A 922746-nucleotide genomic window follows, 5' to 3' on the forward strand; every position below is an offset into this window, starting at 1 on the left:
ACGGCCCGGGAGCTTCGGGTAAGGAAGCGACTCGGGAGCTTTCCACAGGTCACGCCGTCGTTGGCGTTTCTCATCGATTTTGCGTGAGCATTCTTCCCACGTCGAAAGATATGCGGCGACCCGGCCGGTCGGGGATGGTGCAGGCATGGAGTGTTCCCTATCTGCAGGCCAGCCCGGCCGAGTTGAAGGATAGGGACTTCATCTCGACCGGGCCATTTCAGTCCCCACCGCTTCGAATCAGTGGGGACAACCTATTCGTATAAGGTACACGCGTGCGCCGGCGCACACAAGCTCAGCCTATTTCTCCCATGATGTCGCGAGCTCGCTCGAGGTGCCGTTCCGCGTAGATTTGCGTCGTCTTCACGTCCATGTGGCCGAGAACCGATTGGGCCGCCTCGAGGCCGAACCGCTGGCGGATCGAGGTCGCGGCCGAGTGCCTCAGCCGGTTAGGGCCCCAAGCCGGGATCCCAGCCTTCTGGCATGCCAAAGTGATGGCATTGGCGTACGAGTTCTTCTGATAGCGTTCACGGAAAGATCGCTTTACAGCCCTCGGTCTGGAAATCGCCCCCCTCCCACTCGCCCGCCTGCGGGCCTCGGCATATCTCTTCGGACTGAACAAGTAGGCGTCCGGATCCTCGACGATCCATGGGACGAGGATCTCTTGAGCTTTAGGGCCAAGGAAAACGACCCTCCCTTGGCCCAGGTAATCCGTCTTGTGGCGCCTCGGGCGATAGAGCCAAACCTCGCCGTCTCGGGCGATATCCCCGGCACGCATGGCCATGACTTCGCCTGGCCGCATGCCAGTCAAGGCCTGTACCTGAATCATCGCAGCGACGGGCGGAGACACGAAACGGAGCACCGCCTGCACGTGCTCGGTCGGTACCGGCCGAACGGGCGCGGTCTCCCGGACCCCGTCGCGTCCCCGCTGGAGAGACCTCACGGAGCGGATCTCGTGCAGCACGGTCGCGGACACCAGTCGCTCCTCCGCGGCCCAACTGAACAGGGTCTTGATCTTCTTGATTCTCGCATTGGCGGTGTTGCGCGAGAGGCCCGCATCAATCATGGCCTTTCGCACCGACTTCAAGGCAGCGGCGTCGAAGTCCTCGGCCGGCGTGTGCGAGTACAACTTCCGCAGAGGTCGGATCGCGTCCTTGATGTTATCCACATGCCGCGTCGGCTTGCCGTCCCGCGTGAAGTGGCCTTCGGCATAGCGGAGGTAAGCGAGGAGCAATTCGCCGACCGAGACGCTCGCCTCCCGGGCCGCGTCCCGCCGCCCATTGGAGAGATACTCGGCGAGCACCCGGTCATACTCGGCCTTGCTGGCCGCGGTCCCATGGGGCCCGAGGTAGTGATCCCTGCCTGCCAGGGTTACGACCGCCTGGCCGCTGGCCCGGTGGAGTCGATAGGAGGGGAGTTTCTTGGTGAGTCTGGGCATGAGCGAGTCCCTTCTAGATCGCGCAAAACGGTATTTACCGTTTTGGCGTCGAGGTTCGGGCCGCTCTGCCCCACGCGGGCAGGTACGCTAAATCGTGCGTTCGGCAGTGGTTACGCAAGGATATCCGAAAGCCTTGCGGATTGCCAGGGCCATCCCGTCTGGGATGGCCCTTGTCGTTCAAAGGATTGAATGCGTGATAGAAGTGGTCACTGATTGATGTAGATCTCGAGGCTCCTGGCAAGGATGACGACGAGCCGCTCCTGCTCGGCCTCGGCGAGGGCCCGGGTGCGGAGCATCTGGTACATGATCGCGAAACCGGTGAGCTGGGCGATGATCATCGTCGCGCGGATCTCGGCGTCGGGGCCTTCCAGGCATTCGGCGAGCTGCCGAAGGTTGTTGCGGTCGAGGCTCGTCCGGATCATCTCGGCCGCCTGCGGCTCCGTCGCCGAGCGGAGCATGAGCAGGAGCGGGATCCGGTCCCGCTCTATGGTGTCCTCGCGGCCGTAGACCATCACCCGCGCCAGGCGCTCGGCCAGGGTCGCCCGGTCCCCCTCGATGAGGTAGCGGATGTTGAATGCCTGCTCGATCACCTCGGCGAAGAGGCCTTCCTTCGAGCCGAAATAGCGGTTCACGAGCGCGGCCGTCACCCCCGCGTCGGCGGCGATCTCGCGGAGCCCCGAGTGCTCGTACCCCTGGCAGGCGAAGCGTCGCGTGGCCGCCTCGAGGATCGCCGCGCGGGTCATCGCAGAATCGCGCCGACGGCTCGTTCCCCTCTCGGCAGGCGGCAAGGCTCTCCTCCTTCACCCGAAAGCAGTCAAGTAAACGCGGGTTGACTTCGGAAGGCAATCGCCTTACGGTTATGTCAACGGCCGTTGACTTAAGGCCAGGTCTCGATCTTTCATAAGGGACGGGAGCCGATTCTACCGGGGCGCGCCGGCCTCTCCTAGGGCGGGTGCGTCGATCGGGGCGATCGCGGTCCGTACCCGGCCAAACCACGCCTCGGCCTCCTCGCGAAACGGCTCTGAGAGCCGCTGCGCCGGGGCCGCGCCGACGCGTGACCGGGCTTTCCGGGAGTTGCGGAGCATGAGTCAGATTCGTCGCTCGAACGGCCTCTCGAAGGCCCGCTCGGCTGGTTGCGCGCTGGGTGCGCTCGCGCTGCTGATTTCGTCGGGGTGCAAGAAGCCGGCCGCGATGGCGGCGCCACCACCGCCGACGGTCGGGGTGGTCGACGCCAGGCGGATGACCGTGCCGATCCTGGCCACGCACAACGGCACGACGAGGGCGTTGCGCGAGGTCGTCGTCCGGGCCCGGGTCCGCGGCTTCCTCACCGAGGTGAACTTCCAGGAGGGGGCCTTCGTCAAGAAGGGGCAGCTCCTCTTCGTGATCGACGACGAGTCGTACAAGGTGGCGCTCCAGTCGGCCCGCGCCAGGCGGACCGAGGCCGAGGCGTCGCTGAAGAAGGCCGAGAAATCGAAGTCGCGCGAGGTCGCCGCGGCGCAGCTCGCCCTCGACCAGGCCCAATTAAAGCTGAGCCTGATCGACGAGCATCGGAGTCGCAACCTGCTGGCCAGGAGCGCCGGCTCTCGCGAGGACCTGGACAAGGCCGAGTCGAACCACCAGCGGCTCGAGGCCCAGGTCGAGGCCGACCGGGCCAACCTCGAGCAGGCGAGGACCGACTACGAGGTGGCCCTGCTGACCGCCAAAGCCCAGGTGGAGGCCGCGGCGGCGGCGGTCCGCGACGCCGAGATCAGCCTCGGCTATTGCCGGATGTATGCGCCCATCGACGGCCGGATCGGCGAGGCCAAGGTCAAGGTCGGCAACCTCGTCGGCCCCGACGCCGGCAGCGGCTATACCGAGCTGGCGAGCATCCAGCAGCTCGACCCGATGGGCGTCGACGTGCAGATCAGCTCGCGATTCCTCGCGAGGGCCACCCGGCAGGTCCAGGACGGGCTCTACGGCACCCTGACCTGCCCGGGGCCCGACGGGGACATCGAGCACCCCTATCGCGCCGAGTGCTTCTTCATTGATAATATGATCAATTCGACGACGTCGACCGTCCTGGTCAAGGTGAAGGTGGAGAATCCCCACGGGACGCTCCTGCCCGGCGAATACGTCAACCTGACCATCGAGGCCGACCGCGTGAAGGACGCCGTCGTCGTGCCCGAGTCGTCGGTGATGGAGACGGAGGCCGGGCCCGTCGTCTATCTCTTGGATAAAGAGGGCAAGGTCGCCATCCAGCGCGTGAAGGCGGCCCAGGCCTACGAAGGGCTCCGGATCATCTCCTCCGGGCTCGAGGCGGGGGTCCCGATCATCGTCCAGGGGCTCCAACTCGTCCGGCCGGGCAGCCCCGCGAAGGCGGTCCCGGCCGTTTTGCCCAGGGAGGTCGACGGGCCGAAGGTCGCGAAGACCGAGTCGGAGCCCGCGCCGCAACCGAAGCCCGAGGCCAAGTCGGTGCCCGCCGTGCAGCCGGGCGGGCCGAGGTCGGCCGTGGACCCGGGGCCGTCGGCCTCGGAGCCCGCCGGCAAGCCCAACGTCGCGAACAAGCCCTGAGCCGACCCGAACGAGTCATCGTACCCTTCGCCGTGTCCAGCCCCCACCCGTGATCCGTACGTGAGTCTCATCCAATTATGGTGAATTTCTTCATCAAGAGGCCGATCTTCGCGACCGTGATCGCCCTCCTCATGATGCTGGTCGGCGGCATCTGCGCCTTCCTGCTGCCGATCGCCCAGTACCCCCAGATCGCGCCGCCGCAGGTCCAGATCACGACGACGTACACGGGGGCCGACGCGCTGACCGTGGCCGAGACGGCGACCACGCCGATCGAGCAGCAGCTCAACGGCACGAAGGGGATGATTTATTTCTCCTCGGACAGCACCGGCAACGGCGTGGCGAACATCGTCGCGACGTTCGACGTCGGCTATCCCCAGGACATCGCCGCCGTCGACATCCAGAACAAGGTCCAGACGGCCACGCCCACGCTCCCCCCCGAGGTGAAGCAGTACGGAGTCTCGATCAAGAAGACGTCGACCGACATCGTCTGCGTCGTCAACCTCATCGACAACTCGGGCAAGGGGCTCTATGACGCGAACTTCCTCGATAATTACGGGCAGATCTACGTCGCCGACTCGATGAAGCGGATCAAGGGGGTCAGCGACGTCACCGTCTTCGGGCGCAAGTACGCCATGCGGGTCTGGCTCGACCCCGACCGCATGGCCGAGATGCGGATCGCGCCTTCGGAGGTGATCCTGGCGGTCCAGCAGGAGAACTTGCAGGCCGCCGCCGGCAAGGTCGGGGCCCAGCCGATGCCCCAGAAGCAGGCCTTCGAGTTCCCGATCACCGTCAAGGGGCGGCTCAGCCGGGTCTCCGAGTTCGAGGAGATCATCGTCAGGCGCCAGGACGACGGCGCGGTCGTCCGGCTCAAGGACGTGGCGAACATCGAGCTGTCGTCCGAGAACTACGAGACCTCCGGCTACCTCGACGGCAAGCCCGCCGGCGCGATCCCGGTCTACCAGTACGCCGACGCCAACGCACTCTCGATCGTGGAGCAGGTCCGGGCGGAGATGGACCGCCTCGCCAAGAACTTTCCGCCCGGGCTCGAGTATCGTATCGCGTATGACACGACGCGTTACGTGGAAGAAAATATCGAAGAAGTCGAGCATACGCTCGTGGAAGCGTTCGTGCTCGTCATGATCGTGGTGTTCATCTTCCTCCAGGGGTGGCGGGCCACGATCATCCCGATGCTGGCGATCCCGGTGTCGCTCGTGGCGACGTTCGCCCTGATGGCGGCCTTCGGGTTCTCGCTCAACTCGCTGACGCTCTGCGGCCTCGTGCTGGCGATCGGCCTGGTGGTGGACGACGCCATCATCGTGGTCGAGAACGTCGAGAAGTACCTGCACCGGGGGTTGAAGCCCCTCGCGGCCACGAAGGCGGCGATGGCCGAGATCACCACGCCCATCGTGACGATCACGCTCGTGCTGGCGGCGGTATTTGTGCCGGTCGCGTTCATCCCCGGGATGACGGGACGGCTCTACAATCAGTTCGCCATGACGATCGTCTTCTCGTTCGTCTTCTCGGCGTTCAACTCGTTGACGTTCAGCCCGGCGATGTCGCGCCTCTTCCTCAAGGCCAAGCATGGCGAGACGAGGTTCTTCTTCTTCCGCTGGTTCAACGCCGGGATGCGTTGGCTCGAGAATTCGTATGACTCGATCCTGGAGTTCACCGCGAAGCACTGGTGGACGATCGTCGCGCCTTCGGCCGCCTTGCTCGGCCTGACGGCCTGGATGCTCATGGATCGCCCCAAGTCGTTCATCCCCACGGAGGACCAGGGGTACTTGCTCGCGGTGATCCAGGCCCCCGACGGCACGAGCCGGGACGAGACCTCGCGGATCGTCAAGCGCGTCGAGAAGATCGCCATGGAACTCCCCGGCGTGGAGCACGTCGTCACCCTCGACGGCATGAATGTCCTCAACGGCACGAACCAGAGCAATTGCGGGATCGTCTTCCTGCCGCTCGTCGAATGGTCGAAGCGCAAGACCCCGGAGCTAAGAGCCGCGGGCCTGGCCCAGCAGCTCCAGGGGAAGATGGCGGCGAACATCCGGGACGCCCTCGTGATCGTCCTCCAGCCCCCGCCGATCCGGGGCCTGAGCCAGACGGGCGGCTTCGAGATGATGGTCCAGGACCGCTCGGGGAAGGGGCCGCAAGCCTTGCAGGCGGTCATCGACCAGTTCCAGGCCGAGGCGAGGAAGCGGCCCGAGCTCGCGGGGGTCTTCTCCTCCTTCTCGGCCCGCGTCCCCCAGCTCAAGTTCGACCTCGACCGCACCAAGGCCCGCCGCCTGGACGTGCCGATCTCCGATGTCTTCGCCACGCTGCAGACGAACTTCGGGTCGTATTATGTCAATGACTTCAACCTCTACGGCAAGGTCTGGAAGGTCTTGATGCAGGCCAAGGGGGAGGTCCGACAACGACCCGAGGACATCCAGGATCTCTTCGTCCTGAACCGGCAAGGGCAGAAGGTTCCGCTCAGCTCGCTGGGCAAGGTCGAGTACACGCTGGGGCCGATCGACGTGCCGCACTACAACCTCTATGCCGCCGCGAAGGTCAACGGCGGGGCGGCCCCCGGGTATAGCTCGGGGCAGGCGCTCGCGGCCATGGAAGAGGTCGCGGCGAAAGTGCTGCCAGATGGGTTCGGGTTCGAGTGGACCGGCACCACCTTCCAGGAGCAGAAGACGGGGAACCTCGCGGTCTTCATCTTCAGCCTCTCGGTCGTCTGCGTCTTCCTGTTCATGGCCGCGCTTTACGAGAGCTGGATCAGGCCGCTGGTCATCATCCTGACGGTCCCCCTGGCCATGTTCGGCGCCATCATCGGGCTCTGGCTCTACGACATGCCGCTGGACGTCTTCGGGCAGATCGGGCTGGTCATGCTCATCGGGCTCGAGACCAAGAACGCGATCCTCATCGTCGAGTTCGGCGTGGAGATGCGGCAGAAACACGGGATGGGGATCGTCGAGTCGGCGAAGGCGGCGTCGCGAGAGCGGCTGAGGCCCATCCTGATGACCTCGTTCGCGTTCGTCATGGGGGTCTTGCCGATGGCCAGGGCCACCGGTGCGGGGGCATATAGCCGGAACTCCCTGGGGATCGTCATCGCCTTCGGGATCGCGGTGAGCACCATCCTCGGCCGGTTCGTGATCCCGATCTATTACGTCCTCGGCGAGCGGCTCATCGATTTCTTCGGCCGGAACCGCAACGAGGGCGAGGACGAGGATGAGACCCCCGCCGAAGCCCACATGAACGGGGCTTCGACGCACCATCACGGCGCGATCCACGGCGCGGCCGCGCACGGCTCCCACGTCCGCCCGGTGCTGGCGGGGAGCGAGCACGCCGAGGCGACGTCATGAGGCCGCTCCCCCAGCAAAGACCCGCGGTCGAGAAGGATTCGGAGACAACCCGGGCGGCCATCCTCAAGGCGGCGACGTTGGTGTTCGCCGCTCGGGGGTTCTCGGGCGCCTCCATCCGCGACATCGCCGACGCCGCCCGCATCAACAAACCGGTGATCTATCACTACTTCAAGAGCAAGCAGGGCCTCTTCGAGTCCGTGAAGGATGGGCTCGTCGCCGCGAGCGCACTACGCGAGGCCGAGGTCGACGCGGACGAACGCCAGCCCGAGGATCTCCGCGGCGAGGTCGAGAGGCTCTTCGCGTTCTTCCGGCGCGAGGCGGTCCTCCTGCGGGTCGACGCCTGGTCTCGCCTCGAGCAGGGCTGCGGCGTCGGGCCGGGGGATGTCGGCGTGCTGCGGGCGCTCAGGGATCGCCTCGAGCGAGCGAAGGGTCGGCGGATCATCCGGCAGGACGTCGATCCGGGGAGCCTGGCGATCATGCTCGCGGGCCTCGTCTCCTACTGGCTCGGCGGGCTCGGCTTCTCGGGGGGATTCGACGAGGATCGCATGGACGATCCCAGGCGTCTTCAGCAGGCGATGGCTCTCGTCGAGTATGCCCTGGCCCCTGCGCCGGAGGCCCTCTCCGTCGGCCTCGGCTCCTGACGGTCGGATCTCGGTTCAAGCGGGCTTGCCTCGTCGACTCGACGCCTTGACCTGCGAAACCTCGTAGACGCAGCGGCGGTCGCCGGAGACGATGTGCTCGGTCCGCTCGACGGCGGCCGAAGGCCCCAGCACGTCGCGGAAGAGGTCGAGCTCGGATCGGCAGAAGCCCTCGAAGGTCGTCGCTGCCACGCAGATGGGGCAGTGGTTTTCGATCAGGATGTGCTCATTCCCCTCCGACCTCGCCTCGGCCATGTACCCTTCGCGGGTACGGGCCTCGGCCAGTCGCGCGACGCGCTCACCCAGGTCCTTCGCCCCTCCGAGCATGGCTCTGTAAGCCGCCTTGGCCTCGGCGGATCGCGCCTCAAGTACGCGGGCGAGGGCCGCCTCGCCAAGCTCGGCCTGGATTGTGCGGAGGAGTTGGGCGGCGAGCTCGGCGTGGGCGTCCGGGAACCGGGCGTTCCCCGCGTCCGTCAGGTTCCAGACCTGCGCCGGGCGCCCGACCCCGCGCGCTTCTGAGCTCGATGAGACGAGGCCATCCCGCTCGAGCCGGGCGAGTTGCTGGCGCGCCGCCTCGCCGGTCACGCCCGCGGCTTTGCCAAGTTCGGCCGTCGTCCGAGGCCCCCGGGCCTTCAAGAGGCTCAGGAATCGGTCCGACGAGGGGCGTCCTGCGTTTTCGGGGCGTTCGCTTGACATGGTCCGGCGGCCTGCCTACTTTTCAAAGTGAGAACTTGGAAAATTGTAGCGGACGACAGGGCCGGTCGCAACGTACAGTCTATTGATATGGGAAGTTGCAGAGATCCTGTGGAAAGGATGAGTCCGGGATGATCTCAACGTATCCGACCGACCTCGAGGAGAATATCACCAGCGTCGTGGGAATTTGCGGGAGCCTCCGGAACGGCAGCTACACGCGGCAGGCCCTCTCTATCGCCCTGAAAGGGGCCGAGGAGGCGGGGGCGCGGGCCCGCATGATCGACCTGCGAGACTATCGGCTCCCGTTCTGCGGCCAGGAGGATGACGTCGAGGGGCGGGAGGGGGTCGATCGCCTGCGCCTGGATGTCGCCCAGGCGCAAGGAGTCATCCTCGGCACGCCGGAGTACCACGGGAGTTTCAGCGGCGTGCTCAAGAACGCCCTGGATTTCCTGAGCATGACCGAGATGCGGGGGAAAGTAGTCGGATTGATCGGAGTCGCCGGGGGCACGATGGGGGCCAATAATGCCCTGAATGACCTCCGCTCGGTGAATCGCGCCCTGCACGCGTGGGTCGTCCCCGACCAGGCCTCCATCGCCGAGGTCCACCGGGCCTTCGATAACTCCGGACAGCTCAACGATCCGAAGCTGACGGCGCGCCTCAAGGGGGTCGGCCGGGAGGTCGCCCGATTCGCGTATCTGCATTCGTCGAAGCAGGCGCTCGAGTTCCTCAAAGCCTGGGAAGAGACGGCCCTGGCCGAGGTCGGTCAGTGAGATTTGCGCGACCTCGCAATGAATCCCAACTGCCCGACTCTCGAAGTGATCGGCTCGGGCGGATTGAGCAGAACATTTCCTGACCAGGTTCCGGGCTCGCCTCCAGGCTGGTCGGGCGTCTGAGACGTTCCGCGGATATGTTCCGCCCAGCCGGGGCGAGGACGCAGGGCTCGACGCCTATCCTCGAAGGACCCGGAACCTCAACAGCGACGCGATGTTGCGCCGCGATCTCGGGGAAGATCTCGCCTCGCGGTGAATCAGGGCAACATGCACCGAGGTGTCCGGCCGAGTGCGTCTGGAAAATCCGGCGACGTTTGGCGATGATTCCCCGGCGGCTTTTTTCATGCCACGTCCGCGGGGATCTTCGTCGTTCATCGAATCTCCAATTCGACCTTTCTCGCGGGCAACGGGACTGCACGTCGGCCCTGGCCGTCGGCATGCGTGGCCTTCGAGGTATGAGCCCCGTCGCAAGGTTGTGTGGGGCGCTCGGTGCGGAGATTGGCGCGAAGCAGTTGGAAATCCTCTGAGTCGTCGAGCACAGGCAGGCACGATGAGGGGCCGAAGCGTAGGAATCGTTTGCTTTCGTGCGATGCTGGGAGGTTCGAAAGCCTCGAGTCGGGCAGGGTGACGGAACGGTTGCACCTCGACTTCGAGTCGACCCGCAGCATGCGAATCATGAAGGTCATTGGGCGACCCGTCCGCAATCCTGTCGGGATGGGTATCCGCAAGTGTCGGGATGAGATGATGACCGAGCCGTCCAAGTCAATGAACCATGGCAATGTTGCGGACGACGCGTTCTCGGCCGGTGATTCGAAGGAGGGTTATCGCCAGAAGCTTGCGCGGATCACGCTGGACACGATGAGGGGGCTCGTCGGCCTCCTCGATGCGAGCGGCAATGTCCTCGACCTGAACAGGGCTGCGCTCGAGTCCCTGTCCGCTCGGCTCGAAGACGTCGAGGGGAAGCCTTTCGGCACGGCATCCTGGTGGCAAGGTTCGGAGGATGCCCGCGCGACCGTTGCGGAGGCGATCGCTCGAGCCGCTCGAGGTGAGGCCGTCCGCTGGGATGCGGAGGTCCGGGTCGACGGCAGGTCGACGCTCCGCATCGAGGCCTCGCTCCGCCCGGCACTCGTCGAGGCAGGGCTCGTCGTGCTCATCGCCTTCGAGGGGCGTGAGGCCTCTGAGGCGATAGCCCACAGTGACGATCGTCGGAGCGAGGATTCGGCATGTTTTGATGAGTTGGAGGCGCGATTCTTCGCCGAAATCAGCGAGGAGCTCCGCACGCCCCTGTTATCAGTGAAAGCTTCGCTTGAAGGCGTCTTGGCGCAAGAATCGAAATTGCCCGCTGAGGATCGCCGGCGGTTGGAGCTGGCCCTCCGCCAATCCTCGCAATGGCTCGAGCACGTCGATGCGTTGCTCGATGCCTCGAGGGGCGGGGCCGCTCCGTTCGGGCCTAAGGATCGTGCCTCGCTGACATCCGACCTCGCCAGCTTGCTGCGGGCCGCGATCGAAGGAGCCAACCTGAAGCTCGTCGATGGCCCTCCTCATCCGGTATTGGGCCGCGTCGACGGCGAGTTGTACCACGAGGTCGCGCGGAACCTGATCTCCGACGCGTTCGGATTCATGGGGGCAAGTGCGGGGGATCCGGCTCAGACCGGCGCCCGCGAGTGGCTCGCGCGCCTGGCCTCGCAACTGGAACTGGCCAGGGTCCGTCGCGAGGCCGCGGCGGCGAACCAGCGATCCTCGAACATCCTGGAAAGCATCAACGAAGGCTTCCTTTCGCTCGATCGCGTCTGGCGACTCACCTACTTCAACTCCGCGGCCGAGCGGATCAACCAGTTGGCCCGCGAGGAGGTCCTCGGCAAGGACCACTGGAAACTCTTCCCGGGGACCGTCGGCACGAAGCTCGAGCGAGAATTCCGCCGAGCGGTGGCCGACAAGGTCGCGGTCTCGTTCGAGAATTATTTCGAGCCGCGCGGCCAGTGGTTCGAGATCAAGGCGTACCCCTCGGCGGAAGGCGGGCTCTCCGTCTTCTTCCGCGACGTCACCGGCCGCAAGCTCGCGGAGGAGGCGGTCCTCAAGAGCGAGGAACGCTACCGCGCCCTGGTCATGGCCAGCACCGACGTCGTGTACACCATGAGCCCGGATTGGACCGAGATGCGCCGCCTTGAGGGTCGGGAGTTCATTGCCGACATGCACGAGCCGAGCCAGACTTGGCTCCAGCAATACATCCATCCCGAGGATCAGGCGCTCGTCCTCGAGTCGATCAACGAGGCCATCCGCACCAAGAGCCCCTTCGAACTCGAGCACAGGGTCTTGCGCGTGGATGGGAGCCTCGGCTGGACCTATTCGCGGGCCATCCCGATCCTCGACGCCTCCGGCTCGATCGTCGAGTGGTTCGGCACGGCGAGCGACGTGACGCGGCGCAAGCTGGCCGAGGCCGAGCGGGAGCGGCTCGCCGCGTTGTCGGAGCGGCAGCGGAGGATCTACGAGGCGGCCCTGTCGAACACCCCCGACCTTGTCTATATCTTCGACCTCGACCATCGCTTCATCTACGCCAACGAGGCCCTCCTCGCCATGTGGGGCCGTTCCCGCGAGGACGCGAACGGCAAGACCTGCCTGGAGCTGGGATACGAGCCCTGGCACGCCGAGATGCACGACCGCGAGATCGACCAGGTCGTCGCCACGAGGCGGCCGATCCGCGGCGAGGTCCCCTTCACCGGGACCAATGGCCGGCATATCTATGATTATATCTTCGTCCCCGTCGTCGACACGGCCGGGAACGTGGTCGCCGTCGCCGGCTCGACGCGAGACGTCACCGAGCGGCAGGCGGCCGAGCAGGAGATCCGCGCCCAGTCGGAGCGCCTACGCGAGAACAACCTGCGCAAGGACGAGTTCCTGGCGATGCTCGCCCACGAGTTGAGGAACCCTCTCGCGGCCATCTCGAACGCGGTCCAGGTGGGCAAGCGGAGTCAGACGCCCGATCATCGCGAGTGGAGCCAGGGGATCATCGAGGCCCAGGTCAGGAACCTCTCGAGGATGATCGACGACCTGCTTGACGTCTCGCGCATCACGAGGGGGAAGATCCAGCTCCGGAAGCAGGGCCTGGACCTCGGCACCGTGGTTGCCTCGGCCGTCGAGGCGGTCCGCCCGTTCATCGAGGCGAGGAAGCATCGGCTTCTCGTGGACCTCGCCCCGGCCCTCCGCGTCGAGGGGGATCCCACCCGCCTGGAGCAGGTCGTGGTCAACCTGCTGAGCAACGCGGTGAAGTACACGGAGTCGAGCGGGCGGATCACGCTCGTCGCGCAGGACGACGGCCCCGACGCGGTCATCATGATCGAGGACAACGGCGTCGGCATGACCCAGGAACTGCTGGGCAGGGCCTTCGACCTCTTCGCCCAGGGGGACCGGACGATCGCCCGCTCCGAGGGGGGGCTCGGCATCGGCCTGACGCTCGTCAAGAGCCTCGTCGAGATGCACGGCGGCAGCGTCCTGGCCGAGAGCGGCGGGCCGGGCAGGGGGAGCCGGTTCACGCTTCGGCTCCCGCTGGCCCGCGACGGGTCGTCCGAGTCTCGAGGTCCCTCAGGGCCGGCGCCCGGCGAACTGGCCCAGGCCTCGCGGATCCTCGTCGTGGACGATAACGCAGACACGGCGCTCGGCCTGGCGCGGCTCCTGAAGATGCTGGGGCATGACGTCCGGACGGCCCACGACGGCCTGGCGGCCCTGGCGGAGGCCCGGGACCATCGTTCCGACTTCATCCTCCTCGACCTGGGCCTCCCCGGCATGGACGGCTACCAGGTGGCCCGGACGCTCCGCGACGAGGGCTTCGACCAGGCCGTCATCATCGCCATCTCCGGCTACGGCGAGGAGCAGGCCCAGATCCGATCTCGGGCCTCGGGCTTCGACCACCACCTGGTCAAACCCGTCGACTTCGATTCCCTCATTTCCCTGATCGGCAGCCCGCAACGCCCGTCGCGCTGAGACCTCGTAGATATGTTGACCCCCGCGAAGTAGAGTGGAAGCGTCCTCCTGGAGTCTCGGGCGCCGAGGCTCCCGCTTGAATCTCACTGACAGAGAGGACCATACCATGTCGGGTTCTCCGTCCGAGGTCCGGCCTCTGATCCCCCGAGGAATCTCACGCGAAGGGGCCATGATGTTCGGCGTGGGCATCCTTTCCATCGCCGCGATCCTGATCGCCGCGAGCCGTCGGGGACTTTTCGGCGACGTGGGTACCGAGACGTTCGGCCTGATCGGGCTCGCCCTTGCCTTCGTCGGCTTCCTCTACCTGATCCATATCTGGTGGGCCGATCGCTTCCGAATCTCGATCGGCCGCATCATGCTCCTGGTGGTGCTCCTGGCCATCCTGCTCCAGGCTTTCCTGGTCTATCGTAGCTGGATCCTCGATGGCTTGCCCAAGCCGCCCGGGACGACCGCGGCGGCCGTCAAATGACCACCGTCAGACGATCTCGGTGAGTCGTCATCGCGCCGGGTTGGTCGCGAGCGAGGCGTTCAACTCATATAAGGGCGTGTGATCGACCTGGACCAAGCCCCGGCGCGGGCGGTCGAAGTCGAGGACGACGAAGAGGACCAGGGCGAAGAGGATATTGAAGGCAGCCCACATCTCCGCGTGTCGCCTGCCGGATTGACCGGACGAATGCCCGATCAGCAGGCTCGAGACGATGACGCAGACTTCCAGCAGGACCACCACGGGGACCGGCAGGTGGTTGCGGATCGCCCAGGCCCGAGTGGTGTTGAGGTCGATGACCTCGTTCGCGGCGGGGATGATCTGGCTGGTGAGGACGACGCTGGAATTCGACAGGTTCGCGTCCTCGACGGTTGCCCACAACTCGTTCAGGAGCCGGTCCATCTCCCGGTTCGTCCGGGTGACCTCGCTCGGGTCCAGGCCGTTCTCGTAGAAGGCGATCCGGGCGGCCACGTATTTCCGCAAGGTCTCGCGGATCTGGCCCCGCTGGGGCTCGTGGAGCAGGCCCGCCCGCAGGTGGCAGGTGCCCGCCGCGTTGGCCTCGTCGAGGACGATCTTGCGCCTCAGGTCGTGACGGCTCGACGTCACCGAGAACGAGAACCCGAGCAGCAGGGCGACCAGGCCGAAGACGCTCCCCTTGAGCATGCTCGAGACGGTGCGCGAGGCCTCCGTCTCATCGTGGTGGAACCGGCGGCCGAGCCGATACCCGACCTCATCGGCGACGAACATCAAGGCGAGGAGGCTCGTGACAACGATCCAAGTAGGCCAGTCGTCGGGCATGGCTGCGATCTCGAGGGGATTTGCGGCATGGCCTTCGCCCGTTCGATGCGAACCGGACGTACGCTCATGTGTTCGAGTGAAATCTGGCGGTTGCTGCTTTGCACCCGCCACTCCTCCGGTGCCTCGGGCCACGATAGACCATCGCCGCCGGGATATCCAGGGTGCGCCGTCGGAGTTCGGCTATACGATCGCATCGAGGAGATCATCCGCAGCTACCCGTAATTCCTGTCGCGTGGGTTCTCTCCAGTATCGCCGAGGATTGCCGCACATCCAGCATGAACATGGTTTGCGATCGATCGCGCATCTCCGGACGGTTTGGTCTGTAAACAATTCTGGACTGATGAGCCAGGACAGATATCGAATCGCACGCTGCCTTGCTCGGTGGATCTGGTGGCGACGGAAGGCGAGGTCTCGCATTTCCAAGCATCCCCTGGACGACCCAATTCCGATGACCGTCATGACGGTGCGACTGGTCTGGATCAAGGATTTCAGCTCAACGCTATCGCCGCTGTCAGGTCTGGATGCAACGCGGGCCGATAAGGTTCAGGAGCCACCTTCTACGACATCACTTGGCGGCTTTCGCGGACCATGCCAGGCCCGAGAAAAATGTGGGTTGTAGGCTCACTTTGCATTGAAGGGGAGGTCGGAATGGACTTGGATCTCGAGTCGGGCCGGAAAATTCATCAGGCGACTGAGGACGACATCCTCGCCTACGTGGAGGGAGAGGATTTCGCCATACTCTCCCAGGATGAGGATTCGTACATGCAGTGCGCCGAGCAGCATGAGCCGCCCTATGAGTATTTACTGGAATACCAGGATAGATCGATCGAGCAGCACTACCGGGCGACGGATGAGCCGATCTCGCTCGATCGGGTCCTGTCCGCGTTCCTGAAGTACAAGCGTGGGGATGAGTCCTGGCGGGAAGACTTCCAGTGGGAAAAGATGGACTTATCCCAGGGCGGATGACCGCAAGAACGGGAGAAACAAGACTGGCGGGCGATGGGGATCGGCGTCGGGATCGAGGAGAGACGTGCGATTCGGCTTATGTGAGGATCATGCCGGGGAGACGAAAAAAGGGTGGCGCGATGCGTCGAGGGTATCGCGCCCCCCTTCGGTTCCTGGAGCCTTATCGTCTCGGGCTGCGGTTGGGGCGGTAGGCGATGGCGCGGCGGACGGGGGCGGGCATCGGGGCGTCGGTGCCCTTGACCGCGTACCAGAGGATCTCGTTCAGCTCGAAGTCGTCGATTCGGTCGTACTCGCTGAAGTCCATCTTCGACGAGCGATCGGCGCCGTAGGCCAGAGACGTGTTCTTGGCGTTGAGGTCGATCCTGGCCGGGAGATGGTCATAGGGGGTCAGGTCGGCCGTGTCGGTGAAGGAGTCGAACATGGGACGCGCGGCGGCGTCGAACTGGCTGAGGGGCTGGAGGCCCAGGATCAGCTCCATGGTGCGGATCATGCTCACGGTCTGATACTGTGTGCTGTCCAGGTGCTTGCGCCTGGCGTAGGGGCTGATGACCAGGCCCACCGTGCGATGCGCGTCGACGTGGTCGGGGCCATTCTGGGCGTCGTCCTCGATGACGAATATTGCCGTCTCCTTCCAGTACTTCGACTTGCTGACGGCGTCCACCAACCTGCCGAGCGCCAGGTCGTTGCTGGCCACGCAGGCCTGCGGCGTGAAGGCCCCCGGCGTGGTGCCCGAGGTGTGGTCCTCGCCCATGCTCATGACGATGAAGCGGGGGAGGTCGCCGTCCTTCTCATACTGGCGGAACTCCTTGAGGAAGGCCTCGACGTTATCGGTGTCGCGGTCGCGCTCGCCGGCGACCTTGGGGATGCCGTAGTCGGGGGCCATGTGGCCGACCAGACCCGGCACCGCCGCGTCGAACTTCACGCTCCCGTCGGGCTCGCTGACGCGCCGGCCGGCCTCGCGGTAGCTGCGGTAAGTCAGCCCCGCGCGGGCGCAGGCGTCCCAGAGATAGCCCGAGGGGGCCTTGGTCAGGTTCCCCTCGTCATCGTCGTCGATCCCCTCGCGCCTCGAATAGGTGAGCATCCAGTCCCGGGCGACGTAGTCGGTGTTGTACGCCATGGTCGACCAGGGGTGCCCGTCGCGCGAGACCTGGCCGTTGCAGTAGAGGTTGTCGAGGAGGACGAACTCCTCGGCGATCTTGTGGTGGTTCGGCGTGATCTCTCGCCCGAACATGACGAGGCTTGGGTCGCCGTTGCCCTTCTCGATGTCGCCGAAGACCTGGTCGTAGGTCCGGTTCTCCTTGATGATGTAGATAATATGCTTGATCGGCGATGGGTCGCCGACCTTCGTCGGGACGGCCGTCTTCGTCGGGTGAGGGGCGAGGGTGAGCTGCTCGTCGGAGTACGGGCAGTTCTTGTAGACGGTCGCGGTGTAGGCGGCCAGGGCCTTCTCGTCGGGGATCGGGACGATCGAGAGGGCGCCCGAGAGGGTCGTGCCGATGTGCGGGAAGGCGAGCTTCTTCTTGTTGGCCCGGGCCTTGGCCTGGGCCAGCTTCTCGAGGGCGAGGTCTCGCTCCGACTTCGGCCCGTCCCCCTTGCCGACGTGCGAGAAGAACGGGTTCGGCAGGGTCTGATTCCCCTTGCCGACGCCCACCAGCAGGTTCTTGCCGTCGGGGGTGACGGCGACGGCGGTCGGGTACCAGCCGGTCGGGATGAACCCCTTCACGCCGCTGCGGTTGGGGACGTCCACGTCGATGACGGCGACGCAGTTGTTGTCGGCGTTGGCGACGTAGAGGGTCTCGCCATCGGGGCTGACGACCAGGGCGTCGGGCGTGCTCCCCTCGGGGGCCCTGGGGAAGAGGCCGGTGAAGATCGTCTCGGTCACGTAGCCGCGCGTGGTGTCGATCACCGAGACGTTGTTGCTCGAGGCGTTGGCGACGAAAATGCGGTCATCCTTGGGGTGCCTGGCAATCTGGTTGGGGTGCTCCCCCACGCCGATCTTGGCGACCACGCGGAGGTCGGTCGGGTCGATCGCCAGGACGGAGCGGCCGGCCCAGTCGGAGACGTAGAGCCTCGAGCCGTTGCGGGCGAGGGCCACGTCATAGGGTCTGCCGCCGATCGTCGCGACGCGGGGGTTGGCCTTGCCGGTGGTATCGATCGCGGTGAGCGTGCCGGCCTCGACGTCGAGCGAGTAGAGGACCTTCGTGGCCGGGTCGAAGGTGATCCCGCCCTGGAAGTGCTTCGGCTCGGCGGCCTTCTGCTTCTTCGTCAGCGTGGTGGTATCCGGCTCCTTGGGGCCGACACGCTTGAGCTCCGTCCCCTTCAACTCGAACGTGTGCCGGATCCCGGTCCCGCCGCCGGCCCACCAGAGGCGTGAGGTCTCGGGGTCGTGGGCCAGGCCGAACCAGCTCTCGCGGACGTTCTCCTTCGCCGCGACTTTCTTGCTCTCGAGGTCGACGAGGGCGAGGTCGTGGTCGTTATAGCCGTTGCTGGCGACGAGCGCGTGCTTGCCATCGGCAAGGGGGAGGATATTCAGCGGCAGGTCGGGCAGGATGACCTGGGAACCGGCGGGGGAGATCGTCCAGCCATTGGGGAGCAGGTATCCCCCCTCGACGGGCCCGGCCGTCTTGGGCTTCTCCGCGGGGGCCGGTTTGTCGGCCGCGGGCTCCTGCTGCGCCAGGAGCGGCAGGGAGAGGGTCGCCGCCATTGCGACGACGATGGCTAATAAGTGCATGTGATTGCGCATGATGAGCTCGCTCGCGTGGTTCCGGTTTCCGGCCATCATGGGGGGACGGCCACGGGGGGGGAATCAAGGATGTCGACGGGTGTAGTCGCGATAGGTCGCCCGCGATCGCGAAGATTGGCAGGGTAGACGGTCCACAAGTAGGGGATATGATCGCCTCATGAACTTCTCGCGATGGTCCCGAAACTCCTCGGATTGCGAGAAGCGAGAGGTCTTACCCGTTGATTTTCGATAAAATCGATGATGATGCTTGGCAAAGGCCGGGCGGATCGCCTCGAAGATGCAGGGCCTGAGAGACCTCGAGACCCATGCCTCGTCAAAGCCCCAAGCCGTCGACCCCCGCCGATGCGATTCACATCGCCCAGGGGGATTTTCCGTCGCCCGATGCTCGCGCCGCGATCAGCTTGCCGGATGCGCTAACTCTCGGCCCCTGCCATGCCGACCCCGAGCATCACGGTGTCCTTCGAAGCGAATACTGGCACTCATTTAAACGAGAGCTTGAGCACCTTTCCAGCAGCAAACCCCGCCGAAACCGAAAACCAACCGCCGGTTCGACCCCCGAGATCTTCACCGCCCGGCAACTACTCGAGGCGCTGGCGAATCATCCCGAGTCGATGCCGATCGTGCTCTGGACGTCCCCGAACCCCGGCGAACGCCTGGCCTTCTGGTGGATGGTCGACGCCCTCGACCGCGGCAAAATCCCGATCACTCGATGCTGGGTGGCCGACTCGTGGTTCCCCAAGGATGGGCCGGACGCCCTCCTGTCATACCATGCTCATCCTTTAGAAATGATCCAGGACGCCTTCGAGGATCTCCAACCGCTGACTCGTCCGCAGCTCCACAACGCGGTAAGGCTCTGGTCCAGTTTTACGAACTCATCACCCCTGACGCTCGATCAGTCGAGGCGCTCCGGGACTCTCGAGCCCGCAGACGCCCAGGTCATCTCCGAACTGTTCCGCTGGGGTCTGCCCCGGATCATCGACGGCGAAGGTTCATACTTGAGATTGTCTGAGTTCGACCAGCTTCTTCTGGGGCATTTGAACGACCGGGAATGGGTACGCCCTGTAGACGTGCTCGCTCGCGCCATGCACGACGCTCGCACGCGCCAGGCGATCGCCCATTACGGGGATCTTATCTTCGCCCAACGTCTTGGCGCCTGGGCCCGACATCAACCCGAAGCCCCGAGCCTGTTTAGCAAAGCCATCCCCAAGGCGGCGAATCATAACACGAGCGTCGCCTACCGCCTGACGGCCAAGGGTCTTCGGATCGTCGAGAGCGGGCTCCTCAGCGAGGAAGAAGCGCCGGAATTCCACGTTGGCGGCTGCAGGGTCTATCAGGGTTTCCCTCCATGGGCGCGTCACATCGCGGAGAACGATTGGCGTGTGGAGGCGTGGGAATAGTATAATGTTTTAAATTTACACTTGTGTATATTTTGAAACAAAATATAGAATAGAGGCTCCCGGATCTCAGGTGCCACGGCGAGGAGCGGAGCCAGGGCGGGCACGGCCGCCATCCGGAAGTTAGCGATGGTTGGCGCCAGGGACTGACTCGAAGGTGGCTGAAGTGCGATATCGAGCTGTGATGGGAGTCCCCGTGTTCGGCGCATTCACTGCTGGGATCGAGGTTCCTCACCGTCAACCGGGGCTGCGGGGTCTTTCACTCCGGGCTTCGGTCGGCTGGCGGCCACGCTTTGCGGGATGAATGGGTTGGTGATCACCAACGGACTTGCCCTGAAGATGCGAGAGAAGAATGTGCCGGTATTGATACGCCTGAGTTGCGCCTGGCGAGCCGAAATTTCCTGATTCGTCTCGCAATCGCCGATCACCACCAGGACCTGCTCATTGGCCGGTTTGGTTGCCGCGAGGGCAAGTTTCGGGAGCCGTAGGCGGCTTGGCAAGTCACTCGCCGAGAGGATATAGGTGGGGAGTTTGTGGCGGCGACGTAGATCGTAAGCCAGGTCGCTCGCCTGGGCCCTTGCCGATTCCCCTCGGAAGGTCTTCACGACGACGAGGAAACGACCGCTCGAGGCGTTCACGGTGCGTATCCGCAGATGATATACCTCGTACGCGGACATTGCGATTGCCACGATCGCGACCACCACCATCATCCCCCACATCCTGAACCGCAGCTTCGGAAGTCTCATCGGCGGGCCTTCCTCGTAGATTTCTCGAGTGCAGAATTGATCACAATATGGGGTTTTGTCGCGAGGTTCCCATCAAAATACAGGACGAGACGTAACGCCTGAATTCCTAGGATCGAACAAGGATATCAGTGAAGCTGACAGTTTTCGAGGTGTTAGTTTGACTTGGCGGACGTCGGCCTGGCTTGTCGAGAGTCTGCGGGAACCCAGACGGATAGGCGATTGTTTGTGGGATTGTCGTTTGCTGGAAACGTGGGGATGCCTGCTCGATTCGCCGTGGTCCAGGTACCCGCCACGTGGACGTCCGATATATCCAAAATCAGGAGAAGGCCCTGGCGAACCGCGCGTCGATGGGGACGAGTGTCGACACAGCCATGAGTCGGTCTGGTAGGATTAAGGAAGAGATTGGCCGGGCCGGAGACACGAAACTCGAAGGCTATCGTAACTGACATGACTCAGGGCTGGATCGAAGCGGATCGCAGCGGATTAAGGGATTCGAGGTCCTTCGACTGAGCAGGGTCCTTTCCGGCCTTGTGGGTATGGGGTGGATGATCTAAATTCTTATGTACGATAGGGTTGTGTTGAAATTTTTCTGACCCGATGTCGCAAGAATGCAGAAGTCGCCTTGGGATGTCCCCGTTTTCGGGGCGACCACCTCACGCGGGCAGAATCATCTCGGCAGTGCCTCGGATCCATGGAACTTTTTGGCGGCTTGAAGCGTCAAAATGGGGAGAGGGCCAGTTCTGGCCAGGATACGCGTCACGAATTCGGGTGGTAAATCGAGAACCGCGTAAGCGTTACGGCGCCCATGCGGCCGGCGCTTTTGGTCGGGTGACGCCGGGTTTGAATCAATAACCTCCAGGCATTCGGAGGAAGGACGCAGTGGCAGGATCGACCGATCGAGGGGGGCGGAAAGAGGTGGAACTACGAGCCGATGCGCCTCGAGCGTCGACATCCTGGACGATACCGGAGATCCGGATCGTCAAGGACGATCAAGGACGCTTGCGGATCGACCAGGACGACCCCGCCACATACGGGGCGCATGCCGCCCGCCAGTTGCTGGCGACCGCCGAAGCCGACCCGAGGTACAGGGACGGGATGACCAAACGTCCCTCGACGACCTCGATCAAGATCACCTATGTCAACGAACTCGGCGAGACCCAGAAGGTCGGCGTCCGGGAGGTCTTCTGCCGGATGGACGGCGATGCCCTCGTCGTGACCCAGTTCGAGAACGCGGAGGGGGAGAAGGTCAAGGACCTGCCCATCGCGACCGCAACTGCGAATGCGACCGCAACCCCGCCGCTCGACGACATGGGCCTCGACGACGACCTGGAAGGGGACGTGGACTACGCCGATCGGTTCCACGAACTCGCCCTGGCCGAGCTCAGCGACGAGCCTCCGCCGCCCGCCGAGGTCGAACCCGAGCCCGAGCCGGTGCGTGCCGAGCCGCAACGGGAGCGCCGCATGCCGACCGGGCCGCTCCGAAAATACGAGGACAAGGCGCCGGCTGCGGAACCGAGCATGGCCAGCAGCTCGGCGTCCTCTCAGTCGGCCTCAAGCGCCTCGGCAGCGACGCAGCCCGAATCGAAGCCGACGAGCACGACCCTCGGCACCCAGACCAATTTGACCGTGAAGGCGCTCAATGAGGCCGAGGCGGCCGCGCTACGCGCGATGATCGAGGCGAAGACGGGGCAGGCTCGCTGGGCCAACGGGCTCCTCATGCAGGCGGCGGAACGCTACCCGAGCGATCGGAAGCAGCAGAACGAGCACCTCGCGAACTTGATGCGGGTCTCCCTCGAGCCGTTGCGGGCCGAGTCGCGGACGCCTCTCGCCGCCGCGTTGCGCAGCATCCTCGAGGAGGTCCTGGCCTTCAAGGCGGGCGTGCTGGACCGCGATCCGCTCAAGGCGGAGAAGCTGACACTCTCAGCCTACGCCCGGACGGTGCTCGCCACGACGCCGGTCGAAGAGACCCCGGTGAAGACGGTCTCCGGCGCCTCCCAGAAGACCCCGGCCCAGGTCCTGGCGAAGCTCGAGGATCCGAAGCTCGCGCGGGCCACGCGCGTGAAGCTCCTCCTTGAGATCGTCCCCAGCATGATCGAGGCCTGGCGACCGGACAAGGAGAGCACCCGCAGCGAGGCGGGCAACGAGAACAGCCCCGCGATCGTCCGCAAGCTGTTCGCGGTGGCCAACGAGCAGCGCCAGCAGCGGAAGTACATCGACAACGGCGTGGCCTTCAAGAAGGCGGGCGAGAGATACTCGGGGCTCGAAGGCCGGTTGCCGAAGGCCTCGCCAACGGATGACTGAAAAGCCTCGCGAGCCACCCGGGGTTCATTTCCCGACCGAGGCTGAGAGCACGGTACGCCGGGCGGCGGCGAGCCAGTTGATCGTCTTGGGGAAGTCGGCGTAATCCTTGATCGGTGCCAGCAAGGCATCGTCGGGGCGTACGCCGGCCGCCTGCAGGAGTGCGTAGTCCTGGAGGCTTTCGGAGAAGACCTCCCAGCGGATCGAGTCGATCGGGCCTTCGGGGCCCGGATAGACGACGAACGGGTCGCCATACGGGAGGCCCGGCCAGGCGCCGACGGAGGCGTCGGCGAACGGGTCGCCGATCCGGCTCGTGCAGAAGACGAACCAGTAGTTGTGCCCCCAGTGCAGGAAGCCCCTGGCCTGGAGCCGGAAGAAGAGCCAGCCGGCCATGCGGATCTTGGGCAGCGGTGTGTCGAGCAGGCGCTGGAGGTAGCGGTCGCGAGGCCCGCAGCAGAAGTAGGCCCAGGCGGGGCAGCCGGCCTGGGTGAACGCCGGCGCGGTGGCGATGCTCGGGATCGGCATGTCGGAGAGACGCTCGGTCGCGAACCTCGGGTCGCTCATCGCATCCATGACCTTCATCCAGGGGGCCAGCTCGGCGAGCAGGGCGCGGGCCTTGCGGTAGTCGGCCATCTGGACGTCGCCGTCGGGCTCGTCGGCGCAGTGGAAGAGCGACCTGTCGAGGACGCCCTCCTCCTGGAGGAAGGTGCGGAAGGCCGGCAGGAACTGCTTCAGGAAAGCGCGGTAGACGTCGGAGGTCGCGCCGGTCTCCGCGGGCCAGAGCAGGGGGCCGAACCCCTTGGCGTCGCGCTCGAAGATCCGCTGGGGATGCTTCGCGCTGGTCGGCGCGGGGGTGAAGAAGTGCGGCCACTCGATCAGCCGGGCCCCGGCGGAGAGCGCGGTGCGGACCCAGCGACGCACGTCCTCGAAGTCGAAGTCGTAGGTGTCCGGTCCCGTGCGATGCACGCGGAGGAGCTGCGCGGGGCGCTCGAGGACCTCGTGCCGGTTATTGAGCAAGGGCGTGTAGGCGACGTCCACGCCGTGGGTGGCGAGGTCTTTGAGGTAGGCCGAGGCGAGCGTCCAGAAGCGTTCGCTGCAAGGCGGGATTCGATACCACTCCCAGATCGAGTCGGCCGAGAGCCACTGGGTGACGGGGAAGTCGCGCCTGGGGCCGATCGTCAGCGGATGCACGACGACGCGGACGGGGAGTTCGACCGACCATTTCTCGGGCCTGACGAAGTCGACGTAGCCGTATTCGTTCTCGAACGTGAGCCGGACGCGGAGGTCGCGCGGGCCGGGCTTCTCACCTTCGGGGACGGTCAAGGAGATCCAGAAGACGCCGTTGGCGTGCGGACCCGCGTGAGCGGTGGGCTCGGGATAGAGGGGATCGGGGCAGAGCCCTGGGATGAAGCCGATCCCCTCGACCTCCTCCGTCGGCACGTACGTGTTCAGCGCAGCCATCGGCACGAAGCCGACGCGACGGACCCGCGCCCCCCAGCCGTCTGCGTCGAGGACTTCACATCGCACGATAGCGGAATTGGCCTTGCCGTTTTGGAAGCAGGCCTGGAACGAGATCCGCTCGTTGCGTGCGGCGAGAATCTCGAGCGACGTCGATGCCCCGGGCGGGGACGTCGGGTAGACCCGCCGCAACGAGGTCTCGAGCCAGAAGCGGAGCCCGTCGCGACTCACGACCGCGGGGGCGTCCTCGGCCTGTGCGTGCGATCCCAGGGCCGCGAAGGAACCGGCGGCCAGGCCACGAATGATATCTCGGCGGTTTGGACCCATGCCGGCGGATTTTACAGGGCCGGTCGGACCATTCCAAGTGGCTCGATCTCGCGCCCGGGGAAAGACGCCTGAGCACGAGACGTTTTCATTTGTGGTTCATGAAACCGCGAGCAAATTTCGGGCAAAACCGCGAGTCATCGCGCGGCCTGGGTTTGCGGCCTTCGGCTCGCCAGGTGCTCTTCCATCTTGCGGAAGGCGACGACCCCGACGCCGGCCTGGGCGGCCTGGGCGCCCATGTATTTCAGGCCGCTGCGGGGGGGAATGCGGAGGAGGACTTCCTGGCCCTCCTTGAGCAGGCGGACCGGGGTCCAGGTGCTCAGCTTGAATCCGGCCTTGGCGCAGAGGGTGCGGCCTAGGTCGGCGACCTCGCTGACGCCCAACCGGGGAAGGGCCTCGGGGAGTCGACGCAGGATGCGGTACGTCCCGCCACCGAGGCGGACGGTCCACCAGCGGGCGAGGCGTTCGGTCGAGGCCTCGGCGCCCTGCGAGACGGACCCCTTCAACAGGACCTTGCTGGCCGACTCGGCCCCCTCGCCGGCGACTTCCTTGATCGCGACCTGAGTGGCCGCACGGACCTCGGCGCGGGCGGCCTCCGAGGCCACGACCCCCTCGGGCTGGGCCGCGGCGAGGCTGAGGGCATCGGCCACGACGAAGCAGCCGTCGATCAGGGCCCAGGCCATCTCGCCCGAGGTCGGCGTGTAGCCATTGCCCAGGACGTGGCCGAGATGCAGGAGGTCATACAGCGGCAGGAACTGAGTGAAATTCACGTCACTCGCGTTGAGCTGGGCGACCCGCTCCAGGCCGTCCTTCTTGATCGTCCGGATCGTCGCCTGGCCGTTGTCGCCCGAGAGGAAGAGGACGGAGAGGGCGAGCGACTCGGTGAACGACTTCTTCGACTTGGAACGGAGGTGCGTGAGGGTCTCGGGGCCGGCGTCGGTCGCGGCGATCGGCGGGATGATCGCCGCACCATGCGTCCGGAGGATCTCGCGGAAATCGGCGTCCGAGGCATACTTATCGAGCATCGCCAGGGCCATCGTGCCGTGCTCGGCCAGGGCCTCGACCGCCTGGTTGCGGAGGGCGTTGTCGGCGAAGTCCCCATAGACCACGTCGGCGGCGTCGGAGCCGGCCTGCATCAGGGCCCGCTCCCCGCGCTCTCCATGCTCGACGGCCAGGCGGAGCCCTTCGGGGCTCCCCCCGATGGCCTCGACCAGGCCCGCGGCGGCGACGTGGCGGAAATGCGAGGCGACCGTCTCGGCCGAGTGACTCCGGAGCAGTTCATCCACATAGACCGAATTGACCCGGAGCAGGATCAGGGCCTGCTCGAGCGGCAGCGAGTTCCCCAGCGCATTGAGCACCGGCCCGTAGAGGCCGACCAGGGCGAAGCCGTCGAGCCCCTGGAGCCGGAACGCGTTCAGAGCGAGGGGGCCGTGGTCGTCGAGGATCCGAAGGGCGGCCCGCAGGTCGGCCGCGCCGCTCTCGAGGCTGACGAAGTCGAGGACGACCAGGGCGTCGGTCAACTCCTTCGCGTCCCCCGACCAGCGCTCGATCATCTCGGTGACCCCGACGGGGTCGGCCAGGATGAGGGGCAGGGCGTTGGGGTACTTCGCCGCGATCCGCTGCTGATGGCTCGAGAGGCGGGAGACCTCGGCCACGAGGATCGCGCGGTCGGTCTCGTCGGCCCGCTTGAGGCCGAAATACTCGCGCCAGTGCAGCAGGAGGTCGGCGGCGGCCTCGTCGTTCAGGCTGTCGCGGAGCCGGCGGAACTCGCTCGGGTACTTCTCATAGAGGAAGACGGCCTCGAGGTCGAGACGGTCGAGGAGCGTGAGCCCCCTGAGCCCGTCCGACTTCTCGATGGCGATGGCCGTCTGTCGATATCGCTTGAGGGTCCGGTCCGCGAGTTCGCGATCGGCCGGCCGGGTGTAGCGGGCCAGAATCTCGGCCTCGGGGTCGGCGGTGATGGTCTCGGCGGCCCTGGAGAGGCTGACCTCGTTGGCGCTCGATCGCACATCCTGGGGCGCCCGACCATCTTTGAATGCGAGCTTGCACAGGATTCCGAGAGCGGCCAGCAGCGCAACGAGGGCAAAGCTTCGCTTCATCGATGAGGAATCCCGGTTCAAAAGGTCCGAAAGCCGGAAGGCTCCGAGCTGGTTCGACTCGCGACCCAAGACTCGGGTTGGAACCATTCCGCAGGATCGTCCTGGTCTCTCGTCCCTCGCGATCGCACGACCTTCGATTGTCCGACTCTCAAGCCTTTTCGTCAATTCGGCTTGCGCCTCTGGTCGGGGAAGTACGCCTGTTGCGACAGCGGGGTGCGGGCCTGTTTCGGGGCATCGTATATCTTCCTTTCTACGAAGATTCGGTCATTTGTGGCCGAGTATTGAGATTTTTCCTCAAGGATCCCGAAGGCCGGTGCGGCTTGATCTCGTCGACCGAATGGCATCGGGGTGCGAAAGGGGTGGGGTGAGGATAGACTGGGGCTCGTGAGGCAGTTCGGATGTCTCCTGGATGGCGAGTTGAGGACCCCTTGGTATGGCGTACAGTGACCAGGAACCGCTCGGGAAGGTCCGGACCAAGATCGTCGCGACGATCGGGCCGGCCTCGCGCGAGGAAACCTCGCTCCATAAGCTGATCCAGGCGGGCGTCGACGTCTTCCGGCTCAACTTCTCGCACGGCAACCACGCGGATCATTCGGAAGTGCTCGCGCGGATCCGGTCGCTGAGCCGGGAGATCGGGAAGCCGATCGCCGTCCTGCAGGACCTGGGGGGGCCCAAGATCCGGCTCGGGGCGATCGCCGGCGACGAGGTCGAGTGTCGCGAGGGGGAGACATTCGTGCTCGGCGACGAGGGCTCCCCGACGGATCCGCACCGGCTCACCTCGACATACCCGGGGCTCGTCGAGGATCTCAAGGTCGGCGACCGCGTGCTCTTCGCCGACGGCGTGGTGGCGATGGTAGTCGAGTCCATCGACCAGCAGGGGGCGCACCTCCGCGTGACGCAGGAGGGCCGACTCCGCTCGCGTCAGGGGATCAACGTGCCGGGCGCCGCGCTGAGCGTGAGCGCCCTCACGGATAAGGACTTGCAGGACCTCGATTGGACCGCCGACCACCCGGTCGAGTACGTCGGCCTCTCTTTCGTCCGCCGCCCCGAGGATGTCCTCGCCTTGCGGAAAGAATTGGAGAAGCGGGGGAGCCGGGCCCGGATCGTCTCCAAGATCGAGAAGCCGCAGGCGGTGGATCAGCTCGACGCGATCATCGAGCAGTCCGACGCCGTGATGGTGGCCCGCGGCGACCTCGGGGTCGAGATGGACGTCGCCCGCGTCCCCGCGATCCAGAAGCGGATCATCGCGGCGTGCAACCGGGCGAGGGTTCCGGTGATCACCGCGACCCAGATGCTCAACAGCATGGAGACGTCGAGCCGGCCCACCCGCGCCGAGGCGAGCGACGTCTTCAACGCCGTTCTCGACGGGACCGATGCGGTGATGCTCTCCGGGGAGACGGCGATCGGCCACTACCCGGTCGAGGCCGTCGCCACGATGAGCCGGATCGTCCGCGAGGCCGAGGCCTTGCTGTTCGGCCCGGGCGGCAGCTCGTGGTCGGCCATCGACCCCCGAGCCGCCGCGACCGCGAGGGCCAAGGCCGGCATGGTCCAGCCGATCACCGAGAGTGTTGTCGAGGCCGCGAGCCTCGCCTGCCGACGATTGGAAGCCAGGCTCCTCGTCGTGGCAACCCACTCCGGCCGCACGGCGCTGGCACTCTCGAAGCAGAGGCACGCGACGCCGACCCTCGCCCTGACCGACGATGTCGAGATTACCAGGGCCATGTCACTCTTCTGGGGGGTCACCCCGCTCTTCAGCCCCGACATCAAGGGGGCCGAGCACGCCCTGACGACGACCCTGGAATGGGCGAGGCCCCGGGGCCTCGTCACGAAGGGGGACCTCGTCGTCCTGATCTCGGGTACGATGCCCAACAGCCCGATCCACAACGCCATGCTCGTCCGCGAGATCGAGTGAGGGCCCTCGATGACACGTCTTTCACGCGGACGAGATTCAGGAGGGCGTCGGCCAGGCCGGGTTCAATGGGCGTGGCCCTTTTCCTCTTCTTCCTTTTCGAAGACGCCGGTGACCTGGCCTTTGTCGTTGATACCGGTGGCCGAGACGAAGTTCGGCCCCCCCTCGTCCAGGAAGCGGAGCTTGCCGTCTTCGTAGACGAAGCCCTTCGGCAAGACCTTGGAGCCGTGCGCGCCGTCGATCATGCCGACGACCGCGCCGAGGTTGTTGATGGCCAGGGCCTCGGCACGCGGGTAATCCTTGGGCCGCTCGATGTTGAGGATCCCCCCCTTGCGGGTCCATACTAAGGCGTTCATTGTGCCGTTGCCGCCGTCACGGAGCCCGACGACGGTCCCGTCATTATTGACGGCGCGTGGGGTGAGGGCCCCCGAGCCGCCGATCGGCTCGCGCGCCCATTCGCCGGACGGGGCCTGGGACCAGAGGCAGGGGAAGGAGCCGTCCACGGCGGTGATGAACTTGCCATTGTCGCTGATCGCCACGACGTTCGAGCCGAGCTGGTGTTCGTGGGGTAAGGGGGTGCCGACCCAGTTCTCCCCGTCGAGGTTCCAGATGCAGGCTCGCATCCGGTTGTCGCCCACGGAGAAGCCGCTGATCCGCTTCCCGTCCCGGGTGATCCCGGTCGCGAACGAGGCCCAGTCGTCCTTCAGGACCCCGAGCCCTCGAATCCCTTGCCTGGCGTCCCAGATGAAGGCCTGGTTCCGCAAGTAGAGCCGCACGCCGGGAGGGGCGGGCTTGCTGGCTCGCCCCACGACCACGCCATCATCGCTCACGGCGTTGGGGAACGTGGCGGTATAGCCCTTCAGCAAGGGGAGATAGGTGATCTCCTTCCCCTTGGCGATGAAGGGGACCTGGTCGATCACCCCGGGCTGCTGCTTCGACTCGACCCACTCGAAGCCGATTATCTCGCCCCGAGCATTCATCCCGGTCGCGATGATGTCGTTGTCCTTGGGCGTGATCACCTCGTATTTCTTAGCCGGGGGCTGGGCCGCCTCGGCGGCGATGCTCGCGGTCAGCGACGAGGCCACGACAAACCAGGCGAAACGCATTCGGAAAGCTCCCAGCGGGGCGACTCGAACGAATAGGCCCACCGTACCGGAAGCTCGCGAAAAGTCAAACGGTCGGCAGGCTTTGCATCACATTTCGGATGCCGGAACCCGATTTGAGATCAGGATATGAAAGTAGTATTGTAAATGGGAAAAAGGGGCCTCGCCGGCGCCTGGAATGGATCAAGAGCGATAGGCTCGGCGGTATGGATCGCGACGAATTGGCGAAATTTGGCGAGATTATGCTGGAGGAATTGTCGCGATTGTGCCGAAGAATGCGAATAGAGGTGGGTGGAGAGTCTCTGCCCGGAATCCGAGGGGATCGGCCTTGCCAGAGTCGACGTTCGCGGTAAAGATGTCGCCCCGACCGGTGAACCGGAGGCCGTTCTCGGCTTCCGCACGTCATTCGATCCGGTCTCTCCGGCCATGTTTACCCCGTCGTCGGCCGGTTTTAGGGAACTTCTCAGGGATGAGGGGATCCTCGATGCGCGTCAGGCTGATCTGGGTAGCCATCCTGGTGCCCGCAATTCTTGGTCATGGCGGCTGCGCGACGATCGAGCCGTGGATGGCCCCCCGCCAGATGGTGGAAAACCCGCTGATCGTGCCGACGGCCGACTTCGAGACCGTCTGGAAGGCCACGATCGCGTCGTTGAACGAGTATTTCGAGATCTCCAAGGAGAACCGCCTGTCGCGGACGATCGTCACCCAGCCCAAGATCGGGGCGACGGTCATCGAGCCCTGGAGCGGCGACAGCGTCGGCTTCCACGAGCGGCTCGAGTCGACCTTGCAGACCATCCGCCGGTTCGCCCAGGCGACGGTCGAGCCCGCCCCTTCGGGCGGCTTCGCCATCAAGATCGTGGTCTACAAGGAACTCGAGGATATGCCCAAGCCCGACCGCCAGGCGGCGGGGCGTGCCGTCTTCAACAACGACTTCCCGATCAATCGGAGCCGCGAGATCGTGGGGCCGGTCCCCATCCCCAACGGCTGGATCCGCCTGAACCGGGACACGAAGCTCGAGCAAGAGATCATCTACAAGCTTCGTGATGCCCTCCTGCTTTGATCCGATCGGGCGAGAAGGGGGGGAACGGCGGGGGGTGGAGTACCCTCGCCGCCGCGCCATCAGTTGCCGGATCTCCAAGGGCCGAGCCCTGCTGCCATCCTTACGTTTCGATCCTTGAAACGTCGAGAGGTCGAGTCGGCCTTCGAGACTGCGATCCGTCGCGGGGCAACGAGACGCTCAGTTCGCGTTGAAAGTCCAGTAGGCACCCAGGCCGGCGATCCCGATCGAGCGGATGGTGGGGTCGAGCAGGGCGGCGCGGTGCGCGGGCGAAGCCATCCACATGGCTCCGATGCTGGCGAACTGGCCCATGCCGGAGTTCTGGCGACGCGCGGGGCCCATCACGTGGTGGCCCATGCCGTAAGCCTGCTGCTGGTTGTTGTTGGCGGCGGCCCAGCTCGAGAGGTTGGCGTCATAGCCGACGGCGGGCAGGCCGTAGCTGGCGCGGATCGAGTTCAGCCAGTTCGTGAAGCCATAAGGATCGCCGGTCAGCGCCGTGGTGGTCTGCTGAGTATAGGTCGTGGCGGCAGCTTGGCGGGCATAGGTCGGGGCCGCGGCGGGCTGTTGGACATACGTCGTCGGGGCTTGAACATACGTCGTTGCAGCCGGGCGAGCATAGGTCACGGCGGTCGCCGGCTGGGCATAGACGACGCTCGGGCTCGCGGGGACGGTCTGGTAAGCCACGGGCTGTTGCGCCCGGGCGACCAGGGGGCTGCTCGAGGCAGCGAGGGTGACGAAGAGCGAGAGCGGAGCCACGAAGCGCGTCTTGGTGATGATCTGGAAGAACAACGGAATCACTCCCTGAGGTTGCGCGGGCCGTGACCATCCCCCGACGGTCACCTGCTCCATGGGCCATTCCCCAGACGAATCCAGGAGAAGCATCCCATGACTGCCCGTGAAGTGTTGCCAGGATGGGATAGCGATTCTGGAAACGCAACCCTTTTTTCGGGTACGAGATTTTCTCCTTTCGGATGTATCGACACTTGCAGCCATGGATACACCCGTATTTCATAGGACATTCGGGAAGATCGGCGTGCGGTCATCCACCCACGCTTCGGGTCCGGCAGTGAACGAAGCCTGGCTAAGTCTGACGAAAACGGCGCATTGATGTCCCTGACATGTGCATGTCCCGTCCTGAGGCCGTCTATTTGGGAAGTCAGGGTGGCATTTTGACGAGGCAGACAATCGTCAAACTTGCCGGCAATGCCCGTTAGCTTCGCAGAGTTGGCGCATCCCTGTGCCTGCCCAGTCAGCGGAGCCCCTCCGCCCCTTCGTCGAAGATAACGCTCATGACCTGTTTGGATATGCTGACGTTTGAGGGAGCGTTCCGAACTATACGGGAGAGAGCCCCGAAAACGCGGAAATTCCAGGGCTCCACCGCTCCTCAGCCGAGCTACAGTGTGTAACCCACGAGCCGACGCGGATGCTCAAAGGGGCTGCGACTTGCCGCCGCGCGGCCCTCGCCCGGCGCCTCGCTTGTATCGACGCATACTCCGACGATTCGTGGATCTGCACCCAGTTGTACTATGGTTGTCAGAGTTCGGGGTTTCACTGTCACGACCCCGCTTCGCGTCAGTAATCACGCATTGCACTTCGCGGCCCGTTGATGTTGGGCTCGCCGTCGCTCGGTGGGTTACACGAGGACTCCCCATCTCGAGCGAGTGTCAGGGGGGCGACCATACTCGACCCCGTTCGAGACCTTCCTGGCGATATTTGTTGATGGGAATCAGCAACTCCGTTCGACGCGCCCGATCGCAAATCGGCGGCCGAATTCGGCGCAAAAAAACTCTGGAAAAACTCACCAATTGAGCGTCTCGGAGCCCATGAAAGGTGTCCGATGCGCCTCGAGGCCTCGTCTCGACGCGAAGCTTGATTTTCGCCAGAGTCCTCAGCTTGCGCATGTCCTCTGCTTGAACCGACGGATTAAGTGTATTGGGGAGATTGGGGTGGGTGTGAGATGGGTCCAGGAGGCGGTGGTGAGTTAGACGACCCGTTGCAGCGGGAAGATTTCCACGTGGACCCCCGCCGAGTAGTGGGCGAGGGGGATGCTGTCGGGGCGCGAGATCCCGGCCGCGGCCAGGAGTGACTCATCGAGGCTCAGGACCGAGGCTCCCTGGAAGGGATAGGGCGTGTGGTAGACCTGGCCCTGGAAGAGTCGGGAGCCCCGGGTCGAGTAGAGGAGGTAACGCTCGATCAGGAAGTGTTCCAGGGTGCCCGGCACTGCGCCTCGGATCGGTCCTTCGGGGAGGCATCGGATCGAGGTCGATGCGGGCAGGGGCCGCGGCCACCTGCGCTCGGAGGCGTATGCGACGCTCCCCGGCTCGGGGACGTTGAACGCGAGCTTCATACGGGCGAAGTGATAGGGCAGGTGGAACCATCGCCGGGCGGCGACGACCGCGGGGGCATTGGCGGCGTCGAGGCTGAAGAACCAGACGCCCGGAGCCCGGCCGTCCTTGTGGACATACGTGCGGACGTTCGTCTCGTGGAACCTCGACAGTCCGGGCATCGCCGGCAGGCCCACGGGTCGAATGCCCGACATCGTGAAGGGGACGAGCCCCACGTACGCTTTGCCTTCGAAGAGGTCCAGCTCAAGGCCCGGGGGCAAGAGCGGGCGAAGCCCGTCGGCCGGGACTTCCCAGTGGAGGAAGAGGAGGTTGCTCCACGACTGCCGCATGACCGCCCGGCGCGGGGGGCGTACCGTCGGGGCGATGCGGTCGATGGCGGGATGGTTCGGCATGTCGGGCGATTCCTGTCCCATCCTAGAGCTTTGGGTGATGCCTCATCATTCCGGATCAGGCGAGTCAACCTCGACCTCAACGCTGCCAGAACCGAGGTCGTCGCACAAGCCGCGCCAATCGGCCGGGGCGAACCTCTCACGTATCCCATCGGTCAGACGAAAGGCGCCGCTTTCGTCGAGGGGATGAAGGGCCGCCGCGGAAGGGAGGATGACCGTGGGACTGCTCTTGCTGGTGGGGTTGGATCGAACCGAGGTCGATGCGCTGCGACAACGGCTGGGACGCCCCATCCTGGCGTTCGACGCCCTCCCTCGGATCCGGGTCGACAGGGGCTCGTTGCTCGTCGAGCATACCAACCTGCTGGATCATTTCGTGCCGGTCGAGCGGGTCGTCTATCACGCGATCTTCGAGGAGGATCACGCCTTCCTCGCCGCCCTCGCCCTGTGGAAGGGCCCATGCCTGCCGAATGCCAGGGGGATGATGGACCTACGTCTGCGGCTCCCGGGCCTGGTCAGGTCGCTGGCGGTGACTCGCTTCGGCGGGATCGCGCGAGGCTTCGCCGACAGGGACACGCGCATCGAGACCAAGGTCAATTCGGTCGCCAAGTGGGGCAACTGGCATTGCGGGGAGGACAAGGCCCGGTTCGACGAGTCCTGGGTGGCCGAGGTCCCCACGCTGATTGAGGAGTTCATCGAGGGCGAGGCCGTCCGCATCGTGCTGATCGGAGAGAACGCCTGGCAGGTCCGCATGGCGGGCCTGGGATGGCTCAAGTCGATCCATGCCCAGGGCGCCGGCCTCATGCCGATCGACCCCGAATTGCTCGACGACACCCGGCACATCGCCGCCCACTTCGGCCTGGAGACGATCGGCGTCGATTACATCGCGGCCCCCGGCGGTTCACGCTACCTATTGGAAGTGAATCACGTCCCCAACGTCACCGTCTTCCCCGAATTCCGCGAGGCCTACCTCGACCTCGTCGTCGGATGGGCCGCCGAGCCCTCGCCGCACTGATCGAGGTCGCGGCAGAGCCGATCTCCCACCGACTCCTATCCAATCCGGAAGGATGAGTTGATCCGATCGTAAGGTTGAGCTCGGCTTTCCTGATTGAATGTCTATCTTTCCCATTCCTAAGAATTTGACTTCAATTTGTAGGGTGATATTGATATTGAACCGGCCAAATTCGCTATTTTAACAAATGCTGTGAGCATGGCCGCGAAGGCGGCGGGGTTGCAGACGCTACTGCGCCTCGACGCCGACGCATGGAGGACTCGCCCCGCACGGATCGAGGCAAAGACCGCAGCCAGGGACGACGGGGTGAGGGGAGGGACTCCCGGATTCGCTCTAATCTGACGTTCCACCCTCTCCTCGCATCCGAAACGAGACTCCGCACCATGGCTCATTCCTCCCCGCGCTTCGGCGAGGCCGTTCGGCCTGCGCCTTCGTCCGCCCGTCGAAGGAAGTCCCGGCGTCAGATGACCTGCCTGCTGTTCGCGGAGGCGCTGGAAGAACGGACGCTTTTGCACGCCTACCTCTATCTCGACTACGGCGACAACTTCGCCGGCGGCACCCTACAGGGGGCCGGCGTGACCACGGATGCCCTCCTGAGCCACACGTCCGGCACCGGGATCAACATCAACGGGCCGCAGTTGAGCGACTCGTCCGATAACAACTACGCGGCGGGGACGCCCCTGATCCTGAACTCGTTCGCGTCCTTCTACGGCGCGGACAGCTCGGCGCTCTATAGCACGAGCATCGCCGAGGCCCGCGCGACGATCGACGCCATCGTCCAGCGGGTCTACGCCCCCTTCGACGTGACGGTGATCGATCTGACCTCGACGTCGATCACGATCAACGGCAAGTCGGTCGCGGCCGCCGCCAACTTCGACGACGTGTCCAACACCCTGGCCGCCAGCGGCGACGGGCACGACAGCTATGTCTTTGTCGCCCAGGCGATCATCAACGGGACGACGGCCGACTCCACCACTGACCCCACCCAGTTCGTCGACAACGGCTACGGCGGGATCGCCAGCGGCCTGGACTTCGACAAGAGCCAGGCTGGCCAGAACACCCACGCGGGCACGGCACTCTCGCTCTTGCGCTCGGACTACTCCGAGAACAAGGTCAGCCAGACCATCGCCCACGAGGCCGGGCACCTCTTCGGCATGACGCACGTCTGGCGCAACGACTCGGGGGAGAACCCCGACCCGAGGGCCTCGGTCGGCCCCTACAAGGACCAGCTCGACATCTACAGCAGCTCCGAGACGATGTCGTACACGTCCTTCAGCGGGTTCTCCGTCTTCTCCCGCCTGCCGATGGTGGCGAACACCAAGTATGACGCGGGCACCAACTCGTACCCGATCAACACGGACACGAGCTTCCTGACGTCGTCCCCCACCCCTTATGACCACATGGTCGCCGACCCCGGCATCGGCGGGAGCAACGTCTCGTACGTCACCGGCTCGGGCGCCAACGACATCATCACGATCACCAAGTCGAGCCCCACGACGGCGACCGTCACTGTCCAGCCCTTCTCCGACTCCGGCGCGAGCTACACGACGCCCATCAACATCCCCGGCCAGGCGACCGCCAACTATACCTACATCATCGACATCACCAGGCCGATCGTGATCGATGGCGGCGACGGCAGCGACCGCTTCGTCATCGACGGCGACCTCGGCACGAGCATCCTCGTCCGGGGCGATTCGTGGAGCGGCGACTCGGCCGGCAAGGTCGACTCGCTGATCATCAACGGCAAGGGGGCCATCTCGGGCTCGTACACCCCGAGCATCTACGACAAGCCGAGCCTGGCGAACGGCTCCGACAGGCGCGGGACGATCCAGGTCGGGTCCACCGTCATCGACTTCCAGGAATTCACCGACGCGAGCACCGTCGCGGTGACCGACGTGACCAACTTCGCCGTGAACCATCCGGACGGCGGCGTCAGCGTGGTGCTCGATAGCCCGGTCGCGGGGCAAGATCGCGTCAGGGCGACGGTCGGCTCGCTCCCCTTGATCCCGCTCAGTTTCTCGAACGTGACGAACCTCACGATCAACACCGGCAACGGCGACGATGACGTGAGGATCGCCGCGACCCCGGCGCCCGGGCTCCAGTGGCTCGCGGTCAACACTGGCGCGGGCAACGACCACCTGGAGGTCAACAGCAACGCCGGCCTCTTCGACGTCTCGGGCGGGATCCATTACGACGGCGGCCTGGGCATCAACGACCTGAGCCTGACGCAGTCGGGCGGACCCACGCGTGACGGCGAGACCTACACGGTCCTGACGAACCCCGGCTCGGGCAGCGACGTCATCATCGACGGCGCGAGCATCCAGTCTGTCTTCTTCCAGAACCTCGCACCGGTCCTCAGCCTCGTGCCGGCCCCCCTCACTGTCATCGGCACGAATGCCAACAACGTCATCAACTACAGCCAGGGATTGATCCCCAACCTGGGCCTGGTGGCGGTCGACAATACCGAGCCGATCACCTTCGCCAACAAGCCCTCGCTGACCTTGCGGGGCATCGGCGGCGACGACACGATCACGATCAATAACCCCTCGACCCCAACCGGCCTGACGGCCATCAATGCCATCGGCGGCTCGGGCAACAACACCCTGGTCATCAACGCCCAGGGGGTCGCCGTGACGAGCGCCGTCGCGACGGCGACGACCGTCTCCATCCCCGGCCAGTTGCCCGTCGACTATTCCGCCATCCAGCAGATCCAGATCTACAACTCGACCGACGCCCTGACCAGCACCCCGACGCCGGTCAAGGCCGTCGAGGGGGCGCAGGCGCAGGACGTGGTCATCGGCTCGTTCGCCTTCAGCGACACGGTCCCGCCGACCCTCTTCGCCAACCCGGCCGACTTCACCGCGTCCATCACCTGGGGCGACGGCACGACCACGGCCGGGACGATCGTCTCGCTGGGGACGGCCGGGTTCGAGGTCCGCGGCACCCACACGTATGCGACCTTCGGCACCTATCCGGTCTCGGCGACGATCACGGACAAGGGGAGCAGCCGGACCTTCACCCCGACCGGCGGCACCGCGCCGGTGACGATCACCTCGACGGCCGGCGGCACCGCGACGATCGCCACCACGGCGACGGTCGCCGACGCCCCGCTCGCTTCTCAAGGGGCGGCGGTCTCCGGGGTCGAGGGCCTGCCTCTGTCGACTTTGCCGCAGGGCGTCGTCGTCGCCACGTTCACCGACCTGGCGCCCGGCGGCGTCCCGGCCGACTACACCGCGACGATCGCCTGGGGCGACGGCACGACCTCGGCCGCCACTCAGATCGTCGCCACCGGGTCGCCCAACGGCGTGACGTTCCTCGTCTTCGGCAACCACACGTACGCCGAGGAAGGGGAATATTCGCTCTCGGTGACGATCAGGGACACCGGCGGGAGCCGGACGACGGCGACCTCGCTGGTCCACGTCGCCGACGCGCCCTTGACGGCCGGGCCCGCGGTGCCGATCAACACGATCGAGTCGCCGATCTATCCCGTGCCGGTCTTCGGGGCCCCGATCTTCAACGGCCTGGTGGGCACGTTCTCCGACGCGAACGTGAACGCCCCGGCGTCCGACTTCCGCGCCACGATCGACTGGGGCGACGGCACCGCGCCGACGTTCGGGACGATCACCAAGGGGGCGACCCCCGGCACCTTCAACGTCTTCGGCGGCCACACGTATGCCGACTCGAAGGTCAACGGCGGCGCCGGGCACTTCACGGTGCTGGTCCGCATCGATGACGAAGGCGGCTCCGAGGTGACGCTGACCAACACGGCCACCGTCGTCGACAACCCGATCGTCGTGACCGGCGCCCTCGACACGGCCAGCGACAGCGGGCTCTCCAGCACCGACGCGATCACCAACGTCAATCACCCCGTCTTCAAGGGGACGTCGGAACCGCGCTCGGTGGTGACCGTCTTCGCGACCCCCTTGACCGGCGGCCTGACCCGCCCGATCGGCCAGGCGACGGCCGGCGGCGACGGCAACTGGCAGGTCACGTCGAGCCTGCTCGCCGACGGCCAGTACGTCATCACGGCCTCGGCCGTCGACCAGTTCGGCCACACCCACTCCGGCCCGGTGACGCTCCTGCCCAACGCGGCGCAGGGCGCGCTGATCATCGACACGGTCGGGCCGAAGGTGACGGACGTCTTCTTCGACCGGCTCAACGGCCAGATCGACGTGGTGTATCGGGACGAGCGCTCGGGCATGAACGCCTCGACGCTCGTGGATTCGTCCAACTACTCCCTGACCAAGCCGCACACGTCCCCGGCCACGTACCTCGTGACGGAGCTGACGCCCTCGTCATCCTCCGACCCGACGGCCCCCGTGACGGTCCCGGTGACGCTCAACGGCGGCAAGAGCCTGCGAGGGGGCTTCTACACCTTCACGATCCGGTCCTTCGGGCCGAGCAATCGCGAAGGCGTGCGCGACGTGGCCGGCAACGCCCTCGACGGCGAGTTCTACGGCAAGTTCCCCTCGGGCAACGGCGAGCGAGGGGGCGACTTCGTCGCGATGCTCGACGCGGTGCATCGGCGGATCTTCGCCCCTCAGACGGTCGTCGGCACGGCCAGCCCGGGCAACGACGGGCAGGGGGGAGAACCCGTGGGAGCCGTCCACAGCGGCGTCTTCACGCAGGTCCGCCCGCGTCTGACCCCGGCGCATATCTTCGGCCTGGCGGCCGGCCGGCAGAGGACGGCGGTCCGCGTCGCCAACACGCCGGTCAGGCTCGCGGGGCAGCACCCCGCCGGTCCGCTCAAGAAGCCGTCGGCCCGTTGATCTCCCGAGGCCTCGGCCGGAATCTTCGCCGGCCGAGGCCTTTCTCATTCCAAGGGATGTGGAAATCGAAGCATTGTTGAGAACTCACGCAGGCATCTCTTCGGCGGTTTGCTTCTGGGCGAACCAAGGGTAGATCGCCGGCAGGACCAGCGTCGTCAGCAGGGTCGACGTGATGAGGCCGCCGATGACGACGGTGGCGAGCGGGCGCTGAATCTCGGCGCCCGGGGTGGTGGAGATCGCCATCGGGATGAACCCGAAGCCGGCGACCAGGGCCGTCATCAGGATCGGGCGGAGGCGGACGACGGCGGCCTCTCGTGCGGCGGCGTGCGGCTCCATCCCATCGAGCCGGAGGTGCTCCACCGCGCTGACCCAGACGAGGCCGTTCAGCACGGCGACTCCGAACAATGCGATGAAGCCGACCCCCGCCGAGATCGAGAACGGCAGCCCCCGCACGACCAGGGCGAAGACGCCTCCGGTGGCCGCCATCGGCACGGCCAGGTAGATCAGGCTCGAGAGCCGCAGCGAGTTGAAGGTGCTGTAGAGCAGCAGGAAGATGAGCACCAGCGCGATCGGCACGACGATCAGGAGCCGCTTCGAGGCCGTCTGCAGGTGCTCGAACTGGCCGCCCCAGCGCAGGATGTAGCCGGGGGGCAGGCTAACCTTGTCGCGGATCGCCGCCTGGGCGTCGGCCACGAACCCGGCGATGTCGCGGCCGCGCACGTTGACCCCGACGACCGCCCGGCGCTGGACGTTCTCGCGCTCGACCTCGCTCGGCCCTTCCTCGAACGTGATATCGGCGAGCTGCCCGAGCTCGATCGGCCGGCCCCTCGGGTCGACGATCCGGATCGAGCGGATCTTGTCCGGGTCGTTGCGCCAGGCCTCGGGGAGCCGGACCTGGATCGGGTGGCGGTATTGCCCTTCGAAGACCGTCCCGACCGTCGTGCCGCCGAGCGCCGAGACGGCCTCGAGCACGTCGGCCGCCTTGATCCCGTAGCGCGCGAGCTGATCGCGGCGGACGGAGACCTTGAGCATCGGCAGGCGCCCCGAGGTCGGCGTCTTGATGTCCTGAGCCCCGGCGATTCGGCCCAGGACGTGCTCGATCTCCCCGGCCTTCTGGCGCAGGACGTCGAGGTCGGGGCCGTAGAGCAGGACGGCGACGTCGCTCTTCACGCCGGCCACCAGCTCATTCACTCGCATCTCGATGGGTTGGCTGAAGCCGAACTTGACGCCGGGGACGTTCTCGGACAGGGCCTTGTCCATCTCCTCGATCAGGGCGTCGCGCGTCAGGCCGGGCCGCCACTCTGACTGAGGCTTGAGCAGGGTCCAGACGTCGGTCTGGTGCACCCCCATCACGTCGTTGGCGATCTCGGGCCGCCCGGTCTTGCAGTAGACCATGCGGACCTCGGGGAACTTCTTGACGATCTCCTCGATGCGGGTCGAGGCGGGCACGGCCCCCTCGAGCGACGCCGAGGGGATGCGCACGGCCTCGATCAGGAGATCCCCCTCGTTCAGCCTCGGCATGAACTCGCCGCCGAGCCCCAATGCCACCGGCACGCTGACGCCGATCAAGGCGATCGCCAGGAACGTGGCGATCACCGGGCGTCGGATCACCGCGTCGAGGACCGGCTCATACACAGACTTGAGCATGCGGACCAGGAACACTTCCTTCTCTTCCGTCTTGTCGCTCAGGCCGAGCGAGGCGAGAACCGGCATCAAGGTGAGCGAGAGCACCATCGAGCCGGCCAGGGCGAAGATGACGGTCAGGGCCATCGGCCGGAAGAGCTTCCCCTCGGTCCCCTGGAGCGCGAGGATCGGCAGGTAGACGATGGCGATGATCAACTCGCCGAACATCGTCGGCTTGCGGACCTCGATCGCGGCGTCGCGGATGATGTCGACCTTGGGCCGGGTCCCGCCTTCGTGCGAGAGCCTCCGGACGCAGTTCTCGATCATGATGACGCTCGAGTCGACGATCATCCCGAAGTCGATCGCGCCCAGGCTCATGAGGCTCGCCGTCACGCCGGTCCCGAGCATGATGTTGGCGGCGAAGAGCATCGAGAGCGGGATCGCCAGCGCGACGATCAGGCCGCCCCGGATGTTCCCCAGCAAGACCAGCAGGATCACGATGACGAGCCCGCCCCCCTCGGCCAGGTTGTGCAGCACGGTGTCGAGCGTCTGCTCGATGAGGTGCGTGCGGTCGTAGAGGGGCTCGATGGTGACGCCCGGCGGCAGGCTCGCCTGGAGCTTGGCGATCTCCTCCTTCACGCGCTCGACGACGAGCCTCGAGTTCTCGCCGATGAGCATCATCACCAGGCCGGTGACGATCTCCCCCTGGCCGTCTCGCGTGACGAGCCCGGCGCGGATCATCGGGGCCGGGCGGACCGTGGCGATGTCGGAGATCGTCACCGGGACGCCGTCGCGCTCGTCCACCACGATCGCCTCGATATCGGCGGCGTTGTGGGCCTGGCTCTCGGCCCGGATGTATCGTGCCTCCCCCTCGTGGACGAGATAGCCGCCGCCGGCGTTGGCGTTGTTGAAGCGCAAGGCGTTGAACACCTGAGTCATCGAGAGCTGGTAGCCCGCGAGCTTGTCCGGGTCGAGCGCCACCTGGTACGTCTTCAACTCGCCGCCGTGTGAGTTGATCTCGGTGACGCCCGGGACGCCGCGGAGTTGATAGGCGACGAACCAATCGAGGATCGTCCGCAACTCCATCGGCGAGATGTTCGCCTCCTTGGTCGCCTTGATCTGGAACTGGAAGACCTCGCCCAGGGCGGTTGCGATCGGCCCGAGGCTCGGCGTGCCGTATCCGTCGGGGATGGCGTCCTTCGCCTTGGCGAGCCGCTCGCCCACGAGCTGCCGGGCCCTGTAGATGTCGGTCCCTTCGTGGAAGACGATCGTCACCACGGAGATCCCGAATTTCGAGATCGAGCGTATCTGCTCGACGTTGGGCAGGCCGCTCATCGCCCCTTCGACGGGGAACGACAGGAGCGTCTCCACCTCGAGCGGGCTCAGCGCGGGGGCCTCTGTGATCACCTGGACCTGCACGTTCGTCATGTCGGGCACCGCGTCGATCGGCAGGTTGAGGGCCGAGTAGACGCCGAGCCCGGCGATGAGCAGGGTCCCCATGAGGACCATGAACCGGTTCTTGAGAGAGCCTTCAATTAGTGCGTTGAGCATGAGTTAATGGATCCAACGGCCTCGCGGGGCGGGTCGAGAGGGCTCGGCGATGGGTGTGGGCGCGCGGGCCCGGTCTTCGCTGGCGCGTGACCGGGTCTGCGGCCTCAGTCCTCGTCGGACTCGTTCTGGAGGATCAGCTCGCTCTTGAGGAGGAAGGCCCCATGCGAGACGACGCTGGCCCCGGCGGAGATCCCCGAGGTAATCACGCGACGGTCGCCGGCCTCACGCCCGGTCTTGACCGGGTGGAAGGCGAAGGTCCGCCCGTCCTCGGACGTGGGGATGAAGACGCCTTGCTGGCCGTCGATCTCGACGAGCGACGATGCGGGGACGGTCAGGGACTCCGCGGCGTTGGGGCTGTCCAGCGTGATGCGGATGAACATCCCGAGCTTGAGGACGTCCTCGGGGTTCCGGGCCTCGGCCATGATCGGCACGGTGCGGGTCGTGGGGTCGACCGAGGCCCCGATGGACAGGAGCTTGGCCTCGAACGACTTGCCCGGATACGCCGCGGCCGAGATCCGGAAGGTGCCGGCCTTCAGCATCGGCAGGAGGCTGAAATCCGACTCGGGCACGTTGGCCATCACCCAGACGGTGGAGAGGTCGGCGAGGGTGAAGAGCACGTCGGCGATCTCGGCCTTCTGGCTCGGCACGACGGTCTTGGAGATGATCGTCCCGTCGAATGGGGCCATGACCCTGTATCCGGTGACGTCCTCGCCGGTCGACTTCTCGGCGGCGACCTTGCCTGCCTGGGCGAGGACCCTGTCAATATCCTCGGGAACCCCCAGGATCCTGAGCCTTTGGGCGGCGTCGATCACGGCGGCCTCGGCCAGCCGCTCCTTCTGCTCGGCCAGGGTCTGCTCGTGCTTGGAGTCGAATCGGACTTGCTCGAGAACCGATTCGAGCTTGGCCTGGGCCCCCTCGCGTGTGTGCTGGGCGAGGAAGGCCGGGTGCTCTCCGACGATCTGCTCGCGGCGGAGGTTCCCGGTCTTCTCGGCCTCATGCGAGGCGATCTCGAACTCGGTATACGCCTGGATCAGGAGGGCGCGGTTGGACCCCAGCGGCCTCTCGGCGTACTCCTGCTGGATGGTCGCCGCCGCGACCCCCTTGCGGATCTCGGGGATCAGCCTGTCGACGTTGGCCGCCACCTCTCGCTTCCAGTCGAGCTCGAGTCGCGCGGTGGACAGCTCGATCTGGCGACCCTTGAGATTGAGCCGGGCCGTTCCCAGGTCGGGACTATCGAGCACCGCCAGGACGTCCCCTCGCTTGACCTTCTGCCCGAGGGTGGCATTGACCTCGCGGACGATCCCAGCCGACCTCGGGCGGATCGCCACCTGGCGATCCGGGTTCGCCTCGATCTTGCCCGGGACCCCGACCTCGGTCGCGACCATCACGATGGTGGCCGGTTCGATCTTGATGCCGGCCGTCTTCCATTTCCCCTCGGCCAGTGTGACGTTCTTGCCGGGAGTTGGCGCCGGGGTCGGTGCCTTGGCCTCGGGGGCGGGACCGGCCGGGTTTGCCCCACGGCTGGTCGATGCCGAGAGCGACTGACGATGAAAGAGCGTCTCGTGCAGGAGCACCGTCGATGACAAAACGATCAGGCTCAGGCCCAGGGCGACCCAGGGCAGGGCCGACTTCAGGCTTTGCTGGTTCGGCTTCAACAGGACGATCGACATGAGATGATGTCTCCTCCCGCGCGTCCTCAACGAGCCCAGGTGGGCTCATGCCATGAGGCTGAGACGAATGCGTGGGGCGATTCGGTGAGTTTGGATGAACGACCTGGCGTTGACGCGGGACGGAGGCCCAACGAAGGCGGGCCAGGGTCCACGGCGGCAAATCAGGTTGGGCTCAGCAAACCCAGCGCTGGAGGAGGGAATTCAGGGAAGGAGTGCGCGCAATCTCGGCGCATGTTGCGGCCGAGCGCCCCGGGTCGGATACGTTCGGCACCAGGGTATCCTGGAGCGAGAGCATCGGGGCAAACAAGATCGGGGCTGTCAGAGCCAGCCGGCCGATCAGCCTCGAGGAATCGTCGGCGACGATCCGAGGGGCTTCGTCCCAGCTCGAGGTGAACCAGTCGGAGATGTGGGCGTGGATCGCGAGCCCTGAGCCGGGATCATCGGCCGCGGGGTCCGCGGCGGAGGGGACAAACCAGTGCCAGTGCAGGATCGCCACATCCTCGGCCATGCCCGCCTGGGGATGCCAGCGGAGCAGGTGGTCGTGATACTCGCAGATCTGGCCGTCGGAGTCGTGATGGCGGATATTGTGGAAGTCGGGCTGCGGTAACGGAGTATGCACCATCCCGAAGATCATGAAAATGACCCCCGTGGCGTGCAGACCTCGTCGTCGAGCCGGACGCAACAGCCTCATCGATCAACGCCCCCGCAGTTAGTGGGCGACTCCATTAAATGCAATTATCGACCGTCCGTCGGCTTTGGTCAAGTCGCGACGTCCGTTGACCTTGAGGATTGCGATCGTCGCAATGCGGGGCGATCAGATGTCGTCGTCGTCATTCGCGTCCGGCTCGGTGTTCGCACAGGGGGCAGGTCGGCCCAACGGCAGGATCTTGCATTTGGGCAAAGCTTGTCGCAACCTTTCGAGCCCCTCCGCACTCACGGCTGTCTGGCAGAGGTCCAATTCCTCGAGCATCATCATGTTGGATAAGGCATCCACCGAAGCATCCGTCACCGCCGTGGCGATCAAGACCAGCTTTCGAAGGCTCGGGAGAGTCGGCGCGAGGGCCTTAATCCCCTCGTCGGTGATCCCGGTCTTGGTGGCGAACAGGATCTCCAGCTTCGGGAATCTGGCCAGCGCGGCCGCCCCGGCGTCGGTCACGGAGGTCGCGTTGAGGTAGATTTCTCTCAGCTCGGGCAGGTCGGGCAAGGACTGGAGCCCGGCGTCCGTGACCCCGCTCTGGCAGAGCCTGAGGACCTCGAGCTTCTTGAATGGGCCGAGGTAGGGCAGGTAGGCATCGCCGTGGAAGATGCAATCGAGATTCAGAAACGTAAGCCGCTCCGGGGCCGGGGCCTTGACCTCCTTCGTGATCCGGTCGATGGACGAATGCCTAATGAATCGGTCGAGCTTCGCGAGGATATGCTCCTCGGTGTCGGCCCTCCAGCCCGGCCGGTCGAGCAAGCGTTCCCACTCCCAGCGAGAATGCGAGAGCCCGACGTTCATGAAGGCGAAATGGCAGTTGCCGTTCGACGGTTCGAACATCTCATCGATGTCCACCAGGATCTCGAGCGCGGCCCGTTGCGCCGGAGTCAGATCCGAAACGGTGGCCGTTGCCGATAGCTTCCCGCCTTCGAATAGGTAGGAGAGGATCGGGCCCGCAATGCTGTCGACACGGTAGGGAGACCGATCGTGCAGGGCGGAGAGAAGCGCCGGGAGGAGCCGGTCGAAGTGTTCGCGGGGCAACGCACAGAGGAGGCCGATCAATTTCCCCTGGAGGAAACTAGGAGTTACGCGGTCATGGAAGTTTGTACAAGGGTTGAGCGATATAAGCCCTGACGGCTCCCCGGATGATTTGTGCCTTGGCCTCGTACCAACTCACCCCGGTGGCATAGAAATGACGCTCCAGCCGCAGGAAGGCCCGGATCGCCATCCCGATGTGGTTGCGCTGCGCCCGACCTACCCGGGCCTGGCATCGCTCGACCCCGCAGCACTGCTTCAGGCCCCGGTGATAGTTCTCAATCGCCCACGTCCGCTCGGCCAGCACCAACCGCGTCAGCTCGTCCATCGCCAGGTCGTCGGTCGCCCAGTGCTCAGTGTCTCCGTCTCGGGAGACGATCCTGAAGACACGAATCAGGCCGTAACCTTCCAGATGGACGATCGTGCCGGCGGCCTCGATCGCCGTCTCGCCGACGGCCTTGTTGCCCTGCCGGTTGAGGTTAACCCGGCGATTGATCTTCAGCCGCGTCAGCCAATGCCAGTTCAAGCCGCGGATCAGCTTCAGATTCTCCAGGGCACTGTACCAGCCGTCGAAGGCGACACAGTCGGGGGCGAGACCCCGCGACTTAGCCGCCCGGAGCATGTTGCGGAAATGGTCGTTCTTGGTCAGCCCGTCGTGCTCGTGGTCGTAAATCCGGTAGTCGCAGGGGATATGGCGGTCGCCGTCGGTCCACAGCAGGGTGGTGAGGTTGATGCCGCGGACGACGGCGTGGTGCTTCCCGGACCAGTGTCGGCTGACCAGGTCGATCTTATGGGCGTAGGGCTTATCGAGGGTGGAATCGTCGAGGACGAGGAGGCCTCCCTTGAGGGAGACCAGGGGGCGAGCCTCGGCCCACAAGGTCTCGGGATCGGGCTCGAGGCGGCGGAGGAGCCGGGTGAAGGCATCGTGTGCGGGGGCGTCCTGCGACTCGGGTTGCACCTTGGCGGCCTCCGTGCAGGCGAAGGACTTGGGGCTGGCGATGAGGAAGTCGATGTAGTTCGTATCCTGACATTTAACATCGTTTTTCATAAATCCCATCATACCAGCCGAGGCCGCCCGACCCTCCATGGACGCAAGGCCACTACTGCGTAACTCCTAGAAACTATCGATCCACGGGAATCGGAAGGATTCGTCTGCGACGATATCGTCGTCATCATCGTTCTCGAGGCTTGGAAAGCCGGCGCCTTGATCGGCCTGATCGGGCGGATGATGGCGATCCTCGCCGGATGGCTCGTCCATCCTGAAAGTGGCTTCGATCTCCTCCCCAAGCATGAGCGACCGGGTCAGGGCGTCGATGGCCTCGACCGGCACGGACTCGGGATTCGCCGCGAGGTTCATCGCGGCTGCCAACTCCACGGGGGGCTCGACGGGTCGACGAGCTGCCGGCGCAATTCCTCGGCGGCACCTCGAGCCTGGCCCGCCAGGGCCCCGGGCGCGAAGAGGTGCCCGGCCTTGGCCAATTCGTCCGTCTCCCGGGCGATCTGGCGTCGCACGGCCGCGACGATCGTCTCGAGCCCGTCCCCCTCGCGGTTCTCCTCCGGCCATCCATCCCGGGGGATCTGGCAGAGCGTGCCGATCGTGTATCCGGCCGAGAGGCGGAGCCGGGGTTCTTCGTCCGTGAGGAGCGCCAGGTACAGGTCGAGGCCGCGCCAGACGGCCGCCCACGAACTGCGGATCTGGGAGATCTCCGCGGCCAGCATCGCCTGGAATTCGGGCGTGTCGCGCTTGCCGCGGAAGGAGTACGGTTCATGGGCTTCCAGATAGGATCGGCCCGACGCGATGCTGGCCAGGAGTTCAAGGATCTGCTCGCGACCCCGTACGTGGTGCCCCCGCCAGCTCGATCAGGAACGGCACCACGTACGAGGTCGCGCTATAGATCGACCCCTGATGGTTGATGGTCGCCCACAGCGCATCGATCGCCTCGAGCCAGTCGGCCGGTATGTCGGATGCCAGCTTGACGATATGGGTCGGAGTATGCTTCGCAGATCCGTAGGCATGTTTTAGAGATCCCCAGTCGATGTCCTCGATGCCTTCCAGCATGCGCCCTGCCTCCCTCGGCCTTGATTCATCAGAGGGTGCGACGGAAGGTCCGCCGTGTATGGATCACAACGCCTCGCACGAGGAGAGGCTGCGGGCCATGGTCATCTCCTGGATAACGTCGGATCGTGAGGAATCTACCGCCTCGGATCGCGAGTTTGGAGGATTTCTTGAAATGATGCCTCTGGAGTTGCCGGGGAAGTCTTCATGCGAGTGGCCTCGGCGCATCAGGTAGCAGTAGGAAGCTCTTTAGGAAGGCGGCAATGACGTTATTGCCCCACTCGCTCGGCCTTTCTTGACGGGCTGGCGGCGGGAACCGACTCGACATGCCGTTGTTGTTTGAAACGTGAAAATGTACGATAACGGCTCAAGCCAACGGTGCGATGAGCCGAGGATTCCCTCATTTCGGATGTCGGTCCCTTGCGCCCGATGGCTTGAACGTGCGAAGTCGCACGCCCCGACAACGGTCTCAACCCCCCCGCGTCCGCGATCAGGCCAGGACGATTCCGAAGGGACTGCGGCTCAATACTTCATAACGAGGTTCGATCCGCGCGACGATGGGGAGAATTGGACGTATGGACCGTCCAGCGGTTTGGGCGACTGAATCATAAATTCATGAAAACGCTGCGATTCTCGGCGACGCGGCGCTCGACGGCCCGGGAGGGAGGCCCGCCGAGCGGCCTCCCCTGGATCGGCCGATGAGAGACGATCATGGCGATTCGATTCGTCTGCCCGAATGGGATGTGTGGCAAGAAATTAACGGTAAGTGACGACGCGGCGGGCAGGGCCGGGAAATGCCCAGGCTGCGGGACGAAGATCGTCGTCCCCACGCTCGAGGCCGCCGGGCCGATCCCGGTCGCTCCAGCACCGGCGTATGGGCCGGCCCCGCGTGAGAAGCCGCGGAGCGTGAATATCCCGCCGCTCCCGCCCCAGTACATCACCCCGCTCCCGAACCCGTATCAGGCCCCTCAAGTGCCCGCTTATCCGGGGCCGGCCTACGGCCCGAGCGAGCCGTTCGGGGGCCGCCCGTGCGTCCGCTTCGACGCCATCGGCCGGGCGTGGTCGCTGTATTGCAATGAGGCGGGACACTGGCTCCTCGCCCTCATCGTCTGCAGCTTGGTCATCCCTGTCTTCTCCGTTGCCATGTGGATAGCCATCGGCACGTTGGGCCTGATGATGGTCGCCGTCGTCGGCTTCCCGGGCGTGATCCTGGCCATTTTGCTGGGTGTCTTCTGCGGTTCTGCTTTTACGAATCTGATCGTGGCCGGGCTGGCTCGCATGGCGATCGCGCAGGTGGATGGCCGCAGGGCGTCGATCGGCGAGATCTTCACCATCGACGAGACGTTCTGGCCCTCTCTCGTCTCGCTGAACCTCTTCTTTTTGATCGCGGGTGTCGCGAGCTTCTTCTTCTTTCTCCCCGGCCTGGTCGTATCGGGGGTTTTGATGTTCGCGCTCCCGCTGGCGATCGATGGCAAGCGGACAGGCCTCCAGGCCATCGGCGACAGTTGGGACATGCTCAGTCGTGACTGGTTGACGGCGACACTCTTCTTCCTCGTCCTTTCGATCATCACGCACCTGGGGGGCATGCTGCTGCTCGGGATCGGCTATCTCGTCACGTTCCCGCTGTTCTTGCTGTCCATCGCCGTCGTCTATCGCGACCATTACCCCATCAAGGGCAGGGGCAAGGGAATGTCGGGTTTCGCCGACGAGTGGGCCGAAGCGCCGCATCCTCGCTCGTGGGCCTCGGCCTGACAGGTTCCTCTCAAGCCCTCCGGCATTCGGCCTGCGCAGGGGTCCGGTAGTCCTCGACTTCGAGATGGCTACCTCCTCGGCTCCTGCCCGCATGCCGGAGGAATTCGTCGACGCCTTCCTCCACCTCCCGCCGCGAACCACCCTTCAAAGCTGGCCCGTCCCCCATCGGACCTCGTCCGAATTTCATCACTCCGTGACTCCCGGATTTCTCGGGAAGAAGTCCGAGGGAGCCGCGTTCTCCTATCAACGTCCGGGTAATAGGGGGATAAGGCTGCGTAACAATTAAAATAACTTGAGAAAAACTATTTAGATTAATAAATAGGAGTTACGCAGTAGTGGCCTTGCGTCCATGGAGGGTCGGGCGGCCTCGGCTGGTATGATGGGATTTATGAAAAACGATGTTAAATGTCAGGATACGAACTACATCGACTTCCTCATCGCCAGCCCCAAGTCCTTCGCCTGCACGGAGGCCGCCAAGGTGCAACCCGAGTCGCAGGACGCCCCCGCACACGATGCCTTCACCCGGCTCCTCCGCCGCCTCGAGCCCGATCCCGAGACCTTGTGGGCCGAGGCTCGCCCCCTGGTCTCCCTCAAGGGAGGCCTCCTCGTCCTCGACGATTCCACCCTCGATAAGCCCTACGCCCATAAGATCGACCTGGTCAGCCGACACTGGTCCGGGAAGCACCACGCCGTCGTCCGCGGCATCAACCTCACCACCCTGCTGTGGACCGACGGCGACCGCCATATCCCCTGCGACTACCGGATTTACGACCACGAGCACGACGGGCTGACCAAGAACGACCATTTCCGCAACATGCTCCGGGCGGCTAAGTCGCGGGGTCTCGCCCCCGACTGTGTCGCCTTCGACGGCTGGTACAGTGCCCTGGAGAATCTGAAGCTGATCCGCGGCTTGAACTGGCATTGGCTGACGCGGCTGAAGATCAATCGCCGGGTTAACCTCAACCGGCAGGGCAACAAGGCCGTCGGCGAGACGGCGATCGAGGCCGCCGGCACGATCGTCCATCTGGAAGGTTACGGCCTGATTCGTGTCTTCAGGATCGTCTCCCGAGACGGAGACACTGAGCACTGGGCGACCGACGACCTGGCGATGGACGAGCTGACGCGGTTGGTGCTGGCCGAGCGGACGTGGGCGATTGAGAACTATCACCGGGGCCTGAAGCAGTGCTGCGGGGTCGAGCGATGCCAGGCCCGGGTAGGTCGGGCGCAGCGCAACCACATCGGGATGGCGATCCGGGCCTTCCTGCGGCTGGAGCGTCATTTCTATGCCACCGGGGTGAGTTGGTACGAGGCCAAGGCACAAATCATCCGGGGAGCCGTCAGGGCTTATATCGCTCAACCCTTGTACAAACTTCCATGACCGCGTAACTCCTAAATAAGGAACTCTTTTTGAGAAAGAATGAGATGACGGCCTTGGCTATTTCCCTCCTGATTTTCAGGGATGTAGGGAATGGCCGCGTGGACATGCCGCTGTCATTTAAAAGTAACGACATGCCATAACGACTCCCCCCCAACCATCGTGCGATGAGCCGAGGTTTCCCCCACCTCGGGCGTCGTGCCAACGTCCCAGCTTCTCGATCGTGCGAAGTCGCGCGCCCCATCAGCCGACCAACGTCGATGGCCTCGGTGCAGACGTAGCCGGTGCGTCCGCGACTTGAATCCTCCAAGGCAAGGCCCGATCCGCGCGGCGGTCGTATGCAACAAACGTATTGTGCGTCCTCGGGGTCTGGCCCTCGATTTATTGGTGATATATCAAGGCCGCATTATTCGTCGAGAGCGGCTTTCGAGACCGAGGATCCCGCTCCTGTCCAGGCCATCCAGCCTCCGGTTGCTGGTAATGCACCTATGTTTCTTGAAAATGTGATAACATTAACTAATGTTTGTTTTATGGGCAGGATGAGAGGCTTCGCAGAACGACGCTCGCGAGGCTCGCCGGCTCGGTCACGATCCCCGAGCGTCAGGACGATTTGGCGCAGGTGCTCGAAAAACTGCTCGATGACCCGAGTACCGGCGTGAGGACGGGCGTCGCGAAGGCCCTGGGGACCTGGGGGACGTCCGCCCAGGTCGAATCGCTGATCCCGGCGATTGACGACCAGAGTCACTTCGTACGCCGCGCGGCTTATCGGGCCCTGGCCCAGCTCAAGGACCCTCGGGCGATCAAGCCGATCGCCAAACGGTTCGCCGATCCCAAATCTCGCGCGGATGCGGCCCATGCCCTGACGGCCTTCGGCGCCGACGGAGAGCCCGCGGTGCAAGCCTATCTCTCCGACAGCGATCCCCAAACTCGCGCCGAGGCCTGCCGCCTCTTCGGTCGGATGGGCTCGGATGCCAGCGTCGACCGCCTGAATCGGGCGACCCACGACGCTCGCCGCGAGGTCGCGACGGCCGCCAAGTATGCCTTGAGGGACCTCATGAACCGGAGCGGCCGTCCCGCTCGGGAGCCATGACGCAGACCGCGCTCAGAGGCAACCGCCCAGGAGATGCTCCACGGTCTGCCTCAAGGCCTGGTTGTCGGGCGTGGCGACCTTGGCCAAGGCTCCGCGCCCCTGGTGCAGCACCATCAGGGTCTCGGCGAGGGCCCTCGGCTCCAGGACCGTCGTCCTGTTCGCGCGAGCCTGGAAGGCGACGATCGAACCCTCGATGGCGTCCTTCAATCGCGTGAGGTGCTCTTCGAGGATGGCGCGGACGTCGGGGTCGGAGGCGAGCGGCGAGGCCAGCGTGTTCGCGACGAAGCAGCCGCAGGCCGGCGGCGGCGTGCGCAGGAGCCACTCGTCCACCCATCGACGGATCCCTTCGTCTGGCGTCGGCGAGTGGAGCAGCAGATCGATCTGCGGCTGCGAGAATCGCTCGATGTAGCGCTTGAGCGCCTCGAGGAAGAGGCTGCGCTTGTCGCCCAGGATGTTGTAGAGGCTCTGGCGTCCGACCCCCACGCAACGCTCGAGGTCGGCCATGGAAGTATTCTCGAAGCCTTGCTCCCAGAATGCCTTGAGCGCCGCGTCGATGGCCTCCTGCCGTTCGAATCCGCGAGGTCGTCCGGAACGCATTGCCGCCTGCTTCCCCCTTCGAGACCGATCCCCTTTATCATCCCAGCATGGACGAAAGAGTCGTCCCGAGCAAGTTCCGGGCCGGCGCGCGAGGCCGGGCGAGGGCACGTGGCCCTCGCCCTCGAAGGAATCTATGGTTTTTATCGCGGCATAAAATCACGTTTTTCAAGCCGCATGACTTCATGAGATGTCAGGCGATGATGCCGCCGTCGACGGTAATGCATGAGCCCGTCACGTTCTGGGCCCTTGGGGAGGCCAGGTAGGCGACGGCCTCGGCGATATCCTCGGGGGTGCCGTACCGGCCCACGGCCGTCTGGGCTTTCTGAGAATCGGCCATTTCACCGTTGGCGGGGTTCATGTCGGTATCGATCGGGCCCGGCTGCACGGCATTGACGGTGATCCCCTTCGGCCCGAGGTCGCGTGCCCAGCCCTTGGTGAAGCCGTTCACGGCGAATTTGGACGCACTGTAGATCCCGATACCGGGGAAGGGCACGCGCTCACCCAGGACGCTGCTGATGTTGATGATCCGGCCTCCCGAGGGCAGCACCTTCGCGGCGGCCCTGGATGCGACGAAGACCCCCTGGACGTTCACCGCGAAGGTGTGCTCGTACTGCTCGTCCGTGGCGTCGGTCAGCGTGGCGCCCTCGAGCACGCCCGCATTATTCACGAGGACGTCGAGCCGGCCGAACCGCTTGACGACCTGGTCGACGGCCGCGGCTGTCTGCTTGGGGTCGCCGGCGTCGACCTGCACAGCCTCGACCTCCACGCCCAAGCCCTTGATCTTCTCGGCGACGGCCAGCGCCGCCTCCTTCGACTTCTGATAGGTCAGGAAGATATTGAATCCATCCTCGGCCAGCCGATAGGCGATCGCCGCCCCGATCCCGCGACTCCCACCCGTCACCAAAGCCACCCGACCCTTCGAATCGCTCGACATCGTCTCACCCTCGTTTCTTGTGTTCGCCTCGCACGTTTCTTCGCCGAAATGCGACCTGCCTGGATTATTTGACCGGTCGGACAAAAAGTCAACGGTCGCCCCCTGACGAGGTTTGAGCTTGGTCGTCGCGTCGGGAGTCGAATGACTTCGGGGGGTGCTTGTTTGAAAATTGGTATTACATTTGCCGTGTTTGATGGTGGGGTGAATGGTCTCGAAGAGATGCAGCCCACTCCTATCAGGTTGGTCATCTACTGATTCCCCTTCCGGGAACCGTCGCAGAAGGAAGCGCGACATGGCGACGAAGGGAAAGACGCGCATGCCGGCTCCTCGAGGCTCGCGCGATCCTGCCCGCGGCGATCGTTGGCGTCGGCGCATACCGGTCGGGGCCGAGCTACGGCCAGGCTCCGGGGTGCACTTCCGGGTCTGGGCGCCCGACTCCTCGCGGGTGAACGTCGTGCTTGAGGCCGGTCCCGGGGCCGGCAAGAGCGTCCCCCTCAAGGCCGAACGCGACGGCTATTTCTCGGGCTTCGCATCGGAGGCTGGCGCGGGGACGCACTACCGGCTGAGCCTGGATGGCGGCGACCTCATGCTGGACCCGGCCTCGCGGTTCCAGCCCGAGGGGCCGCACGGGCCTTCCGCCGTGATCGACCCCTCGGCCTTCCCCTGGACGGACGCGGCGTGGGAAGGGCCCGGTGTGGACGAACCGAGGTCGTTTTACGAGTTGCATGCCGGCACTTTCACGCCCGAGGGGACGTGGTCGGCCGCGCAGGAGCATCTGCCGTACCTGGCGGATCTGGGCATCACGGTGCTCGAACTGATGCCCGTCGCGGAGTTTCCGGGTCGGTTCGGCTGGAGCTATGACGGTGTCTGTCTGTTCGCGCCGTTCCACGGCTACGGGCATCCCGACGACCTGCGCCGGTTCGTCGACGAGGCCCATCGCCTCGGCCTCGCCGTGATCCTGGACGTGGTGTACAACCACCTGGGACCGGACGGCAATGTCTTGAAGAGAATCACGCCCAAGTATTTCTCGAAGAAGTTCATGACGGACTGGGGCGAGCCCCTGAACTTCGACGAGGCCGGATCGACCCAGGTCCGCGAATTCATCCTCGCAAATGTTCGATACTGGATCGCCGAGTTCCACCTCGACGGGATGCGGATCGACGCGACCCAGAGCCTCCTGGATGAGTCCAAGCCGCATATCGTCGAGGAGATCGCGCCCGCCGTGCGAGCCGCCGCGCCGGGTCGCAGGGTCCTGGTCGTCGGCGAGAGCGAGCCGCAGCAGGCGCGGCTGCTCCGCCCGGAATCGGCCGGGGGTTGTGGGTTCGACATGATCTGGAGCGACGACTTCCACCACTCGGCGATGGTCGCCGCCACGGGATATCGCGAGGCCTATTACGGCGACTACCTCGGGAATGCCCAGGAGATGGTCTCGGTCCTCAAGCGTGGCTGGCTCTACCAGGGGCAGTGGAACCTGCGGCAGTCCAAGCGCCGGGGGACTCCCACGTTCGACCTGCCGCCGTCGGCCTTCATAGTCTACCTCCAGAACCACGATCAACTTGCCAACTCGGCGAGGGGCGACCGCCTCTCCGAACTGACCTCGCGCGGGCGGCTCCGGGCCCTGACGGCCGCCCTGATCCTCGGGCCGGGCACGCCGCTCTTGTTCCAGGGGCAGGAATTCGCCGCGTCCAGCCCGTTCCTCTACTTTTGCGATCTCAATCCCGAGATCGCCGCGATGGTGCTGGAAGGCCGGCGCAAGTTCTTCCGGCAATTCCCGAGCCTGGCCACCCCCGAGATGCAGGCGAGGGTCCCCTTGCCGAACGACCCCGCGATCTTCCGGCGCTCGATCCTCGACCATTCCGAGCGAGGCGAGGGCGTGCATGCCGAGGCCTTGCTCATGCATCGCGACCTCCTGCGCCTGCGTCGAGACGACGCCACCTTGCGCGGCGGCCACCGCCAGGGCGAGATCGACGGCGCGGTGCTGGGGCCCGAGGCGTTCGTCATCCGCTATTTCTCCCCGCAGGGCGGGGGGGAGGATCGCCTCTTGCTGGTCAACCTGGGGCCGGAGCTGAACCTGAAGGTCGTCACCGAGCCCCTGCTCGCGCCCCCCGAATCCAGGCGCTGGCATCTGGCCTGGTCGAGCGAGTCTCCCCAGTACGGCGGTTCAGGAGCCACCGAGCCTGAATCCGAGGAGCTCAACTGGCGTCTCGCGGGTCATTCCGCCAGCTTCCTCGACACGATCGAGGCCCGGTCGGACGAGCATCGAGATCCCAAGGGGAGTATTTGAATGTGCTATTACAGGCTATGAGCAATAGAACGCTTAAGAAATCAACGTCGGTGATCTGAGGCTCGGGACGACATCCCGCATCCTTGAGGAATACGCGACCATGACAGATCTCGTGAGGTCGATCGAAAGTCCTTGTACGGAGCGGATGGACGATGGTGGGGATGCCGAGCGACTTCGAGAGTGGATCGTCACGAACGGGCTTGGAGGGTATGCGTCGGGCACCGTCTGCGGCTATCCGACCCGCCGCTATCACGGCCTACTCATCGCCGCGCTCCCGGTCCCCCTCGGTCGGACGATGATGCTCAGCCACCTGGAGGAGCAACTCGCCTTCCCCGACGGCACCTCGGTCCCGATCGGCGGCGAGCCGCTGGTGGGTTGGAATACGTCCGAATCGACCCGGCCGGTCGCCGAGTTCCGCCTCGACTACGGGCTTCCCGTCTGGCGATTTCAGGTCAACGGCGTCGTCCTGGAGCGTCGCCTCGTCATCCCCCACCTCCAGAACACCGCCTACTTGAATTACAGGATGATGTTCGAGGACGGGCGTCGGGGCGAGCAGGGGAGACTCCCTCGCCTGATGCTGCGGCCGCTGGTCCATTTCCGGTCGCACGACGACCCGGTGAATCGTGCCGACCCGGCTCCTTATCGCTTCTCGGCCTCGGGGGATCGGTACGAGGTCAACGCCGGTGATGTTTATCCGACCTTACGGATGACGCTCCGGGGCCTCAGAACGGCCTTCACGCTCGACGCGGTCGAGACTTCGCAGATCGTCTACCGCCTCGAACAGCAGCGCGGGTATGAGTCGACCGGCGACCAGTGGAGCCCGGGGTTCTTCCACGCCGAACTCGCCGAGGGCGAACCGACCACGCTGATCGCCTCGACCGAGCGCTGGGAGACCATGCTGGCCATGATGGGCGACGAGGCCTTGAATCGCGAATATGGCCGACGCTCGCGACTGATCCGCTTCGCTCAGCGGCAGGACTCGAACCTGCGAACGTTCGCTTCGCTTTCGCGCGAAGGTGAAGATGCCGGCGAGACGACGCCCGGGCCAACCATCGATAGCTTCGCCTCGGAGCTCGTACTCGCCGCCGACCAGTTCCTCATCACCCCCGCCGGCCGCGTCGAGGACACCGCGAGGGCCCACGCCGCCGGCGAGGAGGTCCGCACGGTGATCGCGGGCTATCACTGGTTCACGGACTGGGGTCGCGACACAATGATCAGCCTCGAGGGGCTGGCCCTCAGCACGGGGCGGACCGAGGAGGCCGGGTACATCCTCAGGACCTTCGCACATTACGTGCGCGACGGCCTGATCCCCAACATGTTCCCCGAGGGCCGCAGCGTCGGGCTCTACCACACGGCCGACGCTTCGCTCTGGTTCTTCCACGCGGTCGATCGCTATGTCGAGTCGACCGGCGATCGCGAGACCCTTGGCGCCATCCTGCCGAGACTCAAGGAGATCGCCGACGCCCACATCCGGGGCACGCTGTTCGGCATCGGCGTGGACCCCGACGACGGGCTCCTGCGCCAGGGAGCCCCCGGATATCAACTCACCTGGATGGATGCCAAGGTCGACGACTGGGTCGTCACCCCGCGCCGGGGCAAGGCGGTCGAGATCAACGCGCTCTGGTACAACGCCCTCCGCCTGCTGGAAGGCTGGATCCGCGAGGCCGACGGCGAGGACGCGGCTGCAACCTATGCTCAATACTCCGAGAAGGCCCGGCGATCTTTCAATGCGCGATTCTGGTATGAACAAGGGGGATATCTGTATGATGTGGTCGACGGCGAGTCCGGCGACGACCCCGCCTGCCGCCCGAATCAGGTCTTCGCGATCGCGTTGAAGTCTCCGGTTCTCGACGAATCTCGCTGGAAGCCGGTGATCGGCGTCGTCCGCGAGCGGCTCGTGACCCCCCTGGGTTTGCGCTCGTTGGCTCCGGGCCATCCCGATTACAAGCCCCGATATTTCGGCGACCTCCGCTCCCGCGACGCCGCCTATCATCAGGGGACCGTCTGGGCCTGGCTCATCGGCCCATTCATCGACGCCTGGCTCCGGGTCCATCCCGACGCCCGCGCCGAGGCCCGGCAATTCCTCAAGGGTTTCCCCGAGCACCTGAGCGAAGCCTGCCTCGGGACCATCAGCGAGGTTTTCGACGCCGAACCGCCGTACACCCCCCGCGGCTGCATCGCGCAGGCCTGGAGCGTGGCCGAGGTCCTCCGCTGCTGGATCAAGACCGCCGAGCCTTAATCAACGCGCCGGATCATCGAGCGAATGACCCTCGGCACGGCACAACGTTCGAGGACATCGCGGGGGTTTGTAATTATGTGCTCAACCGCAAAAAAGCGGCAATCGTCCGCAAGCTTGACGCGATCCAGGAGGTTGAACGCACGGAGCTCGACAACTCGATGATCCTCTTCCTGTCGAGCATGCTGACGGGGGCCCATGATGCCGCGCAGCTCTCCGCGTTACTCGTCAGCCGTGGCGGTGGCGGGATCAAGGCGGTGAGGGTGTTGGACTCCAGGGCAAGTCCGGCCGCCAGATCTGCCGTCTCTACCGCTCGATGATGGCCCAGGCAGGCGTCGAGCTCGGCGAGTTCGGCGATTCCCGCGAGCGACCGACCGAGATTCGTGCGAGGCTTCCCGGCCGGGACGAGTGTTGCCCCGTGGATTTGAGCCGACGGCGGGAGTACCCTGTTGGAGTTGGGCCGCCCGTTCGCAACGTGCGCGGCGGCCAGGGTCAACGCTCCAAGCGGACTTCCCGAGGGTCGAACATCCATGAATTCGCGTTTCGTGCTCGCCGCGGCGCTGGGCTTGTCGGCATCGCTCTTCACGTCGGCTTTCGCCGAGGTAGGCGCGAAGAAATCGCCCGTGACCTGGAAGAAGACGGTGGTCGAGGCGAAGTTCCGCTCCGAAGGGGCCTCGATCGGCGACGTCAACAAGGACGGCAAGAACGACATCTTCGTCGGCGACTCCTGGTACGAGGCCCCCAACTGGACCAAGCACGACATCCGGAAGCCGGGCGACTTCGGCGATGGCCTGCACAGCTATAGTGCCTGCATGACTTCCTGGGCCGATGACATCAACGGCGACGGCTGGGTCGATCAGGTTGTCGTCGGATTCCCCGGCGCCCCGGCCTACTGGTACGAGAACCCGAAGGGCAAGCCGGGCTACTGGCCGCAGTACGAGATCTGGCACAGCGCCTGCAACGAGACGCCCCTCTACGTCGACCTCTTCGGCGAGGGCCGTCGCGTGCTCGTGATGGGCTGGCAGCCCAAGGGCAAGGAGAACGAAGGGCAGATGGCCTGGTTCGCCCCCGGCAGCGACCCGACGCAACTCTGGGAGATGCACGCCATCAGCGAGCCGAGCACCCCGGGCAAGGAGCCCATCCCCGGCACCTTCAAGTTCTCGCACGGGCTCGGCGTGGGCGACCTGAACCACGACGGCAAGGCCGACGTCATCTGCATCGGCGGTTGGTGGGAGCAGCCGAGCGCCGGGCGCAACGCGAGCGGCCCCTGGGCCTTCCACAAGGCTAAGTTCGGCGAGGCCGTCGCCGACATGATCGCCTACGACGTGAACCTCGACGGCAAGGCCGACGTCATCGACAGCTCGGCCCACCAGTTCGGCATCTGGTGGTACGAGCAGGGGGCGGCCAAGGCCGGCGACCCCGAGTTCACCAAGCACGACCTCTTCCCCGAGCTCGTCTCCGAGACCCACGCCCTGATCGCCGCCGACATCAACGGCGACGGCCTCAAGGACCTCGTCACCGGCAAGCGCTTCTGGTCGCACGGCAAGAGCGAGCCCGGCTCCGACAAGCCCGCCCGCCTCTACTGGTTCGAGGCCAGCAAGAAGGACGGCAAGATCGAGTTCACCCCCCACGAGATCGACGACCAGAGCGGCATGGGCACCCAGTTCACCGTGGCCGACTTCAACGGCGATGGTCTGCTCGACATCATCACGTCGAACAAGAAGGGCACGTACCTCCACGAGCAGGTCCGCGACTCGAAGTGAAACCGGCAAGGCTCGTTCGATAGGTTTACTTCTGGAATTTACGCCAAGGCAAGGGGCCATCCCCTTGCCTTGTTGCGTTCCACACGCACGCCCGGAAGCTCGTCGCGTCCGGGCCGCCCATCTTTCCTTGACATGATCGTACTATAACTAGTAATATTCTGACTATGGCACGCAAGTCCCAGCGTTCCCCCCTGGCCCTGGCGGTTCTGGCGCTGCTCTACGAGGCGCCCATGCACCCGTACCGGATGCAGCGGCTCATCAAGGAGAGGGGGAAGGATGAGGTGATCAATGTCCGCCAGCGGGCGAGCCTCTATCAGACGATCGAGCGGTTGCTGCGCGTCGGCCTGATCCGCGTCCGCGAGACCGAGCGCGACGAGAACCGGCCCGAGCGGACCATCTACGAGCTCACGGACGAAGGGCGAGAGTCGGCGCTCGCCTGGATGCGCGACGTGCTCTCGACCCCCGGCAACGAGTTCCCGGAGTTCCCCGCCGCGATCTCGTTCCTGCCGCTGCTGGAGCCCTCGGATGCGATGAAACAGCTCGGGGCCAGGGCTGCCGCACTCGAAGCCGAGCGTGCCCGTGTGGAGGGGCTCATTGCACCCGTGAAGGAGACGCTCCCTCGGCTCTTCCTGCTCGAGTCGGAATACGCCCTGGCCATGCTCGCGGCCGAGCTGGAGTGGGTCCGCACGCTCGTCGCCGACCTGAAGGCCGGGCGCGTCACCTGGAGTGAGGAATGGCTGCGTCAGTTCGCCTCCGGGTTTCAGAACGAGGAGGGATCGAACCCGTCGTGATGGAGGAATATTAAAGGTTGATAGTGGTGCCCATGCCTCGATGAGGATCGAAGGTGTTCTGAAGTCTGCATTTGCACAAGACAAGCCTTCGTAGCTGCGTTCATTCGCCGTCGCGCGAGGACGCCCATCGGCCGTGAGCGACGGCCCTGAGTCCAAACACTTCGCGGCTTGATCGATCCCACGATCTGGGCGTCGAGTTCGCCGCTGCGCGCTGTCTACCGATGTCGTGATCGTACCTGTCCCGCCTCCACGGGCCGATCGCCGTGCGCGCACTGCGAATGGGCAGGGGAGCTGGCGTCAGACAAAGGAGTGAATGATGGATCATGCAATGTCACTGAAGGTCATCATCATCGGCGCGGGGACGGGCGGACTCTGCCTGGCTCACGGGCTAAGGCAGGAGGGGATCGAGGTCGCCGTCTTCGAGCGAGATCGGACCCGCATGGACGGGCTCCAGGGGTATCGCGTGGGGATCGACCCCGACGGCAGCCGGGCCCTCCACGCCTGCCTGCCGTCCGACCTCTATGCGACGTTCGTCGCCACCTGCGCCAGGGCTCCCCGCTACTTCAATATTTACACCGAGTGGATGTCGGAGGTGCTGTCATTGCCGGTCCTCGATGGCGGTAGTCCCGAGGACACCATCAACACCGAGAAGTCGGTGAGCCGGATGACCATGCGGCAGGTTTTGCTGACGGGGCTCGAGGATGTCGTCCACTTCGACAAGTCGTTCGAACGCTACGAGCAGCGGGCCGATGGCAAGGTGACGGCCTACTTCAACGACGGCACTTCAACGACGGGCGACCTCCTCGTCGCGGCCGACGGCACGAACTCGAGGGTCCGCAAGCAGTACCTGCCGCACGCCAAACTCGAGGAGTCGGGGATCCTCGCGATCGGCGCCAAGGTGCCTCTCACGGTCGACACCAAGGCGCTCCTCCCGGATAAGGCCTTTTATGGTGTGTCCCTGGTGATCGCCCCGAAGGGCTATTCCAACATCCTGCATGTGATGGAGTTCCCCTGGGATCGTCAGGGGCCGAGGACGATGGCCGGCGGCAACGACGCCGACCTCATCGCGAGGTGGCCGGGGCTGCTCTACGACAATACCTCGAATTACATCATGTGGGGCTTCAGTGCGGCCCGTCGCCACTTCGCGACCGATCCGATGTCGGCGAGGGGCGAGGACCTCGTGAATCTCGCGCTCTCGATGACGCAAGGCTGGCATCCGAACCTCCGCAAGCTGATGACGTTGTCAGATCCGTCGACGGTCTTCCCCATCAACATCCGCACGTCCGTGCCCGTCGAACCCTGGCCGACGTCCAGCGTGACGCTCCTGGGTGACGCCATCCACACGATGACGCCGGGTCGCGGCGTGGGGGCGAACACGGCGCTCCGCGACGCCGCCCTCTTGAGGCGCAAGTTGGTTGAGGTTAGGAATGGAACCAAGCCCCTCCTCCTCGCCATCTCCGAGTACGAGGAGGAGATGAGAACCTATGCCTATGCGGCCGTGCAGAAGTCGCGCGAGCAGATGGACCAGGACGCCTGGATCCACAAGCCCGTCGTCGGCCGGTTGGCCCTGGCCTCGATGCGGGCGGGGATGCGGCTCGTGAACGCGGTCCCCGTCCTCAAGCGACGCATGGCCGAGTCGCAGTCGGCGTTCCGAGGCGCGCATCGAGAGGGCGATTCCGGCACGACGTGACAACGTGGTGGTTCGGGCTCCATTTCGAGAGTCTTGACGCTCCTATACACACTCCGGATCTCGCCGGCTCTAAAATCGGGTCGTGGATGCAAAGGGGCGGTTGGGTCGCGACCACATTTCACTTCTTTGGTGGTCATGGCCCGAGGCTCGGCGAGGCTGCGATGATGCCGTCACGCGACGATGGCCGGCGACGCTCCTTGAATCCGGATCCTCGCCCATCGAAAAAGGGACAGAGAACGACTGGGTCGCATCGAACCGGTAAGGAGATTCTGGGATGAGTTCGTTTCTCTCCACATCGCATCGCCGGCAGTTCATGCGGGCCCTCGCGACCGGCGGCGCCTTCTTCACGACCCGGGGCCTCTTCGCCGAGCAACTCGCGCTGACCCCGGCGCGGACGGAAGGGCCCTTCTATCCCGACCAACTCCCCCTCGACACCGACAACGACCTGATCATCGTCAATGACGGGATCACGCCGGCCGTGGGGGAGATTACCCACCTGACCGGCCGGATCCTCGACGCGGGCGGGAGCCCGATCCGCCACGCCACGATCGAGATCTGGCAGTGCGACGCCAACCAGGTCTACCTCCACACGGGCGACAGCGCGAACAAGAAGGATCAGCAGGACAAGAACTTCCAGGGGTTCGGCCGCTTCACCACCGGCTCGACCGGCGAATACTACTTCCGCACGATCAAGCCGGTCCCCTATCCGGGCCGCCCGGCCCCGCACATCCACGTGAAGGTCAAGAAGGGGAACCGAGAGCTGTTGACGACGCAGATCAACATCGCCGGGCACCCCGGCAACGCGATCGACGGCGTCGTCCGCGAAGGCCTCTCCGCATTCGATCGAGAGTTGCTCATGACCGACTTCAAGCCGCTCGAGGGCTCGAAGATCGGCGAACTTGCCGCGAAGTTCGAGATCGTGCTAGGCCGCACGCCCGACGAGCGCGACTTCGCCCCGAAAGTCAGTTCGAACCGGCGATAATCCTCGCCGAGGACGTGCAGGATCGCGGCGGGCGGAGAATGGGTTGGCCGGGGTAACCCCGCGCCTTCGACGTCGAAGGTACGCGAACAGGTTTTCAGGCGTCGTCGAGGGGCGCGCAGGGGGGCGAAATGATGAGCAAGGCATCGTCGACGAGGCACCTCGATTTTTCTGTCCTCAAGTTCCCCGGCCGCCCGTTACTTACCGCATCGTCCGGGACGAATCAACGAATCGCGATCACGCTCCCAGGGTTCTTTCAAGCGGGTGAAATTATGCGAATGGGATCGAGAGTGTTGTGGACGTGGGGTGTTGTGGCCCTGGCATCGACGGCGATGGCACAGCCCCCCGACGAAGATGAAGGCCCTCGCCGGGGGCCGGGCGGGCCCGGCAACGGCGACCTCGTGGCCAGGATGCTCGAGTTCGACAAGGACGGCGACGCCAAGCTGACCCGGGTTGAAATCACCGACGAGCGGCTGGTCCGCCTCTTCGACCGCGCCGACGCCGACAAGGATGGCACCGTCACCAAGGAAGAACTGACCGCCCTGGCCTCGAAGGAAGACGAGAACGACCGCAACGCCCCTCCGGGCTTCGGCGGCCCCGGCGGCCCGGGTGGCCCCGGAGGTCCCGGCGGCCCCGGCGGCCCCATGATGGGCTTTCCCAGGCCGGGTGAGATCATGCCCGCCATGCTCCAGCAGCGCCTGAAGCTCACCGCGTCGCAGAAGTCGAAGCTGGCGGACCTCCAGAAGGACGTCGACAAGAAGCTCGAGAAGATCCTCGACGCCGACCAGAAGAAGCAGCTCAAGGCCATGCGTAACCGAGGTCCCGGCGGCCCGGGTGGGCCTGGCGGCTTCGGAGGCCCCGGAGGTCCTGGAGGCAGGCGTGGTGGCCCCGGCGGTCCCGGCGGCGGTCCTCCGCCGTTCGAGCCTGACAGCGATCAGTGAGCCTTCGAGCGAGTGCTTGGAATGAACGAGGCGTCGGGGATCCAGCCGGATCCCCAATGCCTCGCTCCGTTATCCCGGCTGTCGCTCGTCGCTCGGGGAAGGAACGGCTTTGGTGGGTTGTCGGATGTTCGCCGCGGCGTGATCGGCAGGTCGTGTCGAACCCATACCGCCGGGTGATTATCGCTTGTTGAGCCAGGGCTGGAGCAGGGAGGCGAGGAAGTTCTTGCCCGCGGCGAAGCCCGACTTCTTCTCGTCGCCCGAGGTCGGGTCGGGCCGGCCGAGGAATGCGGCCACGGCCCCGCGCTGGGTCTTGTGGATGTCGAACAGCGAGTCGGAATGCGTGAGCTCCAGGAGCCGGAGCACGTCGGAGCGGAGCCGGCAAATCTTCAGCTTTCCCCCCCCCTCGCGGATTCGCTTCTGGAACTGCAAGAGGACCGCGATCGCGGCGCTCTTGATGGATTCAACATTCGCCATGTTGAGCACCACCTTCGGCGAGCCAGAGGCGATGGCATCGGCCCCGAGCTGATATAGTTGATCCGCCGTCTCTTGCTGGAGCTCGGATGTCGTGACCAGGATCGTGCAGATCCCCTCCACGTCTTCGCGATGGAATGGCTTCCTCGATGCAGATGACATAGGTCGAGCTTTCCTGGATGAAAATGAATATGGATTCCGCGATGACGAATATCTGCAGCTTGGAGCTTCGCAGATTTTTTACCATGAATCGATCTGTTTCTTCACAATCGAAACGATTCGTTTGGGAATTCGTAAAGAAATTAAATGATTCGTCGTACTAAAGGTTCATGTCAGATGTCGAAAAGGGTTGGCCATGAATGCCTTGGACTAATCATCTCGGGTTTGCATGATGTTTCGGTATTGCGACATCATGAGATGCGTTATATCCATGGTGCTGTATGCGGCGGCGGGCAGGCCGGTCTATCGCCCCCGGCGATCAAGGCGGGTCAAGGTTGTGCAGGTGTTTGAAATTTTCGCAATTGCATTCGCATTTCGGCGGGTTTCGTTACCTGGCGGATCATTCTAAGGCGAGATCATCTGAGGGTCGATCCCCGACATCGATCAACATGCCTTACTTCCCGAAAGTTGGAGGCAAACGACCCGCGAGCCTGGAGTCGCAACCCTCGGGAAGCGCGGACCTTTCGAGGATGGAGTTGCGGGGTTTTCCAGCACCTCAAGCATCGCACACGGTGAGTCCCGCCAACGAGTTGTGCCCGCAACTCAAGGCCACCACAAGGCAAACATAGTCCACACTTGAGGTTCGTCGAACTTTTTTTAATGAAGTAGGACGAACGAGTCTCGCAACGCCCTTCTCTCACCCACCCCGAAGACACTGGTCTCCATCTCCAGGGACAAAAGTCTGGCGGGAAATGACCTGTCGTCAATCGGTGTCAACTTGCCCTCTTGATTCACTTGTGGCAACTGTGGCAACATTGGGAATTGTTGGATTGAGTTGATGGGGAAAAATGGGTGATTTGTGAGCGGCTTGGTCGCGATCCTTTTGGAGGATAAGCACTTAGGCAAGGGTGGTCGTTGATGGTGGAATGGGACTGGGGCTATCTCGTCGTTGCGTCTTAAATCGGTGATGGCATGAGGCGAGGCGGTCCTGGAGACGCTCGTTCTTCCCTCAGAATCACGATTTACTCGGCGAGGGGAAGGGCTCGAGGAGATGTCGAGGACGGGGCCATCCTTGAGAGGGGGAGGGGCTCGCGTCAGCCGTATTTCGACTTCCAATCGGCCTTCATTCGAGCGTAGGTTGGGTTGGCCTCGGCCTTCTTCCAGGCTTCGTGGAAGATCCGCGCCGACTCGGCCTTCAGGGGATCGCCCGTGCCCTTGGCCAGCGGGGCCTTGCTCTCCGGGTCGTATTTCCGGCCGCCCTTGTAGTTGGCGTAGCGTCGGGCCCGGGTGAAGCCCATCTGGAGGAACTTGCGGGCCATGTCGGCGCCGACGAAGTCCCTTTGCTTGACGAAATGCAGGAAGAGCCGAGAGATGGCCCGGCTGCTCTCCAGGGCGACCTCGGGGGTCTTGAACCGCCAGAGGGGTACGAGCTGCCCCTTGTAGGGCTCGCAGATCAGGACGCCCTGCTCGCCCTTGCCGACGCGATAGAGATCGGGATGCTCCCGATAGTCGACGTCGTCGCGCCAGTGATACCCGGCCTTATCGAAGTCGAGATAGCTTGGCTTGTCCATGCCCGGGAAGAGGGCAAGTCCCGGGCCAAATCCTTCAGGCTCTGTGGCTGATGAGCGAGCCCAGGTGAGAGCCCACCAGGCCTTCCTCGATGACTTCCTCTTCAGGCTGCGAGGATCGGCAGACCCGGTCGCGTCCCGCGCCCTTGGCCGCATAGAGGGCCGTATCGGCGGTCGCGATGAGGGCCTCGAGGTTCATCGACACTGCCGGCATCACGGCGACGCCCGCGCTCACGGTGGCCCGGATCAGGGTGCGGTTGAAGGTGATCGGCTTGTTCCGGAGCGCGAGCCGGATGCGTTCGCCCACGGCCTCGGCCCCTTCCTCGTCCACGCCAGGAAGCAGGAGCACGAATTCCTCGCCGCCGAGGCGGCCCAGGATGTCTTCCCGGCGCAGGCAGGTCTGGGAACGCTCGGCGAACTCGATGAGGACCTTGTCGCCGGCCGCATGGCCGAAGCGGTCGTTGATGGACTTGAAGTTGTCGAGGTCGAAGAGGACGAGGGCCACGGACTCGCGGGTCCGGGCGCTCCGCTTCATCGCCATCTCCGAGAGCTCGCGGAAGCCCCGGCGGTTCAGGAGCAGGGTCAACGGGTCGCTCATCGCCAGGCGGCTGAGCCGCTGCACCCGGCGCTCCATCGTCATCATGCTGCCGAACATCACGACGATGATCAGCGAGACGAACGACTGGAAGATCACGATCTCGTTGTATCGGTCGTTGTCGAAGGGCTTGTTCGTGAAGTGGTCGTTGAAGATCTCGCAGGCCCAGAGGAGGCTGACGCCGGCCTCGCCCAGGCAGAGGAGCGCGATGAACGAGCGGGAATAGCCGCTGTCCTGCGGGCTCCCCCAGAGGTCGCGGGCGATCAGGGACATCCCCATCGCCGAGCAGAGGTTGAACAGCGCGATCTTCATCGCGTCGTTGTCGCGCACCTCGGGGACGAGCACCAGCACGATCAGCATCCAGAGCAGGGCGGGGGCCAGGATCCAGGGGCGGGCGGGGCGATTGTCGAAGGCCCGGACGCCGCCATGCCAGAGGCCGATGCCCACCAGCAGGACGGCGTTGGCGATCTCCTCGATGCTGGGCACGTCGGGGATCTTCCCCTGGCAGGCGAGCAGGGTGATCCCCGCGCCCACGCAGGCGAAGCCCGCGCACCACCAGAGGTAAGACTTGGACGCCTGGTCGCAGAACCAGAGGACCAGCAGCACGACGACCACCGAGGCGGACGTCGCTGCCCACAAGGCGCCGACTGTGAATGTGTCAATCACTGGATTCGCGACCCCATGAATTCGGCTAGTTGATTCGTCATGAAATCAAATAGTCTCGTGTCGCTATCTCACGCCGTCAGTCGCGAGTCGGCCCGCCGTCGTCCCTGAAGCAGCCAGTCATCTCGGGAAATTGTATTGAAATCTTCGTATTTGCGATTATCGCTGTGTCGGGTTTCGGCGCCTCCCCCGGGGGAGGCGAGGCGACCGTGGAGACGGTCGGCCGGGGAGGTTCGCCCGGCGATTGCGGCGAGCCGGCCCGGGAAGGATTCGGGATCGACTCGCGTTGACACGCGATGATCCGCTCTATGTCCGGGTAACTCGAGCCGACGTGACCCAGTCACACCTGAGCAAGTGTCGTGCCCTAACCTTACCCCCGGGCCCTCGCCCGCCACCATGAGCACCGTCGGCCTCAAAGGTCGAGCGGGAAGCAGCCCTGATCGATTAGCGTAGTCGACTTGACAAGACGATCCAATAGGCCAACCTGATTGCGACACCAAAGTGGCTCTTAAAATGCCGGAAAATCCCGGTCTTCGCTGTGCTTGTTGCGTGTCGATCATGCGACCAGGGCCATGATGTTTTATACGAAAAAACTTAGACATGGCAACCAGGACGACTAATTAGTTGAGGCTATGTCGGAAAAAAACAACGACCCTTTTCAGATTGACTTGCGGATCCAAAACCGCATCGTCGGAGTTTCCGCCGCAGGCCCCGCAGGTTCTCGATTTGACAGATTTGCTGGGCAATGATTTGCCGGATTAGCCATGGGAAAGCCTGGAAAACTCGCGGTTTATCTCGGTTATTATAGCCGGGATTCGGTTGTTATATGCTTATTGGATCAAGTTGGCTGTTGACCAAAATATAAAGCGATGCGTCTAGACAGGCCTTAGGATTTGGGAAGTATAGGTCGCGGTTCGATTGATAAAGCCGTGCAGAGCCCCTTTTATAAGAGTGTCAACGTTAATTCGGCCTCGTTAAAATTGCGTTATCGCGGCTTAAGCAGGTCGTAGCTTGTTCGCGGCGAAGGGGCTGCGTCACTCGGTTCCTCCCTTCGGGAATCTAAGGTCATCGTGGCCTGATATTTTTAACTGCCTGGCAAACTCGGGCACCCTTCACAGGTCCCCTGGAATGTCATCATCTTGCCTGATCAACGCGGAGCCTGCTCTAGCACGCTCGGGATTGCGCTTTGCCTGAGCAAGCCGGGGTTGAGAGTGAAGTTGCCGGTCGGAATCCCGGTCACATGCGTCCGGGGTACGGGACCGTCAGGACGTTCCGAGATTGCCATCTCCTCGGACCCTCCCCCGAGGTCAGCACCTTGTTTCACTCTTGGGACTGATATATCATGCCCGGTATTAGGCAGGGTCGACTCATCTTCGAGCGAAACCAAAGAGGGCAACGGACGTACGCCTTGTCCTCGTCTTGCCACTTGCCGAGGGGGAATACCTATGGCGGTTCGGTCCGAGGATCGAGGGGGTAAGGGCTCGAGGCGGTCCTTCCTGGCGACGACCGGCGGGCTCGCGCTCGGCTTCATGGTCGTGCCTCGTCACGTGCTGGGGGGCGCGGGGTTCGTGGCCCCGAGCGAGCGCGTGAACGTGGCGGGGATCGGCGTGGGCGGGATGGGAGGGGGTGACATCGGGACGCATGCTCGCCTCGGGGCGAATATCGTCGCGCTCTGCGATGTCGATGAGGCCCGCGCGGCGGGCTCGTTCAATGCCTTCCCGAAGGCGAAGAAGTATCGCGACTTCCGCGAGATGATCGACAAGGAAGCGAAGAACATCGACGCCATCTCGGTCGGGACGCCCGACCACATCCACGCGGTCGCGGCGATGGCCGGGATCAAGGCCGGGAAGCATGTTTACTGCCAGAAGCCGCTCACTCACACCTTGCGCGAGTGCCGCGAGCTGACCAAGGCCGCGAAGGCCGCCGGCGTGGCCACGCAGATGGGGAACCAGGGGCACGCGACGGAAGGGGCCCGGCTCACGAATGAATGGATCCAGGCCGGGGTGATCGGCGAGGTCCGCGAGGTCCACGTCTGGTCCGACCGCGCGGGGCACCTCTGGAAGCAGGGGATCGACCGCCCGCGCGACACGCCGCCGATCCCCTCGACGCTCGACTGGAACCTCTGGCTGGGCCCGATCCACGAGCGTCCGTATCACCCGGCCTATGCCCCGGTGAACTGGCGAGGCTGGTGGGATTTCGGCACCGGGGCCCTGGGCGACATGGGCTGCCACATCATTGACCACCCGGTCTGGGCGCTCCAACTCGGGATGCCGACCTCGGTCGAGTCGCGAACGACGCTCGACGGCTCGGTCTTCGACGGGAACCGGCCGAACACCGAGACGTACCCGATCGCCGCGATGATCGACTACGAGTTCCCCGCCAGGGGAAAGCTCCCCCCCGTGCGGATGACCTGGTACGACGGTGGCCTCATGCCCCCGACACCCGCCGAGATGCCGGCCGGGCAGCGGCTCGACGGCAACGGCGTCCTCTACGTCGGCAGCAAGGGGAAGATGTACCACGGGTCGCACGGGGGGATGCCCCAACTCCTGCCTCGCGAGCTTCACGAGGAGGCGAAGAAGGTCCCCAAGACCATCGAGCGTTCCCCCGGCCACTACGAGGAATGGATCGCGGCCTGCAAAGGGGGACCTCGGCCGGTCTCGAACTTCGACTATGCCGGCCCGCTCACGGAGATCGTCCTCCTCGGCGTCCTCTCCCTCCGCGCCCCCGGGCGTCGGCTCGAGTGGGACGCCGTGAACCTCCGCGTCAAGAATGCCCCGGAGCTGGATCGGTTCGTCCACACCGAGTATCGCCCCGGGTATTCGCTCTGAGCGTCGACCCAGGCTCGTCTGAATCTATTCTCATTAAGTGAGATCTTTGTATGTTGAAGAAATTGGTTTTCACGGTCGCCGTGACCCTGCTGGCTGGCCGGGCGATGGCCGTGGAGAACACCCTGACCGAGCGTGAGAAGCAGGAGGGCTGGCGCCTGCTGTTCGACGGCCAGACCACCAAGGGCTGGATGTCGATCAAGGAGGAGCCCCTTGGGCCGAAGCACGTCCAGGATGGCACACTCAACCCGCATCCTTGCAATTACATGCTCGTGCACGAGACGGCGCTCGAGAACTTCGAGCTCGCGCTCGAGTTCAAGATCAGCCCGAAGTGCAACAGCGGCGTCTTCCTCAGGACGTGGCCTTTGAAGCCGCGGCCCGGCAAGGATGTCGGCTTCAACGGCATCGAGGTCGCCATCGACGACACGACCACGGCCGGATTCCACGACACCGGCGCGATCTACGACCTCGTCAAGCCCGAGGTCAACGCGATGAAGCCCGTGGGGGAGTGGAACACCTTGAAGATCGTCTCCGACCGCAATCGGATCGAGGTCGCGGTCAACGGCAAGGTCGTCTCGAAGATGGACCTCGACCGCTGGACGGAGATCAACAAGCGGCCCGACGGCTCGGACCACAAGTTCGACATCGCCTACAAGAACCACCCGCGCAAGGGCTACGTCGGCCTGCAGGATCACGGGAGCGATTGTTGGTATCGTAATATTAAGATTCGCATGCTTCCTTGATTCGTTGGTGATGGGGATGAGTGCGAGCGAAATGAGACGACCCGGGCTCGGGGGCAGGGGAGCCTGACCTCGATCCCGGGTCGTTTTCGTAGTATCGGAGGCGGGTCAGGAGGCGGGGCCGCCCTTGGCCTGGTCGCGGATCCAGTCGCCGATGATTTCCAGGGCGGCGGGGGCGATCGTCTCCTCGATCGAGGCGTACTCGGAAGGGGCCCCGGTCCGGCAGGTCTGGAAGAGGTGGTTCAGGCCGGGGAGTTCCTTGAGGACCACCCGGGAGTTGCCCGAGCTCTTGAGGGCCTTCTCGATCTCGGCCAGGTTCTCCTTGGGCGGGACCTGCAGGTCCTTCTCGCCGACGATCGCCAGGACGGGGCAACGGACCTTCGCCAGGGTCGGCCTCGGGTCGAAGCTCAGGAAGTAGCGGAACCAGGGGGTGCGCAAGACGGCGAGCTCGGCGTCGCCCTGGCTCTTCATCTTGGCGAGCTCCTTGCGCTCGTCCTCGGGCAGGGCCTTGATCGTTTCTTCGATCAACTCTTTCATGCGCTTCGTGGCGGCCTTGTCGTCCTTCTCGGCCTTGGCGACCGCCATCAGCTTCTTCTGGAGGTCGAGGCTCTGCGAGAGTTGCTCGTCCTTCGCCCCCATCGCCTTGCCGATGAGTTTGGCCTGCAAGGCGAGGATCTCGTCCCCCGGGAGGCCGGTGCCGGCCATGAGCACGATGAAGGCGATGTCGTCCGACTTCACGGCGACCATCGGGGCGATGAGGCCCCCTTCGCTATGCCCGATGAGGCCGATCTTCCTGCCGTCGATCTTGGGTTGCGATTTGAGGAAGGCGACGCCCGCCAGCACGTCCTTGCCGAAGTCCTCGCTGGTCGAGGTGATCGTGCTGCCGGTCGAGCCGCCAACGCCTCGGTCGTCGACCCGGAGCACGGCGACCCCGCGCCTGGTGAGGTAGTCGGCCAGGACGAGGAACGGCTTGTGGCCGAGGAGCGACTCGTCCCGGTCCTGGGCCCCGGAGCCGCTGATGAGGATCACCGCGGGGAAGGGGCCGGGGCCTTCGGGCGTCGTCAGGGTGCCCGCCAGCTTGATCTTCGCCTCCTCGTTGCGGTACTCGACCTCCTCCTCAGCATACGGGAATGGGGGCTTCGGGGTCTGGGGATGGTTGACCTCCGTGAGCTTGTCCTTCCTCGTCAGCGAGAGCGGGAAGGCCGCGCCCCCTTGCTTCCACTCGCCCGTGGCCTCGGTCGCCGTCGCGTTGAGCTTGCCGGTGAAGCTCCCGCCGATCTTCCGCACGGTGAACGAGAGGACGTCCTTATCCAGGGTGAAGGTGTCGGCGCCGAACTCGGCCGGGGTCTGGTCGGGGCTGGAGAAACTGGCCCGCGACGTCTTATCCTTCGGATCCTTTGTGACCCGCAGCACGAGCCGCAATTCGAGCCCCGCGCGGACGGCCAGCTTCCCCTCCCAGAACTCGACCGGGCCGGGGGGGACGAGCTTGAGGGTGAGCGGGAAGGACTTGCCGGCCTGCATGAACTCGCCGACGGCCTCATCCTCCTCGGCGTTGAGCTTGCCGGCGAACTTGGCCCCGATCTTGGGGATCTCGAAGGAGAGCGTCGTCTTGTCGCGCTTGGGCGAGTCGACCTTGATCCCGACGGCGCCCTGCTCGGGGCTGTCGAACGTCGCGGTCAGGGCGCCATCCTTGGACGGGGTCAGGTGCACGACGAGTCTCAGGCTGATACCCCCGCCGAGATCGAGTCGGCCCTCCCACGCTTCTTCCTTCGGCTGGGATGCAGGCTCCTGGGCCTGCGCGTCGACCGCGCCGCAAAGGGTCAGGGTCAGGGTCAGGGTCAGGAAGGCGAGTAAGACTGGGATGCGCATCTTATTGGGATTCCCCGGAGAGCGGGCGCGGATCGGCAGCGACGTCACACGGCCACATCGGCCGCGACGGCTCCGCAGGCCCTCATGCCTACCCGAGCGCGAACCTGGTTCGCCAGGGGGTCGCATCAAGAATAGGGTTCGTCGCCGGGCGGCGGTTCTTGGCGGAATCCGGGATGGATTCTGCCCGGGACCGGATCGGCATTTGCCTGCGTGCGAGTCGGGATGCTCGGCGGGTCTGGGTGGGAAGGGGGGGCGGGTGCTCCAGGGTTCGCTTCCGAAACGCCTGGAACACGCGATTCAGGCCGACGATTGGCTCAGAGTCAGAGGAGGCTCTCGAGCAGGAGCTTGAGCTTGCGGACCTCGACCTCGGTGTCGAACGGGTTGTCCGGCAGGTCGAGGATCGAGACGGTCAGGGCGCGGTCGTAGCCGACCCGGATCAGTTGGTTGACGACCCGGTTGTACTCGATCTCACCCTGGCCGACTCGCACCTGGAATTCGCCGGGGCCCTTGCCCGTGTCGCGCAGGTGGACGTTCTGGACGTAGGGATAGACCTCGTCGAAGTCGCCCCCCTTATGCGGCCCCTGGATGTAGTGGCTCGGGTCGAGCGTCAGGCCGAGGCCGGGGACCGCCTTGCAGAGGGCGACGGCGGCGGCGGGGTCGGCCGTGAGCGTCTTCGAGTGGGTCTCGAGCGCGAGTACGAGGCCTTCCCGCATGGCGAAGCTCGCCAGGACCTGGAGCCGCTTGACCTCGTCGTCGAACGACGTGCCCAGCGGCGCGGCCGAGATCGTCAGCACGGCCACGGTCAGCGGCTTGGCCAGACGGCCCAGGGCCTCGAAGCGGCGGCGGAGTACCGGGCTCGCGGGGTCGAGGTCGCCGAAGTCCAGGCCGAGTGCGGCGATGGTCAGGCTCGGCCCGTTGCGGAGCCGGTGCAGGGCCGCCTCGGGATTCTCGGCGACCTCCGACGGCTTGATGTGGATGCCGTCCTCGACGACCCCCAGCTCGATCTTATCGAATTCCAACTCGGCGATGTGACGAAGGGCCGATTCCAACGGTTCCTTCGAGAAGCAGAGCGTGTTGCAGGCGACGAACACCCGATCCCCTCCTGTCCCCTCCCTGTGGCACCCCGCGCGGTCGGCTCTCTCCGACCGGATCAGGTGACGGGGCCCTGGATAGTCGACGTCAGCCGAAGATCTTACCGCAGGAAGCGGTTGGGTGGTAGGGCAGTCGCCGTGCCCGTGCGCATCCCCTCGTGACGCTCGGCCGCGCCACCGGCGACCTGGCCGTCGCCGATCAGGACCGACGTCTTCGCCCAGTGGGACGAGGCGAGGCGGGCGAAGTCGGCATATCGCTTCTCGCGATAGGCATGGATGGCGGCCATCAGGACGAGCCGGGTGTTGAGCCGCTCGGGCTCCGAGAGCGCGGCGCCCGCCACGGTCAGGTCGTCCATCCAGAGGGTCCCGCCCGTCGGCAGCTCGAATCGGAGCCGGACGCGCTCGAGGCCCCCCGCGGGGATCTCGACGACACGAATCCCCAGGTGGGACCACTGGGGCTGCACCGTCAGCTCCGACCAGCGGAGGAAGGGCTGGCCCGCGGCCTCGCCCTCGATCCAGGCGCGGACCTTCGCGTCGGGGTCGGCGGATCGGAACCAGGCCTGGATGTTCAGCGCCGTGTGCCCCTTGGCGGCGAAGTAGTCGCTGGCCATGATACCCGGAGGGGCGGTCGCGCTCAGGCGGAGGCTGCCCCGCCCCGAATGCGGCTTGGCCGGGTCGATTTCCACCGTGGTCCCCATCCCGCCGAGCGCCTGCCAGCCGGTGATCGGCGGCGGAGGCGTCCGGTTCCCGGTCAGTTGGACGAGGGGAGGGGTGCTCGGTTCGAAGCCGGGGTTGGGGGGGCCGAGCCCGGCGCCCGGGGCCTGGCTGAGCCTCAAGAGCAGGCCCGACAGCTCATCGTGGCGGGCCTGCATGCCGGCGAGGACGGCGTCGGACGGGTGGGGGATCAGCGAGCTGACCTCGAGCTTAGCCGAGGCGACCCGGAGCGCGGCCACGCCGAAGGGGGGCAGGTCCAGGACGACCCGGCTGCCGCTGTTGCCGGCGGCCTCGGGCGAGAGGCGGAGGCCTCGGCCCAGGTCGTCGACCGTCGCGGACGCCTCCGCCTGGATCAGGGCCTCGAGCCGGATCGGGTAGGGGGTGTCGTTCGCCATCGAGAGGAACGACGAGGCCCCGCCCTTGATCATGCGCACGGCCACGCCGAAGGGCTGACGCGCGATCGGGGGGCTTGCGGTTGCCGAGGCGGGCAGGGCCCGGAAGACCCTGGCGAAGTGCCTGATCCGGTCCTCCTGGCCCACGACTGTCGAAGAGTCGAAGATCATCCAGCGGGGGTCGAGAGCGGCGATGGCGTGACCCATGATCTTGTCCCCTCCCATGCCGTCGGGCTGGGGGACGGCGGTCAAGTGCAGGCCGCTGTCCCGGACCTGCGGGGGATTCGGCCCGGCCGGCTTGCCGCCACCTTGAGCGGAGGCGTCGCCCGATCCCATCAGGATCAGGCCCCTGCCGGTCTTGGCGGCGACCAGGGCATCGAGCTCGGGGCTGGTGGCCAGGTCGTGGGCCAGGTCATCGGTCGAGAGTCCCGCCCCCCTGAGGACCACGGGGGCTCCCTCCTCGTTCGACCACGACTCCAGGTCGAGGCCCACCGCACGCCAGGCGTGGGTCGGGGCCAGGCCGGCGAGGTCGACATGCCGGGCCTCGGTCCCGGACGGCCCGTCGTCGAGCCTCGGCGTCATGACCGCCAGGACCGTCCCGGGCGCGGCCCGACGCGCGGTCGCGGCGAGCTCGCCGTAGAGCGCGGCCATCCCTTTCGCACGCCAGGTCAGCCAGGGCATTCGCCCGGGGCCCGAGAGGAATTGGGCCCTGGCCACGTACCGGTTCGCATCCTGGAGGTCCACCCCGGGGAGGCCCGCCGTCGCGTCGGCCCCGAAGGCCTCGCGGACGAATCGCACGTAGGTGAGGTCGTCGAAGCCCGTGTCGGGGCTCCCGAGCAGGGTCGGGCCGGGGCCGAGGCGGATCAGGAATCCTTTCAGGTTCTCATGCGACTTCTTGAGCGTGGCGACCTCGGCCATCCTCCGCTTCATCGCCTCGCGGACGTCGGGGTGGAGGGGGTGGTAGACGTTCCCGTCCGCCTGCCCTCGACGGTCGAGCCGGACCATGCCGCTGGCGACGGCATCGTCCGTGGCAGGGTCGGGGATGCCGGGCAAGGTGCCGTCGAAGTCGGCCTCAAGCCAGGCCGTGCAGCCTTGCCGGGCCAGGATCCGCAGCAGCAGGTCGAGCCGGTCCGGCCCGGTCGCGTCCTCGGCCGCCTGGCCGTCGAGGCGTCGACGCTGGCCGCGGTCGGCGATCCCCGCGGGCAGGACCACCGACGTGGCACCGCAATAGGTGAGGTACTGGCCGAGGTTCCGGGCGGGGACGAAGATATCTCCTCCCGCCGCGCCTCCGCCGAATCGATCGAGTATCGCGGGCCTGGCGAGGTAGAGGCCCAAGCCTCGCGGGTTGGCCTTAGGCTCGACGATCGGGGGGCCCTTGGGGATCTCCGTCAGCTCGCTGAGGACGACGCTGCCGACCTGCACGGCCGCCGCCGGGTCGCGATTGACCAGGACCAGGACCGGGTCGGCGACGTCGGGCCAGATGAACCAGGAGAAAGTCTCGGCCGACCCGCCGTCGAGGATCGGCGGCCCGGAGGCGCAGGCGTCGAGCAGCAGGTGCGAGGGGCTGCCGTTAGGCCCATTCGAACCGACCATCGCCACGCCCAGTGACGAGGGATGCCCGCCGACGACCGTCAACGTGAGCTTGTGGGGCTTCCCGGGATGCGGGACCTTGAGCCCGAGCGCCGACCAGGCCAGGCCGTTGGCGTCGGCCGGGCCGAGGTTCGCCGTCTCGGAACCGGCCCGGGTGATCCAACCCCGGAGGCGATCGCGTCGGGTGGCCTCGACCAGCGCGGCATCCGGCACCGTCCAGGATGTCCCCGGGGCCGACAGGGGCTCCCGGCCCGACGCCGTCGGGTGCTGGCCCCGGAGCTTGGCCAGGTCGATCCGCTCGACTTCCTGCCCGGCCTCGGCCTTCGGAGGTTCCGTCGTCGGGGACTTGGAGCCGGCCACCACGAGGGTCGTCCGGCGCCTGGCGGAGGTTGCCGTCGAGTTCCGCCGTCGACGGAGCCAGCGGCCGAGCCTCGTGTGCTCTACGCCCGTGGCCATAAGTTCCCAGTTCGCCTGGACCTCGAGGACATACGTCCCTTCGCCCTTCGGGGCAGGGATGTCCCAGACCTTGGCCGGGGCGGTCTCGACGTTGGTGGGGACGACCTCAAGGCGCTCGTCTCGCCAGACCGGCTCGCCGCCGCCGATGGGGCGGAGCTCGGCCGAGCATCGCAGGGAGACTTCGGTCGTCTCCGGGGTCAGGATGTTGTAGGCGACGGTGACCGGGAAGAGACCCCCGGGGACGGCCGTCCCATCCCCCTTCTCCAGGTCGATGCCCAGGGCATCCCAGGGGAGGCGTTCGACGACGAGTTCAAGCGGCCCCTGGGCGAAGGGGCGCTGTTGGCCGTCGAGCAGGGCCTGGAGCGGGATCCGGACCACCTGGCCGAAGGCTCGCAGGATCAGGTTTGCGCCGAGGGGGGCTTCGAGCCGGGCCCGGACCCGTCCCGACGGATTGACGCCGAGCCTCCAGGCCTGGGCGTCACCTCGGGGTTCTTCGCGGGCGTCCGAGTCCGAAGTACGCCACGCAAGTGCCTCCACGACCTGGCCTTCGGTCATCTCGAGGTCGACGGCCGTCTCCACGCCGGCAGGGATGGCCGCGGCCTTCCACGAGACCTCGATCGTGAGCCGGACGGGAGCCGCACCGGGCTTAGCGGGCGAGATCGGGGCGGCTGCCATCGCGACCGCTCCTGTGAGGAGCAATGCCATGACTGCCAACAATTTGCGCCTTCCATTGCGCATGCCGGGTTACCACTTCCCTCTGAACTCAGTCGTTCGTTCCGACTTCCCCAGGCCGGGCAGGATTTGCGTCGTCCCTGACGTCAAGTGTCCCGCGGATCCAGGAGATTTCGTTCACGCACCTGCGCTTCGTATTTCAAAGTAATCGGCAGTCCTCTCGAGCGACTAAAACCTAATTCTGAAAAATCGGTAGAACCGGCTCAGGCTGTTAGTCACAGATTGGCTCACAAGTTTCGCCGCATCGTCGCGTCCAGGGCGAGGTCGTTGCAAGTGACGAATTTCCAGGTTTCTTGCAAGAAGGGCCGTCCCGCCGGGCGACTAAATGTCATATGGGCCGTTCAACCGGACATGGGGTGCCGATTTTGTCCCGAATGGTCAAGCCGAAAGTAGAGTTGGAGACTCAGGAAGTCGACAAGCCTGGGACCTCGGACGGCCCGTTCGGCGGCCTATCTCTTGCTTTGCCTTGTCGAGCCGGATCGGGTGGCCATTAAAATTCGTTAATCCGTCGATTGATCCTCCCCAATCCGGGTGCGAACATCCGAAACCATCCTCATGGAGTCACGTTCTGTCCGTTTTCCTCCCGGATACGGATAGCTCAATCGTGGCGGGCCGATCTCGCCAAGATGCCCGAAATTCCAGGCCGAGCCGGGCTCGGTATCGGGGGCGTTTTATCCGGTGGGAAATGGCCGGGTCCGCTCGACGCAAAGGGCTGGGGGGGCAAAGGTTGAGGAGGCAAGGCCTCGGCTCGAAATGCTAGCCGACCTTTCGAACCAACGCGTCCCCGTGACGTATCAAAAGACAGCCGCGGATGCTCGCGTCGGGACCCTCGGAATGTGAGAACAGAATTGCAAATATTCCCCCTTCCCGTTCATAATGGTTCCCTACCGTTCATGGACGATGGCCGCGCAGGGAGTCGGCGGCGCAAGCAGAGAACCCCACTGCGATACCCCCAGTATCCCGGTCATGGATTGACTCCCGCATGAGTTCGACCCGGCTCGACCCCGAAGTTCGTCGTAGACCCGGTGTGACGTCGCGACTCCCTCAATAGCCCCCATTGATCTTCAGAACACAGCGGGCGGATCCTGCCGGTGTCGACACCGTGGGCTCCTTCACCGTGTTCCCTCGACTCAAAGGAAATCGTCCTATGTGGACTTTCGTCTGGTGTCTGACGGTGTTGTTCAACGGCCACGATGGCAAGGAGCCGACCGACCGGTTGATTCCGCCCAACTGGTCGGGCAACCCTTGGGGACCCGAAGCGTCCAGGGCACGCGAGAATGGGCTCCTGCCCATCAAGATGACTCCTCAAATGGTCGCGTGGGAGCAGTGGGGCAAGAAGTACCTGCGTGACGGAGACATCGTCTTCCGCCGGGCGGATGCGCGCATCCTATTCGGCCGGTTCCCGTTCAGCCGGTTCACGGCGAAGATCACCGGCAGTGAGTTCTCGCACACCGGGATCGTGGCCATCGAGAACGGCAAGACGATGGTGTACGACACGACGAAGGCCGGTGTCCGCAAGCAGCCTTATGCCGTCTGGATGCTCGACAACGTCGGCTCGTTCGGCGCAAGGCGGCTCCGCCCCGAGTTCCAGAAGCACGCCGAAGGGGCGATCCGCTACTGCCGCGAGGTCTTCGAGAAGCAGGTCCCGTTCGACTATGAACTCGGCCTCGACGACTCCAAGCTCTACTGCGTGGAGATGACCGAGAAGGCTTACAGGGCCAGCGGCCTGCTCCTCTCCGAGCCCGTCCGGCTCGCCGACATGCAGTATGTCGACGAATTCCCGATCGCCGTCTTCATGTTCAACCTGCTCTCGCCGCTGAAGCTCGACCAGAGCGTCTTCTTCCCTGGCAACGACAACCATGGGATCTGGTCGGCCCCCAGCTTCGTCACGCTCTGCCCGCCGACGCAACCCCCGCTCTGGGGGACTTCGTCGACGACGGCCAACGGGGCGAAGGCCAATAAGGATGCCACCACGGCGTCACGACGCGCACCCAAGCCGAATTGATGTATTGATCTTGACTTTCGGGCCGACTTGATCAGACTCACCCCCACCCTTGCCACACGGATTGGGCTGGGGGTGATTCCTGGTCTTTGAAGAGCCCGCCCGCCATGATACGCATGCCAAGGATAGGCATCATCGGTCTTGGGATCCTCTTAATCATCCCGCAGGCCATCGCCCTGGGGTCCGGACGCGACCCGGACGATCCGAAGGACGACCCCGCCTCCTCCTATCCCCACCAGGCCGTCAAGCGGCAGGAATTCGGCAACGGCGCCCGCTCCTACTGGCTCTTCGAGCCCGCCGACCCGACCCCCGAATCGGCGCCCGTCATCGTCTTCAACCACGGCTGGCTCGCGGTGAACCCCGGCGCCTATGGCGCCTGGATCGACCACCTCGTACGCCGGGGTAACGTCGTCATCTATCCGCGTTATCAACTCGACGTGGCCACCTTGCCGACGGAGTTCCTCCCCAACGCCCTCTGGGCGATCCGGGATGGCCTCGACGTGTTGTCCACCTCGCCGAAGCACGTGCAGCCCGACCTGCGCCGGTTCGCGCTGATGGGGCACTCGGCCGGAGGCAACCTCTCGGCGCAGATCGCGGCGGTGGCGTCGGAGTATCAGATCCCCGCCGCCAAGGCGGTGCTCGCCCTCATGCCGGGTGAGGTCCAGCCGATGAACGAGCCGAAGCTCTCGCTGATCCCGGCGTCGACCCTGCTGGTCGTCACGGCGGGCGAGGATGACCGCGTCGTCGGCGACGGCCGGGCCCGGCAGATCTTCTCCGAGACCACGTCGATCCCCAAGGAACGCAAGAAGTTCATCCTCTACCGGAGCGACCTGCACGGCTATCCGATGCTGATCGCCGACCACCTCGCGCCGACCGGGGCCTTCCGCGGCTTCGACTCGGGCGACGGCCTCTTCCGCAACCTCCAGATGAACCGGGCCCAGGTGAACGCCATCGATCGCGCGGGCTTCTGGCGCCTGGCCGACATCACCCTCGAGGCCGCCTTCCGGGGTATGACGCTCGACCAGGCCACCGACCGGGGCGAGATCCTCAAGCATCTCGGCTACTGGTCCGACGGCCGCGTCGTGGAACGCCCGGTCGTCGGCGACGACCTCGCCCAGATCCCCCGCGTCTTCCCGACCAACGGGATCCGCCTCATCAAGTGGACGATGAAGGACGACTTCGGTTCCGGCCTCAAGCTGAAGCGCTGAGAGAAGCGCCGTCTCGGCGAAATCGACGATTCAAGAAGAAAGCACTGGTGCCCTCGCGGGCGGCCAGTGCTTTGCCATTTCATGCGGACGCCCGACGCGGGCCATCGATCAGCGGAGCTCGATGTCGAACGAGTTGGACCCCGACTGCACGTCGAAGGTCTTGGAGAAGTACTGGTACTGGGGCTTCTTGACCAGCGGCTTGCCGCCGACGCTGACGGCATTCTCCCCCCGGAGGGTCGTCAGCTCATACGTCCCATCCTGATTCGTCTCGGCGATGGCCGTGGGGGCCGTCTTTCGGTTGGTGTTCGCCGGATTGAAGCGCACCTGGACCTTGCCGAGTGCCTTGCCCCCCAGCGTGACCTTGCCCTTCACCTGGGCCTGTTCCATCGAGGAACTGGCCGCCGGCGCCGAGTTGCCGGCGCATCCCGCGGTCGCCAGCAAGCCCAGGGCGATCAGCACCCTGGCGTTCGTTGAGAATGCTTGCAGCATGGATCATTCCTGATTCAACAAGTCATAAAAATGTGGATGTCGTCCGCGAGATGGGTAGGTTTGCGTGCGGACGCCCGGATGGCTCCAGGGCGTCCGCATGCTTCGAGTCTCAGGGTCAGTACGAGTCGGACGAGACCACCTCGCCCCCCGCCATCGAGCCGAGCGCCCACCACGTCTGAGGCGAGATCGATGACTTGATGAACTTCACACTGCCGTCGCACATCAGCATGTTGACGCCCCCCGAGTGTCGGCTGCTGGCGGTGAGGGCACCATTGGGCTGGAATCCATTGGTGTCGAACTCGCAGCTCCAGGTGTTGGGGGGCATGACGTGGGTGTAATAAGTGCTGCTCGGGTGGCCCGAGAACCATACGCAGCCGCTCGGCATGAACTGGCCCATGACGGCGAGGCCCAGGCTCGGCCCGCCGGAATTACAGTTCTGCCAGTACACTTGCGGGCTCGTCGCCCATGACTGTTGCCCCTGGTAATACGCCGAGATGGGCTTCAGGGTGTCGGTCGGCTGGGCGACGAGAATATTGCCGATCCCTTTCACCTTCTCGGAGTAGGCCGCCGTCTGGCTCAGCCCGTCGACGATCGAGTTGAAGCCGACCACGTGCCTGAGGTCGAGCCCCTGGCTCCCGATCGAGACGACCGGGAACGGGCCCGCCCATGGTGACATGGTCGGGCTGTAGATATTCGGGTCGGCGCCGTTGCTGGGGACGTAGTTGGAGTGGCCTGAGGCCGAGGTCAGCCGGTCGATCCCGTCGGAGGGGCAACTCATCACCGACACGTTGGAATATTGCACCGTGGTGTTCGCCGGGCAGCCGGGGAAGGCCGGCGCGAGCTGATAGGCGAAGTTGATCGAGTTATACAGGTTCCCCTGCTCGAGGTAGGGGAGCAATAAGGTATTAGAGGAAAAGTCCGCCCATGAGTATGTCAGGTCGCCGAACGGGAGCGTGTTCATGGCCTGATGATAATTATGGATCGCCAGGCCGAATTGCTTCAGGTTGTTAAGGCACTGCGACCTCCGGGCCGCCTCGCGCGCCGCCTGCACGGCGGGGAGGAGCAGGGCGATCAGGACCGCGATGATCGCGATCACGACGAGTAGCTCGATCAAGGTAAAGGCTCGCCGGCTTTTCATGAGCATGAAAGTCCTCGAATTCGACAAAGGAAGTTGGTCGGCCCGCGTGCGGTGGCCGAACCCCGGCCTTCCCCCTCGGGGAATCCGAGGCGCAGCGCGGCTATCGCGGCCGACCGAAGCCGCCTGGACGATGACTCTTGCGACTCTTGAAGAAGACCCGGGGATCGAGGGCGAATTTCTCGATGGATGAGACCGAATCGCTCGGGCCGACCGGACCTGGCCCGTTGCATGCAAACGTGTCGAAATCCGAAGATTGACCAGGCATCAAGATAAGGATGGATCTTGTACTGAGCCCTCGCACTTCATCGAATTCGACAAGCATCAATGCGGGAAAAGTAGATTGTGGTGACGATGTTTTTCCGCAAAATCTGCAATTTGGTGCGAATGCGTTATTTTTGCGTCGGGGTCCTTAACGAAGCTTCCCGGAATCAGTCATTGTCGTCGAGACGGATTTGACTTATATCCTGAAGTCTCGAGGCCGACACGGGCCCTCGGCCTTCACGAGGGAAGAGCCCTCTCGTCGAAGTCGTCTGGGTCGAGGCGGAGGGTCGATTCGCTGGGCGATCGCCGTAAGCCGCATTCATGGATTTACCCGTTGCATCGTCGTGCGGCTTCGGGTTCCTGTCCTGATCCCGCCCGAAGTTCGAGACGTCGACTCCCAGCCTCGCTGCCGAGAGCGTCTCGAAGTAGCCGTCCGCCTCGGGGCATTGATCCAGGAATGAGAGGAGGTCGTCCCGATCCCCCAGCGTGGCCGAGTAGCCGAGCACGATGACCTCATCGCGGGCCGACTTCGCCGCGTGCGAGATCCGACGAAACTTATCCAGATATTCGAGATGATGCCGGTCGAGGCTCGCGGTCGGCGTGGCGTCGGGCGAGAGTCCCGGATGGGCAATGAGGAGGTCGGCGCCGGCCTCGGCCATCATGCGAGCCTGATCGCGGTCGAAGACGAAAGGCGCGGAGAAGATGCCGAGGGCGTGCGCCTCCGCCACGAGCTCGACCTCGAGCTGGAAGCTCATGCCGGTCTCTTCGAGGTTCTTGCGGAAGTTGCCGTCGATGAGGCCGACCGTGGGGTGGTTCTGGATGCCGGCGACCCCGAGGGCGAGCAACTCGTCGAGCAGGCGCCGGCGGAGCAGGAAGGGGTCGACCCCGCAGACCCCGGCCAACACCGGGATGTTCGGGAAGGTCTGGAGCAAGGGGGGGATCATCTCGCAGACGACCCGATTCGCGTTCCCGTAGGCGAGGAAGCCCCCGAGGGAGTCGCTCCCCGCCACCCGGTAGCGGTCGGAACTGTGGACCGCAATGAAGTCGACCCCGCCAACCTCCTCGCAATTGGCCTCGATGCCGGTGCTGACCCCGACGATCGGCAGCCCGGCCTTTGCTTTGGCGTGCAGTCCTTGCAGGATGCTCGAGGGGGTGTATTCCATGGCCTCCCTATCAAGCGACTTCAGGACGTGTTTTCGGGATATTCGCGACGATCCGCGGGCATGAGCCCGGGTCGGCCCTCTCGCCCGGCCTATTATAGAGTGCAGACACCATGCCGGGAGGTGCCTCTCGCACGCATTTGGTTTAAATGCCGAATCATGTAGAAGTAATGGAAATTGATAGTTCCATTCCCATTGCGACCGCTGTATCCTCGGCTGAATACTCGTATCCAGGTCGTATACATCAAAGCCAGCTTGACCCTTTTCCGGGCAAGATGATTGCATGAACGCTATCCAGCGAGTGCTCGCGGAGCATCGTGCGCGGTCCTCGCCGCTGATCGGCGTGGTGGCCGGCTCGGGGCTCGTGACCAGGGGCGCGCTCGACGCCGGGGCCCACTTCCTGTTCGCCTTGAACGCGGGGCTCTATCGGAGCCTCGGGTGCGGCTCGTTCGCGGCCTTCCTCCCGTTCGGCAACGCGAACGACCAGACCGAGGAATTGCTCTGCGAGCATATCTTGCCGCGTCGGGGGCACCTGCCGGTCGTCGCCGGTGTCCTCGTGAACGACCCCAAGTCCCCCCTGGAGGAACGGTTGCAGCGGCTGAAGTCCTTAGGGGTTGAGGGGATCATCAACTGGCCGACCGCCGGGTTCATCGACGGTTCTTTCCGGTCCGCGCTCGAGCGCGACGGGTATGGGACCGAGGCCGAGCTGGCGATGCTGGCGAGGGCGAAAGACCTGGGCTTCGCGACCTTCGGGTTCTCGGTCTGCGGCGACGGCACGGCGGCGAAGTTCGCGGCCTCGGGCGTCGACGCGATGCTGCTCGGGCTCGGCCTGACGCACGAGGTGCAGGATGTGCATCAGCGTCGCGACCAGCTCCAGCATTCCTCGACCATCCTGAACGCGGCGCTCGGCGAGGTCAGGCGCTCGGGCAAGCATCCGGCCTGCCTGGCCTTCGGCGGGCCGATCACGATGCCGGAGGACCTGGAGCAGGTCTTCGCCCACTGCGAGATCGACGGCTTCGCGGGGGGCTCGGTCTTCGAGCGACTGCCGCTCCAGAATACGATCATCTCGCTCGTGCGGCGGTTCAAGAGCCTGCCGCTCCGGAGCAAGGACATGGCGCATGCCCTCGGCTTCGGCCCGATGGTCGGCCAATGCGACGCCATGCGCGAGCTCTATCGCCGGATCGAGAGGATCGCCCCCTTTGATGTGAATGTGTACATCGAGGGGGAGTCGGGCTCGGGCAAGGAGCTCGTCGCCGCGCAGATCCACCGGCTGAGCGTCAGGCGCCATCGCGCGTTCGTCACCCTGAACTGCGGGGCCATCCCCGACGGCCTGCTCGAGTCGGAACTCTTCGGCCACGAGAAGGGGGCGTTCACCGGCGCCCATCGCCAGCGCCCTGGGAAGTTCGAGCTGGCTCACGGCGGGACGTTATTCCTCGACGAGGTCGCCGACCTGAGCCCGCATGCCCAGGTGGCCCTCCTGCGGGCGATCCAGCAACGCGAGATCACTCGCGTCGGCGGGGACCTGCCCAAGCCCGTCGATGTGCGGATCCTCGCCGCGTCCAACCGGCCGCTGACCGCCCTCGTCGAGTCGGGGCAGTTCCGGGCGGACCTGTACTACCGACTCAATGGGGTCACGATCGGGTTGCCGGCGCTCCGCGATCGGCTCGAGGACATCCCCCTGATCGTCGAACATATCCTGAAGCAACTGAGCGTCCAGTTCAAGCGCAAGATCCTGGGCGTCTCGCCGGGCTTCGCGTCGAAGCTCGGCCGGCATGGTTGGCCGGGGAACGTGCGCGAGCTGGAGCACGTCCTCTTGCAGGCCGCGATGTTCGAGGATGGGATGATCCTGGAGGGGAGCCAGTTCGATCCGGTCTGCCCCGCGGGGAGGGACGATCTGGATGGGCCGAGGGATCGGGGCTCGACCCGGCGCGCGGCGCTCCAGGTCGCCCTCAAGCAGGCGGGCGGGAACAAGAGCCGGGCGGCCAAGATCCTGGGCGTGACGCGGAGGACGCTCTACGCCTGGATGCGCGAGGCTGGGATGGAGAGCGGCTTCGGGGCCCTGGGGCCGGGGCATTGAGGCGGCTTCCCCGAGGCCCTGGTTGAGGCCTCGGAGAGCCGTCGATGACCGGAAGGGAAGCCAGGTCGAACCTCAGCCGTTCTTCTTGGCGAAGTCGCCCATGAAGGTGGCGAGGGCCTTGCAGGCCTCGACGTCGCAGGCGTTGTAGATCGAGGCGCGGATGCCGCCGACCGAGCGGTGGCCGGCGAGCCCGACCATGCCCGCCGCCTGCGCCTCGGAGACGAACTGCTTCTCGAGCGCCTCGTTCGGGAGGCGGAAGGTCACGTTCATGTTCGAGCGGGAGTCGGCCTCGGCGTGGCCCTTGTAGTAGCCGTTGCTGCCGTCGATGGCGGTGTAGAGCGTGTCGGCCTTGGCCTTGTTGCGCTTGGCCATCGCCTCGAGCCCGCCGATCTCGTCGATCCACTGGAGCACGAGGCCGAGGAGGTAGACGCCGAAGGTCGGCGGGGTGTTGTAGAGGGAGTTGTTCTTGACGTGCGTCCCGTAGCGGAACATCGTCGGGATCTTCTTGTTGGCGCTCTCGAGCCACGACTCGCGGAGGATGACCACCGTCACGCCCGCGGGGCCGAGGTTCTTCTGGGCGCCCGCGTAGATGAGGGAGAACTTCGAGGCGTCGAAGGGATACGAGAGGATGTCGCTGCTCATGTCGGCGACGAGCGGGCGGTCACCCACCTCGGGGAGGGCGTGCCACTGGACCCCCTGGATTGTCTCGTTCGTCGTGTAGTGGACGTAGGCCGAGCCGTCCGTGAGCTTGATCTCATCGGCGCGGGGGACGCGGCGATAGTTGTCGGCCTTGGTCGAGCCTGCGAGGTGCGCCTGGCCGATGTTGGCGGCTTCCTCGATGGCCTTCTCGCCCCAGGAGCCGGTGACGATGTAGTCGGCCGTGCTGCTCGTGGGCAGGAAGTTGAGCGGGAGGGTGGCGAACTGGCTCGAGGCGCCTCCTTGCACGAAGATGGCGCGATAGCCTTCGGCCAGGCCCAGGAGCTTCTTGATGCGCGACTCCGCGTCGGAGTTGACCGCCTCGTACTCCTTGGAGCGGTGGCTCATCTCCATGATCGACATGCCGCGACCGCGGTAGTCGCGCAGTTCCGCCTGGGCTTTCTCCAGGACGGGAGGGGGGAGCATGGCCGGGCCGGCGTTGAAATTGAGGACGGTGCTCATCAGATAACTTCCTGGGGATCTTCAGGCATCAAACGCGAGGTTGGATTCGAAAGAGTAGGGGATTCGCACGGTTGGTTAGAAAACCGGCGGCTCGCGGTTCCCCGAGTGCTCGCGTTCGCGCCCGGAGTCATTCCCGTTTCGAGGCGATCCCCAATCACGACCTAGGCGGCACCACTTTACCACAGAGTCCCATCGACTTTCTGCGCGAACGGGCCTGTGGCCATGATGGCGTGTACCGTTGTGACAGGCCTTGTGTCCGACTATCCGTCCCGGGTGGAGGGTCGAGGGCGCCCGACCGCTCTGGTATAACCCTGGCTGACCGGGAGGACTCCGTCGGTTCGCCGATGCTACCCGGGAGATCGACGCTGCCGCCGATCGGAGCCCCCCCTCGACCTCCTCTGGCTGAGAGAAAGCGACACGATGAAGGTCATGACGCGTCCGAGAGTTGTCTTCGGGATCTGCGGCCTGCTGGCCGCTTCGGTGGCGATCGGCATCGCCCAGGAACCGGCCAAGGCCCCCCGCGCCTTCCTGGACGGGACCGGGCCGGGCTGGACCACGCTCGGCGAGAAGGATTTCGCCCGGGTGAACTGCAACCCCGAGACCTGGACCTGGAAGGACGGCCTGGCTCATTGCACCGGGGAGCCGGTCGGCGTGATCCGGACCACGAAGGAGTACACGAACTTCGAGCTGGTCGCCCAGTGGCGTCATCTCCGCTCCGGCGGGAACTCGGGGATCTTCGTCTGGGCCCAGCAGGCCTCGCTCGACGGGCTCAAGCCGGGGACCTTGCCCCGCGGCGGCATCGAGGTCCAGGTGCTCGACCACGGCTATGCCGAGCAGTACGAAAAGCAGACCGGCAAGAAGCCCGACTGGTTCACCACCAACGGCGACGTCTTCCCCGTCGGCACGTCCAAGATGAAGCCGTTCCCCCCGGTTTCGCCCGACGGCTCCCGCAGCTTCCCCTCGAAGAACCTCAGCAAGGGGCTCAACGAGTGGAACCACTACTACGTCCGCTGCATCAATGGCGAGGTGCGCCTCTGGGTCAACGGCGAGGAAGTCTCGGGCGGTTCGAACAGCAACCCGCGCTCGGGCTTCCTCTGCCTCGAATCCGAAGGGTCGCCGGTCGAGTTCAAGGACATCAAGATCCGCGAACTGCCTTGATTTGTCAGCGGTAGACGATCGGGCCATCGCTTCCAGACGCGATGGCCCGACCCCTGTCGAGGCCGAAAGCGAAGACGATCCTTTGAAAAAACTCCCGAGGCGTTTCTACGACCGAGAGACTGAGATCGTGGCCCAGGAGCTCCTCGGGATGCTCCTGGTACGCCGATCGGGGGACGAGACGAGGGTCGGCCGGATCGTGGAGACCGAGGCCTATCTCGGCCCCCACGATCTCGCCGCGCATTCGTCCAAGGGGCGCACGCCCAGGACCGAGGTCATGTTCGGGCCACCGGGACATGCCTACGTCTACCTGATCTACGGCATGTACCACTGCATGAACGTCGTCACCCAGGCCGAGGGCCTCGCCTCGGCGGTTCTATTGCGTGCCCTCGAGCCGGTGGAAAACATTGAGGGGCGGACGCAAGGGCCCGGTCTGCTCTGCCGGGCGATGGGGATCGACCGGACTCTGAACCGCCACGACCTCCTGAGCGACGACTTCTTCGTCGCCAGGCCGGAGGCGGAGGAGCCGTTCGAGATCGTCACCCGACCCCGGATCGGCGTCGACTACGCCGGGGAATGGGCCGAGCGCCCACTGCGATACTACATCGCCGGGAACCGCTACGTCTCGAAGAAGTAGTGTTACGAGCGGTTCGGCGACGGCGACGTACTGAGGCGTCGCGACGGCCGACCCGGGGCCACCGGCGTGATATCCGGGTCGTTGTAGAGGCGGAGGAAGCGGTAGTAAACCTCGAGGGTCAACGTGGCGAGTGCGGTGCTGTAGATCCGGCCGCCTCGGGAGCCGTAGAGGGTGTCGTCGGGATCCCAACTCCCGACCCGGTGGCCGTCGAGCCGCTGTCGGCGCACGAGTTGGTCACGGACCTGGGCGTTCCACTGCGACCAGGCCGAGCCGCCGTACTGGTACATGGCGAGGGTGCCGTAGTACCAGTAATACAGGTTGAACGACTCCTTGCCGGGGCGATCAGGGCCGTTGGCGAGCAGTTCCTCCGCCGCCTCGGAGCTGGAGAGGCTCGGGCCGCCGACCCCCAAGAACTGGCGGCAGACCCAGGCCTCGGCCGTCATCGTCGGCGTGGGGGGCTCGCCCGGCTGGTAGCTTGCCAGGCCGCGGTCAGGCCCGCTCGAGACCCGGTTGAGCCAGGTCAGCGTCCCCCCCTGGATCCCGTTCGAGACGGGGATGCCCACCACCTTGGCCGTCTTGAGGACCATGACCACCCAGCCGAGGATGCTCGTGTCGCCGATCCGGGCCCCGGGCGAGTAGCGCCAGGCCTGGCCGTCGGCGGCCCTGGAACGGATCAGGAATCCGACGGCTCGCTCGACGGGGCCGCGCAGGCGTTCGTCGCCGGTAAGTGCATAGGCCTCGCAGAGCGCGAGTGAGGCCATGGCATGGCAGTACATGCCGACCGCCCGGCTCTGGCCGCGGAGGTCCCCGTCGGGCGTCTGGATCTTGCGGAGGAAGTCGAGCCCCTTACCCACGGTCTCGGTGTATTTGCCGTCGACGTGCGTGTAGCCCGAGCCGAGGTAGGCGAGCAGGGCCAGGCCGGTCAGGGCCGTGTCGGCCTCCCAGTAGAGGCACTCGCCCGCGCAGGGGTCGCCGGGGGGGCAGTGGACGGTGTAGTCGTCGTCCTTGCGGATCGGCTGGTCGTCGGCGTCGCGGGCGACGCCGCCATCCCAGCGGCCATCGGCGTCCTGGTGTCGGGCCAGCCAGTCGAGGGCGCGCTCGACCGCCTGCTCGCTCGCGGCACTCGCCCCGGCCCGCTGTGCGACCGTCGATCGATTCGGGTCGAGCCGGGAGCGGTAGACCTCGGGGACCTCGGTCAGGGGGCGGCTGCCGATCGATCTCTGGACATCTGGGAGTCTGGAGAGGCCGCTCGGCGTGGCCCGCGAGAGCGCGAGCCCTTCAAGGGCCTTCGCCTTCTGGTCGGCGAGGCCGGAACCGGACGAGCCGGCCTTCGGCCGCGAGGGGCGCGTATTGCGGCGGACCTTCGTGTCCAGGACGTCGGGGGGGGCCTCTTTTGCCTCCTCGCGCTTCACGACCCGGCCGGAGACACCGGTGGAGTCGGGATCCTCCATCGCGACCTTGGGGGCCTCGACGGGGGGAGCCGACTCTTCAGGGGGTGAGGCTTCGCCCGACGCGTTGGATGGGCCGGAGAGCGCGATCGGGGCGAGGGGCTCCACGGCCGCCTCTGTTGGCGGGGGCGGCTCGGGGGCATGGTTGGTCGATCTGCCCAGGTTCGCCTGGCGATTGGCGAGCTTCGCGGCCCCTGCGGGGCGTCGGCGCGTGCGAGAGTGGTCGATCGGGGAGGACTCGGCGGCCGACGGCTCCGGGGTGTCGGGCTTCGCGATGATCGGCGCGGCGATCTCGCCCGGGTCGTTGGGGGCGGCCTGGTCCGGCAGGGAGACCGATTCCTCGGCGGGTTCGGAGGGGGCGGCCTCAGGTGCCGGGGGGACGGACGTCTCGATATCCGGGGCAACGGCCTCGGGCGCGGCCATCTCGGGGGGCTGGTCGGGCTGGATGTCGCGGGCGGCGAGCTCGGGGCGAGGGCGTTCCGGCCTGGCTTCGGCCAGGGCGAGGGTCTCGGGCTGGACTTCCCAGGGCTGGGCGGCCTTGCCGTCCCTCCGCGAGCGTCTGGAGGCGGCGGTGGCCTCGCGCTCGGCGGCGGGGGTCACCTTGATCTGGCGGATCCGTTCGCGGTCGTCGTCGGCACGGTCCTTGGAGCGCAAGGCCATGAGGACGAACGGATGCGTGCTGCCGTAGAGGATGACGCCGGCGTGCGCGACGATCGAGAGCACCAGGCACTTGCGGAGCGCCCGCCTCGACCCCCAGCTCGTCCACGTCATGATGGCGAGGAGGAAACCAATCAGGCCGAGCGTGGTCCAGGCGCCCACGTCGGCTCGCAGCAGGTGGAGGAACGATTCCAGGTCCAGGCCGGTCATTGCGTCATGCCTCGCCCTCCCGCGGGATCCTTTGGGACGATCGACTCCCGCTCGGACGACTACTTTAGAAGAAAAATGCGGGGCCCACCATCCGTGGCCTGGTCCGGTCGTGACGATTCTCGGGCGGGTCAGTCGAATTCGGCCCCACGGGTGCTGGGCCGGATGTGGGGCTCGGGGACCTCGATCCGGATCGAGTGGGAGTGGGGCGTACGGGCTCCGCCGCCGACATTGCCTCGCGTCTCGCCCGGGGTCGACATCGCGATGGCGTCCATGGTCTCCACGCCGATGCGCTCGAGGGTCTCGACCATGGCCTCGATCTTACCGACCAGCCCATCATAAGCGACGAGGGCGATGATCGCGAGCGCCACGCCGGCCGTCAGCGGGGAGAGGGCAGCGGCAAGTCCGGGGCCCCAATGAGCTTCGCCCGCGCCGGGGGCGGCGGCCGCGAGGACTCGCTCGGCGGCGAAGAGGCTGCCCAGCAGGCCGATCATGGGGGCGAGGACGGCGAGCCGCTTCAGGGTGCCGACGTTGCGTCGGAGCCGGTCGGACTCGGTCCGGCAGGTCATCGACACCACGCGCTCCTGGTCGATCGCCGGCCGATCCCAGCGTCGGATCGCGCCGAGGGCAACGCGGGCGGCGGGGCTCGGGTTCAGCTCGCAGAAGTCGAGGGCCTTGCCGCGGTCGAGCTTGCCTTCCTGGATCCGGGCGAGGAAGCGATTGACGAAGTCGCGCGGGACGACCTTCCGGCGACGGAGGCGGATCATCCGCTCGAAGACGACCATGAGCCCGAGGGTCGCGCAGGCGGCGAGCCCGGCCCAGGTGATCCGGGCGGCGGGGGCGGTCCGCTGATACCAGGCCGCGGCCTCGCCGGCCAGGCGCTTGGCGATGGGGCCGATCGACTCGAGTTCCATGCTGGCTCCCGACCCGGCCGGGGCGGCGTCGGCGCCCGCGGAGAGCAGGAAGGTCGCCAGGGCCAGGCCGAGACCCGCCCGCGCCAAAGCTCGGCGAGAGGACTTCGATCGATCCATTGAATGAGATCCTTCCCAATCGATGGGAGTCAGGTGTCGCCGCGAGTCGAGGTCGTGCGGGTTGCGCGGGCTGGTGCGGTCAGCGAGTCTCGGTGCCCGAGGAGGCCTGTGCGTGCTGTTTCGCGGCCTCCAGCAGGCCTTTCGCGTCCGCGGCCTTCGGGTCATCGGGGAACTTGGCGCGCAACCCTTCATAAGTTTCGGCGGCGAGGTCCCAGCGGTCGAGTCGTTCATAGACTTTTCCCGCTTCGAGGAGTGCGGCGGCCTGGAGGGAGGGGGCGTCGTACAGGGTATCGACCATGAAGAACTCGCGGCGGGCTTCCTCGTAGTTCTTCTGATGGAAGTACGTTTCCCCTCGCATGAACTGGGCCCTGGCGGCCAGCTCGCCCCCCTTGCGGGCCTCGATGACCGCCTTGTAGGCCTCTCTCGCGTCGTCGAACCGGCCGAGGCTCTGCAAGGCCTGGCCCCGGGCGTAGTCGACCTCCGCCATCAAGGGGTCCTTGGAAACTTGCGCCTTGAACTCGTCGGCCGCCGCGAGCAAGGGTTCCCAACGCTTCAGGGTGAGGAGGCACTGGATCCGTGCTCGTCGCAAGGCCGCGCCGAAGCGTTCGGGGTCGGTCTCGGCGGCGGGCTCGGCGATCAGGGCCGCGAAACCGGCCTCGGCCGCCTCGGCCTCCCCGTTCTTGAGGGCCACATCCGCACGTAGGAACTTCGCCTCGCGGCGGTACGGGTTCTCCTTGAAGTCCTTGTCGAGCCGGTCGAGCGTCTTGGCGGCGGCCGGCCACTCCTTGCGCTTGTCCTGGGCCTGGGCCATCAGGAGCAGGGCGGAGGGCCCCACACGCTCGGGGAGCGTCGCCCCTTCGGCGACGAGCGGGTTGAGCAGGTTCAGGACCTCGTCGTACTTCTTCTCGCGGTAGGCGGTGTCGGCGAGATTCACCCGGGCGTCGGCCGCGTGGGGGCTGTCGGGGAACTCCTTCAGCAAGCGGGCGAAGGTGGCGTCGGCCTCGGCCGTCTTGCCGGCGTCGACCAGGGCCCAGCCCCACTCGCTCAGGAGCGCGTCGATCTCCGTCCCTTTGGGGATCGTGGTGGGGTCGACATGGTCCCGGAAGAACTTGTCGTAGATCTCGGCCCCCTCGGCGGGCTTCTTGGCCTCGACCAGCAGGCGGGCCCTGGCCAGCGTCGCGAGCGTGGCCTGCTCGCTCTGGGGGTAGTTCTCGGCGACCTTGGCGTAGGACTCGAGGGCCTGGTCCACCTGCTTGGCGGCGTCCTGGGCGCGGGCGACGCCCAGCGCGGCCTCGGGGGCGAGGGTGTCCTCGGGCGCGGCGGCCAGCACGGCGGCGAAGGCCGCGGCGGCCTGCTCGGGCTTCTCCTTATCGAGGAGGTTCCAGGCCAGTCGGAGCCGCGTCTGGTTCAGGTCCTTGTGCTTGGGGAACTTCTCGGCGAGCTCGCCGAACGACTTCGAGGCCTCGTCGACCTGGCCAAGTTCGAGCCGTGCCCAGACGATCCGGGTCAGGGCGTCGGCCGCGACGTCACCGGCGGGCTTGCTCGCGAGGTAGGCCTCGAGCGCGGGGATCGCCTCGGCGTAGCGCTTGGCCTCGAAGTGTCCCTGGCCGAGTAGATACTGGGCGTTCGTGCCCGCGGGGGCGGTCGGGGACTTGGCGAGCGTGGCGAGGATCTCGTCGGCCTTCTCGGACTGGCCGTCGTTGCGATAGGCGAGCCCCAGATAGTAACGCTCGGCCTGCACATTCTCGGGGCTCGGCTGGTCCTCGGCGAGCGACTTTTCGAGGGTCGCGACGGCGTCCTTGTAGCGCTCCTCGGCCATCGCCACGCGGGCCTCGATCAGGTGGGCGTCGGACTTGAGCGGGCTGTCCGGATACCGGGAGTTGAACGAGGCGATGAGGGCCTTGGCCCCCTTGAAGTCGCGGCCGTCCATCGTGATACGCGCGGCGCGGATCAGGGCGTCGTCGGCGAGCGGGTCCTTGCCGTCGGCCTTGACGATCTGGAGGAAGCGGGTGCGGGCATCCTCGGTCTTGCCGAGCTTCAACGACGCCTCGGCGCCGCGGAAGGCGATCGCCGAGTTCATGGTCGACTTGGCGAATTTGACCTTCGCGCCATCGAGCGTCTCCAAAGCCTCGGCGGCCTGCCCGCGTTCGAGCTGGGACGAGCCGAGGGCGAAGGCGGCCTGCGCCCCGACGTTCCGCGAGGCGTCGGTGCCGAGCGTCTTCAGCAGGGTCTCGGCCTCGTCGCGGCGGTCGAGCTTGATGAGGGCCTCCGCGCGGTTGAGCTTGGCCTCGGCGATGAGGGGGCTCTTGGGGGCGACCTGCTCGAGCGTCTCGTAGGCGGTGACGGCCTCGGCGTTGCGGCCGGTGTTCATCTCCACCTGCCCGAGCTGGAGCCAGGCGCGTTCGGCCCATTCCCCCCCGCGCTTGGCGAGCTCGGTGAGGACCTTCCTCGCCTCATCGGGCTCGTTCAGGGCGGTGAGGGCCTTCCCCAGGCCGAACCGGGCGCGGTCGGCGAGCCGGCCATCGGGGTTCTTGGAGAGCGACTCCTCGTAGGCCTGCCGGGCGCGAGGATAGTCGCGCATCCGGAGGCAGACCTCGCCGAGATAGGGCCAGGCCGTCTCGAGGTTCTTGTGCGTCTTCGCCTTCGCGACGAACGACTCGAAGGCCCTGCGGGCATAGGGCAGGTCGCCGAGCATGTACGACGTCTCGCCGATCCGGTACTGAGCCGTCAGGGTGTTCGGATGCTCGGGAGCCGCCTTGATGAAGGCTTCGAACGCGCGCCGGGAGAGGTCGTACTGGCCGCGGAAGAGTCGGGCGTTGGCCAGGCCGAACCAGGCGTCGGCGATGTCGGGGGCCGACTTGGCTTCCTTCAGGAAGCGCTCGTATTCCTGGGCGGCGAGCTCGTACCGCTTGTCGCGGAAGAGGCCGTTGGCGAAGTTGAGCGCGTCGGGGATCTTCCTGGCTTCGGGCGCGGGCTCCTGGCCCTTCGCGGTCGCCCCGAGGATCAGCGCAAGCGTCAGGGCTAGGGTCGACCGCACGCGGCCACTCCGGGCCGGAGGCGAGGTAAGGGGCACGGGTCCGTCTCCCTGGACGTCGTCAGCCGCAACGTCCCCTTGAAGGTCGAGTTGCGCCGAGGCATGTGACACTCCGTGCCGCCCGGCCAGGCACGCGCTTTGTTATACCCGCTCGGACCGCGTCGGCTCAAGGCCGAGCCAGGGTAGCCGCAACAAGTCTCATCGGTCAGGCGGGATGGATCATTGAGCCAATCCAGGCGATCTTGCGAAAGCAGGGGAGTCGGCTCAATGAGTTGAGGGAACTTCAGGCGATCTCATCAACATTCGTGATCTTGGATGGTTTCTCGGCGGGGGTTTTGCGCTTGCCGAGCTCACACGTCCAGTAGACCCACGCGATGAAGATGAATTGGAAGGGGAGTCGTACCCAGAGAATCCAGGGAGCGACGGGCTTGCCTCCCAACTCCATGCCGTGGATAGCGGCCTGGATGTTGGCGGGGAAGACCGCGATCAAGAGGGCGATCAGTCCCCAACCGGCGATGCGTCGGGTTTGCGCCAGGATGACCCCGAGCCCACCAATGATCTCAGCCCAGCCGCTGATCGCCACCAGGGCGTACGGCCAGGGGAGTATGCGAGGCATGATGGCGACGAACGGCTCGGGCGAGCGGAGGTGGTTGAACCCCGCGTAGATGAAGAAAACGGAGAGCAAGTAACGGAAGACCGTCCGCAGCATGGTGTTCGCTCGAGAGTGAAGGTCAGGCCGTCTGACGTCGGGAAGGATCGTGGGGCCGACGTGTTTCGATCCGGCCGTTGCTCGGATCCGGGTCGGCGCAGGCGATCCGCCATCGCTCGGCGGCGGAGACGAAGGCCTCGGCGGCTTCCGCCGTCTCGAAGGCCGATCGCGGCACGATGAGGGGGATGCGCCTCGAGGGGATCTTCACGACCACCGAGCGATCGTCGAGGTACGTGCTCTCGATCTCGTCCCAGGTCAGCCACCATTCGCCGCCCCGTCGGCAGCGCACTGAGACGCCGCTCGGCGACAAGGTGATGGTGTGGCCTTCGAAGAACCCGGCCCGCCGCCAGACGCGCTCTCCCCACCAGTGGATCAGCCAGAGGAGGATCCCATACTGGCCTGCGAGCGAGAGCCCGAACAGCATGAACTCTTTCCAGCCGCCGGGGCCCGCAGGCGGCAGGAATGTGGAGACCAGCACGAGCTCGGCCAGCAAGGCCACGGCCAGGATCTCGCGGAAATGTCGGTAGCTCAGCACCGTCCACGACTGCTCGTAAAGTCGCTTGAAGTCCATCCCATCCAGTTGATAGTTAACGGAGATCGAGCTGGGGATCGTCGCGAGCCCCTCCTCGGTCTCCGAGCCACCCGACTTGCCCTTGGCGGCGGCCCGCTGGGCCTCGGCGAAGGCGGCGAACTCCTGCGCCTCGTCGCTGTGGTTGAACGCGGCGCGGGGGATGAACAGGATGCTGGAGGCCGGCCATTCCGCCGGGGGCCTGGGGCTGAGGGCGAGGGTCACGTGCTCGGCGTCGATGCTCGCGCCGGGGATCGCCGACCAGGGAAACCTGCGGACCCCGGCATGTGGCTCGTTGACCACGACCCCGTCCGAGGTGAGGCTCACCCAGCGCTCGTCGAAGAGGCCGGCGTTGCGCCAGGCGCGGAAGATGCAAGCCCGATAGGCCTGGATGAGCCCATAGACCGAGACCTCGCCTACGAGCACGAGCGGGACGATGACCCAGGCCCCATGCTTCGCCAGGCTGCTCCAGAAGGCGAGGCCAAGCATCAGGCTGAAGCCGAGTGTGAACGCGACGCCCAGCGCGATCCGCTCGGCGTTGCGAGGTTTGCGGAGGGCACACTCGGGATGCCCCAGCGTGGGGTGATCCGGCAGGCTGCGTTTCCTGGAGAGTCTCGCGAAATCGCCGGATGTGAGCTGGTAGTGGATCGAGATATTCGAATCCGCGGGCATCCCTTCCCTCCACGTCAGCAGGTGAGTTTATCTTCGACGGCCGGTCGTCACCCCATCTTCGAGGGCAAGTCCCTTCGGCCGATTCGATGCAGTTTCTTCACTCAAAGTTTCTTCACTCTACCCAAGCGGTCGACTTTGGTCCACCGAGATCAAGCCGCTCGATCGCAGGGCGCCGGGCCGAACGAGGACCGGCTTATCGATCGCCCACCGTGCGAATGGCCAGGAAGAACGTTGTTACCCGCCGTCGCATTCGTGACGCATGAACAATCCCTGGAGAGTTGCCTCTGCCGACCGGGATCGGCTGGAGCCGGGGAGCCTCGCGAGCGTTTCGGGCCGCGGTCGCGAAGTCCCGGGCGCAACGCCCCGGTTGTCGGGATTGGCACGACCCTGGCCGGCCCTGGTTTCGTCACCAGGCGAGGCCGATCCGATCGAGCCCCGCTCGGATGCGGTCGAGGTCCCAGACATCGACCGATTTGTCGGTGCCGCCCGAGGCGAGGTATCGACCGGTGGCCAGGTAACGCCCCTTCGGGTCATACGCCATCGTGTTGACGATCCCGCGATGGTTGGGAAGTCGCAGGATCGGGGCGGATGTGTCGGAGGTCGACCAGATCTCGATCGGACCCTGGCCCGTGCTGACGGCGAGTTCGTGACCGTCGGGGGAGAAGGTCATTGTCATGAGACGCCCCTCAACCTCGCTGGTGCTGGTCCGGAGCCTCGTCTGGCTCTTCCCGCTCGAGGTCCGGACCAGGGCGACGTTCCCTTTATTATCCCCGTACGCCAGGGTCGCGCCGTCGGGCGAGATGGCGAGCGAGGAGAGGTTATCGGGGAGGTCCCAATCGAGTCGCTGGGCGGTCGAGCCGTCGTACGTCACGGCGTAGGCCTCGCCGGAGTAACTCAGCAGGTAGAGCCGATCGCCCTGGGCGTTCGCCACAATCTGCCGCCAAGGGGGCAAATCGTTGCGGCCGTTGTGCTGCCGGGGTGGTTCGACCTTCTTCGTCTCGTGGTCGGCCTTCACCGGGAATGCAGGCAGCAACAGGGGCCGGACTTGCTCCGGATCGTTGGAACGCCAGACCAGGACCTGCGAGTCTCGCCCTATGTAGAGGGTCTGGCCCCCCAGCACCCGCGCCAACGGCGCGGGGAACATCAGGAATCGCCCGCCCCGCATCGGTCCGCCTCGGCCTTCGGAGTGGGGGAGCCTGGCGACGTGCTGGAGTTGTGAGGGAGGTTCGGATTTCGACTCGGCGGAGCCGATCCAGGTTTGGATCAAGGATTCGGAGTTGAACGTGACAATTCGATCCTGGTCGTCAAACACGAGCGCGTTGGGCCGTCCATTCCCCTTATTGAACTCGGCCGTACTCGGGACGACATTCACATCGGTGTTTTGCAGGGCCCCCGGGCATTGCCCGGGCTTCCACGTCCGGACAACGCCCTTCACGGAGCTCATGGCGAGGAGGCCATCGCTGCGAAAGGCCAGGCTCGACAGGGTGCCTTCAAATCCGCCGAGCTGGACCCGGGCGACGGGGTTGTCGATCGTCCAGACCGCCGTCGTCGCCGACGAACCGCGGATCGACGCGGCGAGATTCTGGCCGTCGGGAGAGAAGGCGATATCCACGACGGACTCGGGCGTGGTGAGGATGGCCACGGCATCATTGAGTGCGGCCGGATCCCAGAGCTCGACATTGTTGCCGCCGCCGCCGACGGCCAGGAGCGTCCCCCTCGGATTGAAGCGGAGGATCCGGAAGCTGCTCTGATATGGCGTGAAACCGGGGAGCGAAGTCTTGGAATCGAGCTCCCAGAGCCGGACCGCCCCGTTGCCCGCCGTCGCCAGCAGGTTCGATGGGCCGAGCGTCAGGGTCACAAGCTCGGTCTGCGTTTCGATCTTGTCCAGCGGTCGGCCATTCTCGGCAGACCACAAGAAGACGGTCGACTCGCGGGCCCCGGCCGTGGCAACGGTCCTCCCGTCGGGCGAGAGCGAGGCGATCGGATAGCCGATCCCGCTATCCGGGCCCGATTTCGGCTCCCAGTGCATGAGGGTCGCGATCGGGGCCGAGGGCTGCTCCATGTCGTACAGGCAGACCTCCACCGGCATACGCCAGGGATCGTTACGCCCATCTCGACGCCCTTGCGAGTCGCCGCGACCGGGGCCTGCCGGATCCCTGACGGCCTCGACCGTGACGAAATGCTGGCCGTCGGTCGCGCCGAGGAGGGAGCGGAGATGCCGGCCGGGCATCTTGAGGTCGCGAAGCTTCGCGCCCGTGGTGGAGTCGAAGAGCTGCACCCCCTGGCCATCGGGCGAGAGCACGGCGATGCACTGGCCGATGATCGTGAGGCCGACGAGGCTGGGACGCCACTGACGGCCACCTTGCCCGGGCGTGCCGCCGGGGATGGGGCCGGTCTCCTGGCCGAGCAGGTTAAGCTTGTGCCGCTGGATCGGCTCTCGCGTGGCGACTTCCCAGAAGGTGATCTCATCCACCTCGCTCTCATTGTTCAACTGCGGCAGAGAGGCGAGCCGGGCGCCCTCGGGTCCGAAGGTGATGGCGCGGGCGGGGCCCGTGGGAAAGTCGGGGCGGGCCTCGACGTTGCGGAGCATCAGGAACTCGACCGCCTCGTTCCGGAGCCTGGTCCGCAGGGCGGGCTCCGGCCCCATGGCGGCCGCTTCCTTGAGCAGGGCGAGGCCGGTCGCGCGGCGATTCGGCAGATTCGAGAGGCGGACGACCGAGGACTCGCGCCAGAGCTGCGAGCGGATCGCCGCGCGGGTCTGGTCGCGCTCGTGGACGACCTTGAAGAAGGCGAGTGAGGTCACGATCAGGACCATGGCCGCGGCCGTCGCCGAGACGATCGAGGTCGTCGGGTTGCGCTTCATGAACCGCCAGAGGCGCCCCATCGAGCTGATCCGCCTGGCGCGGACCGGCTCGTGGTGCTGGAACCGCTCGAGGTCCTCGGCGAAGTCCATGGCCGTCGCATAGCGATCCTCGGGCCGCTTGGCGAGCGCCTTGATGACGATGGTCTCGAGGTCGCGGGGGATCCGGTTGTCGTACTGCCGGGGCGCGACGGGGTCTTTCGAGCCGATCTGGGCCACGAGCTCGGCCGCCGTCTGCCCCTGGAAGGGAGGCCTGAGAGTGAGGAGCTCGTAGAGGGTTGCCCCCAGGCTATAGACGTCGCTGCGGCCGTCGATGGCGCCGGTCTTGGCCTGCTCGGGGCTCATGTAGCGAGGCGTGCCGAGCAGGCTGTCGTGCTGCGTCAGGCCGGGATCCGAGAGGCGCCGCGCCAGGCCGAAGTCGGCGACCCATACGATCCCGCGGGCGTCGACGAGGAGGTTCGAGGGCTTGATGTCGCGGTGGATGATCCCGCGGCGATGGGCATGGGCCAGGGCCTCGGCCGCCTCGCGTCCCACCTCGGCGACCCAGCGGTAATAGGCCGAGCCCCTCGGGGGATCGAACGGCGGGGGCTCGTCCTTCTGCTCACGCTTCCCGCCGACGCCTCCCACGCCGACGCTCGACCCGGAGAGATCGCCGTGGCTGCGGCCGACCCAGGTGGCCGTGTTGTCGTCGTCGGGCTGGTGAAGATGGATCGGGGTCAGGCCCGATCGGTTGAAGAACCGGGGGGTCCAGCCTCGACGGCCGGAGCTCATGTTGAGGGAGGTCGTCCCACCCTGGGAGTTGCCGGCGGCGACGGTCCGATCGCGGCGGAGGTGGCGGAGGACGCTGTCGAGGCCGCTCCCCTCGATGCGCTGCATGGCGTAGTAGCAGAGGCCGCCGACCTGGCCGACGTCGAAGACGGGGACGATGTGCGTGTGGTGCAGCCCCGCGGCCGTGCGTGCCTCATTGAGGAACCGCCTGCGGCCTGTGGAGTCGGGGGCGGCGTGGGTGCCGAGGACCTTGAGCGCGACGGGTCGGTCGAGGCCGACGTGGACCGCCTCGTAGACGGTCCCCATGCCCCCCCGGCCGAGCTCGCGGACGATCCGATAGCCGGCGATGCGCCGGCCCGATTCGAGACGATGCCCTGGGCCGCCGCCGTCGCCGACGAGGCCGCGCACGAGGGCGAGCCCTTCGAGGGCGGCGCGGAGGTCGTCGTTCAGGTCCGGATAGCGTGCGGCGAAGTCCTCGGGGTCGGGCGCCTCGCCCCCCTCGGCCAGTGCGAGGAAGGCCTCGATCGCCTCTCCCAGTTGCTCATCCCGGTCGACCGGGTCGGTCTCAAAGCGGCGGACCATCTTGATACCTCAGAGACCCCCCGGGGGGCCCGTCGAGCGACTTTTTCAGGCTTTTCAGGCCGCGAGCCCAGACCCCTCGGATCGACTTCCGGCTCAGGCCCATCCGGTCGCCGATCGCCTCGAATGAGAGCCCTTCGGCGTGGTAGAGCCAGAGGACCTCGGCCTCGGGTTCGGAGAGGTCGGAGAGGGCATCGGCCAGGAGGACCGTGAGCTCTCGGCGGCTCGCCGCCTCGCTCGGGCTCGTCTGGTCGAGGGCCAGCATGTCGAGGAGCCGGCCGCCTCCACGTTCGGGGTCGGCCCCCCCTTCCAGATTCCAAGGGGCGTCGAGGGGGACGTCCGGGCCCCCCGCGGAACGCTTGGCCCGGTTGTGATACCGGGCCAGGTCCGCCAGTTTCTGGCCCACCAGGCGCCGGAGCCAGCCGACGAGGGCGGCTTCGTTCTGGCCGGTGAACTGGGGGAACTGCCGGATGACCTCGACGAGCGCCTCCTGGACGACGTCCGAGAGCTCGACGCGTTCCCGCAGCTTGGGACCCAGCCCCGTCCGAACCACCATTCGCAAGTAGTTGCGGTACAGGGCGCAGAGCTCGCCTAGCGCGTCAGTTTCCCCCGCGCGGGCCTTCGCCATGAGTTCGAGCGGACCCGCGGCCATCAACCTTCGCTCCTCGTATCCATCTAGGCGTCAGATCATCCGCCTTCGGACCTTCGTACTTTCTTATGATCGGTCCGGACGGGCGATGTGGCAAGCACTCATCTTGCAAAGGTCGGAGGTTCCTCCTCCATTTGCGCGGGCGAGCCCCCATCTCGTCGTTCGCCGCGGCCAAAATGCCGTCATCCATGCTGGTTTCACGCCGGGCTCTCGACGACGAACGGAGAAAACAAAAAGCCCCACGCCGAAGCGCGGGGCCCATCCAAAACTCGATGCATCCAGAGATGCGAAAGCTCAGGCGACCTTGCGACCACGGCGCAGGCGTCGGACGGCAAGCCCGGCCAGGACGGTCCCGCAGAGGGCGAGGGTCGACGGCTCCGGGACGGCGCTGATGTACGCATAGAGCGGGGCGGGGCCGCTCGGGCTGATCGTCTGCGGCACGTTCACGTGGAAGTTGCTGAGCGGGAATGGGAGGTTGCCCCAGTCGGTGATCGAGGCGACGGTCGCCTGCAACCCCGAGGAGGAGTTCCCGCTGATCGTCCCATTCAGGAGCCCGTTGATCTGGATGCCCGAATTGCCCGAGGCCGTGGTGAAGTTCACGTAGATCGAGAACGGGGTGTTCGAGTAGGTCAGGTTGGCGGAGTCGGGCAGGTTCAGCGCCGTATTGAAGGTACCGAGGTTGATCGAGCCGGGGGCGAAGACCGTCCCGCTGTTGCCATCGAACGAGATCGGGCTCGCGTACGGGCCATAAGTGCCATCGATCTCACTATAGTAAGTCGAATAGGAGATCGGAGAGGCCTCGGCGGAGCTCATCCCCAGGCCACTTAACAGGGTCACGGCGAGAACTAAGGCGGAGAGTCGGGTGCGGTTCAAGGGTGTGATCCTCATCTTAAGCTGCTGCGAATCAAAGGTGGGATTAACTTTAGCTGGGGCGATCGGCGGCCATGGCCGGCGATCATTTCGACGACAGGCCCGCCTCGGCGCGAACCTCGAGCGATGGTTCCGCCGAACCCAGGCCGCTCCTTCCATGTCGTCGTCGGTTTAACGGGTCGACGAAGGATGGAGTGCGGAGCCCGATCGACCGATATCAAGCGTCAGACTCGCGTGGCGCAGACAGGAGCCCCGCACCAAAGCAAAGTGCGGGGCCTGTCCAACGAACGAATCTCGCCGATGGCTGCGATCAATCCGCTCAGGCGACGACCATCCGGCGACGCATGCGACGGACGGCGAGGCCGGCCAGGACGCTCCCGCACAGGGCGAGGGTGGTCGGCTCGGGGACGTTGTAGCTGACGTAGGCGTAGAGCGGCGAGGCTCCGCCGGGGCTGATGGTCTGCGGGGCGAGCACCTGGAAGGTATCCAGGGGGAACGGCAGGGGGTTGCCACCGATGTTCGTCACCGACGCGACCGAGGCTTGCAGGGTCGAGGAGGTGGTCCCGGTGATCGTCCCGTTGAGCAGGCCGTTGACCTGCAGGATCGACGTGCCCGAGCTGGTGTTGAAGTAGACGTCGATCGTGAACGGGGTGTTGGCGTAGGTGAGGCTGGCGGACTCGGGCAGGCTCAACGAGGTGTTGAAGGTGCCGAGATTGATCGAGCCGGGCGTGTAGAGCGTCCCGGAGGAAGTTCCGAGGGAGATCGGGCTGGCGCCGGGGCCGAAGTTGCCGTCGATCCAGGCCGAGGTGGAGTAGGTGATCGGGGAAGCCTCGGCCGCGTTCATTCCCAGGCCGCCGAAGACCGTCAGTGCCAAAACCAGGGTGGAGAATCCGATCCGTCTCAAGGCTGTGCTCCTCAGTCTCAGGAATACAAAGGGGGATCAGCAACAGGTGATGCGACCGGTTGCGCTGGGTCAGCGATCGGTCAACGACAGGCCTGCAACCGGCGTGGCGCTCGTGCGACGAGGCCGCCGAATCCAGGCCACTCCGGCCACCGCCAGGGCGGAGATGGCGAGAGGGGATGGCTCCGGTACGGTCGTGACCTGGGCCATGAGCGGCGTCTCGCCGCCTCCCGGCGTCAGGCTGAGCACGACCGGCAACGCGACGCGGAACGCCGCGATCGGGAACGGGAGATCCAGGATCGGTACGGCCAGATTCTCGGGGATCTGGAGCGGTTGGTCGGGGGTCACGGAGATCACCGAGGCAACCACGTTCGACTCGCCCGAGGCGGAGACCGTTCCGTTCAGGACGCCATCGATCCAGAGTGCGCTGTAGGGCGACACCGAGGGGGACGACGCCACATTCCCGCCGAGATTCGTCTGCAGCTCGATGGTGAATTCCGCGTTGTTGTACGTTGTGCTGCCCGAGGTCGGCTGGGTAACCACGAAGTTCCCGAGGCTGAAGGCTCCCGGAGCCTGGAACGACCCGTTCGTGACACCTTGGAAGCTGATCACGTTCGTGCCGATATAGCCGGGGACTGCACCGTCACCCTGGGACCACGGCCAGACCTGGCCCGTGGTGTTATACGTAATCGTTCCCGCGTCGGCGACGCGAGAGACCGAGCCGAGAAGCGAGAACATCGCGGCGAAGGTCAGGATCGTGGACAACGTGGCCGTCTTGGGAGGGTGCTGCATGGGGAGCTCGGCGAAAATCGGGGGGAACCACCACTCCTAGGGGAAAAGCCCCTCGGTACCGAGGGGCTACCAACGCCATCCTATGACTACGGGGATGCCGGGCTCTTACGCTCAGGCAGCCTTGCGATTCTTGAAGTGGCGACGGACGCCGAGGCCCGCGAGGGTCGTCAGGAACATGGCGACCGAGGTCGGCTCGGGGATCGGGGGAACCGGGTTGACCGGGGTCGTGTCCAGGTTCGCCTGGGCCGAGGTCTGACCGCCGAGTGTCGAGTTCGGGACGAGCGAGAGCGGGTTGTTGGGGACGCTCAGGGTGTTCGTGAAGTCGCCCGTCAGGAACGTGGGGTTGCTGATCGGGTCGAAGGTCGCCACAACGCTCGACTGGTTCCCGCCGGTCACGGTGCCGTTCAGGACGCCGCTGACCTTGATCGGGGTCTCGTTCGGGTCCGGCGTCTTGCCGTCGACCGACGAAACCAGGAAGGTGATGTGGAAGGGCGTGTTGGTGTACGTCGTGGATTGAGAGCCGGGCAGCGCCGCGACCTGGAACTCACCCAGGCTGAAGCCCGAGGGCGAGTTGAACGAGTTGCCGGTGATCGGGATGAAGCTGATCACGCCCGACCCGGAGACCCCCGTGGAGTCGATCGAGCCCGAAGTGTCATAGCTGATGATCGCATCCGCACGACCGCTCGCGGCGGTCAGGGCGACCATGCCAATAGCCAAGGCGAACATCCGAACCCCGGCAAAACGACGTGACTTGCGCATCTCATCCTCCTGAATAGATTGTCGCGCCTTATCGAGCGATTCTGCTGATCTCTTGATCTGGTTCGTCATCGCTCGATCGCCTGTCCCAGCCCCTGGGACTCGGCCTCTCCCCGAGGTTTCCTCGAGAGCCAAACCTGTCTCGACCGACACATCGGTGAGGTTGAGCGAACTCGGTACCTCATCGACCCCATTCGGTCAACGCCGATTGGGCGAATCAACGGTGCCGGTCCTGACATAGACCGAACCCGCGGAACGACGGCGACATGTGGGGGTTGGGGGAGATGCGCTTAAGATGTGTGTTCATACCCGGCCTCCTTGCCTGGTCATGCCGACGCAGCCTTGAGTTTCGCTGCACGAAACCTCGGTGAAACGAACAGGCCGGAAAGTACTCCAATTCCGCGGGGGTGTAAACCGGAATTTTAGAAATTACACAGGATTTCTCGCGCCCCACGGCCGATAGCTATTAAGAGGTTCCGGGCCGACCACCATCCCCCACGGCCGCTTTCTCATCCCAACCCGAAGGCCGCAAACAATCTGCGATCCGCGCCTGATCCATCGCGCTTCGCCCGCGTCTGGCCTGCCCACAATTTCCTCGCCCCGGAAGAATCGAAAACTCACCGTCGACCACGACAGCCCACCTTAGTCCTCGCCGAAAACCCCGGACCGGAAACGTCCGCCTGCCTCGCCGTGGCGATCAGATTTTCCCTTGAGGGCTTGTTCAAGACGCGAATATTGAAGGGCGTGAGTTGCGGATTCTGGCGGGGATTGTCCCGGCTCTCCGCTCGTTTCTTGGAGGAGAGGGAGAAATCAGGAGTTTGAAAATATGTTAAGAGAATTGGATTGAATATTTTATTTATTGCTAAATACTAACATAAATAGAGAATGTTGTTATTGTGATTGGTGAAGATGCGGGCCGACGACGTGGAGGAGGCCGCCTTCACCCCGCGCCACTCCTCGATTGCTGAAATCAGGAGGGTATATTGTGTTAGGAACTTCATGGCTAAGATCATGCATCCGACGAATTGCCGACGGCCCCTCGGGCTCCCCGGTCGCGAGTTCGAGATCACGCGACCCTCGTCGATCGAGGGGCGGGCGTCGTCGATCCGTCGGTTCGTGACGAGGGTCTGAAATGCGCGAGGTGACTCCCGAAACGGCGGTGGACTATCTCCGGGGCCAGGGCCGCCTGCCCGAGAGGAAGGCGGTCGAGGCCCGCGCCCTGGGCTGGGGCGTCTCCAACGTCGTCATGCGCCTCGACATCGAGGGGGAGCCCTCCATCGTGCTGAAGCAGGCCCGGGAGCGGCTCCGGACCAAGGCCCTATGGATCAGCCGGCTGGAACGCATCTGGATCGAACGCGCGGCGCTCGAGTCCCTGACGCCCCGTCTCCCGGAGGGGACGGTCCCTCGCGTGCTCTTCGCGGTCGACGAGGACTACCTCTTCGCCATGACCTGCGCCCCGGACGACTCCAAAGTCTGGAAGGAGCAACTTCTCGCGGGGGAGGTCGATGCCGCGGTGGCGGGCAAGGCCGGGGAGCTGCTGGGCAAGATCCACGCCGGCAGCGCCGGCGACCCCGCCTTCGAGCCCGGCGGGCGTTTCGCCGACCTGACCGTCTTCGATGAGCTGCGCATCGAGCCGTTCTACAGGACGATCGCCCGCGTTCACCCCGACCTTGCGCCTCGGATCGAAGCCCTGATCGACTCGCTCCTGTGCCCGTGTCGGCGCGGTTTCGTTCACGCCGATTTCAGCCCGAAGAACATCCTGGTCCACTCGGAGGGCATGGGGATCACGCTGGTCGACTTCGAGACGGTCCACGCCGGGGATCCGGCCTACGACCTCGGCTTCTTCCTCAGCCATCTGTTGCTCAAAGCCGTGCGGGCCTACCCCCGGGAATCGACGCTCCTCGCCTCGACCTGGGCCTTCTGGGAAAGCTATTTCGACCACGGCGACGCCTACAGCGACCCCACGCTCGTCGCCCGCTCGAACGCCCATGCCTGTGCCTGCGCCCTGGCGCGCGTCGATGGCACGAGCCCCGTCGATTACCTCGACGACTCCCGAGGTGCCGTCGTCCGTCAATTCGCCCGCGAGGGCCTCCTGGAAACGCCCCCGACCTGGGATCTCCTGATCGACGGATTGGCACGAGAAATGCGGAAATTGCCTTCGTGAAATCGTCAAGTTTATGAACGAGCCTTGGGGACGTGTGGATAAGCTCAAGGGTGGGGATCGACGACCCCTGATGATTCGAGACGTGATCAATCCGTCTCACCTAGGTTCAATGAGGAGGGGTTGCTCCGTGTTGGCGATCATGAAGCTCAAGGCTCGCGAGGTCCTGGATTCGCGGGGGCGGCCGACGGTCGAGGTCGAGGTCTTCTCCTCGAGCGGGGAGATCGGTCGCGCGATCGTACCGTCGGGAGCCAGCACGGGGCGGCATGAGGCGCTCGAACTTCGCGACCCGGATAGCTCCTGGTACGGCGGGCTCGGCGTCAGGCGGGCCGTCGCCAACGTGATGGATGAGATCGCCCCGGCCGTCGTGGGGCTGGACCTGGAGGACCAGACGGCCCTCGACGCGAAATTGATCGCCCTCGACGGCACCCCCAACAAGGGGCGGCTCGGGGCCAACGCCATCCTCGGCGTCTCGCTGGCCGCGGCCCACGCGGCGGCCAATGCCCGGGGCGAAGAACTCTATGTTCACTTGAACCGACTTTGGCGGCAGCGGCTCGATCCCGGCGAGTCGGCCGAGATCATGTTGCCCCTCCCGATGGTCAACATGATTTCGGGGGGCCTTCATGCGGGGGCCAACCTCGACTTCCAGGACTTCCTCATCATGCCCGTCGGCGCCCCTTCGTACTCGAAGGCGCTCGAGATGACGACGGCCATCTATCGGGCCGTGGGCGCGGTGCTGCGGGAGAAGGACGCCGAGGCCTCGCTCGTCGGCGACGAGGGGGGGTACGGACCCAAGCTCTCAACGAATGCCCAGGCGGTCGACATCATCCTCGAGGCGATCCTCGCCTGCGGCCTCGAGCCCGGCATCGACGTGGCCATCGCCCTCGACGTCGCCGCCAGCCATCTCTACAACCCGGAAACCCAGACCTACGCCCTGACCGCCGTCGGCAACGACACGCTCGACTCGGCCGGCATGGTGTCGATGCTCGAGCACTGGTCGAAGAACTACCCGATCGTCTCGATCGAAGACGGCCTCGCCGAGGACGACTGGAAGGGGTGGGAGGCCCTCACGGCCTCGCTCGGCTCGAAGGTCCAGCTCATCGGCGATGACCTCTTCGCCACCCAGACCGCTCGCTTGCAACAGGGGATCTCGGGGGGCGTCGGCAACGCGATCCTGATCAAGGTCAACCAGGTCGGAACCCTGAGCGAGACCCTCGACGCGATCCTCCTCGCCCGCCGCAACGGCTACCGGACGATCGTCTCGGCCCGCTCGGGCGAGACCGAGGATTCGACGATCGCCGACCTGGCGGTCGCCACCGGCGCGGGGCAGATCAAGATCGGCTCCGTCGCCCGCTCCGAACGGCTCGCGAAGTACAACCGCCTCCTGAGGATCGAGGACGCCCTCGGCCCGAACGCCAAGTTCGCCGGCCGCGGGGCGCTTGCCCACTGAGCGCATCCCCGCTTCGAATGAGGGATACGCCCCTTGATCCCCGGTCCCCCGGGGATCATGCTGTTCGGGGTCCTGGGATGCGTGTCGATCGCGCGTGGTTTCGCCGGAATGATCCGATCCATCGTCTATGACCCAAGCGAACGAGGGCGGCTCGACGAGGCCGAAGCCCGACAGGCGGCTGATGCCCCCCTTGATGCCGGTCGCCCTGGCCATGGCCGCCGGCATCGTCATGGATCGATACTTCGAGCCTTGCGGGACGCTCTCCTGGACCATTCTCGCCCTGGCGGGCACGCTCGTCGCCGGCCTCTGCTGGCGATGGCCCACCCCGGCCACGGCCGGCTTGTTGCTCGCGTTCGCGGGGCTGGGGGGCGGCTGGCATCACCATCACTGGTCGGATCTGCCGGCCGATGACCTGGCCCGCACGGCCTCGGATCTCCCCAGGCCCGCCTGGATCCGGGGAGAGATCCGCGAGGTCCAGGGGACGAGGCCCGGAGACACCGTCACCACGCGCGGTGCTGGACCTGACGGGGATCAATGACGGTCGAGACTGGCATCGAGCCTCGGGGGCGATCCAACTCGTGATCCTCGGCGAACGCAACGACCTCGAGGCCGGGCAGGCCGTCGAGGCCGCGGGAAGCCTGGCCGCCGTCGCCGGGCCGCTGAACCCGGGGGAGTTCGACTACCGGGCGTATCTCCGGGCGCAGGGGATCCGGGTCCGCCTGACGATCGATAGTCCCGAGGGGGTCTGGCAGGACGAACGGACCCCGGGGTCCGGCTTCGATCGCTGGATCGGCGCCGCGCGGGCCTGGAGCCACGGACGACTCGTCGCGGGGCTGGATCCGAGGGTCGCGCCGCTGGCCGCGGCCTTGCTGCTCGGGCGTCGCGAGGGGGTTGATCCGGAGGTCAACGACGCCTTCGCCCGGACGGGTACGACACACCTGCTGGCGATCTCGGGGCTGCACCTCCAGGTGCTGGCCGGGGCGCTCTGGTTCCTCTTCCGGATGCTCGGATTCGGCCGCCGGGGGGCGTTCCTCGCCGTGGCGCTCACGACGCTGGGGTATGCTCTGCTCGTGGGCCTGATGCCCTCGGTCGTCCGGTCTGCGGCGATGACGATGACCGCCTGCGTCGCCGGGATGCGCGACCGCCGCACCCGCTTCGGCAACATCCTCGCCCTGGCCGCGATCGTGACCATGATGCTCAATCCGTCGCACCTCTTCGACGTCGGCTGCCAGCTCTCGTTCCTGGCCATCGCCACGATCGTCTGGGGGGTCGGCCCGCTCAAGGACCTGCTCAACTTCTTCTACCACGCCTGGACATTCCGGGTGAATGCCCCCGGGAGCGCGCTCGATCGGCTCGAACGCAAGCTCGAGCCCTGGTGGCTGGCGCAGATGCGTCAGTGGCCGCCGCTCGTGACGTCGGGCATCCTCGTCTCGTTCGTGGTCTGGCTCGTCGGCCTCCCCCTGGTCATGCTCCGGTTCCACATCATTTCACCGATCGGGATTCTCTTGAACATCCCCTTGATCCCGCTCACGTCCCTGGCGCTGATGACCTCGGGCCTGACCTTGCTGCTCTCACCCATCTGGCCGACCCTGGCGTTGCCGACGGCCTGGCTCACGGCGATCTTCCTCAGGGGGACCGAATGGCTCGTTCGCTGGGGGGCGACTCGATCCTGGGGGCACATCTTCGTCGCCGGGCCACACTGGGGCTGGGTGGTCGTCGTCTACCTCCTCCTGACGCTCGCCATGGTCGCGAGGGCCGCCCGTTCGTCGAACCGCCGCTACCTCTGGGGGGCGCTTGCGCTGGTCGTGGTCTCGGGCCCCGTCATCGGCTGGTTCGTGCGACGACCGGACACGCTCGAGGCCGATATCCTGGCGGTCGGGCACGGCCTGGCGGTCGTGGTGCAGGGGCCTGACGGTCGCGCGATCATCTACGACTGCGGCCGGATGCGCGACCCGAGCGTCGGGCGGCGGATCATCGCCCCGGCGCTCTGGTCTCGGGGCATCAGCCACGTTGAGATGATCATTCTCAGTCATGCCGATTCTGATCACTATAATGGCCTGCCCGAGTTGTTGGATCGCTTCTCGATCGGCGCGGTTCGCGTGGCGCCCGGGTTCGCGGGGGAGACGAATCCCGGGGCGGTCGCCTTGCTGAATTTCGCGAAGGCGCGAGGCGTCCCGGTCGAGCCCATCGCCGAGAGGATGCAATGGGAGTGGGCGGGGGCTCGCTACTCGGTGCGTTTCCCGCCCTCCGAGCCCAACCTGGCGACGAGCGACAATGCTCGCAGCGTCGTCCTCGACATCGAGTCGCAAGGGCGGGATCTCCTCCTGACGGGGGATCTGGAGGAGGAAGGCCTCGTCGAGCTGACGAAGCAACCACGCACGCCCGTCGACGTCATCCTGTCCCCACACCACGGCGGGCGTACGGCGAATCCGGATTGGTTCTACGACTGGGCCAACCCCAAAGTCATCGCCGTCAGCCAGCGGCCTCCCACCCGCGGGACTCGCGATGCGCTCGAGTCCCTTGAGGGCGCGGGCATCCCGCTCTATCGGACCTGGAAGCAAGGCGCGATCAGGCTCCGCTGGGAAGCCGGAGGGCTCACGACGCGGGGATTCCTCGACCCTCCCGATCGTGCAGAAGCAGATACGTCGAGACCGCAAGAACGCCCGGCGGCCGGGATGGGCTTACCGGGGCTCTTCGCCGTGTCGGGCGTGTTGTCGATCGGGGTGCGTGCGCTGGCCGTGATTTCGGGCCTGGCCGTGGGGTTGGGTGCGGCATTAGTTCTGGCGGTTCGCGAGTGGGGAGCATGGGCCCTGGTCCTGCCCGGACGTCGCTTCGGAGCGTCAGAGGTCGACGACGGGGGCGAGCGCATCGAGGTGATCGCCCCGGATGGCGTCCGACTCGTGGGGACCTGGCATCCTGGACAGGACAGCCCGGGGAGGACCATATTCCTGGTCCACGGGTTCGCCGAGGTCCGCTCTGCGATGCGCGACCGGGTCGAGTTCCTCAATGCGCGAGGCTGGAACGTGGCGCAGCTCGATCTCCGCGCCTACGGCCGAAGCGGAGGCAACCGGGCCTCTTTCGGTGGGCGCGAGGGTCGGGACCTGATCGCCTGGGTCGACGTCCTCGCGCCAAGGTGCGGCCCGTCGCCGAAGTTCGCCGCATGGGGCCGCTCGATGGGCGCGGCAATCGTCTGCCGTGCCGCGGCCGAGGACGATCGCCTGGACGCGATCATACTCGAGTCGCCTTACACCGACCTCGAGACGGCCGTGGTCGGATGGCTCAGGAAGGCGCGGCTCCCCTTCGGCAGGATCTTCGCGCGGCTGATCCTCGATCGGGCTCGGAGATTAGCCGGAGTCTCGCTTTCGAGGCCGAGCCCGATCGAACTGGCCCCGACGATCTCCGCCGCGACGCTCTTGATCCACGGGAGCATCGATCCGCTCGTCACTCGGGACCAGGCCGACCGACTGACAGGAGCCTTCCCCGCCGCCAGGAGGATCGAGGTCCCCGGGGCAGGGCACGGCAACGTCGTGGAGGTCGGCGGCCCCGAACTCGTCGGCCGGATCCTCGAATTCCTCGACGAGGCTCAGGGCTTCACCGCCTGAGCGTAGGCCGTGCGGGCGATCTCGGCGACGAGCTTGTGGGCCTTCGCCTCGTCGTCGATCCCTCGCGTCAGGACGACGAGCACGAACGGCTTGCGATTCGGGGGCATCACAATCGCCGCGTCGTGGTAGACCCCCTGGAACGAGCCCGTCTTGTGGGCGACGGGGATCCCCCTCGGCAGGCCGGCCGGGATCCCGTCGTTGAATTTCTGCGCCAGGAGGATCTCGAGCATCTCGGCGGAGGCTCGCTCGGAGACGACGGACTTCTCCGCCAGGAGCATTAGGAGCCTCGCCAGACCTTGCGCCGTGGTGACGTTGTTGAGCCCCTTGGCGTAGGCCTTGTCGTCCTCGACGCCGCGGAGGACCTTGACCCCCTTGGCCCCGAGCGACTCCATGAACGCGGTGGTCGAGCCCGCCGAGATCTTGTCGATGATGAGGTTCGTCGCGAGGTTGCTGCTCTCGGTGATCATCAGGCGGATCAGATCGCGGAGGGTCGCCTCGCCGCCGATCCTGGCGTAGAGGGTCAACTCGGAGTCTTCCTTCGGGTCGAGCTGATAGGGGCTCCCGTCGGCGATGCTGACGAACGAATTCTTGACCGGGAGCCTGTCGTCGAGCGAGAGTCGGCCCGCCGCCGCCTGATGGTAGACCTCCATCATGACGGGCACCTTCATCGTGCTCGCCGGGTGCATCGGCAATTCGTCGCGGATGCCGAAGTGCTCGCCCGTGGCCAGGTCGCGGAAGGCGACCGCCACCGTCGCGTCCGGGGCGAGGGCCTCGATGATCGAGGCGGCCTTGCCTTGCAAGGAATCCGGCTCGGCCGCTCGCGCGGGGAGGCTCGTGCCGAGAAAAATCAGCAAGGGAAGACAAATAGAGACGATCGCGCGTGGTCTGGGCATGGGATCATTCTCGGCGTCGCGGGAGGGAACGTGCAACGGTGCCCATTTTAGGATGAAGGCAACCGCCCCGCTCCTCATTTTCCGCCGAGAATGACCCCAGCACCGCGCGCACTTCGGGCGCGATCGTCGTCAGGCCTGGCCGGGTGATGTCACTGGATGGTCCTGCGTCGGACCGTGTCGACGGGCCTCTTGCCCGCGTCTTACTTGACCGGCACTTCGTAGCGGATGAAGCCCAGCAGGTCGCCGGTCTTCACGCCGTGGCAGGTCGCGCACTTCTTGGCCACGGCGGGGACGATCGTCGCGGCGTAGAGCGTCCGCTTGGGGCCGGCACCTTCGACCTCTTCATAGTAGGGCTTACCGCCGCGGATGGCCGCCTCGGCCCGCTTCTCGAAGTCGGTCGCCGGCAGGTTGGCCTCATTCTGGGGCGCACCCGAGGCATCCACGAGCTTGGCCTTGTGCCAGCCGCTTTTCTCCATCGCGGTGAATACGTCCTTGGCGACCTTGATCGCCGGGGGGCCTTCGTACTTGTTCGTGACCGAGACGACGGCCGTCTTGTACAATTCGTCGAGCATCTTGACGTGCTCGCGAGCCCGGGTCAGGGCCGCGTCCTCGACCTTCTCCGCCGGCTCGTCCGCCTGCAGGGAGGATCCGGGCACCAACGCCACCATCATGGCGAAGGCCGACACCGCGATGCCCCCGAGACACAAGACTATGCCGCGTTGCTTGGAATGCGTCATCGTTTCTCCCTTTCTGTCGTAACGTGGTTGCGCACCGCTCCCCCTGGCGTCGACGCGGGAGCGTTGCCTTATCCCTCGGATCATCCCGGGATCGTGAGCGTGACCAGGTCGCCCGACTTCGGGACGAGCTGCTCCAGCGTGACCCCGTCGAGGTATTCCATCTGGATCCTCTCGGCCTCGGCCAACACCCCTCGCAAGGCGCAACCGGGCTGGATCACGCAGACCCCCGGCGTCTCCACGCACTCGAGGAGGTGCGTCCCGCGCTCCTCGAAGTCGCGGATCACGCCCCCGACCGTGATCTCGCCCGGCGACTTCGCCAGCGAGATCCCGCCCCCCGGCCCCCTCACATTCCGCACGTAGCCGAGCCGGCCGAGCTGGTGGATGACCTTCCCCAGGTGATTCGCCGAAATCCGGTAGAAGTCGGCGATCTCCCCCATCGTCACCCGCTCCGACCTCGTCGCCAGCAAGAGCAGGCTCCGCAAGGCGTAGTCCGTGTGTAAGGCCAGGCGCACGGGAAGGATCCTTTGTGGAATTTGTATTCCTGCTCTAAGAATACAGGAATTGTTGCAAGAGGCAAGAGTGTGGGCGGAAATCACTGGAAGGACCCGCAGAGACGAGGGCTCTCGCGAGCCCCGCACGGTCCTCAAGGTTGGGCTGCTGGCCTCTTACTGGTCGGTTTCTTCCAGCGAGCGTCGGAGCCCCTGGATCTGGGCGGCGCTTTCTTCCGCCTCGATATCGGACCACTGGCCGAAGACGAGGACCGTGCGGCGCGGGGTCCGGAAGCAGCGGATGGCGCAGGTGTTGGTCATGTCGAGGCTGATGAACTCGACGTCGTGCCCGACGGCGCGCTGGCCGGCGAGGGTCTCGAGCGCGGGGGCGGCCTCGAGGTCCGGGTACTCCTCGCGCATGGCGTTGAGGGCCTCGTCGGCGACCTCCGCCGGGGCGGGGCAGGTCTCGTCCACCGTCACGAGGGCGAAGGCGAGGCCGCCGGGCGACTGGAGTGAGACTGTGGTCACCGTCTCTTCCTCGTCGATCTCGACCTCCCAGTCCGCCGGGTAGTCGAATCGGATGCCGTGGTCGTTGAATGTGGATGTTGCGTCGGTGAACATGCCTGTCAATTCTCCTGGGACAGCGTCTCTGCCCAACATGGTCCCCGGGTCGCCGGGGTCGTCCTGTTCGGGTTACTTCGTCGCGGATTTCGCGAGCGCATCGAGCTCGGGGAGCTTGAAGCGGACGCTCAGGATGTACGGTTTCTCGCCTTCGTCCCAGTGGCCGTAGGTCGTGACGACGAACGTGCCGTCGGGGAGGACCTCGACCCCGGGATAGGCGCAGTCGAATGCGTGATGGTTGTCCTCGAGCCTGATCCGATACTGGCCCTCGCGTCCTGCCACGATATCCTTATAGGTGCCGACCCAGCCGACCCAATCCCCCTTCGTCTTGCTCTCGCGGGTCGTGTCGCGGAACGAGAGGAAGAGGCGGCCGTCCGGGGCGTACTTGCCGACGTGCCGGTCGCCCGTGAGGGCACCGGGCAATTCCCTCGGCTTCGTCCAGTTCTCCCCCTCGTCGTTGGAGAGGATGAGGAACGAGTTGCGCTTGCGGCTGTTTTCCCGGAGGATGACGGCGATCTGCTTCCCATCGGGCGAGCGGATCAGGCCGGGCTCGCAGAGGTGCAAATCCGGGGCCTCGGCGATGACGCTCGGTTCGCCCCAGGTCAGGCCGCCGTCCTTGGAGATCGTCTTGTAGACGATGAATTTCGACGCCTTGCCCGAGTTCCTGAAGTACCGACCGTCGTCGTGGAAGAGGGCGAGGATGTCGCCGTTGCGGAGCCGCTCGACGCTGGACATGGCCACGATCCCGCCGAAGTCGCCAATCGGCTCCAGCGGCGACCACGTCTTTCCGTCGTCTTCGGAAACGGCCCGGCGGATCGGGTAGAGCCCCGAGAAGAGGATGAGCCGTTTCTTCCCCTGATGGTCGACCACGCGATGGATCGTCGGCGTCTCCCTGGAGGTCGACCAGTTTTCGGGGACGGGGAGCCGCTGGGACCAGGTCTCTCCCCCGTCCTCGCTGCGTTTCATGACGATCGCTCCCCGGCCGTGTCCCTTGGGGTAGACGACGATCATGGTCCGGCCATCCTCTAGCAGGACGGTCGTCGGGTGGCCGAGATACTGGCCCGGTTCCCGATCCACGACTCGTTGCCGGTCTTTCTGGTCGGCCAGGTCGATGACGGGGATTGAGTAGCCGGCGCGGACCTGCGAGGCCTCGCCGTTGGGAGCCGCCCCGGCGTCCGCGGCCCAAACCGAGGCCTGCACGGCAGAAACGGCGAGAATCGCAGCGAGGAATCGTCGCATGTTGTCCTGCCCCCGGGTCCGTACGCGTCCTGGATCACGCCGGTCTTACCTCATGGGACAGGTTTATCAACTCTCTTCCCGGACCCGCCAGCCCAAATCGCGCCGGGACTCAAGAGGTTGGTGGCGGTCGCCGTGAACTGGTACAGTGGCGATGACCCTGCGCCGGCCGAGCGACGGCCTGGCCGGCAGGGATGGAAGCCTCGTCCGTCTCAGTGAGAACGATCGGGTATGCGAGTCCTCTCGGGAATCCAGCCTTCGGGCGCCCTGCACCTCGGCAACTACTTCGGCGCGATCCGGCAGTACGTCTCGCTCCAGGACAGCAACGACGCCTTCTACTTCGTCGCCGACTATCACGCCCTGACCAGCGTCCGCGACGCGGCCAAGCTGCGCGGGTACGTCAATGACGTGCTCGTGGACCTGCTCTCCCTCGGGGTCGACCCCGAGCGCGCGACGCTCTTCGTCCAGTCGGATGTCCCCGAGACCACCGAGCTTGCCTGGCTCCTCACGTCCGTGACCCCGATGGGCTGGCTGGAGAAGTGCGTCAGCTACAAGGACAAGGTCCAGCAGGGGCTCCCGGCCGAGCACGGGCTCTTCGCCTACCCGGTCCTCCAGGCGGCCGACATCCTGCTCTATGACGCGGACGTGGTCCCCGTTGGCCAGGACCAGAAGCAGCACCTGGAGATCACCCGCGACATCGCCGAGCGGTTCAACAACGTCTACGGCGAGGTCTTCAAGCTGCCGAAGCCGTACATCCTCGACACCGTGGCCGTGCTCCCGGGCACCGATAACCGCAAGATGTCGAAGAGCTACGACAACACGATCAACATCTTCGACGAGCCGAAGACGATCGAGACCAAGTGCAAGCGCCTGGTGACCGACAGCCGCCGACCCGAGGAACCCGGTGACCCGGCCTTGCTCGAGTCGTCGGCCCTCTTCCGGCTCTTCGAGCTCTTCGCCCCGGCCGAGCGCTGGGTCGACGTGAAGGGGCGATTCCTCGAAGGGGGGATCGGCTACGGCGACATCAAGAAGGAGCTGGCGAAGCTCATCATCGACACCTTCGCCGGTGCCCGGACGAAGCGGGCCGAGTTGGTGGCGAACCCGGCTCGCGTGGCCGAGCTTCGGAAGGCCGGGGCCGAGCGGGCCCGAGCCGTCGCCCGAGGGGTCATCGCAAGGGCTCGCCAGGCCAGCGGGATCGCCGCCCCGACGAGCTGACGGGCTCCATTTTCGACCGCATTTCCGGCTCCGACCGGACTTGCGTCGAGGGGGATGGGATGAGGCGTCGCCGCTCGTGTTGGCGATCGGCGACGCCGGGTGCCCCTATCGCAATCCGGCGGTCCAATCGGCCTTGACCATCGGGCTGGCTGGGCGTAAGGTTCCGCCTTGTCACGGGTTCCTATCGCAACCCCGAGACCGTTGTGTCCGGCTCGCCACGAGGCCCCCTCAATTCCAAGGGCGAGCGTGCCGATAGACCTATGAAAGGTAGCCGAAGGGCGGAGGATCCGCCTGATCGGTTGATTTCGCCGCCCCAAGGAGGGGAGCATGCGGCGTCAGGCCGTCATCGCCGGGTGTGGAGCCGCACTACTGGCGTTGGCCGGCTGTGGGCTCGTGCATCCTCGAGACGAGGCGCGTTCCTCCCAGGCCGCGCTCGGCCAGCAGCTGAGCCAGTCGGCCCAGGCGGCGATCGCGAGGCAGGACTACGCGCAGGCCCAGGCCGACCTCGAAGAGCTGGTGGTCGTCTCCCCCAGGTCCGCCGAGGCGCGGCACCGGCTCGGGCGGGTCTTCCAGCTCCAGGGGAAGCTCGTCGAGGCCCAGGCGGCCTACAAACGCGCGGTCGAGCTCGACCCCGAGTACGTCGAGGCCTTGCTCGGGCAGGGGGAGATCAACGTCCAGTTCGGGCGTTATGAGGACGCCCTGAAACGGTTCGACGACGCCATCGAGATCGACCCGCTCCGCTCCGAGGCCCATTTCGCCCGAGGACATTCGCTCGAGGTGCTAGGCCGGCCCGACGAGGCGATCTCCGCCTACTTCCGCACCCTGGAACTCGACTCCAACCACGCGCCGACGATCCTGAGGATCGCCACGCTGCAACTCCAGCGTCGCCAGCCCGAGCAGGCGTTGACCCGGATCGAGCAGGTGCTGGAACTCACCCCCGACGACCCCGAGGCGCTCCATCAACGCGGCCTCGCGCAACTCGCCCTGAATCATCCCGGGCAGGCCGTCGCCGACCTTACCTCCGCCTCGCGGAGCCTCCCCAACCGCCCGGATGTCTTCTACCATCTCGCCCAGGCCCTCGAGGCCGACAACAAGACCTCCGACGCCATCGCCGCCGCCGAGAATGCCCTCCGCCTCGCCCCCGACTTCAACGACGCACGTGTCTTCACCACGAAGCTGAGGCGATAATCCTCGCCCGGGTTATCCTGCGACCGATCGCTTCGCCGGCGGGCCCATCCCTTGACTTGGCCCGATAGCAGGGCGAATAATGCCTCGCTTTGAATGATAAGGCCTGCATATCAGGCAACGTGCGGCATGATGATCGATCGCTGCTTCGCCTGATATGCAGATCGAATCGATTGTGGATGGATGGGCGAGGGAGTCTCATCGGCATCGTTATCATCGTCTGACGGCCAAGATGCGGCCGAGCCAACACCCTCTTGCTTGGCGATGCCGGTGCCGATGCCAGCCGTATCTTCGTGACGCCGAATTCCGGCCGATATGGCACGTCCGGGTGTCGACATGGCAGTTTGCGCAAGTGGCCAGCCTTTCATTGTAAGGCGTGGTTTTGTTCTTATGTAATAGTATTTGAAATGGAAATAGATATAGTGTCGTCGCATTGGGCCGGCTGGCTCGGCTCCATCGTGCCCATGATGGCGTGACCGAGCCTTTGGGGTCGTCGTGAGAAAGGCCTCTCGTATGAATAGCCACGGCGATGACGCTTCGGACTCCCGCGAGACGCTACCGATCTCGGGAGGGCCCCCGACCGAGCACGGGCCGCCCCGGCCTCACGCATCGCCGGCGGCACACAGACTCGGCCTGAAGGAAGCGTTGAGGGAGAGCGGCTACGAAGTCGTCAAGGAACTGGGCCGGGGCGGGATGGGTGTCGTCTATCTGGCACGCAACATCGCGCTCGATCGGCTCTGCGCGATCAAGACGTTTTCTTCGGGCGGGGTCGATCCGACAGCCGCCGCGCGGCTGCGGGCCGAGGCGGGGGCCTTCGCGCGACTCAAGCATCCGAACGTCGTGCAGATCTATCGGGTCGGCGAGGTGGCCGGGCTTCCCTTCCTCGAACTCGAGTATATGCAGGGGGGGAGCCTGGCCGACGCCTCCGACGAGAACCCGAGGCCTGCCGAGGAGGCTGCGAGGCTGATGGCGGTGCTCGCGCGGGCGGTCGCCGAGGCCCACCGGTTCGGCATCATTCATCGCGACCTGAAGCCGGCCAACGTCCTGCTGAACGCTCAGGGCGTGCCGAAGGTCAGCGACTTCGGCCTGGCGCGTCTGCTCGAATCCGACGTCCGTCTCACCCATACCGGGCAGTTCGTGGGGACCCCCTGCTACATGGCCCCGGAGCAGTCCACCGGGGGCGCCGCAGAGGCCTCTCCGGCGGCCGACGTGTATAGCCTGGGGGCGATGCTCTATGAGTTGCTGACGGGCTATCTCCCATTCAAGGGGGCGACGGCACTCCAGACGCTCGACCTCGTCCGCAACCGGGAGCCGGTCTCGCCGCGACGGATGCAGCCGAACATCCCCCGAGACCTGGAGACGATCTGCCTCAAGTGCCTGCGCAAGGAGCCGGCCCGACGCTACCCAGGCTGCGAGGAACTCGCCGACGACCTCGAGCGTTTCCTCCGCAGCGAGCCGATTCTGGCCCGGCCGACCGGGGCTATCGAGCGCCTCGGGAAGTGGGCCCGGCGCCAGCCCGGCATGGCCTCGCTCTCCGCCGCGTTGCTCGTGACCGTCGCGTTCGCGTTCGCCCTGGTCTTCTCGCAGTGGCGACGCGCCGAGCGTAAAGCGGCGGCCGAGACGCGGGCGCTCGCCGTGGCCCTGTCGGCCCAGCGCCAGGCACTCGAAGGCCAGGCCCAACTCGCGATGGATCACGGCCGGGCCCTCTGCGAGCAAGGGGAGGTCGGGCAGGGGATGGCCTGGCTGGCCCGGAGCCTCCGGATGGCGGAAGGGGCCCGGGACGCGGCCCTCGCCCGCGCCTCGAGGATCAACCTGGCCGAGTGGTCGGCACGCCTCGGCCGCCCGCTGGTGCAACTCCGGGCGCCGGCCGCGGCGCTCGACCTCGCCTTCCGCCCCGACGGCCGCTCGCTACTCGCCCTCGGCGCCGACGGGACGATCCATTGCTGGGACACCGACTCCTGGCGCGAGACCGACGCGACCCCCGGCATGGAGCCTCCCAGGCCGGGAGGCCGGCTCTCCGGGCCGGTCGCGTTCGACTCGTCGGGGAGCGGTGCCTGCGTCGTCTTCGACGAGGCCGGGCAGGGGGTCTTCTGGGACGCCGAGCGTTGCCGACGCACCGGCTCCACGCTGGCCTCGCCGGTCCGCTCGGCCGTCCGGGGCGCGGCGTTCGCGGGTGGCGGCCGGAGCCTGATCACCTGCGGGGCCGACGGCTCGCCCCGCGTCTGGGAAGTCGCGAAGGGAGGGCCCGACGGCCCACGCACCCGCGGCAGTTGGAACGGGAATACCTCGGCCCTGGCGATCAGCCGGGACGGCTCGACCACGATCTCCGGCAATAGTGAGGGGCAGGTCGTCCGGCGCGAGGTTGCCACGGGAAAGGAGATCGGCCCCACGCTTCCGCTCGGCCCTCCCGTCCGCAAACTCGCCTTCCTCGGCGATGGCCATCGCGTGGTGGTGGTGGCGGGCGACGGCCGCGTCCTCGTCTGGGCCCCCGACGTGTCGCGCGTCACAGACCTACCGCCCGAGGGGACGGCGGTGACGGGCCTGGCCGTCGCCCCCGGCGGCGAGCGGTTCGCCACAGGCACCGAAGGGGGCAACGTCCGGATCTGGAACTCGACCACCCTCCATCAGGAGGCCCAGACCTTGAAACTGGTCGAGCCGGTGCGCTCCCTGGCCTTCCGCCCCGACGGCAACGCCCTGGCGTGCGGGCTCGATGACGGCACGATCCGGCTCTGGACGCTGCCACGAACCGGACCGATCGCCGGTCCCATGCTCATGCGAGGCCCCATCCTCAGCCTGGCCTTCAGCCGCGACGGCATGAACCTGCTCGCGGTCGGGTGCCGCGGGCCGGAGTGGTGGGATGTCGGCCAGCCGGCGCAACTCGGCCATCCCATGGCGACACCGACGAAGGGGCAGGAGTTCGGCGTCACCTCGGTCAGTCCGGACGGCCGCCTGATCGTCGCGACCACCGGCGGCGAGGGAAGCACCCAGCCTTCTCCCGCCCCTCGGCTCATACTGCTCGACGCCGAGACCGGGGCCTTGATCCGGGAGGCCGCCGAGGATGACGGTCCGATCGCGGGCATCGCCTTTGGTCCCGACTCGCGCCGCGTCGTGACCTGGGGGAATCGGCAAGGGACCGTCACGCTTCGCGACGTTGACGCCTTTGCGACCTCGAGGCCGCTCTGCCGTACGCTTGGTGTCGCCGTCCATCAGGTCGTCTTCAGCCCCGACGGGAAGACGCTGCTGCTCGGCTGCCGCGACGGCAAGGCGAGGCTCTGGGATCCGGATCGGGATATCGAGGTGAAGCCCGAGTCCCTGCCGTACCACTCCTATCCGATCACGGCCGTCGCGTTCGACCCGCAAGGGCCCCGGGTCATCACCGGCTGCCACGCGGGCACAGTCCGGCTCTGGGACCGCGCGAGCGGTGCGCTGCTGCATGACGTCCGGGGAAACGCGGGGGAGGTCGCCTCCATCGCCTTCAGCCCCGACGGCAAGACCTTCCTGACCGCCAGCTTCGACGGCACGGCTCGTTTCTGGGACGTCGAATCCGGCCGGCAACTCGGCCCGCCCCTCCACCACACCGACGCCGTCCTCTGCGTCGCCTTCCACCCCGGCGGTCAGTCCGTGGCCACGGGCACCCGCGACGGCAATGCCTGGCTCTGGCACGTCCCCGCCGCGCCTATGCCGGGGACCGTTGCCGGCATCGACCGGACCGTCGAGCAGCAGACCGGCTTCCATTTCGAGCATCCATGAGAGCCCGATTACCCTTCCCTTCGCTCCAGCCGCCCTTGCGAAGCCCGTCCCCGCCTCTTCAGGCCCGGCGAAACGACCCCATCTCACCTCGCCCGAATCCTCGTGAATTCAATGACACCCTGCTGACGTCAATTGGACGATAGTCGACCCTGTGGATCGAAATTGTGTTTGACTTCAGTATGGAGTGCGATTAATTTGAGATTCATAGATGTGACTCAGTGATGTGAGGCGTGGCCTCGTGGAATTCGTTTGCGAACATGGTTTTGTATAAAATTTGCATTAACGCGTGGATTTGTTGGCGTGTCGTCGCCGTGGGCGGTTCGCGGTCGCCTCGCCCTTTCCACGCCGAAGGTGGCCCAATCGATCCTCGCCCGCTTTCTCGCCGCTTGTCGGGCTGGTCGTGAGACTTGGGACGCGGGCCGCCTGCTTCCGATAGCCGGGGGGGCGACCTCGGGGGATCGGCAGGGGTAGGCTTTTGCTTGCTCATGTGCGGTTGTGTAAAGTTGTCAAAGCGGTCGTGGTTGACCTCGTGACTCTCGCGCGGGTCCGAGGCAGAGGGCTTTGAAGCGGCCGCGTGTCACGCCGGACTGAATCTGTAGTATTGGACTCAACATGTATATCGGAAGCATGAAGGGTTGCGGGGGTTTTTGAGTCTGGCCCCGTGCCTCATCCTCGTCCGTGATCGCGACATCCGTCAAGGCCTCGCCCTCCAAGGCCTCGCCCTCGCCGGCCAGCACGGGATTCCGCCGCCGCGGCGGGGTTTCTCGGTGACACTGTGACACTCGCCGAACTACGACGCTCCGCCCCGAAGAATGTGTCAGCCTCCAGGAGAGCATCCATGAACCGGCACCGAAGTCATCTCCGCGCGCGCCTCTCCAGGAGCCTGGTCGCACGCCATCGCGCGGCCGCCGGGTTGGAGGCCCTCGAGGATCGCATGCTCCTCTCGGCCGTCAGTGTCAACGACGTGAAGGTCTGGGAGGGGACGCCGGGCTCGCCCACGTCGGGTGTCATCCCCTCGGCGACCGAGTCCGAGGTCTACCAGTTCGACGGGCATGAAGGCCAGCGCGTCTTCTTCGACAGCCTGGCCTCGGCCCCCTCGGTCACCTGGTCGCTCCTCGCGCCGAACACGAACACGACGCTCTACTCGGTCTCGGAAGCCAATGACTTCGCCTACACGCTGCCGCAGGACGGCTCCTATCGCCTGACCCTGTCCGGCCCGGCCAACTCGGCCTTCAGCTTCCGGTTGAGCACGGCGACGACCACGACGACCCCCCTGACTCTGGGCGCGACCGTCAGCTCGAAGATTGGGCTCCCCGGCGAGCAAGACTCTTACACGTTCACCGGCAGCGTCGGGCAGCGGATCTATCTCGACACGCTCGTCAGCGACCCCAACCTCGACTACACGCTGGTGAGCCCCACCGGCGCGACGGTCTGGGACGGCCTGCTGACCACGAACTCCAACTTCGGCCCCCTCACGCTCGTCGAGGCAGGCACGTACACCCTTCGGGTCTCCGGCAACGGCAGCACGACCTCGGCCTACAGCTTCCGGATGCTCGACGCGGCATCTGCCGCCGCGATCGCGCCGGGGAGCACGACTTACGGCGGGACGCTCAACCCGGGGACCGGCACGGTCCTCTACACGTTCAGCGCGACGGCGGGCGCCACGTACCTCTTTGATGCGCTGGGGACGACCGGCGCCCCCTCGAACTGGTCTCTTTATGGCCCCAACGACTCGATCATCACGACGAGCCCCCTTGACGGCGACATCAACCTCTTCCTGCCCTGGACCGGGACGTACCTGCTCGCCGTCGAAGGCGCCGCGACCTCGGCGGTTCCGTATCGCTTCAAGGTGAGCGAGCAGACTCCGGCGACGGTCAGCCCGACCGGCTTCGGCACGAGCCACACGGGGACTCTCGACGCGTCGAACGGCCACTCGGCGTCGTTCGCCTACACCATGTCGGCGGGTCAGGTCTTCGATTTCACGAACTTCTACCCGAATCACGCGGGCGGGAACGTCCGTTACGTCCTGTCGGATGCCGTGGGAGCGGTCATCTACGAGGATTACGCGACCGCGAATGACGTTGGCCCGGTCGTCGCGCCCCGGTCGGGGACGTATACGATGACGGTGACCGGATACGACGACACCAATCCCTACGGGTTCCGCCTCACCGCCTTGCCGACGGGCGCGACGAGCCTGACGGCGGGGGCGACGGCCAGCGGGACGTTCGCCGGGGCCTATCAGACGAACTTCTACAAGTTTACGGGCTCGGTCGGCCAGCGCATCATGATCGACGGCCTGACCGGCGGCGGGGCCACCCTCCAGGTCGTCAGCCCCACGGGGCTGATCCTCTATGACCTCAATGGTGCGGCGAATGCCGATTCGGGGATCGTCACGCTCCATGAGTCGGGGACTTACGACATCCTGGTGCAAGGGGCGGGGGGATCCTACTCGTTCCGGTATCTGGACATCTCCTCGCAGACCCTGATCACGCCCGGCACGAGGTATTCGGGCGCCGTGGCGGGCGCGACGTCGGCCCAGTTGTTCCGCATCTCGGCGACGGCCGGCCAGCGGATCTACGTCGACTCGGCGCAGACGTCGGAGTCGAACCTCGCCTGGAGGCTCTACGGACCGAACGGGGAGGACCTGACGTCCCAGGTCAATAACTTCGACCTCGAGGCCCTCGCCCCCTCGACCGGGACCTACACCCTCGCCCTGCTCGGCCAGGGGAACGGGAAGTCGTCCGGCTACGACTTCCGCGCCTACGTCTCGACCCAGGCGACGACGCCGGTCTCGCTCGGGCCGCTCGTCAGCGGCACCATCTCCCAGCCCGGCGAGCGCCACGTCTACACGTTCTCCGCCGACGCCGGGCAGCAGATCTATATCACCTACGCCACCAACACGAACCTCGCCACGACCCTCATCACCCCGAGCGGCCAGTTCCTGTACGGGCCCGGCGAGATCACCCTGATGGAGAGCGGCACGTATCAATTCCTGATCGACGGGCTCGACAGTGCGACCGGCGCATACAATTTCAACATCATGGACATCGACGCCCTGCCGACGATCACGCCGGGCACGGGCTTCTCGGGCACGCTGACGGATGCCTCGCCATTAGCTGGATACCGGATCGACGGCAAGGCCGGCGAGCGGGTCGACTTCCACGACACGTTGACCTCGTTCGGATTCGACGCCTTCTGGAAACTGCTCGGGCCGTCGGGGCAGACCCTGGCGAGCAATTACGTCTACAATCAAGGCGACCTCGATGTGACTCTGCCGGCCGACGGGCCTTACACGCTCGTCCTCATCAAGGCCAACGGCGTGGGCACCATAGGCGTCCCCTATGAATTCCAGTACTCGACGTTCTCGCCCAGCACCACGCCCCTGCCATTCGACACCATCATCAACGCCAACCTGGCGACCCCGGGCGAGCAGGATGTCTACTCGTTCACCGGCAGCATCGGCCAGCAGATCCTCTTCGACTCCATCGCCAGCACTTTGTACGGCTCGATGTTTCTCTACAGTCCGAGCGGGCTGGTGGTCCCGGGTTTCAGCCTCGGCACCTTTTCCTCGGGGGACAGTAACCCGGTCACCCTGTCCGAGAATGGTACGTACCGGCTCGTCTTCATTCCCGATCTCAACGCGACGGGGACCTATTCGTTCAGCCTCCTGAACCTCTCGGCCCGGTCGTTGATCGCGGAGGGGACGTCCTATTCCGGGACGCTCGGGGCCGGGGAGCCCACCGCCGTCTACAAGGTCAGCGCCACGGCCGGGCAGCGGCTCTACTTCCACAACACGATCACCCCAACGAACTACTTCGACGCCGCCTGGGCCCTGTACAATCCGGCCGGGGAGGAGGTGAGGGACTCCTACATCAATGGCGACCTCGAATATGACGTGCCGGAGACCGGGACCTATCTCCTCAAAATTTCCAAGTATAATCGCGAAAACGACCTCAGCTATGACTTCGCCTACAAGGTGTTCACGCCGACCTCGACCCCGCTGACCCTGGGCTCGAACGTCTCCAAGACCCTCGCGCAGCCGGGCGAGCAGGATACTTACACGTTCACCGGCAGCGTCGGGCAGCGGGTCTACCTCGACCTCATCGCCGGTGCCTTCAACGGCACGGTGAGCCTGTTCAGCCCGACCGGCTTGAATATCTGGTACCAGATCACCCTCGCCGACCTGGTCGACCAGGGGCCGACGCTCCTGAATGAGAATGGGGCCTATCGCCTCGTCATCGACGGCAACGACAACGCCACGGGCAACTATCAATTCAGGCTCTCGGACCTGGCGACTTCGCCCGCGATCAACGCCGGAACGACGTACACGGGCACCCTGGGGGCGGGGGCGCCGGCCGTCCTCTTCCGGATCAACGGCACGGTCGGGCAGAACCTTTACATCCACAATAGCTCGGCGGCCGGGGCCAACGACGCGACCTGGACGCTCTATGACGCGGCCGGGCAACCCCTCGCCACGAACAAGATCAACGGCGACCTGGTCGCGACCCTGACGACGACCGGTTTCTACTCGCTCGTCATCTCCAAGAGCACGTCCCTGCCCGACACCGACGTCCCGTATAGCTTCGTCTACTCGACGTTTGCCAGGAGCACGAGCCCGCTGACCCTCGGGTCGAACGTCTCCGGGACCCTCGCGCAGCCGGGCGAGCAGGACTCTTACACGTTCACCGGCAGCGTCGGGCAGCGGGTCTACCTCGACTCGATCGCGGCCGCCCCGAATCTGATGCGCGAGCTGGTGAGTCCCAGCGGGGTGATCATCTGGAGCACCCAGTTCTGGGCGACCGCGGACCTCGGGCCCCTCACGCTCAAGGAGGCCGGGACGTACACCCTCCGCATCTTCGGGACCGGCACCGCGACGGGAGCCTATCAATTCCGACTGCTCGACGTGGCCGCCGCCCCCCCCATCACGCCGGGATCGGCGACCATCGGCGGCACGCTCAACCCGGGGACGAGCACGGCGCTCTACAAGATCACGACGACGGCCAGCGGCAAGACGTTCCGCTTCGACGCCCTGGGCACCGTGGGGAGTCCGTCGAGCTGGATCCTGTACGGGCCGAATGACCAGGGCGTGGCCCTGGGCTCGCTCAACGCGGATCTCGTCGCGTCCCTCCCCTGGGCGGGGACCTACGTGCTTGCCATCAAGGGGGCCAACGAGTCCGCGGGCGGGGCGGTCCCGTACAGCTTCAAGGTGATCGATCAGAGCGATGCGCCGGGCGGGACGAGCGGCTTCGGCACGGTGAATTCCGGGACGCTGGACGGGGGTGATGGGCCGACGATCACGTTCACCTATGCGATCTCGGCCGGGCAGGTCCTCGACCTCAACAACCTCAATCCCAACTCCGCCGCTGGTATCCACTACTCCCTGGCCGACGCGACCGGTGCCATCCTCTCGATGGGGGATGACCAGAACGACAGCGGGCCGATCGTGGCCCCGCGGACGGGCACCTACACGCTGACGCTGACCGGTTCCAATGGCCCCAACGCCTTCGCGTTCAGGCTCGTGGCGCTGCCGGATGCGGCGACGAGCCTGACGCTCGGCGCGACGATCGACTCGAGCCTCACCACCGACTATCAGACGGATTTCTATCGGTTCACGGGAGCCATCGGGCAGTCCTTGCTGATCGACGGCCTCGGCGGCGCCGCCGGCGTGCAGGTCTACAGCCCCTCGGGCCAGATCGTCTCGGGCCTCGGCACCTCGATGCCGAATGACTCGGGGCTCGTCCCGCTCGTCGAGTCGGGGACCTACTACGTCCTGGTCCAGGGCGTGGCCGGATCCTACAGCTTCCGGCTCCTCGACATAGACGCGTCCGGGACCCTCGGCTCGGGGAGCGGGGCCTCGGGCACCATCAGCCCGCCGGCCGCGACGATCGCCTATCGCTTCGACGCGACGGCCGGGCAGCGGATCTACGCCGACGACACCCTGGCTCTGCTGAACACCGGCGTCTTCTGGCAAATCTACGGGCCGTCGGGCCTGTCACTCGCGCGAGGGTACGGCAATACGGACCTGGAGGCCGTCGCGCCCGTGACCGGCACCTATACACTGGTCCTCGGCGGGGCGGACAACGGCGTCTCGCCCGATTATGACTTCAACCTTTATGTCTCGACTGACACGACGACGGCGGTCTCCCCGGGGTCGCTCGTCCAGGGCAGCATCTCGCAGCCGGGCGAGCAGGACATCTACACGTTCAACGGCAGCCTCGGACAGCAGATCCTCTTCAGCCTCGCCACCAACGCCATCGATGGCCTCGGAGCCTTGATCGGCCCGAGCGGGCAGGTCGTCTGGTCCTCCTACCTGGGCAGTTTCGGGCCGATCAATCTGGTCGAGTCGGGGACGTATCGCCTGGTCATCGACGGCAGCGGCGATAGCGTCGGGGCCTATTCTTTCAAGTTCACGGACCTTTCAACCCTCCCCTTCGTGCAGCCGAACACGTCGTATTCGGGCACGCTTGGGGAGGATAATCAAGGTGTCTTGTATCGGTTCCACGGGACCGCCGGGCAGTCGTACTACTTCTACGGCACATCCGACTCCGGGAATCATGCCCTGGGCATGTCCCTGTTCTCCCCCTCCGGTGCGGGCATCGGCGGTAGCTCGTTTAATACCGGTTTCGAGATGACGCTGCCGATCGACGGCGTTTACACGCTCGCCATTGGCAGGAGCCCGTTCGGGCCCACATCCGAGGTCGGCTACAGCTTCGGCTATCTCCCGATCGCAGAGACCACGGCGCCCCTGACACTGGGCACCCCGGTGAATGCCGGGGTGACGAACCCAGGCGATCAGCATACTTACACGTTCACGGGGAGCGTCGGACAGCAGGTTTATTTCGACAACATCTCGGGGGTGCTGCAAGGCTACGCCACCATCATCGGCCCTCGCGGGCAGGTCGTCTGGAAGAGCACGAATCTCTCGCTGGGGGCCGACGGGGGCCCGTTCACGCTGACCGATGCGGGCACGTATCGCGTGGTCGTCGACGGAATCGTGAACTCCACCGGGAGCTTCGTCTTCGACCTCATCAACCTGTCCGCGAAGACGCCGATCACCCAGGGCGCGCCCTACTCGGGCACCCTCGGCGGCGGGGCTCCCGCGGCCGCGTATCGGGTCAGCGTGACGGCAGGGCAGCGGCTCTTCTTCCACAACACGCTCGGCAATGGCTCGACCGGCGCCAACTGGTCCCTCTACGGCACGGCCGGCGAGTTGCTGGCCAGCGGCTCGATCGGCGATGACCTGGAGCTGACCGCCGCGACGACCGGCACGTACACGCTGGTCGCCTCCAAGAACCTCGGGCTGGCGGCGACCCCCGTCGCCTATGACTTCACCTACAACGCCTTCGCCCCGATCACCACGGCCCTGACGCTGAAGTCGACCGTCAGCGGCAGCCTGTCGAAGCCGGGCGAGCAGGACGTCTACACGTTCACCGGTAGCGTCGGGATGCAGCTGTTCTACGACCGGATCGACTCGAATCACGAACTCGACCTGACGCTCTACAGCCCCAGCGGCGTCATCCTGCTCGACGACCCCTCAAACTCCGGTGACCTTTCTCGTTTCATCACGCTGGTCGAGGCAGGAACGTATCGCCTGGTCGTCAATGGGCACGGGACGTCGACGGGGGCCTATCGGTTCAATCTGTTCGACACGGCGGCCCTGCCCGCGGTCGGCACCGGCGCGACGCCGCTGACGTTCACCGTGAGCCTCGACGCCCCCGCGACCGGCGCGATCACGATCAACTACGCCACTGCCGACGGCACGGCGCAGGCCGGTGTCGACTACCAGGCGACGTCGGGGACCTTGACATTCCTGCCCGGCGAGACCTCCAAGACCGTCACCGTGCTGGCGATCCAGGACTCGCTCAACGAGCAGGACGAGACGTTCACGCTCAACCTCAGCAATGCCCCGGCCGGAACTACGATCGCCCGAGGCCAGGGGGTGGCGACGCTCCGGAACGACGACCTCGACCTCGCCCTGAACTCGGTGAAGGTGAGCGGCCACACGCTGACCATCAACTATGACGTGAACGGGAGCGCGGCGAGCCTACCTTTCCGCTTCGGCCTCTATCGCTCGAGTGACGCCAGCTTCGGCGGCGACAGCCTGATCGGCTCGATCGTCCTCTCGTCGGCCGCCGACCTCGCGGCCGGCTCGCACACCAAGACGTTCACCCTCGGGAGCGGCCCCGGGCAGCTCAGCCTGCCGGGCGCGGGGGCGGCCGAGGATGACGGCGAGTATTACCTCCTCGGCGTCCTCGACGACCAGAACAGCAACGACGAGTTCGAGTCCGACCCCTACAACCACGACAACACCCAGGTCGTGACCGGTGCTTACCTCGGCACTGGGAATACCCTGCTGGTTCACGGCGGAGTCGGCGGTGACAAGGTCGCCGTCACCCCCTCGGGGCTGAGCCTGACGCTTGCAGGCTCGGGGGCCTCGACCTACTCCCTGGCCGGGGTCGCCACGGTCCGCATCTGGACCCACGAAGGCGACGACACGATCAACGTCGCGCCGGGCGTCGCGCCGGCGATCTTCGCGCTCGGCGGGGCCGGAAACGATACCCTGACGACGGGCGTCGCCAACGTCACCTTCGACGGGGGCACGGGGACGAACACCGCCAGGGTTGATGGCACGTCGGGCAACGACGCCTTCGTCGTCTCGTCGAGCGGCGTGGCCTTCGGCGGCCATTTCGCGGCTATCACCAACGCCGCGACGGTGGTCGATGGCCTGGCGGGCAAAGATACCTTCACCGTCTCCGGGGCCGTCGGCAATGTCACCTTCGACGGGGGGGACGACGACGACACCGTGGTCTTCAAGCCCGGATCGACCCTGGGAGGCTCCCTGGTCGGAGGCGCGGGGGTGGATACGCTGGACCTCTCGGCGTTGACGACCGCCTCGAGCGTCAACCTCGGCACGTCGAAGCTCACCGGTTTGGGGGGCACCTTCTCGGGCTTCCAGTCCATCGTGGTGGGCAGTTCGACGGGCAGCACCGCGATCGGCCCCGACTCGTCCACGAACTGGGTCTTGTTCGGTTCGTCGGGCGTGATCGTCACCGGGATGACCCTCACGGGGATGCGGAACTTCGTCGGCGGGACGGGCAACGACACGTTCATCCTCGACAACTACAAGGGGGGCGGGGCGATCGACGGCGGGGGCGGGACGAACACCCTCTCGTACACCAGGAATGTTGATATCGCCATCTCCGACACGAAATTCCTCGTGACCGGCGGCCCGGCCGTGAGCCTCTCCAGGGTGACGGCGGCGAACCTCACCGGCGGCGCCTCGGCCAACGTGTTCACGCTCTCGGGCTGGACCGGCACGGGTAACGTGGTCGGCGGCGGGGGCACGGACAGGATCGTTCTGACCAAGAACGCCAATATCACCCTGGCGAACGCCAAGGTCACCGCCGGCGACGGCCTGAGCATGAACCTCCGCAACATCGCGGTGGGCAGCCTGACGGTCGACGCGACGACGGCCTCGCGAAGCATCGACGCCTCGGCATACGCGGGCGTCACCCTGATGTACGCCCAGGGATCGAAGCCGCTGACGTTCAAGGGGGGCGCGAGCAACGACATGTTCATCCTCGACGGCTACACCGGCACGGCGACGATCTCCGGGGGGGCCGGCATCAACTCGGTCTGGTTGACCAGGGACGCCGACATGACGCTGTCGAACGCGCAGTTGAAGGCGACCGGCGGCCCGACGGCGAGCCTCTCGGGGGTGACACAGGCCTTCCTGACCGGCGGGGCGGCGAACAATACCTTCACGGTCGGCGGGTGGTCGGGCGGTGGCCTGATCCTGGGCGGCGGCGGGAGCGCCAATCGGATCGTGGCCACGAAGGACGCGAACCTGACGCTGACCAACGGTTCACTCAAGGGGGGCGACGGCCTGAATCTCGCCCTGTCGGGCATCCAGCGCGCGACGCTGACCCTGATCAACAACACCACGGCGCGGACGATCAATGCGTCGGCCTTCGCCGGCGTCACGAGCCTGACGGCCACCGGCTCGGCCGAGGCGAGGCTCATCGGCGGCGCCGGCAACGACACGCTGGCCGCCGTCGGCTCGGGCCGGGCGATCCTGGTCGGCGGTCCGGGTAATGACTCGATCTCGTCGACGGGGACGGGCCGGGCGATCCTGATCGGCGGGGCGGGGGCCGACGCGATGAAGGGCAACGGCAATACCCTGATGATCAGCGGCAGGACGGCGTACGACTCCAACCTCACGGCCCTCGACCAGATCCTGGCCGAGTGGGCCTCGACCTCGTCGAATTACGCCACCAGGATCGGCCACATCCTCAACGGCGGCGGCCTGAACGGGTCGACGAGGCTGACGAGTTCGACGGTGCTGAACGACGCGGCCATCGACGTGCTGGGCAACCCGACCGCCACGGCGGCCGACTGGTTCGTGGTCAACAACGGCGACACCGTCATCAAGAAGGCGGCCGAGACCAGGACCATCCTGTCCTGACCCGAGGGTGCAACAAAAGGTGGTCAGCCCGCCGATTCGCGAGGAAAACCGCTTGTTTCCCGGGGCCGAAACGGCGTAAATCGAAGGAGCGGAGTGTCGCTGGAATTCTCTCCGATCGGTTGGCTGGTCACGACCGTGTCAAGCGAGGGACGGCCATGCATCCCAAGAAGGCGGGCTGGGGTTTCGGCGCGAAGAAAGGTGACGAGGACGATGGGCTTTTCCCCCGGATGAGCTTCAGGAGCATCGTGTTCAAGACGATGCTCCTGAACCTGGGGGTGCTGCTGACGGTCTTGCCGTTCATGTTACCCGGCGAGGCGAATCGCCAGGTCTTGCCCGGGCTCCTGTTCGTCATGGGAGGCGTGAGCGCCCTGATCTGGATCCTGACGTTCGTGATCACGGGGCTCGTCATGAGCACCGGGATCCTCATCCGACAGTTCGCCACGCCCACCCGTCACGGGGGGCGAAAGCGCGACGGGATCGTCGACCACTGGATCGACGACCCCGTTTGCTGAATCCGAAGAGAGAGGACCTCAACTCGATCCGGTCGCTCAGGCCTTGGGCCCGACGACCGGGTTGCGGAGGGTGCCCAGGCCGTCGATCTCGACCTCGGCCACATCGCCCGGCTTGAGCCAGACCTGCGGCTTGCGCGCCATGCCGACGCCCGGCGGGGTGCCGGTGAAGATCAGGTCGCCCGGCTCGAGCGTGAAGATCTGCGAGAGGTAGGCGATGATCTCGTCGACCCGGAAGATCAACTGGCTCGTGCTCGAGTCCTGCATCGTCTCGCCGTTGAGCCGGAGCCGGATGCCCAGGGCGTGCGGGTCGGGGACCTCATCGGAGGAGACCAGCATCGGGCCGATCGGTGCGAACGTGTCGAACGTCTTGCCCGCCATCCACTGCTTGCCCGGCTTATTGAGCTGCCAGTCGCGCGCCGAGACGTCGTGGCCGACGGCGTAGCCCGCCACGTACTCGTACGCGTTCTCCTTGGCGACGAACCGGCCCTTCTTGCCCACCACGATCACGAGCTCGGCCTCGTAGTCGACCTGCGTACTGACGGCCGGCAGGACGATCTCGGCACCGTGGCCGACGAGGGTGCTGGGGTACTTGCTGAAGAGGACGGGCTCGGGCGGGATCTCCATCCCGCTCTCGATCGCGTGGTCGCGGTAGTTCAGACCCAGGCAGACGATCTTCTGAGGGTCGTAGATCGGCGACAGCAAGGTCGCGACGGCCGGGTCGTGGCGGACCTTGCCCTGCGGCAGGGCGGCCCAGACGCGGCGGAGGACCTCTTCGCCCTGGCCCAACAACTCCCGGAGGTTCGAAGGGGCGGCCGGGTCGGCGCTCGCGACCTCGATGTACTCGTCATTCAAAACGCCGCAAGCCTGCGGACCCCGTTCCGTCTGCACAGTCACCCAACGCACGTAAGGCCTCCTCGATCTTCAAAATTCGCGGGACGATTTCGGTGGGACGTCGCGCCGCACTCGCAAGGCGGCGCCCATTTCGCAAAGGGCGTCGCCCGATGCCCCTGCCGGGGGGTCGCAGGTTCCGGCAGGCGGGATGGATCGCCCCACCCTCGATGGTTTGCACTATGTTGGTCCGACGAAGGCGGCGAGGCAAGGGAGATCCGTGCCTTTCTCGCCGGCCGATGGATCGTCAGAGGCGATATTTCTAGGCTGTGGACATCGGTCGGTATGTTTAACCGAATGCCGACGCCGTGCAGCTTGGATCGCACGTGATAGAGATGTGTGAAAATGAAGAGGCAAGCCGGGCGAGTTCCCCGTCCGGCCCGCTCTTGCCGAAGGGCAAGGGGCCGGGGCATTGCATCGGGAGGAGTGGCAGGATCAGGCGGCGCCTTGCTGGGCGGGGGCGGGGCAGGAGGGGAGTCGGAGGGTGAACGTGGTCCCCTGGCCGACCCGGCTCTCGGCCCTGAGACGGCCGTGGTGGGCCTCGACGATGTCGCGACAGACGGAAAGGCCGAGGCCCGTGCCGCCATGCCCCGAGTCATCCGGGCCCGACTTGGTGGTGAAGAAGGGCTCGAAAATGCGTCGCAGGTCGGCCGGGGCGATGCCGGTGCCGGAGTCGGCGACGCTGACCTCGGCCAGTCGTCCCGAGGCGTCGGCTCCCACGCGGACCCGCACCGTACCCCCCTCGGTCATCGCCTGGCGGGCGTTGATGATGAGGTTGAGCAGGACCTGCTGGATTTGCGCGGGGTTGACCCGGGCATAGGGGTGGCCGATGGCCTGGAAGTCGATCCGGACGCGATGGCGGGACATGTCCTTGCCAACGAGCAAGGTGACTTCCTCGGTGAGCCTGACGAGGTCGGTCGGCTCCCTGCGGTCGGCCCGAGGCCGGGCGATGCCGAGTACGCCCCCCGAGATCACCGAGGCACGTTGCGCCCCCTCGAGGATCTTCTTGAAGGCCTTCTCCCGAAACGCCGGGTCGGGGTTGCGGAGCCCGAGCTTGGCGTAATTCAGGATCGGGGTGAGCGCATTATTGAGCTCGTGACAGATCCCGCCGGCCAGCACGCCGAGGCTGCTGACGCGTTGGAGTGCGACGACCTGGCGGCGGAGGGCTTCGACCTCCTTCTCCAGGTCCGTCACGTGAGTCTCGTGCGCTGAAGTTCCTGCCATCGTATCCTCGGAACCCGGTCCATCCTGACGACCCGTGTTCGCCCACCTTTCGTATCGGCCGACCCAGTGCCGAGGATGAGGCTCGATCCCCTCTTCTCGAGATCATGTCGAGCCCGGTCGATGAGGCAGGATGGGAGGGCGCCCAATAACCCTCTCTCTCGTCCTTCTTGCCATACCTCGCAAGCTTTACGCAGATCTCGAGGCTTTGTCCCGTGGACCATCTTCCCCCGCGTGAACCCTTCTGCGGAATGATTGAATAACTGCAGCGGGCGTGAGGCGCCATCGCGGCCGGAAGCCCCGTCGAGGCCTTGCCGTCTTGCGAAGACACCTACGCAGATCCTCACGGGTTCAAGTGGCGGAAGGCCGGTAGAGCCCGTGATGGTTGATGTAGGCCTCGACCCCGCGCGGGACCTGATAGCGGATGCTCTTCCCCTGGGAGCGGCGGTGCCGCAGGTCATGCGAGGCGATACCGATGGGCGGGATGTTCACCGAGATGATCGGCTTGACGTCCGGGCCGAGTTCGAGCGCCTTGATCCTCGCCGAGTCCGGGTCGACGGCGTCGATCCCAGGCCGGTTGACCACGACGATCGTGGCCATCTGCATGATCCGCTCGGGCTCCCGCCACATGGGCAGGTCGACGAGGCTGTCGGCCCCAATCAGGAAGAAAAGCTCATCGTCGGGGCGTTCTCCGCGGATCGCCTCCAGCGTCTCGACGCTGTAGTGCGGCCCCGGACGCCTGGCCTCGACTTCCGAGACCTCGAACCCTTGGTGCCCCGCGATCGCGATCCGGACCATCTCCAGCCGGTGCGCGACCGGCGAAGGTCCCCCCGGCTTGTGCGGCGGTGAGCCGGCGACCACGAACCAGACGAGATCCAGGCCGCAGGCTTCGCGGCATTGCTCGGCCAGGACCAGGTGCCCGAGGTGGATGGGGTCGAACGTGCCGCCGAACAGCCCAAGTCGCATTGCCGCTTGACCTTCTGCTTACTTGTCGGGAGAGGACTCTGCCCGGTCGGCCTCCCCCAACATCGGCCGGAGGATTGATAACCGGGGCTACGACGCGTTGTCCGGTCCACGAGTTTACTCGATCGAAGACCTTCGGTCGAACCTCCTGCACCCTTCAGGCGAGGTCGACGACGAAGGCTTCCGGGACGGCCGCCTCGACGAGGTGCCGGGCCAGGTTGATCCAGGGGCCGCAGCGGTTGAGGATCCCGGAGTCGGCGGTCGCGACGAGGTCGCCCGGCTGGACGAGCAGGACATCGGGGTCGGGCACGATCTCGGCCTGCCAGCCGCGCTCCCGGATCATCGCCGCGAGCCGGCCGCTATTGGAGACGGGGGCATCGAGCAACCAGAGGCAGGGGCCCACCTTCCATTCCGCCAGCCATTGCGCCGCGAGGTCGAGGGCCGGCTGCGTCTCGTCGACACGACGATAGGTCCCGTGGACGCTTGCGAGATCCCGGAAGCACCCATCGCGACCCCCCAGCACGACGCCCCCTCCCAGTGCCGACTCGAGCGTCAGGATCAGGTTGAAGCCGTCGATACGCAAAGGCCGTCCCGCGAGGCCTTCAAGCGGGATCCGTCGGGCGTGTCGAGCCGTAAGATCGGCGTCGGAGCAGGCCGAGCGGAGGACGGCGATCCTCTGCCGCTCGACGAGCCTGAAGCGATCGCCGACCAGCTTGAGCGACGACGGCTCGGCATAACCTCGGCTGAGGAGCCAGGACAGGTCCGACACGGCGGTCGCGAGGTCGGGCCGCGCGGCGTCGCCGAACCAGGTCTCGTCCTGGGGCCCGGGTCCTCGGTGCTTCCGCGTATCTGGCACGGCCCGCATCCCCTCGCGTGGTTATCCAACTTCGATCAATCGAGCACGCGTTTGAAGAGATCGAGCGTCTTCTCGAGGGCATGCTCGGCCGCATCCTCGTGGTAGTTCGGCCCGGGGACCGCGAAGCCGTGATCTGCGCCGGGCAGGACCTCCACGGTGGATCTCTCACTGAGCTTGCTCAACTCGTTGATCAACGGCTGGTTGTGCTCGACGGGGGCGAGGTGATCCTCCTCATCGATCGCCACATACAGATGCCCGGGGATTTTGGAGGCGACGAGGTGGGGCGAATCCGCGTCGTCCGACACGCAGAAGGACGGATGCAGGCCGGCGCCCGCGACGAACGTCTCGGGGTGCTCGGCCATGCACCGGAGCAGGAACCTGACGCCATTGCAGTAGCCGATGCAGCCCATCTCGCCGGGCCTTGCCGCGGGGTCGGTGGCGAGGTGGGCGAGCACGGCGTCGACATCGGCACGGACATGGTCGTCGGTCGTGCCCATGACCATGCCGAAGAAGCTCCGCATCAGATCCGAGTCGGGCCCGGCCGCCATGAGGGCCTCGGGCTCGACGTGGACGAACCGGCCGAAGCGATGGTAGCGGTCGGGGGCCACGACGTAATAGCCGGCCTCGGCGACCTCGCCGACGACCTGATGGGTCGCCTCCCGGATCCCCGGCCCGTCGTGGAAGAGGAGGACGACCGGGAAGGGGCCCTCGCCCTCGGGTCTTTTGAGGATCACGCCCAGGGTGCTGTCATCGGGGGTGCGGAGGTCGACAATCGCTTCGAGCACGTCCTGGACCCTCCTTCGGTCGCGACTCGTGGGGTGACGCCATGATACCGGGTCTTGTGGCGGGTCGCCGCATCCCTCTCGCGGCTCAGCGAGATGGTTGTGTGGGCAACACCGCCCCCGCGTTGACATTCCCGGAGGCCTGGCGGTTCATCGTGCGGGATGGGCAGGGTCACGATCGAGCGAGAATTCTATTGATTGGCCAGCGGGCAAGGTAAACGACAATGGCCGAGGCCCGCATGGGGCCTCGGCCGTCGATAGACAATTCGCGATCGAGGGAGGGTTTACTTGACCGTCGATTCCTTCAACTTCTCCATGATCTCGTTGAGGTTGAAGCTCGCGGCCTTCTGGCGCTGGGGGTATTCCTTGAAGGTCATGAGGAACTTACCCACATACTCCTGCGCCGGGACGAGCAGGTAGATGTGGTCGAGGAACCAGTCGTAATACGTGTTCGACGTGATGTCGGCCCGCTCGTAGGGGTCGGTGCGGAGGTTGAAGATCTTGGGGACGCGGAGGGTCGTGAAGGGCTCGGCCCAGATCCTGAGCGTCCCCTGGGCCCGCTGCTCCATGAAGACGAGCTTCCAGTTGTCGAACCGGAGACCGGTGACCTGCTGGTCGTCGTTGCAGTAGATGAATGAGTGCCGCGGGCTCTTGTCCGTCTGGCCGGTGAGGTAGGGGACGAGGTTGTCGCCGTCGAGGTGGACCTTGTAGGTCATGTCGCCGACCGTGTGCCCCTTGAGGAGCTTCTCCTTCACGTCGGGCTCGCCGGCCATGGCGAGGAACGTGGGGAGCCAGTCGTGGTGGCCGATGATCTGGTTCGAGACCGTCCCCGGTTTGATCTTGCCAGGCCAGCGGACCATGCACGGGACGCGGTAGGCCCCCTCCCAGTTCGAGTTCTTCTCGTTGCGGAACGGGGTCATGGCACCGTCCGGCCACGCGTTCATGTGCGGGCCGTTGTCGGTGGCGTACATGACCAGGGTATTGTCGGTCAGCCCGAGACGGTCGAGGGCGTCGAGGACCGTCCCCACGTTCTTGTCGTGGTCGATCATCGCGTCGTGATACTCGCTCTGCCAGCGGCCCGACTGGCCGAGGCTCTCCGGCTTGACGTGGGTGCGGAAGTGCATGTGGGTGAAGTTCACCCAGAGGAAGATCGGCTTGTCGGCCTTCTTCTGTTCCTCGAGGAATTTCACGGCGCGGGCGGCGGTGTCGTCGTCGATCGTCTCCATCCGCTTCTTCGTCAGCGGGCCGGTGTCCTCGATCGTCTGCTTGCCGACCTTGCCGAAGCGGGGGTCATCGGTGGTGTCATCTTTGTCCGTAGCCTTGGTGTGGAGCACCCCGCGCGGGCCGTAACGCTGGTGGAAGGCCGGGTCCTTGGGATAGTCGCGGAGCTCCGGCTCCTCCTCGGCGTTGAGGTGGTAGAGGTTACCGTAGAACTCGTCGAAGCCGTGGACCGTTGGGAGGAACTCGTTGCGATCCCCCAGGTGGTTCTTGCCGAACTGGCCGGTGGCGTAGCCGTGCGGCTTGAGCAACTCGGCGATCGTCGGGTCCTGCTTCTGCAGGCCCAGCGGCGAGCCGGGGAGCCCGACCTTGGTCAGGCCGGTGCGGAGCCCGTGCTGCCCCGTGATGAACGAGGCCCGGCCCGCCGTGCAGCTCTGCTCGGCATAGTAGTCCGTGAAAATCATCCCTTCCTTGGCGACCCGGTCGATGTTCGGGGTGCGATAGCCCATCAGGCCCATCGTGTAGGCACTGATGTTGGACTGGCCGATGTCGTCGCCCCAGATCACGACGATGTTCGGCTTCTTCTCGGCCGTCGCGGCCGGCGCCGGCTGGACGGCGGTCGTCGCCATCGAGAGCAGGGCGGCGCGGCTGAGTCCCTCCGAGCAGGTCGCCTTCGCCTCCTGGCCGGCCGCCGCCTTCGCGGGCTGGGGTGCGGGGGCCTCTGCCGCCAGGGCGGGGCGAGGGGCTTCGAGGTGGCCTGCCGCCACGACGTAACCCAGACCGGCCCCCAGGCCGATCATGAACATGGCTTGCAACGACGGACGCATCATGTGGTGTGTTCCCAGGAAGAGGCGCTCGGGCGCATGGAGGTGGAGTCTCGCCTCGCGAAGAAGGGAGGGGCCAACGTTGCCCCTCGACGGCATGGGCGCGAGATCATCGTTCGTTCGAAGTGCAGGAGACCTCGCGAGCCACCCTTCGACCGGAATGCGCCATGTAATGTAAGGCAGCGCCGCCGCGAATGACAGTCACATGACCAGGAATCGCATGTGGAGCTATCGTGAAGGGGCGGACGTCGATCCAAGGATGTCGTCGAGAGACATGGATCTGGCACGATCACTGGACTGACGTCGGCACCCGTCATGGCCGGACGGCTCGACGTCAGCAGCCCGTCGAAAGCCGCGAGAACGGCTTCCTCACACCGAGGCGAGCCTCTATGCCGCAGCTCGGAGCTGGCAGTAGGCTCATGATGAGGCTCAGTGCGCGCGAAGGAGACGGCCCAGAAGCGGCAGCATTCCTCAGGCTTGCGCCAGGCCCGCCGGTGCTGCCGCTTCGGTTAGGTGATGTGGCCACCTGTTTGAGTCGCCTTCCATGTCCCATCAAACTGGAGCTCAAACGTACCATTCGCACTGCAAGAGAAGCTACTTTTTGCCGTCTTCCCGCGGATGTGATAGTTCATTTTCCATGTCTTCTCCTTCAGGTTGCAGGAGAAGTAATTCCCGATTTTCACATCGGGATCGTTGGTTTGGTCAATGGCGCCGTGCTTGAGGCCCTTGAAGATGGGGTCGTCCTCTCCACCTCGGAGTCGCGGAAACTCATTGAGTTTCAGGATGGCCGCTCGCGCCTGCTCTGCCGTGATAATTGGCTCTACTTGCGTTTTCCCGATGGGCTTGTCCGGCCCGCCCGTCAAGAGAAACGCGGCTACCATGATCGTGGCCGCCAGGACAACGATGAGTATCGCAATCACCTTCGCCAGAAGGGAAGTGGACCGCTCCTTTGCCTTCGGCGTTCGCTGGGGAACCTCCAGGCCATCGAGTTCAACGTCCCTGGCCTCGTGAGAATCGGCGTCCATGGTCTGCCTCGCGTATTGCTTAACTCTCTCGACCCTTACCACTAACCTCTACCATATCGCCAGGACAAACACATCTTGGATGTGACCGATTTCAAGTTTTTTGGGAGTCGCTGGAGCATCCTCCGGGTATCGAGTCAACAGACCCGGAAATCATACGCAGGAAACGACATCTTGAACCGACAGGCTATCACAACGATTGCCGCATCGACCCGGGCCGCCGCATGAAGGGCAGGCCAGGGTCGATGCTTTTTGACTCTTCCACAAGGTCAGACCGAGACCCCTTGCAGCACGTCGTCGAGCCGGTCGTAGCTCGCGGCCATGCCGTGCTCCATGCCCGAGGCCACGGCGCCGTCGCGGGCCTCCTTCGACGGGTATTGCAGGGTGATCATGAGCCTGGTCCTCGGGCCGTCCTCGGCGAGCTCCAGGGTGGCCAACTGCTCGACCATCTCGGGGTGGCCGGTGCCGACGTCGAACTTCTCCGTGCGGACGACCTTCTCGGGGCGGTTGATCTCGAGATACTCGCCGCTCATCGACAGCGCCGCCCCTTCCGGCCCGGCCCAGGCCCAGCGGAACTGGCCGCCGACCCTCGCATCCTCCTCGCAGACCGTCATCTCCCAGCCGGGCGGGCCGAGCACCCATCGCCTGAGCAACTCGGGCTTCGACATCGTGTCCCAGACCAACTCGCGAGGGGCGTCGAAGTCGCGGGTGATGACGATCTCGCGGTCTCCGGACGGGGCGACCTTGAACGTATGCTTCATCGTCGTACTCCGTTAGGGTTGGGGCTTCTGCTGGTTCTTCTTGAGTTCTTCAAGCAAGTCATCCAGGCGGTCGAAGTTGGCCTCCCAGATTTTGCGGTAGTCCTCGAGCCACTCATTCGCCTCGGCGAGCGGCTTGGCCTCGATCCGGCAAGGCCGCTTCTGCTTGTCGCGCCCCCGGGAGATCAGGCCGGCCTTCTCGAGCACCTTCAGGTGCTTGGAGATCGCCGGTTGGCTCATCCGGAAGGGCGCCACCAACTCCATCACCGTGGCCTCTCCTTGAGCCAGCCTGGCGAGGATCGCGCGCCGGGTCGGGTCGGCCAGCGCCATGAATGTGGCGTCGAGCCGGGCAGTCGTCATGGTTAATAACCTCTTGGTTGTATAGCTGAGTGGTAATCTAATCGCGGGCGCGGTGGTTGTCAACTCCCGGAGTGAAAGGCCAAGATTCCGGGGCCGCGGCTTGCGACCAGAGTTGTGAGCGAGTCGGATGCGATGGGGTGGAATTCGCCGATGGGATTCGGCGCCTTGGGATGGGGCCGGGCCTGGATATGCTGTTACCCAGGCGTCGCTCGGACGATCTCAGGGCTTCGATGGTGAGGTGAAAGGATGGTCTCGATGGCAAACCGAACGACGGATCTCCGGCGTACGACCTTCCTTGCGGCGATGACCCTTGGATTGCTGGCCCCGGGGAGACCGGACAGGGGCGAGCCGAGCCCCCGGCGGCCCCCCCGACGGACGACGCCATTCACGTCCGCATGCTCGTCTACAAGGCCGAGGTCGGCGGTAAGAAGACGGCGGTGGTCGGGCTGAGGCGTCCGACCGGCAATCCTCATTTCGACCAGGCCGCGAAATCACATCAGGGGCTATTGGCGCGTGAAGTCGTCCACCAGGAGATCCTCCTCGCCGCCCGCGACGAGATGGGGGCTCGCGACGCGCGACGAGGTCCTGGGCGAGTCCTTGCCCCCCGACTCCGAGGCGGAGATCAAGCTCGACGTGACCTTCACCCTCCGGCTGGAGGGGGTCGGGAGCCCGTTGGTCGTCGAGCGCCTCGAGGACAATCGCAAGGAGAAGGTCCTCGACATCAGCGTCGGTGCTCCCGGGGCGAATGGAAATGGCTATTTGCCCAAGCTGGCGGAGTCGGTCGAGGTTCTCTCTTGGGATGATTTTCCTCGGTTCCTCAAGGGGCTCGGGCTGGTGGGAGCCCGAACCGGGCCCAGGCCGCGGCGGCCGTCCCGACGCGCGTGAACACACTCCTGGTATCGCTCACGTTCATTGACGACCTCATCGCGATCTGGGACTTGCATCAGTCGATCCGAGTTGAGGGGGAGTCCACATCGAAAGCTGGGGGCATTAGCCCGCGCCTATGCCCAACTCGGGATACTCTCCGAATATCAGTGGAATCCCGCCCACAAGGCGTACAAGGCCCGTGCCTTGCTCTATGCCCAGCGGTGCCTCGCGAAGGTGCCCGAGTCGCCGGAGGGCCTGCGCAGCCGGGCTTTCGCGCTGGCGTCGGTCGGCCGTGCCAGGGATGCGAGGACCGACCTCGACTTCGCGATCGAGAGGTCCAGGGCCAAGGACGCGCCCGAAGGCCAGGGGAGGGAGCCAGCCCCGGTCGAGGGCTGGGCCGAGCTCATCGACGCCTTCCTCAAAGCCGACCTCGAACGCCTGAACAACTTCGAAGGTCCCGACGCGAAGCTCGCCCGATTGCTGCAGATGGTGGCGCTCGAGTTCCCCAGGCACACGTCGATGGAGCTCGACCCCCTCTCGACCTACGCGCTGGCCACCCTGATCGAGTACGACTGGCCCAGGTACAAGGACAAGGCGAAGGAGTGGGAGCAGGCTTCAACGAGGTCGCTCGCCCTTGCCAAGGTCTTCGCCGAGCGCTACATGGACGAGAGGCATTTCGACGTGGCCGAGACCTACTGGAAGCGCGCCATCGCGATCTACCCCGACGACACCTCCTACGAGGAACTCGCCGAGTCCTACAAGGCCAGGGGAGACGTCGCCCGCTGGAAGGAGACGCTCGACGAGTACCTGGACAAGGTCGAAGACCACGGCCTGAATCATGCCGGGGTCCGTGTGAAGATCGCCGATGAGTTCATGAAGCAGAAGCGCTGGAAGGAGGCCAGGCCTTATGCCGACGCCGCCGCCGAGACCTGGGCGGGGTGGGCGATGGCTTGTGCATCGCGATGCGCCGAGGGGATGGAGGACTGGGAAAGCGCCGAACTCTGGATGCGGAGGGTCTCCGAGCGTTATCCCCGGAGTTCGTATCTCAACTGGTTCAAGTTGTGCAGCCGCACGGGGCATGGAGACATCAAGGCCGCCGCGGCTTTTGCCGAGGAGTGCTTCGCCGATTTCGGCAAGGACGTGCCGATCCAGGACCTGCCCGAGGCCGGCTATTTCTTCTGGGCCTCCGGCTCCTTGAAGAAGGCGAGCGAGATCTTCGAGAAATGCGTGAGCCAGGGCGAGAAAGGTACGACGACCATGGTCCACCTCGCCTCGTCGACGACGAGTTGGGGGACACTCGCTGTCGTGACGAACTGCTCAAGGGCTTCTGCGAGGCCTCCCGGTAAAAGGCCCCGAAATTGACCGAGGTCTGTGACATCTTCCGCGCCTACCTCGCCGGCCCGAAGGGTCAGCCTGTCGACATCAAGGCGTTGCAGGCCGTGCTCGAGCCCATCCCTCGCGACGAACGCCACAACACCGAGTTCCTCGTCGGAAAGATCCTGATGGATCATGGGCATCCCGCGGAAGGCCTCGAGTGCATCCGCCGCTGCTCTCAGTCGCCGGGAACCTATCCGCCACTGAAGATGGTCGCCGAGAACATCGTCCTGCGCAAGGACGCGAGCAAACCCTGAGGTTTCGGGATGCCCTGGCGCTCCGGGCATTGATATTGCGAGTAACGGAAGGCAATGAGCTTCCGCGATCTCCCTTCGCCCGATCGTTCGCCCGGATCTCCATGCGACGATCGGTGTTCGGGGCGAAGGGTCGAGACTTCGCCGGCCTGCATCCGAGGAATCCGCACGCTCAAGTCTTTTGTAGGGAGGGTGTCAACATGGGCCTTGGTGTGTACCCGATTTTCGAACCGAGTGTGGCCAAGGGAGGTTTCAGCTCGGACGGCAAGTTCCTCCTGGACGAGATCGAGGGGCTGGACGGCATCGCGTCGGACCACGGCGTGACCCCCCTCAGCATCTTCTGCGACAGCCGGCTCGTCCCCGACAATTTCGAGGGAGATCCCTCCGAACTCGAAGTGACCGTGGGAGATCGGGCGGATTGGTTCCCGATCGCCGATGGCCTGCAGTCCACGGAGTTGATCGGCGAGGTCCTGCGGACCGACTCCAGGGCTCGTTCCCGGGTGGGACATCTCCAGGAAGTGCTCACGGAGTTGGAAGCCCTCTCGACGTGCCTGCGAGACGCCTCGCGCGTCGCCACCTCGTTCCGCTTCGAGGTTTACTGAACTCTCTTGGGTTGCGACGCCTAAGAAACGGGAGGCTGTCTCGTTGATCGGATGAGACCGAGGCTCGATGCGGCGACCTGCCGCCCCGGCGATCTCGATTCGACCACCGATCCACGGAGGCTTCCCGATGATTTCTCGCGTCTGGCTCTTGTGCGGCGCAGGGCTATTGATGGCCGTGTCGAGTGGGGCCGACGAGGCGAAGCCCACGTCCCACAAGCTTCGGTTCTCGCATGCATCCTTCGTCGCCTATCCCGGCGCAGTCATCTCCCTGAAGGATCCTGCCTCGGGGATGATCTGCTATGTCGAGTCGGATGGCCGAAAGCTCGTGGCCCTGGATCAGGCCGGTGGGGTCGCCTGGGGCCTCGACGTCCTGGAGGCGAGCGGTGGCGATCCCGTCGTCGGGAGGCCCGTCGTCCGGCATCTGAAGCTCGACGGTGCGAACCTCCTGGCCACCTGCGCCAAGCATACGCACGTGAGCATTGACGTCGCGACCGGCAAGGTCACGTCCGTCGAGGCCGATTGAGGGGCATGGCTGGGAGTTTGTCGATTTCGTCGAGAGCGTGGCCCCGGAGGGCCGTGCGTACTGGGCGAGGCGGCAGACGCCCGGCTCGATGAAATCTGTGTGGACAGGCGTGCAGAAATCGAGTGAACTGGAATCCTGGTAGTTGGGGAATACCGGGGTGTCGACATGGGTGTCGGGAACGACCAGCGTCAGTCCGCTTTCTTCGCCGATGAGGCGGATTTGGGCGGGGGCGCGGATGGCCCGTTCGCAGGCGTCGTGTTCAATCGTCCCATGGATCAGGTCTACACCTATCGGATCCCCGAGAAGTTCCTGCAGGCCGTGACGCCCGGCCAGAGGGTGCGGGTTCCGCTCGGGCGGGGGAATCAGCCGGCGGTCGGATACTGCGTGCGGGTTGATGAACTCGCGCCGGAAGGGCTCGACACGAAGCGGCTCAAGGACCTGATCGAGGTCCTCGACGACCCCCCCTTGATCGACGCGGGCATGCTCGAATTGACCCGCTGGATGGCGGGCTACTACGCCTGCTCGTGGGGACAGGCGCTCGACGCCGTCGTCCCCGCGGGGGTGAAGAAGCAGGCCGGGATGCGGATGGGGACGTACCTCACCGTCTCCGACGAGGGCCGGCAGGCGCTCGACACGCAGAACCTGCCGCCCAAGCAGGCCGAGGCGCTGGGGATCCTCACACGCTCCGACGAGCCCCTTACCATCGCCGACCTCTGCCGGATGGCGAACTGTGCCCAGAGCCTGATCGGCACGCTGAGGCAGAAGGGGTACGTCCGCTCGATCAAACGCCGGGTTCGGACGAAGGTGGATGACGATCCCGCCCCGACGAGCGATGCTGAGGCCGCCAAGGCCCGCCCGGCGCTCACGGGCGAGCAAGAGGCCGTCATGGCCCGCCTCACTCCTGCGCTCGATGGTGACGACTTCGCCACGTTCCTCGTCCACGGCGTCACCGGCAGCGGCAAGACCGAGGTCTATCTCAGCGCCATCGAGCGCGTCGTCGCCAGAGGCCGCGAGGCGATCGTGCTCGTCCCCGAGATCAGCCTGACGCCCCAGACGATCCGCCGGTTCCGCCGCCGGTTCGCCAAGGTCGCCGTGCTGCACAGCCACCTGAGCGATGCCGAACGCCATCGCCACTGGCGGAGCATCGCCGCGGGCGAGGTGCAGGTGGTGGTCGGCGCCCGGTCGGCCGTGTTTGCCCCCGCGCGACGGCTCGGCCTGATCGTCATCGACGAGGAGCATGAAAGCACGTTCAAGCAAGAGACCGTGCCGCGCTACCACGCTCGCGACGTGGCCGTGAAGCGGGCGCAACTCGAGCGGGTGCCGATCCTGCTCGGCTCGGCAACCCCCGCCATGGAGACCTGGAGGAATGCCGAGCTCGGCCGCTACGTCCACCTACCGATGACCCAGCGCGTCGGCTCGAGGCCGATGCCAGGGGTCGAACTGATCGACCTTCGCCACGAGCGCCTGCCGCTCGGCGGCCTCAGCGAGCCGCTCCGCCAGGCGATGAAGACGGCGCTGAGCGAGGAGGGGCAGGTGATCCTGCTCCTGAACCGCCGCGGCTTCCACACGTTCGTCATCTGCCCGAACCCTCGCTGCAACCAGGTGCTCAAGTGCGACTCTTGCGACGTCGCCCTGACGTACCACAAGAACCGGCGCGTCCTGATCTGCCACACCTGCGACGCCGAGAAGCAAAGGCCCCCGACTTGCCCGCATTGCCAGGCGGCCAATCTGCATTACGGCGGCATCGGAACCGAGCGGCTCGAGCGCGAAGTCGAGACGGCCTTCCCCGAATATGTCTCGCGCCGCATGGATTCCGACACCATGCGGACCCCCGGCAGCCACGAGCAGGTGCTCTCGGCCTTCCGCTCGGGGGAGATCAAGATCCTGCTCGGGACCCAGATGATCGCCAAGGGGCTCGACTTCCCAAACGTCACGCTCGTGGGGGTCGTCAACGCCGACACGGCGCTGCACATGCCCGACTTCCGCGCGGCCGAGCGTACCTTCCAACTCGTCGCGCAGGTGGCGGGCCGGACCGGCCGAGGCGACAAGCCCGGGCGGGTGCTGGTGCAGACGTTCGCTCCCGAGCACCACGCGATCGCGTTCGCCGCGAAGCACGACTACGAGGGGTTCGTGCAGACGGAACTCCCGTACCGCCGGGAGATGGGGATGCCCCCTTATGGCCGACTCATGCGCCTGATCGCCCGAGGTCCCGACGAGCCGGCCGTCCGCGTCTATTTCGAGCAACTCGCCGACGCCCTGCGCACGGCCGCCCCGCCCGGTGTGACGATCCAGGGCCCGGCCCCCGCCCCCGTCACCAAGATCCGCAACCTGTTTCGATACCACCTCCGCATGCGGTGCGACTCCCCTCGTCCTCTGCAAATCCTCTGGCAGAACGTCGCCCCGACCATGCCGCCCCCCGGAGAGATCGAGCTGGCCATCGACGTCGATCCCGTGAACCTCTTGTAATTTAATGATTGTAAAAAATGTGCGAATGTGATTTAATGAAATTAAAAACATATTGGTTTGCTTTATTGTTTTGTTGGATGGGGTCGGCAAAGAATCCACCTGGAGATTCGTCGCCTTGCCGGTTACAAGGAAAGGCGTCACAGGAATCCCCGGCGCGATGAACGCCCGGGAGACGTGAGCCTGGCATTGATCGTCGCCCTGCGAGCGTTGGAAGAAAACCTGGTCTGGAACCGGCGAGGTGAGAATGGGCCGTTTGTCGGACGTGCTGGTGATCGGCGGCGGTGTGATCGGGGGCTCGATCGCCTGGTCTCTGGCCAGGCGAGGGATGTCGGTGACGATCGTCGAGGCAGGGCGGATCGGCCGAGGCGCGAGCTACGCGGCGGCCGGAGTCCTCTCGCCCGACTGGAGCGGCGAGGATCCCCCCGCGCTGACGACACTGGCCGAGGCCAGCCTCTCGATCTGGCCCGACTGGGTCGATGAGATCGAGGATCGCTCGGGCTGCGGCCTGAACTTCCGCCGCGACGGCCTTTTGAGCGTCTGGGTCGACCCCGACGCCCCCCACCTTCCGCCCGAGCTTGCCACCGAGGCCCCTCCCGTCGGCAAAGGGCAAAAACTAACAGCGGCGGAAGCCAGGGAACTCGAGCCGAGCCTCGTCGGGCCGATCCTCGGTGGCGTGCTCTATCCCGAGGACGCCCAGGTCGACAACCCGAGGCTGACCCCCGCGGTGGTCCGCGCCGGCGAGACGGCCGGGGTCCGCGTCCTGGCCGAGACGCCGGTGGCCTCGTTGCTGGGCTCGGCAGGTGCCTGCAAGGGGATCCGCACGGTCTCGGGGCAGGAGATCCACGCCGGTGCCGTCGTGATGGCGGCCGGTGCCTGGTCGGGCCCGCTGGCGGCGTCCTCCGGCATCGACCTTCCTAACGAACCCTGGCGCGGGCAGATGCTCGCCTTCGACGCCGTCAAGCGCCCGCTCAAGCACATCGTCTTCTGCGGCGAGCTTGTGCTGGTCCCCAGGCCGCACGGTCCCCTGGTGGTGGGGACGACCCTGGAGAAGGTCGGCTTCGACTCGAGGGTGACTTTGGCAGGCCTGCACCACATCCTCGCCAGGGCCGAGCGGGTCGTGCCGGGCCTCGGCGACCTCCCGCTCCTGAGCACCTGGGCCGGCCTCCGACCCGGGACCCCGGATCATCTCCCCTACCTTGGCCCCGTCCCCGGCTGGGAGGGCCTCTACGCCGCCTCGGGCCACGGCCGCAAGGGGATCATCCTCGCCCCCATCACCGGCGAACTCATCGCCCGGCTCATCCTCGAAGGTGACCTCGACCCCCTGCTGATCCCCTGCCTCCCCGAGCGGGCCATCCCATAAGAAGGAAGACCCACTGGTGTGCCCCTCGACCGATCACTTCGGGGTCGAGGGGCCCCCCTCCGTCGCTTTGCCGTCGAGCGTAGCGTTGATCGGAACTTGGATCGCCATCTCGATGCAAGCCGCCTGCTTCTTCTTTGGCGACTGGATCCGGTCGAACAGCCTGGACGCATTCTTTATGTCCCCGAGATTCGCGAGTAAGCCGATCACGTTGACCAGGACCGTCTCCCTCGAGTCGTTGCTCGCGAGGGAATCGACCGTCCTCAACGCACCCGTCAGATCCCCCAACCTCGCCTGGAGACCCGCGACATCGGTTGCCAGGTAGGCTGATGTGCCGAGGTCATTGGCCTCGTCGACTTGCGGGGCAAGAGTTCGCGTGTACTGTCGTTGCTCCTCCGCGTTGGCCAGGGCATTTCGCAGGCTCTCGGTGGCGGCCTGCGTGTCGCCCGCTCGCTTCTGGATGTCGGCGATGCTGAGCCAGATCAACTCGATCGTGGCAAAGTCCGGGGTGTTACTGTTCGTCAGTGCATCGAGCGCCGATTTCAACCCATCGACATCGTCCAACTCCGTCAGACTGTTGCAGGTTAATAAAAGTGGTCGTGAGCGTGTCTGAGGGATCTGGATCGCTTTGATGATCCCGATGAACTTCCGAGCCGATGCCCTGGCGCCATCCTTATCCCCGGCTTTGAGCTGGGCATGGAGGATGTTGCCGTAGCAGAAGGCAAGTTGCGACCGGAGGTCATCAACCTCGGCAGGGGCAGGCGTTGCCTGCGTCGCCGATTCGAGGATCCCTGCCGTCTCGATCGCTTTATGGATGTGCCCGATTCGGGCCTGGGCGTTGACGATCGGCGGGATCTGGAAAGCCCAGACGGGATCCTTCTTCTTCGACTCATTGGCGAGTTGGAGGATCTTGGTGAGAACCTCCTCGGCCTCATCGCCATCGTCGGGTTGCAGCGCCTCGACGACCGCATCGATCGCGGCCTGCTTCACTTGGCTGTTATGTTTGATATTGAATGACTTGAAATAATTTGCAGATAGGGATTTTTCGAGAGCCTTGGCCGCCCCGTGCTCGTGAGCCTCCAGGCCACTCAGCCTCGCATCGAACGTGTTCGGCGATTGTCGTTGAACGCCCTCGAGGAATCGACGATAGGCCTTGAAGGTTTCGCCCGAGGCCTTGCGACCTTCCGTCTGGACCTGATATGCGACGAGGTTTGGCCACTGAGTTGCCTGTTGTAACTCGGGGCGGAGGGCCTCGATGACCGCGATGGAATCTTGATAAGTGCGCTGAGCCAGGGTGTGCTCGCCGAGCATCCCGAGCCTGTAGGCGATGGTCAGGATCGGATGCGGGGTGAGGGTCAGTTGATCCGTGGGGATAGCCTTGGCGGCCTTGATCGCCAGTTCGAAGGTGTCCAGGCTCCGCTTGCGGTCACCACGTTGATGGAGGGCGTCCGCGATTCTGGATAGACGCATCGCCTTGTCGGCCAGATCTTCCAGGGCCTCCGCCGCGGCGACGCCCTTCTCGACGGTCTCCTCATAGAGTGCTGTGGTCTTGATGGATTGCGGCGGGGCCTCGGCCGCCTTCTGGGCTCCTGCTACTGCTTCGATAGCAGGCTGCGGGGCCTTCTGCAGATACCTGGCCCCGGCGACGGTGCCCGAGGCGCCGAGGAGCACGATCGCTGCGAATGTCGACAGTCGGATCAAGGTTATGGACATGAGAGTTCCTTCTGCCAGCGAAGTGACGGGAGAGGAGAGCAAGGAACCCGCGGCCAGACTGCCGGCGGCGAAGACCGACGCGGCATGGACCGTGCTCGCGACGAGGCTCGGCGGGAGGGCGGCCGTCGCCGCTTGCGACGACGTCCCCGCGGCCAGCAACCCCGCGGGCAGGGCCAGGCCGCGCCGGCCGAGGCGCCGCTTGAGGATATCGCGAGCCCGAGACAGGCGGACCTTGACCGTACCCACTGGCCATTTCAGATCCTTCGCGGCCTCCTCGCATGTGCGGCCCTCGAGGTAGCAGAGGACGACGGGGGCGCCGTACTTATCGGGGAGGCGTCGCAACTCGTCGCGGAGGATGTCGCCGAGGTCGAAGTCGGGGGTCCGGTCGTTTTCCACGTCGTCCGCCCTCCGCGCGAGCCCTCCCGATTCATGCTTCCGCCTGCGAGCTGCGGCGACCCTGGCTCTGGCTGCAACGCGCGAGGCGACGCCGAAGAGCCAGTTCGCCACGGAGTTTCGACTGCGGATGGAGCCGGCCTTTCGGGCGAGGACGAGGAATGTGGCCTGAAAGGCATCCTCGGCGTCGTGGGCATTAGCCAGCGCGCTCTTGCAAACGCGCAAGACCATCGGCCCATGCCGCTCGACGAGGGCCTCGAAGGCGATCGGGTCGCGCTCCGAGGCGAATCGTTCGAGCAACTCCCTGTCGCCGTGATGCTCCAAGCTCCCCGAGCCGAAGAGCGTCTCGAGGTCCTTGGAGAGGGCACTCGACCTGACATTGGCCATCGAAAGACTCCGCTCCCGAGCGTTGGGTAACGTCAGTAGTGACGCGCCAGGCCAATCCGGTTTCACGTTTCCACCGCCCTCATCGCGGTTTGCGAGAGGCCCTTGGCCCTTCGGCAAACACCAGCGAGCCGTCCACGAGGGACCCGGGTCGCCGCGTCGTTGTCGCATACTTCGCCCGATTACTTCGAAGGAGACGGGGCCGGCTTCGCAGTTTTGCCGTCGAGTGTGGCGTTGATCGGAATATAGGTGGCCATCTCGATCCGAGCCGCTCTCTTGTTGACAGGTGAGGGGATCCTGTCGATGATTCTCGAGGCCTCTTCGGTTTCTCCGTTTTGCAAAAGCGTGGGAATCAGTGGAAGTAGAGCATGTTCCTGCAGAACCTCGTCCTCGAGCGACTCGATCGTTTTGAAGGCGGTTGGTAAGTCTCCCAACATCGCCTGAATATTGGCCAACTGTGACACGGCCTGCATTTGCAGATCGAAGTTGGGCCGGTTTGCAGGCTGTGGGTTCTCTCTCGCCTGCTGTAGATTCCTCTCGGCAGCCGCCAGGGCCTCGTGCAAGCTCAGTCCTGCCGCCTTACGGTCTCCCGCTTTCTTCTGGATGCTCGCGATCGAAAGCCAGGATTGTATGAGATACGAATGAGAAGAGCGGTGACTTATTGTCTTGAAAACATCGATAACTGAAAGTATTCCCTGGATATCCTCAGCATCTTTGAAGATGTCGCCGGCCCTTGAGAGTGGGTGTGGTTGGCTCTCAGGCGCTTGGATCGTCTTCACGATCTCGATGATTTTCCTGGCTGAGGCCTTGGCTTCGTCTTTCTTGCCAGCTTTGAATTGTGCGGTGCCAATCTCTGCGAAGCAAAGGGCTTCATTAAATTTCGCGCTATCGACGTACAGTGATGACTTCGGAGCCATGAGATCGGCTTCATAGATCTTTGCCGTCGTGATCGCCTCTTCGAAGAGGCCTAGCCTCGCCTGTGTCTTGACGACATCAGGGACGAAAAAATCCGAAGTCCTGCCGCGATTCGCACGTTTCGCGAGTTGGATGGCCTTCGCGAGTACCTGCTTGGCGTCGTCCCCGTCCTCGACTTGGAGTGCCGTCACGACCCCGATTGCCAGTGAGGTTTTCTTGTTCAAGCTATAATTCCAATCAAGTAGCCGAAAATAATTCGTGGAGAATATTTTCTCGATCGTCTTGGCCGGACCGAACTCATGGGCATCCAGGCGTACCAGATCCACATCGTGGAATTCCGTCCCTCCCTGTTGCTGCTGCATCACCTGCAAGAATTGCCGATAGGCCAGGATGCTTTCTCTTGCGGATTTTCGTCCTTCGGTCCTGATTTGCGGTTCGACAAAGTTGAGCCAGTGGTTAAATTGCTGCGTTTGGGGCCGGATGGCCTGGATGATCGGGATGGCTTCCGAATAGGTTCGCTGGGCACGCGTATGTTCTCCTAACTCGCCCAGAGAGTTGGCGATGAGCACGATAGGATGAGGGATCAGGTTCACCTTGTCGGGAGGGATTTCCTTGGCGGCGAGGATAGCTCGCTCGAAGGTTTCAAGCCCTCCTCGTCGGTCTCCTCGCCGATAGCGAGTGTGGGCGATGCGGAGCAGGTCCCTCGCCTTAGTGGTAGGATCTTCCGAGGCTTCCGCCGCGGTGACGCCTTCCCGAATCGTCTCGTCGTAATACGTTGAGGTTTGAACGGGAGGCGGCACCTTTTCCGCAGGGAACTTGGGCGTTGCCTGACGGCGAGGCATGTCATCGACCGGTGCCGAAGAGTTCCGAAAGTAGGTGACCCCACCAAGTGCGGCAGAGGCCCCGAGGAGCACGATCACTGCGAGTGTCGATAGACGAGCGATGGTCATTGGCGTGAGTATTCCTTCGGCCAGAGTGATCGCGGGCACGCTGAGGTGCGTACCTGCGACCGCGTGCCCGATGAATGCCGAGGCCGATTGGACGGTGCTCCCGATGAGGCTCGGGGGCAGTGCGGCCGAGGCCGATGGGGGGGATAAACCGGCGGCGAGCAGGCCTGCGGGCAGGGCGAGGCCTCGGCGGCCGAGGCGTCGCTTGAGGATGTCACGAGCCCGAGAAAGGCGAACCTTGACGGTGCCCACGGGCCATTGCAGATCCAGGGCGGCTTGCTCGCTGGTGCGGCCTTCGAGGTAGCAGAGGATGACGGGGGCGCCGTATTTGTCGGGGAGGCGGCGGATCTCGTCGCGGAGGATGTCGCCGAGGTCGAAGTCGGATGGCAGGTCGTGACGCACCTCGTCCGCCCTCCGCGCGAGGCCGTGGGATTCGTGCTTGCGCCGGCGGGCGGCGTCGACCCTGGCCCTGGCCGCGACGCGCGTGGCGACGCCGAAGAGCCAACTCGCGATGGAGTCGCGCTTCCTGATCGATGCTGCCTTGCGGGCGAGGACGAGGAACGTGGCCTGGAAAGCATCCTCGGCGTCGTGCTGGTTTGAGAGCGAACTCTTACAGACGCGCAGGACCATCGGGCCGTGGCGCTCGACGAGGGTCTCGAAGGCGACGGGGTCGCGGTCCGAGGCGAACAGTTCGAGGAGTCGGCCGTCGTCGATGTGCTCGGTCGTCCCCGGGCCGAAGAGCGTCTCCAGGTCTTTCGAGAGGGTCCCCAACCGTTCGTTGGCCATCGCTGAATTTCCTCGGCCTGTGATCGAACCACGCCGATAGTGACGCTCGAATCGGAGCCGGTTTCAAGATTCTGGCCGGGGCGTCGCGATTGCCCGGCGAAAGCCTGTGATAACGGAGACATTGCCAGGCGGGACTGCGCCTGGCACAATAGGCCGATCGAGACGATTCCGAAGCGTCTCAGCTCGCCCCCGCCTCCATGGCCCCACACGGAGCAAAGGCCCCTTATGCGCGACTCCCATCCCAGCCGTCGCTCGTTCGTCAAGCAATCCGCCGCCACCGTGACCGCCGCCGCTGCCGCGGCCCAGATGACCCTGATGACGACCGCCCACGCCGCCTCCGGGAGCGACACGCTCCGCGTCGGCCTGGTCGGTTGCGGCGGACGTGGCACCGGCGCGGCCGAGCAGGCCCTCTCGGCCGACCAGAATGTCAAGCTCGTGGCGATGGCCGACGCGTTCCAGGATCGCCTCGACGACAGCCTCGCGACGCTGAAGTCGTCCCCCGTCTCGGGCCGGGTCGACGTCCCCAAGGATCGGCAGTTCGTCGGCTTCGACGCCTTCAAGAACGTCATCGACCAGGTCGACGTCGTCCTGCTCACCAGCACCCCGCACTTCCGCCCGATCCACATGGCCTACGCCGTGGAGAAGGGCGTCCACATGTTCGTCGAGAAGCCGGTCGCGACCGACGCCCCCGGCGTCCGCTCGGTCCTCGAGTCTTGCGAGATCGCCAAGAAGAAGAACCTCTCCGTCGTCTCGGGCCTCTGCTGGCGGTACTTCAACCCGAGGCGCGAGACCGTCAAGCGCGTGATGGACGGGGCCATCGGCGACATCGTGGCCATCGAGACCACATACAATTCGGGCGGCGTCTGGGAGCCCCGGGCCACCCGCGAGCAGGTCAGCAGCGACATGGAGTACCAGATGAAGAACTGGTACTACTACACCTGGCTCAGCGGCGACCACATCGTCGAGCAGGCCGTGCACGGCATCGACACGATGGGCTGGGTGCTCGGCGACCAGCCGCCGGTCCGCTGCTGGGGCTCCGGCGGCCGACAGGTCCGCACCGAGCCGCAGTACGGCAACATCTACGACCACTTCTCGATCGTCTACGAGTACCCGAACAACGTCCGCGGCTACCACAACTGCCGGCACTGGCGCGACACCGCCTACCAGACCAAGGACTACGTCCTCGGCTCCAAGGGGACGTGCGACATCTTCGGCAAGCGCATCAGCGGGCCGAACGCCTGGCGCTATCGCGGTAGCGAAAACAACATGTATCAGACCGAGCATGACGAGTTCTTCGCCTCGATCCGCGCGGCCAAGCCGATCCAGGGGGGCCAGTACGCCGCCTGGAGCACCGTGCTCGCCCTGATGGGACGCATGGCCGCCTACACCGGCGAGGTCATCACCTGGGAGCAGGCCCTCAACTCCAAGGAGAGCCTCGCCCCCGCCCAGTATGCCTGGGGCGCGGCCCCGCAGGTCCCCGTCGCCAAGCCGGGCGTCACCAAGTTCGTCTGATCGCCAGACGCCCTCCTCACCGGCCCGGTCGACCCGGGCCGTCGGATCGGCAAAAACCTTCGGGCCGGGCTCGCCATCGCGAGACCGGCCCGATTTGCTTTGACGGGATCATCCCTGGATATGATCGGGCACGAATCCGTCGGGCCTCCCGGCGCGTCATTTCACGGGGATATCCCCGAGCTTCGTGAGGAGGGTGACGAGCGGGGAGAAATAGGCCACGGCCATGAGCAGTGCGACTCCCCCCAGGACGAGCACGACGACGTCCGAGACGGCGTGGAGCCCGATCCGCAGGCGGTATTCGAATCGTCGCTCATTGGCGTCGGCGAGCTGCCGCATCGCCCAGCCGAGGTTCCCGACGCGGTCGGCCGAGTCGAGCAAGGTGTGGTCGGCGGGGCGGATCAGCTTCCGCTTCTCGAGCGCCTCCCAGCAGGGCACGCCCCGCACCAGGTCCTCGAGGACCAGTTCGAGCCGGCCCCGGACCCATCGCGAAGGGTAGTATCGGGCCAACGACGCGACCCCGCCCGAAAGGGGCCGTTCGGCCTCGACGACCCAGGCCAGGAAGCGGAGGATCTTCGCGCCATGCCTGGACGGGAAGAACCGATCCAGGATGGGGATGCCGTCCTGCCAGCCCCGCGCCAGGGCCAGGGGGACGAGCATCAGGAGGAACGCCTCGGCGACGATCGCCAGTAGGAGGAAAGGGGCTCCCTGAGCGGACGCGGCGAAATGGCTCGCGCGGACCACGAACACCGTCACCGCGGGCAGGTCGACCCCGAAGTCGAAGAAGATTGCCTCGAACTTCGGCATGATGAAGTAGAGCAGGAACCAGCTGATGACCTGGATGGCGACGAAGAGGAACAGGAAGTAGGACAACCTCGCCCCGACCATGAATTGCAGCGGGCGTCGGAGGGCGACCCCCGCGGCCGTCTCCCGGAGCGCGGGGGCCAGGCGGTTGGCCTCCCAGCCTCCTCGGATGAACAACGTGGTCCCTCGCGGTAAGACCCCCGGCGTCAGGTTGATCGCATCGGGGAGCGGGGCCCCCGCATCCATCAGCCTCGCCAGGCGCCGGAGCTTCTGCGAATACTCGCCGATGTCGTCGCCCGCCAGGCTTTCGAGCGTCCCCGACAGCGGGATCCCCTGTTCGGCCGCCAGGGCGAGGGCCCAGAGCGTCGACTGACGTCGCGACTCTCGCCAGCGGATCAAGGAGTAGATCACCGACCCGACCATCATGACGAGCCCGAAAAGGATCAGGCCCACCAGCGGGAAGAGGATCGACAGCAGGAGCCCGCAGAGCGCCGCGAAGGCCAGGGCCGCGATCAGGAGCGCGCGGAGCAGCGTATCCGTGCCCGAGGACTTCACCGTTTCATCCGTCGACATGAGCCCTGTCCCCGAGTTGGCATGGTCCGAGACAATTGTCTGTTATTAGACAGTTGTCATAGGGTCTTGGCAAGTCGGAGCTGGGCGTCGCCCTGGAAATCGGCCCGGATTCGTTGCGACGTGGAGATTCGCAGGCGAAAGTCCGTTCTGATCTCATGAAAAATCGTCGGCCGAGAAATAAAACGGGAACGCGCGAGGCCGCTCGCGGCGTTTACCCGTGAGATTTGCGGACGCCCGGCCGGGAAGCGAGGACACATGGGGGTCAAGAACAGCGGCGACATGCTCTTGCAACTGCGGGCGCTCCTCAACGCGGGGGCGATCGGCTCGCTCTCCGACGGCCAGTTGCTCGAGCGGTTTGCCGGAGGCCGCGGCGAGCCCAGGGAGCTGGCCTTTGCCGCACTGGTGGCTCGTCACGGGCCTTTCGTCCTGAGGGTTTGCCGGTCCGTGCTTCGTGACGAGGCCGCGACGGAGGACGCCTTCCAGGCGACGTTCCTGGCCCTGGCCCGCAAGGCCGGGTCGCTCCGGGGCCGGGACTCGCTGGCCCCCTGGCTGCATCAGGCGGCCTATCGTGCGGCGATCCACGACCGATCGATGACCATCAGGCGTCGTTCGCACGAATTCGCGGCGGCCGCGCTCCGGGCCACATCGTCGACACCGCCGCACCAGGCCAATCACGACCTCGAGACGATCATCCACGAGGAGGTCGACCGCCTGCCGGGCCGCTTCCGGACGGCGGTGGTGCTCTGCGACCTCGAGGGCCGGACCCACGAGCAAGCGGCGCAACATCTGGGGTGCGCGGTCGGGACGGTCAAGAGCCGCCTCGCCCGGGGGCGGCAGCGGTTGCGAGGGCGGCTCGAGCGTCGAGGCCTGGCGCCGGGGCTTGCGCCCTGGCCCTGGCCGGTGGCGATGCCGCTCGTGCGGCCGTGCCGACGCCCCTGGCGGAGTCGACGGTGGCTTATGCAACGGCGGCGGGAGCCGTCCCGAGATCGATCGTCGTCATGACCGAAGGAGTGTTGATATCCATGCTGCTACGCAAGATCAAACTCGCGGCCACGGCCGCAGGGGTCGTGGCCGTGATCGCGGCCGGTGCGGTGGCTCTCGCCCAGCCGGGGACCGCGCAGCCGAAGGATCCAGGCGGCGGGGCCAAGGGGGTCGAGCCGGCGAACTGGACGTACCACATCCTGGTCTCCCGCAAGGATGAGCCTCCGCGCAAGGTGGCGGTCGTCGAGATGATCGGGGACACGCCGATCCGCGTCGAAGCGCCGGGCGCGAGCATCCTCATCAGCCCCAGGGGCGACGAGGAGCGACGAGTCGGGGACGACGGGAAAGAGGCGGGGCCTTCCAGGGTTGATGGAGTCCGGGCTCGCCGCAAGATCATCCTCACCAACCCTCGCGTGATGGATGCCGATGTCGTCCAGCAATATGTCGCCCAGATTCACGCCCAACGCCACATCAACATCCGCGCACTCGAGAACGGGTTCATCCGCAAGATCGAGGTGAAGGAAGGCCAGGCGGTGAAGGAGGGCGATTTGATGATCGAGATCGAACCGCCTGCCAATAGGCCGAAACCGGCGGGCGACTTCGGCAAAATCGTCGCGCCCTTCGACGGCCTCGTCGGCAGCCTGAACGAGCAGGTCGGCGCCCTGGTCAAGGAGGGGGAAAACCTCACGGAGTTGTCGGACAACGGCGCAATCTGGGTCTATTTCAAGATGCCCGAGAGGCAGTATCTCGATTACATGGCCGAACGTGAAAAGCGCGAGGGGGACCGGGTCGAACTGGTGCTGGCGAACGGGGCGAGGTTCTCGCAGAACGGCAAGATCGGTGCGATCGAGGCCAATTTCGATGCCGCGACCGGGGCCATCGCCTTCCGCGCCGATTTCCCGAACCCCGATCGCGTCCTGCGCCACGGTCAGACCGGCACCGTCCTGATCCACCACAAGATACCCGACGCCGTCGTCGTCCCCCAGCGTGCCACCTTCGAGATCCTCGACAAGCGTTACGTCTACGTCGTCGACAAGGACGAAGTGGCGCATCAACGCGAGATCACCGTCAGTAACGAACTCGACGATCTCTTCGTCATCAAGAAGGGGGTCGGCGTGGGAGACCGGATCGTGCTCGACGGTATCCGCGAGGTTCGCGACGGCGAAAAGGTGGATACCGATCTTCGCCCCGCGAAGAAGAAGTGAGAGGCACCGGGTGCATGTGCGAGGGTCGTCCACCACGCGAAGGAAGGATTCTCCCTCGAAGGGGAGGGCGGGGTTACGATGCCCTCGCGATGCCTGTGTCGCGAGCGATCCGGCCATGATCCACCTCCCTTCGGTGTAGCACTCCCGATCATGATCGTCTCGCGCTCTTGAGTCACAACACCGGCCGATCGCCCTCTATTCCGTGAGGGGCATCAAAAAACCCCGAAGGCCAAGAGGCCCTCGGGGTCGGTCTTTGCAGGGTTGGCTTTCTCGCCGGATATTTCTGGCTGGCGTCAGACCGGGACGAGGCTGCCGTAGCGGCGGGTGGCCTGGCCGTTCACCACGAGGGTGCCGAGGCGGGCCTTCCTCGCGCTGGTGAGGTCCGCCATGATTGCCCTCGCGCTGATCTTCGACGAGGGAGACGAGGAGGGGGCCGGAGTGGTGACGGACTGGGCGTGGATGGCCTCGGTCGTCGGTGTCGAGGGGGCCTTGTCGGACGCGATGCTCTGGGCGCTCACGCTGGCCGCGATCGTGCCGGCGCCGGAGCCGTTGAAGTCGCCGGTGATCGGCACGGAAGCGACGCCGCCGACGCTCGTGCCATAGACGAAGACGCGTTGCCCGACGAACGGGTTGGAGCCGGTCGTCCTCGGGTTGAGGTACGCCAGGGCGAAGAGGCTCGTCGTCGGGGCGTAGATCCCGACGTCGGTGGTCGCGTCGCCGTTGAAGTCGCCGGTGATCGGGACCGAGTAGTTGGTGCCGGTGTGCGACCCGTACCGGAAGACGCTCTGGCCGAGGAAGACCGAGGGGCCGCTCGGGTTCGGGCTGAGGAAAGCCAGAGCGAACGTGTCGATCGCCGGGGCGAAGATGCCGACGTCGGTGACGCCGTCGGCGTTGAAGTCCCCCGTCACCGGGATCGAGTTCACGCCGTTGGCGTTGCTACCGTAGACGAAGACGCTCTGGGCCAGGATTGGGACGGAGCCGACGGGGGTCGGGTTGAGGTAGGCCAGGGCGAACGTGCTGCTGGCGGGCACGAACAGGCCGACGTCGGTGACGCCATCGGCGTTGAAGTCGCCGGTGATCGGCGTCGGGTAATTCGTGCCGGTGTGCGCCCCATACTGGAAGACGTTCTGGCCGATGAACGGGTTGGGAGAGCTGGGGCTCGGGTTCAGGAAGGCCAGGGCGAAGGTGTCGGTCGTCGGGACGTAGAGGCCGACATCGGTCGTGCCGTCGCCGTTGAAGTCGCCCGTCACCGGCACCGAGAAGTTGTTGCCGACGTGCGCCCCGTACTGGAAGATCCGCTGGGCGCTGATCTGCCCCTGGCTGTTCAGGTAGGCGATGGCGAAGGTGTCGGTCGAGGGGACGTAGATGCCGACGTCGGTGATGCCGTCGCCGTTGAAGTCGCCGGTGATCGGGATCGAATAATTCGTGCCGACGTGGCCGCCGTACGGGAAGACGCTCTGGCCCGTGAACGGGGACGACGAGTAGGGGCTCGGGTTCAGGAAGGCCAGGGCGAAGGTGTCGGACGCGGGCAGGTAGACGCCGACGTCCGAGGTATGCACGCTCGCGACCAGCGGCTGGGAGAACGGCGACGTGTTATTGCCCGGCACCGTGGTGACCGTCGCGGTGACGTACTGGCCGAACGGGAAGGAGGACGGGAGCAGGATCGCGAACGAGACGACGCCGCTGCTGTTCGTCGTCACCGTCGAGCTGCCCAGCAGGGTCTTGCCCTCGGCGTTTCCGCCCGGGTCGAGGTTCGGGTTGGCGTAGAACTGGATCGTCAGCTGGGTGTTCGCCGTGCTGGTCACCGTCCCGCGGACCAGGGTGCTGCCGCTGACGCTCGTGATCGAGTTCAGGGCGGGGGCCGCCTGGTTGCCGTTCCCGGTGGAGCTGAGCAGGATGCCGACGTGGTTGCCGAAGATCGAGTTCGAGACGATGGCATTGCCCGAGCCGGTCGAGACGTTCACGCCCGCCCCGCCGTTGAAGGCGATGATGTTGGGCGCCCCGGCCGTCGTGCCGCCGATCGTCTGCTTGCTCGCCACCAGCAGGATGCCGTCGCCGCCGTTGCCCAGGCCATTGATCCCATCGACCTTCGTGCCGATGTAATTGCCCTGGATGATGTTCAACTCGGTGAGGTTCGGGTTGGAGTCGGAGATCGCGATGCCCGACGTCACGTTGCCGGAGATGATGTTCCGGGCCGTCGACGTCGTCCCGCCGATCAGGTTGCCGTGGGCGCCCGTCCCCAGGCTGACGCCCACCTGGTTGCCCAGCGGGACCGAACCCAGGGGATCGGTCCCGATGAAGTTCCCAGCCAGGACGTTGTTCGTCGACGAGGTGCCGCCGATCTGGACGCCGATGCTGTTGCCCGAGACCGTGTTGCCGACGACCTGGTTGCCCGCGGAGTTATTGATGAAGACGCCGTTGCCCAGCTTGTTGTTGAGCGTGGCGGTCGCCGACGCGTTCAGGCCGATGTAGTTGTTCTGGATCAGGTTCGACGAGGAGTTGGAGCCGGTCGCCGGGGCCGAGGCCTTCGCGTCGTTCAGGTCGACCAGGATCCCGTTCGTGCCGTTGCCCGAGATGATGTTGCGGCTGGCCGACACCGCGCCACCGATGGTGTTGGTGGGGGAGTCGAGGATCGAGATGCCCGAGCCGCCGTTCGGCAGCGCGGCGGTCCCGGCGGCATTCGTGCCGATGAAGTTGCCGATGATCGTGTTGCCGCCGTTCCCCCGCAGCTCGATGCCGTTGCCGGGGAAGCGGTTGATGATCAGGCCCTGGACCGTGGAGCTGCCCGCGCTGATGTTGAGGCCGACCTTGGTCGCCCCGCTGCCATTGAGCTCGATCAGCAGGATCGCATTGTCGCCGATGGCCGACGAGTTGGGGGACGAGCCGGGCTGGGAGTAGCCGTTGATGAGGACCGGGACCTTGATCTCGGGGAGGTCGGCCTTGAGGGCGATCGACTGGACGCCCGAGGCGTTGATATTGAAGTTGATCGTGTTCGAAGCGTCGGTCGACTTGTTGAGGTCGATGATCGCCTGTCGGAGCGACCCCGTATCGCCGTTGGTGGTGTCGTTGTCGGTCGTCGTCGTCACGGTGAAGGTGGCGAGGAGGCTGCGGTCTTCGAGCAGTTGCACGACCGGCCGGATCGCCCCTCGTCGCAAGCGGCCGTCACGGTCCTTGCCCGAACGTCGGAATCCCCACGGTTGAATGCGCGACGTGATCGCCATTTAAGCGTTCTCCCTTTCTGGTGCGTGTCGTCCGAGCTGCGAATCCAAGAGTAAGTTCGCCTGGCAGTTCAACGGCAGGTCTCGCCTCGAAAAATCCCCCGAATGATGCGCCGGGAGATCCCCCGCAGAAATCCTATAATCCTCACAGTCGGCTGTTAATGCAACGGATTTCCACAAGATCAGCGATGCACACAATCTGAGTAATGCAGCGATTTAAGGCCGAATCGGCAATCTTGCCGGATATTGCGCGATTTCGAAACCCGCGGTCGGCCATCGACGAGGTTTGGAATGTCTCGCGGAGATCGCGTATCATCGCGGTATGTTGAACCAGCGTGAAACAAATCGCCTCTCCCAATAGTCGAAAGGGGCGGCAGTCGCCGGTCAATTTATGGTGAATGGCATCGAAAAAAGCCGGAGATGGCGGCGCCATCGATTGATCACATGCTGGGGTTTGTGGTTCGGGCTGTTGGCGTCCGGCCTGGCCTCGAGCGCATCCCGCGGCCAGGGGGCGGAGCCCCGATCGGCGAGCCTCGCGAACGAGGTCATGCCCCTGCTGAAGGCGCGTTGCGTCAAGTGTCACGGGCCTGGCGAGCATAAGGCCGGCCTGAGCCTGGCGACGCCGGCGGGCATGGCCCGGGGAGGGGAGTCGGGGCCGGCCGTCATCCCCGGTAAGCTCGACGAGAGCCCGCTCTGGGAGCAGGTCTCGAGCGGCGAGATGCCTCCCAAGGATCCCCTCTCCGACGACGAGAAAGCCCGGCTCCGGCGCTGGATCGAGGCCGGTGCGCCGGGCTTGCCGAGGTCATCGGCCGAGATCGGTGAGAAGGTCGAGCATTGGGCCTTCGCCCCGCTCAAGCGGCCGGAGGTGCCGGCCTTGCCGGAGGGGACTTCGGCGAAGACTCCGGTGGATCACTTCATCGCGGCCCGTCTCGATGAGGCCGGATTGAAGCCCGCGGCCGGGGCCAGTCGCGCGACCCTGATCCGCCGCCTCAGCTTCGGACTCACCGGCCTGCCGCCGACCCCAGAGCAGGTCGCCGCCTTCGAGGCCGACCCCGCCCCCGACGCCTACGACCGCCTGGTCGAGCGCCTGCTGGGATCGCCCGCCTACGGCGAGCGCTGGGGGAAATACTGGCTCGACGTCGCCGGCTATGCCGACTCCAACGGCTACTTCAATGCCGACAGCGAGCGTGCGCTCGCCTGGCGGTATCGCGACTACGTGATTCGAGCCATCAACGACGACAAGCCTTTTGATCAGTTCGTCCGCGAGCAGATCGCCGGCGACGAGGTCTCCGGCTATCGGCCGGGGGCCGAGGTGACGCCGACGATGGTCGAGCAGCTCGTGGCGACTCACTTCCTCCGGAACAGCCAGGACGGCACCGGCGAGAGCGACGGCAATCCCGACGAGGTCCGCGCCGATCGTTACGCGGTGCTCGAGGGGACCGTGCAGATCCTGGGCAGCTCCCTCTTCGGGCTCACGCTGCAATGCGCCCGCTGTCACGACCACAAATTCGAGCCCGTCACCCAGCGCGACTATTACAGCCTCCAGGCCGTGCTCCGCGCCGCCCTCCCGGTCGACCAGCCGGATCGCTGGAAGAAGCCGGCCGAGCGGGTCGTGGTCGCCGCCCCCGGCGATCAACTTCAGCGCTGGGAGGCCGAGCAGAAGGAGATCGACGCCCAGATCGCGGCCGTCGAGGCCGAGCATCGGGCCAAACGCCTGGCATTGCGAGAGCCCGGCGTCGACCTCTTCCGCGACGGCTTCGACGAGCGGCTCGCCCCTCGCTGGCAATCCCTGGCCCTGGCGGGGACCGGGCCGATCCAGGTCGACTCCGAGACGCCGCCGGGCGCCCTGGCCCGCGAGGGCAAGCTCTGCATCATTGAGGTCGGCTCCGAGAGCGCCCGCCGCCTGACGACCTCGCAGTCATTCGACTGGACGCCCGAAGGGGAGGGGAGTTGGATCGAGGCGACCTTCCGCCTCGTCTCCGACCGTCTCGACCCCAAGGGCACGCCCGCCCAGCGCATCGGCTATTACATCGCCGCCCACGATGGCAGCAAGTCGACCAGGGCGGGGAACCTCCTCTTCGACGGCAACCCCGACGGCGGCGCCGCGATCAACAAGGGATACCCGGGGCCCGACGCCAAGCAGGTGGGCATCCTCGGCTCGGCGAAGTACACCCCAGGGCGGCATTACGGGGTCCGCGTCACGAACGTTGGCAATGGGAAATTCCGGCTCGACCACATCGTCGAAGGCGAGTCGGAAGGGCCGGCAATCACCCTCGCGTCGAAGGATCTCCCCGACGGCGGGTTCGGCTTCGAGTATTGCTGCGGGCGGAGCTTCGTCGTCGACGACGTCACCATCAACGCCAGCGACCCCAAGGTCGACGCCCCCGCGAGGAAGGCACTGAATGCCCGGCTCGAAGAGGCGAGGAAGGACCAAGAGGCGGCGGTCGCGAAGGTTACGGCCAGGCGCACGCCGAACCCGGGGCGGATTGCCTGGGTGACGGATCAGGTCCCGAATCCCCCGGAGTCCCACATTCTCACGAGGGGCGACTACGGGAAGTTCGGGGCCAAGGTCGAGCCGTCGGGGGTCGCGATCCTCTCCGACGCGGACAATCCATTCGAGGCCAAGCCACCCTTCGAAGGGGCCGAGAGCACCGGGCGTCGCCTGGCCCTGGCCAACTGGTTCACCCGAGGCGGCTCGAGGCCCTCGATGCTCATCGCCCGGATTATGGTCAACCGGATCTGGCAACAACACTTCGGCGTCGGCCTGGTGGCGACCTCCGAGAACTTCGGCTACAGCGGCTCGCCCCCCTCGCATCCCGAACTGCTCGAGTTCCTGGCCGATGAGCTGATCCGCAGCGGCTGGAAGCTCAAGTCGATCCAGCGCCTGATCGTGAGCTCGGCGGTTTACCGTCAGTCGGGAGTCCCTCAAGACGAGGCCGCCGAGAAGGCCGACCCCGACGATCGCCTGCTCTCGCGCTTCCCGCTGCTCCGGCTCGACGCGGAGCAGGTGCGTGACGCCATGCTCGCCGTCAGCGGGGAACTCGACCCCGCTCGCGGCGGTCCGTTCGTGCCGAGCCAGCGGCAAGGAGATGGCGAGGTGGTCGTGACGGAATCGACGCCCGGGGCGCATCGCCGCTCGGTCTACCTCCAGCAACGCAGGACGCAAGTGTTGAGCATGCTCGAGGTCTTCGACGCCCCCTCGATCGTCGCGGGCTGCCCCAAGCGGTCGACCTCGACTATACCGCTCCAGTCCTTGAATTTGCTGAACTCCGAATTCGTTGCGACTCGCGCCAGTGCGCTCGCCCGGCGCGTCCGCGACGAGGTCGGCCAGGATGCCGGGGCCCGCATCGATCGGACCTTCCGCTTGACGGTGGGGCGACCCCCCGACGAGGTCGAGTGGGCCGCGGCCCTGCGCTTCCTCGCCAGCCAGCCGGCGCAATATGCCGGTCGTCCCGCCGATGAGGGGGAGCGACTCGCCTGGTCCGATTTCTGCCAGATGCTCTTGGCGAGCAATCCGTTCTTGTACGTAGATTGAGTGCCGCGACTGGATTGGACGTCGTCTCTTTACCCTGTCGGTGGTCGTCGAGGGAACGGGCCCAATGTTGGAAGATCGCGAGTTCGCTTTCAACCGCCGCGCATTCCTGGGTCGCTCGGCCGGGGCCCTCGGCTCGCTGGCGCTGGCCCATCTCCTCGACGCCGACCTCCGCCGCGCCTCGGCGTCGCCCCTGATACGGCCGGAGCCTCAGGCCAAATCCGTCATCTGCCTCTTCCAGCACGGCGGGCCTAGCCAGGTCGACCTCTTCGACCAGAAGCCGGAACTGACCAAACGCCACGGCCAGCCCTATCCCGGCTCGCTCGAGGTCCACTTCGACAAGCAGAAGGGGAATGTGCTCGCCTCCCCGTTCAAGTTCGCGCAGCACGGGCAGGCGGGGACGTCCCTCTCCGAGCTCCTGCCGCACACGGCTGGGATCGTCGATGACATCACACTGATCCGCTCGATGAAGACCGATTCGGTCGACCACGAGGCGGCCCTGCGCCTGATCCACACGGGGAAGATCCTCGCGGGGCGTCCGACCTGGGGCTCGTGGGTGATCTACGGCCTCGGCTCCGAGAGCCAGGACTTGCCCGCGTACGTCGTCCTCGCCGACCCCGGCGGCCTCCCCGTCGATGGCGTTCGCAACTGGTCGAGCGGCTGGCTGCCCGCCATCTATCAGGGGACTCCGTTCCGGTCGGGGCCGTCCCCCGTCCTCAACCTGGCGATGCCCGAGGGGGTCAGCGCCTCGGCCCGGAAGAACCAACTCGACTTCCTCCGCGAGCTGAACGGGGAGCATCGCCGCCGGCATCCTTCGGGCACGGAACTAAGCGCCCGGATCGCCAACTTCGAGACCGCCGCCCGCATGCAAACCGCCGTGCCCGAGGCGCTGAACCTCGAGTCGGAGCCGGCTCATATCCGCCGGCTCTATGGGCTCGACAACCCGGCCACGAAAGAGTACGGGTCGCGTTGCCTGCTGGCCCGGAGGTTGATCGAACGCGGGGTCCGCTTCGTGCAACTCTTCCTGAGCGGCCAGCCTTGGGACACGCACAGCAACAACGCCGAGAAGCTCAAGGAACTCTGCGCCCAGACGGACGGGCCGAGCGCGGCACTCGTGACGGATCTCAAACAGCGAGGAATGCTTGATTCCACGATCGTGCTCTGGACCGGCGAGTTCGGGCGCCTCCCCGTCTCCCAGGGGTCGGACGGCCGCGACCACAACCGCCATGCCTTCTCGCTCTGGCTCGCGGGAGGGGGCTTCAAGGCGGGGTATACACATGGAGCTACCGACGAATTTGGATACAGCTCCGTGTCCGACGTCGTGACGGTCTATGACCTTCAGGCGACCTTGCTCCACGCCCTAGGGCTCGACCACCATCGGCTCACCTATCCGCACGAAGGCCGGGATGATAGCCTTACGGATGCCGGGGTGACCGGGGCTCGTGTCGTGCCGGCCCTCCTGGCCTGAGCCGCCCTCGCCCGACGAGACTTCTCCGGCGAGCAATTCGCCGCCCTAATCTTTATGAGATTAGTTGCTTACCCGAGCTTATGCCGACCGCAGGCATAGCTCATGGTTTGATGCCTTCGTCCAGCATGTTGGCGTCAAAATATTCACGAATTGCGGCAACGGTCGTAGAATGGTCGTCGAGGACCCGGAATTCGGACTCCCCTTCTCGATACTCCTGCTAAATTAGGACATGCACTCGCCCGTGTAACTCGGGTAGAACTATTTGCTAGATGACGTCGGTTGCGGTCCCATCGCGAATCGGGATGCCATCGCCCTCGATTGCGAGCGTCGACCATGTTTCGCCGACTTATCTCGCTGCACCAGCCTTCAATCCTGCCTGTTCGAGTCAAGATTTCGCGCCGTCGAGGAACTTAAGTTTGATGATGACAGGGCGAGGTAATCATGGAATTCGACCCCCTTCCTAAGAAGGGATTGAGCAATGTCCGAACGGCGATGAATGATCGAGGAGCATAGCCCGATCCAATTTCCTTCGGGTCGTCAACGCAATCAAGGCCCCCGGCCGCCTCGGGGCCGATCCGACGGTCGATATATCGAAGGATATGGCGCGAGCTGGGCTGATGAAATCGAAGTGATCGTCGCGGGGCGATTTCGTGCTTGAGAGGACGTTGTGAATTCCGAAACGCATGGTTTGTCGGATTCGACGGAGCATGATTTACCCGTCATCTCATCGCACGAATCCGGCGAGCGGACCGAAGTTGATTACGAGTCGTTAGAAAGGGACGCCGAAGCCTCCCTCCTCGTGAGGGTCTACGACGAGTTCCTCGCGTCCGTGCGCGCCGGCGAATCTCCCGATCCCGAGGAGTGGTACGCAAGGCATCCCAGGATCGCGGACAAACTCAGGCTCTGCCTCGAAGTCCTCGACATCGCCGAGCACCTCGACGGCACGCCCGGCGGCGCCGACGATCCCCAGCAGGTGACGCCGACCCGACTGGGCGACTTCCTGATCCTCCGGCAGCTCGGCCGCGGTGGAATGGGGGTCGTCTACGAGGCGGAGCAGATCTCCCTGAATCGTCGCGTGGCGCTCAAGGCCCTCCCCATCGTCTCGGCGCTCGACCCGAAGAATCTCAAGCGGTTCAAGACCGAGGCAGAAGCCGCGGCGAGACTCAAGCACCAGAACATCGTCCCCATCCACACCGTCGGCTCCGAGCGGGGCATCCACTTCTTCACGATGCAGTTGGTCGAGGGGCCGACCCTCGCCCAGTGGATCAAGGAGAGGCGTGAGGAGCGGGACGAGGCGAAGAAGTCGGGGCGGCCTTCGCCCTCCCCCGACGAACGGTCGGAGTTTTTCAGGCTCGTGGCCACCATGGGGCTCCACGCGGCCGAGGCCCTCGCGCACTCGCACTCGCAAGGGATTCTGCATCGAGACATCAAGCCGGCCAACTTGCTGCTCGACCAGAACAGGAACCTCTGGGTCTCCGACTTCGGGCTCGCCCGCCTCAAGGATGGCGGCGACCTGACGAGGACCCAGGAGATGCCGGGCACCATGCGCTACATGAGCCCGGAACGCGTGCTCGGCCAGGATTCCAGCAACGAACTTGGTGACGTCTATTCCCTGGGCGTCACCCTGTACGAGTTGCTGCTCCTCCGCCACATGTTCGACGCCCAGGAGCGCGGTGACCTGACACGCCGGATCATCCATGAGGAACCGACGGCCCTGCGCCGCGTCGACCCGGATATACCCCCCGACCTGGCGAAGATCGTCCACAAGGCGATGGCCAAGGAGATGGAGGATCGCTACCAGTCGGCGACCGAACTGGCCATCGACTTGCGCTGCTTCCTCGAGGGGCTGCCGATCCACGGCCGCGGCCCGAGCCTCGCCAAACGCGCCACCCGTTGGGAGAGCCGCAACCGGCGCACGCTGATGTGGGCCGGTCCGCTTGCCATCTTGGTCGCGAGCCTCTTGACCTTCCCCCTGATCGGACTGTGGCGTTCTCGCCATGTGGGCTTGAGGGAAAGGATCATCAAGTACGAGGCGAACATCAAGCGGGCCGCCCAGTACCTGAAGCGATTCGAGGTGACGCAGGCCAAGGAGTTGCTCTCGCCCTACAAGGAGGCGAAAGGCCCGGACGACCTCCGCAACTTCCCCTGGTATTACCTCTGGGAACGCTGCAACCCTCGCACCCTGGTGCGCGAGATCCCGGCAAATGAGGGGATCATCTACCGCGTCCGCTACTTCTCCGATGGCAAGAGGCTCGTCTCGTGCGGCGCCGGGGGCACCTGTCGCATCTGGGATCTGGACACCGGGACTCGCCTCCATTCCATCGAAGCCCACCAGGGCGACGCCAACGATCTGAGCCTATCTGCCGACGAGAAGACGCTCGTGACCGTCGGGGACGACCGGGTCATTAAGGTCTGGAACGTGGCGGATGCCGAACTGAAGGCGGAACTCTTCGAGCCGAAAGATCGAGGCCCGAGAGACCCGAATGGCCCTGGCGACCGTAGGTCGTTCGTTTCCGTCAGCTACCTTCCGGATGGCAAGCATCTGATCACGGGCCGCAACAACGGCTTGATCCAGGTCTGGAACCTTGAGACAGGGAAGGTTGAATCCGAGTTTCAGGATGGAGACAGAAACATCGCCGGACTCGCGGTCTCGCCGGACGGCAGGTACGTCGTGGTGGCCTCCCCATCGTCCGCCGGCGCCGTCCTGGAGATCGCGTCGCAACAACCGGTGCTTCGCCTCGTCGCCACGCCCAAGGGAGGGAAGGCTCCTCCCCTCGTCCCCGGGCCTCCCGGGATCAATGCCGAGCATCCGCAGGCCTTCCAGTCGTCCTCCTTCAGCCACGACGGGAAGATCCTGGCCACGGCCCATCTGAATGGCGTGATCCGGCTCTGGGATGTCGAGCAGGGAACTTGCAAGGTCGAACTTCCCGGCCACGCCGAGGAAGCCCTGAGCGTCTCCTTCTCTCCGGATGACAAGCGGTTGGCGTCGGTCGGCAGCGATGGCACGATCCGGGTCTGGGACCTGGGCCAATCGGTCCAACTCGTCGACTTCCAGTCCGAGTACTGGAAGGCCTGGAGCATCGCATTCTCGCCCGACGGTAACCAACTCGCCACGGGCAATATCCAAGGCAGGATCCAGGTCTGGGACCTCACCAAGCCGAGCGACCGGGTCGTGCTCGACAAGCCGACGATGGTCTCGCTCCTCCTGGGTTTCTCGGCTCAGGGAGATGTCGTGACACTCAACCGCGATGACGGGACCCTTGCATTCTGGAGTCGAGAGTCGGGCAAGTTGCTCAAGACGCACATGCTGCCCGCCCCGGGGCCGAGCGTCGCTCCGCTCCTGACGCCCGACGGCCGATATCTCGCCGTCCTCGACTCGAGCCGCGTCTTATGCGCCTGGGACCTCAAGGATGATCCGCCCAGGATGGTGCATCGCCTGTCCCAGGAAGAGAAGGGGATCACCGGAGCACTGACCACGATCGCCGCCCCACCGGACCTGCGATGGATCGCCCTGGCGCAACCCCTGGAGGGGTTCTATTTATGGGATCCCAGGGCCGATCGATTGCGGAAGTCGCCAAACGCCAGGCCGGGGCTCACCGCGACCAACCGCGATGGCAAGTTCGTGTTCTTCCACGAGTTTGGGCGTGTGGCGCGCTGGGATCTGGCCACGGACACGATCCAGCGGACGGATGACACCGGCCATCGGCCGACCCCCGCGGCGGTTAATGCGCTGGCCCTCTCGCCCGACGGTCTCACGGCGGCCACGGGAGGATATGATAAGATCATAAAAATTTGGAATATGGAGACCCTCCAGCCGGCCGTCGAGGATCTGGTCGGGCATGAGGGAAACGTCACCGCCCTTGCCTTCTCGCCCGATAACCTCATCCTGGCGTCGGGGAGTTCCGACAACAAGATCAAGATCTGGTCGGTCACGACGGGGCAGGAGCTGATGACCCTTGAAGGGCACACCAACCTCGTCTGTACCCTCAAGTTCTCGGAGGATGGCTCCGCCCTAAGCTCGCGATCCATCAACCCCAAAGATCGCCCCGAGGAAGTCTTCCTCTGGCTCGCGCCCCATCTCGCCGATCGGGCCGAGCAACTCCCGGCGAAGCAGCCGGGCGACCGATGACGACGGCTCACGTTTCGAACGGCACCTCGTGATAGTCGAGGGCCCATTCCTTCATGTATCGTACGCGGACCGGGCGGATCCGATAGAGGACGAGCGCGGGGTTGTCGATCGTGCCGAGGTACTGGCGGAGCAGGGGGTTGCCGTCCCAGATCTCCCGCAGGAGGGCCTGGTCGGCGACGACCTCCGCGACCCCCGTGATGCGGACCTGGTCGTGGTTCTCGTCGAGGTAGCCGAGCTCGACGTTGGGATTGGCCTCGATCTCCTGGGTCTTGTGATAGCCCCGAAGGTTGGCCACGTAGATGGTGAAACCGTCGGTCCGGACGGGGGAGACGGGCCGGAGCCGGGGCTGGTCGCCGTCGATCGTGGCGAGGTAGGGGAACCGGTCGGCCTTCACCACCGCGGAGGCCAGGGCGAGGACCTGGCTGGGGTCGAACGGCTCGGTCGTGGGCTTCGTCATGGCGGGCTCTCCCTCGTCAACGATGTCCGAGAGGCGGATCCACTTCCAAACTTCCGACGCAACCACCTCGGCCCAGGATAACGAGGCCGACCGACAGTTGCCAACGTCGCACGAAAGTGACGAAAGCGATCGGTCCGCGCCCGGGAAGATGCCATTGCAAGATCGCCATAAGCCTCAAGGGTTCACATGGGCGGGCGTCTGATGTCTTGCTGCCGAGGTCCTGTCTCGCGGGGACTTGGGCGATCGTGCGGATATTGGCGGCCGGTTGGCATGGCCGCAAGGGCCCGATGGCCCTTCCTCGGCCAGTGTCCTCAACTTGCGACGACGACAAGTCCGATCATTTACAGCACGGCCCTCCGGTCTCCGCGACCTTCGGCACCGCGACGGTGCCGCCCGGTCGTCTTTCCGGTAAGTCCCGGTAAGTTCGAGCCGCCCGCTATGGATCGCGCGATCCCCCGCCGGGGATCGTCGCCTGGGTTGGCGAACCCAACGCGTGTTCAGATTCGATACTAACGGGAGGGCAGGAGTCCCTCTCGCCTCAGGCTACCCGGGCTCTCGTCGCTGAGGGATCCGGGGGCGGTTCGCGAGGGGAACTTCAAGGAGGAATCCATGGGACGGCCCAAGGCCGCTCGAGTCTCGGGGTTTTGCGCTGCTCGGTCCGCCTCGTCCGGTCTCATGGCCCTTGGGTGCCTGGCCGCGTTCGTGCTCGTCCTCTCGCACCCCGATTCCGCGTCGGCCCAGGCCGGCGTGCGAAAGGTCGCTGCCAGGTCCAACCAGGACTGGAGCGGCTCCTCCGGGAGTTGGGGTGAGCCCGATGGAGGGGCGACGACTGCTCCTCGCCCCGGGCCCGCCACTTCGAAGCCGGCCCCAGCCCCGACTGCGGTGACGCTGACCGTCGCCAAGCCCACCCGGGGTAGCTCTTACCTCTTCTTCATGCCGAAGAAGGCCGTGGCGTCCATCGCCCCGGTCAAGCCGCTGCCCGGGCTCGTCGAGCCCCTGAAATCAGGGAACGTGGGCACCCAGTCGGCCGAGAAAGAGGCCTTCAAGTCTCCGAAGGCCTACTCCTACATGTATTTCCAGCCGAAGCCCAAGGACGCCCGGGGCGGGGCCGCCGGCGCGAGGCCCGGTCCCTCGGTGGCGAAGCCGAAGGCCAAGGCTCCATCGATGGCGCTCGGGAAGGGCAATGGATTGCCCAACCCGAACTATCGCCCGTTCCTCATTTATCAGCCAAAGTCCAGGCCGCTCTCGACGTCGACGTCGCAGGCCCAGAAGAAGACGGCACGCTGAGCCGTATCTCGCCCGGCGCCTGTCGGCCTCATTCCGCGGATCGAATGGCTTGGCTCATCCCGTTCATCGGGCCATCCGAGGAGATCCCCAACTCACGCCAAAGGCGCTCGACGGCGCTCACCCAGCGGTTCCTCGCGGCGACCGCCGAGCAACCGAGCCGACCTCCCATGACCTCGAACGTGCACTGATCGTAGGACCTCAAGTAGATCACCAGGCGATCGCGTTCCGGGAGTCGTTCCAGGGCTTGACGAATGGCTTCGCTCCGCTCCTTGCGCATGGCCAGGCCGCTGGGCGACGTGGCGTCGGCCGCGATATCCCCGTCTCCTTTCGACGGGATGGGGACCTCGCGTTTCCTGTCGCGCTTCCTGGTCTCGTAGCGCCTCGCGATCTCCTTGATGTTGTTCTGCAAGATTTTCTTGAGCCAGGCTTTCCACTCGGCGCCCGTCTTGCCGTCGAACTGGCTGAAGTCGCGGTAGGCCTCGAGGTACGTCTCCTGGACGAGGTCCCCGACGTCGACCTTCACGCGGAGGTTCTCCGCCAGCAAGCTCGCCGCCGCCTGGGTGATCTCGGCGCGGTACTTCTCGAAGGCGAATCCGAGTGCCTCGAGGTTCCCCTTGCGAGCCTCATTGATCCATGCCGCAGTCGGCACTTCGAACACGACCTCCACGGAGAATTTGCTGCCCACGGCGCCTCCTCTCGGTTTCGACGGGGCCGGCTTCGCCCTCGCGTTAACGTGAACATCTGACTCGGGATAGCAGCCGAGGCGCAAGGCCTTCGCGCATCAGCCGTTTCGAGCCAAGCGGATATCGTTTCCGACAGCCCCTAGCCTTCCGAGCCTTGTTGACGCCGGACTTAATTACATCGTCCGATTCGTGCCAGGGGGAATCCACCAGTCCAGACAAGCATCTATCCTCGCGTAAAGTCTTCGAAAAGGGAAGACGTGTGCCCGAGATTGGTACATTCTTGGGGAATTGCCGAATGCCGCCAATCAATGTTTAGTTTTGAGTTTTTGTGAATATTAAGATGAGATATTCCCCGGACGCACTGAAGGTTTCTTGACAGTAGGTTGAACCGAAAGCTATCGTCGCACAGCTTTGAAGATCCGGGCGGCAACCAGCCCGGTCGGACGCGGGGATTGGGGCCGGGACGTGGCGAGGTGTCGTCCCGGGCGCATCCCTTCGTGACGACGGAGGAAAGCCGCCGGACGTGCCGATCGCGGGAGGTGCAGCCCTCGCCGTTGATCCTCGCGTCCCTGTCGGGATGATCCGTACAACCTCGTGTCAGGCGGCCTTTCCCCCCCAATAATCGGATCTCGATTCGACGACATGCGCGGCTTTTTGCGTAATCATCCGGGACGATGACTGGGGTGCCAATCAAGGGGAGCGGCGGCGTGTTCTCGGGCGGGCTGAGACGCGAGGGGAGCGGATTCCGCCCTCGCGAACGTGGGCCATCGAGAGCAAGAGACCCCGAGCCGTGGACGGATCCCCTGGCATGGAGGAGTGTTATCGTGAGTCAATTCGAGTATGACGTCTGCGTCGTAGGCGGGTGCGGCCACGTGGGCCTGCCGCTTGCGATCACTTTCGCCTCGCGCGGGCTCAAGGTCAGTATCTATGACGTGAATGATGATTCGGTCGCCAAGGTTAAGGCGGGCAACATGCCCTTCCTCGAGAAGGGGGCCGAGCCGATCCTCCGCGAGGTCATCGGGCGCTCCCTGCACGTTGCGAACGACCCGCAACTCGTCAGCCGGTCGCAGTTCGTCGTCGTGGTGATCGGAACCCCGGTCGACGAGCACCTGAACCCGAAGTTCAACACGATCCGTCGCTTCTTCCAGGGGATCCTGCCGTATCTACGCGACGGCCAGTGCATCGTGCTCCGAAGCACGGTCTATCCCGGCACGACGATGAAGGTCGACGAGCTGATCGCGTCGCTCGGGCGTGACGTCCACGTCGCCTTCTGCCCCGAGCGCGTCGCCGAAGGCAAGGCGATGGAGGAGCTGACCGAGCTGCCTCAGATCGTCTCCGGCACCGATGCCAAGGCGGTCGAGATGGCCTCGGAGCTCTTCGGCAAGATCGCCAAGTCGATCCTGCACATGGAGCCCTTGGGGGCGGAGCTGACCAAGATCTTCGCGAACGTCTGGCGCTATATCCAGTTCGCGACGGCCAATCAGTTCTTCATGATCGCAACCGACTACGGGATCGACTTCTACGAAATCTATGAGGCCCTCACGCGGGACTATCCCCGGATGGCCGGCTTGCCGAAGAGTGGGCTCGCCGCCGGCCCCTGCTTATTCAAGGACACGATGCAGCTCGCCGCCGCCAATAATAATAACTTCGCGCTCGGCACGGCGGCGATGCTGATCAACGAAGGGCTCCCCAACTTCATCGTCCGCCATATCAAGGGCAAGTATCCCCTGGGCGAGATGACCGTGGGCCTTCTCGGCATGGCCTTCAAGGCCGACAGCGACGACCCGCGTGAGTCGCTCTCGTACAAGCTTCGCAAGGTCCTCGAATACGAGGCCGGCGATGTGTTGTGTACTGATGTTTATATTCAAGATCCGCATTTCGTGACGCTCGACGAGGCGATCGAGCGCTCGGATCTCTTGATATTGTGCGCGCCGCACCGAGAATATCGCGACTTGAAGTTCCCCGACTCCAAGCCCGTGATCGACATCTGGAACACCTTCGGGAAAGGGACGCACCTCACGTGAAGACCCTCGTGACCGGCTCCGCCGGCTTCATCGCCGGCTACTTGGTGGAAGAGTTGTTGAATGCGGGCCACGAGGTGGTGGGGCTCGACAACTTCACGAAATACGGCCCGCTCGAGCGGGCCTACGATAAGAACCCGCGGTTCCGCGGCGTCAAAGGGGACGTCAAGGACGTCGCCTTGATGAAGGAACTGCTCGCCGACTGCGACCACTTCGTCGCGGGTGCGGCGATCATTGGCGGGATCTCCCTCTTCCACGAACTCGCCTATGACCTGATCGCCGAGAATGAGCGGATCACGGCCTCCTCATTCGACGCCGCGATCTGGGCCCACAAGTCGGCGAAGCTCCAGAAGATCACGGTCGTCTCGTCGTCGATGGTCTATGAGAGTACGACGACCTATCCGTCGGCCGAGGGGGAGCAGAGGCTCTGCCCGCCGCCGCAGTCGACCTACGGGTTCCAGAAGCTCGCGACCGAGTATTTCGCGCAAGGGGCCTGGGAGCAGTACAAGCTGCCGTATACGATCGTCCGGCCGTTCAACTGCATCGGCGTGGGGGAGAAGCGGGCCCTCTCCGACACCGAGGTGCTCTCGGGCAACATCAAGCTCGCTATGAGCCACGTGGTCCCCGACCTCGCGCAGAAGATCCTCAAGGGGCAGGATCCGCTGCACATCCTCGGCAGCGGGCAGCAGGTCCGCTGCTACACGTACGGCGGGGACCTGGCCCACGGGATCCGCCTGGCCGTCGAGTCGCCCGCGGCGAAGAATGAGGACTTCAACCTCTCGACCGAGGTGTCGACGACGGTCCTGGAACTGGCGGAACTGATCTGGAAGAAAGTCCACGGCGACGTACCGCTCCGCTATGTCTCCGACGCCCCGTTCACTTATGATGTGCAGAAACGGATCCCCGCGGTTGAGAAAGCCCGAAAGCTCCTGAATTTCGAGGCGAAGACCTCTCTCTCCGAGGCGCTCGACGAGATCATCCCCTGGATCAAGGCCCAGATCGAGGTGGGGGGGATCTGATCTGAACCGTCCGTCCTCCTGGAGTCGCCCCGCGCGTGACACCTACTCGGATCGACAGCGCCCTCGACCGGATCTACGCCGCTCGATTCTCGGAAGGGGAACGTCGGGCGAAGGCCCGGCTCTGGAAGACCCTCTACCGGTCGTTCTTCCGGCGCTACATCCCGGCGGATGGCACGGTCCTGGACGTCGGCGCGGGCTATTGCGACTTCATCAACCAGGTCGAGGCCCGTCGGAGGATCGCGGTCGACCTCAACCCCGACACGGTGCGGACCGCCGATGCCGGGGTCGAGGTCTTCACCCTCACGCTTGAGCGGATGGGGGACGTGATCGCGCCAGAGAGCGTGGACCTCGCCTTCGCCAGCAACGTCTTCGAGCACTTCCGCGGGCCCGACACCCTGCTCGAAGTGCTCCAGGCGATCCGCCAGATCCTCAAGCCGGGCGGTCGCCTGATCATCATGCAACCGAACGTGCGCTGGGTCGGGGGCGCCTTCTGGGACTACGTCGACCACACCCTGCCCCTGACCGAGAAGGGGATGGTCGAGGCGTGCAAGATGTCGGGGTTCGAGATCCTCGAGTGCCGCTCGCGCTTCCTTCCTTACACCACCAAGAGCTGGTATCCCCAATGGCTCCCATTGATCCGCCTGTACCTGGCCCTCAGACCGGCGCAGTGGCTCCTGGGCAAGCAGATGCTCCTGGTCACGCGACGACCCAGACGCCGGCAGGAACCGACCAGCCCGCCCCGCTCGACTTCGTGATGCCCGTCTACAACGAGGGAGCCAACATCGGGCGGGCCCTCGCCGAGATCTACGCGAACGTCAAGATCCCCAAGCGCGTCCTGGTCGTCTACGACTTCGACGGGGACAACACCGTCCCCGTCGTCCGCGAACTCGCGCCTCAGTATCCCTTCGTCCATCTCGTCAAGAACGACCTGGGGAAGGGCGTCCTGAACGCCGTCCGGGCCGGGATCAACGCGACGACCGCCGAGGTGGTCATTGTCACGATGGCGGACCTCTCGGATGACGTCGCCGTCGTCCCCAAAATGGTGGAACTGATCACGAATCAGGGGTATGACATCGTCTGCGCATCGCGATACATGAAGGGGGGCCGGCAGATCGGCGGGCCGAAGCTCAAGAAGCTGATGTCCCGCGTGGCCGGGGTGAGCCTCTACTGGATCGCAGGCCTGCCGACGCACGACGCCACGAACGCCTTCCGGGCCTATCGCCGCGAGGTCCTGCTCGAGACCCCGATCGAGAGCGAAGGGGGATTCGAGTACTCGCTCGAGATCACGGCCAAGGCATTCGCCAGGGGGAGGCGGATCACCGAGGTCCCCTCGACCTGGCGCGATCGCTCGGCCGGGGAGTCGCGGTTCAAGCTCAGGCAGTGGCTCCCGCATTACCTGAAATGGTACTTCTTCGCCCTGACGCATCGCCCGTCCAGGGCCAAATCCGGCTGACGTTCGTCATTCCCGCCCCAAAGTGAACTTATCAGAGGGGCGTTGAATTGGGTTTCAGATTCTCTGGGAATGAGACAGGTTTATTCGTATAATCTTCGGCTGCGGCAAACCCGGCTTTGTTAGGGTCGGCCTCGAAAGGACTTCGAGCGAACGGCCCGACAAGGAGGAAAATCACCATGGAATTCGGCGCCCTTCCCGTTCCTCCCACGTCCACAATGACCGAAGAGGCCCAGACTCCGACCTTCCTCGACGACGAACGCGACCGTACCGAGTGGTTGCTTCGGACCTTCGGCGAGGCGGTCTGTCGCCAGTGGGGGATCTACCGGATCCCCGACGACCTGGTCCTCTCGGTGGTGATCCCCGTCTACAACGAGCGGAACACGATCCACGAGATCCTCCGCCAGGTCCGCGCCGTGCCGATCAACAAGCAGATCATCCTCGTCGATGACTGCTCCAAGGACGGGACGACCGAACTCCTCAAGGAGATGGCCGCCGACAACCCCGACCTGACGATCGTCTTCCACGACGTGAACCAGGGCAAAGGCGCCGCCTTGCGCACGGGCTTCGCCCACGCCACCGGCCAGATCGTGATCGTGCAGGACGCCGACCTCGAATACGACCCCAACCAGTATCCGCAGCTCATCGCCCCGATCCTCGAGGGCAAGGCTGATGTGGTCTTCGGCTCCCGGTTCATCGGCGAGTCGCACCGGGTGCTCCACTTCTGGCACTCCATGGCGAACCGCTTCCTCACCCTGCTCTCGAACTTCTTCACCGACCTGAACCTGACCGACATGGAGGTCTGCTACAAGGTCTTCCGTCGGGAAGTGATCCAGAACATCAAGCTCCAGAGCAACCGGTTCGGCTTCGAGCCGGAGGTCACGGCCAAGGTCGCCCGCTTCGAGGTCCCGGCGCTCGAAGGCCGCCCGGCCCGCCGCTGCCGGATCTACGAGATCCCGGTCAGCTACAACGGCCGCGACTATCGCGAAGGCAAGAAGATCGGCTGGAAGGACGGCGTGCAGGCCCTCTACTGCATCGTCCGCTACCGCTTCGCCGACTGAGCCTCGACGAGCGATCGGCCTACGATTCCGAAAGATAAGGGTGTCCGGGACAACCGCGATGGGTGTCCCGCACGCCCTTTCTTCGATGCACCCTGCACTTATACCTCAGGGTCGGTGAGCCTACGCAGTAATCTTCCCCACTTGCGAGGGACGTGGGTGCGGCCGAACTCGGGGAGGCGGGGGAGGAACTGTTTCCAGGTGAGGACGGTCAGGCAACTCGACTGCTGGAGGATGGCGATCAGCACCCGGTTCTGGTGCATTGCCAGGACGGCGATCGCGCCGTTCTCGGCGTTGCGCCCGAGGCGTCGGCAGCGGGCCAGAGCCTTTCGCAACGAGGGCTCGGCCTCCAGGGACTCGGCCCCGAAACGCTCGACGAATCGCTCCAGGGCGTGCCTCGTCAGGCGGAGCCCGCTGTAGTCATGCTGCCCGGGCGGGACCATGGGAATGTTGGCGAGGACCTCGAGAACTTATGGTGCTTCGGAACAGATCGCGCCTTTCATGACGCCTCTCCGTTCCTGCGCGGGGTGTACCCGATGAAGATAACCCGGGCGTCCGCCAGGTTCACGCTCATTGCGTGATATCCGAGCCTCGCGCCAGGCTCCAATCGGCATTGGTCGGCCTCGTGAATGTCATTGGCCTTTGCGGATCATCGGCTGGATCGCTCGGGCGATTTCGTCGGGCCGTCGCTCAGGATGACCGACATCCGGGCCCCGCAGCAGATGGGCCATTGTGAGTCGTGCTTGATGTAACGATCCAGGTCTTCCGAGGTCCCCGTCTTGAACCGATTGCAGATCTGGCAGTGGAAGCGGACCGCCTCGGGGAGCAGATCGGCGAGTTCGTCACTCATGGGTCGCTCCTTCATGGATGAGCAGAATGGTTGTCAATCTGGCAATCGCCCCGATCCCTCTCGCAAGTGAGCAACCGAGGCGATGCGGAGGCCTCAAACCTCGAACATCCTGACGGAGATCTTGGGCCGAGTCGCTTCGAAATGAAGGGCCTCTCCACCGGATTTCCGCACGAATTCTTAAAAGCCCGAGGCAAATCTCAAGCCAAAGCCCTGGATATGGAGTTGGCATCGTTCGGAACGTTAGAGCAACGAAACCGTTGGCAAAAGCCGAGCTCATGGCGATGGTCCGCCCTGACTCTAAGTTTGAAGGAAAACTTGTTAATGTGTAAAAATATCAAAAGTGATCACGATATTTTGATAAGAAGTGGGACCGCTCCGGCTCCGATGGCCGCGGCGATGAGGGCCATGATGCAATGGCCCAGGATCAGGCGGTGATCGAGTGAGGGAGGCACCTCGGCTTCCCGGACGATCGACAGCACGCCATCCTTGATTTGATACGCGAGCCCGAGGTCATCCAGGGCGACGCGAAGCGAGGCACTCAGGGGATTGCCTTCGATGTCGACCCGGACCGGGGATTGCATGGTGAGATCGTCTTCGGCCTGCTCGTCTGATTGTTCCAGGATATTCGAATCGACATGAATAAGAATCTCGTGTCCATCGGGAGATCTCGTTGCGGCTCGGAGGTACTTGATGAAATCCTGCAGGGGAATCCCGTCGGGGAATGTTAGCGGGATCGTCTGCTCGAGCGCGGTGCGGATCCTGGCGTTCGACTCGGCGACGGCGGCCGACTCGGCCGGGAATCCGCTCGTGAATGGTGGGATCTTCAGGGGTACCGGCAAGGACAGCAGGAACTGGTCCCCGATGAGACGTTCATATCCGTATCTATCGACGTACCAACCTACGAGGCGATCAGGCCCGCGGTTCAAGATCATGTAGCCGATGCCGAAGAGGGCCGCCCCGAAGCAGACCATGCGAGGCCTGCCGCTCCAGCAGGCCGCCCCGATCGCCAGGAATCCCAGTATCCCCCAGGTCGCGAAGTGCACGGAGCCGACCCAGAGGGCCGGATCAGACCGCCTCGCGAGAGTGAAGAATGCCGAGATGATGATGATCGCCGCGAGGGTCGCGATGGCGGCGATCCTCCACCGGCGAATCCCCGTCGCCGGCCGGCCTATTGGTGGGATAGACTCGGATTCCTGATCCGGGGATAGGGGAGGTGAGGTACCGAATATGAGCCGGGCCAACAATCCGCCTAGGGATGCGACGAAGAGGCTGATGAGACATTCTTGGATGACATGCTCTCGAGCCCATCGGAACGTCGGGTCGAAGTTTGAGTCGACATCTCCCTGGAAAATGACCACGGGGCTGACGGGCGTCATGCCCCTCGGGGGCGGGTGCAGCGCCCACCACAGGTAGATCGAGCCGCACAAGGCGAAGCCGAGCCACAACGCACGCTCCGGCGGCTTGCGGCAGATCGCGCCGACCATCGACAGGATCAGGATGGCGTGGGTCAAGAGATAGAATCCGCCCATCCACTCCTGCGTCGCGTAATGGAGCGCGGCGAAGCCGATCGAGGCCACCAAAACCAGCGCCAGGAGGAATCGCGTGGTGATCTTCAACGTCTCGCCCCTCGTTGCGGATGAACGCTCCCGAGAACGTTCGGAAGCCTCTAGGGCTCGAACCGAGTGACATGCCCGGTAAGGCGACGGGGGGAACTTTCGCCGGGGCCAGGAAAGGAGCGAGATCGGCCGAGCGTACGGGCTGCGGCCGATCTCCACGACCTGAATCTTTTATACGTTCGGGGATCGCGTTTCATTCGATCTCGGGTCGTCAATTCTCCCCGATTTCGACCGAACGCAGCGGAGGAATCTCCCCGTCACTTCGTTTGCGAGGTGACCTCGCCGGCGGCCGCCCACTCGAGGCCGCGACGCATCCAGGCCTGGTAATTGGGGTCGGCCATCGCCTTCGAGCCGTGGCCGAGGACGGAATTGAAAACGCGGCCTTTTCCGTAGTGGTTCACCCAGATGACGGCCTCGTCCTTGCCGGTCCCCTTGGGCTTGGCGGGGTCGGAATAGGCGGTGGCCAGGACGACGCTGCCCTCGGGCAGCAGCGAGTTCTGATAGAGCTCGTCAATCGGGTGGTCGAACTTCTCGACGAGGCCCTCGGAGATGGGGTGTTTCTGGGCGCTCTTCTTGACCACGAACTCATGCGCCGGGCCGTGGAAACCCTGGGATCTCCAGCCGCCGGCGATGGCCCGCTCGAATTCCTCCCAGTTGGGCTTGGTGAACGAGGCGGACGCGAAGTGGGCGACGACCAGCCCTTTGCCCCCGTGCACGGCCTTGAGGAAGGCCTCTTTGTTCGCCTCCGACCAACGCGTGTCGGCGGCCCCTTGCGCGGTGTCCTTGTAGTTCAGCAGGAGGACGTCGTACTTGGCCAGGTTCTCGGGGGTCAGGTCCTTTGTCGGGGTCGTCGTCACGTCGATGCTGATGCGTCCCGGCGCGGCGAGGAAGTCCTGGAAGATCTGCGTTGTCCCCTTCCAGTCATGGGCCCCGACGTTGTCTCCGGTGATGATCAGGGCCTTGATCGGCCCGGGCTCCGCGGCGCCTGCCGTTGATGCCGCCGAGGAAAAGGCGGCGAGCATCGCGAGGAACGTGATCCGGCTCATGGGGTTCGTCTCCTGGTTGGCTGATGTGTTCGTTCGTTTACTTGATGATGGGATCGAGGGGGACCGGGCCGAAGACCGGCACGGCCATGTCGAGGGCGTCGGTGAGGTTGCAATAAGGGTCGAGGCCGTGGCCGTACCAGAGCTCTGCCCCCGGCGGACAGGCGGCGTCGAGCTTGATGAGAACGGTATCCTGCGACGGCCCGACCCTGGCGTCGAAGATGATCGGGATGATCGTGCCGTCGGGCTTACGGATCGAGAACCCGCCGATGTGTCGCGCCGGCTGGAGCCCTCGATACGGGGCCGCCTCCTGAGGGCCGAGCTTCGGGGCGTCCAGGATCTTGGCGAAGCCCGGGTAGTGATGGGCCGGAGTCTGGGGGAATCCGGAGCCGTCGACGCGGTTGACCCCCTTGAACTTGACGGCCAGGGTCCGGTCGTCGAGCTTGCTGACGCGCTCCAGGGTCGGCGTCGTGGCCCCGGCCTGGCCGAAGACCTCGCGGATGGCGATACGGGCGAGGCGTGCCCCCAGCCGCTTCAGGCCGGGCGTGCCGATGTGGATGCCGTCGTCGAGGTCGAGGTCCACAGCGGCGACGACCGCCGTGTTCGGGATCCGATCCGGGATCAGGCGCTGGGCCTCCTGGACGGCGTTCCAGAACTTCGGGTCGCTGGGGTTGGAGAACCGGCCGAGCTGCACGAGGTAGAAGGGCAGGTCGGGCTGGCCGAAGTCGGAGCGGACCGCGGCGATGAAGTCGGCGAAGACCCGGGGATAGATCTTCGAGGCGTCGGGGTTCGCCTCGGCCTCGCCTTGATACCAGAGGACGCCCCGGACCTTGCCCCCGGCGAGCTTGAACTGGCGGAGCATGGAGCCGTAAAGGCTGTTGCCGCCTTCCCCCTTCTTGGCCGGATCCCACTGCGCCATGCTCGTGCCGCCGTGGGCGCAGGCGATGAGGCCGATGGGGACGTTGGTCGTCGATGCGAGCACGGTGGCGAAGGGGAGGCCCAGGCCCGTCCCCTTGGTCCGGGCCTTATGGAAGGCCTTGGAGCGGGCCTCGCGGTCGGCCGGGTTCAGGGAGTGGACGGGGTCGGGGGAATCGACCAGCCAGTGCAGCGGCTCCTCGGCCTTCGACCACTTGCCGTTCATCCCCAGCAGGCTCACGAGATTCGAGGGGGGCGTCACATCGACGAGGTCGCCGACCCCCTCCATGTTCGACTGCCCGGCGAGGACCCAGAGGTCGCCGACGAAGAGCCGGCCGATCGAAAACGCTGTTGCGTCGGCTCCCAGTTTCTTCACGGACTCCAGCTTCAGGGTCACGTTGACCAAGTAGGGTCCGCCAACCGGCACGTTCTTCAGCACGCCCTCGCGGTAGGACCAACCGTCGACGGGGATCGCCGGTTTCAAGGGATCCGAATGATGCGCGAAGAGGGAGACATTCTCGATGTCCTCGGCTGTCAGGCCATCACTGAGAGAGATGCTGATGTCCGCACGATTGTCGTTGCCGCGTTGATAGACCCGGAACGGCGTCGGCTCCAGGATTGCGATCGGCTTCCGATGATCCTCGGCGCCTTCCACCTTCGTGATGATCTGTGCCGGGGCGCTCGGGGCGAAGACGAGCCCAATCCCCATCAACGCCAGTGCCGGGAGTGCAGAACTCTTCCAACGTCGCAACCGACTCCGATTCGGGTTCGGGAACCCGAGCGATTCGTACATCAAGGCGGTGTCTCCTCGGCTGGTAGCAGATCGACCCGATCCGGGCAGGGCGGGGCCAGGCCCGCATGTTCGACATCCTAAGAGCGTGGGAGGGGGGATGAAAGGGCCCTGCCTTCAGGGCGCGGGCACGGGTGAAATATCTCTCAGGCGTTTCTCCGAAGCAGGCGCTGCTGACGACGCCCTCGCGGCAGGTTACAATTTCCGCCATGAATGTCATCGTCGTGGTCTGCAACAGCTTGCATCTCGGGTTCCTGGGTTCCTACGGCAATAGCTGGATCGAGACGCCGAACCTCGACCGCCTGGCCGCGGAGGGGGTCGTCTTCGACCACCATTTCCCCGAGAACGTGACGACCCTGCCCACCCGGCGAAGCTGGTGGACCGGCCGATACGGCTTCCCCGACCCCGACCAGGGGTGGACCCCGCTCCGCCACGACGAGACGATCCTGCCCGATCTCCTCTGGAAGCAAGGGGTTCGGACCGCCTTCATCTCCGACGTCCCCTTGCTCCGCGACGCCGGGCAGGGGTTCGGCCGGGGGTTCGATGACGTCGTCTGGGTCCGGGGCCAGGGGTACGACCCGCTCGTTCCTCCCAAGGACCCGCGCGTCGGCAAGGTCCGGCTCCGCGACGAGCCAGGCCTGCGGCTGCCCCCCGAGGACGACCCAGACCACGACCTCTGGAAAGAGCGCTGGGAGCAGTTCCTTCGCAACCGGGCCGTGCTCAAGCCCGACACGCCCGAGACCTCGGGCGTCGCCCGGACCGTCGACGCGGCGATCCACTGGCTCGAGCGCCAGGACGGGGATCCGAACCCGTTCCTGCTCTGGCTCGACCTGTTCAGCCCGCACGGACCCTGGGATCCTCCCGAGCCCTTCCGCGATATGTACGCCGCCGCCGACCCCGACGAGTTCGAGGCGGGGGAGGAAGGGGATCTCATCGAGGACGATGACGAGGAGGAGCTCGACCTGGAAGAGGTCCGCGCGCTGATCGACGTCCCCGGCGGGGTCGTCGGCGACGTACTCGACGAGGCCGAGCTATTGCGGCTCAGGCGGACCTACGCGGGGACCGTGAGCCTGGTCGACCACTGCCTCGGCAAGCTCTTCGAGTCGTTGAAGGAGCTGGGTCGCATGGACGACACGCTCATCGTCTTCACGAGCGACCAGGGGGAGCCGCTGGGAGAGCACGGCATCGTCAGGCGTTTCCGCCCCTGGCTCTATGAAGAACTGGTGCATACCCCGCTCATCATCAGAATGCCAGGGGGCCGCTTCGGCGGCTCTCGCCACCTGGGCCTCGTGCAGACGGTCGACCTCTTCCCGACGATCGTCGCCGCGCTCGGGCTCCCGCCGGTCGACGAGATACACGGGCACGACCTCTTGCCCCTGATCCGCGGCGAGCAGACGAAGGTCCGCGACTTCGCCTGCCTCGGCATGGACGTCGAGGAGTACGCGATCCGGACGCAGTTGTGGTACCTGATCGTGCCGATCAACCCGGATCCAGACGATCCTCCGAGGCCCCCGGAATTGTACCGGAAGCCGGAGGATCGTTGGGATCAGAACAACCTGGCCGAGCAGTACCCGGAGATCGCCGAGCACCTGGAGTTAACGCTGAGGCGTTTTGTCGATGCGCTCGGCCGAGACTCGCTGGATACCCTCGGTCCCTTGCGGGAGATCGTTCGCTTTTCGCCGGACTGAGTCGGGGTCGACGAAGGCATTCGAGGCCCCCTGAATCCGCCTCATGAACCGGCCGACGGGCGACTCACGCTTGACGTCGTTGGGCTTCGAGGCCGGGAACATCCCGAAGAAGCCTCCCGACGGCTTCGCTTCGACTCGCTGCGCCGCATAGGTCCGGTCGTTGTCGGTGGCCAGTTCGAGGTGCAGGACCTTCTCGTCGTGATCTCGGGCCTTCACCACGCCGTATTTCGTCCCCAGGGGTGTGCCGACGTCGAGCATGGGCCCGACGGCGTCAGGCCTGGTCATCGCGGTGGGGACCAGGACCGAGGCCGGGATGACCCCGCTCGAGGGGGCCGGTTGCGGGGCGAAGCTCGGGGTGTGGACGTGGCTGGCCTGATCGGGGCAGGTCGACCACATCGGGAACATCCGAGACAGCCACGACTTGCGTTGCCCTGGCTGGGCCGAGGGGTTGCATCCGCAAGGGGCGTTAGCCGGCGCGGGGGCCTGATATCCGTTCATGACCGGGGTCATGCCTGACAGATATCCGTTCGTGACCGGGGTCGTGGCCGCCGCGGAGAGCGAGGCACGCTGCAGGTCGGCGTCGCGAGCGATCGCCGTCCGCACGCCCAGCGGGTCGGGCGGGGTGAACTCCCAGAGGCTCTCGGCCCGCTTCTGGCTCGAGTCGAAGAGCGGGAAGTAGCGGACGACCCTCGTGGGTGCGGGCGCCATGACGGGCGGCTGCGGGGTGAGCCTCCGCGTCGGCTGGGCCGGAGGCGATGGCGCGGGGGTCGGGGGCATCGCGGGCACCGGGACCGGTCGCGTCGGATCCGGATCCGAATCTCTCGTCCAGGTCGGCATCTTCGGCTTCGACGCCGTCGTCGCCACCGCGGCGGGCGGCGGGGCGGGGGCCGGAGCCGGAGCGGGGGCACTTGCCACCGCCTGGGCCCGTGTCGGTGCAGGTGCCTTCGCCTGGAGCGTCCCGGGCGCCGCGTTGGTCTTGGGGGTATGCACGTCGGACGAAACGTCGGCAGGCGCGGACGCCATGGTGGGCGTGGGTGCGTTATTTACGGCCTTCGCCATGGCCGTTACCGGCGCGGCGGGCGGGGTTACGCAGGTCTGACAGGAGGGGTTCGTCCACGCCAGGCCAGGAGAAACCCCCGGACCAGCCATGGGCCGCTTGATTACGCATTGGTGAGTATCAGCGCAACCGGTTAGCCCAAAGACGAGCCCCATTAAGGCAATGGCTCGTGACCGTCTCATGGCGACTCCTTCCGCCTCGGCAGATTCCTTACTCCTATGCGAGGGATGCCCGGATCGCTACCGACGATCCCTCTGGCGTAATCCATCGGCAGATTGTCAACGGGATATCCGGACAAATCCGGAGGTTGGGAAAGTTGGGAGAAAGACTGCCCGTGATTTTCGCTATAATCGTTGAAGTCGACGCAACCTGACGCGAGGAGGAGGGCGGCCTGCCTGTCAGTATCCGCGAAGTTTCGACGACTTCCTTTCAGAACCGGTCAGTCCGGTTGCCCCCCGGAGTCGTATTGAAAGAATAGGGGCAGCGAGGTCGGTTGGCGGGAGGCGAGGGGTCGACCGTCCCATCCACCTTCGTCGAGAAGCAATGAGGAGACCCTCTCATGGTCGAGGCGCACGCCGCCGAACAATTCCTGTCCGTGCCCTTGCTCCACGACGTCGATCTCGAGGCGAAGCGAGCCATCCTCGAGGTCCTGGTCGAGAAGCACGCGCATCAGGGGACGATCCTGCTCCACCAGGGGCAGCCGGGCCAGCACCTCTCGTTCCTGATCGAGGGGAAGGCGAGCATCGATCGAAAGTACGAGGGGGGGCATGTCGAGCATCTGGCACGCCTCTCCGCGCCCGCGGTCTTCGGCACCACGGCATTCTTCCACCCCGACCCGCCGTCGGTCAGCGTCAAGGCCCTGACGCCCGTCACCATCCTCTCGCTCGATCGCGCGGCCCACGAGCGACTCCGCCGCGAGAACCCGAGGGCCGCCGAGGCGCTCGCCCTGGCCGCCGTGAGGACCCTGGTCGAGCGGTTCAACCACCTGGACAAGCGCGTCTCCGAGTCGCTCGCCCAGCACGCGCACGACCACCCCAAGGTGACCGAGTGGTCCGGGTTCCGGGCCCGCTTGTTCGAAGAGTCGAGCATGTAAAGCGGCTTTGATGTGGATTTCGTGAATTCGGCGTTTTTCCCGCGGAAAATGGCCGAAAAATGGGGAGGAGGCGTCCCTTGGCGGCGCCTCCTTCGGGGAGAAAACGGGCCCGAATCGGGCCTGGGAGTTGACGAGCCGAGCCTCGAGCCGCACAATATGGGTGAGGAAAGTTCGTCAACAACTTCCCCCACGCGCCGAGCCCAAGCCCACCCGAACGTCGATTGAGCGGTTTGACTCTCGCCTTCGGCGCGGTGATGGCCACCCCTTTGATTGGCTTGTGTCGGGTAGACTCTTGCGGTGACCGCCTCGACGGGACGGGCCTCGAGAGTTCTCCGTCGGAGCATTCTTGCTGATGGAAAAATCCTTTCTGACCCCTGGCAGCATGCACTGGCAGCCCGACTTCGATCGCTTGCTCGGGACGGTCAAGAACTGTGGCAGCCACGGTCAGCTCGTGGATGTGCGCGAAAGCCTTCGTCATGCGATCGGCCGCGACCGCCCCCTGGTGATGCTCTGCCCCCACGCCGACGACGGTGCGATCACCGCGGCCTGTCTGATGCACGAATATGCCGTGCGTCGCGGCCTGCCGGTGGTCGAGGTCCTCGTCTTCGCGGGCGAGCGCAACGTCGCGGCGCCCTGGCTGAACGACCAGAAGAAGGTCTCGGTCCGCGAGTCCGAATTCCGCCTCGAGTGCAACGTCCTGGGCGCCGAAGCCGTCTGCTGGGACCTCGACGCGTACCGGACCCCCGGCTACAAGCCGTCGCCCGGCGACATCGACAAGATCGTCAACTGGTTCGCGACCAAGCGCCCGGGTGCCCTGATCCTGCCCCCGGCCACCGACGCCCACGTCGCCCACCGGATGACCCGCGCCCTCGCGGCCATCGGGCTCGTCGGCTCGCAGCTCAAAGATACGCTGATCCTGACCGGCTGGACCCCCTGGGGTCCTTTGCCTCAGCCCAACGCCTACTTCAGCTACGATGGCGAGGCCGAGCGCACGAAGGAATGGGCGATCCACTGCCACGCCTCGCAGGTGCTCCTGACCGACTACACCAAGTATTGCTCGCACCTCGGCCGGGCCTACGCAGCCCTGGCTCGCGAGTGGGCCGAAGGGCACAGCCTGTCGGGCCGGGCGCACCGTACGGACGACCGTTTCGTGGGCGTCGAGCTCTTCCAGATCGAGACGTACCACCCCCAGGGTGACGAGAAAGAGGATCCGACCGATCCGATCCAGATTGCCCTGGGCCTCCTGAGCGGCCAGCTTGCCTCGGCCGCATCCCACCACGCCGTCGCCGCCGTCTGAGCTCAGCCTTGTGTCTATGAGATGAGTGCGGCGGCGAGGCATTGCTCGCCTTCGTTCGGAGTGCTTGCGTCGATGCCCGCCCCCGCACGCGTCCTTTCTCTCGCCGGTGCGACCGTCCAGGTCTTCGCCGATGCCCCCACTGGCTGCCGCGCCGCCGCCGATCAGATTGCCCAGGTGACCCGATCGGCGCTGGAAGCCCGGGGCCGGGCCGTCCTCGGCCTGGCGACAGGCTCGACCCCCATCCCCATCTACGCCCGACTCATCGAGTTGGTCAAGTCGGGCGAGCTCTCGTTCGCCGACGTCATCACCTACAACCTCGACGAATATTACCCGATCAGCCCGCTCGACCCGAACAGTTACCGGTACTTCATGCACAAGTACCTATTCAGCCAGGTCGACCTGCCGTCGAACCGGGCGCATGTGCTCGACGGCTCGATCCCCGAGGCCTTCGCGGCCGAGCAGGCCGCGGCCTATGACCGCTGGATTGTCGCCGACGGCGGCCTCGACCTCCAGCTTCTCGGCCTGGGCCGTAACGGGCACATCGGATTCAACGAGCCGTCCGACCTCCCACTGGAAGAGGCCCTCGCCCTGCCGACGAGGCTCACGGACCTCGACCCGATCACCATCGCCGATGCCGCGAAGGACTTCGGCGGCGAGGCCAACGTGATCCGGAGGGCCCTGACGGTGGGCGTCGCCCCCATCCTGGCCGCGGGCACGATCGTCGTCGCCGCCTTCGGAGGCAACAAGGCGGAGGCCGTCGCCCAGTCGCTCAAGGGGCCGAAGACCCCGAAGGTCCCCGGCTCCTTGCTCCAGACGGTGCCCGGCAAGGTCACCTGGTATCTGGATGAGGCCTCGGCCAAGGGGCTCTGAGCCTCCCAGGCGATTTCTGAAACGAAAAATCCGCGAGTCGGGGTGACCATCTCCCCCGACGCGCGGATCGGCTTTTTGAGCCTGACGCTTCTCAGCCGGACTTCACTTGGCCGAGCTGACGCTCGCCCCCGAGCTCTTCTGGCCCTTGACGCTGGCCGGCTTGCCCGAGTAGCGGATCTGGGAGCCGGATGCGATGACGTAGCTCAGGCTCTTGTTGACGTGGATCCGGGCCAGGGTCGCCCCTTCGAGGAAGAGTCCGGCGTCGTCGACACTCAACCCCGCGAGCTTGAACTGGCTGGATCCGCCCCCCTTGAGCTGGAGCGAGGCCGCCTTGCCGGCGAGCTGGATGTCGCCCGAGCCCTCGGCCACGACCTGGACTTCCCGGGCATCCAGGATGAGTTTGCTCAGGTCGACATGGCTCGAACCGTTCGACTCAATCTTCGCGCCTCCGGCCGCGCCGACGAGCTTGACGGTGCTGGAGCCCTCGGCCTCGATCTGGACCTCGGGCGCCGTGACGGTCCCTTCGAGAACGCTACTCCCGTTGACGTCCGCCCGGAACGGCTGGTCGCCGGACTGGACGTTGACGTGGGCGTGGGTGCTGCCGTCGAGCTCGAGGCTGGCGACCTTGATCGGGAATTCCGCGAGGCGGAGCCGGCTCGTCCCGTCGGCCGAGATCTTGGCGGTCCCCGCGCCGCCGGTGAGGCTGACAGAACTCGTCCCGTCCGCCTCGAGGTCGAGGGACTCCACCGCGAGTTCGCCGACGAGGGTGCTCGCTCCGTCGATGTCGGCCTCGAACTTCGGCTCGCCGCGGAACCCCTTGAGGGTCGCCTTCGAGGCCCCGTCGAGTGCGAGCTTCTCCAGTCTGGGCAGGGTGATCTCGACCTTGAGCGGCAGCTTGGTCCGATAGTTCAGGTTCGGCTCCATCTCGATGCTGAGCGAGGGCCCCTTCTGGGTGACGCGGATGTGATCCTGGAGGTTGTCGTCGGTGGTCGTGACGAGCTTGAAGGCGTCCCCCTTCACGATCTCGGCCTGGAAGGTTGAGGCGATGGCGATCGCCGAGAACTCGGCCGCCTCCCAGGTCTTCGACGAGGCCGTGCCCGAACCCGTGATCGTCTGGCGAGAGTCCCCGCCGCCGTTGAACAGGAACCGGAACAGGCCGCCCCGGCGCGGGGCCTTCGCCGTCGCGTTCGCATTCGGGGGCGTGGGCGGGACCGGCGGGGCGAAGACGCCGGCCGGCGTGGTCGGGAGGGGCGGAAGCTCATCGCCGTTGGCCAGGAAGAAGGCGAATACAGATCCCAGCATCAAGCCGATGGCGGTCTTGGTCTTCCAACCCATCTTGCGGAAGGGCTTCCTGACTCTGGCCCTGGCCCGGGAAGCCGGCGTTCGCTGGAGGTCGGCGAGCTGGCGCTGGAGGACGTCCGCGACTTCCTCGGCCGAGCCATAACGACGGCCGGGGGCCTTGGCGTGGAGCTTCTCGACGACGGCGGCGAGGCCTTCGGGGATATCGGGGTTGATCTCGCGGAGCGGCCGGGCCCGGTCGTCGCGCACCCGGAGCAGGACAGCCGGGGTCGAGTTGGCCCGGAAGGGGGGGAACCCCGCGCACATGAAGTAGAGGACACTCCCGAGCCCGAAGAGGTCGGAGCGGTGGTCGACCGCGTCGCCGTTGGCCTGCTCGGGCGACATGTATTGCGGGGTTCCGGCCACGACGCCGCTCTGCGTCAAGCTCGCGTCATCCACGGCGCGGGCGAGGCCGAAGTCGGACAGCTTGACGCGCTCGACCCCGTTCTCGAGCAGGATGTTCGAAGGCTTCACGTCGCGATGCACGAGCCCTTGGGCGTGCGCCGCCGCGAGCCCTTGAGCCGTCTGCACGCCGATCCTGAGGATCTCCTTGACCTCGAGGGGGCCATCGCGGTCGATCCGCTGCTGCACCGAGCGCCCGGCGATGTACGGCATCACGAGGTACGGCAGCCCCTTCCACTCGTCGACGGCGTGGATGGCGACGACGTTCTCATGCACGACGGCCGCCGCCGCCTTGGCCTCGCGGGCGAACCGGCTCCGGGCCGCCGCGCTCGTGGCCAGATTCGAGGCGAGCACCTTGATCGCGACCGTCCGGCTCAGGGCCGGGTCGAAGGCTTTCAGCACGACGCCGAAGCCCCCGCGACCCAGGACGCCGGTGACCTCATAGGCCCCGAGCTTGCCGATCGAGCCCGGGTCGGCCGAAGGGGCCAGGAAGTCGAGGCCCAGCTCGGCCCGGCTGCCCGCCTCGACCTCGTCGCGGGCAAAGGGGGGGATGTACTCGGTCTCGGGGGTCGAGGCGTCGGGGTCCGGGGCGAGCTGGCGGAGCTCCGCCCAGAGGCGGTTGCCGGCCGCGAGCCGTTCGAGCTTCTTGCGGCAGCCTTCGCAGTCGTCGAGGTGTTCGGCCAGGTCGTTGGACTCGATCGAGGTCAGCCGGTCGTCGAGGAATGACCGCAACTTCGACTCGTCGCAGTGGGTCCGATAAATCCGCGAAACCATGATTATGGGCTCCTAGAACTCGCCGCTCAGTTCTTGGTCGTAGTCTTCGATCTCTCGTCGTAGCCGGGCCACGACCCGGCTCTTGTACTGGTAGACCGTGCCCAGGGACATGCCCAGGGCCTCGGCCACTTCCTTGGCGGGCTTCGCCTCGACGCCGGCATGCCAGAAGGCCTGCCAGACCGCCTCGGAGAACTCGCCTCGGATCCGCCCCGTCGCCCAGGTGAGAAGCCTGCGCCGATACTCGTTGGTGAAGAGGACGGAGTCCTCGCCATTGAGGTCGGGCTGCTCTTCGAGCAAACGCTGGATGTCGGTGTCGCCGGTCCCTTGGGGGCGCCGACGCTGGGCGGCCAGGACGTTGATGATCAGGTTGCGGGCGATCCGCGAGAGCCAGCCCCGGAATGAGCCTCGTTGCGGGTCGGGGTCGTACCGCTCGATGGCGCGAGCCACCGCGCGGAAGACGTCCTGCACGAGGTCCTGGGCGTCCGCGTCCTGCAGGCCGCGGCTCCGCGCCAGCCGATGCACGAGCGGGCCGTAGATCTCCGTGAACTCCGTCCAGGCCCGTTCGTCCCCGGGGTCGCGGAGCCGGATCAGGAGACTCGGTCGTGTGCTCGGCGATTCGTCCATCCTGTCATCCTCCCGAGAGATACACACGCGGCGACCGAAGACTTGAATGCCAGTTCGCCCAAACCGGCGAGAATATTGTCGCAGGAATGCGAAAGTCCCGGGAGCCGTTTCCCTTTCGTCGATTTCGCGAACCTGCCGAGGGCCGAGACCTGAGGTTGTAAAACTGCGATAATCGCATTGCGTCGATCCGGTCGTGGCGCATTCCGAAAGACTTCGCAGGCTCAAGGCATGAAGCTCCTCAGCGACGAAGACCTGGAACGCTCGGCGGTCGTCGCCAACTGCCGGATGAACCGGGAGCGCAACCTCTCGGGCAGCAACGGCTATGACAAGGAGCTCGGCTTCCACCCGCTCGCGTACCTGAAAGAGCGGGGGGCCCTGATTGGACGGAGCCCCGCCTGGCTCGACCTCTGCTGCGGCTCGGGCAAGGCCCTCATCGAGGCGGCGAGCCTCATCCGATCGGAAGGCTGGGCCCATCCCCCTCGAATCGTCGGCGTCGATCTCGTCGGCATGTTCCTCCCACACTTGCGAGAATTGAAAGGGCTCAAACTGGTCGAGGCCTCATTACGAACCTGGCAGCCCTCCGAGCCCTTCGATCTTATCACCTGCATCCACGGCCTCCACTACGTCGGCGACAAGCTCGGCGCCATCGCCCGGGCCGCCTCGTGGCTGACAGCACAGGGCCTCTTCGTGGCGAGCCTGGACCCGGCGAACCTCAAGCTCGCGGAGTCGTCGACGAGCAACCCAATCGTGGCCGAGCTTCGCCACTCCGACCTGGAATTTGACCCCAGGCGTCGATTGCTGAGATGCCGAGGCGTGAAGTCCATCGACCTCCCCTTTCGCTACCTCGGGGCCGACGACCAGGCCGGGCCGAACTACACGAGGCAGCCTGCGGTGAATTCCTATTATGAAAATGGCTGATTATGAATGCCTGAAATGAGACCGAACCGAGAGACGCCCGGGGCTCTCTGAATCGACCAGGGGATCGTATCCGGAGGGCCATCGCCGTGAGCACGCTGCAACGCCTGACCGACCAGAATCTGATCAAGCCGCCGCGCTGGCTGCCGGGGAACGTCCAGTACGAGACGATCATGGGATCGGTCGCCTACGGGGTCTCGTCCGACACCAGCGACGTCGACATCTACGGCTGGGCCATCCCGCCTCGCGACGACATCTTCCCGCACCTCCGCGGCGAAATCCCCGGGTTCGGGGAGCCGTCGGGCCGGTTCGAGCAGTTCCAGGAGCATCACGTCAAGGATCGCAGTGCCCTGGCCGGCCACGGTCGAACCTATGACCTGACGATCTTCGGGATCGTCAAGTTCTTCTCCCTGGCGATGGACAACAACCCGAACATCATCGACAGCCTCTTCACCCCGACGACCTGCGTTTTGCACTGCACCAGGGTCGGCACCGTTGTACGGGAGAACCGCCGGCTCTTCCTGCACAAGGGGGCCTGGTCGAAGTTCAAAGGGTATGCTTATTCACAAATGCACAAGATCGCGATCAAGCAGCCGAGGGGCAAGCGGGCCGAACTCGTCGCCGAGCACGGCTACGACACCAAGTTCGGCTATCATGTCGTGCGCCTGATCGGCGAGGTCGAGCAGATCCTGACCGACGGCGACATCGACCTGCAGCGCGACCGCGAGACCCTGAAGGCCATCCGCCGGGGCGAGTGGACTCACGAACGCCTCCGCGCCTGGTTCGCCGAGAAGGAACTGCAACTCGAGAAGATCCACGCCGAGAGCACCCTCCGCGCCTCGCCCGACGAGTCTCGGATCAAGGCGCTCCTGCTCGACTGCCTCGAGGAGCATTACGGCAGCCTGGAAGGTTGCCTCGTCAACCCCGACCGGGCGACCCTCGCCCTGCGCAACATCCAGGCCGAGCTCGATCGCGTGAAGGATCTCCTGTAACCGAGGCGGTGCCGGGGCCCTGGGGATCGCGGGCGGAAGTCGTTAATCTCTGGGGGGCATGACCGAATGCCTTCTGGCCGGGGATGGGCCCTGGCCTTGAGGTCGGGCCTCCTCGGCGAGGCACACCGGAGCCGCTTTTGATGGACGCCGTGTTCCGCCCTCGAAAGTCGTACCTCTACCAGAGTGCGGGGGGATTGGCCGCGTTCCTGCTGTGGGCCGCGGCGGGAATGTCTATCGCATACTTCGACCCGGGGGTGAAGCATCGGCTCCTCGCGATGGCCCTGATAGCCGGCATCCCCATGACGATGGCGATACTCTCCGCCTTCCTACTCGCGATTGCCTGGACCGAAGAGTTGCAGTTCTCCGGCGACCGGCTCATCCACCGGTTCCTCAACCGCCAGAGGGAATTCCTCCTGTCGGAGTCCACCAGGGCGCAATGGCGGACGACGAGAACCAGCGGCAAGCTCATCCTGAGGAGCGGCTCGGAAAAGCTCTCGATCGATTTCGACACTTATGAGCCGGACGCCCGCGAGTCGATCATCCGGCAGGTGCGGGAGAAACTCGCCCCCGAGGCCCAGGAGGGCTGGGACTACTTCGAACAGAGGCAGTCGAAGCTCGAGCGGCGAAGGACCGGCACCAAGCCTGGCCCCGGCGAGATTCTCATCAGCCGTCGCCGCTATGATCGAATGCTGATGCCGGCCCTCGTGGTGACGAGCATCCTCGGGGCGATCCTCTGGAGATTGACCGGCAAGTCGGCTCTGTTCGTCGTCCCGCAACTCGCCGTCCTCGCGGGCTGGGCGTTGTTGCGGTTCGCGACCCCGACTCAGGGGCTCGTGACCCCCAAGATCACCCTCGCGAAGGACCCCGCCGTGGTGCGCTACCCTCCGTATTTCGTCCCCTGGTCGGCGGCGGTCCTCGTCGGCCTGTTCATCTGCCTGGCGTTCCACCGCCGGCTGTCTTACCCCGTCGCGACGTTCATCGCCCTGGCCTCTCTCTTCTACGGCCCGTTCATCTACGAGACCATCCGCCTGCAAAAAAGGCGATCCCAGTACTCGCGCGAGGCCGCCGAAAAGAGTCGCGCCGAGGCCGTCGCCGACCCCTGGCCGCTCGACTGAATCGGCCTCGAGGCCGATGTCTTTGCTCCTGTGAGAGGTGTTCAGACATAAGGGAACGTCGGGAAGTCGGGATATCCCCCTTGGTTAATCACATCACACCAGTGTTTGATGGGGCAGTCGGTATCCGGCTTGAGAGCCGAGCAACGCTCAAGGTAACGGAGGACGACCTCGCGTTCACCCTCGTAAAGGAGATCGTTCGCCAGGCGCCAGTCGAATTCAATCGGAGGGGTGTCGATGTCGATGGATGCCAGGAGGTGAGACTTCGCCGACTCGATATCACCGGCTGATAGATCGATTCGACCGAGGATGGTATGAGCCTTATTGATCGCGTGGGCTGAGCCCGAGCATTCTCCGATGAAGAGCATCCGGGAGAGGAGGTCTTCGGCGATGCTCCTCGCCTTATCGTTAAGGTCGGCGTCCATGTAGAGTCGACAAAGCATGCTTGACAAGAAAATATGATCGGAATCGGTTGCGTCGAGTTCGACCGCATGTTCGATCTGGGCGGTGCTTTCCATCAGCCATTTCCGCGAGCTGTCCTGATGGAACCTGGCCTTACACAATGAGATGAATCGATACGTCATTCCTAGCATGCCGGGCCAGGTCGCGGAGTTGGGCTCGACAGTCTGGGCACGCAGGATGAAACGATGCCAGTCGTTGATCCCTTCCCGGATGGCATCCGCCGGATCATCGGGGGCCAGGTCGCCGATGCTGAAATCGCGGTCTTGCCACCACAGGTTGTTCAGCGTCACTTCTCGGACCCGGGGGCTTTTGTCGCCGAGGTCGGCGATCATCCTGGGATAATCCCAGTCCGTTGAAGGAAGGTCATCGAGCGTGAAATCGACCTCGCCAAAGTCGTCGAGTTCCGGCTGAGGCCCGGGCGAGCCCTCGATGATCGTTTCTTCGCACCAGGGGCAGGGCCCGCGACGGATCTGGGGATGCGTGACGTCGCAATCCGAGGGTGACATGGTATTGCGCCCTGGAGTGGCTCCATCGTCGGGCGGGGATTCGCCCCGGCTCGGGGCGTGGTCCCCGGAACGCAGACCAGTTTACGCGAAGATCTCGGTGATCGGCATCCCGCCGTGGGCGATGTGGATCGGCCGGTCGGTGAGGTCGTTGACGAACATCTGGGAGTCGACGCCCAGCAGGTGATACATCGTGGCCACGAGGTCCCCGGGGGTGACCGGGTGGTCGTTGACGTGGGCGCCGATCCGGTCGCTCGAGCCGTGGACGTAGCCTTGCTTGACCCCCGCGCCGAACAGGAGGGCGAAGCCGCATTGCGGCCAGTGGTCGCGCCCGGCCTTGCCGTTGATCCGAGGGGCTCGGCCCATCTCCCCCATGATGACGACGAGGGTGTCGTCGAGCATGCCCCGACACTCCAGGTCTTCCAGGAGCGTGGAACCGATCTCGTCGAGGTTGGGGATGTTGAAGTCCCGCATCAGCGAGAAATTCTTCTCGTGCGTGTCCCAGTGGCCCGAGCCGCGAGATTCGGTCGTCATGGCGACGAACGTGACCCCCGCCTCGACGAGCTTGCGCGCGACGAGCAGGCTCGTGCCGAAGAGGGAGGTGCCGTAAGGCTTGCGGACGTGCTCGGGCTCGCTCGCGAGGTCGAAGGCGTGGCGGGCCCGGCTCGAGGTGAGGAGCTCGATCGCCTTGCGCTGGAAGTGGTCGAGCGTGGCGAATTCGCGCGAGCCTTCGAAGCCGGTGAGCTGGCGATCGAACTCGTCGAGCATCTTCGTGCGGTTGCGGAAGCGGTCGATGGTCAGTTCCGGCATGGAGCCTACGGAGGGCAGGCGTGGCTCGCCTACCGGGGCGATCGGCTCGTAGAAGTTCGCGAGCTGGTCGAATTCGCGGTCGAACTTGGGGTCGCAGTCGGTGAAGAGCGGGTCGTACTGTCGCCCGAGATATCCGCCGTAAGGCCCCGCCCGGCGCAGGCCCTGGCTGTAGCCCGGGAGGGCCGGCAGAAAGACGGAGCAGGGGAGGTCACTCGGCCCGAGGCCGAGATACTGGCAGACGGCCGCGATCCCCGGGTGGTCGGTGCGCTTGGCGTAGTAGTTCTCGCGGTCATCGCCGCCGGTAAATCCGGTCAGGAGGGCGTAGGGATTGTGGCTGTTGTACCCGTGCGTCACCGAGCGGATCAGCGTCCCCTTGTGCATCCACTTCGCGAGCCTGGGCATGTGCTCGCAGACCTGGATGCCCGGCAGGCTCGTCGCGATCGGCTTGTATTCGCCCCGGATCTCGGCGGGGGCGTCGGGCTTCATGTCGAACATGTCGATATGACTGGGCCCGCCGTACAGGTTGACCAGGATGATCGACTTCGCCCGCGCCGGGTGGCCGGCGGATTGCTCCTTCGCGCGGAGCAGTCGCGGCAGGGTCATCGACCCGAAGAGGGACAGGCCCCCGACTCGCAAGAGCTCGCGGCGAGTCGTCCCGTCGCAAACCGTGGCACCGCCACTCCCGAGAACGCGCAGCATGGCAACCCCGCCTCTCTTCCCCTCGGGAATACCGCACGACCACCGAATGTTTAACCGGCGTGGAACATCCTAGCGCCGAAAGGGCGCGGATGCAAGAGTCGATCGGGGCGGGAGGGATCGGTGGAGTATGAGAATCCCACGCGAACGTGTGATGGGGCGGGATGCCAACGGGAGCCCTCGAGGTATCGAATCTCGAAGGGCTCCCGGTTTCAACTCGATCCTCAGGCGCCGGCGCCTGGGCGGCCGAGGACTTCGCGGGGCTGGTCGCGGTCGCGCCTGGAGGCGATGGCGTTGACGGCGTTGAGGTAGGCCTCGGCCGAGGCCTCGATAATATCGGTCGAGGCGGCGCGGCCGCGGAAGGAACGCTGGTCGGACTCGACTTCCAGCTCGAGGGAGACCTCGCCCTGCGCGTCCTTGCCGCCGGTGACGCCCCGCACGGCGAACTCGCGGAGATTGGCGGTGATGCCGGTGACACGCTCGACGGCCTTGAAGATGGCGTCGACCGGGCCGTCGCCGGTGGCAGCGTCGGTGACCTCCTGGCCGTCCGGGCGCCTGATGCAGACGGTGGCCGTCGGGATCACGTTCGTGCCGGCCGTCGTGTGCAGGCCGACCAGCGCCCAGTGGGCGGTCACGTCCTGAATATGCTTCTCGATCAGGACGACCAGATCGTCGTCGTAGACTTCCTTCTTCTTGTCCGCCAGCGCCTTGAAGTCGACGAACAGGATCTCGAGCTGGGCGTCGTTCAGGTGGTAGCCCAGCTCGGTGACGCGGTCGCGCAGGGCGTGCCGGCCGGAGTGCTTGCCCAGGACGAGGTCGGTCTTGGGGACGCCGACTTCCTCGGGACGCATGATCTCGTAAGTGGATCGTTCCTTGAGCATGCCGTCCTGGTGGATGCCGGCCTCGTGGGCGAAGGCGTTGCGGCCGACGATCGCCTTGTTGCGCTGGACGGCCAGGCCGGTGACGGTCGAGACCATCCGGCTGACGGGATAGAGCCGCTCCGACTTGATGCCGGTGGTCAGGCCGTAGTAGTCGAACCGGGTCTTCAAGGCCATGACGATCTCTTCGAGCGCGGCGTTTCCGGCACGCTCGCCGATACCGTTAATCGTGCACTCGACCTGCCGGGCCCCGACCTCGCAGGCGGCCAGGCTATTGGCGACGGCCAGGCCCAGGTCGTTGTGGCAATGGACGCTGATGACCGCCTGGCCGATGTTCGGGACGCGCTCGCGGAGCGTCTTGATGACGCCGGCGTACTGCGTCGGCGTGGCGTAGCCGACGGTGTCGGGGATGTTGACGGTCGTGGCCCCGGCCTCGATGGCGGCCTGGACGACGTCGCAGAGGAAGTCGACCTCGGTCCTGGCGGCGTCCTCGGGGCTGAACTCGATGTCGGCGCAGACCGACTTGGCGTGGCGGACGCTGGCGACGGCCCGCTCGATGACCTGCTCGCGGGTCATCTTCAGCTTGTGCTCGCGGTGGATGGCCGAGGTCGCGAGGAAGACGTGGATCCGCGGGCTCTGGGCGAACTGGAGCGCCTCCCAGGCCCGGTCGATGTCACGCTCGTTGCTGCGGGCGAGGCCGCAGACGACGGTGCCGCTGATCTCGGTGGCGATGGCGCGGACGGCCTCGAAGTCGCCGGGGGAGGCGATTGGGAACCCGGCCTCGATGATGTCGACCCCGAGCGCGGCGAGGGCGCGTGCCACCTCGATCTTCTCGACCATGTTCATGCTCGCGCCCGGCGACTGCTCGCCGTCACGCAACGTCGTGTCGAAGATCCGGATCCGATTCGCGTTCGCATCGGCCATGGCTGAAACTCTTCTCTGGTCTCGTGTTGGGACGGGGGAATCGAATTCCCCCTCGGGACAGAAGTCGCTCGGGTTTGGCTTTGACCGGTGTGGATACGCAAAAACCCCGAGACTCACCGGTCAAGGCGGGTCTCGGGGCTTCGTATGTCACGCGAAAGGCGCTCAGACGACGAACCCTAAGACTCCGCCCGGCCAAGCCGAAGCAGGCCGAGAATCCGTTGAAGTCGAAGGTTCGCCGCTAGGGATCGCATCCAGGTCAGGCTCCGGGAGCGTCTGCCTCTCGTCCACAGTGGTCATGATAGGCGCTAATACCGGCAAAGGTCAATGGCGCGACGAAATTCAAAAATCGGGCGTCCCCTGCTTATCGCGAGGCCTCGAGGATCTCCCCGATCGTCCGCTCGAGCAAGGGGCGCCCGCCGAAACGCATCCCGAGGGCCTGAATCTTGGATGTGACGATCTGATTCTTAGGGACGGGGGCTTCCCCCCGGATCTCGGCCTTCGAGCCGGAGAGCTCCCGGGCCAGGGTGGCCACGTCGTATTCGGAGATGTACTGGTCGTAGCACTCGTAGGACTCGCCCGCGATGGCGTCGGCCGAGAGCAGGATCCGCGCGGCTTTGGCGACGTCGGCCGCGTGGACCTCCTTGCCGCCCCCCTTGCAGTGGACCTCCTGCTCGCGAGCGACGGCCCGGATCAGGTCGAACCACTTGCTGACCTGGGCGGGGTGGGCCAGGCCATAGATCCCAGTCGGCCGCAGGGCGGCGATCGGATAGCCTTGGCCGAAGCCGTAGCTGTGGACGAACGCCTCGATCGCCGCCTTGGAGGCTCCGTAGTGGCTTTTCGGCCAGGCGGGGTGGGTTTCGTCGAGCGGGCGCCCTTCGACGATCTTCTCGTGGACGGCCCCCGTCGAGATGAAGACGATCCGCCCGACTCCCGCCTCGCGGGCGGCCTCGAAGAGGCGGATCGAGCCGACGACGTTGATCTCGGTGAAGCGGACGAGGTCCCCCTCGCCGCCTCGAAACGCCTTTCCCGCTCGGAAGAGCCCGGCGTGGACGAGGGCGTCGCAGCCCTCGACCAGCCGTCGCGAGGCCTCGGCGTCGCCGAGCTCACCCGGGAGCCACTTGATGGCGTCCGCGAACGGTTCCAGGCCGGTCCGGTCGCTCGACGGCCGATGCCAGCAGTTCAGTTGATGTCCCTGATCGGCCAGGTCGGCGACCAGGTACCGCCCGAGGAATCCGGTCGCTCCCGTGACTGCGATCCGCATCGGGGGAAGCTCCCTGTTGGTTTGCCTTTGGAGAGGAATACAGCAAGGGCGAGGCGGCTTACTTGGCCATCAGGGCCCTGGCGCCGTCGATGACCTTGTCCCACTGGAAGGCCGGGCCCGGGTCGACCTTGTTCGTCTGGACGTGGTAGTGCCCGAGAACCCCCTCATACGCCTTGAAATCGGCTTCCGGCAGCTTGTGGTCGACGAGCTTGCCAGAGGCGTCGCGGGGGTAGTCGCACTTGATCTTGGGGAAGACCTTGCAAAGCGTGGCGGTCAGCTTGATGAGCGAGTCGTACTGCTCGGGGGTGAGGTCGTACTGCTCCAGTTCCTGCCCCTGGACCATGCCCACGACCGGCTCCGGGCGGCTCGGGCGGGCGACCCAGTCCTTGCCGAGCGAGGCGCGATGGCCCTGGCCCTCGGGCAGGACGAGCTCGATACCCCCCTTGTCGTCCTTGCGATACCACTTGGAAAACACCGGCGCCGCCGACTTGTTCTTGACGGGGTAGGCCCCCACGTTGGCGATCTCGATGCCGATCGAGCGGCCATTGGAGATCGTGGCGTGCCAGGCGCCCTCCTTCAGGTCGAGGCTCTGGTAGATCGTGCCGTCCACGTCGAGCATGAAATGGACGCTCAGGTTCCGGTGGTCGTGGAGCACCTCGAAGCACTTCTTGCTCGTCCCGGCCACGTCGAAGTGGATCACGAACTGGTCGACCACGCTCTGGAGCAGGGGGAGGTCCCAGCCGCCGCCGTGGACCTGCTCGGCCTGTTCGGGGGTCAGGGTGACCTTGCGCCTGCCGTAGCGGTTAGGCGTCCGCTCCGAATCCCCCTTCCTCACCGGCGGAACGTTCGTCCTGGCGAAGCGATTCTCGACGCGGTAGGCGTCGAATCCGCCCGGATCCATCCAGAGGACGACGGGGGCCGTCGTGTGGAAGAGCTGGCCGCAGACGACGATCTCATCCCCCTTGCGCGGGATGGCCTCGCCGACCTTCGGCTCGTCGGCCGAGGCGGTCAGGTTCAGCCCGAGCAGGAAGGCCATCGACAGCAGGTTCCGGGCGAGGGCGGCGGTGCATTTCGGTCGCGAGTAGCTTCGCATCAGGAGTCTCTTCGGTCTCAAAAGACGGCGTGGCGGGGCGTCAATTCCCGGAGAGCGGCTGCGCCCGGTCGCCTGGATATCGCGGCCTGATGCCGGAAATCCGGGAGGGGCGGGGAGAGGTCGGCGCGACGCTCGGCGTCCGGGAATCCGGGCGGGGAGAGAGCAAGCCTGCTTGCCGGAGGGCCGAGGGGCACCTCGGCCAGGCTCGGCATCGGTCTTTCCCCGAGACAAGTCGGCGTCAAGTCTGAAAGTATTGGCCAGCGTTTGCGCGAAGACAACCCCCGGGCGGGTTTTGGGCCCGAGACTTCGCGATGAGCCTGCGCGTGCAGAGGCCTGCTGCCAGGTCCGGCGTGCTGGCTTGTCGAGGTGGATGTGGTCGGGGCGGGGGCCGAGTGGGCCCGCCCGGCGAAGGGGAGGGGCGAGGAACCGCCGTCGGGGAGAGGGGGCGGACCTGGATTCATGGGCGAACCTCGCCGCAAGGGCCCACGCGAATCGATCTCGCCATCGCCCGACCCAGGCTCCTTGGCTTGGCGTCGGGCGTCCCGGCGATGGGGATGAGGCCGAGGTTTTGGCCTCGGTCAGATCAATGGAAGCCCTTGCGGCGGGCGTGGCTGTAGCGCTGGAGGGCCTCCTCGATGACGGGGAGGGCGACCTCGGACGGCTGGATCTCGTCGACCTCGACCGACTTGCCTTCGAGGAACTTGTAGTCCTGGAAGAAGCGGCGGAGCATGGCCAGGCGGTGCGAGGGGAGTTCCTGGGCCTCGCGGAAGCTATTGAACTCGGGGTCGCCGACGGCGACGGCCAGGATCTTGTGGTCGCGCTTGCCGCTGTCGACCATGGTCATCAGGCCGATCGCCCTCGCGGTGACGAGGGTCATCGGGGCCACGGCTTCCTGGCAGAGCACCAGGACGTCCAACGGATCCTCGTCCTCGGCATACGTCTGCGGGATAAATCCGTAGTTCGCCGGGTAGTAGACCGCCGAGTAGAGCACCCGGTCGAGCCGGAGCAGCCCCGTGCGCTTGTCGAGTTCGTACTTGACGCTCGATCCCATCGGGATCTCAACCAGAGCGTTGAACTCCATGGGCAGGTGTTCGCCCGGGGTGACGTCGTGCCAGGGATGCAGCATGGTTATCGGTCGCTTTGGGGGTCTGAACGCCTCACAAGTGGAGGTCGAAGATCCTATCATACCAGACGACCCCCGCGCCGAAAACCAGCCGCCGGGGCCCGAGCGGGAGGTTTGCGCAGTCCGGAGCGTTCCAGCCATGCGCGACGCCATCCCGCCGGGCGGACTCGATCGGGCGGACGAGGCCGCGCATGGATCGGGATGCGACGATTTTAACGGATGACCTTGCGGCTGAAGGCGACGATGAAGAGGCCCCAGAGCAGGGTGCCCAAAATCGACTCGATGATGAGCGGGACGTTCATCCACCCCTTGGCGGCGAGCCGCATGTCGCCGAAGCCCGAGATGAAGGCCGAGACGCTGGTGAGCGTCGCGATCATCGTCCGGTTCGCGAAGGTGTGCTTGGGCCCCTCGAACGGCATGTTGTCGGGGTCGACGATGAACGAGTCGATCCCCGCCATGTAGATCAGGGCGAAGGCGAACATGATGACGACCGCCGCGCGGATCGCCCGCCCGGGGTTCGTGCCGTAGCCGCAGCCGTGGTCCAAAAAGAGCCAGTCGCCGAAGTGGCTGCACTTCGACCAGGGGCGCTTCCACGACCGCTGCCTGGAGAGCCTCTGGTTCACCTTGAACCGGTAGAACGCCCAGTCTTCCTGGTCGTACCGATGCAGGCCTTCGAAGACCCGCTTGAGGAACGCGTACTCATACATGGCCTGCGAGTAGTCGCCCGAGATCTCGCTCGCGAGCCGCCCCTCGACCTGATCGGGCCGGATCAGGATCCGTTCGGCCACCATATTTGCGAAGGCGAAGCGCTGCTTTTCCCCCTGCTCGATGTCCTCGAGATAGACGTAGTCATGCAGCTTGGCCTTCGAGAGGTCGACCAGGCCGTCGAAGCGGGTCCGGTCCGCCTGCCACTTCTTCTGGACGACCGTGCCCCGGAAGAGGAGGTCGTCGCGGAACTTGCACTGGGTCAGGATGAACCCTTCCTCGACGTGGAAGCTCCGGAAGTCGGCACTGCCGAGGAACTCGCACTGCTTGAATTCGACCCAGCCGTTGAAGACGGCATCCCAGAGGCGAATCGTCGCGATCTCGGCATTCTGGACGAGGAACTTCCCCCGAGCTCGGACCGAGTCGAGCCGGCAGGTGCCATGGACCTTGAAGTTCCGGAACTGCGGCTTGATGATGGTCGAGCCCATGAATCGCAAGTCTTTGGTGAAGAAGGATTTCTTCGAGATCTGCGGCCGATCCAGGGTGCAGGCCTCGAAGCTGACGAGGTCGGCGAAGTTGGCCCCCTCGATGGAGAAGCCGGCGAGCGTCACCCGGCGGAACTGGACGGGCTTCGCGAAGGCCCCCCTGAGCCTCAACCGCTCGATCCGGACCCCTTCGATGACCTCGCCGCGCTGGATTTTCTCCAGGGCCTCGGCGGCGGTCATCACATGCTTCGACGGCTGGGCATCGCCGGCGTCGGAGACCTCATCAACGGCCTCGTCTTCGGCCTCGAGCTCGCTCGTTTCGCGATCAGTCATGTCCATGAGATCACCCGTCGGGGAGTACCATGTTTCAAGTTGACAGTGATTCGCCGGCCGCGCCCGATTCTTTCAGGTCCGCCCTTCAAAACTCGGCGCGGACGTTGGGGAAGACGGCCTTCGCCTCGTCGAGGAGCTTCTGATACTGCCCCTCGTACCGGGCCGAGAAGTGGATCAGCACCAGCTCCTCGACCTCGGCGAGCCTGGCGAGTTCCCCCGCCTGCCCCGCGAGCATATGGCGATATTTCTCGGCCTGGGGCCTCTGGGCCTCGGCATAGAACGAGTCGCAATACAGTCGCCTGGCCTTGTGGGCGAGCCGGAGGAGCCCCGGCTTCGACGTCTCGCTCCAGGCGGTGTCGGTGACGTACGCGATCCGGCGGCCGGGCACGTTGCTGAAGGCCTGCTCGAGCACCCAGCCGAGCGCCCGCTTCTCGCCCCCGACGGTGAGCGCCGTGTCGATCGGGGCGCCGTTCTTCTGCATCTTGACCGCCCGGCCGATCCAGGCCCCCTTGGGGAGGCCGTTCGCCGCGATCTTGGCCGGATCCGGCTCGAGACCCTCCGGCTCGACGAGCGCGAAGGCGAGGCAGGGGACCGTGTGATCGACGAGCGCGGCCTCGACGCGGAGCAGTTGGGTCTCGTGGATCAGGGGGCCTTGCCAGTCCTTCTCCTCGATCTCGGGCTTCGGGAACCGCCGCGAGCATTCCAGGTGGGCCGCGCGGATACGCCCCTCGAGGATCTCGTGGACCTTCAAAACGATCTTCTGGAAGGGAAAGAAGGGATACTCGTAACTTTTGATCCGATCATACACCTTGGTGATCGTGCCGGTCGGGCCGTAGATGTGGAGGGCCTTGTCGCGGTCGAGGTTCGCGCGGACGATCCGGTCCAGGCCGATGAAGTGGTCGACGTGATGGTGGGTGATGAACACCGCGTCGAGGTCGCCGAGCCTGGCGGAGTCGAGACTCCCGTTCTCGCCGGCGTCGAACAGGAGCGCATCGTCCTTGCCCGTGTAGTCGATGAACAGGCCGGGGTCCCCGGTCGAGCCGTTGACCAGCCGGACCTCGGTGCAATCGCTGTCGCCTGGCATGCGTCCGCCATCCCCTTCGCCGATGATCTTGGTCCTTCGTGCCGCAATGCTTCGGGGATGATCTCAGCGACGCCCCCGGTTTGCAACGTCCTGAATCCCGCGGCGGATACTCCATCTGGCCCTACAGATCTCCCAGAAGCCCTATCGGCCAGATTCGGCCGGACTGACGTCTGTAATACGTGTTTCATCCGAGGAATCATCTTCCTTGATTTCGCAGGAAGTTGGTCGGTCCCGCGATGACAGGTGTCGGAACGCGCGTTAAGATTCGTGAAGGTCGGGGGCAGCGAGGGCCCTCACACAAAAAACGGAGGCGGAACATGGGCGTTCGAGCATGGCGCGCGATCGCGCTTGTTGGACTGGCGTTCGGCCTGGCCTTCGTGGCACGCTCGTTCCTGTACGGTTCGATCCCCGAAGAGGAGTTTGACCCGTACGGGCCCGATGGTACGGAGGTGGCCGCCTGGGAGAACGATGAGCGGCGCGCCGACCTGGAGACGGCCGGCCGTCTGCTCCTCCCCCTGCATCGGAAGATGGGCGAGCCGCAGCCGGGGGACTGGCTCGCGAACCACCCGGAGTCGGGGCAGACGTTCGAGGAATACGGCGCAGGCAAGCCCAACCGCCCCTCGGCGCGTCGGACGACCCTCTACATCCAGCCCTGGGGGAATTTCGACGCCGAGCAGACCCGCCTCATTGCCGAGACCTCCGACTTCCTCAAGCGGTTCTACGGCATCCCGGTGAAAGTCCTCGACCGGCTCCGGCTTGAAGACGTTCCCTCTTACGCTCGACCCCGGCATCCGGACCGCGATGACGAGCGTCTAACGACGTCTTACGCCCTTGGCGTCCTCCAGAGACGTTGCCCCAAGGATGCCGTCGGCGTCCTGGCCCTCACGACCGCCGACCTGACGCCTCGCGAGGGGCGGAGTTGGGTCTTCGGCCAGGCCTCGCTGATGTTCCGGGTCGGAGTCTGGTCGCTCTATCGCCAGGGGGACCTCAAGTCCGAACCAGCCCTCGTCCTGAGGCGGACCATACAGACGGCCGTCCATGAGACGGGGCACATGCTGGGAATCCAGCATTGCACCGCATATCAGTGCGGCATGAACGGCACGGGGAGCCGCGAGGAGGCCGACTCTCGCCCGCTGGCCTTCTGCCCCGAGTGCGAGATGAAGGTCTGGTGGGCCTGCAGCCTCGACCCGTCGGCCCGCTACGCCGACCTGATCGCCTTTGCCAGGGGGCACGGCTTCGAGCCCGACGCCCGCTTCTGGCGTGAGTCTCGCGCCCGGCTCGAGCGTACTGCGCTGGCCTCGAAGCGTCCTTGAACCTCGTCAGCTCGGGAAGCAGCGGCCGAAAGCGGCGAGGAGTCGCGGCGAGCCTTTGAGCCGGATCTTGCGCCGGATCAGGGACCAGACGAGGCTCCGCTCGCGACCGATGAAGCCGAGCCAGGCGTCGCTATCGGCGATGACGCGGAGGTCGGGCTCGCCGACGTGCTCGTGCGAGATTTGCAGGGTCTTGTCCCGGATCCGGATCGTCGCGAGGCCGGGGTCGCGGCCGGTGAAGGTGAAGTGGTACGTGGCGTCGAGGTCCTTCACCTGCTCGCGCTGGAAGAGCAGGGGGAGCCCCTGGAGGAAGCCGCGGATGTTGGCCGAGCGGAGTCCGCTGCGGACCCGCTTGAGCGTCTTGCGCGGGAACCGACGCGTCGCGTACTCCTCGGCGTCGGATTTGGGGATGACGTAGAGCGTCTCTTCCTTGTCCTGGAGCGGCCGCACAACCTCGTCTAGGAACCCCTTGCGATCCTGGAGGAACGGGCCGATGACGTCCTCGCCGGCCGGGCAGACCGCCATGCAATAGGCGGCTTTATAGTTGGGCCCGAACGAGAGGCTCTGCCACATCGAGGAGGTCTCGGGGGGCGAGACCTTCGAGCGATAATCTGCCGCATCCCGGCTCTCCACGATGGTCTCCACCCAGTCGGAGAAGCCGCCCATGAACTCGCGATAATTGTGGGTGTAGCAGGCCGAGAAGTTGAAGTTCCCATCCGGGGCGATCGCGCCCACCGGGCAGGCGGCCACACAGAGCTTGCACTCGAGGCAGGGATTGTAGTCGATCGGCCTGTCCTGGGCCGAGACCTCGGCGTCGACCAGGATGGTCCCGAGTAGGATGAAGTTGCCGAACCTGGGGTGAATAATATTACGGTGAATGCCCATCCGGCCGAGCCCCGCCGCGACGGCCACGGGCTTGTGGGCGACGACCCAGGGCCTGCCGCTGGGCCGCTGCAACTCCATCGGGAACCCCGAGGCCGGGTTCATGGCCCGGATCCCGCGCCGCTCGAGGGTCGTCACCAGGCGCCGGGCGACCTCGGTCGTATGGTCGAGCGTGCCGTGGAACTCGAGGTTGGCCACCGACCTGGCCGGGCTCCGGATCGGGTCGCGGTTGATCCGGCAGACGAAGGCGATGAGCGTCTTCGTCCGGGGAAAGGCCGCGAGGATCTCGGCCCGCTGGTCGTCGAGTTCCGGCCGATCGATCGCCACGATCCCGACGTCGTCGGCCCCGGCCTCCAGGCAGACTTGGCGGAGCCAGCCAGCGTCGAGCGGCTCCGGCCCCGCGACGGCCACGCCCGCGTTGGCGGCCTCGCGGAAGCGTTGGACCGTGGGATGATCGTCGAGCTTGCTCATCGCGAACCGGCTCCTTCCTGACTTGGACGATGGGATGGAATCGGAAATGGCGTGCGGGCCCGGCGGGGGCAAGTCGAGGCCTCACGGACAGTTCCGGGGGGCCTCGACCTCCTCCTTGCGAAGCGGCTCACATGCGTAGAGAAACTGGCTTTTTTGGGAAGAGAATCAGCCGGAGAAGCCGCGGAGGACGAGCGCGGTGTTCTGCCCGCCGAAGCCGAAGCTGTTCGAGAGGGCGACGTTGAGCGGGTAGTCGCGGGCGGTGTTGGGTACGTAGTCGAGGTCGCATTCGGGGTCGGGGTACTCGAGGTTCACGGTCGGCGGCGTGACCTGATCCCGGATCGCGAGCAGGCAGATGATCGCCTCGACGGCCCCGCCCGCGGCGACGAGGTGTCCCGTCATGCTCTTGGTGCTGGAGACGGGGATCTCGTACGCCATCTCGCCGAAGACGCTCTTGAGCGCGAGGGTCTCGACCGAGTCGTTCACCTTGGTGCTCGTGCCGTGGGCGTTGATGTAGTCGACGTCCTCGGGACTGACCTCGGCGTCGGCCAGGGCCTCTCGCATCGCGGCGATGGCGCCTCGCCCCTCGTCGTGGCTGTCGGTCAGGCGGAAGGCGTCGGCCGTCGAGCCGTGGCCGGCGATCTCGCCGAGGATCTCCGCGCCTCGCCTCCGGGCGTGCTCAAGCTCCTCGAGCACGAGCATGCCCCCCCCTTCGCCGAGGATGAAGCCGTCGCGCTCGAGGTCGAACGGGCGGCTCGCCCGCTTCGGGTCGTGGTTCCGGGTCGACATGGCCGTCAAAAGGTTGAACCCGGTGATGCCCAGGGGGTGGATCATGCTGTGCGTGCCGCCGGTCAGCATGACGTCGGCGTCACCCCTGCGGATGAGCTCGACGGCCTCGCCGATCGCCTGGGCGCTGGCGGCGCAGGCGGTCAGGCAGTTGGCGTTCGGGCCGTAAGCGCGGAAGACGCTCGCCAGGTGGCCCGACGGGGCTCCCGGCTCCTGCTCGGCCTCGCGGATCGGGTGCAAGGTCCCTTGCCCGAGGCTCGTGAAGAGCGCGGGGTCGACCTTGCCGTTGCGGGAACTGCGATGGACGACGTCCACGAACCGGGGGAAGTCGTGCTGCCCCTCGCCCGAGCCGAGATAGATGCCGAACCGGGTGCGATCGAAGGCCTTGTAGTCATCGAGGCCCGACTGGTCGAGCGCCATCTTCGCCGAGGCCAGGGCGAAGAGCGTGGTCCGGCAATGCTCGCTCCAGCGGCTGGCCGGCCCCTCGCCCAGGTAATTCCCGAGCGCGAAGCCTTCGACCTCGGCGGCGATCTGCGTGGGGAACGTGCTCGCGTCGAAGAGCGTGATCCGGTCGACGCCGTTCCTCCCCTCGCGGAGCGCCTTCCAGGTCGACTCGAGGTCGCGCCCGACCGGCGTGACCATCCCCATCCCCGTCACAACGACCCGGCGTTGCATGCTCATCCTCAAATTCCCTTCCTCGACGGAGTGGTCCCGTCGGGATGAAAGACCAGGGAGAACGTGAGCGGAAAAAGGGGCTCACTCGTTCACAATATTGGAATCCGGACGTGATTCGTTCTTGACATCTGCGGCCGATCCCTCCTGGCCCTGCAAGGCAAGGGCGCGGCAGGCCTCGAGGATCCGGTCGGCGAGGGCCTCGTCGGTCACGGCCCTCGCGAGGCTCAGGCCGCCGACGCAAAGGGCGATGATCGCCAGGGCATTGCTTTCGCGGTCGAGGTCCCCGGCTTCCGGAAGGTGCCTCCCGAGTTTCTCGGCCTGCGCGACAATCGCCTCCTCGAAGGCGAGCCGCGGCCCGTCGCCGGCCCTCGAAATCTCCGAGGCCAACGCGGGGATCGGGCAGCCTTCCACCACCATCCGGCGGTGCAGGGGGCTCAAATAGCGCTCGAGGAACCCGACGATCCAGTCCTTGCCCGATCGCGAGTCGAGCCCGCCGAGATTCAGCCTGGCCGCCTCTTGCGAGGCGCAGGTGAAGGCCTCGGAGAAGAGGGCCTCCTTCGATGGGAAGTGGGCATAGAAGGCCCCGGCTGTCAGCCCGGCCTCCTCCATCACCCGATCTACGCCCGCTGCGTGATATCCCTGCTGGCGGAAGACCTTGCTCGCGGCCTGGACGACCTTCTCTCGCGTCTTCTGCTTGTGCTCGGGCGAGTATCGCATGGCTCTCCAACCCCCCTCCGCGAAATCTCGTCCTCCGCAGAGTGGAGGCGAAGCATCCTCAAGACTCTTGGGCAGACGAACGTCATGCCTTCGGCTAAGGACATTGTGCCCTGTCCGGATCATTGTAGGTCGATCGTAATTTAAGTCAACCGAGGCCGCTCGGATTGGCCTGATGTGCGGGCGCCGGGGTTAGGCTTTGCTCGACCGGTTCGCGACGGGGCTTTGGCAAGTCGGGGCTTCGGGAGTAACATGGCGGGGCTTTGGGGCCTTCCGCCGGAGGGATGTCCTGGCCCGCCCTCATCTAGCCGATAGCCGAAGTGACGCCGATGCCCCGAGTCCTGATCGACGACCTCGCCGACCCGCGGATCGCGCCTTACCGCAACCTGAAGGCGACCAACCAGACGCGAGGCCGGGATGGGTTCGTCGTCGAGGGGGAGAAGCTGGTCGAGCGGCTCCTGGAGAGCCACTTCCCCGCGGCCTCAATCCTTGTGAGCGACCGCCACGAGGCGAGGATCTCGTCCTGGGCGCCGGACGACGTGCCGCTGCTGGTGGTCCCGCACGCGCTGGTCGACGTCCTCGTCGGGTTCAACTTCCACCAGGGGGTGCTCGCCTGCGGGATCAGGCGGCCCTGGCCCTCGCCCGGCGAGATCGCGGGCGGGTCGGCCGAACGTCGCACGTTCGTCGCGTGTCCCCAGATCGACAACCCGGAGAACCTCGGCGCGATCATCCGGCTCGGTGACGTCTTCGGGGTCGACGCGATCCTCGTCGGCGGGCGCTGCCCCGACCCCTTCTCGAGGCGGGTCTTGCGGGTCTCGATGGGGATGGCCTTGCGTCTGCCGGTGATCGAGTCGGAGGATCTCGCGGCCGACCTCGCGCGGCTCCGCTCCGACTTCGGCTTCAAACTGGCCGCGACGGTGGTCGACACCGACGCCAGGCCGCTCCACGCCGTGCGTCGGCCCGATCGCCTGGCGTTGCTGTTGGGATGCGAGGGGCAGGGGCTCGGGCCCGAGTGGGTCGACCTCTGCGACCTGCGGGTGACGATCCCGATGCGTCCTGGCGCCGAGTCTCTCAACGTCGCCGTGGCGGCCGGGATCCTCCTCTATCACTTCACCACCGGCCCGGCCGGGGCCGTCGAGGACGAACGATGACGAAGCCCACACGCCTGCAGGAACAGGCCTGCGACCGCCTGGTGGACGCCCTCCTGCTCATCTGCGAAGCGGCCCGCCTCGACGGCAAGGGCCGCCTGGGTTTGGCGGAATTCGAGGAGGTTGCGAGGCGTGTCGCCCAGGCCTCATCGGCCTTCAGTCTCGACGAGATCGTCATACGAGCCCTCGACCGGCGCGGCAAGGCCCTCGGCCTGCGTTCGGGCACGTCCGACCTCCTCACCCTCATGGAGAGCGAGCACACGCCGCTCGCCATGCTGACCCTCCCCGACGACGCTTTCCGCGAACTCGTCGCCGCGATGGAGCAGGAGCTTGGCGAGGTCTGAAAATGGCTCGAAGGGACGTGAGTCGCGGTGACTCACGTCCCTTCCGATCGTCTTGTCATCGAGACGGCTGATGGCTTGTCGGCGATCGCATGCAGGTCAAATGTCGACGAATTGGGCCGGGCTCGGCTTTTTCTTGCTGCGGAGGCCCGCCGATTCCCTGTAAATCAAGTATCCCGTGATGATGAGGATGGTCCCAAGGACATTCAGGGCGCACCCCAGGATCGACGACGTGATGACATTTTGAAGTTGGGGCATGAGGGCGAAGACCATCCCGCCGAGGAAGGCAACGATGAAGATCGGCAGGACGGATAAGATGCCACCCAAGAAGATTTGCAATTTATAGCCGGTCGTAAGGTTCTGGCTTCGCTTCTGGGCCTCCCGACCGCTCCGCCCTTCGAGGATGACGATCGGGTCGATGAGGGCGAACCGAAGCGCGAGGATGATGCCCGGGACGATCAGGGCGATCAGCCCCAGGATGATGAACAAGCCCGTCAATAAGCGGGTCCCGAACAACTGAGTCCAGTTCCTTAGCCCGACTCCCATCGCCTCGCCATAGGTCACGCGATGGCCTGCCATGCGCTGCGAAACCAGATGAATGACCGCCCCCACGCAGATCGGCCCAAACAAACCCTCGACGATATTCGCGAGACCGGCTAATGATCGGCCACTTTCCGGATCAAAAGTCCTGGACTCCAGGAAGTAGATGAGGAGATTGGCCGGGAGCCATATGGTGAGGATGATCATGCTGATGAGGCCGAGATTCCCGCCGAAGAGCTTGAATGCCTCACCGACTTTCGCCGTGATCGAGGTGTGAACGAAAGAACCTTCGATCGTGCCGAAATCCTCGTCGTGGCTGGCCCTCGTCAGAGGCGCCGCATAGGGGTTCGTTTCAGCGGCCTCTCCGTCCGAGATCACGATTCCGCAATCCGGGCACGCCGTCCTCGGGTCGGTCCCCTTGTGGAACTTGCAACCGCAAAATGGGCATGTTGCCGTGGAACTCATCGAAATCAGACTCCGCGGGGTCGGGATTATCGCGTAGGAAACGTCGCACGTCAGATGATGTTTGTGAGTTGAGAATGTAGTTTCCGCTCCAGACATCAGAATAGCGAGGCACTTCTCCCCTTAATTTGCGAATCCATGTCGATCGCCGCGACACAAGTCTCGTTTTTGCAATGAGATAGCGGATGAATCCGGTCGGCTTTGACTTTGGCTTTTGAGCCGGCGCGATGGTGGTCGTCCCCGACGCACGGCGGCGCGTCGGCCCGCGCGGCTGGCCCTGCTCCTGGGGGCGAGGAGCAAGGACACATCTGACCTACTCACTCTGACGGCGAAGTCTTCCTTGCTTGGAATCAGCGAGAGCGTTCCTTTTAAAACCGACATCGCGACGAGGTTTACGACTCCTCACCCGCAACTTTCTTGTCGAGGAACCATTCCGAAACATGAATCGCTGGGCCATGCAGGTTATACGACTCTTGGTAGATCACGAGCGGAAGGATGGCCTGGAGTGTGGTGACGACACGCATCACACAGTTTGAAAACGAATACATAATAGCAATCGTTGGTTGAAATGCATTTGATCGGGTTGATAGGAAAAGGAGCACATACTGCATCAACGCCGAGACAAGGATGTTCAGCACGGCGAGGAAGACGATCGCCCCGAAGATTTGGAGTTTGTACGCCGACGCGAGCTGCTTGCTGCGTTTCATGGCATCAACACCATTCTCACGCTCCATGATGACGATGGGTTCGACCATCGCATACCGGATCATGAATGATGACGCCGGGGACGACCAGCGCCGCGATTCCCAGGACGCCGGTCGCGTAGGTGATTAACCTGGTCCAGAGCATGCCGAGGCAATTGCGGAACCCCACTCCGATCGCATTGATATATGTGGCGCGTTCGCCGGAGGCGCGGAGCGAAATGACGTGAAGGGTTGATCCTGTCAGCATGGAGCCGAACAGCAATTCCGTGATGATTAGCACGAACATCGGCGGAGTGAACTTTCCGTCGCCTAGCTGGATTCCTAAGGGTATGCTCATGAGACCGGGCAGGAAGGAAAAGGTCAGGACGAGCATCGTGATGATGCCGAGATTCTCGCCGAGGAGGCTCAAGGCCTCGCCGATCTTTTCCGCGAGCGAAGTTCGCACGTAGGTCCCCGCAGTCTTGGTGAATTCCTCCTTGTATTGGGGCGTTGTCAGAGGCGCCGCATAGGGATTGGCTTCGATCGGCTCGGCCGAGACCCTGGTCCCGCACTTCGGGCACCTCGTCGCCGGCACGCCCGCCGACTCGATGCTCGTGGGGATCTTGTTACCGCAATACGAACATGTTGCCATGGAACTCATCGCTATCGGGCCCCGCCGGAATCGGAACATAAACGGACTGAAACGTCGTACGTCACTGAGGTCTGAAAGTTGATAACGTAGTTTCGGCTACAATCTTCCAAATATCGAGAGCCTTTCCATCCATTGCATTTGCGGCACGAGGCCAAGGGTCGTGATCCGGGCCTTGGCATGATCAGCGGCGAAACGAGATCGACTCTCCCCGAACTCGAGACGAGGTTCCCGAACATGGCCAAGACCGTCGCCGAGAAGCGTGCCCGGTTCCGCAGCCTCCACCAGGGCGGCTGCTTCCTGCTGCCCAACCCCTGGGATGCGGGGAGCGCCAGGATGCTCCAGCACCTCGGCTTCGAGGCGCTGGCGTCGACCAGCTCCGGCTTCGCCTGGACGACGGGCCGACCTGATAACGCGGTGACGTGTGATGACGTGCTCGGACATTTGACATCGCTCTGCGAGGCGGTCGACCTGCCGGTCAATGCCGACTTCGAATCGGGCTTCGCCGCAGAGCCCGAAGGGGTCGCGGCCAATGTTGCCCTGGCGATCAAGACGGGAGTGGCGGGCCTCTCCATCGAGGATCGTCGCATCGACGGATCCGAGGGGCTGTTCGACCTGCCCCATGCCGTGGAACGCATTCGCGCCGCCCGAGAGGCCATCGACAGGTCGGGGGAGGACGTGATCCTCGTCGCCCGCACGGAAGGGCTCCTCTCCGACCCCAAGGCACTGGGGCCGGCGATCGATAAACTCGTCGCCTTCGCCGAGGCCGGCGCCGATTGCCTGTACGCGCCGGGCGTGCGAGACAAGGCCGACATCGCCGCGATGGTCCGCGCCGTGACCCCGAAGCCGGTCAACGTCCTGGCGATGGGGGCGAGCCTGAACCTGGCCGAATTCGCCGACCTCGGCGTGCGGCGGGTCAGCGTGGGTGGGGCACTGGCTCGTGTCGCATGGGGGGCCATGCTCGCGGCCGCCGAGGGGCTCAAGGCCGGGTCCTTCGAAGGGCTCCTCGGGGCGGCTCAGGGTAAGACGCTGAACGACGTCTTCGGCGGATTCGCCTGATCCGTCGCCCTCCGGCCGTCGTCATCGCGGCCCCGAGAGTCGTGGAAAGGTCAACGAATCCGCACGTTTCGTGGCGAATCCAGGCTTGCAGATGGCTCCGAGGAGACTGCCGGATTCTATCAAGATTTGCGTGGGTTCCTTGGTACAAAAGGCTCGCGGAAGGGGAATGGGCAAACTTTGCGGACGCCGAATCCGGCGGGGGGAATGGCCGCCGGCAGAAATCACTTCGGATCGCAAAGTTGGGATTGACGTGAGACTTGCGGACGCTACTGTTCTTCACAACCGGCCATGCCGTTCGAAATCGACATGAGCCCTCAGACTTTGGCGAATCACCTTGAGACGCCGGAATTGAGCCAGGCTGATCCGTTGCTGACGGAATAACGGCGACTCCAGGAAGTGAGTCTCCCGGAGACATCAGGATGATGCCAACGGTTATGAGCGTAACCCAGGTCACGACTCGACCAACCTCAACGACGGGGCGGCTCGACGAGGGGATCTCTCGCGCACTGTCCTGGCTCGTCGACGAGCAGGAGGCGGCCGGGTTCTGGGTCGGGATGCTCGAGTCGAACTGCTGCATGGAGGCGGAGTGGATCCTCGCCATGCACGTCCTGGGGATCGAAGGCGACCCCAAGCTCCCCGGGGTCGTCCGCGCGATCCTCAACCAGCAGCGTAGCGACGGCGCCTGGGAGGTCTATCACGGCTCCAGCGGCGGCGACATCAATACGACCGTCGAGTGCTATGCGGCGCTCCGGGTCGCCGGCGAGGATCCGAACTCCCCCGCCTTGCGCAAGGCCCTGGGCTGGATCCTGGAACGGGGCGGGCTCTCGCACCTCCGCAACTTCACCAAGTTCTGGCTCGCGCTGATCGGCGAGTGGCCGTGGGACCAGACCCCCACGCTGCCCCCCGAGTTGATCTACCTCCCCTCGTGGATGCCCTTCAATATCTACCAGTTCGCCTCGTGGGCACGCGGCACGATCCTGCCCCTGGCCGTGCTCTCGGCCCGGCGTACCTGCCGCCCGTTGCCCCCCGAGAAGCGGCTCGACGAGCTCTTCCCAGAAGGGCGAGAGAATCACGACTTCAAGTTGGCACGTCGGCATTCGTGGATCTCGTGGGAGAGCCCCTTCTACGTGGCCGACCGACTGCTGAGGCTCTATACGTCGTTCCCGATCAAGCCGGGGAGAGAGACGGCGGTCAAGCTCTGCCTCGAGTGGATCATCAAGCACCAGGAATCCGACGGGGCCTGGAGCGGCATCCAGCCCCCGTGGATCTACTCGCTGATGGCGCTCCGCGAGGAAGGCTATCCGATCGAGCATCCGGTGCTCCAGGCCGGGCTCGAGGCCTTCAACACGCACTGGTCGTACGAACGCAACGGCGGGACATATCTGCAGGCGAGCGAGTCGCCGATCTGGGATACGGCCCTCTCGCTCCTGGCCATGCTCGACAACGGCTGCACGATCGACGAGTATCCGGCCGCCGGTACGGCGCTCGACTGGCTCCTGAATCAGCAGGTCTTCACGCCGGGCGACTGGCAGGTCCACGCCAAGGGGGTCGAGGGGGGCGGCTGGGCCTTCCAACGGGCCAATCGCTTCTATCCCGACGTCGACGACACGGCGGTGATCCTGCTCATCCTCGAGCGGTTCAAGCCGCAGTTCGCCGACACGAAGGCCCTGGATTTCGCCACCGAGCGGGCGACCCGCTGGCTTGAAGGCATGCAGTGCGCCAACGGCGGTTGGGGCGCCTTCGATCGCGATAATACGCATTCGTGGCTCGCGAAGATCCCGTTCGCCGACTTCGGCGAGCTGCTCGACCCGCCCAGCGTGGACGTCACAGCGCACGTCGTCGAGGCCTTCGCCGCGCAGGGGCGACGGTTCGACGACCCCGTCGTGGCGCGGGCGATCCGCTTCATCCGCAGCGAGCAGGAAGAGGACGGGAGCTGGTTCGGCCGTTGGGGCGTGAACCACATCTACGGCACGGCCGCGGTCCTGCCCGCGCTCCGGGAGATCGGCGTCGACACGAACCTCCCCTGGGTCCGCAAGGCGGCCGGCTGGATCGTCGCTCATCAGAACGCCGACGGAGGCTGGGGCGAGTCGTGCGCCTCGTACATGGACGACAAGCTGCGTGGCGTCGGCGAGACCACGGCCTCGCAGACCGGCTGGGCCCTCATGGCCCTCCTCGCCGTCGACACCCATGACTACGACGACGCGATCCGCCGCGGCGTGAAGTACCTGGTGGATCACCAGGCTGAAGGCACCTGGAACGAGCCCGAATACACCGGCACCGGCTTCCCCGGCTACGGCGTCGGCTGCCGCATCAATCTGGGCCGCGACGCCGCCGCCATCGACCAGGACACAGACCTGCAACGTGCCTTCATGATCAACTATAACCTCTACCGACACTATTTCCCCTTGATGGCCCTCGGCCGAGCCCGGACCCACTTCGGCCGGTAAGGCTCTCGCCGTGATTCGCCGACGGGATCGGTTTCATCCGGTCCCACACGATCGGTCGTCAGGAACCAAAAGGTCCCGGCGTCGAGGAACTCTCGACGCCGGGGCCTCTGCGTTGGATCGATCCGATCGCCGTCTCCCGCCTCAGCGCTTCGGCTCGGCGGCCTTTGCGTCTCCCTGGCCGGGCCCTTGAACGAAGAGCGAAAACATCTTCGAGATCGGGTCGAGACGGACTTCCGAGGCGGGACCTACGCCGGGGAAAAGGTTGCCGGGCGGTTTGATGGAATCATTCATATGATCGAAAACGACTCGGTCATTTGCCGACAGGCCCTTCGTGACCACAAAGGCATCGGCCGAGTGGCCCTGCTCATGTCCCTGATAGAAATGGCCGACGATCTCTCGAATTTCGACCTCGTCTTTCTCGTTGAGGACGAAGAGTTGAAAATTTTGATCGGCTCCTGACCCGATCAACGCTGGCTGGAATCGCGATCGGTTGATTCTGGAGTTCGCGATTGTCGCGACTGGCAGGATCGTTTCTCGGTGGGGATCGCTGGTGACGAGGCGGACGGTCGCCTTCATCCCCGGCAGGTAGTGATGATCGTGATTGGGCAGCGCGACGCGAAGTCGAAATGTCCCCTCGACCGAGTTCACCTCGTTATCATCAAGATCGACGTAGCCTCGCCCCAACTCGACATCGTCGGGAGACAATCTGACGAGCGCGAGGAGCCTGTTATCGGATCCCCCTTTAGCCATCTGCTTGGATCTGACGTCGACGAGATATCTGAATGTGTTGGTCTTCGCCTCGAATTCCACCCACATGGTGTCGATCGAGATGATAGAGGCCAACGGCGTGATGTTGCTTAGGACCAGGCTCCCCGGCGCGAGGAGCGGCCGGCCGACCTTGCCGCCAATCGGGGCCCTCACTCGCGTCGACTCGAGCCTCCGCTCCGCGAGTCTGAGATTGGCAAGGCTGATATTGCATTCGGCTTGGGCCTCGGCAAAGTTGCTTTCATGATTGGCTATGTCGAGTTGAGACGTCATATTGCGCTTCTGAAGTGACTTTGCATTCTCCAGTGTTGACTTCATGCGTTCTAGGCGGGCGAGATCCTTCTGATGCTCGGCCTTTGCCTTGGTGACTTCGATCTCATATTCCCCGGCATCGATCTCGAACAGTATCTGTCCTTTCTTGACGACCGCTCCCGTCCTGTACATGGCCCGTTCAAGCCTTCCCGAGGTCTCGGCCCGTATCTCGACCTTATTGTCCACTTCGAACCAACCTCTGAAGTCGATGTAATCGCTGACTTCCTGAACGAGGGGGTGAAAAACGGCCGCTTTGATGAGCTTTGGCCTTGGAGCCCCGGTATTCGAGAAAGGATCGTAGGCGGTAGTGGCATCATCGGCTCCCCCCTTGGGACCGCCTTGGGCTGAGCGGGGATCATTCGGGGTCAGGGTTGTCCCCTTTTCAGAGGGAGCGGGTGTCGGGGTTTCCGGCGCCTTCTCCTGTGGAACCTCAGCCGGTTTCGACGCTCCTGGCGCCTTCTCCTGTGGGGCCTCGGCCGGCTTCCGGGCTTCGGGAGGTTCGCCGGGGGCCCAGCCGGGGAGGGCCAACAGCGCGGCGACGCCGAGGATGAGGGCCATCCTCGAGGCGGGGCGAAGGACCGAGCGAGAATCTTGGTCGCGCAGGATCATGATCAGCCTCTTCTTGAGTGGAGGTATGCGGCCGGCGCCGGTGGCGCCGAGGGGCCAGGCAGGGCGAGGACCGGACAGATAGGCGGCGGTGGTGACGAGGGCCTCGGCGTAGGCGGCGACGGCGTCGGGCCTGGCCCAGACGACCCAGGCGTCGCAGCATTCTTCCTCCGCCTTCTCGACCTCGCGGCGCGCCCACCAGGCGACGGGATTCCACCAGTAGAGCCCGAGGACGACCGCCTCGAGCCTCCGCACCCAGTGGTCGCGCCGTTTGAGATGGGCAAGCTCATGGATCAGGACGGCGTCGCGCTGATCGTCGTCCAGGCTTTGCCAGAGTTCCTCGGGCAGGAGCAGCCTCGGCCGTCCCAAAAGAGCCCAGAGCATCGGCGGGATCCGCGCGGGGACCACCCACACAGATGGCGTGTTTCGCAGCTTCAAGGACTCGCCCAGCATGGCGACACGCTCGGCGATATCGGCCGGAGCAGGGCGGGCCTCTGCCAAAAGCCGGCGGAATCGGCCGATGTGCCGCGTCACCGCGACGAACCACGCCAGCACGCCCGCAAGCCAGAGCGAGGCGACGACCCAGGGCCACGCCATCGCACGAGCGGGGGGCTCGATGTGGGTCGGCTCGATCGCGACGGCCGGTTTCGCCATAGCTTGAATCGAGGGGGGGTCGCTGGGAACGGGAGCCGGCTCGGGATCGGGCGTGACGACGGCCTTCGGCGGACTCGCGGTTTCCGGAAGGCTCGCAACGATCGCCGGGGCCTCGTCGATCACCGGGGCAGCTTCACGTATGATCGGCTCGGGCGCCGAGGCGGGCACGTCGAAGCCGACGAGCGACGGCGTGACGAGCTTGATGAGGACCAGGAGCCAGAGCCCATGCGCCAGGGCTGGGCGTTGCCGCCAGACCCGCGAGGCGACGGCTGCTCCCATCGCCAAAACCAGGGCCCAAACCGCGTTACTCAGCACGATCTGACCGAGACTTTGCACGGCCTGGCTCCTTTGGCTTGGTCGGTTCCGACGCGTCGGTCGACTTCTCTCGCCGCCGCTCCTTGAGGAAGGCGGACAACTCGTCGATCTCGGCCGCCGTGATCGGTTGCGACCGGACCAGGTTCATCACCAATGGGCCCACCGCGCCCCCGCAGAGCTTGTCCGCCAGCCCCTGCAACCTGCGGGCGATGAACTCGTCGCGCCCCACGAGCGCCGAGAAGGAGAGCACCCCCTCTCGCCGCTCGTGCCGCACGAACCCCTTGCTCTCGAGCCTCCCCAAGAGCTTCTGCACCGTGGCGTATTGCGACTCCGAGCCGCCGGGATAGAGCGCATCGACCACCTGCCGGCGCGTCGCCTCACCCCTCTCCCAGAGCACCTGGAGCATCGCCAGCTCCGTCTCCGTCACGTCCTCGTTGGGTCGTCTCACGGTTCGATGGACTCCTCAGTCAAATTGCCTAGGGGGATCCTAAGTCAGACTGCCTAGGCTGTCAACGGGGTGCAAACGGATTCAGGATTTTTTGATGCGTGACCGTTGCCGACACGCGTGTGCGTGTGCGCCCAGTAGTGAGGGGCGGAGATCGGCCTCGAATTGGCCTCGATCTTGCCGGCCGGTGGGGTTTGCCGGGAGAAATCGTCGTCTCTCGGGCCGTGGCCGCTTGCCCGGCGGGACCTGAGGTCTATGATTTCGCGGGCGTTGGTTCTTCGGCCCGAAGGTGCCGGGGGATCGAGCCTGGCGAGACATTGCCGTGTGCGAGTAGGCACCTCAGCCTTTGCATGATGACATCGTCTCAGGCAGACCGGGAGACATGAATATCATGATGCGTTCGATGTTGGCCTGTGTGGCCCTGGTTTCCCTGCTCGGCGCCGACAAGCCCAAGGACGAGCAGAAGTTGCAGGGGCCCTGGACGGTCGTCGACGCGATGCGTGGGGATGAGGTCGCCGACGACGTGGTGGGCCACCAGCTCGAATTCAAGGGGGACTCCTTCGTCATCACCCAGGAGGGTAAGACCCTCTACACGGGGACGTTCATCGTCGATGCCGACAAGCCCCTCAAGACGATCGATTTCAAGCATGAGTCCGGCCCCCTCAAGGGGAAGACCTGGCTGGGGATCTACAAGGTGAGCGGCGACACCCTCAAGATCTGCGACAACGCCGGGTCGATCGCGTCGCCCAGGCCTGAGGGGTTCGACCCCAAGCCGAAGTCGGGGCATGTCCTCGTCCTCTTCAAGAGGATCGTCCCCTGATCTCCTCGAAGGCGAGGGATCGCGACTGGCCTTGCAGCGTTGGGCCGTTCACTTATGCTGAGCGGCCATAGGACTTCGGTTCGCCGTCGACGCTCGAGCACGAAGGACGCCGAGGAATGGATTCCCAGCGGTTGGCCCGTTTGCGCTTCGGTTTACTGGCGACGAGCCTGCTGACAGTCGCCGCCTTGCTGTTGGTAAGGCCTGCAGTCGCCGCGCCGGCGTTGTCCCCTCCGCCGCCGCCGATCCCGGCTCCGGATGACGCGGGCAAGACCGCGACGGCTTCGCGGGCTCCACTCGTCTTCGAAGGCGAGACGCTCGCGGTGATGGCGAGCCCCGTCGGGCCCTTCACGGCTGTCGAGCGGGCCGAGGCGGCTGCGGATCGGCTTGAAAGGGCCGTCGGGAACTGGGAGCTCGACCCGACGAAGCTGGAAGTCCGTTCGGTCGAGGCGGAAGGGCTCCAGGAGATCCTCGTCGGCGGCCGGGTCATCCTGGCCGTCACCGATGAGGACGCCCGTAGCGCGGGGCTCTCGCGCCAGGCCGAGGCGGAGGCCCTCTCGAAGCGCCTGCGCGACGGCATCCTCAAGGCCCGGCATCGCAGGTCCGCACGCTGGCTCCTGCTCGGCGGGCTCAAGACGGGGCTGGCGACGGTCCTCTTCGTGGCCTCGGCCGTGATCGTGCGGGTCGTGAGCCGTCGGCTGCGCCGGAGGCTCGAACAAGCGGGGGCCAGGGCCCGCCAGCAGGAGTCATTGCTCCCCTTCCTGGCGCACATCCCCTGCCTGGTCATCTCGCTCTCGCTACGGATCCTGACCTGGCCGGCAATCGCCGTGCTGGGGATGGTCTACCTGCACTTCGTGCTCGACTTCTTCCCCTCGACGATGCACCTCGCCCGGTCGCTCGACCACGAAATTTTGAGCGTGCTCCAGACCGAGGTCGGGCGGGCCATCGCGTACTCGCCGAACTTGCTGGTCATCGCCATGATCCTGGCGATGACGCGAGGATTGCTCAGGGGGGCGCGGGCGGTCCTCGAGGAGTTCGAGCGCGGGCACCTGCGGATCTCGGACTTCTCGCCCGACTGGGCGAGGCCGACGTACAACATCCTGCGCTCGATCGTGCTGGCCCTGATGGTCGTCGTCATCTACCCGTATCTGCCCGGGTCGGACTCGGCGGCATTCAGGGGGGTCTCGGTGTTCGTCGGGCTCTTGCTCTCGCTCGGCTCCAGCTCCGTGACGGCCAACGCCGTGGCGGGGACGATCCTGACTTACCTGCGTGCGATGCATCCGGGGGACTTCGTCCAGCTCGGCGAGATGGCCGGGACCGTGGTCGACAAGTCGCTCCTGGTCACGCGGATCCGGACGATCCGCAACGAGGTCGTGACGATCCCCAACGGCCTCGCGCTCTCGACGCAGGTTCGCAATTACAGCGTCCTGGCAAGGCAGGGGGGGGTGATCCTCGCCACGAGCCTCCCCGTCGGCTATGACGTCCCCTGGCGGACAGTCCATAACCTGCTGCTGGAGGCGGCACGCGAGACCGACGGCGTCCTCGACGAGCCGGCCCCGTTCGTGCTTCAGACGTCAATGACCGAGAACTTCGTGCGCTACGAGCTCAACGTCCACACCGATCGGCCCGAGCGTCAGCCGATGGTCCTCTCGGCCCTGCACCAGAACATCCAGGACCAGTTCCACGAGGCCGGGATCTCGATCTCGAGCCCGAATAACTACCTCGTCCTCGCCAATGCGCCCGAGCCGCTCGGGCGCGGGACGCCCCCGCTGAAGGTTGCTCCGTAACGAGGCTTATCAGGGCTCGACCCGGAACTCCTCGAATTCGGCCCGGAAGGGGGCCGATGCCGTGTTGACGGCGGCGACGCCGATCTTGGCGGGGGCCGCGTTGAAGAACCGGGGCGAGAAGAACTGCCAGGAAGCCCCGTCCTGGCTGAACGCGGTCAGGATCTGGGAACCTCGGCGTTCCATCCTCAGCCAGACGGGATGCCCGGGCTGGTAGTCCATGTCCATGCCCGTCTGCGCCGGGCCTTGCGAGAGGTGCTCGTTCAGGACGTACTTGCGGACCCGGCCCGCTCGCGTGAAGGCCGCGCGCTCGAGGCGGATAAAGTTCGTGTCGTCGCCCCAGAGCAGGAGCCCCGCGCCGTGGTAGGCGACGTTGCTCCCCTCCGCCGGGGGATCGGCGGGCGTGGGATCGCCGACGAGCTTGACCTGCACCACGAAATCGCCCGAGACCGGGCGCAGGACGCGAGGCGCCATGGTCTGGTTGGGATTCAGGACGAGGTTATGGATGGTGCCGGGGACCTCGATCGCCAATGACTTGTCCTGGGTTTCGACCCGGCAATCGCCCGAGGGATCCTCGAAGGTTCCCCAGCCCGAGATTTCGTGACCGGAGGGGCTTGGCGCGGGCGTCGATGTTGCCGCCGGCTTAGGGGCGTTGGCCGCCGCCGGGGCCGTCTCGGGGAGCTTCCGGATCGCGACGATGACGACCCAGGCGAGGAGGGCGTACCCCGCGGTGGTCAAGCAGAGCGAGATGGCGATGCGGGAGATGAACGGCAATTTCTCGCGCTTGATGATGGCGATGTTGCCGCCGATCAACCCCCCCGTAATCGCCCCGCCGACGGCACCGCCGAGCGCCCCTCCGGTCAGCGAGACCGCCCCGATCCCGGCGGGGAGGAAGGCGAGGGCGAGCAAGTACCAGGGGATTGTGTAGTCCGACAGCTTCGGGGCCCGGCCTTTCCCCTTGAGGAACGTGACGAGGTCGCGGGCCAGGCGCTCCTGGTAGATGTTGAGCTGCGAGACGCCGAACTTGAACTCGCGCCCCTTGGTCGATACCTGGAATTTGCCCCCCCCGCTGAACTCGGCCCTCGACTTCGCCGGGATCGTCAGGTCCTCCTTGTTCTCCTGCTTCAGCTCCAGCCCCTTCGGCGTGATCGTCGCCCGCCACACGCCGCCCGCCTCCTTCGCGGAGTCGTGGAGGATCTTGATCTGGAACGTCTCCGCCTTTTCGCCCGGATCGGCCTTCGTATCCGAGGTCGGGGCCCGCCAGGCTTCCCGGTCGGCCGGCTTCGACGAGGCGGGGGCCGCCGCGGGCGCTCCCTCCTCGGGCACGGGGTCGACCGGCTCGAAGGCGGCGGAACAGCCGGGGCAGCGGACCTTACCGCCGAGATGGGCTTCGGGGATCATCAGCCGGCGTCGGCACTCGGGGCAAAATATAAAATAGTTCATGAATGCGGTGTTTTTGTGTGGGAGTTTGGCTTCGGCCGGCTCGCTCGACCGCCTCCTATTTTACCTATCTGGTGGCCTGGTCATAGATTGCTTCCAACGGGATTCTCGTTTGCGGCAGGATCAGGCGTGGCGATTCGGCAGATGGCTAGCGATGTCCGACAAGTCGGGCCTCCTCGCGACCCAGGCGTCTCGGTCGGTCAATCATGCGAATTAGATCAACGAATATACTATCATATTTGTGATGATAAGTTAAAGCGTAGCAGAGTCGAGTGTCGTGCCGAAGAACGTTATAATCATAATGTGTGCGAGATTTGTAATTTTAATAATATGATATGTGGTGTGTTTGGTAGGGGATGCGGTCTTATTTTCTTGTGAGCAATCATTTGTTTGTTCGCCGTGAACTTCGGTCGGGGCACGCCGTACGCGGCCTCGTGGCGACAATTCGCCCCGGCACGGATAACGCGGAGTTCGGCTCCGGCCTCGACATCACGATCGCCCAGTTCCAGGACGGTATGAGAAACACCGCCTGCTTCGCCGAGAGGACCGGGGGTTCCGGCAGGTTTACCTCGCCCGCGGGCAAGATGGATGCCGACGAATACCAGGGGGAATTGTCGGCCGTTGTCGACGGACAAACCTTCACGGGCCCTTTCGCCCTGCGTTAACGCCTCCTGAAGCCCTTCATTGCTCCACCCGTCCGATCCCCGTCGAGGCGTAGATTGGCCCGTCAGGGATCGTACGCGTCTCTCCCCTCGCTCGCTCCGGGGTTCGTCCTGGTATATCGAGCCACACCGCACGTCCGCGTACGTCTACCTCGCGAAGCTCGGGGCCGGGCCGACTCGTGCAGCACAACTCACGATTGCATGTCTCGTACGCGACATCGCCGAGTGATGCCCCCTCCGCGAGGGATCGGGGCTCCCCAACGCGGGCCCTCCATTTCGCGACGCACCCCGCCTTGGGGGATCGCCCGACTTATGGTACACCGTGCCCCCGATCAGCCAGTCCGAGAAGCTTCGGGCTCGCAGTGAGGTCGGATTGTATGGATCGGTGGGATTGTGAGGCGAGGTCGCCTGCGCGGTCGATCGCCGAGTCGTGTCGTTGCGCCTAGGTCAGTGGAGTCACGAGGGATCCGGATATCCGGGGTGATTGTCACATAATCGAACTCTCCCGAGAAAATTTTAAATCGTGTTGTAAAATTGGGTTGAGTTTGCGTGATGGGGTTGAGTTGACGGCGAGGTCCTATGATGGTCGTTGGAGATTCCTCGCGGATGACTTTGTCGACTGCCGATGACGGATATGTCGAGCGGGGATGTTCAAGGACGAGTGCTCCGCGACCGCGGGCCGAATTCCGAGGTGGGAACCGTCTATGTCCGTGACCATGCCCTCGGCCGCACGGAGGCCGGCCTTCAATGCACCCGAGCTGCAAGAGGAGATCATGCGGCTCAGGGCCGTCGATAATTGGACGAACCTGGGCTACCTCGCGTCCGAATACCTCTGCATCGCCGCGGTCATGGCCTCGGCCATCGTCTTCAGCGAATTCAGGGCGTCCTGGGGCGTCTCCTGGTGGTTCAATGTGCCGGTCATGGCGGTGGCCATCGTCCTGATCGGGGCCATGCAACACCGCCTCGCGGGGTTGGGCCACGAGGCCGCACACTACACCCTGCTCAAGAACAAGTTCTGCAACGACCTGGTCGGCGACTTCTTCTGCATGTTCCCGATCACGGCGACCGTCCACTTCTATCGGTTATTCCACCTGGCGCACCACCAGTACACCAACGACCCCAGTCGCGACCCCGACCTCGTCAGCCTGGGCGGCAGCAAGATGGTCGACCGCTTCCCCATGGGGCGCTGGGAATTCATCAAGTCGATCTATCTCCGCGCCTTCACGGAACCGAAGGCCCTGCTGAAGTATCAGCAGGACTACTTCGACATCAACGTGATCGGGCGGTCGGAGAGCGTCTACCTCCAGCGCTCGCAAGGGGAGACCGGTGGCGGCCGTCGCTGGCCTCGCCTGGGGGCGACCCTGGGGATCATCTACCTCGCCGCGTTCGTCGCGACCCAGCAGGCCCTTTTCGCGTTCGGACTGAGCCGATGGCTCTGGCTGGCCGGGCTGGCCGGCACGGCGGTCGTCCTGTCGGTCGGCTTGCTGTTGCCGGTGAAGGCGTATTTCCCGTCGCCGTTCCGACAGCCGTACTCCAGCAGGACCTCGGGTCTCTTGCGTCTGGTCTATTACACCTGGTTCTTCGTCGGTTTCGGCATGTTGCGGACGATGACCGGTGGGGCCTCGGTGGCGTACATCTGGCTGCTCTGGATCGTGCCCTTGATGTCGACCTTCTCGTTCTTCATGCTCCTGCGTGACGTCTACCAGCACACGAACGCGGATGACGGCCGCCTGACGAACTCCCGCGTGTTCTTCGCCGACCCGTTCACGCGCTGGGCGGTCTTCGTCTACGGCCAGGATATGCACATCCCCCACCACCTGTTCCCGGCCGTCCCGCACTACCGGCTCCCGTTCCTGCACAAGCTGCTCAAGTCGCGGCATCATGATTACGCGACGCAGGTGGTCGAGTGCCACGGCACGTTCGTCGGCCGCGACGGGCACCCGACGATCCTCGACGAACTGACCGAGCCCCTGGCCGAACGTCAGGAAAAGCGCCGGACGCAGAGGGGCGAGGGCTGACGCGCCGTCCCCTCGACACGCAAGGATCTCTTGGCGAGTCTCGGCGATCCTGCTAACTTGCCGCGCCGGCCCCCGACACAAACGGGAGCCGGCCGCGGGAAGTGGAGCAGGGTCGCTGCGTTCGAGCCAGGGAGGAGCTTGCGCGTGTCGATGGAACATGAATCTGGCAATGCGCGCGAGCCCGAAGGGGGGCCGGCGACGGCCCGGATCGGACCGGCCTCGGTCCTGCTCTGGACCCTGGGCATCGGCCTGGGCTCGGGACTGCTCGAACTGGCCGTTTTCCTGCTGAAGTGCCACTACCTCGACCCGAGGAACTACAACCTCAGCCGGCAATATCCCTGGATGTTCCCGGTCGCGGGACTCCTGGTCGTCGCCCTGCCGGGGCTCTTGCTGACGCTCGCCGTCATCGCCTTCCCTCGACGGATCTCGGCGCGGTTGGCGCTGGGGACCCTCCTCTTTCCCGCCTTCCTCGGGCTCCTCTTCCGGGCCCCGATCGCCACGGCGGCCTGCCTGATCCTGGCGTTTGGCCTCGCCTTGCAGGTCTCTCGCCTCGCCGCGAGTCGGTTGAGGGCCTTCAATCGCCTCGTCGTCCGCGGCCTGGCGGCGATGGGAGTCTTCCTCGCCGCGGGGATGCTCTTCACGTTCGCGGCGCAGATGCGCAAGCCATTGGCGACAGCCGCGAAACCAGGGCAAGCGGCGGGCTCGAAGAACGTCATCCTGATCGTGCTGGACACGGTCCGGGCGGGGAGCCTGAGCCTCTACGGCTACAACCGGGAGACGACCCCGAACCTCTCGCGCTGGGCGGCCAAGGGGGTCCGGTTCGACCACGCCTTCGCCACGGCCCCCTGGACGGCCCCTTCTCATGCGAGCATGTTCACGGGCAAGGCGAGCCGGGAGCTCTCGATCGGGTGGAACAAGCCGCTCGACGGCGATAGCCCCACGCTGGCCGAATACCTGGGCGGGCGCGGTTATGCTACCGCCGGGTTCGTGGCGAATACCACCTATTGCAGCTACGAGACGGGCCTCGACCGCGGCTTCGCCCACTACGAAGACTATGACGTCAGCGCGAAGTCGATCCTGCTCTGTTCGTCGCTCGTGCAGCGGGCCTTGAATTTCGTCCACAAGCATCCGACGCTGGCTCATCGGCTGGGCGAGGGGGAATCCGCCAACGCCCACCGCAAGAGCGCCGCGAGGATCCGGGGCGACTTCCTGGGCTGGCTCGACCGTCAGGAACAGACTCGGCCCTTCTTCGCCTTCCTCAACTTCTTCGACGCCCACCACCCCTATTTCACGCCCGAGCCGATGGAGGACCTCCCCTTCGGCAGGGAGCCCGAGTCGCCGGCCGACTCCTGGATGCTCAGGACCTGGTGGGACCTGGATAAGCGGAAGCTCGAGCCCCGGAGTGTCGAACTCGCCCGCGACGCCTACGACCGCTGCATCGCCTATCTCGACCGTGAGGTCGGCCGCTTGCTCGACGACCTCGACCGCCGTGGCGTCTTGCAGGAGACGATGGTGATCGTGACGGCCGACCACGGCGAGCACCTCGGCGAGCGTCGCCTCTTCGGCCACGGGTGCAGCCTCTATCTGCCCGAGCTCCACGTCCCGCTGCTCGTCATCGAGCCGGGTTCGCAAGTCGGCGGGAGGACCGTGGCCGAGCCGGTCAGCCTCCGCGACCTCCCCGCGACGGTCGTCGACCGCCTCGGCCTGGCCGCCGGGGCTCCCTTCTCGGGTCGGACCCTGGCCCGCACCTGGACCTCGCCCGCGCCTGCATCGGCGACCTCCTTCGAGCCGCTCCTCTCCGAGATCGACGCCCCCTTCGAGGCCGACCCGAACCACGGCGAATCCCCGGTTTGTCGAGGGCCCTTGACGTCGCTCGTCGACGGGAATCTGCACTACATCCAGAATGGGGACGGCCGCGAGGAGTTGTACAACCTCGAGGCCGACCCCGCCGAGGCCACGAACCTCGCCGAGGCTCCCGAACTGGCGAACGCCCTCGCCCGATTCCGCAGCCATCTCGAATGAGGATGGAGCCCGAGGAATCCGATGGTCACTTCACCCCGATCAGGCCGAGGGCGTTCACCTCATCCTTGGAGCGCCCCTGGAGTCCGACGACGAGGTTCCCCTGGCTGTTGACCTCTCCCGGGGAGCCCCCTCGCGTGTCGCCGAGCCAGGGGGAGTTGTACGTATCATTGGGGTCGAGCCTGTCCCCCTTGATCTTCATGAAGACCATCTCGAAGCCGTCCACGGTCAGCCCGGTATGGGTCCGCAGGGCGCCGACGGCGTAGCCCGGCTTGGCGATGGCGGTCGTCTCCTTGCCGAGTAGCCCGCCGTGGCGTTCCCCTTCCAGCAGGGTCCGGCCCACCCGGAAGATCGGCTGGATCGAGCTGATCTTCGGCCCGCCGAAGCGCATGATGTAACTGACCCGGACCCCGACCAGCACCGACCCGGCCGGCCCGACCTCGCGGAAGAGGTCGCGGTTGCCGCCGAAGAATTCCTCGGGGAAGTTGCTCAGTCGCTCGGGCGGATAGGCCTTGCGCTGGCCGAGGATCGGCTTCGTCTTCGCCTCTGCGGCCGGGGCGCGGTTGCCGCCGGCGCGGGGAGCCGGCGTCGCGGCGTCGGAAAGGCCGGCGACGTCGATCGTCTTGACGTGCCTCGCCTCGGCGATGAGGGGGAAGGCCTCGACGAACACGTCGCGCTTTACGGTGCCGCCGACCAGGAGCGGGCCGAGCGACTGGCCGAGCCTGGGGGATCGCTCCAGCATGGCCTCGAAGTCCTTGACCCGCAGGCCCGCCTCGGCAGCGGCAAGGGGCAGGTTCAGCTCGTCCTCGAAGTGGGTCGCCAGCGCAAAGACCGGCTCGGTCTGGCTCAAGGCCGATCCCGACTGCTTCACCGCCTGCGCGAACCGTTCCTGGTCCCCCTTGAATAGCTCATCCATCTTGTCGCGGGGCGGGTAGAGGACCATCACCGTCTCGGAGACCTCGGCGTTGAACGACTTGGTGCGGGCGACCACGTCGCGGACCTGGTCGGGCTTCTCGATCAGGCCGCGGTTGTGGCAGCTCATGCAGGAGATCCCGTTGACCACCGCGCCGTCGGCCTGCTTGTTGTCGCGGACGATCTCGGTCGGCCCCTTATCGATCCGCTTGCCCTGCGCGTCGATGAGCATGTAGCCGTTGAGGCCGTTGGGCAGCGCGAAGACGATCTCGCCGCCGTCGTACTCGAAGTCTTGCTCCTCCTCGCCGGGGCCGAGCGGGTGGGAGAAGAGGTTCTTGCGGTCGGCGTTGCCGGCGAAGTCGTAGCTCCGCCAGTAGGCGCCGTTGGTGGACTCGTGCCGCTCGATCAGGCGGTTGTTGCGCGAGACCCCCGAGGCGTTGAACCCGGCCCTGGACACCCGGTCCTGCCGGATGTTGGCGGCGACGTCCACGTCGAGCTTCCGCTCGAGCTCCTCGATCGTCGCGGGCAGGCGGAGCACGTCGTGGTAGAGGGGCGGGCGCGAGGCGGCGAAGACGAACCAGTCGGCCCGGACGTACGGCAGTTCGCAGACGGTCATCGCGGAAATCGAGGCGTTCGTCGTCCCTTCGAGCTGCAATCCGTAGGGATAGAGGTCGAGGATCGCCCGCCAGGTCCCCTCGTCCCAGAGGTAGTCGCGGAGGTCGATCCGGAGGACGGTCTTCGCGGGGTCGACCGGCGTGGGCGACTTGATCCGACGGCTCCACGAGAGGCTGTTGATGAGCTTGGAGAGCCCCGCGCGGTAGGTCTGGAGCTGGTCCGCGTTGTAACCGGCGTTCGCGAGGTGGGTGAGGGTGAAGTATCGGATGAACTTGCGTTCACGCGACGTCAGCTTCTTGAGATCCTCGATAATCAGGGCCGAGACGTCGAGGTCGGAGAGGAACCGGGGGGCCGCGGCCTGCTTCGTCGCGACCGCGGGGGCCCCCGCCTTGACCCAGTCGCGGAGCAGGGCGACCTCGGCGGCCGTCGGGCGAGGCAGGGGAGGCGGGTTCTCCGACTGGTCCTCGAAGTCGGCCTCGGGAGGCATGTCCCCCCCCTTCATTCGCTGGAGGAGCTTCGAACGGTCGGGCTCGCGGGGGATCACCCGCTTGGACTCGACCAGCTTCTTGAGGTCGGTCACGAAGTTCAGGCCCCCCTCGTTACGACCCCCCTGGCCGTGGCAGCGATAGCAGTATTTCTTGAGGATGCCCGCCGCACGCTCCGCCTGGCCGGTGGCGGGGGCCTGCCCCCTCACCTCGCCCCCTAGGCAGAGCCCTGAAATCAAGATGAGGGTTGGCTCGATCCATCTTCGGCTCATTCTTATCATTATGCGGCTCCGCAATCGCGGTGGCATCCCTGGATGAAAGCTCGGGAATCGCACGAGGGATTGGCAAAGATTGTAACGCAAGCGATCTCGCCCGGGCATCCTCAAAACCGCCGGGCGGGGGCGCCGGCCGGGCCATCCGAATTCGCGAGAGGCGCGAACCCGGACGACACAAGGTGTCACTCCGGGGTTGTCCGGGCGAGGATCGGGGAAATCGGCCGCGAATGGGCGTTTTTCGAGGATGAAATCGCACCCATGCCCGGTCCGAAATGTTACATTGGGAACGAAACGGGAGGCGGCCCGAGGGCCGTCGCGGCTCTGGCGACTGAGGAATGACACATGATGCTTCGTTGGGGTTCCGCTCTGCTCGTCCTGGCCATGGCCCCCGGCATGCTCCGGGCCGAGGAACCGGCCGCCGCCGCGGTCGTCTCCGACGCGGAGAAGGCCGCGCTGGATCGGATCTCGGCCGACTCCCTGCGCGGGCACCTGTCGTTCCTGGCGTCGGACCTGCTCGAAGGGCGAGGGACCCCATCGCGAGGCCTCGACCTCGCGGCCGAATACATCGCCGCCCAGTTCCGCCGGGCCGGCCTCGAGCCGATCGGCGACGACGGCTACTTCCAGACCGCCGACTGGAAATACCTGGCCTCCGACCCCTCCAGCTTCGCCTGTGAGGTGAAGGTTGGCGCCGAGTCGATCCGGATCTTGGGGGATAAGGCCTCCGGCTTCGTCTCCAAGGCCCTCGACCTCCCCGCCTCGCCAACCTTCAAGGTTGTCGCCTCCGACGCCGACTCGCTCGCCAAGTTGACGCCAGAGCTGGTCCAGGGCAAGGTGGTCCTCGCCGAGGTCCCCCACCCGTACAAGGTCAGCTCGGACAAGATGAGGGATGCCAATCGGGATCGGCTCGCCTTCCTCAAGAAGATGGACGAACTGAAACCCTCGCTCATCATGGACGTGGAACGCGACCCCGAAGGCGTCCTAGGCCTCCGCCGCGACCTCGCCGGCCGCCCCGCTAGGCCCCCGGGAGGTCCCGAGATGATCCGGGTCCACTCGGCCGAGCTCGCGAAGGCCTTCGACGCCTTGCCCGCCGGGCCCACCGTGGCCACCGTCTCGCTCCGCGTCGACGCCCCGACGGAGAAGACGGCCAAGGTCCGCAACGTCCTGGGCCTCCTGCGCGGATCCGACCCGACGCTCAAGGAAACGTATGTAATCCTCTCCGCGCACTACGACCACCTCGGGATCGGGCCCCAGAACACCGCGGGGGACCGGATCTTCAACGGCGCGAACGACGACGGCAGCGGCACCGTCTCGGTCGTCGAGATCGCCTCGGCCCTCGCCACGCTCTCGCCCAGGCCCAGGCGCAGCCTGATCTTCGCCACCTTCTACGGCGAGGAGCACGGCCTGGTCGGCTCGAAGTATTACACCGATCACCCCGTCGTCCCGATCGACAAGACCGTGGGCGCTGTCAACCTCGAGCAGGTCGGCCGGACCGACGACAGCGAAGGTCCGCGCGTCTCCGCCGCGACCGTCACCGGCTACAGCTTCTCCGACGTCGGCCCGATCCTGCACAAGGCCGGGGCCGCGGTGGGTGTGAACGTCTACGAGCATCCGACGCTGAGCGACCCCTACTTCCTCGCCAGCGACAACGCCTCGCTCGCCCGCGCGGGGGTCCCCGCCCACACGATCAGCGTCGCCTACGCCTTCCCCGACTACCACGGCGCGGATGACGAATGGGAGAAGGTCGACTACGTCAACATGGCGAAGGTCGATCGCATGGCCGCCCTCGGCCTCCTCAAGATCGCCAACGGCGACGCCCCCGCCTGGAACAAGGACAACCCCAAGGCCGCCAAGTATCGCGAGAAGGCCCCGGCCTCGCGCTGAGGCGGGATGGCAGGCTTTCGAGCCCGTCGGGCGACCTCGGTGAGATGTCATGAGGTCGCTCCAATATCACCCCGGCGAGCCATGATCGGCCGCGGGGGAGATCCTCTTTGATAGATGCGGTTGCGACGTTGGTATCAATCACTATCATGTTCTGCAATGAACCGCTTTCGGGCGGGCCGACGAAGGCGTGAATCGGCGACGCTCTGAGTGAACGGGCCAGACGAGCCGTCGACCCGACGAAGCCGGTTCGCTCACCGTATCCGTGGACAATTCCCATCAACTTCAACTCGTGAGGGCAGCCATGAGAGACATCGCCGCGCCACTGCCCCACGCGTCCCGCGACGGATCGATCGGCGGCTTGACGTCCATGATGCGGCGCGAGGCGACGATCTCGAGCCCCATCGGCGCATCGCACGCCTTCCTCTTCTCCACCGTCATCCGGTCGCGCCAGCGGTTCGTCTTCGAGCCGGACAGGAACGGCTCGACGCCCGATGAACCTCCTCCTATCGTCGATTCGTCGCCCATCCTCGGCTGACTCCGGGGGCGTCGAAGCCCCGGAACGTCCATGTCGACCTCACCCTTGACCCGAAGTCGCCGCGCCCCGACCCGGCGCACTTCGGATCGATCCTCTTCCTCATGATCCCGCGATCCCTCGGTTCTCCCTCGCGGCCCGTTCGGCCGTGCCTGGTGGATGGAAAGGTATGTTGATCGGATGAAATTCCCCCGACGCGAGTTCACTAACGCACTCTTCATCATCTGCGGCGTGCTCTCGGCCGCGATGGGCCTGCACGGCTTCCTGCTCTCGAGCCGCTTCATCGACGGCGGCGCGACGGGCGTCTCGATGCTCCTGGCGAAGATCTTCGGGATCCCGCTCCCCGTGCTGATCCTCGTGATCAACCTCCCGTTCATCGCGATCGGCTACCGCCATATCGGCCGGGCGTTCGCGATCCGGAGTTCCCTGGCGATCATCGGGCTCTCGATCGCCCTGGCCACGCTCCACTTCCCGGACGTCACGCCGGATAAGCTGCTGACTTCCGTCTTCGGCGGCTTCTTCATCGGCGCGGGCATGGGCCTGGCGATCCGGGGCGGGGCCGTGCTGGACGGCACCGACATCGCGGCGCTGCTCATCAGCAAGCGGAGCCACCTCTTTCGCGTCGGCGACGTGATCCTCGGCCTGAACATCGTGATCTTCCTCACCGCAGCCTTCTCGCTGGGCGTCGAGTCGTCGCTGTACTCAATCCTGACCTACGTGGCCGCCTCGAAGACGCTCGACTTCCTGCTGCACGGGCTCGAGCAGTTCAACGCGATCACGATCATCTCCGAGAAGAGCAACGCGATCCGCCAGGCGATCACCGAGACCCTAGGCCGAGGCGTGACCATCTACAAGGGCAAGGGGGGCAAGACCGGGGCCGACCAGGAGATCCTCTTCTGCGTCGTGACCCGGCTCGAGATCGGCAAGGTCATGGACATCGCCCAGGGCATCGACCCCGTAGCCTTCATCATCATCTACCCCCTCGCCGACGCGAAGGGGGGCGTCCTCAAGCGGACCGCCCACCACTGACGCATTACGAGGGGCGGGCGAAGGCCTCGGTCGCCCCTCGGTATCACTTCCGCGTCAATGATTCCCGGCTCAACGTCCCGGGACCTTCGACCAGACCATCGGGCGGGTGAACGCCCTGCGGTAATCCTCGGACGCGACGACCGCGTTGGTCCGCGTCACCTGGATCGCCCGGCCATTCGGGTCGACCTTGAGCGTCGGCACCCGATGCCCCTCGCCCGATGACTTCCAGCCCGCGAACGAGACGCGCCTGACGGCCTCGACGTAATCCGGCCTCGCGACCGAGACGGCGGGCATGCCGTCGCCATCGCCATCTGCGCCGTTGCCGACGTCGAGGCGGAGCCCCAGCAAGTGCTCGCGCGACTCGTTCTCGGGCAGGTTCCCTCGGATCCAGTCCCGGCTCATGCGAGGGTAGAGAACCGGGTCGATCGGGAACTGGACCAGGCGTAGCTTCCGGATCGCGATGTAAGCGGCCCAGGGGTCGCACCAGCCGTTGTAGTCGTCCATGCTCTCGTACCGCCCGCCGGTCCAGGCCACGACCACGCTCTCGGCGATGGTCGGGTCGAGCAGGTACGCATCGGCGACGACCGTGAGCGGCCCTCCCATGACGAGCACCAGGGGCTTGTCGGCGGAGGCCTTCTTCGCCTCGGCCACGACCGCCCGGCTCCCGGCCGAGTCGAGCGGGCGCGTATCCTCGATCTTCCCCGACTTCGGCTCGGCGAGATATCCGAGCGGCCCCGCCACGGGCTCGGGCACGTTGCGAATGCCGTCGTGCCGGGCGAGCTGCACGATCCTCGTCCGCTCCGCGACGCATTTCTCGATGAAGTCGTCGCGGGGCAGGGTGTTGTTGAAGGGCGCAACCGACGAGGATGTGCTGATACCCTTGTATTCGATCTCGCCCGCGCCGGCCAAAACCATCAGATACCAGTCGGCATAGTCGTTCGCGAAATCATTGTCATACATGACGGGGTTCGTCCTGTCATACGGCAGGATGTGCGGCGAGCCCTTCGGCCTCACCACCGTCTCATCCGTCTCCGGCTGCATGGCCGAGACCTCGGCCCGCGAAGCCGCGGAAAGGCATGGTGTTAGGGTCACGACGCCGAGCAGAGACAGGTTCAATACCGGCTTGATTGCTGGAATGAAAGTAGGTCCCGGAAGAGAAAAAATCCGTGGATGTGCGTGTTTCATGATGTGTTCTTGCCACTCTGGAGTGGAACCGCCTCGAATTCGAGGCCATCCGGATCGAGGCCACCTCGCGATGACCGTCGAGGGCAATCGCATCGCATCACCCTCGCAAATCCGCCCCAACCATCAACCCTTGCAGACGCCTCGACTCTCCACGTTCTACGTCTCTCGTGACCTCTTGCTCTACGATTCGTCGCCAAAGATTTCAAGATCGACCTGAGTCCGGCAAGTTTCCCGCGGAACTTGAGCTTTTATCGGGCAGTCAGACGCATATTCGAGGGAAGCGGAGAGCCCGCTCTTCATCGCTGGCGAGACAACCTACGAGGTCTCCCAAAACGAGCCGCACTCCGTAACGTTTCATTCTTGAATACTTGCAACTCAATCGATGCGCAGCTCGGGTTACGAGCGTGATGAGAGGTGCTCGATAGCCTCCTCCCGTGGCTTAAAGGTTGCGACCTCATCACCGAGCCAGCAAACGTTCGGTGATGAGGTCGCAACCCGTCCTGGACCAAACGGACGCGATCATCACACATTTGGGCCTGATGATATTCTGGGCACGCAGCGGAATTGGCGCCAAACGCTCTTTGTGAATCGAGGTGCTCGATTGGATGGGGCTTTGCTCTGTTTGGCGGCCAATTGCCTGGCAGTCTTTGAGTGCAGTTTGCCAACGCGCAGACGAAGGTGTTTGGGAATCGACATCCGCGTGACGTGGAAGGTGGGGGAAGGGCTCAGCGGGAGAAAGCATGAGGAGATAGCCACGGCCGTTTCGAAAACTCGGCGGCGAAACGGTTGAGTCGGGCTCCCTCAAGCGAAGTTGAATTGTTACGATCTGAAATCGTCGGCATGGGCTTACCTCAAGGTTGGGTAAGGTGCCGACGGGTTGCCGGACCGATGGTGGTGCGGCAGTCGCGGAGCGATGTTCGCTCGACTGGCGACTTCCGAAGGATTCGAGGGTTGAGGATGAACCAGGACGAACTGGCGCTGTACACGTCCCAGGAACTGATCGACGAATTGATGAGGCGGAAGACGTTCCTGGGGATCGTCGTCCATTCCGAGCAGGAAGCGAAGACGGACGAATGGCCCGAGGAGAGGATCTTCCGTGTGCGGTACAACCGGAATCTCGAGCAGGAGCAGGTGGGCCGCTTGCTGGGGGTCGTGTCCGAGTATGTCGATCGCCTCAATGCCTGAGCCCGGTCGGCGACGTCAACTGCAAGACAAACGCCAACGACGCGGGGAAATGCCTTGAGGCAGATCCCCGCGTCGTTGGGCGCTGACGATACGTCCGTTCAATCAAAGGGTCGGGGCGTCAGGATTTCTTCCTGGCGTTGCCTTTGACCTCAACCTTCCCCGACTGTTCGACCTTGAGCTCTTCCTTGCGGACATCCCCGGAAACCCGCTCGGTTTCATGGATGACACGCTTGCCGACGGTCACCTCTTCCTTGACGACCGGGGTCTTCTCGACGGTAACGCGTTCTTCCATCACCGGGACGCGGATCTCTTCGCCGTCCTTCAGGTCGGAAGTCGCCGTCTCGCGGCCGGATACCGCATGCCGCTCGATGATGATCTCTTCCTTGCGGATCGGGACGTCGAGGGTCTTGTGCTCGGTGTGAACCTCCTTGCGCACCCGCACTTCGCCCGTCTCGACGGGGTGCTTGGTGGCGTGGAGCTCCTCTTCCTTGACCTGGATACGCTGATTTTCGTCGCCGCGATGCAACGTCGAGAGGTCGGCGTCCTTGAGCGTGCGAGAAGTGGGCGAGGTTGCTCGGGTCTTCGAGGTCTTGGAGGTGGTGGAACAGGCCTCACCCGACGCAACGGTGTCGCTGGAGGTCAGCATGTCGTAGGCATGGTGGCTGCGCAGAATCTGGTTCGCCTCATCGGCCCGTCCCTCGGCCTTAACGGTGAGGATCGTGCGGCCGCCTTCGAATTCGCGGTTGTAGTATTCAGCCTCGTCTTCGGGGATGCCCGAGCCGATAAGGGCACCGGCTAGGCCGGCGACCGCCGCGCCACCCGCCGCATTCGCCAGGATCACGGCCAGGGTCCCGCCGGCGATCGCCGGCCCAATGACCGGGATAACACCTGCCAGGATTCCCAGGCCTGCCAGCGCCCCCAGGCCTGCCCCGGTGACCGCACCTGCAATTGCACCTGTTTCCGCACGCGATTCGTGGCCTTCGCTCAGCTTCTCGGTGAGGTGGGTCTCACCGTGGTCTCCTCGCGTGGCGATGCCGATCTGGTCGTCGGTGAATCCGACGCGGAGGAGGGCATCGATGGCCTGTTCGGCTTCGAGGCGGTCGGAGAAAACACCGACGACGGTACTATTTTTTCGCGTGGTCATTGCACGGATCTCCCTGCTGAAAGGATCGCAGAAGTGTTCTGAGGAGCCTGAGCAGAACGCTCGACTCACGACAGGGGTCAACAAATGCAATCGCAATGCCAAGAGAGACCCCCAAGAAATGCGGCGATGCAAATGGGAGATCTCGATTTCGAACTGGGAGGTGGTGAGCACCTTGTCTGCAGGACGAAGCTTCGACGGCCGACGTTCGGCGAAAACTGAATTAGGCGAGATGGATGGCGAAAAATGAATGCCATGATGCCATCGGCATCATGGCACCCGGAGACGGGTGAGAGAAATTCAAAATTTATAGAATTGAGAAATCTTGAAGGGCCTGTTGCGTTCGCTCGTCGAATCCGGGTCATCGTGAAGTGAACGGACTCCGGAACTCCTTCCGGGCCTGGATTTCCCAGATATCTTCGACGACGTCGCCGCGTATGGCGTAGATGCGGTCGTAGAGGTTCACGGTCGGGTCGCAGTGGGGGACGTAGAACTCGAGCCGATCGCCGATGCCTGGCAGGTCGCTCGGGGAGTCGGCGAGGACCCGGCCGAACTCGTCGCCGTGGTATTCGTATCGGAGGCCGGGCCAGTTCTTCGCCTCGGGGCGGAACGCGGTCTCGGTGGAGAATGACTTCACGCCGGCATCGACCGAGACGCGCCCAGGGTGGGTGGTGCTCACGACGGTGGTCAGCACGGTGAGGCTCGGCCCGAAGTCGTCGTACTCCGCGTTCCCTCGAATGCCACCGATCGCCCGGTAGCTGCCATCCATGAAGATGTAAGAGCCGCACTGGAGTTCGACCGGCACGGGCAGGCGGCCGTCGATATTGTAGGTCCCGGTGCTGCCGCACGAGAGGAACTCGACGCCGAAGCCGGAGCGCTTGAGCAACTCGAACGTCTCGACCGCCTTCGACATGGTCTCGAACGAGGCCTTCCCCCTCGCCTCGAAGCCGTGGACGTGCGAGGCCATCCCGGAATACGCCTGGATCCCTCGGAGGCGCAGCGACGGATGCGCGCCGATCCGCCGGGCCAACTCGAGCGCGGGCTGGCCCGGCAGGATCCCGAACCGCAGGTCGCCCACATCCAGGTCGACGAGGACGTCGATGTGAATCGCCGCGGCCGTCGCGGCCTCTGCCAGGAGGTCGACCTGCCTCGCGTGCCCGACGGCCAGCAGGACCTCGCCCCCGGCCCTCGCCAGGTCGACCATGCGGGTGAGCTTGCTCGGCTCGAGGATCGGCGAGGTGAGCAGGACCCCCGGGAGCCCGGCCGCGACCATCGCCTCGGCCTCGGCGACCGTCGCCGTCGAGATGCCCCTGGCTCCCGCCGCGACCTGCCTGCGGGCGATCTCCGGGCACTTGTGCGTCTTGGCGTGAGGGCGAAGGTTGCAGCCATCGCGTCTGCACTGCTCGGCCATCGTCTTGAGGTTGGCCTCGAAGATGTCGAGGTCGACGAGCAGCGCGGGGGTCGCCAGCGCGTCCTTCACGAGGGGGGCCGAGCCGGGAGTTTCGGCCTTGGGGTCGCGTGACATCTCAGACTCCTGCTCTGGCTGAATGCGTCGTCTCGCCTTCGATGCGGTGAAGGCGGGGTCGGTGGGACCGGCCCGGTATCGACTTCGGCGGGCGGCACGGAGAGGGACGCCGCCGCCGGGCGGGGCGGATCGTTGGCAGGAACCCATGATGCGAGGACGGTCGGCGAAATGGAAGGGGATGGGCCGGCTTTCTTCCTCCGGGAATGCCCCTGCATCAGAATCGTCGCTCTTTCATTCAATGAAGAAAAAACGACATATGTTTTTATTGAAATCAAGTTATTTCGATTGCCTGGCAGAGTGCGTCGGTCATGGCCGTCGTGGAATCCTGGCCGCCGAGGTCGCGGGTTCGGACCTTCTTCTCCCGGAGGACGGACTCGATGGCGTTCATGAGCTTGCCGGCCAACTCCGCCTCGCCGATGAAGTCGAGCATGAGCTGGGCGGACCAGACCGTGGCGATCGGGTTGGCCTGGTCCTTGCCGACGAGGTCGAAGGCGGAGCCGTGGATCGCCTGGAAGAGGCTCGGGTACTTGCGCTCGGGGTTGATGTTCGCGCTGGGGGCGAGGCCCATGCTGCCGGTGAGGGCCGCTCCCAGGTCGGTGAGGATGTCTCCGAAGAGGTTCGAGGCGACCATGACGTCGACCGTGCCGGGGTGAGTCACCATCCTGGCCGTCATGGAGTCGACGAGTTGCTTGTCGGTGGCGACGTCGGGGTATTCGGCCGAAACCTGCTGGAAGACGTCGTCCCAGAAGACCATGTTGTGCTGCATGCTGTTCGACTTCGTGACGCTCGTCAGGCGCTTCCGACCATGCTTGCGGGTCCACTCGAACGCGAACCTCATCAGCTTCTGGGTGATACTGCGGGTGAAGACGATCGTCTGGATCGCGACCTCGTCGGTCTTGCCGGAATGGACGCGACCGCCGATGCCCGAGTATTCCCCCTCGGAGTTCTCGCGGACGCAGACCATGTCCAGGCTTCGACAATCCTGGTCGCGGAGCGGCGAGGTCACGCCTTCGAGCAGCCGCATCGGCCGCAGGTTGATGTACTGTTCGAAGCCCTGGCGGATCGGCAGCAGGAGGCCCCAGAGGGTGATGTGGTCGGGGATCTTGTCGCTGCCGACCGGCCCCAGCAGGATCGCGTCGAAGCCGCCGCGCTCGAGTTGCTGCAGGGCGTCCCTGGGCATCATCGTGCCCGTCTTGAAGTAGTAGTTCGACCCCCAGTCGAACTCGCGGAAGTCGAACCGGATCCCGCCGTGCTCCTGCGCGAGCTTCGAGAGGACCTTGCGGCTGGAGGCGAGCACCTCCGGGCCGATGCCGTCCGCCGGGATGATGGCGAGGTTGTACGTCTTCATGGAATATGCCCTCGGCCCGAGCCGTTCCGATCCCACGTCCGCGACCCCTTCACGCTCGGTCTCAGTCTGTCCGCCGGAGGCCCCACGATCAAGACCGGGCCCTTTTTCGACCCCTCGGCGTCTTGACACGCTTTGACACGAAGTCCGTCGCCCGAGCCCGCCGTTTCACGTCAGGGGGAGGGGCCCGCGACCCCGCGAAAACCGGCCGTCTCGTCGCCCGGGGCTCGCGTAGCAAAGATTAACAATCAAATTCGCGGCCATCGGTCGCCGCTGGACTGGCTCCTACGTTATTCAAGGTGGGGACCGACCGCCGTCCCCTCCACATCTCTCTCGGCATATCGCCTCAAACGTCCTGGACAGGGAGGCCGCGGTGCTTCAGATTCGCCCATTCGTCTGGTCACTTCCCCTCTTCGTGGTCATGTCGATCCCGCTCCTCGCGGCCGATTCGCCGGCCATCGGCGTCCTGAAGGACAAGGGGCTCACGAGGTCGGGTCGATTCTTGGTGATCGAGGCCGAGCAACCGGTCCTCGACAAGTGGAAGGAGGCCAAGATCCTCGTCACCGAGTACATGGCCAGCGTGGAACGGAAGAACGAGGCCGAGGCCGCCTCGCAAGAGGCCGCGCAGCTCGACGAACATCGCTCCGAGCTGCAAAGGCAGTTGGAAGAGCTGAATCAACACATCAACGAACAAGGGTTTCAGCAGGGCAACAACCAGTTCCGTGGCGGCCAGGGGGGCGGGTTCGGGCAAGGAGCCAATGGATTCGGCCAGGGTGCCAACGGATTCGGGCAGGGGGGCATGTCCCAGCAACTGATCGCGCAGAGGAACATGCTGCGGATGGAACTGGCCGAGGTTCAATCGACGCTCAAGGAGGTCAAGTCGCAGGCCGTGAAGGACCCCGAACGCAAGGCGATGCAGGAAGAGACGAAGAAGCGGCTCGAGGGGTGCAAGGCGACCCTATCCCAGATGCGGAAGGCGGTCGACGAGGTCACGGCGCAGTACGACGCCCTGAAGGCCAACACTAAGGTCGAACGAATATTCGCATGGCTTAGTGTTTTGTAAGTCGTTTGTTTTCAAGGGTTTGCGGATTGCATCTCTCGGTTGGTACGCCAGAGAATACCAAGAAATACCTCTGAAAACAACCTGTAGAACGACACGTAGAACGCCATGCTTCGGTGTTTTCTTATTGGTTGTTCCGCCTCCAGAGCAGGTCTCGCACACGCGAGGACGTCCCCATCTCCGGGCCTACTGGCTCCCATGGAGTAGTTTCGACCTATTTCAGTGATTGGATGCACGTTAGAATAAACGGGCTAAACACTTGCGGCGACTGACAGCCCGATAACTTTAGTGCCTCCCTCATGGTAGCAAGGGCGATGTCCGCTCGGGCTGGCTGATCGCCGTGAGGGCGACCGATGATAGCGACGATGACGCCACCGACTCCCGGTCGGAAGCGAAAGCCGACCGCCAAGGAACTCCGGGCCGTCGAGGCCAAGGGCCGCGAGGATCGCCGCGCCGCGATCGTCGAGCTCTACCAGGACGGCAAGTCGCAGGTCTTCATCGCCAGCCTCACCGGGCTCACCCTCAGCCGCGTCGGGCAGATCCTCCGCAAGGCCGGCGTCCTCTCCGATTCCCAAACCGACCCCGATAAACTCCTCACGCCCGCCGAGCTCCGCCAGTGCCGCCGCGAGAACTCGAGGCACAATGGTGCCCTGGAGTGGCTCGCCGGCCAGCGCACCGACCGGCGGCACAACGGCCAGCCGATGGCCCGCGAGCGGACGAACGAAGACTCGCTGCTCGAGGACCCCTGGGACCTCGGCGACGAGCCCCTGAACTGAACCACCTCGGCCCCGGGCCAGAGGCGTCGTCACGGCGCCGAACCGGCGGCCATCCCACACCGCCTGCACGTCTACAAGACCACCATCCGACACAGCATCGGGGACGCGAACGGTCGGCGGCAGGCAGGACTCATCCCCATGGCCCACGAAATCCTCAAGTGTTCGTGCGGGAAGGTCATCGCCCAGTGCAGATGCTTCTTCGGACCTCACCCAGTTCGCGTCGTGCCCAACGGATGCGATGACTGCAAGCGGTCCCTTCCTTCCAAGTCGCCGGCCATCGATTTCATCAGCTTCGAGGACGACCAGGCCGAGGCCAGGATGGTCGTCTACGAGATCAACTCGATCCTCAAGGACCTGGCCATCCACCGCGACGACCCCGGCAAGGTCATCCCCCTCATGTCCAGGCGGGACGAACTCCTCGACCGACACCGCGAGGTCCGACTGAGGCAACTCGCATGGGACTCCCGCTTCCTCGAGTGCGCCAGCTCCTGACATCCCTCGTCGATCACGTGATCCGCAGGCACGACCCCCTCGTCCACATCCTCCTGATCGCGACCCTGATCTACCTCGTCAATCTCTTCCTCCCGCCCGAGTGACCTCTCCCAATCCCGCCGCCGAGGCCCACCTTCATGCCAGCGAGTAACGACGAGATCAAGGCGGCCATGTCCGCGCTCCGCGATGCCGAGAAGGCGGACGCAGACGCCACCGCCGCGAAGAAGGCGTCCGAGACTCGGATCGCCGCCATCAAGGGCCAATACGAGATCGAGAAGAAGGCGTACGTGGACGCCGATTCCGCCACCAAGGCGACCGCCGCCAAGGTGACCGACGCCCAGAACGCGGTCGCCAAGCTCCTGGATCCGGGCGTCCCCTGGACCGAGGCCGGCTCGACCATCTTCATGGTCGACCCCGAAGGCACGCTGAAGGAACTGACCCTCAACTACCTCGAGGCGAGGACCGCTTAATGCCCGTCGAGAGGTCGCTCTTCAAGCCCAAGCCGGCGACGCCGGCCGATGCGGCCCCGGTGCAACCGGCTCCGGCTGTCGTCGCCCCGACACCGACGCCGACCCCTGCAGCGGTCGTGACGCCGGTCGCCCCGACTCCGACCCCGACACCTGCCCCGGTGCCCACGGGCACCGCTTCGGGCTCGTTCGCGTCCAAGCACCCCTATCTACTGGCCATCCTCGTCGGCTCCGTCATCGCGATCGGCTTCGCGATCAGGAACTCCCGCGACTCCGCCCCGACGCCCACGCCAACCCCGACACCGGTCGATGCCGGCGGCTTCAAGGCGGGCCGGGACTTCGTCCCGATCCTCGGCGAGTCGCTGGCCCAGGGCTTCGACGCCCTGGCCGACAAGATCGACTCGGGCGCCAAGGTCGAGGACGCCGACGCCGCGCTCAAGCGGGCGTTCGATGCCGCCCGCGCCAAGGCGTTCGCCGACAAGGCCTCGCCCGGCTTCGCCGCCATCGTCCCCTCGGGCACCGAGCCCAAGGACGACGCCGCACGCAAGGCTTACTCCGCCTACTCCCGCGACTTCGCCAAGGGCCTGAGGGGGGCCAGATGAGCACCGTCAACCCGCAGTTCGCCCTCGGCTGGGACCACGTCCGCGCCCCGCTCGCCCGCCAGGCGATGCTGGACACGCGGCGCTTCGCCACGGTCATCCAGGGCGAGAAGTACCCCGACGCCATCTCGCTCACGCAGCACCGATTCCGCCAGCTCGAGCAGGGCCAGGCGGGGACCTGCTGGGTCCACGGGCCGACGTTCCTGGCCGAGACCTCGATGGTCGCCAAGGGCTACGAGGCCTTCGCGACCTGCCGGCGGCTCACGGCCTGGATGGGCAAGCAGCTCGAGGGCGGCGGCAACCCGACCAACGGCGGCTCGCCGACCGACGCCATCATGGCGATGACCCGGGAGAAGGGCGCGGGCATCGCCCACGAGAGCCTGCTCCCCTACTCCGACAACTCGGGGGCCCTCGGCACGAAGCCGCCCCAGGCCGTCTTCGACGACGCGAAGGCCGCCCACATCTCCGTGCCCGTCGACGTCCGCTCGGACGACGACTCCCGCACGCTGATCGCCGGCAACACGCCGGTCGGCAACGGCATCTGGTGGCCCTACGGCTGGGACAGCCAGCAGACGTTCATGACCACGATCGGGCAGGGCACCTACGGCCACGCCCTGACCGAGGTCGGCTACGTCATGCCCGGCGTCTGGGACCAGTACGACTGGTGGCAGCTCGAGAACTGGCACGGCCTGCTCTACCCGCCGCTCCCCGCCGACAAGGCCGCCAAGGTCCCCGGCTACAAGCCCGTCTCCGCGACGAAGACCTCCGACTTCTGGGTCCGGGGCGACGTCTATCGGACCGTCCAGGGCTACGGCTACTTCGAGCGCGTCTCGGCCACCGACCTCGACGGGATCGGCAAGCTCGTCAAGTGGTCCTACGACAACTTCATCTGATCGGGAACCATGCTCACATCCCTCAAGTGGATCGTCGGCGCCTTCGTGTTCGGCACCCTGATCGGGGTCGCCGGCTCCTCGCTGTTCATCGTCGTGACGTTCGCGAAGTCGCACGACGTCGTGAAGCCGAAGGTCACCGACATCTCGAAGCAGTTGGCCTCCGCGATCGCCCCGGTCATCGCCTCGACGGTGACCTCCCGCAAGGAAGACATCATCGCCTCGGCCGGGGGCCTGCCCGCGAGGGCGGCAGTCCGGCTGGGCTTCCCGATCGGGATCCGCGAGATCCCGCCGCTGACGCAGGTCGGCTGCGACGCGCTGCTCGACCGGCTCGGCGACATGCCGCTGCCGCAGATCGCCTCCGCCCTGGCCTCGCACCAGAGGGCCAAGGGCCACGCCGTGAACCCCACCTTCAACCTCGCCAAGTGAGGCCGTCATGCCCATCGACGACACGACGGCCGCGTCCCTGATCATCGTCGCGGCCATCTTCGGGATCATCCTGCTCGCCCGGGGCATCGTCTGGCTCGGCGACCGGGCCTCGAACTGGGACGGAGACATCGACCGATGAAAGACTTCCTCGCCAAGCTCAACGCCTTCCTGGCCTTCGCGTGGCCCTACGTCGTCATGCTCGCGGAGTGGCTGATCGCCAAGGCGAAGGCCGCCTTCTCCGCGTTCCTGGGGTGGCTCGGCCCGGTGGCCGACAGCGTCAAGGGCAAGCTCAACTCGGACGAGGTCCGCCGGGCGCTGATCAAGGGCGGCACCAGCGGCGGGGCCTTCTCGCTCTGGAATATGTTCAACAACCCCGACGTCATCGACGTTCTGCTGATCCCGGCCGGCATCGTCTTCTTCGTGGCCGTCCTCGACGGCGCCCGCCGCCGCAACCACGGCGATTGCTCGGACCCCGACTGCCCCCATGCCTGACCCCTGCGGCCTGGCCCTGATCTTCCTCCTGATCGCCTTCGAGTGCCTCGCCGGAGACCCGCCGAGGCCGCCCTCATTTCGATGACGAATCGCGGGCGACGCCGCCCGGAGAATGCCCGCCATGCACCTCGACCTGGACCACTACCTCAAGCACTTCGGCTACCCCATCGGACTCAGCCTCATGGGTTCCTCGATCGGGGCGTGGCTGGCGGACCACGCCATGGGCATCCTCTCGCCCATCGTCCTGATCTTCTCCGCAGTCCTCCAATACCTCACCTACCGCCTCAAGAAGCGGGAGACCGAGGCCAAGCTCGGAGCGAGCAAGTGAAGCACGACAAGCCGCGATTCAACTTCCCCGGCCGGGGCGAGCACCACGAGGGTTACGCCTTCGACCTGCCCGACGGCAGGCGGTGCGAGGTCCCCGCCGAGACCATCCAACCCGACCGCTACGTCAACCGGGCCATGTCGCATGACGAGGCCCTCGACGTGTGCATCGCCTTCGGGCTCGAGATGGGCATGCCGATCACGCCGACCAAGAACGGCATCGGCTACGACGTGACGGTCCCGGCCGAGTACCTCAAGGACCTGCTCGAGTCGGGCGGCCAGCTGCCCCTCTGAGCGATTCACACCACTGAAAAAACTGATTTCTACACGGTTTGAACGATGGGCCAGAACGGCGGAGCCAGACCGGGAGCGGGGCGGAAGGCCAAGGCGGAGAAGTTCGCCGGGCCGATCGCGGCCGCGGAGGAGCGGATAGCCGATCGGCTGCCCGAGCTGATCGACAACATGATGAGGCTGGCCAGCGGCGTCATGGTCTACAGGCCCCGCAAGGGCAAGGAGAAGATCGACGACCCCGACCAGCTCGACGAGTCCGACACCGCCGACTTCTACATGACCCCGCCCGACTTCAAGGCCAACGAGTACCTGCTCAACCGCATCCTCGGCAAGCCGACCGAGGCCATCGAGATCAGCGGCCCCGACGGCGGGGGCGTCCCGCTCACCGTCGCGTTCGAGAGCGCCGTGGCCAAGATCTACGGCGACCCCAAGCCGCCCGCCGAGGAGTCCCCCGAGTGATCCGACTGGCCCTCGCCCTGATCGCCCTCATGACCCCGACCGAACGATACGTCCAGGCGGCCTTCTCGGCCGGTTGCCCCCGCGACCAGGTCGAGAACTTCGTGCGCGCGGGCATCGTCCTCCAGCGCCAGCAGCTCGCCGCCAGCGCGGCGGCCCGGCTCTGCGACCGCGAGGGCGGCCCGACCAAGATCGGCTACGGCGGGGCCCGCGGCGGCGGCAAGAGCCACTGGGGGATCGCCCAGGTCATCTGCGACGACTGCGTCCGGTTCCCGGGCCTGAAGTTCCTCTACCTCCGCAAGGTCGGCAAGGCGGGCAAGGAGGCGGTGCAGGACCTCCGCCGCGAGGTGCTCCACGGCACCCCGCACGAGTACAAGTCGCAGGACGGCATCATCCTCCTGCCCAACGGATCACGCGTCGTCCTGGGGCACTTCCAGAACGACCGGGACATCGACAGCTACCTCGGGCTCCAGTACGACGGGGCCCTGGTCGAGGAGGCGACCCAGCTCACTTCGCGGAAGATCAAGGACATCGGGACCTGCGTCCGCTCGGCCAAGCCGGGCTGGCGGCCCCGGATGTACTTCACGACCAACCCCGGCAACATCGGGCACGCCTGGTTCAAGGCGTTGTTCATCGACCCGATGCGGCGGGGCACCGAGGCCGCCACGCGGTTCGTCCAGGCCACCGTCCGCGACAACGCGTTCGTCAACGCCGACTATCGCCAGGAACTCGAGGGCCTGACCGGCTGGCAGCGTCGGGCCTGGCTCGACGGGGACTGGGACATCGCCGCGGGGCAGTACTTCACGACCTTCCAGCGTATCGTCCACGGGATCCCGGCCATCCCGCAGGTGCCGGAGGGATGGCGGACATGGTCCTCCCTCGACTACGGCTTTGTTCACTACACGGCGAGCTACCTCTTCGCCCAGTCGGGCGACGGCGACGTCTATGCCGTTGGCGAGCACGCCGAGCGGGGCTGGCTGGTCGAGCGGAACGCCAACGCCATGAAGGCGATGTTCGGCCGCTTCGGGGTCCCCGTGCACCGGCTCGAGAAGATCGTGGCCGGGACCGACGTCTTCGCCAAGAAGCAGAACGGCGGCACGATCGCCGACGACTACAAGTCCCACGGACTGACGCTATCCACGGCCAACATCGACCGCATCAACGGGGCGGCCGAGATCCTCCGCCGCCTCGGCGACGTCGAGGCCAAGCCGGATCCCATCCGCCCCACGCTGTTCATCACCGAGAATTGCCCCCGCCTCCTCGATTGCATCCCATCGCTCCAGCACGACGATTCCCGGCCCGAGGACGTGCTCAAGGTCGACTGCGACGCCGACGGCCTCGGGGGCGACGACTTCTACGACGCCTTCCGCTACGGCGTGATGGTCGCCGCCAACTCCCGCAAGTGGAAGATCTCCTGACCCATGCCCGCCCCCATCGCCACCTCCAGGACGTTCGCCAACCGGCTGGCCGACCTCGGGCGCAAGGCCGCCGCGATGGTCTTCCCGGCCTTCGGCGGCGGCGCGTACGGCACCGGGGGATCGCCGTCGTGGGGCGGCGGCAGCTCGTGGTACTCCTACTACCTGCCCGGCGCCACCAGGGACTACGCGGCCGAGGCCGGCGACCTCTGGCGGAACTCGGCCGTCTCGGCGTGCCTCGGCTGGCTGACGGACAACTTCTCCGAGCCGGCCCTGGAGGTCGTCGCGACCAGGCGGAACGGGGTCAAGGAGCCGGTGCCGAACCACCCCTTCACGAAGCGGATGTGCGAGCCCAATCCGGACTACGACGCCGACGCGTTGTGGGCGGCCACCGTCCTCAGCTTCGCCTGCTCGGGCGACGGCTACTGGATCAAGTGCCGGGCCCAGACCGGTGTCAAGGAGCTCTACTGGGCGCCCTACTGGGAGATCGAGCCCAGGTGGGCGGCCGACGGCCGCTCGTTCATCGACTACTACGACCACGTCGTCGACGGCAAGCGCTACCGCCTCGAGCGCGGGGACGTCGTCCACTTCCGCCGCGGCCTGAACCCGACCAACGTCCGCACCGGCCTGCCGATGCTGGAGCCGGTGCTGCGCGAGGTCGTCAGCGACAACGCCGCGAACACCTACGTCGCGGCCATCCTCAAGAACATGGGCATCCCCGGCGTGGTCATCATGCCGGAGTCGGACGACGTCACGCTCGAGGACCCCGACCGGGCCATGATCCAGTCGACGTGGGTCGAGAGGTCGTCGGCGGACAACGTCGGCAAGCCGATCGTCAGCAGCGTGAAGATGAAGGTCCAGGAGCTGACGCTCAGCCCCGAGAAGCTGACGCTGGACAGGATCCGCAAGATCCCCGAGGCCCGCATCTGCGCCGCCTTCCGCCTGCCGGCGATGGTCGTCGGGCTCTCGGTCGGCGAGGAGCAGAAGACCTACGCGAATCTCGAGCAGGCCGAGCGGATGGCCTACCGCAACTGCCTCATCCCCCTGCAGAAGAACTTCGCCAAGGCGCTCACCCGCCAGCTCCTGCCCGACCTGGGCGGGGTGAAGGACCGGGAGTGCGTCCGCTGGAACTACTCCGAGGTCGAGGCCATGAACGAGGAGCGTGACGTGGTCGCCAACCGATCCGTCACCCTCTACGCCGGCGGCATCGCCTCGCAGGAGGAGGCCCGGTCGATGAACGGCCTCGGCCCGGCCAAGGCCGGCGACATGTTCGTGAAGTCCACTCGGCCGGGCGACAGGCCGATCGAGGATCCCGACGACGAGGACGAAGACCAGGGCGACGAGCCCGCGAAGGGCAAGGGCAAAGGCAAGGCCAAGAAGGGCAAGGACGAGGCGGATTCGAAGTCGCTGTTCGGCCCGCTCGAGGGCAAGGCCGTCGTCCGCCTCGAGGATCCCGACGAGGCCGACGCCCGCAAGATGCTGGCCGTCGCGGCGAAGAAGGCCGGGGTCACGCTCGGCGACGGGCCGCTCCCCGAGGCCGACGGCCTCAAGGTGGTCGAGGCCCTGATCGACCTCGCCCGCTACAAGCTCGAGGCCGACGCCCTCGCGCTGATGGAGGCGATCACCCCCGAGCCGAAGGGCCTGCTCTCCGACGCCTTCTCCACGATCAAGGAGTGGAAGGACGCCACCTCGAAGTTCCTCCGCAAGACGCTGCTGGCCGGGGCCATCGCGATGGCCGAGCCGCTCGGCGCCCCCGAGATCGCCGCCGTCAACGTCGCCCACCAGGCCGAGGACCATCGGCTCGAGAACTTCGCCGCCAACATCATCGACGGCACCCAGAAGCCCGACGGCTCGCTCGTCGCCCGCGCCGGGAACTACGGAGGATCCGCCTGGGCCGCGTCGCAGTCGGCCAGGCAGGCCAAGATGATCCGCACCGGCAAGCTCTGGGAGCGGTCGATCCTCGAGGAGGGCGGCGCCCATTGCCGGCAGTGCCTCGACGAGGACGCGAAGGGGTGGCGGCCGATCGGCACGCTGATCCCGATCGGGCAGCGGACGTGCAAGGGCGGATGCCGCTGCCGCTTCGAATTCGCCCTCGACGACCCGAGCCAACCCGGAGCCACGCCATGACCACCTGCCGGACCTGCACCTTCCACGGCGAGGCCTCCGCGTCCGCCCCCGGCTATGCCGAGTGCCGACGCATGCCGCCGACCCACGCCCGGATGGTCGGGGCGGGTCTCGCCCTCGCCTACGGCCTGACCGCCGACGACCTCCCCGCCTGCGGCGAGTACAAGGCCGGGGCAGGGGACCCGGCCGAGGCCCTCGAGGCCAAGGCCCCCGCCCCCCAATCCAACCGCCGAGACCGACGACGATGACCGACCCTTCGACTTCAGAGGCTCCTTCCTTGCCCATCCCGCTCGCCGGCATCATCGCCGAGCTCCGCCGGCTCATCGAACGGCCGGACTCGTCCCTCTATCCGGGCTACGGCAAGCCCAGGGTCGATTACATCTCCGTCCGGAATCTGGCCGAGGTCGTCGACCGGCTCGAGGCGAGTGCCAGGGCCCTCGAAGTCGCGAATCACACTTACGAGGTCGTGATCAGGTCGAAGATATCCCGCATCGCCAGGGGCGCTCAACTCTGCAGTCGCCTGAATGCCGACCTGGAAGAGGCGTGGGGGAAGCTTCGCGTCGCGAGGCATGAGTTCAAGGAACTCGAGCATTCCCGGGGCTGGTGGGTCGAATTGGCGGAATGGGCCGCCGCCCAGTATGCGTTGCTCAAGGCCGATGTCGACCGCCTCAATCTCGAGCTTATGCATTCTCGCAAGGTCGCCGAATGGCGGGGCGACTGCCTTGAGTCCTACGCCGCCGCGATCAACGACCAGGCCCTCAAGATCCACGAACTCGAGGAACGGGTCGAGGACCTGCAGCTCCACCCCGATCGTGCCTCCGCCGCCCCTCGCAAGCCGACTCTGATCCAGCGCATCCGCAAGCTCCTCCACCCCTGAGCAACCCATGATCATCCACGCCCCGCAAAGGCCCGATCCGATCCGATTCCGCGTGCCCTGGGGCGACCGAATCCGGGTCATCCGGGACCTCGCCGCGAATCCTCCCGAGCATCCTTTCGTGAAGGGGTGGTTCTGCAGCTTCGCGGGCTTGAAGCGTTGCCCGGATCACGAGCACTGCGCCGTCATCGAAGTTGCATACGACTCGCTGTCCTATGTCATCGAACGCGACGAGCGCGACGAACCAGAGGTCGTGACCCCCGAGATTGCCGCCAGGCCCACCACGCTCCAACGCCTCCGCCGCCTCTTCCACGCCTGATCACATCCCGCCCCGACCCACATCTCCCATCCCACCCGGCGCCCGCCCGCCGCATCGGATCCACCCCCATGCCCAAGCTCGAGACCAAGTCGTTCGCCTTCGAAGTCAAGACCGCCAGCGATGACGGGTCCGAGTTCTCCGGGCTCGGCGCCGCCTTCAACAACATCGACGGCGGCTGGGACATCATCCACCCCAACGCCTACGACAAGCACCTCGACGCCTTCAAGTCGAACGGCGTCATCCGCGACGAGCACCAGGTCACGACCGGCAAGGTCACCGACGCCTCGATCGACCCGAAGCAGGGTCTCGTCATCACGGGCAAGATCAGCGACACGGTCGCCGGCAAGGACCAGCGCACGCTCCTGAAGGACGGCGTGGTCAAGCGGCTCTCCGTGGGCCACTTCGTGGTCCGCCGCGAGTGGCTGGATTCGCCCGAGGAGGTCAAGGCCTTCTGGGACGGCGTCGGTTACCGGCCCACCGAGCAGGACCTCGTCCGCTCGGGCAACGGGGCCCGCCTCATCACCGAGGCCCGGCCCGTCGAGGTCAGCACGACCTTCTGCCCCATGAACGACAAGTGCGAGATCACCGGCGTCAAGAATGCCAGCGGCCAGCCTGCCGGCCGCACCTTCGACGCCCACTCCTACGACACGCTTGCGGTGCTGGAGGAGTTCCTGGAACGTGCCGACAGGCTCATGACCAAGCGGGCCGCCGACGGGCGATCGCTCGGGAAGAAGCACGCCGCCGCGTTCACCCGCCTTCGCGACCGATTGGCCAGCCTGCTTGAGGCGATCGCCGACCCGGCCACGAAAGGCACCACGCCGTCCACCGAAGGGCCCTCGCCCGAGGAGGCCAAGTCCCTCTACGCCGCCTTCCTGGCGATCACGGCCCGCGACCACGGCGTGAACGTCTGACCGATCGGCCCCGGAGATCGCGCCGGACCCGCCGACCTCCCACCCCACTTCGCAGCCGGTGCCCATGGGCACCGCTCCGACAACAAGCAGGATCACATCCCCATGCCCACCGCACTGGAAACGATGGCGGGCCAGCTCCAGCAGAAGCGCCAGGAGCTGTCCGACATCTTCGAGAAGAGCAAGCAGGCCGACGGCACCTACGACCTCGACGCCGCCGGCGTGGACGACGTCCGCAAGCGCAACGCCGAGCTCGACGACCTCGGCAAGAAGTACGCCCAGGCCCGCGACCTCTGCGAGCTCGAGTCCAAGAACCGCGCCGAGGCCGACCGGCTCGACGAGGTGACGCACCCCAGCCGCCACGGCCACGGCCGCGTCCAGGACGACGGCCGCAAGGAGCCGCCCGCCCGCAAGTCGCTCGGCCAGCTCGTGGTTGAGTCCCGTCCCGCCCAGGCGGCCCTCGCCGACATCAAGTCCGGCGGCCAGTTCCGGCCGTACCGGGTCGACCTCCCCGACTTCGACCTCCACGTCAAGGCGACCATGGCCGAGACCGGCGCCGGCTACGCCCCGCCGAACTACCGGACCAACATCGTCGTCTTCAGCCCCCAGCGCCGCCCGGTCGTCGCGGACCTGATCCCGCAGGACCCGACCGACCAGCAGGCGATCAAGTACATGGAGGAGACGACCTTCGCCAACGCCGCCGCCATGACGGCCGAGGCGGGGGGCGCCCCCGAGAGCTCGCTGGCGTACAGCGAGCGGACGGTGCTGGTCGAGTGGCTGCCCACGACCCTGCCCGTCACCGAGCAGCAGCTCGAGGACGTCCCCCAGCTCAACGGCATCATCAACAACCGGCTCTCGCTGATGATCCAGCTCAGCGAGGAGGTGCAGATCCTCTCGGGCAACGGCACGAGCCCGCAGCTCAAGGGCTTCCTGGGCGGCGGCCTGTCCGGGATCCAGACGCAGGCGCTGGGCGGCGACCCGCCCCTGGACGCCGTCCTCAAGGCGATGACGCTGGTCCGGTTCACCGGGTTCGCCGACCCGAGCGGCGTGGTCATCCACCCCAACAACTGGCAGACGATCCGCCTGCTGCGGACCTCGACCGGGGCCTACCTGATGGGCGCCCCCAGCGAGGCCGGGCCGGAGATGGTCTGGGGCATGCCCGCGGTGGTCACGCCCGCGATCTCGGCCGGGACGGCGCTGCTGGGCGACTTCCTCAAGTTCGCGCACATCAGCCGGCGTCGCGGCCTGAGGGTCGAGGTCGGGTTCGTCAACGACGACTTCAAGAAGGGCCAGAAGACCCTGCGGGCCGACGAGCGGCTCGCCCTCGAGGTCTACCGCCCCTCCGCCTTCTGCACGATCACCGGCCTCCAGTAAGGCCGCCCTCGCAGACGTCCCACGAGCCCGCGCCGGCCGACGCAGCCCGGCGCGGGCCGCCTCCCCGACCCGGCCAAGCCCCACCACCCCTCGCGAGAGCCAATCGATCATGCCCGCCCCCAGCCAGCCCAACATCGTCGGCGGCAGCGGCTCGCCCGGCGCCGCCGCCAACCTCTACCGCCGCAACCTCGGCTCGCCGGCCCTCGGCACGACCTCGGCCGTCCACGCCGCGATCGCCGACAACGGCTCGCAGCAGGTCGTCACCGCGGCGATCACGGGCCCCGACGTCCCCCGCAACGTCACCGCCACCTCGGGCGGGACGGCGGCCAACATCACCGCCGTCCAGGTCGTCGTCAACGGGACCGACTACAGGGGCAACGCGATCTCCGAGACGCTGCCCGCCTTCACCGCCGGATCCGCCACCACGGTGGTCGGCTCGAAGGCCTTCGCGACCGTCACTTCGATCGCCGTGCCGGCCAACGGCACCGGCGTCACCACGGCGATCGGCACCGGGGCCAAGCTCGGCCTCCCGGCCCGGCTCAACTCCGACACCGTCCTGAACGCCTTCCTCAACGGCGTCCGCGAGGCCACCCGCCCCACGGTCGCCTTCGACGCGACCAACGTCGGCGGCAACACCGTGACCCTGAACTCGGCGCTCAACGGCAGCCCCGTCGCCGTCGACTACTACCACCCCTTCTGACCCCGGGGCCGCCATGGGCCAGACGATCGTCACCGCCGCCGAGGCCTCGGCCAACGTCCCGGGGTTCTCGGCGCTCCCGGAGGATGCCCAGGCCGACATGGTCGGGGCGATCACCGACGTGGTCGACGGCTACTGCGGCCGGTCGCTCGCGCTGGCGCAGTTCGACGAGCTGCACGAGCCTGAGAACACCCGGACGATCCGCCTGTCGCAGTACCCCGTCTTCGACGTCCTGAGGCTCTGCACCGGGCTCGCCGCCGTCATCACCGTCCGCTGCACCGACCCCGCCGTCAGCCGGGCCACGGCCAGGCTCGCGTCCGCCGGCGACGCCGACGGCAACCGGGTCGCCACCGGCCTCACCCTGGCCTCGACCGTGGCCGGCGTGACGACCAGCACGCCCTTGCTCTTCTCGGACTGCCCCACGCTCGGCTCGCTGGCGGCGGCGATCGACGCCCTCCCCGGTTGGTCGGCCGTCGTGCCCCGGAGCACCGTACCCGGCGCCGGCGGCCGGACGTTCGCCGACTGGTCCTCGGCCGACATCAACCCGGACATGGGGGCCAAGGGGGCCATCGGCACCGGGGCCGCCTACTGGGCGTTCCCGCGCGACCTCAACGTCTACGACCTCGAGCCGAGGTCGGGGCGGATCGCCATCCACGAGGACCTCTATCCCGCCCACCGCTATCCCGACCGGATGTATCCCGCCTCGGGCCAATACGGGTCGGTGCGGTGCGTCTACCTCGCCGGCTACAACAACGACCCGACGCTCGGGCCGGTGACGATGCCGGGGGCCCTCAAGGCCGCCTGCTACACCCTGCTCAGGGCGACCCTCCAGCGGGTCGCGATCGGCCTGCTCAAGTCGGAGTCGATCAGCCAGCGCAAGGTCGAGTACGCCCAGGCGGTGCAGGGCAACCTCCCGCTCGTCGCCGACATCGTGGGCAACTTCAAGCGGTGGAGGCTCACGTGATCGCCCCGGGCTCCTCGCTCATGAACTCGACCGTGGTCGTCCACGCCGGGGCGACGACCAGGAGCGTCCGCGGCGGCGTCGGCAACGACTCCTTCGGCGACGGCGCGAGCTACCCCGCCTACGTCGAGGCGGTCACCACGACGGTCAACCGCTCCGACTCCCAGGGGGCCCCGCTCGGCCGCAAGCTCTACGACGTGTACACCCATGTCGACTTGCAGGTGAACACCGATTCCCGGATCGGCTGGGACGGCCGCAAGCTCTCGGCCCTGGGCCCCTCGCAAAACCTCTCCGGCGCCGACGTCCTCTACCGGACCGAATGCCAGGAGATCACCTGAGCCCCCCCCGCGCCCCGCCCATCCCCACATCACACCCCGCACACCGGATCCCCACCCCATGCGACGACGCTACCTCGCCTGGCTCGCCCTCGCCTCGGTCCTGATCGCACCTGCGCTGCTCACGGTCGCGGAGGGGGGCGGCCCGCCGATCCCCCCGGTCATCTCCCGGACCAAGGCCCAGGCCTCCGCCTACGCCATCCCGAAGAACAACTTCCTCGTCGAGAGCGACACGGACCTCCAGAGGGTCGGCGACGGCACCACGCCGGGGGGCCGGTACGTCGGCCTGACGCCGAAGCGGATGCTGCTCGAGCGGATGCGGCGGGCGGCGTCGAGGGCGGCGGTCAGTAATGTCATCGACAACGCCCCGATGTCCTCGCCCCCGACCATCACCTCGGCGGCGGGGTTCACGCAGACCAAGGCCTACTACCTCGCCGGGACGGGCACCCTCACCAACCAGGACAAGGTCACCGTCGTCGGCGGCGTGGTCTTCGCCAACACCAGCGGCGCCCTGGCCGGCAACTACATCAGCGTCAAGTCGGTCTCGTCGACGTCGGGCTCCAACATCGGGCCCAGCGGCGTGTACCAGCAGGGCTGGTACTTCGAGACGATGACCGACGCCCCGGCCATCTCGTTCAGCTACATCCGCACCTCCGAGAGCGGCGTGATGGTGGCGGTGTCCGAGAACGGCGGCCCGATGCAGTACGCCTCGACGACGCCGACGGCGATCTACAACAACGGCAACGCCTGCGGCACCAACACCGGCGCCGTGACGGTCACGTTCTCGGGGTCGAAGGTCAGGCGCGTCCGGTTCGAGTTCGGCAACCAGCAGGTGGACGAGACCTGCGGCGGCTCGGGGGGCGTGCTCAGCGTGCGCGGGATCTTCGTCGACCCCGGGTATTCCATCTGGAAGCCCAAGGACCTCGACGTCGTCAACGCCGCGTTCGTGGGCGACAGCTACACCGTCCAGGCCCCGCGCGACGCCGGCATGCAGGCGGTCAACTGGGCCCGGACCTGCGGGGCCAAGCTGGGCTGGCGGGTCACCTGCATGGCCCAGGGCGGGACCGGGTACTCCAAGGTCAACGGGGCATTGCCCGCCGCGAGCGACCCCCTGCGGCTCGCCGACCTCACGCAGGCACCCTACGACGTCTACGTCTTCGCCCTGGGGACGAACGACGTCTCGGGCAACGACGGGACGGCCGCGGCCCTCCCGGACCTCCAGGCCAAGGCCCTGGCATGCTACCAGGCGGCTCGTGCGGCCAACCCCATCGCCCCGATCATCGTGGTGAGCCCTTGGCCCCGGACGACGTTCCCGCCCCAGACGCAGGCCGACTGCGCGACCGCCGTCGAGGCCGCGTTCGCCCAGTTCGCCGACGCCAATTCGTTCTACATCCCCATCTACGACGACGCGTCCGGCAACTGGATGCTCGGCACGTCGTACCAGGGGAAGCTGAACAGCTCGAACGACATCTCATATCGGTACATCTGGACGGACGCGATCCACCCCATCCTGGCCGGCCACTACTACTACGGCGACCGCATCGCCCACGCCATCCGCGACTGGCTCATGGCCACCAGCGTCGCCAGCCGGACGCCGGATCACGCCCCGGCCGAGCCCGTCGTCTTCCACCTCCCGGACCGCCCGGTCGCCGTCGTCCCCTCCCGCCACTCGAAGGCCGCCTAACCCGGAGACCGAGCCCCCATGCGACGCCTCATCACGTCCGCCTTCCTGCTCGTCGCCCTGGCATTCGGCCAGGCCGCCGGCGCCGCGACGATCACGAAGCCGTTCAACTTCACCCTCGGGCCGGCCTACTCGGGCCTGGCCTCGACGGTCAGCTACAAGGTCGTCCTCGTCGACGGCTCGACCCCCATCGGCCCGGTCACCGCCACAGGCATCACCGAGGGCTCGTTCGGGGCGGTCACCGCGACCGGCTCCTACAACGTCAACGTCGCCAACTTCGACACCGGCTGGGCCGGCAAGATCGTCTGGGTCGAGAGCACCAGCGGCCTCGTCTACGAGGAGCCGTTCGGCGTCAGCCAGAGCACCGACGTCACCGCCGCCCTCGCGGCCACGAGCTCGAACGTCGCCGCGGTGAAGGCGAAGACGGACAACCTCCCCGCCTCGCCCGCCGCCGTCGGCTCCGCCATGACCCTGGCGAGCGGGGCCATCGCCACCGGCTCGTTCGCCTCGGGGGCCACGATCCCGGCGGTCGCCTCGGTCGCCGCCCTGAGCCCCTCCGAGCGCTCGGCCCTGGCGACCGCGATCCTCACCGACGCCAGCGGGGGCAACCAGGCCACGCCCGGCTCGCTGGGCTCGATGGTCGGGATCAACAACGGCATCGCCGTGCTGGGCACCGTCAACGATTTGAACCCCTCGGGCGGGTCGTTCGTGATCAGCCTGGCCAGCGGGACGCTCCCCTCGGACAACCGCTACATCGGCCTGAGCCTGTCGTTCACCGGGGCGCTCGCCCCCGCCAAGGCCAAGATCACCGGCTACCAGCTCCTGACCGGGACCACCGCCCGCGTCTGGTTCGCAAACCCCTTCAGTGTCATCCCCACCAACGGGGCACCCTTCACGGTCTTCTGACGACGTCGGACAGAACGCTAAGGAGTCGGGTCAAACAGGCATGAATTTCACGGCGTCACCGGCCAATACTCCATGCCCCCAATCCCATTCCTCTCGAGCTCTCCCTTCATCGCCTCGGAAACGATCTCAACGACCATCCAATCTCGCAAGCGAAACATGTGGTGATCCCCGATGGCGTCCGGATCGATGATCAGTTTCGCCACCCCCCTGGGCCTGCCCGCCTTCTCCGGATGATCCTCGGGGAAGTACTGGATCAGGGATCGCTCGCGATCGATGCAATCCAGGCAGTCCAGGATGTTCAGCACTTCCCATTTCCCGGGAGCTTCCAACGTAGCCGGGATGAATTGCACCCCCAAGGGCGCGATCCCCTCGACAACTCTTGCCATGCGATCGGAGATGACGGTGCATCCGAAGGCTGTGCAATTGTAATCGACGGGGTCGCCGGGAACCTGAACCTCGAAGGGCACGGCGGATGGGTTGATAAGCCTCTCACACCGACCATACGCCCAGATGTCCACGGGGCTCCCATCGGAGAATTGATCGCCGATCGCCAATGCCCATCGTGAGTCGGTCGCCATAACTAGACGGTAATATTTCATATCAAAATCTGAATCGAGTTTCGGTCGACGATGACGTTGGCCGCATCAAGTCGCCCAGGATCGAAGCGAGGGCTCACGATATTCGCCCTCGGTGTTGCTAGCAATTGCAAATTTATGAGCACACCCGAACTCTCCTCCATCATCGGACAGCGCGTCGAGGACGCCGACAAGACCGGCGACCTGGGCGGCGGCGTGCCCCCGCAGATGGGGGTCGTGCTGCGCCGCCGCGAGGCCGAGGCCGAGCCCGAGCTCTGGCCGGACCTGCTCTCGGCGGTCGCGAACTACTGGGACTCGGTCGCCGGGCTGAAGGAGGTCTCGCCCGAGCTCTACCTGAACGAGGGGCCGGCCAATCCGACATACCCGTTCGCGATGTTCTCGAACCCGGGCGAGGCCGTAACCGGCAACACGGGCCCCGGCTACTGGGAGCGGAAGGTCATCGTCTTCGCGATCTACGCGACCGACGACAACAGGCTCATCGACTACGGCGACTGGCTCACCGCCGCCTACGACCCCCTGAACACGTCCAAGGACCTCCACTTCCGCAACGGCTACCTCATGGGCTTCCGCCGCACCGGGGGCCGGCTCGAGCGCATGCCCAACCTCTCCAAGGGCGAGTACGTCTGGCGGCAGTCCTACACCTACCTCGCCACCGTCGGCAGATCGCGGGGCGTCCGATGAGCCAGGTCGTGGTGTCCCCGTCCGCCCTGAGGATCCTCCGCAACCGCATGCTCGACGGCGTCGACCAGGCCGGCGGGCTCCTCGCCATGGCCATCAAGGAGAAGATCAGCGTCCAGGGGCCGCCCCGCTCGAAGCCCGGCGATCCGCCCCACATCGACTCCGGCGACCTCATCGCCAGCTACGACCACGCGACCGACGCGGCACGCCTGACCGCCCACGTCGGCACCCCGATCCCCTACGCCCATTACCTCGAGGAGGGGACGGACACCATGGCCGCGCGGCCGCACATCATCCCGGCCCTGCTCGAGAACGCCGACGACATCGCCCGCGCGATGATCGACCCCTGATCGCAGCCGATCCCACCTCACCTCGACCCTTCCCGCCCAGCGGGGCGCCACGCCCCAGGACCAACCGCCCATGCCGCTCTCGGTCACCGGCAACATCAAGTTCACCCTGAGCCTCGCCGAGCAGCTCGGCTCCGGCCCGGTCACGGGGAACCTCAACTCCTCGATCCCATTCAACATCTCCTTCGCCAACGGCACCGGCGCCAACGCCATCCAGTTCGACTGGGTGAAGCCGAGCAGCCCCGCCCCGGGCACGCCCGACACCTGGACCCTCTCGGCCCTGACCGATTCGCTCAACCGGGCCATCGCGTTCACCAAGGTCCGCGTCCTGGTGATCATCAACAACGGCACCGGCAGCCTGACCGTCGGGGCCGCGGCCACCCACCCCTGGGCCGCCGCCCTGGGCACGGCCGGCACCGCGATCGTCCCCGCCGGCGGGATGCTCGTCCTCGTCGCGCCCGGCGCCGCCGGCTACGCCGTGACCTCGGGCTCCTCCGACCAGCTCAAGGTCGACCCGGGCGGCACGGCCGGAAACTACCAGATCGCCATCGCCGGCGAGTGACGCGGCCCCGCCACCATCCCCACATCCCCGACCCATCGCACCGCCCCCCGGAGTCCATACCGCCATGGCAACCCCCGAATTCCACAACGGGTCCGACGGCCGCGCCTTCGTCAAGCCGCCGGGCGCCTCGACCTCCATCGAGCTCGAGGTCCACAAGTGGGACCTCTCGATCAAGTCCAACAGCAAGGACGTGAGCAACGCCGTCTCGGGCCGCAAGCGCATCGCCGGCGTGGTCGACGCCAGCGGCAACGTCTCGATGCACTGGGACAGCGCCAACGAGGCCACCGACGCGACCACGGGCACCGGCCCCAACGTCCGCGCCGGCTCGATCCTGCTGCTCGAACTGGTCCCCGACGGCAGCCCCAGCGGCACCAGCGGGTTCCGCCTCTCCGTCATCGTCGAGGAGGTGAAGACCTCCAGCGACTTCGAAGGGACCGTCGACTACGAGGTCTCCTACAACCTCGAGGACGGCTCCTCGCTCAAGTACCCCGGCGACGCCTGATCATCAGCCTGATCGGACCACACCACCACATTCTCACGGGTTGAACCATGCTGGACCTCATCACCGCGGCCCCGAAGGCGATACGCTTCGGGGACCGCATCCTCAAGGTCGGGGCGCTCAAGCTCAGGGAGCTCGGTCTGCTCCAACGCTGGATCCGCGACCACTCCGTCCGCCCCACGGTCGCGGTCAAGGCCGTCCTCGAGTTCTACGAGGACGCGGCCGAGCGGCGCCAGGTCATGAAGCAGGCCGTCATCGACGAGCGGTACTGGCCCCCGTCGATCGGCACCCCCGACGGCAACGGCGTCCTCTTCGACGACCTCGAGGGACAGGAGTATTTCCTCGGCGTCATGCTGCGGAAGTACCAGCCGCTGACGGACGAGGAGCTCTCCGAGATCCTGGGCGGCATCAGCCACGACGACTTCGGCATGCTCGTCCGCGTCGCATTCGGCGAGGACGACCTCGACCCGGAAGAGATTCGCCGCCAGCAGCAGGCCAAGCGGCTGGCGGCGCTCGCAAGAGAAGATCCCGAGGGATCGACTTCGGGAAGCTCTTCCACGGATACGTCGCAGGAAACCCCCACCTCAGCCCCGGCGACTTCGGCGAGCTGACGCTGCCGCAGCTCCTGATCCTGAACAACGACGGCGAGATCCCCAATCCGCGCCGGCGGGCCTTCAACAGCCCGGCCGAGGCGGAAGCCTACGCGAAAGAGTCGGCCGCAAGCCATGGCGCTCAACCTCAAGCTCGCTGACGCCTACGTCGACCTCTCCCTGCGCACCCAGCAGTTCGACTCCGGGTACGCGGGACTGATGTCGAAGCTGAAGAACCTCCCGGTCGGCAATGCGACGGTGAATCTCAACACCACGCGGGCCCAGGGGCAGATCAATCGGCTGCGCGCCGACCTCGGCAAGCTCGGCAACGTGTCCATCAACCTGCGGATGGACCGGGGCCAGGCGACGGCCAACCTGGGCCTGCTCCGCCAGCAGATCCAGGCACTCAAGGGCCTGGGCGGGGCGATCATCCCGATCCGAGCCGACATGCGGCAGTGGAACCGCTCGATCGTGCGGATGCACGTCGACCTCCAGCGGGTGAAGACAGCCGCCCTGATCCCCGTCCGGGCCAACACCAACCAGGCCCACGTCAATCTCAGTCACCTCCTCTCGCTGGTCCGACAGATCCAGATGTCGACCCGGTTCCGCTTCACGGGCCAGCGGCAGGGATGGTGGCCCGGCAGGGGGAGCGGAGGGGGTGGCGGCGGGGCGAGCTTCGGCGGGGGCGGCGGGCCCGGCTTCCTGTCGGGGGTGTGGTCGGGCGCCGGGATGCCGTTCGCGGCCAACCCGCAGATGATGGCGGGGGAGCTAGCCTCGAAGGCGCTCATCGACGTGGTGAAGACCTCGGCCGACCTGGAGAGCGAGTTCGGGACGCTTCGACGCATCACCGGTATGACCGCCGAACAGATGGCTTCGTTCGAGAGCACCATCATGGAGATGGGCACGACTCGCCCCGGCGTGGCGACGAGTGACCTCATCAGCATGGCGCAGATCGGAGCCAGGATGGGCGTGACCGACAAGGGGGGCCTGCCGGCCCTCAAACAATTCACCGAGCAGCTAGCAGAGGTGAAGCTCGCCATCCCCGATATGCAGACGGAGAATCTCGCCAATCAGATCAGCCGGACGCTCAACGTTTTCGACCTCGGGACCGATCGCATCAAAGGCTTCGGCTCGGCGCTGGTCGCGATGGACAACATCTCGACCGCCAGCGCCTCCGACATCCTCGCCATCACCCAGCGGATCAGCGGCTTCGCCAAGTCGGCCAACATGACGCTGCCGCAGGTCCTCGCGCTCTCCAGTGTCCTCAAGGACGTGGGCCTGACGAACGAAGTGGCCGGCTCGGCGGTGAGCCGGATCATGTCCAAGATGGTCACCAACTGGCATGAGCTTGCCGAGACCGTCGGCGTCGACTCCGCCAAGTTCAAGGACGCCATCCAGCGGGATCCCCTCGAGGCCCTGCAGATGGTGATCGAGAAGTTCGGCGAGCTCAAGGACACCGTCGGCAAGCAGGAGTTCCTCGCCGAGATCGGCCTCAAGAACAGCCGCGACCTCGCGGCCTTCCAGCAGCTCGCGCCGAAGTTCGGAGAGGTCTCGCGGAGGACAAAAATCGCCGCCGAGGAGACCGGGACAACCGCGTCGCTCGATAAAGCTCAGAAGATCAAAGGGGAGGAGACAAACGCCAGCTTCACGAGGGCAGGAAATTCGCTCACCTCGCTGAAGAAAGCCTTGGGCGAGAAGGTGACCCCGGCCGCCTCCATGGCCGCCGACGCGCTTGGCGACGTCGCGGCGGCCTTCGCAACGATCATCCGGGGGAAAACTCGAGTCAATTTCTCCGGCCCTCGCGAAGTGGCGGCGCAAGCCCTCCCGGCGTTGGATGCGACGAACAAACCCGTCGCTGCAGCACCGAAGAAGCCGACTACGGTCGAGGAGGCCAAGGCCGCCTTCGAGGCCGCCGACGCGAAGAACACCGAGGTCGGCAACAGGGCCGAGGCCCTCCAGAAGCTCGCCGACAAGCAGGGATTCGAATCCCGCGACATGATGCGGCAGGCCGCGACCAAACCCGAGCTGATCCTCCCGGCCGAGAAGGCCATGCAGGAGGCGGCCGAGACCAAGCGTCAGGCGCAGGCCGCCGCCGAGGAGTCCGCCAAGGCCTTCGCGGCGAGGCAGCAGGCCTGGAACGACCACAAGGATGCCAGGGCCGAGCAGAACAAGAAAGACGACGTCAACAACAAGCTCTTCGACGTCAAGAACCGCTTCATGAATACGCTCGGCGCCGTCGGCGACGCCAAGAAGTCGCTCCTCGGCATCGGCGTCAAGACGGCCGCCGCGGTCATCGGCCCCGGCGACGACGAGAGGCGGACCGCCTCCGTGGCCACCATCGGCAGCAGCGCGAGCGACGCCGGCCGTCGCATCCAGGAGGACATCCTCCGCAGCAGGCCCAACTCCTCGGCCGACAAGACCGAGAAGAACACCCGGGACGCCGTCGGCCTCCTCGGGGAGCTGAAGGACATCCTCGCCCGCAACGCCAACCAGGTCGGCGGCGCGGTCCTCGCCCGCTGATCCACCCCTCCGCCTTGCCCCTGCCGCCGGTGCCCATGGGCACCGCACCCATCCCCACCTCCCGCCCCGATCTTGCCCATCCCCAGGGCCATCCCATGTCGACCACGATCAGCGTCTCCCACGAAGAATTGTCGGACGGATTCCGCGAGGGCATCTCCGGCGGGAAGCCGTACGCCGTCAAGAAATACCTCCTCGGCTGGGACGACCGCTATCAGTTCGTCCGGGACATGCAGGGGTATTCCTCGGCGACCGGCTCGGGGAACCCCTGGATCCAGACCGTCCCCTACCAGTACCCCGACAGCCCCAACCTCTACGCCGACTCCCTCGAGATCGAGCCGGCCGGGAAGATCATCGAGGGCCGCACCCCGCTCGCCTTCGAGTACGCGATCATCACGGTCACGTTCACGGTCAGCGACTGGCCCTATCAGCAGTCGGACGACCCGCTCAACCTCCAGTCGGTCACGGACGACCCGGCCGAGAACCAGCAGCTCCAGTACTGCCGCCAGAAGATCCAGTACGGCTACGAGACCTACCCGATCCCCAACAGCAGCGTCGCCTTCGCCGACGGCACCAAGTATCCCACGCAGGGCGTCTACAAGCTGCCGGTGACCACCGTGACGCTGATGTGGAAGGACTACCCCTACCAGCCCTTCAAGTACGTCCGCGACCTGCTCGGCTGCGTCAACCAGGGCAAGTTCCTCGGCTGCGGCGACTCCACCGTCTTCTTCGACTCGTTCGACACCGACCCCAAGTTCCTCTCCGACGGGACGAAGGTCTGCGACGTCACCGAGGTCTTCAAGTATCGCACGATCGACTGGAACCAGTTCGTCCGCCCCGACAAGTTCCAGTGGGCGACCCTGAAGGACAACACCGGCGCCACGATCTACACGAAGAAGGATTTCTCCAAGCTCCTCCTCGGGTGATCGAGCCCTTTCGAGGTTTTCTAGTCCGAGTAACGAAGGGAGGGCAGGGGCTTCACTTGAGAGTGTTGGGTTGTTTACATAGAGGGCTTTCTACGTCGCTGGCCAAAGGAAGCCGGAACCGCCATGGATCTCAACATTGACGTCGGCCCAAACAAACCTCTCAGTGATCGGCCTCGAAGCAAGCCGATTTCTCGCCTCCAAAAGAACTTACTCGCCTTCGGTATACCGATCGTAGTCTTGATCGCCCTCGCACTCTTACTGACCTCGCCGCCGCCGCCAGAGGAAGCTCAAGCAGCCAAAACGCAAGGATTGTCAAGCAACGAGAAAGCGGTCAGCATCGCCCGAATCGTTGAGTCCTCTCTGCGGTCATCGGTACCAGGTCTCGACCGTTATTTGATCGAGGTGGACGTCTCGGCGCCCAAGGGTTACCTTGTCATCAAGCTCAAACCAGAATTTAACCAGCTTGGCGGCGAGGATCGGGAAGCCCTCGAAGAGAGTGTGGCATTGGAATGGCGCCAGATGAAATACGCAAAGGATCGAGGTTGGGATCCTCGGGTTGAGTTCGTTCAGTACACTGAGACCGATCAAACATCCAGCCATTTCGTTAGCCCGCGATAACCAAAAACGGCTTGGCGGCGCCCATGGGCACCGCCAAGTTGGAACGAGGTCAAGAAGCCATGGCAGGCCGTCGCCTACGGCGGTTCCCTATGACGGCGCCCGGCTGATCGGCGAGGCGATTGAAGAAATCCAGGAGCAGGTCCCTGTACGTCATGTCCCGGATCGTCGGGAACATATCGCCTACCGCCGACCTGTCGATGATCTCGTGGGCTACCCAGGACAGGCAGAGCTTGGCCAAGCTGTGGGCGTCCCCCCGGACAGCCTTGATGCACGGGTGGCCGTCGTTGAGCGTCAGCAGGAAGGATCGTCCATGCGATCCGCTGCTGTCGAACCGGTACAGGCCGTCGATCGTCTCGTCGAAGACGATGCGCACCCGATCCGGCGTCCGGACCGTCCGGACGATCTCCTCGGTATTCTTGTCTCCCGGCTGGGTCGTCCTGAAATTCCGATGCTCCCCACCGGTCCCCGTCGACTCGACAGTCCCTCGCTTCCCGGTCGTCCCCGGCCGAGCCCCCTTCACGGATTGCTTGCCGCTAATCACCGCGCTGAGCAGTGTTTCCGCAGCTTTGGCGATGGAGGTCAGCTCGATGTTCTGGGACTGGGCTTCGGCCTTGTCGACGAGGTCGCGACATGCCTCGGCGAGCGAGGCCCAGAGCGCGGTTGGCTCCTCGCTGAAGTAGTCCTTGGTGACGCCGATGTTCTTCCATTCCGGCGGCAGGTAGACCTCGCCGTAAATCCGATTGCTGGGCCTGCCCTCCGCCGGTTCGTGGAACTGGCCCAGGAAGCGATATCCCCAGTGGACCGACCAACCGGGATAGGGATTAGGTTCGCCTGGCGGCACGATGCCGCAGAATCCGTGAATGCGATGTCCGTCCACGACCAGGTCGAGCTTTCGCTTGCTCTTGAGCTTTGGGTGGGCAAAAGGATCAACCTTGATCTTTTGACCGTCGATCTCCAACATGAGGGTGTGGTCGGTTTGCAGGTGCTTCGCGAATCGGTAGGACAGGTCGCGAGCCAGCCTATCGACGCTAGCGATCCTCTTGCAGTTGTGGATGGTGATATGCAGTCCCGTTTGAGTGCTTTTGCTCGGGATCGGTTTTTCTGTGTAGAAGGCAAAAAACCGATCCTGATCGATGCACTGTTGCCATTCGCAGACGATTCGGCTCACCTTGTGCGGCGTGGTGCTGTTGACCTCAGATAGCGTGCCCTGGCAGGCACATATCTGAGACATCAAACCGCCCACGCCGTACATGCCTGCCTTGTTGGTCGCCGACCTCAGGCCCCTGGCCGGTGACTGCATGATCCTCAGGTCGTCGCACCCCTGGCCGTCGTCGATGATTTCCATCCTCGATCCCGTCTTGCGGATCGTGATGTTGCGTGCCTGCGCCCCGAAGGCATTGTCGATCCACTCCGAAAGCATGACCTCCCAGGAAAGGGCTTTGGCGCGGAAGACATCGATGATGCCTGCGCCGCAGTCCAGGGAGATCTCCTGATTGCTGCTCACGTAATCACTCCGTTACAGGATAGGGACCCGAAATTGGGCTGTGAGTCGGTGGGAGAGGCGAAGAAGGTTGGTTGCAAAGTCATTCTGTTCCGCATCCGGCAAGCTATCGAACCGCTTGCGAATGTATCGCTCGGTTTCACGCCATTCTGGCGTGGTGAAATGGTCGTTGGCATCTTCCTCCTCAGGTTCGGGGGCCTTTTGAATGGCAATGGCCGAGGCCGACTGCTTGACCACGACTGGAGGCCGGGACTCGACTTGCCGCTGCTCACGTTCATCACGAGCGGGGTCGTCCAGGAGTGCGACCGAGCCGGATACGACCGAGTGAGTTTGCTCATTTGTTTTCTTGGCGGTGGAACCTCCAATCTTGGACGTGTTGATGGTGTAGGTCTTGCCGTTGCGGGTGGCTTTGCGTTCCGAAGGCGGGCTCTCGGAGCCTTCCATCTTGAAACCGTTACAAGATGGCTTCATCTCCTGACGTAGTTTCCCGACAAACGGGTGACTGACAGCACACCGTTTGGCGATTTCGCTATCAGTCAACTTGCACCATTCTTCATCCCTTAGCAGCGTCCAGACGGCCCGTCTCTTGTCCTCGTTGGTGCGTCGCAGGCCGTGGTCCGCATTCGCTCCGACGGAATAGAGGACAGCCTCCCGACGATCACCCTGGAAGACCTGGGCGTCGACCTCGTGGAACCCGGCTCGCTTCCAGGCTTCAAGCCGATGAAAGCCATCCGCGAGCCAGTAGTCGGACCCGTCATAGAAGACTGTGACAGGCGGCAGTCGCCCTTCGATAGCCGCATCCACGTATTCAGTCACAACCTCGTCATTCATCTCGGCCCGAGGTTGCGTACCCCCGTCGACGCGGATGCGGTCGATCGCCAGGGGGTTCGGATCATTCGACTTCAGAGACATCTCAAGGGCTCTCCTCTCAAGAAACGGCTAGGATTCAACGCATAGGCGCAGGCTCGGAGAAGCCGTGGCGGTCCGCCCACTCGACCAGCGCGTGTTCGATCAGGATCGTGGCCGGCAGGCGGCTGAACACGATCAGTCTCGAGACCCACTCGGCGAATTCCGGACTGCCTCGGAATCCCGAGATCGGCTGCTTGGGTGGCCCCGGAGTCTTGGTTGTCGTTCTAGGCCGCCGCATCCTTTTCGCAGCAACACCTTCAATTTCACTCACAGATGACCTCCGTTGATAGCTGTGCCTATTGATCGACCCTGATATCCTGGCTACACAAATTTATCGACCCCTCTTTTGTAAAATTTCTAGGTTTTCATCCTCACGTTTAACCGGGAAATCAATGAGAAAGGCCAGCGGTGAAGCTGGCCTTTAGGACGTCACGGGATCCGTTGTGGTGGTCGGTCAGGGTAGCCTTCAGCCTCGGTCCATTCGGCGAGGGCGCGATCAATCACCCCGGCGACCGTAGTCCGGTAATGACGCGCCAAGGTGTCGAGCCAATCGGCCCACTCCTGCGACGTTCGAATCCCGATGGTCTTGAAAGAGGGGTCAGATCCACTCGGCAGCTTCTTCTTCGGTCGGCCCATGACAGTTCCGGTTTTCGACATGCTTCCTCCGTTACCTCTGGACCGATCGTAATCGAAATCGAATGGGTCAACCACGAAAACCACAGCTGCATCTTATCCTGTATGTACAGAAATAGCAAGAAAACAAAAAAGTTTCGTATTCTGTGCATTGACATTCTGTACGTACAGCTTATGATATGAAAGTCGAGCAACCGATGCGGTTGCCAAACGAAATGAGGGCCGCAGGTGCTGGTAACACCTCGGCCCTCGTGGGAAGCCCCTGAGCGAACAGGAGTCTCCGGTGTCGATTCTAACTGCTCCCTCCCGATCTGTCCGCGTCTATTCCCGCGTCGTCCCCACCAAGCCCGCCCGCCGCTCGGATCGCCCCTCCCGCCCTTTCGGCGAAGGCCTCGAGGATCGCGGCCTCTGCTGCCCCATCGACCAGCGTCCCCTCCCGATGATCAACGGACAGGGCCTGACCCAGTCCGAGCGATGGCGGGTCAACGGGGCCCAGAATCGGGCCATGTCCTCGTACGCCTTCGACTGCCCCGAGGCGAGCCTGTCCGAGATCGAGAACGTCGGGCGGAAGGCCGCCACGGACGAGCTTCGTCGGCTCCTGATGGAGCGTCCGGCCGCCCCGGCCTTGAAGCTCGTCGAGGTCGAGCCGGCTCCCGCCCCTCGTCCCGCCAGCTCCAACCCCAGGGTGACCCGCCGCGTCCACGATCGGGGCGACGAGCTGTGGTGGGCCCAGATCCGCGACGCCGAGGAGCGTGGCCTGGGCGATGAGGCCGACGAGGAGGAGATGGAGAGCGCGTACCACGAGTGGCTCTACTCGGCGGCCCCGGTGGTCATCTCCGACTTGAGCGACGACCACAACGGGGCGTTCTTCATCGGAGAGGGGGTGGCCCTGTGATCAATCGCGTCTTCGCGACGGCCGGGCGGGACGGGGCTTCGGCCCCGCCTCCCAAGAGGAAGGGCGAACGGGTCTTCCGCATCATTATTTCGCTGGCTGTCTTCCCTGGAGGGGTCTACGTCGAGGTGGTCCTGAAGATCATGACCACCAGGCGTTGGCTGCGGAGCTATGCGGACCTTGGCCCGGCGTGGCATGCGGTCCAGGCCGGGCCGGTCGTCGTCCTGATGAATGCGTCGGCCATCGGCCCCGGCGATGAGCGATGGGGGCAGCAGGTCCAGAAGCTCGAGGAAGCGAGGAGGTCGCGATGATGGACCACGACCCCGACAAGGACGGCCTCCGCGCCGCATTCGACATCCAGGCCGCCGCGGCCGAACGGCTGCGGCGGGAGCCGGCCTGGGTTGTCACCGGGATGGATAGCCTGGTCTGCCACGCCTCGAAGCGTCAGACGCTCCAGCGGGTCATCGGCGACCAGGTCGAGGAGTTCGTCGCCGGGGTGGACGGCGACCGGGTGATCTGGAAGGGCCGGAGGATCGCGGCGACGATCCGGACGCTGGCCAATGGCGGCGTTCAAATCATCAGGTACGACATGGAGGGGCGGTGATGGACGTGCTCCCCTTCCCCAAGACGAAACCCCGGGGAGCGCGCCCCCGCTCCACCTCCGGCTCTCCTCGCACCATCGCCCTCCAGCCCGAGCCCGTCATCGTCCAGGTCGGCTACCTCGCCTCGGGCGGCGGGACGGTGACGGCCATCACGAGGCGATGGGCCGAGGACAGGCCGCGTGGCTGTCGGCTCTGCCCGGCCGGGACGTGCTCGGCGTACAAGAAGGTCTGCACGGTCCTGGTGGGGCATCGCGTCCCGGCAGAGCTGGCGGCGGCCTATGATGCGTCGGGGCTGACGTGGAATGGCGGGGGCAGTCCGTTCGGGGTCGTGGCGCCCGCGATGGAGGGGTGAGGAGTGATGCAGGCCGATGCCCATAGGCACCGGCCTTTTTCTTGGATATCAAGAGGTGACACTGTTGCCCATTTGACGCCAGCTTTCAAAAACTCGCAATTCCCATGTTGACAATAGTGGGCCTTCTTGTTGACAATAAGACTGTTCCATGTTGACAAAGGAGAGTAGATGACGGCCAAGCCAAAAAGCGGCGAGATCCGCAAATTCATCATCAGCAATGTCGAGGAGCACCCGTCTGAGATCGCGAAGATCACGGCTGAGCACTTCGGCATCACCAGGCAGGCCGTCAGCAGGCACCTTGCGACACTGATCGACGATGAGATCCTCGAGGCAGATGGGAAGACGAAGAAGCGGACCTACTCCCTGAAATCGCACTACTTTTCCGTAACTTTGTCTCTGGCAGAACACAATCAAGAGGACATTGTGTGGCGGGACATCGTCTCGCCTCATTTCGAAGGCCTGTCCGATCACAACCGGAGCATTTGGTATTACGGTTTCACCGAAATGTACAACAATGCCATCGACCATTCAGAGGGTACGAATGTTAGAGTTTATGTAAATCGCAATGCTATAAATATAACGTTAGGGATACACGATGATGGAATTGGTATTTTCGAGAAGATTAAGACGAGGTTCGATCTCATCGATCACAGGCATGCGATCCTGGAATTGCTGAAGGGGAAGCTCACGACCGACCCGCGAAACCATTCGGGGCAAGGGATCTTTTTTACTTCTCGCATCTTTGATTATTTCACAATCGAATCAGATGGGCAGTTCTTCAGTCATCGGCAGGACCTCAAAGACGATTGGCTCCTCGATACCGGCGACGAGCCCGAGAAGGGAACGAGAGTGGTCATGGAAATCGCCATCGACAGTCCTCGCACGACGAAAGAGATCTTCGACCAGTATTCCAATCTCGACTCGGGAGAATACGAATTCTCGAAGACGAAGGTACCTCTACGCCTGGCGCAATTCGGGAAAGATGGCCTCGTCTCGAGGTCTCAGGCGAAACGCGTGCTCGCGCGGTGCGAGGCGTTCGAGGAGGTCATCCTGGACTTCGATGGCATCGATTCCATCGGCCAAGCCTTCGCCGACGAGATCTTCCGCGTCTTTGCCTCGCAGCACCCTGATGTCCGAATCTCGGCGTGGGGCACCAATCAAGATGTTCGCAATATGATCGAACGGGCAAAAACCCAGCTTGCGGAAGATCGTAAGAATTCAGGAAATAACTCCACAGGCCGAGGAAGTTGACGCATTGAATTTGCGACAGCCGTATGACAAATGGCCAATGTTGGTCATTGATCGGAACCAAAATCTCGACTTATTGATTCGGAATACTCCATGGCCACAATCCACGATTTGCTTATTAAAATAAAATCAATGCAAGACATGCAGAGCCGGCTTGAGACGAGCCTGCAAAATGCCGCTCGGCCTTCAGTGAACGCTGTCTCGGAAGCTTCCAATCGAATTGCCGAATACGTAAAGCAGATTAACGTCCTGACATCGCAACGAAAGCTACAAGAGAGTAGCTTAATCGCTCACTTGTCCAAACCTGCCTTTGATGCCTCCATCTCCATTAAAGCACTTTTAGACCAACAGCTGGTTCCGCATGCCTACGAAAGTTCTATCAACAAGTTTGCGAGTCACTTAAAAGATCAAACCGATCAGATTCAGCACTTGACCGCGGCGGCCGCAAGTTCGAACCTTGCTCTAACCAAGCTTTATCAGCAGTCCATACTGTCTGAAGAAGCGATCAAGAGAGTCAGTAGTCTCAATTTTGCATATAATCTTTATCCTAATATCAGGCAGCAAAAACACCTTTTAAAATCACATGAAAAATTCTCGTCATCTTACCTAACATTCGTTGAATCAGTCGCTAGACCTGATGTTTTATCTGTAGGAATATCTCAGAATCTCGTCAGGCGAGCCGTCCTGGAATTCTTTAACCACAGCGTCCTAGTTGCACGTAGTTCTGGAGTCGAAGTCGATCAGGATGTCGACGCCGCAATTGCCGACATTCGCGATGGTCAATCGCAGATTGAAGATGAGTCTCTGAGTCGAATGCTTGCTGGCTTTGGCCCAGGCTTTTTAACCATGCTCGAAGGTTCACGGGCATCAATCGATAATCAGCAGCCTGACTATGAACGTCATGCGTGCACTTCTTTACGCGAACTGTTCACTAACATCATCCATCGGCTTGCTCCGGATGAGAGCATCAAAACTTGGTCCAAAGACTCAAATCATTTTTATTTCAACAAAGACAATGTTAAGTGTATCACTCGAAGGGCTCGAATAGAATATATCGTGCGTGACCATCCTGACAAATTCAAGCAATTCGCTGTCAAGGACGCCAAGGTTGTATTAGAGTTCTTCGATCGACTTAGCGCGGTAACTCATGGCACCGTGTATGAATCGGATCACGCAACCTTAGTCGAAATGTGTAGACGTATGGAGAGTTTTATTTTTATGCTCTTATCCTGTACAGACGATCTTTAGATTTTTTGATCGACGCAATCCTCCTATCCTCAAATATGATTTGACGTCTCGCACTCGATCTGATGTATTCTTTTTTTTGGCTGTATAGACAACTGTCGGAACTTGTGGCAACAACCTTTGTTGCTGGTAAGCGGTGCCCATGGGCACCGGCCTTAGCCACCCCCTCTGGCGATTCCGATAGAGAAGTTGTAAGATAGAAATCCATCCGCCTCCAGGGTCGGCTTCCTGTCGACCCTATCTCCTCTCTGCTCAACTCCTACCTCATCCGATCCCTCCCCCTCATGGGGCAGCCCATGTTACCGAGCTCCTTCCAAGCCGGCCAACGGCTTAGCGCCTCCGATTTAACCTCGATGGTCCGCGAGATCGCCAGGTGCGGCAACTGGGCCGGCGCCGGCCCCCTCGCCGTCGGCGGCGGCCCCGGCGGCATGTTCGCCTCGACCTCCACCACCAAGTGGATGTGGATCAAGCTGACCTCCGGCGGCACCGGCGGCGCCTACGCCTGGACCGAGCAGTATCCGGACTCGGGCGGCGCGTGGGTCGACGGCACGGATTCGGGGACCGCGAGTTCCGACCCGGCCTACGAGAGCAACGGCAACGACTCCGTCGACCTCACCACGCCCCCGGTCGTCCGGGCCCGCCGCGAGGAGATGTCCAACGCGCTCGTCTTCACCTCGGGGGTCTGCTCCTGATGCTTCCCACCTCATTCGAACCGGGCCGGCCCTTCGGCCTCCGCGACCGCGACGGGATGCTCGTCCTCGACCGCTCGGCCGCCGACCTGCTCAACCAGATGCTCGCCGCGACGCGGGGCGGGGGCGCATGTCCGTCGCGGCCCCGCTCCTCTCCAGCGACGGCGCCAGCGGCCGGGCCCTGGGCGTCTCGGGCCCCACCGTCATCCACGCCAAGCTCTCGGGCACGGGCAACCCCTACTCGTTCCAGCAGGCCTACTACGAGCCCGGCACCGGCTTCGTCCCCTTCGCCGCCGGCCACTCCGGGGCCAACGCCTACGAGGCCAACGGCAAGGCGGGGCTGGACGGCAAGTTCGTCGAGATGACGTACGAGCCGATGAGTAATGATTGGCGATTTCAGGACATAGCGTACGGCGACAAGTGCAGCCACTGCGTCAAGGCGACCCGCGCCTGCCCTCTGCCGATCCTCACCATCGCCGGGGCCAGCGTCACGCTGACCGACGGGACGAACACTTATGGACCGTACGTCACGACGGGGCAAGTTGTCTTCGTGAACCGGACCAACGGTGGCAGCGGGTACGACCCTCTCAACGTCCCGACGGTGAATTTCACGGGAGGCGGAGGATCGGGCGCAACGGCCACGGCCATCCTTGCAGGCGGAGTGCCATCGGCCTCGATGACCTCGGCCGGTACGGGCTACGTCAACCCTACGCTCTCGATCAGCGGGGCGACCAACGGGGCGAATGCGACGGTCTCCTATCGATGCGAGTTGGACGCGTTGAACCTCACCTCGGGGGGCAGCGGCTACACGGACGGCACGGGGTATAGCCTGTCCTTCTCGGGCGGTTCGCCCACGACCACGGCCACAGGCACATTCGACGTTGTCGGCGGCGTCGTCCAGAACCTGACCATCAGCACCCGAGGCGCCGGCTACCGGTCGGCACCGTCCCTGGATTTCTCGGCGGCCGGCCCGGGTTCGGGCGCGGTGGCCAACGCAACGTTGCGGTTCACCTCCATCTCGACGAGCGGCGGCACGCTCTACGTCGCGCCGGCCATCACGATCACAGACTCAAGCGGCACGGGTGCGGCGGCCAACGCGACCGCGAGCGCCATCACCATCGGTTCCGTGGTCGTCAATTCGGGCGGATCGGGCTACACCGGCGCCCCGGCGGTGAGCTTCACGTCGTCGTCCGGCTCGGGCGCCGCGGCCACGGCGTCCTTCGACACGATCGCCTGCTTCAAGGGCGTGCCCACGGGGAGCTACACCCAGACCGTTTCCGCGACGGGCTACGGCACATCCACGTCGACCGTCTCCATCACCAGGAACGCGAACTGCGGCCCGGCGTTCACGACCTCGGTCTCGCTCCCGCCCATCGGCTATTTCGCTATCAACTGGTTCGTCCTGGGTTGCGGCTTCCAGGTTCACGGCTCCGACACCGGTTATCCGCTGCCGGGGGCCACGATCACGATGACGGGCACCGGGGGCCTGAGCGCCAGCGGCACGACCGACGCCTCGGGTCTGCTCACGCTATCGCTGGGCCCCTTCACGGGGACTTTGGCGAGCTGGAGCGCCACGCTCAGTTACGCTGGTTTCTTCAATCGCACGGTCACAGGCAGCAACGTCTGCGCCGGGACCTCCGGCAATCAACAGATCAAGATGGTCGCTGCGTCGCTGATCCCTCCCTCGACGGGGTGGATCTGCATCAACTCCCCCACCGGTGCTAGCGGAGGTCAATGCGGCCCGGATTCGTTCGAGCTCACCGACCTCACCGTTACCGATAGCAAGAACGGCTCGACGACCTTGACTTATCAAGGGCTCGATGGGAGCGGCACATACAACTGGACGGGCTCTCAGTCGGGGACTTTCGACGCCAGCGGATCCTGCCCCGCGTCATCCGGGACCGTGAGTTATGGACTGTCATATTCGCCAGTAGGCGGATGGGGCTTCGGCGTGGGGCTCTCCATGCAGAATGCCCACGGATTCGGCTGCGATTGCCCTGGCCCGGGTTCGCCCCCGTGCACGTCCAACACGGGCTGCGGGACCCTGATCACTAATAGCTACACGTGCCCGCCCGCGTTCATGCTCGTCTTCTCGCTCAATCCTTCCGCCCCCGGCGCGGGCCTCTGTCTCGGGGCCTACGGGGCTGGCGGCGCGACCTTCACGATCACCCAATGACGAGGCCCCCGATGCAACGCTGCGGAACCTGTCCATTCGAAGGCGGCGAATGCCTGGCGGCGAAGATGAAGGTCAGGCGCCTCTGCGACCTCGCCGATCCCGGCCATCCGGATCACCGGCCGGGATATCGCGAATTCCTGGCGAGGGGCGGCGTTGAACTTCAGACCCCACCCCCAAGCCGTCCATTCGAGGTGATAGCGGAGGAAAACCGGGGGGACGACGAGCCGCGGCCGACCGGGGTTTTCGCCCCGATCTCGCGGCTCAATCAGCACCTGGAGATCCTGGAGATCGTCAACGAGTGCGACTATCGCTCGCCCGTCGACAAAGGGTGGGAAACGGGCTGCGGCTGCAATCCGACCTGGGTCTGCTCCCAGCGCCGGGGAAGTTTCCGGGGCAAAGAGCACGAGGTGTCCAAGTCGGAATGCATCTCGTGCGTCGCGAGCCGATGAGTTAGTCAGCTTTGCGCCATTCTGACGGATCGCCTCAAGTGCGTGTCGGCGGAGGAGTAGGGTCTTCACTTGATCATGCAGGGTTGCTTACATAGAGGGCTTCCTGAATCGACCTCGCAAGCCAAGCAACCAATGAGCCCGACGATGAACCGCGACCCGCAACGACGAAAAAGCATCTTCCTCCATCCGGTGTTTATGATCTTCGTCGGATTCCCCGCCTTGCTGTTCGGCGGCATATTCGTGCGGGCCCTCATGGAGCCGGTCCGTGAACAGCCTCGCCCTAAGCTGTTTCCGACTGCCCCTGTATCGCCGAGGAATCTGACCCTGGATCAGCAATTGTCAAACATGGAGAAAGCTGCCGACATCGGCCGCATTGTCGAGTCATCCCTACGATCGTCGGTCCCAGACCTCGATCGACACTTGGCCGAAGCGGTCGTTTCGGCGTTCCAAGGCTACCTCATCATCAAGCTCAAGCCCAGCTTCACCAAGCTCGACGAAGATGAGCGGATTGCTCTCGAGCAGAAGGTGTTAGCCAGATGGCAAGAGATGAAGTATGCCAAGGATCGGGGCTGGGATCGGCGGGTGGAGGTCATGCAGTACACCGACACCGATCAGACCTCGAGCTACTTCGTGATCGAACCGCGATGACCAAACTGAAGGCCGGCGCCCACGGGCACCGGCCCCTCGTCGCTCCTCACCCTTCTATCGCAGGCGCCACGACCCCGAACGGCCTGCCGGCCCCGGCCCACGCCAGCCCCGACGCGTCATACCTCCCCGCCAGCTCTGCCGGGACGCGGTGCCCTACCAGGACCGTGCAGACGCCTCGGTAGGCGGTGCAAGTCCCGGCCGGGCAGAGTCGGCAGCCTCGCGGCTTGTCCTCGGCCCAGCGGCGGGTGATCGCCGTCACCGTCCCGCCGCCCGAGGCGAGGTAGCCCACCTGGACGGCGTTGTCTCGGCACGATCCGACGCCGCGCGGAGCACTCTTGAGAATCTTCCGCAAAATGCGGACGACACGGTTGACGCGTCCGCATTTTGCGGATAATATTAGGGTGTCGGACGGGTGATCAAGAGTGACGAGGGGTAGGGTTGAACATGCGGGTCATCACGAAGGTCAGGCTCAAGAAGTTCTGGGAGAAGCACCCCGAGTCTGAAGACGCGATGCTCCGCTTCTACCGCGAGGCCCGCAAGGCCACCTGGCACAACTACGCGGAGATCAAGGAGACCTTCCCCGCCGCCGACACCTGCGGCACCTGCTACATCTTCGACGTGCAGGGCAACAACTACCGGGTGATCGCCAAGATCCACTTCCCGAAGTTCAACGAGAAGCTCAAGCGATGGGAGCAGGGCCGGGTCTACATCCGGGCCGTCATGACCCACGCGGAATACGCGAAGGACCGATGGAAGCGGGATTGCCGGGGCTAGGCCCCGGCGGTGCCGGTCGCATAGAATCCAAACCCGCGGGGCCAGGCCCCGCAGCTTGCCGAGGAGAGATCCCGATGCCCGCGAAGATCACGAACGCCGCCCCGAAGCCCTACATCGCCCTGATCAACCGCTTCTACCTCCGCCCGATCCGCTCCGAGGAGGAGCTGGAGCAGGCCATCGAGGTGCTCGACTACCTCGTCGACCGCGAGGAGCTCTCCCGGGACGAGCAGGATTACCTCGACGTGCTCACCGACCTCGTGGAGGCCTACGAGGAGGAGAACCTTGAGTTCCGCGTCATCCACGGCCCCGAGATGCTCAAGGGCATGATCGAGGACCGCAAGCTCTCCCAGGCGGAGGTTGCCCGGGGCGCCGGCATGGCCACGACGACGCTCAACGACCTCGTCACCGGCCGCCGGAAGATGAACCTGACCCACATGAAGAAGCTCGGGGCCTACTTCCACGTGGATTACACCATCTTCCTGCCGGAAGGCGAGGAAGGCCTCGCGGAAGGCCATGAGGGGGCAGGAGGGGCGACGGAAGGCTGACCCTCTCACGGCCCCGATCCATTCGCGGGCATCATTTCCGCTTGTCGTGACCCTCAGCCAGCGAATAGAGATTCGCGACGAAGCTGATCCTCTGCTTCCGGTCCCCGTGCGAGACGGTCGCCACGGCCGCCTCCGCTCCAAACGTTAGACGCCTCGCACCGGGTCGTGACTCCCGTGGCGAGGCGAATTTCCTTGGTCTTCACCAAGGTTTCTCGGTTCGGTGCGGTCACGAACGCACCGTGGCTGCTTGAGTTACGTTAGGGTAGCTCATTCGTGACGCTCAGGCAAGTTAGAGCGATGAGCAGGCGAGGCAAGCGATGTGGCTCATTTAGATTCCTTCGATCCTTTCGGTATCAACTGAAAAGATCGCCTCGAGTGAAATCAGAGAAACCTCCCGTTTCCGCTGGTCCCGGTCGATATCTTCTCATCGCCCGAGCGGTGCATTGCGAACCGGCGGCCCCTCCTCCACGCGGACAATATTGGCTGACCGGTGATTGTTCATGAAGCGTCCGGTCATTCGCACGCAAAAGTCGAATATTGATACCGTCGTCGCCTTGTTGCCTTGCGTGCGTACGCCTATAGTTAAGGAAGGCCGACAACAATTTGATGTCGGCGGGAGGGGCGTCATGAAGATCCTTCGCAAACTGCGCTCGAATGCACTGCTCCGCAAGCGGAGGCGTTCCCGCATCACCGCCTTGAAGCGGCCCCAGACCATCCCTTTCGCTTACCTGGGCAAGTGGATCGCCTGGGACTCGACCGGGCTCAAGATCGTGTCCGTCGCCGACACCCCGACGGCGGCGAAGCATCAGGCTATCGACAAGGGGCACGAGCGGCCAATCCTGGAATGGGTGCCTCCCGCTGGTGAAATCCGGCCGGTAAAAGCTGTTGAGAATTCCACGCTAGCATGATGCTCCCCTACGAACGAATTCGGGTCCGCAATCGAACGGGCAACCATTCCTCCCCGTTTGTGTATAGGCCCATGCTTACGATCCTCGCCACGGGCAAGAATACTGAACCTACCAAGGGTCTCATCGACTCTGGAAGCGATCACACACTTTTGCCGTTTTCTTTCATAGATATGATTGATGTTAAACTGGAAGAAGGGTCCGGTGAAATCATAGAAGGCATCGGCGGCCAAATGCATGTAGTGAGATTCGGAAAAGTCGAAATCGAAGTCGATACCGCCAAACGTAAACTGCGATGGAAAGCCAAAGTTGGTTTCATTGATGGCAGCCAGAAAACGGTGCTTGGGCACCGTGGGTTCCTCGAGAAGTTTATTGTAAGGCTGGATGGTCCTAACAAGCGGTTTACGCTGAACCCCTGCAGCGAACTGCTAAAATCCCCCAAAAGGCGAGGGGAGAATGGCGACGATCAAGCTCGCTCTTCATCGCACCTTGCAACATAGAGCAGCCAACGTCTCGGCATCCCTGGCCAGTTCTTCCGGAGTAGCCAGCGACGGCAGCCAGTATAGGGCCTTCGCGACGCCGTCCGGGTTGGAGTCGACCGCCTCCCCGAGCCGCCTCAGTACCTTGCGAAACCCGAGGCGTGGAACGACACATTCGAGCCACGGACGGATGCCGCTCGCATCGGCGTGGGCCAGGCCCTGGTCCAGCAGCACCTCGTAACTGCGGTTCTCGGCGAGCGTCCTCCTCGCCAGGACCAGGGCCACGCCCGGGCTGGACTTGGCCAGCTCGCTCACGAAGGCCAGCCGCTCTTGCTCGGTCGCCTGCCTCAGGTGTGAGGCAAGGTCTCGCTCCCAGACCGAGTCGCGAACCCGGCCGATGTAGTCCTTGGCCGATAGGGGCATTCGCGGCCTCCTTAAGCTCGTTGGGCTACATCGCCCGGCGTCATCCGCTCGTAGGTCGACTCCCAGCCGAACCCGTACAGTTCGTCTGGTTCGTCTGCCGGTGCCGTCTCAAGCACCCAGCCCCATTTCACCTTGTCGTCCAGACTGAGCCGTTGCGACCTCGACCACTTCATGCCGAGAACGACGCGAGCCTGGCCATTATATGCCCAGACCTGGTCGCCCACCGCGAACTTGGGCAGCGACCGGGGCATTGAGTTCAGGTATTCGCGGATCCGCCTGAAGAGTCTCATTCTCCAGCCTCCTTGGCCCCTTCCTCCAACTCCCTCATCAACTTCACGTAATCACGATCGATCGTGGACCTCGCCAACTCGGAGAGGTACTCGGCCATGGACACGCCTCGCCCCTGCGAGATCAGTCGCGCCTTACCGGCGAGATTCTTGTCGAACTTGATCGAGACATCCTGTCGCTCGGACGTCTTCGGACGCCCCATCTTGCCGGCTGGTTTCTTGGCCATGCGAGTCGTCCCCAGATCGTGATATCTCATCGATCATTCTACCACTGGAATCAACCAGCTTCACGATCCATATCGTACCACGAGTTCAGGTGTCGACCAGATCTCTCCAAAATACTTTTGGTGTACTATTGACTTTTGGTGGTAAGAAAGTATTATTAGATTGTCGAGACGAGGACGCCGCGAACGCCGAAACGGAGCCGAACGATGATCCTGCTCAGCAAGACCTTCACCGAGAAGACGACGAACCCGGACGAGGTCCCCATCAGCCGCACCGTCCGCATGCGGGAGATGAAGTGCGGGCAGATCCTGGTCGAGTCGCGGATCGAGTGGCCGGAAGGGCTGGGCGAGGAACGCCCCTGGGAGAAGCACCGGCGGTTCCCGGAGGCCGAGTGCGAGACGGCCGAGCGGCTCTATCAGGAGATGGTCATGCAGGCCCGCCGCGCGTTCGACGACTGGACCGACTGAGAGATGAGAAGGGGCCGGGGCTCGATTGCCGTCGAGCACCGGCCCGGATGAAGGCACCCACCACCCAGCAAGAGTAGAGGAGACTTCGATGACGATCATGACCCGCACCCGCCCGATGGTCAAGCCGACCCGCCGCTCGCCCCGGATCGACGCTCCGTTCGCCGAGGGCCTGGAGGAGCGGGGCCTGTGCTGCCCGATCGACCGGCGTCCGCTGCCGACGATCGACGGCGTGGGCCTGGAGGCCGGGGAGCTGGCCCGGCTGGGCAGGGCACGCACCCGGGCCATGGCCGCCTACGCCAAGGACTGCCCGTTCGCCGACAGGGCCGAGGTCGAGTGCGTGGGCAAGAAGGCCGCGACCGACGAGTTGCGTCGGCTGCTGATGGAGAGGCCCGCCGCCCCCGAGCTGGTGACGCCCGAGCCCGAGGTCGAGGCGGTGCCCATGGGCACCGCAACCGGGGAAATTCCCCAGTTGCCTCGGCGACTTCGGAAATTCCGGAGTCGCCTTCCATCTGATAACCGTTATCAGATGAGGCAATCAGCTCAAGGGTGAGCTTGGACTATCTTCGGAAATTCCGAAGATGCGCGACATGGAAAGGCCCCCTCATTACTAATGAGGGGGCCTCGGATCTGGTGTCGCCATTTTGGTGACACCTGACATCGGGCCATCATCCTTTCGCCTGGCTGATGTCCACGAACTTGATCGAGCCGAGGGCCCGCTGGACCTCGGCGATCTTGGTCTCCTGATCGTAAACATCCAGGTCGCCGCTCTCGGCTACGGCGTCCTTGATGATCCTCCGCTGGGCCTCCTCGGGGGACACGCGGGATCCGCTCATCACCGCCGCGGTCGCGGCGAGGGCCATGAACGGATTGTTGGGGCACTGGAGCATGCTCCGGCCGGAAGCCTCCCGCAGCTTGTGGGCGAGGAGCTCCATGCAGAATCGCTCGACGGCCGGATCCAGATATTGGGCGTAGTCGAGCGCGTGGTGGTGAGATGCGAGCGATTCGCCTTGGTAGCCGGCGACGATCTCGATGTCGTCGCCGCTCCGGTTGCACCTCGCCGCCCATTGGCGGGGCGAGCGACCGCGGCGTCTCCCGCTCGCATTCCATAGCTTGTCGAGGTCGACCATACCCTCGCGCGAATGATTGCTGTCTCCGAGGCTTTGCAAGGCCCGAAAGACGGCCGAATCCGGTTCCTGGGGATACCCTTTGCTCATGCCTGAACTCCGAGTCGGAATGGGTTCGATGTGTCCAAGTGTCTTGGACTGACGAATGAAAGGCGCGTCGCCGCCAAAGGGTGTCATTTCAAATGACACCCTTTGGCCTGGCCGATCTCGGCTTAGCTCAGACGTCGAAGAACAGCCGCTGGTGGTCGGCCCCGGGCCGGCTCCTGCGGAACAGCTCCTTGAACTGCTGCAGGTTGCTCGAGACCCGCATCAGGGTCGTGACCAGGTCGAGCTGGTGCTGCAGGTGCTTGAGCCCGACGTCCGGGGTCAGGTGCTGGTGATGCTTCCGCCTCCGGCCGCCCGTGTCGTAGGCGATCGGGTTCTTGCTCCGGAGTTCCTCGAGCACGCCGGGCGGGAGCTGGCCGTAGATCAGGATCTCGGTCAGTTTGGCGAAAGCCAGGGGCTTCTCCGAGGAGCCGGGCTTCCAAGAGAGATCCCAGAGCCGCGCCAATTGCTCGTAGAACTCATCGATGAAGACCTTCCGCCAGGGCTGTGCGGCCTCCTCGACGTAGAGGCTGAGCAGGCGACGCAGCTCGTCGTCGGGCCGATCGGATTGATAGCCGGTGGCCTCGTCGATGAGGGCGATGATGCCCACCTTGGCGAATCCCCGCATCAAGATTTCGCAGCGTTCAGCGATGTGGAGTTGCTGTTTTCGGAGGGCCCCGGCCTGCCTTGCAGCCAGGACGGCATCGCAGAGATCCACGAGGATTGTGGCTTCGTACCCGTAGCTCACCCGCCCAGCCAGGGAGCGGAAGACGATCGGGTTCTTGATCCCCGAAAGCAACTCTTTACTGATGAATGGTTTGAGTGCCTCTCCACCCGCAAAAGAGGCCAGTCGATCCCCGGTCTTTCCCGAGGCTCCGCCCTTCGACATCCCGAAGGAACCGATGGTGCCTGTCTGAGTGAGCACTCGACGCTGGTCGTTCAAGACACAGCATGGGAGCGGTATCCCATTAATCATCACAGGTTTATTCGGATCGCCGTGAGTGGCTCGCGGGAGTCTATCGCTGCTTGCAGCCTTGTTCTCTTCCCCGGGCGCGAGGGTCGTAATTCCTGCCATCTGGTTCCCCTGAACGGTAATGCTCGTGAATCTCAGCCAACATGCTCATGCGTCTACCCACGATGATTAACTGTGGATGAAGTGCTTTTGATACGGTACGACCTCGGCATCTGCCTCGGCCTGATTTGCGCGGGGCCGCTTGGTGCGGCGAGTCTCGATTACTGGTCGTCCTCCGAATCTAGGGGTGGGAACGCCGAAAGGCCGTTGGTCGCAGCCCACTGGCTCAGAGCGAGCCGGACGATCACCGACTTCGCGATGTGGGTCTTCTTGTGCACGGCCTCGAGCCAATCTGCCTGCTCCTGGGTCCCCTTCAGGTTGATGATTGTGAGTCTAAGCGGCTGAGACGATTCACTCGTCTTCTTCGGTCGAGCCATCAATCCAATTCCTGCTCCTGCCATCTTGGTGCGTACCTCCTGCCTAGGATACCGGGTTCACTCGACGCCCACAAAGTATACTCGGGTTCCCACAAAAATGGAACCCAAAAAAATCCATGTGAACCCATTGACCCAATGGGTTCACATGGGTATCATGATCCTGTCGAGTGAAGAACAAACGAAATGAGCCTCGCGACTCCTGGCAGAGTCGCGAGGCTCGAGAGAAACCCCTGTGCGACCAGGAGTCTCCGATGTCGATTCTAACTGCTCCCTCCCGATCTGTCCGCGTCTATTCCCGCCTCGTCCCCGCCAAGCCCACTCGGCGTTCGGATCGCCCCGCCCGCCCCTTCGGCGAAGGCCTCGAGGAACGCGGCCTGTCCTGCCCCATCGATCAGCGTCCCTTGCCGACCATCCAGGGCGTCGGCCTGACCTGCGAGGAGTCGAGGCGGATCAACGGGGCACGCAACCGGGCCTTCGCCGAATACGCCAGCTCCTGCCCCGAGGCCACGCTGATCGAGTGCGAGGTCGTCGCCCGGAAGGCCGCCACCGACGAGCTGCGGCGGGCGTTGATGGACCGCCCCGCCGCCCCCGAGCTGAAGGCGCCCGAGCCCGAGCCGGTTGTCGAGGCGGTGCCCATGGGCACCGTCGGGAAGCCTGCCCGGAATCACGGACGTTGCAAACCGTTCACCTCGGCCGACCTGGACTGGTGGGCGGCCAACTCGCCGACGCGGAACGAGGGCTACGTGGTCGTCGCGAGGCGGATGACGTGGGAGCGATGGCACCGGGAGGCGGCGCAGGAGGTGGCGGAGGCGATGGAACCGGTCGGGATCCTGGCGGGTCACGACCTGGACTGAGGCGGGCGAACGACCGGAGGTAATAGCCATGTCGGATTTGACCGCCTGCCCCGCCATCGCGAGCCCGGATCAGATGGATTCGAGGCTCGCCCACGACGCCTATCGCGGCACGAGCCACGTGCCCGAGGAGCGGGCCGCGCGGGCGGCCCGGGACTACGCCGACGACGTCAACGGCCTCTACGGGGAGTTGTGGCCCCTGGCCGGGTCCGAGCGCCAGCGGGAGTTGCTCGCATTCGAGATGGAGGAGTACCGCCTGGGCTATCTCAGGCACATGAATGCGTACCACGCAAGCCTATCCCGCGTCGTCTCGTCGATGATCGCCGGGCCGTCCAACTTCCCGTCCGCCCGGATGCAGAAGCGGGGCGACCGGGCCGATGGCCGCCTGTCCGAATTCGTCGAGTGGAGGACCAAGGCGCGGGCCGCGATCCGCAAGGCCGTCCTCGACGCGAGGACGGAGGCCGAGAAGGAAGAGGCCGAGTGGCAGGCCCTCCGCCGCGACCTGGCGGGCTCGCTCGCCACCGTCGTCCGCATCGACCGTGGACTTGAGTTCTACACCCGCTCGGCGTTCACGAACTCGATCTCCGGCAAGCTGGAGCGGCTCGCCAGGAACGGCCGCGTGGAGTTGGTCGAGCGGGCGCTCGCATGGCTCCGGGAGGTCAACGCGACCGGCCCCAAGCCGGCGTTCACGGCGCGGCACAAGGTCTGGACGTTCGGGGCCCTCGCGAGGGAGTCCGCCGGCCATGCCGCAGAGCCAGCGGCCCGCGGGCGGGAGCTGATCGGCTCCGACGGCGAGATCGAGCTCTGGGCCGACCGCGAGATCGACCGGGCCCAACTCGTCTTCCCCGACAAGCCGGGCATCGACGTCCGCGCCCGGCTCAAGCGGTCGGGCTGGAAGTGGTCGCCGACGAACGGGGCCTGGCAACGGCAGCTCACGGAGAACGGAGTCAGGTCCGGGCGGGAGTTCCTCTCGGGGCACGGGCTGAACTGAGGCGGAATCCGGTAACGCAAACGTTTCACGAACCAATACCAGGGGGAGGGATTCGTCATGTCGGAAGAAGAAGTTGTCACCGCGCAAGATGTCGCCAACGCGACTTCGGATTTCAACACCTACGTTGCCCGGTCGCTTGAGCAGTCCAAGCAGGCCTCGCAGACGGCGGGCTACATCGCGGGGCTGGCGGAAACATTCGCCGAGCTCTTGTCGGTCGAGTCCGGGGTTTTGACCCCCGAGTTGGCAGTGGAGCGGATGACCAAGATCCAGGCCTCATGGGAGGACATGGACGACGAGATTAGCCGACTTCATCGATTGGTCGGCGACATCGGGAGTCAGGTCGGGGAAATCGACTGCAACGGCGGCTTCCTGGTGAGCTCCGAGGCCTTGGCGGTGAAAGGAGACCCGGCATGAGCCATTCGGACATGTACCTGACCGACGCCCAGCACCTCCATATGCTCCGCGTCGTCCGCGACCGGATCGCCGAGGGCGTCCCACTCGACTACTACGACGACACCACGCCCGGGGACAAGTCGATGGCCTGCAACTGGGGCCAATGCACCGACCACGGGCACACCAAGTCGATGCTGCGACGCGGCACGCCGAAGTACCGGGAGAAGCATCACCGCTGCCCGCTCGACCAGGTCAACCAGGAGGAGAAGAAGCACAGCGGCTGCTTCTGGCGTTGCCTCGTCTTCCAACGCCCGGGCAACCTCCCTTCCAAGGAGCAGGCCTTGGAGCTGTACGACATCGAACTCGGCCGCCTGGGAGGGGAGAGCCGTGAAGCATCAGCCAGCATGTGAGGCCGCCATGCAAACCCGGCTGGCGGAGATCGCCGCCTGGGATGCGAGATGGCCTAACCACTGCAAGGCCTGCGGGGGGACGGGCGGATCTTCGTCCGCCTACGACCCTTCGCCGGCGGGAGTGTCCCTGAGTCCCGGACACTTCTACGACTTCGAGCCGTGCGAGGCCTGCGCCGGGTCCGGGATCTGCCCGAGGTGCGGCACCGCAGGGCTGACCAGTGAAGAAAGGGGCGACGACTCGACGGGGGATGGGCCTTGCTCGGCGTGCGGCTGGAACGGCAGCCGCGATATGCCGCCGGCCGATCCCGAGTGCTGGTGCGAATACGAGGGCTGACGATCGATTTCCCGGAATTCCGGAAAACCGGAATTCGTTCGAGCACTGGTATACAAAAGGGAGGGTATGGCCAGTATTCTCAAGATATGCGAGTCATCATCACCGGCGACCGGAACTGGTACGACCCCGATTTGGCCGAGTCGGTCCTGAACCGCCTGCTCCTCCGCTACGGTCCGAGCCTGACCATCGTCCACGGCGCCGGGGGCGGGATCGACCGTTCGTTCGCCGAGGCCTGCAGGGACCTCGACCTGGAGCAGGAGTCGCACCCGGCCCACTGGGAGGAGCTCGACCATCCCGCGGCCGTCGTCCGCCAGGACAGGAAGGGCCGGCCCTACAACGCCAACGCCGGCCCGATCCGCAACGCCGAGATGGTCGCGGCCGGGGCCGAGATGTGTATCGCCTTCCACCGGGCGATCTCGTCCAGCAAGGGGACGAAGGATTGCGCCCGCCAGGCCATCGCGGCGGGGATCCCGACGTACCTCATCGACTCCGAGCGGGCCGTGCCGAGGAGGCTCGGGGCGGGTGACCCGCGGCTGAAGTGAACAGACCTGGAGGGGATCGCAATGAAACTGACGGACTCCAGAAGGTTTATCTACGAAGATGAAAGGATCGAGGTCGATGAAAGGGAGATCTCAATTTGGCCCGATGCCAACTCAGTCATCGATGCCACCATCGGGATTACACGATGGCAAAAGCGCAACAACTTCCAATATCTGGTCGCGACGGACCGAGCGGCCATGCTTGGCTGGCTAGAAGCCAACGCACAGGAAGTGCTTGACGGTAGCAGATAGCTTAATCGGCAAGAACAGACTTGCAATAACCGATGCCGATGGGTGAGCTCGCCCATCGGCATCGGTCGTTTAGTCGCCAAACGACTAAACTCGGTTTCAACAGGTCGCGTTCAAGTCCACGTGATCGAGCGCGAGGGTGGTCGTCGCGTCCGTCAACTCGTGCTGACCAGGGGCGGCGCAGAAGCTGATGCTGCCCTGATCCTCGAGCGAAACCAGCTCGTTCTTGAAGTCTTCGTTGCTGATCGTGGTCGTCGAATCCGCCTGTTGGCAGAGCTCGTCGAAGAGCTCGATTCGACTGATCGGATGCTTCTTACGCAACACCTTCAGGATGCTTTCGCGTAGCACGCTCATGCCCAACGCTCCATTCTGATTTGCGGCCGAGGTAGCAGATGAAGGGGAGCCTGGACCACCTTATTCGTTGTATTCGGTGGCCTCCCTCCTGAGAGGGAGTTCGCCGTCAGCAGGCTCCCCAAAGATGCGACGGGGAATCAAACCCCTTGAACGGCTGGTGCACCGAACCGCCCGTCATCAAACCGCACCTCTCCGTCTCTCCGGATGTCGCTGATTTGCCCTACAGTTCCGGGTCTAGCTTGCGCCGCTAGCGGCGGCCCTATTTTCGCATCACGCGTGGCGGGCATCACCATGACGACCGGCTGGACTCGAACCAGCGCACCTGGGCTCTACCGACTGAGCTACGGCCGTCACGCCGCCGGAGCAGCTAGTTTGCTGACTTCACCGCACCCCGCTCACCTTCGAGCCGGGTGCCGTTCGTCGTTGGATCCGCCCGCCTTCACCCCGCCCCCGCCTCAGGCGCTCGACGCGATCGCCCTGGCGTAGCCGCTGCACGCGGCCCAGAGCTGCTTGCCGGTGTCGCTGAGCCGGTAGATGTTGAACTTGCCATCGCGCTTCGACTCGACGAGCCGGGCATGCCGGAGGATCGCCAGGTGGTGCGAGATCGCCGGCTGGCTGATCGTCAGGTCGGTGCACATATCCCCGACGTTCCATTCCCGTTCCGACAGCATCTCTAGGATGCGGAACTTCGTCTCGTCGGCGACGAGGCTGAGGCCTGCCGTCACATGCCCCCGGACCTTGTCGGTGAGGCGCGTCGTCTCCTGCTGCTGCCCGGCCTTGGTCCCGCCCCTGGCCTTGGCGGTCGATCCGGCCTCGGCCGTCGCACCCTTGCCGCCCGCCTGCTTCGCCTTGGCCGGCCTTTCCTGCGTGGCAGTCGCCATGTCCGATTCTCCCTTCACGATGACTTCAAAGCCCTTGACATACGTCAATACCTCTTGAGTTTTACTCTCACGGTTTATATCGTCAATACAGTCTTTTCAGTTTCGACAGAAATTTGTGACAGATGAGGGTTCGAGCCATGCAGGCCACGACGAACCAGGCCAAGTCGGTCTCCCGCAATCCAGAGCCGGCGGCCAAGACGACCTCGGAGCCGGCCAACGTCGTCGGCTCCGTCACCAGCCTCGGGGCGTCCCCGGCACCCGACCTGCCCGAGGGTGATTGGACCCTCAAGGCATCGCCGACCAGGCCCGCCGAGTCGGCGACGACGCTGCTGACGGCCAACGCCCTCCCGTCGCTCATCCCGTCCTCGGCCGCCATCCTCGAGCGGCTCGAGGTCCTCGACAAGGAGCGGAACCTGCTCCGCAGGCTGCTCAAGATCGCGGAGGCGCAGGAAGGGGCAGGGGAGTGAGCCAACACCTGACGGCCTTGGAGTGACCGCCATGCCAGAAGACTTCTTCAGCGGGATCGACTGGTTGCCCATTACCTTGACGGTCGTGTTCGTCACGGTGCTCATCGCCCTCGCCGTGGGCTTCGGGATGAGATGAGCGAGCCAGCCTGCTAACTTCCGGAGCTGTCCAATGCCTCGACGAGAGTTGACGAGCCACAAGATCAACGGCGCGAACGGAGACCTCGACGTCCACGTCATGGACGATCCAGGCCCGGGCGGGGCATGCCGCCACTACCGTGCCACGTTCGCCAACGTGCCCGGGGGGCCTGACGCCGAGGTCTTCTCGGGCTACCTCTCCCTGGTCTTCCAGTCGGGGGATCCCGCCGTAGTCGGCACCAACGGCCTGACGCACGAGGCCCTTCTCGCGGTCCTCATCGACCGCCTCCAGGGATTCCAGGCCGGGACGTTCGCCTGCCGCGAGAACGCCATCGCGCTGACCAAGCTGCAGGAGGCCCTGATGTGGCTCAAGTCCCGCACGGAGGCGAGGCTGGCCCGAGGAGTCGAAGGGACGCTGACGCCATGACCGAGCTTGCCTGCCTAGTGCTCGTGCTGCCGTTCGCGGTGGCCATCGTCCTCGCGAGCTGGCGACTGCACCAGCGACGCCGCGGCGATCGGGAACCAGATGTCGAGGACTGGTCGATCTTCGACGGCTTCGTCTGGCCGCATGCGATGCAGCTCCTCGGCCTTAAGGGCGTAGTGCCCATCCGGCTCGTCATCGTCTTCCCCGGCCAGGTCCTCGAGCTCAGTGGGACCGACCAAATCAGGGAGGGAGGCCCCGGGCTCCTGCGACTCGAGGGTGCCCGGCTCCTCTCGCTCGAGGTCGACTGCCATGGCCATCGTCAGACGGTCTGGGATTCGGATCTCGCGATGGACCTGCAAGTCAAGGCCTCGCAGAACGGCCGGCCGACGGAGTTCACGCCCTGGCGAAAGCCGGAGTGGCTGAGAGGGGACAGGTTCGAGCACCAGGTCGAAGCGGCCGGGAGAGGCGACCGATGAGAGTCTGGCTCGACGACGAGCGGCCCATGCCCGATGGCTACGACGTCCTCGTCAGGACGGCGCCCGAGGCCATCGACCTCATCCGGTCCGGGCAAGTCACGAAGATCTCCCTCAACCACGACCTCGGGCCTCCCGAGGCCGGCACGGGCTACGACGTGGCCAAGGCGATCGCCGAGATGGCCTACCACGGCCGGTTCCCGGAGATAAGCTTCCGCGTCCACATCGCCAACCCGGTCGGGCGCAAGAACATCGTCGACTGCCTGCAGAACGCCAAGCGGTTCTGGTGGGAGAGGGCGAAAGAATCAGCCGAGAGTTAACCCATAGGTTACCGCTCGAAGCGAGGGCCACCCTGGAGAGGATGACGCGTCCAACTCCCCTCGAGATAGGAATCGCATCAGAAGCAATTAGCTCGACGTCGAGCAGAATGATGACCGAATCCCACATGTCACCTGTATATCCGTAACACGATTGTACGGATCATCAGGATTGATTTTTGTCCCAATACGCACATAAGTTGACTGATTCCGACGTTGCGGATTGTCGGGCCTGTATCGATCACGGACGGCAGAATCACATCCCCACCGCTGATGATGGGATGACGATGGCGAAGCGCGCGAAAGTCTTAACTAAATCGGCCACGATCGAAATAGCCCCCGGACTACCAACGGACAAGCAGGTCATTTATTGCGGCGATAACCTCGACAAGCTCAAGACGATGCCGTCGGGATTCGTGGACCTGATCTATATTGATCCCCCATTCAATTCGGATCGTAACTATGAAGTCTTCTGGGGAGAGCACAAGGAGAAGCGATCCTTCGAGGATCGCCACGAGTCTACGGATGCCTACTTAAGATACATGCTCCCGAGATGCGAGCAGCTCTACAGGGTTCTGAGCCCGACTGGCAGCTTTTACTACCATTGCGACTGGCATGCGAGCCACTACGTGAAGGTGATGCTCGATCGGATCTTCGGCGAGAACAACTTCCAGAACGAAATAGTCTGGCGGCGGACTGGCGCGCACAATGATCCGCGGCGATACGGCGCGAATTTCGACTCGATATTCTATTACACCAAGAGCAAAGTCAGGACGTGGAACCGACAATACACTCCGTACACGCAACACTACATAGACCAGAATTATAGATACAAGGATGAGAATGGTCGCCGTTTCCGCGTCTCAGACATGACCGCCAACAAGCCGGGAGGAGACGTGTCTTATGAGTGGACGACGCCCACCGGGCAGGTCGTCCGCCCGTACAAGGGCCGGTATTGGGCATATTCGAAGGAGAAGATGAAGGCGATGGAGGTCGCCGGGCAGATCTACTATCGCCGGACCGGGATGCCGATGCTCAAGCATTACCTAGACGAGATGCCCGGCGTCCCGCTCCAGGCCTTCTGGGACGATATCGATGGCGTGATCTCCGGCAGCGCCGAGCGGGTAGGTTATCCGACCCAGAAGCCCTTGCAATTGCTGGATCGGGTCATCAATGCCAGCAGCAACCCCGACGACATCGTGCTGGACGCCTTCTGCGGCTGCGGGACCGCCCTCGAGGTCGCGGAGAATCTCGGACGCCGCTGGATCGGGATCGACGTCTCGCCCACCGCCTGCCGCGTCATGTCGTCGCGACTCCAGTCGCGATGCGGACTCCGCGAAGGGCGGGATTTCTTCGTGCGTGACCTGCCCAAGACTCCCGAGCAGCTGATGGCCTACCCGCCATTTGAATTCGAGAACTGGGCGGTCAATGCCCTCAACACAGTCCTCGTCAACGGCCGCGCCATCGCCAATCGCGCCAAGGTCAACGATAAAGGTATCGACGGTCGGATCTATCCGATTAATGCGGACAGGAAGAAGGTCGCTGGCTTCGACCTGTTCGGCCAGGTCGACGACTGGTTGCCAGTCCAGGTGAAGCAGAAGGAGAAGGCGGGGCGGCAGGACATCGACCTTTTTGAGACGGCGATGCGGCGGCAGCACCGCGAGAAGGGGTTCTTCGTCTCCTTCGATTTCACGTCCGATGCCAAAAAGGAAATCGATAGGGTGAAGCGAGAGGTTGACGGGATGGAGATCATCCCCATCACCGTTGATGAGATCCTCGCGGAAGAGGTCAGATATCGCGTCTGAAGCTCACCGCCTCGCCGGGTAAGGAAGTCGAATCATCCTCCCGCGAGGCGGCCCATTCATTGGCGACACCATAACATATCACCGCGCCATCAATCCATGTCAATGTCGATCCGACTACCAGCCGACAAGCCGCACGCCGCCAAGCCCTTGCGTACGAAGTCGATGGTTTTACGGATTGTGCTTCAACGCATCAGTCGCGTGCGCAGCCCAGAGATTTCGGGATATTTCAGCGTTGACTTTGCCCCGGAAAGGCGTGTAAATTTTCAGTGTAGTCGACGCATGTACCCTATCATCTGGGCAATCCAAACAGGAGGTCCGCTCGCAGCGCTTGGCCTGGTGGCCCGTGCAGCTTGCCGATCCGGGCCGCTTGGGGCGGCAAGGGTTTGAGCTCGTCTTACCGGAGGATCGGCGAACGTGCTCAGGCCCGGGGAGGGCTGGCATCCCGGCTTGGCGGGAGCGGCGGCGGGGTTGAGATGCTGGGCAGGGGCGGGGGCTTCCTGGCCAGCTCTTGTGGCGAGGCGAACAGGTCCATGTCCGAATCGTGCCCGACTCCGGCCTTGCGAGCACTAGGCGGCGTCGACCAGGACTCGGGCGGCTGGGGGCCACCTTCATAGCCGCATCGCCGGCAGTTCCCCTTCTTGGGGGCGAGACGGCTCTTGCAGAGGGGGCAGTACCGAGACTCAGGCATGGACCATTTCAAATCGGAAAGGTTGCCTTCCATGTTAAGGAGGGTCAGGACGCCCCAGACCACGAAACAGGCCAGGCTGGCGACCATTATCAAGACGCCGGTGGCGGGGTCCCCCGCAGCGGCAAGCATCATCGGATTGCCTATCGTTAACTGATATCAAACTTAGTGATTAAGTAGTCCCGCTCAGCATCTTGTCGGGCCGCATGAAAGCGAATCGAGGTGGCAAGTATGTCCAATCTGCCTTCTTCCAAAACCCCACCCGATGCGACGATCCTGCCCACCGCGATAAGCTTTCAACCCAAGCCGATAAGGACTCGCTATGCTTACCTGCGAAACCCCGCCGGCACGATCACCGGGATCGCCCGAGACTGGAAAGAGGGGGACACGGCACGTTGCCGGCTCTGCCCGCTCGGCGAGTGCGTCGCGAGTGGCAATGGGTGCCTGCTGCTCTTTAACCGCTACATCCCGCCGAACGAGGTCGAGAACTTCTCAAGCGCCGGGTTCACTACCCAGCGTTCCGGAATCGGGATCGGCCCCGCCCTCGATGGTCCCGCCAACGCCCCGGACCTGGCCCTCGGATCCGAGCGAGCGGACCCGATAGTTCCTGTGGAGGAAGGCAAGGAAGTGCTCCGACTTCTCTTCGTCCAGCAGGATGGTCGTGTCGCCGAGGACGAGTTGGACGCGCCGGGAGTCATGCCCGGAAGGGCCGGCCTCGACGGTCTCGACGATGGCGCTCAGGCGGTCAAGGTTGACGGTCCGATTGTCGATTCGCAGCAGGTCCATCAGTCGTCCGCCAGTTAGGTTGGTCAGCCCACGTCTTTCTTGCTGCTCTTCATCTCAGGCAACGTCCCGCCAGCTCCGGACTTCTCCGGCCGCTGGTCCGGATACTCCCCCACGCCGATGAGCCGACGCCACGCCTTCACCGCCCCTATCTCGCGGACGATCCTCCGTATCTCCCGCTCGCACCTCAACTCCTCGGCGCCCGACGCTTCGACCTGGTCGTTGAACAGGTAATCCAAAGACACATCAAATTCGGATGCCAACTTGAGTGCCAGGTCAAGGCTCGGCACGTTGGCCTTCCTGAGCCAATTGCCCACGAGCGTCTGGGACACGTCGAGGCGGTCGCCGAGCCCCTTCTGGGACAAGCCCTTCTCGTCCATCAATTGGCGAAGCTTCGTCGAGAATTCCATCACTCCATAAGGCATTACCAGCATTCGGCTTACAATGCCTCCTCGGTGATTTTGACCGAAATAAAAAGTCTGACTGTTGACTATGAAAACCTAGGCTGCTACATTTCCTCTGTCGAAACGACGGTAACGCCGATGCCAAACGCAACAGCGGGTTCGAGCGAGGAATGCCATGGCCGAGAATGGATTGATGTCTTTCGCCGAGTCGGCGAGAGCACTGGGAATCCAAAAGCCAACCATTGCTGATGCGGTCAAGTTGCTCGGTTTGACACCAAAGAAAATGTCAAACGGCAAGGCCAAAGGACTGGACCAGAAGGACCGCAACACGATTCGGAAGGCCCTGAGGATACCCTCGAAACAGCAGCTAGCCGCCACCGCCTGACCACCGCCATATCGGCAAGTCAGGCATATCAAGGCAACGGACAGTCATTCGCGGGACGGCCTAAAAGATTAGCCGACCCGCAAAATTGAACCGATCGACGCCGCGGACCTCAGCGATCCAGGGTGGACGTGGAAGGAACGCGCGGAGCGAACGAAGGGGAGGGGTAAGCGTGCGGACGTTCCTGAAGCTGGGCGACAGGTTGGTGGACTTCGATAAGATCGCGAGGGTCGAGCTCGACGCGGCCGACGACGAAGAAGGGGCGGTCTTCATCCATACGGATCGGCATCGGGTTTCGTTCTACGACCAGGATGCGTCCATCCTTCGCGGCTTCTTCGGCCAGGGCGAAGCTCCCTGCTCCATCACCACAAGGCCCGGCGCCTGCCAGATCATCGACCTCACGCCCGTCGACGAACCCGCCCCACAGTTTGCCGCCGAGCCCGAGCCTGTCCGGCCCGCTCCGGAGGGGAAGCTCGCCGTTAGCAAGCTCACCGAGCACGACATCGCGAAGCTGATCACCGGATGCCTCGAATCGGCTGGCCTCGGCAAGTTCGAGATCTTCTCCTTCTCGCCCCTCAACGCCGTCGAGCTAGACGCGGACCAAGAGGCAACTAGGGTCGCCGCCGAAGAGTCGAGCCCGCAGGCCACCACAGGAGCCATGGCCGACCTCGTCCGGGAAGAATGCCTCGCCCAGTCAAAGTCCCTCCGCGACCTTGCGAGGGGTTACGTCGAGGGCCTCACGGGGCAGGGCATATCGGCCTCCGAAGTTCGCGACATTGCGGGGCAGATCGTCAGCAATCTCGCCAGGATCGCCGTCGAGGCCGAGGTCGCGGCCATACCTGCAGCCAAGCCCTGACCAGCACCCATCACCCCCAACCAACGAAAGCCCGAGCCATGACCCCGCAACCCGAAGACGATATCCGCGACCACTTCCGGATCGAGGCCCTCCGCATCAGGCTCAACGCCCGGCTCGCGAGGCTGGACGACCTCGAGCGACCGATCGCCGAGCGGCTGGCCACGCTGGTGGATGCAGGATCCAGGCGGACGTTCGCCGTCCACGGCGAGGCCGTCACGGTGGTCCACGGATACGACCACCCTCCGGCGATCATCCGGGGTTCGCTCGAGCCGATCGCGACGGTCCGCTACGCGATCGATGGGGCGGCCGACGGCGACGTTCTGCCCTGGCCGGATGAGACCGAGCTGAGGCTGATCACGGCGGAACCGAAGGGGTTCAAGCTCGCGGGGTCGCCGGGGGCGTGAGAGCCGGAACGCGAAAGGCACGGCCAGGGAAACCGGCATCGGGGTGGCCAACGCATCCGAACTTGCGGGTGTCACTTGCAAGGTTGGCCAGCGGGTTCGACTCCCGCACGTGCCATGGCCTGGGGGTGCTTCGGCACAGTGGGGGTAATGCCCCTCCCGGGCCTCCAATCGTGGGGTCCTTTCCGGCCAGATGCGACGCAAAACGCATGGGAGACCGGAGGTCTGGCCAACCATACGGGCCGTGACGGTTGATGTTGGCCTGGGAGCCAACGGCAGCTCAATGAGCCTGGGTAAGGCACGCGGCAGCGACGTTACCACCGTGTTTCCCCTCAAGGGATAGGTAAACGACAAGCACGGGAGATCGACCTGCCCATGTGTCGGTTCGATTCCGACCAGCCGTCATCTGGCCCGCTCAACGTCAGAGCGGGTCATGTCTAGAGATGAGCAGGGGAGACAGGTTTATGGGGTTCCTGGACAAGCTCAAGTCGTTCGCGTCGGGGACCGGCCTCGGGGCCGAGTTCGCCAAGATACGGGACCGTGCCGCGGTCAACGCCACCCTGGCGGCCATCGCCCTCGTCGCCGGGGCCGACGGCGACATCGAGCCGGCCGAGCGGAAGGCCGGGGCCGACTTCGTCCGCAAGGGCGACCTCTTCCAGTCCTTCGACCGCGAGCAGCTCGCCACCACGCTCGAGGGCTACTACTCCAAGGCGACCAACGAGATCGCCAAGCAGGACCTCTTCGACGCGATCGGGAAGGTCAAGGGGACCGACTACGCCCGCTCGGTGGTCAAGATCGGGATCGGCATCGCGGGCGCCGACGGCGAGTTCGAGCCGCAGGAGAAGGAGATCCTCCGCGAGGTCTGCCTGACCCTCGGCCTCAACCCGGTCGACTTCAAGGGGCTCGCATGAACCCGGCCAAGGTCGCGTTCCTGGTCGGCGTCGCCCTGGCCCTCTCGCTGGCCATCGTGCTCATCAACGCCTTGCCGCTCATCTTCGACGTCCTGACGGTCTCGGTCTGGACGCTGGGCGGGATCGTGTTGGGCCGCAAATCAACCGCCTGGTTCTGAACCATGCTCCGCAAAGGGCGATGGAGGCGGCCCGGGAGTCAGCCGGCGAGTGTCCCGGTGCCCGTCAAAGTTAACCCCGGCCAACGTGACAACCCAGATGCCTACTCAGCCTGCCGGGCAGGCCAATGCCCGGCAGGTTTCACCCCACACAACAGGAGACGACCGTGCTAGCGACCCAGGAAGCGAGGATCGGCGCAACAAAAAAGGGTGGGGCGCCCGACAGCACCCCACCCACCAACGAAAGCACAGGCGATCAAATTATAGCACAAGAGAACGTCGAGGCCAGCCCCGGCCTCACCCGGGCCCAGCAGGCCTTGTGCGAGGCCCACTACAAGCGGGCCAGGCGGATCGGCCGGGCGTTCGCCCGCAAGTATCCGCAGTTCAACATCGACTGGAGGGGGGCCGTCCACGAGGGCCTCGTCCAGGCCGCCCGGACGTACCGCCCCGACAAGGGGGCCTCGTTCGAGACCTACTCCCGCCAACGCGTCGAAGGCTCGTGCTTCGATTTCATGCGTCGGGAACGCCTCAAGGGCTACGGCCGGTCGCGCGGCTACGAGGGGGCCCCGAAGCTCTGGAGGCTCGAGGAGGCCGAGTGGCTGCTCAGCGGCACCCGCAAGGTGCTGGGCGCGCGGCGTCCGCTGCTCAAGGCCCTGACCTCCGACGAGCCCCCGGTCGGCTCGGCGATCGAGGCCGAGGAGTCCGCCGAGGAGGTCCGCCGCCTGACCCGCTGCCTCCGTCGCCGCGAGCGGGAGATCATCCGCCGGTACTACATCGGCGACCGCCCGACGTTCGCCGAGTTGGGCCGGGACCTGGGGCTCTGCGAGTCCCGCGTCTGCCAGCTCCACTCCGCCGGCCTCGAGGAGCTCCGCCACGAGATCGAGGCGGGGAAGGGGCGTGCGGCATGAACGTCATGCAATGCCTGCGGATCTTCGGGCCGATCGGCGTCCACGACATCGCCGATCGCGGCGAGATGACCCACAAGGAGGCTTTCGGCGAGCTCGGCACGATGCTCGTCATGCGGCTCGCCGAGGAGGTGCGTGAGGGCAAGTTCGACCTCACCGAGGCCGGCCGGCTCGTCTACGAGCGGCTATTCGCGAAGAAGGAGGACGACCAGGTCGAGCTCCGGTTCGCCGATGACGGGGCGGGATGCGTCGGGGTCGCCGTGCTGGAGGGCCTCCGATGATCGAGCAACTCATGGAAGTCCTCGCCCGCGAGGAGCAGACCCCCACCGGCCTGCGGAGGACGCTGCTCAAGGGCCACTCCGACGCGTGGATCCGGTCCAGGCTCGACGCCCTCGTCAAGTCGGGGCACCTGCTCCGGCGGGACGAGGTCCGGGGCCGGCACACCGTCCTCCACTACCGGGCCTCGAAGCGACGGCCTCGCATCGAGTCGGCCAAGGTCTCGTTCGAGGCGAAGGCCCCGAACCTCCGGGCGCTCCGGGCCAAGCAGGCCCAGGAGGCCAGGGCCCTCGAGTCGCTGCTCTCCAAGGCGAACAGCCGCATCGAGGTCATCGACCGGGACGTGCCCTTCAGGGAGATGCCGCCGAGGCTGCGTAGCCGGGCCCTCACGCGTTCGTTCGAACGACGCGATATCGCGAAGCTCACGGCGGAGGCCAACTGGCGATGAGCATCATGCGTGGCCACCGGGCGTTCGTCCAGCTCACCAAGGTGGGCGAGTGCAACGAGAGCGGCAAGGAAGTGCTGTCCTTCAGCCTCAAGGGCAAAGCGATCGCCGACCCCGACCGGGCGATGGACCTGGTCATCGGGTTCATCCACAAGCTTCTGCCCCACGCCCACTACTCGTCGTCCAAGGCCCTGCAAGCCGACCTCAAGCGGCTCAAGGCCTACATCGACGGGATCGGCGAGCAGAAGCCGAAGGACGATCCCGAGAAGGAGCAGCCCAAGTGAAGTCATCCGCGACGACGAGGGTGGCGAGCCGCCACCGCCCGGACGATCGGGAGGCCCTCACGCCGGGCCCGCGGTGCGACTCCGCCGCCGTCGCCTCCCCGGGCAGGACCGCCCGGGTTCACTCGAGACGCGGGGACCGACGCCCCGCCCGCATCCAACGAAAGCACAGGAGCACCGAGATGGAAGTCACCGAAGTCAGGGTCAAGCTCACGAACGACCGCACCGACCGCAAGGAACGCCTCCGCGCCTTCTGCTGCATCACGATCGACGGCGTGTTCGTCGTCCGCGACCTGAAGGTCATCGAGGGGGTCAACGGCCTCTTCGTCGCCATGCCGTCCCGGAAGATCGGCGACCGCTGCGGCAAGTGCGGCGTGAAGAACCACCTGCGGGCCCGATATTGCAACCACTGCGGCCGACAGCTCGACGAGCATCGGGCCCCCCGGGATTCCGAGGGCCGGGACAAGCTCTTCTGCGACATCGCCCACCCGATCGTCCCCGGCGCCCGGGCCATGATCGAGCGGGCCGTGGTCGAGGCCTACCGCGAGGAGCTCGTGCTGGCCAGACAGCCCGGCTACGTCAGCACGTACGACGACATCGACCACGAGCACGAGGTCGCCTTCGCCCGCATGGCGATGCGACGCTCGGCCTGACCGCGACGACACATCGGTACTGGACGCCGAGCAAAGGACTGCGACGCGTTATTGCCCCGGCCGGCCCATCCCGCCGGCCGGGGCGAACGAGACCAACGAACGACGAGGGGGACAGATGCTTCGGCTTGCGGCAGAGGCAAACAACGATGGTCGGTGGGAGGCTGGGCTGCGGTCCGGCCACAGGCCCAGCTTGCCCCGGCAAGTCCAGGTTCGAGCCCTGGCCGTCCGCTCTGAAGGGGGCCGCCGTCAGCTATACTCGATTCACAGCCAAGCAGAGGGCCGTTCCCTCGCGTGGCTTACCGCGTCCCTGCTCGGGGTGGAAGCCGGGCAGGGCGCGGGCCTATCTCACCGTTCAGGCGGGGCCTCGCGTCCCTCCGACTGGGCCATGAACACCAGGGCCTGGTCGATCAGCTGGCTGGGCGTCGTCCGCTTATCTCTCGCGTACTGGACGACCCAGTCTTTGTATGCCTGCCGGCACTTCAGCGCTATCAACGCTTCGCGCGGCCCTTCGGGCGTGGGCTTGGGTCCGGTCTTCTTGGCCACGGCGACGGCTTCCATCGGTCACACCCCCCGTAAAGCGGGCGGCTTCGCTAGCCGTCCATATTACGAAATTCGCCAAAAGGCCAACACTGTTCAAAGTATACCGCCTTCCGGCAAATCTAGAACAACGATATTGCAATTCGGTTTTACCGAGTTATACTCCATTGCACAGTCAGGGTTGAACGGCAACCTGGCTGATGACTCGGTTCCTGCTTCCACCAGGAGACCCAAAACATGCCTACCCGAACGTGCGATTGCCTCGAGTGCCAGATCATCGACTCCGTCCCCGAGCGTCCCTACGTCGCCCGAGTCCGGGCCTACATGCTGGGCTGCTCGCCCCGCTACACCTCGCAGGCGATCACGGAAGTCGTCGCCAACATCCGCGACTTCGGCACCGTCGAATGTTGTGAGTCTGTCGATGACTGCGATCGGGCTGCCGTCGAGCGGCTCATCCCCGACGCCCCGATCGGCGACTGGATCCGCCACGAGGCCTACGTCTGGGCGACGGACGAGTGCGGCTACGCCGAGAACTGCGGCTGCGAATCCTGCCTCCACGAGGTCGCGAACCTCGAGGCGATGGGCGCGGCCCTGGCCTGACGCCGACGGCGGCGACGCCATAGAAACACGAATGACGCCCCGGGCTCGCGAGGCATCGCCGACGCCCACGTCGAAGGAACGCGCCGAGCGGGCCGGGGCCATGCAGATGATCGAACGTCCTTCACGAATCAACGCGACCGAAATGCAGGAGGTGGCCCGATGACGATGGCAGGACTCAAGGCGAACGACCCGTGGGCGATGGAGGTGGAGGGCAGGGCGTCTGTCGTCCCGTCCAACCGCCTCAGGCTCCGCGGCAGCCCCCAGCAGGAGGCCTTCTGGGAGGAGCTGGCGGACCCGAACGCCGGGCACATCCAGCTCGAGGCCAGGGCCGGCACCGGCAAGTCGACCTCGTGCCGCGAGGGGATGTGGCGATTGCTCGAGCAGGATCCCCGCACGGTCATCCGCTATTGCTGCTTCAACAAGAAGGTCGCCGACGAGTTCGGCGAGAAGTGCCCGCCCGGCGTGGTCGTCGGGACCATGCACCGCTTCGGCCTCGAGGCCCTCAAGGACGCCTTCGGCAGCAATGTCGAGAAGCACAAGACGTACCTCGTCATCGACTCCTTCGAGGGGGGATCCAACCTCCCCCGCTACCTCCGCAAGGCGATCGCGAACGTCGTGAGCCTGGCCAAGAACAACGGCCTTCGGCCCGGCGAGGAGGGCCTGCGGCAGAAGCTCGACGACCTGGTCTGGATGTACGACATCGAGACGTGGCGGCGTCAGGGCGAGGTGGTGAAATGGGCGGCCCTGGTCCTGACCCGCTCGGCCGAGCTGACCACCATCCTCGACTTCGACGACATGCTCTGGCTCCCGGTGCTCTACCCGGTCAAGTTCCCCGGCACCGACTTCCTGTTCATCGACGAGTGCCTCCCGTCCTGGACGCCGGTCCTGCTCGCGGACGGCTCGTCGATGACGATCGGGAAGATCGTCGAGGACAAGCTGCCGGTCTCGGTGCTCGCCTACGACACCGCGACGGGGACGCAGAAGGCCTGCCGCGTGACCGGTTGGAGCAAGACCCTCAACCGCAAGCCGCTGGTCAAGATCAAGGTGAAGTGGACCAAGAAGAAGGGCACGAACACGCCCACCAACTTCGTCATCTGCACCACGGATCACAAGGTCTGGGCGGACGGGCGATGGATCCAGGCCGGCGACGTGCGGCCGGGGATGACCATGCAGGTGGAGACCTCGGCGACCAAGGTCCAGAAGGGGAAGATCGGCCTCGGCGGGCGAGAGATCCTCTCCGGGGCGATGTCGGCGAAGAACGAGGCGGGGATCACGGGCAACGCCGAGACCTCCGGCTCGATACCCGCCGACCGGCGTGGCGGCAACGGGCACGGCCCGTCGCTCGCCGAACGCCTGATGCTCGAGGCCCTCGGCGAAGGTTGGGTCCACAACCACGTCGTCAGGACCGGGAAGCGGTCCGAGGGCTATCCCCACTGCTACAAGATCGACGTCGCCAACCCCGAGCAGATGATCGCGGTCGAACTCGACGGCCATTCGCACGATTCGCCGAGCAGGAGGGCGGCCGATCGCAGGAAGGAAGAGTTCCTCCGCTCGCTGGGCTGGCAGGTCTTCCGCTTCAAGAACCGCCGCGCGATCCAGCGGACCGAGGAATGCGTCGACCAGGTCATGAGCCCCGCATGCGTCGGCGGCGACTGCCCGATCGACGCGACGGTCGTCTCCGTCGAGCCGGTCGAGATCTCGGATGACCACGTCTTCGACATCACGGTCGAGGACTGCCACAACTTCTACGCCAACGGGATCCTGGTGCACAACTGCCAGGACCTGAACCCGGTGCAGCACGAGCTGGCCGAGCGGCTGAGCGGCAGCGGGCGGACGATCGTGGTCGGCGACCCCTACCAGTCGATCTACGCGTTCCGGGGCGCCGACTCCGGATCCATGAGAAAGCTCCGCGAGAAGCTCGACGCGAAGGTGATGCCGCTCACCGTCACCTATCGCTGCCCGAGGTCGCACGTCGAGCTCGCCCGGCAGCTCGTCCCCGACTTCGAGGCCCACCCCTCGGCGCCCGAGGGCGAGGTCCTCGAGGGGGCCAAGGACCTCATCGGCAAGGCCACGCCGGGCGAGCTGGTCCTCTGCCGCGCGAACGCCCCGGTCGTCCAGGCCTGCCTGCACCAGATCGCGAACCTCGTCCCGGCCGTCGTCCGAGGCCGTGCCATCGGCGAGTCGCTCCTGACCATCGTCCGGTCGATCGGCGAGGTCCCGACGACCAAGGCGTTCATCGCGTCCCTGGCCAGGTGGCAGGCGAAGGAGATCGACCGGCTCGACGCCAGGGAGGGCAACGAGGACCTCATCGAGCAGGTCCTCGACAAGGGGATGAGCCTCGAGGCAATCGCCTCGGTCTGCGACTCCCCGGCCGAGATCGTCCCGACGATCTCGAAGCTCTTCTCCGACGACGACGCGTCCACCCGCGTCACCTTCAGCTCCGTGCATCGCGCCAAGGGCTCCGAGGCGCGACGCGTCACCTACATCCAGATCCCCTACTCGGAGAAGCGGGACCGGGACCGTCCGCCCCAGCAATGGGAGCTGGACCAGCGCCGCAACCTGCGATACGTCGCCCTCAGTCGCTCGCTCGAGACCCTGACCCTGGTTTCATGATGCGTAAACCTGTTGCTGGATTCCGTGGCTACTACGTTCGGCCCGATGGCCGCGTGTTCTCCTGCCTCCGTCCGGGTCGCAGGCCGAGCGGTGCGGAGGACAGGCCGGTGATGACGGACCTCTTGCACGAGGTCCTCCCGAATACCTCGGGCCGCTATTCGACGGTAGGGCTTCGGAAGGGCGGCAAGACCTTCACCCGTTACGTTCATCACCTCGTCCTCGAGGCATTCCGTGGCCCTTGCCCTCTTGGCATGGAGGCCTGTCATGGAGACGGAGACTCCAAGAATAATCGGCTGGACAACCTTCGATGGGATACATCGAAAGCGAACAAGGCCGACATGGCAGAGCACGGCACACTCCTGAAAGGAGAGCAGGTCAGGCAAGCAAGGCTCACCGAAGAGGATGTTCGACTCGCTTTCGAGCTGCGTTCGCGCGGCTGGAAACACCGCCAAATCGCCGATCGTTTGGGCGTCTCACGCCCCGCAATCTCACTGGTGCTCGAGGGTAAATCTTGGACCCATCTGGGGCTTACCTTGCCTGTCGAGCCAACTCCCAGCGTCGCCTAAAAGCAAACCCGTATCACGAAGGAATGATCCCATGAGCATCGCCACCGCAATCGCCCCCGGCACGCAGTCCCCCGAAGCCAATGACCCCTGGTCGATGGAGGTCGGGGCCGGCGGCTCGGGGGGGGACTACGTCCTCTGCCCGCCCGGCAACTACCCCGGCATCGTCGTCGGCGTCTTCGACGTCGGCCACCAGTCGATCACGACCAAGGACAAGGGCGTCCAGGAGATCCGCAAGCTCGTCCTCGCCTTCGAGCTGACCAAGAAGAAGCCGGACGGCAAGCCCTTCGTCCTCGGCGGCAGCTACACCTGGTCGATGAAGGACAACAGCAACTTCTACAAGCTCGTGACCAACGTCACCGGCAAGAAGTTCAAGGAGGGGGAGCGGTTCGACCCGCGATACCTGCTCGACGGCCCGGTGATGGTCAACGTCAGCAACAGCCAGTCGGGCGAGAAGACGTACCACAACATCGAGGGGATCGCGCAGTTCCCCGACGGCCTCCAGCCGCCGAAGTCCACCTACAAGGCGACCTCCTGGTCGGTGATGCAGGGCCAGCCGTTCCCGGCCAACCTCGACTGGCTCCCCTACATCTACGGCAAGTCGATCAGGCAGCTCGCCGAGTCCTCGGCCGAGCTGGGCAAGTCGCACGCGGCGCAGCTCGCCGAGGAGGCGGCGAACGACCTGAGCGGGGTCCCTTACTGATCTCGCCGGCGGCAGCGGCCACGCCGGGCGGCGACACCACGCCACGCTGCCCGGCGTGCGACGGCGGGACATTCAAGGTGCGCCGCGAGCGCGGCGAGCGATGGCGATGCGACCCCTGTGCCCTGGAGTTCGAACGGTGGCTAGCCCGATAGCGAACGACCCCTGGACGATGACGGTCCAGCTCTCCGACTCCCTCGACGAGCCCGAGGTCCGCCGGGCCCTGGCGCTCCTCGTGGATCCCGACCATTGCGTCCAGGTCCAGGCCCTGCCGTCCGGCCGCTGGCGACAGGTGCCCGGCCGGGACCTCGACGCCCTGGTCCAGGCCGTGGCCTCGCTCGGCGACGAGGCCGGCACGTACCTCTCGCTCAACCCGTTCAAGGGCCCGCTCGACCGGGCGACCCGCAACGCCGACGTGACCTCGCGCCGGTGGCTGCTGATCGACCCCGACGCGGTCAAGGGCGTGGGCAAGGACGCCTCGACGACCGACGAGGAGAAGGAGCGGGCCCGGGTCGTCACCGAGCAGGTCCGCGACTTCCTCCGGTCCCGAGACTGGCCGGATCCGATCTTCGTCGACTCGGGCAACAACTGGCAGCTCCTCTACCGCGTCGACCTCCCCAACGACAAGCTCTCGCAGCAGCTCCTCTCCGGCTGCCTCAAGGTCATCGGGGACCGCTTCGACACCGACGGCGTGAAGGTCGACCGCGGCGTCCACGACGCCCGCCGGATCTGCAAGGTCCCCGGCACGATGGTCCGCAAGGGCGCCAACTCCCCCGACCGCCCCTGGCGCATGGCGAGGCTCGTCTCGGTCCCGGTCGCCCTGGCGCCCGTCGGAGTCGAGATGCTCAAGGACCTGGCCGGGATCGCCGCGTCGAAGGCCCCCGAGCCCGGCGCCTCCCCGTCGCCCGCCCTCGACCCCTGGCTCATGTCGGTCACCGGCGGCGACGACCGGATCGCCTACGCCCGGTCGGCCCTCGAGCGCGAGATCGGGCGGGTTGCCACGGCCGTGCAGCCGGGCCGCAACGGCGTCCTCTACGAGGCCGCGCTCAAGCTCGGCACGCTGGTGGCGGCGGGGCTCCTCGACAGGGGGACCGTGGAGCAGCAGCTCGAGGCTGCCGGCCGGGCCTGCGGCCTCGGCCGGGACGGCGACGACCGCGAGATCGAGCGGGCCATCCGCAACGGCTTCGCCTTCGGCCTCGCCAACCCCCGCCAGGTCCCCGAGCGCAAGCCGACCCCGGGCGGTACGAAGACGCCCCCGAAGTCGGGGCTCGAGTCCTTCGCCGACGCCAAGGCCACGTCCGAGCTCCAAGAGCCGCTCTTCATCCGGGCGTCGTCCGTCACTCCCAAGAAGGTGAACTGGCTCTGGGAGAACCGGATCCCCAAGGGCTTCATCACGGTCTTCGCCGGACGCACCGGCCTGGGCAAGTCGTTCGTCACCTGCGACATCGTGGCCCGCCTCACCGCCGGCATGGACTGGCCGGACAGCGAGGGGGAGTGCGTCACCCCGACGAACGTCCTGCTCATCTCCGAGGACCCGTTCGAGTACGTCCTGACGCCGCGGCTGATCGAGATGGGCGCCGACCTCGACCGGGTCTCGTTCCTCTCCTGGTCGGCGATGGCCCACTACCAGCTCGGCGACACGAGCTTCCTGGACGCGGCCTACGCCGAGATGGCCCCCCTGGGGATGGTGGCGATCGACCCGCCGACGAACTTCCTCGCCGGCAAGGACGAGCACAAGAACTCCGAGGTCCGGGCCGTCCTGATGAACCTGGTCGGCTGGCTCAACGGCCGGGACACCGCCTGCATCCTCATCACCCACGTCAACAAGTCGACGGGCAAGGGGACCGAGGCCCTGAGCCGGGTCATCGGCTCGGTCGCCTGGACGACGACCTCGCGCGTCGCCCACGCCTTCGTGCCCGACCCCGAGGTCCCCGGCCAGGCCATCTTCGTCCCGATGAAGTCGAACCTCGGCGTGCTCTCCAAGGGGATCTCCTACCGGATCGCCAAGACGGACACCTTCGCCAAGGTCGAGTGGATGGGCGAGGTCGACATGTCCGCCGACGAGGCCATGGGCGGGGACTCCCCGGCCAAGAAGCCTAAGGCCTCCGAGAAGGCCGGGGAATGGCTCAAGGCCAGGTTCGACGAGAAGCAGCGCTGGCAGTCCGACGAGCTGATCAAGCTCGGCGAGGCCGCCGGCCATAGCAGCGACTCCATCTACGCGGCCAAGAAGGCCATGGGTATCAAGGCCAAGAACACCACGAGCACCACGGGCGGATGGACGTGGTTCGTCGACAGGAGTGACACGGAAGTTCGGAAGTTCGGAAGTTCCCAGGATGAAGTCGTCCCATTTTAGCCAATCGAACTTCCGAACTTCCGAACTTCGGCATGAAAACATCTCTAGGGAAATGCTCTCTCTCTCTCTCTTATACCAAAGTTTATATAAGAGGGGGGGGTAATAGACAAATGTAAGAGGCTTGAGCGGCGGATGTCGGGTTCCTGGTCCAGGGAGGGCGGTTCGAATGGCGACGGTGGCGAAGCGAACGAGGCCGAAGCTGCTCTGGTTCCTCGGCCCCGACAACATCCCCCGCCTCGCCAACGAGGCCAAGGGCAGCCGCAAGGAGGCCCGCTACACCTGCAGCGAGGGCGACGGGGCCTGGACCGCCGTGGACCCGCTCCTGAAGGAGCAGGAGGCCTTCGGGGTGATCCGGGCGACGAAGGAAGAGTGGGCGGACGAGTAAGCATCGAATCCTAAACGAAAGCGAGCATCCGATCATGAGACTGCACGGCTTACGCATCGAGAACTTCAAGCGGGTCCAGGCCTTCGACTTCCGCTTCAACAAGGCGGGGACGATCGAGATCTGCGGCAGGAACGGGCAGGGCAAGTCGTCGGTCATCGACGCCATCTGGGCGGCGATCGGCGGCAAGGATGCCAGCCCCGACCAGCCGATCCGCAGCGGCGCCAGGGCGGCGAGCGTCGTCGTCGACCTGGGCGAGATCCGGGTCGAGCGGCGGTGGGACCTGAAGGGCGGGTCCAAGCTCATCGTCACCGACGCGGGCGGGGCCAAGAAGGCGAGCCCTCAGACGCTCCTCGACGGACTCATCGCCCGGCTGGCGTTCGACCCGATGGAGTTCGCCCGGGCCAGGCCCTCCGCGCAGGCCGAGACGCTCCGCCGGGTCTCCGGCCTCGACTTCACCGCCCTCGACCGCAGGCGGGCCGAGGCCTACGCCGAGCGGACGGAGGTGCATCGGGCGATCAAGGCCCAGGAGGCCCAGCTCGCCGAGATGCCCGAGGTCGAGCCGACCGAGGAGGTCAGCGCGTCGGCCCTGCACGCGAAGCTCGCCGAGGCCAACAAGCACAATGCCTCAGTCGATCAGACCATGCGGACGATCGACCGGAAGTATGACTTGATCGCCTCACTCGAGCGCGAGATCAAGGAGGCCGAGGCCAAGCTCGTCGGCCTCAAGGAGCGACTGACGACCGTGGAATCCGAGCGTGCCGCGTTGGCCAAGGATGCCCCGGTCGCCATCGACACCGCCCCGATCCTCGCCGAGATCACGTCGATCGAGGAGACCAATACCCGGGCCCGGCAGTTCAGGGACCGGGAGGCCGCCGCCGCCAACCTCGACGCCAATCGCCGCCACGCCTCCAAGCTGACCGCGAGCATCGACGGCATCGACGCCGAGCGGTCGCGGATCCTCGCCGCCACCGAGTTCCCCATCCCCGGCCTCTCGCTCGAGGCGGATTCTCAGGGGGCCAGCTACGTCACCTTCAACGGCGTGCCGCTCGCGCAGTCGTCCACCGCCGAGCAGATCCGGGTGAGCCTGGGCATGAGCGCCGCCCTCAACCCGCAGCTCCGGCTGATCATCATCAAGGAGGGCTCGCTGCTCGACGACAGGAGCCTCGCCCTGGTCGCCGGGTGGGCGGAGGAGAACGACTACCAGGTCATCGTCGAGCGGGTCGCCGACGAGGCCAAGGGGTTCGGCGTCGTCATCGAGGAAGGGCTGGTCAAGGAAGAACGCGAACTCGAACTGGCGGGGGCCTGATCCATGCCTGATGAGATCAAGATCGGGGCGCTCGCCCCCTGGTTTGGTAGCAAGAGGACCCTGGCCCCGGCCATCCTCGAGGAGCTGGGCGAGCACCGCGTCTACTGGGAGCCGTTCGCGGGCAGCATGGCGGTCCTGCTGGCCAAGCCGAAGTCGTCGATGGAGACGGTCAACGACCTTCACGGCGACCTGGTCAACCTCGCCCGCGTCGTGCAGGACCGCCTCGAGGGCCCGAGGCTCTATCGCCGGCTGCGGAGGGTGCCCGCGTCCGAGGCGATCTTCAAGGATGCGGTCGAGGCCCTCAAGGTTCCGTCCGATGGCATCGACCCCGACAGGGCGTTCGCCTACTTCGTCGCGTCGTGGCTGGGCCGCAACGGGATCGCCGGCACCCAGGTCGGCCTGAAGAACGGCGCGGGGCATTCGTTCTGCGTCCGCTACACCGCCAACGGCGGCCAGACCGGCAAGCGATGGGTGTCCGCCGTCGGCTCGATCCCGGCGTGGTCGCGCCGGCTCCGCGAGGTCACCGTCCTCCGACGCGACGCCTTCGAGGTCATCGCCCGGATCGACGACACGTCATCGACGGCGATCTACGTGGATCCGCCGTACCTCAAGGAGACCCGAAGCGGCTACGCCTCGGCCGAGGGCGGGAACGGACGCTACCTCCACGACTTCGACGACGCCGGCCAGCACGATCAGCTCGCCGTGGCGCTGGCCCGGTTCAAGCACGCCCGCGTCGTCGTCAGCTACTACGACCACCCTCGTCTTGCGGACCTGTATCCCGGCTGGTCGAAGCGGGTCATACCGACCAATAAGGCGATCGCCAACCAGGCGAAGCGTGACGTCAAGGGGGCGACCAAGGTCGCCGAGGTGCTGCTGTCCAACCGGATGACCGAGGCCGCCCGGCCTCGCGCCGAACTCCTCTTCGCGTGAGGCCCGACAATCATGGACCGCATCGAACCCGATCCCATCACCCTCGCCGCCCTCCACGACCTGCTCGAGGTCGACCGCCGCCTTGAGGCCGGCAGGGCGGAAGGCTCCGACCTCGCGAAGACCGACCACGGCCGGCTCACCTGGCACGCCCACAGCAACCGGCAGGCCAGCCTCTTCCGGGAGGAATGGCACCCGGCGCTCGTGGAGCTGGCGAGGACCTTCGAGGTCGGCAGCGGGTTCTTCTACGCCGAGGGGGACGGCGGGGCCAGGCTCCTCGTCTGGTGGCGGGCCGACTTCGTCCAGTCGAACGTCCTCACCTGCGTCAGGCGGCTCGGGCCGGAGCCGAGGTCGCTGGGCACTTACAAGCTCGGGATGAAGCCCGACTTCAGGATGGTGCGGATCATGCTCGAGAGGCACGAGGCGGCGTCCTGCGGCGGGAACTGAGAAAGGAAACTTGAACCTATGAAAATGGCCACCGTGATCAGCGTGCGAGGGGAGACGCCCTCACAGCTCGAGGCCGACCCGGACTTCGTCTACGTCGGGCGGAGCATGTTCCGCCAGGGCTGGCGTGACTCGGGCTGGGGGAACCCCTGGCGAAACAGGGACTTCTCGAGGGGCATCGCCGATTGCCTCCTGCACTTCGAACAGACGTTCGATGCGATCGGCGAGCTGGTGTCGCGGCCCAAGGGGCACTGGTGGGATGAGCCGGTCCCCGACCTGATCCGCCGCCTGGACGTGCAGGACCGCGCGAAGCTGACGCGGATGTGGGTCAACCTGCCGCTCCTCTGCGGCAAGACGCTGGGCTGCTGGTGCGGACGCTGGAGCCCAGGCGAGCGCGAGATCTCCTGCCACGCGGTCATCCTGGCCAAGGCGGCGAATCGCCTCGTCGAGGTCGCCGACACATTCAGCCCCGGCCCCGTCTCGTGAGGCGGCGGGTCATCACCCTCTCCGGCCCGGCCCTGGCCCGCGTCCGTCGCGTCGATGTGGTCATCGCGACGGCCAGGCCGGCCAGGCGGAGAAGGCCCCCGAGGCGGCGGGCGTTGCTGCTGGTCATGGCGATCGTGGCCCTCAGGCTTTGGAGCTGGATATGAGCATGCAAGAAGGTCCTTCAATAAAAATCGCGATCGACTGCTTCTACTGCAAGCACCGGACATACGAAAGCTATCGCGTCCAGGGTGACTCTGGTGGGGACCACTACTGCACCCACCCCAAGGTTCAGCAACCGAGGCAGCATATCGGCGACGGCACGACTCGGACCCCGGACTGGTGCCCCCTGAAGAAAGAGGCGGTCAAGAAGTTCGTCAAAGAATTATTCCGCCGAGGCGGCAGTCTCGCCTCAGGCTGACGCCCGGCCGCGGGCTCGACTCCCGCGACGCCCCATCGGGGACGACGCGAACCTTAACGGAGACTCAGACATGGCCGAGAATCAGACCAGCAAGCATCCCGTGTTCGACCTGCTCCCGCCGATCTTCCGCGACTGCGTCGACGAGGAGCACCACCGGTATAGCCTGGAACTGCCGTTCGAGATGGATGGGCATATCTATGCGACGGACGGCCGCATCATGGTCCGGGTCGCCGCGACGAAGGAGGTGTGCGACGCGCTACCGTCACCCGACGACAGGAAGTTCCCGAAGCATGTCGCAGACCTCTTCGTCGGCCGCGATCGCTGGGAGACCGAGCCGGTTCCAACCCCGACGCTCGACGGCCTGGACCGATGCCCACACTGCGAGGGGACCGGCCTTCAGACCTGCCCCTGCTGCCAACGCCACGGTGCGATCTGCTCGGATTGCCATGGCACCAAGGTCGACCTCGACAAGCACTCGTCCGTAGCTGTCGCGGAGGGCGTTTCACTCAATCCGATATACCTGGGGATTCTCCTCAAGCACCAGGTCGAACTCTTCGTCCCCCGGCCGCCGTTCTCGGATGAGATCGAGGTGGTCGGTGCCGTCCGGCCGGTTCGCTTCGAGGTCGAGCCCGGCGTCGAAGGGCTGCTGATGCCCATGTGCAAGCCCAAGGCCTCTCGCCCCAGCGAGGTGGCCTGATGGCGACGATCGCGATCCACGTCGAGTCGCAGCCGACCGAGGAGCTGGCGAAGCTCCTGTTCGTCGCCCGGCCCGGCTTCCGCCCGACATTGCTGGCCATCAAGGGCGGCATGACGGCCGAGGCCTATGCGCGGAGCAGCCATTTCGACCTCGACCGCATGGAGTTCGGCGAGGCGTGGGTCGAGCCCCAGGGGGAGCTGGGCCTGTTCGTCTGGGAGGGGACGTTCGGCGAGGCCCCGTGGAAAGACGACGACACCGGCGACGAGGGGATCGACCGGGACTGGGAGGGGACGTGGCGACCAGCGACCAGGGCCGACCTGGCGATGTTCGGGTTCCCGATGCCCGAGGAGCAAGGGGTAAAAGCGTGACAATCTCCACCATGCCTCCTCTCCGCTTCTCGGAGGCCGACATCGACGCGGCCAACCGATCGTGGGGCTGCAATTGCGGGCCCGCCGCGCTCTCCGCATGCGTCGGCTTCACGCTCGATGAGGTTCGCCCTCATCTCGGCGACTTCGAGCGTCGCGGCTATATGAATGCCGCGATGATGCAGGCGGCCGTCGGCCACGCCGGTTTCTGCATCAAGCCCGCCAGGCCTGGTTGGGCTTGGCCAGAACACGGGCTCGCGCGGATCCAGTTCGGAGGCCCCTGGACCCAGCCTGGGGCCAATCCGAAATGGGCGTCTGTCCATACCCACTGGGTCGCGAGCAAGCGGCCGAGTGCGGGCATCGAGGGTGCCTGGGTCTATGACGTGAATGGCGGGTGGATAACCTTCGAAGATTGGGTTAACGACTTACTGCCCCTCTTGGGCAAGTCGGATAAGAGGGCGGACGGGACATGGTCTTTAACTCATATCTGGGAGATCCGCAGGGGGCGATCGAGATGAGCAATCTCCTGACGGTCATGTTCTGCTGCAACGACCCGGACAACGGCATGTTCTCGCACCGCATCGACGGCCTCGACATCTCGGGCCTGATCCAACTTGAAGGGCCGTTCGACATAGTCGAGGACGAGGACGGCAATGAGGACCTGGTGGGCGGGACCGAGTTCGAGACCGAGGCGGGGAGCGTCATCGTCGCCCGGGAGAAATTCCCGATCCTCGGCTACCGTCAGTGGGTCGGCAACTGGTGCTGGGACGCGGCGGGGATGGAGGTCGCCGCAGTCGTCTCGCTCCTGAACCACCTCAAGCGGCTCGGTTGGACCTGCATGGTTGCCGAGTCGAACCTCTTCGAGCGATGGCGAGTCGAGGGCGATATCACGGCGGAGGAGTTCGCCGCGAGCATCGAGGCGGCTCATCCTGAGGAGCTAGTGTGATGGCAAAAGTGTTGCTTCGCCGGTCCCAGCAGGAGTTGCTCCCGAGTTCGCGAATGCAAGCCACGATTGACCAGGCGAATACCTTGGTTGCTTCTGAGCCGGCCGACCTCAAGAGTCAGCTGCTTGGTGAATTGGCTAGCGAACTCGATCGGGTCCGACGTGTTGCGAGCGAGGCTATTGGTGACGCTCGAGGCAAGCTCGGGCTGGTCCGCTTGATCATCTCGGATCCCAAAGCGGCTTTAGAGAAGGTGAAAGCCTTGGAGCCGGGGAACACGTCGGATGATGCCATGATGATCGACCTCATGAACATGGTCACGAACTCGGCGGCGAAGATAAAAACGAATCGGATGCTGGCACGAGAGCTTCGAACCCTGAGAGGGCAGGTCAGCGTGATCGTCACCGACGACGACGGCGAGGCCGACTGACATGGCGAACCGCGTCACCGCCAGGCAGCTCCGCGAGTGGGGGTTCGGCGAACTGGCCGAGCAGGCCCGGGCGAAGAACCCCCGCACCAAGGCCGTCGACCACGAGGGGATGAACCGGACCGAGCGTGCCTACGCCGACCACCTGGCCGCGCTCAAGCTCTGCGGCGAGATCCGGGACTGGAGTTTCGAGCCATTCAAGTTCCGCATCGCCGGCAAGACGTTCCTGACGCCCGACTTCCTCGTCAGCATGCCCAACTGGTCGGTCCAGATCCACGACGTGAAGGGGCACCTGGAGGACGACGCGGCGGTGAAGATCAAGGCGGTCGCCGACCGGCACCCGTGGTTCAAGTTCTGGCTCGTCTTCCGCGAGGGGGCCGGGTGGGTCTATCGGCCGGTGACGCGGAAGGGGATCGGGAAGAGGGGGGAGTGGGAGAGGTAATGGCTACCGCACCAGCTATCAAAATATGGAGCACTCACGAAGTGCGAGTTGCCCTCCGGCAGCGATACAGCCTCCCCGAGTTCGCAATGCTCGAGGAGGTCGGCGACGGGACGGGTGGGCACAAGAGCCGCTCGGCCGACGCGATCGCCATGTGCTGCTATCCGAGCCGAGGCCTCGAGCTCACCGGGTTCGAGATCAAGGTTTCTCGCTCGGATTGGCTGCGAGAGCTCGCCGACCCCTCGAAGGCCGAGGCGGTCTGCCGCTACTGCGATCGCTGGTACATCGTCGCGGGTTCGCCTGACCTGGTGAAGGCGGAAGAGCTGCCGGCGACGTGGGGATTGCTCGCCCCGAAGGCCGGCAAGCTCGCCATCATCAGGCAGGCCCCGAAGCTCCAGCCGATCGAATGGCCCCGGCATTTCATCGCGTCGATCCTCCGCACGGCGGCCGAGGGCGGCACCTCCGAGAGGACGATCCGCGAGGCCGAGGGGCGGGCGGCTGCGAATGCGACCGCCCGTTGCGAGGAGATCGTTCGCAATCGGTATGAGGGCGAGATCGCAGGCCTCAAGTTCAATTACGAAAAGCTCCAGTCTGAGGTGGCCGCCTTCACGAAGGCGAGCGGTATCCCAATCCAGTCGCACTATTCCCCGGGTTCCAAGGTCGGCGAGGCGGTCTCGTTCGTGATGCGAGGCGGGTTGCGTCATGCAGGCCAGGAGATGGCCAGTCTCGAGCAGGCAGCGAAGAGCGTCCTGCGAAGCATCGATTCATATCGGCAACTCATGGCGACGAGTGGTTTCGAATCATGGGAATCGGGGGCAGGCATTTGAGGGAGGGTTTGAGATGGCCAAGTATCTGAGGGTGACGTTCAGCGACAACACGGTCTGGGACGTCCCGATCGAGGTCATAGCGCGTAGCCGGGCCGAGCACTACGCCGACGAGTTCGGCAACGACGTCGAGCGGTCCTACCGGGAGGACTCGCTTCCATTGCTCGAGGCGAGCGACAGCGAGGTCTACGAGTGGGCCATCAACAACATGAACTGGTCGGACATGAAGGCCGCCGCGATCCAGCAGCCGAGCAAGCCGCTGGTGGTGGACTACGAAGAGGAGTGGACGAGCTGCGATACGAAGGTGGTGACGCGATGAACAAGGAAGAGCATCTGCTGGTATGCCTGATGGAGGAGTGTGCCGAGATCATCGAGCTGTGCTCCCGGATCTCGGTGAGGGCCTCCAAGGCCCTCCGCTTCGGGGCGGACGAGGTGCAGCCCGAGCAGGACAGGACGAACGCCGAGCGGCTCGCCCTCGAGCTGGCCGACCTGAAGGCGGTCGCCGAGATGTTGATCGAGGCCGAGGTCATCCCGGCTTCCGCGGTCCCCGCGAAGCGGGTGAAAGTCGAGGCCTTCATGGAGTATGCCCGGCAGTGCGGTGCCCTGACCGGCGTGGAGTTGAAGCCCAAGCCGCCATACCGATGGAGGCGCGGGGACCGACTCCGATGCACCATGGCCCACGATTCGTACTACGCCATCGATCGCCTGGAGAAGGGCGATGAATACACCTTCGATGAACTGGATCCGGCGCATCCCGGTTGGGCATTCGTCACGCACAAGGGCAGACGAGGGGTGGCCGTTCGCACCGACTATTCCGAGTGGATCGGAAGGGACGAGGGAGGGCAGCAGAAATGAAGACGGCAGCAAACCCCATCCTCTATCCCAAGCAAGCGGCCGAGAGGATGGGCCTCGCGCTCAGGGACCTCGTGGCGATCATCCGCCGCCATCGCTACGAGTTCACCGAGATCAAGCCAGGCGGCAAGCCCGGCGACCGGGGCCCGAGGCGGTGGGGCCTGACCGAGTCGCAGATCGCGGCCATCCAGAGCGGGCAGGCGAGGAAGTTCCTTCCGCCCGAGGAAGACACGCGGGTGACGCCGAGGCATTCCCCGCTCTCCCCGGACGGGAAGGCCCGCCTTCGCCCGAGGCTGCCGAAGCACTGCCGGGGTTGACCACTCAACCCCGCGGTGCCCGCACCGCCAGTTTCTCGGCCGCCGCCTGCAGGTGCTTGTCGAGCAGGTGCTGGTAGTGCTTGGTGATCATCGCGACGCTCGTCCCCGTGAGCTCGGCGACGGTGGCAATGTCCACGCCGAGCATGATCATCGTCGAGATGCTGGTGTGCCTCCATCGGTAGTTCACCAGCTTGTCCGCGCCCTTATCCCTGATTGTGACCGCCGCACGCCGCCGCTCCCAGGGCCGCAATCGCGACTTGTCCCCTTCCACCTCTTTCTGCCAGGCTATGACCTCGGCCCGGACCTTCGCGATCCGCTTGCCGAGGAGACTGCCCGACTCCCAGGGCTTGATCCCTTTGGCTCCGCCTCGCCTGACGTCGCGGACGAATACCCAGGTCGCGTCCATCGGGCCCCTGTCCCGGAGCCTCCGGATCGCGCGGGTCAGCGAGGGCGTCAGGAAGATCGTCCGGCTCCTGCCGGTCGCCTTCCCCGCCTTCCACCGCTCCGGGGGCAGGACCGCCTTGGCGGCGACGTGACCCTGCGACGTCTTCCAGCCCTTCCAGTTGATGTCGCCCCACTGGAGCCGGCACATCTCCTTCGGCCGGGCCCCGGTGTGGATCAGGCACCTCACCAGGAGCATGGTCTGGCGGTCGAGCCCATACCATGCGTTGCGGCCCAGAACCTCGGCCCGCCAGTAGCCCAGGAACGCGGCTGCCTCGGACCTCTCGGCATACCTCGCCGCGGCCCTGGGTATCACCGGCACTTCGAACCCCTTGACCGTGTTCGCCTCGAGATACTTCTGCCTGACCGCCCAGTTGTAGACCTTGTTGGCGGTGGCGAGGATGTTCCGCACGTAGACCGGGGAGAACCCCTTGAGCAGGGCCCGGCCATATGAGCTCAGGTCTTCGGCCGCGATCGAGGCCGCCGCCTGCCCGGCGAACTTGCCGATGAGGATGTTGGAATGGCAGAGCACCACATCATAGTTGGCCCGATCTATCCGCCCTTCGGCCACCTCCCCTTCGGCCCAGGCCATGTAGTTCTCGAAGAGCCAGTCGACCGTGATCGCGTTGGAATGCTGGGTCTTCGACCCTTGCTCCCGGAGTCGCTCCTTCTCCGACCTGAACCACTGCCAGGCGGCCTCCTCGTCCTTCGCCCCGATCGTGTCCGGGGCGAACCGCTCCGTCGCGCGGCCCTTGTCGTCGGCCGGCCCGATGTTGGCGAACCAGCGTCGTCGCTTCTCGTTCCACCTGGGTTTCGCGGTGCGAGGCATTCCGAGGGGCTCCTATAGGTGTTCTTTTGAGCATTGGAAGTGTACCCCCGTGAGCGTTATTCCGCAAATCCGCCTTCCTTAGAACGACACGTAGAACGGCATCGTAGAACGACACGGCCATCGAGGACGCCCGCAATCCATGTCCCCCAGGGTCCGCCTTCCCCCTTCAAAACAAGGGATAAGACGGATGGCCGCTTGGGCTCGGGCCGGGATTTATAGCCCTGAAGGCCAACTCCAAGGTGAAGTCGGCCATGCTCACCCTGGAGAAAGAAAAGCTGGGAGGCCTCAAAATTGGCCCCTCGACCGCCTTCGCCAATATGGTGAAGACGCTGGAGAAGGCGGAGCGCATGGTCCTCGCGAAGAAGGCGACGACCATCGGTTCTCGCAAGAAGGTCAAGCTGCGGAAGTGATCGGTCAGCCTTGAGAGCACGTCGGAGCCCCGCGACCCCGGGCCCGAGGACGACGATTGTCCGGGCAGGTCGCCCCGGCCGATTGCCCGCCACAACCGAGGCAATCGGCCCGCGGATCGGCGGGCGATCCCGCTCAACGATCGCATGAGGATCGAGCCGGCAGCCTGGGAGGGATTGCCTGCGCGGAATAACTATGCTGTGATGTAAACATGTGAAACGCCCTCGGGGCAGGCCAGGGCTGCCCCGAGGGCGTTTGTGTTGGGACGGCGAAGGCTTGCTTCTCAGGTCACTTCGACTTGAGCGACTCGAGGTAGCTCAGGAGCGAGGCGAACTCGGGGACGGTCAAGGGGTCGACGAGGCCGAGGGGCATGACGGAGGTCTCCGTCTTGCCGCGCTCCTCGATCTCCTTCTTGGGGAGGACGGTGACGACGCCGGCCGAGTTGCGGAACTCGACCTCGTCGCCCGACTCGCGGACGACGAAGCCCTCGTGGACCTGGCCGCTCGTGGTGGCGAACTTCTGGGTCTCGAACCCCTGCGCGATCTTGGCGCTCGGCTTGAGGATCGACTCGGTCAACTCGGCCCGGTTGTAGCGGGCGGTGATGCCGACGAGTGAGGGCCCTTTGAGGGCCTCGGTCTGCGAGACGGTGTGGCAGCCGATGCAGCCTTGACGCTCGAAGAGGCGGGCGCCGACCTTGGGGTCGCCGGCCTCCTTCTGGATCTTCGCGACGACCTCATCGAACGGGAGTTTCGAGATCGGCTCGCCCTCGGAGGCGGAGACGTCGAGCTTCAATTCGCGGGCAGCTTCCTCGGCCGCCGAGCGGATCTCGGGGGAGCCGTCGTGGAGCCTCGCGCGGACCTGGAAGGCGTAGCGTGGGGCCTGGGTGCGGGCGACGGCGTGGAGGAGCCGGGGGACGATCTCGGGGCGGGACCAGGCGGCCTCGATCGCGGCGGAGGCCTTCTGTCGGGCGTCGCCGTTGGCACGGTCGTTGCGCCCGACCTGGATCAGGGCCTCGAGCCCGAGGAGGCTCCGCGAGGCGTCGGGGTCGTCTGCCAGCTTGATGAAGTCCTGGACGTGGCCGGCGAGGCGGGGGTCATTGAGGATGTCGCGCAGGGCGTCGGCGAGGTCGTTATGAGGCTCCTTCTGCGCGACGATCGCCGCCAGGGCGGGGAGGGCCGCCTCGAAGGCTCCGGCTTCTTTCAGGTGGCGATGGAGCCCGCGCAGGGCCTCAGCCTTGAGGGCGGGTTCGTCGCGATCGGAGGAAGCCACGGTGCCGAGGAACCTGATCGCCTCGGCCGACGGCGGGCGGCGGCGGGGGAGCAGTTCGACGAGGGTACGCCTGAGGGCCGGCGTGCTCTCGGCCAGGTGGATCGCCTGGGTGGTCGTCTCGTCGAAGTCGATCCGGTGGCGGATCATCTCGGAGATCAGCCAGGACGAAGTTTCGGGACCGCCTTGCTTCAACGCGTCGCGCAGAGTCGATGCGATCTTCTCGCTCTGATCCCAGGTCACCGGGTTGTAATAAGGACCGGTGGTGTCGGGCCGGGTGGTCCACCAATCGCCCTTCCAGTCGGCCTCCTTGAAGTAGAGGCGGCAGAGGGCCTTGAGGGTTGCCCGGCGGACCTGTTCATCGCTGGATGACTTGAGGTGCTCGATCAGGCCGTCGACCGTGGGGGTGTCGTGCAGGGACTGGAGCACGCGGACGGCGCCCGGGATCAATTTGGGCGTGGCGGGGTCGAGGGCCTTGAGGCAGACGTCGGTCGCCTTCAAGGCCACGAGCGCATTGACCGCCGCGTGCGCGACGAGAGGGTCGGCGTCGTCCGTCAGGGGGAGGATGGCCGCGGCGGTGCCGTGTTCATCGAGTCGGCCGAGGAGGACGGCGGCCTGGAGCCTGACGCGAGGGTTGGGGTCGGCCAGGGCCGTGATGAATCGCTGGAGTAGTGGATGGGTCTTCCCGTCGACCGGCACGAGGTTGTTTCGAAGGATGTGGGCCCGGCTATCGAAGGCCCGGAGCGCGAATTCGCGGAGGTCGTCTCGTTCCAGGCACAGGGCAAGTTCGTGCTGGACCGGACGGTTGGTGTGGAGTTGGGCGAGCGTGAAAATCGCGGCCACTCTGGATGCCAGCGGTCGGTCGGAGTTGATCAGCTTAACGAGAGGATTGATGTAGATGCTGTCGTTGTTTCTACCGGACAACGGGATGGCTTCTGCGCGGTGACAGATCGTGCGTGAGGCGGCGAGTCGAACGGTATCGCTGGGGGATTCGAGGAGTCGAATCAACTCTTCCAACTTGGCTTTCTTGAGGTCGGGGAATGGTGCAACAACCGCTCCCGGATAGGTCACGCGGATCACGTAGCCGACGTCGGGCTTGTCATAGGTGAATCCGCCGTCGCGCCAGCTCGCGACGTAGAGGCGAGACTGGGCGTCCACGTCCATATCGGTGGGGCGGGGCAGTTCCAGAAAGGGCTCCTGCCCGGCCTCGAAGCCGGCTCCCTTGGGGGTCAAGGGGTGGCGGAAGACACCGCTGCGGCCCCATTCGCAGGTATAGAGCGAGTCATTGTAGCCGGGAGGCAAGCCCGGTTCCTGGACGTAGAGCGAGCCCGTGGGGGAGCCGCCGCCGTAGTCGGCCAGCGGGGCGACGATCTCGTCGCTGAAACGCGTGAAGAGTGTGGGATAGCCGTAGTGGCCCGTCGGGATGATGTGGCTGAGTCGGACGTCCCAGCCGCCGCCGTCGTTGGTGTTGTCCCTCGTGAAGAGGTTCATATAAGGGTCGATGGCCACGTCATAGATATTGCGCTGGCCTCGGGAATAGATTTCGAGGTGCGATCCGTTCGGCTGGACTCGGACGATGCCGCCGCCGCGAAGCTGGGAAGTCGAGCCGTCCTTACCCTCGGCCTTGACGAAGCCATAATCGCCGACGGCCACATAGATCCAGCCGTCGATCCCCATGCGGATCCCATTCGTCGTATGGTCGGCACCGCGGAATTTGAGATCGAAGCCGAGTCCCTTGACCAGGACCTCGGAGCTGTCCGAGACGCCGTCGCGATCCTTGTCGTAGAAGGCGGTGAGTAGCGGCGGGTGGAGGACGTAGGCGACTACGCCATTGGCAATATGCGTATCCTCGACGATGATCCCGCGCGGGCTGTCCATCTTGGCGAAGTCGGTGAAGCGGTCGGCCTTGCCGTCGCCGTCGGTGTCGACGCAGCGGACGACCCGGCCTCGGCCAGGCTTGGCGTCGAGGGAGCCGTTCTCGTCGATGCCAACGTAGACCTCGCCGGTCGGCGTGGCGGCGAGGCAGGTCGGGTAGCTGACGTCGGGCGGGGCGGCGAAGAGCGTGACCTGGAACCCCTCGGGGGCCTTGATCCCGGCGAGGAGCCCCTTGCCGCCGATCGACCTCGGCCGCGTCGAGGCCCCCGCGCCGACGGGGGCGGGGACCATGTTGGTGCCGAGGACCTCGAACTCGAAGAAGCTGCCCCAGTGGCCGTCCTCGAGGCCCGTCAGCGTCATCCGGACGTATCGCACGCCGCGGGCGAGGAACTTGTGCGTGCGCTCCTGGTCGCGCTCGGTCGACTTCGACTGGTCGGAGAGGAGGATCCAGGTCTTGCCGTCCTCCGAGCCCTCGACTTTGTAGCGATAGCCGGCGTCCTCATGCTCCCAGGTGATCTTGCAGCCGGTCAGGTCCTCGGGCTTGCCGAGGTCCACCTGCCACCAGTAGCCGGCCGAGTTATCCGGGGCGCACCAGCGGGTGTCGGGGTTTCCGTCGTTGCCGGCTCCGGGGCCCTTCTCGTCGTCCTGCGAGGCCGAGGCCGTCGCCGGCTTCTTGAGCGCGAGGTTCTCGGGGACGAGGGGGCGATCCGCCTGCGTCTCGGCCGGCTTAAGGTGGGCGTCGTCGAGCTTGCCGACAGACCAAAGGAGGCCTCGGGTCATATAATTGAGGAAGACCGGGTCAGACATCTCGACGTTGTTATGCCCGATCGTGGTGCCGAAGACGCGACCCTTGCCGTAGGTGTTGGTCCAGATGCAGACCTCGTCCTTCTTCGTGTCGCGGCTGCGGGCGTGGGCCAGCGGGGTGGCGGTCTCCCAGATCTTGCTGATGATGTAGAGTTCGCCCGCAGGTGTGTCCCACGAGTCGCCGAACCCCTTCATGATGGGGTTGTCCTTGGCGAGGTTCACCACCTTGAACGGGTAGCCCGCTCCGTGACCGTGGGAGGTCACGCCGAGGAACTTGAACCACTCGTCGGTCTTGTCGCGATAGCAGTGCATCGCGCAGTGGATCACGATGGCGGCGAGCCCCTCGCGGTGCGGCTTGATGATGCGCTCGGTCCACTTGGGGTCGGTGACGCCCGCGAAGCATTCGTTGTGGACGACGACGTCGAACCCCTTGTACCAGTCGTCCTTCTCGTAGAAGGGGATCTTGGTGTCGGTCGTCGAGCCCCCTTGCTGGATGATCGTCCACTCGACCGGGGCCCGCGCCGAGATCCCCTCGGAGAGGATCTTCTTCTGACGCGTGTAGTCGTGGCAGCATCCCCCGGTGATCAGGAGGGCGCGGATCGGCTTCACCGGCTCGTCGCCGAGGGCGTGACCCCCGAGCAAGACGGCCGGGACGAGCAGGAGGATGCGAAAGGCTCTCGACATAGCATGCTTCCAGGAGACGTTGACGCGTGGGTCGCTGAACGGACCCGGGAGTGCGCCTGGCGGTTCCCCTCAAGGTAATGGCTCGAGTCTAGAAAAACCACCCATCCTCGCCGCCGCCGGGCTCCGAGGGATGCGGGCCTATTTCTGCGACGCATGCGACTTGCCTTGGATGTCGACTCTCCCGGAAGGCGCGGGCTACCGGCTGCCAGGATCTTGGCACGGCGCAGCGGGTACGCGAAACTGTCGGGACGATCGAAATTGTCTCCGGGTTTTGACGAAGGGGAGCGTCCGATGAGCCGAGTTATGTTGCGCGCGGCGGTTGCCTCGCTGGTGCTGCTGGGCGGCGCCGGGCTGACCAAGGCCGATCCGCCGGGACTGAAGACCTTGGAGATCGGGGCCGAGGCCCCCGACTTCAAGCTGCCGGGGGTCGACGGCAAGACGTACACTCTCAAGGATTTCGCCTCGTCCAAGGTCCTGGTGGTCATCTTCACCTGCAATCACTGCCCGACCGCCCAGGCCTACGAAGGTCGGATCGCCAAGATGGTCACCGACTACAAGGACAAAGGGGTGGCCGTCGTCGCCATCTCGCCCAATGACCCTCTCGCCGTCCGGCTCGACGAACTCGGATACTCGGACCTCGACGACTCATTCGAGGCGATGAAGCTCCGGGCCAAGAACTCCAAGTTCGAGTACCCGTACCTCTACGACGGCGAGACTCAGGAGACCTCCAAGGCGTATGGCGTCCTGGCGACGCCGCACGTCTTCATCTTCGACCAGGCGAGGAAGCTCCAGTACGTCGGCCGGTTCGACGACGCCGAGGTCAAGACGGTGAAGTCGCACGACGCCCGCAACGCCGTCGATGCCCTCCTCGAAGGGAAGCCGGTGCCGGTCGCGAAGACTCGGGTCTTCGGGTGCTCGACGAAGTGGTCGGACAAGCGGGCGGACGTGAAGACGTCGCTCGCCAAGTGGGACGCCGAGCCCGTCACGATCGAGTCGCTCGACCTGGACGGCGCCGCCAAGCTCGGGCGCAACGACACCAAGTCGCTCCTGCTCGTCAACCTCTGGGCCACCTGGTGCGGCCCCTGCGTGGCGGAGCTCGACGAGTTCGTGACGATGAACCGGATGTTCCGCGGCCGGAACTTCCAGCTCGTCTCCATCAGCCTGGACGACCCCGCCCAGGAGGCCGACGCCCTGAAGGTGCTCAAGCAGCACCATTATTCGGCCAAGAACTACATCCTCCGCACCGACGACCGCGACAAGTTCGCCGAGGCCCTCGACAAAGAATGGCCGGGCCCGATCCCCTACACGGTGCTGATCGCCCCCGGCGGCAAGGTCCTCTATCGCAAGAGCGGGCCGATCGAGCCGTTCGAGCTGAAGAAGGCCATCGTCGGCTACCTGAAGCGCACCTATTGATCGCGGTGAGTTGAAGTCGCGGGCGGTCCTCGGCCCTCATCCAGGGACGAGGGCCGATCCTTCGTCTTCGAACGGATGAAGCGGGAGCCGTCGGCGACGATGAATCCCCCCTCGCCGGCCTTGTCGTCGTCGAATTTGCTGATGAGATCGCCGCCGGAGAGCTGGTCGCGCTTGACCTTGTCGTACCACCAGGGGTGGCGGTTCATCGTGGACGACCGCGTCGACTCCCCCTCGACCCAGATCCAGTCGGCTGGGATCTTCGACGGCGGGGCCGCGTGCACTCCAATTGCGGCGATGGCCAGGATCATGGCCGATAAACCGAAAATGCACTGCCTCGGCCTCGACCAGGTCGTGTGCGACATCGGCGGAATCTCCCGTGGAGAAGGAGAGACAGGACGGACGCCGTGGGCTCGCTCGCGAGCCATTCGACCCCGATCGCGTCGATCTGATTTGCCGTGGGTTGTCCCCAAAAATCTTAGCGAGGCGTCCGGCCGCGATGCTATGGGCGCGGCGATGCGCAACAAACATCGTCAGATCAGCGTGTCTTCATGTAAATCAAGGCTGGGGGAGTGGAGGCGAAGTGGGGAGGAAGGGATCGATACGCCGGGCCCGGGCTCGGTAGCTGCGTGAGGGACGCTGTCGCCGTCGGGGGCATTGATCAGACCTGGCTCAATTCGCGGAAGTGGGTCACGCAGTTCCGCCCTCGCTCTTTCGAGCGATAGAGGGCCTGGTCGGCGGCGTCAAGCAGGGCGTCGATGCCGAGCCCCTGCGCCAGGGCGCAGGTGGCGATTCCGAAGCTGGCCGTCACCGGCTGCGAGGGCTGGGTCTTGACGCTGATCGTCTCCCTGAGGCGCTCGGCGACGGTGAAGGCCTCGTCCTCGTCGGTCGCCGGCATGAGGATGACGAACTCCTCGCCGCCGTAGCGCACGGGGAGGTCGGAACGCCTCGTCTCGACCTTGAGGATCTCCGCGATCGACTTCAAGGTCGCGTCGCCGGCGGCATGGCCGAAGTTGTCGTTGATCGACTTGAAGTGGTCGATATCCAGGATCACGACCGAGCAGGGCTGGCTCTTACGCCCGGAGAGCAGGGTCGTGGTCTGGAGCACCTCGCGGAGGCGACGGCGGTTGGCCAGGCCGGTGAGCGGGTCGGTGGTGACGAGCTCGGCGAGCCTCGCGTTCTTCTCCTCGAGCTCGGCCTGCACGCCGAGGATCCGCCTGGCGATGGCCAGTCGGACGGACAGCTCGTCGCGGTCGACGGGCTTGGTGAGGAAGTCGTCGGCGCCTGCGGCGAGGCCCTGGAGGCGGTCGTTCCTGCCGTCTCGCCCGGTCAGCAGGATGATATAGACATACGGGGCATCCTCGCGGTTGCGGATCCGCCGGCAGAGCTCGGGCCCGTCGAGGTGGGGCATCATCCAGTCGGTGATCACCATCCGCCAGTCTTCCGCGACGATCCGTTCCCAGGCCTCGGCCCCCGAGGCGACCACGACGGCCTCGTGCCCGAGGTTCTCGAGGGTCTTCCTGAGCGCGAGCCCGGATGGCTCCTGATCTTCGGCAACGAGGATCTTCATGGGTTCGATTGCGTCCCGTCCCGGAGCTGACTCTTCAACTCATCCCAGAGCGACTCGACCCTCTCGAGCGGCGAGACCGCGGAGTCGATGTCTCCCCGATGGCCGGCGAGCTCGATTTCGTGCAGGGCCACGCCCAGTGAGTTTGCACCGATGGTCAAGCAGTTCCCCTTGAGCCCGTGGGCGGCGGCCTCGAGGCGCCGGGGATCACGCTCGGCGATGGCGGCCCTGATCTCGTCCAGCGAGCCCGGCGTGGTCGTCAGGATCGAGTCGGCCAGCGTGCAGGCGAACTCGAAGTCCCCGTCGAATTGCTCGACGAGGGCGGACCAGCGGAACGGCATCGGATCGGGCCGATTCTCGGCGTCTTCCTCGGGGGCTTCGGCCTCCGGCGCGGCGAGCTTGATCACGCAACTTTCCAGCCCCTTGCGAAGGTCTTTGTGGCGGACCGGCTTGGAAATATACCCGTCCATCCCGGCTTCGAGGCAACGCTCGCGATCGCCTTGCATGGCGTGTGCCGTCATCGCCAGTATGGGCGTGCGACGCCCGGTGCCGCGCTCGCGGCGGCGGACCTCGGCGGTGGCGGCGAGCCCGTCCATGCCGGGCATCTGCAGATCCATCAACACTACGTCGTAAGTCCGGCGATGGATCGCTTCGACCGCGGCGTGGCCGTCGCAGACGGTGTCGGCGGTGCAGCCGAGGGACTGGAGCATCCGGACGGCGACCTTGCGATTCGTCGGGTGGTCGTCGGCGACGAGGACTTGCAGGCCGAGCCCCCCTTCGGGGACGACGGTCGCGGCGACCTGGGTCGGCCGGCGCGCTGCGAGCGACGACTCGCGTTGCTCGAGGATGTCGCCGAGGACGTTGAGCAGCTGCGATCGCCGGATCGGCTTGAAGATCCTCGCGGTGAAGGTATCCGCCTCGAGGGCAAGCTTCGGCTCGCTCGGCGTGTTCGGGCTCATGAGGACGAGCGGCAGGTCGCCCATCCCGGCCTCGAGCCGGATCGTGCGGGCGAACTGATGTCCGTCCACCTCGGGCATCCGCGAGTCGAGGAAGACGGCGTCGAACGGCCGGTCGCCCGGGGCCTCGCGCAGGATCGAGAGCGCCTGCCTCGCCGAGCCGGCCTCCATGGTCCGGCAGCCGAAGCTGTGGAGGTACTCGCGGACCACGCGGCGGTTCATGCCGTTGGTGTCGACCACGAGGGCCCGGAGCACCTTGTCGACCTTGCGGGATCGCCGGCTGGCCTCGTCGGAGTCGGTGCCCGTCCCCTTCGCCAGGCAGAGGTCGACGGTGAAGGTGCTGCCGACCCCCGGCTCGCTCTTGAGGTCGATCGTGCCGGCCATGAGCCTCGCCAGTTGCCGGCAGATCGTCAGCCCGAGGCCCGTGCCGCCATGCCGACGCGTGGTGCCGCCGTCCGCCTGGGTGAAGCTCTCGAAGACCACGTCCTGCTTCTCGAGCGGGATGCCGATGCCGGTGTCGTGGACCGAGACCCGGAAGTCGACCGTCTCGGGGTAGATCCGGACGCGCTCGACCTCGATCGTGACCTCGCCGATCTCGGTGAACTTGACGGCGTTGCCGACGAGGTTCGTGAGGATCTGCCGGATCCGGTGAGGGTCGCCCATGAGGGTCTCGGGCAACTCGGGCGCGACGAGGCAACTGAGCTGCAGGCCCTTCTGGTGGGCCCTGGGGGCCATCAGGTCGGCGACCTCCTCGACGAGGTCGCCGAGGTTGAATTCGACCGTCTCGATCGCCATCTTGTTCGCCTCGATCTTCGAGAGGTCGAGGATGTCGTTGACGATCTCGAGCATCGCATCCGCGCCGCTGCGGATCGTGGTCGCGTAGTCGTACTGCTGCTCGTCGAGCTTGGAGTCGAGGAGCAGCTCGGCCATGCCCACGATCGCGTTCATGGGCGTGCGGATCTCGTGGCTCATGTTCGCCAGGAACGTGCTCTTGGCCTTGGTGGCCGCCAGCGCCTGGTCGCGGACCTCGCGCAGGGCCCTCTCCGCCTCGCGCTCCTCGGTGATGTCGCGCGCGACCGTCGAGATGTAGTCGATCGTCCCCTGGGGCGACTTGTGGACGATCATCACCTGCGACGTGAAGACCTCCCGGTTGTCCCGGGTGCGGAAGACCGACTCCCCTCGCCAGAGCCCGTCGCGGAGGGCCGTCGGGATCGCCTCCAGCTCGATCTTCTGGAGCATCCACTGGGGGTGGAATGTTTGCATGAATTTGTTGCGCATGTCCTCATCCGGTCCGACGCCGAGCAATTCGCGGGCGGCCCGGTTGAGGTAGAGGATGCGCCCCAGGGCGTCGGTCATCGTCACGACGTCGGAGGTCGCCTCGAGGATGGCGTTGAGGCGTGACTGGGATTGCTCGACCGCCTTGCGTTCGGTCACGTCCTCAGCGACGTAAGAGAACCGCGGCCTCGGTCCGGTCATGTCGCCGATGGGGCAGGCGGTCGCCGAGACCCAGTGGGTCTTGTTCAGGGGGGGGACCGTCATCCCGTACTCGAACCGGACGGGCTGGCCGGTGCTTGCGCATTCGCGGTACCGGGACATCCACTCGAGCCGCAGGGGCTCGGGGGCGGGGGTGTCCTTGAGATAATAGCCGCGGCCCGGCTCCGCGCCGTACTGGCGCATCCTCGCGTCGGAGGCCGCGTTGCCGGTGATGTGGAAGATGTCGTCGTCGTGGAGCTCGACGATGCCCATCATCAGGGGGGAGCCGTCGAAGAGGCTCCGGATCGTCGACTCGCTGAGGCGCTGGGCCTCCTCGGCCTGCTTGCGGCGGGTGATGTCCTGGATCTGAGAGACGAAGTAGAGGGGACGCCCTTCGTCGTCACGCAGGAGCGAGACGTTGAGGGTGATCCAGATGATGCGGCCATCCCTGTGGAAATAACGCTTGTCGATCCGATAGGAGGTGATCTCGCCGGCGAGGGTCCGCTGGAGCTCGTTGAGGTCGGCGTCGAGGTCCTCGGGGACCGTGATCGCCTGGAAGCTCGTCGCGGTCAGCTCCGCTTCGGAGTAGCCGAGCATCTCGCAGAGGGAGCGGTTGACCTGGAGGAATTGCCCGCCGGTGCCGACCAGGGCCATGCCGATCGCGGCCGCGTCGAAGGCCCCGCGGAACCTCTCCTCGCTCTGGCGAAGGGCCTCGGCCGCCTGCCGCTGCAGAGTCGTGTCGCGGCCCTCGAGGATCAGCATCGAGACCTCGCCCGACTCGTCCTTCAAAGGGGTGACGGAGAAGTCGATGGGGATGAGCTGGCCGTTGAGGCCCTTGAACGAACCCTCGTAGCGCACGAACTGACCGGCCGCCGCCCGCTTGATGGCCTCCTTCAGCCGGCCCCGGCCGGCCTCCGAGGGGACCCAGGGCGTTTCCCAGCAGGGGACGTCGACGATATCGTCGCGCCTCACGCCGGCGAACTTCAGTGCGGTGTCGTTGGCCTCGATCACGCGCCCGTCGGGGGTGGTCAGGCCGACGAACTGGAAGGTGTGGTCGAAGATCCCCCGGAAACGCTGCTCGCTGTCCCGGAGCTTCTGCTCGGCGGCGCGTCGCTCGATGAACATCGCGATCTCGAGGCCGAGGATCTCAAGGCTCTCGATCAGCGAGGTGCTGGCCAGTCGGTTGTCGATCGCCCAGAAGGTCAGGGCCCCGAGCTTCTTGCTCTCGCCGACGATCGGCAGGCCGAAGCCGACGCACCCGTCATCCCCTTCGATGACCGCCGGCCCGCCCCGGGAGCCCTCGGGGGTATGGTCCGACCCTGCCCAGCAAGGGCGGCCGCTCTCGCTGATCACCTGGGCGAGGGCCTCGCGCCTGGCGCCGGAAGTCTCGGGAGAGGTCGACCCGAGCCCCGTGTCCCCGGCAGCATTCGAGTCGGACGCGCCGGGGCCGCGCCAGACGAGCCTGCGCGTGAGCAAGCTCGAGTCGGCGTCGACGCCCCAGTATTCGCCGGTCTTCAGCCCGAAGCCGGTGCCGATCGCCTTGAGGAGCTTCGGCAGGGCCGCCTCCAGCGAACTCGTCTCCATCAGGATCCCGGAGACGGCCAGCTCGACCGCCTGCCTCGCCTCGAAGATGCGGCGCTCGACGATCTCGGACTGGAGCGACTCGTTGATCCGGGCGAGTTCCTCGGTCCGCTCGCGGACCTTGTCCTCGAGCTGGGCCTCGCTCCGGCGTAGCTCCTCCTCGGCCCGGACCTGGTCCTCGATGTCGGTCGCGGTGCCGAACCACTTCACGATGGCGCCCGACTCGTCGCGGAGGGGCAGGGCGCGGCAGAGGTGCCAGCGATACGGCCTCGAACTGCTGGTCCGGAGGCGTTTCTTGTGCTCGTAGTCATGCCCGTTGCGGACGGCGAGGGACCAGGCCTCGCGGGTCCCCGAGAGGTCATCGGGGTGGACCGTCGCATCCCAGGAGAGCCTGGTGCCGGTATTCGACCCCCAGGAGGCCTCGTTCCAGCGGCGGTTGTTCGACTCGAGCGTGCCGTCGGCGCGGGCGGTCCAGACGACGTTGGGGATGCAGTCGACCAGCGCCTGCAACTCCGCCAGGGCGTCGCGCAGCTCCAGAGTCCGGGCGGCGACCTCGGCCTCGAGCTCGTTCGGCCCTTTCAATGCGACCAGGTCGGGCCAGGCTCGGAGCAGGGACCAGAGCACGCTCCAGGCCGTGACCCCGGTGAGGATCAGGATGTGCCCCGAGATCCAGTGCAGGGGGTAGTAGAAGCCGATGAGATCCAGCAGGTGGGCGAAGCCGCTGAGGGCGATGATCATCGCGAAGGCGCGGACCAGCCTCGGGTTCCGCACGAAGTTCGGACGCTTGAAGCCGAGGCTCCAGAGGGTGGCCGGGATCGCCATGAAGGCGGCCCAGACCATCGCGTGGCCGATCTGGTGCTCCCAGATCAGCCAATCCGGCCAGTGGGCCGATTGCCAGGTCGGGATGGTGCCGCCAAAGGTGAAGAGGTTCTCGAGGATCCCGGCGAGCGGTGTCATGTTCGATTCACTTCATTCCAACCGCGAATCGTTGGAGCTCCGCGATCCAGTCGACGGACCGCGCCCGAAGTCGTTTCTCCCCCGGAGTGACGGGCGTGACGGCCGTCCCGAGGGGGGCGAGTTTCGATACCGGTAGCCGCGTCGCTACATCGGTTGGGATGTCTCAGGGCCGGATCGCCCGAAAACGATGGCAATCAAGGATACGACCTCCCGCCGATTTGCGGAAGGAATTCTTGCCGATATAACACGACGAGTTTCGCGTTTTCATTGATATTAGAAGAGTAGCGACGGAGACTTATTTAGGCTGCCGACCGACTGTCCGTTCGGGACCCGGAGGAGTCGGATCGAGTCGAATGCCCGTGAACAAATCGAGATGTCGATCATCCGCCGAAGGCTGGCAAATGGCGACATCGATGCACGGTCTCGAACCTGGCGATTATGGGGCAACCTGCCGATTCGACCCTCCTGGCCCTCGTGTCGGCGGTGGAATCAACTCACGCTCGGTTGTAGAAGATCTTACGGTTCGGAATGGCCCGCCCGAGAGTCGGAAATCCCCGAGATCCAGGGCAATTTCGGGATATCAAGCACCCATGAATCGTTCGAATTCCCGGATGGGCAATCGGTTTCGCGTCCGCAATTAGGGCGTTGCACCGACGCAACATAGAGCCCTCGTGCCGCCAGGCACGCTCGCGGACCTTCCTCGGTTCGATACTTGTCGTATGGGGTTAATGAACCCTAGGACGCGAAGTTGCGTATGTCAAAGAATAAGGTCCAGGAAACCTGGACAGGAGTTTTTACGAATTAATGGTCGGACCACTAGGCGGGCTCCCGTTTTAAGGCATTCACGGAGGACGGCTCTCGGCCACCCGGCCGGGGCGTCCGCGGGCGGTCGATGCCGACGATCGGGAGTGATCCGGGGACCGCTAAGATCGGCCCTTTCGACGCGGGGATGAGAGGCCGACCATTCGGGCTTGAGCCCGGACCGTCGATGGAATGTCTGCGCTTTTGGGTGCAGACCCGGGAGGCTATGCCGGGCTACCTCGTCGCTCGCAAGGGGGCGTGCATCGACTCCTGGCATTGGTTCGAAATGTCTGCCCCATTTGCTGGATGATTCCCCCCGGGGGGGAGTCCGGTTATAATCAGGGTCGATCCATCCTGCCTAGAGCGATAACTCCTCCGGCCATCGCGAGTTGGAGGAGTCGTCCCGCCAAGCCTAGTCTCGCCGTCCGACATGGAAGAGGGTCAGTCAATGAAGAGGCGACTTCCAACCTGGATAGTACCGGTGTTGTCGGTCCTCGGCCTGTGGCCCGGGGGCGCGTTCGGCGAGGAGCCGATCGAATATAACCGCGATATCAGGCCGATCTTGTCGGAGACCTGCTTCCGCTGTCACGGGCCCGACAGCGCCAGCCGCAAGGCCGACCTCCGCCTCGACAAGCGCGACGCGGCCGTCGAGTCCAAGGCGATCGTGCCGGGCGACCCGGACGCGAGCGAGCTGATCGCCCGCATCTTCACGCACGAGGCGGACGAGCTGATGCCGCCGCCGGCGATCAAGAAGGAACTCACCGAGGAGCAGAAGCAACTCCTCAAACGCTGGGTGGCCTCCGGGGCCGAGTACCAGCCGCACTGGTCCCTCGTCGCGCCGAAGAAGCCGGAGATCCCCGCCGTCAAGAATCAGGCGTGGAGCCGGAACGCGGTCGACCGCTTCATCCTGGCGAAGCTCGAGGCCAACGGCCTCGCCCCGGCGCCCGAGGCCGACCGCCGCACGCTGGCCAGGCGCCTGAGCCTGGACCTCACCGGGCTGCCCCCCGAGCCCGCGCAGGTCGAGGCCTTCGCCACCGACACCTCGCTCGACTACTACGAGAAGTATGTCGACTCGCTGATGAAGTCGTCGCGATGGGGAGAGCACCGCGCCCGCTACTGGCTGGACGCCGCCCGCTACGGCGACACGCACGGCATCCACATCGACAACTATCGAGAGAACTGGATTTATCGCAACTGGGTGATCGGGGCCTTCAACCGCAACCTGCCGTTCGACAGGTTCACGATCGAGCAGCTCGCCGGCGACCTGCTCCCGAACGCCACCCTCGACCAGAGGATCGCCTCGGGCTTCAACCGCTGCAACATCACGACGAGCGAAGGCGGCGCGATCGACGAGGAATACCTCGTGCTCTACACCCGCGACCGCACCGAGACGACCTCGCAGGTCTTCCTCGGTTTGACGGCCGGATGCGCCGTCTGCCACGACCACAAGTTCGACCCGCTCTCGCAGAAGGAATTCTATGCGATGGCGGCGTTCTTCAATAACACGACCCAGGCCGCGATGGACGGCAACATCAAGGACACGCCGCCGGTCGTGATGGTCCCGAAGGAAGAAGACCGCCCCCGCTGGGACGCGCTCGGCGGCCTGATCGCCGAGGCTAAGAAGGGGGCCGAGGACCGCAAGAAGGCCGCGACGGCCGACTTCGACAAGTGGCTCGCCCAGACCGATCCGCATGCGATCGAGGGGACGATCCCCGGCGACGGCCTGAAGCTCCACGCTAGGCTCAGCGAAGGCTCGGGCGACGCCCTGAACCTCACGGTCGACGGCAAACCCCAGACCGTCGCGCTGGCCTCGGCCGCCTGGGAGCCCGGCTACGTCGGGGCCTCGGCCTTCAAGGCCCAGACCAGGAGCCTCGCGGAAGTGGCCGAGCCCGGCGACTTCGATAAGGGCCAGCCGTTCTCGTACGGGGCCTGGGTCAAGGTCCCCCGGCCAGGGATGTCGGGCGCCATCTTCGCGAGGATGGACGACCAGCACGACTTCCGCGGCTGGGACCTCTGGATCCAGGACAACCGGGTCGGCGCCCACATCATCCACCGCTGGCCGGACGACGCCCTCAAGGTCGTCGCCAACAAGCAGCAGCTCAAGCCGAACGAGTGGTACCACCTCTTCATCACGTATGACGGCTCGGGCAAGGCGGCGGGGGTCTCGATCTACATCAACGGCCAGCTCCAGGAAAAGACCGTCGAGGCCGACGCCCTCAAGAGCACGATCGAGACCAAGATCCCCCTCAAGCTCGCCCAGCGGCATACGTCGTCCAGGCTCGACGACATCTCGCTGGAAGACCTCCGGATCTACGGCAAGGTGCTGCCGGCCCCCGACGTCGACCGCCTGGCGAAGCTGACGCGGATCTCCTGGCTCCTCGGCAAGGCCGCCGCGCAGCGGGCCGAGCCGGAGAAGGCCGAGCTCTTCCAGTACTGGCTCACGGGCTTCGACAAGCCCTATGCCGAGGCCAACGCCAAGGTCGCCGCGCTCGAGCAAGAACAGGCCGCGATCAAGACGAAAGCGACCGTCGCCCACGTCATGCAGGAGAAAGCGGACTCCGCGATGGCGTTCGTCCTGCACCGGGGCGACTACGACAAGCGGCGCGACAAGGTCACGCCCAGCACCCCGGCGGCTCTCCCCGCCATGCCCGACGACCTGCCGCGCAACCGGCTCGGCTTTGCCCAGTGGCTCCTCCGCCCCGAGAACCCGCTGACCACCCGCGTCACGGTGAACCGGATCTGGCTGGAAGTCTTCGGCGCCGGGATCGTGCGGACGGCCGGCGACTTCGGCATCACCGGCGAACTCCCCTCGCATCCCGAGCTGCTTGACTGGATGGCCGTCGAGCTCCGCGAGTCGGGCTGGGACCTGAAGAAGTTCTACAAGATGCTCGTGACCTCGGCGACCTACCGCCAGGCTGCCTTGACGACCCCCGAGAAGCTCGCGAAGGACCCCGCGAACAAGCTGCTCTCCCGGGGCCCTCGGTTCCGGATGGACGCCGAGATGGTCCGCGACTACGCCCTCTCGACGAGCGGCCTCCTGGCCGAGAAGCTCGGCGGGCCGAGCGTGAAGCCGTACCAACCCGACGGAGTCTGGGAGGCCGTCGCGATGATCGGCAGCGACACCCGCGACTATCGCCGCGACAGCGGCGAGAGCCTCTATCGTCGCAGCCTCTACACGTTCTGGAAACGGAGCGCCCCGCCGGCGTCGATGGACATCTTCAACGCCCCGAGCCGCGAGTCCTGCACCGTCAGGCGCGAGCGGACGAACACGCCGCTCCAGGCCCTCGTGACCTTGAACGACCCGCAGTTCGTCGAGGCCGCGAGGAACCTGGCGCAGCGGGCCTTGAAGGAGGGCGGGGCCGCCCCGGCGGGGCCCGTCGAGTACATGGCCAGACGCCTGCTCTCCCGATCGCTCAAGCCCGAAGAGAAGCCGATCGTGGACGCGTCGCTGAATGACCTCCTGGCCCACTACAAGGCCCATCCCGACGACGCCAAGGCGCTGTTGACCGAGGGCGAGTCGAAGCCGGATGCGTCCCTCGACCCCTCCCTGCTGGCCGCATGGACGATGCTGGCGAACGAGTTGATGAACCTCGACGAGGTCCTCAACAAGTAAGCAACCCTTGTCGGAGGGGACGGCGCCTGGTCGTCCCCTCCGCCCGAGACATTCACGGTCGACACCGAGCCAGATATCCGGGAGATCGGGACATGAGCCTCTTGCACGAGTGGATCCAGAACGAGACGCGCAGGCAGTTCTTCAGCAGGGGTTCGAACGCGGTCGGCTGGGCGGCGCTCAGCTCCTTGCTGGGGGACAAGCTGGGGAAGTCGGCCCAGGCCTCACCCTCGGTGCCGGCCGGCCTGCCCCACTTCCCGGCCAAGGCCAAGCACGTCATCTACCTGCACATGGTCGGCGGCCCCTCGCAGCTCGACCTCTATGACTACAAGCCGAAGATGGCGGAGTGGTACGACAAGGACCTGCCCGACTCCGTCCGCAAAGGCCAGCGTCTGACGACGATGACCTCGGGGCAGACCCGGTTCCCGATCGCCCCGTCGAAGTACAAGTTCCAGCAGCACGGCCAGAGCGGCATGTGGGTCACGGAGCTGCTGCCCCACACGGCGAAGATGGTCGATGACATGTGCTTCATCCGGAGCATGAACACCGACGCCATCAACCACGAGCCGGCCATCACCTACATGCAGACGGGTAACCAGGTGACGGGGCGTCCTTGCCTCGGCTCGTGGGTCTCGTACGGCCTGGGCTCGGAGAATGACAACCTGCCGACGTTCGTCGTCCTGGTGGCCAAGCCGTCGAACACCGAGCAGGTCCAGGCGATCTCGGCCAGGCTCTGGTCGTCGGGCTACCTCCCCGGCGAGCATGCGGGCGTCTCCTTCCGCACGGGGGGCGACCCGATCCTTTATATCAATAACCCCAAGGGCGTCACCTCCGAGGTCCGGCGCCGGACCCTCGACGGCCTCAAGGCCATGAATGAGATGACGTACCGCGCGGCCGGCGACCCCGAGACGCACACCCGGATCCAGCAGTACGAGCTGGCCTTCCGGATGCAGTCGAGCGTCCCCGAGCTGACGGCCGTCGTCAACGAGCCCGAGTCGACCTACAAGCTCTACGGGGACGAGGCCAAGAAGCCCGGCTCGTTCGCCCACACGGCCTTGCTGGCCCGGCGGATGGTCGAGCGAGGCGTCCGCTTCGTGCAGATCTATCACAACAACTGGGACACGCACGGCAACGTCTCGGGCCGCCTCCCGGACCAGTGCAGGGACGTGGACCAGGCCTGCTGGGGCCTGATCCAGGACCTCAAGCAGCGCGGGCTCTATGACGAGACCCTCGTCATCTGGGGGGGCGAGTTCGGCCGGACGATCTACTCGCAGGGCGGGCTGAGCAAGGATAACTACGGCCGCGACCACCACCCGCGCTGCTTCACCATGTGGATGGCAGGCGGCGGCTCCAAGGCCGGCACCGTCTACGGCGAGACCGACGACTTCTCGTACAACATCGTGAAAGACCCGGTCCACATCCACGACTTCCACGCGACCGTCCTGCAACTCCTGGGCTTCGACCACGAGCGGTTCACCTTCCGCTTCCAGGGGCTCGACCAGAAGCTGACGGGCGTCGAGCCGGCCAAGGTCATCCAGGCGCTCCTGGCCTGAGCCTCCCTTCGAAACCAACGAAACGCCCCGGCCCGGCGGTAGCCAAGTCGGGGCGTCTTCGTTTCGAATGGTCAGAGCCCGACGGGCTCGACGAGCGGCGATAATCGACGACCGGCCCTGGGCCTCCGGATCCTCAATGGGCCTGGCGGCTCCTCCCTCATCCGCCCCATTGCGTAAGTCGACGCCCAACGATCCCAGTTCCTGCGGAGCAGGAGCCAGGCTCCCGACCGGCTCCAGCCGAGACTCAACAAGGCGACGCTCGCCAGCAAGTAGCCGCCGAGCGTGGCCCAGGCCAGGCCGACATGAGGACTACTCAACCGGAAGACGGCGAGGAAGGCGATCATCCCCCAACTGCCCGGCGGGAGCGCCCTGGCCATGCGGGTGGCCTCCGCCTCGCCTCCTTCCAGGTGCGTGACGACGAGGATGGCCAGGGTCATGCCCGGGAAGGGACTGATCAGGCCGGCCCACCTCGGTCCGCACGAGTCCCGCAAGGTCTCGACGGCGACGAGGTAGGCGACCGGCACGATCGTCCGCAAGGCCAGGCAGCGGAATCGCGAAGGTGCGGCCGAGGCTGGGCCTGCCAGGGCCATCGGCAATCGTTTCGAGGCATGACAGGCCGTCGCGACGGCCCCGACGGCGATCGCGAGGCAGGCGAGTGCCCCCGGCGGCGGCAGGAGGCTGAACCCCCAGGCCACCGCGACATAAGCACCCACGGCGGCGACGGCCGCTTCCGGAAGACGCCACCCGAAGCCGAGCACCCGGGCATACGCGAATGGCAAAACCACCGCGCCGACGAGGCCGAGCAGGCTGGCCTCGGCCATCTCCGCGGAGTCATCGATCCCGCGCTCGTGGCCGCAGGTCACGAGAACGAGGGCCGTGGAACTCGGGAGGCCCAGGAGCAGGCCCCCTCGCCGAGGGCCGAGCCTCCGGCCCAGCCAGCGGGTCCCGTGCGTGAATAGCACGAGGAAGACCGCCTTGATCACGAGGCTGCTCATGGGGCAGCCTCCCTTCGCGTCCTTGCACGACAGCAGAGGTGGTTCTTGGTCGCCCTTCGCGTGGCAGCGTCACGCGAAACGCGCGCAGCAATACCGACAGTCGGTGGTGGGGCAAGGCCATCTCGGAGTGGCATGAGCGTCGTGGGGCGAGGATCAATGGGTGGAGTTCAGAACGCTCCGACCGATCTTCGATGCGCGGAGCCAGTGGGGATGGCCGCGTACCGAAGGATCGCCGACGGGCCCGGCCCGAGGCTGTCCGCCCCTTCGGGCCCGTCATCATTCACGATCGGATTCGGAGGATGGAAGACTTGAGGTGTTCGCGAGGAATTTACGGATTGCGGGCGAGTTTGCGGGAGTCTGTCGCCTTTCCGAATCGGCGTCCAAGGTTATTTGGATGAATCCAGGGCGCGGATGCGAATGTCGCGGAACTCGATCGTGCCGCCGTGGTTCTGGAGGCAGACGTAGCCCTTGAGCGGCTTATCCTTGAGGGCGGCGATCTCGGACTGGTCGACGTCGATGATTTCCACGCCGTTGAGCGTGATCTTGATCCGCGACCCCTTGCAGGCGATGTCGATCTGATTCCATTCGCGTGCCGGCTTGATCGAGTTCTCCTTGGGGGCGACGTAGCGGTAGAGCGAGCCCGTGCTGTGCGCGGTCGGGGCCTTGCCCGCGTCGTCCATGAGCTGGATCTCGTAGCTATAGAAGGAAGGCCGCGTCGCCCTGGATTTATCCGGCTCGAAGTTGCGGGTCCGGATGCCGAGGCCGCTGTTGCAGCCGGGGGCCATGCGGAACTCGAGGTGGAACTCGAAGTCGCTGAATTCGCGGCGATCGTAGCGGAGGAACCCGAAGCCTTGCCCCTGGCAGTAGATGGCCCCGTCCTTCACGGTCCAGACCGGCTGCTTCGCGCCGTCCTGCTCGCGCTGGGTCACTCCCTCGGCGACCCAGCCTTCCAGGTCCTTGCCGTTGAAGAGCGGCTGGTACTCCTCCGCGGCCTGCAACTGCGCCGAGAGGGTCACGAGGAGGATCGAGGCCGCGATCGTCCAACGATAGGGCATGGTTCGGATCTCTCGCCGGGACATGTGTATTGTCGGTTGATGCGATGGAAGAGGGGCGCGGACCGGGCTTCGCGCTTTCAAGCGTGACAGGTCCGATGTATTGACACCCTTCGGAGTAGGATCTTAACGGGCGAGGGGGGCTCGGGCCACACCTTGTCGAGCCCCGGTACCAACGAAATGAGGCCGTCCCCGCGAAGGTCGCGGGGACGGCCTCTCTGTTGTGAGCGGCTCACAAGGTGCGAGGCTTATTGCTCGCGCTGGGTGGGGGCCTCGGCGGCGTTCTGCTCGGGGAGCGAACGCTTGAGGGTCGCGATGATTTCCTTCGACTTCGGATCCTTGGCGAGGTTCTCATACTCCTTCGGATCCGCGTCGTGGTCGTACAACTCCTCGGTGCCGTCGGCGTAGCGGATATAACGCCAGCGCTCGTTGCGGACCGCGTGGTTGTTACGCCCGAAGGTTGTCACGGCGGGGTGATCCCAGGTCGCGGCCGGGTCTTCGAGCAAGGGGACGATGCTGTTCCCCTCGAGCCCCGACTTGGGCGGGAGGCCGCAGAGCTCGACCAGGGTCGGGTAGAGGTCGAGGAGTGTGATCGTGCGGTCGGAGCGGGTCCCGGCGTGGGTCTTGCCCGGAGCGATGACGATGAGCGAGGTCCGCGTGGCCTCTTCCCAGAGGGCGAACTTGCGCCAGTGTTCCTTCTGGCCGAGGTGCCAGCCGTGATCGCCCCAGAGGACGATGATGGTTTCCTTGCCGTCGGGCGTGGCGTCGAGGGCGTCGAGCAGGCGGCCGATCTGGGCGTCGGCGAACGAGATGCTCGCGAGGTAGGCCTGGACGGCCTTCTCCCACTGGTGATGCTCGACCACCTGGCGATGATCCTTGTCGCGCTTGGCCATCGCGAGGCCCGCGGCCGGGATGTCGTCGAGGTCGTCCGCCCTGGTCTCGGGGAGCTTGATCTCCGAGAGCGGGTGGAGGTCGAAGTACTTCCTGGGGACGTACCAGGGGAGGTGGGGCTTGATCAGGCCGACCGCCAGGAAGTAGGGCTTATCCTCGGGCCGCTTCTTGAGGTAGTCGATCGCCCAGTTGACGACCTTGGTGTCCCCCATCTCCTCGTCGGGGACGTCGAGCGGGCCCCAGTCGAAGTGGGCGGTGTTCGGGATGCCGTTGACGGGCGTCTTGGCCGGGTGCGGGTTGGCCTTCTCCCGATACCACTGGTGCCACGACTGCGGGTCGTTGTAGGCGTTGTGGAAGATCTTGCCGCCGCCCACGACGTGATAGCCGGCCGCCATGAAATGCTGCGGCAGGGTCACGGCGTCCTTCAGCACGGGGCGCCAGGGCTGGTTGTTCTGGTAGACCCCGGTGGTCGAGGGCCGCAGGCCCGTCAAGAGGCTGGCGCGGGACGGGTTGCAGAGCGGCGCCGAGCAGTAGGCCTTGTTGAAGACCACACCTCGCCTGGCGAGCCGGTCCATGTTCGGCGTGAGCGTGCCCGGATGGCCGCCGAGGAACCCCGTCCAGTCGTTGAGGTCGTCCAGGGCGAGGAAGAGCACGTTCGGCCGCTTGGCCGCGTCCTGGGCCTTCTCGCCTGCTGGCGCATCGGCCGCCAGCACCGGGGCGGACAGCAGGGCGGCGATTGCTCCCGCAATCGCCAGCCGCAGGCCGTCCGAGAGTCGCGAACGGATCATCGGAGAAATACCCCTCTGCGCATGTTGGAAGTCGGCTGTCGCGTCTCGAGACCCCCTTGAGGAGCGACGTCCCCGCCCGGGGCGGCCGCAAGCTCGGGGGGGAAATCTCAGCTCCGGCGTGACCTGGCTTTGCCCTTGCCCTTGGCCGTCTCCTTGAGCGAGGTCAACTCGAACGGGAACTGGTTGTTCCCTTCTCGCTTGACCTCGGCGCGGAGCGTCGTCTGGACGTTGTAGCGCGTCGGGACGATGTTCACGACCTCGTCGATCATGACGGACGGGTCATCGAGGCTGGGCACCTGCTTCCCGGTCGACTTCGAGGAGAGGATGACGACCTTGTAAGCACCGGGCTGGGGGCCGCCGTCGGCGCCAATCTCATACTTTCCGTCGACGATCTCGCCGACCGCGGGGGCCCCTTCGCCCTCGGGCAGGAACGTGATCGAGCCCGTCTCGAGCGGCTTCTGGTCGATGACCACGTTGCCGGAGACCGGAAGCCTCGAGCCGTCGCCCCCGCCGCAGCCGACGCTCAGGAGCGCCAGGGCCGCGGCGGCCGATGCCGGCCGGAGGGTGCGGAAGAACTCGTTCAGTCCACTCAGCTTCAATCCTGTGTTCCACATTAGAATGCGTCTCCGCTGAGGACTTCGCCGCCCGACTTGCTGCTCAGGGCGTTCCAATTCGCGGGGTTGATCGAATCCTTGATGAACCGGACCGAGCCGTCGCCGAGCAGCAGGTTCACGCCGCCGGGGTGGAAGCTCCTCGTGGCGATGTACGAGTTGTTGCCGGAGTTGGTGTCGCGGTTGCACGGGGCCTTGAGGTTGGGGAAGGCCCAGCAGGTGCCGTAGTCGGGCGCGGGGCTGTTGGGGGTGAGGAAGGTCGAGATCTGGTGCGAAGAATCCTGGTCGCTCCAGATCCGGCCCCGGCGGTCGACCGTGCCGACCGGCTGGCCCGTCGGGTGGGGCGTCTGCTTCAATTCCGACATCAGGAACGTCTGGCTCAGGCCGTCGGTGATCTCGGCGATGGTCGCGCCATAGTTCAGGCCGAACGGGGCGGGCAGGGGGGACGTGCCGTAGCCGCCCTGGCCCCAGTTGATGCCGTAGTTGCCCTTCACGTCGTTGATGGCACCGCCGTTGTTGGTGAACATCACCGGGGTGTCATCCGGGCAGAGGAACGAGTTGACGTACGTCACTCGCGTCGTGCTGTTCGCGTCGGTCTGGAAGCTCAGGTTGTTGTTGTAGCTGTTGTAGAGGTTCCCCTGCTCGAGGAACGGCAGCAGCATCGTCAGGAACGGCTGCCGGAACGCGACGTTGGCCGGGGTCGTCACCTTGATCGAGCCGGAAGGGAACCGGTTGTGGGCGCCATGGTAGTTGTGCAAAGCGAGCCCGAGCTGCTTGACGTTGTTCGTGCACTGGATCCGGCGGGCCGCCTCGCGGGCCGCCTGCACGGCGGGCAGCAGCAGGGCGATCAAGACGGCGATGATCGCGATCACCACCAGCAGCTCGATCAGCGTGAAACCCGAGCGACCGCAGCACGGACGAACACCCGAGGATCCACCGCGTCCGGCGACGCGACGATCATGGCCTTCGGTCGACACAACCAGGGACTCCGACAACTTAACCTGCATGGCGAACCACTCCTCCGACAGGGGGGAAAGTCGTCTCGACGAGCACGAGGAAGGGGAAACCCCTCGTTTTGTCCTCACCTTTCCTCTGCCGATTCTTCCAAGAGACGGTAGGATGATTGACGGTCGAATTGTCACTAAAGCGACCGTGTTGGTCAAGATATTGCCCTTAATGTCGACCAAATTACTGAGGTAAATTGCCAAAATCTCTGTGATTTGATGACAAAAGTCATCACGGAGGGCGATTCGTGAGTGTAATACTTGGCGAAAATTGCTTGTGGGAAAGACTTTGCGGTGATCATGCCTGAGTGAAACGGAAAATCCCCCGATGGCTGTTTGCCATCGGGGGATTTGATGTGAATTTCCGGTTGTCGAGGTCGTGCTGCCGGGTGGCGGTCGGTTGGAGGGAGTGGCCGGCTTACTTCGAGGGCTTGCCCTTGGCCGTCACGTCGTCGAAGGTCGGCTTCTGGCCCATGGGGATGGAGAGGACCTTGCCGGAGCCGAAGTCGAGCTTGGTGAGGTCGACCTTGGAGATGCGTTGATCGTCATAGGTCTTGAAATAGAAGCACTTGTTCGTGATGTCGGCGTAGACGGTCCACTGGGTGATCTCGAGGAACGGGATGCTCGGATCCTTGCTGCGGACGGCGCCGGCGAAGATGTCGAATGTGTTGAGGATGTGAGCGGCGAGGTTGACGCCCGCCTCGGCCGTGGGGGCGGGCTCGGCGCCCTGACTGAAGGCGACCGCGCGGATGAAGCGGGAGGGGGGAGTATAGTCGCCGGGCAGGCCGAGCCATCCCGAGCCCTGGCCGAGCGGCCCGAGCTTGATCCCGGCGACGTCCACGGGGGGGACGTTCGTCGGCGAGAGGTTCACGTAGTTCCGCAGGTTTGTCAGGTGCCAGTCGAACGTCGGCGCGTTGGTGATCACGCCGAGCGGGTTGTCGAAGATCCTCATCTCTCCATCGGTGAATTCGATCACCGCGCACGCGCCCGTCGCGTCGTGTAGGATGTAGTGCAGGGGAGGCGTGATCGGCAGGGCCGGGGGGATCGTCGTCGCGCCCACCTTGACGGAGGAGGCCGCCTGCTTCGCCTCGGCGACCGTCGCGAACGAGCTCAGGAGCCAGGTCGGGAACTCCCAGGGGGCGAGGGTCTTTGACTCGTCCTCCTTGCGGATCGTCTGGTACTTGGCGTAGTCGGGGTGGTAGAAGGCGGCCGCGACCAGGCCTTTCTCATTGATCCCGTCGACGATCTCGTCGAACCCGTAGGCATTCGCGCCGACGATCCCGTACTTCACGGTCCAGCGCAGGCCGGGGCGGTTCCCGGGGGCGATGCCCACATACTCCTTGCCGCGCGGGATCACCAGGACCTGCGACTTGAGCGGGTCGGCGAACTCCATCGTCCTGCCGTAGATGATCGCGCCATCCCTGGTCTTCAAGCGGATCCCGGTGCACGCCTCGGAGATCGTCACGCATCCGACGAGGACGGCGGGCAGGATCAGGGTCGCGGAGACGAAGCGCAGGCCGACTCTCATGGCTCACCCCATCGATTGGTTCGGGCAACGGGCGAGGACCCTCGCCGTTTCTTTTCTATTCAAATGATAATTTCAAACGATGAGGAAGCCAGGGGGCTCTGGGCGGGACAATATCGGAGGGGATGGGCCCTTGCGAGGGGGGTACGCGCCTCAGATCATGTGAAGGCGAGAGCGACCGCCGCGGGAGCTCGACGTAGTCGGATCGGGTCGGATCGGCCGGCCCAGGAGTTGACCCCATGACGCTCGGCGATTCTTCGACCAAAGATATGACCCCCCCACGCACCTCTCGCCGACAATTCGCCAGGGTCGTGGCGGGCACCGCCGTCGGCGCGTTCGCGGCCCCCGCCGTCGTGCGAGGGCGGAACCTGAACGAGAAGCTGAACCTCGCCATGATCGGCACCGGGGGACGCGGAGGCGATAATCTCGAATCGGTCTCGCCCGAGAAGAACGTCGCCCTCTACAACGTCAACATCGTCGCTCTCTGCGACGTCAACGAGCCGGCGCTCGCGCGAGCGGCCACGATCCACGCCAAGGCCCGCCAGTTCCAGGACTTCCGCAAGCTCTACGACCACGCCAAGGACTTCGACGCGGTCGTCGTCAGCACCACCGAGCACACCCACGCCTTCGCCACGCTGCCGGCCCTGCTGCTCGGCAAGCACGTCTACTGCGAGAAGCCGCTGACGCACACCGTCTCCGAGGCCCGCAAGATCCGCCTCGCCGCCAACAAGGCCAAGGTCGCCACCCAGATGGGGATCCAGATCCACGCCGGCGACAACTATCGTCGCGTGGTCGAACTCGTCCAGTCGGGGGCTATCGGCTCGGTGAGCGAGGTTCACGTCTGGGTCAGCCGTGCCTGGGGGCGGCAGAGCCCCGAAGAAGCCGTGCGCAACGGCGACAGCGTCGCGGTGCTTGAGCGGCCCGAGGGCTCGACCCCGATTCCTTCCGGCCTCGACTGGGACCTCTGGATCGGCCCGATGCCCTCGCGTCCCTATCACAAGGTCTACTTGCCGGGTCCCAAATGGTACCGCTGGTGGGATTTCGGCAACGGCACGATGAGCGACCTCGGCAGCCACTGGATCGACCTCCCCTTCTGGGCGCTCAAGCTCCAGGCCCCCAAGACGATCGAGGCCGCCGGCCCGCCGCCCCATCCCGAACTCGCCCCGGCCTCGATGCGGGCGACGTACGAATACGCCGCGCGTGGCGACCTCGCCCCGGTCAAGCTGAGCTGGTATCAAGGTTCCGAGAAGCCCGAGCCCTGGCGCAAGGGCGAGATCCCCAAGTGGGACAGCGGCGTCCTCTTCGTCGGCGACAAGGGGATGCTCCTGGCCGACTACGGCAAGTACAAGCTCTTGCCCGAGGACAAGTTCGCCGACTTCAAGCCCCCCGCGCCGACCATCCCCAATTCGATCGGCCATCACGCCGAGTGGATCCACGCCTGCAAGACCGGCGCCCCAACCACTTGCAACTTCGAGTACTCTGGCTGGCTCACCGAGGCCAATCACCTAGGCAACGTCGCCTACCGCGTCGGCAAGAAGCTCGAGTGGGACGCCGAAGCCATGCGCGCCACCAACGCCCCCGAGGCCGACGCCTTCATCACCCTGCCCTATCGCAAGGGTTGGTCGCTCGGCTGAGGCAAGTTGTGTCGAAACCCCCACGCTTGCCGAGGCATCGGCAAGCGTGGGGACACGGTTAACGAGTTTAGAGCTTTGTTGTCATGATATATGCTCCTATCTGGAGTTAACGGTGCCTCTTGTCGGCCCGATAGCGGCATGGTACTTGCGTCTCCGATCATGAGATTCCAAGGGACTCATGATCGGAGGCAAATGCGATGACCGACGGTGGAACACGCTGGGCGAACGCCCTGCTGAGCGGACTGGCCGGTGCAACGGCCCTGACGCTCGTGCATGAGTCGGTGCGTCGGATTCGTTCCGACGCGCCGAGGATGGACACCCTAGGGCGTCGGGCGATCGCCTCGGGGATGGAGGCGGTCGGGATCGAGCCGCCGGCCGGGGATGAAATGCAGGCCGTGGCGCTCGCCGGCGACATGGTGAGCAATACGCTCTTCTATGCGCTGGTCGGGCTGGGGAAGCCCTCGGGGGCGATTGCGAGGGGAGCCGCGCTCGGTGCTGTCGCGGGATTAGGGGCGGCCACCTTGCCGCCGCTGATGGGCCTCGGGCATCGGCCGGGGGCTCGGACCACGCAGACGGCGGTGATGACGGTCGGCTGGTATCTCGCGGGTGGGCTCGCCGCGGGGGCCGCGCATCGCCTGCTGACGTCCCGATAGGGGCGAGGGCCTCAACCCGCCAGCTTCGAGGAGACGGACGAGCCAGGGCGTAGCGCTCGGCGATTCCTGCCCGAAGGCCCTGCCGATTGCTCGCCAGGGCCATTCGTCGAACAGAAATTGCTTATGACAACACAAAATCAAGCCAGGGGATTGACCGTCGCGAGCTGGCCCGCCTTGACGTAGCCTCCTTGCATCACGGCGACGAACCTCGATCGGTCCTCGATGATCGCGATGTCGGCGAGGACGTCGCCGTCGACGACCAGGACGTCGGCGAGCTTGCCGGGCTCGAGGGTGCCGAACTCGTGGCTCCGGCCCATGATCTCGGCGCCGGTCTTGGTGGCGCAGACGAGGGTCTCTTGCGGGGTGAAGCCGACGTACTTGACGAAGAAGGTCAGCTCCTTGGCGTAGTCTCCGTGCGGATTCCAGGCGAAGCCGTAATCGCCCCCCATGCCGACCCGGCCGCCGGCCTTGAGGATCATCCTGGCGCTCTCGGCGCCGCCGTCGAGCGTCTCCTGATGGCCGTCGACGACCCTCTGCGGCATCCCGAAGCCGGGGCCCTTCTCGATGCTGGCGAACTCGAACTGGAGCGCGGGGACGCAGGGGACGTCGCGCCCGAGCATCAGGTCCAGGGCCTCCTGGTCCATGAACGTGGCGTGCTCGAGGCAGTCGAACCCCGCGCGGAGGGCGTTCTTGATCCCGAGGTTGGCCCGGCAGTGGCCGGTGACCTTGCGGTGGTAATTGTGAGCCTCGGCGACGACGGCCTCCATCTCATCGAAGGTCATGCAGAGGGTGTGGTGGTCGGCCGAGTCGGGCGCGGCGGCGTCGCCGGTGGGATACGTCTTGATCCACTCGACGCCGTCCTTGACGAGCTTGCGGACGGCCTTGCGGGCCTCGTCGCGGCCGTTGATGAGGAGGATCAGGCCTTCCATGCCGAGCTTGAGGTGTTCGGAGTTCCAGTCCATGAGCCCGCCTGCGCCGCAGATCTCGCGGCCGTTGGCGGCGAGCCGGGGGCCGGGGATCAGGTCGTTCTCGATCGCCTTCTTGAGCCAGACGTCGATGTTGTGCAGGCTCCCGCCGCTCCTGGCCGACGTATAGCCGCACTCGAGCGCGAGCTTGGCGTTGCAGGCCGCGAGCAGGGTGACGTACTCGACAGGGTACTTGATGTCGAGGTCGGCCAGCTCGGCGACGTTGAAGTAGGTGGGGTGGAAGTGGGCCTCGACCAGCCCCGGCAGGATCGTCCCCCCCTTGGCGTCGATCCGGCGGGCGTCGGGCGGGACCTCGGGGGCGCCGAGTGCCGGGCCGGCGTAGGCGATCAGGCCGTCCTTGACCACCACGACGCCGTCCGGCACGGGCGCCTTGCCCGTGCCGTCGAAGATCTGACCGTTGCCGATGAGCGTGGTCCCTGGCGCGTTCTTCATGACTGGCCTCTCCTCAATCGAGCGAGGCGAGGAAGGGCACGACCAGCCTCGCCATCGCCTCGCTCGCGTTGCCGTGGATGTTGTGGCCGATGCCCCGGAGCTTGATCGCGAGGCACTCGCGGATCAGGCCCTTCGCCCTGGAGGCGAGGGCATCGGGCAGGAGCCCGCCGACGGCCTCGTCGGCCTGGATCAAGAGGGTCGGGCATTTGATCTTGTGGAGGATCGCCGACACATCGAAGCCGTCGAGCCAGCGCCCGGCGAGCGGCGGCGCGAGGACTTCCGGGGCGAGCTGCTTGAGCCCCGCCGCGATGACCCGCAAGGCCACGGCATCGCGGATCTCGCCGAGCCGGACGAGGTTCTCATGACCGGGGGCCGGGACGAGCGACTCCGAGAGCTCGGCGACGATCTCGGGGATCGGCCGGGTCGAGCCCGCGTGGCGGAGGTAGACCCGGAACATGGCCGGGAAGGGGGTCTCGGCCAGCATCGGCCCGGCGACCTCGAGCGGCGGATCCTCGAGCACCAACGCCTTGACCCGCTCTGGCGCCTCGGCGGCGACCGCCGCGGCGACGTTCCCCCCCAGCGAGTGCCCGATCAGGATCGCCGGCTCGCCGATCCCTCGCCTGAGGAAGTCGACCACGTCCGGGACGTAGTCGGCCACCCGGTATCCGCCGGGCACGCGGGCGGATCGGCCGTGGCCGCGGAGGTCGAGCGAGACGCTCCGCCAGCGCGGGGCGAGCGAAGGGATCAGGGTCAGCCAGTCCTGCCAGCGCCTGGTGACGCCGTGCAGCATGACGACCGGGGGCAGCCCCTCCGGGCACGCCCCAAAATTCAGCTTGATCCCCGCGTTGGTGAGGAACTCATGCTCGCGCATCGGGTGGAACTTTCGATAACGAGGCCCGGGGCGATTCGACGCCGTCCATCCGACCAAGGACGGCGGAAGCCTTCGCAGGGGCCAATGCTGGCGGGGGTTAGCCTCTCGTATGGGGGAGATTGTAGGGCCAACGGATCTCTCGAAGCCAGAGGTCAGCGGCTCCAAACCGTTGCTTCTCCGAGACCGATCTTGGTGTCGCGACCGGTGAGCGGAGGCCTAACGGTCGCGACGTTATGCCCTAAGGTGGCCGGTCCCACCTATGCCTCGCCGGCCGTCCCGCGCACAATGGCTCGAGTCTCGCGCCCGCATCCCGGAGGCGATCGATGCCCGGATCGCCCGGATGTCGGAGGTCGGCGCGGGAACCTCGCCCTCGTTCTCGGTCACACACGAACGCAGCCGCCGGACCCCCCAAGGCGAGGTCTCTCTCCCTTTGACACCGAGGTGTTCACTGATGATTCTACCGCGACAGCGACGGCAAGGGGGTTCCCCCGGCTCGCTAGCCCTGGGGGCCCTGCTGCTCTGCGGGGCGATCCTGTGCGGGTTCCCCGCGAAGGCGGCCGACGCCCTCTTCTCTCGCGATAACCTCATCGCCTGGTGCATCGTCCCGTTCGACTCCAAGAAGCGTGCGCCGGAGGAACGCGCGGCGATGCTCCAGAAGCTCGGGTTCAAGCACTTCGCCTACGACTGGCGGGGCGAGCACATCCCGACCTTCGACGCCGAGGTCGAGGCCCTCAAGCGTCACGGAGTCGCCCTCGACGCTTTCTGGGCCCCCGGCGTCCTGAACAACGACACGAGGACCATCCTCGACCTGCTCAAGCGTCACAAGCTCACGACGCAGCTCTGGGTCCTCCTCGACTTCGGGCCCGACCTCGCGACGGGCGCCGAGCAGGAGCGCAGGGTGAATGAGGCCGCGAAGCAGTTGAAGCCGCTCGCCGACGAGGCGAACAAGATCGGCTCCAAGCTCGCGCTCTACAACCACGGCGGCTGGTTCGGCGAGCCCGAGAATCAGCTCGAGATCATCGCCAAGCTGAAGGAGCAGGGGGTCAACAACGTCGGCCTCGTCTACAACCTCCACCACGGCCACGACCACCTCGACCGCTTCCCCGCGCTCCTCGAGAAGATCAAGCCGCATCTGCTCTCGCTCAACCTCAACGGTTCGGATCCGGGCGGCGACAAGGTCGGCCGCAAGATCCTCCCCTTGGGCCAGGGTTCGCGCGACCTCGAACTCCTCAAGGTCATCCAGAAGAGCGGCTACAAGGGGCCCATCGGGATCCTAGGCCACACGATGGACGACGCCGAGGAGCGCCTGCAGGATAACCTCGACGGCCTCGACTGGCTCCTGCCCCAGCTCGACGGCAAGCCCGCCGGCCCCGCGCCGAAGCCGAGGACTCCTGTTCCGCCGGCGCCTCCGGGCGCCAAGGCGGCTGCCCCGGCTCCGCCCACGGATGTCCCGCCCCTCAACCCCGAGCAATCCCAGCAGGTGTCGAGCCTGCTCGCGGAGGCCAAGGCGCACGGCGATGCCGTGCGCGGGGCCGACGTCTTCGCCGATGCCCGGTTCGGCTGCCTCTCCTGCCATAAGGTGGGGAGGCAGGGGGGGACGATCGGCCCCGACCTCTCGACCGTCGGGCGCTGCGTGCCGCATGACCAGATCATCGAGTCCTTGCTCTGGCCGGGCAGGACCATCAAGGCGGGGTATGCCGCCACCATCATCGCCCTGTCCGACGGCAAGATCGTCCAGGGCTATAAGGTCGCAGAGGACGACAAGGCGATCTCCCTGCGCGAGGCCGCGACGGACACCGTCCTGAAGGTCGCCCGTGCCGACATCGAGGAGATCCGCGAGCAGGGGACCCTGATGCCCGACGGCCTCGTCGCCTCGATGACGACGCAGCAGCGCCACGACCTAGCCCGCTTCCTGACCGAGCTGGGCGGACCCGGAGGCGCCGGCGCCGAGGCGAGGCTCGAGCACGCCCACACCCCCGTCGTATTCGCCTATGACAAGAAGCCGATCCGCCCCGAGCTCTGGCCCAACGCCGTCCATCCGGTGAACCGGGATCGCGTCTACGACTTCTATGCCAAGGAGGCCGAGTTCGCCGTCAAGCTGCCGACCCTCCCCGCCCTGCTGCCCGCCTACCCGGGGCTCGACGGCGGCACCTACGGCCACTGGGGCAACCAGAACGAGGACACCTGGAAGGACGCCCGCTGGAACGACTCCGACCTGGGCACCGTGCTATCCGGCGTCTATCGAGGCCCCGACCTCGTCGTGCCGAAGTCCGTCTGCGTCCGGCTCGGCGACAAGGGGGAGATGGCCGCCTGCTTCAACCCCCAGACCCTCTGCTTCGAGGCCCTCTGGCAAGGGGGATTCGTCCGCTTCTCCGAGGTCCGTCACGGTTTCATGGAAGGCCTCATCCCCGTCGGGACGATGCTGCCCCGGCCCGAGGGCAAGGCCCCCGAAAAAGACTTCCGGTATCATGGCTTCTACCGTCATGGCAAACGTGTGGTCTTCTCCTACCGCATTGGCGACGTGGAAATGCTCGACGCCCCCTGGGTCGAGGACGGCAAGTTCACGAGGGTCGTCGGGCCCGCCGAGGGGCATCCCCTCGCCGCCCTGACGCGAGGTGGCTCCCCGCAGTGGCCGCAGGTCCTCGAGACGAAGGGCTCCCTCGGCACGAACCGACCCTACGCCGTCGACACTCTCAGCCTTCCCGCAAAGAACCCCTGGAACGCCCTCTTCTTCATCGGCGATCACGACTTCTTCCCCGACGGCACCGCCATGATCTGCACCATGCAGGGGGACGTCTGGCGCGTCGAGGGGATCGACGACACGCTCGAGCACGTTCGCTGGCGTCGCTTCGCCACCGGAATCCACCAAGGGCTCGGCCTGCTCGTCGTCGACGGCAAGGTCCACGTCCTGGGCCGCGACCAGATCACCCGCCTGCATGACCTCGACGGCGACGGCGAGGCCGACTTCCACGAGTGCGTCAGCAACGCCTACGAGACCTCGCCGGGGGGCCACGACTTCATCGCCGGCCTCCAGCGCGACGCCGCCGGCGACTTCCTCACGGCCTCGAGCACCCAGGGGGTCATCCGGATCAGCCCTGATGGCAAGACGGTCAAGGTCATCGCCACCGGCTTCCGCAACCCGGACGGCATCGGCCTCTCCCCCGACGGCGTGATCACCATCCCCTGCTCGGAGGGGGAATGGACCCCCTCCTCGATGGTCTGCGAGATCAAGCAAGGGGGCCACTACGGCTACCGAGGCCCCAAGGACGGCAAGACGCCGGATCTGCCGCTGGTCTACCTCCCCCGAGGCCTGGATAACTCGAGCGGCGGCCAGGTGACGGTCACGAGCGACCGCTGGGGACCGCTGCAGGGGCAGATGCTCCACCTCTCGTTCGGCACCGGCTCGTTCTTCCTCCTCCTCCGCGAGCAGGTCGACGGCCAGCCGCAGGGGGCCGTCGTGCAGATGCCGGGCGACTTCCTCTCCGGCGTCCATCGCGGCCGGTTCAACCCCAAGGATGGCCAGCTCTACGTCTCGGGCATGACCGGGTGGGGCTCTTACACTCAGGCCGACGGCTGCTTCCAGCGCGTCCGCTACACGGGGGATCCCGTGCAGCTCCCCGTCGCCATCCACTCCCATCAGAACGGCGTCCTGTTGACGTTCTCGTCGCCGATCGACCCGTCCGTCGCGGCCTTGCCGAAGAACCAGTTCGCCCAGGTCTGGAACTATCGCTATGGTGCGGCGTATGGCTCGCAGGAGCTCTCGCCGAGGCACCCGGGCATGCCGGGGCACGACCCCCTGGCGATCCGCTCGGCGACGGTGCTCGACGACGGCCGCAACCTCTTCCTGGAGATCCCCGACCTCCAGCCGGTCAACCAGCTCCAACTCCACCTGCGGGTCGACGCGGGCGCGCCGCACGACATCTTCGCGACCGTGAACAAGCTCGCCGCCCCGTTCACCGGGATCCCGAACTACAAGCCGGTGGAGAAGACGATCGCCGCCCACCCGATCCTCAGCGACCTGGCCCAGGCGTCGAAGACCGTGCCGAACCCCTGGCGGTTCCCGATCGCGAACGCCCGCCCGGTCGTCGTCGAGGCCGGCAAGAATCTGACGTTCGCCACGCCGACGATCAACGTGAAGGCCGGCGAGCCGATCAAGCTCGTCTTCATGAACCCCGACGTGGTGCCCCACAACTGGGTCCTGATCAAGCCGGGCACGCTCCCCAAGGTCGGCGACCTCGTCAACAAGATCGTCGCGGACCCCGACGCCGTCACCCGGCACTACATCCCCAAGACGGATGACGTCATCGCCGGGACCGACATGGTCTACCCGCAGGACCAGTTCCCGATCTACTTCAACGCGCCCGCCAAGCCGGGCCGTTACCCGTTCCTCTGCACCTTCCCCGGGCACTGGATGGTCATGAACGGGGTGATGATTGTCGAATGATCAGGGCTTGATGGGGATCTCCGCCGAGGCCAGCCGTTGCTTGCGAAGCATCTTCGCGGCCTCGCCGGTCAGGCGGAGATACCAGTCGGATGGCAAGCCTTCATATCCGAGGAAATGAGCCTGGGTCGGCGGGGCGTTGGTCACCTTGAAGATGGCCGTCCCCTCGTCGACCTCGTCGAACATGGCGACGTAGACCGTGTCGACGCCGAGCTTCGACAGCTCGTGGAACTGCTCCCAGAAGAACCTGCCCCCGTTGCGGCCGAGCGCCGTGCTCCCCGCCGGCTTGCGCTGGAGGTTATCCCAGCTGAAGCCCGGATAGACGACCGGATACCAGATCGGGCCCTGCTTCTCGCACTCGCGACGGTCCCTTGCCCAGTGGCCGGTCGACGCATGATGAACCCCCTTGGAATCCCGGCCATAGTTGCCGACGTTCCAGGGTGAATATGCGTCGAACCGCTTGAAGAAGGCCTGCCAGTCTTTGTCGGGGTTCGTCCGCCAGTCCCAGTCGCCGCCGCCGACGAAGAAGGTCTGGTAGGGGCCGGGGGCTTTGAAGAAGTCGATGAGCCTGTTCGCCAGCTCGGCCGTCATGCGGTTATGCGAGTTCTTGTAGTAGAACCCGAACAACTCGACGACCGGCTTCCCCCCTTCGTGCAGGTAGCGCTCATCCTTCGTGATCCCCTCATCGACCAGACGTTTCCAGTCGGCCGTGACAACCTCATAGATCCGATCGGTGGGCATCCCCGAGATATCGTACGTCAGGGCCCAGGCCCGCCCCGTCTGCGCGGCGGCCTTGCGGACGTGATCCAGGACCCTGCGCCGTGAGGGATAATTCTCGGCCGCCGGTCCTCCCGGCAGGTCGACCGCGAAGTGCTGGAGCCAGGCACCGTCGATCCCGTAGTCGCGCATCCAGGAGAAGTGCCTGAGCACCGTCGCCGCCTGATCCGAGCTGAACAACTCGGCCGGCTTGCCGTCGGGATAGCTGAACCCGGGGGCCGCGAACTTCTCGTCGGCGCCGTACTCGGTCATATCCGGCCACATCTCGAACGTGAGCGACCTCGGCGTGATCCGGTTCCCGTCCCGGCTCCAGTGCCGCCACCCCAGGCCGGCGGCATCCCCCGGGCATCGGAACCACCCTTGATATCCGCACATCACCTTGCCGCGGAATGTCTTCGCATCGACGACCTCGGCCTTCGGCGGCTGGCCCATTGCCAGCCCGGTGAGCCAGAGATTCAGGAGCAGCGCCGGCAGGAACCTTGCGACACCGAGGATGATTCGGAGAGTGTGGATCATGGTGGTGTTGCTGTGATTTATCAAAGAGTGTTCATTGGAATGGTGAAATCACCGCGGGACGAGTGACCCGAGGATCATCAGCACGAGCAAAACCACGACGATTGCGACGGCCCAGCTCTTATTCCAGGGGTGACGCTCCTCGCGTTCCGACTCGTGGTAGAAGTCCTGGGCCTCCCCCTGGAAGTGGACCCGGCACTCGGGGCAACGGGTGCTCGTGCCGGGGATCATCGCGCCGCAGCGGGCGCACTTGACGAGTTCATCCTCGTCCGGCCTCTCGCGGTCGTCCCTCGGCTTCTGGTGCTCGCTGAACTTGAAGATGTGATCCGACATCGTAGGACCGGACGCCTCCCGTCGCCGCATTCGAGGGCCTCGACGCAACCCCCGCGAGCGGCGAAGAAGAGTTGGACTCGGGGATCAGCGAGCCTTCGACTTTTCCAGGGCTTTGCGTCGCGCCTGCTTCACCGATTGCCAGGCGGAGAGGATCCCGAGTCCGATCGCCAACACCGGGACTGCCAGGAACACCGGCCGCGGGACCGACTTGATCAGATCCCCCAATAAGACTGGGGAGAAGCCGGCAACCAGGATGACCCCGAAGGTGACGAAGAGGCCCGAGATCACCGCCATGATGTAATCCGAGACCGGGACCCTGACCGGGGCCGGCGTGGTTTCGTCCGTGAGTTCTGCCTTGGGCGCTTCGTACATGGCGATTCCTTGCAATCCATTGGCTAAATATCTGCTCGACGCCGGGTCAAAATAGCATAAGTGCCGCGATCGATTCATCCTCGATTCCCCTTATCCGCCCTTGAGGATCTCGCGGGCGGCGGCCCGCCAGTGTTCCTCGATCCAACGCTCGCCGATGGGGGCACGCGTCGGTAGCTGCAGCCGCCCAGCTCGAATTCGACCGCCATCCAGTGCGATCGAGTGCCGTTGCTGCTGTGGGTGAGCACCGGGCAGGGCTGGGGGAACGCGACGAGGGCCTTCGCGACCATCACGCCGTCTCCGGGGTCGTTCGTCTCGCCCGGCTGCGGGTCGAGGTCGTAATCCAGGGAAATTAGGCAAGGTTCGGGGAGATGAGATTTGCAGGTCTCGCCACATGCTATGCGCGTCTTTCCAGACGACCAGTCGCAGGCCACGGTCGATCGATCGGCGCGCGGCCGGCTGTCAGGAAAGACCGAAGGGGGGTCGGGGTTTCCCTTGCGTCTTTTTCTCGTTCTTCCGAATAGACGGATTCTGTCCGGAGCACCACACTATAATAATAAAAACCGAGGTGGCACATAAAATCTCTCAAGAATCGAGCATTTGCAAAAAACAGAGACATGTTGGCGGGATGATATTGTATGAACGATTGAGGGCTCGACGGAGGCATTTCCCCCTCCGCCATGTCGGCTCATGTTCGGAATATCCTGCAGAAGGGTCATTGAGGGAGGTCGCCACGCCAGCTCTCGGGGCTGGTGCGATCGGGCTTGTCGCGCGAGTTCCCTGCGAGGGTCGGCAGTATCATCGCCCGGCGCACCGCGATCGCAACGCGTGACTCGCGTTCCGGATGACTCGGTGGCGACGATCCCTCGCGCCGATCGCCAGTCGCCACGGTGTCGGGGAGGCCGTCCTCGCCCTCTCCGACTTGGTGAGATCCGGGTTTTTGAAACGGACGATCCGGGCGAATCCCGCCCCTTTAACGTCGTCTTGCTCGCGGATCTCCTGCCGAGCCCGAGATGTTTGTCCCAGCCGGCTCCACCCGCCATTGCGATCTCAATCATTGATGAGGAAGAGAATTTGACGATGCCCGAGAAGCGCAAGCGTGGTTTCGCCTCGATGGATCCCGATCTCCAGCGGCAAATATCCAGCCATGGGGGCCGGGCGGCCCATGAGCGAAAGACCGCGCACGAGTTCAACCCCGAAGAAGCCGCCGAGGCGGGCCGACGCGGCGGTAACTCCGTGAGCCGGAACCGTCAGTATATGGCCGAGATCGGGCGCAAAGGGGGACTCGCCGCCCGCCGAGCGAAAGCCGCCACGACGTCCCAGCCCGAAACCGAGCCCGCCGAACCTCAACCCGCCTCCGAGTCGCAGCCGACGAGCCTCATGGAGATCGAGTCACCAGCCCCCGAGCCGGAGTCGCCGAGTCCCGCCGCCGACGAAGTTGTCTGGCCCCGGTCCACCTCCGGGCCGGAGTTATTGAGCCTGGAGGACGCTGGGCCGACTGTTCTCCTCGAGGACGAATCGAGCGTCTTCGCGAATCCAGAGGGCTTCAAATAGACTGGAGGCATGTCCCGAACTCCAGGGCTCACCCATCAAGGCCGGAGGTCCGAACCTCTCTCCATTCGCCAGTTCGAATAGCTTCGATCGATCCGCGACAGCCGTCGGCTCGGCCCCGACGGGGCATCGCTCATGGCCCCTTGCAGGCCCGCGACTCGTCGGAATCATTCCGACGACAGGAAGGTTTCTCGTCACCCCAGATCTGTTCACGCCATAGGGGCGAGCCACCGAATTCGGCGTGGAATTGACAGGCCCGACGGCGTTGGGCAGAATCAACGACGGCGAGTGTTTAACTTTTCTTGATCGCGGTCGTCCCCACCCCGAGGCGATACCATGAAGGGCGGTCTCCCGCTATTCTTCGCCCTGGCGATCCTCCAGACTTCGGTCGCGGTCGGATTCGACAATCCCGCCGAGACCTTCTTCGAGCAGAAGATCCGCCCGATCCTGGCGACCGCCTGCTACAAGTGCCACGGCGACAAGAAGCAGGAGTCCGGCCTGCGTGTCGACGCCCGCGCGGGCTTGATGCAAGGGGGCGATGCCGGCCCGGCGATCGTCCCCGGCAACCCGGGCGAGAGCCTGCTCATCCAGGCCGTCGCCCACAAGGGCGAGTTCGCCATGCCCCCCGGCCGCAAGCTCTCGCAGGAGCAGATCGGCGACCTCGAACGCTGGGTTGAGCAGGGGGCCCAATGGCCCTCCTCCGACAAGCCCGTCGCGATTCGCTCGGGCGAGATCACCGACGAGGACAAACAATTCTGGTCGTTCCAGCCGGTCGAGGCGGTGCCGCCTCCCGACGTGGACGACCCGACGCATTGGGGACGCAACGAGGTTGACGCCTTCATCCTCGACCGGCTCCAACCCGCGAAGCTGAAGCCCGCCCCCCCCGCCGATCGCCGGGCCCTGATCCGCCGCGCGACGTTCGACCTCACCGGCCTCCCGCCGACGCCTCAGGAAGTGGACGCGTTCCTCAAGGATCCCGCGCCCGACGCCTTCGAGCGGGTCGTCGAGCGGCTCCTGGCCTCGCCCCGGTATGGCGAGCGCTGGGGGAGGCACTGGCTGGACGTCGTCCGGTATGCCGACACCGCCGGCGAGACGGCCGATTACCCGGTCCCCGAGGCCTACCTCTATCGCGACTACGTGATCCGGGCCTTCAACAACGACAAGCCCTACGACCAGTTCGTGCGCGAGCAGGTCGCCGGGGACTTGCTCGGGGCCGAGGCCCCGCCCGAACGCTTCGCCGACATGGTGACGGCGACGGGGTTCATCGCCATCTCGCGCCGGTTCGGCTTCGACCCCGAGAACTATCATCACCTGACGATCCAGGACTCGATCGACACGCTCGGCCAGTCGGTCCTGGGCCTCAGCCTGGGCTGCGCCCGCTGCCACAATCACAAGTTCGACCCGGTGATGGCGGGGGACTATTACGCCCTCTTCGGCATCTTCGAAAGCACGCGCTACGCCTTCCCCGGCTCGGAGGAGAAGAAGCGGCCCCGCGACTTCGTGCCGCTGATCCCCCCCGCCGAGGCCCAGGCGAAAGACCGGGCGTACACAGCGACCCTCGACCGGCTCAAGGCCGATATCAAGGCGCTTGACGCCCGCAAGGCCGAGGTCGACTCGCAACTCCTGCCGCTCGTCGGCCTCGACGGCTCGTTCGAGGCCCAGGCCCTGGGCTCAGGGCCGGGGTCCCCGTGGATGTTCCTCGACGGGGCGAGGGTCGCGGCGACCGCGCAGAGCCCTTACGCGAACGCCTCCGGGGCCGGCACTCGCGGCGTCTCCCTGCCGAACAACTCGGCCAACAACGCCTTCGGGCAATTGCTCCCGATCAATCGCAGGCCGGCGACGCATGGCGTCGTCCACGTCAACCTCGACTTCCGGGTCGTGGACGCGGCGAACGGAGGGCAGGGGGCTTATCGGTTCTATATGGGGCATGGCCCCGGGGTCTCCGCGGCCGTCGAACTCTTCTTCAACGCCGGCCAGTTCTTCGCCCGATCCGGAGACGCGGTCGAGCCGATCCGGGAGGTCAAGCCGGGGACCTGGTATCAGGTCCAGCTCGCCGTCGACCTCGACGCCCGCACGTATTCGGGCACCGTGGGTGTCCCCGGCGATCTGACGACGTTCTCGGGCAAGGCCCTCGCCTCCAACTGGGACGGGAACCTCGACTACACGTTCGTCGACGGCTACGGCCACCTCGGCGGCAACAAGCCCGCGAGCGAGGTCGACAACCTCATCATCCAGGACGAGCCGCTCGCCGCCCTGGGCTCTCCCTCGGCGCCCGCGGCCACGAGCGACCCCGGCCAGGCCGAGCGTCTGACGAAGATCGCCGCCCTGCGATCGAGCCTCGACGCGATCTCGGCCGAGCGTATGGAGAAGGATCAGGCCCGCGCCACGCTCGAGCGTACGGGGCCTTACCCGATGGCCTACGGCGTCGCCGAGGGCACCCCCCACGACGCCCGGATCCAGAAGCGGGGCGAGCCGACGACCCCCGGCGACGAGGTCCCTCGCCGCTTCCTCCAGATCCTCGGCGGCGACAAAGTCCCGCCCAACTCGGGGAGCGGCCGGCTCGCCCTGGCGGAATGGCTCACCCGCCCGTCGAACCCGCTGACCGCACGCGTCATGGTCAACCGGATCTGGCAGCACCACTTCGGCAAGGGGCTCGTGGCGACCGAGAACGACTTCGGCCGTCGCGGCCAGAAGCCGACGCACCCGGCGCTGCTCGACTACCTCGCGGGCCGGTTCATGGTCGAGGGCTGGTCGGTCAAGTCGATCCATCGTCGGATCATGCTCTCGAGCACGTATCAGCAGTCGAGCGAGGCGGAGCCGTCGGCCGAGACGCCCGATCCGACCAATGACCTGCTCGCTCGGTTCTCCAGGCGTCGGCTCGACGCGGAGGAGATCCGCGACGCCATGCTCTTCGTCGCCGGCACGCTCGAAACCGGCTCGGGGGGCCGCCACCCGTTCCCGCCGGTCGAGACCTGGGCGTTCAGCCAGCACGGGCCATTCAACGCGGTCTATGACACGCGGCGGCGGTCCGTCTTCTTGATGACGCAGCGGATCAAGCGGCACCCGTACCTCGCCCTCTTCGACGGCCCCGACCCGAACGCGACGACCGCCAGGCGCTCGGCGACGACGGTCCCCACGCAGGCCCTCTTCTTCATGAACGACCCCTTCGTTCACGAACAGGCGACCGCCTTCGCTCAACGCGTGCTCGACTCGGGCCGCGACGAGACGGCGAAGGTGGGCGAGGCCTTCGAGCGTGCTTTGGGCCGACCCCCTTCGGCCGACGAGTCGTCGGAGTCGCTCGCGTTCCTGGCGGCGGTCCGCGAGGATCTTGAGCCCTCGGAAAAAGACCCGGCCGGGCGAGAGCTTCGGGCCTGGTCCGCGCTCGCCCGCACCCTGCTCGTGCGCAACGAATTCCTGTTCGTGGATTGATCGAACGAGAGATGAGGAACCCTCCCATGACCACCGGCCCGCTCACCCGCCGAGAGCTGCTCGCGCGTGCGTCCGGAGGCTTCGGCGCCATCGCCCTGGCCGGCCTGCTCGCCGAGGAAGGGCAGGCCTTCGGCCCCGAGGCCGCGGCCGATCCCCTGGCGGATCGCCCCCCGCACTTCGAGGCCCGCGCCAAGCGCGTGATCTTCCTCTACATGACCGGCGGGGTTTCCCACATCGATTCGTTCGACCCGAAGCCGAAGCTCTTCGCCGGCCACGGCAAGTCGATCACCGTCGATAACTGGCAGGGCAAGAAAGGCTCATTCCAGCGTTTCATGAAGCGGCCGAACTGGGAGTTCCGCCCGGGGGGCCGCTGCGGGACCGAGATCAGCGACCTCTTCCCCTTCGTCCGCGAGAAGGCCGACGACCTCTGCGTGATCCGCTCGATGTCGTCCGACCACACGAACCACTACGAGGGGACGCTCGGCATGCACACCGGGTCGTTCACCTTCGCCCGCCCGAGCCTGGGCGCCTGGGTGAGCTACGGCCTCGGGACCTTGAACCGCAACCTGCCCTCGTTCGTCGTGATCGCGCCCGCGGCCCCTTATGCGGGGGCGCAGACCTGGGCGTCCGACTTCCTCCCGGGCTGCCACCAGGGGACGCACGTACTCCCCGGCCCGACGCCGATCCCCAACATCGCCCCCCGGATCGCCAGCGAGCGGCTCCAGAGGCGCGAGCTCGAGTTCCTCGCCAAAGCCGACCGCCGCCATCGCGAAGCCCGGCCGGGGGAGGCCGCGCTCGACGCCCGCATCAAGTCCTTCGAGACCGCCTTCGGCATGCAGAGCGAGGCCCCGCACGCCTTCGACCTCGCGGGCGAGACCGACGCCACGCTCGACCTCTACGGCCTCCAGCGCGGCCAGAACACCGGCTTCGGCTGGCAGTGCCTCGTCGCCCGCCGCCTGGCCGAGCGGGGCGTCCGGTTCATCGAGCTGATCGACACCGGCTCGTCGGGCAACTGGGATTCGCACGGCAACATGCAGGACCACGCAGGGCTCGCCCGCAACGTCGACCGCCCCATCGCCGGGCTCCTCGCCGACCTCAAGCAGCGCGGGATGCTCGACGACACGCTCGTCGTCTGGACGACCGAGTTCGGCCGGACCCCCTACCACGAGCAGGCCGGCCACGCCGGGCGCGAGCACCATCACCAGGCCTTCTCCTCCTGGCTCGCCGGCGCCGGCGTCCGCGGCGGCATCGTCCACGGCTCGACCGACGACTACGGCGTCGCCGTCGCCGAGGATCGCGTCCACGTCCACGACTTCCACGCCACGATCCTCCACCTCCTGGGCCTCGACCACGAGCGCCTGACCTATCGCCACGCCGGCCGCGATTATCGCCTCACCGACGTGGAAGGGAACGTCGTCAAGCCGATCCTGACCTGAACCGAACTTTGAATTGATCACGACAGTGCGCTGTCATTGGTGAATTCAAGTTGACGATGACTCGTGGTTCCAGGTGACGTGAAAGCGCGAGGACTTCGTAACATCATGGATGTTTGATCGCCGCAACCCCTCCGTCACGGGGGCTTGCGGCGGCCGCGTCTGCCTGCGAAGCTCGGGTGTCAGCTTGATTCGACACTCGAGCCGTTGAGGTGGATATGCGGAAATTGGGCTGGATCGTCGGTGCGGTCGCGGTGTGGGTGGGGACGTTCGCGGGGGCCGTGGAGTTCCGCGCAGGGTTCGCGGAGGTGGACATCACCCCGCCCAAGGGGACGCCCCGCCAGGGGTGGAACTCGAAGCTGGTCGGTGACGACGCGATCGACCCCCTGTTCGTCCGCGCGGCGGCCTTCCAGGCGGGCGAGGATACCCCGGTGGCCGTCATCTCGCTCGACGTCGCCCTCATCAGCGCCGCCGACACCGCGGCCATCAGGCGCAAGATCCAGGAGAAGTTCGGGCTCGCCGGCGACCGGGTCATGGTGGCGGCCACGCACAACCACGCCGGCCCCGCCATGATCGACGAGGCCCTGCCGCGCGACGAAGGGTACATCAAGAAGATGGTCGACGCCTCCGCCGACGCCGTGGGCAAGGCACTGGCCTCGCGAGGGCCGAGCGAGATGGCCGTCGGCACGGCCTTCGAGTTCGACGTGGCGACCAATCGCCGCGTCCTGATGCGTGACGGCACGGTGCGGACCCACGGCTCGTTCAGCGACCCCATGGCCCTCGGCTTCGAGGGCCCGATCGACCCTGAGGTTGGTTTGCTTGTCTTCCGCGGCCCCGACATGGCGATCAAAGGCGCCCTGCTGAACTTCGCCTGCCATCCCACCCACCACGGCGGCGACCCTTTCTTCAGCGCGGGCTATCCGGGCGTCGTGGCGACGGAGTTGAAGAAGCGAGGTATCCCCATCGCGCTCTTCCTCCAGGGGGCGGCCGGGAACATCTCCTACGACGAGCCCCGGGGCGGCCCGGTGAAGACCAAGGAGCAGATCGGCACCATCCTCGCCGACGATGCCTTGAAGTCCCTCAAGAAGGTGAAGTGGGAGATCCCCAGCTCGGCCACCTCGCAGTCGAAGACCATCGCGATCCCCTATCGCAACGTCGACGAGGATGACATCCAGGGCAAGAAGCCGGGCACCCAGCGCTTCGGCGAGGCCGGATACTACGAGCGCAAGATCCCGCCGCTCGTGGCGATGATCAAGGCGAAGAAGGAGGAACCCTCGGAGGTCCAGGTCATCCGGCTCGGCTCGGTCGCGCTGGCGTCGCAGCCCTCGGAGTCGTTCGTCGAGCACGGGCTCCGGATCAAGGAGGCGACCTGGCCGACGCGCACCTTCGTCGTCGGCTACGCCAACGGGATGCTCGGCTACCTCCCGCACGAGGCGGCCTTCCGCCGCGGCGGCTACGAATGCAGCTTCGGCCCCCCGAGCCAGATGGCCCCCGAGGCGGGCCGGCTCCTCGCCGACACCGCCATCGAGCTGATCAACGCCAAGTGATCCGTCCTACGCCTTCCCCTCGCGGCGGGTCCGCATGGCCCGCACGAGGGTCGCGACCTCTCCGGGCCGGCTGAACCGGCGATACTCGTCGGAGTCGACCGCGTAGAGCGCGATGCGCCCTTCCTCGTCGTAGTGGACGCCCCAGCCATACGTCTTGCCCAGGGCCGAGGCCCGCAGGCAGGGGTGCGGCTTTTCGAGGAGCTCGGCTCGAATCTCGTCGCCCCGCTCCTCGAGTTCGGCCTCCGCGATCTCCTTGTGACGCACGTGGACCTCGTACAGGAGGTCGGCGTGCGTCAGTTGATAAGGGCTCGCCGCGAGGAGCTCATACTGGTAGACGGGGACGGATTTGCGCCCGCCCCGGCTCGGTGGGACGACCCCGGTGGTGGCCGTGCAATCGGTGGCGACCTGGATGAACGCGTCCTTGTAGCCCATGTCTTTCATCGGGATCCTTCCTCGACGGGGCGATCGAGGCGGGCAGGGTCGAGCCTCTCGTCAGTCGGGCTCGACCGCGCCGTTCTCGATCCATTCGCGCATCTTCCTGGCGAACTCCTCGTGGGAGAGCGGGGGCTTGGTCCGGCCGTCGCCGGGATCCCAGCCGCCGAGGACGAGCTTATCCTCGGTGACGTGATGGAGCAACTCGTCGAGCGTCTTGTGCCCGTTCAACTCCGGATCCTTGAGCTGGCGGGCGAGTTCGCGCGGCGTCAGGCCCTGGAAGACCATCTTCATGTTCGGCGGGGGCAGGTGCCAGTTCGGGTTGCCCGGAGGCATGTTCAGCCCCGGCAGGTTGCTGAGCTGGTGGCAATTGGCGCATTTGAGCGCGTACTTCCCCTTGCCGTCCGGCCCGCGCTGGACGTTCTGGGCGTGCAGGTGGCTGTCGTCCCCTTGAAGCGGGATGTCCCCCGAGGGGTGGCAATTCATGCACCTCGGGTGCATCAGCACCTTGTACGCCTCGAGGAAGGCCGCCTTCGACGCCGCCTCGTCTTTCGGCTTCTCGGCCCTGGCCGCAGTCGCGGAGGCTCCCCTGGCGGCCTCGTTCGGCAGGAGGAGCCAGGTCGCGAGGGCGACGGTCGAAAGCGCGAGGGTCAGCGGGACGAACGGCCTGAGCGCCGGGGGCCGGCCTGGTTCTGGATTCACCATCTTCGAGTTCCCAAAAAGGGGCTGTGTGCTGTGCGAGCCGCTCAGGCGTTCTTGAGGTCGTCGGGGCGGATCGGCAGCTTGCGGATCCGCTTGCCGGTCGCGGCGAAGACCGCGTTGGCGATGGCCGGGGCGACGGGGGGCACGCCGGGTTCGCCGACGCCCCCCATCTTGTCGGCTGTCTCCACGATGTGGACCTCGACGGCGGGCATCTCGTTCATCCGCACGATCGGGTAGTCGTGGAAGTTGCGCTGCTGGACCCGGCCCTCGGCGAAGGTGATCTCGCCATAGAGGGTGGCCGTGAGCCCGAACGCGATGCACCCTTCCATCTGGGCCCGGATCGAATCCGGGTTCACGACCGGGCCGCAGTCGATCGCGCAGACGACCCGATGGACGCGGATCTTCCCCTCGGGCGAGACCGAGGCCTCGGCGACATGCGCCACATAGCTGCCGAACGACTGGTGCACGGCGATCCCGCGCCCGACCCCTTCGGCGAGGGGCTGGCCCCATCCCGCCTTCTCGGCCGCCAGTTCCAGAACGCGTCTGTGCCGCGAGTCCTTCGCGAGCAGGGCGCGGCGGTACTCGTAAGGATCTTGCTTCGCCGCGTGAGCGAGTTCGTCGAGGAAGCTCTCGACCACGAAGGCCGTGTGCGTGTGCCCGACCGACCGGAGCCAGATGACCGGCACACCGGCCGGTGCGATCTGCCAGGAGACGGCGAGGTTGGGGATCTGGTAGGGGAGATCCGCAGCCCCTTCGACGGCCGTGTCGTCCACGCCGTTCTTGACCATCGCGTTCTCGAAGGGCGTGTTCACGGCGAACGACTGGCAGACGATCCCCTGCTTCCAGGCGACGGGGCGGCCGTCCTCGCCGATCGCGCCCGCCATCGTGTGTCGGGCCCTGGGGCGATAGTAGCCGCCTCGGATGTCGTCCTCGCGGGTCCAGATCACCTTCACCGGCGCCTTGACGGCCTTCGAGACCTGCACGGCCTCGCGGACGAAGTGCCCGTCGATCACCGCCCGCCGGCCGAAACCCCCGCCGAGCAGCGTCGTGTGGATCCTGACCTGCTCGGGCTTGAGCCCGGTATCCTGCACGGCGCCGAGGTGGTCGAAGGATTGCCCCTGGGTCCCCGTCCAGACGTCGCAGCCATCCGGCCGCACGTCGGCCACGCAGTTGAGCGGCTCCATCGTGGCGTGCGCGAGGTAGGGGAGCTCATACACGGCCTCGAGCTTCCGCGAGGCCTTCGCGAGCGTCCCCGGGGCGTCGCCGTCGTTCCGCGCCGAGGCACCGGGGCGTTTGGCGAGTTCGGCGTATTCCTCCCCCTGGATGCGGGTGTCGAGGGCGGAGAGTGGTCCCTCATCCCAGGTGACCTTCAGGGCCTCGCGTCCCTTTTTCGCCGCCCAGAAGCCGTCGGCGACGACCGCCACGCCCCGGTCGATCTCGACGACGTGCCGGACGCCCGGGATCGCCTTCGCCGCGGTTGCGTCGACCTTCTTCGCCTTGCCGCCGAAGACGGGGGGCCTGGCGATCAGCGCCACGAGCATTCCCGGCAGCTTGACGTCGAGCCCGAAGACGGCCGAGCCGTCGACCTTGGACGGGGTGTCGAGCCGCTTCGTGGGCTTGCCGATGAGCTTGAAGCTTTTCGGATCCTTGAGCGTCACCTCTTTCGGCGGCGACAGCCTGGAGGCCCGCTCGACGAGGGAGCCGTATGAGGCCTTCCGATTGGAGCCGGCATGGGCGACGTGGCCATCGCTGGCGGAGCAGCTTGAGGCCGGCACATCCCAGAGCTCGGCCGCCGCGGCGATGAGCATGGCCCTCGCCGAGGCCCCGGCCTTGCGGAGCCGCTCCCACTCGGTCCAGGTGCTCGTGCTGCCGCCGGTGATCTGGGCGCCGTAGAGGGTGTGGTTGTAGATCTTGTCGGCGGGGGCCGCCTCGACGCGGATCTTGCTCCAGTCGGCGTCGAGCTCCTCGCAGACGATCATCGCCAGGCCGGTGTAGATCCCCTGGCCCATCTCGGAGTGATTGGCGATGACGGTGACCGACTCATCCTCGCCGATCCTGACGAACGCGTTCGGCTTGAAGGAGGCGGGCTCGCCTTTGTCCTTCGCCTTGGCCTTCCCGTTCACATTCTCGACGGCCGGCTCGGCGACGGCCCCCTTGGCGAGTTGCGGGAGGTAGACGCCGAGCACGAGGCCCCCGCCCGCGAGCGAACCCTTGCGCAGGAACTCGCGCCGGCTGAGGTTGAGCACGTCGCTCATCGAGCCACCTCCGCCTTCTTGGACGACGCCATCGCCGCAGCTTGGTGGATGGCCTTGCGGATGCGGAGATAGGTGCCGCAGCGGCAGATATTTCCGGTCATGCAGTCGTCGATATCCTGATCGGTGGGCTTCGGGTTCTCGCGCAGGAGGACTGCCGCGGCCATGATCTGCCCCGACTGGCAGTAGCCGCACTGGGGCACGTCCTCGGCGATCCAGGCCTGCTGGAGCGGCTTTCGGACCTCATCGGCCAATCCCTCGATCGTCGTCACCTCCTTGCCCGCCGCGCGGGAGACGGGGGTGACGCACGACCGCACGGCTTCGCCGTCGAGATGCACCGTGCAGGCGCCGCACTGGGCCATCCCGCAGCCGAACTTGGTGCCGGTCAGGCCGAGCGTCTCCCTGATCACCCAGAGCAGGGGCGTATCCGGGGAGACGTCGACTGCGCAGGCCTCTCTGTTGACCTTCAACTCGATCATCGTCGCTCCCTCTCTATCTCTCGCTCGCTCCCGAACTCAGATGTGCAACCGGCTCGGGCCTCGCCGAGGGTGGGCCTGCGAATGTCTCAACTGGCGAGGATTCCGATGGTCCGGCCAGGGCCGACGTTTGGCCCGAGCGCCGGGCGAATCGGTTCGCCGCCTCAATTCCGTCCATCGTCGCCAACTCGGACTTGGCGGGGATGCGATGGAAATCCGTTCAAATGGAAACGTGGTGCGATTTGAAAAGAATCAAAGTTTCCCATCTTTCCACGTTTGCCCTTCACCTCCGCGATTGGAGGATAAAGATGGCAATTCGCTGCATTATTGCAGCGAGACCCCGCAAAGGGAAGCCCCGCGCCGAGTTCGTGTTACGGGACTCGACGGGCCGCTGTGCAGGACCGAGATGAGACCGACAGAGAGGAGGTTGTGAAAGGTAGTCGTATATCTGGTTGCTTGGCGTGTGAAACTTTTGCATGAGAGGCGAGCGAAGCGACGGATCGGATGAGCCGTCGCTTGATCGCTCGACCTGAGTGGGCTCAGGACTTCTTCTTCGCCGACTTCTTGGCCTTGGCGGCGGGGGCGGCCTTCGGCTCGGGCTTGGCGGCCTTGGGCTTGGCCGCGACGGTCTTCTTGGCCGCGGGGGCAGAATCCGACGTCGCCGCCTTGGGCTTGGCGGCCTTGGCCGGGGCGGCGGTGGTCGCCTTCTGGGCCTTGGTCGCCTCGGGCGTGGACTTGACCTTCGCCGCAGCCTTGGGCGCGGCGGCAGCCTTGGGGGCGGCCGTCGTCTTGACCTTGGCGGCCTTGGTCGCCGCTGCCTTGGGGGCGGTCTTCGGCTTGGCGACCTTGGCCTCAGGCTCGGAGGTCTTGGTCTCGGCCTTGGCGACCTTGGCGGCCTTCGGCGCGGCCTTGGGTTTGGGGGCGGCCTTGGTCCGCTTGGGCTTTGGCTTGGAGGAGGACGTGTCCGGCAGGAGGTCGCCGACCGCCTCGATTGCTTTCGAGCCGGCATCCATCACGACCTCGGCGGCCGTGCTCGCGGCCTCGCCGATCTTCTCCAGGACGCCTTTCGACTTCTTCTTGCTCGCCATCGGATGCTCCGTGAAGAGGTAAGTCTGGATCCTCCCCTGTCCGACAAGGACCCGGATCAGGGCCTCGCATCCGTTCTACCTAACATTAGAGCATGTTCCGGGCCATTGCTGAAATTCTCGAATCGGGAAATCGTCGCAATTCTGCGCGATTGATGTGCCTTCGGATTCAGGTGTTGACGATCGGGGGAGATCTCGGGGCTCTCGCCGGCTCAATTCGAAACGAGCAGGGGCCGAGAGTGTCGCGGTGCGACGCCCCCGGCCCCTCATGTCTCGACGGTCGAGGACTCCATCCCCAGCCATCACCGACCCTCGCAACTGACTCCGAGCCGACGCGTCGGGACTCCTCCCCGCGCCCGCCCGGCGGCGAGGCTCACGACTTGCGCTTGGTGTAGACGACCTCCATGACCTTGGCTTCCTTGCCGCCTGTCATGGTGCCGGTCATGTAGAGCGTGAACTCGCGGCTGCCGTCTTCCTTGGTCACGGTGACCATGCGCTGGGCGAGCTTGGAGCCGTCGATGGGGCAGACGCCGTCGCCCGTGAACGTGAGCGTCTTGGTCTTGGCGTCGTACGAGCCCTCGAGCACGCTGAGCGAGGGGCTCATCGAGTCGATCCAGGTCCCCACATACTTCTTCTTCGCCGGGTCGTAACCGAACTGCCCGCGCCCCTCGAAGGGCATCCCGCCGAAATCCGAGCGGAAGGTCGACGCGACCCAGAGCCCGCCCGTGAGGACGGTGTTGACCTCGACCCCCTTCGAGGCCATCGGCTGCGAGTCGGGCCCGTTCGGGTACGACTTGATGTCGGCGTCCCACGTCCCCTCCTCGGTGGCGAGGATCTTGTGCTCGGCCGTCGGCTTGGGGATGGGCATCTCTTCCTGGGCCCCCGCGACGTTGACGACGCAAAGGGCGGACGCGGCGACGCAGAGATTCAGGAGAAACCTCGGCATGCTCATCATCGGTCTCCAGTGTACGGAAGATTAGTGGTGACGGCGTGAGTATGTACGCCTGTTCTGTTCTTGTCCAGGGGAATTTCGACGAGATTCGCGAGAACCTTCGGCCCATCCCCACACGCGTTCTCGTCCCGTCGTCGCCCGCAACGCCTCGATCCTTCGGGCGCACAGGCGAACCATCGGGCGATCAACGCCCCGGGATTGAAGGCAATCCGCTAAACTTGCGTTATTGCTTGAATGTCCAGAAATCGAGTCGTGAAGACGTATTTCGATTTAGGTCTCGTCGCAATCGGTCCCCTGGCTGATCCTGAAGACGTGGCCGTCGGGGTGTCGGACGTGCATTTCGCGGACGCCCCAGGGCTCGTTCGTCGGGGGGAACGAGACCTCGAGGCCTTGCTCCAGGCAGTGGCGATGGGTCGCGTCGGCGTCCGCGACCCAGACCGACATCCAGACACCGCGGTCGTCCGAATCGCCGTCCTGCGTCCGTGTCGAGGGGTTCGTGCTCTTGCCCCGGCCTCCCTGGCCGTCATGGCAGAGGAAGATCTCGCACGAGCCCGAGCTGACGGCCCCGAAGGTCGGCGGCGTCCCCCACTCGAAGCCCTTCCTCCAGCCGAGCTTCTCGAACCAGGCGAAGCTCTCGACGATGTTCGAGACGTTCAGGATCGGCGTCAGGCCCTTCGCCTCCATGCGTCGCTCCTTTTCCCACCGGGTTCGAGATCGCGTAACGCCCGGGGACAGGATCCACCTTGATCCTGCTCGACGTCCCCTTCGCGCGGTGTCTCGATCTGAGACTAGATATCGTCGCATTGTCGACGTTTGTACATCGAAAATGGGAAGAAAATCGACGGAGCCCCGGAGTTCAATGATGGCTCTCGCGATTGGCAGCCTCGGTTGCTGTCCGGCTGACGCTCATGGCGAGGCTGTATGCGAAGATAGAGCCGAGGACGACGAGCGAAGTCCAGGCGGCGGCTCGTCCGCTTCGTCGTGCGGCACGCATCCCGAGGAAGGCGAAGTAGACGACCAGGCACAGCACGACGAGGCCCATCGCGATCTTGTAGGGGGCGAAGATTCCGGGGAGCCTGGGGATCGCGTAGAGCGCGGCCTGCAACGCCATCGAGAGGAATCCCGCGTATTCAATCCGGGGCGAGGTACGGGCGTTCGGCATCGTTCCTTTTTCCAAGGCAAACAGGCGATCATTCCTGGTTGAGGCTGCGGAAGACCTCGGGGATGTTGGAGCTTTGCCAGCCTTCCGCGAGCTTGCCGTCGACGACGCGGGACCAGGTGATGCTGCGGAACTCGACGGGCTTCTGGCTGGCCTTGAGGCCGGGCATCTCGCCGGTGTGGGTGCCGGTCGCCTCCCAGCGCACGGCGACCTGATCGCCGTCGGAGATCACGCCCTTCACCTCGACCTTGAGGTCCGGGAAGGCCGCCAGGAAGGGGTCGAAGACCCGCTGGCGGAATTCCTCGGGTCCTTTGATCGGGCCGTCGTCGACGATGCAGACGCTCTCGCTCGTCAGCAATTCGTGGATCGTGTCGAGCCGACGCTGGTTCCAGACCTCCTCGAACCAACGCTCCAGGACCGTCTCACCTTTGCCGGCCATGGTGGGGCCTCCAGAACAAGAACATCCGTCGGTGCTCGAGCCCGCCGTCGCCCATCGGGGAGATGGCAACGGTTTGTAACGTAACGAATCCGGAGATGCTTGGCGATATGACATCCATGTTTCATCGAAGCATGCGGCGTCCTCGGTGTGGGATCAGACCTTGGCCCGACGATCACCGGGACTTGAGCCGAATTGCGTCGGATCGCAAAAGTGTAAAAAGTTCCATTCATCCCCGGGGCGAAAACCGTTAGAAAGAGGCCCCCTCGAAATCACATCCCTTGGCACAGGTCGAGTCGACGTACTTCCGCGCGGAGGGCTTGGTGGTCAGCTTTGCTGATCGCAGGGCCGTCGGTGTCGCGGATCCGTCACCCGATCCTCTCAAGTTCCGCGAGAACGCCTGTCGAAGTCGAGACAGGGCCGTTCGGGATCGGACTCGAGACGAGGCGAGACTGGGCGGGCGTCAGGATGATGCCGGCAAGGTCGCCGCCAGCGACGGAGAGAGGCTTTCGACCGCGGGTCGAAACTCAAGGATGAGGACTCCTTAGCTCGCAACGGAAGGAGAAGCCGTGGGGGAAGCCAAGCTCTTGGAAGAGATCACGGACGCGATCAAGACCGAGGTCGAGCGCACCAAGAACCTCGTCATCACGGCCGACTCGCGGCTCGTGGAGGACCTCGACCTCGACTCGATCGACATCGTCTCCGTGACGATCCGGCTCGAGGATCGGTTCCACGTCAGCATCGACGTCCAGAAGGTCAAGGAGCTGCGCTACGTCTCCGACCTGATGGACCAGATGACGAACCTGCTGGGCAAGTCGGCCGCCTGATCCGGGCGGGCCACGACCCTCGAGCCAACTTCGAACGAAGGATGCGGGACGCGGGCCTTTCGGAGGCCCGTGCTTTCTCGAGGATGCCCCGCGCCTGGGCGTCCGGCGCCCATCCTGAGTCATCCATTTCCAATTCCAACCTGGCGGCATCCCCCCCGCACCAGGCTCCCTTTCCCGACAGCCTCGACAATCGATTCGGATCGGAGCGCCCGGGCGCACGCGGCCGGGGCACTTCGCGAGTCGGCGGAGCGTGACGATGTGGCAGCGGTGGATGATCGTGCACAAGGTCGTCTTGCAGGTGGTCCTGCCCGTCCTGCGCCGTTCCCCTTACCGATTCGCGCAGTGGTTCCTCAGCCTGATGGGGCGGCTCGATCTGCTGGTCATCCCGCACCAGGCGGCGCACTATCGCCGCGCCGTGAGCGACGGTGCGAACCGCCTCGGCTGCCGCTGGGACGTGCGCCAGGTGAGCCTCGCCCTGGCGCGCCAGACATACCGCTGGCGGGTGCGTGATCTGCTGCTCGACGGCAGGCCCGAGGCCTGGGTCGCCTCGCGGTTCCGGGTCACCGGGCGCGAGCATCTCGACGAGGCGATTGCGGGGGGCAAGGGGGTCGTGCTGCTGGCCAACCACTTCGGCTCGCACGTCCTGATGACCCATTGGCTCTTCCGCAACGGATACCCCCTGCGCTGGTTCGGCGAGAAGCCGAGGAACATCTCGAACTACCTGGCCGAGCAGTTCGCGACCGACGGGGAACTCGGCCAGGCCGAGCTGTTCGTCTCGCGCAAGGCGGGGACGGCCGAGCTGGCCTCGTCGATCTATCATGCGTCGAGGGTCTTGCGGGCGGGCATGATTCTCAAGGTCGCCTGCGACGTGCGCTGGCAGGACGCCAAGGCGGTGACCGCGACCTTCCTCGGGCACACCGAGTCGTACTCGACGACCTGGGTCACGCTCTCGGCGATGACCGGTGCCGCCGTGCTGCCGGCCTTCTGCCGGATGAACGAGGACGGGACCTTCGACCTCGAGTTCCAGCCCTCGTTCCGCGTCCCCCCCGAGGCTCGCCGCGACGGCCAGGCGGCGGCCTGGGTGAGCCGGGCCCTCGGGCTCCTCGAAGCCCAGGTGCGCGAATACCCCGCGCAGAGCAACGATTACTTCTTCTGGCAGTCGGAGCGAGAACACGAGAAGCGCCAGCCCGAGGCCAATGCGCCGCACACCCCGAGGCGGCAGGGGGTCAGGCAATCCAGCGAGGCCGTCGCCTGATCGAGGCTCGCGTCGTCAGTCAGGGCGTGACCGAGGCGCCGTTGTCGCGGGTTGCCTTCGCGGCCGACTTCGAACGCTTGGTCGTGGCCGTCGATCGCTCGGCACGAGCCGGACGGCCTCGCCGCTTCTTGAGCGTGGCTTTCGGCGCGGACTGGTGCCGTTGGGGGCTCACTTCGGCGCGAGGCGGGGCCTCGACCCAGCGCTGGTCCTCGAAGTCGGTCGAGGCCTCGACATCGGGCCGGCGTTGCGGCGACTGGTCGACGAACCCCTGCGGGTCGGCCGCGAATTCGCCCGAGGACATCGCCGAGGAGTCGCCGGAGATCGGCCCGTTCATGCCGGCGAAGCCCACGCCCCCGCCGATCCCGCCTCCGGCACCGCCGAGCCCGCCGATTCCCCCGATCCCCGTCTGGCCGCCCCCCGTGACGGCGCCCGGTACGGAGTACGAGTCGAACCCCTGGAGGACCGTGAACTGCGGGTTGACCGTGAGCCGCACGTAGCGGCGATCGGCCGAGACCACCGGGGTTGCCGACATCATCGCGCCGTTGGGGAAGCTGCCGATGCCGGGCATGAAGGCCACCGCCTGCGCCTTCGAGGTGGCGGGCACGAGCGATAAGAGGCCGATCGCGACGCCCAAGGTTCCGATCCTGTCCATCGTGGGATCCCTCCTGGGAGTCGGCGCGCGGCCCGGATTCGGGCGAGACTCGCCGGCTCGGCTCCATGATGCGCTTTCCGGAGGCCCGGGGACAAGGGATCTCGGGCGGGCATCGCCCGGGTGCCGGCCCCTTGCGAAGCGAGTCGGAGGCCGGGATGATGGCGTTCCTCGGGCCCGGGAGGCCCCTGGATATCGCACCCAGCCACCAAGGAAACCGACGATGACTAGCATGCTTGTACGTTGCCTCGTCCCCGCCCTCGCCCTCTTGCTCGTGGTGGGCGTCGTCTCGCATACCCGCTCGGCCGAGAAGGCTGTCCCGCAACTGGCGCACAGCGTCTTTTTCACCTTGAAGGATCGCTCCGAGGCCGCCCGCGACAAGTTCGTCGCCTCGTGCCAGAAGTACCTGACCGACCACGAGGGGACCGTCTCGTTCTCGCTGGGGACGATCGCCCAGGACGTCGAGGAGCCGAACGTCAGCGTCCGCGACTTCGACGTCGCCCTGCTCGTCGTCTTCGAGAGCAAGGAAGCCGAGGCGAAGTACCTCGTCCACCCCCGACACTTGAAGTTCGTCGAGGAGAACAAGGCCGACTTCGCCAAGGTCCGCGTGTTCGACTCGTACCTTGCGCCGAGCAAGCATTGATCGGGTGAGGAGAGGTCGAGGCTCGCACTGAAATCAAAGGCCGTCGAGGGCACAATCAGCCCCCGGCGGCCTTTTTCGTGGCGCTCGACTTCACCTTCGAGAAGTCGAACTCGGCCGGCTGGGGATTCTCGCTGGTCAGGGGCAGGTTATCGCCCACCTCGCGCTGCCAGGTTTGGAGCAGGGACGTGAGCCTGGTCACCTCGGCCTTGTGGTTCGGGTCGGCGGCCAGGTCGTGCGTCTCGTCGGGGTCGTCGTGGAGGTCGAAGAGCTGCGTCTTGTTGATCTGGGGATAGACGATCAGCTTCCAGCGGTCGTCGCGCACGGCGCGCTGGAAGGAGGCATAAGAGGTGAAGATCGAATCCCGGCGTGTCGCGACTTTCCCCTCCAGGACCGGCACCAGGCTCAGGCCCTCGCTCTCCTTCGAGCCCGGCACGCCGGCGAGGTCTCCCAGGGTCGGGAAGATGTCGAGGAGGTAGCAGAAGGCGTCGGTCTTCTTCCCCTTCGGGACGCCGGGCCCCACCATGACGAGGGGCGAGTGCATCGAGTGGTCGTAGAGCGACTGCTTGCCGAAGAGCCCGTGGCTGCCGAGCGCGAGGCCGTGGTCGGCCGTGTAGACGACGACCGTGTTTTCGTATTTCCCGGAGGCCTTCAAGGCGGCGAGGATCCGGCCGACCTGCTCGTCGAGGAACTCGATCGCCGCGTAGTAGTCGGCCAGGTGCTGGCGGACGACCTCGGGAGTCCTCGGCCAGGGGGCCAACTCCTCGTCGCGGATGACGAGCGCGCCGTTGTTGAAGGGATGCTGCGGCAGGTAGTTGGCGGGCAGGGGAGGCTTGTTCGCGTTCAGGCGGTCGTGGAAGGACTGCGGGGCCAGGCGAGGGTCGTGCGGCAGGTTGAACGGGACGTAGCAGAGGAACGGGTCGGGGCCCCCTTGCCCCTTGATGAACTCGATCGCCGCGTCGGCGAAGACCTGGACCGAGTGCTCGCCGCTCGGCCTCAAATTTACGAACGTATGCTCGGGCGAGATGTCCTGGATGGGGAGCTTGTACGGCTCTCCCATGCCCCCGAGGAAGATCGCCTTCCCTCGGGGGAAGATCCGGAGCGCCGAGGGCCCCCCGTTGTGCCACTTGCCCGTGAAGAAGCTGGTATAACCGGCTCTGGTGAAGGCCTCGGGCCAGGTGTCCTGCCCGGCGAGATCCTCCTTGATGCGGAAGAGGGATCGGCCCGTCAGCAGCATCGCACGCGAGGGCATGCAGACGGCCCCGTGGTGCGAGCCCATGCAGTAGGCCCGGGAGAAGGTCGTCCCCTCGCGCACGAGGCCGTCGATGTTCGGCGTCTTGATGAGCGCGTTCCCGAGCCCCGAGAGAGTGTCGGCCCGCTGGTCGTCGGCGAAGAGGACCAGGACGTTGGGCCTGGCCTTGGCCTCGGCGGCAATCGATGCGGAGCCTGCGAGGGGCGCAATCGCGAGCATCAGGCTCGTCGTCGCGAGACGGAGGGACCATCGAAGTCGTGGGCGTTGATGCATGGCCGAATCCTGACGCGTTCGCTCGGGACGATGCACGGGACCCCACCCGCGCGGAGGAAGGCCTGTAGGGTACTCCAAGCCGACCCGATAGCAACCTCGCACCGGCCGTCGAGGTGGCTCAGGGGCGCTCGGCCGCCTCGAAGGGCGCGAGCGAGGCGACGGCCCTGGGCGTGACGGCCTCGGGGAGCCGGAGGGTGAAGCGGGAGCCCTGGCCGACCTCGCTGCGGACGTCGACCGAGCCCCCGAAGGCCGACGCGATGCGCTGGACGATCGCCAGGCCAAGGCCGATCCCAGGCTGGCCGAGGCGGCGGGCCCGGTCGGAGCGGAAGAAGGGCTCGAAGACGTGGGAAAGGTCGGCCGGGCCGAGGCCATGACCCCTGTCCTCCACCGCGAGGCAGGCCAGGCCGTCCTCGCGGAAGGCCCGCACGAGGATCGGGGTGCCGGGGTCGCTGTACTTGACGGCGTTCTCGAGCAGGTTGTCCAGCAATTGCGCGAGCAAGACCGGCTGCGCGCGGACCCAGAGGATCGACTCGGGGTGCGTGGGGGGCTGGATGTCGGCCCCGCGCTCGCGGGATCGCCAGTGGTTGATGTGGGCCTCGAGCCAGGCCCCGAGGTCGATGCGCTGGAGGTCGGGCCGCATGGCCTCGGCGTCGGCCCTGGAGAGGAACAGGAGGGCCTCGACGATCCGGCGCAGGTGGACGGCGTCCTCGTGGATGTCGTCGAGGACCTCGCGGTATTCGTCGACCGTCCGGCTACGCCTGCGGGCGACGTCGATGGAGCCGATGAGGGCCGTGAGCGGCGTGCGGAGCTGATGCGAGGCCTCGCCCGTGAACCGTTTCTCGCGCTCGAGGCTCTCGTTGAGTCGGTCGAGCAGGCCGTTGAAGCTGGTGGCCAGGTCCTCGAGTTCGTCCCCCGTCTCGGGGCTGGGGAGGTGCTGGCCGCGGTCGGCCGTGGTCATGTCGCGGGCGGTCTCGGCCATCCGCGTCATCGGCACGAGGGCCCTGCGGCAGAAGAATCGGCCCACCATCGTGGCGAGCCCCAGCAGCGCCACCGAGAGGACCGCCAGCGTCGCGGCTAGGGTCCGCAGGGTGGCCTCGAGCGGGTCGAGCGACGAGCCGGCGACGAGCGTGAGCGATCGTCGGCCCCAGGTCGAGGGGGCCTTGCCGGGGGCGTGGATCTCGCGCGCCCCCGACTCCTCCTCGTCGAACTCCGGCTCCTCGCGATCGCCGCCGTTCGATGCCATGTTGGCCGCGGGGGCGCACTCGAGCTGCCGGAGCGCCAGCCGCCAGCGCTTGCCCCTCGGGTCTGTCATCGACGCATGCGAGTGCCTCACGGCCTGGGCCAGGTTCCGGCTCCGCGAGTAGTCGGCATCCCCCGAGTTCTTCGAGCGGTCGACCTCCCGGCCTTGCTCGTCGTAGATGATCCAGAAGATGTCCTCGACCTCGGGGTCGAGCCCTCCGGAGATCCGATGCGAGTCCCAATGCTCGACTCTGGTCGGCCCGATCTCGGCCGCGGCGGCCAGGGAGTCGAGGTCGAGCATGATATGCTCGTCCAGGTGCCTGAGCATGTAGACATGGGCGAGCGAATAGAGCGCCGTCGAGAACCCGGCGAGGGCCAGCCCGAGCGCGAGAAGGAAGAACGAGGAGACGCGGGTCGCCAGGCTCATGCGCGGTCCTCCGCCCCCGCGGCCGCCCCCGATTCGGCCGGCTCGCCCAGCAGGTATCCGCGCCCCCTGACCGTGTGGATCAGGCGAGGCCCCCTGGATTCGAGCTTGCGCCTGAGGTCCTTGATGTGGACCTCGAGCGTGTTCGAGAAGAAGTCGCTCGACTCTCCCCAGACGTGGTCGTAGATCCGGGTCCGGGAGAGGACCTGGCCGGGGTGCCTCAGGAAGAAGATCAGCAGCGCCTGCTCCTTGGCGGTCAGCTCGAGGAAGGCGCCGGCCCGCTCGACGCGCTGGGCGGCCAGGTCGATGCTGAGGTCGCGGTATGAGAGGGTCGTCCCGCTCGCGGCGTCGCGGCGGCGGATCAAGGCTCGGACTCGCGCCAGCAGTTCCTCGAAGTCGAACGGCTTGCAGAGGTAGTCGTCCGCGCCTCCGTCGAGCCCTCGGACGCGGTCGGAGACGGCGTCCCTCGCGGTGAGGAAGAGCACGGGGGTGGCTCGATTGACCTGGCGGAACCGCTGGAGGACGGTCAGGCCGTCCTGCGCGGGGAGCCACCAGTCGAGGATCACGAGGTCCCAGTCGCCCGAGCGGAGGAAGTGCCATGCGGTCTCGCCGTCGGCGGCGTGCTCGACGGTGAACCCTTCCTCGCGGAGGCCTCGCACCAGGAACTTGGCGACCTTGGCGTCGTCTTCGGCCACGAGGATCCGAATGCCCATTCCCTACTTCCCCCGTCCGTCTCGACCCGTGCCTCGATTGATCTCGATAGGAGCATTCTTACATCGGCCGGGTTCGGATCCAGGGAGGAACCGCCTAGATAAAGCCGATTTAACAATCCTCTCAGCTTGCCTTTACCTGGGGCGCCTATGATTCCCTTCGTCTGGGAGGCCGGGCTTCGGGCATGGGGATCCCCCCTTTGCATGCCCGCCCCGGCCTCATCCCAGTACGCGGGGTTTCCCAATGACGCTCAGCTCCATGATTGTCGGCATGCTCCTCTGCGGCTCCTTGATGCTCTTGGCGGGCTGGATGACGGACGCCTTGCGCGTCTCCAGCCGCCCGCATGCCTGGGAGCCGGGCCCACGAGAACCGATCGCTTATCACGACTATTTCCACGAAGCCAGGGCGTCGCGCTGACGCCCGCCCCTCGCCTCGCGCATTCCCCCCTGCGCGGGGCGGGGCGAGGAGCAGCCCGGCTCCGGATCGAACGCCCGAAGAGGCGGGATCGAGCACGATGGCCGATCCCGCCCCTTCGACGAAGGTCTCGGTCGAGCCAACACCCGCGCGTCAGGCGTGGTGCAGGGCGGGTTGGGGATCCGGGCCCGCGCCTTGCTCGTCGGTTTCCGGCCTGCCCGGGTCGAACCAGGCGTAGATGGCCGGCAGGACGATCAGCTTGAGCAGCGTGCTGGTCAGGATGCCGCCGATGACGACCGTGGCCAGGGGGCGTTGCACCTCGGCGCCCGAGCTGGACGAGAAGGCCATCGGGACGAACCCGAGCCCCGCGACCAGGCCGGTCATGAGGATCGGCCGCAGGCGGCTCATCGACGCCTGGGTGACGGCCTCGCGGACCTCGACTCCCTCCTCGACGAGTTGCCGGATCGCCGAGACGAGCACGAGGCCGTCGAGCACCGCCACCCCCGAGAGCGCGATGAATCCGATGCCCGCCGAGATGCTGAAGTCGAGCCCTCGTATCCAGAGCGCCAATATCCCGCCGATCGCCCCGAGTGGCACCGACAGGAATATCAGGGCCCCCAGCTTCACCGACTGGAACGTCGCGTAGAGCAGCAGGAAGATCAGGGCCAGGGCCAGCGGGACGACGATCGTGAGCCGCTTGGTGGCCGACTGCAGGTTCTCGAAGGTCCCGCCCCACTGGAGCGTATAACCCCGGGGCAGCTTGACCTCGGCCGCGACCTTGCGCTGGGCCTCGGCGACGAAGCTGGCGAGGTCCCTGCCGCGGACGTTCGCCTGGATCATCACGCGCCGCCTGCGATCCTTCCGCCAGATCTCATACGTGCCGTCCTCGAGCCTGACGTCGGCGAGCTCCCCGAGCGGCAGGAACCGGCCGGAGGGGTCGGCGACCTTGAGGCGCTTGATCATATCCACGTCGTTGCGGTACTCGGGGCGGAACCGGACCTGGATGTCGAACCGCTTCTCCCCCTCGACCACGAGCCCGACCACCTTGCCGCCGAGGGTCGCCCCGACGTCGAGGATGTCTGACGCGTTGATCCCGTGCCGGGCGATCCGGTCGCGGTCGATGTCGATCTGTAGGTAGGGCAGGCCACCTAATGCCTGGGCCTTGACCTCGACGGCCCCCGGGATCTTCTCCAGGGTCTTGGCCAGGGCGTCGGCCTTCTCCTGGAGGACCTTGAGGTCGTCGCCGAAGAGGCTCAAGCCCACGTCGGCGCGGACGCCGGCGAGGAGGTCATTGAACCGCAACTCGATCGGCTGGGTGAAGCTGATGAACGTCCCCGGCAGGGCCCTGGCGGCGACCCGCTCGATCCCGCTGACGAGGTCCGCCTTGGTCCGGCCCTCGGTCCACTCGTCGGGCGGATTGAGCAGCACGAAGGAGTCTGCCATGTTCACGCCGGCGGGGTCGATGCCGATCTCGGGGCGGCCGGTCCGGCTCACGATGGTGCGGATCTCCTTGGGGAAGGCCTCGCGCAGGGCCTTCTCGAACCGGGTCGAATCCGCCAGGCCTTCGGTCAGCGAGGCGCTCGGCGGCCGGATCAGGACGACGACGAGGTCCCCTTCATCCAGCTTCGGGATGAACTCGCCGCCGAGTCCAAGGGCGACGGGGATGCAGACGGCCATCGCGAGCACTGCCGCCAGGGCGATCGACACCGGCCGCTTTAGCGAGAAATTGAGGATCGGCTCGTAAATACGCTTGGCCCAGCGGATGGGCAGGGTGTCCCGTTCCGCGGTCCCCGGCTTGAGGAAGAACGAGGCGAGCACGGGCGTTGCCGTCAGCGACAGGATCAACGATCCGGTCAGGGCGAAGATCACCGTCAGGGCCATCGGCCGGAACATCTTCCCCTCGACCCCCTCGAGCGCCAGGATCGGCAGGTGGACGAGCGTGATGATTGCCACGCCGAAGACGACCGGCTTGCGCACCTCGAGCGTCGCGCGGGCCACCACGTCGACCGAGCGCTCGTCCTTGCTCGCGTGGGCGAGCCGCCCCACCGCGTTCTCGATCACGATCACCGCGCTATCCACGATCAGGCCGAAGTCGAGCGCCCCGAGACTCATCAAGCTCCCGGCGATGCCGAACGAGAGCATCAGGTTCCCGGCGAAGAGCATCGACAGCGGGATCGCCAGGGCCACGATCAGCCCCGCCCGGAGGTTCCCGAGCAGGACGAGCAGGACCGTGATGACCAGGATGCCCCCCTCGGCCAGGTTATGCGCGACGGTGTGGATCGTCCGCTCGATGAGCGAGGCGCGGTCGTAGAAGGTGTCGATGACGACGCCGTCGGGGAGGTTGGCCTGGATCTCGGCGAGCTTCTCCTTGATCCGCTCGACGACCACGCGCGAGTTCTCGCCGGAGAGCATCAGGACGGTGGCGGTGGCCGCCTCGCCCCGGCCGTCCCTGGTCACGGCGCCGCTGCGGATCATGGGGGCGAACCGGACCTCCCCCACGTCGCGGATGAAGATCGGTGTCCCCTTGGCCGTCGTGCTCAGCACGACCTCTTCCAGGTCCTCGATCTCCTCGATCAGGCCGACCACGCGAATCACGCGCTGCTCGCCATTGCGCTCGAGGTAGCCGCCGCCGGTGTTGGCGTTGTTCTGGCGGATGGCTTCGAGCACGCGGTTGACGGTCACGCCTCGGGCGATCATCAGGGCGGGGTCGAGCCGGACCTCATACGTCTTGAGCTCGCCGCCGAAGGCGTTGACCTCGATCACGCCGGGCACGCTCTTGAGCGGCCGCGCGACCTCCCAGTCGAGGAGCGTCCGCAGCTCCATAAGGGTGCGCGGGTTCGGCGCGTTGTCGGCGTTGCGCACCTCGAACTGGTAAATCTCACCGAGCCCCGTGGCGATCGGCCCCATCTCCGGCTGGCCGAACTCGGGGGGGATGCTCGACCGCACCTGGGCGAGCCGCTCGCCCACCTGCTGCCGGGCCCAGTAGATATCGATGCCGTCGTCGAAGACGACGGTGACCCCCGAGATCCCGAACTGCGAGAACGAGCGCACCTCCTTCACGGAGGGGATGCCGTTCATCGCGTTCTCGACGGGGACGGTGACGAACCGCTCGACCTCCTCGGGCCCGAGCGCGGGGACGTTGGTCAGGGCCATGACCTGGACGTTGGTGATATCCGGCACGGCGTCGATGGGGAGCCGGAGCAGTGAATACGTGCCCGAGATCACCAGGGCCACGAGCATCAGCACGACGAGCGCCCGCTGCTTGAGCGAGCCCTCGATCAGACGATCAAACATGAGATGAACTTTCACTCTCTAGGTTGGGCGCGGGGGAGTGCGCGTTCGCCTCGGTGCTCGCGGGGCGTGGGCCGGCTCGGGGCACAAGGGCGGGACGACGACGGTTGTCGTCGGCGCGCACCGGCGGCGACGGCTCGCGAGGCTTCGAACGGCCAGGGGACCGGGCGCAAGGGCCACGCGGGCCCGGCGTGCGGGGTCCGATGTCGGGATGCGCGTCTCCCCGGCGCGTCACGCGATGGAAACCATCAGGACGCGGGGAATGATCGGGTCGAAGTCGACGAGATAGGTCGCGGAACAACGGGCCGAAGAGGCTCGCGTTCGACGCGATTGGGGCGGGAATGAGGAGGGATCAACAGGTCCGCGACTGCATCCAGGCGCGCAGGGGCCTGGCCACGGCGAGGAAGTGCCCCTCGCGATCGAGGATCGACTCGGGGGCAGGGCGCCAGGCGGGGTCCGCCGAGAGGCCGGGCGTGAAGATGATGAAGCAGAAGGCCTTGGCGATGCGGTCCGCGCCCGAGGGCGTCCGGGCGTCGGCCCGGCTCACCAGGAGCGCGATGGGGTCGAGCTCGGTCCCGTCGTCTTCGTCTTCCAGGGGTTCGCATTCGTCGTCGAGGAGGTTGACGACCTTGGGAACCTCTTTGCGAGGGGACTTGAGCTTGACCCGGTTCGGATGCGTGTTGTCGGCCGACGGGGCGACGTCCGCGCGGACATCGATCGTGGCGACGAGGATGAAGAGCGCCGGCGCCAACCAACGCAGGACTTGGGCCAGCCTAGTCGAGCTGGGAACCTTCACGTCCATCTCCAAAGAAAACGAGTCTCCCGAGAAGTGTAAAGTCCTCCAACGACCGATCGCGGTCCAATCCCACAAATATTACAACGCGACCACGATTCCTTCCAGGGCACCCGACCCGGAGATCCCCCGGACGAATCCGCCAAACCACGCGACCGCCCCGCTCGGCCCGACTCCATCACCTTGCTTTTGGCGCCGAAGCGAGCCGTCGGCGGGACGAAATATGACGGGACGTAGGTTCATGCGTAGGCATGAGAAATTCGATACGTCTGTCGAAATGATCGCGGCCGGCCCCCTTGACCGTCGCGGGTGGGGCGTATCTTCGGGGCGCCGCGACCGATATCATGGCCCCGGCCTGGGAACCGGTTCTCCGGCCATATCTTGATCCCACGGGTGCGACGAGCTGTGCGGACATCCCTACGACGGCTGGCCCTGGCGGCCCTCCTGCTTTCCACCCCGGCCCGCCTGCGTGCGCAGGGCTATTCGCCCGCCGAGGCCGCCGGCCGCATGACCCCCGCGCCCGGCCTCAAAGCCCGGATGTTCGCCTCCGAGCCCCTCGTGCGGCAGCCGGTGGCGATCGAGTTCGACGACCGGGGCCGGATGTGGGTGATCCAGTACCTCCAGTATCCCAACCCCGCCGGCCTCAAGCGGGTCAACGTCGACCGCTACTCGCGCACGGCGTATGACCGCGTCCCGGAACCCCCGCCAAAGGGGCCCAAAGGGGGGGACCGCATCACGATCCTCGAAGACAGCGACGGCGACGGGCGTGCCGACCACGCCAAGGATTTCGCCACCGAATTGAACCTGGCCAGCGGCCTCGCGTTCGGCCACGGCGGGGTCTTCGTCGCCCAGGCTCCGTACCTCCTCTTCTACCCGGATCAGGACCGGGACGACGTGCCCGACGGGGATCCCGAGGTCCTGCTCACCGGCTTCGGCATGGAGGACGCCCACTCGGTCGTGAATTCGTTGACCTGGGGGCCCGACGGCTGGCTCTACGGGCTGCAAGGGAGCACGGTGACCGCAAAAATTCGCGGCATCGAGTTCCAGCAAGGCGTCTGGCGCTACCACCCGAAGACCCGCAAATTCGAGCTGTTCGCCGAGGGGGGCGGCAACATGTGGGGCCTCGACTTCGACCGCGCAGGGAACCTCTTCGCCTGCACGAACGTCGGCTCCTCGATCGTGCTCCATGCGGTGCAGGGGGGCTACTACTGGAAGTCGTTCGGCAAGCACGGGCCGCTGCATAACCCGTACACGTTCGGCTACTTCGAGCACGTGCCGCACGAGGGCGTGAAGGGGGGCCACGTCGCCGTCGGCGGACTCTTCTATGACGCCGACGCCTTCCCCGAGGCCCTCCGCGGTAAGTTCCTGGCCGGCGACCTGCTCGACCACTCGGCCCACTGGCACACGATCAAGCCCGACGGCTCGACCTTCCGGGCCTCGCAGGGAGGCGACCTGCTCCGGGCCAACGACACCTGGTTCGCCCCCAGCGACATGACCCTCGGCCCCGACGGCTCGGTCTACATCGCCGACTGGCACGACAAGCGGACCGCCCACCCCGACCCCGATGCCGACTGGGATCGCACCAACGGCCGCATCGTCGCTCTCGACGGCCCTGGGGTTGGCAAACTCTCTGATCTTGGCTTCGCGGGGCTCTCCCAGGAGGCGCTCATCGCGCTTCTCGACCACCCGAACGTCTGGCAGGCCCGCCGGGCCCGGCGCACCCTGATCGAGCGCAATGACTTCGCCCTCTGGCCGAAGCTCCGCGAATCGGCCCTCGCCGGACGCACACTCCGGGCCCTGGACTGGCTCTGGATCCTGGACGCGACTGGCGGCCTCGACGACGCGACGGCCGGGCGCCTTCTCTCGCACCCGCTCGCGGAGGTCCGGGCCTGGACCGTTCGGCTCCTGGGAGATCGCGAGCAGGTCGCCCCGGAACTTGCCAAACGCTTCGTCGAACTGGCTCGTGAGGATCCGAGCGTCCTGGTCCGGGCGCAACTCGCCTGCACGGCCAGGCGGCTCCCCCGCTCGATGGCCATCCCAATTACGTCGACCTTGGCCCTGCGGGACATCGACAAATCCGATCCTTACGTTCCGCTACTCGCCTGGTGGGCGATTGAACGCGATGCGTTGGCGTCCGAGGGCGAAGGGCTCAATCCTTACGTGGCCCCGGACGCCTGGAAATCCTCGCTGGTCCGCGAAGTGATAGGCCCTCGCCTCATCAAGCGTTACGCGGCCGAGAAGAATGAGCGAGGCGATGCACTGATTCTCCGCCTCCTGGCCTCAGCCCCCTCGGCCCAGCAGCCTGCGCTGCTTGTGGCCCTCGACGAAGCGACGCGGGGGCGTCGGCCGGGGACAACCGGCTCAATTTTGGCAACCAGTATCGCGAAGCGTGCCAAGGACCATCCCGACGACCTCATCGCCCTGCGGCTCGCGGCCCGGCTCGGCGATGAATCGGCCCTGGATCGGGCCCTGAAGCTGGCGGCCGACCGAGCCACCAAGCCATCGACCCGCCTCTCCCTGGTCGAACTGCTGGCCGAAGCTCCCCAACCCTCAGGCCGGCGAGTGCTCCTGGGGTTGGCCCTCGACGAGCCGCTCGACTCGGTCGCGATCTCGGCGGTGAAGGGGCTGGGAGCCTTCGACGATCGCGAGGCCGGGGCCTCACTCATCTCGGCCTATCCCGCAAAGTCGCCGGCCTGGCGCGAGGCGACGCGTGACGTCCTGCTCGGCAGGCCTTCGGGCGCAAACCAACTGCTCGACGCGGTGGACGCGGGGAAGATCCCGGCTGCGGAGGTCCCGATCGAGCAGGTCCGCCGGATCGCCCTGCTACATGACGAGGAACTCGAGGAGCGGGCCCGCAAGCACTGGGGCACGATCAAGGCGGCCACGCCCGAGGAGAAGCTGGCGGAGGTCCGTCGGCTCAACAACGACCTCCGGGCGGCCCAGGGGGATCACCGGCGCGGGCATGACCTGTTCACCAAGCAATGCGCCTCGTGCCATCGCCTGTTCGACGAGGGGCATGCCGTGGGCCCCGACCTGACGCATGCCAACCGCGCCGATCGGGATTTCCTGCTGACGAGCCTGGTCGATCCGGGCGGGGTCGTTCGCAAGGAGTACCAGTCGTTCCTGATCGCCATGCGCGACGGCCGGGTTCTCAACGGCCTGATCGCCGAGCAGACCCCGGATTCCCTCACCCTGATCGAGGCCAACGACAGGCGAACCCGGGTGGCCCGCGACGACATCGAGTCGATCAAGGAGGCCACCACCTCGCTCATGCCCGAGGGGCTCTACCGCGAGTTCAACCCCGACCAACTCCGAGACCTCTTCCGCTACCTCCAAACCCAGGAACCCCTGGGAAAGGACGCAACCCGATGACTCGCATGCGGTTTCGAATGGGATGGAGGGGGCTCGTCCTGCCCCTGGCCCTCGCCTGCAACCCCTCGGCGAAGGCGGGAGAACCAAGCTCCGATCCCGGCTCGCGGACGTATGAGAACAAGCTCACGCCGCTCTCGTCGCCCAGGCCGATCCTCGCCGACTTCCCCGAGTTCGTCGAGCCGATCCGGGAGACCGCCCGGTTCGCGGCCCCGACGCTGGTGGACGACCCGGGGGCGGATCTCGAGGTGCGAGCCTGGCGGTTCTCGTACAACGCGCGCGGGATCATCGAGATGCCGAACCGGCTCCGGGCCGACCGGACGGCGGTGATCGTCGTGCATCCGTGGGGGATCGACGACGGCCAGGGGTGGAAGACCCCCGAGCCCGCCGGGGTCGCCTTCCAGTGCACGCCGGCCAAGAACAAGATCGTGCTCGACCACGGCGGCAAGGTCATCAACCCGCTCTTGAAGTCGCTCCGAGGCCGTGTGGGCCTTGTGGCCTACAGCCTCCCCGGCAAGGAGGACCCGATCCGCAAGAAGGTCTACCGCTCCTTCCACGGCAAGCCCACCGAGGCCGAGCGTCGCGAGGGGGCCAAGGAACTCTCGGCGAAGCTCAAGGAGTTCCCTTATGAAGGGAAGGCCTTGCCGTCGACGATCGTCGTCTCGCCGGAGACCCCGACGGTCGGTTATTTCCAGGCCTTCCCCGGCCTCGACGCCGGCCCCGGCTACGACCACGCGGGGTTCTGGGACCAGCCGATCCCCGTGATGAACACGATCGACGTCCATCCCGACGACTACGTGATCTACGACCTCGAGGGCTACCCGCTGCTCCGCGACGAGTTGAAGAAGCGGGGGATTCGCCACGTCCTGCTCACCGGCTACAATACGGATATGTGCGTCTGCCTGACGACGGCCGGCTACAAGAACCTCGGCCCCGACTTCGACGTCTTCCTCGTCGGGGACGCGACCATCGCGACCTTCCCCGCGCATCCGACCCCCCGCTTCGCGACGACGGCCTCGGTCTCGTTCGCCGCCCTGAACCTGCTCGTCACCCAGGCGTCATGGATCCATCCCATCCCCTCGACCGAGAAGGCGAACGGACGATGACCGGCCACGGCAACGCGAACCGCCGCGAATTCCTCGCCGGCGCCCTCTCGCTCGGCGCGGCGATGGCGTTGAGCGATGAATCGACGCAAGCCTCGACGGCCCCCGACCCGGCCGAGCCCCACGCCCACGTCGCCATCACGCTCGACCTCGAGATGTGCCGGCACTATCCGACCTGGGAGCAGACCCACTGGGATTACGAGAAGGGGAACCTCGACGCCGACACCAAGCGCTACGCCGTCGAGGCCGCCCGCAGGGTCAAGGCCAAGGGGGGGCGGATCCACTTCTTCGCCGTCGGCCGAGTCTTCGAGCAGGAGGATGTCTCCTGGCTCGAGGAGATCGTCAAGGAAGGGCATTACGTCGGCAATCATACGTATGATCATGTCAATGTCCGGGCCAAGACCCCCTCGGAGACGCAGTTCCGCTTCCAGCGAGCCCCCTGGCTCGTCGAGGGCAAGTCGGCCTTCGAGATCATCGAGGGCAACATCCGGCTCGCGACCCTCGCGATGAAGCAACGCCTGGGGATCGCGCCCCAGGGGTTCCGGACCCCCGGCGGGTTCTACGACGGCATCGTCGAGTTCCCGGAGATCCAGAAGCTGCTCTTGAGGCTCGGGTTCGACTGGGTCAGCAGCAAGTATCCCAAGCACCCGCAGGCCGAGCCGGGCAAGGCCCCGTCGAAGGAGGTCATCGCCGGGATCGTGCAGGCCCAGGCCGACGCCCAGCCGTTCGCCTATCAGTCGGGGCTGGTCGAGGTCCCGATGAACCCGATCAGCGACGTCAACGCCTTCCGGACCGGCAAGTGGCCGCGGCCGGCGTTCCTGGACGCGGTCCATCAGGGGCTCTCCTGGGCCATCGACCGTGGCGCGACCTACGACTTCCTGGGACACCCGTCCTGCCTGGTCGTGACCGACCCCGACTTCCAGGTGATCGACCTGATCTGCGACCTCGTTGAGCAGTCTAAGGGGCGCGCCTCATTGGTGGATCTCGGCACCATGGCGAGACGTGTCAAGCGTCCTGTGTCATGATAGAGCGTCGTCCGCGCCGAACCTCGCGCTTCGTGACTCTTGGAGGATGATTGGGTCCGGAGGCAACAGCCTCCGGGCCGAGCTTGCCATGTCCTATCAACCCATCGACAATGCCCGCCTCGATCATCTCCTGGAAACCCTCCGGCCGCTCCGCGACCGCCTCGTCGCCCATCCGGTGTACGCGGCCGTGGATTCGGTCGAGGCGCTCCGCATCTTCATGCAGTCCCACGTCTTCGCCGTCTGGGACTTCATGAGCCTGCTGAAGGCCCTGCAGCAGAAGCTGACGTGCGTCGATCTGCCCTGGGTGCCGCGGGGTGACTCTTTGAGCCGACGCCTCGTCAACGAGATCGTCCTGGCCGAGGAGAGCGACGATGACGGTCGCGGGGGCTATGCCAGCCACTTCGAGCTCTATCTCGACGCCATGACCCAGGTCGGCGCCGACCTCTCCGTCATCGAGCAGTTCGGCAAGCGGCTCGCGGACGAGGCGTCGGTGCTTGAAGCGTTGTATCAGGCCGACGTGCCCGACGAGGCCCGCCTGTTCGTCCTCTCGACGTGGAAGGCCCTGGCCTCGGGATCCCCCGTGGCGATTGCCGCCGCCTTCGCGCTCGGCCGCGAGGAGCTGATCCCAGAGATGTTCGTCGCCCTGAGCGACCGGCTCGACTCAACCTCGCCCGGCCAGTTCGATGGCTTCCGATTCTACTTGAAGCGTCACATCGACCTCGACGGCGACGAGCACGGCCCCGCCGCCTTGCGCCTTGTCGCGGCTCTCTGCGGCGACGACCCGCGCCTCTGGGCCCTGGCCGAGTCCTCCGCCCGCCAGGCCCTCGAAGCCCGCCTCAACCTCTGGGATGGCGTCGCCCGCAGGATCGAGGAGTATGCCCAGGTGACCGTCGGGCGATAGATTCCGGCTCTCGGCCTCGCGGTCCGGCCCCGCTCAGGCGGGCATCAGGCTCGTCAATTTCTCCGGTTCTTCGCCGAGCCATTCGGGGTTCGAGGCGGTGGAATCGAAGATCGAGGATGTCTTGAAGAGTTCGTACTCGCCGCGGGAGCCGGTGGCGGAGGTCTTCGCCATCAGGGCCTCGATCTCGGCCTCGTCCAGGGGCTTGAAGGTGCGGGCAGCTTCGAAGGCCTGGTCGAGAATCTCCAGGCTGTCGATGCCGGTGATGACCACCGAGGTCGGCAGGTTTAACGCATAGTGCAGGCATTCGATCGCGGTGACGGCGCCGGACTTCAGGATGATCCCATTGCCCAGGCTCTTCATGCCGAGCACGCCGATGCCCTCGCGGACCAACTCCGGCAACACCTGTCGGCCGAAGCTGCGGTAGTGGGCGTCCATGACGTTCAGGGGCATCTGCACCGCGTCGAATTTGAATCCGTGCTGGTGGGAGACCTCGAGCATGTGCAGGTGGATCTGCGGATCCTTATGGCCCGTGAAGCCGATGTAGCGGAGCTTGCCCGCTTGTTTCGCCTCAAGCAGGGCGGCTTGCGCACCCTCCTCGTCGAAGATCCGGTGCGGGTCGTCGAAGCGGATGATCTCGTGATGCTGGACGAGGTCGATGCAGTCGGTTCGTAAGCGCTTGAGCGATTGTTCGAGCTGACGGGTGGCCTCTTTCTTCGAGCGGCCGTCGATCTTGGTCATGAGGAAGACCTTCTCGCGATACCCGTCCTCGAGGGCCTTGCCCATCCTCGTTTCGCTCTCGCCGTCGTTGTAGTCCCACGAGTTGTCCAGGAAGTTGATCCCGCGGTCCACGGCGGCATGGACGATCTTCTTCGCCAGCTTCTTGTCGACGTGCTTCAGCGCGAGGTGCCAGCCGCCGAGGCCGATGGCGGAGACCCGCTCCCCCGTGCTGCCCAGGGTCCGGTAGGGCATCTCGGTGTCGCTCATAGCCTTGGCTCCTCGATCGAGAGAGAATCTGGAAAACCAAAACGGCCGCTGGCCGCCCCCTTTCATGCTTGGGAGCGGCTCGCGGCCTTTGGTCGTGCGTCAGGCCGATCGGGGATGACTCGAGCAATTCTCGCGCCCGGCGACCTTGAAACATTCGGCCGCGCAAGGATGAGTCGATCCCCGGGCTCGGCTCAATGGAAATGCGTGGCCCTCGCGTGACCGGACTCGCCCATCCCGAAGGTCCGCCAGGAGACCTTGGCCGGTGAGTGCCCCCGCAGCTTCGCCGCGCGACGCTCGGCGATGATGGCCTCGGCCGCCGAGACGCAGAAGATCGACAGGCCGACGATCGCGAGCAGGGCACCGACCCAGCCGGTCGAGTTCAGGCCGAAGCCCGAGTCGATCGCCAGGCCGCCGAGCCAGGCGCCCAGGGCATTGGCGACGTTGAAGGCCGAGTGGTTCAGCGAGGCCGCGAGCGTCTGGGCGTCCTCGGCCACGTCCATCAGGCGGATCTGGAGCGCCGGGACCAGCGCGACGCCCTGCGCGATCAGCAGGATGTTGAGCAGGGCCAGCCAGAGGTTGTGCGAGGTGAAGGTGAAGAGGCCCATCACCACGACGTTCCAGGCGAGCGCACCGCCGATGGTCGGCAAGAGGGCCTTGTCCGCCAGCTTCGCCCCGATGAGGTTGCCCGAGATCATGCCGACGCCGAAGACGGCCAGCACGGCGGGCATGTACCCCTGGGACAGACCGGCAACCTGTGTCATGGTCGGCGTGATGTAGCTGAAGACGCAGAAGAGGCCGCCGAGCCCGACCGAGCCGATCCCGAGCGTCAGCAGCACCTGCCTGCGCTTCAGGGCGCCCAGCTCTCGCAAAGGGCTCGAGGCGCGGTCGGCCGGGCGGCGGGGGACGTAGAGCCAGATGAGGGCCGAGGCGGCTGCACCGATCAGGCCGACGAAGGCGAAGGCGGCCCTCCATCCCATCGTCTGGCCCATCCAGGTGGCCAGCGGCACCCCCGCGAGAGTCGCGCCCGTCAGGCCCAGCATCATCCGGCCGACGGCCTGCGCCCGGCGGTCGGGCGGGACGAGCGACGCGGCGACCAGGGACGCGACGCCGAAGTAAGCCCCGTGCGGCAGGCCGGCCAGGAACCTCGCGGCGATCAGCGACGGCAGGCCCGTCGCCAGGGCGCTCGCCAGATTGCCGAGCGCGAAGCAGGCCATCAGCACGGTCAGGACGACGTGCCTGCGGCTCCGGGCCGCGAGCACCGCGATCACCGGCGCACCGACGACCACGCCCAGGGCATACGCGCTGATCGCATACGCCGCGCCCGTGACCGAGGCCTTCGTGTGCTCGGCGATCTCCGGCAGCAGGCCCATGATGACGAATTCGCCGGTGCCGATCCCGAATCCGCCGAGGGCCATCGCCAGCTCGGCGCGGATCCTGCGCCCGTTATCGAGTTCCATTCCCGAGAGACTCTCAGTGGACATGATCCATCCTTCAATCAATGCGGCTATGTGGAATCGCTTCGCGACTTGGTGCGTCCGAGGTCATGACATGAGCATGAACCGGCCGCTCCGGTTGGGGGCGGTGTGTCGACTTGCATCGAAATGCGCCCGGGCCTTCGGCGCCGGGAGGTCGTTTCGAGGCGGGGGGCGTCGACCTTGCCTTCAGGGCTGGATGTGCCCAGCGGCTCGCCCGAGGGCCCGACAACATCGGTGATGTCGAGACTCGGAGCGGAGCCGCTGGCGATCAAGAGGTGCTGGGAGAGGTGAGGGGGGCGGGCCTGGGTCTTGGCTGCCCCCCCGGTGTGCGGCAGGTCTTTCGATGGATGGTCGCGTCATGGATCCCTGTGGTTTCGGCGAGGCCCCCCCGGCACGATCCGAGGGCCCGACCAGGCCGATGTTCCGATCTCCTAACACCGACTATTATAGGCAGATGACCCCGATCTGATTTGACAATTTCGTGAAGATTGTAAAAATAGTTGTCAGGACAATTTCGCCGATTGTTATGGCAGGTTGCTATGCCCGCAGAGCCGAAGCACAGTCACATCTCGCGCGAGCTGCTGGCGGAGATCGCCGCGGGCAAGTACGCGCCGACGAATCGGCTCCCGAGCGAGGCCCAGCTCGTGGAGCGGTACGGGGTCTCGCGGCCCACCGTCGCCCGCGCCTTGCGGGATCTGCAGGATCAGGGGCTCGTCGAGCGCCGGGTCGGCTCGGGGACGTTCGCGCGCAACGTCGCGACCCCCGAGGTCGCCGCCAGGCAGTTCGGGCTCTTGATACCCGGCCTCGGGACGACCGAGATCTTCGAGGGGATCTGCGGCGAGCTCGCCGGCCTGGCGAGGGTCCGGGGCTATGGCCTGCTCTGGGGCGGGACCGGCTCCAGGCCGCTGGAGGACATCGGGGTCGGGGATGCCGAGGCCCTCTGCGAGCAGTTCATCAATAGCCAGGTGGCCGGCGTCTTCTTCGCCCCGTTCGAACACACGCCCCACCGCGAGGAAGTGAATATCCGCCTGACCGAACGCCTGCGCAAGGCGGGCATCGCGGTGGTCCTGCTCGACCGCGACCTCGGCACCTTCCCCGCCCGCAGCGATTTCGACCTCGTGGGGATCGACAACTTCGCCGGCGGCTATGCCCTGGCCGATCACCTGATCAAGCTCGGCTGTCGCTCGCTGGCGTTCATCGTGCGGCCGCACTCGGCCTCGACGGTCTCGGCGCGGATCGCGGGGGCGCGCGAGGCGATCCTGGACCGGGGCCTAACGGTCCCGGCCGACTTCGTGCGCGAGGGGGATCCGGAAGACCCCCAGTTCGTCAAACGCCTGCTGGGCAAGGGGCGCGTCGACGCGATCCTCAGCACCAATGACGACGATGCGGCCTTGCTCCTGCGCTCCCTCGACCGGGCGGGGCTCCGGGTCCCCTCCGACGTGCGGCTCGTCGGCTTCGACGACGTCCGCTACGCGAGGATGCTCTCGGTCCCGCTGACCACCATGCACCAGCCCTGCCAGGAGATCGCCGTCGTGGCCCTGCGGGCGATGCTGGATCGGATCGCCGACCCGTCGCTGCCGCCGAGGAGCCTGACCCTGTCTCCCGTCCTCGTCGTCCGCGAATCCTGCGGCGCCTACATCGGGCCGATGAAAGGCTGAGTCGGGATCGACCTGCGAACGGTCTCGACCCCGACCTCGATGGAGATCAAAGCGTCTTGAGGAAGGCCGCGAGGTTCTTCACCTCTTCGGCGCTCAGTTCGGTGTCGGCCGGGTGCTTGTGCTGGGAGAAGACCTCTTCGAGCCCCTTGGCCCGGCCGTCGTGCAGGAGCGGCGAACGCTCGCCGACGCCCCGGAGCGAAGGCGGGTTGAACCTCTGGTTGCCGACCTCGTCGACCAACCCCACGTCGAATCGCCCGGCGCTGGTGTAGGAGGAGCCGGCGTGGCAGTCGTTGCAGCGCTGGGTCTGGAAGACCTGGCGGCCTCGCGTGATGGCGTCGGCATCGCTCGCCGCGACCCGGGTCGCGGGCTGCGTCGGCTCCAGCGACCGGAGGTAGGCCGTGAGGGCGGCGACCTTGTCGTCGGAGGGGGATCGGCCGCGCATGGTGGTCTCGACCGACTTCCGCACCTGATCCTCGAGCTTCGCGAACGAGCCGGTCCAGGCCCAGGGGCCGGTCGCGCCGACGCCGATCAGGCTCGGGGTCCGCTTGGGGGCCCCGAAGCTGCCGTCGCCCAGGGTGTCGACGACCAGGCCGTTGGTCTGGCCTTCGGCGTGGCAGGTCTGGCAGCTCATCCAGCCGTCGTGCGAGAGCTTGGCGTCGAAGAAGAGCCGTTCCCCCTGGCCGACGAGGTCGAGCGGAGGCCGGGCTCCCAGCGAGATCCGACCCAGCCAGAGCCCCGTCGTCGTGTCGACGACCGAGAGGGCGTCGTCGAGGGTCTCGGCCACATACGCGAACTTGCCGCTCGGGTCCAGCGCCACCGCCAGCGGCCGACGCCCGACCGGGATCCGCTTCCAGTAGCCGGAGGCCTTGGCGCTCAGGGCCAGCTCGTCCACGCCCGCCACGGCGAGGGCGATGCCACCTCGGCCGTCGAACGCGAGGCCGGCCGGGTCGCCAGCGCCCATGCTCGAGCTGCCGACGTCGGTGAGACGGCTCCCTCGCAGCAGGTCGGCGTCGGTCCCGGGGGTCGTCAGGGCGTCGACCCGGAGCATCCGGACGTGGTTCGTGAGCAGCCGACCCCAGTGGATATCCTCGAAGTCCGCCTTGAACCTGCCGTGGATCGTCTGGTGCGAGACCGCGAGCATCTGGCCGTCGGGACTGAAGGCGAGGCCGCGGATATTGTGCGCGGGGATTGTGCGGACTGCGTCGAGCGTCGCGTTCCGGGCGTCGACCACGGCGAGCTTGCCGCCCAAGCCGTCGGCCGCGACGACCCGGCTCCCATCCTTCAGCATCGCCAGCTTGTGGGGGCTGAAGGGGAGGTCGAGCGCCTTCCGGATCGACCAGGGGGACGCGGGATCGGCCCCGAGGTTGAGCAGGGTCAAGGTCCTGGAGCGCTGCGAGGCGACCGCCGCCGTCTTCCCGTCGGCCGAAACTGCGATCGAGACGGGGTCGACGGCAACCTTATGGCTCACAACGACCTTGATCGCGTCGCCGGCTACTTCGAGCCAGAGCAGGGCATCGCCGGGTCGATCCAGCGCCAGCAAATGGACGCCATCGGGATGGACCGCGACATCGGAGAGGCCCCGGCCCAGGTCGACCTCGGCCAGGAGCCGTCGCGAGGCGGGATCGACGACCGAGAGGCCGCCGCTCCTGGAGTTGGCCACGAACAGCCGGCTCCCGTCCGGGCTGAACGCCAGGGCCACCGGCTGGCGGTCGCGAGGGCTTGCGCCCGCGGCGGAAGCAGGCTCCGCGGCCTTCACTTCAAAGCAAAGCGGGAGCGTCAGGAGGAGCCAACCCATGCGCAAGCAAAGGCTACCGAAGGATCCGCCAGGACGAACCTCGGACGCGTCTCGATTCCGACCGTTCATAGGGCAACCCCGGTTTGAGGAGGGAAGGTCCGGCGGGATATCGACCTCGGAGCCCCACCATCATCCCGGGGAGTCGCTTTTGACGCAACAGGAGATCAAGATTGCGTGAAGGACCCAGACGCCCTGACTCTTGGAATTCGCCCCATCGGATCTGCTTGCTGTGCGAAGGGGCCTCGCTCTTATTACTCGACCAGGAGCGGCGAGCCGTCGCGGGCGTGGAGGGGGCTCGGGCGCTTCATGAGGTATTCGTCGACGTTGCGGGCGGCCTCGCGTCCTTCGGCGATGGCCCAGACGACGATCGACTGGCCGCGTCGGCAGTCTCCCGCGGCGAAGATGCCGGGCTGGGTGGTCATGTAGCGGCGGTCGGAGAGGATCGCGCCCCCCTCGGTGAGGCTGAGGCCGAAGGCGGCGGGCAACTGCGGCTCGGGACCGGAGAAGCCGATCGCGAGGAGGACCATCTCGCAGGGGAAGACGAGCTCGGTGCCGTGGATTTCCTCGAACTGGCGTTCGCCGGCCTCGTCGAAGTACTGGTGGACGCGGACGGCGTGGAGGGCTTTCACCTGGCCCTTTTCGTCCCCCTCGAAGTGCTTGGTCTTGATCTGCCAGTCGCGCTTGCCCCCTTCCTCGTGCGCGGGGGAGACGCGGAGGATCTTGGGCCAGAGGGGCCAGGGGGTGTCGGGGTTGACGTTCTCGGGGGGCCGGGGGTTGTAGTCGAGCTGGAGGACGGAGCGGGCCTGGTGCCGGTGGCAGGTCCCCAGGCAGTCGGCCGCGGTGTCGCCGCCGCCGATGATGATGATGTTCTTGCCGGTGGCGAGCAGCGGCGCGGCGGACTCGGGGTCGCCGAAGCCTCGGTGGTTCTGCTGGGTCAGGAAGGGCATCGCCTGGATGATGCCCTTGAGGTTACGCCCGGGGATCCCGAGGTCGCGGGGCCTCGTGGCGCCGACGGTCAGCAGGAGCGCATCGTACTTGCGACGAAGCTCGACCGGGTCGATGGTCCGGCCCACGTCGGCGTTGAGGACGAACTGGATGCCTTCGGCCTCGAGCTGCGCGATCCGGCGGTCGACGTACGACTTGGCCATCTTGAAGTCGGGGATGCCGTAAGTCAGGAGCCCCCCCGGCCGATCGTCGCGCTCGTAGACGGTCACCGCATGCCCGACGCGCCTGAGCTGCTGCGCCGCGGCGAGCCCGGCGGGTCCGCTGCCGATGATCGCGACGCTCTTGCCCGTCTCGGCCTGGGGCGGGGCCGGGACGATCCAGCCCATCTCCCACCCTTTGTCGACGATCGCCTGCTCGATGTTCTTGATCGTGACCGGGGCGCCGCTGAGTGTCAGGACGCACGAGGCCTCGCATGGGGCGGGGCAGGTCTTGCCGGTGAACTCGGGGAAGTTGTTCGTGTCGTGGAGCGCCTTGAGCGCCTCGTGCCAGCGGTTGCGGTGGACGAGGTCGTTCCAGTCGGGGATCAGGTTCCCGAGCGGGCAGCCGGTGTGGCAGAACGGGATCCCGCAGTCCATGCAACGGGAGGCCTGCGCCCGCAGGCTCTCCGAGGGCATCGGCTGATACAGCTCCTTGAAATCCTTGATCCGATGATGGATCGGGCGCGGGGTCGGCTTCTGGGGTTCGATGTTGAGGAAGCCTCGGGGGTCGGCCATGGGATTGCGCTCCGCTCCGCGCCTGAAGACTCGTTTATGTGGGGAACACGGGAGGGCGCGGGGAGGGCCGTCGCCCTCGATTCTCAATGCCCCGCGCCGGCCGTGGTTTTGCAGAAAATGATGCGAATGCGATCAGTTGTTGACGAGTTCCCACTGCCGCTGCACGATCTTGCTCTGCTCGATCACGCGGCGATAGTCGCGCGGGAAGACCTTCACGAAGTGGCCGAGTGCGGCCGAGAAGTCGTTGACGATGGCGTCGCCGACGGTCGACCCGGTGTAGAGGACGTGCCGGTTGATCAGGTTGCTGAGCTGGGCGACGTCCTTGTAATCCTCGACCGGGACGAGGTCGACCATCTCGAGGTTGCACTGATCGCGGAAGAGGCCCTTCGGGTCGTAGACGAAGGCGAGGCCGCCGCTCATGCCCGCGGCGAAGTTGCGCCCGGTCGGGCCGAGGATGACGACCGTGCCGCCGGTCATGTACTCGCAGGCGTGGTCCCCGACCCCCTCGACGACGGCCTTGGCGCCGCTGTTCCGCACGGCGAACCGCTCGCCGGCGAGCCCCCGGAAATAGGCCTCGCCCGCCGTCGCGCCGTAGAGGGCGACATTGCCGACGATGATGTTGGACTCGGCCGCGAAACTCGACTCTTGCGGCGGGGCGACGATGAGCTTGCCCCCCGAGAGCCCCTTGCCGATGTAGTCATTCGCGTCGCCGCGGACCCGCAAGGTCATCCCCCGCGTGACGAACGCCCCGAAGCTCTGCCCGGCGCTGCCGTTGAACTGGATGTCGACGGTGTCTTCCCTCAGCCCGGCCTCGCCGTACTTGGCCGTGATGAAGTAGCTGAGGAGGGTCCCCGCCGTCCGGTTCATGTTGGTGATGGGCATGGTCCGCTGGACGCGCTTCTGGTTCTCGAGCGCATCCTTGCAGGACTCGAGGAGCTCCCAGTCGAGCTGCTCGGCGAGGATATCCGGCTGGCGCTCGATCCTGCGGATCGGGGTGCCGTGGGGCACGTCGGGGCGACTCAGGAGCGGCGAGAGGTCGAGGTCCTTCGCCTTCCAGTGCCCGCTCAGGTCGATCGGGGTGAGCAACTCGGGGCGCCCGATGATCTCGTCGAGGGTCCGGAACCCCATGCTGCTGAGGTACTCGCGGACCTCCTCGGCGACGAAGAAGAGGTAGTTCACCACTTGCTCGGGCGTGCCGTTGAACTGGGCCCGCAAGACCGGATCCTGGGTCGCGATGCCGACCGGGCAGGTGTTGAGGTGGCACTTCCGCATCATGATGCAGCCCATCGCGATCAGCGGGGCCGTCGCGAAGCCATACTCCTCGGCGCCGAGGCAGGCGGCGACGATGACGTCGCGCCCGGTCTTGAACTGGCCGTCGGTCTGGACGACCACTCGGCCCCTCAAGCCATTGCGCACGAGCGTCTGCTGCGTCTCGGCCAGGCCCATCTCCCAGGGGATCCCGGCGTGCTTGATGCTCGAGAGGGGCGAGGCCCCCGTGCCGCCGTCATAGCCGCTGATCAGGAGCCGGTCGGCGTACCCCTTGGCGACCCCGGTGGCGATCGTCCCGACGCCCGCCGCGGCCACGAGCTTGACCGAGACCTCCGCGTGCGGGTTCGAGTTCTTGAGGTCGAAGATGAGCTGGGCGAGGTCCTCGATGCTGTAAATGTCGTGGTGCGGCGGCGGCGAGATCAGGCCCACGCCGGGCGTGCTGTAGCGGGTCTTGGCGATGGCGTTGTCGACCTTGTGGCCGGGGAGCTGCCCCCCTTCGCCGGGCTTGGCCCCCTGCGCCATCTTGATCTGGATCTCGACCGCGTTCGCCAGGTAATTCGCCGTCACGCCGAACCGGCCGCTGGCCACCTGCTTGACCGCGCTGCTGCGCCAGTCACCGTTGGCCTCGCGCTTGAACCGGGCCGGGTCCTCGCCCCCTTCGCCCGTGTTGCTGCGGCCCCCAAGGCGGTTGAGGGCGATCGCCAGGGCCTCGTGCGCCTCCTTGCTGATGCTGCCGAAGCTCATGGCGCCGGTGAAGAAGCGCTTGACGATCTCCTTGGCCGGCTCGACAAGCTGGAGGGGGATCGGCTTCCTCCCCTTGCGGATCTCGAGCAGGCCGCGGAGCGTGCACTGGTGCCGGCTCTCGTCGTTGGCGGCGAGGGCGAACTCCTTGTAGCTTGCGAACTCGTTCTTGCGCAGGGAGTGCTGGAGCTTCTGGATCGTCTCGGGGTTCCACATGTGGTACTCCCCGCGACGCCGCCACATATGTTCGCCGCCGCCGTCGAGGTCGGCCTCCTCGGCGGTCGGGGAGCCCGGGAAGGCGATCTCGTGGCGTATCAAGGACTCCCTCGCCACCACGTCGATGCCGATCCCCTCGAGCCGGCTGGGGGTCCCGGTGAAGTGGCGCCTGATCAGGTCGTGGCCGAGGCCGATGGCCTCGAAGATCTGGGCACCACGGTAACTCATCAGGGTGCTGATACCCATCTTGCTAAAAATCTTGAGCAAGCCTTGATCGATGGCCTTGCCGTAGTTCTTGAGCGCCTGCTTCAGCTCGAGCGAGTTGCCCTGGGCGTCAAGCAGCATCTCTTCGTGCGCCAGCCCCTGATAGGTGTCGAACACGAGGTAGGGGTTGACCGCCCCCGCGCCGTAGCCGATCAGCAGGGAGAAGTGATGGATCTCGCGGGCCTCGCCCGTCTCGACGACGATCCCGCAGCGGGTCCGGAGCTTCTCGCGGATCAGGTGGTGGTGGACCCCCGACGTGGCCAGGAGCGCGGGGATCGGCACGCGGTCGGCGTCGTGGCCCCGGTCGGAGAGGATCAGGATGGTCGCGCCGGCGGAGACCGCCTCGGAGGCCTCGGCGCAGAGCCGATCCATCGCGGTCTCGAGGCCGGCTTCCCCTTCGGCGCGGGGGAAGGTCGTGTCCAGGGTCCGGACGACGAAGCCGGGGCGATCGAGCTCGCGGATCTTGGCGAGGTCGGCGTCGAGCAGCACGGGGGACTCGAGCCGGAGCATCCTCGCGTGCTCGGGCGTCTCGGCGAGAAGGTCGGACTCGCAGCCCAGGAGCGACTCGGTGTTCATGACGACCTTCTCGCGGATCGGGTCGATCGGCGGGTTGGTCACCTGGGCGAACAATTGCTTGAAGTAATGATAAAGCAACTGGCTCCGGTGGCTGAGCACGGCGAGCGGGGTGTCGGTCCCCATGCTCGAGACCGGCTCCTTGCCGTCCTGGGCCATTGGCAAGAGGACGCGGCCGATGTCCTCCTGGGTGTAGCCGAAGACGAGCTGCTGGGTCCGCAGCCTGGCCAGCTCGAAGTCGGGGATGCTCGACGGTTCGGGCAGGTCCTCGGGCCGGAGCATGTTGGCCTTGAGCCAGTCGGCGTAGGGACGCCTGGCGGCGATCTCCGACTTGATCTCGAGGTCGCCGATGATCTTGCCCCGGACCGTGTCGACCAGGAAGAGCTTGCCCGGCTGGAGCCGCCCCTTGAGCTTGATCTCGTCGGGCGCGATGGGCAGGACGCCGACCTCGCTGGCCATGATGACGAGGTCATCCTTGGTGACGACGTAGCGGCTCGGGCGCAGGCCGTTGCGGTCGAGCGTGGCGCCGATGAGCGAGCCGTCGGTGAAGATCAGGCTGGCGGGGCCGTCCCAGGGCTCCATCAGGCAGCGGTGGTACTGGTAGAAGGCCCGGATCGCCGGGTCGAGGTCGTGCTGGCCTTCATAGGCCTCGGGAACGAGGGTCATCATCGTATGCGGCAGGCTGCGGCCGGAGCGGTACAGGAGCTCCACCGCCTGGTCGAGCACGGCCGAGTCGCTCAACCCCTCGAACTCGAGCGGCAGGATCTTCTCGAGTTCGGGGCCCAGCAGGCCGGCCTTCATCCGGGGCTGGCGGGCGCTCAGCCAGTTGGCGTTCCCCTTGAGCGTGTTGATCTCGCCGTTGTGCGCGAGCAGGTGGAACGGCTGGGCGAGGCCCCACTGCGGCGACGTGTTCGTGCTGTATCGGCTGTGCACGAGCGCCAGGGCCGAGGTCATCTCCGGGCGTTCGAGGTCGGGGAAGTAGTCGGAGAGCTGGTCGGGCTTGAGCATCCCCTTGTAGATGATCGTCCGCGAGCTGCAACTCGCCACCGCGAACCAGAGCGGATCTTCCTGAGCCCCCTCGGTGGCGCACCAGACCTCGGCGCGTCGCCTGATGACGTAGAGGGCGCGCTCGAAGGCCTCCTGATCCGCCGTATTCTTCCCCCTGGCGATGAGCAACTGCTCCATCACCGGCTCTCGCGAGCGGGCGAGCCAGCCGATGGCCGCCGAGCGGACCGGGACGGGCCTCCAGCCGAGGACGATCTGCCCCTGCTCATGCACGAGGGCTTCCAGCGTGCGCTGGCAGACGAGGCGCTCGGCCCCTCCCTTGGGCAGGAACACGAAGGCGACACCGTACGAGCCGACTTCCGGCAGCGGGACGTTGAGCCGGGAGGCCTCGGCGCGGAAGAAGGCGTCGGGCATCTGGATCAGGATCCCCGCGCCGTCGCCGGTATCCTGGTCGCAGCCGCAGGCCCCGCGGTGCTGCAGGTTGCGGAGGATCTGCAGCCCATTCTCCACGATCGTGTGGCTCTTGCGGCCGTTCAGGTCGGCGATGAAGCCGACGCCGCAGGCGTCATGTTCGAAGGCCGGGTCATAAAGGCCCTCGCGGCGGAAGAATGACGGGAGGGCGTACGAAGGGGCCGGGCTTCTCGGCTGCATGAGGCTATTCCGAGGGGTTTCCGCCCAAGGCGGCGGACGAAGGATTCGCGATCCCACCGGCAATCTCGTCGGCAACGAGAGATTCCGTCGGCTCGTGTCGGCCACGTCAAGCTGGGAACGAGTCTATACCAGAGTCGCAACTCATATGCCACCATTAAAGCGGCAAGGCCTTCCCCTAAGTCAAGCCCGAGTAAGAAGATCTGCGGTAGATCCTCCGCTCGAGGAATTCTCGACAGGATGTGTTTGCCCAGGAAATGTGCAGCTGTGCCTGGAATGTGTCAGATGGGCTCATCTCGAGCTGATGCTCGGCGTCGAGGCAGTCTTTGTGCCTCGGAACGGGTATCGGTCCGCACCGGGGATCCTCGCGGTTCGTGCGGCCTTTGTGCATTCGGGCGATGGCGATGAATGCGTCGAAGGATTCGATCCAAGATGGTGGTGGTTTTGTGAAATCTGCATCCTTGGTATTGTGAAAATGCTTTGAAAAATTCAAGTAAAAATCCGGTGCGTATGGCGGATGTTTTGATGAGAGCCGCGGGAATTCGCTTGAACTCGGCGGGGCGTTCGAGTCCATTGTGGGCCGCATCGATGTGTGCGAGGTCCTGATGGATTGCTTCGAAAAGCCTGGTTCGACCCCGGAGGCGGCCAACGTGTTGCGTCGGATCGTTGTCTTGTCCGTGTGCGCCTGGATGATCGGGATCTTTGCCCAGGCGAGGGCCCGCGCGGAGATTCACGTCGGCGCGGCGACGCGCGTGATCACGCCCGACCCACTCTTGCCGATCTCGGGCGGGATGGGGGCTCCGAGGCCGGCGAAGGAGAAGAAGGGCGACATCAGGGCGAGGGCCCTCGTGATCCGCAAGGGGGATGTCTCGGTCGCGGTCGTCTCGCTCGATTTGCTCGGGTTCCCGTCGGTGCTGGGGGATCGCGTGCGGGCGAAGGTCACCCGGATCCCGGGGGCGAACATCCTGATCGGCTCGACCCACTCCCATAGCGCGCCGGATTGCTACGCCTTCCCCGATGGAAAAGGGGGGCATACGGGGGATCTCGCCTACATCGACTCCGTCTGCAACAAGGCCGCCGAGGCCGTCAACGAGGCCATCGACCGGCTCCAGCCCGCCTGGATCAAGGTCGCCACGGGGGAGGCGAGGGGGAAGATCGCGTACAACTACTATGCCCCCGAACTGTACGACAAACGCATGAGCGTCATCCAGGCCGTCTCGCCGCAGGGGAAGACGATCGCCACGCTGGTCAACTACGCGATCCACCCCGAGGTCCTCGGCAACGAGGTCGGGATCCTGAGTCCCGACCTGATCGGGCCCCTCTGCGAGACGATTGAGGCGAGGTCCGGCGGCGTCGCCCTCTTCATGAACGGAGCCCAGGGGGGCATGATCACGGCGGACAACCGCAACCTCGACCAGCCCAGCGACCCCCAGCGCGGCTACTGGAAGGATTCGAGGACCTGGGACGAATGCCTCCGGATCGGTCGGCTCATGGCCGCCGAGGCCTCGCACCTGATCGAGTCCGCCCCCATTCAGAAGGATCCGGGGCTCTTCTGCGACGCCGTCGAGGTCCGCTTCCCCGTCGATTCCGACGACATGTGGGCGGTGATCGTCCACTCCCCCTTGAAGTATCCCCGCAACAAGGACCGCTCGGTCAATGCCCGGGTCAACCTCGTCAACCTGGGCGATGCGCAGATCCTCACCATCCCCGGCGAGGCCCTGCCGAACATCGGCTTCTACCTCAAGCGCAAGATGCGAGGGAAGCACAATCTTCTGTTCGGCCTGACCAACGAGGCCTTCGGCTACATCCTGACGAAGGTCGACTTCCGGAGCTTCCCGCGCTACGACTACGTCTCGCGCACCTCGCTCGGCGAGATGACCGGCGAGATCCTCATCGACGAGGCGCTCACGTTCGTGAACAAGTCGCCGGCCCCCGATCGTTGATTGGGGCGGAGAGGGGCGGATGGCCCCATCGAAGAAAAAATCCTTCCGAGGCGTGACACGCCGCAGCGACCGTCTGCGGATGACCTGGCAGAAGCGGCTCGCTAAGAGTCGCTGCGAAAGCCAAAGGATGTGTCAAGGCCCCTCGGATTAGGAAAGAGACTTCGATGAGCGTCATCAGCAACGTCCGCCCCGTGATCCTGACCGTCGCCGCCCTGTTCGCGACAGGCCTCGCCTCCACCTCGGCCCAGGCCCAGGGCTTCAGCCCGATCACGGGACGTTGGGAGGCGCAAACGCCCGGCGGTTCCTCGTACTACCACTTCAAGCCGTCGTACGGCACGACCCCCGACGGGGCCCTGGGCGGTCGGTTCTTCCACGGCGAGATCCGCTACGGCGGCGCCGAGTTCGTCAGGGCCCAGGGGCAGTACTTCGTCCGCTGGGTCGGCCCGAAGCGGTTCCTGGTGACCTTGCAGTTCGACGACGGCCGGGTCGTGACCGTCTTCGACCACCTCATCACCTGGAACCAGATGAACATCAAGCACGGGCCGCGGCACCTGGCCTTCTTCCGGCAAGACCCGCGTCCCTGGTGACCAACGCTCGAGAAAAAAAGGGGCCTCCGCGATGGATCGCGGGGCCCTTTCTTCGTTTCTATCGCGTGGCGGGGGCGTTGGTCTTCGCGTCGGCACCGGCCTGAGGCGCATGCCTGGCGGCCTCGGCCTTGAGCGACTCGATCCACTCGAGGTCGCGACGCAACTCGGGGTTGTTGAGCTGCTTGCTGACGAGCTTCTTCTGGAGGGCGAAGGCTTGCTCGATCTTGGCCCGCCCCTCCTCCTCGTGGCCTTCCCGGCGATCCAGCACGCCGGACGCGGCGAGGTTGCGGACGGAGGCCGCCTCGAAGCGGACGACCCCGGGGTTGCCCTCGCTGAGGTGGTTGAAGAGGTCTTCGGATCTGGCGATGTCTTCCCGGGAGTTGGTGAGCAGCCCCCGCCGGTTCAAGGCCCGGCCGAGCTCGGCCTGGAGGTCGGCCGCCCCCGGTTGCTCGCGGATCAATTCCTCCAGGAGCTTGACGGCCTCGTTGAAGTCGCCGACCGCCTGCTTGCCGTGCTCGCTCTTCGGGTCCTGCCCGTGCTCGCTCTCGGAGTGCAGGAGCCCCAGGTGGAAGTAGGACCAGGCGAGGTCGGAGACGATGTTCCAGTGCTCGTAGATGAGGCCGCTGGCATCATCCAGGATCGAGTAATCCTTCGGGATCGTCTTGTAGAGTTCCTTCTGCAGGGTAGCCGCCTGCTGGTGCGCCGCGATGGCCCCTTCGCGCTCGTGGGTCTCGTAGTCGAGGTGCCCCTGGTTGTTGTAGCTGCGGGCGAGCTGGAACTTGGCGATGTTGTCGGAGGCGTCGGTCTTGGCCAGCTTCTCGCGGATCGCCTTCGCCTTGTCGTACGAGACCTTGGCCTCGCCGTAGCGCCCGTTCTCGCGTTCCCAGTCGCCGATGTAACCGTAGCTCCGCGCCAGGTCGCTCTGGAATCGGCGGTCGTCGGGATACTTGTTCGCCAGCTCGATGCGGATGCGGAGGCCGTCGCGATAGCGGGCGAGCCCTTCGTCGAGCTTGCCGATCTCGCTGTAGTGGATGCCGAGGTTGTGATACGTCTCGGCGAGCTGCGCCTGGCGTTTCGGGTTGGACGGATCCTGGGCCGCGAGCTTGAGGCGCAGCTCGAGCGCCTCGTTGTAGGCGTTGACCGCCTCCGCCTTCTTGCCGACGAGGTCCATCAGGCGGGCCATCCGGTTCAGGACGTCGGCGACTTCGCCCCGGAACTTCGGGTCTTCCCCGCGGCGATCGAGGAAGTCCTTCTGCCCCTCGGCGAGGATGTTGAGCAATTCCATCAGCCGGGGATGGTTGCGCAGGTTCTTCTCGCTGAAGATGGAGACCTTGTCGATGACCTCGCGGGTCAGCTCATAGCTCTGCTCGGTCCGCGCGAGGGCCGACCGCAGGACGATCGAGAAGATGACCGAGGCGACGGCCAGGGGCATGAGGATGATGAGGGCCGTCGGGATCGGGTGCTTCCTGACCCATTTGGCGGCCTTCTCGACGAACCCCGAGCGCCTCGCCTTGATCGGGTTCCCCTCGAGGTAGTTGTGCAGGTCCTCGGCCAGCTTCAGGGCGCTCGTGTAGCGCTGGGAGGGCTCCTTCTCCAGGCACTTGAGGCAGATCGTCTCCAGGTCCCTGTCGCACTTGGGGTTGAGCGTCCGGGGCTTGGGGGGCTCCTTGGTCGTGACCATGACGTGCAGTTGGACGAGGCTCTCCGCGTGGAAGGGGGGAGTCCCGGTCAGCGCCTCATAAAGCGTGGCGCCGAGGCTGTAGATGTCGGTGGCGTGGCCGGCCCGCGCGGGGTCTCGCCACTGCTCGGGGGACATGTAGGGAGGCGAGCCCAATCCCCCCGAGCCGGTCGTGAGGGTCCCGCCGCCGTTCTGCCCCAGGAGCTTGGCGAGGCCGAAGTCGGTGACGTACGCCTTGCCCGACTCGTCGATCAGGATGTTGCGCGGCTTGATGTCGCGATGCAGGACGTTGCGCGTGTGGGCATGGTCGACGGCTCGGGCGACCTGCTCGATGCAGCGAGCGGCGGTGCGGTTATCGAGCGGCTTCTTCTCGATGACGTCGGCGAGGCTCCGCCCCGCGACGTACCGCATCGCGTAGAAGTGCTGCCCGTCGACCTGGCCGGCCTCATAGACCGGGACGATGTGCTCGTGGTCGAGCCTCGCGGCGAGCTGGGCCTCGAGCCGGAACCGATCGACGGCCGAGGAATCGTCGAGCCATCGGGGGCGGATCACCTTGAGGGCGACGTCGCGCTGGGTGTTGCGGTCCCGGGCGCGATAGACGATCCCCATGCCCCCCTCGCCGATCGGGCCGATCAGCTCGTAGGCCCCGATCCGATCCTCGCCGAAGACCGCGCGGATGATGGTGGCGTAGGCCGGGAACCTGTCGAAGTAATCCGAGGCCTTCGGCGTCTCCCCGCGGGTGGTCCGGAGCTCGCGCTCGAGCTGGAGGAGGTCGCGGAAGAGTGCAGGGCGCCTCGGGGCCGGGACGGAGTCGTCGGCCAGATATTCGTGGATATTCGGGTTCTTGCCGTCGTGCCAAGCGTTTTCGAAGCGATCGCAAACCGCGTCGAGATACGGCTGCCACGAGAGCATGGAGTCGAGCGGGACGGTCATCGCGGCGGGGGTTGCGGGGCCCGTCTCGTCCATCACGGGGCCTCCTCCTCAGGCGTGTTCGGCCCCTCCCAGAGTCTCCGGATCTCGCGGAGGCGCCGGTTCGTCCAGGAGAGGGACATATTGAACCGCTGGGCGATTTCCTCGTTGGTGTGGCAGCCCATCTTCATGACGGCGATCTCGCGGAGGGTCTCGTCACCGAGCTGGTCGAGCTTGACCCGGACCTCCTCGGTCCAGCTCGCGATGAATTCGGGGTCGGGGCTCTTGCCGATCAACTGGTCGATGTCCGGGTCGTGCTCGATCTTGTTGGCGCCCCGCTTGGCCGCCCCCTGCCTGCGCTGGAGGTCGATGACCTTCTGGGCTGTGAGGCCGACGAGCTTGACCCAGAGGTCGTCACGGTCGTGGATATCGGGGAAATCACCACGTCGCGTCCGCCGATGGAAGCTCATGAACGCGCTGAGGGCGGCATCTTCCTCGTCCGCGACGATGAGCCGCCGCTGGTTCTGGAGCCGACGGCGGGCGAGCGCGACCAGGAGGGAGAAATAACGCTCCCAGATTTGCTGCATGGCGTTGGTATCGCCCTCGTTCAGCCTCCTGAAGGCCCTGGTCACCGAGCCACCGTCATCGGGCTCCATCGCCTATGCCTCCCGGAGTGTCGCCGGACGAAGTGGGGGAGATAGCCTCTTCAACACAAATTATCATCCTTTGGCGATTCGTAACAGGCTGCGACCCCGAATCCAGAGCTCGAGGCAGCCTGCCGTCAACTCGACGGATTCGAACAGTGAGGAGTGGCCGGGACTCTCCCACGACCGAAGTCCTTCGAATTTTCGACGCCCATCTCCTCGATACTCGTTCTTCGCGAAAAATGTGGGATGAAATCCCACCTCATGAGGAAATAAGGAGGAAAGCGCCTCTCGGAGTTGGTCGTACCGATTTTGGGGATCACTACGGATGAAGATGGCCGCCCGTGACTTGCAAGCACTCTTCGACCTCGGGGCCCTCGGCGGCCTGACGGACGCCCAGTGGCTCGATCGATTCGTCGCCCGCCGAGAAGACACCGCATTCGAGGAACTCGTTCGCCGCAATGGCCCGCTCGTCTGGGGCGTCTGTCGCCGGATCCTGAGGAATCATCATGACGCCGAGGATGCATTCCAGATGACGTTCCTCGTCCTCGCCCGCAAAGCGCATACGATCATCCCGAGAGAAAGGCTCGCCCCCTGGCTGTACGGAGTGGCCTATCAAACCTCGATCAAGGCGAGGGCTCGTTCGGCCAGGCGAAGCTCGAAGGAGCGGAGATCACGCCGAGGATGCTCAATCGGATGGCCTCTGACGCCAGGGCCTTGAAAGCTTCACTGGAGCGGGATCTCGAACAATTCGAAGACGAATACCTCCGATACCGCCGCATGCCTGCTGCCAAGGCCGAAGATCCTAATCGCCTCGAACTCGTGGAGAAGCTGAACGCCACCAGAACGGTATTTAACGCCACTCTAGATATGTGCAAAATGCTGCAAAGAGCCCTCGATCAATTGGATCCGACGATTGCATCGCTTTTATGATGCTTCGGCTCGCATTGACGGTTCGATCTCGCCCGGGGTCTTGGCTCAGCCGGTGTTCTTGAGGCCGGAGGCGACGCCGTTGATGCTCTCGAGGACGCCGCTCAGGAGCTCCTCATGCGGCTCGTCGCCGGCGCGGAGGCGCTTGAGGAGGACGAGCTGGATGAAGCTCAAGGGGTCGACATACGGGTTGCGGCGGTCGATCGAACGTCGGAGGATCGGCGAGCGTTCGAGGAGTTCGTCCTGCTCGGTGATCTTGCAGATGACGTCGACCGTGCGATTGAACTCGTCGGTGATCTGGCCGAAGATTCGGTTGGCCAGGTCCTGGTCGTCGACGAGGTCGGCGTAGAGGCGGGCGATCGTCAGGTCGGCCTTGGTCAGGATCATCTGGGCGTTGTCGATCAGGGTGCTCCAGAAGGGCCAGCGCCGGTACATCTCGCGGAGGAGTTCCAGGCGCCCCGGATCCTCCCGGAGGAACTCGGTCACGGCGCTTCCGAGCCCGAACCAGCCGGGCAGGGTATGCCGGCTCTGCATCCAGCTGAAGACCCAGGGGATCGCGCGGAGCTGGTCGATGTTCGTGGCCGCGCCACCTCGCCGCGCGGGCCTCGAGCCGATCTTGAACTGCGAGATCTCGCCGATGCAGGTGGCCTGCTCGAAGTAGGGGAGGAAGTCGGGGGACTCATACACGAGCCCTCGATAGTGGCTGCAGGCGGAGGTGGCGAGGGTGTCGAGCACCGAGAACCAGGCGGGGTCGGGCGACTCGGAATCATCCGGGAAGCTCGTCCGCAAGACGGCGTTGAGGACCTGCTCGAGGTGCCGCTCGGCGATGGCCGTGTGCCCGTAGCGGTCGGCGATCATCTCGCCTTGCTCGGTGATCCGGAGCCGGCCGTTCACCGTGCCTCGGGGCTGGGCGAGGATCGCGTGGTTCGCCGGCCCGCCTCCGCGTCCGACGGCCCCGCCCCGGCCGTGGAACATCTGCATGGTGATCCCGGCCTTCTTGCCGAGCTCCGTCAGCTCTCCCTGCGCCCGGTAGAGGGCCCAGGCCGATTGCAGGAAGCCGCTCTCCTTGTTGCTGTCGGAGTAGCCGATCATCACCTCTTGCAGGTTGCCTCGCAGTTCGACGTGCTTGCGGTAGATCGGCAACTCGAGCAGCCGCTCCATGATCGCCGGCCCCTCGCGCAGCGGCATCAGGGCCTCGAAGAGCGGGACGATGTCGATCCGGCTGATCCCCTCCTCGGGGCGGAAGAGGCCGGCCTCGCGGGCGAAAAGCAGGACTTCGAGGAGGTGCGCGGCCTCGGTCGTCGAGCTGATGATGTAGGTGCTCAGGACCTCGGGGCACTGACGCTCGAGGATCGCGGCGAAGGTGCGGAAGGTGTCCACCACCTCGACCGTCTCGGGCGAGTAGAGGGGGAGGGCCGGCACGATCCGACGCGAGAGTTGCAGCTCCTTCGAGAGCAGGTCGAAGCGCTCGTCGGGGCTCAACTCGAGGTAGTTGGGGCAGAGCCCGGTGGACTGGAAGATCTCCTCGAGGGCCTTGCCGTGGCGGTTGCTGTGCTGGCGGAGGTCGATCTTGAGTAGGTGGACGCCGAAGACCTGGACGAGCCAGGTGAGGTCTCGGATCGCTCCCGAGGCCGCGGCCTCGGCCCCCGCCTGGATCAGGTCGTCGGTCATGACCTTGAGGTCGTCGAGCAGCCCCTGGCGGACGAGGTAGACCCCCGGCGGTGGCGGCGGGGCCGGCTCGAGGTGCGTGTTCGGCAGTGCTTTGAGGTAGTCGAGCGTCCGGTTCAGCTTGGCGATGATCATCCGGCACTTGAGGCGATACGACTCGTGCTCCGTGCCGGGGGCGACCTCGGGCAGCACGGCCGCGTCGCGTGCCAGCGACTCCAGGAAGGCCGGACCGTGCTTGACGAAGTGGTCGGAGTGGCTCAAACGCCGCCAGAGGTCCTGGACCCGGGTCAGGTAGAAGCGGAGGATCGTCTCCTGCTGGAGCTTGACCGCCTCGGCGGTGACGTCGTGGGTGACGTGCGGGTGGCCGTCGCGGTCGCCGCCGATCCAGGAGCCGAACTGGAGGAAGGCCGGGACCTGCCAGTCTCGCCCCGGGTAGACCTTATCCAGGGCCTCTTCGAGCTTGCGATAGACCCGCGGGACCACGTCGAGGAGCCTGGCCTCGACCAGGCCGAGCCCCTGCCGGACCTCGTCGAGGACGCTCGGGCGCTCGGCCCGGATGACTTCGGAGAGCCAGTAGGTCTCGACCTCCTCGGCGATGGCGGCGATCGCCTGCTCGCGCTCGATCGGCAGGGCCTGGCCGTACTCGACGCGGTCGAGCTGGCGGGCGATCGACGCGAGCTTCTCGAGGCTCGTCCTGCGCCTGGCCTCGCTCGGGTGCGCGGTGAAGACCGGACAGACGAGGGCCTGGGCCAGGTGCTCGGCGACCTGGTCGGCGTCGATGCCGCGGTCGCGGATCTGGCGGAGGGCGGCCTCGGTGGTCTCGGCCTGCGATGAGGAGACCTTGCCCTCGATCGCCGCGCGGCGGAGGGCTCGGACGCGGGCCTGCTGCTCGGCGAGGTTGATGAGGTCGAAGTAGATGCTGAAGGCCCGGATCAGGCCGCGGAGCGCCGGCACGTCGAGCTCGCCGAGGCGGTCGCGGAGCCGGCGGGCGTCGTCCAGCGACGGGCTCGACCGCAGCTCCTTGGCCGAGGCGCGGATCTCTTCTTCCAGGTCGAACGCCTCTTCGCCGCTGAGGCGACGTATCGCCTGGCCGAGCAGATCCCCGAGGAGATGGATATCGGCGCTGAGGACTTCCTGAACCGTGGGTTGCATGCCTTGCCGCGTGGCCTCTCGACTCAAAGGGGGCGGAATCTTCCCCGGATGGTGGGGGACCTACTCTTGCATGCAGAGTCTATACCGAATCGGAGCGCGATGAAATCGCCGAGCGGCCCTTCCCGAAGAACTCGGGGCGCAACCGCTTCCGGCACGCGGGCCCGATCCCCGAAGTGCGTGGGGCGGTGCCCGCAAAACCATCCGGGCACGCCCCCGGGGCGGGCAGAGTTTGTGGCGTCACCCTTCCGAGATGGAGCCGGCGAATCAGCCCGACGACCTGCCGTGGCACTTCTTGTACTTCTTGCCGCTCCCGCAGGGGCAGGGGTCGTTCCGGCCGATCCTCGGGCCGTCGTGCTTGATCGGGGCCACCGGCGCGGGGACGAAAGGCTCGGGGCCCGGCAGCTCGAGCGTGTTCGCCCAGGAGGCTCCCGTCGCATTCCCCCAGGACGATCCCGGATCATTCGCCCAGGAGCCGCCCGAGAAGTCGCCTCCCCCCAGATCCTGCTCCATCGCGCGGATCCGGCTGGCGATCGCCTTCTCGTCCTCGTCGCGCTCTTTCCTCCAGGCCTCGGCCTGGGGGAGCGTGATGCCGAGGATATCCGCGAGGTTGAGGAGCTCCCCTTCCAGCGACGTGTAGGAGTTATCGTAGCCCTCCGCGATCACCTTCTCGATCGTCGGGATCGCACGCTCGGAGAACTGCGAGCAGAGTGCCTTGCCGATAAGCGCCCGGCTCTCCTCGTTATCATCCGCCTCGATCAGGGCGAAACAGGCGTCGACGGAATCCTCGTGCTTGATGCCGCCCAGAGGCCCTGTCGAGTAGATTCGAAAGGTATCCCCTTCCGTCGGGTACATGGCCGCGATCAGGCGGACGGCCTCGGGGTCGGCGATCTTCACCAATGCCGTCGAAGCTTGCTCGAGCAGGTATTCGGCGTCGATCTTGTAGAGGTTGACCAGGTCCGGGACCACCTCGGCGACCTTCCGCTCCCCGGCCAGGTCGACGGCGAAGATCCCGATCCATCCCGTCTCTTCATCCTCGTTCGAGCGGATGATTTCGCGCAGGGCCTCCACGTCGGGCACGGAGTGGGGCGCGAGGAGCCTGATGATGTCCTTGGCGTAGTCGAGGTCGATGTCGCCGACGTACTGGTGCTCCTCGGAGGATTTGGCGAAGTGCTGGAGCTCTCCCCAGAGCTGCTCCCCCGACCAGTCGCGCATAGCGAGCAGGCGGCGTAGGCGCCCGGTTAGTTCCGGGGTGATGTTCGGGTGCTCGAGGATGCGACCTTGCTTCGCCTCGAGCACGTCCATCGGGCCTGAGAACACGAAATCCCAGACGCCCGCAAGTAGGAACTTCTCTTCGAGGGTCGGGATCAGGTCCAGGGCACGATCGATCGTGGTGGCGTCGGCCACGAACCGCCGGAGCATGGGTAGAATCTTGTGGAGTGGGCCTTCGTCGCCGTAGCGTGCCACCGCCTCCAGGAGCGCCGCCGGGACCTCCGGATCCCTGGAATAGCTCTCATAAAAATAATCGACCGCCGCATGCCGGAGGTGGAGATCCTCGTGGAGGATGAATGGCTTGATGCGATCGGGGGATAGCACGAGGGTCTCTCCGCCAGGGGATGCTTTCGCGTTTTCCGCATGATGGGACGGCCGGGCGCGGCCTCTGCGCCCGACTCGATCCTCTACGAAAATCATACCCGCGCCGGGCCGTTGGCCCAAGCATGGCGGAGACCCAATCGCCTCAGCCCTCGAACCTGGGGTCGTCGAGGCCGGGCAGGGGGCCCGTGCTGTCGGCGAAGCGGTCGACCTTCACGCCCATGCGGTCGAGCATGGAGACGTAAAGATTGCAGAGCGGCGTGTCCTTGGAATAGGTCAGGTGCCGGCCTGTCGCGAGGGTGCCGCCACCGCGCCCGCCCAGGACGATCGGCAGGTTGTGCGGGTTGTGGCTGTTGCCGTCACGGAGCGCCGAGCCGAGCACGACCATGGAGTTTTCGAGCAGGGTCTTCTCCCCTTCCTTGATCTTCTTCATCCGATCCAGGAGGTAGGCGTACTGCGCGACGTGCCAGGCGGTGATCTTGTCGTACTGCTCGAGCTTCTCCTGGTCGTTCTCGTGGTGCGAGATCTCGTGGTGGCCGCCGCCGACCCCCTCGATGAACGAGAAGTTCTTGCCGCTCACGGCGTTGCCGAACATGAAGCTGGCCACGCGCGTGGAGTCGGTCTGGAAGGCGAGCAGGATGATGTCGAGCATGATCTTGGCATGCTCGGTGTGCTCCATCTTCCGCTCGCGGAGCCGCCCGAGGTCCGTCTGGTACGAGTCGACACGGTCGCCGAGCTTCTTGAGGTCCTCGCGAGCGGCGGGGTCGTCCAGCACCTGCGCCCGGCGGTTGCTCGCGTCGAAGGCGATCCGGCGCTCCACGGCGCGGACGGAGTCGAGATACTCGTCGAGCTTGAGCCGATCCGCACCGCCGACCCTGTCCCGGAGCGACTTTGCGTCGTCCATGACGAGGTCCAGCACGCTCCGATCCTCCGCCCCGTCCCCCGAGGACTTGCCGGCGTTCGAGCGGAAGAGGCGGTCGAAGGCGAGCTTCGGGTTGATCTCCTTGGCCAGCGGGGTCGTCGGCGTCGACCAGGAGATGTGCGAGCCGTAGAGGCGCGTGTATCCGACCACCGTGTCGACCCCCATCGTGACCGGCTCGACGCCGAGCTCGAGCGAGGGCAGGGGGGTGAAGTTGCCGACCTTCCGCGCGGCGAGCTGGTCGACCGAGACGCCGTTGGCGTTCAGGTCGGCTCCGGTGGTCCGGGTGATGGTCGTGCCGGTGAGCCAGGCGGCGTCCTTGACGTAGTGGCCGTCGCCGGTCTCGGTGTTCCGGTTCGTCAGTTGGGTCAGGAGCAGGACGTCGTCCTTGAGCGCCGCCAGGGGCTGGAGGACGGGCGTCAGCTCGTAGTTCGCCCCCTTTCCTGTGGGCGTCCAGGTGTGCGGGTTGACGCCGTTGGGGAAGAAGAGGAAGGCCATGCGGGTGGGGGCGTCGGGCGTCGAGGCCCCGGCGGCGAGCGCGGTCAAGGCCGCGGGGCGCATGGCGTCGAGCAGGGGGAGGCCCATCGTCACGCCCAGGCCCCGGAGCATCGTCCTACGGGTGATGAGTCGGCTCGCTCTGCTCATGGCTTGGCCTCGGCTCCGGGCTTCGGGGGGGATTCGTTGCGACGATACTGGAACGGATAGCTTTTGACGATCTCGGAGACGAGCACCGTGCTCCGGTACTCGTGATCGGCGAGGGCCCCGTCGATCTCCCTGACCGCGTTGGCGTCGTAGAACTCGACGCCCCGCTTCAACGCATAAGAAAGCATCCTGCGCGTCAGGTTCCTCACGAAGAGGTCGCGCTTCTGCTCCTTGAGGATCTTCTTGAGCTCGGCCGCGCCCCGGAACTTCTCGCCCGAGGCAAGCTCCCCCGAGTCGTCCACGTCGAGCCCGCCGACCTTGTCCCTCAGCCGCCCGACGGGGTCGAACCTTTCGAGGCCGAAGCCGAGCGGGTCGAGCTTGGCGTGGCATGAGGCGCACTCGGCCTTGCCCCGGTGCATCTCGAGGCGCTGGCGGAAGGTCTTGCCGTCGACCGGTCCCCCTTCGGGCGAGAGCACCTTGACGTTCGGCGGAGGGGGCGGGGGCGGGGTTCCGAGAATCTCCTCGAGCACCCACTTGCCGCGCAAAACGGGGCTGGTCCGCTGCGGATACGAGGTCAGAGTCAGGATGGCCGCCATCCCCAGCACGCCCCCCCGGTTCGGATCCTTCAACTCCACGCGGCGGAAGTCGGGGCCGGTGACGCCTTCGATCCCGTAGTGCTTCGCCATCGCCTCGTTGAGATATGTGTAGTCGGCTCCGATCAGGTCGAGGACGGGGCGGTCGTCGCGGAGGAGGGCGTGGAAGAAGGCGATCGCCTCCTCCGCCATCGCCTCGCGGAACTGGGGCGAGTCGTCGGGGAAGATGCCGCGATCCGGCCCGTCGATCGTCGGCAGGATGTTCACCCGGAGCCACTGGCCGGCGAAGTTCTTCGCCAACGCCCGCGACTTCGGGTCGGCCAGCATCCGCTTGACCTGCGCTTCGAGGACGGCCGGCTCGTGCAGCATCCCCTTCGCGGCGAGGTCGAAGAGGGCGTCGTCGGGCATCGACGACCAGAGGAAGTACGAGAGGCGGCTGGCCAGCTCGTATTCGCTGACGCGGTAGGGCGTATCCCCCGGCTGATCCTGTTCGACCAGGAACAGGAAGCTCGGCGAGACCAGCACCGCCCGCAAGGCCAGCCGGACCGACTCCTCGAACGGACGGCCGCGGCCGTCTGCGAGCTTGAAGAGCTGGAGCAGGCGGTCGACCTCCTGCGAAGTGCTCGGCCTGCGGAAGGCCCGCGACGCGAACCGCTCGATGCAGCGCCTGGCGGCCTCATCCTTCGGCGTCGTCTCGTCGGGGCGGGCGACGAGGTAGCGACCTGGATCAGCCTTCCCGAGCACGTCGGTCGCCGCCGCCAGGTACTTCTCCATCAGGATCGGCGGTACGAAGAGGGTCGACGCGTTGTTGTCGAACCCGGCCCCGCCGCCGCCATCGGTCGGGAAGGCGTCGGCCGGACGCGTGTCGACGCCCAGGATGTCGCGGATCGTGTTGTTGTACTGCTCTCGCGTCAGGCGCTGGATCGGGCCTCGACCCGGATCCTGGACCCCCTCGATCGACTCGAGCATGGCCTCGATGATCTCGGTCGAGCGGACCACCTCGGCATCGAGGAGTTTGCGACGCCCCTTCGGCGGCATGGTGCGCTCGTGGATGGCGTCGGCCACCCGGGTCCAGAGTTCGGGATCCTGCTTCGCCTCGGCCTCGTCCTTGAACCGGGAGAGGTCGATCCCCGCCTTCGCCTTGAGCGCACCGTGGCAGCCGATGCAGTGCTTCTCGAGGACCGGCTTCACTTCCTTGTCAAAGGCCGTCGGCTCGGCCGCCCCGGCTCCCGGGCAGAAGACCGAGAACGCCGAGCAGAGCGTGAGCGCCGTCAAAACCCTCTTGGATCGCATGGATCTTCCGCGGCTCTACGAGTAAGGACTGACCGGGTGGGCAAACTGGGGCAGGTCATCTGGCGTCGTTCCTCGAAGAGTATAACAGGTTAAGAGATCGTGCCCACTGTATCCCGACAAGTCCCGAAGCCCCCGGGCGGTTCCGCCTTGTTGAGGTTCCGGATTTTCTGTACAGCAATAGTTGCTGCTCGCCCGATCACTAGATTCGGTCCAGCTCGGGAGCATTCGGGGAGGGAGAGGCGGGTATCGGCGACGGCCGTCGGAGGGTATTTTCGCCTCGGGTCATTGCGGATGGATGAGGCGAGGCTTCGAGATCGAAGGGGAGGCGGCCGATGAGCGAGGAGTTATGGACAGCCGTGGATCGTTACATCACGGACCGGCTTGTCCCGGCCGACCCGGTGCTGTCGGCGGCGCTCGAGGCGAGTGAGGCGGCCGAGTTGCCTGCGATCCACGTCGCGCCGAACCAGGGCAAATTCCTGGGGATGCTGGCCAGGACCCACGGAGCCTGCAAGATCCTCGAGATCGGCGCGCTCGGGGCATATAGCACGATCTGGCTCGCCCGGGCTTTGCCCGCTGGAGGCCGTCTCATCACGCTTGAGGCCGACCCGAAGCACGCCGAGGTCGCCCGCGCTAACCTCACGCGGGCCGGGCTCGACGGGGTCGTCGAACTGCGCCTCGGTCCGGCCATCGAGACCTTGCCGAAGCTGGAGGCCGAGGGCCTCGGCCCCTTCGACTTCATCTTCATCGACGCGGACAAGCCGAGTAATCCGGACTACTTCGCCTGGGCGTTGAAGCTCTCGAGGCCCGGGAGCGTCATCGTCGTCGATAACGTCGTGCGCGAGGGGGCCATCGCCGACGCGAACAGCGACGATCCCAGGGTCCAGGGCTCCCGGCGGCTCTACGAAATCGTCGCCGCCGAGCCCCGCGTGACGGCCACGGCCATCCAGACCGTGGGCAGCAAGGGCTACGACGGCTTCCTCATGGCCATCGTCGAGGCCTGATCGGTTTTGTCCGCCATCCGCAAGGGATTGCAGGAGTCCTCCCGTGGCGCTCGAGACGCTCTCGCAGAAACGCTTGAATCGGGCCTTGCTTGCGCGTCAGATGCTCCTGGAACGCGAGGATCTGCCGCCGCTCCAGGTCATCGAGCGCCTCGTGGGGATGCAGGCCCAGCAGCCGCAGCCTCCATATGTCGGGCTCTGGACGCGGCTCGAAGGCTTTACGCGTCCGGCGCTCTCGCAACTCCTCCACGATCGCCAGGTCGTGCGGGCCACGACGTTGCGGGGGACCTTGCATCTGATGACTGCCGGGGATTACCTCGCCTTCCGGGGAGCCCTCCAGCCGGGCCTGAGCGCCGGGATGCGTGCGATCCTCAAGGAAAGGGGAGAGGCCCTGGACATCCCCGGCCTCGTGGCCGAGGCCCGTCGGCACTTCGACGCGAGCCCGAGCACCTTCACGAACCTCCGCGCCGCGCTCGTGGCGAGCTTCCCCGACCTCGACGAGCGCGCGATGGGCTACGCCGTCCGCACCCACCTGCCACTCGTGAGCGTCCCCGACGAATCGGCCTGGGGCTACCGCGCCGACACCAACTTCGCCGTCGCCGAGGGCTGGCTCGGCCAGGCTCCTTCGATCTCCGAGCGGCCGCACGACCTCGTCCTGCGCTACCTCGCCGCGTTCGGCCCCGCGACCGCCGCCGACGTGCAGACGTGGTCCGGCCTCGCCGGGATGAAGGCCGTCCTCGAAGAGCTTCGCCCTCAGTTGCAGACCTTCCGCGACGAGCGCAATCGCGAGCTCTTCGACCTCCCCGACGCCCCTCTACCACCGGAAGATACGCCGGCCCCCGTCCGCTTCCTCCCCGGCTTCGACAACGTCATCCTCTCGCATGCCGACCGGACGCGTATCATCGCCGACGAGCATCGCCCCCGGGTCACCTCCAAGAACCTTTTGGTGGCTCCCACGATCCTCATCGATGGCGTCGTCGCCGGCGTCTGGAAGTGCACCCTGGCGAAGAAGGTCGCGACCCTGAAGGTCACGCCGTTCATCCCGCCCTCGGCGGCCGTCAAGAAGCAACTCACCAAGGAGGGCGAGAAGCTCGCCCGCTTCATCGAGCCCGAGGCCAGGAGTCACGCCGTCGAATTCGAGGCGATCTAGCCGGTAGCACGCCCGAAGCTACCGGCGTCCTGATTGACGTCGTTGTTCGTTTGTTTTATTGATGTCTGCAAGACAACGAACAGTCGGCTGCGTCTCGGGGATGAGCGATGATCCTGAATTACCTGCTCGCGACGGTCTATTTCCTCGTCGGCCTCGGGCTGATCATCATCGGATTCCTCGACCGCCGCGAGGGCTGTGTGGTCGCCGGGGCCATCCTGCTGGCCGCGGTCTACCTGAGGGATGATTCCAAGGACGATCGATCCGACGCGAAGCCTTTAGTTTGATCTCATCGCTCGACGGCCGCGGCGATCAATGACGCCAAATCGGCGAGGTGCGCCCGGTAGGCGGGGACGCTTTTGGATAGCTCGCGGTCCCACTTGGCGCCGACCGCATTGCTGACGAGGAGTCGGATGATGGCCTCGGGGGTGAGGCCACAGCGTGCGAGGGTGATCTCGCCCGATTGCTCGGCGGTGGCGATCATCTTCGCGAGCCTCGCCCGGTACTCCGCCTCGTGGGCGATGAGCCGCTCGCCGCCGGCCGTCGGCCAGGCCTTCTTCAACTCGGGGAGGCTGTCGTGGTCGTTGAAGACCTCGAACGCGGCGCCGAACCTCGCGTCGATCATCCGGTGCAGACGCTCGCGGAACGGGACCGGGGCCGCCTCCGCCTCATCGCAGCGTCGCGTCACCGCGTCGATCATCCGCTCCTGGACCGCGCGGAGGACGTCCTCCTTCCCCTCGTAGTGCAGGTACAGCGTCGCCTTGGCCAGGCCCGCCTCCCGCGCGATGTCGACCATCGAGGTCCGGCGATAGCCGTAGCGCGAGAATAGCTGCATCGCCGACTCGACCACCAGGTCGGCAGTGCTCCGGGACGGGTTCAGCGACGACGACGGAGAAGACATGGAAATGCGCCCTTGCCTTGCGGGTACCTTCGCGCTACGATGGACCGAGTAGACTTTTTTGGTTCACCGAGTCTATTCTAGGATCGGGATCGAGAGACGGACACTTCACTTTTCACTTTCCGCCTTCTGCGAAGCCGACCGGGATCGGCGCATCTGGGCTCCTCCCAGCATTCTAACCGTCGAAGCCCGAGACGGTGACCCGAATGCGGCGGAGGACGGCATTTCAAAGGACTCCTTGGATCGTCGCGAGAGGGAGGTTGATCGATGCCGCAAGGGAAGAAGGTCTGGTTCATCACGGGGATTTCTCGAGGCTTGGGCAAGGAACTGGCCCGCGCGGTCCTGGCGCGGGGCGATGTGGTCGTGGGGACGTCGAGGAACGGCCGGGCCGACCTCGACGCGGGGGACGGTGAACTGCTCGTCCTGCCAATGGACGTCAACAACATGAAGCAGGTCGAGGCGGCCGTGGAGCGGGCCTACTCGCTGCACTGGCGGCTCGATTACGTCGTCAACAACGCGGGTTATGGGCTCCTCGGGGCGGTCGAGGAGGTCAGCCAGGCGCAGGCTCGCGGCGTCTTCGAGACCAATTTCTTCGGCTCGCTCAACGTGATCCGCGCGGCCTTGCCGACGCTCCGGGCCCAGCGTCGTGGGCACATCCTGAACGTCTCGTCGGTCGGCGGGTTCACGTCCATCGCCGGCGCCGGGATTTACAACGCAAGCAAGTTCGCGCTGGAGGGTATGTCGGAGGCCCTGGCCTTGGAACTGGCGCCGCTGGGCGTCCGCGTCACGATCGTCGAGCCGGGCGCGTTCCGCACCGACTTCCTCACGCCCGACTCGCTCCAGATGTCGTCGAACTCCATCGACGACTACGTGGAGACGAGCGGCCGGATGCTCGCCCACTTCGACCAGATCAACGGCAAGCAGCCCGGCGATCCCGCCGCCGCGGCCGCCGCGATCCTCGAGATGGTCGACTCCCCCTCGCCGCCCCTCCGCCTCGCCCTCGGCGGCGACGCCCTCGAGCGGATGAGGCGCAAGCTCAGGCAGGTCGAGCAGGACCTCGACCGCTGGGAATCCCTCTCCCTGAGCACCAGCTATGAAACGGTGAATTCGTGAACATCCCCGAAGTCCGACCCGAGGCCCACGCTCGGGTCGGACCCGGTTGGCTTTCCGCCTCGCCTCGATAGAGATGACCCCCCCTCGACGATTGATCCCCGTCTCCCAGTTTGCGAGCGCCTGAGAAATTCATTTCCCGACCTCGGGATGCCCCTTGCGGCTTGCGTTCGAGTGCCTTGCGTCATGAAATGAGGGTCGATGGCGTGCGAACTCGCGTCGTTGGCTTCTCTCTGGGAAGTCGATCGCGCGGCATGGGAAATGTAGACACTTCGGGACAAAGCCGACGGATCAGACCGGATGCGTCGGCGGGACCAGGACCATCGCAGTCTCGGCGTCGAGGGCCGGGATCGAGCGTCATCGTCGAAGTGGATATCGAGGAGGGGGAACCATGCGTTGGCGAGGCGGGCGGGAGAGCGAGAACGTTGAAGATGATCGCGGGAGACCTGTGACCACGGCCGCGATCGGCGGCGGGATGGGCACGCTCGTCATCGTGGTGATCGCCCTTTTGTTGGGGGCCGACCCCCGGCAGATCCTCCAGTTCGTCGCCAACAACCAGCAACGACAGCAAGCCCCCGCCCAGCCGGGTCAGCCCGGCCCGAAGGGGAGTCCCGAGGAAGAGGAACGCGTCCAGTTCGTGAAGGTCGTGCTGGCGGATACCGAGGACGTCTGGACGGAGCTATTCCAGAAGATCGGTCGGAATTATGAGGAGCCCAAGCTCCACCTCTTCACCGACTCGGTCAACTCTCAGTGCGGCATGGCCGACGCGGCGGTCGGCCCGTTCTATTGTCCGGGCGATGCCAGTGTCTTCCTCGACATCTCATTCTTCAAGGAACTGGAGAAGCGGTTCAAGTCCCCCGGTGATTTTGCCCAGGCTTATGTGGTCGCCCACGAGGTCGGCCACCACATCCAGAACCTCCTGGGCACGAATCAGAAGTTCGAGGCGGCCCGCCGCCAGGCCGACGAGCGCGGTGCGAATGCCCTCTCGGTCCGCATGGAGCTCCAGGCCGACTTCTACGCCGGAGTCTGGGCCCATCACGCCCAGAGGATGCAGAACATCCTCGAGCCCGGCGACGTCGAATCCGCCCTGCGTGCCGCCACCGCGATCGGCGACGACACCCTCCAACGCCGCTCGCAAGGGTACGTCGTCCCCGACTCCTTCACCCACGGCACCTCCGAGCAGCGCGTCCGCTGGTTCCGCAAGGGCCTCGAGACCGGCGACCTCCGCCAGGGCGACACCTTCAACGCCGAGGATCTCTAGGCCGTTGGGCCAACCTGTGACTTCGCCCCTGGTTCAATTCTTCTTGCCGGGACCTGCGTCCCGGCTTTTCGCTTCTTTCAAGAGCTCGGCGACGGTTTTCTTCAGCAGTTCGGGCTGCAGGATGTGCTTGTAGCGGATTCTCCCCTGGGGGTCGATGAGAATGAGGTCGACTCGAGCGTTCCAGGCCGTCTGGATCGGTCCCGGCTTTCCATCCGGCTCCTGATCCCACCAGAACCGGGCGGGTAACCCGCTAGCCCCGAGCAGTTTCCCGAACGATTCGCGATCCGAGGCTCGGCCCGGGGATGGGACCGCGACACCAAGCAGGGCGAACGCCTCGTTCGCGTGGCGGAGGGCCTCGTCGCGCACCGCGGCTGTGACCATCGCGGGCTCGCCGGTCCCATCGGCGCTGAGTTGGACCGGGCCGCAGAAGTAGATCGCGACCACCTTGCCCCGGTAATCGCTGAGTTTCATCGGCTTGCCGTCGAGGTCGAGGCCTTCGATCTCGGGCGCCGGGCGGCCGATTCCGAGGCCGCGGAGGGCGACCAGTTGGTGTCGGGCCGCATCTGCGTAGGTGGTATCGCGTGGGGAGAGTGGGGATGGATTCGCGAGCGGGATATCGGCGAATTCTTCGATCACTCGCCCATACAGGCTTTCGGCTTCACGCTCCAAGGCATCGACGTCTAACTTGTTGAGCCTCTCCTCATAGTCGTAGCCCCAGCCTTCCTTGTTGATGGGCGATCCTAACGCCTTCAATTTTGACACTTCTCGCTGATCCCGACAGTCCTTGGCCCTCGCGTCACGCCACTCGCCCCCTGGGCACCGCCTTTGGTGAGCATCCATCATCTCCGCTCGGCCCCGGATCGCCATGCCACCGACTTCGTATCGCCCTCTCGCGCTTGTAGCGACGGTCCATGAGCAGGACCAGGAACCGCACGATCGTCCGACGCTCCCGCCACTTGTACCGCGCTTTCTCCTCATGCCGGAGCTGCCGGTTGACGCGCTCGACATGATTGTTCGTCCGCACCCGGCGGCACGCCGGGTCCTTCAGGAACGCGATCATCTTGGCGAACTTCTCGTCGGGGAGCATCCCCATCGCCGACGACAGCTCGGGGACCTTCTGGAAGCGGGGATTCCCCAGGAGCGCCGCATGCCGGCCCCGGGCCAGCTCCTCCGTCTGCCCCTCCTCGAATAGCATCGTGAGACGGTCCACGAAGTCCCGCAACGTCTTCAGCTCCGGCAGATAGCTCAGCATCGTCTCCAGGTCCGCCCGCTCCCCGGCGCTCATCCCCTCGCGGCGCTTCACGATCAGCCAGCGATGCTTGAAGACGAAGGCCGATTTCTCCTTGTTCGTCAGGCGCCGCCGCGACCGGCGCCGGGGCCGGCCCGGCTTCCGCTTGCGGCCTCGGTTGCCGCGGCGGGAGAGCCCCGCCGCATCCGACGCACCGCGTCCAGGACGCGCTGATGCAGGTCCTTCAGGACGTGGAAGACGCACAACTGATGGCGGGCCGCCGGCCAGAGTTCCGCCAGCAGGGTCGGATAGAGGTTTGAGCCGTCGGTCACCACCACCTGCGGCAACAGCCCCCACCACTTGAGGTCCTTGAGGAACCGCCGCATGTGGTCGCGATCGTCGCCGGCGACGACGGCGAAGGCCACGGGCAGGTCCTGGAGCGGGTCGGTGGCCAGCAGGAGCGTCGATCGGCCCAGGTGGAGCTCGTCGACGCAGAGCGTACCGCTGAACCGGGTCAGGATCCAGCGGCGATGCTCGGCCATGTCGAGGCCGCGGACCCTGCGGTCGAGGCAGTCGTAGACAAAGCCGTCGGAGAGGTCCAGGAGGAAGTCGCGGCGCATCGAGGCGATGACGCGCTCGACGCTCATGCCGTCGTCGAGGATCCGGTCGAGGACCGCCTCTCGGACCTTGTGGTCGTAGGCGGCCTTAGGTTCGACGCCCGGGGGGCAGGTGCGGAAGGTGCTGCAGCAGCCGCAGCGGGCGCGATACTCGCCGTAAGTGATGTCGAGGAAGACGACCTGCTTGTAGGCGAGGGTCCGGACGAGGCGCCGGAGGACCTGCTTGCGGCGCCCCCGCTTGCCGCACGTGGGGCATGGAGCCTGGCTCGGGGCGCAACTCAGGGGTATGGTACGGACGTGGGGCCTTCGGGTCGCCATGACCTGCGTGCTCCTGTGGGACGGGTAATCACCCACAAGCACGCAGGCCCTATCTCCTCTTGTCAAGAGCCTCTTACGGCGACCGGACTCCTGTCGGGATCAGCGAGAAGTCTCAATTTTTCTGGATCGAAGAGCCGACGCACGCGAATGGAGGCCGCGCGAGTGTCGAGGAAGCAGGCGAGATGGTAGCAAGCCATGCCGCGGATCTTGCGGTTCTGGTTCTTCTCCATCGCCTCCCGGAAGAGTCGCTCGGTCGCCGTGGAACCTACCATCTGGACCTGGCGGATGTTAAAAAGGGGTTCAAGTTTGTCGCCCTTGATGTGATCGCGCACGATCATCTCCTTGGCTCGTTCCACCATCGAGCCATAAAGGAGGTGCGTGGCGATCCAGATCAGGGCCTCTTCCGCGGCGGGCGTTCCGGGATCCTGCTCGGCCAGTTGCAGGAGCGCACCGGCATAGAAGGCGGGATTGACGCGGTCCTTTTGCAAGGCGGCCTGCGCCTCGGTGGTTTTCGCCTCCTGCATCGTTTTCAGGAAAGCATCCTCCTTCTCCTGGTATTCGCGAATGAGCCTCTTCACGTCCTCCTCGTCTCGACGGCGAAAGGCCTTCTTCAATTCCCCGTTGGAGGGCGTTTTGCTGGAAGCCTTGGGTTGCGGCCCGGTAGGTAGGGGCGTGCTCGAATCCTTCTTCTGAGGAACTTCCTGCCCGATTGCCTGGTCTGATGCTGGCTCCTGCTCGCGGCGAGGTGCGGAGTTGGATGCCAGGCCAACCCCCGCCGTCACGAATCCGACGACGAAAACTGGTACCGCCATGATCATCAGTTTGTTCGTCATCATGTTGGATAAGATCCCCTCCATCAAGGTCACGGTCCCGGCCGAGACGGTCCCGGCCAACGCTTCACGGCCCAGGCCGATTTGCATGGCGCCTCGGATCGCCCCTTCCACCAGCGCGACGGGCACCGCCGTGCCCGCGGAGGCCGACTCCGCGAGCCGGACCGACGACGAGGCGAGCCACTCGAGCGGGGCCGCCGACGCGATGCCCCGTCGGGTCAGGCGCCGCTTCAACCGCTCGCGGGCCGTCGCCAGCCGGCTCCGGATCGTCCCGACGGGGCAACCCAACTCGCCGGCCGCCATCTCGTGGGTCAGCCCTTCGAGGTAGCAGAGCACGACCGCCGCGCGGAACTTCGCGGGCAGCCGCCCGATCTCCTCCTGGAGGATGCGGGCGATGTCCCCGTCGAGCCCCGGTCTCATGTCGGTGCCCCCAGCTTGAGCCTCGGCCCTCGCGGCGTGCCTCTGCTCGCGGTGTTTCCGACGCGTCGCCTGCGTTCGAGCCCGCGAGGAGACCCTCAACGCCACGCCATACAGCCACGCCCCGACCGAATCCCTCGAGCGGATCGACTTCGCGCGACTGGCCAGCACGAGGAACGTCGCCTGGAAGGCATCCTCGGCCTCGTGGCGGTCGCCCAGCACCGTGCGACAGACCTGGAACACCATCGGGCTATGCCTCGCCACGAGCGCGGCGAACGCGGCCTCAGCCGCCGGATCCTGCTCATCGCGACGAGCCGCAAACCGTCCGACCAACTCGTGGTCGCTCAGCCCGACGGCCGTCCCGGACTCGAACAGGACGGTCAGGCTCTTGGTCGCGATCTGGGATGGTCCTCGCCCCACGGCTGAAGCCCCTTGAAGACGCCGAAAACCTCTGCAATTTCACCAGCTAGTGTCCACCCGGCCCATCGCCAATCGATTTATTTTCGAGGCGTCTCGAACGGCTGACGCACCGGCGCAGGTGGCTTTTCATCGACCCCCAGCTATCGAACGCGAGCCCGTCGACTTACGAGCCGAGTCCAGGATTGGGGACGAAATCGGGACGAGGATGTCGAATACCGCCGGTGATTTTTTCGGTAAGATCGCTCTGCGTCGTCGGGAGGCATTCCGGAGATGATGGCTTCAGTGATCGCCTCGGACGATTGCACCGGTTAAGGTCGAACGCCATTAAGCTAGACCGTAACCTCTTGTCCCATCGAACGTTTATGCCACTTTGCTCCTGATGTCTTCACCCGAGGGCGACAGGGTGTGGACTGTATGATGGATTTACAACCACTCAAGCATTGAGTCCGCCGTCGATAGTCAGGCTGACCCCGGTCACGAACCCGGACTCCGGACTTGCCAGATAGGAGACGAGCCCCGCGACCTCGTCCGCCGTGCCATATCGTTGCAATGGGATCATGCGTTTGATCATCTCAGAAAGGGGGCCATCGGCGGGGTTAGCATCGGTGTCGGTCGGCCCCGGCTGGACGTTGTTCACGGTAATCTGGCGAGCGGCGAGGTCGATCGCAAGGCCGCGAGTCAGCGATGCCACTGCGGCTTTGGTCATCGCGTAGATCGAACCGCCAGCGAAGCGAGTGCGGTCGGCGACCATGCTGCCAATGTTCACGATCCGTCCCCCTTCGGCCATGTGCTTCGCGGCTTCCTGGGCCGCCGCGAAGATCGCACGAACGTTCACGGCCACGCTCCGGTCGAATTCGTCCATCGAAAAATCGCCGAACGCCTTCAGCAGGACGATCCCTGCGTTGTTGACGAGCACGTCGAGGCGACCGAAGTGAGCGACCGTTTGGGCTACTGCCGCTTTCACTGCGGACGAATCGGCGGAATCGGCCTGGATCGCCAGGGCCTTGCCTCCTTCCGCCTCGATCGCCCGGACGACCTCATTCGCTTGTTCGGATGAGAAACTGTAGGTAATGGCGACCGCTGCACCATCCCCCGCCAATCGCCTGGCAATGGCCGCCCCGATCCCCCGCGATCCACCGGTCACGATCGCCACTTTTGAGGACAGGTGTTTCGTCGGTTCCGACATCTTGAAAATCTCCCTTGGAATTGTTGAAATTATGATCAAAAATCAGTTCTGGACTGACCAGTCAATTTGGAAGAAAAAAACTCAACGAGGCGTGAGAGTCGAGATTGCCATCAAAGCGATCCCACGCAGATCATCGGGAGAGGTTCCCGCTTTGGCACTGACCTGCAAACCTCTCAGGGTGTTGAGAAGGAAGTTTGCCGCGTCACGTACATCAACCTGCGAGCTGATCTCGCCGAGACGTTTTGCTTCGACGAGGAGCTTTTCGTAGCCGCCCAAGCATCGAGCAGTTATGGACTGAATTCGCTCTCCGACGTCGGAGTCGGACGAGGCTAACTCCGTCGTTGCGTTGACGTAGAAGCAACCCCGCGACCGCTCGAAACTCGTCCCGGTGGCGACGGAGAGTAGATGCTCGCGGATCGTTGCGAGGGGCGACGTGGCACGGGAAGCGATTTCCGTGAAAGCCGACGCGGAATCCGCCTCGTAGAGCCGGAAGGACTCCAGATAAAGTTGGTGTTTATCGCCGAAGGCGTCATACATACTCTGGCGGCCGATCGCCATCGCCCGGATCAGGTCATTGGTTGATGTGGCCTCATACCCGTGCTCCCAGAACACGGTCATTGCTTGCCTCAACGCCTTATCGCGGTCGAATTCTCTCGGTCGTGCCATGGCAGCATCATAACGTTCTTGATCGTACAGTCAAGAACTTCAGCCTCAACGCAAACAATCTGATTGTATAAATAAGATGATTTTTGTTATTGTATGTTGTAATGGTTAAGTTGTTAAATTTTTAATTATGTGTTGATGTGTCATCGTCTTGTCCTATTTCCCAGAGGTCGAGGCATAGGCATTATGGGGGGAAGGAACGCCGTTAGGCGAGTGTAAGGGCCAATAGAGAAAACACTTGAAGAACCCAAGGCGTCCCGGCAGTCTGGCGTTGTTTGACGACACCAGCAACCGGAGGTCCCAGGATGCATCACCGGATTTCAATCGCTCTGCGAAAGCTCCGGCAAGATCTTGCCCACCGGATGGGTCTGGTCGGTGACGTCCACCATCACCTAGAGAAGGGCGACGTCCTGGTCGGCGACCGGGGATTCTGCTCGTTTTTGCATCTGGCGATGCTCGCCGCACGCAGCGTCCACGCCGTGATCCGGGTCCATGCCCGGCAGATTGTAGATTTCAACTCTCACCGATCGCACGTTGCCCGCCGCTCGAAGGGATCGGCCAAGGGCCTTCCCCGGTCCCGATGGTTGCGGCGGCTGGACGAGCAGGACCAAGTCGTCGAATGGTTCAAGCCGCTGACGCGGCCGAAATGGCTGACCGAGGCCCAGTTCGACGAGTTGCCTGACTCCTTGGAGCTTCGCGAGGTGCGTTACGAGATCGGCCGGCAGGGGTATCGCACGCGGTCGATTACGCTGGTGACGACCCTCCTCGACGCCAAGGCTTATCCGCTGACGTCGCTGTCTGACCTCTACGGCCTCAGATGGAGTGTAGAGCTGAATTTGAGGCACTTGAAACAGACGATGAAGATGGACGTGCTGAGGTGCAAGACGGTGGACGGCGTCCTCAAAGAGCTGACCGTCTACGCCCTAGTCTACAACCGCGTGCGGGCGGTCATGCTGAAGGCCGCGTCAACGCAAGGCGAGGCGGCGGATCGGATCAGCTTCGTGGATCCATTGTGGTGGCTGGCCGGTGCCGAGGAGGATCTGTCGGAACTGGTGGTCAACCCCGATCGTCCTGGCCGAGTTCAGCCGCGCGTGGTGAAACGTCGGCCGAAGGAATATGTACGTATGACAAAGTCACAATCGGAATGGCGTAAACAATTGCTGGGACAAGAGATCGCCGCCTAGTTTAATGGCGTTCCCGGTTAAGGTCATTTCTTACATCATCGGATCACTGCAATGTACCCCCCCCATACGCTGCACCCCCGTCGTCCTCCTCCTCTCAAATGCCCTCACGGTTTCGATCGGCGCCCCGCTTCATGACACGCGCGAGGTGGCCGCGATCATCAAGGAGATCGAGAGCACGCCACTGCCGCAGTTCGATCGGCGCAAGACGGAGGCCGCCCAGGCCGTCAAGGAGTTCGTCGCCCGCCGCGAGGCGGCCGTCAAGAAACGAGAGGCGCTTGCTCTGTAGAAAACCCGTGAACCGCCGTGCATCTCGGCTCGTATCATGAGGTGTGACCACGCGAATCCCCGCGGGGTCCTCCGGGTCGCCTACGACGCCGCCCGTCGGGCGCTCCCCGCGCACCGGCACAAGTTCAGCCCGAAGAAGTTCACCCAGCCCCAACTCCTGGCCTGCCTGGTGCTCAAGGAGTTCGCGCGCCTTGACTATCGCGGGCTGGCCGACCACCTCGCCGATTATCCCGACCTGGCCCGGGAGATCGACCCGGAGGCCGTCCCCCACTTCACCACCTTCCAGAAGGCCGCGGCGCGGCTTCTGAAGGCGAAGCCGGGCCGGGCGATGTTCGACGCGGTGCTCGACCTCGCGCTGCGGGACAAGGTCCGCAATCGCCGGGCCCCGCTGGCGGCCGTTGACGGCACCGGGATGGAATCGCGGCACGTCAGCCGGTACTACGTCAAGCGGCGGTCCAAGACCGGGACCGGCACGCAGGAGACGACCTACTCCAGGTGCCCGAAGGTCGTGCTGGTCGCCGATTGCCGGAGCCACCTGGTGCTGGCGGCGGTCCCCGGCCGCGGCCCCGCCTCGGACCTCGTGTTGTTCAAGGCGGCGCTCAGGGATGCGGCGGGCCGGGCGAGGATCGGCACGCTGCTGGCCGACGCCGACTTCGACGGCGAGTGGGTCCACGAGCACGTCCGCTCCTACGGCATCCGCACCCTGATCCCGCCGGAGCGGGGACGGCCGTCGGACAAGCCGCCGGCCGGGAGGTGGCGGCGATGGATGAGGGCGGCGCTGCAGAGGTTCAAGGCGAAGTACGGTCAGCCGTGGCAGGCGGAGGCGGTCAACTCGATGGTCAAGCGGCGGCTGGGCTCGGCGCTGCGGGCGCGGGGCTATCGGAGCCAGTGCCGCGAGATCATCCTCCGGGGCATCACACATAACGTGATGATCGTCGCGAGAATCAGGGTTTCTACAGAGCGCTCCTGACCCCTTTTTGCCGTCGGCCCGGCGGCGCTGGTGCAGCCGCACCACCACGTCGACGCCCCAGGCCTTCAGGCCCGCGATCACCCTCCGAGAGCGAACCTGATGGACATTCGCTCTTGACCTCGTGCCATTCGCCCCTGACCCCTTTCCCTTTCACTGGTGGTCCTATTGCTGGATTGCCTCGAGTGCGGCGATGATCTGCTCCGGCTCCGCTCGTCCCGTCATGTAGTCCACGTTGACATGGGCGAAGCGGATGATTCCCAACGGGTCGACGACATATGTCGCCGGGACCGGGAGCTCGCGTGAGTCATCCCCGTTCCGCAGGGTGATATCGTTCTGGAAGGTATTCCTTGCGAACTCGCTCAACTCCTCGCCCACCCGGAACACGATCCCGAACTGCCGGGCCACCCTGTTGCCCAGGTCCGACAGTACCGGAAAGGTGAGCTCGTTCTTCTCCGTCATGACGACGCCGTGATCCGGCTTTTCCGGGGAAATCGCGACCAGGGTCGCACCAAGCTCCCGCATCTTCGGCAACACCGCTTGCAGGGCGCGCAGCTCGAGATTGCAGAAAGGGCACCATTCGCCCCGGTAGAAACTGATGACCACCGACCCTTTGTCCAGGAGCGTCCCGAGCGAGACCGTCTGGCCGAACGCGTCGGGCAGGACGAAATCCGGCACGGGTTGCCCGACCTGGAGCGCGTGATCGGTCAGGCCGGTCTTTCGGACACGCTCGATATCGCCGGAAAAAAGTCCGAACTTGTCGCCCAGCTTCTCCCGGATCATCGCCTTATATTGCTCTGTTGCCGAGATCATCGACATGGAAATCTCCTCGCGTCTGGGGAGGCTATTGACATTCTGTAGCGTTCGCTACAAGATAGGGAGAGGCAAGGGCGTTGTCAAGTGGATCTTTTAGCGGTCGCTACAGATTGGCCGGTGGGATGTTATGGCGGGGACGCTGAAATTCGACTACGCCGCCGCCCTGGAGGCGGCGACTCGCCTCTTCTGGGAGACCGGCTATTCCAACACGTCGCTGCGGGATCTGCTCAAGCAGATGAAGATAGGCGAAGGCTCTTTCTATAATCTGTTCAAAAGCAAGAAGAACGCATATATAGAATGTTTAATCTACTACAATGCGACCGTGAACGGCCCCCGCGGCGGGGCGGTTTCCGCGGCCTCCACCGCCGCGGCGGGGATTCGGGCGCTCTTCGAGGCGGTGCTCGACTGCCTGGATGACCCCGAGACGCCGTCGCGGGCTTGCCTGATGGCGAGCAGCATCACGCCCGAGGTCCTGGCGGAACCCGAATTGCGTGAATATATACAGAATCAAATGTCAATATTCGTGCGGCTGATTGTCGGGCGGATGGCCGCGGACCGGGAAGCGGGGCTCCTGCCTCCCTCGTTCGACCCTGAAATCGTCGGGCCAATCATCATCACTTATCTGCAAGGCTTGTGGAGAATGGCCTTGATTTCCTATGACCGACCCCAATACGAGCGACAAATCGACGCGTTCTTGACCGGGCTGGGACTCTGAATACTGGGGGTGGTCGAGGGTGTCCGACCCCTTGCGGGGACGCATGGGGACCGGACGATCCCGATGCGAGCGAGGACTTGGGCCGTGCTCGGCCCGACACCCGACGGGCTGCGAATAAGCAACGGCGGGCCGGCAAAGGGGTCAGAGGCTCCTGACCCCTTTTGATGTTTCCCGGGCCGATCTCTTGCCGGATGAGCGGCCTCGCCCGGCTTGCCCTCTTCGCGAAGATCCACATTGCATTCTCAAAAATCGAAGCGGATCCCGAGGCCGTCCTCCCCTCGATCGAGGACTTCGTCCGCAACGCCCCCAAGGATCCCCGCTGCCCGAACCTCTTCTACACGATCGGCCTGGTGGCCAAGGACGCCCGCCTCAAGGACGCCATGGAGGACCGGATCATCAGGGATTACCCGGAATCCACCGTGGGCCCCAACGCCGCCAGGCGCAAGGCCCGCTCGATGATCGGCAAGCCGTTCGAACTGTCATTCAAGGACGCGATCAGCGGCAAGGCCATCTCGATCGAAGGGCGACGCGGAAAGGTCGTCGTGATCGACTTCTGGTCGACCACCTGCGGGCCTTGCGTCGAGGAACTCCCGTCCCTGAAGGCCACCTACGCCAAGTACAAGGACAAGGGCGTCGAATTCATCAGCGTCAGCCTCGATCGGCCCGAATCCGAAGGGGGCCTCGAGGCGGTCAAGGCCTTCGTCGCCAAGAACGAGGTCCCCTGGCCGCATCGTCACAGCGCAACAGATGGTCGCATAGGCCGACTCAAAACCACGAGGCCCTGCGACTCTTCTCTCCGGCGAAGCCCCAACGGATATCGAGCGTCCTCAGCCGAGTGGAACGCGGGCTTCACATATCGGCTCCACCCCACGCCGAAGGTCTTTTCCCACATGGCAGTGGGGCAGGGCTCGCCTGATACGCGCGACGTCTTCCGCAGTCGCGTTGGGATGAGCCCGACCATCGAGTTGACGACGAGTGGGCCCAGTGTCGTGGAGGCGGACGCAGTCAGTTGAGCATCAGCAGGATTTGCGTGGCGATTGTGGTCCCTTCGGCAGGAGTGCGGATAACCCTCAGGCGTCGAGGGGTGTGGTGCGAGAATCAAGTGTCAACTGGAGGAACGCGAGGTCGAGCCAGGTGCCGAACTTCGTGCCGACCTGCTTCAAGTGCCCGACGTGCTCGAAACCCAGCGTTTCATGCAGCCGGATTGACGCGACGTTCCGGGCCTCGATCCCCGCCACCATGACATGCTTGCCGAGTCCGCGCGCCCTCTCGACCAAGGCCAGCATCAAGGCCTTGCCGACCCCCTTGCCACGCTGATCGTTCCGGACGTAGACGGAATGCTCCACGGTGTACCGGTAGCCATCCCAGGCCCGCCAGTCTCCGAATGATGCGTAGCCCAATACGCCCCCATCGCCATCGACCGCGACCAGCACGGGATAGCCGACTCTCCGTCGTTCAGCGAGCCATGCCGAACGGTTGGCCAAGTCGACGCTCGCCTCATTCCAAATCGCCGTCGTCTGCTCCACGGCGTCATTATAGATGGCCGTGATTCCCTCGATATCGCCTTCGCCTGCATCGCGAATGTCCATGACAACTTCCTCCGCCTGCATCGCCAGAGCGATTGCGCCATAAGTTATTTCGAGAATAGCACTTGCTCGAGGTAGGTATCGCTCGATGCTGCTATCAGCCTCTTGCCTTCCAGCCCGATCTTCTCCGACTCGTTCTTCAGCAGGCTCAATGCCGTCCGTCGCAACGCGCTGAAGTTCGCGTCCGCGTGCCCTCGTCGCAGACGGCTCCGGTCCTCGCCGAACGTCGCGTCCAAGGACCAGTGGCAGCTATTCTCGATCGCCCAAAGGCCGCGGACCGCGGCCGCGAACTCCTTGCGGACTTGGCCCGAGCCATGATGGATACCCGGTGAGCATGGGCGTCTCGAGCCCCGACTCCTCGCCCGCGTCGTCGCGATCCGCCATGCTTCAGTTATTACATATTACCCAGGATGGCGCAATCGCCCTGGTTCAATTTGGAGACCACTGATTAAGTAAAGCGATGGATGCCCCGAGATGGGGGGTCGTCGCTTGCATTCCGGCTTTCTTTGCGGGAGGGCCTCGGGCGCGTCAGAGGTTCCCCCCCCCCCCCGCCAATGAGAATCAATTATGAGAATTTTCAGATCCAAAGATTTTCACTTCGTTGTATTTCGTGGCGAAGTTCCGGACTCGATGTCGAAGAAATGAGATTGACGCACGTGAGCACATCGGATAGCCTCGCCGCCCTGTCCATGCGCAGGCAGGATGCCGGCGCCACGGGCGGAGGAGGCACAGGATGTGCAAATTTTTCTATGCAATCGCGCTCTGTGGTTGCTTGATTGCGTGCGAGGTGGGTAGGGTCCGGGCGGATTCTATCCCTTTGCAGGTTTCCGTACAAGGAAACCTTGGGAATTGGGGCGTCGACCAGACGTCGACACGCAGCTACAATTCCGACAAGCCCGGCCAGGACGACGGGGCCCCACTCACCCTATTCTCCGGCCCTTATACGAGTTACGGCCTTCCCACGCCGACGCTCGATAGTTCGGGAAACCAGGTGAGTCCCGGCGACCCGACGTATCAGGGCCCCTACTACACGGGGAAGGAGAGCGGGACCTTCAGCTTCGACCTGACGCTGAAGCCGCTGTCGCAGTCGGTCGCCTCGAGCTCGGGTTCGGGGTCGAGCTCCGGGGCTCAGGACTCGGCGACGATCCACTACACGGGCGTCTATAGTGGCCAGTTCATGAGCATGACGCTCGGGGGCGAGATCAGCGGCGGGCTCGGCGGCCAGGCTTCGACCGCGGACCTGAAGAACTGGTCCCCCTCGTCGACGATCCCGATGTCGGTCATCCAGCCCTGGCTCGACCCCAAGAACATCGTGGTGCACGTCGGGACGAGTGGGAACCCTGCGAACGTGTACGCCACGCTCGTCCGCCTGGCCGGCGACCCGAACGTGCCGGAGCCGAGCACGCTCGCCTTCGCGACGCTCGTGCTGGCCGGCACCTGCACGTTGAAATGGCGAAGCCGCCGCCGTCGACCTTCTTGAAGGTGACGGCGACGGACGAATGACGGGCGCTCTCCGCCCCGATTGAAGCAAGATCAGCCGGCGAGGATCGGCAGGACGTGGGGCTGCAGGCCGCCGGTGACGTGGACTTCATGGGAGGCGTCGACGAAGACGTTGACCTCGCTGCGGACGCCGAACTTGCCGGCGAAGTAGATGCCGGGCTCGATCGAGAAGCAGGTGCGGGGTAGGACCAGGCGCTCGTCGTGCGTCTCGACGTCGTCCATGTTCGCGCCGTTGCCGTGCGTCTCCTGGCCGATGCTGTGGCCGGTCCGGTGGAAGAACTGCGGGCCGTAGCCGGCGGCCTCGATGACCCCTCGCGCGGCGCGGTCAACCTGCCATCCCTGGAGCGGCGACTTCGTCGCGAACGAGGTGCGCACCAGGTCGATCGCGGCGTCCCTCGCCCCCTTCACGATCTGGAAGATTTCTTCGTATTCATCGGGGACCTCCTCGCCGACGTAGCCGACGCGGGTCAGGTCGCTGTAGACCCCCCGGTCCTTCTTGCTCTTGGCCCAGAGGTCGATGAGGACGAAGTCGCCGCGGCGGATCGGGGTGTCGGCCTCGGGGCTCGGCTCGAAATGCGGGTCGGCGCTGTGGGGGCCGACGGAGACGTTGGGGGGGCTGTTCGTGGTCACGCCATGCGCCTCGAAGTGCGCGAGGATGGCGGCCTGGACCTCGCACTCGGTGACGGAGCCGCCGTCGCGGGTGCGGTCGGCGATCAGCTTCCAGGCGACCTCATAGGCCGAGGTCGTCACGGCCTCGGCCTCGAGGTGGAGCTGCCATTGAGTGTCGTCCCAGGTCGCCTCGAAGAGCTGGATCAGGTCCCCGGACGACACGACCTCGATGCCGAACGAGCGGACCAGCTCGACGATGCCGGCGTCGGCCCTGGAGACGTACGGGTTCCGGTTGCGCGGGGAGTATTCCATCGCCAGGAGCTTCATGCCCGAGGTGAGGTGGGCGATCCCGTCCTCCAACTCCTGCCAGCGGTAGAAGACCGTCTTCTCGCCGGGTAGGTGGTCGAGCACCTTGGTCTCGATCGAGTGGACGAGCTTCTTCGGCTCCCCCTTGGCGGGGATCGAATAGAAGAATCGGCGCGAGAAGATCGGCTTGTGGTCGAGGTCGAGGACTCGCCTCGCCAGGCGGTTGCTGTCGCGGAAGGCGCCCAGGAGCCAGCCGTCGAAGCCGAATTCTTGCAGGGCCGATTGGATCGCGGAAAGGTCGAACATGGCGAATTCAGGCTCCTCGAAGGCGCTTCGCTCGCGGAAGCGGTTCAATGTCCGTTCATACAGGAGTGCGATGGCACCCCGGCCGGGAATCGACGTGAGGCACCCGAGAATCTCAATCAGTCGCGGGCGAGATTGCAACCCCTCCAGGTCGGCCACGAACCCGAAGGAGCCCGCATTCGCGACCTCGGATGGCACCTTGCCGATATGGGTTCATGCCATCACGTCATCCTGAGAGCGAGCCGAGTCGCTCGCGGGCCTCTGCGGGGACGAGGTCGGCGTAGAGGTCGATGAGGTGCCGGCGCGAGAGCCGGTCGGCACTCACCCCGTCGCGATCCCGGATCGCCTTGAGGATCCCGGCGTGGGCGAGCAGGATCGCCTCGCGGGCCTGGCTCCCGGTCTCGCGGGCGAGGCCGGTCGAGATCAGCCGCACGATCGGGTCGTGCAGGGCGCTCAGGAAGAGGACGAGCAGCCGGTTCCCGCCGACCTCGGCGACCCGGCGATGGAAGAGGGCGTCGGCCTCGACGAAGCGGGCGGCGTCGGGGGCCGTCTCCATCGACCGGAAGGCCTCCTCGAGCGGCCCGAGGTCCCCCACCGGAGCCGAGGCCGCCAGCCTCGCCGCGGTCCCCTCGAGCACGATCCGGGCCTCGATCAACTCGGCCAGCGACGTCCGCTCGGCCCCCAGCAGGCTGTCCAGCACCCGGACGACCCCGAGGCTCGGCCGGGCCAGCACCCTCGGTCCCCCCGGATCCCCGTGCCGCACCGCGATCAGGCCGAGGCTCTCCGCCACCCGGAGCGCCTCGCGGATCGTCGGCCGGCTCACGCCGAACGTCTCCATCATCTCACGCTCGGAGGGGAGGCGGGCGCCCGGCGCGAGATCCCCCTCGAGGATCCTGCGCTGGAGCTGCGCCAGGATCGCCTCGTGGGCTCGCGTCGGCTTGATCGGCTCGAATTCGGGGACCTCGCTCTTCTTCGCCATCGCCCGTGAGTGTAACGGCCCCCCACGCGAGGGTCAAAAACCAAACGGAAGATGCTCGGAGTCGCTCAGAGTGCCTCCACGTCGAAGCCGAGTTCCTTGCATCGCTTGACGAAGCCGTTGGGGTCGGATCGGATCTTGATGAGCAGATAACCGGGCGGGGCTCCCGGCTCGATGTAGCCTTTGAGCTTGGGGTGCTGTCGGATCGCCTCCAACACCTCGTCGCTCTCGGGTTTGACCAGTGCGCTGCACCCTCGGATTGCGAGCTTGCCCCCCACCTTCGACTTCGTCGCCAGCAAGTCGGCGACGGTGGAGGGAAGAGGTTCCAGGTCGCGAAAGGCCTCGCGGAGTTCCTTGCCCGGCTCGCTGCCCGAGGGGGACTCGGCCAGTCGTTTGCGGTCGAGCCGAAACTCGTAGACCTGGTCGATCCGCTTGATCGTGGCGTGGCGGAACAGGGGCACGAGCGTTTCCCAGGGAAGGCCGGCCCCCGCGAAGACGGAAAGGTCGGGCTGGACGACGAAGGTCGTGGCGAACACCGGTGCGGGGAGCGAGGGCCCCAGCCCCAACATGGCCAGGCCATTCGGGCTGGCGAAGAACGACTCCGGATCCTTCGCCTTGAGTTTGGAGTAATAGGCCCACTCGGCCAGGTAGAGGGAGGTGATCAGGGCCTTCTTGCCCCTGAGTTGGAACGTCTTCTTCCACGCGGCCACATCGACGCGGTCCTTCGCGATTTTGAGCCTCCGCGCCCACTCGATCAGGTCATCTTCGGGCAGTCGGATGAATTCGTCGATGACCCCGCCTAACTCGGATTCAACGATCGCGAGGCCCTTGAAACTCATGAAGAAGAGCGACAGGAACTCGATCAGGCACAAGTCCTCGGGCTCGTGGGGATGCCAGAACGGGTGGCCCATCTGGCTCCCGAACAGCCGCAAGAAGGCCTGACGCGAGATCGCGGGGAGGCGTTTCTCATCGAGGGCCCAGAAGTGGACGAGATTCGGTCCCGCGACATACCCGCGCTGGTGGTCGGGCTCGATCACCTTCATCGCGACGAGCCACGTCCCGATCTGCTCGATGAAGTACTGGTTGAAGTTCGCTTCCTTGCCCAGGCGGTTGACGTCGGTCATGTTGGGCAAGCCGTCGGATTTGGCCAGGATCCGACCCGATAGCAGGAAACAGGCGATGGCCCGATACCAGTATCGGCCGTATGGCGAAGTCTGCTCCTTCTCGACCTCCGGCCAGCATTCCACGACCGGCCGGGTTGTCTGAGCCTCGACGAACTTCCGCAAGGATTCGGGCAACTGCGGCGGGCTAATTTTGACACTTCTCGCTGATCCCGACAGTCCTTGGCCCTCGCGTCACGCCACTCGCCCCCTGGGCACCGCCTTTGGTGAGCATCCATCATCTCCGCTCGGCCCCGGATCGCCATGCCACCGACTTCGTATCGCCCTCTCGCGCTTGTAGCGACGGTCCATGAGCAGGACCAGGAACCGCACGATCGTCCGACGCTCCCGCCACTTGTACCGCGCTTTCTCCTCATGCCGGAGCTGCCGGTTGACGCGCTCGACATGATTGTTCGTCCGCACCCGGCGGCACGCCGGGTCCTTCAGGAACGCGATCATCTTGGCGAACTTCTCGTCGGGGAGCATCCCCATCGCCGACGACAGCTCGGGGACCTTCTGGAAGCGGGGATTCCCCAGGAGCGCCGCATGCCGGCCCCGGGCCAGCTCCTCCGTCTGCCCCTCCTCGAATAGCATCGTGAGACGGTCCACGAAGTCCCGCAACGTCTTCAGCTCCGGCAGATAGCTCAGCATCGTCTCCAGGTCCGCCCGCTCCCCGGCGCTCATCCCCTCGCGGCGCTTCACGATCAGCCAGCGATGCTTGAAGACGAAGGCCGATTTCTCCTTGTTCGTCGAGCGCCGCCGCGACCGGCGCCGGGGCCGGCCCGGCTTCCGCTTGCGGCCTCGGTTGCCGCGGCGGGAGAGCCCCGCCGCATCCGACGCACCGCGTCCAGGACGCGCTGATGCAGGTCCTTCAGGACGTGGAAGACGCACAACTGATGGCGGGCCGCCGGCCAGAGTTCCGCCAGCAGGGTCGGATAGAGGTTTGAGCCGTCGGTCACCACCACCTGCGGCAACAGCCCCCACCACTTGAGGTCCTTGAGGAACCGCCGCATGTGGTCGCGATCGTCGCCGGCGACGACGGCGAAGGCCACGGGCAGGTCCTGGAGCGGGTCGGTGGCCAGCAGGAGCGTCGATCGGCCCAGGTGGAGCTCGTCGACGCAGAGCGTACCGCTGAACCGGGTCAGGATCCAGCGGCGATGCTCGGCCATGTCGAGGCCGCGGACCCTGCGGTCGAGGCAGTCGTAGACAAAGCCGTCGGAGAGGTCCAGGAGGAAGTCGCGGCGCATCGAGGCGATGACGCGCTCGACGCTCATGCCGTCGTCGAGGATCCGGTCGAGGACCGCCTCTCGGACCTTGTGGTCGTAGGCGGCCTTAGGTTCGACGCCCGGGGGGCAGGTGCGGAAGGTGCTGCAGCAGCCGCAGCGGGCGCGATACTCGCCGTAAGTGATGTCGAGGAAGACGACCTGCTTGTAGGCGAGGGTCCGGACGAGGCGCCGGAGGACCTGCTTGCGGCGCCCCCGCTTGCCGCACGTGGGGCATGGAGCCTGGCTCGGGGCGCAACTCAGGGGTATGGTACGGACGTGGGGCCTTCGGGTCGCCATGACCTGCGTGCTCCTGTGGGACGGGTAATCACCCACAAGCACGCAGGCCCTATCTCCTCTTGTCAAGAGCCTCTTACGGCGACCGGACTCCTGTCGGGATCAGCGAGAAGTCTCCTAATTTTGCGGCTCATGGTGAAACGTTCCAGACCTCGACAAGCCGCCAGACTTGGCTCGTCCCGGCCAGAAATCGCTCGAAATGCTGGCCGATCGTCTTATTTGGTCCGGAGGTACTCATCAAGGCCTCGGCTACCGCGCCTGTGTTCCCAACCAATAGGTATTTTAACCACTGGACGCCGAGGCCACGACCTTTTTGGTAGCGAGTCGGCCGCCTCCACTTTTCTTTCACTGGTCATACCAGTATACTGAGTTAAGGTAAGACGAGGGAAAAGCCAGGGATTGAATGCCGGGCTCTTTCGAGGGCCGAATCGCGAAGGTGAGGAGCGAGAGATGGCAACGGTCGTTGAGAAGTCGAGCAAGTCGGTGTCGAGGAAATTGACCGAGGACGGGCTCTACTACGAGTACAGCCAGGCGGCCGACCCGATCGGCTCGGGGCACATCTCGCCGATCCCGTATGCGGAATTCCCGGCGACGTTGCACGAGTCGGGGACGACGCGCCTGATCCCGCTCGACCTCAGCGAACAGCTCGGGATCAGCGGGCCGGCGACGAGCCCCAGCCTCTGCGCCAACTTCGTGAGGATCTGCGAAGGGGAGTCGATCCGGCTGAACCCCAACGCGTCGTCGCAGCTTTATTTCGTGATGCGAGGGCGTGGTGAGGCGCAGTTCGATGGGAACGTGATCCCCTGGGGGCAGGGGGATTTCGTTGTGCTTCCGGCCGGGGGCGAGGCCGTTTTTGCGGCCGAGGCCGACTCGGCGCTTTACTGCGTCCACGATGAGCCGATGGTCCGCTACCTGGGCGCCAGGGCCGAGACGCCGACGTTCCGCCCGACGCTCTTCCGCGCCGAGGACGCTCGCAAGGAGCTGGAGAAGGCCGCGGCCGATCCCGATGCCGGCCGTCGGAGCCGCGTGAGCGTGCTGCTGGCGAACAAGGCTTGCGAGCAGACCCTGACCGTCACCCCGACGCTCTGGGCGATGTTCGGGATCCTGCCGATCGGCGCCGTGCAGGTGCCGCATCGGCATCAGTCGGTGGCGCTCGACCTCATCATCGACTGCCAGCCGGGGTGTTACACCCTCGTCGGCAAGGACCTCGACGCCCAGGGGCGGATCGTCGACCCCGTGCGGGTCGACTGGAAGTCGTCGTCGGCCTTCGTGACCCCGCCCGGCTACTGGCACGCCCACTACAACGAGTCGGGGGCCATCGCCTACCTCCTGCCGATCCAGGATGCCGGGCTCCAGACCTATTTGCGGAGCCTCGACATCCAGTTCGGCGACCCGGACTCGGGGCGCTGAGGCAGGATCGCGGACTCTGAAGAACGCAAAGGGGGCAGGCCTACAAGCGGCCTGCCCCCAGCCTATTGGCGAGATAGGACGCGTGCAGGCATCATTCGAGCGAATTCATGAACAGTCTCGCGAATCTTTCGAGGTCGAGGTCGCGAGCCTGGACGACCTGCCGCTCGGTTCGACCCTGGCTTTCCATCGGGAAGGCCGAAGCTACGTGTTGCACCACGGCGAGGCGGGCCTCGCCTGCCTTGACGGAGTTTGCCCCCATCAGCGCGGGGCCTTGACGGAGTTCGGCGAGGGGGGCGAGTTCGTCACCTGTTCGAAGAACGGCTGCCTCCGATTCCGGTTCGACACCAGGACGGGGCGTTGCTTGCAGCACCCTCGAGTCGCGGTGAGGGCCTATCCCGCCCGGATCCATGGAGGGCGGATTGTTGTCGACCTGCGTCGATGACTATTCGGCGACCTCACGGACCGTCACGTCGCCGAGGTCGTGATCCATGCCCGCTTCGATTTTCAAGTCTTGCAGTGAAGCATTGAACACGAAGCGATGCCCGGGTTTGGTCGGGGCTTCGAGCACGAAGCTCGTCTTGACGCCCGGGATGAGCCCGGCGATCGCGAACCGGCCTTCGGAATCCGTCGCGGTTTCATCGAAGGGCCAGAAAGCCCTGGGGAAGTAGATGGCCCGCCCGTCGAGGCTGTTCGCCTTGACCGAGATCCTCGCATTGGCGGCGGGCTGGTCATCGCGCATCAGCCGGCCCCTGACCGTTCCGCCGCTGGTGAGTCTGACGACGAGCGGGGCGTCTTTCGCTCCAGCAAGGTCCTCGTCGGTGATGACTCGTGAGCCAACCAGGCGACGCCCCTGGTGCGCGAAGAGCAAGAGGCGAGGGTTGCCGGATTCGAGCCCAAGGACCTCGAATGAGCCGTCATCGGATGGGATAATCTGGCTCGAGAGGGCACGCTGGCCGTGGATGAGGACCCCGCGGACCGGCTGGCCCTGCGGGTCCAGGACCCGCCCCTTGAGGCTCTTGCCTCGCGTGGCCTCCAATTCGACCTCGAATGATTTGGCATCTGCGGGGATGTCGACGATGCGATAGGCCGAGCCTGCCTGGAAGCTCGAGCCGAAGGCGTCGACGCTGGCTCGCGAAGGATGGGCTGGGGCGTACGGATTATCGAAGTCGTTGAGGTAGGCCGTCAGCAGGCCCCGGCCCGGCGGCACGGTGATCCGGAACCTGGGGGAGGACCAGCTCCAGTGCCCGTTCTCGGAGTAACTCCCTCCGTTCGAATTCGTGGCTGCCTTGCGGTAGACGATCGAGCGAGGGAGGAGAGGTTGTCGCGTCTCCTTGTCGACCAAGCGGCCCGTGACGACGACCCCCGGAGCCAGTGCGATCGCGACTTCAATCGGCTCGAGGCCCTCGGTGTCTCCCATGATGATTTCGGTTTTCAGGAACGGGTCGATTCCTGTGCGAGCCTCGACACTGATCGAGTAAAGCTGCGTCTTGGGCAGTCCATCGAGTCGGAACCTGCCCCGCTCGTCCGTCCTCGTCCGGACCGTGTTGCCGCGCCCTTGGCGGGAGCCGACGAGCAGGAGACCCGAGAGGGGCTCATCGGTATCGATGCGTTTCACGACCCCGGTGATCGGCTTGGAAGGGCCGACGACCTGCACGAACTCGGCCGGATAGAGGGGCAAATCGTTGGCGTGGGCCGGGTCCGCGGCTGTGTGGGCCGGTGCGGGGCGGGCCATCGCCCATAATATCGGGCGCTCGAGTCCCGAGCCCTCGACCTCCAGGCAGATGGCCTGGTCGCGCCCAACGCCTTTGATCTCGAACCGGCCGTCGGCATCGGTCGTCCAGGTTCCTTTGTCGCCCAGCCAGGGGACGCCCGTGTGATAGGCCATCCTGTTGTAGTCCAACTCTCCCTTGGCGAGCATCGCGTCGTAGTCGGCTGGGGCGGTGGGCGCCTGGTAGGCCATGGGGAAGCGGATGTGCAGGGCGACGACCTTCACCCCCGCGAGGCCTTTGCCTTGCGGGTCGATGAGCCGGCCCCGGATCGGGATGTCGTCGCGCGTGAGCTTCCAGGTCGTCTCTCCTTCCTCGGGGAGCGTCCCGGCCTGGATAAACGCGGGGCCGAAACCGGGGGCCTCGGCCGCGATCGTGGCCCGGTGCCAGGGGATCTCGCTCGCGTCTCGCCAGTCGCTCGAGCCCTTGTCGAGGTCGAACAGGAATCGGCCGTCTGCATCCGTCTTCGCCACGAGCCCCGACTGCGCCGGCGCCGGGTGGTCGGGGAAGTGGACGGACATGGAATGAGCCTGCACATAGATCGACGCCCCCGCGACGGGCTTGCCGTCGGGGTCGACGACCCGGCCTCGCACCGGTCGCTTGCCGACGACATCGAGCTTCGCCCAGTTCTGGACCTCCTCAATCTCTTTCTTGGCAACGGGGGGCATGGCGTTTGGAGCGGCGGGGGGCTCGTCGGAACGAAGGAAAACCGCGAGGCCGGTCACTCCAATTAGTCCTGCCATCAAGGCCAGGCCCGAGGCGATCGCCAGGTTGCGGAGGGCCAGCGAGCGGATCACACCCCCGGCGAGGGCCCGGGCGGTTGAAGATGCCGAGGCAACTCCGCCGCTACCGTCGAGCGTGACCCTCGCGATGATGTCGTTCCACTGGCCGATGGCCGCGCCGTCGGCGAGGGACGTCACCGCGAGGCCCGCGGGAAGGAGCCCTCGGCGCGTGAGCCGCGAACGCAATCGCTCGCGACCCGAGGCGAGTCGCCTCCGCAGCGTGCGCTCGCTCCAGGAAAGCTGCTCGGCGGCCTGGGAGTGGGCGACCCCCTGGAAGTCGCAGAGGAGGATTGAGAGCCGCTCGGCCTCGGGGAGTCGGGAGATCTCCTCATGGAGCCCGCTCATGACCTCATCGTCCCGAGTCTGGGCTTCGAAGACCGCGGAGAGCCCGGCGCGTTCCCCGGCCATTCCCTCCCGCTTGCGGCGACGGCTCTCGCGCCGGTTCGCCTCGACGGAGACGCGGCGGGCGACGCGATAAAGCCAGCCCCCGAGGGCGTCGCAGCCTCGGATCGTGCCGGCCTTGCGGACCAGGATCAGGAACGTGGCCTGGAAGGCGTCCTCGGCGTCGTGCTTGTCGCGCAGGACCGCGCGGCAGACCCCCAACACCATCGGCCCGTGCCGCTTCACCAGGGCGTCGAAGGCCGAGGCGTCGCGGTCGGCGAGGAAACGCTCGAGGAGCTGGCCATCGCTCAGGCCCGCCACCGTGCCGGTCTGGAAGAGGCGGTTGATCGGCTCCAGGGTCATGTGCGTCATAGGTCCTCTCTCCCCCGATTTCGGATCGTCTACCGGGAGAGAGGGGCAGCGGGTCGAGGTGCGGCCAAATTTCCGTTTCCGAGGTCCTCGGAGGTTACTCGACCATGCGCGGGGCGACGAGGATTTCCAGGTTCAACTGCTGGCCGAGTTCCTGGAGACCCGCCTCCCACCCCTTGCCGGCGAGGCTCGGCGGGACGACGACATGCGCCTTCATGGTGATGAGGGGGCTGCCGCTGATCGGCGCGAGGAACGTCTCCGAGTCCATCGACTCGATGTTGATCCCGTTCTGCGAGAGGTACCGGGCAACCTGGTGGATGATCCCCTCGTGGTCGGCCCCCTCGACCTCGATCCGGTACGGGATCCAGTCGGGGCGGGCCTCGTCGTAGGTGCGCTCGGCCTGGGTGGTCGTCACCTTGTAGCCCTGGGCGGTCAGGGCCTCGAGGTCCACGTCCAGCGCGGCGCACTGGTCGGCCGGCATCGTGACGAGCATCAGGACGGCGAACTCGCCGCCGAGCCGCGTCATCCGGCTGGTCTCCACGTTGCCCCCGCGCTGGAAGAGGAGCCCGGTCACCCTATCGACGATCCCGATCCGGTCGGGCCCGGTCAGGGTCAGGACGAAATTCCTCGGCATGGTGAACGACTCCCCTGGGGACACATGCGTTAGACCTCGCGCGGCCGGAAGGCTCGGCGGACGGCCATCTTACCCATGAAACTTTCCTGAATCCAACACCCTTCGAGCCTAGCTGAGGACCGGCCGGAGCCGGCCTCGAGATGACGCGCGATAGTCGCCGGGGGTGGTGCCGGTGTAGCGCTTGAAGACCTTGCCGAACGAGCCTTCCGACTCGTACCCGACGGCCCTCGCGACCGCCGCGACGGTCATCTCGCCGCGATTGAGCATGCAGGCCCCCTTGTGCATCCGCCAGCGCGTGAGGTAGCCGAGCGGTGGGACGCCCACGAGCGAGCGGAACCGATCGGCGAAGGCCGAGCGCGACATGGATACCCGATCCGCGAGATGGTCGACCGTCCAGGGGGCCTCGGGACGCTCGTGGATCAGGCGGAGCGCCCGGCCGATCTGCGGGTCGGTCAGCGCCCGGAGCCAGCCGGAAGGCTTGTCCGACTCGGCCGCGATATGGACGCGGATCGCCTGCACGAAGAGGATGTCGGCGAGCCGGCTCCGGATCGTCTCGGTGCCGGGCAGGGGGGAGCCGGCCTCGGCCCCGAGGAACTGGAGCGTCGACTCGAGCCAGCGCACCGGGGCCCCCTGGTCCCCCTTGACGTGGATCAGAGGGGGCAACGATTCGACCAGAGGGTTGGCGCCGCCATCCTCGAAGGTGAAGCAGCCGCTGACGAGCCCCACGGGCGCACCGCCGCCGCCGTAGCGGAGGGCCGAGGTCGCCGTCGGGCAGTCGGAGATATGCTTGCCCATGTCGGCGAGGACGTCGGCGAAGTCGCGCACGGGGGTCGACGGGTGGTCGCGGAGGCTGAGCGGGCCCCCCCTCGGCAGGAAGACGAAGTCGCCGCCGGCGAGCGGCACGGACTCGTCGACCCCCTCGACGTCGAGCCAGCAGGTCCCCCGCGAGATGACGTAGAAGACCGGATGCGCGTCGTTCCCGAGGTCGAGCCGCATCCCCCAGGGGGCGGTCAGCTCCATCCGGCCGTAGACCTGGCTCCGCAGTCGCACGCTCTGGAGCACGTCGGCGAGCACATCCATCCGGCAAACCTCCCGCTTCTTGGACGATTGGACCAGAAATGTGGCGAATCGGCGCTATTCCCTCCAGCTCCGCCAGTGGAATAATACGTCGTCGCCGGCCCCGGGGAAGGGAACGAGCCGAAACGAGCGAGTTCTTCCACCCGGGTCGACGGAGCCGCGGCGGGCTCGGGCAAAGTATGCTCAAGCCAACGAACAGGTTGCGATTGGATATGAGGATGCTCGATCGCAACCGTCCGGCCTCGTGCCGCCCTCTCGCGGGGCGAAGGGTCGGGTCTTCGCCGGGCCAGTCCCCGCGAGCGATCGGCTCGAAGGGGGAGCGGCAGGGGTTCGAGGTAGTGGACAAGGGCCGGGCCGGGGGCGATGATCGTCCCGCCGGCATGACCATCGTGGTGCGTCGTGGCCCCGATGGGATCTTCGACATGTGATTTCGGTCGCGAGTCGACACCGTAACGGGAGGATGATGATGTTGAAGCGCTTGTCTGGTTGGTTCGTCGCCTTGGGTGTTGCGGCAGGGATAGTGGCCCCGGCCGCCCGGGCGGCCGACACGTACACCGCCGACCCGGTCCACTCCGCCGTGGTCTTCCGCGTCAAGCATATGAACACGAGTCACGCCTGGGGACGTTTCAACGACATCACCGGCTCGTTCTCCCTGAACGAGGCCGACCCCTCGCAGAGCGTGCTCGACTTCTCGATCAAGGCGGCGAGCATCGACACCGCCAACGCCAAGCGCGACCAGCACCTGAAGGGCCCCGACTTCTTCAACGTGGTCCAGTTCCCGACCATTAAGTTCAAGAGCAAGTCGGTCACGAAGTCGGCCGACGGCTACGAGGTCTCCGGCGAGCTGACCCTGCACGGCCAGACCAAGCCGATCCAGGTCAAGATCACGCCGACCGGCACGGGCAAAGGGCCGTCCGGCACCGCGATCGCCGGCATCGACGCCACCTTCTTCGTCAAGCAGAGCCAGTTCGGCATGACCAAGATGGTCGGGCCCATCGGCGACGACGTGTGGGTCAACGTCAGCATCGAAGGCATGAAGAAGTAATCGCGGATTTGCGAGTCGGTTGAGTCGTACCCGTGGGCCCGTCCCTTCCGCCGCTTTGTTTCAGGCGGAGGGGCCGGGCCCTGCGAGTTGCTGGCCGCGGGCGAGCTGCGCGATCTGGCGGATCGCGGCGTCGAGCGTGGGGAAGTCGACCGGCTTGATGAGGTGGGCGACGAAGCCCGCCTCGCCGCTCTTTCGAAGGTCGTCCTCGGTGCCGAAGCCCGAGAGAGCGATGCCGGGCACCGGGCGGGCGCTCCGGATGTGGCGGATCACATCCAGGCCGCTGCCGTCGGGCAGGCCGATGTCGCTGACGACGAGATCGAACGGCCCGACGGTTCGCTCGGCCTCGATGGCCGCCGCCATGCAGTCGGCGGGCGCGACCTCATACCCTCGCGAGCGGAGCAGGCGGGTCATGACGCGGAGCGTGTCGGGGTTGTCCTCGACCAGCAGGACCCGGAGCTTCGGCAAGGGGGCGGATGAGTCGTCCTCGCTCGGCCTTGGTGGTTCGAGGGCGCGGACGGGCGGGGAGATCGTGGGGAGCCGGAGCGTGAAGGTCGCCCCCTGATTGCGCCCGGAGCTGGAGGCGGCGAGGCTGCCGCCGTGGGCCTCCGCCAGCGAACGGCTGATCGCCAGGCCGAGGCCGAGGCCGCCGAACTGCTTGGTGACGGCCGGATCCCCCTGCTCGAACGCGTTGAAGATCTTGGGGAGCACCTCGACGTCGATCCCGATCCCCGTGTCGCTGACCTCGATGACCCAGTCGGGCCGGGTCGCCTCGCGCCGGGCGGGGGGCTCATTGCGGGTCTTGATCTGGATCAGGCCGCGTTTGGGGGTGAACTTGACCGCGTTCTTGATCAGGTTCCAGATCATCTGCTGGAGCCGGGCGGGGTCGGCCTCGACGCGATTCTCGATCGCCTCCAGGCGCAACTCGAGGTTGAGCCCGGCCGTGCCGATCTCGTCGCGGCAGATCTCGAGCGCCCGGCCGACGAGCTCGTGGGCGTCGACGCTCTCTCGCCTGATCCGGAGCTTCCCCTGGCTGATCCGGGTCACGTCGAGCAGGTCGTCGATCAGGCGTGCCTCGAGCGCGATGTTCCGGCGCGCGATCTCGAGGGTCGGCCGGATCATGTCCGGCGTCTCCGAATCTTCGAGCATCGCCGTGACGTTCACGAGGACGGGGGTCAGCGGCGTCCTCAGTTCATGCGAGAGCGCGGCGATGAACTGATCCTTGGCGCGGCTGGCCGATTCGGCCGTCTCCTTGGCCGCGCGGAGTGCGTCCTCGGCCTGCTTCCGCTCGGTCATGTCGACGGTGATGCCGTCGAACCGGGCCGGGCGCCCCGAGGGGTCGTGGGTCGCCTTGCCGATGGCCCGGATCCAGCGGACCTTGCCGTCGGGGCCGAGCGTCCGGTACTCGATGTCGAACGTCTCCCGGGTCTCGATCGCCCGGCTCACGGCCTCGCGGGTCCGCTCGCGGTCCTCGGGATGGAGCAGTTCGTAGAAGAGGTCGAAGCTGACCTGGGAGTCTTGCGGCAGGCCGAAGTGCTCCTTGCACTTCGGATTCCAGCGCAGGCGGTTGAGCGGGAGGTCGCCGTACCAGAGCCCCAACTCGGTCGAGCGGATCACCAGGTCGAGCCGCTCCCGGTTGATGACCAACGCCTGGCTCGACTGCTTGCGCTCCGTGATGTCGTCGACGGAGAGCACCGCGCCGACGAGTTCCCCCTCGCGCAGGAGCGGCGAGCAGGAGAACGAGACCATGACCGACTGTCCATCCTTGCGACGCCAGTTCGCCTCGCGCTGGCGGATGATGACGGCCGACTCCAGGACGCTCTGGGGTGCCCAGATTTCGGGCGGCCCTTGCGGCGGGTTCCGATCGAGCCCGGGGGCGACGAGATCCTCGAGCCTCCGGTTCTCCAACTCGGCCCCCGTCCAGCCGAAGATCTGCTCGAAGGCCGGGTTCGTGAACGAGACCCGCCCCTTGAGGTCCAGCAGGCAGAGCCCCTCGGTGGCCGTCCTCGAGATGGTGTCGAGCAGCTCCCGCTGATGCCGGAGCGCCTGCTCGGTCTCCTTGTGAGCCTGGATGTCCGTGGCGGTCCCCAGCCAGGCCTCAATGCGACCATCCGAGCCGTGTCGGGGCGTGTTCCGCAGCAGGAACCATCGCGTTGAGCCGTCGCAGTTCAGGAGGCGACAAGGGAACTCGAACTTCCGGCCGGAGGCGAGCGCCTGGTCCCAGGCGTCTGAGACGCGCGGGCGATCCTCGGCTTCGATCGCTTGCGCCCAGCCGAGTTCGAGGCTCCTCGCCCGTCCCAGCCCGGTGTATTCGAGCCAGGAGCGGTTGAAGGCCTCGGGGCGTCCGCCGGCGTCGCAGATCCAGGCCGGGTCCGGGAGCGTATCGATCAGGTCGAGCCAGCGCGATTCGAGCGGCGGGGGGAGCGTCGGGCGAAATTCCTCGTCGGGCTCGGCCCCCTCGCGCGCGAGCCACTCGACGACCAGGGCCTCGCCGAGGTCCCGGAGCAGTTCGATGTCGTGGGGGGACCAGTCCCGCGGCCTCGGCTCGAGGACGCTCAGCACCCCGAGGGGTTCTCCTTCGGGCGAGCCGAGGGGGACGCCGAGGTAGGCCGACCAGCCGCCTCGCGTGTCGATGATCTCCGCGTCGAAGTCGGGCCCCGGGGCCTGGACGTCGGCGATGGCCAGCGTCCGGCTCGCGCGGAGGATGAGGTGGCCGAGCGGGTCGGCCTTGATCGCCTTGACGTCGATCGCGGGTCCTGATTCGGCCTCGGCCGTCCAGGCGTCGGCGCGCTCGACGGCCGCCTTGAGGGTCAGTTCCTGATCGTTGATGAGTGAGACCAGCACCAGGGGGGATTCGAGCGCCCTGGCCGTGATCCGGGCCCAGCGCTCAAGCATGGAGCCGTCTCCCGCCTCGGGCAGGGGCTCCTCCCGCGAGTGGGGACCATTGCCGGTGCGACGGGTCGATTCCTGGATCGTGCTCGGGTCGCTCATAAAAGCTCAGCCCGTCCTCGGTCCATGGACTGGGTCCCGATCCCTCTGATCGCTGGGACGCCGTTTTCATGGCTGGATGCGATGCCGTCGGTTCTGACGCGAATCGGGTCGGATCACGGTTCGTTCCACTTCCTGAGCGCCGAGGGTGTGATCGAGGCCTTCGAAGACGACGATGCCGGGACTCGGGACTATCCGCAGCGTTGGAGCGTTCGGAAAATCAGGCTTCGTCGGCGTTTCGGCCTGGGATCAAGCGGAGGTCGATCGGAGTGAGGCCAACGGGCGCAGTTCCGGAGACCGGTCATGCATGCATATCGCATTCCGGTTCCTCCTTTTTCTTGCCATCTTCGATTCATCATATGTGGTGCAATGCCCTCGTGGTTCGATGGGGGGGGGCGAGGTCGACCGGGGTCGAGGGGTGAGGCGGGGCGATCAGGGCGAGATGGGAGCGGCATCGGCCTTGCCTTAAATCCCTGGAGGCGAAGGCGTTTCCCGGCGGGTTCCGAGGGGGCTGCGATGCTGAGATGTTCGACGTCGCTGTGGTCGGCCGACCTGACGAACCTGGCGTCGGAGATCCGCCGGGTCGAGCCCTATTCGGAGCGGTTCCACCTCGACGTGGCCGATGGCCACTTCGTGCCGACGCTCCTCTTTTTCCCCGACCTCGTCGCGGCCGTGCGGAAGCAGACGCGGCTCCCCCTCGAGGCCCACCTGATGACGACCGACCCGCTCGCCTGGGTCGACCCTTTCGCCGACGCCGGGGTCGATGGGTTCATCGTCTGCCTCGACTCGGTCGAGGATCCGGGGCCGGTCCTCGACGCCATCAAGGCCCGAGGCAAGTTCGCCGCGATCTCGCTCCGGATCGAGGATCCGCTGGAACGGCTCGAGCCCTACTGGGAGAGGCTCGACCTCGTCACGATCTTCGGCACGAAGGTCGGTATCAAGGGGGCCTCGCTAGACCCGAGCATCCCGGATAAGGTCCGGCAGGCTCGCACTTGGATCGACGGGCACAAACTGGCGACAGAGATCGAGGTCGATGGGGGCATCCGTCGCCGGAGCGTACCCGCCCTCAAGGCCGCGGGGGCCGACTGGATTGTGCCGGGTTCGCTCATGTTCGGCGAGGAGCCGGCAGAGATGAGACGCTGGCTGGATGGGCTATGAGTGGGAAGGCTTTGGCGTGAAAAGAGGCAAATGTTTTCTCGATCCCGAAGAATAAGTGGGAACGGAGCTCGAAACGCTCCGTTCCCGAACGGATGTTGACAGTGACACGCCGTCAACGCTTCTCGCCGTAGATGGCGGCGGTCAGGTTGTAGGGGATGGCGCCGGCCATGCCCGCGATCGCGGTATTGGTGAGGAGAACGACGGTGAGCTTCTCGGCCGGGTCGACGAACCAGTGATGGCCGTAGGCACCGCCCCACTGGTAGGTCCGGAGGCTATGGGGGCCCAGGCTCTTCTCGGTGTCCTTCAGGACGGCGAAGCCGTAGCCGAATCCCCAGCCGGGGCCGAAGGTGGAGAGGATCGAGAGGCTGCCGATCCGGTTCGAGGTCATCAGCGCCGTCGTCTCGGGCTTGAGGATCGGGTCGCCCCCCTTGCGGATCGCTTCGAGCAAGGTGATGTAGTCGCGCGCCGTGCCGATCATGCCACCGCCCCCCGAAGGGAACGACTTGCGGTCGAAGACCCGCGAGGGGGCGTAGCGGATCTCGCCGGTCCCGGCGAAGGCCAGGCTGTACGGGTCGGTCATGCGGACCGGCTGGGGCGTGCCGTCGCCGTAAGGGGGGACGAGCCGGGCGGGGTCGCTCGCGTAGAAGGTCGTCTCCTTCATCTTGAGCGGTTCGGTCACGAGCTGGGCGATGGCCTCGGGGAGGGGCATCTTCGAGGCGCTCGCGACGACGGCCCCGAGGACGTCGGTCGAGACCGAGTAGTTCCAGGCCGACCCCGGCTCGAACGAGAGGGGGACCGAGTCGATCCGACGCAGGTTCTCCTCGAGCGAAAGCCCCGGCTGATCCAGGCCATCCGAGACCTTCGCCTTATGGTACGGGCCGTCCAGCGTCTCCAGGAATCCGTACGTGAGGCCGGAGGTGTGGGTCAGGAGGTGGTGGATCGTGATCGTCGGCTCCTTGCCGTCGGCGAGCTTGGGCCGGAAGTCCGGGAGATACTTGGTGACCGGGTCGTTGAGCTGGAGCTTGCCCTTGTCGACGAGGGCGAGCGCCGCGGCCGAGGTGAGCGTCTTGGTCATCGAGGCGAGCCGGAAGATGTCGTCCTCGCGCATCGGCCGGTTGGCCTCGCGATCGGCCAGCCCGACGGCGCGGTGGTAGACGACCTGGCCGTCCTTCGCGACGATCAGGACCGCCCCCACGAGCTTCTTCTCGGCGACGGCGGTGTCCAGCACCTTGTCGATCCGCTTCGCGAGCGGCGGTTCCTTGTCGATCCGCTTCTCGGGAGCCGGCTCTTTGTCGATCGGCTTTGCGGGAGGCGGCTCCTCGGCCCTCAATCCCGCCCGACCCAGCATGGCCAGGACCATCGCGATCACCAACGCAGTTCTCAAGGCTCTCATGCGATCCTCCGAGGCTCGAAATCCAACCTGTCGGCTAGGATCGTAGGGAGCCCCCGCGCCCGGGTCAATCGGCCCGATGCGCGGGGCGGCTGGCCAGTCAGACGTCGACGACCATGACGTCGACCCCCTCGCAGCGGCGGAGGACGCTCTCGAGGATGGAGGAGCCGAAGAGGCGGCCGTACCAGGGCTGACGGCTCTTGCCCATGACGATGACCTTGATGCCGTACTCGGTCGCGAACGAGGCGATGGTGCTGGCGACGTCCTTGCCGCGGAAGGTCATCGGGATGCCGCCAAGCTGCTGGGCGAGCTCCAGGTTCTTGCTCAGGACGCGCTGGGTGGCGGCGTCGACGCGGGTGAGATCCTCGGCGGGGGTCTGGATGTAGACGGCGTACCAGGGGGCGTTGAGCCGGTCGGCGAGGCGGGCCGTCTTGCGGAGCAGGGCGGGGGCGCTCGGGCTGCCGCTGGAGAGTCCGACCATCACCCGCTCGGTGACGGAGACGGGCGCCTGGTCGGCCTCGGCCCGACGGCTCCGGCGGTCGATGAGATGCGCCATCTCCGTGAGGGTGATCTCGCGGAGCCGGGTCAGGTTCGTCGCCGTGAAGAAGTGGCCGAGCGCCCGCTCGGCTCGCTCGGGGGGGTACACCTTGCCCGCCTTCAGGCGCTCGAGGAGGTCCTCGGCCGAGACGTCGATGTTGACGATCTGGTCGGCCTCGCCGAGCACGCTGTCGGGCAGGCGTTCCTTGACCTTCACCCCGGTCGAGCGCTCCACCTCGTCGTAGAGGCTCTCGAGGTGCTGGACGTTGACCGTGGTGATGACGTGGATCCCCGCCCGCAGCAGGTCCTCCACGTCCTGATAGCGCTTGCCGTGCCGGCTGCCGGGGGCATTGGTGTGGGCCAGCTCGTCCACCAGGCAGACGTTCGGCCGGCGCGCGAGGATGGCGTCGACGTCCATCTCGCGGAGGGTGACGCCTCGGTACTCGATCGAGCGGGGCGGTATGATCTCGAGGTCGGCGACCTGCTCGGCGGTCTCGGCCCGCCCGTGGGTCTCGACGATCCCGATGGCGACGTCGACCCCCTGTTTCTTGAGGCGCTGGCCCTCGCGGAGCATGGCGTAGGTCTTGCCGACCCCGGCCGACGAACCGAGGTAGACCTTGAGCCGGCCCCGCTCCTGGCGGCGGATCAGGTTGAGGAATTGCTCAGGGCTGGGTCGGGTCGGTTCCGTGGTCGCCATCGGGGGTCGCCTCCGGTCGGTCGTCGGTCGCGTCAGGACTTGGGGGCGTCCGCGTCGAGGGCGAGGTTCAGCTCGAGCACGTTCACCCGGGCCGGGCCGCCGATGATGGCGCCGCCGCGGCGGGTCTGCTCCTCGATCAGGGCTCGGACCTTATCGACCGAGATCCCCCTCGCGGCGGCGACCCGAGGCGCCTGGTAGAGCGCCCCCTCTGGGCTGATGTCCGGGTCGAGCCCGCCGCCGGAGGCCGTCACGAGGTCGGTCGGCACCGGCGACTCGGGGGTTGCCTTGTACGCGGCCGCGCGCTCCGCCAGCTTCTTGTAGAGGTCGGGATTCTTCGTCCCGAGGTTCGAGCCGCCCGCCGCGTCGGCCTTGTAGTCGACGGCCGAGGGCCTCGGCTGGAAGTACTTCTCGGAGGCGAACGGCTGGGCGATCAGGGCCGAGCCGATGACCTTGCCGTCGCGCTCGATCAGGCTCCCCTCCGCCTGGTGGTGGAAGAGGACCTGGGCGATCCCCCAGGTCACCGCCGGGTAGGCGACGGCGCAGATCAGGAAAGTCACGATGCAGGCGGCGAGCGCCTGGAATGTCGCGCGGAACATGGGAATCCGAACCTCTCTCGCTTGGACGTATTCTTCCCGGTCAGGAACGCGTGTTATTTGATGCCGACGATCGCCAGCAGGGGGTCGATCATCAGGTCGATGAGCTTGATGCCGATGAACGGAGCGATCACGCCGCCGAGGCCGTAATAGAGCAGGTTCCGCCGCAAGAGAGCCCCGGCGCCGACCGGGCGATAGGTCACCCCCTTGAGGGCGATCGGGATCAGCATCGGGATGATGATCGCGTTGAAGATCACCGCCGAGAGGATCGCCGAGTAGGCCCCGCCGTGGTTCGCCAGGCTCATCAGGTCGAGCACCTTCAGCTCGGGGAGCGTGACGATGAACATGGCCGGGATCACCGCGAAGTACTTGGCCAGGTCGTTCGCGATCGAGAAGGTCGTCAGGGCGCCCCGGGTCATGAGGAGCTGCTTGCCGATCTCGACGACCTCGATGAGCTTCGTAGGGTCGCTGTCGAGGTCGACCATGTTGCCGGCCTCCTTGGCGGCCTGGGTGCCGGAGTTCATCGCGACGCCGATATCCGCCTGGGCCAGCGCCGGGGCATCGTTGGTGCCGTCACCCATCATCGCGACGAGCTTGCCCCCCTGCTGCTCCTTGCGGATGTAGGCGAGCTTGGCCTCGGGGGTGGCCTGGGCGATGTAGTCGTCAACCCCCGCTTCCTCGGCGATGGCCTTGGCCGTCAGCGGGTTGTCTCCGGTGACCATCACCACGCGGAGGCCCATCTGGCGGAGCCGGGCGAACCGCTCGCGAATGCCCGGCTTGAGGATGTCTTCAAGCTTGACGACGCCGATGATCCGGTTGTCCTCGGCGACGGCCAGCGGGGTCGCACCGCCGGAGGCGATCGTGTCGACCGTGGCCTGATATCCCTCGGGAACCGTCCCCCCCTGATCTTGCACGTAGCGGGCGAGGGTGTCGGGGGCCCCCTTGCGGATCCGGTTCCCCTCGGGGAGGTCGATGCCGCTCATCCGGCTCTGGGCGGTGAACTCGACGAACGCGGCACCCGCGGGGGCCTGGCCGTCGATCGCCCCCTGGGTCCTGGCGAGCTCGAGGATGCTCTTGCCCTCGGGGGTCAGGTCGGCCATCGAGGCGAGGCCGGCGAGCCTGGCCACGTCGCGCGGGGAGGTGCCGCCGAGAGGGTAGAACTGCGTCGCCTTGCGGTTGCCGATGGTGATCGTGCCGGTCTTGTCCAGCAAGAGGGTGTCGATGTCGCCGGCCACCTCGACCGCCTTGCCGCTCTTGGCGATCAGGTTGGCGGCGAGCGCCCGGTCCATGCCCGCGATGCCGATGGCCGCCAGCAAGGCGCCAATCGTCGTCGGGATCAGGCAGACGAGCAGGGCGATCAGGGTCGGGATGTCGAGCGTCAGGTCGAAGTAGCGGGCCATCGGGTAGAGCGTGGCCGTCACGATCAGGAAGATGATCGAGAAGGCCGCGAGGATGATCGTCAGCGCGATCTCGTTCGGCGTCTTCTGCCGCGTGGCCCCTTCGACCAGGGCGATCATCTTGTCGAGGAAGCTCTGCCCCGGCTCGGCCGTGACCTGGATCACGATCCGGTCGGACAGAACCCTCGTGCCGCCGGTGACGCCCGAGTGGTCTCCCCCCGCCTCGCGGATCACCGGGGCGCTCTCGCCCGTGATGGCACTCTCGTCGACCGAGGCGACCCCCTCGACGACCTCGCCATCGGTCGGGATGACCTGACCGGCCTCGACGACGACGTAATCCCCCGAGCGGAGCCTGGTCGACGAGACCATGCTGCCTGCGTCGGAGCCGAGCCGGTCGAGTTTGAAGGCGGGGGTGTCCTGCCGGGTCTGCCTGAGGCTCTCGGCCTGGGCCTTGCCGCGGGCCTCGGCCAGGGCCTCGGCGAAGTTGGCGAAGAGCACGGTCAGCAGCAGCAGGATCGCCAGCGCGACCTGATAGACGATCAGCCCGAACGCCGCGCCCGAGACGATCGAGCCAAGGGTGGCGAGGATCGTGAGGACGGTCCCGACCTCCACCAGGAACATGACCGGGTTGCGGGCCATGACCACGGGGTTGAGCATCACGAACGACTGCGCGATCGCCATCCGCACGAGCGACGGGTCGAAGAGTCGCAGCTTGCGGGTCTGGCGCCTCTGCATCTTGAAGTTGAGGACGTCCTGGGACTCTCGAGGAGGAGCCCCCACTTCGGTCTCAAGGCTCATGGGTATCGAATCCTGCAAGGAGAAGGAGTTGCGAATGTCTTGGGTTGGAGTCCGGCCCCGCCCGGCGCCGGCGAGCCCGCTCTCCCTGGGCCCGCCGACGCGATCGGGTAGGGGTCAGGGGGCCGCCTGGGCGACCTCGGCGGGGGCCTTGGCCAGGTGGTCGGCGATCGGCCCCAGGACGACCGTCGGCATGAATGACAGGGCCCCGACGAGGATCACGGTCCCGAGCAGCATGCCGGCGAAGGTCAGGTTGTCCGTCCGCAATGTGCCCGTGGTCTGCGGCACGCGCTTCTTCCTCGCGAGGAAGCCGGCCAGGGCCAGCGGGAGGATCAGCGAGGGGAACCGGCCGAGGAGCAGGACGATGCCCGTGGCGATGTTCCAGGGCGGATTGTTGTCGGCCAGGCCTTCGAAGCCCGAGCCGTTGTTCGCCGCCGCCGAGGTGAACTCATAGACGATCTCGCTGAAACCGTGCGCCCCGGGATTGGCCACCGTCTTCGTCCCCCAGGCCGTCGCGGCGAAGATCCCCACCCCCACGCAGATCACCAGCGGGTGGATCAGCATGGCGATCATCGCGAGCTTGACCTCCTTGGCCTCGACCTTCTTGCCGAGGTACTCGGGCGTCCGGCCCACCATCAGGCCGGCGAGGAAGACCGCGACGATGATATACATCAGCATGTTCTCGAACCCGGCGCCGATGCCGCTGAACACGACGTTGAGCATCATCAGGCCCATCGGGATCAGGCCGGCGAGCGGGTTGAGGCTGTCGTGCATGCTGTTGACCGAGCCGTTCGAGGTGCTCGTCGTGATCGCCGACCAGGTCGCCGCGGCGACGGGGCCGAGGCGGACCTCCTTGCCCTCCATGTTCGGGCCCCTCGCCACGGGCAGGCCCTGTGTCGCGGCGCTCGGCTGCAACTCGGCCCAGATGGCGACGGACGCCCCAACGAGCAGGATGGCCAGCATCACCCCGTAGATCACGGCCGCGTGCTTGGCGTCCCTGAGCATCTTGCCGGCCATGACGATGGAGGCCATCGGCAGCACGAGGATGGAGACCACCGCGAGCAGGTTGCTCCAGGGACTCGGGTTTTCGAGCGGGTGCGACGAGTTAGGCCCGAAATAGCCGCCGCCGTTGGTCCCCGACTGCTTGATCGCCACAAGGGCGGCCACAGGGCCTCGGCTGATCGTCTGGGTCTCCATCTTCGTCGCGGCGCCGTCGACGGTGGTCGCGACCGCGGCCGGCGAGAAGGTCATCGGCACGCCCGAGGCCACCAGCAAGAGCGCGATCACCAGGCAGACCGGCGCGAAGACGCAGACGAGGCTCCGCATCAGGTCGACGTAGAAGTCCCCCATGTGCGAGTCGCCCCGCAACCCTCGGAGCGTCGCCAGCATGACGGCCAGGCCCGCGGCGGGCGTCACGAACATCAGCCAGACGATGCAGCCGAGCTGGCTGAAGTACGAGAGATGCTGCTCGCCCGAGTAGTGCTGGAGGTTCGTGTTGGTCACGAACGAGCAGACCGTGTTGAAGATGACCGCGGTGTCGGCCCCCGCGTGGTCGTTCCCCGCCGTGTCCTTGTACCCGAGCGCCCCGAGCGATCCTTTGCCGTCGGGGTTGAGCGGCAGGTGTTGCTGGGCGTAGAGCAGGCCGAAGGTCAGGATGAAGAGCGCGAGGTTGAACGCGAGGAAGGCGACGGCGTACTGCTTCCAATCCATCCGGAGCGGCTTGCGCCGGCCGATGAGCCGGCAGAGGAACATCGGGATGGCGTCGAACCCTCGACCCGCCCGTTCGTCGGGGACGTCGAGGGAGCGGAACATCGACCAGCCGAGCGGGAACGAGATCGCGATCGGCAGGAGGAACGCCCAGAACGGGTGAATCAGGGAAAAGCTCGAGTCCACGTCAGGAAATCTCCGGTCTCGGTTCGATCAGAAGCTCTCGGGTCGGATCATGGCGTAGGTCAGGTAGACCAGCGCCGCCACCGTCAGGATCCCGGTCAGGATGAGCATGTTCGGTCCTACCCAGTCAGTAAGGTCGGGGTCGTGATTCAGAGCCGGTCGCACGCCGCGACCAGGCCGAAGAAGAGGGCGAAGAGGGTCACCCCCAATGCCAGCGTTGCCAGAGCCATTGCCGACTCCTCCTTAATGAATGTCTTTGTATGTGCATGGGTTCGAAACATGAGTGCGGACGGCGAAACGGGCGGGCCGCCATGTCCTTTTGGGCGCGGCCAACGTGTCGAGTTTCGGTGGTTGTCGGGGCTCTCACTCGGAGCCCATCGGTCGACGACTTTCAACGGTCGCCGCTCAGGGAATCAGGAAGACTTCGATGGCTCGATGCGATCACCTGTGTCGATGGGGACCTCGCTGCGGCCGAACGTGAACCGCTCGTAGTATCGCAGCATGTTGTGCCGTGCCGGCTCGTAGTTGCGGTCGGCCTTCAGCGCCGCGCGGTATTCGCGATAGGAGTCGTCGTGCTCGTTGCGGCACTCGTGCAGGACCCCCATCAGGTTGTGGGCCTCCGCCGTCCCTGGGTCGAGGGCGATCGCCTGCTTGAGGAAGATCTCGGCCTCATCGAAGGCTCGGAGGTTCAACGCACGCTTGGCCATCGAGAGGTTCGCCGCGTACTGCGAGGCCGCGGTCACGACTTCGGGCGTTGCTTCGCGAGGACTACCCTCGCCCTTGCGCGTCGCGTTGCGCTCGAGGACCTCGGCCACCACCCGGCGCAGGGTCTCGGGGGTCAGCGGCTTGGAGAGGAAGTCGATGGCCCCGAGCTTCATCGCCTGCACGGCGTTGGGGATGCTCCCGTGGGCCGTCACGATGATGACCGGCGTGTTGAGCCCCTTTTGCCGGAGCTGTCGGAGCACCTCCATGCCGCCGAGGCCGGGCATCTGGAGGTCGAGCAGGATCAGGTCGGCCGCCATCTCGTCGAGCCAGCGGAGGGCGGTCTCGCCGTCCTCCGCCGTGGCGATGAAGGCATCCGTCGATTCGAGGGCCGTCCGGAAGACGAGCCGCACGTTGGGCTCGTCGTCGACGATCAGGATTCGTTTGGCTTGACTCATGACTTGCGAGCCTCGAAGGCCGCCGCGCCGTCCTCGACGGGGGCGATGGGCAGGGTGAACGAGAATGCCGTCCCCTTGCCGAGCTGGCTGCTGACGTCGATCTGCCCACCGTGGGCGATCACGATCTCGCGTGCGATCGCGAGGCCGAGCCCCGCCCCGCTCTCGTGCCGCGAGCCTGGCACGCGATAGAACTTCTCGAAGAGCCTCGGCAGGTGCTCCGGTGCGATCCCCTCGCCATCGTCGACGACGCGGAACTGCACCGAGGGGCCCTTGCTGCCGTCGTCGGCCTTCTCTTCGACGAGCCCGGCCTCGAGCCGCACGGTACCGCCCCGGCCGGTGTGGGCGAGGGCGTTGCCGAGCAGGTTGTCGAAGACATGGCCGATACGGTCCAGGTCCGCGAGCACCGGCGGCAGGTCGCGAGACACTCGCGACTCGAGCGTGATGCCCAGGTCCCTCGCCTTCGACTCGGTCCTCTGGATCGAGGCGTCGGCCAGCTCGGCCGGGCCGCGAGGGCTCAGGTCAAGCCGGACCCGCCCGTGCTCGATCCGGGTCATGTCGAGCAGGTCGTTGACCATGGCGAGGAGCCGCTCCGAGTCCTGGCGGGCGGCCAGGACCAGCTCCGTCTGCTTGGGAGTCAAGGGGCCGACGATCTCCTCGAGCAGTAGGTGGACGGCCATCTGGATCCCGGTCAGGGGGGTCTTCAATTCGTGGCTGACCGTCGAGACCATGTCGCTCTTGAGCTGGTCGACCAGGCGGAACTTGGTGACGTCCATCAGGACGACCGCCGCGCCGAGGAGCCCCTCGTCGACCCGGATCGCCAGGACCCGTGGCAGGAAATAACGCTCCTGCACGTTGTCCCGGAAGGCGATGGCGTGGTCGAAGCTCGTCGGCAGGTGGTCGGGCCCCCCCGAAAGGACCTCGTCGATCGCGGGCCGGAGCAGCGGCGGGGGCGTCCAGGGGATCGAGTCGCCGGTGGGGATGACCCCGAGGATGCGCCTGGCCGCAGGGTTGGCCCGCTCGACGGATCCGGCCGGGTCGATGACGACGACCGGGTCCGGGAATGAGTCGATGGTCGCCTGCGCGGTCTTCTGGGCCCGGAGTAGTCGGGCGGTCCCCGCCTGCTGGAACTCCCGGATCGTTCGGGCCATGGCGTTGAAGGCGGTGGCCAGCTCGCCGAGCTCGTCCTGGGTGGTCGCCGGCACGAGCTGGTCGAGATCCCCCCTGGCCATGGCCCTCGCCCCTCGCGTCACCGCGCGGATCGGCTCGAGGATCGACCGGCTCAGGAGGAATGCGATCAGCGACGCCACGGCCGCCGACACGAGCAGGATGGTGATCATCAGCCGCGTCGAGACCGCGGCGGCCTCTCGGGCCCGGGAGCTCTCGTGCTCCATGTTCTCCTGGTTGATCCCGAGCACCGCGTCGGCCTGGGCCTTGATCTCCCGGAACGTCGGCAGGAGCTGCTGGAAGTAGAGCTGGGTCCGCTCGGCCTCCTTCTCGGTCCCGAGCGCGAAGAACCTGCCGGCGAGGTCGAAGTAGCGGGCCTGCAGGGCGGTCAGCCGCTCGGCCATCGGGCCTTCGCCCGGCAGGGTCACATTCCCTTGCTCGATCTTGAGATTCCTCGCGAAGATCGGCCGGTTCTCGTCGAACTGCGCCCGGGCTTCCGCCTCCCGGCCGCCGATGGCGAACAGGAAGGCCGAGTCGATCCGCTCGAGCGACTCCTTCATCCCCTCGGCCGCCAGGACGCTCGCGTAATTCTCCTTGAGGATCACGTCGATGTTGTTCCCGAGCCTCGTGAACATCACGATCGCCCAAAGCCCGAGCCCCACCATGATCGCCAGCAGCGGGGTGATGCCGATCAGCATTTTCGTGCGAAGCGTCTTGATCATGGTTCTCTCGGGCCTCTCGTTGGCCTCTTCAAAAGCAAGGGGCGTGCCTTGTCCGGAATTTGGTTCGTAAGTCTATGGTGGAAAATTGGTTCGGGATAATCGGCGTCGCGCGGAGGCTTCCGGACCCTGGTCGAAACAGTCCCCGGTCGTGCATTTTGCCAGGCCCATGCGTGCGGTTTGCATCGGGGGGCGGAACCGCGTCGAATGGGCGTCGTTGGGCGAATCATTCAATTGCGATCGAGAGCGAACCTTGCTGGATAACTTGAGCCTCGGCGCCTGAGTCGCTACCTTGAGGGCCTTGTGTTCGGCGAAGGATGTGGACGCGGGACGGCCGAGCCGGCTCGCGTCCATGGCGCAGCTTGATGCACGAATCGCCGAAATACGAGCCTTGAACCCTTAAGAGGACGACCACGCACATGGCCCGACCCCGCGTTTACTTCGACATCACCATCGACGACAAGCCCGCCGGCCGCATCACGTTCGAGTTGTTCGACGACGTGGTCCCCAAGACCGCCGAGAACTTCCGGGCCCTGTGCACCTCGGAGAAGGGCTTCGGCTATAAGGATTCCCACTTCCACCGCGTGATCCCCCAGTTCATGCTCCAGGGGGGCGACTTCACGAACCACAACGGCACCGGCGGCAAGTCCATCTACGGCGCCAAGTTCAACGACGAGAACTTCCAGCTCAAGCACGACCGCCCGTACCTGCTCTCGATGGCCAACGCCGGCCCGAACACGAACGGCTCGCAGTTCTTCATCACCACCGTCGTGACGAACTGGCTCGACGGCAAGCACGTCGTCTTCGGCGAGGTCACCGAGGGCGAGGACATCGTCAAGAAGATCGAGAGCCTCGGCTCCAGCAGCGGCCGCACCTCGGCCAAGATCACCATCGCCGACGCCGGACAGCTTTGATCGTCCCCCCGCGAAGCTAACCACGAGGCCGAGCGTCGCACGCCCGTCGATGCTCGGCCTCGTCTTTTGCCGACACGTCCTGACGGACGGGCGAATTCCCCGGCGCGAGCCCGATCCATGAAGATCGCCCGTTCGACCCCGTTCGAGTCGCCCAACCCCTTCCTCCAGCGCGCGGCCTACTCGCCGACCGGGGAGGAGATCGTCGCCTGCGGCGGTCGCTACGACCAGCCGGGCAACGCCCTGATCTGGACGCTCCCGGATCTTCAGAATCCCAGGGTGCTGGGCCTGTCCGCCGTCAACCCGACGAGTCTCGCACTCGGAACCCAGACCAAGGTCCTCGCCGCGTGCGCGATGAGCTGCACCTCGGTCGAGGTCTGGGATTACGAGACGGGTCGGCCCCTCGGCCAGCATGTGATCCTGCCCGAACCCTATCAGAAGGTCGCCGCCGGTCATTACATGACCTCGACGCAGGTCGGGATCATGACCTTCTCGCCCGACGATCGACACCTCGCCCTCGGCTGCTGGGATTGCAGCGCGAAGGTCATCGACCTGGACACGGGATCCTTGACCCAACTCGTTCCCCCCAGCAAGCACAACGTCGATCTCGTGGCCTTCGACCCCGAGGATCCGAATCGCCTCGTCACGGGATCGATCGACAGGCTTTTCATCTGGGATCTCGCCAGGGGCAAGGTGAAGTCAAAGCTCGCTCTTCCCGGCGACGAGCCCTGGAAGCACGTCGCTCTGGAGGATGGTCGCATTCTGAGCCTGGCCCACGACGGGGCCTTGCGGATCTGGGATCGCGACCTCAAGGGCGACGACGCATTCGCGATCCGCTACAAACCCCCGGCGACCTGCCTGGCCTATTCGAAGCCCCACGGTCTCCTCGCAATTGGCCAGCGAGCCGGGCGCATCATCATCTGGGACGTCAACGCGAAGAAACTCGCCGGCAGCCTGAAAGTGGGAAAGGACGACGTCCTCTCGATCGACTTCGCCAGGGTTCAGGACAAGCTCTGCGTCGTGACATCCGGCCCTCAGCGGCTGTTCGAAGTCGAGTGGACGAGATAATTATGGAACATAAATAAGAGTATTGAAGTAAGGGGTTTTGGACTTACTCGCATGAATCATCAAGAAGTAGGCCGATACTGGAATGGCAATGCCGACACCTGGACCCGACTGGCGAGGGCCGGGTACGACGTCTATCGCGACCACCTCAACACGCCGGCCTTCTTCGAGATGTTGCCGGACGTGTCGGGTATGGCGGGGCTCGATATCGGCTGCGGCGAGGGGCATAACACCCGCCTGCTCGCCGGCCGAGGCGCCCGCATGACGGCCGTGGACATCTCCGAGAACTTCATCGGGCATGCGAGGCGGACCGAGGCCGAGGAGCCGAAAGGGATCGAGTACGCCGTCGCCAGCGCCGTCGCGCTTCCTTTCCCGGATGGATCATTCGACTTCGCCACCGGCTTCATGAGCTTCATGGACGTGCCGGAGACGGACCGAGTGCTCTCGGAGGCCCATCGCGTGTTGCGGCCGGGCGGGTTCCTCCAGTTCTCGATCTGCCACCCGTGCTACGACACACCGCATCGCCGCAACCTCCGCAACGCCGAGGGGAAGACGTATGCATTCGAGGTCGGCGACTACTTCCGGAATATCGAAGGCGATGTGGACGAGTGGACCTTCAACTCGGCGCCCGACGAGGTGAAGGCGGGAGCGCCGAAGTTCCGGATCCCCCGGTTCACCCGCACGATCAGCCAGTGGCTTAACATGCTGATCGATGCGGGTTTCATCCTGGAGCGGCTGGGCGAGCCCCGTTCGAGTGACGAGGTCGTCCGCCATTATCCGTCACTACAGGACGCCCAGGTCGTCGCCTTCTTCCTTCAAATCCGCGCGAGGAAGCCGGTCTGATCGGCGATCGTAGACATCTTGTTGGTGATGATGTCCTCGGAAGGAAGAATAATCGCGGACGCTCAATAGTGGCGGTCCTCGGAGCGGATGCCGCGGAGGTCCATCTCGTACTCGATCTCGACGATCGGCGGGCGGCTGTGGACGAGGGAGAGTGGGTGCCGGGCGGCCTCGCCGATCCGGCCCAGGAGGATCTCGGGGAGGATGTGGTTGATCGGATGGATCGTGTAGACGTCGATCGCCGTGACCTCGGGCCAGTCGGCGCCGAGGCCTCGGAGGCGGCTCTCCATCAGGTCCATCACGAACTTCGCCTTGGCGGCGATGCCCTCGGGCGTGACGTCGCCGCGCTCGACGATGCCGTCGGCCGCGAGGATCCCCTCGGGCAGTTCGCCGGCACCAGCCACGACGAAGGTGGGGGGCTGAGGCTGGGGGCAGGCCCTCGAATAGGAGAAGGCATAGAGCATCGGCTCGGCCGGCGGGGCGACCTCGGGCGCGACGTTCGTCCGCGCGACGGGGTTCACGCCGTCGACGAAGACGCCCCACGATTTGAGGATCTGTGCATATTCGCCGTTGAACTCGGAGAAGCCGTCGAAGGTGAAGGGAGCCGGCGATCGCAGCTCGACCGCGCAGAGCGCGGCTTTCGGGCGGCGTTCGGCCTCGAGTCGCCCCGCGATCACCTCGAAGCCCTCGCGGTAGGGGACGGGCCGGTGCAGGATGACGTGGGCGATCTCATGGCCGGGGGCCGAGGTGACGCCGCAGGAGTAGGGGGCGATTCCGGGCAGGAAGCGGTAGTTCCCGGTGGGATGATCGACGAGGGGCATGACATTCTCGCATGAACTGCCACGCCCCTCGGCAACAACGCCCGGGGCATGGCGATCCTGGGATCCGTTGCCAGGGATCTTACCAGCCGGATCGACGCGCCGCCTCGATGATCCTCGCAAGTCGAGAGACGGATCGAGAACGAGCCCGCCTCGACCTCCTCTGAGGGAAGGCCGAAGCGGTCTCGAAGTCTCACCGATCCCGGGCGATCACTTGATCCCGATGACCATCGAGTCAGGCCCGAGGAGGTGCTCGACGCGGGTCTCGCGGAACCCGGCCTCGCGGAGCCAGCCGATGCAGTCGGCGCCGGTGTAGTCGAAGCCCCCTTCGGTCTCGATGAGCATGTTCAGGCTCATCAGGAGGCCGAAGGCGTTCCGCCGGCGGTCGTCGTCGATCAGGGCCTCATAGATCAGGAGCGCCCCGCCTTCGGGCAGGGCCCGGTAGGCGTTCGCGATGATCTGCTTCTTCTGCTCGAGCGACCAGTCGTGGAGGATGTGCCCCATGACCAGGACGTCGGCCGTCGGGATCTGGTCGGTGAAGAAGCTGCCGGGGTGGAACTTGAGCCGATCGGCCAGGCCGAACGAGGCGGCGTAGTCCTCGAAGATCGGCCCGACGACCGGCAGGTCGAAGTTGCCGCCGGCCAGGTGCGGATTCGCGAGCGCCACCTGGACGGGCAGGGCCCCCTGGGCACCGCCGACGTCGATGAACGTCTTGTAGTCCTTCCAGGGGAACTGGTGCGCAATCTTGGTTGCCGAACCGAGGCTGATGCCCGTCATCCCCTGGAGGAACTGGCGGAGCTGCGCCGGGTCGCTGTAGAGCATCCCGAACATATCCGCGCCGGGGTCGGTCTTCGACTCGTTCTGCGGCCGGCCGGTGCGCAGGGCCTCGGTGAGCCCGCCCCAGAAGCCATAGAGCCGCGCATTGGCCATCTCGAGCATGCCACCGATGTACGACGGCTTCTTGCGGTCGAGGAAGATGTCCCCCTCGGGCGTGTTCGAGTACGTCTGGCCTTCCCGAGCGAGCATCCCCAGGGCCACCAGGCTGTCGAGGAAGTCGCGGGCGCCGCGGGGATGGAGGCCGAGATTCTTGGCGAGGGCCTCTCCCTCCTGCGGGCCGTCGGCGAGCGTCGCGAAGACCCCGAGCTCGATGGCACTCAGCAAGGTCTTCGAGCCCCAGAAGCCGAGGCCGAGCTGAAGGATCTTGTCGGGGTTGATGGGACTGGACATGTCGTCTCCGTGACGGGATCGGGGGAAGTCATCCTGCGTCGAGTCGGGGCCGGGCCCTCGTCGGCCTCGCCCCGATCGGGACGCCATGATCGCATGCGGGGATGGGCCTGGCGCCCGAAGCCCCTGCATCTTCGATAATGATCGCGAAGGGCCGACGCGTCGGCCACGGTTTCGCGCCCGGACCGCTCGATTTCATTGAAGCGGCCGGGGAAGACCGCCGATCCTAGGATGATGCCGAACCCTCGGCGCATGGGGACGTTTCCCTCCCCTTTGGTTCGAGACTCACGGAGGAGACCAACCGATGAGCAACGATACGGACAACGGCTCGATCGACCTGATTCGCTGGACCTTCTCCGTCAACCCGGAGCAGGCCGAGCCGATCGAGACCTACCTGGCCGACCTCGGCCTCGACGTCGTCCAGCAGGACGAGGCCCGGTTCGTGGTGAGCTGGGAAGAGCCCGATCGGGAAGTCGACGAGGTCATCGAGGCGATCTGGGCCCTCAACGGCGAGCCGTTCGAGGTCACCCAGGAGGAGTTCCACCGGTTGGGCCTGCACACCCTGCAGCACGAAGACGGGCCGGCCTCCGAAGCCGCCTGAGCTTCGGGCTGCCCGCGCCTGCTTGAGCGAGACGAAACGACAAAGGGTCGGCCCCTCGGGCGAGGGGCCGACCCTTTTGCCATGGAAGAAGAGGAGCCGGATGAATGGCTCCGAAGGCAGTGAGCTTCCTTCCCGGTCTCAGGCGAGGCTCACCTCGAGGTCGTCGGTCAGGCGCTCGAGGACCTCGCGGGTCATCTGGCAGTCGACCGGCTTGCGTTTGCGGGTGGCCTGGTCGAAGGCGACTCGCGAGAACTTCAGGCTCCCCTGGCGATTGAGCCGGACCTCGTAATAGGCACGCTGGTCGCCGCGGGCGGTTGGGGCCTGGCTCCGCAGTTCGACCTCGCCGCCGACCTGGTCGTGCTCGAGGATGACGAGCGGCTCCATGAGATACGTCAGCCGCGAGGCGATCCCGGAGGCGGCCCGCTGGAGCCGGTCGGACGACCATTCGGCGTCGGAGGCCTTAGCGAATTCGAGGCGATCGAAGGCAAGGCCCACCGGGCCCGTCGCGGTCAGATGGAGGGCGAGGCGGCTCGCGCCGTCTTCGATGGTGAGGTCGGCGGGCAGCGTTTTATCGTTGGGGCCGCCGTCAAGCGCGGCGGCGATCTTTCGGCTCAGGCTCATGGGTCGTTCCTCCCAAAGGACGGATCGTGTGATCCGTGCCGTCGAATGACACTAGGGTAGGCCGCCCGTCGACGATGGTCTCCAGGTGGACCGGACGCGTCCAGAGGCGGTTGAGATGACGTAGGGTGTCCTGGGCATAGTCGAGCTTCAGGTCGATCCCGAAGTGCTCGTGCCCCAGGTAGAGCTCACCGCGGTTGCGATAGTTGCCTTCCTTGACACGAATGATCGGCTGCCCGAAGTTGGTCAGCCCGAAGAGGAGACGTTCCTTGATCTTCTTGAATTCGCGAGACTCGATCTCGTAGCTCTCATTCTGGTCGTTGTGCTTGAAGCTGAAGAGCTTGTAGCGCCGGCAGAAGTCGGGCGTCAGGAACGTGTCCACGAAGGTCACGTCGTTGTGGATCCGCCGGACCTCGAAGATCTTCTCGCGGCCGAGGCCGAGCTTCTTGTCCCAGCGCTGGCGTTCTTCATAGTTGTCGCAATCTTCATATTCGGGCCCGAACTGACCTTTGTTCCAGCGTTCTTCGATGTCGCGGAATAATTCGATGCCCAGCTTGTAGGGATTCAGCCGACCCGGCTGCGTGGCCATCGTCCCCGAGTGGTGGTCGGCGTAGTCGATCACCTCCGACGGATCCAGGGTCCTCGTCGTCATGATGGTCGAGTGCCAGTACGATGCCCAGCCCTCGTTCATGATCTTGGTCTGGCCTTGCGGGGTGAAGTAATAGGCCTCATCCCGGACGATGCTCAGCACGTCGCGCTGCCAGGCGTTCAGGGGGGCGTACTCGAGCAGGAAGAGGAGGACGTCGCGCTCGGGCTGTTCGGGGAACTGCCTCGACTTCTGCTTCTCGGCCTCGCGCTGCCTGGCCTGTTCCTTGAGGACCTCGGGCGGATTCATGTACGAATCCATGTAGTCCTTGCTCTGGAACTTGGGGCTGTTGTTGCCGTCGTCCTCGATCTCCGAGAAGTCGTAGCGGTTGTGCTCGTCGCGCCTCTTGATGAACGGGGAGTGCATGTCGATGAGGTTCTCGAGCGAGAGGCAGCTATCGATGAAGCTCTCGACCGTGTCCTCGCCATGCCGCTCCATGTGCGACCGGATCCGGTTGCCGTGGTTGGCGGTCTCGTCCATCATCTTGCGATTCGTGCGGCTGAACCAAATGTTGTTCTTGAAGAAGTCGTTGTGCCCGTAGACGTGGGCCATGACGAGCTTCTGGTCGACCCACTGGTTGCACCTGAGCAGGTAGGCATAGCAGGGGTCGTTGTTGATGACCATCTCGTAGATCTTCTGGAGCCCGTAGCGGTAGCCCTTGGAGAGCTGCTGGTACTCCATGCCGAACCGCCAGTGCGGATACCGGGTGGGGAAACCCCCCAGGGCGGCGATCTCCGAGAGCTCGTCGTAGTCGAGGACCTCGAAGATGGTGTCGTAGAAGTCGAGGCCGAATTCGCGGGCGTGCTGCTCGGTCTCCACCTGGAGCGCACGGAGGTCGGCGGGCAGGTTGTGCTCGGTGCTCATGATCGACATGTTGCGATGACCTCCGGCCTTGGCCAGCAATCGGCAGGGGCTGAACGCCTGCCGCGACGCATCCGATCGGTCTCGGGCAGATCCGCCCCCTTCGCCATCCGTCGGCGAAGGGGAGCCCGGCGACTCAATTCAACTCGACTCACACCTCGATCGCGGGGAAGACCTTCTTGAACTCTCGCTCTATCATGTGATTCGTCACGAGCCAGGGTTTCTCCGTGACCTGGATCTCGAGCTCCGCCGAGGCGTCTATGGCGCGATAGCTTCCGGCGAAATTACCGATGATCGTCTTGCCTTCGAACGTCCCCCGGTCGGGCGTCCCTTCGAGTTTGCCGTGGCTCGATACCTTGGAGACGGCCTGGCTGAAGAGATCCTTGCGGCGCCCGGGGTCGACGGGATAGGGGACTCGGAAGTGGAACATCGCGCTCGCCTCGTTTCTTGAAGGGCCGCCGGCTCGTCTCGAATCGGCCGCTCGGTCCCTGGCCAATGGTAATACCGGACGTCGGGCCTATCGGCCCCGCCCCAGGAACTCCTTGATCGACTCGTAGATCCCATCCTTGTTACGGATCTCGGAAAGGGCCATGTTCGGCACGTCGTCGAAGGCTTCTTCGAGCTCTCGGTAGAACTCGCCCGAGCCGTAAGGGCTCTCGACCTGCCCGTAGCCGAAGAGGTTGCACTTGGGCAAGATCTGGTCCCGCAGCAGCGAGACGCACTGGCGGTTGTCCTCGCCCCAGTTGTCCCCGTCGGAGAAGTGGAGCACGTAGACGTTCCAGTCGATGGGCGGGTGGTCCGCGTCGATGATCTTGTTCGCCAGATTATAGGCGGAGCTGATGCGGGTGCCGCCGCTCTCCCTCGTGTGATAGAAGGTGTGCTGGTCGACCTCCTTGGCGACGGCGTCGTGGATGATGTAGCGCGTGGTGACGCCGTCGTACTGGCTCTTGAGCCAGGTGTCGATCCAGAAGGCCTCGATCCGGACGATCTCCTTCTGGTCGTCGGTCATCGACCCCGAGACGTCCATCAGGTAGAGGACCACGGCGTTCGAATGCGGCATCGTGACCGGGTTCCACGACCGGTAGAGCTTGTCTTCCCGGACGGGGATGACCATCGGGTCGCTGGGGTTGTACGTGTTGGAGGCGATCTGCCGCTTGAGCGCCTTCTTGTACGTCCGCTTGAAGTGGCGGAGGCTCTCCGGCCCCGCCTGGCGGATCCCCGTGTATTTATCCTTCTCCTCGATGATGTTGGCCCGCCCCTTGGGCTGGATCCGCGGGAGGGCGAGCCCCTCTCCGAGGATCTGGGCCAGCTCGTTGAGGGTCAGCTCGACCTCGAGGATGTGGTGCCCCGGGGAATCCCCCGCGGCGCCCGCCGCTTCCCCCTCTCCCGAGCGGCCGATCGGGGTCCCGACGTCGCCGGGCCCCTGGCCCACGCCGCCGCTGTTCTTCGACCCGTAGCGGAACTCGGGGATCTCGATCTGGGGCAGGGGTATCGAGACGAGCTCCCCCCCCGTCTTGCCGATCATCTCGCCATGGGTAATATATTTGCGCAGATCGGTCTTGATCTTGCCTCGCACGATCTGCTTGAACCGGTTCGCATCGCGCTCGATTTTTCGCACCACGGCCGTGGAACCCTCGCCGTTGGAATTTGCCGGCTCGTGCCACTCGTCTCGAGGCCACGCTCCGACCTACACTCGCCTCTCGCCCCGCCCCGCCTCCCTGCGGCCAAACCCAATAAAGCTCCTGATGAGGCTCGCGATCGCAGGGGCGCACGACGTCGCGCCCGCGGCCCGAGGGGTCCGACCGCGATTCACATGGCAAAGATCAGGATCAATCGCGCACGAGATAGAGACCGACGGGCAGGTGTAATGCTCGGCGAAAGGGGCGAGTTCCAGGTCGGCACCGATCCGCTGAAAAGACCCGACTCACCCCTCTGCAAATTTTATACCGATGCCTTATCGAGGTCCATGGCCGGGCCATGGATTCGTCGTTACTCGATCGCCGAAAGAGTTTTCGGGGACGCGTCCTCGAAGGGATTCGTCCCCGAGGAGACTCAGTGGCTGCCGCCACGTTTGACGTCACCGCGAGCATAGATGCTCGCGACATAGTTGAGCACGTCTGTGGCAGAGTCGTCGTCGTAGCCGTAGTTGCGGATCAGGCGGCCCTTGACGATGTCGATCTTCTCCTGGGTGTCCTTGTCGACCACGCTGGTGACGAGGCTCGTCAGCTTGATGGTGTCCTTCTGGTCCTGGAAGAGCTTGAGCTCGAGGGCCTTCTGGAGCCGCTCGTTCGTCTTGTAGTCGAACTTCTTGCCGTCGAGGGCGAGGGCCCCGATGTAGTTCATGATCTCGCGGCGGAAGTCGTCCTTGCGGCTCTCGGGGATGTCGATCTTCTCCTCGATGGAGCGCATCAGGCGTTCGTCGGGCTCCTCGGTCTGGCCGGTGTACTTGTTCTTCACCTTCTCGCGCTGGGTGTACGCCTTCACGTTGTCGATGTAGTTGCCGCAGAGGCGTGCGAGCGAGTCCTCGTCGGCGGCGATGGCGCGCTGGACCTCGTTCTTGACGATGTCCTCGTACTCTTCCTTCACCACCGAGAGCAGGTGCTTGTAGTGCTTGCGCACCTCGTCGTTGTTGATGAGCGAGTGGTGCTTGAGACCGGCTTCGAGCTCGTTGAGGACCATGAACGGATTGACCGAGCGCTCGTCGGCGTGGGCGACCAGGGCGTTGGAGATCTTGTCCTGGACGTACCTCGGGCTGATCCCGTGCATCCCCTCGCGCTCGGCCTCCTCGCGGAGCTCCTTGATGTTGTCCTCGGTGAAGCCGGGCAAGGTCTTGCCGTTGTAGAGCTTGAGCTTCTGGAGCAGGGTAAGCCCCGCGTTCTTGGGCTCCTCGAGCCGGGTGAGGATGGCCCACATGGCCGCGACCTCGAGGGTATGGGGCGCGATCTTCTTGCCCCGGACTTTCCGGCTGTTGTAGTCCTTCTGGTAGATGTGGATCTCGTCCGAGAGCCGGGTGACGTACGGGACGTCGATCTTCACCGTGCGGTCTCGGAGGGCCTCCATGAACTCGTTGGACTGGAGCTTCTTGTACTCGGGCTCGTTGGTATGCCCGACGATCACCTCGTCGATGTCGGTCTGGGCGAACTTCTTGGGCTTGATCTTGTGCTCCTGGCTGGCGCCCAGGAGGTCGTACAGGAAGGCGACGTCGAGCTTGAGGACCTCGATGAATTCGATGATGCCGCGATTGGCGATGTTGAACTCGCCGTCGAAATTGAAGGCCCGAGGGTCGCTCTCCGTCCCGTACTCGGCGATCTTCCGGTAGTTGATGTCCCCGGTCAGCTCGGTCGCGTCCTGGTTCTTCTCGTCCTTGGGCTGGAACGTGCCGATGCCGACGCGGTCCTGCTCGGAGAGGATGAGCCGGCGCACGCGGATGTCGCCCAGGACCTTCGCCCAGTCGCCGTTGTACGCCAGCAGGCGCTCGTTGAACATCTGGCGGCAATAAGGGCAGAGGTCCCCTTCGATGAAGACCTGGAAGTCGAGATCCTCGGTGTCGGCGTTGATGTTGAGCTGCGTGACCACATCCGAGCGGTACTCGGTCGGGATCAGGTGGAGCGGCTCCTCGTGCATCGGGCAGTCGGTGAACGTCTCGCCGCCGTCGAGGGTCTCCTCGCGCCATCCGAATGTGTAGAGCGCACCCTCATCGGTCTTGGAGTAGTGCTCCATGCCCTTCTTGAGCAGCCGGGCGATCGTGCTCTTGGAGCTGCCGACCGGGCCGTGCAAGAGGAGCACGCGGCGCTCGGTGCCGTAGCGGTGGGCGGCGCTCTTCAGGACGTTGACGAGGTTCATCAACGTGCGGTCGAGGCCGAAGATGGCGTCCTGGCCGCCATTCTCGGGGTCGTCGAAGAACTTGTAGCGGAGGAGCTTCTCTTTGTTGACGACGATCTCCTCGGTGCCATAGCCGAGGATCATGTGATAGAGGCGCTGATAGGACGTGCGAGTGACCTGCGGGGTCTCTCGGATGATATCGAGATATTCAGCGAAGCTGCCGGTCCAGTGCTTCTTCTGATAATCCGCCAGATTCTGGCGGCTGGCAATCAACGCGATCAGATCCGTTCCTGTTGACATGAGCTGTTTCCCTCCTGAAGCTGGATCCGTCGAGCGAGGCGCAACGCGGTGCGGACCAGGGCGACCGGGGGCGGCCGTTGGGCGTCGTCCGCGCGCGAGGCTGGTAGTCCTCGAAAACGAGGCTAGTCCGAATTGTCAACGCGTCGTCGTTGGGGGAACGCCTGAGTCGAGAATCGCCTTCGGGTCGTCGCTGATCGGACCCTAGGGAACGGGCGATAGGCCTCCGGGGCGGGTGCCGGCGCTTTGGGCTCGCCGATCGCCTGGACATCGTCTTTCATTTTTCATTACAACCCTGATTCGACAATTCTGTCAAGCGAACCAGCGGCCCCGCAGGTTTCCCCAGAACGGCAAATCAACCCGGCCATCCAGTCTCGGGGCCGATCCGCATGCATCTCCCGGATGCGCACCGCCCCGAGAATGTTCGGGCTGCCCCTCCATTCGCAGGCTCGGCGTCGCTTGTTCGATGCCGGCCCTCATAAAAGAGAGCGACAAATCCTCGCGGTCGTATCAGGCCCCGGCCGATTCCGGAGCCGCCACCGGCGCGGCCTCGCTGGCGGCCTCGGGCGGCGCGGCGAGCCTCGCCAGTGGGAGGGTCCGCTCGCCGAGCTCGACGAAGGCGGCCAGGCAGAGCAGGCCGGCGGGGAGGGTGACGTAATGCGAGTAGCTATCGGCCGCCGCGAGCACCCAGGTCTGCGTCGGCATCGAGAGCACGAGTAAATACGCGAGGCCCGAGAGCGAGCCCGCGACGACCCCCGCCCAGGCGAGCGTCGCGACCAGGTGTCCCCCTTCCTTGGAGAGGATCCGCAAGTAACCGCGGATCGCCGCGCTCGGCGTCCCGCGCGTCCATGCGACGGCCCCCGCCAGCCCGACGAAGGCCAGGGCCACCGCCTGGAGGTCGGCCAGGCCCCATCCGAGCTGCCAGCGTGCGTAGCTGCCGAGGCCGGTCGTCCCCGCCGTGCTCGGCATCGACAGCCAGACGAGCAGGACGCTCGTCGCGACGTAGCGAGCCGGCATCGCGATGAAGCAGGCGAGCATCGAGGCCGGCAGCAGGGTGACGACCCCGTCGGTGTTGAGCGTCTCCTCGCCGCGCTCGCCCAGGCCCGAGTTCCGCAACTCGTAGAGGAGCCAGGCCAGCAAGGTGCCGTCGGCCACCAGCATCATCGCCGGGATGATGACGACCTCCAGGATCAGGCAGCCCCCGATCGGCAGGTCGCCCATGCCCGTCACCAGCGTGGCGAGGCGATACAGCAGGTAGATCACCCCCACCATCCAGGAGACCACGATCCAGCCCGACGGCCTTGGCTGCGCGAGGGCAGGGGGGACATAGGGGGCGCTCCAGCGGTCGGCCGTGGCACGGAAGAGGAGGATCGTCGCGATCGCCAGGAGCGGGAGGTTGTCGCCGAGCCCGAAGACGTCCCGGAACGGGACGAGCCCGGCCAGCGTCCCTTGCTCGATGGCCATCTCGCCGACGGTGCGCGACTTGAGCAGGAGGAGGAGGTCGTCCCGCCCCTGATCGGCGTTGAACATGCGGATCTGGCTCGCGGTCCAGGCCAGGACGGTCGTGCCGATCGTGACGGCCAGGACCCTCGTGGCCCCCTGGAGCCGATTGAGGGCCGCCGAGAAGAGCACGATGTGGCCCCGGAGGCCGAAGACCTGGCGCAGGGCGCCGCCGAACCCCTGGAGCCCGATCGCCAGGATCAAGAGGCCGAAGAGTCCCATGAGCCAGAGCGCGAGCCCGTAGCGGTCGGGGACGACCTCGGGCGACGAGAGCGTGAGGCTCGAGCACCAGCGACGGAGGGCCAGGAGGGCAGGGGAATTGACGCTCGTCCCCGCCGCCTGGGCCCAGATGGCGGGTAGCTTGGTCAGCCCGAACAAGGTCGCACCCCCGCTTCCTATTTGCCGGAAAATCCCATACCCCGCACCGATGCGAGTCCCGAGTCGCGATGATTGTACTGGCGCGGCGGGCGGTCGACCAGCAGCCAGCAACAATTGTCAGAGGTGTGCCCGCCGCGATTTTCGAACTCGCCCGAGAAATGATGTAGAATTCGGTGCGGAAGCATCAAGGCCTCGCAGTGAGCGGTCAACCCTCCCCGCGCTGATAGGCGAACATACCTACAATTTAGCATGATCCCGTCGATCCCTCGCCGCCCCGTCCCGCGGGCCGGCCGGTCGTCGTCTTCATGCTAGGAGCGGGATTGGCCTCGGATCTGCAAGAAACGGGGACGTTGGTCCGGCTCCTGCAATTATCCTAATCGTCCCACATGTGCCTACTTGCCAAAGGCACCGGAAATAGGATAATCGGAAAACTGCCGTTCCGATGAGGCTGGTCAGATAAGACAGGGGTTTCTGGGTGGGACATTGCCCAGTGTGTGTATTCTTCGAGAATTCCGCAAAATACCCAGAGACCTCGGTTGTTTGATCGAGTATATTGAAACAAACCCGTCGAGATCGGCTTACTGGTTCGACCTCGGCAGTCGGTTGAGTTCGCCATCACCCCAGTGAACATTGAGAGGAGATTGCATCCATGAATTCCCGCCGTCTGTTGAGCTTGGCTAGCGCCGCCGTCCTCTTCGGTGGCCTGTCTTCGGCCGCTCTCGCACAGTCGCCGCAGGTCCCGGCCAAGGTCATCCCGGCTCCCCAGGCTCCGACCAAGGTCGAGCCGGCCCCGCAGGCCCCCTCGAAGGTGATCCCGGCCCCGCAGGCCCCGACCAAGGTCCTGCCCGCCCCGGCTCCGGCCCCCCAGGCCCCGAGCAAGGTCGAGCCGGCTCCCCAGGCCCCCTCGAAGGTGATCCCGGCCCCGCAGGCCCCGACCAAGGTCCTGCCCGCCCCGGCTCCGGCCCCCCAGGCCCCGAGCAAGGTCGAGCCGGCTCCCCAGGCCCCCTCGAAGGTGATCCCGGCCCCCGCCCCCGCCCCGCAGGCCCCGAGCAAGGTCATCCCGGCCCCGGCTCCGGCCCCGCAGGCCCCGACCAAGGTTGAGCCCGCCCCGGCTCCTGCTCCCCAGGCCCCGGCCAAGGTCATCCCGGCCCCGGCTCCGGCCCCGCAGGCTCCCGCCAAGGCTGCTCCCCAGGCCTAATTCACGCCTCGACGCGTGACCGAAGCTTGCTCAAAGTCCCCGGCTTTTCCAGCCGGGGACTTTTTTGTTGGTCAATGGATCTTTCCCAACTTCCGATCGCACTCCCTATCCCGCCATTGATGCCTCGCTGAAATGCGGGGCGTCGACGGGAATCCAGCCTCCCCGTCATCCCGCCTGATTTTCGGCACGGAATCAACGGTGTCAGTGCTTTCCGTCATCCTCACTGATATCATCACGAGGCTCGACGATCGTCCCTCGGGGTGGGCCGATCTTGGGGATAGGGTCGGAGAGGCCACTGGCGGCAGAATCCGGATTCCGTTAAGCTTCGATCTGTATTCGAGGCCAACGGGCGGAGAGCCTCGGCGCAGTCGCCGGCACGAGCCTGCCTCGATTGATGTCCATCCCCACGGCAAAACATCGCGCGCCTACCTGTTGTCCGGCTTCCGGGCACGGGGCGTGGCGAGGGGTTGTTTCTCGAGACCGGCGCTCTCTACGTCGCACGCTGCGGCGGCGGGGCCTTCCCATTTCTTTGCGAAGGCCTCGGCGTTCCGTGGATCCAGAGGGCCTTGGTTTCGATTTTGTTTCCGCCGCTTTGAGAGGAGCTTAGGCCCGTCATGATGATTTACGTCGGTAACTTGGATTATGCTGTCGAATCGGAGGAATTGCGGGCCTTGTTCGACCCGTTCGGTGCGGTGACTCTGGCCGAGGTGCAGGTCAAGTCGCGGACCGGCCAGTCGCGCGGGTTCGGGATGGTCGAGATGCCGAACGAGGCCGAGGCCAAGGCGGCGATCAGCGGCCTGAACGGTCGGCAGCACCGGGATCGCCCCTTGACCGTCAACGAGTCCCGTCCTCGTCGGACCGTGCGTGATCTCTACGCGGGCGGCGGTTGGTTCGGCGGCGGCGCCGGTTGAGTAGATTCGTCGGATCGACGGCCCTGGCTGCCACGCACCAAAATGACTTGTGTCATCCAGGGTTGCGGATCATCGCGTTCCGTCGTAAGTTGATGGGAGATCGCGATGATCCCTCGGTCCGTGATGGCGAGTCGCCCCTCGTTTGAATCGCCTCACGCGGCTTGATCTACTCTCATCCCCTTCACGCCGCGGGGAGCGCCGTCATTCATGTCTAAGGCCGAACGCGAACGTAATCTTGCGGTGTTCATCGACCTCGAGAACCTCGCGATGGGGTTCCAGAATCAGCGCAAGACCAAGTTCGACATCCAGAAGGTCCTCGAACGCCTCGTCGAGAAGGGCAAGCTGATCGTCAAGAAGGCGTACGCCGACTGGAACCGCTACCAGAACTACACAGCCCCCTTCCACGAAGCCGCGATCGAGCTGATCGAGATCCCCAAGCGAAGCCAGACCGGCAAGAATTCGGCCGACATCCGCCTCGTCGTCGACGCGATGGACCTGGCCTGGAGCAAGCCCCACGTCGATACGTTCGTCATCGTCTCGGGCGACTCCGACTTCTCGCCGCTCGTCTCCAAGCTCAAGGAGAACGGCAAGCACGTCATCGGGCTGGGCATGAAGGGGTCGACCTCCGAGTTGCTCCGCGACAACTGCGACGAGTTCATCTACTACGAGGACCTCGAGCGCCAGGAGCAGGACGACCAGCAGCTCGCCACCAACCTCTACGCCGACATGCCCGAGCGCAAGCGTGAGGTGTACACGCTCCTGATCGAGGCATGCAACGCCCTCAGGCGAGAGAATCACGAGGTGCTCTACGCCTCGATGATCAAGGACACGATGAAGCGGAAGAAGCCCTCCTTCGACGAGAGCTACTACGGCTACCGCAGCTTCACGCATCTGCTCGAAGAGGCCGACAACCACGCCCTCGTCGACATCGAGCGCAACCCGAAGAGCGGGACCTACGTGGTCACCCGGTTCGGCGAGCGCGACAAGGCGAAGGAGGCCGCCGATAAGCCCCGCCCGAATCCGTCCGCCAGGCGCTAGCCGACGATCGGCGGGGCCTTCGCCTCGCCGACGACGCACCGCCTCCGCCACTTCCTCCCGAGTTCTCATCCCCAGTTCCGACCCCGAGGAGACTTGCTCAGATGGTGGATCCCCTGGACGATCCCTGGTCGACTGAAGAGCCGTCGGTACCGTCTCACGAGGGGGCTACCCCGGAGGAAGAAGCCTTCGACTTCGGCCCGCTCGACGAGGACGAGGGAGCGATCGAGATCCCCGGCCTCGAGGAGACTCCCGCCGTCGCGCACACCCCCGAAACCCACGCCGAGCCGACCCCGGCCCCCGTGCCCGTGCCCGAGTGGGAACCGGAACCGGTCGCGACCCCGGCGCCGGCACCGGCACCTGCGCCGGCCCCCGCCGTCGCGAAGACGCCGCCGCCCCCGCCGGTCGCCGAGCCCGAAGGGGATGTCAAGCACCCGGCCTTCCCGATCATCATGGCGATGGTCCTGGCCTCGACCCTGATCGTGGCCTGGGTGGTCGACCAGAAGCCCGTGGCCGCGTCCGGCGATGAGAAGAAGCCGGTCGAGACGGCCTCGGCCCCGACGCCCGCCGAGACGCTGACCCCCGGCGAGCCCAAGCCGGCGACGCCCGTCGCCGCGGCCCCCGCGCACGCCCCGGCCCCGCCCGAGGTCGTTGAGGAGATCAAGTCGCTCCACGCCAAGCTCGAGAGCCTGACCGAGAGCCTGAAGACGTTGGAAACGACCGTCGCCGCCATCCCCAAGCCGGCCCCGGCCCCCGACCTCGCGCCGATCGAGGCCAGGATCAGCGAGCTCTCGAAGTCGACCGAGGCCTCGGCCGAACTCCCCAAGCAGGTCACTTCGCTCGGCGAACGCGTCGAGGGCGTGGACAAGTCGGTCGCCTCGCTCAACAACGACCTCGCCGCCTTGAAGGATCAGGTCACGAAGCTCACCGCCACGACCCCGGCCACTCCCCCGGCGACCGCCGAGGCGGCCTCGGCCGCGAATGCCGAGGCCGAGGCGGACGAGGCCGTCGCCAAGGGGGCGGACCTCTTCAAGGGGGGCAAGTACAAGGAGGCGAGCGAGCTTTTCCAGAAGCTCACCGAGACCTACCCCAACGACGCCCGCGTCTGGTACTACGCGGCCTTGAGCACGGGCCTGGCGACGAGCCAGTGGCAGGGCGAACCCCTCCGGATGGTCACGAAGGGGGCGGAGCGCGAGAAGGCCGGCACCCCCGACGCCGCCAAGATCAACTCCAGCTTCGATACCCTGAGCATCCCGTCCGCCAAGACCTGGCTGGACTACTATCGCAAGACCGCCAGGCGTTAAGGCCTGGCCAAAAAAGTCGGGCCGACCGCGGCCCACCTCGGAGTCTCCTGGACGGGTGGGGCTTTCCCCTCGAGACCCCCCCGCACATCGCGACGACTCTCGCCCGCGAGCGACGGAGCCTCGCCGAGGCGACCTCGCTTGAGCCTTCGGGGCATCGGTGATACAAGGACGTTGAGGGCTAGCGGCCCACGGATTGCCCCGGCTCGGCCTTAAATCAGGCCGGGCCGGGGTTTCAACTGTCGCCCGGCTCGTTGATGCGACGCGTCGTTGGTCCGGTCGGCCTTTGCATCGGCCCCGATCGAGGGGATGCTTCATCGATCGGGGCCTTGAGGCGATCCGAACGGCCGTCGACGTCGCGAGATCGGGGCATGGCGACGAAGCCGTGATTCGCGGCCCTCGGGAATCATGCTCTCGCGTTCAGGAGTCTGTTCATATGATCCTCGACGAGCGCCGAAGTGATGAAGGCGGGAGCCATCCCTACAACAGTACGGAGGCGGCGAGCACATCGGCGGCCAATCCCCTCCATCTCGCGCTAGCGGAGCTCCAGGGCGAGTTCGTGACATCCGAGCCGCCCTCGACGACAGGCTCGACTCCGTCCCAGGCGCCTCGGGGCCTCGAGGCGAGCTCGACGGCGACGGCCGTCGCGACCGCGGCGCAGGATGAGGCCCGGCCGACGCCGCCGAGCCGGGTCGAGGCGGTTCCCGACGCGGATTTCGAGGATTCGTCCTACGCGGCCCAGGACGACGCGGCGGACGACCGGCAGAGGGCGCCCATCCTCTTCGGGCAGCCGGCTCGGACCTCGCCCGGCATCGGTATGTTGATCGGCCTGGCGTTCGCCTCGACCATCTTCGGCATCGTGGGCGCCTGGCTCTACAGCATGGCCACGGGCACGGCGGCCGCGACGCCCGCCAAGGCCTCGGCGTGGCCCGAGGACGACCGCGCCGCCGATGGGAAGGACCTCTCCCCATTCTCGGAGAAGTCCAAGGTGGCGATACTCAGCACGGACGTCGAGTCCCTGAAATCGATGGTCAGCGGGTTCTCCGACCGCCTCGACGACGTCCAGAAGCGGCTCGGCGACCTCCCGCAGGGCTCCTCGACACCCTCGCCCGACCTGACGCCGCTGCAACGCCAGGTGGACGAACTCGGCAGGGCGACCCGGGGCATCTCCGTGGTCTCGGAGGACCTGTCTAAGCTGTCGGCCCGGCTCGACGCCGTCGAGAAGGCGCAGAAGGCTTCCAGGACCGAGTCGGCCAAGGCGGCCGGTCATGACGGCCCCGCGATCGAGTCCCCGAGGACGAACGCCCCGGCGAACTCGACCCCGCCCGCGAACACCGCTGCCGCGACGCCATCCTCGGCCCCGGCCCCGAACGCCGGCACGACCCCGAATGGGACGATGGTCGCGAGCCCCTCGACGGCCGAGGCTGAACCGCGCGAGACCTCGCCCCCCGCGATCCAGCCGATCGACGAGGAGGGGGATCCGATCACCCGCGCCGCCAACCTGTTCAGGCAGGGCAAATATGAGGAGGCGTTGACGGCCTTCACCGCGCTCCAGAAGGCTACCCCCGACGACGCCAGGGTCTGGTACTTCTCGGCCCTGAGCCGCGGATTCGCGAAGAAACAATGGACCGGCGACACCCTCAAGTTGGTCCAGAAGGGCGTCGTCAGCGAGAAGGCCGGAAAACCGCCGAAGGCCGAGATCGACGCCGCCTTCCGCAACCTCTCGGGCGAGAACGTGAAGAACGACAACGGGAGGAAGTGGCTCGAGTTCTATCGGGATCAGGCGAAAGCCCAGTGACCGCGACGCCCGCCCGTTCCATCGGGATGTATCCTCGGGCCATCCCTCGGATTCGAACGTCGGTATAATGAGACGAGGGGTGATCGATCGACTCGCTCGCCCGGCTCATTCGGGGCTCGCGCCCGGTCGGACGCGGGCCGGCACGGAGAGGGGACGAACCGCGATGGCCTCCAGGATCGACAAGACCGAGGACGAGTGGCGCCAGGAACTCACCCCCGAGCAGTTCCGCATCCTGCGCGAGAAGGGGACCGAGCGCGCCTTCACCGGGAAGTACTGGGACACCAAGACCCCCGGTAAGTATCTCTGTGCCGGCTGCGGGCAGGAGCTCTTCGACTCCGAGGTGAAGTTCGACTCGGGCTGCGGCTGGCCGAGCTTCTACCAGCCGCTCGAGGCGTCGGCCATCGACGAGCACCAGGACCGGACCTACGGCATGCTGCGGACCGAGGTCACCTGCAGCCGCTGCGGCGGGCACCTCGGCCACGTCTTCAATGACGGCCCGCGCCCGACCGGGCTCCGCTACTGCATCAACTCGGCCTCGGTCGAGCTCGAACCGAAGGCGAAATCGAGCTGATCTGAACCGAGCCGAGCCGACCTCGGCGCCAAGGCGTTATTGGACCCATCGCAGTCATGCGCATCCTGGTCGTGGACGATGAGCCGAATATCCGGAAGACCTTGCGCGTCGCCCTGGAGGCGATGGGGCACGAGGTCGGGGAGGCGGCATCCGCCCTGGATGCGCTCCGGGACGTGGAGCGTCGGCCGTCGGATGTGGCCCTGGTCGACCTCCGGCTCGGCCAGGATTCGGGCCTGAGCCTGCTCGAGTCGCTCTTGCTCCAGAGCCCTCGCCTCGCCGTCGTCATCATCACGGCGCACGCGAGCGTCGACACGGCGGTCGAGGCCATGCGCCTCGGGGCCTTCGACTACCTCCCCAAGCCGTTCACCCCGGCCCAGGTGCGTGCGGTCCTCGAGCGGGTTCAGCGCGTCCGTGGACTCCGGGCGAGGATCGCCGGGCTGGAGGATCAGGTCCGGGTCGAGGTGCCCGAGGTCGACCTCGAGTCCGACGATCCCGAGGTGTGCCGGGTGCTCGACCTCGCCAGGCGGGTCGCCCCCACGTCGGCGGCTGTCTTGATCCGAGGCGAGAACGGGACGGGCAAGGGGGTACTGGCCCGGACCCTGCACCAGTGGAGCAACCGCGCCTCGGGCCCGTTCGTCACCGTGAGCTGCCCGAGCCTGAGCGCCGAGCTGCTCGAGAGCGACCTCTTCGGCCACGCCCGGGGGGCCTTCACGGGGGCGATTCGCGACGCCTCGGGAAAGGTCGCCGCCGCCGAGGGGGGGACCCTCTTCCTCGACGAGATCGGCGACCTCCCGCCGCCGCTCCAGCCCAAGCTGCTCCGCTTCCTGCAGGAGCGCTGCTATGAGCGAGTCGGGGAAACCAAGACGAGGCAGGCCGACGTCCGCCTCATCGCCGCCACGAACCGGGACCTGGAGCAGGCCGTCGCCGCCGGGACGTTCCGCGAGGACCTCTTCTATCGCCTCAACGTGGTGGAAGTGACCCTGCCTCCCTTGCGCCGACGCTCCGACGTCGCCGATCGCGCGGCACACCTCTTGCGGTTCTTCGGCCGGCAGACCTCGCGAAAGCTGACCGGCTTCACGGCGGAGGCCCTTGAGGCCCTGAAGCGGCATCCGTGGCCCGGGAACCTGCGCGAGCTCCGCAACGCCGTGGAGCGCGCCGCGATCCTGGCCGAGGGGCCCGAGGTCGGCCTGGCGGACCTGCCCGAGCGGATCGCCGTCGCCCAGACGCCTGGCGCCGTCGAAGGTGCGCCCGAGGTCGGGGGCTCCCTCACGCTCGAGGAGCTGGAGATCGCCCACATCCGCCGCGTCCTGGCTCGTGCGTCGAGCCTCGACGCCGCGGCGAAGACCCTCGGCATCGACCCGAGCACCCTCTACCGCAAGCGGAAGCAGTACGGACTCTGAGCCCGAGCTACCTCGACGGCGGCACCTCGCAGTGAAAGTCTTCTCGAGCGATCAATTCAAGATCCTCTTGCCCGACGGCCACACCTTCCCGCAAGAGAAGTACGAGCGCCTGCGGATCCGCGTCGAGCGGAGCGGCCTCGTCGCGCCCGGCGACCTCTTCTCGCCGAAGGCCGTGACCGACACCGAGCTACTCCGCGTCCACGACCCGGGCTACATCGCCAGGGTCTCCGAAGGGGGCCTCTCCGACGAGGAGGTTCGCGCAATCGGCCTGCCCTGGTCCCCCTCGCTCGTTGAACGAGCCCGACGCTCCTGCGCGGCGACGGTCTCGGCCTGCCGCTGGGCCCTGGATGAAGGGCTCGCGCTCAACCTGGCCGGCGGCACCCATCACGCCTTCAGGGATCGAGGGGCCGGCTACTGCCTCTTCAACGACGCCGCCGTCGCCGCCCGCGCGATGCAGTCGGAAGGGCGGGCGCGACGGATCCTGATCGTCGATTGCGACGTGCATCAGGGAGACGGGACCGCCTCGGTCCTCGCCGAAGACCCGACGGTCTTCACCTTCTCCATGCACGGGGCGAAGAATTACCCCTTGCGCAAGCAGCGGAGCGACCTCGACATCGAGCTCGACGACTTCACCGAGGACGCCCGCTATCTCGACGAGCTCCGGCGAGGGCTCGACGAGGCTCTCGCACGATCCGAGGCCGACCTGGTCATCTACCTGGCCGGCGCGGATCCATATGAAGGGGATCGGCTTGGGCGGCTCCGCCTGACCAAGCCCGGCCTGGCGGCCCGGGACCGCCACGTGCTCGAGACCTGCCGGGCTGCCAGGCTCCCCGTCGCGGTCACGATGGCCGGGGGGTACGCCCGCCGGATCGACGACACCGTCGACATCCATCTCCAGACCGTCGCCGAGGCCGCTCGACTGGCCCCGGGCTGGCCCCCCTGACGGGTGGGTCGGGGGGCGGTTCCGCGAATCAACCGAAGTAGGCGGGGGCGTTGCCGGGCTTCCACTTGATGTTACAGCCGATGCTCGGCTTCTGCGATTCGGAGACGGCCTGGCCGGCGAGGACGGCGTCGAGCGCCGCGCGGAGGTCGCGGCCGGTCACCGGGGTCCCGTTGCCCGGCCGGCTGTCGTCGAGTTGGCCGCGGTAGACGAGGCGCCGATCGGCATCGAAGACGTAGAAGTCGGGCGTGCAGGCCGCCTGGTAGGCCTTGGCCACGTCCTGGGTTTCATCATAGAGGTAGGGGAAGACGTACCCGGCGTCGGCCTTTTCCTTCGCCATCAGCTCGGGGCTGTCGTCCGGATAGCCGGCGACGTCATTGGCGCTGATGCCGACGATCGCCACCCCCTTCGCCTGGTAATCCTTGCTGAGCTGGGCCAGCTCCTGCCGGACGTGCTTCACGTAGGGGCAGTGGTTGCAGATGAACGCCACGAGCAGCGCCGGGCTCCCCTTGAAGTCGTCGAGGCCGACCGATTTGCCCTCGGTGTCGGGGAGCTGGAAGCCTGGGGCCTTCGATCCGAGCGGCAGCATCGTGGATGGCGTGAGCGCCATGGGTGGACTCCTGGGAAAATTTCTCGACAAGTCTGCAGGAATATGGTTGCTCGCCACCGAGGATACCGCGAACGAGCCGAGATGGAAGTCAACCCATCGGATTCCCCCCGCTGTTACCAAAGCTGCTCCAAGTTGACCGATTTAAGCATGCGCGATGGAGAATTCTCGAGAATCGGCGTTCGCATTCCGGAAGGGTCGTACCCGAGATAGTCTGTAAGGCGAAATCGCGTGCGGATCGCTGCGTTTTTGTTGGCGCCTCGATTCTCCTGGCACGGCAATTGAATGGAGTCGGAGGGCGATTGGTGCAACGCAATGCATCTAAGTGTCTTGGAATTGCGCGGAAGATTTCAAAGCGCAAGTTTCAATAGACGCGATGATGGGAGTAACCCGATGGAATTTGGGCATTTGAAGACGATGCCCCGATCCCGCAGGGCCAGGATAGGGAGTGCTATTCGAGAGTCTGGTCTGTTAGGTTTGTCCAACGGCATGTCGAACCCAGGGGAATGCGTCCCGGCCATGATACGAACGGCGATAACTCGACCTGACGATGTTGATCTCTCTTCGTGCGACCGCGAACCCATCCAGATACCGGGGAGCATCCAACCGTTTGGGATCCTGCTGACATTCAACCCGTCCGACTGGACCGTCGCCCAGGCGAGCGACAACTGCACGGACGCCTTCGGCAAGCCCGTCGACGCGGTCATCGGTAGCACCCTGGCCGACCTCTTCGGCGCCGAGAAGGGCGCGGCGCTCCGGGGATGGCTCCAGAACCCCGCGCTCGAGCGGAACCCCCAGTTCTTCGGCTTCCTCCACCTCAAGGGGGATACCGACGGGCGCATGCATAGCGTCGTCGCCCACCGGAGCGAGGGGGTGGTGATCGTCGAGCTCGAGGACGCCTCCGACGGCGAGCCGGCCACCCAGCCGATCCTCAACCCCTTGATCCGCAACTTCGTCGCGACCATGGAACGCGCGGCGACCTCCGACGAGCTGAACCAACTTGCGGTCGTCGAGTTCCGCAGGATCACCGACTTCGACCGCGTCCTGATCTACCGGTTCGACGAGGACGGCAATGGCACCGTGGTCGCCGAGGCCCGCAACGGCGAGACCTTCCCGTCGCTGCTCGGCCACCGCTTCCCGGCCTCGGACATCCCGAGCCAGGCCCGCGAAGTCTACAGGCTCAACCGCTCGCGACTGATCGCCGACGCGACCTACAAGCCTGTCCCGATCGTCCCGTCGCGGAACCCGGTCTCGGGCAGGCCGCTCGACCTGACCTACGCGGCGCTCAGGAGCGTCTCGCCGGTCCACGTCGAGTACATGCGGAACATGAAGACCGCAGCCTCGATGTCATTCTCGCTGCTTCAGGACGGCAAGCTCTGGGGTTTGATCTCCTGCCATCACGCCAGCCCCCGCGTCATCCCTTATGGCGTCCGCGCCACCGGCGAGTTCCTCAGCCAGGTCTTCTCGCTCCAGCTCGAGGCCAAGCAGCGCTATGCGGACATCGAGTCGAGGATCCGCCTGAAGTCGATCGAGGCCAAGCTGCTCGCCTTCATGGCCAAGGAGGAGGACTTCCTCTCCGGCCTGGTGGCCCACCCTACCGAGCTGCTCTCGTTCGCGTCGGCGAACGGCGCGGCGCTCGTGGTCGACGGCCGCTGCACGACCCTGGGCGAGGCCCCCGACGAACAGAAGATCGCTCAGATCGTCAAGTGGCTCTCTGAGAAGGTGAAGCGCGACATCTACCACACCGACTCGCTCTCCGCCGATTTCCCGCCGGCCGAGTCGGTCAAGGACGTCGCCTGCGGCCTGCTGGCGCTCTCGATCTCCAAGGTCCACCGCAGCTACATCCTCTGGTTCCGGCCCGAGATCGTCCGCACGGTCAACTGGGGCGGCGACCCTCGCAAGCCGTTCTCCGACGCCGACGCCCGCATCCACCCGCGCAAGAGCTTCGAGATCTGGAAGGAGACGGTCAGGAACCGCGCCTTGCCCTGGGACCTGAACCAGATCGAGACGGCCGAGGAGTTCCGCAACGCCATCGTCGGCATCGTGCTGCGGAGGGCGGAGGAGCTCGCCGAGCTGAGCGCGGAGCTGAAGCGGAGCAACCGCGAGCTCGAGGCCTTCTCTTACTCGGTCTCGCACGACCTGCGGGCCCCCTTCCGCCACATCGTCGGCTACTCGGAACTCCTCAGGGAGGAGAACGACCTCAGCGAGAGCGGCAAGCGCTACGTCGACACGATCATCGAGTCGGCCCAGTATGCGGGGACGCTCGTCGACAACCTGCTGTCGTTCTCGCAGATGGGGCGGACGGCCATCAACCCGGTGACGGTCAACATGACCCAGCTCTTCCGGGAGTCGATCCGCGACGTGATGACCGAGGCGGCGGGGCGGGCCGTCTCCTGGGACCTGCAGGACCTGCCCGCGGCCTGGTGCGACCCCGGCGTGATGCACCTCGCCGTCCGCAACCTCCTGTCCAACGCCATCAAATACACCAGGAACCGCGCGGAAGCGAAGATCGAGATCGGCTCCCTGGAGCACGACGACGAGTACGTGTACTTCGTCCGCGACAATGGCACCGGCTTTGATATGAAGTACGTCGGCAAGCTGTTCGGCGTGTTCCAGCGGCTGCACCGGATGGAAGATTTCGAGGGGACGGGCATCGGACTGGCGAACGTGCGGAGGATCGTCGAGCGGCACGGCGGCCGGGCTTGGGCCGAAGGGGTACTCGATGCAGGGGCGACTTTCTATTTCTCACTTCCGAAGGTCTCGGAAGCCAAGGAGTCGTGACGGTATGCAAGGGCACGGGGAGTGGTCATGCTGAAGCCGATCCTGCTCGTCGAAGACAATCCGAAGGACCTCGAGCTGACGCTCGTCGCGCTCGCGAAGACGAACCTGGCCAACGAGGTGATTACGCTGCGCGACGGTGCCGAGGCGCTCGATTACCTCTACCGCCGCGGCGCCTACGAGGACCGGGCCTTCGGGAACCCGGCCGTCGTGCTCCTCGACCTCAAGCTGCCGAAGGTCGACGGCCTCCAGGTCCTCGAGACGATCAAGAAGGACCCGGAGCTCCAGGCGGTCCCGGTCGTGATGCTGACGTCGTCTCGCGAGGAGAAAGACCTGCTCAAGAGCTACCGCCTGGGCGTCAACGCCTACGTGGTCAAGCCGGTCGGGTTCAAGGAGTTCCTCGAGGGGATCCAGGACCTCGGCGTCTTCTGGGCGGTGCTGAACGAGCCGCCCCCCGGCAGCGCCAAGCCGAAGCGAAGTTCCTGAAACCTTCCCCGAGCGGCCCCACGGACGAGGCGTGCATGATGTCGCGTATCCGCATACTCTTACTTGAAGACGACCCCCTCGACGCCGACCTTGTCCGCACCCGGATGGCGAAGGGGAATGTCGTCTTCGACATGGATCGTGTCGACACCCGCGAGGCGTTCCTGCACGCCCTCGAGGCCCAGGCCTACGACCTCATCCTCGCCGACTACTCGCTGCCGTCGTTCGACGGGCTGTCGGCACTGGAGCTGGCGCATGAGGGGTGGCCGCACATCCCGTTCCTGTTCGTCTCCGGCGGGCTCGGCGAGGAGGTGGCCATCGAGTCGCTCAAGCGCGGGGCGACGGATTACGTGCTCAAGCATCGCCTCGACCGCCTCGTCCCGGCCGTCAACCGCGCCATCGCCGAGTCGCGCGAGCGGAGCGAGCGGCGCAAGGCCGAGCAGGCCCTGCGAGAGAGCGAGGAGCGGCACCGCCTGATCCTGGAGAGCGTCGCCGACTACGCCATCTTCACCCTCGACCTCGACGGCCGCGTCTCGAGCTGGAACAAGGGGGCCGAGCGGGTCCTCGGCTACCACGAGGCGGAGATCCTCGGCAACCCGCTCGACCCGATCTTCGAGCCGGAGGACGTCCGCAACGAGCTGCCCTCCCGCGAACTCGAGCAGGCCGCCAAGGTCGGACGCTCCGAGGGGGAGCGCTGGTACCTCCGCAAGGACGGCGAGCGGTTCTGGGGCAACGGCGTCGTCCGACCGCTCCGGGACGTCTCGGGCAAGCTCCAGGGCTTCGTCAAGGTCATGCAGGACACGACCGAGCGCAAGCGCACGGAGGAGGCCCTGCGCGAGGCCGATCGCCGCAAGGACGACTTCCTGGCGATGCTGGCGCACGAGCTTCGCAACCCCCTCTCGACCATCAATAACGCCATCCAGCTCGCGCGTTACTCGGGCAAGGCCGAGCATTTCGAGTGGGCCAAGGAGGTCATCGGGCAGCAGGTGAAGCACCTGGCCCGCCTGATCGACGACCTCCTGGACGTCTCGCGGATCACCCGCGGCAAGATCCAGCTCCGGGTCGAGAAGCAGGACGTCGGCCCGATCCTCCGCAGCGCGGTCGAGGCCACCCGCCGCCTGATCCAGGCGCGGGGGCACGACTTCAAGGTCTCGCTCCCCTCCACGCCGATCCAGGTCGAGGCCGACGCCACGAGGCTCGAGCAGATCATCGTGAACCTCCTCACCAACGCGGCGAAGTACACGGAGGAGGGGGGGGAGATCTCGATTGACGCCGAGGTCGCCGGCCCCGAGTTCGTCATCAATGTCCGCGATAACGGCATCGGCATCAGCGCCGAGATGCTCGCGCAGGTGTTCGACCCGTTCGTCCAGGTGGAGCAATCCATCGACCGCTCGCAAGGGGGGCTCGGCATCGGCCTGACCCTCGCGCGGACCCTGGCCGAGATGCACGGCGGGCGCCTGGGGGCCACGAGCCAGGGCCTGGGGACCGGCAGCGTCTTCACCGTGACCCTGCCGCTGGCCGACGGCCACGCCCATGAGCGGGACGGGGTCGCCGACCATTCGGCGATCCTCCCGAACCAGGGATTCCGGATTTTGGTCGTCGACGACAACGTCGACTCGGCCAAGGGGCTGGCGCACCTCCTCGCCACGCTCGGCCACGAGGTCTGGATGGCCTTCGACGGCGTCGAGGCCCTCGAATCGGCCCGCCAGCACGAGCCGAGGGTGGTCCTGCTCGACATCGGCCTCCCCGGCATGGACGGCTACCAGGTGGCCGGCCGGCTCCGCGAGCAGGCGGGGGATCGGGAGGTCATCCTCATCGCCGTCACCGGCTACGGCCAGGACGACGACCGCCGTCGGGCCCTCGCGGCCGGGTTCGACTACCACCTGATCAAGCCCGTCGACTTCGACGAACTCGCCTCGCTCCTCCTCCCCCTCAGCACCGCCCCCAAGCACCCCGGCCAGTAACCTCGCCCGACGCGTTCGGCTCCTGCCCTCGACCCCTGCCGTAAGGTCGCCCCGACTTTGCGCGACCGGCTCGCGTTGCGCGAATAACTTCGCAAGGGGCGTCGCCGGCCGATTGTGATGGGCCCTCCGGTATCATAGAATTTACGTAAGTTGGAAGCGGCGAGGCCTCCAAAGCTTTTTGGTGAACATAGAAGTCATCTCGAATCTTGGCCCGCCTCGCAAGAACGTGGCTCCGCGTCGCGAGCCGGCGTCGCCCCGAGATTGGGCTTGAGTTTTCCGATGGGAGAATCTCCGATGCGCAGATTTGGCAGGCAGTTTGCCCTGGGCGTGATCGTGCTCGCGTCCTCGGCCGGCAGCGTCCGGGCCCAGTATCCCGCCGGCTACGGCGGCTATGGCTGGGGGGGCTGGGGCGGCTATGGCGGAGGCGGCCAGACGGTCCAGGGGGATATCGCCAGGGGCCTGGGGGCCTTCGCCGCCTCGGCCGGCCAGTACAACGTCCAGACGGCGCAGGCCCGCTCGATCAACGCCGACACCGCCATGCGCTGGAACCAGTACGTCTGGGAGTCGCAGCAGGAGGCGAATAAGCGGCACTACAAGCGGATGGTCAGGGCGCAGGACGAGAACAGTAAGGCACATGAAGCTATCTACAAGCGGCTGCATGACACGCCCGAGCCGGGCGACATCACCCGGGGCGACGCCCTCAACGTGGCGCTCGACGAGATATCGAACCCCCGCGTCTACCTCCGCAAGCTGAGCGGGGCCTCGACGAAGATCCCGGGGGCGATCGTCCGCGACATCCCCTTCCAGCTCGCCTCGGCCGCGGTCACGACCAGCGTAGAGCAGCTGACCAAGGGGGGCCCGCCCGCCGCCCTGAGGACCGAGGCCTTCGCCAAGGAACGCACCGAGCTTAAGGCCCTCGCCGCCGAGCTGCGCAAGCAGGTCGAAGACGACGGCAAGCCCGACCCGGCGTCGCTCAAGAAGGTCCGCGACATCATCAACGTCGCCCGCAACAAGCTCGTCGGATCGACCCCGAAGGGCAAGCCGCGCGAGGACGCCGAGAAGTTCCTCAAGGCGCTCTACGGGCTCACGAAGATGCTGGAGACCCCCGCCACCGAGGTCCTGCTGTCCGGGATCGAGAAGCACCCCGAGACCACCCTCGGCGCCCTGATCGGCTTCATGGAGTCTTACAACCTCCGCTTCGGCGCGGCGACCACGCCCAAGCAGCAGGCGGCCTATCGCCAACTCTACCCGCTCCTCGACTCGCTCCGCGACGAGGCCGCGGCCAGCCTCTCCGAGACCCAGACGGCGACGGCCCTCAAGGACGAGGACGAACGCCCCGGCGAGTTCTTCTCCGGGATGCAATTCGAGGACATGGACGCCGGGAAGGGCGTCCCCACCCCGCCGAAGCCCCAGGGCCGCTAAGCCCGGATCGTCAGGGCCTCCCTCCCGATTTCTCTAGACATCGCCCGGCCGACCGGATCGCCCCTGGCTGATCCGGTCGGCCGGGCGTCTCTCTATCCGACGCTATTTGATCTCGCGCCTCGGGGCTCGCCATTCATGGCCGAAATGTCGGGGTTTTCAGGAATAGGGGAGTGTTGAATCGGCCGAGCATTTCCGCGGAACGGCCCCGGTATTTGTGTCTGATTTCAGGCGGCACTCGCGTCTACAGGATGCTGCTCGAGCAAATCAGGACGATTCGGGGCAAATTATCCCGGAGCAGGGCCCGCGCGCAATCGCGTTTGATCCCACCGTTGGATGCGGCCCGCCGGGGACGACGGGCATAATCCTCGCGCGGAGATGGCCACGAAGGTACGCGGGAATCCGCGAGAGGTGACACTCGAAGGAACCCCAAAATATCAGTGTCTCTTGGATGTGCAAATTTCAGGACGATTCGAGCGGAACGTCGTGTTCAAGCTGAAAGTTCATCCCGTTGGACAGGGCTGCGCGGCGAGGAAATGACGGAGGTGGAAACGGGAAATGTTTTGCCGGGGCGTCTGGCTATGCGAGGAACGAGGGGCCGGAGGATCGGCCGCACGAATGGACGATCCTCCGGCCCTGGCTCATCGCGGCGTGTCGAAGGCGATCACGCACTACCCGAGACGGTCTTGAGGTCGGCCCGCTGGGTCTCATATGTTTCGGCGTAGGCGAGGACCTTGGGGTCGGCCTCGATGCCCCAGGTCTTGCAGGCCTGGAGGTAGATGGACGGCCACCAGTTCTCGTGCTGGGTCAGCCCCTGGTCGCGGACGCTCGTCCAGTTGCTCAGGATCTTGGACCAGCACTGGTCGCCGTACTCGATGGCCTTCTTGCGGTCGCCGAAGCGGGGGATGTACCACTCCCGGCCGATCGACGCGTGCAGGACCTCGTCGGCCCAGTCGAAGTCCTGGATCGTCGCCATCAGGGGGAGGCCCGAGGCGACGCCCACCTCCCACTCGAACCGCTTGCCGGTCTTGGCCATGAGGCCTTGCTCGATGAAGTAGAGCACGGCGTGGCGCTCGATCGGGGTGCACTCGGTGTTGAGGCGGAGCGACCAGTTGTGCGTGATCCGGGCCTGGGTCCAGTCGACCCCCAGGGCGACGAAGCCGACCTCCCCCATCATCGCGTGCCGGGCCTCGTCCCAGAGCTGCCGGCTCATGTCGCGATAGTATTCCCAGGGCTCCCCCTTCGTCTCGCAGATGATGCTCGCCATCATCTCGGGGACGTCGATCTCCCGCATGCGCTTGTAGAGCATCATGAGGGTCTTGGGGCGGGGCTCGAAGCCGGGGTCGTAGAGGAAGGCCTCGGGGTTGACCCCCTGGTTGTAGAGGTCCTGGAACCTCTCGTCACGCTTGGGGATCGGGTCGTAGACGAACGGGGTTTTCGAGAACTGGCGCACGACCTCGCGTCCCGACTCCACCGAGGCCCCGTCGAGCCCGCCGGCCGCGGCGAGGCAGTCGTCCAGGAGCCCTAACCAGGAGTCCAGCTCCGCCCGGGTGGCGTCTTCCACCAGGCAGGCGACGGCCTTGGAGCCGAAGTCGAGCATGTCCGCCACCTCGACACGGGCGAACCGGCAGACGCGGACCGAGGGGGCATCGGCCAGCGGGTTGGTGTCGGCCATGAACCGGGCGAGCGCGGCGTCGAGGGCGGGGATCGCCTTCTCGTAGAGGCCGAGCAGCAGGGCCTCGGTCGTCGGCGCGGCGAGGATCTCGTCGAAGAGGATTTCGAGGGAGGGAGCCGGCACGGCCTCGAGTCCCAGCGGCGGCTCGCGCATCTCGCCGACCCGCCCCCGGAGTGCCGAGACATGCTCGGCGCAGAGATAGGCGTGGAGCGAGAGCCCCGTCTTGATCTCGTAGATCGGCTCGGCGGTGATCCGGGCCGTCATGACCTCGTGGAGCCGACGGAGGGCATAGTGGAACCGCTTCAGGCGGGTCACGCTGGCCTCGACCCCGAGGCCGGGCCGGCTCGCGTCGGCCAGGCTCGCGAGCCCGGCCAGGGTCGGGAGCCCTCGGTACGACTCATAGCGGTCGCTGCCGTCAGGCATGGTCATTGCATCCGCCTCCCTCGATGTTCAAATGCAAAAAGGCGGGGAAGGATCCTCGCCCGGGGACAAGTTACCGCGTCGAAACTGGCGTGGGATTTGTCCAGTATAACCGGAGTCGACCCGTCTGTTCCGCATCGACAGACTCCCATCCCCGGCGAGCTCGGATCGGGTTGGTGGGGTTACAGTGAGTTTGCTGATTATTTTCGGCTTTTCGGCAACCTTAACGCTGGGCGAGCTTGCCTGCCTTCCGCCTGCCTCGCAATAATTTTTTGGAAATCGAAAAGAAAAGGCTCCGGTTTTGCCTATTTCAGGAGGATAGATGCGACCGCCACGGAGGTGAGTGCGAAAAAGTCCGTTTTCCTCCGTTCGACAACCGACGAAGGAGCTTCCAGGATGCCTGGACCTCGAACGAACCCGCGTTTCGCCAATAACATCGCCCCCGGGCTTCACAAGAAGTCTCCGGCCGTCGAGTACCTCGCCCTGGCGCGCCAGAGGGACGATCGGCCGAACGGACTGCCCGGGAATCGTTATCCATCACCTTCCGACCCGGCGAATGCGAACATGACGCCCGAGGAGAAAGAGTTCATCGAGGCGATGCTCCAGTACCGTCAGTCGAGCGGGCGGATGTTCCCGACCTGGAGCGAGGTCCTCGAGGTGCTCCAGAAGCTCGGCTATCACAAGGTCGATTCCGACAAGCCGGAAACCCCGTCCGCTCGCTCCTGAGCGAGGTGAGGGCCCTTTTCAGGGCCCCCTCTCAACCTTTCATGTCGGCCAGCAAGTCGATTACGCCCGTTCCGGGTTCAGCTCGTTCGTATAGAGCGTCTCGCCCTTGGCATTGCGCAGGGCGACGGTCATCACCTCCGACCGTCCGTCGATCGCGACCGTCCCGAAGAACTGGAAGCCCTCGGCCGGGGAGCGGTTCGGCTTCATCCCCTCGGGGATGCCGATGAATTTCGCCTGGGGACCGAAGGTGTCGTCGAGCTTCGACGGGCCGAAGGTCCCCGCGTTCAATGGCCCCGCGATGAATTCCCAGAATGGGGCAAAATCCTTGAACTGAGCCCTGGCCGGATCATAATGATACGCGGCCGTGTAGTGGACGTCGGCCGTCAGCCAGACCACGTTCTTGATCCCTTCCGCCTTGATGAACCGGAAGAGCTCGGCGAACTCGAGCTCGCGACCGAGGGGCGGACCATCCCCGTTGGCCCCGTTCTCGAAGCCGGAGGGGCCGTCGGGTACGATCAGGCCGATGGGCATGTCGCTGCCGATCACCTTCCAGGTCGCCCGGCTCGCCTTGAGGCGGGCCTTCAGCCAGTCGAGCTGCTTCCGCCCCATGAATGCCGAGGCCTCGGTCATCTCCGCCTCGCGGTTCGGCCCGTTGGGCCCGCGATAGCTCCGCTGGTCGAGCATGAAGACCTCGAGCGTCGGGCCGTACGGGATCGACCGATAGATGCGCTCGGGGTCCGCCCCCTGGAGTCGGATCGGGTTGAACTCCAGGAAGGCCCGGGCTGCCCTGGCCGCCAGGAGCGAGACGCTCTTCTCGGCGTAGCGGTCGTCGCTCAGCATCTCGCCCGGATACCAGTTGTTGAGCGTCTCGTGGTCGTCCCACTGGACGAGTTGGGGGACCTCCGCGTTGAACCGTCGCAGGTTCTCGTCGAGGAGGTTGTAGAGGTAGTTGCCCCGGTACTCGGCGAGCGTCTCGGCGACCTTCGACTTGGCCTCGGTCACGACGTTCTTCCAGGTCGTGCCGTCGTCGAGCTTGACCTCCGCCGGGATCGGGTTGTCGGCGTAGACCACGTCGCCGCTGTGCAGGAAGAAGTCGGGGTTGAGACCTCGCATCGTCTCGAAGATCGTCATCCCGCCCCGCTCGGGATTGATCCCGAACCCCTGACCCGCGCAGTCGCCCGACCAGGCGAACAGGACGTCGCGCTTCCGCGTCCCCGGCGACGACCTGAACCGGCCGACGGTCGGGTGGCTCAACACCCTGGGCGAGCCGAGGTCCTGGAACCAGGCCCGATAGACGATCGTCTGCCCCTGGGGGAACCCCGTCAGCACGGTTTTCGCCGTGAAGTCCGACTCCGGCAGCGCGGCCGGACCGACCACCCGACGCGCATCGGCGAATGAGTCGGTCGTCGACCACTCGACGACCATCCGCGAAGGCCGATCCGTCCGGCTCCAGACCAGGGCCGAGTCCCCGCGAACATCCCCGCTCGCGACCCCCTGCGCCATCGAGGGCCGGCCCCCTTCGGAGCGGATCACCGCCGGCGCGCCCCCTCCTGCCCGGGCGGCTCGCCCGCCGACCCCCGCCGCCATCGCCGAGAGGATCGCCCCCTGGAATCGTCGCCGGCTCACCCTTGAAGAATGCTCATCAAAGAATGCCATAAATCCTCCTTCGGTCGCGGTGGAGTCGGATCGGCCGAGGTACGCCCCGCCCTCGATCTGTCGACCTCGCGAGGATACCCACTTGACGTGAAGATTTACTCCGGTAAATTTACTCAAGTAGACGATTCGGGGTGTCGGAGGGATCGACGATGAGCGAGTCGCAACTCGGCCGGTTGCAGTTCCGGATCATGCAGGTGCTCTGGGATCGGGGGCGGGTGACGGCCAGGGAGATCACCGACGCGTTGAACGAGGCGCAGCCGGTGGCGCATAGCACGGTGCAGACACTCCTGCGCCAGCTGGAGGCGAAGGGGGCGGTCGGGCACGAGGCGACGGGACGGACCTTCCATTTCTTCGCCAACCTGAAGGAAGACAAGGTCAAGCGCACCGCCACCCGCGACCTCTTGGAGCGGGTCTTCGGCGGCAGCGTCGGCAGCCTCGTGGCCCACCTGCTCAAGAACGAGCGGCTGTCGAAGCAGGAGCTCGAGGAGTTGCAACGGCTGATCGAGCGGAAGAACGAGGAGTGAACCGAGCCCGACCTGACCCTGGCTTCGCGGAGAGGAGGCGACGATGTGGCAAGGTGCTGCGGCGTTGATGGCGGCCCTGGCGGGGCTCGGCCTGACCTGGTTGTTCCAGTCGTCCTTGTTGCTGATCGCGGGGCTCGCGGCCGGCCGGCTCCTGCGGCGGTCGGGCCCGGCCGTCCAGTCGGCGGTCTATCGGACGACCCTCGCGGCGGTCCTGATCTGCCCGGGGGCCTCGGCCTCGTTGACGGCGATGGGTGTGCAGGGGGTGGCCATTCGGCTTCCCGAGCCGACACCGGAGGCGCCCTTGCTTGAGGCACCCCTCTCGATGGAACCACCAATTGCGATGGACCCGATGGTGGCTCCCAGCCCGCTCGAAGTTGACGCGAGGCCCAGGGCGGCGCCCCCTCCGGTCGAGTCTCGTCCCGCCGAACCTGTGGCTGCGGCGCCGAAGGCTCCTACTCCCGCCTGGCGGCTCCGTTCGACGCTGACGCTGGCCCGCGCGGCTCTGCTGGCCTGGGCGTTGGGGGCGTCCTTCCTCGCCTTGCGGTTGTGGGTAGGTCAGGCCCGCATGCGAGACCTGCGGCGTTCGGCTACCCCGGCCGAGCCCGAGGTCGAGACGCTTTGCCGGGGCCTCGCCGCTCGGCTGGAGGTGAAGCCCCCATCCGTCTGGCGGAGCCCCTTCCTGTTCAGCCCTTGCCTCGACGGCGTCAGGCGCCCGGCGATCCTGCTGCCCGACGACGCGGTCGAGGATCTCGCGGACACGTTTGTTCATGAACTCGCCCATCTGGCGCGTCGAGACGCGTTGTGGAACCTCCTGAGGCGATCGGCGTCGGCCTTGCTCTGGATGCAGCCACTGCTCTGGGCGCTCTCGCGTCGGCTCGAATCGACGGCCGAAGAAGTCTGCGACGACCATGTGGTGCACTTCGGGGCCGACCGCGCCCGCTACGCCGGCCACCTCCTCGGCCTGGCGAGCCGCGCTTTACCCCCGCCGGCTCCTTCGGCCGTGGGGATGGTCTCGCTGCGGACGCTCCTAGCCCGCCGGATCGTGCGGATCCTCGACACCTCGCGGACCCTCTCGACCCGCGCCGGCGGCCGCGCGGTGCTGGCGATGCTTGCGGTCGGCCTCCTCGGCACGCTGGGCGCGGGCCTCCTCGGCGTCGGCGGCAGCCGCCGGGCCGAGGCTCAAGCGCCTGCGACACCTGAAAAGAAAGAGGGCTCGCGGCGAGTCATGGTCGTCGGCCCCGATGGCAAGCCCTTCCAGGGGGCCACTGTGATCGCTCTCGATCAAAGTCCTCTCGTGAATGGAAACGTCGGTAGGACTGGCAAATCCGATGAATATCGAGATGTCGAATTCGCTCGAGGTCTCACCGATCCGGACGGTGTGTTCGACCTCCCGCTCGGTCCTGATGATCCGAAGAGCCGGTACATCCAGAAGGTCGCGATGGCCCCGGGGTTCGGCCTGGGTTTCCAACTCGGCATGGATCAGCCGATCCGACTGCGTCCCGGGGACATACCCATCACGGGCCGAGTCGTCGACCTCGAAGGCCGACCACTCGCGGGGGTTGATGTTCGCCTCGGTGAACTTGAGTTTCCCGACCCCGAGCTCGCGCCGGAGGTGATTGAGCGGGAGGACCCCGGAAGATCGCATCGCCGGATACCCCTCGAAGGTAAGCACCTGAAGCCGAATGGGATCGTGACCGACGCCGACGGCCGGTTCCGGATCGAGGGGCTGGGCAAGGAGGTTATCGTCAACCTGAAACTCTCGGGTCCCACCATCGCATTGAAGAAAGTCCGCATCCGGACGCGCGACATGAAGACGTTCGCGGCGGCCGTTCCCGCCTCCAACCTCAGCAAATTTAACGACCCTGCCGTCTACGGTGCCAATTGCACCATCCCCGTGTCGCCGACGAGGCCGATCGAGGGGATCGTGCGCGACGTCGAGACGAACGAGCCGATCCCCCATGTGATCGTCGCCGCGGCCTTTCATTCGGGGGCGAACCCGCCGGCCGATGGCGACCTCGCCGCTGAGACCGATGCCCAGGGTCGTTACCGAATCGTCGGGCTCCCGAAGGAGGACGACAAGGGCCACCAACTCTCGGTCTATCCGCCACGCGACCGGCCTTACTTCATCACCAGGGACATCACGGTTCCATCCAGCCCCGGCATCGGCCCTGTTGCGTTCGATATCGGATTGAAGAAAGGCATCTGGATCACGGGCAGGGTCACGGATCTCAAGACGTCCAGGCCGGTGAAGGCCGCGATCGATTATTTCCCGTTCCTCGATAATGAAAGCGCCAAGAACTATTCGAATTTCGATCCCAACGTCACATCCTGGACGGTAGGACGGGACCGTTACAAGACCGACGCCGAAGGTCGATTCCGCATCCCAGGGCTGCCGGGCAGGGGGGTGGTCACGGCCAGCACGGAGGACAAGATGTATCGCGTCGGGGTCGGGGCGGAGTCGATCCCAGACAGGGATAAATCCCAGCCATTCAAGGCCTTTGGGCTTGAACAACTTCCGACATACGACCGCATCTTCCTCTCGTACTATCAGGGGTTGAAGGCGATAGATGTTCCTGGGGGGGCCGAGTCGTCCGCTTGCAATTTGGTGGTCGACCCGGGAGGATCGGTCACCTTGCGGCTCGTCGATGAGGCGAGGCAGGCCGTCACGCAGACCCTGTTCTACGGCCACTATCCACGCATGATCCAGCCTGAGTTCGTCCAACTCCATGACGAGAGCACGGTGAGGGTCGGCGGCATGGAGCCCGGGAAGCCGCGGCACGTCGAGATCAGGCATGCTGGACGCAAGATCGGGGCGATCTTCAGCGTCCCACCTGTTGATTTTCACGAATCCCGAGAGATCACCGTCACGCTTCGCGCCATGGCGACCGTCAAGGGTCGTATTGTCGATGCGACGGGTGGCCCGGCTCGCTGTACCATTAGTATCGAGCGAGGAATGGACGTGAAATCGCTCTTCGCCAGTCAGCCGTGGGAGTCGGAGTCTACCAACTCCTCCGGTGAATTCCGGTGCAATCTCCTCCCGGCGAGCGATGGGTATACCCTGACCACCTCGATGCAGGTGACGACGAGCCCAGATACCCCGAAGGCCCTCGCCCCATTCAAGTCCTTCTCGCTCGCCAAGGGCCTGACGCTCGAGCCCGGCCAGGTCGTCGACCTCGGGACCTTCGACGTGACCACGGGCAAGAAGGTGGCCGAGCCCGAGGCTCCGGCCGCGAAGGCCGATGGACTGTCATCGATCCGGGGGAGGATCCTCGACCTGGAAGGTCGCCCGGTGGCCGGGGTCATGGTGCAAATCAGCGAGGTCGAATCGACGAAGACCGGAAAGCTCGATGGTTGGCTCGAAGCGGTCCGCAAGGGGGAACCCCCCTGGATCTCCTACAAGCGGATCGTCCGGCCCAGGTTGGAGGATCCCGTCAAGGATCGACCCGGGACGAAGACGGACGCCGACGGGCGATTCCGCCTGGATGGCATTCCCGCCGAGCGGATCGTCAGCCTCACGTTGCAAGGGGACACGATCGCTTATGACATCATCAATGTCGTCACCAGGGCGATGGAGCCCATCCTGGCCAGGGGCGACGACAACTGGTACGGGCCGGGCCAGAAGACGATCTATGGCGACGAGTTCACCTACACGGCAAGGCCCGGCCGTCACATCGAAGGCGTCTTGAAGGACGCGAAGACCGGCGAACCGCTCGCGGGGGCCGAGATCCGCAGCTACCGGTTCGCGGGGTCCAGGATCAGCAACATCCTGGGGAAGCTCGAGACGAAGTCCGATGAACGCGGCCGATTCCGGCTGATCGGCATGCCCAAGGGGGAGGGTAATCAACTGCTCGTGGTGCCGAACGACGATGGGCCGTATTTCCTCCGGGAGGTCAAGGTCCCGAACCCGCCGGGCGTCGGCCCAACCCGGATCGAGGTGGACTTGCATCGGGGGATCTGGATCGAAGGCAGGCTCACCGAGAAGGCGACGGGACGCCCCGTCGTCGGCGCCCGGCTGCATTATCTCCCGTTCCGCGACAACGCCTTCGTCCGGGCGATCCCCGAGTTCACCCGGGGGGGGAGGGTCGACGGCTCCGGGCATCAGAATCGTTACCTGACGAAGGCCGACGGCAGCTTTCGGCTCGTCGGCATGCCCGGCCGGGCGATCGTCGGGGCGGCGGTCGACAGCAGGTCGTTCCGCGAGGGCGCCGGGTCCGAGGCGATTCAAGGGATGAATGAACATGGCATGTTCGACACCTACAGTAATCCGGTCATCCCCGGCAAGCTCTGGCCGACCGTCATGGCGGAAATGAATCCCAGGGCCGGCGTCGAGTCCGTCCACCTGGACCTGGAAGCCGTCGCGGGCCCCTCGGTCCGGATCAAGGCCCTGATGCCGGACGGACAGCCCATCTCGGGCTTGAAGACTCGAGGGCTGGAGGGTCGGGGATCGTTGGAACGTGTCGAGATGAAAGCGGAAGCCGAGGTGAAGAACTTGATGCCGGGCGAGGAACGGCAAATCCTGGTGAAGCACGAGGCTCGCAAACTCGGCAAGGTGATCCGCGTACGCCAGGGTGACGATGCCAAGGGCCCCGTTTCGATCACGCTCGAGCCGCTGGCGTCGATCACAGGGCGTATCCTGGACATCGAAGGAAATCCGGTGGCCCTCGCCACAATAACGACCAACCTCATCCCCTCGGAAAACTTCACCGCAAGCCTGGAGCCCGTGCTGACCGGCCCCGACGGGCGGTTTATCGTCCCCGAGGTGCCGGTCGGCTGTCGCTATTCGCTGTGGGCTGAGAGTCCGGAAGTGGCCAAGCACACGGCAATCGTCGGCCTCGGTCGTGAGATCGAGGTCAAACCGGGCGCGGTGATCGATATCGGCGACCTCCGATTCAAGGACTGATCATCCTTGAGAAGGCGGGCGGTCCGACGGCAAGGTCGAGGGGCATCTCCGAGGTCGGACATGCCCCCGCAACCGGCACGAGCGGGCCTTGATCGGGGCCCGCGTCATCGGTTCCTGTGCGTCGTGCCTGGATGTTTACGAGTCGACATGGGTTCTTGTCGGGAGCCTCAACGTTTCCTCGATCCCGGGAGGTTGAGGCCGATGATCTTGCGCCCGAACACCCGGATCTCGAAGAGGCTCGTCCGCTTGGGTCCCTCGGGAGGAGGAGGTGTTTCCTCGGGTTCGTCGTTCCTGGCGGCGTCCTTCGGGGCGGCCTTGACGATGTCCTTCGGGATGGCCTTGGCATCGACCTTGGCGGCGTCCTGGGCGGGTGCTTCCTGGATGGGCTCGGTCGGCAGGGGCGCACCGCCTCGGTAGACCGTGGCCTTCTCCCGGCATTTCTCGACGACGACGTTGCCGAACCTGGACATCGGGGCGAGGGCGTCCTTCTCATTGCCGAAATTCAGGCAGAGAGACATCGGAGGCTTCGCCAGGCAGGCTGAGGACCAGAGATTGTCCTGCACGCCCGGGGGCCAGAGGTTGACCCGGTTGCCGTCATCGGGTTCCAGGGCCGTGTCGGGGTCCAGGGCGAACGGCGGGGTCCAGGAGATCAGCGGGAGGTCGGCCGGGAACCACTCGCGGGGCTCGCTGGGGCTCGCGGTCAGGGCGCGGCCCTCGCTCGGGGGGGCTTCCTTCCAGCGCGCGGCGACGTACTCGTCGTAGAGCGGCCCGAAGATCGGGCGAAGGTTGCGCTTCAGGGCGGCCAGCTCGGGGATGCCGGGATGATGCGGGCGCTCGGGGAACTCCGCCTCGTCGTAGCGGGCGACAGCGCCGAGGGTCACGTAGACCTCCCGGCCCTCGGGGTCGAGGGTCTTGCTCTTGTCGTCCGAGAGCATCGTGGCGGGCAGGGTCACGCCCACGCCGCAATGGGTCGGGCTCTTGAAGAGGAAGTACCGGGCGACGCCGAACGCGCACGCGTACGAGGCCTGGAGCCGCGAACCCCGCAAGAAGCCCTCGGCCCAGGCCCGATCGTCCTGGCCGAACGAGGCGGGGATCGCGAGGTACGAGTAGTCGGCCCGGGAGGTCTTCCCGAAGACCAGGGGTTCCCAGACGGCCTGGGCTTTCGATGTCGTCGATTCGGACATCATCGCACGCCCTGCCAGCGGCCGCCGGCGAGGGTCACGCGCTCATGCCCCTGGAAGATGGACGTCTTGGCGAAGTAGCCTTCGAGCGACGCCATCCGCTTCTTCAAGGCCTCGAGCGTCGCGCTCTCCTGCTCGATCTTCTCGCGGAGCTCCCGGGTCGTCTTGGTGCCGAGGTAGTACCAGTACGCCTGGACCCCCTTGGTCCGCTTCTGGAGCAGGGAGTCATTCAGCTTGAGCAGCTCTGCCTTCTCCGCGGCCTTCGCCTGCACGATCTTGTAGGCCGTGTAGGCGAAGGGGGCCGGCAGGTAGTCGAAGTAGGCGTTCTCCGGCTTGATCGAGGCCGGGCTGATCATGATCTGCCGGTTCTGCTCGAACCAGGGGTGGAACCGGGTGCGGACGAGGTCCTCGAGCGCCGGGTCGATGGCCGGGAGCGGGGCCGGGCCGGCGCCCGGGGCCGCGTGCCTCGGCGTGCCGGGCTCGGGCTCGTTGCTCACCGTCTGGAAGAGGTCGGCCTTCGACACGAGGATGACCAGCGGGACCTGCGGGAGGTCCTTCGAGAGCGTCCCGAGCCGGCCGATCTTGTTCCGATCCTTGACCTTCCGGGATTCGAGCGTCGCGCTCTCGACGCAGAGGAAGAGGCAGTCGGCCTCGGTCAGTTGCGTGCGCAGGGTCTCGTCTTCCTCGGGCGTCGCGTCCTCCCACAGGGCCGCGCCGCGGTAGTCGACCCAGGATATGTTGATGAGAGGCTTCTGGCTCGCGCGCAGCTCGAGCAGGTAGGTCATCGGGAAGTCGGTGCCCGGCGGGCTCCAATCCTCGTCCTCGATCTTCTCCCAGAGGGTGCGGAAGATGGCGTCGTCGCGATCATTCTGCGTGTAGAGCGTGAACGGCAGCTTCAGGGAGAAGTCGCTGAAGGCATTGTACATGCCGTACATGAAGCAGGTCTTCCCGCTCCCTGTGTGCCCCAGCATGCCCACCTTGGCTTCGGCGATAATCGTTGACAAGGGCGAGTCCTCGGCGCGGAAATGGGAAGGGTCCTGAGCCAGGAACATAAATTTGTGCAGCCCTGGGTACGAAGTCGACACCGGCGGCCGGCGAGGGTTCCCGGGCAAGACGTGGGGATTCGACAAGCCGCGATCGGCCCCCATCCCTTTTGCCCTGACATCCCTCGAATGCCCAGATTCCCCGGCTTCCCCAGTACGGTACGACGGGACGCCAACCGGGAAGGGGCCGGGCCCTCTCGCCGACGACAGGCCGGTCGAGGCCACGCCACTCCGCCGAGGCCGCACGCCGGAATTCCACGGCGACCAGACGCATCGGCGGCTTGCAAGCGTCGCCAGCCGATCCACTCGACCGATGGGTTCAGGGCGGCCAGAACCAAGATCGCGATAGCTTAACGTCCCGCGGGAATGATGCGGAGAGGAATTTCCCGGGAGCCCCTTCTCGTACGAACGGCACGGTCGACGCCAATCGTACGGTAAATTACCCCAAATACCCGCATTCACGTGAATCGCTTCCGTTGGAGTTCATTCTTCAACGAAAGAGTCTCGAAGATGCAACTTGCGCTCCGTTCCGGTGACGTCCCGCGTCGTCTCGCCGGAATTCCTTGGCCAGCGGCACATGCTGATGCAACATCGCGCGGTATCGTCGTAGTCGTCGTCTGGCTAGCTGCGGGGGGTAACGAGCCTTGGGGGTTCCCTGGAGCGACCCTCTCCTCTAGGTGCGGTTGAGTGAGTCGCCTCATCCCGGCCGTCGACGGCGGGCAACTTTTCGACGGGTCTGATGACGACCTCCGCGGCGTCGGCTACGCTGGTCGGCCGTTGTGATCCTCGGCGTGGGCCTTACTTCCTTCCAGGAGCCGACTTTGAGACTCATTTCGGCCAGGCATGCGGTGGTGGTGGCGATCCTCGGGCTGGCGTTCTCATGCCTGCTGACGATGGCGGCGCCTGGGGACGGCCTCAAGGTCGGGACCTTGCCCGTCGGCAAGGTCGTGTTCCTGGGTAACAGCATCACGCTGCACGGCCCCGCGCCCTCGATCGGCTGGACGGGCGACTGGGGCATGGCCGCGACCTCGCGCGAGAAGGATTACGTCCATCGGCTCCTGGACCTAATCGCGAAAGAGGCCGGAGGCGCCCCGAAGGCGATGATCCGCAACATCGCCGATTTCGAGCGGAACCAGACCGACTTCAAGACCGGCGAGGCCTTGAAGGAGGAACTCGCCTTCGAGCCCGACGTCGTCATCCTCGCGATCGGCGAGAACGCCCCGTCGCCGAAGACGGATGAAGAGCGCCGGCGTTTCGCCGACGCCTTGCGGGATCTCCTCGCCCAGATCCATCAGCATGGCCATCCCAGGGTCTTCGTCCGGAGCGAGTTCTGGGCCGATGCCGAGAAGGATCGGATCCTCAAAAAGGCCTGCGACGACGCCGGCGGGATCTACGTCGACATCGAGAAACTGGGTGCGGACCCGAGCAACGCCGCGCGATCGGAGCGTCAGATCGAGCACGCCGGCGTCGCCGCCCACCCCGGCGACAAGGGCATGTCCGCCATCGCCGACGCCCTCTGGCAAGCCATCAAGCAGGCCGGCCACGCGAAGCCCTGACGCCGATGCCGAACCGGGCGATCCACCGAATGCTGGTGATCGCCCGGTGCTTCAAGGAATCGGAGTGAGATTCAAGATCGCTTCGAATTCCGATGTTGGAGCGGAGAGGCGTTCAGGGCCAGTCGAAGACCGTGAGGACGGCGGAGTGGTCGGACGGCCAGCGGTTCGCGTGCCGATCAATCATCCTGGACTCGCGGGGCTTGAGGGCATCGCCTTTCCAGTAGATGAAGTCGATCCGGTCCTGGATCTGCTCGGGGAAGAGCGGGGTCCAGGTCCGGTCCTTCGCGCGGTCGATGGCGGGGTTGCAGACCCGGTACGAGTCCCGGAACCCGGCGTCGGCCACGGCCTTCGTCACGGGCCACTCGGCGACGAGGCCGTACTGGGAGCGGGCCTCCTCGACGTAATCGAGATGCGAGTTGCTGTTGAAGTCGCCCGCGAGGATGACGGGGACCCCCTTGAGGTCGGCGGTCTTCTCGCGGATCCCCGCGAGGATCTCGCGGATCTCGACGACGCGGCTCGGCCCGTCCTTGGCGAGGAGGTCGGCGGCGTCGCGGCCGTCGCGCGAGTGCGGGTCGGTCCAGATGTCGTCGACGTAGTGGATCCAGACGGAGAAGACGGCGAACTGCTTGCCGTCTGGCCGCTCGATCAGGGCCCCCACGCAGTGGAAAGGCTTGTAGACCGAGAGGTCCTTCTTCACCGGCCAGCGGCTGTGGATCGAGACGTTCGTACCCCTGGGGAGGAAGTGGAAGCCGAGCCCTTTGGAGATGACCTCGCCGCTCCCATAAGTCTCGACCATCGTGACGACGTCGGCCCCGCTCTCCTCGATCACGTCGACGACCCGCTTCTGCTTGGCCGCCTTGATGGCCGGATCCGAGGTCTTCTTCGCCTCATCGCCGCCGTTCCAGATATTCCAGTTCAGCACCCGCAGCTCCTGCGGGCGTTCCTCGCCCCGCGCCGAGGCCGTGCAGACGGCCAGCGCCACGAGCGCGAGGAACGTGAGCCGCGAGGTTCGGCGAGTGTCTTTCTCGCAGCGAGATCGTTTGATGGAACCAGGCGAAAAAATTAACATGCGAATACTCTTGGGGGTTGGCGATTCGCGTGGTGCTAAGGTTTTCGGAGACGCGCCGCGATTCTAGCATCCTTCGGGATGAGTGCGAGAACTTCGATGTCGGGCAACCTCCTGTCAGATCAGAAGCTTCCCAAACGACGCGGGCCGGCCGCGAGGCGCATGGCTCTCGCGGCCGGCCCGATTGATCCGGCTCACTTCACGGCGTCCTGGAAAACGACGTCGGCGAGCTTCCTGGCGTGGTCGCGGACGTCGGTCGGCCAGTCCTGCGTCAGATCCGAAAAACGAAGCCGATCGCCGGCGAAGAGGGCGCGGTTGGCTTCCTCGAAGCCTGGCTGGTTGCCGGCCATCGCCGAGATGAAGCGATAGGCGGCCTCCTGAGACTTGCGGAGCCGGTCCTTGCCCTCGTTGGCCCGCCTGGCGTCCTCGACGAGCTTGCGGAGCGCCACCGAGGCACCTCCGGGCTGGCCGTTGAGCCATTCCCAGTGCCGAGGCAGGAGCGTCACCTCGCGGGCGACCACTCCCAGCTTGGGCCGGCCGGGGCCTCTCGGCGAAGTGCCTTCACCCTCGGCAGGGCTCGGGGCGAGCCGCTCGGCATAGTAGGGGGAACCCTCGAGCCGCTTCAAGACATCCTCGGCCGTCCCCCGGAAATCGACCTCGATGAGCTCGCTCGTGGCGTCATCGAAGATGAGGACCGGAGCCCGCTCGCCGCGGTCGAGCACCCCCTTCGTCGAGAGGGCCACCTGCACCAGGTCGCCCGAGGCGATCCGGTCCGTCCCCTCGAAGGCCGTGCAATATGTCGGAGTTCGCGTCTCCATCGCCTGTTCCTTTCGTGTTCGTCCTAGACCTGTGTGACTGTCGAAGGGATATTACCCGGGCGAAAACAGAAGTCAATATTGCCCGGGTAAAATTGTCGGCGAATTCCGGAGGAAGGAGCCGGCGGCTCCTGAACGGCGAGTTCCTCGAGTCGGTCGAGGAGGAGCCGGCGTTCGGGCTTGGTGCAGGGGAAGGACCTGGCGCAACGTCGCGAGCCTCCGCCACGCCTGTTGGCGGGGCGGAGGCTCGACGAGTTCGTGGACGCAGGGCTCGAGGCTGATCGATCAGTCGTCGCCGCAGCCGAGCGGGTCGACCTCGCGGATGACGATGCTGCCGTACTGGAGGTGGGGGCAGTCTCGGGCCAGCTCGACGGCCTCCTCGTAGCTCGAGGCCCGGATCGTGAAGTAGCCGGCGACCACTTCCTTGGTCTCGGTATAAGGGCCGTCGACGACCGTGACCTTGCCCTCTCGGCTCGAGAGGAGCTTGCCCCCTTCCTCCTTCAGCTTGTCGCTCGACACCAGCCTGTCTGCCGTGACGATCCTGTCCTTCCAGGCCCGGTACTTCTCGAGGATCTTCCGGATGTCTTCGGGTGATGCTTCGTCGAAAGCCTTGGGCTCGTCGTTCCGGAGCAGCATGAATCGGGGCATGGGCGAATCCTTCTGGAAAACGATCGTCTCGAAGCGTCCGGCGGCGGCTGATGCGAGCCGATCAGGGCAGGTCCGGCCTCACTTCGTCTTGCGGACGAGGTCCAGGTTCACCTTGTGGCAGTCCTTGCCGGCCTTGCAGTTGACCCACTCGGCCTTGAAGTGGTCCTTGTCGATCAGGGTGAAGGTCGCCCGGCTCATGTAGCTGTCATCCTTCGACTTGAGGTTGCCGACGCTGACGACCTCGAAGGGGATCTTGCTGACGTCGATGCCCGACTCGGCCTTCATCCGGGGCTGGTTGCCGAGGACGCAGTAGTGTGTCAGGATGAGGTCGTCGCCATCAAGGGTGTACATCGTGATCATTTCATTGCCCTCGCCGCAGGAGATCTTCTCCTCCACGGCGGAGCCCCCGGCCGTGACCCGGAACGAGCTGACGTGCTTGTTGGTCGGCTTACCGTCCTTGTCGGCCTCGACCCAGTCCCCCTCGAGCGCCTTGATCGCTTCGAACCGGGCCGCATTCACGGACGAGGCCTTCTCGGCCGCGTTGGCCGTCGCCACGATCGCCAGCAGGGCCACGACGAACACCGAGAGCTTGGTCGCGTACTTCATCAGACATCTCCTCGCATGAAACCCCGTCGAAGCCTCACCGTTGGCCCCGACGCAATCCAGACGAACGGGCGGGGCCGAAATCGACGACGACTTTTCGAATTCCTCGAAAATCGTCCCCGGGCACTCTGCGAGGCGGCTCGTCGCGCTCGGAGTCGAACTTGAATGGATCTCGAAAAACGAAGGGTGAAAAGGTTCTTGAAGATTCTCCCTTGGAATTCCTGAAGTTTGGGTGTCGAGCGGCCGACGGATCGGCGATCGCCGAGGGATGGAGAGGGACTCCGAATCGGTTCGTCGAGGGGAATCGGGGAAAGGCAGCGGCCGGATTGGGCGGCGACCCCTACCGTCTGTTTTTGCCGGCCCTTTCTGTATAGATTCGATCGCCAAGGGTCTGCTCGTCCTTTCCGAGGCTGCTCGAGGGGTTTCAAGATGAATCGACGCGAGTTTCTCCAAGCAGGTATGGCCGGGCTCACGCTCTCGGGGGCGGGCGGCCTCGTGCTGGGTTCCACGGCCGCGGCGCCGAAGCGGGTCGGCCTGATCGGCTGCGGCTGGTACGGCAAGTGCGACCTCTTCCGGCTCCTCCAGGTCGCTCCGGTGGAAGTGGTCTCGCTCTGCGACGTGGACAAGAAGATGGTGGCCGAGGCCGCCGACATGGTGGCCGAGCGGCAGGTCTCGAAGAAGAAGCCTCGCACATATGGCGATTACCGCGAGATGCTCAAGGACAAGGACCTCGACATCGTCCTCGTCGCCACGCCCGACCACTGGCACGCCCTGCCGATGATCGCGGCCGTCGAGGCCGGCGCCGACGTCTGGGTCCAGAAGCCGATCAGCCTCGACGTGGTCGAGGGGCAGGCGATGGTCTCGGCCGCGCGCAAGCATAAGAAGGTCGTCCAGGTCGGAACCCAGCGACGGAGCACCCCGCACCTGATCCAGGCCAAGGATCGGATCGTCGCCGAAGGCAAGCTCGGCACGGTCGGGCTCGTCGAGGTTTACTGCTACTACCACATGCGGGCCAAGGGGAACCCGCCCGACACGGCGCCGCCCGAGTACCTCGACTACGAGATGTGGACCGGCCCCGCCCCCATGCGGCCGTACAACTCGTGGGTCCACCCCCGCGGCTGGCGCGCCTTCAACGAGTATGGCAACGGCATCATGGGTGACATGTGCATCCACATGCTCGACATGGTGCGTTGGATGCTGGGGCTCGGCTGGCCGGATAAGGTCAGCTCCTCGGGCGGGATCCTCGTCGAGAAGTCGAGCAAGGCGAACATCCCGGATACCCAGTCGGCCACCTTCTCCTTCGGCGACCTGCCGGTGGTCTGGGAGCACCGCACGTATGGGCGAGCGGCCGACCCCGACTACCCGTGGGGGGCGACGATCTACGGCGACAAGGGGACCCTCAAGCTGAGCGTCAACGGCTACGACTTCATCCCGATGGGCGACGGGAAGACCGAGCACGTCGACGTGAAGTACGAGCTCGAGGAGTTCCCCGTCGACAAGACCGAGAAGGACCTGGAACGCCACGTCGCCCCGGCGATCCGGGGACACATGAAGAACTTCCTCGCCGCCATCGAGGACCGCAGCAAGCCGGTGGCCGACATCGAGGAAGGGCACATCTCCACGGCGAGCTGCATCCTCGCGAATCTCTCGCTCCAGCTCGGCCGCTCGTTCTCCTGGGATTCCAAGGCCCAGCGCATCATCGGCGACGACGAAGCCAACCGGCACCTTCGCCGGCCCTACCGCGCCCCATGGGTGCATCCCGAAGTCTGACGCCTTCGCTTGCAATAGAGCGAATGACCAGGGTGATCCGCCCCGGAGTCCGGTTCAACCGGGCGCCGGGGCTTTTTCTTTTGCACTAGCAAAGGATTTTGATGTGAATGATTCGGTCGCAGCCAGACTTGTCTAGAAATTACGAAATGCAAGTATAGTCAGCAGATCGAGTGTCCGTCGACCAGCTCGCGGATGAGGATGGCCTTGCCGTCGCGGAAGGTGAAGAGCTGGGCCCAGTGGAGGTCGTAGTCGGTGCCGGGGCCCTTGAATCGGCCGCGCTCGCGGGCGATGACGATCACGGTGTCCCCCTGGGCGACCACGTGCTGGATCTCGGGCTGCTGCTCCTCGACGCCCGAGAAGTTCTCGAGGATGGCCCGCGAGACCTCGTCGCGACCCCGCCAACGCCCGCGGAAGGGCAGCCCCTCGGGGCCGGTGATCTCGAGCTCGATGTCGTCGTGGAAGTTCCGGAAGGCCGACTCGAAGTCGCCGCGGATGATGTGGTGATACATCTCCCTGGTGAGCCGGACGTGTCCCGCCTCGGTGGCCTTGTGGCCGACCTCGGCGTCGCCCTCCGCGAAGGCCTGCTCGATCCGGTCGAGGAAACGACTCATCGTCTCGGTTGACATGAGGGGCTCCTTTGGAGCGCGGCTCGTGTTTGGGAGATAGCTCGCGAGCGAGATGCGATCGTCCGCGTCGAGGCGTCGGTTCCTCTTCCTCGAGGCAGCGACGTCTCCTTCCATTTTACATAGCTTTGAGATCAGGGCTATGTGGACTGGGCGGACGATTTTTCCGGATCGACCTCGCGACGCCCGAGCCGATCCTCGACGGTCTTGAGCCACTCATCCTCGGGGATCCCATAAGGCCGGAACTTCTCGAGCCGGTTTTGCTCCTCGCTGGCGAAGTAGGCGCGATGGGGCCCGAGGCGGCTGGCCAGCGGCGAATCCAGGAGCATCGACGAGTCGGTCGGGCTCATCTGGAAGAGGGCCCGCATGTCGAACTCGCGGAGGCTCTGGTGGTCGAAGATCCGGTTCAGGTTGATGACGTTGTCGCACCAGACGACGAGGTGGACCCCCAGCGTCGGGCCTTCGCGGAGGATCGTGGCGAGGTGGTCGGCCGGGGTTTCTTCCTCGTCGCGCGAGAAGCCGAAGTCGTTCTCCTTCCGCCTCAGCTCGCGGAAGCGGGGGATGTCGTGGATGAAGAGGAAGGTCTCGGGGCCGTCGCCGGCGTCGTGCCCCTGGCGGCGTTTGACGTCTGCGGCGACCTCGCCCAGGATCCGGGTCACGTCGCGGCCGGTGCCGAAGGTCGGCGCGTGGGGCAGGCGTTTGGCGAGGGCTTCGAGGAAGGTGGCCCGGGGATGGTCCTCGGGCGTCCCGTCGAGCACGAAGAAGCGGGCGCCGAGGCGGACGGTCTCGGAGGTCGCCGGGGCGTACTGCGAGGCGAGCGAGATCAAGGAGGCGGTCATGATCCCCAGCGCCGCCTCGTCGTTCTGGCCGACGATCAGCAGGTGGTTCCCCCCCTGGCGGCGGAAGAGGGCCGAGGTCGGATCCTTGATCGCCACCGGGTCGCCGAGCCAGGCCTGCGACGATCGCGGCGTGGCCGGCCAGGCCGGGGCGTCGAGCCTGGATGTTAGCAGGGGGTTGCGGGCGAGATCGGTGGCGGCGTCCCCTTCGAAGACGATCGTCTCGCGCTTCGAGACGGGTTTGCGCTCGACGGTGAGCTCGCGAAGGCGTTTCAGGTAGACCTCGCGGCGGGCGTCGGAGAGCCAGACGACCTGGAAGAAGTGGTTCCCCTCGGGCTGGCCGTTGGCGTCGTTGTAGATGGCCTCGCCGGGCCTGGAGAGGAGCCGCGCGGCCGGGTTCTGCTCGTTGAGGATCATCGGCGCGTCGGCCTCGCTGCACTGGAGCGCCACGCGGACCGCCATCTGGCCGAGGGTCGTCCGCGCCAGGGCGTAGGCGCCGCCGAGCGACTGCGAGCCGAGCAGGACGTGCACGCCGAAGGCCCGGCCTTGCCGCACCAGGCGATCGAGCAGCAGCGAGGCCTCCTGCGCGACGCGGTCCTCCTCGACGAAGAACTCCTGGAACTCGTCCACGATCAGGAGCATCCGGGGCAGGGGGGGCGTCCCCGGCGCATTGCGGTACGACTGGATGTCCTGAACCCCCGCATCACGGAACCGCTCGCCGCGCTCTCGCATCGCCGTATCCAAACGCTGGAGGACGCTGATGCCGAACTCGCGCTCGCTCTCGATGGCGACGACGCTCGCGTGCGGGAGATGTTGGGTCGCGTAGACCTTGAACTCGACCCCCTTCTTGAAGTCGATCAGGTAGAGGTCGACGTCGTCGGGGCTGTAATTCAAGGCGAGGTTGACGATCAGGGCGTGCAGGAGCGTCGATTTGCCCGAGCCGGTGCGCCCCGCGATGAGGACGTGCTGCGAGGTGCCGTGCCCGAGCTCCAGGTGCTGCCGCTTGGTGGCGCCGGCCTTGCCCAGGGCGACGTCGATTCCCGAGCGGCTGTCGAGCGACCAGAGAGCGTCGTCGGCCGGGGCGATGAAGTCGAACGGGACCTCCACCCGCTTGGCCGTCCGGGCGAGGGCGCCGGCTTGCTGGATCAGGCGCGTCGCGGCCTCGGCGGCGGGGGGGGCTTCAAGCGTTAAGGGATAACGGCCGAACTCGGGGTCGTCCCAGACGAGCCGGCCGTCTCGCCAGGAGAGCCTCGAGGCGTTCGGGCGGAGCCGGTCGAGCGTGAAGTCGGGGGGCAGTGGGCGGTCGAGGTCGACGTGGATCAGCGTCAGCACGCCGCAGGGGATGCCGCCGGCCATGATGTCGGCGAGCCGCTGCGCGGCCTTGTCGTCGAACTTGGCGGGGAAGTCGGCGACGACCAGGACGCGATAGGGCTCGGCCACCTCGCCGGCCACCGCGTTGTAGTCGTTGAGGGTGGCGTACTCGTTGCGGAGATAGCGCTGGGTGACGCGTTCCATGTGGGCCGAGAGCTCGGCCAGGCGTTCCTCGATCTGCTGAGGCTCGGTCCAGACCTGGTTGGTGACGAGGGCCTCGTCGTAGTCGGCCAGGTGCATGAACGCGCCGAAGCCCCGGCCGATGCCGATGGGGTCGATGATCGTGAACCGGACGAGCCCCGGGGGCAGGCTCGTGAGCAGGCGGAACATCGTCGCCTGGAGGAAGGTCAAGGCCGCGCCTCGGCCTTCGCCCGACGACTCGATGAGCAGGTTCGCCCGTTCGGGGAAGGGCCGGAGGGCCTCGAAGTCGAAGCGGGCTGGGATCCCCTCCATGAGCCTCGGATCGGCCGGGAGGCCGCCGGGCAGCCCGGCCATGTCGATGGCGAACTTGCCGAAGCGGAGGGCCGGCGGCAACTGGCGCGGGGTGGGGCGATCGGGCCGCGAGAAGGCCTCCCAGGCGGGGGCGAACTCGTCGAGCTCCCGGGCGATCTCGTCCAGCTCGGTCCGGACCCGGGCGATCCCCTCGCGCCAGCGGCCGGCCATGTCATTCCAGGCGGCCTGGTATCGGGAACCGATCTTGTCCTTGAGGTCGCCGTGCCTCTCTTCGAGCTGGCGGAGGTTGGTGTCGAACCGGTTTTGCACTTCAACCTTGCGTTGTTCGTAGGCCTCGATGGCCTCGCGAGACTCGCTGTACTGCCGGTTCTGGATCTCGATCATCCGCTTGCCGTACTTCTCGTTGATATCGCGGAGGCGCTCGTCGCGCTGGGCCTCTCCGAGGACGACGGCCTGGTCGTGCCGCTGCTTCGCCTGCGTCGTCTCGGAGTCGCGACGCCCGGCGACCGCGGCTCGCTCGGCCTTCGTCTGCTCGGCGACGCCGGCGCGGAGGAAGCCGAGCTCGGCCTCGGCGTCGATCGTCGACTGGAAGAGTGGGTCGAAGAGCTGGCTCACCTGGTTACTGGCCAGGACGTAAAGCTGCTTGCGGAGCAGGAACCCGCCGACTCCGGCGATGGCCGCCGCCGTCCCCGCGCCGGCCGCGAACCCCTGCATCTGGATCAGGGGGACGATCACGATGCCGAAGAGCACGACGAAGAGCCAGATCCAGCGGTTCCCCTTCAGGGCCCTGGGGATGAACAGCTCCTCGACGAGCTTCAAGGGGGCCGCATCCCTGGAGAACCGCTCGAAGAGCTCGGCGATGGGGTCGCCCGGGCGTGCCGACTCTCGCTTGACCGTCGGCTTGGTCGACGGCTCCTTGAGCCCGAACTTCTGGTAGTCGGCATGGACCGCGTCGAGCCGGGCCCGCTGCGACAGGAGCAGCTTGGTGACCTCCTCGATCGGCTTCATCGCCTCGGCGTGCTTGGTCTTGGCGTTGCGCTCGCCCGAGGCGAACTCCGAGGCGATCTTCTGATTGTCCTTGTTGAGCTGGAGCTTGGCCCTCTCCCGGAGGCCTTCGAAGTCGGCGGCGATCTTGCGGCTCGCCCTGGCGAACTCGGCCTTGGCGTCGGCCTCGCCCGAGGCCGCGGAGTCGATGATCGCCCGGCGCCTGGTCTCGTCGGCCCGGCGATCCTCGTCCTGGATCCGGCGGTACTTCTCGATCAGGGCGGGGCGGGACCGCTCGTATTCCTGGTCGGCGAGGGTGGCGCCGGCCGCCCTCGCCTTCTCGCACGAGGCCTCGGCGGCGGCCCGCTCGGAGACGAGCACGAGCAACTCCCCGTGCAGCCTGCGGCCGCGCTCGATCAGGTCGCCCCGGGGCTCGAGGATTTTCGGGACGGGGAAGGTCTCCGACGCCGGATCGTCGCCGGCCTTGGGCTCGGATTCGGGGGGGCTCGGCCGCAAGAGTTCGCTCACAGCATCTCACTCCGGTCGGAACAATCGCGGCGGACCTTGTGGAGCAGCTCCGCGAGCTTGTGCATGCCGATCATCGCGGCGGCCACGGCCGGGTCGAGCGGCCGCAGGTGGCGCTCCTCGAACCGGTTTCGGACCGAGTCCTGCCAGGTCGCCTCGGTGACCTTCCACTCCTCGCTCAGCGTGTTGAGCGCGCTCTTCATGCGGTTGGAACCCGCGATGACTCGTGCGTTGGCCATGGTCGAGTGGGCCCTTTGATCTGATCTGGGGAAGAGTGACGACGTCGGCACTTTTTGAAGCGAGGACCTATCGTTCGGGCGAGGTGCGGATCATGGGGGCGTCTCCGCGTCGTCTCTCTCTTCGGCGGCCTCCTCGACCTCCGTTCCAGGCTCCTCGGACCGGTGCGGCTCGGGGTCCTCGCGGAAGATGTCGTCGGCGATGGATTCGAGCGGCGAGGCGGCTCCCGGCAGCGAGGGAGGGGAGAGGCTCAGGTACGACTCGAGCGCCTCGATGATCCGGCCCAGGCGCTGGGCGGCGCGGAGGATGTCGCCCCCCGCGAGGTCCTTGATGCGGCGGACGCTCCCCTGGTACTCGAAGATCGCCTGGCGGAGGATCGGGTCGTATTTCTTGACCATCGCCGCCCGCATCTCGGCCTCGTGGAGGCTGGCCTCGGCCTGGCGGAGGATCTCCTTCTGCTCGCTCATCGACGGGTTGTTGTGGGCCGTCTTCATGAGTTGCCGGCGGAAGACCTCGGCCTTGGCGATGGAGACCGCCTCACGCCTCTTCTTGATCTGCTCCCGCCAGAAGGCCGGGCGGTCGTGCTGGAGCCAGTGCGAGACCCGCCGCGCCTCCATGTCGACCGCACCGATGGCCGCCATCGTATCCTCGGAATAGACGGCGAGGGCGGCCTTGAAGTGCTTGAGCTGCTCGATCGAGCGGACGTCGGCCTGATTGCTCATGAGTGTCGCCCCCGGCCGACGACGGATCGCCGCGTCGGGCGCGGCGAGAGGCGGCGCAGTCGATCCAACGGCGACCCCTCCTCGTCTCCAGCGACGAGGGTAACAGTGACCGGCCTTGATGTAAAGCCGACGCGATTGATCGCTCCATTGCATGCGAAGTCGCGGCAAACCCATCTCTGCCCGGCCCATCCGCGAGCATCCCTGGACTCGTGATGTGTCGGGGAAACGACCTTTTGGAAAACCCCGAAGATCGACGCGAACTCGCCGCGGGGTTCGAAGCTCTAGTCCGGGGCGTCCCGAATGATCCAGAAGGCCCGACCCCCGGCGTCATCCTCCGCGGCTCCGACGAGACAGGGTATTCATCCCGGGCATACTTCCGAGAGGCGAGGGTAGGGCGATGGCCTTGGACACGATCGCGGCTTCGATTCAAAACATGATGTCATCGAACCAGTTCCTCTCGGGCGGGTTCATCCTGATGATCGGCGGGTTCGTCCTGAACTGGGCCCGCAGCATCCCCCAGTTGATCAAGGAGCTGTTCCTGCGGAAGTTCACCACGATGATCGAGGTCACGAACCGCGACCCCCTCTTCTGGTGGACCGAGCAATGGCTGGCCTCGCACCCTTATGCCAGCCGCTCGGGCCTGCTCTCGGCGTCGTCGAGGCGCACCCCGGACGGCGACCCATCGGACGATGACGACGACACGAGCCCCGAGCCGGTCCCTCCTCGGATCGACTTCTCGCCGGCCCCCGGGAGCCACTGGCTGCGCTACGGGGGATGCTGGCTCCACGTTTCTCGGGCCAGGGAGGACCGCAACAACCCCGGGCAGGCGACCCTCGACTTCCGCGAGACCTTACAACTCAGGCTCTTCAGCCGCGATCGCACGGCGGCCCGCAAGCTCTTCGAGGAGGCCCGCGACCTCGCCTTCCCGCCCGAGGATCGCCGCATCATCATCTATGGGAGCCGCTGGAGCGACTGGAGCCAGGTGGCCAAGGTGCCGCCCCGCGAGCCCCGATCGGTGATCCTCGAGGACGGCATCCTCGAGGACGTCCTCGGCGACATCGTCGAGTTCCTCGGCTCGGCCTCCTGGTATCGGGATCGCTGCGTGCCTTATCACCGCGGCTATCTCTTCCACGGCGAGCCCGGCAACGGCAAGACCTCGCTGATCACGGCGGTCGCCACGCACGTCGGCTTCCAGATCGCCATCCTGAACCTCGGGCGCGAGGGCCTCGCCGAGGACACGCTGCGGCAACTCGTTGCCTCGCTGCCCGAGCGGACGATCCTCGTCGTCGAGGATGTCGACCGCGACCTCACGCCGGCCAACGAGACGGGGCAGGTCGCCACGGCGCACAACAAGCTCTCGTTCTCGGCATTATTGAACATGCTCGACGGCATCGGCACCCCCGAGGGCCGGATCATCTTCATGACCACCAACCACCGCGACCAGCTCGACCCGGCCATGGTCCGCCCCGGGCGCATCGACCGCGAGTTCGAGCTGAAGAACGCGACCCCCGACCAGGCCAGGCGCATCTTCCTCCGTTTCTTTCCCGGCGAGGCCGAGTTCGCCGAGCAGTTCGCCGACCGCGCTGGCGACCGGGAACACTCGATGGCCAAGCTCCAGGGTCATCTCCTCCTGCACCGGGATTGCGCCCACGAAGCGGTCAACGCCGCCTGGGACCTCGCGACGAAGGACGAGTCGAATCTCCCTTGTGAGTTCGTGATCTGATGAGTTCCGCGCCGGGCCAGACCCCTTTCGGATCGGCATGCCGCGATCTTTCCCAGACCCCGCAGCTTGGCGGCGTCGCGCATTGCCCCGCATGATTATTCCGAGATTCTCGGCCCGGAAAGAGGCGATTCCGGGCGCAACCCGTTTCGCTCATCTCGGTTGCGAGGAATCCTGTTAGACGTGTGATGGTCAAGAATTCTTTTAAGTTTTTCGTTACGTCATGGGCGAGGGACATGGTATTGTAGTGCCGCACGTCGCATTCTCACCGATCGAACGAGATGACTCCAAGGGAGGGACTCGCGATGCGGAGGTCCGGCATGATATCCCCTCGTAAGGCGGCCTGTCTGGGTTTGCTCGGAATCGTCGGCCTGACGGGAACGGGGCTGATCGTCACAACCAAGGCGCCCGCCGCCGACTCGAAGGCCGGTAAGGTCGATTCGGTCGCGCTCGGCCGCGAGATATTCAATCGCGAATGGCTCCCGGGCGACGGCCGCAGCCACGGCGGCGACGGCCTCGGGCCGGTCTATAATGACACCTCGTGCGTCGCCTGCCATAACTCGGGGGGCGTCGGCGGTGGCGGCCCCTTGAGCAAGAACATCGACATTCTGAGCGCCTCGGGGGGCTTCATCCCGCCGGTGGTCGAGGCGGGGCAGGCGGCCAAGCCCGGCCAGCCCCAGCGCCCGACCTCGGATACGAAGGCCCTTTATAAGGTGCATGCTGGCTTCCGCGCCGGTCGCACGGTGGTCCTGCACAAGTTCGGGATTGACCCCAACTATCAGGCCTGGCGGAAGTCGTCGCTCACGCCCCAGACGCAGGGAGCGATGCCACTCGGGCCAGGGGTCGTTGTGTTTAATGGGGGCGTCGGGCAGGTGGTGACTCCGCTCGGAGCACCACAGCAGACGGAATTCGCCAGCGTGACGACGACCGTGACCGAGAGCGTCGCACCTGTACCCACAGGGCAGGTCGTATCCGTGCCGCAGGCTCCCCAGACAGTGGCTCCAATCGAGCCGCCGCAGGCTACTGCTACTGTCGCCTTCGAAGGTAACATCACCCTCAACAGCTTCGGGACCACCCCGGCAACGGCCGGCTCGGCCCGCGCCCAGCAGCAGTTGCAAGAGGCCTTTGCCTCGATGGTGAGCCGCACGAAGGGGCAGATCCCGGCCGGGGAATTCGTGGTCTCGCACTCGCAGCGGAATGCCACCTCCCTGTTCGGGATCGGCCTGCTCGATGCGATCCCCGAGGCGGTCATCGAGGCGGGCGCGAAGCCCTCAAAGGATTTTCCCGAGACGCTGGGGCGCGTCAGCCGCCTCAAGGACGGCCGCGTCGGCAGGCTCGGCTGGAAGGGGCAGACGGCCAACTCCGAGGACTTCGTCCTGACGGCCTGCGCCGTGGAACTCGGGCTCGAGGTGCCGGGGCATGAGCAGTCGATCAGCCCCCAGGCCCCGAAGTACAAGGCCGGCGGTGAGGACCTGACGGCCGATGAGTGCTCGGCGCTCGTCGCCTACGTCCGCAGCATCCCGCGCCCGCTGGAGCGTGTCGGCCAGTTGCATGAGGAGAAGGAGACGATCACGGGGGGCAAGGCCCTCTTCGCGAGCGTCGGCTGCGCCTCGTGCCACAACCCCAAGCTCGGCGACGTCGACGGCGTCTACAGCGACCTCCTGCTGCACGACATGGGGCCGGAACTGGCCGACAACGGCTCGTACAACGGCGACGGCGACGATTCCGACCCGCTGAACCCGGTGCTCGGGAATGACATCCAGGCCAGGGCGAACCGCCCGGCGACCAAGCAGGAGTGGCGGACCCCGCCCCTCTGGGGCTTCCGCGACTCGGCCCCCTACCTCCACGACGGCCGCGCCGACACGCTCGAGCAGGCGGTCGCCGGGCACGGCGGCCAGGGGCGGGCCTCGGCCCTGCGGTTCTTCGAGCTCTCGCACAAGGATCGCCTCAAGCTCGAGGCCTTCCTGAAGGCGCTGGTCGCCCCGGGCGCCGGCGGCGAGGACCGCGCCATCGCCGCCAAGTATTGATCCGACGATCGCGACGCGAGGGCCGGGGCTCCACAGGTCCCGGCCCTCGTCGCGTCCTGTCGTGTCGCGAACGGGGATCGGGTGCCGCCTGCGGCAGGCCAACCCGGATGTCGATGTCGACCTCGACGCCCTGACACGTCTTCCGAGGGACGGATGGCCGATCGTCGCCAATCCCCGGCTTCCATCTTCGCCCGTTCAACAAACACACGCATCAGCAATGTCCCGATGATGGCCGGGGTTCTCCGTGCCGTCTCGGGTATGCCCGTGCGCCTTGCGGGGTCGTTCGCGTTCTTTCAATAGGAGGGACACCCGGGATGTCTGCGACGCGAAGTCGATCTGGGAGACGACGAGACGGGGCCTCGAGGTTGACGGGCCTTTGGCTCGGTGCCTGGGCTCTGGCCCTGGCGGTTGGCGGGGGCGTGGTGCAGGCCGAGCCCTCGTCAAAGGGGCATTCCGGCAGCGTCATGGCGGTCGCCTATTCGCCGGACGGCAGGAGCCTGGCGTCGGCGAGCGAGGATCGGCTCGCCAAGGTCTGGGACCTCGAGCAGAAGAAGCCCAGGCTCGAACTCGCGGGGCACGAGGGCCGGGTGTCTTGCCTCGCGTATTCGCCCGATGGCAAGACCCTCGCCACGGGGTCGCAGGATCGGACCATCCGGCTCTGGGATGCGGAGACCGGCCGGGCGCGGGGTACGCTCAAGGGGCATCGGGGAGAGATCCTCGGCCTGGCCTTCTCGCCCGACGGCAACCGGCTGGCGTCGGCGGGGGTGGACGCCTCGGTGATCGTCTGGGACTGGAGGGAGAAGAAGGTCATCGATAAGTTGCGCGAGCACCAGACGGCCGTCAGGGCGATCGCGTATTCGCCCGACGGCAAGTCGCTCGCCTCGGCCGGCGGCTCCCACGTCCGGATCAATGACGCCGCGACGTTGAAGCCCAAGCAGACGATCAACCTGCCCGCGGGGGGAGTGTTGTGCCTGGCCTTCTCCCACGACAACAAGAAGCTGGCCACCGGCGGTATGAGCCTGCAGGTGCAGGTCTGGGATGTCGAGACGGCGAACCTGATCTCCGCCCTGAACCCGACGGGGGACATCCTGGCCCTGAAGTTCTCGTACGTGGCGGATATCCTGGCCGTCGTGAGCGGGACGGCCTCCGGCGAACACCCTGCGCCCGCGGTCATCGCCCTCTGGGACATCGGCCCGAACCAGGCCATGCGAGGTTCCTTCCGAGGTCACCTCGGCAACGCCTTCTCGATCGCCTTCTCCCCCGACTGCGGCCAGCTTGCCACGGGCGGCGACGACCGCACGATCCGACTCTGGGACGCGGGGCAGAACCGGATGGTCGCGGTCCTCGATGGTTGGCTCCCGCCGGGGTTGGAGAAGACCGCCCCGATTTTGAACCTCGACCCGGTCGAGGTCGTCGCGGCCTCCCCCGACGGCAAGACGGTGGCCGTCGCCACGTCGGGCGACTCCGTCATCACCTTCTGGGACGCGGCGAGCCGGAAGGTCGAGAAGACCCTGCCGGCCCTGGAGGGGAAGGTCCACGTACTCGTCTTTTCGCCCGACGGCAAGACCCTGGCGTCGGGGGGCGAGGACGCCAAGGTGACACTCTGGGATCCGGCGACGGGGGCCGTCGTCGGCAAGCTCGAAGGGCATTCGGGCCCGATCACCTGCCTGGCCTTCTCCGCAGACGGTTCGAAGCTGGTCACCGGGGGGCAGGACGCCGCGGCGATCCTCTGGGACCTGGAGCGCCGGGCCGAGATCGCCACGTTCGCCAGGCACACGAGCACGATCACCAGCGTCGCCCTGAGCCCCGACGGCAAGACCCTGGCCACCGGCAGCCAGGACTGGACGATCAAGGTCTGGGACGTCGCCAACGCCCGCGTGCGATCCAGCTTCGAGCGGCATCGCGAGTGGATCCACGCCCTGGCGATCTCCCCCGACGGCAAGACCCTCGCCTCGTCGAGCGCCGACGGCACGACCCGGCTCTGGGACCTCTCCGACGGCTCGGATCGCCCCCCCCTGAAGTCGCACGTCGGCGCGGTGCGATCGCTGGCGTTCCTGCCCGACGGCGCGTCCTTGATCACCGGCGATGACCGCTCGCTCCGGCGCTGGGACGTCAAGGACGGCCATCTCCAGGCGATCGTCGCGCAGGCCCACCACGGGCCGATCATGTCGATGACGCTCTCGCATGACGGCCATTTCCTCGCGACCGGGAGCCTCGACCGCGAGGTGAAGCTCTGGGATGTGGATGCTCGGCTCGCCCCTCGCCCGTTCGTCGGGCATGAGGCCCGCGTGACCCGCCTCGCGATCACCCCCGACGGCAAGACTTTGGCCTCGATCGCGATCGACGGGGCCTTCAAGACCTGGGACGTGGCGACCGGGCGAGAACTCTACAGTGTCGCCGGCACCGGCTCCTCCCCCGACGTCCTCTCCATCACCCCCGACGGCAAGACCGTGCTTCACAGGCGGACCTCGAACTCTCAAGGGCCCTCGGACAACTTCGAGTTCACCGACATGGAGTCCGGCAAGACCCACGGGATCGTCATCGGTGATGATCGTTTCTGCAGGGCGATCCCGGTCAGCAAGGATGGCCGCCGGGCCGTGGCTGTGGGCCGGGCGCTCATCCTCGTGGACGTCGCGGGACGCCTCGCGCTCGACCACTTCTCGACCAGCACGGAGCCGAATTACCAGAGCCTGTCGGGAGACATCTCGCCCGACGGCAAGACCCTCGCCACGGGGGATAACCAGGCCGTCGTCACGCTCCGGGATATCGAGAAGAAGACGGTCCTCGCGACCTTGAAGGGGCACTCCGAGCGCGTCAACGCCGTGGCCTTCTCGCCCGACGGCAAGGTCCTCGCGAGTGGCTCGACCGATCGCACCGTCAAGCTCTGGGACGTCGCCTCGCATCGCGAGATCGGCGTCCTGCGCGGGGCGACGAAGGGGGTGACGGGGCTCGCCTTCGCCCCCGATGGGAAGACCCTGGCGTCGCTCTCTGATGGTGACACCGTCGTGCGCCTCTGGGACGTCGCGGCGAAGCGGTCGCGAGGCCTGATCGAGCTGGATCCGTCGGCCGTGAAGGCGGGGGATACGCTCGCGAGCGTCGTCTTCACCGCCGACGGCAAGCGGCTCCTCACCGGGAGCAGCCAGGGGATCCTGGCCTGGGACCTCGCCCCCGGCGCCGCCGCCCAGCTCGGCCCAGAGGACCCCGCGCAGCACGAGCCGAAGTTCACGCTCCGCGGGCATGCGGGCATCGTCCGCGTGGCGCTTTTCTCGGCCGACGGCAAGACCCTGGCGACCCGGGGCGACGACGGCCTCATCAAGGTCTGGGACGTGGCGACGGGGCGCGAGCGCTTCTCGTTCGGCTCCAAGACCGAGCCCGCCCGGTCGCTGGCCCTCGCCCCGGACGGCAAGACCCTCGCCATGGGCCTGCGAACCGTCAGGCCCACCGCAGTGCCACTGCCACCGGTGCAGGCGCCGGGTGCCGCGCCCCTTCCGGCTCCGGCCCTCGAAGAACCCGCCCCTGCACCCGCACCCGCACCGGTCCCCATGTTCCAGCCGGGGATCGCGCCCCCAAAGTTGGAGGAACCCAAGGCGGAGGCTCCCAGGGAGGAGGAACCCGCCAAGCCCAAGGCTCCGATCATCGAGGTCAAAATCTGGGACCTTGGCGACGGCCACCTCCTCGACAGCCTGACCGGCCACCAGGGGGAGGTCGTCACGATGGCGTATTCCCCCGACGGCAAGACCCTCGCGACGGCGACGAAGGCCGGGGTCCTGAAGCTCTGGGACGCGACGAAGTCGCACGAGGAGATCCCGTTCACCTCCTCGCGCGAGGGTAAGATCGACCTCGTCGGCTTCGCCCCCGACGGCAAGGCGCTCGTCGCGGCGAACGCCCAGCAGGGCTCGATCTGGGTCTGGGACCTTTCGCCCCCCAAGATCCGGGCGACCTTGAATCACCTCGGGGGCATGGCGGCCGTCCGCGTGAGCCCGGATAGCCGGCTCCTGGCGAGCGGCGGCGGCCAGTCGCAGCCGAACGTCCTCGAATACTACCGGAGCGGCGGTCAGGTCCGCCTCTGGGACCTCGCCACCGGCGAGGAGTCGGCCTATCTGGGAGTGCCGGAGGGCAAGGTCACGCGCATCGTCTTCGCCCCCGACGGCAAGGCCTTCGCCGCTGGGACCGATACCGGCTCCACGCTCCTCTGGCAGCTCGAGGACCTCAAGCCGATCAAGGACGTGACGTTCTCCCCGAACGCCTCCCCCGCGCTGGCGTTCGCCGACGACGGGCAGTCCCTCATCGTCGGCGGGGGCGACGGGGTCCTGAGGCTCCTGGACGCGAAGGCGGGGGACCTGAAGTCGAGCCTCTACGGCCACACCGACGCCGTCGAGTGGCTGGCGGTCTCCCCAGACGGCAAGACCGTGGCCTCCACGAGCAAGGATGCCACGGTCCGCCTCTGGGCCCTGCCTTGAGGCCCGCCAAGCCTCGACGGATTGCCCGAAGGCCAAGGGCCCCTCGATGGGTCGGCGGGGTCAGGAACTTTCGCCCAGGAGATACGTCTTGAGGAAGAGGATCTGGGCGGCCTGCAGGTAGTCCTGGTTCTTCTTCTTGGCGAAGCCGTGCCCCTCGTCCTTGCCGAGGATGTACCAGACCGGCTTCCCGTTCGTCTTGACCTTGGCGACGATCTGCTCGGATTCGGTGACGGGGACCCTCGGGTCGTTCTTCCCCTGGACGACGAGCAGCGGGACGCCGATCTTCGACGCGTTGGTCAGCGGCGAGATCGCCTCGAGATGCTTCCGCATCTCCGGCACTCGCTCGTCGCCGTACTCGGCGCGGCGGAGGTCTCGGCGATAGCCTTGCGTGTTCTGCAGGAACGTGACGAAGTTCGAGATCCCCACCACGTCGATCCCCGCCTTCAGGCGGTCGCTGTAATGGGTCAACGAGGCGAGCGACATGTACCCGCCATAAGAGCCGCCAACCACGGCCACGCGTGAGGCGTCGAAGCCCGCGTCCTTCGCGACGTGGTCGAGCAGCGCCCCGATGTCCTTGACCGAGTCCTCGCGCTTCATGCCGTTATCCAGCTTCAAATACGTCTTGCCGTACCCGTCCGAGCCACGGACGTTGGGGTAGACCAGGGCGATGCCCAGCTCGTTGATGAGATAATTCGCCCGGGCGAGGTAGCCGGGGCGGAACTGGCTCTCGGGGCCGCCGTGGATGTCGATCAGCACGGGCCGCTTGCCCGGGAACTTCGTCGGATCCGGGCGGTAGACGAACGCCGGGATCGACTTGCCGTCGAATGAGGGGAAGCGGATCAGCTCGGGCTCGGAGAACGCCTCGGGGTTGATGCCGCCGGTCTCGGACTTCGTCCAGCGCTCAAGGATGCCGCTGGCGAGGTCATACGAGTAGACATCGGCCGTCGACCGCGCCGAGGTCAGCGTGAAGGCGAACTCGCGCGAGCCCTTGCGGAACTTGAGGCCGGCGATCTGGCCGGCGGGCAGCTTCGGCGCGGGGCGCTCGCGGCCTTCGGCGTCTCGGATCCGGAGCCGGGAGATGCCGTCCTCATCGGTCACGAGCGCGATGAACTGGCCGTCGTCCGAGAGGTCGAACGCGTCCACATTCCAGGGGATGTCGGCGGAGAGCCGGGTCAGCTCCTTCGTCGCGATGTCGTAGCGCACCAGGCGCTTGAACTCGGACTCGAGGTCGGTGATGCCGTAGAGGGACTTGCCGTCCTTCGACCAGCGCACGTCGGAATACGCCACCGTCTCCTCGCCGGGTTTCGGCCGGGGCGTCAAATCCTGCGTCTCGCCCGTCTCGACGTCGATGATGTGGACGTAGTCCTCGTTGATCGAGATCGACTCGACGGCGACGACGTGCTTGTCGTCGGGGGACCAATCCGTGACGGCCCAGTCGCCCGACACCTCCTTGAAGAGGCGGACCGAGTTCGGCTTGGTGATGTCGACGACGTACAGGTCCATGTCCTTGCCGTTGCGGGCGTTGCTGCTCCAGGCGAGCTTGCTGCCCGAGTTGGACCACTCCGCCAGGACGTGCCGCGATCGGCCGTCGCTCAGTCGAGAGGCCTGGCCGGTGGCCGGATCCTGGAGGAAGACCTGATAGTTCTCGGCGCCCCCCTCGTCGGCCGAGTACGCGAAGACACCGGGGCCGGTGCCCGGCTGCGGCGAGGCGCCGGTGACGCGCTCGTTGAGGAAGGTGACCTGGCTCCGGTCGCCGCCGGGGAAGGCGACGCGGTGGACCTGGTTCGTGTCGGCGAAGCGCGTCAGGATCAGGATCTCGCGTCGGCCGCCGACCCACCCCTGGAAGACCGCCGAGCGGCTGTTCTGGTAGCGGGCCAGCGACTGGGTCAGCTCCGCCGGGACGGGCGGCACCCCCTCGGCGGCGATCGAGTCGGGCACGGCCTGGGTCTGGGCATTAGCGATGCCGGAGCCGGTCGCCAGGGCGACGGCCAGGCCGAAGGCGGCTGCGTACTGGTGCATGCTCTCCTCGCGTGCGGGGCAACGATGCGATGCGACTCGACCTGGCCCGAAAGGGTCTGGTCAACGGTCGGCCCCAGGATACACGCTCGGCCCTCACCAGGCGATCCGCTCGAACATCGACATGAGCTTGCGACCTCGGGCGGGGTTGAGCGTCGCCACGTACTGGACCCGGCCCGCCAGATGGGCCCGGAAATCGGGGAGTTTCCGGCGGTTCTGCGCCTCGGGGCCGTGCCGGACGCAGTTGTACAGGGTGGCTTTCAGGAGGTCATAGTCATCGCGAGGGACGTTCGGGACCTCGTTGACCACGACCCCGCCGATCTTCTGCCGGCCCCCTCGACGCATCAGGCGCGTCTTGCGGGTCTGGATGGCGAACCCTGCCTCGATCGCGATGGCGGCCACCTGGATGTGGAAGCGGTCGACCCCTCTGGCGAACTCGGGGCCTCCCGAGAAGGCCAGGTCGTCGGCATAGCGTGTGTACCGGGCTCCTGCCATGCTCGCCAGGGCCGAGAGGCGGGCGTCGAGGCTCCGGAAGCAGAGATTCGCCAGCGCGGGAGAACTCGGGGCCCCCTGCGGCAGGTGGGGACGCCAGAAGACCTGCCGGGTTCGCCAGAGTTCGTCCCCGACGAGCGGGCAGGCGGGATCGCGCCAGACCCTTGGCGGCACCGCATTCGTGCAGATCCCGGCCAGGGCCTGCGCGACGGCCTCGGGATACCCGGCCGTGCGGAAGACCGCGAGGACCTGGGCGAATCCTACCGAGGGGAAGAAGTGGCGTAAGTCGAGCTTCAGGACGACGTATTGTCCGATATGCGGCTCGATATACGTGCGGATCGAGCGTCCGAGGCGGAAGCCGTGGGCCGCGTCGTGCGGCGGGATCTTCGCGAGGATCTCATCCAGCACCCGACGCTGGATCGCCTTGAGCCGGGACTTGGGGCATTCGATCAGCCGGGCCGAACCGGAGGCCTTGGGCTGCCAGTGGTAGCGATAGTGCGTCAGCGGGCCTTCGGTGATCTTGCCACCCCGCGACTGGACGTCGGCGAACCAGGCCAGCTCCGCGGGGGTCAGGGCAAGCCAGGGGGCCAACTCGGCCCTCGTCGTCAACGGGTGTAGATCCCAGGACGAAGGTGGGCCCTTCGCGGGGGCCATCAAGGGCGTCTGGGCCTGAAGGAACCTGTTCTGGGCGTGAGGTTGGTCGTGCAGGCGCCTGTTCTCCTCGCCGCAGGCGAAGAGGAACTTCTCGTCGATGCAAAGGAAGGCCACGAGATGGAAGAGCCTGGGTCGGGACGACTCGCCGAAGTGACGTATCAGGCGCTTGATGAGCGCGGGGAGCCAGCGGGGGCGACCTCCGAAGAAACTCCGACCCCTCGCGAGCAGCGCCTCCGTCTCCCAGGGGCCTTCGAGGAGGGCCTCGGCGAGTTGCCGGGAGACGAACTCGTACGAACAGCCCTTGGTAAACAGCGGCGAGACTCCAACCCGACTCGTCCGGCGTGTGCTCAACTACGCAGGGCGTAGCGCCGCACACGCGCCGATCATGCTCGTCTCACGCGATCCCTCGGGGTAACCCCGAAGAGGTGTTCGAGGCCGTACGAAGACGGTCCCTGCACCCGCTTGGAGTCCCGCCGCTTGAGCGACAGGGTAATACCCCGGGGGTATGCTGGTCAAGTGTCAATGCTTTCGGCGGATCTTCGGGTACTCGGGCTGCCACCATCGGGCGTCGAACCGGCGGTCCAACTCCTCTTCGCTGGTCGTCTCGGCAAGCCCCTCGGCCTGGGCCTGGAGGGCCACGGCTTTGGCGATCTGGCGCGAGACCTTGTCGATCTCCTCGAGGGCGGGGAAGAGCGAGGCGTCGGGCGAGCGTCGGGCGGGGGCGTTCTGCGAGAGGGTCCGTGCGGCGGCGAGGAACATCGTGTCGGAGACCCGGCTCGCCCCCGAAGTCATGATCCCCTGGCCCATGCCGGGGAAGATGTACGAGTTATTGCATTGCCCGATGCGGAAGACCCGGCCGTTGTGCGGGACGTCGGCGAAGGGGCTCCCGGTGGCGATCAGGGCCCGCCCCTCGGTCCAGACGACGAGGTCGGCCGGGATCGCCTCGCAGCGCGAGGTCGGGTTCGAGAGCGGGAAGATGGCCGGGCGTTGGACGTGGCTGGCCATGCGCCTGATGGCCTCCTCCCGGAAGGCCCCCGGCTGGCCCGAGGTCCCGATCAGCACGGTCGGCTTGACGTTCTCGATCGTGTCCAGGAAAGAGATCTCGTCGCCGAGGTCCGGCCAGCTTGCGACCATCGCGCGAGGCTTGGCGTACTTCGCCTGGAAGGGCTGGAGCCCCGTCATGCCCTCGACGAGCAGGCCGTGGCGGTCGACGAGCCAGATCCTCGCGATGGCCTCGGCCTCGCTCAAACCGTCGTCGACCATCGCCGCGACGATCTGGTCGCTGATGCCGGTCCCCGCCGTGCCCGCGCCGAGGACGACGATGCGCTGATCGACCAACTTCGTCTGCGCGACCTCGCCGGCGGCGAGGACGGCGGAGAGGGCCACCGCGGCCGTCCCCTGGATGTCGTCGTTGAACGTGCAGAGCCGATCTCGATAGCGATCGAGCAGTCGATGGGCGTTGGGGAGGGCGAAGTCTTCCCACTGGAGCAGGGTGTTGGGCAGGGCCTTCGTCACCGCCTGGACGAAGGCCTCGATGAAGTCGTCATAAGCCTGACCCCGCACACGCTCGTGCCGCCACCCGAGGTAGAGGGGGTCGGCGAGGGAGTCGGGGTTATCCGTGCCGACGTCGAGCAGGATCGGGAGGGTCCGCGCGGGGTGGATGCCGCCGCAGAGGGTATAGAGGGCGAGCTTGCCCACGGGGATCCCCATGCCCCCCACGCCGAGGTCGCCGAGGCCGAGGATCCGCTCGCCGTCGGTGACGACGATCACGTCCACGTCCTTGTACGGGCGGTTCTCGAGGATCGACTCCATCTCGTCCCGATACTGGTACGAGAGGAAGAGGCCCCGGGGGCTCCGGTAGATCTTGCTGAAGTGCTGGCAGGCCTCGCCGACCACGGGGGTATAGATCAGGGGCATCATCTCGGCGATGTGCCCCTTCATCAGCTTGTAAAAGAGGACCTCGTTGCGGTCCTGGAGGTCGCGAAGGTAGATATGCTGGAGGATGCTCGACGTACGCTGCTGGAAATCGCCGTAGCGGCGTGCGAGTTGCTCGTCAAGGGTGCCGACGTGGGGGGGCAAGAGCCCGTGGAGGCCGAACTCGGCGCGTTCCTCTTCCGTGAAGGCGCTCCCCTTGTTGAAGACGGGGCAGCCGAGCAGGCTGCTCCCGGACATGGGGATCTCATAAAGGTTCTCACCCGTCGATTCATCAACCGAGGTCTCGAAATCCCACACGATGCGTCTCCGTCACCTTTGCGTTGGGGCCCGCGCCGGGTCCTCGAATCCGAGGTCGGCCGGGCCTCGCCCTCGCCGCCGGGATTCGGGCCTATTGTGGGTGGGGCCGCCCGGGATGACAATCCGCGAGGCGTCCCTTTCGCCGAGCCCGAGACGGCGACCCTACAATACCTTGGTGTTCGTCGTGGCCTGCCGGGATCCGCCAGCCTCCCGCCATGCCCGACGACGGTTACCGATGAATGGATGTGCCCACGACGAGAGCCCGCAAACCATGAAAACTCGCCCAACGACTTCCAAGAAGATCACGAACGGGAACGGCCACGGCAGCCCGGGGACGAGCGAGAAGGCCCAGCCGCTGCTCCACCAGCGATCGAAGGAGACCCAGCCGTACGGCACCATCACCCGCCTGCCGATCGGCCTCGAGGAATCCACCTGCGCCGCCAGCGTCGAGGCCCTGAACCAGATCCTGGCCGACACCATGTCGGTCCGCGACCTCTACAAGAAGCATCACTGGCAAGTCTCGGGCCCGACCTTTTACCAACTCCATCTCCTGTTCGACAAGCACCACGGCGAGCAGGCCGAGCTCGTCGACGGCCTGGCCGAGCGGATCCAGTCCCTCGGCGGCGTGAGCATCGCCATGCCGCATGATGTCGTCGAGCTGACGCAGGTCCCGCGCCCGCCCAAGGGCCGCGAGGAAGTCCCCGTGCAGATCTCCCGCCTGCTCGAGGCCCACGAGATCGTCCTGAAGGGGGCCCGCAAGGCCGCCAAGGCCGCCGCCGACAGGGGCGACGACGGCACCAACGACATGCTCGTCAGCGACGTGATCCGCACCAACGAGCTCCAGGTCTGGTTCATCGCCGAGCACCTCGTCGACACGCCGACCGTCAAGGCCGACGGCGAGGCCTGAGCCGATGAACTCCAGGATCGAGGCGGGGTCGGGTCGGGCAATGCTCGGTCCCGGCCCCGCCTTCGTTGGCGCTCAGTGCTCGATATAATTCTTGGAAAGCCCCAACTCCTCGGGGGCGTGGAGCCGTAACATCTTCAGGTGGACGTCGGCCGGGATGTGCTTGACCGTCAGCTTCGAGACGGCATACATCACGCCGAGCGAGAGGGGGACACCCCAGATCGCCGGCTGCTCCAGCAACGACCGCCACAAGGGCTCGACGTGGAGGGTCAGGATCTTCTTGTCGAGGAGCATGGACGTGACGATGGCCGCCAGCGAGAGCAGGCCGCCGATCAGCATCCCGCTCGCCGCGCCGAACTTGGTGAGGCCCGGCCACCACGAGCCGAGCAACAGCAGCGGGAAGTACGAGGCCGCCGCGATCGCGAAGGCCCAGCCGACCATCATCGCGATGTCGAACGACTCGACGAGGAAGCCCAGCAGGATCGAGACCGTCCCCACGATCACGGCCGAGACCTTGAAGGCCAGTAGCCTCGATTCGGGCGACGCCGACGGTCGCAGGATCCTGCCGTAGATGTCGTGGGCCAGGGCCCCCGACATGCTCACGAGCAGGCCGGAGAAGGTCGACATGAACGCGGCGAAGGCCCCCGCGCTGGTGATCCCGCTCAGGATCTGGCCGAGCAATGGGCTCTCGAGCGCCATCGGCAGGCGAATCACGACGCTATCGGTCGTGTTGTTGGCGTAGAGCCCCGGCGAGGCCGCGCGCCCCAGGACGCCCCACATCGGCGGGAAGACGTAGAAGGCCCCCAGCATCACCATGACCCAGAGGGTCGTGCGCTTGGCCGCGCGGCCGTCGGGGTTCGTGTAGAACCGCACGAGGATGTGGGGCAGCCCGGCCGTCCCGCAGATCAGGGCGATGATCAGGGAGTACGTGTAGAGCAGGGGGTAGCCGTGCTTCGACGTCAACGGGCCGAACGGCTCGAGCCACTTTTTGTTCGCGGGAGCATTGGGGGCGAGGCTCCCCTTCGGCAGGGTCATCCTGGCCGGCTTGGCGAACTCGAGCTTGAGCCCGGAGACGACCGGCTTCTCCCCCTGAAAGACGGGCTTGCCGTCCTTCGTCGCGGCGACGGAGCCGATGTCGACGATCGTGCCCGCGATGAGCTTGCCCGGCTTGATCGGCAACTCGGGGGCGTCCTCGCCTTCGAGGGGAGCCCGCGCCGGAGTGACCTTGTCGATCACGGCGCCGCCGGGAAACTCGACGCGGGTCGTCCCCGCCGCGGAGAAGGTGACGACGTTGGCGGGATAGCCTTCCGCCCCCTTGACGGCCACGGTCGTGTCCGCGACCAGGGTCGGGATGGAGGCCGGCTCGTGCTCGAGGGCCTGGAGATTCGACGAGTAGCCGCCGAAGACCGACATCAAAATGAAGATGGGCAGGGAGATCGCGAAGGCCTTGGCCCAGTACTGGAAGGCCTGGACGAAGGTGATCCCCTTCATGCCGCCGAGCGCGACGTTGAACGTGATGACCGCGCCGACGACGACGATGCCGGCCCAGTACGGCCAGTTCATGATCGTCCCCATCACCACGCCGGCCCCCTTCATCTGGGGCATCGTGTAGAAGAACCCGATGAAGAGGACGAACGTCACGGCGATCTTGCGGAAGATCGGGCTGTCGAACCGCCCCTCGGCGAAGTCGGGGATCGTGTACGCCCCGAACCGGCGCAAGGGGCCGGCGATGAAGAGGAGCAGGAACAGATATCCCGCCGCATAACAGACGGGATACCAGAGTACGTCATACCCGTTCTTCATCAGGAGCCCGGCGATCCCCATGAATGAGGCGGCCGAGAGGTATTCGCCGGAGATCGCCGAGGCGTTCCAGAAGACGCTCACCGAGCGCCCGGCGACGAAGAAGTCGGAGGCCGTCCGCGCCTTGCGCGTGGCGTAGATGCCGAGGCCCACCGTGGCCGCCGTCATCAGGACGACGAACGCGACCGCAATCCAGGAGATATTCGTCATCGCGAGGCCTCGCTCTCTGAGCCGGCGGGGTTCTCGAGGAAGTCGCGCCAGTCCTGGCACGAGGCCTCGATGCGGTTCGAGGCCCTGACGAAATAGGCGGAGAGCAGGACCGTGACCGGGAAGGAGAGCACGCCCAGGAAGAGCCAGGTCGCCGTGAACCCGAGCACCGGCCGATTCGCCAGCTCGGGCCAGAAGGCATTGACCAGCGGCAGGCCCAGCAGCAGCGTCAGGAAGACCGCGGCCACCCTGAGGCTCAAGGCCGCTTGCCTTCTCATGACCACGCGGGCGAGTTGCGCATGGTCCTCGGCCGACAGGAGGCGATTCGTCTCCGGGTCGGGTGTCATCGCGACCTCCGTCTCATCTTTAGGTGATTTCTACAATTCGCCGCGAGGCGAAAGGGCTTTGCCGCTCATTCGGGCGGATGCGCCCGGAGAGGCGCCCTACTGTAGGGAGGCCGAAAACAACTCGCAAGGGCCTGCGCACGAGGGGACTGCCCCTCGCATGGGGTCGGATCATGACGGACTTTCGCGTTGGCCCCTTGTTTTGGCATTCATCTTGCCACAATAATTAAAGTGCAACCCCGCCGAACACCTCGATAACACACCCTTGAATCTCCACCACTGAGTTTCGCGCCGAGTCCGGCCTCCCCGCAGGGATGCGGTCGAGCGCCATCACGAGCCGTGGAAGGTCGAGCCTCAGGAGACGGCCGCCTTCCAAAGAGGTGGTAGCGATGCTTGGCGATCTTAGGATGGGCATGATTTTCGTGGCCCTGAGCACCGGGGCCCTCGGTTGTGCGGGGACGGGACAGGTCCGATACGTGTACCAGGATGGCCAATCCGGAGTCATCGGGCTGCCGGAGAACACGTCCCGCTGGCCGACCTATTACCGGCAGCATGCCGAGGAATTGATGTCGAAGCACTTCCCCTCGGGGTACGAGATCGTACGCGCCGAGGAGGTCGAGGAAGGCTCGCGTACGCTGACGATCAACGGCACGAACGCGGCCGAGCTCGCCACCTCCGACGCGAGCAAGATCCTCTCCCTGGGCAAGATCGGGCGCACGTCCAGCCGCACCCAGGCGGACACGCTCAAGATCAAGGAATGCCGGATCGTCTACAAGAAGACGGCGCCGACCGAGCACGTCGTCCGCAAGCCGGGCGAATATACCGATCAGGCTGTCTGGAACCCCTCCGCCTACATCGACCCGAATACGCCGATCCGCGACGGTTCGGCCAAGAAGCTCGCCGACGCCGGCGCCAAGAAGAAGGACGGCGAGTCGGATAAAGATAAGGACAAAGCCAAGGCCGCCGAGCCAGGCACACCGACCGAGCTGGCCAAGGAGCCGAAGGACGCGAAGCCGGACGAACCCAAGAAGGCCATCCCCGTGAAGGCGGCCGCCATTGGCCTTCCGCGCTGTCTCTCCGCGGTTTCGATGACGGTTCGCCTCGCCGCCTGACCGCGGGCGAGACGACCCTTACATCTTCGCAACGAACCACCTGCCGGCCCGCATGCCACCCGCGTGCGAGTGCCGGCTTGTTTCGTTTCTGAGGGTTGTCGTCGTCAATTTTGAGAACGTGAGTATCCACCGCATGACAGAGAGCTTCTCCATCATGAATGATCTCAATCGATCATTTTATCCTGATTCGCCGTGATGCGGACGACTTCCGCCCAGAGGAGGGGCGAGGCATCGGCGATCCCGGCACCGGCGATTCTGGCAAGCCCTTGAGGAGTCTCACCCGGATTGAGGTGGTCAATCGCGGCGGCGGCGATGCAGGGAGATCGGCTCAACCCCTCGCTGCAACAGACGAGCGTCGGTGTTCCCGATGCGAGCAACTTCGCGACCGACTCGACCGCCAGGCGGACGAGCCAGGGGGGATTTCCCGGCCCGTCGGCCAGCGGGAAACGCAGGTAGATCAGATCCCTCGACAGCACAGCCGGCGGCTCATTCGCTGCGAGGTCGACGACCGCCTCGATTCCCGCCTCGTGGATCGCCCGCAGATCCCGCCCATCCCCCGCATGCCCCAGCCAGAGAGGGTATCCGGCGATCCGACGCATCGTCATTCTCCCTCGGCCGTTGTTTCGGGGCTCGTCGTCATTTGAACACAAAATTTCCCCAGACGACCCACGTCGTGATAAATCATCTCGATCCTTGGACAAGGAGCAGTGTCACTAAGGCGTCGCTTCCTCGCGAGATCATGATATCCTGAAGATCCCCCCACGCTTCCATCTCTCTCCATTGAAGCGTCAATTGGCGTTTCCGACCTGGCAACGGGCGGCGGGCCGACGAGACGAGCAGGCTTGCTCGTCGTCTGGAGGAATCGATGCAACGTGGCAACGGCGTGGGTCGTGGGTCCATGATGGGGCGTGCGCTCTGGCTGTCCGTCCGGTTCTGCATACTGATGATGCTCGCGTTCGAGATCTCGGCGTCGGCCGCGGTCGCCCTGGAAATGACATCCCTCAAGGGGATCGTCGTCGATGAAGAGGGCAAGCCCGTCGGCGGTGTCCGTGTCAGCTCCAGGCACGTGGAGATGGACGGCACCGACCTGGCGACGACCGGGGATGATGGCACGTTTGCCATCGCCATGGAATTGATGATGGATGGGAGAATCTTCGGTCGTCTCAAGGCGGAAGCCGCCGATGGACGGCTCGGCTTTCTCGCCTTTATTCAGAAGAGGTCGGAGCCGGTTCGCATCGTCCTCAAGGCCCCGAAGTCCCTGGCCGTCCAGGTCAAGGATCGAGGCGGGAAGCCGGTGGCCGGGGCTTCTCTCGCCTTCATCGTGCCGGGGACCGAAATCGCCGAGGGCATGACCGACGCGGAGGGCTGGTGGAGGATCAAGATCCCGGCCGACGCCGAGAAATGGGAGGATTCGATTCCGGTGTGGTGGGTCTCGGCTTGGAAGTCGGGGGTAGGCTTCGACTATGCCGGGTTCAGGCAAGCACCGAGAGGGCCTCTCAGGCCGGTGCCGGAAACACTGACACTCAAGCTCGACGGGGCTCGTCGACTGCGGATCAAGGCGGTCGACCTCGCGGGCAAGCCGGTCGCCGGCATCAGGGTCTCGCCCTCGGTGATTCAGAAGGCAGGCTATGAGCTGGGAATGATCAACGCGATCCCTTGGGGATCCAGGCCGATAACGCAGGAGGATGGGGTTGCGGTCATCGACTGGCTGCCGGAGGCCTTGCATGGTCCTCTCGGGTTCCGAACCCGATCCGAGGACTGGCACCAGGCCGAGCATGAGACCCGATTCGACCCGGAGAATCCCGTGGATGAACTCGTCCTCACGCAGCTCCCGGTCGAGGAACTCTCGGGTCGCGTCACCCATGCCGACGGCCGGCCCGCGGCGGGGATCATGGTCTGGGCCTACGCGCGAGGTTCGGGGACTATCGGGTTAGACGGCAACTCCAGGACCGATGCCGAAGGGCGTTATCGGTTGCGGGCCTGTTCCGAGCAGTCGTACGTCATCACGGCGAGCGGAGATGGGTTGGCGGCCCCGTACAAGGCCGGAGTCGTGCTCCGGGCCGGGAAGCCGGTGGACGGACTGGATTTCGTCGTCGGGCGAGGAACCCAGCTGCGCGGTCGGCTTACGATCGGCCGGGACGGTCGACCCGTCCCGGAGGCCTTCGTGACGGTGAGTGTCGATCGGGGGGAGATCCCCGAGGAACTCCGACGCAAGGAAGATCGCATCCCGCGCCACGTCATGCTACACTTCTGGAAGCAGACCGAGAAGGACGGCACTTACGAGTTCTTGCTCGGCCCCGGCGACTATCGCCTCCAGGGGCCGAAGGGGGTGAAACCCATCGAGATCTCCATCCCCGTCCAGGATCCCCCGGCGGAGATCATTCACGACCTCCGCATCCCTCCGCCGCAGCAAGGAGACTTAAAGGTTTGACCCGTTGCACCGCCTCAGGCGGTTCTGGCCGAGGGGTTACTCGGCTCGGCGGTGAAGGGGGCAGGGGCCGCGGCCGGCTCGGCGAGGTACTCGGGCGGGATGCGGTCGGGGGCGGAGAAGCAGCCGGCGTGGGCGCGCAGGAGGCGGCCGGCCTCGACTCCGTCGCCCCGCGCGAGGGCCTCGACGATCGGCGCGTGGGATTCGGCGACGGCCTCAAGGTTGAACGAGCGCTGGTTCAGGCCGACTCGCACGCGGACCTCGAGCATCAAGGAATCCCAGAGCCGCAGGAGGACCGAGTTGCCCGAGGCCTTCACCACCGTCCGGTGGAACTCCATGTTCTGCTCGGCGTAGGCGTCGAGGTCGTGCTTCCTCGCCGCCTTGCGGATCCCCTCGAGCTGCTCGCGGAGCGGGCCGATGTCCTTGGCCAACGCTTCGGCGCCGAGCTTCGCGGCCTCCTCCTCCAGGACCCCGCGCACGTGCGTGGATTCGCACATCTCGGGCTCGCTGATGCCCCGGACTCGCGTGCCCCGGTACGTCACCGACTCGACCAGGCGGAGCGCCTCCAGCTCTCGCAGGGCCTCGCGGACCGGCCCCTGGCTCGAGCGGAACTCGCCGGCGATCTGCAATTCCACGAGGCGGTCGCCCGGCTGGTACGTCCCGTCCAGGATGCGCTGGACCAGCGCCCGACGGATCTTCGCTCGCGTGGAGTCATGCCGCCCTGCCATCGATCGACCCTCGCCCCGGATTCCCGCTCGCCGAAATCTCCGGGGCGAGTCCCGATCGGCTCCGACCGGATTCACCTCGCCCGTGCGATTCAACGTATTGTAGCCCGGGGACGTGACTCCGTATCATCGTAATCGACGATGATTGTTGACACAAATATTGTCGTGCGATAGTTTGAATCCATGAGCAGCGAACCTTCAGATGATTCGGTCTCGGTCCGCAGCGAGCTGGGGGACGAGATCAAGAAGCGCGATCCGTTCGAGTCTCCCCAGCAGGAGGTCTACCTCAACCTGGCGAGGACGGCGGACATCCTCGAGTCGGAGTTCTCGCGCCTGTTCAAGCAGCGCGGGGTGACGCACGCGCAGTACAACGTGCTGCGGATCCTGCGCGGGGCCGGGACGGAGCTGCCCTGCCTGGAGGTGGCGAGCCGGATGATCTCGCACCTTCCGGATATCACGCGGCTGGTCGACCGGCTGGAGTCGGCGGGGCTGGTGGAGCGTTGCCGGACGCAGGAGGACCGGCGGGTCGTCCTCGTCCGGATCACGGAGGCGGGCCTGACCTTGCTGGGGGGGCTCGACGAGCCCGTGAGAGATCTGCATCAGAGGCAGCTCGGCCACCTCTCCGTGGAGGAGCTGGACGAGCTGAATCGGTTGCTGGTGAAGGCGAGGCGGCCCAAGGGTTCGTAGTCCCGCGCCGGGCCTCGACGATCGATCGAGACCCTTGGGCTGACTCCCATAATGTTGACCGAGGCTCGCGCTGACCTTGTTGCCGGGGGCGGGGTGGGGATGGGACGCGTACGCCCTTTCCGTCCCGGCCGGCTTCGCTGGCTCTTTGGTGCTCGTGGTCGTGCTTCGGTCCCGGGAGGGCCTGTCGATGATGATGGTGCTGACGTCGGTCCTGTTCGGCGTGGTCGGTCCCGCACTCGTGGCGGCCTTCGTGTTGTTCGCGAGCCACCTGATCTCGCGACGGGGCGAGACGCCCCCCGCGTATGACTGGGGGCTCCCGCCGGCGGTCGGGCTCGGGTATCTGGCCGGGCATTTCGCGATCGCCTGGCCGTCGTCGGATGTGACCGACCGCATCCCCTGGCTCGTGGCGGGGGCGATCGTGCTCGGGATCTTCGAGGCCGCCAGGCCGACCCCGCGCTGGGTCCGCGGCGAGAACGGCCTGATCTTCACGCTGGCGGTCCTGCTCGTGATGCTCGGCCCCGCGATCCAGGAGACCTGGGGCACTCGCGAGGCCAACCTCTGGCTCGCGGCCCTCGGCGCCATCGTGCTGGTGGCCTGGATCAACCTCGAGGCCCTCGCGGCTCGGCTCAAAGGGTCCGCGCTGATGGTCCCCCTGCTGGCCTGGGTCGGGGGCGCGGGGGCGGTGCTGCTGCTCTCGGGGAGCATGGTGCTCGGTCGGCTCGGCGGGGCGCTGGCCTCGGCCCTCCTCGGCGCCTGGCTCGTCTCCAGGCGGAACTCGCCGATCAACGTCGCGAGGGGGACGATCCCCGTCATCGCCGTGACGATCGCGTCACTCCTGCTCGAAGGCCACGTCTACGCCCAGGCGGCGCAGGCCGGAGTGGCGCTCGTGGCGATCGCCCCGCTCCTGCTCTGGATCACGCGGATCGGGCCGATCCGCAACGGGCGTCCCTGGGTGGCCGCCTTGATCGGGACCGTGCTCGTCCTGATCCCGATCGGCGTCGCGCTGGGCATGGCCATCGCGGCCGATATGGGCGATGCCTCCGAGTATTGATCCGACGGACGCATGAATCTCGATATGCCGATGAGCAATGGAGGTTCGCGTGCGAATGCCCGCACGCGAGCCTCCGTCATCGCGCCCGATACTCTCGTCAGGCGCCCTTGATCACGATCTTGCCGAAGTGCGAGCCGCTCTCCATGTGTCGCAGTGCGGCGGGGGCCTCCTCGAACGGGAAGACCCTGTCGATGACGGGGCGGATCTTGTGGTAGGTGATCGCGCGGTTCATCGCCTCGAACATCGCGCGCGAGCCGACGTAGATCCCCTGGATGCGGATCGCCTTCATCAAGACGGGGAAGAGGCCGATCTCGCCGCCGCCCCCCGAGAGGACGCCGATCATGCTGATCCGGCCGCCGCTGGCCACGGCGCCGAGGGATTTCGGCAGCGTGCCCGAGCCGCCGACCTCGACGACGTGGTCGACCCCGACGCCATCGGTCAGCTTTCGCGCGGCCTTGTCCCAGTCGGGGGTCGTCTTGTAATTGATGAGGTCTGCGGCCCCCATCTCCTTGACTCGCGCCAGCTTCTCGTCGCTGCTCGACGTGGCGATCACCCGGACTCCGGCGATCCTCGCGAACTGGAGCGCGAAGAGGGAGACGCCCCCCGTACCTTGCACGAGGACGGTGTCGCCCGCCTTGGGGGTCCCGTTCTCGAAGATCGCGTGCCAGGCCGTGACCGCCGCGCAGGGGAGGGTGGCCCCCTCCTCGAAGCTGAGGTGCTCCGGGATCTTCACGACGCCATTCGCGTCGAGGACGACCGACTCGGCGAGCACCCCCGGGATCGCGCCGCCGAGTGCCGTCCTGGCCGCGGCGTCGGTCAGTCCCCCCGAGATCCAGCCTTGCATGAAAATGCCGGCGACGCGGTCCCCCACCTTGACGTTCGTGACTCCCGGGCCGACCGCCTCGACCTCGCCCGCCGCGTCGGAGAGGGGCACGATCGGCAGCGGGAGCTTCGGGTTGTACAGCCCCTTCGCGACGAGCAGGTCGCGATAGTTGAGCGACGCGGCCCGGACGCGGACGAGCACCTGGCCGTGGCCGGGCTCCGGTTTGGCGACGTCGTCCAGGCGCAGGCCGTCGGCGCCGCCGAAATCGTGGATGCGGAAGGCTCGCATGAGGGTATCCCTACGACTCAAAGGCCGCTGTTGGCGGAATGGGATCTCGAAGGGCCGGCGCAACCCCTGCCGATCGCCGGCCCAGGCCTCGCCGATTGTCTCACAACCGGAGGGCTCGAAAAATCGGGGCGCGGTCGAGCAGAGTTCGCTTGCCTCGAACCAAAAAGAAACGGATCGGACCCCGCTGTCGAGGGCCGATCCGTCGTTGGCTTGAATCGTTGCGATCCGATCTGGGTTCACATCATGGGCAGTTCGAGCCGGTCTTCCATCGCGAACTTGCGGAGCTTCTCCTGGGCCCGCGACTCGATCTGGCGGACGCGCTCCTTCGTCACGCCGAGTTCTTGTCCGAGCTGCTCGAGGGTCTGCTCGACGGCCCCTTCGAGGCCGTAGCGGCTGGCGATGATCTTGCGTTCGCGATCGCTCAGCTTGCTCAGGAGGCCCTTCACGGCCGCCTGGTTGCGCTTCTGGGCCGACTCGTATTCGTGCTCGTCCGTCCTGGTGTCGGCGGCGGCCTCGAACATCTCCTCGTGGCCGGTGACGAACCGATCGCGGCGATGCTTCTCTTCGGGGATCGAGCGGATGAAGTTCCGCATGATCGCCCAGCTCGCGTAGGTGCTGAACTTATTGCCGCGGGAGTAGTCGAACTTCTCGACGGCACGGATCAGCGACATGTTGCCGTCGCTGACCAGCTCGAAGAAGTTGTTCGCCGTCCCCAGATGCTTCTTGGCGATCGAGACGACCAGCCGCAGGTTGGCCCGGATGAGCTGGTTCTTGATCGCGAGCCCTTCGGCCTGGAGCCGCTCGATCTCGTTGATGTCGGCCGCCTTGGCGCGGGCCGGGTCGAGGGCCGTCCGGAGCAGGTTGGCCCGATATTTTAGGTAGTTCATCTTCCGGAACAGGTGGGCTTCCTGCTCGCGGGATAAGAGCGGGACGTCGTAGAGGCTCGCCAGGTAGGGGGGCAGCCCCTCGGGCGGCTTGCTGCGACGAGGCGCCTTACCATCGGGCGTGCCCGGTACGGGGGCCAGAATCAAGACTTCGGCACCGGCCGCCTCGAAGCTCGCGTCGAACATGAACTCGAGCTTCTGCTCGAGCAGCCTACGCGCCCTCATCTCATTGGCGACGCGCTCGACCCTGGCGACGGAGACGCCGAACTGCTCGGCGAGGATCTCGGCCGAGACCCCTCGGCGATAGAGCCGGTCGAGGTTCGATTTGGCCGTCGCATCCAGGCGCTTCGAAGACACACCTACGGACGGGGATCGGTCGAGAGCGGAATCCAATAACGCGTCAGCAGTGGCCATGATTCGTCGTCCTTTCCCCGAACGAGCAAAGGAAACATCATCGGTCCCCAATCCGAAGGATTCGAGAGCCGAATTCGACCGGTCTACTAGTCACTTTTCCAGGGAGGCATCCTTGCCCCGTCCCACGGCCTAACTCAGGCCTGGACCTGGAGGATATAGCCAAACATGATGTTCAGGAACGTCCTGAGCGGGCCCGTGCTCCGGGTCGCCTTGGCACGGAGGGTGGCCCCCTGCCAGCTATTCAGCCAGAACTCGGCGAGCTCGTGGACGTCGAGGTGGGGCGGAATCTCGCCGGAGCGCTGGGCGAGGTCGAGGACCTCGGCGTAGCGGTTGACCCACCCCTGGAAGATCTCCTCGAGGCGGGCCCGGAAGACCTCGCTCTGGGCGGCCATCTCCTGGCTCAGGTTCCCCACGAGACAACCGTTACGACACTGCTGAGACTCGAGACGTTCGACCGTCGACTCGAAATAGCGGCGAAGCCTTTCGAGCGGGCCCAGGGCCTCGTCGTCGAGGAATTGTTCGATGTTGGCCTGATAGATCGCCGCGAAGTGGTTGATGACCTGGAGCCCGAAGTCTTCCTTGCTCTCGAAGTAGTAGTAGAACGAACCCTTGGGCACCCCGGCGGTCTGCAAGATCGCCTCGATGCCGGCGTTGTTATACCCCTTCTCCAGGAAGACTTTCTTCCCGGCCTCGAGCAGGGTGATCTTCGTCTTTTCCTTACTCATCACACCAACCCCCAAACATGACGGCCGTGGGCCAACGCAATGGGTTGATCCACCGCGATCAATCGTCACGACAGAATATTAGACCGGTCGTCTAGAAGATCAAGCCGCCGACACGAAATTCTATTAGACCGGTCGTCTAGAAGACGGGAACGTGGGCACGAAAATCCACTCAAGTCTTTCTCTGGAAAGGAGAAAGGACGTCTCTTTCGGTCGAATCGTTATCGCGAAAATTCGATGAGTTGTGAACGGGGTTTGTGAGCCGACACCCAAGTGTCAGCGTCCGTCCGACCATCCGATGATCCGGAGGACTTCATCCCGGCCGTCGTGGTGGTAGACCAGTGGGAGGACCTCGGATGTCGAGCGGAGGTTCGACTTGGAGACGGCGAGGCGCCTGCCGCTGAGCCCGATGGTGGTGATGGTGAGGACCGAGCGCGCGACCGAGTAGATCTCGCGCGCCCACTCCGAATCCTCGCGGCTGGGGAGGCTCTGCACGACGAGGACGGCGGCGTCGGAGTCGCGGGCGAGCCTGGCGATGCTCTGCATGAGGTCGCGGGGGGTCTGCTCGCAGGCGAGGCAGAAGTAGCTGGAGAGGGGGTCGAGGATGATCAATGCGGGGCGGATGGCCTCGACGTCGGTCAGCTTGACCTCGCGGTCGATCGGCCTGATGCGGGTCAGGTCGGCGTTCGCGGCCTCGAGGCGGGGGCGGACGGTGTCGCCGAGGTCGTCGTCGCCGCTGAAGAGGACGACGTCCGACGCCCCGCTCGGCCCCGCCTTGGAGTAGGGCATCTGCGCCCCCTGGCTGACCTTGGCGGCGAGGTCGAGGGCGAGCGTCGACTTGCCGATGCCCGGATCCCCTTCGAGCAGCGTCACCTTGCCGAGTGGGATTCGCCCTTCCCAGAGCCAGCGCACGGGCTCGGAAACGACCTGGGCCATATTCGGCAGCACGACATGACTCATCATCCACCTCAATTTGATGCCAAAGGGGTCGGGCCGTCCGGGCGTATTGCCCTGCGGGTCGACCTTGGAGGTCCGTCGCAGCCCCGCACGAGCGGGCAGGATCCGTGGGGGGCGGACCCGCGTCCGAGTTCGCCTATCTAACGTGGCCTCGGCGAATTGGGCACGTCATTCGCAGCTACTGGGCGGTAAATCCGGACCCACCCCCCTTTTTGGAGGGAGTCCGGCTTGAGCGTCCATTCCTTGACGGTCTTCTTGGCTTCGTCGTCGGTTTCGGCCCTGCCGATGTTCTGGTGGAGGATCAGGACCGTCTTCCCCTCGTCGCTGACCTTGGAAACGACCGCCGTGTGATGAGGGTAGGAGTGGTGCCAGGTCTCCCAGCGCCCGCCCCGATACCGCTTCTTCCCCTGGAAGACCGCGTCGCGGAACTGGAGGATATCGCCGGGCAGGGCGTCGCGGAAGCTGGCGACCGGCTCCCCCCAGACGTAGTCCCCGTCCCTCCGGCTCAGCGGGAACTGATAGGCGCCGGCCTCGGCCAGGGCCTTGACCGCCAGGGTGACGCAACTGCCGTCGCCGACCTTCTTGCCGAGGTGATCCTTGGAGAAGTCGAGGACCTTCTGATTCAGCGGCGGGAGCGGGGCCTGATCCCTGGCGACTCCAGGCGCCGAGCCGCCCAGCAGCAGCGCGACGAGGCCGGCCGTCGCGAAAGCCCGGAGAGATCCTCGCAGCTTCATGGTGCTTACCCCCGAGTCGAGCCGGATCGGCCGCATCCCCACCACGATTCTACCCGCATGAGCCAGGGCTGACTGCTACCCATGAGTCAATCCCACGAAACAATCCGGAGGTATGTGACGCCGATCCCCGGCGCGTCGACCGCGCAGGCCTTGACGGTCGGGCGCCTTCGCGCGGGCCAAGCCCCTCGGGCAGCCCCCGGGCGACGGGCCTTTCGCGTCGCGAGCCCCTTGTGTTGAGGGCCGCTCCTTGCGACACAGGTTAGCCACAACTATCTTGACGAGGAACAGAGTGCTGGGTCGCTCTTCACGGCCGTCGGTCGGAACGATCCCAGATGGGAAATCTTTGGAGAAGGTGCTCTTCATGCGAGCCCGAACATCACGAGTCCTGGCGACGTTCCTGACAATCGGCCTCATCGGGGCGGCGTATGCCCCCGCGAAGGCCGCCGACGAACCCAATCTCGAGGGGCGTTGGAAGCTCTTGCTGATCTCGCCCCTGCGCGAGTCGGAGGTCGTCCTGCTCGAGATCAAGAAGCACGACTCCAAGTATGAGACGGCGATCGTCGGCTCGGCCCTCCCCGCCCAGGTGCCGGCCGCCGCGAAGGGGGCCGAGGTCAAGGACGGCAAGGTCACCGTCGACCTCAAGCTCGGGATGATGGACTTCCAGCTCAAGGGGAAGGTCGGCAAGGACGGGAATATCTATGGGACCATGGATTTCCGGGGCAACATCACGGCCGCCCGCCTGGACAAGACCGACGTCAAGGTGATCACGCCCAACCCCAATGAGGGCTCGGCCGCCATCAAGGATTACATGGAGAGCCGGCAGCAGAAGGACCCCAAGGCGAAGGTCAAGCTGCTCACCAAGATCCTCGAGAAGGAAGGGAACAGCCCCAAGCTCGCGATGGTCTACGCCGACATCCTCGGGCTCGCCGAGGCGGCCGGCCTCTCTGAGAAGACCGTCAAGGAGTTCGTCGACACGCTCGTCGAGAACGCCAAGCCCTACGGAGAACGCTTCGAAGCCGAGGCCCAGGCCGTCGCCTTGAAGGCCCTGGCGGGGCAGAAGGCCAACGCGGCCCTCGCCCTCGAGGTGGGGCTCAAGGCCGAGAAGGCGCTTGAGCCCGAGGCGTCGACCGAGACCAGGGCCGACCTCTGGCAGGGGATCGCCGCCGCGGCCAAGCTCGCGGGCAACAAGGAGATGACGGCCGAGGCCGAGGCCAAGGTGCTCGCCTATGACGCCCGGCTCGACGAGGAGTATCACAAGACCCACCCGCCGTTCAAGCCCGAGGCCTTCGCCGGCCGCAAGGAAGGGGACCGGGTCGTCCTGCTCGAGCTGTTCACCGGCTCCGAGTGCCCCCCATGCGTGGCCGCCGACGTCGCCTTCGACGCGGTGAACCTCGCCTACAAGCCTACCGAGGTCGTCACGCTCCAGTACCACCTGCACATCCCCGGCCCCGACCCCCTCACCAATAGCGACGCGATCGCCCGCTCCGAGTATTACCCCGAAATCCAGGGGACCCCGTCCACCTTCTTCAACGGCAAGGCCGAGGCCGGCGGCGGCGGCGACCTGTCGATGTCCAAGGGCAAGTACGACGACTTCCTCCAGGTCATCGGCGGCCTCCTGAAGGAAAAGAAGAAGGCCGACATCGACCTCAAGGTCGAGCAGGAAGGCGAAGAGCTGAAGATCAAGGCCACCGCCAAGGCCGAGGCCACCGCGGGCGATGCCAAGGGCAAGAAGGAGTCGAAGCTGAAGCTCCGGCTCGCCCTGATCGAGGAGCAGGTCCGCTACCCCGGCCGCAACAAGGTGCGGTTCCACCACCACATCGTCCGCTCGATGCCGGGCGGCCCGGTCGGCAAGGCCTTCGAGGGTGGCGAGGCCAAGTTCGAGCAGACCGTCAGCCTCGCCTCTGTCCGCAAGACCATCGAGACGTACCTGAGCGACTTCACCAAGGAGAACGGCTCGTCGTTCTCGGCCCCGCTCCCCTCGGTCTCGCTCGAGAACGTCAGCGTCGTCGCCTTCGTCCAGGACGACGAGGACAAGAGCGTCCTTCACGCGGTCCTGGTCCCGGTCTCCAAGGCCAAGGCCGCCGCGGGCGAGTGATGCCCATGCGGCCGGCCTGAGGGCCTCCCGGCCCGCCTCGAAACCACGACGCTCCTCCCGCCCGGATCCTCGATCCCGGCGGGAGGAGTTTGCATTTCGAAGCCCCTCCGCGACTTCGGCGAGGGGCCCCTGCGTCGTGCAAGGGGATGATTCCTCGCAAAGACATGAGGAATCGCGGAATTATCGCTCCAGATGCCGGGCTCGAGTTCCCGAAATTTTCTGAAAGAGCGCGGAGCCGAGGCGCGTTGCCGGCGCCTCCGGTCGTCTCGCGATGATCGAGCCCCGGGATCGACCCCCGGAGATCGGGGAGGGCCGATGGAGCGGGTCTACCGCTCGTGTCGTCGGACCGCTCATAACGAATGTTTATATCGAAGGCTCAAAGAGCTCCTCGATTTCGAGGGGGCCGGCGGGGAGAGGCCGGGGGGGCGTCTCGACCTTGCGTTTCGCGGCGAGGGAGAGGGCCTTCGGGCTGGCCCCGCGCCCGGAGACAGGGGGCCGCGGGAGGTGGCCTGAGGGGATGTAGACGGCTTGATCGGGCCCATCCGAGGGGGGAGATGTCGGATTTTTCAACCGGGCTCAAAAATTCAGGAAATCCAGCCGATTACACCTCTTGCTCTGATTTCGAGATCACCATAAATTTATCCTGTTCCCGCTTGAATTCGAGGTCGTCGGGAGCGTGCTGCAACCCCACCAACCGCCTCTCCGGGGGTAGCCAACACAGGTCGTCCCCAGACGTGTTATCATGCTGGTTTATCAGTCAGGGTGCTGGGTACGCTCTCGCCGACGAACGATGCGCGGGGCCCCCGCCAGTTCTGGCGGTCCCGCTATCGGGCTCGATCGGGCCAATCATGTCTCGTCGCTTTCCCGTTGAAAGGATCGACCCCATGTCCGTTGCCAAGCCCGCGAAGACCGCCGCCGCCAAGCCGGCCGCGAAAAAGGTTGCTGCCAAGCCCGCCGCCCCCGCCGCCAAGCCGGCCGCGAAGAAGGCCGAGGCCGTCAAGGCCGCCGCCCCCGCGCCCGCCGTCGAGGTCAAGGTCGCGAAGCCGGCCGCCAAGAAGGCCGCCCCGAAGAAGGAAGCCGCGCCCAAGGCCAAGGCCGAGGTCGTCGCCAAGCCCGCGACCGTGACCAAGGTGAAGGCCAAGCCGGCCGCCCCGAAGCCGAAGAAGGAAGCCGCCGCCCCGGTGGTCGAAGCCGCGGCCCCCGTCGTCGCGCCGGAACCGATCGCCGCCCCCGAGCCCGTGGCCGCCGCGCCCGCGCCCGCCAAGAAGGCCGCCCCGAAGAAGAAGGCCGCCGCCAAGAAGGCCTGACGTTCGGTCCTTCCGCTGGATACCGGAAGCCGCAGCATGCGGGAGTGAGCGCGGGTGGATCCAACCCTCCGGATCCGGTTCCACCGCCCCACCTCGTGAGCGCTCGATCGGCGCTTCCCGCTTGCTGAGACCGATGGCCTTCGACGAGTCGAGGGGCATCGGCGTCGACCTCTCGTCTGCACCAGGCCAGTCCGGGTTTGAAGGCAAGCGTTCGAAACCGTCGCCCGATCGACCCCGCTCGAAGCCGGAACCCCCCAGGGTCCGCTTCGGACTCTTGCCTGACCCCGCGCCTCGTCGCCTCAGGTTTGCACGACGTACGTGGAGATGCCCGCCAGGCTGCCTCGACGGGTCAGCCCCAGGAAGAACTTTGGATAATTGCTGGGCGTCCCGACCGCGCCTGCCGGCAAGTAGTTCCCCTCCCAGTCCAGGCGAACGAGGTGATCGTAATCGCCGATCGCCACGAAGGCCGCGTCCACGAACTCGGGCTGGTCGCGGAACCAGTGGGTGAGGCCACACCAGGTGGACACGAATGGCTCGGAAGGAGCTATCGGGTCATCGCTTTCGACTTCATCGGACATCGCCTCGATCTCGGCGATCTCCTCGCCGACCATCAGCACGGCCGACCACCACTTCGCCCCTTCCTCCAGGGGCTGGATGCCGATGCGTGCCGGCGGATAGATCGTCTCGCCGAACCCCGCGCGGATGATCGCTTCGTCGATCTTCGAGGCGGCCGAAGCCCCGCGATTGGCGGCGATCCAGAACGGGGCGAAAGTCATGTCGGCCTCGCTGCCGAGCCCGGCATTGACCTTCCCGTCGAGGAGCCCGCGGGCCTCGCTCGCCAGTCGACGGCAGAGCGCCAGTTCCTCCGGGTCGACGTCGTGCCGGACCTCGTCCCCCTCGCGGGCGATCCTCCCGCTGCCGTAGACGACCGTCCTGAGCGAGAGGATGTTGCTCGGCCAGTCGGAGCCTGGGAGGGCAGCCTTGATCGAATCCTCGCCCGCCTCGATGCAAGGTTCGAGCGGGGCCCTTCGCTTCGGATCGGGCTCGAAGTGCGTGATCGCCGCCGGCGGCGAGCCTTCCCAGCGCGAGCGGCAGGCCGGGCACGTGTAGACGAAATCTCCCTGGCGGGCGGGTATCCGGAGCCGCTGCCCGCAGACGGGGCAGCCCACGATCGTCGACTCATTGTCCATGTCGAATGGTCCGGCTCGAGGTGATCCGCGTCGGAATGCCGAGGCTCCGTCGGCCCGACTCCTCTTATGAGGATCGCACCGGAGGAGAGGCAAGGTGGCTAACTCTCCTCGAGGGCTCTCTCTTCTTTCTTCTCCTCGCGATAATCCAGGTATCGCGTGCTCGCCTGCAGGGCCTCGATGAGATGCGGCAGGGCGGAGAGGACCCCGAAGAAGCCGATGATGATGAGGCCGTGGCCCACGCGGAGCCGACCATGCGCGAAGTCTTCCCGGAATGTCCGCGACAGATCGGCGACGCCGATCACCATCAGGCTCAACCCCTTCACGAGATCCGTGATCGGGGACTCGACGAAGGACCTGATGCCGCGAGCCCAACCGTCAAGGCGAGTGAGTCTGCCCAAGGCCCAACCTCCCGTTACCGAATATCCCCGCGAACCGGTCCAAGGCGGGAGATGCAAGTGTAACCTGGAATTCCTCGCGAGTCGGATCTCGCTTTCGGAAGATCACGTGCGGATGGCAGGGGGGGCGTGATGCCGAGATCGAGGCGCTGGCCGTGGCCGTCTTCGGGGCGACGAACGCCGTGCTCAGCCTCGTCTTCGGTCTCCTCGGCGGCCTCGGCGCGAGGCTCCTGTTCCCGGCGAAGGTCCGCGAGCCGGAAGAGTGCTGAGGTCAGGCGTCAGGTCGGGTCGAAGCCCTCACTCAGGCGACGGCCTCGTCAATCCTTCTGCGGCTTGAGCAATGCGTCGAGTCGCGTGCGGTAGGCCTGTTCGTCGGGGTTGAGCCGGAGCGCCTCGCGGATCTCGGCGATGGCGCCGTCGTGGTCGCCTTTCGCCTGGAGCGCCGCACTCAGAGCCTGGTGTGACCAGTCGTCGTCGGGCCTGACCCGGATCGCCGGTCGAAGGACGGCGATGACGCCATCCTGATCGCCCCGGTTCTTCAGCATGGTCACCAGATCGGTCACGGCGCCCGTGTGGCCGGGGTCGAACCGGAGGGCATCGCGGTAGGCGGCGATGGCCCCATCCGGGTCTTCCCTGGCGGCGAGCAAGTAGCCGAGGACGTAGAGTTCTCCGGCGTCACCGGGCCGGCGGCGGATCGCCTCGCGGGCCGTGGCGATGGCCCGGTCGAGCGTCTTCAGCCCCTCCTCGCGATGCTCGTGGCCCAGGAGCATCGTGCCCAGGCACCCGATGTTCCGGGCTTCCGTGGGCCTTACCTTCACCAGCGCCCGGAAGGTGGCGAGCGCCTCGTCGACTCGTCCCATCCGCTCGAGTAGGTGGGCCAGGTTATGGGCCGACTCGGGTCGCAGCGCCCGGGCCGCCGTATAGTAACGCACGGCTTCCTCGCGCCGGTCGGGCAACTCGGCCAGGGTCTCCGCCAGGCTGTAGTTGATCCAGACGTCGTCCGGGTAGTGCTGCGCGGCCGACACGAGCAGCCCGACCGCCGCCGGATGACGGGCCTCCTTCAGCGCGGAGGCGAACTGCAGGACGCTGGTGGGCGAGAGTTTGGTGAAGTGTTCATCCTGGACCAGGGCCCGCAGGGCCTCGCCTTGATTCCTGCCGTCCGGGTGCTCGACCAGCTCGCGGAGCCGGTTGCGATAGGCGTCGGAGTCGGCGGCGCGGGCCACGTCCAGGGGGCGCCGCCAACGCTCCAGCGGTTGTTTATCGTTGCGGCGGACGAGCGACCAGCCATCGAGATAAGGTAGAACCTGGAGCACCACCGCGGCGGGCCGGGCCCGGAGGCGGTCGACGGCCTCGGCCGGGGTCAGGAGGTCGACGTCGATCCCGGCCCGACGGAAGGCCTCGGTATAGGCCACGTCCGTCACGCTCGGCCTGGCGCCCAGGTGTCCGCTGCGGATCTCCGCGAGAGCATCGAGCCATTCGCGGTCGCGGCGGGCGGCCGAGGCGCCGGCCTCGACCTCGCGACGCAAATCGCCGAGCCGTAGCCGGGCCAGCGCGTTGCCGTCATCCCCCAGGGCCACCTCCACGCGCCGGATCGCCTCGCCGGTCGCCTGCCAGCGGCCGATCTCGTCGGGTGCTTCCCTCGCCTGGTCGCGCAGCAGGGTCGCCTCGTTCAGCGCCAGCTCGACCTGCGAGGCCCGCGCCTGTCGCTGGTGGAGGTAGGTCGCGGTCGCCAGGCCGCCGACGATGGTGAGGGCCAGGACCGAGGCGGCGAGCCCTAACTGGAGCCGTCGCCGCCGACCTTCCTCGACCGCGTGCGCCTGCGCCTTCTGCGCCAGCGCGTCGGCCAGGCTCCGCAACTTGGCCTCTTCGTCTGCCCTCGCCTGCGCCTCGACCCGTGCGATCTCGGCCGCCCGCAGGCGCTCTTGCACGCCGGCCAGGTAGGCGGTGAATCGCTCGGTGACCTCGCCGGCGTTCCGGGGCCGGTCCTCGGGCTCGCTCGCCAGGCATTCGCGGGCCAGGCCGACGAGCTCCGCGTCGGCCGCGCAGGAGTCGAGCCGGTCGTTGGCTTCGGTCAGGTCCCCCCGGAGGGCCTTGCGGTGGATCTCGCCCGAGGATCGGCCCGTGAATGCCGGCTTGCCGGTCAACATCTCGCAGAGGATCGAGCCCAGCGCGAAGACGTCGGCCCGCTCGTCGAGGCGATCGAGGTCGCCGCTGGCCTGCTCGGGCGGCATGTAGGCGGGGGTGCCCATGATCGAGCCCGCCTGGGAGTGATCGGCGTCCTCGCCCGACCGGCCCGTCTGGATCAACGTCGGATTCTCGCTGAGCCCGGCCTCGCCGTCGTCGGCGACCCCTCCTTGCGGCAAGACCTTGGCCAGGCCCCAGTCCATCACCTGGACCTCGCCGAAGCTGCCGACCATGATGTTCGAAGGCTTCAGGTCGCGATGGATGACCCCTCGGACGTGGGCATAGGCCATCGTCAAGCAGACCTGCTCGAAGATTCCCAGGAGCCTCGGCAGGTCTTCGGCCGGGTCGGACCTCTCCGCCAGCAGGGCAGCCAGGGTGCGGCCCTTGACCAGCTTCATGGCGAAATAGGGCCGGCGGTCGGCGAGGGTCCCCAACTCGTAGACCGGGACCACGCCGGGGTGCTGGAGCTGGCCGGAGATCTGGGCTTCCTCGACGAACCGGCGGATCAGGTCGGGGTTCTCGCGATGCTGCTCGAGCAGGACCTTCACGGCCAGGTCGCGGCCGAGGTCGCTGTCGCGCCCCTTGATGATGACCCCCATGCCGCCGCGGGCGACCTCGCCCAGCAGTTGGAGCCGGGCAGGGCGGTCGGTCGGGCTCGGCATCTCGGCCGACGAGGGGCGGACGATCGGCCCCGGGCCGGTGAACGGCTCGGTGTCGCGCAAGTTGACTCGCGGGACGTTCGCAATGGTTTCCGCCAGCTTCGTCAGCGCTCCCGGCGCAGATGTCGCCGGCAACGTCTCCTCCATCATCCAATCTCCACGCCAGGCCGCAGGGTGGTTCGGTTCGCCCCTCCATTACTCTAACGAACGGGCCGACGTAGATCACGACCCTCTCGTTCGCCGCACCTCCTCGGCGAGGCGGATACGCCGGAGGTGGTCCGGGAGGCCGAGACTGGATTCGGACGTCGTTTCGGGTTCGATGGCGGCTCACCTCGTTACGAGATTTCCGCGGTCAAGCGGTCAGCTTGCATGGCCCGTTGCCAGCGGCCTAGCGGGCGAGGGCAGGGGGCAGCCCATCCCGGCGGCGAACCCTTCGGCGGTGAGGCCGAATGACTGGTTGAAGCGGGCCCGGTAGTTCTCCCAGGCGATCGACGAGGTCAGCTCGACGAGCTGTCGCGGGCTGAACTCGCGCTGGAGGTCTCGGGTCAATTCCTCGGGGATCTCGACGTGCGTCTGGCTCATGGCGACGGCGTAGCGGAGCACGAGCTTCTCGACCCGGCTGAAGTGGGGGCTGGCCTCGAAGTCGTCGAGGTCGGCCACCTTCTCCGGGGTCAGGCCCTGGCGGGTCGCGATGGCCGTGCCGATGTCGATGCAGAAGTGGCAACCGACGAGCGTCGCCACCTTCACCGAGGCCAGCGACTTCAATCCCACGTCGACGCTCTTCGCCGCTTCCTGCCCCATCTCCATCTGGCCCATCGCCCAGAGGAGCCCTGGGTGGTGTCCCATGACCTTGATCGGCTCGACCAGGCGTCTGGCGCCGGTGAGCTTCCCCATCTTGTGCTGCACGAGCCGATAGATCAGCCGCGTGAACCAGCCGGCCTCGCTCGGTTCGACACCCTTCATGTTGGCCATAAGTCTCCCCTTTTTCATTCCCGGGTCGGGCCGGGTTTCGCAAGGTTCGCCCGGGACCAACTGGTCCCGGGCCCTGCCCGGATCGGATTCAGATCGGAGCGCCCCTGGTCTTCTCGGGAATCGTACCGTAAACTGGATCCAGGGAAAGAGCCAGTCCGGGCACAAGGTATGAGGCCACTTCACGATGCCTGGCCGCCCAAGGATGCCGCGATCGCCGCGCTTCGATCTGGGGACGCTCGCCCTCGACGAGTCGAGCCCCGAACCGCTCTACCGGCAGCTCCAGGAGGAGTTGCGGCGGGCGATCCTCGAAGGGCGGCTCAAGCCGGGGGAGCGCCTGCCGTCGACCCGGCAACTGGCGCAGGAGCTGGGGATCTCCCGCAACACGACCTCGGGGGCCTATCTCCAACTGACGGCCGAGGGCTACATCGAGTCGATCCTCGGCTCGGGGACGCGGGTTTCGCGGCAACTCCCCGACCGCCTGCTCCAGGCCTGCCGCCCGGCTTGCTCGCGGGCATCGAGGGGCGACGGCCGTCCGCTCCACCTGTCGAGGCGAGGGCGCGAACTCGAGGGCCTGGGGCACTACCTCTGCAACAACCCCTGGAACCGGGTCGCGCCGTTCCAGCCGCACGTGGCCGCGCTCGATGCCTTCCCGCTCGAGCTCTGGTCGCAGCTCACGGCGCGTCGGTATCGGCGGATGCCGCGGTCGATGCTCGCATTGGGGGATCCTTGCGGCTACAGGCCCTTGCGCGAGGCCATCGCCGCCTATGTGGGATCCGCCCGGGGCGTGCGCTGCGAGGCCGATCAGGTCGTAGTCACGGCGGGGACTCAGCAGGCGATCGAGCTGATGTCCCGGCTCCTGCTCGACCCCGGCGACCTCGCCTGGATCGAGGAGCCCGGCTATCTCCCCGGACGGATGCTGTTCGAGCAGGTCGGGGCGCGGGTCGTCTCCGTGCCGGTCGATGGCCAGGGGCTCGACGTGGACGCGGGTATCAAGAGCCACCCCAAGGCGAGGCTCGCCTACATCACGCCGAGCAGTCAGTGGCCGCTGGCGGTGACCATGAGTTTGCCGCGCCGGCTCGCCCTGCTCGAATGGGCCCGCGAGGCCGACGCCTGGATCCTGGAGGATGACTACAACGGCGAGTTCCGCTACGCCGGCCGCCCTCTCCCCGCGCTCCAGGGGCTTGACGACTCGGGGCGGGTCATCTACATGGGGACCTTCAGCAAGATCCTCTTTCCCTCAATGCGGCTAGGCTTCCTCGTGCTGCCCAGGGAACTGGTTCCCGCCTTCGCGGCGTCGCGCTGGCTGGCGGATCGCCACTCCCCGATCATCGAGCAGGCGGTGCTGGCCGACTTCATCGACGAGGGGCACTTCGGCCGCCACGTGCGCCGGATGCGGACCCTCTACGCCGAGCGCCAGGAAGCTCTGCTATCGGCATTCTCCCGGCACCTGGGGGACGTCTTCGAGCTCGAGCCGGTCGAGGTGGGGATGCATCTCGTCGCCCGGCTTTGCGAGGGTCGGGACGAGGCGACGATCCTCCGCGCGGCGAAGGCCGCGGGGATCGAGCTGCACCCGGCCTCGCTCTATTATGCGACCCCGCCGCCGCGCCCGACCTTGATCCTCGGCTTCTCCGCCTACGGCCCGGCCGAGATCCAGAAGGGGGCCCTGGACCTGCGGCGGGCGATCGACGCGGCGAACCGATCATGACGTGAAACTGTTTCGAACTGGAATACGTCGGCAACGGGGACGCAAAAGGGATTGACCTCGCGTAGGGACTCCCTTGCCGAACACGAAATAGGAGGATGGGTCGTTGTCACTCCAGCATCGGATCTCGAGCCGCCTGCGGTTCCTCTCGTATCGCAAGGAGCCCGGCGGCAAGGACTCGCCCGAGAATAAGCCGACGACGAAGACTCGCTCCCTGCCCCGGCTCTATCGCGAGCTCTACCGGTTCCTGGAAGGGCATCGGCTGACGATCGCGATGGCCATGGTCTCGCTCTCGCTCGCGACGTTGCTCAAGCTCGTGCCGCCGGCGGCGACCAAGCTGGTCATCGACAACGTGCTGCTCGGCAAACCCTGGCCCGGAAGCATGCCGAGCTGGCTCGAACCGCCGCTCACGGCCAGGGGGAAGCTCCTCTTCCTGGTCTCCGGGGTGATGGTGGTGTCGGTGCTCGGCTCATTGCTGGGGCTCTGGGGGCGCTGGCGGGCGACCGTGGCGTCCAAGCGTTTGCAGGTCGCGATGCGTCGGAAGGTCTTCGAGCATGCGGTGCGACTCCCCTTGCATCGGGTCTATCAACTGCGGGCGGGGGGCGTGTCGAGCCTCCTGCGCGACGACGCGGGGGGCGTCGGCGAGCTCGTCTTCAGCATGCTCTACAACCCCTGGCGGGCGGTCGTGCAGCTCATCGGCGGGGTCGCGGTCCTGATCTGGGTCGACTGGCGATTGCTCTCGAGCGCCTTGCTGCTGGCCCCGCTGCTCTACATGGCCGATCGGCTCTGGAACCGGAGGCTCCGACCGCTCTATCGCGACGTCCGCAAGCAGCGCCAGGAGATCGACGCCTCGTCGGCCGAGGCCTTCGGCGGCATGCGCGTGGTCCGGGCCTTCGGGCGGCAGAGGCGCGAGAGCGCCCGGTTCGTCGGCGAGAACCATTACATGACCCGTCAGGAGTTGTTCACCTGGCAATGGACGCGGGGCGTCGAGCTGCTCTGGGACCTGCTCATGCCGGCGGCCTCGGGGGCCCTGATGCTCTACGGCGGCCTGCGCGTGCTCGACGGCCGGCTCTCGATCGGCGACCTGATGATGTTCCTCGTCTACCTGGCCATGCTCCTCGAGCCCCTGGCCGTGCTGGCGACGAGCGTGACCCAGTTGCAGAACAACCTGTCCGGCTTCGACCGCGTGCTCGACGTGCTGGAAGAGCCTCGCGAGATGCCCGTGGTGGAAGGGGCCCGCAAGCTGACGAAGCGGGCGGTGCAGGGGAGGGTCACGTTCGATGACGTCAGCTTCCGCTACCCTAGCACGAGCGTCGACGTGCTCCACCATATCGACCTCGACATCGAGCCGGGCGAGGTCGTCGCGCTGGTGGGCCGGAGCGGCTCGGGGAAGACGACCCTCTGCAACCTCATCGCCAGGTTCTACGACCCCACGCAGGGGGCCGTCCGGATCGACGGCCAGGACCTCCGCGACATCGACGTCGAGTCCTATCGGCAACTCTTCGGGATCGTCGAGCAGGACGTCTTCCTCTTCGACGGCACGGTCGCCGAGAACATCGCCTATGCCGACCGCCGCGCCACCCGCGCGAGGGTCGAGCACGCCGCGAGGATCGCCAACGCGGCCGAGTTCATCGAGCAACTCCCCGAGGGATACGACACCAGGATCGGCGAGCGCGGGGTCCGCCTGAGCGGCGGGCAGCGGCAACGCCTGGCGATCGCCCGCGCAGTGCTCGCGGACCCGAGGATCTTCATCCTCGACGAGGCCACGAGCAACCTCGATAGTCACAGCGAGCGGCTCATCCAGGACGCCCTGACGACCCTGCTGCAAGGGCGGACCTCGTTCGTCATCGCCCACCGCCTCAGCACGATCCGGAGCGCCGACCGAATCCTCGTCCTCCATGAAGGTGTCGTCGTCGAGGCCGGCACCCACGACGAGCTCATGGCCGAGAGCGTCCGCTATCGCGAGATGGTCGAGCTGCAACGCCTGGAGCAGGGGGACAATTGACGCGCCCCTCCGCGCTGATACCCGGGGGGACGGTCGAACTGGACGGCTCGGCCCGGGATCCGTTCAGCCCCTTCCAGGCCGCATTCCATCAGACCTATCACAACCCGACCTACCTGATGATCGCCGACAACCTGCCCTCGGGGCCGCACTCGTTGACGATCCGCGTTCGGGCCGACCGGGAGTCCGGCAGCCGGGGCAACTGGACGCGCCTCGGTTATTTCCTCGTTCGTCGCGTTGGAGCGAAATATTCGACTCACTCCTGGGTGAGTCTCCCGAAGGCCATACGGAGGTGACTTATGACGATTCAGCGGATGGACAACATTCTCATCGTTGTCGAAGACCTCGAGGCGGCCAAGGCGTTCTTCGTCGAGCTCGGCATGGAGCTGGAAGGTCAGACGACGGTCGAGGGGAGCTGGGTGGACCGCACCATCGGGCTCGATGGCGTCCGTGCCGACATCGTCATGATGAAGACCCCGGACGGCCACGGCCGGGTCGAGCTGACGAGGTTCCACACGCCGCCGGCGGTCAGGGCCGAGCCGAAAGACGCCCCGGCGAACGCGCTGGGGCTACGCCGCATCATGTTCGCCGTCGATAACGTCGACGACGTCGTTGCCCGCCTGCATGGCCACGGTGCGGAACTCGTCGGCGAGATCACCCAGTACAAGGACATCTACCGTCTCTGCTTCCTGCGCGGGCCCGAGGGCATCATCATCGGACTGGCCCAGCAGCTCAGATAAAACCAGAGACTTGGGGATCGCAAAAGGAGGACCGGGCCATGAGCCGTTTCTGTGCCCATGGCCCGGCGGTACTCTCTCAAATCACCAGGGCAGGGCCTCGCCGACGTGGAAGAAGCCGCCGGTCGGGCCGTCGTCGGCGAGCGTCGCGAGTTCCACGCTCGTCTTGCCCCCTTCGGAGAGCTCCATCGGGGCCGCCGGCCCGCCCATGTCCGTCTTCACCCAGCCGGGGTGGGCCGAGTTGACCTTGATCGGCGTGTCCTTGAGCTCCTGGGCGAGGTGGACGGTGAAGGCGTTGAGCGCCGTCTTCGAGGCGTCGTAGGCGAACGCCTTCATCGAGTAGATCGGAGACTTCGGGTCGGAGTGGAGCCCGAGCGAGCCGAGGATGCTCGACAGGTTGACGATCCGCCCCGTGGGAGCCTTGCGGATGAGGGGCAGGAGGGCCTGCGTCAGCGCGATGACGGCGAAGAAGTTCGTCTCGAATGTTTTGCGGAGGATGTCCTGGGTCACGGTCGAGGTCGTGTTCGCCCCGCCGGGTGCGCCGAAGTCGGCCTCGTCGAGCGCGACGCCCGCGTTGTTCACCAGGATGTCGAGCTTGCCGTATTTTTCCTGGATGTGCTGGACGATCGCCTGATGGTCCTCCGCCCGGGTCACGTCGAATTTGACGGCCTCGGCGTTGGTGATCCCCTCGGCCTTGAGCTTCTCGACGGCCGCCTTGCCTTTGGCCTCGTCGCGGCTCCCGATGACGACGGCGATCCCCTGCTTCCCGAGCCCCTTGGCCGTCTCGAGCCCGATCCCCTTGTTCGCCCCGGTAATAAACGCGACTTTCCCCTGATTAGACATGCTTTGCTCCCTGTGCCGATGGACGGACGATCAGAGTAGCCCGACCGCCCCATTTGAAGGGGGGAATTGCCTGCACATACCAGGATCTTATAGCGACGGCGTCAAGCATTCACCGCCGTTGAATCGCGATCTCGGCCACCGAGCCTTTGAAGTGGCTCTGCCTTCGCAATCCCGAAGCGAGCTCGAATTTGTATTGAAAATTTGAATAAGCCAGTTATGCGTTGCGGGAGGGCGCGTCTCTGTCTCTTAAGGAGTCAACCAATCTACGAGCCTGAGTCCTCGGATCGGTGTGAAGTGGACGGTATTGTTCGTGACCAGAGTCAGGTCATGAGTCAAGGCCACCGACGCGATCATCAGGTCAATTGAGTCGATTCGCGACCCATCTTGGCTGAGCGAGGCGCGAAGTCTTCCAAACTGCTCGGCACATTCCGGGTCGAAATCGAGAACCTCGATAGTCTCGATCAACAGTCGGATTGATTCGAGAATCGGTGTGGGATCGTTACGCCTGTACGCCCAGTCGTAAAGCTCTCCTAGGACTACCGTCGGGATCGCCATTTGCCCCGAATGCTGCATGAAGCGATGGACAAGTCGTGTAGGCCGCTTGAAATGGGCCGAGACAATGTTGGTGTCGAGCAGGAAGCTCATTCGGAGATCTCACGATGTCTCCCGGCTCCCTCGCGTTCTCGGATGATCTGATCGAGATCGTCCCACGCGTCTTGCGGGAGATGTGCAAGCGAGCCTGCCGTTTTCAGGATGGCATCAATTCGAGCTTCGGGCGATGCGATAACCCGAACTTTCACCTCGACCCTTTGGCCATCCGCAAGGCCGGGATTCGTCCGGAGTTCGATGGTATTGCCGTGAATAACGCCTTCGATCGTTTCAGCCACGTCTCACCTCCTCAACGCCGAATGGACCTCGCCACTCTTCGTATCATAGTGTTCGGATGTTCGGAATAGATCAACCCCGGGGGCGGATCTGGGTATGCCCGATGCATCTCTCAAACCTAAACTTGATGCGAGAGACCGTTTCGAAATCAGGGGGGAAAGAATACTGCTCGTGGCGGCTTGCTCGAGGGATGACTGGTACACGAGCTCGACTCAAGGTCTCGCAACTCAAAGGGCTCGTGGTTTCTCGATGGCATTGATGAGCGCCTGGAAGGCTTCCTCGTCGATCATGTTATGGTCGAGGCCGACGACGATCAGGGCGGATTCGGGGAGGAGGCTGGCCTGGAGCAGGAGGCGGCTGTCGGCGATCGGGATCACGGCATCGTGCTCGGAGTGTAGGATCGTCGTGCCGGGCTTGGCTCGGTTGGCGAGGCCCCACTTGCGCCAGGCGGGGGCGATCAGGATGAGCGGGGTCGAGCCCGAGTCCATATTCAACGCCACGGCGCCGCCGCGACTGCTGCCGATGACCAGATTGGGAGGCGAGGCCGCATACGCCTCGTTCGCGATCCGGACCGAGGCGGCGAAGTCGTCGTCGGGCATGCCGGGGTTCGAGACCTCGTAGCCCCGGCCCAGCAGGAAACTCGGCTTCTTGCCGCCCGGTTTCGAATAGAGCCCGTGGAGGTAGAGGATCTTCATGATTATCTTCCTGGTGAGCCGGAGAGGAGGATGGCGTCGAGATCGCCCGGCGCGAGCCACGAAAAGGGCCGACGCCTCCAACGATTCGAAGCCGTCGACGAAGACCCGTATGCCAAGAGCGTACGACAATCGCGAAGGAGCAGGCCATGGGGTGGTTCGGACCGAGCCGGGATGAAGTCTGGAGGCTACTCAGCGACGAGATCGGCGCCGATTTCGCTGAGGGGGGATTCTGGAAGGGGAGTCGGGTCGACGCCCACGTCCCCCCCTGGACGATCACCCTCGACACCTACAACAAGTCGGAGGGCAAGCACTCCCACCCTTACACGCGAATGAGGGTCCCTTATCTAAACCCCGACGGATTCCGGTTCAAGATTTACCGTAAGGGGCCCTTCACCGAGCTGGGTAAGCTGTTCGGGATGCAGGATATCGAGGTCGGCGACCCCGACTTCGACGAGGCCTTCGTCATCCAGGGGAACGACGAGGCGAAGGTCAAGGAACTCCTCTCCAGCAAGAGCCTCCGGGTCCACCTGAGCCTCCAGCCCAGGCTCCATTTCCAGGTCAAGGACGACGAGGGCTGGTTCAAGCCCAGGTTCCCCGAGGGCGTCGACGAGCTCTCCTTCGAGATCCGAGGCACGCTCAAGGACCTCGACCGGCTCAAGAATCTCTTCGACCTCTTCGTCGAGACCCTCGACCAGCTCTGCAAGATCGGCGCGGCGAGCAAGGTCGACCCCGGGTTCACGCTCTGAACGACTCGAGGACGAAGGGGGGAACCTCCGGTCGTCCCGGAGGCCCCCGGGTCGAGCCGATCAGCGGAAGAGGTTCGCGTGCTCCTCGGCGGCCTTCGACGGGCTGCGGACCAGGGCCCGCGTGCGCTCCCCCGACTTCGCGAGGCGGTCGAGCACCGTCCGGCCGTTCGTCCCTGTCGCGCCGATGACGAGTCTCATCGAACTCTCCCTTCCGTAAATCTGGGGGAATGGTCTGTCTCCACACATCATCGCATTGCGGGCTTCCCGGCCGGCGAAGTTGCGGATTGTAGGCCGGTTGCCCGGGATCGCTAAGGATGCAAGTCGGCTTTCGTGATTTTGTGTTGATTTGTTGGAGGAAGATTCAATAAATCTTCGCAACCCCTTCGCGCCGACTTTCCCGAGATCGACTAAGCTCTTCGGACCCGCCATGACGGGCGGGACGCGTGGAGCGATGTCGCCCTCGCGATGCCCGCCTCGGATCCTGGTCGGCGTTCGTCCTCCCTGGGCGAGCGCGCCGAGGAGAGTTCCTGGAGCCCCCCTTCGATGAGGAGTTGGTGGACCTCTTTCCGCCCGGCCGCGCGATGGTCGGGCCTCGTCCGAATGACCGCCGTCGGGCTCTTTGCCCTGCCGATGGGGTGGATGGGATGCTCCCCCTCGGAGACGCCCGCTCCCAAGGCGAGCCAGACGACCTCCGCGGCGTTCGACAAGTCCGAGTTCACTCCGAAAGAGTGGGCGAAGATCCGCGAGATGGATCGCGAAGACATGCTCGAGTACAAGCAGAAGCTCCGGGAGGCCCGCAAGTCGGCGGGCAAGCCTCGCTCCTGAGACGGCCCGCCCCGGGCAACCCCGCTTCCTTCTGATTCGATGAATTGCCCTCGGCCTTGACCCTCCGTCGGACGAAGTCGTCCGACGGTGCGGATCGTCGTCGGCTCGTGCCCCCCCACGCGCGTCGACGACCTCATTCCCTCCCTATGGAGAGTTCGATGACCCGTTCGTCCGAGATCCGGAAGCCCGCGCGTGGCTTCACCCTGATCGAGTTGCTGGTGGTGATCGCGATCATCGCCGTGCTGATCGCCCTGCTTCTCCCCGCCGTGCAGGCCGCCCGCGAGGCCGCCCGCCGCATCCAGTGCACCAACAACCTCAAGCAGCTCGCGCTCGCGACGCACAACTACGAGTCCGCCGTGGGCTCGTTCCCGATGGGCGACCACCGGGGCCGCTTCTACGACGGGACGACCATCCGCCAGAACTTCGGCCCGTTCGTGGCGATCTCCCAGTTCATGGAAGCCGGCAACGCCTACAACTCGTTCAACGTCAACCTGATGATCATGCTGGCGCCGAATGCCACCGTGAATTCCATCGGGCTCTCGACCCTCTGGTGCCCGAGCGACGGCAACATCGTCGGCTTCCGCTCGACCGACCAGACCGGCTGGGACGACTCCATCATCCCCGTCTGCTACAGCAGCTACGCCGGCAACGGCGGCCCCTTGCTCTACTACGCCAACGGCGTCGGGGCGAACAACGTCATGAGCCGGATGCAGGGGATCTTCTCCTACATCGGCGGCTGCTGCGGCGACGGCCGCCCGAGCGTCGCCCCGGTGAAGCTGGCCGACATCACGGACGGTACCAGCAACACGATCCTCTACATGGAGCACTCGTTCACCAAGGCCCAGTCGTCGTTCAGCACGAACCCCAACGGGCCGAACTGGTGGACCTCGGGCGACTACGGCGACACCGTCATCGCCGCCCTCTTCCCGCCCAACTACTTCAAGTCGTATCAGGAGTCGGAGCCGGCCTCGAACGGAAACGGCGGCCTCTGGCCCGGCACCTACATGTTCCCCCGCCCCTCGAAGCGGAACTTCACGCCGGTCTCCACCAGCCTCCACCCCGGCGGCGTCAACTCGGCCTTCTGCGACGGCTCGGTCCGGTTCATCAAGGACTCGGTCAACTCGTGGAACCCGAAGGCCATCACCTTCTCGAACCCCGAGTACAACCTCAACGGCCAGGCCCCCGGCGTCTTCCAGGCCCTCGCCACCCGCAACGGCGGCGAAGTGATCTCGTCCGACGCATTCTGATGAATTGTCGTATCTCATTTGCCTCCGCGTCCGGCGGGACCCCGATCGGGGCCCCGCCGGGCGGCGCGAGATCCCCTCGGCCATCGCGAGCCGAGGGGATCACGCCCCTCCCCTCATCCCATCTCAACCCCCCCCGCATTCATGACCGGCCCCGCAGCGCCGTCAATAACGCGAAACAACTCGTTGACATCTACGGGACGACTCGTACGATAGAGGACGTTGTTACGCCTCGTCCCGTAGGAGTAGGTCATGGCTGATGTGACACCGACCTCGCGAGAGCTGGAGGCGCTGAAGGTCCTCTGGCGCCGGGGGCGCGCGACCGTGCGAGAGATCTATGGAGAGCTCAAGCCACGCGACGGCGAGCTCGCGTACACGACGGCGTTGAGCCTGCTCCAGACCATGGAGCAGAAGGGGCTGGTGGGACACGAGTCGGCCGGGAAGGCTTACGCCTACTTCGCCAAGGTCAAGCGCGACAGCGTCTTCCGCAAGCTCGCGGGGGGATTCCTCGACCAGGTGTTCGACGGCGCGATGGGCGAGTACGTCGCACGAGCCCTCCAGTCGCGCAGGCCGAGCCTGGAGGAACTCGAGGAGTTGGAGGTCATGATCGCCGACGCCAAGAAGCGGGCCCGGGAGCGGGACGACAAGGGAGGGACGAAAGGATGAGACCCTGGTCGGGAACGATCAATGACTGGCTCGTCGACTATTACGCCCTCGCGACGGTCGTCCTGCTCGCGGCGGTCGTCGTCATGGCTCGGATGCGACAGCCGGCGCGTCGCCTCGCCATCGCCCGGTCGACCGTCCTCGGCCTGGCGATGCTCGCAATCCTGGCGGCCTTGCCCGGCTGGCCTCGGGCGAGCTGGCGCAGTCGGCCGGGCGAGATGAAGCCGGATCGCACTGCGGCGGCTTTGACGTCGGTGCGGGATTCCGAGATCCGCGGGCCCGCGCAACTCGAGAGCCGGCCGCGCCTCCAGGAACGGATGCCGAGAACTCCGTCCTCGCCGACCGGACGTGATCCGAGCATGGGGACCGACGCATCGGCTCGACCTTCGATCGGGCCATCGGTTCGAACATCACCGGGTAGGTGGACGTTCGATTGGCCGGGCCTCGCCGGGCGTGCGTACATGGTCGGCGTGGCGACGGTGCTGGCCTGGCTCGGGATCGGATTGTGGCAGACGATCCTCCTCCGGCGCCGATCGCGATTGGCCCCTCAATCGTCGCGAGAGCTGCTGGAACAGATCATCGGCGACGGCCGCGCCACGCCCGACCTGCTCCTCTCCGGGCGGCTGGCCCAACCCGTCGCGGTGGGTCTGCTGCGGCCGACGATCATCCTGCCCGAGCGGTTCATCGAGGAGGAGCCGCGATGCCGGCTCGAGGCCGCGCTGGCGCACGAATGGGCACACCTCCGCAACGGTGACCTCCGCTGGATCGCCCTCTCGGGGCTCCTGATGCCCGTCCTTTTCGCACACCCCGCGTACTGGTGGCTGCGACGTCGGACCCGCGAGGACCAGGAACTCCTGGCCGACGCCGCGGCGGCGACGGGGCGGGCCGATTATGCCGAGGCCTTGCTGTCGTGGGCGAGGCGGATGCCCCGTCCACTGCCCCTGTCGGTCGCGGGATCGCTGGCACTCTGGGAGCGTCCCTCGCAACTCAAGAGGAGGATCGTCATGCTGCTCGATCGCAACTTCCGCGTGGAGCCGACATGCCCGAGGCGCTGGGGTCTCGGCATCCGCGCCGCGACGGCGCTTTCCGTGCTGGCGCTCTCGTTCGTCACGTTCCGCCCGTCCGCCGTCGAGGCCGATGCGCCCCCGGCGCGAAGGCCGACGGCGATGCCGAGGCCGGCGCGAAGGCCAGGGTGCTCGACCCCGAGGGCAAGCCCGTCGCGGGGGCGACCGTTTATCGGTGCTACCCCGAGCCCGGCCCGGTCAATGACTTCCGCCGGCGTTACGCCCCCGTGACGAAGGGCGCGGTCGTGCTGACCCGCTCGGGCCCCGACGGCTCCTTCCGCCTGTCCCCCGAGGACAGGGAGGCCGCTCGGGATCGACTGATCCAGGTCGTGGTCATGGCCGATGGTTACGGCCCGGCGTTCCTGGAGCCTTCGATCGACGACGCCGCGCCGGCGCTCCGCCTCGTCAAGGACGACGTGCCGATCCGAGGGCGAGTGTTCGACCTCCAGGGCAGTCCCGTCGCGGGAGCCAAGGTCCAGGTCATCGGCATCCTCCGGCCCAAATCCGGCAAGCTCGACGAGTGGCTCGAAGTCCTGAAGCAGGAGAAGGCCGCCTACCCCGCGCAGGAAAAGGCGCTCCGAGCCTGGTCGGGCGATGATATCCCGATGCTCCTCCCCGCGGTCGAGGCCGACCGCGACGGGCGGTTCACGATCAAGGGGATCGGCCGCGAGCGGATCGCGACCTTGATCATCGAAGGGCCGGGCATCGTGAGGCTCTTCGAGTATGCCGCGACCCGGGAGATGCCGCCGGTGAAGATCCCGTTTCTGGAGCGGGACAACGTGCCCAGGACCGACGAGGTCTTCCATGGCGCGACGCCCGAGCTTGCGGCGGGCCCCGGCCTCGAGGTCGTCGGCACGGTCCGCGACAAGGACACCGGCAAGCCGCTGGCCGGCATCACCGTGCAGCCGACGATGCCCTTCGGCAACCCGTTTCGCTACTTCAAGACGACCACCAACGCCAAGGGCGAATACCGGCTCGCGGGCTTATCCCTGAAGGACAAGTACGGCGGGATCCAGGACATCCTGGCCGTCGCGGAGGGAGGGCCGCCCTATGTCCCGACGAGCCTGAAAATCGAAGAGACACGAGCACCCGGCCCGATCCGCAAGGACTTTGCCCTGGGTCTCGGCACCTGGGTGCGCGGGCGGGTCGTCGATCGCTCGACCGGCAAGCCGGTCTTCGCCGAGCTCAACTACTACATCCTCCAGGACAACCTGCACGCCAAAGGTTATCCGAGGTACGGCACGACCCGCTTCATGAGGCCGTTCTTGACCGACGAGGAGGGCGCCTTCCGGATCGCTGTCATCCCCGGCAAGGGCATCCTGGCCGCCTGGGCCCCCGGTTCCTACCGGATCGCGACGGGGCTCGAGACCTTCCAGGGTCGGGACGCGGGAGGGCTCGAGGTCATCAAGGTCCTCCGCGATGAGATCATCCCCGCGAACTTCAACACCCTCGTCGAGGTCGACCCCAAGGTCGGGGAAGAGTCGATCGCGGTCGAGATCGGGGTCGATCCCGGTCGGACGCTCAAGGGCAAGGTCGTCGGCCCCGACGGTGAGCCTGTCGCCGGCACTTTGATGATGAGCGCGGAGGACTTCTACCAGCGATGGTCCGAGAAGCCCCTGCCCACCGCCGAGTTCGAGGTCCGCGCGCTCGGTCCCCATCGCAAGCGAGGCTTGATCTTCTATCACGAGGCGAAGAACCTCGCCGGGGCCTACGTGGTCAAGCCCGACGAGGAGGCTCCCCCGACCGTCAAGCTCGAGCCTTGCGGGATCCTTACCGGTCGGCTCATCGATCGCAGCGACCTTCCTCAGGCCGGGGCGTTGTTGATCTGCGATCGCCCGATCGTCTGGGAGAAGGACGGGGCCGAGCTCGACAAGGGGGCCCTCCCAGCGGCCATCAAGACCGACAAGGACGGGCGGTTCCGCGCCTCCGGACTGGTCCCGGGCCTGAAGTACACCCTCACAGCCTGGAAGAACGGCCAGTACGCCGGCCAGGCTGTCAAGGATGTCGTCATCCGGGCGGGCGAATCCAGGGACCTGGGCGACATCAAGGCCGAGGACTGATGGGACGGCCGGAGAGCGGGCCGGGAGTCTCCCGACCCCGGCCTCCCGGGGGACGACCTGGCCGCTCTCTGGCACCGACGATCCCCATCGCGATGCGATGCGATGCGATTGCAGCGGGCGATTCGATCTGCTCCGATGGAGCGGTCGAAGCCGAGTCGGATCACCCCCCGATCCAGGTCGAGTCGAGAATCGCGATGACCGTGACCATTCGCCCCGAGCGTCCCGAAGACTATCCGTCGGTATTTCAGGTCAACGTCGCGGCGTTCGGCCAGGAGGACGAGGCGAGGCTCGTCGACGCCTTGCGCGCGGACGGCTACGCCCGCGTGAGTCTCGTCGCCGAGGTGGACGGGCGGATCGTCGGCCACATCCTGTTCAGCACCCTGACGCTGCGGGCCGGCGGCCAGTATCGGGACGAGGTGTCCCTGGCGCCGATGGCGGTCGTCCCGGAGTGGCAGCGGCAGGGAATTGGCACGTCACTGGTCCACGAGGGCCTGAGCGCCTGCGAAGAGGCGGGGCATAAGGTCGTGGTCGTCGTGGGGCACCCGGATTTCTATCCCCGGTTCGGATTCTCGGCGGACCAGGCCGACCGCTCGATACGGTCCCCCTATGCGGGGCCGGCGTGCATGGCCCTCGAACTCGTCCCAGGCACGCTGGGCGACGCCCTCTGGGATGTCGAGTACCCGCCCCCGTTCGGGCCGCTCTGACGCCCGGAATCGGGCCGGGCGATCACGAAGGCTCGCCGCCTGAGCTCGCCTCGACGGCCCTCGCTCGGGACATCGGGCCCGGGATGCGTCATTGATTTCCGGGCGGCAAGATGTTACGTCTTTGATCTGACCCGAATGCCCGGGCTGCGCGCATCCAGGCTCAAGACTTGGATGGATTCTGAATTGTCGAGGTCGGCCGGATGATCCCGGTGCCCGACGCGCAGGACGCCAGGAAATCTCGTGACGAAGGCGCGATTCGCCCGTTTTGGGCTGTGGCGTCGGCGGGGCAGCGACGTGGGGGATCGGTCCAGTCCTATGCGAGCACGATTCGTGACCCGAGCCCGATACTTCATCCCAGTCGGCCTTCTGGGGATCCTGACCGTCCTGGGACTCTTGCAGCAGGTGGCCGCGCAGGGCGACCAGAGGCCCGCCGCGACCTCGGGATCCTCGGGCTCCGCGCTCGTCCGCCCGAACCCTGGCACGTCTCCCGGCGAGCCGATCCACGCCCTGGCCAGGCTCGAGCCGGCTTCGGGCCTGATCGCCGTGGGCGTGCGGCCGGGGATCCGCGTGGACGAGGTCCGCGTCAAGGAAGGGGATCAGGTCAAGGCCGGCGACATCCTCGCCGTCCTCGAGGGGAGCGCCCAGGCCCGCAAGCAGGTCGAACTGGCCGAGGCCCAGAAGGCCGGCGCCGACTTCCGCCGATCCGTCCAGCGCGAGAAGATCACCCTCGACCGCCAGCGTGACAAGGATCTCTACCAATCGCGCCACGACACCGCCGCGAAAGTCGCCACATCGACCCGGCAAAAATATGACGAGCTCATGAAGCTCCAGGGCACGCTCTCCGCCATCATCGAGAAGGACGCCCGGACGAAGTATGAGATCGCCGGCGCCGCACACCAGTTGGAGATGGCCGCGCTCAAGGCCGAGCTGGAACTGCGAGAGTTGGAAGTCGGCGAGGCCCTGAAGCCGAAGCTCCAGGCCCAGGAAGACCGGGAACTCGCCGACAACGGGCCGGAGACCGAGGTGCTCGTCAAGCAGATCGACGCGGCCCGCGAGGCCCTGGCTCAGACCGAGGTCCGCGCGACGGGGCCGGGGCTCGTGCTCGACGTCCAGATCCGACCCGGCGAGGTCAGCAACGGCTCGTTGCTGTCGCTCGGGGATCTCTCGGCGATGGTCGCGAAGGCCGAGGTCTATCAGACCGACGTCGACAGGCTCGCGGTCGGGAACGTCGCCGAGGTGCTCGTCCAGGGGCGCCCGGTCGCCGGCAAGGTCGTCAGAATTGGCCGGATCGTGGGGGGGAACGAGCTGCGGAGCCTGGACCCGAGGGCCCTGCAGGACCTCCGGGTCGTGACGGTGACCATCGCGCTCGAGAGCGCCGCGGAGGCCTCGAAGTTCGTGCGGCGGCAGGTCGACGCGACCATCACGCCGACCCCGGACACCGCCTCATATCCCGATCCGAGCTCGAGCACGAGCCCGGCCTCGGGCGGCCCTCGATAGCGGCGGGGCCTCGGCCTCAACCAGATCCCCCGAGCGCCCGGAGCGGTTTTCGACCATGCCCGTTTCCTCGACCCCGCCGCGAGACCGAACGCCCCCGCTGGCGCTGCGGAACGTCCTGTATGCGAGGGGGCGGTCGCTGGTGGCCATCGCGGGGATCGGCTTCGCGTCGGTCATGGTCCTGCTGCAGCTCGGGTTCCTCGAGGCGGTCAAGGTCACGGCGGCGATCAACTACGACCAGCTCGACTTCGACGTCGCGCTCGTCTCCGTCGAGTTCGAGCAGTTCTACGACCCCGGGCAGTTCCCTCGCGAGCGCCTCCGCCAGGCCGAGTCGCTCGCGAACGTGACCTCGGCGAAGCCCCTCTACGCCAGCATGAACTCGTGGCGATGCCCGCCGTATCCGGTCACCGTCGAGGCCGCGAACACCACGCCCGGCGAGGTCGGCGCCTTGAAACGCTGGTGGCTCGGCGATCGCCGTCCCCGCCCCTTGCAGGTCCGCGACCTCCTCGTCCTCGGCGTCGACCCGGAGAAGAGCCCTTTCCACGACCCAATCAAGGGGGAAATCGAGTCGCAGGCCTCGGCCCTCCGCGAGGACGACCGGCTCCTCTTCAATCGCTGGTCCAACCCCGACTTCGGCTGGAACGAGCGCGACCTCTTCCAGGGGTGGGAGTTGGGCGGGCGCTCGGTGACGGTGGCCGGGCCGTTCACGTTGCGGAGGAGCTTCGGGGCCGACGCCGCCGTGCTTTGCGACGATCGCAACTTCGCCCGCGCGTTCGGCCATGTGGGCGAGGCTCCCATCAACTTCGGCCTGCTCAAGGTCCGGCCCGGCACCGAGGCCGAGACGATCGAGGCCCTGCGCCGGGCCTTGCCCGTCGACGTGACGCCGATGGCCCGCGACGAGCTTTATACGATCGAGCAAGCTTTCTGGGTCACGCAGACGGCGACGGGCAAGATCTTCAGCTTCGGCGTCTTCGTGACGATGGTGGTCGCGGCCGTGGTGGTGTACCAGGTCCTCTCCAACGACGTGCGCGAGCACCTGCCCGAATACGCCACGCTCAAGGCGATGGGGCACACGGATCGGTTCCTGTCGAACGTCGTCCTCGCCCAGGCGTTCATCTATGCGACCTCCGCGTATTTGCCGGCCGTGGTCCTGGGGGCGATCCTCTACCGGGTCACGGAGACCCTGGCGAATATCCCGATGGTCCTGACCCAGGCGAACCTGTTCCTGGTCCTCCTCCTCGACGTGGTCGCGGCGCTGAGCTCGGGGCTCCTGACGCTCCGCCGCGTCCGCTCGGCGGACCCGGCCGACCTCTTCTGATCGGGGCGAGAGAGGATGAACAACCCAAACGGCGGCTCGAATCTCGTGATGAAGCGGATCTGCAAAGAATCCGGGGAAGCCCGTCGATGAGCCGAATGCGACGAGTGCCCCTGGCCTGGCGCAACCTGACCGAGAACCGCCGACGCCTGGCGGCCTCGGTCGCGGGGGCCGCGTTCGCGGTGGTCCTGATGCTGCTCCAGAACGGCTTCCGAGATGCCCTGCTCGACAACATGAGCTCCCTGATCGCGCGGATGGACGGTGACCTCTTCCTCACGAATCGGGCGCGGTACATGATCTCGCACCCGGCCCCGTTCCCGCGCCGGAGGCTGGCGCAGGCGCTCGACGTCGAGGGCATCGCCGGGGCGAGCCCGATCTACATCGACGCCGAGCGCACCCGATGGCGCAACCCGCTGACCGGCCTCTCCAGGCGGATTCGCGTGGTCGCCTTCCCCCCGCGCGAGGATGTGCTCGACATCGAGGCCGTCAAGGCCCGGCGCAACCTCTGGGACCGGCCCGAGTCGGCGCTCGCCGACGACCGTTCCAAGCAGGACCTCTACGGCAAGCTCGCCGCCGGCACCGTCTCGGAGCTGAACGGGCGCACGGTCAAGCTCGTCGGCACCTTCTCGCTCGGCACCGACTTCCGCAGCAACGGCACGATCCTCATGAGCGAGCAGAATATGCTCGCCTATTATCCCGACCGACGCGGTACTTCGTGGGGGGAGACCAAGATCGACGTCGGCGTCCTGCGGCTCCGACCGGGCAGCAGCCCGATGCAGGTCAAGCGAGACCTCGAGGCGAGGCTTCCGAGGGATGTCATCGTCCTGACCAAGGCCAGGTTCCTCGCCAAGGAGCAGGACTTCTGGGAGAACGCCGCGCCCCTCGGGGTCGTCTTCGACATCGGCGTGGCGATGGGGTTCGTCGTCGGCCTGGCGATCTGTTATCAGGTCCTCTTCAGCGAGATCAGCGACCGGCTCCCCGAGTTCGCGACGCTCAAGGCGATCGGGTACAGCAACTTCGAGCTGCTCCTGGTGGTGGTCGAGGAGGCCGTCTATCTCGCGCTCTTCGGGTTCGCGTCGGGCCTCGTGGTGAGCCTGGGGCTCTTCCTCTGGCTGGAGAGTTCCACGGGGCTCGAGATGTCGCTCAAGCCGCCGGGTGCGGCGATGATCCTGGCGTTGACGATCGTGATGTGCGTGCTCGCCGGCAGCCTGGCCGCACGCCGCCTGCTTTCCCTCGACCCGGCGGAACTCTACGAATGAGCATGGTGGAAGTCCCCGTCGTGCCGCTGCACCCCCCGGCCGTCCGCACCAAGGGGGTGAATTACGCCTTCGGCGAGGGGGAGGCTCGCTCGCAGGTCCTCTTCGACGTCGAGCTCGTGATCGACCCGGGGGAGGTGGTCATCATGACCGGCCCCTCGGGCTCGGGGAAGACGACCCTCCTGACCCTCATCGGGGCCTTGCGCCACGTCCAGGAGGGGAGCGTGCAGGTCCTCGGCCGGGAGCTGGCCGAGATGTCGGCGGCGGACCAGGTCCGCCTGCGTCGGGAGATCGGCTTCATCTTCCAGCACCACAACCTGTTCAGCTCGCTGTCCGCCATCGAGAACGTCCGGATGGCCTCGGCGCTCCAGGTGGAACGGCATCAGACCTCGAGTGAGGCCGGAGAACCCGCGGCCGAATTGCTCGGGCGGCTCGGCCTGGGCGACCGCCTGCACCATCACCCCTCGCAGCTCTCCGGGGGCCAGCGCCAGCGCGTCGCCATCGCCAGGGCGTTGGTGAACCGCCCCCGCCTCGTCCTCGCCGACGAGCCCACGGCCGCCCTCGACGCCGAGTCGGGCGAGGCGGTCATGACGATGCTCCACCAGCTCGCCGACAGCCCGACCCGATCGACGATCCTCATCGTCACGCACGACCAGCGCCTGATCGACCGGGCCGACCGGATCGTGAACATGGTCGCCGGGCGGATCGTCTCCAACGTGCGCCCGGCGATGGCCGTCCGGATCTGCAAGGCGCTCTCGCAGACGAAGGAGCTGGCCGGGATCGGGGAGTCCACCCTGGCGAGGCTGGCCGACAGGATGTCGGTCGAGTACCGGCCTCGCGGCGACATCATCGTGCGCGAGGGGGATCGCGGCGACCGCGCCTACGTGATCGGGCAGGGGGTCGCGAAGGCGTACAAGGGGGACTCGACCCCTCGCGAGCTGACCGTCGGCGAACGCTTCGGCCGGATCACCGCGATCTCGCACATGCTCATCGACGAGACCGTCGAGGCCCTGACCGACGTCGAGCTCTACTGGATCTCCGAGGACGACACCCGGCAGATCCTCGAATCCGACAAGAACCTCGAGGAGCGGATGCGCCGCCACTACATGAGCCGGCAGTGATGGCGGAGCCGGTCCGGCTTCAAACCGTGGCGGCCGCGCCGAGGGGCCTGCCCGCCTCGTGCCACCAGTGCGAGGCCGAGGTGTGATCCCAGTCCCCCGCCGACCGGCAGGAGGCGAGGGCCCGCTCGAGCTCCAGGGCGTCGGCGAAGCGCCCGTCCGGCTCCTTGGCGAGGCAGCGGAGCACGATGCGCTCGAGGTCTTCGGGCACGCCGGATCGGATTTTCGAAGGGGGGACGACCGGGTCTCTCGTCGCCGCGATCATGACCGCCGCGGCCGATTCCCCCTCGAACGCCGCGCGGCCGGTGAGGAGGAGATACGCGACGCCGCCGATGGCGTAGAGGTCGATCCGATGGTCGACCGGGCGTTCGCCGTTGATCTGCTCGGGGGCCATGAACTGGGGGGTGCCCGGGGGCGTGTGCGTCTGCCGGAGGGTCATCGTCCCCGAGTCGACGTCCTGCTCCTTGACGAGGCCGAAGTCGAGGAGCTTGATGAAGTCGTAGCGCCCGCCTCGCCTGGCGGCGAAGAGGTTCGCCGGCTTGATGTCGCGATGGATCAACCCCGCGCCGTGGGCCTCGGCGAGGGCCTCGCAGGCCTGCCGCAAGAGGTAGATCACCCGCCCGGCCGGCTGGGGCCCGTAGAGGTCGGAGAGCTCCTCGAGGGTCATCCCCTGCAGGTATTCCATCACGTAATAGAAGGTGCCGTCGGCCGTCGCCCCATAGTCGTAGATATCCACGATATTCGGGTGCGTGAGCCTAGCCGTCGCCCGGACCTCCTTCTCGAACCTGGCGAGGGCGCTGGCCTCGCCAGCCCGGTCGGGCCGGATCAGCTTGATGGCGCAGGGACGCTTGAGAAGCTGGTGCTCGGCCAGGTAGACCTCTCCCATGCCGCCGGAGCCGATCTTGTCGCGAAGCTGGTACTGATTGAGCCGCTTGGCCTCGAACGCCTCCTTGCGAAGGACGCCCAGGACGTGCGTCCCGTAGATGGAGAGCCCCCCGGAGACCAGCAGGAGCGTGAGGTCGCGGGCGATGCGCTCGGTCGTCGCCACATGCCCGAGCACTCCCATGAGCTTCGGGTGGGTCAGCAGCAGCAGGGCGGTCGTCGCCCCCGGCAGGGCGGCGAAGGCCAGGGCGAACCGGCTGGCTCGCTGCCAGTTCCCGGGGATGAACAGGGCGTGGGCGAACATCAGGATCATCGCCATGATGATCATGTTCTTGGAGGCCGAGACGATCGCCACGGGATCGTCCCTGAGGGCCGCCACCAGCATCGCGTTGTAGACCCGGATCGCCAGGACCAGGGCCGTCGCCCCGAAGAGGGCCGCCTCGTTGGCCCGGAGCCATCGCGTGTTGAACGTCCGGGGCGCCGTGAGCAGCACCGTGCACGTCGCGATGCCCAGGATCGCCGCGACCTGGAGCTGCCAGGCCGCCGAGGCCGCGTAGAGGATATCGCGGATCAACGTGAGCGTGAGCGCGACCGAGAAGAATGTCCCCACCGCGCGGAGCCTCGCCTGGAGCAGGGCATCGCCGCCCCCGCTCGTCGGTGCCCCCACGCCCCGGATCCCCGCATCCTTCGCGATGGGCTTCGCATCAAACGCGAGCTCACGCCCTCGCCTCGCCCCCGGATTCGGCTGGGCGGACGTCGTCGGCTGATCCTGAAGGGGTTCCTGCTTGCTCATGACCATCCCCACCGATTCCGCCTGCGATCTCCATTGGGCGTCTGAAGGTACCATCGTACCCCCTCTCACCCTACAAGAATCGCCGACCCACCCCCAACCGCCAATCTCGCCACGATTGGCATGTAGCCCGGGAGGATCGCCCGCATGCGCCTCCCATGACCGTGGCGACGGGTCGGGACAAGGTGTTAGGTTGGTGGAATACAGTCATGAAATGGTTTAGAAACAGAGTGTGTACTGCGAACCTGTCCGTAGCTGCATTGTACCTGTCGCTGAGTTTGGCGGTGCGGAACCAACCATGTCAGGCCGCTGACCTAGGGCGACGACTGCACCGAGAAACGGGATGGCGAGCATTGAAAAAGCCTGGCGTTCGAGAACGGATGCGAGTTGCGGGAATCTCTGGCACAGGATAGTGCGTGGGTGCGATGATGTTATGGATGGCTCAGTGACGATCGATTGGCTGTCTTGGTGACCACCGTCGTCACGATCGGGCCAACCTTCATCCATCTGTTACGTGTGCAGAGGATCAAGCGAACGATGTCCGAGGCAAAGAATTACTCGGTGGATGGCAAAGACCGCGAGGAATGCGATTGCGGTTGGAGGTCGATGCCGCATCGCCTCGTTACGTCGCCGCCGAAGACCAAGCTTCGGAGCCTTGATGAGTTGCGGCGCGGCTGGGGTGATCCGGTCTCATTTACCATCTCACAAGACCCACCTCAGTTCTGCGACCGTTTATGTTATGAGCGAGAGTCGGAGTGCTGCGCAATCTGCGGCGAGCGAACATACGGCGAGGGACGAATTCCCGCCAGCCTGCACCCGGTCTGGGCGAATGGACGAAGCATCGGCATCGGGATGTGGGTCCATCGAACTTGCTTCGAAAGCTGCCCAGATACGGGCGAGCCTGGCCCGATACCCTGGTGAGAGTCTTGGACCACACGCGTTAGCCGGTGGCTGGGAGGCTGCCTCATTACACCAAGTCGCGGAAAGTGCAGGTCCATGGCAGCGAGTGGAGAAGGAACTTTCCGCCGAGAATCATGACTCCGCTGATTTTGAGCAGACAATCCTCCCAGCTTGGAATCTACGGCGTCCCTCCGCCGATGGGCGAATAGTCCGCACGGTCATGTCATGTTGGTTGTCTCTCTGTTGTCTGTCAGCGAAAGTTAATAAATTGATATTTTTAATGTGATTGATTTTTGAAACAGGAGTATCCATGATGATCTTCGCCGCCGGCTGGTGTTTCTTGCGCACATCCCGCGACATCTACGCTGTGACATCTGCGAAGGACGCCTCGAAGGTTGATGAGGCAATCGACGCAGCCGACGCCCGACTTTGGGAAGAGTTTCGCCAATGGATATCGGCGAACGCATCGCCGTGGCTGCTATGCACGTTTAACGAGCACCACAACAACCACAAAGGATTTCTGCAGGTTTACCTGTCGAGAAATCACCGATCCTCGCCCTTCTGGGCCATGCTGGAATGGATTGCAGAGCACGGGCCGGCAAGTTATGGCTTGTTCTATGTCCACGACGATGAAGACACGGCAGGGACGCGGTACGGGCGGGGCATTCCAGAAGACTATGACAACGTCTTTCGCGTCCATCGAGTGATGAACGGCCGCGTGGATGAGCTGGCCGATCCATTCTTCGGCCCAATCGTGCCGAACCTCGAGCCCGTGCATCCATATGATCGCGAACTTCTGGACGACACCGACGCGGCTCCGAACGTATAAGTCGATTTTAGCGAATCTCACTCGCCCGCCGCAGTTGCCCTTGGCTGTTATCGATATCTTGCCTGGCGTCACACCCCTTGAACGACCCTTTCATCCGACGACGTACCGCAGCTTGCCTGATGTGTCACAGAACCTAACTGGCGAGGTCTTTCAGGCATGGCGTTCAGGAAGGGCAACACTCCTCTCGACTACCGGCTCAACGTACGAGCCGGGTCGATACCCAGCTTGCGGTACTTGTCGAGCACCCGAAAGCTCCGGCGGCTCCACCAGATGCTGACGTAGATCAGGACGGGGACGCTGAGGACAAGCTTATACTTCATGTGCTCGGTGAGGCCGCCTTTCCGGACTATCCCCGCGAGGACGAGCGGGCCCATCGCGAACAACGCAAGGCCAAGCAGGATGCCCAGGCCGGCGGCGCCGACCATCAGGCGGGCGCCGGCGCGGGAAGGGAGAGGCTCGAAGCCCTGGGCGCAGGAGATGCAGACGCGAGGGCGGGCGAGGACGAAGCGGTCGTAGCCATAAAAGGCCGTGGTCTCCACGGCGTTCATCTCGCGAATCGAGGTGGAGCCGCAGGCGGGGCACAGGTTGGATGACGCGGCGGGGGGTGGCAGCACCGGTTCGACTTCCGGGGGTTCCGGGACGTTGCCGCGTCGGACGTGGAACCAGTAGCCGAATCCGGCCGCCACCAGACCCGCGGCGGCGATGTACCAGCCGGCCCCGTTCAGGTCGGGGAGCATGAGCAAGGCCAGGCCCCCGGCGACTATCAGGCCCCCGAGCACGATCATCCCATGTTCCTGTCGCATCGTTGTCGCTCGCTATGACTCGATGATTATTCACATTTCTTCATGGAAATGCACGAGGCATGTAACGTGTTCGGCCCTGGGGCCAGTGCGTCGTTCCCGGCCCGCTGTCTCCATTGCCAATGGGGATCCGCAGGATGTCCGGAACGAGTGTCAAGGAACCGGAGGTCAGAATCCGACTCAGCCTTGGCTTTTGCCGGGCCGTTGTCATAAAATCCTTGACAAAAGGGTCTGCCTCGCCTTATCGAGGGCGCGAATGTGGGCCTTAAAAAGAGGGGGGATCGGCGATGAACGAGCGCGCGAGTGCGTCGGGGGCAGCTTCGTCCAGTGACCAGGCTCAGGCGGGCAGGGCGGAGGCCCAATCGCCAAGGCCCCGGACGATGCTGGTCAAGAACGCGACCGTGCTCGTCACGATGGACGGGACGCGTCGCGAGATCCCCGGCGGCGGGCTCTTCATCCGCGACGGCAAGATCGAGAAGGTTGGGCCAACCTCTGAGTTGCCTACTGAGGCCGACGAGGTGCTCGACCTCGCCGGGCACGTCGTCTTGCCGGGGCTGGTGAACGTCCACCACCACCTCTATCAAACGCTCTTCCGCGTCGTCCCGGGGGCTCAGGACGGCAATGTGTTCAACTGGCTCCAGACTCTCTACACGATGTGGGCGAGGATGACCCCCGACGCGCTCGCCTCGGCGACGCGGACGGGCCTCGCCGAGCTGGCCCTGACGGGTTGCACGACGGTCTTCGACCACTCGTACGTCTTCCCGAACGCCTGCCGGGTCGACGACCAGGTGGAGGTCGCCCGCGACATGGGGGTGCGGTTCCACGTCTCGCGCGGGAGCATGTCGCTAGGTCAGTCGAAGGGGGGGCTCCCGCCCGATAGCTGCGTCGAGGACGAGGAGGCCATCCTCAAGGACTCCCGCCGCGTGATCGAGGCCTATCACGACCCCGAGCCCGGCTCGATGACCCGGATCGTCCTGGCCCCTTGCTCCCCCTTCTCGGTCACTCCCGACCTCATGAGGGAGTCGGCCAAGATGGCGCGGGCGTACAAGGTCCACCTGCACACGCACCTGGCCGAGTCGCTCGACGAGGAGCGGTACACGACCAAGAATTTCGGCGTCCGTCCGGTCGGCCTGATGGAGCAACTCGACTGGGTCGGCAACGACGTCTGGTTCGCCCACGCGGTCCACATCGACGACGCCGAGATCGGCACCTTCGCCAGGACCGGCTGCGGCGTGGCCCATTGCCCGTCGTCGAACATGCGGCTCGCCTCGGGGATCGCGCCGGTCTGGAAGTACCGCAAGGCCGGGGTCAGGACGGGGCTCGGCGTCGACGGATCCGCCAGCAACGACAGCTCGCACATGCTGGCCGAGGCCCGCATGGCCATGCTGCTCGCCAGGACCCAACTCAGCTTCAACCCGGGGGGGCCGCCGGCCGAGAAGTCGTTCTGGATGACGGCCAGGGACGTGCTCGAGATGGGGACCCGCGGCGGGGCCGAGGTCCTGGGTCGCGACGACATCGGCTCGCTCGAGCCCGGCAAGTGCGCCGACTTCTTCGCGGTGCGGCTCGACGGGATCGAGTACGCCGGCGGGCTCCACGACCCCGTGGCCGCGACCGTCTTCTGCGCCCCGGCCCGCGCCAATTACACGGTGATCGACGGCCGCGTCATCGTCGACCAGGGGCGGATCACGACCCTCGACCTCCCCCGCGTCATCGAGGATCAGAACCGGATCGCGAGATCACTCGTGGATGGATGAGTCGGGCTGTGCCTTGTCGTCGGGTCTTCCGGGTTTGACGGCCGGGGGGCCCTCGCTCCCCCTCCGGGCGGTCGCCCACCCGTAGACCCGGAGGCATCCGGCGATTAGTCTGAATCGGCCCCGGCGGCGACCCCTCTCGGAGGCCGGTCGCTGCGGAGGGGTTCGGGCCGCGTGTTCGTTGAAGTCAATAGGGAGCGAGGAGAACGACAATGTCCGCCAAACCACTGCGAGAGCGCGCCGCCTGGAAGCAGCTCGAAGCCCACTACGGCGAGATCCGCGACGTCCACCTCCGCCAGCTCTTCGCCGACGACCCGGGCCGGGGCGAGCGGCTCACGGCCGAGGCGGCGGGGCTGTTCATCGACTACTCCAAGAACCGCGTGACCGACGAGACGATCAAGCGGCTCGTGACGCTCGCCGAGGAGTCGGGCCTGCGCGACCGGATCGACGCGATGTTCCGCGGCGACAAGATCAACGTCACCGAGAACCGCGCGGTGCTGCACGTCGCGCTCCGGGCTCCCAAGGGGCAGAAGATCGAGGTGGACGGCGAGGACGTCGTCCCCGAGGTCCACGCCGTCCTCGACAAGATGTCGGCCTTCGCCGACAAGCTCCGGAGCGGCTCCTGGCTCGGGCACACGGGCAAGCGGATCCGCAACGTCGTGAATATCGGGATCGGCGGCTCCGACCTCGGCCCGGTCATGGCGTACGAGGCGCTCCGGCACTACAGCGACCGGAACCTGACCTTCCGCTTCGTCTCGAACATCGACGGCACCGACTTCGCCGAGGCCACCCACGACCTCGACCCGGCCGAGACCCTCTTCATCGTCTCCTCCAAGACGTTCACAACGCTGGAGACGATGACCAACGCCCACACGGCGAGGGCCTGGAGCCTGAAGGCTCTCGGCGACGACAAGGCCGTCGCCAAGCACTTCGTCGCCGTCTCGACGAACGCCGAGGAGGTTTCGAAGTTCGGCATCGACACCGCGAACATGTTCGGCTTCTGGGACTGGGTCGGCGGTCGCTACTCGATGGACTCGGCGATCGGGCTCTCGACGATGCTCGCCGTCGGCCCCGACAACTTCCGCGCGATGCTCGCCGGCTTCCACGCCATGGACGAGCACTTCCGCACCGCCCCGTTCGAGAAGAACCTCCCCGTCCTGCTGGGCCTCTTCGGCCTCTGGTACACCGACTTCCTGGGTGCCGAGACGATCGCGGTCCTGCCGTATGATCAGTACCTCAAGCGGTTCCCGGCGTACTTGCAGCAGCTCACGATGGAGAGCAACGGCAAGCACGTGACCCTCTCGGGCAAGCACGTCGACTACGCGACCGGCCCGATCTACTGGGGCGAGCCCGGCACCAACGGCCAGCACTCGTTCTACCAGCTCATCCATCAGGGGACCCGCCTGATCCCCTGCGACCTGATCGCCTTCTGCCAGTCCTTGAACCCGCTGGGCGAGCACCACGACTACCTGATGTCGAACGTCTTCGCCCAGGCCGAGGCCCTCGCCTTCGGCAAGACCCCCGAGGAGGTCAAGGCCGAAGGCACCGCCGACTGGCTCGTCCCCCACCGCACGTTCGAAGGCAACCGCCCCTCGAACGTGATCCTCGCCGAGAAGCTCACCCCCGAGATCCTCGGCAGCCTGATCGCCCTGTATGAGCACAGCGTCTTCACCCAGGGCATCATCTGGGAGATCGACTCGTTCGACCAGTGGGGCGTCGAGCTCGGCAAGGTCCTCGCCAAGCGGATCATCCCCGAGCTCGGCGGCTCCGAGCCCAACCTGACCCACGACAGCTCCACCAACGCCCTGATCCGCCGCTACCGCCAGCACAAGGCGAAGTAATCGAGCCGGCACATTCGCGGCGGTAATGCCAAGCGATCATTTGAGAGGACTCGGGCGTGCCACGCACGGCCGAGTCCTCTCGCATTTGTGGCATGGCCCATTGTCGCAATGGAGGCAGAGTGAGGGGCAGCATTCGTCTGAATACAGACTGTGTCATAATCCAGGAGCCTGGTTAGTGGACGAGCTTACCTTGCATGCGAAATGATCGGTCTACCTTCTTCAATGAAGATGGCCTGCGAAATCCTCACGCGAAGTTGCACCGGAGCCACTCGGTTGAGAGTAGGGCATGGGATATAGACTCTTATGATGCCGCCTCAAGCTGAGATCGAGATTCCGCTCCTAGAAATCCTTCGAGACCTGGGTGGCGAAGCAAGGCCCAAGGATGTCTACGAGTTACTGACGGCGAGATTTCCCCAACTCACCGAAGAAGACCTTGCCGCGACGCTCAAACACGGCGAGAAGAAATGGCAAAATCGCATCCAATGGACGAGGCAATACCTGATCCAGGCGGGTGATATGGCCAAGCCACGTCATGGCATATGGGCGATCACGGAACAAGGGAAGCGACGTCTCCTACCGACCAATCCGGATGGAACTAGCCCTCATATCGATCCCCCCTTACCGAAAATTAGCCTGGTCGAACTTTATGAGGCCTACGAACTTCAATTCCGCTCGAAACTCCTGGGAAGACTTCTCGAACTGAGGCCTCGGCAGTTCGAGCAGTTCTCCAAAGAGTTGCTCGCGGCTTATGGCTTCGTGCAAGTCACCGTCACCCAGATCTCGCGGGATGGCGGTATCGATGGGCATGGGTTACTCAAGGTCGGCCTGGCCCGCATGTCCGTTGCTTTCCAGTCCAAGCGATGGGAAGGCAATGTGCCGCGACCCGAGGTCGATAAGTTTCGCGGTGCGATTCAAGGCGAATACGAGCAGGGGATCTTCTTCACGACGGCGGATTTCACGAAAGGGGCCATGGATGCCTCAATCAAGAAAGGGGCCGTCCCCATCATCCTTCTCAACGGCGAGAGCATCGTAAATCTCATGATCGAGAAGGAATTTGGTGTTCTCCGCAAGCCATTGCAAGTCTTCGAAGATCAGCTAGATACAATATTTGGTGAAATTCAAGAAATATAGAAGAGTTGGTTTTGGCGTAAATTGGCTGGTGTCGTTCACGTTGAGAATAGTGACCGTTCAAGGGCGAACATGCCTGATCAAGGCGGTCATAGGGTGGTGGACCGCACGCGGGATCTTTCTTGATGAGACATGGAGGGTTCAAAGCTCGATATCTCGTCACTTGTCTTCACGTTGGCTTTAATAGGCTTCGATGACGATCTCATCGAGCAAATCCGCGTCCTACGCCAGCGAGCCGATGAAACTCAAGGATAGGGTCGAACGTCTTGGCGAGGGGGACCTCGGGCAAGGAAGGAAGATGGAATTTGCAGAGCAGCAGCCTGACGGACTCGGCGAAGGCGTCATCGAGAGACGCGAAATGGCCAGCCTGGATGGCCGATTCGGGGGCGGCTTCCAATTCCTGAGGTGACTGGATCTTCATCTCGTAAATCCTTTCCCGCCTCGCACCGTGTAGCCATCCCGGTGGACGATCGCACTGCGGGGAGATTGTGCATCGCGACTGCACGACCTGAGCTGTCCACCTCGCCCGCTTATTGTACGTGAGCACGCTTCAAACGTGCCCGTTACGATGTCGCGATTCTCTGCTCGGATCATGTCGGAAATCTGCGATCAGCGCTTTGATCGTGGCGGAAGAGGCGGTTTTGGGATAGGATGATTGATCTGATGTTGAGGCCGCCGATTGCCACGAGGCACGGCGAGCGGACCCGCCTGGATGCGAATTCGACTTGCAGGTTGTCTTGAGCGACCTCACCCCCCGAGGATTTCGATGGGAATTACACGGTCTCGGTCCGGATTCACCTTGATTGAGCTGCTCGTCGTCATCGCGATCATTGCCGTGTTGATCGCCTTGTTGTTGCCCGCGGTGCAGGCGGCACGCGAGGCCGCCCGCAGGATGAGCTGCACGAATAATCTGAAGCAGATCGGCCTGGCCATGCACAACTACGAGTCGACCAACGGCGTCTTCCCGCCGGGTCGGATCAACACGTATGTGGCCGGGAATGGACACTGCTGGGGGGCGTACTCGCAGTTGCTGCCGTTCTTCGAGCAACAGTCCATCTTCAACACGATGAACTTCAGCATGAACCCCGACCCCGACTACACGACCTCGAGCGCGGTCGTGAATCGGACGGCGGCGGTCGTGGTCGTGAACACGTTCCTCTGCCCCTCCGATGGCGGGCCGGCGATGGTCCAGGTCGGCGGCGGGATGTACTCGGGGCATAACTACCTGCTCAACGTCGGTTCGGGGTACTCGGTCTTGCAGAACCCGCCGTCGCCGATGACCGCCCCCAACGGGATCCTCTTCGAGAACTCGGCGGTTCGGATCTCTGGGATCACCGACGGGACCTCGCAGTCGATCGCCATCAGCGAGTCAATCCGGTCGTCGGCCGGGGCCCCGACCGGGTTCAGCGGCCCGGCCATCTTCGCTCGGGAGCCGCTCGGCGGCTTCGTCATCACCGGCAACAACTCGGCCGGCAACGGCCCGCCGATCGTCTCCGACGACGACTACGCGGCCAGGTGCCTCACGAACTCACCGCCAGGCTTCCAGCCCACCCGCGGCATCAAGTGGCTCTATGGCGCCCCGGGGCACAGCATGTACAACCACCGCCGTCCCCCGAACGACAAGCGTTACGACTGCCGAGGCGGCCTGCCCCACAGCGACAAATCCGCCGCCGACTGGCAGAACCTCTCGCTCAACATCACCTCGCGCAGCAGGCACCCCGGCGGCGTGAACTCCCTCTTCTGCGACGGCCATGTCCAGTTCGTCAAGGACTCGGTGAACGTCACGGCCTGGCAGGGCCTCGGCTCCCGCAATGGCAGCGAGGTGGTCTCGGCCGACTCGTTCTGATTGAGCAGGGAGCCTCGAACGCCATGTGAGGACAACGGACGCGCCGGGGAAAACCCCGGCGCGTCGCTTTGAATCAAGCTCGCCACTTGGGGTCGGCTGGTTTGAGATTTGGAGTAACTGCGGAATGGAGCCTGGCCGAGGACCTGGATTATCAACAGACGATTCGATCCAGGTTCATCCCTCGCCGCAAGTCATCGATCTTTGCTCGATTCGAACCATGGCCTGTACCGCGTAGAACGCGCGTCATGACGTCGAGCGGCCTCGCGACATCGCTCGGCGGCGCTTTTCCAGATCTCGGCTTGCTCGAGCCAGGAGCGGCCGAGGCTGCGGTTCGAAAAGGGGCAGAGCTTCAGGTCTTCGGAAGCTTGATCGTTCAACTTCCAATCCACCCCATCAGCGGCCCGTTCATGGCATCGCTCTGCCCGCTCAGCCATGGTTTGTGACTCGGCCAGGCATAGGCCGGCGAGAAAGGCTTCGTGATTCGCGATCGCGATGTAGGTCGGTCGCATCCACAAATGGTGGACCTCCCAAAGCGCGAATGCGATGAACGCAACTCCGACGAGCATCCCCCGGATCGTAGGCCGGAATTCGAAGTCGTATAACCAGTCGAGTTTGATGGATCCGAACTCGCCCGCATAGGCTCTCCATCGCCTGGCGATCAAGATTATGAAATATGTTGGTGTAAATAATATAACGGCCAGGGGAAGGGGGCCAACGTTGGACTCCTTCAACACTGCCGTAATGAAGATCACGACGATCAGCAAATCGGCAATTGCGAGCGTCAGCGCGGCCGAGGTCATCAAGGTGAGGAACGCGGATAGTAGGATTCCGGGTCTCCCGGCGGCTTGACGTCGTGCGAGGATGACGTAGGTCCGAGTCCCCACCGCTAGGAGGGCGAGCCATACGACGTTCAGGAACCCCTCTTCGTTGACCATGAAGCCGACCGAGGTCAGCACGATGCCCACCAGGATCGGCGCTGAATTCTCCGTCGGGCCTGCCACGGCGTTCCTCCTACGCGAGCGGTTGGCGGCGAGCGTCAGGTAGACTCTTGGACGCCCTCCCCTCAACTCGGTTCCATCCCGCAGGCACATTGCGTTTCAATCGCGGGGACTATGCGTCGTAGTCGATCGGGCTTCCCCACTCCCACTCCACGAGCGATTCCGCGAAGACTTCGAGGTTCACCGTGTTCCCGGGCGAGTCATCGCCGTCGGGGAAATACTCGGTCGAGACCTCGACGACCTCCCTCTCTGACGAATCCCGCCGCCTCCCGATCACCTTGCAGATGATGGCTCCCGGCCTCGGATATTGGCTCCGGGAGTCAAGATATTCGTCGCTGACGATCGCCGTCTTCTCGGTGAAGGTCAGGCGACGCCCATGGGCGTCGACGAACTCGCACTGGACGAGGCCAGGCTGAGGCTCATCCGCAACGTACCGTAAGATCGAGACGCGGATGCCCACCATGCGTTCGGCCATCGGGGAGCCTCCTCGACCATGCTGACGACGGGAACTTCACTGTCGTCGACTTCGAGAAAAAGAGAAACCTCTTTGTGAGGAATCGGCGCGGGCGGACACTTTTACTTGTGGAACCAATGAGGAGCACGGTCGCAACGGGTTGAGTGGACGGCATGTTTCGACGCGAGCGGTTGCGCGGGGGGCTTCTCGAGCTGAAAGTCTTGCTCGGGGCCGGGGCGCTCGGAGGATTGTCGGATCGCGAGCTGCTGGAGGTCCACCGGTCGGGCGAGGCCTTACGGGCGGAACTCGCGTTCCGGCTCCTGGTCGAGCGGCACGGGCCGATGGTCTTCGCGCTCTGCCGGAGCGTGCTGCGCGACATTGACGATGCCGAGGATGCCTTCCAGGCCACGTTCATCGTGCTGGCCCGCAAGTCGGACTCGATCCGGAACCGCGAGATGGTCGGGCCCTGGCTGCATGGCGTGGCGAGCCGCGTCTCGAGGCGGGCGCGGATGCTGGCGACGCGGCGGCGCGTGCGAGAACGCCTGGCGGTCGAGGCCCGGGGCTTTTCGGAGGGGGATGAGGCCGGGCCTTCGCCGGAACTCGAGGGGATCTTGCACGAGGAGATCGACCGGCTGCCGGAGTCGCTCCGGGCGCCCTTGGTCCTCTGCTGCCTCCAGGATCAGAGCTACGAGGCGGCGGCCCAGCGGCTGGGCCTCAGCGAGCCGACGCTCCGCGGCCGGCTCCATCGCGCACGCAAGGCGCTCAAGACCCGGCTTTCAAGCCGAGGCCTGGGGGCGTCGGCGATCGGGCTCGGGGCGAGTCCGGGGCGGTTCGGCCCTCCCTCGGCCCGGCTCGTGGACGTCTGCGTTCGCGCGGCCCTCGGGCACGCGGGCGCGTCGGGTGGTTCGAAGACCGCGGCGATCCTCGTGCAAGGGAGTCTCTCTGCCATGATGTTCAGCACATATAAGGCGGTTGCCGTCTGCCTGCTCTCGGCCTCGCTCGCGCTGGGGACGATCGTCGTCGCCCAGACCAGGGCGCAGAAGTCGAATGTGGCTCCGGAGCAGTTCCACCCGGACCCGGATGCCCCGCCCAAGTCGGAGGTCGTGTCCAAGGATGACATCGCCAAGCAGGCCGAGGTGACGACGCGGGCCATCCAGTTTCGCCTCAACCATCCCAGCGAATTGGCCTACCCCGTCCATATGAAGCTCGAGGACTTCCTCAAGGCCATCAAGACCCAATCGAAGTGCCCTGAGCTACCCAACGGCATGCCGATCTATGTTGATCCCGAGGGGCTTCAGGAAGCGGGCCAGACGATGACCTCGATGGTCAACCTGGATCGAAAAGGGGTGTCGATCGGCGAGGACCTGAGATGCGCACTTCGGATGCTCTCGATGAGTTATTACGTCAACAGTGGCATGGTCATGATGAGTTCGAGGACGGCCGTCCTCGAGATCCGCTTACTCATGCTTGAGCACAAGATCGACCGGGTCATCGAGGCCGGAAACATCCCTGTAAAGCCGTAAGGGCTTCTCGAGGCTCGTGGGCCGAAGTGCGTTCGACGCCCCGGTATTCCCTCGAAGAAGCAGGGGCTTCTCCGGATTCGCGGGCATGAGGGCGTTGGCGCGTTGGAGGCCGCGGTCGATGGGGAGGCGGTGGGCGGTGTCGGGGGGCGGGACGAGGTCGCGGTTCTCTTCCAGGTGGACCAGCAAGATCCGGCGGAGCTCGGCGGTGACCTCGGGCTTCTCCTGCGAGAAGTGGGTGCCGGAGAGGATCTTCTCGGAGGTCGCGCCGGGGAGATGCGAGCTGTAATAGGGGACGACGAGGTCGGAGGGCAGCGTGCCGTTCACCAGCGGGATGATCGAGTGGTACGGCACGCTCGAGCGGATCGGGATCCGGTGGATCGCCTGGAGGATCGGGCTGTCGGTCCGCAGGTTGCCGATCGCGTTCAGGGCCTTCCGGCGCATGTCGGACTTGATGACGTTCTCGCCGTAGATCGCCTTCAGCTCCTCCTTCACCTGGACCTGCAACTCGGAGTCGTTCCGGCGTACGAGGCTCGAGACGAACCGCCCGAAGAGGTCGCTGGCGATCGGGCTGCCCCTGTGCGGCGAGGCGATGAAGATCAGGCGCCGGACCGACGGCACGGCCTGGTAGACGAGCGCCGCGCCCACCGTTTTCTGCAGCGTCGGCGAGTTCTGGATCTTCTCATACGGCTTCTTGATGGTCGCGTCCCAGAGCATCAACCCGGAATCCTGCGCCATCATCTTCGAGAGCAGGCCCCCCATGCTGTGCCCGACGAAGACCATGCGGTCGAGCGCGGGGTCGGTGTGGTTGGGGTCGAGCGTCTCGCGGATGTTGTACAGGGCCTCTCGCAACTTGGCGGCCGAGCTCGGGATCGGCAGGCCGGTCGGATACATGAAGACCCAGAACTGATACCGCGAGGCGATCTCGGGGGCGTTCTGCAGCTCGTTGACGTTCTGGACGAAGGCCCTGGGGCTGGAGACGAGGCCGTGGACGAAGACCACGGGGATCTTGCCCCGCTCGTACGGATGCAACGTGTAAAGGCCGGTCTCGAAGCCAGGTCGCTCGAACGAGGATTCGAGCAGGCCGGTCCATTCGATCGTGGAGAGATAGCCCTGGTCGACCTGGACGGCCAGGGGCGTGGTCCGGTCGCTCGCGAGCGGGATGTCGCGGGACGAGACCTGCATCGAGCGCTCCCGGAAGGGGTCGAAGAGGATCATGCTGGCCGGGTTGCGGCGCCAGTCCCCCTGCAGGAGGCCGCCGCCGGGCATCACCACGGCCGTCGCGCCGACCTGGGTCTCGCGGGGCATGAACTGGTCGCGGGCCTCGATCAACCCATTGGGATCGGCCACGCGGTGCGCCACCAGGGGGACGCCGAGCCCGCCGGAGCGATAGATGTTGTCCATCCCCCGGACCCGCAGGTCCGACGCCGGCTGGACGCTGGCGAGGCGCTCGGGGTCGAGGTAGTTCATCGTGCTGCCGACGGCGATGTCGAGCTGCGAGAGCGTCGTCCGCCAGGGCTGACTCTCGTGTCGCTTCATCTCCGACTTGCGAGCGACGCGCAGGACGCGCTCGAGGGCGCCGTTGTGGATCTCGATGGCGAGGTCGGGGCGGGTGCCGTAGGGGTCGTCGAGCGCCATCATGCCGAGGATGGCGGCATCGCGATACCAGGGGATCGCGTCCATCCCCATCCCCTCGCTCAGGCCGGCCTGATAGGAAAGCTCGGCCAGGGCTAAGGCACCGTCGGGCTCGGATTTATTCTGGAGCTTCGCCTCGAGCGCCCTGGCCATCTCGCCGGGGCTGGCGTTGAAGGTCTGGTAGAAGCCGTTGCGGGCGAGGACCGCGGCCGAGGCCTCGCTCAGGCGGAACCCCGTCTCGATCCGCTCTCGATAGTCGATGAGCTTGTTGCGTAAGGGGGCCTCGCGCGCCGTGACCCCCGCGCAACCGGCGGTCGCCGATAGCAGCAGCAATCCCGCGATTCCCGAGAGGCGCCGACGAACGGGCGTCGCGGGCGACCGGGGTCGCGCGTCGGTGGAACCGCACCGGGATTCGTGAGGGGGGCACGACATAAGATCCGTCTCGGTCGTCCGTTCCGGTGGGACTCGCCCACCTCGGCTCCTCCGCACCAGGCCAGGGCGTCATGCCCGCCGGCGAGAGTTTCGCCGGGATTATAGCGATCGTAAGGATTCGGGGAAGGTCAGCCGCCGGGCCTGCGCCTGAGGAGGAGCGACCGCGGCCGTTGCAAGTCGCCGCAACGAACCCAGTTCGATCTTCTCGTGTCGGCGAAGGGAAAATACAAAAGAATACAGGACGGCGTTTTGCCGTGAGATCCTGGAGGGATCGGCATGCTGCTGACGATCACGACCCGACATCAACCCGCCTCAGACCTGAGCTACCTGCTCCACAAGCATCCGGACCGCTGCCAGGCCTTCGACCTCTCGTTCGGGCGGGCGTTTGTCTTCTATCCCGAGGTCGGCGAGGAGTCGTGCTCGGCCTGCCTGCTCCTCGACGTGGATCCGGTGGGGATCGTCCGGGGCAAGGGGGGGGAGAAGGGAGGACCCCTCGCGCAGTACGTCAACGACCGTCCCTATGCCGCGTCGTCGTTCATGAGCACGGCCATCGCGCAGGTCTTCCGATCCGCCATCTCGGGGCGTTGCAGCGACCGGCCGGAGCTGGCGACGACCCCGCTCCCCTTTTCCGCCAGGCTCGACGTGCTCCCCGTCCGCGGCGGCGAGTTGTTCCTGCGGGAGATCTTCGAGCCCCTCGGTTACGAGGTCGAGGCCACATCCCATCCTCTCGACGAGACCTTCCCCGCCTGGGGCGATAGCCGCTACTTCACCGTCACGATCCGCAAGACGGCGACGATCTCGGAGATCCTGACGCATCTGTACGTCCTGATCCCCGTCTTCGACAACCAGAAGCATTACTTCGTCGGCGACGACGAACTGGAGAAGCTCCTGGCCAAGGGGGCGGGGTGGCTCGGGACTCATCCCAAACGCGAGGAGATCACCCGCCGCTACCTCAAGTTCCAGGCGAGCCTTTATCGCGAGGCCCTCAGCCGGCTCGATGACGTCGAGCAGGAAGAGGCCGCCGAGGGGGAAGAGGTCCCCGAGGACAAGGGAGAGCGCCTCCTGGAGCGTCCTTTGAGCCTGAACGAGCAGCGCCACGGCGCCGTGCTCGCGGCCCTGCGCTCCATCGGGGCGAAGCGCGTGCTCGACCTCGGCTGCGGCGAGGGGAAGCTCCTCCGGGAACTGCTCAAGGACCGGACTTTCACGGAACTGGTCGGGCTCGACGTCTCGACGCGGTCGCTCGAGATCGCATCGCGACGCCTCAAGATCGATCGGCTCAGCGAGATCCAGGCCGGTCGGATCAAGCTGATCCAGGGCTCGCTGACCTATCGCGACAAGCGGATCGAAGGCTTCGACGCCGCGGCGCTCGTCGAGGTGATCGAGCACCTCGATCCGCCGCGGCTCGCGGCGCTCGAGCGGGTCGTCTTCCAGTACGCGAGGCCGAAGGCCGTCGTGCTGACGACGCCGAACCGCGAGTACAACGTGACCTGGGAGAACGTCGGGGCCGAGCGGCTCAGGCACTCGGATCACCGCTTCGAATGGACCCGGGCCGAGTTCAAGGCCTGGGCGGATGTGGTGGCGTCGAGGTTCGGGTATGCCGTCCGATACTTGCCGGTCGGGCCCGAGGACGAGGCCCTGGGGCCCCCAACGCAAATGGCCGTCTTCGAGCGGGAATAGCCGAAGGAAACGGCGGAGCGTGCGAACACATTCCAACACGATCGCCCCGAGACTCATCGGGGCGAGTCCCCAAGGTTGATGGTACTCCCGGCAATGACGGCTCAGGCGTTCAAGATCCCCAAGTTTTCCCTGGTTGTGCTCGTCGGCCCCAGCGGTTCGGGCAAGAGCACCTTCGCGAGGACGCATTTCAAAGGGACCGAGATCCTGTCGTCGGACAACTTCCGCGGCATGGTCTCGGACGACGAGAACGACCAGGCGGCGACGAACGACGCGTTCGATGCGCTCCACTTCGTCGCGGCCAAGCGGCTGGCGCTCGGGCGCCTCACGGTGATCGACGCCACCAACGTCCATGCCGAGTCGAGGAAGCCGTACATCGAGCTGGCCAGGGAGTACCACTGTCTGCCCGTCGCGATCGTGCTGAACGTTTCCGAGCCGGTCTGCCTCGAGCGCAACGCCGCCAGGACTGATCGCGACTTCGGGCCTCACGTCGTGCGGAACCAGAAGTCGCAGTTGAGGCGGTCGCTGGGGAACCTCCGCAAGGAGGGGTTCCGCTACGTCTTCGTGCTCGACACGCCCGAGGAGATCGACGCCGTCACCATCGAGCGTGTCCCGCTCTGGAACGACCGCACCGACGAGCGCGGGCCGTTCGACATCATCGGGGATGTTCACGGTTGCTGCGATGAACTCGAGTTGTTGCTGGAGAACCTTGGATATGAGCCGGCGACCATCGAGCAAGAGGTGCCCGACCCGGTCTGGGGCGACCGGATCTACCGGCATCCCGAGGGGCGCAAGGCGGTCTTCGTCGGCGACCTCGTGGATCGTGGGCCGAGGGTCCTCGACGTCGTGCGGCTCGTCCGGAACATGATCCGGGCCGGCTCGGCGCTCAGCGTGCCGGGGAACCACGACGTCAAGCTCGTCCGCAAGCTCCGGGGCAAGAACGTGCAGCTCACGCACGGCCTGGCAGAGACCTACGCCGAGTTCGAGGCGCTGCCCGACGACGTGCGCGCGGCGTCGAAACGGGAAATCGCCGACTTCCTCGACGGCCTCGTGAGCCATTACTTGCTCGACGGGGGCTCCCTGGTCGTCGCCCACGCGGGGATGAAGCGCGAGATGCAGGGGCGGGGATCGGGGCGGGTCCGCGAGTTCGCCCTCTACGGCGAGACGACGGGAGAGACCGATGACCTTGGCCTGCCCGTGCGCGTCGACTGGGCGGCCGACTATCGCGGCGAGTCGATGGTCGTCTACGGCCATACGCCTGTCTTCGCGCCGCAGTGGTTCAACAGGACGGTCAACATCGACACCGGCTGCGTCTTCGGCGGCGCCCTGACCGCCCTGCGCTATCCCGAGCGAGAGTTCGTCTCGGTGCCGGCGGCGAGGACATACTGCGTCCCCTCGAGGCCATTCCTGCCCCCGGGCTCGAACGGCTCGACCCCCACGGCGCAGCAGGCGCATGACTCCTTGCTCTATGCCGAGGACGTGCTGGGCAAGCGGATCATCGACACGAGGCTGCGCGGGAGGGTCACGGTCCGCGAGGCCCATGCCGCCGCGGCTCTCGAGGTCATGAGCCGGTTCGCCGCCGACCCTCGCTGGCTGATCTACCTGCCTCCGACGATGTCGCCCTGCGAGACCAGCCGGCTCACGGGTTTGCTCGAGCACCCTGCCGAGGCCTTCGCTCATTATCGCGACCAGGGGATCGCCCGGGTCATCTGCGAGGCTAAGCACATGGGCTCGCGGGCCGTCGTCGTAGTTTGCCGCGATGCGGATGTGACGCGCGAACGATTCGGCATCGACACCGGCGAAATCGGGGCGATCACCACGAGGACCGGCCGCCCCTTTTTCAACCGGGCCGAGCTTGAGACGGCGATCCTCGACCGGGTCCGCGAGGCTTTTTCGAAGGCCGGGCTCTGGGAGCGGCTCGGGACGGATTGGGCCTGCCTCGACTGCGAGCTGATGCCCTGGTCGGCCAAGGCCGAGGACCTCTTGCGGAACCAGTACGCCTCCGTCGGCGCCGCCGCCAGGGCCGCGCTGCCGCAGGTCGCCGAGGCCTTATCGAAGGCCGCCGCGAGGGTCGATGGCCCCGAGCGCGAGGGGCTCGTCGCGCTCGAGAACACGTATCGGGGCCGTCTGCGCGACGGCCAGGGGTTCGTCGACGCCTATCGGTCGTATTGCTGGCCCGTCGAGTCGCCAAGCGACTACAAGCTCGCCCCGTTCTTCCTGCTGGCCACCGAGGGGAAGACCTACTGGGACAAGGGGCACGACTGGCACATGGAGACGCTCGCCGAGGCCTGCGCGGCGTCGGATGGCCTCCTGGTCGCGACCCCGCACCGCGTCATCGACCTGACCGATCCCGAGCAGGTCGAGCAGGGGATTTTGTGGTGGACCGAGCTGACCGGGCGCGGCGGCGAGGGGATGGTCGTGAAGCCGGTCGAGGTTGTTGCGAGGGGCCCCAAGGGGCTCGTCCAGCCGGCCGTGAAGTGCCGTGGGCGCGAGTATTTGCGGATCATCTACGGCCCCGAGTACACCGAGCCCGAGAACCTCGAGCGGCTCCGGCGTCGGGGGCTCGGCCACAAGCGGGCCCTGGCCCTCGGCGAGTTCGCGCTCGGCGTCGAGGCCCTCGATCGGTTCGTGAGGCGTGAGCCTCTGCGTCGGGTCCACGAATGCGTCTTCGCAGTTCTTGCGCTCGAGAGCGAGCCGGTCGATCCTCGGCTCTGATCGTGTGGAAATATTGCAAATTGTTCATATTAGAATACCTTAAATAGGCTGTCGCTAGATTGTCGCTCCACGATGGGGCCTGGCCTCCATTTCGGGTGGCCGCGATTGGAACAATCGGGGTCGCACAGCGACGGGAGGCCCACTGCAGTGATCCCCGGCCTTCACCAGGGGCCATTCCCCGATTCTTGCTTTCCCACGCGAGAGGCCATCCCCAATCCCATCGGCGGATTCTTCCTGTTCCGGGTGGCCGTGGTTGGAACAACCAGGGTCGCGAAGCGACGAGAGATCTGGAGCCGTTCGATCCGGCCGAAGCGATAGCCAGTCCGCACACGTCCCCTGGCCTCGGGCCAGAGGATCGAGGACGGCTCCTGACTTCGGCCGGGGCCTATTGCAGTTGGCCTCTCATCGCTGCGCGACCCCGATTGTTCCAATCGTGGCTACCCTTGAGATGGGAAGGCCGAGGTTGGCGCTCGCCGTCTCGGGATGATCGGGGGTTGCGGGCGTGTCTCTCCAAATCCGGTAGCCCTCGGATCGGCCGGGGAAAATCGAGGAGCGGCCCCTGGTGACGGCCGGGGCTCCTTGCAGTTGGCCTCTTGTCGCTGCGCGACCCCGATTGTTCCAATCCCGGCCACCCGAAAGGGGCGGATTCGCAGGGCGAACTGCGGCTACCGATGTGGTCGCGGTAGGTGAGTTACGCCCGGATCAATATGCATCGCCCGAGACGACCTCGCCGCCGGCGCGGGTGGCGAGGGCCCGCCAGACGCCCGGGTTGACGGAGTTCTGCACCGACCGGGCGTGGCCGTCGGCGAAGAGGATGTTGGCGCCGCCGGGGTGGAGGCTGCGTGCGGCCTTCCAGCCGGGGTTGTGGTAGACGATGCAGTCGTTGTACGGCGAGTTGGGCGTCAGGTAGTGGTTGTAAAGCGTGTTCAGGTAATTACCATCCCACCAGCAGGCCCCCTTGTTCAGGAGCCAGCCGTTGCCGGCCACGGCGCAGCCGGCGTCGGTCAAGGGGGCGGCGGAGACGCGGGCGAAGGCCCGGGGCAGCGGGGATGGCGGGTTCGAGCCGGCCGGGAGTGAGTAGGGGCCGGCGATCCCCAGCCACTGCTCGGATACGGCCGCGGTCTGGCTCGTGCCGTCGAGGATCGTCGCCACCGACTGCGATCGGCCCAGGATGAAGACGCCGTTGGCGTTCGTCGCGTCGCCGCCGTTGCCGCCGTCCCCCGAGCAGAAGGTGTAGTTGGACGGCCCGGTGTCGGGCGCGGGGGCCGCGGCGCCGTCGCCCGGGCAGAGGAAGGACGCGACCCGGATTGCCATGGCCGTCGTGTTCGCCGGGTAGAAGGGCCAGAAGGGGGAGCCCGCGCCCGAGGGCTTGTACGCGATCGGGAAGTCGAAGTTGAACGCCTGGAAGAGGTTCGACTGCTCGAGGAACGGGGTCATCTGCGCCAAGGCCGACCAGCGATATTGCAGCGGCGAGGTGGTCGCGGGCACGGCCCCCGTCGGCGAGAGGAACCCCACGGGGAAGCTGTTGTGGGCCCCGTGATAGTTGTGCAGCGCCAGGCCGATTTGCTTGAGGTTGTTCATGCACTGCCCACGCCTGGCTGCCTCGCGGGCGGCCTGCACGGCGGGCAGGAGGAGCGCGATCAGAACGCCGATGATCGCGATGACCACCAGGAGCTCGATGAGCGTGAAGGCGTCGCGGCGGAGTGGGCCGCGCGCCTGGCTTGACCTCGGTCGGAGCATCGGGGCGGCTCCCTTTGCGGTCGGGGTCGGGATGTCGAGGCGTGTCGGCCGAGGGCCCGGCTTCGCGGACGCCCTCGACCGAAGAGGAATGGAGGTCAAATGGTCACTTCGAGCCGCCGGTGTAGGCGACGCGCCAGACGGTGTTCGAGCCGTCGTCGGTGACGAAGAGCGAGCCGTCCTTGCCGACGGTCACGCCCACGGGGCGGCCCCAGACGTCGCCGCTAGGGGTGACGAAGCCGACGAGGAAGTCCTCGTACTCGCCCGTCGCCTTGCCGTCGTGCATCGGGACGCGGATCACCTTGTAGCCCGTCCGGCGCTCGCGGTTCCAGGAGCCATGCTCGGCCGCGAAGGCGTCGAGCCGGTATTCCTTGGGGAACTGCTCGCCGGTGTAGAAGGTGATGTCGAGCGAGGCCGAGTGCGACTGGAGCAGCACGTCGGGGGCGATGACCTTGTCCTTCAACTCGGGGTGCTTGCCCTCGTGCCTCGGGTCCTGGTGGCCGCCGAGGTAGTACCAGGGCCAGCCGTAGAACCCGCCTTCCTCGACGTGCGTGATGTAGTCGGGGGGCAGGTGGTCGCCCAGGCCGTCGCGCTCGTTGACCGAGCACCAGAGCTGGCCGGTCTCGGGGTGGATCGTCAGGCCGACCGCGTTGCGGATCCCCGAGGCGAAGATCTTCTCTTCCGAGCCGTCCGGGTTGAAGGCGAGGATATCGGCCCGGCGCTTCTCCCCGTCGTTGTCGTCGACGTTCGACTTGGAGCCGACCGAGACGAACATGCGCTTGCCGTCTTTCGAGAAGACGACGTCGCGCGTCCAGTGCCCGCCGCCGGTGAGCCGGCCGCCGCCGGGGATGTCGGCGACGATCACGGTGGGCGAGGCCGAGGCCTTCGTGTCACCTTCCTTGTACGGGAAGCTGACGACGGAGTCGGTGTTGGCGACGTAGATGTGCGTCGGATTCGGCCCCGGCGGGTAGAAGGCGATGCCGAAGGGCTGGCTCAGTCCCTTGGCGAAGACCTCATTGATCTCGGGCTTGCCGTCGTTGTCGGCGTCGCGGAGGACCCGGACGCGCCCCGCCTGGCTCTCGGCGATGAAGAGGTCGCCGTTGGGGGCGGTGATGATCACGCGGGGCTGGTTCAAGCCCTTGACGAACTCGGTGACCTTGAACCCCTCGGGCACGCGAGGCCAGGCCCCCTCGGGGCGGGCGACGACCTTCGGGCTGTTGCGGGCCGAGGGGGTGTCGAAGGGGGCCGGCAGGGCGTCGAAGGTGACGTGGCGGCGGACGCCAGGGGCATCCGTCGTCCAGTCCCCGAACGCGTCCTTGCCCGTGAGGACCTTCACGCCCGGCGAGGGCGCGGCCTCGGCGGCCCAGGAGGCGCCCGAGGCGAGGGTCAGGGCGACCGACGCCATCCCCGTAAGGATTGTGCGGATTCGCGAACGTTTCGGCTTCATCATGGTGGAATGCCTTGCTCGGTGGGCCGTCTCGTCTCGATCCTGCGGGGCTTTCACGACCGCCGGCGCATCCGACTCGGCTCGACACTCATCGACCCAGGAGGTCGGGAAAAGGTCGAGCAGGGGGGGAGACGGTCGGGGCGATCGGCCGCAGGACGACCCCTGTGCAGGGCCGTCATCACGAAGCGTCGAGGCTAACAGTCCCGGCAAAGGGCCGCAATCGGGCACCCGAGGCGTGCCCTCGCCGGGAAGCAAACTCGACCGCGACGGACGATCATTCGTCGTTGATCTGCAACAATGGGGCCGACGCCCTCGTCGAGACATCCGGTCCCGAGGCGACGATCGGCTCCGGGCCGAGGTAGCCCGCCGATGGGCGAGCGTCCGCATGCCCCCGCTCCCCTTCGAGGAGCTCGGGATCCTCGGCCGAGAAGACGACCCTGCGGAGCCTGGCATCCGTCTCGAGCGCCTTCGCGAGCGACTTCGAGAGCCGATCGTGGCCGAGGGCGTTGGGGTGGTCGTCGCTGGCCGAGATCTCCACGTCGGTGGGCTTGAGCCCGTCGAAGCTGCCGGAGAGGTCGAGCACGACGTCGGCGTGGCGATCGAGCATCGAGCGCAGTTGTCCCACCATGGGCGCGCGGTTCCTGGGGGATTCTCCCTCGCCCGAGCGCGGGATGATCATGGCGGCGAGGGGGGCGCCGATCGCCCGGCATTCCTCGGCGAGCCGCTCGACGCTCTTGTCGTAGACCGGCCAGTAGTGCGGGCGGAGCTTGGCCTTGAGCCCGTTCTTGTTGCGGAGCCGGTCCTGCGCATTGAGCGCGAGGTCCTTCTCGGTCAGGCCGACCGCCTTGATCTCGTCGCGGAGGAAGTCGTAGCCCGGCGTGACGCGATTCTGGAGCATGTCGCAGAGGTGGATCTCGAGCAGGCGGATGTCCAGGGTCGTCGCCGAGTACAGGACGACGTCGGGGCGGAACGCCGCCGCCTTGCGCCGGAAGGCCTCGAGGCGCTGGAGCGGGCTGTAAGCGGCGACGGCGAAGTTCAGGACCTCGAACCGGACGGAGCCCCCTCGCTTCTCGGCCTGGTCGTTGAGCCAGTCCTCGACGAGGTTGACGTAGGTCTCCTCGGTGCCGACCCCCCAGCCCATGTCGATCGACGAGCCGAGGACGGCGATGCGGACGGTCCTCGGCTTCCGCTCGAGCGAGCAGGGGCGGTCGCGCATCCCGTGCTCGTTGGTGGTGAACGGGAGCCCGTAGAGCGATCGCTCGACGTTGGGGAGCAGCTCATACATGAGCATGTCGCCGGGGAGCTTGCGCGAGATGTTCGCGTCGGTGAACCTCGGCTCGGTGCTCGATTTCGAGGCGAGGAAGAAGGCCGGGTTGGACCTCGCCGCGCCCGGCGATTCCACGCCGATCAGGCCTTCGTAATATCCCCCGGCGCGCTTCTCGCGGTCGGCCCGTGCCCCTTCGGGGAGCCTGCTGATCTCCCAGGTCGCGTGCAGTCGGGATCCGGCCGGGCTCGGCGGGATCAGGCCCACGAGCAGCACGGCGACCGTCTGGATCAACGAATCCCGGGGAGTCGAGAGGGAGAGGGAGAGAGGACGATTGCTCATCGTCGACGGCCTCCTGAATATCCGGGTTACATGGAGACGGTCAGGCCGCGACGGAAGAGGTCGACCCAGGCCGAGACGCTCGGGCTCGACCAGAGCGACCAGAGCACCGTGATCGTCGTCAGGGTCCCCGCGACCTTCAGCCAGCGGAGCCCGCGCTCGGCGAGCGTCGGGGTCGCGTCCTTCGCCGCCCGGCGCCTGGGACGCCTGGCGTCGAACTGGACGTTGACCATCACCAGGAGCCCGAGGATCCCCCAGAAGAGGGCGTCGGGCAGGCTGAAGCCCCAGCTCCCCCGGAGCCAGTAAGACTGATAGGCGTGCAGCGCCCACGTCGCGAAGAAGACCACCGCCGTCGCGATCGCCAGCGCGGCCGGCTGCGGCCAGCGCTTCAGCCGGAAGACGACCGGGTTGAAGACGACCCGCACCATGAAGTCTTTCCAGTAAATGTTGATGCGTCGCCAGTAGTCGGTGAAGCCGGTCGCCAGCAGGTAGTTGTGGTGCGTCTCGGGGAGCTGGAACCCGAAGAGGTGCAGCATCCCGCAGGCCATGTGGAACTGGCCCGAGACGCGCAGGTAGAGCAGGTAATTGCAGAAGAGGAACCCGGCGAGCGCGACGGGGCCGCGGACCTCCTCGGCCGGTATCAGGAGCTCGTGGTAGACGAGGCGATAGAGCAGGAGCTGCAAGGCCCCCTTCGTCATCATCTTCAGGCCGGCGCGCTGGGTGTCGTGGACGTCCTTGGAGAAGTACGACCGCTGCAAGGTCCGGTAGTCGACGACGGGGAAGTGCAGGAAGCAGTAGTTCGGCAGCAGGAAGAAGTAGCCGAGGACGTCGACGACCGGCTCCCGCTTCTTCGCGTGCTTGAGCTCATAGAGGAAGATGATCATGCGGAACATGAACATCGTCGCGAGCACGGGCCAGGCGGCCGCCGGGATGACCCCCAGGAAGCCCTCGGCCGGCCTCGTCAGCGCCAGGGCGAGCGCCAGCGATCCCATCAGGCCCGCCCGGGCGATCCAGGGGATCGGCAGGTAGCAGACCCCGATCATCACCGCCGAGGCGAGCGCGACCGCCCCCGCCACGACCGGGCCGTAGACCCAGGCCAGGCCCAGCATCGACGCGGCGATGAAGAGCGGCTTCTTCCAGCGGAAGGGGGTCAGGTAGTGGACCGGCAGGGTCGCCGCCGCGATCGTCGCGAGGATGACGAAGGCCCGGTTCTCGAGGTGGTAGACGTTGACCACGGCCAGCAAGAGGGCCAGGTGGAGCATCACCTCCGCGAATTGCCAGGCGTCGCGCCGGCAGGTGATCGGCTCGCCGGCGAAGAGCCCGGGTCTCGACTGAGGCTGCGGCGACTTCGCGTCGGGCTGATACGTGTCGTGGAGCGGCGGACGCGTCGCGACCGAACGCTGGCTGAGAGACTGCACGGGCCAAGCCTCCTGCTTTGGGCTCGCAAGTCCGCACCGGTTCCGTCCCACTTGTGATCGCTCACAAACAGATGAACAAGTCGACTTCGATAGAATCAGATAGCGCTTCGCGCAACAAAGACGTCAGGGGGGCGCCGACCGAAGTGAATCCTGGTGTGTGCGGGATAGGTTTCGAGGTGCAGAATTGAGAAGTGACCCGCTCTCTGTCGACTGCGACATCCTTGCTTCGCACAAACTATCGAGCGTCGATCCGCGACGCGACGGCCCCCTCCATGGGGACCTTAACCTTCCTTGACGATTGCCGACCCTTTGAGATGGGACCCCACCGTCGAGCGCCGGCATCGACCGAGGAATGGCGTCTCGGCACGACGAGCTGAGGGGTTTACTCCATTTTTCGAAGGGCTGCAATCGGAATGTGACGGCTCGTCGGCCACCTTCATGAACTTTTGCGAATCGCGGGCGAGGGATCCATCGGCCTCGGATCGATACCGGCGGCGGCTCACAGACTTCGCGCCGACCCATTCGTGATGGAAGCCCGCAATTCCCCTACAAAATGCCGGGTCGATCGGTCAGAATGGACGGGAGCCCCCTCGGCGTCGAGACGGCCGGGCTTTCCACCGCCGCACGTCGCCCCGACCCCTCGCGATCGTCTTCGCCTCGACACGTCGTTTTCAGAACCCTTACTCGTCGTCGTTGGTTAGAATACCTACGAAATTGGTTGGGCGAATTGGTGCCTTGGTGCTGATTTTGTGCGCACGCCGGCGGTTCAACATTCAACACGAGCGACCTGGGATGGGATCATGAACTCACCGCTTCCCGAAGTTTTCCTCGTCCGCCACGGTGAGACGGAGTGGTCGATCAGTCGACAACACACGGGCAGGACCGACATCCCGCTGACCTCGGCCGGCGAGGCGAATGCGAGGGGGCTCGGGACCCGCCTGCAGCCCGTCGCGTTCAACCACGTCTTCGTGAGCCCGCTCCTGCGTGCCCGGCAGACCTGCGAGCTGGCCGGCCTGGGCGAGAAGGCCGTGGTCGATCGAGACCTGATGGAGTGGGACTACGGCGCCTTCGAGGGGATGCGCACCGACGAGATCCGCCAGACCCGGCCCGAGTGGGACCTCTTCCGCGACGGCTGCCCCGACGGCGAGTCGCTCGAGGCCATCGCCGCCCGCGCGGATCGGGTCGTCGCCAGGCTCCGCGAGTGCGAGGGGAAGACCCTCGTCTTCAGCCACAGCCACTTCCTCAGGGTCCTGGCGACCCGTTGGCTCGGCTGCCCGGCCGGGAACGCCCGCCACCTCGTCCTCCAGACGGGGGGCCTGAGCATCGTCGGCTATGAGCATGACGTGACCGAGCCCGCGATCCGGCTCTGGAACGACACCGGCCACTTGCCCCTCTGAGCCCTCTTCTCTCCCCTTCGCCTCCGAGCCAGATTGCCGATCTTTCCTCCGCTCTCGAGTTCGGCGAGAAATAACCTAGTCGAACCAGGCGACTTCCGTCTATTTTGGATGACTCGGCGTCGGCGAATGTCCGCGAAGTCCCCCTCGCGCGGGCTCGGAGCCGACGAGGGATGTTCCGGGCGGCCAGCCCGACCGATGACCGCCCCGGACCCTGGGGCGAGAAATGACGATGGGGCCTCGACGGTCCCCGAGTTCATTGTGAAGAATTCCGGTTCCGGGCCGGCGATGAGGGTGACGGGCTTGCGTTCGATACCCCGGAGATGAGAAAAGTACGGGGTCCCGGGACGCGACGATCCCTCGTTGCCCGGAGGAGTCGTCGAGTATCCATCCGTGCCCGGGGCGTGTTCCACGATCCAGAGCGGATGCGGAAGAAGCCTGCGAAAAGACCGCGGGTACGAGCCACGCGGCGAGTTTACGATACGATTTTGCGAGGAGAATGCACCTTATGGCTACCGCGGTCGACCCGAAGGCGGCGATCAAGTCGGAGAAGCACCCGCTCGATGCGCTCAGCATCAATACGATCCGCACGCTGTCGATGGACGCCGTCCAGGCGGCCAACTCGGGACATCCCGGGGCCCCGATGGGCCTGGCGCCGGTGGCCTACTACCTCTGGCAGTACGTGCTCAACTTCGACCCGTCCGACCCGATCTGGCCGAACCGCGACCGCTTCGTGCTGTCGAACGGCCACGCGTCGATGCTGCTCTACTCGATGCTGCACCTGACGGGCGTGAAGGCGGTCAACAAGGATTACGAGATCCTGGGCGAGCCGTCGGTCCCGATGGACTCGATCAAGGGCTTCCGCCAGTGGCACTCTCGCTGCCCGGGCCACCCCGAATACCGCTGGACCTCGGGCGTCGAGACGACGACCGGCCCGCTCGGCCAGGGGGTGGGCAACAGCGTCGGCATGGCGATGGGCTCGAAGTGGCTGGGCGCCCACTACAACAAGCCCGGCTTCGAGGGCCTGATCGACTTCAACGTCTACGCCATCTGCGGCGACGGCTGCATGATGGAGGGCATCTCGTCGGAGGCGGCCTCGCTCGCCGCCCACCTGAAGCTCTCGAACCTCTGCTGGATCTACGACAACAACCACATCAGCATCGAGGGCAGCACCTCGCTGGCCTTCACCGAGGACGTCGGCAAGCGGTTCCTCGCCTACGGCTGGAACGTCACGCACGTGACCGACGCCAATGACCTCGGCCAACTCGAGAAGGCCTTCAAGGTCTTCCACGACACCAAGGATCGCCCGACCCTCATCATCGTCGACACCCACATCGGCTTCGGGTCGCCCAACCGGCAGGACACGAAGGAAGCCCACGGCGAGCCGCTCGGCGAGGCCGAGGTCAAGCTGACCAAGAAGGCCTACGGCTGGCCCGAGGACGCCAAGTTCCTCGTCCCCGACGGCGTCTACGAGAACTTCCAGGACGGCATCGGCAAGCGCGGCAAGGAACTCCGCGAGGCCTGGTTCGCCAAGGTCGACAAGTTCAAGACCGCCTTCCCCGAGGCGGCCGACGAGCTCTACAAGATCCAGCACCGCCAGCTCCCGGACGGCTGGGACAAGCACCTGACCGAATTCCCGGCCGACGCCAAGGGGATGGCCACCCGCGCCTCCTCGGGCAAGGTCCTGAACGCCGTCGCCCAGGGCGTCCCCTGGCTGATGGGGGGCTCGGCCGACCTCGCCCCGTCGACCAAGACCCTGCTCACCTTCGAAGGCGCGGGCGCCTTCCAGGCCGACAGCTACGGCGGCCGTAACCTGCACTTCGGCGTCCGCGAGCACGCCATGGGGGCGATCCTCAACGGCCTCGCCCTGGTGAAGATCCGGGCCTATGGCGCGGGCTTCCTGATCTTCAGCGACTACGGCCGGATGCCGATCCGCCTGGCCGCCGTCATGGAAATCCCGGTCATCTACGTCTTCACGCACGACTCCATCGGCGTGGGCGAGGACGGCCCGACCCACCAGCCGATCGAGCAGCTCGCCTCGCTCCGCGCCATGCCCGGCCTGGTCGTGATGCGCCCCTGCGACGCGAATGAGGTGGTCGAGGCCTGGCGCTACATCATGCAGCTCACGCACGAGCCGGCCTGCTTGATCCTGTCCCGCCAGGACCTGCCGACGCTCGACCGCACCAAGTATGCCCCCGCCAGCGGGCTTGCGAAGGGTGCCTACATCCTGGCGGACGCCGATGGTGGCAAGCCCGACGTGATCCTGCTCTCCACCGGCAGCGAAGTCTCCATGTGCGTCGAGGCCTACGAGAAGCTCAAGGCCGAGGGGATCAAGGCCCGCGTCGTCAGCATGCCGAGCTGGGACGTCTTCGAGCACCAGTCGGCCGAATACCGCGAGAGCGTCCTGCCGGCCTCGGTGACCGCCCGCGTCGCGGTCGAGAAGGCGGCGACCTTCGGCTGGAACCAGTACGTCGGCCTCACCGGCGCGATCATCGGCATGAAGACATTCGGCGCCTCGGCGCCGCTCAAGGAGCTGCAGAAGCAGTTCCACTTCACGACCGATGCCGTCGTCGCCGCGGCCAAGGACCAACTGGGGAAAGGGAAGTAAGCCATGAAGATCGCCCTGGCGGCCGACCACGCCGGATACACCTTGAAGGAGCAGCTGCGCCGCGGCCTGGTCGAGCAGGGGCACGACGTCCTCGACCTGGGGACGAATGACCCCTCCGTCCCGGACGATTACCCCGACTTCGCCGAGGCGTTGGGGAGGGCGATCCAGGACGGCCGTGCCGAGCGGGGGATCCTGCTCTGCGGCTCGGGCGTCGGTGCGTCGGTCGCCGCGAACAAGCTCACGGGCATCCGCGCGGCCGTCTGCCACGACACCTATTCCGCCCACCAGGGGGTCGAGCACGACGACATGAACGTGCTCGTCCTCGGGGCGCGGATCGTCGGCACGGCGCTCGCCGTCGACCTCGTCGCGGCCTACCTCGGCGCGAAGTTCTCGCACGAGGAGCGGCACGAGCGGCGGCTCGCCAAGGTCAAGGCGCTCGAGGCCGACCTGCTCCGGCCGCCGGCCGGCTAAGAAACGGTATCGGCTTGAGATTCGGCCCCCGACCCGAGATCATCGGTCGGGGGCCTCTTTCGTAGACTGGCCCTCGGATCGATCCCCTCCAGATCCGTTCGCGAACGACCCGCACGAGCGAGACGCGCCGGGCCGTCGGACGATGCGGAAGGCCCGATCGCTCCTGGGCCGATCCACCGCGTCGGCCGAGGGTCCGCGCCCCGGTCGAGGACGCCGTGAAAGAGATCCGCCGATCCCCAGTCACCCCGGTCGAGAACGGACACCCTCGCGACGCCGCGGGCGCGAGGGCGGGCACCTCCGCGAATGCCGATCCGGACCGGGCCCCGGCCTGCGGGACGGGCCCGGCGAAGGGGGCGCCGAGGGGGATCCTCGAGTGGTTCGGGTCGGAGGGATACCCGTTGCCGCCCGGCCAATCGTGGATCGAGGAGGAGGAGGCGTACAACTTCGTCCTCCTCTCAGAGAACGCCGGCGGCGTCACGCTCCTGCTCTACGGCGAATGTGACCAGGTCGAGCCGCTCTACACGCTCGAGCTCGATTACCGGATCCACAAGCTGCGCTCGATCTGGTTCTGCAAGGTCGCCAGGAAGGACGCCGGCGACGTCCGCTATTACGGCTACAGGGTCTCGGGCCCCGCGCCAGGCGGCCCGGACGTCCTGCACGCGTTCGACCCCGAAAAGATCCTGCTCGACCCTTATGCCAGGGCGGTCTGGTTCCCCCCCGGGTTCAGCCGGGAAGCGGCCAGTCATCCGGGGTCGACGGCGGGCAAGGCCCCGCTCGGCGTCCTCTGCATGGACGACCCGTCGACGCCCCGGGACGATCCCCGCTGGCGCGTGCGCGACCCGAACGTCATCATCTACGAGATGCACGTCGGCGGCTTCACCCAGGGGCCGAGCAGCGGCGTCGCACCCGAGCTGCGCGGGACCTTCGCCGGGGTCGTCGAGAAGATCCCGCACCTGAAGGATCTGGGGATCACCCGCGTGGAGCTGATGCCCGTGCACCAGTTCGACCCTGAGGAGGGGAACTACTGGGGCTACATGACCCTGAACTTCTTCGCCCCGCACCAGCAATACGCCTCCGACCGGGCCCACGCGCGCGAGGAGTTCCGGGAGATGGTCGACGCCTTCCACGAGGCGGGGATCGAGGTCATCCTCGACGTCGTCTACAACCACACGACCGAGGCCGACCAGTCGGGCCCGAATTACAGCTTCAAGGGGATCGACAACAGCACCTATTACCTCCTTTCCGGCGACCCGAACGCCCCCTACGCCGACTTCTCGGGGACGGGCAACACCCTGCATTGCGGGAGCCGCGTCGTCCGCGTCCTGATCCTCGAGAGCCTGCGGTACTGGGTCACGCAGATGGGGGTCGACGGCTTCCGCTTCGACCTCGCCTCCATCTTCACCAGGCAGGACGACGGCACGACCAACCTGGCCGACTCGTCGCTCGTCTCGGCCATCCGGGCCGACCCCGTCCTGCGCCACGTCCACCTGATCGCCGAGCCCTGGGACGCGGGCGGGGCCTATCAGCTCGGCAGCCACTTCCCCGGCCAGTCCTGGAGCCAGTGGAACGGGCAGTATCGCGACGACCTCCGCAAGTTCATCAAGGGGGATCGGGGCATGGTCCCGACCCTCATGCGACGGATCTACGGCAGCGACGACCTCTTCCCCGACGACGTCCGCGAGGCCTGCCGCCCCTTCCACACGGTCAATTATGTGAACGCGCATGACGGCTTCACCCTCTATGACCTCCTCGCCTATGACGAGAAGCACAACTGGGCGAACGGCCACGACAACACCGACGGCCAGTCCGACAACTACAGCTGGAACTGCGGCTGGGAGGGGGACGAAGGCGCGCCGGCCGACGTCCTCGTGCTGAGGACCCGCCAGGCGAAGAACCTCTGCGCCCTCTTGATGCTCTCCAACGGGATCCCCATGTTCCGCGCGGGGGACGAATTCCTCCAGACGCAGGGGGGGAACAACAACCCGTACAACCAGGACAACGCCACGTCCTGGCTCGACTGGACTCGGCTCGAGACACACGCGGACGTCCATCGCTTCTTCCGGCTCATGATCCGGTTCCGCAAGACGCACCCGACCCTGCATCGGACCCGATTCTGGCGCGACGACGTCCGCTGGTACGGCGTCGGGGCGGAGGTGGACCTCGGGGACGAGTCGCACAGCCTCGCCTACTGCCTGCGAGGGGGCTCGCTCGACGACGTCGACCTCTACGTCATGATCAACGCCTACTGGGAGCCGCTCACCTTCGCGATCCAGGAGGGCTCCGCCGAGGATTGGAGCCGGGTCGTCGACACCGCCCTGGCGAGCCCCGAAGACATCGCCGAGGACGGGACGGGGCCGCGGGTGCCGTCCCTGGTCTATGAAGTGCAGGCACGTTCCCTGGTGGTGCTCGCGCGCCAGGGGCGGCCGACGCCTTGATGAAATCGAGTCGAAGACCGTGCTGAACGGAGCGGGCAAGATCGACGGGCCCGAACCGCATACTCTAAGGGGAAATCGGATGCAGATCGGCATGATCGGGCTGGGCCGGATGGGTGCGAACATGGTCCGCCGCCTGGCGAAGGGGGGGCACGACTGCGTCGTCTACGACGTCCACGCCGAGGCCGTCTCGAACCTGGCCAAGGAGGGGATGACCGGCGCCTCGTCGCTGCCCGACTTCGTGCAGAAGCTGGCGAAGCCGAGGGCGGTCTGGCTGATGGTCCCCGCCGGCGTCGTCGACAAGACGCTCGAGCAGCTGATCCCGCTCCTCGAGGCCGACGACATCGTGATCGACGGCGGCAACTCCTACTACGTCGACGACCTCCGCCGGGCCAAGGAGCTGAAGCCGAAGGGGCTGAACTACGTCGACGTCGGCACGAGCGGCGGCGTCTTCGGGCTCGATCGCGGCTACTGCATGATGATCGGCGGGGATGAGGCGGTCGTGAAGCACCTCGACCCGATCTTCGCGACCCTCGCCCCCCCGTCCGACTCGGCACCCCCCACGCCCGGCCGCGAGCCCGGGCAGGGCACCGCCGAGCATGGCTACCTGCACTGCGGCCCCAACGGCGCGGGGCACTTCGTGAAGATGGTCCACAACGGCATCGAGTACGGCATCATGGCGGCCTATGCCGAGGGGATCGCGATCCTCAAGCACGCCAACATCGGCAAGAAGACCCACGACATCGACGCCGAGACGACGCCGCTCCGCGACCCGGATCTCTACCAGTACGACCTCAACGTCGGCGAGATCGCCGAGGTCTGGCGACGAGGGAGCGTCATCGCCTCCTGGCTCCTCGACCTCACCGCGACGGCCCTCCTGAAGGACGCGGACCTCGGCGGCTTCGAGGGCCGCGTCTCCGACTCCGGCGAAGGGCGCTGGACGATCAAGGCGGCCATCGACGAGGCCGTCCCCGCCCACGTCCTGACCACCGCCCTGTACGAGCGGTTCGCCTCCCGGGGCGAGAGCGACTTCGCCGACAAGCTCCTCTCGGCGATGCGCTTCCAGTTCGGCGGGCACGTCGAGAAGAAGGCGTGATGATATCGCGGTAAGTCCGCGACACGCGACACGACGCGATGCCCTCGGCGACAACGAAGGGGAGGGGGCGAAGCCTCTAATCCCCTCCTCCTCTCCCGCTGCCTCAATTTCGACCCGATTCGAGGAGACGATAGGACATGGCCCTGCCCCCTTCGGATGCGCTCGTCTTCTTCGGCGCCACCGGCGACCTCGCCTACAAGAAGATCTTCCCGGCCCTCCAGGGCATGGTGAAGCGCGGCCACCTGGACGTGCCGGTGATCGGCGTGGCCAAGGCCGGCTGGGACCTCGACCGCCTCAAGGAGCGGGCCCGTGAGAGCCTCGAGCAGCACGGCGGCATCGACGCGGCCGCGTTCGAGAAGCTCCTCTCGCTGCTGCATTACATCGACGGCGACTACGCCGACCCGGCCACCTTCGAGGCCCTCCGCCGCGAGCTTGGCGAGGCCAAGCACCCGACCCATTACCTGGCGATCCCCCCGAAGCTCTTCGGCCTCGTCGTCGACCAGCTCGCGAAGTCGGGCTGCGCCAGGGATGCCCGGATCATCGTCGAGAAGCCGTTCGGCCGCGACCTCGCCTCGGCCCGCGAGCTTAACAAGACGCTCCTCCGCGCCTTCAACGAGTCGTCGATCTTCCGGATCGATCACTACCTCGGCAAGGGCCCCGTCCAGAACCTGCTCTACTTCCGCTTCGCCAACTCGTTCCTGGAGCCGATCTGGAACCGGAACTACATCGAGAGCGTCCAGATCACGATGGCCGAGAACTTCGGCGTCGAGGGCAGGGGAGCCTTCTACGAAGAAGCCGGCGCGATCCGCGACGTGGTCCAGAACCACCTCTTCCAGATCCTCTCCATCATCGCCATGGAGCCGCCGGTCGAGGACGACGACGAGTCGGTCCGCGACGAGAAGGTGAAGGTCATCAAGGCCATCCCGCCGCTCAATCCCCAGAACGTGGTCCGCGGCCAGTTCCGCGGCTACCGCGACGAGAAGGGGGTGGCCCCCGGCTCGCAGGTCGAGACGTTCGCCTCGCTCAAACTCGAGGTCCACTCCTGGCGCTGGCATGGGGTACCCTTCTTCATCAGGGCCGGGAAGCAGATGCCCGTGACCTGCGCCGAGGTGCTCGTCACCCTCAAGCGGCCGCCGGCGTCCTCGCACACGATCTCGTCCACGGCGAACTACGTACGGTTCCGCCTGAGCCCCGACATCGCCATCGCGATCGGCACGATGACGCTCCAGCCCGGCGACGAGTCGGTCGGCCGGCCCGTCGAATTGCTGGCCTCGCACCGGCCACATGGCGACGAGATGGACGCCTACGAACGGCTCCTCGGCGATGCCATGAAGGGGGACCAGAGCCTCTTCGCCCGAGAGGACTACGTCGAGGCCGCCTGGAAGGTCGTGGCCCCGATCCTCCACGGCACGACCCCGCTCTTCGAGTATGAGCCCCACACCTGGGGTCCCGAGGAAGCCGATCGTCTCTTCGGCGGCGGCTGGCACAACCCCTCAAATCCAGCCTGATCGCGCCTCCACTCTCCCATCGCCGGGCCTTCCTCCCCCCGCCCGGCAGCCCTGATGGCGGGTCCGACGTATCCGCGTCAAGTGTACGGGCGTGGCGCCGCAGCCGCGGGGCGTTCACGTGCCATCGGGCACTGCATCGAGGTGCGATGAGGCCATGCGCCTCGCCCGATGTCGGGCACCGGCCCTTCGATTTCCCTCACGCGAGACCTCGGCGGTCACCTTCAGGGAGGCCGCCGAGGTGCTCAGGTTGAGGGCCTGCGCCTCCGTAAGATCCTGACATGCCTGTCGCTGCTGCCGGGTCGAGACTTCTTCGGCAGGGCATGGTCAGGTACGAGGCCGAGGCTCGAATCATCAGAGGGGCCGTGCGAGCCCACGAAGCACAGCCTGTATCGTGGTTGGCATGGCCGTTTGGCTGCTATATATCATGGAGAATGCCAGGACCCATCGATTCCAACCTGCGGAAAACATGGGAGCATCTGTGGGATAATCTTGGCTTAAGAAAGTTTAAGAAAAGAGATTGCAATCTTAAGAAGCCAAGCTTATCTTTTGCTCAACTGACTCGGTGAGTCAAGATCGCGGCTCGAAGATCGCGAGCATCTGGCAGGGGCAGGAGAGAAGTCCCCATTTTCAAAATGTGTGGGCTTTTTGAAGATCCTCGATCGTGGGCCGATGGTCGTGCTCCAGCGAGAGGATCCCGAAGGATCGACTGCGCCCGGGCCTCATCGATAACGTCTGGCCGATCCTGATAGGGCCGAGCGGCTGCGCGTCGGGGGCTGTGCGAGGGCCTTCTTGCGCCCGCTCGGAATGCCGGCGCACGGTATGAGTTCGTCGTTTCGCACGGCCGCTCGCTCGCGATATTCGCCGTCGTTTTCCAAGTCCCTCTCGAGGTCGCGAACCTCGGGTCGCGACCTCGCGCCCATTCCACACCGCTTGAGGAGCCTACCTCGATGAGGAATCGCAAGGACAGCCGCAGAAAGCGGGGCCTGGTGCCTTCGGTATCGTCGTTGGAATGCCGTCGCCTGCTGAGCGAGGCTGCGGTATGGTATGGCCAGAATGACGGGAAGGACTATACCAGCGCTAATGCCATCGGCAGCAATGGCTATCAGGATATTCATATAGGGCTGACGGGCTTGCTGCCCTATCACATCCAGGAAATCGACCTGGTGCCGCGCGGCGGAGGCCATGGCGCCGTCTTCAAGGATGATAATAGCGGGAATGCGCAACTCATTCGAGCAACGGACACCACCTCGACGGCCGACCTGTATACGGATTGCGAATCGCCCTTGAATCAGACCAATCTGGTCTTCGACACGTTCACCATCATCTATTCCAATGGGATCCACGACACGGGAGCCCCATTCTCGACCCCGTCGACGACCGCCGCCCTGAAATCGACCCCCAACCTGCGGGTCGCGGGCAGCGAGCTGGGCGTCACATGGGTGGGTCAGAATGGCGATTGGGTCGGGCCGGGACCCTCCGTCGGCCCGGATGGATTCGCCGACCTCCACTTCCACCTGACCAATCTCTCGGCGTATCCCAATTCAAGTTATGGCCAGAACTTCTTCAATTCCCAGCTGGATTCGGTCCTCGTCTGGGGCGTCACGACGGGCGGGCAGACGGTCTACTGGCAATCCGGGCTCAATGCCCAGGGCTTCAACAATGCCGAGGTCTTCGTCGATCCGAGTTCGTACGACGCCACGAAGCACACGGACTCGGCCGACCTGTATCTCAGCCCCATCGCGATGGTGAATGGGGTGTCCCAACCGGTCACGGGGTTGGCCGGGCAGGCCCTCCACGTGCAGGTGACCTACTTCGACGGCGAGGCGAACGGGTACACGGACGTGAGCCCTAACCCCGCCAATCCCAACGCCCCGGCGGGGGCGACGTTCGGCACCTACACAGCGAGCCTTGCGATCGACCCCACGGGCGGGGGCGCCAATCCGACGCCTGCGACGATGCAGCCGCTCACGGCCCAGTGGAACGGGCAGGATTCGAGCGGCGCGGCCCATATCCTGCTGAGCGGGCTGAACCTGATCCAACCCTCGCAGTCGTACTCGAAGATCGTCTCGGCCTCGCTCTCGGACGATGTGGGGACCGTCTGGCAGTATCCCTCCGCGGGGGGGAACCCGTGGGCCTTGTCCCTCAGCGCGGGGGCCGACCAGACTTACGCCAACCTCGGCTTCAATCCCGATCGCAACGAGAGCGGCTCTCATCTGATGTTGCGCGTCGTCTTCGAGGATCCCACGACGCACGTGCAGACGACCGCCTTCGCGGCTGTGGCCGGGGGGACGACCGATCCCAGCCTGTGGGGGCCCAAGGTCACCAACACGACCGCCGTCAACGTCTCCCCGGGCGCGGACAACGCCTTGCAGACCGCCGTCAACAATAATCCGAACGGCACCATCTACCTCACGGCCGGCAACTACGTCATGACCCAGACGTTGGACCTGCCGAATCCGATCACGATCAACGCGGCGCCGGGCGTCACGGTGACGTTCTCCGACCCCACCGGGGCATCATGGACCAACGCGATCACCATCCATTCCGGGCACACCACCCTGAACGGATTCACGATCCAGTTCGACCCGACGAACAAGAATAATCGTGCGAACTGGAAGGCACCCCAGAATGTGATCGGGCTGGGGAATAGCGTCCCCATCTCGGGCTTGATGATCGAGAATATGCATATCAACGGGCCCCTCTCCTCCGGGGTCATCAAGAATACGGTGACGGCCGCGCCGGGCATCTGGCATGAAGAGGCGAACTCGCTCTTGAGCCTCGGGGGGCCATCGAGCGGGTCCATCGTGAACAACGTGTTCAAGGGGGGATACCTTGATTTCCAGGGCGGTCCCTGGGTGATCACCGGGAACGACCATCAGGGCGCCCAGCCCGACACGTTCGCCCAGGCCGCATTCCGGTTCGTCTACACCCACGACATCAACGTCCAGCAGAACACCGTGGAGAACCAGGGTTCGCTATCCTCCCCCCCGACATCGGGGCAGATGGCCCGCTCCTTCTTCCTGAATTCCTACGGTTACAATGACGTCATCAAGGGCAACACCGTGATGGATGGGGTCCATTGGCAGGGGAGCCTCCCCGGCGACAATGCGCCCGAGAACATCCTGACCGAGACGGCCTATCTCTCCGAGTTCGAAGGCCAGGCTTCCCGAGTTCTGCAGAACGGCTACGTGCTCTGGATCCCGCCGATCGGCGGCCTCTCACAGCAGCGAGGGGGACCGATCCAGGCGGGGGATGTCGTGGCCGTGATCTCCGGGGACGCCACCCCCTCGGGCGGTGCCCAGAGCATGAAGGCGGGGAGCTGGGTCCGGATCGCCCAGGTGATCGATGCGGCCCATGGGGTTTATCTGCTCGACGCCCCCCTGTCGACGAATACTTCGGCCTATAAGATTTCGATCACTCGGGGATATGTGAACCTCACGATCGATAATAATACGATCAACTTGCCGACACAGATCACACCGGGATATCACTATACCGGCATCGTGCTCGGAGGCAGCCAGTTCGGCACGCAGGTCATCAACAATCATATTACCGGTGGGAACGAAGGATTCAGCCTCGGGTCGGGTTCCAACACGCAAGGCTTCAGCGGCACCTCGGCTTATGCGCCGACGTCGCTGGCCGAGGCGGAGCAGAACGGCTGGACCTACCTGCCCGACTTCGGCATGACCATCAACAATAATGTGATCAAGGATTCCTTGCACGGAGGGAGCCTTGTGGTCGGCTACGGGAACTATTCCAAGACGCCGCAAGGGCGCACTTATCTGACGGCGACTTTCAATAGCAATGAAGTCCTCTGGGATCTATCCTGGCTGAACGGCCTGAGCGGGGCGATCCCGGGCACGTTCAACATCGGGACCGGCAACGGGACGAGCTACATCGCTTCCGACCCCACGAACGGAGGGGCGAAAGTCACCCTTGCGCCCGACCCTCGGGCGATCGTGGTGACGGGGGCGGGCAACTGGTACAGCAAGCCTGCGGGCTCCACGATCTCCACGGCGTTCGGCATCGAATACGCCACGCTCAATAACACGCCCTACACCGGCCCGGGTTCGATCACGGATCCGTTGGTCTGGAGCAACCTCCCCCCGAGCACCGGGGCGATCTACAAATTCGACTTCGGGCCGTCGAGCTCCCCCGTGGCGGCGGGATACATCGGCGAGGACTTCACGGGATATTCCCCCACGATCGGATACGGCTGGAACGCGGCTTCGCCCACGAGTGTCACCAATACCCTCGACCAAGGCGCGGGCATGGGGACCGACCTGACTCGCGATGAGTTCTATACTCAGGACGCCACCTTCAAGGTCGACCTGCCTAACGGCAGTTACAACGTGACCTTGACGATGGGTGATGTGGGGAACTTCGCGCACGAAGCGAACGTCTACTTCCAGGGATCTCAGGTCAGCACGATCGCCACCACCGGGGGCCAGATCATCGCCCCGACATTCCTCGTCACCGTGACCAACGGCCAGCTCCAGCTCCGGCTCCAGGAGGTGACGGGACCCGGTCTCGCGGGCTACGCCGTGATCCAGGGCCTCACCATCATCCCTGCCCAGATGATGCGGTTCGACTTCGGGCCGTCGAGCTCTCCGGTGGCGGCAGGATACATCGGCGAGGACTTCACCGGGTATTCCCCCGCGATCGGGTACGGCTGGAATCCCGCAACGGTCACGAGCGTGACGGGTACGCTGGACCAGGGCGCGAGCATGGGTACCGACCTGACCCGCGACGAGTTCTATACCCAGGACGCGACCTTCTACGTTGATCTGCCCAACGGGACCTATTACCTCAATTTGACGATGGGCGACGTGGGGAACTTCGCGCACGGTGCCAACGTCTATCTCCAGGGGACGCAGGTCAGCACGATCACCACGGCGGCCGGCCAGATCGTCACGCCGACATTCCTCGCCAAGGTGAGCAACGGCCAGCTCCAGCTCCGGCTCCAGGAGGTGACGGGCTCGGGACTCGCGGGCTATGCCGTGATCCAGGGCCTCACCATCAGCCCGGCCCAGGCGATCCAGTTCGACTTCGGGCCGTCGGGCTCTCCGATCGCGGCCGGATATGGCGGCGAGGGTTATACGGGGTATTCTTCATCGCTGGGATACGGTTGGAACGCCGCTTCGAACACGAGCGTGACCGGCACCCTGGACCAGGGCGCGGGCATGGGTACCGACCTGACCCGCGACGAGTTCTACACCCAGGACGCGACCTTCTACGTCGACGTGCCCAACGGGACCTATCTCTTGAGCCTCACGATGGGTGACGTGGGGAATTTCGCCCATAAGGCCAATGTCTTCCTCCAGGGGACCCAGGTCGGCACGATCGCCACGGCGGCCGGCCAGATCGTCACGCCGTCGTACCGGGTGACGGTGAGCAACGGCCAGCTCCAGCTCCGACTTCAGCAAGTCACCGGCGCAGGCCTGGCGGGCTATGCCGTCATTCAAGGCCTGACGCTCAGTCGGGTTTAAGGCCTCGTCCGCTGACTCGGCGAGAGCCAAATGGGAAACGCGGCCGGCCTCGGCTCGATGAAAAGCGAGGGGACGGACTGGACCCCGGTAAAGACCTACAGGAGTGTCGCCGCGGTTGCCGGGCGTTCACGCCCACTCGAGCCTTGCGTCGTGTTGCGATGAGGACATGCGCCGTCGATTTCCCGCGACACCTCGGAGGTCTCCTTCACGGAGTCCGCCGAGGTGTCTTCGTCGATGGGCTACGTCAGCGAATTGGCGCGTCGGCCCGGACGATGCTGCGCCCGGGGTGGACTCCTCCCTCCGGCACGGCACGGCCTGACAGGACCTCGTAACTCCTGGTGCGGAAAAATTCGACAGGAAAGACGAAGCGATTGTATCGCGATTGCCGATTATGACGACGGAATGCCTCGAGAGTGGGCCTACGTCGCCAGGAGTTGCGATGCAAGTCATGCAAGGACAGCGAACTCATCATCGACCGACATTCGCCAACGGCGCCCGCCCTGCGAGGCGGCTGGTGCCGCTGGTGCTGGCCGCCTGCATCGCAGTCTTCGTCAGCCCGGCCGCTCGAGGGTCCATCGTCGAGTATCAGTACCAGGGCGTGATCACGTCGGCCGACCCATCGAGCGGCGTCGCCGTCGGCACGCCGTTCACCGGCACGTTCTCGTACGACAAGGACCTCGCCGCCCCCTGGATCTCGATCGAGGGATCCAACCAGTACTTTTCCGGCTACTCCGAGCCCTTTGGCGGGAAGGCTGACGCCTCGGGGCTGTCCCTCTCCGTGGCGGGCCAGCCGGCCTGGTCGAGCCCCGGGGGCATCGAGGTCGCGGTGAGCCAGATCGACTTCGCCGGGCAATACGGCTACCCGTCCTCGCCGATGAGCCGGCTCAACTTCTCGAACGGGAATGTCGGCAGCCCCGAGCGCTCGGTCTCGCTCACGCTGAGCAACCCGACCTCGGCCGTCCTGCATTCGCTGGCCCTGCCCGGCAGCGTGAACCTCTCCGATTTCCCGATCGCCCAGCTCCTCGTGACCCAGGATCCGACCACCCCCCAGACCAAGATGTACCTGGCCGGCCGGATCCAGTCCCTGACCGAGGTGCAAGTCCCCGAGCCCGCCCTCACCACGGTTTTGAGCCTCGTCGCCGCCGGCTGGCTCGCCCGCAGGAAGGCCCGGGCGGACCGGGCCGAACCGAAGGCCCCCTGACGATCTCTCGCCAGGCCTCTCGTTGCGTCAGCCTGTAATTCGGTGTAGGTTTTTGACGGTGTGAATCTCAAAATATATGGCGAAGACTGCGATAAAGATCCCCTAGCTGAAATGTGTCCCAAGTAGGGACTACTCGTCATTTTCGTTTGGATCGAGCCCGAGCGCTTGCTGAAGAACCTTGCGTTCGACACTCACGAGGTCGAGCAAGATCTTCTTATCTCCATGAATAAGATATTCGATACCCACCCCGAACATCCGGAGTGGGACCTCCAGTTCCGCATAGCCGGCACCAAGATCGAGCCAGGCCTCTCGCCAACACGCTAGCACCTCACCATCAACCTGACCGGGTTCGATATGAAGGCTCCTGACGAGCCCGTCACCAAGGTGCGACAGAACTCCTGCCTCCTTGTAGATGGCGATCAACTCAGCGAGATGCTGTCGAAGATCCTCTCTCTCACTTAGTTCCAGGATTTGGATGATGATGGCCCCGACGTTATGCCTTGTATCTCGCGGATAACGTCCGAAGGAGTTACGCAAAGCCTCAAAGCCGGCTTCCCATCCCCGCATGGCGAACCTGGAGCAGCAACCCAGGAAGCACCACTCTTGTTTTGTTGAGGCAAACTTCAAAGTTTTCTCATGGCATTCGCATGCCGCCTCATGCTGTCCAAGCTTGGCGAGTATTCTAGCCTTGTTGAACCACGCGTAGGCGTGTTGCGGGTCAATCTTGAGAGCCTGATCGAGGCACTCGATCGCCTCCTCGCGGCGTCCGAGATCCTCGAGCACATCGCTCTTGATTAACCACGCGTAATCGCCTCCCGGATTGGTCTCGATGGCCTTGTCGAAGCACAGGATCGCGTCCTCGCGCCTGCCGAGGTCGGAGAGTACATGGCCCTTGCCGCTCCAAGCGAAGGCGTTATTTGGGCCTAATTCGATGGCCTTGTCGAAGCACAGGATCGCGTCCTCGCGCCTGCCGAGGCCGGCGAGCGCATTGCCCTTGCTGACCCAAGCGAAGTCGTCATTAGGGTCGATCTCGATGGCCTTGTCGAAGCACAGGATCGCGTCCTCGCGCCTGCCGAGGTCGGCGAGAGCGCGGCCCTTGCCGCTCCAAGGGAAGGCGTAATTTGGGCCTAATTCGATGGCCTTGTCGAAGCACAGGATCGCGTCCTCGCGCCTGCCGAGGTCGGCGAGAGCGCGGCCCTTGCCGCTCCAAGGGAAGGCGTAATTAGGGTCGATCTCGATGGCCTTGTCGAAGCACAGGATCGCGTCCTCGCGCCTGCCGAGGCCGGCGAGCGCATTGCCCTTGCTGACCCAAGCGAAGTCGTCATTAGGGTCGATCTCGATGGCCTTGTCGAAGCACAGGATCGCGTCCTCGCGCCTGCCGAGGTCGGAGAGTACATGGCCCTTGCTGCTCCAAGCGGAGTCGTAATTAGGGTCGATCTCGATGGCCTTGTCGAAGCACAGGATCGCGTCCTCGCGCCTGCCGAGGCCGGCGAGAGCGCGGCCCTTGCTGACCCAAGCGAAGTCGTCATTAGGATCGATCTCGATGGCCTTGTCGAAGCACAGGATCGCGTCCTCGCGCCTGCCGAGGTCGGCGAGAGCGCGGCCCTTGCTGACCCAAGCGAAGTCGTCATTAGGATCGATCTCGATGGCCTTGTCGAAGCACAGGATCGCGTCCTCGCGCCTGCCGAGGTCGGCGAGAGCGCGGCCCTTGCTGACCCAAGCGAAGTCGTCATTAGGATCGATCTCGATGGCCTTGTCGAAGCACAGGATCGCGTCCTCGCGCCTGCCGAGGTCGGCGAGCGCATTGCCCTTGCTGACCCAAGCGAAGTCGTCATTAGGGTCGATCTCGATGGCCTTGTCGAAGCACAGGATCGCGTCCTCGCGCCTGCCGAGGCCGGCGAGAGCGCGGCACTTGCCGACCCAAGGGGAGGCGTAATTGGGGCCTAATTCGATGGCCTTGTCGAAGCACAGGATCGCGTCCTCGCGCCTGCCGAGGTCGGCGAGAGCGCGGCCCTTGCCGCTCCAAGGGAAGGCGTAATTTGGGCCTAATTCGATGGCCTTGTCGAAGCACAGGATCGCGTCCTCGCGCCTGCCGAGGTCGGCGAGAGCGCGGCCCTTGCCGCTCCAAGGGAAGGCGTAATTAGGGTCGATCTCGATGGCCTTGTCGAAGCACAGGATCGCGTCCTCGCGCCTGCCGAGGCCGGCGAGCGCATCGCCCTTGCTGGCCCAAGCGGAGTCGTCATTAGGGTCGATCTCGATGGCCTTGTCGAAGCACAGGATCGCGTCCTCGTGCCTGCCGAGGCCGGCGAGCGCATCGCCCTTGCTGACCCAAGGGGAGGCGTTATTAGGATCGATCTCGATGGCCTTTTCAAAGCTGATGACCGCTTCACCGAAGTTTTCGAGTGCGTTGTGACAATATCCAAGTTCATGCCAGTCCAAGGCTGTACCACGAGCGTGAGCTCGCTCCTCAAGAACCTGGTACAAGAGATCAAGCCTGTTTCCTTCCTTGGCGTTCGCGATCTCTTCCTCGAGAACTTTCAAGTGAGGGTCAGGAGTGGAATTGGATATTGATATGGCGGCTTGGAGGTGCATGCGTAGTGAAGGGGTGCTCGCCCTATCAAGCAGTCGTGGCAAGACCTCAGGGCGATACCAGACGCGAAGGAAGTTGACGAGCAGCCGGAGTGGTTTGCGGCGCTTTTCCTTGACCTCGCTTGCCAGGCGCATCAGGGGCTCGGCTAACTCGTAGCGAGTCTCGCGGCCGCGCGGACTCCGGAGGACGTAGCCCAACTCGGCAAGCTTCTTGAGCTGGCCACCGACGGTGTTCTCGGTTGCGAGTAAATGTCGGGCAATCTCCTTGGGCGTGCAGGTCTCATCGCGCGAGCAGAGGTACTCGACGATCTGCCTTTGCTGGGGCGAGAGCCAGCGCATCCGTTCCTGATAATAGGGCGTCAACTCGTCGGCCATCTTCTCGAATGGACCGGCGAGCTCATCGAGCGAATCACGTGTGATGAAGCCGGATAGAACGATGTAGATCCGGTGATTGCCCCCCGCGAGGTGGTGAATCGCGCGAACACGCGAACGCCCCTCTGGGGTCTCAAGGAATGCGAGCAGGTCGGCTTGCTGTCGGTGACGGGCGATCCGTCGCAGGAGATCGACGGCGTCCAAGGTTTGGAGCGGTTTTAGGTGGTCTGTCGTGAAGAAACCAAAGAAAGGTTGCTGGCGATTTCGGACGCTCTTGAAGAGGCGCTGTGAGGTGGCGACGATGCTTGTTAATGGGTGGGTCTGCAGGAAGGATCGCCACTGCTTCTGACCTTCATCCCCCATGCCGTCGAAGATGAGGTCGAGATTTTCGACGAAAAGTAGTAGCGTCTTGCCCTGAAACTTCTCGACCAGGCACGTTTCGAGCGACTTGAGAATTCTGGCCGGCGAACAATCAAGGAGATCTTCCAGCCAATCCAAGGGAAACTCGTCTGGGTATGCCTCGGCCAGCAGCTCGTAGATTCGTTTCAGGAGCTGGACGAACGAGGTGATCGTCTCATCCTCGAGAAGCCAGGCGATCCGTACGATTTTTGATAGCGCGGGGTCCTGCGTGACGCGGTGGTGCAAGAGTGAGATCAGGTGCGTCTTGCCGATCCCTCGGGAACCGATCAACAGGATCTGATGCTTGTTGGCCGTGTCCGCGCTCTCGCGGATCCGTTCGACGATGTCGGCCAGCATTTCCTGTCGCTGGACGAAGATCTCCTCGAGTAGCTGCGGCTCCGTGCGGCTGGGGGTGAACCGCCAGATGAAGTCGTTTTCGGACATGGATCAGAGCCCCCTGTCCAGAATCCACCACCGTCGGATCAGTGGGAAGCGGAACCGAATCCGCCCGTCCGTGTCTCGTATCAGGTAATGGTCGCGTTCCATCAGGCGGAGGACCCGTACGAGCTCGTCGCGGTCTCCGAAACCTGCGGAAGCGGCGTTGATCGCGCTGTGCAACTCTGCGATTTTAAGCGGTTCTTCAACGCTCGCCAGCGCGTCGAGGATCAGGCTGACCAACTGGGCGTTATTGCCCTTGGTGTAGTAAGCAGGGATGCGGGTGCGATAATGCCCGAGATCCCAGGGATCGTTTGGGCTGAGTAAATGCTGCTGCACCAGGCCGCGAACCTTGTTTGGCTCGGCCGGGAGCCTGTCTTTCCTGAGCCCTGCAACGATGTGGTGAATGTAGAAGGGAAAGCCATCGGCTTCCTCCGCGATCACCTCGGCAGTTTTTTGTAGGTTGGTGACCTGGAGGTTCTCTCCTCGGATCAGGTCTCCCGCTAGTTTGACTGCGTCTTCCTCGGCGAGGGGCGGAACTTCGATCGGATACATGTCGTTGACGGGTTCACTCGACATCTTCCCATCGCGGATGCCATCCAGCACATGGTGCAGTCCGATTGAGCCGGTATAGACCATTCGGAGAGTTGGATGCTCCTGACGTAGGCTTCGGAGTAAGTCCAGCACCTCCAAAGCCGCCTGCCCACCATCCGCTTGTCGAATGTGGTCGATCATGTATGGGACCTCGTCCCATAAGAATACCACCCTCTGTTCGTGCTTCTGCGCGACGAGATCCTCAATTGACGCTGTCAGCAAAGCCTTCCAAGGGCGCCGGCCGCTCGTCCGTTTGATCTGCTCGAACTCATGCTCTTCGTAGAATTTTCGAGCTGCGTTTGTCGCCTTCTTCCAAAGTTTAAGGTAACCCTGCACCTGCTCATAAACGCCGACGGCAAACTCTTCCGCGGAGTGAAACCTCTCGAGATCCAATAGCGTGGGGAACCAGCCTTCAGCCTTGTCGTGCGCCATCTTCCGGAGCACGCTGGTTTTACCTATCCGCCGCTCAGCATTCATGATGATGCACTGCTGGTCGAGGCGTTGCCAAAACTCGCTGATCAGTTGGTCACGCCCATAAACGCTAGCTGGAGCGATGACGCCACCTGGATTCGCTTTCATCGCGAAAGTCCTCGAGGGTCGATGATCGGTGACACGTTGATTGTACGTCAGAATTGACGTACGTCAATTCTGACGTAAGTTTGGTAGCGTGAAATGTGGTGAAGAGTGTTGCCTCAAGTCTTCGGCCATGCACTGAAGCCACTGACAGAAGGTATGTGGAGGGTACAAAATAGAGTCTGCCGGCCGCTGGCGAATTCATCAGATCGGATAACGAACAATGCCCCGGGAGGGCTGGGCCTCCCGGGGCATTGTTCATTGGCGGCTTGCGAGACTGAGATGGATCAACGGTCGCGGGAGTGGGCCTGGAGCTGCTCCCACTGCATCTTCTGGAAGGCGTCCTTGGCGGCCGAGCGGAGCGGGGCGCCGGTGGTGTCCGGGGCGGGGGGGGCGGGCGGGTTGGCGCCGTAGTCGCGGACGACCTGGGCGAGCATCGGGGCGAGGGCCTTGTAGATCTGGATCTGGCGGTCGGAGGTCGCCGGGCCGAACCGGAGGTTGTACGCCTGCATGAAGGCGATCAACTCGCCGATCGTGCGGTCCTTCGAGTCCTCGAGCTGGGCGAGGATCTTCTTGAAGCTGGCGTCGCGGAGCAGGCGGCTCAGGCTCGAGAGGGTGTTGAAGTAGCTGAGGCCGTCGTAGTAGCCCGGGTCGAAGTCGGCCGTGTTCTTGACGAACTTGGCGCGGAGGGCCGCGATGGCGGCGTCGACCTTCTTGAGGGAGTCGGCCGAGACCTCGCCCTTGAGGTCTTCCTTGATCGCGGCGTCGACGCTCGATTCGAGGGCGAGCCGCTCGTCGTTATAGGAGGCGTCGGTCAGCGAGGTCGGAAGCGAGTCCTTGCCGGTCATCTGATCGATGCAGATCGAGATGGCCTCGGTGTCCCACTCGAACGGGATGTCCCGGATGGTGGTCGCGGGGATCGGGGTCCGGACCCGGCTGGTCTTGGCGACGCCCGGGTCGAAGTCGTAGATCTGGAAGAGCAGGTTGTTGAGGGTGGAGCCGTTGAGGATCTCGGCCTGCTCCACCCGGGCGTCGCGCTGGGCGTCGCGGGCGGCCTGCTCCTTGGCTTCCTCGGCATGGAGGGCGCGCTGGCGGGCGCGGAGGGCCTTGTTCCACTTGAGCATGGTGTCGAGGTTGATGGCCTGGGCCTTGGCGTCCTCGACCTCGTAGACCCCCTGGCCGCGGGCATACGACCCGAGCCCGGCCATGTATCCGCCCGCCGGGTCGACGGCCCCCTGCGAACCCCAGCCCCCCCAGCCGTAGTTGCCGTACCCGTTGGGGTAGGACCACTGGGCGGCGGCCTGCTGCGTCATCAGCAGCGGGATGATTGCTAATCCGGTCGCGATTCGGAGAGCCTGGCGCATTGCTGTCGGATCCTCCACGGTCAAGGAAGGCCGCTATGGGGCCGAGCGCCGATTCGATTCGCCTCGCCTCGTCTTCAATCGAAGTCGAGATCCCTCGGCGCACCGCCCCCCTGTGTCGAGACTTAAGTCACCCTATCCTACGTGAACTGTGCCGGCGATTTCTGCAAAAAAAGCGATCGCCGCGGAGTTTCTTCGACCAAATAGGCCGGAGGACCGGCCCAGCCCGGCGATGACTCCTCGGGGCAGGATCGATGATCGGTCGGAAAGGCCGCGGATCTCTCGGTGAGTTCGACCGGGGTCGGCACGCAACGGTATCGGGAGGTGCGGCCGGCCGCACCTCGCCGGTTCGATGAAATCATGAAAATAATAGAAAATGATCTGTCGATTGTGCTTCGTCGGCCCCCGGCATCTCGACGCGGTGGCGGCCCGGATCACCCTGGCGAGAGGATGGAGGCCGAGCCTCGCCATGGCAGGAGGTCAGGGCTCGGCGGTGGGGAAGGGCTCGACGTGGGCGTCGCCGTCGCGGCCGAAGTAGAGGACGCGTCGGCCGGAGAGCTGGGCGAAGTAGCCCACGCAGCCGGCGGCCTTGATGCGCCGGGCGAACTCGGGGTAGACGATCTCGCCCGCCTGGGCGCCGCGGATTGCCCGAGAGACGGATGGGGCGTCGAAGGCGTCGGCGATGGAGACGCCCTCGTCCGAATGGGACGCGTGGAAGACCTCCGAGGCGCCGCTCGGCAGGTAGTACGTGATCTCGTCGCGCGAGAAGTCGACGTGGTATCGTTCGACGCCCGCCTCCATGAGCCTGCTCACGACCTCGGGGAAGGGGAGCTTCCCGGAGAGGGAGAGATCCTTGCATTCCTTCATGACGCCCAACTGAATTTCCCGAATCATCGTCGCCTGTCCTTTCGCGTCGTCGTCGATGAGCGTACCGTCACTCGACGGGTAAATTCTCGAGCCCGAGCCGGCCGACGATGCCTTCGAGGAGGCCTCGCAAGGCCGCACGCTGCTCGGGGTCGAGATGCCCGAAGAACTCCGCGTCGTTCCGGTCGGCGAGCTTCGCCAACGTCGGGACGAGGGTCCGGCCATGATCGGTCAACTCGACCGACTGGAATCGGCGATCCCCCTCGGCCTCCCTGCGCTCCGCCAATTTCTTCGCGGCCAGGCGCTCCACCAGCTTGGAGATGGCCCCGCGCGTCATACCGAGGTTCTCCGCCAGGCGACTCGGGGGCGTCGCTCCCGTCTCGAAGAGCTGCCGCAAGACGACCCACTCGGCCACCGTGACCCCGTGCTCCTCCACCTTGAGCTTGAAGGCGTGCGAGACGTGGTTCGACACGAACCTGAGCCAGAAACCCAGGTGGGCATCGAGCGGGCTGACCCCTTCGGCGTTCGACACGGCCGGTCCTCGTTCCCGAATATAGTTTCCTAGGAAACTATATCGTCAAGACGGCGGGAGTCCAGCACCTTTTTCGCAGGCATCCGCAGGCAATGGTGGAGATCGTCCTGAGCAGGGGGCTATTCTGCAGAATATGCTCATTTTATATTGTTGTGATTCCAAGGCGGGATCATCAACGCGAGGCTCATCGGTCCGATCGGGTTGATGGGCGAGGGCTCGCCGGCGGCAGAGATGCGAAGTCCGAGGGCCAACGATCCCTGGGGGATCGGGCGTCTGGCTCGTTGCCGAGGGGCGGGCCGGATGATATGGTCGCGAACGCCGAGGAGACGCGAGATCATCCCGAAGTCGAGAGGTCACTCATCATGAGGATGCGCATGTGGGCTTGGGTCGGGGCCTGTTTCGGGGCGGTGCTGGCGTGCGCCGAGGCGAGGGCGGACTTGCCGCCGGTCCCCGTCGGGGTGGCCGAGGTGGACATCACGCCGGACTATCCGACCCGGATGAGCGGCTATGAGAGTCGCAAGGTCGAGGCGCAAGGGGTCGAGAGCCGGCTCAAGGCCAAGGCCCTGGCGATCGGCGGGGATCGGGCCAGGGTGGTGCTGGTGACCGTCGACAACTGCGCGGTCCCGGCCAAGATCGTCGACGAGGTCGCCGGCCGGCTGAAGTCGAAGATCGGGCTGGGGCGCGAGGACTTCGCCGTCTGCTCGACCCATACCCACTCGGCGCCGATGCTCGTGGGCGGGATCCCGTTCATCCTCGGGGAGCCCTTGCCGGCCGACCAGGCCGGAAGGCTCGAGCGGTACACCAAAGAGGTCACCGACGCGATCGAGAAGGTCGCGCTGGCGGCCGTGCAGGACCGGAAGCCGTCGCATCTCGACTGGGGGCAGGGGCACGCCAAGTTCGCGGTCAACCGCCGGCTCCTGAAGGACGGCAAGTGGGTCAACTTCGGCGTGATGCCGGACGGGGCCGTCGACCGCAGCGTGCCGGTCCTGCGGGTCACGTCGCCCGAAGGGGCCCTGCGGGCGGTCCTGGTCGGGTATGCCTGCCACTGCACGACCCTGGAAGGCAACTTCACCAAGGTCTCGGGCGACTGGGCCGGGTATGCTTGCGAGGAGATCGAGCGCGCCCATCCGGGGGCGAAGGCCCTCGTGGTGGTCGGCTGCGGCGCCGATTCCAACCCGCAGCCTCGCGGCAAGGTCGAGCATGCCAGGCAGCACGGCGCCGAGCTCGCCGGGGAGGTGGAGAAGGTCCTGAAGGGGAGCCTCGCCCCGGTCCCCGCGACGATCCAGGCCCGCTTCTCCAGGGTCGACGTGCCGCTCGGTGCGCCGAGGACCCGCGAGGCCCTGGTCGAGATGGCGAAGGGGACGGGAGCCCCCGGCTACTTCGCGAGGACCCACCTCGAACGGCTCGATCGGGGGGAAGACCCGGCGCCGCCTCTGAAATTCCCGGTGCAGACCTGGACCTTCGGCGACTCCTTGGCGATGGTCTTCCTCGGCGGCGAGGTCGTCGCCGACTACGCCCTGCGGCTCAAGCGCGAGTGCAAGCCGGGGGGCCTCTGGGTCAACGCGTACAGCAACGACGTGACCAGCTACATCGCCTCGAAGCGGATGCTCGACGAGGGGGGGTATGAGGTCGACCACTCGATGATTTATTATGATAGGCACGCCCGGCTCGCCCCGAATGCCGAGGATGCGATTATCAAGGCGGTCCGCGACATCCTCCCCCCCGCGTTCCTGACGCCCGCCCCCTGAACCGATCCGACCCTGTTGCGGGAATCGTCGCTTCAAGGCTCCCCGGTGGTATTGGGGCGGGGGAGCCTTATAATCGAGACGTGGTCCCGATCGTTCCTCCTTCCGACAGACATACCGGAGTAGTGATGACCCGCACCGCGACCTTGACGTTCGGCGATCAGACGATCGAACTGCCCGTGATCGAGGGCTCGGAAGGAGAGTTGGGAGTCGACATCTCGCAACTCCGGGCCAAGACCGGACTCATCACGCTCGACCCGGGATTCGGCAACACGGGCGCCTGTCGCAGCGCGATCACCTACATCGACGGCGACAAGGGGATCCTCCGATACCGTGGGATCCCGATCGAGCAACTCGCCGAGAACTCGAACTTCGCGGAGACGGCCTGGCTCCTGATCTACGGGAAGCTGCCGAGCCAGGAGCAGTTGGATACCTTCAGCGAGCGGCTGCGGTTCCATGCCCCCCTGCACGAGTCGTTCAAGCACCACTTCGAGGGGTTCCCGGTCGACGCGCCGCCGATGGCCACGCTCTCGGCGATGATCAACACCCTCTCTTGCTTCCACCCCGAGTCTCCCGAGCCCGATGAGGCCGAGTTCTTCGAGGAGGCCGCGCGGCTGATCAGCAAGGTGCGCACGATCGCCGCCTACTCGTACCGCCGGTCGATGGGCCTGCCGTACATCTACCCCGCGCCCCACCTGCATTATGTGGCGAACTTCCTCCACATGATGTTTTCAAACCCTTATGAGCAGCACGTCGCCAGCCCCGAGGTGGTGAAGGCCCTGAACCTGATCCTGATGCTCCACGCCGACCACGAGCAGAACTGCTCGACGTCGACGGTGCGGGTCGTCGGCTCCAGCAAGGCGAACCTCTTCGCCTCGTGCGCGGCGGGCGTCAGCGCCCTCTGGGGGCCGCTCCACGGCGGGGCGAACGTGGCCGTGCTCGAGATGCTCGAGTCCATCCACCGCGGCGGGATCTCGGCCGAGCAGGCGCTCGCCCAGGCCAAGGACAAGTCGAGCGGGTTCCGCCTGATGGGCTTCGGGCACCGCGTCTACAAGAACTTCGACCCCCGCGCCGTGATCCTCAAGAAGGCGGCCGACGAGGTGCTCGGCAGCCTCGGGGTGAAGGACCCGCTCCTCGACGTCGCCCGCCGACTCGAGCAGATCGCCCTGGAAGACCCGTACTTCGTCGAGCGGAAGCTCTACCCCAACGTCGACTTCTACAGCGGGATCATCATGCGGGCGATGGGCATCCCGACCAACATGTTCACGGTCATCTTCGCGATCGGCCGCATGCCCGGCTGGATCGCCCACTGGAAAGAGCAGTACGACGACCAGGCCGGCCGCATCGCCCGCCCCCGGCAGATCTACACCGGGAACACGGAAACCGACTACGTCGCCATCGGCAAGCGCTGAGACTGAGCCGGGATCAGCCCGCGAGACCTTCGCCGCCGTTCCCCCCGCTTGGGGGAGCGGCGGGCTCGATTCTGCCAATTCCCCCCTCGGCCCTCTTCGATCCTTCCCCCCATCCGTTTCGACGTTCACGGGCCGGCGTTCATCCCCGGGGCGCACAGGCTTCGTCCGGGCCTGCGCGGAGCGAGTTCGATGGCTCGACCTCGTTGCGGAGGGGCCGGCGATGGCGGAGACTGGTCCGGCCGCGGGGCGTCTTGGGTTCGCGACGCGGCTCGGATCGTCGTCAAGGCCGCCGTTGGGGGACGTCAGACATGCGCCGGTTCCTTTGCCTCTTGAGCGGGGTTCTCTTGTGCGGGCTCGTCGGGGCCCCTTCGGCGCGGGGGGCGGACCCCGCCGACCTCGCCAAATACCGCCGCATCCTCTTCCTCGGGGACAGCAACACGTACGCGGGGCAGTGGGTCGAGTACGTCGAGGCCTACCTGCGGCTCCACGTCCCCGGGTTCCATGCCGAGGTCTTGAACCTCGGGTTGCCGAGCGAGACGGTCTCGGGCCTCTCCGAGCCCGGGCACGCCGGGGGAGCCTTCCCCAGGCCGGTGCTCTCCGAGCGGCTCGACCGGGTGCTCGACAAGGTCAAGCCCGACCTGGTCGTCGCCTGCTACGGGATGAACTGCGGGATGTATTATCCGCCCAACGCCGATCGCCTCGGGAAGTTCGAGGCCGGCATCAAGCACCTGCGCGAGAAGGCCTCGGCCTGCGGGGCGATGGTCGTGCACGTCACCCCGCCGGTCTTCGACCCGGGGCCGATCCGATCCAAGACCCTGCCCGCGGGGCTCCCGGCCTACACGCAGCCGTATGAGGGCTACGACGAGTTCCTCAAGCAGGCGTCCGACTGGCTCCTCTCGCAGCGGGCCAACGGCTGGGAGGTGGTCGACGTCCACGGCCCGATGACCCGGTTCCTGGAGCGGGGCAGGAGCCGCGACCCGAAGTATCACCTGGCCGCCGACGGGGTCCACATCAACGGCGCGGGGCACTGGCTGATCGCCAGGGCGGTCCTGGCGCACTGGGGATTCCCCACCGGCAAGCTCGGCGACGAGACCTCGGCCGAACGCGTCCTCGCGGCGGATCCGGGCGGGACCGAGGTCCTCAAGCTCGTCCAGCGCCGTCAGCGTCTCCTCAAGGATGCCTGGCTCACCGAGACCGGCCACAAACGCCCAGGGATGAACCGGGGCGTGCCGCTCGACGAGGCCAGGCGCGAGGCGCAAAAGATCGAGGCCGAGTTGGAGAAGGCCGTCGCCCGGCCTGCCGGCTGATCGGGGCTCGGGTCAACGGATGTCGACGAGGGGCTCGCCCAGCACGTCGAACCTCGGCCTGATCCCCAGGCCCGGCTCGAGGCTCGCGGCCATCCGGCCTTCGCGGCGTTGGGGGGCGCCCTCGGCGGTGCTGACGGTTACGTAGCTGTTGAAGTCGGTCGAGGTGAAGAGGAATTCGGGGGGCGTGCTGTGGGCGAGGTGGGCGATCGCCGCGGTCGTTACGTCGCCGCCCCAGCTATCCTCGATCGTCATGGCGATCCCGAGCGAGACGCAGAGGTCGCGCGCCTGCTTCGTCTTCGTCAGGCCGCCGAACTTGCTGATCTTGAGGTTCACCACGTCGAGAGCCCCGTCGGCGTGGCCGCGGAGCAGGACGTCCATGCCGTCGATCGACTCGTCGAGCACGAACGGGTGGTCGGTCCTTCGGCGGATCGTGAGGCATTCGTCGTAGCTCAGGCAAGGCTGCTCGATGTAGACGTCGACGTCGCGGACTCCCCGGACCACGCGTGCGGCCTGGTGCATCAGCCACCCCGTGTTCGCGTCGGCGATGAGCAGGTCGCCCGGCTCGAGCACGTCGGCCACGGCCTTGATGCGGAGGATGTCGGTATCCGGGTCGCTGCCGACCTTGAGCTGGAACTTGCGATACCCCTCGGCGCGATACCCGGCGACCTTGCCTGCCATCTCCTCGGGGCTCTGCTGCGAGATCGCGCGGTAGAGCGGGAAGTCGTCGCCGTAGCGGCCCCCCAGGAGCTTGCAGACCGGGAGCCCCGCGACCTTGCCCAGCAGGTCCCAGCAGGCGATGTCGATGCCCGACTTGACGTAGGGGTGCCCCTTGAGTGCGGCGTCCATCCGGCGGTTCAGGCGGTTCAGTTCCGTCGGGTCCTCGCCGATCAGATGCGGACCCAGCTCGGCGATCCCGGCGCGGACGCCGCCTGCATAGGCCGGGAGATAGAACGGGCCGAGCGGGCAGACCTCGCCATAGCCGACCGTCCCGTCATCCCCCTCGACGGCCACGATCGTGCTGTCGAAGACGTCGACCGACTTGCCTCCCGACCACTTGTAACTCCCCTCGAACAGCGGCAACTCGACGCGGTAGGCCGCGATCCGGCGAATCTTCATCGACATCCCCTCCCACTCGACACGTCAGCTCAGGTCTCTCGGCCATCCCAAGGCCCGAAAGGATACCCGATCCCGACGCCGGCCTCGACGGGGTGGAATCAGCCGCTTGGTTCCATTGGCTTGGGATCATGTTTTGAGGATTTGGAATGGTCGTGCGTGCGAATTTGGATGGGTGAGCCCGGCCTCGTTCCCTCGCCGCGCGGCGACTATAATGCGAAGTCCCCGCCGCCTTGCGTGGCGTTCGTCTCCATGAGTGCGAGGGTTAGCGATGCAACGAGCCATTGGGAGTGCGGCGGTGGTGTTGTGCCTGGTCGGGGTCGTCTCGGCGCAGACGCCGGCCGGGAAGTCGATGGCCTTCCCGATCATCCCGAAGTTCGGGGGCGTCGTGCCGGTGCCGAATGCGGCCGAGCCGCCTCGCAAGGGGGCGAAGGTCGTCTTCGACATCACCGCCGACGCCAAGCCCGCCGTCGTCAACAAGGGGCTCGAGCGGGTCGCCCGCCTGCTCAACCTCTACGGCGCGTTCGGCCTGAAGGCCGCCGACGTGACGATCGCCGTCGTCCTGCACGGGGAGGCGACGAAGTCGGTACTGAAGCGGGACGTCTACAACGAGAAATTCGCCACGAGCGAGAACCCTAATCTCCCCCTGATCGCCGCCTTGCGCGAGGCCGGGGTCGAGGTCTACGTCTGCGGCCAGGCCCTCGCCTACAAGGAGTATGAGCCGACCGAGGTCGTCGACGGCGTCAAGGTCGCCGCCGCCGCGCTGACCGTCCTCATCAACAAGCAGGCCGACGGCTTCTCGTACGTGCCCGCCCATTGAGCCTTGGGTTGAACGTCGGATAAATTACAGATAAAAGAAATTGAAGATTTGAAAACTTGGGAAGGCGTACGTCGTTTCGGCGTGCGCCGGCCTTGTTTCCCGCCCGAACTCCCGCTCCCTGGCCCCGCGACCCTCCCCGTTTCGCCCGCCAGAATTTCCGCCTCTCATCCACAATAATTGACCCCGTCGCCCGAATTCACTTGGTAGCGAGCGTTCGCGACGTGCCCATCACCGCTCGGGCCGCGGCCTCGCCCGGGCCCCCCCACCGGAGCATCGCATGATCAGGACGATGACATTGCGCGGCTCGATCCGCCAGGCGGTCAAGGCCCGGGCTGGCCCCGAGGGGCTTGCCTAGTGCGCCCTTGCGTGCAGTGCCCTCCCACCGATCCGCCGGCCCGAGCCGCCGTGTCGTCCTGAAGGACCTCATCCCACCTCCCTTCGAGCCCGAGTCGCCCATGCGACTCTCGGGGCCGGGGACTCCCTGCGCCGACGGATGCGACCTTCGGTCGTGGCTCCGCACGCCCGTTCATTCTTTTGAGGAGAAGATCCGTGTCGCACGACCCGAAGCCCGCAGGAAGCATGCCCTGGCTCGATGATGCGATCGACGCGGGGTCGTCGCGAGGGGGTGACTCGACCGGCGTCGTCGTCATGACTCAGGGGCTGTCGATCGGGTTCCTCGGCCTTGTGGGGTGGGTCCTGATCGGGTTCGTGGATCGGGGAGAAGAGACGCGCGACAAGAAGGACATCGGGCAACACAGGGAGATTCCCGTCGACGCGATGATCGGCTCACTGGCCTTCGCCCCGGACGGCCGCGGGCTCGCCGTCGCGACGCGGGATGGCAGGGTCATGACTTGGGACCTCAAGCGGTCCCGCCCGGTTCGTTCCACCTCCTGGGATTGGACGCCTCGCGTCGCGTTCTCGCCGGATGGCCGGACGCTGGCGGCGACCGGCTCGAACGCGAGCGTGGGCCTCTGGGATCCCGGGAGCGGTGAGATGGTCGACCGGATCGACATCGAAGGCGGCCAACTTCACCGGCTGGCCTTCGCCCCCGACGGCCGCACATTGGCCCTGGGAGGTCGCGACGGCGGGCTCGTCCTCTGGGACCTGGCCGACGGGTCGATCAGGGCCCAGGCCGAGCTCGGCAGATTCGTCGGGGCCCTGGCGTATGCCCCCGATGGCCGGGAGGTCGCGACGGGCGGGGTGGACGGGGTCGTCACCCTCTGGGATAGCCGGGACCTCCGGCGGCTCCGGTCATTCCGGGCCCAGGCGCTGCAGATCCACGGGTTGGCGTTCGCCCCTCGAGGCAAGGCGCTGGCGACCAGCGGGAGTGTGGATGAAGTCGTCCGGGTCTGGGATCCGGAGACGGGCCGGGCCCTGGCCGAGTTGCCGGGGCACCGGTGCGGGGCCCCCGCGCTGGCCTTCTCGCACGATGGGGCATTGCTGGCCGCCGCGAGGGGCGACGGATCGATCAGCCTCTGGGACGCACGGACCTGGCGACGCGTCGCCATCGTGAAGGGGCCCAGGGCCTGGCTCGGTGCGATCGCCTTCGCCCCCGACGGCCGATCCCTGGCGACGGGCGGGGATGACCGCACGCTCAGGATCTGGGACGGCTCCTCATGGGCGAAACCGAGGAAAGCGGGTTGATCGAGAGCTCGGGGGCCCGCCGCCGGCCAGGGCTCGGGGATGGACGCCTAACGGCGGTCCCGCTCCTTGAGCAGCTCGGCCTGGATCGCCGCGATGAGGCCGCCGAGGGGAGCCTTGCTGTTCGAGAGGATGACGAGACCTCGCCCCGAGCCGGGGAAGCCGGAGATGTGCGACGTGAAGCCGTAGGTGCTGCCGTTGTGCTGGATCTCGCGGCGGCCGTCGCGGGTTCGGACTCCCCAGCCGAGGCCCATGCCTTGCGCCGTGGGTTGATGCGTCAGGGCGATGGCGGGAGTCGTCTCGCCGAGCTGGGCCTCGAGATAGGCCAGCATGTCGTCGAGGTCCGAGACGATATCCCCCGCGGGCCCGAACATGCCGCCATCCTGATAAGGGGCGACGCGGCCGTTCTCGAAGTGGCCGACGGCCGCACGACGCCTCACCTCGTCCGATGCCTTGTACGTCGTGCTCGCCATGCGGAGCGGGTTGAGGATATCGCTCGCCAGGAGTTCGGCGTAGGGCCTGCCGCACGCCTTCGCGACGACCTGGCCGAGCAGGGCGAATCCCCAGTTCGAATAGGAGAAGGCCTCGCCGGGATTGCCGTCGAGCTTGAACCGCCGCAGGGCGGCGTCGAAGGCCTCGGCGTTGTAATTCGCCTCCGGGGTCAAGGGAGACGCGCCCGGCTGGGAGCCGACGTCCTCGGGGAGGGTCGGGAGCCTTGACGTGTGGTTGGCCAGGTCGCGCAGGGTGATCGGCCGGTCGGCGAACTCGAGGCCCGGATAGCCCGCGCCGAGATGCTTGCGGACGTCGTCGTCGAGCGCGACCTTGCCTTCGATCACCGCTCGGGCGAGCAGCGTCGCCGTGAACGTCTTCGTGATCGAGCCGATCTCGTAGGGGGTCGCGGAGTTCGGGATCTCGACCCGATCCCTGGCGGTCACGCCGTAATGGTAGGCGTGCCTCTTGCCGTCGCCGATGAGCCCGATCGAGAGGCCGACCGCGTGCGGGTGGAGGAAATAGATTCTGACGGCCGCGTCCACCGCGCGGTCGAGGGGCGTTGACATCGGGTTGTCACTGCGGACGTCCCCGGCCCGGGCCAGTAAGGCGACTGGCGCATTCCTCAGGCCGAAGGAGCCGAACCGGCCCGGGGGCTCGACCCGCACGGTCAGGAGCATGTCTCGTCCTTGCATCTCGAGCCGGTACGTCGACGCGCCCGCCTCCCGGCTCTCGAACACGCTTCGGATGATGTCGCCCCCGTTGCGGTTCCGGCGCAGGAATGCCACGAACTGGCCCTCGCCGATCCCTTTCCGGAATCCGTCCGAGGCGAGGGCGTAGACCCCGCGGAAGTCGTCCTTGTTGTATCGGGCTATGAACTGACTTACAAATTCATCATCACCCTGGGGGTGATTCCCCGCCTCCGTCCGCGCGGCGGGAGCGGGCTTCGGGGGCTCCTGATCCTGGTATATCGCCCCCGAGGCCCTGGACAGAAGTGCGATCGCCAGGAAGTACAGGGGGACTCGAATCGTCGTCAACGTCATGATGGAGCCTGCCTTGGGGTGCCCGCAGTCGCCGGGAAGTAAGCTCGGCCTTACTTCCGAAGGGCGAGCCTTGATTGCAGGAGACCCTAAGGCCCGACCCGTCGGCCGGTCTTGTCGCCGCGAAACCTCGCGTGGTAGCCCCCGAGCGCCCAGGGGCTCCCAGAAGGACGCCTGGCGAATCGGGGGAAATGGCCCTCTCTCGGCGATCGTTCATGTGTAATTTAAGAGATGTTTTGCATTGTTCCTCGTTAAAGTAGGCGGATTCGCGGCTTCCAGCCTTAAAGAGCCCGGAAATCACCTCGCGCCGCGATCGACATGCGGGTAAATCCTGAAATGTTACCTCGCCCTTCGATGGCTGACGAGCGTAGGAGGATCAGGAACTGACGCGATGAGAAATTTCGGATTTGTCGTCCACGCGAGCGTGACCTATGTCTTGTTGTGGGCGGAGCGCGTCAGTGCCTGACCCGGCTCGGCCCGACGGCCAACCGACGAAGAGGCGGTGGAGTCCCACACGGGCGGGGCATCGACGGCCCGGCAAACCTGGATTCGAACCAATTTACGCTGGGACTGATTCGAATGCGGCTGACAGAGCTTGTCTCCATGGAGGGGCCGGTTTCATGAATCAAGACGTGCCCGATGTCATCGTCGAGACCGACGTAAACTATCAGGACCTCCGCATCGCCATCCTCGCGGACCTCATCGACCTGCTGCCGAAGGACGGCTCGCTCGGCAGCTTCGTGGCCACCTATCGCAGCGTGCTCGACTGCGTGCTCGAGGCGACCGACGGCGAGGACGACTTCGCCAAGGAGACCTCGGTCGCGATCGCCCAGAGGACGGCCTTCCGCTACCTCTACAATTGGGTCGACTCGGAGCTGGCACGACCCGAGTCGACGCCGAACGTCCTGGTCGAGAGCCCCGGCAACCGGTTCGTCGAGCGCTGCCTCCAGGCCGAGATCCGCTGCGCCCTCCAACGCGAGGGGGACCGGGCCGAGCTGGAGCGGGTCGTCGCAGAGGCCCTGGCCGACGCCGTCGACGGGATCATGACCAGCCCGCAACGGTTCCGAACCGAGGCGGAGCGGGAGACGGCCGTCGCCGTCGCGATGAGGACCGCCGATTCGATGAAGCAGGCATGACCGACCCGGCGGGCCGGGCCTCCCCGAGCCGACCCGTACCTCCCGAAGTGCTTGATACCCAACGCCTCGGGCGACAGGCCCGGGGCTTCAACGGGCGCGAAGTCGACGGACGCCGACCAAGGCCGGTCGGATGGCCAACCGTCAAGGTCGTTGGATGTACGAGTCCTCATGTCAACGTTGACGGAGGGCCTCAAGGTCGAGGGATTTCGCCATGATTGATCTCAGCATCCCGAGTGCGCAGCCCATGCTCGCCGCCGCGAAGGCGATGGACGCGATCCTGCGCACCGCGAGGGAGATGAGCGTCGTCTCCCGGAAGGATCGCCTCTGGCTCCAGGAGCGCATCGCCCCCACATTCGAGGACTTGCGCAAGCTGAGCCGGGAGCATTTCGCCGGCAAGTCGGGCATACCCAAGACCCTCGATGCCCTGGAAGAAGCGATTGCCCAGCTTGCCGAACTCCCCGGAGTGCCCGACGACGGCCCCCCCGCCAAGCACCGATGCCCCGCCTGCTGGACCGGGCTCGTCCGCCAGGACAAGTTCGGCCACCCGACCGCCGGCCTCGCATCCATCGTCTATTGCGCCTCCTGCGTCGGCCTCGTCATGCCCTCGCTCTTCTCGCTGACTTCCGTCGACGGCGGCTTCAGCAGCATCGACGCCTTCTGAATCGAGGCAGACCTCGAAATCAGAAGCGATCGAAGAATGGGCAGTCTGCGCAATAAGAGTTGAGATTCGGGATGGCCTCGATCCGCCGTGTTGGGGGATTGAGGCGGAGTTTCTTGCGCAATTGCGATGCGGCGATAGGCCCTGAGGATTGCCCATCCGGAGGAGGCGTTACCAGGCGAAGGCTCGGATCGCAGGGGGCTCCATTTCCGCAGGCATGCGTGACCCCGGGAGTGTATGTTTCGGCACGGCGTGAGCTTGGAACATTCTCTACGTGTCGCCAAGGTACATGCAAATGAGGCACGCGACCCCCGCCTTCCTCCTCCTCTTCGCCCTGGCCGGCCCGGCCCTCGCGCATGACCGGTGCAATTCCTCGCGCTGCGATAGCTGCGCGGCGGAAGTCTGCCGGGCCAAGTCCTATATCCGCATGAACTGCTACGAGATGCAGGCGGCCGTTGAGGCCGAACGCTTCTCGATGAATCAGCAGATCCTGAACGTGTACAACTACTCGTACCCGATCGGCGTCCCGAGCCCGGCGCCCGCCTCGCCCGCCCCCATGGGGTACGACAACTCCCTGTCGTGGCCCCCGCAGGGACAGCCTGGATCCGCGCCCGCCCCGGCCGCGGACAGCCCGAAGGCGCCCGACCCCATCCCGGAGGCCCCGAAGGCGACGACGCCCCCGGGGCCGGGCCAGGGCGCTTCGACCCTCCCCGCCCCGTTGCCGAGGGCGTCAGCCCCCCGATCCCGCAGGCCCTCGACGCCGACGGCGGCTCGATAACAGATCGTCCCATGTCAACCGTTGAAAGTTGCCCGAATCTGGAGGAGTCCGCGCCCCCCTCCGCGATGGCGATCCCGGCCCCGGCTCGATGACGGAGCATGATCCGGGATCGTTCCCGCCTCCCCGGGGAATCCAGGCCCAACCCGCGAGCGGCCCCGATGACGTGGCCGACATCGGACGCTTCTAGCTCCCTCGTCGCGGGGCCTCGGGGGGCTCGGATCGGGCGGTCGGATGAATGTGGCCATGTTTTTCCCCGGAATCCGAGAAAAGTTGATTCATGCTCCGATAACCTCGGATATGCTGGAGAGGCACGTGTAGGTATGCCTCTGCATGATTGCTTGTTTCGGGTGCGGCATGGCAGGGGATTGGCCCGTGAGCGAGGGCCTCGGCCGCGAGTCCGAGGGCGTCGCGCGTGCCTCGAGTCCGGCCGTCGAAGCGCGACCCCGTGTCGCCGGTTCTCGGTCTTCCGCGAATATCAAAGGGTCAGAGACGTTGAAGGAGTCCGCGATGTTGGCTCGAAGTTTCCAGAAGCGAGCGGCCGCCCTCGGGCTCGCCATCTCGCTGATGCTCGGCGTCTCGGCGACGTCGTGGGCTCAGGCGACGAGCGCGCCGACGGCCGCGACAAAGGAGAAAACGAAGGCCAAGGATAAGGCGGCGAAGCTCCCGATCGACCTCAACTCCGCGACGGCCGAGGAACTCGAAGAAGTCCTGCCGGGCGTGGGCCCCGTCACCGCCAAGAAGATCATCGCCGGCCGGCCCTACGCCAAGTTCGAGGACGTGTCCAAGGCCGGGATCTCGGACAAGGTCATCTCCGCCATGAATGGCCGGGTCTCGTTCGGCAAGGCGACCGCCAAGGCCGAAGAGAAGCCCAAGACCAAGGCGATGACGAAGGCCAGGGCCAAGGCGAGCACCGCTGACAAGTCGGCCGTCGACCTGAATACGGCCAGCCTCAAGGAACTCGAGGCCCTGCCGGGCATCGGCCCCGTGCATGCCAGGGCGATCATCGAGGGGCGTCCGTTCCGCTCGGTCGACGACCTCGAGAAGATCAAGGGGATCGGCAAGGCCCGGATCGAGGCGCTTCGCGGCGTCGCCGTCGCCGGGGTCTCGGAGCCGGCGGACGGGACGGAGGCCGCGACCGAGGAGGCGCCGGCCCCCAAGCCCACGACGTCAACGCCCGCCAGGAAGGCCGCCCCCAAGACCTTCAAGAAGTCGGCGGGAGCCGCGGCGAAGGCCGAGCCGACCGATCCGGTGAATATCAACACCGCCTCGCTCGAGGAGCTCGACACCCTCTTCGGCATCGGCCCCGTGAAGGCCCAGGCGATCGTCGACGGCCGGCCTTACGAGAAGATCGAGGACATCATGAAGGTCAAGGGGATCAAGGAAGGGGAGTTTTCCAAGATCAAGGACATGATCACGACCAAGTGAATGCGGCGGGGCCGAGCCTTCGGCCCCGGACGAGTCATGTGCAGACCGTAGTACGGCTCGGGCCCCACACCGAATTTCCAATCGGGGGCCCGAGCCGTTTATCGTTTCGAAGCCGGGTTGTCCCGATCGATCACCTGGCGGATTCCTTGCGCTTGGCCTTGGCCGCGGCCTTGGTCCGGGGGTTCGCGGGGTTGATCCGGGAGGCGGGCGGATCCTGGTCCCCGACCTTCAACTCGCGGCGGAGGCGGGCCAGCTCGATTTCCAGCTCCTTGCGGACCTCGGCGTGGGCGGGGTCGTCGTAGACGCTCTTGAGCTCCTGCGGGTCTTCCTTGAGGTCGAAGAGCTCCCAGGAGTCTTGCCCTGGCTCGTAGAAGTGGACGAGCTTGTAGCGGTCGGTGACGACGCCGTAATGACGTGCGACGCTGTGTGGGCCGGGGAACTCGTAATAGTGGTAATAGAAGCTCTTGCGCCAGTCGGCCGGGGTCCGGCCCCGGAGGACCGGCAAGAGGCTCCGTCCCTGCATCTCGTCGGGGATCGGCTGACCGGCCGCTTCGAGGAAGGTCTCGGCGAAGTCGAGGTTCGAGACCAGATCCTTGTTCACCGAACCGGGCGCGACAACCCCCGGCCAGCGGACGAGCAGGGGGGCTCGCAGCGACTCTTCGAAGATCCAGCGCTTGTCGAACCAGCCGTGCTCGCCGAGATAGAAGCCCTGGTCGGATCCGTAAACGACGATGGTGTCTTTCGCCAGGCCCTCGTCGTCCAGGTACTTGAGCACTCGGCCGACCCCTTCATCGACGGCCTTGATGCAGCCGAGGTAGTCGTGCATGTACCGGTTGTACTTCCATCGCACGAGGTCCTTGCCCTGGAGCTTGGCCGCCTCGAATGCCTTGTTGCGGGGTTCGTAATAGGCGTCCCAGGCCTCGACCTGCTTGGGGGTGAGCTGCGAGGGGGGCGTGAGCTTGAGGTCACGCGAGGTCATCGTCTCGGCGATGGTCATGTCCTGCGAGTGCTCGGCCTTGCCGCGCCCGGCGTAGTCGTCGAAGAGGGTCGCCGGCTCGGGATACTTGCGGTCCTTGTCATGCCCGAGGTGCCGGAGCGCCGGCTCCCACTCGCGATGCGGGGCCTTCTGCTGGCACATGAGCAGGAAGGGCTTCGACTTATCGCGGTTCTTGAGCCAGTCGAGGGAGAGGTCGGTGATGATGTCGGTGGTGTAGCCCTCGTGCGTCACCTTCTTGCCGTTGTCGATCATCGGCGGGTTGTAGTAGACCCCCTGGCCCGGGAGGATGTGCCAGTAGTCGAAGCCGGTGGGGTCGCTGACGAGGTGCCACTTGCCCACGAGGGCCGTCTGGTATCCGCCCGCCTTGAGGAGCTTGGGGAAGGTCGTCTGCGCGCCGTCGAATCGGCTGTTCGTGTTGTTGTAGAAGCCGTTGAGGTGACTGTACTTGCCCGTGAGGACGGTCGCCCGACTCGGCCCGCAGATCGAGTTGGGGACGACGCAGCGGTCGAACCTCATCCCCTCCTTCGCGATCCGGTCGATGTTGGGGGTCTCGAGCAGCTTGCGGCCCTCGCCGTAGGCGCTGATGGCCTGGTAGGCGTGGTCGTCGGAGAAGATGAAGACGATGTTGGGGCGCCTGGCGTCGGCCGCCAGGCTCAGCGTCGCCAGGCCTGCGCACCAGCAGGAACCGGCCGCGAGCAGGGCCCACTTCGCTACCCATCTCCCCCCATATCGCGATCCGACCGACGCCGCTTTCATTCCGCAGTCTCCCTGAAAACCTCTGCCGTGGCGAGCAAGCGCTCTCGACGCCATTCGCCAAGTTGTCATGATGGCGACCACGGTTCTAAGGCCAAGTCCGTCCTGGATTCAACGGCCCAGCCCGGAAAACGGCCTCGGGACCATCATTCGGATGTTTAAGTCGTTGTGCGCAAGACGTTGAGGCGGAAAGAAATGCCTATCCCGATGGGGGCGGCGCCGGATACCATGGACGGAGCGTGAAGGAGGCCGACGATCGCGGGGCTCTGGGCCCCGGGCCGGGCTCCCCGTTCGGCCGCACCCTCGGGGAAGTGATCAGCGATGCCGTTGCCTTTCGCCTACTTCGGGCCCGAGACGACCCTGCCGATCATGTCGGTGATCGCGGCAGTCATCGGTTTCGTCCTGACGCTGGGACGAGCCTCGCTGACGATGGTGACCCGCTGGTTCCGCCTGCTCAGGATGCGCATGTCCCGGCCTTCGGGGCGCAAGTAAGTCGCGGTCAAAAGTGGATGTTGACGCCGCGGGTCGAGGACGTCCGTTGCCGGGCCGGGTCGATGAAGGCCGGGACGGGCGGGGTTCCCCCTCTTCCTCCGACCCCGCGAACCCTCGGCTGAAGACCCGTTTCGAATGAAACTGAACAAGGTGATTGTCGTCGGGCTGGACGGCCTGGAACCCGGGATCGTCGAGCCCTTGATGGCGGCCGGAGAGCTGCCGAACCTGGCCCGCCTGCGCGAACGCGGCGGCTACGGCCGGGTCGCCACCACCTCGCCCGCGCAGACGCCGGTCGCCTGGTCGACGTTCGCCACCGGGGTCAATCCCGGCGGCCACGGCATCTTCGACTTCCTCAGGCGCGACCCCAAGACATATCTGCCCGACCTCGCGCTCAACCGCTACGAGCAGAAGAACGCCTTCACCCCGCCGAAGGCCGTGAACCTCAGGCGAGGGGTGCCGCTCTGGGACCTCCTGTCGGCGGCCGGCGTCAACTCCGAGGTCATCCGCTGCCCGTGCACCTATCCGCCCGACCCGGTCAAGGGGCGGATGCTCTCCGGCATGGGGGTGCCCGACGTCCGCGGCGGCCTCGGCACCGGCACCTATTACACGACGCAGTCCGGCATCCACGCGGGCGAAGGGGAGCAGATCGTCCAGGTCACGCCATCGGCCGACGGCTCGATCGCGACGGCCCTGGTCGGCCCGAGGAACCCCAAGGATCGGACCGACCTCCGGCTCGACCTCCAGATCCGCCAGGACACCGACGGCGGTCGCGTCTTCCTGAAGTGCGCGGGGGCTACCCCGGGCGAGCTCGAAGTGCGCCTGGGCGTCTGGAGCGGCTGGCTCCGCGTGAAGTTCAAGCTCGGCATGCTCCGGGCCATCAAGGGGATCGTCCGGTTCCGCCTGATGCGGCTCGGATCCGACTTCGCGCTCTACGCGTCTCCGATCAACTTCGATCCCGAGTCTCCCCTGTTCCCGATCAGCTCCCCCGAGGACTACGCCTGGGAGCTCGGCCTGGATTCGGGCCCTTACTACACGACGGGGATGGTCGAGGACCACGCCGGCCTGAGCAACGGCCGGATCGACGAGGCCGCTTTCCTCGACCAGTGCGACGCCGTCTGGGACGAGCGCGAGTCGATGATGATCCGCGCCCTCGAGCGCGGCCGCGACGGCTTCTATTACTGCCTCTTCGACACGCCCGACCGCGTCCAGCATATGTTCTGGCGTTTCCGGGAGCCCGACCACCCGGCCAACCTCGGCAAGACGCCCCCAAAGCAGTACGTCGGAGAGATCGAGCGGCATTACCGCAGGGCCGACCGCGCGCTCGGCGCGGCGCTCCGGTATGCCGACGACAAGACGCTGACGATCGCCCTCAGCGACCACGGCTTCGGCTCCTTCCGGCGCTGCGTCGACATCAACGCCTGGCTGTATGAGCAAGGCCTGCTCGCCCTCGAGCCCGGCGTGAGGCCGGGGCACGAGGCGGGCGACCTGCTCCTCAAGGTCGACTGGTCGAAGACGAAGGCGTATGCCCTGGGCCTCGGGGGGATCTACCTGAACCTTGAGGGGCGCGAGGGCAAGGGGATCGTCGCCGAGGCCGACGCCGAGGCGCTTAAGCAGCAGATCGCCCGGAACCTGAAAGGGCTGGCCGACCCCGAGTCGGGTGCCGAAGGGATCCGCGAGGTCAAGGCTCGCGAGGAGCTCTACAGCGGCCCTTACGTCGGGGAGTCGCCCGACCTGATCGTCCACTTCAACCGCGGCTATCGGGTCTCGTGGGGGACCTCGATGGGCGGGGTCGGCTCGTCGATCTTTACGGATAACACCAATGCGTGGGGCGGGGATCACATCGTCGATCCCTCCCAGGTCCCCGGCGTGCTCTTCATGGACCGGTCGTTCCGGCCCGAGGGTGCCCGGCTCCTGGACCTGGCCCCCACGATCCTGGCGGCCCTGGGCGTGCCGGCGGGGCCGGCGATGGAAGGGAGTTCGCTCTTAACATGAAGATCCTGGTCATCGGACTCGACTGCGCCGCCCCCGACTTACTGTTCGGCGACGAACGGCTCGAGAACTTCCGCCGCCTGATGGACTCGGGCTGCCACGGGCGGCTCGAGAGCGTCATCCCGCCGATCACCGTCCCGGCCTGGATGTGCATGGCCACGAGCCAGGACCCCGGCTCGCTCGGCGTCTACGGGTTCCGCAACCGCGTCGACCACTCGTACGACAAGCTCGGGATCGTCAACTCCCGCTCCTTCGACGCCGTCGCCATCTGGGACCAGATCGGCCGCGAAGGGGGCAAGTCGGTCCTGATCGGCGTCCCCCCGAGCTTCCCCCCGCGCAAGGTGAACGGGATCTCGGTCGGCTGCTTCCTCACGCCCGACACCACCAAGGATGTGTTCACGCATCCCCCGGCGGTCAGCGACGAGATCCGCAAGGTCGCCGGCGAGTACCACGTCGACGTCAAGGGGTTCCGGACCGACAACAAGGCCTGGCTCCGCGACGAGATCTTCGAGATGAGCCGCAAGCACTTCGAGGTGGTGCGGCACTTCCTCAAGACGGCCGAGTGGGACTACTTCCAGTTCGTGGAGATCGGCCTCGACCGCGTCCACCACGGGTTCTGGAGCCACCACGACCCCGAGCACGTCCTGCACGACCCGAACTCCCCCTTCCGCGACGTGATCCGGGACTATTACCTCTACCTCGACCAGGAGCTCGGCACGATCCTCGAGCTGCTGAGCGACGACACCGTCGTCCTCGTCGTCTCCGACCACGGCGCCCGCAAGCTCGACGGCGGCTTCTGCGTCAACGAGTGGCTGATCCGCGAAGGGCTCCTCGTCCTGAATAAGTACCCCGAGAAGGTCACGACGTTCGAGAAGCTCGACGTCAACTGGGACAAGACCAAGGTCTGGAGCGAGGGGGGCTACTACGCCCGCGTCTTCTTCAACGTCCAGGGGCGCGAGCCGAAGGGGATCATCCCCCAGGCCGAGTACGAGAGCTTCCGCGACGAGGTGAAGGCCCGGTTCGAGGCGACGGTCGACGACAAGGGGCAGCCCCTCGGCACGCTCGTCTTCAAGCCCGAAGAAGTGTACAAGTCGGTCAAGAACGTGGCCCCTGATCTAATCGTCCACTTCGGTGCGCTCTCCTGGCGGTCGGTCGGCGGGGTCGGTTACCCCGAGATCCACGTCCGCGAGAACGACACGGGCCCGGACGACTGCAACCACGACCAGTTCGGCGCGTTCATCCTGGCCTCGGCCAACAACCCCGTCTCGGGCGAGGTCGAGGGGGCGCACCTGCTCGACATCGCTCCGACGTTGCTCGACCTGGCCGGGTATGAGATTCCCCCCTCGATGCAGGGGAAGTCGCTCGTCGCCGGCAAGGAGGCTGCGGAGCCCGTCGCGCAAGGGGACGCCGAGTCGGTCGTCCGCGACCGGCTCCAGGGGCTCGGCTACCTCGGTTGATCATCAACTCATGAATGGCATCGTGCCGTCGATGTGCCGATCGTGCGAGCGGCCTCGACGGCGCCGGAAGGGCGAGCGATGAGCACGGGCCTCGATCCCGATGAGCAGGCAGGCGGGCCCGACGCGACGGCATCGGCGGGGGCCCGCGGGGCTCCCGTCCTGGCCTCGCCATTCCGGACGGCCCTCTGGTTCGGCCTCGTCGCCGGCTTCGTCGAGCTCCTGCCGGTCCACCTCAAGACCTGGCTGCTGCAGGCGGGCATCTATCGCAAGAACCCGAACCTCGTCTGGATGATCCCCGCCTCGCTGGGGATCATCTTCGCGGCGTTCGGGCTCTTACTCGTGGTTTTGAAGAAGTATACGGCGAGATTGGCGGGACGCCCGGCGGTCTTCTCGCTTTGTGCGCTGGCGGTGCTGTCGGTCCTGCTGGCGGTCCCCGGGCTCCAGGCGTTTGCGTCGCTGATCCTCGCGATCGGCGTTGCCTCCTGGATCGCGCCGGCGATCGTCGCGAGGGCCGATGGGTTCGATCGGCTGGTCAGGCGCAGCCTCCCCTTGCTGTCGGTGGTCCTGCTGGCGATCGTCGGCGTCTCGCTGGGCAAGGGGCCATTCCGGGAGTGGATCGCCAACCGCGGCTTGCCCGCGCCGCCAAAGGGGGCTCCCAACGTCTTGCTCGTCGTCATGGATACCGTCAGGGCCGACGACACGAGCCTGCACGGCTATGCTCGCGACACGACGCCGAACCTCGCCGCGCTCGCGGGCCGCGGCCTGATGTTCGAGCGGGCGATCGCCACGGCGCCCTGGACCTTGCCGTCGCACGCGAGCATGTTCACGGGTCGATGGTCGTGGGAGGTCTCGGTGGGATTCGACCGGGCCCTCGACGCCAGGTACCCAACCCTCGCCGAATCGCTGGCGCGCCGGGGTTACGCGACGGGGGGCTTCATCGCCAACACCGTTTTTTGCTCGGCCGAGTATGGCCTCTCGCGCGGGTTCGCGCATTACGAGGATTATCTCACGACTCCGATCGGCGTGCTCCGCTCATCGGCGCTGGGATGGCTGATCTCCATGCGCGTCGGCTCGGTGATCGATCGTATCGACGTGGCCTTGCATCGCGATCCGAGGCATCCGCTTGAGGAGGAGGACGATCGCAAGCCCGCCGCCCTGATCAATCGGGAGGCCCTGGGCTGGATCGACCGCCAGGCGGGGCGCCCCTTCTTCGCGTTCATCAATTACATCGATGCGCACGACCCTTATCTGCTGCCGCCGGGCGAGCACAAGCACTTCGGCCGCCGGCCGAAGACCCTCGCCGATTTCCAGCTCCTCCGGGATTGGGAGGAGCACGACAAGCGGACGTGCAGCCCCGAGGATCTCGTCATGGCCCGCGACGCCTACGACGACTGCATCGCCGCGCTCGACGTGCAGCTCGGGGCCCTGATGAAGTCCCTCGAGAGCCGGAAGCTCCTCGAGAACACGGTCGTCATCATCACCTCGGATCACGGCGAGCACTTCGGCGAACACTCCCGCGAGGGCCGGCCTATCTACGGGCATCGCGCCAGCGTGTATCAACCCGAGATTCATGTCCCTTTACTGATCATCGCGCCGGGGAAGGTCCAGGCGGGCGAGAAGATCCCGGGAGCCGTGAGCCTGCGCGACCTGCCGGCGACGGTGCTGGACCTCGTCGGCCTCGACAACGAGGCGAAGTTCCCGGGCAACTCGCTGGTCAATCCGCTCCGCAACTGGTCGACTTCGCCGGACAAGGCCTCGCACGACCAGGAGCCGGTCCTCTCCGAGTTCTCCTCGCGGCAGGACATTGCCCCCGATCGACGCTATGCCACGCCCACGCCCGGATTGTCGAGGGCACTGATCTCTGGCGATAAGGCGTACCTCCGGCTCGACGGCCGCGACGAGGCCCTCTACAACCTGGCCGACGACCCCGTCGAGGCGCACGACCTGTCGAAGCAGCCCGACGCCGCGCCTTCGTTGCAAGGGCTCCGCTCGACCCTCGACCGGCTCATCCCGACTCCCCAGGGGAAGTGACCGCGGAGACACGACGATGGATCAGTTGCTCGGCAAAGTCGCCCTGGTGACCGGCGGTAGCCGCGGGATCGGCCGCGCGATCGCGCTGGCGATGGCCGCGGCGGGGGCGGACATCGCCATCAACTACCTCAGCCGGGCCGCCGAGGCCGACGAGGTCTGCGACGAAATCCGCAAGCTCGGCCGTCGCGGCCTGGCCGTCGCCGCCGACGTCTCGGTCGGAGAGCAGGTGACGAGGCTCGTCGCCTCGATCACCGAAACACTCGGGCCCGTCTCGGTCCTGGTCAACAACGCCGGGATCAGCCGCCCGCAAGCGTTGGATCAAATCTCCGAGCGTGACTGGGACGAGCTGATCGACGTGAACCTGAAGTCGGCCTTCCTCGTGACCCAGGCGGTCGTGCCGGGCATGCGGGCGCAAGGCTGGGGCCGGATCATCAACCTCTCGTCGGTCGCCGCGCAGCTCGGCGGGGTCGTCGGGCCGCACTATGCGGCATCCAAGGCCGGCTTGATCGGCATGACGCACTCGTACGCCGCGCTCCTGGCCAAGGAGGGGATCACGTCCAACGCGATCGCCCCGGCCCTGATCGCCACCGAGATGGTCACGAACAATCCGAAGGCCCGACCAGAGATCATCCCCGTCGGCCGCTTCGGCGAGGCGGATGAGGTCTCCGACGTCGCCGTCCTGCTCGCCAACAACGGCTACATCACCGGTCAGACCATCAACGTCAATGGCGGATGGTACATGAGTTGAACCCGCCTGGCGTACCCTTCCGGAAACCCTTCGCATCTCCGCGAATCTTCACGGAGATTTCACGCCGGGCGGCAGAATCCCCCTCATCAGTGTCCGTGCCGATGATTCGCGATGGCAACGGCGGTTGGCGGATCGCTCGGCGCGTGATAGCTTACGCACGGCGTGAACGAGCCGAGATTCGTTCATTTTTGCCTCGTCTCATGCCGGAGCTGCCGGGCGCGTTGAACCGTGCCCGCATTTCGACCGATATAGACCGAGAAGCCCATCGGCTCGCCGCAGCCGTTCGGATTCCCTCCCCGGGGCCGGAACCGGCCCGGCCGCGACGCGAGAGCCCGGGCGCTCACGGCAAGGATGCGTGATACCGGTCCGAGGAGGAGCGATGCCGTCGACATATAACGGAGTCGGGACGTGGTACTATGGCAAGAAGAACCACTCGACCCGCAACACGACCTGCGAATTCTGCCGCAAGGTGGGGAATCTCGAGTCGTACGACACGCGGCTCTACTTCGTGGTCCTGTTCATCCCGGTGATCCCTCTCGGGCGCAAGCGCATCATCGATAAATGCCCGCGATGCTCGCGCCACATGGTCGCCAAGGCCGACGAATATGAGCAGGCGCGACAACTGCAGACGTCGGAAGGCCTGGAACGGTTCCGTCGCGAAGGCTCGCCCGACTCGGCGCTCGACGCCCACGCCCGGTTCCTCGCCTTCCGCGAGTTCGAACAGGCCGAGGAACTCCGCCGGACGGCGGCCGAGCGGTTCCATGACGACGCCCCGATGCTCGCCGGCTTCGGCGGGCAACTGATGCAGGCGGCCCTCTACGCCGAGTCGAAAGACTTCTTCGACCGGGCACTCGAGCAGAGGGAGGACCTGCCGGAGGCCCGCATCGGCGTGGCGCGGTTCAAGATGGCGGCCGGCGAGCTGGACGAGGCCCGAGAGCTGCTCGACTTCCTCGAGGTCCCGGGCGCCGGCGAGCGCTACTCGATGGGCCCCCTGGATCAACTCGCGAGCAACTATCAGGAGGCCGGCCGCCACCAAGACGCGCTCGACCTCTCCGCGCAGGTGCTCCGGGAGCTCCCCGAGGTCGGGCAGCAGCACAAGTTCCGGGAGTTCGTGAGGAAGTCGGAGAAGGCCCTCCGGCTCAAGGAGTCGATCCTGCCGCCGATGGGGCACAGCCTCCGCGGCCTCTTCCAGAAGGAGAACTCGCCGTACCCGGTCTGGCTGCGGCGGTCGGTCGCGGCCGCGGCGGTGCTCCTGCTCGTCTCGGCGGGGCTTGTGTTCAGCAACGAGTATATCCGCACGCACCGATCCATCTATGTCCTGAACACGACGGGCAAGCCGCTCACCATCGAGGTGGACAACGAGCCGCCGCAGGCCTTCCCGTCGACGGGGAAGCTGACCATCGCCGAGGGCAAGCACCACCTCAAGCTCACGGGGGCGGTCAAGGAGGACCTCGACGTCGACCTGAACTCGGGTTACGTCGAGCGATGGACGTCGAAGCCGGCCTGGATCCTCAACCCCGGGGCCTCGGCCGCGATCGACGAGACGAGGATCGTCTATTCGGAGGTGGCGACCCCCCCGCAGCACCGGCTGATCGTCGGGCAGTCGTTCGTGTCCTTCCCGCACGTCGACTACCTCTACGAGTCGCCGCCGACCACCATCAAGGTGAAGCGCAACGCGAAGCCGGTGGAGAAGATCTACGTCCATGGCGTCGAGGGGGACGACTTCGAGATCTTCCTCCACGCCTTCCAGACCGACAAGCCCGGCGCCTTCCGGTTCGCCGAGGGGCTCCTGCGGCGACATCCCGATCAGGACAACTTCCTCAAGTATTACACCGCGCTCTCCATGATGGAGAACCACGGCAACGCCGAGGCCTTCCTCGAGGAGCAACTCGACCATCGGCCGGTCCTCCTCCAGTGGCATCGGGGGTATCAGACCCTCGTCGAGGCCAAGGGGCGGAACGACGAATTGATCGCCCAGTACGACAGGTATTTGAACTCGGATCCGAATAATGGCGCCTTGCTCTACCTGAGGGGCCGGGTCGAGCTCGACTGGGAGAAGCAGAGGGAGTACGACCGGAAGTCGATCGAGGCGGATCCGAACCTCCCCTGGCCCTGGATGTCCCTCGGCATGCGGGCGATGGCCGAGGCGAACTGGCAGGAGGCCCTCCGCTGCCTGCGCAAGTCCCAGGAGCTCAAGATCGACCCCGATCAGATCAACGAATCCCTGCACACGGTCCGTCTGGCCTCCGGAGAGGCCAAGGCCCTGGTCGAGGACTACCGCCGGCAGCTCATGATCCGCCCCGCGCAGTTCAACGTGCGGACCTGGCTCTCCGAGGCGATGGCGGTCGCCGGGCAGGGGGGGCAGATCGACGGCTCGATCAACGAGTGGGAGATGCGGTCGCCTTACCCCGACCAGCCCGACATGATCGACTCCGCGAGGGTGCTCGGCTACTACCTGGCCGGCGACTTCGAGAAGTGCGACGAGACGTGCAAGGGGAAGCCATCGCTCCGCGCGAGCACGATCCGGGCCCAGGCGTTGCTCGCCCTCGGCAAGCCCGCCGAGGTGGCGTCGGAGTCGATGTATGAGAGTTCGCTCAACGACCCCTGGACGATCCTCGCCGTGAGCCTGGGGCTCTCGAACGAGGGGCACGCCGACGAGGCGAAGGCCTGGTTCGACCGGGGCTGCAAGGCGCTCGAGAACCGGTTCCTCCAGGAGCGCCTGGCCGTCAAGGTCCTGAAGCAGGAGGAGGCCCCCTCGGCCGAGTCGGTCATGCACCTGATGACCTCGCCCGAGGAGAAGGCCCTGATCTTCTGCCTGCTCGGCACCCGGTTCCCCGACAGGAAGGCCGAGTACCACCGGGCGGCGGCCAGGTTCAACGTCCGCAGGACGCCCCCGGCGCACCTCATCCGGAGGATCGTCGACCCCAACAACTCCGCGACCAAGCCATGAAGCGAAGCGACTTCGAACGACTGGTGAAACGGATCGAGGCCCGCTACGCCGGGAAGCCGCGGGCCCTCGAGCGCGCGACGATGGCCTGGGTCGCCTTAGGCCTGGTCGCGGCGCTCGCCTGGCTCGGGGCCCTCTTCGCCCTGAGCGCCTTGATCTTCGTGGCGGGCATCTTCGTCGAACCCCCCGGCGGGATCATCCTGATCGTCGTCGGCTGCCTGATGATCGTCTACACGCTGACGCAGGTGGGGGTCCTGCTCCTGGTCGAGCCGGGCGCCCCCGCTTTGCGCTCGCTCAAGCCGTCCGAGGGGGCCGAACTCCATCGGATGATCGAGTCGTTGCGCCAGGAAATCGGCTGCCGGCCATTCTCCGAGATCCGGGTCAACCTCGACTTCAACGCGGGGGTCTACGAGGTCGCCCGGCTCGGCGTCTTCGGCTGGCCGAGGATGATCCTCGAGCTCGGGCTGCCGCTGATGCTGACGCTCTCCGAGGAAGAGTTCCGCGCGGTCCTGGCCCACGAGTTCGCCCACATCTCGTCGCGGCACGGCCGCAGCTCTGGGAGGCTCTACCGGCTCAGGATCCGCTGGGAGCGTCTCTTCCACCAGCTCCAGCGGCCCGGCACGAGCAGCTTCGGCCGGGGCATCCGCTGGGCCTCGTCGCACTTCATCGACTGGTACTGGCCCCGACTGAACGCGAGGGCAAGGGTGCTCTCGCGCGCCCACGAGTACGACGCCGACGCCCTCGCCGCCAGGATCGCCGGTGCCGAGGCCCAGGTCTCCGCCCTCTGGAAACTGGAGTGCCGCGAGGGCTGGCTCGCCGAGCGGTTCTGGCCCGACGTCTACCTCGGGGCCGACACCCTCGCCGAGCCCCCCGACGACATTTACGCCAGGATGCTCGTCGCCATGGGCGAGCCGCCGACGCCGGTCGAGGCCACGCGCTGGGCCGAGCGAGGTCTCAGCCGCGCGACGGAGCACGACCAGACCCACCCCTCATTCGTCGACCGGGCGCGAGCCGTCGGGATCGATGCCGAGGAGGTTCAACGCCTTGCGTTTCCCGAGGCGGCTCGCCCTTCGGCCGCGGAGGCGCTGCTCGGCGACGACTTCGAACGGCTCCGGCTCGCGATGGGCGCATCCTGGCGCAGGTCGAACGGGGCCGCCTGGCGCGAGCGCTATCGCAAGGCCCAGTACGACGCCAGGCGGCGGGCTTCCACCGCAATCCCGGCGGAGCCCAAAGCCGAGACGGAGGCCGTGGCCGGGGTCGAGGAACGGAATGCTCATCGTCTCGACCCCAAGGACGCGGTCCGGCTCTGGGACGAGGTGAAGGAGATCGCCGGCTTCCACGGGGTCGACCAGGCCTTGCCCACGCTCCGGTCGCTCCTCGACCACGACCCGAGCCATGCGGGGGCCAGGGTCTATTTCGGCGTCCACCTGCTCAAGCACGACGCGCCGAGCGGCGAAAAGCTACTCCTCGACGTGCTCGAAGCGGCGGACGAGGACTGGGTTCCCCGCGCCTGCCAGGAACTCCTCTCGTTCTACCGCGACACGGGGCAGACCGACCGCGTCCGCGCGATCCGCGAGCGTTACGAGCGGCACGAGTCGGACGTCGAGAAATCCAGGCGTGAGCGATCGTCGATCAAGGCGGGGGACAGGCTGCTGCCGCACGGGCTCGACGATGGCCAGCTCGCGCAGGTCCGCGGGCTCCTGGCGGGCCAGACCGATTGCGGGTCGGCCTGGCTGGTGCGCAAGGCGCTCGACTTCTTCCCGAACCGGCCGCTGTTCCTCCTCTGCGTGACGACCAAGGGGGGGGCCTGGTCGTGGGGCAAGGGGGAGGCCGACAACATGCTGGCCAAGCGGCTCTTCTCCAAGGCCGAATTGCCCGGCCAGGTCTTCCTCATCGCCAGGCACGGGCCCTTCGGCAACGTCGGCAAGAAGGTCGTCGCCTTCCCGGGCTCCCGAATTTATCCCCCGACGGGCCCCGAGGTCGCGTCGACCGCCGGGGGCTCGGGCTCGGTTGAAGACGTGAAAGCCTGAGGCTCTGACGGGGCGTCGGCCGGGCCCTGGGGCGTCTCCACGGCGATGGCCGACTCCTCGGCCATCGCCGCGGGCTGCTGCTTGCCGCTGTTGTAGGCGAACAGTTCCTTCTCGAGGCCGCGGCGGACGTGGTCGCGCATGGCCTGGTCGGCACGGATCGGGTCGCGCGCCCGGATGGCCTCGACGAGCGAGAGGTGCCAGTGCGGCGGGTCGGGCATCTCGGGCATGAACCGCCAGTTCGCCTGGAGCCTGGCGAGCGTCTCGATCCGCTCGAGCTTGTGGACGAGGATCGGGAACCTCGAGAGCTCGGCGATCTGCTTGTGGAACTTCCAGTGCAGCAGGAGCCCCTCGCTCGGCCCGGCCTCCGCGTCGGGATCCTCGGCCGGGACCTGGGCGTCGACCAGGTTGGCGAGGATGGCTAACTCGTCGAGCTCGGCCTCGGTGGCCGACTCGCAGGCCAGGCGGATCGCCTGGGTCTCATACGCCTCTCGGAGGACGTAATCCGAACGGATCGTCTCGATCGAGATCTGCCGGACCCGGGCCATCTGGTTCGACTCGGCCTCGACGAGCCCCGAGCCCTCCAGGCGCACCAGGGCCTCGATCACCGGGATGTAGCTCGTCCCGTACCTGGAGGCGATCTGCCGGCGCGAGAGCGCCTCGCCCGGCTTGAGCTTCCCGGCCGTGATCTCCTCCCGGAGCCCCTCGTAGATTCGGTGATTCAGCGCGGGTTTGCGAGAATTCTTGGAAGCCATGACATGCCTGCGCCTTCTCGGAAGCGATCCGATTGCCCTTAGAAGTGCGAAATCGGGCAGGATGGGTGGTCGAGGCGGTCCGCGACGCCCGGGACCAGGGCATCGCGACCATCTATGCGTCGATGGAGGCATGGTCGACCACCCAGCTAACGCATCCTAACATCAACGACGCGTCGTCGGGAAGCCACTTACGCAGGAATGCCGTGGGCGCAATCCGTGGAGCATTGCATGGAAAAGGCCGGCGACCCCTCCATGAGAGAGGGGCGCCGGCGTCGTGCTTCGCGGCCAGGGGAGGTCCGATGAGGCTCAGGCGAAGAGGGCTTCGACCGGCTTCCCCTTGCCGTCCTCGGTGGCGTAGAAGGGGCGCTTCTCGACGTCGAAGGCCGTCTTGGGGGAGATGCCCATCGCGTGGAAGACGGAGGCGTGCATGTCGGGGATCGACACCGGGTCTTTGATGGTGACGAGCGGGCGCTCGGGGGCGGTCTCGCCGTGGAGGTAGCCCTTCTTCACGCCGCCGCCGAACATCAGGACGCAGCCGGAGCCGGTGAAGTGCCGGTGCAGGCCGTAGTGCTTCATCTCCTTCATGACGTCGCTCGCGGCACGCGACTGGTCGAAGGCGGTGCTGCCCGGGATCCCCTCGATCATCATGTCGCGGCTGAACTCGCTGGCGAGGATGACCAGGGTCCTCGACAGCAGGCCGCGCTCTTCCAGGTCGAGGATGAGCTGGGCAATCGGTTTGTCGATGGTCTGCTTCATCTCCTTGGCGGTCGTGTGGCCGTTCTCGTGGGTGTCCCAGCTCATGAAGGGGACGTACTCGGTCGTCACCTCGATGTAGCGGGCCCCGGCCTCGGTGAGGCGTCTGGCGAGGAGGCACCCCTGGCCGAACCGGCTGGAGTTGTACTTGTCGAAGCTCTCCTTCGGCTCCTTGGAGAGGTCGAAGGCGTCGCGCTCCTTGGAGGTGAGCAGGCGGTTGGCGTTCTCGAAGGCGCGGACCATCGACTCCTGGTGGTAGTCGCTGGCGAGGTCGCCGACGGGGCTCTCCTTAAGCATCCGCTTGAACGCCTTTTCCCGGCTCGAGAATCGCTCGCGTGTCATCCCCTTGGGGGGACGCACGGCGGCGATGGCGTCGAGCGGGAAGGGGAGGTTGAACGGGCCGTATTCCCCGCCGAAGAAGCCGGCCGTGGTGAAGGCCTTCAGCTCCTCGGATTCGCCGTTGCCTTCCAGGCGCTGGCCGATGTTGATGAAGGGCGGGATCGCCGGGTTATTGGGGCCGCGGACCTTGGCGATCCAGGATCCGATGTGGGGCGCGGCGACCGTCTGCGGCGGGACGTAGCCGGTGTGCCAGTGGTACTGGTGCCTCGAGTGGAGGATGTTCCCGAGGTCCGCCACCACGTGCGAGCGGATCAGGGTCGCCCGGTCCATGACCTTGGCGATGTTCTCGAGCCCCTCCGAGATCTTGATGTTGTCGACGGCCGTGTCGATCGCGGGGAAGGTGCAGAGGATCTTGTCGGAGGGGACCCCGACCTCGAAAGGCGTGTACCGCTTGGGGTCGAAGGTCTCGGGCGCGGCCATCCCGCCCCCCATCCAGAGCAGGATGCAGGTGTCGGCCGTGGGGATCGGTTGCTTGACCTCTTCGCTGCCGAAGGAGAGGCTCGGCTGGTTGGTGGCGAGCGCGGCCATCGCGGCGAGGCTCATCCCCCGGAGAAATTCGCGACGGCTGGCGGCCATCGCCGCGGTCGGTCGGGAGTCCATGGCGATTGTCCCTTTCTCTCAGTGGATGAGTTGGAACTCGGGGAGCATGAAGATCACCCAGAAGAGGTCGGCCAGGCCGTCGGCCGAGGCGGGCGAGCCGACGAGTTCGGCGGCGGTCTTCGCCTCGTCGGCCAAGGGCTTGCGGCCCATCGCCTGGAGGTAGAAGTCCTCGACCAGGCGGTCGGGCGACTCGTTCGGATGGGCCTCGAGCCAGCGCCCGGCCCCCTTCTTGAGGGTCTCGGCCAGGCTCTCGCCGTTGGAGAGGTCGAGCGCCTGGAGGGTCGTGAGGTTCTCGCCGCGGGTGGTGACGACCTGCTCCCGGTTCGGCCTGCCCAGCGACCGCATCAGCTCGTCGCAATGCACGAGCGAGGCCCTGATGAACTGCGGGGGCGCGAGGGGCGAGTCGGTCGGGGCCGCCCGCTTGAACGGGGCGTCGGCCTTGTCGGGGCCGGAGTGGGTGGTCATCCAGATGGCGTCGATGAACTCCTCGGCCGTCATCCGCTTGATCTCGGGGCCCTTGAAGACGTAGTTGTCGCCGGGGGCCTCCGAGTTCGAGATCGCCGGTCGCGACTGGTAGACCTGCGAGGTGACGATGTGCTCGATCAGGGCCTTGAGGTCGTACTTGTGCTCGACGAGGTAGCCGGCCAGGTAGTCGAGCAGGTCCTCGCTCCAGGGCTCGTTGCCCATGACGTCGACCGGCTGCACGATCCCTCGCCCCATCAGGCGCTGCCAGATCCGGTTGACGATCGTGCGGGTGAAGCGGCCATTGTCCTGGTGCGTGACGAGCTTCGCGAACTGCTCGAGCCGATCCAGCTTGGGCAGGGAGGCGTCGATGGAGCCGAGCTCCGGCCAGAGGAACTTGGCCACGGCGGTCTTGCCCGTCGGCTTGTCGCAGCGGTGGATCTCCAGCGGCTTCTCGGCGATGATCGCGGCGAGCCCGTAGGCGTCGTTGAGCTTCCAGCGATCGATGAAACTATCGTGGCATGACGCACACTTCATGTTCACGCCGAAGAAGACCTGCGAGACGTTCTGGGAGAACTGGATCTCCCGGACCTGGCTCGCGTTGACACGCCCGCGCCACTGGATCCCCTGGATGAAGCCTTCGGACTCTGGCGCGGGGCTGATGAGTTCGAATACGAAGCGATCGTACGGCTTGTTCTCGACGAGCGACTGATAGAGCCAGCCGCTGATCTGCTTGCGGCCGCCGTCGATGTAGCCGGTCCCCTTGTAGTCGTTGCGGAGCAGGTCGTTCCAGAACGAGAGCCAGTGCTCGGCGTAGTCGACCTTGTCGTCGAGCGTCCGCTTGATGAACTGCGTGCGCTTGTCGGGGGCCGAATCCTTGACGAACGCGTCGCGCTGGGCGGGCGTGGGCAGGAGCCCGATCAGGTCGAGCGACGCCCGGCGCAGGAAGGCCGCGTCATCGAGCGGCGGCTGGGGCGTTACCTTGTTCTTGGCGAAGTAGGCGTCGACGATCCGGTCGATCGGGTGGTCGCGGCCGTCTTTCGCGGGGGGCAGGTCGACCTTCTTGAGCTTGAGCGGGGCGTTGTAGGTCGACTCCTTGAAGGTGAAGCCGTCCTCCCAGTTCACCCCCTCGTCGATCCAGGCCTTGAACTTGCTGAGTTCCTGGGCGCTGACGCGGTCCCCCTTGGGGGGCATGCGCATCTCGGGGTCGTCGCTGGTCAGGCGCTCCATGATCTCGCTCTCGCCCGACTTGCCCGCGACGACGGCGTCGGACTTGAGGACGGACTCTCGCGTGTCGAACGAGAACGAGCCTTTATACGTGCCATTGGCGTGGCACTTGACGCAGTGCGTCTTGAGGATCGGGACGATGTCGTGCGCGAAGTCGACCTTCTTCGGCTCCTGGGCGAGCGCAGGGCTCGCGGCCAGGGCCAGGATCGCGGCCAGGGCCCGCGTCAAGGATCGGGGCCTCGCCAGGCCGTCGCGAGGTCCGCCGCTCATCTCGTTGTCCACTCGAAACGATCGCACGAGGCGCTCCCTCAGTCTGGATGGCTGGGTGGTCCGCACCATTCGCGACGACCCCGAGGCCGTCGCCGTCTGGACTGCGTGCATCGGCCTGCGGGGACGCTCGGCTCGCCTCGGGCAGCCCACCGGGCGGTCCCTGTCTCGCACTCGAAGTCGCACGCGTGAGCCGGCGGGATATTTAGGCGGAATAAGACAACCTCATTATCGGCGGACCGCCCCCGCATGACAACGGGAAAGGCTTCGCCGGGGCGTTGCCGTGGTGCATGGGATTGCCCCACATCGGGTTAGGTCGGGCGAGGTCCGGCTAGGCGAGGACGTCCTTGATGACGTGCGCCGGTTCCACGCCCGTCAGGCGGACGTCGAGCCCCTGGAACTTGTACGAGAGCCGGCGGTGGTCGATCCCGCAGAGGTGCAGCAGGGTCGCGTGCAGGTCGCGGACGTGCGCGACGTTGTCGACCGCGCGATAGCCGAGCTCGTCGGTCCCGCCGTAGGTCACGCCCCCTTTGATGCCGCCCCCCGCGAGCCAGACGGAGAAGCTCAAAATGTGGTGGTCGCGGCCGGAGCCCTGGCCCATCGGCGTGCGGCCGAACTCGCCCCCCCAGAGGATCAGGGTGTCGTCGAGCAGCCCTCGACGCTTCAGGTCCAGCACGAGCGCGGCGCTCGACTGGTCGACCTCCTCGGAGGCGAGCTTCATGCTCGGGCCGATGTCGTTGTGGTGGTCCCAGGCGCGGTGGTAGAGCTGGATGAACCGGACCCCGCGCTCGGCCAGGCGCCTGGCCAGCAGGCAGTTCGAGGCGAAGCTGCCGTCGCCGGGGCGCTTCACGCCGTAGAGCTCGAGCGTCTCCTTCGACTCCTGCCGGAAATCCATCAGGTCGGGAACGGATGTCTGCATCTTGAAGGCGAGCTCGTACTGGCTGATCCGCGTCTGGATCTCGGGGTCGAGGCGGTCCTCGGCGAGCATGCCGTTGAGCCGGTTGACCTCCTCGATCACCTGGCGCTCGGCGCTCTGGCAGACCCCCTCGGGGTTGCCGATGTAGTGGACGGCGTCCCCCTTCGACTGGAACTGGATCCCCTGGAACTTGCTGGGCAGGAACCCGGCCGACCACTGCCTGGCCGAGACCGGCTGCTGCCCGGTCCTGCCGGCCGAGGTCAGCACGATGAACCCGGGCAGGTCCTCCGCCTCGGATCCGAGCCCGTAGAGGAGCCACGAGCCCATGCTCGGCCGCCCCTTGATGATCGAGCCCGAGTTCATGAAGGCGTGGGCGGGGTCGTGGTTGATCTGCTCGGTCTGCATCGATCGGATGATGCAGATGTCATCGGCGATGCCCGCGATGTGCGGGAAGTAGTCGGAGATCTCCTGGCCCGATTCCCCGTACTTGCGGAACGAGGCCACCGGACCGCGAGCCCGGAGGTCGGCACCCTGGAGCTGCGCGAGCTGCTGACCCTTCGTGAACGACGCGGGGAACGACTTGCCGTCGAGCTTCTTCAGCTCCGGCTTGTTGTCGAACGTCTCGAACTGCGAGGGCCCGCCGGCCATGCAGAGGTGGATGATCCGCTTCGCCTTCACGGGCAGGTGCGGCGGGTTCACGACCCCCCGCCAGATTCCGGGGTCGGCCGTCGGGATGGCAGGGCTCGCGCCTCCGGCGATCCCCGGGTCGAGCAGGCTCGCCAGTGCCATGCCGCCGAGGCCGTACGCCGAGCCTTGGAGGAAGCTCCGACGGCTCAGGCCCCGGAGGTAGTCACCCAGATCCAGGTTCGGAGTGGTCATGATGTCTCAATATCGCGTGATGGTCTCGTGGAGGTTCAAGACGACGCGGCAGACGGCGATCCAGGCGGCAAGCTCGTCGGGCGCCGGGGTCGAGGGGGCGGGGGCGAGCCCGGCGCGGACCAGGGCCTTCGCATCATCGGGCCGCTCGCGGTAGAGCTTCCGCTGGGCGTCGAGGAAGGCGGTGAGGGACTCTCGCTCCTTCGGCTTCGGCGGGCGGGCGAGGGCCTTCTCGAAGAGCCGATCGATCCGGTCGGCGTCGGGTCCTGAGCACGTCGCCAGGAGCCCTTCGGCCAGGGCGCGGGCGGCCTCGACGAAGCTCGGGTCGTTCAGGAGCGTGAGGGCCTGCTGGGGGGTGTTGGCCACCGTGCGCGACGCGGTGCATTCCTCGCGGGCGGGGGCGTCGAAGTTCGCGAGCATCGGGTGCAGGAAGGTGCGCTGCCAGTGGGAATAGAGGCCCCGGCGATACTGGCGGTCGTCGCGCTCGGCCTGGTAGTCGCGGTTGGGGAACTGGATGTTGGCGTAGTAGTCGGCCGGCTGATACGGGTGGGCGCTCGGCCCTCCGACGTCGAGGTTCAGCAGGCCCGCGATCGCCAGGGCGTTGTCGCGGACGAACTCGGCCTCGAGCCTGCGCGGCGACTGCGAGGCGAGCAGGCGGTTGTTCGGGTCGATGTCGCGGAGCTCGGGCCGGAGCCGCGCATCCTGCCGGTACGTCGCCGACATGGCGAGGAGCCGGACCATGTGCTTGACGTTCCAGCCGCTCTCGCGGAACTCGACCGCCAGCCAGTCGAGCAACTCCGGATGCGCGGGCCATTCCCCCTGTGCCCCGACGTCCTCCATCACCGCGCTGATGCCGGTGCCGAAGAATTGCTTCCAGAGCCGGTTCACGAAGACGCGCGACGTCAGCGGGTTCTCGGGCGACATCATCCAGCGGGCGAGGTCGAGCCGGTTGAGTCGCTGATTCTCCGATGGCGGAGGTTGCGGCAGGAACCCGGGGACTCCCGGCGCGACCAGTTCGCCGCTCTCGTCCAGCCAGTTGCCCCGGGGCAGGACCCGGGTGGGCAGGGGGTCGCGTGCTTGCGTGATCATCGAGGGGGATTTGCCCTCCCTGCATTCGATCAATTCGCGCCGCAACGTCTTGAGCTTGGCATAGGCTTCGGGAGCCCAGCCGGTGCCGTCGAGGTAGGCTTTCTGGACGAGCGGGGAATCACTCGCATTGGAGCCGACGACGGCCCTCAACGTCGCCTCGTCCAGCTCGACCCGACGCACATCGGCCGGGACGAAGGGGGAGACCGCGAGTCGCAGACGGCCGAGGTTGTCGGATCGGACGGTGACGATAATCTCGTCCCCCTCGGCGCATTCGACCGGCTGGTCGAGGAGCCAGGCAGAGGCGGATTTCGCATGACTCCTGCGCCCCGACGTCTTCCAACCTCGGGCCACGCCGAGGATGGGAGAGCCATTGTCGTACACCTCGTCCTTGGCGTCGGCCTCGGCCCATGAAATGCCCAGAGGAGCCTTCTTGCCGTCCTTCGCCCGTTGCAAGTTGGCAGCGAGATGGATGCGAGATCCGGCCGCACCCGGGGTACGGAAGACCGAACCCTTGTGCGACTCGTGCGGCAGCAGTTCCAGGCGGATCGAGGCGACCCAGCCCGGCTTGACCTTGAGCCGGATCTCGGTTGCATCGCCGGCCTTCGCGGGGCCGCTTAGTAGGATGCTGCGATCCTCCAGGATTGACGCCGAGGGTTGCTTATCGGCGACGACGACTTCTGGTGTCTCCCAGCCCGAGGGGGCCCGCGCGAGGAACTCGGCCCCGGCCCTGGCCCAGGCTTCGAATTGATGCTTCGCCTCATCCCCTTTCGCGAGCGGAGAAGCCGAGGCCGTCAGCTTCTGGATCTCCCCCTCGATCCGGGCCATCCGCCGCTTGAGGTAGGGGCTCTCCACCTCGATCTCGGGCGGGAACGGATGGTCATTGGTCCATCCTTTGAGGTCGCCGTTGGGGGTGTATCCGTAGTCGGTGTAGACGCCCCATTGCCTGACGTCGGCGAAGAAGGCCTCAAATTGGTAAAAATCCTTGGACGTGAATGGGTCGTACTTATGGTCATGACATTCGGCGCAGCCCATCGTCGATCCGATCCAGGTGATCGCCACGGTGCGGACGCGGTCGGCCGCGTACTTGGCGAGGTATTCCCTGGCCTGTGCTCCCCCCTCGCGGGTCATCATGTTCAGGCGGTTGAAGCCGGTGGCGACGAGTTGCTCGGTGGTCGGGTTCGGCAGCAGGTCCCCCGCGAGTTGCTCGGTGGTGAAGCGGTCGAACGGGAGGTTGCTGTTGAAGGCGTCGACCACGTAGTCGCGATAGGGGAAGATGTCCTGGTTCTGGTCGCCGTGGTAGCCGACGGTGTCGGTGAAGCGGACGAGGTCGAGCCAGGGGACCGCCATCCTCTCGCCATAATGCGGGGAGTCGAGCAGGCGATCGACGAGGTGCTCATACGCTTTAGGGCTCTCGTCCTTGAGGAAGGCTTCGACCTCGGTTGGGGTCGGCGGCAATCCCGTCAGATCGAGGGAGAGGCGTCGGATCTGGGTGCGGCGGTCGGCCTCGGGGGAGGGCTTGATCCCCTTCGCCTCGAGCGATTTGAGGATGAAGGCGTCGATCGGGTTGCGGACCCAGGCCTTGTCGGCGACGGCCGGCGGCTCATGCTTCTTCGGCGCGACGTAGGCCCAGTGGGCCTGGTACTCGGCCCCTTCGCGGATCCAGCGAGCGAGGAGGTCTTTCTGCTGCGGGGTCAGCGTCTTGTTCTCGGAGGCCGGGGGCATGGCCTCGTCGTGGTCGTCGCTCAGGATCCGGGCGACGAGCTCGCTGTCGTCGGGCTGGCCGGGGACGATCGCATTCTTGGCCAGGGCCGAGTCGCGCCGGTCGAGCCGCAGGTCGGCCTTGCGCCGGTTCTTGTCCGGCCCGTGGCAGTGGAAGCAGTTCTCCGAGAGGATCGGCCGGATGTCGCGATTGAACTCGACGGTCTTCTTCTCGGGCGCATCGGCGCCGAGCGAAGCGAGCAGGACCGCGACGACGCCCAGCGCGGGGCGACCTCCGCGCAGGGGGCCGCCGACATTTCGGGAGGTTGCGGGGCTCCCGATGCCCCATCGGCACGTCTTGAGCATGGGCGGACGTCTCCGCGGAGGGTTTCTCGAGGGAGCGATCTCGTCGTGGGTGGTGCCGATCGTTTCCTCAAGGCTATACGCCCCGACGCGCGGAGGGCAAGGTCTTTGCGACCCTGCCCCGCGCTCGCCCCGGCGGCCTCCGCGGCGAGGCGGGATCAGGCCGTCGGCTCCTCGCGCGCCACGCCGTTCAACTCGTGACGCTGCCGGGAGATCTCGCGATAGACGGCCTTGCGGGCCCGGTTGATCCCGCCGAGGGGCCGGTGATCGGGGAGGGAGTGCCAGGGGGTGAAGGAGAGGTTCTCGCAGAACGTCATCTGGTCGGGGGTGTCGAAAGTCTGGGGGGGGATCCGGATCGTGGCGACCTTCTGCCAGGGGGCGTCCCAGGGGATGGTCGGATCCTCGACCGGCATCGTGATCGGGTCGGCCTGCAACTGGACGAGGAAGTTGAAGCGGGCCTCGTGCGAGCCGAGCTGCGCGGCCATCGCCAGGCGGAGCTTATCGGGCGAGTCGAACGCGACGACCGCCGGGGCCCCGGCGAGGTCGGGCGTCACCGAGTACTTCGCGGCCGTCGCGCCGAGGCGATAAGGGGTCGTGCTCCAGTACGAGGTCCGCAAGGGGCTCTCGGGCTTCTTGCTCAGGGTCTCGCGCGCGATCGACCAGCGATAGTCGGACGAGAGCAGGGCCTTCCCGATGACCATGAGCTTGCCCAGGCCGAACCCGCCCTTCAGGCGCCTGAAGTCCTCCATGAAGGGGACGTAGTCGGCGACGTCCCTGATGAAGAAGACGGGGTGGTCGATGAGGATGAAGTCCTGCGTCCGGGCGTCGGGCTCGTCCTCGAGGAGCTTCGCCCCGTGGACGTCGAGGAGCTTGATGGCCATGCCGTGGACGTCGGCCTTGCGGTCGTCCCTCGCCGCCCCGTTCGAGAACCGGATGTAGGCGGGGAAGGTGCGAGGCCCTTCGAAGATCCCGTGCGCCAGGGTCGGGGGCAGGCCGGGCTCGACGATGAACTCGGCCTTGACGCAGCCGTGCCCCTTCATGTGCTGGCCGCGAGGGACAGGCCTGGCGGACTTATCGGTCACGCTCTCCTGGATCTCGACGATCCTGGCGATCATCGCCTCTTCGCCCTCGGGGGCCCTCTCTTCGCCGAGGCCGAGATGCGGTTCGTTTCCCGACATGGGAGGATTCCATTTCTTAATGTATGTTAAGGCTAAATCATCAAGGCTGACTAATAAATTAGGGGCGACGGCCTTCTGATCTCGCGCGTCCCCGGCCGTGCGAGGCGAGGCCCGCTTCGGGGCCGGCACCGCCCGATCGCCCTTCGGATCCTCGCGCCTTGATGAATCCATGAATGGATCCCGGACGCTCGTCAATCCGAGCCGTCGCCAAGGGGCCTCGGGCACCGGGTTCTTTCAGGACGCTGCGGCATGATCATGCAAAGGAATCCCGAATTCCAGAAGAAACGGACTGAAAATCCTGTTCATGAGCACGGGATCCAGGGACGACTCGGATTCCGTACGCCTCGCGCCGGCGACAGTGGGGATGTGCGCATCCCCGATTTCTCGGGCCCCGGAGGGTCGTGCCGACGCGGCCGATGTGCCGAAACCCTTGCGTCGACAGCGCTTTCATGCCAATGACTGGACGCAACGAGTTACGGTCCGATGCCATAAAATGTGACATCGCGTAAGGCTTTCGAATCAAAACAATTGGATCCCAGAAATGAGCCAGACCCCCAGACGTCGGTGGGCCTACGCCGGCCTCATCCTGATCGCGGTGGTTTGCGGGATCGGCTCGAGGCGCTTCGGGCCGGGCCTCCCCGGATTCATCGCCGCCTATGCGGGAGATACCCTCTGGGCGCTCGCGGCGTTCCTCGGCATCGGGTTCGTCTGGACGAGGGTTTCAGGCCGACGCGTGGCGCTCGCGGCGCTGGCGATCTCGTACGCCGTCGAGGTCAGCCAGTTGTACCAGGCCCCCTGGATCAACTCGGTCCGCGCGACGACGCTCGGGAGCCTCACGCTCGGCCACGGGTTCGTCCCCAGTGACTTCGCCTGCTACACCGTCGGCGTGCTCATCGGCTGGGGCGGGGAGGCGCTGGCCGACGCGATCCGACGCACGGTCTCGAGAAAATCGATCCCAGGGCCTTGATCGCGGACGGTTGTCATCGTACATTTGTGCGATGTGTGGAGTAGGCCCGGTTGGCGGCGGATTCGATCGAACGGCGGGGCCGTTCTGGAGGACCGGCGGTGGGCGACTACAATCTGGATCGGACGCGGAAGAAGATCGCCTGGGCGATGGCGGGTTTATGCGCGGCGGGGGCGGCATGGGTGGCGTCGCCGGGGCTCCCGGTGTTCCGTGCCCCTTATGCCAGGCCCGAGGTGAAGCTGGCGGGGCTCGCCCTCTTCGAGCACGAGTGGCAGCCGCACGACCCGATGGCCAGGGGGGACGGCCTCGGCCCCGTCTTCAACGCCAAGTCCTGCGTGGCCTGCCACTTCCAGGGGGGCGTCGGAGGCGGCGGCGACAACAAGCATAACGTCCTCGCCTTCCAGGCCCACCCGACCCAGGACCGCCCCGAGGTGAAGGGGGGGCTCGTCCACAAGTTCGCCGTCGAGAACCGGTTCTTCGAGAAGACGAGCGAGCTCTCCAAGTTCTTCCCGGTCATCCCCGGCGGCATCCGGGTCGAGAGCGGCTGCTCGGTCCTGACGCTCGACTTCGACCCGATCCACACCGAGAGCGTCAACAGCACCGCACTCTTCGGCGCCGGGTGGCTCGACCGGATCTCGGGCAAGTCGATCCGGCATGAGAGCATGAAGACGACGGTGGCGAAGATTGGCCGCGAGCTCGACTCCGACTTCGGCGGCGTGGTCCTCGGCCGCCCCCGGATCCTGCCCGACGGGCGCCTCGGCAAGTTCGGCTGGAAGGCGCAGTTCGCCACGCTCGAGGACTTCGTCGCGGCCGCCTGCGCCAACGAGATCGGCCTGGGCAACCCGATGATGCCGCAGGCGAAGCCCCTGGTCCGCTCGGGCTACCCCGACGTCGAGCCGGACCTCGACCGCGACCAGTTCCGCTCCCTCGTCGCGTTCATCGACACCCTGGAACGCCCCGTCGAGATCACGCCCGAGAGCCCCGGCGAGCAGGAAGAGGCCGCGCGGGGCAAGGAGATGTTCGCCAAGGTCGGCTGCGCGGCCTGCCACACGCCCGACATGGGGGGCGTCGCCGGGGTCTACACCGACTTCCTGCTCCACCGGCTCGACGATCGCAGCTTACCCGGCGGCGGCGGAGGCGGCTACGGCCCGACGAACGCCACCCCGCCCGTCCCCTTGCCCGAGGCCTTCCCGCTGGAAGAAGAGTGGAAGACCCCCGCGCTCTGGGGCGTCGCCGACTCGGCCCCTTACTTCCACGACGGCGGCTCGCCCACCCTGGAATCGGCCATCCTCCGCCACATGGGGGACGCCGAGCAGATCACCAGGGCCTACAAGCACCTGCCTGCCTCGGATCGTCAGGCGGTCATCGCCTTCCTGAGGATCCTCAAGGCGCCGGTCGAGGCCAAGCCGGCTCCCTTGCCGTCGAAGACGACCCTGGCGCAGGCCTCGGGGGTCGAGAAGGTCCGTTGACCAATCAGAAAGCGAGGCGACCCTGCTCCTTGGGGTCGCCTCGACGTACCCGAAGGATGTTTGCCTCACATAGCATTGACCCCGCAAAGGGGCGAGCCGACGACGCCGTCGGCCTCTATCGCTTCGATCACCCCGATCCTGACCCCTTCCACGTTCGGATTGGGGCCTTTACGATGGCCAAGGGACGAGAGCCCCCATCCATCGAGGTGATCGAAGACAATGACGACGCTCCAGTGGCCAACCCGCGGGCTCCGGCTCGCGGTTTTCGTTGCGATGTTGCTCGGGACCCGCGCCGGGGCGGTCCCTCCCGCCGGGCAGGACGACATGCCGGCGCTCAGGGTCCCGCCGGGGCTCGAGGTCGGTAAGTTCGCCGCCGATCCGCAGCTCGCGAACCCCGTCGCCTTCTGCCTGGACGAGCAGGGGCGGGTGTACGTCGCCGAGGAATATCGCTTCAACCGGGGCACCGAGGAGAACCGCTCGCGCCCCTTCCTCCTCGAGGACGACCTGCAGATCCAGACGGTCGACGACCGCCTGGCGATGTACAGGAAATACGCCGACCGCTTCGAAGGGGGCATGTCCTGGTTCTCGAAGTACGCCGACCAGGTGCGGATGGTCGAGGACAGGGACGGCGACGGCAAGGCCGACGTCTCGACCGTCTTCGCCGGCGACTTCAACGGCCCGCTCGACGGCCTGGCCGCGGGGGTGATCGCCCGCGACGGCGACGTCTACTTCACCAACATCCCCAACCTCTGGAAGCTCCGCGACGAGGACGGCGACGGCAAGGCCGACACTCGCAAGGTGCTCCTGCACGGCTTCGGCGTCAACGCCGGGTTCCTCGGGCACGACCTCCACGGGCTCGCCTGGGGTCCCGACGGCAAGCTGTACTTCTCGGTCGGCGACCGCGGCTTCCACGTCACGAGCCAGGAGGGCAAGACCCTCCACGGCCCCAGGAGCGGCGCCGTCTTCCGCTGCAATCCGGACGGCTCCGAGTTCGAGGTCGTCGCCCGGGGCATGCGCAACCCGCAGGAGCTGGCCTTCGACGCGTTCGGGAACCTCTTCGCGGTCGACAACAACTGCGACAAGGGGGATTCGTCGCGTCTCGTCTGGGTCGTCGAGGGGGGCGAGTCGGGCTGGAACATGGCCTATCAGACGATCTCCGAGCCCTATCTGACCGGCCCCTGGCATGCGGAGAAGCTTTGGCACCTGCCGCACGCCGGCCAGGCCGCCTGGCTGCTGCCGCCGGTCGGGCACATCGGGGCGGGGCCTTCGGGCTTCGCGGCCTATCCGGGGGTGGGGCTCCCGGATAAGTTCCGCGACCACTTCTTCTACTGCAACTTCACAGGGAACGGGGGCGTCGAGTCCTTCGCCGTGAAGCGGAAGGGGGCCGGGTTCGAGATGCTCGATATGCAACCCTTCCTCACGCCGCTGCTGGCCACGGATGTCGACTTCGGCTACGACGGCAAGATGTACGTCTCGGAGTTCGGCCGCCTCGAGTGGGACGGCAGCAACAAGGCCGGGCGGATCTACACCGTCGCCGACCCTACGCGTCGCGACGACCCGACGATCCGGCAGGTCCAGGCCCTCTTCAAGGCCGGCTTCCGCCAGCGTCCCATCGAGGAACTCGGCACGTTCCTATCGCACGTCGACGCCCGGGTCCGCCAGCGGGCGCAGTTCGCCCTGGCAGAACGCGGCGAGGCGGCCTTGCCGATCCTGAGCAAGCTTGTTTCTCCCGCGAACCCGCCGATGGCCCGGCTCCATGCCGTCTGGGGGCTCGGTCAGATCGGGCGGAAGTCGCCGGAGGCCCTCGCCTCGGTGGCGAACCTGCTGGGTGATCCGGATGCCACGCTCCGAGGCCAGGCGGCCAAGGTGATCGGCCAGGCCAGGTATGCGAAGGCGGGCGAGGCCCTCGTGGGGCTCCTCAAGGCTCAAGAGCCGTCGGTCCGGTTCGAGGCTTTGAATGCGCTGGGCAAGATCGGCCTCCGCGCGGGGATCGAACCGGTCGTGGCCCAGGTCCGCGGGGAGTCGAGCGGCGATCCTTATCTCAGGCATGCGGCCGTCATGGCGCTGCTGGGCATCAACGATGCCGAGGCTATCCGAACACTTGCCAAGGACGCGGATCCGAAGGTGCGGCTGGTCGCCGTGCTCGTCCTGCGACGCCTGGCCGACCCGGCGATCGCCGCCTCGCTGCATGACGCCGACCCCTCCATCGTTCTCGAGGCCGCCCGCGCCATCAACGACCTCCCGATCGAGGCCGGAACGGCGGAACTCGCCAAGCTCCTGGAGAGCGAAGACTTCGCCCGCTCCGAGGGCTCCGAGCCGCTCCTCAGGCGCGCGATGAACGCGAGCTTCCGCCTCGGCGGCGAGCCCCAGATACGGGCCCTGCTCGCGGTCGTGGCCGACGCCAGACGCCCCTTGGCGATGCGCGAGGAGGCCCTCGCGGCCCTGGCCGACTGGGAGAAGCCGTCGCAGCGTGACCGGGTCAACGGCTTCTGGCGGCCGATCGGGAGTCGAGATTCGAAGGGCGTCCGCCTGGCCCTCGAATCCACCTTGCCGAAGCTCCTGGAGACGACCTCGGGCCCGCTCCAGGCCGGTGTGATCGACCTGGCCACCCGCTTCAAGGCCGAGACCGACGTGGCGCCTTTCCTCGCCCGGGTTGCCGATTCCAAGGGGGATGCCGCCATCCGGCTTGCGTCGTTGCGGCTCCTGGCCGGACGCAAGGCGAAGGGGCTCGATGAGGCCCTGCAGCAGGCCCTCGGTGCCCAGGACGAGACCCTCCGCGCCGAGGCCCGGCGGATCTTCGCCACGCTCGACCCCGACAAGGCGGTCCCGCTAATTGAGGCGGTCCTGAAAGACACTCAGGCCCCGGTCCGCGAGCGTCAGCTCGGCCTCGCCACGCTGGCAACGATGAAGCATCCCAAAGCCGACGCCCTCCTATTGGCCTGGCTCGGCCGGCTTGCGAAGGGGGAGGCCCCGGCGACCCTCCAACTCGACCTGATCGAGGCGGCCGAGGCTCGCGGCGGGAATGAACTCACCGCGGCCATCGAAAGCTACCGCAAGGGTCGATCCGAGTCCGACCCGCTCGCCGCCTATCGCCCGAGCCTCGAAGGGGGCGACGCCGAGAAGGGGCGAGCCCTCTTCGTCGGGCACCAGCAAGGGCAGTGCATCCGCTGCCACCGGGTCGTCGACCGCGGCGGATCGGCCGGCCCGGATCTGACCAAGGTCGCGACCCGGGGCGACCGCGAGTTCTTCCTCCAGTCGATGGTCGACCCCGACGCCAAGATCGCCCCCGACTTCGGCACCGTCCTCATCGCCCTGACCGACGGCCGGGTCGTCAACGGCGTGCTCAAGTCGGAGACGAAGACGGAGCTCGTCATCGAGACGGCCGGCGGAATCAAGGTCAACGTCCCCGTCGATCAGATCGACGAGCGCTCGGCCCCTCGCTCGGCCATGCCCAAGATGACGACGGCGCTGTCTCCCAGGGAGATGCGCGACCTCGTCGAGTTCCTCTCGACGCTGAAGTGAGCGACGGGAGACCTTCCGCGATCGGTCCCGCCTGAAGGCCTTTCCCCTTCAGTCCTGGGATGGGGTGATCTTCAGGTCCCCGAGGTCCTTGACCTCGCCGGGCTCGACGGTCACGTCGCGGAAGAGATCGCCCAGGTGCACGAGTCCCCGGACCGCCCCCGCGCCGTACTTGAGGCCCGGGGTGAGGCCCTCGAGGCGGAACCGGCCGTCGCCGCCGACCACCATCTCCGGCCTGGAGTCGCCCGCCGGCAGCTTGGCCCGGTCGGGGGGCGGCTCCTCGGAGAATCCGCCGATGTCGGTCAACTCGAGGCCCCCGCGCGGCAGCCCATCCTCGTCGACGATGCGCCCGGTGACGGTTCCAGAGGGCTGGAGCCGGACGGTCAGCGGTCCGGTCTCGTCCCCCTTGAGGTAGATCGACCCGGCCAGCTTCCGGCCCTCGTGCGTTATGGTCACGCGGCGGGGCTGCGAGGTCTCGAGGGCGTGGACTTCGATCGTGGGCGAGTCCTGCTCGTAGGTGGAAACCGACGACTCGGGGCCAAGGCCCGCGGCCCTCGTCCCGGCGAGGGGACGCCCCTCGGGATCGACGGCGTGGATGGTCAGCGATCGGCCGGGGTCGACCTGGAGGTCCAGCGTGGTCGTCTCGGCCTTGGGGTCGGGATCGATCTCGGCCACGACGTGATAGCCGTCGCAGCGGCAGCCCCCTTGACGCGTGCGGAGGCCCCCGTCGCGGACCTTGGGGTCGTAGCCCCGGATCGTCGAGGCACCGATACCCTGGAGGTAGCGGCCGGAATCCGAAGAGCAGGCGATGATGCCCCGGCCGGGGGGGACGGCGATCTGGTATCGGCCGTCCTCCTCGATCAGCACGTAGGTATGCTGGCTCCCCACGTAGCCGGGGAACTCGTCGGCGTGTGGGTTGTCCGCGAAGGTGAAGGCGTGGACATATCCCGACACGGGCCGACCGTCCGCCTTGTCGGTCACCCGGCCCCGGACGAGCACGCCCCGCTTCATCGCGATGTCGAAGGCGACCGGCCCCGGCCCGGAGGGGCCTTCGGGGGTGACGAAGGTGGCCCTGGTGTAAGGCTGGCCCGGCCCAGGCTCGATGAACAGCCGATAGGAGGGCGCACCGGACAGGCCGTTGAGGCGGTAATGCCCGAGGTCGTCGGTCTTCGCCTCGATGCCGGGGGTCCAGATGAGGTTGCCCGCAACTTCGACCCGACCGCGGATCGTCAGTCCGGCGATGGGCCGGCCCGTGTCCTTGTCGCGGATGGTCCCCTCGATCGGCCGGGCGGGCCCGGCGGCGAGCTCGAAGCGGCGAGGATAGTAGGTGATCCCCGACGTCCCGCCCACTCCGGCAAACGGATTGGCGGTGCGGATAGCCTCGCCGTCGCGGCTGGCGACGTAGACCTGGGTCGTGGTGAACGTCGGCCCCGTGATGAAAATCTGCGCGATCCGCTCCGGGCCGATGCCCATCAGGCGGAAGCGGCCGTCGGGGTCGGTGTCGGTGCTGATCGAAACCGGAAATTGTTGGAGGCCCCGCCAGGGGCCCTCGATCGCCGTGCCCCGGACGCGGTCGAGCCAGGGCGACACGCCCCCCTCGCGGGCGAACCAGAGCGTCTCGACACGGACCCGGGCATTTGCGGCCGGGCGACCTTCGAGGTCGACAATCCGCCCCTCGATCGGGGGGCCTTCCTCGACCAATCGGACTGTCGTCTCGGCGGGGGCGCCGGGCTGAGGTAAGGCCGACGCCCAGCCGGGCCCGAACCCCGGGGCCGAGGCGATGACCCACGGATACATGTCTCCCGTCCGCATGAGGGAATTGATCCCCCAGGAGCGCACCCGGAGCTGGAACCGGCCGTCCGGCCCGCTGGTCGTCTTTGCCGTGAACCGATCGTCCTGGCCGATGCTGTACGTCCGCACGGCCGCCCCCGCCACGGGCCGTCCTTTGGGATCGAGCACGAGGCCGCGGACCTCGATCCGATCCGCCGAGGGGGCCGGTTGGAGCTCTCTGGCGGCCTTCGGGCGTTCCGACGCGGCGTCGGGCGGCGGGGCCATCGCGAGACCGGCCGGATCGGGGCGCAAGGCCCCGACCGCGACGAGGCCGGACGTCGCGAGGGCGATCGCGGCCAATACGCCTGCCGAGGCCGCTTTCAGCCTGGCCAGGGCCAGGCCCCGGCTCAAGGCCGCCGAGAGGCTGGCGACGGTTGCCGACGTAGTCCCGCCGGCCGCGGCCGTCAGGGTCGAGCGAGCCAGGGCGGCCGGGACCGCCTCCTTCGCCTGGGCGGCCTGTGCGGCCAGGATGCCGGCGACCGCGAGCGGCGCGATCCCCTGGCGGACGAGGCGGGCCTGGAGCAGTCGCCGGGCCTTCGCCAGCCGACAGCGCAACGTCGGCAGGGTCCAGCCCAGTCGTTCGGCGGCCTGCTCGTAGGCCAGGCCCTCCAGGTCGCAGAGGACCACCGGCAGGCGGTGCTTCTCGGGGAGCCGCTCGACCGCCTCATGTACGACCGCGGCGACGTCGGCCGCGACCGAGAGGTCATCGAGGGTGGAGTGGAGGGGGGCCAGCGCCGCGGCTTCCGCCTCGCGATGGCTCCGGCGTCTCGAGGCGTCCCGGGCATGGATCGACGCGCGATAGGCGACGCGGTGCAGCCAGCCCCCCAGGGCGTCGGCGTCCCGGACCGAGCGGGCCTTCCTGGCCAGGACCATGAAGGTGGCCTGGAAGGCGTCGTCGACGTCGTGGTCGTGCTTCAGGACGGCCCGGCAGGTGGCCAGGACCATCGGGCCGTGGCGGGCGACCAGGGCCGCGAAGGCCGACTCGTCGCCCGCGTCGGCGTAGCGGGCCAGGAGCCGTGCATCGCCGAGCCCGACGGTCGTGCCGTCGCCGAACAGATCGCGGAGGTCCCTCAAGGCCGTGCCCATCGCCAGGCTGCTCGCCATCGCCTTCGATCTCCCCGAAGCCGGACCCGAATCGACGGCGAGGATCGCCGTCCTTATACAGGATAAGTGGCGACCGCGGGGCCTCGCGTCTCATTTTTCTCCGCGACAGGGCGAGCCGCCCCGTCAGGTCCCGATGGCCGAGACGGAGCGTCGCCAGGAGCGGCTGGTGGCATAGCCGACGCCGCCGACGACGATGGCGCCGAACATGACGGCGAGGCCGATCCAGACGAGGAGGTCGAGGGCGAGCCGCTCGTCGGCCGAGATGACCAGGCCATAGCGCTGCTGGACGATGACGATCAGCTCGGTGTTGCCGATCGGGGCGAAGCCGGCGAGCCAGCGGCCGGCGAACCGGCGGTCGCGCTCGCCGAGGGGGTCGCGGTAGTCGGCCAGGACCACCGGGATGTCGGGGTCTTCCTCATCCGGATTGCGGAGCTGGAACTCGTCCCCCGAGCCGAGGCCCGGGATCTTCGGGATCACCTCCGACGGGACCCGGATGGCCTCCGATCCGTGCCGATAGGCGGGGTGGAGCAGGATCAGGTATTCGGGGTCCTCCTTCGCCGAATTCGCGGGCGCAGGCTGGGGCTGGCCGGGCTCGGCCGGCTTCGGGGCCGAGGGCGGGTTCATGTCCCGGCGCCCGACGAGCACGGCCTCGCGCCGCTCGTCGTTGAGGCGGAGGGAGTCGAGCGTGGAGTCGGTCGTCATGGTCGCGGCGATGACGCCCAGGAGCTTCGCGTCGTCCTCGTTCCCGTCGTAGACGGCGGCGGTGATGGCGAACTTGAAGAGGCCGTCGTTCTCGGCGCGGAAGATCCGCGAGATGTGGATGCGGTTGTTGTCGGCCTCGCGCCCCTGGCGCAGGGCCCCCTGGAAGTAGTCTCGGCCGCTGAAGTCGTGGCCGAGGACCGCCTCGTTCGCCGGGGAGATCGCAAGCATCTTCCCGGTCGGGCCGAGGAGGTACCATGTCTCGAACGGCGACGACGCCTTGCGGTGGTCGCGGTGCGACTTCGTGAGCTTCTCCAGGAAGCGCATCATCTCGTCGTGCGATCCCCCCTGGAGGAGCTTGCGCAGGGCGGGGTCGTCGGCCGCCCTGGCGAGCGGGTCGCTGAGATGCTCGAGCTTCAGGAGGACCGTGCTGGCGACGTTGCGGGCGGCGAAGAGGTTGTTGCGGCTGACCTCGCGGACGAGCAGGTTCTCGAGCGAGCGCGCCACCGAGAGCGCGGAGAGGGTCGCGGCCACCTGGAGCACCACCGCCAGCGCGAGCAGGCCGGTGACGAACGGGTGGCGGCGGCACCAGCGCCTGACTCGCTCGAGGCTGCTGGTGGGCCTCGCCATGATCGACGCCCCCAGGAGCCATCGCCTGAGGTCGTTCGCCAGGGCGTCGGCCGAGGCGTAGCGATCCTGCGGATCCTTCCGGAGGCATTTGAGGCAGATGGCCTCGAGGTCGCGGTCGACCGCCGGGTTGACCTGGCTCGGGCGTTCGGGGTCGCACTCGCGGACCTGCCGGATCGTCTCGAGGGCCGAATCGCCGCGGAAGGGGGCGTTCCCGGTGAGCATCGCGTAGAGGATCGCGCCCAGGCCGTAGACGTCCGTCGCCGTCGTGACCGCGTGCGAGCGCCCGGCGGCCTGCTCGGGGGACATGTAGGGAGGGGAGCCGACGATGGCGCCGGGGCTCGTCAGGTCGCTGGAGTCGCCGTCGCGCTCGGCCAGGCCGAAGTCGGTGACGTGGGGGCGTTCCTCGGCGTCGAGGAGGATGTTCGAGGGCTTCAGATCCCTGTGGCGGATCCCGCGCTGGTGGGCGTAGTGCATCGCCCTGGCGACGGTCACCATCAGCTCGACGGCCTCGCGGGGCCTGGTCCGGTACTGCTCGAGGTTGCTGGCGAGGCTCCCCCCCTCGATCAGCTTCATGCTGAAGTACCAGTGGCCGCGGTGCTCGCCGACCTCGAAGACGGGGACGATGTTCGGGTGGTCGAGGTTCGCGACCGCCTCGGCCTCGGTCCGGAACCGGAGGTTGTCGGAGTCCGACGCGTGCGGCCCGGCCAGGGTCATCTTGAGCGCGACGACCCGGTTCAAGCGGCGCTGGCGGGCCTTGTAGACGACCCCCATCCCGCCCCGGGCGATCTCGTTGATGAGGTCGTAGTCCCCCACCTGGCGGATCTCGGGGTCGATGTCCTCGCAGGGGACCTGGCCGATGGTGATGGTCGCCTCTTCGGAGCCGCCGAGCTGCATCGTCACCTGCGCATCGGCCTCGGTGCGCAGGGTGGTCTGCTGGGCGAGGTCGTCCTCGGGCTGGCTCTGGCCTTCTCGATCGCTCAAGAATCACTCCCGTTCATTCGCCGCTGCGGACCTCGAGATCGCCCCCGGGGTCGTCGTCGCCGAGGGCGGGCGCTTCGCCGGCAGATTCGCCTCAATCGGGACGGAGGACGCGGGTTGCGACGTCGGTCTCCGGGTCAGGGTCGGGCGGTCGAACGGGGGGAGGCGACCCGCCGCTTGGCGAGTCGCTTGGCCGACCCAACCTAACAATTCGGCGACAATCGCGGCCGATCGGTCGCCCGTCGTCGCCGATCGGGGCCGGATCTTCGAGGAATCGGAGGGCAAGGGGGAGAGCCAAGCCAACATCCGATCGCGCCGACGGCCCGACCCCGGAGGATCGGACGACCAGTCGCTGCACCATCGCACTCGCTTTCTATTCGTTTCCAATCGCGGATTGGTTTCACGGGACGACCGCGCGATTCGCTCACATTATCGGCGGAAGCACCTCCGGAGATATCCTACTTTAACTCGACGCTCCAGATTTGCCCAGCGTGGCGGGGCGCCCTGGTGTGCGCACAGTATTGGAATGGAGGGCCTCGGGATCGTGTCCCGACTCCTCGGGTCGGGGGAGGCCAGGTCGGCCGCCAAGATTGTGGTAGGACGTTTCTCGAACGGGGATTGCGCTCGCTTCGTAATAGGAGTGGGGAGGGGACGCTTCATTCGATGGAGCCATCTGGAGATGCCGACGATGTCCACGAAGACGAGGATCGGCCTACCCGCGGGGGCCTCGACCCTGCCCGCGTGCTACTACAATGACCCCGACCTGTTCCGCAGGGAGTATGAGCGCTTCTTCTTCGGGATGTGGATCTACGCGGGGCGCGAGGAACAGGTGGAGTCCCCCGGCTCGTACCTGATCCGCGAGGTCGGCCCCGAGTCGATCATGATCGCCCGGGGGGAAGACGGGCGGCTCCGGGCCTTCTACAATGTCTGCCGCCACCGGGGGACCCGGATCTGCGAGGGGGAGGGGGGCAAGCTCGAAGGGCACAGCTTCCAGTGCCCCTATCACGCCTGGACTTATGACCTGCAAGGCCGGCTCATCGGCGCCCCGCACATGGACGTCGTCGAGGGGTTCCGCAAGGATGATTACCCACTCAAACCCGTCGGCCTGGCGACCTGGGACGGCCACATCTTCGTCAACCTGTCCGCGGCCCCGAGACCCTTCGAGGATCAGGTCGGCGGCCTGGTCGAGAAGTTCAAGCCCTGGGGGATGCAAGACCTTCGCCTCGGGCACCGGGTCGTCTACGACGTGAAGGCGAACTGGAAGCTGCTGATCCAGAATTACTCCGAGTGCCTGCACTGCCCGATCATCCACCCGGCCTTCCAGAAGCTCTCGCACTACCTCGACGGCGACAGCGAGCCCACGCACTGGGGCTATCTCGGCGGCAAGAACGACCTGAGGCCGGGGGTCGCGACGATCTCGAAAGACGGCCACCAGAGCCGGGACTACCTGCCGGGGCTCAAGGGGGCCGACCTCCGCCGGGTCTACTTCTACGCCGTGCTGCCGAACCTGCTCCTCACCCTGCTCCCCGACTACATGGTGACGTACACCCTCTGGCCCAAGGCCGTCGACCGGACCCAGGTCGTCTGCGAGTGGCACTTCCATCGCAAGGAGGTCGCCCAGCCCGGCTTCGGGGCCGGCGACGCCTTCGAGATCTGGGAGGTCACGAACCGGCAGGACTGGCACGTCACGGAGCTGACCCAGCTCGGCGTCAATTCCCGCTCCTACACCCCCGGCCCTTACTCCGACCGCGAGGATTTGCTCGCCGCCTTCGACCGCCTCGTGCTGGAGGAATACAAGCGGAACGGGTCCTGACGTCTTCACGCGATCATGCGAGGATGCTCTTGACGACGTTGCCGTGGACGTCGGTCAGGCGGAAGTAACGCCCCTGGAACTTGTACGTCAGCTTCTCGTGGTCGATGCCGAGGAGGTGCAGGATCGTGGCCTGGACGTCGTGGACGTGCACGGGGTCCTCGACGACGTTGTAGCCGAATTCGTCGGTGGCCCCGACGGTCACGCCCGGCCTGACACCGCCGCCGGCCATCCACATCGTGAAGCAGCGAGGGTGGTGGTCGCGGCCGTAGTCGGTCGGCGTGAGCTTCCCTTGCGAGTAATTCGTGCGGCCGAACTCGCCCCCCCAGACCACGAGGGTCTCGTCGAGCATCCCGCGCTGCTTGAGGTCGGTCAGGAGCGCGTAGCAGGCGCGGTCGACGTCCTGGGTCTGCCGCCTGATGCCGTTGGGCAGGCCGCCGTGATGGTCCCAGCCGGGGTGGTAGAGCTGGATGAAGCGGACATCGCGCTCGGCCAGGCGCCTGGCCAGCAGGCAGTTCGCGGCGAAGGTCCCCGGCTTGCGGGCGTCGGGGCCGTAGAGGTCGAAGACGGCCTCCGACTCCTTGCCCAGGTCCATCACGTCGGGGACGCTCGTCTGCATCCGGTACGCCATCTCGTACTGCGCAACCCTCGCGTTGATCTCGGGGTCGCCGAGATCCTGATACTGGATCGCGTGCAGCTCGGCGAGGCGGTCGAGCATCTTGCGGCGGCTCGCCGCGCTGATGCCTTCGGGGTTGTCGAGGTAGAGCACCGGGTCCTTGCCGCTGCGGAACTGGACCCCCTGGTGGATGCTCGGCAGGAACCCGTTGCCCCAGAGGCGTGCATAGAGCGGCTGGTCGATCCGGTCCTTGGAGATCAGGACGACGAAGGCCGGCAGATTCTCATTCGCCCCGCCGAGCCCGTAGCTGAGCCAGGCCCCCATGCTCGGCCTGCCGGCGAGCTGCGAGCCGGTCTGGAAGAAGGTGATGGCCGGGTCGTGGTTGATCGCCTCGGTATAGAGCGACTTCACGAAGCAGAGCTCGTCGGCGACCTTCGACGTCCAGGGGAGCAGCTCGCTCAGCCAGGCCCCCGAGTTTCCATGCTGAGCGAACTTGAACGCCGAGCCGGCCAGGGGCAAGGTCGCCTGGTTGGCCGACATCCCCGTGAGCCGCTGCCCCATCCGCACGCTGGCGGGGAGGTCCTGGCCGTTCATCCGGTTCAGGGTCGGCTTGTGGTCGAAGAGGTCGAGCTGCGACGGCCCCCCGCTCATGAACAGCGAGATGATCCGCTTGGCCTTGGGCGGGACGTGGGGCGCCGGGAGAATCCCCTTGAACGCGCCCGCCTCGGGGCTCGCGGCCCGGGCCCCGTTCTCCCCCGTCAGCAGGGTGGAGAGCGCGGCGCCCCCCAGGCCGAAGCCGAACCTGCCGAAGAAATCGCGGCGGTTCATCGCGAAGTTGATGTGCTCGCAATTCATCGTGGCCTCTCCCTCTGGTCGCTTCGGCTTGGTTCGGATCAGCGGCGGAGGACCGCCTCGTCGTGGTTCAGGATCGCCTCGGCGAGGACCGTCCCCGCGGCCAGCTCAACCGGGTCAAGCCCCGCGTCGTTCCGCGAGTCCCCCTGGGCCAGCAGCTTGGCGACGGCCGCCGAGTCGGAGGCGAAGAGGGCCCGCTGGTCGGCCAGGAGTTCCGTCAGGATGGTGATTTCCCCGGCCGTCGGCTTGCGGCTCGTGAGCAGGCGGAAGAGCCAGGCGACCTTCGAGGCGTCGTCGGCTCCCCCTTCCTTGAGCATCCGCTGGCTGAGGAACCGGGAGGCCTCGACGATCTGCACGTCGTTCAGGAGCGCGAGGGCCTGGAGCGGCGTGCTGGTGCTCTGCCGCTTGGCGACGCAGACGTTGCGCTCGGCGGCGTCGAAGGCGATCATCGCCGGGTGCGGGACCGTCCGCTTCCAGAAGGTGTAGAGGCTCCGCCGGTAGAGGTCGGGCCCCTTCGACTGGTCGTAGCGGACCGCACCCATCGCGACTTCCCAGAGCCCTTCCGGCTGATACGGTTTCACTGCGGGGCCCCCCTTGGTGTCGACCAGCAGGCCGCTCGAGGCGAGGGCCTGGTCGCGGAGCATCTCGGCCGTCAGCCGACGCGCGGGGCCTCGCGCCAGCAGGACATTGCCGGGATCCTTGGCCAGCAACTCCGGCGACGCGTGCGAGGCCTGCCGGTACGTGGCCGAGTTCGCCATCAGGGTGAGCAAATGCTTCACATCCCAGCCCGACCTGATGAACTCTCGCGTGAGCCAGTCGAGCAATTCCGGATGCGTCGGCTGGGCCCCCTGGTTGCCGAAGTTGTCGCTGGTCTCGACGATCCCCTTGCCGAACATCATCTGCCAGAGCCGATTCACCGTGACCCTGGCCGTGAGCGGGTGGTCGGGGTCGAGCAGCCAGCGCGCCAGCCCGAGCCGGTTCTTCGGCAGGTCGGCCGGGAAGGGGGGGAGCGACGAGGGAGTATCCGCCGTCACCGGGTCGCCGGGGGCGTCGTAAGCCCCTCGCTTGAGGATGAACGCCGGCTTGGGCCTGGGCAGCTCTTTCATGACCATCGCCTCGGCGATCGGGTTCACGAGCTGGCTCTGCTCCTTACGCAGGGCGTGCAGTTCGTCCGTCGCCTTGCGGGTCAGCGGGTCGACGTTCGACTCGTAGTAGGCGAGCAGCCCCGCGCGTTGGGCGGGCGAGAGCCGATCGGCGGCGGTCTGCCAGGCCTCGGCAAGATCAGGCTTGCCGGCGAGTGAGGCGGCCTCGAGCGGGGTCAAGGCTCGGCTGAAGAGGCGGAACTCGTCGAACTTACCCCCCTTGAACCCGGAGTCGCGGAACCGGAAGCCGAGGGCCAGGTCGGGCTCTCCGCCGTCGTAGGTGATGTCCTTGTAGAGGCCGTTCCTGATGATCTCCAGCTCAGCCGGCTTGCCGTCGAGGTAGATCTTGATCCCATCGGCGCGACTCGAGCCGTCATACGTCAACGCGACGTGGGCCCAGGCCCCGACGGGGATCTCTCCCTTGGTGACGACTTTCAGCGAGTTCCCCGGCCACATGTAATGGAGCCCGAACGCGACCCGCCCTTCTTCGAGCAGGACCTCATAGCCGCGGCTGCCGGCGTCGATGGGGGCCCGACTGTGGTGGAGGATCACGGCTCGGGGAGACTTCGCCGGAGCCTCGACCCAGAAGCTGATCGAGAATGGGTCGACCCTCGAGAAATGGCCGACGCCCGGGAAGTTGAACCCGTCCTCGCCATCGAGCTGCACGGCCTGGCCGAGCTTGCCGGGGACGAGCGTCGGCCCCTCGACGCTCTGCGCGGGCTTCTTGGGGTCGACGGAGTTGGCCGCCTTGCCCTCGGGCATGGCGTCGAAGTCGTAGGCGGCCGCGAGGCCGGGGAGGCCCGGCTGGCCGGTCCTGGAGCCGAGCCATTCGTCGAAGGCGTCGCTCGCCGTGCCCTTGAGGCTCCCGACCTCGGCTTCCTTGGCGACGATCCGCCGACGTAGGTCTTCGAGCTTCGCGTCGGTGGCCGCGTCGGAGAGGAGCATCGCCGGCACGGGCATCGCGGAGGTGTAATAGGAGGTCTGCCCCGACTCGTCGACGTTCTGGAAGAAGGAGAAGAGCGAGTAATAGTCGCGCTGGGTGATCGGGTCATACTTGTGGTCGTGGCACCGCGAGCATTCGAGGGTCAGCCCGAGGAAGGCCGTCCCCATCGTGTTCACGCGGTCGACGACGTAGGCGACGCGATACTCCTCCTCGACGATGCCCCCTTCTTCATTCTGCATGTGCAGCCGGTTGAAGGCCGTCGCGAGCCTCTGGTCCTTCGAGGCCTTCGGCAGCAAATCCCCCGCGAGCTGCCAGGTGATGAACTGGTCGAACGGCAGATTCTGGTTGAAGGCCTTGATCACCCAGTCTCGCCAGGGCCACATCGGTCGATACCGATCCGACTGGAACCCGTGCGTATCCGCATACCTCGCCACGTCGAGCCACTCGCTGGCCACGCGCTCGCCATATCGCGGCGAGTCGAGCAGCCTTCCGATCAGCTTCTGATACGCATCCGGGGCTGCGTCATTGAGGAAGGCATCGATCTCGGCGGGCGTCGGCGGCAGCCCGGTCAGATCGAGTGTCAGCCTGCGAATCAACCGTTCTTTCGTCGCCTCGGGCGTGGGCGAGAGCTCCTCCCGCTCGAGCTTCGCGAGGACGAACTGGTCGATCGGGTTCCGCGACCAGCCTTGCAACTCCGGCTTCTTGGCGACGGGCGGCACCGGGTTCGACGGCGTCTCGAACGCCCAGTGCTTCCCCCACTTCGCCCCCTGGTCGACCCACTTCTTGAGGGTCGCCATCTGCTCCTTCGTCAGCGACCGGTTCGAATCCGGCGGGGGCATCTTCTCCTCCGCATCCTCGCTGAGCACCCGCAGCACGAGTTCGCTCTCGTCGCTCTTCCCCGGCACGATGATCGGGTCTTCGGTTCGGAAGGCCCCTTCCTGGGTATCCAGCCTGAGCTTCGCCTTGCGGGCCTTCGGATCGGGCCCGTGGCAGTGGAAGCACTTATCCGACAGGATCGGCAGCACATCCCGCCCGAAGTTGACCGCGTCGTCCCCCTTCGCGGTGCTGGTTTGTGCCTCAAACCCGAGGGCCAAGCAGGCGACAATCAAGCCCAGCACGCGTCGGCCTCTCGGCCGTCGAGCGTGCCCCATTCGGGATACCGAGTCCGGTTGCCGTGACATATCTTCGTACCGCTCGGGGTTTTGGAGGCGGGATCGACCAACTTTGGTGGGAGCTTTGTTGGATTATCGCCTCCCGGCTTCCAAGCTGGCAAGGGTGGATCGTCCTGATCGGTATCGCCTAATTCAGACAAAAATATGCTTGGCGGCCCTGTCGCAAAATTCTAAAGCTTGAATTGTAGTGGTGCACCTGACGAATTGTTTCCTAATTGACAGAGAAGAGCTGCTTTCTGACTGATACTGCTCAATCAGAATTAGATCTGGACAAAAGGCCAAGTGGACTAAAGAATAGAAAAGCTGTAACTCAGGAGTTTTTTTTGGAAGGAACCTTGGGGCGAATGTTTATTCTCCATGTTCTTGAAGCTTGGTTCAAAATCCACAAGTTCAGCAGAAAGGATTTAATAAAATAAAATGTACAAATCAAATGAAGAAAAGCGAGCTCGAGAGAATCTGGAACGAGCCGAGAAACAGATGAATAAATGCTTGGCTAAATTTCCCGTTGAATTTGATGATTATTTGTCGGTTTATAATCGCATTGTCGAATCAGAACAGAAGCGACATCCTTCGGTGAAAAATGTTCACGTGATCGATGGTTCAGAGCCCAGCGGAGATCAGGAAATTATTGACCACATTGGATTTGCTGGGTACGAGGTACAGTTCTGGAACACCTCTGATACCCTCGCTTACCCAAAAGCCAATCAATCGCCAAACGGTGGTTTTGTTAAGGTCGCGAAGTTGCCTAGTGACAAGAAGATCTGGACTTTCGTGTTCGTGCGTTGCGACGATTGTGAGGGTTTGATTCGATATTGTACTCTGCTTAGCGTCCTGCTTCACGAAATGGGACATGTGGATGATGTTGAAAAAGCGAGAAATTTGCGATTCGACAAGACTGTAGACTTAGTTGCAGCTGAAGTTTACGCGAATAGATATGCGTTTAGGAGAATGGTTAAGGAGAAGCTTAGGTTTCCTTTGGGTCTCCTCATGGGAAGTATTTTGAAGGATTCTCGAGAACAACCTAAAGATAGCATAAGCCGCATCGTTGGGGAGGTGATCGTTTCTTCGGGAGAGTTTAGACAGTTAAGAGATTTTGTCGGTGATTTGGTTGATGTTGAGTTTATTGCAGGAGAATCATCAATTTAATAAATCAAAATAGCTGTTGTCGATTTGGTTTTCTGGTGGTGTTGAGTTGCCTCAAATAGAGGTGTTCAGTTCGATCGCGATGAGTGTGTTCTGGATCCGAATCGAGGTTGTGAGACCGATTATTTCGCCTCGGCGAGCCATTGCTTCGCCTGACGATAGGAGGTCGAGGCGTAGTAGGTCTCGGTGATCTGGCGGAGCTTGGCGAAGGCGTCGTCGCGGTGGTTCTGGCGGAAGAGGTTGCGGGCCTCGTTCAGGAGTTTCGAGGCGGGCTCGTTCTGGTCGGCGCGGAGGCCATCGAAGATGGCCAGGAGTTCGGAGGCGACGTCGGCGTGGGCGAAGGATTCGCGGAAGGTGAGGAAGTCGTCGATCCAGGCGTGATCCTTGCCAGAGCGGAGGGCGTCGGAGTATTTGCGGATGTCGGCCTGGCAGAGGTCGCGGACCTTGGCTTTGAGGGCGACGAATCGTTGGCGGGGTTCGCCCTCGAGTCGTAGGGACTCGGCGCGTCGGAGGGCGGAGATGGCGTCGCGGGGAGACGATTCGTCGAGGCGTTTGGAGGCGAAGTCGAGCAGCACTTTCGGGTCGTCGGAGGAGATGGCCTCGAGCCAGCGGATTGCGGGGCCGACGGGGAGGTTGGCGAAGGCGTGGGCGCCTTCGGCGTCGGAGAAGAACCGCAGGGCGGGCCAGGCCTCGTCGAGGAAGAGGTTTGAGGCGTACTCACCCGAGCCGAAAGGGACGAGGGGGTCGGTCTTGCCGTGGACGATCGCCAGGGGGACGCGACGCTGGGCGGCCTTGAGGTCGGGGTCGGCGTAGGCGGAGGGCTCGCACTGGAAGATCAGGCCGGCGGAGATCGGGAAGGCTCCGGCGATCGATTCGGGGCCGTTCATCAGGAGGCTGTAGGTCAGGAAGCCGCCCTGCGAGTGGCCTCCCACGAAATAGCGATCGATCGGATAGGCACGCCGGAGGTCGGCGAGGGCTTCCAGCACCAGAGCGGGGCTCTCGCGATCGGTGCCGGGGAAGCCCTTGAAGGTGCTTCGGCCGACGAAATTGACATACGTGTAGTTGAACACGAGCTTGTCGGGCTCGATGGAGGAGGGGGTCTCGCCGTTGATCCCGATGATGAGGTAATCGCGGGCGATGTCGGGCCAGCGAGCGGCGATGGTATTCACATAGGCCCGGCCGTTCATGTTCGAGCCGTGGAGGATGACGATCGTCGGCCAGCGCCTGGCGTCATCGGCTTTGTAAGCGTCGGGCGCCCGCACCGAGTACGTCAGCAACCCATCGGTCGAGCCGTCGACGATTTTGCCCGCGACGGGGGGCGCGTGCCTCGAGAACTCCGGGGCGCGGCGGCCCTTCCAGGCATACCAGGGGGCGTTGCCGTCGGTGCCGCCGGCCCCGCGCAGGGTCTTGCCGGAGGGATCAAGGTCGAACCAGCCGGGGCCCTCGCGGAAGGCCTTGATCCGAAAGTCGAGGCGGCGGCCTCGCACCTTGCCTTCGAGGCTCGACGTGCCACGCAGGGCGTAGCGGCCCTTCACGTCAGAGCCGGTCTGGGTCAGTTCCATCAGGCCGAGGTCGGTCAGCCAGAGGCCGGAGAAGTCGGCCGGCCCGCCCTGGTCGGAGGCTGGCTCGGGCCGCCAGCCGTTCCAGACGTTGCGGAAGCCGTTGCTGGCGGTGGTCTTGCCCTGGAAGGCGAGGCCTGTGGGATCAAGCTTGGACGTCGAGCGGACGTGGACGTCCTGCTCGTCGTATTCGAGGGTCAGCTCGCCGTCCTTGAGCTTGCCCTTGAGGGGGATCTTGAAGAAGTCGAGCACGCCCGTGAAGGCATCGCCGTCTTGTTTGAGGCTCATCGGCCCGAGAGTCGTCTTCCAGTCGCCCGCGAAGCCGGGGGGCTCGGCCGCCCGGGCGGGAAGGCTCGACACGACGAGGGCGGCGATCCAACCGACGACGATTCGGCTCATGGCACTGACTCCTGGCCCGGAGATCCGCGAGGGGACGCATGTGGCCATCTCACACATCGTTGGTGAGTGCCTAGTCTATCAGGCGACAGTCCGGTTCTTGCGTTGCGCGCTCAGGAACGAGTATTTTGTTGGAGGTTTGTTGGACGAACGAATCGAGCCATAGGGCAAAGGGAGGGGGCCGGCGATGGATACCGGGGCGAGTCGGAACCCTCTGGGGCGCGGGATGAACCGCCGTCAGCTTCTGAGGATCGGCGGGCTGGGCGCGTTCGGGATGAACCTGTCGGGGCTCCTGCGGGCCGAGGCGGCGTCGCCGTCGTCGCCCGCGTCCGTCGGGTCGGGCTCGAAGATCAAGTCGTGCATCCTGGTGTTCTATTATGGCGGGCCGAGCCACCACGAGACCTGGGATATGAAGCCGAACGCCCCGCGCGAGGTGCGTGGGGAGTTCAACTCGATCGCGACGAGCGTGCCCGGGATCCGGATCGGCGAGCACCAGCCGCACTCGGCGAAGGTGGTCGACCGCCTGGCGATCATCCGCAGCGTCCACCACCCGATGACGAACCACAACGCCGCGGCGTTCGCCACGCTGAGCGGCCGGCCCCCGCTCAAGGGGGACCTCGAGCTGCTCGGCAACGACCGCAACGACCCGCCTTGCCTCGGGTCGGCCCTGAGCCACCAGCTCCCCGAGCGCCCGGGCTTGCCCACGTTCGTCGCCCTGCCGCATGTGATGCACAACGTCGTCCAGCTCCCCGGGCAGATCGCGGGGTTCCTCGGCTCGGCGCACAACCCGTTCCAGCTGACCCGCGATCCCAACGCGACCGACTTCCGCCTCGACGAGCTGGAACTGCCCGGCGACGTCTCGCTCGACCGCCTCGAGCACCGCGCGTCGCTGCTGGAAGTCGTCGATAACCAACTCCGCCAGGGGGACAAGGCCGCGGCCGGGGCGCGCGACCTCGATACGTACAACGCCAAGGCCTTCCGCCTGCTCCGCTCCGAGTCGGTTCGACGCGCCTTCCACATCGAGTCGGAAGACCCGAAACTTCGCGATCGCTACGGGCGGACCAAGCACGGCCAGAGCATGCTCCTGGCCCGCCGGCTGGTGGAGTCGGGCGTCCGGTTCGTGAGCGTCTATGATCACGAGGTCAACGGCCAGCTCGCCAACTGGGACTCGCACTCCGACGTCTTCCCGAGGCACAAGAACGACCTCTTGCCCCCCGCCGATCGCGCATTCGCCGCCCTGATCGACGACCTCACCGAGCGAGGGCTGCTCGAATCGACCCTCGTCATCGCGATGGGGGAGTTCGGCCGGACCCCCAAGATCAACGCGACCGCCGGGCGCGACCACTGGCCCTACTGCTACAGCGTGGTGATGGCGGGAGGCGGCGTCCGCGGCGGGGTCACGTACGGGGCCAGCGACAAGCTCGGGGCCTATCCCGACACCGATCCGGTCACGCCCGCCGACATCGCCGCGACCCTCTTCTGGCGGTTCGGGCTCGACCCCGAGTCGGAGATCGTTGATCTCACCGGGAGGCCTTATCGCCTCGCCGACGGTGCGCCGATCCGAGGCCTCTTCCCTGCCTGAGCCCGTTGCGGTAAAGATGCGTCTGCGAACCCGCGACGTGGCGGGGCCTCCCTGCGCTTTGAACCGCTGACGTTGACCCAGGATCGAGGTGAATTGTGCCCAGGCGTTGTGCGCGAGTGTTCGGTCTCGCTCTCTGTGTCTTGCTCCTCAGTACGGTCCACCTCGACGCCGGCGAGCTGAAGATCCGCCGCCTGTTCGGCCCCGAGACGCCGACCGGCCCCTACAAGCATCCCGCCTGCATGACGGAGCTGGATAACGGCGACCTCTACCTCGTCTATTACGGCGGGAAGGGGGAATACGCCGTCGACACGGCCGTCTTCGGCTCGAGGCTCAAGAAGGGGGAGACCGCCTGGTCGGCGCCCAAGGTCCTGGCCCACGACCCGTTCCGCTCGGTCGGCAACGGCGTGATCTGGCAGGCCCCCGATGGGCTCGTCTGGCTCTTCTACGTCGTCCGCTTCGGCGAGACCTGGTCCAACTCCCGGATCCAGGTGAAGGTCTCGCGCGACAACGCCGAGACCTGGTCGGACGGCTCGATCCTCGCGCTCGAGGAGGGGATGATGGTCCGCGGCCGTCCCATCGCCCTGACCGATGGCGACTACCTGCTCCCCGTCTACAAGGAGACCGGGAACGACCCCGAGGTGGTCGGCAAGGAGAGCGTCTCGCTCTTCCTTCGCTTCAACCCCAAGACGAGGGCCTGGTCGGAGAGCGGCCGGATCCACTCGGCCAACGGCAACATCCAGCCGGCCGTCGTGCAGGTCGATGACAAGTACCTGATCGCCTACTGCCGACGCGGCGGCGGATACGGCCCCCAGGAGGTCGGCTACATCGTCAGGTCGGAGTCGCACGACGGCGGCAAGACGTGGTCGGAGGGGAAGAACTCGGCCTTCCCGAACCCCAACGCGGCCGTCGACTTCATCAAGCTCCAGGGAGGCAAGCTCCTGCTCGTCTTCAACGACAGCATGACGAAGCGGACCCCGCTGGCCGTCGCACTCTCCAGCGACGTCGACAAGACGTATCCCGTCAAGCGCAACGTCGTTGACGGTCCCGGCGACTTCGGCTATCCGACCGCCTTCCAGGCCAAGGATGGCAAGATCCACGTCGTCTACACGTCGGATAAGCGCTCGGTGATCAACCACGCCGTCTTCGACGAGGCCTGGATCCTCGAGGGCAAGTGAGCCCCGGGTTGCGGCACGATTGAAAACGAGAGAGGCCACGGTCGTCGATGACGGCCGTGGCCTCTTGCTTGGACTCAGGTTCGAGCCGCCGAGGCGATCAGGCCTGCGGGTGCTTGATCCCGATGACGTGCCGGGCCAGGAGGTTGGCGTGCCCCAGGGCCGGGGAGATCGGGGTTCGCTTCAGGGTGGCCTGGCGGGGCGTGGTCAGTGTGGCGTGCTGGGCGGCGCGGGCTCTCGCGGCCGAGGCCTGGGCGGCGGGCTTCGTCACGATCAGCCTGCCTTGCGGCTTCCGCTGGAGGCGGAGGACCGAGGCCGAGGGGTTCGGCAAGGTCGCGGCGACGGCCGTGGCCTTGGGGGTGACCGTCGCGACGACCGCCTTGCTCGCGGCGGGGACGACCGTGGCGGCGGGGGCCGTCACCGTGGTGGTCGTCGTGACCGTCGTCGAGGCGGCGGGGGCCTGCGTCGCGGGGGGGGCCGTCGCCGTCGTCGTGGTCATCGCCGAGGTCGCAACCACGGCCCCGGTTTTGGGAACGCCGGTGGTCGTGGTCGACGCCGTGGCCCCGCTCTTGGGCGTGGTGGTGGTCGTCGTCGTGACCGCCGTCGATCCCGCGGGGACGGCGACGGACGCCGAGGCCGAGCCCTTGGAGCCGCCGGAACCGGAGCCCGTGCCCGTGGAGCCGGTGGTCGTGGTCGTCGTGGTGGTCGTCGGGGCGGCGGCGTTCGCGATGATCAGCGACTTGATCCCCGCGAGGCCGTCGGGCCCGCCCCCCGTGATCCTGAGGACGAGGTGGCCGTTGGTGACCTGGACGACGTACGTCCCCTTCGGCGTCGTGCCCCAGCCGGTCGAGAGGACTCCGACCTGGTTCCCCTGGAGGAAGATCGTCGCGATGTCGGCGGCGTTCCCGATCGCGGCGAGATTGGTCGTGACCGAGTAGTACCCATTCGGCAGGTCGACCTGGTAGGTCATGTCCTTGGCGTAGACCATGCCCGGCTGGGAGTTCATGTAGTTGGAATCGGTGAACCCATACCCGGTGCCGGCGCTGTAGTAGGTGAAGTTGTTGGAGGCGTCGAAGCCGGGGGCCACCGTCTCGCCGCTCGGCCCGAACTGGAACTGGAGGGGCATCGCCTTCGGGGCGATCTTGAGCGAGTCGAGGTAGATCGCCCCGCCCGAGACGTCGTCGACGAAGAGGCGGAGGACGAGGCGGCCGTCGGTCACCTTGGCGAAGTAGGTCTGCGCGACGAGCTTGCCGGAGTTGGTCCAGAGGGTGTCGATGTTGCCCCCCTGGAGCATCACGTGCAGGAAGTTCGTCGAGGCGCCCCCGAGGTCGCCGAGGACGAGGGAGACGTCGTAGTAGCCGTTGGGGAGGTCGACCTGGTACGTCATGTCGGTCGACGAGACGGCCCCGTTCGGGCTGGCCTTGAGGTCGTTGCGGGGGACGGCGGTGAAGCCGTAGCCCTGGGCCGTCGTGTAGGTCGTGAGGTCGCTGACCGCGGTCGACCCCTGCGGGGCCGCCTTGCCCCCCTGGCCGAAGCTGAAGCTCAGCGGGTAGAGCGTCAAGGTCTTGAGCCCGGCCAGGTTGTCGGGGCCGGCGCCCAGGATCCTGACCGTGAGGTGGCCGTCGACCACCTGGGCCATTGCGGTGATGACCGGGTTGGTCCCCGCGCCGGTGAGGACGGTGCCGACCGACTTGCCCTGGAGGTAGACCGTCGCCGTGTCGGCCGCATTCACCAGCGCCGCGAGGGTGGCGGTGACGTTGTAGTAGCCGTTGGGGAGGTCGACCTGCCAGGTCATGTCGGTCGCGTAGACCATCCCGGCCTGGGTGTTCATATTATTGGAGGTCGTCGCCCACCCGTATCCGGCGCCCGCCGAGTAGTGGCTGAAGTTGCTCGCGGCGTCGAAGCCGGGGCTCGGCGTCGTGCCGTTGGGCCCGAACTGGAACTGGAGCGGCATCGCCTTGGGCGACACGACCAGCGAGTCGATGTAGATCGAGCCGTCGGAGGGGGTGTTGACGTAGAGCCGGATCGAGAGGTGGCCGTTGACGACCTGGGCCAGGTACGTCGTGGCCACCTGCTTGCCGTTGTTCGTCCAGAGGGCGTCGACCGTCCCCCCCTGGATGTTGACCTGGATGTAGTTCGTCGAGCCGGGGCCCGTGTCGCCGAGGACCAGGCCGACGTCGTAGTAGCCGTTGGGGAGGTCGACCTGGAAGGTCATGTCGGTCGCGTAGACCGAGCCCCGATTCGTCGCGTTCATGTCGTTGCGGGGGACCGCCGTCCAGCCGTAGCCGATCGAGGGCGAGTAGATCGAGAAGTTCGAGATCGCCGTGAATCCGGCCTGGGCCGGGCTGCCCGGCTGCCCGAAGTCGAACTTGAGGGCGCCCGCCGCGGCCGGCTGGGCGACCGCGGTCGGCGCCGAGGGGGAGGACGGCGGCGGGGGCGGCGGCGGGGCGGGCAGGACGAGGGCCTGCGTCGTCTGGGCGATGGCCGCCAGCGCCGTGGCCTGGCCGTAGACCGTCGCCTGGCCGTTGACGATCGCCGAGGCCACGTTGACGTACTTCGTCACCGGCGTCCCGGGGGCGACCAGCACCGAGTTGCCCGACATGCTGAGCTGGATCGCATAAGGATCGGCGAAGCTGTAGTGGTACGGGACCCCGTTGACGCTGCCGTCGGGGGCCGGGTCGAGCGAGCCGTTCTTGCGGACGACCTGCCCGTTCGCGTCGAGGTTCGCATAGCCGACCGAATATTCGATCCCCGCGACGTCATGCAGGGCGCTCACCGACCGGAAGAAGTACGAGCCGACGCCGATCAGCGTGGTGTTGGTCGGGGTCTCGAGCGCGGGGTTGATCGACTTCGTCGGGGCCGAGCCGTAGTTGACGAACTGGTTGTCGGAGACCGTGCCCGAGACGTAGACCCGGCCGATCGACGAGCGGCCCGAGTCGGCGATGGAGACCGAGATCCCGCCGACCGTCCCGTCGATGACGTTCCCCGAGACGTTGAAGCCGAAGACCGGGTTGAACGTGTAGTAGAAGGGGATCATCAACGGATTCGGATAGCCGAATCCGGAGCCGGCGTTGGCCGTCTCGCTCGGCATGGCCTGGATCCGGATCGCGGCGTTGGTGTTGAGCCAGCCGCCGCCGTCGATCACGTACGACTCGTCGCCGACGATCGTGTTGTTGATCACGCTCGTGCCGAACGAGCCCCCCTGGATCACGAAGGCGGTGGACGTCGTCCCGCGGAGGTCGATGTTGTTCGACCGGTAGACGTCATTCACCTGCCCGGCCGAGATCGAGATCGGGTAGGAGCCCGAGGGCAGCGGCGTGTTCAGCAGGAACTGCGTGCCGCCCGAGCCTAGCACCTGGGAGACGATCGCGAACTGCCCGGCATAAGGGCCGGAGAGGATCGAGACCACGTCCCCCGTCGAGATCGGCCAGGTCTGGTTCGAGAAGGTGATGCTCCCCCCGGGGATCGTCAGGACCCGGCGGTCGGACGAGAGCGAGGTCGCCATCCCCTCGAAGTAGACGTGGTAGTTCTCGTTCAGGATCAGCTCGGGGGCGTTCCCCGGGTTCCCGTACGGAGCCGGCAAGGTGTTGGAGTCATACGGCGTGGCGCTCCCGGTCCCCACGCGACGCCCCATCCCCTGGCCGATCGTGTTGCCCGACACCAGGTTGTTGTACGTGTGGTCGCTGTAGAAGAGGAACCGATAGTTCACCCCGTTGGTCTGGGCGACGCCGTTGACGACGAGCGGGACCACCGACGCCGTGTTGCCGACGATCACCTGGTCGTGCGGGGCGATGCTCGTGAAGAGGGCGTCGGAGTAGGTCGGGATGACCTGGTTGGCGAGGGCCGTGTTGGGGTAGTTCGACGGGAACTTCTGGTCGGTCCCGACGAGCCCGACGTACTTGTTGTTGGCGACCGTCCAGGGGCCGCCGTTGATCGCGATCGACCCGCCTCGGAAGGTCGAGTTCTGGATCGTGCCGCTGACCGCCCAGAACGACATCAGATACTGCGACGAGAGGCCGAGGGCCGGCGTGCTGTTGAGGTTGAGGTCCTTGCCGATGTTCCCCACCTGGTTCGTGGCGAACGCGTAGGGCAGGACGGGGGACTGGAGGTCGATCCCGCTGAGGACCACGTCGACGAGCATCGCATTCGGGTGCGTGTTCTCGTACGAGTTCGCCGAGGTCGGCACGTAGCCGACGATCGCCCCCGAGAGCCCGTTCTGCGAGCCCCAGTAGATCGGGTTCGTGAACCGGATCGAGACCCCCGAGATGTGGACGTGGCTCGACTGGATCTGGATCGCCGGGGCGACCGCCTGGCCGGTCGCCACCGAGCTCATCGTGAACTGGAAGGTGGCCCCGGCGTCGGCCGTCACGACCATCGGCCTGCTGAAGATCAGGGGGAAGGCGTTCGACGAGGCGTCGATCGTGTACGTCCCGCTCGCCAGCCGGATGTTGTCATACAGGTGGATCTTGTTCGACGGGATGCTCTGGCCAGAGCCGGTCAGCCCCGCGAAGAGCTGGGCGAGCGTGCTCGTCGTCATCGAGAACGGGTTCGACGTGTCGGCCGGGTCGTGGTAGGAGACCAGGTCATTCCCGGCCGGGCTGACGACGATGACCCCCGCCTGGGCGTCGTAGCTCGGGTACCGCAGGTTGACGTCGATGCTCGAGTTGATCGTGAACTGCGTGTAGAACTGGCGGAGCTGGCCCGATGAGTCCTTGACCGTGATCAGCAGGGTCATCGGCGAGCCCGACTCGTCCCGCGTCGGGGCGAAGTAGAGGTCGGCGACCCGCGAGACCCCCGGGGCGTCCTGCGAGGCCGGGCGCTTCACCATCAGCGACTGGTTCGTGCCGCCGTTGGCGTTGTACGTCCACTGGGTCCCGCCCGACGTCACGTCGCTGAGCTGCACCGAGACGATCGAGTCGAAGTTGTACCCGCTCGGCAGTGTGTTGAGGTAGACGTGGACATCGCCCGCGTTGTGGGCGTTGGTGACGCTGTTGTCCCAGGGCTGGGCCGTGGCGTACTGGCCGGCGAACTGGGCGGTTCCCCCCGCCGTGGGGATCAGGTTCGCCGTGCTCGGGTTGCTCGTGGCGAGGGTCGGGTTGACCGAGTACGCGCCGGGAGCCAGCGTGTCGGTGTCGGTCGTGATGATGCTGTGGCCGTTGGAATCGTAATGTTGATACGTGATGACAGCAGTGAGCGTCGAGAAGGAGGTGATGCCGGCCGGCGGGTTGATGTAGAGGTCGGCGTTCGGCGACGTGTCGCTCATGTAATACGGGAACTGCGAGCCCGGATCCTGGTTCACGACGCGGACCACCTCCGCCCGCGAGACCACGTCGGGATTCGCCCCGTAGGACCAGTTCGCCGGGGTCTTCGCCGTCGAGCCGATGCTGACGTTCACCGAGACGATCTGATAAGGCTGGAGGTTGCGGAGTCCCAGGCGGATGTCCTGGAGCCCGTCCGGCCCGGGCGACGCGGTCGGCCCGACCACGTCGTGATTATCCTGCCCGTACCAGACCATCGCCGCATTGCTGAGGAGCCTACGACTTTCGAGACGTTGGAACGCCAAACGACGGGGGGAACGGGCCGATCGAAAGTGCTTGCTCATGGGTATGTTCTTTTTTGTTTGGCTAGATCCTCCCTAATCTGTGCGCGCAGCCGAGCACAGCCTTGTGCCGGGCTTGAATCGTCAATGATTTCACGCCGGACGGGCTGCCGTTGCCCGGGCCGCAACTTAAATCGCTGTCAATTTGTGCGTTATGGCTGCGAGGCGATCCTGCCAGTCGATACGAAATTAATCTAGGATCCGTTTTTGCGTTCGTGGCAATTTTTGGACCGGTATGTTTGAAATCGTTCGGCTGCTTGGGGTTGAAGTCGTTTTCTTGGAAACCTGGGGGAAGCGATACCCGCGGCATGAGCAGACTGTGAACGCACCGCAAGCCTGCGGGCGCCCAATTCATGCACACGGAAAGAGGCTTTTGGTCGAACTGACGATGGAGGCGATGCTCGGATCCGCTCGGCCGACTCCCCGGTGATCGGAGCCGTGCCAACCTGCATCATCGCGTTAAGAGCGGGTCCGCAAATCCTGATGACTTTGGTTAGATTAAACGCGACGATCGGCTGTTTGTCAAGTTCCTCATTTCCCCCAAATTACCAGGCGAGAGAACCGGAATCGCCGTAAATGCAGACCGGATAAGGCGATGGCACCACGGATGAGTCGCATTCCAGAGTGTCGAAATCATCGTATCGGATCATTTTCTTTGAAACTTTATCGAGACGAAACCGAACATAGCGGTGTTATTCTTGCGTCGTTGGGATTGAGAATCGAACATGAAACGCTGGGATCGCGTTTCCGATGCCCGCCGCCGTTCGCGCCCTCTCGCCGATACAACGCATCGCGCCTAAGTTCCGCCTCCAAATCCTAGCTTGTCCTCGTTTTGCTATTTTAGGCATGTTCTATGGAATTCGTTTTGGTGTCGCCATCGGACCCTTTTCCGGGCGTTGATCCCGGGCTCGGAACTCAGCCCGAAGGATGGAGGAATCCAAGAGTGCAGATGTGATACTGTGCGTCTCGCGATGCGAGTGTGCGAGGCCGGTCGCGCCTTCGTCGGAGGGGGTCGGGTCGTCCTTCCGGTCGCGTCGTGAAAACGGGTTGCAGCCGGACGGCCCGAAGTTACGAAAAATGTACGGAGACGCACGCGCGGGCCCTCGGGACGGCGTCGCCGCGACGGCCCCGCTGTCGCAGGGCGAGATGCCTTAAGTTTTTGTTGGGAAACAGTTTGGGGTGATCTGGCGGGTGCTGCTTCGGCTTGACAGCGAGTGGGGTTCGGAGTATACCCAGTCGCCCCTTCCGGAATCGCCCGCAAATGCGCCCTGAATCGCCGGGTCGCGATCCCCTCGACCGCGAGGGATGCCGACGCCCTCGACGACCGGCCCCGTCCGTCGCCCGACTCTTTCAAAAATGACGGCATATGGTAAAGGTTGTGTTCCCATGCTGCGACTGATGCGTAAGGTGTTGACCGGGGCGCGGGCCGGCTCGGGCCCCCTGCGCAGCATGGGATACTCGCCGCTGGTGACGATCCTCTTCCTCTCGCTGTCGATCGTCGGCCGCGAGTCGGCGCTGATGGCCTCACTCCGGGGCGAGTCGCGGGTCGAGGACGACCTCCGCCAGGGGGCCGCCAAGGGCTATTACGAGAACCTGCTCGACGTCTCCAACGAAGCCGACCCGGACCCCGGTGCCGAAGCCAAGGTCGCCGGGGCGACCCCGGAGCCCGGCGCGGTGATCCCGTTCCGCGACGCCGGGATCGTCGACGAGGTGCCGGGCTTCGTCCGCTGGCGGATGCGCCCGAACCTCGAGATCGCCTGGAACGCCACGACTTTCCGGACGAACAGCCACGGCTACCGCACGCCCGAGTTCTCCACGGCCAAGCCCGAGGGGACGTACCGGGTCGTCTGCTTCGGCTCGTCGAACACGATGGGCCACGGCGTCGAGGAAGAGGTGACGTACCCGAGGCTGTTCGAAGGCTGGCTCCGCGAACGTCTGGGCGACTCACGCAAGGTCGAGGTCCTGAACCTGGCCGTCTCGGGCGACTCCCCCGCGCGTCGCCTCGAGCGGCTCCGCGAGGAAGGGGCGAAGGTCCAGGCCGACTGGTTCCTCTGCGAGGCCTCCGCGCTCGATTACCTGCTCGAAGAAGAACATCTGCAGATGGTGCTGCGTAAACGCGTGCCGGTCCCCTACGACTTCCTCCGCGAGGCGCTCGACCGGGCGGGGGTCTCCGGCTCCGACTCGAACGACTCCTTCCACCGCAAGTTCAAGGGGGAATCCGAGGGGGTCCTCGACGGCGTCTATGCCGGCTGGGCCTCGGAGTCGAGGCGGCTGGGCGTGCCGCTGGCCGTCGCGATCCTGCCGAGGTCGGATCGCAAGGCGCTCAGCCCCCGGATGTTCCGGCTCATGCGGGACCTGGCGTCGCGGAACGGCCTGGAGAGCTTCGACCTCTCCGAGGCCTTCGTCGACCTGAACGAGGCCCAGATGCAGGTCTCGCGCTGGGACAACCACCCGAGCGTCCTGGGCCATCGGCGGATCTTCGAGCGGCTCCGCGACGACCTCGAGCGCCGCGGCGGACTGCCGGGGCTTCCGTTCCCCGAGGCGACGGCGGCTCGCTGATCCTCGACGCGTCGGCGGATTCTCCCTCACAAGATCGAAGACACGGCGGGACGCGACTGTTATCCTCCGATCCTGCGACGCCGCTGCGCGTCGAGGTTCGAATGAGAGGGAGAGGGTCGTGTCCATGTTCGGGATCAGGCTTCGCCGGGTTTGGGCCTTGGGATTGCTGGGGACGGGCCTCGTCGCCCCGGCGGCGGTCGTCCTCGGCGCGGACGACACCAATGCGGATCGCCCGAAGGCGCTCGACCCGCGGCTCGAGGTGATCCAGTACGCCGCCTCGCCCGACATCGTCCAGCCGATCTCGATCGACTTCGACGCGAAGGGGCGCCTGCTCGTCATCGAGAGCCACACGCACTTCCGCCCCGAGGGCTATCAAGGGCCCGCCGCCGACCGCGTGCGCCTGCTCGAGGACACCGACGGGGACGACAAGGCCGATCGGATCACGACCTTCTTCGAGGGCACCCGCTTCTCGATGGACATCGCCGCGCACCCGTCGGGCTCGGTCTACCTGGCGACGCGCAACGAGATCCTCAAGCTCGCCGACGCCGACGGCGACGGCAAGGCCGAGGCGACTCGCCGCGTCGTCTTCCTGGAGACGGCCGGCGACTACCCGCACAACGGCCTCTCCGGGCTCGCCTTCGACGCCAAGGGGGATCTCTACTTCGGCCTGGGCGAGAACCTCGGCGCCGACTACATCCTCCGGGGCTCCGACGGGGCCCGGATCCTCGGCGGCGGCGAAGGGGGGAATATCTTCACATGCTCGCCCGATGGCAAGAACCTGCGGAAGGTCGCCACGGGCTTCTGGAACCCCTTCGGCAACGGCTTCGACATCTTCGGCCGGCTGTTCACGATCGACAACGACCCCGACTCGATGCCCCCTTGCCGGCTCCTGAACGTGGTCGAGGGAGGGGATTACGGCTACCAGTTCCGCTACGGCCGGTCGGGTCGGCACGTCTTCCAGTCGTGGAACGGCGACCTGCCCGGCACCCTGCCGATGCTCGCCGGCACCGGCGAATCCCCCACCGAGGTCCTCAGCTACGAGTCGGACGGCCTCCCGCCCGAATACCTCGGCAACCTGCTCGTCCCGACCTGGGCCGACCACCGGATCGACCGCTACAAGCTCAAGCCGCGCGGGGCTTCGTTCACGTCGGAGGCCGAGCCCTTGGTCCGCGGCGGCAAGGACTTCCGCCCCGTCGGCCTGGCCGTCGCCCCCGACGGCTCCCTCTTCTTCAGTGACTGGGTCCTGAGCGACTACAACCTCCACGGCAAGGGGGCCGTCTGGCACCTCCGGGCCAGCTCTCGGACGAAGCCCGAACGCCCTTCCGACACCAAGCAGGCGCTCTTGAGCGGGCACCGGCCCGCCCGCGAGGCCGCCGCGCAAGCCCTCGCGTCCGATGGCGCCGGGCGTGCCTACCTCCGCGAACAACTCGCCAACAAGGATGTCCGCATCCGCGCGACGGCACTGACCGCCCTCACCGTCGCGGGCGATGCGCAGGTGGATCTGAAGGCGATCGCCTCGAACGACGCCGACCACGGCCTGAGGGCCGTCGCCGTCCGCTCGCTCGCGGCCGGGAAGGGGGGAGACGCGCGGCCCTTCCTCGACCCCAAGAATCCGCCCGGGGTCAGGATGGAGGCCGTCGCCGCGCTCGAATCCATCGAGGACCTCCCGCGCCTGCTCGCGACCCTGGCGGAGCCCGACCCCTTCCTCCGCAACGCGGCCGTGCAGAGGCTCGCGTCGGCCCCCGCGTTGCTCGAGGCCGCCGACCGCCAGACGATCGCCGACCCGAAGGCGAGGGCGGGGCTCCTGCTCGCCCACCGCGCGACGGGCAAGCCCGAGGCGAGCCGCGTGGTCGCCAGATTCCTCGCCGACCCCGACGACGACGTGCGGTTCCTGGCCGCGAAGTGGGTCTCCGACCAGAAGCTCACGGGCTATGCCCGCGCGATCGACGAGGCGATGGCGGATCCGAGGCTCAACGTCCGGATGTACTCGGCCTACGCGACGGCCGCGGCCAGGCTCCGGGGCCAGGAGGTCCAGGAGTCGGCCCTGGCCGGAGAGTACCTCAAGCGCGTGGCCGACCCTCGCGTCGACCCCGCCCAGCGCGTCGCGGCCCTGCGCCTGATCCCGTCGAACCACCCCGCCTTGACGCCCGATTTCCTCGGCAAGCTCATCGCCGGGGACGACCCGGCCCTGCGCCTGGAGGCGACCCGAGTCCTCTGCGACCGCCCCGCCCCCGGGCGCAAGGGTCGCCTCGTCGCCGAGGCGAAGGACACCAAGGCGGGGCTCCCCGAGCGGGCCCAGGCCATCGCGGGGCTGGCGGATTCGGCTGGCGAGATCGTCGCCGACCTGCTCGCCTTCGCCGAGTCGGATCGGCCCGAGCTGCGCGACGAGGCCCTCCGCTCCCTGGTGCAGACCCCGCTCGACGCTTCCGCCCGCGATCGGCTCAATCGGGTGGCGCAGAAAGATCCGGGCACCTCATCGCTGGCGAGGCGGGCGCTCGGCGAGCCGTTCGCCGAGGGTCGGCCGAAGGTCGATGCCGTCGACGCCTGGCTCGCGCGGCTCGAAGGCCAAGGCGACCCCGAGGCGGGGCGACGCATCTTCTTCCATTCGAAGCTCGCCGGTTGCTACCGCTGCCACCGGGTCGACGGCCGCGGCGGCGACGTCGGCCCCGACCTCAGCACGATCGGGCGGACGGATCGCCGGCGGATCCTCGAGTCGATCCTCCAGCCGAGCAACGAGGTCGGCCCGAGCTACCAGGCCTGGCAGATCGAGACGGCCGACGGCAAATCCCTCACGGGTATGCTCGTGCGAACGAACCTCGATGAAACGACATACGTCGACGCGAAGGGGGAATTCTTCAAGGTGCGCGAGACCGACGTCTCGGAACGCCATGGGCTCTCGAACTCGATCATGCCCAACGGGCTGCCGGACCTGCTGACCGAGACCGAACTGCGCGACCTGCTGGCCTACCTCGCCTCGAGGCGCTGAGGCCGATCGGAGTATCGACCCGTGGACGACCGCAAGAAGAGTCGGAGTGCCGCGACGCTGCGGTTCCTCTTCAGTGACCACAGCCGCCTGCGCACCGAGGCCGTGGTCCTCGTGCTGTTCAGCCTGGGCGATCTCCTGATGACGTATTTATTGCTCTGGCAGGGGGGGAACTTCTACGAGGCCAACCCCGTCGCCGACTTCTTCTACTCGCGCTGGAACATCGCGGGGATGACGATGTTCAAGTTCGGCCTGGTGGGCTTCATCCTGGTGTTGAGCGAGGTCATCGAGCGGCATCGCCCGGGGCTCGGCCGGGCGATCATGATCCTCGGCTGCGTCACCGCGCTGGCCGTCACCGTCCACGGCCTCCGGCTCCTGATGGCCCACGTCGGCTGGGAGCCTCCCCTCGGCTGAACGCGAGGGGAGGCTCCAACGCGATCTCAACGGGCCAGCTTCTTGAGGAGGCCGATCGCCGCGTCGGCCATCGCCTCGCCGCCGCCGGGGAGGACGCGGGAGTTGACGATCTCGTAGCTCCCCTCGGAGAACGCCTTCTTGGTGGGGACATACGAGGGGATGTCGTTGGCCAGCTCGATGACGAGCGTCGTCTTGAACGGCGAGGCCTTCTTGATCGCCATGCCGATCTCGACGAAGACCTCGCCGGGGAGCGTGACGATCGCCACGTCGGGGCTCAGTCGGAAGGCCTGGACCTCGAGCGGCACGGTCCCCTTGGGGTAGTTGTCGGCGAGGTCGACCACCGTCACCGTGCGCACGGCGTCGAGGAAGGCGAGCTTCGGGTCCCCGACGAGGTCGAGCTGCGAGCGGGACTTCGCGACCTCATCGGCCTTGACCGTCTGCGTCGGCACCTCGACCACCGCACGCGCGACATCCAGCGAGGGGGCCGCGATCGGCTCGAGGCTCGGCAGCTTCGCGAGCACCGTCCTCGCCAGCTCCCCGCCGATCTCGGCCGCCTTGCGGACGGTCGTCGTCTTCACGTCGATGTGATTGATGTCGCCGCAGGTCCCGGTGCCGAAGAGGGACTGCACGTCCGGCCCCAGCGCCTTCTTGATGGCCTCGTCGAGGAAGTGGGGGTAGTCGGCCGAGTACTCGGTCCCCGAGACGGTGTCGAGGTGGAGGGCGTAGACGGTCAGGATCCCTTTCGGCGTCTTCCCATCCGGTTCGGCGAAGCTGATCAGCCCCACGTCGGGGTCGATCGGCCCGGCCACCTTCGCGATGTTGGGGTTGAGCAGGCCGGGGTTGAAGACCACGCGGCCGTCCTTGAGGTGGAACCGGCGATTGAACGCGAGCCGATCCTCCTGCGCGATCCCGGCGGCGAGCTTCGTCGGAGCCAGCGCCGCCTGCGCCTTGACGACGGCCTCGACGAGCGACTCGACGAGCTTGGCCGGGTAATCGACCTCTTCGAGCACATCCTTGCCATTCTTCTCGATGGCACGCTCGTGGAAGTGCTTGCGCAGGACGCCGTAGAAGAGGGGCCCGGTGTGGCTGTGCGTGGCGCAGATCGCGACGTTCTCGACGGGGATCTTGCAACGCTCGGCGATCAGGGATCGCGCGTTCGAGGAGATCTCCTGGGGCATGGCGATCAGGTCGCAGAAGATGAGCGCGGCCCGGCGGTCCTCCTGGCGGAAGACGATCGCCTTGGCAAAGAGCGGATCCTTCGTGCCCGTGTTCGTCCGCTCGTTGAAGTAGCCGGCCATCCGGTAGCCGCGGGGCGGGGTGATGTCGACCGCGGCGATCCCCACCGCGACCTCCTCGGCCTGGGCGAGGTCGGGGCCGGCGAGCGCCCCGAGGAACAGCGAGAGGACGAGGCATCGAACCTTGAGCATGAGTCGGGATCTCCTCGTAGGGGGGATGAGCTTCATCGAAGCGGGAGGGGGGAAACGGGAAGGGGCGTCCCGACCTCTGCCGGCCGGCAGGTCTCGAGACGCCCCATCCTCAGGTCGGACTGGCGGGGCGAGGGTCAGGGCTTGACGCTGATCTGGAGGACCTTGGTCAGGAAGCCCCAGCGGTCGGCGGCCTCCTCGACGATCTTGCTCGTCGGCTTGCCCGCGCCGTGGCCGGCCTTGGTCTCGATCCGGATCAGGATCGGGTTGTCGCACGACTGGGCCGCCTGCAGGGCCGCCGCGAACTTGAAGCTATGCGCGGGCACGACGCGGTCGTCGTGGTCGGCCGTCGTGATCATCGTCGGCGGGTAGCAGGTCCCCGGCTTGACGTTGTGCAGCGGCGAATACGCAAAGAGCGACTTGAACTGCGCGGCGTCGTCGGACGAGCCGTAGTCGTCGACCCAGGCCCAGCCGATCGTGAACTTGTGGAACCGGAGCATGTCCATCACGCCCACCGCCGGCAAGGCAGCCCCGTAGAGCTCGGGACGCTGGGTGATGCAGGCGCCGACGAGCAGGCCCCCGTTGGAGCCCCCCATGATCGCGAGCTTGGGGGTCGACGTGTACTTGTGGGAGATCAGCCACTCGGCCGCGGCGATGAAGTCGTCGAAGACGTTCTGCTTGCGGTCCCGGGTGCCGGCCTTGTGCCACTCCTCGCCGTACTCGCCGCCGCCGCGGAGGTTCGGCTGGGCGAAGATGCCCCCCATCTCCATCCAGACGAGGTTGCTGGCGCTGAAGGCGGGGGTCAGGGCGATGTTGAACCCGCCGTAGCCGTAGAGCAGGGTGGGGTTCTGGCCGTCGAGCTTGATCCCCTTCTTGTGGCTGATGAACATGGGGACGCGCGTGCCGTCCTTGCTCTCGTAGAAGACCTGCGTCGTCTCATAATCGGCCGGGTCGAAGGCGAGCTTCGGCTTGCGGAAGAGGGTGCTCTTGCCCCCCTCGATGTCGTAGCGGTAGACGACCGGCGGGGAGTTGAACGAGGCGAACGAGTAGAAGGTCTCCTTGTCGGAACGCTTGCCGCCGAAGCCCCCGGCCGTGCCGAGGCCAGGCAGGTCCACCTCGCGCTGGAATGTGCCGTCGAGGCCGAAGACCTTGACCTGCGTGTGCGCGTCCTTGAGGTACGAGACGATGAAACGGTCGGCGATCACGGAGATGCCGCCGAGGGTCTCGGCAGACTGCGGGATCACTTCCTTCCAGTCCTCGACGGCCGGCTTGCGGGTGTCGATCGCGATCACGCGGCCCCTGGGGGCGTCGCGGTCGGTCTTGAACCAGAAGACCGGGCCGTCGTTCTCGATGAACGAGTACTCATGGTCGAAGTTGTCGATCAGCTCCACGATCGGCGAGTTCGGCTCGTCCAGCTTCTTGTAGAGGATCCGATACTTGTTGTCCGTCCCCTTGGCGACCGTGATGACCAGGTATTTGCCGTCCTCGGTGACGTTGCCGTGGAACTCCCACTCCTTCTGGTCGGGACGCTCATAGACGAGGACATCCTCACCTTGCGGCGTGCCGAGCTTGTGGAAGTAGAGCTTCTGGTAGTAGTTGACCCCCTTGAGGTCGTCGCCCGGCTTGGGCTCGGGGAACCGGCTGTAGTAGAAGCCTGCGCCGTCCTTGGTCCACGAGGCGCCCGAGAACTTGATCCACTTCAGGTGGTCCTCGCGATCGCTGCCCGAGGCCACGTCGCGGACCTTCCACTCCTGCCAGTCGGAGCCGGCCGCGGCCAGGCCATAGGCCAGGAGCGAGCCGTCGTGGCTGATCGACGTGCCGGCCAGGGCGACCGTGCCGTCCTTCGACAGCGTGTTCGGGTCGAGCAGGACTTTCGGCTCGGCATCCAGCGAGGGCAAGGTATAGAGGACGCTCTGGTTCTGGAGCCCGCTGTTCCTCGAGTAGAAGTAGCGGCCCCCCTCGCGGACGGGGACGCCGAACTTCTCGTAGTTCCAGAGCTCCAGCAGGCGGTTCTTGATCGTCTCACGCGCGGGGATCGACCCGAGGAAGTCGCCCGTCACCTTGTTCTCGGCCTCGATCCAGGCCCGGGTCGGCGCCGAGTCGGGGTCTTCGAGGGCCCGGTAGACGTCGGCGACCTTGGTGCCGTGATAGTCGTCGACCGTGTCGGACCGGGGGGCGTCCGGGTAAGTCCCCTTGTTCCTGGTTTCGGCCTGGGACGGGCTTCCTAAACTCATGACCACCAGGGCTCCCGCAAGTCCCGAGACGAGTGATCGAGGCATCGTTGAGTTCTCGCTCCGTGGACAACATCGATAATCAGCCGACCTTGTCATTCCGCCAACGAGTGTAGCGACCCGAGGCACCGCCTCCAACCGGATGCCCTCCCGTTCGCCCGAGTTTGGGCCGGGAATGGTCGGGCTAAGACGCAATCATAAAAAGATCCCAAGAAACGAAGACTCGTGGATATCGCCCGGCTTTAGCAGGCGCGATGTCCGCGTATTTAGGGGCGATCGGGCCGATATCCCGGGGTCCTTGGACGCCGCCGAACTCGCCGTTAGCGGGGCCTGCGCAGGCGGGCGTATCTGGAGGGGTGGGGAGGCTCGGCGACCTCATCCATTGGGCCGTCGCGCCGGCATCCTCAAGCCACCGTTCGATCCCGAGTACCCATGCAAATGGCTGCGTCGGCGTGCCGATGAGGCGTCGAGAGCGAGGCGCGACGGGGCGAGTTCGCGTCCCGCAGGAGGGCTCGGCCTTCTCAAGAAAAGGCTCGACGTGACCAACTAAATTGGGTTGCAATCTCGTCAAGTGAGGCCGCGATTCTACACGGAAAATTTTCGCTTGACGTGCTATGGGAGGCGACCTTAATTCTTAATGAGATGTGCGTCCCACATGCTCCAATAATGGCCGATTAGGCGACGAAGTCAGGCACGTCAAGGTCGACGTGGAACCCCGAACGACTCACGCCGAGCGGATCGCATTCGTATGTCAGGAAGCCGGCTCCGGATGAACCTCCCGATGCGATAGGCCCGAAGGCGGGGCGGTGCAGGGGACCCTCCCCGCCGCCCAGTCCCCCGGATCGCGTCGTGCGGCGGCAGGAAGGGCGATCGGTGCGGTGGCCGAGGCCCTGGCTCCATTCGCGAAATCAGGATGATATGATGGTATTCGAAATCGATGAAGAATCCCGGCCGTCTTCGCCCCCATCCCCGGCGTTTCGCGCGGGGTACGACGTCTCGGGGCTCCGAACCGGGGACCTGGATCGACGAGGGTCGTCTCGAACTTGATGACGTTCACGAGCGGGACAGGGCGAGTCATCCATGGGATTCGGGGCCGTCGCCCCGACGATCTCGCGCCGTTCGCGGGCCCCCGCGGCTCCCCAACCGGGGCCGCCGCCGACGCCGAAGTCCGGTCGGGTGACCGGCATGACGCCGAGGCCGAAATGGACGCGGGGGCCGACGAGGGCCTTCGGGCCATCGCTATTGGAACCATGGGTGTTCACTGCACGACGCGGGAAGAGTAAGCCAGCACCATTTCCCTCTCGGGAATGAGATCGACGGGAGTCGTAAGTAATGAGCGAACACAACAGGACGACCGGCCGCCTCCTGATCGTCGAGGATAATGCGATCTCGCGACGGGCCCTCGAGATGCTGCTCCGCCTCAGAGGCTGGCAGGTCTTCTCGGCGGCGACGGTCGCCGAGGGCCTATCCCTCCTCGATGAGGCGCCCGACTGCGTGCTCCTCGATCTCATGCTCCCCGACGGCGAGGGGGAGCAGGTCCTCATGGCCATCCGCGAGCGCAACCTGAACTGCCGCGTGATCGTCACGACCGGCTGCCACGAGGCGGCCCGGAAGAAGGCCCTGCTCCACCTCAACCCGGATGCGATCCTCCAGAAGCCGCTCGACTTCGCGCAGATCTGCCGGGCCTGCCGGGTCATCCAGGCCCCGTCATCCTCGCCCTCGAGCCGCCCCTCGAACTTCGTCGCCTCGAGCGGATGGCAGCGTCACGCCTGAGCACCGCGCCCGGTTCGAACCATCGAGGCGTGGGGATCCAGGCCGCTCCCTCGAGCCGGGTTTCAAGCATGGTGTGAAGACGTCTACCGCCCATGCGGGATACGCTTCATCGATGAGTGCGTGGGCCTCTCGAACGAGGCCTGGCCGAGGAGGCGGGATGGTCGCCGGGGCGAGGCGCGATCAGGCCCGCGGCCCGGCCTGAGGCGGGACGAGGCCGGTTACAAGGCGTCTACGAATGCGAATTCGTTCGGATGTGAATCGGGGAGGAGTCCCCCGACGGACGCGACTCGACGCGGGAGGCGGGCGAGGCCGGTTGGCGGACGCCGGTAGCTCCCGTCCGAGTGGGTCGGATCGTGGCGTTCGATGGGTTGAGGTGGGAGAGGCGAACGCCGATCAGGCGAAGCTGGGGACGTGTCCGTCGAGGCGGGGTCGAAAAGGCCACGTGACGCACAAGCGGCGCATGCCACGCGGCCGAAACGAGCCGGGACCGGACTCAGGCGATGACGGTCTTGACGACCTTGGCCAGCTCCTCGCCGACCTCGGTCAGGGCGTAGAAGTTGTTCTTGCCCTGGCGTCGCGGGGCGATGATGCCGCCGTGGCGGAGGAGGGCCAGGTGGTGGCTGACGGCCGGCTGGCTCTGGTTGAGGTGCTCGCTCAGGGCGCCGACGTGCTTCTCCCCCTCGTCCAGCATCAGGATCACCTGGAGGCGGGTGGGGTCGCTCACCTGCTTGAGCAGGGTGGCCGCACGCTGAGCCAGCTTGAGGCGCTCGGCGGCCTCTTTCTTGGTCTTGCTTGCCTTGGTCGCGGAAGTCTTGCTACCCGTCGCGGTTGCCATCCAATCATCCTCCGATTCACTAATGAATTGCGAGTGATTTGACGATTCGTCAAGCTCGCCTTTGAGAACTCGGTAAAGGTGCGCCCAGACCGGGCCCGGCCTCTTCACCTACTGATTAGGAGAAGGCTAGGCTTACTTCTTCGTCGGCTTTTACGACTGTCAAGGTCACAACGCCGTGGCCTGATACAACCTCATCTCGTAAATTGTTATGATGATTGAGCTGCTTGTCAATATCTCTCCGGTTCATGACGATAAGTTTTCCAATCGATCCAGGTTTGCGCAGGTCATCTTACGAAGACGACACATGAGTGTGAAAGAGTACGTGAGGGGAACCACCGTGGATGATCTCGCGATCGAACGTGAATCCGAGTTTCTCCATCACGCGCCGTGAGCCGAGATTCGTGGCGGATGTGAAGCAGGCGAGCCGCTTCAGGCCGAGCGGCCCGAACCCGATCCCGAGGATCTCGCGGCCCACCTCGGTCGCGAGGCCCCGCCCCCAGAACTCCGACATCAGCGCGTAGGCGAGCTCGATCTCCGGCCCGTCGCCCACATCCACGTGCCTCAGGCCCGCCCGCCCCACGTACCTCCCGGTCCCCGGCTCCCGCAGGATCCAGAGGCCGAAGCCGTGCCGATCCCAATGTTCGACACTTTCACTCAAGAATCGATCCGACTCGTCTGTCGATCGGACCCCGCCCAGCGTGGCCATGACCTTCGGGTCCCGGTGCATCACCAGCAGGTCCTCGCGGTCCTCCATCCGGATCCGCTCGCCACGCAATCGTTCGGTCTGGATCGTCGGGACCATCGGGGGGCTCGCGTGGGTTGTAGCGATCCTGTCGAGGAGGCCGGCGTCGGCGGCGACGGGCTCGAGCGGGCTCGTCCGTCGTGCGCCGGGCGCGACTCCAAGCATGATCTCCCGTCTCGTTCGCAAGAACGGGGTCGCGGTCGCGGGGAGGCGGGAGGAGTGCTCGTCGGTCGCCCCTTGCACATTCTTATCGCTAACCTGTGACATGAAAACCATCAGTTTGGCAAAACCCGGGCCGAGGCCGGGGGGCCGTCGGCGCATCGCCGACAATCCCTACGCCCGGACCCGCATCAGGGGCCGCACAATCCCATACTCGCAAGCTTTCTTTACAATTGTCTGCAAAAACCACCTCAATTTTCATGTGAACCCGTACAGGTGTCTCCGCATCGTAGCATGAGCGTGTGTGAAGATCCACATCCGGCTCTATGATCAGGCATCGCGGGCACGAGAGCGACCCGAGCGCGGGCCCCGGCCCTCGTCGACTTATCCGAAATCGAGCCCGGTGTCGAGGCGAGGCTCGCCGGAATCCCGCCCGGGCTCCGGCACGACCTTTGATTTCATTCGGTGTGATCGCCCGCCAGCCTATTCACGTCGGCGTATTTGAGATTATGATTCAGATATAGCAGGCTGTCGGCACGGCGCAAGAAATAGGTTCGTGATTTCCGACGATCGGGCGACGACTCGCCCGAATTTTTTTCGAGATGGGCCCGGGGTGAGCATAAGGTATCCTGGGCGCGAGGTGTTCGCCCAGGATGCCGGGCCCCGCGTCCGAAATCGGTCACGGCGAGGCCCGCCGGGCGTCCCCCGGGGCGGGCGGCCGGCCCACCGGTCGGCCCGTCGGACCCCGGTGCCCTGAAATCCGGAGGGGGGCCGCGCACGCCGCTTCCCGTCCCCGGCCCTTGCCGGCTGTCGGAGAGTTTCCGAGTCATGAATGAGTATGGGTTCGTTCGGGTCACTTGCGCGGCCATCAGGACGTCGGTCGGGAATCCGACCGCGAATTGCCGCGAGATCATCGGGGTCCTGGGGCAGGTCGCCGACAGCGACGTCGTGCTCTTCCCCGAGCTGGCGGTCACCGGCTACACCTGCGGGGACCTCTTCGGCCAGGTCGCGCTCCTGAAGGCAGGGATCGAGGGGACCCTGCGCATCGCCGAGGCCACCCGCGGGCGCGAGCAGCTCGTCGTCGTCGGCCTCCCCTTGCCGCTGACGAACAGCCTCTACAACGCGGCCGTGGCCATCAGCGACGGCGAGGTGCTGGGGATCGTCCCGAAGCAATTCATCCCGAACTACAAGGAGTTCTACGAGAGCCGCTGGTTCAGCTCCGCCAACGGCGGGGAGCCGAAGGAGGTCGACTTCGGGGGGCGTACGGTCCCGTTCGGTATCGACCTCCTCTTCCGGGCCAATCGCCGCCTCGTGGTCGGGATCGAAATTTGCGAAGATTTATGGATGCCGATCCCGCCCAGCTCGGTCCAGGCGATCGCGGGCGCGACCTTGCTGCTCAACCTCTCGGCGAGCAACGAGACGATCGGCAAGAGCCAGTACCGCCACGACCTCGTCGTCGGGCAGTCGGGGCGGTGCATCGCCGCCTACGCCTACTCGAGCGCGGGGCCGACCGAATCGACCACAGACCTCGTCTTCGGCGGCCACTGCCTGCTCGCCGAGAACGGCCGCCTGCTCGCCGAGTCGTCCCGGGTCGGCGACGGCCATCCCATCCGGCGCGACTCGTACTTCATCACCCAGGACGTCGACGTCGAGAAGCTCGAGAGCGACCGCCGCTCGACGACCAGCTTCGACGACTGCCTCAAATACGTCTCCCCCTTCCGGCACGTCGAATTCACGCTCTCAAGCATGATGACGGGGCTGAAGCGGTTCGTCACCGGGACGCCGTTCGTGCCGGTCGAGGGGCCGGAGCTGCATCGCCGGTGCGCCGAGATCTTCGGGATCCAGTGCGCGGGCCTGGCGAAGCGGATCGAGAGCCTGCCGAAGGGGACCCCCCTGAACCTCGGGATCTCGGGGGGGCTCGACTCGACCCTCGCCCTGCTCGTCGCCGTGAAGACGTGCGACATGCTCGGGCTCGACCGCCGCACGATCCAGGGGACGACGATGCCGGGCTTCGGCACGACGGCCAGGACCAGGAACAACGCCCTGCAGCTCATGGAGCAGCTCGGGATCGGCAACGAGACCATTGATATCAGCGGGCTCGCGCTCAAGACATTTCAGGAACTGAAGCACGCCCCGTTCGGGGTGGACGCCGGCGAGCTTGATCTCGAGTCGTTCCGCAAGGCGCTCGCCGAGGTCCCCAGGGAAAGGCGTCACGACCTGACGTTCGAGAACGTCCAGGCGAGGCTCCGCACCTTCATCCTGATGTCGAAGGGGTTCGTGATCGGGACGGGGGACCTCTCCGAACTGGCCCTGGGGTGGAGCACGTACAACGGCGACCAGATGAGCATGTACAACCCGAACGGGTCGATCCCCAAGACGCTCGTCAAGTTCCTGGTCGAGTATGCGGCCCGCGAGGAGTTCGAGGCCGGCCCCGTCCGCGAGACGCTCCTCTCGATCGTGGGGACGACGATCTCCCCCGAGCTGCTGCCGGCCAGCAAGGGGGGCGAGATCGAGCAGTCGACCGAGGACGTGCTCGGGCCCTATGAGCTGCACGACTTCATCCTCTTCAACGCCGTGCGCTGCGGGTTCGCGCCGGAGAAGATCCTCTTCCTGAGCGGGTTCGCCGAGTTCACCAAGCCCTATCCTCGCGAACTCATCGAGACGACGCTGAAGACCTTCTACCGACGCTTCTTCACCCAGCAATTCAAGCGGTCGTGCCTGCCGGATGGCCCCAAGGTGGGCTCGGTGAGCCTCTCCCCGCGCGGGGACTGGAGGATGCCGAGCGACGGCGACGCCCACGAGTGGCTCCGATGGGCGAACCGGGGCTGAGGCCCGCGCGCTCCTTATGACTTGGCATCAAGGCCGGCGGGGAGAGTCCCGACCATGCGAGCATCGTTGCGGCGGACCTGCCTGATTATCAGTTCCTGGCTCGCGGCCTCGCTCGGCTCCGACGCGTTTGCCGAGGACGAGCCCCTGCGGGCCTACTTCGTCGGCAACAGCGTGACGGACACGATCAACTATCGGGGACTTGCATCGCTGGCGAAGTCCCGAGGGAAGACGCTGGCCTGGGGCCGGCACATGATCCCGGGCGCGCCGCTCTCGTGGATCTGGCAGCACCCGAAGGACGGCTTCCAGCAGGAGCCGTTCGGGCACTACCCGAAGGCGCTCAACGAGTACGCCTGGGACGTGCTCTCGCTCGAGCCGTTCGACCGTCACCTCGATGACGACGACCTCGCCATGACCCGCAACTTCATCGACCTGGCCCTGAAGCGCAACCCCGACGTGCAAATATTTATTTATTCACGTTGGCCGAGGCGGGCGAACGGCAAGGAAGGTGCGTTCGTCCTCGACTATCGCACGAAGTGGTTCCGCCAGTACACCGGGGCCTTCGACGGGACCGAGGAGACCCGCGACTACTTCGAACGGCTCGTGGCCGAGCTGCGCAAGGCGTACGAGGGGAAGGCGAAGCCTTTCCTGCTCGTCCCGGTCGGCGACGTCCTGCTCGAATTGGATGCTCGCATGAAAGCGGATAAGATCCCCGGATATTCGGACATTTCCCAACTTTACACCGACTGGATCCACCTGACGAATGTCGGGTCGTACGCGGTCGGGCTCACCTTCTACGCGACCCTCTTCAAGGATGACCCGAGGGGTTTGCCGTTCGAGCCTTATCATGAGAAGCTCGACCGCGTGCACGGCGACCGCCCGATCACGCCGCCTCTGGCGACGGCCATTCAAGAGGCGGTCTGGAAGATCGTGAGCAAGCACGCGCTGGCCGGCGTCGCCGAGGTCAAGGCGCGTTGATACGCGCATGTCCTGGGCCGAAGGCCTCGAGCTCGCTCCGGGCGATGCCCAGTAGCTCGCGGGTCGCGGCGGCCCTGGGGTTGCGGAAGACGTCGTCCACCGCGCCCATCTCGACGACCCGCCCCTGGTCGAGGATCGCCACGCGGTCGGCGAGCTGACGAGCGAGGGGGAGGTCGTGGGTGACGAGGACGTAGGAGGTCTCCGGTCGCTCGGCCCTGAGCGTCCGCAAGAGCTCGACGATCGAGGCCTGCACCGACACGTCGAGGGCGCTGGTCGGCTCGTCGAGGAAGACGAGCCGGGGCCTGGCGACGAGCGCCCTGGCGATCGCGACGCGCTGGCGCTGGCCTCCCGAGAGCGCGGTGGGGGTCCGCTTCGCCTGCGTTGCCGAGATCCCGACGTGCTGGAGGATCTCCAGGGCTCGCTCCCTGCGACCCCGGCGCGTCGGCGAGAGCCCCGGCAGGCGATGGACGTCGAGCGGGTCGGCCACGATCTCGGAGACCACGCGGCGGTCGTTCAAGGATTCGCGAGGGTCTTGATGCACGAATCCGATGTGCCGACGGAGGCTCCGCCAGTTGCGCCTCGAGCCCGAGAAGAGGTCGACCGAACCCGCTTCGGTGGCGAGCGTCACGGTGCCGGCCTCGGGCTCCAGGAGCCCGGCCATGATCGCGAGGAGGGTGGACTTGCCCGAGCCGCTCGGGCCGCAGAGGGCGAGGACTTCCCCTTCGAGCACGTCGAGCCGCTCGACCTCGAGGCGGAACCCCGGCCCTTGCGCCGAGGGGGGGCGGGCGAAGGCGAGCTGGCGGACTGCGAGCACGCCCTCAAGGGGCGACCGGGCCGACGACATGGCAGGCGACTCTCCGGGCGGGACGGGCTTCGAGTTCGAGCAGATGGGGCGATTCAATCCGGCAGCGATCCACGCAGGATCTGCAGCGCGGGTGGAACCGGCAGCCCTCGATCTCGTCGTGGTTGGTCGGCAACTCGCCGGGGATCGGCAGGATCCGCTCGCGGCGATCAAGCCTCGGGACGCAGTTCAGCAGGGCGGCCGTGTAGGGATGGGCCGGGTTTCGCAGCACGTCTTCGGCCGGCCCCGACTCGACGATCCGCCCGAGGTACATCACGGCCACCGAGTCGGCCAGGCCCGCGAGCGCCGAGATGTCGTGCGTGACGAGGCAGACGGCGCAGCGGTCGTCGGCGAGGCGTCGGATCGTGGCCTGGACCTCGCGACGGGTCGGCGGGTCGAGCGAGGCCGTCGGCTCGTCGAGGAGCAGGACCCGAGGCCCATTGACGATCGCCTGGGCGATCAGGATCCGCTGGCACTGGCCGCCCGAGAGCTTCCCCGGCCGACGCTTCGCATCCTCGGCCGCGAACTGCTCGGAGAGCCCCGCGCGGAGCAGGGCGGAGGTCACGCGCCCCTTGATATCGCCGCCGACCCGGCGGGCCGCCTCGGCGACGGTGGCCTCGGCGGTCATCAACGGGTTCAGACCCGAGCGTACGTCCTGGGGGACGTAGCCGATCCGCACGCCGAGGTGACGTCGCCGTTCGCGGGGTTCGAGCCGCAGCAGTTCCACGGGCTTTTCGCCGTCGAGCACGACCTCGCCCGCGGTGACATCCAGCCCGTTGGGGAGCAGGCCGAGGACGCTGTTGAGCAGGGTCGTCTTGCCGCTGCCGGTCTCGCCGACGAGTGCGGTGACCTCCCCCGCGCGGAGGGTCAGGGCGATCTCGTCGATGACCCGCTGGTCGCGCCGGTTGCGGACGGTCAGCCCCCGGATCGAGAGCACGTCTTCGCCCGTCATGGCAGGTTCCCCTCGTTGGGGTCGAGGCCGAAGAGTCGGAGCAGGATCTGGGGGAAGACCGCCAGGACCACGATCACCGCGATCGTCACGAGCATCTGGATCACGGCCGTCTCGACGCCGAGGTTGTTGAAGCTCTTCGTCAGCGTCCGGCCGAGCCCCTCGAAGTTGCGGTACTCGACGCCGAGGTACGCGAGCCCGACCTCGACGGCCACGAACCTCGGGAGGATCGAGGCCGTGATCCAGGCGACGTCCTCGATGAGATGCGGCCAGACCTCGACGCGGAAGGTGTGCCAGGGAGTCGCCCCGTAACCTTTCGACGCGGCCACGAAGCCCGACTTGCCCAGCGCCCTGACGCGCTCGGCCAGCAGCCTCGCGCCGGCGGGGATCGCGAAGACGACGAGGACGGCCACCATGCTCGTGTTGACGCGGAGCGCCGGTGCGGTACGCGGCCAGGACGTGGCGATGGTGATGAGCACCGCGGCCTCGGGCACAGCCATCACTCCGAGACTCCCGGCCGAGACGAGGGCCTCGAGCCCCCGCGACCGGGTCGAGCCCTGGAGGACGCCCAGGACCAGGCAGCCGGTCACCGCCAGCGCGGTGCCGAGCAGGGCGATCCGCAGGGTATCCCCCAGCGCATCCCAGAGCACGCCGGTGAAGGGTCGGCCGAGGTAGTCGGTGCCGAGCGCGTACCAGCCGTCGTCGGCCGACGACTTCTCGTACCAGGACGGCGGCAGGAAGCTGTCGGCCCGCCTGTTCGAGCCGAAACCGAGGGACGATGACGGGGCGACCGCGGCGAGCAGCAGCAGGGCGACCGGCAGTAGCGAGAGCACCTCGAGCCCCCTACGCAGCCTGGAGTTCACGGCCGATCTCTCCGTCGGGGTCGAGGTAGATCACCACGGCCTCGGCCAGGAGCACCCCGGCCGCCGTGACGAGGAAGTATAAGAATGTGGCGAACCCGGCCAGCTCCGCCTGGCCCCGGGTCGCCCCCTCGATGAACGCCTCACCCACGCCGCCGAGCCGGAAGACCCCCTCGACGAAGGCCGAGCCCACCACGAGCGCCGAGAGGCTGAAGACCGCCTGCGTCAGTACGCCCGACGAGACCAGCACGTTGGGCATGATGTGCTTCGCCCAGAGCTGAACCGGAGAAATCCCCCGCGACCTGGCGACCCGCACATACTCGCGGTCGAGGATCCGCAGGATCCCGTTCAGCCAGAGCGCGGTGGCCCCGGGGATGAGCAGGACGGTCAGGCTGACGATGCCGACGATCGTGCGGATCAGGCGGCTCGGGCTGGGGTCGAACTGCACGAGGATGAGGTAGAAGACGATCACCACGACGAGCGACGGGATGGCGTGGACGATCGGGTAGACCCGCTTCTGATGGAACGAGGCCCAGTCGCGCCAGCGGGTCGCCAGGAGTATCGCCAAGACGAGGCCGATGCCCCAGCCGAACGCCCAGCTCAGGAACCCGACCGACGCGGTGACGGGGAGCCGGTCGGCCAGGACGTTCTTCACCGGCCCCGTGTGGGACTGGCCGAAGTCCTGGAAGCCCGAGCCCACCACCGTCGAGACCCATCGGGCGAACCGGGGGGCGGTGGGCTTGGGCTCGGGGGCCTGCACGCTGCTCATCCGCAGTCGGTCGTCGGCCAGCTCGTCGGTCTGGGCGACGATGAAGAACGTCGACGTGACGGCCGAGGCCCCGAAGGCGACGAGCACGAGCAGGGTCTTCAGGAAACGCGTGAGACCTTTCATCATGATGGGGAATGTCGGCCTTTTCAGCGGTCCTCGAGTCGACGGATCTTGATGTTCTCGATCACCGTGCGCTGGAGGATCGGATCGATGGCTCGTCCGGTGAGGGCCAGGCCGTTGATCTCGAACTCGCGGCGGACGGCGACGAGCTTGCGGGCGTTCAGCAGGTGGAAGGCCGGCTGCGCGGCGACCCAGGTGCGCTGGACGTCGAGGATGGCGCGGTCGCGCGCGACGGGGTCGGGCGAGGTCGCGTAGGTGTTATATAGCTCGTCGACCTTCTTCTCCCAGTCCGTGGCGGGGGTCTTCTGGTAGGGGTTGACGAAGTGCATCGGCCCCGAGCTTTCGAAGAAGTAGCGGAGCACGGCGGCGTCGGGCATCCCTTCCAGGACCATGACGGCGGCCTCGTAGTCGTACGTCTGGTCGAGCCGCTTGACCATCTCGCCGAACGGCTCCTCGACGATCTTGACCCTCAGGCCGATCTCCTCGAGCTGGGCTTTGATCTCCTCCGCGGTGCGACGGCGTTGGTCCTCTTCATCCTTGGAGGTCCGGATCTCGATCTCGAGCGGGGTCGGCTTGCCCCCTTCCATGTAGGTGAGCCAGGCCTTGCCGCTCGCGTCCTTCTCGCCCGGCTTGATGCCGAGCTTGGCCAGCTCCTCGAGCGCGGCCTTGCGGTCGAACTTGGGGGTGACTTCCTCGAGTTCCTCAGAGGGGGCGGCCCAGCGGAAGACGGGGGAGACGGGGCCGTAGAGGGGCTCGGCGAAGCCCTTATAGACGCGGCGGATGATCGCATAGCGGTCGATCGCGTGACCGATGGCGCGGCGGAAGTCGACCTTCTGGACGAGGGACATGCGGTCGGGGTGCGTCTTGCCCCAGGGGGCTCTCGGATTTTGGTTCAGCCAGAAGAAGAGGCAGCCGGCGCCCCGGCCGCGGTCGAGCACCTGGAATCTGGGGTCGGCCTGGAGACGTTCGGCCTCCCTCGGCGCCACCTGGCGATAGGCGTAGCGGTTGTCGCGGACGAAGTCAATCTCGTTGGTCACGTTATCCTTGCGCAGGACGAGATTGATCTGACGGACGGCCGGGCGGGGGGACTGGTCGTCGCCGCGTCCCCAGAACTTGTCGTTGCGGATGAGGCGGGCTTCCTGCGTGTCCTGCTTCTCGACGTAATAGGGGCCGAAGCCTCGGAGATACTTCGGATCCGGGGCCTGCACGCCGACGGCCTCGCGGAAGCTGGTCTCGCTCGCGGCGACCTTCTCGAAGACTGCCCTGGGCACGATGAAGACGTCACTGAGCGGGAAGGGGAACGAGTGGAAGGGCTCGGGGAGCTGGAAAGTGACGGTGTGCGGGTCGACCGCCTTCGCGACGATCGGCTTGCCCTTGATGACGAAGTTGCCCCGCTTCTTGCAGTCGAACCGCTCGTCGAGGCAGAGGTTGAACGAGAAGACCACATCGTCGGCGGTGAGCTCGGCGCCGTCGGGGTTCTTGGCGTCGCGGAGGTGGAAGGTCCAGGTCAGGCCGTCGGGCGAGACCTCGTATTTCTTCGCCAGGGCGGGGACGAGCAGGTTCTGCACCGGGTCGAACTGGAGCAGGTGGTCGTGGATCAGGCTGAGGAGCTGCCCTTCATAAGACTTGTTGGTCTCGATGAAGTTGTAGCTGCTGGGGACCATGTACATCTGGTTCAGCGTGTCCACGTCCTTCCAGGCCTGCTCCGCGCCCGCCTTCGGGCTCGTGCCCCGGCGCCCAAACGCCACGCCGGCGGCCAGGCAGACCAGCCCCACGATGATGGCCTTCGCCCAGCCGGACGACTTCGGTTTCTCGTCACGAATCATTGAGGCTCTCTCCGAGGACTTCGAGAAGGCCCCTATGCTAAGGAAGTGGCGACTCCCCTCAAAGGGCCTCCCCGGCGAATTTGCGGCGTTGAAACGTCGCGATTCGAAAATGTCGGGAAATCTTCACGTCAAGAGGGGGACCGGCGACGGCGGGTTCTTCCGGGGAAGAGACCGGCGGGGCCGACGACTGGCTCTTGCGCACAAAGAAGATCCTCGGGACGCCCGACATCGTCGTCATGCTCTCGCGTGACGGCAAGTCGGGACGACCCGAGGTCCGTGGATCGGGGACGCTTGCGAACCTATCGGACCCAAGGCCTCAAGGCTGGCGGACGACCGGGCTGGTCGGCTCGCCCCCCTGGTTCAGGTGATAGATGAGGGCCTGCTCCATCTCGGCCGGCTTGAAGCCGAAGGGGCCTCGGCCGCTCTTGAAGGCGACCTTGCCGTCGCGGTCGATGATATAGAACCGGCTGGGGATGCCGCTGTAGCGGGTGTTCACGGCGTCGTCGATGGTGTCGACGAGCATCGGCACGCCCATCGCCATCGCCTGGTTGCAGAGCTGGGCGGCCTCGACGCGCTGGCCATAGGTCGTCGGCTGCGGGAGGGCGACCCCGGCGCGGTCGTTGCTGACCATCCGCCAGCCGTCGGTCGGGTGTGCCTCGCGGACGTAGACCATGAGGAAGGTCGCGCGGTCCTTGTAGCGGCGATAGAGCTTCTCGAGGTTCCCGGCCTGTCCCCGGAAAGGCCCGCAGGTGACGTTGCCGAAGATCAGGACGACGGGGCGGGGGCCGATCTCTTTCGAGAGCGTGACCTCCTTCGAGCCGTCGAGGGTCTTGAGCGTGAAGTCGGGGGCCGCCTCGTTCAGGCCCGGGCCGTTCTGGTAGGCCCCCAACTCGCGGCGGAAGAAGCTGCGGAGGAACGTGCCGCGGGTCAAGGAGCCGGGACCGCCGGTGCGGTCGCGGAGGGTCTGCGGCGGCGCGGTGAAGGCCTCCTGGAGGTCGGCCGAGGTCACGAAGCCGGTCTTCTCGGCGTCGAGCGCGGCGAAGAAGCGGTCGAGCTCCTGACGTGTGAGCTTGCCGTTGCCGTCGCGGTCGGCCTTGCCGAAGAGGAGGGCGGCCGGAGTCGGGGACGACGAGGGGGGCGGCGTGAAGTCGAAGTCGGGGGAGGTGACCTTGCCGTCGTGGTCGCGGTCGAGCCGGGCGAAGTCGGCGTCGGAGCCGGGGAACTCGGCGCGGGCGATGGCGTGGTCGCCGTCTTTATCCCAGCGAGAGAACATCGCGTCGCGGCCGTAGCGGGTCTCCGAGACCCCCTTGCGGAACCAGCCGTCATTGCCGCTTATCTGCGGGGCCTTCACCACGATGTCGGCGAGCATGGCGAGCCACTGGGGATGGTCGGGCCAGGCCTTTTCCAGCACCGCCGCGGCCGAGGGGGGCTGCTCGGGTTGCGGCGGAGAGCCTTGCGCCGGAGGCGCATCGGCGAAAGACACGACCGGGAGCGCCGCGACGATCAGGGCGGCGAGTCGGATCGAGGTGCGATGATGTCGGTGCAAGGTGGAGCCTCGTTTCTTTGCCGTCATCGGAGCGCCTCTTGGGGCTTGATGTAGCCGTTGGTGGCGAGCCGCTCGCCCATGACGCGGTAGACCTCGGGGTCCCTCGGAGCCCAGGTGGCCAGGCCGTCGACGTAGCGGTTATACATGCAGAAAGCCGCGGCGATCAGCACGGTGTCGTGGATCGCCTTGTCGTCGGCCCCGGCGGCGCGGGCGTTCGCCACGTCCTCGTCCTGGACGAGCCTGCCGTCCTGCCGGACCTTCTCGGCGATCGTCAGCAGGGCCCGCATCTTGTCGGAGACCGGCGCGGCCTTCGGATCCTGGAGCACCTGGTCGACGATCTTGCACGCTTCGCCCTCGCCGTAGAGGGCCCGCGAGGCCGCGGCGTGCGACTGCGTGCAGAAGACGCACTCGTTGCCCGACGAGACCGCCGTGGCGATCAGCTCGCGCTCGGCCGGCGTCAGCGAAGACTCGCCGCGGAGCAGGGCCTCGGCCAGGCCGCTCAGGTGCCGCTCGGTCTCCGGGTACGCGGTCATCGGGCCGACGATGCCGGGGATCCCGTCGGGCAGCTTGATGTGAGCCATGTCTTCCTCTCTTCGTATCGGTGAATGAGCAAGGACGAGCCGATCAGGGGCGAGCATTCCCCGATGCGGGGGCTGGGGCGGCCTTCGGCGTCGTGTTGTAGTAGTCGTAGAAGACGTTCTCTCGCTCGAGCTTGAGCTGGAACCCGTTCGAGATCCGCGTCATGTAATGATGGCGGCATGCGTTCAGGGTGACGATGAGCGCGAGCTCGGGGCCGAAGCCCTGCTTGAGCTGGGCGATATCCGCGTCGGAGACGTCCCAGGGGGTCTTCGTCATCTTGCGCGCGAAGGCGAAGGCGTGCTGCTCGGCCGGGGTGAAGCTCGACCAGTCGTCGCCGGCCAGCAGGCGACTCCGCTCGGCGATCTCGGCCTTGTTGAGCCCGGCGACCTCCCAGTTCATCTCGCAGTGCCCCATGCAATAGGGGCAGTCGATGGCCCGGGTCGTCACCCAGAAGAGGCTCTGGCCGAAGATCCGATCCCACTTCGCGGAGGTCTCCGAGCCGGCGGTCCGCATGAAGTACTCGAACGGCACGGCCAGCTCGGGGGCGTAGCCGAAGCAGATCCGATACCAGATGATGTCGCTCGGCCGGTTGATCAGCCCTTCGGGGAGGTTGCGGGCGACCTCGTCCCACTCGGGAATCCGGAGCCGGGTCGGCTTCTGCCGTTGCGCCTCGAGCTTGTCTTGCAAGGTGTCGTACGAGATGTCGGCCCAGTCGGGCTCGTCCTCGACCAGGTCCTTGCCGGTCGGGCTGGAGAGCGCCGTCTTCGGGTTCGCCGGGGGCGGGGTGGTCTTCTTCGTGAACGAGCCAGGGTCGAAGGCCACGCCCAGCGGGGCGAGCGGCCCGCCCGGCTCGACCTTGGAATTGAGGCAGATCAGGAGCCGATCCTGGAAGTTCGCATAGGCCAGGAGCAGGACCATCGACGCGGCCCGCCTCTCGCCGAACGCCTTGACGAGCCGGGCGAACGCCTCGTCCTTCACCGAGTCGGAGCCGACCGTCATCTCATGGGCGAATTCGAGCGAGGCCCGCTCGTCGTCGGACCAGCCGGGATAGCCGGGTTGCTCGATCCCATCGAGCTTCGCCTGAGAGAGGCCCGCGCGAAGGCCGTCGGCCCTGGCGTAGGCGATGGCGTATTCGGAGCGATTGGCCCTCGCGGCGACGAGGCGCATGGCGGCTCGGAGCTGGGGGTCGACCGGGCTTTTGGTGCGCTGGGCGTCGTCGAGTTGCAGGAGCGTGGCGGTCGTCCTCGGGAGCCCGGCCGCGAGCGCCTTGGCCCAGGCGGGGAGCGGCTGTCCGCCCCCTTTCTCCGCCTTGGGCAAGTGGGACCAGGCTTCCTCGTCGGTCGGGAGTCCGCCCCAGCGACCGCCCGGGGCGTTCGAGGCGGCCATGGCGGCGAATGGCACGCAGGCGATGCCGAGACATGTCAAGATGAGCCAGTGCGTCATCGGATGCATGAGGACGAGCCCTTCTATTCGTTCGTTCGGCCTTTGGGACGCGTGGATTTGATGGGGGATTTATCGCCTGTTTTCGGGAGAGCGTAGATCGGCCGGGTTCCGTCGCCATTTTCAAGGAAGGTCGGGGTCCTTCCGTTTGAAGGGCGAAGGCGAGCGGGTCGGTGGGACCGGCCCCTCGAGCCGCGGCGTACTATAATTCTCGGTAGATCGTCAAGCTGGGGCTCGTGCCGACGATGTACGAGACCTCCTTCTTGACCTGACCCTTGGAGGTGCGGAGCGTCAGCTTCACGGGGACGAAGAGGTTCGACTCGGCCTTGCGCCCATCGCTGGTGAGCTCATAGTCGACGAGCTTCGCGCCGGCCATCCAGTCGAGGTCCTGCATCATGATGGGCGGCTGACGACTCTTGAGGGCCTCGGGGCTGTCCCCGTTTTTCCAGGAGTCGAGCGAGGCCTTGAGCGTCTCCCGGGCGTGCCCGGCGTCGACGGGGGGCCCTTGCGGGGTGCCGGAGCACCCCACGAGCAGGGTCGCGACGAGGACGAAACCCCCGGGGATTCGGAAAGGTCGTCGGGCGTGCATGGCGGGCCTTCCTTCCTTCGGTCGATTCGGGCGGGTCGCTCGGATCAGAGGGCGTCGGCGCTGATGATCTCGCCGCCGGCCCGCGTGCCCAGGCCGCGCCAGGTCGCCAGGTTCACCGAGTCCTTGACGAACCTGACCGAGCCATCGCCCAGGAGGACGTTCACCCCGCCGGGATGCCGGCTGCTCGGGGGCATGATCGCCCGGAGCGCGGTGAAGAACCCACAGGAACGCGTATTCGGCCCTGTGACGTGCTGGAAGACGTGCTGGCCGTTGAGCCAGGGGGCCCCCATGAATAGCGGGAACTGGGCGCTCGGGTCGTTGATGTTGACGGCCTGGCACTGCTGCACGGCCTGGTCCAGGGTCGTCGGCGCGGCGGGGGAGAAGAAGACGTCCGACTTGGGGTTGATGCCGGTGAGCGAGAAGTCGGCCAGGATCCGCTCGCTGAAGAAGGCGGTGTTGGCCAGGCCGTCGGTCACGTCGGCGAACTTCGTGGCGCTGTTGCCGTAGAAGACGCCGTTGGGCTGGGCGAGCCCCGTGTTCGGGCCGTCGGCGTACTGCCAGACGATCCAGCTCCCCATGTCGGCCATGTAGTTGGTCTGGCCGCCGTACTCGGGGTGCGTGTCGTTCACGTCGGACGGGCAGATGAAGGTGCTGACCCGGGCGTTGATGACCGTCAGGTTGGTCGGGTCGTTGTAGCCGAAGAAGAAGTTGATCGCGTTGAAGATCGTGGTCTGCTCGAGCATCGGGAGCATGTGCGTCAGGGCCGAGAGGCTCGTGCCGTTGCGGACGAGCTGGGCGCCGGGGAGGGCCCCCCGCGAGTCGTGATAGTTGTGGACGGCCAGGCCGATCTGCTTGAGATTATTCACGCACTGGGTGCGGCGGGCCGCCTCGCGTGCCGCCTGCACCGCGGGCAATAACAAGGCGATCAACACCGCGATGATGGCGATGACGACGAGCAGTTCGATCAGCGTGAAGCCGCGACGACGTTGTCTCATGAGGAACATCCCTTCAATAACTCGGATTTCGTGCATGATGGCGAATGAATCTGACGATGACGGGCGTGGCATGCCCCGCGACTCCGCCATGGCGGGCAGGGCCTCGGATCGACTCTTGGATATAGCGTTGCGTGGCGATGTACCCGTCTCCGGCCCGACTCGCGATGAGCCGGCGGATCGGGGGCGGACCTCGGGCGAGGTCTCGGTTGACGTCCTGGGAATCACGCACTCCGACGGCTCACGCCGCGCCTCGACGCATGCCGATGGCCTGGATCCCGGCGGGGAAGGGGATCGCGAACCCGGCGCATCGAGCCGCGCCAGGCTGATCGCTCATTCCTCTCCCGGCCGCGATCGCAATCGCGGAAGGGGCCGAGTCCGGCTTCGCTCCGGCGCGGCGAGGCGACGAACGGGCCTGGAGCCATCAGGCTTCGAGGCGAGGCATCGACCGTAGAGGTCGGCCCCGTGCGAATTTCGGAGACGGCCGTGCGTCAGACGGCGAGGCGGGAGGACGATCGAGGTGGATGGAAGATCGAGGGGCCGACGTGGATCGCGTGGAGGTCGCGATCTTCGGGCGTGATCCGGGTCGATGCGACCGTGCGGCCGCCGAGCATCGAGCCGAAGATGGCCCAGACCTCGACGTAGCGGGCCTCCGCCACGGAGGGGGGAGCCGGGATCGCCGGCAGCTTCGAGCAAGACGGGCCCGAGCAGGGCCGGGGCCTTCGGGGTGCCTCGACGGGGATGGCCGTCTCGGGGCCCCATTGCCCATGAGCGGCGGCGAAGCGATCGAGCCTCTCGATCCCGAGTCCGCCGCCTTGCAGGTGGTCGAAGCGGGCGCCGCAGCTCGCCCGGGCCTGCGACGGGGACGCGACGAGGCCCAACAGGAGTGTGAGACACACCCCCGCGGTCGATCTCAGAAAGTTCTCCGGCAAGGAGATCTTCATCGAGCTCCCGTTCTCGCTCGCGAACCAGATTCGTACCACTCGCGGAATTGCAGGCGACGAGGCTTGAGCCGCGCACAGGGACATGAGGCGGCCCCGACCCACACTGACTCTACAATCGCGGACGCGCTGGTGCAAGTATCCTCTTCAAGTTCAAGTTCTCATCAACCCGTGGGGTCATCGGCGGAGTCGCCATGACATCTCTACCGCCGTCATGGTCATGTTCTTTGGAGACTTATTTAAGCTTGCCCGGCTTCATCCGGCGGGAACGGCGCGGGGCCTTGCTCGCGGCCGTCGTTGGCGAGCGGTCCGGATGTTGGTAAAACTGTGAGTGAAATTATGAAAACATGAACTACTAAACTTGTCGGGATGTGACGGGGGAATCGGGCCTCGAAGAATCGAGGGGCACGATGGCGGACGCCACCCTGGGATCGCTCCGATAGTTGGCCGGGCCGGAGGCCGGCGGCGCGGACAGGCCCGAAGCGGCGACGGGCTCCGTCTCCGGCAGCAACTTGATCTTCGAGCCCGAGTCCGGCAACCTCGGGTGCTGGCACGATCGGATCGTACGCGAATGGCCGCTCATCCTTTGATTCATGAGCGGCGGGGCCTCCGGCCCCAGACCTCTGATTCAGGGGGCCCCGTTCGAGCTCTGGGCCGTAAGCCCGACGCCTCGATGATTCCCCCCGACCCTGTCCTCGGGCCCACTCCGAGGACCCTCCCCTAACCAACGGCAGGACGAGATGCGACCGAACACGACGCAGACGCTGGATAGGAGATCCCCCCGCACCCTGCCGGCCCTGGCGATCGGGCTGGCGTGCTGCTGGCAGGGCGTCGCGAGGGCCGACGACCGTCCTCGCGCGGAGTCCCCCCACGAACCCGCCCGGCTCGAGGCTGCCGAGGCTCCCGCACGGCTCATCCTCGACGACACGAAGGGGGACCCCGAGCGCCTGGCCGCCGTCGAGAAGCACGTCGACCTCTCCGCCGAGCTGATCGCGACGATGGCCCGCGGCCTCGGCCCCGACCCGAAGGAGGAATACCGCCGGATCCCCTGGATCTGGCGCGTGGCGATCGCCGCCGGCCGCCGCAACGACGAGGCGGAGATGCTCCGGATCCTGAAAGCCACCCTCCCCGACGAGCCGTCACCGCTGAGGGACTGGCAGGCCGTCGTCGTCGGGGGCGGGATCATCAACGGCCTGACCCTCGTCAACGTCTGGCCGGCCGAGCGGCTCGACGCGATCCTCATCAAACATCCCGACGTGCTCAAGCGTTGGAAGCACGCCATCAACCTGGCCTCGGCCATGGCCGACGACACCGCCGTCAATATCGGCACGCGCTACGACGCCCTCCGGATGCTCGGCGTCCAGTCGTGGGATCACCGCGGCGCCCAGCTCTTCCGCTACCTCCTCAAGGGGACCCACCCCGAACTCCAGCAAGGCGCCATCTGCGCCTTGGGGGACATCCCCTCGCTGTCCGTCCCCCAGGCCTTGCTCTCCGGCTTCGACTCCTATTCCGACGGCAATCGGGCCTTCGTCATCGAAGCCCTCTTGCGCAATGATCTCCGCCGCACGGCCCTCCTCGACGCCCTCGAATCCGGCCGCCTCAAGCGCGGCGACCTCGGCGCCGACGCCGAGGCCCTCCTCCTCGACCCCAAGCAGAACGCCTCGTCCGACCGGGCCAAGGCGCTCCTGGCCAAGTGACGGGCGTGCGCCGAAGCCGCCCGATCACGGCCTAGGGGTGGGACCGTTTGTGTGCCCCGAGCCCTGGGCATTGAGGAGCGGGATGGAGCAGGCGGGCCTCCGAATTGGCCCGCCCGACGGTCCCATGCGGCCGAGGGGGACGGGGAAGACGCGAGGGTGCGAGGTAGCGCGTGGAGTCGTCATCTCGCGTCGAATCGTGGTCGATCACCCGAACGAGACAACTTCACCACGGGAGCGGTCCGGCTGAGTTCGAGAACGTGCCCGTCGGGCCGTCGGGGCCCAGCATCGCGAGTCGCACGGGCTCGCGGGCGCCTTCCTCGACGGTCTGCGTGCCCGAATAGTTGTTGAGATTCGTCCTGGTGTGGCCCGGGCAGGCGGCGTTGACCTTGATGCCGGTCGACTCCAACTCGATCGCCATGGCAAGCGTCATCGCGTTGAGGGCCGTCTTGGAGGCCGCATAGCCGGGACCGAAGATCGAGCGGTATGGGTAGCTCGGCTCCGACACCCTGGTCAGGGAGCCGACGCCGCTCGATACATTGACGATGCGGGCCGCCGGCGCCTCGCGGAGCAGCGGTAGCATCGCCTGGTAGACGGCGAGGACGCCGAACACATTCGTCTCCCAGATCGCGCGCACTTCATCGAGAGACGCGTTGCTCGCGGCGCTCGTCCTGGCGTACTCCTCGACGGTCATCCCGGTCGCCCTGCCCGTGTTCGAGATGGCCGCGTTGTTGACCAGCACGTCGAGGCGACCAAATTCGCCTCGGATGCGCTCCGCCGCGGCGGAGATCGAGGCCAGGTCCGTCACGTCGAGCCGGAGCGAGTGGGCGTCTCCGTCGATCGTCCTGGCCGCCTCCTCCCCACGCTCGAGGTTTCGCGACCCGACGAGAACGGTGAAGCCGTGCGCCGCGAGATCCTTCGCGATCTGGAGGCCGATCCCCTGATTGGCCCCCGTGACCAGGGCGACGGGTTTGTCCTGCATGGCATGGTCCTCTCTTCCAGAAATGTGCCCGACGCCGCCAGGCCGTCTGGAGACGGATGCCAGGCGGAACCGTGTTCCGGTAATATTCGGAACTCTGTTCCACTTGTCAAGTGGCAGCCATTGGGATCGACAAAGGAGGGGACTCGGGGGAACTCGGTGTTAGAGGGACGCGCGGCGGGAAACCTCCTGGACGCCACCCCCATCCGATCGCCCTCTCACGGCTCGATGACGCGGGACGGCATCGGTGTTACAATTATGCTTTCACTTGGAGATTCAGGCGGTCCCTTGCTGGGTGCCAGGTCGCTTCGATGGGAGCCAAACCCTATGCTAAGGCTGCGGCTGAAGACGATGATGATTGCGATCGCGGTCTTCGCGATTTTGCTGGGGACGGGCGTCGGGCTTCGGCGCAGGATGTTGCGGCTCGAGGCCGGGGCGCTCGAGTACGGCCGGGCCGCCAATCGATTGGAGACCGCCTGGTTGAATTCGAATCCCCAGCCATCGGGGCAGGACGACGACCTGATGGATCGGGCGCACTGGAGCGACGCCGTGGCCGAAGCCTACCGCTTCGCCGCCGCACGCCCCTGGCTTCCCCTGGAGCCCCGGCCGGAGAAAATCCGGTGTGAGTGCGGATTTCACAGGGGCCGTGTGCCCGGTTCGGCCGTGTACCACAGCACTTGGCGTTAGTCGGGCAGGGCGGCGGCGAAGGCGCGGGCGGTGTCGTAGAACTCGTAGTATTCAATCGCCTTGCCGGCGCGGAACTTCCAGAAGTGGGCGAGGGGGGTGTCGGCGATCTTGCCGGTGCGCCGGGATCGCCAGACGCCCTGGCCGAGGACGACGACGCGGTCATCCTGCACGATGAACTCGTCGCCGATGAAGGAGATCAAGGCCCACTGATCCCGCAACTCGGAGAAATAGCGACGGGCCTCGGCCAGCCCCCGGCGCGTGGAGGAGAACTCCATCCCCTCGCCCCCCTCGGCCAGCGAGCGGAGGACGATATCCTCGTCCATGAGGGCGAGCCAGACGTCCACGCTCTCCCCCTTCGTCTCGTGCCAGGCCGCGTAGGCCTCCTTGAGTTCTTCGACGTGGTCCCTCATGCAAGGACTCCGGCACCGTTTGACGGATCGATCCGATGCCGGAGACGATAGGCGAAAGCTTGTTGTTTTTCAACACAATCTTGCCTCAAATAAGAAATCGTAACTTGATCTCAAGCGGGCTCGGCCGTAGCACGCCTCGCGTATCCCCATGGGCTTTCATCGACGTGGCCGCGGCTTGCGGGCCCGGCGGACTTGCCGGGCCCTCCCGCCGATCCCCTGCCGGCCTCGCGGCGATTCCGGGCGACCTCTCGGAGGCTCAGGCAGGCTTGGCGGGCTCAGGCAACTGGATGGGCATCTCGCGGACGCGGACGCCCGCGGCGGCGAAGACGGCGTTGGCGATCGCCGGGGCGACGGCGATCAAGGGGGTCTCCCCCGCGCCGACGGAGGGGTGCTCGGGGTGGTCCATCAGGTGGATGTCGAGCGCGGGGACGTCCGCGAACCTCGGCACCCGGTAGCGGGCGAACGAGGCGTTGAGCATCTTGCCCCCCCGGAACCGCATCGCCTCGTGGAGCGCGGGGCCGAGGCCCATGATGATCCCTCCGCGCACTTGCGAGAGCAGATTGCCCGGGTTCAGGATCTTGCCGCAGTCGTACGCCTGGCAGATGTGCTGGACCTCGACCGAGCGGCGCTCCGGGTCGACCCGGACCTCGACGCAGGCGGCGACGAACGAGCCCTTGTCCGTCCCGCAGGCGAGGCCCACGCCGACGTTCGGCTCGCGTTTCTTGATGCGTTGATCCCAGCCGAAGCGCGCGGCGGCCTCCGCGAGGACGTCGCGGAGCCGCCCGGGTTCGAGGTGCGCGAGCCGGAATTCGAGCGGGTCGCGGCCGGCGAGGGTGGCCATCTCATCCATGAAGCTTTCGCGTGCGAACGTGTTGGCGGTCGCCGCGAGGGCCCGATACGAGCCGTGACGCAGGGGAGGCCTGGACTGGATGAACTTCGCCTCGGCGCGGGGGACGCGGTAGGGGGTCTGGACCTCCTGGCCGCCCGAGTTGATGTTGAGGAAGTGCCAGGTCGCCAGGGAGCCGGCGTCGTCGAGGCTGGCCTCGGCCTCGATGAGCCCGGCGGGGCGGAACTGGGCCCAGGTGAACTCCTCGGCGCGGGTCCACCGCAGCTGCACCGGCTTGCCCGCCCCCTTCGCCAGCCGGGCGGCCTCGACCGCGCACTCGCCCGAGTGCTTGCCCCCGAAGCCGCCGCCGAAGTCGGGGATGATGACCCGGACCTTATCCTCGGAGACCCCGAAGGCCCGCACCAACTCGCCGCGGACGCCGAAGGGGACCTGGCTCGCCGTCCAGACGGTGAGCTTGCCGTCTTCCCACTCGGCGAGTGCGGCCCTCGGCTCCATCGGGGCGTGCTGGACGTAAGGGACGTGGTAGCTCCGGCGTAAAGACCTGCTAGCCTTCTCGACCTGCGCGGCGAAGGGGTTCCTGGGGACGCCCCCCTCGGCGTGCTCGCGGAGGTAGCCGAATAGCTCGTCGCTCGACGGATGCGGGGCGTCCTCCCATTGGGCCGCGTCGGCGAGGGCGTCGAGCGCCTCCTCGGCCTGGAAGGTCGTCGGAGCCGCGACCCCGACGAAATCCCCGTCGCGGACGACGATCACGTCCTTGATTTCCTCCGCCGGGCCGAGGTCGATGGAGACGAGCTTCGCCCCGTAGGAGGGCCGGCGCAGGACCTTGCCGTAGAGCATCCCCGGGCGGACCTGATCCGACGGGTAGCGATGCGCCCCGGTCACGATCTCGCGGCCGTTGGGCCGGGGGAACGACGTGCCCAGGACCTTCCAGTCCTTCACATACGTCAGGACGACGTCGCGCGGGACGCCCTCCGCGGACGAATGCCGGAAGTCGTCGCCGGTGGCGAGGTCGCCATACGCGAGCGTACGCTTCGAGTCCTCGTCGAAGATCTTGCCGTCGCGGACCTCGAGCTTTTCGGCTCCAACCCCCCATCGCTTCGCGGCCAAGGATGCGAGGAGTTGCCGGGCCGCCGCGCAACCCATGCGGATCTCCGGGACGGTGCTGGGCGTGGAGCGGCTGCCGAAGGTCCCGCCGTCGTCGGGGACGAGGCCCGTGTCGGCCATGATGAGGCGGATCTGAGCGGGGTCGAGGCGAAGCTCCTCGGCGGCGGCCTGGGTCAGCTCGGCCCGAGCCCCCTGGCCGCACTCGACCTTGCCGGTCATCACCGTGACGACGCCGTCCTTGCCGATGTGGAGCCGGGCCGCCAGGTTCGTGGCGCCTCGCCCCATGCCGCCGCGACCGCCTCCACCGCTGCGTCTACGCGTCTCACCCGGCTGCTGGGCCGCGAGGGTGTCGGCGGCGACGGCGATGATCAGCCCCGCGCCGAGGATTTCGAAGAAGCCGCGGCGGCTCGTCTCGGCGTTGAAATGGAATTCGACCCGGTCGAAGGATTCGTCATAGTCGGGCGCGAGGCCCGCGAGTACGGCCGGCTGCATCTCAAAATATCGTCTGGGGGTCATGGCTCAGGCCCTCCCCTTGGCGGAGGCCGCCGCAAGCTTCACGGCCTGGACGATCTGGGGATAGCTGCAACATCGGCAGATATTCCGGTTCAAGCCGTCGACGATCTCGCGGTCGGTGGGCTGCGGCTTTTCCTTCAGGAGGGCGACGGCCGTCATGATCATCCCGGCCGTGCAGTAACCGCACTGGTAGGCCTGCTCGGCGAGGAAGGCCTCCTGGACGGGGTGGAGGTCGTCCCCCTGGGCGAGGCCCTCGATGGTGGTGACGGCCTTTCCCTCGACGCTCGAGGCGGGCGTCCGGCAGGCGAAGGCCCGCTGGCCGTCGACGAGGACCGAGCAGGCGCCGCACTGGCGCTCGCCGCAGCCGTACTTCGTGCCGGTGAGCTGCAAGTCCTCGCGGAGGATCTCCAGCAAGACGCGGTCGGGGTCGGTCGTGACCCGCCTGCGCTCGCCGTTGAGGACGAACTGGATGGTGGCGTCGGCCTTCATGGGGTCCCTCGTAGCGTCTCGGGTCGAGTCGTGGCGTCACGCCGGGGATCGGCCGCGAAGGTGCCGCTCCCTTCAGGAACGAGCGCCTCGCGATTCGAATACGCCCAGCAATTCCCGGGCGCAGCCGTGCGATTTCCGGCGAACCCGCCGGGGTCAGGCGTGCGCGCCCGCCCAGCCGAGCATCTCATTCGCGAGCAGGATGAACCCGGAGCCGACGACCGCGATCACGAACCAGATCCAGAGGTCTTCCCAGCGGCTCAAGACGTAGTAGGCGGCGTAGAAGGGGACGATGACGTAGAAGAATCCGTAAATGAAATCCTCGCTGAATGCCCCGAACGCCCCCGCCAGCCAACTCGCGAACATCATGACCACGCCGAGGCCAATCAGGATATAAGCCGCGACGGCCATCCCATTCGGGGCGAAGAGCGCAACGGCGATGATCGCCCCGAGGAGCCCGAGCCCCCCTCGGATCAGCACCGGTTTCCAGGGGAATGCCGGCTTGTTCGCCTTCCGGGTCGGCCGAGCCGACGAGGCCTCGCGCCTGGCCTTGCGCCTCGAGAAGGTCTCCGAATCTTCGTCCCCTCGCGCCGGGACGAACACCCTGCCCTCGGCCGGCCGGAACCCCTCGACGCCGGCAGGAGCAACCGGTGCGAAGTCGGCCCCGCCCTCGAGGTCGTACCCTTCCGAGCCCGAGCCGGGGACCTCGGGGTCGGGGACGGTGAACTTGTGCTTGCAATGCTTGCAGCGGACCTGCCTGCCGACGAGGCTCGCGTCGACGGAGCCCGAGGCCGCACACGACGGGCAGGCGAAGCTGATCTTCATCGCGAAAAACCCTTCTCTCAGCCCGACGAGGATGCGTGCCGATTTTCGCCTCCGATGCGGGTCGACGTCGACTCATCGGGCGCGAGGCATGCACGCGTCTCTTCGCATCCACACGGCATTCGCGCGAGCGAGCGTCTTATTGACCGCGCATCGCCGAGGTTCGCCCAAACTCGCGGGCCTGTCCAGATGACCTCAAGCGATGAGGGGGGAGCCCGTCAGGCGATGAAGGCCTCGATCTTGCCCCGCTCGTCGGGGAGGCCGAGCCAACGCAGTGTCCCGTCGAGCCGCCAGCCCGGATCCCAGAGGTCGTCGCAGGCGACGAACGCCGCGAGGGCCTCCTTCTGCGCGGGGGTGAGCGAGCCGGGCTCCCGGGGCGGCGTTGGCTCGGTCGTCCGATCGTGGCCGGGGAAGGCGAGGTCGAGGAGCAATTCCAGGGCGTCGCCGAGATCTTCCACATCGAGCCGGCCGAGGGCCCGGCCGATCCGGGGGACGGCCGCGTCGGGGCCCATCATGAAGAGGGTGAAGATCGCGCCTCGGGCGGATTCGCGCTCTCCATCGGGCAGGCCTTCCCAGGCGTCCTCGTCGAGCTCGGGCTCGGAGCCCCCCAGCGACGCCTCGTCGAGGACGCGGACGGCCTCTGCGGGGGCGTCGGCCTTGAGGATCCGGACGAGCGCGATGGCCGAGCCCCAGCGGAGCGGCCGGCTACCCTTCGACTTCGCGGAGCCGCTCCCCGAGGCGTCGGCGAGGATCTCGCGGAGGAAGGGCACGTCCTCCTCGCGACCGACTTCCCCCAGGCTCATCAGCAGGCCGCAGCGCACGCCGTCGCTGGTCTCGCGGGCGAAGGCCTCGCGGAGGCCGGCGGAGACGCGTTCCGGCGAGGTCTTGAGGGCCCCGAGCAGGTTCGCGGCCGGGTAGCGGAGGCCGTCTTCGTTGCCTTCGAGCAGCGCGAAGAAGGTGGGGAGCCCGGCCTCGATCGCGTGGCGGGTCGCCTCGACCCAGGCCTGCTCGCGGGCGACTTTCTCTTCGAAGTCGGGCTCGGCCCGCCACTTCTCGGCCACCGGCCCCGGCTCGTTGCGGATGTGGACATCGAGATAGGATTTCGCGGTTCCGAGGCCCGTCAGGAGTCCCAGGATCTCTTCCTTGGCCTCGACCTCGGGCGTACTCAGCAGCTCGATGAGGAAGGGGACGACGTAGGGAGAGGCCTCGTTGATGCAACCCTGGTTGCAGACCCGGCTTTCGAGGTCCTCGAGGGTCTCTTCGAGGCTTTCCTCGTCCTGGCTAGTCGCCAGCGAGCGGAGCAGGTCCGGGATGTCGGAGGCCTTGCCATACGCGTCTTCGAGCGCGTCCCATTCGACCCCGTCCAACGTCTCGAACATGGCAAGAATTCCCCTTCGAGCCGGGAACCTCTTCTTCTGAGGATCCCGCCCTTGTCACCGCGACCCCGGGCCCGACCACAAGGCTGCGACAGGTCCGACCACGAGGAGATCATCCCACCCGGCGGGCGTCGACGCCAGCCCCCTCGGGCTCACGAGCCGTAACTCGCCTTCCGCATGAGGCCGGTCCCTCGTCGCGGCGAGACATGCGCGATGTTGCGGACGCCGGGCGATCGCCGGAGAATGAAGCCGATGCCGCCCACAGGAGCCCCGCTGTTGGTCTTGGCTGAAAGATGACGAGGATCTCGGATCCGGGGAGGGCCGGGCTCTCGGCCAACTTGCAGGATCATGGCCCCCTGCGGATCGGGCCCGATTCTGAAGTTGGAGTATCAATTCTAGAAATGTGGAATCAATAATGCAGTCCCGAAACGCGGGGATAACGAAATTGACCCTCCGGGATATGGTGATCGTCATCGCCGCGATCGCAATAAGCCTATCGTTGGCGAGGGCGAGGAACGTATGGTGGGTTTGGAAGCCCTCTGTTTTCAACACCAGGGATGCGAGGTGGGTTGCCGAGATCTTGATTGCTTACGGGAATACGATCAAATTCATGTTCGTGAGGCTCGCCCCCAGTATGATCGCGCAGAGCTTCGCGATCGCATTAATCGCGTGGTTGAACCGCAAGAAGGCCGGGAAAACAGCGAGCTTGCATTATGGGATCTTGGGGAACGCCTGCGCGTGCGCGAGCTGGTTATTGCTGGGGATTCTCCTGCTGACGAGCTATGGGGTGGCTGTCGTCGATCAGAATGCGCATCCGTGGATCATGGACAAATTATGGAGCGGGACGGTACTGGAAGTCGTGAACGTGATCGGGGCCACGGTGACGGGCTGCGTGGTCCTGACGAGTTGGATGCTGGTGGCGGTGCAGGGAATTCCGAGGTTGAAGTCGACGGGCTTCGAAGCCTGGGGTGTTGTCCTGGCGACGTATTGGATCATGACGTCACTCCTGATAGTGTCGACAACCATGATCAAGATGATGATCGGGCCTGAAGGGTGGTATCCGCTTAACGTGACATTGTGACTCCAAGGCGTGATCGATGCTGCCAGCTTGGGTACGACTCGGCGGCATCGGGCCTGGGCTGGCGGATGATGCGAGTCGGCGGCAGGCGAGGCGTTCGGGAAGACGATCAATCGGATCCTCCTCCCGCCGCCTGACAGTCGCCGACGGCTCGCATATAATCGCCGCCGGCAATGGGTGGCTGTCCACGTCGGGCGGCCCCCTTTAGGCCATGATCTCGGAGTCGATCATGAAGGCGATCCTCTCGTTGGCGTTGGTCCTCGGGTTCTGCGGCCTGGCGAGCGCGAAGGACGACAAGGCGGCCGACCCGGTCGGGACCTGGAAGTGCGAGTACGAGATCGGCGGGCAGCAGCGCACATCCACCTTGAAGATCAAGAAAGAAGGTGACGACCTCACCGGCACCATGAGCTGGCCCGACCAGGAGGCGACCAAGCTCAAGGACCTGAAGTTCAAGGACGGCACGCTGACCTTCGTCGCCGATCGGAAGCTCGGCGGGATGGAGGATAGCATCACCATCGAATACAAGCTGACGGTCGACGGGGATCAGCTCAAGGGGACGGGCGCCGCGGAATTCGGCGGAGAGAAGCGGGATTGGGAGATCGAGGCCAAGCGGGAGAAGGACGAGAAGTAACCGCCGCGGCGTTCATCCCTTCAGGAAGTGCGAGCGGGGCTCATCCTCGAACCCCGCTCCTCAGATTCGCTCGGCTGAAGTGGGCTCGGATCAGAAGCGTTCGCCCACCCATTCCTCGCTCTTGGCCCACAGCGCCTTGGCCCGCTCGGGATCGAGTGCGTAGCGTCGCACCCCTTCGCTGATGGCGCTGATCGGGCGGTCGTCGGGCAAGACGACGCCGACGTGGCAGTTCTCGCAGTACTGGCCCCCCACCTCGTCGGCCGGGGCGACCACGCCCGACCAGACCGACGTCGCCGCGCCCTGCGGGATCGTCTTGAACTGGAAGGGGGGCTTGCCCTCCGCCGCGAGGTCCTGGTTCATCTTCTCGAGCATCCCCGGGATCCAGGCCGGGTCGAGGTGACGCCCCAACTCGGTCTGGATGCCCCCCGGGTGGACGGCCGTCGCTCGGATCCCCCGCGCCTTGTGCCGACGATCGAACTCGACCGCGAAGAGGATGTTCGCCGTCTTGGAGCGGCCGTAGCCCACGAACGGCTCATACGTCGTCTTCTCGAAGTTCGGGTCGTCGAGGTCGACGTCGCCGAAGCGATGCCCCGAGGACGCCAGGCTCACCAGCCGCCCGCCCGGCCTCAGCAGCGACGCGATCCGGTTGACGAGCACGAAGTGGCCGAGGTGGTTCGTGCCGATCTGCGTCTCGAACCCATCCACCGTGCGGCCATAGGGCGGTGCCATCACCCCCGCGTTGGCGATGATGAGGTCGAACGGCTCGCCCCTCGACAGCAGGGCATCGGCGCAGGAGCGGACGCTCGCCAGGGATGCCAGGTCTAGCTCGATGAGGTCGAAGGAACCGCCCCCCGCCTCCGCGGCGGCGCGGACCTCGGCCGTGGCCTTTCCCGCCTTCTCCAGGTCGCGGGCCGCCCCCACGACGTCGGCCCCGTGCGCCGCGAGGGCCCGGGCCGTCTCGATCCCCAGCCCGGCCGATACGCCGGTCACCAGCGCGCGGACCCCGCGCAGGTCCTTCCCCTCGAGCACTTCTTCCGTCGTCGACGTCGCATCGAATTGCCGGGTCATCATCGCCTCGCTTGTTCATCCTGAGCGGCGTCGGCGCGCAACGTCGCCCCCGCCGGATCAGCCTATTGCCGCCACCGCTGGACTTGCCCTAAGATACAACCGGAGGACGCCTCCGGATCAATATACGGAGGACGCCTCCGGTTATCAAGGGGAGAGGAAGATGGAGGCAGAAGGGCCTCGCGAGTCGTCACGCCCGCTGCGTGCGGACGCCGCGAGGAATCGCGCCAGGCTGGTCGAGGTGGCGAAGGCGAAGTTCAGCGAGGAGGGGGCCGAGGTGGGAATGGAGGCGATCGCCCGCGCGGCCGGCGTGGGGATCGGGACGCTCTACCGCCACTTCCCGACGCGCGACAAGCTGATCGAGGCGATCTACCGGACCGAGATGCAGGGATTGCTGGATTCCGTGCCGAGGCTCCTGGAGACGCATACGCCCGTCGAGGCCTTGCGGGCCTGGCTGCGTCAGTTCGTCGATCACATCGCCACCAAGCAGGTGATGTCCCCGGTCCTGGCCTCGATGGTCTGCGGCACGTCCGAGCTTTATGCCGAGTCCGGCGAGCAGATCAAGTCGGCGATGGCCCTCCTCGTCGAGCGTGCGGTTGCCGCAGGAGAGATCCGGCTCGACATCGAGCCGCTTGACCTCTTGCGCGCCCTGGCCGGAGTCGCCGGCATCAGCTCCGCCCCCGGCTGGGAGGCGAGCGCCAAGCGCCTGGTCGACATCCTCATCGCCGGCATGCGCATCTGACCCGAGGCCTGATCGAGTGCCATCGGTCGTCGGATGGATCTTGTTGGGACAATCGGGGGTGTCCAGCGACGAGAGCGCAGACGCAATACGTCCACCGTTTCCTGAGCCGATTCGTGATCCCAGGAACGACGAGGGGTCGAGGTCTGCTTCCCCGCTCGGATCTTCTTGAGAGTGGTCGGATTCGGACCTGTCGCCGCGGCTCATTCGTATCACGTTTGTCGGAGGTTGTCATCCGGGTGTGGGCCAATCAGCAAGAAGGAGCCGGCCCGGCACCGGGCTTGCGGCGAAATCCCGAACGAATGACCCCGATCGAAACGAACCCGACGAAGTGCAGGGCCCATGCGATCGCGAATCTTCCAACTCGCCCGGAGCGGGGTCGACCGGATCCGACGGACGGACTACCTCGTGCTGTCGGCGGTGCTGGCCGTCCTGATCTTCTCGGGGATCTTCGTCGAGGTCGCGGACCGGGTCGTCGGGGGGACCTCGCAACGACTCGACGACTGGACCCTGCGGGCCTTGCGCCAGCAGTCGGATCCGTCGAAGCCGCTGGGCCCGATCTGGCTGCAGGAGAACATCCGCGACCTCACGGCGCTGGGCGGGTTCCCGGTGCTCCTGATCGTGACGACCGCCGTGGTCGTGTACCTCTGGCTCTGCCGGACCTACCATGCGATGTGGCTGATCCTGGGCTCGGCGATCGGGGGGCAGCTCCTGAACATCCTGCTCAAGTCGTTCTTCGACCGCCCGAGGCCCGACCTCTTGCTCCACCTGATGCGCGCGGAAAACTCGAGCTTCCCGAGCGGGCATAGCATGAACGCGGCGGGGGTCTACCTGACGCTCGGCCTGCTGCTGGCGAGGCTCACGGATCACCATCGGCTCAAGGTCTATTACCTCACGCTGGCGACGCTCCTGACCCTGCTCGTCGGTGCGAGCCGCGTCTACCTCGGGGTCCACTACCCGACCGACGTGCTCGCCGGCTGGGCTGCCGGGGCCGCATGGGCCGCCGCCTGCTGGCTCCTCGCCGGCTATCTGCAGCGCCAGGGGGCCGTCGAGCAGCACCCCAACGAGCCGGTCGACGACCCCTCGCTCGACGCCCCGACCACGAGTTCGGAACCGAGCTCGTGATGATGGCGGAGTCGCTCGAGTCTCATCTCGAGTGAACATCCATGCCAAAAAAAGAAGCGGCGGGGAGCACATGGCCCCCGCCGCCGTTGGATCGGCCGAATTGACAAGTCATCCGATCAATAGCGGTAGTGATCCGACTTGTAGGGGCCTTCCTTGGGGACGTTGATGTAGGCGGCCTGCTCGGGGGTGAGCTCGGTGAGCTGGACGTTCAGCTTCTTGAGCTGCAGGCGGGCGACGTGCTCGTCCAGCTTCTTGGGCAGGACGTAGACGCCGACCGGGTACTTGGCGTTGTCCTGCCAGAGCTCGATCTGGGCGAGGACCTGGTTGGCGAACGACGAGCTCATCACGTACGACGGGTGGCCGGTGCCGCAGCCGAGGTTCACGAGCCGGCCCTTGGCCAGCAGGATGATCCGCTTGCCGTCCGGGAAGATGACGTGGTCGACCTGGGGCTTGATCTCCTCCCAGGGGTAGTCTTCCAGCGAGGCGACGTCGATCTCGTTGTCGAAGTGGCCGATGTTGCAGACGATGGCCTGATCCTTCATCTTGGCCATGTGGTCGTGACGGATGACCTTGAAGTTGCCCGTGGTCGTCACGAAGATGTCGGCCTTGTCGCAGGCGTAATCCAGGGTGACGACGCGGTAACCTTCCATCGCCGCCTGGAGGGCGCAGATGGGGTCGATCTCGGTGATCCAGACCTGGGCCGAGAGGGCCCGCAGGGCCTGGGCCGAGCCCTTGCCGACGTCGCCGTAGCCGCAGACGACCGCGACCTTGCCGGCGATCATCACGTCGGTGGCGCGCTTGATGCCGTCGACCAGCGACTCGCGGCAGCCGTACAGGTTGTCGAACTTCGACTTCGTGACCGAGTCGTTGACGTTGATGGCGGGGAACTTCAGCTCGCCGCGCTTGTGCATCTGGTAGAGCCGATGCACGCCGGTGGTCGTCTCCTCGGTGACGCCTTTCACGGCGGCGAGGTTCTTCGCGTACCAGCCCGGCTGCTTGGCGATCCGCTCCTTGATGGCGGCGAAGAGGATCCGCTCTTCCTCGCTGCCCGGGCTGTCGAGCACCTTGATGTCGGCCTCGGCGCGGGCGCCGAGGTGGAGCAGCAGGGTGGCGTCGCCGCCGTCATCGAGGATCATGTTCGAGTGCCCGCCGTCGGCCCACTCGAAGATCCTGTGCGTGTAGTCCCAGTATTCCTTGAGCGACTCGCCCTTGTAGGCGAAGACGGGGATGCCCGCGTCGGCGATGGCCGCGGCGGCGTGGTCCTGGGTCGAGAAGATGTTGCAGGAGGCCCAGCGGACCTCGGCCCCGAGGGCCTTGAGCGTCTCGATCAGGACGGCCGTCTGGATCGTCATGTGCAGCGAGCCGGTGATCCGGGCCCCCTTGAGGGGCTGCCGCGAGGCGTATTCCTCGCGGATGGCCATCAGGCCCGGCATCTCGGTCTCGGCGATCGCGATCTCGCGGCGGCCCCAGCCGGCCAGCGAGATATCGGCGACGTGGTAATCCTTCGTGGCGGGCTTCTGCGCAACAGTCGACACGTTCAAAGTCTCCAATAACGATGAACGGGCGCCGTTGCACGAGTTTTGATCCACCCCAACGAGCCTGGCAGGCACGCCTTCCGCGTACCGTCGCAGCGCCCCTCGACGAGATGGTGTTGGCCGATGGTGTTAATCAAGTCCCGCGGAGGAACCTTCCGGGGTCGCAGTATTCATAGCAAAACGAGCCGACCGCGTGCAAGGCGAAGTCAAATCGAGACCCCTCATTCACGCCCTAAACCCATCGCGGGAAACACCCAACGCCCGCGGCCATCGAGATTTGCCCTCGCGCCGGACATGGCGAGTCGTGAAGTATGGATGAATGAGAATCAACTGCTCCGAAGCCATTTCCGGGAGCCGGGTTCCGGAGACGCCGGGGCTCCCACATCTCACTTGTAAGATAGGTAAACCTGGCAAACATGGGTGATGGTGTGGCCGCTCGAGGTCGGGCCGCGGGGTTCCCCACTACCCGAGAGAGGACCGAATTCCCTATAATCGAGGAGAAGCGGCCAAATTGGAGGACGGATGATCAGCAGTAGCTACAATCTGACGCATTTGCGAGTGCTCGAGGCGGAGAGTATCCACATCATCCGCGAGGTCGCCGCCGAGTTCGAGCGGCCGGTGATGCTGTACTCGATCGGCAAGGACTCGGCCGTGATGCTCCGGCTGGCGCAGAAGGCGTTCCACCCGGGACGGCTGCCGTTCCCGCTGCTCCACGTCGACACGACCTGGAAGTTCCGCCAGATGGTCGAGTTCCGCGACAACTACTGTCGCGAGCAGGGGTTGGACCTCAAGGTCTGGATCAACCCCGAGGGGAAGGCGCAGAACATCAACCCCTTCGACCACGGCTCGAAGAAACACACCGACATCATGAAGACCGCGGCGCTCAAGCAGGCGCTGAACCACTACCAGTTCGACGCGGCCTTCGGCGGCGCCCGCCGGGATGAAGAGAAGAGCCGGGCCAAGGAGCGCGTCTACAGCTTCCGCGACCGGCTCCACCAGTGGGACCCGAAGAACCAGCGCCCCGAGCTCTGGAACCTGTACAACTGCAAGGTGAACAAGGGGGAGAGCATCCGCGCCTTCCCCCTGAGCAACTGGACCGAGCTGGACGTCTGGCAGTACATCCACCTGGAAAACATCCCCATCGTGCCGCTCTACTTCGCCGACGTCCGCCCGGTCGTCGAGCGCGACGGCACCCTCATCATGGTGGATGACGAGCGGATGCCGCTCCACCCCGGCGAAGAGCCGATGATGAAGCGGGTCCGGTTCCGGACGCTCGGCTGCTACCCGCTGACGGGGGCGATCGAGAGCACCGCGACGACGCTGCCGGAGATCATCGAGGAGATGCTCCTCGCCAAGAACTCCGAGCGGCAAGGCCGGGTCATCGACCACGACGAGGCCGGTTCGATGGAGCAGAAGAAGCGCGAGGGGTATTTCTGAGATGCAAGCCGTTGACCTGAGTCAGGAAGACATCCACGCCTACCTCGCCCGCCACCAGAAGAAGGAACTGCTGCGCTTCCTCACCTGCGGCAGCGTCGACGACGGCAAGAGCACCCTCATCGGGCGGCTCCTGCACGACACGAAGATGATCTATGAGGACCAGCTCGCCGCCGTCAAGCGCGACAGCGAGAAAGTCGGCACCACCGGCGCCGGCGAGATCGACCTCGCCCTGCTGACCGACGGCCTCAAGGCCGAGCGGGAGCAGGGGATCACCATCGACGTCGCCTACCGCTACTTCTCGACCGACCGCCGCAAGTTCATCATCGCCGACACCCCCGGGCACGAGCAGTACACCCGCAACATGGCCACGGGGGCCTCGACCTGCCAGCTCGCGGTGATCCTCATCGACGCCCGCCACGGCGTCCAGACCCAGACGCGCAGGCACTCGTTCATCGTCTCGCTTTTGGGGATCCGGCACGTCGTCGTCGCGATCAACAAGATGGACCTCGTCGGCCACTCGCGCGAGGTCTTCGAGCGGATCAAGGACGAGTACACGGGGTTCGTCGCCAAGCTCGACCTCCGCGACATCACCTTCATCCCGATGTCGGCGCTCAAGGGGGACAACGTCGCCTCCAAGAGCGAGGCGATGCCCTGGTATCAGGGGCCGTCGCTCCTGGATCACCTGGAGACGGTCCACATCGCCAGCGACCGCAACCTGACCGACCTGCGGTTCCCGGTGCAGTACGTGATCCGCCCCAACCTCGACTTCCGCGGCTTCGCCGGCACGGTGGCCTCGGGCATCCTCCGCAAGGGGGACGAGGTGATGGTCCTCCCCTCGGGCAAGAAGAGCAAGGTCAAGTCGATCGTCACCTATGACGGCGAGCTCGACGAGGCCTTCGCCCCCCAGGCCGTCACGGTCACGCTGGCCGACGAGGTGGACGTCAGCCGCGGCGACATGCTCGTCAAGCCGGACAACCCGCCGCAGGTCAGCAGCCAGATCGAGGCGATGGTCGTCTGGATGGCCGAGCAGCCGTTCGTCCCCGGCCGCTCTTACACGTTGAAGCACACGACGAGGTCGGTCTCGGCCGAGGTCGCGGCCTTCCGCTACGGCGTCGACGTCAACACACTCGAGCACCGCGACATCGCCCGCCTGAACCTGAACGAGGTCGGGCACGTGCAGCTCAGCCTGACGCAGGCGTTGGCGTGCGACCCCTACCGCACGAACGCGGCGACGGGCGCGTTCATCCTGATCGACCGCCTGTCGAACAACACCGTCGGCGCGGGCATGATCATGGAGGCCGGCAGCGGCCGAGGCCCCGGCGACTCCTGGGGGACCGGGCCTCTCGAGCGGCTCAAGACGCGCGACAGCCTCGTCGAGCCGTCCGAGCGCGAGCAGCGTTACGGCCAGATCCCGGTGACGGTCCTCCTCGTCGGCCTGACGGGCAGCGGCAAGAGCCGGATCGCGTATGGCCTGGAGCGTCGGCTCTGGGACGAGGGCCGGCTCGTGACGGTCCTCTACGGCCAGAACATGCGTCAAGGCCTGAACCGGGACCTCGGCTTCACGGCCGACGACCGCTCCGAGAACCTCCGCCGCTCGGCCGAGGTGGCCAAGCTGATGAACGACGCCGGCGTGATCACCGTCGCCGCGTTCGTCGCCCCGCACGAGGCCGTCCGCGAGAAGGCCAAGCAGCTCATAGGCCGCGACCGGATCCTCGAGGTCTACTGCACCGCCCCGATGGAAGTCCTCCGCCAGCGCGACCAATCCGGCGCCTACCGCCTCGCCGACGAAGGCAAGATCGCCCAGATGCCCGGCGTCACCGCCGCCTTCGAGGAGCCCAAGACCCCCGATCTGGTCCTCCAGACCGATCAGATCAGCGTCGAGGAGAGCGTCACGAAGATTCTTGAGCTGATGAGGGCCCGGGGCTTTTTGGGCTTGTGATTTTGCCGAGTCAGGTTGGGTGGAACAGCTGATTCAGTTCTTCGATGGCATGTGAATTGTCGAGGATTGTACCTTCCACCGAGGTTCTGAGACAAACGAAGCTAAGGGTTACGACTCGAGAAAATTCAGAAACAAACTGTTCCACGATCGATCTATGTCTTGATCGACATAGATCGATTGCGGGGAAAAATTTTTATTTGAACTGAAATGTAGATTTGTCCTCCAAAGCTTCGAAATCTGCCTCTTGGCATATTTAACCCCGTTCGCGCACAGGTCGAGGTTTATCCGACATTTGAGCTGCCTTGCTCGCATTTCTTGGTCGCGATAATATAAACATCTGAGGCGTCCAAATCTTGGAGTTCGCCTCGAGATGGAGCCCGACCAGTGCCCGAGATTTCCGAAGCTGTTCCTCCTGTTTACTGGCTCAATGTCTGCCGCGGCGTAGAAGCTGCGGAGGCATTCATGAGTTATTCGGGCGACCACGTACTCGAAGTTCTGCAAGAGTACCCGATTTTAATCCTTCCCGAGTTCCCCGAGGCCATGGAAAAACTCGCGGAGAACATGGATGACCCAGAAGATCAAAGGCTGGTTGCAATATCTGCGAATGAATTGAGAAGTGTTCATGAAAATATTATGGCCAACTTTCCCAATAAATCACGTTCTGGACTTCTCCTGTCCTGTGGTATCGAACTTGTTGAAGAATGGCAACAAGATCCGCGAATTAACATCACTCGCAGCTTGGCGTTGTTTAAGGAGGCTGAGAGAGGTCTGGATGGACCTGCCGCTGCTGGTTGTCGGATGAATCGCGCCAACGGCCTGCAGTTGTTGGCCCAACTGGGAGATGATGTGGTGGCCAACCTCCGCCTTGCTGATACCCTGTTTGCCGACGGGTTGGAGGGCCTTGACGGACCCGTAGTCGCCGTCTGCTTGATGAACCGAGCCAATGGCCTGCAGTCGCTTGCCCAATTGGGCGAGGAAGCCGTAGCGAACCTCCGCCGCGCCGACGCCCTCTACGCCGAGGCGTCTGAGGGCTTGGAGGAGCACTTTGTTGCCGTCTGCCAGACGAACAACGCCAACTGTCTGAAGTCGCTAGCCCATTTAGGCGAGGAAGCCGTAGCGAACCTCTGCCGTGCCGACGCCCTCTACGCCGAGGCATTCAAGCGTTTGTATGGAGCCGCCGCTGCACGCTGTCTGATGAACCGCGCCAACGGCCTTAGGTCATTGGCCGAACTGGGCATAGCCTCAGTGGCCAACCTCCATTACGCCGATGGCCTCTTCGTCGAGGCATTGAAAAGTCTGGAGGGGGCTGACGCCGCCAATTGCTTAATGAACCGCGGCAACGTTCTGTTGTCGTTGGCCCGTTTGGGTGAGGACTCAGTGGCGAACCTCCGCCGCGCTGACGCCCTTTACGCCGAGGCGTCTCTAGGCTTGGAGGGGGTCTTCGCCGCCCGCTGTCGGATTAATCGCGCGAACGGCCTGACGATGCTGGCCGAACTGGGCAAGGACACCGTGGCCAACTTCCATCTTGCCGACGCCCTGTATGCCGAGGCGTCGAATGGCCTGAAGGGGGCCGACGCTGCCGTCTGCCTGATGAACCGCGGCAATGCTCTTAACTCTCTGGCCCGTTTGGGCGAGGACGCAGTGGCCAACCTCCTCCACGCCGATGCCTTGTTCGTCGAGGCGTTGAAAAGTTTGGAGGGGCCCGCTGCCGCCGGTTGTCGGATGAACCACGCCAACTGCTTGCAGTCGCTTGCGGATCAGGGCGAGGACACTGTAGCCAACCTCTACCGCGCCAATGCCCTATACGCCGCAGCGTTGGATGGCCTGGTCGGACACACCTCCGCCAACTGTCAGATGAATCTCGCCAATGGCCTGCAGGCGCTGGCCCGTATGGGAGAGGAAGCCGTGGCCAACCTCCGTCGCGCCGACACTATCTACGCCGAGGCGTTGGAAGATCTAGAGGGCCCATATGCCGCCAATTGCCGAATGAACCGCGCTAAGGGTTTGCAGTTGCTGGCCCAATTAGGCGACGAAGCCGAACAGAATCTAGACACTTCATCGAGGCTGCAGGGAGAAGCATCCGGATATTTTGAAGAAATAGGGTCTTGGATTCGCGCATGTCAGGCCTTCGGAGATCTGGGAGACCTCGAGGCTCTTCGAGAGAGATGGCCTGCTTCCCGAGCCGCTTACTCGCGGGCGGTCGAATGCTCGGATCGCGTTCGGGCGGGTGCAACGGCGATTACGGATCGCCGGAATTGGAGCAACGGGCAACATCACTTATTCCAGAAGCTTGTCGAGGCTTGCTTGCGATGTGGGGATATGTCGTCGGCATTAGCCTATCTCGAGCGTGGTACAGCTCGTTCATTGCTTGACCTGCTGCACACCGAGGACAGTGTACCGGCAATCGATCCCAACCAAGCAACTCGTTATCGAGTGCTCCGAAGACGACTGGAGGAGTTGGAAGCAGTACTTACCCGTGACGGGACAGATGCGAATCAGCCCTACTTTGATCCGGAACGTCGCCGCGAGTTGGCTCGTCAGCGGAATGAGGTAAGGTCGGAACTCGCCGCTCTTGAAGACCAGATTCGCCAGGACGACCCAGATTTCTTCGCTCTTGCCCAGCCACCCGACTCTCGGCAGATGTCCGAGTTCGCACGGAAGCTTGGAAGTACCCTGGTATTCCTCTGGGTTGCATCGTCGGATGAAGTGGGACGCGCGTTTCTGATTCCGCCCGATCGTGAAATGATCGTCGTGGAACTTCCGCAGCTGAACGATTCTCATGTCCGCGAATGGTTAATGGGTTCGGCGGACGCTATCGTGAGGGTAGGGTGGTTTAACGCTTATCCATCGCCAGGTGCCCCACAGGCTCGGTGGGACGCCTTTGGCGATGAGATTAATTTACTCCTTGCCGAACTAGGATCGGCCATAATGGAGCCGATCCTGACGGCATTGCTTCCGGAAATGAATTCGCTGTCCTTGATTGTCCCTGGGTGGCTGGGGGTGCTTCCGCTTCACGCTGCGACTCGAAAGGACGGGGATGAGGTTCGCTACCTAGTCGAAGATGGGATCACGGTTCACTATTCTCCGTCGGCCTGGGTCCTGCGCCGCTGTTTCGAGCGGTCGAGATTAGAATGGGCACCGCTCCTGGGGATGGCAACCGACCCGTCCAATCGGCTTGCCCTCGGCGAATGGGAACTCGACGCCATTGAGAAGGTCCTCACCAAAGCCGATTCGACGACTGGATTAACCCGACTCCTCGGCTCGGCCGCGACGCTAGCGGCGGTAATGGCGGCGCTAAAAGACCATCCCACAGCCTATCTTTCATGTCATGGTTCGTTCGGATTCAGTGATCCGAGGGCCTCGGCCCTCCTCTTGCACGATGGCGTGTTGACCCTCGGTGACCTACTCGATCGGATGCGATTGGAGGTGGCGCGGCTTGTGATCCTCTCTGCGTGCGAGACTGGCCTTGGGGCCGGCGAGGGCGACGGTTATCTCGGTTTGCCTACAGGGTTTATAGTGGCCGGGGCCAAGTCTGTGGTCGGCTCGCTTTGGCCTACCGATGAGCGAGCCACGGCTCTGTTGATGGTCCGCATGATCGAAAGCCTTGGCAAGGGTCACTGGATTACCGAGGCCCTCCGTGATGCCCAACACTGGCTCGCTCGACTGACTCGCGCTGAGGTCGAGGAATTTTGGGTTACGCGGAATCTTGGCAAGAAGCCAGCGAATAGCTTGGCAATATCCTTCGACGGGCTTGAGGGCGATTGTCCATTCGCCCACCCCGTCTATTGGGCCGCCTTTGCAGTCTTCGGGTCGCCCGAGCCGCTTATTCCTTGGAAGGATGCTGCCGTTGCCCAAACCTAAGCCTGAAGTTCGCCTTGCAGATTGGATCACAGCCATTGAGTCTGGTGATGAGTCTGCAGGCCTGGATGGCCTCATCGCTCTGATTGACTCGGTCCTCTACCATCACGCTCCGGCATACGGACACAAGAAGGTCGACGGCAGGGACTGGGACGGCATAGAGGAACTGAGGCAACTCCGCGACGAGATCCAGAACCGCTCGATTGCGCGGAAGCAGGAACGCGCTCAGCCGGAGGGGCAAAAGGAGGACGCCAAACCAATTTCGAGTGAAAACGGCCATGAGCGTTAACACTGTCCGGGCAATCCGCGACATGACTCTCTTCCGAGTTATCGTCTTCCTCGGCTGGACGCCCAGGGAACTGGAACGTGACTCGATCGAGAGGCTGGAGAGTCTTCGATCGACGCTCCACTCTTTCGATTGGATTCCCGAAGGAACAGCCTTCCCAACCCTCGATTTGATCATGCAGGCCGACCTTGACCTATGGCGGCCTGACGAGCGCCAGATCTGTCAAGTGGACGGCCGGGCGCGATCGCGAATTAGCTTCGCCCGATCGAGCTATGAGGAAGTCATCGTCTTCGTCGGCTTGTGCGTCGAAGGGCCAAACACCGAATCAGGCTCGGAAGCCTGGATCAAGTCGTCCATGAATACCTGGGAAGATGAGGTTGGTCCGCGAGATTGGCTAGAGAGAGTGATTCCTCCTGATGATCCTCGCTCGGGCAACCGCGGGCTTCCTGAAGTCGTTGGCGAGGCCTGGGTCTGGACCGGTGAGTGGGATGCTCCGCCCGAGGAGAGCTGGGAAGTCTATGGCCAGAAACGCTATGGAGCCGGCCGATTCTCGCTCCCCGCTTGGGGCCTTGTTGGCTACACACCCGGAACGGACGTTGAGCCGCCCCGGTTCGACCTTCACGCGACTGACGCCAAGGGTCGCAACCGGGCCCTCGCACATCGTTTCCCTTCGCTCTTGAGTCATGTTTTGAAAGTCAACCACGGTCACCGGAAAGCCTATGATGGTTGGCTCCGCCCCGCCCTTGACAAAAGCGACCGCGAGATCCTTGACCATTGCAAACCGAGTCGATTTCTCGGTGTGCAAAGGACAATCCAGGAACTCGACAAGTCAGTGCGCAGCCTCTCAACGGCTCTTTATCACCTTGACCGCCATCTCGTCGAGTTGGAACATCGAAAGCTTGCGATCGAGGTAGTTCTTGCAAATCTAGCCGATTCAACGTGGGACGACCTCGCTCCGACAGACCTAGCGAGAGGGGCCAAGCGGTTCCAGACACAATTAGAACTCGACCTGAAGAATTACCGAGCAACTGCCGAAGTTGGTCGAAACGCCCTGGGCACGGTGAGGACTCTCGTCGAAATCGCCGAGACTCGTAATGAACAGTTGCTGACCTTACTCGGGTTGTTCTTCGGCGTTTGGCTTGGGCTAGGCCAACTCCTCGGCGACACGTCTTCGTTTGACTTGTCGTTGATTGGTACCAAGCTGTTTTACAGTGTGGTCCCGGCCATAATCCTGGTCTTAATCTTCCGCTGGTGGACACGCCGGCCGGCGTCCCATTAGCGTTCTAAACTGCATTAGGATCGTACGGGATGTTGACGTTTCTTTGATCAATGCTGTGTCGGTCTGTGATATCCAAAGAGGGAATACTTATACGGGCGTTACCCCAGGCTTTAGAGATTAGGACAGGCAGCCTACGGCGTTGCCCGTATTAGGGGGTACATGGTTAATCGGCAATTGTTGAATCTTGAAAAGAATGCACCATTCAATGCTTGCCAGGACATGAGTGCGGCTGCCCCAGGTCTAAGTTATTGAAGCCCGGGGCAGTCGCTGTGATGGTTGCTCGCTTAAATATTAAAGCCCCTCGACTTCAAACCCCTGGCGGTACTGTTTCCGGACGTACTTGTTGGCGTCGGGGACGTTGACGACCTTCATGTTGGCGGCGTCCCACTCGAGCTTGGTCTTGGGGAAGCGGGTCGAGAGGCAGCCGAGGAGGACGAACTCGGTCAGGGGGCCCGAGTAGGAGAAGGGGGCGGAGGGCTTGCCGTTGCCGCGGCAGGCCTCGACGAACTGGAGGTAGTGGTCGTCGTCGGAGGGGGTCGGGAGCTTGTACTCCTTGAACTTGTCCTCGGGGAGGAGGATCGGCTCGGCGATGTACGGGGAGTAGAGCACGCCCTCGGTGCCGATGTAGATCGAGCCCTGGTCGCTCAGCCCGTGCTTGCCGAGCAGGGACGAGACCTCGGCCGGGGGTCGGAGGTCGCCGTTGTACCAGGTCAGGGTCGGCTTCTCGGTCGTGTACTGCGTGCCGGGGAAGGTGTAGATCACCTGGTTCGTCAGGCCCCAGCTATCCGCGTTCGTGGCCGAGCCGACGGAGAGGACCGACTCGGGGGCCGTCAAGGCGAGCGACCCATAGACCGGGTCGAGGATGTGGCAGCCCATGTCGCCGAACGTGCCGGTGCCGAAGTCGAGACGCTTGCGCCACTCGCCCGGGTGGTAGTAGCCCTCGATGAACGGGCGCTTCGAGGCGACGCCCAGCCAGAGGTCCCAGTCGAGGCCGGCGGGGATCGGGTCCTGGCGGTCGGGGCGGGGGTTGGTGTCGCCCCACTGCTTGCCGCTCCAGCTATGGACCTCCTTCACCTTGCCGATCGCCCCCTGGTGGATCGTCTCGACGACCGTCTTGTGGACCCGGTGCGAGTGGATCTGGATCCCCATCTGGGTGACCAGGCCCTTCTCGGCCGCGACCCTGGTCAGTTGCCTGGCCTCATAAATCGTCTGCGTCAGGGGCTTCTGCGTGTAGACGTGGAGCCCCTGCTGCATCGCCCGCATGGTGATCGGGGCGTGCATGTGGTCGGGGGTCGAGATGTTGACGGAGTTGAGGTTCTTCTCCTTGTCGAGCAGCTCCCGCCAGTCCTGGTAGACCTTGACGTCGGGGAAGAGCTTCTTGATCTCGCCGACGCGATTGAGGTCGACCTCGGCCACGGCCACGAGCTTGAGGTTCTTGCTCGCCGTCAACGAGCCGATATCCGCGGCCGCCATCCCCGAGGCGCCGAAGCTGGCGTGATAGACCGTCTCGCTCGGGGCGGCGGCGTGGGCCCGACGCGCGAAGGGCGCGGCCAGGCCCGCGGCGACCATGGTCTTGAGGGCGTGTCGTCGGCTGACGCGTGATTGGTTGGTCATCGGCGGGATCTTCTCCTGTGCCTCGCGGCCGGCATGAGGCAGACGCCGGCGCCGAGGCTTTGGCAAGGGACGAGGGCGGGAAGGCGGGATCGAACCCACGGGCGAGCCGGCGACCCGACGGCGGGTCATCCGTCTCCGGGGCTTGGTGACGTCCGAGGGCCGACGCGCTTCGGGGCGAGGAGAGCGGGCGGCCCGGGCGGGCCCGACCGGACGTCGGGCGGCGATCGGGTCGACGGCCCCCGGGGCTCCGCAAACGCGGGGGAGCCCCGCCCGGTCGACTCCAACATACCGTACCACGCCCGCCCGCGCGTCGAAACCGGGTTGCCCCGCCCGCCGAATACGTGCCGATCCCAGCAATGGTGACGCCTGGGCGAAGCTGGGGCCCGCCGGCCGCACCCGTTTGATCGGCCCCCGCCGAAATTGATGGACTTCCGCCGCCCCGCGCCGTATCAAAGGGCCCGGGAGAGCGCCGCCGCGTTGTGAATTGAAGGACCCCCGAATCAGCCTCCTCGGAGCGCAAGGAACATGACCCGACGACCCCGGCCCCTCGGCCTCCTCATGCGGATCGCGGCGGCGGTCGCGACCTCGGTCCTGGCCCCAGCCTCGATCTCGGCCGCGGCCGACGACGACGGCGTCTGGCAGCTCAACCGGCCGAAGGTCGCGGGCACCCTGCGGCTCAACCTCCGCGAGCGCAAGGCCGAGCCCGGGGGGAAGGGGGAGGCCGCGAAGGTCGTCGAGCGCCAGGCCGACTGGGCGGCGTCGGAGACGGCCATCGTCGTCTGCGACATGTGGGACGACATCTACTGCCAGTCGTCCAAGCAGCGCATCGGCGTGCTCGTCCCGAAGATGAACGCCGTGCTGAACGAGGCGAGGGGCCTGGGGGTCATGATCATCCACGCCCCGAGTGAAACCATGACGATGTATGCCGACACCTCGTACCGCCTGCGGATGCAGCGTGCCGAGCCCGTCGAGCCCCCCGTGCCGATCCAGCGCAACTGCGTCCTCGACACGGCCAAGGAACCCCCTTTGCCGATCGACACGAGCGTCTCGCCGTGCGACGACCCCGTCACGGGCGCGGTGGTCCGGCGGTTCTCGCGCGAGCACCCCGGCCTCGACATCACCGGGTTCGACGGCATCAGCGACGACGGCCGCGAGATCTTCAACTACTGCCGACGCCAGGGGATCAAGAACATCGTCATCATGGGCGTGCATACCAACATGTGCATCCTCGGCCGCTCGTTCGGCATCCGCCAGTTGACCCGCCTGGGCTTCAACGTCGCCCTGGCCCGCGACCTGACCGACGCCATGTACGACCCCCGCCAGCCCCCCTACGTGAGCCACGCCCGCGGCACCGAGCTCGTCGTCGAGCACATCGAGACCTACTGGTGCCCCTCCATCGACAGCCAGGACCTGACCAGGACCCTCCCCGGCACCTCCGGCCCCGCCCCCTCCGAGTCGGGCCATTGACGCGGGCGCGGCCCCGGCTCGGGTCTATCCGAGCGGGGTCAGGCCTTCCTCGCGGATGATCCGGGCGGTGACCTCGGCGAAGGCGGTCGCGGCCCTCGAGCGGTTCTGGCCCTTGCCCCAGAGCAGGCCGACGGCCATCGTCTTCAGCTCCTCGATCGCGATCGCGCGGAGCCCGGTCCGACCCCGGCCGAGCACGGCGGCCGGGAGGAACGCGACCCCCACCCCTTGCGTGATCGCCGCGAGGATCGCCTCGACGGTGTCGAGCTCGATCGAGCATCTCAGCTCGACCCGCGCGGCGTCGAGGGCCTCGTCGGTGTGCCAGCGCAGCCAGGATCCCTTGCGGGGGACGAGGATCAGGGACTCGCCGTTCAGGTCGCGGAGCGCGAGGTCGGTTCGGACGGCGAGGTGATGGTCGTCGGGCGCGATGAGCACGAAGTCGGTCGTGAAGAGGGGCTCGAACTCGACGCCGGGGGTCCTGGGCGGGTCGAGGCCGATGCCCAGGTCGAGGTCGCCGCACTTGACCGCCGCCTCCATGTCGAGCTGCCAGAGGCGGTCGACCCGGATCCCGACCCCCGGGTGCGACTCGGTGAAGCTCGAGATCACGCGAGGGATCAGGAAGTGGTCGAGGAGCTGGACCACGCCGATCGCGACCTGGCCCCGGCTCAGGTTGTCGAGCTCGGCGATGGCCGGGATCACGTCGTCGAGCTCGCGGATGGCCCTCGAGGCGCGCTCCCTCAGCACGTTTCCGGCCGTCGTAAGCCGGATCTGCCGCCCCAGCCTCTCGAAGAGGGGCACGCCGATCTGGATCTCCAGCTCCTTGATGTGGTGCGAGAGGTTCGATTGGGACATGTGCATCTTCTTCGCGGCGCGCGTGAAGCTCTCGAGTTGCGCGGCGGCCAGGAAGCAGCGTAGGCTCCGGATTTCCATGCTCATGTGATCCGACGAGAGGGTGAGGCCGGGCCGATACCTTCGGCCCGGGATGCTTGCTCCCGGGGCCCACCAGCATACACGCTCCCCCCGCCAGCCTCCCATCGATTTCATCAATCGTCGCGATCGAAATAAACACGTCGAATTTTGATTCATTCTTGGTGACAATCCCACGATAATGATCCTCGTTGCCCGCCCGCAAGCGACGCGGCGAGGAGGCCGCGTCATCCGGATGGCGACCGGAGGCCATCGGGAGGCCGAAGGTTTCGGCAAGGGCCCATTTTCAAGGAGCGTCGATCGGATGCGCCCAAGGATAGCGCCGTGCAGGCCAACGGGACGACGCCGATGGGTCTGGCCCCTGGGCCTGGCCTTCGCGATGGGCTGCGGCCACGACCGGCCGGGGCTCCGAGAGTCCCTCGCGAGTCGGATCGAGCCGACGACGGCCCTCGCGACGGCCCCGATCCCTCGGCCGGCGGGCGCCGGGACGCCGGCGGATCCGATGCTGGCCCGCGCGAACGCGACCCGCGAGGTCGAAGGCCCCCCGGCGTTGCCCGACAGGCCGGTCGCGATCGAGTCGCCGCCGCCGCAGGATGTCGCGGAGCTGGACGCCATCGCCACCTCGGGCAGGCCGATCGACCTCGGCGAGGCGATCGGCCTGGCATTCCGGCTCCAGCCGAGGCTTCGTGCGCAGCTCGAGAGCATCGCACAGGCGAGGGGGAGGCAGGAGGTCGCGGCCTCGACCTTCCTCCCGACCGCCGGCGGATCGTACAGCGTGGGCGGATTCGACCTGGGCGTGGGGGGGCAGCCGATCCGGATCGGCAACGACGCGACGAGCGGGTTCAACTTCGTCCCGGGGCTCGGGGCGGTGCCGGTCGGCCTGCACCTGGCGTCCGGCTACGAGCTGGCCGAGTTCAAGGTGCAATGGCTCGTCTGCGACTTCGGCCGCCGCCTGGGGCGTTACGAGCAGGCGAAGCTCGCGCTCGATGTCTCCCGGCTCCAGACCGAGCGGGCCTTCCAGACGGTCGCCAACGAGGTCTCGCTGGCGTATTACGGCGTGCTGAGGAGCCAGGCCATGCGACGGACCGCCCGTGACGCAAGCCTGCGGGCCGAGGAAGAGCTGGCCGATGCCCGCAAGCTACAACGGGAGGGGGTCATCCCGAGGGAGGCCGTCCTGCGGGCCGAGGTCCTGCAGGCCGAGACGAGGCAGCAGTGGCACGCCGCGACCGAGGCGGAGTTCGTGGCCCTGGCCGAGCTGAACCTGGCGATCGGCCTGAAGTGCAACGAGCCGGTCCGGGTCGTCGAGCCGCCCGACCCGCCGGCGTTCGGGGCCTCGCTCGGCGAGTGCCTCGAGGCGGCGGTCCGCCGGAGGAGGGAGTTCCGGGTCGCCCAGAGGTCGGTCGAGATCGCCCACGAGGGGACCCGGGTCGCGAAGGCCGAGTTCGCCCCGAGGATCGTCTCGGAAGGGGTCCTGACCAACCTCCAGCAGTCCAGCCCCACCGGCTACGCCGACCTCGCGCTCGGGTTCATCCGCCTGGAATGGAACATCTTCGAGGGGGGGCGGCGGGTCGCCGAGTCGAAGGTCGCCGACTCCCGGGTCCGCGAGGCGATGGCCCAGGCCGAGTCGATCGCCGACAACATCGCCTTCCAGGTCAACGAGTCATACCGCAGGCTCGCGACCGCCCGCCTCGGGATCGACGACGCCAGGCCTGCCGTCGAGCAGGCGGCCGAGAACTACCGCCTCGTCCGCCTGCGGGTGGGCGAGGGCAACGCCACGCCGACCGAGATCAGCGACGCCCAGGCCTCGCTGACCCGGGCGCAGCAGAACTTTCTGAATTCCAAGTATGCCTACTTGACGGCGATCGTCCGCCTGGACTACGCCACCGGGAACAGCCCGACCCCCACCACCCCGGCGAACGGCAATCTCTGAAGGAGATCGGGAGACGTTATGGCGGAACCTTCGGTTTCGGTCGTCGAAAGGCCCTCGCCCCCGCGAGCCGGGCATGGCCCGGTCCGGAACCTGGGCCCTGTCCTCATCGGCCTGCTGCTCCTCGGCCTCGCCGCCCTGGCGATCCCGCCGGCCTGGTCCTGGGCCCGCTTCAGGCGCACGCATTCCCTCACCGACGACGCCTTCGTGGAGGCTCATATCATCAACATTGCTCCGCAGATGGTCACGGGCCGGATCTCCCGATTCCTCGTCGAGGAGAACGACCGCGTCGAGCCGGGGCAGGTGCTGGCCGAGATCGACCCGACCCCCTATCGCGACAAGGTTGAGGTCGCGAAAGCCAAGCTGGAGACGGCCCGAGTCGACCTGGACCGCCAGAGGGCCGATCTCGTTCGCGTCCGCAAGGAAGTGCCGCTCCGGATCGACCTGGCCATGCGCACGCTCGACGCCGCCAGGATCGATCGGGCCAAGGCCGAGCGATCGCTGGCATTGACCCGCGACGGCGTCGAGAAGGATATCGACGAGGCCAGGGCGGGGGTCAAGTCGGCGCGGGCGGGCCTGACGCTGGCCGATCTGGAATTCGGGCGGTTCACTCGCCTCGCGGATCTGGGCGCGAGCACGCAGGAGCGTCAGCAGCAGGCGACCCATGCTCGCGACCAGGCCCGGGCGCAGCTCGAGCTATCCGAGGCCAAGCTGGCGAAGGCCCTCATCTCCCAGATCCAGGTCGACCTCGCGCGTCGGTCGCTCGAGTCCGCCCAGACCGGCGCGGAGAAGGCGGCGAAGGATGTCGACCTCTCGGAGACCGGCAACGATCAGATCCGGGAGATGGAGCTACTCGTGCGCGTCAAGGAGCTGACCGTGGAGGAGGCGAGCAGGGGCCTGGAGGCGGCCGACCACGAGCTGGAGTACACGAAGGTCCGGGCGCCGATCTCCGGCGTGGTGGTCAAGCGATACCGGCACCTCGGCGACTACACCCCGGCGGGCGCGACGCTCCTGAGCCTCTACGACCCCGACTTGCTCTACGTCGAGGCGAACCTGGAGGAGGACCGGCTGCCCGGGGTCGCGCCCGGCAACCCCGTCCGGGTCGAGGTCGACGCCTTCGACCGGCCGTTCGAAGGGCGGGTCGTCTGGATCAACAAGTCGACCGGGGCCCAGTTCTCTCTGATGCCGCGCAACGTCGTCTCGGGGGAATTCACGAGGGTCGTCCAGCGCGTGCCGGTGAGGATCCGGCTCGAGCGAGACGACCGCTGGCCGGGCCTCCGCGCGGGGCTCTCCGCGAGGGTGGCCATCGCCCACGGCCGGGGGGATCCGGCATGGGCGGCCCGCGCGGCTCGGGGACTCGCCGGGCAGGAGACCCGCTACAACGCCCCGATGGACGCCTCCGCCGGGGAGCGATCGAGGCCATGACCACGCACCTCGCGGCTCCGTCCTCCGAGGTCGCCCCCCTCGGCCGGCGTCATGCCCTGGCGGCGTTCGCGACCTTCCTGGTCCTGATCACGGTCTATCAGACCCTGGTCCTGACCGCCGTGACGGACGACGTCATCCGCAAGGGGATCGAGGCGGATGAATATGACATGATATGGACCGACGTGGCCTGGGGCGTCCCGATCATCTTCAGCCTCTTCGGGGCCTTCAGGCTCTCGGGGCGGCTGGGCATGCGGATCTCGCTCGCCATCGGGCTCGCCTCCTTCGCGCTGGGGAATCTCCTCTGCGGCGCCGCCGGAGGGCTGCCGGGCCTGGTCCTCGGCCGATTCGTGGAGGGGATCGGCAAGGGCCTGACGATCGCGATCGGCCGGGCGAGCCTCTACAAGCAGTTCGACCGCAGGCTGCTCGTCGCCATCGGGTTCTATGGCGTTTGCGCGTACGCGACCCGGCCCCTGACGCCCCTCGTGACCGCCTACATCAATGAGGCGGCCTCATGGCGGTGGATCTACTGGATCAACGTGCCGATCGCCCTCGGCGCCCTGGCGGCGGTCCTGCGCTTTGACCTGCGAGATCGCCCGGTCAAGCCGGTCCATGTGCCGCTCGATTGGCTCGCCATCGCGGGCTTCAGCGGCTGGGTCGTCTGCCTGATGTTCGCGTTCAAGTGGTACCGCAAGTGGGGGGGCTGGACCTCCGACGCGTTCGCCGTCGTGGCCATCCTCTGCGTCGTCCTGCCGATCCTCCTGGCCCTCTGGCTGGGCTCGGGCTTCAGCCCCGACGAGCACCTGAGACGCCTGCTGCGGAGCCGCGTCTACGTCCTCGCCATGATGGCCCGTCTGCTCCTGCTGTTGAACCTCGGGGCGGTCCTGGCGATCGTGGCTCGCTACCTGATCGAGCTGCGCGGCGAGCCCCGGGTCGTCGCGGGCTGGATCCTGGCCCCGGCCTCGCTCTCGATGACCGCGACGACCTTGCTCACGACCGTCCTGCATCGCCGAGGCCTGCGGCACGCGTGGCTCTTCGTCGCCGTGGCCGGATCCTCGGGCTGCCTCTGGTGGCTCTCGCCGCTCGACAACTTCACGGCGAAGGAGCACGTCGCGGTCGTGCTGGCCTGCTGGGGGGCCTTCCTCGGCCTGCTCCCTCCCGTCTTCCTCTGCGACGAGGTCGAGGGGGCGAGCCCGCAGGACATGCTCTATGCGGGTTCGCTCGGCGCCGTCTGCCTGATCGTCCCGCTGCTGACCGTGCCGGCGTTGACGGGCACGGCGATCAAGGCCTGGTCCGACCGGGGGCTCGACGTCTATCGCGCGAACCTGCGCGAGGGGCGTCCGGCCGTGGCGGAGTCGGCGGCCAGGATCTCCGACCACTTCCGCCAGCGAGGCCTCGCCGGCGCGGAGCTGCAGCGGGAGACGTCGACGGTCCTGGGCACGTTTGTGGTGGCCGAGAGCGTCGCGCTGGGGTTCCGCCAGGGCTTCCGCTTCCTGAGCCTGGTCGTGCTGGCCATCGGCTCGATCGTCGCCGTCTCGCTGGCATGGGCCTCGCGAGACCTGCGGGCGCCGCCGGGCTCCGGCTACTCCTGACCATCTCCCACGCCAATCTGATTGCAGGACGAGGAACTCGGGGCATCATCACGAAGGCGATCGATGACAGGTCTCATCCGTTGGCTCCCGCTCGCGATCATCACTGGGCTCCCGGCCTGCTACACGCGGGGCCTGCAAGCGGCCGAGCCCCGAGCCTTGAACGGGCCGGCGACGGCGCAGGTCTACCGATACGACCCGAGCGGCCTCTCGTTGCTCCGGCCTTACTCGCGCGGCAAGGTGCCGGTGGTGCTGGTCCACGGACTCTGGTCGAAGCCCTGGTCCTGGCATCGGATGATCGAGACGCTGGAGGGGGAGCCGGCGATCTGCGAGCGCTACCAGTTCTGGACCTTCGGCTACAGGACGGGGGCCTCGATCGGCTACTCGGCCCACCTCCTGAGGCGCGATCTCGCGAGGGCCAGGAGCATGCTCGACCCTGACCGCCGCGACGACGCGCTCGATCGGATGATCGTGGTCGGGCATAGCATGGGGGGCCTCCTGTCCAGGATGCTCTCGGTGGATCCGGGCGACCGCCTCTGGCGCGTCGTGGCCGACAGGCCCTTCGGCGAGATGATCGGCGAGCGGGCGGACGTCGACCTGTTCCGCGAGGGTTGGATCTTCGGGCCGACGCGGGAGATCCGCCGGCTCATCTTCATCGCGACACCGCATCGCGGCAGCCGCATCAACACGGGCTCGATCCATCATGTCGGCACGAGGATCGCGCGGGGCCCTGACCCCTTGCGGGATGCCTACGACCGCCTGATCTCGCGGAACCCGCCGGCCTACTTCTCGGATCGGTTTCGCGCGGGGCTGCCCACGAGCGTCGACGAGCTGGAGTGGGAATCGCCGCTGCTGACGGCCCTGCACGACTTGCCCGTCGCCCCGTCCGTGTCCACGCACTCGATCATCGCGGTCAGGCCCGATCCCCTCACCGTAACGAGGTCCGACGGCCTGGTGACCTTCGAGAGTGCCAGCATCGCCGGGGCCCGTTCCGAGAAGGTGATCGTGGCCGGGCATCTCTGCCAGGATCATCCCGAAGTCATCGGCGAGGTCCGCCGGATCCTCCTCGAAGATCCCGCCCGCGCGGGGCAGGCCATCGCGCCCGACGGTTGAAACGAGGATCACTCCCGCGTGGGATTCTGGCCGTCGGACTTCGACTCGCCGAGAGTCGCCTCGGCCTCGCGGCGGAGGGTCTGGTAGAGCCAGTATTCGCGGTTTTCGGGGGCGGGGGTGTTCCAATCGGGGTGCTGGGTGGTGGCGGAGGTGAAGGAGGCGCGGGCTTCGGCGGGGTGGCTGAGCTTCTGGTGGGCCATGGATCGGATCAGGGAGGGGATCGGGCCCATGACGCCGCCGGCGTCGCCTTCGAGGAGCCCGAGCGCGGATTCGAAGTGGCCGAGGCGGTATTCGGCCAGGGATTTGGCGAGGAGGAAGTAAGGGCGGGCCCAGGCGGTGGGGGAGGTCGGAGGGTCGGCGAGGGCCCGGTCGATCAGGGCCGAGGCTTTCAGGACGGACTCGCGGTCGTCGGGGAGCAGGAGGCAGGCGCGGCCGATCTGCTCGGCATGTCGGGGGTCGGTGATCTGGCCGAAGCGGGCGAGGAGTTCGCGGCGGGCGTCGCGGTAGGGCCGATCCTGGCCGAGGTAGAGGCAGAACTCGGGGTACCCGTCCCAGGTGCCGAGGTCGCCCGGGGCGGAGTCGATCGCCTTGCGCCAGGCCGCGCGGGACTCCTCGACCCGGCCGAGGTGCTTGAGGGCCTGCCGGGAACCGAGCCACGCATAAGTGAATTTCGGGTCGAGGGCGACGGCCCGCTCGTACTCGGCGAGGGCCTCCTCATGCAAGCCCCTTGCGGCGAGGGCGTCGGCGAGGCCGCAGTGGATGACCGACGAGCCGGGTGAAATACCGAGGGCCCGGCGGAAGAGGGCGGTTGCCTCGTCGGCCTTCGCGCCGAGGGTCAGGACGTGGCCGAGGTTGAAGCAGGCGTTGGGGGATCTGGGGTCGAGCCGCAGGGCCGTGCGGAAGGGCTCGACGGCCTCATCCGGCTTGTCGGAGTGGAGCAGGGCCCGGCCGAGGCCCGTGTGGCCGATCGGCTCCGAGGGGCGGATCGAGATCGCCGCCTGGGCGTAGCGGACGGCCTCGGCGTCGCGCCCGGCCTCGATCAGGTGGTCCATCAGGGCGACGTTCGCCCAGAAGTCGCCCGGGTGCGCCTGCTGGACCCGGATCAGGAGCGGGGTCGGATCGCCCCCCGCGGCCGCGAGGTCGCCGGCGAGCGAGAGGAGCAGGGGGACGGCTTCGGAGTCGACGGGGGCCTGCGCGACGAGGCGTTGCAGGGAGTCTCGGTCGCGACGGGCCTGCGGGTCGCGGGCTCGGAGGGTCCAAGCTTCCTGGTGGCGGTCGGCGAGGCTCGCGGTCTTCAGGAGCCGGGCTTTTCGATGTGCGTCCGAAGGGTCCACCGGCCAGGCGTCGAGGGCGTCGACGAGCGCCCCGCGGATCTTCGAGGCCCGGATCCGGGCGGCGACGACCTCCGGGGGCTCGTCCATCTTGCCCACGCCCGCGGCGACGAACGCTGATTCATATGCGGTGTTTGCCGACTTGAAGTCGACGGCATCCTCGACGTTCTCGGCCAGCTCGGTGCGGATGGCCTCGAGCCTGGCCACGAACTCGAGGTCGCGGCCTCCTCGATCCAGGGCCAGGCGGAGCGCCCGAGAGCCCCGGCCGTCCCCGAGCCGGGCCTTGGCGCGCTCGAAGGCGGCGATGGCCTGGGTCCACGACTGGGCCTCGAGCCAGCGGTTCATCTCCCGCAGATCGGCCGAGACGGCGCGCTCGGTCGCGGCGAGGTCTGCGATCGAGCGGCGGTGGGTCTCGGCGCGGTCGCGTGCCAGCCAGAGCCCCGTTCCCCCCGCGAGCAACGCGAGCAGGATCAGGGCTGCCAGTGATGCGAAGTAGCCGGGCCTGCGCAGGAGGCGCCTCATCAAGCGCTCGGCTCGGCCCTCGGGCCTGGCCTCGATGGCCTCGCCGTCGAGGAAGTGGCGGAGGTCGTCGCCCAGGGCGGCGGCGGTCGGGTAGCGTCGGGCCGGGTCCTTGTTCAGGCATTTCAGGCAGATGATCTCGAGGTCCCTCGGGATCTTCGGGTTCAGGCGGACGGGGGGGATGGGCTCGGCGTCGATGACGAGCCGGGCCGTCTCGGACGGGGTCTCGCCGCGGAAGGGGGGGCGGCCCGAGAGGAGCTCGTAGAGGATCGCGCCGAGGGCGTAGACGTCGGCGGGGGCTCCGACCGCGTCGAGGGTCCCCGCGGCCTGCTCGGGGGCCATGTAGCTCGGGGTGCCGATCAGGACCCCGTCCATGGTGAGCCCCGAGGCGTCGTCGAGGCGGCGCGAGAGGCCGAAGTCGCCGACCTTCGGGGTTCCGCCCGGCTCCATCAGGATGTTCGACGGCTTGAGGTCGCGGTGGATGATCCCGGCCGAGTGCGCGGCGTGCACGGCCTCGGCCAGGGGGAGGAGGAGCGAGGCGGCCTCGCGAGGGCTCGTCGGCTTGGCGAGCTGGGCGAGGTTGCCGCCGGCGACCAACTCCATCGCGTAGTAGGGGCAGCCTTCCCAGTCGCCGACGTCGTAGATCTGCACGACGTGGGGATGGCGGAGGGCGGCCACGGCCTGGGCCTCGCGCCGGAACCGCTCGCGGGACGACGGCTGGTCCCAGGCGATGGCCATCTTGATCGCGACGACCCGGTTCAGCCGGAGGTGGCGGGCCCGGTAGACGACCCCCATCCCGCCCCGGCCGATGCGGCCCTCGACCTCGTAGCCGGGGATCTGCGGCAGGTCGTCGGGCACGCGAGGCCTGGGCCTCGCGCCGGCGTCGAGGGGCTCGCGCTCGGGGGGCAGGCAGAGGTCGAGCTGGGCCTCGAGCCGGCAGATCTTCCGCCAACGCTCGCGGACCTCATCGAGGAACTCCGGGAAGTCGACGCAGACTTCTTCCGGGGTCCGCCCCGAATCGTAGAGCTCCTCGAGCAGTTCGCTGACCCGCAGATCCATCGGAACGACGACTCCCCCGGTCTCCGTCGGCGGCCCTTGAGCTCCGCCGGCCCGCGCCCCGTTCGCACCCGACCGGCCCCGGGAACCCGATCGCGATTGAACATCCTCACTAAGCGCGCGGGCGGGTCACCAGCCCCGCGTCATTGTCGCGTTTTCGTCGGAGATCTGCCCGATTTTCTCGCCGGCGAGTTTGCTGCAACGCCGATATCTCGGTCGGAATGGTGGGTTCGGTCTTGATTCGGACAGACCTGTCTGTAGCATTGTGAGTATGGGACGACCGAAAGCGACGAACTCGGAAGCCCGCCAACGCATCCTCGAGACGGCCGATCGGCTTTTCTACGAGGATGGGATCAGGGCGGTGGGGATCGACCGGATCATCGCCGAGGCGGGGGTCGCCAAGATGACCCTCTACTCGCATTTCCGGTCCAAGGACGACCTGATTCTCGCCGTGCTCAAGTACCGAGATGAATGCGTGACGGGGTTCTTGCGCGAGGCGATCGGCCGGCATTTGCAGGAGTCGCAGCCGCCGCTCCGGGCCTTCTTCGCCGCGCTCCGGGAGTGGTTCGAGACCCCCGGGTTTCGCGGCTGTGCCTTCCAGAACGCCGCGATCGAGCTCGCCGACCCGGAGCACCCCGGCACCGAGTACGTCCGCAACAACAAGAAGCGCTTCGCCGGATTCTTGCAGGGGCTGATCGAGCAATCGGTCGGCGAACGCGCCGCGAGGGTGGCCCCGGCCATCGCCTTGCTGGTGGAGGGGGCGATTGTCACCGCCGCGATCCAGGGCAAGCCGGACGCCGTCGACATTGCGCGCGACGCCGCCTTGAGGCTCCTCGAGCTCGATTGAGCCTCGCCGAAGCCTCGCGGCACGTCGGATGCTGCCTCCATTGGGATCTCATGAGGAGGACTCCGATGACCGAACCGACGCGCGACGAGGTGGACCGGATGACCGGCCCCGTGCTCCTGGAGTTCGGGGCCGAATGGTGCCCACATTGCCAGGGGATCCGGCCCTTCCTCGGCTCGATGCTGGAGAGGCATCCCGAGGTGCATCACATCCAGGTCGAGGACGGCCCCGGCAAGCCCCTCGGCCGATCGTTCCGCGTGAAGCTCTGGCCGACGCTCGTCTTCATGCGAGACGGCCAGGTCCAGAACCTCCTGGTCCGCCCCGCGTCCGAGGACATTGCCAGGGGCTTCGCGGAACTGGCCAGGGTGTGACCCCCAGCCTGCCTCCACCACCACACATTCCGATAACCTCCGTCCCCCGCGGCATGCGAGTCGTGGGCGATTTTCGTTGCCGACGAAGTTCGGGCGAGCGTGCCGAGGTCGGCATGATGACGATGCAGGAGCGTCGGCAACAAACCCGCGTTGCTGCGACATGATGCTTTCGGTCACCACTCGTTTGGGGCCTGGAGCGGATGCGGCGTCGTGCCGGGTCTGCCATCAAGGACCGACGCTCAAGGCTATCGATACGGCACGTCAAGGCCGACGAGATTTGGAATTGGACCAACCATGTCCTGGTCCGGGACACATCATCCGGGCCGGGGTCGCGCGGGCGTCCAAGCCGGATCGAATTGATGACATGGAGGGCACATCCATCGGTATGGACGCGGGTGCCGCCTCGTCTCCGGGGCTGAGCAACCCGGGGACGCGCCGCCGGGAAAATGCGAGGCCCAACGGCTGAGCTCGTCCGATCAGTTGGAGATGGATTCACATAGAAATTCACCATCACGACCGGAAAATTCCGCCTCGCGGCCATCTCGGGGGAGGATCGGATGGGGCCGCGTCGACCGCAAGGGCCGGCTCCGCGCGGGCCTGCCCGGCGAATCGCGTGAGGATCGCTGGTGCCTTCGGTCCGGGATTCTCGGTATGGGGTTTGCGTTCGAGCCATTCGGTCGTCCATCCACTCTGGGGGACGGCTCCATGTTTTCAATCGTTGAACTGACGAGATTTCATTCTTCCGGCCCGAGCCGGGAGTTCGATATCGATATCGATCGCAGGAGGCCCAACCGTGAGTCGCACCAGGTCGCGGAGACGATCCGAGCATTTCTGTTCATTCGAGCCGTTGGAGACATTCACGCTCCTCTCCACGCTGACGCTGGCCATCGCCCATGATGCCGCGGCGGCGATCGCGGCGAGTCAGTCGGAAGTCTCGCAGGTCCGCCTGCTCCAGCAGGGCGGATCCATCAGGGCCCGTGCCGCCGCAACGTCCGGCGGCCCCTCGGGGGTCGAGACCTACATTACGGGTTTGTATGAGAAAATCCTCGGCCGAGAACCCGAGTCCGCCGGGCTGAACTACTGGGTGGGCGAGATGCAGCGGGGCCTCCCGGCTGACGAGGTCCGAGCACTGTTCATGCATTCGCCCGAGCTGACGATGGGTCAATCCGGGTCGGGAGGTTCCGGTTCGACAGGGACCGGGACGTCCACGGGCTCAGGCTCGACCGGGACAGGCTCCTCCACCGGCACGGGGACCACAGGTACAGGGTCGACCGGGACGGGTACGACGGGGACCACGGGGACCGGTACGACCGGAACCGGAACGACTGGAACGGGTATGACCGGGACGGGTACGACCGGGACGGGTACGACCGGGACGGGTACGACCGGGACGGGGACCACCGGCACCATTGGAACGGGTACATCAACTGGCACTGGAACGACAGGGACCGGGACGATTGGTACCGGAACAACTGGCACTGGGACCACGGGCACCGGGACTGGCACCACAACGACCGGGACCTCGGGAACCACGGATCCAGGGACAACGATAGGTACCGGGACGACCGGGACAGGGCCGACAACAGGTGTGGGGGACACGACCGGGACGGGGGGCACTGACACGGGGATCACGACCGGTACAGGAGCCACCGGGATCGGGACAACGACCGGCACAACGACGGATCCGGGGACAACGATCGGGACGGGGACCACGGGAATCGGAACCGCCGGGACCGGGGCCAGCGGGACGGGGACCACGGGCTTAGGGTCGACCGGCACTGGAACGACGGGGACCGGAACCAGCGGAATCGGGACGACGCCGGGGACCGGGATCACGACAGCGACGGGCGCAGTAGGGCCGGGATTGGGAGGAGAAACCACGAACCCACTCGTGCTGGGTGCCGGGATGATCGCGGGCGAGGCCGTTTCGACTCCCCGTTCCACGACCGGAGCGAGTATGACCGGCCTGGTCGGCTGAGAGGAACCTAACGCTCGCAGGTTTGAGCCCGTTCGCTCGCTTGATGGCCCCCGCCACGTCCGTCGTGCAAGCGAATCGCCCTCAGGACGTGGATGCCGTTGGCACGTGGGGCCACGATCGCGGCCTGGTTGCCCCGCGCGCTTCCTCATCAGGAATCGATACCGGTCGATGAGTTGATGACCCCGCGCCCGTTCCTCGCGAGGGGTCATCCTCAACGCCGACGCCCGAGGACATCGAGACGCACCTCGGGTGCCCTGGGTCCGAACTGTTCAGAGACTGTCCCATAAGGTAGCCGAGGCGCGTAGAATGGTGTATGAGAATGCACCATTACCCAGCGACGTCACCGACGCGCAGTGGGCGCTGATCGAGCCGCACATCCCAGTCTACCCCGGCGGCCGGCCGCGTAAGACCGACACCCGAGACGTCCTCGACGCCATCCTCGACATCCTCCGCACCGGCTGCCAGTGGCGTTACTTGCCAATCGACTTCCCGCCCAAGAGTACTGTCTGGCGGTACTTCGACGAAGGGCGGCACAACGGCACGCTGGACGCGATCCACGACCTGCTTCGCCGCAAGGTCCGCACGATGGAGAAGCCCTACCACCCGCGCACCTCCGCGAGCGTCGACAGCCAGTCGATCGCCACGACCTCCGGCGGCGAGCAGCGGGGCCGCGACAACGCCAAGAACGTCGACGGCCGGAAGCGCCATATCGTGGTGGACAGCATGGGCTTGCTGCTGGCCGTGCTGGTGTCGGCCGCCTCGGTGGATGACGCCAAGGCGGCGGCCGAGTTGTTCGACCGCCTGGAGGGCCAGCCGATGGGCAAGGTCACGAGGATGTTCGCCGACTCGAAGTACCACGACATGAAGCTGTACGCGTGGGTCGAAAATTACGTAGAGTGGGGCCTGGAGATCATCCGCCGCCCGGCGGACAACAGGGGCTGGGTTATGCTGCCGATCCGTTGGACGGTAGAGCGAACGTTCGCCCGGCTGGGCCGATGCCGGCGGCTGAGCAAGGACCGGGAGAAGAGCGTCCTGTCGTCGGAGTCATTCGTGAAGCTGGCGATGATCCAGTTGATGCTCCATCGCCTCGAGCCGTCGGGCGTGGACGCCGAGTTCCGTTACACCAGGCCGCTGGCAGCCTGACGTCCCCTACACCGTACTCAATGGGATGGCCATGCTGCGGATCGTAGTGATCGCCGATGACGACTCGCGCGTGGGCAAGTTGGATGGCCGCGAGGCCGACCTCCTACTCTCGTGCGGTGACCTGCACGACCTGACGATCGAGCGGGTATTCCGGTCGTACCGATGCCGCCGCGCCTTCGCGGTCCGGGGGAACCATGACTCCGATGGCCCGTTCCCGGTCGGGGTCGACGACCTGCACATGACGGTACGCGAGTTTGCGGGGCTTCGGTTCGGTGGGTTCCGCGGTTGCTGGCGTTACAAGCCTCGCGGGCATCACCTCTGGGAACAGGACGAGGTTAGCACGCTGCTGAGGAGCTTCCCGGCCGTCGATGTGTTCGTCGCCCACAACTCCCCTCGCGGGGTCCACGAGTGCGACGGTGGCGTGCACCAGGGCTTCGATGCGTTCCTGGAATACATCGAGAGAGCGCGGCCGCGATACCTCATCCACGGTCACCAGCACCTGGACCGTGAGACCCGGTACGGTGACACGACGATCCTCGGCATCTTCGGCGAACGTTGGCTCGACCTCGAATGATCCCACGGAGCCGCAGTTCGTCCCCGCTTCAGTGGCGACTGCCTCCCGGACTTCTTCTCACGTCCCGAACCGATGTCTCTCGGCGACAGCGATTTCAGCACCTTCCACCACCGCTCAATCTGGTCCAGAAACTCCGCGTACTTCGGCTGGAACACGAACTCCAACCACGGGCCGCGTCACGACGGAGCTTTAACCCTTATGGGACAGTCACTCAGACGCGTCGGGGTCGGGCCGAGGCTTTACACCGGGTTCTCGAGTCCTACCACAAATCCCACAACCGAGCGAACTCGAGGCAAGCATGCGTGGCCCCTGCCGACGAAAGGCATCGGGGCGGTAGACCCCGAGTTATGACGAGGCCACGTCTCGAAACTCTCGCCATTCCGACGCGGGTCCGAGTGTCCCTCGTCAGCCTTTGCAGTTCGGCGGGGCAAGCGATGCCCCCGCAGTGCCGCATGCACCATGCGGAGCTTTCTTCCGCGACCAGGGCGATGAAGCCCGCCGACTCCTCCCGGTGCCGATACCGGCGAACGGTCTGCAAAAGGATGGATGAGGATCTCATCCCTGCATAGTAAACCGTTGGTAATGGTGGGGAAGACCGCGAGGAAGGAGAGAAGGGAAGTTGCGCAGGGTGGAATCGAACCACCTACCTCCAGGTTATGAGCCTGGCGAGCTACCAGTGCTCTACTGCGCCCATGTAATCTATCAGGACCACCGCCCCCTGTCAACATCCGTCCGCCCGAAGTCCGTTGCCTCCGTAGCCGTGTTAAATGGCAACGATAGGTGCGACTTCGAGTAGGAGGGCGCATAAAGAATCCTCGGGATGAGAAACTCATCCAAGATCGAGGAGCCGTGAAAAATATTGGGGAAGACCGCGAGGAAGGAGAGAGGAGAAGTTGCGCAGGGTGGAATCGAACCACCTACCTCCAGGTTATGAGCCTGGCGAGCTACCAGTGCTCTACTGCGCCCATGTAATCTATCAGAGATAACGGCCCCTGTCTACGCCCTACCGGCCAAAGTTTGTCTCCGCAATCGAGGGCATCACCGCTAGGGAGTGAGCCCGCGCCGGAGCTTGGCATGTTCGGCGGCGATCAGGGCTTCTCGCCGCTGCTTCCGGCCCTGGATCTCGACGAGGCTTCGGAAGCGGCGAAGCACGAACTCAGCCGTCTCCTGGACGTGGACATCCCCATCCATGAGGAGCGGGTTGAGCCTCGGGACGAGTTCCGCCTGGAGCGGGGTGGGGCGGGGGTCGACGCGATCCATCGCGATCTCTCCGAGGGCGTTGGCCGCCTCCGCACGTACGGGGGCGGACTCGTCCTTCAGGGTCTCGATCAGGGCTTTAACCGCCGTGCGGGCATCGGGGCCGATGACTCCGAGCGTCCGGGCCGCCGAGATGCGCGAGGACGGATCGGGATCCTTGAGGAGCCGCGTCAGGGTCGGGACCGTGGCCGTGCGATCGACGTCCCGGGGCAGTTCCATGAGGGCGATTGCCGCTGCCGAGGTGATCGCGGAAGGGGGATCCCCGTCGCGGGGGCGATAGTCGAGGGCCCGGATCAGAGCCTCGATGACGCGGGGGTCATGCGCCCCGATGCGGGGAAGCGTGCGGGCCGCCATCGCCCGCAGGTGGGTGGTGTGGCTCCCTTCGAGGATGCGGATCAACTCCGGGACGGCCGGGCCCGCGTCGCTGCCGAGCCACTCGAGGGCCGCCATCGCGGCCTTGCTCGACTGATAGATACGCATGGCGGCCGGGTCGGCGCGCGGGTCCCGATTGAGTGGCTCTCGCCGGAGCATCAACTGCAGCGAGGAAACGGCCAGATCCTCCCCGTGGAGCGCCTTGACCTTGCGGACGGCCTGCTTCAGGGCATTGCCGCTCGCATCCATCATGACCCCGTTCCCGTCGACCCCGACGAGGACTCCCCCCGGAAGGAGGCCCGTGAGAGCATCGACGGCCTGGCGGCGTTCCCACTCCTTGCGCCCCCAGAGCAGCAAGGCGACCGTGAGGACCAACAGCATCATCGACCGGAGCCGGAAGACGAACCGCCACCGGGGCCTTCGTTGCTCGGGTGCTTCCGCGGCGTCGCTCATTGGCCCCCCTCTGGGAAGGTTCCCAACTCCCGGGAATCGATGCGTGTCCGCGACCGTGGACGATCCGTCGACCATGCCAACCCGATCGGGGCGATGGAGGTAACCACCCATGCCATTCGACTCGAACGGAGCTGGCCGCGATGACATCATCGCACTCGCGCACCATCCCATGCCAGCAAATCCTTGGCTCATCTTTGCGCTCAATGGCTGAACGGCCTCGCGCCCTGGATCTGTGTCGCCAGGATGAGTGAGGATGACAAGGAGCGCGTCGGAGGAGATCCGCGCAAGTACGGCTGGAGTGGGCATAGCGGCACGACAAGAGACACAGGCTGATGACGAACATCTATTGAGCCTGGGCGCAACACTATTAACAAACCATCCAGGAGGATCGTTAGCAAGCAACTCGAAGATGAAGGTTGGGGATCACTGCGAGGAAGGTGAGGAGTGCGGAGTTGCGCAGGGCGGAATCGAACCACCTACCTCCAGGTTATGAGCCTGGCGAGCTACCGGTGCTCTACTGCGCCCATATAATCTATCAGGCTGACCCACCCCTGTCTATAAGCTGGCGGGAAAAGTTCGTCATCGCATTGGAAATAACCAATATGTATATCGTTGGCTAGGGCCGCGCATGACGAAACCTCGGGATGAGTCATTCATCCGAGTCTTTGAGCGGACGATAAGTGTAGGGGAGTCATGCGAGGCGGGGAGAGAGGAGAAGTTGCGCAGGGTGGAATCGAACCACCTACCTCCAGGTTATGAGCCTGGCGAGCTACCAGTGCTCTACTGCGCCCATGTAATCTATCAGGGTGATCGTCCCCTGTCTACACCCCGGGGGCAAAAGTTCGTCAACGTGTTCGATGGAGCCAATCGGTAGAGCTTTGGGTGGAAGTGCGCATGCAGAAACCTCGGAATGAGGATCTCATTCGAGTCAGCAATCCATTAATTGAGGATGGGGAATAACCGCGAGGAAGGGAGTGAAATTGCGCAGGGTGGAATCGAACCACCTACCTCCAGGTTATGAGCCTGGCGAGCTACCAGTGCTCTACTGCGCCCACGTAATCTATCAGACTGACCTACCCGTGTCTATGACCAGGCCGGTCGAAAATGAAGAAACCAAGTAAAACGACCTCAGCCGCCCGGATCGCGTCGCGGGTCAGGAACCCGGGCCCGACGCCTTCGGGGCGATGGCTCCGGTGAGGACTCGGGCAAAGTGGGACATCCCCGCCTTCTGGAGGGTGGCCCGCGAGGCGAGGTTGCTGGCGTTGCAGCGGGCCGCGGGGATCCGGCCCGACTCGTAGGGCGGGGTGCAGGACGAAGAAGTCGGTGACGATCTCATTCGGCTCGGCCCCTTACGCCCCCCACGAGTCCGTAGCCGGCTGGACTTATCGCGTCGTCGCGAGATCGAGCGGCGCTTCGCCTCGAGGTCGCCTGCCGCCGTCCCGACCCTGCCGCAATCCTGCGGTCGAGCTCTGCGACGAGCTTGAGCGCAACCGGGAGAAATACCGAGCCCCGATCCTCCTATGCGACCTCGAGGAACTGACCCACGACGAGGCCGCCGCGCGTCTCCGTCAACCCGCGCGGACGCTCCGCCGTCGCCTCTCCGCCGGCCGAGAACTCTTGTGCAGGCGCCTCTCGCACCTCGGCCTGTCCCTGCCCTCGGTGTTATTTGCGGCTCGAGGTGTTGTCCCCATCGAGTGGTCGGCGGCGACGGTGCGCGTGGCATTGCGGACCTCGTCTGCGTCCGCCAGGGTCTCTTCATGGGTGGAAGGAGTCATCGCGACCATGTTCTGGACCAAGCTCAAAGTTGCCGTCGGATGTGGACTCCTCCTGACCCTCATCGCCGCCGGCGTCAGAGGCCTGGCGATGGATTATCGCGAGGAACCCCTCCCCCTGAAACCGAAAGCCGAGGCCCCGCCCGCCCAGAAGGCGCGGCCCGATCCGAAAGGTGATCCGAAACGGGTCATCGGCCAGATCGCCGACCATATCCGCGACAATTATGCCCGGATCCATTCCCTGCACACCACGATCACGACCACGAATCGGGATCGATCCGTGACGAAGAAGGAGGAGTCCAGGTTCACCGGGCCTGATGGTATGTACGCTCAAGTGATTCAATACCCATTGAAGGTGACTCGGGATCGCCTCCTGATCCGCGGGGAGAATCTCTTGCGTGAACCCCTGGAAGACGATGGGCACTTATGGTCGTTCTTCGGCGAGACCTGGACTCAATACGTGCCGAAGCATCGAATGGACTGGCTAAAGTCGTCCGATCAAATGGCCTCCATGCTTTGCCTTGATCCCCGGAATATCGCATCACTGGAGGTGAGACGGCCGTTCTTGGGCCAACTTCGCGACGATCGCGTCCTCGAAGCCGGCCCCTCTCGTGCAAAGGACGGGCAACCACGAACCTCCGTCCTCCTGGAACGCGACCAGGGCAAGGGTCAGACGGAGAGTTATCGGTGCGAGTTCGACCCCGCGAAGAATGACCATCCCACCCGGGTCATCGTCTATCGCGAGGGCGATAGCATCGGGATCGTCCTGGACATCGACTACCAGGAGGTCATCCCCGACTCGGCATGATTCCTCAAGAAGTCGACGGTCAAGTTCTTCCACCCGGTGCCGGCCCGATCGCCCGAATCCCAGGAGTGGCGTAAGGCTATGACCATCGAAACATCTGACACCTTCGTGGTTGGCGCGATCGGGGTGGCAAACGAACCTCGCTTCGAGCCGAGCCGAGACGAGCGATCGTCGAGGGATGAAATCGCGCCCTGGCCGGACGTCCAAATCCCTGGCCTCCGAGCATTTACTGGCCGGCAGGCTTCGATACCCGGACGGTCGTCCACGGCGGGCTGAGGGTGACTCCCTGGAAATTGTCGGCTCTGATCGCGACGTTCGGCTTGAGTGAGACCACCGCGATCGACCCCCAGAATACTGGGCCCACGGCGAGGGTCTATCCATCAGATGACCTTATCGCAGGTGGCCTCCGGGGGGATCAAGGTCGGTAGCAAGTTTCGGATCGGGACACTGCCGAGTACGACGAACTCAGCTTGGAAAGCCATGCTGCCCGGCGCGGCGAACCTCGAGGCCTTCTCGACGATCGGCCACTGCCTTTACACGCTGATCGCAGGACTACTGGGGGCGGCCGTCGCGTTGCGATGCGAGTCAAGGCGTGACGGACGTTCCTCGACGGTTCCAAGAGACGCATCAGTTCCGCATTAAGAACCGTCCAGACGCGGACGCCCCGCACGTTCTCGAAGTCCATCGCCCGGTGCATGGCGGGGCTCTCGCCCGGCCTGCCGATGTCCCCGTCAGCGTGGGACGATGTGGTATAAATGTCAAAGTATCATAATGCAATAAAGGTCAAGACTAATAAAAGGCCGCCCAGAGCCGGAGGGGCAGGATCGAGAGCCAGAGGAGGCCGATGGCCCGCCCGGCGCGGTCGATCCAGGACGGCTCGGGACGCCAGCGACGGGCGATGCCGAGCGACAACCAGGCGATCGCCACCGCGCTCGAGTCCATCCCGATGTCGGGACGTATCCCGAGATACGCGAGGATCGCGGGATAGCATGCCATGACCAGCAGCGGGGCGGCGCATCCCCAGAAACCCGGCTGGGCCAGCAACTCCGACCGGCCGGGCCGCGGGGCGCGGAGCCGGAGGGCCAGCAGCGCCAGGCTCGCGATTCCCAGGATCGGCCCGGCCACGCGGCAGGCCGCTTCGGAGATTTGCACCGAGAGCTGCGGCCCCGGCCTGGCGAAGAGGGCCCACCCCAGGGTGATCTCCCCGGGCATGTCCCCGATGGGGATGAAGCCACCTCGCGCCTTGCCGAGAGCCCAACTGACATCGGGGTCGTGGAGCATAGATACGAGGGGTTTGCCCCTGATGGGGGGAATCCCACGGACCACCTTGACCAGATCGCCCAGCAAGTACGACAAGGATGCCAGCCTGATAGCTGTCGATGGTTGCGAGAGGACGATCGCCGTCGCGGCCACGAGCACCATGGCGTCGAGTAGCGTGAACCTTCGCTCATCAGCCCCGACATCCATTGCACGACACCTTCCGTATGCGAACAGGCGACGATGTTCGATCTCGGTCGAAGCTTCTCAGACATAAATCGGATGTTGGCCGAGCGGAGACATGCTGGCAAGCCATTGATATTGTATAGGCATCGAGAAGACAATAATGCGTGGAATCTTGGATCGAACCGGCGGTTACGCATTCCCCGGCGACTTGGGATTTCTAGATCCGCAAGGAGGCTCCCGCGATGCAAATCATGCGAAAGATCTTCGTCACAGTCCTGGCCTTCATGGTGTTGACGCCGCCTTCCCCGTCAAAGGCCCTGGACTTCGATCGGGTGGTCATCGACGACGACTTCGCGGGCGTCGATCAGGTCGAAATGGCCGACGTCAATGGCGACGGCAGGCTCGATATCGTGGCTCTCGGGGCGGGGGCCTGCGCCTGGTATGAGAACCCGTCGTGGAAGAGGCGCATCGTGACGAATTCGGATCAGACTCCGAGGATCGTCAGCAGCGCGACGGCGGACGTCGACGGAGACGGCAAGTCGGAAATTGCGATCGCCTACGACTTCGTGAGGGAGGATCCGAAGCGTGGCAAGCTCCTGCTGGCGGGACAGGGCAAGACCCTCGACGATCCCTGGACGCTGGAGCCCCTCGCGGATATCGGGAGTATCCACAGGCTTCGATGGTATTACCGGATCTCCGTCGGGGCGACGGGATTGTGGTTCAATCCCGTCCAACCCGGGCGAACCCCTCCGCATCAGGGCGTGATCTCGAACACCATCGCCCTTGTGGCGGCCCCGCTTTTCAGCCCATCGGCGGAGCCGCCGGGCTTCGACCAGGAGCCGTCCCGGCTCATGATCCTCAACTTCCCGTACACTCTCAGTTCGACGGGGGGATCCCGTCCCTTCGGCATGGCCGGTCGTCTCAGCGATCCGATCGCCCAGGTGGCCAGCGTGGGCGGCCTCGGCGGAGGGCCGATGAGATCGATCGTGGCCAATCGCCGTCTCCCCAAGAAACCACCTTTTTCCAGGAAAATACCGTTTGCCGGCCCTTTCATGATCTGGAAGGGGGGGGCCCCGGGCCTGAACTCGATCGACGTCATCGATCGGCCCGACTCGGAGTCCGTCAGCCTCCTGACGGCGAGCCAGTCTGGAGTGACGCGCTATTCCGGAATCGTCTCGTTCGGTCTGCCCGGCTTCTTCCCCTATGTCCTCGTTCGAGGCGCCGACGGCCTGGCACCGGCGAAGGGGGCGAGCGAGGTCCGAGCCGGTCGGCTCAGGGATGGTCGACAGTTCTTCGTGACGGTCGAGCCCGGACAGGGCACCGAGGTCGCGGCCTACGTGCCCAGGTCGACTGAAACCATGAAAATCGGGCCACGGATTTTGCTCGATGCGACATTGAAGGAGGTGCAAGCCCTCTGCGTCGCGGACGTCGACGGCGATGGCGACGGCGAGGTCTTCGCCGGTGGCCGTGGGTCGGGCAAGGGAGTCGTTATGTACGACCCCGCCGGTAGCACCTGGGTCCGGACCGTGGTGGATGCCTCGCTCTCCGCCAACGATCTCCGAAGCGGAGACCTCGATAAGGACGGGGCGGTTGATATCGTCGGGGTCGGCGGTGAGTCTCGCAACGTCATCTGGTACAAGGCTCGAGCCCGTTCCGCGCCTCGCCGATAGACCTACGCATGCTGGGGATTTGCTGCATTGATCCGAGTCTCGAGCCCACGCGACCAGGCGGATGTCATGGCGTGTTGCCGTCGAGCCACATGGCGATGCGGGAGGATATGGAATCGATCCACTCGTTGAGCTTGCCCTGGTCGGCCGAGGTGATCAGATTGTCCCTCCGCAACATCCCATCGGGATCGAGCCTCCCAGCTCGGGCGAAATGACAGATTCCCCAGAGAGAGTTAATGATATTGATGTAATCAAGTGATGGTTTTGTTGGAATGGTTCGCATGCAGGTGATATACCGCCGGGGAAATGGCACTCCGCTCTTATCGATTTGGGCCTGACTTACGGTCGCCTTCCTGTTATGCTCGAATCCTGAATCGAGAAGGATCTGCCGAGGCCCTAACAGGCCGAGGCTGGCAATCATCCTGGATCGGCATGGAGGCTCCCGCGATGCGACATCCTCGAAGCGTCCTCATCCCCTTCGCCGTGGTCCTGTCGACGGCGCTCACGCCTTCGCGCTCAAAGGCCCTCGACTTCGACCGGGTCGTCATCGACGCCACTTTCGCGGGCGTGGATCAGGTCGAGCTCGCCGATGTGAATGGCGATGGGCGGCTCGACGTGGTGGCCGTCGGGGCGGGGACGTGCGCCTGGTATGAGAACCCGTCGTGGAAGAAGCGCATCGTGACGACTCCGAAGCAGACCCCGAGGATCGTCAGCAGCGCGACGGCGGACGTCGATTGCGACGGCAAGTCGGAGATCGCGATCGCTTATGACTTCGTGAAGGACGATCCGAGCCGTGGAAGGCTTTTGCTGGCGAAGCCGGGCAAGGAGTTCGACGACCCCTGGAAGCTTGAGGAGGTCGGGAAGATCGGGAGTATCCATAGGCTTCGATGGTTCTACCGGCTTCGCCTCGCGGCGAACTCGGTCGGGTTCATACGGATCCTGCCGGGGCCGAACTTGAAGGATGCCGGTGAGGGCTCGAATGCCTTCACCCTGCTGGTTGCCCCGTTGTATGGCCCCTCGGCCAAACCGCCGGCCTTCGATCAGGAGTCGGCCAACCTCGTGACCCTCAACTTCGGCCGGCGCGAGCAACCGAAGCCGGGCCTGGGTGGGGGCGGTGTCGGTGGCCTCGGCGGTACGGTTGGCTTTGCAGGAGGGTTGGGTGGCCTCGGCGGCGGTTCGGTGCCCATCAATCCGACCGATTCGCTGTACGTCGATTCGGTACCCTCAGGGGTGCCTCATGGCTTTTCTATCGGGACCGCACCGGGTCTGAATGCGATCGATCTCGTCGACCTGGAGGGCTACGGGGTGCCGGTTGTCCTGGCGGCGAGCCAGCTTGGCGTGACGCGTCATAGCCTTGCCGGGATCGCGGGTGTCCCTCGCTACGTGAAGGAAACTCTCGTGTCGGGTGCGGCCGGGAAGGCGCCTTTGAAGGGGGCGAGCGAGGTGCGTGGCGGTCGGCTCAAGGATGGTCGACGGTTCCTCGTCACGATCGAGCCCGGAAACAACGCCGAGGTCGCGGCTTATCTCTCCGAACCGAAGGGCACGAAGTCGAGGACGCTGCTGAAATTCGGCCCCCGGACCTCGGTCGACGCGACCCTGAAAGAGGCTGAGGCTCTCTGCGTCGCCGACGTCGATGGCGATGGCGACGACGAGGTCTTCGCCGGCTCTCGCGCGGCGGGGGAGGGCGTCGTCATGTATGACTTCGACGGGAAGACATGGAGCCGATCCGTGGTCGATGCCTCGATCGGTGCCCATGACGTCAGCGGCGGCGACCTCGATAAGGACGGCAAGCCGGACGTCGTCGCTGCGGATGGGAAAGCCGACTCGATCCTCTGGTACAAGGCTCGCGCCGGCTCCTCGCCGCGATGATGGGCGAGGTTTTCGATTACGTATGCTTTGATGCGATCGCGGCTCCGCTCCATGACTATGGTGAGTCCGCGGCCGACCGATTGGTGCGTCCCCAGTTCCTCCAAGGGCATCGGATCGCTATGCTCGGCGAGAATCTCCACTGCACCTCGATCGAGTACCACTCGCGGGCCGATGGCGGGGAGGTCATTCCGAGCGCCTCCTCGCGCGATTCGATCGCGGCGACAGCGGCCGGGGAGAGCCTCGGAGTTTCCATCGACGATTGATGAAACTGAATCTTTATGGGATCGGCCATCCCTGGTCATGGACCTCGTCCGAGGCCGCTCGGGTACGTCGAACTCGATGAACCTTGGGAGACGGGGACGCCATTGGCCTGTCAGGGGGCCTTGGAGTCTGGCGATCGCATCGACTTCACCGTCTCGTTGACGAGCGTGGTGTAGTTGGCTCGGTTCTCATAAGTGGGTTTGAATCGCCCTTGCAAATCTTTGAGCGAACGCAGCACGCGATCCCGGTTGCCGGCCTCGAGCTCTGACACCGCGGCATCGATCAACTCTTTGCTCGCGAAGCCGTAATCGGCGTTGTACTGGAAACGATCGAGAACGTTGAGGAAGACCGCGACGCAGAGCGCCATCAGGATGGACAGGACCCCCAGTATGAGGCGGAGCCAGCGGCGCGGTTGGAACTCCGAGGCAAACCATCCGATCGGGACCGCGATCAACACGAATAAGAATTCTTGTCCAAGAGGGTTGATGATTACATTCCTCGGTCGTATCGCGACAAGATGACTTCGTCCGGGACGTTCGACGACCTCGCCGAGGTCCAGCCAGGAAGCGTCATCCGCCGACAAACTTTAATTCGGACCGGCATGGATCGCCAGTGGAAAGTCGTTGAGGAGACGCGATTGCATTATTTGTTTATTTGTATAAATATATTATATATATGATAATAAATTTTAGGTATATTAAATGCCTTGAGGAGTGAGCCTGGACGCTCCCCATTCCTCGGAACCACGCGTCGGCCATTGCAATCGCAGGGGGAGCCTCGGCTCGGCCGGGCATATTTCACAAGACCTCTTGTCGCTGCGCGACCCCGGTTGTTCCAACCGTGGCCACCCAAGAAAAGACCGAAAGCCCGTGAACGTAGGGGCCACTTGCATACGGCCGCACGATGTTGCGCGACCGCGATTGTGCCAATCGGGGCCGCCCTCAGACGGGGTGGTAGGGTTCGTTGCTTCTAAGAATCTTGATCCGTCCGAGAAAGTTACAGCCCACTTGAGGGGTTAATGAAGAACGCCCCGGCCGAGAAGGGCCGAGGCGTTTGCGATCAAGGGCAGGGGGGCAAGACTAACCAAAAGGCCAAGGGGTTACTTGGTGGGCTCAGCCTTCGCCTTGGGTTCGGCATCGGGGACGAGGCGCTTGGCCTTGATGTTGCGGCCGTTGCGATGGAGGTCGACCTGGCTGAACTTGCCCTGCTCGTCCTTCACGAACTTGAAGGTGGTGTCCTCGGTCGGGCTGAGGAAGAAGGTGTCGGTCGACTCGGCGTAGATTTCCATCTTCTTGTCCCCCTGGGGCTGGACGTAGAAGTGGCCGTCCTCGAGGGTGAAGGTCAGGGTCGTCTCGTGGCCGAGCTCGTAGTCGCCGACGAGGTCTTCGAAGAGCTTGGGGTCGATCTTGATGGCTTTATGCGTGACCTTGGACGACTCCTTCAGGCCCGACTTGCCGAGGAAGAGGAAGGCGTTCAGGATGTTCTCATACTTGGGCTCGTCGTCGTTGTTGACGAGGAAGACGTAGCCGGCGCCGAGGTCCTTGTACATCAGCGAGAGGCTCGTGAACCCGGTGTTCCGGCCTCCGTGGCCGTAGTGGATGCCGACGGGCGTCTCCTGGATCGCGATGCCGAGGCCCCATGAGGCCTTCTCCGCATCGGGCATCACGACCTGGGTCTTGAGCATCTCCTTCGCCATCGCCTCGGAGAGGCCCTTGCCCTCCATGACCGAGATCAGGAACTTGCAGTAGTTGCCGGCGTCGACGTGCAGGCTCGCCGCCGTGTTCGGCTCGGCGACCTTCCACTTCGGCAGCGGCGAACGCCCGTCGTGGCCGATGGCCGTCAACCTCGCGATGTTGTCATTGTAGACGAGCGAGGCATTCTTCATATCAAAAGGCTCGAACACTTCCTCGCGGACGATGTCCACCAGCGTCTTGCCCGTCAGCTTCTCGACGACCTTGCCGAGGTAGACGAACCCCTCGCCCGAGTACGAGACCTGCGTCCCCGGCGTGAACTTGATGTCGAGCTTCCCCGTCCGCCAGTTCGGGAACCCCGTCCGGTGCGTCAGGACCATCCGCGCCGTGATGAGCTTGTAACGATCGTCGTGGGCGATGTCCTCATAAGGCAGATACTTGTACAAGGGGGTGTCGAGGTCGAGCACGCCCCGGTCGACCAGCCGGAGCACCGAATAGGCGAAGACGGGCTTCGTCATCGACGCGGCCTCGAAGACGGTCTCCTCGGTGACCGGCTCCGACTTGCTCGCGTCCTTCAGGCCGAACCCGCGATGATAGACGACCTTGCCCCCCTGGATGATCGCCAGCGAGATCCCCGGCGTCTTGTAGTAATCGAGATACGCCTTGATGAACTTGTCAACCTGCGCCGGGTCGACGGGGGCGGAACTCCGCAGGATCCCCTCGTCGCCGATGAGCCCCGGCCAGGGGATCGGCGTCACCTTGAGGACGTCGGCCTTCGCGACCTTGCCCGCCTCGACGCTGACCTCGACGTTCGGCCCAGTCTCGACGCGAAGCTCGGGCGAGTCGACCGCGCGGACGGTGTAAGGCCCCTCGGGGAAGCCCGAGGCCTTGTACGTCCCGGTCGGATCCACGGCCGCGTTGCGCCAGAATTGCGGCGAGCGGGTCGACTGGATCTGGACCCTGGTCGGGAAGGCGAGGCCCGACGGATCCTTCCAGGCGACCTGGCCGGTGATGTCGCCGAACTTGGTATCCGACTTGACGATGAGGATCTCGCCGCAGCGGTCGGCCGAGCTGATCTTCTGCGTCCCAGGTCCCCAGGCTACCCACGAGAACGAGCCGTCCGCGTCTTTATCCCCCACCGAGATGTCGAAGCCGAGGACGCGATCGGGGTCGAGGTCGACGGGGAGCTCGACCTTCCACTCGTAGACGGCCTTCTTCTCCGAGCGGGCCACGGCCACGTTCAGGGTCTTCTCGGGGATCTCCAGCGGCCCGACAATCCGGTTCTTGTTGCCATAACGGGCATATTGGAGGAACGGCGAGCCGTCCGGCGCGTGCACGGCGTTGAGGAAGATCTCGCAGCCGTCCTGCCCGTCCCAACTGGGCTCGCCGGGACCGTCGAGCAGGCTCGACTCGTCCTCGACCTCGACGGCCACGTAGAGGGCATGCTCGGCCGCGTTGACGGCGACCCGGAAGCTCGCCTTGAAGTCCTCCTTGCCCTTGGCCTTGTCGCCGAACTCAACCCGCTCGATGGGATAGATCGGCAGCCCTTCTGGCCAGTCCTTGAGGTCGCCGTCGATGACGATCCCGCCGATCGGCCTGGCGATGGCCACTGCGCCGTTCTGGGCGTAACTCGTTTGAGAATTGAGACCTAGGACGGCCGTTGACAGGGCGAGGAGGCCTCGGCGAAGGCGCCGCGAGCGGACGAGAGTTGGCATGGGCGAAGGATCCTGAAGACCGGTTCGAGCGGGAGATATCCCCGACGTTACGGGATTCGCACCAACATCGCTGCGATTGGCGAAAATCTCCCGCCACCTGCTAACACAAGCGAACGACCGGAACTTGAATCGGGATCGCGCTCCTTTTTCGGAGTCAACCATGCATGTCGGTGTCGGGCGGAGGGGTGGTGCGTTCTCCGTCTCCATGCGTAACGCCTCCCGTAACGCGCGACCCGCGACTGTCAGGTCGTCTTCTCGCGGGACTTCAGCAGGTCGCGGATCTCGGTCAGCAACTCTTCCTGGCGATTCAGGGCGGGGGCGTCGTCCTCGGCCTTCCTGGGTCGCATCAGCCAGCCCAGGAACTTCACGAGGAAGAGGAAGAGGATCGCGGCCATGATCAGGAAGTGGACGATGTCGCCCAGGAACAGGCCGTAGTGGACCGTGCTGCCCTTCGCCGTGAATTGCCAGTGGGTGTAGGGCCGCTGTCCCGGGATCAGGATGGCGAACAGCGGCATGATCAGATTCTTGACCAGCGAGTCGACAATATTGTGGAAGGCGCCGCCGATGATGACGCCGATCGCCAGATCGACGACATTCCCCTTGAAGGCGAACGCCTTGAACTCGTCGAGGAGGGTCCACGCTTTCTGGGTGGCGAGGCCCAGGTTGATCTTGGATTCGGACGACATCGACGACAGGCTCCCCTGACTGTGGCGGATCGGTGCCCCGGATTGGCAGCCTCCGGGCGAGAGAGATCTTCCGAACGGCCGATACTATGGAATCAATCGACCCGCTTCACCGCCGGCGGATTCCAGCGGCCGTCGAGCGCCTCGGCCCTGGGGGCGTAGAGTCGCATGGTCAATCCCAAGGGCCCCTTCGGGGCCGGCAGCCAGTTCGCCGTCTTGGCGGCCCCGGGATCCTCATGCTGGATGTAGAGGTCGAGCGACCCGTCGGCATTAAAGGTCAGCTTGTCGCGGTCGCCGATGGCGAAGCGGTCGAGCCGGTTGGCAGCCTGGAACCCGTCGGCGTCGTACATGGTGAGCGACCAGAAGGCGTCGACGGGGGGCAACTGCTCCTTCGAGAAGTGGAGCACGTAGCGACGATCGCCGTTCAGGGGCTGGCCGTCGGCGTCGACGATGCAGAGGGGATAGATGGCGTCCTCCGGCAGATTCGCGCCGAGCCCGACCATCGCGACGATGGCCCGCTTCAGATAATAGGTCCCGTAGACCCCCATCGTGTCGGTATTCATCTGCCAGCCGTCGACGACGCGGGCCAGGGTCGGGAGCTTGGCTTTCGCATGGGCGAGGCCTGCGGCGGGGGCGGCCTCAAGGGCTCGCCGGACGGCGGGGTCGAGCCGTTCCACGTCGAGGCTCTCGCCGACCTCGAGCCCGATCCGACGCATCCTCGCGACGATCGGCTGGTCGGTGATGTGCGGCCTGTGGATCTTCATCAGCTCGGCGGCATAGCGGAAGTACGCGACGGCCGACATCCCATTCACCTGCTCCAGCGGGGGTTTCTTAAGGTCCACCGCCGGGATGGCCTCGGTCACGGCCGACCCCGGCTTCGACCCCGCCGAGGGGGTGATGGTGAAGCCGTCCTGGATCTTGTGGACCGCCTCATAATCCCCGGGGCCATTGGTCTGAGTCCGCCCGATGACCCAGACGTAGGGCGTCGGGGCGTCGATGCGCTCCGTCCCCGCCGGAAGTTCGCCTCGCCAACCCGGCGGCACGACGGCGTACCGATGGGCCCCGGTGCCGGTCGTCCGCTTGCCAGGGACGGCGAAGACGTCGGACCACATGTCGAGCATCGGCAGGAGGTAGTAACGCCCGCCGGTATCGGGCACGGAGACGACGACCGGCCCGGCGGTCAGGTCGAGCCAGGCGGACGAGTAGAGCGTGTCGAAGTTCGGCCGCACGACTTCCTTGAAGCTCGCGCCCGGGAAGGCTCGCAAGTGGTTGAACGCGTTCATCGGCCCCCGGCCCGGCATCTTGCCAGCCTCGACGCCGGTCGCCTGGCGCCGAGTCACGTCCATGGTGATGAGCGGATAGAAGTAGGTGTAGGCCTCGACCGCGATGTCCCTGGCATCCTGGTCGCTGACCGGCTCGTCGGCGACCGCGCGGGGGGGCGTGCCCGGCGGGGCGATCGCCGCGAACAGGAGGGGCAAACTGACGACCGCGATGGCGGACGTTCGCTGGCGATTCCGCATGGAAGCCTCCTCGCTTCGGATCCGGCTGAGTTACAAGTGTTGCTGCGACCCTCGGATTTTACAGGTCTCCCGCCGCGTCAGCTACGCGGCGGTTCCGCTCATCTCCCGACCGGCATGGCGCCCTGGCCGTGGCCTGGAGCCGAACCGCCCGCGCATGGCGGCATGGAGGCTCGCCGCGGCGAAGTCTTGAGTGCCGAGGTCCTTCGGGTCGACGACGAGACGAAGCCTGACCCGTTTTCGCGGCCACATCGCCGCTCCAACATTTTACCGGATCATACCGGTCGATTCACGAGGTAACGTCCGGGGCACGCCTCGGGCCCGATCGCTCGCGAGGTACCCGATTCAATCCGGGCACCGGCAGAGGAAGCAACCGCGTTTGGGTATCTCCTGCGGCGAGATGACCTCGATAGGGTAGCGGTCCAGGCCGAGGCGGGGGATCAGCCAGGCGGCATCGGTCTGGTACTGGTCGAAGACGCTCCTGGTGGTCAACTGGCGGGCGACGAATCGCGAGGCGGGCTTGCCGATGCGGATGAGCGGGTAATGGTTCCGGCCCAGGATGGGATCGACGGCCGCCACCGCGTGGATGCAATCGCTGACCATCAGTTCCCTCGCGGTGCTGATGGCACGGTAATCGACCGCGCCGCCTTCAAGGATCTCCTTGACCTTCAGGGATCGGTTGTAGACCTGCCCGAGGATCTCGAACGGCCCCCACATCGCCACGCTCTGGCCGTCCCTGGCGACGAAGTCGAGCGTGTTGTAGAGGTCGAGGTTGACCCCGGGTTCCGGCCGCAAGGCCCAGACCCGCACCTTGAGCGAGGCCGGGAGCCAGCTTATGGTGTGCTGGAAGACCTGGTAGTTCCGGAGGTCGTCCCCCTCGCCCACGACCTTGACGAATGTCGCCCATGTGTGGGAGTAACGGAGTTGTTTCGGTTGCGATTGTGAACCGAAGATGATCGCATAATATCGTTCGCCCCCTTGCACTGTCGAACACGTGGCGAGGATCGCCATCGCGAAGATCAGGGCCCGCTTGCTCATGGTCAATGTCCCGGAATGAGTGCCATATCCGCCAGGGTCTCGATGGCTCGACCCCAGATTATGACCCCTCGTTCGAAGGACATTCTTTAACCTCAAAGTTCTCCGCCGCGTCGCGCTTGGCGATTCTGTCGGTCCGCCAGGTCGTGGCGATTCTCGATCCCGCTCGCCGACAGGCCTGGCGGGGAGTTCGGTCTCCCCGCCCGTTCGCGCGACTCGTCAGCGGACCTCTTCGATCCCCGGGTGGTCGGCCGGGCGAGGGTCGGGGGCGGGCCAGAAGAACTTGCGCTCGGACTCGGCGATGGCGAGGTCGTTGATGCTGGCCTCGCGACGACGCATCAGGCCGTGCTCGTCGAACTCCCAGAGCTCGTTGCCGTAGCTGCGGTGCCACTGGCCCTCGGCGTCGTGCCACTCGTACTGGAACCGCACGGCGATGTGGTTGTCGGTGAAGGCCCAGAGTGCCTTGACCAGGCGGTAATCCAGCTCACGCTCCCACTTGCCGGCGAGGAACGCGCGGATCTGCTCGCGGCCGGTGGGGAACTCGCTGCGGTTCCGCCAGACCGAGTCCTGGGAATAGCCCATCGAGACCCGCTGCGGGTCGCGCGAGTTCCAGGCGTCCTCCGCGAATCGGACCTTCTTCAGGGCACTCTCCAGGGTGAACGGCGGGGCGTTGACGACCGGCGTGACGGTGGACATGGGGAAGCCTCCTCGACAGGGAATGGGATCCGTGAGAATCGGATGTCAAACCGCGTTGCACGTCTCGATCGAGCCGACGCGGAGAAACTCGCGTCCCGCTCGATCACGATGGGGAGATAATCCAAGTCGCATGCCGCGATGTGCGGATTGACGTAAGTCGCCACGAGTTAAAGCTATCCGCACCATCCTCGACTCATTGATCTCGCCACGAAAAATCGTGGCGACACGAAATTTCATGGTCCAAGCACGGGAAATCGTGGACGATGCTTGTCATGGAACACGAAACCGATCCGCTGCTTGTCGAACCGAGGCGGCTCCTGCTCGAGCTGGCCGGGGAGCGCTCGTTGCCTCGCCTGCTGGACCTGGCGGTGAGGCGCCTGGCCGAGTCTCCCCGAGTCACGCTCGCGCGGATTTGGCTGATCGAGCGGAGCCTGGACTGCACCGGCTGCCGGATGATCGCCGAGTGCCCGGACCGTTCCCTCTGCCTGCACCTCGCGGCGAGTGCGGGGAGGTCGGTCGCGGACCCTTCGGTGTCCTGGACGCGGATCGACGGGGCCTTTCGCCGGTTCCCGCTCGGCGTCCGCAAAGTTGGGCGGATCGGGGCGACAGGCGAGGCCATCGAGGCCCCCGACCTCGGCGAGGCCGTGCCCGACTGGATCGTCCGCCCCGAGTGGGTCCGGGCCGAGGGGGTCGAGGGCTTCGGCGGTCAGCCGTTGGTGAGCCGGGGCCAGATCCTCGGCGTCCTGGGAGTCTTCGCGAGGGGACGGATCGGCCCCGACTGCATGAGCTGGCTCCGGGTCATCGCCGACCACGCGGCCGCCGCGATCTCCACGGCCAGGGCCTTCGAGGAGATCGACTCGCTCCGCAAGAAGCTGGAGGTCGAGAACGAGTACCTCAAGGAGGAGGTCGAGCAGGCCGGGACCTTCGGCGACCTCGTCGGCCAGTCCCCCGCGCTCTGGGCGGTCGCCCGCCAGATCGACCTCGTCGCCCCGACCGACTCCTCGGTCCTCGTCCTCGGCGAGAGCGGAACGGGTAAAGAATTGATCGCGCGCGAAATCCACCGACGCAGCAAGCGCGCCGACCACGCCCTGATCAAGGTGAACTGCGCGGCGATCCCCCGGGAGCTCTACGAGAGCGAATTCTTCGGCCACGCCAAGGGCTCATTCACCGGCGCCCTCCGCGATCGCGCGGGCCGGTTCGAGCTGGCCGACGGCGGCACCCTCTTCCTGGACGAGATCGGCGAGATCCCCCTCGAGCTACAAGCCAAACTCTTGCGCGTTCTCCAGGAAGGAGAACTCGAGCGCGTCGGCGACGAGCGGACCCGCAAGGTGGACGTCCGCCTGATCGCCGCGACCAACCGCGACCTCCGCGCCGAGGCCGACGCCGGCCGCTTCCGCCAGGACCTCTACTACCGCCTGAGCGTCTTCCCCGTCGAACTCCCCCCCCTGCGCAAGCGGCTCGAGGACATCCCGCTCCTCGCCGACCACTTCCTCACCCTCTCCTGCCGCAAGCTCGGCCGCCCCAAGCCTCGCCTGACGTTGGCCAACGTCCAGCACCTCCAGCAGTATTCGTGGCCCGGCAACATCCGTGAGCTCCAGCACGTCATCGAACGCTCCGCCATCACCTCCACCGCCGGCCGCCTGGCCTTCGACCTCCCGCAAGGCGAGGAGCCGAGGCCGTCGTCAATCCCCGTTATCGAATCTTCCGGCCCCATCCTGACCGAGTGTGACCTGAGGCAAATCGAGTCCGACAACATCCTCGCCGCCCTCCGAGCCTCGCGAGGCAAGCTCTACGGCCCCGGCGGCGCCGCCGAACTCATCGGCATCAAGCCGACGACCTTGGCTTCAAGGATGAAGGCCCTCGGCCTGGGGAAACATGGGGAGGCTTGAACGCGAAATGCCATCGGCGTGTCCAGCATCCACGCTTATGTTAAGTGCAACGTCGATGAGACTGTGATAAGGGAGCCATCAAGCTCAGCGGGGCATTGCATCACCTTTGTTTCCCAATCTCAAGTAGCGATCCTTCAAGGCCTTCATCTGCTGGTCAAGCGCGGATCGTGCAAGGAAGCGGCCTCCAGCGATCACCGCCGCGATCTTGCGGGTGTTGGCGACATCCGCCATCGGATCGGCATCCAACAGCAAGAGATCCGCACGCCTGCCTGGCGCAATAACGCCGCGGTCTTGCGCTATACCCAGCCATTCCGCCGGCAGTCGCGTTGCTCCTTCGAGCACCTGCTTGTTGCTCAAGCCGCAACGGGCCATCACCTCCAGTTCGTCGTGCAGGGAGAAGCCCGCGACCATCCCGGGGACGGGCGTATCCGATCCCGCGAGGACCGGGATCCCCGCCTCCGCGAAGGCCTTCACCAGCTTCCGGTTGAACGCGACGATCGCACGCAGATACTCCACATACTTCGCGTCCGCCCGGCCGACATAAGGGTTGTGCTCGGTGACCATCTCGTAGACCAGGGGCGTCAGGAAATGCAGCTCCGGCCGAGACCTCAATGATTCTGGATGCGAGACCTGTTCCAGTAGGCGCTCATCCAGTGAAAGCGTGGCCGTCAGCCAGGTGCCGTTTCGCTTCGCCATCTCCACGTAATGCGGGATCTCCGCTTCGGCCGGGACATTGGTCTGCTGGGCGAACTCCTCCGCATGGGCCACCATCCCGAACCCCGGCTGGAAGAACTTCTCCGCCATCCCCTTGCCGCGCTGAGGGATATGGCCCACGACCGGCATGTGCAGCTTGCGAGCCTCGTCCACGATCGCCGTGAAGGTGGGCAAATCCAGCCTGCTATACACCTTGATGATTTCATAGCCCTCGACCGACGCATCGCGCACGATTTGCCGGCCGTCATTCGGCGTCGCCGCCACCCGAGTCATCCCGAGGGGCCAGATCGGGTCGGGCCCATCGATCATCGCGGCGAGTGCAATATGAGGCCCCACCACGCGCCCGCTCTCGACCTCGTCGCGCTGCCCCACCGTCTCGGAGGTCGCGGACAGATTGAACACCTGCAGGACGCCATTCGCCACATAAGGCAGGAAGATGTCCTCGGTGCGGATCGTCCCCGTGGGGATTTCGGGGTTCTTGAGGAACATCCGCAAAATGCGGTCGTTCTCCAGATGCACGTGCGCATCCGTGAGACCCGGCATCAGGAACTTCCCCGTGCCGTCGATCTTCCGCACGCCCGTCTCGACCTTCGCTTCGGCCGAAGCCTCAATCTTCGCGATGCGTCCTTCCCGGATCGTCACCGTCTGGTCTTGAAGCATGACTCCGTCAGCGGTCATCGTCAGCACCGTGACATGCTCTATCATCAGCGGTGGCGGTGGCGGTGGCGGTGCCGGTGCTGGCTGTCCCGGAGCCATCGTCGAGGCCAGAATCAGTGAAGCCAGCGCGAAACCAAGGCAGAGTCGATTCATCGATCCCTCGAAGAGCATGCGCAGCAGCAATCCCGAGCCAGCACCGACGAAGATACTCGGCCTCGGTCTGCGTTTCGACCCTGATTGGGTTCCTGGAAGGGGTTTCGATTCGCGAAAGCAACCCGAGCCATGATAGAAATAGCCAACTTATGTCCGTCGCCTTGGGTCGGAGTCTCCATTGGGGACTGTCCGTGCGATTCACCGCCGAGGCATCAGGGATGGAGGCGAGCATGAGGCGACGTCGATGGGCGAGGCTTGCGGGAATCTTGGGCTTGCTGGTCTGCCGAGAGTCACTGGGCGACGAGGGCATCTAGGATGGACCGGCGATTGTGCGGCGGACCGAGATTGAAGGCTTGGCCGACGGAGGTCTGGTGGATCGCGTGGCGATGAGCCCCGACGGGGGGACGATGGTGCGCGTCTGTGGTCGTCGCGTCGATGCTTACTCGACATCGACAGGCGGGCATCTCGTCAGGCTCCCCGACCAGGAAATGCCAGCCTTTGCCGCGTCGATCAGCAAGAGCGGGCGTTGGCTCGCTCCGGGCAGCATCCAGAAGTATGTCTCGGTCACACTACGGCCAAAAGGGTATGAGAGCCTCGACGGATTAGACTCGACGAGATCGCTTTCGACCGGCGTTCGTTTCGGCGAAGTCCTGTACTTGCGTCCGTCTGGCCATCTGCAGCGGAAAATCGCGATCAACTGGCCGGGCGAGACCCCGATCATTGGTGGGAATGGTGACCAGGATCCCCTCGGCGGGCGTTTATCGATCCGGGACCTGAAGACGGGCAAGCTCGTCCGCGAAATCCTCGACCTGCCGGACACCATCCTGGCCGCGTCGTTCCTGGACGATGAGTCCGGCGTGGCGACCTTCGACACGCGTTGTCGATATCGCCTGATCCCGCTCGAAGGTCCCATCCGCTTGGATTTCCAGGTGGATAATCGCATATTCTGGGAGGACTATCCCTCGGCGCAGACCGTCTTCGCCGCGAATGGTCTCAGGCTCGCCTCGATCGAACAGATGAAGAAAGATCACGCGGAATTCCTCATCAAGCTGCTCGATGCCGGGAGCCGGCAATTCCGGACGATCGCCGGGCGGGGCGACGAACCCTGGACGATCGCCATCTCCCCCAACGGCAAGACGTTCGCGACGGCCGACCGCGTCGGCGTGATCTCGCTCTGGGACTTCGACAAGGGAGAGGTCCTTCGCACGATCGAGCCGCCGGAACTGAGCCTCAGCCTTGATTTGCAATTTGGCGACGACGGCAAGACGCTGGCCTCTTGCACTCGCCGCGGCCGGGTCCATCTCTGGAACCTGGACGGCGATCGGCTCTTGCTCACCTCCAACATTCCGGATCGTGACATCCGCGCCGTCGCGTTGGATCGAGAACACCTGACGGTCGTCTCGGGCGGCTGCCGCGATAGAGCCGGATTCCGCAATGGCGCGAGAGTGGGCTATCCCGCGAGCGCCGGCATAGCTCGGCCCGAGCCGCTCGTCATCCATACCATCGGCCTCGCCGGGATCGGGAGAAGGCCTTGAGGACGAACCGGGCAGGACTCGCGACTCAGGCGGCTTCTCCCAAATCCAACGTAGAATTGCATCATTTGACGCGGTAGCGGTCGATAAAGATGTGCTGTTGTTTACTCATTGAGATCGTTCCGAGAACCAGTGAGGGTGAAAATGTTGAAAGATAATTCATTCAAGTACGCTGTATTCCTTGTCGCTTCGGTGACGCTGCTGTTTTGTGTACTCGATGCGAGATATCGGCAAGGAATGAGACTGGACGCCTCGATATTTCTCGGGTTAGGGGCAGCCATTGGTGGGTTGGCCGGTTGGGCGGTTTACCATCGGATCAGCCGACGGAATGATGGGCTGGCCGTCTTTGCTCTCAGTGCGGCCATGATGCTAGGGGAGAAGTCGAGACCAGGAAGTCATCGTTTGGTATTGTCTATGTCTGTTAATATTATTATGTTGTTGCTGTTTTCTGTGTTCGCTGGATACATGGTCTCCAGGGTTACAAGGACCAAACAAGGTTCCTGAAATCAAACCTCGGTTCGTCAGCCGTTGTGCCGGCAGCGGGGGCAACCGATGTCGCACACCGCCTAGATTTCAAGCGATTTGGATGTCAGGACAACGGATCGTCCAGGAACGATTGCAGGTGACCTCTCGTCGCTGCGCGACCCCGGTTGTTCCAACCGCGGCCACCCAAAATGTGGGGTATTCGCCCGGGGGAATCGTATGTGGGCTTTCGACAGGCCGATCAAATCGCCGATGACCTGTCGGGTCCGCCAAGGGGATTTTCTTTTGGCATACTGTTGCTGCATCAATGCGGTTGTGCCAACTACGGCGACATGGCGTTGAAGAGCAATGCGGAGGGGTAGCCCCGGATCGGAGAGCGACCCGGGGCTACCGTGATATGGGGCGTGACAGGGGAGAAGTTGGTAAGGGGCGGATTCTCAGGGATCGACCAGAATGCGAATCGGCCGGTTAATCAGACTTGTCCTTGCCCTTCGGATCCATGATGAAGACATCCTTGCGCGGGAATTTGTCGAACAGGGTGGCGGGCTGGCTGAAGTTGGTGGCGAGGACGTCGGCGGGGTTGCCGGCGATCCATTGACTGAGGTCGATGGCCTCGTAAACGCCCGTGTTGAAGCCGATCAGGACGCGGCAGGGCTTGTCGCCGACGTTCTCGATCGAGTGGCCATAGCCCTGGGGGATGTAGCCGACGTCGCCTTTGCTCAGGGTCTCGGTGCGGTAGCGGCCGTGGGAGCCGAAGAGGGTCACGCTGATGTCCCCCTCGATGACGTATTGCCACTCGTCGGCCGTGGGGTGCCAGTGGAGTTCGCGGAGGGCGCCGGGCTCGAGGTCGAGGACGACGCCCGTGATGGTTTTTGAGATCGGGAAGCACGAGGAATCGACACGCCACTCGCGGCCGCCGTGGAAGGTGCGGTGCGGCGGTTGTGCCAAAAGCTGATACTTGTGGGTGAGGGGCGGGAGCTTCCAGCCCTGGAGCGGCTTGGCCGGGGTCTCGGGGGGCCTGGAGCCGCGGGCGAAGTAGACCTCTTCCTTGGGGAAGTTGTCGAAGGCCGACTCGGGGAGGCCGAAGTTCTTGGCGAGGAGCGGCTTGGGGACGTGGCCGATCCAGTCGGTGATGCTGAAGGTGCCGAACTCGGAGAAATACCCGTTGTCGAAGATCAGGATGAAGTGGCAGGGCTCATCGCCGAGGCATTCGAGCATATGCCCATGACCTCGGGGGAAGTACCAGATGTCGCCCGGCTCGAAGTCGTTGGTCTCGGCCAGCCCTCTGGGCTCGATGACCGTCGTCCGCACGCGGCCGGAGATGACGAAGGCCCACTCGGCGGCCGTGGCGTGCCAGTGCAGCTCGCGCATGGCCCCCGGCTCGATCTTCATCGAGACGCCGGCGATCCCCTTCGAGATCGGCAGTTGCTTGACGGTCGCCTCCTTGCCGTAACTGTTGCCGATGACCTTGCCTTCGGATTTCTCGAGCTCGTACTTGAACGTGGGCAGCTCGTGGCCGGCGAGGGCCGGGTCGGGCACGTTGTTCATGAAGCTCGGGTCGCCCGCCTCGGCCGTGTTCGAGGCCGCCACGAAGGCGGCGACCGCCGCCGTCAGCGCGGTGGTCTCGGTCATGAAGTCGCGACGCTTGATCTCGGACATCGGAATCTCCTCGAGTTGGTGTATGGAGCGAGAGGTTGTCCTCAGAGTTCCGGCCCTCGTCGAGGGGCGGGAGGCCGGGGACGCCTCGATCGTTGCAGAGTCGGGCCCGGCCGCGGTCATTTTGGCGCGGGGCCGGGGTCGAAGCTGCCGGGCGGCAGGACGGGGGCCTTGGCGTAGTGCTCGGGGACCTCGCCGGTCAGGCTGCCGAGGAAGGTGGCGATCGACTTCGCCTCGTCGGCGGAGAGCTCGGTGTCGAGCTGGACCTTGGCCATGACGCGGACGGCCTCCGGCAAGGCCGCGACCGAGCCATCGTGGAAGTAGGGCGGGGTCATCGCGGCGTTGCGCAACTGAGGGACCTTGAATCGATACATGTCCGAAGGATTCTTCGTCAGGTTGAACCGGCCCTTGTCGACCTCCTGGCTGTGCGTCTGGAGCCAGTAATCCGAGCTGACGCCGAACTTGCGGTAGCCGGTGCCCCCGAGGCCTGCGCCTTCGTGGCATTCGGCGCAGCCGGTGTCGATGAACGTGCGGAGCCCCTTCCGCTCGTCGGCGGAGAGGGCGTCGGCCTTGCCGCCGAGGTACTCGTCGAACCGCGAAGGGGTGACGAGGGTCCGCTCGAAGGCGCCGATGGCCTTCGCCCAGTTGTCGGGGGTCACGGGGTCGGCCTCGCCGGGGAAGGTCCTGGCGAAGAGGGGCGGATAGCCGGCGATGCCCTTCAGCTTCGTCATGGCGGCGTCGAAGCTCGGGTTGCCGAAGCCGGCGCCGGTGAGGGCCTTCTTCGCCTGGGCCTCGACGCTGTCGAAGACGCCGTCCCAGTGCTGGGCGAATTGATCCGCGGTGTTGAAGAGGGTCGGGGCGTTGCGGGCGAGAGGCTTGTTGTTGGCCCCGCGCGACTTCGCCAGTCCGTCCGTCGAGTAGAGCGTCGCCAGGTGGCAGCGGCTGCAACTCACGGTGCCGTCGGCCGAGATCCGGGGGTCGAAGAAGAGCTTCCGGCCCAGCTCCACGAGGCCTCCCGACGCATCCGGCTTCGCCGCGGCGATCGGCTTGAAGAGCCCTTGCGCCTCCTTGAGCAGCTCGGCATCCTCGTCCGCCGCCGACCCGACCCCCGCCCTCGGGGACGCGAGCGACGCCGCGACGACCCCCAGCGCGACCGCCGCGACCCATCCCCGAGCGCCACCCCTGACGACCCGCGTCTTCATCTCGACCCTCCGAGGGATTGACTGCCCCAATTGTGCAGACCTCGCCGACATGGGGCCCGGGCCTCGCGGGGGGACTCGCCCTCGCCTCGCCCGGGCCACCGCCCGTGCCACTCTACGCGGTCCGGAGGCCGGCGTCGACGCAATGACACGGCCCGCAAGTCCTCTGCCGGCACCGATGTCATGAAGGATTCTTCATGGACGGGGACGCGGCAACGCTTGAAGACGTGAAGTTGAGCCTTCGGGTTGCGTCCAAGGCGTGTGCTCGCCGTCCATTGCCGACCGGGCCCCGCCCAGGACACTGGGCGTAGGGCACGGCCAGGGCCCGTGCGCGCGGCCTCACCGCGCGGGACGCGCGGGCAGGGGACTTGCCCGATGGGCCGAGGAATGGCCTGGGCGGGAGGAATCAGCCGAAAAACGGCTCAGAGGGAATCGTCGTTCGACTCGATGGCGTGCGTGACGTGCAGGCCAAGCTCGCGGAGCTTGGTGCGGAGGGTCTGGCGGGCGATGCCCAGGAGCCTGGCGGCCTGGTGCTGGTTCCCCTTGGTGTACTCGAGGACCCGGGTCAGCAGATAGCGGTCGAGCTGCGAATGGACCTCGTCGTAGAGGTCACGGGCCTCGGCGTTCAGCCGCTCGTCGATGAACGATTCCAGCTCCAGGGCCCCTTCCGAGGGCGCCGAGGCTGTCGCGGCCTTCTCCGCGGCGCCGTCGACCAGCTCGGGGAGGAACGAGGGGAGGAGCACCGGGCCCGACGACTGGAGCAGGGCCTGCTTGATGATGCTCTGCAGCTCGCGGATGTTCCCCGGCCAGCTATACGCCCGCAGGCGGTCGAGGACCTCCGGGTCGACCGCCACGACGTCGCGCCCGAGCTCACGGCTGAAATGCTTGACGTAGTGGTCGACGAGCATCGTCAGGTCGTCGGCGCGCTCGCGGAGCGGCGGCAGGTGGATCGTGAAGACGCCGAGCCGGTAGTACAGGTCGGGGCGGAACTTACCCTCGGTCGACCAGGTCTTGAGGTCGCGGTGGGTGGCGGCGATCAGGCGGACGTCGGTCTTGATCGTCTCGTTGCCGCCGACGCGCTCGAACTGCTGGTCCTGCAGGACGCGGAGCATCTTCGCCTGGAGCGTCAGCGGCATGTCGCCGATCTCGTCCAGGAAGAGGGTGCCGCCGTTGACCTGCTCGAACTTGCCGATCCTGCGGCGGTCGGCGCCCGTGAAGGCGCCTTTCTCGTGGCCGAAGAGCTCGCTCTCGAGCAGGTTCTCGGGGATCGCCGCGCAGTTGAGGACGAGGAAGGGGCCGCGGGCCCTGGGCCCATGCTGGTAGATGGCCCTGGCGACCATCTCCTTGCCCGTGCCGCTCTCGCCGGTGATGAGGACGGGGACGTCCTGGCCGGAGACGCGGCCGATGGCCTTGTAGACCTCGCGCATCTCGGGGCAACTGCCGACGATGGCCCCCTCGACGTCGGCCGAGGAGGTCGGCTCGGCGACGACCACCGGCTTTCGCATCCGCTCGGCGACCTCGAGGGCCTCGCCCACCACGCGCCTGAGCTGGCGGAGGTCCAGCGGCTTGAAGAGATAGTCGAAGGCCCCTTGCTTCATCGCCTCGATCGCCGCGTCGGCCCCCTTGGCCATCGTGATGAAGATGACGGGGATGCGGGCGTCGTCGCGCCGGATCTGGAGATAGACGTCCATCCCCGACATATCCGGGAGCCGGAGGTCGAGCAGGATCACGTCGGGGGACCCCTCGCGGACGCGCTCGAGCCCCTCGGCCCCCGTCCGAGCGATCTCGACCCGGTGCGTCGGCGCGGGGAAGGCCTGGCGGACCTGCTCCGGGATCAATGCCGTGTCATCGTCGATGAGCAGCAGGTTGGCCATGGGCCGGGCGTCCCGAGTGCTTGACGTGTCGAACGACTCGATTCTTCTGCTTGATGATTCCATTGTGGAGCCGGGGCCCCTGGCTGTAAAGCGCCCCCGATCCGTTCGCGACGTTTGCGGCCGGGCCACCACCCCGATCGTCCTCAAGGCCCGGCCTTTTCCCGCAGATCCGCGTTCCTGCCGCGGATCGGGTGGCAATTTCCCGCTCGGACCGCCCGAGGCGAAGAATTCCGGGATCTCCGGCCGCGAGGCACCCACGCATCAATCGTAGGCCAGATTAGGGAAGTCGGCCAGGTTTGTGTGGAATTGAATGGTTTTTATCGGTAATCTTCAGTCACGCGACCGAGCTTCTTGAGCGGTCCCTCCCCCACATCGCTTCGTTCGCGAGCTAGAATGGCGCGTCAGGGATACACGCCCGATCGAGTCTTCAGGATTGGCATGCGTAAACGACTCTCTACCCTCCCGTTCGCTTACGGGGCGGCGCTGCTCATCGCGGCCGTCGAACTCACCGCGCGCTGGTGGCTCAATGACCTCCTGGGGGAGCGTGCGGTCTACAGCACGTTCTTCCCGGCCGTCCTGGTCGCGGCGTACTTCGCCGGGTTCTGGCACGGGATCCTGGTGATGGTACTCTGCGCCGTTCCCGCCAATATGCTCCTGGTCGCCCCCCACTTCAGGCTCGAGCTGAAGGGGACCGGCGACACCGTCGCGATGTTCCTCTTCCTGGCGATCAGCATCTTCATCTGCGCGCTCAGCGAGGCCCTGCGGAGGACCCAGCGGCGGCTCATCGAGGCCGAGCGGAACCGGGGCGAGGAGGCCTTGCGCCAGACCCGGGAGCTCTACCAGCACCTGCTCCAGAACTCGACCGACCTCATCAACCTGCTCGATGCCACCGGCACGATCCTCTACCAGACCCCCTCGCTGACGAGGATCCTCGGCTACAATCGCGAGGATCGGATCGGCAAGAACGTCTTCCTGAACCCGATCGTCCACCCGGACGACCTGGCGCAGATGCGGGCCTTCTTCGACGCGATGATCCGGCAGCCCAGGGTCCTGGTCACGGGGGAATTCCGCCTCAGGCACCTCAACGGCTCCTGGCGCAACATCGAGGCCTTCGGCCAGAACTTCCTCGACGACCCGGCCATCAACGGCATCTCCACGAATTACCGCGACATCACCGAGCGCAAGCGGGCCGAGGAGGTCCTGCGCCAGACGGCCGAGGCCGCCAACGCGGCGAACCGCGCCAAGGACGAGTTCCTGGCCAATGTCAGCCACGAGATTCGGACGCCGATGAACGCCATCATCGGCATGACCGAGCTCGCCCTCGAGACCCGCCTCAACCCCAATCAGCGCCAGTATCTCAAGACCGTCAAGTCCGCGGCCGGCAACCTGCTGAGCATCATCAACGACCTGCTGGACTATTCCAAGATCGAGGCGGGGAAGCTCGAGCTGCACCTCGACGACTTCTCCCTCCAGCACGTCGTGGGGGACACCCTTCGGGCGCTGGCGGTCCGCGCCCACAAGAAGGGGGTCGAGCTCGCCTGCCACATCCGGAGCGACGTCGACGACGCCCTGATCGGCGACGCCGGCCGGCTCCGGCAGGTCCTGCTCAACCTCGTCGGCAACGCCATCAAGTTCACGGAGGAGGGGGAGGTCGTCGTCCGCGTCGAGTCCTTCGGATCCTCGCCGTCGAAGGACGAGGTCGTCCTGAAGTTCGCGGTCAGCGACACCGGCATCGGCATCCCGGCCGACAAGCGGGAGACGATCTTCCGGGCCTTCGAGCAGCAGGACACGTCGACGACCCGCAAGTACGGCGGCACCGGCCTCGGCCTGACGATCGCCGCGATGCTCGTCGAGCAGATGGGCGGGGTCATCGTCGTCGACAGCGAGCCGGGCAAGGGGAGCACCTTCAGCTTCACCGCGAGGTTCAGCCGCCAGGCCCGCCCCAGGCCCTCGCAGATGGACGCCCCCTCGCATGACCTCATCCGGAACATGCGGGTCCTCGTCGTCGACGACAATGTCACCAACCGCCGGATCCTCGTCGAGTGGCTCACGAACTGGCGGATGCAGCCGGAGGCGATCGGCGACGGGGCCAAGGCGATCGAGGCCCTCCAGGCCGCGCGATCGGAAGGGCGCCCTTTCTCGCTGGTCGTCCTCGACGGCCAGATGCCCGACATCAACGGCCTCGACCTCGCGTCCAGGATCCGCGCACGCCCCGAGTTCGACGGCACGCAGATCGTCCTGCTGACCTCCGGGGGCCACCCCGGCGACCTCGCCCGGGCCCGGGAGCTCCGCATCGGTGCCCATCTCTCCAAGCCCGTGCAGCCCTCGGAATTGCTCGACTCGATCCAGCGGACCATGACCCGAGGCGCCCGAGATCGCCACGCCGCCCATGCGTCGAGCGAGAGTGGTGAGCATATCATTGCCCCCAGCCTCGCGGCCGAGCCGCTGAGTATCCTGGTCGCCGAGGACAACGAGTTTAACTCGCAGCTCCTCGAGCACATCCTCGGCCGCCGGGGGCACCGGGTCTGCTCGGCGAGGGACGGGCGCGAGGCCCTCGCGCTGGCGGAAGGGGGGGGCTTCGACCTCCTCCTGCTCGACATCCACATGCCGGAGCTCGACGGCTTCCAGGTCGTCCGGGCGATCCGTCAGATGGAGCACGAGTGCGGGGGCTATCTCCCCATCATCGCCTTCACCGCGAGGTCGAGCCAGGGGGATCGCGACCGCTGCCTCGCCGCCGGCATGGATGACTTTCTCGCCAAGCCGGTGCAGCCCTCCGAGCTCTGGGAGGCCATCGACCGGGTCTTGAACCCGTCCGTCTCCGAGTCGCCGGGAGCCCGCGCGGGCCTCGGCGCGAAGGATGGGCGGGCGGATTCGCCGGAGGCCTTCGATCCCGTTTCCGACGCCGAGTCTGGCATGCCCGAGGCTCCCGTTGACGAGCCGAGCCGGATCGACTCGAAGGTCCTGCTGGCGGCCTGCGGGGACGACGCCGCGATCCTGGAGAAGATCTGCGAGACCTTCCGCGATCAACTCCCCGGCTACCTCCGCACGGTCCGCGACGCCCAGGAGGCCGGCGACGCCTTCGCCTTGCGCGAGTCGTCGCACAAGCTCTGCGGGATGGTCTCCACCTTCTCGTCGGCCGCCGGCTCGTTGGCCTCGTCGATCGAGGATCTCGCCATCGTCGGCCGCCTCGACCAGTCGGGCCCCCTCGTCGACCGGCTCGAGGCCCTCGGCGAGACCCTGACGCGGCAAGTCGCCACGCTCTCGATTGAAGCCCTCCGCGACGGGGCCCGCGACGCCGGAGAGTTGAGCCGGTCCTCATATTACTGAGGTGATCCGTCTAAGCCCGGGATTAGGGCGGGTTACTGGTGGTCGTCGCGGCGATCGGGCTGATCGCGGCCCTGGTGATGCCCGCGCCGGAGTCGTCGCGAGAGACCAAACGCCGGATGCCGTGCGACATCAACATGAAAGAGTTTGGCATCGGCCTCACTTTGTCAAAGCTTGATGGCCTGGGCCGCGCCCACGCTGAACGCTGACGTTCAGCGCTTCGGCGTATCGAGCTTGAAGAGCGCCTGGGCGTTGCTCCTGCCGATCTTGGTGCGGTCGGCCTCGCTGATCGGGCAGTTATCGAACCAGGTGGCGCTCTCGGCGGTCGATTCATAGGGATAATCGACCGAGAACAGCAGTCGGTCCGATCCGACTTCGAGCATGGCGTCGAGCAGGGCCGAGGTCCGGAAGACCCCGCTGGTCGTGAGATAGAAGTTCTGGCGCAGGTATTGGGTCGGCGGCAGCTTGTGAGGCCCGTGGGTCCCCGGCTTGAAGTGGCGGAGCCGCGATTCCAGGCGAGGCAGGGTGAAGGTCAGGCCCTCGCCCAGGTGGCCCAGGATGATCGTCAGCTTCGGGAAACGGTCGAAGAGCCCGCTCATGATCAGCCGCAGCGCATGCTCGGCCGTCTCGCGGCCGAACCCCCAGGGGGAGCAGGTCAGCGCGGGGTAACCGTCGAGCGCGCGGGTCTGGCTCGCCAGCGGGATCCGAGGGTGGAGATAGACCGGGACGCCCAGCCCATCGACCCGCTCCCAGAATGGGAGCACATGTGGATCATCAAGATACCAGGCGGTGTCCTCGTTGCCGATGTTCGAGAAGCCATTGACCAGCGCCCCCTTGAATCCGAGCTGCGTGACCGCTCGCTCGAGCTCATCGGCCGCGGCCTTCGGATCCTGGAGCGGCACGGCCGCGAACGCCTGCAATCGCCCTCGATAAGGCTCGACATAGGTGCGCAGGGCATATTCGTTCTGCTCGCGGGCGACGCGCACCGCGGTGGCCAGGTCGGGGATTCCCTGGATCCCGGGCGCCGTGAGCGAGACGATCGTGGTGTCGATCCCGAACTGATCCATCTCGGCGATCCGGAGCGCCGGGTCGTGCCGCTTCCGCTTGATCTCGGCGGCATACTCCGCCGTGACGAAGGGCCCCTCTCCGACGGTCGGATAGGCCGGGTTCTCGAAATGCTCCTCGAGCGCAATCTTACCTTGCACGATCGCCTCCGATTGCACAGACCGGCATCGATCCACGCATCGGGGAGCCAGGGGGCAATCCCGGATCGCCGTTCTCAGGTCATCCTGCCTCCACGACGGAAGCCACTTTCCCAAAACTCTTTACAGCGGGCAAGGTCGGCGCGGGGGAGAACCCGGAGGTTTATCGTCACAACCAGAAAAGTTCATAAAAGGATCGCGGCGGCCCTCCGCATTTCAGGACGCCGCCGCGGTCTTGGGGATGCCTTGCTGGGCCCTCGCCTCGGCGGTGACGGGCTCGGCGTCGGCGGCCGGCTCGATGCGTGATCCGTACTTATCAGCATAGGCCTTGGTGAACTCGGCCCCGAAGAAGAGGATCTGCGACGAGTAGTAGATCCAGACGAGCAGGACCACCAGGGACCCCGCCGCGCCATAGGCCGAGCCGTAGCTGCTGCGGCCGAGATAGAGGCCGATCGCGAACTTCCCGATGAGGAACAGCACCGTCGTCATCCCGGCCCCGACCCAGACGTCGCGCCAGGCGATCTTCGCGTCGGGCAGGACCTTGTAGATCATGGCGAAGAGCAAGGTCACGACGATCCCCGAGACGAGCAGATCCCCCAACTGGAGCAGGGGCCCGAGCGCCGGGCTGATGCGCCCGATCGCGGTGAAGGCCGCCGCGACGGTCGCGCTCAGGACGAGGGAGACGAGCAGCAGGAACCCAGTGCCGAGCACCATGGCGAACGACATGAAGCGTTCCTTGAGCATCCCGAGGATGCCCCGTCCGGGCTTCGGCCGGACCTCCCAGATGGTGTTCATGGCGTCCTGGAGCTGGCCGAAGAGGCCCGACGCGGCGAACAGGAGCGTCGCGAGGCCGACGATCGTCGCCAGCAGCCCCGCCCCCGGCTTGTTCGCGCCGACGAGCATCTCCTGGATGGCCTCGGCCCCCTCCTTGCCGACCATCCCCTGGATCTGCCCGATGAGGTGCCCGCGGGCGGCCTCCTCGCCGAAGACGGCCCCCGCGATCGCGATGGCGACCAGCAGGAGCGGGGCGATCGATAGCGTGCTGTAAAACGCCAGCGCCGCACCCAATCGAGGCGCCTTGTCTTCCGACCACGAGCTCGCCGTCGTCTTGATCAGCCCCCAGAAGGCCTCGGGCCTGGCCCAATCCCAACGCCCTCGGCCCTGCCTGACGGATTCTCGCTTCGAAGTCGTGTTGATATCCCTGGCCGTCGCCCTTTCGGCCATGGCGTCACCGTTCGAGGATGGACCCGGCATCGATCCGCCTCCATTTCGTCTCGGATTCGCATACAAAGGGATCGCGGGAGGTCGTGATCCAACATCCCACTCCTGTGCAAATCTCGAGCCGACAGGGGCGAGCCCGAGTCTCCTTGCCAACTTGCGGCGTCGCGGGGCCTTGAGCACGGACCGGGGTTTGCGTCATGTCGTCGACACACCGAGAGCTCGACATCAGCGTGTTTGTCGACAGGTCGGATCAGAAAGGATCGCCGCTCGCGACCTCCCCCTCATTTCCCGTGATCTCGGTCGAGGGGTGGTCGACGTTGATGGGGGGCAAGCTCTGATCCTCCCCCTTGATCCGCTTGACCGCCTTGGGGATCGCGCGGGCGGCCATGAGATGGGGCGATACTGAGGCTCGAACATCGCCCTCGTCGGATTTTGACGTGGCGGATCATCTCGGATTGTAAGGTTCTGGGAACCACGACATCGCGATTACTTCGCGTTCTTGAACATGAATTCCAGGATCGCCAGGGCGTCGTCGTAGGTGGTGGAGTGGCCGCCGGCGGGGCGGTCGAGGAGGAGGATGGGTCGGTCGAGGGTCTTCAGGATCGCGGCGAGGCGGCGGACGCTCGCGGGGGGGACGACCGTGTCCTGGCCGCCGACGGTCAGGGCGACGGGCATGGTCAGGCGCTCGGGCCAGTACTCGGCGCTCCGCTTCTTGTACTCCCCGGGGATCGAGCGCTTGGGGCCGCCGAAGGATTCGGCGATGGCGTCCTGGAACTGGTCGTATTCGAGGTGGTTGGCCGTGCCGTTCATCGACGCGATCCCGTGGAGCAGGTCCGGGTGGAGGGCGGCGAACGTCAGGGTCGAGGAGCCGCCCATCGAACCGCCGCAGAGGAAGACGCGGTCGATCTTATGCTGGGATTTCAACGTCTCGATGATCTGCACGAGGTCGGCCTCGGCCTTGGGGCCCATCCACGAGGTCCGCGCGCGGTAGTCGGGGGAGACGAAGATCATGCCGTGCCTGGCGGCGAAGTCGCGCGTGGCGCGGCACTCGTCGCGGGCGTCCCGGGCGAACTGCCAGCGGTCGGAGCCGTGACCGTGCAGGGCGATCAGCAGGTCGCGCGGCCGATCCTCCGAAGGGCTTGGCGGGCCGATCAGGACGTAGCGCTGCTCTGAGCCGTCGAGTTTCGAGGTGAAGGCCACGTCGGTCGGCTCCGGCCCCGGGGCGTCGTTGGCCCTCGCCATCGAGGCGAATGCCAGCAGCAGGAGGAGGACGCTCCGGTTCGAGGCCGCGACGATGCAACGCATGGGGATTTGTCCGCAGGATCAGTGGGGAGGTCAAAGATCGAGCCTCCCTGCCGCACCTGGATCGTGGCGCGGGAGGGAGGCCTCTCATGTGTCGGATTCTATCGAAGTAGGAACCAGGCCGCAAACGCTCAGGGCCTGGTCGTCGCGGCCTGGAGGCGGGGCTTGGTGACGCGGAGGAGGACCGGTGCGGTGGAGAGGCCCCCCTCGACGGCCGTGGTCAGGTGGAAGAGGCGCGACTGCTCGGGCGTGCTGCGGTCGGCCGTGATGAAGAACTCGCGCTCGGAGAGGTGCTCCATCACGAGGAGGCCGTTGAGCCCGATGTTGTCGACGATCACGCCGAAGGGGAGGTTCTTGCCCGCGCCATCGTTGCCGAAGAGGACCCTCTCCTTGAACTCGCCGCGGTCGAGCTTCACCTTGAGCATGATCGTCTGCCCCGGCTCGATGGCGAACTCGAGCGGCTCGCCGGGGGAGGAGTGCAACGGCTTCGCGCCCCCCTCGGCCGCGACGATCGTCGCGCGGAGCTTCGGCGCGGGGCCGAGCTTGACGAGGCCGAGGTCGTTCACCGGGTTCGTCAGGTCCTTGCCGGCGATCGTGGCCGTCGCCGTGACGACCGTCTTCTTGCCGTCGGCCTCGGAGGGCGCCGGGGCGTTGGCGTCGGCCATGATGACGCCGAGGGCCTCGAGCTGGCCTTCCTCGATGAGGAGCGGCGAGGTCGCGTGGAAGCCGGCGGGAAGCCCGGCGATGTCGACTCGGATCGGGCCTTCGAAGCCGTCGATCCGATGCGCCACGACCTTGATCTCCTTGGCGGAGCCGGCCCCGACGACGGGGTTCGCCCCCACGAGGGTCACGGTGAAGTTGGGGCGACGCTCGCGGGCGGTCAGGGTGTAGCGGAACTCGGGGCCCTGGAGGCCTCGGATGTCCTTGAGCTTGAGGACGTATTCGCCGTCCGCGGGCGCGGTGAAGACGAGGCGTGAATCCTTGCTCAACTCCCGATGCGAGTCGTCGTCGTTCTCGTAGTTGAGCAGGAAGACGGGCAGGCCGTTGGCCACGAGCTTCGTCCCCGGCGGGTGCGGCTCGACGATGTAACAGGGTTCGCCCAGGGCGTGGGCCAGCGGGGTCGTGTCATAGTACCCCCAGCGCGTCCCCTGGCCGGGGTAGACGACGAAGCCGGAATCGGGGCCCCGAGGCGGGAGCCAGAACTTGACCACCTCGCCGTTGGCGTAGAGGAGGTCATTGATCTTCATCTCTTCCCAGTTGAAGACCCGGAAGTCGCCCGGCTCACTGTCATTCTTGCCCCGGAAGGTGAAGTAGGAGTCGCGGACGGCCTGGAGCAGGACGCGAGGGACCCGGTTCCCCTTGGCGTCGAGGACCTCGATGAAGGAGTCGAGCTTCGAGCCCGAGCGGGCCGCGTTGACCTCGAAGACCCACTCCTGTCCCGCCTTCGCGGTGAAGCGGTAGAAGTCGTTATCGACCGGGGCCGGCGGCGTACCAGGGGCCGCAGGGGCCGCGGCGATGGTGCCGGTGACCTTCGCGGGCAGAGGGATCGGGTTCGCCTGGTCTGGGGCGTCGTTCGGCTCCTTCTCGGCGACGTCCCCCGGCGCGGCCGAGGCGGGCATCGCGACGGGTGCTGCGGGAGCCGCGGCCGGGGCCTGAGCTTCGGCGGAGGGGCTCGCATCAGGAATGGAATACGTGGCGAGCGAGCCGTCCATGCGGCCGATGTCGAAGGTCTTGCCGTCGGGGGCGAAGGCGAGGGCCGAGGCCACGTCGGGCTGCTTGTCCCAGAGCTTGATCTCGGTGTAGTCGCTGGTCCGCCAGGCCTTGATCGTGCGATCCTCGGCCAGCGAGACGAGTTTGGAGCCGTCGGGGGAGAAGGCGAGCCGGACGATCGCCCCTTCGTGGGCGAACCGGGCGATCTCCATCGGGTTGATCTCGGGCTTATCGCGGCTGATGAACTTCCAGACGCGGATGTTGTTGTCGGCGCCGCCGGCCACGATCGAGTTGCCGTCGGGGCTGAAGAGGCAGGTGTACTCGGCCTTCAAGGGTTGCGGCAGGGTGTCGAGCCGGGTCCCGTCCTCGACGCGCCAGACCTTGCAGGTGTCGTCGGCGCTGGCGCTGACGAGGTGCTTGCCGTCGGGGCTGAAGCCGACGTCGTAGACGGCCCCCGTGTGCCCTTCGAGCGTCCGCAAGGGCTTGCCCGTCTCGGCGTCCCAGAGCTCGATCTTCTTGTCGTAGCCGCAGGTGGCGAGGATCTTGCCGTCGGGGGAGAGCTCGGCCTCGTACAGGATGTCGCGATGCCCCTCGAACTTGCGGACGAGCGAGCCGTCGGCGACGTTCCAGATCGCCGCGACGCCGCCGAGCCCGCCGACGCCCGAGGCCGTCACGAGCTGGGAGCCGTCGGCGTTGAAGTGGAGCGAGGTTACCTTGCCGGGATACTGGCCGATCGGACGCCCGGGCTTGTCCCCCTTCGTCGCGGTCTCGCCGGTCCCCTCATAAAGAGTCACCTCGGCGTCGCGGGCGACGGCGAGGAGGCGGCCGTCGCGGGTGGCGTCGATGGCGAGGATGGGCTTGGCCTTCGCCTTCGAGGGGATCTTGGGGACGATCAGGGCGAGCCGGTCGGGCTCCTGGCCCTCGGGCCCTCGGGCTCCCGCTTCGATCCAGGCCTCGATCAGCGACAGTTCTTCGGCGGTCGGCTTCGGCTCGTCTTTCGGCGGCATCGCGGGCTTGGCGGCACCCGACATCAAGCGGACGATCAGGCTCCCTTTGGGGTCGCCGGGGAGGAACGCCGGGCCGTGCTCGGAGCCCTTCTGGAGCGAGGCGAAGGTCTCGAGCGAGAACTTGCCCTCGCGGTCCTCGTCGTTGTGGCAGCCCGCGCAATACTTCTGGAAGAGGGGGGCGACGTGCGTCCGGTAGTCGGGCGTCGACCCGCCGTCGGCCAGCGCCGCCGGGGCCGCCGCGACCAGGCCGGCCAGGACCATGAGCCTCAGCATGTTGGGGACCTCGTCCTCGGGTCGATGGGTTCGGTATGGATCAATGATTGAACAGGAACTCGCGGCTGCTCATCAGGCCCCAGTAGAAGTCCTCGACGACCTCCCCCTCGGGCTTGTCGCCGGGCCTGGGCAGGAGCGCGAGGAGATGCTCACGCTCGGCCTCGGTCGGGTATCGCGAGAGGCACGAGAGGTAGATCTCGTCGATCAGGGCCGAGCCCGACATCCCCTCCTGCCTGAGCTTGAGCAGGCGGGCGAGCCGGTTGCCGGGGGCCCGCAGCTTCTCGTTCAGGGTCGCGCCGTTGGAGAGGTGGAGGACCTGCACCATCGTGGGCTCGTCGGATCGCTCGCACTCGCAGACGATCCGGCGCTGGTTGCGGCCGAACGTCTGGAGGAAGTAGTTCTCCACGGCAGAGTCGTACAACTGCACGGCGCGGGTGCCCATCGGGTAGAAGTCGGTCTTCTCCTTGTCGGCGCCGGGGAAGGCGATGAAGTCGAACTTGGTGGGGACGTCGGTGACCTGCACGATCGCGTCGTGGAGCACCTCGGCCATCATCCGGCGCGGGTAGTACCGCGAGTAGAACCGGCGATCGAGCTTGTTGCCCGCCAGGGGCTTGCTCGAGCGCTGATAGGCGTTCGACTGGAGGATGACCTTCATCAACGCCTTGAGGTTGAACTTCTCCTTGGCCAGGTAGTCGGCCGCGGCCGAGAGCAGGGCGTCGTTGCTCGCGGGGTTCGAGACCCGCATGTCGTCGACTTTCTCGACGAGCCCGACGTTGAAGAAGTTGGCCCAGATCCGGTTCGCGATCGAGCGGGCGAAATACGGGTTCTCGGGCGAGGTCATCCACTTGGCCAGGGCGATCCGGCGGTCGGCCGGGTCGTCGAAGCTCAGGGCCTGGCCGTCGAGCGGCGTCGGCGGCTGGGGCTTGCCGGTCCTCGGCTGCACCAATTCGCCGGTCTCGGCCGCGTAGAGGGTCCGCAGGCCGTCGCCCGACCTCCCTTCGCCCCCCCAGCCCTTCGCCTTGACCCGCGAGAAGAGGCTGGCCATGCCGTAATACTGGTCGTTGGTCCATTTCTCGAGCGGGTGGTTGTGGCACTTGGCGCACGCGATCGAGAGCCCGAGGAACGCCTGCGAGACGTTCTCCGTCATGTCCTCGGGCGACTGGCTCAACGCGTAAAAATTCGTCGGCCCGTTCTCGGCGCTCTCGCCGGTGGCCGTGATGATCTCGCGGACGAACTTGTCCCAGGGGGCCCCCTCGGCCACCTGCTTGTGGATCCACTGGTAATAAGACTTGAGCGCGATGGGGCGGAGCCTCGTGCCGTTCAGCATGAGCAAGTCCGACCACTTGTACGTCCAGTAGTCGGCGAACTCGGGCATCGCGAGCAGGCGGTCGATCAGGGCATCGCGCTTCGTCGCCGAGGCGTCGGAGAGGAACGCGCGGGCCTCGTCGACCGACGGGATCCGACCAATCGTATCGACATACGCACGTCTTACGAACTCAGCATCGGTGCAGGCGGGGGACGCCGGCAGGTTGAGCCGGGTCAGTTGCTTATCAATCTGCTCGTCGATGAAGCCGCGAGTCTTGCGGTTGTCGACGGTCGCGGCGTCGGCGGGGCTTTGGGCCTCGTAGGGCACGGTGATCCTGGCGATCGCGAGCTTGCTGGCGTACCAGGCGACGATGGAGCCCTCGCCGGGGCCGACGACGGACGCCTTGCCTTGCTCGTCGACCCGGCAGACGGACTCGTCGGCCGACGACCACTTGACCCAGCGGGTGACGTCCTCGACCCGGCCGTCCGAATACTTCGCGCGGACGAGGATCTGCTGATCCTGCCCCTTTCGATGGAGCGACCGGGACGGCAGCACTTCCAGTTCCTGCACGACCGCGTCGGAGTCTTCCGGCGGTGTCGCGCCCGAGGCGATCCAGCCGGCCAGGATCTTGTAGTCGAGCGAGTTCGTCTCGAACTTCACCCCACCTTTGTGGGCGATGCCCCCCGAGGGCTTGGCGAGCAGCAGGCTCCGACCCGGGTCCGCCAGCTCGACGCGACGGCCGCGGTCCTGCTTGACGATGTTGAAGAAGTCGGTCGCCGGGTCATAGCCCCGGAGCGAGAGGCGGAACCCCCCCTTGCCGGCGAGGGCCCCGTGGCAGGCGCCCGAGTTGCACCCCTGCTTGGCCAGGATCGGCTCGACATGCTCGCGGAAGCCCCAGGCGAACGGGGCGCCCATGCCCGCGACTGTGACCTTGGACGAGGCCGACTTGCCGCCGACCTTCGCCGTGATCGTCGCCGAGCCGTCCTTGACCGGCCGGATCACGCCGTCGACCACCTCGGCGATGGCCGGGTCGCTCGACGACCACTCGATCCCCTCGACGAGCTGGCTCCCGGCTTCCCCCTTCTCGAGCTCCTGGACGATGAGCCGCTGACGGCTCTCGGGGGTCTTGAGGGCGGACTCGGCCGGCAGCAGGACGATGACCTCGTCGGCCCGCAAGGTCGTCGGAGTGAGCCCGGCGAAGATCGCCAGCCCCGCCAGCGTCGGGATGAAGCCGCTTCGTCGCCTCGACATGGTCGTCTCCTCGGTCGCCCTGATGCTCATGTTTCTCTTCCCTGCGCGTGAACAAGAGGGGATCAGAAGAGTTCGTGGATCTCGCGATGGCCGAAGTCGACGAGCGGGAAGGGGCGTCCCGCGGGGCCCGGCAGGTTGGTCTCGAGGTTCAGGCCGAGGCTGTGGAAGATCGTCGCCGCGACGTCGGCCGGCTCGACGGGCCGGTCGGCGGGCACGGCGCCGATGGGGTCGCTGGCCCCGATGACGCGTCCCCCCTTCACGCCGCCGCCCGCGAAGCCCACCGTGTAGCAGAGGGGCCAGTGGTCGCGCCCGCCGGCCGGGTTCACGCGAGGGGTCCGGCCGAACTCGGCGAGGTTGCAGACGAGCGTCGAGTCGAGCATGCCCCGCTGGTCGAGGTCCTCGATCAAGGCGGTATAGGCCCTGTCATACATCGGGCAGACGATGTCGCGCATGCCCTCGATGGAGGTGAAGGGCTTCGACCCGTGGATATCCCAGGTGATCTCGTCGAAGACGGTCAAAAACGCGTTGATGGTGACGAACCGGACGCCGCTCTCGACCAGGCGTCGGGCGAGGAGCAGGCACTGGCCGAACCGCGACATCCCGTAGCGCTCGCGGGTCGTCTCCGACTCCTTGGCGAGGTCGAAGGCCTCGCGGGCCTGGGTGCTGGTCATCAGGCGGAAGGCCGACTGGAAGTTGCCGTCGAGGAGCGCGGCGTTCTCGGAGGCCTCGAAGGTGGAGACGGCGTCGTCGACCAGCTCGCGGATCTTCCGCCGGCGATCGAGCCGGACGTCGCCGATCTCCTTCGGGGGCAGGAGGTCGGGGACGCGGAAGTTCGGCTGAGAGGGGTCGGCGTTGAGGGTGAACGGGTCGTGAGCCTTGCCGAGGAACCCGCCGGCCTGGCCGTTGGGCAGGTTGCCGCCGCCGCGTCCCATCAACTCGGGCAGGACGACGAAGGGCGGCAGGTCGGTCTTGCGGCCTTCGAGGTAGCTGACGACCGAGCCGACGTGCGGCGTGTTCACGCCCCCGGCGAAGAGTCGGCCGGTCTGCATCATCTGCCAGCCGGCGTCGTGGACGGCCGCGCCGCCGTGGTGGCACGAGCGGACGAGCGAGATCTTGTCGGCGATCTTGGCGTGGCGCGGGAGGATCTCGGAGAACTGGATGGCGGTCGACTTCGTCGCGATCGGCTTGAAGGGCCCTCGGATCTCGGCCGGGGCGTCCGGCTTCATGTCCCAGAGGTCCATGTTGCTGGGGGCGCCGAGGTTGAAGATCATGATGCAGGCGCGGTCGGCGGAGCCGGGTTTCACGGCGCCTGCCGCCTTGGCGGCGAACCAGTGGGGCAGCCCGAACCCGAGCGCGCCCAGCGTGCCGGCCTGGAGGAAGTCGCGACGCGTCGACCCGTCGCAGGTCGACGTCTGTCCCTTCCCGGTGAACTTGAGCATGCGAAGACTCCTGTTCGACCCATCGTTCCGGCGCGGGCCATCCCTCGGGGTCGCGAGCGTCCTGGGGGCTCTTGCCACGCCCCGGCGTCAGCCCGATGCCCGGTAGGCCGGGGAGGGGGCGGAGGTCGGGGGGCAATTCGTCACGCTTTTGGACCGCGAGGCGGGCAGGATGGCACTTCCGAGGTTTTCTCAGTGGAGTTCACATTAACCTTCCGATCAATGGCGGGCTAGGAGTTTGTCCGCATTCGCTGGTATTATTTGCGCATGCGAGACCCCCGTCGATTCCAGGAGCGGTTCTTCGCCAAGCTCGAGGGGAGCCTCGCCCTCGCGCCGCTGTTCGAATATCTGCCCGAGGTCTACCTCTACGTGAAGGACCGCCGGAGCCGGTTCGTCAAGGTGAACGAGGCCCTCTGGAAGCTCCGCGGCCGCGAATCCGAGGCCGAGATGATCGGCCTCTGCGACCGCGACATCCACCCCCAGCACCTCGCCGACCAGTACATCGCCGAGGACCAGCGCGTGATGCGCAGCGGCAAACCCCTGCCGAACCAGATCTGGCTCGTGCCGGGGCAGGGGGAGGAGTTGAAGTGGTTCATCTCCAGCAAGATCCCCCTCTTCGACGCCGAGGGTCGCGTCATCGGCATCGCCGGCGTCATGCGCGACCTGGAAAAGGCCGAGTCCCTGATCCGCCCCTATCGCGAGATGGACGAGGTCATCACCCATGTCCTGCGTCATTATGCCGATCCGATCGAGGTGACGACGCTCGCGGCCCTGGTCCACATCTCCGTGAGCCAGCTCGACCGCCGTTTCAAGCGGCTCTACCAGATGACGCCGATGCAGTACGTCCTGCGCGTCCGGATCAACGCCGCCTGCCAGGCCCTCTCCACCACCGACCGCTCCATCGCCGAGATCGCCCAGGCCTGCGGCTTCTACGACCAGAGCTACTTCACCAAGCAGTTCCGCAAGCACCTCCTCCAGACCCCCACCGATTACCGCGCCCGCTACCGCGGCCAGGAGCCCCCCGACACCGCGAGCCAACGTCCTGACTCTTGATATATGGATTCCGCCCATCGGATCGACGCGATCGATCTCTCCTCTCACGAGCCTAAGGCCACGCCCCGGCGAACGTCACGGACGGGCCACCGAGATCGACCGCGAGGTGCCTTGCTTTGCAGGGCACGGACGAAACCGCGTCATTCACCTCGCATGCTCCAAGACTCTGCAGAACACTTGAATTGCGCATTCAGTGGCTGCCCGGGTTCTCAATTTCGAACAACCTGGCACTTTTGGAAGACTGAGCCACTTAAAAACGCAGTAGGTCTTGTGATCGCCGCGTGAGAGATTTGTGCTGGCATGCTTTTTGCAGATTTCACGCGGCTGTAGTGGATCGTGAAACTCTCCTCGAGTTTCCCAGGCTGACGACGTAGTTGCCGGCCGCGACTCTGTCCAAAATCTTGTGTTGTCGAGCAGGATTGCTCCCCCTGAATCGCCGACGCCGGCGAATCCAGCATGGCTGCATCATTTCAGGAAAGACTCTGGATCATCGGATTATCTTCAGGAATATGTTGATGCCACTCTGCTTAAAATGCACAGGACCTCCCGCCGCGATCCCCGAAACGGGCACTCTTTGCCTCGCCCCTCCCCTGGTCCATACCCTCCGCACGCTCCGCACCTTGCTCAAGCGGATCGACCTACCATTCGAGGAACCTGCGGGTCATCTCCTGAGCGTTGATTTGAAGCATGGGAAGCTTGGTCAGCTGGCCGACGAGCTCGTCCGGGCCTTGAGCCAGTCGGAGTTGCGTGATACCAAGTCGCTCATCGTGGGCGAAGGGGCCGCGTTCGCGCTGTCGGATATCGCGGCGATCCAGCCCCTTTCCAGCCTGGTCACGCGAGTTCGATCGGCCTGGTTCTTCGAGATGCTCGGCGAAGGTCGCCTGACCAGCCACTTTCAGCCGATCGTCCACGCCCAGGATCCCGGGCATGTCTTCGCCTATGAATGCCTGCTCCGAGGGGTGGAGGCCGGCGGCAAACTCGTGCCCCCCGGGCGGCTCTTCGAGGCCGCGAGAGATGCGGAGATGCTGTTTCCTCTCGACCGGGCGGCCCGCCTCACGGCGATCCGATGCGCGAGCGAGAACGGCCTCGATCGCGGCGATTCCAATCTCTTCATCAACTTCAACCCCGCTTCAATCTACGACCCGAGGTATTGCCTCGCCGCCACCGTGGCCGCGATCAGGGAGACCGGCTACCGGCCCGATCGCGTGGTGTTCGAAGTGGTCGAGAGCGACGAAGTGAAGGATGTCGACCACCTCGTGCGGATCGCCAACTACTACAGAGAAGCCGGCTTCAAGGTCGCGCTCGACGACCTCGGCTCGGGATACGGCTCCCTCAACCTGCTCGGCATCTTGAAGCCCGACTTCGTGAAGCTCGACATGCATCTGATCCGAGGGGTGGATCGCGAAGCTTATAAGGCGGGGATCCTCAGCAAGCTTCTGGAGATGTCCCAATCGCTCGGAATCGAGTCGGTGGCCGAAGGGATCGAAACCGAAGGAGAATATGCCTGGGTCCGCGAGCATGGCGCGGATTACGTGCAAGGATTCCTCTTCGGCAAGCCGATGAACCCGCCCCCACTCCCTCAACGGACCGATGAGTTGGTCGCGCACGCCACCCACCGATAAGACCCTCGCCCCCGCACATCCTTCCGCGGATTCAGCGAGGATGATCAGGACACGGAAGCAGGGCCAGCCTGCAAGGTCGTGAGCCCTGGGCGATCCGGCGCGAGGCCCCTTCGTCCCGAGATCTTGGTCCGAGCCCACCCGCCCGCGTTCCTGCGCCCGTGCTCGCTCAATCCTTCGCTCGGGCCCGGCGACTTGCATGAAGAAGTCCAACGGCATTGCCGCGACTTCCTCCCGACGGGCGGCGTCGACCTCGCGTCGGTCTCGACTGGCAAGGCGACGGTGGATGACGATGGGGCTGAAGCTCAAGACAAGGGCCGCGACCGACCGGGGTATTCGCCCCGATGTCGCGGCTCAAATAGCACCGGGAGATCCCGGCAATCATCGACGAGTGAAACTATCGATTTCGCATTGATAAGTAATGGGGGGCCGGGATGCGAATGAAACCCGACACCCCGGAATCCATGCTGGGCCAGCCAATCGGAGAGTCTCATCCGCACGGTCAGGGCACCTGGCGTCCTCCCGCTTTCGGGAACGGCTTCTTCGCCAGGACGGGGTCCACCTTGACCTCGGGTTGGCCGCTGCCACAACCGTGGATGAACCCGAGGAGGAACAACACCAGCAGGAAGGCTCGCTTGACGTTGAACGTCATGATTCCTCTCGATTTGGCGGAAAATTCCCGCGCCCCGGGCTGCTTGCCGGGGCTTCGGGATCTCGGTGCCCGCGGGCCGATCCGAGGTCAAGCCCTCGGAGACCTGAGAGCTCGCACGATGGAAGAAGGTTGATCGCCGGGGGCAATCTCCCGCCGGCGATCGAGGACGGGTCAGAACGAGTCGGCGCTGACGACCTCGCCGCCGCCGATGCTCCCGAGCGCCCGCCAGACATTGATGGCGACCGAATCTTTCATGAATTTGACGCTGCCGTCGCCCATCGCGGCATTCACGCCGCCCGGGTGGAAGCTCCTCGCGGCGTTGAACGAGGTCAAGTTCACGTTGACGCACGGCGGATTCGTGCTGTTGGGGTAGAGGCAGAACCCGGCTTCGATCTGGTCGTAGGTCTTGGCGTTCGGCGGGGAGTAGGTGTAGAACTCGAAGCAGCACCGATCGTCGTTGTAGATGTCGCCCCGATGGTCGGAGCTGTTGCCTTGATTGACCCCGATCTTGACCTCGCTCAACAGCAGGGTGTTGCTCGTGCCGTCCGTGAAGTCGCGCAGGCCGTACGACTTGTCGCCGGTGAAGGGGCCGGGCAGGAAGGTCGTCGTGGTGTAGGGCGCGGCGACCTGGGCCAGGGGCGACTCGGGGGTGAAGGGGGTGTGGCCGGTGGCCTGGCCCGGGCGCGTGCCGTCCTGGTGCCAGCAGGTATTGCCGTAATTGACCATGTAATCGGCCTTGGCCCGAGGGTACGGGGAGGTCGGCTCTTCGATGTTCGAGCCGCCAGGGTCGGAGGGGCAGTCGAACGTCTTGAGGTTCACCAGGATCGCGGTCGTATTCGCCGGCTGATAGAAATCGGTCGTGAAGTTGATCGCATTGAAGAGGGTCGTCCCCTCGATGGTCGTGAGGATCGAGAACGCCCACGTCCGCCTCGGCCCGTTCTGCCGCCCCATCGGGAGCGAGCCGACGGTGTCGTGGTAGTTCTGCATGGCGAGCCCGAGCTGCTTCAAGTTGTTCACGCACTGGACCCTCCGGGCCGCCTCTCGCGCGGCCTGCACGGCCGGCAGGAGCAGGGCGATCAGCACGGCGATGATCGCGATCACCACCAGCAGCTCGATCAGGGTGAATGCGCTACGCTTCTGAATCATGTTCATAACCCCCCAGAAGAGATGAGGACGAGAAGGCGCCAACACCGAGCCGATCGTTGCTCGCAAAACCGCGAGATCCGCGATCCCGGCCGCTCACGCCCGGGCCGAATCGGATGCATCATCGGGCTCACTCAGGAGGCGCGACCCGTGACGGTGCTCCCTGGATAGTGACGTCGGCTTAATCGGTCGTCGGTCTTGGAAGATGGATAGTATCGGCATCATCGAGCTGGCCACGTGGTGCATGCCGGTCGTCAGATTGATACACGGCGTCCGTCCGGGGGGGGAGGATAGTACGGACCGCAGCAACGTTGCCAGTCTCACCTTGGCCGTAGGGCTGTTCCGATTGATAATGCCCGATACTCTATTTTCGTCGACTAGGACTAGTATGCGATCGGTCGCGATCTTGACCCGCGAAGAATTCTACTTATATCTTCCTTCGGTTTTCAAAGGAAAACTCTCGAAGATTTCCCGATTTTTTTAAGCCGCGATGCTGGGCGTCGCTGGTTGGCAATCGGGGCCTTCGGTGCCTGGTCGGCGAGGCCCGGGGCGGCATCGGGGCATTCGCCATGCGGCCCGACGTCAAGAGGTGCACGGCCAAATCCCTGGCTGTATGGCGCTTGAAATCGGGCCGAACATCGCCGAGAAAGAGCCGGAGACCGTCGCGCAATCGTGCGTTGAAATGTCCCCGGAAGGATTGAGTTATCGGCAATTCCTGCGGTGATCAGCCGGATTGGCCGATCGAAGTGAGCTCTCCCGAACCAGGCTCGCTTTCGGCTTGATAAAGTTGCATCGGATTCTATCAAAGCCTCCCGGGCGCGTTACCGTGGGGCTCATGACCTTGCTGGATTCCGGCGAGGTATAGAGGTCGGGGGCCCGTCAACCATCCATCAATGATGCAAACAGGCCTCCCGGGTCAGCCCTCATCCATGCAAATGCGAGCGGCCATGAGAGCACGGGCAGTACGACCTGGATTTTGAAGTGCATGTGATCGCCGCGGAGCATCCGGAAAAGCTCGACGACCATCATCGCCAGATTCACGAAGAGGGCTTGCACGAGGCCAACGCCGAGAATTGAGCCCATGAGGTACGGCAAGTCCACAAGCGGGCCGATCTGCCTCGGGTCGTCGAGCGAAGCACGAGGCGGGTGGCCGAGTGAATACCAGGCCGCTCCCCAGGTCGCATCGAGGGAGATGATCAGGAGCGGCGGGTAGCACGCCAGCAGGCGATCCGGGGCCAGGGGGCGTGAAAGTAAGCTGCGTTGCGCGCAGAGATGAGCATCACAAATGATAAGGTGAATACAACAGGCACCGGTGCCGTGGCGAAACCGACTGCCATGATGCCGACGATGGCCATGCTCTGCGCGAGGGTTATCCGGTACACCATTCGACGGAGGAGGGGGCCACCGAAGTGGGCCTCCTCCTCCGTCGCGAGTCGACCGGCATCGAGATCAATGGCCGCGTGGGAAGCGGGGCCTCGCGGCGGCGGCGCGGATCGCGTGGGAGGGTTGCGGGGTCGAGGCGGCGATGATGGGCCTCAACGCGGGCCGCGGGCGGATGTAGATGGTCGCGGAGCCGCTGGCCAGGAATGGCGACTGGCCCTGGTAGTTGGCGTAGGCGAAGCGCCTCACGGCCTGGCCGAGGGGGACGACCAGGCTGGCCGTGCCATTGTTGAGCACCAGGCTCGTGATCCGATGGGTGCCGTAGGTGATCGTGACGATCCCGCCCGGCACGCTGGACTGGGCCTGCATCGGGGAGACGATGACCTGGAAGACCACGAACCGCCGGCCCCTGACCGTTTCATACACCGGCACGAGCTGGGTGGTCGTGACCGGCGACGGGATCACGATCGGCGGGGGGGGCGGCGGCGCCGGGGCAGCGTTGACGACCTCGGAGAAGGCCGCGGACGTGCTCGAGGCCAGGGTCGTCGTGCCCGCGTAGTCGGCGACGATCGCGTGCGTCCCGACGCCGAGGCTAGCGGTGGTCAGCACGGCCTGCCCCTGGCCGTTCAGGTCGGCCGTCCCGAGGACCTGGTTCGTGGTCGCGTCGCGGAAGGTGACGGTCCCCGTCGGGGTCGGCAGGCCGACGCCATCGGCGGTCACGAACGCGGTGAACGTCACCGGCTGGCCGAACGTGGCGACGCCCTGCGAGCTGGCGATGGTCGTCGAGGTGGGCGCGGGCGTGGCGGTCGTCGTCTGGGTCAGCTCCGAGGACAGGACGGCCTCATAGATCGGGCTGCCGTTGTAGAAGGCCGCGATCTGCACGTTGCCGGCGGGGAGCGACGGGAGGGTCAGGGTCGCGAACCCCTGGGCGTTCAAGGGGGCGGTCCCCAGGATCACGCCCGGCACCTTGAACGGGCTGACCAGCGGGTTCGGCGAGTCGGTGACGATCGTCTGGAAGGTCACCATGCCCGTCGGCACGGATGCCCCGAGGAGCGCCGGCGAGACCCGCGCGGTGAGGGTCACGGACTGGCCGACCGTCGAGGCCGGGGCCGAGCTCGCGAGCGTGACGTTCGGCTGCGAGTTGATGGCGAAGCTGACGATCTGTGCGTCGGTCAGTGGGGCCAGCGGCGTGGACCCGGGGAAGAGGGTGTTAACCTCGTTGATGACCGCCTGCGCGATGAGCCCCTGGAGGATCGTGCCGGGGTGGAAGCCGTCGCCCGAGAAGGCGTCCGTATAGGCCTGGCCGGCCCCCGCCATGTTGACCGTCACCCCGCTGATGACCGGGTTGCTCGCGAAGTTCGTGAAGAGCTGCTGGGTGTCGATCACCCCCACGTTGCTCATGTTGCCGTAGGTCGACTTCAGGAACGTGTTGAGGTCCTGGGCGTCGCGGCTGATGTCCCCCCTGAGGTTCGGGTAGAAGGGGGAGACGGCGGTCAGCAGGGAGTCGACCAGCGGCGAGAACGTGATGTCGGGGGTCGTCATCAGGACGATCTTGGTGTTGGGGCTCGCGGCCTGGATCGCCGCGATCGCCGAGGCCAACGAGTTCTCGATCGCCTCGTTGATCACCCACTGCCCGGAGCTCCCCTGCGTCTCCAGCGGGGCCGTGTCGTTATGCACGACGTAGTTCTGGGCCGCCCTCGCGTAGTCGTTGCCCCCGATCAGGATCGTCACGACGTTGACGTCCTGGATCGTATAGGTCGAGGCCGGCTGGCTCTGGGTGATGAGGCCCGGCTGCAACTGGTTGCCCGTCGTGGGGAACTCGTTCTGGTAGCCGTTATATTCCTGCTCGAAGGTCGTGCCGGTCGACCCATAGTTGAACCCGGCCGCGGTCGTCCCGCTCAGGGCCCAGTCCTGCTCGTACCCTTGCTCGCGGGTGGCCCCCCGGCTGCTCGGGGAGTAGGGCCCGAAGTCCGGCGGTTGCGTGAAGTTGAGCGAGAGGTTCTCGAGCCAGTTCCTCTCGGAGCTCCGGCCCGTGAGGAAGATCTCGGGCGGGAGCGTGAGGGCCGCCGACCCGAGGCCCCCGGGGGCCGACTGGAGCGAGCCGAGGATGCTCAGCAGGCTCGTGATCTCGTCCGGGGCGCCGGGGTTGCCGTTGCCGGGCGTCGAGGTGAGGGTGCCGAGAAGCGCCGGGCTGGGGGGGCCGTAGAACTGGTATTCGTCGGTCAGGCTGTCGCCGAGCGCCGCCATCACCAGGGGCTGCGCCGCGAGAAGGGTCCTGGACTCGACGGACTCGACCGCGAGCCGGATGTCGCGCGACCGCCCTCGTGCGGTCCTGGTGTGTTCCGGCCGGAGCCGAAGCCCGGCGGAGATCCTGGCGAACCTATTCCTCGGAAGTGAACTCATGGTGATTCCTATGGATTCCAGGCGTTGACCGGACGCGCCGGGACGACCACCGCCGAGAGGGGGGGACGGCACGTTCGGGAGAGTTCGACGCTATCGACCTTCGAAAGACGACCTCGGGGGGGATGAACTCGGCGAGGGCTCCCTGACGCGTCGACCGCCCGTCGATCTCCCGAGAGGCCACCGGCCTCTCGGATTGGGATCAACGCCCGAGTCGGTGGTTTGCCCCGATTCTCCGAAGCAACCCCATACCTTCCGAGCCACGCGCGCGGGACGAACGCCCCCGGCGCGAGGCCGGGGCACGCCCGGCTTGAACCTCTCCTCCTGGGTGCTCATGTCACCGTCGGGGTTGAGATTCCAGGCCGGTTCTCACCCTTTGCCGATTTCACATGAACGATCATATCCGGTATGTTTCGGGAATTCGAGTATTTTGGGTAAGATATTCCGATGGATTTCTCTGGGCGATCCTGGCAGGTGGCGGGTAGGCCTTCACGACTGATCTACGGTGAGCAGACGCAGGACGACAACGACGGACCCGTAAAGTCCGGGTCGTAGGCCGGGGCCGGGCCGCGATTCTTCCGTGCCGCTTGCCGAGAGGTGCCTTCTACCGGTCGGAGCAACCGCGGATAAGCCACCAGTGCCACTCGCCCTCGGTCTTCATTGACACAGTCCAAATTCGAGGGGACAATCGCCCAGGATCTCGGACCGGGAACAGGTCTCGGCTCGTATCCCTTCGGATCGGACATGCCGCCGATACCTCACCACCATGTTGACCCCCGAGCTTCCCCGAATACTCTTCGCGCTCATCCTCCTCACCGCCCCCGCGGCGAGCACCCTTCCCGATGCCGGTTTCGAGCGCATCTTCGATGGCGAAACACTGGGCGGCTGGAAGGCCCTCGACCAGTCCTACTGGTCGATCCGCGATGGGGCGATCACCGGCGAATCCACGCCCGAGCACCCGTGCAAATCGAACCAGTTCCTCGTATGGCAGGGCGGTGACGTCGGCGACTTCGACCTCAAACTCAAGTTCCGCGTCTCCGGCAACGGCCAGAACTCGGGCGTTCAGTTTCGCAGCATCCTCCGGCCCGACGGCCTGGCCGTCGGCTACCAGGCCGACATCTTCCAAAGCGGCGGCTACCTCGGAGGTGTCTGCGACGAGCTCCACAAACGTAAGGGCCCCGAGCTCCTCTCGGCCAACGGCCACAAGACGATCATCGACGCGGTGGGCAAGCGCACGGCCACCCGGCTCGGCCCGATAGCGACCATGCGACCGGCCGGCGAATGGAACGACTACCGCATCACCGCCAAGGGCCAGCAGATCATCCTCGAAATCAACGGTGCCAAGAGCACCGAACTGATCGACCAGGAGGAAGGCCACTTCGACCTCAGCGGCCTCCTTGGTTTCCAGCTCCGCGCGGGAGAGCCCATGATCGTCCAGTTCAAGGACATCTACCTCAGGAAGTTCTGAGCAGCCTGCACCTTGTCACGCGGGTGCGGGACCCGGCGCCCACTTTGAATGGAGGCTCAAACCAGAGAGGACTCCTCGGTTTGAGCGGACCGGCGGCGTCCTCCATCCCGCTGTCCCTCCCGTTCCGATCAGGTCAGCGAATCCTTCGCCTTTTCCGATAATGCGCCGAAATCCAGGTTCGCGGGGCAAACCCCCGCAGGCCGCGGCCAGGTCGGCAGGTTCAGCAGGTCCGGCCAAGGCTCGGCGTACCGCAGCAGCTCGACGGCCAGCTCCGGCTTGGTGCGGAACTCAAGCCGATGCTTCAGGTCGATGCCCGACAGGTCTTTTTTGTGGACGCAGAGCCGGGACAGCAGCGGCAGGGCGACGATTCTCCGCGCCGGGCGTGCGACTTCGAGCTTAGACATCGGGTGGAGGGCGAGGACTTCAGGCGGCTCCTCTTCGCAAATCAACTCGAGCTACTCCGAGGGCTATCCCCGGACTGGGAACGGCGGAGGGCGAGCAAGATCGAGGACACGCTCCGGAGGCGCCCATTCCGGGACCCCACCGACGCATAGGCCGAAGGTGCCGACTCGGCCGTTGTTCAATTTCTGAAATCATGGAATGAGCAATTCGACAAAAGGTAATCATTTCTCGTGTGATGGAGAGCCCTGCTATTCAGGCGTCTCCTTGACCCCCATGCCGCGGAAGGCGAGGGCCAGGAGCCGCTTCACGCGGGCCTGGCCGGCGTCGTCGGGGGGGATCTTCCAGAGGAGGCCGAGGAGCGTCAGGAAGTCCTCGGGGTCGGAGCCGGGATCGATGTCGCCCGAGGCCTCGCAGGCGCCCATCAGGCGGCGGACCGCTTGCACCATCGGCTCGTAGGTCTCCCGGTGGTCCTGGTCCGAGATCACCGCGTGGAGCAGGTCGGCGACCCCGTACTTCATCCGGCCGAATTCGCAGAGCCGATCGCACCAGAGGCGGAAGGCCTGCAAGGGCGGGTGCATCGCCAGCAGCGTCGGCGCCAGCGCGACGAGCGTGTCGATCTCCTTGCGATAGACGCCCAGGACCAGGGCTTCGCGGCTCGGGAAGTGGCGATAGAGCGTCCCCGCGCCCACCCCCGCCGCCTTCGCGATCGAGTTCAGCGAAGCCCCCGGATCTGCCGCCAGCGCATCACGCGCCACGTCCAGGATCCGATCCCGGTTCAATTTCGCATCCGCGCGCAATTTCTCGTCGTCGCCCATTTCTACGCCTTGACCAAGCGGAGAGTTCTCCGGTAACTTAAGCGGAGAGTTCTCCGGTTTGTTGTGCGTGACAGGAACCGGAGAGCTATCCAGTTTACTCCGACTCAGGAGGTGACATGCAATACGTGAAGCTCGGACGCACCGGCCTGGACATCTCCCCGGTCTGCATCGGCTGCATGGGGCTGGGGGATCCGGCGCGCGGTTATCCGGCGTGGGGGCTCGGCGAGGAGGCCAGCCGCCCCGTGATTCGGCACGCGATCGAGGCGGGCATCAACTTCTTCGACACCGCCAATATGTACGGGGTCGGGTCGAGCGAGGAGATCCTGGGCCGGGCCATCCGCGATTTCGCCGACCGCGATCGCGTGGTGATCGCCACGAAGCTCAACGCCCCGATGCGCAACGGCCCGAACGCCCAGGGCCTGTCGCGCAAGGCGATCATGACGGAGGTCGACCACAGCCTGAGGCGGCTCGGGACCGATTACATCGACCTTTACCAGATCCACCGTCGCGACCAGCGGACCCCCTGGGAGGAGACGCTGGAGGCGCTTCACGACCTCGTCAAAGTCGGCAAGGTCCGCTACCTCGGCGCCTCGTCGATGATGGCCTGGGAGTTCAGCAAGGCCCTGCACCTGCAGAAGGCCAACGGCTGGTCGCGCTTCGTCTCCATGCAGGACGCCTACAACCTGCTCGCTCGCGAGGAAGAGCGCGAGATGCTCCCCCTCTGCGCCGACGAGGGGGTCCAGACGATCGCGTACAGCCCCCTCGCCCGGGGCCGCCTGGCCCGCGCCTGGGACGAGACCACGCCCCGCTCCGAATCCGAGGCCGCCCTCATCCCGGCCGATGGGGCTTCCGCCGCGAGCAATCGCGCGATCGTCGACGCCGTGGGGGCCATCGCATCGGAACGCGGCGTGAGCCGGGCCCAGGTCGCCTTCGCCTGGCTCCGGCGCAACCCCGTCGTCGCCGCCCCGATCGTCGGCGCCCTGAAGCCCCACCACATCGACGATGCCATCGCCGCCCTTTCCATCACCCTCACCGACGAAGAAGCCGTCCGCCTCGAAACTCCCTACACCCCCCGCCGCGACTTTCAGGGCATCTCCGACCCTGTCCTGATGGCCCGCCAGGTCGAAGCCGTCCTCGGCTTCCGCATCGACGCCGCCTGATCGGAGCCAGCCGTCCCGACCCAGCCCTGGCTATCTTCACGATGGCCAGGTTTTGGTCGGGGCAAGTGCTATGACGGCGGGTTGCTCTGATCCGTTCGGTTCGGACTGTACGCCGTTGGCTGCCATGGGTCTTGGAATCGAGTGACCCCGGGAGGCTGGCCTGCTGGATTTGGTGGCGGCAGGGGCTCGATCCGGCACCATAATCCGTCGGGCAAGGGGGGCTTAACAATAGTGATGCCTCTATGAAGAGTGATGGTTATGATGTTTGCAGGCGGCACTCCAGTGGCTAATTCTGTCAGGGCTTCGAAGTCAAAGCCTGTGGCGTGATGGGCGATCGCCAGCTCATCAAATGTTTGGAATGGCAACAAATGCTGAATATGGTGTCTTGGTCGGATGGCGACCCGGACCGCGAGAGCTCTCCGGGCCAAGGTACCACGTCCGCTCGTCGCCTGGATAAAGCGTGGCGACTGGACATTCGCGGTGAACATGCCGGAGCGATGGACGTACCTGCACCGGTCCTGAGGCGGCTATGAGCGACGATTGCACCACCGCCATCATCGAGCGTTACCTGATCGATCTGGCCAGGGAAGCGCCCAACGACGCCGTCGTCCGGGCGCTGCTCGATCGGGCCGTCGGTCGCTTGAGGGGACTCTGTGCCAGCATCCTCCGCGGGCAATTCACCCGGCTGACGCGGCCTCCCCTGAACCTGGATGCGGACGAGCTGCTCGCCTCCGTCGTGGAGCGGTTGCTCAAGGCGATGCGCGAGTATCGGCCCCAGACCGTGCGCCAGTTCTACGCCCTGGCGAATCAGCACATGCGATGGGAGTTGAATGACCTGGCCCGCCGCCTAGATCAACAGCCCCGCGTCGTCGAGTTGCGCGACGGCATGGTGCCCGCGGCCCAGAGCAGCGGTTCCGCACTCGGTCCCGATGCACGACGCATCTTCGAGGCCATCGAAAGCCTCCCGGACGGCGAGCGAGAGGTCTTCGGCCTGATCCACATCCAGGGCCTTTCGCATGCCGAGGCCGCCGAGGTCATCGCCGCGTCGACCAAGACGGTGCAGCGACGTCTGAATCGGAGCCTCTTGCTGCTGGCCCGCCAACTGGACGACCTGCGTCCGGACGGCGATCCCCCTCCCGGTTGATAGGAGCCGAGGTCCGGAGATGTCCAACGACGAGCGAGTCCGGCGGATCATCGAGCAGGTGCTCGACTCGGGGGATAGCATCGAGGAGGTCTGCCTCTCGTGTCCCGAACTGCTGCCGGAGGTCCGCGAGGGCCTGAGGAAGTACTGGGCCCTCAAGGATCAGATCCGACAACTCTTCCCCGAGGCGGATAGCGTCCAGGACCAGCTGCCGTCGGAGGACGAGGCCGGCCTGCCGCAGGTCGCCGGCTACGACATCAGCGAGATCCTGGGCCGGGGCGGCGTCGGAATCGTGTACAGGGCCTCGCATGACAGGCTCCGCCGAACCGTGGCCCTGAAGATGCTGCTCGCCGGCGGATTCTCGGGCCGGATCGAACGCCGGCGCTTCTCGCAGGAAGCGGAGTTGCTGGCGCAGCTCCAGCATCCCAACATCGTCCAGGTCTACGACATCGGCGAACTCGAGAATCGCCCATACTTCACGATGGAGTTCGTCGACGGCGGGACCTTGTCCGAGAAACTCGCGGGCACGCCCTGGCCTGCCAGCGAGGCTGCCGAACTTGTGGCCACGCTGGCCAAGACCATGCAGGTGGCGCATCGGGCGGGGATCATTCACCGCGACCTGAAGCCGTCCAACGTCCTGCTCACATCCGACGGGATCCCCAAGATCAGCGACTTCGGGTTGGCCCGGCACCTGGAGGGCGGGCTCTCGCTCACCCGGACCGGTGCCGCATTGGGCACGCCGAGTTACATGTCCCCCGAACAGGCCCGGGGTGAAACTCGCGAGATAGGGCAGCCGGCGGATCTCTATGCGCTCGGGGCCATCCTCTACGAGCTGCTGACGGGTCGGCCGCCCTTCCGTGCGGCGACGGCGGCGGAGACGATCCATCAGGTCATCACGAAGGACCCCGCTGCGCCGTCGACTCTCAATGCCAAGGTGCCTCGCGACCTGGAGACCGTTTGCCTGAAATGCCTGCGGAAGGAGCCGCAGAAGCGGTATGCCACGGCCGTGGCTCTCGCGGACGACCTTGGGCGTTTCCTCCGGGGAGAGGCGGTCGCGGCAAGGCCGGAGGGCCGGCTGTCCAGGCTCGCCAGGAGGGTCCGCCGGCGGCCTGTCGCGTCGGGGGCGGTCGCGCTCGGCGGAATCTTATCGCTCGTCCTGGTCGGCGGCATGGTATGGCTGACATCCGAGCGGCTGACCACGTCGCGAGCCACGAAGGCTGACCTGGAAGAGATGTCCGGGTGGTTGGACAAGTCCCGCTGGCCCGAGGCCAACGCCGCGCTCCAGAGGGCGAGGGGCCGGGTGGGCGGCCGCGGGGCGTCCGGCTTGCGACGCCGGCTGGAGCAGGGCGCGCGAGACCTGAAACTGGCGACGGAGTTGGAGGCCTTGCGGACGGATCGGGTGGGCAAGGTCGGGGTTTCGCTCCCATTCGTCCGGGTCGACGAGCAGGCGGATGGGGCTTACGAGGGGTACTTCCGCCGTGACGGGCTCGGTCGCATGTTTGACCACTCCAGTGAAGTTGCATCGCGGGTCCGAAAATCAAACATACGTGCTGCCCTCGTGGCCGCGCTCGACGACTGGGCCGTTTGCGCCGGGACCCCGGATCGACGGCGTTGGGTCCTCGAGGTCGCGCGGAGGGCGGATCCGGATCCGACCGGCTGGCGTGACCGTGCCCGCGACTCCGCGAGCCGGAAGAACCGCGCGGCGTTGATCGAACTCGCGGAATCGGCCCCGGTCGGCCAGCAGGCCGTCTCTTTGCTGGTCGCGCTCTCCGAATCTCTGGAGGAGGCCGGCGGAGACCCGATCCCACTCCTGACGCGGGTCCAGCAAGCCCATCCCGGCGACCTCTGGGCCAACTACACGCTCGCCAACAAGCTCAGGGAGCAGAAACAGTACGTTGAGTCGGTCCGCTATTATCAGGCCGCGTTGACGCTCCGCCCGCGCACGCCCACCCTCTGCAATAACCTCGGCGTCGCGTTGATGTGGATCGGCCGGTTCGACGAGGCCGCCCGATATTTCGACCGCGCCCTGGAATATGACCCGACATATACCCCGGCCTTCGGCAACCTGGGGATCGTCTGGTTCAATCAGAAGAAATATGAGCAATCACTCGCCAGGATGCGGTTGGCGGTGAACCGCCGCCCCGAGATCGGGGTGTTTCACTACGTACTAGGCCGGGGCCTCGAAAGAAAGGGGAATGACGACCAGGCCATTACCCACTACCGACGAGCCGTCGAACTCGACCCGAGGCATCCTCTGGCCCAGCGAGACCTGCGCCGGATCCTGATGCGACAGGGGCGCATGGAGGAAGGGCGGGAGAGCTGGGCGAAACAATTGGAGCTCGACCCGCCCGATCACGAAGTCTGGTTCGGATATGCCGAATTCTGCCTCTTCCTCGGCAAGGAAGAGGATTACCAACGCGCACGGAAAGCCTTGCTGGCCAGGTTCGGCGAGACAAAAGACCCGAACGTCGCGGAGCGATCCGCGCGGGCCTGCCTGCTGGGGCCCGCGTCGGGCGACGAACTCCGCCAGGCCGTCGCCCTCGCCGAGCTCGCCACCGGCGTGGATCGAGCGAATCATGAGGGTTCATATCCCTACTTCGCGTTCGCCCGAGGCCTCGCCGAATACCGCCAGGGGCATTTCGAGCGTGCCATCGCCACCATGCGAGGCGAAGCATCTGGTGTCGTCGGCCCCGCCCCCGGCCTCATCGCGGCCCTGGCCCTGCATCGAGGCGATCATGTGTCGGAGGCACGGACGACGCTCAAGACTGCCATCGCGAGCCACGACTGGCGTCCGAAAAAGATCGAAGGTCACGAGGACTGGATCGTGCACGTCCTCCGACGCGAGGCCGAGGCCCTGATCCGCCCGGACGTGCCGCGCCCTTGAGAGGAACCCATGCGTCATGACGTGGGCCATCGTCCCCGCGATGGGGCCTGATCATGTTTTCCTCCTCCAACGCCACAGCGCGGGTTGTACGGAGTCTGAAGGTCTGGCGGCAAGGATCTCCCGTTGTTCGGCCATCGCCATCATCGGGTTCTCGGGGAGGGGCGGTAAGCTATTTCGTGGGATGGCCGGGCAGGGTAGGGTGATCGTCCCACGATGTCGGAGCCGGTTCGGCCGGCGGAGGCTTCCCGTCAGGAGATGGAAGACGATGATCCTGCGACCTGCCACGGTCCTCGCCGCGCTGTTGGTGTTGGGTTCTGCGGCTTCGGCCGACGATCGCGCGGCATGGCCGGCGATCGCGATCCACCCCGAGAATCCGCACTATTTCCTCTTCCGCGGGAAGCCGCTCGTGCTGATCGCGGCGACCGAGCATTATGGGTCGGTCGTGAACCGGCCCTTCGACTTCGACCGGTACCTCCGCGACGCGGCGCTACTCAAGCAGACCGTGACTCGGACGTTCCTCCTCTTCCGCGAGCAGCAGAGCGCGCAGAACCCGTACTCGCCGATCAAGCCGGAATCGCCCGACTTCGTCATGCCCTGGCCCCGGACCGGGCCGGGCAAGGCGATGGACGGCGAGCCTCGCTATGACCTCGACACGTGGAACCCCGAATACTTCGACCGGCTCCATCGCTTCCTGACGCGGGCCTCCGAGTTGGGGATCGTGGTGGAGTTGACCCTGCTGAGCAACACCTACGCCGACCAGGTCTGGGCCCTCAACCCGCTCCGGGCCCAGAACAACCTCCAGGGCGTCGGCAAGGGGCATTTCGCCGACTACAACTCCCTCAAGGAGAAGGAGCTGGTGGATCGCCAACTCGCCCACGTCCGCAAGATCATCCAGGAGACCGCCGGGTTCGACAACGTGTATTACGAGATCTGCAACGAGCCCGGCGGCGGGATGCCCGGGCACGCGACCCCGGCCGAGGTCGACGCCTGGGAGGCCGAGGTGAATCGGGTCGTGCGCGAGGAGCTCAAGAAGCTCGGGCGGCCTCACCTGGTCTTCGGCTCGCAGGCGTTTTCGTACCACCCCAAGTTTACCCAGCCGCTCGACGCCACCTTCGCCGACGCGGCGCTGGACGCCGTGAATGTCCATCCGTTGCCCGACACGATCCTCGGGGGCCGGACGTTCATGATGGGCAACTTCATGTCGAAGGAGTTGATGCTGTCCGAGCTCCGCGACTTCGGCCTGAAGGCGCACGGGACCGCCGCCAAGCCCTTCGTTCATGACGAGGACAACGCGGCGAGTTGCTATCGCAACGACATCGGCTGGACGATCCACCGCAAGCGGGCGTGGACCGCCGTGATGACGGGGGGCCACTATGACTATATCGACTTCTCGATCAACATCGGCAATGAGACCGGCTCGGCCGAGTCCCGCGCCAAGATCCGAACCTGGATGCACCACCTCTCGGAATTCATCCACGGGTTCGACTTCATCCATGCGAAGCCCGCCCCCGAGTTCATCGCGGAGAAGCCGGATCCGCTCGTCGTCGCGACCCTCGCCATCCCGGGCCGGGAGTACGTCGCCTACCTGGCCGACGCCCGCGAAGTGACCGACCCCGCCGCCGGTTCGCCGATCGGCGGGACCATCGCCTTCACCTTGCCCGAGGGCCAATACGGGCTCTCGCTCTACTCCCCGAGCGGTGGACTCTCCTCGCCCGCGATCCCCGTCAGCGGAGGCCGGCGCGCGACGATCGACCTCCCGCCGTTTCAGCACGATGTGGTGATCCGGATCACTCGTATCCCCTGAGAGGTTGACCCGTTGAGCTTCGTGCCGGGAATGGTGACAGGCGTTACTCGAAAGCTGGGAGGCAGAGATCATGCGGCGGCTTGATGCGAGGCTCGTCACATTGCGATCGATCCTGACGATCGGTCTCGCACTCACGCCCATGGCGATGCTTCCCGCGGCGGATGAGAAGCCTGTCGCGCCGGCGCCGAATCAGGAGTCGCCGAAACCGAAGGGGGGCGAGAAGCTCCGGCCCAAGACTGAGGAGCGATTGCGGTGGGGCAAGCCGGTGAACGGGCTCCGGTCGTCGATCGTCATTCGCCCGTCATCCGACGTGTCGAAGTCGGTCGACGTGCCGGAGTTGTTCCTGGTGGTTCAGAATGTCTCGGAGGCCCCGATTCATTTCTCCGACGCCACCGAATCGCCCAAGCTCCGCGAACTGTCCCTCAAGAATCGTGGCCGTACTCAGCTGGTCATCAACGACAAGAAACCGACATTCGCGGATGTTGTCCTTCAGCCTCGCGAGGTCGTGGTTCTCCCCATGATTTCGACCGAAACCAAGAATCCGGACGGTCGGACCGCGGGTTCGATCATCGCCGAAGGCGTGCTCAAGGAGACGCAACAGACCCTGGTCGGCACATTGACGATCGAGTCGGCCAAGCAAGGAGCCTGGACCGGTAAGCTCATCTCTGGCGAGACGAGCGGAGAGGCGGCGCAGGACAAGCCTTAAGCATTCGGCCGTTCAGTAAATTGCCGGACTATTCCACCGACCTAGCAAGACGAGCGGACCAACACCCCGTCCTCACGACTCGGGATCAAACCCGAAGGCTCGAAGCTCCTGGTCGCAGCGGCACGCTTTCGCGAGGCGTGCGGCCCATGCGATGGCCTCCTGACTGGAAGGCAGCTCGAGGACGGTGAATCCACCATTGAGCGGAGGCGCCCACGGATAGCCTCCCTCGGCGACCGAGCCATCGGCCGAAACGAGGACGGGCGGTACCGTTTCATCGATACCACCGCCGAACACGTAGACGCCCGCTTCCTTCGCCTCGCGTATCACGGCATGAGCGGCTCGCCCCACCGCCTCCCACTCGCTGTCGGGTACATTCATCGCGGCACTGGGGAATGAAATGAGATACTTTGCCATGATCTTCTTCCTCTGAGAGTTTTGCGGTTAGTGATACAGGATTGTCGCCCTCATGCTTGGAGCTTGGTCTCCTGTCCTGGGTAGCCGCGATTGGAACAATCGGGGTCGCGCAGCGACAAGAGGCTGAATGCAAAAAGGCTCGGCCGAGACCAGGGGCCATCTGCGATCGACTCGGTCGTGCGAGTTGGGCAATTTGGTTCGACGGCCGTCTCGCGGCTTCCTGGCAGCTTTGGGGACGAGGCAGGCCGTACGATCCGCATCAGAGGATACGATAAGTCGCGAGGGATCGGGATTCAGGCGTCCGCGAATCGGCCGAGGCCGATTGCATTTTGCCTCTTGTCGCTGCGCGACCCCGATTGTTCCAATCGCGGCTACCCGAAAGACTTTGAAACCGCCAGGAAGAGGGATGTCGGTATGTAGTGACTTTGTAACATCGCGCGTTCCAGTAATGTCATCCGCATCGTAGTGAATTGATTGTGAACGCGCGATCGTATGATTATGATAGGTGTACAATGTGGTCATTCGATGGATTGGCCTGCTTGAGATTGTCGACCAAGGCACATCGCTCGTGATGCAGCTTGATCAGCATGACCGATGACCGATGACCATGGCGTATTCCTTCGGGGTCACCTGCATCGATTTCGGATACCCCGGGCGGACCAAAGATGGTAGGCCGGGGGTAGTTGCATCGCAGAACTCAGGGCTTTTCCAGGAGGGCCTTGAGGTTGGCGAGGTTAGTGGCCATGTCCTTGCCGATGCTGTCGCGGACGTAGTAGCAGAGGAGGTTCATGGGGTAGGGGATCATGCCCGTGTAGACGGACTTGACCCGGGTTTGGGACTCGCCGAGGGCCTCAGTTATCGTCGAGGCGGGGTTGGTCGAGACGAACGGGTCCTTGATGCGGATCTCGACGTCGACGCGTTCACCCTCGGCGATCTTCTTGATCTCCTGCTCCCCCTTGCCGACGTCCTGGTTGTCGCTCTCCCAGGCCATGATGAACCCCACGGTGCCGTCCGTGCCCGTGTAGGTCGTCTTCATCTTCGGGTCCATCAACGCCCACTTGCTGTATTTCTCCTGGTTCTTGAGGCTCTTGACGAACGCGAAGACGGCCGGCTTCGGCTTGTCGATCGTGACCTCGCGCTCGACCACGAAGTCCCTCGGCAGGAAGAGGGCGACCAGGAACGGCGACGAGAGCAGGAGGACGAGCACGATCGTCGCGGTCTTGAATTTCTTGTTCATGGAGCCATCTTCCCGAAAACCGTGAGTGAAGGAATCCGCAGGCGAAACGAATCAGGCCGACTCGGGCGCCATCTCCGGGCCCTCGATCAGGCCGAAGATATTGCCCTCGGGGTCGACCAGGGCGGCGATGGAACGGCCGCCGGGCACGGGCATCTTGGCCAGGGCGACCCTGGCACCCAGGGCCGTCGCCTTCTCGACGGCCTCGTCGATGCTCGCGACGTCGACGTAGTTCGTCCAACGCTGCCGGTCATCCGTCCGCGTCAGGACGGCGCCGGTGATCCCCGGGCCCCCCTCCTCGCCGCCCCGAGAGCAGAAGAAGTAGTCGAGGCCGGGGACCTCGGCCTTCGCGAACGACCAGCCGAAGAGCTCGCCGTAGAAGCGGCTCAGGGCCTCGGGCTGCGCGGACGGGATCTCGAAGTGGACGATGCGATTGTGGGCCATCGGAGGGCTCTCCTCAAGGACGTAGGGGTGATCGGATTTTCAGCAGGACGCCTGGGGTTGGCCTTGCGCCGGCAGGTTGGCCTGCTGCCAGGCCTGCCAGAGCGGCTCCTGCGTCGCGACGGCCGCCGCGGCGTCGGGGCCGTAGAGGTAGAAGCGGATCGAGACGATGGTCTGGCCCCCCATCGAGGCGGAGAAGAAGTGGGCGACTCCGCCGGTCGGGTCGTCGAGCCGCATCAGGATCTGGTTCGAGTGCCCCTCGCTGCCGGTCGACTCGACGACGCCGCCGAACTCGGGGGAATTGCCCGTCGACTTGCGGGCGTCGCCCTGATTCGCGCCGGCGAGGCCGAACGCATCGGTGATGGTCTGCCAGGCATCGGAGGCCGACACGGCGGGCATCGCCAGGAGCTGGAAGGCCGAGCAGGGCTGCCCCTTGAAGTGGGTGAGGTAGATCCGCAGGATCTTGAAGTAGTCAGGCCACCCCTTCTCGACGTTCTCGAGCTGGTCGTCCCAGTCGTCGGTGCTGGCGAAGAGGCTGTGGACGACGCGGACGACGCAGGTGCCCCCCTTGCGGGCCTCGACCGTCCACTCGGTCGCCATCACCGGGCCGTCCGGGCCCATCATGCCCGACTCGGCCGCGAACCGCCTCGGCGGCTCATAGGCCGTCTGCTTCGCGACGGCGACCATGCCGGGGCCGAAGTGCGAGACGACCGTGCCGTCGTCGCGGCGCTCGGTCGGCACGAACCAGGCCGAGACCCCCGGCCCCGTCGCGATCGCCTCCCAGACCTCCTCCGGCGTGCCGGGAACCTCCGTCTCGACCGAGATCCAGCGCTTGCCGTCTTCGCTCTTCTGCACGCTCATGTTCATTCCTTTTCGGGAGTCGGTGTCGGAGTAGGAGAAGGCGGCGCGGGGTTGTGTGGCAAGGGGTGCGCCAGGACGAGCAGGCGATGCCAGCGCCCTTCCTCGCTCGAGTCGTCGTGGTAGCGGGCGGCCAGGTCTTTCACGGCCGCCGCCAGCTCCTCGCTGAACGCCGCGCGGTCGGCCGCCGAGCGGAACCGGATCTCCGCGTCGATGGAGAGGGTCGCAACGCGCTTCTCCGTCTCCCTCGAGCGTCTGAGTAAGGCCCCGACCTCGCGGATCGCCCGCGCGGCCAGGGCGATCAGGTAGCTCGCCGAGAGGTGGTCGGCCGCGCGCCCCGGATCCGAGGCGATCGGGCCCAGGGCCCCCGGCGAGACGACGTATGACGCGGCCGTCGCCACGAGCAGGCGCTCGGTCAGGCCCCCCAGCGCCGCTCCTCGGCCACCTCCACCAGGCCGTGGGCCTCCAGCGTCCGCAGGTGGTAATTCACCTTCTGACGCGTCAGGCCGACCCGGCTCGCCAGCGACGCCGCCGACGCCGGCTCCACCATTTCAGACAACAGCCTCGCCCGTATCGGGTCCAGCGCGACCGTCGCCGCCGCCGGGTCTTCGATCACTTCGAGTTCGATCATGGCCGAATTCTGCCTTTGACAAATTAATTTGTCAAGGCGGGCACGCGATTTCGGCGGGGGCGTTTTCGCGAGGGGGGTCAATGCTTGATGCGCTGGAAGATGTTGAAGACGGCGTCGTTCATGAGGTACATGCGGCCGGGGAGGAAGTCGACGGCCTGGATCTTCGGCGTGACGTCGAACTGGGCGGCCACGCGATAGGCCTGGAGGAAGGTGGGATAGCGCTCGACCATCCGCTGCGACTCCCAGGGGCGGAGCACGACCCAGTCGGGCCGCAGCGCGGGGACGACCGAGTAGAAGTCGCGGCCTTCTTTCTGGGCCAGGCGCGAGACCTCGGGGGCGACGAGGCCCGGCCAGTCGCGGATCTTGGCGTCGCTGAAGTAGCCGATGTAGCCGGTGCATTCGAGGTAGACGGTGTCGCCGGGCTCCATGTGCCGCTTGAGCCAGTCGCCGACCCTGGCGCGGTTGCCCATCTCCACCTCGGCCATCTGCACCCTCATCTGGGTCGCGGTGCAGACGTAGAGGGCACCCCGCTCGGCCGCGATCGCCGCCAGGATCAGGCCCGCGACGACCGCCGCGATCCTCCCGCGTCCTGCGACGACTCCCACGAGTGTCGTCACCCCTCGAGCCAGCACGACCAGGCCCAGCATCAGGGCCGGGGGCGCATACCAGGGGAACATGTAATTGAGCAGCGATAAATAGAGCCCGAGCATCGCGAACGCGAGCGAGCAGGCCCGCCCCAGTCGATCCGAGGTCGGCAGGATCCAGTACGAGGCGCAGAAGACCCCGAGCCCGGCGCTCCAGTGGTAGATCCCCGGATACCAGTCGAAGCCGCCCCCCATGTCGAAGTAGATCGGCAGGAAGACCTTGGCGATCCCGCCGAGGTAGCGCTCGATCGGATTGAACCCGCCCCCCGTCCACGAGACCAGGTTCGACTTCGCCAGCACCGTCTGCGGCACGGGCGAGCCGTAATACCACCAGGCCCCGCCGAACCAGGGGAGGTAGACCGCCGTGCAGACCGCCGCCGCCTTGAGGATGTCGACCAGGCAACGCCGGCGCGACCCCTTGCTGAAGAGGATCTCGACCGCCGACATCGCCGCGATGTAGACGCAGCCATCGGGCCTCGTCCACATCAGGCCCCCCCAGCAGAGGCCCAGATACAGCCACCGCCCGGGAAAATCGCGGAGGAGCAGATCCACCTGCCAGGCCAGGAACATGAGCATGAACGCGGTTTCCATGCCATTGATGGTGAACGACGCAGACTTCACCTCGAGCGCGTAGAGGACCGCCAGCGCCACGCGCGGGAGCCATCGCGTCGGCTCCTCTCGCTCCATCCGTCGCCAGAGCAGGAGCCCCCCAAGAGCAAAGGCCGCGATGCTCAAGACGCGGAAGCCCCAGATCGCCCCGACGTACGATCGCATGCCCGTCGCGAGATAGCAGAGCGCCGGCAGGAGCGTCCCCAGCGGCGACGTGAACCCGTGCACGCGCTCGCCGGGGTAGTAGACCATGCCGTGACCCTCGCAGAGGTTCCGGCTATGGCGGAATGTGATGAAGAAGTCTTCCCAGATGTGATTCGTATAGAGGGCGAACGCGAAGGGGCTGAGCCCGAGGACGCCGAGCAGCAGGATGGTGCCTCGCCCGGAGAGTCGCCGTGGTGGCACATCTGTGATCGTGGCCATGATGCGGAGAGCCCTCCCTGCGCAGCCCTGGGCCGTCGGAGTATGCACACCGATATCATACGGGATGGGTTAAGGGTTGGGCACAGGGGAGATGCTCACCAGTTCGTTGAAGGGTCCCTTGCGGAACGAATGCGATCGCCTGGCAGCCTCGCCCGGCTCGCCGGAAATGTTGGGGCGCAAGGGGGTTACGGCCGATGACCCGGCTCATGCGAGGTGAGTTCGAGCGTCTATGCCGGTTCAACCAGGATGGGCGGCCGTCAGCCGGCCTTGATAGGCGGGACCTTGGCGAGGAGGGGGAGTCGCTCTCGGGTGGAGACGACCACGCCCCCCGGGGGCTCGACGGTCACGGCAAACAGGGTAGGGCGGGTAACCCCGAGCTTGATCCGGATCGGCACGACGACATCCCGGACCCCGGCCGGGACGTCGAAGACGCCGCCGTCGACCGGGTAACGCTCGTCGCGGACGGCGTCGAAGACCCACAACTGGTACTGCTCGCGGGTCGGCACGTTCGTCGCCAGCCCTCGGAAACGCATGTAGCCTTCCTGGGCCCGTGTGCTCCAGACCACGTCTCCCGAGGCACCTTGCGCGGAAGGGTCGGCGGTGGCGGTCCAGTCCAGGCGGATCACGTCGCTTCCGGGTTGGCCGAGCCGAGCGATCAGGGCGTCCCGGCGCTCCGCGGCGGTCGGGATCGCGAGCGGGCGAGGGCGGGTGACGCGCCAGAGCCCGAACGCCAGCAAGAGGCCGGCCGCGGCGGCGAGGACGCGAGCGAGCATCCGACGGCGCGGGATTCTCGGCGATTCCAGGGGGGGCTTCGACGCCGGCAGGGCACCCGGGGCGTCGGCGAGGATCAGGCGGGAGAGGTGGGACGGAAGGGGCTCGAGGGTTTCGGGCAGGTGGGCGCGGGTCAGGTCCGCGGCGAGGAATTCGAGGGATTCCTGGTCCGCGATGGGGACGTGCGCCAGCAGGCGCTCGAGTTCCGCCTGGTCCTCCGCCGAGAGCCCGAAGAGGGCGCGATCGGCGAGGAGTTCGAGGGCCCGTTCCCGGGTGGGTTCGAGGGGGCCGGTCATCGGACGTACCCCTCTCTCGCGGGTTCCGCGTCGCTGCCGGCGAGCAGCTCCCGAAGCCGTAGGAGGCCGCGGCGGGCGTGGGCCTTGACCGTCCCGAGCGGCATCGCGAGGGCCGTCGCGATGTCGGACTGGGTCATGCCGCGGTCGATCGCCATTTCCAGGACCATCCGCTGCTCCGGGCTGATCTCGGCCATCCGGGCGCGAATGAGGGACGCCTCGTCCTCGACGGCCAGCCGATCGTCGACCGCCTGATGCGCCGGGCCTCCATCCTCGGGGAGCAGCGTCGTCGCCACCGTCCTCCCGCGCTTTCGAGACCGGTCGATCAGCCGGCGGCGGGCGATCATGGCCACGAAGGTGGGCTCGTTGGCGACCCCCGGATCGAACCGGCCCGCATGCCTCCAGAGGTCGATGAAGATCTCCTGGGCCGCGTCCTCGGCCTCGGCCGGGTCGGCCGAATATTTCCGCGCCAGGGCCCAAACGAGGCCGCCGTACGCCGCCAGGCAGGCGGGTACGGCTTCTCGGTCGCCGCGGGCGATCCGTTCGAGCAGGGTCGTGGACACTCTGGGCGCTACCTCAGCCCGAGGAGAGAGTGGTGGATCGGTCGCGTGCGGACCGGGCCTCCTGCAACCATCTTACTCAGGGATGAGGACGGTGTCGATCACGTGGATGACCCCGTTCGAGGTCAGGATGTCGGTCTTGGTCACCTTGGCGTCGTCGACCTTGACTTTGCCGCCGGCTACATGAATCTTGACCTTCGATCCCTGGACCGTCTTGGCCTCGGTCAGCTTCACGACATCGGCCGCGGTGACCTTGCCGGGGACGACGTGGTAGGTCAGGATCGCGACGAGCTTCTTCTTGTTTTCGGGCTTCAGGAGGCTTTCCAGCGTCCCCTCCGGCAGCTTGGCGAACGCCTCGTCGGTGGGCGCGAAGACCGTGAACGGGCCGTCCCCCTTGAGCGTCTCCACGAGGTCGGCGGCCTTCACCGCGGCGACCAGCGTCTTGAACTTCCCGGCGGCGACGGCCGTGTCCACGATGTCCTTGTGGTCGGCGGCCCGGGCGGGGCCCGAGGCGGCGAAGGCGGTGGCGACGACCATCGAAGCGATGAGGTACTTCATCTCGATCTCCCGTAGGTGTTTGGGGTCCCGTCGGCGTTGCCGGTCGGGTAGGCGTCGAGGTTCGACCTCGACGCTCCAGGCTCGAATTCGCCGGGCGGGCCGGGCCGGATGCAGGGGGACGCGGATTTTTCTCTCGATGGCTTGCGCGGGCCCGCCCCACGGCTCGATCTCGAGGGGGCCGCGGCCTGGCCCGTCGGCCTCGCGGAGGGGCGGGCGGAAGCCGCATCCAGATTGGATTGCATCATCCGCGCGTCTGCATAGAATGGGCGTACAGTTCGACGACGACCGATCCCAATCCCGAGGTAATGGAGGCTCCATGGCTCTCTACCGGCACGGCGATCTCCTGGTCGAAAGCGTCAAGGCGATCCCCGCCGACGCCACGCGGCTGCACCACCTCGTCCTCGCCGAGGGGGAATTGACCGGGCACTCGCACCGGATCGCCGAGCCCGACGCGGCCGAACTCTTCCAGACGATGGAAGGGCTCCACCTCATCGTCAGATCCGAGTCGGCCACCCTCGTCCACCAGGAGCACGGCCCGATCCCCCTGCCGTCCGGCACCTACCGCGTCTGGCGCCAGCGGGAGTACTCGCCCAGGGAAATCCTCACGGTCCGGGATTGAGGTATTCTCATGAAGGCAAACTCGATCTTGACCGAAGAGGCGTACGACCTCCTCGGCCGAGGCAAGCTCCCCGCCGGCTCGCACGTCGAGGGGGTGCTCGACTACTCGGCGAAGTCGCAACGCCGCCTCCCGCCGTCGTTCCCGGAGGGGCTCGCCGTCGACGTGCTGGACGTCTCGGGGAGCAGGATCGAGGCGATCCCGCCCGGCCTCACGTGCTACGACCTGATCGCCGCCGAGACGAAGATCGTCGAGCTTCCGCCTGATATCAAAGTTGAGTCGCGGATCGACCTGACGGGGTGCGAGGGCCTCGAGCGGCTCCCGGAGGGGCTCACGGCCGGGACCCTGATCCTCCGCAACTGCCACAACCTCAAGCGGCTCCCCGAGGGGCTCGACGTCTGGTTCCTGGACCTCACCGGCTGCTGGGCCTTCGACGGCTGGCCCGAGTCCGCGAACATCCGCGGCGGCCGGCTCCAGCTCCGCGGCTGCATGGCGTTGAAGTCGCTGCCCCCCTATCTGAAACGCCTCTCGGCGCTCAACCTGCGCGACTGCCCCAACCTGGCGTCGCTGCCGCCGGACCTCGTCGTCACCGGCTGGCTCGACCTCGGGCACAGCGGGCTCGCCGACGAGTCGTCGCTGCCGCCGGGCGTGGAGGGGACGCAACTGCGCTGGGCGGGCGTGAACGTCGACCGCCGGATCGCCTTCCACCCCGAGACGATCGAGGTGGGCGAGGTCCTCGCCGAGAAGAACGCCGAGCGCCGGCGGGTCCTCCTGGATCGCTACGGCTACGGCCGGTTCCTTCAAGATGCGAACGCGCAGATCCTCGACCGCGACACCGATCCGGGCGGCCCTCGGCAGTTGCTCCGGGTCGAGCTCGACGGCGACGAGGACCTCGTCGCGATGTCGTGCTTCTGCCCCTCCACCCAGCGCCAGTACATCATCAGGGTGCCGCCCGCGACGCCGACCTGCCGTCACGCCGCGGCCTGGATCGCCGGGTTCGACGACCCCGACGACTATCGGCCGCTGATGGAAACCTGAGGGCCCCGGCCTAAGACGAATGCTCGGGCCGCGGCTCGCCCGAAGTCCCTCACCAAACTTCAAGGAATTGGTATGTTCAGCGAATTGTCCACGGAGTTCCGCGGCCGGAAGGTGGTCGAATTCGAGACGTCGGATTCGTGGGAAGGACCCGAGGTCGCGTATGGCTTGCGCGAGGGTTATGACGACGAGGATGGTACGCTCGTCGGCAAACTCGCGGAATTGCTCAAGCAGCCGGGCAGCGACCAGATCACTTGCCTGATCGTAGGGGCATGGGGCGGCGTCTGCGAGGGGGATGGCTCCGAAAAGGTCGTCGACGCCTTCGTCAAGGTCGCCGAGCAACTCCCCATGCTTCGCCATCTCTTCTTCGGCGAGATGACGTATGAGGAGTGCGAGATATCCTGGATCAAGCAGTGCGACCTGACCCCGCTGCTCAACGCCTATCCGCAGCTCAAGTCGTTGCGGGTCCGCGGTGGCACGAGCCTGTCGTTCTCGAAGACGCGGCATGAGAACCTGGAGGAGCTGGCGATCGAGTCGGGCGGCCTCTCGCGCTCGACGCTCCGCGACATCTTCCTCTGCGACTTCCCCAAGCTCGAGCACCTCGAACTGATGCTCGGCGAGGAGAATTACGGCTTCGACGGCGGCGTGGAAGATTTGCAGCCGCTGCTCTCGGGCAAGCTCTTCCCGAAGCTCAAGTACATGGGTTTGATGAACAGTGCCATTGCCAACGAGATCGCGGCGGTGGTCGTCAACTCCCCGATCGTCGACCGGCTCGAGACCGTCGACCTCTCGTGCGGCAACCTCGACGAAGAGGGGGTCAAGGCCCTCATGGGCATGGCCTCTCATAAGAATCTCAAGCAGTTGATCATATCCCACTATTACTGCAACCCGGTGGACGTGGAGCGTCTCGTCAGGGCCATGCCGTTCGAGGTGATCGCCGAGGACCGGCAGGAGCCGGAAGACGAGTGGAGGCCGATCCTCCATGCCGAATGAACCCGGCCCGATGCGTCCAGGGCGGATCGTCGTGCTTGGCGTCCCGGGCTCGCGCCGGGTCTCGTCGTTCGTCGAGGAGGCGAGTCGGCTCGGCATCGACCGGGTCGACGTCGTCTCGTATCTCGACCTGATCGCCGGCGTTGCACCGGTGCCGGGCGTCGGCAGCCTGGTGCGGGTCGAGTCGCCGAGCGAGTCGGCCGAGACGACCCGCGCCATCCTCAAGGCGGGGATCGGGCCGCTCGAGGAGGTTGGCGGGAGGCCATCGTCGTCTGCGGAGATCGACCGGCTCGACTGCGGCCGGGGCGAGATCGTCGCGCCACGGCAGTGGTTCTTTGGGTTTCACGAGGTCCTTGCGCGGCTCGAATCCGCGTGGTCGGGCGATGGTTCGCGCTGGGTGTCGCGGCCGTCGACGATCGCAACGACCTTCGACAAACTCGCATGCCTGGATCTTTGGCGTTCGGCCGGATTGCCCACGCCCGGTCGTCATCCCGACGTTCAGAGTTATGCCCAGTTGCGCGACTCAATCCCGGGCCGACACGCCAGGGTCTTCGTCAAGCTGAGGTATGGGTATTCGGCGATGGGTGCGGTGGCTCTCGAGTGGAGGGATCATCTCGTCCGCGCGATCACCACGACGGAGCGGGTCCGGGCCGAGGGGCGCGACCGCCTCTTCGTCAGCAAGAGGCCCCGGGTCCTGACGAGCGAGCCCGAGATCGCCGAGCTGATCGATGCGCTGGCCGTCGAGTCGATCGTCGTGGAGGATTGGCTGCCCAAGGCCCGATATGACGGGGTCCCTTATGATGTCCGCGTCGTCATGATCGGGGGCAGGGCACGGCACCTCGTCGGCCGGGCGAGTTTCTCGCCGTTCACGAACCTGAATCTGGACGCCCGCCGCATCTCGCGCGAGTCGGTCGAGGCCCACCTCGGCGATGCCTGGGGCGACTTCGAGGCGCTCTGCGAGGGCGCCGCGTCTCATCTCCCCGAGGCCGGGGTTCTGGGCCTGGATGTCCTGATCCGCCCGGGGCGTCGTCGGTTCGCGCTCCTGGAGGCCAACGCCTTCGGCGATTATCTGCCGCGGCTCACGCACGCGGGGCAGTCGGTCTACGAGGCCGAGCTGGCCCATTTCGGGGCGTTGGGGACGGTCGCGGGGGCACTCGCATGAGCCGATCCCGCGGGGATATCGGCGACCTGCTCATGATCACCTTCGACGCCCTGCGGTTCGACGTTGCCGAGGCCGCCTGGCGCGAGGGGCGGACCCCCTTCCTGCGCACGCTGCTGCCGCAAGGCTGGGAACCTCGCCACACGCCGGGGAGTTTCACCTTCGCCGCGCACGCCGCGTTCTTCGCCGGCTTCTGGCCGACCCCCGTCGGGCCGGGCAAGCACGAGCGGCCGTTCGCCCTCCGGTTCCCTGGCAGCCGTTCCATCGGCCCCGACACGACGAACCTGGAAGGCGGCAACATCGTCGAGGGCCTCCGGGCTCGGGGCTACGAAACGATCTGCATCGGCGGCGTCGCCTTCTTCAACCCGGTGACGCCCCTCGGCTCGATCTTCCCCGCCTACTTCGACCGGAGCCACTGGCGTCCGGAGTTCGGCGCGACGGAGGTCCGCTCGACCCGGGCTCAGGTCGGGCAGGCGATCGAGTGCGTCTCGAACTGTGGGACCGATCGCCCCTTGTTCCTGTTCTTGAATGTATCGGCGACGCATCCTCCCACGCGAGGATACGTGCGCGGCTCCAGATCCGAATCGGTCGAGACTCAGGCCGCGGCCCTCGAGTACGCCGACCGCCATCTCGGCCCCCTGTTCGAGGCCTTGAAGGCCAGGGATCGACGGGGGACCGCTTACTTGATGTCGGACCACGGGACGCTCTTCGGCGATGAGGGCTGGACGGGGCACCGCGTCGCCCACCCGGCCGTCTGGACCGTCCCTTACGCCGAATGCCAATGGGGACCGACGCCATGAACGCCGCGCTGCCCATCGTCGAGCCCGAGGATGCGACCGAGGCCGAGCCGGAGCTGACGACTTACGCCTACTCGTATCCGCATAAGTCGTCATATCGGCCTCTGGATCCTCCGGTCCCCATCGCCGAGGCCTGGCGCCGCGAGGACACGAGCCGGCTCTCGCTCTATGTGCACGTCCCCTTCTGCGAGATGCGTTGCGGCTTCTGCAACCTCTTCACGCAGTCGAGGCCGGAAGGCGGGATCGTCGAGGCCTACCTCGCCACGCTCGCCCGCCAGATGCGGGTCGTCCGCGAGGCCGTGCCGCAGGCCATATTCCGCCAGTTCGCGGTGGGCGGGGGCACGCCGACGTACCTCTCGGCCGCGCAGCTCGAGTCGGTCTTCGCCCGCCTGGAATCCACTTTCGAGGTGAAGGTTCGCGACCTCGATGCCTCGGTGGAGGTCTCGCCGACGACCGTCAGCCCCGACCGCCTGGGCGTGCTGGCCGACTTCGGCGTGAAGCGGATCAGCATCGGCGTGCAGTCGTTTTTGGGCTCGGAGACGAAGCAGATCGGCCGCCCGCAGCGTCATGCCTCGGTGGCGACGGCCCTCGACCGCATCCGCGCGGCGGGCTTCCCCGTCCTGAACATCGACCTCATCTACGGCGACCCCGAGCAGACGCGGGAGTCGTGGCTGGCCTCCATCCGCGAGGCCCTGCGATATCGCCCCGAGGAATTGTATCTCTATCCGCTCTACGTCCGCCCCGGCACCGGCCTCGCCCGGGTCGGCTGGCAGGCTGCGCGGCATCGCGATGACCTCTACGTCGCCGGCCGCGATTGTCTGGCGGATCATGGATATGAACAGGCCTCGCTGCGTTGTTTCCGCCTCCCTCGCGAGCAGGCCCCCTCGGCCTACGGCTGCCAGCGCGACGGCATGATCGGGCTCGGCTGCGGGGCGAGGTCGTACACGCAAGGGCTCCATTATTCGAGCCGGTTCTCGGTGAATCAGGCGGGCGTCCGCGCGATCCTCGAGGACTGGGTGCGGCAGCCGGATCGCGACCTCGCGATGGCGACGCACGGCATCCGCCTCGACGCCGACGAGCAACTCCGCCGATTCCTGATCCTGAGCCTGCTCCAGGCCGAAGGCATGACCCTCGCCGAGTTTGCCGCCCGCTTCCCCGGCTCCGACCCGGAGGACATGCCCGAGGTTCGCGGCCTGATCGAGCGCGGCTGGCTCCTCCGCGAGGCCGACCGCCTCGTCCTCTCGCCCGAGGGGCTGCAGCATTCCGACACCGTCGGGCCGCTCCTCTATTCGCCCCCGGTCCGGGAACGGCTCCGCGAGTTCGTGCGATGAGCGAGGCTTCGCCAGACGGGGGCGATCGCTCATCCATGAACCTGTCGATCCTCTACCGAGGGCCGCTCGCCGGCTGCAATTACCATTGCGGCTACTGCCCGTTCGCCAAGCGTGTGGATAGCAGGGACCAGCTCGCCCGCGACCGCCAGGCGCTCTCGCGGTTCGTCGACTGGCTCGAATCCCAGCCGCAGCACCTCTGGAAGGTCCTCTTCACCCCCTGGGGCGAGGCCCTCGTCCGCCCCTGGTATCGCCGGGCCGTCGCCCGCCTGACGCACCTCAATCACCTGGCTTCGGTCGCCGTGCAGACGAACCTCTCGTGCGGCCTTGCCTGGCTCCAGACCTGCCGCGCCGATCGCCTCGCCTTCTGGGCGACCTACCACCCGACCGAGGTCTCCGCCGACGCCTTCGTGCGGAAGGTCCGCCTCGTGATCGAAGCGGGCGCCCGGATCTCGGTGGGGATGGTCGGGGTCCCCGACGTCCTCGACGCCGTCGTCGCCATGCGTCGGCTCCTCCCCCCCGAGGTCTACCTCTGGATCAACGCCCAGCAGCCCCGGCCTCTCCCTTACACGTCCGAGGAAGTCGCCCTCCTGACCTCGATCGACCCCCAATTCACGCTGACCCTGCGGCGACTGCGGAGCCTCGGCCAGCCCTGCCGCACCGGCGAGCAAACCTTCACCGTCGACGGCCGCGGCGACATGAGGCGCTGCCATTTCGTCGACGAGGTCATCGGCAACATCCACTCGCCCGACTGGCCATCGGCCCTCCGCCCTCGCCCCTGTCCCAACGCCTTCTGCGACTGCTTCCTCGGCAAGGCCCAGCTCAAGTCCGATGCCCTGACCCCCTTCTTCGGCGCCAACCTTCTCGAGCGCATCCCCGTGATTTCAACGGGCGGGCCGTCCGGTCACGTCGCATGATTTGGCTTCTGGACAAGGGCTTTCGCGTGCTCGGGTTCCCACCAGAGCCGCATGTATATGCGGTCCCGGATCTCGAAATACTCATAGCGGTCGGGGCTCAAGCGGAGCAGATCCCGAGTGAATTGCAGGGAGACATGGCCGCCAAGATAGTCGCGTCGGAAGTTGAAGACCACCGTCTGCATGTCATTCGACCAGTCGTCGGCAATCGAGGCGATAGGGATCCATTCGTCCGATCCGTCAGTTCGATTGAGTTCGACGCAGTAGTCTTGATCGCCCGATGTATCATCGATCTCCTCGATGGGGAAATCGCTCCCGTAGGACTCCTCCTCGGCCCGTTCCTTCTCCCACGCCTCGACGGCCGCTCGGAGTCGTTCCTCGATCTCAGGATGGTCGATGAGGCGACCGTTGAGGTCCGAGACGATGTTGCGGGAGATGGCCTCGACCGTGTTACCGAGGCAGGGGCCGATCGGCTTCCGGACGGCGTCGACGTCGTAGAGAATGGGATGTTTCAATGCCGAGAAATAGTCATAGGGGAAGTCTCCCATCTGGGTGATCATGTGCAGCATTTCCCCGATCGATCGGGCGGCGGGAATGTAGCTCCGGCGGGTTTGCTCGGGGCCACCGCTCCCCATGAGTTCGTGAGAAATGAACCCTGCGATGCCTTCGCCCCGCGAATAATCGACCACGAGGTAATCGCCGTTGATCACCGTGCCGAAGCAGAGGAATCCGGCCTCGGGGAAGGAATCAAAATTGTTATATTTTTCAATGATTTTTGGCGAGAATACATTGATGGTTTGGAGGATCAGGACGGTGTGATTCAGGGCGTTCTCGATGAGGAATCGTACCAACTCGTCGGGATAGGCTCGCTTCGCGAGCCAGTCCCGGTACTCGCCATCCTCGGTCCCGAATGTTACGACCTCGCCACCTTCGAACTTCCTTATGGTGGCCCGGAAGAGGTCCTCCTTGAAACGCATCATGGATTCTGGCCTCCTATCGATCGTGATGGCACGGCGATTTCATTGAGGGTACCCGCGAAATCAGGTAAGCGGGCCGGGGTACGAGCGTGACGATGAGATAAGATCCGGTTCTTCGGGTTCGATGAACATTCCATAACACAAGTTGCCGATCTGGGCGATCTCGATCCGAAGGAGGATCTGCGGGTAACGGGTCGAGGGCGTCTCGAGTCTGCGAAGGATCATGAGTGGTCCGAAACGGCGCTAACGGCCGGGGAGGCATTCTTGGGGATCAATTTCATCTATGTGAATCCGGTGAAGCGGCAGTACATCGACCCGGATTTGCTGCTGGAGAATTCGAAGTCGATGGGGTATTTGACGGCGGCGTTGTCCCAGCGCTGTTTGGGGATCCTCTGTTGCAGGAACGTCGCGGGGATCGCCACGTTCTGGGAGTGGTCGGGACGGTGGTTCGGGGATGGCGTTTATGCGGTGGGGGATGGTTCGACGGAGCCGGAGATCCCCGAGCTGGAGGGAGAGGAGGGGGCATGGAGCCTGATCCATCAACAATTTGACGACATCTCGTATCACCTGCTGGCCGACCTCTGCAACGCCGACCCCGGGCTCGCCGCGAGGCTGGCGGAGTCAACGAACGACGCGTTGAATTCGGGGATCGAGCATCTCGGGAACGTCGTCAATCTGGCGGGGTGCGAGCCGCTGCGCGCGGCCTTGCTCGAGACGCATGGGGATCGGTGGACCGAGATCTATTGCAAGCGGTATCGCGAGTCCTCCTCGGCCCGGAGGGGGGCGCTCCGATTCAAGGCGGGGATCGGCTGAGATCGACTCCGGGCGAGTTGCACTCCATCGGCCGGGGATTTTGAGGAGGGGAGGTTGCCTCGGGACGCGAGATCGACGACGATTCGACAGAGTGAGATGGTGTCCTGGAGTGGAGGATCCCGGCGTTGGATCGCGCGTCGAACCGAAGAAGAAACCCGGGCGATAAGTGGACCTTCGAGGCCCTCGAACGAGGCGACGTCGCCGCGGTGATGAAACGCGTGGCGGACGACGCCGACTACCTCGAGTCGCGCGATTTCGTCGGCCACACCCCGCTGATGACGGCCATCGTGTTCGGCCATGTCGAACTGGTGGAATTCCTGCTCGGGCAGGGGGCGGACCCCGACGCCGACGCCGACGACGGCGAGCCGCCGCTCTTCCTCGCCATCGACTCCGAACGCCCGGAGTCGGCCAGCATCGTCTCCCTGCTGATCGAGGCCGAGGCCGATATCCACGTCACGGGCAAGAACGGCTGGACCCCGCTCCACCTGGCCGCGTGCCTCGGGCGGCTCGAGCAGGCCCGCCTGCTCCTCGAGGAGGGGGCCGACATCGACGAGCGAGCGACCATCGACGACGAGCGGACCCCCCTCATGGAGGCCGCGCACCAGGGGCTCCCGGCCATGGTCCGGCTCCTCCTCGAACACGGCGCCGACCCCTCGCTGCGAGACTCCATCGCCGGCCGCGACGCCATCCAGACCGCCGAGTATGCGTCGAGGGGGGCCGACCCCGACACCATCGACGTCCTCAGGGAAGTCTATTCCAGGCCGATCGACGACAGCTTCATCGATGACCTCGACGTCGAGCCGGACGTCAAGGAGGCGATGAGGGCCGAACTCGCCAACGTCGACATGGTCGAGAACTACCGCCAGGCGGCCGACCTCCTCGCGAAGAAGGGCGACCACGACGGCGTGATCCGCATCATCGAGGCCTTCAAAGCCGGCTGAGATTCGACCGACCCCCGGGAAGATACCCTCGCCGCGAAATTTCTCGCTTGCAACGTACGAATCGGTTCGTATGATGGCGTACGAAGTGATTCGTATGAGCGGAAGCGGGCAGGGGAGGGCGGTGATGGGCGAGCCAGGGGTGCCGAAGCCTTCGGAGGCGGAGCTGGAGATCCTGCAGGTGCTCTGGGATCGCGGGCCGAGCACGGTGCGCGAGGTACACGAGCGGATCGGGCCGGCGCGGGGGACGGGGTACACGACGGTCCTCAAGCTGATGCAGATCATGGTGCCCAAGGGGCTGGTGGCCCGCGACGAGTCGCAGCGGTCGCACCTCTATCGGGCGCTGCTGGACCGGGCGTCGACGCAGAGACGGTTGCTCACGGATTTGCTCGAGCGTGCGTTCGGGGGTTCCGGGCGCGACCTCGTGATGCAGGCGCTGGCGACGCGGCGGGCGTCGGCGGAGGAGCTGGCGGAGATCCGGACGTTGCTCGACGAACTCGAACGCGAGGAAGGGGGGGCCGATGACGTCGGTGATGCCTGAGCGTTTGTTGATGCCGGTCCTGGCGGTCGGCTGGGCGCTGGTGACGTTCCTCGGTCAGGGCCTCCTGATCGGCCTCGCGGTGGCCCTCTCGCTGAGGCTGGCCCGGGGGCGATCGGCCGACCTGCGCTATGCGATCGCCTCGGCGGGTCTGCTCGTCATGGCCGCCTGCCCGGTCTGGTCGACGGCCAGGGGGATCGCATCGGGGCGCTGGGAGCCGAGGGTCGTTCTCGTGCCGATCTCGCCGGTCGGCGGGGCGACGGAGCGAAAGGCTCATGCGGTGGAGGTGAAGCCGATCGCGCCGGTCTTCGTCGGGCGGCCGTCGAGGGGGAGCGAACCTGGGGTGATTCCTTCCGGAGGGCCTCGAGCGATGTCGCCCGCGAGGGGATGGCGGGAGCGGGTCGAGGCGGGGCTGCCGTACGTGGTCGGGGCCTGGATGGTGGGGGTCGGGCTGTTCGCGTTGCGGCTGCTGAAGGGGCTGGCCGAGGTCGGGGCCTTGACGCGCTCGGGGCTGGTCGAGCCGACGGGGGAGCTGCTCGCGACGATCGGCCGGCTGGCGGAACGCGCGGGGGTCGGGCGCCGGGTCGGCTGGTTCTTCTCGGAGCGGGTCGAGGTGCCGACGGTCGTCGGCTGGCTGCGGCCGAGGATCCTGATCCCGATGGAGAGCCTGGCCAAGCTGACGCTCGACCAGCTCGAGGCCTTGCTGGCCCATGAACTGGCGCACGTGCTCAGGCATGATTATGTGGTGAATTTATTGCAGGTGGGCGTGGAGTCGCTGTTATTCTTCCATCCGGCGGTGTGGTGGGTCTCGGGCCGGATGCGGCTCGAGCGCGAGAACTGCTGCGATGACATGGCCGTCGCGCTTTGCGGCGGGGATCGGCGTCGGCTCGCTCTGGCCCTCTTCCGGTTCGAGGAGCAGCGAGGCTCGACTCTGAAGCTGTCGGCGAGCGGAGGGTCGTTGGTGGCTCGGATCCGTCGGCTCGTCGCGCCGGCGTCTTATTCGAGGTCGAGTCGCGCGGCGTCGGGCTGGGCGGGGGCCGGGATCTTAGCGATGGCCCTCGCGCTGTTCGCCCTACCCTGGCTCGCCGCCCCGACCCGGGCCAAGGAGGAGGCTCCTCCTTCCGGCAAGCCGACCGTCCACGGCCGCGTCGTCGACGAGCAAGGCAAGCCGATCGCCGGGGCCACCGTGCGGCTCTATCGTCGCGAAGGTCGGTATGAACGACGCCATCCGTTGGTCTCGCAGACGACATCAGCGGCCGATGGAGCGTACGCCCTCGAGGCTCCGCTGCGGAAATTAGAGCGGGCGCGGCCCGGGAGCTTGCCTCCTTATGTGTTGATCGCCGATTACCCAGGCAAGGCCGTCGGTTGGCGGACGATCCCGTTGAAGTCGGAGGCGTTCGAGGGGGACATCCTCCTGACCGCGCCGAATGAGCGGTCGATCACGGTGGTCGACGGCGAAGGAACGCTGGTGCCCGGGGTGAAGGTCACGACCTTCGCAATGGGCGATCCCGCCTCGGCGTCTCCCCATTTTCGGGATGTGATGGAATTACTGAGGCCTGATGATGGGCCGCTCACCGCGATGACCGACGCGAATGGGCGTGCCACGTTCCGCCAACTCCCTCAAACGGAATCCGGGTTCGTGGCGACGAAGCAGGGGCTTGCGGAAGGTTATGCGTTACAAAAGCAAGACGAGATCCGCATGACGCCTTCGGGCTCGCTCCGGGGGGCGCTGGTCGACCTCGACGGCCAGGCGCTGCCGGGCATCAAGGTCGTGCTTGCCGCCGATTTCATGTGGGATTTCGAGAATGCGATCACCGACGATCGGGGGCAATTCTCGTTCCAGGATCTCAGGGCTCGCGGCTGGGACATGAGCGCCTGGGGGCCAGGCTCGAAGCCCGGTAATGGCACCTACAAGGTCTGGATCGAGGATGATCGCTTTGCCGTCCCCACGCAGGCCGTCACGATCGAGCCCGAGGAACAAGGGTCGATCAACTTGCAGGCTGGGCCCGCCGGGATCATCAGGGCGACCGTCACCGAACAGGGGACGAATAAGCCGGTTCCGAATATTCGGGTCTGGGGCTTCGACAGGGTTACGGGATCCAGCAGGAGGCTCAACGCCCACACGGACGAGAACGGGGTCGCCACCTTCCATCTGGCGCCGGCCACCGTCTCGTTGTCGATCTCGGGGCCGCCGGATGGGTTTTTCATCCTCGGAGATCTACGCTGGGACCAGGATGCGACCAGGACATTCGACTTTCCCGGCGGTGAGGCCGAGATCACGTTGAAGATGCCGCGACTCGACGGGCCCCTCTTCAACGTCTCCGGGATCTGCACGCTGGCTGACGGCCGACCGGCGGCGGGGGTGGAGGTGAATTCCAGTGCCGGGCATTTCCTCACCTCGACCGCCATGGGCCTTATTCCCAAGCGATTGACGGATGCGGCCGGGCGGTTCACGCTGGAAGGCGTGCCCGCGGGGCAAATGCTCAACATCTACGCCGAGGCTGATGGTCGGAAGTTGGCGGGGACGACTCAGGTCCAGTTGCCCCTCAAGGCGAATCCGGCCTTCTCCGTTAAGGTTTCCCTGGCACCGACCGTCGAGGTAGAGAAGGTAATCCTGGATCAGCAGAATCATCCGATCGCCTCGAGGAAGTATCTCGTCACGCCCAAGGTGGGGGATGATCCTTTCCCGTTCCAGAGGCGGACCGTGGAGTCGGACGAGCTAGGACGGATCAAGCTCGACGGGATCGTCCGAGGCCTCAAGTATGAGGTCGTGGAGGAGACGCCTCCGCTCTCGAATGGGCTAATGATGCGCATCAACGGAAAGCCGGATTCGTATGAGGGAATCCTCATCCTGGCGCCCGATGATGCGAAATGATCCGGGTGTAATTCGCCTGTCGCGACATCGGTGACAATGGATGCCAGCCTGATATGCCGGAGGAGTCGCGAGCGGCTCTCATCCTGGCCGAGGGATGTCGCAAGAGGGCTCTCGTTTCGGCCTAACGTATTGCGAAAAGCCTCTTGTCGCTGCGCGACCCCGGTTGTTCCAACCGTAGCCACCCGGATCGGAAGAAGAATGGGCCGAGATACCGCAAACGGCCTTTTGCCTCGGCCGGGGAGGAAGAGGAGGGCCGCTGGTTTCGGCCGGGCTTTTTCGCGGGCGGAGGGGGCGTCAGCCGACGGCGGAGCCGGTGGGCTCCTCGGCGGGAGGGGTCGGGTCGGTCGGGTCCGGACGCGGGGCTCGACGGCGATGGTTGCGGGATTCATAGCGAGGAGGCGAGTGATGCGACGGGTACCTTCGCGACGGATGCCCCCGCCGAGGCCATCGGAGGGGCCCGGCCTGCGCGGCTGGGCCTTACTGCTCATCTTCGTCGTCTCGTCGATCATCGGAGTGGCCGCCTGGATCGTCGCGTATCCGGCGGTGGCGATCCCGCTCATGGCGGCGCTCGTGTTGACGATGTTGGGCATGCATGCCGAGGGCAAAGCTCGACGATCCGCGCTCGCGCGAGGCCGCGAGGGAGAGTCCATCTGCACGTTCGCGAGGTCGTTCGACTGTCGACGCACCGACACCTGGATCTTGCGGGCCGTCTACGAGGCCTTGCAGCCTCACTGCCGGGTCGGCGATCGCATGATGCCGATCCGTAGCACGGATGAACTGGCAACCCTGGGGCTCGACGGCGAGGACATCGCTTTCGTTGCGGAGGAGGTCGCTTATCGCTCCGGACGCTCGATGGAGGGCATGGAGGCCAACCCCTACTCTTTCGAGGTCGTGACGGTCGAGGACCTGGTGGCCTTCATGATGCACCAGCCTCGGGAGTCGGCCGCCTGAGCCTCGAAGGCACGGCGTGGGGGGCTCGGGCGTCGCGAAAATCCCCCACGGATGCTTGTGAGTCCTAGACTCCTCGGCGAGAATCATGCTCACCCGTCTCTGGTGAAGGACGCAAGTCTCGCTTCTGTCGAGGAGGCCGCATGAAACGCCCACGGATCACGATCGCTCATGCCATCCTGATGGTGCTGATCGCGTCGATTTGCCTGGCCGCGCTGCGGGGCGCCTCGCAGGCCTGGGCGGGCTTGATCGAGTCAGCCACGTTCTTCCTGATGATCGGCTCGATTTTGGGGATTGCCTATCGCCGGGGAGATCGCCGCGTCTACTGGGTGGGGTTCGCCGCGCTCGGTTGGGGCTACCTGATCCTCTACTTCATCCCGCTCTTCTACAGGACGGTCGGGTCGCACCTGCTGGCCCCGAACCTCTTCGCCCAACTCTTCGAACTCGTCCATCCGGAGCCGACGATCCCGCCTACCCCGGCCGGCGGCGGATTCCAGAGCATCCCCGTGGCCCCGATCGCCCTGGCGGCGACGGCCGGGGGCCTGGGACCTGGCATGGGGATGCCTTTCCGGGATTCGACCGGCTTCATCCGGGTCGGCGTCTGCATGGAGGCGCTGCTCTGGGCCTACCTCGGCGGCTGGCTGGCCCGCTACTTCGCCTCGAGGCCCGACGACGAGACACCCGCCGCGCAGCCGTCGACTCAGGGTGCGGGGGCCTCGGCGTCCTGACGGATCCGTCAACGCACCTCGACGTAGGAGTCGGGCAGGTCGAACTTGACCCGGCCGTTGCGGAGGTCGATGAAGCGGCAGAGGAGCTTGATCCGCCCCTCGAGCGCGTGCCCGGTCCACGGGGAGAGTTTGAAGAGTTCCTGGACGGGGAGGCGCTGGCCGGCGTCGTCCAGATACCAGGTTTCGTCCTCCTGCTCGAGCAGGCGCGAGAGCAAGTCGCGTCGCTCCTCGAGCCGCAGCCGCCCCTCGAGAGCATCGCGCGTCGTCGGCTCGAACGCGAAGGCATGCTCGCCGTAACGGATCTCGTAGATTTCCATGTCGGCACCAGTGGGTTTCGGTTCCCAGGGCCTCCGCTCCGTCGTCTTCGAGGAATCTCGCCTTGGCGGTCCGCAGGGGGGAGACGGCTCGCCGGGAAACGGAGTGCCTGGCTTCGAGGATTCGAGACCGTGATGCCTTGCCGCGATGGAGGCCCGTTCTCAATCTTATTCTCGGGGCTCAAGGTCAAGATGACCAGCCCCCGCGGTCGGCCCGCCGGTCCTACTCCACGAATTTTATCAGGTGCCACGCTCTTGATGGAAGTTCCTACCCTGACGATTGTTGTCGCTTGACGTTCGGGTTTCAGGACGTGGTCGGTGGTGATGTTATGGCGTGAGGGCCTGGCCCCGGCGATTGATCCGGATCACTCCAACTCGTCGACCGCCATCCTCGGCTTGTCACGCCGACTGGCCCGACGCACGAGCCAGAGCATGACCCGCTTGGCCGCGTAGATTGCGAGGCAATAGACGCCCGAGGGGAACCAGCCAAGCAGGAGCCAGAACGAGTCGAGCATGGCCCCCTCGCGGGTCGGATCCATTCCCGAGAGCAGGATACCCGCCAGGTTGAGGGTTCCCCAGGCGACGAGGGTCCCGAGCACCACGCCGACCTTGTCATATCGCAGCACGAGCAGGACGGGCAGGAGCACCGCGGCGAGCAAGCAGAGGTTGTCGACCAATCGCGGCGTGATCAAGCCTGTCCAGTTCATGTTTGAGGAATCGTCGTGAGGTACGGAAGGCCTTCACCCCGTCCTGGAACGGGAAGACGTCGACGCCCCACACGTCCGCAACTTTCGGAGCATCAGAACCGCATCCGCCCGTAACCAGGCCTGGGAGCCGGGCGTTGCGCGGGCTGAAGGTTGACAAGGCAGCTCTCCAATCGGCCCGACGGCGCGTCGCGACTCACTTTATCGGGTGACGCGACCTTGATGGAAGTCGGTGCCGTCGAAGTCGATCCCGTCATGAGAGTAGTGGACCCGACCGGCGCTGCTGACTTAATAGCGCACTTCGCCGCAAGGCGCGCCGCCCTGGGGCCGATCGCCGATCGCCACTCCGGGACGCCTCAGCCCCGCCCACCGACCGCGATCGGCCAGGGACTTTGGCGCGTCGCAGATCAGGTACGTCCTCGACTCCTTACGGTCATGCCCCCTCTCGCTCGACCCGTGCAGGCCCTCGGCATGATGGATACTCGTTGAGCCCGGGCATCTCGCGCCAGGGCATCCTTGCCCGGGTCGTCGCGATTCGCCATGCTTCAGGTGTCGCATATTTTCCAGGATGGCGCAATCGCACTGTTCCTGGGCTCGGAAAGCGGGCTCGAGTTGAAAGAGGAGTTGATGAGCGGCTACAGTCAAGGTGTTGATGCCTTGAATAATCAAGTGGAAAATTAAATGTGATCGCATCAGTATGCATAAAGAAAGTCGGCCTCCGGCAGATTCCCGCCTATGTGACGTCAGTGCCCTGGTCCGCCTACGGTATAGACATCCCGGCGCTTACGCCGGCCCTCTTCAACCTGAGAACCAGCAACCAGTAACACGCGCACTGCGGAGATCGAGTACGCCATGAGTCGAGTCTACGGCTGGCGGGGCAAACTGGTTGGGATCAGCCTCGTCCTCTCGCTGGCGGTCATTCAAGGGCGTGTCGGAGGCCAGATGCCGGCGATCGACTGGGATTCGCCCCAGATGCACGAGATCGAGGCAGAATGGATTTCATTGCGAGACGCACATAACCAAGCTGAGTCGGCCGATCAAATTAACGGTAAGACCCTGTACATCGAGCACCTCGCGGCCGTCGATCAGCTCTTCCGGAGGCGTGTGTCCCTGCGGTGGCTCCGCGACCTCGCTGCCTCGTCGAAGATCCCGGCTGTGCCCGACGATGAGCGAGGCTTCAGCTTCAGGGACGACTTTCTCGCGTTCATGGCCAGGTCATTCATTGAGGCGGGAGATCGGGAGGGCCTGGTCGAGATCCTCTCGAAGCGGTGCCCGAGCATGGTCTACCCTCCCTTGTCCATTGAATATCACCTGGCATCCTGGGGGTGGAAGCTGCGCGACCCCATGCTCATCTTCAGCGAGGCGTACGAGAGATCTCGGATACCCTTTAAAATCGGTCGAAATTCTGTAAGGTCTGAGCCTTGGGCAATTTAGGGTGTGCTTGTTTCCGAATGGGTAGTGGTTTTCCGATCTCTTTGAACCGACTAGTCTGACCAACGCTGACCAACGGCAAGCCTCCTCCTCCGCGACTGAGGCGCAAGAAGAAGCCCGGCCACCGCGAGGGCCCCGGGCAAGATGGGTAGCTTTAGTGGTGGGGCCGCGTGAATCAATTCCAGCTTGACGGATCAAACATTCATCTTTAGCGTGAAGGTACGTTTGATCACTGCTTGCGTTGGAGAACTGCCAGATCCACGATAGGCAGGTGGAGTCTTAGACGGGGACAGGGTGAAGGGAAATCTGCAATGGAAAACGCTGACAACGGTAGGAAGATCATTGCTGGACCGTATCTGCTCTTAATTATGGACCTAACCAAATACGCGATGGACGCGTGGCAAACCTTAAATTCTCATTTTCAAGATATCTCTTTTAATGATGAACAGATCAAGAATATCACACATGAGATCACTGAGGGTCGAACGACTGCCGAAGCCCAGTTCGATCAAATTCAGCACTTTAGATCGATTAATCGAAAACACCAAGAAGCATATTGGCAGCCTCTTCAGGTTTTTCTTGTCTTCGCTGGGAATGCCTCCAAGGTGGTTTTCCCCGATCACAGGGGATCCGTGGTCAGAGGCAAGGAATTGAGGAGGATTCTAGGGATTGCAGATGATTCGCCGCTCAACACGAGTTCGAGAAGGTTGCGGAATTGTCTCGAACACTTCGATGAACGAATGGACAAACTTCTTAAAGCGGGCGACTATGGCCTATTATCTGACAAATGCGACGGTATAGGCGATTTTGGGATCTGTGATTCTGAAGGCGAGCCTCTTCCCCTGAATCAGTTTCGCGCATTTAATCGCGCAACCATGGTGGCGTCATTTCAAGGAGAAAAATTCCATCTTCCTCCAATTCATGATGCTCTTGTGGAATTGAGAGAGCGATCTGAGGTCCAAATCCAAGAGTATTGGCGTAACACCAAAGTAAACTTGCCGTCCTGGCCCTTGCCTTAATGCTAGTTCTGGTCTTTGGGATGGGAAATGAGAACGGCCGGCCTCCTCATCTTCGAGGGGACCGGCCGCTTGCATCTGAGGCGGGTTGCGACTGACGAATTCAGGAGGCGGGATTCGAACCCGCGACCTCCGGCTTATGAGGCCGGCGAGCTAGCCACTGCTCCACTCCCAAGGAATACCTACCATCCTTCTAACCGGAGTCAAATTCAGAAGGCGGGCGGGAGCCGATCCCAGATCGACTTTGGACGTCGCTTGCTGTACGTCGGGATCTCTTCCGGCTTGTAGATGAACCAACGGACGTCGACCCGGAGTGCCTCGCTGAGCTGATGGATGTCGGCGATCGAGAGTTTGAGCCGGCCTTCGATGATGTGATAGAGCTTGTAATCGGGCCAGCTCCGGAGCGTCTCTCGCTGGATGATGCGAGTCACCTTGCCAATCTCGATCCCTTTCTTCGTGGCAAACCCGAGCTCATGCAGGATGTCTTTGAGCCGATCGCGGTAGGGGTCGACGACAAGTCTCATGGTTCATCCTTTCCGGATCGAGATAGCATGTCGCTCAATCGGCGATCATGCGGGCGATCGCGCCGGCAACGTCGCGGCGTCGATCGTCGTATTTCAGGAGCGTCCGCGGATCCGAGTGACGCGAGAACTGTTGGACGCTGCGGATGTCCCCGTTCGTCGCGTCCAGGGCGGAAGTGATGGCCTGGTGGCGGAGTCCGTGGGGACGGACGGCGTGATTCAACCCGGCACGCTTGCCGAGGGCCTGGACGGTCTGATAGACCGCCGTGTCGGTCAACCTCGAGGCCTCTTTCGCGGCCCGGTCGAGCCGGGTGAAGAGCGGCCCATCCTCGAGGCCTCGGATCTCGATCCACTCGCCGAGCGCCCGGGCGGTCCCTTCGGGCAGCGTCAGCAGCTCGCCTTGCGTCCGGCCCTTGCCCACGATTTCGACCGTGCCTCGCTCCAAGTCGACGTCGGCCAGGTCCAGGGCCACAACCTCACCTCGCCTCATGCCCAGGTCATGCAAGAGCCGGATCAAGGCCAGGTCCCGGACGCCCTTCGCGTCTCCCGTCGAGGCCTCTCGCTTCGCCGTCTCGAGCATGGCCTTCCACCCGTCGTCGCCGGGCCCTCGCGTGTCGCGATAGGCTTCGGCCTTGGGGCTCTCGACTTCGAGAGTCCAGTTGATCAGGCCCAGCGTCCTGCCGAGCTTGACCACCGATCGGAGTGCGGCGAGTCGGCGAGAGACCGTTGCGGACGACAACCCGCGTTCGGTCATGTGCGAGCGATAGGCCAGGGCCACACCGTTCGCCTGGCCATGGTGGAGGGCGATCAACCCGTTGACGGCTTCGCCCGAGGAGCCCGCCCCGGCGAACATGGCGAAGTCTTCGAGGTCGCTCTCATAGGCCCTGAGTGTGGTAGGCTTGCGGCCTGAGAGGAATGCCGCGGTGAGATCGATGCTCGTGAAGGCGAGCGGCTGGACGGAGGCCTGAACATGAGATAGGGTTGTCATCGCTAGGTCATCTCGCTTAGGGCTTCGGTCTCGGTCGAGTTTCCGCTCGGCCGAGACCTTTTCATTTCCACCTCTCCCACTCGCATCTGACACGTGAATAATACCTAACTGAACGACCTCAGTCTAGCCCGTTCCTCTGCGTTTTCGCCTTTTTTTCGTGGGAATACGCGAGAACCTTCTTCCCCTCTTTTGACCTCTTCGCCACGTCTTCGAGCACGACTCGGCAGTAGGACGCCAGCGCCAGCCCGTTCGCGTTCGCGACCCGTTGCAACTCCTCGTGCACGTCCGGCGGCAAATAGCACCTGACATGGATCTCGTTCCCCTCCCTCGGCAGCGAATCGCTTCTCCGTGCCATCTCTCACCTGGCCTTTCACGCCTCGACTCGACCCGTTCTCAACCCGCCCACTCACGCCAACCGTAGGCATCTGAGGGACTCCAGTCAACATCGGCAGCGTTCACCCGTTGCCCGCACATTCTCCCCAGACGTCACCGAGATACGCAGCCCTCACACGGCAATCGCACGCTCATAGCACAAGTTGTGCCATTTAGGCATTTCCATGGTATCCGCAAAACGCGATGTGATCGAACCCGCCCAGACTTGCGACGAATTTCCGCTCAAAGTTTGCGTGCTGCCCCCCTCCTTAATAGAGCATCCGATTTTGTATCCTCCCCCAGTTCTTTGCATTCCCTAGCGCCTTTGCATAGGAGTCAGCCCATGGCAGCCACCACGACGCACGCAGCCCACCGCGGCACGTCGCACGGTGCCTGCCTACTCTCCCCCTCGCTGCCCATCGTGCTCGACAACGCATCGTCGCCCGTCATCCGGGATGCCGCTCTGACACGTACGTCACCTCGGCATAGCTCTTACCCCCTTCATCGAAGTTCGGCTGAAAGGGTGCTAACGCGTATGGCCTCTCGCATGACCTCGGAAATCGATCGGCAAGGGCGTCTTGCTGCGCGCTGGATCGGCGGAGCTGGCCTCGTTCTCATCGCGACTCCCCTCCTGGCCGGCCTGACCCAGACCGTCAGTGCATGCATCGCCATGTCCCTCCTGCACGCATCGGGTGTACTCTCGTCCACCGATTCGAGCTTACGATAACGCTCATTTTCGTAAGCCAACCCTCGGCTTGGAGGGTACCCCACCAGGGTCGAGCCCCCGGCCTCTGGCGACGTTACCCCCATGTCCCCCCCCTCCGGCGGGGGTAGGGGTGGGGGGTGGCACCTCCTCCCCAAACTCCCGAAGAATTTGGCCCTTTACATTCGCGAGTCTTTATGAGTGACCAGAAGCAGCCAGAGCCGAGAATCGTGGAAGGCAAGGGCGGAGAGTTGCGTCTGGAGTGGGGGGAGAACCCGCCTTCGGCTCTGGCCCGGATCAAGATCCTCGCGAACAACGTGCGGGGGATCGCGGGCGACGCATTCACGTACGGCTACTCCGCCCAGACGATCGGCCTGTTCATGGGCGAGCTGCTGAGTCTGGCTGACGAGGTGGCGAAGGAGAGTGGCTCGAATCACCTCTCGGCCCTGAATGGGACCGTGAAGCGACTTGAGGCGAGCCGGGACGAGTGGAAGGCCAAGGCTGAGGAGTTGACCAAGCAGCTGTCCGAGGCGGAGGCGGGTTGCAATCTGCTGAGGGCCGAGATTGATGGCTCGAGCCCGGAGTTCCCCCGTTGGACCACAGAAGACTCGCTCAATTACCTCATCCAAACAGGGGAAGGTCAGACGGTTCAGGTCAGGATGCCGCTCGCGATCCCTCGGGTTAAGCGGGGTGAGGTCTGCCGAGCTGTCAGAGCTTGCTTCCACGAGAAGGTAAAGGGCTGTATCGCGTTGCCCGAGGGAGTTCGGCTCATCCAGGCGAACGCCCCGAAGCTCGAAGAGAGCCGGGCCAGGGCGTTCGTCTCGCGCGAGGGCATGGATTACGTCCCCGTCCAGAATCCGGCCGAGAAGGAACGCTGGCCATATAAGTTCATTACCCCTCTGACCAAAGAAGAGCGGGAGCAGATCATTCGCGACTGTGCCGCCCCTCTTGTCCTCCCAACGGGCGAGTTCATCGACTCGAAGGAGCTGGCGCAGCTCAAGGCGGACCTGGCCGAGGCTCGCGAGGAGATGGTCAAGCAAAGCGAGAGTGCGAAAGAGCTTCGCGAGCGCCTGAAGGTGGCCGAGTCTCGGGTTCGAACGGATGCGGGCCTCAAGAGGCAGGCGGCGGCCAGGATCGAGAAGCTGAGGGCCGAGAACAAGGCTCGCGGAGAGCTCATCGCCGACCTGAAGGCGAAGGCCAACAGGCCGGAACTCTTCTCTGCCTACCTCTCGAAGGACAACAGCTTCCTCGTGGTCGATTCGGCGACGATGGAGGCCACGGTTTACCGGCTCGATGCGAACGGGTCGCTCTTCATCGAGAGACCGGCAAGCTCCGAGGCGAAAGAGTTCGAAGACACTCCTTTCCTCCCCGGAACCGAAGCCGAGTGCGTCCATTGCGGGTCGAAGGCGAGGGTAGCTCCGGGCGGCAAAATTCCCGTCTGTGACTGCCCTGAGGCTCGCGAAGATCGCCGGTCCAAGAAGGTCCGGGATTCCATCGGCGAATGTGTCCATTGCGGGTCGAGAGTAGCCTTTGGTATTCACGGCGGCCGAATCCCGCTCTGCAACTGCCCGGCGGCCCGGGAGGAGCGGCTCAAGGAGGCCGAATCCGGAGAGCTGGACTCCCACAAGCGGGACCTGGAAACGGTTCGCGTGCTGAGAGATCCCGGCGGAGTCATCGATTCGAATGGAATTCTCGTAATCTGAGGTTTCGATGCGTTTCCGCAAGCTTCCGGTCGAAGTCGATGCCGTTCGATGGGACGGGATAGACCCTGACGTTTTCCCGCAATTCACGCGGATGGCGATGGGGAAGGACAGCCAAGGCCGAATCATCGGCCAGTTGTGCATCCCGACACCCGAAGGTGTCATGTTGGCCAATCCTGGCGATTGGATCATCACGGGAGTGAAGGGGGAGGTCTACCCCTGCAAGCCTGACATCTTCGAGGCCACTTACGAGCCGGCCTGATTCGAATCCTCGATCGAGCTTCTCGGGCCAGGTCACTCGACCTGGCCTTTTCCTTTGATCCATTTGGACCAACTCATGCCTCGACGCTATCTGACCAGCCATAAGGTCAACGGTGCCAACGAAGCCTTGACCGTCGAGGCTTTGGACGAAGCCGGACCGGGCGGCGCGAGCCATCACTATGGCATCGGCGGCTTCATTCGCCCCAATTCGGAAGGTACTGACGTCGAGACTTATCTCAACGTCCATTTCCAGAACGGGGCCATCGGCGAAGTCGGGACCAACGGCGTCACGCACGAGGCCCTACTCGCGATCCTCATCGATCGTCTCCAGGGCTTCCAGTCCGGCAAGTTCGCTTGTCGGGAAAACGCTCTCGCTTTGACCAAGCTCCAAGAGGCTCAGATGTGGCTGAAGTCTCGCACCGAAGCGAGGCTCGCGCGAGGCGTCGAAGGAACCCTCAAGGTCTGATCAGCCTTGCACCGCCCTCGATCGAGTGACGGGGCCGGTTAACGATCCATCCCGGAGCCATTCCAATGGGAGTCGATTCGAATACCCTCTCCGTCCTCGCGACGGTGAGGGATGGCCTCTCCGCGCACATCGCGAAGGTTCGAGATTACGGCCTCCTCTCCGACGAGCTCGAACGCCTCGCCAATCTCCGGTCGACGGTGAACGCCGAAATCGACCGGTTGACGCCACCGATCGCCGCCGAGACGACCGCTGTCGAGCCCCGGGCGGTTGCCCCGGCCGCCGCGGAGCCGGCCCCCGCCGTCTCGCCCGTCGTCCCCGACCCGGGCCCCCAACATCCCCACGGGATGCTTTAAGGAAGTAACGATGCATGAACTCGAACAGATCAGGGCTTGCGTCTGTCGCAAGCTCGACCCCGCGTGCACCCCCCTGAGGGGCGTCATCGCCGACGCGGAGCGCGAGACCCGCGAGCTCCTGGGCTTCGGCCAGCCCCAGACGGCCGCGATGCTGACCTCGGCCCACTGGGCGCCGGGGAAGACGCTCCGGATCGCGTTCCGGGGAGGCACGCGGGCCGCTCGGCGGGTCGTGATGGCGGCCGCTCTCGAGTGGATGAAATACGCGAACATCGACATCGTCCAGGTGACCTCGGGCGCCTGCGACATCCGCTGTTCGTTCGATCCCGGCGGCTCCTGGAGCTACATCGGGACGGAAATCCTCTCGGTCCCGCCCGATCAGCCGACCATGAACATCGGCTGGGGGCCGGACATGCCGACCTGCCTCCACGAGCTGGGCCATACGTTGGGGCTCATCCACGAGCATCAGAACCCGCAGGCCAAGATCCCGTGGGACGAGCCCGCCGTCCTGGCCTATTACGCCGGGGCGCCGAACTTCTGGACCGCCCGCCAGACCATCGACAACGTCTTGACCGTCATGGACCCGCGTCTCCTGACGAACGGCGGGTTCGACAAGCATTCGATCATGGAATACCCCATCCCGGCCGAGCTGGTCACCGACCCGAGCTTCGCTGTGGGGTGGAATACCGAGCTCTCCGCCGGCGATAAGGCGCTCATCGCCGGCCTGTACCCCGGGGCCGATGCCAAAGCGCGACTGGAGTTGGGACATGGGATTCAGCGAGACGTTAGCGGCCGTCAAGGATAGCGTCGTCGAGGCGGCAAAGGTCGCGGCCGACGTGGCGAGGGAGGCCGGCAAGGCGATCGATGACGCGGTCGACTTCACCAAGCTCGAGGAGATCGCCCTCGAGAGCTACACCTCGCACGGGATGGAAGGCGTGGTCTCGGCCCTGAGCACGCGGACTTCCGAGTTCATCGTGGATCCGACCGCGGCCCGGGTCGTCTCCGTGACGCTCACGCTCGCCAAGGGGCTGGCCAAGAAGTGACCCCTCACGAGCTCACATCCTGATTAGGACTGCGCCGATGACTGTGCATCACGAGGCGGGGGTGACGGTGGCCTTGTCGACCGGTTTGGGCTGGTGGCTCGTCAATACGTTCTATCAGCACGGCCCGAGTTGGGAGCTTTGCCCGCCGATCCTCTTCGGGACCGCGGCCGTCATCGGCGCAGTCAAGTCGTGGAAGAACGACGAGCAGAAGCGGGAAATCGAGAGGCAGAAGCTCCGGCACGAGGAGGACCGGCATCGCCTGGAGATGTCCCTGCTCGAGGAGAAACACCGGATCGAGCTGGCACTCATCCAAACGAGCCAGCCATCGACGTGACGGCCATGGGTGCGGGCGCGGGGTGATAGGTTTCAACGTACCTACCCACCTGAGCCCGGGGCGAGTGACATGGACGAATTGACGAATGAAGACGTCGTGAGGGCGATCATTAAGTCTCTCTTGGTGATGCCGAGTACGGACGTCGTTTTCGACACGCTTGGCCGCTCGGACAAAGAGTGCATCGAGGCGGTGAGCCGCGCTATTGATTCCGGTCATGTCGAGATGTGGGAGTGTGAGGAGATCGGGCGGACGTTGACGCTCACTCCGTACGCGGCCGAGCTCGCAGGGGTCGCCATCTCGATGAGTCGGCCGAGAGCAACCCTTTGTTCCCGGGAAGACGAGGCAGATGAAGAGGAAATCGAAGACGCAGAAGGTGACTCGTCCCAACAGCCTTATTGGCGGAGACTCGATAAGCCGGAACCGCCGAATATTGTCTTGCATCAGCACAAATCGGAGGTCAGCTACGGGCTGGATTACGAGGACTTTGAGGATAGCTCAATCCCTGACCCTCTTGTTGCTGTCATGGTGTCCGAGGACTACTTCGAGGCCATCAGAAATGGCATCAAGGCAGGGGAAACCACCCCGCTCCCTGGCCCCTTCTCGATCGACGTCGACAGGCCCCCGAGGATGCGAGTCCTCTACGGCCAGCGTCTCCAATGGCCCGTCCTCAACGTCCCCGGTCAGCCGTGCAAGGCCTGCTTCAACCGGCCCCTCTTCGTCGGATACTGCCTGATCTGCGACATCTCGGGAATCGATCGTTTCCTCCCGGGGCCCGAAGATCGCGACCGACGACGCAAGAGACGCGCCAAGTCCGAGGGCGAGACGAACCCCTGAACCGAGGACACACCGGTGGCAAAACCACGAGTCACGCGTAACAAGCCGGTCTCCCGCAAGGGGACCCCCGTCGCGCCCATCGAGGCCGTCTCCGAGCTCCAGAAGAGTCGTTTCCTCGACGAATTCCGGCGCGAGCACAACATCCCGAATGCCCTGGCCAAGGGCGGTTTCGATCGACCCTGGCTCAAGCGGCTCCTGGCCGAGGACAAGGCGTTCCGCGACGCCTTCCGGGCGATCCGACGCGAGTGGGTCGAGAAGATCGAGCGCAAGGCCTTCGAAGTGGCCGCGGCGGGGGATGGGCCGATGATGCGGTTCATCCTCCAATCCCTCCGCCCCAACACCTACGGCCAGAAATCGAAGGTCGATATCAAGATCGAGGACATTTCCAAGCTCTCCGATGAGGAGCTTGCGGAGTTGATCAAGAAATGCGGCGTGAAGGACTCTTGAAGCTGGCCCTCGCCGAGGCGGAGCGGCGGAGGCGGGAGCGAATTCACTCCGAGTTCCCTCGCTACGACTGGTTCGGCGAGGACTGCGGCTGCCCCGCCGAGGGGCGGAGGGAAGGGGGATCTTGCCCCGCCCATCCTCGGGCCCGCGAGAATCAGCGGATGCCGGATGGGGAGTGGAGCACGTGGTACATCGAGACCGGACGAGGCTTCGGCAAGACGCGATCGGGGGCCGAAGTCGTCCGATATTGGGCGGACAAGCTCCCGCCCAAGACGCGAATCGCGCTGGTGGGCCCGACCGCGGCCGACGTCCGCGACGTCATGATCGAGGGGGAGTCCGGCCTCCTCGAAGTCTGCCCGCCCTGGAATAAGCCGGTCTATCTGCCGTCGAAACGCAAGGTCGTCTGGCCGAACGGGACGGTGGCGTTCCTCTACTCGGCCGACGAGCCCGAGCGGTTGCGAGGCCCCCAGCATCACAAGGCATGGTGCGACGAGATGGGCGCCTGGGATAAACCATTGGCTTATGACATGTTGAAATTCGGCCTCCGACTCGGCGACACGCCCCAGGACGTCATCACGACCACTCCCAAGCCCAAGGATTGGCTCCGCGTCATCAAGAAGCAGCTCGGGACCTATCTCACGAAGGGCTCGACGTACGACAACAAGGCCAATCTGGCGAAAGACTTCTTCGATAAGATCATCAAGAAATACGAGGGGACCCGCCTCGGCGAGCAGGAGTTGAACGCGGTCGACCACGAGGATACGCCGGGCGCCTTGTGGAATACCGACATGCTCACCGGCTGTGCCTGCGAGCCCTCGGAGGTCCCTGACTTCCTCCGCGTCGTCGTGGCGGTCGACCCCTCGGTCAAGGATCCCAACGTCAACCCGGACAACGACTCGGCCGAGTGCGGCATCGTCGTCGTGGGCGTCGCCTACTTGCTCCACCCGCTCCTCGGCCCTTGCCTTCACGCCTGGGTGATCGCCGACAGGTCGATCAAGGAATCGCCCCGGAAGTGGGGCCAAGCCGCGATCGACGCCTATCGCGAGTTCGGGGCCGACGTCCTTGCGGCCGAGGTCAACAACGGGGGGGCCCTGGTGGAGGCGGTGATCCACGGCATCGACCCCAACGTCAACTTCAAGGAGCTGCACGCGAGCCGGGGCAAATACACCCGCGCGGAGCCGGTCTCGAGCCTCTACGAACAGGGCCGGGTCTTCCACGTGCGGACGGCCAACCTCGCCAAGCTCGAGGCCCAGATGTGCAACTGGGTGCCGACGTCGAAGTCTCCCGACCGGATGGACGCCCTCGTTTGGGCGATCACGGAAGCCGTTCTCGAGGCCCTCCCGGCCGTGTTCTCCGATGACGCCCTCTTCGAAGGGTATAGGGGCTGATCATGGGCTTCTTCGCCGGCTTCGCCTCCTGGCTCTCGACGTTCCGCAAGGAGAACGTCACGAACCAGACCCTCCCGACCACGGAATTCGGCGGGTTCGACTCCTACGGGCGGTTCCAGGCCCGATTGCAGCGTTACGCGCTCTACTGGGCCATGTACGAGAACTCCCAGTATGACAACGTCCACAAGTGGGCCGAGACGTACCTCACGGAATACGGCCTCTACCGCTTCACCCGGGGCATCTACAACCCCACGAAGCGACTGGGGGACTTCTGGGGCTCGCACCTCATGGGCGGGACGCTCGATCCGAAGGCCGGCGACGGCAAGGAGTGCCCCTCGGCCCTCCCGATCCTGACGTCGAACGACGCCCTCAGGCCGGCGATCGCGACACTGTGGCGCGATTCCAACCTCCAGGAGTCCAAGGAGCTCTATTGCCGCCTGGGGGCGATCCTGGGGGACGTCGTGCTCCAGATCGTCGACGATCCCGAGGCAGGCCGCGTCGCGATCCGCGTCGTCCACCCCGGCACGCTCACCTGGGTCGAAGATGACGGGTGGGGCAACGTCATCGCCTACCGGATCGAGGAAGCACGCCTCTCGCCCGACGTCGACCCGCGCACGATCAGCGAGTCGGTCAGCCCGGAGATCATGCGGAACACGGTGAAATACACCGAGGATGCCTACCTCGACAAGAAAAAGGGCAGGGTGGTCTATCGGACCTACCTCAACGGCTCGCCCTATGCGTGGAACAACGTCGCGGCCGAGTGGGATGTCCCGTATCCGTTCATCCCGCTGATCGTCCATCGCCACCAACGGACGTCGCCGAACTCGTTCTGGGGCATGGCGGAGGTTCACTCCGGCCACACCAAGATCCGGAATTGCGACGACGTGGCCAGCAAGCTCCACGATCAGATCAGGAAGGCCGTCGAGGGCGTGTGGATGCTCGCGGGCGTCCAGGCCCCGGCGCCCGGCGGCAAGCAGCCGACTGCGACGATGGGGGCCTCGACGAAGGATTCCCCCCAGCAGGGGCGCCAGGAGATGAAGACGGTTTACGCCGGCATCGGCGCCACGGCGACGCCGCTCATCTTCCCGCTGGATATCCAGTTCACGAGCGTGGAGATCCAGAACTCGTACAAGTCGATCGAGGACGACTATCCCGAGCTCGCCTTCCAGCGGATCCGGCTCTCCGGCGACGCGTCCGCCCTGGCCCTGCGCGAGGCGCGAAAGCCGGACGAGGCGAAGGTGATTACCCGACGCTCCGGCTATGACCACTCGCTCTGCATTGCCCAGAAATACGCGATCGCCATCGGCGGCATGCGTGGTTACGAGGGGTATCAGGGCTTCGGCCTCGACGACCTGCGATCGGGGGCCCTCGAGCATCGCATCGGCGAACGCCCCGTCTTCCACCTCGATCCCATGGACCGGCTGCAGGAGGACCAGGCCTTTTGGACCGCCGCCCAGGCCGCCGTCACGGCCGGAGTCCCGCTCTCCGTGTTCCTCGAACGCCACGGCTGGAGCGACGCCCAGATCCAGGAACTCAACGACGCGAAGGAGGCCGAGGCGAAGGCCCTCGAGCCGGCCGAACCCGTCGACCCCGAATCAACTCGCACCCCGGCCGATCCCCCGGCCGGCGAGAGCGACCCCGACGACGTCACGCCAGGGGCGTGAGTCCTTCCCCAGGGTAGCCAGGGGCTACCGTCTCCTTTCCCGAGTGACCCATGTTGAACCGCATCCAACGCATTCTCCTCGACCCCAAGGGGGCCGAAGGATCGATCGTCGACCGCCTCTATGCTCGGATCCAGGCCGGTCTACCCCTCCCCTCCGTCAGTGGCGGAGACGGGTCGGGCGACGGGAACCAGAATACTCCCCCGGCCGGTGGCCAGGGCGGCGGAAATGGGAATGAGCCGGACCTCGCAAAGACGGTTCAAGATCTCATCACCAAGCACGGCGATGAGAATAAGGCGATGAAGATCCTTCTCAAGGAGAATCATCAGCTCCGCGCGAAGAACTCGAAGCTCAAGGGGAACACGGTTCCCGAAGGGGCGAAGGTTCTCCAAGGGGACGATGCCAAGGCCTGGGATGCGTACGTGGCACTCGGCCTGCCCGACGCCTTGAAGACGTCCCTCGAAGACGGGACCAAGGCCTTAAATGAACTCGGGGGCCTCCGCAAGGCGGAGCTCCATCGCACCGTGGCGGAATCGCTCGGCTTCAAGGAAGCCGTCCTGACGACGCTGATCGAGAAGGACCAACTCCAGCTCGAGGTGAAGGAAGAGACCGACAAGGGCAAGACTGTCAAGGTGGCCTACGCCAAGGGCGTGGACCCCAAGGCACCCGAGGCGCTGACCAAGCTCTCGGACTATGCCCAGTCCAAGTGGTCGGACTTCCTCCCCTCGCTCAAGGCCGAAACGTCGCCCGCCCGGCCGGTCCTCGGGACGCCCAAGGCTTCCCGGGCCTTCGATGCGGGCTCCCAAACCGAAGTGAGGCCGGCGCCGATGAGGCGCACGGCCGGCATCTGATCCAGGACTCTTCCCATGGCCAATCTGACCGTCACCGCGGACGCCGTCGCCATCTGCCATCGCCCCGAGACCGCCGAGATTTGGCGGGGCGTCGCTGCCGAGGTCATCACCCCCGGGCAGACCGTCTACCAGACGTCCGCCGGGACCTGGGGCGTCGGCGCCGCCGGGACCAACGGCAAGTATCAAATCCGCGGCATCGCCCTGAACAAGGCGGGGGCCGGGCAAGCCGTCGAAATCCTCATCAAGGGGTTCGTCTCGGGCTTCAACCTGTCCTCGCTCGCGTATGACGCCCAGGTCTTCGCCTCGGACACCGCCGGGGCCCTCGCCGACGCGGCCGGGACGCACTCCGTGGCGATGGGCCGCGTCGTAGCCCTGTCGGACGTGCCCAGCTATTCCAAGGTCCTCTACGTCCACGCGAATTGGGCCGCCCAGATCCCGTGATCCCGGCCCCGCCGCGGCGAGTGTCCTCCACCTCACATTGACCAGTCAAGGGAAAGCACATGTCCGACATTTACGGGGCGCTGGGTCTCAACAACACGGATAACCAGCGTACGTTCGTCTCGACCATCGGCCAGCAGGCCATCTACGACGCGGTCGCGTACGTCTTCGGCATCCACAATGCCGACATGGAATCGGCGATGCGGCTGTTCGTCGACCAGACCACCGACTCGTTCAAGATGAGGTACATGCTCCCCGGCGGCGGGTACCTCCAGAAGGGCGGCTCGCAGTCCTTGCCGGCCGTGAAGAAGGCCACCGGCTCCTGGGACGTCGCCTTCCCGCTGGAGAGCTGGGGCGCGGGGCTCTCGGCCGATCGCGTCGCCTGGGCGTACATGACCCTGGCGGACCTGGATCGCCACCTCAACAGCGTGTTCATGGCGAACGCCAACACGGTCCGGCGCGAAATCCTCCGCGCCCTGTTCAACAACACGGCAGCCACGTTCTCCGACCCGCTGCGGGGCGACCTGACCATCCAGCGCCTTGCCAACAATGACGGCACGGTCTATCCGCCCGTCCTGGGATCCGACGTCGACACGACCGGGTACAACGCCTACCTCGCCAGCGGGTACGTCTATACCGCGATCGACAACACCCACAACCCGATCCCGACCATCGTCAACAGCCTCGAGCAGTTCTTCGGGACCCCGACCGGGGGTAGCCCCGTCGTCGTGTTCTGCAACAACGAAGAGTCGCCCTTCTTCGAGGCCCTGACGGAGTTCGTGCCGTTCACGCTGAACACCGTCATTCCCGGGGATGACCGCGACACGGTCAACGTCGGATCCATCCCCAGGGAGGTCTTCGACCCGAGCGACCCCCGTCGCAACACCTGGCGCGTGCTGGGGACGATCAACGGCGCCGTGATCGTGGAGTGGCGGGCCATCCCGGCAACCTACCTCCTCGGCATCCACGTCGAGGCCCCCAAGCCGATCATCCAGCGCATCGACCTGGCCGGGACCGGGCTCACCCCGGGCCTGCAGCTCGTGAAGACGAACGACGTGACCCCGTTCACGTCGAGCTACTACGACAACCGCTTCGGCATGGGCGTCGGCAACCGCCTCAACGGCGTGGTCATGCAGCTCACGGCCGGAGCCTACTCCGTCCCCGCGCAGTTCGCGTAACCCTCATGTGATGGCCTCGGCCGATCGCGGGTGTTTTCAAGGGTAGGCCTCGAGGTTTACCCCTGATCCTCTCGTGATGGCCATGTGATGGCCCGAGGCGATCTTGATCATCCTCCAGGGCATGCCACTCGGCATGCCCTTTCTTTTGCCCACATCGAACCATGGCCAGACCTGAATCCATCGCGATCAAGCAAGAGCGGCACATCGCGGAGACGAAAGCCACGCTCGAGGCCCTCAGGGGACTGCCGAAGCTCCTCGAGGACATCCAGCTCCAGCTCGTGGCGATCGAGGAGAGGCTCGCCAAGCTCTCCGCATCCTCCGCCCCCGCTCGCAACCGACCGAAGGACCAAGAATCATGAGCTCGAACATTCGCGGATGGGCCCGCCACGGCAAGACGGACGTGGACGCCCTCTCGATCAACGGCAAGCCGTTCAGCGGGAACGCGGCCGACCTCAACATCGTCGCGGGCCAGGCCGCGGCCGGCGTGAAGATGCCGCGGTCGGTCGTCGTCCCCCTGGCCGGCGGCAACGACGCGGCCGGCGGCCTCGGCGCCTGGGCCAACCCGGAGCCGGGCCCGATCGTCGTGAGCCGGGTGACGGTGGACATCACGACCATCGCCAACGCGGCCTGCACGCTCAAGGCGGGCTCCGCGGCCAACAAGACGACGGCGAGCGCCAACCTGATCGACACCCTCGACGTGAGGACGTCGGTCATCACGGCGAGCAACATCTCCAACCCCGGGACGAACGGCAAGGCGCTGCAGCGCGTCGCGGCCGGGGCCGCCGTCACCTTCTCGACGGCCTCGGGCGCGAGCGCCGGGCTCGCCGGGAACGCCGTCATCGAGTACACGCCCCTGACCTGATCGGAGGCGCCCATGTCGCTCACCGTCGTCCAGGCCCGTCAGATCCTCTCGAGGAGATGCGGGCCCTGGATCGCGCTCGCGGACTTCAACGATTGCCTCCTTCGGGCGGCGATCTTCTGCGGGATCCAGCCGGCGGCCTTCCCCCTCGTCGCCGATGGCGACCTCTCCGGACTCTCCTCGGACCAGTTGCCGAAGCTCTTCGACGTGATCGAGTACCACGTTGCGGAGAGCGCCTCGAACAACTGCGACGAGGTCGAGATGCGTCGGGTGGGGATCCAGGACGATCCGGGGAAGCTCTACACCAAGCTCGAGCGGTTCGCCGGGCGGAAGCTCTGCTATCTCCAGAAGACGTACAACTACGGCGTCGCCCCCCTCACCGGCGGGACGATCAACCTCGACTTCCAGGCCCAGAACGACTGCCTCCCCAACGGCGGTTGCTGAGCCGATCCCCATCCGACAAATCGGGACTCCATCATGTCAGCCGAAACCAAGGCTTCGCTGATCGCGTTCGGCATGTCGATGCTGCTCTTCGGCGGCATTGGCCTGGCCTTCGTCCTGGCGAGGCTCGCGTTCTCCGGCCGGGCGAGGGAGGCCGCTTGCCGCCTCATCGCCGAGGCCCTCCCGCATCGGCTCGCCTACTGGGTGGGCATCCGGATCATGTCGCACGCCTCCCGGACCAACTTCCTCGACGTCCCCGCGCGGCAGATCGGGGCCCACGAGGCCCTGGAGAACTGGCGGCATGAGGAGTGTCGCCGGCCCGAGCCGAGGCGAAGGCCCGTCGTCGCGGGCCCGGATCCCTCCGGCGAGCCCGACCCGATCGCCCCGACGTCCCCCTTGACGCTCCCGTGACAGATCGCCCGCAACCCGGCCCTTCACCGACACGCTTCAAATCGGAGTGATCCAATGCGACGAATGTTCTCATGGTTCGGCATGGCGGCGGCCGTCGTCTCGCTCGCGTGGCTCGGCGATGTCACGCCCCGCGGAAACGCCCAGGGGCCCCCGCTCGACCCCGTCACGTCGATGACGAGCACGCAGCGGAAGGCCCGCACGATCACGGGCGATGTGCTCGTGGTCGAGAGCGACACGGGGCTGATGTTCACGGGCAAGAAGAATGTGACGGGCGGAAAGGCGATCGGCCTCACCACCCAGCGCATGTTGCTCGAGCGGATGCGCCGTGCGGCGGTCGCGGCTCGCGCCAGCAACGTCATCGACAATCAGCCGATGGCCTCGCCCCCCACGATCACGACCGGGACGAGCTTCACGCAGACGAAGAACTATTACCTCGCCGGCTCCGGCGTCCTGACCAACCAGGACAAGTTCACCATCGTCGGGGGCGTGCCGTTCGCCAACACGAGCGGCTCCCTGGCCGGCAACTATCTCAGCGTCTATTCGGTCTCTTCGACCTCGGGATCGAACATCGGTCCGCCGGGCATCTACCAGCAAGGCTGGTACATCGAAGGGATGACCGACGCGCCGACGCTTGTATTCAGCTACTTCCGCACGTCCGAGAGCGGCGTGATGATCGCCGTCTCCGAGAACGGCGGCCCGATGCAATACACGTCGATGACGCCTACCCCGATCTTCAACAACGGCAACGCCTGCGGGACGAACACGGGCGTGGTGACGATCGCGTTCGGCTCGTCGAAGATCAGGCGAGTCCGGATCGAGTTCGGCAACCAGCAGGTGGACGAGACCTGCGGCGGATCCGGCGGCGTGCTCAGCGTCCGCGGCTTCTTCGTCGACCCGGGATACTCCATCTGGAAGCCCAAAGACCTCGATATCGTCAACGCCGGGGGGATCGGTGACAGCTACACGGTCCAGGCCCCGCGCGATGCCGGCATGCAGGCGGTGAACTGGTTCCGCACGGCGTCGGCCAAGCTCGGCTGGCGGCCAACCTGCATGGCCCAGGGCGGGACGGGATATTCGAAGGTCAACGGCGCGTTGCCGGCGGCGTCCGACCCGCTGCGGCTCGCCGACCTCACGGCCCAGCCCTATGACGTGTTCGTGTTCGCCCTGGGGACGAACGACGTCAGCGGCAACGACGGCACGGCCGTCGCGCTGCCCGACATCCAGGCCAAGGCCCTGACGTGCTTCAACGCGGCGAGGGCGGCCAACCCCATCGCCCCGATCATCGTGGTTGCCCCCTGGCCGAGGCCCACGTTCCCGACCCAGACCCAATCGGACTGCGCCACGGCGGTGGCCGCCGCCTTCAACCAGTTCGCCGACCCCAACAGCCTCTTCATCCCCATCTATGCAGATCCGTCCGGCAACTGGATGGCGGGGACGAGCTATCAGGGAAAGCTGAACAGCTCCAATGACATCTCGTATCGCTACATCTGGGCGGACGCGATCCATCCCGTCCTCGCTGGCCACTATTACTACGGCGACCGCGTCGCCCACGCGATCCGCGATTGGCTCATGTCCACCAGCGTGACGGATCGCGGGACCGGCCGGATCCCGTCCGAATCCATCGCCTTCGCACCCCTCAAACGGCCGGTCGCCCGGGAGCCCGAATGGCTCCCGAAGGCCGCCTGACGTCACTCGCGAGAACCCACGATCACCCATCCCGCCGGCCTCCCAACGGGCCGGCGAGGAGGGCGGAGGCGAGCCAATGGCGCTAGTCGATCAGCCTTTCAGCATGGTCATGGCCAAGAGCCGCGCGGGGCTCTCGGCCACGATTTATTACTTCATCCAGCTCCTCGACGGCTCGACGCCGATCGGCCCGACCGATCCCGGAGTCGGCATCATCGAGCGCACCGTCCCGGGGATCACGGACGGGACCGCCTGCTATCGGACCATCGTGAGCGACTTCGACGACACGTGGTCCGGGTGGATGGTCTGGGTCGAGACGTCGAATCAGCAAGTTTACGAACAGGCCTTCTCGCCGGCGACGCTCCGCAACGGGTCGATCACGGCCGACACGATCGCGGCGAACACGACGCTCCCGGCCAACATGCAGGCGATCCAGGGGAGTTCGGCGGCGGCCCTGAGCCTCAAGGCCCAGTCGCTCGCCGTGTTCCAGGGGACCGTCTCCAACGACTCCTCGCCGGGCACGTCGCATTTCTCCGCGAACACGACCTCGAGCCCCGGCCTGAGCACGGTCCAGGCCTTCTACGCGACGCCCCCGAGCGTCGTCGTCTTCGTGACGGGCAACCAGTGCAAGGCGGCGAAGGTGCAGTCTTACGCCGTGTCGAACGGCGTGGGCACCTTCACGCTCTCCACCCCGCTACCCCAGGCGCCGGCCGCCGGCGATACGTTCCTCATCCTCGGCATCGCCCTGTGAGGCACCCATGTTCTTCCAGCAGTTCATAACCTCGCTCCTGTCGGGCGGGGACCTGATCACCCAGTTCAACACCGCGGTCACGTCGCCGGACGCCGAGCCCGACGCGTGGAGCTGCGACGTCGAGGAGCTCTGACATGCCGGGCCCCGGATCCGAGCGACTCTCCCAGCTCCTCGGCACCACGCGCGCCTGGGCGATGACGGTGCGCACGGCGAATCGCGTCCCCGTCCCGTTCTCGCCGACCGATCCGCTCGTGGCCGAGGTGAGCCGGGGCAAGTCGCAGCCCGTGCTCTTCAACCCCGGCTGCGAGTGGACCGACTCCGACAACGGCGTCTTCCAGCTCACCATCACGGCGGGCCAGCTCGCGGCGGCCGGCATCATCCCCGACGTCTATCACCTCGTGGTCCGAGCCACCCCCGGCGACGGCCAGCCCAGGGGAGTCTACGACGGCCAGATCTCATTCAGCCCGACCGCGGGGAATGACGCCCTCCCGCCGAGCTATGCCACGCTCGAGGACCTCCAGACGTTCGCGCCGGAGATCCTCGTCTTGAAGGACAGGGATAAGACCCTCTCGGGGTTCGCCGACCAGAGGTACCAGGCGCGGGCCATCTTCGAACAGGCCCGGCTCGACCTCTACCGGCCCCAGGCCGGCCGCTCGCGCCGCTACCTCGACGACGCGGGCACCGGCCCCGGCCCGAACCTCGTCTATGCCGGGTCGCCCGATGGATCGCCGGCCCCATCGGGGAGCCAGGTCAAGGCCTGGTTCGACGCGGGCAAGCTCCTCCTGACGCGCGACATCGTCGAGGCCAATGCCCACTACGCGGCGGCCCTCGTCTTCCAGTCCCAGCCGGGGGACAACAACCCTTACGCGGCCCTGGGCGCCCGGCACATGGCCAAGGCCCTCCGCCAGTTCCTCCAATGCGTCGTCGAGTTCGATTCGACCCAGGCGCCGCCGGACTCTCCGACCCACCGGATTGACCGCGACGTCACCTACATGACGTGAGCCATGTTCAAAGCAGTCGTGAACTATGACGGGGTGGACCTCTTCGAGACGAGGCTCGCCGCGCTCGATTTCCAGCTCGCCGACTTCACCCATCTCGGCGCCCGGTTGCAGAACATCTTCATCGAGTCCAACCGCGATCGCTCCACCCAGGGCGTCGACCGCGATGACGTCGAGTTCGCCCCGCTCAACTGGGGCCAACCCCTCACGCCCAAGGAGTACCGCAAGCGCGGGGGCATGGGGCCTCCTCTCCTGCCCAGGGGGGAGGCCTCGAGGGAGATCTCCGATTTCGCCGTGGAGATCCAGATCGGCCTGTTCAATCTCGAGGTCAGGGGCCATTGGCCCAACTCGCCCTGGATGAATTACCACGTCTCGGGCTTCACCTCGCGCGGCGGCAACTCCGTCCCGGCCCGCAATCCCGCCGGCCTCGTCCCCAACGCCCTGGACGACGTCTTCGTTGCCGTCCAGGAATTCGCAGCACTCGCGGTAAGGGAAGCCTTCAATGCCCGCTGAACCGATCCTCCCCAAGGCCCAGAACGTCGAGGAGGCGAACGCCTGGCTCGCGCTGGTCGACGTCCTCACCAATGACGAGATGCTCAAGGACGTGGTCCGCATGTGGCGGACCTGGACGGGCGAGTCGGACGACTCCGACCCGCCGGCCGAGTCCCAATGCCCCTGGATCCGGCTCACCCCGGCGCCCTCTCAGATCACCATCCAGGAAGTCGACGCCTACCGCCTCGCCCTGGCCGTGCAGGTCGAGACGCTGATCCTGGGCACGAACGTCGTCGACAACCTCAACCTCTGGGGCCTCATCCGGCGGGCCATGCAGCGATCGAGCGTCATGTTCACCGGCGACAACGTCGCCGGATATCTCCGCAAGAACGGCTGCTATTTCTATCAGCTCGTCAAGCCGTCCGTCGCGATCGTCGGCTCCGTCCCCGGGATGGACAGGCCCGTCAAGGCCATCCGCTCCGAGGGCGGCATCCTCCTCAGCCTCTTCGTCTCCTGACCCAAGGAACCAGCCATGTCCCTGCGCGCCGTCCGCTTCACCAAAGAGGTCACCCCGGGCGTCTTCCCCACGTCGCCCGCGGCCGGGACCCAGTCCGTGCTCCGCCTGCACGCGAACGAATCGTTCGAGGCCCAGCCGACCCCCATCCATTACAACGTCCGCGACGCCGGCGGATCCAACCGCGTCGTCCAGACCGGATCGGCCCAATCGGGCACCGGGGGCAAGCTCATGACCCTCTTCTACTTCTCCCAGGCGAAGCTCCTGCTCCCCTGGGCGCTCAGCCTGGCCGGGGCGCCGCTCGGCGTCGGGACCGGCACGTTCGATTACGTCTGGCAGCTCGAGGACGGCACCTTCGCGTATCGCCGCTACCTGGGGGCCACCTGCAAGCGGTTCCAGCTCTCCGCCAACAACTCGGGCGATGGCGTCCTCTGCGCCCTGGCCTTCGACTTCGATTACCTGGCGGTCGCGTCGATCACCAACACGGATTTCGCCGTGCCGGCGCTCACGGCCTACCCGTCCGATCAGCCGGTCGTCTTCCAGCAGCTCGTCGGCGGCCTCACCCTCGGCAGCTCCCGGACCAACTTCAAGGAGATCAGCCTCAGCGTCGAGAACCAGACCAAGCCCCTCTACGACGAATTCAAATTCCCCTCGGCCATCCGCTGGCTCGGCCGCGACGTCACCTTCAACAGCTCGTTTCGCTACAAGTCCCAGGCCGACCGGACCGCCCTCGAGTCCGTCTCCGCGCAGACGGCGAGCCTCGCGTTCACGGACGGGACCAACACCACCACGTTCGACCTGAAGACGGCCGGCGTCATCCGGTCCGTGAGCGACTCCATGCCGCTCAACGACGCTGCCTATCAGGGGCTCTCCTTCGCCTCCCTGCTCGACGCCACGGCCGGGACGGACATTTCTGTTGCCACGACCCCGTAATCGATCCTGGGGCATCCTGGAGCGTTTCTCATGTCGTTCAACGGCGCGACGCGGGCGGAGATCGTCCTCAGCGTGCGCGGCGAGGGTGAAGGCACCCTCGACCGCGCACGCATGGAGGTGGCCAGGCTCAAGGACGAGCTGGCCAAGCTGACCGAGGCCTTCAAGTCGGGGGCCATCGCACCGGAGGAGTATCACCGGACGGTGACCAAGATCCAGACTCCCTTGAACGCCTTCACCAAGCTGGTGAAGGACCTGGAGGGGGCGATCCGGACCCAGACGGCGGCCATGGGGGAGGCGATCTCCCACGGCAACGCCTGGGGCGGCATGATCCAGCGCTCCAAGCAGGTGATGGGCGAATTCGCCGGCTCGCTCAACTCCGGGCGCTCGGTGTACGAGGCGGCCCGCCAGGAGATGGCCAGGCTTCAGGGGGAGATCGATAAGGTCTCGAATGCCTTCGCCAACGGCAAGATCGCACCCGAGGAATTCAGCCGGCAATACAACTCGCTCACGTCCCAGCTCCGCAACTTCACCCGCGTCTCGAACGAGGGCAATGCCGCGATGAAGGAGCAGGCGGCGGCGATGGGCCAATCCAGGTCCGCCGCGGCGAACGCAAACACGGCCTGGGCGGCGATGCTCAACACGGGCGGGAGCATCGTCTCGACCCTGAAGAACGAAGCCCACATGTTCAACACGGTGGGCGTCGAGGTCAACAAGATCGGCCAGTCGCCGGCGCTGAAGAACTTCTATCGGGACATCGAGGCCACGAACCAGAAGATCAAGGAGCAGACGGCCGCCATGCGGCAATCGGCCGCGTCCGGCGCCGATTGGAACACCGTGCAGCTCACGATGATGAATGCCGGCGGGAACCTCTCGAAGGAGCTCGAGAGGGAGGCCCACATGTTCCAGGCGATGGGCGTCGAAGCGAAGCACATCGGCAGGACGTCGGCCCTGATGGCCCAGATGAAGAACGAAACCAAGAATGCTAGCCAGGGTATGACCGGCCTCAGCTACGCGATGCTCCACGTGAGCCACGGCGTCCAGGACTTGCAGTACGGCTGGGGTGCGTTCGTCAACAACATCCCCCTGATCGTCACCAGCCTCGGCGGCGGCCCAGGGCTCGCCGGCGCCCTCATGATCATCGGCACCGGCATCAATATCTTGATGCCCCAGATCAAGGAATTCGCCCGATCAGTGGGCCTCATCGAGGACCCGGGGAAACGGGCGGCGGGCACGCTCAAGGACATGGAGGACAGGCTAAAAAGGCTCCAGGATAAGCCGTACAAGCTCGCGGTGGATTACAAGGCGATCGACGACGCCACGAAGCAGGTGGAGATCCTGGAGGCGCGGATCGCCGCGGCCAAGAATGCGGCCCAGGCCAGGACGACGCTCCAGGAGGAATCGGCGAAGATCGTCAAGGATGTGATCGTCGACCTCGGCGGCGCCACGGACACCGTGAGCGGCGAGCAGAATGTTCACAGGATCATGCGTTCCGCGATGATCGACGCCGGCGGCGGCATCGAGAAGATCTTCGAGAAGGACCCCGAGTCGCCCAAGCTCAAGGCGGCGAGGGAGCGGCGAGATTCGCTGCAAAAGGACCTGGACGAGCACAGGGTCCCCGAAGAAGCCATGTTCATGCACATGGAGGAGCTCAAGAGCAGCAAGGCCGAGATCGCCAGGATCCAGGAGAATTTCAGCAAGCGCATGGATACGTTCGTCGAGAGCGAGCTCGGCGGGGCGTTGAGGGGCGAGGGCGCCTCGGTCAGCTTCATGCTCGACCTCTTCGACAACTATGAGGAGAAGTTCACGAAAGGCGACCCCGCAAAGGGGATGCAGCCCGTGGATCCCCTCTTCCGGCTCTCGCTCGAGGAGGCGCTACCCTCCAAGGTCAAGGAGGCCAGGAAGGACAAGGCGTACTATGCACGTCAGAAGGATATGCATGACCTGAACAAAGATTTGGACACGAAGAAGAAGCGAGAGGCCGCGCAGGTCGATCAGACGCTCGACTTCGAACAGGCCGATTTGGACCGCGATAACACGGAGTATTCGAACCGGCGCGAGGCGGCCGTCCGCCATTTCCAGACGCAGTTCCACACCGCGATGAAGAAGGAGGGCTCGCTCCCCGATGCGATCCGGCGCGACATCGCGGCCGGGAAGAAGCACGACAAGATCATGGAGAAGCACTTACCCAAGGTTAAGAAGAGCATCGAGAACGCGGATGTCCTCGAGACGGGGTGGATCACCGACGACGTCGCACGAGGCCTGATGACGCAGTTCATCCAGGAAGTCTCGGCCCAGAACGCGGCGGCCGACCCGAATCAGGAGGTGGGAGCCAATGAGATCCTGAATGCGGCGGATGCGAAGCAGCAAGCGAAGATCGCCAAGGCGTTGAAGGCCGAGGGGAACCGGAATCAGAACGCCCAAAGGCGAGCCGCGCGGGACGCCAAGGCCAACGATGAGAAGATGCTCGCCGAGGACATCTTCAATAAGTCATTCCAGATGACGGGGACGCAGTTCACTCCCGAGGCGGCCCAGACCGCGGCACACCACGCAATGCAGATGGTCCAGCGTGGCCACAATCTGAATCAGGCCGCGTTCATGTCGATGATCAACGTCCTGAACTCGATCGCCCACGATCAGGCCCAGGCCAACCAGGGGTGGGACAATATCCAGAACGGGTTCCAGATTCTCCAGGCCCAGCAGGCGCGGGCCCGCCAGCGTCAGCCGGCGATCATCCAGCCGTTCCCCCAGTAGTGGTGAACCATAAGGACATGACATGGCGATCACGACGGTACTGACGATCAACGGCACGCCCTACACGGCCTCGCAGCGCGCGGCGGCCGGGATCGTCCCCTCCGAGCTCGCCCGCGTGCTCGACGGCGGATATGACTCCTTCGCCTTCGCGGAGCTCTCGCTCGAGCCCTGGCCGACGTTCAACACGGGGATGCCGGTCTCGGTCACGATCAACGGCACGGTCCGGTTCCAGGGTCGCATCACCGACGTCCAATCGGGCGGGTCCGCGATGGGCTGGGCCCACGGCTATACCGCGCTGGGGCTCCGCTATCTGGCGGATTGGGTCCCCGTCACGGCCGTCGACGGGACGGGCACCCAGACCTATAACCGGACGCCCGAGGACGATTACGCGGTCCCCAGCGACGTCGGCTTGACCGTGGGGGAGATCATCTCCCGGATCCTCCTCGTCGTCGGCACGGCCCAGGCCCTCAACGCCGTGAACGTGGGGAATTACACCGGCCTCCCCTCGGCCCCCTCGCTGCCGGCCGCCACCGTCGCCGACCTGGCCTTGCTGGACGTCGTCCCCCCGTCACCCGTCACCCTCTGCGGCGAGGGCATCTTCAACCAGCTCGCCCAGCTCGTGGAGCGCTGGCACCCGACGAACGCGCTCGAGATCGAGCCCGATGGGACGATCCGTTGCAAGAACATGCGGGATACGGCCGTGTTCGTCCCCGCGACGATCACCCTCCCGGGTCCGGGCGGCCCCGCGGATCCCGTCACCTGGCCTTCCGTGCGGAAGTCGACCCAGGATTGCGCCACGCGGCTCGTGATGCGGGGCGGCCCCGACGTCGCGGTCATCTTCCTCAGCCTGGCCGATGGCACGCTCGCCGAGGTCTTCACCACCTCGGACAAATCAACCTGGACGCTCTACGACTTCACCCAGCCGAATGGGGCGGTCGACTTCGGGACCGTCACGGCCGTCACCAGCACGTCCGTCACGGTCCAATCCTCGGATCCGGCCGTGCACTGGGTCACGAACTTCTGGAGCAACGCGGAGGCCTGGATCACCCTCACCGACACGGCCGCCACCGGGATCAACGTCTCCGAGGCCCGCATCGTCACCTCGAACACGGCCATGACCGCGGGGGGGACCGCAACGCTCACGTGGGATAACACCTGGCCCATCACGGCGACGAGCTACGACAAATACCGCGTCGTCGGCAAGACGGGCGGCCTCATCAACACCTGGCGCGACTACACCCCGCGCGAGCCCTCCACCGGGGCCACCGGGCTCAACACCTGGGTGGGCTCGCACCTCGTGGTCAGGGCCCCCTATCCCGTCCAGTGGGCCAACGCCACGACGTCCAGGGCGATGTATTACCCCTCGGCCATGGTCTGCGGCAACACGGTGCCCGTGTCCGTCCCGGCGACGATCCAGCCGGTACCCTCCGAGGGGATCTTCCGGTTCCAGCAGCCCACAGTATGCGTCTTCGGCCAGACGTCCACGCTCGAATCCGGCTCCCCCACGACGATCGCGGACGGCCTCCCCAGCGACGTCCAGATACTCGCGCTCTACTCGCGCGGGCCCCTCAGCGTCACGGTCCCGGCGGACGTCGGGGGCGTCCCCCAATACGAGGGGACGGCGTACACCGAGGACGGCATCGAGCAGACGCGCTACATGGATTACGGCGCCTGGATCCAGAAGAACGACGGGGCATCCTTCGCGACGCTCGCTCAAAAGCACCTCGACTCGATCAAGAACACGGTCTACGAAGGCACCATCGATTGGCTCGTGGACTCCTCGTTGCCGTCGTGGGACTGGCTCTCGTTCGAGACCTCGCTCGACATCGCGATCAACGGCGCCTCGTCCCCTTGGTCCGGCATCAACGCCCCGATCCGCTCCGTGAGGTTGACGTGGAGCTCGAGCCCCCAGGGCTTCACCCACCGCATCTCCCTCGGCTTCTCCACCCGCATGAAGCCGTTCTCGGGAGATGACCTCTACGTCCACCCCCAGTTCTCGACGAACAACATGTTCCAGGCGCTCGGCAACGACTCGGGCCAGTTCGCCCACGCCACCAGCCTGTTCGGCATGATGCACAACGGAGGCATGTCGGGGATGGCCGAGGGTCGCAACAACTTCACGGCCGCGTTCGGCCGCGCGAGCGGTCAGAGGGGGATCGCGGATCCGGGCAACTTCGGCGGCGGCGACATGGGCCGATGGGGCGGCAACATGGAGAACCTCGGGACCGATCCGGGGAGGTATGGTTCCAATATGAACAACCTCGAAGGCCTGCTCATGCAGCCGAAGAACGGGGAGAACATCACGCCCCAGGATATCGCGAATACCGGCCTCCTCTCGCCGATGCGGCAATCCCAGGGCAGGCCCAGGCTCAAGGGCAAGGCGCCCAAGGAAAAGCCCTTCGTCCCCGTGGAAGAGAAGAAGCCGGAACTCAAGGTCGACATGCCCGAGCTCGATTTCGACGGCCAAGCCAAAGCGGAGGAGTGATGGACGCCTATGAGCAGAGGTTGAGGCAGCTCGAGAACCGCATCCGCGAGCTCGAGCTCCTCATCAAGCAACTGATGCAAAAGCAGGGGGCGGCAAGCTCCGCCTTCTATCAAGCCGTCCCGGGGACCGGACCACAGCAATGACCCGATCAGCCTACGAGTCCCGCCTCCGCCGCGCCGAGGAGTCGCTCCGGCTCCTCGAGTTCAACGCCAGGAAGGCGTCCGATGAGATCGGCAAGTTCGCCCAGGACGTGGCACTGTTCAACCCCGGTTGGGGCTACGGGCAGGAGACGACGAGCATCCATACCGGCTTGTGCGGGAATCCCTTCCCCCTCACCCTCTACGCCTACAACCCTTTGATGTCCCGGACCCAGCTCGACTGGGACAACGCGGAGCAAGCGTGGCTCGGCTGCGGCACATTCACCAACATCATGCCGTTCTACTTCATGGCCAACTCGACGTGCACCGCCATCTCACCGGCCGGCGCGACGTCTCAGGCGGTGATCCGGTTCCAGAAGGACGGGTACCTCGCGATCTTCTACCTCAGATGCCCGAGCATCCCTCCCTTCTCCGGCCCCGGGGCCTGCATGGCCGAGGCGAGCTGCCCGGCCTCGCTGGGGGGCATGACGCCCTTCGGCCCTAACACATTCGGCGGCCCCATACCGCCGAGCGCCGTCTCTTGCTCGCCGATCTCGGTCCGCTATGACTTCAGCTTCCTCAACTCCACGTCAACCACGATCAAGGATGTGTGACCATGCTGACGACGACCAAGCTCCAAGAGGCCAGGGAGCACGCGCGAATCATGTCCCTCCGCTTCCCCAAGGAAGTGCGGAGGGACGTGCTCTTCTCGCTCCTGACGAAGATGGGTTTCTCGATCCCTCATTGCTCCAGGTGTTATGAAGTCCCCGTGGGAGAGGTCAGGGGCTCGGTCGAGAGGGGCAATCAAATCCTTGCCTCGGCGATCAAGCTCGGCCGGGTCAAAGCGTCTGACTTGAGATTCTCTCGCTAGAACCTCGGCATGCGTTGCGGGGCGAGCATCATGAGGAGGGCATACCCCAGGATGGGGCTTATAATCAGAACGAACAAGAGAAGGTAAAATATCCATTTCGCCCAGCCCGCCAGATTGTCCAAGAGCTCGAGCTGTTTCTGCATGGTCTTGAGCATCGTCTTGAGCTGCAAATCCCGCCTTTCGCCCTTTACGCCCCACTTCAAGCAGGATTAGTTCGGAATCGTTCACATTCGAGTTCATGTTTTATGCGATGTTGCGGTTGCCTTCGAGCAACACCGCTACCTTGGAGCCGTAAATCGAGGTAGCGAATTCCTGAAGCTATAGCAACATCACACTCGGCCGAAGGAAGGCCATCTGATTTCGCGCCCGGCCCTCGGCGTCGCCTCAACAAGTGGCCGGAGCATTAGGAACTGGAACACGGACCGTCTGTCGACCTATGGGGAAGTGGTGAGCCAAAGCGGTGAGATTCGCCTGACGGTCGCCCGGCATTTCTACGCGAAGTAGGCACGTGACGACGACGGGGAGGGTGTGTGCGAGGTGCACAGCAACACATTGGAGGGCAACTGGACGGGCCTGAGGTACTTCCTGCGCCCGCGGAGTCAACGAGGAATATCTGCAGCAGTACGTGGCGATCTATCAGTGGAGCTACATCTTCAAGCGAGTGTTCGGTGAGTTCATCCGGGCTTTGCTCAGTGTTAAAGATCTCATTAAATAAACATGTTGGATCGTTTAGGTGAGTGCTGGCCGACTGCATAACTAGTGGCCAGCACTGCCTAATGTGATCGTTGTGCCGCAATTAGATATGCGTGATTGGTTGCGTCACTGGTCGTCTTGGTTGGTTGTCGTTGCGACTAAAAAGCAGACGCCCAACGAAGTTGACGGGAACCTGTTATGCTTATACGTCGAGTTGATGCGGATTCTGCTTCATCGAGTGGAGCCGGAGGATGCTGGAGTAGCCTGAAATGTGGGGAAAGGTGTAGTCCGATTAATCTGACCAGCCGTAAAAGCGAAATCGGCCGTCACGGTGAGATTGTAAAGCTGGATGGCGAGGTCTCTCCGGCTGAAAGTCGCGCTGTTGGCTGAATTTGCAGCTCTAGAAAGATCGTCCAGACGTGCCGCTATTACCGACCCTATTGGGGCTTGGGGTGCTGGTAACACCTTTGGGACTTGTTGATAGACCCAAACCGGACGGCAAACGAGCATACACTCGTAATGCATCTTGCCGAAATGGCCTCTCTTGAGAACCCATTGGTACTCATAGCGGTTTTGGAGGACCCAATGCCCTTGCAGGATAGGGCCAGTGCTGACGGGTGGAGCTAGGGTATTCGTCTCGTCTTGCGGCGAAGGGAGAACCCTTTCCGAGGTAAATCTCTCGGATGAGGTACTAGAGGAGATCTGGTTCCTTAAGAATGCTAGGACATTATCTATGGTTGTCTGGCTTGGACTGTCCCGAGTGGTTTGGTCTTGTGAAAATACGATGGCTTCCATAGCCGAGACCGCATCAGGGAAAGATTGGACGACCTGAGCCTCGGCGGTCACACCAATTGAAAACAGTAACGTACATAAAGCTGGTACACATAATCTCATCATGTTGCATGTCTCCCGAGAAGTTTTGGAACTAATTTCAGGCTAAGACGCAAGGCATATTAGATTACCCAAACGGATTTTACAAGCATTGTCTGCTTAGTTTTCGCATTTGTCCTAAATAGGATTGTCTTTTGTATGTAGCCACTTAATTGCTCTGACTTAGAATCGACGGATCCCTGAACGATCCGCGGCCGGCCTCGGCCCCATCGCCAGGGCCAGAGCAGCTACGGATCGTTCAGGAGAGATTGGGGTCATGGCTCAACCTGCGGCGTTGAATTGCCGGGCGGAAATTGATCCACGGTCCGTGCCAGCCGAAAACCCAGGCGGGGGCTGTCGAATGGCTTATATTGGGGGCGGTGTTCGCGGCGGAAGGCGGACCATGCTATGGAGTTGTTCACGTCCGATGGCCTGCTTCGGATCGTGCGCTCGTAGGAGCTGGAAGGGGCAACAGTGCGGATCGCGTTTAAAGACTCGACGTTAACGGATGCCGTCGGGTAATCGACGCGGCTTGCATCTTCGGGACACTCCCCCTCCGCGAGGTTTGGGAAATCAATCCAATTGTCGTCGCACCATTCGGCTGCCCCACCGTGCATGTCGAAAAATCCAAAGTCATTCGGTCGACGTGTCGCCACCGGGATCGCCGACGTTTCACGACTGGCGTAGCGGTCAATCAGTTCTTCGTCGCTGCCGAAGGCAAACCGCGCGAGCGAATTCGCGCGGCATGCATACTCCCATTCTGCCTCTGTGGGATGGCGGAAGCCCGTCTTTTTTAGGTGTCCTCCTCCTGGAACCACCGGGAAGATCATACGTCTTTCTGCATTGGGCGCCTCGATGCGATAGCAGTCGTCCTCAGTTCCGACGATCATGCGGTTGCAGAATTCGGCGACCTGGTCCCAAGTGACACTGGTCTTCGCGGCGTCTCTGGGGGAACCGAGTGCAGTATCGGGCATGACTGCGGCAAATTGTTCCCGAGTTATTTCTGTCATGGCGATCACGAATGCCCGGGGGAGCCTAACGCATCGTGGGACGTATGGTGATCCTCCTCGATCCTCCAGCCGAATGCCGCGGTTGCCCATTATCACCCTCTGGCCTTCAGGGAGGTAAATGAACGTGATCCCTGTCGGCTTGTCGACATACCAGTGGTGTTTCGTCTTGTCCTTTCCCTGAAGTCGGCTCGCACCCGTTTCCCTCAGGGCATTCGACCACTCGGTCAGTGTGGTGTCACCCGCTCTGGCGATTCGTTTCAGGATCCAGTACGCGGCCGCATGCACACCGGGATCGTCATCTTCCATGTAATACGGTTTGAGTCGTTCGCGGAGCTTTACTGGGTCGGAGAAGTCGGCTGCCCCGTAATCGCCTAAGCAAAGGATCAGAGCCCGGCGCAAAGAGTCGCTGCCTGTGTTGGCGGCAGGTAGCCAGGAGAGGGTCACACTCGCAAGAACACCGGATGCTGCAGTATCGCGAATTGCGAACGAGCGGGCCTGCGGTTCACAGGGTCCCTCGCCTAAATCCAATACTCGGCGGAGTGCGGCCCCTTGATCCCCGAGATGGTATAAACCCACGGCTGCTCGAGCGTGTTCGCGGGCCAAGCGGACGGCCTCATCATCGTCGTCGGCTCTAGGGACGTATGAGTGGAGGAAGCTTTTTAGACGACCTCGGCAAGAGCTTTGGACACGCCACCCAGCCTCGGAAGCGATCGCGTGGACTTGGCTGATCCCGACACTGCTGCGAAGTTGATCGGCAAGTTGCGCGGCACTCTGCTCGATGGCTAGGTAACTGGAGGCGGCCCAGATGCCGATCGCGGCGGCGAGCATCGCAGCGGCTGCGGCCCATCGCACCACGCGACGTCGCCAGGCCTGGCTGTAATCGCCCGGCCCCCTTATCTGGTACGGATCCACGCCTAGGCGATGCGCGGCCTCGACGTTCAGCCCGAACTGGAGCGGCCGCGTGGCGGTTTCGAGCTGCCGCCGACCCGCTGTTAAAGCCATTTCGAATGTCAAGAAACCATTCGCGTCTCGGCCCGCGCACTCGGGATACCTGGCCGCGTCTTCCGGAGTCGCGGCGTTCATCCGCGTAAAGCCGGTACACTCAACAGCAATCATGTCCCCTGAGTCGACCCAGTCGATCATGTGAGACGGATCGCCACGCAATATGCCCATCAGCAACGGATTACTTTCACCTTCCTCACCGACCCCCTGATAGGCCCGAAATTTCCAATATTCGTCGACCGAGAACCCGAGCGAGACCAGGGCAAATGCGTGGCCCTTGAGTACAACTACGATTGGTAAGAGTCGGTACCCCAGACATAGCCCGGCGAAGAGCACGGCGAGGTCCAGGCAAGTGCCTTCCCGGGGGGCTTCCAGAATCTCGCCCGGCTCACGGATCCGCTGGGTCGACTCGGCCCAGTTTAGTTTCTCGATGGCGTAGCGGGTCGGGAAATCTCGCGATCGGAGCGCCTGATAAATCGCCTCGGCCAGTTTCTTGCGATCCGCTGGATTTGTAGCCGGGACGGGCGGCACGTTCGGGTCTATGATCGCGACCCAGGATTTCGCTTCGATCGTGACATAGCGGGCCAAGCCGATCTGATCGATCTTGGACCAAGGAGGCCAATCGGCCCGAGGTTGATAGCGCCACAGTCGTTTAAGCAGAGCGAACGTACCAGATTCATCGCGAGCGCTGCTTAACGATGCGTCGATATTTTGGCCTTGGTTCGTCGTGTCATTGGCCATCGACGACATCCTTTCCGACCACTTCAAAGACGTCGTGGACCGGCCGCGCGCCTGTCGACCCGGGGGCGGATACCTCGACGCGATAGACACCTGGCACAATGTTTGGGACCACGGCCGTCCAGCCGTCCGACGCTTTGTCTCGCACGAACGTCGCTGCAATTGGCCCCGATACTGGCTTAACGATCGGGTTGACAGGCCAGATGCTTCCCACAGGCGGCTCCGGGTCCGCGTCGGGTGTCACGCGGACCCGGAGCGTGACAGGCTCATCGGCAATATAAAGGTCGTCCAGCCCGAGCGAGACCGCTGGCTGACTGGCGGAGCCGATGCCTGACTCGGGGCCTCGAATGTTCCCCATGCCCTCGGCCCGCTGCAGTTCCTCGATCTTGGCGCAGAGATGTACGAGCAGGTCATCGTGGTTCTGTAAGGAGGCATGGCGCTCGGCATAGAACACCTCACGCTGTTTCTCCGAGAGTTCGATGGGCGTGGCGGAGAGGCGGGGAACGGTTCCGTCGCCCTGGGAAAGTATGGGATCGTACGCCTCCGGAAGAGCCTCAGAGACGGTCAGTACACCCCCCTCAAAGTTGGCAGATTGTAGAGTGGGCTGGTTGATTCCGACAAGAGGAAATATAAGCATATTGTCGTAAAATTCCTCTTGTTTGTTTTTCTCGATGGCCTCGTCGATCTCGTGGTGGAACTTCAAAGCATCCTTGGCCATTGCAAAGTCCAAGTTGGGGAGGTTCTCGGTTTCTGCCGGCCTCTGGAAACTGTTTCCCACCTTGACAGCCTCGTAACGCGGCAACAGCTGATACGAGGAGGGGAACGACCTTATCGTGTCGGTGAGGTTGCCCAGAAACGAGAACCCCTTGTACCCGTTGGCCAGATAGCCCAAAGCGTCGAGAGATCCTCGGTATGGGGTCCCGAGAGTAATCAGGGCGCGGCAGTCGAGCCAACCGCCAAGAACCTCGAGGTAATAGCGGGAAACTATCCCACCCATGCTATGGCCGACGAGGATTGTCTTTGCCTTCGGAGAGACCTTACGCCATTCCTGGAGCTTGCGGTCAATCCGGTCTTTTAGGGCCGCCGCCGACACGCGATTGTCCCGTCGCCAGTCATAGGGGAACTCCAACAGGTTGCCGGCCGTGCCGTCTGGCAGCATTACGATCTGGAATGCTGCTTTCAGTTTGTTGATCAGTTTGGTGTAGCCGTCAATCTTGATCAACCCGGGAATAAGGCGGGCATCGGGGATAAGGCGGGTCGCCACTACGCCGTCACCCAGGTCGGGCTTGCCCGTTTCGCGGTTGATTTTGAGCGACCTAATAGAATCGCCGCCGGTTAGCAATCCCCGCCCGATTGCGCCGACCGATGGGGACCATACCTCCCGTCCGTCTTTCTCTAGCACGCTCCCGCTAATCCCCGGCAGAACGACGACAAGATTCTTCAGTTGGGTCGACATAAGAGATTCCCCATGTCTATACCGGAGTTCCCCAGATGCGAATCATCTCAGAGGTAAGGCGTACGCCAGGTATAGGTTGGGCAGAATTTAACACTAAACACATTGGGCTTTCAAGAAAGATGTGAAAATGATCGGAGTGATACTGCCGTCTGAGGGCCAAACGAATGATCGAGAAGCTGGTACCAGATAAGGCCGTTGCCATGCTTGCGAACAAGAGCCGTGAGATTGCCGTTCGGCTGTTCGTCAGTGCGAAGCCGGTCGAAACAGACAGGGCTTGAGCCATGGTCAGGCCCGGGATTTAAAGTGGACTGGCATCGTTGACCCCGGCATCCATGCCACTGCATTGCTCAGAAAATTACTCCAATTGGGCGTCGATCTCGAGACAGTTCGGCCTCGCACCGGGGGCGGCCCGCTCCAGCATAGGCGAGGCCAGGCCCATTTTCATGGCCTCTGTGAGCCGCGAAGCGGCATGACGACTCTCCGCAACTTGAAGTGTGCGGTCGGTTGAGATGTGGCGAGTCGAGGGTGCTCGAGCAGGACGCGGACGCCGTACTTATCGCGATGCTCGAAGGGCCGTGGGGAGAACGCGAAGGCTGGGTCTTCAGGAAGGACGTACGGCTGCCGTCCGGCAGGTGAGATCGATTCGCCGGCCGCCGATCAGTCGTAACCCCGCGGGCGGCAATCGCCTTCCCTCCCTCGACTCTCGACTAGAAACGGAGCGGCTTGCGACCTACCGGTGCCTATGCGGACCAGTTGCTCTCCGCCTTCGATTCATAGGCGACGGCGTCCTCGAACGGGATTACCTCGCCGCAATTGCCGCACCGATAGAGGATGGGGCCGGGCCCCTCGCCGGCCGGGAAGTGCGGCCTGCCCATGGATGCCCCGCACTTCGTGCATGTTCTCGACCGGAACTCGCCGAGGGCCCAGCCGATGAACGCTCCCATGAGGACGAGGTACACCATGAATCCGGTGGGCTTGCTGTCGGGCATGGGGAAGACGTATCGGATCTCTACCCAGAGCGTGAGCGCGATCAGCAATCCGACGATGGCCCCTCGGCTCATTCCTTTCAGGCCTATACGGTCCATGGACGTGCCTCCGATCACGGAAGAGTCTGGGGGGATGGACGCCACCTCCCAATGTAGGCGATTGCGAAGCTTGGGGCGTGGAGTGCCGGTGATTAGATGGGGAGGGTAGACATTCTGCTCGCATGCATGTGGGCGGCTTACCACTCCTAACCACGGGCACGCACGGGCCTCGCGTTCGGGATCCCTAGCCTTGTCGCCCAGGCCTCGACTTCCTCGGCGGTGCGAAACAGCCTGGCATGCTCACGACGATCGGTCGCGAACGTGTCGAACTTCGGGCTGTACGCCATCCACGCCCAGAGCGTGAGACCATCCTTGGTGATCTCTGCCGTCCACTCGCGCGAGCCAAATACTTCGGCCCGTCTCTCCGCTCGGGTCATTATCGCTCCCATCCTTCTTTTGTGCGGCAGGCTTCATAGCTTGCAGAAAAGCCGTTGAGAGGGACACTGCAATCGGGAAGCCGTGGCAGGCGGTCGCTGGATTGACAAGCTAAGCATGACGCCGTCCGTTTATGCTGCACTTGCCTACCGCGGTCGGCTGTCGCTCCACGGGCCATCGGTACGGCCAACCTCGATCACGCCGGACAAGCGAGCGGTTATCCCAAGGAACCGACCGGCGAATATCGAAGGCCTGGCAGCCCGTCATTTTTGAGTTGCGGACGGCAATCCGATAGGTTCTCCTCAGTCAGTAGCCCCCCTCAGGAAGTCGCCACGAAGACGTGTCGGGCGACGATCACCGACGAGGAACGCCATGGGCTACACGACCTCATCTCCGACGGACAGCCCGGCGACTGGAAGCCGACACACGACGCATATGCCTCAGGGGAGACGCCTTGGATGTCGGGCCTGCCTCCGAAGCAAGTCAATCAGGTGCTTGATTCAAATCAGACGAAATTATTAACTGTTTGCGTGATCATTATTTTAATTCCAGGCATGATGGGCCGTTAAAACGTTTGGCGAAGCATTGTGATCGTCCTGCGTGATCTGTGTCGCGTGGCCTCGAAATCGGCTCGGATTTCGAAAGAGGACTATATGAAGACCATACTGATTCGCCGAGTGGACCTCGTGATCGCCGTTCTAGCCCTGAATTTCGGAATTTCTTCGTTACATCAAGTCAGGGCTGAAGATTGGTTAACGCCTGAAGAATCGCGTTTTTTCAAGATGTTCGGATATAGGATTTTGAAGGACAGTCGCTGGAACACCGTCAGACCCGATTTTCGGCATCTTCCGGCACTTGCGGCGGAGTTCCCAAACCCACTGTCGGAACGAATGAAGAGCATGCTCCGCGCCATCCGAGAGGCAAACCCGAGCGACGACGAGCTCTCGAGGATCCAGGTACTATCAAAGTTCCTCGCCACCCCGGACCAAAATACGGTCCTTCGCATGCGAAATGCGATGAGCGGCGGTTTAATCGGCATGATGTTCGGGGCTGACGAAAGTGCGTTTGCCAGAGGAATGACCGACTCCGCGTTGAAAGTCCTTAATGACCAGAACGTGAGGCAAGCCGAAGCGATTGAAGAGATAAATCGGATCATAGAGTCCTATCAAGTGCGAGCGCATGATGCTTCTCGGATATGGACCGACTCCGTTAAAGCGATCATCGATGAAGTTTGTACAGAACGCGGCGCCCTCGACGGCGAGCGGGTCGACATGAAGATTGTTTCTACTAAAAAAGGGCTATGTCTGGAATTGACAGCGGTCAATCAAGACTTGGTGAGTCCGGTTGTCGTGATCGAGATCGCGAGAAAGCCCATTGAAACGGGCCGTTTAACCTTCTCGGAGAATCGCCCACCCGAGCGGGAGAGGCTGACTCCGCCACCATTGCAAGACCTAGTATTGATACCCCAAGTGCTGAAGCCGAAGCATCCGGTATTGATCGGGCTAGGCGTGCCGTCCGCGTTTACCTCGGCAATCGAGAAGATTGGTGTACGAGTGATATGCGAAGATGAGTGGATCGATGTCGACGAAGTGGCGCCGGGCAAGAGGACGATTCTCGAAAAAGAGCCGGCCAAGAATCCGGCGGAATCGCCAAAGAGCCCGGATCGTCCAGACCCATTCAAACCCGGGGGAATCGTGCTCCTCAAGAATGGCACGGGCAAGGTGATGGGGAAGAGTCTGAGCAATTATCTCGAGTATGAATTGGAGAACGGGACGAGGGCATTGATCGTGCAGAATTCACGGAACGGCTCTGTCGGAGTAAAGATACTTCAGGGGAAGCTCAAAGGAGTCACCTTGAAGGTCCCGGTAGCGGATTTAGTTCAGTCCCCATCAGATGATGAAAATCGCGTCGGGGATGTTCAATAGGCAGGAACTGCACTCTTTCCAAAACGTCCCCGGTCCGGCCGCCCCCGTCCACTCGACCGATGCTCGACGGTAGTGGAGTCGTGAAATGGAGCTCGAATCGCGGTTCTGGGAGCTTTGCGACGAGGCCTGGAGGCTCGAGAGAGCCCATGGGGATAATCTGAGCTATGAGAGTCCGATGGTCGAGATCATCGCCCTCGTGGAGCGTCACCTGCTACACCGCGATCTATTCGTCCGCTGCTTCTCGCGGATCGTGCTTTGGGAGCGTCCGGTTCCGTGGTCACTGGCGGCCTTCTGCATGAGGCGGCTGAGGTTCCCCGAGATCCAAGACTTGGTGCATCGGGATGCCGAGGAGCACGCGGGGACGGCCTACTACGCGGGCCATATGAACTACTGGAGCGGCATCATGCACGCCTACAACGACGCCGTGTGGGTGAAGCGAATATGTGGGCGTTCTATGCCCATGAATTACTTGCTGCCGATGGTGACCGTCCCGAGGCCTGACCCTCGAAGGCAGGCCCCTCACTTCGTGGCAGTCACGCGACTTCGGCCGGATGTATAAAGTTCCGTGAAGTACAGTGATTCGGATGGCCAAGCCAGCTCATGGCTCAGCCATCCTCCAGCAGCCAGGCTTGCATCCGATTAACGATGGCCTCGAACGGATCATCGGATATCGAGACGTGGAGTTCGTTGCCGAGCACCTCCAATGTTCTCTCATGGAACGAGAACAGAAAGTGCCGGATTCCCCACGCGGCCAGGTTGGAGGCGGGAAATCTGGCTCGATTCTGCTGCGTTAGCTCCGCGATCCAGGACGACTCCAGCACCTCGTAAACCGCCACCCCCTCGAAACCCCGGCCGTAGAGCGGATGCCCCAGGAGGGCCTCGTCGTTCGGGTGGCCCAACTTGAACGCCAGGCACGGCCCGACCTTGACCACCGCCCGGCCCGCGTCGGCCCTCCGGCCGACGCGGGCCGGGCGGGTCGCGTTGATGCTGAACACCAGCCTCTCCTCGATCGCCATGACGATCGGCGCCGAGACGGCCAGTTCGGGGAAGCAGCCGATGTCGTATTCGATGACCGTGTCCACCGAGTGCCCCACCCGACGTGCGTCGCATAGACGAGGGGCGGTCAGATGGGGACGATGGTGGTTGCCACCCCGCCAGACTCCCACACGGGATCGCCCTTGACGTTCGCGAATCCGCTCGTCGATAACACGACCACTTCACTGACGACGTCGGTCTAATCTTCGTTGGCAGCGCCGTTCATAGTCGCTTGTGTGGCCCTTGCAGGAAGGGCATGGATCGGCGTGAGGTCGGTCGTTTCCCAGGCCATTTGATCGCGGCGCCGCCGGCCTAACTGCTACGCGAGGTGGTTCCGCGGTGGTCACGCGCGAGGCGCATCAACCCCGGTCACAAGGTCGAATTCTGTGCTTCGCGTGGCCTCACCTGGTTGATACCTGAAGAGGGCCGACCAGCGGCAGACCAGGCATTTGTAACGCCGGGACTCGACGAACCGCCCGACGACGTGGTCGAAGGCGGTGCGATGCTCCCTCTTCAGTGACAGCGAATTGCGGCAATGCGGGCAGCATCGCTCACGCGCGAGGAGGGATCGTGTCAAGGATATGGTGCGTGAAAGCGACACGAGGAGGGCTGCCATCAGGACGGCGTAGACAGGGTAGAAGATCATGGATAGGGGCCTCCTTATCCGCTTACCTCGATTCGCCCATCGAAGTCCTGGGCCGGGGTGATCCCCGATGGAAGTGCAGGCCAGGGCGAGATTGAACGCCGCGCGAATACGGCGAGAGTCGTCGACTGTATCCAGACGTGAGGTTAGGCGAGGCCAAGTGGCTTTTGCAAGGCCCTTGTCGAACATCTACCGAGCGGCGTGATAAGACAGCGAAGCCAGGAGAGTTTCGAGGTTTACCGGACCGCGTCTCACTCAAGGCCTCATCCATGGCATGCTCCAGGATCGCGTACCAGCTCTCCTGCAGACGCTGATCCTACGGTCCATGCCCCATTCGTTGAGGACGTGTGGGAACATGCCGCTGACCATGGCCACATCGGTCAAGCCCTGGCGTTCGAGATCCTCAACCTTGCGAGCGTAGTCCACCTCCAAGGCGCCGCTGAAGGCTTGCTTGACTTCCCATCGGATCCTGTCCTCTGCGAGCCGACGACGGCGTCCCATGGCCACACGGGTCGCCGCGACGTTGCCGATGGCCTCCGCCAATTCCGGATCCGTGGCTTTTTTGCCCGGAGATTTTCCCACTCCCATTCGACCACATCCGCTTGCAAGCATGTCGGGTAAGCCCTCGCGTAGATCCGCGAGCCTTTTCCGGGAACCTGCAAATTGACTTGCCGGCTGGATAGAGCTGACGGGTCTGATGCCAAGGCGGACTTCTTCAACCCGGCGCTCAGCCTGAGGATGAGGGTGTTAAGCGTCTTCTGACACACCTCTGTATTGAACGGAGTTAACGATTTTGGGACTCTCTCTGGCCCAGGGCGATTGCACCATAAGTTACTTCGAGAATAGCACTTGCTCGAGATAAGCATCGCTCGTCGCCGCTATCAATCTCTTGCCCTTCAATCCGATCTTCTCCGACTTGTTGTTCTTCAGTAGGCTCAACGCCGTCCGACGCAACGCGCTGAAGTTCGCGTCCGCGTGGCCTCGCCGCAGACGGCTCTGGTCCTCGCCGAACGTCACGTCCAGCGACCAATGGCAGCTGTTCTCGATCGACCAATGGCCCCGCACCGCCGCAGCGAACCCCTTCGCGTCAAGGTCGCGGCTCGTGATGTAATAGCGCACGTCGCCGCTGGGCTTGCCGCCACGCGTCCCCTCGCCGATCGCCACGCCGATCCGCCTCAGCCCCGGCCAGCGGCCACGGTCGGCCAGGGCCTCCGGGGCGTCGCAGATCAGGTACGTCCTCGTCTCCTTCCGCCCGTGACCCTTCTCGCTCGACTCGTGCTCGCCCGCCGCCACCTTCGCGAAGCCGTCCTCCACGTGCTTCAGGAAGAACTCCTCGATCGCCGCGTGCAGCGTCGGCTGGTTCCCCTTCACCGCCAGCACGTAGTCGGCCCCGCCGGCCACGATGGCGCCTGCGATCTCCGTCTGGCAGCCCATCGCGTCGATCGTCACCAGGGCCCCGGAGATCTCCAGCATCTGCAGGAGGACGGGGATCGCCGTGATCTCGTTGCTCTTGGCGTCGGTGACCACCTGGCCCAGGCTGACGTGGTTGGCCGTGGCCCAGGCGCTGACCATGTGGATGGCCGACTTGCCCGTGCCCTTGTCGAAGCTGCGCCTGAGCGCCTTGCCGTCGATGGCGACGACCTGGCCGGCGGTGATCTCGTGGAGGGCCGTGATCCAATTCAGCAGGCACTTCTCGAACTCGGCGGGCCTGATGGCGGCGAGGACGGCGTTGAAGCGGTCGTGCGAGGGGATGCCGCTGTCGAGGTCGAGGAACCTGGCGAGCCAGTCGCGCTTGTGCCGTGCCCAGGCGGCGATGGAGACGAAGTCGTCGGCTCCCGCGATGACGGCGCAGACGGCGATGGCGACGATGTTGACGAGCGGGTAGATGACCCGGCCTCGGCGCGGTTCGGTGAGCTCGGAGAAGTGTCGCTGGATCTGAGCGGACTTGGCCCGAGCCATGATGGATGCCCGTCGAGCATGGGCGTCTCGCGCCCCGGGCTCTTGCCCGGGCCGTCGCGATCCGCCATGCTCCAGTTATCACATATTACCCAGGATGGCGCAATCGCCCTGCTCTCTGGCCTCTAGACCGCACTCTCAAGATACTTGTGAGCTTGCGGCATGTCAATCACCAGGATGTTTGGCCAAAGTTACGCATGGTTACCCCAACTCCCAACCAACCCAAAAAGCAGGGCCGTAGAAAGAAGGATGCTGCGGGGTCGCAGCCCACGAACGGTCAGTCGACGTCCGATCCATCTGCGGCCACTGCGATCCCAATGCAATGGCCCTGAAACAGTTCGTGTACGACGCCATTCCTGAGATCACAGACATGAAATGGGGTAAGGAGATCACTGCAGATGACGTCGAGTGAGCCTTACCTTGCTAAAGTGCGGCCATCGCAGCTTGGAGGTGGCCAATGAAGTTTCGGGTCCGATCACTCGAACTAGCATTTCGCAAAGAAGATGTCGTGATCCCATTCTCAGGAGTGAGCTACTTCTGGGGACAGATGGGTGCGGGAAAGACAAGTATCGCATTGATGATCGATTATTGCCTCGGCGGTAAGATCGAGCTGACCCCGGCTATGCAGAGCGAATTCGTTTCTGCAACGCTTCGACTCGAGCTTGAGGAAGGGCTTCTTGTCATAGAGCGTCCGCGCGATTCTGACCGTGTCGTTGCCAGTTGGGGAGAAGGCGAGGCCGCATACCAATGCAGCCTTCCCGCCAGGGCGGCTGAGGGCGAGATTATCCCCAACACAGGGGTGGAGAACTTATCAGACCTGATTTTCTGGCGTTCGGGAGTCGTACCGCCGAAAGTGCGAACCAGTAAAGCGAGGGAAGAATCCGACCTCAGGCGACTCTCGATCCGCGACCTCCTTTGGTATTGCTACCTCGATCAAGACAACATGGACTCGTCCTTCTTCCACCTCGAAGAGGGAAGGGACCCATTCAGGAAGCTCAAGAGTCGCGATGTCATCCGTTACGTCATCGGATTCCACGATGAGAAGGTCGCCGAGCTCGAAGCTCAACTCGATAGGCTCAGGGGTGAGCGAGCCGCCTTGCAGTCGTCCTTGGCGGGCATCGATAAGGCTCTGAAAGGGGTCGGAGTCGAGTCGCAGGATCAAATCGAGAAGAAGGTGGAGGGAATTCGCGCCAAAGCGGCGGAAATCGCTGAGGAGATCAAGGCTGTCAGACAACAGGTCAGCTCTAATGCGACAGATCACGCCCTCGAAATACTGCGACTTGCTTCCAAAGAACTCGGCGACAAACTGGACCAAGTCGAGGCGGCCATTTCGAATCTTGGCGAATCCCTCGACGGAGATCGAAGGCATTTGAATGAACTAGAGACTCTCTCCGTCAAGTTCAAGCGAGTGAGGTCTGCCAGGGCTGTACTCTCAGGAGTCGAATTCCAGGCGTGTCCAAGATGCTCGCAGTTATTACCGAAACGGTCTACCGATAGCTGCTCAGTCTGCGGACAGGATGACCGAGTGGCAACGCCGGACCCGACCGAGGAGGCCGTCGTCGATCGGGACGCAAAGAACCGAATGGCGGAGCTTCGTGAAATCATCGAACGGCACGAAAACAGCCTCGAGCGGCTGCATCGCGAGCGCACGGACATTTTGAACCGTAAATCCAGAGTCGAGCGAGAGCGCAACGAAGCTTCCGCAGAGAACGACTCGGCCTACTTGTCCAAATATCTGGCAAAAGAACGAGAACGAGCCGCGCTGCTCCAAGAGGCGGACAGCCTCGCCAGGCTCGTGACTTTGGCCAAAGCAGTCGCGCGGCAAAGGGAAGAAATCACAGCGATCGAAGTCCGCATGGCTACCTATAGGGAGCAGCTCAAGGCGGCTAAGTTGGAGGCGGAGAGCGACAGCCAGAACATCGAGCGGCTCAAGCAGCTATATCTCGATTGTCTTCTCCGCTCGAAGCTCGCTGGATTCAAGCCTGACGACATCGTCCAAATATCGACGAACAGCTTCTTCCCGGAAATCCGAAGCTCTGACGAGGGCGATAACCGGATCACGTCCTTCGCGACGATTAGCAGCGGTGGGAAGAAGAATCTCCTCAAGGCGTGCTTCGCGGTAGCAATCCACCGGCTCGCTGCTCAACTGAAAGCCCCATTGCCTGAGTTCCTGATGATCGATTCGGCGATGAAGAACATCAGCGAGCGAGAGAATCGCTTGAATTTCGAGGGCTTTTACAGATTGCTTTACGAGCTCAAGACAGACGAACTGGAAGCTACTCAGATGATCTTCATCGACAAGGAGTTTGTGCCTCCACCTGCGGACATCGAGGTCGACATCATTAGCCGACAGATGCGTCCGTTGGAGCAAGATGGAGAGCTTGACCCCTCAGCAGTACCGCTAATCCCGTACTATTCCGGGAAATAGAGCCGTTCACCATCGCTGCTGCAAACTGCTTGGTGACGATACTTCGTCAGGATGCCTTGTTCGGCCGCCCTCCACTCAGCTCGAGCCGCCGGGCGGTCGCTTCGTTTCCGTTCTGCCCTCCTCATTTCCTCCCCTTCGCACAGCTCCTGACCCGTGATCTCGACTGCGTAGAGGGCAGGGGAGAGCTCAAGCCCCTACCTGTTCGCTGGCCCCGAACAGGCCGACGGCAGTCGCTGAGTCAGTTCATTTAGAATCTGGGCCACTCAGGCTTCGCCGTCCTGCCCAAACGCTTGCCACGCCTCGCCTTCCAATTTGTGGATTGTCCGACATCGAGACATCCCTAAAGCGATCGAACCCCCGTCCCTTCGAAATGCAAAGGGCATCCGCCAGGGATGTCCTTTCTCGTCTCGCAAGTAGGCTGACCACCTCCGCCCTCGCCGGCCGAGCTCGAACCCGGCATTGTCACCGACCACGATGCGTGGATGGCGAACCTGGACTCTTCCCGTGCGAGCCTGGGCGAGGCCAACCTCCTGACGGTCGTCGTTTCCTGCCCACATGCACGGAGCCCCCTGCGGCTGAGGGGGGATCGACTCCGAGGGAGGGGCCAGGCCGAGCGAGAGGGTCAGGCCCGGGGAGTGCCGCGGGTGCCTCGCCAATCACATGGCCATCACATGACGTCCGCACGAATCGCAAAGGGTCTAACTCGAGGTTAGACCCTTTCGTCGTCCCCGGATTAGGCCGACGGCAGCTTCGACGTCGACGGCCGACTCGGCGGCTACATCGCCGCGGCTTGGCCAATACCTCGAGGCCTATTTCCGCTCATCCTTCCCGGATTGCTCGGGATCACTCTTCCGCTTCGAGGTCCCTGGCGGGGAGTCTTCTTTCGATCTTCGTCCGGGTAGACCCAGAGCCTTTCGAATCGATTGCATATCAGGATCATCACTGTAAACGTCTATTTTGTTCATGTCAATTTTACGGGAACGCGAAACATACTCTTGGGTTTCCTTGCGGAGTGGCCCATCGATGGCAGAAATGATCGCAATCGCATCGGTTCCATGGAGCGCGAGAATCTCCCCGTTCACGAGCGTAAAGAAGACATTGGGATCGTTGATGTTGTTCTCATATTCAATATCTATGGATACAACGAGCTTGTCAGAGATGAGCGATTTGATGCTCTTGACGGTTGGCGGATCCATCAGCCTACGCTTGGCCTCGTGCACGCCGATGGTCTTTGCCATCTCCCAAATCACGAGCTTGTCTATGTCGAAGGAGTCGTGATCCGCCTCTCGGGATGGCATCGAATGCCTGACCTCCGGTTGTTCGTCCTCCTCGTCCACAGGGATGTCATCGTCGACGAGATATTCCATGGTCACGCCGAACAGCTTCGCAAGCTTGAACATCTGGATTACAGAGAGGCGAGCCTTGCCATTCAATGCTCTTCCAAACTGGCTCGGGTTCATCTCGATTTCTTCGGCAAGCTTCTGCCTGCTGTAACGTATCTTCAGCGCCTGCCTCAGCACTTTCTCGCCCAGTTTCTCCATCATCTCAGTTTTGGCCAAACCGGCCACATCTCCCATATTTCAACTGCAACCGGAAGACGTGAAAATATTGCGCAATCCAGTATTGCTGCGCGAGGATTTCTCAGTAATATTGCGTCTAAGTACAGAAGCCAACGGATTCGGTACTTAATGACTGTGTGTTTTGCAGACTGGAAGCTCTGTCACTCGTCTCGAAGTAATCCCGCATTGCCCAGGTTTCTCAACGTAAGGTCGATGGCCTCGGCAAGATAATCCATTTTTTCCATAAACCGCAAGGTGCATTGGGCGCTTTGCAACCGTGGATTGTCCGCGTCCAGTCCAAGAGAGGAGGGTCCCATCCGTACCCTAAAAGACGCCTCAATAGCCCTCGGCCGAAACCCTCGCGATGTCCGAACGCTCATCCTGGCCAGGAACATTCCGACCGTTCGCATCGGCTCTGCATTCGGGCTGACAGAGGATGCCTTCTCACAGCTCTGTGAAGCCTTCGCCGAGCTTGATGTTGTGGCGGAAGCTCGGGGCATGGCCATCCCCGAAAAGGCCTGAGCCTCGGCTCGGCCACGCCCGCCGTAATTCGTCCACCACGCTACGCAGCACGATGCGGAGGTTCTTTCTGCGCGCCCAATTTCAGGAGGAAATCAAAGATGGAAGATTCAAAGCGATCGCCGAAGCTCGAGCTCGTGCCTTTCTACGGTGACTCGATCGAGGCCATCCGCGATGGGAACGGCGATGCGTTCGTTGTCATCAAGCGGATTTGCGAGAATCTTGGGGTGACGTTTGCTCCACAGTTCGTGAAACTCAAGAACCTCCATTGGGCTGGTGTTTCGATAATCGAAATACCAGATTCAAGGGGTTCGCTGCAGGAGACTTGCGTCCTGCCCCTGAACTCGCTTCCCATGTGGCTTGCAAATATCTACGAATCAAAGGTTGCCGAGCACATCCGACCAAAGCTCAGGCGCTATCAACTCGAAGCTCGTGACGCGCTAGCCCGATGGGCAGGACTCTCGCCGTCCGCGGCACGTCCTCAGCTCGAGGAGATCGTCCGCGGTCTTGCCGACACGACCAAGCAGGCGGTGGAGCAACTGCAATCTGCTCAGGCAGCGGCCGCACTGCGACTGGAGGCGGCCGAGGGTAAGCTGAACGTGATCCAGGGCCTGGGCCTCGCTCGGCAAGCCGGATGGCAGACGTTGACGTCATTCGCCCGCGAGCGAGGGATTGTCTTCGAGGGCAATCAGGCCCAGCTCGAGGGCAAGAATGCGTCCGAAATTGCGAAGTCCATGGCGATCGAGCTGGGCCGCAAACACGATGGGCCTGAGGCTGGCAATCGCACGTATCCGACCAAGGTCCTCGAGCGTTGGCTCAGCGGGTACCTGGCCCGCGTACATCAGCAGAAGCGGGAGCGTGAGCTGAACATCTTCGCTGGCTGAAACAGGGCCGTCCCATGGATTCCTAATGATGCAGATCATCGATGCGGGGCTCAGCTGCCCCATCGACCAACGGCCGTTGCCAGGCCTCGACGGGCAGCGCCTCGAGCAATTCGAGGCCTGGCGGACCTGGGGCGCGTTCAACGACGCGTTCGCGGACTACGCCATCGGCCATCCCGATGCCTCCTTGGCGGAGTGCGAGGCGATCGCACGCAGGGCGGCGGCCGAGGAGCTGCGACGGCTCCTCAAGGATCGCCCGGCCGCACCGCGGCTGAAGACGTCGTCCACCTCGAGGCCTGGATCCTCGATCGAGGCATGAACGAGAAGGGGCCACCCCTCGACGGCAATCGAGAAGCGGCCCAGGTGTCAGCAATCCTCTACCAGGAGTTCCGACATGAGGCATTCTACGCTTTCGCCGAAATATTTGCAGTCCACTCGCGGGAAATCGAAGCCGACTCGTCCTCGCCACCTCGCGGTCAGGCCTTCGCGATTCGCGCCGCCTCTCTCGCCATTCGCGGCGGAGCGGACCTTGCACGGGATCGAACGATATCGCGATGCGACCGACCTCTACTTCGAGAACCTGGAGGGCGACCCGCATGCTTTCGAAGACGACCCGTACATCGAGGACATGGCGTGCGACTTCAGCCACTCGGCCGACTCCCTCGTGAACCTAATCCTCGCGTCGGAGCCCGAGATTCGCGTCCACGCCATCACCCACGGGGTCGACCCCATCAAGGGGATCTGGCCGGCTCGCGGAATCGTCCACGACGGGCATCTCTACATCGCGGCCGCCGACCACGCTGACCGGGTCACACTGATGGCGGATCCCTCCAGGCGAGGAGAGACGGAACGGGAGCTGGATCGCATGCAGCTCCTCGTCATCCCGCTGAGCTCGATCGTCGACCTCGACGCGCCTTCCGCTCAGGGCGGAGAGTTGGGCCACGAGGAGGGAGCGAACGGGGCGAGGCAGGGTGATCCGTCCCCCGCGGGAGACGTCGAGGCGATCTTCGTGGCGCCAGTTCCCAGCCTCGCCTGACCGTACTGTCGGCGCGTAGAAAAGCCCGGCGCTGATACGCCGGGCTCGAGACACGGGGCCAATGACGGCCCTAAGTTGCCGGACAGGCATGAGGCCAGGGAGGCCTTGGAGACGTCTCATCTCGCGTCGGAGTGGGGCCCGGCCTCGGAGGATCCAGCTCCGGGGCCGGCCGCAACGCGATAGCAAAAGATACCGCATCCTTCGGTCGGTTGGCAACTTCACAACATTCAGGATGAATCTCATGGCTGACTTCGAGACGCAGGAAGACGATGACCTTTATAACTACCTCATCCCCGCTGTCGACTTCGCCGTGTCGTGCGGCCCCTTCAACCCATCGCAGGGGGCCTTGATCTATGAGGCACGCGTGCGTTCCTGGACCAAGTCGAGCGTCTGCGACGAAGAGGATCCAACGCCCTTCGAGCTGGATCTCTCCCGACTCGCCCTCAAATATCGACGCGATCGCGAGGAGCTGTCTCGCGACTTCGACGCCCTGGTGAAGTCCCGCGTGTTCATCCCCGCCGAGGCCCGAGGCTATCTCATCAACGAAAAGCCCTCTACCTGGCTTGATGCGGAGACGGGCAAGCCTCTCCTGAGCGGCGATAGACTCGAACACGTCCTAGCGATGGAGGCGGGCGAAGATGGCGACCAAGAGTGAGAAGCGTCCCGGGCCAACACTCAAAGCTCCTCACAACCGGACGATCCGCGTCTTTGACAGGGCCGTGCTCTATGCTCGCTTCGAACTACTGAAGCTCATCTTGCTGCTCGAGGCCCGCGAGAAATCTTGGACCCAGGCTTCACTCCGCGGGAAGAGCGATCCCATCCCTTTCAACCTGACCCTGTCGCATATCGCGGCCGAGTTCGAATGCGACCGGGCGAGCCTGTCGCGGCAGTTCACCTCGCTCGTGAAGGCTAAGGTCTTCCTCGGGACGGATGACCCTGACTTCTACCTGATCAACAAAAAGCCCTTGACCTGGATAGACGCCAACACAGGCAAACCCCTCTTCATCGGTCACAAGAGGGAGCGGATCCTCCAATTAGAGGAGGAAGCGAAGGTTTACAGCCGTGTAGGCCCCGGCCCACAGGCCGTTAAGCTCCAGCCTACAGAGGCTGTAGGCCCAGGCCCACAGGCCCCTACATCCGGTGTAGGCTCCAGCCTACAAAATTCTTTGACCACTGTAGGCCCCGGCCCACAGGCCGTTAAGCTCCAGCCTACAGCGAAATCTTCCCCCCATACCCCTGTAGAACGCGCGCAGGAAGATTCTGTTAAAGAATCTAAGAAAGAAGAGACTAAGACGCGTGCGAGTGATGTTCTGAACCTCGACGACGAAGAGCCGTTCAACGCACCGATCCCGCCCATGCCCAAGGTTGACGTTCCGGCGGTCAATAACGATTCGGCCGAGGTGGCGAAGGTTGCTGCCTTTGCCGACGAGTGCTTCCCGATGTCCGACTTCGGGATCCAGGTCAGGCAGCATGCGAGGTTCTATCCCATCGCATGGCTCAAACGCGCGATCGAGACCGCGGCCGGCAAGCGCAGGGCCAGTTGGCCTTACATCATGGCCATCGTCCGCGGCATCGAGGATGACGGAGGCATCCAGCAACGCTCATTCGCCGCGAACCCCGCGATGGCGAAGAAACCGGACGTGACCCATCTGCCGCCGGTCGTCTCCTACCCGAGGAAGACGGTGGGGGCGTCGGGGCCGGCCTTGCCGCCCGTCTCCACCACCATGTTCAAGCGCAAGAATCCGCCGGGGACCGCAGAGCGGCTGCGGCAGGAGAAGGCGGAGGCGGAGCGGAAGCGACTCGAATCCGGGTCATCGGCAGAGCCGGAGCAGGGGAAGGGCGAGCCTCCACGAGCGGACCCAGGTTCCCTGTTTTGAGTAACCTTGAGGGCTTTGCGGGATGGAATGCCATGCGAGGCAGGCCCTGTGTGCCCGAGGCGTCCGCAGCGAGGCCAGGCAATCCAGGCAAGCCCGTTCCGTGGCCCTGACGGCCCGTCCTGGGGCCCCGAAGCCCTCGGGCGATAGCTGGGTCGTTGCGTGGCGAGAGCCGTTCCTGAGGCCAGCCAATGGGGTTCCTGAAAGCTATGCTCGGTCGTCAATTTCGCTCCATCAGATGCAATCGTGACGGATTTTGTAACCGTTTACTTTGAAGCCCAAGAGTGGACTGCCAACGATCGGGATTGAGGTTGGATTTCACGTTCATAACCAACTGGCTCGAGGAGGTGCGGAGTTAGACGCTCGGCTATCAACACGGGGCATGGGACGAAGTGGGTGCTCCCAAAATCGGCCCGTCGTGCCATGATGTCGGCGCGTGCGTTCAACGATTGAGAAGGATTTGAATGAGATCAGGAGGGAGCCATGAAAGTAGCCGAAGCGTAGCCGTTCACAGCCTGGGATTGTTGTTTCCGAATGGCGTGACTATCTTTCCAGCATGGCCCCAACGCCTCCGCTTCCAGAATCGTTGTGGGAAACGGCTTCGCCAGAGGTCCAAGCGGCGGTCCTCGCGCTCGCCGCGTTCTATGACGAACGCCTCGCCCAACTGGAAGCGCGCGTCAAGGATCTTGAAAATCGGCTGAAGCTCAACTCGACCAATTCGTCCAAACCTCCCTCCTCTGATCCGATCGGGATGAAGCGCAAGCCTCCCACTCCCTCCACGGGGAAGAAACGGGGCGGCCAATCGGGACATCGCAAGGCTCACCGCGCGTTGGCCCCGCCCGAGCTGATTCGCGCGACGACTGAGTGCAAGCCGACCGTCTGCCGCCGATGCGGTGAAGGGCTCTCGGGCGATGACCCCGAGCCCCTGATTCATCAAGTCGCGGAATTACCCAAGATCGAGCCGCTCGTCGACGAGTATCGGCTCCATCGCTTGATCTGCCTCGGTTGCGGCGAGACGACGTGTGGCACCTTGCCCGCGGGGGTCCCTGCCGGTTGCTTCGGCCCCTACCTCCAAGCCGTGCTGGCCGTACTCGCCGGGGCCTATCGCCTCAGCAAGCGACAGATCCAGCAGATGGTCAGGGATCTGTTCACCCTATGGTGGACCCCGAAAACTGGACCATCTGTTAAGCTACTCAGACGGGTCTGAGGAGGAGGACGGATGGCGAGGAAGCGGCAAGTCCACACGGCGGCGTTCAAGGCTCAAGTCGCCCTGGCGGCCCTCAAGGGAGACCGCACGATCAACGAGTTGGCCGGCCACTATGGCGTCCATCCCACATCGATCCATGGCTGGAAGAAGCAGCTCATCAGCAGTGCCGAGGAGGTCTTCGGGAGTCCGGCCAAGGCGGCCTCGGCTGACGCCGAGGCACGCCAGGCCGAACTCTTCGAACAGATCGGGCGCCTCAAGATGGAACTCGAGTGGCTGAAAAAAAAAGTCGCCCCATTCAGTTGAGGACCGAAGGCCCTTGATCGAGCCGGATCATCCCCGGTTGAGCGTGCGCCGCCAGTGCGAGTTGCTGGGGCTGAGCCGATCGAGCCTCTACTACCGACCTGCGGGTGAGTCGCCCGAGGACCTGCGCCTGATGCGGTTGATCGACGAGCAATATACGGCATGCCCGTTCTACGGCAGCCGCAAGATGACCGCCTGGCTGGAACAACGAGGTGAGGAGGTCAATCGGAAGCGAGTACAGCGCCTGATGCGGAAGATGGGCCTGGAAGCGATCTATGCCAAGCCCAGGCTGAGTCAGGCCGGGAGAGGCCATAAGATCTACCCTTATCTCTTGCGAGGTGTCAAAGCCCGGCGAGCGGACCACGTGTGGAGCACGGACATCACTTATGTGCCGATGAGTGGAGGGTTCATGTACCTGGCGGCGGTGATCGACTGGTACAGCCGGTACGTGATCGGCTGGCGGCTGTCGAACACGCTGGACGGCTCCTTCTGCCTGGAGATGTTGGAAGATGCCTTGAGGTCGGGGAAGCCCGAGGTGTTCAACACGGACCAAGGGGTCCAGTTCACGGCCGAGGCGTTCACCGGGAGGCTTGAGGCGGCCGGGATAGCCGTGAGCATGGATGGACGCGGCAGGGCATTGGATAACGTGTTCGTCGAACGGCTCTGGAGGACCGTGAAATACGAAGATATTTACATCCAAGGCTACGAGACGGTGCCGGAGCTGCAGCGAGGGTTGAGGCGATACTTCGGCTTCTATAACGAGGATCGGCTCCACGAATCCCTGGGGTACCGGACTCCAGGGACGGTCTACCGAGCGGACAGAGCCACGACGGCCTGATTGGACAGTAGCGAAGGATCGCCGTTTTTTGGTCTAGACAATGGGGTCCACCTCACCCTCGATCTCCACCGGCATGATCTCCAAGCTGGAACGGCAGTCGACCGTGGCCCTGGAGGCCCCATACAACGAACTGGCGACTTCGGTCCACGATGCCGACGTGGTGAACATCGACGAGACGTCGTGGCGTCAGGGTCGTGTCAAGGTCTGGTTGTGGGCGACGGTGACCTCGTCCTGCACCGCCTTCACCATCGCCAAGAACCGCAGCGGCGAGGTCGCCCGTGCCCTCTTGGGGAGCCAGGGCGACAAGGCGGTCGGGAGCGACCGCTACAGCGCGTATGAATGGATCAAGGCATTCGGGCGACAGGCCTGCTGGGCCCATCTGCGGCGCGACTTCCAGGCCATGATCGACCGAGGCGGTGATGATGAGCGGATCGGGAGGCCGTTGCTCTCGTTGTCGGACCGGTTGTTTCACCATTGGCACCGAGTGCGCGATGGGACCGTGCCTTGGGGGCAATTCCATGAGCGAATGCGACGGTTGCGCGCGAGGTCAAGGAGGCCCTTGAGAAGGGATCGCGGTGCTCGTGCGCGAAGACCGCGGCGACCTGCTTCGAGATCCTGAAGGTGGAAGAAGGCCTGTGGACGTTCGCGCGAGTCAGGGGAGTCGAGCCGACGAACAACGTGGTCGAGCGGGCGTTGCGACACGCGGTGATCTGGCGACGGATCAGTGGCGGGACCGACAGCGTAGACGGGAGTCGGTTCGTGGAGCGGATGCTGACGGTCGTGGCGACCTGTCGTCAGCAGGGTCGCAACGTGCTGGATTACCTGACGACCTGCTTTGAAGCGGACCGTCGCGGCCAAGCGCCCCCCTCCCTCTTGCCGATCCACACGCCTGAATCGAACGTCCCCTGATTTCACCTATCCCACCCTGTGAACGGCTACGCCGAAGCTGCAAAACAGCTTGAGGTGAAGCGGTCGACGATCTATGCCCTTTGCGCCGATGGGCAGCTCGGACACCTTCGCATTGGGCGAGGGCGCGGGACGATTCGAATCGACCAAGCCGACATCGACGCCTACCGGAAGATCGCAAGGGTTGAGCCGCGGCCTCGACTGTCCCGCGAAGAACGGGCTCCTGATTTTGGATATGTCTACAAGCATATCAAACCCCAGGTCTAGCCGAGGAAGCTTTGATCGTCTTCTAGTCGTAGCTGCTCCGAGAGCTTGATTCATCCCTGCAAAGAGGCAGAGATTTGCGGCGGCCTTGATGCTCGGTTCGAACCTCTTGGCCGCCGTGTTCTTTGAAATGCCTGGCTTTGCGCCGTCGTTGTGCAGAGTGAGGCGGATGCACTGCCCTCCGCAGCTCCGCTTCATGCCCGAGCGATATCCTCACGCATCTGTATCGAGGAGTGGCGCGGGAAGTAACCGGCTTTCGTCGTGCGAGATGGAACCGAGGAAATGGATCTCGGCTGTTTCATCATGCTGCGTCGTTGGCCTGTGCGTTGCGAACTCGAGACGGGTTCTTACGGGAGGATGAGGTTCAGACCATGACAGTAGCCGAGGCAGCGAAGCAGCTCGAGGTGACAGACGGGATGATCTATGTGCTGTGTAGGAATGGCTTGCTCGGGCATCTGCGGATTGGCAGGGGCCGTGGCACGATTCGGATAGAGCAAGCCGATATCGACGCCTACAAGAAACGGGCGAGGGTGGAGGCCACGGGCCCGAAGCCTCGGCATTCTCTGCCATCTGATCACGGGTACGTTTACAAGCACATCAAACCCCAGGCTTAGGCCTGGGGGTCTTTTTGTGCCTTCTGGGCCTGCTCCTTGAGATGCCCTCGACGATCCTTGATGTGGTTGTAGTTCATGGTCGTCTGAATGCTGCGATGGTTCATTAGCGCGGCCACGTCCGTCAACGGGATCCCGCGTTGCAGGGCGTCTGTTGCAAAGCTGTGGCGATAGGTGTAAGCGGTGACACCCACGATCCCGAGCTTGACAGTAACCCTTCTTAGCGCCTGACGTACCGAGCTTTGATTCCAGGTCCCACCGATGGTCGACCGGAAGATCGGCCCTATCGGATGGAGTTGGGCCAGCCGTTCGCACATCTGGTACATCTCCGGGATGAGCGGGAACTCGATCAAGAGACCCGTCGCGTTTGTCGTCTTCCCGGGGAGCGCGGCCCACCCGGCTTCGAAGTCGATATGCTTCGCTTCGAGCCGCATGATTTCTCCAGGCCGGCAACCGGTCCAGCTCAGGGCATTCAGATAATCGAGGAGTTGAGGGTTGGCGATGCTCGCGATCCTTTCCCGCTCGTCCGGCGTCAGGGTGCGTTCTCTTCGATTCGCCCTCGGAGGCTTGATGTCGGAGAGAGGATTACTGGCAATGTTCCCGCTCTTTGCCAGCCAGGCGAAACAGACCTTAATGGCGACGACAGTGCCTCTCATCGTCGCCTTCGTCCACTTGCGTGTCTTCACCCAGGACAAGACGTGATGGGGCTTGAGGTCGCTCACCTTCATTCGGCCATAGCGCATCACCAACCCTTGGAGCTTCTTCTTGTAAAACTCGAAGGTGACTAATTCGACCCGTTGTCTGACATCATCGAGGAAGATGTCGACTGCATGTTGGACGATATGATCCTGGGTAGGAGTTGCCAGGCCCTCGCTCGCCATGAGGCGATGATAGACCTTATATGCCTCGGCCTCTACCTCGGGGCTCTGAGGCCCCTTGGCCAAGAGCTTCTGAGATTTGCCTAGCTGAACGACATACCCATTTCGCTGGCTGCGGTAGAACGGCTTGGGGTAGTGCACCTGTCGGCCCTCCTGGTTTGGCCCCGAATCCTCACAACCGCCAAACTCTGACCACTTCTCTGACCAGAGTCAACGTCAATCGCCATAAACAATTTGTGCTCAAGATGATTGGGCGTCCGGTACGAGAGATCTCGGATACCCGAGACGCGCCATGCCCTCGCCACCACCGTCCGCCGCAGTTTCGCCGGCCTGGGGTTCCGCGAAAAAGACGACGCGGAATTCATCCAGAAGGCGATGCAGTGGTACATGAAAGAGAAGGGGCGTCTGATCTTCAACGACCAGTACTTTCACAACGAGATCATGCCCCAGGGGGGGCCAACGCGGGCCCGAGGGCGAATGTTAAACCCACCACCCCCAGCGCGTACCCCGGGTTGCTCGGCCCGAGGACGAACCATAACACGGTTTGATACACGGCGAAGAAGAGCAAGATGAGCCGGTACCAGACGCTCCGAAAGGGGTCCATGGGATTTGATTTCGGTGATAGGCCCGTGCCCAAACGACACTCCTCTCGCCGAGGATATTGCCGCCCACCGGCGGTTCAGAAAACGGGTCAGAACGATCATGGACCATTTTCGTCCTGAGCCGTTTCCCCGCCTTGTGGGACAGTCACTCAACGACCCTGCGCCCGCGGGGCATCCAGGATGAGGACCGTCTTGATGTCGACGGTCACCGAGACTTTCTTGCCATCCGGCGAGAAGGCGAGCGGCCAGTATCCCCGGAGCTTGCCGGACTCCTTGAAGGTCGCGGTATCCCAGAGCCTGGTGTCCCCGTCGGAGCCGACCGTCGCGAAGGACTTCCCATCCGGGGTGAAGACCACCTGGCGGATCTCGGGGTCGAGCCCCTTCAATGTGCCTTTGGATTTTCCCGTCGGGACTTCCCAGACCTCGACCGATGCTGATTCCACGTCCAGGCGGATCATCGCGGCGGCGACGGTGCGGCCATCGGGCGAGAATGCGACGGACTTCACTTCGAAGTCGGAGAGCCCGTCATCGGCTTTCTGGGGATCTGTTTTCGGCAGCGTCGACGTCAAATCGGCCTGCAGGTTCCCCGTCCGTGCGTCCCAGATTTTGACGGTCCCGTCATGGGATCCGCTGGCGATTCGCGCCCCGTCCGGCGAGACCGCCACCGAGGCGACGGAGTCGACGTGGCCGACGAGAGTGCGGATCTTCTTCCCCGTGGCGACGTCGAGGACCACGGCCTCATTCGCGGGGTCTTCGGGTTCTGCCGTCATGCCCGCGACCAATGATTTGCCATCCGGAAAGAAGGCGATCGACGCGTAAATTCGTTCCTCTTCTTCCAGGTCGAACTTGCGGATCTCTCGACCTTCGGGGACGTTGATGAGCCGGATGTCCCCGACATACTCGAGAATCGCCAGGGTCTTTCCATCGGGAGAGAAGACGACCGATTCGACGCCATCCTTGAGCGCGGGGATGCTGACGAGACGCTTCCCCGTGCGCGCATCCCGGAGGATCGTCAGGCCGGGGAGTGACTCCTGGAGCAGCCCCAGGAATCGCCCATGCCCGGTGGCGATCAGGCGGCCATCCGGCGAGAACGCGATCGCCGTGACCGGCTCCGAGTTCGGCGCGATTTCCTTCTCCGCCAGGACGAGCTTGATCTCCTGCGCACGGGCGATAACCCCAGTATCTAACCCCGAAAGCATCACGAGCCCAAGGGTTCCGATCGCAGCCCGACGGATGCCGATCATGATGACTCCCTTCAAAGAGGACAATACTTAATCGTCAGGCCTCGGGCAAATCGCCTCTCGATTTACCCTTGGACCACATTCACCCTTCCCCGAGTTTAAGCAGCCCAGCCTCTATTCATATCCGGGGGCAACGAAGATCGAATCCGGGTGGCCAGAATCCGGAGCCGATCCCGCTGGGATCGAGATCTCCCTGATTTTTACTGTACGTCCGTTGACTCTAGGACGATAAAAAGTTCCAATCCCCGAGGGTTGAGAACATCTCGAGACAAAGACTTCATCCCAAGGCAAGTGAGGAGAACGACGATGTCCAGGATGATCACCTGCCTGTGGTTCGACCGCGGCGAGGCCCGCAAGGCGGCCGAGTTCTATGCGAGCGTCTTCCCCGATACCCACGTCGGGAAGGCCCATGCCTCCGCCGCGGACAATCCGTCCACGAAAGTGGGCGAGGAACTCATCGTCGAATTCACCCTCCTGGGACAGGCCTACGTCGGCCTGAACGGCGGGCCGAATTTCAAGCCGAACGAATCGGTCAGCTTCATGGTCGTGACCGAGGACCAGGAAGAGACCGACCGCTACTGGGATGCGATCGTCGGCAACGGCGGCGAGGAGTCCGCCTGCGGCTGGTGCAAGGACCGCTGGGGCTTCTCCTGGCAGATCACCCCGCGCGTGCTGCTCGAGGCGACGATGGACCCGGATCGCGCCGCCGCGAAGCGGGCCATGGAAGCCATGATGACGATGGGGAAGATCGACATCGCCGCGATCGAGGCCGCTCGGGCCGGTCAGTAAGTCGGGAATCCCCCGCCCCTGAGCCCTCACGCCCGAAAGGCACAAGGAGACTCGACATGCGAAAGATCAAGGTTTTCGCACACCTCTCGCTGGACGGCGTGGTCTCGCCCGGCGCACCTGACGACGACAGCGAGTTCGCGAGGGGGGGATGGACGGTCCCCTACCGGACCCCGACCGGGGCCGCGGCCTTGCTCGAGGCCCAGGGCACGAACATCGACCTGCTGCTCGGCCGCCGCACCTACGACCTCTGGTCCGGCTTCTGGCCGAAGGCCCCGAGCAGCCCGATCGCGGACGCCCTGAACGGTGCCACGAAATACGTCGCGACCCACAGGCCGGAAAGCCTCGAGTGGGGCCCCGCCCGGGACCTCGGCGCGGACGTCCTCGAAGGCATTCGCGCCATCAAGGCGACGGAAGGTCGCGACCTGATCGTCAGCGGGAGCACCACCCTGACGCCCCTGCTGTTCGAGCACAACCTGGTCGACGATGTGGTGCTGATCGTCTACCCGCTCCTGCTGGGCCTGGGCAAGCGATTCTTCTCGGACAGCGTCGACCCCCGCAAACTCGAGTTCGTCAGCACCTTCACCACGCCCACGGGCGTCCTCTTGAACACGTATCGCTACGTCGGGCCGCTGAAGGGTCAACCATCGTCGACGTGAACGTGCCTCCGTCCGGGGTGGTCATCTCATAAGGATCCGCGAGTGGCCGAGCGATGCCGCGGCCAGAAAGGACAGCGTTCATGGACGCGAACGACTTCCGGGAACTGGCCCTCGGCTTCGACGACGCGGAAGAAAGCGCCCACATGGGGGCCGCCGACTTCCGCGTCGGCGGTCGCATCTTCGCGACCCTCGCCCACGAGGCCCTCGGCTTCGGGAACCTGATGCTTTCCCCCGAACTCCAGCAATCCTTGATCGCCGAATCCCCCGACGTCTTCCTCCCCGTCTCCGGCGGTTGGGGCAGGCAAGGTGCGACGCACATCCGCCTCGCGGAGGCGACCCGTCAGCAGTTGCTCAAGGGGCTCCGACTCGCCTGGACTCTGCGAGTGGAGAAGAACGGCAAGGCGAAGAAGCCCCGGAAGAAGGCGAGCCTCAACGAGATTCCGCCCGCCTGAAAGCCGGGGGCCTCCAGCCCAATCGCCGACTCATCAACACCGATACCGTGGCGGCCCACGAGAGATCGACGGCGACCCGCTACGGTATTGTTATTTTTACATTTTCAACGACGAACCATCGACACGCTTCGGCCCTCGACGCGCATGATCTTGGTCGCGGGGCACTTGGGGAAATCTCGAGGTTTTTTCGGGATCGATGTCGATCTCGCGTGGGGCCGATCGACTAGCTGACGGTGGGGTCGAAGGGCCGCCACGAAGGTTCGGGACGTTGTCGGAGGATTGACCGTGGCACTCCAGAAAATCACGCCCTTCCTTTGGTTCGATGGACAGGCCGAGGAGGCCGCCGGATTTTATGCCTCGGTTTTCCCGAATTCCAAGGTTGTGAATGTCGTGCGGTACGGCGAGGCGGGGCCGGGGCCCGCAGGGTCGGCCATGACCGTCGAATTCGTGCTCGAGGGGCAGAAGTTCGTCGGGCTCAACGGCGGGCCGCACTTCAAGTTCTCCGAGGCCATCTCGTTCGTCGTGAACTGCGAGGGCCAGGAGGAAGTCGACCACTACTGGGAGAAGCTCTCCGAAGGGGGCTCCGAGAGCCGCTGCGGCTGGCTCAAGGACAAATTCGGGCTCTCCTGGCAGATCGTCCCGACCGCGCTGCCGAGGCTCCTCGGCAACCCCGACCCGAAGGCGGCCGGGCGCGTCATGGGGGCGATGATGGGGATGGCGAAGATCGTCATCGCCGACCTCGAACGCGCCGCCGCGGCCGGAGCCGCCCCGGCCGAGGTCCACTGAAACACGATCGAACACCTTCGATGAATGAATGCGGGATGACGAACGATCATCCGTGAGATCGTTCGCGAACGACCGATCCGGGCTTTTCTCAAAGGAGACGGAAGATGAGCGATTCCAACAAGCCGGCCGACGTCCACTACGAAGGCGTCATCCCCCACCTCGTCTGCGACGGGTGCGCCGAGGCGCTCGAGTATTACAAGAAGGCCTTCGGCGCCCAGGAAATGTGCCGGATGAACGACCCGCGCGGCGAGAAGATCATGCACGCGGCGATCATGATCGGCAAGAACATGATCTTCCTCAACGACGACTTCCCCGAGTACTGCGGCAAGGCGTCGTCGCCGAAGGCCCTCAACGGCACCCCGGTGACCCTGCATCGCTACGTCACCGACTGCGACGCCGCGCTCAACCAGGCGGTGGAGGCCGGCGGCACCATCACCATGCCCGCCGCCGACATGTTCTGGGGCGACCGCTACGGCATCGTCACCGACCCCTTCGGCCATAACTGGTCCTTCGCGACCCGCATCAAATCCCTCTCCCCCGAAGAGATGCAGGCCGCCATGGCCGACGCCTGCGCCCAGCCGGCCGGCGTCTGATCCCATCGCGAAATCCTATGTTCAAGCGGAGGCCGGCCCCGTTTACGCGAGGGCCGGCCTCCAAGCGAAGGGCCGTCGTCTCCCCTCGATCGCGCGGGGAAGGCGACGGCCCTTCGTGGATTTGCCGGGATGTTCAAGCCTGGATGGGGACCCAGATCTCGTAGCCGCCGAGGCCGGTGGCCGGGTCGAACTCGGGGGTGTAGCGCTCGAGCGTGGGGGCCTCGGCGGCCTTGTGGCCGGATTCGGGGATCCACTTGCGCCAGATCGCCTCATACACGGCGCGGATGCCGGCGATGTGCCCCTTGTCGCGGAAGATGGCGTAGGTCTGCGCGGGGATCGAGAGCCCCTTGAGCCCCAGAGGCAGGTCGTCGAGGCTCGAGACGCGGACGCCGCACATGTAGTCGAAATTGCCGTCGGCGTCGAAGTTGGTGCTGGCGCCGAAGCTGTCGCGGTCCGCCTGGCCCGGGACGCGCCCGATCTGCGGGGCGAACCGCCGCCACTGGTCGGGGATGCCCCCGGGCGCCTGGCATTGATAACGCTCGATGAGCCCGGCGAGGAGCATCGGCGGGCGTTCCTCGAGGGTCGGCGGGGCGATGTCGGGGGCCGGCACGGTCGTCATGGCGATAGCCTCCATGAGTCGGAGATTGTTGAGATGACCCTGGGCACGGACCTGCTCCGGGGTGAGCGCGAACTGGTCCCGGAAGGCTCGGGTGAAGGCCTCGTGGGATCCGTACCCCACGTCGAGCGCCAGCGCGAGGATGTCCTCGGCCCCGCCCGCGAGCGCCCTGGCCGCCTCGGTCAGGCGGCGTGCCCGCACGTATCGCATCAGGGAGAGTCCGACGCTCGACGAGAAGGCCCGCGTGAGGTGGAAGCTCGAGACCTTGCACGCCCTGGCGATCTCGTCCAGGGAGATCGGCTCGCGCGAGTGGCTCTCGACATACCAGAGCGCCTTCCGGACTGGATCCACGGACCTCTCCTCCCTTGCGAGACGCCACTCTACCCCCGGCCTCGAAGCCCCGCTTGATCGTTCTTGCGGTCTTTCGAAGCGGCGGGCGCCCTCAAGCCTTTTTCTCGGCGGACTCCCGGCCCGACGGCCAGTCCGTCCCCCATCGAATCGGCCGGGTCATGGGGGCGACGCCGGCGAGGCTCAACGCTCGGGCATGAAGGCGTCCACGCCGTCGGGGAAGCCGATGGCATCCGCGTCGCCGACGATCTCCAGGGTCAGGGCGGGGAGCGCGAAGGAGCGCTCGACGCCGCCGATGGTCCCCTTCGCGAGCAGGGCCACGGTCGTCGTCCCGAGCGGGAAGTCGGGCTCGGCGTCGACCGAGATGAAGGCCTCGTTGTCCCTCTCGCCGATCAGCCCCTGGGAGACGTCGAGCCCCACCGGCAAGGGCAGGGGGTCGACGGTCAGGCGCCCCTCGGCCCTCGGGGATCGCCGGATCGTCACGCGGAAGAAGGTGCTGCGGCCCCTCGCGAGCCGGATCGGCCGGGGCAGGGCCTCGCCGACGATCTCGGTGGCGCGCACCGGCGCGGCGAGGAGGCCGGCCTGGCTCAGGACCCTCGTGCGGAGGTAGGCGGGGATCCCCGGCGAGACGGCCTTGCCGTCGGCCTCGTCGGGGGGCTCCCGGTAGGGCATGGTCGTCGGCTCGCCGAAGGGCAGGGCCTTGCGGGCGTGCGCCACGATCGGCACTTTCGAGCCGGGGAGGAATCCGCGCCCGACCACGTCGAGGTAGACCGGCTCGAAGCCCGCGTCCGGCGACGCGCCGACCGTGAACGAGCCGATCGACTTGCCCTCGGGGATGCTCCCGGGGATGAAGGTCAGCCCGGAGGGTGGATTGGCGAGCCCCAGCGTGACCGGCCCCCTGAAGCCGTCTCGCCTGAGGACCACGCCGACCGCCGCCGTCCCGCCTCGGGGCACGCCGACCTGGGCCGTCAGCAGGTCGACCGAGAACCCGGGGGTCACCGGCACGACCTTCGCGCGGTAGGCGTGGCCATGCTCGGCCGCCGCCGGCTCCGGGCCCGCGTCCAGCCAGTCGCCCCGGATCTCGAGGTCGACCTCGGCCGGGCCTTCGGGGACGACGAAGACGGCCGAGGGGTCGGGGGTCTCGTGCTCGGGGACGCCGGCCGTCGCCTCCACGGTGTTCGTCGGGCCCGAGGCCCACACCTGCCCGCGCGACGATTTCACCCTGAGCGAGGCCCGGAGCGCCGAGCCCAGGCCGTGCGATTCCAGGCTCACGCGGTAGAGGCGCCCCGGCGTCACGGCCAGCCTGAAGGAATCGACATCATCTTTCGGATCGATGCGTCCGTTGAGGACGACGGGCGTCGGCACCTCGGCGGCCGGCGCCTCGGGCGTGGTCGGCTCGAGGACCTCGGGCAGGTCGTCGACGACCAGCGGCGGCAGCGCCTCGACGTCGAGCGGCGTGCCGTCCTGGCCTTTCTGGCTCGAAGGGACCCTGAGCCGCACGACCGACTCGCCGGGGAAGGGCAGGAGGGCCACCGGCACCACGACGGGGCCCGGCAGCGTCCCCCCGCGCAGCTCGACGCGGATCGTCTCCCCGGCGGCCCCCCAGCGGATAGACCTCGGCCGCCGCGGGCAGGGCGCCGATCGTCAGGCGATAGCCGTCGGCGTCGCGTCCGGGCAGGATCATGCGCTCGGCCCGGCCGAGTCGGATGTCCTGCGTCCCTGACGAGCGGAGTGTCGGGAAGAAGGGGGCGTCGGCGAGGTCCCCGCCGGAGAGCGTCAGGGCGTTCGCGTCGCCGGGGGCGGCGAAGCCGAACCGGACGTCGGCATCGAAGTCGGAGCCGAAGCCGGCGGACTGCACCTGCACGAGCATCCGCTCGCCGGCCTTACCCGTCAGCAGGAAGGGCTTCCAGGCGCGGTCGCCGAGCCGCCCCTCGACCACCGCGGGCGGGGAGACGAACCGGCTCTCGCTCGACCTGCGGATGCCGAGCTGATTCTCGTCGATGACCGAGAGCTGCCCGACCGCCAGGGGAAACGGATCGCTGATATCTTCATCGGTCAGGATCCGGACGGGGTAGATGCCGAGCGGGGTGTCGGCCGGCACCTTGAACCGGAGCTTCGTCGAGCCGTCGGGGCCCTTCGCCGGCGCCTCCATGGCGATCGGGAACGGCGCGAGGAGCCTCGAGCGCTCGGCGGGGCCGTCGCCGCGATGGGTCCGCTCGGCGACCTGCCCGCGCCTGACGCCGAGCTCGGGGGGCCTGTAGTCGTCGAACATCGCCCAGAAACGGCCCTGGAATCGGGCGGCGGCCCAGGGCGCCAGCCAGGCGATCGCGATGACGATTCCCAGGCCGCAGGCCATCGCGGCGAACTTTCGAAGCAGCGAACCCTTCCGCATCGATCCTCCCCCGGGGCGGTCCTGCGGTCAGCGGGGTACGAGCCTCGCCAGCGCGAGGGTCGCCCAGGAACTGGCCGCGCAGGTGATCGGGCTCAAGAGCTTCGCGCCGCCGGGGAGGCCGTTCGGGGTCGAGCGCGACGTCATCGGCCAACTCCCATCATCATCCTGATTGGCGACGAGGAAGTCGATCCCGCGCCGGACCTCGATCCGGTCGGGCGAGAACCCCGCCAGGGCCAGGGCGTAGAGGGTCTGCCCGGTGGCGAAGGCGTCGCTCCTGGGCTCGGGCACCGTCTGGCTCCAGCCGCCGTCGGGGCGTTGCAGGGCGAGCAGCTCGTCGATCGTCGGCCTGAGGCCCTCGGCCGACTTGCCCGATCGGACCCCGAGGATCACCCGCAAGGCCTTGTCCTGATGCAGGTCTGCGTCCTTCGCACTTTCGAGCCAGGCCCTCGCCTTCGCGAGCGCCGCGCGTTGCGCCTCGGGGGCGTCCTTCTCGTCGTCGAGGGCCATGATGATCCATGCGACGTCGGTGGCCTGGCTCTCGTTGATCGGGGGACGGCGGAGGGTTGCGAAGAACTCCCAGGAGCCGTCCGCCTGCTGCTTCCTGACGATCTCCTCGGCGATCCGCGTCAGGCTCCGCCCCTGGCCTGCGGGGGGCGAGGGGAGGGTCCTCGCCGCGACGGCCAGCATCGGCAGGCCCATGTTGAGCCCCCGGCCTTGCGGGCGAGGGTCGGGCTTCTCGGCCGGGTTGGGGAAGATCCGCGTCGCCAGCAGTTTTTCGTCGCTCCCGAGCAGCGATTCGGCCGTGTCGGCCAGGTACTTCTCGTCGATGGCATACCCGTACCGCTTCGCCTCGCCTAGCGCCCAGAGGGGCATCGGCACATGATGGCAGGCCGCACATTTTCGGGTCTTGAGCCAGTCGGCGCTCTCGTCCTGCAAATATCCGATGGCGCGCTCAACCGTCCCGCGTACTTTCTCTGTCGCGTTGATCGGCATCGTCGCCGACTTCGGCTTCGTCTCCGGTTCGTTCGCGCCGGCGAGCCGAGCCACGCAGAGCCCCAGGCACACCGCCACGACCCTTGACGTGCGACCCATGGTCCAGGTCCCCTTTGCCGAGGAATCTCCATCGATGACCCTGCAACCTTCGATCTTACCCTCGCCCCCGCCCCGAGGCCATCACCCCGATCCCACCCCGACTTCCCGCCGCCCGATCCCCGGACTCGGTAACTCTGATGGCCGTCTCTCCGAGCCGAGTCGCGCTGCTTGCTCTTGCCTTACGACAGCAGCTCGCGATTCGAGCCTCTGCCCGTTTCGCGATCCGCCACGCTCGAGGTGTCATCAATCACCCAGAGTCATTTTCTGGCCTGAGTATCTTCCCTGCACCTTTTTCCAACCTTGTATTCCCCAGCGATTTAGAGCCGAGTCGCGTGGAATCGTGGTTGCATTGAAACGGGCTGGAAGGTATTGAATTGGATGATTCGAGGCTGAAAAAGCAAACACGCCGCAGGAGTAGAGAGCCGGTCATAGGAACTGGGATGTTCCGCAGTGGCAGAGACTTGCATCAAACAGGAGGTTTGCGATGTTTCCCCCCCGTGCTCGCTTTTCAGGATTCTTCGCATGCTCGATGTTCGTCCTTCTCGTCTGCCAGTCGGCCCCGGCGCAGGTTCTGGATGACCCCGCAGTCGGACCGGTCGTGCAGCGAGAGACGCGTGACGCCGAGAAGGCCGTGGGAGAGGAGATGTCGAGGGCCCTTCCGCCGATTGAACGCGCATTGCGGAGTATCCAGCATCGTGCCGCCGAGGATCGCATTCTGAAGCATTTGGCGAGTGTGCCGATCCATCCCATCGACTTTGTCGACCCTGTGGGAATGCCGAAAGGCTATCGACGGGCCATAGAAGCGCCTACCGACGATCGGATCGAGATCCCGACGAAGGGCGACGCGGTATCGATCACTCGCCCTGGGCGTGTTTCTGTTCTTATTAATGTCACCAGGGAGGGCGTTGACGGGGATGTCTCTAGCGGCCTTTATAAAGGGGGCGTCACCTGGAGGACCGACAATCCGCGCGTGTTCGTTTGGATGTCCTGGTGCAGTAAGGATCCCGGCTTGCCCGATCGACTGCTGGCAATCGTCCGCGAGGAACTGGGGCGAGAGGGCCTCCGCCTCCTCCCGATGCGAAAGCTGGATTGGCCACCCGCCACGACCTCGGAACGGCTCGCTCAGCTCTTGCCGCCCGACTGCCTGCTCCCCGTCACACGGCCCCCAAAGGTAGAGGTTGTTTTGCCTCGGGATGCTGAGAAAGCCTTCGCATCCCCGTACGATGTCGTGGCCGCGAACAACCTCGCCGTGGCCAAGCAGGATTGGCGGGCATGGGCCCGTTGCCTGACGCCTGCATCGCAAGGGGCCGTCATCCGGGAGTTGCTCTTCGTCGCGGTGTCGGGCGGGAGGAAGTGCCCCGAATTGATTGGGGTTATCGAGAACCACCTCAAGTTCAAGCTGATCGACGCAAGCGACTTTCCCGGCCAGTTCGTGCGAACCAAGGAAGCAAAGGAGTTTCTCGAGACCTTGGGGAATCCGCCCGTAGACGACGCGGAAACGGCGGCTGCCTGGATGACCGAGGTCTTCCGGAAACGGGTTGGCGACATCCCCGCATTCCTGGACGATTGCTTCCAGCAGCTCCAGGGTGCGCCTGAGGGATACGGTAGGTTGCTCGGAAGCGAGGATATCCGGATCGAGGGGGATAAGGCTTCGGGGTATTGGATCGACAGACGTCCCGTGCCGGATGCCAAGGAAGCCGAGAAGCGTGATGTCGCTTCTTACCTCCCGCGATATTTTCCAGTGCATTTCCGACGCATTGGCGGCAGTTGGTTGATTGCTCATAACCTCGGCCACGCGCGATAGGTTGGCGTCTTCCAGAGAATCAGATTTTGATTCCAACTTGATGCTAAGTTCGTTCGCTCGTCGCCATAAGAGGCGGTGGGATTTGTCGATGGAGAAGTCGACCGAGGTCTAGCCGGCGGGCATCCGGATAGGGGGCGCGAACGGCGGAATCCACGTCCTCCTGGATGGCACCCTGTCCAAGGGGCGCGGGCCGCGAATTCAGGGAGCGGGCGTGCATCGCAACCCCACGCCGCGCCCGGCCGGCCCCCGTCGATCCGTCATCCAGGGCCGGAGGTCGATGCGGCCAGTTTCTCGAGGAGTCCGGCCAGGGCGTTGCGGACGGATTCGATGGTGTAGGGGTCGTCGGGATCGGGCGGGGAGCCCTTCGCATCGAAGTAGGGCCGCTCGCCCATCAGGCGCCCCCATTCGGCGTCGGTCTCGCGAACGAGTTCTTCCAGGAGGTAGACCGAGTCGAGGATCCGCCGGCAGAAGGCGGCCAGGACGAGCATTGGCCGATCGAAGTTGTTGAGCAGGGATTCGCTCCCCTCGACCTGGCGGAGCAAGACGACCTGCAAGGCCCCGGCGTTGTCCGCCAGGTGGCTCCTGAGCCAGGATCCGATCTCGACCTCGGCCTGTTGCATGCGAGGGACCGGCGACTCCCCCTTCAAGGCGCCGGGGCCGGCCATCCGCCCGATGGCCTCCTCCAGGCTGAACTTGCGCTCCTCGCGGACCTCCCGTTCGAGTTCGGCATCCGCCTCGGGACGTTGCGTGTCCTTTTCGTCGCTCATCGGCTTCCGCCTCCCAGGGCTGCCGACGCCCTCGCCGTTCAGCCTCTCGCCCGGTCGTGGCTCGACCACGTCCATCAACCTCGCGACGCCTCTGGGCAGGAGCCCCATCCGCGTTCCGTGCTCGCCCTCCATTTTCCTCGGCCGGCCCCCCGGGGTCGAGCCCTTGCATATCCCGCCGACCACGCCCCGAAGCCCCGGATCCGATCCATGATCCTCGAAGGCCGCCTGTCACCGACATCCCCGTGCGCCGATCGCTTCCCACCTGGGAATGGACAAAATCCGAAGAAAGTTGTGTCCGACCCGCCTCCTTTGCGACATTTCAAAGTGATTCCGAGGCCTCGCCCCCGTCCTCGCGACCGGAACCCCGGCCAAATCGGGCCAGGTCGGTGAAAGCCCTCGTGTTGATGTTCAGTCGCCGAAATCGAGCGTCATCGGGCGGAAGCCGAGCCCGATCCGCGTCATCGGACATCGCGACCCCGAGACCGACCGACGCAACGAGGCCATCAACTCCAGGCTGAACACCCGGGTCACGGCCCAATTCCCCAATGAAGTGATCCTACGAGAGTTCCTGCAATTCATCAGGACCCAGACCCAGGGCGAAGACCTGCCGAACGGGATCCCGATCTATGTTGATCCCATTGGGTTACAGGAGGCCGAAAGAACGCTAGACGCCTCCATCTCCAACATCGAACTAGAAAATATACCTCTTCACGTCATCATTCGAATCGGCCTCGAACAAATTGGCCTCAAGCCATGCATCAGGGATGGGGTCCTGGTCGTCCTCAGCAGCAACAGCACCTCCACCGACGATGCCTTGAACCCATTGACCGAGCTCAAGGAAAAAGCCAGGCGAGGCGAGCTGACCCAGGCCGAAGTGAATGAACTCACGAGCCTCCTGGAAACGCAGGCCAAGCTCCTGAAACTCGAACTGGAGATCGAACGGCTCAAATCCGCAAAGCTGGCTGCTCCATCCGCCGCGTTGCGAGATCATTCCAATCAACAGCCAGAGGATCAAGGCCAGCAAAACCGATAGCGCGTAACTCGCCTCCCGCGTCACCATGGCAATCCTTCAAGCCCCGGATGTTGCAATGCGCCGGAACGCCAGCCACACTTTGCCCGGCGTGGCCGCCCGAAATGAGAGACAAGACGCCACCGAGGTCACGAAACCCAGCGGGAAGAGAATCGCGTCCATGAAAATAGATGTGATGATTATATCATAAACCAAGGGCCACGAGCACGCCGGCAGTCGGCGTGCTCGTGAAGGCTTGCGAGGCCGATGCAAGGCCCGTCGTCGCCTGGCGTCACTTCGAACCCGGGGCCTTCGCGACCTCGAAGTTCACGCCCTCCTGAACCTCGCCTTTGGTGAGGGTCAGGATGCGGCTGCTGCTCGCGGGCGCGTTCCGGGCGTCGAGCCAGAAGGGGGCCACCTGGATGAACTGCTCGCAGGGGCGGATGAACTTCAGCTCATAACTGCCGTCGGCCGAGGTCCTGGCGGTCGGGACGTAATAGCGGTTCTCGGCGCCGTCGGTCGAGCTGGCCTGGACTTCGGTCTCCGCGACCGGATGGCCCGCGGAGTCGGTCACGCGGCCGCGGATTTTGGCGGGCTCGGTGAGGTGGAGTTCCACGTCGCGGATTTCCTCGCCGGGTTTGGTGCGGATGGGCGGGAGTACCCCGTTGGCCCAGGTCCGCCACTCGCCGTACTTGCCGTCGTGGGCGATGAGGTTGTAGTCGCGCTCGCCGCTCGCCGGAAGGACCACCTTGAACTGGCCCCCCTCGCCGGTCGCGACGCTAAAGCGCGTGTCGCCCGTCAGGGAGTTGCCGCTGCCCGTGAGGGCCGGGGCGACCGTGGCGCCGACGACCGGCTTGCCCGCAGGGTCGAGGACCCGGCCGCTCACCGTCACACCTCGCTCGACGACGATCGTGACCGGCTTCATGCCGACCCTGAGGTCATAGTCGAGCTCGTCGAAATTCCGCTGCCAGCGACCGTAGGGCCCATCAAGAATCTGGAAGCGGCTCCACTCGCTGACCGCCTCCTCCGACCACCAGCGTGCGTAGCCTTCTCCATCCACCTGGAAATTGAACCGACCGGGCATCATGCCGGCGATCTCCACGACGCCGTCCTTGCCCGAGCGCCCCTCGATCCCGTTGTGCTGCCTGTGCCAGAGCCGGACCCCCGGCACGGGTTCGCCCGTGAGGCTGTCGACCAGCTTCGCGCGGAAGGCCACGCCGGGTTCGAGGCGGATGTCGAGGTGCTTCGCCTCGTCGACCTCGAGCGGCGTCTGGGGGAGCCTCGCCACGCCGACGCCGGGGACGCGCACTTGTATGTCATATGCATCGGCCTGGGCATACATCCGGTAGCGACCCTCGGCGTCGGTCGTCGCCTCGGTCCAGATTCCCGTGATCCGCCCGCCATCCATCTCCTTCGGCCCGCGATTGGCCCGGAGCAGGGCACCGGCGACGGGCTTGCCGTCGGGGCCCGTGACTTGGCCCTCGAAGAACGTCTTGTTACTCAGGGCCACGACCCAGTTCGGCGCCCCGGTGGGCTGGGTCAGGAAGAGCTGCGGCGTGTACCCGGGCTTGCTGACGATGACCTCGACCCGGCTCCCCTTGTCGAGGCCCTTGACCTGGAAGAACCCCTTCCCGTCGGTCTTCGCCTCGTTGCCCGGATACCAGGACCAGACGTCGACCTCGGCCCCTTCGATCGGCTTGCCGTCGGCGTCCACGACGACCCCGGCGAGTTCCTCCGGCGCGATCTCGGTCGGGCCCTTGATCTCTTTCATGTTCTTATCGACGACGGCCACCTTGACCAAGACCTCGCCATCCTTGCCCGGGACGATGGCGGCATCCTGCTCGCTGCCGTCGCCGAGGCGAACTCGCAACCTCGCGAGCGTGTCGGCCGCGACGGTATTGTAGGCTCCGACCGGCAGTCGGAACTCCCCCTTGGCGTCGGTCGTGGCCTCGCCTCCCTTGAGGTACTCACAGATATTCCCCTGGCAGACGCCGATGATCTTCGCGCCGACGACCGGCGCCCCGGCCGTATCGATCACCTTGCCCCGGACCGTCACGGCGGGGACCACCTCGAGCGGCGGGACCTCGAAGCGCGAGGCCCCCTCGGGGATCTTCACGGTGCGGCTGGAGCCCTCGTCCGCAATCGTCGTGTACCCTTCCGGCGGACCCATGACGTAGAAGTAGGTCTCCCCCGGAGGCAGGAGGTAATGGTAGCGACCCTTCGCATCCGTCATCGCGCCGGTCGTCATCGCACCGGACTTGGGTCGGAACGGCCCATAAACTCCGACTTCGGCTTGATCCATGGGCGTGGCCGTCCCCTTGGCGACGACCGTCCCCTCGACCTCGACCCCGCGGATGATCTCGAGCGTGATTTCGGAGGTCGAGCCCGGGGTCAACTTCACGTCCTTGGCCGCGCGGTAGGTCCAGGTCTTGTTCTCGCCTTTCCCGCGGACGAAGACGTTGACCGTCCCTTCGGCAAGGCCGTCGAAGGCGAACCGGCCCTCGGGGTCGACAATGGCGTCCGCCCCGGTGTTGCCCGACGTAATGGGCGCCCCCGGCGGGTGACTTGACTGATAACCAGCCTTGAGCCCGGTCAGGCCGACTTCGGGGAGCGTCGAGACGACTCGCCCGGAGATCCTCGCAGCCGGGACCGCTACGAGCTTGGTCGTTTCGCCAGGCTGCGCGGTGGAGAACCCCATGCTTTCCAACGACATCTGGATCGACGCGGGGGAGTCCGACTTCGCCCTGATCCGCCGCAATTTCCCTCCCGCATCAGTCGCCTCCAGCTTGAGGCCGGTTTGCGGTCGGATCGCCTCGAACGTGAACGACCCGTCGGCGCCGGTCGTCGTCGTGAATAGCTCCTCGACCGGGCTCCCTGCCACGACTTCCCGAGGGACGCGCTCGAAGCTCATGCTGACCCTCGAGCCTGAGCCGTGCTTCGTCTCGGTGGCGGACGACATCGTGGTCACACGGACCTTCGCCGCGGCCAACGGCTTACCGCCTTCGTCGACGAGCCTCGCACGGAACGGTTCGGCCTTGCCCAGGCGGAGTTTCAGGTCGAGCGGGTTCGCCAATGCATCGGCAGGGACCGCGAGGACATCGGCCGCCAGGCCCTTCTTGTAGATGACGAGGCAGGTATAATCCGCATCCTCGGGCAAGGTCCAGGCGAACCGCCCCTGGGCATCAATCTTGAGGATCTGGTGGCCCGATCGCCCGACGTCGAAGGCTCCCGCCACGAGGATGGCGTCGGTCACCGGCTGGCCGTCGGGGCCGAGCACCACGCCCCGCCACTCCTTCGGCTTTTCTCGCTGACGCGGGGATGTAAGGGATTTCGCGGCCTCCGGCGCGGCGGGCGAATCCGACTTTGGCTCGGCCTTCGGCTCCTGTGCCGCGGCGTAGAGAGCCGGGGTCGGACCCTCCGCATTCCGAGCCTGATCCGCCGGCTCGGGCTTGATCCGGGCGTTGGGGTTCGCTTTAGCAATAGGAGTGATCTCGTTTTCTATCCCCCGAGGCGCATCCTTCGGAGCCGCGCCGACGCGCGTCACCACGTCCGCGAATTGCCTGTTAGGGAATACGTCCCCGGCTCCTTCGGCCTTATTTTTCGCGGGCGCGGGGCCCTGGCCGCCGCGGTATGAGGCGAGGCCGACGCCGGCCGTCGCGACGCCGGCCGCGAGGGCCGTCGTCGCCAGGAGCATGAAGCGTTTTATGAGCATGTGAGTGAGGCTTCCTTCCATCAAGGCGAGGGCGCCGGCCGAGACCGTCCCGGCCAGCGCCTCGGGTCCGAGTCCGATCCGCATGGCCCCCGAGATGGCGCCTTCGGCCAGGCCCGCAGGCAGGGCCGTTGACGACGAGGCCGCGAGCCTGGCCGACGACGCGACGAGCCATTCCAGCGGCGCGGCCGAGGCGATGCCCCTCCGCGTTAGGCGCGCCCTTGAGGCGTTCGCGGGCGGCCGCCAGGCGGCTCCGGATCGTCCCGACGGGGCATCCCAGCTCCTCGGCGGCCATCTCGTGGGTCCGGCCTTCGAGGTAGCAGAGGACGACCGCCTTGCGGAACCGCTCCGGGAGCCGCCCGACTTCCTCGTGGATCGCGCGGGCGACGTCGCCGTCGATCCCGGCGCCCGCGCCGACGCCCTCGTTTGCGGCCATCTCGGTGCGCCTCCGCTCGTGGAGCCTGCGTCGCGAGGCGTTCGCCCTGGCCCTCGAGGCGACCCGCAGCGCGACGCCGTGGAGCCAGGGGCCGACCGACCGCCTCGACCGGATCGAGCCCGCCCGTCCTGCGAGCACGAGGAACGTGGCCTGGAACGCATCCTCGGCCTCGTGCCGGTCGCCGAGCGTGGCGCGGCAGACGGAGAAGACCATCGGCCCGTGCCTCGTCACCAGCGCGGCGAAGGCGGCCTCGGCCGCCTGGTCGTGCTCGTCGTTCCGGGCCGCGAACCGTGCCACGAGTTCGTGGTCGCCGAGGCCGACGACCGTCCCCGACTCGAACAAGACGGTCAGGCTCCTGCTCGCGATCTGAGAAGGTCCGCTCGTCACGACTCGAATCCCCCGTCGTTGTCGCCGAAAATCCAGGGCTCACCCCGGCCCGTCAGGTCCGCCATCTCGCCCGGCCCGTCGCCGCCTCGAAATCCATTCGTGACCCATCACGCGTCGTCCTCGAGACCCGTGAAGACCTGCTTAGTGTCACGTCCCGTCCTCGCCAATCGTTTTTTCCTCGGCCCGCCCCGCGAATTCTTCTCGCGACGAGCCTCCCGGCCGCCTCATCCTCGGCCGCACCCGTTGCGAATCGGACACTTACGACGAATCGTCGGCCCGCCCCGCGATCGCCTCGCCGGCTCGATTCGCCGCCCTGCCTCATGGACAGGCTAACACGCGGCCGTCTCCGAATCCCGAGCCCGGGTCCGCCAACCCGTGGCATCCCCATCCACTCGTCGGTTAAAACGATCGGCATGAGTACCGAGCCCCCCGCCGACGATCCGCGCAGCCAAACCCACAACGACGCGGGAGCCTCACCGGCCGCGAGCCCCTCTTCATCGAGGTCGAGTCGCTCGCGCCCCTTCGGCCTCGCCGACGGCATGATCCTGGTCGCGGCGACGGCGACGGGCCTCTCCCTGAGCCGGAAGGCGGTCGACGTTGCCGGGCCGACATCGCTCTGGAGGATGATCAGGACGCTGTCTTCTGGCGGGTGTTCGTTCGAGGAGTTCGTGAATCTCTCCGTCGAACTCGGCATTGCGCTGGTCCTTCCGACCTTGGCGTCGTGGACTTTTGGCTGCTTGCTGTTGCGTTTGCGAGCGCCTCGACCGTCTCGGCGTCGATTCACCCGGCAACCCGGGGCGATGGCGAGCCTTGCCGCGTCGACGGTGATCGGTCTCTCCCTCGCGGTCGCCCTGCTGCACTGGCTCCTGACGGATCGAGCGATCCCCAAGACCTCGCACGTCTTTGGCCTTGCCCTCTTCGTCAGCATGCAAGTCGGCGTGGTCGTCTCCTGCTGCTGGTCGACGATGATCGTCAGCCGTGGCTATGTCCCCGAGCCCACCTGGCTCGACCGCCTCGGCCGACTCCTCGGAGCCGCCTGGATCGCCGTCGCCGTCCCTTATGGCTACGTCGCCATCTCCCTCTGGGATCTTTAGGGTTCGGTCAACGCCTCCGCCTCATCAGGGGCTCGCGTCATCAACCCCGAGCTAATATCAAGTGGCTGGACTGTCAGGCCTTCGCTGATATCGTAGGCCGTTGAATGTCATCTGCACCGACCACTCCGCGAATCCCACGCCGACGCCTATCATCGCCTCATAGTACCCGCTCTCGGCCCGACATTCGAAGCTCAGAATCTCATCGCCGAGCCGATCGAACGACCCGGATCTCGTGACGGTGAAAGTGCGGACCTCGGAGAACGTCAGCGTCAATTCATAATCAGGCCAGGCGGATCGGTCATTGATCTGCGTAATCCGGAGGACCACCTCGCCAGTCCCGGGCCGGAATTCCATGCTCTCGAGGATATTCTCGTGGAGCATCGTTTCGCGGATGATGGCAAGGACTTTATCAGCCATATCAAGGGGAAGCCGTCATGAAATGATAAGGATGCTGTGTGAGTGGCTCAGGGCCGTCAAGTTGATGCATCTGGTGAATCGAGTTCGGACTGCAATCGCGGATCCATCTCGAACTCGCGAATGGCGAAGATCCCCTCGAGGCACCCGATGATATTCCTCAAGCATTCCCGATTTTCAGGCCAGACAGAATCAGTTTCGCCGAGGAATACTTGCGTGGCGTACCATGAATCATGGCTCGGATGATCTATGTCTGGTCCGAGACTTTCTGGCGGATTTTCCCCTCGGTTCCTGCAAATCGTGTCCCATTCCCAATACATGCGATCCAACTCTCTTTGCCCGCGAATCTCGTGCGAGATCCATCGTGGCACCGTGATCATCACGGAGAGGGTGTCATCCTCCGAACACCGGATGAACAGAGTCGGGGCGTGCGTGGATAGGGGCGAGAAAGAAAAGGAGAACGCATGGAAATACCTGAAACGCCCGCGAGCCTCGATGGACTCCATCCTGGCGGTGACAAGCTCAGCGAGCCGAGCCTCGACCTCGATCGGGTATTCGGGGGACGCTGCACTCCATTCATCGCGATATTGCCGCCAATGTCCCTCGATGACCGATCGAAGTTCGTCGAGGAGACGCCTGCAATTCTCCCGGTTGAAATGGACGATATATTTAATTCTGAAATCTGTGTCTTCCCCCAAATTTGTCTCCATTTTCACGACATCGACGTCGCCTCATTTCCAGCCGGAGACCAACTCGAGGAGCCTGGCCGCATCCTCGACGCCGTAACGCCTCAACTCGAGCGAGGCAATGATCGGAGGGGTGACGATCGCAATATGTCGTCCGATCTCAATGGCCCGATGGCTTCGCATCAGGTCACCATCGCCGGCCGAGGCGGATGAATCGCCTCATCCCGAGCTTGACGCTCGCCATTCGGCATGGCGTCGACTGATGACCGGGGCGATGATGTCATAGTTCGACCACGTATCCTCGACGTGATAGATCGATGGCAATCCCGCCGTCAAAAGCCGTTCATAATCCTGGATATAGGCGCCATATCCCTCGCCACCCTCGCCCGAGTAATAGGCGGCGGCGAAGGCCTTGCCTTCCTCGTTCAGGTCTTCCTCCCAGAACTTGCCGTCGCACACCTTGAACAGGAACTCGCGACCGGTCATCTCCCTGGCCCGTACGGCTTCCAACTCCTGGGGGAAATCCTCTTTATGCGACTCACCCTGGAACCCGTTCAGGATGATCCACGCGAGGAACATCCCGATGTGCGTGCCGCCGTTCTCTTGCGGCAAGTCCGACGGGAAGTCGCCGTTGAAGTGCCAGTCCGCACGGTCGATCGACATCGTTGCTCTCTTTCGGAGCTATGCGGCCCACCGCGCGAGAATGCAAGAACCCCACTCCGCGCCCCGGGCATTATGGATTGGATTAACCAAAGATCTTAGAAATATGACATAATGTTTGGCTATGGATCGATGATGGTCGCCGTCGGGGATGCTCGCTTTGATATTCGAGTGCGGGCGACGAAGTTCAGGGATTGGGCAAATCGGACTGGACGGTCCCGTCCTTCCGGAGGAACCGCAAGGAAGGAATCCCCTTGGGGGAGAGGCCCATGTTGAGGCGTCCCGATCGGAACTTGACCTCTTGCTCGTCGTCATAGAAGCTCAGTCCCGAGGATCCGTCCGGCAGGGTCTGGAGGATGCACTGAGCGTCGCCTTTCGGATCGCAGAGGCAGAGGCTCGGCGACCCATCGGGCTGTGTCTGCAGGAGGAGCCTCGTTTGCTCTTCGGCGCTGAGGAAGTAAAGCGCCGGGTGCTTCTGGGGAGTGATCATGAGATTGACACGATCCTTCTCATCCTGATCCAGGAGCGAAATCGTAGGATATTCCTCCTGGGCCCTGACACCAAGTACGAGTCGTTGTTTCCCCTGCCGATCCGAGAATATCAGGACCGGTGAGCCGTCATTTTCAACCCCCAGCATTCCTCGCTGCTTACCTTCCTTGTCCGTGAAGATGAATCGCTCGGCCAAGATCGACTTCACCCCATCGACCGGAGTGGCGAAAGCGGCCGGCAAGGCGACGGCACCTAGCAGGATCAGGAGGCCGATCGCTCGCGTGTAGCGTCGCTCTCTCTCCAGTTGAGCCACACGCTTGGCAAGGTCTTCGAGGGAAGGCGAGGGGCTTTTCATCGCAAAACTCCCTGCAAGCTATTCAGATCATCGATGAGCATGACCGCGCAGATGAGACCATCCGACGCCGCTCACAGTCTATTGAATCATCGTCGCCGCAGGATTTGCACACTGCAACGGTCAACTCCGACCAAGCCACGGGACATCAACGATCTAGTTCGATTCGATTGTGTTCGATGAAACACGGATATGCGTGGCCGCTGATCACGAGTGAATCCCCGAGACGTTGGTGCGATAGCTCTGTCGTCGGTTGCAAGTCAATGCTTCTGCCATCGCCGTTTCACGGGATTGTCGCGGAGATCCCGTGTACTCGTCGAGAGCGTACTGAATGACATGGGGGGGAGAGGTGGATTTGGCGTAATGCCAAAGGAGGAAGGCAGGGGAGCAGGATGAGCCCCGGCTGTGGCTGTGGCGGGCTCGTGGCCACCCTGCCGGATCAGTCCGCGGGGCGTCGGGGGCTTCGCCACGCGGGCAAGGAGGATCTGGGCCCCGGATCGGACGGGGCCTCTTGCCTTGAAGGCGCCGATCAGTCGACGACGAGGTCGCCCGACGCGACGCGGTTCTGCACCTCGACGTTCACGGCGGCGACGGCGCGGTTGGAGGCCTGGGCGACGGGGTGGAAGAGCTGGCGGGCGTTGAGCTCGCGGCGCATGCGCTGGACGATGGCGTTGAAGCTGATGCCGAGGCCGTCGATCCGGCCGAACGGGACGTTTTTCACCGCGATCTGGAGCTGTTCGCGGAGGCGCGGGACGTTGCCGTTCTCGGCGTAGAGCTGGAAGTTCAGGCGGACCTGTTCGAGGATCGTGTCGAGCTGACGGCTCGTCATGACCACCGGGTCGGCTGCCGGGCCCCCGAAACCCGATAACAAGGAGCGATCTTCCAGGCTGCGGGGGGCCTCGGGTCGGTAAGCTCGCGTGCGCATCGCGACATTCCTCTCGTGCGGGTCAAGAACCTTGGCGCGCCGGCGGGCCGCTCCCTCATTTTCGGCGCGTGGGGGACCCGCCTGGGCCTCGAATCCGGCCGCTCCGGGCAGGACGGGCCATCCGCCGACGCCCGTCCTCGCGACTCTTCCTGTACTTCATCGACCTTCCGCCCCGGCAACTCTTGCCCGAGCCGAAAAAACGGCCTACGACACGCTTCGCGAGGGATTTTCGACTCCGCGACGCCCCGAGCCCCTTGACACAAAGCCTGACGGCGACGCGGCATGTCGATCACTCGACGTATCCCGGTACGCCGGGTTGGCGAGACCTCGACCATTCGGGGAGAATCTCGGGGAGGAATCTTCAAGTGGGAGGCGGGTTTCGACGAGAGGGCCCGAGATGATGTCCCGCGACGAAGTGGAACGCATCGAAATCAACTCACTCTGGATCGGGTTCGCACACCCGCCGCGTCAATCGGCGAGGCTGGTCATCACGCGTCGAGGGGGGCGATACCTCCGCGAATGGATGCCAGGGGAGTCGACGGATGAGATGCCGGCCGACCTCGTCGATCGTTTGCTCGAGGCCCTGGCGAAGCCTCG

At 65.6% G+C, this 922746-nt stretch carries 746 protein-coding genes, 7 tRNA genes, 6 pseudogenes and 1 riboswitch (2 of these 760 cut by a window edge); of the genes and pseudogenes, 407 read left to right on the forward strand and 352 right to left on the reverse strand.

Annotation, left to right across the window (positions count from 1 at the left end):
- From ACOYYX_RS02555 to ACOYYX_RS02565, 3 genes are all read right to left on the reverse strand, one after another.
- Nucleotides 1–147, reverse strand: the 5' portion of a protein-coding gene (locus tag ACOYYX_RS02555; protein ID WP_422928367.1) for a hypothetical protein. 1041 nt of this gene lie to the left of the window's left edge; 147 of the gene's 1188 nt are visible here — the first part of the coding sequence; its start codon is at nt 145–147; its stop codon lies off the left edge, out of view.
- A 145-nt stretch (nt 148–292) separates the two neighbouring features.
- The gene (locus ACOYYX_RS02560; RefSeq protein ID WP_422928368.1) at nt 293–1435 is read right to left on the reverse strand and encodes a tyrosine-type recombinase/integrase; all 1143 of its coding nucleotides are present in this window, start codon (nt 1433–1435) and stop codon (nt 293–295) included.
- A gap of 206 nt (nt 1436–1641) precedes the next feature.
- Nucleotides 1642–2178, reverse strand: a complete 537-nt coding sequence (locus ACOYYX_RS02565) for a TetR family transcriptional regulator (RefSeq protein WP_422928369.1) — start codon at nt 2176–2178, stop codon at nt 1642–1644.
- A 340-nt stretch (nt 2179–2518) separates the two neighbouring features.
- On the opposite strand from ACOYYX_RS02565, the gene ACOYYX_RS02570 reads away from it, so the two are divergent.
- From ACOYYX_RS02570 to ACOYYX_RS02580, 3 genes are all read left to right on the forward strand, one after another.
- Nucleotides 2519–3985, forward strand: a complete 1467-nt coding sequence (locus ACOYYX_RS02570) for an efflux RND transporter periplasmic adaptor subunit (protein WP_422928370.1) — start codon at nt 2519–2521, stop codon at nt 3983–3985.
- Nucleotides 3986–4062: 77 nt separating this feature from the next.
- The gene (locus ACOYYX_RS02575; RefSeq protein WP_422928371.1) at nt 4063–7329 is read left to right on the forward strand and encodes an efflux RND transporter permease subunit; all 3267 of its coding nucleotides are present in this window, start codon (nt 4063–4065) and stop codon (nt 7327–7329) included.
- The gene (locus ACOYYX_RS02580) at nt 7326–7970 is read left to right on the forward strand and encodes a TetR/AcrR family transcriptional regulator (RefSeq protein ID WP_422928372.1); all 645 of its coding nucleotides are present in this window, start codon (nt 7326–7328) and stop codon (nt 7968–7970) included. Before ACOYYX_RS02575 ends, ACOYYX_RS02580 begins: the two co-directional genes overlap by 4 nt.
- Before the next feature lie 15 nt (nt 7971–7985).
- On the opposite strand, the gene ACOYYX_RS02585 is transcribed toward ACOYYX_RS02580, so the two are convergent.
- A complete protein-coding gene (locus ACOYYX_RS02585) occupies nt 7986–8663 on the reverse strand; it encodes a helix-turn-helix transcriptional regulator (RefSeq protein ID WP_422928373.1) in 678 nt (225 codons plus the stop codon).
- Nucleotides 8664–8791: 128 nt separating this feature from the next.
- On the opposite strand from ACOYYX_RS02585, the gene ACOYYX_RS02590 reads away from it, so the two are divergent.
- From ACOYYX_RS02590 to ACOYYX_RS02600, 3 genes are all read left to right on the forward strand, one after another.
- Entirely contained in the window at nt 8792–9430 is a 639-nt protein-coding gene (locus tag ACOYYX_RS02590; RefSeq protein ID WP_422928374.1) for an NADPH-dependent FMN reductase, read from the forward strand.
- A 624-nt stretch (nt 9431–10054) separates the two neighbouring features.
- Nucleotides 10055–13408 (forward strand): PAS domain-containing protein, encoded by a 3354-nt coding sequence (locus ACOYYX_RS02595; RefSeq protein ID WP_422928375.1) that lies wholly within the window; start codon nt 10055–10057, stop codon nt 13406–13408.
- Nucleotides 13409–13514: 106 nt separating this feature from the next.
- Nucleotides 13515–13877: a hypothetical protein gene (locus tag ACOYYX_RS02600; RefSeq protein ID WP_422928376.1), complete on the forward strand. Its 363-nt coding sequence runs from the start codon at nt 13515–13517 to the stop codon at nt 13875–13877.
- Between the two features lie 27 nt (nt 13878–13904).
- Here ACOYYX_RS02600 and ACOYYX_RS02605 read toward each other — a convergent pair whose 3' ends face one another.
- Nucleotides 13905–14690, reverse strand: a complete 786-nt coding sequence (locus ACOYYX_RS02605; RefSeq protein WP_422928377.1) for a hypothetical protein — start codon at nt 14688–14690, stop codon at nt 13905–13907.
- Between the two features lie 648 nt (nt 14691–15338).
- Between ACOYYX_RS02605 and ACOYYX_RS02610 the strand changes: the two genes are divergently transcribed.
- Nucleotides 15339–15656, forward strand: a complete 318-nt coding sequence (locus ACOYYX_RS02610; RefSeq protein WP_422928378.1) for a hypothetical protein — start codon at nt 15339–15341, stop codon at nt 15654–15656.
- 160 nt (nt 15657–15816) lie between these two features.
- Here ACOYYX_RS02610 and ACOYYX_RS02615 read toward each other — a convergent pair whose 3' ends face one another.
- The gene (locus ACOYYX_RS02615) at nt 15817–18399 is read right to left on the reverse strand and encodes a bifunctional YncE family protein/alkaline phosphatase family protein (RefSeq protein ID WP_422928379.1); all 2583 of its coding nucleotides are present in this window, start codon (nt 18397–18399) and stop codon (nt 15817–15819) included.
- 305 nt (nt 18400–18704) lie between these two features.
- Here ACOYYX_RS02615 and ACOYYX_RS02620 point away from each other — a divergent pair, with 305 nt between their 5' ends.
- Entirely contained in the window at nt 18705–19796 is a 1092-nt protein-coding gene (locus ACOYYX_RS02620) for a hypothetical protein (RefSeq protein ID WP_422928380.1), read from the forward strand.
- Nucleotides 19797–20002: 206 nt separating this feature from the next.
- Here the strand turns inward: ACOYYX_RS02620 and ACOYYX_RS02625 are convergent, their stop codons facing one another.
- Nucleotides 20003–20503, reverse strand: a complete 501-nt coding sequence (locus ACOYYX_RS02625; protein WP_422928381.1) for a hypothetical protein — start codon at nt 20501–20503, stop codon at nt 20003–20005.
- Nucleotides 20504–21454: 951 nt separating this feature from the next.
- Between ACOYYX_RS02625 and ACOYYX_RS02630 the strand changes: the two genes are divergently transcribed.
- Nucleotides 21455–22840, forward strand: coding sequence for a hypothetical protein (locus ACOYYX_RS02630; protein WP_422928382.1), 1386 nt, complete (start codon nt 21455–21457; stop codon nt 22838–22840).
- 24 nt (nt 22841–22864) lie between these two features.
- Here the strand turns inward: ACOYYX_RS02630 and ACOYYX_RS02635 are convergent, their stop codons facing one another.
- The gene (locus tag ACOYYX_RS02635; RefSeq protein WP_422928383.1) at nt 22865–24622 is read right to left on the reverse strand and encodes a DUF4091 domain-containing protein; all 1758 of its coding nucleotides are present in this window, start codon (nt 24620–24622) and stop codon (nt 22865–22867) included.
- A 134-nt stretch (nt 24623–24756) separates the two neighbouring features.
- The gene (locus ACOYYX_RS02640; protein WP_422928384.1) at nt 24757–26718 is read right to left on the reverse strand and encodes a hypothetical protein; all 1962 of its coding nucleotides are present in this window, start codon (nt 26716–26718) and stop codon (nt 24757–24759) included.
- 433 nt (nt 26719–27151) lie between these two features.
- On the opposite strand from ACOYYX_RS02640, the gene pyk reads away from it, so the two are divergent.
- Nucleotides 27152–28630, forward strand: a complete 1479-nt coding sequence (gene pyk, locus ACOYYX_RS02645) for a pyruvate kinase (protein WP_422928385.1) — start codon at nt 27152–27154, stop codon at nt 28628–28630.
- A 62-nt stretch (nt 28631–28692) separates the two neighbouring features.
- Here pyk and ACOYYX_RS02650 read toward each other — a convergent pair whose 3' ends face one another.
- A complete protein-coding gene (locus ACOYYX_RS02650) occupies nt 28693–29733 on the reverse strand; it encodes an HAF repeat-containing protein (protein WP_422928386.1) in 1041 nt (346 codons plus the stop codon).
- Between the two features lie 481 nt (nt 29734–30214).
- Here ACOYYX_RS02650 and ACOYYX_RS02655 point away from each other — a divergent pair, with 481 nt between their 5' ends.
- Entirely contained in the window at nt 30215–30790 is a 576-nt protein-coding gene (locus ACOYYX_RS02655; RefSeq protein WP_422928387.1) for a hypothetical protein, read from the forward strand.
- Nucleotides 30791–30967: 177 nt separating this feature from the next.
- On the opposite strand, the gene ACOYYX_RS02660 is transcribed toward ACOYYX_RS02655, so the two are convergent.
- Together ACOYYX_RS02660 and ACOYYX_RS02665 are read right to left on the reverse strand one after the other, a co-directional pair.
- Nucleotides 30968–31576 carry a CAP domain-containing protein gene (locus ACOYYX_RS02660; RefSeq protein ID WP_422928388.1) on the reverse strand — a complete coding sequence of 203 codons (609 nt, stop codon included), beginning with the start codon at nt 31574–31576 and terminating at the stop codon, nt 30968–30970.
- A gap of 1192 nt (nt 31577–32768) precedes the next feature.
- Nucleotides 32769–33524 (reverse strand): YqjF family protein, encoded by a 756-nt coding sequence (locus tag ACOYYX_RS02665; RefSeq protein ID WP_422928389.1) that lies wholly within the window; start codon nt 33522–33524, stop codon nt 32769–32771.
- A 214-nt stretch (nt 33525–33738) separates the two neighbouring features.
- Here ACOYYX_RS02665 and ACOYYX_RS02670 point away from each other — a divergent pair, with 214 nt between their 5' ends.
- Nucleotides 33739–34533: a hypothetical protein gene (locus ACOYYX_RS02670; RefSeq protein ID WP_422928390.1), complete on the forward strand. Its 795-nt coding sequence runs from the start codon at nt 33739–33741 to the stop codon at nt 34531–34533.
- Between the two features lie 461 nt (nt 34534–34994).
- Nucleotides 34995–39299 (forward strand): Ig-like domain-containing protein, encoded by a 4305-nt coding sequence (locus tag ACOYYX_RS02675; protein ID WP_422928391.1) that lies wholly within the window; start codon nt 34995–34997, stop codon nt 39297–39299.
- A gap of 84 nt (nt 39300–39383) precedes the next feature.
- Here the strand turns inward: ACOYYX_RS02675 and ACOYYX_RS02680 are convergent, their stop codons facing one another.
- From ACOYYX_RS02680 to ACOYYX_RS02715, 8 genes are all read right to left on the reverse strand, one after another.
- A complete protein-coding gene (locus ACOYYX_RS02680) occupies nt 39384–42473 on the reverse strand; it encodes an efflux RND transporter permease subunit (protein ID WP_422928392.1) in 3090 nt (1029 codons plus the stop codon).
- Between the two features lie 104 nt (nt 42474–42577).
- Complete coding sequence (locus ACOYYX_RS02685) at nt 42578–44143, reverse strand: efflux RND transporter periplasmic adaptor subunit (RefSeq protein WP_422928393.1); 1566 nt, start codon at nt 44141–44143, stop codon at nt 42578–42580.
- Between the two features lie 172 nt (nt 44144–44315).
- Nucleotides 44316–44834: a hypothetical protein gene (locus ACOYYX_RS02690; protein WP_422928394.1), complete on the reverse strand. Its 519-nt coding sequence runs from the start codon at nt 44832–44834 to the stop codon at nt 44316–44318.
- 123 nt (nt 44835–44957) lie between these two features.
- Entirely contained in the window at nt 44958–45680 is a 723-nt protein-coding gene (locus tag ACOYYX_RS02695) for a hypothetical protein (protein ID WP_422928395.1), read from the reverse strand.
- Between the two features lie 253 nt (nt 45681–45933).
- Nucleotides 45934–46962: an IS701 family transposase gene (locus ACOYYX_RS02700; RefSeq protein ID WP_422926728.1), complete on the reverse strand. Its 1029-nt coding sequence runs from the start codon at nt 46960–46962 to the stop codon at nt 45934–45936.
- A 27-nt stretch (nt 46963–46989) separates the two neighbouring features.
- Nucleotides 46990–47232 carry a hypothetical protein gene (locus ACOYYX_RS02705; protein ID WP_422928396.1) on the reverse strand — a complete coding sequence of 81 codons (243 nt, stop codon included), beginning with the start codon at nt 47230–47232 and terminating at the stop codon, nt 46990–46992.
- The gene (locus ACOYYX_RS02710) at nt 47229–47594 is read right to left on the reverse strand and encodes a hypothetical protein (protein ID WP_422928397.1); all 366 of its coding nucleotides are present in this window, start codon (nt 47592–47594) and stop codon (nt 47229–47231) included. Before ACOYYX_RS02710 ends, ACOYYX_RS02705 begins: the two co-directional genes overlap by 4 nt.
- Nucleotides 47595–47688: 94 nt before the next feature.
- Nucleotides 47689–47934 (reverse strand): hypothetical protein, encoded by a 246-nt coding sequence (locus ACOYYX_RS02715; protein ID WP_422928398.1) that lies wholly within the window; start codon nt 47932–47934, stop codon nt 47689–47691.
- 708 nt (nt 47935–48642) lie between these two features.
- Here ACOYYX_RS02715 and ACOYYX_RS02720 point away from each other — a divergent pair.
- The 3 genes from ACOYYX_RS02720 (at nt 48643) to ACOYYX_RS02730 (ending at nt 52148) form a co-directional block, all read left to right on the forward strand.
- The gene (locus tag ACOYYX_RS02720) at nt 48643–49683 is read left to right on the forward strand and encodes a hypothetical protein (RefSeq protein WP_422928399.1); all 1041 of its coding nucleotides are present in this window, start codon (nt 48643–48645) and stop codon (nt 49681–49683) included.
- A gap of 349 nt (nt 49684–50032) precedes the next feature.
- The gene (locus ACOYYX_RS02725) at nt 50033–51061 is read left to right on the forward strand and encodes an IS701 family transposase (RefSeq protein ID WP_422926728.1); all 1029 of its coding nucleotides are present in this window, start codon (nt 50033–50035) and stop codon (nt 51059–51061) included.
- Nucleotides 51062–51677: 616 nt separating this feature from the next.
- The gene (locus ACOYYX_RS02730; protein ID WP_422928400.1) at nt 51678–52148 is read left to right on the forward strand and encodes a HEAT repeat domain-containing protein; all 471 of its coding nucleotides are present in this window, start codon (nt 51678–51680) and stop codon (nt 52146–52148) included.
- Nucleotides 52149–52160: 12 nt separating this feature from the next.
- Here the strand turns inward: ACOYYX_RS02730 and ACOYYX_RS02735 are convergent, their stop codons facing one another.
- Nucleotides 52161–52745 carry a TetR/AcrR family transcriptional regulator gene (locus ACOYYX_RS02735; RefSeq protein ID WP_422928401.1) on the reverse strand — a complete coding sequence of 195 codons (585 nt, stop codon included), beginning with the start codon at nt 52743–52745 and terminating at the stop codon, nt 52161–52163.
- Nucleotides 52746–52935: 190 nt separating this feature from the next.
- Complete coding sequence (locus ACOYYX_RS02740) at nt 52936–53679, reverse strand: SDR family NAD(P)-dependent oxidoreductase (protein ID WP_422928402.1); 744 nt, start codon at nt 53677–53679, stop codon at nt 52936–52938.
- 292 nt (nt 53680–53971) lie between these two features.
- On the opposite strand from ACOYYX_RS02740, the gene treZ reads away from it, so the two are divergent.
- The 8 genes from treZ to ACOYYX_RS02780 all read left to right on the forward strand — a co-directional run bounded on the left by treZ (nt 53972) and on the right by ACOYYX_RS02780 (nt 64363).
- Nucleotides 53972–55963 carry a malto-oligosyltrehalose trehalohydrolase gene (gene treZ / locus ACOYYX_RS02745; RefSeq protein WP_422928403.1) on the forward strand — a complete coding sequence of 664 codons (1992 nt, stop codon included), beginning with the start codon at nt 53972–53974 and terminating at the stop codon, nt 55961–55963.
- A 100-nt stretch (nt 55964–56063) separates the two neighbouring features.
- A complete protein-coding gene (locus ACOYYX_RS02750; protein ID WP_422928404.1) occupies nt 56064–58202 on the forward strand; it encodes an amylo-alpha-1,6-glucosidase in 2139 nt (712 codons plus the stop codon).
- 77 nt (nt 58203–58279) lie between these two features.
- The gene (locus ACOYYX_RS02755; protein WP_422928405.1) at nt 58280–58519 is read left to right on the forward strand and encodes a hypothetical protein; all 240 of its coding nucleotides are present in this window, start codon (nt 58280–58282) and stop codon (nt 58517–58519) included.
- A gap of 210 nt (nt 58520–58729) precedes the next feature.
- A complete protein-coding gene (locus ACOYYX_RS02760) occupies nt 58730–59962 on the forward strand; it encodes an FG-GAP repeat domain-containing protein (protein ID WP_422928406.1) in 1233 nt (410 codons plus the stop codon).
- A gap of 164 nt (nt 59963–60126) precedes the next feature.
- A complete protein-coding gene (locus ACOYYX_RS02765; protein WP_422928407.1) occupies nt 60127–60753 on the forward strand; it encodes a PadR family transcriptional regulator in 627 nt (208 codons plus the stop codon).
- Between the two features lie 328 nt (nt 60754–61081).
- Nucleotides 61082–62443 carry an FAD-dependent oxidoreductase gene (locus tag ACOYYX_RS02770; RefSeq protein WP_422928408.1) on the forward strand — a complete coding sequence of 454 codons (1362 nt, stop codon included), beginning with the start codon at nt 61082–61084 and terminating at the stop codon, nt 62441–62443.
- A gap of 274 nt (nt 62444–62717) precedes the next feature.
- The gene (locus ACOYYX_RS02775; protein WP_422928409.1) at nt 62718–63425 is read left to right on the forward strand and encodes an intradiol ring-cleavage dioxygenase; all 708 of its coding nucleotides are present in this window, start codon (nt 62718–62720) and stop codon (nt 63423–63425) included.
- 287 nt (nt 63426–63712) lie between these two features.
- Complete coding sequence (locus tag ACOYYX_RS02780) at nt 63713–64363, forward strand: EF-hand domain-containing protein (RefSeq protein ID WP_422928410.1); 651 nt, start codon at nt 63713–63715, stop codon at nt 64361–64363.
- Nucleotides 64364–64540: 177 nt separating this feature from the next.
- Here the strand turns inward: ACOYYX_RS02780 and ACOYYX_RS02785 are convergent, their stop codons facing one another.
- The 3 genes from ACOYYX_RS02785 to ACOYYX_RS02795 all read right to left on the reverse strand — a co-directional run bounded on the left by ACOYYX_RS02785 (nt 64541) and on the right by ACOYYX_RS02795 (nt 67822).
- Nucleotides 64541–64996 carry an STAS domain-containing protein gene (locus tag ACOYYX_RS02785; protein ID WP_422928411.1) on the reverse strand — a complete coding sequence of 152 codons (456 nt, stop codon included), beginning with the start codon at nt 64994–64996 and terminating at the stop codon, nt 64541–64543.
- Between the two features lie 1091 nt (nt 64997–66087).
- Entirely contained in the window at nt 66088–66564 is a 477-nt protein-coding gene (locus ACOYYX_RS02790; protein WP_422928412.1) for a DUF4385 domain-containing protein, read from the reverse strand.
- A 34-nt stretch (nt 66565–66598) separates the two neighbouring features.
- The gene (locus ACOYYX_RS02795; RefSeq protein WP_422928413.1) at nt 66599–67822 is read right to left on the reverse strand and encodes a GGDEF domain-containing protein; all 1224 of its coding nucleotides are present in this window, start codon (nt 67820–67822) and stop codon (nt 66599–66601) included.
- Nucleotides 67823–69264: 1442 nt separating this feature from the next.
- Between ACOYYX_RS02795 and ACOYYX_RS02800 the strand changes: the two genes are divergently transcribed.
- Nucleotides 69265–70647, forward strand: a complete 1383-nt coding sequence (locus ACOYYX_RS02800) for a Gfo/Idh/MocA family protein (RefSeq protein WP_422928414.1) — start codon at nt 69265–69267, stop codon at nt 70645–70647.
- A gap of 50 nt (nt 70648–70697) precedes the next feature.
- Nucleotides 70698–71387 (forward strand): 3-keto-disaccharide hydrolase, encoded by a 690-nt coding sequence (locus ACOYYX_RS02805; protein WP_422928415.1) that lies wholly within the window; start codon nt 70698–70700, stop codon nt 71385–71387.
- Nucleotides 71388–71492: 105 nt separating this feature from the next.
- Here ACOYYX_RS02805 and ACOYYX_RS02810 read toward each other — a convergent pair whose 3' ends face one another.
- The 3 genes from ACOYYX_RS02810 to ACOYYX_RS02820 form a co-directional block, all read right to left on the reverse strand.
- The gene (locus ACOYYX_RS02810) at nt 71493–73253 is read right to left on the reverse strand and encodes an alpha/beta hydrolase family protein (protein ID WP_422928416.1); all 1761 of its coding nucleotides are present in this window, start codon (nt 73251–73253) and stop codon (nt 71493–71495) included.
- 320 nt (nt 73254–73573) lie between these two features.
- Nucleotides 73574–74344, reverse strand: coding sequence for a sugar phosphate isomerase/epimerase family protein (locus tag ACOYYX_RS02815; RefSeq protein ID WP_422928417.1), 771 nt, complete (start codon nt 74342–74344; stop codon nt 73574–73576).
- A 101-nt stretch (nt 74345–74445) separates the two neighbouring features.
- On the reverse strand, nt 74446–78171 hold the full coding sequence (locus tag ACOYYX_RS02820; RefSeq protein WP_422928418.1) for a hypothetical protein: 3726 nt from the start codon (nt 78169–78171) through the stop codon (nt 74446–74448).
- Nucleotides 78172–79375: 1204 nt separating this feature from the next.
- On the opposite strand from ACOYYX_RS02820, the gene ACOYYX_RS02825 reads away from it, so the two are divergent.
- Complete coding sequence (locus ACOYYX_RS02825; RefSeq protein ID WP_422928419.1) at nt 79376–80233, forward strand: YiiX/YebB-like N1pC/P60 family cysteine hydrolase; 858 nt, start codon at nt 79376–79378, stop codon at nt 80231–80233.
- Nucleotides 80234–80337: 104 nt separating this feature from the next.
- Nucleotides 80338–81438, forward strand: a complete 1101-nt coding sequence (locus ACOYYX_RS02830; protein WP_422928420.1) for an alpha/beta hydrolase — start codon at nt 80338–80340, stop codon at nt 81436–81438.
- A 108-nt stretch (nt 81439–81546) separates the two neighbouring features.
- Here ACOYYX_RS02830 and ACOYYX_RS02835 read toward each other — a convergent pair whose 3' ends face one another.
- The 3 genes from ACOYYX_RS02835 to ACOYYX_RS02845 form a co-directional block, all read right to left on the reverse strand.
- A complete protein-coding gene (locus tag ACOYYX_RS02835) occupies nt 81547–81927 on the reverse strand; it encodes a hypothetical protein (protein ID WP_422928421.1) in 381 nt (126 codons plus the stop codon).
- Between the two features lie 115 nt (nt 81928–82042).
- Entirely contained in the window at nt 82043–83065 is a 1023-nt protein-coding gene (locus tag ACOYYX_RS02840; RefSeq protein WP_422928422.1) for a DUF1559 domain-containing protein, read from the reverse strand.
- A gap of 428 nt (nt 83066–83493) precedes the next feature.
- Complete coding sequence (locus ACOYYX_RS02845; protein ID WP_422928423.1) at nt 83494–84489, reverse strand: phosphoenolpyruvate hydrolase family protein; 996 nt, start codon at nt 84487–84489, stop codon at nt 83494–83496.
- 280 nt (nt 84490–84769) lie between these two features.
- Here ACOYYX_RS02845 and ACOYYX_RS02850 point away from each other — a divergent pair, with 280 nt between their 5' ends.
- The gene (locus ACOYYX_RS02850; protein WP_422928424.1) at nt 84770–86563 is read left to right on the forward strand and encodes a phosphoenolpyruvate hydrolase family protein; all 1794 of its coding nucleotides are present in this window, start codon (nt 84770–84772) and stop codon (nt 86561–86563) included.
- Between the two features lie 72 nt (nt 86564–86635).
- On the opposite strand, the gene serC is transcribed toward ACOYYX_RS02850, so the two are convergent.
- Nucleotides 86636–87721 carry a 3-phosphoserine/phosphohydroxythreonine transaminase gene (serC, locus tag ACOYYX_RS02855; protein ID WP_422928425.1) on the reverse strand — a complete coding sequence of 362 codons (1086 nt, stop codon included), beginning with the start codon at nt 87719–87721 and terminating at the stop codon, nt 86636–86638.
- A gap of 429 nt (nt 87722–88150) precedes the next feature.
- Between serC and ACOYYX_RS02860 the strand changes: the two genes are divergently transcribed.
- Nucleotides 88151–88879, forward strand: coding sequence for a 3-keto-disaccharide hydrolase (locus ACOYYX_RS02860; RefSeq protein WP_422928426.1), 729 nt, complete (start codon nt 88151–88153; stop codon nt 88877–88879).
- Nucleotides 88880–88961: 82 nt separating this feature from the next.
- Nucleotides 88962–89513 (forward strand): DNA-3-methyladenine glycosylase, encoded by a 552-nt coding sequence (locus ACOYYX_RS02865; RefSeq protein WP_422928427.1) that lies wholly within the window; start codon nt 88962–88964, stop codon nt 89511–89513.
- 2 nt (nt 89514–89515) lie between these two features.
- On the opposite strand, the gene ACOYYX_RS02870 is transcribed toward ACOYYX_RS02865, so the two are convergent.
- The 11 genes from ACOYYX_RS02870 to ACOYYX_RS02920 form a co-directional block, all read right to left on the reverse strand.
- Entirely contained in the window at nt 89516–91828 is a 2313-nt protein-coding gene (locus ACOYYX_RS02870; RefSeq protein ID WP_422928428.1) for a hypothetical protein, read from the reverse strand.
- Between the two features lie 128 nt (nt 91829–91956).
- On the reverse strand, nt 91957–92856 hold the full coding sequence (locus ACOYYX_RS02875) for a MotA/TolQ/ExbB proton channel family protein (protein ID WP_422928429.1): 900 nt from the start codon (nt 92854–92856) through the stop codon (nt 91957–91959).
- Nucleotides 92857–92935: 79 nt separating this feature from the next.
- On the reverse strand, nt 92936–95893 hold the full coding sequence (locus tag ACOYYX_RS02880) for a tetratricopeptide repeat protein (protein ID WP_422928430.1): 2958 nt from the start codon (nt 95891–95893) through the stop codon (nt 92936–92938).
- 280 nt (nt 95894–96173) lie between these two features.
- The gene (locus tag ACOYYX_RS02885) at nt 96174–96599 is read right to left on the reverse strand and encodes a DoxX family protein (RefSeq protein ID WP_422928431.1); all 426 of its coding nucleotides are present in this window, start codon (nt 96597–96599) and stop codon (nt 96174–96176) included.
- A gap of 22 nt (nt 96600–96621) precedes the next feature.
- The gene (locus ACOYYX_RS02890) at nt 96622–97839 is read right to left on the reverse strand and encodes a hypothetical protein (protein WP_422928432.1); all 1218 of its coding nucleotides are present in this window, start codon (nt 97837–97839) and stop codon (nt 96622–96624) included.
- 406 nt (nt 97840–98245) lie between these two features.
- Nucleotides 98246–102049, reverse strand: coding sequence for a WD40 repeat domain-containing serine/threonine protein kinase (locus ACOYYX_RS02895; RefSeq protein WP_422928433.1), 3804 nt, complete (start codon nt 102047–102049; stop codon nt 98246–98248).
- A complete protein-coding gene (locus ACOYYX_RS02900; RefSeq protein ID WP_422928434.1) occupies nt 102033–102698 on the reverse strand; it encodes a sigma-70 family RNA polymerase sigma factor in 666 nt (221 codons plus the stop codon). The genes ACOYYX_RS02895 and ACOYYX_RS02900 overlap by 17 nt, the downstream gene beginning before the upstream one ends.
- A gap of 291 nt (nt 102699–102989) precedes the next feature.
- A complete protein-coding gene (locus tag ACOYYX_RS02905; protein ID WP_422928435.1) occupies nt 102990–103568 on the reverse strand; it encodes a PEP-CTERM sorting domain-containing protein in 579 nt (192 codons plus the stop codon).
- 316 nt (nt 103569–103884) lie between these two features.
- Nucleotides 103885–104469, reverse strand: coding sequence for a PEP-CTERM sorting domain-containing protein (locus ACOYYX_RS02910; RefSeq protein WP_422928436.1), 585 nt, complete (start codon nt 104467–104469; stop codon nt 103885–103887).
- A gap of 69 nt (nt 104470–104538) precedes the next feature.
- Nucleotides 104539–105258, reverse strand: a complete 720-nt coding sequence (locus tag ACOYYX_RS02915) for a hypothetical protein (protein ID WP_422928437.1) — start codon at nt 105256–105258, stop codon at nt 104539–104541.
- 111 nt (nt 105259–105369) lie between these two features.
- Nucleotides 105370–106017: a PEP-CTERM sorting domain-containing protein gene (locus ACOYYX_RS02920; protein ID WP_422928438.1), complete on the reverse strand. Its 648-nt coding sequence runs from the start codon at nt 106015–106017 to the stop codon at nt 105370–105372.
- A 996-nt stretch (nt 106018–107013) separates the two neighbouring features.
- Between ACOYYX_RS02920 and ACOYYX_RS02925 the strand changes: the two genes are divergently transcribed.
- The 5 genes from ACOYYX_RS02925 to ACOYYX_RS02945 all read left to right on the forward strand — a co-directional run bounded on the left by ACOYYX_RS02925 (nt 107014) and on the right by ACOYYX_RS02945 (nt 113227).
- Nucleotides 107014–107145, forward strand: a complete 132-nt coding sequence (locus ACOYYX_RS02925; protein ID WP_422928439.1) for a hypothetical protein — start codon at nt 107014–107016, stop codon at nt 107143–107145.
- A 1-nt stretch (nt 107146) separates the two neighbouring features.
- A complete protein-coding gene (locus ACOYYX_RS02930; protein ID WP_422928440.1) occupies nt 107147–108178 on the forward strand; it encodes a phosphotransferase family protein in 1032 nt (343 codons plus the stop codon).
- A gap of 127 nt (nt 108179–108305) precedes the next feature.
- Nucleotides 108306–109625: a phosphopyruvate hydratase gene (gene eno / locus ACOYYX_RS02935; protein ID WP_422928441.1), complete on the forward strand. Its 1320-nt coding sequence runs from the start codon at nt 108306–108308 to the stop codon at nt 109623–109625.
- 127 nt (nt 109626–109752) lie between these two features.
- Complete coding sequence (locus ACOYYX_RS02940; protein WP_422928442.1) at nt 109753–110163, forward strand: hypothetical protein; 411 nt, start codon at nt 109753–109755, stop codon at nt 110161–110163.
- Nucleotides 110138–113227, forward strand: a complete 3090-nt coding sequence (locus ACOYYX_RS02945) for a DNA internalization-related competence protein ComEC/Rec2 (RefSeq protein ID WP_422928443.1) — start codon at nt 110138–110140, stop codon at nt 113225–113227. The genes ACOYYX_RS02940 and ACOYYX_RS02945 overlap by 26 nt, the downstream gene beginning before the upstream one ends.
- Here the strand turns inward: ACOYYX_RS02945 and ACOYYX_RS02950 are convergent.
- From ACOYYX_RS02950 to ACOYYX_RS02970, 5 genes are all read right to left on the reverse strand, one after another.
- Nucleotides 113209–114120 (reverse strand): serine hydrolase, encoded by a 912-nt coding sequence (locus tag ACOYYX_RS02950; protein WP_422928444.1) that lies wholly within the window; start codon nt 114118–114120, stop codon nt 113209–113211. The genes ACOYYX_RS02945 and ACOYYX_RS02950 overlap by 19 nt on opposite strands.
- Nucleotides 114121–114320: 200 nt before the next feature.
- Nucleotides 114321–114857, reverse strand: a complete 537-nt coding sequence (locus ACOYYX_RS02955) for a c-type heme family protein (RefSeq protein WP_422928445.1) — start codon at nt 114855–114857, stop codon at nt 114321–114323.
- Between the two features lie 80 nt (nt 114858–114937).
- Entirely contained in the window at nt 114938–115369 is a 432-nt protein-coding gene (locus ACOYYX_RS02960) for an RrF2 family transcriptional regulator (protein WP_422928446.1), read from the reverse strand.
- Between the two features lie 153 nt (nt 115370–115522).
- Nucleotides 115523–115966, reverse strand: coding sequence for a hypothetical protein (locus ACOYYX_RS02965; protein ID WP_422928447.1), 444 nt, complete (start codon nt 115964–115966; stop codon nt 115523–115525).
- 72 nt (nt 115967–116038) lie between these two features.
- Complete coding sequence (locus ACOYYX_RS02970) at nt 116039–117205, reverse strand: sialidase family protein (RefSeq protein WP_422928448.1); 1167 nt, start codon at nt 117203–117205, stop codon at nt 116039–116041.
- Between the two features lie 228 nt (nt 117206–117433).
- On the opposite strand from ACOYYX_RS02970, the gene trpS reads away from it, so the two are divergent.
- The 5 genes from trpS to ACOYYX_RS02995 all read left to right on the forward strand — a co-directional run bounded on the left by trpS (nt 117434) and on the right by ACOYYX_RS02995 (nt 134329).
- Nucleotides 117434–118417, forward strand: coding sequence for a tryptophan--tRNA ligase (trpS, locus tag ACOYYX_RS02975; protein ID WP_422928449.1), 984 nt, complete (start codon nt 117434–117436; stop codon nt 118415–118417).
- A 327-nt stretch (nt 118418–118744) separates the two neighbouring features.
- Nucleotides 118745–119605, forward strand: a complete 861-nt coding sequence (locus tag ACOYYX_RS02980; protein WP_422928450.1) for a tetratricopeptide repeat protein — start codon at nt 118745–118747, stop codon at nt 119603–119605.
- Nucleotides 119606–120115: 510 nt separating this feature from the next.
- Entirely contained in the window at nt 120116–123352 is a 3237-nt protein-coding gene (locus tag ACOYYX_RS02985) for a serine/threonine-protein kinase (protein WP_422928451.1), read from the forward strand.
- Between the two features lie 838 nt (nt 123353–124190).
- A complete protein-coding gene (locus ACOYYX_RS02990; protein ID WP_422928452.1) occupies nt 124191–133817 on the forward strand; it encodes a beta strand repeat-containing protein in 9627 nt (3208 codons plus the stop codon).
- A 155-nt stretch (nt 133818–133972) separates the two neighbouring features.
- Nucleotides 133973–134329, forward strand: a complete 357-nt coding sequence (locus ACOYYX_RS02995) for a hypothetical protein (RefSeq protein WP_422928453.1) — start codon at nt 133973–133975, stop codon at nt 134327–134329.
- A gap of 36 nt (nt 134330–134365) precedes the next feature.
- Here the strand turns inward: ACOYYX_RS02995 and ACOYYX_RS03000 are convergent, their stop codons facing one another.
- The 9 genes from ACOYYX_RS03000 to ACOYYX_RS03040 form a co-directional block, all read right to left on the reverse strand.
- On the reverse strand, nt 134366–135232 hold the full coding sequence (locus ACOYYX_RS03000; protein ID WP_422928454.1) for a fumarylacetoacetate hydrolase family protein: 867 nt from the start codon (nt 135230–135232) through the stop codon (nt 134366–134368).
- A gap of 420 nt (nt 135233–135652) precedes the next feature.
- The gene (locus ACOYYX_RS03005; RefSeq protein WP_422928455.1) at nt 135653–136441 is read right to left on the reverse strand and encodes a sensor histidine kinase; all 789 of its coding nucleotides are present in this window, start codon (nt 136439–136441) and stop codon (nt 135653–135655) included.
- Between the two features lie 348 nt (nt 136442–136789).
- A complete protein-coding gene (gene nadD / locus ACOYYX_RS03010; protein ID WP_422928456.1) occupies nt 136790–137404 on the reverse strand; it encodes a nicotinate-nucleotide adenylyltransferase in 615 nt (204 codons plus the stop codon).
- 154 nt (nt 137405–137558) lie between these two features.
- Nucleotides 137559–138257 carry a DUF434 domain-containing protein gene (locus tag ACOYYX_RS03015; protein WP_422928457.1) on the reverse strand — a complete coding sequence of 233 codons (699 nt, stop codon included), beginning with the start codon at nt 138255–138257 and terminating at the stop codon, nt 137559–137561.
- Nucleotides 138258–138292: 35 nt separating this feature from the next.
- Nucleotides 138293–139042, reverse strand: coding sequence for a dienelactone hydrolase family protein (locus tag ACOYYX_RS03020; protein ID WP_422928458.1), 750 nt, complete (start codon nt 139040–139042; stop codon nt 138293–138295).
- A gap of 281 nt (nt 139043–139323) precedes the next feature.
- On the reverse strand, nt 139324–140886 hold the full coding sequence (locus ACOYYX_RS03025; RefSeq protein ID WP_422931582.1) for an arylsulfatase: 1563 nt from the start codon (nt 140884–140886) through the stop codon (nt 139324–139326).
- Between the two features lie 704 nt (nt 140887–141590).
- Nucleotides 141591–142106: a hypothetical protein gene (locus tag ACOYYX_RS03030; RefSeq protein ID WP_422928459.1), complete on the reverse strand. Its 516-nt coding sequence runs from the start codon at nt 142104–142106 to the stop codon at nt 141591–141593.
- A gap of 266 nt (nt 142107–142372) precedes the next feature.
- Nucleotides 142373–142864: an SRPBCC family protein gene (locus ACOYYX_RS03035; protein ID WP_422928460.1), complete on the reverse strand. Its 492-nt coding sequence runs from the start codon at nt 142862–142864 to the stop codon at nt 142373–142375.
- Nucleotides 142865–142876: 12 nt separating this feature from the next.
- Nucleotides 142877–143221 (reverse strand): ArsR/SmtB family transcription factor, encoded by a 345-nt coding sequence (locus ACOYYX_RS03040; protein WP_422928461.1) that lies wholly within the window; start codon nt 143219–143221, stop codon nt 142877–142879.
- A gap of 513 nt (nt 143222–143734) precedes the next feature.
- Between ACOYYX_RS03040 and ACOYYX_RS03045 the strand changes: the two genes are divergently transcribed.
- The 7 genes from ACOYYX_RS03045 (at nt 143735) to thiO (ending at nt 150667) form a co-directional block, all read left to right on the forward strand.
- Nucleotides 143735–144106 (forward strand): hypothetical protein, encoded by a 372-nt coding sequence (locus ACOYYX_RS03045; protein WP_422928462.1) that lies wholly within the window; start codon nt 143735–143737, stop codon nt 144104–144106.
- 72 nt (nt 144107–144178) lie between these two features.
- Nucleotides 144179–145450, forward strand: a complete 1272-nt coding sequence (locus ACOYYX_RS03050) for a hypothetical protein (protein ID WP_422928463.1) — start codon at nt 144179–144181, stop codon at nt 145448–145450.
- Nucleotides 145447–145719, forward strand: a complete 273-nt coding sequence (locus ACOYYX_RS03055) for a hypothetical protein (protein ID WP_422928464.1) — start codon at nt 145447–145449, stop codon at nt 145717–145719. The genes ACOYYX_RS03050 and ACOYYX_RS03055 overlap by 4 nt, the downstream gene beginning before the upstream one ends.
- Before the next feature lie 197 nt (nt 145720–145916).
- A complete protein-coding gene (locus ACOYYX_RS03060; protein ID WP_422928465.1) occupies nt 145917–146318 on the forward strand; it encodes a hypothetical protein in 402 nt (133 codons plus the stop codon).
- A gap of 127 nt (nt 146319–146445) precedes the next feature.
- Nucleotides 146446–146841: a hypothetical protein gene (locus ACOYYX_RS03065; protein WP_422928466.1), complete on the forward strand. Its 396-nt coding sequence runs from the start codon at nt 146446–146448 to the stop codon at nt 146839–146841.
- A 165-nt stretch (nt 146842–147006) separates the two neighbouring features.
- Nucleotides 147007–149307 carry a replication restart helicase PriA gene (priA, locus tag ACOYYX_RS03070; RefSeq protein ID WP_422928467.1) on the forward strand — a complete coding sequence of 767 codons (2301 nt, stop codon included), beginning with the start codon at nt 147007–147009 and terminating at the stop codon, nt 149305–149307.
- 244 nt (nt 149308–149551) lie between these two features.
- Nucleotides 149552–150667 (forward strand): glycine oxidase ThiO, encoded by a 1116-nt coding sequence (gene thiO / locus ACOYYX_RS03075; RefSeq protein ID WP_422928468.1) that lies wholly within the window; start codon nt 149552–149554, stop codon nt 150665–150667.
- 33 nt (nt 150668–150700) lie between these two features.
- Here the strand turns inward: thiO and ACOYYX_RS03080 are convergent, their stop codons facing one another.
- Nucleotides 150701–153157, reverse strand: coding sequence for an RNA polymerase sigma factor (locus tag ACOYYX_RS03080; protein WP_422928469.1), 2457 nt, complete (start codon nt 153155–153157; stop codon nt 150701–150703).
- A gap of 179 nt (nt 153158–153336) precedes the next feature.
- Complete coding sequence (locus ACOYYX_RS03085; protein ID WP_422928470.1) at nt 153337–155646, reverse strand: sigma-70 family RNA polymerase sigma factor; 2310 nt, start codon at nt 155644–155646, stop codon at nt 153337–153339.
- 381 nt (nt 155647–156027) lie between these two features.
- Between ACOYYX_RS03085 and ACOYYX_RS03090 the strand changes: the two genes are divergently transcribed.
- The gene (locus ACOYYX_RS03090) at nt 156028–157314 is read left to right on the forward strand and encodes a Gfo/Idh/MocA family protein (protein ID WP_422928471.1); all 1287 of its coding nucleotides are present in this window, start codon (nt 156028–156030) and stop codon (nt 157312–157314) included.
- Nucleotides 157315–157470: 156 nt separating this feature from the next.
- Here the strand turns inward: ACOYYX_RS03090 and ACOYYX_RS03095 are convergent, their stop codons facing one another.
- The gene (locus ACOYYX_RS03095; protein WP_422928472.1) at nt 157471–158688 is read right to left on the reverse strand and encodes a type II secretion system F family protein; all 1218 of its coding nucleotides are present in this window, start codon (nt 158686–158688) and stop codon (nt 157471–157473) included.
- 255 nt (nt 158689–158943) lie between these two features.
- Here ACOYYX_RS03095 and ACOYYX_RS03100 point away from each other — a divergent pair, with 255 nt between their 5' ends.
- Nucleotides 158944–159690 (forward strand): RNA polymerase sigma factor, encoded by a 747-nt coding sequence (locus tag ACOYYX_RS03100; RefSeq protein WP_422928473.1) that lies wholly within the window; start codon nt 158944–158946, stop codon nt 159688–159690.
- Between the two features lie 20 nt (nt 159691–159710).
- The gene (locus tag ACOYYX_RS03105) at nt 159711–160874 is read left to right on the forward strand and encodes an efflux RND transporter periplasmic adaptor subunit (protein ID WP_422928474.1); all 1164 of its coding nucleotides are present in this window, start codon (nt 159711–159713) and stop codon (nt 160872–160874) included.
- A 293-nt stretch (nt 160875–161167) separates the two neighbouring features.
- Here the strand turns inward: ACOYYX_RS03105 and ACOYYX_RS03110 are convergent, their stop codons facing one another.
- The gene (locus ACOYYX_RS03110) at nt 161168–164095 is read right to left on the reverse strand and encodes a beta strand repeat-containing protein (RefSeq protein WP_422928475.1); all 2928 of its coding nucleotides are present in this window, start codon (nt 164093–164095) and stop codon (nt 161168–161170) included.
- A gap of 544 nt (nt 164096–164639) precedes the next feature.
- Between ACOYYX_RS03110 and ACOYYX_RS03115 the strand changes: the two genes are divergently transcribed.
- The 3 genes from ACOYYX_RS03115 (at nt 164640) to ACOYYX_RS03125 (ending at nt 173221) form a co-directional block, all read left to right on the forward strand.
- Complete coding sequence (locus ACOYYX_RS03115; RefSeq protein ID WP_422928476.1) at nt 164640–167627, forward strand: PSD1 and planctomycete cytochrome C domain-containing protein; 2988 nt, start codon at nt 164640–164642, stop codon at nt 167625–167627.
- Nucleotides 167628–167691: 64 nt separating this feature from the next.
- Complete coding sequence (locus ACOYYX_RS03120; RefSeq protein ID WP_422928477.1) at nt 167692–169092, forward strand: DUF1501 domain-containing protein; 1401 nt, start codon at nt 167692–167694, stop codon at nt 169090–169092.
- A gap of 799 nt (nt 169093–169891) precedes the next feature.
- A complete protein-coding gene (locus ACOYYX_RS03125) occupies nt 169892–173221 on the forward strand; it encodes a protein kinase domain-containing protein (protein ID WP_422928478.1) in 3330 nt (1109 codons plus the stop codon).
- 7 nt (nt 173222–173228) lie between these two features.
- On the opposite strand, the gene ACOYYX_RS03130 is transcribed toward ACOYYX_RS03125, so the two are convergent.
- Complete coding sequence (locus tag ACOYYX_RS03130; RefSeq protein ID WP_422928479.1) at nt 173229–173678, reverse strand: pyridoxamine 5'-phosphate oxidase family protein; 450 nt, start codon at nt 173676–173678, stop codon at nt 173229–173231.
- 609 nt (nt 173679–174287) lie between these two features.
- Between ACOYYX_RS03130 and ACOYYX_RS03135 the strand changes: the two genes are divergently transcribed.
- Nucleotides 174288–174965, forward strand: coding sequence for a hypothetical protein (locus ACOYYX_RS03135; RefSeq protein ID WP_422928480.1), 678 nt, complete (start codon nt 174288–174290; stop codon nt 174963–174965).
- A 28-nt stretch (nt 174966–174993) separates the two neighbouring features.
- Here ACOYYX_RS03135 and ACOYYX_RS03140 read toward each other — a convergent pair whose 3' ends face one another.
- Complete coding sequence (locus ACOYYX_RS03140) at nt 174994–175650, reverse strand: sigma-70 family RNA polymerase sigma factor (protein ID WP_422928481.1); 657 nt, start codon at nt 175648–175650, stop codon at nt 174994–174996.
- 822 nt (nt 175651–176472) lie between these two features.
- Between ACOYYX_RS03140 and ACOYYX_RS03145 the strand changes: the two genes are divergently transcribed.
- From ACOYYX_RS03145 to ACOYYX_RS03165, 5 genes are all read left to right on the forward strand, one after another.
- Entirely contained in the window at nt 176473–177672 is a 1200-nt protein-coding gene (locus ACOYYX_RS03145) for a nucleotide sugar dehydrogenase (RefSeq protein WP_422928482.1), read from the forward strand.
- Nucleotides 177669–178688, forward strand: a complete 1020-nt coding sequence (locus ACOYYX_RS03150; RefSeq protein ID WP_422928483.1) for an NAD-dependent epimerase/dehydratase family protein — start codon at nt 177669–177671, stop codon at nt 178686–178688. The genes ACOYYX_RS03145 and ACOYYX_RS03150 overlap by 4 nt, the downstream gene beginning before the upstream one ends.
- 35 nt (nt 178689–178723) lie before the next feature.
- Entirely contained in the window at nt 178724–179443 is a 720-nt protein-coding gene (locus ACOYYX_RS03155; protein WP_422928484.1) for a class I SAM-dependent methyltransferase, read from the forward strand.
- Nucleotides 179443–180141: a glycosyltransferase gene (locus tag ACOYYX_RS03160; RefSeq protein WP_422928485.1), complete on the forward strand. Its 699-nt coding sequence runs from the start codon at nt 179443–179445 to the stop codon at nt 180139–180141. The genes ACOYYX_RS03155 and ACOYYX_RS03160 overlap by 1 nt, the downstream gene beginning before the upstream one ends.
- Before the next feature lie 215 nt (nt 180142–180356).
- Nucleotides 180357–181199 carry a glycosyltransferase family 2 protein gene (locus ACOYYX_RS03165; protein WP_422931583.1) on the forward strand — a complete coding sequence of 281 codons (843 nt, stop codon included), beginning with the start codon at nt 180357–180359 and terminating at the stop codon, nt 181197–181199.
- Between the two features lie 98 nt (nt 181200–181297).
- Here the strand turns inward: ACOYYX_RS03165 and ACOYYX_RS03170 are convergent, their stop codons facing one another.
- From ACOYYX_RS03170 to ACOYYX_RS03190, 5 genes are all read right to left on the reverse strand, one after another.
- Nucleotides 181298–181639, reverse strand: coding sequence for a hypothetical protein (locus ACOYYX_RS03170; protein ID WP_422928486.1), 342 nt, complete (start codon nt 181637–181639; stop codon nt 181298–181300).
- A gap of 206 nt (nt 181640–181845) precedes the next feature.
- Nucleotides 181846–182046, reverse strand: a complete 201-nt coding sequence (locus ACOYYX_RS03175; protein ID WP_422928487.1) for a hypothetical protein — start codon at nt 182044–182046, stop codon at nt 181846–181848.
- A 344-nt stretch (nt 182047–182390) separates the two neighbouring features.
- Nucleotides 182391–183662: a hypothetical protein gene (locus ACOYYX_RS03180; protein WP_422928488.1), complete on the reverse strand. Its 1272-nt coding sequence runs from the start codon at nt 183660–183662 to the stop codon at nt 182391–182393.
- Between the two features lie 257 nt (nt 183663–183919).
- Nucleotides 183920–184708 (reverse strand): ThuA domain-containing protein, encoded by a 789-nt coding sequence (locus ACOYYX_RS03185; protein ID WP_422928489.1) that lies wholly within the window; start codon nt 184706–184708, stop codon nt 183920–183922.
- 37 nt (nt 184709–184745) lie between these two features.
- Nucleotides 184746–186413: a sialate O-acetylesterase gene (locus ACOYYX_RS03190; RefSeq protein ID WP_422928490.1), complete on the reverse strand. Its 1668-nt coding sequence runs from the start codon at nt 186411–186413 to the stop codon at nt 184746–184748.
- Between the two features lie 206 nt (nt 186414–186619).
- On the opposite strand from ACOYYX_RS03190, the gene ACOYYX_RS03195 reads away from it, so the two are divergent.
- Nucleotides 186620–188098 (forward strand): sulfatase family protein, encoded by a 1479-nt coding sequence (locus ACOYYX_RS03195; RefSeq protein ID WP_422928491.1) that lies wholly within the window; start codon nt 186620–186622, stop codon nt 188096–188098.
- Here the strand turns inward: ACOYYX_RS03195 and ACOYYX_RS03200 are convergent.
- Nucleotides 188006–189157 carry a hypothetical protein gene (locus tag ACOYYX_RS03200; protein WP_422928492.1) on the reverse strand — a complete coding sequence of 384 codons (1152 nt, stop codon included), beginning with the start codon at nt 189155–189157 and terminating at the stop codon, nt 188006–188008. The genes ACOYYX_RS03195 and ACOYYX_RS03200 overlap by 93 nt on opposite strands.
- A 557-nt stretch (nt 189158–189714) precedes the next feature.
- Between ACOYYX_RS03200 and ACOYYX_RS03205 the strand changes: the two genes are divergently transcribed.
- The 3 genes from ACOYYX_RS03205 (at nt 189715) to ACOYYX_RS03215 (ending at nt 192415) form a co-directional block, all read left to right on the forward strand.
- Nucleotides 189715–190248 (forward strand): cyclic nucleotide-binding domain-containing protein, encoded by a 534-nt coding sequence (locus ACOYYX_RS03205; RefSeq protein ID WP_422928493.1) that lies wholly within the window; start codon nt 189715–189717, stop codon nt 190246–190248.
- 352 nt (nt 190249–190600) lie between these two features.
- Nucleotides 190601–191545: a PIG-L deacetylase family protein gene (locus tag ACOYYX_RS03210; protein WP_422928494.1), complete on the forward strand. Its 945-nt coding sequence runs from the start codon at nt 190601–190603 to the stop codon at nt 191543–191545.
- A gap of 72 nt (nt 191546–191617) precedes the next feature.
- Nucleotides 191618–192415 carry a glucosamine-6-phosphate deaminase gene (locus ACOYYX_RS03215; RefSeq protein ID WP_422928495.1) on the forward strand — a complete coding sequence of 266 codons (798 nt, stop codon included), beginning with the start codon at nt 191618–191620 and terminating at the stop codon, nt 192413–192415.
- A 102-nt stretch (nt 192416–192517) separates the two neighbouring features.
- Here ACOYYX_RS03215 and ACOYYX_RS03220 read toward each other — a convergent pair whose 3' ends face one another.
- The gene (locus tag ACOYYX_RS03220) at nt 192518–194929 is read right to left on the reverse strand and encodes a protein kinase domain-containing protein (protein ID WP_422928496.1); all 2412 of its coding nucleotides are present in this window, start codon (nt 194927–194929) and stop codon (nt 192518–192520) included.
- A gap of 12 nt (nt 194930–194941) precedes the next feature.
- The gene (locus ACOYYX_RS03225) at nt 194942–195553 is read right to left on the reverse strand and encodes an RNA polymerase sigma factor (protein ID WP_422928497.1); all 612 of its coding nucleotides are present in this window, start codon (nt 195551–195553) and stop codon (nt 194942–194944) included.
- A gap of 228 nt (nt 195554–195781) precedes the next feature.
- Between ACOYYX_RS03225 and ACOYYX_RS03230 the strand changes: the two genes are divergently transcribed.
- From ACOYYX_RS03230 to ACOYYX_RS03240, 3 genes are all read left to right on the forward strand, one after another.
- Nucleotides 195782–196471, forward strand: a complete 690-nt coding sequence (locus ACOYYX_RS03230) for a class I SAM-dependent methyltransferase (RefSeq protein WP_422928498.1) — start codon at nt 195782–195784, stop codon at nt 196469–196471.
- An 86-nt stretch (nt 196472–196557) separates the two neighbouring features.
- Nucleotides 196558–197460: a nucleotidyltransferase domain-containing protein gene (locus tag ACOYYX_RS03235; protein ID WP_422928499.1), complete on the forward strand. Its 903-nt coding sequence runs from the start codon at nt 196558–196560 to the stop codon at nt 197458–197460.
- A gap of 140 nt (nt 197461–197600) precedes the next feature.
- Nucleotides 197601–198575 carry a hypothetical protein gene (locus ACOYYX_RS03240; RefSeq protein WP_422928500.1) on the forward strand — a complete coding sequence of 325 codons (975 nt, stop codon included), beginning with the start codon at nt 197601–197603 and terminating at the stop codon, nt 198573–198575.
- Nucleotides 198576–198616: 41 nt separating this feature from the next.
- Here ACOYYX_RS03240 and ACOYYX_RS03245 read toward each other — a convergent pair whose 3' ends face one another.
- The 8 genes from ACOYYX_RS03245 to ACOYYX_RS03280 all read right to left on the reverse strand — a co-directional run bounded on the left by ACOYYX_RS03245 (nt 198617) and on the right by ACOYYX_RS03280 (nt 208929).
- Nucleotides 198617–199540, reverse strand: coding sequence for a tetratricopeptide repeat protein (locus tag ACOYYX_RS03245; RefSeq protein ID WP_422928501.1), 924 nt, complete (start codon nt 199538–199540; stop codon nt 198617–198619).
- Between the two features lie 81 nt (nt 199541–199621).
- Nucleotides 199622–201046: a DUF1501 domain-containing protein gene (locus ACOYYX_RS03250; RefSeq protein WP_422928502.1), complete on the reverse strand. Its 1425-nt coding sequence runs from the start codon at nt 201044–201046 to the stop codon at nt 199622–199624.
- Nucleotides 201047–201267: 221 nt separating this feature from the next.
- Nucleotides 201268–202845: a 2-isopropylmalate synthase gene (locus tag ACOYYX_RS03255; protein WP_422928503.1), complete on the reverse strand. Its 1578-nt coding sequence runs from the start codon at nt 202843–202845 to the stop codon at nt 201268–201270.
- Between the two features lie 361 nt (nt 202846–203206).
- Nucleotides 203207–204106 carry an NAD-dependent epimerase/dehydratase family protein gene (locus ACOYYX_RS03260; protein ID WP_422928504.1) on the reverse strand — a complete coding sequence of 300 codons (900 nt, stop codon included), beginning with the start codon at nt 204104–204106 and terminating at the stop codon, nt 203207–203209.
- Nucleotides 204107–204164: 58 nt separating this feature from the next.
- Nucleotides 204165–205199, reverse strand: a complete 1035-nt coding sequence (locus ACOYYX_RS03265) for an N-acetylmuramoyl-L-alanine amidase (protein ID WP_422928505.1) — start codon at nt 205197–205199, stop codon at nt 204165–204167.
- 583 nt (nt 205200–205782) lie between these two features.
- Nucleotides 205783–206325 (reverse strand): inorganic diphosphatase, encoded by a 543-nt coding sequence (locus ACOYYX_RS03270; protein WP_422928506.1) that lies wholly within the window; start codon nt 206323–206325, stop codon nt 205783–205785.
- Nucleotides 206326–206534: 209 nt separating this feature from the next.
- Nucleotides 206535–207845 (reverse strand): hypothetical protein, encoded by a 1311-nt coding sequence (locus ACOYYX_RS03275; protein ID WP_422928507.1) that lies wholly within the window; start codon nt 207843–207845, stop codon nt 206535–206537.
- An 85-nt stretch (nt 207846–207930) separates the two neighbouring features.
- Complete coding sequence (locus ACOYYX_RS03280) at nt 207931–208929, reverse strand: MBL fold metallo-hydrolase (RefSeq protein ID WP_422928508.1); 999 nt, start codon at nt 208927–208929, stop codon at nt 207931–207933.
- A gap of 317 nt (nt 208930–209246) precedes the next feature.
- Here ACOYYX_RS03280 and ACOYYX_RS03285 point away from each other — a divergent pair, with 317 nt between their 5' ends.
- Nucleotides 209247–210242 (forward strand): archaemetzincin, encoded by a 996-nt coding sequence (locus tag ACOYYX_RS03285; protein WP_422928509.1) that lies wholly within the window; start codon nt 209247–209249, stop codon nt 210240–210242.
- Nucleotides 210243–210248: 6 nt separating this feature from the next.
- Here ACOYYX_RS03285 and ACOYYX_RS03290 read toward each other — a convergent pair whose 3' ends face one another.
- From ACOYYX_RS03290 to ACOYYX_RS03300, 3 genes are all read right to left on the reverse strand, one after another.
- A complete protein-coding gene (locus ACOYYX_RS03290; RefSeq protein ID WP_422928510.1) occupies nt 210249–211592 on the reverse strand; it encodes a 4Fe-4S binding protein in 1344 nt (447 codons plus the stop codon).
- 165 nt (nt 211593–211757) lie between these two features.
- Nucleotides 211758–213050, reverse strand: coding sequence for a beta-ketoacyl-[acyl-carrier-protein] synthase family protein (locus tag ACOYYX_RS03295; RefSeq protein WP_422931584.1), 1293 nt, complete (start codon nt 213048–213050; stop codon nt 211758–211760).
- Between the two features lie 81 nt (nt 213051–213131).
- Nucleotides 213132–213767: a TetR/AcrR family transcriptional regulator gene (locus tag ACOYYX_RS03300; protein ID WP_422928511.1), complete on the reverse strand. Its 636-nt coding sequence runs from the start codon at nt 213765–213767 to the stop codon at nt 213132–213134.
- Between the two features lie 326 nt (nt 213768–214093).
- Between ACOYYX_RS03300 and ACOYYX_RS03305 the strand changes: the two genes are divergently transcribed.
- Nucleotides 214094–214915 (forward strand): TrmH family RNA methyltransferase, encoded by an 822-nt coding sequence (locus ACOYYX_RS03305; RefSeq protein WP_422928512.1) that lies wholly within the window; start codon nt 214094–214096, stop codon nt 214913–214915.
- Nucleotides 214912–215256 carry a hypothetical protein gene (locus tag ACOYYX_RS03310; protein WP_422928513.1) on the forward strand — a complete coding sequence of 115 codons (345 nt, stop codon included), beginning with the start codon at nt 214912–214914 and terminating at the stop codon, nt 215254–215256. Before ACOYYX_RS03305 ends, ACOYYX_RS03310 begins: the two co-directional genes overlap by 4 nt.
- Before the next feature lie 96 nt (nt 215257–215352).
- Here the strand turns inward: ACOYYX_RS03310 and ACOYYX_RS03315 are convergent, their stop codons facing one another.
- The 3 genes from ACOYYX_RS03315 to ACOYYX_RS03325 form a co-directional block, all read right to left on the reverse strand.
- The gene (locus ACOYYX_RS03315; protein WP_422928514.1) at nt 215353–216171 is read right to left on the reverse strand and encodes a YciC family protein; all 819 of its coding nucleotides are present in this window, start codon (nt 216169–216171) and stop codon (nt 215353–215355) included.
- Between the two features lie 476 nt (nt 216172–216647).
- Nucleotides 216648–217010, reverse strand: a complete 363-nt coding sequence (locus ACOYYX_RS03320; RefSeq protein WP_422928515.1) for a hypothetical protein — start codon at nt 217008–217010, stop codon at nt 216648–216650.
- Entirely contained in the window at nt 216979–217404 is a 426-nt protein-coding gene (locus ACOYYX_RS03325) for a hypothetical protein (RefSeq protein WP_422928516.1), read from the reverse strand. The genes ACOYYX_RS03320 and ACOYYX_RS03325 overlap by 32 nt, the downstream gene beginning before the upstream one ends.
- 420 nt (nt 217405–217824) lie before the next feature.
- Between ACOYYX_RS03325 and ACOYYX_RS03330 the strand changes: the two genes are divergently transcribed.
- Nucleotides 217825–218646 carry an isocitrate lyase/PEP mutase family protein gene (locus tag ACOYYX_RS03330; protein ID WP_422928517.1) on the forward strand — a complete coding sequence of 274 codons (822 nt, stop codon included), beginning with the start codon at nt 217825–217827 and terminating at the stop codon, nt 218644–218646.
- 419 nt (nt 218647–219065) lie between these two features.
- Nucleotides 219066–221093, forward strand: coding sequence for a squalene--hopene cyclase (gene shc / locus ACOYYX_RS03335; RefSeq protein WP_422928518.1), 2028 nt, complete (start codon nt 219066–219068; stop codon nt 221091–221093).
- A 141-nt stretch (nt 221094–221234) separates the two neighbouring features.
- On the opposite strand, the gene ACOYYX_RS03340 is transcribed toward shc, so the two are convergent.
- The 3 genes and pseudogenes from ACOYYX_RS03340 to ACOYYX_RS03350 all read right to left on the reverse strand — a co-directional run bounded on the left by ACOYYX_RS03340 (nt 221235) and on the right by ACOYYX_RS03350 (nt 224193).
- On the reverse strand, nt 221235–222779 hold the full coding sequence (locus tag ACOYYX_RS03340) for an efflux RND transporter periplasmic adaptor subunit (protein ID WP_422931585.1): 1545 nt from the start codon (nt 222777–222779) through the stop codon (nt 221235–221237).
- Between the two features lie 54 nt (nt 222780–222833).
- Nucleotides 222834–223709: pseudogene (locus ACOYYX_RS03345) on the reverse strand (M56 family metallopeptidase); the annotation flags it as partial.
- Between the two features lie 25 nt (nt 223710–223734).
- A complete protein-coding gene (locus ACOYYX_RS03350) occupies nt 223735–224193 on the reverse strand; it encodes a BlaI/MecI/CopY family transcriptional regulator (RefSeq protein ID WP_422928519.1) in 459 nt (152 codons plus the stop codon).
- A 388-nt stretch (nt 224194–224581) separates the two neighbouring features.
- On the opposite strand from ACOYYX_RS03350, the gene ACOYYX_RS03355 reads away from it, so the two are divergent.
- Both ACOYYX_RS03355 and ACOYYX_RS03360 read left to right on the forward strand, forming a co-directional pair.
- Nucleotides 224582–225010, forward strand: coding sequence for a TIGR03067 domain-containing protein (locus ACOYYX_RS03355; protein WP_422928520.1), 429 nt, complete (start codon nt 224582–224584; stop codon nt 225008–225010).
- A gap of 116 nt (nt 225011–225126) precedes the next feature.
- Nucleotides 225127–226794: a mechanosensitive ion channel family protein gene (locus tag ACOYYX_RS03360; protein ID WP_422928521.1), complete on the forward strand. Its 1668-nt coding sequence runs from the start codon at nt 225127–225129 to the stop codon at nt 226792–226794.
- A gap of 9 nt (nt 226795–226803) precedes the next feature.
- On the opposite strand, the gene ACOYYX_RS03365 is transcribed toward ACOYYX_RS03360, so the two are convergent.
- Nucleotides 226804–228192, reverse strand: coding sequence for a DUF1349 domain-containing protein (locus ACOYYX_RS03365; RefSeq protein WP_422928522.1), 1389 nt, complete (start codon nt 228190–228192; stop codon nt 226804–226806).
- A gap of 473 nt (nt 228193–228665) precedes the next feature.
- Between ACOYYX_RS03365 and ACOYYX_RS03370 the strand changes: the two genes are divergently transcribed.
- The 3 genes from ACOYYX_RS03370 (at nt 228666) to ACOYYX_RS03380 (ending at nt 232933) form a co-directional block, all read left to right on the forward strand.
- Nucleotides 228666–228896: a hypothetical protein gene (locus tag ACOYYX_RS03370; protein WP_422928523.1), complete on the forward strand. Its 231-nt coding sequence runs from the start codon at nt 228666–228668 to the stop codon at nt 228894–228896.
- 701 nt (nt 228897–229597) lie between these two features.
- Nucleotides 229598–230911, forward strand: a complete 1314-nt coding sequence (locus ACOYYX_RS03375; protein ID WP_422928524.1) for a fatty acid desaturase family protein — start codon at nt 229598–229600, stop codon at nt 230909–230911.
- 150 nt (nt 230912–231061) lie between these two features.
- Nucleotides 231062–232933 (forward strand): sulfatase-like hydrolase/transferase, encoded by a 1872-nt coding sequence (locus tag ACOYYX_RS03380; protein WP_422931586.1) that lies wholly within the window; start codon nt 231062–231064, stop codon nt 232931–232933.
- 25 nt (nt 232934–232958) lie between these two features.
- On the opposite strand, the gene ACOYYX_RS03385 is transcribed toward ACOYYX_RS03380, so the two are convergent.
- Entirely contained in the window at nt 232959–235214 is a 2256-nt protein-coding gene (locus ACOYYX_RS03385; RefSeq protein WP_422928525.1) for a c-type cytochrome domain-containing protein, read from the reverse strand.
- 345 nt (nt 235215–235559) lie between these two features.
- Between ACOYYX_RS03385 and ACOYYX_RS03390 the strand changes: the two genes are divergently transcribed.
- On the forward strand, nt 235560–237098 hold the full coding sequence (locus ACOYYX_RS03390) for a M28 family metallopeptidase (RefSeq protein ID WP_422928526.1): 1539 nt from the start codon (nt 235560–235562) through the stop codon (nt 237096–237098).
- 282 nt (nt 237099–237380) lie between these two features.
- Here ACOYYX_RS03390 and ACOYYX_RS03395 read toward each other — a convergent pair whose 3' ends face one another.
- A complete protein-coding gene (locus ACOYYX_RS03395; protein WP_422928527.1) occupies nt 237381–237623 on the reverse strand; it encodes a hypothetical protein in 243 nt (80 codons plus the stop codon).
- A gap of 187 nt (nt 237624–237810) precedes the next feature.
- Between ACOYYX_RS03395 and ACOYYX_RS03400 the strand changes: the two genes are divergently transcribed.
- On the forward strand, nt 237811–238659 hold the full coding sequence (locus ACOYYX_RS03400) for a YitT family protein (protein ID WP_422928528.1): 849 nt from the start codon (nt 237811–237813) through the stop codon (nt 238657–238659).
- Between the two features lie 69 nt (nt 238660–238728).
- Here the strand turns inward: ACOYYX_RS03400 and ACOYYX_RS03405 are convergent, their stop codons facing one another.
- Nucleotides 238729–239700 (reverse strand): nucleoside hydrolase, encoded by a 972-nt coding sequence (locus ACOYYX_RS03405; protein ID WP_422928529.1) that lies wholly within the window; start codon nt 239698–239700, stop codon nt 238729–238731.
- A gap of 1101 nt (nt 239701–240801) precedes the next feature.
- Between ACOYYX_RS03405 and ACOYYX_RS03410 the strand changes: the two genes are divergently transcribed.
- On the forward strand, nt 240802–241029 hold the full coding sequence (locus ACOYYX_RS03410) for a hypothetical protein (RefSeq protein ID WP_422928530.1): 228 nt from the start codon (nt 240802–240804) through the stop codon (nt 241027–241029).
- Between the two features lie 118 nt (nt 241030–241147).
- Here ACOYYX_RS03410 and ACOYYX_RS03415 read toward each other — a convergent pair whose 3' ends face one another.
- The 3 genes from ACOYYX_RS03415 to ACOYYX_RS03425 form a co-directional block, all read right to left on the reverse strand.
- A complete protein-coding gene (locus tag ACOYYX_RS03415) occupies nt 241148–242173 on the reverse strand; it encodes a YsnF/AvaK domain-containing protein (RefSeq protein ID WP_422928531.1) in 1026 nt (341 codons plus the stop codon).
- Nucleotides 242174–242531: 358 nt separating this feature from the next.
- Entirely contained in the window at nt 242532–243695 is a 1164-nt protein-coding gene (locus ACOYYX_RS03420) for an alanine racemase (protein ID WP_422928532.1), read from the reverse strand.
- A 271-nt stretch (nt 243696–243966) separates the two neighbouring features.
- Nucleotides 243967–245043 (reverse strand): tartrate dehydrogenase, encoded by a 1077-nt coding sequence (locus ACOYYX_RS03425; protein WP_422928533.1) that lies wholly within the window; start codon nt 245041–245043, stop codon nt 243967–243969.
- A gap of 370 nt (nt 245044–245413) precedes the next feature.
- Between ACOYYX_RS03425 and ACOYYX_RS03430 the strand changes: the two genes are divergently transcribed.
- The 24 genes from ACOYYX_RS03430 to ACOYYX_RS03545 all read left to right on the forward strand — a co-directional run bounded on the left by ACOYYX_RS03430 (nt 245414) and on the right by ACOYYX_RS03545 (nt 262910).
- Nucleotides 245414–246103: a hypothetical protein gene (locus ACOYYX_RS03430; RefSeq protein WP_422928534.1), complete on the forward strand. Its 690-nt coding sequence runs from the start codon at nt 245414–245416 to the stop codon at nt 246101–246103.
- 362 nt (nt 246104–246465) lie between these two features.
- Nucleotides 246466–246876: a hypothetical protein gene (locus tag ACOYYX_RS03435; protein WP_422928535.1), complete on the forward strand. Its 411-nt coding sequence runs from the start codon at nt 246466–246468 to the stop codon at nt 246874–246876.
- A gap of 138 nt (nt 246877–247014) precedes the next feature.
- Nucleotides 247015–247368, forward strand: a complete 354-nt coding sequence (locus ACOYYX_RS03440; RefSeq protein WP_422928536.1) for a hypothetical protein — start codon at nt 247015–247017, stop codon at nt 247366–247368.
- Nucleotides 247369–247505: 137 nt separating this feature from the next.
- A complete protein-coding gene (locus ACOYYX_RS03445) occupies nt 247506–247838 on the forward strand; it encodes a hypothetical protein (protein ID WP_422928537.1) in 333 nt (110 codons plus the stop codon).
- On the forward strand, nt 247838–248437 hold the full coding sequence (locus ACOYYX_RS03450) for a hypothetical protein (RefSeq protein WP_422928538.1): 600 nt from the start codon (nt 247838–247840) through the stop codon (nt 248435–248437). Before ACOYYX_RS03445 ends, ACOYYX_RS03450 begins: the two co-directional genes overlap by 1 nt.
- The gene (locus ACOYYX_RS03455; RefSeq protein WP_422928539.1) at nt 248434–249327 is read left to right on the forward strand and encodes a hypothetical protein; all 894 of its coding nucleotides are present in this window, start codon (nt 248434–248436) and stop codon (nt 249325–249327) included. Before ACOYYX_RS03450 ends, ACOYYX_RS03455 begins: the two co-directional genes overlap by 4 nt.
- A 9-nt stretch (nt 249328–249336) precedes the next feature.
- Nucleotides 249337–249753: a hypothetical protein gene (locus ACOYYX_RS03460; RefSeq protein ID WP_422928540.1), complete on the forward strand. Its 417-nt coding sequence runs from the start codon at nt 249337–249339 to the stop codon at nt 249751–249753.
- A 7-nt stretch (nt 249754–249760) separates the two neighbouring features.
- A complete protein-coding gene (locus ACOYYX_RS03465) occupies nt 249761–249892 on the forward strand; it encodes a hypothetical protein (RefSeq protein WP_422928541.1) in 132 nt (43 codons plus the stop codon).
- Nucleotides 249889–250245, forward strand: a complete 357-nt coding sequence (locus tag ACOYYX_RS03470; RefSeq protein ID WP_422928542.1) for a hypothetical protein — start codon at nt 249889–249891, stop codon at nt 250243–250245. Before ACOYYX_RS03465 ends, ACOYYX_RS03470 begins: the two co-directional genes overlap by 4 nt.
- Nucleotides 250246–250366: 121 nt before the next feature.
- The gene (locus tag ACOYYX_RS03475) at nt 250367–250573 is read left to right on the forward strand and encodes a hypothetical protein (protein WP_422928543.1); all 207 of its coding nucleotides are present in this window, start codon (nt 250367–250369) and stop codon (nt 250571–250573) included.
- On the forward strand, nt 250570–250863 hold the full coding sequence (locus tag ACOYYX_RS03480; RefSeq protein WP_422928544.1) for a hypothetical protein: 294 nt from the start codon (nt 250570–250572) through the stop codon (nt 250861–250863). Before ACOYYX_RS03475 ends, ACOYYX_RS03480 begins: the two co-directional genes overlap by 4 nt.
- Before the next feature lie 45 nt (nt 250864–250908).
- On the forward strand, nt 250909–251319 hold the full coding sequence (locus ACOYYX_RS03485) for a hypothetical protein (RefSeq protein ID WP_422928545.1): 411 nt from the start codon (nt 250909–250911) through the stop codon (nt 251317–251319).
- The gene (locus ACOYYX_RS03490; RefSeq protein WP_422928546.1) at nt 251316–252734 is read left to right on the forward strand and encodes a phage terminase large subunit; all 1419 of its coding nucleotides are present in this window, start codon (nt 251316–251318) and stop codon (nt 252732–252734) included. The genes ACOYYX_RS03485 and ACOYYX_RS03490 overlap by 4 nt, the downstream gene beginning before the upstream one ends.
- A 3-nt stretch (nt 252735–252737) precedes the next feature.
- A complete protein-coding gene (locus ACOYYX_RS03495) occupies nt 252738–254858 on the forward strand; it encodes a phage portal protein (RefSeq protein WP_422928547.1) in 2121 nt (706 codons plus the stop codon).
- The gene (locus ACOYYX_RS03500; protein WP_422928548.1) at nt 254855–255103 is read left to right on the forward strand and encodes a hypothetical protein; all 249 of its coding nucleotides are present in this window, start codon (nt 254855–254857) and stop codon (nt 255101–255103) included. The genes ACOYYX_RS03495 and ACOYYX_RS03500 overlap by 4 nt, the downstream gene beginning before the upstream one ends.
- Nucleotides 255100–255732: a hypothetical protein gene (locus ACOYYX_RS03505; RefSeq protein ID WP_422928549.1), complete on the forward strand. Its 633-nt coding sequence runs from the start codon at nt 255100–255102 to the stop codon at nt 255730–255732. The genes ACOYYX_RS03500 and ACOYYX_RS03505 overlap by 4 nt, the downstream gene beginning before the upstream one ends.
- Before the next feature lie 7 nt (nt 255733–255739).
- Complete coding sequence (locus ACOYYX_RS03510; protein WP_422928550.1) at nt 255740–256048, forward strand: hypothetical protein; 309 nt, start codon at nt 255740–255742, stop codon at nt 256046–256048.
- A gap of 68 nt (nt 256049–256116) precedes the next feature.
- A complete protein-coding gene (locus ACOYYX_RS03515) occupies nt 256117–256959 on the forward strand; it encodes an HK97 family phage prohead protease (RefSeq protein ID WP_422928551.1) in 843 nt (280 codons plus the stop codon).
- Between the two features lie 102 nt (nt 256960–257061).
- Nucleotides 257062–258330, forward strand: coding sequence for a phage major capsid protein (locus ACOYYX_RS03520; RefSeq protein ID WP_422928552.1), 1269 nt, complete (start codon nt 257062–257064; stop codon nt 258328–258330).
- Between the two features lie 109 nt (nt 258331–258439).
- The gene (locus ACOYYX_RS03525; protein WP_422928553.1) at nt 258440–259030 is read left to right on the forward strand and encodes a hypothetical protein; all 591 of its coding nucleotides are present in this window, start codon (nt 258440–258442) and stop codon (nt 259028–259030) included.
- A 13-nt stretch (nt 259031–259043) separates the two neighbouring features.
- Nucleotides 259044–259991 (forward strand): hypothetical protein, encoded by a 948-nt coding sequence (locus tag ACOYYX_RS03530; RefSeq protein ID WP_422928554.1) that lies wholly within the window; start codon nt 259044–259046, stop codon nt 259989–259991.
- Nucleotides 259988–260326 carry a hypothetical protein gene (locus ACOYYX_RS03535; RefSeq protein WP_422928555.1) on the forward strand — a complete coding sequence of 113 codons (339 nt, stop codon included), beginning with the start codon at nt 259988–259990 and terminating at the stop codon, nt 260324–260326. Before ACOYYX_RS03530 ends, ACOYYX_RS03535 begins: the two co-directional genes overlap by 4 nt.
- Nucleotides 260327–260384: 58 nt before the next feature.
- The gene (locus tag ACOYYX_RS03540; protein ID WP_422928556.1) at nt 260385–262007 is read left to right on the forward strand and encodes an SGNH/GDSL hydrolase family protein; all 1623 of its coding nucleotides are present in this window, start codon (nt 260385–260387) and stop codon (nt 262005–262007) included.
- An 18-nt stretch (nt 262008–262025) separates the two neighbouring features.
- The gene (locus tag ACOYYX_RS03545; protein ID WP_422928557.1) at nt 262026–262910 is read left to right on the forward strand and encodes a hypothetical protein; all 885 of its coding nucleotides are present in this window, start codon (nt 262026–262028) and stop codon (nt 262908–262910) included.
- Nucleotides 262911–262957: 47 nt separating this feature from the next.
- Here the strand turns inward: ACOYYX_RS03545 and ACOYYX_RS03550 are convergent, their stop codons facing one another.
- A complete protein-coding gene (locus ACOYYX_RS03550) occupies nt 262958–263464 on the reverse strand; it encodes an imm11 family protein (RefSeq protein ID WP_422928558.1) in 507 nt (168 codons plus the stop codon).
- A 159-nt stretch (nt 263465–263623) separates the two neighbouring features.
- Between ACOYYX_RS03550 and ACOYYX_RS03555 the strand changes: the two genes are divergently transcribed.
- From ACOYYX_RS03555 to ACOYYX_RS03590, 8 genes are all read left to right on the forward strand, one after another.
- Entirely contained in the window at nt 263624–264187 is a 564-nt protein-coding gene (locus ACOYYX_RS03555) for a hypothetical protein (RefSeq protein ID WP_422928559.1), read from the forward strand.
- Nucleotides 264184–264534, forward strand: a complete 351-nt coding sequence (locus ACOYYX_RS03560) for a hypothetical protein (RefSeq protein WP_422928560.1) — start codon at nt 264184–264186, stop codon at nt 264532–264534. The genes ACOYYX_RS03555 and ACOYYX_RS03560 overlap by 4 nt, the downstream gene beginning before the upstream one ends.
- A gap of 70 nt (nt 264535–264604) precedes the next feature.
- Complete coding sequence (locus tag ACOYYX_RS03565) at nt 264605–265093, forward strand: hypothetical protein (protein ID WP_422928561.1); 489 nt, start codon at nt 264605–264607, stop codon at nt 265091–265093.
- Nucleotides 265094–265157: 64 nt separating this feature from the next.
- On the forward strand, nt 265158–265595 hold the full coding sequence (locus ACOYYX_RS03570; RefSeq protein ID WP_422928562.1) for a hypothetical protein: 438 nt from the start codon (nt 265158–265160) through the stop codon (nt 265593–265595).
- Nucleotides 265596–265642: 47 nt separating this feature from the next.
- Complete coding sequence (locus tag ACOYYX_RS03575; protein ID WP_422928563.1) at nt 265643–266203, forward strand: hypothetical protein; 561 nt, start codon at nt 265643–265645, stop codon at nt 266201–266203.
- Nucleotides 266204–266317: 114 nt separating this feature from the next.
- On the forward strand, nt 266318–268702 hold the full coding sequence (locus ACOYYX_RS03580) for a phage tail tape measure protein (protein ID WP_422928564.1): 2385 nt from the start codon (nt 266318–266320) through the stop codon (nt 268700–268702).
- A 95-nt stretch (nt 268703–268797) separates the two neighbouring features.
- The gene (locus tag ACOYYX_RS03585) at nt 268798–269625 is read left to right on the forward strand and encodes a hypothetical protein (RefSeq protein ID WP_422928565.1); all 828 of its coding nucleotides are present in this window, start codon (nt 268798–268800) and stop codon (nt 269623–269625) included.
- 123 nt (nt 269626–269748) lie between these two features.
- Nucleotides 269749–270243: a hypothetical protein gene (locus ACOYYX_RS03590; protein WP_422928566.1), complete on the forward strand. Its 495-nt coding sequence runs from the start codon at nt 269749–269751 to the stop codon at nt 270241–270243.
- 49 nt (nt 270244–270292) lie between these two features.
- On the opposite strand, the gene ACOYYX_RS03595 is transcribed toward ACOYYX_RS03590, so the two are convergent.
- Nucleotides 270293–271747, reverse strand: coding sequence for a hypothetical protein (locus ACOYYX_RS03595; protein ID WP_422928567.1), 1455 nt, complete (start codon nt 271745–271747; stop codon nt 270293–270295).
- A gap of 12 nt (nt 271748–271759) precedes the next feature.
- Nucleotides 271760–272656, reverse strand: a complete 897-nt coding sequence (locus ACOYYX_RS03600; protein WP_422928568.1) for a ParB N-terminal domain-containing protein — start codon at nt 272654–272656, stop codon at nt 271760–271762.
- A 913-nt stretch (nt 272657–273569) separates the two neighbouring features.
- On the opposite strand from ACOYYX_RS03600, the gene ACOYYX_RS03605 reads away from it, so the two are divergent.
- From ACOYYX_RS03605 to ACOYYX_RS03650, 10 genes are all read left to right on the forward strand, one after another.
- Nucleotides 273570–274181 carry a hypothetical protein gene (locus tag ACOYYX_RS03605; RefSeq protein ID WP_422928569.1) on the forward strand — a complete coding sequence of 204 codons (612 nt, stop codon included), beginning with the start codon at nt 273570–273572 and terminating at the stop codon, nt 274179–274181.
- Nucleotides 274178–274489, forward strand: coding sequence for a hypothetical protein (locus ACOYYX_RS03610; RefSeq protein WP_422928570.1), 312 nt, complete (start codon nt 274178–274180; stop codon nt 274487–274489). Before ACOYYX_RS03605 ends, ACOYYX_RS03610 begins: the two co-directional genes overlap by 4 nt.
- Nucleotides 274486–274782 carry a hypothetical protein gene (locus ACOYYX_RS03615; RefSeq protein ID WP_422928571.1) on the forward strand — a complete coding sequence of 99 codons (297 nt, stop codon included), beginning with the start codon at nt 274486–274488 and terminating at the stop codon, nt 274780–274782. The genes ACOYYX_RS03610 and ACOYYX_RS03615 overlap by 4 nt, the downstream gene beginning before the upstream one ends.
- Nucleotides 274782–275132, forward strand: coding sequence for a hypothetical protein (locus tag ACOYYX_RS03620; protein ID WP_422928572.1), 351 nt, complete (start codon nt 274782–274784; stop codon nt 275130–275132). The genes ACOYYX_RS03615 and ACOYYX_RS03620 overlap by 1 nt, the downstream gene beginning before the upstream one ends.
- Before the next feature lie 168 nt (nt 275133–275300).
- Nucleotides 275301–276383, forward strand: coding sequence for an STAS-like domain-containing protein (locus ACOYYX_RS03625; RefSeq protein WP_422928573.1), 1083 nt, complete (start codon nt 275301–275303; stop codon nt 276381–276383).
- Nucleotides 276384–276473: 90 nt separating this feature from the next.
- Nucleotides 276474–277628 carry a hypothetical protein gene (locus ACOYYX_RS03630; protein ID WP_422928574.1) on the forward strand — a complete coding sequence of 385 codons (1155 nt, stop codon included), beginning with the start codon at nt 276474–276476 and terminating at the stop codon, nt 277626–277628.
- A gap of 350 nt (nt 277629–277978) precedes the next feature.
- Nucleotides 277979–278317 (forward strand): hypothetical protein, encoded by a 339-nt coding sequence (locus ACOYYX_RS03635; RefSeq protein WP_422928575.1) that lies wholly within the window; start codon nt 277979–277981, stop codon nt 278315–278317.
- A gap of 127 nt (nt 278318–278444) precedes the next feature.
- Nucleotides 278445–280490 carry a hypothetical protein gene (locus tag ACOYYX_RS03640; protein ID WP_422928576.1) on the forward strand — a complete coding sequence of 682 codons (2046 nt, stop codon included), beginning with the start codon at nt 278445–278447 and terminating at the stop codon, nt 280488–280490.
- An 11-nt stretch (nt 280491–280501) separates the two neighbouring features.
- Entirely contained in the window at nt 280502–280939 is a 438-nt protein-coding gene (locus ACOYYX_RS03645; RefSeq protein WP_422928577.1) for a hypothetical protein, read from the forward strand.
- 144 nt (nt 280940–281083) lie between these two features.
- Nucleotides 281084–281587 carry a hypothetical protein gene (locus tag ACOYYX_RS03650; protein WP_422928578.1) on the forward strand — a complete coding sequence of 168 codons (504 nt, stop codon included), beginning with the start codon at nt 281084–281086 and terminating at the stop codon, nt 281585–281587.
- A 46-nt stretch (nt 281588–281633) separates the two neighbouring features.
- On the opposite strand, the gene ACOYYX_RS03655 is transcribed toward ACOYYX_RS03650, so the two are convergent.
- Complete coding sequence (locus tag ACOYYX_RS03655) at nt 281634–281939, reverse strand: hypothetical protein (RefSeq protein WP_422928579.1); 306 nt, start codon at nt 281937–281939, stop codon at nt 281634–281636.
- Nucleotides 281940–282031: 92 nt separating this feature from the next.
- On the opposite strand from ACOYYX_RS03655, the gene ACOYYX_RS03660 reads away from it, so the two are divergent.
- The 4 genes from ACOYYX_RS03660 to ACOYYX_RS03675 all read left to right on the forward strand — a co-directional run bounded on the left by ACOYYX_RS03660 (nt 282032) and on the right by ACOYYX_RS03675 (nt 284311).
- Nucleotides 282032–282361, forward strand: a complete 330-nt coding sequence (locus ACOYYX_RS03660) for a type II toxin-antitoxin system HigB family toxin (protein WP_422928580.1) — start codon at nt 282032–282034, stop codon at nt 282359–282361.
- A gap of 74 nt (nt 282362–282435) precedes the next feature.
- Nucleotides 282436–282906: a helix-turn-helix domain-containing protein gene (locus tag ACOYYX_RS03665; RefSeq protein ID WP_422928581.1), complete on the forward strand. Its 471-nt coding sequence runs from the start codon at nt 282436–282438 to the stop codon at nt 282904–282906.
- A gap of 626 nt (nt 282907–283532) precedes the next feature.
- Nucleotides 283533–283814, forward strand: coding sequence for a hypothetical protein (locus tag ACOYYX_RS03670; RefSeq protein ID WP_422928582.1), 282 nt, complete (start codon nt 283533–283535; stop codon nt 283812–283814).
- A complete protein-coding gene (locus ACOYYX_RS03675) occupies nt 283811–284311 on the forward strand; it encodes a hypothetical protein (RefSeq protein ID WP_422928583.1) in 501 nt (166 codons plus the stop codon). The genes ACOYYX_RS03670 and ACOYYX_RS03675 overlap by 4 nt, the downstream gene beginning before the upstream one ends.
- Here the strand turns inward: ACOYYX_RS03675 and ACOYYX_RS03680 are convergent.
- The 3 genes from ACOYYX_RS03680 to ACOYYX_RS03690 are packed head-to-tail and all read right to left on the reverse strand — an operon-like array spanning nt 284291 to nt 285227.
- Nucleotides 284291–284713 carry a hypothetical protein gene (locus ACOYYX_RS03680; protein WP_422928584.1) on the reverse strand — a complete coding sequence of 141 codons (423 nt, stop codon included), beginning with the start codon at nt 284711–284713 and terminating at the stop codon, nt 284291–284293. The two genes, ACOYYX_RS03675 and ACOYYX_RS03680, sit on opposite strands and share 21 nt — an antisense overlap.
- Before the next feature lie 11 nt (nt 284714–284724).
- Nucleotides 284725–285003, reverse strand: coding sequence for a hypothetical protein (locus ACOYYX_RS03685; RefSeq protein ID WP_422928585.1), 279 nt, complete (start codon nt 285001–285003; stop codon nt 284725–284727).
- The gene (locus ACOYYX_RS03690; RefSeq protein ID WP_422928586.1) at nt 285000–285227 is read right to left on the reverse strand and encodes a hypothetical protein; all 228 of its coding nucleotides are present in this window, start codon (nt 285225–285227) and stop codon (nt 285000–285002) included. The genes ACOYYX_RS03685 and ACOYYX_RS03690 overlap by 4 nt, the downstream gene beginning before the upstream one ends.
- Nucleotides 285228–285431: 204 nt before the next feature.
- On the opposite strand from ACOYYX_RS03690, the gene ACOYYX_RS03695 reads away from it, so the two are divergent.
- Together ACOYYX_RS03695 and ACOYYX_RS03700 are read left to right on the forward strand one after the other, a co-directional pair.
- The gene (locus ACOYYX_RS03695) at nt 285432–285692 is read left to right on the forward strand and encodes a hypothetical protein (protein WP_422928587.1); all 261 of its coding nucleotides are present in this window, start codon (nt 285432–285434) and stop codon (nt 285690–285692) included.
- Between the two features lie 88 nt (nt 285693–285780).
- Nucleotides 285781–286242 carry a hypothetical protein gene (locus ACOYYX_RS03700; RefSeq protein WP_422928588.1) on the forward strand — a complete coding sequence of 154 codons (462 nt, stop codon included), beginning with the start codon at nt 285781–285783 and terminating at the stop codon, nt 286240–286242.
- Nucleotides 286243–286357: 115 nt separating this feature from the next.
- Here the strand turns inward: ACOYYX_RS03700 and ACOYYX_RS03705 are convergent, their stop codons facing one another.
- The 3 genes from ACOYYX_RS03705 to ACOYYX_RS03715 all read right to left on the reverse strand — a co-directional run bounded on the left by ACOYYX_RS03705 (nt 286358) and on the right by ACOYYX_RS03715 (nt 288349).
- Nucleotides 286358–286906, reverse strand: a complete 549-nt coding sequence (locus tag ACOYYX_RS03705; protein ID WP_422928589.1) for a hypothetical protein — start codon at nt 286904–286906, stop codon at nt 286358–286360.
- 127 nt (nt 286907–287033) lie between these two features.
- A complete protein-coding gene (locus ACOYYX_RS03710; RefSeq protein WP_422928590.1) occupies nt 287034–287825 on the reverse strand; it encodes a P63C domain-containing protein in 792 nt (263 codons plus the stop codon).
- 308 nt (nt 287826–288133) lie between these two features.
- The gene (locus tag ACOYYX_RS03715) at nt 288134–288349 is read right to left on the reverse strand and encodes a hypothetical protein (protein WP_422928591.1); all 216 of its coding nucleotides are present in this window, start codon (nt 288347–288349) and stop codon (nt 288134–288136) included.
- A 251-nt stretch (nt 288350–288600) separates the two neighbouring features.
- Here ACOYYX_RS03715 and ACOYYX_RS03720 point away from each other — a divergent pair, with 251 nt between their 5' ends.
- The 7 genes from ACOYYX_RS03720 (at nt 288601) to ACOYYX_RS03750 (ending at nt 292119) form a co-directional block, all read left to right on the forward strand.
- Nucleotides 288601–289203 (forward strand): hypothetical protein, encoded by a 603-nt coding sequence (locus ACOYYX_RS03720; protein ID WP_422928592.1) that lies wholly within the window; start codon nt 288601–288603, stop codon nt 289201–289203.
- A 28-nt stretch (nt 289204–289231) separates the two neighbouring features.
- The gene (locus ACOYYX_RS03725) at nt 289232–290191 is read left to right on the forward strand and encodes a hypothetical protein (RefSeq protein WP_422928593.1); all 960 of its coding nucleotides are present in this window, start codon (nt 289232–289234) and stop codon (nt 290189–290191) included.
- Between the two features lie 57 nt (nt 290192–290248).
- Nucleotides 290249–290605 (forward strand): hypothetical protein, encoded by a 357-nt coding sequence (locus tag ACOYYX_RS03730; protein ID WP_422928594.1) that lies wholly within the window; start codon nt 290249–290251, stop codon nt 290603–290605.
- Complete coding sequence (locus ACOYYX_RS03735; RefSeq protein WP_422928595.1) at nt 290602–290994, forward strand: hypothetical protein; 393 nt, start codon at nt 290602–290604, stop codon at nt 290992–290994. Before ACOYYX_RS03730 ends, ACOYYX_RS03735 begins: the two co-directional genes overlap by 4 nt.
- Before the next feature lie 7 nt (nt 290995–291001).
- Nucleotides 291002–291328, forward strand: coding sequence for a hypothetical protein (locus tag ACOYYX_RS03740; protein WP_422928596.1), 327 nt, complete (start codon nt 291002–291004; stop codon nt 291326–291328).
- Between the two features lie 86 nt (nt 291329–291414).
- Complete coding sequence (locus ACOYYX_RS03745) at nt 291415–291870, forward strand: SLOG family protein (RefSeq protein WP_422928597.1); 456 nt, start codon at nt 291415–291417, stop codon at nt 291868–291870.
- A gap of 21 nt (nt 291871–291891) precedes the next feature.
- Entirely contained in the window at nt 291892–292119 is a 228-nt protein-coding gene (locus tag ACOYYX_RS03750; RefSeq protein WP_422928598.1) for a hypothetical protein, read from the forward strand.
- Between the two features lie 96 nt (nt 292120–292215).
- Here the strand turns inward: ACOYYX_RS03750 and ACOYYX_RS03755 are convergent, their stop codons facing one another.
- The 3 genes from ACOYYX_RS03755 to ACOYYX_RS03765 form a co-directional block, all read right to left on the reverse strand.
- The gene (locus tag ACOYYX_RS03755) at nt 292216–292470 is read right to left on the reverse strand and encodes a hypothetical protein (protein ID WP_422928599.1); all 255 of its coding nucleotides are present in this window, start codon (nt 292468–292470) and stop codon (nt 292216–292218) included.
- Nucleotides 292471–292762: 292 nt separating this feature from the next.
- A tRNA-Ser gene (locus tag ACOYYX_RS03760) sits at nt 292763–292822 on the reverse strand.
- Between the two features lie 103 nt (nt 292823–292925).
- Nucleotides 292926–293351, reverse strand: a complete 426-nt coding sequence (locus ACOYYX_RS03765) for an ArsR/SmtB family transcription factor (RefSeq protein WP_422928600.1) — start codon at nt 293349–293351, stop codon at nt 292926–292928.
- A gap of 137 nt (nt 293352–293488) precedes the next feature.
- Between ACOYYX_RS03765 and ACOYYX_RS03770 the strand changes: the two genes are divergently transcribed.
- The 5 genes from ACOYYX_RS03770 (at nt 293489) to ACOYYX_RS03790 (ending at nt 296972) form a co-directional block, all read left to right on the forward strand.
- Complete coding sequence (locus ACOYYX_RS03770; RefSeq protein ID WP_422928601.1) at nt 293489–293818, forward strand: hypothetical protein; 330 nt, start codon at nt 293489–293491, stop codon at nt 293816–293818.
- A gap of 169 nt (nt 293819–293987) precedes the next feature.
- Nucleotides 293988–294380, forward strand: a complete 393-nt coding sequence (locus ACOYYX_RS03775) for a DUF7681 family protein (RefSeq protein ID WP_422928602.1) — start codon at nt 293988–293990, stop codon at nt 294378–294380.
- Nucleotides 294377–294853 carry a hypothetical protein gene (locus ACOYYX_RS03780; RefSeq protein WP_422928603.1) on the forward strand — a complete coding sequence of 159 codons (477 nt, stop codon included), beginning with the start codon at nt 294377–294379 and terminating at the stop codon, nt 294851–294853. The genes ACOYYX_RS03775 and ACOYYX_RS03780 overlap by 4 nt, the downstream gene beginning before the upstream one ends.
- The gene (locus tag ACOYYX_RS03785) at nt 294850–295170 is read left to right on the forward strand and encodes a cyclic-phosphate processing receiver domain-containing protein (RefSeq protein WP_422928604.1); all 321 of its coding nucleotides are present in this window, start codon (nt 294850–294852) and stop codon (nt 295168–295170) included. Before ACOYYX_RS03780 ends, ACOYYX_RS03785 begins: the two co-directional genes overlap by 4 nt.
- A 284-nt stretch (nt 295171–295454) precedes the next feature.
- Entirely contained in the window at nt 295455–296972 is a 1518-nt protein-coding gene (locus ACOYYX_RS03790; protein WP_422928605.1) for a DNA methyltransferase, read from the forward strand.
- 418 nt (nt 296973–297390) lie between these two features.
- On the opposite strand, the gene ACOYYX_RS03795 is transcribed toward ACOYYX_RS03790, so the two are convergent.
- The 3 genes from ACOYYX_RS03795 to ACOYYX_RS03805 all read right to left on the reverse strand — a co-directional run bounded on the left by ACOYYX_RS03795 (nt 297391) and on the right by ACOYYX_RS03805 (nt 298820).
- On the reverse strand, nt 297391–297792 hold the full coding sequence (locus ACOYYX_RS03795; RefSeq protein ID WP_422928606.1) for a hypothetical protein: 402 nt from the start codon (nt 297790–297792) through the stop codon (nt 297391–297393).
- A 357-nt stretch (nt 297793–298149) separates the two neighbouring features.
- Nucleotides 298150–298443, reverse strand: coding sequence for a hypothetical protein (locus ACOYYX_RS03800; protein WP_422928607.1), 294 nt, complete (start codon nt 298441–298443; stop codon nt 298150–298152).
- A gap of 23 nt (nt 298444–298466) precedes the next feature.
- A complete protein-coding gene (locus ACOYYX_RS03805; RefSeq protein ID WP_422928608.1) occupies nt 298467–298820 on the reverse strand; it encodes a helix-turn-helix transcriptional regulator in 354 nt (117 codons plus the stop codon).
- Nucleotides 298821–299019: 199 nt separating this feature from the next.
- On the opposite strand from ACOYYX_RS03805, the gene ACOYYX_RS03810 reads away from it, so the two are divergent.
- The 10 genes from ACOYYX_RS03810 to ACOYYX_RS03855 all read left to right on the forward strand — a co-directional run bounded on the left by ACOYYX_RS03810 (nt 299020) and on the right by ACOYYX_RS03855 (nt 304109).
- Nucleotides 299020–299229, forward strand: a complete 210-nt coding sequence (locus tag ACOYYX_RS03810) for a hypothetical protein (RefSeq protein ID WP_422928609.1) — start codon at nt 299020–299022, stop codon at nt 299227–299229.
- A 169-nt stretch (nt 299230–299398) separates the two neighbouring features.
- Nucleotides 299399–300082, forward strand: coding sequence for a hypothetical protein (locus ACOYYX_RS03815; protein ID WP_422928610.1), 684 nt, complete (start codon nt 299399–299401; stop codon nt 300080–300082).
- A gap of 38 nt (nt 300083–300120) precedes the next feature.
- Nucleotides 300121–300486, forward strand: coding sequence for a hypothetical protein (locus ACOYYX_RS03820; RefSeq protein WP_422928611.1), 366 nt, complete (start codon nt 300121–300123; stop codon nt 300484–300486).
- A 461-nt stretch (nt 300487–300947) separates the two neighbouring features.
- The gene (locus tag ACOYYX_RS03825; RefSeq protein ID WP_422923111.1) at nt 300948–301394 is read left to right on the forward strand and encodes a tellurite resistance TerB family protein; all 447 of its coding nucleotides are present in this window, start codon (nt 300948–300950) and stop codon (nt 301392–301394) included.
- Nucleotides 301391–301552, forward strand: coding sequence for a hypothetical protein (locus tag ACOYYX_RS03830; protein ID WP_422928612.1), 162 nt, complete (start codon nt 301391–301393; stop codon nt 301550–301552). The genes ACOYYX_RS03825 and ACOYYX_RS03830 overlap by 4 nt, the downstream gene beginning before the upstream one ends.
- A 164-nt stretch (nt 301553–301716) precedes the next feature.
- Complete coding sequence (locus ACOYYX_RS03835; RefSeq protein ID WP_422928613.1) at nt 301717–302457, forward strand: sigma-70 family RNA polymerase sigma factor; 741 nt, start codon at nt 301717–301719, stop codon at nt 302455–302457.
- Nucleotides 302454–302735: a hypothetical protein gene (locus tag ACOYYX_RS03840; RefSeq protein ID WP_422928614.1), complete on the forward strand. Its 282-nt coding sequence runs from the start codon at nt 302454–302456 to the stop codon at nt 302733–302735. Before ACOYYX_RS03835 ends, ACOYYX_RS03840 begins: the two co-directional genes overlap by 4 nt.
- Nucleotides 302732–303178, forward strand: coding sequence for a hypothetical protein (locus ACOYYX_RS03845; protein WP_422928615.1), 447 nt, complete (start codon nt 302732–302734; stop codon nt 303176–303178). Before ACOYYX_RS03840 ends, ACOYYX_RS03845 begins: the two co-directional genes overlap by 4 nt.
- Nucleotides 303175–303459: a hypothetical protein gene (locus tag ACOYYX_RS03850; protein ID WP_422928616.1), complete on the forward strand. Its 285-nt coding sequence runs from the start codon at nt 303175–303177 to the stop codon at nt 303457–303459. The genes ACOYYX_RS03845 and ACOYYX_RS03850 overlap by 4 nt, the downstream gene beginning before the upstream one ends.
- Before the next feature lie 179 nt (nt 303460–303638).
- Nucleotides 303639–304109 carry a SpoVG family protein gene (locus ACOYYX_RS03855; protein WP_422928617.1) on the forward strand — a complete coding sequence of 157 codons (471 nt, stop codon included), beginning with the start codon at nt 303639–303641 and terminating at the stop codon, nt 304107–304109.
- A gap of 345 nt (nt 304110–304454) precedes the next feature.
- Here the strand turns inward: ACOYYX_RS03855 and ACOYYX_RS03860 are convergent, their stop codons facing one another.
- Nucleotides 304455–304667 carry a hypothetical protein gene (locus ACOYYX_RS03860; protein ID WP_422928618.1) on the reverse strand — a complete coding sequence of 71 codons (213 nt, stop codon included), beginning with the start codon at nt 304665–304667 and terminating at the stop codon, nt 304455–304457.
- Nucleotides 304668–304883: 216 nt separating this feature from the next.
- Here ACOYYX_RS03860 and ACOYYX_RS03865 point away from each other — a divergent pair, with 216 nt between their 5' ends.
- From ACOYYX_RS03865 to ACOYYX_RS03970, 22 genes are all read left to right on the forward strand, one after another.
- On the forward strand, nt 304884–305246 hold the full coding sequence (locus tag ACOYYX_RS03865; RefSeq protein ID WP_422928619.1) for a hypothetical protein: 363 nt from the start codon (nt 304884–304886) through the stop codon (nt 305244–305246).
- Nucleotides 305247–305405: 159 nt separating this feature from the next.
- Nucleotides 305406–307859, forward strand: a complete 2454-nt coding sequence (locus ACOYYX_RS03870; protein WP_422928620.1) for a UvrD-helicase domain-containing protein — start codon at nt 305406–305408, stop codon at nt 307857–307859.
- Between the two features lie 110 nt (nt 307860–307969).
- Nucleotides 307970–308425, forward strand: a complete 456-nt coding sequence (locus ACOYYX_RS03875) for an HNH endonuclease (protein WP_422928621.1) — start codon at nt 307970–307972, stop codon at nt 308423–308425.
- Nucleotides 308426–308456: 31 nt separating this feature from the next.
- Nucleotides 308457–309125, forward strand: a complete 669-nt coding sequence (locus ACOYYX_RS03880) for a phage replication initiation protein, NGO0469 family (protein WP_422928622.1) — start codon at nt 308457–308459, stop codon at nt 309123–309125.
- Nucleotides 309126–309261: 136 nt separating this feature from the next.
- A complete protein-coding gene (locus ACOYYX_RS03885; protein ID WP_422928623.1) occupies nt 309262–311475 on the forward strand; it encodes an AAA family ATPase in 2214 nt (737 codons plus the stop codon).
- A gap of 166 nt (nt 311476–311641) precedes the next feature.
- The gene (locus ACOYYX_RS03890) at nt 311642–311860 is read left to right on the forward strand and encodes a hypothetical protein (RefSeq protein ID WP_422928624.1); all 219 of its coding nucleotides are present in this window, start codon (nt 311642–311644) and stop codon (nt 311858–311860) included.
- A 34-nt stretch (nt 311861–311894) separates the two neighbouring features.
- Complete coding sequence (locus tag ACOYYX_RS03895) at nt 311895–313166, forward strand: AAA family ATPase (protein ID WP_422928625.1); 1272 nt, start codon at nt 311895–311897, stop codon at nt 313164–313166.
- A 3-nt stretch (nt 313167–313169) separates the two neighbouring features.
- Nucleotides 313170–314096: a DNA adenine methylase gene (locus tag ACOYYX_RS03900; protein ID WP_422928626.1), complete on the forward strand. Its 927-nt coding sequence runs from the start codon at nt 313170–313172 to the stop codon at nt 314094–314096.
- Between the two features lie 12 nt (nt 314097–314108).
- On the forward strand, nt 314109–314540 hold the full coding sequence (locus ACOYYX_RS03905; RefSeq protein ID WP_422928627.1) for a hypothetical protein: 432 nt from the start codon (nt 314109–314111) through the stop codon (nt 314538–314540).
- Nucleotides 314541–314558: 18 nt separating this feature from the next.
- Entirely contained in the window at nt 314559–315023 is a 465-nt protein-coding gene (locus ACOYYX_RS03910; protein ID WP_422928628.1) for a DUF4326 domain-containing protein, read from the forward strand.
- On the forward strand, nt 315020–315187 hold the full coding sequence (locus ACOYYX_RS03915) for a hypothetical protein (RefSeq protein ID WP_422928629.1): 168 nt from the start codon (nt 315020–315022) through the stop codon (nt 315185–315187). Before ACOYYX_RS03910 ends, ACOYYX_RS03915 begins: the two co-directional genes overlap by 4 nt.
- A complete protein-coding gene (locus ACOYYX_RS03920; protein WP_422928630.1) occupies nt 315184–315441 on the forward strand; it encodes a hypothetical protein in 258 nt (85 codons plus the stop codon). The genes ACOYYX_RS03915 and ACOYYX_RS03920 overlap by 4 nt, the downstream gene beginning before the upstream one ends.
- Before the next feature lie 70 nt (nt 315442–315511).
- Nucleotides 315512–316138, forward strand: coding sequence for a hypothetical protein (locus ACOYYX_RS03925; RefSeq protein WP_422928631.1), 627 nt, complete (start codon nt 315512–315514; stop codon nt 316136–316138).
- Nucleotides 316138–316506: a hypothetical protein gene (locus ACOYYX_RS03930; protein WP_422928632.1), complete on the forward strand. Its 369-nt coding sequence runs from the start codon at nt 316138–316140 to the stop codon at nt 316504–316506. The genes ACOYYX_RS03925 and ACOYYX_RS03930 overlap by 1 nt, the downstream gene beginning before the upstream one ends.
- Nucleotides 316503–317021, forward strand: coding sequence for a hypothetical protein (locus ACOYYX_RS03935; RefSeq protein ID WP_422928633.1), 519 nt, complete (start codon nt 316503–316505; stop codon nt 317019–317021). The genes ACOYYX_RS03930 and ACOYYX_RS03935 overlap by 4 nt, the downstream gene beginning before the upstream one ends.
- Complete coding sequence (locus ACOYYX_RS03940) at nt 317018–317449, forward strand: hypothetical protein (RefSeq protein WP_422928634.1); 432 nt, start codon at nt 317018–317020, stop codon at nt 317447–317449. The genes ACOYYX_RS03935 and ACOYYX_RS03940 overlap by 4 nt, the downstream gene beginning before the upstream one ends.
- The gene (locus tag ACOYYX_RS03945) at nt 317449–317874 is read left to right on the forward strand and encodes a hypothetical protein (protein ID WP_422928635.1); all 426 of its coding nucleotides are present in this window, start codon (nt 317449–317451) and stop codon (nt 317872–317874) included. The genes ACOYYX_RS03940 and ACOYYX_RS03945 overlap by 1 nt, the downstream gene beginning before the upstream one ends.
- 1 nt (nt 317875) lies before the next feature.
- Entirely contained in the window at nt 317876–318313 is a 438-nt protein-coding gene (locus tag ACOYYX_RS03950; protein WP_422928636.1) for a hypothetical protein, read from the forward strand.
- 41 nt (nt 318314–318354) lie between these two features.
- The gene (locus tag ACOYYX_RS03955; protein WP_422928637.1) at nt 318355–319137 is read left to right on the forward strand and encodes a hypothetical protein; all 783 of its coding nucleotides are present in this window, start codon (nt 318355–318357) and stop codon (nt 319135–319137) included.
- Between the two features lie 13 nt (nt 319138–319150).
- A complete protein-coding gene (locus ACOYYX_RS03960; protein ID WP_422928638.1) occupies nt 319151–319453 on the forward strand; it encodes a hypothetical protein in 303 nt (100 codons plus the stop codon).
- On the forward strand, nt 319450–319989 hold the full coding sequence (locus ACOYYX_RS03965) for a hypothetical protein (protein WP_422928639.1): 540 nt from the start codon (nt 319450–319452) through the stop codon (nt 319987–319989). The genes ACOYYX_RS03960 and ACOYYX_RS03965 overlap by 4 nt, the downstream gene beginning before the upstream one ends.
- On the forward strand, nt 319986–320303 hold the full coding sequence (locus ACOYYX_RS03970) for a hypothetical protein (protein ID WP_422928640.1): 318 nt from the start codon (nt 319986–319988) through the stop codon (nt 320301–320303). Before ACOYYX_RS03965 ends, ACOYYX_RS03970 begins: the two co-directional genes overlap by 4 nt.
- 4 nt (nt 320304–320307) lie before the next feature.
- Here the strand turns inward: ACOYYX_RS03970 and ACOYYX_RS03975 are convergent, their stop codons facing one another.
- Entirely contained in the window at nt 320308–321573 is a 1266-nt protein-coding gene (locus ACOYYX_RS03975) for a tyrosine-type recombinase/integrase (protein WP_422928641.1), read from the reverse strand.
- 251 nt (nt 321574–321824) lie between these two features.
- Here ACOYYX_RS03975 and ACOYYX_RS03980 point away from each other — a divergent pair, with 251 nt between their 5' ends.
- Nucleotides 321825–321983 (forward strand): hypothetical protein, encoded by a 159-nt coding sequence (locus ACOYYX_RS03980; protein WP_422928642.1) that lies wholly within the window; start codon nt 321825–321827, stop codon nt 321981–321983.
- Nucleotides 321984–322269: 286 nt separating this feature from the next.
- On the opposite strand, the gene ACOYYX_RS03985 is transcribed toward ACOYYX_RS03980, so the two are convergent.
- On the reverse strand, nt 322270–326610 hold the full coding sequence (locus ACOYYX_RS03985; RefSeq protein WP_422928643.1) for a DUF7133 domain-containing protein: 4341 nt from the start codon (nt 326608–326610) through the stop codon (nt 322270–322272).
- Nucleotides 326611–326901: 291 nt separating this feature from the next.
- On the opposite strand from ACOYYX_RS03985, the gene ACOYYX_RS03990 reads away from it, so the two are divergent.
- Nucleotides 326902–328023 carry a redoxin domain-containing protein gene (locus ACOYYX_RS03990; protein ID WP_422928644.1) on the forward strand — a complete coding sequence of 374 codons (1122 nt, stop codon included), beginning with the start codon at nt 326902–326904 and terminating at the stop codon, nt 328021–328023.
- On the opposite strand, the gene ACOYYX_RS03995 is transcribed toward ACOYYX_RS03990, so the two are convergent.
- The 3 genes from ACOYYX_RS03995 to ACOYYX_RS04005 form a co-directional block, all read right to left on the reverse strand.
- The gene (locus ACOYYX_RS03995) at nt 328017–328385 is read right to left on the reverse strand and encodes a hypothetical protein (RefSeq protein WP_422928645.1); all 369 of its coding nucleotides are present in this window, start codon (nt 328383–328385) and stop codon (nt 328017–328019) included. The genes ACOYYX_RS03990 and ACOYYX_RS03995 overlap by 7 nt on opposite strands.
- A 296-nt stretch (nt 328386–328681) precedes the next feature.
- Complete coding sequence (locus tag ACOYYX_RS04000; protein ID WP_422928646.1) at nt 328682–329590, reverse strand: GGDEF domain-containing protein; 909 nt, start codon at nt 329588–329590, stop codon at nt 328682–328684.
- The gene (locus ACOYYX_RS04005) at nt 329587–334554 is read right to left on the reverse strand and encodes a PAS domain S-box protein (protein WP_422928647.1); all 4968 of its coding nucleotides are present in this window, start codon (nt 334552–334554) and stop codon (nt 329587–329589) included. The genes ACOYYX_RS04000 and ACOYYX_RS04005 overlap by 4 nt, the downstream gene beginning before the upstream one ends.
- A gap of 1249 nt (nt 334555–335803) precedes the next feature.
- Here ACOYYX_RS04005 and ACOYYX_RS04010 point away from each other — a divergent pair.
- Nucleotides 335804–338968, forward strand: a complete 3165-nt coding sequence (locus ACOYYX_RS04010) for a DUF1553 domain-containing protein (RefSeq protein ID WP_422928648.1) — start codon at nt 335804–335806, stop codon at nt 338966–338968.
- 92 nt (nt 338969–339060) lie between these two features.
- Nucleotides 339061–340518 carry a DUF1501 domain-containing protein gene (locus ACOYYX_RS04015; RefSeq protein WP_422928649.1) on the forward strand — a complete coding sequence of 486 codons (1458 nt, stop codon included), beginning with the start codon at nt 339061–339063 and terminating at the stop codon, nt 340516–340518.
- A 71-nt stretch (nt 340519–340589) separates the two neighbouring features.
- On the opposite strand, the gene ACOYYX_RS04020 is transcribed toward ACOYYX_RS04015, so the two are convergent.
- The 6 genes from ACOYYX_RS04020 to ACOYYX_RS04045 form a co-directional block, all read right to left on the reverse strand.
- Nucleotides 340590–341513, reverse strand: coding sequence for a hypothetical protein (locus ACOYYX_RS04020; protein ID WP_422928650.1), 924 nt, complete (start codon nt 341511–341513; stop codon nt 340590–340592).
- A 386-nt stretch (nt 341514–341899) separates the two neighbouring features.
- Nucleotides 341900–342568, reverse strand: a complete 669-nt coding sequence (locus ACOYYX_RS04025) for a 3-keto-disaccharide hydrolase (RefSeq protein ID WP_422928651.1) — start codon at nt 342566–342568, stop codon at nt 341900–341902.
- A gap of 245 nt (nt 342569–342813) precedes the next feature.
- Entirely contained in the window at nt 342814–344244 is a 1431-nt protein-coding gene (locus tag ACOYYX_RS04030; RefSeq protein ID WP_422928652.1) for a sulfatase, read from the reverse strand.
- A 107-nt stretch (nt 344245–344351) separates the two neighbouring features.
- Complete coding sequence (locus tag ACOYYX_RS04035; protein WP_422928653.1) at nt 344352–344843, reverse strand: hypothetical protein; 492 nt, start codon at nt 344841–344843, stop codon at nt 344352–344354.
- 14 nt (nt 344844–344857) lie between these two features.
- Complete coding sequence (locus ACOYYX_RS04040) at nt 344858–345862, reverse strand: DUF1559 domain-containing protein (RefSeq protein ID WP_422928654.1); 1005 nt, start codon at nt 345860–345862, stop codon at nt 344858–344860.
- A gap of 415 nt (nt 345863–346277) precedes the next feature.
- Nucleotides 346278–347387, reverse strand: a complete 1110-nt coding sequence (locus tag ACOYYX_RS04045; protein WP_422928655.1) for a linear amide C-N hydrolase — start codon at nt 347385–347387, stop codon at nt 346278–346280.
- Nucleotides 347388–347623: 236 nt separating this feature from the next.
- Between ACOYYX_RS04045 and ACOYYX_RS04050 the strand changes: the two genes are divergently transcribed.
- Entirely contained in the window at nt 347624–349018 is a 1395-nt protein-coding gene (locus ACOYYX_RS04050; protein ID WP_422928656.1) for a Gfo/Idh/MocA family protein, read from the forward strand.
- A gap of 197 nt (nt 349019–349215) precedes the next feature.
- A complete protein-coding gene (locus tag ACOYYX_RS04055) occupies nt 349216–349671 on the forward strand; it encodes a hypothetical protein (RefSeq protein ID WP_422928657.1) in 456 nt (151 codons plus the stop codon).
- A 137-nt stretch (nt 349672–349808) separates the two neighbouring features.
- On the opposite strand, the gene ACOYYX_RS04060 is transcribed toward ACOYYX_RS04055, so the two are convergent.
- Together ACOYYX_RS04060 and ACOYYX_RS04065 are read right to left on the reverse strand one after the other, a co-directional pair.
- Nucleotides 349809–351089, reverse strand: coding sequence for an amidohydrolase family protein (locus tag ACOYYX_RS04060; RefSeq protein ID WP_422928658.1), 1281 nt, complete (start codon nt 351087–351089; stop codon nt 349809–349811).
- Between the two features lie 13 nt (nt 351090–351102).
- Entirely contained in the window at nt 351103–351960 is an 858-nt protein-coding gene (locus ACOYYX_RS04065; RefSeq protein WP_422928659.1) for an alpha/beta fold hydrolase, read from the reverse strand.
- Between the two features lie 451 nt (nt 351961–352411).
- Between ACOYYX_RS04065 and ACOYYX_RS04070 the strand changes: the two genes are divergently transcribed.
- Complete coding sequence (locus ACOYYX_RS04070; protein ID WP_422928660.1) at nt 352412–356404, forward strand: DUF6797 domain-containing protein; 3993 nt, start codon at nt 352412–352414, stop codon at nt 356402–356404.
- Here ACOYYX_RS04070 and ACOYYX_RS04075 read toward each other — a convergent pair whose 3' ends face one another.
- The 4 genes from ACOYYX_RS04075 to ACOYYX_RS04090 all read right to left on the reverse strand — a co-directional run bounded on the left by ACOYYX_RS04075 (nt 356405) and on the right by ACOYYX_RS04090 (nt 358683).
- A complete protein-coding gene (locus tag ACOYYX_RS04075; protein ID WP_422928661.1) occupies nt 356405–357694 on the reverse strand; it encodes a glycoside hydrolase family 71/99-like protein in 1290 nt (429 codons plus the stop codon).
- 48 nt (nt 357695–357742) lie between these two features.
- Entirely contained in the window at nt 357743–358024 is a 282-nt protein-coding gene (locus tag ACOYYX_RS04080) for a hypothetical protein (protein ID WP_422928662.1), read from the reverse strand.
- Between the two features lie 84 nt (nt 358025–358108).
- On the reverse strand, nt 358109–358396 hold the full coding sequence (locus ACOYYX_RS04085; protein WP_422928663.1) for a hypothetical protein: 288 nt from the start codon (nt 358394–358396) through the stop codon (nt 358109–358111).
- A gap of 74 nt (nt 358397–358470) precedes the next feature.
- Nucleotides 358471–358683, reverse strand: coding sequence for a hypothetical protein (locus tag ACOYYX_RS04090; protein ID WP_422928664.1), 213 nt, complete (start codon nt 358681–358683; stop codon nt 358471–358473).
- Between the two features lie 790 nt (nt 358684–359473).
- Between ACOYYX_RS04090 and ACOYYX_RS04095 the strand changes: the two are divergent.
- The 4 genes and pseudogenes from ACOYYX_RS04095 to ACOYYX_RS04110 form a co-directional block, all read left to right on the forward strand.
- Nucleotides 359474–359678: pseudogene (locus ACOYYX_RS04095) on the forward strand (KGG domain-containing protein); the annotation flags it as partial.
- A 602-nt stretch (nt 359679–360280) separates the two neighbouring features.
- On the forward strand, nt 360281–363373 hold the full coding sequence (locus ACOYYX_RS04100; RefSeq protein ID WP_422928665.1) for a PSD1 and planctomycete cytochrome C domain-containing protein: 3093 nt from the start codon (nt 360281–360283) through the stop codon (nt 363371–363373).
- Between the two features lie 26 nt (nt 363374–363399).
- Entirely contained in the window at nt 363400–364809 is a 1410-nt protein-coding gene (locus tag ACOYYX_RS04105) for a DUF1501 domain-containing protein (RefSeq protein WP_422928666.1), read from the forward strand.
- A gap of 209 nt (nt 364810–365018) precedes the next feature.
- On the forward strand, nt 365019–366353 hold the full coding sequence (locus tag ACOYYX_RS04110) for a hypothetical protein (protein ID WP_422928667.1): 1335 nt from the start codon (nt 365019–365021) through the stop codon (nt 366351–366353).
- 6 nt (nt 366354–366359) lie between these two features.
- Here the strand turns inward: ACOYYX_RS04110 and ACOYYX_RS04115 are convergent, their stop codons facing one another.
- The 9 genes from ACOYYX_RS04115 to ACOYYX_RS04155 all read right to left on the reverse strand — a co-directional run bounded on the left by ACOYYX_RS04115 (nt 366360) and on the right by ACOYYX_RS04155 (nt 373850).
- The gene (locus ACOYYX_RS04115; RefSeq protein WP_422928668.1) at nt 366360–366794 is read right to left on the reverse strand and encodes a DUF6157 family protein; all 435 of its coding nucleotides are present in this window, start codon (nt 366792–366794) and stop codon (nt 366360–366362) included.
- Nucleotides 366795–366845: 51 nt separating this feature from the next.
- On the reverse strand, nt 366846–367490 hold the full coding sequence (locus ACOYYX_RS04120) for a hypothetical protein (RefSeq protein ID WP_422928669.1): 645 nt from the start codon (nt 367488–367490) through the stop codon (nt 366846–366848).
- Nucleotides 367491–367531: 41 nt separating this feature from the next.
- On the reverse strand, nt 367532–369742 hold the full coding sequence (locus ACOYYX_RS04125) for a molybdopterin cofactor-binding domain-containing protein (protein ID WP_422928670.1): 2211 nt from the start codon (nt 369740–369742) through the stop codon (nt 367532–367534).
- Nucleotides 369739–370218, reverse strand: a complete 480-nt coding sequence (locus ACOYYX_RS04130; protein ID WP_422928671.1) for a (2Fe-2S)-binding protein — start codon at nt 370216–370218, stop codon at nt 369739–369741. The genes ACOYYX_RS04125 and ACOYYX_RS04130 overlap by 4 nt, the downstream gene beginning before the upstream one ends.
- A gap of 536 nt (nt 370219–370754) precedes the next feature.
- The gene (locus ACOYYX_RS04135) at nt 370755–371303 is read right to left on the reverse strand and encodes a hypothetical protein (protein ID WP_422928672.1); all 549 of its coding nucleotides are present in this window, start codon (nt 371301–371303) and stop codon (nt 370755–370757) included.
- A 370-nt stretch (nt 371304–371673) separates the two neighbouring features.
- Nucleotides 371674–372246, reverse strand: coding sequence for a DUF1579 domain-containing protein (locus ACOYYX_RS04140; RefSeq protein WP_422928673.1), 573 nt, complete (start codon nt 372244–372246; stop codon nt 371674–371676).
- Nucleotides 372247–372522: 276 nt separating this feature from the next.
- Nucleotides 372523–372936 carry a bleomycin resistance family protein gene (locus ACOYYX_RS04145; protein ID WP_422928674.1) on the reverse strand — a complete coding sequence of 138 codons (414 nt, stop codon included), beginning with the start codon at nt 372934–372936 and terminating at the stop codon, nt 372523–372525.
- A gap of 172 nt (nt 372937–373108) precedes the next feature.
- Complete coding sequence (locus ACOYYX_RS04150) at nt 373109–373414, reverse strand: hypothetical protein (RefSeq protein ID WP_422928675.1); 306 nt, start codon at nt 373412–373414, stop codon at nt 373109–373111.
- 28 nt (nt 373415–373442) lie between these two features.
- Nucleotides 373443–373850: an ester cyclase gene (locus tag ACOYYX_RS04155; protein ID WP_422928676.1), complete on the reverse strand. Its 408-nt coding sequence runs from the start codon at nt 373848–373850 to the stop codon at nt 373443–373445.
- 566 nt (nt 373851–374416) lie between these two features.
- On the opposite strand from ACOYYX_RS04155, the gene ACOYYX_RS04160 reads away from it, so the two are divergent.
- Both ACOYYX_RS04160 and ACOYYX_RS04165 read left to right on the forward strand, forming a co-directional pair.
- On the forward strand, nt 374417–374674 hold the full coding sequence (locus ACOYYX_RS04160; protein ID WP_422928677.1) for an acyl carrier protein: 258 nt from the start codon (nt 374417–374419) through the stop codon (nt 374672–374674).
- Between the two features lie 256 nt (nt 374675–374930).
- Entirely contained in the window at nt 374931–375929 is a 999-nt protein-coding gene (locus ACOYYX_RS04165) for a lysophospholipid acyltransferase family protein (RefSeq protein WP_422928678.1), read from the forward strand.
- Between the two features lie 19 nt (nt 375930–375948).
- Here ACOYYX_RS04165 and ACOYYX_RS04170 read toward each other — a convergent pair whose 3' ends face one another.
- Nucleotides 375949–376581, reverse strand: coding sequence for a hypothetical protein (locus ACOYYX_RS04170; protein WP_422928679.1), 633 nt, complete (start codon nt 376579–376581; stop codon nt 375949–375951).
- A 229-nt stretch (nt 376582–376810) separates the two neighbouring features.
- On the opposite strand from ACOYYX_RS04170, the gene ACOYYX_RS04175 reads away from it, so the two are divergent.
- Nucleotides 376811–377221, forward strand: a complete 411-nt coding sequence (locus ACOYYX_RS04175; RefSeq protein ID WP_422928680.1) for a Dabb family protein — start codon at nt 376811–376813, stop codon at nt 377219–377221.
- A gap of 55 nt (nt 377222–377276) precedes the next feature.
- Here ACOYYX_RS04175 and ACOYYX_RS04180 read toward each other — a convergent pair whose 3' ends face one another.
- The 3 genes from ACOYYX_RS04180 to ACOYYX_RS04190 form a co-directional block, all read right to left on the reverse strand.
- On the reverse strand, nt 377277–378743 hold the full coding sequence (locus ACOYYX_RS04180) for a sulfatase-like hydrolase/transferase (RefSeq protein WP_422928681.1): 1467 nt from the start codon (nt 378741–378743) through the stop codon (nt 377277–377279).
- A 118-nt stretch (nt 378744–378861) separates the two neighbouring features.
- The gene (locus ACOYYX_RS04185; RefSeq protein ID WP_422928682.1) at nt 378862–380409 is read right to left on the reverse strand and encodes a sensor histidine kinase; all 1548 of its coding nucleotides are present in this window, start codon (nt 380407–380409) and stop codon (nt 378862–378864) included.
- Entirely contained in the window at nt 380406–381119 is a 714-nt protein-coding gene (locus tag ACOYYX_RS04190) for a response regulator transcription factor (RefSeq protein WP_422928683.1), read from the reverse strand. Before ACOYYX_RS04190 ends, ACOYYX_RS04185 begins: the two co-directional genes overlap by 4 nt.
- Before the next feature lie 241 nt (nt 381120–381360).
- Here ACOYYX_RS04190 and ACOYYX_RS04195 point away from each other — a divergent pair, with 241 nt between their 5' ends.
- Nucleotides 381361–381534, forward strand: coding sequence for a hypothetical protein (locus tag ACOYYX_RS04195; protein WP_422928684.1), 174 nt, complete (start codon nt 381361–381363; stop codon nt 381532–381534).
- A 150-nt stretch (nt 381535–381684) separates the two neighbouring features.
- On the opposite strand, the gene ACOYYX_RS04200 is transcribed toward ACOYYX_RS04195, so the two are convergent.
- Both ACOYYX_RS04200 and ACOYYX_RS04205 read right to left on the reverse strand, forming a co-directional pair.
- On the reverse strand, nt 381685–384825 hold the full coding sequence (locus ACOYYX_RS04200; RefSeq protein ID WP_422928685.1) for an efflux RND transporter permease subunit: 3141 nt from the start codon (nt 384823–384825) through the stop codon (nt 381685–381687).
- Between the two features lie 349 nt (nt 384826–385174).
- Nucleotides 385175–385618 carry a hypothetical protein gene (locus ACOYYX_RS04205; RefSeq protein ID WP_422928686.1) on the reverse strand — a complete coding sequence of 148 codons (444 nt, stop codon included), beginning with the start codon at nt 385616–385618 and terminating at the stop codon, nt 385175–385177.
- Between the two features lie 402 nt (nt 385619–386020).
- Here ACOYYX_RS04205 and ACOYYX_RS04210 point away from each other — a divergent pair, with 402 nt between their 5' ends.
- From ACOYYX_RS04210 to ACOYYX_RS04225, 4 genes are all read left to right on the forward strand, one after another.
- Nucleotides 386021–388987, forward strand: coding sequence for a PVC-type heme-binding CxxCH protein (locus ACOYYX_RS04210; protein WP_422928687.1), 2967 nt, complete (start codon nt 386021–386023; stop codon nt 388985–388987).
- Nucleotides 388988–388992: 5 nt separating this feature from the next.
- On the forward strand, nt 388993–390090 hold the full coding sequence (locus ACOYYX_RS04215) for an isochorismatase family protein (protein ID WP_422928688.1): 1098 nt from the start codon (nt 388993–388995) through the stop codon (nt 390088–390090).
- On the forward strand, nt 390087–391112 hold the full coding sequence (locus ACOYYX_RS04220) for a polysaccharide deacetylase family protein (RefSeq protein WP_422928689.1): 1026 nt from the start codon (nt 390087–390089) through the stop codon (nt 391110–391112). Before ACOYYX_RS04215 ends, ACOYYX_RS04220 begins: the two co-directional genes overlap by 4 nt.
- 88 nt (nt 391113–391200) lie before the next feature.
- Nucleotides 391201–392013 (forward strand): DUF3050 domain-containing protein, encoded by an 813-nt coding sequence (locus ACOYYX_RS04225; RefSeq protein ID WP_422928690.1) that lies wholly within the window; start codon nt 391201–391203, stop codon nt 392011–392013.
- 33 nt (nt 392014–392046) lie between these two features.
- Here ACOYYX_RS04225 and ACOYYX_RS04230 read toward each other — a convergent pair whose 3' ends face one another.
- Both ACOYYX_RS04230 and ACOYYX_RS04235 read right to left on the reverse strand, forming a co-directional pair.
- Nucleotides 392047–392997, reverse strand: coding sequence for an aldo/keto reductase (locus tag ACOYYX_RS04230; RefSeq protein WP_422928691.1), 951 nt, complete (start codon nt 392995–392997; stop codon nt 392047–392049).
- Nucleotides 392998–393188: 191 nt separating this feature from the next.
- Complete coding sequence (locus ACOYYX_RS04235) at nt 393189–394478, reverse strand: MFS transporter (protein WP_422928692.1); 1290 nt, start codon at nt 394476–394478, stop codon at nt 393189–393191.
- A 533-nt stretch (nt 394479–395011) separates the two neighbouring features.
- On the opposite strand from ACOYYX_RS04235, the gene ACOYYX_RS04240 reads away from it, so the two are divergent.
- Nucleotides 395012–396130 (forward strand): GntR family transcriptional regulator, encoded by a 1119-nt coding sequence (locus ACOYYX_RS04240; RefSeq protein WP_422928693.1) that lies wholly within the window; start codon nt 395012–395014, stop codon nt 396128–396130.
- Nucleotides 396131–396176: 46 nt separating this feature from the next.
- Here ACOYYX_RS04240 and ACOYYX_RS04245 read toward each other — a convergent pair whose 3' ends face one another.
- The 3 genes from ACOYYX_RS04245 to gltB all read right to left on the reverse strand — a co-directional run bounded on the left by ACOYYX_RS04245 (nt 396177) and on the right by gltB (nt 404362).
- Nucleotides 396177–397925 carry a cytochrome c peroxidase gene (locus ACOYYX_RS04245; protein WP_422931587.1) on the reverse strand — a complete coding sequence of 583 codons (1749 nt, stop codon included), beginning with the start codon at nt 397923–397925 and terminating at the stop codon, nt 396177–396179.
- 251 nt (nt 397926–398176) lie between these two features.
- Nucleotides 398177–399643: a glutamate synthase subunit beta gene (locus ACOYYX_RS04250; RefSeq protein ID WP_422928694.1), complete on the reverse strand. Its 1467-nt coding sequence runs from the start codon at nt 399641–399643 to the stop codon at nt 398177–398179.
- A gap of 132 nt (nt 399644–399775) precedes the next feature.
- A complete protein-coding gene (gene gltB, locus ACOYYX_RS04255; protein WP_422928695.1) occupies nt 399776–404362 on the reverse strand; it encodes a glutamate synthase large subunit in 4587 nt (1528 codons plus the stop codon).
- 686 nt (nt 404363–405048) lie between these two features.
- Here gltB and ACOYYX_RS04260 point away from each other — a divergent pair.
- Nucleotides 405049–406302 (forward strand): hypothetical protein, encoded by a 1254-nt coding sequence (locus ACOYYX_RS04260; RefSeq protein WP_422931588.1) that lies wholly within the window; start codon nt 405049–405051, stop codon nt 406300–406302.
- 164 nt (nt 406303–406466) lie between these two features.
- On the forward strand, nt 406467–406889 hold the full coding sequence (locus ACOYYX_RS04265) for a hypothetical protein (protein WP_422928696.1): 423 nt from the start codon (nt 406467–406469) through the stop codon (nt 406887–406889).
- Nucleotides 406890–406947: 58 nt separating this feature from the next.
- Here ACOYYX_RS04265 and ACOYYX_RS04270 read toward each other — a convergent pair whose 3' ends face one another.
- From ACOYYX_RS04270 to ACOYYX_RS04280, 3 genes are all read right to left on the reverse strand, one after another.
- On the reverse strand, nt 406948–409533 hold the full coding sequence (locus ACOYYX_RS04270; RefSeq protein WP_422928697.1) for a serine/threonine-protein kinase: 2586 nt from the start codon (nt 409531–409533) through the stop codon (nt 406948–406950).
- Nucleotides 409533–410132, reverse strand: coding sequence for an ECF-type sigma factor (locus ACOYYX_RS04275; RefSeq protein ID WP_422928698.1), 600 nt, complete (start codon nt 410130–410132; stop codon nt 409533–409535). The genes ACOYYX_RS04270 and ACOYYX_RS04275 overlap by 1 nt, the downstream gene beginning before the upstream one ends.
- A gap of 310 nt (nt 410133–410442) precedes the next feature.
- Complete coding sequence (locus tag ACOYYX_RS04280) at nt 410443–410685, reverse strand: hypothetical protein (protein ID WP_422931725.1); 243 nt, start codon at nt 410683–410685, stop codon at nt 410443–410445.
- Here ACOYYX_RS04280 and ACOYYX_RS04285 point away from each other — a divergent pair.
- Nucleotides 410617–410841 carry an RNA polymerase sigma factor gene (locus tag ACOYYX_RS04285; RefSeq protein WP_422931589.1) on the forward strand — a complete coding sequence of 75 codons (225 nt, stop codon included), beginning with the start codon at nt 410617–410619 and terminating at the stop codon, nt 410839–410841. The two genes, ACOYYX_RS04280 and ACOYYX_RS04285, sit on opposite strands and share 69 nt — an antisense overlap.
- Nucleotides 410817–411053 carry a hypothetical protein gene (locus ACOYYX_RS04290; RefSeq protein ID WP_422928699.1) on the forward strand — a complete coding sequence of 79 codons (237 nt, stop codon included), beginning with the start codon at nt 410817–410819 and terminating at the stop codon, nt 411051–411053. The genes ACOYYX_RS04285 and ACOYYX_RS04290 overlap by 25 nt, the downstream gene beginning before the upstream one ends.
- A 45-nt stretch (nt 411054–411098) precedes the next feature.
- Here the strand turns inward: ACOYYX_RS04290 and ppc are convergent, their stop codons facing one another.
- From ppc to ACOYYX_RS04310, 4 genes and pseudogenes are all read right to left on the reverse strand, one after another.
- Nucleotides 411099–413870: a phosphoenolpyruvate carboxylase gene (ppc, locus tag ACOYYX_RS04295; protein ID WP_422928700.1), complete on the reverse strand. Its 2772-nt coding sequence runs from the start codon at nt 413868–413870 to the stop codon at nt 411099–411101.
- A 264-nt stretch (nt 413871–414134) separates the two neighbouring features.
- Nucleotides 414135–414215 (reverse strand): annotated as a pseudogene (locus ACOYYX_RS04300) (SEC-C metal-binding domain-containing protein); the annotation flags it as partial.
- A gap of 1390 nt (nt 414216–415605) precedes the next feature.
- Nucleotides 415606–417024 carry a DUF1552 domain-containing protein gene (locus tag ACOYYX_RS04305; RefSeq protein WP_422928701.1) on the reverse strand — a complete coding sequence of 473 codons (1419 nt, stop codon included), beginning with the start codon at nt 417022–417024 and terminating at the stop codon, nt 415606–415608.
- Nucleotides 417021–418907, reverse strand: a complete 1887-nt coding sequence (locus ACOYYX_RS04310) for a DUF1592 domain-containing protein (RefSeq protein ID WP_422928702.1) — start codon at nt 418905–418907, stop codon at nt 417021–417023. Before ACOYYX_RS04310 ends, ACOYYX_RS04305 begins: the two co-directional genes overlap by 4 nt.
- A gap of 332 nt (nt 418908–419239) precedes the next feature.
- On the opposite strand from ACOYYX_RS04310, the gene ACOYYX_RS04315 reads away from it, so the two are divergent.
- The 3 genes from ACOYYX_RS04315 (at nt 419240) to ACOYYX_RS04325 (ending at nt 421339) form a co-directional block, all read left to right on the forward strand.
- Nucleotides 419240–419908, forward strand: coding sequence for an O-methyltransferase (locus ACOYYX_RS04315; RefSeq protein ID WP_422928703.1), 669 nt, complete (start codon nt 419240–419242; stop codon nt 419906–419908).
- 43 nt (nt 419909–419951) lie between these two features.
- Nucleotides 419952–421055, forward strand: a complete 1104-nt coding sequence (locus tag ACOYYX_RS04320; RefSeq protein WP_422928704.1) for a winged helix DNA-binding domain-containing protein — start codon at nt 419952–419954, stop codon at nt 421053–421055.
- A gap of 107 nt (nt 421056–421162) precedes the next feature.
- Nucleotides 421163–421339: a hypothetical protein gene (locus ACOYYX_RS04325; protein ID WP_422928705.1), complete on the forward strand. Its 177-nt coding sequence runs from the start codon at nt 421163–421165 to the stop codon at nt 421337–421339.
- A gap of 2 nt (nt 421340–421341) precedes the next feature.
- Here the strand turns inward: ACOYYX_RS04325 and ACOYYX_RS04330 are convergent, their stop codons facing one another.
- A complete protein-coding gene (locus ACOYYX_RS04330; protein ID WP_422928706.1) occupies nt 421342–421953 on the reverse strand; it encodes a TetR/AcrR family transcriptional regulator in 612 nt (203 codons plus the stop codon).
- A 264-nt stretch (nt 421954–422217) separates the two neighbouring features.
- Between ACOYYX_RS04330 and ACOYYX_RS04335 the strand changes: the two genes are divergently transcribed.
- Nucleotides 422218–423063 carry an oxidoreductase gene (locus ACOYYX_RS04335; protein ID WP_422928707.1) on the forward strand — a complete coding sequence of 282 codons (846 nt, stop codon included), beginning with the start codon at nt 422218–422220 and terminating at the stop codon, nt 423061–423063.
- A gap of 388 nt (nt 423064–423451) precedes the next feature.
- A complete protein-coding gene (ypfJ, locus tag ACOYYX_RS04340) occupies nt 423452–424321 on the forward strand; it encodes a KPN_02809 family neutral zinc metallopeptidase (protein WP_422928708.1) in 870 nt (289 codons plus the stop codon).
- Nucleotides 424322–424354: 33 nt separating this feature from the next.
- Here ypfJ and ACOYYX_RS04345 read toward each other — a convergent pair whose 3' ends face one another.
- The 6 genes from ACOYYX_RS04345 to ACOYYX_RS04370 form a co-directional block, all read right to left on the reverse strand.
- On the reverse strand, nt 424355–425083 hold the full coding sequence (locus ACOYYX_RS04345) for a peroxiredoxin family protein (RefSeq protein WP_422928709.1): 729 nt from the start codon (nt 425081–425083) through the stop codon (nt 424355–424357).
- A 34-nt stretch (nt 425084–425117) separates the two neighbouring features.
- Nucleotides 425118–425624, reverse strand: a complete 507-nt coding sequence (locus tag ACOYYX_RS04350; RefSeq protein WP_422928710.1) for a hypothetical protein — start codon at nt 425622–425624, stop codon at nt 425118–425120.
- A 47-nt stretch (nt 425625–425671) separates the two neighbouring features.
- Nucleotides 425672–426484, reverse strand: a complete 813-nt coding sequence (locus ACOYYX_RS04355) for a transposase (RefSeq protein ID WP_422928711.1) — start codon at nt 426482–426484, stop codon at nt 425672–425674.
- A 62-nt stretch (nt 426485–426546) separates the two neighbouring features.
- Entirely contained in the window at nt 426547–428151 is a 1605-nt protein-coding gene (locus ACOYYX_RS04360) for an RNA polymerase sigma factor (RefSeq protein WP_422928712.1), read from the reverse strand.
- A 433-nt stretch (nt 428152–428584) separates the two neighbouring features.
- Nucleotides 428585–429337, reverse strand: a complete 753-nt coding sequence (locus ACOYYX_RS04365; protein WP_422928713.1) for a 3-oxoacyl-ACP reductase family protein — start codon at nt 429335–429337, stop codon at nt 428585–428587.
- Nucleotides 429338–429418: 81 nt separating this feature from the next.
- Entirely contained in the window at nt 429419–429955 is a 537-nt protein-coding gene (locus ACOYYX_RS04370; RefSeq protein WP_422928714.1) for a TetR/AcrR family transcriptional regulator, read from the reverse strand.
- Nucleotides 429956–430305: 350 nt separating this feature from the next.
- On the opposite strand from ACOYYX_RS04370, the gene ACOYYX_RS04375 reads away from it, so the two are divergent.
- The 3 genes from ACOYYX_RS04375 (at nt 430306) to ACOYYX_RS04385 (ending at nt 432439) form a co-directional block, all read left to right on the forward strand.
- Nucleotides 430306–431184, forward strand: coding sequence for a transposase (locus tag ACOYYX_RS04375; protein ID WP_422928715.1), 879 nt, complete (start codon nt 430306–430308; stop codon nt 431182–431184).
- Nucleotides 431185–431329: 145 nt separating this feature from the next.
- Nucleotides 431330–431470, forward strand: coding sequence for a hypothetical protein (locus ACOYYX_RS04380; RefSeq protein WP_422928716.1), 141 nt, complete (start codon nt 431330–431332; stop codon nt 431468–431470).
- 36 nt (nt 431471–431506) lie between these two features.
- Complete coding sequence (locus ACOYYX_RS04385; protein ID WP_422928717.1) at nt 431507–432439, forward strand: transposase; 933 nt, start codon at nt 431507–431509, stop codon at nt 432437–432439.
- Between the two features lie 162 nt (nt 432440–432601).
- Here ACOYYX_RS04385 and ACOYYX_RS04390 read toward each other — a convergent pair whose 3' ends face one another.
- A complete protein-coding gene (locus ACOYYX_RS04390; protein ID WP_422928718.1) occupies nt 432602–433255 on the reverse strand; it encodes a peroxiredoxin-like family protein in 654 nt (217 codons plus the stop codon).
- A 124-nt stretch (nt 433256–433379) separates the two neighbouring features.
- On the opposite strand from ACOYYX_RS04390, the gene ACOYYX_RS04395 reads away from it, so the two are divergent.
- Entirely contained in the window at nt 433380–433967 is a 588-nt protein-coding gene (locus tag ACOYYX_RS04395; protein ID WP_422928719.1) for a TetR/AcrR family transcriptional regulator, read from the forward strand.
- Nucleotides 433968–434158: 191 nt separating this feature from the next.
- The gene (locus ACOYYX_RS04400; RefSeq protein ID WP_422928720.1) at nt 434159–434980 is read left to right on the forward strand and encodes a redoxin family protein; all 822 of its coding nucleotides are present in this window, start codon (nt 434159–434161) and stop codon (nt 434978–434980) included.
- Nucleotides 434981–435037: 57 nt separating this feature from the next.
- On the opposite strand, the gene ACOYYX_RS04405 is transcribed toward ACOYYX_RS04400, so the two are convergent.
- Nucleotides 435038–435556, reverse strand: a complete 519-nt coding sequence (locus tag ACOYYX_RS04405; RefSeq protein WP_422928721.1) for a GNAT family N-acetyltransferase — start codon at nt 435554–435556, stop codon at nt 435038–435040.
- Nucleotides 435557–435600: 44 nt separating this feature from the next.
- A pseudogene (locus ACOYYX_RS04410) lies at nt 435601–435849 on the reverse strand (transposase); the annotation flags it as partial.
- A 521-nt stretch (nt 435850–436370) separates the two neighbouring features.
- Here ACOYYX_RS04410 and ACOYYX_RS04415 point away from each other — a divergent pair.
- Nucleotides 436371–437033 (forward strand): PEP-CTERM sorting domain-containing protein, encoded by a 663-nt coding sequence (locus ACOYYX_RS04415; protein ID WP_422928722.1) that lies wholly within the window; start codon nt 436371–436373, stop codon nt 437031–437033.
- Between the two features lie 53 nt (nt 437034–437086).
- On the opposite strand, the gene ACOYYX_RS04420 is transcribed toward ACOYYX_RS04415, so the two are convergent.
- The 5 genes from ACOYYX_RS04420 to ACOYYX_RS04440 all read right to left on the reverse strand — a co-directional run bounded on the left by ACOYYX_RS04420 (nt 437087) and on the right by ACOYYX_RS04440 (nt 441969).
- On the reverse strand, nt 437087–438274 hold the full coding sequence (locus ACOYYX_RS04420) for a M24 family metallopeptidase (protein WP_422928723.1): 1188 nt from the start codon (nt 438272–438274) through the stop codon (nt 437087–437089).
- A gap of 223 nt (nt 438275–438497) precedes the next feature.
- Entirely contained in the window at nt 438498–439250 is a 753-nt protein-coding gene (locus ACOYYX_RS04425; RefSeq protein WP_422928724.1) for a FadR/GntR family transcriptional regulator, read from the reverse strand.
- 65 nt (nt 439251–439315) lie between these two features.
- Nucleotides 439316–440533, reverse strand: coding sequence for a hypothetical protein (locus ACOYYX_RS04430; protein WP_422928725.1), 1218 nt, complete (start codon nt 440531–440533; stop codon nt 439316–439318).
- A 69-nt stretch (nt 440534–440602) separates the two neighbouring features.
- Nucleotides 440603–441109 carry a hypothetical protein gene (locus tag ACOYYX_RS04435; RefSeq protein WP_422928710.1) on the reverse strand — a complete coding sequence of 169 codons (507 nt, stop codon included), beginning with the start codon at nt 441107–441109 and terminating at the stop codon, nt 440603–440605.
- A 2-nt stretch (nt 441110–441111) separates the two neighbouring features.
- Nucleotides 441112–441969 (reverse strand): transposase, encoded by an 858-nt coding sequence (locus ACOYYX_RS04440; RefSeq protein WP_422928726.1) that lies wholly within the window; start codon nt 441967–441969, stop codon nt 441112–441114.
- A 447-nt stretch (nt 441970–442416) separates the two neighbouring features.
- On the opposite strand from ACOYYX_RS04440, the gene ACOYYX_RS04445 reads away from it, so the two are divergent.
- Both ACOYYX_RS04445 and ACOYYX_RS04450 read left to right on the forward strand, forming a co-directional pair.
- Complete coding sequence (locus ACOYYX_RS04445) at nt 442417–443376, forward strand: cupin (RefSeq protein WP_422928727.1); 960 nt, start codon at nt 442417–442419, stop codon at nt 443374–443376.
- Nucleotides 443377–443458: 82 nt separating this feature from the next.
- Nucleotides 443459–443818, forward strand: a complete 360-nt coding sequence (locus tag ACOYYX_RS04450; protein ID WP_422928728.1) for a Rieske (2Fe-2S) protein — start codon at nt 443459–443461, stop codon at nt 443816–443818.
- On the opposite strand, the gene ACOYYX_RS04455 is transcribed toward ACOYYX_RS04450, so the two are convergent.
- From ACOYYX_RS04455 to ACOYYX_RS04465, 3 genes are all read right to left on the reverse strand, one after another.
- Nucleotides 443819–446677: a sigma-70 family RNA polymerase sigma factor gene (locus tag ACOYYX_RS04455; protein ID WP_422928729.1), complete on the reverse strand. Its 2859-nt coding sequence runs from the start codon at nt 446675–446677 to the stop codon at nt 443819–443821.
- 94 nt (nt 446678–446771) lie between these two features.
- Entirely contained in the window at nt 446772–447308 is a 537-nt protein-coding gene (locus tag ACOYYX_RS04460; protein WP_422928730.1) for a glycine cleavage system protein R, read from the reverse strand.
- Between the two features lie 108 nt (nt 447309–447416).
- Nucleotides 447417–448388 (reverse strand): AraC family transcriptional regulator, encoded by a 972-nt coding sequence (locus tag ACOYYX_RS04465; protein ID WP_422928731.1) that lies wholly within the window; start codon nt 448386–448388, stop codon nt 447417–447419.
- Nucleotides 448389–448603: 215 nt separating this feature from the next.
- On the opposite strand from ACOYYX_RS04465, the gene ACOYYX_RS04470 reads away from it, so the two are divergent.
- Both ACOYYX_RS04470 and ACOYYX_RS04475 read left to right on the forward strand, forming a co-directional pair.
- Nucleotides 448604–448813: a hypothetical protein gene (locus ACOYYX_RS04470; RefSeq protein WP_422928732.1), complete on the forward strand. Its 210-nt coding sequence runs from the start codon at nt 448604–448606 to the stop codon at nt 448811–448813.
- A 38-nt stretch (nt 448814–448851) separates the two neighbouring features.
- Nucleotides 448852–449430, forward strand: a complete 579-nt coding sequence (locus ACOYYX_RS04475; protein ID WP_422928733.1) for a YceI family protein — start codon at nt 448852–448854, stop codon at nt 449428–449430.
- A 60-nt stretch (nt 449431–449490) separates the two neighbouring features.
- Here ACOYYX_RS04475 and ACOYYX_RS04480 read toward each other — a convergent pair whose 3' ends face one another.
- On the reverse strand, nt 449491–452418 hold the full coding sequence (locus tag ACOYYX_RS04480; RefSeq protein WP_422928734.1) for a PAS domain S-box protein: 2928 nt from the start codon (nt 452416–452418) through the stop codon (nt 449491–449493).
- Between the two features lie 513 nt (nt 452419–452931).
- Between ACOYYX_RS04480 and ACOYYX_RS04485 the strand changes: the two genes are divergently transcribed.
- Nucleotides 452932–453573: a ribulose-phosphate 3-epimerase gene (locus ACOYYX_RS04485; RefSeq protein WP_422928735.1), complete on the forward strand. Its 642-nt coding sequence runs from the start codon at nt 452932–452934 to the stop codon at nt 453571–453573.
- A gap of 112 nt (nt 453574–453685) precedes the next feature.
- Here the strand turns inward: ACOYYX_RS04485 and ACOYYX_RS04490 are convergent, their stop codons facing one another.
- The 8 genes from ACOYYX_RS04490 to ACOYYX_RS04525 form a co-directional block, all read right to left on the reverse strand.
- Nucleotides 453686–454966: a serine hydrolase domain-containing protein gene (locus ACOYYX_RS04490; protein ID WP_422928736.1), complete on the reverse strand. Its 1281-nt coding sequence runs from the start codon at nt 454964–454966 to the stop codon at nt 453686–453688.
- Between the two features lie 97 nt (nt 454967–455063).
- Nucleotides 455064–456197 (reverse strand): universal stress protein, encoded by a 1134-nt coding sequence (locus ACOYYX_RS04495; RefSeq protein WP_422928737.1) that lies wholly within the window; start codon nt 456195–456197, stop codon nt 455064–455066.
- 32 nt (nt 456198–456229) lie between these two features.
- The gene (gene kdpC / locus ACOYYX_RS04500) at nt 456230–456793 is read right to left on the reverse strand and encodes a potassium-transporting ATPase subunit KdpC (RefSeq protein ID WP_422928738.1); all 564 of its coding nucleotides are present in this window, start codon (nt 456791–456793) and stop codon (nt 456230–456232) included.
- A 53-nt stretch (nt 456794–456846) separates the two neighbouring features.
- A complete protein-coding gene (kdpB, locus tag ACOYYX_RS04505) occupies nt 456847–458985 on the reverse strand; it encodes a potassium-transporting ATPase subunit KdpB (protein WP_422928739.1) in 2139 nt (712 codons plus the stop codon).
- Nucleotides 458986–459099: 114 nt separating this feature from the next.
- Nucleotides 459100–460875: a potassium-transporting ATPase subunit KdpA gene (gene kdpA / locus ACOYYX_RS04510; protein ID WP_422928740.1), complete on the reverse strand. Its 1776-nt coding sequence runs from the start codon at nt 460873–460875 to the stop codon at nt 459100–459102.
- A 27-nt stretch (nt 460876–460902) separates the two neighbouring features.
- Entirely contained in the window at nt 460903–461037 is a 135-nt protein-coding gene (locus ACOYYX_RS04515) for a potassium-transporting ATPase subunit F (RefSeq protein WP_422928741.1), read from the reverse strand.
- A gap of 248 nt (nt 461038–461285) precedes the next feature.
- A complete protein-coding gene (locus tag ACOYYX_RS04520; protein ID WP_422928742.1) occupies nt 461286–462032 on the reverse strand; it encodes a response regulator in 747 nt (248 codons plus the stop codon).
- The gene (locus tag ACOYYX_RS04525; RefSeq protein WP_422928743.1) at nt 462029–463918 is read right to left on the reverse strand and encodes an ATP-binding protein; all 1890 of its coding nucleotides are present in this window, start codon (nt 463916–463918) and stop codon (nt 462029–462031) included. The genes ACOYYX_RS04520 and ACOYYX_RS04525 overlap by 4 nt, the downstream gene beginning before the upstream one ends.
- Before the next feature lie 416 nt (nt 463919–464334).
- On the opposite strand from ACOYYX_RS04525, the gene ACOYYX_RS04530 reads away from it, so the two are divergent.
- The 3 genes from ACOYYX_RS04530 to ACOYYX_RS04540 all read left to right on the forward strand — a co-directional run bounded on the left by ACOYYX_RS04530 (nt 464335) and on the right by ACOYYX_RS04540 (nt 466734).
- Entirely contained in the window at nt 464335–464829 is a 495-nt protein-coding gene (locus ACOYYX_RS04530) for a peptidylprolyl isomerase (protein ID WP_422928744.1), read from the forward strand.
- Between the two features lie 117 nt (nt 464830–464946).
- On the forward strand, nt 464947–465894 hold the full coding sequence (locus tag ACOYYX_RS04535) for a WD40 repeat domain-containing protein (protein WP_422928745.1): 948 nt from the start codon (nt 464947–464949) through the stop codon (nt 465892–465894).
- A gap of 51 nt (nt 465895–465945) precedes the next feature.
- Nucleotides 465946–466734: a class I SAM-dependent methyltransferase gene (locus tag ACOYYX_RS04540; RefSeq protein ID WP_422928746.1), complete on the forward strand. Its 789-nt coding sequence runs from the start codon at nt 465946–465948 to the stop codon at nt 466732–466734.
- Between the two features lie 62 nt (nt 466735–466796).
- Here ACOYYX_RS04540 and cnbZ read toward each other — a convergent pair whose 3' ends face one another.
- Nucleotides 466797–467552, reverse strand: a complete 756-nt coding sequence (cnbZ, locus tag ACOYYX_RS04545) for a 2-amino-5-chloromuconate deaminase CnbZ (RefSeq protein ID WP_422928747.1) — start codon at nt 467550–467552, stop codon at nt 466797–466799.
- A gap of 207 nt (nt 467553–467759) precedes the next feature.
- Complete coding sequence (locus ACOYYX_RS04550) at nt 467760–468776, reverse strand: methyltransferase (RefSeq protein WP_422928748.1); 1017 nt, start codon at nt 468774–468776, stop codon at nt 467760–467762.
- 301 nt (nt 468777–469077) lie between these two features.
- Here ACOYYX_RS04550 and ACOYYX_RS04555 point away from each other — a divergent pair, with 301 nt between their 5' ends.
- Nucleotides 469078–469374, forward strand: coding sequence for a hypothetical protein (locus tag ACOYYX_RS04555; RefSeq protein WP_422928749.1), 297 nt, complete (start codon nt 469078–469080; stop codon nt 469372–469374).
- 138 nt (nt 469375–469512) lie between these two features.
- On the opposite strand, the gene ACOYYX_RS04560 is transcribed toward ACOYYX_RS04555, so the two are convergent.
- The 6 genes from ACOYYX_RS04560 to ACOYYX_RS04585 all read right to left on the reverse strand — a co-directional run bounded on the left by ACOYYX_RS04560 (nt 469513) and on the right by ACOYYX_RS04585 (nt 477496).
- Complete coding sequence (locus ACOYYX_RS04560; protein WP_422928750.1) at nt 469513–469995, reverse strand: hypothetical protein; 483 nt, start codon at nt 469993–469995, stop codon at nt 469513–469515.
- Complete coding sequence (locus ACOYYX_RS04565) at nt 469961–471511, reverse strand: SpoVR family protein (RefSeq protein ID WP_422928751.1); 1551 nt, start codon at nt 471509–471511, stop codon at nt 469961–469963. Before ACOYYX_RS04565 ends, ACOYYX_RS04560 begins: the two co-directional genes overlap by 35 nt.
- Before the next feature lie 139 nt (nt 471512–471650).
- Nucleotides 471651–471929, reverse strand: a complete 279-nt coding sequence (locus ACOYYX_RS04570; RefSeq protein ID WP_422928752.1) for a hypothetical protein — start codon at nt 471927–471929, stop codon at nt 471651–471653.
- An 87-nt stretch (nt 471930–472016) separates the two neighbouring features.
- The gene (locus tag ACOYYX_RS04575; protein WP_422928753.1) at nt 472017–473120 is read right to left on the reverse strand and encodes a DUF444 family protein; all 1104 of its coding nucleotides are present in this window, start codon (nt 473118–473120) and stop codon (nt 472017–472019) included.
- 431 nt (nt 473121–473551) lie between these two features.
- Entirely contained in the window at nt 473552–475621 is a 2070-nt protein-coding gene (locus tag ACOYYX_RS04580) for a PrkA family serine protein kinase (RefSeq protein WP_422928754.1), read from the reverse strand.
- 507 nt (nt 475622–476128) lie between these two features.
- Nucleotides 476129–477496, reverse strand: a complete 1368-nt coding sequence (locus ACOYYX_RS04585; protein WP_422928755.1) for a hypothetical protein — start codon at nt 477494–477496, stop codon at nt 476129–476131.
- Nucleotides 477497–478145: 649 nt separating this feature from the next.
- Between ACOYYX_RS04585 and ACOYYX_RS04590 the strand changes: the two genes are divergently transcribed.
- The 8 genes from ACOYYX_RS04590 to ACOYYX_RS04625 all read left to right on the forward strand — a co-directional run bounded on the left by ACOYYX_RS04590 (nt 478146) and on the right by ACOYYX_RS04625 (nt 486653).
- A complete protein-coding gene (locus ACOYYX_RS04590; RefSeq protein ID WP_422928756.1) occupies nt 478146–478694 on the forward strand; it encodes a hypothetical protein in 549 nt (182 codons plus the stop codon).
- Nucleotides 478695–479308: 614 nt separating this feature from the next.
- Entirely contained in the window at nt 479309–479605 is a 297-nt protein-coding gene (locus ACOYYX_RS04595) for an RNA recognition motif domain-containing protein (RefSeq protein ID WP_422928757.1), read from the forward strand.
- A gap of 207 nt (nt 479606–479812) precedes the next feature.
- A complete protein-coding gene (locus tag ACOYYX_RS04600; protein ID WP_422928758.1) occupies nt 479813–480643 on the forward strand; it encodes an NYN domain-containing protein in 831 nt (276 codons plus the stop codon).
- 101 nt (nt 480644–480744) lie between these two features.
- Complete coding sequence (locus ACOYYX_RS04605; protein ID WP_422928759.1) at nt 480745–481944, forward strand: hypothetical protein; 1200 nt, start codon at nt 480745–480747, stop codon at nt 481942–481944.
- Between the two features lie 433 nt (nt 481945–482377).
- A complete protein-coding gene (locus tag ACOYYX_RS04610) occupies nt 482378–483739 on the forward strand; it encodes a hypothetical protein (RefSeq protein ID WP_422928760.1) in 1362 nt (453 codons plus the stop codon).
- A gap of 163 nt (nt 483740–483902) precedes the next feature.
- A complete protein-coding gene (msrB, locus tag ACOYYX_RS04615; protein WP_422928761.1) occupies nt 483903–484310 on the forward strand; it encodes a peptide-methionine (R)-S-oxide reductase MsrB in 408 nt (135 codons plus the stop codon).
- Nucleotides 484311–484366: 56 nt separating this feature from the next.
- On the forward strand, nt 484367–485710 hold the full coding sequence (locus ACOYYX_RS04620) for a sigma-54-dependent transcriptional regulator (protein WP_422928762.1): 1344 nt from the start codon (nt 484367–484369) through the stop codon (nt 485708–485710).
- A gap of 31 nt (nt 485711–485741) precedes the next feature.
- A complete protein-coding gene (locus ACOYYX_RS04625; RefSeq protein WP_422928763.1) occupies nt 485742–486653 on the forward strand; it encodes a histone deacetylase in 912 nt (303 codons plus the stop codon).
- A gap of 28 nt (nt 486654–486681) precedes the next feature.
- On the opposite strand, the gene ACOYYX_RS04630 is transcribed toward ACOYYX_RS04625, so the two are convergent.
- Nucleotides 486682–487260 (reverse strand): thioredoxin family protein, encoded by a 579-nt coding sequence (locus ACOYYX_RS04630; RefSeq protein WP_422928764.1) that lies wholly within the window; start codon nt 487258–487260, stop codon nt 486682–486684.
- 516 nt (nt 487261–487776) lie between these two features.
- Between ACOYYX_RS04630 and ACOYYX_RS04635 the strand changes: the two genes are divergently transcribed.
- The 4 genes from ACOYYX_RS04635 (at nt 487777) to ACOYYX_RS04650 (ending at nt 493904) form a co-directional block, all read left to right on the forward strand.
- Nucleotides 487777–490038: an ATP-binding protein gene (locus ACOYYX_RS04635; protein WP_422928765.1), complete on the forward strand. Its 2262-nt coding sequence runs from the start codon at nt 487777–487779 to the stop codon at nt 490036–490038.
- A gap of 27 nt (nt 490039–490065) precedes the next feature.
- Nucleotides 490066–490521, forward strand: a complete 456-nt coding sequence (locus ACOYYX_RS04640; RefSeq protein WP_422928766.1) for a response regulator — start codon at nt 490066–490068, stop codon at nt 490519–490521.
- Between the two features lie 35 nt (nt 490522–490556).
- Nucleotides 490557–492482 carry a response regulator gene (locus ACOYYX_RS04645; RefSeq protein WP_422928767.1) on the forward strand — a complete coding sequence of 642 codons (1926 nt, stop codon included), beginning with the start codon at nt 490557–490559 and terminating at the stop codon, nt 492480–492482.
- Between the two features lie 294 nt (nt 492483–492776).
- Nucleotides 492777–493904: a hypothetical protein gene (locus tag ACOYYX_RS04650; RefSeq protein ID WP_422928768.1), complete on the forward strand. Its 1128-nt coding sequence runs from the start codon at nt 492777–492779 to the stop codon at nt 493902–493904.
- 661 nt (nt 493905–494565) lie between these two features.
- Here ACOYYX_RS04650 and ACOYYX_RS04655 read toward each other — a convergent pair.
- Nucleotides 494566–496005 carry a hypothetical protein gene (locus ACOYYX_RS04655; protein ID WP_422928769.1) on the reverse strand — a complete coding sequence of 480 codons (1440 nt, stop codon included), beginning with the start codon at nt 496003–496005 and terminating at the stop codon, nt 494566–494568.
- A gap of 387 nt (nt 496006–496392) precedes the next feature.
- Between ACOYYX_RS04655 and ACOYYX_RS04660 the strand changes: the two genes are divergently transcribed.
- The gene (locus ACOYYX_RS04660; protein WP_422928770.1) at nt 496393–496722 is read left to right on the forward strand and encodes a hypothetical protein; all 330 of its coding nucleotides are present in this window, start codon (nt 496393–496395) and stop codon (nt 496720–496722) included.
- A 60-nt stretch (nt 496723–496782) separates the two neighbouring features.
- Here the strand turns inward: ACOYYX_RS04660 and ACOYYX_RS04665 are convergent, their stop codons facing one another.
- A complete protein-coding gene (locus ACOYYX_RS04665) occupies nt 496783–498378 on the reverse strand; it encodes an alkaline phosphatase D family protein (protein ID WP_422928771.1) in 1596 nt (531 codons plus the stop codon).
- 149 nt (nt 498379–498527) lie between these two features.
- Here ACOYYX_RS04665 and ACOYYX_RS04670 point away from each other — a divergent pair, with 149 nt between their 5' ends.
- Nucleotides 498528–498902 (forward strand): BlaI/MecI/CopY family transcriptional regulator, encoded by a 375-nt coding sequence (locus tag ACOYYX_RS04670; protein WP_422928772.1) that lies wholly within the window; start codon nt 498528–498530, stop codon nt 498900–498902.
- Between the two features lie 43 nt (nt 498903–498945).
- On the forward strand, nt 498946–503802 hold the full coding sequence (locus tag ACOYYX_RS04675) for a M56 family metallopeptidase (RefSeq protein ID WP_422928773.1): 4857 nt from the start codon (nt 498946–498948) through the stop codon (nt 503800–503802).
- Nucleotides 503803–503969: 167 nt separating this feature from the next.
- On the opposite strand, the gene ACOYYX_RS04680 is transcribed toward ACOYYX_RS04675, so the two are convergent.
- On the reverse strand, nt 503970–504986 hold the full coding sequence (locus ACOYYX_RS04680; RefSeq protein ID WP_422928774.1) for a hypothetical protein: 1017 nt from the start codon (nt 504984–504986) through the stop codon (nt 503970–503972).
- Complete coding sequence (locus ACOYYX_RS04685; protein WP_422928775.1) at nt 504986–505987, reverse strand: hypothetical protein; 1002 nt, start codon at nt 505985–505987, stop codon at nt 504986–504988. The genes ACOYYX_RS04680 and ACOYYX_RS04685 overlap by 1 nt, the downstream gene beginning before the upstream one ends.
- An 860-nt stretch (nt 505988–506847) precedes the next feature.
- On the opposite strand from ACOYYX_RS04685, the gene ACOYYX_RS04690 reads away from it, so the two are divergent.
- Nucleotides 506848–507582, forward strand: coding sequence for an SGNH/GDSL hydrolase family protein (locus ACOYYX_RS04690; protein ID WP_422928776.1), 735 nt, complete (start codon nt 506848–506850; stop codon nt 507580–507582).
- A 112-nt stretch (nt 507583–507694) separates the two neighbouring features.
- Here the strand turns inward: ACOYYX_RS04690 and ACOYYX_RS04695 are convergent, their stop codons facing one another.
- From ACOYYX_RS04695 to ACOYYX_RS04710, 4 genes are all read right to left on the reverse strand, one after another.
- Nucleotides 507695–508651 (reverse strand): endonuclease/exonuclease/phosphatase family protein, encoded by a 957-nt coding sequence (locus ACOYYX_RS04695; protein WP_422928777.1) that lies wholly within the window; start codon nt 508649–508651, stop codon nt 507695–507697.
- Between the two features lie 191 nt (nt 508652–508842).
- Nucleotides 508843–509466, reverse strand: a complete 624-nt coding sequence (locus tag ACOYYX_RS04700) for a DUF2239 family protein (RefSeq protein ID WP_422928778.1) — start codon at nt 509464–509466, stop codon at nt 508843–508845.
- Nucleotides 509467–509748: 282 nt separating this feature from the next.
- Nucleotides 509749–510111 (reverse strand): YciI family protein, encoded by a 363-nt coding sequence (locus ACOYYX_RS04705; RefSeq protein ID WP_422928779.1) that lies wholly within the window; start codon nt 510109–510111, stop codon nt 509749–509751.
- 78 nt (nt 510112–510189) lie between these two features.
- Nucleotides 510190–510717: a hypothetical protein gene (locus tag ACOYYX_RS04710; RefSeq protein WP_422928780.1), complete on the reverse strand. Its 528-nt coding sequence runs from the start codon at nt 510715–510717 to the stop codon at nt 510190–510192.
- A gap of 426 nt (nt 510718–511143) precedes the next feature.
- Here ACOYYX_RS04710 and ACOYYX_RS04715 point away from each other — a divergent pair, with 426 nt between their 5' ends.
- Nucleotides 511144–512484 (forward strand): Gfo/Idh/MocA family protein, encoded by a 1341-nt coding sequence (locus ACOYYX_RS04715; RefSeq protein WP_422928781.1) that lies wholly within the window; start codon nt 511144–511146, stop codon nt 512482–512484.
- A gap of 158 nt (nt 512485–512642) precedes the next feature.
- On the opposite strand, the gene ACOYYX_RS04720 is transcribed toward ACOYYX_RS04715, so the two are convergent.
- From ACOYYX_RS04720 to ACOYYX_RS04735, 4 genes are all read right to left on the reverse strand, one after another.
- Nucleotides 512643–513110: a nuclear transport factor 2 family protein gene (locus ACOYYX_RS04720; protein ID WP_422928782.1), complete on the reverse strand. Its 468-nt coding sequence runs from the start codon at nt 513108–513110 to the stop codon at nt 512643–512645.
- A gap of 137 nt (nt 513111–513247) precedes the next feature.
- Nucleotides 513248–517279, reverse strand: coding sequence for an FtsK/SpoIIIE domain-containing protein (locus tag ACOYYX_RS04725; protein ID WP_422928783.1), 4032 nt, complete (start codon nt 517277–517279; stop codon nt 513248–513250).
- Nucleotides 517276–517515: a hypothetical protein gene (locus ACOYYX_RS04730; protein ID WP_422928784.1), complete on the reverse strand. Its 240-nt coding sequence runs from the start codon at nt 517513–517515 to the stop codon at nt 517276–517278. Before ACOYYX_RS04730 ends, ACOYYX_RS04725 begins: the two co-directional genes overlap by 4 nt.
- 90 nt (nt 517516–517605) lie before the next feature.
- Nucleotides 517606–518235 (reverse strand): hypothetical protein, encoded by a 630-nt coding sequence (locus ACOYYX_RS04735; protein WP_422928785.1) that lies wholly within the window; start codon nt 518233–518235, stop codon nt 517606–517608.
- A gap of 433 nt (nt 518236–518668) precedes the next feature.
- Here ACOYYX_RS04735 and ACOYYX_RS04740 point away from each other — a divergent pair, with 433 nt between their 5' ends.
- From ACOYYX_RS04740 to ACOYYX_RS04750, 3 genes are all read left to right on the forward strand, one after another.
- Nucleotides 518669–519958: a BCS1 and AAA domain-containing protein gene (locus ACOYYX_RS04740; protein ID WP_422928786.1), complete on the forward strand. Its 1290-nt coding sequence runs from the start codon at nt 518669–518671 to the stop codon at nt 519956–519958.
- A gap of 317 nt (nt 519959–520275) precedes the next feature.
- Nucleotides 520276–521982, forward strand: coding sequence for a di-heme oxidoredictase family protein (locus ACOYYX_RS04745; RefSeq protein WP_422928787.1), 1707 nt, complete (start codon nt 520276–520278; stop codon nt 521980–521982).
- A 365-nt stretch (nt 521983–522347) separates the two neighbouring features.
- A complete protein-coding gene (locus tag ACOYYX_RS04750) occupies nt 522348–526442 on the forward strand; it encodes a WD40 repeat domain-containing protein (RefSeq protein ID WP_422928788.1) in 4095 nt (1364 codons plus the stop codon).
- 60 nt (nt 526443–526502) lie between these two features.
- Here the strand turns inward: ACOYYX_RS04750 and ACOYYX_RS04755 are convergent, their stop codons facing one another.
- The 3 genes from ACOYYX_RS04755 to ACOYYX_RS04765 all read right to left on the reverse strand — a co-directional run bounded on the left by ACOYYX_RS04755 (nt 526503) and on the right by ACOYYX_RS04765 (nt 531776).
- Entirely contained in the window at nt 526503–528461 is a 1959-nt protein-coding gene (locus ACOYYX_RS04755) for a prolyl oligopeptidase family serine peptidase (RefSeq protein ID WP_422928789.1), read from the reverse strand.
- A gap of 93 nt (nt 528462–528554) precedes the next feature.
- On the reverse strand, nt 528555–529955 hold the full coding sequence (locus ACOYYX_RS04760; RefSeq protein WP_422928790.1) for a reverse transcriptase family protein: 1401 nt from the start codon (nt 529953–529955) through the stop codon (nt 528555–528557).
- 168 nt (nt 529956–530123) lie between these two features.
- Nucleotides 530124–531776, reverse strand: coding sequence for an NAD-dependent malic enzyme (locus ACOYYX_RS04765; protein WP_422931590.1), 1653 nt, complete (start codon nt 531774–531776; stop codon nt 530124–530126).
- 331 nt (nt 531777–532107) lie between these two features.
- Between ACOYYX_RS04765 and ACOYYX_RS04770 the strand changes: the two genes are divergently transcribed.
- Entirely contained in the window at nt 532108–532743 is a 636-nt protein-coding gene (locus tag ACOYYX_RS04770) for a Dps family protein (protein WP_422928791.1), read from the forward strand.
- A 72-nt stretch (nt 532744–532815) separates the two neighbouring features.
- Here the strand turns inward: ACOYYX_RS04770 and ACOYYX_RS04775 are convergent, their stop codons facing one another.
- Together ACOYYX_RS04775 and ACOYYX_RS04780 are read right to left on the reverse strand one after the other, a co-directional pair.
- The gene (locus tag ACOYYX_RS04775; protein ID WP_422928792.1) at nt 532816–534750 is read right to left on the reverse strand and encodes a cation acetate symporter; all 1935 of its coding nucleotides are present in this window, start codon (nt 534748–534750) and stop codon (nt 532816–532818) included.
- Nucleotides 534747–535094 carry a DUF485 domain-containing protein gene (locus ACOYYX_RS04780; RefSeq protein ID WP_422928793.1) on the reverse strand — a complete coding sequence of 116 codons (348 nt, stop codon included), beginning with the start codon at nt 535092–535094 and terminating at the stop codon, nt 534747–534749. The genes ACOYYX_RS04775 and ACOYYX_RS04780 overlap by 4 nt, the downstream gene beginning before the upstream one ends.
- A gap of 404 nt (nt 535095–535498) precedes the next feature.
- Between ACOYYX_RS04780 and ACOYYX_RS04785 the strand changes: the two genes are divergently transcribed.
- Complete coding sequence (locus ACOYYX_RS04785) at nt 535499–536203, forward strand: hypothetical protein (protein WP_422928794.1); 705 nt, start codon at nt 535499–535501, stop codon at nt 536201–536203.
- Between the two features lie 164 nt (nt 536204–536367).
- Here ACOYYX_RS04785 and ACOYYX_RS04790 read toward each other — a convergent pair whose 3' ends face one another.
- On the reverse strand, nt 536368–536802 hold the full coding sequence (locus ACOYYX_RS04790) for a protein-tyrosine phosphatase family protein (protein ID WP_422928795.1): 435 nt from the start codon (nt 536800–536802) through the stop codon (nt 536368–536370).
- A 266-nt stretch (nt 536803–537068) separates the two neighbouring features.
- Here ACOYYX_RS04790 and ACOYYX_RS04795 point away from each other — a divergent pair, with 266 nt between their 5' ends.
- Nucleotides 537069–538634: a carboxypeptidase-like regulatory domain-containing protein gene (locus tag ACOYYX_RS04795; RefSeq protein WP_422928796.1), complete on the forward strand. Its 1566-nt coding sequence runs from the start codon at nt 537069–537071 to the stop codon at nt 538632–538634.
- 14 nt (nt 538635–538648) lie between these two features.
- Here the strand turns inward: ACOYYX_RS04795 and ACOYYX_RS04800 are convergent, their stop codons facing one another.
- Nucleotides 538649–539359 carry a GntR family transcriptional regulator gene (locus ACOYYX_RS04800; protein WP_422928797.1) on the reverse strand — a complete coding sequence of 237 codons (711 nt, stop codon included), beginning with the start codon at nt 539357–539359 and terminating at the stop codon, nt 538649–538651.
- Nucleotides 539360–539539: 180 nt separating this feature from the next.
- On the opposite strand from ACOYYX_RS04800, the gene ACOYYX_RS04805 reads away from it, so the two are divergent.
- Complete coding sequence (locus ACOYYX_RS04805; RefSeq protein WP_422928798.1) at nt 539540–540043, forward strand: MarR family winged helix-turn-helix transcriptional regulator; 504 nt, start codon at nt 539540–539542, stop codon at nt 540041–540043.
- Between the two features lie 187 nt (nt 540044–540230).
- Entirely contained in the window at nt 540231–541094 is an 864-nt protein-coding gene (locus ACOYYX_RS04810; RefSeq protein WP_422928799.1) for a hypothetical protein, read from the forward strand.
- Between the two features lie 97 nt (nt 541095–541191).
- Here ACOYYX_RS04810 and ACOYYX_RS04815 read toward each other — a convergent pair whose 3' ends face one another.
- The 5 genes from ACOYYX_RS04815 to ACOYYX_RS04835 form a co-directional block, all read right to left on the reverse strand.
- Nucleotides 541192–542205, reverse strand: coding sequence for a zinc-dependent alcohol dehydrogenase family protein (locus ACOYYX_RS04815; RefSeq protein WP_422928800.1), 1014 nt, complete (start codon nt 542203–542205; stop codon nt 541192–541194).
- 236 nt (nt 542206–542441) lie between these two features.
- Entirely contained in the window at nt 542442–543503 is a 1062-nt protein-coding gene (locus ACOYYX_RS04820) for a sigma-70 family RNA polymerase sigma factor (protein ID WP_422928801.1), read from the reverse strand.
- Between the two features lie 134 nt (nt 543504–543637).
- Nucleotides 543638–544228, reverse strand: coding sequence for a TetR family transcriptional regulator C-terminal domain-containing protein (locus ACOYYX_RS04825; RefSeq protein WP_422928802.1), 591 nt, complete (start codon nt 544226–544228; stop codon nt 543638–543640).
- Between the two features lie 273 nt (nt 544229–544501).
- On the reverse strand, nt 544502–545173 hold the full coding sequence (locus tag ACOYYX_RS04830; RefSeq protein ID WP_422928803.1) for an AAA family ATPase: 672 nt from the start codon (nt 545171–545173) through the stop codon (nt 544502–544504).
- 149 nt (nt 545174–545322) lie between these two features.
- Nucleotides 545323–545916, reverse strand: a complete 594-nt coding sequence (locus ACOYYX_RS04835; RefSeq protein WP_422928804.1) for a hypothetical protein — start codon at nt 545914–545916, stop codon at nt 545323–545325.
- Nucleotides 545917–546277: 361 nt separating this feature from the next.
- On the opposite strand from ACOYYX_RS04835, the gene ACOYYX_RS04840 reads away from it, so the two are divergent.
- Both ACOYYX_RS04840 and ACOYYX_RS04845 read left to right on the forward strand, forming a co-directional pair.
- Nucleotides 546278–548011: a hypothetical protein gene (locus ACOYYX_RS04840; protein ID WP_422928805.1), complete on the forward strand. Its 1734-nt coding sequence runs from the start codon at nt 546278–546280 to the stop codon at nt 548009–548011.
- Between the two features lie 884 nt (nt 548012–548895).
- On the forward strand, nt 548896–549318 hold the full coding sequence (locus ACOYYX_RS04845; protein ID WP_422928806.1) for a hypothetical protein: 423 nt from the start codon (nt 548896–548898) through the stop codon (nt 549316–549318).
- Nucleotides 549319–549617: 299 nt separating this feature from the next.
- Here ACOYYX_RS04845 and ACOYYX_RS04850 read toward each other — a convergent pair whose 3' ends face one another.
- The 4 genes from ACOYYX_RS04850 to ACOYYX_RS04865 form a co-directional block, all read right to left on the reverse strand.
- Complete coding sequence (locus ACOYYX_RS04850) at nt 549618–550508, reverse strand: zf-TFIIB domain-containing protein (protein WP_422928807.1); 891 nt, start codon at nt 550506–550508, stop codon at nt 549618–549620.
- 98 nt (nt 550509–550606) lie between these two features.
- Nucleotides 550607–550906, reverse strand: a complete 300-nt coding sequence (locus ACOYYX_RS04855) for a hypothetical protein (protein WP_422928808.1) — start codon at nt 550904–550906, stop codon at nt 550607–550609.
- 314 nt (nt 550907–551220) lie between these two features.
- Nucleotides 551221–553896, reverse strand: a complete 2676-nt coding sequence (locus ACOYYX_RS04860) for a protein kinase domain-containing protein (protein WP_422928809.1) — start codon at nt 553894–553896, stop codon at nt 551221–551223.
- A gap of 210 nt (nt 553897–554106) precedes the next feature.
- On the reverse strand, nt 554107–554709 hold the full coding sequence (locus ACOYYX_RS04865; protein WP_422928810.1) for a carboxymuconolactone decarboxylase family protein: 603 nt from the start codon (nt 554707–554709) through the stop codon (nt 554107–554109).
- 211 nt (nt 554710–554920) lie between these two features.
- On the opposite strand from ACOYYX_RS04865, the gene ACOYYX_RS04870 reads away from it, so the two are divergent.
- The 4 genes from ACOYYX_RS04870 (at nt 554921) to ACOYYX_RS04885 (ending at nt 559162) form a co-directional block, all read left to right on the forward strand.
- On the forward strand, nt 554921–556423 hold the full coding sequence (locus ACOYYX_RS04870; protein WP_422928811.1) for a PLP-dependent aminotransferase family protein: 1503 nt from the start codon (nt 554921–554923) through the stop codon (nt 556421–556423).
- A 103-nt stretch (nt 556424–556526) separates the two neighbouring features.
- Entirely contained in the window at nt 556527–558425 is a 1899-nt protein-coding gene (locus ACOYYX_RS04875) for an ABC transporter ATP-binding protein (RefSeq protein ID WP_422928812.1), read from the forward strand.
- On the forward strand, nt 558422–558718 hold the full coding sequence (locus ACOYYX_RS04880) for a hypothetical protein (RefSeq protein WP_422928813.1): 297 nt from the start codon (nt 558422–558424) through the stop codon (nt 558716–558718). The genes ACOYYX_RS04875 and ACOYYX_RS04880 overlap by 4 nt, the downstream gene beginning before the upstream one ends.
- Nucleotides 558719–558721: 3 nt before the next feature.
- Nucleotides 558722–559162 (forward strand): VOC family protein, encoded by a 441-nt coding sequence (locus ACOYYX_RS04885; RefSeq protein WP_422928814.1) that lies wholly within the window; start codon nt 558722–558724, stop codon nt 559160–559162.
- Nucleotides 559163–559243: 81 nt separating this feature from the next.
- Here ACOYYX_RS04885 and ACOYYX_RS04890 read toward each other — a convergent pair whose 3' ends face one another.
- The 4 genes from ACOYYX_RS04890 to ACOYYX_RS04905 all read right to left on the reverse strand — a co-directional run bounded on the left by ACOYYX_RS04890 (nt 559244) and on the right by ACOYYX_RS04905 (nt 561582).
- Nucleotides 559244–560002 carry an SDR family oxidoreductase gene (locus ACOYYX_RS04890; protein WP_422928815.1) on the reverse strand — a complete coding sequence of 253 codons (759 nt, stop codon included), beginning with the start codon at nt 560000–560002 and terminating at the stop codon, nt 559244–559246.
- Between the two features lie 246 nt (nt 560003–560248).
- Complete coding sequence (locus tag ACOYYX_RS04895; RefSeq protein ID WP_422928816.1) at nt 560249–560647, reverse strand: type II toxin-antitoxin system VapC family toxin; 399 nt, start codon at nt 560645–560647, stop codon at nt 560249–560251.
- Entirely contained in the window at nt 560644–560889 is a 246-nt protein-coding gene (locus tag ACOYYX_RS04900) for a hypothetical protein (RefSeq protein ID WP_422928817.1), read from the reverse strand. The genes ACOYYX_RS04895 and ACOYYX_RS04900 overlap by 4 nt, the downstream gene beginning before the upstream one ends.
- A gap of 225 nt (nt 560890–561114) precedes the next feature.
- A complete protein-coding gene (locus ACOYYX_RS04905) occupies nt 561115–561582 on the reverse strand; it encodes an alpha/beta hydrolase (RefSeq protein ID WP_422928818.1) in 468 nt (155 codons plus the stop codon).
- A gap of 146 nt (nt 561583–561728) precedes the next feature.
- On the opposite strand from ACOYYX_RS04905, the gene ACOYYX_RS04910 reads away from it, so the two are divergent.
- Entirely contained in the window at nt 561729–562328 is a 600-nt protein-coding gene (locus ACOYYX_RS04910; protein WP_422928819.1) for a DUF3137 domain-containing protein, read from the forward strand.
- Nucleotides 562329–562388: 60 nt separating this feature from the next.
- Here ACOYYX_RS04910 and ACOYYX_RS04915 read toward each other — a convergent pair whose 3' ends face one another.
- Nucleotides 562389–562526, reverse strand: a complete 138-nt coding sequence (locus ACOYYX_RS04915) for an NmrA family NAD(P)-binding protein (protein ID WP_422928820.1) — start codon at nt 562524–562526, stop codon at nt 562389–562391.
- A 345-nt stretch (nt 562527–562871) separates the two neighbouring features.
- Here ACOYYX_RS04915 and ACOYYX_RS04920 point away from each other — a divergent pair, with 345 nt between their 5' ends.
- From ACOYYX_RS04920 to ACOYYX_RS04965, 10 genes are all read left to right on the forward strand, one after another.
- Nucleotides 562872–563153, forward strand: coding sequence for a hypothetical protein (locus ACOYYX_RS04920; RefSeq protein WP_422928821.1), 282 nt, complete (start codon nt 562872–562874; stop codon nt 563151–563153).
- 158 nt (nt 563154–563311) lie between these two features.
- A complete protein-coding gene (locus ACOYYX_RS04925; protein ID WP_422928822.1) occupies nt 563312–564400 on the forward strand; it encodes a DUF1559 domain-containing protein in 1089 nt (362 codons plus the stop codon).
- Between the two features lie 249 nt (nt 564401–564649).
- On the forward strand, nt 564650–565063 hold the full coding sequence (locus ACOYYX_RS04930) for a BlaI/MecI/CopY family transcriptional regulator (protein WP_422928823.1): 414 nt from the start codon (nt 564650–564652) through the stop codon (nt 565061–565063).
- Nucleotides 565060–566355 carry a M56 family metallopeptidase gene (locus tag ACOYYX_RS04935; protein ID WP_422928824.1) on the forward strand — a complete coding sequence of 432 codons (1296 nt, stop codon included), beginning with the start codon at nt 565060–565062 and terminating at the stop codon, nt 566353–566355. The genes ACOYYX_RS04930 and ACOYYX_RS04935 overlap by 4 nt, the downstream gene beginning before the upstream one ends.
- Nucleotides 566253–568184 carry a carboxypeptidase-like regulatory domain-containing protein gene (locus ACOYYX_RS04940; protein WP_422928825.1) on the forward strand — a complete coding sequence of 644 codons (1932 nt, stop codon included), beginning with the start codon at nt 566253–566255 and terminating at the stop codon, nt 568182–568184. Before ACOYYX_RS04935 ends, ACOYYX_RS04940 begins: the two co-directional genes overlap by 103 nt.
- A gap of 194 nt (nt 568185–568378) precedes the next feature.
- Complete coding sequence (locus ACOYYX_RS04945) at nt 568379–568888, forward strand: GNAT family N-acetyltransferase (protein ID WP_422928826.1); 510 nt, start codon at nt 568379–568381, stop codon at nt 568886–568888.
- Nucleotides 568889–569218: 330 nt separating this feature from the next.
- Nucleotides 569219–570385, forward strand: a complete 1167-nt coding sequence (locus tag ACOYYX_RS04950) for a biotin/lipoyl-binding protein (RefSeq protein ID WP_422928827.1) — start codon at nt 569219–569221, stop codon at nt 570383–570385.
- Between the two features lie 55 nt (nt 570386–570440).
- Entirely contained in the window at nt 570441–571700 is a 1260-nt protein-coding gene (locus ACOYYX_RS04955) for an FtsX-like permease family protein (protein WP_422928828.1), read from the forward strand.
- 86 nt (nt 571701–571786) lie between these two features.
- A complete protein-coding gene (gene devC, locus ACOYYX_RS04960) occupies nt 571787–572956 on the forward strand; it encodes an ABC transporter permease DevC (protein ID WP_422928829.1) in 1170 nt (389 codons plus the stop codon).
- Nucleotides 572953–574074, forward strand: coding sequence for an ATP-binding cassette domain-containing protein (locus ACOYYX_RS04965; protein WP_422928830.1), 1122 nt, complete (start codon nt 572953–572955; stop codon nt 574072–574074). Before devC ends, ACOYYX_RS04965 begins: the two co-directional genes overlap by 4 nt.
- A 19-nt stretch (nt 574075–574093) precedes the next feature.
- On the opposite strand, the gene ACOYYX_RS04970 is transcribed toward ACOYYX_RS04965, so the two are convergent.
- Nucleotides 574094–575746 carry a serine/threonine-protein kinase gene (locus ACOYYX_RS04970; RefSeq protein ID WP_422928831.1) on the reverse strand — a complete coding sequence of 551 codons (1653 nt, stop codon included), beginning with the start codon at nt 575744–575746 and terminating at the stop codon, nt 574094–574096.
- Between the two features lie 1207 nt (nt 575747–576953).
- On the opposite strand from ACOYYX_RS04970, the gene ACOYYX_RS04975 reads away from it, so the two are divergent.
- A complete protein-coding gene (locus tag ACOYYX_RS04975; RefSeq protein ID WP_422928832.1) occupies nt 576954–577472 on the forward strand; it encodes an Imm7 family immunity protein in 519 nt (172 codons plus the stop codon).
- 188 nt (nt 577473–577660) lie between these two features.
- Here ACOYYX_RS04975 and ACOYYX_RS04980 read toward each other — a convergent pair whose 3' ends face one another.
- Nucleotides 577661–578275: a hypothetical protein gene (locus ACOYYX_RS04980; protein WP_422928833.1), complete on the reverse strand. Its 615-nt coding sequence runs from the start codon at nt 578273–578275 to the stop codon at nt 577661–577663.
- A gap of 377 nt (nt 578276–578652) precedes the next feature.
- Here ACOYYX_RS04980 and ACOYYX_RS04985 point away from each other — a divergent pair, with 377 nt between their 5' ends.
- From ACOYYX_RS04985 to ACOYYX_RS04995, 3 genes are all read left to right on the forward strand, one after another.
- Nucleotides 578653–580026 (forward strand): 8-oxoguanine deaminase, encoded by a 1374-nt coding sequence (locus ACOYYX_RS04985; protein ID WP_422931591.1) that lies wholly within the window; start codon nt 578653–578655, stop codon nt 580024–580026.
- A 209-nt stretch (nt 580027–580235) separates the two neighbouring features.
- Nucleotides 580236–581864, forward strand: a complete 1629-nt coding sequence (pgi, locus tag ACOYYX_RS04990; protein ID WP_422928834.1) for a glucose-6-phosphate isomerase — start codon at nt 580236–580238, stop codon at nt 581862–581864.
- Nucleotides 581865–582167: 303 nt separating this feature from the next.
- Nucleotides 582168–582995: a restriction endonuclease gene (locus tag ACOYYX_RS04995; RefSeq protein WP_422928835.1), complete on the forward strand. Its 828-nt coding sequence runs from the start codon at nt 582168–582170 to the stop codon at nt 582993–582995.
- Nucleotides 582996–583194: 199 nt separating this feature from the next.
- Here ACOYYX_RS04995 and ACOYYX_RS05000 read toward each other — a convergent pair whose 3' ends face one another.
- Entirely contained in the window at nt 583195–583413 is a 219-nt protein-coding gene (locus ACOYYX_RS05000; protein WP_422928836.1) for a hypothetical protein, read from the reverse strand.
- A gap of 378 nt (nt 583414–583791) precedes the next feature.
- Here ACOYYX_RS05000 and ACOYYX_RS05005 point away from each other — a divergent pair, with 378 nt between their 5' ends.
- Nucleotides 583792–584838, forward strand: a complete 1047-nt coding sequence (locus tag ACOYYX_RS05005; protein WP_422928837.1) for a DUF1559 domain-containing protein — start codon at nt 583792–583794, stop codon at nt 584836–584838.
- 191 nt (nt 584839–585029) lie between these two features.
- Here ACOYYX_RS05005 and ACOYYX_RS05010 read toward each other — a convergent pair whose 3' ends face one another.
- Entirely contained in the window at nt 585030–585839 is an 810-nt protein-coding gene (locus ACOYYX_RS05010) for a hypothetical protein (RefSeq protein ID WP_422928838.1), read from the reverse strand.
- A gap of 109 nt (nt 585840–585948) precedes the next feature.
- A complete protein-coding gene (locus tag ACOYYX_RS05015; RefSeq protein WP_422928839.1) occupies nt 585949–586311 on the reverse strand; it encodes a hypothetical protein in 363 nt (120 codons plus the stop codon).
- Between the two features lie 152 nt (nt 586312–586463).
- Between ACOYYX_RS05015 and ACOYYX_RS05020 the strand changes: the two genes are divergently transcribed.
- Entirely contained in the window at nt 586464–587813 is a 1350-nt protein-coding gene (locus ACOYYX_RS05020) for an RNA polymerase sigma factor (protein WP_422928840.1), read from the forward strand.
- Here the strand turns inward: ACOYYX_RS05020 and ACOYYX_RS05025 are convergent.
- On the reverse strand, nt 587748–589778 hold the full coding sequence (locus ACOYYX_RS05025; protein WP_422928841.1) for an esterase/lipase family protein: 2031 nt from the start codon (nt 589776–589778) through the stop codon (nt 587748–587750). The two genes, ACOYYX_RS05020 and ACOYYX_RS05025, sit on opposite strands and share 66 nt — an antisense overlap.
- Nucleotides 589779–590153: 375 nt before the next feature.
- Here ACOYYX_RS05025 and ACOYYX_RS05030 point away from each other — a divergent pair, with 375 nt between their 5' ends.
- Together ACOYYX_RS05030 and ACOYYX_RS05035 are read left to right on the forward strand one after the other, a co-directional pair.
- The gene (locus tag ACOYYX_RS05030; protein ID WP_422928842.1) at nt 590154–591554 is read left to right on the forward strand and encodes a 3' terminal RNA ribose 2'-O-methyltransferase Hen1; all 1401 of its coding nucleotides are present in this window, start codon (nt 590154–590156) and stop codon (nt 591552–591554) included.
- A 78-nt stretch (nt 591555–591632) separates the two neighbouring features.
- Nucleotides 591633–594266, forward strand: coding sequence for a polynucleotide kinase-phosphatase (locus ACOYYX_RS05035; RefSeq protein ID WP_422928843.1), 2634 nt, complete (start codon nt 591633–591635; stop codon nt 594264–594266).
- Nucleotides 594267–594968: 702 nt separating this feature from the next.
- Here ACOYYX_RS05035 and ACOYYX_RS05040 read toward each other — a convergent pair.
- From ACOYYX_RS05040 to ACOYYX_RS05055, 4 genes are all read right to left on the reverse strand, one after another.
- Complete coding sequence (locus ACOYYX_RS05040) at nt 594969–596006, reverse strand: DUF1559 domain-containing protein (protein ID WP_422928844.1); 1038 nt, start codon at nt 596004–596006, stop codon at nt 594969–594971.
- Between the two features lie 103 nt (nt 596007–596109).
- Nucleotides 596110–597450, reverse strand: a complete 1341-nt coding sequence (locus tag ACOYYX_RS05045; RefSeq protein ID WP_422931592.1) for a PQQ-dependent sugar dehydrogenase — start codon at nt 597448–597450, stop codon at nt 596110–596112.
- 274 nt (nt 597451–597724) lie between these two features.
- On the reverse strand, nt 597725–599056 hold the full coding sequence (locus ACOYYX_RS05050) for an SGNH/GDSL hydrolase family protein (protein ID WP_422928845.1): 1332 nt from the start codon (nt 599054–599056) through the stop codon (nt 597725–597727).
- Between the two features lie 26 nt (nt 599057–599082).
- A complete protein-coding gene (locus tag ACOYYX_RS05055) occupies nt 599083–600471 on the reverse strand; it encodes a hypothetical protein (protein ID WP_422928846.1) in 1389 nt (462 codons plus the stop codon).
- An 800-nt stretch (nt 600472–601271) separates the two neighbouring features.
- On the opposite strand from ACOYYX_RS05055, the gene ACOYYX_RS05060 reads away from it, so the two are divergent.
- The 8 genes from ACOYYX_RS05060 to ACOYYX_RS05095 all read left to right on the forward strand — a co-directional run bounded on the left by ACOYYX_RS05060 (nt 601272) and on the right by ACOYYX_RS05095 (nt 616670).
- Nucleotides 601272–601868, forward strand: a complete 597-nt coding sequence (locus tag ACOYYX_RS05060) for a histidine phosphatase family protein (protein ID WP_422928847.1) — start codon at nt 601272–601274, stop codon at nt 601866–601868.
- A 505-nt stretch (nt 601869–602373) separates the two neighbouring features.
- A complete protein-coding gene (gene tkt / locus ACOYYX_RS05065) occupies nt 602374–604473 on the forward strand; it encodes a transketolase (protein ID WP_422928848.1) in 2100 nt (699 codons plus the stop codon).
- Between the two features lie 3 nt (nt 604474–604476).
- On the forward strand, nt 604477–604944 hold the full coding sequence (rpiB, locus tag ACOYYX_RS05070) for a ribose 5-phosphate isomerase B (protein WP_422928849.1): 468 nt from the start codon (nt 604477–604479) through the stop codon (nt 604942–604944).
- Between the two features lie 215 nt (nt 604945–605159).
- Nucleotides 605160–607379 carry a glycogen debranching protein gene (locus ACOYYX_RS05075; RefSeq protein ID WP_422928850.1) on the forward strand — a complete coding sequence of 740 codons (2220 nt, stop codon included), beginning with the start codon at nt 605160–605162 and terminating at the stop codon, nt 607377–607379.
- Nucleotides 607380–607458: 79 nt separating this feature from the next.
- On the forward strand, nt 607459–608472 hold the full coding sequence (gnd, locus tag ACOYYX_RS05080) for a phosphogluconate dehydrogenase (NAD(+)-dependent, decarboxylating) (protein WP_422928851.1): 1014 nt from the start codon (nt 607459–607461) through the stop codon (nt 608470–608472).
- A 137-nt stretch (nt 608473–608609) separates the two neighbouring features.
- A complete protein-coding gene (zwf, locus tag ACOYYX_RS05085; protein WP_422928852.1) occupies nt 608610–609980 on the forward strand; it encodes a glucose-6-phosphate dehydrogenase in 1371 nt (456 codons plus the stop codon).
- Nucleotides 609981–610927: 947 nt separating this feature from the next.
- A complete protein-coding gene (locus ACOYYX_RS05090) occupies nt 610928–615469 on the forward strand; it encodes a hypothetical protein (protein ID WP_422928853.1) in 4542 nt (1513 codons plus the stop codon).
- Nucleotides 615470–615908: 439 nt separating this feature from the next.
- Complete coding sequence (locus ACOYYX_RS05095) at nt 615909–616670, forward strand: hypothetical protein (protein WP_422928854.1); 762 nt, start codon at nt 615909–615911, stop codon at nt 616668–616670.
- Between the two features lie 129 nt (nt 616671–616799).
- Here ACOYYX_RS05095 and ACOYYX_RS05100 read toward each other — a convergent pair whose 3' ends face one another.
- The 5 genes from ACOYYX_RS05100 to ACOYYX_RS05120 all read right to left on the reverse strand — a co-directional run bounded on the left by ACOYYX_RS05100 (nt 616800) and on the right by ACOYYX_RS05120 (nt 624389).
- Nucleotides 616800–620276: a tetratricopeptide repeat protein gene (locus ACOYYX_RS05100; protein ID WP_422928855.1), complete on the reverse strand. Its 3477-nt coding sequence runs from the start codon at nt 620274–620276 to the stop codon at nt 616800–616802.
- Between the two features lie 201 nt (nt 620277–620477).
- The gene (locus ACOYYX_RS05105) at nt 620478–621638 is read right to left on the reverse strand and encodes a hypothetical protein (RefSeq protein WP_422928856.1); all 1161 of its coding nucleotides are present in this window, start codon (nt 621636–621638) and stop codon (nt 620478–620480) included.
- 281 nt (nt 621639–621919) lie between these two features.
- A complete protein-coding gene (locus ACOYYX_RS05110; RefSeq protein ID WP_422928857.1) occupies nt 621920–622996 on the reverse strand; it encodes a hypothetical protein in 1077 nt (358 codons plus the stop codon).
- Nucleotides 622997–623473: 477 nt separating this feature from the next.
- On the reverse strand, nt 623474–623887 hold the full coding sequence (locus ACOYYX_RS05115) for a DUF1398 domain-containing protein (RefSeq protein ID WP_422928858.1): 414 nt from the start codon (nt 623885–623887) through the stop codon (nt 623474–623476).
- 40 nt (nt 623888–623927) lie between these two features.
- Nucleotides 623928–624389: a MarR family winged helix-turn-helix transcriptional regulator gene (locus ACOYYX_RS05120; protein ID WP_422928859.1), complete on the reverse strand. Its 462-nt coding sequence runs from the start codon at nt 624387–624389 to the stop codon at nt 623928–623930.
- A gap of 374 nt (nt 624390–624763) precedes the next feature.
- Here ACOYYX_RS05120 and ACOYYX_RS05125 point away from each other — a divergent pair, with 374 nt between their 5' ends.
- The 3 genes from ACOYYX_RS05125 to ACOYYX_RS05135 all read left to right on the forward strand — a co-directional run bounded on the left by ACOYYX_RS05125 (nt 624764) and on the right by ACOYYX_RS05135 (nt 628853).
- The gene (locus tag ACOYYX_RS05125) at nt 624764–626137 is read left to right on the forward strand and encodes a neutral/alkaline non-lysosomal ceramidase N-terminal domain-containing protein (RefSeq protein WP_422928860.1); all 1374 of its coding nucleotides are present in this window, start codon (nt 624764–624766) and stop codon (nt 626135–626137) included.
- Between the two features lie 125 nt (nt 626138–626262).
- Nucleotides 626263–627546: a citrate synthase gene (locus ACOYYX_RS05130; RefSeq protein ID WP_422928861.1), complete on the forward strand. Its 1284-nt coding sequence runs from the start codon at nt 626263–626265 to the stop codon at nt 627544–627546.
- 308 nt (nt 627547–627854) lie between these two features.
- Nucleotides 627855–628853 carry an SGNH/GDSL hydrolase family protein gene (locus tag ACOYYX_RS05135; protein WP_422928862.1) on the forward strand — a complete coding sequence of 333 codons (999 nt, stop codon included), beginning with the start codon at nt 627855–627857 and terminating at the stop codon, nt 628851–628853.
- A 12-nt stretch (nt 628854–628865) separates the two neighbouring features.
- On the opposite strand, the gene ACOYYX_RS05140 is transcribed toward ACOYYX_RS05135, so the two are convergent.
- The gene (locus ACOYYX_RS05140) at nt 628866–629969 is read right to left on the reverse strand and encodes a cis-3-hydroxy-L-proline dehydratase (protein ID WP_422931593.1); all 1104 of its coding nucleotides are present in this window, start codon (nt 629967–629969) and stop codon (nt 628866–628868) included.
- A gap of 268 nt (nt 629970–630237) precedes the next feature.
- On the opposite strand from ACOYYX_RS05140, the gene ACOYYX_RS05145 reads away from it, so the two are divergent.
- Together ACOYYX_RS05145 and ACOYYX_RS05150 are read left to right on the forward strand one after the other, a co-directional pair.
- Nucleotides 630238–630786, forward strand: coding sequence for a DsrE family protein (locus ACOYYX_RS05145; protein WP_422928863.1), 549 nt, complete (start codon nt 630238–630240; stop codon nt 630784–630786).
- Nucleotides 630787–631335: 549 nt separating this feature from the next.
- On the forward strand, nt 631336–632430 hold the full coding sequence (locus ACOYYX_RS05150; protein ID WP_422928864.1) for a WD40 repeat domain-containing protein: 1095 nt from the start codon (nt 631336–631338) through the stop codon (nt 632428–632430).
- Nucleotides 632431–632477: 47 nt separating this feature from the next.
- Here ACOYYX_RS05150 and ACOYYX_RS05155 read toward each other — a convergent pair whose 3' ends face one another.
- Nucleotides 632478–633959 carry a serine hydrolase domain-containing protein gene (locus ACOYYX_RS05155; RefSeq protein WP_422928865.1) on the reverse strand — a complete coding sequence of 494 codons (1482 nt, stop codon included), beginning with the start codon at nt 633957–633959 and terminating at the stop codon, nt 632478–632480.
- 617 nt (nt 633960–634576) lie between these two features.
- Here ACOYYX_RS05155 and ACOYYX_RS05160 point away from each other — a divergent pair.
- From ACOYYX_RS05160 to ACOYYX_RS05175, 4 genes are all read left to right on the forward strand, one after another.
- Nucleotides 634577–635092: a hypothetical protein gene (locus tag ACOYYX_RS05160; RefSeq protein ID WP_422928866.1), complete on the forward strand. Its 516-nt coding sequence runs from the start codon at nt 634577–634579 to the stop codon at nt 635090–635092.
- Between the two features lie 211 nt (nt 635093–635303).
- Entirely contained in the window at nt 635304–635753 is a 450-nt protein-coding gene (locus ACOYYX_RS05165) for a hypothetical protein (RefSeq protein ID WP_422928867.1), read from the forward strand.
- Between the two features lie 292 nt (nt 635754–636045).
- Nucleotides 636046–636528: a hypothetical protein gene (locus ACOYYX_RS05170; protein WP_422928868.1), complete on the forward strand. Its 483-nt coding sequence runs from the start codon at nt 636046–636048 to the stop codon at nt 636526–636528.
- Between the two features lie 507 nt (nt 636529–637035).
- Complete coding sequence (locus tag ACOYYX_RS05175; protein ID WP_422928869.1) at nt 637036–637953, forward strand: ComEA family DNA-binding protein; 918 nt, start codon at nt 637036–637038, stop codon at nt 637951–637953.
- Nucleotides 637954–638083: 130 nt separating this feature from the next.
- On the opposite strand, the gene ACOYYX_RS05180 is transcribed toward ACOYYX_RS05175, so the two are convergent.
- Complete coding sequence (locus ACOYYX_RS05180) at nt 638084–639706, reverse strand: sulfatase family protein (RefSeq protein WP_422928870.1); 1623 nt, start codon at nt 639704–639706, stop codon at nt 638084–638086.
- A 318-nt stretch (nt 639707–640024) separates the two neighbouring features.
- Here ACOYYX_RS05180 and ACOYYX_RS05185 point away from each other — a divergent pair, with 318 nt between their 5' ends.
- From ACOYYX_RS05185 to ACOYYX_RS05215, 7 genes are all read left to right on the forward strand, one after another.
- Entirely contained in the window at nt 640025–640195 is a 171-nt protein-coding gene (locus tag ACOYYX_RS05185; RefSeq protein ID WP_422928871.1) for a hypothetical protein, read from the forward strand.
- Between the two features lie 135 nt (nt 640196–640330).
- Complete coding sequence (locus ACOYYX_RS05190) at nt 640331–642187, forward strand: alkaline phosphatase family protein (RefSeq protein ID WP_422928872.1); 1857 nt, start codon at nt 640331–640333, stop codon at nt 642185–642187.
- Nucleotides 642184–643641 carry an alkaline phosphatase family protein gene (locus ACOYYX_RS05195; protein WP_422928873.1) on the forward strand — a complete coding sequence of 486 codons (1458 nt, stop codon included), beginning with the start codon at nt 642184–642186 and terminating at the stop codon, nt 643639–643641. Before ACOYYX_RS05190 ends, ACOYYX_RS05195 begins: the two co-directional genes overlap by 4 nt.
- 78 nt (nt 643642–643719) lie before the next feature.
- The gene (locus tag ACOYYX_RS05200) at nt 643720–645672 is read left to right on the forward strand and encodes a sulfatase-like hydrolase/transferase (RefSeq protein WP_422928874.1); all 1953 of its coding nucleotides are present in this window, start codon (nt 643720–643722) and stop codon (nt 645670–645672) included.
- 16 nt (nt 645673–645688) lie between these two features.
- A complete protein-coding gene (locus tag ACOYYX_RS05205) occupies nt 645689–646420 on the forward strand; it encodes a 3-oxoacyl-ACP reductase family protein (RefSeq protein ID WP_422928875.1) in 732 nt (243 codons plus the stop codon).
- A gap of 379 nt (nt 646421–646799) precedes the next feature.
- The gene (locus ACOYYX_RS05210; RefSeq protein WP_422928876.1) at nt 646800–649370 is read left to right on the forward strand and encodes a hypothetical protein; all 2571 of its coding nucleotides are present in this window, start codon (nt 646800–646802) and stop codon (nt 649368–649370) included.
- Nucleotides 649367–651397 carry a M48 family metallopeptidase gene (locus ACOYYX_RS05215; protein WP_422928877.1) on the forward strand — a complete coding sequence of 677 codons (2031 nt, stop codon included), beginning with the start codon at nt 649367–649369 and terminating at the stop codon, nt 651395–651397. The genes ACOYYX_RS05210 and ACOYYX_RS05215 overlap by 4 nt, the downstream gene beginning before the upstream one ends.
- On the opposite strand, the gene ACOYYX_RS05220 is transcribed toward ACOYYX_RS05215, so the two are convergent.
- The 6 genes from ACOYYX_RS05220 to ACOYYX_RS05245 form a co-directional block, all read right to left on the reverse strand.
- On the reverse strand, nt 651325–652149 hold the full coding sequence (locus ACOYYX_RS05220) for a GntR family transcriptional regulator (protein ID WP_422928878.1): 825 nt from the start codon (nt 652147–652149) through the stop codon (nt 651325–651327). The two genes, ACOYYX_RS05215 and ACOYYX_RS05220, sit on opposite strands and share 73 nt — an antisense overlap.
- 306 nt (nt 652150–652455) lie before the next feature.
- Nucleotides 652456–653901: a DUF1501 domain-containing protein gene (locus ACOYYX_RS05225; RefSeq protein WP_422928879.1), complete on the reverse strand. Its 1446-nt coding sequence runs from the start codon at nt 653899–653901 to the stop codon at nt 652456–652458.
- A gap of 18 nt (nt 653902–653919) precedes the next feature.
- On the reverse strand, nt 653920–655887 hold the full coding sequence (locus tag ACOYYX_RS05230) for a PSD1 and planctomycete cytochrome C domain-containing protein (RefSeq protein WP_422928880.1): 1968 nt from the start codon (nt 655885–655887) through the stop codon (nt 653920–653922).
- 301 nt (nt 655888–656188) lie between these two features.
- Nucleotides 656189–657652, reverse strand: a complete 1464-nt coding sequence (locus tag ACOYYX_RS05235) for a DUF1501 domain-containing protein (RefSeq protein WP_422928881.1) — start codon at nt 657650–657652, stop codon at nt 656189–656191.
- Between the two features lie 6 nt (nt 657653–657658).
- Entirely contained in the window at nt 657659–660802 is a 3144-nt protein-coding gene (locus tag ACOYYX_RS05240; RefSeq protein ID WP_422928882.1) for a PSD1 and planctomycete cytochrome C domain-containing protein, read from the reverse strand.
- 155 nt (nt 660803–660957) lie between these two features.
- Entirely contained in the window at nt 660958–661977 is a 1020-nt protein-coding gene (locus ACOYYX_RS05245) for a catalase family protein (RefSeq protein ID WP_422928883.1), read from the reverse strand.
- A 541-nt stretch (nt 661978–662518) separates the two neighbouring features.
- Between ACOYYX_RS05245 and ACOYYX_RS05250 the strand changes: the two genes are divergently transcribed.
- From ACOYYX_RS05250 to ACOYYX_RS05260, 3 genes are all read left to right on the forward strand, one after another.
- The gene (locus ACOYYX_RS05250) at nt 662519–662944 is read left to right on the forward strand and encodes a DUF2809 domain-containing protein (RefSeq protein WP_422928884.1); all 426 of its coding nucleotides are present in this window, start codon (nt 662519–662521) and stop codon (nt 662942–662944) included.
- A gap of 98 nt (nt 662945–663042) precedes the next feature.
- A complete protein-coding gene (locus ACOYYX_RS05255) occupies nt 663043–664410 on the forward strand; it encodes a di-heme oxidoredictase family protein (RefSeq protein WP_422928885.1) in 1368 nt (455 codons plus the stop codon).
- Between the two features lie 219 nt (nt 664411–664629).
- Entirely contained in the window at nt 664630–667932 is a 3303-nt protein-coding gene (locus ACOYYX_RS05260) for a PVC-type heme-binding CxxCH protein (protein ID WP_422928886.1), read from the forward strand.
- A gap of 48 nt (nt 667933–667980) precedes the next feature.
- Here ACOYYX_RS05260 and ACOYYX_RS05265 read toward each other — a convergent pair whose 3' ends face one another.
- Together ACOYYX_RS05265 and ACOYYX_RS05270 are read right to left on the reverse strand one after the other, a co-directional pair.
- The gene (locus ACOYYX_RS05265; RefSeq protein ID WP_422928887.1) at nt 667981–670863 is read right to left on the reverse strand and encodes a sigma-70 family RNA polymerase sigma factor; all 2883 of its coding nucleotides are present in this window, start codon (nt 670861–670863) and stop codon (nt 667981–667983) included.
- Between the two features lie 123 nt (nt 670864–670986).
- A complete protein-coding gene (locus tag ACOYYX_RS05270) occupies nt 670987–673173 on the reverse strand; it encodes a serine/threonine protein kinase (RefSeq protein WP_422928888.1) in 2187 nt (728 codons plus the stop codon).
- A gap of 685 nt (nt 673174–673858) precedes the next feature.
- Between ACOYYX_RS05270 and ACOYYX_RS05275 the strand changes: the two genes are divergently transcribed.
- Nucleotides 673859–674983, forward strand: a complete 1125-nt coding sequence (locus ACOYYX_RS05275) for an aromatic ring-hydroxylating oxygenase subunit alpha (RefSeq protein WP_422928889.1) — start codon at nt 673859–673861, stop codon at nt 674981–674983.
- Between the two features lie 13 nt (nt 674984–674996).
- Here the strand turns inward: ACOYYX_RS05275 and ACOYYX_RS05280 are convergent, their stop codons facing one another.
- Both ACOYYX_RS05280 and ACOYYX_RS05285 read right to left on the reverse strand, forming a co-directional pair.
- Entirely contained in the window at nt 674997–676451 is a 1455-nt protein-coding gene (locus ACOYYX_RS05280; protein ID WP_422928890.1) for a DUF1501 domain-containing protein, read from the reverse strand.
- A gap of 38 nt (nt 676452–676489) precedes the next feature.
- Nucleotides 676490–679651, reverse strand: coding sequence for a DUF1553 domain-containing protein (locus tag ACOYYX_RS05285; RefSeq protein WP_422928891.1), 3162 nt, complete (start codon nt 679649–679651; stop codon nt 676490–676492).
- Between the two features lie 531 nt (nt 679652–680182).
- On the opposite strand from ACOYYX_RS05285, the gene ACOYYX_RS05290 reads away from it, so the two are divergent.
- Nucleotides 680183–680851 (forward strand): hypothetical protein, encoded by a 669-nt coding sequence (locus ACOYYX_RS05290; protein ID WP_422928892.1) that lies wholly within the window; start codon nt 680183–680185, stop codon nt 680849–680851.
- A gap of 119 nt (nt 680852–680970) precedes the next feature.
- Here ACOYYX_RS05290 and ACOYYX_RS05295 read toward each other — a convergent pair whose 3' ends face one another.
- Complete coding sequence (locus tag ACOYYX_RS05295; RefSeq protein WP_422928893.1) at nt 680971–682806, reverse strand: hypothetical protein; 1836 nt, start codon at nt 682804–682806, stop codon at nt 680971–680973.
- Nucleotides 682807–682990: 184 nt separating this feature from the next.
- Between ACOYYX_RS05295 and ACOYYX_RS05300 the strand changes: the two genes are divergently transcribed.
- Nucleotides 682991–684385, forward strand: coding sequence for a DUF1501 domain-containing protein (locus ACOYYX_RS05300; protein WP_422928894.1), 1395 nt, complete (start codon nt 682991–682993; stop codon nt 684383–684385).
- 116 nt (nt 684386–684501) lie between these two features.
- Nucleotides 684502–685560, forward strand: coding sequence for a sialidase family protein (locus tag ACOYYX_RS05305; protein ID WP_422928895.1), 1059 nt, complete (start codon nt 684502–684504; stop codon nt 685558–685560).
- A 97-nt stretch (nt 685561–685657) separates the two neighbouring features.
- Here the strand turns inward: ACOYYX_RS05305 and ACOYYX_RS05310 are convergent, their stop codons facing one another.
- On the reverse strand, nt 685658–691159 hold the full coding sequence (locus ACOYYX_RS05310; RefSeq protein ID WP_422928896.1) for a hypothetical protein: 5502 nt from the start codon (nt 691157–691159) through the stop codon (nt 685658–685660).
- A 1383-nt stretch (nt 691160–692542) separates the two neighbouring features.
- Between ACOYYX_RS05310 and ACOYYX_RS05315 the strand changes: the two genes are divergently transcribed.
- The 3 genes from ACOYYX_RS05315 (at nt 692543) to ACOYYX_RS05325 (ending at nt 697112) form a co-directional block, all read left to right on the forward strand.
- Nucleotides 692543–693715, forward strand: a complete 1173-nt coding sequence (locus ACOYYX_RS05315) for an SGNH/GDSL hydrolase family protein (protein ID WP_422928897.1) — start codon at nt 692543–692545, stop codon at nt 693713–693715.
- A gap of 124 nt (nt 693716–693839) precedes the next feature.
- Nucleotides 693840–696701, forward strand: a complete 2862-nt coding sequence (locus ACOYYX_RS05320) for a PVC-type heme-binding CxxCH protein (RefSeq protein WP_422931594.1) — start codon at nt 693840–693842, stop codon at nt 696699–696701.
- A 21-nt stretch (nt 696702–696722) separates the two neighbouring features.
- Complete coding sequence (locus ACOYYX_RS05325; protein ID WP_422928898.1) at nt 696723–697112, forward strand: DUF5658 family protein; 390 nt, start codon at nt 696723–696725, stop codon at nt 697110–697112.
- A 26-nt stretch (nt 697113–697138) separates the two neighbouring features.
- Here ACOYYX_RS05325 and ACOYYX_RS05330 read toward each other — a convergent pair whose 3' ends face one another.
- Entirely contained in the window at nt 697139–698539 is a 1401-nt protein-coding gene (locus tag ACOYYX_RS05330) for a neutral/alkaline non-lysosomal ceramidase N-terminal domain-containing protein (protein ID WP_422928899.1), read from the reverse strand.
- A 134-nt stretch (nt 698540–698673) separates the two neighbouring features.
- A complete protein-coding gene (locus ACOYYX_RS05335) occupies nt 698674–700770 on the reverse strand; it encodes a prolyl oligopeptidase family serine peptidase (RefSeq protein WP_422931595.1) in 2097 nt (698 codons plus the stop codon).
- Nucleotides 700771–702099: 1329 nt separating this feature from the next.
- Here ACOYYX_RS05335 and ACOYYX_RS05340 point away from each other — a divergent pair.
- A complete protein-coding gene (locus ACOYYX_RS05340; protein ID WP_422928900.1) occupies nt 702100–702540 on the forward strand; it encodes a response regulator in 441 nt (146 codons plus the stop codon).
- 493 nt (nt 702541–703033) lie between these two features.
- Here ACOYYX_RS05340 and ACOYYX_RS05345 read toward each other — a convergent pair whose 3' ends face one another.
- Entirely contained in the window at nt 703034–703375 is a 342-nt protein-coding gene (locus ACOYYX_RS05345; protein ID WP_422928901.1) for an ArsR/SmtB family transcription factor, read from the reverse strand.
- A gap of 289 nt (nt 703376–703664) precedes the next feature.
- On the reverse strand, nt 703665–704282 hold the full coding sequence (locus ACOYYX_RS05350; protein WP_422928902.1) for a GNAT family N-acetyltransferase: 618 nt from the start codon (nt 704280–704282) through the stop codon (nt 703665–703667).
- A gap of 822 nt (nt 704283–705104) precedes the next feature.
- Here ACOYYX_RS05350 and ACOYYX_RS05355 point away from each other — a divergent pair.
- Entirely contained in the window at nt 705105–707105 is a 2001-nt protein-coding gene (locus tag ACOYYX_RS05355; RefSeq protein ID WP_422928903.1) for an NAD(+) synthase, read from the forward strand.
- 54 nt (nt 707106–707159) lie between these two features.
- Nucleotides 707160–708080, forward strand: coding sequence for a hypothetical protein (locus ACOYYX_RS05360; protein ID WP_422928904.1), 921 nt, complete (start codon nt 707160–707162; stop codon nt 708078–708080).
- Here the strand turns inward: ACOYYX_RS05360 and ACOYYX_RS05365 are convergent.
- From ACOYYX_RS05365 to ACOYYX_RS05415, 11 genes are all read right to left on the reverse strand, one after another.
- The gene (locus ACOYYX_RS05365) at nt 708067–708924 is read right to left on the reverse strand and encodes an ABC transporter ATP-binding protein (RefSeq protein WP_422928905.1); all 858 of its coding nucleotides are present in this window, start codon (nt 708922–708924) and stop codon (nt 708067–708069) included. The two genes, ACOYYX_RS05360 and ACOYYX_RS05365, sit on opposite strands and share 14 nt — an antisense overlap.
- Complete coding sequence (locus ACOYYX_RS05370; protein ID WP_422928906.1) at nt 708899–709873, reverse strand: ABC transporter ATP-binding protein; 975 nt, start codon at nt 709871–709873, stop codon at nt 708899–708901. Before ACOYYX_RS05370 ends, ACOYYX_RS05365 begins: the two co-directional genes overlap by 26 nt.
- Complete coding sequence (locus ACOYYX_RS05375; RefSeq protein ID WP_422928907.1) at nt 709870–710733, reverse strand: hypothetical protein; 864 nt, start codon at nt 710731–710733, stop codon at nt 709870–709872. The genes ACOYYX_RS05370 and ACOYYX_RS05375 overlap by 4 nt, the downstream gene beginning before the upstream one ends.
- Nucleotides 710714–711625, reverse strand: a complete 912-nt coding sequence (locus ACOYYX_RS05380) for an ABC transporter permease subunit (protein ID WP_422928908.1) — start codon at nt 711623–711625, stop codon at nt 710714–710716. Before ACOYYX_RS05380 ends, ACOYYX_RS05375 begins: the two co-directional genes overlap by 20 nt.
- Before the next feature lie 20 nt (nt 711626–711645).
- On the reverse strand, nt 711646–713445 hold the full coding sequence (locus ACOYYX_RS05385) for an ABC transporter substrate-binding protein (protein ID WP_422928909.1): 1800 nt from the start codon (nt 713443–713445) through the stop codon (nt 711646–711648).
- A gap of 316 nt (nt 713446–713761) precedes the next feature.
- A complete protein-coding gene (locus tag ACOYYX_RS05390) occupies nt 713762–715018 on the reverse strand; it encodes a deiodinase family protein (protein WP_422928910.1) in 1257 nt (418 codons plus the stop codon).
- Entirely contained in the window at nt 715015–715572 is a 558-nt protein-coding gene (locus ACOYYX_RS05395) for a carboxymuconolactone decarboxylase family protein (RefSeq protein ID WP_422928911.1), read from the reverse strand. Before ACOYYX_RS05395 ends, ACOYYX_RS05390 begins: the two co-directional genes overlap by 4 nt.
- 43 nt (nt 715573–715615) lie before the next feature.
- Nucleotides 715616–717022: a carboxymuconolactone decarboxylase family protein gene (locus ACOYYX_RS05400; RefSeq protein WP_422928912.1), complete on the reverse strand. Its 1407-nt coding sequence runs from the start codon at nt 717020–717022 to the stop codon at nt 715616–715618.
- Between the two features lie 190 nt (nt 717023–717212).
- Nucleotides 717213–717599: a hypothetical protein gene (locus ACOYYX_RS05405; RefSeq protein WP_422928913.1), complete on the reverse strand. Its 387-nt coding sequence runs from the start codon at nt 717597–717599 to the stop codon at nt 717213–717215.
- Between the two features lie 44 nt (nt 717600–717643).
- The gene (locus ACOYYX_RS05410) at nt 717644–718594 is read right to left on the reverse strand and encodes a DUF1559 domain-containing protein (protein ID WP_422928914.1); all 951 of its coding nucleotides are present in this window, start codon (nt 718592–718594) and stop codon (nt 717644–717646) included.
- A 488-nt stretch (nt 718595–719082) separates the two neighbouring features.
- Nucleotides 719083–719535 carry a hypothetical protein gene (locus ACOYYX_RS05415; protein ID WP_422928915.1) on the reverse strand — a complete coding sequence of 151 codons (453 nt, stop codon included), beginning with the start codon at nt 719533–719535 and terminating at the stop codon, nt 719083–719085.
- 737 nt (nt 719536–720272) lie between these two features.
- Here ACOYYX_RS05415 and ACOYYX_RS05420 point away from each other — a divergent pair.
- A complete protein-coding gene (locus ACOYYX_RS05420) occupies nt 720273–721229 on the forward strand; it encodes a hypothetical protein (RefSeq protein ID WP_422928916.1) in 957 nt (318 codons plus the stop codon).
- 223 nt (nt 721230–721452) lie between these two features.
- Here the strand turns inward: ACOYYX_RS05420 and ACOYYX_RS05425 are convergent, their stop codons facing one another.
- The gene (locus ACOYYX_RS05425; RefSeq protein WP_422928917.1) at nt 721453–722208 is read right to left on the reverse strand and encodes an SDR family oxidoreductase; all 756 of its coding nucleotides are present in this window, start codon (nt 722206–722208) and stop codon (nt 721453–721455) included.
- A gap of 324 nt (nt 722209–722532) precedes the next feature.
- Here ACOYYX_RS05425 and ACOYYX_RS05430 point away from each other — a divergent pair, with 324 nt between their 5' ends.
- Complete coding sequence (locus ACOYYX_RS05430; RefSeq protein ID WP_422928918.1) at nt 722533–722892, forward strand: hypothetical protein; 360 nt, start codon at nt 722533–722535, stop codon at nt 722890–722892.
- Here the strand turns inward: ACOYYX_RS05430 and ACOYYX_RS05435 are convergent.
- The 5 genes from ACOYYX_RS05435 to ACOYYX_RS05455 form a co-directional block, all read right to left on the reverse strand.
- Nucleotides 722889–723302, reverse strand: a complete 414-nt coding sequence (locus ACOYYX_RS05435; RefSeq protein ID WP_422928919.1) for a nuclear transport factor 2 family protein — start codon at nt 723300–723302, stop codon at nt 722889–722891. The genes ACOYYX_RS05430 and ACOYYX_RS05435 overlap by 4 nt on opposite strands.
- A 256-nt stretch (nt 723303–723558) precedes the next feature.
- The gene (locus ACOYYX_RS05440; RefSeq protein WP_422928920.1) at nt 723559–725769 is read right to left on the reverse strand and encodes a molybdopterin cofactor-binding domain-containing protein; all 2211 of its coding nucleotides are present in this window, start codon (nt 725767–725769) and stop codon (nt 723559–723561) included.
- 3 nt (nt 725770–725772) lie between these two features.
- Nucleotides 725773–726255, reverse strand: coding sequence for a (2Fe-2S)-binding protein (locus ACOYYX_RS05445; RefSeq protein WP_422928921.1), 483 nt, complete (start codon nt 726253–726255; stop codon nt 725773–725775).
- Nucleotides 726256–726408: 153 nt separating this feature from the next.
- Nucleotides 726409–727077, reverse strand: coding sequence for an MJ0042-type zinc finger domain-containing protein (locus tag ACOYYX_RS05450; RefSeq protein WP_422928922.1), 669 nt, complete (start codon nt 727075–727077; stop codon nt 726409–726411).
- A gap of 215 nt (nt 727078–727292) precedes the next feature.
- Nucleotides 727293–728453, reverse strand: coding sequence for a hypothetical protein (locus ACOYYX_RS05455; protein ID WP_422928923.1), 1161 nt, complete (start codon nt 728451–728453; stop codon nt 727293–727295).
- A 457-nt stretch (nt 728454–728910) separates the two neighbouring features.
- Here ACOYYX_RS05455 and ACOYYX_RS05460 point away from each other — a divergent pair, with 457 nt between their 5' ends.
- Nucleotides 728911–729531, forward strand: coding sequence for a hypothetical protein (locus ACOYYX_RS05460; protein WP_422928924.1), 621 nt, complete (start codon nt 728911–728913; stop codon nt 729529–729531).
- 226 nt (nt 729532–729757) lie between these two features.
- A complete protein-coding gene (locus ACOYYX_RS05465; protein ID WP_422928925.1) occupies nt 729758–730159 on the forward strand; it encodes a hypothetical protein in 402 nt (133 codons plus the stop codon).
- Nucleotides 730160–730249: 90 nt separating this feature from the next.
- Here ACOYYX_RS05465 and ACOYYX_RS05470 read toward each other — a convergent pair whose 3' ends face one another.
- A complete protein-coding gene (locus ACOYYX_RS05470; protein WP_422931596.1) occupies nt 730250–731227 on the reverse strand; it encodes an SDR family NAD(P)-dependent oxidoreductase in 978 nt (325 codons plus the stop codon).
- A 160-nt stretch (nt 731228–731387) separates the two neighbouring features.
- On the opposite strand from ACOYYX_RS05470, the gene ACOYYX_RS05475 reads away from it, so the two are divergent.
- Together ACOYYX_RS05475 and ACOYYX_RS05480 are read left to right on the forward strand one after the other, a co-directional pair.
- Nucleotides 731388–731966, forward strand: a complete 579-nt coding sequence (locus tag ACOYYX_RS05475) for a TetR/AcrR family transcriptional regulator (protein WP_422928926.1) — start codon at nt 731388–731390, stop codon at nt 731964–731966.
- A gap of 339 nt (nt 731967–732305) precedes the next feature.
- Nucleotides 732306–733088 carry a phosphatase PAP2 family protein gene (locus tag ACOYYX_RS05480; RefSeq protein WP_422928927.1) on the forward strand — a complete coding sequence of 261 codons (783 nt, stop codon included), beginning with the start codon at nt 732306–732308 and terminating at the stop codon, nt 733086–733088.
- A 116-nt stretch (nt 733089–733204) separates the two neighbouring features.
- On the opposite strand, the gene ahcY is transcribed toward ACOYYX_RS05480, so the two are convergent.
- Nucleotides 733205–734623 carry an adenosylhomocysteinase gene (gene ahcY / locus ACOYYX_RS05485; RefSeq protein WP_422928928.1) on the reverse strand — a complete coding sequence of 473 codons (1419 nt, stop codon included), beginning with the start codon at nt 734621–734623 and terminating at the stop codon, nt 733205–733207.
- Between the two features lie 19 nt (nt 734624–734642).
- Nucleotides 734643–734733, reverse strand: a riboswitch (S-adenosyl-L-homocysteine riboswitch).
- Between the two features lie 412 nt (nt 734734–735145).
- Here ahcY and cysD point away from each other — a divergent pair.
- The 5 genes from cysD to ACOYYX_RS05510 all read left to right on the forward strand — a co-directional run bounded on the left by cysD (nt 735146) and on the right by ACOYYX_RS05510 (nt 743422).
- Nucleotides 735146–736060, forward strand: coding sequence for a sulfate adenylyltransferase subunit CysD (cysD, locus tag ACOYYX_RS05490; protein WP_422928929.1), 915 nt, complete (start codon nt 735146–735148; stop codon nt 736058–736060).
- A gap of 1 nt (nt 736061) precedes the next feature.
- Nucleotides 736062–737999, forward strand: a complete 1938-nt coding sequence (cysN, locus tag ACOYYX_RS05495) for a sulfate adenylyltransferase subunit CysN (RefSeq protein WP_422928930.1) — start codon at nt 736062–736064, stop codon at nt 737997–737999.
- Nucleotides 738000–738383: 384 nt separating this feature from the next.
- The gene (locus ACOYYX_RS05500; RefSeq protein WP_422928931.1) at nt 738384–741860 is read left to right on the forward strand and encodes a CHAT domain-containing protein; all 3477 of its coding nucleotides are present in this window, start codon (nt 738384–738386) and stop codon (nt 741858–741860) included.
- Nucleotides 741847–742146 carry a hypothetical protein gene (locus ACOYYX_RS05505; RefSeq protein WP_422928932.1) on the forward strand — a complete coding sequence of 100 codons (300 nt, stop codon included), beginning with the start codon at nt 741847–741849 and terminating at the stop codon, nt 742144–742146. The genes ACOYYX_RS05500 and ACOYYX_RS05505 overlap by 14 nt, the downstream gene beginning before the upstream one ends.
- Nucleotides 742136–743422, forward strand: coding sequence for a hypothetical protein (locus ACOYYX_RS05510; RefSeq protein WP_422928933.1), 1287 nt, complete (start codon nt 742136–742138; stop codon nt 743420–743422). Before ACOYYX_RS05505 ends, ACOYYX_RS05510 begins: the two co-directional genes overlap by 11 nt.
- Nucleotides 743423–743713: 291 nt before the next feature.
- On the opposite strand, the gene ACOYYX_RS05515 is transcribed toward ACOYYX_RS05510, so the two are convergent.
- Nucleotides 743714–745036: a Gfo/Idh/MocA family protein gene (locus ACOYYX_RS05515; protein ID WP_422928934.1), complete on the reverse strand. Its 1323-nt coding sequence runs from the start codon at nt 745034–745036 to the stop codon at nt 743714–743716.
- A gap of 525 nt (nt 745037–745561) precedes the next feature.
- On the opposite strand from ACOYYX_RS05515, the gene ACOYYX_RS05520 reads away from it, so the two are divergent.
- On the forward strand, nt 745562–746503 hold the full coding sequence (locus ACOYYX_RS05520) for a hypothetical protein (RefSeq protein WP_422928935.1): 942 nt from the start codon (nt 745562–745564) through the stop codon (nt 746501–746503).
- Nucleotides 746504–746527: 24 nt separating this feature from the next.
- Here the strand turns inward: ACOYYX_RS05520 and ACOYYX_RS05525 are convergent, their stop codons facing one another.
- Entirely contained in the window at nt 746528–747430 is a 903-nt protein-coding gene (locus ACOYYX_RS05525) for a LysR substrate-binding domain-containing protein (RefSeq protein WP_422928936.1), read from the reverse strand.
- A 301-nt stretch (nt 747431–747731) separates the two neighbouring features.
- Between ACOYYX_RS05525 and ACOYYX_RS05530 the strand changes: the two genes are divergently transcribed.
- The 4 genes from ACOYYX_RS05530 to ACOYYX_RS05545 all read left to right on the forward strand — a co-directional run bounded on the left by ACOYYX_RS05530 (nt 747732) and on the right by ACOYYX_RS05545 (nt 753478).
- Nucleotides 747732–749357, forward strand: coding sequence for a TolC family protein (locus ACOYYX_RS05530; RefSeq protein ID WP_422928937.1), 1626 nt, complete (start codon nt 747732–747734; stop codon nt 749355–749357).
- Nucleotides 749358–749375: 18 nt separating this feature from the next.
- Nucleotides 749376–750779, forward strand: a complete 1404-nt coding sequence (locus ACOYYX_RS05535) for an HlyD family secretion protein (protein ID WP_422928938.1) — start codon at nt 749376–749378, stop codon at nt 750777–750779.
- Nucleotides 750776–752368, forward strand: coding sequence for an MFS transporter (locus tag ACOYYX_RS05540; RefSeq protein ID WP_422928939.1), 1593 nt, complete (start codon nt 750776–750778; stop codon nt 752366–752368). Before ACOYYX_RS05535 ends, ACOYYX_RS05540 begins: the two co-directional genes overlap by 4 nt.
- 63 nt (nt 752369–752431) lie before the next feature.
- Nucleotides 752432–753478, forward strand: coding sequence for an esterase/lipase family protein (locus ACOYYX_RS05545; protein ID WP_422928940.1), 1047 nt, complete (start codon nt 752432–752434; stop codon nt 753476–753478).
- Between the two features lie 8 nt (nt 753479–753486).
- On the opposite strand, the gene ACOYYX_RS05550 is transcribed toward ACOYYX_RS05545, so the two are convergent.
- Nucleotides 753487–756387, reverse strand: a complete 2901-nt coding sequence (locus tag ACOYYX_RS05550) for a protein kinase domain-containing protein (RefSeq protein ID WP_422928941.1) — start codon at nt 756385–756387, stop codon at nt 753487–753489.
- Between the two features lie 268 nt (nt 756388–756655).
- Between ACOYYX_RS05550 and ACOYYX_RS05555 the strand changes: the two genes are divergently transcribed.
- The 5 genes from ACOYYX_RS05555 to ACOYYX_RS05575 all read left to right on the forward strand — a co-directional run bounded on the left by ACOYYX_RS05555 (nt 756656) and on the right by ACOYYX_RS05575 (nt 761294).
- Nucleotides 756656–757231 carry a TetR/AcrR family transcriptional regulator gene (locus ACOYYX_RS05555; RefSeq protein WP_422928942.1) on the forward strand — a complete coding sequence of 192 codons (576 nt, stop codon included), beginning with the start codon at nt 756656–756658 and terminating at the stop codon, nt 757229–757231.
- A 65-nt stretch (nt 757232–757296) separates the two neighbouring features.
- The gene (locus ACOYYX_RS05560; RefSeq protein WP_422928943.1) at nt 757297–757599 is read left to right on the forward strand and encodes a thioredoxin family protein; all 303 of its coding nucleotides are present in this window, start codon (nt 757297–757299) and stop codon (nt 757597–757599) included.
- Between the two features lie 793 nt (nt 757600–758392).
- On the forward strand, nt 758393–759577 hold the full coding sequence (locus ACOYYX_RS05565; RefSeq protein WP_422928944.1) for a DUF4214 domain-containing protein: 1185 nt from the start codon (nt 758393–758395) through the stop codon (nt 759575–759577).
- A 306-nt stretch (nt 759578–759883) separates the two neighbouring features.
- Nucleotides 759884–760720: an IS5 family transposase gene (locus ACOYYX_RS05570; protein WP_422928945.1), complete on the forward strand. Its 837-nt coding sequence runs from the start codon at nt 759884–759886 to the stop codon at nt 760718–760720.
- A gap of 31 nt (nt 760721–760751) precedes the next feature.
- On the forward strand, nt 760752–761294 hold the full coding sequence (locus ACOYYX_RS05575; RefSeq protein WP_422928946.1) for a metallophosphoesterase family protein: 543 nt from the start codon (nt 760752–760754) through the stop codon (nt 761292–761294).
- A 619-nt stretch (nt 761295–761913) separates the two neighbouring features.
- Here ACOYYX_RS05575 and ACOYYX_RS05580 read toward each other — a convergent pair.
- The 7 genes from ACOYYX_RS05580 to ACOYYX_RS05610 form a co-directional block, all read right to left on the reverse strand.
- Nucleotides 761914–761985: transfer RNA gene (locus ACOYYX_RS05580), tRNA-Met, on the reverse strand.
- Between the two features lie 202 nt (nt 761986–762187).
- A tRNA-Met gene (locus ACOYYX_RS05585) sits at nt 762188–762259 on the reverse strand.
- Between the two features lie 79 nt (nt 762260–762338).
- Nucleotides 762339–763376, reverse strand: coding sequence for a HEAT repeat domain-containing protein (locus ACOYYX_RS05590; protein WP_422928947.1), 1038 nt, complete (start codon nt 763374–763376; stop codon nt 762339–762341).
- A gap of 452 nt (nt 763377–763828) precedes the next feature.
- Nucleotides 763829–763900 (reverse strand) — tRNA-Met (locus tag ACOYYX_RS05595).
- Between the two features lie 194 nt (nt 763901–764094).
- Nucleotides 764095–764166, reverse strand: a tRNA-Met gene (locus tag ACOYYX_RS05600).
- A gap of 190 nt (nt 764167–764356) precedes the next feature.
- Nucleotides 764357–764428 (reverse strand) — tRNA-Met (locus ACOYYX_RS05605).
- A 101-nt stretch (nt 764429–764529) separates the two neighbouring features.
- Nucleotides 764530–764712, reverse strand: a complete 183-nt coding sequence (locus tag ACOYYX_RS05610) for a hypothetical protein (RefSeq protein ID WP_422928948.1) — start codon at nt 764710–764712, stop codon at nt 764530–764532.
- Between ACOYYX_RS05610 and ACOYYX_RS05615 the strand changes: the two genes are divergently transcribed.
- Nucleotides 764700–765956: an RNA polymerase sigma factor gene (locus ACOYYX_RS05615; RefSeq protein ID WP_422928949.1), complete on the forward strand. Its 1257-nt coding sequence runs from the start codon at nt 764700–764702 to the stop codon at nt 765954–765956. The two genes, ACOYYX_RS05610 and ACOYYX_RS05615, sit on opposite strands and share 13 nt — an antisense overlap.
- 786 nt (nt 765957–766742) lie before the next feature.
- Here the strand turns inward: ACOYYX_RS05615 and ACOYYX_RS05620 are convergent.
- Nucleotides 766743–767420, reverse strand: coding sequence for a hypothetical protein (locus ACOYYX_RS05620; protein WP_422928950.1), 678 nt, complete (start codon nt 767418–767420; stop codon nt 766743–766745).
- Nucleotides 767421–767638: 218 nt separating this feature from the next.
- Between ACOYYX_RS05620 and ACOYYX_RS05625 the strand changes: the two genes are divergently transcribed.
- The gene (locus ACOYYX_RS05625) at nt 767639–769066 is read left to right on the forward strand and encodes an FG-GAP repeat domain-containing protein (protein WP_422928951.1); all 1428 of its coding nucleotides are present in this window, start codon (nt 767639–767641) and stop codon (nt 769064–769066) included.
- 64 nt (nt 769067–769130) lie between these two features.
- Here the strand turns inward: ACOYYX_RS05625 and ACOYYX_RS05630 are convergent, their stop codons facing one another.
- Nucleotides 769131–769484 (reverse strand): hypothetical protein, encoded by a 354-nt coding sequence (locus tag ACOYYX_RS05630; protein WP_422928952.1) that lies wholly within the window; start codon nt 769482–769484, stop codon nt 769131–769133.
- A gap of 26 nt (nt 769485–769510) precedes the next feature.
- Between ACOYYX_RS05630 and ACOYYX_RS05635 the strand changes: the two genes are divergently transcribed.
- Nucleotides 769511–770932 (forward strand): FG-GAP repeat domain-containing protein, encoded by a 1422-nt coding sequence (locus ACOYYX_RS05635; RefSeq protein WP_422928953.1) that lies wholly within the window; start codon nt 769511–769513, stop codon nt 770930–770932.
- A gap of 373 nt (nt 770933–771305) precedes the next feature.
- On the opposite strand, the gene ACOYYX_RS05640 is transcribed toward ACOYYX_RS05635, so the two are convergent.
- The 6 genes from ACOYYX_RS05640 to ACOYYX_RS05665 all read right to left on the reverse strand — a co-directional run bounded on the left by ACOYYX_RS05640 (nt 771306) and on the right by ACOYYX_RS05665 (nt 778530).
- Complete coding sequence (locus ACOYYX_RS05640; RefSeq protein ID WP_422928954.1) at nt 771306–771650, reverse strand: hypothetical protein; 345 nt, start codon at nt 771648–771650, stop codon at nt 771306–771308.
- A 642-nt stretch (nt 771651–772292) separates the two neighbouring features.
- Entirely contained in the window at nt 772293–774599 is a 2307-nt protein-coding gene (locus ACOYYX_RS05645) for a serine hydrolase (protein WP_422928955.1), read from the reverse strand.
- 242 nt (nt 774600–774841) lie between these two features.
- Complete coding sequence (gene mscL / locus ACOYYX_RS05650; RefSeq protein ID WP_422928956.1) at nt 774842–775285, reverse strand: large conductance mechanosensitive channel protein MscL; 444 nt, start codon at nt 775283–775285, stop codon at nt 774842–774844.
- 92 nt (nt 775286–775377) lie between these two features.
- A complete protein-coding gene (locus ACOYYX_RS05655) occupies nt 775378–776802 on the reverse strand; it encodes a DUF1254 domain-containing protein (protein ID WP_422928957.1) in 1425 nt (474 codons plus the stop codon).
- 342 nt (nt 776803–777144) lie between these two features.
- The gene (locus tag ACOYYX_RS05660) at nt 777145–777837 is read right to left on the reverse strand and encodes a hypothetical protein (RefSeq protein ID WP_422928958.1); all 693 of its coding nucleotides are present in this window, start codon (nt 777835–777837) and stop codon (nt 777145–777147) included.
- Between the two features lie 216 nt (nt 777838–778053).
- Nucleotides 778054–778530, reverse strand: a complete 477-nt coding sequence (locus ACOYYX_RS05665) for a DUF1348 family protein (RefSeq protein ID WP_422928959.1) — start codon at nt 778528–778530, stop codon at nt 778054–778056.
- 272 nt (nt 778531–778802) lie between these two features.
- On the opposite strand from ACOYYX_RS05665, the gene ACOYYX_RS05670 reads away from it, so the two are divergent.
- Nucleotides 778803–780419, forward strand: coding sequence for a sigma 54-interacting transcriptional regulator (locus ACOYYX_RS05670; protein ID WP_422928960.1), 1617 nt, complete (start codon nt 778803–778805; stop codon nt 780417–780419).
- Between the two features lie 84 nt (nt 780420–780503).
- Here the strand turns inward: ACOYYX_RS05670 and ACOYYX_RS05675 are convergent, their stop codons facing one another.
- The gene (locus tag ACOYYX_RS05675; RefSeq protein ID WP_422928961.1) at nt 780504–781973 is read right to left on the reverse strand and encodes an amidohydrolase family protein; all 1470 of its coding nucleotides are present in this window, start codon (nt 781971–781973) and stop codon (nt 780504–780506) included.
- Nucleotides 781974–782296: 323 nt separating this feature from the next.
- Here ACOYYX_RS05675 and ACOYYX_RS05680 point away from each other — a divergent pair, with 323 nt between their 5' ends.
- Nucleotides 782297–783478 (forward strand): WD40 repeat domain-containing protein, encoded by a 1182-nt coding sequence (locus ACOYYX_RS05680; protein WP_422928962.1) that lies wholly within the window; start codon nt 782297–782299, stop codon nt 783476–783478.
- 948 nt (nt 783479–784426) lie between these two features.
- Here the strand turns inward: ACOYYX_RS05680 and ACOYYX_RS05685 are convergent.
- The 3 genes from ACOYYX_RS05685 to ACOYYX_RS05695 form a co-directional block, all read right to left on the reverse strand.
- Complete coding sequence (locus tag ACOYYX_RS05685; RefSeq protein ID WP_422928963.1) at nt 784427–785617, reverse strand: cupin domain-containing protein; 1191 nt, start codon at nt 785615–785617, stop codon at nt 784427–784429.
- Between the two features lie 116 nt (nt 785618–785733).
- Nucleotides 785734–786816 (reverse strand): cytochrome-c peroxidase, encoded by a 1083-nt coding sequence (locus tag ACOYYX_RS05690; protein WP_422928964.1) that lies wholly within the window; start codon nt 786814–786816, stop codon nt 785734–785736.
- Nucleotides 786817–787235: 419 nt separating this feature from the next.
- The gene (locus ACOYYX_RS05695; RefSeq protein ID WP_422928965.1) at nt 787236–788687 is read right to left on the reverse strand and encodes a sigma-54-dependent transcriptional regulator; all 1452 of its coding nucleotides are present in this window, start codon (nt 788685–788687) and stop codon (nt 787236–787238) included.
- 438 nt (nt 788688–789125) lie between these two features.
- Between ACOYYX_RS05695 and ACOYYX_RS05700 the strand changes: the two genes are divergently transcribed.
- The gene (locus tag ACOYYX_RS05700) at nt 789126–792014 is read left to right on the forward strand and encodes a response regulator (RefSeq protein WP_422928966.1); all 2889 of its coding nucleotides are present in this window, start codon (nt 789126–789128) and stop codon (nt 792012–792014) included.
- Nucleotides 792015–792052: 38 nt separating this feature from the next.
- On the forward strand, nt 792053–792220 hold the full coding sequence (locus ACOYYX_RS05705; protein WP_422928967.1) for a hypothetical protein: 168 nt from the start codon (nt 792053–792055) through the stop codon (nt 792218–792220).
- A 3-nt stretch (nt 792221–792223) separates the two neighbouring features.
- Here the strand turns inward: ACOYYX_RS05705 and ACOYYX_RS05710 are convergent, their stop codons facing one another.
- The 7 genes from ACOYYX_RS05710 to ACOYYX_RS05740 form a co-directional block, all read right to left on the reverse strand.
- Nucleotides 792224–793216 carry an amidohydrolase family protein gene (locus ACOYYX_RS05710; protein WP_422928968.1) on the reverse strand — a complete coding sequence of 331 codons (993 nt, stop codon included), beginning with the start codon at nt 793214–793216 and terminating at the stop codon, nt 792224–792226.
- Nucleotides 793217–793429: 213 nt separating this feature from the next.
- Nucleotides 793430–794467, reverse strand: coding sequence for a YihY/virulence factor BrkB family protein (locus ACOYYX_RS05715; RefSeq protein WP_422928969.1), 1038 nt, complete (start codon nt 794465–794467; stop codon nt 793430–793432).
- Between the two features lie 217 nt (nt 794468–794684).
- A complete protein-coding gene (locus tag ACOYYX_RS05720; protein ID WP_422928970.1) occupies nt 794685–794822 on the reverse strand; it encodes a hypothetical protein in 138 nt (45 codons plus the stop codon).
- 98 nt (nt 794823–794920) lie between these two features.
- Entirely contained in the window at nt 794921–795739 is an 819-nt protein-coding gene (locus tag ACOYYX_RS05725; RefSeq protein WP_422928971.1) for an alpha/beta hydrolase family protein, read from the reverse strand.
- Nucleotides 795740–795867: 128 nt separating this feature from the next.
- Nucleotides 795868–798726: a c-type cytochrome domain-containing protein gene (locus tag ACOYYX_RS05730; RefSeq protein WP_422928972.1), complete on the reverse strand. Its 2859-nt coding sequence runs from the start codon at nt 798724–798726 to the stop codon at nt 795868–795870.
- Between the two features lie 40 nt (nt 798727–798766).
- The gene (locus tag ACOYYX_RS05735) at nt 798767–801283 is read right to left on the reverse strand and encodes a DUF1549 domain-containing protein (protein ID WP_422928973.1); all 2517 of its coding nucleotides are present in this window, start codon (nt 801281–801283) and stop codon (nt 798767–798769) included.
- 62 nt (nt 801284–801345) lie between these two features.
- Nucleotides 801346–802722: a DUF1501 domain-containing protein gene (locus ACOYYX_RS05740; protein ID WP_422928974.1), complete on the reverse strand. Its 1377-nt coding sequence runs from the start codon at nt 802720–802722 to the stop codon at nt 801346–801348.
- A gap of 264 nt (nt 802723–802986) precedes the next feature.
- Here ACOYYX_RS05740 and ACOYYX_RS05745 point away from each other — a divergent pair, with 264 nt between their 5' ends.
- Together ACOYYX_RS05745 and ACOYYX_RS05750 are read left to right on the forward strand one after the other, a co-directional pair.
- A complete protein-coding gene (locus ACOYYX_RS05745) occupies nt 802987–803772 on the forward strand; it encodes a helix-turn-helix domain-containing protein (RefSeq protein ID WP_422928975.1) in 786 nt (261 codons plus the stop codon).
- A gap of 515 nt (nt 803773–804287) precedes the next feature.
- Nucleotides 804288–805394: an EAL domain-containing protein gene (locus ACOYYX_RS05750; protein ID WP_422928976.1), complete on the forward strand. Its 1107-nt coding sequence runs from the start codon at nt 804288–804290 to the stop codon at nt 805392–805394.
- A gap of 499 nt (nt 805395–805893) precedes the next feature.
- Here the strand turns inward: ACOYYX_RS05750 and ACOYYX_RS05755 are convergent, their stop codons facing one another.
- The 4 genes from ACOYYX_RS05755 to ACOYYX_RS05770 form a co-directional block, all read right to left on the reverse strand.
- Nucleotides 805894–806043 (reverse strand): hypothetical protein, encoded by a 150-nt coding sequence (locus tag ACOYYX_RS05755; protein WP_422928977.1) that lies wholly within the window; start codon nt 806041–806043, stop codon nt 805894–805896.
- 171 nt (nt 806044–806214) lie between these two features.
- Nucleotides 806215–807189: a DUF1559 domain-containing protein gene (locus tag ACOYYX_RS05760; RefSeq protein ID WP_422928978.1), complete on the reverse strand. Its 975-nt coding sequence runs from the start codon at nt 807187–807189 to the stop codon at nt 806215–806217.
- Between the two features lie 876 nt (nt 807190–808065).
- Entirely contained in the window at nt 808066–808287 is a 222-nt protein-coding gene (locus ACOYYX_RS05765; protein WP_422928979.1) for a hypothetical protein, read from the reverse strand.
- A 348-nt stretch (nt 808288–808635) separates the two neighbouring features.
- On the reverse strand, nt 808636–810969 hold the full coding sequence (locus ACOYYX_RS05770) for an Ig-like domain repeat protein (protein ID WP_422928980.1): 2334 nt from the start codon (nt 810967–810969) through the stop codon (nt 808636–808638).
- Nucleotides 810970–811732: 763 nt separating this feature from the next.
- Here ACOYYX_RS05770 and ACOYYX_RS05775 point away from each other — a divergent pair.
- Nucleotides 811733–812434 carry a 3-keto-disaccharide hydrolase gene (locus ACOYYX_RS05775; RefSeq protein WP_422928981.1) on the forward strand — a complete coding sequence of 234 codons (702 nt, stop codon included), beginning with the start codon at nt 811733–811735 and terminating at the stop codon, nt 812432–812434.
- A gap of 128 nt (nt 812435–812562) precedes the next feature.
- On the opposite strand, the gene ACOYYX_RS05780 is transcribed toward ACOYYX_RS05775, so the two are convergent.
- On the reverse strand, nt 812563–812883 hold the full coding sequence (locus ACOYYX_RS05780) for a hypothetical protein (protein WP_422931726.1): 321 nt from the start codon (nt 812881–812883) through the stop codon (nt 812563–812565).
- Between ACOYYX_RS05780 and ACOYYX_RS05785 the strand changes: the two genes are divergently transcribed.
- On the forward strand, nt 812842–812988 hold the full coding sequence (locus tag ACOYYX_RS05785; RefSeq protein ID WP_422928982.1) for a hypothetical protein: 147 nt from the start codon (nt 812842–812844) through the stop codon (nt 812986–812988). The two genes, ACOYYX_RS05780 and ACOYYX_RS05785, sit on opposite strands and share 42 nt — an antisense overlap.
- A gap of 96 nt (nt 812989–813084) precedes the next feature.
- Here the strand turns inward: ACOYYX_RS05785 and ACOYYX_RS05790 are convergent, their stop codons facing one another.
- Entirely contained in the window at nt 813085–813591 is a 507-nt protein-coding gene (locus ACOYYX_RS05790) for a TetR/AcrR family transcriptional regulator (RefSeq protein ID WP_422928983.1), read from the reverse strand.
- Between the two features lie 176 nt (nt 813592–813767).
- Between ACOYYX_RS05790 and ACOYYX_RS05795 the strand changes: the two genes are divergently transcribed.
- The 5 genes from ACOYYX_RS05795 (at nt 813768) to ACOYYX_RS05815 (ending at nt 821346) form a co-directional block, all read left to right on the forward strand.
- On the forward strand, nt 813768–814811 hold the full coding sequence (locus ACOYYX_RS05795; RefSeq protein ID WP_422928984.1) for an aldo/keto reductase: 1044 nt from the start codon (nt 813768–813770) through the stop codon (nt 814809–814811).
- 529 nt (nt 814812–815340) lie between these two features.
- Nucleotides 815341–815955: an RNA polymerase sigma factor gene (locus tag ACOYYX_RS05800; RefSeq protein ID WP_422928985.1), complete on the forward strand. Its 615-nt coding sequence runs from the start codon at nt 815341–815343 to the stop codon at nt 815953–815955.
- A gap of 19 nt (nt 815956–815974) precedes the next feature.
- Nucleotides 815975–818836: a protein kinase domain-containing protein gene (locus ACOYYX_RS05805; protein ID WP_422928986.1), complete on the forward strand. Its 2862-nt coding sequence runs from the start codon at nt 815975–815977 to the stop codon at nt 818834–818836.
- Nucleotides 818837–819101: 265 nt separating this feature from the next.
- Nucleotides 819102–820640 carry a hypothetical protein gene (locus ACOYYX_RS05810; protein WP_422928987.1) on the forward strand — a complete coding sequence of 513 codons (1539 nt, stop codon included), beginning with the start codon at nt 819102–819104 and terminating at the stop codon, nt 820638–820640.
- Nucleotides 820641–820710: 70 nt separating this feature from the next.
- Nucleotides 820711–821346 carry a hypothetical protein gene (locus ACOYYX_RS05815; RefSeq protein ID WP_422928988.1) on the forward strand — a complete coding sequence of 212 codons (636 nt, stop codon included), beginning with the start codon at nt 820711–820713 and terminating at the stop codon, nt 821344–821346.
- Between the two features lie 72 nt (nt 821347–821418).
- Here ACOYYX_RS05815 and ACOYYX_RS05820 read toward each other — a convergent pair whose 3' ends face one another.
- The 9 genes and pseudogenes from ACOYYX_RS05820 to ACOYYX_RS05860 form a co-directional block, all read right to left on the reverse strand.
- The gene (locus ACOYYX_RS05820; RefSeq protein ID WP_422928989.1) at nt 821419–821760 is read right to left on the reverse strand and encodes a YciI family protein; all 342 of its coding nucleotides are present in this window, start codon (nt 821758–821760) and stop codon (nt 821419–821421) included.
- A gap of 697 nt (nt 821761–822457) precedes the next feature.
- Nucleotides 822458–822997 carry an SRPBCC family protein gene (locus tag ACOYYX_RS05825; protein ID WP_422928990.1) on the reverse strand — a complete coding sequence of 180 codons (540 nt, stop codon included), beginning with the start codon at nt 822995–822997 and terminating at the stop codon, nt 822458–822460.
- A 51-nt stretch (nt 822998–823048) separates the two neighbouring features.
- Nucleotides 823049–823438 carry a VOC family protein gene (locus ACOYYX_RS05830; RefSeq protein ID WP_422928991.1) on the reverse strand — a complete coding sequence of 130 codons (390 nt, stop codon included), beginning with the start codon at nt 823436–823438 and terminating at the stop codon, nt 823049–823051.
- Nucleotides 823439–823477: 39 nt separating this feature from the next.
- Nucleotides 823478–824296 carry an SRPBCC family protein gene (locus tag ACOYYX_RS05835; protein WP_422928992.1) on the reverse strand — a complete coding sequence of 273 codons (819 nt, stop codon included), beginning with the start codon at nt 824294–824296 and terminating at the stop codon, nt 823478–823480.
- Nucleotides 824297–824298: 2 nt separating this feature from the next.
- Nucleotides 824299–824924: pseudogene (locus tag ACOYYX_RS05840) on the reverse strand (ArsR/SmtB family transcription factor).
- A 77-nt stretch (nt 824925–825001) separates the two neighbouring features.
- Nucleotides 825002–826600, reverse strand: coding sequence for a hypothetical protein (locus tag ACOYYX_RS05845; RefSeq protein ID WP_422928993.1), 1599 nt, complete (start codon nt 826598–826600; stop codon nt 825002–825004).
- Nucleotides 826601–826857: 257 nt separating this feature from the next.
- The gene (locus ACOYYX_RS05850; RefSeq protein ID WP_422928994.1) at nt 826858–827667 is read right to left on the reverse strand and encodes an anti-sigma factor domain-containing protein; all 810 of its coding nucleotides are present in this window, start codon (nt 827665–827667) and stop codon (nt 826858–826860) included.
- Nucleotides 827664–828227 (reverse strand): sigma-70 family RNA polymerase sigma factor, encoded by a 564-nt coding sequence (locus tag ACOYYX_RS05855; protein ID WP_422928995.1) that lies wholly within the window; start codon nt 828225–828227, stop codon nt 827664–827666. Before ACOYYX_RS05855 ends, ACOYYX_RS05850 begins: the two co-directional genes overlap by 4 nt.
- A 72-nt stretch (nt 828228–828299) precedes the next feature.
- Nucleotides 828300–828782, reverse strand: coding sequence for a fasciclin domain-containing protein (locus ACOYYX_RS05860; protein ID WP_422928996.1), 483 nt, complete (start codon nt 828780–828782; stop codon nt 828300–828302).
- Between the two features lie 316 nt (nt 828783–829098).
- Here ACOYYX_RS05860 and ACOYYX_RS05865 point away from each other — a divergent pair, with 316 nt between their 5' ends.
- The 7 genes from ACOYYX_RS05865 (at nt 829099) to ACOYYX_RS05895 (ending at nt 835624) form a co-directional block, all read left to right on the forward strand.
- On the forward strand, nt 829099–829401 hold the full coding sequence (locus tag ACOYYX_RS05865) for a hypothetical protein (RefSeq protein ID WP_422928997.1): 303 nt from the start codon (nt 829099–829101) through the stop codon (nt 829399–829401).
- 9 nt (nt 829402–829410) lie between these two features.
- Nucleotides 829411–830436, forward strand: coding sequence for a DUF6745 domain-containing protein (locus ACOYYX_RS05870; RefSeq protein WP_422928998.1), 1026 nt, complete (start codon nt 829411–829413; stop codon nt 830434–830436).
- A 72-nt stretch (nt 830437–830508) separates the two neighbouring features.
- Nucleotides 830509–831426, forward strand: coding sequence for an STM4015 family protein (locus ACOYYX_RS05875; RefSeq protein ID WP_422928999.1), 918 nt, complete (start codon nt 830509–830511; stop codon nt 831424–831426).
- Nucleotides 831416–832585, forward strand: coding sequence for an STM4014 family protein (locus ACOYYX_RS05880; RefSeq protein ID WP_422929000.1), 1170 nt, complete (start codon nt 831416–831418; stop codon nt 832583–832585). The genes ACOYYX_RS05875 and ACOYYX_RS05880 overlap by 11 nt, the downstream gene beginning before the upstream one ends.
- The gene (locus ACOYYX_RS05885; RefSeq protein WP_422929001.1) at nt 832582–833382 is read left to right on the forward strand and encodes an STM4013/SEN3800 family hydrolase; all 801 of its coding nucleotides are present in this window, start codon (nt 832582–832584) and stop codon (nt 833380–833382) included. The genes ACOYYX_RS05880 and ACOYYX_RS05885 overlap by 4 nt, the downstream gene beginning before the upstream one ends.
- Entirely contained in the window at nt 833379–834710 is a 1332-nt protein-coding gene (locus tag ACOYYX_RS05890; RefSeq protein WP_422929002.1) for an STM4012 family radical SAM protein, read from the forward strand. The genes ACOYYX_RS05885 and ACOYYX_RS05890 overlap by 4 nt, the downstream gene beginning before the upstream one ends.
- Before the next feature lie 35 nt (nt 834711–834745).
- The gene (locus ACOYYX_RS05895; protein ID WP_422929003.1) at nt 834746–835624 is read left to right on the forward strand and encodes an STM4011 family radical SAM protein; all 879 of its coding nucleotides are present in this window, start codon (nt 834746–834748) and stop codon (nt 835622–835624) included.
- On the opposite strand, the gene ACOYYX_RS05900 is transcribed toward ACOYYX_RS05895, so the two are convergent.
- Nucleotides 835612–836601: a hypothetical protein gene (locus ACOYYX_RS05900; protein ID WP_422929004.1), complete on the reverse strand. Its 990-nt coding sequence runs from the start codon at nt 836599–836601 to the stop codon at nt 835612–835614. The genes ACOYYX_RS05895 and ACOYYX_RS05900 overlap by 13 nt on opposite strands.
- A 261-nt stretch (nt 836602–836862) precedes the next feature.
- Here ACOYYX_RS05900 and ACOYYX_RS05905 point away from each other — a divergent pair, with 261 nt between their 5' ends.
- The 6 genes from ACOYYX_RS05905 (at nt 836863) to ACOYYX_RS05930 (ending at nt 843438) form a co-directional block, all read left to right on the forward strand.
- Nucleotides 836863–837411: a hypothetical protein gene (locus tag ACOYYX_RS05905; protein ID WP_422929005.1), complete on the forward strand. Its 549-nt coding sequence runs from the start codon at nt 836863–836865 to the stop codon at nt 837409–837411.
- Between the two features lie 125 nt (nt 837412–837536).
- On the forward strand, nt 837537–838352 hold the full coding sequence (locus ACOYYX_RS05910; protein WP_422929006.1) for an ankyrin repeat domain-containing protein: 816 nt from the start codon (nt 837537–837539) through the stop codon (nt 838350–838352).
- Nucleotides 838353–838476: 124 nt separating this feature from the next.
- Complete coding sequence (locus ACOYYX_RS05915) at nt 838477–838890, forward strand: BlaI/MecI/CopY family transcriptional regulator (RefSeq protein ID WP_422929007.1); 414 nt, start codon at nt 838477–838479, stop codon at nt 838888–838890.
- On the forward strand, nt 838883–841762 hold the full coding sequence (locus ACOYYX_RS05920; RefSeq protein ID WP_422929008.1) for a M56 family metallopeptidase: 2880 nt from the start codon (nt 838883–838885) through the stop codon (nt 841760–841762). The genes ACOYYX_RS05915 and ACOYYX_RS05920 overlap by 8 nt, the downstream gene beginning before the upstream one ends.
- Nucleotides 841763–842167: 405 nt before the next feature.
- Nucleotides 842168–842713 (forward strand): hypothetical protein, encoded by a 546-nt coding sequence (locus ACOYYX_RS05925; protein WP_422929009.1) that lies wholly within the window; start codon nt 842168–842170, stop codon nt 842711–842713.
- Between the two features lie 140 nt (nt 842714–842853).
- Complete coding sequence (locus tag ACOYYX_RS05930; protein ID WP_422929010.1) at nt 842854–843438, forward strand: hypothetical protein; 585 nt, start codon at nt 842854–842856, stop codon at nt 843436–843438.
- 8 nt (nt 843439–843446) lie between these two features.
- Here ACOYYX_RS05930 and ACOYYX_RS05935 read toward each other — a convergent pair whose 3' ends face one another.
- Together ACOYYX_RS05935 and ACOYYX_RS05940 are read right to left on the reverse strand one after the other, a co-directional pair.
- The gene (locus ACOYYX_RS05935; protein ID WP_422929011.1) at nt 843447–843755 is read right to left on the reverse strand and encodes a hypothetical protein; all 309 of its coding nucleotides are present in this window, start codon (nt 843753–843755) and stop codon (nt 843447–843449) included.
- Between the two features lie 362 nt (nt 843756–844117).
- Nucleotides 844118–844459 (reverse strand): hypothetical protein, encoded by a 342-nt coding sequence (locus ACOYYX_RS05940; RefSeq protein ID WP_422929012.1) that lies wholly within the window; start codon nt 844457–844459, stop codon nt 844118–844120.
- An 849-nt stretch (nt 844460–845308) separates the two neighbouring features.
- Between ACOYYX_RS05940 and ACOYYX_RS05945 the strand changes: the two genes are divergently transcribed.
- Both ACOYYX_RS05945 and ACOYYX_RS05950 read left to right on the forward strand, forming a co-directional pair.
- Nucleotides 845309–845890, forward strand: coding sequence for a hypothetical protein (locus tag ACOYYX_RS05945; RefSeq protein WP_422929013.1), 582 nt, complete (start codon nt 845309–845311; stop codon nt 845888–845890).
- 308 nt (nt 845891–846198) lie between these two features.
- Nucleotides 846199–846906, forward strand: coding sequence for a hypothetical protein (locus tag ACOYYX_RS05950; protein WP_422929014.1), 708 nt, complete (start codon nt 846199–846201; stop codon nt 846904–846906).
- Between the two features lie 99 nt (nt 846907–847005).
- On the opposite strand, the gene ACOYYX_RS05955 is transcribed toward ACOYYX_RS05950, so the two are convergent.
- The 4 genes from ACOYYX_RS05955 to ACOYYX_RS05970 form a co-directional block, all read right to left on the reverse strand.
- A tRNA-Met gene (locus tag ACOYYX_RS05955) sits at nt 847006–847078 on the reverse strand.
- Nucleotides 847079–847112: 34 nt separating this feature from the next.
- On the reverse strand, nt 847113–847427 hold the full coding sequence (locus ACOYYX_RS05960) for a hypothetical protein (RefSeq protein WP_422929015.1): 315 nt from the start codon (nt 847425–847427) through the stop codon (nt 847113–847115).
- Nucleotides 847428–847461: 34 nt separating this feature from the next.
- A complete protein-coding gene (locus ACOYYX_RS05965; RefSeq protein WP_422929016.1) occupies nt 847462–848412 on the reverse strand; it encodes a tyrosine-type recombinase/integrase in 951 nt (316 codons plus the stop codon).
- Nucleotides 848413–848530: 118 nt separating this feature from the next.
- On the reverse strand, nt 848531–848767 hold the full coding sequence (locus tag ACOYYX_RS05970) for a hypothetical protein (protein WP_422929017.1): 237 nt from the start codon (nt 848765–848767) through the stop codon (nt 848531–848533).
- Between the two features lie 917 nt (nt 848768–849684).
- Between ACOYYX_RS05970 and ACOYYX_RS05975 the strand changes: the two genes are divergently transcribed.
- From ACOYYX_RS05975 to ACOYYX_RS06120, 30 genes are all read left to right on the forward strand, one after another.
- Nucleotides 849685–851190, forward strand: coding sequence for a hypothetical protein (locus ACOYYX_RS05975; RefSeq protein WP_422929018.1), 1506 nt, complete (start codon nt 849685–849687; stop codon nt 851188–851190).
- A 97-nt stretch (nt 851191–851287) separates the two neighbouring features.
- A complete protein-coding gene (locus tag ACOYYX_RS05980) occupies nt 851288–851449 on the forward strand; it encodes a hypothetical protein (RefSeq protein WP_422929019.1) in 162 nt (53 codons plus the stop codon).
- Nucleotides 851450–851524: 75 nt separating this feature from the next.
- The gene (locus tag ACOYYX_RS05985; RefSeq protein ID WP_422929020.1) at nt 851525–851914 is read left to right on the forward strand and encodes a DUF7681 family protein; all 390 of its coding nucleotides are present in this window, start codon (nt 851525–851527) and stop codon (nt 851912–851914) included.
- Nucleotides 851915–851979: 65 nt separating this feature from the next.
- Entirely contained in the window at nt 851980–852267 is a 288-nt protein-coding gene (locus tag ACOYYX_RS05990; RefSeq protein WP_422929021.1) for a hypothetical protein, read from the forward strand.
- 10 nt (nt 852268–852277) lie between these two features.
- Nucleotides 852278–853069, forward strand: coding sequence for a M12 family metallopeptidase (locus tag ACOYYX_RS05995; RefSeq protein WP_422929022.1), 792 nt, complete (start codon nt 852278–852280; stop codon nt 853067–853069).
- Nucleotides 853032–853307: a hypothetical protein gene (locus tag ACOYYX_RS06000; RefSeq protein ID WP_422929023.1), complete on the forward strand. Its 276-nt coding sequence runs from the start codon at nt 853032–853034 to the stop codon at nt 853305–853307. The genes ACOYYX_RS05995 and ACOYYX_RS06000 overlap by 38 nt, the downstream gene beginning before the upstream one ends.
- 37 nt (nt 853308–853344) lie before the next feature.
- A complete protein-coding gene (locus ACOYYX_RS06005) occupies nt 853345–853641 on the forward strand; it encodes a hypothetical protein (RefSeq protein ID WP_422929024.1) in 297 nt (98 codons plus the stop codon).
- A gap of 69 nt (nt 853642–853710) precedes the next feature.
- Nucleotides 853711–854475, forward strand: coding sequence for a hypothetical protein (locus ACOYYX_RS06010; RefSeq protein WP_422929025.1), 765 nt, complete (start codon nt 853711–853713; stop codon nt 854473–854475).
- Nucleotides 854476–854490: 15 nt separating this feature from the next.
- Complete coding sequence (locus ACOYYX_RS06015; protein WP_422929026.1) at nt 854491–854922, forward strand: hypothetical protein; 432 nt, start codon at nt 854491–854493, stop codon at nt 854920–854922.
- The gene (locus ACOYYX_RS06020) at nt 854901–856307 is read left to right on the forward strand and encodes a DNA-packaging protein (RefSeq protein ID WP_422929027.1); all 1407 of its coding nucleotides are present in this window, start codon (nt 854901–854903) and stop codon (nt 856305–856307) included. The genes ACOYYX_RS06015 and ACOYYX_RS06020 overlap by 22 nt, the downstream gene beginning before the upstream one ends.
- A gap of 2 nt (nt 856308–856309) precedes the next feature.
- A complete protein-coding gene (locus tag ACOYYX_RS06025; protein ID WP_422929028.1) occupies nt 856310–857971 on the forward strand; it encodes a hypothetical protein in 1662 nt (553 codons plus the stop codon).
- A gap of 50 nt (nt 857972–858021) precedes the next feature.
- Nucleotides 858022–858819 carry a hypothetical protein gene (locus tag ACOYYX_RS06030; protein WP_422929029.1) on the forward strand — a complete coding sequence of 266 codons (798 nt, stop codon included), beginning with the start codon at nt 858022–858024 and terminating at the stop codon, nt 858817–858819.
- 15 nt (nt 858820–858834) lie between these two features.
- Nucleotides 858835–859260, forward strand: coding sequence for a hypothetical protein (locus ACOYYX_RS06035; protein ID WP_422929030.1), 426 nt, complete (start codon nt 858835–858837; stop codon nt 859258–859260).
- Nucleotides 859261–859319: 59 nt separating this feature from the next.
- Complete coding sequence (locus ACOYYX_RS06040) at nt 859320–860435, forward strand: hypothetical protein (protein WP_422929031.1); 1116 nt, start codon at nt 859320–859322, stop codon at nt 860433–860435.
- Between the two features lie 161 nt (nt 860436–860596).
- Nucleotides 860597–860794: a hypothetical protein gene (locus ACOYYX_RS06045; protein ID WP_422929032.1), complete on the forward strand. Its 198-nt coding sequence runs from the start codon at nt 860597–860599 to the stop codon at nt 860792–860794.
- The gene (locus ACOYYX_RS06050; RefSeq protein ID WP_422929033.1) at nt 860791–861297 is read left to right on the forward strand and encodes a hypothetical protein; all 507 of its coding nucleotides are present in this window, start codon (nt 860791–860793) and stop codon (nt 861295–861297) included. The genes ACOYYX_RS06045 and ACOYYX_RS06050 overlap by 4 nt, the downstream gene beginning before the upstream one ends.
- Before the next feature lie 12 nt (nt 861298–861309).
- Nucleotides 861310–861738 (forward strand): hypothetical protein, encoded by a 429-nt coding sequence (locus ACOYYX_RS06055; RefSeq protein ID WP_422929034.1) that lies wholly within the window; start codon nt 861310–861312, stop codon nt 861736–861738.
- A 33-nt stretch (nt 861739–861771) separates the two neighbouring features.
- On the forward strand, nt 861772–862146 hold the full coding sequence (locus ACOYYX_RS06060; protein WP_422929035.1) for a hypothetical protein: 375 nt from the start codon (nt 861772–861774) through the stop codon (nt 862144–862146).
- Between the two features lie 54 nt (nt 862147–862200).
- Nucleotides 862201–863832: an SGNH/GDSL hydrolase family protein gene (locus ACOYYX_RS06065; protein WP_422929036.1), complete on the forward strand. Its 1632-nt coding sequence runs from the start codon at nt 862201–862203 to the stop codon at nt 863830–863832.
- Between the two features lie 76 nt (nt 863833–863908).
- Nucleotides 863909–864580, forward strand: coding sequence for a hypothetical protein (locus tag ACOYYX_RS06070; RefSeq protein ID WP_422929037.1), 672 nt, complete (start codon nt 863909–863911; stop codon nt 864578–864580).
- A 7-nt stretch (nt 864581–864587) separates the two neighbouring features.
- Nucleotides 864588–864713 (forward strand): hypothetical protein, encoded by a 126-nt coding sequence (locus tag ACOYYX_RS06075; RefSeq protein ID WP_422929038.1) that lies wholly within the window; start codon nt 864588–864590, stop codon nt 864711–864713.
- Nucleotide 864714: 1 nt separating this feature from the next.
- The gene (locus ACOYYX_RS06080) at nt 864715–865581 is read left to right on the forward strand and encodes a hypothetical protein (RefSeq protein WP_422929039.1); all 867 of its coding nucleotides are present in this window, start codon (nt 864715–864717) and stop codon (nt 865579–865581) included.
- Between the two features lie 3 nt (nt 865582–865584).
- Nucleotides 865585–866091 carry a hypothetical protein gene (locus ACOYYX_RS06085; protein WP_422929040.1) on the forward strand — a complete coding sequence of 169 codons (507 nt, stop codon included), beginning with the start codon at nt 865585–865587 and terminating at the stop codon, nt 866089–866091.
- Nucleotides 866081–866587, forward strand: a complete 507-nt coding sequence (locus tag ACOYYX_RS06090) for a hypothetical protein (protein ID WP_422929041.1) — start codon at nt 866081–866083, stop codon at nt 866585–866587. Before ACOYYX_RS06085 ends, ACOYYX_RS06090 begins: the two co-directional genes overlap by 11 nt.
- Before the next feature lie 15 nt (nt 866588–866602).
- Complete coding sequence (locus ACOYYX_RS06095) at nt 866603–867517, forward strand: hypothetical protein (RefSeq protein WP_422929042.1); 915 nt, start codon at nt 866603–866605, stop codon at nt 867515–867517.
- Between the two features lie 30 nt (nt 867518–867547).
- Complete coding sequence (locus ACOYYX_RS06100; RefSeq protein WP_422929043.1) at nt 867548–870268, forward strand: hypothetical protein; 2721 nt, start codon at nt 867548–867550, stop codon at nt 870266–870268.
- A 22-nt stretch (nt 870269–870290) separates the two neighbouring features.
- On the forward strand, nt 870291–872753 hold the full coding sequence (locus ACOYYX_RS06105) for a hypothetical protein (RefSeq protein ID WP_422929044.1): 2463 nt from the start codon (nt 870291–870293) through the stop codon (nt 872751–872753).
- The gene (locus tag ACOYYX_RS06110) at nt 872753–872896 is read left to right on the forward strand and encodes a hypothetical protein (protein ID WP_422929045.1); all 144 of its coding nucleotides are present in this window, start codon (nt 872753–872755) and stop codon (nt 872894–872896) included. The genes ACOYYX_RS06105 and ACOYYX_RS06110 overlap by 1 nt, the downstream gene beginning before the upstream one ends.
- Nucleotides 872893–873504, forward strand: a complete 612-nt coding sequence (locus tag ACOYYX_RS06115) for a hypothetical protein (RefSeq protein WP_422929046.1) — start codon at nt 872893–872895, stop codon at nt 873502–873504. Before ACOYYX_RS06110 ends, ACOYYX_RS06115 begins: the two co-directional genes overlap by 4 nt.
- A gap of 2 nt (nt 873505–873506) precedes the next feature.
- Complete coding sequence (locus ACOYYX_RS06120) at nt 873507–873761, forward strand: hypothetical protein (protein ID WP_422929047.1); 255 nt, start codon at nt 873507–873509, stop codon at nt 873759–873761.
- Nucleotides 873762–875599: 1838 nt separating this feature from the next.
- Here ACOYYX_RS06120 and ACOYYX_RS06125 read toward each other — a convergent pair.
- The 4 genes from ACOYYX_RS06125 to ACOYYX_RS06140 all read right to left on the reverse strand — a co-directional run bounded on the left by ACOYYX_RS06125 (nt 875600) and on the right by ACOYYX_RS06140 (nt 880992).
- The gene (locus ACOYYX_RS06125) at nt 875600–878077 is read right to left on the reverse strand and encodes a formylglycine-generating enzyme family protein (protein WP_422929048.1); all 2478 of its coding nucleotides are present in this window, start codon (nt 878075–878077) and stop codon (nt 875600–875602) included.
- Nucleotides 878067–879530: a lipase/acyltransferase domain-containing protein gene (locus ACOYYX_RS06130; RefSeq protein WP_422929049.1), complete on the reverse strand. Its 1464-nt coding sequence runs from the start codon at nt 879528–879530 to the stop codon at nt 878067–878069. Before ACOYYX_RS06130 ends, ACOYYX_RS06125 begins: the two co-directional genes overlap by 11 nt.
- A gap of 740 nt (nt 879531–880270) precedes the next feature.
- A complete protein-coding gene (locus ACOYYX_RS06135) occupies nt 880271–880615 on the reverse strand; it encodes a hypothetical protein (protein ID WP_422929050.1) in 345 nt (114 codons plus the stop codon).
- Nucleotides 880616–880761: 146 nt separating this feature from the next.
- A complete protein-coding gene (locus ACOYYX_RS06140; protein ID WP_422929051.1) occupies nt 880762–880992 on the reverse strand; it encodes a hypothetical protein in 231 nt (76 codons plus the stop codon).
- Nucleotides 880993–881643: 651 nt separating this feature from the next.
- On the opposite strand from ACOYYX_RS06140, the gene ACOYYX_RS06145 reads away from it, so the two are divergent.
- A complete protein-coding gene (locus tag ACOYYX_RS06145; protein WP_422929052.1) occupies nt 881644–882915 on the forward strand; it encodes a hypothetical protein in 1272 nt (423 codons plus the stop codon).
- An 85-nt stretch (nt 882916–883000) separates the two neighbouring features.
- Nucleotides 883001–883474 (forward strand): hypothetical protein, encoded by a 474-nt coding sequence (locus ACOYYX_RS06150; protein WP_422929053.1) that lies wholly within the window; start codon nt 883001–883003, stop codon nt 883472–883474.
- Between the two features lie 46 nt (nt 883475–883520).
- On the opposite strand, the gene ACOYYX_RS06155 is transcribed toward ACOYYX_RS06150, so the two are convergent.
- From ACOYYX_RS06155 to ACOYYX_RS06170, 4 genes are all read right to left on the reverse strand, one after another.
- A complete protein-coding gene (locus ACOYYX_RS06155) occupies nt 883521–883997 on the reverse strand; it encodes a hypothetical protein (RefSeq protein WP_422929054.1) in 477 nt (158 codons plus the stop codon).
- 296 nt (nt 883998–884293) lie between these two features.
- Nucleotides 884294–884596 (reverse strand): hypothetical protein, encoded by a 303-nt coding sequence (locus ACOYYX_RS06160; protein ID WP_422929055.1) that lies wholly within the window; start codon nt 884594–884596, stop codon nt 884294–884296.
- Between the two features lie 252 nt (nt 884597–884848).
- Complete coding sequence (locus tag ACOYYX_RS06165; protein WP_422929056.1) at nt 884849–885136, reverse strand: hypothetical protein; 288 nt, start codon at nt 885134–885136, stop codon at nt 884849–884851.
- 288 nt (nt 885137–885424) lie between these two features.
- Complete coding sequence (locus ACOYYX_RS06170) at nt 885425–886552, reverse strand: ISAs1 family transposase (RefSeq protein ID WP_422923232.1); 1128 nt, start codon at nt 886550–886552, stop codon at nt 885425–885427.
- A 454-nt stretch (nt 886553–887006) separates the two neighbouring features.
- Here ACOYYX_RS06170 and ACOYYX_RS06175 point away from each other — a divergent pair, with 454 nt between their 5' ends.
- Nucleotides 887007–888977 (forward strand): AAA family ATPase, encoded by a 1971-nt coding sequence (locus ACOYYX_RS06175; RefSeq protein ID WP_422929057.1) that lies wholly within the window; start codon nt 887007–887009, stop codon nt 888975–888977.
- A gap of 809 nt (nt 888978–889786) precedes the next feature.
- Here the strand turns inward: ACOYYX_RS06175 and ACOYYX_RS06180 are convergent.
- On the reverse strand, nt 889787–890521 hold the full coding sequence (locus tag ACOYYX_RS06180) for a helix-turn-helix transcriptional regulator (protein WP_422929058.1): 735 nt from the start codon (nt 890519–890521) through the stop codon (nt 889787–889789).
- A 635-nt stretch (nt 890522–891156) separates the two neighbouring features.
- Between ACOYYX_RS06180 and ACOYYX_RS06185 the strand changes: the two genes are divergently transcribed.
- The 10 genes and pseudogenes from ACOYYX_RS06185 to ACOYYX_RS06230 all read left to right on the forward strand — a co-directional run bounded on the left by ACOYYX_RS06185 (nt 891157) and on the right by ACOYYX_RS06230 (nt 898975).
- The gene (locus tag ACOYYX_RS06185; protein ID WP_422929059.1) at nt 891157–891939 is read left to right on the forward strand and encodes a phage antirepressor N-terminal domain-containing protein; all 783 of its coding nucleotides are present in this window, start codon (nt 891157–891159) and stop codon (nt 891937–891939) included.
- Between the two features lie 25 nt (nt 891940–891964).
- A complete protein-coding gene (locus ACOYYX_RS06190; RefSeq protein WP_422929060.1) occupies nt 891965–892255 on the forward strand; it encodes a hypothetical protein in 291 nt (96 codons plus the stop codon).
- A gap of 210 nt (nt 892256–892465) precedes the next feature.
- Entirely contained in the window at nt 892466–892972 is a 507-nt protein-coding gene (locus ACOYYX_RS06195) for a hypothetical protein (RefSeq protein ID WP_422929061.1), read from the forward strand.
- 241 nt (nt 892973–893213) lie between these two features.
- Entirely contained in the window at nt 893214–893627 is a 414-nt protein-coding gene (locus ACOYYX_RS06200; RefSeq protein WP_422929062.1) for a hypothetical protein, read from the forward strand.
- On the forward strand, nt 893611–894849 hold the full coding sequence (locus ACOYYX_RS06205) for a hypothetical protein (RefSeq protein WP_422929063.1): 1239 nt from the start codon (nt 893611–893613) through the stop codon (nt 894847–894849). The genes ACOYYX_RS06200 and ACOYYX_RS06205 overlap by 17 nt, the downstream gene beginning before the upstream one ends.
- 553 nt (nt 894850–895402) lie before the next feature.
- The gene (locus tag ACOYYX_RS06210; RefSeq protein WP_422929064.1) at nt 895403–896053 is read left to right on the forward strand and encodes a DUF6444 domain-containing protein; all 651 of its coding nucleotides are present in this window, start codon (nt 895403–895405) and stop codon (nt 896051–896053) included.
- A 12-nt stretch (nt 896054–896065) separates the two neighbouring features.
- Nucleotides 896066–897191, forward strand: a protein-coding gene (locus ACOYYX_RS06215) for an IS3 family transposase (protein ID WP_422923185.1) whose coding sequence is annotated in 2 segments (ribosomal slippage) — nt 896066–896349 and nt 896348–897191 — 1128 coding nt in all. Because the reading frame shifts where the segments join, the coding sequence is not laid out codon by codon here.
- Nucleotides 897192–897264: 73 nt separating this feature from the next.
- Nucleotides 897265–898100: pseudogene (gene tnpC, locus ACOYYX_RS06220) on the forward strand (IS66 family transposase).
- Between the two features lie 54 nt (nt 898101–898154).
- Nucleotides 898155–898364 (forward strand): hypothetical protein, encoded by a 210-nt coding sequence (locus tag ACOYYX_RS06225; protein ID WP_422931597.1) that lies wholly within the window; start codon nt 898155–898157, stop codon nt 898362–898364.
- Between the two features lie 413 nt (nt 898365–898777).
- Nucleotides 898778–898975, forward strand: a complete 198-nt coding sequence (locus tag ACOYYX_RS06230) for a hypothetical protein (RefSeq protein ID WP_422931598.1) — start codon at nt 898778–898780, stop codon at nt 898973–898975.
- Here ACOYYX_RS06230 and ACOYYX_RS06235 read toward each other — a convergent pair.
- Together ACOYYX_RS06235 and ACOYYX_RS06240 are read right to left on the reverse strand one after the other, a co-directional pair.
- A complete protein-coding gene (locus ACOYYX_RS06235; protein WP_422929065.1) occupies nt 898972–899991 on the reverse strand; it encodes a tyrosine-type recombinase/integrase in 1020 nt (339 codons plus the stop codon). The two genes, ACOYYX_RS06230 and ACOYYX_RS06235, sit on opposite strands and share 4 nt — an antisense overlap.
- Before the next feature lie 610 nt (nt 899992–900601).
- Entirely contained in the window at nt 900602–901696 is a 1095-nt protein-coding gene (locus ACOYYX_RS06240) for a WD40 repeat domain-containing protein (RefSeq protein WP_422929066.1), read from the reverse strand.
- A gap of 303 nt (nt 901697–901999) precedes the next feature.
- On the opposite strand from ACOYYX_RS06240, the gene ACOYYX_RS06245 reads away from it, so the two are divergent.
- From ACOYYX_RS06245 to ACOYYX_RS06265, 5 genes are all read left to right on the forward strand, one after another.
- On the forward strand, nt 902000–902482 hold the full coding sequence (locus ACOYYX_RS06245) for a VOC family protein (protein ID WP_422929067.1): 483 nt from the start codon (nt 902000–902002) through the stop codon (nt 902480–902482).
- A 56-nt stretch (nt 902483–902538) separates the two neighbouring features.
- Entirely contained in the window at nt 902539–903138 is a 600-nt protein-coding gene (locus ACOYYX_RS06250) for a dihydrofolate reductase family protein (protein WP_422929068.1), read from the forward strand.
- Nucleotides 903139–903218: 80 nt separating this feature from the next.
- On the forward strand, nt 903219–903590 hold the full coding sequence (locus ACOYYX_RS06255) for an MmcQ/YjbR family DNA-binding protein (RefSeq protein ID WP_422929069.1): 372 nt from the start codon (nt 903219–903221) through the stop codon (nt 903588–903590).
- Nucleotides 903591–903875: 285 nt separating this feature from the next.
- Nucleotides 903876–904376, forward strand: coding sequence for a VOC family protein (locus tag ACOYYX_RS06260; protein ID WP_422929070.1), 501 nt, complete (start codon nt 903876–903878; stop codon nt 904374–904376).
- Nucleotides 904377–904480: 104 nt separating this feature from the next.
- On the forward strand, nt 904481–904969 hold the full coding sequence (locus tag ACOYYX_RS06265) for a VOC family protein (protein WP_422929071.1): 489 nt from the start codon (nt 904481–904483) through the stop codon (nt 904967–904969).
- A 133-nt stretch (nt 904970–905102) separates the two neighbouring features.
- On the opposite strand, the gene ACOYYX_RS06270 is transcribed toward ACOYYX_RS06265, so the two are convergent.
- The 3 genes from ACOYYX_RS06270 to ACOYYX_RS06280 form a co-directional block, all read right to left on the reverse strand.
- On the reverse strand, nt 905103–905936 hold the full coding sequence (locus ACOYYX_RS06270; RefSeq protein ID WP_422929072.1) for an AraC family transcriptional regulator: 834 nt from the start codon (nt 905934–905936) through the stop codon (nt 905103–905105).
- A 180-nt stretch (nt 905937–906116) separates the two neighbouring features.
- On the reverse strand, nt 906117–907433 hold the full coding sequence (locus ACOYYX_RS06275) for a hypothetical protein (RefSeq protein ID WP_422929073.1): 1317 nt from the start codon (nt 907431–907433) through the stop codon (nt 906117–906119).
- A gap of 919 nt (nt 907434–908352) precedes the next feature.
- Entirely contained in the window at nt 908353–909417 is a 1065-nt protein-coding gene (locus ACOYYX_RS06280) for a prenyltransferase/squalene oxidase repeat-containing protein (protein WP_422929074.1), read from the reverse strand.
- Between the two features lie 643 nt (nt 909418–910060).
- Between ACOYYX_RS06280 and ACOYYX_RS06285 the strand changes: the two genes are divergently transcribed.
- On the forward strand, nt 910061–911221 hold the full coding sequence (locus ACOYYX_RS06285) for a hypothetical protein (protein WP_422929075.1): 1161 nt from the start codon (nt 910061–910063) through the stop codon (nt 911219–911221).
- Nucleotides 911222–911478: 257 nt separating this feature from the next.
- Here ACOYYX_RS06285 and ACOYYX_RS06290 read toward each other — a convergent pair whose 3' ends face one another.
- The 5 genes from ACOYYX_RS06290 to ACOYYX_RS06310 form a co-directional block, all read right to left on the reverse strand.
- Nucleotides 911479–911988, reverse strand: coding sequence for a hypothetical protein (locus tag ACOYYX_RS06290; protein ID WP_422929076.1), 510 nt, complete (start codon nt 911986–911988; stop codon nt 911479–911481).
- 408 nt (nt 911989–912396) lie between these two features.
- A complete protein-coding gene (locus tag ACOYYX_RS06295; protein WP_422929077.1) occupies nt 912397–912519 on the reverse strand; it encodes a hypothetical protein in 123 nt (40 codons plus the stop codon).
- Between the two features lie 160 nt (nt 912520–912679).
- On the reverse strand, nt 912680–913048 hold the full coding sequence (locus ACOYYX_RS06300; RefSeq protein ID WP_422929078.1) for a hypothetical protein: 369 nt from the start codon (nt 913046–913048) through the stop codon (nt 912680–912682).
- A gap of 241 nt (nt 913049–913289) precedes the next feature.
- Nucleotides 913290–916709 (reverse strand): carboxypeptidase regulatory-like domain-containing protein, encoded by a 3420-nt coding sequence (locus ACOYYX_RS06305; RefSeq protein ID WP_422929079.1) that lies wholly within the window; start codon nt 916707–916709, stop codon nt 913290–913292.
- Entirely contained in the window at nt 916591–917529 is a 939-nt protein-coding gene (locus tag ACOYYX_RS06310; RefSeq protein WP_422929080.1) for an RNA polymerase sigma factor, read from the reverse strand. The genes ACOYYX_RS06305 and ACOYYX_RS06310 overlap by 119 nt, the downstream gene beginning before the upstream one ends.
- Before the next feature lie 413 nt (nt 917530–917942).
- Between ACOYYX_RS06310 and ACOYYX_RS06315 the strand changes: the two genes are divergently transcribed.
- Complete coding sequence (locus tag ACOYYX_RS06315; RefSeq protein WP_422929081.1) at nt 917943–918623, forward strand: hypothetical protein; 681 nt, start codon at nt 917943–917945, stop codon at nt 918621–918623.
- A 57-nt stretch (nt 918624–918680) separates the two neighbouring features.
- Here ACOYYX_RS06315 and ACOYYX_RS06320 read toward each other — a convergent pair whose 3' ends face one another.
- A complete protein-coding gene (locus ACOYYX_RS06320) occupies nt 918681–919040 on the reverse strand; it encodes a hypothetical protein (RefSeq protein WP_422929082.1) in 360 nt (119 codons plus the stop codon).
- Nucleotides 919041–919501: 461 nt separating this feature from the next.
- Here ACOYYX_RS06320 and ACOYYX_RS06325 point away from each other — a divergent pair, with 461 nt between their 5' ends.
- Nucleotides 919502–919936, forward strand: coding sequence for a hypothetical protein (locus ACOYYX_RS06325; protein WP_422929083.1), 435 nt, complete (start codon nt 919502–919504; stop codon nt 919934–919936).
- A 6-nt stretch (nt 919937–919942) separates the two neighbouring features.
- On the opposite strand, the gene ACOYYX_RS06330 is transcribed toward ACOYYX_RS06325, so the two are convergent.
- From ACOYYX_RS06330 to ACOYYX_RS06340, 3 genes are all read right to left on the reverse strand, one after another.
- Complete coding sequence (locus ACOYYX_RS06330) at nt 919943–920386, reverse strand: hypothetical protein (protein WP_422929084.1); 444 nt, start codon at nt 920384–920386, stop codon at nt 919943–919945.
- 184 nt (nt 920387–920570) lie between these two features.
- Nucleotides 920571–921227 (reverse strand): hypothetical protein, encoded by a 657-nt coding sequence (locus tag ACOYYX_RS06335; RefSeq protein WP_422929085.1) that lies wholly within the window; start codon nt 921225–921227, stop codon nt 920571–920573.
- A 526-nt stretch (nt 921228–921753) separates the two neighbouring features.
- Complete coding sequence (locus ACOYYX_RS06340; protein ID WP_422929086.1) at nt 921754–922149, reverse strand: hypothetical protein; 396 nt, start codon at nt 922147–922149, stop codon at nt 921754–921756.
- Between the two features lie 397 nt (nt 922150–922546).
- Between ACOYYX_RS06340 and ACOYYX_RS06345 the strand changes: the two genes are divergently transcribed.
- A protein-coding gene (locus tag ACOYYX_RS06345) for an ankyrin repeat domain-containing protein (protein ID WP_422929087.1) crosses the window boundary here: on the forward strand, nt 922547–922746 show its start. 1162 nt of this gene lie beyond the right edge of the window; 200 of the gene's 1362 nt are visible here — the first part of the coding sequence; it begins with the start codon at nt 922547–922549; its stop codon lies beyond the right edge, outside the window.

This window comes from Singulisphaera chitinilytica (assembly GCF_049331405.1).
Lineage (GTDB): Bacteria > Planctomycetota > Planctomycetia > Isosphaerales > Isosphaeraceae > PoT.

Bases quoted from the DNA above. Each gene is read 5' to 3' on its own strand.
- ACOYYX_RS02560 (WP_422928368.1), bottom strand. From the start codon at position 1,435: ATGCCCAGACTCACCAAGAAACTCCCCTCCTATCGACTCCACCGGGCC.
- ACOYYX_RS02565 (WP_422928369.1), bottom strand. From the start codon at position 2,178: ATGACCCGCGCGGCGATCCTCGAGGCGGCCACGCGACGCTTCGCCTGC.
- ACOYYX_RS02570 (WP_422928370.1), top strand. From the start codon at position 2,519: ATGAGTCAGATTCGTCGCTCGAACGGCCTCTCGAAGGCCCGCTCGGCT.
- ACOYYX_RS02575 (WP_422928371.1), top strand. From the start codon at position 4,063: ATGGTGAATTTCTTCATCAAGAGGCCGATCTTCGCGACCGTGATCGCC.
- ACOYYX_RS02580 (WP_422928372.1), top strand. From the start codon at position 7,326: ATGAGGCCGCTCCCCCAGCAAAGACCCGCGGTCGAGAAGGATTCGGAG.
- ACOYYX_RS02585 (WP_422928373.1), bottom strand. From the start codon at position 8,663: ATGTCAAGCGAACGCCCCGAAAACGCAGGACGCCCCTCGTCGGACCGA.
- ACOYYX_RS02590 (WP_422928374.1), top strand. From the start codon at position 8,792: ATGATCTCAACGTATCCGACCGACCTCGAGGAGAATATCACCAGCGTC.
- ACOYYX_RS02600 (WP_422928376.1), top strand. From the start codon at position 13,515: ATGTCGGGTTCTCCGTCCGAGGTCCGGCCTCTGATCCCCCGAGGAATC.
- ACOYYX_RS02605 (WP_422928377.1), bottom strand. From the start codon at position 14,690: ATGCCCGACGACTGGCCTACTTGGATCGTTGTCACGAGCCTCCTCGCC.
- ACOYYX_RS02610 (WP_422928378.1), top strand. From the start codon at position 15,339: ATGGACTTGGATCTCGAGTCGGGCCGGAAAATTCATCAGGCGACTGAG.
- ACOYYX_RS02615 (WP_422928379.1), bottom strand. From the start codon at position 18,399: ATGCGCAATCACATGCACTTATTAGCCATCGTCGTCGCAATGGCGGCG.
- ACOYYX_RS02620 (WP_422928380.1), top strand. From the start codon at position 18,705: ATGCCTCGTCAAAGCCCCAAGCCGTCGACCCCCGCCGATGCGATTCAC.
- ACOYYX_RS02625 (WP_422928381.1), bottom strand. From the start codon at position 20,503: ATGATGGTGGTGGTCGCGATCGTGGCAATCGCAATGTCCGCGTACGAG.
- ACOYYX_RS02635 (WP_422928383.1), bottom strand. From the start codon at position 24,622: ATGGGTCCAAACCGCCGAGATATCATTCGTGGCCTGGCCGCCGGTTCC.
- ACOYYX_RS02640 (WP_422928384.1), bottom strand. From the start codon at position 26,718: ATGAAGCGAAGCTTTGCCCTCGTTGCGCTGCTGGCCGCTCTCGGAATC.
- pyk (WP_422928385.1), top strand. From the start codon at position 27,152: ATGGCGTACAGTGACCAGGAACCGCTCGGGAAGGTCCGGACCAAGATC.
- ACOYYX_RS02650 (WP_422928386.1), bottom strand. From the start codon at position 29,733: ATGCGTTTCGCCTGGTTTGTCGTGGCCTCGTCGCTGACCGCGAGCATC.
- ACOYYX_RS02655 (WP_422928387.1), top strand. From the start codon at position 30,215: ATGCGCGTCAGGCTGATCTGGGTAGCCATCCTGGTGCCCGCAATTCTT.
- ACOYYX_RS02665 (WP_422928389.1), bottom strand. From the start codon at position 33,524: ATGCCGAACCATCCCGCCATCGACCGCATCGCCCCGACGGTACGCCCC.
- ACOYYX_RS02675 (WP_422928391.1), top strand. From the start codon at position 34,995: ATGACCTGCCTGCTGTTCGCGGAGGCGCTGGAAGAACGGACGCTTTTG.
- ACOYYX_RS02680 (WP_422928392.1), bottom strand. From the start codon at position 42,473: ATGCTCAACGCACTAATTGAAGGCTCTCTCAAGAACCGGTTCATGGTC.
- ACOYYX_RS02685 (WP_422928393.1), bottom strand. From the start codon at position 44,143: ATGTCGATCGTCCTGTTGAAGCCGAACCAGCAAAGCCTGAAGTCGGCC.
- ACOYYX_RS02690 (WP_422928394.1), bottom strand. From the start codon at position 44,834: ATGAGGCTGTTGCGTCCGGCTCGACGACGAGGTCTGCACGCCACGGGG.
- ACOYYX_RS02695 (WP_422928395.1), bottom strand. From the start codon at position 45,680: ATGTTCGAACCGTCGAACGGCAACTGCCATTTCGCCTTCATGAACGTC.
- ACOYYX_RS02700 (WP_422926728.1), bottom strand. From the start codon at position 46,962: ATGGAGGGTCGGGCGGCCTCGGCTGGTATGATGGGATTTATGAAAAAC.
- ACOYYX_RS02705 (WP_422928396.1), bottom strand. From the start codon at position 47,232: ATGAACCTCGCGGCGAATCCCGAGTCCGTGCCGGTCGAGGCCATCGAC.
- ACOYYX_RS02710 (WP_422928397.1), bottom strand. From the start codon at position 47,594: ATGCTGGCCGCGGAGATCTCCCAGATCCGCAGTTCGTGGGCGGCCGTC.
- ACOYYX_RS02715 (WP_422928398.1), bottom strand. From the start codon at position 47,934: ATGCTGGAAGGCATCGAGGACATCGACTGGGGATCTCTAAAACATGCC.
- ACOYYX_RS02720 (WP_422928399.1), top strand. From the start codon at position 48,643: ATGGCGATTCGATTCGTCTGCCCGAATGGGATGTGTGGCAAGAAATTA.
- ACOYYX_RS02725 (WP_422926728.1), top strand. From the start codon at position 50,033: ATGGAGGGTCGGGCGGCCTCGGCTGGTATGATGGGATTTATGAAAAAC.
- ACOYYX_RS02735 (WP_422928401.1), bottom strand. From the start codon at position 52,745: ATGCGTTCCGGACGACCTCGCGGATTCGAACGGCAGGAGGCCATCGAC.
- ACOYYX_RS02740 (WP_422928402.1), bottom strand. From the start codon at position 53,679: ATGTCGAGCGATTCGAAGGGTCGGGTGGCTTTGGTGACGGGTGGGAGT.
- treZ (WP_422928403.1), top strand. From the start codon at position 53,972: ATGGCGACGAAGGGAAAGACGCGCATGCCGGCTCCTCGAGGCTCGCGC.
- ACOYYX_RS02750 (WP_422928404.1), top strand. From the start codon at position 56,064: ATGACAGATCTCGTGAGGTCGATCGAAAGTCCTTGTACGGAGCGGATG.
- ACOYYX_RS02760 (WP_422928406.1), top strand. From the start codon at position 58,730: ATGAATTCGCGTTTCGTGCTCGCCGCGGCGCTGGGCTTGTCGGCATCG.
- ACOYYX_RS02765 (WP_422928407.1), top strand. From the start codon at position 60,127: ATGGCACGCAAGTCCCAGCGTTCCCCCCTGGCCCTGGCGGTTCTGGCG.
- ACOYYX_RS02770 (WP_422928408.1), top strand. From the start codon at position 61,082: ATGTCACTGAAGGTCATCATCATCGGCGCGGGGACGGGCGGACTCTGC.
- ACOYYX_RS02775 (WP_422928409.1), top strand. From the start codon at position 62,718: ATGAGTTCGTTTCTCTCCACATCGCATCGCCGGCAGTTCATGCGGGCC.
- ACOYYX_RS02785 (WP_422928411.1), bottom strand. From the start codon at position 64,996: ATGTCATCTGCATCGAGGAAGCCATTCCATCGCGAAGACGTGGAGGGG.
- ACOYYX_RS02790 (WP_422928412.1), bottom strand. From the start codon at position 66,564: ATGGACAAGCCAAGCTATCTCGACTTCGATAAGGCCGGGTATCACTGG.
- ACOYYX_RS02800 (WP_422928414.1), top strand. From the start codon at position 69,265: ATGGCGGTTCGGTCCGAGGATCGAGGGGGTAAGGGCTCGAGGCGGTCC.
- ACOYYX_RS02805 (WP_422928415.1), top strand. From the start codon at position 70,698: ATGTTGAAGAAATTGGTTTTCACGGTCGCCGTGACCCTGCTGGCTGGC.
- ACOYYX_RS02810 (WP_422928416.1), bottom strand. From the start codon at position 73,253: ATGCGCATCCCAGTCTTACTCGCCTTCCTGACCCTGACCCTGACCCTG.
- ACOYYX_RS02820 (WP_422928418.1), bottom strand. From the start codon at position 78,171: ATGGCAGCCGCCCCGATCTCGCCCGCTAAGCCCGGTGCGGCTCCCGTC.
- ACOYYX_RS02825 (WP_422928419.1), top strand. From the start codon at position 79,376: ATGTGGACTTTCGTCTGGTGTCTGACGGTGTTGTTCAACGGCCACGAT.
- ACOYYX_RS02830 (WP_422928420.1), top strand. From the start codon at position 80,338: ATGATACGCATGCCAAGGATAGGCATCATCGGTCTTGGGATCCTCTTA.
- ACOYYX_RS02835 (WP_422928421.1), bottom strand. From the start codon at position 81,927: ATGCTGCAAGCATTCTCAACGAACGCCAGGGTGCTGATCGCCCTGGGC.
- ACOYYX_RS02840 (WP_422928422.1), bottom strand. From the start codon at position 83,065: ATGAAAAGCCGGCGAGCCTTTACCTTGATCGAGCTACTCGTCGTGATC.
- ACOYYX_RS02845 (WP_422928423.1), bottom strand. From the start codon at position 84,489: ATGGAATACACCCCCTCGAGCATCCTGCAAGGACTGCACGCCAAAGCA.
- ACOYYX_RS02850 (WP_422928424.1), top strand. From the start codon at position 84,770: ATGAACGCTATCCAGCGAGTGCTCGCGGAGCATCGTGCGCGGTCCTCG.
- serC (WP_422928425.1), bottom strand. From the start codon at position 87,721: ATGAGCACCGTCCTCAATTTCAACGCCGGCCCGGCCATGCTCCCCCCT.
- ACOYYX_RS02860 (WP_422928426.1), top strand. From the start codon at position 88,151: ATGACGCGTCCGAGAGTTGTCTTCGGGATCTGCGGCCTGCTGGCCGCT.
- ACOYYX_RS02870 (WP_422928428.1), bottom strand. From the start codon at position 91,828: ATGACCGGCCTGGACCTGGAATCGTTCCTCCACCTGCTGCGAGCCGAC.
- ACOYYX_RS02875 (WP_422928429.1), bottom strand. From the start codon at position 92,856: ATGGATCGATCGAAGTCCTCTCGCCGAGCTTTGGCGCGGGCGGGTCTC.
- ACOYYX_RS02885 (WP_422928431.1), bottom strand. From the start codon at position 96,599: ATGCTGCGGACGGTCTTCCGTTACTTGCTCTCCGTTTTCTTCATCTAC.
- ACOYYX_RS02890 (WP_422928432.1), bottom strand. From the start codon at position 97,839: ATGCCCGCGGATTCGAATATCTCGATCCACTACCAGCTCACATCCGGC.
- ACOYYX_RS02895 (WP_422928433.1), bottom strand. From the start codon at position 102,049: ATGGTCCGCCGCTTTGAGACCGACCCGGTCGACCGGGATGAGCAACTG.
- ACOYYX_RS02900 (WP_422928434.1), bottom strand. From the start codon at position 102,698: ATGGCCGCGGGTCCGCTCGAACTCATGGCGAAGGCCCGCGCGGGGGAA.
- ACOYYX_RS02915 (WP_422928437.1), bottom strand. From the start codon at position 105,258: ATGCAGCACCCTCCCAAGACGGCCACGTTGTCCACGATCCTGACCTTC.
- ACOYYX_RS02920 (WP_422928438.1), bottom strand. From the start codon at position 106,017: ATGCGCAAGTCACGTCGTTTTGCCGGGGTTCGGATGTTCGCCTTGGCT.
- ACOYYX_RS02925 (WP_422928439.1), top strand. From the start codon at position 107,014: ATGGCTAAGATCATGCATCCGACGAATTGCCGACGGCCCCTCGGGCTC.
- ACOYYX_RS02930 (WP_422928440.1), top strand. From the start codon at position 107,147: ATGCGCGAGGTGACTCCCGAAACGGCGGTGGACTATCTCCGGGGCCAG.
- ACOYYX_RS02940 (WP_422928442.1), top strand. From the start codon at position 109,753: ATGACCCAAGCGAACGAGGGCGGCTCGACGAGGCCGAAGCCCGACAGG.
- ACOYYX_RS02950 (WP_422928444.1), bottom strand. From the start codon at position 114,120: ATGCCCAGACCACGCGCGATCGTCTCTATTTGTCTTCCCTTGCTGATT.
- ACOYYX_RS02955 (WP_422928445.1), bottom strand. From the start codon at position 114,857: ATGACGCATTCCAAGCAACGCGGCATAGTCTTGTGTCTCGGGGGCATC.
- ACOYYX_RS02965 (WP_422928447.1), bottom strand. From the start codon at position 115,966: ATGTTCACCGACGCAACATCCACATTCAACGACCACGGCATCCGATTC.
- ACOYYX_RS02970 (WP_422928448.1), bottom strand. From the start codon at position 117,205: ATGCGACGATTCCTCGCTGCGATTCTCGCCGTTTCTGCCGTGCAGGCC.
- trpS (WP_422928449.1), top strand. From the start codon at position 117,434: ATGCGAGTCCTCTCGGGAATCCAGCCTTCGGGCGCCCTGCACCTCGGC.
- ACOYYX_RS02980 (WP_422928450.1), top strand. From the start codon at position 118,745: ATGCGGCGTCAGGCCGTCATCGCCGGGTGTGGAGCCGCACTACTGGCG.
- ACOYYX_RS02985 (WP_422928451.1), top strand. From the start codon at position 120,116: ATGAATAGCCACGGCGATGACGCTTCGGACTCCCGCGAGACGCTACCG.
- ACOYYX_RS02990 (WP_422928452.1), top strand. From the start codon at position 124,191: ATGAACCGGCACCGAAGTCATCTCCGCGCGCGCCTCTCCAGGAGCCTG.
- ACOYYX_RS02995 (WP_422928453.1), top strand. From the start codon at position 133,973: ATGCATCCCAAGAAGGCGGGCTGGGGTTTCGGCGCGAAGAAAGGTGAC.
- ACOYYX_RS03005 (WP_422928455.1), bottom strand. From the start codon at position 136,441: ATGGCAGGAACTTCAGCGCACGAGACTCACGTGACGGACCTGGAGAAG.
- nadD (WP_422928456.1), bottom strand. From the start codon at position 137,404: ATGCGACTTGGGCTGTTCGGCGGCACGTTCGACCCCATCCACCTCGGG.
- ACOYYX_RS03025 (WP_422931582.1), bottom strand. From the start codon at position 140,886: ATGGCGACGACCGCCGTCCAGCCGGCGCCGGCCGCGACGGCCGAGAAG.
- ACOYYX_RS03030 (WP_422928459.1), bottom strand. From the start codon at position 142,106: ATGGACGCCGATTCTCACGAGGCCAGGGACGTTGAACTCGATGGCCTG.
- ACOYYX_RS03035 (WP_422928460.1), bottom strand. From the start codon at position 142,864: ATGAAGCATACGTTCAAGGTCGCCCCGTCCGGAGACCGCGAGATCGTC.
- ACOYYX_RS03040 (WP_422928461.1), bottom strand. From the start codon at position 143,221: ATGACGACTGCCCGGCTCGACGCCACATTCATGGCGCTGGCCGACCCG.
- ACOYYX_RS03060 (WP_422928465.1), top strand. From the start codon at position 145,917: ATGGGCCTTGGTGTGTACCCGATTTTCGAACCGAGTGTGGCCAAGGGA.
- ACOYYX_RS03065 (WP_422928466.1), top strand. From the start codon at position 146,446: ATGATTTCTCGCGTCTGGCTCTTGTGCGGCGCAGGGCTATTGATGGCC.
- priA (WP_422928467.1), top strand. From the start codon at position 147,007: ATGGGTGTCGGGAACGACCAGCGTCAGTCCGCTTTCTTCGCCGATGAG.
- thiO (WP_422928468.1), top strand. From the start codon at position 149,552: ATGGGCCGTTTGTCGGACGTGCTGGTGATCGGCGGCGGTGTGATCGGG.
- ACOYYX_RS03080 (WP_422928469.1), bottom strand. From the start codon at position 153,157: ATGGCCAATGTCAGGTCGAGTGCCCTCTCCAAGGACCTCGAGACGCTC.
- ACOYYX_RS03085 (WP_422928470.1), bottom strand. From the start codon at position 155,646: ATGGTCCTGCGCGTCTGTAAGAGTTCGCTCTCAAACCAGCACGACGCC.
- ACOYYX_RS03090 (WP_422928471.1), top strand. From the start codon at position 156,028: ATGCGCGACTCCCATCCCAGCCGTCGCTCGTTCGTCAAGCAATCCGCC.
- ACOYYX_RS03095 (WP_422928472.1), bottom strand. From the start codon at position 158,688: ATGTCGACGGATGAAACGGTGAAGTCCTCGGGCACGGATACGCTGCTC.
- ACOYYX_RS03100 (WP_422928473.1), top strand. From the start codon at position 158,944: ATGGGGGTCAAGAACAGCGGCGACATGCTCTTGCAACTGCGGGCGCTC.
- ACOYYX_RS03105 (WP_422928474.1), top strand. From the start codon at position 159,711: ATGCTGCTACGCAAGATCAAACTCGCGGCCACGGCCGCAGGGGTCGTG.
- ACOYYX_RS03110 (WP_422928475.1), bottom strand. From the start codon at position 164,095: ATGGCGATCACGTCGCGCATTCAACCGTGGGGATTCCGACGTTCGGGC.
- ACOYYX_RS03115 (WP_422928476.1), top strand. From the start codon at position 164,640: ATGCCCCTGCTGAAGGCGCGTTGCGTCAAGTGTCACGGGCCTGGCGAG.
- ACOYYX_RS03120 (WP_422928477.1), top strand. From the start codon at position 167,692: ATGTTGGAAGATCGCGAGTTCGCTTTCAACCGCCGCGCATTCCTGGGT.
- ACOYYX_RS03130 (WP_422928479.1), bottom strand. From the start codon at position 173,678: ATGACGAAGCCCACGACCGAGCCGTTCGACCCCAGCCAGGTCCTCGCC.
- ACOYYX_RS03135 (WP_422928480.1), top strand. From the start codon at position 174,288: ATGGGACGGCCCAAGGCCGCTCGAGTCTCGGGGTTTTGCGCTGCTCGG.
- ACOYYX_RS03160 (WP_422928485.1), top strand. From the start codon at position 179,443: ATGCCCGTCTACAACGAGGGAGCCAACATCGGGCGGGCCCTCGCCGAG.
- ACOYYX_RS03165 (WP_422931583.1), top strand. From the start codon at position 180,357: ATGACCGAAGAGGCCCAGACTCCGACCTTCCTCGACGACGAACGCGAC.
- ACOYYX_RS03170 (WP_422928486.1), bottom strand. From the start codon at position 181,639: ATGGTCCCGCCCGGGCAGCATGACTACAGCGGGCTCCGCCTGACGAGG.
- ACOYYX_RS03175 (WP_422928487.1), bottom strand. From the start codon at position 182,046: ATGAGTGACGAACTCGCCGATCTGCTCCCCGAGGCGGTCCGCTTCCAC.
- ACOYYX_RS03185 (WP_422928489.1), bottom strand. From the start codon at position 184,708: ATGAGCCGGATCACGTTCCTCGCGATGCTCGCCGCCTTTTCCTCGGCG.
- ACOYYX_RS03190 (WP_422928490.1), bottom strand. From the start codon at position 186,413: ATGTACGAATCGCTCGGGTTCCCGAACCCGAATCGGAGTCGGTTGCGA.
- ACOYYX_RS03195 (WP_422928491.1), top strand. From the start codon at position 186,620: ATGAATGTCATCGTCGTGGTCTGCAACAGCTTGCATCTCGGGTTCCTG.
- ACOYYX_RS03200 (WP_422928492.1), bottom strand. From the start codon at position 189,157: ATGGCGAAGGCCGTAAATAACGCACCCACGCCCACCATGGCGTCCGCG.
- ACOYYX_RS03205 (WP_422928493.1), top strand. From the start codon at position 189,715: ATGGTCGAGGCGCACGCCGCCGAACAATTCCTGTCCGTGCCCTTGCTC.
- ACOYYX_RS03210 (WP_422928494.1), top strand. From the start codon at position 190,601: ATGGAAAAATCCTTTCTGACCCCTGGCAGCATGCACTGGCAGCCCGAC.
- ACOYYX_RS03215 (WP_422928495.1), top strand. From the start codon at position 191,618: ATGCCCGCCCCCGCACGCGTCCTTTCTCTCGCCGGTGCGACCGTCCAG.
- ACOYYX_RS03220 (WP_422928496.1), bottom strand. From the start codon at position 194,929: ATGGTTTCGCGGATTTATCGGACCCACTGCGACGAGTCGAAGTTGCGG.
- ACOYYX_RS03225 (WP_422928497.1), bottom strand. From the start codon at position 195,553: ATGGACGAATCGCCGAGCACACGACCGAGTCTCCTGATCCGGCTCCGC.
- ACOYYX_RS03230 (WP_422928498.1), top strand. From the start codon at position 195,782: ATGAAGCTCCTCAGCGACGAAGACCTGGAACGCTCGGCGGTCGTCGCC.
- ACOYYX_RS03240 (WP_422928500.1), top strand. From the start codon at position 197,601: ATGGACGCCGTGTTCCGCCCTCGAAAGTCGTACCTCTACCAGAGTGCG.
- ACOYYX_RS03245 (WP_422928501.1), bottom strand. From the start codon at position 199,540: ATGTCACCCTCGGATTGCGACGTCACGCATCCCCAGATCCGTCGCGGG.
- ACOYYX_RS03250 (WP_422928502.1), bottom strand. From the start codon at position 201,046: ATGCTGCGCGTTCTCGGGAGTGGCGGTGCCACGGTTTGCGACGGGACG.
- ACOYYX_RS03255 (WP_422928503.1), bottom strand. From the start codon at position 202,845: ATGGCCGATGCGAACGCGAATCGGATCCGGATCTTCGACACGACGTTG.
- ACOYYX_RS03260 (WP_422928504.1), bottom strand. From the start codon at position 204,106: ATGCGGATCGCAGTCACGGGAGCGACCGGATTCCTCGGGCGGTACCTG.
- ACOYYX_RS03265 (WP_422928505.1), bottom strand. From the start codon at position 205,199: ATGCGAAGCTACTCGCGACCGAAATGCACCGCCGCCCTCGCCCGGAAC.
- ACOYYX_RS03270 (WP_422928506.1), bottom strand. From the start codon at position 206,325: ATGCTGCATCCCTGGCACGACGTCACCCCGGGCGAACACCTGCCCATG.
- ACOYYX_RS03275 (WP_422928507.1), bottom strand. From the start codon at position 207,845: ATGACTGATCGCGAAACGAGCGAGCTCGAGGCCGAAGACGAGGCCGTT.
- ACOYYX_RS03280 (WP_422928508.1), bottom strand. From the start codon at position 208,929: ATGCCAGGCGACAGCGATTGCACCGAGGTCCGGCTGGTCAACGGCTCG.
- ACOYYX_RS03285 (WP_422928509.1), top strand. From the start codon at position 209,247: ATGGGCGTTCGAGCATGGCGCGCGATCGCGCTTGTTGGACTGGCGTTC.
- ACOYYX_RS03290 (WP_422928510.1), bottom strand. From the start codon at position 211,592: ATGAGCAAGCTCGACGATCATCCCACGGTCCAACGCTTCCGCGAGGCC.
- ACOYYX_RS03295 (WP_422931584.1), bottom strand. From the start codon at position 213,050: ATGCAACGCCGGGTCGTTGTGACGGGGATGGGGATGGTCACGCCGGTC.
- ACOYYX_RS03300 (WP_422928511.1), bottom strand. From the start codon at position 213,767: ATGCGATACTCGCCCGAGCACAAGCAGAAGACGCGAGAGAAGGTCGTC.
- ACOYYX_RS03305 (WP_422928512.1), top strand. From the start codon at position 214,094: ATGCCCCGAGTCCTGATCGACGACCTCGCCGACCCGCGGATCGCGCCT.
- ACOYYX_RS03310 (WP_422928513.1), top strand. From the start codon at position 214,912: ATGACGAAGCCCACACGCCTGCAGGAACAGGCCTGCGACCGCCTGGTG.
- ACOYYX_RS03320 (WP_422928515.1), bottom strand. From the start codon at position 217,010: ATGGTCGAACCCATCGTCATCATGGAGCGTGAGAATGGTGTTGATGCC.
- ACOYYX_RS03330 (WP_422928517.1), top strand. From the start codon at position 217,825: ATGGCCAAGACCGTCGCCGAGAAGCGTGCCCGGTTCCGCAGCCTCCAC.
- shc (WP_422928518.1), top strand. From the start codon at position 219,066: ATGATGCCAACGGTTATGAGCGTAACCCAGGTCACGACTCGACCAACC.
- ACOYYX_RS03340 (WP_422931585.1), bottom strand. From the start codon at position 222,779: ATGATCCTGCGCGACCAAGATTCTCGCTCGGTCCTTCGCCCCGCCTCG.
- ACOYYX_RS03355 (WP_422928520.1), top strand. From the start codon at position 224,582: ATGATGCGTTCGATGTTGGCCTGTGTGGCCCTGGTTTCCCTGCTCGGC.
- ACOYYX_RS03360 (WP_422928521.1), top strand. From the start codon at position 225,127: ATGGATTCCCAGCGGTTGGCCCGTTTGCGCTTCGGTTTACTGGCGACG.
- ACOYYX_RS03365 (WP_422928522.1), bottom strand. From the start codon at position 228,192: ATGATCCCCGAAGCCCATCTCGGCGGTAAGGTCCGCTGCCCCGGCTGT.
- ACOYYX_RS03375 (WP_422928524.1), top strand. From the start codon at position 229,598: ATGTCCGTGACCATGCCCTCGGCCGCACGGAGGCCGGCCTTCAATGCA.
- ACOYYX_RS03380 (WP_422931586.1), top strand. From the start codon at position 231,062: ATGGAACATGAATCTGGCAATGCGCGCGAGCCCGAAGGGGGGCCGGCG.
- ACOYYX_RS03385 (WP_422928525.1), bottom strand. From the start codon at position 235,214: ATGAGCCGAAGATGGATCGAGCCAACCCTCATCTTGATTTCAGGGCTC.
- ACOYYX_RS03390 (WP_422928526.1), top strand. From the start codon at position 235,560: ATGATGCTTCGTTGGGGTTCCGCTCTGCTCGTCCTGGCCATGGCCCCC.
- ACOYYX_RS03395 (WP_422928527.1), bottom strand. From the start codon at position 237,623: ATGGGCGACGAATCGACGATAGGAGGAGGTTCATCGGGCGTCGAGCCG.
- ACOYYX_RS03400 (WP_422928528.1), top strand. From the start codon at position 237,811: ATGAAATTCCCCCGACGCGAGTTCACTAACGCACTCTTCATCATCTGC.
- ACOYYX_RS03405 (WP_422928529.1), bottom strand. From the start codon at position 239,700: ATGCAGCCGGAGACGGATGAGACGGTGGTGAGGCCGAAGGGCTCGCCG.
- ACOYYX_RS03410 (WP_422928530.1), top strand. From the start codon at position 240,802: ATGAACCAGGACGAACTGGCGCTGTACACGTCCCAGGAACTGATCGAC.
- ACOYYX_RS03415 (WP_422928531.1), bottom strand. From the start codon at position 242,173: ATGACCACGCGAAAAAATAGTACCGTCGTCGGTGTTTTCTCCGACCGC.
- ACOYYX_RS03420 (WP_422928532.1), bottom strand. From the start codon at position 243,695: ATGTCACGCGACCCCAAGGCCGAAACTCCCGGCTCGGCCCCCCTCGTG.
- ACOYYX_RS03425 (WP_422928533.1), bottom strand. From the start codon at position 245,043: ATGAAGACGTACAACCTCGCCATCATCCCGGCGGACGGCATCGGCCCG.
- ACOYYX_RS03435 (WP_422928535.1), top strand. From the start codon at position 246,466: ATGACGCCACCGACTCCCGGTCGGAAGCGAAAGCCGACCGCCAAGGAA.
- ACOYYX_RS03440 (WP_422928536.1), top strand. From the start codon at position 247,015: ATGGCCCACGAAATCCTCAAGTGTTCGTGCGGGAAGGTCATCGCCCAG.
- ACOYYX_RS03445 (WP_422928537.1), top strand. From the start codon at position 247,506: ATGCCAGCGAGTAACGACGAGATCAAGGCGGCCATGTCCGCGCTCCGC.
- ACOYYX_RS03450 (WP_422928538.1), top strand. From the start codon at position 247,838: ATGCCCGTCGAGAGGTCGCTCTTCAAGCCCAAGCCGGCGACGCCGGCC.
- ACOYYX_RS03455 (WP_422928539.1), top strand. From the start codon at position 248,434: ATGAGCACCGTCAACCCGCAGTTCGCCCTCGGCTGGGACCACGTCCGC.
- ACOYYX_RS03460 (WP_422928540.1), top strand. From the start codon at position 249,337: ATGCTCACATCCCTCAAGTGGATCGTCGGCGCCTTCGTGTTCGGCACC.
- ACOYYX_RS03465 (WP_422928541.1), top strand. From the start codon at position 249,761: ATGCCCATCGACGACACGACGGCCGCGTCCCTGATCATCGTCGCGGCC.
- ACOYYX_RS03470 (WP_422928542.1), top strand. From the start codon at position 249,889: ATGAAAGACTTCCTCGCCAAGCTCAACGCCTTCCTGGCCTTCGCGTGG.
- ACOYYX_RS03475 (WP_422928543.1), top strand. From the start codon at position 250,367: ATGCACCTCGACCTGGACCACTACCTCAAGCACTTCGGCTACCCCATC.
- ACOYYX_RS03485 (WP_422928545.1), top strand. From the start codon at position 250,909: ATGGGCCAGAACGGCGGAGCCAGACCGGGAGCGGGGCGGAAGGCCAAG.
- ACOYYX_RS03495 (WP_422928547.1), top strand. From the start codon at position 252,738: ATGCCCGCCCCCATCGCCACCTCCAGGACGTTCGCCAACCGGCTGGCC.
- ACOYYX_RS03500 (WP_422928548.1), top strand. From the start codon at position 254,855: ATGACCACCTGCCGGACCTGCACCTTCCACGGCGAGGCCTCCGCGTCC.
- ACOYYX_RS03505 (WP_422928549.1), top strand. From the start codon at position 255,100: ATGACCGACCCTTCGACTTCAGAGGCTCCTTCCTTGCCCATCCCGCTC.
- ACOYYX_RS03510 (WP_422928550.1), top strand. From the start codon at position 255,740: ATGATCATCCACGCCCCGCAAAGGCCCGATCCGATCCGATTCCGCGTG.
- ACOYYX_RS03515 (WP_422928551.1), top strand. From the start codon at position 256,117: ATGCCCAAGCTCGAGACCAAGTCGTTCGCCTTCGAAGTCAAGACCGCC.
- ACOYYX_RS03520 (WP_422928552.1), top strand. From the start codon at position 257,062: ATGCCCACCGCACTGGAAACGATGGCGGGCCAGCTCCAGCAGAAGCGC.
- ACOYYX_RS03525 (WP_422928553.1), top strand. From the start codon at position 258,440: ATGCCCGCCCCCAGCCAGCCCAACATCGTCGGCGGCAGCGGCTCGCCC.
- ACOYYX_RS03530 (WP_422928554.1), top strand. From the start codon at position 259,044: ATGGGCCAGACGATCGTCACCGCCGCCGAGGCCTCGGCCAACGTCCCG.
- ACOYYX_RS03540 (WP_422928556.1), top strand. From the start codon at position 260,385: ATGCGACGACGCTACCTCGCCTGGCTCGCCCTCGCCTCGGTCCTGATC.
- ACOYYX_RS03545 (WP_422928557.1), top strand. From the start codon at position 262,026: ATGCGACGCCTCATCACGTCCGCCTTCCTGCTCGTCGCCCTGGCATTC.
- ACOYYX_RS03555 (WP_422928559.1), top strand. From the start codon at position 263,624: ATGAGCACACCCGAACTCTCCTCCATCATCGGACAGCGCGTCGAGGAC.
- ACOYYX_RS03560 (WP_422928560.1), top strand. From the start codon at position 264,184: ATGAGCCAGGTCGTGGTGTCCCCGTCCGCCCTGAGGATCCTCCGCAAC.
- ACOYYX_RS03565 (WP_422928561.1), top strand. From the start codon at position 264,605: ATGCCGCTCTCGGTCACCGGCAACATCAAGTTCACCCTGAGCCTCGCC.
- ACOYYX_RS03570 (WP_422928562.1), top strand. From the start codon at position 265,158: ATGGCAACCCCCGAATTCCACAACGGGTCCGACGGCCGCGCCTTCGTC.
- ACOYYX_RS03575 (WP_422928563.1), top strand. From the start codon at position 265,643: ATGCTGGACCTCATCACCGCGGCCCCGAAGGCGATACGCTTCGGGGAC.
- ACOYYX_RS03580 (WP_422928564.1), top strand. From the start codon at position 266,318: ATGGCGCTCAACCTCAAGCTCGCTGACGCCTACGTCGACCTCTCCCTG.
- ACOYYX_RS03585 (WP_422928565.1), top strand. From the start codon at position 268,798: ATGTCGACCACGATCAGCGTCTCCCACGAAGAATTGTCGGACGGATTC.
- ACOYYX_RS03590 (WP_422928566.1), top strand. From the start codon at position 269,749: ATGGATCTCAACATTGACGTCGGCCCAAACAAACCTCTCAGTGATCGG.
- ACOYYX_RS03600 (WP_422928568.1), bottom strand. From the start codon at position 272,656: ATGTCTCTGAAGTCGAATGATCCGAACCCCCTGGCGATCGACCGCATC.
- ACOYYX_RS03615 (WP_422928571.1), top strand. From the start codon at position 274,486: ATGATGGACCACGACCCCGACAAGGACGGCCTCCGCGCCGCATTCGAC.
- ACOYYX_RS03620 (WP_422928572.1), top strand. From the start codon at position 274,782: ATGGACGTGCTCCCCTTCCCCAAGACGAAACCCCGGGGAGCGCGCCCC.
- ACOYYX_RS03625 (WP_422928573.1), top strand. From the start codon at position 275,301: ATGACGGCCAAGCCAAAAAGCGGCGAGATCCGCAAATTCATCATCAGC.
- ACOYYX_RS03630 (WP_422928574.1), top strand. From the start codon at position 276,474: ATGGCCACAATCCACGATTTGCTTATTAAAATAAAATCAATGCAAGAC.
- ACOYYX_RS03635 (WP_422928575.1), top strand. From the start codon at position 277,979: ATGGTCCGCGAGATCGCCAGGTGCGGCAACTGGGCCGGCGCCGGCCCC.
- ACOYYX_RS03640 (WP_422928576.1), top strand. From the start codon at position 278,445: ATGTCCGTCGCGGCCCCGCTCCTCTCCAGCGACGGCGCCAGCGGCCGG.
- ACOYYX_RS03645 (WP_422928577.1), top strand. From the start codon at position 280,502: ATGCAACGCTGCGGAACCTGTCCATTCGAAGGCGGCGAATGCCTGGCG.
- ACOYYX_RS03650 (WP_422928578.1), top strand. From the start codon at position 281,084: ATGAACCGCGACCCGCAACGACGAAAAAGCATCTTCCTCCATCCGGTG.
- ACOYYX_RS03660 (WP_422928580.1), top strand. From the start codon at position 282,032: ATGCGGGTCATCACGAAGGTCAGGCTCAAGAAGTTCTGGGAGAAGCAC.
- ACOYYX_RS03665 (WP_422928581.1), top strand. From the start codon at position 282,436: ATGCCCGCGAAGATCACGAACGCCGCCCCGAAGCCCTACATCGCCCTG.
- ACOYYX_RS03670 (WP_422928582.1), top strand. From the start codon at position 283,533: ATGAAGATCCTTCGCAAACTGCGCTCGAATGCACTGCTCCGCAAGCGG.
- ACOYYX_RS03675 (WP_422928583.1), top strand. From the start codon at position 283,811: ATGATGCTCCCCTACGAACGAATTCGGGTCCGCAATCGAACGGGCAAC.
- ACOYYX_RS03680 (WP_422928584.1), bottom strand. From the start codon at position 284,713: ATGCCCCTATCGGCCAAGGACTACATCGGCCGGGTTCGCGACTCGGTC.
- ACOYYX_RS03685 (WP_422928585.1), bottom strand. From the start codon at position 285,003: ATGAGACTCTTCAGGCGGATCCGCGAATACCTGAACTCAATGCCCCGG.
- ACOYYX_RS03690 (WP_422928586.1), bottom strand. From the start codon at position 285,227: ATGGCCAAGAAACCAGCCGGCAAGATGGGGCGTCCGAAGACGTCCGAG.
- ACOYYX_RS03695 (WP_422928587.1), top strand. From the start codon at position 285,432: ATGATCCTGCTCAGCAAGACCTTCACCGAGAAGACGACGAACCCGGAC.
- ACOYYX_RS03700 (WP_422928588.1), top strand. From the start codon at position 285,781: ATGACGATCATGACCCGCACCCGCCCGATGGTCAAGCCGACCCGCCGC.
- ACOYYX_RS03705 (WP_422928589.1), bottom strand. From the start codon at position 286,906: ATGAGCAAAGGGTATCCCCAGGAACCGGATTCGGCCGTCTTTCGGGCC.
- ACOYYX_RS03715 (WP_422928591.1), bottom strand. From the start codon at position 288,349: ATGGCTCGACCGAAGAAGACGAGTGAATCGTCTCAGCCGCTTAGACTC.
- ACOYYX_RS03720 (WP_422928592.1), top strand. From the start codon at position 288,601: ATGTCGATTCTAACTGCTCCCTCCCGATCTGTCCGCGTCTATTCCCGC.
- ACOYYX_RS03725 (WP_422928593.1), top strand. From the start codon at position 289,232: ATGTCGGATTTGACCGCCTGCCCCGCCATCGCGAGCCCGGATCAGATG.
- ACOYYX_RS03730 (WP_422928594.1), top strand. From the start codon at position 290,249: ATGTCGGAAGAAGAAGTTGTCACCGCGCAAGATGTCGCCAACGCGACT.
- ACOYYX_RS03735 (WP_422928595.1), top strand. From the start codon at position 290,602: ATGAGCCATTCGGACATGTACCTGACCGACGCCCAGCACCTCCATATG.
- ACOYYX_RS03740 (WP_422928596.1), top strand. From the start codon at position 291,002: ATGCAAACCCGGCTGGCGGAGATCGCCGCCTGGGATGCGAGATGGCCT.
- ACOYYX_RS03745 (WP_422928597.1), top strand. From the start codon at position 291,415: ATGCGAGTCATCATCACCGGCGACCGGAACTGGTACGACCCCGATTTG.
- ACOYYX_RS03750 (WP_422928598.1), top strand. From the start codon at position 291,892: ATGAAACTGACGGACTCCAGAAGGTTTATCTACGAAGATGAAAGGATC.
- ACOYYX_RS03755 (WP_422928599.1), bottom strand. From the start codon at position 292,470: ATGAGCGTGCTACGCGAAAGCATCCTGAAGGTGTTGCGTAAGAAGCAT.
- ACOYYX_RS03765 (WP_422928600.1), bottom strand. From the start codon at position 293,351: ATGGCGACTGCCACGCAGGAAAGGCCGGCCAAGGCGAAGCAGGCGGGC.
- ACOYYX_RS03770 (WP_422928601.1), top strand. From the start codon at position 293,489: ATGCAGGCCACGACGAACCAGGCCAAGTCGGTCTCCCGCAATCCAGAG.
- ACOYYX_RS03775 (WP_422928602.1), top strand. From the start codon at position 293,988: ATGCCTCGACGAGAGTTGACGAGCCACAAGATCAACGGCGCGAACGGA.
- ACOYYX_RS03780 (WP_422928603.1), top strand. From the start codon at position 294,377: ATGACCGAGCTTGCCTGCCTAGTGCTCGTGCTGCCGTTCGCGGTGGCC.
- ACOYYX_RS03785 (WP_422928604.1), top strand. From the start codon at position 294,850: ATGAGAGTCTGGCTCGACGACGAGCGGCCCATGCCCGATGGCTACGAC.
- ACOYYX_RS03790 (WP_422928605.1), top strand. From the start codon at position 295,455: ATGGCGAAGCGCGCGAAAGTCTTAACTAAATCGGCCACGATCGAAATA.
- ACOYYX_RS03795 (WP_422928606.1), bottom strand. From the start codon at position 297,792: ATGATGCTTGCCGCTGCGGGGGACCCCGCCACCGGCGTCTTGATAATG.
- ACOYYX_RS03800 (WP_422928607.1), bottom strand. From the start codon at position 298,443: ATGGACCTGCTGCGAATCGACAATCGGACCGTCAACCTTGACCGCCTG.
- ACOYYX_RS03805 (WP_422928608.1), bottom strand. From the start codon at position 298,820: ATGGACGAGAAGGGCTTGTCCCAGAAGGGGCTCGGCGACCGCCTCGAC.
- ACOYYX_RS03810 (WP_422928609.1), top strand. From the start codon at position 299,020: ATGGCCGAGAATGGATTGATGTCTTTCGCCGAGTCGGCGAGAGCACTG.
- ACOYYX_RS03820 (WP_422928611.1), top strand. From the start codon at position 300,121: ATGACCCCGCAACCCGAAGACGATATCCGCGACCACTTCCGGATCGAG.
- ACOYYX_RS03825 (WP_422923111.1), top strand. From the start codon at position 300,948: ATGGGGTTCCTGGACAAGCTCAAGTCGTTCGCGTCGGGGACCGGCCTC.
- ACOYYX_RS03830 (WP_422928612.1), top strand. From the start codon at position 301,391: ATGAACCCGGCCAAGGTCGCGTTCCTGGTCGGCGTCGCCCTGGCCCTC.
- ACOYYX_RS03840 (WP_422928614.1), top strand. From the start codon at position 302,454: ATGAACGTCATGCAATGCCTGCGGATCTTCGGGCCGATCGGCGTCCAC.
- ACOYYX_RS03845 (WP_422928615.1), top strand. From the start codon at position 302,732: ATGATCGAGCAACTCATGGAAGTCCTCGCCCGCGAGGAGCAGACCCCC.
- ACOYYX_RS03850 (WP_422928616.1), top strand. From the start codon at position 303,175: ATGAGCATCATGCGTGGCCACCGGGCGTTCGTCCAGCTCACCAAGGTG.
- ACOYYX_RS03855 (WP_422928617.1), top strand. From the start codon at position 303,639: ATGGAAGTCACCGAAGTCAGGGTCAAGCTCACGAACGACCGCACCGAC.
- ACOYYX_RS03860 (WP_422928618.1), bottom strand. From the start codon at position 304,667: ATGGAAGCCGTCGCCGTGGCCAAGAAGACCGGACCCAAGCCCACGCCC.
- ACOYYX_RS03865 (WP_422928619.1), top strand. From the start codon at position 304,884: ATGCCTACCCGAACGTGCGATTGCCTCGAGTGCCAGATCATCGACTCC.
- ACOYYX_RS03870 (WP_422928620.1), top strand. From the start codon at position 305,406: ATGACGATGGCAGGACTCAAGGCGAACGACCCGTGGGCGATGGAGGTG.
- ACOYYX_RS03875 (WP_422928621.1), top strand. From the start codon at position 307,970: ATGACGGACCTCTTGCACGAGGTCCTCCCGAATACCTCGGGCCGCTAT.
- ACOYYX_RS03880 (WP_422928622.1), top strand. From the start codon at position 308,457: ATGAGCATCGCCACCGCAATCGCCCCCGGCACGCAGTCCCCCGAAGCC.
- ACOYYX_RS03890 (WP_422928624.1), top strand. From the start codon at position 311,642: ATGGCGACGGTGGCGAAGCGAACGAGGCCGAAGCTGCTCTGGTTCCTC.
- ACOYYX_RS03895 (WP_422928625.1), top strand. From the start codon at position 311,895: ATGAGACTGCACGGCTTACGCATCGAGAACTTCAAGCGGGTCCAGGCC.
- ACOYYX_RS03900 (WP_422928626.1), top strand. From the start codon at position 313,170: ATGCCTGATGAGATCAAGATCGGGGCGCTCGCCCCCTGGTTTGGTAGC.
- ACOYYX_RS03905 (WP_422928627.1), top strand. From the start codon at position 314,109: ATGGACCGCATCGAACCCGATCCCATCACCCTCGCCGCCCTCCACGAC.
- ACOYYX_RS03910 (WP_422928628.1), top strand. From the start codon at position 314,559: ATGAAAATGGCCACCGTGATCAGCGTGCGAGGGGAGACGCCCTCACAG.
- ACOYYX_RS03920 (WP_422928630.1), top strand. From the start codon at position 315,184: ATGAGCATGCAAGAAGGTCCTTCAATAAAAATCGCGATCGACTGCTTC.
- ACOYYX_RS03925 (WP_422928631.1), top strand. From the start codon at position 315,512: ATGGCCGAGAATCAGACCAGCAAGCATCCCGTGTTCGACCTGCTCCCG.
- ACOYYX_RS03930 (WP_422928632.1), top strand. From the start codon at position 316,138: ATGGCGACGATCGCGATCCACGTCGAGTCGCAGCCGACCGAGGAGCTG.
- ACOYYX_RS03940 (WP_422928634.1), top strand. From the start codon at position 317,018: ATGAGCAATCTCCTGACGGTCATGTTCTGCTGCAACGACCCGGACAAC.
- ACOYYX_RS03945 (WP_422928635.1), top strand. From the start codon at position 317,449: ATGGCAAAAGTGTTGCTTCGCCGGTCCCAGCAGGAGTTGCTCCCGAGT.
- ACOYYX_RS03950 (WP_422928636.1), top strand. From the start codon at position 317,876: ATGGCGAACCGCGTCACCGCCAGGCAGCTCCGCGAGTGGGGGTTCGGC.
- ACOYYX_RS03960 (WP_422928638.1), top strand. From the start codon at position 319,151: ATGGCCAAGTATCTGAGGGTGACGTTCAGCGACAACACGGTCTGGGAC.
- ACOYYX_RS03965 (WP_422928639.1), top strand. From the start codon at position 319,450: ATGAACAAGGAAGAGCATCTGCTGGTATGCCTGATGGAGGAGTGTGCC.
- ACOYYX_RS03970 (WP_422928640.1), top strand. From the start codon at position 319,986: ATGAAGACGGCAGCAAACCCCATCCTCTATCCCAAGCAAGCGGCCGAG.
- ACOYYX_RS03975 (WP_422928641.1), bottom strand. From the start codon at position 321,573: ATGCCTCGCACCGCGAAACCCAGGTGGAACGAGAAGCGACGACGCTGG.
- ACOYYX_RS03980 (WP_422928642.1), top strand. From the start codon at position 321,825: ATGCTCACCCTGGAGAAAGAAAAGCTGGGAGGCCTCAAAATTGGCCCC.
- ACOYYX_RS03985 (WP_422928643.1), bottom strand. From the start codon at position 326,610: ATGTCGAGAGCCTTTCGCATCCTCCTGCTCGTCCCGGCCGTCTTGCTC.
- ACOYYX_RS03990 (WP_422928644.1), top strand. From the start codon at position 326,902: ATGAGCCGAGTTATGTTGCGCGCGGCGGTTGCCTCGCTGGTGCTGCTG.
- ACOYYX_RS03995 (WP_422928645.1), bottom strand. From the start codon at position 328,385: ATGTCGCACACGACCTGGTCGAGGCCGAGGCAGTGCATTTTCGGTTTA.
- ACOYYX_RS04000 (WP_422928646.1), bottom strand. From the start codon at position 329,590: ATGAAGATCCTCGTTGCCGAAGATCAGGAGCCATCCGGGCTCGCGCTC.
- ACOYYX_RS04005 (WP_422928647.1), bottom strand. From the start codon at position 334,554: ATGACACCGCTCGCCGGGATCCTCGAGAACCTCTTCACCTTTGGCGGC.
- ACOYYX_RS04010 (WP_422928648.1), top strand. From the start codon at position 335,804: ATGAAGAGGCGACTTCCAACCTGGATAGTACCGGTGTTGTCGGTCCTC.
- ACOYYX_RS04015 (WP_422928649.1), top strand. From the start codon at position 339,061: ATGAGCCTCTTGCACGAGTGGATCCAGAACGAGACGCGCAGGCAGTTC.
- ACOYYX_RS04020 (WP_422928650.1), bottom strand. From the start codon at position 341,513: ATGAGCAGCCTCGTGATCAAGGCGGTCTTCCTCGTGCTATTCACGCAC.
- ACOYYX_RS04025 (WP_422928651.1), bottom strand. From the start codon at position 342,568: ATGCCCTATCGTTGGACGATCGCGGCCTCGATCCTCCTCGTGACCCTC.
- ACOYYX_RS04030 (WP_422928652.1), bottom strand. From the start codon at position 344,244: ATGATCCGTTCGCGACTCTCGGACGGCCTGCGGCTGGCGATTGCGGGA.
- ACOYYX_RS04040 (WP_422928654.1), bottom strand. From the start codon at position 345,862: ATGCAGGTTAAGTTGTCGGAGTCCCTGGTTGTGTCGACCGAAGGCCAT.
- ACOYYX_RS04045 (WP_422928655.1), bottom strand. From the start codon at position 347,387: ATGAGAGTCGGCCTGCGCTTCGTCTCCGCGACCCTGATCCTGCCCGCC.
- ACOYYX_RS04050 (WP_422928656.1), top strand. From the start codon at position 347,624: ATGACGCTCGGCGATTCTTCGACCAAAGATATGACCCCCCCACGCACC.
- ACOYYX_RS04055 (WP_422928657.1), top strand. From the start codon at position 349,216: ATGACCGACGGTGGAACACGCTGGGCGAACGCCCTGCTGAGCGGACTG.
- ACOYYX_RS04060 (WP_422928658.1), bottom strand. From the start codon at position 351,089: ATGAAGAACGCGCCAGGGACCACGCTCATCGGCAACGGTCAGATCTTC.
- ACOYYX_RS04065 (WP_422928659.1), bottom strand. From the start codon at position 351,960: ATGCGCGAGCATGAGTTCCTCACCAACGCGGGGATCAAGCTGAATTTT.
- ACOYYX_RS04070 (WP_422928660.1), top strand. From the start codon at position 352,412: ATGATTCTACCGCGACAGCGACGGCAAGGGGGTTCCCCCGGCTCGCTA.
- ACOYYX_RS04075 (WP_422928661.1), bottom strand. From the start codon at position 357,694: ATGATCCACACTCTCCGAATCATCCTCGGTGTCGCAAGGTTCCTGCCG.
- ACOYYX_RS04080 (WP_422928662.1), bottom strand. From the start codon at position 358,024: ATGTCGGATCACATCTTCAAGTTCAGCGAGCACCAGAAGCCGAGGGAC.
- ACOYYX_RS04085 (WP_422928663.1), bottom strand. From the start codon at position 358,396: ATGTACGAAGCGCCCAAGGCAGAACTCACGGACGAAACCACGCCGGCC.
- ACOYYX_RS04090 (WP_422928664.1), bottom strand. From the start codon at position 358,683: ATGGTCGCGAAGGCCCTCGTCGCGTTCCCCCAGCCCTGCCCGGTGCTC.
- ACOYYX_RS04100 (WP_422928665.1), top strand. From the start codon at position 360,281: ATGAAGGGCGGTCTCCCGCTATTCTTCGCCCTGGCGATCCTCCAGACT.
- ACOYYX_RS04105 (WP_422928666.1), top strand. From the start codon at position 363,400: ATGACCACCGGCCCGCTCACCCGCCGAGAGCTGCTCGCGCGTGCGTCC.
- ACOYYX_RS04115 (WP_422928668.1), bottom strand. From the start codon at position 366,794: ATGAAAGACATGGGCTACAAGGACGCGTTCATCCAGGTCGCCACCGAT.
- ACOYYX_RS04120 (WP_422928669.1), bottom strand. From the start codon at position 367,490: ATGGTGAATCCAGAACCAGGCCGGCCCCCGGCGCTCAGGCCGTTCGTC.
- ACOYYX_RS04125 (WP_422928670.1), bottom strand. From the start codon at position 369,742: ATGAGCGACGTGCTCAACCTCAGCCGGCGCGAGTTCCTGCGCAAGGGT.
- ACOYYX_RS04130 (WP_422928671.1), bottom strand. From the start codon at position 370,218: ATGATCGAGTTGAAGGTCAACAGAGAGGCCTGCGCAGTCGACGTCTCC.
- ACOYYX_RS04135 (WP_422928672.1), bottom strand. From the start codon at position 371,303: ATGGCGAGCAAGAAGAAGTCGAAAGGCGTCCTGGAGAAGATCGGCGAG.
- ACOYYX_RS04140 (WP_422928673.1), bottom strand. From the start codon at position 372,246: ATGCCGAGGTTTCTCCTGAATCTCTGCGTCGCCGCGTCCGCCCTTTGC.
- ACOYYX_RS04145 (WP_422928674.1), bottom strand. From the start codon at position 372,936: ATGGAGGCGAAGGGCCTGACGCCGATCCTGAACGTCTCGAACATCGTC.
- ACOYYX_RS04150 (WP_422928675.1), bottom strand. From the start codon at position 373,414: ATGCCGAACGCCCGTACCTCGCCCCGGATTGAATACGCGGGATTCCTC.
- ACOYYX_RS04155 (WP_422928676.1), bottom strand. From the start codon at position 373,850: ATGGCCGGCAAAGGTGAGACGGTCCTGGAGCGTTGGTTCGAGGAGGTC.
- ACOYYX_RS04165 (WP_422928678.1), top strand. From the start codon at position 374,931: ATGTGGCAGCGGTGGATGATCGTGCACAAGGTCGTCTTGCAGGTGGTC.
- ACOYYX_RS04170 (WP_422928679.1), bottom strand. From the start codon at position 376,581: ATGGACAGGATCGGAACCTTGGGCGTCGCGATCGGCCTCTTATCGCTC.
- ACOYYX_RS04175 (WP_422928680.1), top strand. From the start codon at position 376,811: ATGCTTGTACGTTGCCTCGTCCCCGCCCTCGCCCTCTTGCTCGTGGTG.
- ACOYYX_RS04180 (WP_422928681.1), bottom strand. From the start codon at position 378,743: ATGCATCAACGCCCACGACTTCGATGGTCCCTCCGTCTCGCGACGACG.
- ACOYYX_RS04185 (WP_422928682.1), bottom strand. From the start codon at position 380,409: ATGAGCCTGGCGACCCGCGTCTCCTCGTTCTTCCTTCTCGCGCTCGGG.
- ACOYYX_RS04190 (WP_422928683.1), bottom strand. From the start codon at position 381,119: ATGGGCATTCGGATCCTCGTGGCCGAAGACGACGCCAAGGTCGCCAAG.
- ACOYYX_RS04195 (WP_422928684.1), top strand. From the start codon at position 381,361: ATGACGCTCAGCTCCATGATTGTCGGCATGCTCCTCTGCGGCTCCTTG.
- ACOYYX_RS04200 (WP_422928685.1), bottom strand. From the start codon at position 384,825: ATGTTTGATCGTCTGATCGAGGGCTCGCTCAAGCAGCGGGCGCTCGTC.
- ACOYYX_RS04215 (WP_422928688.1), top strand. From the start codon at position 388,993: ATGCGGTTTCGAATGGGATGGAGGGGGCTCGTCCTGCCCCTGGCCCTC.
- ACOYYX_RS04220 (WP_422928689.1), top strand. From the start codon at position 390,087: ATGACCGGCCACGGCAACGCGAACCGCCGCGAATTCCTCGCCGGCGCC.
- ACOYYX_RS04225 (WP_422928690.1), top strand. From the start codon at position 391,201: ATGTCCTATCAACCCATCGACAATGCCCGCCTCGATCATCTCCTGGAA.
- ACOYYX_RS04230 (WP_422928691.1), bottom strand. From the start codon at position 392,997: ATGAGCGACACCGAGATGCCCTACCGGACCCTGGGCAGCACGGGGGAG.
- ACOYYX_RS04235 (WP_422928692.1), bottom strand. From the start codon at position 394,478: ATGTCCACTGAGAGTCTCTCGGGAATGGAACTCGATAACGGGCGCAGG.
- ACOYYX_RS04240 (WP_422928693.1), top strand. From the start codon at position 395,012: ATGCCCGCAGAGCCGAAGCACAGTCACATCTCGCGCGAGCTGCTGGCG.
- ACOYYX_RS04245 (WP_422931587.1), bottom strand. From the start codon at position 397,925: ATGGGTTGGCTCCTCCTGACGCTCCCGCTTTGCTTTGAAGTGAAGGCC.
- ACOYYX_RS04250 (WP_422928694.1), bottom strand. From the start codon at position 399,643: ATGGCCGACCCCCGAGGCTTCCTCAACATCGAACCCCAGAAGCCGACC.
- gltB (WP_422928695.1), bottom strand. From the start codon at position 404,362: ATGCAGCCGAGAAGCCCGGCCCCTTCGTACGCCCTCCCGTCATTCTTC.
- ACOYYX_RS04260 (WP_422931588.1), top strand. From the start codon at position 405,049: ATGATCGGGATCTTTGCCCAGGCGAGGGCCCGCGCGGAGATTCACGTC.
- ACOYYX_RS04265 (WP_422928696.1), top strand. From the start codon at position 406,467: ATGAGCGTCATCAGCAACGTCCGCCCCGTGATCCTGACCGTCGCCGCC.
- ACOYYX_RS04270 (WP_422928697.1), bottom strand. From the start codon at position 409,533: ATGGACGAGACGGGCCCCGCAACCCCCGCCGCGATGACCGTCCCGCTC.
- ACOYYX_RS04275 (WP_422928698.1), bottom strand. From the start codon at position 410,132: ATGGAGCCCGATGACGGTGGCTCGGTGACCAGGGCCTTCAGGAGGCTG.
- ACOYYX_RS04280 (WP_422931725.1), bottom strand. From the start codon at position 410,685: ATGCGCTTTGCGGGCGAGGACGAGGAACGTCATCTGGAATGCATCCTC.
- ACOYYX_RS04290 (WP_422928699.1), top strand. From the start codon at position 410,817: ATGGCCTCTGACGCCAGGGCCTTGAAAGCTTCACTGGAGCGGGATCTC.
- ppc (WP_422928700.1), bottom strand. From the start codon at position 413,870: ATGCAACCCACGGTTCAGGAAGTCCTCAGCGCCGATATCCATCTCCTC.
- ACOYYX_RS04305 (WP_422928701.1), bottom strand. From the start codon at position 417,024: ATGAGCAGAGCGAGCCGACTCATCACCCGTAGGACGATGCTCCGGGGC.
- ACOYYX_RS04310 (WP_422928702.1), bottom strand. From the start codon at position 418,907: ATGCGATCCAAGAGGGTTTTGACGGCGCTCACGCTCTGCTCGGCGTTC.
- ACOYYX_RS04315 (WP_422928703.1), top strand. From the start codon at position 419,240: ATGAGCGAGGAGTTATGGACAGCCGTGGATCGTTACATCACGGACCGG.
- ACOYYX_RS04325 (WP_422928705.1), top strand. From the start codon at position 421,163: ATGATCCTGAATTACCTGCTCGCGACGGTCTATTTCCTCGTCGGCCTC.
- ACOYYX_RS04330 (WP_422928706.1), bottom strand. From the start codon at position 421,953: ATGTCTTCTCCGTCGTCGTCGCTGAACCCGTCCCGGAGCACTGCCGAC.
- ACOYYX_RS04335 (WP_422928707.1), top strand. From the start codon at position 422,218: ATGCCGCAAGGGAAGAAGGTCTGGTTCATCACGGGGATTTCTCGAGGC.
- ypfJ (WP_422928708.1), top strand. From the start codon at position 423,452: ATGCGTTGGCGAGGCGGGCGGGAGAGCGAGAACGTTGAAGATGATCGC.
- ACOYYX_RS04355 (WP_422928711.1), bottom strand. From the start codon at position 426,484: ATGGCGACCCGAAGGCCCCACGTCCGTACCATACCCCTGAGTTGCGCC.
- ACOYYX_RS04365 (WP_422928713.1), bottom strand. From the start codon at position 429,337: ATGTCGGAACCGACGAAACACCTGTCCTCAAAAGTGGCGATCGTGACC.
- ACOYYX_RS04370 (WP_422928714.1), bottom strand. From the start codon at position 429,955: ATGACCGTGTTCTGGGAGCACGGGTATGAGGCCACATCAACCAATGAC.
- ACOYYX_RS04375 (WP_422928715.1), top strand. From the start codon at position 430,306: ATGCATCACCGGATTTCAATCGCTCTGCGAAAGCTCCGGCAAGATCTT.
- ACOYYX_RS04385 (WP_422928717.1), top strand. From the start codon at position 431,507: ATGAGGTGTGACCACGCGAATCCCCGCGGGGTCCTCCGGGTCGCCTAC.
- ACOYYX_RS04390 (WP_422928718.1), bottom strand. From the start codon at position 433,255: ATGTCGATGATCTCGGCAACAGAGCAATATAAGGCGATGATCCGGGAG.
- ACOYYX_RS04395 (WP_422928719.1), top strand. From the start codon at position 433,380: ATGGCGGGGACGCTGAAATTCGACTACGCCGCCGCCCTGGAGGCGGCG.
- ACOYYX_RS04400 (WP_422928720.1), top strand. From the start codon at position 434,159: ATGAGCGGCCTCGCCCGGCTTGCCCTCTTCGCGAAGATCCACATTGCA.
- ACOYYX_RS04405 (WP_422928721.1), bottom strand. From the start codon at position 435,556: ATGGACATTCGCGATGCAGGCGAAGGCGATATCGAGGGAATCACGGCC.
- ACOYYX_RS04420 (WP_422928723.1), bottom strand. From the start codon at position 438,274: ATGTTCGACCTTTCCGCGATCCAATCGGCCCTGCAAGAATTCGGCTTC.
- ACOYYX_RS04425 (WP_422928724.1), bottom strand. From the start codon at position 439,250: ATGGCGAAGAAGAGCGAGGTCCCCGAATTCGAGCCGATCAAGCCGACG.
- ACOYYX_RS04440 (WP_422928726.1), bottom strand. From the start codon at position 441,969: ATGGCGACCCGAAGGCCCCACGTCCGTACCATACCCCTGAGTTGCGCC.
- ACOYYX_RS04445 (WP_422928727.1), top strand. From the start codon at position 442,417: ATGGCAACGGTCGTTGAGAAGTCGAGCAAGTCGGTGTCGAGGAAATTG.
- ACOYYX_RS04455 (WP_422928729.1), bottom strand. From the start codon at position 446,677: ATGACGCACATGACCCTGGAGCCGATCAACCGCCTCTTCCAGACCGGC.
- ACOYYX_RS04460 (WP_422928730.1), bottom strand. From the start codon at position 447,308: ATGCCGAGGAATTTCGTCCTGACCCTGACCGGGCCCGACCGGATCGGG.
- ACOYYX_RS04465 (WP_422928731.1), bottom strand. From the start codon at position 448,388: ATGGATGTGCTCGCCGACGTGCTCCAGAGCGTGCGACTGCGGAGCCAG.
- ACOYYX_RS04470 (WP_422928732.1), top strand. From the start codon at position 448,604: ATGCTCGATCGCAACCGTCCGGCCTCGTGCCGCCCTCTCGCGGGGCGA.
- ACOYYX_RS04475 (WP_422928733.1), top strand. From the start codon at position 448,852: ATGTTGAAGCGCTTGTCTGGTTGGTTCGTCGCCTTGGGTGTTGCGGCA.
- ACOYYX_RS04480 (WP_422928734.1), bottom strand. From the start codon at position 452,418: ATGAGCGACCCGAGCACGATCCAGGAATCGACCCGTCGCACCGGCAAT.
- ACOYYX_RS04485 (WP_422928735.1), top strand. From the start codon at position 452,932: ATGCTGAGATGTTCGACGTCGCTGTGGTCGGCCGACCTGACGAACCTG.
- ACOYYX_RS04490 (WP_422928736.1), bottom strand. From the start codon at position 454,966: ATGAGAGCCTTGAGAACTGCGTTGGTGATCGCGATGGTCCTGGCCATG.
- ACOYYX_RS04495 (WP_422928737.1), bottom strand. From the start codon at position 456,197: ATGGCGACCACGGAACCGACCCGACCCAGCCCTGAGCAATTCCTCAAC.
- kdpC (WP_422928738.1), bottom strand. From the start codon at position 456,793: ATGTTCCGCGCGACATTCCAGGCGCTCGCCGCCTGCATCGTGACTTTC.
- kdpB (WP_422928739.1), bottom strand. From the start codon at position 458,985: ATGAGCCTTGAGACCGAAGTGGGGGCTCCTCCTCGAGAGTCCCAGGAC.
- ACOYYX_RS04520 (WP_422928742.1), bottom strand. From the start codon at position 462,032: ATGAGTCAAGCCAAACGAATCCTGATCGTCGACGACGAGCCCAACGTG.
- ACOYYX_RS04525 (WP_422928743.1), bottom strand. From the start codon at position 463,918: ATGATCAAGACGCTTCGCACGAAAATGCTGATCGGCATCACCCCGCTG.
- ACOYYX_RS04530 (WP_422928744.1), top strand. From the start codon at position 464,335: ATGGCCCGACCCCGCGTTTACTTCGACATCACCATCGACGACAAGCCC.
- ACOYYX_RS04535 (WP_422928745.1), top strand. From the start codon at position 464,947: ATGAAGATCGCCCGTTCGACCCCGTTCGAGTCGCCCAACCCCTTCCTC.
- ACOYYX_RS04540 (WP_422928746.1), top strand. From the start codon at position 465,946: ATGAATCATCAAGAAGTAGGCCGATACTGGAATGGCAATGCCGACACC.
- cnbZ (WP_422928747.1), bottom strand. From the start codon at position 467,552: ATGCCCCTCGTCGATCATCCCACCGGGAACTACCGCTTCCTGCCCGGA.
- ACOYYX_RS04550 (WP_422928748.1), bottom strand. From the start codon at position 468,776: ATGTCCAGTCCCATCAACCCCGACAAGATCCTTCAGCTCGGCCTCGGC.
- ACOYYX_RS04555 (WP_422928749.1), top strand. From the start codon at position 469,078: ATGAGCAACGATACGGACAACGGCTCGATCGACCTGATTCGCTGGACC.
- ACOYYX_RS04560 (WP_422928750.1), bottom strand. From the start codon at position 469,995: ATGAGCCTGAGCCGAAAGATCGCCGCCGCGCTTGACGGCGGCCCCAAC.
- ACOYYX_RS04565 (WP_422928751.1), bottom strand. From the start codon at position 471,511: ATGTCGATCATGAGCACCGAGCACAACCTGCCCGCCGACCTCCGTGCG.
- ACOYYX_RS04570 (WP_422928752.1), bottom strand. From the start codon at position 471,929: ATGTTCCACTTCCGAGTCCCCTATCCCGTCGACCCCGGGCGCCGCAAG.
- ACOYYX_RS04580 (WP_422928754.1), bottom strand. From the start codon at position 475,621: ATGTCAACAGGAACGGATCTGATCGCGTTGATTGCCAGCCGCCAGAAT.
- ACOYYX_RS04590 (WP_422928756.1), top strand. From the start codon at position 478,146: ATGAATTCCCGCCGTCTGTTGAGCTTGGCTAGCGCCGCCGTCCTCTTC.
- ACOYYX_RS04595 (WP_422928757.1), top strand. From the start codon at position 479,309: ATGATGATTTACGTCGGTAACTTGGATTATGCTGTCGAATCGGAGGAA.
- ACOYYX_RS04600 (WP_422928758.1), top strand. From the start codon at position 479,813: ATGTCTAAGGCCGAACGCGAACGTAATCTTGCGGTGTTCATCGACCTC.
- ACOYYX_RS04605 (WP_422928759.1), top strand. From the start codon at position 480,745: ATGGTGGATCCCCTGGACGATCCCTGGTCGACTGAAGAGCCGTCGGTA.
- ACOYYX_RS04610 (WP_422928760.1), top strand. From the start codon at position 482,378: ATGATCCTCGACGAGCGCCGAAGTGATGAAGGCGGGAGCCATCCCTAC.
- msrB (WP_422928761.1), top strand. From the start codon at position 483,903: ATGGCCTCCAGGATCGACAAGACCGAGGACGAGTGGCGCCAGGAACTC.
- ACOYYX_RS04620 (WP_422928762.1), top strand. From the start codon at position 484,367: ATGCGCATCCTGGTCGTGGACGATGAGCCGAATATCCGGAAGACCTTG.
- ACOYYX_RS04630 (WP_422928764.1), bottom strand. From the start codon at position 487,260: ATGGCGCTCACGCCATCCACGATGCTGCCGCTCGGATCGAAGGCCCCA.
- ACOYYX_RS04635 (WP_422928765.1), top strand. From the start codon at position 487,777: ATGATACGAACGGCGATAACTCGACCTGACGATGTTGATCTCTCTTCG.
- ACOYYX_RS04640 (WP_422928766.1), top strand. From the start codon at position 490,066: ATGCTGAAGCCGATCCTGCTCGTCGAAGACAATCCGAAGGACCTCGAG.
- ACOYYX_RS04645 (WP_422928767.1), top strand. From the start codon at position 490,557: ATGATGTCGCGTATCCGCATACTCTTACTTGAAGACGACCCCCTCGAC.
- ACOYYX_RS04650 (WP_422928768.1), top strand. From the start codon at position 492,777: ATGCGCAGATTTGGCAGGCAGTTTGCCCTGGGCGTGATCGTGCTCGCG.
- ACOYYX_RS04655 (WP_422928769.1), bottom strand. From the start codon at position 496,005: ATGACCATGCCTGACGGCAGCGACCGCTATGAGTCGTACCGAGGGCTC.
- ACOYYX_RS04660 (WP_422928770.1), top strand. From the start codon at position 496,393: ATGCCTGGACCTCGAACGAACCCGCGTTTCGCCAATAACATCGCCCCC.
- ACOYYX_RS04665 (WP_422928771.1), bottom strand. From the start codon at position 498,378: ATGGCATTCTTTGATGAGCATTCTTCAAGGGTGAGCCGGCGACGATTC.
- ACOYYX_RS04670 (WP_422928772.1), top strand. From the start codon at position 498,528: ATGAGCGAGTCGCAACTCGGCCGGTTGCAGTTCCGGATCATGCAGGTG.
- ACOYYX_RS04675 (WP_422928773.1), top strand. From the start codon at position 498,946: ATGTGGCAAGGTGCTGCGGCGTTGATGGCGGCCCTGGCGGGGCTCGGC.
- ACOYYX_RS04680 (WP_422928774.1), bottom strand. From the start codon at position 504,986: ATGTCCGAATCGACGACATCGAAAGCCCAGGCCGTCTGGGAACCCCTG.
- ACOYYX_RS04695 (WP_422928777.1), bottom strand. From the start codon at position 508,651: ATGTTAATTTTTTCGCCTGGTTCCATCAAACGATCTCGCTGCGAGAAA.
- ACOYYX_RS04700 (WP_422928778.1), bottom strand. From the start codon at position 509,466: ATGGAGACGCGAACTCCGACATATTGCACGGCCTTCGAGGGGACGGAC.
- ACOYYX_RS04705 (WP_422928779.1), bottom strand. From the start codon at position 510,111: ATGCCCCGATTCATGCTGCTCCGGAACGACGAGCCCAAGGCTTTCGAC.
- ACOYYX_RS04710 (WP_422928780.1), bottom strand. From the start codon at position 510,717: ATGAAGTACGCGACCAAGCTCTCGGTGTTCGTCGTGGCCCTGCTGGCG.
- ACOYYX_RS04715 (WP_422928781.1), top strand. From the start codon at position 511,144: ATGAATCGACGCGAGTTTCTCCAAGCAGGTATGGCCGGGCTCACGCTC.
- ACOYYX_RS04720 (WP_422928782.1), bottom strand. From the start codon at position 513,110: ATGTCAACCGAGACGATGAGTCGTTTCCTCGACCGGATCGAGCAGGCC.
- ACOYYX_RS04730 (WP_422928784.1), bottom strand. From the start codon at position 517,515: ATGGCCAACGCACGAGTCATCGCGGGTTCCAACCGCATGAAGAGCGCG.
- ACOYYX_RS04735 (WP_422928785.1), bottom strand. From the start codon at position 518,235: ATGAGCAATCAGGCCGACGTCCGCTCGATCGAGCAGCTCAAGCACTTC.
- ACOYYX_RS04740 (WP_422928786.1), top strand. From the start codon at position 518,669: ATGATGTCATCGAACCAGTTCCTCTCGGGCGGGTTCATCCTGATGATC.
- ACOYYX_RS04745 (WP_422928787.1), top strand. From the start codon at position 520,276: ATGATATCCCCTCGTAAGGCGGCCTGTCTGGGTTTGCTCGGAATCGTC.
- ACOYYX_RS04755 (WP_422928789.1), bottom strand. From the start codon at position 528,461: ATGCACCAGTACGCAGCCGCCTTCGGCCTGGCCGTCGCCCTGGCGACC.
- ACOYYX_RS04765 (WP_422931590.1), bottom strand. From the start codon at position 531,776: ATGTCCGGGAGCAGCCTGCTCGGCTGCCCCGTCTTCAACAAGGGGAGC.
- ACOYYX_RS04770 (WP_422928791.1), top strand. From the start codon at position 532,108: ATGAAAACTCGCCCAACGACTTCCAAGAAGATCACGAACGGGAACGGC.
- ACOYYX_RS04775 (WP_422928792.1), bottom strand. From the start codon at position 534,750: ATGACGAATATCTCCTGGATTGCGGTCGCGTTCGTCGTCCTGATGACG.
- ACOYYX_RS04780 (WP_422928793.1), bottom strand. From the start codon at position 535,094: ATGACACCCGACCCGGAGACGAATCGCCTCCTGTCGGCCGAGGACCAT.
- ACOYYX_RS04785 (WP_422928794.1), top strand. From the start codon at position 535,499: ATGGGCATGATTTTCGTGGCCCTGAGCACCGGGGCCCTCGGTTGTGCG.
- ACOYYX_RS04790 (WP_422928795.1), bottom strand. From the start codon at position 536,802: ATGCGTCGGATCGCCGGATACCCTCTCTGGCTGGGGCATGCGGGGGAT.
- ACOYYX_RS04795 (WP_422928796.1), top strand. From the start codon at position 537,069: ATGCAACGTGGCAACGGCGTGGGTCGTGGGTCCATGATGGGGCGTGCG.
- ACOYYX_RS04800 (WP_422928797.1), bottom strand. From the start codon at position 539,359: ATGGCAGGGCGGCATGACTCCACGCGAGCGAAGATCCGTCGGGCGCTG.
- ACOYYX_RS04805 (WP_422928798.1), top strand. From the start codon at position 539,540: ATGAGCAGCGAACCTTCAGATGATTCGGTCTCGGTCCGCAGCGAGCTG.
- ACOYYX_RS04810 (WP_422928799.1), top strand. From the start codon at position 540,231: ATGATGATGGTGCTGACGTCGGTCCTGTTCGGCGTGGTCGGTCCCGCA.
- ACOYYX_RS04815 (WP_422928800.1), bottom strand. From the start codon at position 542,205: ATGCGAGCCTTCCGCATCCACGATTTCGGCGGCGCCGACGGCCTGCGC.
- ACOYYX_RS04820 (WP_422928801.1), bottom strand. From the start codon at position 543,503: ATGGCCACTGCTGACGCGTTATTGGATTCCGCTCTCGACCGATCCCCG.
- ACOYYX_RS04825 (WP_422928802.1), bottom strand. From the start codon at position 544,228: ATGAGTAAGGAAAAGACGAAGATCACCCTGCTCGAGGCCGGGAAGAAA.
- ACOYYX_RS04835 (WP_422928804.1), bottom strand. From the start codon at position 545,916: ATGAAGCTGCGAGGATCTCTCCGGGCTTTCGCGACGGCCGGCCTCGTC.
- ACOYYX_RS04840 (WP_422928805.1), top strand. From the start codon at position 546,278: ATGCGAGCCCGAACATCACGAGTCCTGGCGACGTTCCTGACAATCGGC.
- ACOYYX_RS04845 (WP_422928806.1), top strand. From the start codon at position 548,896: ATGTCCGTTGCCAAGCCCGCGAAGACCGCCGCCGCCAAGCCGGCCGCG.
- ACOYYX_RS04850 (WP_422928807.1), bottom strand. From the start codon at position 550,508: ATGGACAATGAGTCGACGATCGTGGGCTGCCCCGTCTGCGGGCAGCGG.
- ACOYYX_RS04860 (WP_422928809.1), bottom strand. From the start codon at position 553,896: ATGATGGAGGAGACGTTGCCGGCGACATCTGCGCCGGGAGCGCTGACG.
- ACOYYX_RS04865 (WP_422928810.1), bottom strand. From the start codon at position 554,709: ATGAAGGGTGTCGAACCGAGCGAGGCCGGCTGGTTCACGCGGCTGATC.
- ACOYYX_RS04870 (WP_422928811.1), top strand. From the start codon at position 554,921: ATGCCGCGATCGCCGCGCTTCGATCTGGGGACGCTCGCCCTCGACGAG.
- ACOYYX_RS04885 (WP_422928814.1), top strand. From the start codon at position 558,722: ATGACGATTCAGCGGATGGACAACATTCTCATCGTTGTCGAAGACCTC.
- ACOYYX_RS04890 (WP_422928815.1), bottom strand. From the start codon at position 560,002: ATGTCTAATCAGGGGAAAGTCGCGTTTATTACCGGGGCGAACAAGGGG.
- ACOYYX_RS04895 (WP_422928816.1), bottom strand. From the start codon at position 560,647: ATGAGCTTCCTGCTCGACACCAACATTGTCTCGGCCCATTTCAAGCGG.
- ACOYYX_RS04905 (WP_422928818.1), bottom strand. From the start codon at position 561,582: ATGAAGATCCTCTACCTCCACGGGCTCTATTCGAAACCGGGCGGCAAG.
- ACOYYX_RS04910 (WP_422928819.1), top strand. From the start codon at position 561,729: ATGGGGTGGTTCGGACCGAGCCGGGATGAAGTCTGGAGGCTACTCAGC.
- ACOYYX_RS04915 (WP_422928820.1), bottom strand. From the start codon at position 562,526: ATGAGACTCGTCATCGGCGCGACAGGGACGAACGGCCGGACGGTGCTC.
- ACOYYX_RS04920 (WP_422928821.1), top strand. From the start codon at position 562,872: ATGAGGAGTTGGTGGACCTCTTTCCGCCCGGCCGCGCGATGGTCGGGC.
- ACOYYX_RS04925 (WP_422928822.1), top strand. From the start codon at position 563,312: ATGACCCGTTCGTCCGAGATCCGGAAGCCCGCGCGTGGCTTCACCCTG.
- ACOYYX_RS04930 (WP_422928823.1), top strand. From the start codon at position 564,650: ATGGCTGATGTGACACCGACCTCGCGAGAGCTGGAGGCGCTGAAGGTC.
- ACOYYX_RS04935 (WP_422928824.1), top strand. From the start codon at position 565,060: ATGAGACCCTGGTCGGGAACGATCAATGACTGGCTCGTCGACTATTAC.
- ACOYYX_RS04945 (WP_422928826.1), top strand. From the start codon at position 568,379: ATGACCGTGACCATTCGCCCCGAGCGTCCCGAAGACTATCCGTCGGTA.
- ACOYYX_RS04955 (WP_422928828.1), top strand. From the start codon at position 570,441: ATGCCCGTTTCCTCGACCCCGCCGCGAGACCGAACGCCCCCGCTGGCG.
- devC (WP_422928829.1), top strand. From the start codon at position 571,787: ATGAGCCGAATGCGACGAGTGCCCCTGGCCTGGCGCAACCTGACCGAG.
- ACOYYX_RS04965 (WP_422928830.1), top strand. From the start codon at position 572,953: ATGAGCATGGTGGAAGTCCCCGTCGTGCCGCTGCACCCCCCGGCCGTC.
- ACOYYX_RS04970 (WP_422928831.1), bottom strand. From the start codon at position 575,746: ATGAGCAAGCAGGAACCCCTTCAGGATCAGCCGACGACGTCCGCCCAG.
- ACOYYX_RS04975 (WP_422928832.1), top strand. From the start codon at position 576,954: ATGATGATCTTCGCCGCCGGCTGGTGTTTCTTGCGCACATCCCGCGAC.
- ACOYYX_RS04980 (WP_422928833.1), bottom strand. From the start codon at position 578,275: ATGCGACAGGAACATGGGATGATCGTGCTCGGGGGCCTGATAGTCGCC.
- ACOYYX_RS04985 (WP_422931591.1), top strand. From the start codon at position 578,653: ATGCTGGTCAAGAACGCGACCGTGCTCGTCACGATGGACGGGACGCGT.
- pgi (WP_422928834.1), top strand. From the start codon at position 580,236: ATGTCCGCCAAACCACTGCGAGAGCGCGCCGCCTGGAAGCAGCTCGAA.
- ACOYYX_RS04995 (WP_422928835.1), top strand. From the start codon at position 582,168: ATGATGCCGCCTCAAGCTGAGATCGAGATTCCGCTCCTAGAAATCCTT.
- ACOYYX_RS05000 (WP_422928836.1), bottom strand. From the start codon at position 583,413: ATGAAGATCCAGTCACCTCAGGAATTGGAAGCCGCCCCCGAATCGGCC.
- ACOYYX_RS05015 (WP_422928839.1), bottom strand. From the start codon at position 586,311: ATGGCCGAACGCATGGTGGGCATCCGCGTCTCGATCTTACGGTACGTT.
- ACOYYX_RS05020 (WP_422928840.1), top strand. From the start codon at position 586,464: ATGTTTCGACGCGAGCGGTTGCGCGGGGGGCTTCTCGAGCTGAAAGTC.
- ACOYYX_RS05030 (WP_422928842.1), top strand. From the start codon at position 590,154: ATGCTGCTGACGATCACGACCCGACATCAACCCGCCTCAGACCTGAGC.
- ACOYYX_RS05035 (WP_422928843.1), top strand. From the start codon at position 591,633: ATGGTACTCCCGGCAATGACGGCTCAGGCGTTCAAGATCCCCAAGTTT.
- ACOYYX_RS05040 (WP_422928844.1), bottom strand. From the start codon at position 596,006: ATGCTCCGACCGAGGTCAAGCCAGGCGCGCGGCCCACTCCGCCGCGAC.
- ACOYYX_RS05045 (WP_422931592.1), bottom strand. From the start codon at position 597,450: ATGAAGCCGAAACGTTCGCGAATCCGCACAATCCTTACGGGGATGGCG.
- ACOYYX_RS05050 (WP_422928845.1), bottom strand. From the start codon at position 599,056: ATGAGCAATCGTCCTCTCTCCCTCTCCCTCTCGACTCCCCGGGATTCG.
- ACOYYX_RS05060 (WP_422928847.1), top strand. From the start codon at position 601,272: ATGAACTCACCGCTTCCCGAAGTTTTCCTCGTCCGCCACGGTGAGACG.
- tkt (WP_422928848.1), top strand. From the start codon at position 602,374: ATGGCTACCGCGGTCGACCCGAAGGCGGCGATCAAGTCGGAGAAGCAC.
- rpiB (WP_422928849.1), top strand. From the start codon at position 604,477: ATGAAGATCGCCCTGGCGGCCGACCACGCCGGATACACCTTGAAGGAG.
- gnd (WP_422928851.1), top strand. From the start codon at position 607,459: ATGCAGATCGGCATGATCGGGCTGGGCCGGATGGGTGCGAACATGGTC.
- zwf (WP_422928852.1), top strand. From the start codon at position 608,610: ATGGCCCTGCCCCCTTCGGATGCGCTCGTCTTCTTCGGCGCCACCGGC.
- ACOYYX_RS05090 (WP_422928853.1), top strand. From the start codon at position 610,928: ATGAGGAATCGCAAGGACAGCCGCAGAAAGCGGGGCCTGGTGCCTTCG.
- ACOYYX_RS05095 (WP_422928854.1), top strand. From the start codon at position 615,909: ATGCAAGTCATGCAAGGACAGCGAACTCATCATCGACCGACATTCGCC.
- ACOYYX_RS05105 (WP_422928856.1), bottom strand. From the start codon at position 621,638: ATGAAAGCGAATCCAGGTGGCGTCATCGCTCCAGCTAGCGTTTATGGG.
- ACOYYX_RS05110 (WP_422928857.1), bottom strand. From the start codon at position 622,996: ATGCGCCAGGCTCTCCGAATCGCGACCGGATTAGCAATCATCCCGCTG.
- ACOYYX_RS05115 (WP_422928858.1), bottom strand. From the start codon at position 623,887: ATGATTCGGGAAATTCAGTTGGGCGTCATGAAGGAATGCAAGGATCTC.
- ACOYYX_RS05125 (WP_422928860.1), top strand. From the start codon at position 624,764: ATGTGGGCTTGGGTCGGGGCCTGTTTCGGGGCGGTGCTGGCGTGCGCC.
- ACOYYX_RS05130 (WP_422928861.1), top strand. From the start codon at position 626,263: ATGACCCGCACCGCGACCTTGACGTTCGGCGATCAGACGATCGAACTG.
- ACOYYX_RS05135 (WP_422928862.1), top strand. From the start codon at position 627,855: ATGCGCCGGTTCCTTTGCCTCTTGAGCGGGGTTCTCTTGTGCGGGCTC.
- ACOYYX_RS05140 (WP_422931593.1), bottom strand. From the start codon at position 629,969: ATGAAGATTCGCCGGATCGCGGCCTACCGCGTCGAGTTGCCGCTGTTC.
- ACOYYX_RS05145 (WP_422928863.1), top strand. From the start codon at position 630,238: ATGCAACGAGCCATTGGGAGTGCGGCGGTGGTGTTGTGCCTGGTCGGG.
- ACOYYX_RS05155 (WP_422928865.1), bottom strand. From the start codon at position 633,959: ATGACGTTGACGACGATTCGAGTCCCCCTGTACTTCCTGGCGATCGCA.
- ACOYYX_RS05160 (WP_422928866.1), top strand. From the start codon at position 634,577: ATGAATCAAGACGTGCCCGATGTCATCGTCGAGACCGACGTAAACTAT.
- ACOYYX_RS05165 (WP_422928867.1), top strand. From the start codon at position 635,304: ATGATTGATCTCAGCATCCCGAGTGCGCAGCCCATGCTCGCCGCCGCG.
- ACOYYX_RS05170 (WP_422928868.1), top strand. From the start codon at position 636,046: ATGAGGCACGCGACCCCCGCCTTCCTCCTCCTCTTCGCCCTGGCCGGC.
- ACOYYX_RS05175 (WP_422928869.1), top strand. From the start codon at position 637,036: ATGTTGGCTCGAAGTTTCCAGAAGCGAGCGGCCGCCCTCGGGCTCGCC.
- ACOYYX_RS05180 (WP_422928870.1), bottom strand. From the start codon at position 639,706: ATGAAAGCGGCGTCGGTCGGATCGCGATATGGGGGGAGATGGGTAGCG.
- ACOYYX_RS05185 (WP_422928871.1), top strand. From the start codon at position 640,025: ATGCCGTTGCCTTTCGCCTACTTCGGGCCCGAGACGACCCTGCCGATC.
- ACOYYX_RS05190 (WP_422928872.1), top strand. From the start codon at position 640,331: ATGAAACTGAACAAGGTGATTGTCGTCGGGCTGGACGGCCTGGAACCC.
- ACOYYX_RS05195 (WP_422928873.1), top strand. From the start codon at position 642,184: ATGAAGATCCTGGTCATCGGACTCGACTGCGCCGCCCCCGACTTACTG.
- ACOYYX_RS05200 (WP_422928874.1), top strand. From the start codon at position 643,720: ATGAGCACGGGCCTCGATCCCGATGAGCAGGCAGGCGGGCCCGACGCG.
- ACOYYX_RS05205 (WP_422928875.1), top strand. From the start codon at position 645,689: ATGGATCAGTTGCTCGGCAAAGTCGCCCTGGTGACCGGCGGTAGCCGC.
- ACOYYX_RS05210 (WP_422928876.1), top strand. From the start codon at position 646,800: ATGCCGTCGACATATAACGGAGTCGGGACGTGGTACTATGGCAAGAAG.
- ACOYYX_RS05215 (WP_422928877.1), top strand. From the start codon at position 649,367: ATGAAGCGAAGCGACTTCGAACGACTGGTGAAACGGATCGAGGCCCGC.
- ACOYYX_RS05220 (WP_422928878.1), bottom strand. From the start codon at position 652,149: ATGGCTTCCAAGAATTCTCGCAAACCCGCGCTGAATCACCGAATCTAC.
- ACOYYX_RS05225 (WP_422928879.1), bottom strand. From the start codon at position 653,901: ATGGACTCCCGACCGACCGCGGCGATGGCCGCCAGCCGTCGCGAATTT.
- ACOYYX_RS05235 (WP_422928881.1), bottom strand. From the start codon at position 657,652: ATGACCACTCCGAACCTGGATCTGGGTGACTACCTCCGGGGCCTGAGC.
- ACOYYX_RS05240 (WP_422928882.1), bottom strand. From the start codon at position 660,802: ATGCTCAAGACGTGCCGATGGGGCATCGGGAGCCCCGCAACCTCCCGA.
- ACOYYX_RS05245 (WP_422928883.1), bottom strand. From the start codon at position 661,977: ATGTCGGGAAACGAACCGCATCTCGGCCTCGGCGAAGAGAGGGCCCCC.
- ACOYYX_RS05250 (WP_422928884.1), top strand. From the start codon at position 662,519: ATGAGCCAGACCCCCAGACGTCGGTGGGCCTACGCCGGCCTCATCCTG.
- ACOYYX_RS05260 (WP_422928886.1), top strand. From the start codon at position 664,630: ATGACGACGCTCCAGTGGCCAACCCGCGGGCTCCGGCTCGCGGTTTTC.
- ACOYYX_RS05265 (WP_422928887.1), bottom strand. From the start codon at position 670,863: ATGGCGAGCAGCCTGGCGATGGGCACGGCCTTGAGGGACCTCCGCGAT.
- ACOYYX_RS05275 (WP_422928889.1), top strand. From the start codon at position 673,859: ATGTCCACGAAGACGAGGATCGGCCTACCCGCGGGGGCCTCGACCCTG.
- ACOYYX_RS05280 (WP_422928890.1), bottom strand. From the start codon at position 676,451: ATGAATTGCGAGCACATCAACTTCGCGATGAACCGCCGCGATTTCTTC.
- ACOYYX_RS05290 (WP_422928892.1), top strand. From the start codon at position 680,183: ATGAATAAATGCTTGGCTAAATTTCCCGTTGAATTTGATGATTATTTG.
- ACOYYX_RS05295 (WP_422928893.1), bottom strand. From the start codon at position 682,806: ATGAGCCGAATCGTCGTCGGTTGGATCGCCGCCCTCGTCGTGTCGAGC.
- ACOYYX_RS05300 (WP_422928894.1), top strand. From the start codon at position 682,991: ATGGATACCGGGGCGAGTCGGAACCCTCTGGGGCGCGGGATGAACCGC.
- ACOYYX_RS05310 (WP_422928896.1), bottom strand. From the start codon at position 691,159: ATGAGCAAGCACTTTCGATCGGCCCGTTCCCCCCGTCGTTTGGCGTTC.
- ACOYYX_RS05315 (WP_422928897.1), top strand. From the start codon at position 692,543: ATGCTGCGACTGATGCGTAAGGTGTTGACCGGGGCGCGGGCCGGCTCG.
- ACOYYX_RS05320 (WP_422931594.1), top strand. From the start codon at position 693,840: ATGTTCGGGATCAGGCTTCGCCGGGTTTGGGCCTTGGGATTGCTGGGG.
- ACOYYX_RS05330 (WP_422928899.1), bottom strand. From the start codon at position 698,539: ATGCTCAAGGTTCGATGCCTCGTCCTCTCGCTGTTCCTCGGGGCGCTC.
- ACOYYX_RS05335 (WP_422931595.1), bottom strand. From the start codon at position 700,770: ATGAGTTTAGGAAGCCCGTCCCAGGCCGAAACCAGGAACAAGGGGACT.
- ACOYYX_RS05340 (WP_422928900.1), top strand. From the start codon at position 702,100: ATGAGCGAACACAACAGGACGACCGGCCGCCTCCTGATCGTCGAGGAT.
- ACOYYX_RS05345 (WP_422928901.1), bottom strand. From the start codon at position 703,375: ATGGCAACCGCGACGGGTAGCAAGACTTCCGCGACCAAGGCAAGCAAG.
- ACOYYX_RS05350 (WP_422928902.1), bottom strand. From the start codon at position 704,282: ATGCTTGGAGTCGCGCCCGGCGCACGACGGACGAGCCCGCTCGAGCCC.
- ACOYYX_RS05355 (WP_422928903.1), top strand. From the start codon at position 705,105: ATGAATGAGTATGGGTTCGTTCGGGTCACTTGCGCGGCCATCAGGACG.
- ACOYYX_RS05360 (WP_422928904.1), top strand. From the start codon at position 707,160: ATGCGAGCATCGTTGCGGCGGACCTGCCTGATTATCAGTTCCTGGCTC.
- ACOYYX_RS05365 (WP_422928905.1), bottom strand. From the start codon at position 708,924: ATGTCGTCGGCCCGGTCGCCCCTTGAGGGCGTGCTCGCAGTCCGCCAG.
- ACOYYX_RS05370 (WP_422928906.1), bottom strand. From the start codon at position 709,873: ATGACGGGCGAAGACGTGCTCTCGATCCGGGGGCTGACCGTCCGCAAC.
- ACOYYX_RS05380 (WP_422928908.1), bottom strand. From the start codon at position 711,625: ATGATGAAAGGTCTCACGCGTTTCCTGAAGACCCTGCTCGTGCTCGTC.
- ACOYYX_RS05385 (WP_422928909.1), bottom strand. From the start codon at position 713,445: ATGATTCGTGACGAGAAACCGAAGTCGTCCGGCTGGGCGAAGGCCATC.
- ACOYYX_RS05390 (WP_422928910.1), bottom strand. From the start codon at position 715,018: ATGACGGCAAAGAAACGAGGCTCCACCTTGCACCGACATCATCGCACC.
- ACOYYX_RS05395 (WP_422928911.1), bottom strand. From the start codon at position 715,572: ATGGCTCACATCAAGCTGCCCGACGGGATCCCCGGCATCGTCGGCCCG.
- ACOYYX_RS05400 (WP_422928912.1), bottom strand. From the start codon at position 717,022: ATGCATCCGATGACGCACTGGCTCATCTTGACATGTCTCGGCATCGCC.
- ACOYYX_RS05405 (WP_422928913.1), bottom strand. From the start codon at position 717,599: ATGCACGCCCGACGACCTTTCCGAATCCCCGGGGGTTTCGTCCTCGTC.
- ACOYYX_RS05410 (WP_422928914.1), bottom strand. From the start codon at position 718,594: ATGAGACAACGTCGTCGCGGCTTCACGCTGATCGAACTGCTCGTCGTC.
- ACOYYX_RS05415 (WP_422928915.1), bottom strand. From the start codon at position 719,535: ATGAAGATCTCCTTGCCGGAGAACTTTCTGAGATCGACCGCGGGGGTG.
- ACOYYX_RS05420 (WP_422928916.1), top strand. From the start codon at position 720,273: ATGCGACCGAACACGACGCAGACGCTGGATAGGAGATCCCCCCGCACC.
- ACOYYX_RS05425 (WP_422928917.1), bottom strand. From the start codon at position 722,208: ATGCAGGACAAACCCGTCGCCCTGGTCACGGGGGCCAATCAGGGGATC.
- ACOYYX_RS05430 (WP_422928918.1), top strand. From the start codon at position 722,533: ATGCTAAGGCTGCGGCTGAAGACGATGATGATTGCGATCGCGGTCTTC.
- ACOYYX_RS05435 (WP_422928919.1), bottom strand. From the start codon at position 723,302: ATGAGGGACCACGTCGAAGAACTCAAGGAGGCCTACGCGGCCTGGCAC.
- ACOYYX_RS05440 (WP_422928920.1), bottom strand. From the start codon at position 725,769: ATGACCCCCAGACGATATTTTGAGATGCAGCCGGCCGTACTCGCGGGC.
- ACOYYX_RS05445 (WP_422928921.1), bottom strand. From the start codon at position 726,255: ATGAAGGCCGACGCCACCATCCAGTTCGTCCTCAACGGCGAGCGCAGG.
- ACOYYX_RS05450 (WP_422928922.1), bottom strand. From the start codon at position 727,077: ATGAAGATCAGCTTCGCCTGCCCGTCGTGTGCGGCCTCGGGCTCCGTC.
- ACOYYX_RS05455 (WP_422928923.1), bottom strand. From the start codon at position 728,453: ATGTTCGAGACGTTGGACGGGGTCGAATGGGACGCGCTCGAAGACGCG.
- ACOYYX_RS05460 (WP_422928924.1), top strand. From the start codon at position 728,911: ATGGTGATCGTCATCGCCGCGATCGCAATAAGCCTATCGTTGGCGAGG.
- ACOYYX_RS05465 (WP_422928925.1), top strand. From the start codon at position 729,758: ATGAAGGCGATCCTCTCGTTGGCGTTGGTCCTCGGGTTCTGCGGCCTG.
- ACOYYX_RS05470 (WP_422931596.1), bottom strand. From the start codon at position 731,227: ATGACCCGGCAATTCGATGCGACGTCGACGACGGAAGAAGTGCTCGAG.
- ACOYYX_RS05475 (WP_422928926.1), top strand. From the start codon at position 731,388: ATGGAGGCAGAAGGGCCTCGCGAGTCGTCACGCCCGCTGCGTGCGGAC.
- ACOYYX_RS05480 (WP_422928927.1), top strand. From the start codon at position 732,306: ATGCGATCGCGAATCTTCCAACTCGCCCGGAGCGGGGTCGACCGGATC.
- cysD (WP_422928929.1), top strand. From the start codon at position 735,146: ATGATCAGCAGTAGCTACAATCTGACGCATTTGCGAGTGCTCGAGGCG.
- cysN (WP_422928930.1), top strand. From the start codon at position 736,062: ATGCAAGCCGTTGACCTGAGTCAGGAAGACATCCACGCCTACCTCGCC.
- ACOYYX_RS05510 (WP_422928933.1), top strand. From the start codon at position 742,136: ATGAGCGTTAACACTGTCCGGGCAATCCGCGACATGACTCTCTTCCGA.
- ACOYYX_RS05515 (WP_422928934.1), bottom strand. From the start codon at position 745,036: ATGACCAACCAATCACGCGTCAGCCGACGACACGCCCTCAAGACCATG.
- ACOYYX_RS05520 (WP_422928935.1), top strand. From the start codon at position 745,562: ATGACCCGACGACCCCGGCCCCTCGGCCTCCTCATGCGGATCGCGGCG.
- ACOYYX_RS05525 (WP_422928936.1), bottom strand. From the start codon at position 747,430: ATGGAAATCCGGAGCCTACGCTGCTTCCTGGCCGCCGCGCAACTCGAG.
- ACOYYX_RS05530 (WP_422928937.1), top strand. From the start codon at position 747,732: ATGCGCCCAAGGATAGCGCCGTGCAGGCCAACGGGACGACGCCGATGG.
- ACOYYX_RS05535 (WP_422928938.1), top strand. From the start codon at position 749,376: ATGGCGGAACCTTCGGTTTCGGTCGTCGAAAGGCCCTCGCCCCCGCGA.
- ACOYYX_RS05540 (WP_422928939.1), top strand. From the start codon at position 750,776: ATGACCACGCACCTCGCGGCTCCGTCCTCCGAGGTCGCCCCCCTCGGC.
- ACOYYX_RS05545 (WP_422928940.1), top strand. From the start codon at position 752,432: ATGACAGGTCTCATCCGTTGGCTCCCGCTCGCGATCATCACTGGGCTC.
- ACOYYX_RS05550 (WP_422928941.1), bottom strand. From the start codon at position 756,387: ATGGATCTGCGGGTCAGCGAACTGCTCGAGGAGCTCTACGATTCGGGG.
- ACOYYX_RS05555 (WP_422928942.1), top strand. From the start codon at position 756,656: ATGGGACGACCGAAAGCGACGAACTCGGAAGCCCGCCAACGCATCCTC.
- ACOYYX_RS05560 (WP_422928943.1), top strand. From the start codon at position 757,297: ATGACCGAACCGACGCGCGACGAGGTGGACCGGATGACCGGCCCCGTG.
- ACOYYX_RS05570 (WP_422928945.1), top strand. From the start codon at position 759,884: ATGGTGTATGAGAATGCACCATTACCCAGCGACGTCACCGACGCGCAG.
- ACOYYX_RS05575 (WP_422928946.1), top strand. From the start codon at position 760,752: ATGCTGCGGATCGTAGTGATCGCCGATGACGACTCGCGCGTGGGCAAG.
- ACOYYX_RS05590 (WP_422928947.1), bottom strand. From the start codon at position 763,376: ATGAGCGACGCCGCGGAAGCACCCGAGCAACGAAGGCCCCGGTGGCGG.
- ACOYYX_RS05610 (WP_422928948.1), bottom strand. From the start codon at position 764,712: ATGAGATCGTCACCGACTTCTTCGTCCTGCACCCCGCCCTACGAGTCG.
- ACOYYX_RS05620 (WP_422928950.1), bottom strand. From the start codon at position 767,420: ATGGATGTCGGGGCTGATGAGCGAAGGTTCACGCTACTCGACGCCATG.
- ACOYYX_RS05625 (WP_422928951.1), top strand. From the start codon at position 767,639: ATGCAAATCATGCGAAAGATCTTCGTCACAGTCCTGGCCTTCATGGTG.
- ACOYYX_RS05630 (WP_422928952.1), bottom strand. From the start codon at position 769,484: ATGATTGCCAGCCTCGGCCTGTTAGGGCCTCGGCAGATCCTTCTCGAT.
- ACOYYX_RS05635 (WP_422928953.1), top strand. From the start codon at position 769,511: ATGCGACATCCTCGAAGCGTCCTCATCCCCTTCGCCGTGGTCCTGTCG.
- ACOYYX_RS05645 (WP_422928955.1), bottom strand. From the start codon at position 774,599: ATGCCAACTCTCGTCCGCTCGCGGCGCCTTCGCCGAGGCCTCCTCGCC.
- mscL (WP_422928956.1), bottom strand. From the start codon at position 775,285: ATGTCGTCCGAATCCAAGATCAACCTGGGCCTCGCCACCCAGAAAGCG.
- ACOYYX_RS05655 (WP_422928957.1), bottom strand. From the start codon at position 776,802: ATGCGGAATCGCCAGCGAACGTCCGCCATCGCGGTCGTCAGTTTGCCC.
- ACOYYX_RS05660 (WP_422928958.1), bottom strand. From the start codon at position 777,837: ATGAGCAAGCGGGCCCTGATCTTCGCGATGGCGATCCTCGCCACGTGT.
- ACOYYX_RS05665 (WP_422928959.1), bottom strand. From the start codon at position 778,530: ATGTCCACCGTCACGCCGGTCGTCAACGCCCCGCCGTTCACCCTGGAG.
- ACOYYX_RS05670 (WP_422928960.1), top strand. From the start codon at position 778,803: ATGGAACACGAAACCGATCCGCTGCTTGTCGAACCGAGGCGGCTCCTG.
- ACOYYX_RS05685 (WP_422928963.1), bottom strand. From the start codon at position 785,617: ATGTCCGAGATCAAGCGTCGCGACTTCATGACCGAGACCACCGCGCTG.
- ACOYYX_RS05690 (WP_422928964.1), bottom strand. From the start codon at position 786,816: ATGAAGACGCGGGTCGTCAGGGGTGGCGCTCGGGGATGGGTCGCGGCG.
- ACOYYX_RS05695 (WP_422928965.1), bottom strand. From the start codon at position 788,687: ATGGCCAACCTGCTGCTCATCGACGATGACACGGCATTGATCCCGGAG.
- ACOYYX_RS05700 (WP_422928966.1), top strand. From the start codon at position 789,126: ATGCGTAAACGACTCTCTACCCTCCCGTTCGCTTACGGGGCGGCGCTG.
- ACOYYX_RS05715 (WP_422928969.1), bottom strand. From the start codon at position 794,467: ATGCCGGGTCCATCCTCGAACGGTGACGCCATGGCCGAAAGGGCGACG.
- ACOYYX_RS05720 (WP_422928970.1), bottom strand. From the start codon at position 794,822: ATGGCCGCCCGCGCGATCCCCAAGGCGGTCAAGCGGATCAAGGGGGAG.
- ACOYYX_RS05725 (WP_422928971.1), bottom strand. From the start codon at position 795,739: ATGCGTTGCATCGTCGCGGCCTCGAACCGGAGCGTCCTCCTCCTGCTG.
- ACOYYX_RS05730 (WP_422928972.1), bottom strand. From the start codon at position 798,726: ATGCTGAGGCTCATGGTCCTGGCCGGCCTGGTCGCGGCGGCCCCGGCG.
- ACOYYX_RS05735 (WP_422928973.1), bottom strand. From the start codon at position 801,283: ATGTCGAGGCGACGAAGCGGCTTCATCCCGACGCTGGCGGGGCTGGCG.
- ACOYYX_RS05740 (WP_422928974.1), bottom strand. From the start codon at position 802,722: ATGCTCAAGTTCACCGGGAAGGGACAGACGTCGACCTGCGACGGGTCG.
- ACOYYX_RS05745 (WP_422928975.1), top strand. From the start codon at position 802,987: ATGCGAGACCCCCGTCGATTCCAGGAGCGGTTCTTCGCCAAGCTCGAG.
- ACOYYX_RS05750 (WP_422928976.1), top strand. From the start codon at position 804,288: ATGCCACTCTGCTTAAAATGCACAGGACCTCCCGCCGCGATCCCCGAA.
- ACOYYX_RS05755 (WP_422928977.1), bottom strand. From the start codon at position 806,043: ATGACGTTCAACGTCAAGCGAGCCTTCCTGCTGGTGTTGTTCCTCCTC.
- ACOYYX_RS05760 (WP_422928978.1), bottom strand. From the start codon at position 807,189: ATGATTCAGAAGCGTAGCGCATTCACCCTGATCGAGCTGCTGGTGGTG.
- ACOYYX_RS05770 (WP_422928980.1), bottom strand. From the start codon at position 810,969: ATGAGTTCACTTCCGAGGAATAGGTTCGCCAGGATCTCCGCCGGGCTT.
- ACOYYX_RS05775 (WP_422928981.1), top strand. From the start codon at position 811,733: ATGTTGACCCCCGAGCTTCCCCGAATACTCTTCGCGCTCATCCTCCTC.
- ACOYYX_RS05795 (WP_422928984.1), top strand. From the start codon at position 813,768: ATGCAATACGTGAAGCTCGGACGCACCGGCCTGGACATCTCCCCGGTC.
- ACOYYX_RS05800 (WP_422928985.1), top strand. From the start codon at position 815,341: ATGAGCGACGATTGCACCACCGCCATCATCGAGCGTTACCTGATCGAT.
- ACOYYX_RS05805 (WP_422928986.1), top strand. From the start codon at position 815,975: ATGTCCAACGACGAGCGAGTCCGGCGGATCATCGAGCAGGTGCTCGAC.
- ACOYYX_RS05810 (WP_422928987.1), top strand. From the start codon at position 819,102: ATGATCCTGCGACCTGCCACGGTCCTCGCCGCGCTGTTGGTGTTGGGT.
- ACOYYX_RS05815 (WP_422928988.1), top strand. From the start codon at position 820,711: ATGCGGCGGCTTGATGCGAGGCTCGTCACATTGCGATCGATCCTGACG.
- ACOYYX_RS05820 (WP_422928989.1), bottom strand. From the start codon at position 821,760: ATGGCAAAGTATCTCATTTCATTCCCCAGTGCCGCGATGAATGTACCC.
- ACOYYX_RS05825 (WP_422928990.1), bottom strand. From the start codon at position 822,997: ATGAACAAGAAATTCAAGACCGCGACGATCGTGCTCGTCCTCCTGCTC.
- ACOYYX_RS05830 (WP_422928991.1), bottom strand. From the start codon at position 823,438: ATGGCCCACAATCGCATCGTCCACTTCGAGATCCCGTCCGCGCAGCCC.
- ACOYYX_RS05835 (WP_422928992.1), bottom strand. From the start codon at position 824,296: ATGAGCGTGCAGAAGAGCGAAGACGGCAAGCGCTGGATCTCGGTCGAG.
- ACOYYX_RS05845 (WP_422928993.1), bottom strand. From the start codon at position 826,600: ATGGCCACGATCACAGATGTGCCACCACGGCGACTCTCCGGGCGAGGC.
- ACOYYX_RS05850 (WP_422928994.1), bottom strand. From the start codon at position 827,667: ATGACCGGCCCCCTCGAACCCACCCGGGAACGGGCCCTCGAACTCCTC.
- ACOYYX_RS05860 (WP_422928996.1), bottom strand. From the start codon at position 828,782: ATGAAGTACCTCATCGCTTCGATGGTCGTCGCCACCGCCTTCGCCGCC.
- ACOYYX_RS05865 (WP_422928997.1), top strand. From the start codon at position 829,099: ATGGCTCTCTACCGGCACGGCGATCTCCTGGTCGAAAGCGTCAAGGCG.
- ACOYYX_RS05870 (WP_422928998.1), top strand. From the start codon at position 829,411: ATGAAGGCAAACTCGATCTTGACCGAAGAGGCGTACGACCTCCTCGGC.
- ACOYYX_RS05875 (WP_422928999.1), top strand. From the start codon at position 830,509: ATGTTCAGCGAATTGTCCACGGAGTTCCGCGGCCGGAAGGTGGTCGAA.
- ACOYYX_RS05880 (WP_422929000.1), top strand. From the start codon at position 831,416: ATGCCGAATGAACCCGGCCCGATGCGTCCAGGGCGGATCGTCGTGCTT.
- ACOYYX_RS05885 (WP_422929001.1), top strand. From the start codon at position 832,582: ATGAGCCGATCCCGCGGGGATATCGGCGACCTGCTCATGATCACCTTC.
- ACOYYX_RS05890 (WP_422929002.1), top strand. From the start codon at position 833,379: ATGAACGCCGCGCTGCCCATCGTCGAGCCCGAGGATGCGACCGAGGCC.
- ACOYYX_RS05895 (WP_422929003.1), top strand. From the start codon at position 834,746: ATGAACCTGTCGATCCTCTACCGAGGGCCGCTCGCCGGCTGCAATTAC.
- ACOYYX_RS05900 (WP_422929004.1), bottom strand. From the start codon at position 836,601: ATGATGCGTTTCAAGGAGGACCTCTTCCGGGCCACCATAAGGAAGTTC.
- ACOYYX_RS05915 (WP_422929007.1), top strand. From the start codon at position 838,477: ATGGGCGAGCCAGGGGTGCCGAAGCCTTCGGAGGCGGAGCTGGAGATC.
- ACOYYX_RS05920 (WP_422929008.1), top strand. From the start codon at position 838,883: ATGCCTGAGCGTTTGTTGATGCCGGTCCTGGCGGTCGGCTGGGCGCTG.
- ACOYYX_RS05925 (WP_422929009.1), top strand. From the start codon at position 842,168: ATGCGACGGGTACCTTCGCGACGGATGCCCCCGCCGAGGCCATCGGAG.
- ACOYYX_RS05930 (WP_422929010.1), top strand. From the start codon at position 842,854: ATGAAACGCCCACGGATCACGATCGCTCATGCCATCCTGATGGTGCTG.
- ACOYYX_RS05935 (WP_422929011.1), bottom strand. From the start codon at position 843,755: ATGGAAATCTACGAGATCCGTTACGGCGAGCATGCCTTCGCGTTCGAG.
- ACOYYX_RS05940 (WP_422929012.1), bottom strand. From the start codon at position 844,459: ATGAACTGGACAGGCTTGATCACGCCGCGATTGGTCGACAACCTCTGC.
- ACOYYX_RS05945 (WP_422929013.1), top strand. From the start codon at position 845,309: ATGAGTCGAGTCTACGGCTGGCGGGGCAAACTGGTTGGGATCAGCCTC.
- ACOYYX_RS05950 (WP_422929014.1), top strand. From the start codon at position 846,199: ATGGAAAACGCTGACAACGGTAGGAAGATCATTGCTGGACCGTATCTG.
- ACOYYX_RS05960 (WP_422929015.1), bottom strand. From the start codon at position 847,427: ATGAGACTTGTCGTCGACCCCTACCGCGATCGGCTCAAAGACATCCTG.
- ACOYYX_RS05965 (WP_422929016.1), bottom strand. From the start codon at position 848,412: ATGACAACCCTATCTCATGTTCAGGCCTCCGTCCAGCCGCTCGCCTTC.
- ACOYYX_RS05970 (WP_422929017.1), bottom strand. From the start codon at position 848,767: ATGGCACGGAGAAGCGATTCGCTGCCGAGGGAGGGGAACGAGATCCAT.
- ACOYYX_RS05975 (WP_422929018.1), top strand. From the start codon at position 849,685: ATGAGTGACCAGAAGCAGCCAGAGCCGAGAATCGTGGAAGGCAAGGGC.
- ACOYYX_RS05980 (WP_422929019.1), top strand. From the start codon at position 851,288: ATGGGGAAGGACAGCCAAGGCCGAATCATCGGCCAGTTGTGCATCCCG.
- ACOYYX_RS05985 (WP_422929020.1), top strand. From the start codon at position 851,525: ATGCCTCGACGCTATCTGACCAGCCATAAGGTCAACGGTGCCAACGAA.
- ACOYYX_RS05990 (WP_422929021.1), top strand. From the start codon at position 851,980: ATGGGAGTCGATTCGAATACCCTCTCCGTCCTCGCGACGGTGAGGGAT.
- ACOYYX_RS05995 (WP_422929022.1), top strand. From the start codon at position 852,278: ATGCATGAACTCGAACAGATCAGGGCTTGCGTCTGTCGCAAGCTCGAC.
- ACOYYX_RS06000 (WP_422929023.1), top strand. From the start codon at position 853,032: ATGGGATTCAGCGAGACGTTAGCGGCCGTCAAGGATAGCGTCGTCGAG.
- ACOYYX_RS06005 (WP_422929024.1), top strand. From the start codon at position 853,345: ATGACTGTGCATCACGAGGCGGGGGTGACGGTGGCCTTGTCGACCGGT.
- ACOYYX_RS06010 (WP_422929025.1), top strand. From the start codon at position 853,711: ATGGACGAATTGACGAATGAAGACGTCGTGAGGGCGATCATTAAGTCT.
- ACOYYX_RS06020 (WP_422929027.1), top strand. From the start codon at position 854,901: ATGCGGCGTGAAGGACTCTTGAAGCTGGCCCTCGCCGAGGCGGAGCGG.
- ACOYYX_RS06025 (WP_422929028.1), top strand. From the start codon at position 856,310: ATGGGCTTCTTCGCCGGCTTCGCCTCCTGGCTCTCGACGTTCCGCAAG.
- ACOYYX_RS06030 (WP_422929029.1), top strand. From the start codon at position 858,022: ATGTTGAACCGCATCCAACGCATTCTCCTCGACCCCAAGGGGGCCGAA.
- ACOYYX_RS06035 (WP_422929030.1), top strand. From the start codon at position 858,835: ATGGCCAATCTGACCGTCACCGCGGACGCCGTCGCCATCTGCCATCGC.
- ACOYYX_RS06040 (WP_422929031.1), top strand. From the start codon at position 859,320: ATGTCCGACATTTACGGGGCGCTGGGTCTCAACAACACGGATAACCAG.
- ACOYYX_RS06045 (WP_422929032.1), top strand. From the start codon at position 860,597: ATGGCCAGACCTGAATCCATCGCGATCAAGCAAGAGCGGCACATCGCG.
- ACOYYX_RS06050 (WP_422929033.1), top strand. From the start codon at position 860,791: ATGAGCTCGAACATTCGCGGATGGGCCCGCCACGGCAAGACGGACGTG.
- ACOYYX_RS06055 (WP_422929034.1), top strand. From the start codon at position 861,310: ATGTCGCTCACCGTCGTCCAGGCCCGTCAGATCCTCTCGAGGAGATGC.
- ACOYYX_RS06060 (WP_422929035.1), top strand. From the start codon at position 861,772: ATGTCAGCCGAAACCAAGGCTTCGCTGATCGCGTTCGGCATGTCGATG.
- ACOYYX_RS06065 (WP_422929036.1), top strand. From the start codon at position 862,201: ATGCGACGAATGTTCTCATGGTTCGGCATGGCGGCGGCCGTCGTCTCG.
- ACOYYX_RS06070 (WP_422929037.1), top strand. From the start codon at position 863,909: ATGGCGCTAGTCGATCAGCCTTTCAGCATGGTCATGGCCAAGAGCCGC.
- ACOYYX_RS06075 (WP_422929038.1), top strand. From the start codon at position 864,588: ATGTTCTTCCAGCAGTTCATAACCTCGCTCCTGTCGGGCGGGGACCTG.
- ACOYYX_RS06080 (WP_422929039.1), top strand. From the start codon at position 864,715: ATGCCGGGCCCCGGATCCGAGCGACTCTCCCAGCTCCTCGGCACCACG.
- ACOYYX_RS06085 (WP_422929040.1), top strand. From the start codon at position 865,585: ATGTTCAAAGCAGTCGTGAACTATGACGGGGTGGACCTCTTCGAGACG.
- ACOYYX_RS06090 (WP_422929041.1), top strand. From the start codon at position 866,081: ATGCCCGCTGAACCGATCCTCCCCAAGGCCCAGAACGTCGAGGAGGCG.
- ACOYYX_RS06095 (WP_422929042.1), top strand. From the start codon at position 866,603: ATGTCCCTGCGCGCCGTCCGCTTCACCAAAGAGGTCACCCCGGGCGTC.
- ACOYYX_RS06100 (WP_422929043.1), top strand. From the start codon at position 867,548: ATGTCGTTCAACGGCGCGACGCGGGCGGAGATCGTCCTCAGCGTGCGC.
- ACOYYX_RS06105 (WP_422929044.1), top strand. From the start codon at position 870,291: ATGGCGATCACGACGGTACTGACGATCAACGGCACGCCCTACACGGCC.
- ACOYYX_RS06110 (WP_422929045.1), top strand. From the start codon at position 872,753: ATGGACGCCTATGAGCAGAGGTTGAGGCAGCTCGAGAACCGCATCCGC.
- ACOYYX_RS06115 (WP_422929046.1), top strand. From the start codon at position 872,893: ATGACCCGATCAGCCTACGAGTCCCGCCTCCGCCGCGCCGAGGAGTCG.
- ACOYYX_RS06120 (WP_422929047.1), top strand. From the start codon at position 873,507: ATGCTGACGACGACCAAGCTCCAAGAGGCCAGGGAGCACGCGCGAATC.
- ACOYYX_RS06125 (WP_422929048.1), bottom strand. From the start codon at position 878,077: ATGGCCAATGACACGACGAACCAAGGCCAAAATATCGACGCATCGTTA.
- ACOYYX_RS06130 (WP_422929049.1), bottom strand. From the start codon at position 879,530: ATGTCGACCCAACTGAAGAATCTTGTCGTCGTTCTGCCGGGGATTAGC.
- ACOYYX_RS06135 (WP_422929050.1), bottom strand. From the start codon at position 880,615: ATGGACCGTATAGGCCTGAAAGGAATGAGCCGAGGGGCCATCGTCGGA.
- ACOYYX_RS06140 (WP_422929051.1), bottom strand. From the start codon at position 880,992: ATGACCCGAGCGGAGAGACGGGCCGAAGTATTTGGCTCGCGCGAGTGG.
- ACOYYX_RS06145 (WP_422929052.1), top strand. From the start codon at position 881,644: ATGAAGACCATACTGATTCGCCGAGTGGACCTCGTGATCGCCGTTCTA.
- ACOYYX_RS06150 (WP_422929053.1), top strand. From the start codon at position 883,001: ATGGAGCTCGAATCGCGGTTCTGGGAGCTTTGCGACGAGGCCTGGAGG.
- ACOYYX_RS06160 (WP_422929055.1), bottom strand. From the start codon at position 884,596: ATGATCTTCTACCCTGTCTACGCCGTCCTGATGGCAGCCCTCCTCGTG.
- ACOYYX_RS06170 (WP_422923232.1), bottom strand. From the start codon at position 886,552: ATGGCTCGGGCCAAGTCCGCTCAGATCCAGCGACACTTCTCCGAGCTC.
- ACOYYX_RS06175 (WP_422929057.1), top strand. From the start codon at position 887,007: ATGAAGTTTCGGGTCCGATCACTCGAACTAGCATTTCGCAAAGAAGAT.
- ACOYYX_RS06180 (WP_422929058.1), bottom strand. From the start codon at position 890,521: ATGATGGAGAAACTGGGCGAGAAAGTGCTGAGGCAGGCGCTGAAGATA.
- ACOYYX_RS06185 (WP_422929059.1), top strand. From the start codon at position 891,157: ATGGAAGATTCAAAGCGATCGCCGAAGCTCGAGCTCGTGCCTTTCTAC.
- ACOYYX_RS06190 (WP_422929060.1), top strand. From the start codon at position 891,965: ATGATGCAGATCATCGATGCGGGGCTCAGCTGCCCCATCGACCAACGG.
- ACOYYX_RS06200 (WP_422929062.1), top strand. From the start codon at position 893,214: ATGGCTGACTTCGAGACGCAGGAAGACGATGACCTTTATAACTACCTC.
- ACOYYX_RS06205 (WP_422929063.1), top strand. From the start codon at position 893,611: ATGGCGACCAAGAGTGAGAAGCGTCCCGGGCCAACACTCAAAGCTCCT.
- ACOYYX_RS06210 (WP_422929064.1), top strand. From the start codon at position 895,403: ATGGCCCCAACGCCTCCGCTTCCAGAATCGTTGTGGGAAACGGCTTCG.
- ACOYYX_RS06230 (WP_422931598.1), top strand. From the start codon at position 898,778: ATGATCTATGTGCTGTGTAGGAATGGCTTGCTCGGGCATCTGCGGATT.
- ACOYYX_RS06240 (WP_422929066.1), bottom strand. From the start codon at position 901,696: ATGATCGGCATCCGTCGGGCTGCGATCGGAACCCTTGGGCTCGTGATG.
- ACOYYX_RS06245 (WP_422929067.1), top strand. From the start codon at position 902,000: ATGTCCAGGATGATCACCTGCCTGTGGTTCGACCGCGGCGAGGCCCGC.
- ACOYYX_RS06250 (WP_422929068.1), top strand. From the start codon at position 902,539: ATGCGAAAGATCAAGGTTTTCGCACACCTCTCGCTGGACGGCGTGGTC.
- ACOYYX_RS06255 (WP_422929069.1), top strand. From the start codon at position 903,219: ATGGACGCGAACGACTTCCGGGAACTGGCCCTCGGCTTCGACGACGCG.
- ACOYYX_RS06265 (WP_422929071.1), top strand. From the start codon at position 904,481: ATGAGCGATTCCAACAAGCCGGCCGACGTCCACTACGAAGGCGTCATC.
- ACOYYX_RS06280 (WP_422929074.1), bottom strand. From the start codon at position 909,417: ATGGGTCGCACGTCAAGGGTCGTGGCGGTGTGCCTGGGGCTCTGCGTG.
- ACOYYX_RS06285 (WP_422929075.1), top strand. From the start codon at position 910,061: ATGTCGAGGGCCCTTCCGCCGATTGAACGCGCATTGCGGAGTATCCAG.
- ACOYYX_RS06290 (WP_422929076.1), bottom strand. From the start codon at position 911,988: ATGAGCGACGAAAAGGACACGCAACGTCCCGAGGCGGATGCCGAACTC.
- ACOYYX_RS06300 (WP_422929078.1), bottom strand. From the start codon at position 913,048: ATGGTGACGCGGGAGGCGAGTTACGCGCTATCGGTTTTGCTGGCCTTG.
- ACOYYX_RS06305 (WP_422929079.1), bottom strand. From the start codon at position 916,709: ATGCTCATAAAACGCTTCATGCTCCTGGCGACGACGGCCCTCGCGGCC.
- ACOYYX_RS06315 (WP_422929081.1), top strand. From the start codon at position 917,943: ATGAGTACCGAGCCCCCCGCCGACGATCCGCGCAGCCAAACCCACAAC.
- ACOYYX_RS06320 (WP_422929082.1), bottom strand. From the start codon at position 919,040: ATGGCTGATAAAGTCCTTGCCATCATCCGCGAAACGATGCTCCACGAG.
- ACOYYX_RS06325 (WP_422929083.1), top strand. From the start codon at position 919,502: ATGGAAATACCTGAAACGCCCGCGAGCCTCGATGGACTCCATCCTGGC.
- ACOYYX_RS06330 (WP_422929084.1), bottom strand. From the start codon at position 920,386: ATGTCGATCGACCGTGCGGACTGGCACTTCAACGGCGACTTCCCGTCG.
- ACOYYX_RS06335 (WP_422929085.1), bottom strand. From the start codon at position 921,227: ATGAAAAGCCCCTCGCCTTCCCTCGAAGACCTTGCCAAGCGTGTGGCT.
- ACOYYX_RS06340 (WP_422929086.1), bottom strand. From the start codon at position 922,149: ATGCGCACGCGAGCTTACCGACCCGAGGCCCCCCGCAGCCTGGAAGAT.